This window comes from Psychrobacter sp. KCTC 72983, assembly GCF_014280455.1.
In the GTDB taxonomy this organism is placed as follows: domain Bacteria; phylum Pseudomonadota; class Gammaproteobacteria; order Pseudomonadales; family Moraxellaceae; genus Psychrobacter; species Psychrobacter pacificensis.
In genome coordinates this window covers 1,960,830-2,883,575 of sequence record NZ_CP060390.1, presented here as the reverse complement: position 1 = coordinate 2,883,575, position 922,746 = coordinate 1,960,830, and the positions used below count along the sequence as shown (strand labels likewise).

Genomic DNA, 922,746 nt, shown 5'->3' with positions numbered 1-922,746 from the left:
AGCCGATAAGTTTGCCGCCGCATCACAAGCCAAATACCAAGCTGCCAAACAAGCAGGATTTTTTGACGATGAGATAACGCCTATCACCGTCCCACAAGGTAAAAAGTTGCCCGAAAAAGTCGTTACCGATGATGAGCACCCCCGCGCCAGCTCCGATATTGCAGCGCTACAAAAGCTTAAACCTTTAAATGAAAATGGCATAGTTACGGCAGGTAATGCCTCCGGTATCAATGACGGCGCAGCTGCGCTTATCATCGGCTCAAAACAAGCAGAAGAGAAACTAGGCTTTAAGCCCATTGCCAAAATCTTATCATCAGGTGCGATGGGGGTTGAGCCTAACATCATGGGCGTGGGTCCTGTTGAAGCGATTAAGCTGGCATTAAAGCGTGCAGATTTAACGCTAGATGACATGTCTGTCATTGAGATCAATGAAGCCTTTGCCTCACAGGTACTGGGTTGTCTAAAAGGGTTGGATATTGATTTTGATGATAAGCGCGTCAATCCTAATGGCGGCGCCATCGCGGTCGGGCATCCACTGGGCGCATCTGGTGCACGAATCGCTTTGAGTACCGCTCGAGAATTACAGCGTACGGGCGGCAAATATGCAGTGGTTAGCCTATGCATTGGCATCGGGCAAGGGCTTGCCATGGTGATAGAGCGCGTCTGATATTAAAAGCCCACACACCGAATGACTGATTATCAAGGATTATTGAATATCAAGGATGACACTATGACCACTGTGCTCAACGAACATGACAACTACCATCAGGCCGAAGAAGCGTATAGGTTTCCACTGATTATTAAGCAACTACTCAACCGTGCCAAAGTCGCCTCCACCAACCAAACCATCAGCTATGCGGACAAAGTCACGTTTACCTATGCTGAATTTTTTAAGCGCATCAACCGCTTGGCCAATGTCCTAAAAAACATGGGCTTGCAGGCAGGGGATGTGGTCGCGGTCATGGACTGGGACAGTCATCGTTATCTTGAGGCGTATTTTGCCGTACCCATGTCGGGCATGATTTTACAAACGGTCAATGTCCGTCTGTCTGAAGATAAAGTGCTCTATACCATCAACCATGCTGCACCAAAAGCGCTACTGTTAAATGCTGAGTTTGAGCCGATGATCAAAGATTATCGTGATGATGCACCGTCTATTGAGCATGTCATCTGGGCAGACGATGCAGAGGATGACAATGCAGGTAGTGAGAAAGCAGGTAGTGAGAAAGCAGAGCTGCCTGACTATGTCGATGGCGAGTATGAAGCATTGTTAGCCGCGGCTAGCGATACGTTTGATTTTCCAGATTTTGATGAAAACACCATTGCGACCACCTTTTATACCAGTGGGACGACAGGCGATCCAAAAGGAGTTTTCTTTACCCATCGACAGATTGTACTACAGACGATGGCAAGCACTTTGGCATCAGCGCTCAATGCTGAAGGTCAAGGCGCTCGCTACGACGATGTCTATATGCCAATGACGCCCTTGTTCCACGTTCATGCATGGTGTTGGCCATATGGCGCCACCATGATAGGGCTAAACCAAGTGTATCCGGGACGCTATCTGGCTCCAAAGCTTGTCGATTTGATCGAGGAGCACAAGGTTACGTTGTCACATGGTGTCCCTGCGATATTACAAATGCTCCTCAAAGAAATGGCAGAACGCGGTCGTAAATTTGAGAATCTCAAACTACTGCTAGGGGGCTCAAAGCTCAACGAGGGCTTAGCTAAAGCCGCTATCGAGTGCGGTATTGAGTTTATGTCAGGGTTTGGGATGTCAGAGTCCTGTCCTGTGCTGTCTCGAGCGGTATTCGATGACAAAACCGAGTCAATGACCCTAGAGGACAATCTCAATTATCGCTGTCTGTCAGGCTCGCCCATCATGCTGGTATCGATGGAAATCTGGGACGAAAATGGTCAACCTCAACCGATGGATGGTGAGTCGACAGGCGAGCTTGTGATACGAGCGCCGTGGCTAACCCAAAGCTATTTTAAAAATCCCGATGCAGGCAATGCGCTATGGAAAGGCGGCTGGATGCATACGCAAGACATTGCCTGCATAAGCGCCGATGGTACGCTGAGCATCACCGATAGACTAAAAGACGTTATCAAGTCTGGTGGCGAATGGGTGTCCTCGCTCGAGGTTGAGACGATTCTATCCTTTCACCCAAGCGTTGCTGATATCGCGGTAATTGGTGTCCCAGATGCGCGCTGGGGCGAGCGCCCTCTTGCATTGGTCGTGCTAAAACCAGACTATGCCGATACAACGTCGACAGATATTTTGGCACTGGGTCATCAAGCGGTTGAGAGAGGTCATTTGCCAAAATATGGCGTGCCAAGTGAAGTGAGGTTTTTGTCAGAAATGCCAAAAACCAGCGTCGGTAAACTCGATAAAAAACGCATGCGCTCGATGTATTCAGAAAACATCATCTAGCCAAATAGACCTGTCACCATCACAGCGAGTTTACTAACAGAAAAGACGTATATAAACCCTAGTGTCTGCATAAATGCTAGGGATGGGGGAGGTGTGTGTCATGAGTACCCTGAGTCACACGCATCATCTATATAACAAAACCTGCCTAATAAAAAGAGACAAGCTATGGAAGCGGTTCCTACATTTCCAGAAATACAAGAGGCTGTCACAAGTGATGACAGTCATCCATTACACGACTTTACGGTTATCTACCCTCAGCAAGTGGAATGGGGCGATATGGATACCTTTGGTCATGTCAACAATGTGGTCTATTACGAATATTCTCAAAATGCTCGTATCTACTACAACAGGCGACTTGGTTTATTTAATGAAAAAACGTTTTCGGTGATGGCAGCCTCGTCATGTCGATACCTTACTCCAGTTGCTTATCCTGATACGTTGTGGATCGGCGTCAAGGTCAAAAAAATCGGCAACTCAAGTCTGGTGCACGAATACACCTATTATAGTACCGCACTAAAAAAAGTCGTTGCAATCGGTGAGTCGGTGCTGGTCTATCTCGATAAATTGAGCGGACAAAAAAAGCCAATCGATGAGACACACAAAGAAGCCATTGCAACATTAGAGAGTATCGACCAAGAAGCATAACACCCAATAGAACATCAATTGGTTACTGACTCTTTGATGAGACAGCAGGTAATAGGTAGGAGGCAATTTATAAAAAACGCATTCACGGTTATGAAGTAAAGAGCACGTAATCACCATTGGCATTGATAAGGATATCAACATATAACAGGGAAGAGAGGAATGATGCTTTATACAAAAAGGCTATCTGTAGGATTGGCTATGGTAGCAACCTGCGCATCTGCGCAAGCGATCGATATTGTGACAACGGGCGATACAACATTGAGTATCGGTGGTTATATCAAAGCAGAAGGGGTATTTAATTCGCCTGATGAGGGAGATTCGGAGTTTAAGGGAAACTTACGCCAGTCACGTATTAATGTGAAGACGACCAAGTCTGTGGAGGATAAAAAGCTCACAGGTTTTATTGAAGGCGATTTTTATGGGGATTATGCCAAGGGCGGATCCAACCTGCGCTTGCGCCATGCTTATGTGCAAGTGGATGATCTGACAGTAGGTAAAACGTGGAACGGTCAATTTTTAGCCGTTGCACCCCTCTCCACCGAGCAGCTTGATTTTTGGGGAACAGGTATCGGCACAGCCTCCGGTGGCGGCTCATACATTCGTCCAGATTTGACAGTGCATTACACTTATAAGGGGCTGCGTTTTACCGCTCAAGACCCTGTGTATGACGATGCCAGCCTACCTGACATGGTGGTCAGTTACAAAGATAAGATAGCCAATCTCGACTATAATGTCGCTGTCACGGCGCGTGAAGCTGAGAACGGAGAGGACTCGGATGTGGGCGTTGGCGTGTCTTTAGCAGGCAAACTGTCGTTGGGTCAAGATTCTCTCCATGCGAGTGTCTATAACGGCAAAGGGATGGGTACTTATTCTGCCATATGTGTGGGCGGGCCGCTTATTATGAATGGCGGTGCCGACTGTGACGCCGAAAATGGCAAACTGATCTCTCAGACAGGTTATAGTGTTGGTTATAAGCATCAGTTCTCTCAAAAACTGCGTGGCAACTTGCGTTATGGTGAGGTCAATGTCGATGACGTGGCAGGTACCTCTACCAATGTCAAAAGCGCCAACCTTATCTATGAGTATCTGCCAGATTTAGACTTGGGGATTGAGTGGCGAGAGCAAAGTGCGACGACCTTTCCATGGATGCCAGCAGGTCAACAAATTGAAATAATGGCCAAATACGAGTTTTGAGAGTGATGAATTGAGAGGGGTGCTATTTTTAATGATATTTATAATATAGCTCACGATAGACTTGTCATGCTACCAAGCGCATTAAACAACACCCTAGACATTTATCAATGCATGGGGTGTTTTGGTAAGGGTCGCTAATAGTTATCTACAAGTGTTGTATCGATTCATCCCAATAGGGCGGTGAACCGTAATACCCTTCGATAAAATCAATAAAACATCTGATTTTGTGTGGCAACAGCTTTCGATGGGCGTACACCGCATACAACCCCAATGTCTCGGGCTCGTAATCAGGTAACACCATCATAAGCTTCCCTTTACTCAGGGCTTCACTAGCAATAAACGTGGGCTGTAATGCTATTCCAGCGCCAGCCACTGCCGCATTGACAAGCAAATCTCCGTTATTACTGCTCAGCTCCGAGTTTGGCTGATTGGTCGTATCTAGCCACTGATAAATATCTTCTTTGCCGTATTTTTCCATATAACTGTAATGCAAATACCGATGGTTTTTTAGGTCTTTAGGTTTGCTGGGCACGCCATATTTGTCTAGATAGGCAGGGGAAGCACACAAGATGACGCGGACAGGCGCAACTTGCTTGGCAATCAGTGACGAGCTTTTGAGCTGACCGATGCGCAGCGCCACATCAAATCCTTCTTCAACGATATCTACTTTGCGGTCGTTCAGCTGCAAATCGACATTAACCGAAGGATAACGTGTCTGAAAATCCGTGACCAATTTTGCCATATGTTTTAGTGCAAAGGATACAGGCGCGCTTATTCTCAATGTGCCTTTTGGGTTCTGCTGAAACCCACCTAATTTGGACTCCATATCATCGATACTGAGTAACACTTGCTGTGCATGCTCGAAATAGTGAGTACCTGCCTCCGTCAGACTGACTTTACGGGTCGTGCGGTTCAGTAAGCGTATATCCAGTCGCTCTTCTAGCTTTGACACATATTTGCTCACCAACTGCGGCGACAGTTGCATGGCTGTAGCGGCATTGCTAAAACTGCCCTCAATCACCACTGATACAAACGCCCGCATCGCATCAATTCTATCCATTATTCAGGTTTTCCTTCCAGTGGTTATCAATATTCTCTCGTCAGTCATCTTACGCTGTTGCTTCACCGATAGTAAAGTCGTGCGTTCTATTGACCTTGGATGGCAGCGTTGATTTTTCATCTAAAATGTTTCTAGTTAATATAAATGATAATAATTTTCATTATTGTTTGTATTATTTTTATAATGTTGCTAAAGTGTGCATGCTTTATTACTAAGTAGCGAACCATATTTACTATCGCTGCTTTTGAGATGTGATCTATATCAATACATTAGCCATTGGGCTTATATCAATTGAAATAAAGGCAGCTCGTCTTAGCTTTTTGACAAGCGTAGTCAATGCGCTGTAAAAGCCTTTTTTTGGTAACGCTGACGATATTGATAAAACCAAGTACTTTCAGGATTGTGATTTATGCCGATACTATCAACACCTTCTAATGATAAAAATAATTTTCGTTCACAAAAGCTGCCACGCTTAGCAACCAGTCAAGCCCTATTAAGCATTGCCATTGCCTCTATCCTTAGCACGACTGCTGTTGCTGCTGAGAATGACGTGACACAAACCACCGATGAGCAAAGCCTTGATAAACAAAGCCTTGATGAGCAAGCAGCGCTACCCAGTACCACGCTAGATACTATTGTCGTACGTGCCGCTAGGGATGAGTTGGTACAAGCGCCGGGTCTATCAGTGATTGGTGAAGAGGCGATTGAGAAGGCGTTGTTGTCTAATGATATCTCAGAGATCGTGCGCAAAATGCCCGGTGTGAACCTATCAGGATCATCTACTTCGGGTCAACGCGGCAATCAGCGTCAAATCGATCTGCGCGGTATGGGGCCAAACAACACGCTTATTCTGATCGATGGTCGTCCAGTGACGTCACGTAACGCGGTGCGTCCGGGTCGTGGTAGCGAGCAAGATACGCGCGGCGACTCACAATGGGTACCACCAAGCGCCATTGATCGCATCGAAGTGTTGCGTGGTCCAGCTGCCGCTCGTTATGGCTCAGGTAGTATGGGCGGTGTCGTCAATATCATCACCAAACGCCCGACTGAGTCAGAGTTTTCTATCAGTGGGCACTATGAGACGCCAGAGAGCGATCTTGAGGGCAAAAACTGGCGTACCAATATCAATATGGCAGGCCCGTTGAATGATAAGCTCTCCTTCCGTACCACGCTTGGCTATCACGAAAGTGAAGGGGATGATCCTTATATTAATGCCGATGATGCTCAGGTTGTCGATGGTCGCGGCGGTCCGTCCGCTTCGGTGGCAGCAGGGCGTGAAGGGGTAGAAAATATAGATGCTCGCCAGTTGTTTGAATACGCGATGGATGCGATGAATACCGTTGGATTTGAGGTGAATTATAGCAATCAAAGTAACCGCTGGGCGGGCGACTCACAGTTTCAGACCGTCAATGATGACTTGGTCAATGCGCTGGCAGGTCAGGAGACCAATAAGATGGAGCGTTATGGTGCGGCATTGACCCACCGCGGTGACTATGAGAATACCAGTAGCAATAGCTATCTAGAGTATACGCGCACGATTAATGAGCGTCTGAATGAAGGCAACGCTGGTCGTTACGAAGGTGAAATCTCGCAACCCGAAGGGGAGGCTGAATATAATTGGACAAAAGCGACCTATGACACACTAAATGCAAAATCTGAATGGGACGTCTATTTTGACCGTCATACCGTGACGGCAGGTGCGGAATTCCGCGGTGAGCAACTGGACAACCCACTGGTGTCGACTTTGACGTTTGATGAGGGCTTTGATTTTGGCGAGACCGAAACCGATCCATCCAAGCGTGATGCAAAGACAGAGTCATATCTGGTTGGTGCGTATTTAGAAGACAATTACCAAATCACCCCTGACTGGTATATCACTCCTGGTTTGCGTTTTGATTATCATGATCAGGCAGGTAGCAATTGGTCACCCAGCCTTAATACCACTTGGAATTTTAGCCCAAACTGGTCGGTAAAAGCAGGAGCCAGTCGCGCGTTTAAAGCGCCGTCACTCTATCAGCTGGATCCGAACTATATCTATTACACGCGTAGTAATGGCTGCCCAGCCAGCGTACCTACTGATCAACGGGGCTGTTATGTCTTGGGTAATCCTGAGCTGGATCATGAGACCTCTTGGAACAAAGAGCTAACCTTTACCTATAAAGACGATACTGGCCTGAACGCTGGCTTGACTTACTATCGCAACGACTATGACAATCGTATCGGCGCTGGAGTAGAGCGTGTGGGTGTGGTTGGCGTGGTCGCTGACGGTATCGCTGCTGACCGTTCTGTGTTTCAATGGGAAAATCAGGGAGAGGCAATCATCGAAGGTCTGGAAGGGTTTGTCAAAGTGCCAGTCACAGACACGGTCACTTGGTCGACCAACATGACGGGCAATATCCGCTCAGAGCGTAAAGACAACGGTGAGCCATTGTCCTTGATTCCAAAATATACCATGAACTCTAATGTTGATTGGGACATCACCCCGCGCTGGAATACAAATCTTGGTGTCAGCTACTACGGCCCCATCGAAGCCCCTGAAATATCTGTCACGACTGGCGACGCTCTAAGCACACCCAAGCTTGATCGTAAACCCTATGCGATCGCCAACGTGAGCACCCGTTATGATCTGACAGACGACATCACTATTGGCGCTGGGGTCAAAAACCTATTTGATAAGCAAATCAAGCGTGAAGGCACAACGACCAATGCAGGCGCTCGTACGTACAATGAACCGGGTCGTTATTACCTCTTTGATGTCAGCGTGAACTTTTAAACGTTAAAAATATCTTTTTATTCAAAGTATTTTTTCTACTAAAAAGACGCTCACTTATTAACATAAAAAAAGGTCTAAGCTCATTGCTTGGACCTTTTTTATGGGGCAGGGCGATTTTTTGAAGTCTGAGTACATACAACGTTATCAAGACAATTGCCTCTATAGCATTAAGCACTATGAATACTATTGTCAAAAAAATCATCCGTTTGACTGTCTTCTTGCCAATGTTACTCGATATCTTTAGCAAGCTGAAGGGCCATGGCTCACCCATGCTGGTCTGCGATAAACCCCAAGGCCATGTCCATACCCGCACTAACGCCCGATGACGTGTAAAATTTACCGTCAATAACCCACCGTGCCTCTGGTATCCATTTAACCTGATCAGACTGTGAAATCACCCATGCCCATGCTCGCTTATTAGATGTGGCGCGCTTGCCATCTAACAGTCCAGCTTTTGCAAGTAAGGCACTGCCTGTACATACGCTTAGCACCCACTCAGTCTGCTGGGACAGTTGTTGTAGCGTCAAAAAAGCGGGCATGTGAACCAGTTCATCGACTTTCACTGTATGTAAAGCCACACCATGCTGATTGTTGATAATGCCACCTCTTAACGAGGCAAATTGAATACGATAAAGGGTTTTTAAGCGACCGAACATTTCTATAGGGCCGAATAGGGCCGAACAAATCCAGCGTTTCATAGTCCTCAAATACCAAAGCAGTAATCGTTCTTATATTCGTTGTCTTCATAAGCGTGATTATCTCTTATAGTAGAGCCTTTATAAAAGTGGTACAGTGGTTTTAAAACAAGCGAAAAGTAAAAAGGTTATGACTTACTCAGCAGATTTTCGAGCATAAGTGCTTAAAAGTGATACGCCACCTACCAGACAGGCAGAAAACAATAGCGATTTCATTTTTGTAGATAACAAGGGCTTATGAGAGTTAAACATGGTCATGCTTCTAAAGGTCACCGATATGTATGAGATGGCTTTCATATAATGGCTGTCATATAACGGCTCTCATATATTGCACGCTGTCATTATTAAGCGGTCGTTATCATTGTAGTGGTTAACGCATGGCTCAGCACGATATAAAGCGCGGTGTTTTTTGTAACAGTTTAAAGCCAAATCAATCACATCAATTTATATTTGCTATAATGTTTTTATCAGACAATAGCTTACTATTTTTTAGTATGGCGCATAAAAAGGAACAACCATGCCAGACATAGGGAACTTGTCGCTACAAGAAATCAGGGCACTGATCAGAAATAACAAAATAGACAAACCTACCTCTGGTATGTGCAAAGGTCACATACAAGCCAACTTGGTCATTGTGCCCAAAGATTTGGCCTATGACTTTTTGTTATTTGCACAGCGCAATCCCAAGGCTTGTCCTGTGTTAGACGTCACCGATATCGGTAGCGCAGAACCTAAGCTAATGGCTAAAGGAGCTGATCTAAGGACGGACTTATCGAGATATCGAATATACCAACATGGTGAACTGGTCGATGAAGTATCAGACTTAACAGACTATTGGCGCGATGATTTGGTCTGCTTTCTTTTAGGCTGTAGCTTCTCTTTTGAGACGGCTATGTTGAATGCCTCCATCCCCATCAGGCATATCGAAGATAACCACAATGTACCGATGTACATCACTAATATAGAAACAGAGCCAGCTGGAAAATTTCACGGAAAAATGGTGGTCAGTATGAGACCGATACCTTATCCGTTAATCACTAAGGCAGTGCAAGCCACTTCTAGGTTTCCGCAAGTGCATGGCGCACCCATTCATATCGGCGATCCCAGCCTAATCGGTATCAAAGACATCAGTTCTCCGGAATTTGGTGATCCATCCATTATAAAAGCAGGCGAAGTGCCCGTATTTTGGGCGTGCGGCGTCACGCCGCAGAGCATCGCCATGACCAGTCGCCCTGAGCTGATGATTACTCATGCACCGGGATATATGTTTATCTGCGACCTCAGGGATGAAGAATTAGCAGTCTTATAAACCATCATATTTGTTTTGATTTTACGCCAGTTGTTTCAAGCCAACTTTTTATAAAAACTAAAGGAATAGTGTCCAATATGAATATCAATTTTGATGATTTAGAGAAACTGATAAAAATCGCAGAAAACGCTGATATACAATCGTTAGAGGTGACCGACGGTGATGCACGCATCGCTATTGTGTGTCACTCTACTGCGCAAAATACGAGCCAGTCTTCTACCAGCACTGTCAGCAGCGCATCCCATAAGCAACAGGCTGAGACTGCATCTAGCGATAGTGATAATAATAAATATGAAAATAATACCAGTGATAGGGCAAATGAGAATGAAGAGACAGTAAGCACACCGCAAAAAAATGACATATCAGCGCCGATGTTAGGCACGTTTTATCGGCGTTCTGAGCCTGATGCCGATGAGTTTGTCAGCATAGGCGATCAGGTCGAAGTCGGGCAGACGCTTTGTATCATTGAAGCAATGAAAATGATGCATGAGGTCAAAGCAGAGACGGCGTGCATCATCCAAGATATTCTGATTGAAGAAGGGGATATCGTCGAATACGGTCAGGCTTTGTTCGTCACTGAACCTGTAAGCTAGCCTAGAAAGTAACTAGCAGTGGTTTAATAAACATCTGATCTCTCTTTTTTAGGAAAATATATGTTCTCCAAAATATTAATCGCTAACCGTGGCGAGATTGCATTACGTATCATTCGGGCTTGCAAACAACTGGGTATTGGGTCAGTCATCGTGTATTCAGAAGCAGATAAAGATTCCTTACCGGTACGTTTAGCGGATGAAAAGGTCTGTATTGGCCCTGCTAATGCGGCAAAAAGCTACCTGAACCAAAGGGCGATTGTCTCTGCGGCCAAAATGACGCAGGCGGAAGCTATTCATCCCGGCTATGGGTTCTTATCAGAAAATGCAGACTTTGCGGCATTGGTGGAAGCATCAGATATTTGCTTCATTGGCCCAACGGCTGAAAATATCAGCACCATGGGTGATAAGGTCGCGGCCAAAGCGCAAATGGTTGCGGCTGGCGTACCTTGTGTGCCCGGTTCTGAGGGCGCGCTGCCAACAGACTCTGATGCTGTCATACAGATTGCCAGTGATGTGGGTTATCCAGTCATTATCAAAGCCGCAAGCGGTGGCGGTGGTCGCGGTATGCGTGTCGTTGAAAAAGAAGCCGATCTGTTATCTGCTATCTCCTTGACCCAGAGTGAAGCCAAAGCCAACTTTGGCAGTGCTGTGGTTTATCTCGAAAAATACTTACAACACCCGCGCCATATCGAAATACAAGTGCTGTCTGATACCCATGGTCATGCCATTTATCTGGGCGAGCGTGACTGCTCGATGCAGCGCCGCCATCAAAAGGTCATTGAAGAAGCACCTGCACCTGGGATTACCGATGAGCAACGGCAACAGATAGGCGAGGCTTGTGCCACGGCTTGCCAGCAGATGGGTTATAGAGGGGCAGGAACGTTTGAGTTTTTGTACGAAAACGGCGAATTTTTCTTTATTGAGATGAATACGCGAGTGCAAGTGGAGCATACCATCACTGAGATGGTGACAGGCGTTGATACCGTCCGTGAGCAAATACGGATTGCCGCAGGGCTGCCGCTAGCATACCAGCAGCAAGACATCACCATCAGTGGTCATGCCTTTGAATGCCGCATCAATTCTGAAAACCCAAAGACCTTTTTACCAAATGCAGGACATATAAGTTATTGTCATCTGCCTGCAGGCTTTGGCGTCAGAGTGGACAGTCATATCGAGTCCAATTATACCGTGCCACCCACTTATGACAGTTTGATTGCCAAAATATGTGTACAGGATGAGTCGAGAGCGCACGCTATCACCAAGATGCAAGGGGCATTGTCAGAAGCGCAGATCACCGGTATTGATACCAATATTGAGTTGCATCAGCGTTTGTTTGCCGATAAAGGGTTCTGTGACGGTCAAATGAGTATTCATTATTTAGAAAAATGGATCAAAGAAAATATATAAAACAGATATAAACGCCAAGTTATCAAGATAATAGCCAGAACACATAATAAAAACCACGGAGCGTACAAGGATGACCCTACAATGGCAAATTGGCAGTGAAACCAACCTTGTGTTGTTTTTCCCCAAGCCTATCAGCCTAGACAAACAGAAAAAGTGCTGGGCGCTGGCAGATATTATTGAAAAAATGCCCGAAGTTATTGAAGTCATTATTGGTATGAATACACTCAGTGTGTTTAGTCATTCGCTGGCATGGTATGAGTTTAAAGCGCTACAAAACAAAATGACCGCGCTGCTTGATGAGATGCCTGAGAAAATCATCGACGGCAAGCATATCGAGATACCCGTGCATTATGGTGGCAAATACGGTCCTGATTTAGCAGCAATGGCAGAAGCTTTGGGTATGTCTGTCGATGCTGTGGTCGATCTGCACACTAGTGCTATTTATACCGTTTATTTTATTGGTTTTCAGCCCGGTTTTCCTTACCTTGGCGGTCTCTCTGAGTCGTTACATTTTCCAAGGCATACTACCCCAAGGACGCACGTGCCTGCAGGGTCGGTCGGTATCGGCGGGGAGCAGACGGGCATTTATCCTTTTGCCTCCCCAGGCGGATGGCAGTTATTAGGTCAGACAGACACCGCGTTATTTGACTTGACCAAAGATTCGCCAACCTTACTCAGTGCTGGTGACACTTTGTGCTTTACCGCAATAGATATTCATGAGTAACAAGACAAATCAGAAGATCAATCAATAGGCGGCATCAATGAAGATTTTAACGACCAATGGTATGGCCAGTATTCAGGACCTAGGGCGTTTTGGTTATCGCAGTATGGGCGTGGGTAGAAGTGGCGCAATGGATCACTGGGCGCTGCAAGCAGGTAATGCTTTGCTAAAAAATGAGCGTGACGAGCCGGCAATTGAGCTGGCGATGGGTGAGTTGACCATACAGTTTGAAGAAGATGTCAGCTTTTGTCTCACAGGCGCGCTTTATGAGGCATATTTGGATAACAAGCGTATACCCAGTTATTGGCGCATCAATGCAAAAGCGGGGCAAACCCTCAAGCTACTACGTCCGATAGAGGGCATGTATGCGTATCTTTGCATGCACGGTGGATTTGATATTGCGTCTATATTGCAATCGGGTAGTACCAATTTAAAAGCTGGTTTCGGTGGCTTTAACGGTAGGTACTTACAAGCGGATGACAGGTTAAAGGTAAAAGTACCGTCACACTTGCCCATCATCGGTGTGGCTCCTCTTGCACCAACTAATACTATTCGTGTGATTAAAAGTAGCGAGTATGATTGCTTCACAGCATCTGCACAGACGGCTTTTGTCTCCCAATCGTGGCAGCTACAGACCAGCAGTAACCGTATGGGTTATCGCTTGGCAGGTGAGTTATCCCTTGAGTTAACAGAGCCCAAAGAGATGAGCTCGCACGGTGTCGATATGGGTATGATTCAAGTGCCGCCGCAAGGTCAGCCAATCGTGCTGATGGCGGACGGGCAAACTACTGGTGGTTATCCTAAAATTGCTACCGTTATCGATGCAGATATCGGATTAATGGCACAAATAAGGTTTGGTAAAACCTGTCAATTTACCCTCGTAGATAGCAGGCAGGCGCACCGCGCACGCCAAAACCAACAACATTATATCGATCAGATACAGGAGTATGGTTATGAACATTGATTTGAATGCAGACGTTGCCGAAGGCTGCGGACAAGACGATAAACTGCTTACCATCGTCAGCTCTGCCAATGTCTGCTGCGGGCTGCACGCAGGCTCTTATGCGGAGATGATCGCGACCTTGCAATTGGCCAAAAAAAACAATGTTAGAGTTGGAGCACACCCAGGGCTTGACGATAGAGAAAACTTTGGTCGCACCAATCAGTCTTTGGGCGAAGAGGTATATCGGGCGCTGATGGCCTATCAGCTTGGTGCTACCAAAGCGCTGTGTAATCTGGTCGGTGTATCATTAGATTATGTCAAACCGCATGGTGCTTTATATAACCAAGCAGCTGTTGATGAGTCGCTCGCTGATATTTTGGTCAGTGAGATCAAACGCTTTGATCCCAATTTAAAAGTCATGGGGCTGTCAGGTGGTCATTTGGTTGCTGCCGCCAAACGTCAGGGGCTGGTGTCGATATCCGAGGTGTTCGCGGACAGAAGCTACGAAAAAGATGGCTCATTGGTCTCGCGCAGTAAAGATAACGCGCTTATCACCGATACCCAAGCGGCTATTGACCATGTATTGCAGATGATTACCCAAGGGACGGTGACCAGTGTCTGCGGTGAGGTGGTGCCCGTTGAGGCAGAGAGTATATGTCTGCATGGCGATGGTGAGCATGCCATTTTATTTGCGCAGGAGATCAAAAAACAATTGGAACGAAAGGGTATCACGATATCCGCTCAATAATCATTTGACCGATAGCTGTGTGAACGTTAATGGCTCAAGTCAGTCGTTCTGTACAAAACAAGGATGTTTATGAGTACCTTAAAAAAGCACAATACCGCCATTTTGGGCGCGGCCTTTTTGATGGCCACTTCAGCGGTTGGGCCGGGTTTCCTAACCCAAACCGCTACTTTTACCGAAAGTTTAATGGCAAGCTTTGGCTTTGTTATTTTAGTATCAATCATTATGGATATCGGCGTTCAACTCAATGTCTGGCGCGTGGTAGCGGTATCCAAAAAACGCGCACAGGAAATCGCCAACTTGGTGTTTCCTGGGGTCGGTTATCTGCTGGCCTTTTTGATTATTGCAGGCGGGCTTGCCTTTAATATTGGTAATATCGGCGGTGCTGGCCTTGGCATGCAGTCGATGTTTAATATCTCACCCATCACGGGTGCCCTGATTAGTGGTGTGATTGCCGTCGCGATATTTTTAGGCCGAGAGACAGGGCCTTTAATGGATAAGTTTGCTCAGCTCATGGGCTTTATCTTAATCGTCTTAATCATTTATGTGGTATTCAAATCAGACCCACCTTTGGCAGAAGCGGCGACCAAAACTATCATGCCCGATAAAATTGATGCGGTGGCCATCGTGACCTTGGTCGGTGGTACGGTCGGTGGTTATATCACTTTCTCCGGCGCGCATCGCTTGCTAGAGGCTGGCGTGACGGGTGAGGAAAATCTAGGTTCAGTGACCAAAAGCTCAGTCACGGGTATTTTGGTCGCCTCAGTGATTCGGGTATTTTTATTCCTTGCTGTGCTGGGCGTGGTATCACAAGGCCTAACTTTAGATCCGTCAAACCCAGCGATGTCACCTTTTGAGCATATCTTAGGTAACGTCGGTAAAGTGATCTTTGGTATCGTTATTTGGGCGGCATCTGTGACTTCAGTCATTGGCGCTGCTTACACCTCAGTGTCGTTTATGACCAATTTCCATCCCTTTATCGAAACCTATAAGCGCTACTTTATTATTGGATTTATCGTCACTTCAACCTTCGTATTTGCCACCATTGGTAAGCCTGCTCAGGTACTGGTATTGGTAGGTACATTGAATGGCTTGGTCTTACCTATTGCGATGGTAATTATTCTGATTGCCGCTTATCGAAAAAACATCGTTGGCAACTACAAGCATCCTATTTGGATTGCTGCTTTTGGTTGGCTAATCGCTATTGCGATGAGTGTGCTGAGTATCATGACCATTGCCAAATATCTTGGACTAAGCTAAAAATTGGGCCGGGCTAAAAACAGTATCGACTAAAAAATATAAGGGGCTGTCCTAGATAACTAGTTCAAACCCTGTTTAACCCATTGTTTTAATTGTAATAATTGCGACTTTGGGTCACTGTGATTAAAACGCCACTCACATTCCTTTAAATAGAGGTGAAAATGCTCTTTTGGAACTCCGTTAAACTTGCGTAGATGCCGTTTAGCTTGGTTCCAAAAGTTCTCTATACCATTAATGTGATTCTTGTCATTAACAAAGGTTTTGGAGTGGTTGATACGATAATGAGTAAACTCACTGACATCTAATGCGTTATAGCTTTTAAATGAGTCAGTATAAACAATGCTATCAGGCTTCACTTTTTCTCTTATGATGGGGATCAAAGTATCTGCTTTAGCATTGGGTATAATACAAGCGTAGACCTTGCCATTACGCTTTAATAGGCCAAACACGGGCACTTTGCTACCAGCACCTCGCCCTCGCTTGCCTTTACGAGTTCCACCAAAGTATGATTCGTCTACTTCGATTTCGCCCTCAAGTAGACCAGGGTCTTGGCTATTCTCGTAAATAAGCACTCGTAGCCTATGAAAGTAATAACTGGCTGTGGTTTTATTAACACCAATTAGGCTTGCTGCTGTTCTCGCGGTAGAACCAGCAACAAATAACTCGATGAGTCTGTTTTGTTTATACCAACTTAGTTTACTCTTTCTCATAGTGCTATCCTAAATAATTTTACTTATCTAGGACAGCCCCAAATATAATATAAGGAGAATATGATGGATATCGAACAAGTCGAGCGAGTGGTCAAGCTCTTCGAGCGTAGTCAATTGCATGAAATGACGGTCGTAGAGGGTGGTCAGTCAATCAAAGTGGTTAATGCTATTTATTCGCAGCGCCATCGTCCACCATTTAAAGCAGACAACGGTGACAACCTCGCTGAAGATGATAGCAATGAGTCTGCGCAAGTGCGTGCCACACATGTGGGTATCGTGCATCTAAGTGCTGACGCCGTGACGGATAACCTCGTGAAAAAAGGCGATCGTATTGAAAAAGGTCAAACCGTTTGCTTTATTGAAGAGCTGACGCGCCTGCTCCCTGTCGTGAGCGAGCATGACGGTATCGTCAGTGCTATAGGGGTTGAGGATGGGATCGGTGTGGAATATGGCCAGCCTATTTTGGATGTAATAATACATTAATGAGTCATACTGCGATGGCATTTTGTCTGTGTTTTTTCCACACTTATTAAGGTTTATACCTAATCAATTAACAACATTACGTTGATAATTATTCAATATAACTTGGCTTACTCTTCTGTAACGATGATAGTAAAGTATGTTTATACCAATATCTAAACACTTTATCTTACTACTACGTTATGGAGTACTCATCAATGCAATCCACATTATTCAATAGAGTTTTAACATCGAAAGCTGGCACTGCTGCCTTAATCCTTCGTGTACCTGTGGGCCTAATTTTGATGGCACATGGCGCGCAAAAGCTATTTGGCTGGTTCGGCGGCAATGGGCTGGCAGGTACGGCAGGCTGGTTGAGCAGTATAGGGTTGGAGCCCGGCTACCTGATGGCTATCTTAGCAGGCGGTGCTGAGTTTTTTGGTGGTCTTGCGTTAGTATTAGGATTATTAACGAGACCTGCAGCATTGGTCGCCGCTTTTACGATGTTAGTTGCTATTTTTTCTGTCCATATCGGTAGTGGCTTATTCATTGCCAATGGCGGCTACGAATATGCATTGACCTTGATGGTGGCGCTGCTGGCACTGGTGGTACAAGGTGGCGGTGCGATAAGTATGGATAAGGTATTATCAAAAAATCTAGGGCGAGCTTAAGCGGATTGTGTAATAGTTACCTTTAATGGCTATCAGTAACACTAAAAAAGTGTCACCTTCAAGATCGTCATGACTCACGTTAACCGCTTTATATCAACCAATAAAAACATCTTATAAAAGTGACAAGGAGAAAGTGATGAGCATATACGCATCTAATAGGGCAGTAAGCCTGCCTGTATTCTTTATACCGCATGGCGCAGGACCTTGTTTTTTTATGGATTGGCAACCTGCGGATACATGGGACGGTATGGCAAGTTTTTTAGCGAGCATTACCACTCGATTACCTGAGCGTCCAAAGGCTATCTTGATCATTAGCGGCCATTGGCAGACGCCTGAATTTCGTATCACCTCTGGCGCAAAACCTGATCTGATTTACGATTATTATGGCTTTCCTGAGCATACTTATGATTTGGCTTACCCGGCATCAGGTGCGCCCGCGTTGTCTGAGCGAGTCAGTAATCTGCTGACAGCGGCAGGCATTCCAAATGAGCAAGATGCGGCGCGTGGATTTGATCACGGCGTCTTTATACCGTTAAAGGTAATGTTCCCTGAGGCAGATATTCCCGTGGTACAGATGTCACTACGTAATGATCTCGACCCAGAAGCGCATCTGGCAGCAGGTCAAGCCCTGCAATCATTACGCCAAGAAGGGGTGTTGATCATCGGTAGCGGTATGAGTTTTCATAATATGCGCGGCTATGGTGATGCAAACTTCACCGCACCGTCTGAAGTTTTTGACGACTGGCTGACCGATACTGTCGCAGCGGATTGGGAGACGCGATGGTCAGCACTGGCTAACTGGTCAAAAGCCCCTTATGCAACAGCCTCACATCCATTAGGCGCAGAGGAGCATTTGCTACCGCTGATGGTGGCAGCAGGTGCAGCAGGCAATGATAAAGGGGATAAAATTTACTCTGAGCAAGTGCTAAAAACGCAGCTATCTGCTTTTCAGTTTGGATAAAGTCCAAGTAGAGAGCGCCATTCAGCTGATCACTTGAAAAAGAGGGCGTGATGACCAATAAAATAATACGCTACTGTATAGTGAAACCATTATAAAAATGGTATAGCAAGATTAAACGCTATTTTTCGCAGCCTCTGGAGACGCAGTCACAGCAAGCAAGAAAAGTAGCGTTTAATCGAGCGCGTTTCCTATGCTGTATCAATTTTATTGAGGTTCTACTGTATTAGATTGGCCCATATCTAGCATAAAACAGACTATCATATGTCTTTATGCCTCAATTGAGCTTATCAAATCCACTCATCACAACCCATCAAGGAGCGATCATGCGTATCACTGCCAATTTTGACGCAGGTAATATTGACGTACTTAATATAGAAGATAAAAATAATATTCAGCTCGCCATTCGTCCAGACGTTGGCGAAGAATTTTTTCAATGGTTTAACTTCCGTCTCTCTGGCGAGGTTGGAGGGAAGTACGTTCTCAATATTATGAATGCAGGTGAGGCTTCCTATCTCGAAGGGTGGGAGAATTATCAAGCAGTCGCTTCCTACGATCGTCAGCATTGGTTTCGTTTGCCTACTTCTTACCAAGATGGCAAATTAACCATCGTGGCAGAGCTGGCGTGCGAGACCATTCAAATTGCTTATTTTGCCCCTTATAGCTATGAGCGTCATCAAGATTTATTAGCCGCTGTACAGACACATCCGCTAGTGACGCTAGAGCATTTGGGTGACACGCTGGATAAGCGTGATTTGACTTTGGTCAAAATTGGTGATGGCGATACTAATAAACGCAATATTTGGATCACTGCGCGTCAGCATCCGGGTGAAACGATGGCGGAATGGCTGGTCGAAGGTTTACTCTATAGCTTGTTAGACAGCGACAATGCCAATAGCAGGCTATTATTAGATAAAGCCAATTTCTATATTGTGCCCAATATGAATCCTGATGGCAGTGTACGCGGTCATCTACGTACGAACGCCGCAGGTACGAACCTAAACCGTGAGTGGGCAAGTCCAAGCTTGGACAAAAGCCCTGAAGTGTTTTATGTGATTAAGAAGATGGAAGAGACGGGCGTTGATCTGTTTTATGATGTGCATGGCGATGAAGCATTGCCGTATGCATTCCTTGCGGGCTCTCAAGGCACGCCGAGTTATAATGAGCGCCTCGCACATCTACGTGATCGGTTTTCAGACGCATTGAAATTAGCCAATGCCGATTTTCAGACCGAGGTCGGCTATGAGATTGATGCGCCAGGTGAGGCGAACATGACGCTTGCAACCCATTGGGTCGCTGAGCGTTTTGATTGTCTTGCCAATACGTTAGAGATGCCATTTAAAGACAACGATAATCTACCTGATACAGAGATGGGCTGGTCACCAGAGCGTTCTATTCAGTTAGGGGAAGCATCGCTTATCGCCATGCTAGCCGTCGTTGACGATTTACGTTAATTGACGCTAACTGAAGATTTAGATAGACAGTCGTTGTTCAAACGCTAGTAAGTACTCACTTACTAGCGTTTTTTATTTATCAGATATTTATGTGTATAGTTATGATTTTCCTATAGTAAACAATTATATAAAGCGTTCGCCACTTTTAAAATAATACTGAAAAATGATCAATAGTGGCTGTATGAAGTACAACACTTTCATAACAATGGATACCATGACGGCGGATAAAATGTAGCGTGTACCTAATAATATAACCATAAGTTAAATAATCAGGATGGTTGCAATCATGAGTAAAACTAAAACAATTTTAATTACCGGTAGCACAGATGGCATTGGTAAGTTGGCTGCTTTAAAGCTAGCAGAGGCTGGGCATCAAGTGTACCTGCATGGCCGCGATGCTGACAAACTTGCCAGCGTCATTGCAGAAGTTCAAGCAGGGGCAACAGGCGATGCGGTAGATCATATTGATGGATTTGTCGCTGATTTCTCTGACTTAACAGATGTACTCAAGATGGCCACAGACGTCAATGAAAAGCTACCAAAGCTGGATGTATTGATAAACAACGCAGGGATTTATACCACGGCATCAGCGATAACTAAAGATGGTTTGGACGTACGCTTTGTGGTCAATTACCTAGCGCCTTATGAGCTGACCAATGCTTTATTACCGTTACTCAAGCAATCTAATAAAGCGCGTATCGTAAATCTGAGCTCGGCTGCTCAAGCTCCAATATCATATAAGGCATTTGTAGGACAAGAGCGTCTCGATGACAAAGCTGCCTATGCGCAAAGTAAGCTGGCGCTCACGATGTGGAGTATGGATTTGGCAGATAGAGTCGCTAGCGATGGTATCAATGTGATCGCTGTTAACCCAGGCTCACTGCTGAACACCAAGATGGTTGATGAAGCCTACGGTCATCACTGGTCATCAGCAGATAAAGGCGCAAATATCTTAACGGCATTGGCTGTCTCGGACGAGTTCGCGGACGACACGGGTAAATACTTTGACAACGATATCAAAGATGGTACACATGGCGATGCTAGGGGCGAATTTGGCCAACCGCATGCCGATGCGTTAGACAAAGAAGCCATTTCAGAGCTAGAAAGCCAAACACAGCAGGTGTTACAGTCGTTATATTAAAAATAGGGGCTGTCCTAGATAAGTAAAATTATTTAGGATAGTACTATGAGAAAGAGTAAACTAAGTTGGTATAAACAAAACAGACTCATCGAGCTATTTGTTGCCGGTTCTACCGCGAGAACAGCAGCAAGCCTAATTGGTGTTAATAAAACCACAGCCAGTTATTACTTTCATAGGCTACGAGTGCTTATTTACGAGAATAGTCAAGACCCTGGTCTATTTGAAGGCGAAATCGAAGTAGATGAATCATACTTTGGTGGCACTCGTAAAGGCAAGCGAGGGCGAGGTGCTGGTAGCAAAGTGCCCGTGTTTGGCCTATTAAAGCGTAAGTGAAGCCTGATAGCATTGTTTATACTGACTCATTTAAAAGCTATAACGCATTAGATGTCAGTGAGTTTACTCATTATCTCATCAACCACTCCAAAACCTTTGTTAATGACAAGAATCATATTAATGGTATAGAGAACTTCTGGAACCAAGCTAAACGGCATCTACGCAAGTTTAACGGGGTTCCAAAAGAGCATTTTCACCTCTATTTAAAGGAATGTGAGTGGCGTTTTAATCACAGTGACCCAAAGTCGCAATTACTACAATTAAAACAATGGATTAAACAGGGTTTGAACTAGTTATCTAGGACAGCCCCTTACATTTTATTTAGTACAGGCGAAGGTGAAGGGGGATATCTGTACAATATAGAAGATGACAGTGTATGGGATTTTCAGATGGGACAGCTACAGCAACTAGCGGACGGTACATTACCGCATTGGGATAGCTTCTATGAGTTTATGGAGTGGTACTTGACCGATGAAAATGAGGCTTAACGCTCGATGATTTTTATCATAGAGCCTAAGGTAATCAGTTAGGCTTTATATTTTTAATAGTAAATAGTATGAAAAAGCACCTTGGGAGTCAGGAAAAATTCATACCCGTTATAGTCAACCAATATTAAAAGTGGTACAAGGCAGACGAGTGCAAGTACTACAGTAGTAGGCTAAACGAGTCTAACGCTGTAACACTTTAATAGTGGTTCGACTATATCCAACTCTTAGAGCAATACGCATCGATATAGATATTTTATTTCGTGGTATCCAAAGATATAAACCATCACTCCCATATCTCATCCAACACCCTAAACCAATTCTTTGACGTGATCTTTTCAATAAGCGCATCAGAGAAGTGACGTTGTTGCATCCGCTCAATCAGCTTAGAGATTTGACTGATATCAGACAATTCATCAGGTAATAGACAACCATCGAAATCAGAGCCAAATCCAACGTGATCTTCGCCTAGATGGTCTATCAGATAAGCAAGATGATCGACAATCACATCAAGTGAGGTCTGCGTATCTCGCTGCCCATCCGCACGTAGAAATGCCACGTCGAAGTTCACCCCAACCAGACCACCATTTTGTTTAATGGCAGCCAGTTGTCGATCAGTCAGGTTTCTTGCTTGCGCGCATAAGGCGTGCGCATTGGAATGCGTTGCGACAATCGGCTGATCGGCAATCTCTAACGTATCCCAAAACGCGCGCTCGTTCATATGCGACACATCAATCAGCATATGCTTGTCACGACACGCCAAAATAAGTTCTTTACCTTCACGGGTTAGACCAGAGCCTGTGTCTGGCGAATGCGGAAAAGACGCATTTAAACCATCACCAAATAGGCTTTTTCTATTCCACAGTGGGCCAATACTTCTGAGTCCTGATTCATAAAACACATCCAGCAAGTCAGGCTCAATAGCCAAAAACTCAGCGCCTTCAAGATGCAAAACGATGGCCAGTTGCTGATTCTGCTGACAGGCTTGAATTTGTGCCATAGACGTACAGATCTGAATCTGACCGTTTGATCGCGCCTGCAATTGCTGGGCAAGTTCTAGTTGCGCGCAGCAAATATCAATGATTTCTTGCGAAGTGAAGTCTGAGTTTGATGGGTTGGATAACTTATCAGGATGGTTGTTTTTCACATAAGCGTAGGGCGGTAAGAAAATAGAAAACAAGCCGCCCATCCATCTTGCTCGTCGGCAACGCTTTAAATCTAAATGTCCCGGTAGTGTGCCATAAATAAAATCATGCACCGGATCGTCAGCAGAGCTTAGCCATAGACGGGTTAACAGATCATTATGACCATCAAAAATTATAGGCTGGTTATTCATCATTAATCCGTGACCATACGCGTGGGAATCAGTTGCTCTTGACTCATACTTAATCGTTTAGAATTTTTAGGGTTCCTAAAGCGCAGATCTTCAAACGGAGTTGGCGTCTCGCTATTAATACGTGCTTCCTCGATCAGGTAGTGATAAGGCGATTTGCCGCACACAGGATCGGCGTTTTTGGCATCGCCCGTCAGCATAAACGCTTGGCAACGGCAGCCGCCATAATCGCGCTCTTTATCAGGGCAGCTTTGGCACATGTCAGGCATCCAGTCATCACCGCGAAAGTGATTGAAACTGTCTGAGTCATACCAGATGTCTTTTAATGGCGTCTGCCTGACATTGGGAAAGGATATGGGCAGTTGTCTGGCAGCATGACAGGGAAGCGCGGCGCCATCAGGTGCCACGGTCAAGAAAATCTTACCCCAGCCATCCATACACGCTTTTGGGCGCTCTTCATAGTAATCAGGCACCACAAAAATGAGTTTGCATTTGATACCACGTGCTTCGATTTTTTTGCGATATTCATTGGTGATGCGTTCGGCTCTGACCACTTGCTCTTTGGTCGGTAGTAGGCCTTCGATATTTGCAAACGCCCAACCATAAAACTGGCAGATAGCCAATTCAACCGTATCCGCTTCCAGCTCTAAACACAGATCAATAATCTGGTCAATCTGGTCGATATTTTGCCGATGAATCACAAAGTTAAGCACCATCGGATAGTCGTATTGTTTGACCAGACGTGACATCTCATACTTTTGCTCAAAAGCATGTTTTGAACCTGCCAATGCATTGTTCACCGATGGATCACTGGCCTGGAAGCTGATCTGAATATGCTGTAGGCCTGCTTCTTTTAGACTGGCAATGCGTGCTTCAGTCAGTCCCATACCTGAAGTAATGAGGTTAGTATAAAAACCTTGCTTGTGCGCATAAGCGACCAGTTCTTCTAGGTCTTGACGCACCAGCGGCTCACCACCCGAAAACCCCAGCTGCACCGCGCCCATTTGCCGCGCTTGATCAAACACATCAAACCATTCCGCTGTCGTCAGCTCTTCTTTATACTGAGCATAATCAATGGGGTTGGAGCAATACGGGCATTGTAAGGGGCAGCGATAGGTCAACTCAGCGAGTAACCATAGCGGCAGTCCGACGGGTGCAGTCATACTAAATCAATCCAATGTTCACGCTGGGCGACCAGCATATATTCGATAATGTCTTGCTCGATTTCAGGCACGTCGCCAAACATGGCTTGCACCTTTTGGATAATATCAGCAACCGATGCGGTGCCATCGATATGTTGTCCAATGATACTGGCGCTGTCATTGAGTTTTATCATCCCCTCAGGGTAGAGCAGGACATACGCGTCTTGCGCTGGCTCAAACTGAAAGCGATAGCCATGACGCCATGTGGGAACCAGCGATTGATCCAGCTCAGGTAAACTAGTAGGGATACTCATTTAAACAATCCTTTATGCCAGACATTATCTGTGGTGACGCTTTGATAAGGCGCTTGGTCATGGACATAAGCGAGGCTCAAGGCATCCAAGATCGTCCACAAAATATCGAGTTTAAATTGTAATATCTCAAGCATGCGTTCTTGCTGCTCTGCCGTTCTGAATGAGTCTAGGGTAATGGTCAGGCCATGCTCAACATCACGGCGCGCTTGGCTGAGGCGCGAGCGAAAATAGGTATAGCCTTCTTCTTTAATCCAAGGATAGTGCTTGGGCCAAGACTCTAAGCGCGACTGGTGAATCTGCGGGGCAAACAGCTCGGTCAATGAGCTACTAGCGGCCTCACGCCATGAGGTACGGCGCGCAAAGTTCACATAAGCATCAACAGCAAAACGCACACCGGGTAATACCAATTCTTCCGAAATCACCTGCTCACGTGTCAGGCCAACCGCTTCCGCCAGACCGAGCCATGCTTCGCGCCCGCCGCCATCAGGATACACGCCGTCTTGGTCAATCATCCGCTGAATCCACTCTTGGCGCACGCGTTGATCGGGACAGTTCGCCATAATCGCCGCGTCTTTTAGCGGGATATTGATTTGGTAATAAAACCGATTGGCGACCCACGCTTGGATTTGCTGCTGCGTCGCGCGCCCTTCGTGCATCATGATATGAAAAGGATGGTGGATATGATAATACTGACCTTTTGCCATAATCGCTTGTTCAAACGCTTCTGGGCTTAAGGCGATATTGTCTTCTGTTATTGTTGTCATAGGATTGCCTTACCGTGTGTCTTACAGTTCTATCTGCATACCATCGAACGCCACTTCAACGCCGTGCTGTTTTAATGTCGCCGCTTGCTCTGATTGCTCGTTCAATATCGGGTTGGTGTTATTAATATGAATAAGCACCTTACGCGCGTTATCGAGCTGATCGAGATAATGCAGTGAGCCATCGTCACCACTGATGTGCAGATGCCCCATGTCTTGGCCCGTTTTAGTGCCAACGCCGCGCTCTTGCATCTCGTTGTCTGTCCATAGCGTCCCGTCAATCATCACGCAATCAGACGCCTTCATGATTTGCATCACTTCGTCATCAATTTTGCCTAGCCCTGGGGCGTAAAACAGCTGCTTTTGTGTTTTTAAATCTTTCACAATCAGCGCGATATTATCGCCATCATGAGGGTCGTTACGATGCGGTGAGTACGGCGGCGCTGAGCTTCTAATGACCAAAGGCGTTAGCTCTAAATTGCTGTAACCGTCAATTTGAAAGCTTTGCTTTGGATCGATTTGATTATATTGTAGACCGCCATTCCAGTGCTTTAGCATATTAAAGAGCGGAAATCCTGTGCTGAGATCTTCATGCACCATGTCTGTACACCAAACAGAGATGGGGCAGCCTTCACGTAGGGTCAACAATCCCGTGGTGTGGTCAAGCTGACTGTCCATCAATACCACATCGGTGATGCCCGTGTCTCGCAATTGACGCGCTGGCTGCGCCGCTTTAAAGTCAAATAGCTGCTGGCGAATGTCTGGTGAAGCGTTAAACAAAATCCAGTCAACACCATTTTCTGATATGGCGATCGAGGACTGGGTACGGGTCTTTGCTTCAATGGTGCCTTGGCGTACGCCGTGGCAGTTTTCGCAGTTACAGTTCCACTGCGGAAAACCGCCGCCCGCTGCTGAGCCTAAAACGTGAATATACATAGCGCAATATTTCCAAATGTCAAAAAAAGTAAAAGCCCTAATCATCTAGGGCTTTTAATGTATTCAGGTCTATGAGTTTTTAGCGTGCTTCAAAATACATAGTGATTTCGAAACCGATACGGATGTCTTGAAAAGCGGGTTTAGTCCACTGCATGGGATTGCTCCAAAAAATTATTATAGGACCATCGTTGAGATGAATGAAAGTAATTATCAATGGTATTATAAGCCGACCCTGAATGTCAATTTGTTAGATGTTAACTTTCAAACTCAACACACTCTAATATTTAGACTAAAAGTGATAAGTCACTCTACCGGCTACATTTAAAGGCTCGCCATACGTTAATCCAAAAAAATTTTCGCCAGCAAGATATTTTTGGTTGAATAAATTGTTGACGTTAAGCTGTGCTTCTTATATCTAAGAAATGTACTGGGACTGCCTTATAACCATAAACGTGTTTATCGCATCTACCGTGAGCTTGAATTAAACCTTAGAATAAAGCCTAAACGCCGTATTAAGCGAGACAAACCGCAAAAGCTTGCTGTGCCCACTTGCCTCATCGTAGGGTCTCAGGCGTGCAACCTATCTTTGGCGCTATGGCTTTGATGGCTGACCAAGTGGATGGGTAGTCGTCTTTAGTTTCAATTAGTATACAGACGGCGCGCTCTTTCATTTCAGGGGTATAGTTTCGTGTTTTCATTGTCGTATTCTCTTGGAGCGTTGAGTCTCCGACAATCCCGGGGCGGTTCAATATTCAAGTCCTCACTAGGGTACTGTTATTACTATCTTAACATTCTATTAATTCATCGGTCTTTAAAGTTCATAAAATCCAAGCGTCATAGAAGATAGTCAATACTAGGCCAGCAATAACTCTACAGTGACCTCAAAATAATACTCATCTTTGATAGCAATATTTACTTTGCCTTTATGGGCATGAACGATAGCCCGAACAATAGACAATCCTAGTCCTGTCCCTAAATGTTGACTGCTTGTCTTATCATGACGATAGAATCGTTCAAACAGCTTTTCAGCTTCACTCTGCTCTAGTGGTTTGTCTAAGCGATTAGTTAGGACGATTTTTAACAATCGTTGTTTTGCGGCTAGAGCCTCTTCTTTTGAACCATCAAGGCCGATGCCTGAGGTAATGATGGTAGCTGATACTGTGATAGTACTGGCACTCGCAGCGTAATAGATGGCATTTGACAGCAGATTAGCAAATAATCGCTGAAGCAAACCTTCATCACCTAATACTGTCACAAATTCACCCCATTTTTCAAAAGTGATCTCACGATCCTCGGCCAGCATTTCATAGTAGTCAACGAGCTTAGTCATTAAGCGCTCAGTATTTACATTACCAATTTGCGTGTCGCTTAAGCCTTTTTGAGTTTTTGCCAGCAGCAACATATTATTAATCATAGCCGATAGCTGCTCTAACGTGTCATGTTGATGATGTAGCTGCTCAATGTATTCATTGCCATCTCTTGGCTTATTCAACATGACTTGCGTTTGCGTACTAAGCGTCGCTATTGGGGTACGGAGTTCATGGGCAATATTATCTGAAAACCGAGATAAAGATTCAAAGTTACTCTCAAGTTTGACCATCATCGAATTATAAGATTGTGCTAGTGATCGTAGCTCTAAAGGCATATCACTGACGGTTATTCTTTCATCCAGTCTTTCAGGGTTAATTCTTTTCATTTTTTGTACGATAGTGGCTAAAGGTGCAAACCCCCAGTACACACTGAATGCAGCTACTGACACCAGTAGTAAGGTGATCGCGAATAAAATCATACTAAGCTGACGATTAAAATGGATGAGATAGTGGTGATGGACATCGATGGGGAGGGCAATAAGTGCCAACAACTCTTGGTGTTCGATGATGATGGCTCGGTAATTTCTATTTTTTATCTCAACCGTGAATTGTTGATCACGATAGACTTGCCACAATTGTGGCAAGCTGAAATCTGAAGGTAGGTCGTTGGCAAAGCTGGTTGGATCGCTAGATAATAGCGTACCGTTTTTATTTGCGATGACAGTCTTTAAGTCATAATCACGCTGAGAAGAATGTAGATGATTGGCGCCAATTAATGACTGAGATTTTGAAGCTGCTGCTGACTTTATCTGAGCATCAACATTATTGATGCTTCTGCGCAGGTTAAAAGCTGCATGCGTGAGAATCTCAGAGTCCATTTGTTCAAAGTGCCCACTAACAGAACGTTGCACCCACGCATAAATAATCACTTGAGAGATAATCACGAATACCGTGAGTAGAAAAACGGTGCGCCACAGTAGAGGCAAGCGTCGATTATCTAATCGATGTTTTATATTAAATAGTGCCAGTGTCGTCAGATTGATTGCTATCAAGCGCTGTATCGATAGCCTCTAACCGGTAGCCCATCCCACGCACCGTATGAATCAGCTTTGCCTCATGGTCATCGTCTATCTTTATGCGCAGACGTCTTATCGCCACATCAATCACGTTCGTATCATTTTCAAAATTCATATCCCATACTTGCGAGGCGATGACTGAGCGTGGAAGCACTTCACCACGGCGCTCTAATAAAAACTGTAATAACGAGAACTCCTTTGCCGTAAGCTTAATAGGCTTCACTCCTCTATGCACCGTGCGCTTGGCAATGTCCATCTTGAGATCCGCTATTTGTATAATCGTACTTTGATAATCGGTTTGATTGGCACGTCGCAATAAGCTTTTTATTCTGACTACCAATTCTGCAAACGCAAACGGCTTGGTTAAATAATCATCGCCACCAATCTCAATCCCTTTTATCTTGTCACTCAAGTCATCTTTTGCCGTTAAAAATAGCACGGGAGTATGCTTACCTGCCGCTCGGTAATTACGCACCAGCTCAAAGCCACTAACATCCGGTAGCATGACATCCATCAGTATCACGCTAAATTCTTCAGTCATCAATGCGTGATAGCCATCTAGGCCTGTTAGATGATGATCCACAATAAACCCAGCTTCGGTTAAGCCCTTTTTTATATATTCGCCAAGTTTCAACTCATCTTCTACCAGCAGTACTTTCATTGTAATTCCTCAATACGATCAAGATTGTCTAACGTTCTAACCAGCACAAGTGACAGCATTGATTGGTAGCTGACAAAGATGTCATGTGCTCGTAATCAAACTGTCAGTTTTATTTTGCTAATCTATATAAACGGTATATAGGTGCTCGTTTCCAATACCTAGCTACTATCCAATACTTAGCTATAGTCAAGTCAATTTAAAAATGACACAACGAGATTAAAGGCTATTTTTCGCAGCATCAAAAGACGAAGTCACAGCAAGCAAGGAAAATAGTATTTAATCGAGTGTGTTTGTGATGCTATATCAGTTTTATTTGGGCTTTACTATACGATGAATTATTTTTATCGGTAATCAATTTAAATAACTTACAAAAGAGGTTTTATATGAAGATTCACGGCTCATTTAAAAAAGTAGTACTGCTATCAGTCTCGGCGCTCATCGGGATTACTACTGCTAATGCGCATACGACTGATCTAAGCACTTCAATCATCAATAACTGCGACGCTGTGACTGAGTTTGCAAAAAACTTGGATCATAACGATGCTCAGCTCTCAAATTCACAAATGAAAAGCTATATCGATGCAAGAGTGGCTTGTGAGATTGAACACAAAGATCAACATCTACAGTCTGAAAAGTACTTCATCAACAAATATGGTAGCGATAAGTAATATCAGCTCTGATGTCATACTAAAGGATTACTGACAACATTAAAAACCATAAATAATAAGATGACAGAATTGTAATCTAACAGTCATCTCTGTGTCAGAATCGCTACAGTATGCTCTAAGGTAACTTAATATTCTGAAGTCCTACTGACTTCATAGCCAATCAAGGATGAGTTATGTCACTTTTTAAATCAATGCCACTGTCTCAATCAATCGTAGCAGCTGCTGTAGCCTTGGTCGTTTCAACCTCTGCACTGGCACACGATCCAAAAATGCATGCCGAAAAAGACCAAATGAATTGCGAAAAAATAGCAAAGCACATGCAAATGATGAAGGAAATGGATCATAGCAAAATGGATATGAACGATCCGGCCATGAAAGCTATGATGACCAATATGAGCAAAATGAAGCAGATGTACCAAAAACATTGTATCCCTAGCAAAAATGATTCTTAAAGATGTTTATAGCGTTTTGATGTTGTTGGACAAGGTGGTCGAGCAATAAGCGGATAGGAATAAAAATGGATTTTTAGGACAGACCTATGAAGTTTTTATTAGGAATACTTTTTACCGTCTGTATCATCATGATAGGTATTTTTATTGTAATAACTAGCGGCGTGATAAATATCGGTGCTGATCAAGCCCATAGCCCCTTAGTCTATAACTTTTTAGAGACAGCACGTAGTCGTTCAATTGAACATGCCAGTAAAGATATTTTGGTGCCAGACTTACAAAAGGCAGAAATGATCAGTTCAGGTGGCGCAGATTACAAAGAGATGTGTGCTGGTTGTCACTTGTCGCCGGGAGTCGCGGGTACAGACCTGAGTAAAGGACTGTATCCACAACCACCAAATTTTACTGACGCAGATGTCGTTAAACGATACCAAAGTGAAGACGGTGCCAAAAAAGGTTTTTGGGCAATAAAACACGGCATTATGGCATCAGGTATGCCCGCATGGGGTGCTTCTCATGATGATGATAGGATGTGGGCAATGATAGCTTTTATCAGATCGCTACCGGATTTGAACAAAAACCACTACACGATGTTAACGACTCGGCTAGATGATGAAACGCTAAATATGTCGTTTGATAGTGATATGGGCATGTCAGGTAATGAGTCTGATATGCAGCATTGAGTATTCATGAATATACAGTGCTGCATAGTGCTGTTTTTATGATTTAAGTTTTAAAATTTATCGGTATAACTTGGTCAATATTATGGCTTCAATGCTTATAGATTGATCGCTAGATAGGCGCTTAGGAGTGATTTTATGAGAGGCTATATCAATAGATATATGAATACAAATAGTCTTATATCAAGTCATATACTTACAAAAATGGCTGTTTTACCATTATCATTAACGATAGCTGCTTGCAGTCAGCCTAATATTGCAGCTGAATCAAAGCCTGCAAATGAATCAGCCAGTGCTACGCAAAGTACATCAGAGGTGAAGCTAGAAAGCAAAACAGCACCCGCTAGCGTTCATTCAAACACTCAATCAGCGGTTTTGCACAATGTTTCAGCCACTGTTTATAAAGATGCCAATTGTGGTTGTTGTAAAGAGTGGGTTAGTCATGCTGAAGGTTATGGCTTAAATGCAACTGCTCAAAATGTTGAAGATGTATCGTTATTTAAAGACCGTTATAGCGTACCCCAGCAAATGCGCTCTTGCCATACTACAGTAACTACCGATGGCTACGTTTTTGAAGGTCATGTGCCTGCTAAGTATATGGCGCAGTTCATAAAGAATCCGCCACGTGATGCAATCGGTCTTGCCGTACCTAGTATGCCTGTTGGCAGCCCAGGTATGGAATATCAAGACAAATTTATGCCTTACAAAGTGATGCAACTAAATAAAGATGGGTCAACAGCTGTTTATGCAACTATTGACACACCGCAGCAGCAAATCTAGCTTGGTTATCGTTTAAATATAGTCGAACCACTATTAAAGTGTTACAGCGTTAGACTCGTTTAGCCTACTACTGTAGTACTTGCACTCGTCTGCCTTGTACCACTTTTAATATTGATTGACTATAGCTTATAAAGCTCTATTAATAAGCGGCCAAAGGCATAGACTTAGCTGATAAATATAGACTCAACTCTCACTTTATGGATATAAATCAGGTAAATTATTATGAACAAAACTATGCTTAACCGCAGGCGTTTTTTGACAGGATCTTCTACCTTGTTAGGGGCATCCATGTTGTCCACCCTACCGTCTATTGCCAATAGTGCGCTCGGTAAAGGTCAACAAAACGTCGCCGTCAATAGTGACAAAGCCGACCATATCGTACCCATCTTAACCGGTAATGAGTTTGACCTTTATGTCAGCAAAAAGCCGATTACCGTCAATGGCAAGTCGAGTATAGCGACACTGATTAATGACTCGCTACCAGCGCCAACGCTAAAGATGCAAGAGGGCGAGACTGTCACCATCCGTGTCCATAATCAGATGAATGAGTCGACCTCTATTCACTGGCATGGTCTGCTCGTACCTTTTGAGATGGATGGCGTACCAGGCATCAGCTTCGATGGTATTCCCGCGAACAGTACCTTTACTTATAAATTCAAACTTAAACAATCAGGCACCTATTGGTATCACTCACACAGTGGCTTTCAAGAACAAACCGGTATGCGTGGTGCTATTGTCATTGAGCCAAAAGGCCGTGAGCGTCACCCAGTCGCAGAAGACCATGTGATCGTGCTGAGTGATTGGACGCACCGCGATCCGCACAATCTATTGAAGCTGCTCAAACAGCGCGCTGACTTTGATAACTACCACTTGCCAGATTTCAAAAAGCTACTATCTGATATTGCCGCAACAGATCTAGAAGCCGCTTATGACAAGCGCAAAATGTGGAATCAGATGCGCATGATGCCAACGGATTTTACCGATCTATCTGGTGAAAAGACCTTTACGTACCTGATGAATGGTAAGACGACAGCCGCCAATTGGACGCAGTTAGTGAAAGCAGGACAGCCTGTTAAACTGCGCTTTATCAATGCCTCAGCACAAACCATCTTTGATGTGCGCATACCTGGTCTCAAAATGACTGTAGTGGCAACCGATGGTATTGATGTCGCACCCGTTGCAATTGATGATTTCCGCATTGGGGTGGCTGAAACTTATGATGTCATCGTAACACCAACCAAAGAAGCGCATACCATATTCGCCCAAAATATTGACCGATCAGGCTATGTTGCCACTACACTTGCTACCAAAAAAGGCGCACGTGCTGCGATACCTGCTATGGATAGTATTGAGTGGTTAACTATGGCTGACATGATGGGTGCGATGGGAGATAAAGGCTACAAAGCAAAGCATGCTAAGACCGAATATGACTTTAAATCAGATATGCGCGTAGACAATCCACGTATGAACCTTGATGATCCGGGTATCAATCTGCGTAATATTGATAGAAAGGTATTAACTTATGATCAGCTTCGCTCTGTTGATGAGCAAGTGCTAGCAGAGCAGCGTAAGCCTACCAGAGAGATTGAAATACATCTAACTGGAAATATGGAGCGTTATATCTGGGCATTAGATGGGGTTATGTTTAAAGATGCAACGCCTGTAAATATTAAGCCTAATGAGCGTGTACGCATTACTTTAGTGAATGATACGATGATGAATCATCCTATGCATTTGCATGGAATGTGGAGTGATTTGCGCACGCCATCAGGAAATTTTCAGGTACGTAAGCATACGATTGTGGTTCAACCTGCGCAAAAGATTAGCTTTGATGTGACGGGTGAAGTTGGACGATGGGCTTGGCATTGCCATCTGCTATACCACATGGAAGCCGGCATGTTCAGAGAAGTTGCCGTCGTTTAACAACCTTTTGGATATGAGGCTTATTATGAAAACATCTAAGAAAAATCTGCCATTCATTGGTTTGTCATCGTTATTTTTGTTCGCATCATCGCTTGCAACAGCTGCTGAAACGTCTCATATGGATCACAGCGGTATGGATATGTCTGGTATGGATCACAGCGGTATGGATATGTCTGGTATGGATCACAGCGGTATGGATATGTCTGGTATGGATCACAGCGGTATGGACATGTCTGGCATGGATCATAGCAGTATGGATATGTCTGGTATGCAAGGTGGTGAACCACCAGCCGATGCTCGTAGTCCAGACTATTCAAATGGGGTTCCCTACGGGCAGTATGGTAAGCCAATGATGATGGGCAGCATGCCGTTATGGGGAGTGTCAGTAGACGACTTGGGCTATCAGTTTGATGACGATCAAATCAACTTCGAAGCGACGGGTTGGTACGGTACGGATAGTAATCGTATAAGGCTACGTACCGAAGGTAGTGCTCAGACCAAAGATGATAAAGAAATCGATAGCTTGAGCTCGCTCGCTTATTGGAAACCACTGAGTATCTTTTGGAACGGTGAGGCCGGTGTCGCTTACGATACTGAAAACGACAAATCTGCAGTGATGGCAGGTATTGTCGGTACCGCGCCATATTTTATCGAAACGGACGCTAGGGCGTACTTATATACCGATGGTCAACTTCGTCTTGATTTGGGCGCAGAATACGAGTGGCGTTTGGATCAGCATTGGGTAGTTATACCGGAGGTGGGGTTGACTGCCTTTAGTAAAGATGACCATGATAATGACATTACCAAGGGCTTTAATGAGATGGAAACTGAGGTCAGGCTTACTTATGAGACATTCAGTCGCCAACTCGCGCCTTACATCGGTATGAGTTATGAGACAGCGCTTGGCAAGGCTCGTGGTCAACGACGTCAACATAATGAATCGGTTGATAGCAGTAGTTTGACAACGGGGGTTAAATTCTGGTTTTAATATTATTAAAATAATAGGAGATATACTATGAATGCTTCAGATCAAAACAACATGAATCATCAGCAGGGCATGAACCCTTATGTAAAGTTCACCCTGATGATTGTGACGTCTACGATTGTGATGTATATCATGATGTACTTCAATACCTACCAGTGGGATCACATTTACTTTAGTGAAACCAGGGCTTATATGGCGCTCTACATGGGTGCCGGTATGGCAGTCGTCATGTTGGCATTTATGACTAATATGTATAAGAAGACCAAGATTAACTTGATGATTTACGGTCTGAGCGTATTGATGTTTGCTGTCGGCATTTGGGGCGTGAGATCGCAAGCAACGGTTAATCAAGTCGATTGGATGCAGGCCATGATACCGCATCACTCGATTGCTATTCTCACCAGTAGTCGTGCTGATATTGAAGATCCGCGTGTGCAGCAGCTTGCTGACGATATTATAAAAGCACAAAAGCGTGAAATTGATGAAATGAAGCAGTTGATTGATGAGCTGGAATAAAGGGTATTGATATCGCTGTTTGAACCTTTACACATTGTCCTTAAGGAGTCGTTTTTATGAAACATGTGGCCAAGCAAGCGCATATCACAAGTAGTAAATACGACAAAGTGCCAGAAGGTAACAACGGCCTCGTTGCCTAAGTTTAATCAGGTCCCAACGATCACTTCACCAGGTGGCGTGACAGTAGCTGTGCCAGTTGAAGTTACTGTTGATGCTAATAATAAAGCCAAAGCCGCTATTCAAAAAAGCCAAGAAGAGCTAGGAAAGATCGCCCTTAATCTTTCTAAACAACCGGGTTATGAGTATTTGGCGGCACTGGATAAAGATAACGATATCAATTGGGTACAAGTTGATCTGATTCAAAAGAATTGGAACTATACCCAAGAAGGATTGACACCAGGGGCGGCAGCGTTAATCGCTATTGCTGTGACTATAGCAACCAGTGGTGCTGGTGGCGCTGCTGGTATGGGTGCAACACTTACAGGCACAACAGGCACAACAGGCACAACAGGCACAATGGGCACAGCATCAACTGCTGCATTTTCAAGCCTTGCTGCGCAAGCCTCGGTCTCTTTGATTAATAATAAGGGTGATATTAATAAAACACTTAATCAACTGGCAAGTAGCGCAACGGTTCGTAGTATGGCAACCGCAGCGTTAACGGCAGGTGTGGGAGCTAAGCTAGGTCTTACAGGTAGCCCTGACTATAGCTTTTCAGAGAACTTAGCTAAAGGTATTGGTAGAGGCGTTACTCAAGCCGTTGCTGAAGCGGCACTCAATGGTGCTAGTTTTGAAGAAGCTTTAAGGAATAGTTTACGTGGCGCGTTAGTTGATGTAGTTGCCGCTGAAACATTTGGAAAGTTTGTAAAAAGCTTTGAAGGTGATGACTTTGCGGATGCTCTTGCTCATAAGTTGGCAGCTGGAGGTGTAGGTTGTTTATCCGCTAAAGCTAAGAATCAAAACTGTGATGCTGGAGCCTTAGGTGCCATCGTTGGTGAAATGGTTGGTGATTATATGGTTGAATTGGGCGCAGAAGGCAACTTGTCTCCTGAACAAATATCAAAAATTACTAACGCTGCTAAATTATCCGCGGGTACTATAGCCATGTTAGCAGGTGTTGATGTAGATATAGCAGCCAATAGTGCCGGAACTGCAGTTGAGAACAATAGTCTTCAAGAACTCGAGATGTGGTTCCCTAATGAAGATATTAGAGACCCTAATTTTTCTAAAAAAGAGCTTGAAGCTATAAAAAGGCTTCCTGACAACATTGCAGCGGTACATGAATATTATAACGATATGACGATCGTTAGCTTTAATGCCGGTATGGTAGGCTATACAGTAGTCATCAACAACAAAAATGGTAACATGTGGGTTACTGGTGTTGAGAAAATAAATAAGAATGGGCAAACTTACTATTCAGTTGTACCAGAAGTCGGTATTAATTTGAATATAAGTGAATTAGCAAAGGCAGTCTCAACATCTAATGGTAAGGTAACTCGACCTGTAGGTGTGTCAGCATCTGTGAACTTTGGCAGTATTTTAGGGGGTGGAATGGAGGCATCTGATATTGACGAAGTGATTAAAGGTAGTTCTGTAGGCGGGATTATATGTCATGGTGCTTGTTTGGGTGGTATATATACCAAATCAAAGGATAAGGTATTTACTTACGGCATAGGTTCCAGTCAAGTTGGGGTGAATGGTGGTAACATGGTCCAAGTATCTGCACAAAAACGGCAGCAAGTGCTAACCTTGTTAGGCATTAAGAAATGAAAAATGTGATCTCTATTGTAAGAACCGTTTTTATTACAGGGGTGATATCGCTTTTTTTACTGATTTGGTGGACGTTTTATATAGACGGGTCTATCGGGTTTGGTGGTGAAACGCCGTCAAGAGAAGACAGGCCATCAATGCAAGAAGTCACCTCATTACTAGATGATGTGACTAAAGGGCTTCCTACTCCAGATCGGAATACTGAGAGATCAAAAGATGTGGTTAGGTCTGCAGTCAAAGTTTATGAAAATCCAACTCAAATAACTGTTCATCAATTAATGCAAAATATCACTGATCAAAAAATTTGGAAAAAAATACTTACAAAAGATTCTAACAAGCAGGAATATTGCTATGATCAATATAACCTTATTATTAATCAAGAAAATAAGGATTATACTGTATTAGGTAAAGGTATAATTAACTATCTATTTGTACGTGTATCTTGGACAGATTCTAGTCAATGTCGTAAAGCCTATCTTAAGCGTTTAAATTCTAGAGCGTCTTAAACCACCCTTAAGTAAGGTTGAAATGGTGACATCTAACCTATAGCTTGTATACCATTACTTACTTAACAGTGCAAAAACATCGTAAGTAACTCTGATCAAATACCAGAGTTACTTCTAACAATTCTCTAAATCAATTATTGATAATAATCGGATAAGAAATAGTCCTCGGTGCAGGTGGTGGCGCAGTTCGTACCACTTCCGTTACGGGCTGACCTGTTGCTTTATCCTTAATCCAAATATCAGCGTAGCTATCTCCACTAAACCATGCCGTACCAATGTCAGTGACAAAGTCTAACTGATAGTTCCTATTGGCCTCAGCGGTGAAGCTAAGTTTAGTCGGTTTAGTATAGTGCCCTGCCATACGATAAGTAACGGTCATTGTGTGTTCGCCTATAGTAAGCGGATAGACATTGTCCCAAGTGTCGCTGTAACTTTCCTTTTTATCTTTAGGTACGCGCTTACCATCAATCTCCATGATATAAGCGATACGATCACCAACGAGCTTGGTATGTCGCGGCTCCATTTTACCCATAATCGTTGCGCTCTCCCCTGGCACAGGTGGCTGATAGATCAGCTCGCTTGGTAACTCTTTGACATTTTTCATGCTTATACAAGCGGTCAACAACGGTAACGCACACACCAACACAGTCCACTTCATCACTTATCCTCAGTAGAATCCGTTCAATTAATAGTCGTAGTCTTTCATCATTTTTTAAAAACATTCGTTGGTAAAAATTTGACGTTTATAGTTTACCTTTTTATCTTTCAATCAGTAATATCTTTATTAGAAATTAACGTAATAGTTAGGACATAATAAACTTTTAAGCGCATCTTTACCGCTGTCTCAATATATCCTTACGCCTCAGCTGATCTGCAAACTTCTAATACATCCATGGGCTTGATATCAGTTATAGGCATGATGCCAAGGTATGCATTTAGCCGTTTCAGCTTCATATAGTTATTTTTGATAGTATAGGGGGCTATATGAGTCTTGCGGCCCCTGTACTCTTCAGCAACCATAGCGAATGTATTTTTAGACTTAAGCAATTGCTTGCGCTCTTCATCTCTTTTGGTATCGCGTGGATCATCACCGTTAGCAAGATGATACTTAATATCAGTCCGCATCTGTCTTGCAGCTGCTAAAGTGATCTCTGGGTATTCACCTAGTGTTACTGTGACACGCTTTCTTGTGATAGGTGTCGTATAGTCAATACGCCATGTTTTTGTGCCGGCCTTACTGATATGTAAATAAAGACCACCGCCATCGTTTAAGGTATAGGGTTTATCCAAAGGCTTAGCCTTATCGACTTGAGTATTGGTAAGGGGCTTGACAGTTTTTTACCATTTTTACAGTAAGCAGGGGGTAATTATGGGTATATAAAGCAAGGTTTGGACAATAAAAAACCCCTAAAAGCCTTGTTGGAGGGGCGTTAAGGGGTATTTTAGTATATTCATGTGGTGCGCCCACAGGGACTCGAACCCCGATCGATCGCTTAGGAGGCAACTGCTCTATCCTGTTGAGCTATAGGCGCATTATGGGGTGACATTGTAGGAAAAAGCAGTCATAAAAGCAATCAACAAAAGACAAATAGAGGCAATTTGTCATTTATCTCCATTGCTAAGAGCATCAGCGACATCTACTGGATTATCGCCTGATTCTTTTTTTGTCCGTGATGTTGGTTGAAACAAGTCGTTTACGCTATTCTTATAACCATTAATATTATAATAATCGTATTTCTCTAAAATACCTTGGCCCGTACTTGAGAGTAAGAAGTTGCGAAAACTAACGGCAACCGTACGGTCTGTCAAAATAACGCCTTCGAGTTCTTGCTTGTCTTTCAAGGCATAATTAAAGGAGGTTAGTGTACGTGCCTCTTTATTATCGTTCTCGGTAGCTGCCTGTTCACTATTAGCATTTTCACTATCAGTATTTTCGCTATCGGTTTCATCCTCTGTAATAACTGTATTGGCGTTTGCCTTACTCTGGTTATCTTGGTGTTGAGACGCTGTCAGCTTTGCTTGTAGTTGCGCGAGACGTTCTGCCGATAGCCTATCATTTGCGATAATGATGTCTGTATTAAAAGCGGCGTCGCTGTCGTTGTTAGCATTGATATCATTATCTAATAAGGTTAAAAGTGTGTTTGGTGCCACATAGCTTGCTAACACTTGAATATGAGGATAACGAGATTCAAAACTGACAATGATATCGTCCAATGGCACTTGCAGGCTTTTTGCTGCACGGACATACAGGATGCTATCAGGCACAGTTTTGGCAGTCTTATCGCCTTTGGCAGCTTTAGGTTCATTCTCACTTGCCATGATAGGTAGCGGATCTATACTTTTACGATTGTGGGTCCACAACCACGCAATCAGAGCGATAAAAATTGCTAGCAGCAATAAAATTAGCCCAGCCAGTAGCAGCTTGTAGTCTTTCATATATTACCGCTCTTTTATTAATGGATTCAGTTCAAAATTTACATAAGACACTATAGGTGATATATGGCTTGCGTCAAAGCTTTTGATCGAATACTTCATTGGTTAACTCAGTCAGCATCTCTGCAAACACATCTGTATTCACAAAAGAAGACATAGACGCTGGGGTTTTATTCTCAGTACGGTTATTACTAAGCGAGGCAGGCTGGCTATCAATCGCTTTTGCATAGGCTGTCGCTTGATGTGCAGCCAATGGCGACTGACCGATCATAAGCTTGTCTTTTAGCCATTTAAACCCATGCGCCTCCCACCACGCTTCAAAACGTGATAAGGTGCTACCACGCACTGCAATAGGCAAATCTAATGTACGTAATTTTTGTGCCAATACAGGATCGCTGATGGCTTGGTGAATGCTCAGATAAAGGGAGCTACTATCGTCAGTATAAGGACGTCTGTTTTGCCATGATTTATCATCGATTTTCATACGCGGTAATTGCCATAGCTCACCACGATAGTAAACAACGTATAAACGTTGTTTCGGATGAACAAAGACGGCATCAATAGGACGCAAAGGCATAATGTTAAATCATCTCGTGATAATGGATATTAGGTCTAGATAAGGTATAGAAAATAACTTAAAAGAGCGGCAATGTATATTTTATTATCATAATTATAAGCAGTGCCACAAAGCGACATTAGATGTCGCAAGATAGTATAATACTGATATCTATACTGGTAAACATCGAATATCAGTGGCACACTGACAGAGCATATACGTGGCTTATAAAAGCGTATTGTACATCATATAATGCTAGCAGAAATGCACTACAGTGACGACTGCCAAAGATGTATTGATGAGTATCAATTCGGGCTTCACTGCTACTTTCTGTGGCACTTTTATTACAAGCGTAGTGATTGACAGGTTAGCTGTAACCAACAGTAGCTCTCAGCGCTTACGCTTATTCTAATCAGATTATTGTCTATGTTTACTATCATTCAGTCACATCGTACCGAAAATCTCGTTGACCAACTACTGGTGCAATATCAGTCAAAGAGTCAGAACATTTTTGAACCTTTTATTGTTATTGTACCGTCAATGGTATTGGGCGACTGGTTGGATAAAACCATTGCTAGCCGTGCTGGCATCAGTACATTGGTGCGTACCAAATTTTGGGGTCAGTATCAGTGGACACTTATGCAGGATGTGTTGACTCGCCATAATGCCTATTTGTTAGAGGTTAATCCTGAAGCAGCAACCTTGAATGTACCTGAAGTTGCTGTGCTGTCGCCAACGGTGATGCAGTGGCGCCTGTTCGGCTACCTAACTTACTATCAAGCGTTGATTGTCAACGATGACACGCATCCTGTGAACCCATTGTTGGCATCTTTGATTGACGAGCCGCAAGAAGGGGTCAAGCAAGATAAGGCGCAACAAGACGCGCGCATTTGGCAACTGGCAAGTGACTTGGCAAGGGTGTTTAACCGTTACTTGACTCACCGTGAGGATTGGCTGGCGCTATGGTCGGACAATAAGCCACTTGATGTAGATAAGCTGATCGCAGATAAAGATGCGTTGTCCCTACGTTTTGATCAGTATGCACGCGGTACGCCTGAGTGGCTAGTGGCACACTATGTAGAGCTTGAGATTGCACAGCGTTTTTTGTGGTCGCATTTGTTTGCGGATGTACATCAGCACCGCATGGCCATTGAGAATACCTTTTGGTCAGCCTTAGAAGATGATAAAGCAAATGAACGTGAGCAGTTGCCCAAAGTATTGCGTATTTTTACTATTCAGCAATTGCCACAGACTGAGCTTGATTTTTTGCAGCGCTTGTCGAAATATATGGACATCACGTTACTACACTACAATCCCTCAAAGTTATTTTGGGCAGATATTGTTGATAAAGCGTGGCTACAGCGTCAGCAGATTATTAATCCCCAAAGCGTGTTTTTACGTGATTACGGGCACAGTTTACTGTCGCGTTTAGGCAAACAGTCTCGTGATACTTTTGCTATGTTGGCCAATTTGTCAGGTAATGAGCAATACCAAGAGGCGCTGGTGGAGTGGCAAGATAACTTTAGTGATAGGTTTGATGATGAAACTGGTAGCGTCATCGATGGCAGTGCCAGTAATAGTGATAACGACGATAGGTTGCAAGCAGCAGAAAACGGCCCAAGTTTATTGCGCCGTTTGCAAAACGATGTGTTGATGCTTGACGAGCAATCAACCCAACAAGCGACAGCCGCAAAAGTCTCAGAGGCCGTCAGCAACCAAATAGCATTGGATTTTGAGCAAGAAACGTCATGGTACGACGATGAGGTACTAGAGAATAAGCGCTTTGAAAAAGACCGTTTTTGGGCTATCTCTTCTCAAGATAATAGCCTAAGCATTCATTCTTGTCATAATTTACAGCGCCAACTTGAAGTACTGCGCATTATGATTGGACGCTGGCTCAATGAGCCCATCAAAGCTGGTGAGAAAAAGCGCCATATATCAGACATTGTGGTGTTGCTACCTGATGTTGAGCGTCATCATGCGCTAATTAGCTCTATTTTCGTCAATGGCAGGGGACAAGATGGCCTGACCTTGCCTGCGAAGGTGACTGGTGTTGTCGATGCTGATATTCGCCAGTTATGGGAAGCGATTATTGGGTTTTATAAGCTGCTTGGCAGTCATAGCGCTCGTTTTGAAGCGGCTGAGGTTTTAGATTGGCTGATGCTGCCACCCTTATTTGAGAGTTTTGGGTTGACCCATGAGCAAATGAGCCGTGGTTGTGATTTGTTGGTGGAAGCTGGTTTTATCCGCGGGTTTGATGAGCTGCATCTAAAGCAGACCCTAGACGTCAATGACTATGATTATCGCTTTAGCTTCGCACAAGCGTTAGACAGACTGACTTTGGGTTTAATTATGCCAGAGGCGGGTCTGAGTGATTGTTTATACCCTTTGCATGAAGATGAATGGCCAAGTACAGCTGTACCTGAGATGAGCTTACCACTCGCGCAAGTGAGTCTAAATGATGCCATGATTGTAGAAGCGCTTTGTCGTATCTATGCTGGTTTGGTGGCAAGGCGTGATGACCATACACAAAAAATGAAAGCGGAAGATTGGCTCGATCAGATTGAGACCCAAGTGATTCATCGATACTTTGGCGATGTTGATCAAACACGTACGATGCGCGCTATCTATAATGCGATGAATGGCTTTAAATCGAGCTTACGTGCCAATCGTCATTATAGACAATACTCTAGTGGTGATAGCAATAGAGTAGAGGTGGAGCAAAGGCTGGCAGGGGTCGAGCAATTACCGCTCAAGCTGAGCTTTATGCTAGACAGTATCGAAGCTGAGCTTGAGAGCCAGCAAGTCAGTGCGGAACCGACAGGCGTGATCACTTTTGGTCGATTTGGTGCACTACGCAACGTACCATTTGAGTTGGTAGTGATGCTCAACATGGATCTCTCTGAGTTTCCTGGGCGTGACCGTGACAACCGATATGACTTGATGAAAGCGACCAATTCACGGCGCGGCGATCGAGTCAGTGAGGATGATGATAACGGGGCATTTTTGGATGCGCTACTATGTGCGCGTAGTGCGTGTTGGATATTCTACAATGGACAAAGCTTGACCGACACTCATGAGCATCTACCAGCGAACCCAGTAAGTGAATTATTACAGTTCTTACAAGGTGAGGTACAGTGGCAGGTCAACTCGCTTGATACTTTGCCTGAAAGTATTGATCCAACGACAGAGAGTCTTAAGCGTTATTTACCAAAGCTCATCAAAGAGTGGCTGGTCACTGAGCATCCAGCACTACCTTTTCACAAAAGCTTGTTTGAAGCGGATATTGAAGGGATTTCTGAGAAAAAAACTGATACGTCTAATGATGTTAGCGATAGCAACCCTGATACTGCAGCAGCCGATGAGCTAGATAGGTTGCTAAATAAAGCCATGCGCAAAACCAAACTGGCTCAGAAAAAACAATTCCCTCCGGCGCCGCTGTGGCAAGCGGTGTTTGAGACACTACAGAAAAGAAGATCTAGCGAGCATCCACAACTGATTGGCTTGCCCACAAAAACACAGTACGAAGCCATTGCTCAAATGCTGGGTCATCGCTTGGGTGGACTGGGGAACATAAATCATCAAATCGTGTCTACATTAGCCAATATGCTGGGACTCGATACTTCTACTGCTGCTAATGATATGAGCGATAGGACTCAGGCGCTCACCCGAATGGTGCGTGATACCGTATTTAATATTGGCGAGATAGATATTGAGGGTATGCTGGTGTATCAAGTGCGCCATCCTGCCAAAGCGTTTTTACGGTCTCAAAAAGTGCATGTGGTACAAGGTGAGGAAGCGATGGCGCATCAGGAACCGTTGTTTTTGGATCACCTGACAACTTATCAGATTAAAGATCATTTGATTAAAAGGCTGGCCGCCGATAAGCGTACTGACAATAAGGTCCAGCAAGATAGCTCAACGTTGATGTATCAAAAAATTATACCAGCAGGGGTAGCACGCCAAACCACGTTGCCCAATCAACAACAACAATTACAGCAGCAGTGCCTAGAGTTTGAAGAGCAGTTGATCGCTAATGGTTTTGGTGAGCGTGTCGTACCTAATATAAGTAGAACAGATATAAGTAGAACAGAGGATATGACAGCTTTGCATTTACTGACACCCACCGCAGAGCACCCCTTTCAGATAGAGCTGGCAGCTATACTTAATCGTGTAAATAGCGACGCAAACAGTCAAATAGACACAGACGCATGGCTTACATTACTGCCAAAATCTATCAAAATAAAAGGCCTAGTGCCGCTGTTAACGCCAAGGCTATCAGTATCATCAGATAACGATGATAAAAACGCTCATATTCAGGCAGGCATGACCTATGCCGAGCAATCACCTAAGCAATGGTTAAATATACTGCCTAATTCTGCCAGTCCAAAACATCTCCTTAAGTTTTGGTTGTCCCATCTATACTGGCAAGTAGCCAGATGCACCACGGCTGAGCAAGTGGCAGCAAATGATGGCGTGAGTATTTGGCGTTTTAATAAATCGAGCTCAAAAGTAGATGCCTACAAAAATGTCATCGCATTTAAACTAAGCCCAATCGTCTATGAGGATGCGGTACTGGAGCTAATAAAGTGGGCGATTTTTGGCAATCTATCGGGTCAAACACCCATCACATTACTGCCTGAATATGCGCTTAATTATTTGGCTAAGTGCTCAAAATCGCAAGCAGATGATAATGAAAATAGCAGTTATTGGCCAAAACGAGCAGATTTTAAAGATTGGTTAAGGTCTGATGATCATTTAGATACGGTATACGACACTTGCTCGCAGCATGCTATTTGGCAATATGTACTGCGTGATCAAGATGCCTTTAGAGCCTTATCAGCAGCGTTGACCACCTTGGCGCAACCACTGTATAGGCCGATGTTTACCGCATTAGATGGGTTAGACAATTAGCTATAGCAGTTGTTTTTAGTTTTCTTTTTATCCTCTAGATTTTATAGATAATAATTAAAAGTATGCGCTTATATGACAGATTTTACTGACACAACCGACATTATTGAACCTACTGTACAACCAAATTTATCTGACGATCATCCAGATGTTTCGGGTGACTTAGGGGCTATAGTTGAGGAAAAAGAAGAAATAGCACCGGCGGTTGCGGTTGCATTAACGGGTCGACACCTTATCGAAGCCTCAGCGGGTACAGGTAAAACGTGGACGCTGACTGGTATTGTGCTGCGCCTACTGATTGAGGCACGGCGTGCGCCAGAGCAAATCATTGCCACCACCTTTACTCGAGCCGCCGCTGCCGAGATGCGTCAGCGTATCCATGATCGTTTGGTAGAGTTTTATCAGCTATTACAATGGGTCAATAACCTGAGTGCAGATACCAAGAACAAAGATAACTTATATCCCAATATATTGCAGGTACTGCCTGATAGGGGCGATAACAAGAATAACAAGGATAAGCCAACAAGCAACGACTCAAGTATCGAATCAAATGCTAAAACAGAGGCTGATGAGTTTAATCAAGATATTGACCATGACCATAAACATGCTCAGCAGGTGGCTCGAGAAAAGCGCGCGCAAGTCAAAAAAGCGCGTGAAGATTGGTTAAAAGAGCAAGCCAAACATGCACGCTTAAACGCTATTATGGACGATCCCATTAACCTACATTTAGTCGGTTATCTATTAGATCATGTGTATAGCTATCCGATGGCGGAGGCGATCCGGCGTACTGCATTAGTGTTAACCACGTTGGATAAGCTGTTTGTCGGGACGCTCGATAGCTTGGCGCAAAAGTGGCTGACCGAGTACAGTAGTGAAACCGGTCATCAGCAAGGCATGGCGATTATAGAAGACAGTAGTATCGAGCAGGTTACCGATAGTATTATCCATGATGAGCTGCGTCAGTTTCAAAGCCGTTTGTATCATGAGCAGCCCAAACTGTATGCGCTTATGGATCAGCAAGGTAAGCTGACTGCAGTAGGGGATCATAAAAAATTCGTTTCTCGCTCGCTGAACTTTATTTCTGCGCCGATTGATGAGATGAGGGCTATTGAGTTTGATATCCAAAATTATGAAGAATTTTTGAATCAGTTCTGTAATTTTGACTTTAATGACATTCAAACCTATCTTGATAAAGATTTTAGAAAAAAAGAAGGGTTCGATAATCGTAAAAGTGTTGCTAAAAATTTAGGTTTTTATCAAGATTTCAAAGATCTTATTCAAAATAAGCAACTATCCTTTTCTCAAAGCTTATCTAAACCACAATTAAATTTTTTAAAACAACTCAAAGCTACTTACGATGACTCAGAGGAATCTGGATTCTTAGCAGACAAAGAACAAGGAAGAGTGAGGTTTATTAGTACTAAATCCGTTCAGATGATGCTTAAGCTATATAAATATATTCAACAGTTTAATAGTTACATCATTACTATTTTAGCCAACCTTAACCGTCATATCGTGCTTGCGGTACGCAATAGACTGCCAGTGATTTTAGAGGAGCGAGGGGAGACCACCTTTAGTCTGCAGATGGTGCGCTTAAACCAAGCACTAACAGGTCGGCAAGGCGATAAGCTAGCACGTTATATACGTCACCATTACCCCATTGCATTAATTGATGAGTCGCAAGATATCAATGGCGAGCAAGCCATTATGATCGAAAGTATCTATTTGCCAAAGCGTAAACGTAAACAGTCGGATAATGACAAGCAATCCACTACTAAAAAATCCAGCCATGAGTTTTTGCTACTGGTTGGTGACCCAAAGCAGGCGATCTATGGGTTCCGTGGCGGTGACGTGACCAACTATAATTATATGAAAGGGCAGTTTGACAAAAGTACCATTTGGACGCTCAACACCAACCGTCGCTCAAATGCAGGGGTGATTCATGCACTAAACTGCTGGTTTGGTATGCCGACAGCAACGACTGCTGACAACAAGCTGGCACAGTTGGGCAGTGATATTTATTACCAGCATACGAAAGCTAGGAAAGAAAAAGAAGGTGAGGAAGCCAAGAGTAAACTATCTTGGTTTAGGGATTCAGACGCAAAAGATAGTAGCTTGGTGACGGAAGTGCTTTCTGCTCAGCCGGTGAGCATCTTGCACCTGCCTAATGGTAAAGATGGTGAGCTTGATTATGATGAGTATGAAATCACCGCTCGTCATATTGCTAGCTTGCTCAGTAGTGGTCAGACATTAAAAGATAGGCCGATTCAGCCTAGTGATATTGGAGTGTTGGCACGTACCAAAAAAGATTTAAAGCAGGTTGAAGACGAGTTGGTCAAACTAGGCGTCCCAACCCTGACCACCAGTGACGTCAGTATCTTCGAGACGATTATGGCAGAAGATGTCGCAGCGCTACTGAGCGCCATGCTCTATCCGTATCGTCATGACATGATTAATCGGGTCTTAACCAGTCATCTATATGGCCTAAGTATCAACGATATCAAAGCCATGATGACGGATCATGAGTCAGGCGTGGCTGAGAGTGACGATAGACTTAATAGTATCAATCTAAATAGTAGCGATGTTCAAAATACAGAACATAAAAAGAGCTATCAAGATTTTATTACGTATCTAAAGGAAGGGGCACAGCGCTGGCAGCATTTTGGTGTTTTGTCGGCGCTACATTACTTACTAGATAAAAGCCCCATACAGACACAAGGCGTTTGGCAAGCACTAGCCGCTCATCCAGATGGCGATCGACATATCATGGATTTGCGTCATATCATGGATGTGTTGGCGCAGTATGGCCTAAGTATGGGTGAGCATGAGCTATTAGCTTGGTTTAGGCAGCACATAGAGGCTGCACCCAACAGCGATTGGGCGAAGCAGTATCCGCTACCCACAGAGTCTGGCGTGCAGCTCATGACCATTCATAAATCAAAAGGGCTTGAGTTTCCGATAGTCTATGTACTGGGTATGGGAGATGCCAGTAGGAAATCAGGTAATAATGAGAAGTATGGTCTGTATCTATATAATGCTCAGCAAGCACCTTCAGCGTTAGTGCAGCAATCAGCAAAGGATCAATTTATAGGTAATCAGCGCCGCTTCTCACCATTGCAAGGCTCTGCTACGGTAGAGGACTATTATACTGATATCGAAACAAAAGAAGGCTTTGATGAGCTGCGCCGACTTGGTTATGTGGCATTTACGCGGGCTAGCGAGCAGCTTTATATCGTGCTGCGAGATCCAAGCAACAAAACAGGATTTGAGCTAAAACCGGTATTTTATTGGTTTGATTCTCCAGACGCAAAGTTTGAATTACCTGATAGGCTAAAAGGCACGATAGGTATGCTTAGAGGTCATAATATTAATGAGTTCTATAATAGTCACTATACTAAGACAGTAACGTCAACAGATACCAAACTTACCATCGAACCCACGACACAAGCGATTGAGTATGTTCCTTTTGCTGAGGTCATGAAAACGAGTTATTTTTATGGTTGGGCTAAGACCAGCTTTACAGCTTTGGCTCGTCAGCTAGACGAATCAACACAAGCAATGGCTGTTGTTGATGAGCGTATTGATGATGCGATAGACATTGATATGGCAGACGCTGCAATGTCGTTAGAGCCTTATCCTAATAGTAGCCTTGATAGTAATACGTCTCTCGAAAAAATTGATGAGCTAAGTCTCAAGTCAGAAGAGGATATTCGCTTTACCTTTGTAAAAGGTGCTAATGCAGGTACGTTTTTACATGAGATATTTGAAAAAATCGATTTCACTAATAAATCCCAGTGGTCTGGGGTGATCGATAGAGCGGTCAGTAGTTATCAATTACCGCTGATGTATAGCAGTGCTGAACACCAAAGCCGTAGAGCACAAGGTAACCGAGAAGAGAGTTCTGTCTCATTTAACGCTGATGCAATAGATACGACAAAGCATGAGGCCTTGATTGCTTGGATTGAAGAAGTGCTGCGTACTCCGCTGCTAGCGTCCAATCAGCCACTTTATTCTCTCAACGAAGAGCAACGCTTTGCTGAATTAGAGTTCAATATGGGGCTGTCAGAGCGCTTTAAAGCAGAGGATATCAGTCAGTTATTTCAACAGTATCTACCTGATGAGACAGACAAGCATGTCAATCTTGTACCGCAAAATAGAACGCACTTGTATCGTTACTTGCGTGGTGAGATTGATTTGGTTTATGAGTATGCTGGCAAGTACTATGTGGTCGATTATAAGAGTAATTTTTTAGGAAATAGCCTAAGCGATTACAATGAAAATACACTCAGAAAGGCTATGACAAAAGCAGGCTACTGGCTACAAGCAGCAATTTATCAAGTAGCTTTGCATCGATTCCTTTCGATGAGAATTGCTGATTATGTAGGCAATGAGTCTAGGTATTTAGGGGCGGTAGAATATGTCTTTCTAAGAGGGGTATATAGCCCCGACGCTCAAGCAACTGCTACCGTATCACAAGAGGCTATTAAGACGAGCGAATCACCACATAACGGCCGTTATGGACTTGTGACGTGGGATATACCAATCGATTTTATCAAAGGTTTAGATGCGCTATTTGGTGTACCTGATTAGTAGATCATACCTAACGACTATCATTAATCAAAGATTCTAAAAAGATCAAACAGGTCAAAATAGAGACAAATATATCATGAGCAATAATAATAAAAGCAGTGCAGCAATGGGCTTACAAGAAAGCTGGGCCAGTAATATCAGTGATTATATTTTGCTACGCCGTGAGCAAACGCGTATAGCGTACGACGCAACGTATGCAAAAGCGAATAATGAGAGCAAACAAGCTGATAAGAAAGAAGACGATTATTTATTTAACGCATTGTTCATGATGTTAGCGACGCATTTAGAAGAGGGCCATACCGTACTGACCATTAAGTCCTCTGAGCATGAAGAGGTATTGCAAGGTGAAATCAATAATGAGTCAGTCACATTATACACTTGGCAGCAACAGTTATTAGAGGTGCTAGCAATGCCAATCTTTGCGCTCATAGATACCAAATCAAATACTCAACCAGAAGATCAATCTACCGCCGAAACGTCGATATTTACATTGCTAAGCACATTATTTGATAAGCGGAATCAGCTATGGATACAGTTGGCGCTGAGTAATCATGAAAAGGACATGCTAACCAAGCGTTTTGATACAATTGCCAAGGTATTTCAGCTACTAAAAAATACCGACTTTAATTTTTTCATAAATCTAGTTAATAAGCATGCTTTGTTTGCTGAGGTTAAGGCTAACACTAATAGTAACAATGAAGAAAATAGCCTAAGCAATAATAACCAACCTATCATTTACGACATAACTAACAGCCAAAATTCAAAAGAATCTATTACTTTTTGGCTACATCGCGCATGGCAGGCCGAATTTAATTTGGCAAAAAATATTAACAATATCTTGAATCAAAAAGTAAAGCCTTTACCAATAACAATACCTGAAAGCCTTCACGAAAATCAAATAAAAGCAATTAATGTCGCTAATAACAACGCGTTTAGTATCATTACCGGTGGTCCAGGGACAGGTAAAACATACACCGTTGCTCAGTTAGTTATTGCACTGCAACAAGCGACAGAGAGTGGAGGGGAGGGTTCTGAAAATATTAGATTTAGTACGGATAGTGCGAGTCTCGCACTAGCAGCGCCTACTGGTAAGGCTGCACAGCGTATGCAAGAGTCTTTACAAGCTGCTTTGGATACAGCGGGCATTAATTTGCAGCTGCAAGAAGCCAAAACCATTCACCGTTTGCTAGGTATTGGGCGGACGGGCAGACCTCGTTACAATGCCGATAATCCACTTGGCGAAGATATTATCATTGTTGATGAAGCGTCGATGCTAGGGGTTGAGTTGGCTAATTACTTGGTGAGTGCAGTGAAACCAGGCGCAAGGCTCATACTGTTAGGTGATGCTAACCAGTTGGCAGCAGTCGATGCAGGGGCGGTATTGGCGGATTTATGCTGCATACCATTGCTACAATCCATTCATGCAGAGCTGACTGAGAGTCGCCGATTTGGCGCGGACTCAGGTATTGGCAAGCTGGCTATCCAAATCAATAGAGCAGAGACAAATCTTCAAACTATTTGGCAATTATTAAGGCAAGACGATGCCTTGAGTTTCCAATACGTGAATACGTTGCAAGTAGACTCTGTACCAAGCAATCAAATAAAAAATAGCCTAAGCAATGAAAAAAATATCTTAAAGATCTCCCAAATTTATCAACCATATATAGAAATAGTTAAAAATTTACTAAGAAATCCAATAGAAAAATCTATGCCAGAATCAATAAAAAACACTATTGCATCATTGATGGAAATATTTAGTGAGTTCAGAATATTAACTGCTGGTCACAATGGTGAGTGGGGCGATCATTACATCAATAATTATCTCACCCAATGGCATCTCACTGAACTAAAGCTCCCACTGGGTCAAAACGCATGGTTCCACGGTCGCCCTATTATGATTTTGCAGAATAACTATGAATTAGGGTTATTTAATGGTGATATTGGTTTTTGCTTACAGACATCAGATGAACGAAATCAATTGGAAGTATTTTTTGAAAATAAGACCCAAGGGATTGCGGTCAATCTACTCAACGAGGAGGTAGTTGCTACTGCATACGCTATGACGATTCATAAGTCGCAGGGATCTGAATTTGATCATGTCGCAATTACGTTTGATGATAGTCATGCAAGATTATTAAGCAAGGAGCTTATTTATACAGCGGTGACTCGTGCCAAAAAACAAGTGACGATATACAGTACGAAACACGCTTTTGAGAAAGCTGTCCAAACACCGACCGAAAGACATACCGGTTTGTCCCTACAGTTTGAGTACTTATGATTATCATTCTAAGTTCAAAAAAAGCATCCAAATTGGATGCTTTTTTTGAACTTAGATATTGTTAGTCACTTAGAGGTAAGACTTAAACCTTATCTTCTTTGATAGCATAGATACCTGGCAGGTGACGCAAGTAACCATGGAAGTCCATACCACAGCCATAGACATAACGATCTGCGACATTAATACCAACGAAATCAACATCAAAATCGGCAACTTTGCGGTCATGCTGCTTGTTTAGCAGCACACAAGACTCGAGAGATAATGGTTTTTCTTTATTTAGCTCTTCGACAACAGCCTTTAGAGTAATGCCTTCATCAAAAATATCATCAATCAACAAGACATGCTCGCCTTCGATACTCACATCAGGCTTGAATTTCCAATCAAGATCGTCAGTACCTTCGTTGTCACGATAGCGTGTCGCATGGATATAATGCATACGATGATAGAATGTCAGATGCGTCAATAATTGACCAGCGGGAATTAATCCACCGTTCATAACAACCATCACAATTGGGTTCAAACCAGCGTAGTGTAGGTTAAGCTGAGCGGCCAAGCGCTCATAAGCGGCAGCAACTTCAATGCTGCTGATCAGGCACTCTGAGTTACGTAATGTTTTTTCGATTTCTTGATTGCTGATTTGGGTCATCGGGCGCACCTTTGGTGAAAAATGCCAAGTATTTTAACAAGTTTTGGTAAATTTTCCCAATGTTATATGACCATTTGATCAAAATTTAGCAATTACTCTGGTTTTTCAATGATAAATGGACGGTAATAATTCGCCAAACGATTGAGAGAGTCATTTGGTAGATCAGGTAGTAGCTTGTTAAGCGCCATATTCATTCCTTTATCAATCGCAGATTTGGCAACTGGCACTGATTTGCGTTTGATCATACCTAATTTTAACGTTTCAGCGTAGCGGCTGACGAAGTGGGTTAATGTCGCGTCATTCATGGTTTCGAGCGCTGTTTTAAACTTGGCTCTATCTACGTGCTCTGGTGTGATAGCAGCAAAGCCTTCAACGATAGTTCTAGCATCTGCTTCTGACAACTTAAAGCCAATACGTTTTACGCCTTCATTATCAATAAAAGTTGCCTGATCTTTTAGAAAGTGAAAGCTTGGCAGCACATCTTCGTTATTTTCTTTACCTAACAAGATATTGAGTAGGGTATCTGTGGCACGTTCAATGGTGGCAACAATCTTGCGCATGGCCGCTTGACGCTCAGGATTTGGAATAATCTCAACCAAACCGACTAACAAATTGTCCGTTAGATCTCGTGCAGTCTGATGAGTGAGCGCGTCTCGGTAAGGGTAATATTCTACTTGCTCATTTGAAGCAACGACTTGTTCGGCCTCGCTGATTAATACTTTTAATTTATCTGAAGGTACGAAACCAAAATAATGTGCCATTATGCTTCCTTTATTTGTTGTTTTTCATGTCTTACTTGCGTTACATTTGCCGTGAAATCGGTTACCATTTAACCGGAATTTGAAACAAAGACTCACCACGCTATATGCTACTTAGTGACGCACCTTAATTGTACAATGTGAAAATTTGTTGGCTAATATTTATCACACATGATTTTTACAATTTATTCGGTGACGGGTCGGTTTATATGAATGACTCGCTGCACACTAATTTAGCATATTTTTTATATTTTGATTTAAAAAGCTTGAACTTATAAGACTACCTACTACTTGTCTAGGGAGAGATAAGATGAATAGTGCTATTGTACTGATATTCGGCGTTGCTGCTATGCTTTGTGGCTACGTGTTTTACTCAAAATTCATTGCTACTAAAGTTTTAGCATTGGATAACAGTCGCCCCACGCCAGCGCATACGATGAAAGATGGGGTCGATTATGTTCCTACCAATAAATATGTACTATGGGGGCACCATTTTACCTCGGTGGCAGGCGCTGCACCGATTATCGGTCCCGCAATTGCGGTTATTTGGGGCTGGGTACCTGCCATCATTTGGGTGGTGCTCGGTACGATTTTTATGGCTGGTGTACATGATATGTCGGCCATTTGGGCAAGTATGCGCAATAGGGGACAGTCAATTGGCTCTATTGCGGGTACAGTCATGGGCACACGTGTCCGCAGTTTGATGATGGTTGTGATTTTCTTATTACTATTGATGGTCAACGCGGTGTTTGGTGTTGCTATCGCTAATATGATGATCAAAACGCCATCTGCTGTACTGCCTGTTTGGGGCGCCTTAGTGGTTGCCTTTATCATCGGTCAGTGTATTTATCGCTACAAGATGAATTTGGTTTGGGTATCTATTCTCGGGGTAAGCGCTTTATATGGGCTGATCTATCTTGGCCCTATGTTCCCGATTGTGTTACCTGAGACCGTAATGGGCTTACCTGATAACGCTGTATGGATTCTTATTTTATTCGCCTATGCGGCGATTGCTTCGTTGTTGCCCGTATGGATGCTGCTGCAACCTCGTGATTATATTAATGGTTTGCAGCTGTTCGTTGGTTTGATTTTATTGTATGCAGCTATCTTTATCGGCACGCCAAATATTGTCGCGCCAGCAATAAACACAGCACTGCCAGTTGGCACGCCATCAATAATGCCGCTGTTGTTTGTGACGATTGCTTGTGGGGCGATATCAGGATTCCACGGATTGGTTGCGACAGGGACGACGTCTAAGCAGATTGATAAAGAAGAAGACACGCGTTTCGTTGGTTATTTTGGTGCGCTAGGTGAAGGTATGCTGGCACTCGGCGCAATTCTAGCAGCAACCGCAGGTTTTGCTACCCTTGGTGATTGGCAAGCGGTCTATCAAAAATTTGGCGACGGTTCTATCGGTGCCTTCATTGATGGTGGTGCGACCATATTAAATGCGGGTGTTGGCATTGACATGGTACTATCACAGACGATGCTTACGGTCATGGCTGCCTTGTTTGCAGGTACCACTATGGATACTGGTGTACGCCTGCAACGCTATATTTTCCAAGAGTTCGGTGAGTTTTATAACCTGCCAGTCCTCAATAAAAGCGTGGTCGCAACATTGCTTGCTGTCGGCAGCTGCTTGCTATTAGCATTCGGCGCGGGCGGTATTGATGGTGCTGGTGGTATGATTATCTGGCCACTATTTGGTACGACTAATCAGCTAATGGCGGCGTTAACACTAATGATCGTAACGGTTATCTTGTTACGTAAAGGCAGAACAGTTTGGTACACTTTAGCGCCATTGTCGTTCTTGCTAGTCATGACGGTATTTGCACTACTTATTCAGCTCAAAACTTTCTTCACTGATGGCAATTGGCTGCTTATCATTATGGATATCATTATCTTGATAGCAACCATCTTAGTAACGTTTGAGAGTCTGTCTGTATTACGCAAAGAATGGTCGATACACAAAGGCAAAAGCGGTGACATTTAAACGCTAAACCATACTAAATATTTATCAACTTAAAAACGCTAGCAGCAATTGCTGGCGTTTTTTGTATCACATAGGCATGATAGGTAATAAGAAATAAGTAGGGTATAAGCGAATTATGGAAAATAAAAACACATCAAATGATATAGAAAACGCCCAACCACCAGAGAGTACTCAACCATGGTGGCAACGATTTGTGGCAGGACTCAATGAGTTTTATCATGCACCTTATCGCCAAACGATGGCACGTGCTGCCCGTGATGAAGAAGATTTCTTTATGCTGCTGATGTTTGCTGAAAGCTTAGGCATTGATAATCCTGCCAGCTTTTATACCTTAGAGTTACAACCGTTATTTTTAGAAAACTTTCACGAGTGGCACACGCGCATGGGTATGGATAGATGCCCATTTGACCATGTTGGCTGCTGCTAATCGTTTATTTATGATTGAAAAATAAAAATAATATAAGAAATGAGATAAAAATATGGCATTACATCCTCTACATACATTAGTAGAACAACTAAAAGCACAACCGATTATATTTATCGGCGGTAAGGGCGGTGTGGGAAAAACCACTACTGCCGCCGCACTTGCCAGTTATTACGCAAGCCAGCAGCAAAAAACGCTGATTGTCTCAACCGATCCAGCACACAGTTTGGGCGACGTGTTGGATACACAGCTTAATAACGCGAAAACAGCAATATCACCTTATTTCGATGCCATTGAGTTAAATCCTGATGTAATCGTTGACGAGCATTTTTCTCAAGTTGAGCGTACGATTAAATCCTATGCCAATCCAGATATGATGCCCAAAATTCGTGAGCATCTGAAGCTCTCAAAATCAGCACCCGGCGCCCAAGAAGCAGCGATGCTCGAATCCATGTGCCAGCATTTAGTCGAAGCGGCAGATGCAGGCTATGAGCATATTATCTTTGATACTGCACCGACAGGGCATACGCTACGGTTGCTAGTACTACCAGAAATGATGGGTGCATGGACAGATGGACTGCTTGCTCAGCAACGACGGCAAGCCAAGCTACGCTCAGTAGCGACGCATTTGGACAGTCACAATCAAAAAAGCAGTCAAACGGATAGCGCTCAAAAGAACCATGTGGCCAATCCGTTTGCCGCAAAAAAGCCTGATCGCTGGGAGCAAGCGGTATCCGTGCTAGAAAAGCGCAAGCAGTTGTTTCGCCAAGCAGGACTGCTGCTGCATGATCGTACACAAACGGCAATTGTGTTGGTTATGACGGCTGACGTGTTGCCGTTGGCTGAGACCAAACGGGCTATCGAACAGCTAGAGGACAGCAAGCTCACGCCCGCAGCAATCGTCATCAATCAGTTGATATCAACAACGCAGTCGGATGAGTTTTGGCGCCGGCGTGCTGAGCGTCAGCAGGATTTGCTGCAGGATATTGAAAACAATTTTTCTAAATATCCGCTATATCCAATTTATCTGCAGCAAACAGACGTACGTGGCACAGAGGCATTGAGTACATTGCTAGGCTAGATGCAGCAAACGATAGAACGGTAAATGACTACGACTCACGCTTGTACGATTGCAGCTTACCCGATAGCGACCATGCCATATCTGCGCGCAGCAGCTGCGCCTGTTCAGAATTACCACTGCTAAGCGATGACCATTGCGGTTTGCCGCGAGCCTTTTTTAGCTCACTAGGTAATTTATTCGCAGGCCATACGGTAATCGGGTTGCTATCTTCATTAGTATTGCTGTTGCTATCATTGTGGTAACTACCATCATCTGACGATGTCTCAAGGCTGCTTTTCTCGCCTTTGTATAATAGCTGGGTGGCATCAGTCGCAGCATGACCGCGATGGCGTAGGGCAGTGAGTAAGTCGATCGCTCGCGTTGCTAGCAATGTCAACGTCGCAGGATCGATATATAAGCGTTTTACCCCAGTGATCCTATCGGCAATACTACTGGTGTTAGATAGTAACCCGCCTGCGATACCACCTATCGCTGCACCCAAGCCCAATGTCGTACCTAGCGCTGCTGCATCAATACCCAACCCTAACAGCGCGCCCGCTGCTGCGCCAGAAGTGGTACGGATACCATAGCTCTTGAGTAACTCAGGATCAAATGGGTCTTGCTGATAGGCTTGCAATTCAAGCGGGGTTGCTGCAACGGCATTGTCATAAAACTTATAGAGGTTAAGTAAATTGTGCTGCATTGCACGCTCACTTTGCCTCACCGCTTCTTGCATTTGTTCTAATACAGGCATCGGGTCGTCATCTTCATTGATCTCGCGTACAAAAGAAGCGACATTCAATAAAAAGTCAGCAATAATAATATTGGCCTCATCATACAACTGCGCCCAATCTTCAGTCCGGCGCTGCATCAATTGCTCAAGCATCTCAGAATGAGTGAGCATGGTGGCGAGGTTTTGCCAAAGATGCATCTCATCTTCAAATTCAAAAGCAACGGAATCAAAACGTGTGGAGATATGTAGATTGCGTCTAGCCAGCATGGTTTGCCAATCATCAATATTGGCATTCTGACTGTCGGTAAAGTTAAAGACAGGCATCACCGGAATGGCTGCCCACGATAAAATCGCTAGCTCATCTTTATACTTGCCCAATACTGGCTCACGAGCATCTACCACATAGATGGCCATATCACTTGCCAGCAGCTGACGAATCACTTTTGCTTCTTGGCTATAATCATAGCTGTCTAGAACACTGCTATCTGCACCTTGAGCGATATCTGATGCCAAAAACTGCTGCAAACGCTCAATACCATCACGGCGACTGGCCGTATTGTATTCTAGCCAATCCATCAGCCCTGAAGCGTCCTCTAGGCCTGGTGTGTCGTATAGTGCTACCAGCACCTCACCCGTTTGACTGTCTGTCAGACTTGCTTGCTCGACGTGACGCGTGGTCGCCGCTTCATTTTTGACTTCACCAAAATAGACATCACGCAGTAACGTGCGCAATATGGAGGTCTTACCGGTATTGGTGTGTCCCACGACCGCCAATTTTAGCGCCTCACCACTGGCGATGGTTTTTTTTGTCACATTTGTGGTTGTAGCTGGCGGTACTGATTCAGTTGATATGGATTGATTATCATGAGTTACCCTAGACTGGGCGGCCGTTTTTGACACTGTCGAATGCGAGGTCTTGGCGTTATTATTTGAGTCGCTGGGCAACGCCTTGTCTGCAAAAAGACCTGTAGGCGTGTGATGCTCGTAATTTTCTTTTTTATTGTCATTATTCATAGTCGCGTCTTATTGTTATTGAAGATCGAAATTTAGCCATTTATTGTAATACAAATTTGGTGGTATGTTGGTTCTGGATGCGTAGTGTCCATATCGTAAACTGTATTTTATGTATCCATGATACGCTATGAGATTGCTGTAGGTGGGCGCAGCAGTACCTTAATTTTTTTCTTAATGCCCTTGGCACGAAAAAACCGCTGCCACATTCGGTAAAACACCCCAAATATCAGACCAATAATATTATCGTGACTGGTCTCACCAACAGCCCCATATTTGACGGGATTATTGACGGTATCTTCTTCTACATAAGTGCCAAACCAGCGATCAAAAATAATAAGAACGCCGCCATAATTTTGGTCAATATATTCGTCATTAGTACCATGATGGGCGCGGTGGTTGGATGGGGTGTCAAAGATATACTCAACCCATTTTGGAAATTTTCCCACCGTCTCGGTATGGATAAAGAACTGATAAATCAAATCTAACGCATAAAAGAAAAACACCCAGACAGGATGCACACCCAGCAGCATTAATGGGACGAAAAATAACCACCAACCTGTCACCGAGTACAGCAGGCTTTGGCGCATGGCAGTGGATAGGTTCATCTTATCATCTGAATGGTGCACAACATGCGCTGACCAAAACCAATTCATGCGGTGTGAGGCACGGTGAAACCAGTAATAGCTGAACTCAACCGCGACAAATATGGGTATGGCTGTCAGCCATGTCACCTCAATAGTGAACAGTCGGTATTGATATAGCCACAGGCAAATAGGCAGCACAATAATTGCTTGGACAATCAATTCAAACCCGAGATAAGAGCCGCCCAAGCTAAAATTGGTCATCGCACGGCGCCAGCTAAAGCTTTCACTTTTCCCACGCTTAGACTGATAAAACCACTCTGCCAAAAACAATAAGAGAAATGGGCCACCAGCCAGCGGTAACAGCCATTCTTGCCAGTGAGCAGGTAAGATACTTGCCAGCATTGGCTGCCATGACTCTGGTGCAGCGGTTAAGATACTTTGGTTTAACGCCTCTTTGTAATTATCCAATATCTGACCATACTCACCTGATGTTAAGAGGGTGTTGTCTGTTGACATATTTGGCTCCTAGCCACTATAAAACATCCTTGTTACCCAAGAGATAACCGTTTTTCTATATTACTGATTTATTTTGTCCTTTTTATAAAAATAATTTTTATTAAGTATCGCATTCAAAAACTTTAAGAATCAATATCTACCAAGCCAATTTTTCGCGCAGAGAGCGCTGTTTGCCACTGCTGATAGCGTACAGCTTGCTTATCCACTGGTTCATCCTCATGTGTCAAATCAGCATCACTAAGCAGCTGTACAATAAGACCATCTTTTGCATGAGCGGCGATTTGATCAAGTTTGCGTAGCGTACCGCGGTCAGGCAGCGCTTTGCTATGGATACCTAATAGGACTTGCACAGGGTGCTCGTCTAAGTAGTTTTTTAGCCGTGCCATATCCTCACGATCATCAACGATACCAAAATTCTCAATCTCACTTGATTCTGAAAAATCATGACGGTCATTAGTCAACCCTGACTGCCACCATTTATCCTGATTTGAAGGATATTCAAGCAAGGCGACCAGTTTCTTGCCTGCACTTACCGCCGCTTTGGGCGCGACAGGTGCGGGTGCTTCCGTAAAGTCATCTGCATCAACCACCTGACGCTGCCAAAAATTTATGATCTTTTGATAATACGGTTGCTTGATATCCAAGCGCATTTTTTTGCGGCGGAACATCAAAGCACAAAATACCCACGCTATCGCACGCGGGACAATACCGTACATCAGCAAGCTACCGACTAGCAATCCTGCCCACTGCCGCGCCACAGACAATGGCATCGCTTCTGTGACCAACCTGCTTTGCGCAATCGCTGTACTATCTGGCACATCAAAACCAACCATGCCTGGTAGCCAGCCGAGTATTTGCGTTAAGCTCACCAGCGCCTGATCAGAGAGTAGGGTCGACTCCCAGCTAAAGCTATACTGACGTACGATCAATAAAAATATAATCGCAAGCAGCATACCGGTCAACGTCGCAAGCCATAACTGATGGCTAAACCGTCCCAAATACCAGCGCATACCGCTATGCTGTAATTGGCGCTCATACAGATCGACGGCCGCCTTGGTCACATCGTCTTTACCGCGTATGAGGTAACTTGGACTAACAAAACTGGCAAACCAACTGGGCGCTTGCTGGTCTCGATTGATGAGTGTCATCACCAGCCAGCCACCAAGCATAATAGTATGAAAACCAAGCAAGCAAACCAAGACATAAAAGAAGTTCACCACATTGGACTGCAATAGCGTGAACAGACCCAAAAATCCCGAGATGCACCACACCACGCTCATAACGATCATGATGCCTTTTATGCGACCATCAATCTTACCTAGTACCCGCGCAAGCGCCCCATTGCTATCGATGCGTGAGGCCCGTCGATGCAGCTTTTGGATAGGTGTGCCATCCTCGCTCTGTAGCTTTTCTGTGATCAGTAACGGGTCAGTGGCAAAGACGTGCTGATCGGTCTCTAAGGCACGTACCAGCTCGGTCAGTTGGTCTTGGGGTGATAGCATAAGGCGCTGATATCCGTATAAGAACGTCAATATAAGTAATGGAAAGCAAAAAATGTGGGTTTAATCGCTAAAAAGTATTGTAGCGTATATAGACTGAGAATAATGTCTATTATTTTTATCATAGCAAACACTCGTAAAATCAGCCAAAATGAAACTATCAAGGTTTGTAAAACAGGACGCTTCTAGATGAATAATAAAACCTATCTGATCATCGGTGGCACAGGCGGTATCGGTCAGGCCATGGTCAAGCAGCTGGTACAAGAGTCAGCTGCCGATCAAACTGACGGCGCATCTGCTAAAAGACATAGTACACAAGTATTCGCCACTTATCATCGCAGTGAGCCGAACTTTGAAGCAGACAATCTACACTGGATACCGATGAATATCAGTGATGAAGACAGTATCCAAAAAGCGGCCGACACCATCAAGCAGACCGTGGGTCATGTCGATTGGGTAATCAACTGCGTGGGATTACTCCATACCAAGACGGCGCAGCCAGAAAAGGCCTTGAGGCAGATTGAAACGGAGTTCTTTTTACAGAACATGCAAATCAATGCACTAGCAAGCTTGCTGATAGCCAAGCATATCAAACCGTTGCTCGCCAAAGCTGAACGCAGCGCTAGCCATCCTGCGATTTTTGCGACCATATCAGCTCGTGTCGGTAGTATCACGGACAATCAGCTAGGCGGTTGGTATAGTTATAGAATGAGCAAGGCGGCGCTCAATATGGGGATGAAAAACTTGAGTATCGAATGGGGCCGATCACTCAAAGAGGTGTGCGTAGTCGTTATGCAACCGGGAACCGTGAATACCCAACTGTCTGCGCCGTTTCAAGGCAATGTCGCTGAAGGACATCTATTCTCGCCAGCGTATAGCGCCGAGTGTTTATTGGAAGTGCTATCAGGGATGACGGCTGCCCAATCAGGCAGTTTTGTCGATTGGGCAGGAGAGTCGATACCTTGGTAGTCAATATCTTGGTAATGATACAAATGATAGGGTGGTTTAGGGTGGTTATCCTGTTAAAACCCTAATAAGCCATAAATAAGTCCATAAACTCATTCACTGGCGTTTGCTCCAATTTTTCTTGATCGTTACACAGCTCAATGATTTGCTGACAACGACTGTCGATAAAGCGGGTGGCCAGACTGGCTCGGAACTTTGCCTCAAGTATAGGAATGCCCTCGGCACGGCGGCGTTTATGACCGATAGGATACTCGATGGCGACTTTTTCTGTGCTACTACCATCTTTGAAGAATATTTGAATGGCATTAGCAATAGAGCGCTTACTGGGGTCATGGTAATCTTTTGAATACTGTGCGTCTTCTTCTACCACCATTTTTTCGCGTAGCTCATCGATTGATAAATGCTCTTCATGATAGTCATCTTCATAGTTCTCCGCCATCAGATCGCCTGTCAATAAGGGAACAGCCACCATATATTGTAAGCAGTGATCCCGATCAGCTGGGTTAGCAAGCGCGCCCTCTTTTGAGATGATGCGAATTGCTGAATCATGCGTGGTTAGAACAATTTTTTCGATCTCATCAATTCGACCTCTCACATGTGGGTGCAAAATAACCGCCGCTTCACAAGCAGTCTGCGCATGAAATTCAGCGGGAAAGCTGATTTTAAATAAGATATTCTCCATCACATAACTGCCAAAGTCACGCTGAAAGGTAAATCGACGCTCGTCTTCGGGTTTGGTCGCAAGATCCTTATTGGTATGGCTAAACAGCACATCATAAAACCCCCATTGCGGTGCGGTTAGTGCGCCAGGGATACCCATTTCACCACGTGCAGTGATATCTACCAGCCGAACCGCGCGGCTGGTTGCATCACCTGCCGCCCATGATTTTCGGCTGCCCGCGTTGGGTGCATGACGATAGGTGCGCAGTGCCTGACCATCGACAATGGCTTGTGAGATGGCGGCCATGATGCGCTCGCGTGGCAGCTGATATAGTTTGGCGACGACCGCAGTTGAGGCTAATTTGACCAAAAACACATGATCAAGACCCACGCGGTTGAATGAGTTTTCGAGTGCCATGACGCCTTGAATTTCATGCGCCATGATCATCGCCTCGAGCACGGCTTTCATGGTCAGAGGTGCTTGCCCTTGGCTGATGTTTTTTTGACTGATATAGTCGGTGACCGCCAAGATGCCGCCCAAGTTATCAGACGGATGACCCCACTCAGCAGCGAGCCACGTATCATTATAGTCAAGCCAGCGTACCATACAGCCGATGTCAAAAGCGGCTTTGATGGGGTCTAGTCTATAGGATGTGCCAGGGACGCGAGCGCCATGCGGCGTTATTTGATCAGGGCAATCAGGCCCCAAGTGCTTGGTACACTCAGGGAAGCGCAGTGCCAGTAGTCCGCAGCCGATGGTATCCATGAGACAGTGGCGAGCAGTACGCCATGCATCAGTGGGGCTTGGTGACTCGTTATCTATGGAATAATTGAGCACATAATCGGCGATTTTTTGGATTTCATCGTCATATTCTGGACGGATATTGCTCTCTACCGTTGCCTCATTTGTATTTGAATGGGCTGTATCTGAATGGGTATTTGACATGGTTGTTTCCTCTTCCTTGAGTGTGCTAACTTTTCGCTTTGTTGACCCATGCTCGCAGTCATCCCTTTAAAGCGGTTATCATTCAAAAGTAGCATACTCAATATGGAACAACCAGACTGAATCGTGTTAAGAAGTAAAACTTTGCAGGCCGTTTAAATCATCAAATAGAGCAGACCTAAAATAAACAGCGCTGCTATAATAAACAGCAGGAAGCTTAAAACTTTGGTCGTGGTTGACGCAGTATCCACACTTTCTTTTCTTACTTTGTTTTTCTTAGCAACGTATAGCACCATCTTCACATGCTCAATATTATCTTCAAGATAATGCTCACCTTCAGGTACAAAACCCAAAGACTCATAAAAACTAAGCAGGTAGGCCTGTGCCGAGATAATAATCGGGCGTTTTTTACCGTACTTTTTGCGGCAATGAGCAATAGCTTGCGTCATTATTTGCCGCGCTAGGCCGTCACCTCTGTGCTCGGACAGTACGAGCACTCTACCGATGGCAGGCATGGCAGTGTGGTTGGTCTTGATCGTAGGGTCGGCGACCGATAGATTGGATTTTAATTTATTGAATTCAGGCGGGACAATGCGGCAATAGCCCACTAACGCTGCGTTTTGATGAGCAATCAAGTGTAAGCAATCAAAATCGACTTCATCCATATCTTGATAGGCACAGTTTTGTTCGACGACGAACACTTGTGAGCGTGCTTTTAGGATATGGTAAAGGTCAACTGAGGTCAGCTCATCAAAGGTTTTGATAGAAAATTCACAATTCATAATGGGCAAGCTTCTGGCAATAGGCGGTAAAATAGGGCATTATAACGATTTAGGCAGTCATTAACCATTCCTAACCCTTTAGGGTCTGACTGATTTTGTCTAAATTTAAGCTATCAGACATGGCACTAAATATCTCAAAGTATTTGCCGCGTTGGGCATAGAGCGCCTCGTGTGTGCCTGTCTCAACCACTTCGCCATTTTCTATGACTACCAGATCATCGGCGTCGATAATCTGAGCAATATTGTGCGAAACCATAATAACGGTACGATCTTTTTTGATCAGATCAAGGCTTTTTTTGACTTGCTGACTGGCGATAGCATCGAGACTGGCGGTCGGCTCGTCCAAAAACACAATCGGTGGATCTTTTAAAAACATCCTTGCCAGCGCGATACGCTGCTGCTGCCCACCTGATAGCGATTTGGCCGTACTCTCGTAACCGTCTGCTAATTGCATCACTTGCTCATGAATCGAAGCCTTTCTGGCTGCAACTATAATGTCATCCATAGTCGCATTCATATTGCCATAACGGATGTTTTCACTAATAGTGCCTGAGAAGATATGATTACTTTGTAATACCAGACCGATATTCTGACGTAAGTCATGAGTATCACAGTCAGCCAAATCATGCCCGTCTAGGCAGATCGTGCCAGCGTCTGGCGCATAGAACTTGACCAATAGATTGATAATCGTGCTCTTGCCAGCGCCAGAGAGGCCAACCAGCGCCGTGATACGGTTGGGCTTGATGGTAAAGCTGACGTCTTTGAGCGCTTGCGTCCCATTCGGATAAGTAAAGTCGACATGTTTAAGCTCGATATGACCTTTTAGGTTGTCGCTACTAATACCAGCGATGCTCTCGACTTGGCTGTCATCTTCTAAAATATCAAAAAAACCTTCGGCATAGGTCAATGCATTATTTATCTGGTCGTAGATGCGGTGTAATTGACGGATAGGGGCGGCGACATTTTGAAACAGCATGACATGAAACAAAATCATACCAATGGTCATCTCACCTTGTAGGACAAAATAAGCGGTGAGCAAGATGATAACCACCACACCAATCTGCTCGATAAAGGTTTTGATGGCATCATAAACAAAACCAATACTGCGAATACGCAGCTGATTATCGGTCATTTCCTTTTGAATGGCTAAGTGCTTTTCTGCTTCTATCGACTCACGGACAAAGGATTTCACCACGCTGATCGAATTGATCAAAGATATTACCAAACCGCTTTTGGCTTCTCTATAGCCGCGCATCTGCCGACGAAACCCTTGTAGGCGCTTGGCTTGTTTTTGGCTGATAAAAAAGTAAATGGGAATGATAATAAGACCGACCAAGCCTATCCAAAAATTGGTCGAAAACATGATGATAAGCGCCACGATTGCATTGGCAAACAGCGGTAGCATATCGATAAAGAAGTTTTGCACCAAACTGGTTAAGCTGCTGACGCCATAATCAATACGGGTTTGCAACTTGCCGCTGTCGTTTTCGCTACTGGTATAAAATGCCATCCGATAGGTCAAGATGCGCTCAATGATTTTTTGCGATAAATCACGTGATAGATTGATACGAATCTTTTCGCCGAAGAAGCGTTGCCCAAACGAGATGAATATCGATAATATCTCTTTGGTTAAGAGTACCGCACTGATAATGGTCAGCATGCGCACGCCAGCTTCCCAAGGTTCAGCGAGGGTAGCGATTTCGGTCAAGGTATCAACGGCATAACGTAGTACAAAGGCATTAACTTGCGCGGTAAAGGAGCCTAGAGCAGTCAGCGCTAAGGTGGCGGTAATAAGCAAGCGATAAGGCTTAGCAAATACCGCCAGTTTTTTGAGGATATTCCACAGCAGCGCCCGCCGTTCTTTTTTCTCGACTGGCGGTTTTTTGTCTAACTGTGCGCGGCGAGGTTGGGGAGATATTGGCATAAAACCTTATTGCAAATTGAAATAAGCCATGGCTACGCTTAAAACGCATCCGCAGGCACAAAAACTTCACCAACCATGATACGCCTTGCTGAACGACTCATCGACACTTTTTTGGCTTGCCAGCGGCCTTCGACTTGTTCGGTTTTACCGCCGACCAGTAGCGTCCCTGATGGATGACCAAAACGTACCTCTGTCAGCTCGCCACCACCAGCAGCTTTGTTAACAAGCGTGCCTTGCGTGGTTGCGGCAGCGGCAATAGCGACTGCTGCTGTCCCCATCATGGCGTGATGCAATTGCCCCATACTCATGGCACGTACGACCAAATCAATCTCTTCTGCATCGACCGATTTACCACTAGAGGCGGTATAGCTCTGTGCGTTACCAACCCAAGCGAGTTTGGGAATATGCTGGCTGGTTTGCGCCTCGCTCACATCTTTAAATAATCCCATCGCCACGCCGCCTGTGGCACGGATTTTTTCAAGCTTGGTAAGTAGCTCACTATCACTATTAATGTCGCCTTGTAGCTCAGTACCCGTAAAGCCCAAATCTTCTGCGTTTATAAAGATGGTTGGGATACCTGCACTAATGAAGGTGGCTTTGATGCTATCAGCATTTAGACCGCAGCCTGATACATCGAAATCATCGACCAAATTGCCCGTCGGGAACATGTCGCTGGTGGCATCAACCGGATCGATAAACTCAATTTTGACTTCAGCTGCTGGGAAGGTGACACCGTCTAATTCAAAATCACCTGTCTCTTGAACCTGTACTTTGTCATTTGCATCTTTATAGACTGGCACATGGGCAATAATGGTTTTACCAATATTTTCTTGCCAGATACGCACTTCACAAATCCCGCTTTTAGCATTGTCATCGATACTATTAGCAATTTTGTCGGCATCAACTAGACCCATATTAATGGCACAGGCACCGACGGCTGCAGTTAAGTTACCACAGTTACCCGCCCAATCAATCATGGGCTTTGCGATATTAACTTGTCCAAACAGATAGTTCACGTCGTGATCTGGTCTGTCAGAGGCCGATAAAATAACGGCTTTTGATGTGCTAGAGCTGCCATTGCCTAAGCCATCGATCTGCTTACCGTAAGGATCAGGGCTACCGACGACGCGCAGCAAAAACTTATCACGTGACTCGCCAGCAACTTGGCAACGCTCAGGTAAATCAGATAATTTAAAAAACGTACCCTTTGAGGTACCGCCACGCATATAGGTGGCAGGGACGGAGATTTGCGGAGCGAAAGAAGCTTTTGATTGAGAGTTGGTTTGGGTCACTGTATTGAGTCCTTTTTATATTGTTATAAGATTGGGTATGGCGTCATCAGCAAGTAAACACGAACGACTAAGAACGCTCATTAATAATGATAACGACAAGAGATAATCGTCAGATAATTATCATCGACGGCATATACCAATCGATTGGCGTCATCGATGCGTCTTGACCAAAATCCAGATAGGTTTTCTTTTAAAGGTTCAGGTTTACCAATTCCTTCAAACGGATTACGCTTACATTCAGTGATAAGTTTATTAATACGCTTGAGTGTTTTTTTGTCTTGCGTTTGCCAGTACAGGTAGTCTTTCCACGCAGCGTCTGTCCATGCTAATTGCTCACTCATTGTTAGACCCTTTGGATTGATTAAAGCCTTTGAGTTCAAGCACTCTCAATATCGCTATCCGTGTGCTCATTGTTATCGCTGCGACCGTCACTTCTATCACTATTTTCTGCCGTATCAATTAACTCACGCGTGACAGTCTTGCCAGCTTTATATTGGGCAATAGAGTCCGCTAAGTGCGCCGCATTGGCAGGGGATTTTAGCAGATAGACGGTTTCCATCAGGCTATTGTAGTAATCAAGTGACATCACAACGGCATCATCAGCGTCACGGCGGGTTACGATAGTGGCATTGGCATCATCGTTTACCGTATCTAGGACAGATTTTAGATGCTTTCTGGCTTCTGAAAAACTAACGACTCTCATGGTTTACTCCTTTCATAATACGCTTCATTACTTGTACAATATATGGTACATATTACGCCATTGGTTAAGTAAACTCAATATTTAGCTGCTATCTAGTACTTAGGAGTAAGTAACAAACTCAGTGTATAGAACGCAAAAGCAAATAAAAGCCGACGTCATATAAGGTTATACAACATCGGCAACTTTTATTCTTTATTGCTTATCACACTAAAACCTACAGTATAGCCCTAGACGATATCAAGCGTACCTTCGATAAACTCTTTAGCAAAGCGTTGTAGCATACCGCCAGCGTTGTACATTTTTACTTCATCAGCCGTATCTAAGCGGCAGATAATAGGCGTCTCAGTGGTACTACCATCGGTACGATGGATTACTAGAGTCATCAACCCGCCAGCCGAGACTTCACCTGTGACATCAAAGGTTTCCGTGCCATCGATATTTAGCGTATGACGAGTCACGCCTTCCTCGAACTGTAGCGGCAGCGCGCCCATGCCCACTAAGTTTTGACGATGAATACGCTCAAAGTCTTCAGCGACAACGGCTTCCACACCAGCGAGACGGACGCCTTTGGCCGCCCAGTCACGGCTTGAGCCTTGACCATAGCCATCACCTGCGATGATGATCAGCGGCTGCTCACGGTTCATGTAGGTTTCAATCGCCTCCCACATACGCATGACTTGACCTTCTGGCTCAACACGCGCCAGTGAGCCTTGGATAACTTCACCATCTTCATCGCGTACCATCTCGTTCAATAGTTTAGGGTTGGCAAAGGTGGCACGTTGCGCGGTTAAATGGTCGCCGCGATGGGTCGCATATGAGTTATAGTCTTCGGCAGGCAAGCCCATAGTGTCCAAATACTCGCCAGCTGCTGACGTACCAAGAATAGCATTTGATGGTGACATATGATCGGTGGTGATGTTATCACCTAATACGGCAAGCGGACGCATACCTTTTAGTTTGTTCATCGCTGCCATTTGACCTTCCCAATACGGCGGACGGCGAATATACGTGGTCATTTCACGCCAGTCGTACAATGGGCTTAACGCTTTGCCTGTGTCTTTTTTGGCCTCATCAAACATGGGGATATATACGGCATTAAACTGCTCAGGCTTAACAGCAGAAGCAACAATGGCATCCACTTCTTCGTCATCAAACCAGATGTCTTTTAGATAGACATCATTGCCGTCTTGGTCTTTACCCAACGAGTCTTTTTCAATATCAAAACGGATGTTACCAGCGATGGCATAAGCGATAACCAGTGGCGGCGATGCTAAAAATGCTTGCTTGGCATACGGATGGATACGACCGTCAAAGTTACGGTTACCAGATAGCACTGCCGTGGTGAACAAATCATTGTCGATGATTTCTTGCTCGATGTCAGGGTCAAGTGCACCGCTCATACCGTTACACGTCGTACAGGCAAAGCCTACTACATCAAAACCGATTTCCTGTAGCTCTGGCATTAGACCTGCTTCTTCTAAATACATTTTGACCGTTTTTGAGCCGGGTGCGAGTGAGGACTTAACCCACGGTTTACGCAATAGTCCTTTGGCATTCGCGTTACGGGCGACAAGACCTGCAGCTACCATGTTGCGAGGGTTTGAGGTATTGGTACAGCTGGTAATCGCCGCGATAATCACTGCGCCATCTGGCATGAGACCATCTTTTGGTTCAGGGAGTTTTTGATCAGGCGCGTGGGCGATGCCTTTGGCCACCAAATCATCAGTAGATACACGCGCATGGGGACGCGACGGGCCTGCCATGTTACGACCGACTGATGACAAATCAAACTCAAGGACGCGTGCATATTCGGCTTTTTCCATGCCATCAGCCCATAGACCCGTTTGCTTAGCATACTGCTCAACCAGTTTAATCTGTTCCTCAGAACGACCCGTCAGACGCAGATAGTCAATGGTTTGCTCATCGATATAGAACATCGCAGCAGTGGCGCCATATTCAGGCGTCATATTGGAGATAGAGGCGCGGTCACCAACACTTAGCTGGCGTGCACCGTCACCAAAGAATTCAATATAGGTAGAGACCACACCTGCGTCGCGTAAGAACTCCGTCATCGCCAGTACGAGATCCGTACCAGTAATGCCTTTTTGCAGTTTGCCTGTTAATTTGACCCCAACGTAATCAGGCAGGCGCATATAAGAGGGGTTGCCTAGCATGACGCTTTCGGCTTCTAGACCGCCCACACCGATTGAGATCACACCTAGGGCATCGACCATCGGCGTGTGACTATCCGTACCAACCAACGTATCAGCGAATGCGACTTCTTCACCCGCTTTATTGTGTACGACCTGTACGACAGGTGACATTTTCTCTAGGTTGATCTGGTGCATGATGCCGTTACCAGGCGGTACGACGTTGACATTGTCAAAGGCATACTGGCACCAGTTGATGAAGTGAAAGCGGTCATCGTTACGGCGCTCTTCAATCGCACGGTTTTTCTCAAAGGCGTCTTCTTCAAAGCCTGCGTGCTCAACCGCCAATGAATGGTCAACGATAAGCTGAGTGGGCACGATAGGGTTTACCTTGGACGGATCACCGCCTTGCTCAGCAATGGCATCACGCAAGCCTGCCAAATCAACAAAGGCCGTCTGACCCAAGATATCGTGACAAACGACGCGGGCAGGGTACCAAGGAAAATCAAGATCTTGCTTGCCTTCGATATGCTGCTTTAGTGCTGCCGTTAAATCCTCAGGTGGGCAACGGCGCACAAGGTTTTCACACAATACTTTTGAGCAAAATGGTAGCTTGTCATAAGCACCTGCTTCGATGCGCTCGACAGCTTCGCGAGTGTCAAAGTAGTAAAGGTCAGTATCAGGAAGTGGTTTTTTGAATTCATCGTTCATGGGTTGTACGAGGGCGTTGTCCATAAGTCACCTTTGGCTGTTGTCTAATTTTGATAAGTAGTTAAACGTCGATATTAGATAAAAATTCATTCCTTTAGCAAAATCATCATCATCGTCCATTATTGCAGGCTTTGCTAAAGAATCGATATTGAAAGTTAAGATGGCATGATCTATAAAAAAAATAGCGTATGACGATCAAACCTAAAAATATCATAGCTAGGCTCAATCGACATACCTGTATCAGCTAGCACTGCCGCTAGCTGATAATAAGTACGTAACAATAGCTACTTAAAAGAAATCAACTTAACGCGCGCTCATATCTGGTACAGGACGCAGCTCTTCACCCGTATATTCGGCACTTGGGCGAATGATACGGTTGTTGGCACGTTGCTCAAACACGTGAGCGGCCCAGCCAGTCAAGCGTGAGCAGACAAATATTGGCGTGAAGAGTTTGGTCGGGATACCCATAAAGTGATAGGCTGATGCATGGAAAAAATCAGCATTCGCAAACAGTTTTTTCTCGCGCCACATCACGTCTTCAACACGCACAGACACAGGGTAGAGCACCTCGTCACCAACATCAGCGGCCAGTTTTTCAGACCAACCTTTGATGACGACGTTACGTGGATCTGATTCGCTATAGATGGCATGACCAAAGCCCATGATTTTGTTTTTACGTGCTAGCATGGCCATCATCTTTGTCTCGGCTTCATCAGCTGAGCTAAAGCCCTCAATCATATCCATCGCCGCTTCATTCGCGCCGCCATGCAATGGACCACGTAGTGAACCGATTGCGCCAGTGATACAAGAATGGATGTCAGACAAAGTCGACGCACAGACACGCGCAGTAAAGGTTGAGGCGTTGAACTCATGCTCTGCATACAAGATAAGCGACACGTTCATGACTTTTTCGTGTAGCTCGTTTGGTTTTTCGCCTTTGAGCAGATGCAAGAAATGACCGCCGATGGTCGCATCATCCGTCTCAGTCTCGATACGCACGTTATCATGGCTAAAGCGGTACCAGTAGTTGATGATTGAGGGGAATGCGGCAAGCATACGATCAGTTTTATCGTTTTGCTGAGCGAAATCCGTTTCGCTCTCAAGGTTGCCCAGCATTGAGCAGCCCGTGCGCAGTACATCCATTGGATGCGCATCGCTTGGAATACGTTCAAGCACGTCTTTTAATGCTTGTGGTAGGCCGCGCAGGCTTTTGAGCTTAGCTTGATAGGCATCAAGCTCATTTTGCGTAGGTAAATTACCGTATAGCAGTAAATACGCGACTTCTTCAAAGATGCACTTATCCGCCAGCTCTGATACATCATAGCCGCGATAGGTCAGACCAGAGCCCGATTTGCCAACGGTCGATAATGCTGTCTTGCCAGCGACTTGTCCGCGAAGTCCTGCGCCTGAAAGTTCTTTCTGTGCTGCCATGTCTACATTCCTTTTGTGGGTAGCTTTTTATATTGTTAAGTGAAAATACTGCTTATTATGGTTATTTATTATCTGCAAACAGCTTGTCTAAGGTTTGCTCAAACTCGTGATAGTTTAAGAAATCATAAAGCTCCATGCGCGTCTGCATGGTATCGACGACTTTTTCTTGCGTGCCGTCATCTAATAGATGTTGATAGACATTCAGTGCGGCCTTATTCATGGCGCGGAAAGCGGATAGTGGGTACAGCACCATATCGACGCCCACACCGTACAGCTGGTCAGTGGTATACAGATCGGTCTGACCAAACTCGGTCATGTTGGCGAGGACGGGAATGTCGAGTACATCGGTAAATTTACGATACATCTCAATATCGGTGAGCGCTTCTGCAAAGATCATGTCTGCACCAGCTTCGGCAAAGGCAACGGCACGTTCAACAGCAGCGTCTAAGCCCTCAACTGATAACGCATCGGTACGAGCCATCACCACAAAATCAGAGTCCGTTTTCGCATCCAATGCCGCCTTTAGGCGATCAACCATTTCTGAGATACTGACGATTTCTTTGTTAGGACGGTGACCACAGCGCTTTTGCGCGACTTGGTCTTCGATATGGACGGCTGCCACGCCTGCCTTTTCCATTTTTCTGATGGTTTGAGCAATATTAAACGCACCGCCAAAGCCGGTATCAATATCGACAAGTAGCGGGGTATCGACTGCATCCGTAATACGGCGCGCGTCTTCTAGCACGTTATCAAGGCTGGTCATGCCCAAGTCAGGCAAACCAAATGACGCGTTTGCCACACCGCCACCAGAGAGATACAGCGCTTGGTGACCGACTTGGGTCGCCATCATCGCGGTGTAGGCATTGATCGCGCCTGCAATTTGTAGTGGCTGGTTATTATCATTTTTTTGTTTAAGCGCACTGCGAAAGCGTGCACCTGCTGAGAGTGAGGTCATGTGAGTATCCTTTCATGAGCTTGTATGGATAGAAAATAATCTTATTGTTGTCACTGATTATACTCAATTATCCACGTCTGCAAAGGTTAGCTTGTAGATTATTGTTTATTATATTTAATGGTTAATTGTAGTTAATTTAATATTATTCATAAAACAAATAGCATTATGTATTTTTCAATACTTCGCTATGATAAGTATTCATATTACCCAAATATTCAAATATTAAGAGGCGTTATAATTTACATTTAGTTACAATTACAATAGGCATATTGCTCTATAAATTGTCCTGTTCCTACCAAAAAGCCCTAACAGCTGAGCTATTAGGGCTTCATTTATCATGAGCTTAAAAAAGACTAAGTTTAAGCAAATAAACCTGCCAAATTGGCTAAGAACAATAAGGCAAATCCTGCCAAGAATATCAAGCCTGCGATAGACAGAGCGTTCATACCTGCGGACAGTTTTTTATGTTTCTTAACCAATGAGTAGTTTAACCAACCAAAGATAGGCGCAGAGACAAACGCGGATATCATGGCAAACTTAAGCATCGCGCCCAATTGTCCCGTGAAGAACGTAATAATCACAAGCCCGCCACCGATAGCGTATGTCGTCCAAAAAGCGATTTGCTTTTTATTGATTTCGCTTTCGCCTTTTAGCAAACGCCAGCACTCAGCATTGGCACGGCCATAGCCGTCGGCACAAGTAATCGTGGTGCCAAACATACACATGAAGGCGACGAACGCTACCAGCAATCGTGACCATTCACCGATAGTTGCCGTATACATATTGATTAACTGGTTGATATAAGCACCGCCGACCAACTCAATCTCTTGTCCTGAACCATACTGGACAAACACACCAAGTGACAAGAAAAACAAGGCTAGAATCGCTGAAACGGTATAACCGACATTAAAGTCGAGCAAGCCTTGCTTGTGCGTGGTGTGATCGGTTTTGACTTTGGCAGAGGTCCACATAGAAGTAATCGCGGCAAACTCAAGCGGCGCTGGCATCCAGCCCATGAGTGCGACGATGAAACCGAGTGTCGCTAGGTTCCAAGGAGACACAGCAATAAAATCTGCTGCCATAACCGTGGGCTTGCCAGCGGCAATCATGACTGCGGCAACGGTAGCTGCCGTCAAAGCAATCATAATCCATTTAGTCACGCCATCGAGCAATTTATAATGACCGGCTATCAAAAAGAACCAAGAGACGGCTACGATGATCATAGACAGCACCATCGTCGATAACTCAAGAGAGGCGGGTAGCATAAAGCCTAAAATCACCGCTGCAATTAGCGAGACCGCACCCGTACTGATGACCGCTGATAAGATAGAGAGAATAAAATATACCCAAAGATACACCTTTGAGCGCTTGGCGTAGCCTGCAATCAAGCTCTCGCCCGTATCGTAAACATAATCAGTTGCAAAGCGAAAAAACGGATATTTAAATACGTTGGCTAAAACAATCATAATCGCCAACTGCCAGCCGTAGATAGCGCCAGCCTGCGTTGATGAAATCAGATGCGAGCCACCGATTGCAGCGGTCGCCATCAAAATACCTGGACCAAAAATACGCCAACTAAAGCCTTCTTGTTGCTCAGTAACGATATCGTCAGTGGTACTTGGGTTGTTGAGTGGTTGTGTGGACATGAATACCTCGAAATGGTTAAAACGGCAAAACATCACTTACCTGTGTCAGTTTGCCAGTGATCACTAGACAACCGCTTTAGACATGTTTATACGTGCTTTTTTATAAAACGATTAATCTTGTATCGACTTTAGCACACCAATACGATTCAGGAGAATGATTATTCTATTTATTAACAGTGATAGTTATTACTATTTGTTTGCATTGCCATTCTTTTTGGTTAGCATATTAATCTGATAATATCAAGTATTAAGGCAGATTATTTTTGGCGTTTCTTTATAACACAATATCCACGCAATATCTGGTCATTTAAGGACGTTACACAAATTTTTGTCGCCGGTAGGTGATGCCTCTTTCTTCATAGACCTGATAGATAGCATTCAATAACTCAGAGATACTTGGATGCACAAAGTCTTTGAGAGTATGCAAATAAATAGGAGAGGTGACGTTTTCGTGTACCAAACGCTGATAGCTGATTTGTTCTGTACGTACTGTGGTTAAGCTGGCAGGTACAAGCGTGATACCTTCGCCCGCAGCGACTAAGCCTAGAGCTACTTGCAAGTCACTCACCGTGGTAGTCATAAAGGGTGAGATACCGTATTGTGCAAACAAATGTAACAACGGCTCCGTAATCGGCTCGCTAAGTGCAGATTTTTCATTGATGACACGCCTGGTTTTTGTATTGGCTTCCTGCTTTGCTTTGATGGACTCTGATGTCGGTAGTGTGGTGGCAATCGGCAAATGCGTTTGATGGTATAAAATCAAGCGATTATTTGCCAAATCTATCAATCGCTGCTCCTTTACATGGGCAAGAGGATGCGACTTTGGTAAGGCCACCACGTAGCGCTCATGACGCAGTAATATTTGTTGAATCCATGGATCTTGATGGGCAAAACGCCCAAAACCGATATCAATCTCACCAGATTTGAGTGCCTCCATTTGCTGATAAGAGCTGATATCTTTGAGGTTGACCTCTATATCAGAATTGGACTGCTTGAGCATGGCGATGATTTCAGGGAGTAACCCATATAATACTGACGGCACAAAGCCAATGTTTAGCGCACTACTTGGCGCTGATAAACGCTGGGTCATACTCGTGACGGTCTCGATTTCTGTCAGTATGGTGCTTATCTTATCGTAAAAAAATTCGCCCGCTTCAGTCAGATGTAATGGCCTGTGGTAACGATCGATAAGCACGACATCCATATCGGTCTCAAGCTGTTTCAGCAGGCGGCTCAAACTTGGCTGTGACAGTCCTGTCTTTTCTGCGGCTGCACTAAAGCTGCGCAAATTCGCGACAGCAATAAATGCATTGAGCTGTTTTAAATCCATGTTATTAAGCCTGTTATGGTATATGTTGTCTCTATACAAGCCGTTTTTAATAAGCTTCTACCTCACTACTTAACTTAAGACAAGCTGTGCAAATATTAGCGACCTAAAATAAATTGTGCTTGAAGATAGGGGTGTGAGCAACTATATTGGGGACTAGTGATGCTGTTACATTTGAGCAATAAAAATCACAACTTCATTTTATCAGTCATTTACTGTCAGTAGCATAAACTGGCTTGGTTTTATTTTATGAACGACGAAAAAAAAGACATCGGTACTGATTTTGACAAAGAGTTGTCTCAACTCGTTCATAAAAAATCGCGTAAGCGTGTCAAAAACAATATTTACGAACGTTTTATCAGTCGAGTCCAAAGCGCTGAAAATGATACCCAAAATGATAATGATGATTCAACATCCTTAAAAACGGCAAGTAAGTTACCTGCTTTTGAGCCTCTAAGCGTAGAAGAGTTGCAACTATTCGAAGATGAAAATAACGATAAAGAGCCAAGATTAGAGTTTGCCGACATCGGCACAACAAACGCTACTTTTGATTTTTCAGGTCAAAATGCATCGACACAAAACAAGGTGTCAGATACACGAATGGATAATTATGCTGGTGTTGACCATAACTTAAATAGTGATTTAAGTAAGAATAATGAAGAAAAAAAGCCATCTTCTGTCGTTCTCGATCAAGCGACGCCTTTATCTAACACAACGATCGATGACCCTTTAGATACTAAATCCAACCCATTGGAACCAGATCATAGGGATGCTATAAAACCACAAAAAAAAGTGGTCAGTAGTAAAAAACCTCTCATTATTGGTATGATTTTTGGTTCACTACTCATTGCTATCGTCGTACTTACCCTTATTTTTACAGGATTTTTATCGATTTCTATTTCTGATACTACTGTTAGCAATGATAGTGGCTTAAATGGGACAACGCCTGCGTCGACCACTAGCACGCCAGTGGTCGGCGCCGAACCTGTAGTGAATAGCGATGACGATCCATTACCTAATGACGCCAATACGGTCGAGGAGCCGTTAGTGTCAGTACAATCGATTAATGCAGACAATAGCGAACAAAACGTGCCAGCAGCTGAAGTTGAGCCTATAGAACCCTCTCCAGCTCCAGAGAGTGAGGCTGCCATTACCTATGAAGACTTTAGGCAAGAGTCACAAACCACGTTGTATCGTGAGACTAACGATTAGAATAGTTAGGTTTAGGCGCATTTTAATTACAGCAGAGGCATATAGTACCTTGTACCGTGCCACGGAAAAATAATGGGCGACCGTACATTTTTTTTATCACCATCGTGCTGGCAAGCACACTAAAATAACTATGACAGTAGCAATCTATCAGAATATTCTCGTTGGTTGGTCAGTCGTATCGTCTCTTACCCCGTATTACGTAAACCCGCTGCCAGTGCGTTAATACTACGGATCAATGGGTCTTCTACATTGAGATCGCCATCTTTATGGTTATCTGTCGTATCTTCATTTTGTTGTCTAGCACGCTTCAACAGCTCAATCTGTATATAGTTAATCGGGTCTAGATAAGCGTCTCGCCACTGCAGAGATGCTGCAAGGTTTCGCTGACCAGATAAAAGCGTTTCTTGATCTAGCAAAGAATTCAGACCGGAAGAAGTCAGCTCATGCTCATCGAGCACCTCACTCATGATCTGTTCGCGTAGCGCCTCGTCATCACACAACTGGCTATATGCTTGTGCAATATTCATCTCAGATTTGGTAAAAGCCATCTCGATATTACTGATAAAGACACTAAAAAATGGCCAGCGCGCATTCATCTCTTTCATCAAAATCTCGTTGTCTCTGACACTGTGCAGAGCACTACCAACGCCATACCAAGCAGGTAGGGTAAAGCGTGCTAACGACCAGCCAAATACCCAAGGAATCGCTCGCAATGTGGTTTTACTTGGCAAGCCTTTTTTGCGATGGGCAGGACGTGAGCCAATGTTCAGTAAGGAGATTTCTTGTACTGGGGTCACTTGTGAGTAGAATTTATAAAACCCTTCCGTATGATCGGTCAGCTCTCGATAACGTTGTTCGCCTGCTTCTGCTAACCGTGCAAACAAGGCTTCATACTCTGGTAACTCAGTCGGTTGCACGACAAATCTTGTCGAGCAGGCTTTGAGTGTACCCGTGATTGCCATGGTCAGCTCAAACACGGCAGTATCCGTATTGGCATATTTGGCATAAAGCACTTCGCCTTGTTCGGTCACTTTAATCTGACCATGTAACGTGCCAGCCGGCTGTGCCGCAATGGCTTTGTGCGTTGATCCGCCGCCGCGACTCACCGAACCGCCGCGACCATGGAATAACCGTGTTTTTATACCATATTGCTCAGCAATACTATTAATGGTTTGCTGCGCACTATACAGCTGCCAAGCCGAGGTGATGATACCGCCATCTTTTGATGAGTCCGAATAACCTAGCATGATCTCTTGCGTATTATCTGTATTCTGTAGCAATCCGCGATATAGTGGATTGTCTAACACAGCAGGCAAGATTTTATCGATGTTTTTAAGATCTTCGATGGTTTCGAACAACGGTGCGACAGGTAGATCAGCAGACAATTGACCGTCAGCATCAATCGTACATAAGCCTGCAAATCGCATTAACAGCAACACTTCTAGTAGCTGGCTGGCATTGTTCGTCATTGAGATAACATAGCTGCCAAAAGTCGCCTGTCCCACCAATTTGCGTAAGGTGGCGACCGAATTCATCAATGACAATTGCTCACGCGTTTTGTCTGTTAGGTTATCAGTATAGATGAGCGGCGTACCCGGTTTTTCTAACAAGCGTGTGAGCCACTCTTGACGTTCGGTTTCGCTTAGCGTTTGATAATCAGGCAGGTTGGAAGCACTCGCAAAGATATCTGCAATCACTTCACCATGATAAGACGACTCTTGACGGATATCGAGCGCCGCCAAATGAAAGCCGCAAGTTTTTACCAGGCGAATCACATCGAGCAACAACCCATCTGCATGCGCCTTGTCGTGAGTAGCGACACTTTGGCGGATAATACGTAAGTCCTCTAGCAGCTCTTCTGGATTGGCGTATGCGTCTTTTTCAGCCTCGATGTCAGTCCCTTTGCTTTGAATGCGGCGATTGGTGGCATTGACCTTAGTGAGTATTAAAGAAAGCAGACGGCGGTATGGCTCGTTGCCGTAATCATCGAGGTTGTAATCAAATACACGCTGATCGAGCTCATCATAACTTTTGATCTTGGCATATACGTCGGGAGACACGGTGACAATAGTGTCACTATGAATGAGCTGTCGGCGCAGTTTTTTGAGTAGTACTTGATAGTGACGCAGTACGGTATCAGCATGCATCAACACGGCAAGCTCTGTGGTCTCAAACGTCACAAAAGGATTGCCATCTCTATCACCGCCAATCCACGAGCCAAAGCTCATAAAGGCAGGCAGTGGATAGTCGGTCAGCTCTGGATAGATATCAACAATGGCTTTTTTGATATTACGATATACTTTGGGAATGGCATTGAATAAGCTGGCGTTAAAGTAATGCAGGCCGTTGTTAATCTCGTCATATACCAATGGCTTGCGCGTGCGCACTTCATCTGATGACCATAGTAGATCAATCGTCTGAGCGGTTTGCTCTTTGGCTTGCTCGTAGGCGAAGCTGTTTTCAGACACATTGTTTAAAGCGTCGCTGTGCGTGAATAGACTTTGTAAGATATTCATTGTGGTACGGCGACGCGCTTCGGTAGGATGAGCGGTAAATACAGGCGTAAATTTGAGCTGATCAATCAGCTCTTGCATTTGAGCCGGCTCGATATTGCGCTCACGGCACTCAAGTAAGGTACGGCGAAATGACCCCTCCCAGCTTTGCTCCGATTGCATACGCAGCTTATGACGCTGCTCACGCAAGTAGTTTTCTTCGCTGAGATTGGCTAAGAAAAAATAGATAGAAAAGCCGCGTATGACGTTTTTTAAAGTTTGATTGTCCAGAGACGCAATAAAGTCGATAAGCTGCTGTTTATGTGCCTCATTTGGCTCACGGCGCTGTTGAATGAAACCTTTACGCAGGGTCTCAATGGTCTTTATTGTCTGCTCTCCAGATTGGCGAGAAATGGCATCGCCTAGCAATGAACCCAATAAGCTGGTGCGTTTACGTAGTACGTTATTATCTAAAGTCATCCTTAACAACCTTCTTATTAAATGAGTGAGTACAGTGTTAACGAGTATAATATTAGGGCTATCATAGACTTTTTATCTCTACAGATATCCTTACCGTTTTTTACAATTTAACATGAATGGGTAGTTATGTTTAACGCTCAAAGCAATTTTTTATCAATTGATGTTCGTCATATTATAGTGTATTTAACGCCCCGTCTATTTTTCAAACGATTCTTAGCGCGAGTTCACTTGGCTTACGTCTTAGCGTAATCTCGCAGCTTATCTATATAATCCGCCCAATCTTGCATCATCTGTACCCTGGTATCGATTTCATCAAGTCTGTTGTAAGCCCCGCCGTGCGTGTCTTTTATCCTGTGACCCAGCTGTAATTCTGTGACAATGTCTGAGTAGCGTAACTCTGGCTGTTCCATAAGCAAAGTTTTGGCCGAGGCCCGAAAGCCATGCGCGCATTGCACGTCTTTGTATCCAAGCCGGTGAAATATCTGTACCAGTGTGGCTTTGCTGATATAAGCATTGCTTGAGCCGCGCATTGAGGCAAAGACATACTCTTTATGTCCTGTGATAGATTGAATGTTTCGTAATCGCGCAATCACTTGCGTCGCTAATGGCACGACTAAGTGCGACACCATGTCGTCGCGACCTTCGCCTTTGGTCGGGAAGAATGCCCATGTATTATTATCCCAGTCGATATCCTGCCAGCGCATAGAGCGTAAATCAATACTACGGACAAACACATAAGGCAATAAATTCATGGCTTCTAATGTAAGCTTGCTTGCCCCTTTAAAATTGGACATTTCATATAAAAGCGTCGCAAACTGATCGGGCTTGGTAATAGCTGGCAAGTGATTGCCTGAATTGGCAGGTGCCAACTCGCCACGGGTGTCAATCGCTACATTTTTATCGCATAATCCTCGTGCGACAGCGAATGAAAATACTTTTTCCGTATACAGCCGCGTACTGGCGCCAACGAAGGTCGCTTGATTGTCGTTATGTTGGATTGCTTCACACACACTTAATATCATCTCACTGGTGATATCATTCATTCTCAGATCGCCAATATCACGGCACATGTATCCCAAGCACAAATCCCAAAATTTGAGTGTCGACTCACTAAACGCAGGTTTTTTTGATTTGCTTTGCTGACGACTGGATGTTTTGTGATCTCGCCATGCTTGGGCAATGTCAGCGAACGTGGCGTTCTTTAAGTGAGCATACTTATTCACTTGCTCTTTTTGCTGTATGGCTTTGGGGTCAGAGCCGTTTGCGACTATGTTAAGTATGGTCTCTGCTTTGTACTTGACCTCATATAGGCTGATGTCCTCAACCTTGCCGAGCATCATTCTGGGTCGCTTACCATCGACATGTGGATGAGAGTAGCGCAGGTAGTATTCTTTTTTACCGTTTGGATAGACACGTAGACTTAGACCCGCGATACCTGAGACACTGACCGAGTAATCCTTATCTCGACATTCAAGTTTATTGATATCATTTATGTTGTCGACAGCCATGTTCTTATCTGTAATTTTTATGAGGTAAATGCGTGATAGTTTATGCAAATTCGATAACTTATGAAAATACCCTCCTGTAAAAAGCCAAAGAGTATTTGGACACTGATATGGACACCGATATTTATTATGATAATATTACAGGCCTTTTATACAAAAGGATTTATGTGCTAATTATCCCCAAGGCTCACTTGGGGATAATTGTAGCATATTGGGGAAATAAGGGGATAATTGTAGCATATTGGGGAAATAAGAAGCAGATCATACGCTTATTGGGTTAAGTATCGTTTTTTTGCTCATCATTTCGGCACATAATTAGAGATATTTATAAGGCGAATCGTCCATTTGGTAAGCGATAGAGCAGATTTATTATAAAAAACACGGTCGCGTACGCGCACAGAATATAAAAATCAAGGTCATAGTACTGTTCTATGCAAATCTGGAAGGTACTGTTTTAAGGTTTAATATCAGTGCAGGCACGTAAAACGACTAAAAGCCAATTTTCTAAGTATTCATAAAAACAAAACTCAGTAAGTCTATTGGCAAATTTAAAATAGGGCAGATAAATGCGGCATAATAAGATACACTGCCTCGTTCTCGTTGTGCGCGCGGCGTTTGGATTTAGCATCTATAAACCAAGTAGCGATGACCGAAAAGATAACTGAAAATTTATAAAAGACGATGGATATAAGGCAGCCTATTATGGAGCAAAAAAAATCACCCTATGGCACACAGACAAAATGGGGTAGAGCATAAGCCTGTCTTTATGCCGAGAGTCAACAGTGACAATCTAGCAAAAACATACATGGTCAGATTTGAACGGCATGTGGGATTTGCGACCAGACAAAAGAAAAAATCCATCAACGACATGCATCAGGTCATTCGTAAAAAATACGGTTTTAAGCATGTTTTGGAGTTATCCAGTAAATCTGGCGAGAAATTGAGTTTTTTGCTAAACCCGTCAAGCTTGCAGCTGGTGAGTAATGATGATCAGACATACAGTGTTGAAAATGCCTTTTATGCCAGTAAAGTGTTTCAGCAAGGTGGCCCTTATACCGATTTACTAAAAGCCGCACCAAGACAGGCGAGAAAAGACGAGTGACTCAGTCATTCGGGCGAGCTGTTTGGCTATGATTATTTTGGTTTACAGTGGAGCGTAGAGCCACTGACCGCGTTTTATGACTGGCTATATATCACTGCGCTCAAACAAAATGAGCAGCTGCATGAACAGGTCATGCAATACCAAGCCTTTACTGACCTGACGTTCAATCCAAAAAAATCAATCCATAGTGCCGCGTATGCGCTGGCTCTATTTGTGGCCCTAAACAAACGTGAGCTGCTCGGCAATATTGAAGATCCAATGACATTTTATGACTTATGCAATGAGTTCAAAGTCAGCAATACTGAGCATCTGTTGGAGGAAGGCTGGGTTTAAGAGATAGGCTAGCGCTCGATTGGTTGTAAACAGTTTGAAATAAAGGTTTGGTTGCAGAGAGTAGGGCTAATCTAGATCTGAATCATTCCGAAAAATGTCATTTTCGAAACTGAGACTACCGAAGATTACTCGGTAGTTCATTAGTAGTGACAGCGATTACTTATTAGGTACTTAGAAAGCACCTGTCGCAAAATTTGCGACAGCTCAAATGATAGGAAAGTTTCAATTTATTTGGTTTTTATGTGCTAGATATATAAAGAGCTGGAAACTCCCTCCTATAATGTATGCTTAGCTAATTACTCGCTACCGCTTCTATGGAATTATTTATTTCTAATCAGTTAAGTAATGAACTACCCACTTCAAGCCTAAAACAAATTTTCCTTAGAAAACACAACAAGTTACATTTATTGGTCTAAGTATCAAAGAGACTCGATCATTAATACTCTCTAAAAAACGAGTAAGTATGAGATTTTCGCTAAGGTAGCCATTCATTACTTATTTTAATGACTTTGAGTGGCATCGTTAAGATTTTGGTTTAAAAGGTTTTGAGAATTGTAGGATCAAAAAACCAACTATTGATAATATAATAGCAATTTCGTAACGGCTATAAGCTACTAATATCTTAATTGCTGCTGTATTCCACAGCCCAGCCGCAGTACCCTTTGCCTCATCCTCATCCTCATCCTCATCCTCATCCTCATCCTCATTCTTAAAGATAGCGCCACCGCCGATAAAGCCCATCCCAGTAATAATGCCGTACATAATCCTAGCCTCAGCATCAGAGCCATGGTAAATATCCCTACCAACCAGCATAAAAGCACATGAAACAATCGTCACCAATGGAGATGTTCTAAGTCCAGCACCATTGTCTTCAAGTTCACGATTGAGTGCAATTGGTAGCGACAGCAAAAAACCAATACTTAATTGAATTACATGGTAGAAAAAATTTTTAAGCTAATATCAAATTCAAACATAATTTTCGTCTGTTAATATGGGTAATGAGTAAGCAAAATATATATTTTAAGAAGTTTGATTAAATGTAAATTAAGAATAATAGTGCTATTTGGAGTAAAACTTAATTTATTCACATTGATTAAATATAAGAATTAATTTTGTTAGAGTATTAATGATATTATATAAACAAAAACACTCTTTATACAGAAATTATTGGATAAAATGTATTATATTATTTTTATCAGTCAGTATTAATTATGGCTGATACAAAGTCTCTCACAAAAGGATAATTGTAATGGATAATCCAAATACTAACGAGCAAAGTATGGACACGCAATATAAAAACAACCAAAGAATGGACGATACTAATATGGATAACACTAATATGAATGACAATAATATGAACAGTCAAACCTTAAAAGACAACTGGAATCAAATGAAAGGGGCCGTCAAACAAAAATGGGCAGACTTGACAGACGACGATATGATGCATATTGAAGGTGATCGCGATAAATTGGTTGGACGTGTACAAGAGCGTTATGGCCATTCAAGAGAAGACGCTGAGCGTGACGTAGATGAGTGGCGTCGCGAAAATCAGTACTAAGGTCAGTTTTTTGACAGAGTTTTCTTATTTGTACATAGATAATGTATGGATAGAAGAACAAAATGATAAAAGACCGCATTGAAATAGGATGCGGTCTTTTTCTCTTTAAAGGGTTGATAGTAAGATGACAGATTAAGACACATACAGTATTTGGTTCTTTATTTTTTAAGGAGATATCATGTCTGACAGTTGCGCTAAGGTACTGGCTGATAAGAATTTAACGATCGTTTTTATTGAAAGTGCAACCGCTGGCTATCTCGCCCATCGTTTTTCTGTCAGTCCTTGTTCAGGTGATGTACTGATTGGAGGATTGGTATGTTATGACGCGGTCATAAAAAAGAATGTGCTGAATATATCGAGTCGGCTGATTGATGAGTATACGCCTGAATCCTTAGAAGTTACCCAAGAGCTCGTCAAACAATCTCAAGCAAAATTTGAAGCCGACTTGCACGTGGCATGTACAGGGTTACTAAAGCCTGGAGGCTCCGAGACTAAAGAGAAGCCAGTTGGGACGTTTTTTTATTGTATTGGCTATAAGGGTGAGGTGCACAGTTTTCGCAGCTTATGTAATGGGCCATCTCAGCAAAAATTACGTAGCATCTATAGTCTGATTTGCAAAAGTATTATTGATGTGGTGAGTAAGTATTGATGATTAGTTGACAATCTTATTATTGAGGGCTTTTGCCCAGCCCACAGTATTATGATGGCAACGCTCGCAGGTTTTATTTAGATTTGAGAGATACTCGACTTGACCACAATGCATACAAGCATACGGATGCCCCTGTACTATAAGCTGGGCTGGTTGAAACTCTTTAGGGAAAATAGGCAGGCCGTATTGAGTCTCATCATCTGGAAACAACAACACGCTAAACTCTCCATCGGTTTCTAATAGTCCCATGTGAACTTGCCCTAAATGACGTACGCCTTGTTTGCGCATTTCAGTAAAAAACTCATCATGAGACATTCTGCCTTTTTCGACATCTTCCAACACAAGCAATCCGTTTTCGACAATGTAAGTAGGCTTGCCCTCTAATAACAGCTCAAAGGCTTTGTGTTTGGAGGCAAGCCAAGTACATAGTCTATAAAGCAACAGCACAATACTCATGATAAGTGCGGCTTGGATCAGCGGTAAGTCTTCAGTGAACATAGGGTCACCAGCGATAGAGCCGAGTGACAAGATAATGGTTAACTCAAAAATAGTCAGTTGCCGAACACCGCGTTTACCTGTCAACCACAGTAATAAAATGACCAAACTGAACATGAGAACGGTACGTATGGCTATTTCTGCGGCAAAATACCATGTTGTATCATAAATAAAGATACTTAACCAGTTCATCTTATTTTCCTATTATTACTTTTTAACCGCTTATATTTATATAGCCAATCCAAGATAAAATAAATTAATAGTAATATTTTAATAGAGTATTTAAATTAATTTCGCATATAACAACATTAAGGCTGGACTAATTTTGTATTGATGATCACAATCTATTCAAACATAAAAATTTGTGTTTTTTATTTTTAGGTGCTTGCATCCTATTGTTGTTAGCGCCATTATTTTCATGGAAATACCAGCCTTCTAAGTCACTAACTAAAAGATTATTAATAGCACTCTTTCTTATTCCATTTTTTTTATATTTTTTATTTGATATGTTTCATACAAATGATATTCAAAAAAATAATATTTTGCTCTTAAACTTTGACAAGTCTACGGAGAGTATCTTGCTTAGCGATAGTGACAATACAGAAATATCGAATGAGTATCCATTTGCTTCTGATCTCATACATGACGAGAGTAATAACGAGAGAAAGATAATAGAAGAGAGAGGCAACAGTAATACCTATAGTGCAATACCTGTTACAGAGAGTGTAGACAAGCCTGATGAAAGTGAAAGAGATGTTTTTTAATTTCAGCTTTTAATAGCTTTGAACTATGATGGGTTTAATATGACTATGACCAGCTGACTTTTTCAAGGTTTGCTAAAAATGCACCAAAACCTTCTTTTGCTCGAGCTTGCAATCGACTACTGGTCAGTACACGGACGCGATTGCTCCAAGTAATCGCATAGCAATGTGCTTCGAACTTATTAACTAGATCTACATCTTCATGACAAGTCAAAGGTGCAAAGCCGCCAATAGCTAAATAAGCGTCACTACTAAAACTCAAATTTGCCCCATGAATATGTCGATGCCCCATCTTGTCTTGATAATGCGTAATATAAGCTTGTTGTGTTTGTGATGACAAATGTCCCCAGTTATTGATAGACACCACGCCGCAAATCATATCGGCCCTCTGCTGATCGAGATGTTCCATTTGCTGCACTAACCAATCCATAGGCACTGTTGAGTCAGCATCGGTACAGGCAAGCCATGTTGCCCCATGAGCAATTGCATAGCGGATGCCCAGATCCCTCACTTGTCCCACGCACTGATAATAACAGCATAAATAATCGACTCCTGCCGCTTGGACGATTCTCAATGTGTCATCAGTACAGCTATCTAGTACCACCAGTACAGAAGCAGTGAAAGTTGAAGGTAACTGATCGATTGCAATCTGTACAGACGCCAGGCACTGGGCGATAGTCTCTGCTTCATTATGAGCAGGAATCACAATACTAATTTTCATAATATCTGCTAATCCCGATGTAATTTACGATTCTTTTTGGTTTTCTATATTAAGTTTTCTTGCATAGCAACTGACGTGGAAGAACGTTGCCAGATATCTAGTAAAAAGTCGCTATCTATCATTTGGCTCTGATGGTTATGTAACTATCCCCTAAACTAACACAGCTCAAACGTAGAATTTCTTATAAAATACACATAAGGAGTTTTGATATGAGCAAACGAATGACTGAGACGCAAATAGTATCCATATTAAAAGAAGCAGAAGCTGGGATATCTGCTAAAGAGCTGTGCCGTAAATACGGGGTAGCTAGCTCGACATTTTACAAATGGAAGTCTAAATATGGCGGTATGGAAGCCTCTGATGTCAAGCGACTAAAAGAGCTTGAAGAAGAAAACCGTAGGCTTAAACAGATGTATGCTGATTTAAGCCTTAGAGCGCAGATGCAGGAAGAGATCATAAAAAAGCTATAGCGCCTGCCCTTGAGCGCAAAGTCTGGGCGCAAGAATTGCAGGCGCAGTATGGTGTTAGTATTGCATTGAGCTGTCAGGTGGTCTGTATGAGTCGAACCGCTTACTACTATAAGCCTAAGCTATCTGATGATAGTGAGATTATTGATGTCTTAAATGAGCTAACAGATAAGCACAATCGTTGGGGCTTCCCTAAGTGTTTTAAGCGTATACGCAAGCTTGGCTATTCATGGAATCATAAGCGAGTACACCGTGTTTATACCGCGTTAAACTTAAACCTACGCCGTAAGTCTAAAAGACGGCTACCAGCACGTAACCCCCAGCCGCTAAGTGTACCAAATACATTAGGTCATACTTGGTCTATGGACTTTATGAGCGATAAGCTGCATAACAATATTCGCTTTCGAACCTTTAATGTGATTGATGATTACAACCGTGAAGTACTCGGCATTGATATTGGTACCAGCATTCCATCACTCCGAGTAATTCGCTACCTTGACCAGCTAGCTGAGTGGCATGGCTATCCTAAGCAGATCCGTGTGGATAACGGCAGTGAGTTTACATCCAGCGTATTCACTGATTGGGCATCAGCTCATGGTGTCTATGTTGACTATATTGAGCCTGGCTGTCCTTATCAGAACGCTTACATTGAAAGGTTTAATCGCAGTTATCGCAATGAGGTTTTAGATTGCTACCTTTTCAACAATTTAAACGAGGTCAATATGCTGACTGAAGACTGGATCACGGTTTATAACACCGAAAGACCCCATGATTCACTTAATGATATGACACCTGCTGAGTACAGGCAGGTGGCTTAATTATTCTACGATGATGTTGTGTTAAGAATGGGGTATTTACAGTTAAATGAGTACTGATTTTTGTTATTGTCAATAAATGTCTGATGTAAACGCTGATGTACGCTTTCACCTGTCATTGCAAAACCATCAATAGCATAGCGCCAGTGGCAGCACAGCAGAGTACCATTTAGGGCAAGATTGTGTAGTGCCCAGTTGATGACCACATCAATATCACTGGATGACAAATAGTATAAAATCTCACTAATAACGATTAAATCAAAGGGTGGTTGATTGATCGAAGTATTTTCTGATAGAGGTTTCCTCTGTTCCAATAACTCTTTTAAAGAAAATAGTTTATCGGGAACAATACCTTGTATGACTCTAGCATGAGGTAGTGCTGCTAAACGCTCTTTAGCAAGTTTCACTGCTTGATGATTGCCATCGATACTAATTAAATCCTGACAACGATGAGCCAATAACTCACTTAGTACGCCATTACCGCAGCCCAATTCAATCGCACGTTCATAGTGTGGTTGGGGTAGTAGCGCCAAGCAAGTATTACGTTTTCGCTCTTCATACCAACGAGTTTGATATTGCCATGGGTCGGTATTGTCATTATATAATTCGTCAAAATATGAATCCGAATAGGCGCTGTACTGACTAGAATTAGCCAAGCTTTCTTTAGAGGTATGGTTCATATATATAAACTTCCCAAGGTTGGCTGATTCGAGTAATCGTTTGCTTAGTTAGAATGGGCGAGTTGCCTGTACTTACATCTTCAGTAGTTTGGCTTTTGAAGCAATGGATAGCATCGATTTTTTTCTGTAAATGTTCAGGCGTTAAATCCATTCTCACGGCATATTGCCAAGGGATACGACTGTCATCAGGCGTTGCCCAATGCCATGCCCATATCAGTACTTGATAGCAGGGCAGGCGATGTTGCTTGGCAAATGAGGTGACCACGCGCCCTGTGGCTTCGTGGTCAGGATGCCCGTCTCGTGCGAAGGTGGTGACTAAAATATCGTTAGGCTGGAGGATAGTCACTAATTTCTGACGAAAGAGAGCTTGTTGCGCGAATACATCCCCATCTGTTAAATCTAAAGCAAGTGTCGTAACCTGATGGCTCACATCCAACGTTTTTAGAGCTTCAACACTTTCTTTTGGACGGAGGGTGTTCAGCTGTTCTGGAGAATAAATCTTCGAGTCGGGATGACTTTGGGTACCATTAGTTACGTGGATGAGAACTATGGGATTGCCGTTATCTGCTAGTTGCTGCAATAATCCACCACAGCCTAATATCTCATCATCAGGATGCGGTGCAAAGATACAGACGCGTTGATGGGAGTTAAAGCTGGTCTGAATATTTAATTGAGGCAGTTTTCGTAATCCCGTCCAGTTTTGCCATGTGTCTGAGCTAGTACCAGATCCTTCAATAATACGGTCTCCTACGATTGGATGAGGATATCGAAGCAGGGTAGTAGACTTAACGTTATTATCTTTGAAGATAAGCTGTATGTTCTTATCTAATTCTATAGCTGCCATACGTTTGCCTGTCCATGAGTTGAATTGCTGTGTAAAAGGTTGGTCAACTCACCAATTTTTTGTAAGTCGAAAGCACCATGACTTTGGCGAATAAACACGAGAAGATCTGCTGATAGTCTTGCAAAATGAGCATTACGGCAAAATGGTGCGGCTCCTAATGCTTGACCCACTATCTCTACTGTATGGCGCGCGACTGTTTCAACTTGAGCTCTCAATTGGCGTATAGCAAGCTCATGGCAAAGTGACGGCTCTGTGTCTATCAGATCGGCGGCGTAATAGAGATATTGTTGAGTAATTGCCAATGCAGTACCAATTTCACCTAAATACATGGCCTTGTAGTCATTCGGTTTTTGCTGATAAGCAGTGGTCAAATAGCTTGCTAGGCAAGCTGATGCGCCATACCAACACGCAGCAACCCCTGCAGCCCCGTGCCAAAACCCCGCACGATCTAGATAGGCATTCTCTTTTCCAACCAAACTCGCTGATACGCCACAAAACTTCACAGTAGCTGTATCTGTGGCTTGCATTCCTACTGCCTGCCATTCACTATTGTTAATTTCAATACCTGCCTGATGCATGTCTATAATTACTAGTTGTGACTGATTATTGCTATTGCGATAAGTAACAAGGGCATAATCTACCATGCCAGCTCCTGAACACCATGCTTTGTGACCAATGGCCTTTCCTTGCTCATAACGAAGGGGGTCGGGATGGCCTTCTGCTGCCCAAACGGCCCATAAACCTTTGGTTGCCTTACTATATCCAATTTCATTCAGAATACTTAAAGCGTCTAAATGCGACTCAAACCATTTAGCAATCGTTAAATCAATACTTGCAACATATGCCAAAACTTGCCAGCGTATTAAAGTGTTTGAAAGTCTACTATGCTCCACCATACCGCTTGCTGGATGAGGGATATCTTCGCTATAAGACACTAATATATCTAAAATTTCACGGCGTAATGCAGCGGTCAGATTAAGCGTACTCATTGCTTGGGTGTCAGTAGCTATTATTTTATCGACAGCGACTTTAATATCTCTTAATAAATCGTTTTTTGTATTTATCGATCGCATGAGAGTCTCCTAGTTATCCTTATGAGTCAGACATTTGAACATTGGCGGGCTCCATGCTACTTATTTGACTGCTGCTTTCGTTGTATAAATCATCCAAAAAACTCTGCTGCCAAATCTGCAAATTGTCTTTCTGTAGTCCTTGCAATAATGACCGATAACGAGACTGACGCTCTTCCAACGGCATCGTTAAGGCCATTTTTAAGCCCTCTATCATGCTTTGCGGCTGATGGGGATCTATGATGACGGCAGCCTGCATTTGTTCAGCGGCTCCAGCATAACGGGAGAGCAATAACACACCAGGGTTATCAGGGTTTTGGGCAGCAATATACTCTTTGGCTACTAGATTCATACCGTCTTTGAGCGAGTTCACCCAACCGACGTCACTTTGCCAAAACATCGTCATCAATTTCTCATGGCTCAATGCGGTTTCGCTATAGTTAATGGCTTGCCAATTGCTATTCTCAGACAGATATTGCTGATTGATGTCATAGACCTCTTTTTTGACATCATCGTAAAGACTTTGATACGTCGGCAAATCTAAACGACTAGGGCAGGCGACTTGTAATAACTGCAGGTGATTTTGATACGATGGATTTTGCGCTAAAAAATCACGATATGCTGCAAAGCGTTTTAACAGCCCTTTTGAATAATCAATCCTATCAACTGCAATAATCTGTTGAAAAGTAAGGTTTTTACTTTTATAAAGTGGGGTGGAGTGCAAGGGGATAGCGGAAGATAAGTGTTTAACCTGCTGCTGAATTTGTGTCACATTGACGCCTATTGGATAAGCATCAACCATTAAAGCGTGCTGAGGTTTTAGCGCTAAATCGAGCGTCATTTTTGCTCTAGTATAGGTATAGGGCTGAGCAAAATTTCGCTTCATGTCTAACACATTTATCGGTGCGCTTGCTACAAGCTGGTCGTGTATAAAATAGTCTTTTAAGTAATACTGCAAGACATTCAAGCAATGAGTCCTGTTTTGCTGAGTCTGCGTACCCAACAAATCATAATGGGCCAAGTGATGAATGACCTCAGAACTTTGTGAAAGCGATTGCCAAAAACGTAATGAAGCAAATGGAATATGTAAGAAAAATCCGATACGATTGGCGATACCTAGCTGTCTACAATGATATGCCACGCTTAAAAAGTGATAATCATGTACCCAAATCACATCGTCAGGCTCAATGATTTTCTTTAATTGTTTGGCAAAAAGCCGATTTACGTCTTGATAGCCTGCGTAATCTTGGGATTTTTGACTGATTAAGTCGATTCGTTCGTGCAATAGTGGCCATAAGACATTGTTAGCGAAACCACAGTAAAATTGATTATATTGCTCAGTGGTAAGAGCTGTGGTCATATAAGTAATACAAGTGCCTTCACCTGTCAAACTGGCTGGCTGGCTAGTAAATGAGTCAGTAGAACCGTTAGCATTATTACGGCTCTCTACGACTTTACCGTTCCAACCCATCCAAACCACTGAGTTCCCTATCAATACGTTTTGTAGAGCTACTGCCAGTCCGCCAGCCATCGGTTTGTTGTCGGGCACCTTAACCCGATTTGATAAGGCAATTAAACGACTCATAAAATTGACCTCAACTTTTCCTTAATAGTGAGAATTGACTTTTATTACTCCAGATAGTGAGCTATCACGTGTTTGGCAAAAACTTAGAAGGTTACGGAGTAAGTTTGTTACTTCCTTAATATCGTTGACATAATAATGAGCACAGGTCGACTCCCTTCCTACTTTAATGCCTAGCCCTTTTGGTGGTTGTTCTAAGCCTTCTACTATCTTTTTTGAATCTTGTATGGCTCTGAAACCGGCTTCATCAGTAATATCGTCACCAATAAAAATTGCACAAGTATCATTGCTAGCTTTGTTCATTATTTTGCCTAGTAGGTATAGAATGGCAGTCCCTTTATTTACACCTTTTGGTACCGCTTCCCAAACATATTTTCCAGGTTTTAACACCCAATCAGGATAGGGTTTTAATACTTCCTTCATCAGGCGATAAGCCTCATCAGCCAAAACGGGATTCTTTCTGAAGTGTAAAGCGACGGAATAAGGTTTACTTTCTACGAAGAAGTCGTCATAGAGGGCACAAGAGCGGAGGATATCTTGCTTTATTTTATCTAGTTCTAAGGTATCAATAAAAAGCGTATTTACCTCATTCAGATCTTCGTCTTCGAATTTACTAAAACTACTATTTAATGCTATTTCTAGACCGTGAGTTGCTGCAATCGGTAACTCTATAGGTGCCAGTAAACTTCTAGCTTCAACAAGACTGCGACCCGTTACAATAGCGACTACAATGCCATGTTTTTGTAGTTCCCGTAATATACTTAAAGTTGAATATGGTACGATGCTATCTTTAGGGTTTAGTGTAAAATCTGAAAGCGTACCGTCTATATCTAAAAATAAATAGCAATTTTTCTGATGTTTTAGATAATCTACTAGTAAATTCGGTTGCATATATATAGGGTGACTTTCCATACTAAAAATAGTTCCTGAAGTAATACTTCCTTATATGTTTTTTAGCTTATAGATTCCAAACGCTTATAGATAAAAATTGATAATCAGTAAGTTTTTTAATAATATAGTCATAAAAAAAGCCAAACATTGTCAGCTTTTATAGTAAAATTACTAGACTTTTGTAATTAATTAAATTTATTACACAGTTTTATTTTTAAGTTAAGGCTTATTTAAAATACTGTAATAAATTTTATTTTAATAGCCTGATATAACTATATTACTTAAAAAAGCTATTAAAATTTAACAAAAACATCTTAGTCGGCATATGTATTAATATTGGAATTCATTTAAAGTAATAGTTAAGTAGAAATATTCAATACCATAATTAATGGTTTATCTTAACTTTATTAAGGATATTAAAATGAAGACAACAATCTCTAGCCATTCACTTCAAAGTAAACTATGGATGGCATTACTGGTCAGCGTTGTAGGACTTAGTGCTTGTAGTAATGAAGTGGAAGAGACGCCAGATAGTACGATGGACACGACTGAAGCTACTACTGCTGAAGTAGGGACGGACTCTACTATGGGTGAAACAACCACGGATATGGATATGGCCGATACAAACAGTCCTATGGATCCAGCTGGTACAGCCACTACCGACACAATGATGGATAGTACCACTACCGATGAAATGATGGATGGCTCAGTCACTAGTGATACAACAATGGTAGACGAAGACAATACGAGTTTCAATCAAGACCCAGTAGAAAGTGCTCAATAAATCGTAGATGTCAGAGTAGAATCGACCTATATTTGGATTAAACTTAAAGTAGGGATAACAACTTCTCTTAAGCTCACAAAAACTAATAAGTTGTGTGCTGAATACTTAGAAATATCGACGGCTTTACTATAACGAGAAAAGTAATTTTCTTATTATAGTAAAGCTGTCTTTTTGTTGAGATGTCGAAGATAATTCTGTTGGGTACTAAAAAAGCCTATCCGATAAAAAGCGTAACATATCAGGGTAAGCTCAATATTTCACAAGGTAAAAGCAATTATCAAACACATTTATAGTTATAGACGACTTACTATCTGACTCAAAAAAATATATGGTTGTTTGAAAGGAGGCATCGACAAGCAGCGGACTCATTATTGAGATGTTCGATAGAGTATCGTAATTTCGTGCTTGAGCCATTTAGCATAAGTTGACATAAGAATAAGTAATAAGTTAAGCACGAACTTATTCTCTTATAGACTTTATTTAACATAATATACATTATGCGAAAACATACCGGCGGTTTCAGTATAAGAGTAAATATCAATCTGCGTCATATCGTTTCTATATTTAACTGCGTATTTTTAAATTTAAAATAGCTTGGCGCTGACATTTTTAATATCAATTCAGTTTTCTACTAACGACAAGTTTCAAGTAAATGCTTACTCAAAGTTCCACCATCTTCATTTAAGCTAACATCTGCGATTTGGCAATCTTTATCATTGCATGTCAAATCATAATAAATATTGCTACCTTGCGCCAAGCTGACTTGAACCAATCCTTTATCAGTCATCGAAAACTTCTTGTCTTGCGTATAATCAGGGTCTTGAGAATCCCACAGCACATCATAATCAACATTGCAGGACATTTGAGTTTTATCAAAGTAATCTTGTTCTAGCTGCATGGCTGCTTGTAAGTCAGCATTGGCATATTGCTGTAGCACTATAGGATTACTCATACCTTGGTCATCGATATCTTGTTGGTACATTTTTGTGATGGTCGTGATTTTCATATCAGTTGCAGCAGCTTGTTTCTGAGATGCTTTTGTCACATCTGCTGTAGCAGTACCGACAGTTGTCAGTGCTATGGTTGATAGTAATATCAGCGATTTGTATGTTGGCATGTCGTTCTCTACGAGATCTTATCTTATAAGTGTTACGGTCTATTACATCATAGCCATATAACGACTCTGCTGTATTATCGTATCATTCAGGTTCACTCATCAAAATTCCGATTACATAGCGCTTTTATGCTCTTTTATCTATTGTGATGACAATTTCAGTGGCTTATCGTGACGTTTATTTCACTAATAACTGTGGTAAGGATGCTTTTATGATAATACTACCTACCTTTTTTAAGAATGAATCTGCGGCATTGGCTTCTAGTGGCCTTTTGTTGCTTACTTTGACCGCGACTGGTTGCCAGTCCGCTTCTGAGCCCAGTGAAGCCATTGTTTCTCAACCTACCAGCACCTCAGCAACGGCTATAAGTACTGATATCAGTCAACAAACCCTAAAGCAGCAAGCGTTGCGTATACAGCGGGCGCTCGCCAATAAAAATTTTTCTAGAATAGCCAAAGACATTCATCCTACCCGTGGTGTGCGTTTCTCCATGTATGCCTATGTGCGCCCTGAGTCAGACAAGGTTTTTAGCCGCGCGCAATATGCACAGTATTTGCAGCAGTCCAAAATCCGCTTTACTTGGGGTGAACGTGACGGCTCTGGTGAGCCATTAATCATACCGCTACCAGAATACCTAGACACTTGGGTAAAGGCCAAAACCTTTAATGACGCTACCCTTAGCGTCAATGAGTTCTTAGATTAACACACCAAGTGCAACGCTAATTAATATTATAGAACGCCTGCATAGGCGTTTTAAACCCTAATCGTTTTCTTGGTCTGTTGTTTAGTTTGTTCTCAATGTCCTGTATTTCATTATCAGAGACTTGTCTAAAGTCACAACCCTTAGGCAAGTACTCTCTGATAAGGCCATTGGTATTCTCGTTGGTTCCTCGCTGCCATGACGCATAAGCATCGGCAAAGAAGAAAGGGCTAAAGAGCTTTTGTTTCACCTTCTTATGCTGAGCAAACTCTTTACCATTGTCAGAGGTAATGGTCTTAACCTGCAACCTCACTGGCGCTAAGAGTTCTATCATTGCCTCTGATACTTGCTGTGCTGTTTTATGACCCACACGCTTCATCTTCAGCAGCCCCGTTTTACGTTCAACGAGCGTGACAATCGCTTGCTTGTGATGCTGACCGATAACGGTATCCGCTTCCCAATCTCCAATACGTGAGCGTTCTTCAACAATACAAGGGCGCTCATGAATCGAGACTCTGTCATTGATACGGCCTCGAGTCTCAGCGGTTAGACGCTGCCGGTATGGTTTTCCTTTACGTCTGAGACACTGCCACAATGTACCGCCCTGCCTCTTATCACGCCAAATATAGCGATAAATGCTCATATGACTGATACCAGCATGAACGCCAGATATTTGCTCAGGACTCCAGTTCTCTTTAAGCTTGTCTGTCACCCATGCCCAGAGGTCAGTCACAATAGTTGTGGCGTTGTTAGCCCGTCTGTCACAAGCCTTGTTATTAGCATGCTTTGCTCGGTAACCTCGTAGGCTTTTATTACGCCTAAGCTCTCTTGATATGGTACTGGGACTTCTGTTTAACACCCTCGCTATAAAATTAATACTATGTTTTGCCCCTTTAAGGGCATAAATCTGGTATCGTTCACCTAGGCTTAGATGTGTATAGCTCATGGTTGCAATCTCACTTTGGTCGGTGGATAAAAACTTTGATGCTAGCGCATCTAGGTCTTTTTTTCACCTTGCATTTGGTATTGCACTTCATGTGTTAATCTAAGGTTTCAAAAAAGTGGCAATAGCATCAATAACCTAAATAAAATATATCAAAACTCTGATGTCGTTGAGTTTTACTATAAAGGTAGTGATGAATACAGCGGTTTAGACTGGCGGGTGTTGCGCTTGGTGTTTGATGAGTATCAGGGTAAGCGTTATCTCGTCGCTGTCGTTAACGATCAGTGGACGGTTTAAATAACAGCGTAAGCATCTTTATGGTCAGATAAATTATATTAAACAAGGGCAATGCGTCATATATGAAGCACTGCCCTTTTTGTCTCTTTATCATATTGAATTATATTTAATTTTTGATATATATTTTACTTTATGCTTTTGGCTGAAGTGGACTTTGCTTAAAAAACTTCACCATAATATCGTAAATGTCAGGATAAGCATCCACTAGCTTTTGCGGCGTCTCAAAAAATACTTCGCTCAATACCGCAAAAAACTCGGCAGGATTGGTCGCACCATAACGATCTAAACCTGACTTACGATGCGTTTGAAAGTCTTCGAAATCTCGCGACATGATTTGTGTCCAACGTGCAGGATCCATGTCAGGCTGCATCGGTGGAAAGCCATTAGCGCGGCCATTCATCATATCAAGCTTATGCACAAACTCGTGAATCACCACATTGTGTCCGTCACGCTCACCTGAGTGCTTGGCATCCTTCCATGAGAGAATGACAGGACCTCGCTGCCATGCTTCCCCACTACGGTGCTGACTGCCCTCATGGACGATACCAAATTCATCTACCGTTGTACTCTCACTTTTGTACGAACCTTGATAAATAATAATAGATGACCAACCGCTATACCACTCAAGGCTGAGGTTTAAGATAGGCAAGCACGCCTGTAGTGCAATGGATTGTCTGACCGCATTAGTAATCTCAAAACCTTGTGCACCCACAATCGACTTATCATCCAAAAACAAAGTCGCCAAGTCAAACAAGCGGCTTAGCTCGTCTTCAGTCAACCTATCCAATATCATGATACACTCAGCCGCCCGCGCCCAGTCTTCATGCGTGAACTTGCTGTTGTCCAATATACGCTGCTCACGCCAGTCTTTTATGATGTCAAACATACACTTTATCCCTATTCTTCTTAGTATATAGGCCAGCCGTTCTACGTATATTATAGCGATAACCAGTAGCACGCCATGATAATTACTATATTAAAATGTATAAAAACGCCGCTCATAAATACATTACTGAGCGGCGCAGACTGTCATCCATACATTATGTTTTAAAATTGATATTGTAAGCCTAACTGTAATGACAGTTTAATCTTACCCAAAGGTCGCCGTATTGATGAGGGTGATGAGCACTTTAATACCATCCGTCATCAATGGTCAGATGCGTTGCGTCGCACGTTAGTTGAATTGCCCAAATGCCCTGATAATTATTGGGGATACCCTTCACTCTTAGACCCAATTTGAAAACTGGTCGTCACATCAATAAAATCACACCAATAAAAACGGTGCGGTGCGACTGTCTTCTGATTGGGCCACGTCTTCTGGCGTACCTTGAGCGACAATTAACCCGCCCTCATCACCTGCCCCTGGCCCCATATCAATCACCCAGTCGCTATTGCTGGCCACTTGCATATCATGCTCAACCATGATGACGGTGTTCCCCGCATCGACCAAACCGTTTAATTGCGTCATCAGCATGGATACATCAGCAGGATGTAAACCTGTGGTTGGCTCATCTAAGATATAGAGCGTATCGCCTCGTTGCGTGCGTTGTAGTTCAGTGGCAAGCTTAATACGCTGTGCTTCACCCCCTGACAACTCAGTGGCGGGCTGCCCCAAACGTAAGTAGCCAAGCCCCACTTGCAGCAACGCATCCAATGCGCGCAAGATAGGCGCTTCATCAACAAAGAACTCATGAGCCGCTTCAACGGTTAAATTTAATACTTCAGCAATGTTTTTATCTCGATACGTGATGGTAAGTGTTTCTTCATCATAGCGTTGCCCGTGACAGACCTGGCAAGGTGCATAGACACTTGGTAAAAATAGCAGCTCCACACTGACAAAACCCAAACCTTCACAATTTGGACAGCGGCCTTTTTTGGTGTTAAACGAGAAACGTCCAGCGTCATAGCCATGTGCTTTTGCTTGCTTAGTTGCGGCAAACAGCTTACGCACATCATCGAACAATCCTGTATAGGTTGCTAGGTTTGAGCGCGGTGTCCGCCCAATCGCCTTTTGATTGATATTAATAAGACGACGGACTTGCTCCATGCCAGCGACGATTTCACCACCAGTGACTGTCTCAAGCTCTTGCTCAAGCAAATCTGCCTCACCTACAGGCGCTTCAGTAACCGTCTTTTGCCCCAATACTTCACTGATAAGCTCTACCAATGCTTGGCTGATAAGACTCGACTTACCTGACCCTGAGACACCCGTGACACTAGTCATCACCCCAAGCGGAAACTCAACATCCAAGCCTGTTATATTATTGCGCTCGATATTTGCGAGTTTCAGCCACGCTGTCGGTTGCCTTATGTCAGATTTTGACTGATGATTCGCCGTGTCGTTAGCAAAGAGATATTGACCCGTATGCGACTGCGCAACCTCACGTAGCCCTTCTACACGCCCACTATAGACAATCTCGCCGCCATGCGTGCCAGCCTGTGGCCCGACATCTACCACCCAATCAGCATGCCCAATCACACTCACGTCGTGCTCAACCACAAACACCGAGTTACCAGACGCGATCAACTCATCTAGCGCCCCAAGTAGCGCCTGCGTGTCAGCAGGGTGCAGACCTGCTGATGGCTCATCAAGGACATAAACCACGCCAAACAGTTGCGAGCGAATCTGGGTCGCTAATCGCAATCGCTGTAGCTCACCAGGCGATAGCGTTGGTGTGGTACGCTCAAGTGACAGATAACCGAGCCCAAGCCTTGTTAGTGCCTCAATACGAGAGAGAATATCACTGGCAATACGCTGGGCAACAATGGCTTTTTCGCGGTTTGGTGTATCATCAGCTATCTTGGTATGCGCTGTTTTCTCAAGTTTTTGGGCCATGTCCGTCAATGTAAGCTGTGACAGCTCACCGATATCGAGTCCTGCAAATTTAACCGACAGTGATTCTTTCTTAAGTTTTTTGCCGTGACATTCTGGACACTCGGATATCTGCATAAATTGCGACACGCGTTTCTTGGTGCGCGGGCTTTGAGTAGTGGCAAAAGAATGCAAAATAAAGTTTTTGGCACTGGTAAACGTACCCATATAGTTTGGCTTTTCCCCTTTCTCAATTGCCTCCCGTGTCTGTTCTATATCATACTCAGGATAAACAGGTACCGTTGGCGTCTCATCGGTAAACAAGATCCAGTCGCGGGTCTCTTTTGGTAAGGTGTGCCAAGGTTTATCAATATCATAGCCGAGCGTGGTCAATATACGGCTCAGGTTTTGACCTTGCCACGCTGGTGGCCATGCGGCAATGGCTCGCTCGCGAATGCTTTTGGTATTATCTGGTACCAGCAGATCCTCGGTGACCTCAAATACACGGCCGATACCTGAACACGTGGGACAGGCACCATCTGGCGTATTGGGCGAGAACGCATCGGCATACAGCAGCTCTTGGCCGGCGGGATATGCTCCTGCTCGTGAGTACAGCATACGTAAGCCATTAGAAATAGTCGTCACACTACCCACGGATGAACGAACCGATGGTGTGCCTCTCTGCTGCTGCAGTGCCACGGCTGGCGGCAGCCCTTCGATAGCATCGACATCGGGCTCATCAACCTGATCGATCAGTCGTCTAGCATAAGGTGAGACCGAGTCAAGATAGCGGCGCTGTGACTCGGCAAATAGCGTACCAAATGCCAGTGATGATTTTCCCGATCCAGATATACCCGTAAAGACCACTAAGGCATTGCGCGGTAAATCCACATCGACGTTCTTTAAATTATGAACACGCGCACCTCTGACCTGAATATTTTCTTGATTAGGGTTGTATAGAGCGTTCTTGACGATACTTGTCTTATTTTCTGTTGCTTCTAATTGTTTTGGATTGGCCATGACGCTATTTTTCCTATTGAGACACTATCTATTGCTAACGTATTTATTATTATTCATCTGAGTAGCAGGAAGGTTAACACGTACTCATGCAGGGGTGTGGCAATGCTTACGTATCAATAGCATAGATAGACAAAACGACAACTTAAGTCATTAGGCACCTTATAATAAAAAAACCCGCAATCATTGCAGGTTTTTTGAGGAAAAAATGCTATCAGAATATGGATAACCTAAATACTAACCCACTACCAAGCGCATCAATTGGGTACTAATATACCCGCCGAACGTACCCACCGCATAGCCCATAATACCCAAAAATACCCCAACAGGCGCAAGCGATGGATGAAAAGCCGTCGCGACAATCGGTGCCGACGATGCGCCACCTGTATTGGCATTAGAACCTACCGCCAAAAAGAAAAACGGCGCACGGATAAGTCTGGCAACAGCAAAGATAAGCACGACGTGAATACTCATCCATAAAAAGCCGATAAGCAATAGCCGCCACTGCGAGACAATACCCGCTAAATTAATCTGCATACCAATCGCGGCAATCAGCACGAAGATAAATACGGTACCCATTTTGGAGGCGCCCACATGGTCGAGTCTGCGAATCTTAGTAAAAGAAAAAATGACGCCTAACAGAGTAATAATGACCACCATCCAAAAGAATGAACTGGCAAAACTATATTGCACCGCCCATTTATATGGGGCAAAAAAGTCAGCAATTTGTCCACCAACAAAGTGCGCCACTCCTACCATGGCAAAGCACAAGCCGAACATCACCATCAAATCATTGATGGTGGCTGGGCGGGCATGATCGCGCTCATAGCTTTCGACGGCTTTGATAACTTTATCAATACTACTGGTATCCGCTCGCAAAAATCGATCGATCTTTGCGCTGTGTTTTGCCATCACCAAGATTGCGAGTAACCACAATGAGGCATTAGTGGCATCCACCAAGATCATCATGCCAAATAGATCATCACTGACCCCAAACAGCTCTTTCATTGCCGCTTGGTTAGCTGCACCGCCGATCCAACTGCCTGCCACGGCTGAAAATCCACGCCATAATGTATCATCGAGGAACATTTCAGGCGATACCCACTTAGCGATTCCTAAACTAATGGGACCGCTAATAACAATAGCGATACTGGCGGCAAAGAACATGGCAATCGCTTTCCAACCCAATCCTAGTATTTTGGGAACATCCATGGATAAGGTCATCAATAGCAAACTGGCTGGCAGCAGATACGTCGCGGTAAATCCATAAATCTGTGAACCCACCCCATCGGCGAACACCCCTAAGCTATTCAAAGTAGCAGGTATAAAGCAGCACAGCACAATACCGGGCAATACCGCATAAAACCGTCGCCAGAATTTACCCGGCAAACCTTGGGTATAGAATACTAGGCCAATGATTGCCATAATGATACCGAAAGCTAATGGCAGGCTATCAATTGCTAAAGTGGAGGTAGTAGGCATCAAGGCGCTCCGAGGCAAACAACTGGCAAAAGTGAATCAGTATAGACAAGCTAAAAAACTCGTGCAAGCAGCCATGTCAATGATCTTAATAACTGCTGAGTTCTAAACGAATCATAGTTAGTCATGCCTGCAAAAGCTTAACTATACCATCAGCGAACAATGGGTCACACACAAAAAAGCCAGATAACAAGTATCTGGCTTTTTACTACTTTAGACGATTAATGAATTAGTAATTAGTAGCTTTAATCGTTCGTTATAGCGATATTATGAGTTTTTACCACGGTTGCCACCGTTTGGACGACCTTGACCACGGCTGTCAGAACGATTTGCTGGGCGACCTTGGCTGCCACTTGGACGACCACGGCCTGTAGCTGCACGGTCACCGCGCTTGCCCTGATATGGTTTACCACCAAAACGGTCTTTTGGCTTACCTGATGAATCACGTGACTTGCCAGCACCTTGGCCTTGGTATCCACTATCATTGCTGGCGCGCTGGCCTGTTGCTGCGCGATCGTTTGAGCGACCACGGCCACCGCCAGTAGACTTGCCAGCATAACCACCGCTTGAGCGTCCGCGACCACGGCCACGCCCGCGTCCTTTGTTTTCGCTTGGTACGTAGGTTTTCTTAGGCTCCATGCCTTCGATAACGCACACTTCCATCTTGCGATCTAAGTAACGGTTGATGGCGGCCAATTGTGGACGATCGTCCATGCTGCATAGGCTGATAGCCACACCAGTACGGCCAGCACGGCCACAACGACCAATACGGTGGACGTAATCTTCAGTCTGACGTGGTAAATCATAGTTGATGACGTGCGAGATGGCTGGCACGTCAAGACCACGGGCAGCAACGTCAGTCGCTACTAAGATTTTTACCTTACCATTACGCAAATCTTGAACGATGCGGTTACGCTTGCTCTGTGGCAGGTCACCATGTAGGAAGCTTGCTTTATGACCCGCTTCTTGTAGTTGTTTTGCCAATTTTTCAGTGCTACGTTTGGTTGCAGCAAAGATAATGATTTGATCCATCTCTTGTTGGCAAACGATTTTGTCAAGCAAGCGGTTTTTGTGATCAAAATCATCACAGTAGTACACTTTTTCTTCGATGTGTGCAGATTCTACTTTGATTGATACGCGCTCAGGGTTCTTAGTGAAGCTGGCAGCGATTTTACCGACTGGGCCATCCCAAGTTGCTGAACACATGATCGTCTGACGATCGATTGGCGCGGCGCTTAAGATATCACTGATGTCATCAGCAAAACCCATGTCTAGCATACGGTCCGCTTCATCTAGTACCAACACTTCAAGGTTTGATAAATCCACACGGCCTGCTTTTATATGGTCAAGCAAACGACCAGGCGTGGCGACGATGACCTGTACACCTTTACGTAGGGCGGTGATTTGACCGTTGTAAGGCGCGCCGCCGACCAAGGGCACGCAGAACAAACCGCGCATGTCTTTTGAATACGTGCGTACGCTGTCATGCACCTGCTGAGCAAGCTCGCGCGTTGGCGTTAGGATAAGGGCTTTGGTCAGTTTATCAAAGCTGGTGGCACGGCTTAAGCGATCGAGTACTGGGATTACGAATGCTGCTGTTTTACCACTACCTGTTTGCGCTGACAATAAAAGGTCACGGCCGGCTAGTGCAAACGGAATGGCTTGTTCTTGGATAGGGGTTGGATTGGTATAACCGATACGATCAAGCGCGGTCAAAATCGGCTTGGCAATATTAAGATCGCTAAAGGTTGTTTTGTCTTCTGAGGCCGCATCTGTTGCTGCTTGAGCAGTAGCGTCATTGTTAGAGGTGTCAGTGTTTGCAGTAGTGTCGTTGCTTTCGATGATACCGTTTTCAGCGGCAATTGCAGATAAGATGTCAGTCATAGGAATCCTTGGTAAGTATAAGCTGCTGTAAATTCAGCAAACTTGATGCATACCACTGATAACCGTTCATTACGCTGCTTTTATTAAAGGTTACCGAGCAACATAAAAGTGTCGATAATCAGAAACCAAGCCATTAGAGCTTAGCGTCTTTATAATAAATGCGTTCGTGCTGTCTGACGTATTTTGGTGGTAGTGCCGAGTGTCTTATCCATGCTTGATATACGCGCATTATCAATGCTTTGTCCAAAGCAGATAATCGCAAACAGCAACCAATCTAGACCCTATATAGGTCAGTAGATAAGATATGAGTCAAAAATAACTGATATGTTTAAGACGTTATTTAAGTACACAAAATCATCGGCAACAATTACTTATGGTCATCCTAGACCCAAAATCGCAGGCGATGTTATCAATCTCATAATTCACGAAAGCCTAAGCTTGCGTGGCGACGCAGTATAGCACAATAAAAAATTATGTGTAGCCATTTATTCAATTACTAAGTAAATAGCCCGAATAAGTCCTCTATTGAGCATGCTAAACGTCTCATTCAACAAAAAATCGGTGATTATTTGACTACTTTAACATCCGTGACATAAGTCGGCAGCTGCCATGCCCCGCCCGCTTCAATAAGACGGCACAGTCCAGTGGTGCTTTCATGGCTTTTCTCAAACGCGCGGCCCGTCCACACCCAATCGACTTGACTCATACAGTCGCCAATACCGCGACCTTTTTGTACTGAGCTAAGCTTACCTTTGTCGTAATTGGTGGCGCTAGTCGTGACCAATGTCGGCTTGTAAGGTTTGCTATCATTGATCACCCACACCCCACTACCCACATTGTAAGCAGCTGTCCAACAATCATGCTGTGCGAGCAGCTGTGAATCATTTAGGCGACTGACACGCCAAGGTGACTTGTCTGATAGATTTGGGCAGTCAGCATCGGCATCTTTCATCGTTCCTTTCATCAATGAGGCCAATTGAGAGGATCTCATGACAAACTTTTTATCGCTAGCAGCAGACTTACCACTAGGCTCTACAAAACGTAGTACAGGTACTGCTTTAGGGGGTAAGACATTACTATTAGATTTGGTCGCATTATCATGGTTCATCAGCGCACTTGGCGTACCCACGCGTCCTTGGACATCATCGGCCTTTAACATGACCGCACTAGCTCCTCTGTCTGAGAGTTGCCAGCGCGAGTTACGTAATGCGAATGTGATTTTGCTTGATCGCTGAAGGGCGCTAACTAAGGCGGTAACTTGCGCTTGGGTTAGCTCAGCACTGCCTGCGGCTGCAGAATACGGCTTGGTTTCACCATAATTTCGATCGTTAATAAATAGTGATATCCGGTGACGGTTACCTAATTGCATTAAGGCTTTAGAGGAGCTGTCTTTGGTACCACCAAGCTTGACTTTGCCATCTACAGCGGCGTTTGCCCCTGCACGGCGGGTCAATAAGACAGAGACAGGAAATTCACTATTATTTTCTGCTTGATAGCCTGCTATCCGACAAGTACGGGTATTATCACAGACCACCTGCCAATCTTGGCTGGTAAACTCAGTTTTGGCGTTCACCATACTCGCTGTACCAAACAAAGCCATACTAACTGCTGCAAGCATAGGTAAGCGCATTTTATTATTGTGTTTCATAATCCATTACTCATCAATCAAATAAGTATAAACACCTGTCTGTCACGGTGATAAGCGGTTATCTTAACGCTTTAATGTTTCTATCTGTTGTTCTAATGTACCATTATGTAAATACAAAAGAAAGTGGTCATCAATTTTATATTTATTATTTTAAATATAATAAAAATAAGCCGATAAGTGCGTAACTTAAACTTACCAGCCTAAATGTCATTGAAAATAATTAAATGATGCTCGTGCTAATAATTAATCGATTGGTTTTAACTCTAGCTCCACAGCACGCTTGACGGCAGGTCTCTCAGCAATTTTTTTCGCCCAGCGCTGTATGTGTTTGTAGTCTTGTACTTGCAAAAACTCTGCCGCATCATATAGCTTACCGAGTACCAACTGTCCATACCATGCCCAAATAATCATATCGGCAATATTATAATCAGCTTCATCATTACCGCATAAATACTCACTGTCTTTTAGATGGGTATCTAATACATCAAGCTGACGTTTAGTCTCCATGGTGTAACGATTAATTGGATATTCTAACGGCTCTGGTGCATAGGCATAGAAATGTCCGAAGCCGCCACCTAAAAAAGGCGCACTACCCATTTGCCACATCACCCACGACAGACAGTCTGCTCTCGCTTTTCCTAGCGATAAAGGTAGGAATCTATCAAATTTTTCTGCCAGATACATCAAGATAGCGCCCGACTCAAAAAGAGCAATCGGCTCGCCAGCGGTACCAGCAGAATGATCGACCAACGCTGGAATTTTTGAGTTAGGGTTAATCGCTACAAACCCTGAGCCAAACTGTTCACCTTGCGAGATATCAATTTTATAAGCATCGTACTCAGCACCGCTAATACCAAGCTCTGCCAGCTCTTCTAATAAGATATTAACTTTAACACCATTGGGTGTGTTCAGTGAGTATAGCTGTAGCGGAGCATCGCCTACTGGTAGCTCTTTATCATAACGAGCGCCAGAGGTTGGGCGATTGATGCTTGCGAACTTACCGCCGTTGTCTTTGTCTTGTGTCCAAACTTTAGGCGGTACATATTTATCGTTTTGTGTGTCACTGGTTGATGCATTACTCATAAAATATCCTTAGTTATTATTGCCATTATTTTTGGTTATATTAGCTTTTACTTATCTTAGTACTGTTTTTCTTGATATAGTCAATCCTAAATAAAACAGATACATTATATATCAAGGTGGGACTGGTCTAAATTTTCCTTGCGTGCTGTGCCTAGGCTGCTCGATGCTGCGAAAAATTTATCCCAGTCCCACTGTATCGTTTTTATACTGAATTCACTATAGCCATGCTAATTTCTCTATTAATTACCATGCTATTTATTAGCTAGGCTTTACTATAACGATAACCTCTGCTGATATTAAAGTCTTCTCTTGTAATCAATGTTACGATTTTACTGTGATTAATGACATACCACTCAATGACCCAAGCCCGCCATAATGCTTCGTTACCTTGAGGCACTTTAATTACCCTCTAAGCTTTCTTATACTACTCAACTTATATCGCGCAATCTGTTCGTAAAGACGCGAACCTCACGATTTTATAATAAGATATCCAATGGGATTGACATGCTGACGCTCACCCCAGCTCAAAATAAATACCTACCCTATGTGTTAGCAGTGGCGCTATTCATGCAAATTCTGGATGCCACTATCCTGAACACCGCACTGCCGCAGATGGCCTTGGCATTAGATGAGTCACCGTTAAAAATGCAGTGGGCCGTTATCAGCTATGCATTGACCTTGGCAATTTTTATTCCAATTAGTGGGTTTTTGGCAGACAAATACGGTACGCGCCGCGTTTTTCTCTCTGCTATTGTGATATTTTGCATCGGCTCACTGCTGTGCGCGATGGCCTCTACTTTAAATTTTTTGGTCGCATCACGGGTGATACAAGGTATTGGCGGCGCTATGATGACCCCAGTTGGGCGTTTGATTTTAGTAAAGTCCTACCCGCGTAATCAGTTATTGACGGTAATGAATTTTGCAGTGATTCCTGCCTTGGTCGCGCCGCTAGTTGGACCCTTGCTTGGCGGGTATTTGGTCCAATATGCCAGCTGGCACTGGATATTTTTGATCAATATTCCAATGGGCGTGGTGGGGTTTGTCATTGGCAAAAAACTCATACCTGCGCTGTTTGGGGATAAGCAGTCTTTAGACTGGGTCGGTTTTGGGCTGTTTGCATTGGGTGCGTGCGCCTTAACCTTGGCAGTTGAGATGGGTTCAAAAGTGGGTCACGGTTACAATGCGCTATTGCTAGCTGCCGCATCGATTGGTTTTTTACTGGCCTATGTATGGCATGCCAAACGCCATGTTGCGCCGCTATTTTCTTTGACACTCTTTAATGTGCCCACTTTTCGTATTGGTATTACTGGCAATCTATCCACGCGTATTGGCATCAGTGCCGTGCCTTTTTTATTACCATTACTATTACAAGTCGTGTTTGAATACACGCCTTCGCAGGCAGGCTGGTTATTAGCACCCATTGCAGTTGGTGCACTTGGAATAAAACCCTTTGTCAGCAAAATTATTCAGCGTTACAGCTATCGCGTGGTATTGGTATACAACACCCTTATTTTGGGTTTACTGATCATTGTACTGGGACTTTTCTCAGATGCAGCGCAGTGGCCATGGATGATTCCGGTGCTGATTGTGATTGGTGTTTGTAACTCAATCCAGTTCAGTGCCATGAATACCATCACTATCGGCGATCTACAAGGGGCACAGACCAGTAGTGGCAACAGCTTAATGGCCGTCAATCAGCAAATGGCAATCGGATTGGGTATTGCCTTTGGTGCCGCACTGCTCAACTTGTTACGTGAGCGGTTTCAAGTAGATACCTTACTTGCTTTTCAGGTTACTTATTGGATACTGGGCGGCTTTACTATTCTCTCAGGGCTGGGTTTTTTACGGTTAAAACCAGAAGATGGGCGTGGTTTGTACTAACTACCTCGGTAAACACTTAAGAGCTGATTGCTGATTGCCGCATATAAGCTTTTAGTGGTTTCTAAACGTAAAAAGCCAGCGTGTATTTTGATTAAAAACCAATCACACGCTGGCAAGTTTGTTTCATTGCTGATTGAGACGAATGCTAATTAAGACAAATTATTTATGGCTCGTTATCATCACTGATTTGTGATTGAATATAGCGTTCTGCACCCATACTTTCGATCAAATCTTCTTGCGTCTCTAGCCAATCCTGGTATTCTTCATTGCCATCCTTTAACGTGACCAACAGCTGGCGAGAGACATAGTCAGACTTTGTCTCGCATAGGGTAATCGCATCCGTAATGATACTGAATTTTTGTTTTTCTAAACGCAAGTTGCAATCAATAACTTCTGGCACATCCTCGCCGACCAATACCTTACCCAATTCCTGTAAGTTAGGTAAACCACCTAACAGCAAGATACGCGCAATCAAATCATCTGACCATTTCATCTCAGCGATAGACTGCTTATAAAGTGAGTCGTTAAGCGCTTCTAAGCCCCAATGACGGACGATACGCGCGTGCAAGAAATACTGGTTAATCGCAATTAATGATTGACCAAGTACCTTGTTTAATGCACGAATGACCTCTTTATCCCCTTTCATAATCTCTCTCCCTTTCTTATTTATATTAAATACTATAGTTTTTATTCGTATCTATGATGATATCAAACAAGATTAGGAGTGACTTCAGCCATCTGGGTCTGTAGATAATTAGGCAGACCAATCATGTCAATTAAGCGTAACTGTTGTTCAAGCCAATGCGCATGGTCTTCTTCAGTATCTTTTAGCTGCTCAACAAGCATCTCACGTGTGACATAGTCGTGCTCTGCTTCACAAAGCGCAATGCCTTCTTTTAGATGTTTTTGTACTTTATATTCTAAATCAAGATCAATTTGCAACATCTCAGGGACAGTGCTGCCGATATTGATCGTATCAACCGTCATTTTTGGCGTACCACTCAGCATGAGAATGCGACGAATAATTGCTTGTGCATGTAGTGTTTCGTCTTCCATTTCATGATGGATACGATCGTACAATTTGCCATAATGCCATTCAGCATACATCTCTGAGTGAATAAAATACTGGTCACGTGCAGCCAGCTCGCCCCCTAACAAGAAATTCAAATAATCAATGACTTTTTGACTGCCTATCATAATGTACACTCCTCTATATGTTTTTGCCGATCTATATATTCACATTTTTATATATAAAGATACCTAAATACGTAAACTGATCAGTAAAGGGTCAAATCAATAAAACGTCTTACAATCTTAGACAGATATAGTAGCATACAGTCGTCACGTGGCATGTAATGTTGTGAACTAAGAATAAGATGCTAATTGAGAATTGTAATTAGCTACAGTTGTCAGTTACGATACTTGATACATATTGATAGCAGTGATGTTGGCGTATCGATGAGGTTATATGGACGCCTGCTACCTACTCCTTATGTATAATAAAAGAATAGATGCAATATATTGAATATATTTGGTTGGATTAGAGATAAGATCGACTAAGCTGAAAGTAGTTATACTGCATACGCTAAGACATCGAGTGCTGCGTGATGTTCGTCTAAGTAATCATTGACCATAGGCTCACAGCATCCACAGCAAGTGGCAACGTCGAGAGTGTCTTTTAGACCATCAAGGGTATCTACACCAGAAGCAATGGCTGCTTGGATTTGCTTTTCTTTGACGTTATTACAGATACATACGTACATGGATTGGCTCCTCTGATTACCACTATTTGATAGCGACTACTTGCTTAGCATCACGCTGATTACATGCAGTATAATAACGATAATTGTTATCATTTTCAATAACATTCGGAACTTTTTTGGTCGTGATGGTACAGTTGTATTTCGCACCATTCATCTATATGAGTGGATATAAGCGTCCAGGTAACCGAATATTGTGAAAGGTAGTAAATTCACGATGAACTGTAATTTTGATTATTTTTTAATCGATTTTCTAGATAACTGCTGGTATATTGAACCCCTATAAACGAAGCCCACTGGAATTTTTCTATGTCTGATAATAATTTTACGATACGACCTATTGATCTATTTAAAGTCTTATCTGATCCGACACGTCTAAAAATATTTCAAATTCTTTTTAAAAAAGAAGCACGTTGCGTGGGTGATTTGGTAGACATGCTTGATCAACCGCAACCAACGATATCGCGTCATTTGAACCATTTGAAAAAACTGGGTATCTTAAGCTGTGTACGTGATGGTACATGGATGTGGTATGAAGTCGCTGATGACTTACCAGAATGGTGTCAAGACATCTTGAATATCACTTATGATCAACTCTCTCCAAGTGATTCAGATAAAGATGAATCGAGACTTGCTTAAATGTTATAGATAGACAAGTGTAGTTAATTGCATTCTGTATGATTCAACAAGCCAAAAAAAATCCTACCTAAGTAGGATTTTTTTTGGCTCATCAGTTATGAATGACAGTGAGATAAAAGCTGAGCCGCTAAGCCAAATCTAAGAAGTCGCTGATGAAGGCATTGGCTGGCTGGTGTATCAGCTCCTCTGACGTTCCTACCTGCTCTACTCGACCTTGATTCATGACGACGATCTCGTCAGAGACGGCGCGGGCTTCTTCTTGATCATGGGTCACCATGATACTTGTGATACCAAGCTCGTGGTGGATATTCTTTAGCCAAGTGCGCAGCTCTTTACGTACTTTGGCATCTAACGCACCAAATGGCTCATCCAGCAATAGCAGCTTTGGCTTGACCGCAAGTGCCCGTGCTAGCGCAATACGCTGACGCTGACCACCTGATAGTTGGTGCGGATACGCATTGGCAACTTGTGGGAGCTGTACCAGATCTAACAGCTCTGCCACGCGCTTATCGATATCCGCTTTGCTAGGACGCTCATTCTTTGGTAGTAACGTCAATCCAAAGGCAACGTTATCTGCGATGTTCTTATGACGGAACAACGCGTAATGCTGAAACATAAAGCCAATATGACGCTTTTGTACTGGCGTATTGGTGACATCCATCTCATCAAACAGTACCTGTCCAGAGTCGGCATATTCCAGACCCGCAATGATACGTAGCAATGTGGTCTTACCGCAGCCTGATGGACCTAGCAAGGTCGTCAGCTTGCCAGTTGGCACAGTAATATTGATATTGTCTAAAGCCGTAAAGTCACCAAATTTTTTATTAACGTTGCGAATCTCAATGCTCATAATGGTATCTCTTATAATATCTTTTGTCGTATTGAGACTGATGTCTTAACGACTGTGTCAATATGATTGAACAATCCTGAATACTTACCCAAACAACTTATAGCTTACTAGCACTCTCAGCCGTTGACGTCGTCGCATTGGCACTCACTGGTAGCTCAGGGGCAGACGCCAAACGTTCAGACTTAGCAAATTTTCGCTCTTGTATTTTGGTCATGACTTGCTGAATCAGTAGCGTCACTAAGGCAAGTGCGGCAAGTAAGCTCGATAAGGCAAATGCAGCGGTAAAGTTATAATCATTATAGGCAATCTCAACCAATAGCGGCATGGTATTGGTCTCACCGCGAATGTGACCAGATACCACACTGACCGCACCAAACTCGCCCATCGCACGTGCATTGGTCAAAATCAAACCATACAGCAGCGCCCATTTAATATTAGGCAATGTCACATGCCAAAAAGTCTGCCAGCCAGTCGCACCCAAGGTTAATGCGGCTTGCTCTTCAGAGTCGCCTTGGGTCTGCATCAATGGTATCAGCTCACGTGCCACAAACGGAAAGGTCACAAATAGCGTCGCCAGAATAATACCAGGCACCGCATAGATGACTTGAAAACCCATACTTTCAAGCCAGCCACCAATCGTAGAGTTCATTCCGAATAGCAGCACAAACATCAAACCGGCAACGACAGGTGATACGGAAAATGGTAAATCAAGTAAGGTGGTGACCAGCTGCTTACCTTTAAACTGATAGCGTGTAACCAACCACGCAATCGCAATACCCATAACCATGTTGATCGGTAAAACAATCGCCGCTGTGATCAATGTCAGTTTGATCGCTTGTAAGGCCTCAGGGTCAACCAATGACGCAAGATATAACTGCCAGCCGTTTTTAAAAGCCTCATAAAACACAGCCAATAATGGCACCACCAGCATTAGGACCATAAACAGCACAGCGATCACAATAAAGGTACGGCGTATCCATGGTGTGTCTTTGGTCGCAGCGTTGCTTTGGTAGTCGTAGCTATTAGATATTTGCATATTAGCGAGCTCCTACGCGGCGCGACAGTTTCCACTGCATGATATTGATGGTCAATAAAATCACAAACGATATAAGTAGCATAAACAGCGCAACCGCAGAAGCACCTTGAACATCGAACTGCTCAAGTTTACTGATAATGATGAGCGGCAAAATCTCAGACTGCATCGGAATATTACCCGCGATAAAAATAACGGAACCATACTCGCCAGTAGCACGGGCAAACATCATACCTGCACCCATTAGTAGTGCAGGCAGTAGTTCTGGCAAAATCACTTTACGAAAAGTGGTTAAGCGATTGGCACCCAATACGGCTGCGGCTTCTTCAAACTCAACCGACAGCTCAGCGAGTACTGGCTGTACGGCACGGACGATAAAGGGAAAGCTCACCACAACCAATGCCAGCCAAATACCTATCGGCGTAAAGGCGACCTGAATATCGAACTTGGCAAACCATTGACCAATCAAGCCATTAGGCGCATATAGCGTCGCAAGCGAGATACCTGTAACGGCGGTTGGTAGTGCAAATGGCAAATCAACCAAGGCATTAATTAACGACTTACCCCAAAACTCATAGCGGACAAGTACCCACGCAACCAGTGTACCAAAGACCATATTGGTCAGCATCGCCAAAAACGACATCCATAAGCTGAGCTTAATTGCAGCAGTGACTTGCGGCTGGGTGATGGTTTCCCAAAAACCCGTCCAACCCATCTGAGTTGTGGTATAGGCCATCATGGCAAACGGTAGCACCACTAGTAATGACAAACTAAAGACAGTGATGCCCATGCTCAGACCAAACCCAGGTAGCACATTGCGCTGACGCAAGCGTGTCAACCACCCTTTTTTGTTGGTGGGTTTACGGGCAGAAGAAGATGTTGCACTCATAGTGATGTCCTATTGCCTAACTGATGGTACTTAGCGAGGGTGCTCACCGTAAGACCATTATTATCACAACTGTTATTAAAATTACTATTGGTCGGCTTACAATATAAAGGACATAGTGCATAAGACCATGTCCTTTATGGGGTGCTTAATGACTGACTGTACGATTAACTGCTTCAACCAGTTTTAGTGGTTAGCGCACTAGCAGTTCTTATATACGTAGCAGGCGATTACTGCGGCGCATTAACAGCCAACTGATCAAACACACCGCCATCGCTGAAGTAAGTGCTCATGATCTCATCCCATGTGCCAAAGGCATCGTTCGGGCGGAAAGTTTCAACAGGTGGCAATTTGTCACTGTTTTTGTCAAGCACGCTCTTAACGCTAGGACGTAAGTATAAATCGGCTGCTAGTTGCTGAGCAGGCTCACTCCACAAGTAGTCAAGATACGCTTTGGCCGCGTCTGTGGTACCTTTTTTGTCTGTTACCGTCTTCACAACTGCCACAGGGCTTTCTGATTTGATTGAGTATTTTGGATAAACGATATCTACTTGACCCGCACCAAAATCAGTCGCTGCAAGGTTGGCCTCGTTTTCAAAAGTGACCAAGACATCACCGATACCGCGCTGAACGAAAGTCGTCGTCGCGGCACGTCCGCCATTCTCATAGACTTTGACATTTTTTAGCATGTCTTTGACGTAGCCTTGAGCTTTTGTTTCATCTTGATTAAAAGCATGTAGACCATAACCGTAGGCGCCTAAGAATGCATAACGACCGTTACCTGTGACCTTTGGATTGGCCATGACAATCTCAACACCGTCTTTGGTCAAATCTTCCCAGTCTTTGATATTTTTTGGATTGTCTTTACGTACTAAAAATACGATCGTACTGGTAAACGGCACTGCGTTGTCAGGGAATTTGCTTTCCCAATCTGACTCAACCAAGCCTTTTTTCTCAAGTAGCTCGATATCAGAGCCTTGGTTCATGGTGGCAACATCGGCTTGTAGACCATTAGCCACAGACAATGCCTGTTTGCTTGAGCCGCCATGTGACTGCTTGATTAAAATCTTGCTGTCTGGATGCTCAGCTTTATAATGCTCAACAAACAAAGGGTTGTAGTCTTTGTAAAAGTCACGTGCTACATCATAAGAGACATTGAGTAGCTCAATATTTTGTCCCTCTGTCGCTGCGGCACCATCAGCTGCCGCCTCAGTCGTCTCGCTGTTGCTACAGCCAGCTAGACCCAATGTCAAAGCAACGCCTGCGATACTCAAGGCACTAAGGGTTTTGCTCTTTTGTTGATAACGAGCTACGTCTGTCATAAATACCTCAAAGATGTCAGTTGTGTAATGCAAGTATGCTAACAGCGCCATCTTATTATGTTTAATGATGAATATGCGTATGTTATTGCCAAAAGGGAATAACAAGTAGACAAAACCAATTATATCAATAAGTTGTTTAAATACTTTGCATATATAACTGGCTGTTTGCTAGTCGATGAATTCCCTACTGGCAAGCGCCTGATATGTATTGCACGTGCGTCACTTGCCAGTGAGGACACAAGCCCTGCTACAAACCAAAACTCAATGACTAAATAGCTAAATAACTACTTAGCACTTGCCAGCTGATCGAAACGACCACCGTCTACAAAGAAAGTATCCATAATCTCTGCCCATGGGCCAAAGACGGCGACAGGCTCAAACGTTTCAATATCAGGTAATGTGTCCTTATGGGCGGCAAGTATTTGCTCATCACTCGGACGCATATACATTTTTGCCATCAGCTCTTGTGCAGGCTTGTCCCATAATCCTTTTAGATAGGCACTTGCCGCTTCGGTCTTGCCCGCTTTATCAGTCACTGCCGTGACGACTGCTACTGGGTTGGCAATCGTAATCGAGTAACTGGGATAGACAATATCGACCTGACCCATGGCAAATTGCTGAGCGGCCAAATTCGCCTCATTTTCGGTGGTGATGAGTACATCACCTAGGCCGCGCTGGGTAAAACTGGTCGTCGCAGCACGTGCGCCATTGTCATAAGTGACCACGTTTGCCAACAGCTTTTTGATAAAGTCATTGGTTTGAACTGGGTTGTCGCTACTGTTTTCTTTGAATTGGTGCAAGCCATAGCCGTAAGCCCCCAAAAAGGCATAACGCGCTGTACCACTGGTCTTGGGATTGGGCGTGACCACATCGATATCGTTACGGGCTAAATCCGACCAATCCTGAATGTTTTTTGGATTGCCAGCACGAACCAGTAGCACCATAGTGCTGGTGTACGGCACAGCATTATTGGGTAGTGCTTGCTGCCAGTCAGAAGCGACCAGACCTTTTTCCACCAATAGATTCATATCACTCTCTTGGTTAAAGGTGACCACATCTGCTTGCAAACCATTGGCAACAGAGAGCGCCTGCTTGCTTGAACCGCCATGCGACTGATTGATATTTACTTTGCTGTTTGGATGGGCTTTTTGATAGTCAGTGCTAAATAGCGCATTATAGTCTTTATAAAAGTCGCGAGACACATCATAGGAGACATTGAGTAGATTGACATCCTGCGTCTCACCATTAGCGTTGTTTACTGCCTCGTTTTGCGCCTCTTCGGTTGGGCTACAGCCTGTCATCATGATCGCTGCTGCGAGCATGCCACTAGTGGTAAGTACCCGCGCTTTTATATGTTTATTATTGGTTGGCTGGATGCTAGCCATGCGGAATTTTTGGAATTTTTTTTGCATGATGCTCTCGATAAAGGTGGTAGAAGCGTGTTGTCAAAATTTTGACCATCATCATAGGGCTTACAATCATTTGAGCTTGGTTCTATTAACTTTTACTCTGTTGATTTCAGTTTTCGGATGATGAAAGCTATGCTAGCAGCATAAATAGCAAACGCTTAGTGACGAATCCGCTTATCAAGTCTTAATGTTGGCATAAGCACTTAGCATGTGCTCGTACGAGGTTATGATGAACGTGAGGTAAATCATTGCAGGCAGGCTTATTAAATAGGCTATAATTTAGCTAGGCTGTACCCTCATTCTATATGGTAGGGCCCATGCGCCAATGCTATATCCATTTTACCGTCTTATTTAACCAAAGGCCTTTTTATGACTCTTTCGTCCCATCGCTTTCATTCTATTGCAGCATTAACATTGATAGCCACTACCCTAGCTGCCGTAACGGGTTGTCATAACGTGACGCCCGCGGTGAAGAGTTCTACGAACAATGCTGTAGCGGTTCATTCAATTCCAGTGGATGTTATGAAAGACTATATTTCTGGTGATTATGCTTCTGCAGATTATGACAAACGCGCACAAGGCTATGACTGGGTTGGCGTCATGGTGCGTGCAGAGAGTGACCAACAAATCGATATAAAAGTTCGCTCACGTAGCGATATCAAAAAACAGACTTGTCAGTTTGATGGTAAGGCGATATTAATGGGGCAAGACGCGGCACACGGTACAATTTTTCAGGCACAGGCAAATGACAGCACCGTCTTTTTTCAATTTAAAGACAATATGCTGACGATTGATAGCCCAGATACGTATGCGCTGAATTATTTTTGCTCAGGCGGTGCCTCACTTGCGGGAGAATATCAAAAACTGACAGAAGATTTAGCGATTTGATAGCTCACGCTAATTGCGGTGAGAGATGCTAAAAATGACAAAAACAAAAGGTGCCAGACCATAAGTCTGACACCTTTTTTATGCTTGAAGATTTTAAAACTATCTTAAACTGCAGAAGCGCCAGTCAGCTTAACCTCAGCGCGTTCTTCTTTAGCAATACCGGCATAGTAATTACGCAAAATCTCTAGCACTTCTGGACGGCTAAAGTTCTCTGGTACTTCCATGTCTTCTGACAGCGCTTTACGCAGCTTAGTACCTGATACTTTAACGTGTTCAGACGCGTCATGCGGGCAAGTCTTGTCAGATGCCATCGCATTACAAGCATTACACCAGAACGTCCAGCCAATTTTTAGCGGCTGGGTGATGAGATCGTCTTTGCCAACCTGTTCAAAAATGGTTTGCGCATCAAACGCGCCGTAGTAATCGCCCACACCAGCATGATCGCGACCAACGATCAGATGACTACAGCCATAGTTTTGGCGGAATAACGCGTGCAATAAGGCTTCACGTGGACCTGCATAACGCATATCTAATGGATAACCTGCTTGAATCACCGTGTCTTGTTTGAAGTAATTATCAATCAAGGTTTTGATGGCTTCTTGACGCACTTCTGCTGGAATGTCACCTGGTTTTAGTGCGCCGAGCAATGAATGAATCATAACGCCATCGCAGATCTCAATTGCGATTTTGGCCAGATATTCATGTGAGCGGTGCATCGGGTTACGCGTTTGGAAAGCCGCCACAGTCTTCCAGTTTTTCTCTTCAAAGATTTGACGTGTTTGCGCGGGCGTTTTATAGATACCAGGATAACGCGTTGGGAACTCGCCTTCGCTCAGTACTTCTACGCTACCTGCAATATTAACCTCATCTTGATCCAACACTTGCTGGACGCCTGGATGCTCTGGATCTGTGGTGGTAAATACTTGCTGACACTCGTGTTCTTTATCAATGGTATAGGTCTCTTCTACTGTTAAGATGCCCATAACTTCGCCATCTTGTGCGACCAATGCCACTTTGTCGCCTTGACTCAAACTATCCGCCGTCGCTTTTGGTGCAGACAAGGTGATCGGAATGGGCCAAAACAAACCTTTATTATCCCCACTCTGCAAGCGCATGTTATCAACCACACCTTGCCAATCAGCTTTATTCATAAAGCCCTCAAGCGGGGTAAAACCACCGATACCCAGCATAATCAAATCACCACGCTCGCGTGAGCTTAAGGTAATGGTTGGTAAGGTGCTGGCAAGCTCTAGTGCTTGCTCGCGTGCTTCGCCTTCTAACAACAGTGGCTTTAGCTCGGCACTACCATGTGGTGGAACCAGCTTTGATTGGGTTTGAGTTTGACTTTGGGTCTGAATCTGGGTCTGAGACATATCGTTATTAAAACCTCTTGTTAGAAAGAATGGTTGGAAGAGATGAGCAAAAATACGAAAGTGATTAAATATACAAAACTGAGAAGAACGCCGTCGATAGATAAGAAGTAGCGTACTAGTGATCAGGCGTTAAATTTGATAAGCATAGGCTACCTAACTTTCGTTATGAAAATTTATGCTGTGTTTGGATATGGATATGTCTGAAAGGAATTTATGTTTATAGATAGAAGCTTATATGATGTGACCCTGAATTGTTTAAATTGCGATTTGTGGTAAAGTCTATCACCTACGAGCACAGATATTAGATTGCTGCCATCGCTGCTTTTAAGACCAAAAACAAAACTGAGATTACGTCATGTATCAATATAATTACGCTGACCAGACGTTAGTAGACGAACGAGTTGCCCAATTTCGCGACCAAACCGCACGATTTTTGGCAGGTGAGCTGCCAGAAGAGCAGTATTTGCCACTGCGATTGCAAAACGGCTTGTATATCCAGCGTTATGCACCGATGCTCCGTATTGCCATTCCTTACGGCTTGCTTGCCAGCTATCAGCTACGCAAATTGGCTGAGATTACCCGCAAATACGACAAAGGCTACGGGCATTTCACGACTCGTACCAACATACAGCTGAACTGGCCAAAACTAGAAGAAGTGCCAGACATTTTGGCAGAATTGGCAACGGTACAGATGCATGCCATCCAAACCTCAGGCAACTGTATTCGTAATACCACAACCGATCCTTACGCTGGTATCCATAAGGAAGAAATCGCTGACCCACGCCCTTATTGTGAGATTATCCGTCAGTGGTCAACCTTTCATCCTGAGTTTGCCTTTTTACCGCGTAAATTTAAAATTGCAGTGATCGGTACCGAAGCGGATCGTGCGGCAACGCAAGTACATGATGTGGGTCTGCACGTCGTTACCAATGACGCAGGCGAGCTTGGCTTTGAAGTGATCGTTGGTGGTGGCTTAGGACGTACGCCTATTATTGGTAAAACGATTCGCAAGTTTTTACCGCGTGAGCATTTACTCAGCTATCTCGATGCCATTTTGCGCGTTTATAACTTGCATGGTCGCCGTGATAACAAGTACAAAGCCCGTATCAAGATTTTGGTCGACAGCTTAGGCGGCGATCAGTTTGCCAAACTGGTAGAAGCTGAGTGGGAGGCGCACACCAAAGACGGTCCGCTGACCTTGACGGATGACAATTTTGACACCGCTGCCAGTTACTTTAGTATGCCTGATTATCAGTCATTTGATGCGCTCGCAGTACAGTCTGAGTTACAACAACAACTAAACGCTGATAAAGACTTTGCCAATTGGTATAACCAGAATACTGTGGCACATAAGGTGGACGGTTACCGTGCGGTCGTAATTTCTTTAAAAGCCGGACTGGTGGACGGTCGTTATGTGCCATCAGGTGACTTGAGTGATGCGCAAATGGATGCGCTTGCCGATTTGTCTGATCGTTATAGCTTTGGTGAGTTGCGCGGTACGTATCAGCAAAATCTGGTATTCGCTGATGTGCAAACCAATGAGCTTTATGAATTGTGGCAGCAGCTATCAGATTTGCATTTAGCACGCGCCAATATCAACACCTTAACCGACATGATTGTCTGCCCAGGTTGGGATTATTGCTCACTGGCCAATGCGACTACGCACAATATCGCTGAGCAAATCGAAAAGCAGTTTGATGATTTAGATTACTTGTATGATCTTGGTGATATTCGTCTAAACATGTCAGGCTGCATGAATGCCTGCGCCCATCATCACACAGGTGATATCGGCATCTTGGGTGTGGACAAAAAAGGCGAGCACTGGTATCAGATTAGCCTTGGCGGTAACTCTAGTAATGACGCCAAATTGGGCAAAATCTTAGGAAAAGCGGTGCCAGCGGATGATGTGGCCAGCACCTTACAAACCATTTTAGATGTGTATCTCGATATACGCGGCACTAACGAACAAGATGTTGAGGGTTTTGGTGACGTGATTGACCGCGTTGGTATCGCCCCCTTTAAGGAGAAGGTCTATGGCTAATCATCATGTGCTCGATAGCCATGGCGCAGACATCAGTGGCGAAGATACTTGGCAAGCGCTAGCGACAGCGCAGCTGCCTGACGGTATTGCGTTATCAAACCTGACCTTACTTGAGCTGTTACACAAACAAGAAAAAGTTGATGTACTTGTCCCATTAGCAGATTTATTAAATGCTGATGGCAAACTGGCAAACGGTTTGCTCGCGCAAGTATTGGATATCCTCAAGCAGCACAGCAGCCGATTGGGTGTGTGGATCACATCCAACACCGATGCTGATGATCTGCCTGATGTAAAAGACTTTTTATTGACGCAAGACTTGATCGTCATTCATGTCCCAAGTTTTGTGGACGGTCGCGGTTTTAGTTTTGCACAGACCCTGCGTCAGCTTGGTTATGAAGGCGATATTCGTATGGCAGGCGCGTTTGGTCGTGATCAAATCGCTTATTTGCTGCGCGCTGGTGCTACTAGCTTTGTACTCAATGAGCATGATGCTAAATCTGATATTCGCCAAGCCTTCACTGCCCTAGCCAGTAGCTATGATGGTCGAGACGCTTCAGCATTACCGATGTTCTCAAAAACCTAAACTCGATTTTTATATTAACAATTATTAAGGAATGTATTATGAGCCAATTACACCCAAACCTAGACATTGACCAAGCCAATCAAGACTTAAAAGGTAAATCACCTGAGCAAATCGTTGAGTGGGCATTGACGCAAGCCAAAAACCCAATCATCACCACCAACTTTCGCCCATATGAGTCTGCTATCTTGCATTTGGTTGCCAAGCAGCGCCCTGACATCACGGTATTGTGGGTAGATTCAGGCTATAACACCGATGCGACCTATCAATTTGCCAACAAATTGATTCGTGATCTTGATCTCAACGTTGTGACTTATATCCCAAAACAAACCGCTGCCTATCGTGATTCAACCATGAATGGTATCCCAGGCATTGACAACCCGCAACATGGCGAGTTCACTGAACAAGTGAAACTTGAGCCATTCCGCCGCGCCCTTGCTGAGCTAAAGCCTGACGTATGGTTTAACGCGATTCGTAAAGACCAAACTGAGTTCCGTCAAGGGCTTGATGTACTTAGCTTATCAAAAGATGGCGTATTGAAAGTAGCGCCATTGTTTGAAAAAACCGATGCAGATTTGGATGTGTATCTAGAAGAAAACAACCTACCAAACGAGCATGACTACTTTGATCCAACTAAGGTAGAAGAAAGCCGTGAGTGTGGTCTGCACACGCAGCTGTAATTTTAATGTTTTCTGAATGAAAAAAGCCCTTTCTTTAATTTAAGAGAGGGCTTTTTTTATGATTGACGATCATATTTGCAACTACTAAAGCTATTTGCGACCTAAATAATAGCGCCGCCACCTCATCGCGTCCTGTGACGACGACTTTAGCACCTTCATTAGCAAACGCCTTTGCCTTTGCCGTCGCCTCGCCCAACCCTGAAGTGCCACCAAATATAATCGCCACTCTGTCTTATAGTTTCATAGTATGCTTACTCTTTTTAAATATTGTGAATTATTGATATACGATTAATTATCTTAAGACATGCTAGCACACCCTAATTTTGAAATGTGTTAGCGTGTATTAGAGAATTTATTGATTTAAGAAAGTCATTTAATCTATTCCTATTGGCAAGAAAAATATCAATTAATATTTCAAAAATGAATATACTAATGCCAATTCATTAGGTGAGAGTGTGTCTGTGATACCTCATAATGGCGGCATTCCTTATATCTTTTCTACTTTTATAATAAATAATCCAATATATGGTGACACTATGAACACCTTCCCGCTATTTTTTAAATTAGAAGGCCGTAAAGTGCTCATCGTGGGCGGCGGCGAAGTGGCACTGCGTAAAGCGGACTTGCTCAGCCGTGCTGGCGCGTGCATTACGATTCTTGCGCCTGATATCAGCCACGAAATACGAGAGTTACTGAGCGACAATAAGCACGAGTTGATTGAAAAAAACTATCACAAATCCTATATGTCAGGCGCTCGCGTGATCATTGCCGCGACTGACGATGAAACGCTTAACCATGAGATTTACGCAGATGCGACTGAGCTAAATATCCCGGTCAATGTGGTCGATACGCCGCCATTGTGCGATTTTATCTTTCCAGCCATTATTGATCGTAACCCTATTGTCATCGGCATTTCATCAAATGGTAAAGCGCCTGTATTGGCACGGCTATTACGGGCACGCCTTGAAACCTTAATCCCGCAAGGCTATGGTAAATTGGCCAAGCTGGCAGGAGATTTTCGCAGCGAGGTAAAGTCCAAAATACCAACGCTGACGGGACGCCGCCAATTTTGGGAGCGTGCGTTTGAGGGTCAAGTCAGTCAGTTGATGTTTGCGGGTAATGAAACCGAAGCGGCTGCTCAGTTGCAAGCGGATTTAGATAGTACTGCCGCTGCTATTCATGATAAAGCCCATGCTGCGGAAAATACAACGCCTACGCTATCAGACGAGTCAGAAAAAAAATCACCCCCCGTAGGCGAAGTCTATATCGTTGGCGCAGGCCCTGGTGACCCAGAGCTTTTGACATTTAAAGCGCTGCGTTTGATGCAGCAAGCAGATATTGTCTACTATGACGCATTGGTATCTCCACAAGTGCTGGATCTTTGCCGCCGTGATGCAGACAAAGTGTTTGTCGGTAAAAAACGCAGTAACCATACTGTCGCGCAGCTTGGCATCAATGAGTTATTGGTCAATAGCGCCAAAGAAGGTCGGCGTGTGGTTCGATTAAAAGGTGGCGATCCATTTATCTTTGGTCGTGGCGGTGAAGAAATTGAAAGCCTGCGCGCTCATGGTGTGCCGTATCAGGTCGTACCAGGGATCACCGCTGCCAATGCCGCTGCTAGCTATGCTGGCATACCCTTAACTCACCGTGACCACTCACAGTCCGTACGTTTTGTGACAGGATTCTTGAAGGCAGGCACGCCCAACAACAACTTTAAAAACTTCTTGAACACCGATGAGACGGTGGTCTTTTATATGGGTCTGCATTCGCTGGCGCGCTTGACTGAAGGCTTGGTTGACGCTGGTCGTAGTGCTGATACGCCAATTGCCATTGTCTCTAATGCCAGTATGCCCAATCAGCAAGTTCTAACAGGTACGCTTGCCAGCATCGTCAGTCAGCAAGAAACCGCTCAGCTGCCGACGCCTGCCCTGCTTATTATGGGCGACGTGGTCAGCTTGCATCATGATTTGGCTTGGTACAATTTACAAAATCAGCAGCACAACCAAAGCAGCGATGACATAGCTAAAAACTGGTTACGTGAAGGCTCAAGAGGTGAATCAATCAAACAGCCCATAGATCAACAAGCTCATGCGCTATCGATGATTGCAAATCTTGCGACAAATTCAGGGGACGATCTAGAGCAGCTCATCATCGATTAATCTTCTGTGTTTTATTATTACCTGTACCGCAAAGCGACCCTGTCAATTATCTATTGGTAGGGTTTTCTTTTTGCAACAGAGAAAACCTCAACGATTCTTGCTAGAATGGAAGCTACCTAATTAATGTTCTGACGTTTAATGATAAGCCAAACTATGCCCCTATCTATTGCTTCTAAATATATCTCTGTTAGACCTTTAAAAATATTGCACACGTCCGATTGGCACTTGGGGCGCAGGCTCTATGGCCGTATGCGTTATGATGAGTTTGCAGCGTTTTTGGGCTGGCTTGAAACCACCATTAGCGAGCAACACGTCGATGTACTGATTGTCGCCGGTGACATTTTTGACACCATGACACCGAGCAACCGAGCGCAGGCTCTGTATTATGAGTTTTTGGGTAAGGTCTCACGTTCCTGCTGTCAGCATGTGGTCATTGTCGCAGGCAATCATGACTCACCGACGTTTTTGGATGCGCCAAGCAATGTGCTTAAATTTTTGAATGTCCATGTGATTGGGACTGCTTGTGATGATTTAGAAGATGAGGTATTGGTCTTAGGTGATGATGATAACAATCCTCATTGCATTATCGCCGCTGTACCCTACCTGCGCGACCGTGATGTACGTAGCAGTAGCGCTGGCGAGTCTGCGGATAGCAAAGACGCCAATGTTATCAAAGGTATTCGCGCCCACTATGATGAAGTAGCAGCGATTGCTAGAGAACAGCAGGCCAAATTAATAAAAGCTCATCAACGGCATATCCCTATCATTGCCACAGGTCATCTATTCGCCGCTGGTGGCAAAACAACCGATGATGACGGCGTGCGCGATCTCTATGTTGGCTCACTTGGCAAAATCTCCGCTGATATGTTTGATGAGGGTTTTGACTATGTCGCCCTTGGGCATTTGCACGTACCACAGCGCGTTGGCGGTCGTGAGAGTATTCGCTACTCAGGCTCACCCATTGCAATGGGCTTTGGGGAGGCAAAACAGCAAAAACAAGTGCTACTTATACAATTTGGCAATTCTGAATCTTTTGATGATGATGGCTTAGGGCTAAACGTCATGCCTCAACTTGCCAGCACAGATGCTAATGTTAAAACTACCACGGTTGAAAGATCAGTAGAAAAAAATGCTAAAAAAGCACCCGTACAATCTGGTTTTATAGATGACTTATTTGGATTTGACGCGCCAGCTGATAATCATGAGATAACAACAGCAGCTCTTCAAGCGAACACTGACGATCAAAAACAGCATAAACCCAAGCCGAACGACTCTATTACTTCTAACAAAGTTTTGCATCATGATGACCACAATCAGATGCAAGTAGTTTCTCTACCCATTCCAAAGTTCCAACAGCTAGCGCAGATATCTGGTGACCTAACCACAATCTCACAAACGATAAAATCACTCACACCAACGGATTCTGTTTGGTTAGAGGTGGTCTATACGGGTGACGAGATTGTAAGTGACTTACGTGAGCAAGTACAAGCGATGGTAGATGGGCTGACATGTGAGGTATTAAAGATTAAGAACACCCGCACTTATAATAAAGTGCTTAACCAACAGCAAACCTCGGAGAATTTGCAAGACTTGAATGAGATGGAAGTGTTTGAGCGCTGCTTGACGATTAATGAGGTGGCTGAGTCACAAAAAGACTCGTTGCGTGATGCCTATGGTCAGATACTTTATCACTTACATCATGAGGACAAACAGGCAGAATAATATAAGTGTGAATCATTATCGCATTTCTATTTTCTAAATTTTTGCAGTTGCTGCTATCACTAATAATAAGATATATCCATGCGCCTAATCGAACTCAGACTCAAAAACCTCAATTCTCTCAAAGGTGAATGGCATATTGATTTTGCTGACACCGCTTTTACCAATGAAGGTATCTTTGCGATCACAGGACAGACTGGCGCTGGCAAGACCACCATATTGGATGCGATTTGTCTGGCGCTATATGGTGAAACACCAAGGATCAACAGTATCAGCAAAAGCAGCAATGAAGTAATGACGCGGCAAACAGCGGAATGCTTCGCTGAAGTCGTGATTGATTTAAATGGTGAGCAGTACCGCTGCCGTTGGGGACAGCGCCGTGCTTATAATAAGGCAGATGGCAATCTGCAAGACGCCACTCATGAAATTGCTAAGATAAACGCTGATGACTCGTCAAAAAAAGATGAGCTGTTAGAGAGCACGCTAAAACATACCAAAAATAAAATAATTGAACTGACTCGGATGGACTTTCAGCAGTTCACTCGCTCTATATTGCTGGCTCAGGGCAGTTTTTCAGCTTTTTTGAAGGCAAAAGCTGACGAGCGTGCCGATATTTTAGAAAAAATTACAGGCACTGATATTTATGCCACCATTTCAACACATGTTCATAATAAAAAACGCACTGAAGAAGAGATATTGAGTAAACTGCAATATGGTTTAGATGGCTTGGCACTCTTAGATACCGAAGAAGAAGGTCAATTAAGAGCCGATTTGCAGTCATATCAAAGCACCCAGAGTACGCAGCAGCGAGAAATTCAAGATTTGGTCGAAAAGATAAAGTGGCTAGATAGCGTCACAGAAACAAAAGAAAAACTGAATACTTATCAAAATTATCTAGCGCAGGCTCAGCAGGCTCAGCAAGACTTTATCCATGACGCTAGACGCTTAACCGCTGCCAATAAGGCGTTGGAGATTGATAGTCAATACGGAAAGCTTGCCTCTGACCGCAATAATCTAAAACGTTTACAAAATGAACAGCAAGGAATTAACGATACGCTGCCGCAAACACAGAATAACTTACACCAAGCGAACGTGCTGCTAGATACCGTAAAAACTCGCGTACAAGCCGCTGATGAAGCGCTGCGATCCACCTTACCTAATATTAGAGAAGCGCGTAGACTAGATATCGACATTACGCAGCAAACGCAGGGATTAAAAGAAGCGCAGCAAAGGGAGAATACGTTATCGGACCATAATCAGCGCTTACGCCTAGAGATTGATCACCATCAACAACAAGCAGTACAAAATAAATCCCAATTAGCAGATATAGCGCGCAATCTTAATGGTGCAAATGACTTAAATGACATCGACGGCGATATTGCTAATTTTAAGAGTTATTGCACCAGTTTAAAAGCACTGCTCCAAGACAATGCTGATTTAAATATCAACAAGGCCAACCAAAAACACAATACAGACCAGTATCAAAGCCATCTTAGAACCTTGTATCCACTACAAAAGGATCAAGCGGCTAAAGAAAAAGCTCTGCAAGCTCAGATCGAGGAATTACAACAAAAGCAAGCCGAATTAATTGAAAGACAGTCTCTACCTGAGATACACAGCGAACAAGAACAGATAGATGGCCTCGATCGTCAGCTTGAACAAATAGAGTCAAAAGCAGATAAGCTCAATGAGCTTCGCGCACAGATCAAAGATATAGACACTGAGCTACCAGTAATACAAGACGATTTGGTAGTGCTGGCTGATATCATTACTAATAAAGCATCCACTATCCAATCCACTAAAGACAAGCGGCAAGACAAACAAACACAGTTATATCTACTACAAAAAGTAGCCACTCTAGAAAGCCACATTGCTGATCTAAAAGACGGTCATCCCTGCCCGCTGTGCGGATCGCTTGAGCATCCTTATGGCGCAAACCATCCGCATTTGATATCAGATACCGAAGCAGATCAGATTCAGCAACAAATGATAGAGCTGGACACCACCATATCCGATTTGGAAAACAGCTTATCTGTACATCGTATCAGTCAAGCAACCAAACAGCAGCAGCTTGAGCGACAGCAAAATCAGAAAAACCTACTACAAGATCAAGCACAAAAACTGGCAGCTGATATCAAGCAGTCAGTGAGTTTAGTCCTGAAGGAAAACTACTCACCTTTTATCGCGGCAATGATACAACCATTGCAGCAACTTGAGACACATGTAGATATAATACCGGTGTTAAAGAGCACTCAACATCAATTGACCGAACGTAAAGCATCACTTAAAGGCACGCTGTCCAATTATCAGAGGCTTGGCGAGAAGCTCGCTACCATGCGCGAGGACATTAGCGCATTAGCACAACAGCAGCATAAGCTGGCAAGCGATATTAATGGGATTGAGACGAATATCAAAATAACATCCGTGAGTATAGATAATACAGATAAACACATTCACGATAATTTCTCTGAATTAACCACCCTTAAAAATGACATCATTCAGCTCTTAGAAAGATACGCCGCTGGCACGTTTCAGTCAAACGCAATCGCGCAGATACGCGCCTCGAAGCCAACTTTACATCCCTTGATGGAAAGTATTGATAGCCAAGTTATCCTAAACGAGGCGGATTATCATACGCATATCACGACATTGCGTCAGCAGCACGCAGCGCTTATAACCATAAAAAATGAGCTTAATAATTATAAAGAGCATCAGCAAAAGCTAGCGACAGAACTAGGCGGTCTAGAAATACAGATCGATACCAAACAAACCCAGTTGGATAAAGACCAACAGGAGCTTGATAGTCTGGTTCAACTCGTGATTGAAAAAATAAAGGCGCTTGAGCAGCTACAAACACACAGAGTCAATGTCTTCGCCAACAAAGATCCCGATGCAGAAGAGCAGCGTTTGCGCGAGGCATTAGAACAAGCGAAAACCGATCAGTCCGTTGCCCAAAGACAACTAGACAGTGCTGAATACACGCTCAAGCAGCTAAAAGACCAACGAGAGCAGATCACCCAGCAAATCAAAGCAGCAGCTGATACCGTGCAGGTTCTAGAAAACCAGTTCCAAAAGGCACTTGCCGCCTCCAGCTTTGATACGGAAGTAGAATTTTTGGCGGCGCGCTTGCCTATGGATGAGCGTAATGCACTCAAGCAGCAGCAAGAACATATTGATTATGCACTCAAGCAAGCGCAATCCTTATTGAAAGAAACCGAGAAAGCATTAGAAGATAAGCAAGCTAATCCGCTGACAACAGACGATAAAGAAACGCTTATCCAGCAGCAAGCGCAAGTCCAAGAGAAGTTTAATAGCTGCATTGAGTCAATTGGTGCAATCAGTCAGCAGTTACGAGACAATGAGGATAAGAAAAGCACCCAACAGGCACAGATTGATGCCATCAATGCCCAAAAGGATAAGTTACAAGTGTGGCAACAGCTACATAAATTGATTGGCTCGTCTGATGGCAAAAAGTATCGTACCTTTGCTCAAGGCCTCACTTTTGATCTGATGGTTAATCATGCCAATACTCAGCTGCAAAAAATGAGTGATCGCTACCTGCTGGCTCGTGATGACAATAGCCCCCTTGAGCTCAATGTCATTGACAATTATCAAGGCGGTGAGATTCGTAGTACCAAAAATCTCTCAGGCGGTGAAGGCTTTATTATTAGCCTTGCTCTAGCACTAGGACTATCACAAATGGCCAGCCAAAATATTCGCGTGGACTCGCTATTTTTGGATGAAGGTTTTGGTACCTTGGATGAAGAGTCTTTGGATATTGCGCTAGATACGCTGACCAATTTGCAGCAAGAAGGTAAGTTAATCGGAGTGATATCCCATGTACAGGCGCTAAAAGATCGTATCTTAACCCAAATTAAGGTCGAAAAGCTCTCGGGCGGCTTTAGCCGAATTAGTGGTCAAGGATGTCACAAAGTTGTCAGTGAAAAAGCCTCGTAATTTAAGCTAGTCAGTTTGCTACTTTCTACTTTACTTTCGATTAAACGATTTTGTTTAGACAATAAAAAACCACCGAACATTAAGAACGGTGGTTTTTTTGAACTTACAGATATTTATTTCTTAATGAGTAACTGATTATTTAGTGACTAAACCACTCAGCTCACTCATCAATACTGACAGCGTTGACAGACCAATTTGATCTTCTTCATTGTTGCTATGCAGCTCATCTAACTTATTCATCTCTGTCGTGACTGCTGCAAGCTGATCGACGTGTCTTGCTTTCCATTCACTAAATGCTTGCTTAGCATCTGGTTTAGACAGTACCGCATCCATTAGTAGGCGCAAGCTACGTGACAACTCGTTCACTAGCGCATGGCGTGCACGGCGATCCCAGTAGTCTTGCTGTGGTAAATTGGCAATATTGTCCATCATCCAATCTAACTGCAACACTTGATAGGCTTCAAAGTATAGGGTTGCAATCTCATCAACAGGACGCTCATATTGCTCAGCCAGCAATGCAGCATCAAGCGCATCGACATGATACGGTAGCATCGCAAATAAGGTAGCATCGTTGTCAGACAGATCTTTTTGCATCAAACGCTCGGTGTCTTCTTGCAGATACTGTGCAAACTGCTGCTCAATAAAGCCACTTTGCTTAGTCAGTTTTTCAACACTTTCACTAAAGCGGCTAATCATATCAGCAACTTGCAAGTTTTGACCGAAGGCGTTGATGAACCAGACCACACCGCGCTCAAGTGCATCACGTAGACGCAGCTCAAGATTCAGTAGTAGTGTTGCTTCAACTTGGTTATCCAATGCTTCTAATGCTTGCCAAGCGCGTGATACGTTGAATACATCACGGCTAATCGCATAACCACGCACGATAGTCGCTAGTGATTGATCGGTTTCCTCAAACAGACGGAATAGCGCTTCAATACCTAAGCGGTTGACCACACTGTTGGTCAAGTAAGTGCTGATGATTTCACGATGCAAGCGGTGCTCAGTCATCTCATCAAAAAAGCGTGACGCAAGCTCATCTGGGAAGTACTTACGTAGCTCGTTAATGAAGTACGGATCATCTGGTAAATCAGATGATAACAGATTGTCATAGACCCACATTTTGCCATAAGCCAAGACAACTGCGAGCTCAGGGTTGGTCAGACCAGTATCTGCTTTTTGACGCTTCGTAATCTCTTCGTCTGATGGTAGATACTCAATCGCACGATCCAGGCGCCCTTCACTCTCTAACATTTGGATGAAGCGTTGATGGTCGCTTAGATTGGCTGCGGCGCGAATATGACTCAGCTCAATGGCTTGTGGTTGCAAGTAGTTCTGACGTAGTACCAATTCTGCTACGGTGTCAGTCATACTCTCAAGCAATTCATTACGCTGCTTCAGCGTCATATCGCCTTGCTCGACCACTTTGCCAAGTAAGATTTTGATATTGACTTCATGATCCGAGCAGTTTACACCGCCTGAATTATCGATGGCATCTGTATATATGCGTCCGCCCGTTTGAGCGTATTCGATACGACCTTGCTGGGTTAGACCTAAGTTACCACCTTCACCAACGACGGCTGCGCGCAGCTCATTACCATCGATACGTAGCGAATCATTGGCACGATCGCCAACATCGGCATGCGTCTCATTTGCACTTTTGACATAAGTACCGATACCACCATTCCAGATGAGATCGACAGGCGCACGTAATAACGCACTGATCAAATCGTTCGGTGCAAGGCTGTCTGCACTGATATCAAAGAGCGATTTCATCTCAGGACTGATAGCGATAGTCTTGTCTTGGCGTGAGAATATCCCACCACCTTGACTGATTAAGGAGTCGTTATAATCTGCCCATGATGAGCGCGGTAGCTCAAACAAGCGTGCGCGTTCCGCGTATGAGGCCGCCGTGTCTGGATTAGGATCAATAAAAATATGCAGGTGGTTAAAGGCAGCAACGAGCTTAGTATGCGTTGAGAGCAGCATACCATTACCGAATACATCCCCACTCATGTCACCAATACCGACCACGGTAAAGTCATCACGGTTTTGGATATCCATACCGCGCATACGGAAGTGACGTTTGACCGACTCCCAACCACCGCGCGCTGTAATACCCATTGCTTTATGGTCATAACCTACTGAACCACCTGAAGCAAAGGCATCATCCAGCCAGAAGTTGTACTCTGCTGCGAGCGCATTGGCGATATCAGAGAAAGTCGCTGTGCCTTTGTCCGCTGCGACAACCAAGTACGGATCATCTTCATCATGACGTACTGTGTTGGCTGGCGGGACGATGTTGCCATCAACGATATTGTCAGTCACATCGAGCATACCGCGTAGGAATGTCTGATAGCAGGCAATGCCTTCTGCTTGGAACGCTTCACGGCCATCAGCCATGCTTTTGGTTTTGACAATAAAGCCGCCCTTAGAGCCAACAGGGACGATGACGGCATTTTTGACCATCTGTGCTTTGACGAGGCCAAGCACTTCGGTACGGAAATCTTCCATACGATCTGACCAGCGCAAACCACCACGGGCGACTTTGCCACCACGTAGATGCACCGCTTCAACGCGCGGTGAATAGACAAATATCTCGAACATGGGCTTTGGCTTGGGCAGATTTGGAATGTCTGCTGCCAAGAACTTAAACGACAAACGATCTTTGCGTTGACCGTCGCTATCTACTTGATAGAAGTTGGTACGAACCATGGCATTAATCAGATCCAAGTACCAGCGCAAGATACGATCTTCGTCTAGGCTATCGACATCTGCTAACGCAGCGGTGATTTTCTCTTGAATTTTCGTTGTTTTTTCTTGGCGCGTCTCATCACTATATTCAGGGTTCATGCGCGCATCAAACAAGCTGCCCAATGCCACACTGATATCACTGTTTTTAACGACAGTTTGTTGGATATAGGCGCTAGAGAATGGCGCACGAGCTTGTAGCATATAGCGAGACAGCGCACGTAATACGACGACATCGTAAGTGTCGAGCTTGGTCGTTAGTACCAACTCATTGAACGAATCGCTCTCAACACGGCCTGCCCAAATTTGCTTGAGGCTGTCTTCGAACTGACCACGCACGACTTGCATATTGACCGTATCGACATGCTCTAGCGTCAGCTCGTACTCTTGCATCCAGATAGGCTGCTCTGGCAAATCAAACTCATAAGTCTGTGCTGAGATGACCGATACACCAAAGTTTTCAAGTATTGGTAGCACTTTTGATAGGATAACAGGCTGCTCGCGACCGTATAGCTTTAGGTGAAGTTGGTTACGTGCATCGCCTGTCGACTGGTATAAATGCCAAATCATTGGGTTTTCTGCGGTCAGTCCCGCCAGACGCTTCGTATCTTCGACTGCGGTACGAGCATCAAAACGCTCTTGGTACGCAGCAGGAATATAGTCTAAAAAGCGACGAGTCAAAGCGTTGGCTTGTTGCTCACCCACATTATCGAGTAGCATTTTTTGATAATTATCATCCCATGACTGCATAAGTGCTGACAATTTGACTTCAAGTGTCGCGATATTAACGTCATTCACTTGACCTGGCACTGTGCGCACATGGACATGGACGCGGGCGTGCGCAGATTCATTGAATTCAGTGGTAAAACCTGAAGACAAACCGTTATAAGCATCTTTTAGAACGTTTTGTACTTTGATGCGTAGCTCAGTGTTGAACTTATCACGTGGAATATAAACTAAGCACGAGACAAAACGTTGGTAATGGTCGATACGGCTAAATAAGCGTAAGCTCTTTTTGTCTTGTAATTGGCTAATACCTGAGACAATTGGGTACAGCTCTTCGACGCTGGCTTGGAACAGATCATCACGTGGCAAGGTATTAATCACATGCATCAATTTATGATGAGCATGACCATCACGTGGCAATTCTGCCATGGCCATAATCTGGTTGGCCTTTTCGCGTAGTAGCGGTATTTGCTGTACGGTAAGCTGATACGCTTGCGATGTCAGCAAACCGATAAAGCGATACTCACCAATCAATTTACCATTATCATCGAACTTATGGATACCCAAAAAGTCCATATATACCGAGCGATGTATCGGAGATACACGGCTTGATTTAGACAGCATCAACACGCGCGGCTCAGTTAATAATTGTTTTAGCCCTTTAGGCAGTTGATTGAAGCTTTCTGATATCTTGTCTTCTTCTGAACCGCGCAATAGACCAAGACCGCTATTACCAATGGCAAATAAATCCAAATTAGTAGGTTCGGTGACTTCGTTTTCGTGACCGCCTTCTAAACGGTACTCGCGATAACCTAAGAAGATAAAGTGGTCATCTAATATCCAATCTAAAAATGCTTGGATTTCTTGTTGTGAGTAGAACACTTCTGGCAGTGGTTTGCTAGACAGTTCAGCTTTAATGTCATTTAACTGCGCACGCATTTGTTTCCAGTCGCCAACGACGGTATCAAGCGTGTCAATTTTAGACATAAGCATTTGTTGTAATGCTTCCAAGCTTTCATTATCTTGATAAGCAATTTCACAATGAATCAACGACATATGAGAAGTGGCACTTTCATGTGCGCCTTCAACATAAGTAATCTGGCCGTCCTCATCGCGTTTAACACTTACGATGATATTGTAAGTACGATGCACATCGATACCTTCAGCTTCAAGGCTCATCAAGATCGTATCGACTAAAAATGGTCTATCATATGCCACGATCTGAATGACCGTGTGCGAGCTATGAAAGTGCTGCTCTTCTGCTAAGGGATTCAATACTGCCAGTTGTGGTTTGCTGCAATCATAGGCTTTGAGCAATGTAAAGTGATGTAGCGCCATGCCCGCCAAATCAGCATTACTGATCGCCTCTGCAGTTTCTTCATGCAGCGGCTCATAGTAGCTATGGATAAAATGATCAAATAGCGATTTGTCTTTTTGGACATAACTGGTAGCAATATCGCTTATCTGGCTAATGCGCTCTTTTGCGATACTGAGGGAGTTTGGCATTGTCCTTCGTCCTTTTTATAGGTTTGGTTTATCTATTTATGTTTATCAATCTGTGTTAATTACCGTCATTGCATATAGGGCTTTATATAGTCAATCAATATTAAAAGTGGTATAAGGCAGACGAGTGCAAGTACTACGGTAGTAGGCTAAACGAGTCTAACGCTGTAACACTTTAATAGTGGTTCGACTATAACTTGTGATGCAATGGCAATATATCCAGTCACGCGACTTATTCTTTTATTATGACGTCTAAAGACTTTCTCCTTTTTTACTCTTATTTTTATGAATATGTAGCCATCAGGATTTAATGCCATCAATATAGTGAAGTTTAACGCACCTGCGGCGCGAGCTAAAGCGTACAACATCATTTCATGAATCAACGACATGTCGATAACCTTTGCTAATGAGACAATGATGTTCAATGCCATAGCATTAGCATTAGCATTAGCATTAGCATTAGCATTCGAGATTAGGTGCTGGCAAGTGGATACTCATAGTAATCAATACTGTTTTTTTGTTAGAATATGCCGATATATCTACGAGCGTACGAATAGCTCATTATTAACTTTAATGCTAAGGGCAAGAGGTATGATGAATATTTTGGTGATTGGTTCAGGTGGTCGTGAACACGCGCTGGCATGGCAGTGTGCAAAAGATGACAATGTCGAAAATGTCTATATCGCTCCTGGTAATGCTGGCACGGCCCTTGAACCTAAATGCCAAAACGTTGTCTTAACGTCTACTGATGCCAGTGAGCACAGCGCTGTTATCGAATTTTGCCAAAACAATGATATTGACATGGTCATCGTCGGACCAGAAGCACCTTTGGTCACTGGTATCGTTGATGCGTGCCGTGATGCTGGTATCAAAGCATGGGGTCCAACAGCCTACTGCGCTCAATTAGAAGGTTCGAAAACCTTTGCCAAAGAATTCATGGAACAAAACAATATTCCAACGGCTGCTTATCAAGGATTTACAGACGCTACTGCTGCCAAAGCTTATGTTGATGAGCAAGGCGCGCCTATTGTTATCAAAGCTGACGGGCTTGCTGCTGGTAAAGGCGTCATTGTTGCTGAGACTATTGAGCAAGCGCATGAAGCGATTGACGATATGCTAGCGGACAACAAATTCGGTGATGCTGGTAGTCGCGTGGTCATCGAGCAGTTCTTGCAAGGTGAAGAAGCCAGCTTTATTTGCATGATTGATGGTGACAATATCTTGCCAATGGCGACCAGCCAAGATCACAAACGTGCTTTTGAAGGGGATACGGGTCCCAACACTGGCGGTATGGGTGCTTATTCACCTGCGCCAGTCGTGACCAAAGACGTTCATGACAAAGTGATGTCACAAGTCATTCAGCCAGTCGTCGATGCGATGAAAGACGCAGGACACCCTTATACTGGATTTTTATATGCTGGTCTTATGATTGATAAAGCAGGCGATCCTTATGTCATTGAATTCAATTGCCGATTTGGTGATCCAGAAACGCAGCCTATTTTGATGCGCCTGCAGTCATCAATGGTAGACTTGGTTGCACAAGGGTTGGCAGGTCAACTGCCTAGCGAAGCCAAATGGGACAACCGCCCTGCTCTAGGTATCGTAGTTGCATCGAAAGGCTATCCTGAAACATCATCGAAAGGCGATGTGATTGCTGGCTTGCCAGAGCTGGACACTACGAACGATAATGCGGTTAAAGTCTTTCATGCTGGTACGGCATTCTCGAATGACAATGAGAACGAAGTTGTGACTAACGGTGGTCGTGTATTGTGCGTGACTGCTTTAGCAAATAATATTTCTGAAGCTCAGCAAGCAGCACTAGCAGTCACTGCTGCGATTAGCTTTGATGGTGCGCAATATCGCCGTGATATCGGGCATCATGCCATTGCTCGTGAAAATGCTTGATGAGTTAATCCTTGTCAGATAACGTGAGTTTTTCACTCCATATGTCTGATTAAGCAAATATGACTGATACGCTATACATTATTTGACCTAGCATCATGCATGCTAGGTCTTATTTTTTGATAGTCATTTTTAGGTCTATTTTTGATGAAATGCTCATAAAAAATGAGATGGCGGCTTAACGATAGACCAGACATGAGCACAACTCTCAACATTAAATCGGTAAAATATCACGCAATTATTTTGACTTACAAAGTAACTATCAACAGCCTGTGTGCGCTCATAAAACCCATGCACTTTATATGATACAATTTTATACCCGTGCATCACATCTCCCTTGTATTGTAGGTCTCGAACCCACAAATCAATACCAACTGGATGAATGATTATATTTATGGCAAATGATACGTCTAAACCTTCTAACAATAAGCAATCAATCGATAGTCTAAAAACCTCAGGGTTTGATCGCCGCATGTCGATTGCTAAAACCTCCTTAAATATTGGTCGTCGTTGGGCGGGTAATAGTGTGTCTGGCATGTTTTTGAATAAAGAAGCACGGACCGCACGTAACCAAGCATTTATGGAAGCTCAAGCGAGTTATCTGGCATCAGAGCTTGGTAAATTGAAAGGTTCAGTTGTCAAAATTGGTCAAATGCTAGCCATCTATGGTGAACATATATTGCCACCAGAGATTACGCGTGCCTTGCAAACGCTCAATGATGATACGGCGACGCTTACCTGGCCGACAATTGAGCAAACATTGCGCCAGCTATTGGGTGAAAAACTAAATGAGCTCGATGTTGACCCTGTTCCTATTGGAACGGCTTCTCTTGCTCAAGTCCATCGGGCGACAGTATTAGCAACTGGTGAACAAGTCGTGTTGAAGATTCAGTATCCGGGGGTGGCCGATGCCATCAACTCTGATCTCGCCCTATTTAAGCGACTACTAAAGGTAAGTAACATCGTCCCCCAAACGCGCGCGCTCGATGCTTGGTTTGAGGAAATACGGGACCTACTCCACCATGAAGTCGATTATGAAGCAGAAGCAGCAACAACAGAGCGTTTCTACGATCGTTTAAGCAATGATCCACGTTATATCGTGCCTAAAATTAATCGTAATTACTCAAAAAAACGTCTGCTATGTATGTCATATGAGCCAGGTATCACTGTCGTGTCTGAAGCACTACAGCTGTTGCCTCAGGAGCGCCGCAGTGCAATTGGTCAAGCTGCCATCGAAATTATGATGCAAGAGATTTTTGTCTGGGGTGAAATGCAGACGGACCCTAATTTTGGTAACTATTTAGTTCGAGTTAGTGAAAGTACAGACGATATTGATAAACTTGTTTTGCTAGATTTTGGTGCGATTCGTCAATTTGATAGTAATTTGCTTACGATTGCCCGTGGACTATTGAGGGCAGGATATCACCACAACCATCAGGCGATGACTCTAGCGATGACGGGTTATGATTTCTTCGATAGTATGAGTGATAAAGTACGCTCTGATATTGCCTCATTGTTCCTATTGGCTACCGAGCCATTTAGCGATCCTGAGAAAAACGATGACATCCCTACAGATTGTTTGGATGAGCAAAATCGCTATATTTGGGCCAATAGCAAATTGCATTCACGCTTATCCACTAAAGCTACTCGTGCGATGCAATCTTTTGAATTTAACCTTCCTCCAAAAGAATTCATGTTTATTAGCCGCAAATTTATTGGTGCATATACTTTTTTAACAGTGCTTGACGCACATACCAACCCTAGTACCTTGGTCAAACCTTATTTATAGTTTTTAGTAGTGCAAAATTTTGGCTGTCTTTTAGTGAAGGATTTTTTTATTTATATTTTCTGCTTAGGCTATTTTATATTTAATTTTCGCATTATATTGTAATATTGTAATGACACACTTTTAACTATATTTTTTATTACTTAATTTTTTATTACTTAGGCTATTTTTCGTCTATTATTAAGCTTGCCAATTATCAAACCGGGTTTTATACCATTTTGGCTTACGGATGCTTAACTCCCAGCATACCTCTTGCCGCGCTAGGTACTTCACTTCAAAATGCGTACGCTGGCTGTCGACAGGCACTCGGTAGCGAGTATTTGGTAGGCACCAAAGCTTAGCTGCTTGATGCTCTGCATTGTCCATATAGGATTGAATATTGGTGGCCAGTATTATCTCTCCCCCTACTTGCAAGCGAGATAGTAGAAACTCAAAAAAGGGCATATTTAGCCATTGCTGATTGGGATTATGCTGTTCAGGGTTGGGATAAAGAATAAATATTTTAGCCACACTATTGGGTTTTAGCGCATGCACCGTCCAAGCAATCGCATCTGCATGGATCGCATCTAGGTTTGGTAGATCTTGCAGTGTAGCCAGCCTTGAGAAAGCATCAAACTTATTGCGTGTGCGCTCAATGGCGATCAAATGCTTATCAGGATTTTGCAGGGCAAAGCTAAGTGCATGCTTGCCCTTCCCTGCTCCAATCTCCAAGATTAACGGCTTTTCGTCTTTATTATCACTGATGATTTTTGGAATCATAAAGTCGCGCGGTGCGGAGAGTCGTTGTGGTTGAAAGGCACGCGCTTGCTGATGTGTGAACTCGATATTGTCTGTCATCTACTATCCTTAAAGCATTTGTCTTTTGTCATTATTCTGCCCCATGCTATTATATAGCCAATCTAATTGAATAGTAATATACCGACAACTAGTACTCCTCAATTCATCACAATTTATATGATAATAAATAACTATCGTGCGCAAATGATACTAATAACATCAAGGATACTCCCACCTTTATTATGACTGACTCTAATACCAACACTGCACCCAAAACCTACCCTTGCCCACGTTGTGGCACTCAAACTGCTTGGCAAGACAACAAATATAAGCCATTTTGTAGTGGTCGCTGTAAGCTGATCGACTTAGGTGCTTGGGCAAATGAAGACTATACGTTACCTGCAGAAACCACACCTTTTTCTGACGAGCTATAACCTACCTCTTTACTCAATTTATTATACCAAGGATGTTTTACATGTCTGCTACTTACCTAATGCCCACTTATAATCGTCAACCCATCAGCTTTACCCGCGGTGCAGGCAGTTGGCTCTATACAAAAGACGATACGCCATACTTAGATGCCTTAACTGGTATCGCGGTATGTGGATTAGGACATTGCCATCCACAAGTGACCGATGCTATTCAGCAGCAGGCAGCGACCTTGGTTCATACCAGTAATTTGTTCGGTATTGACTGGCAAGAGCGCGCAGGAGAGATACTATGTATGTCAGCTCAAATGGATAGTGTTTTTTTTGCCAATAGTGGCGCTGAAGCCAATGAAGCCGCATTAAAACTTGCACGCCTGTATGCGTCGCAACAAGGCTTTGCACGCCCAAAAGTCATCGTGATGGAGCAGTCATTCCACGGCCGTACATTGCTATCACTATCGGCCACTGCTAACCCAAAAGCCCGCGAAGGGTTTTATACGCTAGATGACGACTTTATCCGTGTGCCATTTGGTGACATTGCCGCGGTAAAGCAAGCGGCGTTAGACCATGAGGACATCTGCGCCATTTTTGTAGAGCCGATCCAAGGTGAAGGTGGTCTTAATACTGCGGCCAATGGCTTTACCTATTTAGAAGAGCTACAAGCAGAGTGTGATGCTCATAACTGGTTATTCATGCTTGATGAGGTGCAAACCGGTAATGGTCGTACTGGCAAGTATTTTGCCTATCAGCATAGCAATGCGCGCCCTGATGTATTAACCACTGCCAAAGGCTTGGGCAATGGATTTCCAGTCGGCGCTTGTATGGTACGTGGGCGTGCCAATGGATTATTTGGCGCAGGGAGCCATGGCTCTACTTACGGTGGTACGCCATTAGCCAGTCGCGTGGTACATAGCGTGTACGATGTACTTGCAAATAGCGACATCATGGAGAATGCGGTGACGGAAGGATTGTTTATCCGAGAAAGTCTCGCCAATGCACTAGGACAACACGGCGTAAGTAGCCGCGGTGCTGGTATGATGATTGGTATTGCGCTACCTGAAGACATGGATTGTAGCCAATTGGTAGATCGTGCCCGTGACGAGCAAAAACTTATCATCAATGTGACAGGTGGCCATGTGGTACGTTTGCTACCACCGCTCAATATGAGCCGTGATGAAAGCACACAAGTCGCTGAACGATTGATCAACTTATTAAAGCCAACATTCTAAAGCTTGCTTGAATATGTAGCATGTAATAAAAAAGCCTATGGACAATTCTATCCATAGGCTTTTTGCTGACCGATTATTGAAACAACCAATATTTAGTCTGCATAACACTTAGTTTGCATGAAAATATTTCTTCAGTACTTCTAGGCAACGAGTGATTTTAGCTGGTTGTTGGTCGCGGTTTAAGGTAACGGCATATAGTACAAAGCTCGGCAACTGATAACCAGTCAATACCTCTACCAACTCTCCACTCTCAAGCTCTTTTTTGATGTCCATTTCCATCATTCTCACCAAGCCATGACCTTCTTTAGCTAAGGTTGTCGCCATAAAGACATTGTTGGTGTAGATACGTGAGTTCATTTTTACACGCGTTTTTTTGTTGGTCTCTGTCTGAATCATATCAATCTGATTGGCATCTTTCATGATTTCAATACAAATTAATTGATGATCAGCCAAATCTTTTGGTGTATTAATCTTAGGATGCTGACGCAGATATTGGGGTGAAGCCACGAGTAACTGGCGCACATCGGTGAGCGGATAGCTACTTAGACTCGAGTCATTAATCGATGGACTCATGCGAATCGCGATGTCGATACGTTCATCAATCATATCGATATAATGATTGTCTGCGAGATAAGTGACACTCAGATCATCATGCGCAGCCATCCATGTAGAAAGCGCTGGCAATATATGATTTACGCCAAGCTCAGGCGTCGTCGACACCCGTAGACTACCTGCTAGCTCATCACGCAATTGATTAACTTTGATTCGACCTTGCTCAGCCGCGCTGACCACATCTTTTGCCGACTCATAAAAGCTCTCACCAGCTTCCGTTAAGCTGAGCTTACGAGTCGAGCGATGCAATAGCACAACGCCAAGCTCATTCTCTAGTGAACGAATTTGCTGACTGACTGCACTAGTAGTAATACCAAGCTCGCGAGCAGAACCACTAAAAGAGCCGTGTCCGACCACACTGGCGAACACAGCCATACCGCGTAAATTATCCAACATATTCTCACCTAAACTTCATTTCAGTTTTTAATATAACTTAACCATTATAACGAATATTAATTTATATTATCGTTATTAAATATTTTTCATTTTTTAAGAATGCAAATTGCTTATTCAAAAAAAACAAAAAAATATCAAGGCGATAGCACAATATCACCTTGATATTTTATATAAAACCATTGCTAAAACATATCTATATTTTTAAATGATGTTAATAACAGCTTTTTTTGAAACTTAATATAGCTGTACCTTACCCATTTTTCCTTCACCGCGCTCAGTCAAATATTGCATGACGGGTGTATGTCGCAACTTCATCTCAGCAACCGTTTTGGCTTGCTCCAAACGTTTTTTCTGGCGACGCTCTGGTGTTTTGTCATCGCTTTGCATAATACTACTATCAATTTTTAAATCAATCTCTGCACTTGTGAACTGTTGCTGCAGCTTAGCAGCTAATTGCTGGAAAGTCGCTTGTAAATGTCTACTATCGACACTAGTCAAAAAAGTGGCTGTGCCATTACATTGACCTATCATCGTACCTTGACGAGCAAGTGCCAGCTCGTCCTGTGCCAACACTTCTGCCTCACGAGCTGTCTGTAACCAGTAATCCCATTTTTCTGAATTCCACTCCCCTGTCAACTCTTGAGGGGCGCAGCGTAATAAAGTACGAGGATCTTCATCTGATGGTACTGCTAACTGAGAATCATTTGCGTCAGGCTCAACAATTGGCTCAGGCTCAACAATTGGCTCAGGCTCAACAATTGGCTCAGGCTCAACAATTGGCTCAGGCTCAACAATTGGCTCAGGCTCAACAATTGGCTCAGGCTCAACAATTGGCTCAGGCTCAACAATTGGCTCAGGCTCAACAATTGGCTCAGGCTCAACAATTGGCTCAGGCTCAACAATTGGCTCAGGCTCAACAATTGGCTCAGGCTCAACAATTGGCTCAGGCTCAACAATTGGCTCAGGCTCAACAATTGGCTCAGGCTCAACAATTGGCTCAGAGCTAGTAGCTGAGTGTGCTACGCTATCATTTTGTCCAATAGAGTCATCTATGCTGAAGCTGTCATCATAAATGGGGCTTTGTAACTCATTATGACTTTGCACTTGATAGTCAATATCGTAAGGCTGTAATGGCGCTGACGCTTCATGCGTAATAGCACTTGAAGGCGGCATCGAAGTAGTCGGCTCTATAGTTGTCGCTTCTGTAGAAGGAACCTCACCATCATAAGTGTTACTCAATACTTCATCGACTGGTAATGGACGAAACGCCAGTAATCGCAAAATGCACATCTCAAGCGCTTGCATCGGCGTACTTGCAAGTTTGACACCTTCACGTGCTTGCACAACAATCTCATAGTATAGTTGTAGCACATCAGGGCTAATATGCTGGGCAAGTGTATAGATGTTTTTGGCTTGCGCCTCATTGACATTGAGAGCGACCTCAGGCAACAGCTGGGTCAATGCCAATTGATGGAGTAGCTCAGCAAGTCCATCAAACATACTCGTTGCATCAACCATTTGCGCACGCATTTGCTCAATATGAGTCGCGACGGCAGACTTGTCGTGATTATAAATATCTGTAATCAAGCGTACCAAGTCGGCAGAGTCAATAAGACCAAGCATTGCATTGACAGTGGCATCATCAAGTGACCCTTGACCAAATGCAATGGCCTGGTCTGTCAGTGACAATGCATCACGCACAGAGCCTTTAGCCGCACTTGCCAGTTGCCAAATGGCAGGCTGAGTATACCCAACCTGCTCTTTGGTTAAAATATTTGCTAAATGATCGCTAAGTAATGTTTGTGGTAATGGACGCAATACGAACTGCAAGCAGCGCGAAATAATCGTAATCGGTAATTTTTGTGGATCAGTGGTTGCTAGCAAAAACTTTACATGCTCAGGTGGCTCTTCTAACGTTTTGAGAAGCGCATTAAAGCTGTGGGTCGACAGCATATGCACTTCATCAATAAGATAGACCTTGTAACGGCCTTGGCTTGGCGCATAAGGCACATTGTCAAGCAGCTCGCGCGTGTCCTCGACCTTGGTACGAGAGGCGGCATCAATCTCGATAAGATCAATAAAGCGTCCTTGATCAATCGCCACACAATTATCACAAACCCCGCACGGCGTGCTAGTAATACCCGTATCACAGTTCAAGCATTTAGATAAAATACGCGCAATCGTCGTCTTACCCACACCGCGGGTACCAGTAAACAGATACGCATGATGCAAGCGATTATAATCAATCGCATTAATCAGCGCTTGCGAGACATGCGTCTGCCCAATCAACTCATGAAAGTTTTTGGGTCGGTATTTGCGAGCTAAAACTTGATATTGCTGCGACATAGCTATCCATTGTGCCAAGTAATTAATGTTCTTATTTTTAATACGATTTTTCGGTATTCATTATAGCAAAAAGCCAGCGCATTCGTCTGGCTTCTTGCTGATTTGATTATGACTCAGCCGCGCTTAATAAGCGACTTTGTTTAACGACTCATTAATCATTTTTGCGGCGCATGTGTGGGAATAAAATCACATCACGGATACTGGCAGAGTCAGTAAATAGCATTACAAGGCGATCAATACCAATACCTTCACCAGCGGTTGGCGGCAGACCGTAAGACAATGCTTCGATATATTCTTCATCAAAGTGCATGGCTTCATCATCGCCTGCATCTTTTTCGGCAACCTGACCACGGAAGCGCTCAGCTTGATCCGCTGGATCATTGAGCTCGCTAAAACCATTCGCCAACTCGCGACCACCAATAAACAACTCAAAACGATCGGTAATCTCAGGATTGTCATCATTACGACGTGCCAATGGTGACGTTTCAGCTGGATATTCAGTAATAAACGTTGGTTGACGTAATTGGTGCTCAGCCGTTTCTTCGAAGATGATGGTCTTAAGCTTGCCCACACCGAACACCTCTTTGACCTGCTGTTTAAGGGTCACTGAGGCGTATTGTGCCAGATAGTCACGATCGTCGATACGTGACATATCAAAGTCTTTGGCATATTTTGCAATGGCGTCAGACATGGATAGACGAGCAAATGGCGCTTTTAGGCTGATGGCTTCTTCTTGATAGGTAATCTCTGTCGTACCCAAGACATCTATCGCTAGCTGATTAAACATGCGCTCAGTCAAGTCCATCAAATCATGATAATCAGCATAGGCTTGATAAAACTCAATCATGGTAAATTCAGGGTTGTGTCGGGTTGAGACCCCTTCGTTACGGAAGCTACGGTTAATCTCAAATACTCGCTCAAACCCACCAACGACCAAACGCTTGAGATAAAGCTCAGGCGCGATACGCAAGTATAATGGCATATCCAAAGCATTATGATGTGTCTCAAATGGACGAGCCACCGCGCCACCTGGAATGGGATGCATCATTGGCGTTTCAACTTCCATAAAACGCTCATTCAGCATAAACTGACGAATGCCGCTGATGATTTGGCTACGAACCATAAAGGTATCGCGAGTCGTTTCATTGGTCATCAAATCAAGATGACGGTTGCGATAGCGCGCTTCTACATCTGCTAGGCCATGGAACTTATTTGGCATCGGACGTAGGGTCTTAGTCAACAGCGTAATCTCTTCAATATGCACATATAAATCGCCTTTACCTGAGCGACCAATATAGCCTGACACACCAACAATATCACCCAAATCCAAAGATTTGATGCTTGCACGCGTCTCCTCATCAAGCTCTTTACGTGCCACATATAATTGGATGCGACCTGTCATGTCTTGGATAACGATGAATGAGCCACGGTTTAACATGACACGGCCCGCCACATTGACCTGTGTTTTGTCACCATTCGCCGCTTTTTCTTCAATTTCTTGTTTTGACACACCATCAAAAGCCGTTTGCAAATCTTTTGCATAATGGGTGCGTTTAAAGGTATTTGGGTACGGCTGTTTGCCTGATGCACTGATATCGTCTAGCTTGGCTTGCAGCTGTACAATCAGCTCATTGGTATCTTGTACGGGAGTTTGGTCTTGATTTTGATTATTGGCTTTTGACATAACACTCTCAAATGTTGATAAGTTAGTTTTTATATTTGGAAAACTATATGATTAATCTATGCACAAAAATCCTTTAGCAACGCCGCCCTCAATAGTTTGACGGCAACCAAAAGGGTTATCAGTGGCGGCACAAGTTCCTGTTACGTTTGCCGTGCCAGCTTCAATAGTAGTATCCGAATTGGTACATTTGCCTTGGCACTCAGAACTGTCGCTACAAGATTTTCCTGCATCTGAAAACGGTTGTACACAGCGATAGGCTTGTAGTCGACCTTCTTTGGTGTACTCACCGCCTTTTGCAAGGCATTCTTTTGCCAACATCTCTACGCTTTTGGATGCAGAATTGGCATTATTTTGTTCTTCTGTCATTGCTGATGTCTGACAGGCAGATATAAATAATAAGGAAAACAAACCCATAAAAAATAAAGCTAAGCGATTATTCATAATTTTTCTTACCTTTAAGATATGGATTTACTGACTATTTCATCTAAAAATTATTTCAATTTATTGACGTTTAGAAAGCAATTAGTCACCGCCGATGCTGGCCATCAAGTCAGCCTGATGCTCACGTAACAGTGCATCAAGAATCTCATCCAAGTCACCTTCCATGATAGAATCAAGCTTGTATAAGGTAAGGTTGATACGATGATCGGTCATACGCCCTTGCGGGAAATTATAGGTGCGAATACGCTCTGAGCGGTCGCCACTACCGACCAAGTCACGGCGTATAGAGTCCGCTACATCGACCTGCGCTTGTACTTTGGCTTGCTGGATTTTAGAGACCAGCATCTTCATCGCATGTGCACGGTTTTTGTGCTGACTACGCTCTTGTTGACACTCTACCACAGTACCCGTGGGAATATGCGTCAAACGTACCGCTGAGTCAGTGGTGTTAACGTGCTGACCACCCGCGCCGCTTGAGCGAAAGGTATCCATTTTGATATCCGCAGGATTGATGTCTACCGTATCATCGATTTCAACTTCTGGCATGACCGCAACCGTACAAGCTGACGTATGCACGCGACCTTGGCTTTCGGTCTCAGGGACACGCTGTACACGGTGAGCGCCAGACTCAAACTTTAAACGTCCATAGACGCTATTACCCGATACGCGAGTAATGATTTCTTTATAACCGCCGTGTTCACCTTCGTTCGCGGATAGAACTTCAACAGTCCAGCCCTGGGTTTGCGCGTATTTTTGATACATGCGGAACAAATCACCAGAGAAAATCGCTGCTTCATCACCGCCCGTCCCAGCACGAATCTCCAAGAATGCTGGCACCTTATCGTTAGGATCTTTTGGTAGCATCATGACATTAAGCGCTTCTTCCATCTCTACAATGGTATCACGTGCCGTTTCAATCTCATCGAGCATCATCTCTTTCATGTCAGGATCTGTCGCGTCAGCTAGCATCGCTTCTGCATCGGCTTGATCCGTTTCTGCATTCAGATAGTTCTGCCATAAGGTCGTGATGTCCATCAAGTCGCTGTGCTCGACAGACAATTCGCGAAATTTATTATTATCACTGATGACACTAGGATCTGATAACAAGGCGGTGACCTCTTCATAACGGTCTACCATCTGGTCTAAACGCAGGCGTAAGGATTCTTTCATAAAAGGACTTTTAATTGGATAAGAGGAATAAGCTCGTGATTATAGCAAATTTTTTGGGGTAAATTAAAACCTCTAAGCATTCTTCTCAATATTCGCAGCAATCTTGTCACTATACTCTCAAATATCTCTACTTATTCTTAAATAAAGATACTTGGTTCTGATACCATTAGTAGACAAAAAAATAGCTAAGAAGACTCTTAGCTATTTTTATCTATCAAAAACATCGTATTAAAACGTTAGACTTTACGAACCAATACTGAGCCAATAGAATAACCGGCACCAAATGAGCAAATAACACCTAGATCACCTGACGCTAGCTCATCCTTATAGCGATGGAATACAATCATTGGGCTCGCTGAGCTGGTATTGGCAAATTCAGCAATCACGCTTGGTGCGATTGATTTGTCAGCATCTTTACCGATGACAGTGCGTAAAATCAAATCTATCATGTTGGCATTAGCTTGATGTAGCCACATCATCTTAACATCAGAGGTCGGTATATCATTTTCTTGCAGATGCTCAGTGATAACTTCAGACACCTTTGGACAAACTTCACGGAATACTTTGCGACCATTTTGCAAAAACAGTTTATCAGTGACCGGCGCTTTGATGTCTGGATACATCTCCGTTTGCGCGGCTAGATACTCTGAGCGATCCATAAAGCCATATTCGTTCTTGATGTTGGTCGAAAACTGAGTAAATAGCTTAGCGTTTAGAATCTCATAACCCTTTGGCGTGTCTAATTCTTCAACAATAGTCGCCGTTGCTACATCACCAAAAATAAAGTGGCTGTCACGATTGCGCCAGTTTAGATGCGCCGAGGTAATCTCGACATTGACCACAGCCACACGTTTGGCAAGACCAGAGATGATAGAACCATGCGCTTGTGATAGGCCAAACGTTGCCGCACTACACGCAACGTTCATATCATAAGCGAAGCCGCCAACCATACCAATGGCATTTTGGATTTCAATAGCAACCGCAGGATAAGTGCGCTGGAAGTTTGAGCAAGCAAGGATAATACCATCTAGATCGTTGGCCTCAAGTCCAGCATCAGCCAATGCGTCTTTTAACGCAGCCGCGCCCATTTCTGCCATCACAGACAGCTCTTCACCTAAGTTACGATAGGCAATGACTGGTGCCATGATTTCAGGGTCTAAAATACCGTCTTTTTCCATCACGTAACGTGATTTGATACCAGATACTTTTTCGATGAAAGCAGCTGAAGAAGGCTCAAGTGCCGTCATTGTCTCTGCAGCTATCTCTTCAGCATGTTCGGTATTATAGTTTTCAACATACTGGTTAAATGACTCAACTAGCTCTTCGTTACTAATACTGTAAGGTGGAATATAAAGACCAGTGCCTGTGATACAAGTCGTCATGATACGCTTCCTTGTCTACTACTGTGGTGCTTGGAATAAGCATAAAAGTGGAAAATAATAGCCATTCAAATTCAGTGAATAACTGTAAACTTAAAATCAGTGTGTTTATTATGCCTGAATATTAAATTTTTTCTAATGCTTTGTTACAAATAATCTGTTTCTGGCGATAAATAAGCAAAGACTCACGTCATTCTTTGATAGCTACGTTATAATTAGCGCCATTTTGCTCTGTATAACCACCCAAACACATCGATACACGCTCATCTTTAGGAATACTAATGGCAGAACTTCTTACTTGGTTATTTGGTCAATATGCGGATTACTCCACGACATTTATCGTCTTAGAGTTGATTGCCGTGGTTTTTGGTGTGGCAAGTGTCTTGCTTGCCAGCAGAACCAATATCTTAGTCTTTCCAATTGGCTTAATCAGCACTGCGATATTTGTATATTTACTATGGAAATGGCAGCTGTTTGGCGATATGTTCATCAATGCTTACTATACGGTGATGAGTTTATATGGTTGGATTAACTGGTCAAAGAACAAAAAGAATCAGCCTATAGAGACACATGAGTCAAACAACGTCCGTATTGAGCATTTGCATGCAGGCGATGTACCTATCTTGTCTGCTTTGGCAATAGCAACCATGTCTTTTGTGGCGCTGATATACTATTTCCGTCCGGTGATTAATAACGGCTTTAGTTTTGATGGTGCCGTTCTTGGTGTACATTTATTCACTTGGGTGGACTATACTGACATGCTCACCACGGCTCTGTTTTTGATGGCTATGTGGCTTATGGCACGGCGCAAAATTGAGCATTGGATACTATGGATTATCGCTGATGCGATATCAGTACCACTATACTTTTATAAAGGCTTTACTTTTACCGCGCTACAATATGTAGTCTTCACTCTCATCGCAATCTGGGCATATTATGAATGGCAACGACGCTACCGTGTACAACCTCGAGCAGCATACGCCTGAATCTGTCATTACTGTCGCGGTTTTGGGCGCAGAAAGTACGGGGAAAACAACCCTATGCCGTGATTTGGCAGCGCATTTCGATAGTCTGTGGGTGTCAGAATATATGCGTACTTACTTGCAAGCGAAGTGGGATGATGAGCAGCTTACTTGTACATGGGATGACCTGCTACCTATCGCACAAGGTCAGATTGCGTTAGAGAACAAACTGGCCAAACAAGTCACCCAAACGTCTAATGAAAACCGCTATTTGTTTTGTGACACCAGTCTGTTTGAGCTAATGGTCTACTCTCATTGGTATTATGGTAACTGCCCCACCGCTCTTGAGCAAGCAGCATTGGCGCATCATTATGATTTGATAGTATTGACTGAGGTTGATATACCCTGGGTGGCTGATGACCTGCGAGACAGTCCGTACCAACGTGATGAGATAAGCGCCTATTTTGCTAGTCAATTAAGCAAGCATCAAAAACCTTTTGTGCGTATTAGTGGCGATAGAAAAGAACGTGTCCGGCAAGTAATCGCGCAGCTCGCTCATCTCGGTAGTCCCTAGAATCGTTTTCCACACACTATTCATCTTCCTTGCATATTTTCTTGCTACCTCCTCTCTATGATGTCTATTAACGCCGCAGCCAACTGTATCAGCAGCTGTGGTTTCAAGACATTTAGGAGGCGCCAACATGCAAAAAACACTATTAACCAAATTGTTTTTTATGTCCTATTGCTACCACTTGCTGAGCAATAAGCCAAGCGCTGTATAAATAAAGTCACATAAACTGATAATAGTTTGAATTAATGCTGCCTTAGGTTGATAAGGCAGCATTATCGATATATTAGCCTAGTCGTTACGCTACTTGACGATCTGATTGTTTAACGCTTTAGCCCAATTATTGCAATCATCCTCACAGCGCGGGCAGCATTTATCAGCTTCTAATATTTGCTCGACATAACCACAATACATGCAGGCGTAATGAGCCCCTATCTCTACTTGCTCAACAGCTTGATATTGCTTGGGAAACAGCGGCATGCCGTAAACTGTATTTTCAGAGGAATGCAATAAAATACTAAAGTTGCCGTCTGTCTCAAGCAAACCGATGCGCACTTGACCCAAATGCTCAACGCCCTGTTGACGCATTTCAGCAAAAAACTCATCGTGAGACATTTTGCCTTTCTTAATTTTATCGAGCACCAGCATGCTATCTTCTACGATATAAAGTGACTTGCCTTCCAATAAGTCTTCAAAAGGCTGCCATTTCATCATTACCCACGTACAGATTCGGTAAAGAACAATGACTGAGCCCATGATTAGTACGGCTTGAATAATCGGCAAATCCTCAGTAAACATAGGGTCACCCGCGATAGAGCCAAGTGATAGGATGATGGTCAGCTCAAAGATAGAAAGCTGACGAATGCCGCGCTTGCCAGTGAAGCGCAAGAACGTGATAATTAATACAAACATGACGGTGACACGTATTAAGATTTCAACGGCAAACGACCAAGTTGTGTCATGAATAAAAATACTTGCCCAATCCATATTCTCATTTCCAATTTATTTATCTGATGTATTGTGTTTAATGAATGATGTTCTAATAGTTCGTTTGATGCGAAGCACATCATCCCTATTTTCAGACCTTATCGTCAATACAACTATCGTTATTCGTATTTAAGAAAGACTTTTTGTCACAAGTACGACAAAATATACTGTCTTGTGAGACGGCAATTGTTTTTGCTCAAAAATACGTTATCGTTATATTCTAAATTCACCATTGAAACGCTATGCAAGCCTGTTTTATGCTCCCTTATTCATTGTAGGAATTATTTTTGAAAGCCATTGTTTATACTACTATTGCGTTGATCGCATTTGCCGCAAACTCCCTGTTTTGCCGGATGGCGTTGGCAGAAGGTTATATAGATGCTTGGAGTTTTACGGTCATTCGTCTGCTCAGTGCGACTGTTTGCTTAGTGTTTATTATGACGATTCACGCCTACAAACTACAGCGTCAAGTACTCGCCTCTGACAAGCCTTCTGTTGATGCTATCTTAAATGACAAAGGCAGTTGGCTTAGTAGTGTCAGCTTGGTCATTTACGCGTTATGTTTTTCGATTGCCTATGTAGAGCTTAATACTGGTACAGGTGCTTTAATTTTGTCTTCGGCCGTTCAGATTACGATGATTGGCTGGGGTATCTATAAAAAAGAGCAGCTTAGTGCTGTACAGTGGCTGGCATTTATCGTCGCAGTCGCAGGATTTGTGTATTTGATGTTGCCATCAGCGGCCGTTCCATCACCCAACGCTGCAGCATTGATGGCACTGAGCGGTGCGGCCTGGGGAGTATACAGCATACGCGGTAAATCATGCATCTCACCGCTACGAGCGACAGGGTTTAACTTTGTGCAGAGTTTGGTGGCCGTTCCGATATTACTACTGGTGGGCCTAATGTATCTGGATGAAATAGGTTTAAAAAACATCAGCTTAGAAAGTATTACCAGCGAAGGGATATTGCTCGCCTGTGCGTCAGGAGCGATCGCATCAGGGCTGGGTTACAGTATTTGGTATACGGCGATGCCATTGTTAAAAACCACACAAGCGGCGATCGTTCAGCTGTGTGTGCCTGTGATTGCGACTGTACTAGGCGTGATATTTTTATCTGAGCAGCTAACGTTACCATTTATCATTGCCAGTGCAGTTATTTTAGGCGCAGTCTTGGTGTTTACGTTAAATAAAAAAGTGCCAGCCTAGGGCGTGTCACTATTTTAAAAATGGTGATAAAAATGAGATAAATCGCAGACAAATAAGGATAATAGTGCAGACAATATCGAGATACTGACCAGCTATTTGATGCTATTTGTCAAAGATTGAGCCATTTTTAGCTTATTTAGTGATAAATGTTTGAACTAGGGACACGCCTTAGTGAGGATATTACTTATGATGCTCTATCACTATAGTTAGATTACTATAAAATCGATACAATAAGATTCAACGTTATTTTTCGCAGCCTCTGGAGACGCAGTCACAGCAAGCAAGAAAAATAGTGTTGAATCAAATGAATTTATTGTCCTGTATTGTTTTTATTTAGACTTGACTATAGCTCGGCTAATGACAAAAAGTTCGCGCTATCAATCTATTCTACTAGATAGCATAAAACCGCCCTGATTTATAAAAATCGGGGCGGTTTTGTGTAAGCTATCATATTGAGTTAATGTTTCGCTTGCTACCAGTAAAAGCAAAGCTAAAAGCCTTTAGATAACGGTCACTTCTAAGCGGGTATCTACATTGCCACGAGTGGCATTAGAATATGGGCACACCTGATGTGTGGCTTCGATCAACTGTTGTGCTTGCGCTTCATCAATACCTGATACTTCGACATGCAATTCTATATCCAAGTTGTAGCTACCATCTGCTTTCATACCGATGCCAACTTGCTCAGAAGTTTTAGAAGCGGTGGCAGGCAGTTTCATTTGCTGCGCAACCATGCTCAAAGCGCTATCAAAACAAGCAGCATAACCCATAGCAAAAAGCTGCTCTGGATTCACAACTTATTTATCTTGTTCTTGAAAAGACACCAAACCAAACCCCAATGAACCATCATCTAATCCAAAGAAATCACCCAGTTGAGTCCACTACAGTATCAAAAAAGCTTAAGATTGATGGAAGCAAAACGATTGATTAAAATACATGGGCAAGGAGCACAAATATCGCAAATAGCCATGCAAGTTGGCTATGAAAGAAAGCCCCAGTCAATTTAGCCGAGAATACAAGCGGCAGTTTGGAGTCAGTCCGAGCAGTGAGCTGATGTGATAACTGTCTCACCATTGATACCTATAGCGGCAGGATTTTATTATCGTTGTGATGGTAACTCTAGGACTTATCGATTTTGGCATAACAGACTCAATGTCAGGCCTACCTCGCTTATCTTGGTCAACTTCAAGCACTTATCAACGTGAGGTGGGTGACGCCTTTAGAGCAAAACTATCCCTATAGCGTACTTACAGAACGATTCAATGAATTGATCATTTATCTATTACTACAGATTATTGATTAACTATTCTTCTAACCCTTTCTAGCGCTAACCTCTTGTGGATACAAGAGCTCGTCTGAGTATCGAGATATCCACTGATATAGTTGATTCAGTTTAAAAGAGATACAAGGCAACCAAGCGCAGATGTATATGTGATACTTCAAGTGAGGTTAACGCTGTCACTATTTTATAGAGGATTGACTATAAATAGATTTTAGGGCAAATATCTACTCAAGGTATCTCTATACTTTCTTATTTTTTAGCTAAAAGAGATTTGTTATTCGAATAAAAAACAGTTGACTCCCTAATATATTCGTATTATAACATATAATATATTCAAAATATTGGATATAACGTAGTTTTTTATGCACATTTATCGAAAAGCTTGGGGAGGAAATGATATGATTCGTTTAAGCTACACTCTCAAATGCTGGGCGCTAGCCATTACTTATTTTTTAGTATTTTACTTTATGGTCGTCATGAGTGACCCAGGCTTTGGCAAATATATCTATATGCTGGCCCTCAGCACTCTACTCTTCCCCATTGCCAAGCGTGCCGTGGATGTGATGACAGATTTTTTCACCCCAGATCTCGAGCTCTTTAATGGTTTACTGCCGTCAATTCTGATTAACGTGGTGATTTGGATACTGACACCATTTATCGTAGCACTGACAGTGATTGCGTTCATGCTTTATAGTATGGGCGTGCTCACAGAAAAGATGAGTCATTAAAACCTACTTAAATAAAAGGCCGGAGTAGCAATTGCTGATCCGGCCTTAACATTCAAAGAAACTTTTAGTTCTAGCCCACCTTATCCCACATTTTACTAAGACGCTTGGGCGAAACTGCCACACGAGTTTTCATCGGCTGAGCAAATAGCTGGATACGATACTCCTCCACCATCCAGCGATATTCGCTAATGGCTTCTTTGTCCGCACGCCCTGCTAACCGCTCCATATGCAAGTCAAGCGCGTAGACACCATCAAGGTCGGCATCCAAATTATGCTCAAGACGCTCTAAGCGAATCTCTAGTGCCTCAAGATAACGTGGATACTGCTGCCAATGGCTATAATCCATGCGGTAAACAAAATCAGCCAAATACAAATCTTCTAATTGATCTTCGATATCATCGATAGATTCCCCAAATATCTCGCGGTCTAACATCAACAGACTCTGGCGAATACGCTGCCAGCGCGTATAAACATTTTTCAGCGTTTTTATGACGCTTTGACCGGTCAATAAGAAGTTATTTAACACAACTTCTAGCGTCTGTGCATACTCTTCAGGCGTAAAGGGTAACTCCTCGCTCAATCCAACTGCGATATCGTCAGCGCTCTCAGGCAGGCTCTCGGTATGATCAAATAACACATAATGCTCTTCAAGCGTCGCATCCAATGTAGCATCAATGACGATTGTTTTTAGCTTTTCCATGTCACCAAGCGGTGCAAATGCCAGTTTGAATATTTTATCCACTTGACTGGTGAGCTGTTTTTTCTTTGCGCCAAGCTTCCCTTTAATTAAGGTTAATACGCCGATACGATGCGCTTGTAGTGCGGCATTGACATCGGTGTACTGATGGATCGATACCGCTTCGCCTGCTTCATCAGCCACGAGCGCCGCAAACTGCTTCATAACCACGCCTGCACTATGATGATTTTTGCTAAAGGTAAAATGCTCAGGGAATTCAGTATGCGCGCCTTGTTGCTCATTCACCGCTTGACTGGTCTCAGAGGCATGACGAATCTGTAGCGTTTGTAGATCACGACCTTTTTCGATAATGCGGTTTTTGTCATCGACCACACAGATTTGTGGCTGCAGATAACGATCAATCGTGGAAGGGCTAAAGCTCTCTGGCGTCACCGACATAATACCGCGGCGATTGAGCGCTTGGCACAGCTGTTTTAACAGCCCTTGTCCACCTTGCTGCTGCAACTCATCAAACAAATTATCTGCGGTATCAGGTATCGGGACGATCTGACGACGGATATCTTTTGGCAATGATTTGAGCAATTGCAACACCAGCTCATAGCGCCAACCAGGCACACCCCATAGTAGCTCAATCGCGTCGAGCTGTGGTAATGCAGCAAGCGGTACGCGTATGGTCACGCCATCATCATCACTTGCTGGATCAAAGACATAACGCAGTGGCAGCTTTAAATCACCCAGCTTCCATACTTCTGGGAAATCGCCCGTGGTCGGTGCTTGGCTAGTAAGTACGTCTTCATCGGTAAAAAACAGATACTTAGCATCGTTTTTTTCTACTTCTGCGCGCCAGTCTTCAAACGTTTTGCGGCTGGCGACGTGTTCAGGAATCTTTTTGTCATAGAACTGATATAGCGTTTCTTCATCAACCAATAGATCACGGCGACGTAGCTTATCTTCGATGCGCTCAACATGGGCAATCTTGTCCATATTGTGCTGTAAAAATGGCGCATTACGACCGAAGTTACCAGTCACTAACCCATCACGAATGAAAATCTCTCGCGACTCGACCAAGTTTACTTGCTCATAATTGGTCAGCTGCTTGCTAATGATGATCAAGCCAAATAGACTAATCTGCGCGTATGCTTTGACCCGCCCAGTTTTCTTGGACCAATGCGGTTCAAAATAATGATATTTGAGCAAGTTTCCTGCCGCTGAAATAATCCACTCGGGTTCAATTTTGGCAACGGTACGCATAAAGACTTGCGAGGTTTCAACCATCTCAAACGCCATCACCCAAGGCGGTATTTGTTTAAATACCGTACTCGCTGGGAATATTTTGGCTTTTTGCTGACGCGCCGCCAAATACTCACCGCGGCTTTCAGTCTTATGCGCAATGATGGACAATAGTCCTGTTAATAACGCTCGGTGCAAATTGGCGTATTTGACTGCTTTTAACGCTTCGTCTTCGATTGCAGTCGGGTCATTCTTAGCGACATTTTTATCGGATGCTTGTGCATCACTGGTATCTATCAGCTTAAGATCTGTCACCATTTGTAGCAATTGACGATGCGTTTGATGCCATTCACGAACACGCGGGAAGCTCAGATAGTTCTTTTTCGCAAACTGCTTACGCTGATTACCAGACAGTTTATTGCCGTCTTCGTCTTTTTCAAACAGTGCCTTCCATAGACTTAAGTAAAACAAGAAATCTGAATCATCTTGACGGAATACTGCATGCTTTTGATCCGCTTGCGTACGCTTGTTGGCAGGGCGCTCACGAGGATCTTGTACCGCAAGCGCAGCCACGACAATCAGCATTTCACGAATACAATCAAAGTCAGAACCAGCCACCAGCATACGTGCCAGCCTTGGATCGATTGGCATACGTGCCATTTTCTGACCTGTTGCGGTCAAGCGCAGGTGATCAAGCCCTTTTTGCCGTTTTGATGGGTTTCGTTTATCTTGAGTACTGTCCTTTTTGGACGTAATGGCTCCTAGCTCATCAAGTAGCTTGTGACCATCTGTGACTAACCTACTATCAGGTGGCTCGATAAAATCAAAGCCATCGACACTGCCCAGACGCAGATTGGCCATCTGTAATATCACAGATGCCAAATTGGTACGTAGAATCTCAGGCTCAGTAAATTCAGGACGACCGTTGAAGTCCTCCTCAGAATATAGGCGAATGCAGACACCTGGCGCGACACGGCCACAACGACCTTTACGTTGGTTGGCAGCCGCTTGCGAAATCGCTTCAATCGGTAGACGCTGCACACGTGAGCGATACGAGTAGCGCGAAATACGCGCAAATCCTAAGTCAATCACATAGCGAATACCCGGTACAGTCAACGCAGTCTCAGCAACGTTGGTCGCAATGACAATACGTCGACCTCGACCTGATGGCTGAAAGATACGCTGCTGCTCTTCATACGTCTGCCGTGCAAACAGCGGTAGCACCTCGGTATGACGTGGACCATGGCGCTCAAGCACTTCTTGCATTTCACGAATTTCTGCTTCAGTCGCGGCAAATATCAAGATATCAGCCTGATCGGCATGGCCTTTATTTTGCGCGTCGCTAAAACATTCCTCGACAGCAGCAACCACCGCACGCGGCAGGTTCTCTTCAAAATCATCATAGCTGTCATCTTCTGAGCTGTTTACTGGCTCATCGGTCAGCGGACGATAACGAACTTCTACTGGAAAACTGCGTCCCTCGACGTTAAAGATAGGTGCAGGGACTTGCCGTTTTAGCTTGGCATCATAATGACTAAAGTACTCACTAAAGCGCGTGGTATCGAGGGTCGCTGAAGTGATAATGACTTTTAAATCTGGGCGCTTAGGCAGCATCTTTTTGAGATAACCCATAATAAAATCGATGTTCAAACTACGCTCATGCGCCTCATCGATAATAATCGTATCGTACTTACTCAAAAAACGATCGTGACCCAGCTCAGCCAGCAAAATACCATCGGTCATCAGCTTAACAATCGATTGGGCGGAGCCTTGCTCATTAAAGCGAATCTTAAAACTAACCGTATTACCCAAAGGCTCACCCAGCTCTTCAGCAATACGATTTGCGACGCTGCGCGCGGCCAGTCGCCTTGGTTGCGTATGCCCTATCTGTCCGGTAATACCGCGCCCTGCCAGCATGGCAAGCTTAGGTAGCTGCGTTGTTTTACCAGAACCTGTCTCACCCGCCACGATAATGACCTGATTATCAATGATCGCTTGTACCAGATCTTCTGCGCGTTGACTAACAGGCAGGTCAAGATTTAATTTGGCAGGTAAGTCACTTGGGATGCTATCAATACGTGCCTGCACTGCTTTTTGAGAGCGCGTTTTTATCTTGTCGTATTGGGCACGCTTCTTGGTAAGGACCTCGTCGTGATTGTTTTTTTGCTCAGAATCATGATTAGCTTTTTTGTTTTTGGACACCGCAGCGCGCGCCAGCTCTCGTTCGAGACGGCTTAAGTAATAGCTATCTTTAGCAAGTACTGGTAAATCACTCAGTAATTCCGCTGGTCGCTTTGTACTGTTATTTTCATTTACGGTAGATGTTTTTAGACTGGTATTTTCAAAAGTATCAGACATATTTGCTTAGGCTATTTATTATGTATAAGTGGTTAGATTATGGAGGCAAATGCAGGGTGATTCAAGGTAGTTATGATGCTTGTATGATGCTTAGTTGCAAAGCTGAAGTTTTTTCTATGGCTATGAGGACGATAATGCCTCTATCTAATAATCAGTATTAAATCAAGACACATTTAGACCATAAATATTAAATTTCACACCATTAAAGGCATAGAAATGGTCTAAATGAGAAAACTAATGACTAACAGTATAAATAACCTGTTGGTGAGTCGCAGCTCCCACAAAAAAGGTATGCATTTTTTGCAGTGCCAGCCTAGGAAAAGGAAGATGTAGTGACAGTATCAATTTTTCAAACCCTAACATCTCGTTAGCTAACTCTTTCGCTACGTCAGGACGAATCTGCGGGTTTTCATAAATATTGTTAATTAACCACGTTAATCGTGGAAATTTTGCGTTATCGTGAATCTGATAAAGGATGGGCAGCATATCATCAGATATCTGACAGCGCGCTTTGCGGATTAGACCACTTTTATAATACATATCTAGTGACATATTAGGATAATTTCCTTAGATTTTTAATACTCAGATAACCCACATATTCTTTATCTTCTTTGATATCGACACCGCCTGCATCAACGATAGGCTCAATCAACAGCTGAGCATTTGAGAGCAGATCATTCACGTTATAGATATCATCTATATCGACCTCAAACTTATCATCAATATGTGAAGCGGCGTCGAACGGCGATGCATTATCTTTAAAAGTGAACTGTTTATAAAACTCGCTTTGTTTGGCTTGCTTAATGGCCTCGGCTTGACTGGGGGCAACGATCAGAAGCTTATAATGAAACTCTTCAAAACTTCCCTGCTGATAGCCGCCCAAATTGATAAAAAACAGCTTTAAGTTAGCATCTTTGCTTACCTGCTCACCTGATTTAACCAGTTTGATCGCATAGCCATCAACTTTAGTAATCGCTCGATACGAATCAATGTGCCATTTGTTTTTGACTTCTGGCCAATGCTGATTGATATCCTCTACCAGCTCGCTGACGTGATTGGCCACACCAAAAAAGATGTCATGCTGTTCAATCAGGCGACCTTTGGGACGGCCACCAAGTTGAGCCATATATAAAGTTAACATGTAACGCCGTCCTTATAAATTTTTCATTGTAGCTAATTTTAATTGAACATAATATCGAGCGCGTCTTATTACAATACCCGCCCTGTTTTTAAAGCAAATGCCCAATCTTCATGGCCATTTTTGAGCGCCAGTTCTGCTGCTGCTTCAAGATCATAAGCGACCTTAATATGCTTAGTTTGCCAGCATTTACCTTGCGGTGTCTCTATACAGGTTATCAGCGCGTAATTGCGCTTTTTGATATCAGCAAGCACAGCGTCAAGCGCGAAGACATTACTATGAATATCTGAAATATAGTTAGATTACTATAAAATCAATACAATAAGATTCAACGTTATTTTTCGCAGCCTCTGGAGACGCAGTCACAGCAAGCAAGAAAAATAGCGTTGAATCAAATGAATTTATTGTCCTGTATTGTTTTTATTTAGACTTGACTATAGCAGCGATTGTAATGCAATTTTTATTATTGAATGTCGTCATAATGTCTATTATCCCCCATAAGTTATGATGTAATAAATTAAGAGAGTATAAAAAATAAAAACCTGATGCCTCATTAATATTGGGACATCAGGTTTTATTTATCATGGTAATGCTAATGGTTCGTTAGACTTATAGTAGGAAGAAATACGCCCAACACCCAACGATAACAGTAGAGATAATATTAAGGATGACACCTGTACGTACCATCTCTGTTTGTTTGATCAAACCGGTACCAAACACGATAGCGTTTGGCGGCGTCGCAACTGGTAGCATAAAGGCACAGGACGCACCGATACCAATAATAAGTACTAAGACTTCGCTCGGTATACCCATATACTCGGCAATTGCCGCAAATACAGGGACTAAGAGCGCAGCTGATGCCGTGTTTGATGCAAACTCTGTTAAGAAAATAATGAAGGCTGAGATTGCAAGCATCACAACCAATAGTGGCGCGGTTTGTAAGCCATTAGCAACCGTCTCACCCAGTACTAATGACGCACCTGATACTTTTAGAATATTTGATAGCGCAATACCGCCACCAAATAACATCAATACACCCCAATCCGTGTTGTCTGATACTTGTTTCCAAGACACCAGACCCAAACTCACGACCGCCACTGCTGCAAGCAATGCAATAACAGCATCCGTATCTTCGATACCAACTGCAGCACCAATTTGCTTAGAGAGTATCCAGCTCACCGCTGCCACAATAAAGACAATAATCGTCAGCACGCGCGGCTTGGTCCAATGAATAGTTTCATCTTGCTGTAGGGTCATCGTGCGGTTTAGATTAGGCTTTAGAAATAGGTACATCGCGCCCAACAATACTGGTAATAGTATCAGCATCATTGGAATACCAAATTTCATCCAATCAACAAACGCGATATCCAAGGCTTTTGCCGCAATCGCATTTGGTGGCGAGCCGACAATCGTACCCAAACCACCGAGACTTGCTGAATACGCAATACCGAGCAGTACAAACACAAATGTACCGCGATCTTCTTTACTATCGACTTGCGTCAAAATACCGAGGGCAAGCGGTAGCATCATTGCCGTTGTCGCCGTATTTGAGATCCACATTGACAAAAACGCAGTCACGCCAAAAATCAATAGTACAGCGGTACTTAGCTTACCACCTGATAACGAAAGAATTTTTAGCGCAATCTTTCTATCAAGCTTTTGTACATGTAACGCGGCCGCCAAGGCAAAACCACCAAAGAAGAGATAAATAATGGGACTGGCAAAGCTTTGCAGACCGACTTCAGCATTAAAATCAGGAATGCCAATTAATGTCCCAACCACAACCACCAAGATCGCAGTGATTGTGACGTGTATCGCCTCAGTGAGCCATAGCACGCCGATAAAAAACAGCATTGCTAGCCCTTTGTTAGCACTGACCTCAAATGGTAATACACTGTAAATAATAAAACTAATGATTGCCGCAATGGCGACCACGATCAATCCTTTTCCCGTTCCCTTTGGAAATGTATCCGTAAATAAATACTCGTTACCATCATCAGGAATATGGCTATCCAGCTTTTTCTCTGACATAAATTATCCTTATCGCATCCAAAGTGAGTATGAAGTCAAAATTATTGCAACACACACTTATTGTAAGACATCATGATATTCATATAGCGAACATTACGCGCGAAAATATCATATCAGAATAACTTATATATGAATACATTTTGATTAATTTTGTTTTTAGGATGTCTGTTTGATTCGTTGATGATAATCACCTCTCGACTTTGTGAGATTTTTCAATAGTAGCTCTCTCACTACTTTGTTCTCACTACTTTGTTCTCACTGCTTTGTTCTCACTGCTTTGAATGGACGCCTTGGTTGATAAAAATTACATAAAGCATTCAAACATTTATCATTTGGGGCTATACAAGTAAAAACCGATACCACATAATCTTAGGGTTAGATAGATAATCATCAATAAAAACAAGAGGAATGACACTATGACAGATGCAAATAAAACCGATGCAACCACAAAAATGGCGCCAAAAGACATCAATCAAGATAGTCTGGCCAAAGAAGATCAACAGCGTACTGACGACTCAGCGCTAGATATGATGCAAGGTATGCATGAACATGAAGATCATCAAGAAGAAGGCGCAAAATAAAAGATGGCAGAACGGCAGATAAAGCCAGTTATCTAGTATTAACAGCAAAAATAAGGAGCGCTTGTCATGATGATGAGCGCTTTTTTAGTTTTGTTTCTCTTTGTTCTGGCAAGTGATTGGAGACATAGTTATATATAAATGCTGCTGTTAGAACAATTGCAATGGGTACAAGCAACGCATCATAGCCAACTTTGGCAAACAAAAAAGCCCCTACTGTACTGCCACCGCAGAAGCAATACCAAATAACGGCCTGAAAGCCCAATGTCGGCTTACTAATGGAGCGACCCGCAAGCCAGTTACCGATTGCTGCACCCATATCAGATGTCAGTCCTGTCAAATGAGTTGTGCGAATAACTGCTCCACTATAAGTGGCTACCATCGCGTTTTGTAATCCGCAGGCCATCGCTGCTGCCAATTGTCCGAGATAGTCATGCTGCTGATATAACCAGTAGGCAGCTATTAGTAATGCTGCTTCAAAATATAGCGCACGCCCGTAACGACGGCCTAGTGTTAAGGATGTCTGCCCAATGACAAAACCGCTTAATATTGCCCCTGCCAAAAAAGACAATAGTAGCGCTCCGATGTACAAAATACTGTGGGCGTCTGAATAAGCGATAGCTGCTGCAAACAAGCTGACATTGCCAGTGACATGCGAGACCGATAAATTGGCAAATCCCATCAATGCGGTTGTGTTCACGCAGCCAGCGCTAAATGCCAATACCGCCCCACCCCACAATATCCACTTTGGTAACTTGGTTATCATATTTGTCACCTAAAGGTCTACTGCCAAAAAGACTCATAGTATAACGAGAAAAGGCAGCCAATTGGCTGCCTTTTCAATTTCAATAGCTGAGTGAATCATTGGTAATGACCATCAACGCAAAAAATACTTAAATGATTATTGCGCTGGCTCATCCAGCATCATCAACTGCTCACTGATAGCGACGGTATTAAAACCTGCATCAACAAACATGATCTCACCCGTGATACCAGATGCCCACGGAGATAATAGGAATAGTGCTGCGTTACCTACTTCCATCTGATTGACATTACGTTGTAGTGGTGCGATTTTTTCGCTGATATCGAGCATTTTGCGGAATGATTTAATGCCACTAGCAGCTAGCGTACGAATTGGACCTGCTGAGATCGCATTGACACGGATACCTTCGCCGCCCATAGAAGTCGCTAAGTAGCGCACGCTGGCTTCAAGACTGGCTTTTGCCATACCCATGACATTGTAGTTTGGCAATACTGAGATACTGCCTTCATAAGTTAATGTCAGCATAGAACCATGACGCATTGCAAGCAACTCACGAGCTGCTTTTGCCAATGCCACAAAGCTGTAGCTAGAGATATCATGTGCTATGTGGCTGCCTTCACGCGTGGTGGCACTCACAAAGTCACCATCGAGCTGATCCATTGGGGCAAAACCAATGGCGTGTACCACACCATCAATACCATCACCCCAATGCGCGGTTACTTGCTCAAAACATGCAGCAATCGACTCATCAGAGGCGACATCACACTCTAGCACCAAATCCGCTTCGAACTGTTCGGCAGCCATGTCCACACGCTTTTTGATTTTATCATTCGGATAAGTCAGGATCAGTGAGGCGCCTTCGCGATGTAGCGCTTCTGCAATAGCCCAAGCGATAGAGAGTTTACTTGCGATGCCAGTTACGACAAATCGTTGTCCTTGCAATAGCATAAGATTTCCTTTTGAATCAATCGAGATGATTTAGAATATAGGTTTATTTAGAGTAATCAGAAAGTGACGCGTCATGAAATGATGCAAATCAAAAGATGACTTATTATACACGAATTAGTTTAAGTAAACAGTCGTAAACTGTACTTGGTTACTATCATTAGTATCGCAATAATACTAACGAAATATCATCATGGTCACCGCTCTAATTGCATCTCTGACAGCCCTATAATGACTAAACTCCGAACTACTCACCACAGCAGTATGAAGTTCAGCAGATTTCGAGTATAATCACAGCCCTTCCCAGCTTGCACAATTTTATAAGAATCCTGACATGATAGGATTCAACGTTAAGCTACACCCACATTTTGGATGGCTGCCAAACTTATGAGTAACACCCCAATAATAACCCCAGATTATAAAGAAAGTATCGAATCCTATCGCCAACTGATTGGTTCGACTGGCGAAGACTTAGATCGTCCTGGTTTATTAGACACGCCTGTACGTGCGGCAAAGGCTTTTGCTCACTTAACCAAAGGCTATCATCAAAGCATTGAAGAGGTGGTCAATGATGCGGTTTTTCCATCAGCCAATCGTGAGCTAGTACTGGTGCAAAACATTGAGTTTTATTCACTGTGCGAGCATCATATGCTACCGTTCCATGGTGTGGCGCATATCGGCTATCTGCCTGACGGCCAAGTACTGGGACTGTCGAAGTTTGCCCGTATTGTCGATATGTTTGCTCGTCGTCTACAAATACAAGAAAACCTGAGTGAACAGATTGCACAAACCATCATGGATGTTACTGGCTGTCGCGGCGTGGCGGTAGTCATGGATGCCTCGCACATGTGTATGATGATGCGCGGCGTCAGCAAACAGCATTCAACCACGCGTAGTACCGCGATGCTTGGTGAGTATCAGCACAACAATCAAGCCCGTAATGAATTTTTGGGTGCCGTCCCTAAGCGCCAACCGGCGTTTTAAACTATTAATATTTTAGGCTGTTATGAGTAACAACAAACAAAAAGGACGCTAATGCGTCCTTTTTGTTTTAGCTATACAAAGTAAGATTTCAAGTTTTAGCAAATCAAGCTCATAGTCTTTGCCGTATACGCCAGAGTCTTGCAATGATTGTTACGATAGCTAGGCCAATCATTGTAGATGATAATATGCGATTCATAAAAATCTCCCAAACATAATATCATTTAACTATCGTAACGCTTATGTATAGTTAAGTCTAAATAAAAACGATACAGGATAATAAATTCATTTGATTAAACGCTATTTTTCTTGCTTGCTGTGACTACGTCTCTAGAGGCTGCGAAAAATAGCGTTTAATCTTATTGTATCGATTTTATAGTGAACCGACTATATCAATAACACATTCCTGTATTGTTATATACTTACAATTTATTAAGTTATTTTTTATTAATTAAGTCGTAGCACAAGATAAATTACAAAATGATTTGATCATGACACAGGCTTTAGGATAGTTAACATATAGAGATAAACTATTTTATTTCAATATCTTATATTGTTTTAAACCTGTTAAAAAAGCCTATCCTCAAAAGAGTCATAGGCTTTTTTTGTCTATCATAAGTCTATCAGTACAAGTACAAGTACAATGCTATGATGCTTTCTGAGTGTCTTTATCAGCACTCTCATCACTTACTTGCTTAATTTTCGTTAAGATTTCCTTAATTTCAGCTGCTGAGAGATAGGTTGGTACGGCATAAGTATCGCTGACTTCTTTTGCTGCTGCTTTTGCAATATCATCAAAATCACTGGTCTGCATACCGCTAACGGTCGGATCAATATTTAAATTTGCGATAAGCGCTCTGACTTGTACGATGAGATGATCTGCTATTTCTTTATCACCATGACCAGCTTGGCCGTCTGCTACCATACCCGTTCTTTTTGCCAGTGCGGCCAGTCTCTGCTTGCTTGCTTTACGATTAACATCAAGCACATAAGGCAACACGATTGCATTAGCACGACCATGAGGAATGCTATAGTAGGCACCTAATTGGTGAGCAATGGCATGCACATAACCCAAGCCCGCTTTGTTAAAGGCGATACCACCATAATGGGCGGCAATTCCCATCTCTTCTCTTGCTTTTAGATTGCCACCATCTTTGTAAGCTAATGGTAGATAATGCATGACAGATTTGACGGCAGAGGCTGCATAGTAGTCCGTCTCCACGCTGGCATTGGCACTCATCCATGCTTCTAATGCATGGGTCAATACATCAATACCCGTATCAGCGGTGATGTGTGCTGGCATACCTTTCATGATAATGGGGTCAATCGCTGCGGCGAGCGGCACCATTCTTGGATCAATAGACAATGCTTTTTGGTGTGTTTTATCATCAGATATCACTGCACCAAGGGTTGCCTCTGAGCCAGTACCCGCTGTTGTAGGCACGCAATATAATGGCGCCGACGGCTTTCTTGCTTTAAGGATCCCGATCAGTTGCTGAGGCTTGCATTTATTGCCTTGAGACATAGCGATCATTTTGGCAGCATCGATCACTGAGCCGCCGCCGATGGCGATAATAGCGTCGCAATTTGCTGCTATAGATTGGCGCAGTCCTTCTTCGACTACGTTAAAAGTAGGGTCTGGTGTAATGCCATCATAGACATGATAGCTGATATTTTTTGCATCTAGATAATCAGTGACTTTTGCAGGGATACCGAGTTTGTTTAGCACGGCATCAGTGACGATAAAGACATTGGTATTGCCTTCGTTGATGAGCATGTCGCATAGCTCATTACAGGCAGCCTCACCGACAAACAACATCGGTCTTCTGATAGGTATCACGTAAGAGATTGCTTTTAGCACTTTAGCGCGTGTCTTAGCCACTGCCAAATAACCAGCATACTGCAAGCTGTTATTCTTTACTAATTTAGTAATACTGTTTTGTTTTTTCATGGGTACAAAAATCCTTTTTAATGATGATTTTAACCGCGATAACAATAGTTTGAGCTAGTTGATAAAGGCTAAACGACGTTTGCCAATAGCAGAGTAGATAAGTATATGTACAGCAAGGATGTTTGAATAAAGCAAACCACTGTCTAGCATGATTGTACCACTGCCTTTTTTGGTATGTCGCTATTATTGTGTACTGCTCGCCTTTAATAACTGCTTGGCATACGGATGCTGTGGCTGGCTAAAGATATCTTCTGTGAGCCCAGATTCCACGCATGCCCCTTGTTTTAGTACCATAATATGCTGACATAGTGCGCGGACTACTTTGAGATCATGACTGATAAAGACATAACTTATTTGCAGCTTTTGTTGAATTTCACGCAATAAACTGACCACCGTTACCTGCGTGGTACTGTCAAGCGCAGAGGTAGGCTCGTCCAATATAAGTAGGCTCGGTTTCATGATGAGTGCGCGCGCCAATGCCACGCGTTGACGTTGACCGCCGGACAGCTCATGCGGATAACGCTGCGCGAATGCTAAAGGCAAATGGACGGTAGCCAAACTCTCCATCACCGCCTGCTGACGCGCGTCTTTATCCACGCCTTGTACCAACAGTCCTTCTTCCACAATTTGCATGACCGTCATACGAGGGTTGATACTGGCAAAAGGGTCTTGAAACACCATTTGAATCTGCGAGCGAAAGTTACGTAGCACTTTTTTGGACAGTGCTGAGATATCTTGCCCATTCACCACTATCTGTCCATGCACTCGTGCTTGATTGCCAAGCAGCTGACTCAGCGCCAGTGCAATGGTGGTTTTGCCAGATCCAGACTCACCGACGATCCCTAATGCCTGCCCTTTTTGCAAGGTCATATCAACAGCTTTGACCGCATCAAACCAACGTTTTGTACTCCCAAATAGACTTTTTTCGATTGGGAATTGTACGTTGAGATTGCTCACTTTTAATACAGTTGATGGTCCATCTGCATGATCTGCTACTGGCTGTAGCGCTTGACCGAAGTCTTGCTGAATGAGCGTGCGAGTATAATCGGCTTTAGGCTGATCAAATACCGCTGACGTTTGACCCTGCTCAATCGTCTGGCCTTGGCGCATCACGATGACCTCATCACTATAGCGCCTGACCAGATTGAGATCGTGGCTGATTAATATCATCGCCATATTATGCTGGTATTTGAGATCATTCAGTAGTGCCAAAATCTCATGCTGTAATGTCACATCAAGTGCGGTGGTTGGCTCATCAGCGATCAAGATATCAGGCTGCTGAGCCAATGCCATCGCAATCATTACTCGCTGACGCTGACCACCTGACAACTCATGTGGATAACGATTCAACTTGTCAGAGGGATCCGTGATATTGACGTCATTTAGCAAGGCAATGCTGGTGGCTCGCCATTGTTTTTTGGGTACGCCGCTTAAACGCAGTGATTCAGCGATTTGTTTTGCAACGGTATGTAGCGGATTTAGCGCTGTCATCGGCTCTTGAAATACCATACCGATCCGCTGACCACGAATAGCACGTAGTGCGGCATTACGCGATTTGTCATTCGCTATCGGTAGTTGAGACATGCCTGCCGTGCTTGCCAGCTGAACCTCACCCTTAATCGTCAAATTCTCTGGTAGCAGACCTAGTAGTGCAAGACTGGCAATCGATTTGCCAGATCCTGACTCACCAACGATAGCCAGAGTTTGCCCCTGTCTTAGCTCATAAGATAATTCATCGACCAGCTGGATGCCTGTAGCAGTTGTGATACTTAGGCTATCTACTGTCAGCACGAGCTTGTCTTGCGCGCGATTAAGATTTTCAGTTGGCGCGTTGTATTGCTCGGTAGCCATAATATTATCGGTCATATCAAGAGCGCCTCGGATCAAACGCATCACGCAGTGCTTCGCCAACGAAGATGAGCAATGACAAAATAAAGGTCAAACTAAAAAACCCTGATAAAGCCAGCCAAGGGGCATCAAGGTTATTTTTTCCTTGTACCATCAGCTCACCTAAAGACGGCGAGCCAGGCGGCAACCCATAACCCAAAAAATCCAGCGCAGTCAACGCAATGATATTAGCTGTTAATATAAAAGGGAGCTGAGATAAACTTGAGGCTAACGCATTGGGCAGAATATGTCTGAGCATGATTTGGCTATCAGACACACCGAGATTGCGCGCGGCACGCACATAATCAAAATTACGAGCACGCAAAAACTCTGCTCTTACCAAACCGACCAGCCCCATCCAACCAAATAACAGCATCATGGCAAATAGCATGATAATACTGGGACTAAATAAACTGACTAAGATAATAATCATAAATAGCTGAGGCATACCGCCCCACACTTCCATAAAGCGCTGCCCTGCCAGATCTACCCAGCCGCCATAATAGCCTTGTATTGCACCGACAATAATACCGATGAGAGCACCAGCGAGCGTCAGCGCCAGACCGAACAACAATGAGACGCGCATACCATAAAGTATCCGTGTCAGCACATCGCGTCCCATATCATCAGTGCCAAGCCAGTTCTGAGCGTTTGGAGCCGCTGGATAAGGCAGACCAAGCTCGACATTGGGTGTCTGATCCGCAAACGGAATAGGCGGCATTATATAAAACCCTTGCTCATCAATCAGCGACTGCACTGCAGGATCTTTATAATTGGTTTCGGTCTCAAATACACCGCCAAATGTCGTTTCAGGATAGGCCTTTAATACCGGAAAATAATAATCGCCTTGATATTGCACCAGTAAAGGTTTGTCATTGGCAATGACGTTAGCTGCCATGCAAATGACAAATATCACTGCAAAAACAAACAGCGATATTACCCCAAGACGATTTTGGCGAAAGCGATTTAAACGCGCTTGCCAAATGGGGTTTAAGCGCTGCTTTTTCGGTAGCGCTACCTGAGGATTGTGCTCAGGCATTGGCGCTTTATCTGGTTCGCTATTAATAGTACTGCTCTTTGATGAAGATTGATTATTTGACATTAACGCCCCTCAAAATCAATACGGGGATCAATTAAGTGATAGCTTAAGTCGCTGATTAATTGCAGTAGCAGCCCTACCAAGGTGAAGATAAATAGCGTGCCAAATATCACTGGATAGTCGCGTTGTTGAATGGCCTCAAAACCTAACAACCCCAACCCATCTAGTTTAAAGATAATCTCAATCAAAAAGTTACCGGCAAAGAAAATACCAACGATAGCGGCTGGGATACCTGCGATGATAATTAACATAGCATTGCGAAATACATGACCATACAACACCTGACCCTCACCCAGTCCCTTTGCGCGAGCGGTCAATACATACTGCTTGCCCAACTCTTCTAAAAAGCTAAATTTGGTCAGATACGTCAAGCCCGCAAAACCACCTACGGTACTGGCTAGCAGCGGTAGTGCCAAATGCCAAAAGTAATCTTTCACCTTACCAAGCGCGCTGAGCTGGTCAAAATTTTCGGACGTGAGCCCTTGTAGCGGGAAAATATTCCAATAGGTGCCACCTGCAAAAAACACCAATAAAATAACTGCAAAGACAAACACAGGTATCGCATGTCCAATAGCCAGCAGCATGGCAGTGAATTTATCAATGCCTGAGCCATGATGCATCGCTTTATACACCCCTAAAGGAATGGCGATCAGATAAATGAGTAGCGTACTCCAAAGACCAAGCGATATCGAGACTGGTAGCTTCTCTATAATGAGATCGGTCACCGACTGTCCTTTAAAAAACGACTCACCAAAATCTAGCTGAGCGTAGTTCTTTAACATAAGCCAAAATCGCTCTGGAGCGGATTTGTCAAAGCCATATTGAGCATTAATAGCAGCGACCATTTCCTCAGAGAGACCGCGCGTTCCTTGATAAGTGCTGTCATTGCCACCTGCACTGCCCGCGCCAATATTACCACCAAGCGCGTTGTCTTTTGCCCCCTGCTCAATAAGTGCAAGCTGCTGCTCAACAGGTCCGCCTGGTGCCGCTTGTACGATTACAAAGTTGGCAAGCAAGATCAAAAATAGTGTCGGTAATATCAGTAGGAGTCTTTTTAAGATATAACGACCCATAATGGCGACTTCCTAAATAAAGAGAGAGGGCGATGACGACAGCAGTATATTCTTTCGTGCTAAAGGTCTACACAAATATATCTATGTATTAAAAGCTTGCATTAAAAGTTATTTTTAAGCTCGCGTAACGCTGCAAATACCGTCAAAGAGTTATCATCGTCGATAGTTACTTTTGATTTAACCCCTGCAATCACACTTGGCTCTTGGGTACGCAAAAACACATTGATAGCGCGCTCATGCTCTAGCGTCACTGGTAGTGTTGGCGCACCTTGTGCCGTCTGTGCCTCAGCTTGCGCTAATGCTTGTTGCATTGCCTCGTTGTCAGGCTCGATAGACAATCCAAAGCGTAGGTTACTAGCCGTATACTCGTGCGCAGGATACAGTAGTGTCTCATCAGGTAATTCATTTAGACGTTTAAAACTATCATGTAACTGCTCGATCGTACCAGTAAAAACACGTCCACAACCTGCACTAAACAACGTATCACCGCAGAAGCAGTGCTTTTTCCCATCGATATCTAAGATATAGGCCATGTGGCTGGCGGTGTGTCCTGATACATCCCAGACTTGTGCAGAGCAGCCCCATGCACTCACCGTGCTGCCATCTTTAATGGTTTGATCCTCATCAACCCCATGCTCACTATGCGCAACCAGATGGGTCATCGGATACGACTCCTGCAATTCTGCGACACCACCAATATGATCATGATGATGATGCGTGGTCCAAATCGAGGTTAGCTCTAGTCCATGCGTCTCTAGATAATCGATAACCGGCTGGGCTTGACCTGGATCAATGACAATCGCCTGCTTATTATTTTCATTAATTAAGGTCCAAATATAATTATCATTGAACGCTTTAATGGGGTGAATACGGATACTCATGTCAAATCCTTACCAGTAGTTATTTTTTTACTCGTTATTTTGAATTATTTCGTTTTGATTTTACTTCTCGCTTTTACTGCGTGGTAACAGCCTATGCGTTTGGCAGTCAGCTATTACTAGACCAAATCCTGTCAAAAGGTACTGCTTACTGCTTCAAATATTTGTTGATGCGTCCTTCTGCTTCTTTGTCCACCCACCAATAGTCGATACCAACGGCATTGGTTGGGAGTTTTTCTGTATGGCGATATTGATCCCAGTAAGCGACGTTAGTGCCAGACTTACCATACAATGGTACGACATAGTGACCCGCTCGCAACAACCGATCAAGCACCTGCGTATAGAGTACAATTTCGTCACGATTTTTGGCATTACCAAGATTAGCAACCACCTCATCGACGGCTGCATTCTTGATACCAGCACTATTGTGATTGCCAGGCTCATCAGCCGCGGCGCTACCCCAGTATGCTGATTGCTCGGCACCAGGCGATAGACTTTGGGCAAACACATCGACGACCATATCATAATCAAAACGGCGCGTTCGCTCATAATATTGCGGCCCATCCACTTGGCGCAAGGTTGCCTCAAACCCTAAGCGTTTTAAATTACGAATATAAGGCAACAACACACGGCCCATGGTCTCGCCTGTCATCAAAATCTCAATTTGGGCGGGCTGACCATTCGGCTGATATAGCTTCATATCATCATAATAAAATCCAGCATCTAGCAATAACTGCCGCGCTTTTAGTAATCCTTGTCGATTAAAGCCATTGCCATCACTGCTGGGTAGCTGCCATTCTGCTAAGACGGCTTTACGCTGAATCGGTTCAAGCTTAGACAATAAAGGCGTTAACACCTGCATCTCTTCACTAGACGGTGTACCAGTTGCCGCAAGCTCCGACCCGTGAAAGAAGCTCTGCAAACGTTCGTACTGTCCATGAAATAATGTCTTATTCATCCATTCAAAATCATAAGCAGCCGTTAGGGCTTGGCGCACCCGAATGTCCTGAAAGATTGGTCGGCGCAAATTCATCACCAATGCCTGCATGGGCACTGGGTTTTGACTGGTTATGGTCTCTTTTTTGATAAGACCTGCTTTCACTGCAGGAAAATCATAACCACTCACCCAATTTGATGCTTTGTTTTCGGGGCGAAAACGGTACTGGCCAGATTTAAATCCTTCAAAGGCAATCTCATCGCTTTGATAATAAACGAACTTAATCATGTCAAAATTATAACGACCACGATTGACCATCAAATCACGACCCCAGTAATTGGGATCACGTATGTAGCTTACTGAACGCCCCGCATCGACACGTCCCAGCTTATAAGGCCCACTACCCATTAAGGGTGTCAGGCTGATCTTTTCAAAATCAGCCTCAATTGAGGATTTGGCAAAAACAGGAAACTGCCCAACCGTCAGTAGGATTTCTTTGTTTTCAGCGGAGGCAAAGACAAATTTGACTTGCTGCTCGTCGATGACTTGAACGGCTTTGATATCAGCCAAATAGCTACGAATAGACATCGGACCTTTGTTTAATATTGCATCAAAAGTCGCTTTGACATCATGACTGGTCACAGGCGTCCCATCCCAAAAACGGGCAGCAGGATTGATGTGATAGACAATCCAGCTGGTATCGTCTGGATCATAGGTTACCTTACTTGCCAGCTGTGGATACATGGTAAACGCTTCATTTAACGAACCTGTCATCAAGGTATCATACAGATAGTCGGTGCCGATCATTGGCACGCCCGTGGTCATCCACTTATTGGCACTATTAAAGGTACCACGCGCATCTAGCGAAAGCGTGCCTCCTGAAGGCGCTTTTGGATTGGCATAGGGCATGTAAGGCGCATTGATGTATTTCGTAGGACTGTTATGTCCAAGCGCTGTCGTTGTGATAGGCGCCGCAATACTGCTCGATATCCAGCTGACAGTGATGGCTAGCAAAACAGCTTTTAGCAGAGCATTTTTTCTTATCATAACGTTATAACAAACCTCTATGCTAACCAATGCGGGTATCAAAAATTAAGCGCTGACGGTAAAATAGCCTGATGGCAAAATTTTATCATAACAAACTTAGGTAATTCATCCTAATGGTTTGCCATGTTACGCGGCGTCAGTGCGACATCCATCAGTATGACATCATTGGTATTAGATATAATGATGGTAGATATTGAACGCTTTTTACTCAAACTGTGCATCGATAAATATACTCATAAAAAAAGACGCAACTTATAAAAGCGGCGTCTTTTATTTTAAAGTCTAGTATGACCTATGCATGCTTTTTTTCAAACGCAATCATAAAATCAACCAACTGCTGTACCCACTCAAGTGGTACGGCGTTGTAAATACTGGCTCGCATACCGCCCACATCGCGATGGCCTTTTAGATTAAGTAGGCCAGCTTTTTCTGACTCTTCTAAGAACACTTTATCAAGGCTGCTGTCTGCTAAAGTAAATGGCACGTTCATGATAGAGCGATACTGAGGATCGACTGGGTTGTGATAAAAACTGCTCTCATCGATTGTCTTATAAAGTAAATCTGCTTTTTGCTGGTTGATTTTGCCAATAGCAGCCACACCACCCTGCGCTTCCAACCAATCAAACACCAGTCCTGCTAAGTACCAAGAGTACGTCGCTGGCGTGTTAGACATAGACTCTTTGTCTGCTTGGTGCTCATAGTTCAGTAGCATAGGACACCATGCGCTAGCCTGCCCCAACAGATCATCACGGATGATTGCAATGACCAAACCTGCAGGACCGATGTTCTTTTGGGCACCCGCATAGATCATACCAAATTTAGACACGTCTATCGGCTGTGACAAGATACAAGATGACATATCGGCAATGATTGGCGCGTCTACTTGTGGTGGCTCAAATATTTGCAACCCATGGATAGTCTCATTGGCACAGTAGTGAAAATAAGCGGCATCGTCACTCACAGTCCACTCACTTTGGGCGGGTACAGTCGTAAAGTTGTCCTCTTTGCCAGTCGCGACCAAGTTAATCTTACCCAGACCAAGTGCTTCATAGCGCTGGGCTTCTTTAATCGCCTTACCTGACCATGCACCCGTCGTCAAATAATCGCCGCGTCCGCCATTTAGCAGGTTCAATGGAATGGCAGAAAACTGCAAGCTAGCGCCACCTTGCAAAAACAGCACTTTATAGTTATCTGGTATCTCCATAAGCGTGCGTAGCTTAGCTTCTGCTTTGTCAGTAATTGCCATGTACTCTTTACTACGGTGGCTGACTTCCATGACCGATAGGCCGCGACCTTGCCAGTCGAGCAATTCGCTCTGAGCACGCTCCAATACGGATGTTGGCATGGCGGCAGGGCCAGCACAGAAGTTTGGCAGACGATGCGGCGTACTATTATTAGTATTAGCAGTGGGTGTAGACGTTTGGGTTATAGACATAATCACAGTCCTAGGTATGATGAAATAAAGAAGCGACCTTTATTTCAGTTTGTTGATAAAAAAATTTACATCGATATCAGTTTTAATATCACTCAATGAGATATGCGCTCCCACAGCTGACGTTTAGCATCACTATCTACAATCATGTCATTTAATGTAGGCACAGTCATAAGGTTGGGGTGCTGAAGACCTTCAGGTAGTACTGTTAAAGCAGCAACTTTTATCTCTTCGCGCAGACCAATTCTAAAGATATATCCAGCAAGGCTGGCATTGGCAAGCTCTACTGTGTCCATACCGGCGCAAATCGGAAATGAGGTCGTCTCATGAGTCATTGAGAGTGCTTGAGTGATATTATTCCATAGCTTTTGGCTATCACTATTAAGTGCCTGAATATCAACCAATATCACCCAATCTCCATAGCGTCCACCTTGTAAGCTAAATGGTGCTACCTTTTTCAAGCTGTCGTCATTTACACTATCACTATTATGACTGCTTTGAGATAATTGCTGTGGCGCAATAGGCGCAGTTGTTGACTGCACCACTTCATCTATAAAAAATGCGGCGGTTTGGTTTGATTCGATATCTGGACTATTGTGAAGACGAGGTGCATCTGAAGTAGCAGATATCTCATTGCCCATACTATCAAAACTATAGGTGACTGGGCTTTGCTCGGTGGCTGCCTGTTCATGAATACCTAGACCATGAGCATCGTCATTCACATCATCATGGTTGCTGCTATAAGAGTCATTCGTATCATAACCACTGGTCGGCTGAACGACTGTCTCTATAGCAGCTCCAGCACTCGCGGATTCAGTATCAATAGAGCCAGTATTTGAGTGTTCAACCGAATCTATCGTGATATCCGCTATATTTACGGTACTTGACTCAGGCCGCACCCATTGATTGATACCCATCATCGCTAGGATTTGGCGCTGCTGCACACGGCGCTGCAATACATTTAGCGGGTCTTGGATATCACTCATACGACTCTACTATCCTAATTATGTTGTCTATATAGTTTTTTAGATGATTTTGGTAGTTCTTATCAAAAAAGCTGCCGTACGCCTAGCCAGCGCTCTGACATTGCGATCAGGCAATCATATTCATCTTGGCTGATTATCGTATCGTGTAACATCACGGTATGCAATGTACTTAGCCATTGTCGATACTCATGATGAGCAGGTCTTATCGTGCTATCGTCATTATAATCTATTTGACTACCATCCTGTTGTCTCTCTGGATAATTAGTACTACCCAAAGTATTTATGGGCCGCTTGATAGAATGAATAGTAGAAATAGGAACCGCAGCAATAATCGCTAATAATTGAATACTATTTAAGTGTTGTGCCGTTAATAACAACCATTGCAAATTGACATCGCTCACTGTCGTCAAATCAATATCAACCAAACGCGCATGACGTCTTAAATCTACAATGTAATGCGCCACACTCTCATCACCTTCACCCAATAATGAGCGCTCATATATTGAGATCATCTGGCCTTTAGCGTCTTTTGATAGCCGATACGCCAGTAAAACCACCATCGATATCTGAGCATCGCTCAGTGCTTCAAATACTTGCCCTGAAGGATCTAGCTGTACCCTTACGCCTTCTATACCAGTTTTGAGTGTCTGTGATGATAGAGCTTGCGTATCCGTATCGTGTAAAACCTCAGACAATATCGGTAGTAACTGCTGTAATTGCAACGCTTGCCATAGTGACAGTACGGATGATTTTTGCCTCTCTACAGCTAATGAATGATTGAATGAATTCGCTGCCGAGTAAGAGCGATCACTCGATATTTTTTGATCTACAGAATCACAAGCTAAGCTTTTAGTTAAGTCAGATGTCAGCTGTTGGTGAAATAACTCAACCATACCTTGTTGGTAACGCAACAACATCGTACGGCATTTTGCTTGTTTTTTATAGTACTGATCGCTTTCGTGACTGTGTTCGCTGTCACTTCTAAGCTTTAATTTTTTGATATGTATTTCAGATAAGTCATGACGACGTAACTGGGCTAATGCAAATACAATCAAAGCACTGTCCAAACGTCTATCCAAATTGGCCACTATGGCCAATAGCTTAGTATCTATCCTATGGGGTAATACTTGCTTATGACTAGTAGAGTCACTTTCAATAGAAAAGCCCTCACCCCAAATATCTGCCAAACCATATAATGCATTTGTTGACAATGGTTGATGCTGATGGCAAAGCATGACCGCTTCTATTAGCGCTTGTGCACCAAGTGGATGATAAATATGATCGAGTACATATTGCGAGAGTGACACCTTTTGAATATCGCTCGCTTCAATTAATGTATCTTCTGGTAGGTTAGCGTCAGGTTTGGCCTGCCAAGGCTTCAGCAAATTATCGGTATCTATAGGTGCTATTTCTACCTGCAAGCGACCATCGATAATTGTATCTACCTCTTTAGTGAACTCAAGACCTTTATCTGTCTGGCTTTCACTGTTACTTGCAGTGTTATTAAAAATAGCGTTCTGCTTATGGTTTTCTTCTGCATCAATATCGAACAATGATCGATGCAGCAATTGAGACTTTTTCTGTGAATTTTTGCTTAGGCTATTTTTTATTACAGCTCCCCAATCACCTAGATGGCGCTGCCGATATATTTCTTTTATTTTCTGCTGATTGATTCGCTTTTCTTTAACGACTTGTACGGCAAACTTACGATAGGCATCAGCATTAATAGCACTCATACGCTCCGTCAAGCTTGGATGAGTGGCAAACCAAGACACATCACCCAAGTCCGCGCCACTACTGGCAAAGAAAAAATGGCTGAGTCCATTGACATCGGCAATACCAGAGAGGCGTGACCCAATCGGGTCCTGATGAATGGCTTTTAAGGTTTCTATGATCGCAGGCGAGCGCGTTAATTGTACGCTGGTTGCATCAGCAAGTAACTCACGCTCACGATTAAAGCTGTGTTTGATTAGCTGGGCACTTGCCATACTCGAGAAGCTTAGACCATGGAGCAGTAGTGTCCAGACACTACGGGGTGCTTGACGATCGATCACAGGTCTACTTTGCACCCACCGAGACTCACGTTTGGCTGATGCCTGCTGATGCTGTGACAGTGTCTGCCAATACTCCACCCACTCACTGTGCGTGGTAAAACGGGCGGTCTGCGCCTCCATATGGCGTGCACGACTGTCAACTTGTCTCTGTGATAGAGGAATATCGGTGGCAACTGTATTGTCAGAATAGCGAGTATTAGGAACGGGGTCGCTCCAATCATATAGAATCTGTAGGCCAGCTAACACCACCATCAGCTGTAGATTAAAAGTCGCATCCCCATGCAAGATATGACCATACTCATGACCAATCAGCCCATATAATGCTTCATCAGACAATTTATCTAGCGCACCTTGGGTCACGATAAGCACCATATCTTGACGATGGCGACCCGCGACAAAGCCATTGATTCCTTGCTCATTGGGTAGTACGTATAAGAGAGGCGCAGACAAACCTGACGCAATCGCTAACTGATGGGCAATTTCATAATAACGACGATAGACTGGTGGGAAATCACGCTCGCTTCGTACTGCTATATGATGTGAGCGATAGTGAACTTTTTCTTTGATTTCATGTTGATGCGCGACCCCATGGCTGTGCTCCCATGGTTCCTGACTGTTATCAATAAATAATCTGACCGCCCCTACTCGCTGGGCAATAGCGCGACCACCCGCTCGCAAACGCCGATATTCTAAAAAACTCCCACCAACGAAACTGCCTACTATAAAGAGAATGACTAGCATCAATACCCAATGATATATACCGCCTGTGAATACCGTTAACAGCAGTCCCATGATAGCCAGTGCCACCACGATATGGGCGAGCACAATAAGGAAAAACAGCCCATACAGTAATAGACTGCGCCGTGTACGTATCCGCTGTTCACCAAAAAAATCCATCAACTGGGCTGCCTAACCTTGGTCAAATTTATCTAAATCTTAGCCCAGGTTAACATTCGGTGCTTTAGCAATGACATCTCTGTCTGCAAATACCAAGGGACTAAGCGGACGAAAACCAAAGGTTGTACTGACAAGATTGTTAGGGAACACTTCACGATCATTATTATAAAACATCACACTATCGTTATAGTGCTGACGAGCAAAACCGATTCTGTTTTCGGTATTGGTCAGCTCATCCATCAACTCTTTGATCATACTGTCCGCTTTAAGCTCAGGATAGGCTTCTACCACTGCCGAAAACTGACTCAACGCTTTGGACAACATGCCTTCTGCTTTGGCAAATAGTGCCATGTGCTCTTGTGAGTCTGGCTGATGCTTATGCGAGTCTTGTAGGTTTTGAGCATGATTACGTGCGCTAATAACTCGTGTCAGTGTCTCTTCCTCATGAGTCAGGTAACGCTTGGCTGTTTCGACTAGATTTGGAATCAAATCATGGCGACGTTTGAGCTGCACATCTATCTGCGCAAAGCCGTTCTTTGCTTGGTTACGTGCACGCACCAATTTATTAAATATGGACACCCCAAACATAACGATTAGCACCACAAATATAATGAACAGCCAAACAAACATCTTCATAACCAAACCTCAAAGTGTCCAGAATGTTAACAAACGTTAGTACATTGTATTTTAACGCATATTAATTAATGACGCTTTTAATTTAAATAAGAAATCGAATGAAATTTTAGACAAAAAAAAGCCCTTTACAATGAAGGGCTTAATACAGAATACCAGTATATTAGGTACTTTATTAGAATATCTATCAAATTTTAGGCAAAAAAAAGCGACTCCATCAGCACATCCTCGGCACACATCAAATCTATTACCGTTGCTACCTTCCGGTCCTGGCGGGATTCATAGAACAATGTTGCGAGGCTACCAATGGAGCCACCGGATGAGATTATACAAGGATTTTTTAATTTTACAACCCCTATCTCAAAACTGTTTGTTTTAATCGAAAAATAACCCAGTAACCTAGCTCACAAAATTCTCACAGCAACTTATACAGATTTTGTTATTTTAGTGAATGAAGTTGCACACATGTCAACACTTAAAAATAAGAGGTACAACTTCCTTTGTAAATACCTTTTGAAAGTATTCATATGAATACCCTTAACATTGATTTAGGAGATAACCATGAAAAATGCTCTATTGAATAAACTGGCCATCGCTTCTGGTACTGCTTGTTTAATGACAGCCATGATGGGTAGTGCCCATGCAGAGCCAACAGGCTATGACCAACTGACGTTTCAGACAGAAGTAAAAGAAGAAATCCAAAACGATGAAGTACGTGCCAGCTTATATAAAAAGGCTCAGGCAACGGATGCCAAAACTTTAGCCACGATGCTTAATACGTCAATCAATAATGCCATGAAAATTGCCAAACGCTACCCAAGCGTGACTGTGAGCACTGGGCAGCAGCGTACCTATCCACGCTATGACAAAAACGATAAAATCATTGGTTGGACAGGTCAAGCAAACATAGACTTGAAAAGTACAGACTTTGCAGCAACCAGTCAGCTGATTGCGGATTTACAAGAAACCTTAGTCATGGATAATCTTAATTTTGGGGTTTCAGACACCAAAAAAGATGCATTAGAGCAAAAACTAATGACAGAAGCGTCTCGCGCCTTCCAGCAGCAGGCCAAAAACCTAACGCGCGCTTGGAATGCACGCGGCTACCGTGTGGTCACGGTCAATCTAAACACAGGAAACAACTATCCACGTCCAATGTATAGCGCTATGAGCATGAAATCAGGCATGGCAGACGAGTCGGTACCAAGCCAAAGCTTTGAGTCTGGTAATAGCACTATCTCAGTGACTGCCAATGGTACCATTGAGTTGACCAAATAAGTAAGTACCAAATAAGTAAATGACAACAGGCTTATTTAAAGCTCAGTAGAAGCAATACATAAAAAGGGCAGACGCGATGATCACGTCTGCCCTTTTTATTTATATATTACTAATGACTTTGCTATTGAGATACAGCGTCATTACCGCGCATTTTTAACAAGACCTTTTGGTGCCATGGCAAGCGCTCGTAAGCAAGCAGCTGCTCGGCAAGCTTCTTTTTCTTTTGTAGAATCAAGGTGTTTTGAATGACATGTACCGTACGATTGACTTGCTGACGGGTTTGTCCTGATACTGTTTTTACGACAGCGCGAATACTATGTGGGCCTGGCTGCAGATCAACTGTCGCAACAGAGGCACTCAGACCTTGAGCAATTTCTTTATCATCCAAATATATACTCACTTGATCGCCATTCTGTAGCGCAGGCTTTACATCAAGCGCGATGACGATACTCTGTGCAGGGCGCTGATAGGCACGCTCAGTACTCGGCTCAATCATACTCAACTGATAATTGATATTCACCGCAGGTTTGGTGGCAGCGGTAGCTGGAAGATCAGTATTGCCTCTGGCCTCACTTGGCATTCCTTTGGGGGCGCTACTTTCGCCGGTATTAACGCTGGTCTGGCTGACTTGTTTTCCTGCCTGCTCCTCATAAGACTGCGGACGATCGGTAAAGGTGATTTGCCCTGTTTGCTCATCAATCACTTTATAGATGGGTGCTGCGTTGCTGAGAGGCGTACAAAGGCTAGCCATGATAGCCAATACTCCTAACTGTATATTACCTCGTAACAAATCTCGCTTTGATAACAAACTCATAGTCAGTCAACCTAATTAGTATTTACTATTAATATACTTTTATAAGAACTATTATGCGACACTTTTGGTGCAAAATCAGTAGGATTTGATGTGAAATCAATGGTATTTAAAAAAATATCATCCATTTATACCACTATCTTTTCCAACAGGTACAAAAAAACCAGCCAAAATTCACTTGACTGGTTCTTTTTTATCGAATTAACTTAACGGACTAATTCGTTATTAGCAGCTGTAGTACATGTCAAACTCGACAGGGTGTACAGTCACGTTTAGGCGTTGTACTTCTTCTTCTTTCAATGCAATAAACGCTTCTAGCATGTCTTTAGTGAACACATCGCCTTTTAACAAGAAGTCATGGTCATCTTTTAGTGCTTGTAGTGCAACATCTAGACTCTCTGCAACCGTTGGGATTTGCGCTTCTTCTTCTGGTGGCAAATCATATAAGTTCTTGTCAGCTGCTTCGCCTGGGTGCATCTTGTTTTGGATACCGTCAAGGCCTGCCATCAATAGCGCAGCAAATGCTAGGTATGGGTTCGCCGTTGGATCAGGGAAGCGTGCTTCGATACGTACCGCTTTTGGGCTGCTCACATGTGGCACACGAATAGACGCCGAACGGTTAGACGCTGAATAAGCAAGCTTGATAGGTGCTTCGTAATGCGGTACAAGGCGCTTATAGCTGTTCGTTGATGGGTTGGTAATCGCATTCAGCGCACGAGCGTGTTTGATGATACCGCCGATAAAATACAGTGCCGTTTCAGATAGTCCAGCATACTCATCGCCAGAGAACGTATTTACACCATCTTTTGAGATTGACATATGTACGTGCATACCTGAACCGTTGTCACCAACGATTGGTTTTGGCATAAAGGTCGCTGTTTTACCAAACTGGTGCGCCACGTTATGGACAACATATTTCAATTGCTGAACTTCATCCGCTTTACGTACCATCGTGTTGAACGCTACACCGATTTCAGACTGGCAAGAAGCCACTTCGTGATGATGAACTTCTACGCGGCCTTCGCCAACGATTTCTTCGATGCGTGCACACATGACAGAACGCATATCGTGTGAACTGTCGATTGGTGGTACTGGGAAGTAACCGCCTTTGACGCGTGGACGATGCGCCATGTTGCCCCACTCGTACGTCTCATTGGTTGACCAAGCTGCTTCTTCAGCCGTGATTTTATGACTGACGCCAGACATGTCAACTGACCATTTTACATCGTCAAATACAAAGAACTCAGGCTCAGGACCAAAGTAAGCAGTATCACCAATACCAGTGGATTTTAAGTACTCTTCAGCGCGGCGTGCGATAGAGCGTGGGTCACGATCGTAGCCTTGTAGTGTTGATGGCTCGATAATATCGCAAGTCACGACCACAGTAACCGCATCAAAGAACGGATCAACGAACGCCGTTTCTGGATCAGGACGCAAGATCATATCAGACGCTTCGATACCCTTCCAACCAGCGATAGATGAGCCGTCAAACATTTTGCCATCTTCCATGACATCTTCATCGATAGTCGATGCTGGGAAACTGATGTGCTGCTCTTTACCGCGTGTATCAGTGAAGCGAAAGTCAACCCATTTAGCATTAGAGGATTGAATAAGATCTAATAATTTGTTCGACATACATAATCTCCGTTGTGTTGGTCACGTTATTGCAATTTAAAATTGTTGGTGCCATTTCTTGTGCAAGAATTCCAGATGTCCTTCCAATACCAAACAGCGCATTCGATATTATGCTTATTATCAGCACTATTTGTTGGATTAGTCAAGACACTCACCTAAGACGCTTTCTTAATTAGACCAATAGTCATCTCAATGGTCTACAAACATCCTAAGTCAATTCTCATATCATTCTAGCAATATATAACTCGTCATGCTGAACTCTTCTGGCACTTATGAATAATTATTTTTAGACCCGTTTTTATGGTCATCAATAATCATACCAACCTCAATGCAAAGGCTATGCCAATATCTCAAATAAATTACTATTTACCTCACTTAAAACAAAATTTTTCCAATAATTACAGCGCCTTACGCAAAATAACTTTTATATAAAAATATATTTTTGCTAACAACCTTTATGTCGAGAGGTTATTCGACGCACTAATTGTGATAATTTTGCACTATATTGGTGCTGAGAAAATCTTATAATTATTATATTGTTCTTTTACGGTGCAATAATAAAATATCGATTTGCTGATGTTTCTCTGATCGTGAAATCATTATGATGAGAGAAAAATATTTTTATGTAATGCTTATTTAGCTAGCCCATGCTCTGCATTTGATAGAGAACAAAATAGTGGTAAGATAACCGCGCGCCATAACGCCCTATGTCGTAATCATAGCTGCTTGTGTTTGGTAACTAAAGCCCTGAACATCGGTAGGCGTATATCCTATATTACAAACAGAATAAAACTGATAAGTTGAAACCTTCATGATTTTGATGATCGATAATTACGACAGCTTTACGTACAATATCGTACAATATTTCGGTGAATTGCAGCAGGACATCACCGTTTGGCGTAATGATCAAGTGACTATCGAGCAGATTCGAACGTTAGCACCGGACGTGATTGTTATTGGCCCAGGTCCATGCGACCCTGATCGTGCGGGTGTTTCGCTCGAAGTTATCGAGACATTCAAAGGCATTATTCCGATACTTGGTATTTGTTTGGGTCATCAAGCGATTGGGCAGGCGTTTGGTGGGCAAGTCGTCAAAGCAGGTGAAGTTATGCACGGACGGTTATCAGCCGTCTATCATAATGACCAAGGCGTATTTGCCGGACTACCAAACCCATCGCAAGTCACACGCTATCATTCACTTGTCATTGATAAGCGTACCCTACCAGATTGCCTTGAGCTGACCGCATGGACGCAGAACGTTGATGGTAGTATTGAAGAGATCATGGGTATCCGTCACAAGTCACTTGCCATAGAAGGCGTCCAGTTTCATCCTGAGTCCATTTTGAGCGAAGCAGGTTATCAACTACTTAATAACTTTTTACACACTTATGGCTTGGCAAAACTAGCATCAGATGCGCTACCACAGGTAGGCTAGTTTTGACTTAAGAACCTGCTTTCATTACTCTATCTCAAATCATAGATAGATTCACACAAAAAACAGATTCACATAAAAAAACAATCATAAGCGAGATCATCATGAGTACGACAAAAACAGAAGAAGCTCACACGCCAGAGGGTATTGCAAAACTGTCTGATGCCCAAATACATCAATTATTGACGACGGCTTTGAGTAGAATCTTTCAGCACATCGATTTGACCTTTGATGAGATGTATCAAGTGATGCTGATTATCATGCAAGGTAGATGTAGCGACGCGATGATGGGCGCTATTTTGACAGGTCTACGTATGAAAGGCGAATCCATCGATGAGATCACCGCATCAGCCAGTGCGATGCGTGCGCTGGCTGCCAATATTGAGCCAAAAAACTGCGACTATTTGGTCGACATCGTTGGTACTGGCGGTGATGGTGCCAACTTATTTAACGTATCGACTGCATCGGCATTCGTTGTCGCGGCGGCTGGCGCACAAGTTGCCAAGCATGGTAATCGTGGTGTCTCAACCAGATCTGGTAGCTCAGATTTGCTTGAGCAAGCAGGCATCAGTCTTGCGCTGACTCCAGAACAAGCAAAAGATTGTATCGAGAATGAAGGGATTGGATTTTTGTTTGCGCCCAACCATCACAGCGCCATGCGTTATGCCAATCCTGTACGTCGTGAGCTAAAAGCGCGTACCATCTTTAATATTTTAGGCCCATTAACCAACCCTGCTGGTACGCCCAATTTAGTTATTGGTGTCTTTACCGCGCAGCTGTGTGAGCCAATTGCCAAAGTCATGAAAAACCTAGGCGCACGGCATGTCATGGTCGTCGGCGCAAAAGATGGTTTGGATGAAATCAGTCTAGCAACCTCGACCACAGTTGCTGAACTAAAAGATGGTGAAATATCCGTTTATGAGATGATGCCAGAAGATGCAGGTATCGAATCGCAAACCCTGATTGGTCTCGATGTCGACTCTCCTAAGCAAAGCCTTGCGCTGATCCGCGCTGCTCTATCTGGTGCTGATACCCATGACCGTGCTGTACTTAAAGCCCGCGATATGATTGCTTTGAACGCAGGTGCGGCAATATATACCGCCGGACTTGCCAGCAACTATCCTAATGGCGTTAGCCGAGCTCAAAAAATTATCCAAAATGGTGATGCTTTACTCAAGCTTGAGTCTTTGGCCAAATACACGCAGCAGCTAGTGATTGAGGGTTGACTTATACGCACCAATACAGTGCAAAACTATATATCACTACCTATTTACCTTTAACAATATTCGGATAACAGCATGACCACAACTCATTCAGACATACCTTCGGTACTACAGCGCATTGTCGCAACCAAAGTAGAAGAAGTAAATGCAGCTCGCGCGGCGCTATCCCTTGCAGACTTAAAAGCGCAAGTCGCAGCTGCTAACAAACCGCGCCGAGGTTTTGCTGCTGCCCTACGTGCTGCTAGCCCTGAAAATAATGGTGTTGGCATTATTGCTGAAATCAAAAAAGCCTCGCCATCTAAAGGCGTTATCAATCATAATTTTACCCCTGCTCTATTTGCGCAGCAGTACGAGCAAGCGGGTGCCAGCTGTCTATCAGTGTTGACTGATCGCGATTATTTTCAGGGCGATGATACGTACCTTATTCAAGCGGCAAATGTCTCAAGCTTACCAATACTTCGCAAAGATTTTATGATTGATGTCTATCAGATATATCAATCTTACTTAATGGGTGCTGACTGCATCTTACTCATCATGGCCTGCCTAGATGACACACAAGTACAAGAGTTGCACGCGCTAAGTATTGAGCTTGGTATGGATGTGTTGATAGAAGTGCATACACAGTCTGAGCTTGATCGGGCGCTACAGCTACCACGCTCAGCGCACAATATTTACGGTATTAACAATCGTGATTTAAACACGTTTGATGTGGACCTACAAACCACGCTCGATTTGAAAAATATCTTAATCGAAGCACTCTCTGCTGATGCTGATAATGCCGATCAAAAACCACTGATCGTGACCGAGAGCGGCATTCATAGCAGGGATGATATTCGGCTTATGCTAAGTCATGATATTCAGCACTTTTTAATCGGTGAACAATTTATGAAAACCGATCATCCGGGACAAGCGTTACAATCCTTACTTGCGGGCGTCGCAGTAGACGAGTAAAGTAACTCAATAGTTCAAGCCTCAATAGAATCAGATAGCTTGAATAAAATATTTACTCTATAAATGACTCAACCTTTCATTCATCAACCAACGATACGTTAACTTTTATGTCAAACTCTCTGTTTTCAAAAGAAATGCAAGACCAACTTAAAGAATTAAAAGGCCAATTGAGTAAAGGCCGTGATACCAACTCACCTGAAGGTGAAAACCAAAAGCCCACTGAGCCTGTCGCTTTGCCAACGCAAAAGCAAGTGAAAAAGACCGTCAAGCAGCTAGACAGTGAACATGTTGACGATGACAAAGTACTGTTCATGCAAGCTATGCATGGTGTCATTCAGCTAGAAGACAAAAACGTACGCTCACCTACTAGCACGGCAAGAGTAGGCAAACCTGATGCCGCAACACTATCAAAACGTGCGGCCGCTCAAGGCAGTGAAGCCAGCGATTTAGGCGCAGGCTTGTCAGACATGCAAGCCCTACTGAACCCTGTCGCCGCTGAAGCTTACCTGTCATATAAGCAGCCAACCTTGCAAAATAAAATCTTTGATCAGCTCAAAAAAGGCAAGCTGCGTTGGTACGATGCGGTAGACATCCATGGCTGTACGATAGAAGAAGCACGTGACGCCATGACTCAGCTACTGAGTCAAGCGAAGCAAAAAAATGAAACCATGGTAAAAATCGTCCACGGTAAAGGTAGCGAAGCAATTCTAAAAACCTGTGTCAATGGTTGGTTACGTCAATTGCCAGAAGTATTGGCATTTTGCTCTGCACCGCCAAAAGACGGTGGCAATGGCGCGGTATTGGTACTGCTCAAAAAGCCTAAAACAGATGGCGAATAGAAGTCATCGCTTATGATAACTCTATTAAATAAAAAAGGACTGCTTACTTGCAGTCCTTTTTTTATCGATTATCCACCTGTCAACCCTTAACGATTATTCCTTTGATATTCGCCTATCAGCCTTTACTATTGAATTATCCACTCACTATTTAACTACCAAAGTGACATCAATATGAGCATACAAACCATTGAGACACCCCAAGAGCTATCCGAAAACATCAGCGCATTGATTGCAATTGAGCCAAAATTCGCGGCTATCTACGAGCAAGTTGGTCTACCTGATCTTAGGCAGAATGCAGGTGGGTTTGAGCAGTTAATGAGAGCGATGGTCGGTCAGCAGTTGTCTGTTGCGGCGGCGGCAAGTATTTGGAAGCGGTTGGTTGATGCTGCGTTGACAACGCCGTATAAAATCGGTGAAGCAACTGACGAGGCTTTAAAAGCTCAGGGATTGTCTAAGCAAAAAACTCGCTATATCCGCTCCTTAGTGGATCATAATATCGATTTTGCAACTTTAGAAAATATGCCTAATGAAGAGGTAATAAACACACTTACTGCGGTTACGGGCATCGGACGCTGGACCGCTGAGATGTACCTGCTCTTTTCTTTAAAACGCGCAGATGTGCTTGCTGTTGACGACTTGGCCATCAAGGTTGCGGCGATGGAGTTATTAGGCTTAGCAGAACGACCAACACCCAAGCAGCTTAACAACCTCACTCAGCACTGGTCACCGTATCGCAGCGCTGCCAGCTTACTGCTCTGGTCATACTACGGCTTATTACGCAATAAAACCGCAGTACCTTTATAGCTGACCGTGTAGAATAATTGCCTATATGGAAAAATCACTTCTAAGGCTGATTCCATATAGACAAGCTAAATTTGTTTTTAGTATGCTTAAATTTGCTTTTTCTTAGCATACGACTTTTGTGTTTGAGCGCTTTGAGCGCACCCTTTCTACTGACAGTTGCCATAGATGACTTTTGGTTATTTGCCATATCATCGTTAGCATTGTCGGTGTCTTTGTTGATAGTCACATCATCAGAATTATTATCATCATTGTCTTCTAAACTGACATTTGTTTCATTGCTATTCGTATCGCTATGGTCTTCTGAGGCGTCATCCTCTGTTTTAACAATATTGTTTTCCATATGATGTTCAAGCTCCGCTTGATTGACAATCAGCTGCTGGGTTGGCAATGCATGTTCGACATCATATTTTGCGACTTGGTTTAATACATCAACGAACACCACGTTTTGCTTATCATAAAACTCCATCACATCATTGGCATTGATATATGCCTGTAGCTGAATGACGTAGCAGTCTTGGCGTAGCTCTAAAATATTAACTTGATTCCACTCTTGGTTGGTCATCTCATGCTCTTTTAAAAACTCATCTAAGTCTTTGACCATCTTGAAGACCACATCGATATCCGCAGTACGCTTCAGATACAACTGATGAAAGAAGCGGAACATATCACGCGAGGTAAAGTTTTCAATCTGCATCGATGAAAAATCACCGTTTGGCACCGTGACAACGGTCCGTGTCAATGTGCGCACACGTGATGAGCGAATACCGATGTCAATAACAGTACCTTCATAAGTGCCAAATTTGCAATAATCACCGATACGTACTGGTGAATCCGCGACGACTACGACACTACCAACAAGGTTTTCAATGGTCTTTTGTGCACCAAGTGCCAATGCCAAACCACCCACACCCAGTGCAGCAATACCTGTGGTTAAGTCAAAACCCAAATTACCAAAAATGACAATGACCGCAAATATTAAGAGTAGCGCTTTGACGACTTTTCGGAGCAGTCCCAAGATTGAGACACGCTCAGTATAGTTTTTCTTATAGCTTAGGTTGACCGCTCGAGTAAATATGGCATCAATAACTCGTAATAGCAGCCAAGTTAGCGCAAGCCAAGAAGCAATATCAGTAAAGCGATTGACTGGTTCGCGCAGCGTGACGGACACACCTGCATAGACCATCACTTCAGATAAGATCAGCGCCATAATGACCACAGAAAGCGGCAGTATCACTTTGTCAGGTAATGGCAAAGGCACGCCGCGCACACGAGGATAAACAATCCTCAATAGATGGTATAACAGCCATACTGCGATATAAGTGAGGACAAAGCTACTCACAATCATGGATAGCGCAGCAACCAAATCAGCCAGCTGATAACCAAAGAGCTTTTTGCCATCTAATGAATCCACCGTGTAGCGCGATACCAAGGTCGGCTCTGAGTTTTCTATCACTTCCGGTATAGAACTCAGCGTCTCACTCGAGAACTGCCAATACTGCTCGTTCTCCTTGGAGACCACTCTTTCTAGTAACAACGACACACTTTTTTCACCGATGTTAATCACACCGACATTTTCTTGACTTGGTGGTAGTTGATCGGTGAGATTGCCCTCAGGGGTATTACTGATTTGCAAATCAGGTTGGAATCGCCCACCCGCATCAAGCGCTTGTTTAAACTGACGTACGACAGTCGTTGGGTTATCGGACTTGGATAAATTTAGATAGTTACTTGCCAGCAAGTAGTCGTTTTCGCTCAGCGCACTGATAAAACCCTGTACAGTATGACGCGGTGTATCTCGCCCAAATGAATCAGGTAAAGGTGTAGCTACCGTCTCCTCACTACTATCACCATTCACGCCAAGCGCGCCCGCATCCACAGCAAAAGCAGTATGCGGCACCACCATACTCAACACGGCAGCCAGCACCAGCGCTATGACTATAGAGGATATTTTGATGATGGAATTTAGGAGAGAGGACGCGGTACTGGGAGTCAGATTATGCTGAGTAGACAAAACAAACCTCTTAACTTTATGAGTGGCACAATGAAGAACACATAATATCGGCACTATGATAACAATTATTTATAACAGCAGTGCTTTTGATTATAGGTTTTTGTCGCTAACTGTGTGAGTCAGTTGTTTTTAGCGCTCTGTGCAATCCATTCCGCTTACTAAAATAATAGGCGTTAATAAAAAAGTAGCTCTCTAATTAATAATCAGCATCTCATCATGAATTATATTCATCCTACCGTGAAGAAACATTAGGTTAAAGTGGTTTATAAAGGCGGAACTTTTGTAGATAATGAGCACAGTTTTGCTTATATACTGTTTTTTGTAACTTTTGACACCTTTTACGTCTTAATAGTTATTTTTTATGTCTGTATTTTTTAATTTGATTATTTTGGAATTGACCATGTCTTTATCACGTTCATCTTCACGTACCTATCTTCGCCTAAGTATCTTAAGCACGCTTGGTTTATTTGCAGTCAACACAGCAATGGCGGCGACCCCTGAGATAATCAATACTAACGATAGCGAGATGCCCCAAGTTGAGCTTGACAAAATTGTCGTAACAGCCACGCGTACGCCTACCAAAACCAGTAATGTGATTGCACAAACTCGCGTGATTGATAAGGAAGAGCTACAGCGTTATCAAGGTCAGACGGCACTTGACGTTTTAAAACGTCAGCCAGGGTTCAGTCATTACACCAATGGCGGCTCAGGGACTACCTCAAATTTTTATATGCGCGGTTATGATAATAAACAAATATTAGTACTTATTGATGGTATACGGTATAGCTCGTTAAGTGCGGGCGGCGCCGCGTTAAACTTGCTACCTGCTGATCAAATTGATCGAATTGAAGTTCTCTATGGAGCATCAGGTTCTAGCATCTACGGTGCGGATGCGATGGGCGGTGTCATTCAAGTATTCACTAAAGGCGGCAATATAAATCGAAGCAGTATGTCAGTTACCGCTGGTGTCGGCTCAAATGATCAATACTTATACGGTGCTAGCGCACAGTTCGCTAACGAGACTGGCACGACATTGAGTTTGTCAGCTAGTCACAATGAAGATGACGGCATTAGCGCCAAGCTGCCTAATGCAGTTGGTTATAATAAAGATGAAGATGGATTTGAAAGCGACAACGTAAGTATTGCTTTAAATCAACGTATTAATGATCAATGGTTGGCAGGCGCCAGTGCTTTGTACAGTAAATCCACTACCGATTTTGATGATGGTGATTATGAGAATGCTCATGCTGATCAAGAAAACGGTAGCGCTCAAGCATACGTAGATTGGCGTTATCTACCAGGCTCTTCACTTAAATTACAGTATGGTCACTCAATTGATAAAAGTGACTCTTCTAGCGAATACGGTGGAGTGTTTGACAGCAAACAAGATCAAATCAGCTTAGTAGGTCAACATCAACTTGCGGTCGGCCAAGGCGTTTACGGCGTTGAGTACCTAAATCAAAGCCTAGATAGTAGTGAATATGACATTGATGATCGCGATGTGACCAGTACCTTTTTAGGCTATGTTTTGGCAACTAACCAGTTCGATGCCCAAGCTAATATACGTTTTGATGACAACTCACAATATGGTGATGAAACCACTTATAATTTCGGCGGCGCCTACCATATTAACCCTGAATGGCGTATTGGTACCAGCTACGCAAAAGGGTTCCGCGCACCTACGTTCAATGATATATACCCTGGATATGGTGGCAACCCTGATCTACAGCCGGAAACCAGCGACAACTATGAAGCCTTTGTTGAATACAGCACACCATTACAAGCTACACGGCTGACTGGCTATTATAATGATGTTGATGATCTAATTTCGTTTCCAGAAGGCACAGCTGTCAATGTAGATAAAGCTGAAATTAGAGGTGTATCATTAACATCTGATTGGGTTATTGATAGCTATTTATTTGGTGGTAGCTATGACTATCAAGATGCTAAAGATAAGAGTGACTATACTGGCAGAGTAGATTTTAGTCAGAATGCCATAGATTACAGTGGTAACCACCTTCCTTATCGTCCTGAACATAAAGGATTAGTCTACATAGGCTACCGTTTACCAAGTTTAGATATACGCGCTGAATATCAGTATGTGGGAGACTATTACAGCAGAATTACCAATACTGACGCTCAATTTGTAGACAATTATGGATTGCTGAACATCAGTGGTAACTATAAGCTTACTGATAACTTGTCTATGACGGCACGCTTAAACAACATCACTAACGAAGATTATATAACAGATATTGGCTATAATACTGACGGTACTAACTTTTTCACCTCTTTAACCTATAACTGGTTCTAAGCCTGTCTAGCAGTATAAAAATCCTATCATTATCAAAATAAATTAAGGTCATCAATCGATGGCCTTTTTTTGTATGAGTAAATACTCCAAACGCTTACTATTTATATCAAGCAAAAGGTGACAATTAACCACTCATCTATTACAATAACGACCTCCGAGAGGTGTTGCGCCATAACAGTGATTTACCGCATTAACATTCTATCGTTATGCAGTCACAGGTTATGTTAGGCTCGGTTAACTGTTGGCTACCTATTCTTGGTCATCAACAGCGCAAACAACGGCACCTGCGTTTTTATTCTTTTTATCATTCGTTAACCACTGATAGGAGCATATTATGGACGCAGTGTCTACTACACCCTCTGCCCATACGATCGATCCCTCTTTTACTGACTATAAAGTCGCTGACATCAGCCTTGCTGATTATGGCCGCCGTGAAATTACCCTTGCCGAAGCTGAAATGCCTGCCCTAATGGGCTTGCGTCGTCGCTACGAAGCAGACCAGCCGCTAAAAGGCGCGAAAATCGCTGGCTGTATCCACATGACTATTCAGACTGCTGTCCTCATCGAGACACTAGTCGCACTAGGTGCGGAAGTCCGCTGGACCTCATGTAATATCTTTTCGACCCAAGACCATGCTGCTGCTGCGATTGCTGCTGCTGGCATCCCTGTTTATGCGTGGAAAGGCGAAACAGAAGAAGAGTACGAATGGTGCTTGCGTCAGCAAGTACACGTTGGCGGCGAAGCCTCAGGTCAGCTGTGGGATGCCAACTTAATCTTAGATGATGGCGGTGATTTGACAGCTCTTGTTCACAATGACTATCCGCAAATGCTCGATATTATCCATGGTATCTCAGAAGAGACCACCACTGGTGTACACCGTTTGGTTGAGATGTTGAATAAAGGTACATTAAAGGTGCCTGCCATCAACGTCAACGATGCAGTTACCAAGTCTAAAAATGACAACAAATACGGTTGCCGTCATAGCTTAAATGACGCTATCAAACGTGCTACCGATATGTTCCTTGCTGGTCGCCGCGCTTTGGTTATCGGTTACGGCGATGTAGGTAAAGGCTCTACGCAAAGCTTACGCCAAGAAGGCATGATTGTCCGTGTGTCAGAAGTGGATCCTATCTGTGCCATGCAGGCATGTATGGACGGCTTTGAAGTATTATCACCATACATCGACGGTGACAACACTGGCGGTGCAGACAGCATCAACAAACGCTTGCTTGAAGACACAGACTTGATTGTCACCACGACTGGTAACTATCACGTTTGTGACCGTCATATGCTAGCGGCCCTTAAGCCTGGTGCGGTTGTATGTAACATTGGTCACTTTGATACCGAGATTGATACTCAGTTTATGCGTGATAACTGGCGCTGGGTTGAGATCAAGCCACAGGTGCATCAAGTATTCCGCTCAGATGATGAAAACGATTATTTGATCTTGCTTGCCGAAGGTCGCCTAGTGAACCTAGGTAACGCAACTGGTCACCCATCACGTGTCATGGACGGGTCATTTGCCAACCAAGTATTGGCTCAAATGTATCTGTTCGAAGAAAAATTCGCTGACTTGCCAGCTGACCAACGTACTGACAACCTATACGTAAAAGTATTGCCTAAGAAATTGGATGAAGAAGTGGCCGCTGCGATGGTTGCAGGCTTTAACGGTACATTGACTAAGCTGACCCAAAAGCAAGCTGAATATTTGGGTGTGCCTGTCGAAGGTCCATTCAAACCTGACGCTTATAAATACTAAAAGGAGCCTGACTGTGAGTAAGCCTGCTTTCTCCTTTGAGTTCTTTCCTGCAAAAACCGAGCAAGGTCACGAAAAGCTTCTTAGCACTTATGATGAGCTAAATAAGTTGTCACCGGCGTATTTTTCGGTGACCTACGGTGCGGGCGGGTCAACTCGTAGCCGTACCTTAGACATCGTACAAGCACTAAGCGCGCGCAGTGAGACTGAAATTGCGCCGCATATGTCTTGTATCGGCGATGACAAAGCGCAAATCGCTGAGTTACTTGAGTTTTATAAAAGCTTAGGAATCAGACGTCTTGTCGCACTACGTGGCGATTTGCCATCCGGTCAGGTGGGTATGGGTGAGCTGCCATTTGCGGTAGATTTGGTCAAGTTCATTCGTGAGTACTCAGGCGATCACTTCCATATCGAAGTGGCGGCCTATCCTGAGATGCATCCACAAGCGCGTAGCTTTGAGTTTGATGTTGACAACTTGGTGAATAAGTACCGCGCTGGTGCCAATGCATCGATCACGCAGTTCTTTTATAATGCAGACAGCTATCTGTATTTGCGTGACACGTTAGAGAAACGCGGTATCGATACCATTGCCCAGCCATTGGTAGCTGGCATCATGCCGATCACCAACTCTAGTAACCTGATACGCTTTGCTGATAGCTGCGGCGCTGATATTCCGCGTTATGTGCGCAAGCGATTGGCGGATTTTGGCGATGACAGCAAATCTATTCGCGAGTTTGGTTTTGATGTGGTGTATCGCTTATGTGAGCGCTTAATGAGCGAAGGCGTGCCAGCCATGCATTTTTATAGCATGAACAAAGTTGAGCCAAATAAACGCTTGGTTGAAGCATTAGGACTTACTGTTTAATACTTGATAATCTTGATCATTAAGCAAATATATAATGAATTTATAACTAACTGGCGCTCTTCGGAGTGCCAGTTTTTTTATTGGAAAATTTTATCTACTGGACATTCATGTATCAAAAAACACATTTCATCTTAATGTATTTCTTAAATTTTTCTGACTATATGATAATGTCGTTTATCCGTTGAGCGCTGTTATCTGGCAGTAATTATCATAAAAGGAATGCCTTTCGTGGCATCAAGTGATATTCTATTGGGTCAATAATAACCGCTCACAATCAAATAATAGGAATAAGACCAAGTGCGACGTTTTTTTTATGCCATTAATAACGACAATATTGATGCTATGCCTTTACCTAAGCTGGGTGACCTACCTCTAGGGAGCCACGTTGAGTTGCCAGACAGCATCGTCCATCATTGGTGCCGAGTGCTGCGTGCAAATATCGGTGATCAAGGTATCTTGTTCGATGGATTTGGTGGTGAATATAAGGTAGAGCTAAAAGCAATCAGTAAAAAAAACGCGACGGCTACTCTCCTCACTTATCTAAAGGATGATCGTACGGCGCCTATTATTAGTAAAATCGGCTTAGTAATGAGTCGCGGCGAGCGTATGGATTATGCGGTACAAAAAGCAACCGAGCTTGGCGTCACGGCTATTCAACTGCTTAGTAGTCATCATGGCGAGGTCAATCTAAAACCTGCACAAATCGAGAAAAAACTGGCTCACTGGCAGCAAGTCGCTATAGCAGCCTGCGAGCAATGCGGCCTGAATCGCCCACCTCTGATACTTGCCCCACTATCTATCAATGAATGGCTGAATCAACCTGCGTCTGATGCGTTGAATACAGCAACAATGGTCAGTCCTATCGTCTCTATACTCAGCCAAGACACTTATTATCAAGTGCTACGTAGCGCTGCAAATCTACGTATGCAGATGAGTGTGCCAGCAGCTGGACAACCTGCAAAACCCGAGAAACTGGCCTCAGTTCTCAAGCAAGAGTCTCCCTATATTGAACTATTGATTGGTCCTGAAGGAGGTCTCAGTGACGATGAATGTCAAAAAGCCGAATCTGTAGGTTTTATGCCTTGGCAAATTGGCAGTAGGGTATTACGTACAGAGACAGCACCCGTGGTTGCATTGACTACTTTACTCGCTTTGTATGGTTAAAATCAGTATTATTAATGAGATTTACTATCATTTATAGACACTTTAAAATAGAACTTTTGTTTTGTATTGTGTAGAATCAAAAGTGATCTTAGTTCTAATTTAGTAAATTGAATCACAGTACTTATTTTTTATAAGCCTTTATTTTTTGTGAAACATTATTATGAGCAACTTTGACCCCATTCCAGTATCGATTAAACAGCGACTCATGGCCCAACTGTGTGAGCAGATCGAAGATGCTATTTTTGTGCTAGACAGTAATTTACGCTATCTATCTGTCAATGCCAGCTATGAGCTTATGATTGGCTATAAAGAATCCTTTTTGGTCGGTCGTCCACTCGGTATTTACGCGGCTGAATTTTTGTCAGAAGAAGAGCAGCTTATCCTAAAAGAGATTAAGGATAATTTAAGAGAGTCAGGTTTCTACGAGTTGGATTTTTCCATGGCCAATCGCTATGGTGAGACGATCGATTGCCAAATCACCTATCGTAAAATTTGTATCGACCAAACGGTATTTCATGTGGGTATGCTACGCGACATGTCTGCCGTCGTTAAAGATCAAAAGCAGGTTGCTCATTTACTCAACTACGATCAACTCACTGGATTGCCCAATCGCAAAGTGTTTTTGAGTCAGGCCAGTGACGTTTTATTAGACACTTATCAAGAAGTCGTGATTGTACGTCTCAATATAGACCGCTATCGCAATCTGGCAAGCTTGCTGGGATCTGAGGGAATAAACACTTTAATACAGAAGTTTGTGAAACGTATCAAAGAGCTCCATTTAGAGCATTTACGCTGCTTTTCCCACTTTGGCGGGGATGACTTTGCGTTATTGTTTGAGTGTCAAGATGGCAATATGGTACGTCATCAATTAGATACGCTCATGCAGATGTGCGAGATACCCTTCACAATGAATGGAAACGCGGCCACAAATGCAAATATCTACTGCCATATTTCTGTAGGCGTCAGTTACTTTCCCAAAAATGATGCTCAGGTAACAGGACTGTTGAGCAAAGCAGAAAAAGCCTTACAGTATGTCAAACAACACGGCGGCGATGATATCCGTTGGTATGACAAAACGATTGAGGAAGCCACTTCAGGTAGCCTACAGTTAGAAGCCGATCTGAGAGCAGCATCGGCTGAAGGACAGTTTATACCCTATTATCAACCAAAATTCTTATTGGATACGGGGATTATCACAGGGTTTGAAGCACTAGTTCGCTGGCAACATCCCACTCGCGGTCTACTCAAACCAAAACATTTTATCGATGCTATTTTGACCCATAAGCTCTCGTTTGAGCTGTTTTCACAGATGGCTAACAAGATTGCCCATCAGTTATCTGAATGGCAACAGCAAGGGTTTTGTCAGCATATCTGCATCAATGCCGATGCGGCCGAATTTAGTCATCCTGAATTTTTTGACATGGTGAGCGGCCTATTGGTACAGCACAATATTGCGGCGTGTCAGTTGCATATCGAAGTGACCGAATCCTCTTTGATTCAGCGCCATGATGATGTCAGAAAACAACTCAACTCTCTCAAAGAATTGGGCGTCCGTCTTGCCTTAGATGATTTTGGTACGGGCTATGCATCCTTGAGTTACCTGCAAGACTACCCCTTTGACTTTATCAAAATTGATAAGAGCTTTATCTCAAAAATTGATACCGACCGTACTCAGCATGCCATTGTAAAAGCCATTCTAGACTTGGCAGATGCTCTAGACATGCATGTGGTGGCAGAAGGTATAGAAACCGAACAGCAGCGCGATGTGTTGCTCGATATGGGCTGCAAAAATGGACAAGGCTATTGGTTTGGCAAACCTGTGCCCGCTGATGTGGCCACTGAGATGCTGGTCAAACAGTATGCCACCGAATAGCTCTTGTTTTCTGGGTATCATAAAACCGCTTATTGGCGCCTTTGCCTCTGAAGCGGTTTTTCTTTATGTGAACGTTATTTTTATGATGAAAATTGGCTGATATAACTCTGAATCTTTGATCTGTCCTGTTGTATATCGGTCAATGTTTCATAGGGTTATTAATGATTCAGATTGAGGCCTAACGTTGATTGCACAATCGATGCAAGACAGGTTCATGACTTATCAGTGCTTTCACCAAACTTGTATAATCGCTAATGAAAGCCTATCTTTTATAGTGAATTTGTTAGAGCACATTTAATCTTTCTTTGACTCTGACAATCACCACTCTTTTCAACACTATTTTATGTAATCGATAGCATGGTTGACCTGCTTCACTGTTTATCATTTATTTAGATTTCCAGACTGGCTAGGTAAGAATAACGCACTAGAGGATAGTGCGACCATATGCTCATTGTTGGCTATGATCGGTTACATTCTAAAAAGGACAGGAAGTTATGCAATACAAAGCGCCCTTACGTGATATTCAGTTCGTGATGCATGAGCTACTCGATAGTGAAAGCCATTATAAAACATTACCAGCGTTCCAAGAAGCTGACCGCGAGCTAATGGACAGCCTATTTGAAATGGCGGCAAGCTTTGCCGAAAACGAGTTGTCACCACTGAATCAAAGCGGCGATGCAGAAGGCTGTAAGTTTGACAATGGTAAGGTCACCACGCCAAAAGGCTTTAAAGAAGCTTATAAGCAGTACTGTGAGCTTGGCTTCCCTGCTTTATCTGCTGAAGAAGAGTTTGGTGGTCAAAACATGCCGTTCTCACTATCAACGGTCATCAATGAGATGGTCGGTACGGCTAACTGGTCATTTTCTATGTATCCTGGCCTATCGCATGGCGCAATTCAAACCATCGAGCACCATGGCACTGATGAGCAAAAACAAACTTACCTAGAAAAAATGGTCACCGGCGAATGGTCAGGCACCATGTGCTTGACAGAAGCCCATGCGGGTTCTGACTTGGGTATTATCCGTACCAAAGCTGAGCCAAATGATGACGGTACTTATAGCATCACCGGTCAAAAAATCTTCATCTCAGCAGGCGAGCACGACCTCACCGACAACATCATTCATATCGTTCTAGCCCGTCTACCAGGCGCGCCTGCTGGCACCAAAGGCATCTCACTGTTTATCGTACCTAAAGTGTTGGTCAATGAAGACAACAGCCTTGGCGAAAACAACAACGTCGTCTGTGGCTCTATTGAGCACAAAATGGGTATCAAAGCGTCTGCGACTTGCGTGATGAACTTTGATGGTGCAAAAGGCTACTTGATTGGCCCAGAAAACCGCGGTTTACAGTGCATGTTTACCTTTATGAACGTCGCTCGTATCGGTACTGCTGTTCAAGGTTTGACCGCAGCAGAGTACGCGTTCCAAGGCTCATTGACTTACGCAAAAGACCGCCTAGCGATGCGCGCGCTATCAGGTGCCAAAGCGCCAGAAAAAGTCGCTGACCCAATCATCGTTCATCCAGCGGTTCGCAACATGCTGTTGACCGAAAAAGCCTTTGCCGAAGGTGGTCGTGCGCTGGTTTATTACCTCTCACACTTTGCCGATACCGTTGCCAAAGGCGAAGGCGATGACCTGAAGTTTGCTGACCAAATGCTGTCACTATTGACACCGATTGCTAAAGCATTCTTGACTGAAACGGGGCTCGAAGCTGCCAATCACGGCGTCCAAGTGTATGGTGGTCATGGCTTTATCAGTGAATGGGGCATGGAGCAAAACGTCCGTGATACCCGTATTGCTTGCCTATACGAAGGCACCACTGAGATCCAAGCTCTTGATCTTCTTGGACGTAAAGTGCTGGGCTCGCAAGGCAAACTGCTTGCAAACTTTGTCAAAATTATCCAGACGTTCTGCCAAGAGCACAAAGACAATGACGAGATGGGTCAGTTCATCCGCCCGCTTGCCAAACATGTCAAAGAATGGGGTGATCTAACATCACGTATTGGCATGCAAGCCACTGAAAACCCAGACGCTGTTGGCGCTGCTGCGGTTGACTACATGTACTTTAGTGGTTATGTAACTTTGGCTTATTTATGGGCGCGTATGGCATTGGTTGCTCAAACCGCTATTGCCGACGGCACTGGCGAAAAAGCATTCTATGATGCCAAGGTTAAAACGGCTCAGTTCTATTTCACTAAACTACTACCACGTACCACGACCTATGTACAGCGTATCAGCACAGGCGTTGAGCCATACATGAGCATGGATGTGGACCAGTTTGCTTTTTAATTAGCCCCAAATCCCTCTTATATCGTATTTTTATCGGCAACATACTTCGGTGTGTTGCCGATTTTTTCGGTATGGGTCTTACTGTGCTGATTATGATCGTTGATAGCAACCAGTCGCGTGCTTTTTATAAGTAGTTGCTCTGTCCAAAACCTACTTAATGACTGCAATAGTGGCTGCTAACTTTTGGTGCACGCACAATTCACGAAGAAATACACCCGCCTACAAGCTTATTTGTTAAACTTTGAACATGAATCGCTAAGGTTACATCAAGAGAACAGTTGATAATCTTAACAACTCCAATTTTATCTATTTAAACCAAAGGAATGTTTATGGCTGTTTATAACGCCCCTCTTAATGACATGCGTTTTATATTAAATGATGTATTTAAAGCGCCACAATTTTGGCAAAATAACGAAAACCTAGCTCATGTCGATACCGAAACCGTCGATATGATTTTAGAAGAAATGGCAAAACTGTCAAAAAACGTTTTGTTGCCTATCAACCGTAGCGGTGACGAAGAAGGTGCAACCTTTGAGGGTGACGGCGTTGTTACTACGCCAACAGGTTTTAAAGACGCGTACAAACAGTATGCTGAATCAGGCTGGGTTGGCTTAAGCGGTAACGCTGAATACGGCGGTCAAGGCTTCCCGAAAATGGTTACCATGCTCACCGAAGAGATGGTTTTTACGGCCAACCAATCGTTTGCCCTATACCCGAACCTAACCGTCGGTGCAACGCTGTGTCTGAATGCCGCTGCCTCTGAAGAACAAAAACAGACTTACTTAGAAAAAATGTATAACGGTGAATGGTCTGGTACCATGTGCTTGACAGAGCCGCATGCGGGTACTGACCTCGGTATCATCAAAACCAAAGCCGTGCCAAACGATGATGGTAGCTATAATATCTCTGGTACCAAAATCTTTATCACTGGTGGTGAGCATGACCTCACTGACAATATCATTCATTTGGTATTGGCAAAAACCCCCAATGCGCCAGAAGGCTCAAAAGGCATTTCATTGTTTGTCGTGCCAAAATTCTTGGTCAATGAAGATGGTAGCTTGGGCGAGCGCAACACCTTGGCGGTTGGCTCTATCGAGCACAAAATGGGTATCAAAGCGTCTGCCACTTGCGTGATGAACTTTGATAACGCCAAAGGCTGGATGGTTGGCGCAGAAAACACCGGATTATCTTCTATGTTTATTATGATGAACTATGAGCGTGTGACCATGGGTCTGCAAGGTCTTGGTGGCTCTGAGCTGGCTTATCAAAACGCAGCATTATACGCCAATGACCGTGGTCAGGGTCGCAGTGACACTCAAATCCAAAGCCCAGAAAAACCTGCCGATGCCATCATCCACCATGCTGATGTGCGCCGCATGCTGCTAAATGCCAAAGCCAACACCGAAGCGTCACGCTGCTTTGCCATGTATGTCGCCAAAAACCTTGACGAAGAAAAGTTTAGTACTGACCCAGAGGCCGCTCAAGCCGCGGCGGCGCGCGTTGCCCTACTGACGCCAGTTGCCAAAGCCTTCTTAACCGACAAAGCACTAGAAGCCACGGTTGATTGCCAGCAAGTATTTGGCGGTCATGGCTATATCCGCGAATGGGGTATGGAGCAAATCGTTCGTGATACTCGTATTGCGCAGATTTATGAAGGCACCAACGGTATTCAGGCACTTGATCTGTTAGGCCGTAAAGTGGCAAAAAATAACGGCAAATATGTCACCCATTTCTTGGGTGAGATTCGTGATTTTGTTAACAATATGCAAGCGGATCATGGTATCAAACAAGCCACTTTAGATGCAGCGGATACGATTGAAGAGCTCACCACAACGGTGCTGAACAATATTGGCGAACGCAAAAACGAAATCAATGGCTGCGCGGTTGACTACATGCATGCGTTTGGCTACCTTGCTTACTCATACATGTTTGCGTTGATGGTAGAAGCCGCTAATGGCAAAGAAGGCGATTTTTATACCAATAAAGCCAAGCTTGCAGATTACTTCGTTGGCCGTATCTTGCCACGTATCAATGCGCATGCACAGATGGTTAAAGCTGGTAGTGACCCAATGATGAACTTTGATCTTGACTACTTTGATGTACCAGCCAGCTAAATGCTCATCATGAAGACCCGATAAAGCCATGAAAAAAGGACAGTTCAATGACTGTCCTTTTTTTTGGCAAAATAACTGCTAACAAAATAATTCACTATCGATGCTTGGTTACGATTAAAATAGCGCAAGATAAGGTGTCACTTAAGTGCCATAAAAAGCCATGATTCCTAACAATATCATGCACAGTGTTAAATAATAAAAACGATTGAAACAACCACAATAAAGGGTGCGACGTGTCAGAATTAAAACGCATATTACAACAGATTACAGCCCTAAGTGATGTGCCCGATCCTGCGGTGCTCAAACGCTTGATCGAGGAACTACGAGTCAGTGACAAAGAACCTGCTTTAGCCAACCAAAACATTCAAGCCCTTATTGATATTCTCCATCAACATCCAGAATACGGCGACGGACTCTCTAGTTTTGTCCTAAAATTGATTATCCAGTATCGTCAAATCACGCTATATACCGATACAGGTATTATGTCGGATCAAGGATTCTTTAATAGCTTAAGACGATTGGTCGGACATCGGTTTTTGCCGATACTCCCTCAAGATGACTCCGTCGTTGAACTGGTTGGTTACTTGTTTGATAAGCGTACTGATGAGCGCTGGCTTGCCAATATCGAGACTCAGAAATGGGACGAACTCGTGCAGCTTCTGAGGGTGGAAGAAAAACACCTAGACTTGGTTGCTACAGCAAAGAACAGTATTTTGAATGCGATTATTATTTTGTCTTATCGCATCAGCGGTCTTGGCTTACATCCTGATTTGATGGACGCTTATCCGCAGATGCTCAACTACTCTGCTTCTTTTGTTGCTCAAAACCAAGAAGCGGTGCTCTTTGTTAATCAATATAGACAAGCGCACGAGCTTGACACCTTAACCGACATTACCCCAGAGCAAGCCGTTGATCCAGCGCCATTGCTGGTTATGATTGAGCAATGCGAAGACATTGTTGCCACCATTCGCAAACGGATCTACAAAACAGGTATTTCTATTCGTTTGACCAATATGATGCTGCGCTTAGATCAAAGCTTGCAGCGCATGCGTATCTTGATAGAACTTGTCACAGACGACAATCAAAGAAGAGATCGCGCCGTCATTGAGTTGATCCAGACCCTGATCACCACTACCAATCGCCGCTATAGCATTGGCCATTTGATTGATAACAACACAAAACTGCTGTCACGTAAAGTCACTGAAAATGCCAGTCGCGTGGGTGAACACTATATCAGCACCGATAAGGCTGGCTATCAAAAGATGCTCAAAAAGGCCTCTATTGGCGGTTTTGTCATTGCCTTTATGGCCACCATAAAAATACTGGCTTACCAATTGGCGCTCGCACCGATGGGTCGAGCATTTATTAACAGTATGATTTATGGCTTAGGCTTTGTTTTCATTCACGTGATTCGCGGAACGGTCGCTACCAAGCAGCCAGCCATGACCGCTGCCGCTATTGCTTCTACTATATCTGAAGGCTCTGGCAAGAAGTCTCATCAGTTAAATAAGCTATCAGAGTTGGTTGTTGATATTTTACGTACTCAGTTCATCGCTATCATGGGCAACGTTATGTTAGCGATACCCGTTGCACTTATCATCTCTTTTGCTTGGTTACAGTACACAGGCGCACCGATGATTGGTACCGAAAAAGCAGGTCATCTACTCCATGACTTGGATCCATTTCATTCATTAGCGCTTCCTCATGCGGCTATCGCTGGCGTATATTTGTTCTTAGCGGGTTTGATCGCGGGTTATTACGACAATTTAGCGGTCTATAACAAAGTAGGTGCGCGTATTCAACGTCATAAACTACTACAATATATACTGCCTGTATCATGGCTTAAACGCTTAGGCGGCTTTATAGAAGCGAACTTGGGCGCTATCATGGGTAACTTTTTATTCGGGGTTTTCTTAGGTAGTACAGCAACCATCGGCTACATATTCGGCTTACCAATTGATATTCGCCACATTGCTTTTGCATCAGCGAACTTGGCACACGGATTGTTCAATATATCTGCTGATGACATCAGCTGGAGCCTCATTCTGATTTCTATATTGGGTGTGGCGCTTATTGGTATGGTCAACTTGATAGTCAGTTTTTCGCTGGCGTTATTCGTTGCTTTACGTTCAAAAGAAGTGCGTTTCTTTGAATGGAGTCGTCTCACAAAGCTAGTGTTTGGACATATCATTAGCCATCCTTCTGACTTTTTCTGGCCACGCGACAAGCCAATGAAATATGCACGCATCGATAGTCAAGGTCACATGATATTTGATGACACTTCAGCACAAAAAAATGGAAAAGCCATACCAAGCAATTATGTGGTACGCCGATTGTCTGATGTCAAAATATTACCCGAGTCTAAGCAAGCAGTAGCAAAAAACGCGGAAGCGAGTACAGACATATACTATGACAGTCAACCACAAGGCGATCACACCCAACCTCACAACTCTCCTAAGAAGGTTGTCAATCTTGATGATGGTCTGGCAGATGAAGAGCTAAATAGCACGCCTTATACCGACGATATCCAATATGACAAAGTCACCAAGACGCTCAATACCATCGATAATGAGGATACTGTTGGTCACAAGTCAAATCATGCGGATGCTGATGGCAAGTCTACTGGCGATGCCAAAACACCTTTGCCAAAACCTAAAAAGCCGCCAAAGCTGCCTGATTAAAAGGCTCGCTTGGACGGCTTTATGCTTGGTGAATTATTGAGATTAAAACTATTTGGTACAAGGCCTGAAGCACTCACACAACTTAGCTAAAGCTTTTACCCCTTAATCTTGAAAATATGGGCGTAGAAGCAAAACTCTCGCACAGCTCAACAAACTTAGGATTCAAAAATCATCTAAAATAATGAGGAGCGGGCTCAATAAGATATTGGGATAGATTACTAAACGAGGACAAGAATGAATATAGCCAGTCATAGCAAACTGGAAGAATCTATGAAGGACGTTGCATCAACCTCCCTTGTAAGACTCATCTATGTTAGTAGAGTTAATACCACCGATAGATCTGTATTTGAGCATATCCAAAGACACTCGCATGTCTACAATAAAAATAATAAAATTGCAGGTTTTCTATGCAATGATGAAAAAAGCTTCCTTCAATGCTTAGAAGGCGCAAAAGACGTTGTATTTTCTCTTATGCAAAGAATATTTAAAGATAGGAACCATAAAAAAGTAGACGTCGTTGCTGTTGAGCAGGTCAGTCAATGCCGCTTTGAAGATTGGCGTATGCACAGTCTTAACTTAAGCGCCAGCAATTGGCATAGACTGTCTGATCATGCGCAGTTAGGAGAGATCTCACCATTCAAACCAGAACACTGGCCATACTGGTTTATTGAATACTTTATTGAATGTGTGAGGAAGTTCGACTACTCTAACATCAGTCATGACACAAACTACATCACCTTTGATGACTTAGGTTACTCTGAGCTTGAAGAAAAGTTAACTCAAGATAATATCTTATTATTTATATTTCTTGGGCTACTGGTCGCGTCAACCGCCGCTGTCCTATTATTCAGGTACGACGTTATTCCTTAATGACTCAGTTAGACACCTTATTAATCATTTGAGCATAACTCAATGTTAATCATCTCAGTATATCTCAGTTGAACCATTAAAACAGGGCTGTTAATTGATCAATAGCCCACTTGAAACAGACGGCATTTGTGGACCTATTTAAAAAGATTATTTAGGCTTTTATACTAAGGTATTTGTAGTCCGGGTATTTGTAGCCTACGTTATGAACTCGGGCACTGTGCACTTGAGGCTATTACCTTGCCGTCGCTGAGACGATACGCCAACAGACAGTTGCCCCATACACACCCACCATCGAGTGCACGCGCATGTGGTAAATCAATCTCGCCTTGTAGCGCGGCCCAATGACCAAATAGTATCTTACGCGTGCGCGGTACTTGCCACTCAAACCATGGTAAAAAATCGGTTGGCATAGGCTCATCTAGCCCAGCATTAAAATCAAACTCAAGCAAACCATCCTGCTGACACAGGCGCATACGAGTAAAGTAATTGGCAATTGCTCGCATTCTGGTAAAGCCTTCAATACCTGAATGCCATTTATCGGCTTTTTTACTATAGAGATTTGGCAGTAGTTCATCAAGCTGCTCTAAGCTCCCTTGCAGCTGCGATTCTAGCTCTTTTGCATATGTTGCTGCTGCCTCAATACTCCAATGTGGTGGAATCCCTGCATGTACCAACACCGTATGCTCATCTGGATACGCCAATATCGGCTGCCTGCGTAACCACTCAAGCAATTCATCACAGTCATCCGCTGCAAAAATTGGCGCAGTTTTGTCTTTGCTCTTGAGTTTTGCAGCGCCGCGCCAGACTGCAATTAAATTGATATCATGATTGCCTAATACCGTTGCTGCAGCGCCCTGCTCACACAACGCTTTGACGTCGCGTAAGGTATTTAATGAGTCCTCACCACGCGCTACCAAATCACCGGCGAACCATAACTTGTCTTGATTAGGATCAAAATCTAATGTCTTTAGTAATTGTAGATAAGCCGCGTGGCAACCTTGTAGGTCACCAATGACATATTGATGGCGAAAACTCATAATCCCTCTATGATTTTTATATAATAATTGGTCATTATTTACATTAAACGTCTATTGACGAGCCTGATTGCTTAGATTGACAAAATCTGTAACGCTCAACGTCTCAGGACGTGCCTGTGGGTCGATACCGCAAGCGGCAAAATCATCCTCACTCAGCGTCGGCAGCAAGGTTGATTTTTTGAAGATAGCGCGAAGCGTCTTGCGACGATGGTTAAAGGTCTCACGTACCACAATGGCAAAATACTCTTCATCCTCTGCTACTATCGGTTTGTCAATATGCGGCGTTAGGCGAAAAACGGCACTGGTGACTTTGGGCGGTGGATTAAAAGCGCCGCGAGGCACAGTCAGCAAATAATCTGTATCACAGTAATACTGCATAATCACAGACAGACGACCGTAAGTTTTGCTACCAACGTCGGCTGTGATGCGCTCAACCACTTCTTTTTGTAGCATAAAGTGCATGTCTTGAATGACATCAGCAAACTCAAGCAAATGAAACAAAATAGGCGTTGAGATGTTATATGGTAAGTTCCCGACGACACGTAGCTTACCGCGCTCCTCGCTGTAAAGCTCACGATAGTCCACATGCATGGCGTTATCTTTAATAATCGTAAAATTTGGATGGCTATTGGCACCAATACGAATGCGCAAGCTGTCTGCCAAATCGCGATCCAACTCTACGACTGTCATCGCATCTACTTCTGCCAATAAAGGCTCGGTCAATGCGCCCATACCAGGCCCAATCTCAATCAAATTGTCATCGCGCTCGAGACGAATGCTTTCCACGATTTCGCGAATGACGCTGGTATCATGCAAGAAGTTTTGACCAAAGCGCTTACGCGGTTGGTGCTTGGCTGTACGTAAACTGTTAGAAATGGCTTGAGCATCAAATGTAGAGTTGGACATAAGAGAGTCTTAATGGATAAAAGATAAATGAGAGATGATAGCAATGTGCTGGTGTTATAATGGCAAATTATAACACAGCTCATAATTAGGCTGTGTTTTTGAGGTAGTTTATCTATAAGTCATCTAAAATGTATCACAACCGACATGGCACTTTTTTGTTCTCGAACCATCTAGCATAAGACCCATAATGGGAATAAGGATGGTACCCTAATGAGGACTTGAACTCTTGGCTGTGAGCTAATGGTATTAAGGTTTCAACTTGCTGAGATAGCCACAGTGTACTTCATGATGTACTTACCATAGATATTCTATCTATGATCGGTGCGCTAGTGAGGACTTGAAGAGACCATCCCAGATTCTGTGTAACTGACGTTTAGATTAAATACTTACACAAAATTTAGGAAGGTCTCCCAGATTCTTATCAAAGACTTCATCATCTATTATTCGCCAAACGGCAACTTGCTGATGGTCTTTGGTGGTGACTAGATTTAAAGTTTGTTCAATCATTGCTTGAGGTCTCATATCCTTATGATGTTTATTTGCTTCAAACCCAGTTACTTTACACTTAGCGGTTTAATTAAGCTACTTACTTGAGCTATTTGCTTCAGTTATTAGGCTTGGCTACTTACTCAACTTCAATATTCTAAAGGCGCCCTGAATAACTACAGCAAATACGATGCTACCAATAATCAAATCAGGCGTACTAGAGTGTAACCAATTAACCAAAATCCCTGCAACAATTACCCCTAAATTGATAATCACATCGTTTGAAGTGAAAATCATACTGGCTTGCATATGGGCTTCTTCTTCTTTGCTTTTCGATTTTTGTAGTAAATAGAGGCAAATCGAGTTTGCAATTAGCGCAAGAATCGATATGACTATCATGGTAGAAAAGTCAGGTAACTGCTCATTGCCAAAGAAACGTCTTAGTACTTCTAAAAAACCAAGAATCGCTAGCGTAATTTGAAAATATCCGGCAATTCTAGCAATCCGTTTTTTCTTAATGACCGTTCCACCGACCGCAAATAAGCTAATTCCGTACACGAAGCTATCTGCTAACATATCTAAGCTGTCGGCGACCAACCCCATCGAACGAGAAATCAGTCCCGTGCTCATTTCAATAATAAAGAAAGCAAAGTTAATGACCAGCACTATCCATAGTAGCTTTCTTTGCTCAGCATCTTTTTTGTGACTAGAGTCAGCATCAATTTTAAAATTATTGTTGGGATCAGAGGGGTCAATGGTTTCGGTCGAGAGTAGGGTGTCTCCTAATTTTAGGTCATGAATAGCAGTCTCTATCCCTTCTATATTGTCATGATGAAACACAGTTAATTGACGGTTAGGAATGTCGAACTCAAGATGTTCAATATTCGAGTGGCCCTCTAATTTCATTCGGATTAGGTTTTCCTCCGAAGGGCAGTCCATCTTCGATATTTTAAAAGTTGTTTTATTCATAGTTACATTTATATCCGGGTGGTGGTTCAAAAAGTAGGCTGAAAAAAAACAGGCTGAGAAATTGATAAATAACCCCAGTTCGGGATAAGCGCTCAAAAAAAAGATAAAAAAAGAAGTCCGAAGTTGCTAAAGTGAGTTTACCAAGACAAACTTCACAACAAGGACTTCTTACATGGACAACCTAACCGAACTCTACTGCCATATTGACGACTTTTATTAGCAATTCAAACCTGAGTTTGACGCTCATTTAATCGCAACGGGACACCAAAGGTTAAGAGCATGCCAGATAAGTGTAGCAGAAATGATGACCATCTTGGTACTGTTTCATCAACTGCGGTATCGACAGTTTAAGTCTTTTTACTACCACCATATGCTTGGCATGATGAAACGGGCGTTTCCAAATCTGCCGAGCTACTCGCGATTTATAGAGCTTGTGCCGCGCAGTATCATGCCACTGTGCAGCTACTTGCAAAGCATGATGGGCGACTGTACGGGTATCAGCTATATTGATTCAACCAAGATAGCAGTTTGTCATAACAAGCGTATCTACCGTCATAAAGTCTTTAAGGGACTTGCAACCCGAGGCAAAAGCAGCATGGGCTGGTTCTATGGCTTTAAGCTACACGCCATTATCAATCATAAGGGCGAGCTTGTATCTGTTAAAGTCACTGCGGGTAATACGGATGACAGAGTGCCTGTTAAGGATATGGCAACGCCTGTGTTTGGCAAGGTGTTTGGGGATAGAGGCTATATCAGTAAAGCCCTAAACGAGTGGCTCACAAAACACAATGATACCACGTTGATAACCAAACTTCGGCGTAATATGAAACCCCAATTACTTGAGCCTATGGATGAGGCACTACTCAATCATCGCTCTTTGGTTGAAACGGTGTTTGGAGAGCTTAAAAACTTGTGCCAAATCGAACACTCACGCCATCGTAGTGTCACGGGGTTTATCACAAACTTGCTGTCAGGTTTAATTGCTTATTGCTGGTTTCCCTATAAACCCACCATCAAAAATATGCCTCAGCAGGGACAGGTAGCAACATTGTAAATAGTATCAATGAGTTACAATGTGGCTTATCCCGAACTGGGGTTAAGTAGTTAAATGAATAGTAATAAATAACGTTAAACCAAGGATTTAGCGTCTATATTAAAAAGGCTATTTAGTAAGATTGAAAAAGCCAACGTCCTATTATCAAAGGACGTTGGCTTTTTAATGGGTAGAAATGATGTGGAATTTATCTACATTTAAACGATTAATTTAGCGCGGTTAAGGTTTGCTCAAACGCTGCGCGCCCGATTTCACCCACTTGCTGATTGACCAATTGCCCGTCTTGATAATACAGCAATGCTGGCGGACCAAATAGTTTATAACGCGCTAAGATTGCTTTTGAATCCGCTGTTGTCTCCGTGATATCAAGTCTGACCAATTGCCAATCTTGCATTTGCGCAGGGCGATTATGAAATAAGTTTTTCTCCATAATCCGGCATGCAATACACCATTCGGCGGTGACATCGACCAGCACTTTAGGATTGGCGGCGACAATGGCATCTAACTCAGCCAGCGTCGTGACCGTCTTATCGGTTGCATTACTGGTGGCTGGTTGACCAGCAGTTGTCTGCAGCACCGGAACCGCAGTTAGGGAGGCAAGCGGATGCAAGCTGTCGTCATTGCCCAATGCGGCGCCGACGATTAAACACGTCGCCCAAATACCAGCGATTAAGCCTAGCGCTTGGGTCAGCATCCGACCTTTGCCTAGCCAGCTCCACGCCCACATCGCCACGACCATAAACCACAGCGCCCAAACCATCAGCATCACAGGCGAGATAAAGACGCGTTCAATTAATAACAATGCCACGGCAAAAAGCAACAAAGCAAAGCCCTGCTTGACCCAGTTCATCCACTCACCCGCTTTTGGCATGATTTTACCTTGGGTCGCGCCGATTAAAATAAGCGGCGCTGATAAACCAAAACCGAGCATAAATAAAGCCGCAAAGCCAAGTAATGGACTTCCAATCGTTGATACAGCAAGCAGCGCCCCAAATAAGGGTGCCGAAACACAAGGCGATACCACGAGCGCCGATAAGAATCCCGCAATTAAACTGCCGCCCGTACTACCAAGCTTGCTATCCCCCGCTTGGCTTAGACCCTGCATTTTACTACTGATAAATCTCGGCAGACGAATGCTAAATACGCCCAACATATAAAGGGCTAATAAGACAAAAACGATGGCAAACCCAATTAAAATAATCGGATTTTGTAGCCAACCGATAATGCCTAACGATTCGCCAAATACCGCAATGACCGCGCCTAAAATACCATAAGCGATGGCAACACCAATAGCGTAGCTGGTCGTTAAAATAACACCGCGTTTTACCGTTGGATTGTCTTCACGCGCGACGATATTGGCAACAATCGGTAGCATCGGTAACACGCATGGCGTCAATGCCAAGACCAACCCTGCCAAGAACAATAACACCAATGCCAACCACGGATGCGAAGCTAAGCCAAAAGGGTCACTATTAATGGCGTTATCAACGACAACGGTATTGTTTGTTGCAGCAGCATTATTTATGACAGCGTCATTGTTCGCTGCTTCACTTGTGACATTATCGCCTACCACTTCTTCATCGGCTCCAGAGATGGTATTGATTGCACCAAGCTCTGCATCTAACGCTTCGTCATCTAACAATGCATAATCAATCACCTCGTCATCTGGCGTAGTTTGCTCTGTAGCAAGACTATTGGTAACTGTCCCATCTGTAGAGGCTTGCGCAGTTTCTACATTGCTGTTATTGCTCGCAGAAACTGTAGCAGTACTACTTGAACTATTGGCTGCCGATTGTGAAGCAGCAGCGATATTGACTGTGGTTTTTATTTTCTCCGGTGGATAGCATAGACCCGCTTTGGCACAGCCTTGCCAACCTATTGTCACGGCGGCATTATTTATCGCCTTGCCATTACTACTACTCAAAATGGTAGTAGCAACCATATTGGCTTGGTCAAAGACCAATACTTGACCAAAGGTCGGATCATCTATGGAGATAGGCTTTTGGCTAAAGGTAAAAGGTGCGGCGCTCACGCCTGCAGGCAGCGTTAGCTTAATTTGGTCTTTATAAACATAGTGCTCAGGCGTAATGTCAAAGTTAATCGATAAGCGCGTGCCATTATTGGTCGGTTTGCTGCTACTGCTAACTTGAAACGCTTCATCAACAGGCAAAAATTTCGGTTGGGCAGCACTTTTATTACCAAATAAATCACCCAATCCTGCCGCTTGCGATGCCACTGGCACGGCCGTCAGCCCAGTCGCTGCTAGCCCTGTCAATAATGAACCCGCGCTGAAAGCGAACGCCAACAGATAAGATTTTTTCGACGATTTATTTTGCGTTAATGACGGAGACTTTTCTGCGCTCTTAAGGGACATGAAGGGCTACCTATTATTTCCAATATTCGAATTGACCAATTCACTGTCTGTATGGACTTGTCTATTTACAACCCCAGTTCGGGATAAGCCACATTATAACTCATTGATACTATTTACAATGTTGCTACCTGTCCCTGCTGAGGCATATTTTTGATGGTGGGTTTATAGGGAAACCAGCAATAAGCAATTAAACCTGACAGCAAGTTTGTGATAAACCCCGTGACACTACGATGGCGTGAGTGTTCGATTTGGCACAAGTTTTTAAGCTCCCCAAACACCGTTTCAACCAAAGAGCGATGATTGAGTAGTACCTCATCCATAGGCTCAAGTAAGGGGCTGTCCTAGATAAGTAAAATTATTTAGGATAGCACTATGAGAAAGAGTAAACTAAGTTGGTATAAACAAAACAGACTCATCGAGTTATTTGTTGCCGGTTCTACCGCCAGAACAGCAGCAAGCCTAGTCGGTGTTAATAAAACCACAGCCAGTTATTACTTTCATAGGCTAAGACTGCTTATTTACGAGAATAGTCAAGACCCTGGTCTATTTGAGGGCGAAATCGAAGTAGACGAATCATACTTTGATGGCACTCGTAAAGGCAAGCGAGGGCGAGGTGCTGGTAGCAAAGTGCCCGTGTTTGGTCTACTAAAGCGTAATGGCAAGGTTTACGCTTGTATTATACCCAATGCTAAAGCAGATACTTTGATCCCCATCATAAGAGAAAAAGTGAAGCCTGATAGCATTGTTTATACTGACTCATTTAAAAGCTATAACGCATTAGATGTCAGTGAGTTTACTCATTATCGTATCAACCACTCTAAAACCTTTGTTAATGACAAGAATCATATTAACGGTATAGAGAACTTCTGGAACCAAGCTAAACGGCATCTACGTAAGTTTAACGGGGTCCCAAAAGAGCATTTTCACCTCTATTTAAAGGAATGTGAGTGGCGTTTTAATCACAGTGACCCAAAGTCGCAATTACTACAATTAAAACAATGGGTTAAACAGGGTTTGAGCTAGTTATCTAGGACAGCCCCAAAATGACCAAACCTAATCCAAGAGTATTAGAAGTAAAAGGCGTATTCGTTGAGCCTGCATCGGCGGCTTCAATCGGCGGTGCAATCCGTGATATTAAAGCAGGTAAAATCGCTGAAGGTTCGGTGATCGTTTGCACAGTGACGGGTAATGGTCTAAAAGATCCTGACACTGCGATCAAACAATGTGCCGATGCCGTGATGCTCACCATCAATGCCACATTGGATGATGTCAGAACATCAATCCTATCAAATATGGAAAAATAATTTTTCATGCTTTGCTCAGAAGAAAATACTTAAAAAGCCAACCAACTGCGGTTGGTTTTTTTTATTGCATCGTGCAGAATATAAACTGTATAAGAATAATTCCTATTTACAAACAATTTGATACAGTTTGATTTGTTTTGGTGCAAAATCAATAAATCGCCCAATATTTGTGCAATACAATAATGCTTCAAAGTTGGTTTTGTAAGTTATTGCAGTTTTATTGCAAAGAAATAAGATAAAACAGTAACTTAATAAAGTTGGCACGCCCTTTGCTATTTCAATAACAAGTTCAGAGTCAAATCATTTCGATTTGAACATTTGTAATAAACAGCTTGGGGGAATACCAACATGAACTTTAAACTTTCTACATTAGTGGCTGCATCTTTACTCACTTGTGCAAGTGGCTTGACTATGGCAGCTGAAAGCGATGTATCATTCTCTGGTACTGCAGCAATGACTTCAGATTACCGCTATCGTGGTATGACACAAACTGAAAGCGACCCTGCCGTTCAAGTTGGTTATGGATTAACCCATAGCTCTGGCTTATACGCAGGTGTCTGGGGCTCGAATGTCGGCTTTGGTAGCTCATTAGAGCTCGATCCATATGTAGGTTATAGCACTGAACTTGGCTCTTTGGCGTCTAAACCAGTTTTAGATGTCGGTTTATGGTACTACGGCTATCCAAGTGCTTCTGATTTGAATTGGCTTGAGCTGTATGCACGTCTAGGTTTTGCAGACACCATCACTGTTGGTGACAGTTTGCTTGCAAGCGTGAATTTCACTAATGATTTTTTTGGCTTAGATACTGATGCATGGTATTTAAACCTGACTTATAGCATGCCATTGAGCGCATCTTTCGGTGGTGTAGCAAGCTTAGGTTATACCACTGCTGACGATTATGATTTCAGTGATAACGCTAGTGGCGATGATAACTACATCGACTGGAAAGTTGGTGTGACTTACAGCTTTGCTTCTGTTGAAGACCTGTCAGCTGAGCTTGCTGCTGTCGGCACAAATATTGACGCCGACACCAACCCGTACAAACGTGGTGTAGAGACTGGTGCTGTATTTACAATTACTAAAGCATTCTAAGTTGTAAATAGCATAGGCTAGAAAATTAGCCTTGCGATAAAAAAATCCTGTCTTACTTCAAGGCAGGATTTTTTTATGGAGAATTGGTTCTAAATACGTCTTGGCATGTTAAATGCTTAATATTTATATCGAATAAAGATTGTTTGAATAGATTAAAAAGAAGGGGCTGTCCTAGATGAGTAAAATTATTTAGGATAGCACTATGAGAAAGAGTAAACTAAGTTGGTATAAACAAAGCAGACTCATCGAGTTATTTGTTGCCGGTTCTACCGCGAGAACAGCAGCAAGCTTAGTTGGTGTTAATAAAACCACAGCCAGTTATTACTTTCATAGGCTAAGACTGCTTATTTACGAGAATAGTCAAGACCCTGGTCTATTTGAAGGCGAAATCGAAGTAGACGAATCATACTTTGGTGGCACTCGTAAAGGCAAGCGAGGGCGAGGTGCTGGTAGCAAAGTGCCCGTGTTTGGTCTATTAAAGCGTAATGGCAAGGTCTACGCTTGTATTATACCCAATGCTAAAGCAGATACTTTGATCCCCATTATAAGAGAAAAAGTGAAGCCTGATAGCATTGTTTATACTGACTCATTTAAAAGCTATAACGCATTAGATGTCAGTGAGTTTACTCATTATCGTATTAACCACTCCAAAACCTTTGTTAATGATAAGAATCACATTAATGGTATAGAGAACTTTTGGAACCAAGCTAAACGGCATCTACGTAAGTTTAACGGAGTTCCAAAAGAGCATTTTCACTTCTATTTAAAGGAATGTGAGTGGCGTTTTAATCACAGTGACCCAAAGTCGCAATTACTACAATTAAAACAATGGGTTAAACAGGGTTTGAACTAGTTATCTAGGACAGCCCCAAAAATTATTACCGTAAGTTTCATAATACCAGAGCGGTAAGTGGAGCCGTTTATGAAAGTGGCGCGATTAATAATCGTATACCAAAAACATATACGTTTAACATTGTTCATTGTATAAACATAGATAAAGGAAACAACTATGACTGAATCTACCGACAGATTAGATAGTACTAAATTGAATAGCGTTGAATCGGCTAGTACTAATATTGCTGACAAGAAGGTACCTATAGCTGTGAGTAGTACTCATCAATCGATTGACTCTAAAACCATAAATCATACGCCTAAAGCTATGTACGTGACTTCAGGCAACTCAATAACACCTAAAGATAAGTTGGACAAAATGCCAAAAATGGTTGCCAATGGCAGTCGCGCTTTTATCTGGTATTTGTTGGCGATAATGGTATTAATACTTGATCAATGGACTAAGTGGTTGGCCCAAACCACATTAGCGTTCAATGACCCCGTACCGGTCATTGAACCATTTCTCAACTGGACACTCGCTTATAACTATGGGGCAGCATTTAGCTTTTTAGCCAACGCTGGCGGTTGGCAGAAATGGTTTTTCTCAGGCTTAGCTTTTGTAATGGCTATCTTTTTAACGGTTTATTTAATCAAAGCGCCACGTGCAGCCAAGCTATTATCTATGGGGTTGGCCTTAATGCTTGGTGGTGCGATTGGCAACTTAATCGATCGTTTAAGAATTGGTAAAGTGGTTGACTTTATCCATGTGCATTATGCTGATGTCTGGAATTATCCTCTTTTCAATGTTGCAGATATAGGTGTCTGTGTCGGTGTCGCATTGATTATAATTGACATGATATTTTTAGAAAGTAAGCGTAATAAATAAGCACATTGATGCCGATTATCACAAACAAAATGAACTAGCGTCGTATTCACTCTATACGGAAAAATACTTTTTATACTTGAGTATGTTTATAAAATGTGAACTGGAAGGTAATGTATGACTGGTATAGGTACTCACTCATTTTAGGTCTTAAAACTCAATACTTAAAAGCTCTGCGTAGAGCCATTATTATAGAGAAATTGAATAATCCATAAATTCTTTATTGATAATAACAAAAGGAAAATACAGTGTCACAGACTCAGCCAACTATTGAAAAAATTCACAGCCTTAGAAAAAAAACAAGAGACAGCGTTAAAAAGTCTTACCCTTATATAGTCGATACACTCTAAAAATGTCATAGCACTACTGGGATGAATTTTGCGCAGCCTCCTATCGTGCGCTCAAAGAAATTTGAAGCGGACTATAATAATTACCATCGTTTGTCAGGCGAGGGTAAGCGGGATACAGACACATTCAGAAATGAAATGAAGAATTTTATTACTATGTATCCTGAAGATTTTGAGAAAAAACCGCTAGAAAATTATTTGAAATAACAGCTATTAATGGCACTCCATTAACATTTCTGTAAGTACATTACCGTTAAATGATTACCCTGCGCAGCAAGATAGCTCTTTAACGTCTTTGCTAAAGGTTTGAGCGCATAACTTCAATCCTTCAACCATCGTCAAATACGGAAATAGTTGACCTGCCAATTCTTCGACTGTCATTTTATTATGAATAGCAAGAGCCGCACTTTGAATCAGTTCTCCGCCTTCATGGGCTAAAATTTGTGCGCCTATCAGTTTTCCCGTGGATTCTTCAGCTACCAACTTGATAAAACCATCCGTTTCAAAATTTGCTAAAGCTCTTGGTACGTTTTCCATATCAAGTACACGACTTATCGTATTTATTCCTACCACTGAAGCTTGTACTTCGGTTAGACCTACCGTAGCAACTTGTGGGTCGGTGAATATAACAGCAGGCATGGTAGATAAGTCGAGTTGCGCATTTCCACCTGTCATATTAATTCCAGCCCTACTTCCGGCAGCAGCAGCAACATAAACAAATTGTGGCATATTGGAGCAATCTCCAGCGGCATAAATGTTAGCTGTTGATGTTTCCATCATACTATTAACAACAATGGCACCACTTTTATCTGTTTCAACACCAACATTTTCTAAACCAAGCTTTCCAGTATTTGCATGGCGACCCGTAGAGATAAGCAATTTTTCAGCGATTAATGTTCCTTCGTTAGTTTCCAATGAAAAACCATTGCTATCATAAGAAACATGACTTGCTTGCGTATTATTAAGTACCCTAATACCTTCTTTTTCAAAGCACTCTGCCAGTTTTTCACCTAATAACGGATCTTCAGCATATAAAAGGGTATGTCTGGCTAGAATTGTCACACGGCTACCTAAACGGGCATAAGCTTGCGCAATTTCCAGAGCAACAACGGAGGAGCCGATGACAACTAGACTACTCGGTAACTCTTCTGCAAATAAGGCTTCTGTTGATGTCCAATAAGGTGTATCAACTAAACCCTTAATTGGCGGAATGCTTGGTGTAGAGCCTGTTGCAATTAAAATGCGATCTGCAACCAGCTCTTCTTCACTACCATCAGACTTGTGAACTAGCAAGGTATTTTGATTTTTAAAACGTGCATAACCTTTAAGTAAAGATAGCGCGGGATTACTCTCTAAAATACGTTGATATTTAGCATCGCGTAGTTCTTCGACGCGAGCGTTTTGCTGATGTGCTAATAAGGAGCGGCTAAGTTGTGGCTGAATATTTTCTAAACCATCAAACGGGTTAGTACGTTGCTGATGCGCTAATTGCGCAGCACGGATCAATATTTTTGAAGGAACACAGCCGACATTTACACAGCAACCTCCGATTACATCGGCTCCTTCAATGATAGTAACTCTTGCTCCGCCTTCTGCTGCTTTAATCGCACTGGCAAAGGCCCCTGAACCACTACCAATAATGGCTACATGTAATTGTTCTGGCTGGATGTCATTTGGCGAGCAACAACTATTCGTTGACATATTTTATTCCTCTTAAAAAGTTAAGCGGTACAAGTTTCATCATCACAGCGTTTATTCGCAGGAGAAACCATGTCCCAAATTGATACAGCAACCATTAGTCCTAGCCCCGTATAAGTAACGTATGAACTCCACCCGTACTGGAACCAAGGGTATAAAGAGAGTAAAACCAAAATGGGGCCAATTGAACCGATAAAACTACGGTGCCATTGACGATGGCTAAACCAGCCTAAGATATTCATTACCAGCGCTAATACTGCAAACAGTGGTAACAACGTATTGATAAATACCCCTTCCCACTGACTAAGAAATCCCATCCCAATTGCCGCACCAAGACTAGCTATCGCGGGAAAACACATGGCGCATCCCATTGCCGAAACAAGTGCACCTATAGAGCCTGCTTTATCTCCGATACGCGTAACTAGTTCTAAGGGGCTAAATATTACTTATTTTCACTTTTTAAATTTGAAGGGTAGCCAGCGTTGGTAGTCGCTGCAATTAATGCATTGATGTTGGTTTTAGTGTCATCAAAAGAAACAACAGCTAGCTTAGGCTTGTAGGTAACTTTCGCATTTTCAACGCCATCAACATTTTCTAATGACTTTTTAACTGTGATTGGACATGTCGCACAGTTCATCGTTGGCACTTCCAGTGTAACTGTTTTTACTTCAGCAAAAGCACCAAAACTAGAAAGTGAAAGCAGTGCGGTTAATAATAATTTTTTCATAATTAGCTCCAAATTTTAAAATGTTATAAATTTCTTGATCTGTATATTAAGCAAACAAAAGTATCCAATAATTACTGGTCACTAAAATTGTCGCAACTATAGCGCTCAGCCAGAAAATGACTTTTCGTTGTTGCTGTTTCTTAGGAATTGCACAGGCCGTTCCCGGCTCACACTCTTCTACAGGACGGTAAATTTTCCAACCTGAGTAACCAAACAACAACACTACAAATGCGATAAATAATGGCCTATAGGGTTCAAATGCAGTTAAATTACCAATCCATGAGCCACTTACCCCAAGTAATAACAGGAGCAAAGGACCTACACAGCATACGCCTGCGCCTAATGCTGCTATGATGCCTCCTATCATTGGAAGGTTTGATTCTTTTTGATTCATATAGATACCTCATTAGATAATGCAAGTGTATTGCATGTACCTAAGTACGGAGTCAAGGGTGATTTATAAAAAATTTATCTTTGATAATCTGCTACGACAGATACGGGGAATAAGCTAACTTGAATTAAGGCGCAGAAGTAAAATTGGATATGCTGTTTTAGTGGGAAATGGTAGTTAAGTGAATCATTTACTTCGGTTGCAACGAATCAATTATTGGGCAGTGGCTATCGTCATCATTATTTTGGCATTGTCCTAAATGTTCTTCCAAAGCGTGTTCTAACAACAACAAGTCAGCCATCTTTTTTTGTACTGCGATCAGTTTTTTATTAGCTAATTCTTGTACTTTACTACATGGACTATCGTTTAACGCAAGTAACCCTTCAATCTCATTTAGCGTAAAACCTAATTCTTGAGAACGCTTGATAAAATGTATTCTATTTACCGTTTCTTTCGGGTAATGTCTATAGCCCTGCATAGGCTTTGGTGGTTGTTTAATTAAGCCTTTGCGTTCATAAAAGCGAATTGTTTCGACATTTACACTCAGTTCTTTAGCCAACATACTTATGGTTCGTTTAGACACGTTATCAATTACCTTACTGACTTTTTGTTTACTTACTTTATATCTAATTAAAGTGACCATCAATGAATACCAGTTTAAACATCGCTAATTGATTTTGTTTTTTCTTCTATTAAATAAGTAAAGTTACCGTTGTTACAACAATATTAAACCACAACAATGTATGGTTTATCCTTTTTCATTATCAAAGTCCAAATTAGTGTTATTACATGCAGTTCTACATGAGTATACCCTAGCGGAACCATCTATTTCAGCATTTAAACCTATTAACAGACCACTTAAAACAGACCGGTATAATGGAACCACTTATATTAAGTCGTCTTTGATTATTTATAAATAGGTATTATTCACACTAAAATAATCAAGTACGACGTGAACAATACCTATACGGCGATGAGCCATAACAAATATATCAATTAGTAAGCGACTTATCCGCCATTTCATTAGCCATCTTCAATGCTTGGTATAAACTCGTCGCACTTGCGCCGCCGCGTCCCGCCAAGTCTAGCGCCGTACCATGATCGACAGAGGTGCGAATATAAGGCAGTCCTAAGGTGAGATTTACCGTATCACCAAAGCCGTGTGATTTGAGTACGGGCAACCCTTGATCGTGATACATGGCGATGACTGCATCGCAGTTTGCTAAGTGTCTGGGGGTAAACAGCGTATCGGCTGGCATCGCCTCTGAAATATTGACGCCTGCATCGGTGAACTCTCGTAAGACTGGATTGATAATCTCAATCTCCTCCATACCCAAATGCCCGCCCTCGCCTGCATGTGGATTGAGACCGCACACCAAAATACGAGGCTGCGTGAGGCCAAACTTTTCTCTCATGTCATTGACAACGATTTGTACTGTTTGACGTACATTATCCGCGGTGATGGCAGCAGGTATGTCTTTTAATGGCAAATGGGTAGTGACAAGCGCGACTTTCATCGCTTGATTGGCAAGCATCATCACCACTTTCTCACAGCCACTTTGCTGCATAAAAAACTCGGTGTGACCGCTAAACATAGTGCCATCCAATAGCTTGATACCAGCATCTATCAGCGCTGATTTTTGTAAAGGACCTGTGACGATAGCGGCAACTGTTCCATTTACTGCTAACTGATGAGCAATGTCTAATTGCTGAGCCACCATCGCTGAGTTGGCAATATTGATTTGTCCGCCAGTAACTGGTCCTGCACAAGGGACGTTAAGCAAAATAAAAGCACTATCAGCATCTATATCCTGCTGTGCTATCTGCTCGGCCGCGTCCATATCAAAGTCACCAGCCTCGTTGTCAATGGTTTGCCAAATAGGCACTTCTGTCAACACGCCAGCTGAAACCAACTCCTCTGCACGGACTTGCATCGTGCTCGCATCAGCGGTTACCCAAATGGGACGGTCAAAATCTTGCAGCTTGCCCTCTGCCGCCAGATTCAATACGACATCCATTCCAATGCCCGCAGGTTCACCTGTCGTGATTAATAATGGTCGTTTTTGTTCTGTCATAGCAATAGCCTTATTTTATTTAAATTTTTGATTTTATTATATTTATCGTCAATATTTTCAGTTGTTACGTTTAGACAATGGATGCGGTCTCTTATTTTATGCATAACAATCACTGTAGATTTAGTTGCTTACCCAGCCTAAAAAATCACATTATGTGTTAAACTTTCGCTTCTGATTGTAGCATTTGCAGGCAAATCTAAAACCACGTTTTGGTACATCTACCGTAGAGATGTACCATATCTGTTTTGCGCTACCATCGACATCTTTTTTTATACCCATTTTGACTCATTAGGCACTCATGGCAGAAAACGACAAAACCGACGACTTACTCAATCAGACACCGCCGCACAATATCGATATTGAAAAGGCATTGCTCGCGTCTTTGATGAGTATCGAAGAGGCGTACGACAAGATTGCCGATATCGTCACCAAAGATGACTTTTATGCGGGGCGACATCAATATATTTTTGATGCGATTGCTCACCTTGCAGCCGTTAATGAGCCTTATGATACGGTCATGGTACACGACTGGTTAGAGGCGCAAAAGTTACTCAAAGGTGCAGGTGGGGACAGCTACTTAGCTGATATTTTGAGCCAAAGTCCGGCGACCTTGTTTAACCTGACTGCTTACGCTCAGCGCGTACGTGAGCTCTCAACGCTGCGTCAGCTCATTACCACGGGTAATGACATGCTAGCGCTGGCCTACAATCCAAAAGACCAAAGCGTTAGTGATATCTTGGACAATGTCGAAGGTAAGATATTTAGCATCAATGAGCAGCATAACAAACGCGCGGAACAGCGTGGCCCTGTCGGTATTACTTCGGTCTTAACCAATGTTATCGATCAGATTCAAGAGTTAAAATCCAACCCCGATGGCATGATTGGTTTACAAACGCCATTTGTCGAGCTGAATAATAAAACGCAAGGGCTACAATCAGGCGACTTGATTATCGTCGCCGCTCGTCCTTCTATGGGTAAAACCACTTTTGCAATGAACTTGGCAGAAGGGATTTTATTTAATGAAGATTTGCCTGTTGTGGTGTTTTCGATGGAGATGCCGGCAGAGTCTATTGTCATGCGTTTGCTGTCTTCATGGGGCGCGATTAACCAGACGCATCTACGTTCTGGGCAAATGAATGAAGATGAGTGGGCAAAGATGATGAACGCCATTCAGCATCTACAGTCTAAGCATTTATATATTGATGACAGTACCGCCTTGCCGCCATCCGAGATGCGCTCACGCTGTCGACGTATTGCCAAAAACCATGATGGGCGCTTGGGTGCTATCGTGGTCGATTATCTTCAGCTGATGAAAGTGCCGAGCCTAGATGGCAACCGTGTTGGCGAGATTTCTGAGATTTCGCGCAGTCTAAAGGCGCTCGCACGTGAGCTTGAATGTCCCGTGATTGCGTTGTCACAGCTTAATCGTAGTCTAGAAAACCGTCCAAATAAACGCCCAATTATGTCGGATCTACGTGAGTCTGGTGCAATTGAGCAGGATGCCGATTTGATTATGTTCATCTATCGTGATGAGGTTTATAATGAAAACTCAGACCACAAAGGTGTGGCGGAAATTATTATCGGCAAGCAGCGTAACGGCCCTATTGGTACCGTACGCTTGGGTTTTGAAGGTCAATTCACCCGCTTCATTAATCTAACGCCAGAATACTATCAAGGCGTCAGTTTTGAGAATGATGAGTAATCAGCGTTATAACATTTAAGTCTTAGTAAAATGTAAGCCCATACCGATTTTGGCTTACTCACAAGTTAGTAAGTAGCTTTAACCACATAGCCAGTATAGTATCAACTCCATTGATGCTGTACTGGCTTTATCACTTCATAATTCTACTCATAAAGAAGGCGATTATGCGCACCATTACCATAAAACCAAAAGCCATTACTCATAATCTCAATCAAGTAAAACAACGCGCACCGCAAGCAAAAGTCTTAGCGATGGTCAAATCCAATGCGTATGGGCATGGCGTGGCGGCGGTATTACCAGCCCTGCAGCAAGCAGATGGTATTGGGGTTGCGACTTTAACCGAAGCATTAGAAGCCAGACAATTAGGTTGGGAGAAAACCATTGGTCTAGTAGAAGGGGCATTTAGCGCTGATGAGTGGCAACAAGCCATTGATCATGATATTAGCTGCGTGATTCACCACGGACCACAGTTAGAATGGGCACTACAAAACTTCCCGCCAGCTGGTAGTGCAACTAATGTGGTTTGGCTAAAATATAATACAGGTATGAACCGTTTGGGTTTCAATGCTGAGGGTGTGCTATCAGCAGCCAAGCGTTTGCATGAAGCAGGTTATCAGCTGATCCTAGCCACCCATTTTGCCAATGCTGATGATCATGACCATCCATTAAATGCCATGCAGATTGAGCGCTTCTCAAGCGTACTTGCGACTTTGAAAGATACCATTAGCCTAGATATCAAAGGCTCATTATGCAACTCTGCTGGCATCGTCAACTTCCCAGAGTACCATTATGATTGGGTACGCCCAGGCATCATCTTATACGGTAGCTCGCCTGTCGTCGATAAAAGCGCACAAGAGTTAGACTTGCAGCCCGCGATGGAATTTAGTGCTCAAATTATGGCATTACAAACGGTCAGTGCCAATGATGCGATCGGCTATGGTAGCCGCTGGCGTGCGCAGCAAGACACCAGAACCGCTCTCGTGAGTGTGGGTTACGGAGACGGCTACCCGCGTGTAATAAGTGACGACGCTTATGTCACCGTCATCGATACTAACGACAATCAAAGCTACCGTTGTCCTGTGATTGGGCGTGTGGCAATGGATATGATCGTCATTGATGTCAGCAAAACGCCTGAAAGCCTTGCTTTGGATAGCAAAGTCATGCTCTGGGGCGATGCGCCGCGTGTCGATGAAGTGGCAGGTCATGCTGGAACGATTAGCTATGAGCTGTTATGTCGCCTCAGCATACGTCCAAACCGTACACAGGCATAATCATTAACGGCACAGGCATTAGCATACGAGTACTATGGCTTGCTAATGCGATTTCGGTCTATTTAGCAAGCCATTCGATCTTGATAAAATTGCACGTTTACATTGAAAGTAAATACGCTATACTAAAAGTTTGTTGTCAACCCAGTATACGCACTGACGCGATGATATTGAAGACTGATGACGTTTCACTGACTGCGATCGACTGCTAGGATTACTATGAGTTTGCGCCATTTTTTAACCTTATCTGATTTAACCAAACAAGAACTAGAAAACTTAATCAAACGCGCAAGCGAATTGCGTAAGATGCAACACGCAGGCGAGATATATCAGCCTTTCGTTGGTCGTACGCTTGGCATGATATTTGAAAAATCTTCAACGCGTACCCGTATCTCATTTGAGACCGGCATGGGTCAATTTGGTGGTAATGCTATATTTTTATCACCCAACGATACGCAGCTCGGTCGCGGTGAGCCATTAGAAGACTCAGCACGCGTGATCTCCAGCATGGTTGATATCATTATGATTCGTACCTTTGGGCACGAAAAAGTCGAGACCTTTGCTGAATACTCAAGCGTCCCTATTATCAATGCGTTGACCGATGAATACCATCCTTGTCAATTGCTTGCTGATATGCAGACTTATTATGAGCATCGCGGTAGCATCGAAAATAAGATCGTCACGTGGGTCGGTGACGGCAACAATATGTGCTCGTCATTTATGCAAGCCGCCAATCAGTTTGGTTTTGAATTACGCGTGGCAGCGCCTTATGGGTTCGAGCCTGATCCGAAACTTATGGAACGCTTCTCACATTGCGTGAGCTTGGTCGAAAACGTACAAGACGCAGCCAAAGATTCTAATTTGATTGTCACCGATGTATGGGCAAGTATGGGTCAAGAGTCCGAGCAAAATACGCGCGCACGTCGTTTTGCCCCTTATCAAGTGACGCCGTCTCTACTAGACAAAGCCGACCCTGAAGTGGTGTTTATGCACTGTCTGCCCGCCCATCGTGGTGAGGAGATCTCTCATGATATGCTAAATGATCCGCGCTCTGTTGTGTGGGATGAAGCCGAAAATCGTCTACATGCGCAAAAAGCCTTGATGGAGTTTTTGCTAAAAGACAAAATCAAACTACCTGCCTAACTTACCGTGTAAAAAACAGTAAGATAAGTTATTAGTCCGTTCATAAATAAAAAAGCCGTTCAGATTTGGACGGCTTTTTATCTGTAAAAATGGCTTGAGACTGTATTCTTGAGACTGTATTAGCGCGTAAGCGTTGTTACGCCATCTGCACTGGCTTTTAATAGCACATCCGCTTGGTTTGCCGCAAAGATACCATTACAGACCACACCCACGATATTATTCAGCTCTTTTTCAAGCGCGATTGGATTACTCACATCCAAGTCATAAGTATCTAGAATAACGTTGCCGTAATCAGTGACAAAGTCTTCACGATAGACAGGCTCACCGCCCAATTTTGCTAATTGACGCGCGACATAAGAGCGCGCTTGCGGCAGGACTTCAATCGGCACTGGAAACGCGCGACCTAAGATCTCAACGCTTTTGCTCTCATCAACCATACACACAAACTTTTTGGAAGCAGCCGCGACGATCTTTTCGCGAGTCAATGCACCGCCGCCGCCTTTGATAAGTTGCAAGTGCTCATTGACCTCATCAGCACCATCGATATAAACATCAAGCGTACCAGCAAAGTTTAGATCAACAATTTCGATACCAAGCGCACGCAGTTTGTCTTCAGTCACCTGTGAGCTGGCAACCGCACCAGCAAGCTTCAATTGTGGCAACAACTCAATCAAACAGTTGACCGTACTACCCGTCCCCACCCCAAGTATCATATCATCTTCGATATAGCTTAGGGCAGCGCGGGCGGCGGCTTGCTTTTGTGCTTGCTGATCACTCATCATAAATCCTTGGAAAATAAACGTATGGTCTTAAAAAAAGTAAAAGGCTAAAACAAATAAAATGCGTGGCTATTATAACCGATGATATTGATCGATGTTAGCGCAATCACAATTCTAATTCGGTAGTCATATAATACTTATCTCACAACGTTCTTCACCACACGCTTTCACTTTATATTCATTCAGGCATAAAATCCCAAGAAAACTGCAATTGAGTCTTGCAAGATACTCAAAATCAGCATAGGCTAATCTATTTCATTTTTATATTCATTCTGTTTAGGGATTACTATGCTGTCACACTGGGTACGAGCCATACTACAAGCCACCGTCTATGACGTTGCGATTCAAACACCACTTGAAACGGCGCCCAAGCTGACCCAACGTTTTGCCAATGACATTCGTTTTAAACGTGAAGACTTACAACCTGTCAAATCTTTTAAGTTACGAGGTGCCTACAACCGTATCAGTCAGCTAAGCGATGAGCAAAAAGCGCGCGGCGTTATCTGCGCCTCAGCAGGCAACCATGCTCAAGGCGTGGCTTACTCTGCGCGCAAACTGTCACTAAACAACATCATCGTTATGCCAACGACTACGCCTGATATTAAGGTAGAAGCCGTCAGAGCGCTTGGTGGCAATGTCGATCTGCATGGCGATAGTTTTGATCAAGCAAACCGCTATGCAATAGATCGTGCTGAGCGCGAGGGCCTGACCTTTATACCGCCTTATGATGATGAATTGGTGATTGCTGGGCAAGGAACCATCGCGCTTGAGTTGACCCAACAGTGGCGTAACATGGATTATGTGTTTGTTGCCGTTGGTGGTGGCGGTCTCATCTCAGGTGTCGCCGCATTTTTGGGAGAAGTGGCACCGCATGTCAAAGTGATCGCGGTAGAAGCGGAACAATCAGCTTGCCTAAAAGCCGCACTTGAAACGGGTGAACGTGTCAAACTTGAGCAAGTCGGACTGTTCGTCGATGGCGTGGCAGTCGCGCAAATTGGTGAACTGCCTTTTGACGTCGTGCGTACTCAGAAAAGTGACAATTCAGGCCCTATCGTGGAGCCTAACGTCGTCACCTGTAGCAACGATGAAGTCTGCGCAGCAGTCAAAGATGTGTTTGAGGAGAGCCGCAGTATCGTAGAGCCTGCAGGTGCGTTGGCAGTTGCTGGTATGAAAAAATATATCACAGCGAACAATATTCAAGGCAAAAACTGCGCGGCCATCATTTGCGGCGCTAATATGAATTTTGACCGTCTGCGTTATATTGCTGAGCGCACTGAGATTGGCGAGAAAAAAGAAGCTATCTTTGGGGTTACTATACCAGAACAAACTGGCGCTTTCTTGAACTTCTGCCGCAGTCTGCACGGTCGTAATATTACTGAGTTTAACTACCGTGCCGATAGCAAAAAGTCACCAGACTCAATGGAGCCTGCCTCAATCTTTGTCGGTATTGCATTAAAAGAAGGTGAAAAAGAGCGTCAAACTATTAGTACTCAATTGGCAAATGATGGCTATAATGCTTATGATTTGACCGATGACGATATCGCCAAGTCACATATCCGTCATTTGATTGGTGGTCACGCCAAGGTCGAAAACGAGCAGTTACTACAAGTGATATTCCCAGAGCGTCCGGGCGCCCTGCTGACTTTCTTAGAAAAATTGGGCGATGACTTTAATATCACTTTATTCCATTACCGCAACCATGGTGCCGCTGAAGGCCGTGTACTGGTTGGTCTACAAGCCTCAGAAAGCAACTCTCGTCAGCTACAAGACGCCTTACTAGACATCGGCTATGACTGCACGACGGTCAATGACAATATTGGCTATCAGTTATTTTTGAAATAATGACTTAACGGGATATATTTAGACCTTATTATAAAAGCGACTTGTCATATGATGGGTCGCTTTTTACTTTCTATAATCTGCTACAGACGGCGACGAACACAAAACCTTATTTGTAAATACCAAATATGCCCTCATATTATTTGATATAAAAACAAATACAGAGTGAGCTTTATGAAAAAAAATACTGATGATAACACCCAAGGTTTGGTCAAAATTCGTCTCGATAAATGGTTATGGGCCGCTCGGTTTTACCGCACACGCACCCTTGCCAAGCAAGCCATTGAAAGCGGACGTGTGCATTATGGTGGCAGCCGCGTCAAGACCAGTAAAGAGATTTCAGTCGGCGATGAGCTAACCATTCGTCAAGGCTCAGCGACCGCCATGACTGAAAAGACTGTCATTGTTGAGGCGCTATCTGCACAGCGGGGCAATGCGACCGCCGCTGAGGTGCTATACTCAGAGACCAAAGAGAGCGAAACGCGGCGTGCTTATTATGCTGAACAGCGCAAACTGGCCAACCTTGCTCGTCCTGATAATAAGCCCAACAAAAAAGAGCGCCGTGACTTACAGCGCTTCAAAAGCAATCAAGATTGATACAGCATTACCCTCGCATCACCCAGTTACCTATAGCATTGTCATAAACCCAGTATTAAGTGACGCTATTGTCTAGTCTCTGTCCTTGCCATTCAAGCGATTAAGCGTTACGCTAGTCGTTGGTTCAATCGATTGCATGCTAATAAAAGCCGCATTAACAGTGCTGGTTTCTTATAGCATGTTTTTTTGTTATAGAAGGTCATATTATGCTGATGAAAGCCTGTACTCCCTCGTCTGTATTATTGGTTTGTTTAGGAAACATCTGCCGCTCCCCTACCGCTGAGGAAGTTTTCCGTCAGCAAGCGGCGATTGCTGGACTCTCAATAAAGATAGACTCAGCAGGTACCAGTGATTCACATGTCGGCGACAAACCTGACCCACGTTCGCAGCGCCATGCGAAATCACATGGCTACAAAATTAATAAATTGGTTGCACGCCAAGTCAGCGCCGATGACTTCCGTGATTTTGATTTGATCTTAGCCATGGATTCACAGAATTTGGCTGACCTACAAGCCATTAAAGACGACATGGCAGAGTCAGAAGAGGACTTGGCAAAGCTGGCCCTATTTAGTGAAGAAGACCCTACCTATTGCGGCAGTGATGTGCCAGATCCATATAAAGGCGATAACGATGATTTCGAAGAGGTGATCGAGCGCATCGAATCAAGCGCCCAAGCTTGGATCGAAAGCTGGAAGGCTTGCTAGCTATAAATTCTATATTTCTGCTACTCTTGCATCCGGTATCCTCTATAATATGGTTAATCCTCTATAAAAGAGCTGCAGCGTTAACCGTGCTTGAAGTAACACAGTTACGTCTGTACTCAACTGCCTTGTATCTCTTTTAAATTGAATCAACTATAGCTACCTTATTATTTATTATCCTTTTGCCCCATAGGCTATGTTATGACCCAAGCTGCACGCCTTGATCTCGACGCTCAGACCATGACTATAAATGACTCATCAGCGACTCTGTTAGTCAGTAATTCAGTCGATTTGGCACATAGCAATACGATGGCACTGTCGTGTGTCGCTGACTCTGTAGTGACGTTGACCAATGAGGCACAGCTTGATGACTTTATGGCAACCTATGCAGAGGATGTAGAGCATCAGCTGTCATTATTTGTCTTATCTGGCGGTAGCAATGTTTTATTACCAGCAGCGTTAAATGCAGTGGTATTGCAACCCAAAATGCGCGGTATTCATTTGACTGCACAAACCGACGATTATGTTGATATCGAAGTAATGGCGGGCGAAAACTGGCATGATCTAGTCGTACATACAGTCAATCAAGGCTGGTATGGGTTAGAAAACCTTGCGCTCATACCTGGCCTAACTGGTGCAGCGCCAGTACAAAATATTGGTGCGTACGGTGTGCAATTAGAAGACTGCTTACAATATGTACGCGCCTATCATTTACCGACACAAACTTGGCACCATTTATCAGCGGCCGACTGTCAATTTGACTATCGTGATAGTATCTTTAAACGCACGCCAAATACATGGCTGATCAGCCGCGTGGCTTTTAGACTGCATACAGATCCCACCCATATTTTAGCCAGCTATGGAGATGTACAGACTGTGGCGCAGCGCTATGCGGAACAACAAGAGCGCGAGCAAGCCAATCCTCATGACGTTATGCAAGCCATTATAGATATTAGACAACAAAAGCTACCAGACCCAAAACAGCTACCTAACTGTGGCAGTTTTTTTCAAAATCCTATTATTGGTCAAGATCAATTTACGGCGCTGCAAACAACTTATCCAGCTATCGTTGGTTATCCGATGCCTGACGCGATGGTAAAAGTTGCCGCAGGTTGGCTCATCGAGCAAGCAGGATTAAAAGGGGGCGGCATCGCACCTATCATGACTCATAAACATCAGGCGCTGGTACTGACCAATCATACTCCTTATCAAGCAACTCAAGAAGATGTGGAAACAGCACAGCGCTATATCGCCAACATCGTCTATGAGAAATTTGCAATTCAGCTATCACGTGAGCCAGTTTGGGTGAATGCTGATGGCTCAATTGGATATCCTGAGCATGTGGTCTAAACAATCATGGTCTAAACGCTTATGGCGAAACTATTTGCGTTCAGCCGAACGAATGGTGAAGCTATTCCGTATCATCAATATTACCTTTGTATTAGGCTCGACGTCTGTTATTTTAGTCCTAATCAGTTTGTTCACACCGCTATTTTCACAAGCCGTTGTCTATATATTTGCGCTTCTTCCTTTACCAAAAATGCCTTCTGCTGCTATGAGCTCTCCGCCGACTGCTTACGTGGTATTAGGCGGTGGTCTAACTAATGATAATAACAATCAAATCATCCTCAATCGCTATAGCCTGAATCGTGTCCGTACCGCGGCTGGGGCCTATCACGATCTTCCCTTACCTATTGTACTAAGCGGCGCTGAAGCCCCTTGGCTAGGTCAATGGCTCATTGAGCATGGTATCGATGGGCTGATAAGCGAAAATGCCAGTATGAATACGTGCGAAAACGCCCGTTTTACAGCCAAGCGTATTCCGCTTCATCACGTTTACCTTATTACTGATAGTTATCATATGGCACGTGCGCGCAGACAGTTTGCCTTGAATGGTATTAATAGCACACCGCTTAGCGCACCATTGCCAGTGAGACGCGACTGGATGAAACCTGCGCAAAACCTAAGTCATTCACGGCGGGCTGTTTATGAAATCGCCGCCTATCTACGGGATGTGATACGTCCGCAAATGAACTGTCGTCACGCCGATGATGTGACTTCACAGCAGCTCCTAACACCGCGAGGCAGTGCCAAAAAAGCATCTGATGAATAGGTTTTTATACTAAACGCGCAGCTAATATCGTCATATGATGCTACGCCTCATTCTAATCGCTACAGATCATCCACTGCATTTGCGATGGGTGTATAATAATAAAAGACACTGCTATTGAAGAGAGTTACCATGCTCAGTATATTTTTATTAATCCCATTAAGTCTCATGCTATTTGTGGTTGCCATCTGGGCGGTGCGTTATGCGGTAAAATCAAACCAGTTCGAAGATTTGGACAATGCATCACAGCGTATCATATTGGATGATCGTCAAGAGCGCAGGCAAACCATGCAGGCTCATGAGCGCGCGGTGCAGTCTCAGCCTTCTGCTGATACCGAGCCGTCAGATGATAACGTTGATAAAGATGCGCTCGTTCGTACTGATGTAGAGAAAAACACAAAAATCTAACCTTTATTCTTCTCTCTTTTCATCGTGTAATGATGAGCTTTCGTTAGATAATAATCGTGTCTATAGATACGGCCTTTATGACTTTTAGGAGATGCATCCATGACCATGGCTTTACTTGCTGCGGCATTACTGATGGGGTTTTTTGGCTCGCCGCATTGTTTGGGTATGTGTGGCGGTCTTGTGACGGCATTTGGTCTGTCTATGAAAGATGTCAGTCCTACTAAACGCCGCGCGCTGGTGGCCACCTATCATCTTGGCCGTCTGAGCAGTTATGCACTGTTAGGTCTGCTGGCAGGATTTATCGGTACGACGGTGTTAGAGCCACTCATGAAAGGCAATAGCTTGCCACGTATTTTACTGGGCGCAGTGTTGGTCTTTGTGGGTGTGACCATGCTTGGCGCACCTTTTTTGAATAAGCTCGAGCGTTTTGGTATGCGCTTTTGGCAATACCTCAGCCCGCTACGCCAAAAGGTCTTTCCCCTAAACACCTTTCCACGTGCATTGACAGCTGGTTTGCTTTGGGGCTTTTTGCCTTGCGGTTTGGTATATGGCGCCCTACTCATCGCGGTGGTGGCTCACAACCCATTAAGCGGTGCAGCGTTGATGTTTGTTTTTGGTCTTGGCACGGTGCCGATGTTAGTTGCAACGCACGAGACAGTCGGCTGGTTACGTGACAAGATTGGTCGTTTTCGCTTAAGGCAGTTAAATGGTGCGGTGATGGTACTCTCAGGTTTGGCAGTTGCTGTCGTTCCTATGGTCATGGCAAACATGCATGGCGGGCATGGTGGTGGACACGCACAGATGGATCATAGTAGCCACTCTGCTATGATGTCTGAGACAGATGCTCATAATATAGATCAGATGAATCACGATATGACGCCAGCTATGGATCATGATATGCAAGACATGGATAATCATATGGATCATAGCATGCATGATATGGGTGATGACGCCACCTCCATGCATCATGGTCAATAATTTCTAACACATAACTCGAGTACTGCGCGGACTTTACCAAGCGTACAAAAACCCCTTAATATCAAAAATGATATTAAGGGGTTTATTGGTTAAGTGTTACCTATTTATAGCAATTATTCCTGCCACTGCTCAAGCGTAAACTTGGTTTCTAAATGCTTCTCTAATGCTGGTATATTAAATGCGTCATCTTCACTGACAAAGCTAATGCTAATGCCTGTTTGCCCAGCGCGGCCCGTACGACCAATACGGTGGACATAATCATCTGGTTGATCGGGCAAGGTATAGTTAACGACATGACTGATATCATCAACATGGATACCGCGCCCTGCAACATCTGTCGCCACCAAGATAGACGTGTGACCATCCTTGAAGCGCTGCAAGTATTTCTCACGTTTTTGCTGAATTACATCACCTGAGAGCATGACAATCTTATGCGCTTGACGCAGTTTATGATAGAGACGCTTGACTTGATCTTTGCGATTGGCGAATACAATGACCTTTTCAACGGCCTCCTCACTAATAATACGCTGAAGGGCTTCGAGTTTTTGATCTTCTGTCAGTAAGTAAAAGTGCTGATCAACCAATTCGCTGGTCTTGTGTTCTGGCTCGATTTCCACAAACTGCGGCTCATGCAACCAGCGATACGCCAAATTCATCACATCTTGGTTAAAAGTAGCAGAAAACAGTAAGCTTTGACGGTCTGTATTGGCGGGCATACGCCCCACAAGGCGCTTGATATCAGGGATAAAACCCATGTCCAGCATACGGTCTGCTTCATCAAGCACCAGCACCTCTACTCGATCTAAATACACCATGCCTTTATTGGCAAGATCAATTAGACGGCCAGGCGTCGCCACCAAAATATCAACGTATTGGCGCTCAAGCTCATGCTGCTGGGTTTCGTAATTGGTCCCACCCATAATACAGACACTGTGTAATGAGGTGTATTTGGTCAGTGCAATGCAGTCCTCAAATATCTGTTGAGCCAGCTCGCGAGTTGGCGCCATAATCACGGCACGCGGCTCACCTAGATAACGCGTTTCATCATGCGTAAAAGGACGTTTGAGTAACGCCTCCATAATAGTCAGCAAAAACGTTGCTGTCTTACCCGTTCCCGTTTGCGCCTGTCCGATGGCATCTTGATTTGCTAATGTATGCGGTAGTATTTTTGCCTGAATAGGCGTTAAATCAGTGAAACCCAAATCACTCACTGCCCGCAGGGTCGCGGTTGAAAGTGGCAAATCAGTAAACGTTGTAAAATTACTCAAAAAAATATCCTTTTAAATTAGTTGCTTGTATTTTATCAATCACAAATCAGCTCACAATAAAATTTTATATTGACATAAGCGTGACCAATAGCAGTCGCAACATTATATCTATAGATGGCCGCTAGACATACGGGTACAAAAAAAGCCAAGCCCAATACCTGACCTACCAAATATGCTGCTGTTAACTCAACATGGGTAAGACAATACGGGCTTGACTCAGTAGTATATCAGTAGTTCGTACAGACATTATAACTAAACTGCTTTAATGTCTGGATAGATTACTCTTCTAACTTTCTGACTTCTTCAGCTTGTAGGCCTTTTTCACCTTCCACTACGCTGAACTCAACTTTTTCGCCATCTTTTAAAGAACGATAGCCATCACCCTGAATCGCGCGGAAATGGACAAAAATATCTTCTCCGCTGTCACGTTGAATGAAACCAAAGCCTTTTGAGTCATTAAACCACTTAACGATACCTTGCTCACGAGCTGACATAATATTACTTCCTAAAAAAGTTCGCTTAGCCCCAAATTCCTTTGCAACATTGCATATAAACGGGATCTAAGATGATGAAATCAAAAACTTAAGAGTACTAATCTAGCCACAGTCATCTTTAAAACGCTTATATAAAAGAAAGCCAATCTTGCAAACTATCTCTCATATCAATGACAGTAACAAACTTGCAATATTTATTGCATAAAAAATATCATAGCACGGGTTTTTAGCAACATAAAGACTTTTAACACGCTTTTTAATGCATGGGTAAGTTTTTCCTGTAATTTTTTTATAACCCAGCCTACAAGCTGCTATTATAAAGGGATACGCTGGATCAGCGTGTGCAACCTATTTGTCATGCATACCTTATTCATTATAATAAATCATCCACATATTTAAACAGCGATAGAGATTACTATGACGTCCTCTTCTCCATCTACAGCAGCAGAAAATCCTGCTGACCAACACATCGATCAGACCCTCAATCACAAACTGCTATTGGTGAATGGCGTCAACCTGAACTTATTGGGTAAGCGTGAGCCTGAAATTTATGGCCATATGACGCTGGTAGATATCGAAAAACGCTTGGTCGAACGAGCCGCTCAGCACAGCATTGAATTAACTTGTATACAGTCAAATCATGAAGGCGATCTAGTAGATAAGATCCAATACTATGGCTTATTAGCAGACAAATCTGCCCAAGCTGATGCCATTATTATCAATCCTGCTGCATTTACCCACACATCAGTTGCACTACGTGATGCCCTATTGGCCACGCAAAAACCCTTTATAGAAGTACATTTATCCAACGTTCATGCGCGTGAGCCTTTCAGGCATCATTCCTATTTGAGCGATGTCGCAGTCGGGGTTATCTGTGGTTTGGGTCACATAGGGTATGAGATGGCATTAGAATATTGGCTAAGCAACATGTATAACATCAACACTATCAACCAATAGCATCATAGCTTTTGATGAATAAAAAACCTTGTCAGACGATTAAGGTATCTTTATTTTTCACACATTAGTTAAACAGTAATTGTTGGATGAAAATAATAGAATTATGACTGAGCAAACAATCCACTATATGGTGATATGAATGGCAAAAACGTCCGGAAAGCGCTTTATGAAACTCGCTGGCATGACAGCAAGCATCGCCGGCAAAGCCGCTAAAAACTCGTTTAAGCATCTCTCGAGTGACGAAGAAAAGCGCTTACAAGCTCGCTCAGACTTGATGCAAGACGTGGGTATCCAGATTGCCGAGACGTTGGGTGAGATGAAAGGTGCGGTGATGAAAGTCGGACAAATTGCCTCACAGTACAAAGACGTGTTCCCGCCTGAGGTTGCAACTGCCCTAGAAAAACTCCAAAAAGATGCACCGCCCATGCCTTATGCGCAAATACGTGCACAAGTTGAGCGTGAGCTTAAAGCACCGATGGCAGAGCTGTTCAGTGAGTTTGACGAGACGCCATTTGCCGCAGCATCTATCGGGCAAGTCCATAAAGCTGTGCTACCTTCTGGACAAAGAGTCGTGGTCAAAGTCCAGTATCCTGATGTCGATGAAAACTGTGATAGCGACCTAAAACAGGTGCGCATGGCGCTAAAAATTGCAGGTGTGCTCAATATGAGTAAGCAGTTGCAAGAGCAGTTATTTAATGAGATTCGACAGAGTCTACACGACGAGTTGGACTATACCAAAGAGGCGCACAATCTGCGTGTATTTGGTGCCTTTCATGCTGATGATGAAGGTCTCATTATCCCAAAAGTCATTAGCAGCCACTCTTCTAGACGGATTTTGACACTGACTGAGGAGATGGGAGAGACATTGGCCGTCGCTGCAACATGGGACAATGCCATTAAGCAAAAAATAGCAAAGCGCTTGTTTCATTTTACCGCAGGACAATTATTTAGTCTGTACCGTATGCACTGTGATCCGCATCCAGGCAACTTTGCTTTTCGGCAGGATGGTAGTGTTGTGGCGTATGACTTCGGCGGTATCCGTAGTTACAGTGATAGCGAGGTCCAACTATTCCGTCGTTTTGCCAAGCATGCTATCAAAGGCGATGTGACCGCGCTTGAGCAAGACCTTGTCGCCTTAGATATTCGCCGTGATGATGATAAAAACATCCCTGGCGAGTTTTATGAAAAATGGCTATCTATTGGTCTAAAACCACTATCTATCCGCCCATACCAAGAAGGGCCATTTGATTTTGGTAGCAGTCAAATACACCATGAGGCGATTGCCCAAATGCGTACCTCATTGAAATACTTTGGTCAGTTTCAGCCCTCTGCCACCACCATGATGTTAGACCGTACCGTATCTGGACAGTACTGGAATCTGGTCAATCTTGGCGTTGAGACTGACCTCTCGCCGCTCGTTGATGAGTACATCGAGGTATAATAAGCGATCAATTGGCAATAACAGTCAAACCTGTCATTAAATGTGGAGCGCGTGCCCGCAGCGATCGCAAAAGTCTGCGCCCACTGCATGACCGAATTTACCACAGTTCGGACAAGTGACAGGATTAAGCTGCGGACGCATATTACGAGCCAGCTCAGAGGTAAAAATACCGGTCGGTACGGCAATAATCGAATAACCTGTGATCATAACCATGGTTGCAATTGCTTGGCCTAACGGCGTCTTGGGCGACATATCACCATAGCCAACTGTCGTCATCGTGACGACTGCCCAATAGATAGACAATGGAATACTAGTAAACCCGTTCTCAGGCCCCTCTACTACGTAAATGATTGAACCAAAGATGGTTACCAATAGCACAAGCGACAAGAAGAAAACGGTAATTTTCTGCTGACTGGTTTTGAGTGCAGAAGCCAAAAAACCTGCTTGTTGCATATAGGCTTTAAGTTTTAGGACACGGAATACACGTAAGATACGCAGTACTCGTATCACTAGTAGATACTGCACCCCTACAAATAGTAAGCTCAGATAGCTTGGCAAAACAGACAACAAATCCACTATGCCAAAAAAACTAAACGCATAACGCAAGCGATTGGGTGCTGAAAACAACCTTAGTGCATACTCAATGGTAAATAGAATCGTAAAAAACCACTCTGCATAAAAAAACAGCGTGCCATATTGCAAGCGCATGTACAACACACTATCAAGCATGACGACAGCCACACTGGTCAAAATCGCAATCAATAATACAATATCAAAGAGCTTACCCAAACGGGTATCTGTACCTTCAATAATAATATGCGTACGGTTACGCAAGTGTGTTAGGGCTTCAGCAGTTGGTCGCTTCATAGAATCAGTAACTTTATAAAATCAATGGCTTGATAGCGTTCCATGACTTAAAATGTGATGGATAAGGGCAAGTTGGTCAAAATAGTTAAAACTGGTTTATAATATTGCTCACTTATCACAGTGAATACAATCTATAATTTGCCACAGTGTAGCAAAAAAGCACTCTCGACAACATACAAATCGTTAACGTGCAAGTAGCGCTATTACCTGATATAGACAAAATAATGATAGTATAAAACAAGGTGATCAGACATCGAAGGCTGTAATTCATCGCCTTTTTGCACATAAAAAATAATACGTAAACCTTAAGGATGTTATATGGCAGGCCATTCAAAATGGGCAAATATTAAACACCGTAAAGCCCGTCAGGATGCAGTAAAAGGTAAAATATTTACCAAAATTATCCGCGAAATCGTCTCAGCTGCCAAACAAGGCGACCCCGACCCTGACAAAAACCCGCGCTTACGTGCTGTTATCGAAAAAGCGCTATCAGTCAACATGACTCGCGACACGATCAACCGTGCTGTCGACCGTGGTACAGGCGGCGGTGATAATGAAAACATGGAAGAAGTCAGTTACGAAGGCTACGGTGTCGGCGGTGTAGCGGTACTGGTCGAAACCATGACTGATAACCTCAATCGTACGGTCAGTGAAGTCCGTCACGCCTTTACCAAATGTGATGGCAATCTTGGTACTTCAGGCTCAGTGGCTTATCTGTTTACCAAACGCGGCGAAATCACTTTTAATGATGTAAGCCTAGAAGATGAAGTCATGATGGTGGCACTAGATGCGGGCGCCGTTGATATCGAAAACGATGGTGAAAGCTTGCTTGTCATCACTGAGTGGGAAACTTTCGGTCAAGTTCAAGACGCGCTTAACGCTGCTGGTCTTGTCTCTGACAATGCTGAAGTCACCATGTCACCCTCTACCACGGCTGAAATCGACAATGTGGAAGATGCTGAAAAAATCCTAAAGATGATCGATATGTTAGAAGATGCGGATGATGTGCAAGAAGTTTATACTAACGTGAACTTCTCTGCTGACGTCATGGCGCAGCTTGAGGGATAGCCAGCTTAATAACTAAATACTGGCAAGAACACCCCCAGAAAAAGCACCAATCAATTGTCGGTTTGGTGCTTTTTTCTGCTCACTCATTCAATAGTTGAAGCGTTATATTTATCTTTACGTTCTACACCTAACCCCTTCAAGCGCCAGCAGATATTCCTTCTTATCTAATCCGCCTGTATAACCGCCAAGCTTACCGTCGCTCGCAATCACTCGGTGACAAGGCACAATGATACTAAAAGGATTTTTGCCATTAGCCTGTGCAACCGCGCGGAACCCCTTCGGGCTATTAACACGCTGCGCGAGGGTGGCATAGCTGATAGTCTCGCCATATTCAATCTCTTGCAGCGCGCGCCATACCTTTTGTTGAAACTCAGTGCCCATAGAAAAATCTAAGGGCAAGTCCAATGTCTGGCGCGTGCCAGCAGCATAATCTTTGAGTTGGAAAATCGTTTCTATCAGTAAAGCTTGAGTAGGCTCTTTCATGCTTAGGCTATTGCTGTCTATAAAGGTAAAGTCTTCATCTGTCAGGCCATAATATTTTTTAAGCTTGGGGACAGATTTTGAGCTGTGCCAAGTATTACCGGGCAGCAGCCAGTTGGCTTCAACGAGCACAGACTGGTCATGCTCATCGAGACGGGCAATGAGCGTTAATCGATACGATCCAAAAGCTGCTGTGGTAACTATCATAGCGTCTACTTCCATATTATCTTAAAAATGATTTACCAAATAAAACTAGCTATTTTTATTCTTTGTCATCTGTCTCAAACAAAGCGGCGACAAACTGTTTCGGACTAAAGGCGCGCAAGTCATCAATCGACTCACCCACACCAATATAGCGGATAGGCACGTCTGTCGTTTCGGCAATGTTAAACACCACGCCACCTTTTGCCGTACCATCTAGCTTCGTAATGGTGATACCTGTCAATGGTACAATCTTGTTAAATAGCTCAACTTGGTTAATGGCATTTTGACCCGTGCCAGCATCGAGTACGATCATACCTTCATGCGGAGCGCTTGGATCAGCTTTACGCATCACGCGCACCACTTTCTCTAACTCTGCCATCAAATGCGTCTTGTTTTGTAGACGGCCAGCGGTATCTGCTATGAGTACGTCGATATTTTTTGCTTTGGCAGATTGCATCGCATCAAAAATGACAGAAGCACTATCAGAGCCATGACCTTGTGCTACCACTGGGATATGATTACGCTCGCCCCAAATCTGTAGCTGCTCGGTGGCAGCCGCGCGAAAAGTATCCCCTGCCGCTAGCATGACTGATTTACCCTCACCTTGTAAGCGCTTGGCAAGCTTACCGATGGTTGTGGTTTTGCCCACACCATTGACACCCACGACCAAGATAACAAATGGTTTTTTGCTGGTATCAATCACCAGCGGCTCAACTTTTGGCGTTAAGATATCGACCAGCTCACTTTGCAAGGCTTTATATAATGAATGGGCATAAATCAAGTCACCACGAGCAGTCTGCTCGGTCAGGTTCTTGATGATACGGTTGGTCGCATTAACACCGATATCAGCAACCAGTAACTGATCTTCGACCTCTTCTAACAGCTCGTCATCGATTTCTTTACCACCGATAAGTATGCTGACCATCCCTTCGGCCAAATTTTTACGTGACTTACTCAGCCCCGTCTTCATACGATTAAACCAGCTGCTTTTTTTCTTATTGTCTTGTGGCTCTGCAGCAGGCTCTTGCGGAGTGGCTGCTTGGGTATTGCTGCTAGCGGCTGGACTCACGCTTGGCGTATCCCCAAGTTGTTCTTGTAGTGGCATGGCAGGAATGGTTGTCGCAGTGCTAGGTTTGCTCGTAGTGCCTGTCTCTTTAGCACTTGAAAAGCTCTCAGAGGCACCTTTAGGGACGTTATGCTCTTCTGTCATAACAATTGGCGTGGCCAAAGCAATATTTTCTACTGCCTGATTGTTTGAGACATCTGGATTTGCCGTATTATCCCTTTGTGGCGCAGCACTCTCTGTTTCATCAATAATGGGTACAGATTGCGCCGGTAAACTGGGTAAGGTAATATCATCGTCATCTAAGTCATCGAGACCATCATCAAGATTGATGACCACACGGTTGCTATTGTTTGGGTTATTCATAAGTTTGCCCTAAAAGTTATCGCTATTAATTATTTGTTTATTGTAAATGGATTTTTAGATTGTCATAAGCTTGCCAGCTATATGACCATGGACTTTAGCCTATTTTAGCATAATTCAAGTCGCGCTTAGCCCTTACCATAGTAGACTGTCGTCAAAAATTATCTGCTCAAAAAATCACATAATGATTTGAGAGAGTTTTGCTTAAGGTTTGGACACAAAATTCTGACTTGTTCCTTGCAAGACTTCGCCTACTCTACCAAGACTCATTCAAAAATCCTTATTAGGAAACGCTTATGTCATCACTCTCTAAACACTATAAAAGCATTGCCAATATCAGTGTGGCGATTTTGCTAACGACAACTGTATTATCTGTGGCAGGTTGCAATACGACGCAAGATATTAGACCGACCGCTAGTGTCATGGTTGGCACACAGACATCACTGTGATGCATTGTATTGCTATGATTACGTCCATCACTTCAGTCATTATTTTATATAAGTAGACCATACCATGCCATTGTCTTCAACGCTCACTACTACGCCATTACGTATCGCCTGTGCTCTAACGGTGGCAACATTATTTTCTGCCTGTCAAACCACCGCATTACCTTCTAGCACAACTACCACCACAAAAAATACGGTCACGACAGATGGGTCATCTCAAAGCGCATTTAGTAAAAATAAAACAACTGATGAGGCAAAGCCCTCTGCATTGACAATGGATATGTCAGGTCGACATGAATACCAGTTAGAAAATGGCCTAAAAGTCATCGTAAAAGAAGACCACCGTGCACCCGTCGCCATGACCCAGATTTGGTATCGGGTGGGCTCGGCAGATGAGCCGCTGGATAAAGGCGGCATCTCTCACTTACTTGAGCATATGATGTTTAAAGGCACTCCTGATGTTTCAAGTGATGATTACGAGCGGTTGATTGCCAAGTTTGGTGGGGTTAACAATGCCTTTACCAGCTATGATTATACGGGCTATTACGAGCTATTTCCTGCCAATCGTATGCCATTGGCGTTAGAGCTTGAAGCAGATCGAATGAAAAACCTCACCTTCAATGACAAAGAGTTTGCCAAAGAGCACCAAGTCGTCATGGAAGAGCGACGTCAGCGTACTGATGACAATCCCCTTGCCAAAGCTTACGAATTATTTCGTTTGCTAGCATTGCCTAACAGCCCAAAGGGTGAATCTGTCATTGGGCCCATGAGTGAGCTAGAATCCATCAAGCTCTCGGATCTAAAAGACTGGTACAAGACATGGTATGCACCCAATAATGCTACTTTAGTCATCGTCGGCGATGTGCAACCACAAGAAGTACTCACTCAAGTCAAACGCTATTTTGGTGAGCTGGCGCCAAGCAACGTACCTAAGCGTAACGCTGTCACTCAAAAAGGCTTTCGTGGTTATCAAAAAGTAGACTCTGAGCAAGCGGTGCAAGTGCCCGTTTTGCTAATGGGTTACAACGTGCCTAGCCTAGTGACAGCAGGCGCAAACAATGAAAAACAGGCTTACGCCCTCTCGCTTGCTCAAGATGTACTCGATGGTGGTCTATCTGCACGCTTGGAGAGTCGATTGATACGTGAGCAAGGTCTACTGACCACGGTTGGTACTTCTTACGATTTGTTAGATCGCGGCGATGGGCTATTTATGATTCAAGCGACACCACGTGAAGGTGTCAGTTTAGAACAAGCGCAACAAGCCATAATATCAGAGATAGAAAAGCTCAAAACCGATCCCATTGCCGCCGATGAAATCAGTCGCGCCAAGACCAATGCCGTCACTGGCCTAGTATATGCACAAGATAGCATGGAAGGACAAGCACGTATGATCGGCTCATTACAGTCTATCGGGCTAGATGACAGATTACTTGCTAAGTTACCAACCAAACTAGATGGTATCAGTGTCGCTGACATTCAGGCTGCCAGTAAGAAGTATTTGGTTAAGGACAACTTAACGGTGATGCATATTGTGCCCCCAAAAGAGAACACTACCAAAGCACAATAAATACTGCCTGTTATCAGAACGTTTCATAAAAGCGACGATATAACCGTATTCTTAATAAGAAGAACATCATGATTCAGAATAAATATGACTCTCAAGCAACACACAAATCTTTGAGTAATGCCTTGCCCTCTACATCATCTAATCTCTCATTAAAAAAGCTATCATACCTTAGTACCAGCATAGTTTTTGCGTTGAGTATATTGGCTAATACTGCCCAAGCCGACACTACAGGCGCTGAAGATTACCGAGCCCCTACTGCTGTTGATGCAAGTGCGCCGATTGCAGCTTTATCTAAACTTACCAGTATCGATGATGCCAAATCTTTAAAAGTCACAGTGCCAACGATTCAAGAGTTTAAGACCAAAGGTGGCGTTCCTGTCATGTTCGTTCAGACCACAGCCTTACCGATCGTCGATGTGGACTTACGTTTCAACGCTGGTAGTGCCCGTGATGGCAGCATCAGTAAAGACGGTTTTGGCATCGCCAACATGACCGCAACGATGCTTGAGCAGGGCTCCAAAAGCTTAGATGAAGATGCATTCACGCGTGCTGTTGAAACACTAGGCATCAATCTGGGCAGTAGTGCCTATAAGGATATGTTCATTGTTTCGCTACGCAGCTTATCAGACGATAAACACCTTTTACCAGCTGTTGATTTGATGACGCAAATGGTGAGTGAGCCTACGTTTAATGACGAGGTATTAGCACGTAATAAGTCACGATTACTCGTTGGCTTACAGCAGCAAAAACAAGACCCTGGCAGTCTTGCCAGTATTGCCTTTGATAAGGCTTTATACGGCAGTCATCCTTACGCTCATCCCTCAGTCGGTACGCTAGAGAGCGTGCCAACTATCCAGAAGCAACAGCTGATAGACTTTAAAAATCGGTATTTAGTGGCGGCAAATGCCTCTATCGCTATGACAGGCAATCTGACCTTGGTACAGGCGAAAAAACTGGCTGAAGATATCACGACTAAACTATCTGCTGGTCAAGCTGCCGCTGATTTACCTGAGCCTAAACCTCTCACTAAATCACAGCACATTCATATCCCCTTCCCAAGTACCCAAACTACCGTATTGATGGGGCAATTAGGCAGTAAACGTGCAACCAATCCAACAGCCCAGCAGCAGCAAACCAATTTTGCGGTTGGTAACGAGGTAATGGCAGGTGGTGACTTTAATGCCCGTTTGATGACTGAGATTAGACAAAATCTCGGGTACACCTACGGTATTTCAGGATCAATGAATCCGATGCTAGCACGCGGGCCTTATCAGATTGGCTTTTCGACACGTAATGACAAAGCACGTGCGGCAATCGATGCAAGCTTAGCGGTTATCGATGACACGTTAGAAAAAGGAGTCACTCAGGACGAGATACGCCTGACCAAAGACAATCTCAAAAATAGCTTCCCGATGGGTTTTGCAAGTAACGCAGGGATCAATGGGTTGTTAGGAATGATGAATTTCTATCAATTGCCAAACACTTACTTGGCCGATTATGTCAACCGTATTGATCAAGTCACGCTGTCAGGGGTCAACAAAACGCTGCGCGATACCTTAAATCCGGATAACTTTTTAATCGTGACAGTTGGGCAAGACGATCCTTGGAAGGGGATAGAAGCTACGACAAAAACGACCAAATAACAAGAGGAAAATATGCTAGGTTAAATTCACTCAGTTAGATAACAAATAGCGTGAGTGATGAGCGATTCAGTATGCCCGACTCATCACTCATGTGCTTATTATCTTGTGACTGACTTGTGCTATCAAAAAAGACTACGAATACTCTTTATCAGAGTTATCAGAAATGGTCATTACGATGTCGTAATTGAGGTTTTGAGGCTTATAGGTGGCACCATTATAGCTCAGTCGAATGATATGCTTGTCGTAAGACATGACCTTATAACCACCATTAGCAAAGTTATGTAGCGCGGGGACTATAAGTAAGGCTTCGATTTGGCGATTGTTGGTGGCGACTGAAATATGCTGACCCTCTCGAGGATATAGGAAATAGTCACAATAATCGTTTACCATTACTTCTGCAACGCGCTCAATAACCTGACTACCCTGTTCTTCTATCAACTTTGGGCATACATCAGCGCGCTCTGAGGCCAAACGAGCATAAGAGTTTCTAATACTGTCTTCAATGTTTTCAGAATTTTGTGCGATGCTATCACGTGTTAGCGCAGTTTTATCTGTCACCAGCGAGCTGTTTTCAGGATAGGGTTCTGGACTGCAGGCACTCACCAATAATATGGAAAATGTTGCCATTCCTATTAATGTGGTGTAAATATATTTTGAGCGAAAAAAACGTTGTTTCCTTTCATTCGATTTACTGCATCTTGCAACTGCTGAATGCTGCTTTGTCATAAATCCCGCTTATAATAACCATAATCTTCTTCTTTGAAGAGTGATAAGGATATAAAGATAGTAAATGAAAATATTCATATTAGAACATAAATATTAAACTCCAAACAATTTTTTAGTGAACTTGCGCGTCTAGCCAGCTCATTCTATTAATCATTTAGCTGTAAAATTTATAAGCGATATTATACTGTTTCTCGTTTTTTTATTGTCACTAATTTGAGTGTGCGCTTGCTTATGACGCGTTAACCCTTAGCTATCTAATAGCGACAATAAGAGCTACTACTAGCATGGTTAAAACCCCATTTACGATAACCATCGGTATCGAGATGAATCGCACCTGTGGCATATAAACCCAAGCCAAAGTTGTAAGACTGTCCTTGATATTGCCAAAACTGGCACAGGCCATCCTGCATCGTACTGAGGCGCCATAGGTTGTCTTCGTACTCTGGCACCCAAATATCCATGGCACTTGCATTCATATGCTTGCTACTGCCAGCACCGCCAGCACAGTCGTTCAGCCCAGGGCTACGATACACCGAGCGTATCTCAGTACTTAGAGGCAAAATGCCTTGATTTTTTAGCTCACTATAGAGGTGTAGTGTTGGCACGATATTGGCCCACAACTCTCGCGGTGGCAGCTGATAAGGCTCATAACCGCATTTGTCCCAGCTGCGCGCGGTGGTAAGTAGCTGAGACAGTGGTGGTACATTTTGTGCACCCACACGTGCACTCAAATAGCGCTGATATTCGGCTACTTGCCTAGCACGGTAACTATTGCTGTTGAGCCATGCATTAAAGTCCATGCTCGTAAGATCGTTATTAGCACTATTATAGGTGTTATTCGTTGTGCTGTAGCTGTTATTACGGTAAGTTGTATTATAAGTCGGTCTTCGTTGATTCACATTGACGCGTTTGTTTTCCTCAATAGACAGACTGGCATCAATTTCAAAATCACGCTGCTTTTGTGCAATCAAGCTTTGCATACTATCGCCATTTGATGCATTTGCGCCACTTAACATAGTGACACCAGGGCGCTGACTAGAGACATTGTTAGAAGGCGATATATAAGCATTGCTAGTGTCGCCACTGCCTTGACGCACTTCGATACGGCGTTCACTACTATCAGTTATAATAGCGGCATGAACACTGATGCTACTCATACAAACAACCAGTGCAAGAATAGGCTTTTGGATTTGTCCATAGTTATGGTTTTTTGATTTTATCATTGCAGGAATCTACCGCTAAAAACGTTTTATCGATACTATCAAATTTTCAGCAAGCAGGCTAAACTATCGCCTCTAATCTGAGGCAGGATATTCGTAATTAACACTTATCCTTATCACTTTTATAATTACGTGACTTTATTGCCTAGATGATAAGTATCTGCTTGTTTTTTTGTCCGTGGGCTTCTATTAGAATAGAGACCATCAAATACTCATCACATATTTTATATAAGACAGCTTAGATAACCTCTCCCTTTTACTCCAACTGCTAGCCAAACTTTGCCTATGTCTTCTAACCCGCAATACCGTTTTTCACGTCAGAGCCATCACTTAGGCCAAGGTCATGCACCGACGATCTGGCAACGTATTCACATCGATCCGTGGTTGACCTTGCTTTTGTTAACGGTTTGCTGCATTGGCCTGACGATTTTATATAGTGCTGCCAGTCAAGACATCGGCATGGTCATACGTCAGATGGTAAGTTACGGTGTGGCATTCACCGTAATGTTTGCGATGGCACAAATACCGCCAAGCCTTTACCGTACCTTTACGCCTGTGTTTTATGTATTAGGTCTTATATTATTGGTATTGGTTGATATCATTGGTGAAGTGCGTATGGGTGCTCAGCGCTGGATCAACTTACCTGGGTTTGGTAGTGTGCAGCCGTCTGAGTTTATGAAGCTTGGTATGCCGATGATGTGTGCTTGGTTTTTGTCCAAGCGTGATCTTCCGCCATCACCGTCCAGTATTGCCATCACTCTGGCATTGATTATCGTTCCTGTATTGCTGATTGCAAAAGAGCCTGATCTTGGCACTTCGCTTTTAGTCGCTGCTAGTGGCATTTTTGTGCTGTTCTTGGCGGGCCTATCTTGGCGTCTGATTTCTGCTGCTGTGGTTTTAGCGATACCTTTTATTGCATTTGCTTGGAACTTTTTGTTGCATGATTATCAGCGTACGCGCGTCCTAACCTTACTCAATCCTGAAGCCGATGTACAAGGTGCTGGATGGAATATTATTCAGTCAAAGACAGCCATTGGGTCAGGTGGTCTCACTGGCAAAGGGTATTTAGAAGGCACACAGTCGCATCTGCATTTTTTACCAGAAGGTCATACTGACTTTATTATTGCAGCTTTCTCTGAAGAATTTGGTTTACTAGGTGTCATGCTGCTGATGTTTATTTACTTTTGCCTTTTGTCGCGTGCCTTGTATATCGCTTTCACCCATCCTGACATTTATAGCAGGCTGCTTGCGGGCGCTATTGCCATGTCTTTCTTCGTTTATATATTCGTCAATGTCGGTATGGTTGGCGGTATTTTACCTGTTGTTGGCGTACCCCTTCCTTTCATCAGCTATGGTGGTACCGCTATCGTGACTTTGATGGCAGGTTTTGGCTTATTGATGTCGATTCACACTCACAAATCTGGTTAAAAACACTGATAAACAATACCTTATATATAAAACATCAGTAAATTATCATTGAAATATGACAAACACACATCATTTATATCTCTCAAAAACACTGAGCATAAAATAAAGCACTCTCGCATGACTAATGACAACAAAGTTTAGATTAAATCAAAGTATCAGCGATTTTGCTACTATTAATATTTTGTTACTTTTAATAGATACTACATAACCCCCAGTCATGACCAGACTATCAAAATGCTGTCATGAGACATAAAGTATTGTTATTTAATTACTTGTATCATACTGTCATTAACAGTGATTTTTTTAACCAAAATGAATTGTAAATCAGGGCTGAAATATTTTATTTCTTGTTTTTTACAAAAAATTGCGTTAACCTCGTTTTACTGTACTTTGATACATAACCCGTACATAGCCACTAACAAAATTTGCATTTAATTATACTTTGGTTGTAGATTGGTCGTATAGTTAGCATCTTGTAGATTTCAGACTTTCAAATACACTACTTAATTAACGGTTTAATAACAAAGCATCACGCAAAAACTTTTAAACCCTTCATTACTTTAGCAATACCAGAAAGTTTGTATATCGGAAGTTTTATAGATACGACATATAGCGACATTGGTACTTACTCTCTAAGTTAAAAATAAGTACTCAATGAATATCGCTGACTATCATTTAAGCATGTCCTAAGTAACTACGGTCATTACTACCGCTACTTATGATCATAAAATGAAAAATTACCATATATTAAAACCTATAGAAGTTTTCTATTAAATATTGGCCATAATACAAACCAAAGATTAATAGAAATAGCGTGAGTCACTGTTATATCACTCTAACGCTGTCATACTCAATCTAAAAATTTAGAGTTAGGTTTTGGTGTATAAGTTATAGAGGTATTTATGAATAAGCGTTTATCTGGTTTACTTACAATGTCGGCAGTTTTATTCGCTGGCTCTGCAGTTGCTACAAATGTAAATGCTGTAGAAGCAAAAACCTCCCTTGCGATGATTTCACAAGATAACGCCTCCCATATCGATCGTGTACTTGGTGAGCTTAGCCGTCAGCATGATGGTGCATCAAGTTTGGTCAAATCAGCACGTCAGCCTACTTCATTAGCACTTAGTAGTTCACTATTAGCGAGTGATACCACTCAAGTCACCAATGATGAAGATGTGTTAGAGCGTCTAACCGCAGTAGCCTCTAATTCTGTTAGTAAATTTAAGCAAACTGGTCTTGCCTCTTGGTATGGTCGTAAGTTTCATGGTCGTAAAACAGCCAGCGGTGAAACCTTTGACATGAATGGTTTGACGGCAGCACATCGCTCATTACCACTCAACTGCTATGTCAAAGTGACCAACAAGACGAATGGCAAGAGCGTTGTAGTAAAAGTCAATGATCGTGGCCCATTCCATGGCAACCGTGTTATGGACTTATCTTACGGCGCTGCTAAGCGTTTAGGTATCACAAACAAAGGTGTTGGTAACGTTTCTATTGAGCGTGTTTCAGGGCCTTAAGTTTAGACAATTCATATAAGACAAACACTAAAAGCGCCTAACTTATCATGAGTTAGGCGCTTTTTTGATAACATCCTTTATACTTCCTGAGACTATCTATAGCTCAAACGCACTTTCGATGGCATCGTCGAGACGTTCAACAGCAATCACATTGATTCCTTTAAATTGAGGCGCGTCTTTAGCAGGTGCATTGGCCTTTGGAATAATCGCATGTTTGAACCCATGCTTCATCGCTTCTTTTAAACGCTCCTGACCGTTGGGTACTGGACGGATTTCACCAGATAAACCGACCTCACCAAACACTGCTAATGACGATGGTAATGGCTTTTCTTTGATGCTTGAGGCACATGCCAACAACACTGCCAAATCAGATCCAGTCTCTATGACTTTGACGCCACCAACAACGTTGACATAGACGTCTTGTCCACTGGTATGAATGCCACCGTGACGATGCATCACTGCTAGTAGCATGGACAAACGCTGGAAGTCCAAACCCAACGCCATGCGTCTAGGCTGTCCTTGGGAGTCATCCACCAACGCTTGCACCTCAACCAGTAATGGCCTAGTCCCTTCACGGCTAACCATAACAACAGATCCAGCAACGGGCTTATCATAACGGCTCAAAAATATCGCTGATGGGTTGGCAACTTCTTTGAGCCCCATGTCAGTCATGCCAAAAATACCCAGCTCATTAACCGCACCAAAACGGTTTTTGACTGCACGAATCATCCGAAAACGTGAGTCAGACTGACCTTCAAAATACAATACCGTATCGACCATATGCTCAAGTACACGTGGGCCTGCTAAAGTGCCTTCTTTCGTCACATGGCCCACTAAAAATAGCGCTGTACCTGTTTGCTTTGCATAGCGCGTTAAGATCGCGGCAGACTCTCTGATTTGACTGACGCCGCCTGGTGCAGAATTGATGGCGTCAGTATAAATAGTCTGGATAGAGTCAATAATAGCAATGGCTGGCTGCTCTTGGGTCAAGGCCGCACAAATGGTTTCCACATTGGTCTCTGCGAGTACGCGAAGTCTATCAGCAGGTAAATCTAAGCGTTTGGCACGCATAGCTACTTGTGCAAGTGACTCTTCGCCAGTCACATAAAGCGCGCTACCTGCCAAAGAGTCAGCACGTGCCATATTAGTCGCTGTCTGCAACAATATGGTTGACTTACCAATACCCGGGTCACCACCGATTAGTACGACGGAACCAGCTACCAATCCGCCACCCAGCACACGATCAAACTCACTAATGCCTGTTGGCAAGCGTGTGTCTAGCGTCACACTGACTGCGTTAAGTGGCATAACGGCGCTGTGAGTGCCAGAGTAGTTACCAACTGGTGCAGCAGTACTACGAGAAGTGGATCGGCCGGCATTAGGCTTGGCGGTACTTTTATTGTGATGCGGCATACTGACATTTGGCGCTTCTACCAAGCTATTCCATTCGCCGCAATCTGTACACTGCCCTGCCCATTTGCCAAAATGCGCGCCGCAATTCTGACAGACATAACTGCTTTTATTTTTTGCCATAAATGATGAGCCTTATCCAGATGATTAGTCGAGAATAATGAATAAAATATCGTACGCTCTTTGATGAGTGGGAATGTAAGAGTGTTTGTCGCGATCAGCCAGTTGTGAGTATCGAAAGCTGTATTTGATAGAAGGAAGAGCGTTAAGCGTAGGTTATTCTAAATATAATGAAGATGTTGACTGCTGGCTTTATAAGTTAGTTGCAATGCTAAAATCAGCAGTTCGTGTAGATAAGAATATGAGTAAAAAATGATTTAGCACAGCGGGCTATACTTGAAAGTCTTTACCTAAGTAAACAGATTTGACCAGATCATTTTCTAAGACTTCCGATGAAGTACCTTCGGCAATGATAGCCCCTTCTGAAACAATATAAGCCTTTTCACAGATGGCTAACGTATCACGAACATTGTGATCAGTGATTAAGACACCAATACCACGATTTTTCAGTGTCAAAACAACATCCTTGATATCGCCAACAGAAATGGGGTCTACACCAGCAAATGGCTCATCCAATAAGATAAATTTAGGATCCGCTGCTAGCGCACGAGCAATTTCACAGCGACGACGCTCGCCGCCTGACACACTCATTCCAAGTGAGGTACGTACATGTTCTAAATGAAATTCGCCAATCAGCTTTTCAAGCTCTTGCTGCTGCTCAGCTTTACTTAATTCTGTACGAGTCTGCAAAATCGCCAATATATTGTCTTCGATAGATAATTTACGGAAAATCGACGCTTCTTGCGGCAAATAACCAATACCAGCACGAGCACGCTCGTGCATAGCGTATTTAGACAGATCCATTTTTCCTAGAGTGACACGGCCCTTATCCATATTGACCAGTCCCACCACCATGTAAAAACTGGTCGTTTTACCAGCACCATTCGGGCCTAGCAGTCCAACAACTTGGCCTTGCTCAACAGAAAACGAGACATCTTTGACTACCCAGCGCTTGCCGTAACGTTTACCCAAATTTTGCATAGTCAAGCGAGCGACAGGCGCCGTATTGCTATTTGATACTGAAGAATCTATATTTTTATTGTCACTCATAGCTTACTCTTGCTTTCACGATATTCGTATACTACCAAAAACCTATTCATGCTTTGGTTGGCTAGGTTAGCGAACGCCACTTTGGTTGGTATTATTATTTGGTGGAAATACCAACTCTACTCGCTGATTACCACCAGCGGTCGCTTCTACATCACCTGCTTTTAGACTATAACGAATAACATTACCGGCAAAACTTGCCCCATTCTGAACCAGCTTGGCATTTCCTGTTAGAGTGATAATGCCAGATACCGCGTTATAATCAATCTTATTTGCCTGACCTTTTGCCAAGCCTTTTTCTTGCGTCACAACCTGCTGCATAGTTGCTGGACGACCCGTCGCTACCGCTGAATTAATGCTGCGCTGCTGCGAGAGATTGACTGTGATATTGTCCGCAGTCATTTTAAAAGTGCCTTGAGTAATAATGACATTACCTGAGTAACTAGTGACGCCAGTACGCTCACTATAAGTGGCCTTGTCCGCTAGCAGTTTGATTTGCTGATTGGCATCTGATGGCAGTGCATGGCCATACAATGGTAGGGCTAACAACATAAACGTTGGAACAACACGTAGCTTATGTGAGCAGATTGATGCGCATAAAGTAGGCAAAAATTTAGATTTCATATAATAACTCGTTTCATAATTGTTGATAGGATTTGCAAACTTCATGATGGCTGCTGTTTTAATGTAGTAGAAAACGCTAGTTTAAAATAATGCTTTGTCTTGACGATCAGCGGGCGTAAAAGCGACAGCAACTTGCCCAAACTCATATTCACCCGTTTCCAGATTGGCAGTCATGCTGGATGCTTCAAAACGATTCATCCCTTGTTCAATTTTGACGGGCTCATCGCTATACACTTGACCAGACTTTGTATTGCCTTTTAGGGTACTACCAGTCACTTTGATTGGCTCAATATCAGACGCCTCTTTATTACCTTCGCTAACCAGTGTAAAGCCACCTGATAAGCTCAACTCCCCTGTTTGCTGACTGATGGCTGCACTACCTGCTTGAATACGGTAGCGCTGCTCTGTTGACGGCTCCCAATTCATCGTGATGCCTGACATCTCATCCTGATTGGTCTCAGGATTATGCGTTAAAGACTCAGCAGTAAGTTCATACTCAGTTTCACCTTGCTCATTTGTCTGAACTGCTTTGATATCAGTGGCTTCATAATCGACATCTGTCGTCTCGATATTGACTGGTGGCGACACATCCCCTTGTTGCTGGAAAAACCAGCCCGCAATACCAGCAATAATCAACGCTAATATAATGAGAACACGTGTATTCACGACAGTTCATCCTGAGCTTGAGTTTCATCAAGCGTATAATGTGCAATAAAGTCTTGATAATGTCCGTACCCCTTTAAGATGAGATCACATACTTCACGTACTGCACCTGCACCCCCTGCTCGAGTGGTGACCATATCACTGCGTTTTATGACTTCCGCGTGTGCATTGGGTACGGTTGCTGCAAACCCTACCGTTTGCATCGCTTTAATATCTGGCAAGTCATCACCCATATAAGCGCAGTCGGCAGCAGTAATATTGAGCGCAGGGTCAAGAGACGATAATAACTCTTTTAGTGCAATGAGCTTATCATCCCGTCCTTGTACCACATGATTGACACCCATTTCTGTTGCACGTTTATCAACCATAGCGCTGCTACGCCCAGTAATAATAGCAGTTAAAATGCCATAACGCGCTAGAGACTTAACACCGACGCCATCCTGTACTGAAAACGCTTTGGTTTCGATACCATTTGCGTCGTAGATAATTTGACCATTAGATAAAATCCCATCGACATCCATGATCAATAGCTTTACTTGTCCGGCTTTTTTTATTAAATCTTGCATTATTTGTCTCTTTTTGACGAATATTTTTCTAACTATTTTATATGAAAAACCAATCGTTCTATCAACTATTAATGAATTACTTTACACCAGCTTGTAATAGATCATGAACCGTAATGACTGCTTCTAAACGATCTTCATCATCAATAATTAGTAATTGACTGATACCATTTTCATTCATGACACTCAAGGCATCCGATGCGCGCATTGTTTTACTGATATGGCGTGGGTTACTGACCATTACCTCATTCATCGGCGTTTGTAGATCAATACCTTTTTCAAGACCACGGCGTAAGTCACCATCTGTAAATACGCCAACGACTTTATCATTATCATCCGTCACCACGGTCATCCCTAAGCGTCCAGCAGACATCGTAAATAGTGCTTGCTGTAGCGGTGCTTGTTGGTGAATCAAGGGTAAGTCTTCTGACTTGGTATGCATTAAATCTTCGACACGCGTCAATAGCTGACGACCTAATGCGCCCGCTGGATGCGATAATGCAAAGTCCTCAGAAGTGAAGTTACGAGCATGTACCAAGGCGACCGCTAGAGCATCCCCTAACGCTAAGGTAGCCGTTGTACTCGATGTAGGGGCAAGATTGAGCGGACAAGCCTCTTGTGAGTGGCCAAGGGTCAAAACAATATCAGCCGCTCGTGGCAGCATACCGCGTTTATCTCGGCTGATACTAATTAGAGGGATGTTCAAGCGTTTGACCACTGGCAATAGCATCTTAATCTCATCGGATTCACCAGAGTTCGAGATAGCAAGCAGTACATCACCTTTGACCAGCATGCCCAAATCGCCATGACCTGCCTCACCAGGATGCATAAAAAAAGCAGGCGTACCCGTCGAGGCAAAAGTCGCTGCTATTTTACGTCCAATCAATCCTGATTTACCCATGCCCGTTACTACCACTCGACCCTGACAAGCCAAAATAACGTCACATGCTTGTGCAAACCTGTCATCTATCTGCTCCGTCAACAATGCTAATGCAGATATCTCAGTATTAATCGCGTCAATAGCCGTTGTGATAAATTGCTCATGGGTCAAATCAGTTGTAGTATCGCTCATGAATCTGCTCTATTTTTATAATGAATCAACCTAGTATTTTACTATACTCTGTTTCATATTAATAATGGCCTACCATTTATATAATGGAGGCAGCCATTATTTTTTACAGTAACTATCTGCTTATTTATATAAAAAAAACCCACTATAGCAGCAGGTCTTAATCGTATAAATCATGTCTTTTAATGTATAGTTGGATAATATACTCAATGCGTGCAGCTAATTAACTATTGGTATCATTCGATCCGTTGTCCGGCTTTTCTTCAAAGCCCGTACCGTCTGTCGGTGCATCAAAACCACGATCCTGTCCAAAGCCGCCGCGCTCAAAACCGCGTTCCTGACCTTGTCCAAAGCTACCACGCTCAAAGCCACGTTCTTGACCTTGACTAAACCCTCCGCGATTAAATCCACTACGACTAGAGGCAAAACCACGCTCTTCAAAACCGCCCGCAGCAGGATTGCTGCCACGCTCAAAGCCACCCCCTTGATAACCAGTTTGCGCTAAGCCTTGAGGTTGAGCGCCAGTACCTGTAGTGGTTGTACTACTACGCGGGTTACGAGCTGGCACTACGGTTGAGATGGCATGTTTATATACCATCTGACTGACTGTATTTTTGAGGAGTACAACATATTGATCGAATGATTCAATTTGGCCTTGCAGCTTGATACCGTTAACCAAAAAAATAGAGACAGGAATGCGATCTTTGCGCAGCGAATTCAAGAATGGATCTTGTAAAGTTTGTCCTTTTGACATGAAATCTCTCCTAAATATTATATAGTTATGTTTAGAGTGCCAATTATTCTAAGTGTCAATTTAATTATAGTGGCTAAAAGGTAGATACAATAATATGTTTTCTTTATAAAACGTATCTAAATAAATATTCATTGTTCTTAAGTTATTCCACTTTAACGCGAGTACGTTATCATTGTCAGTAATTAGGTAACCACTTGTTTCATCAAGCGTTTTTTCTGTAAAAGTTAATAGCTATCTACTACCAAGATAACTGTATTTAACGGCTACTAGATCTGTAGTAAGCTCAAATTATAACAGTTATCCACGCTAATTTTTGAAACTAATTGTGATTCTTTATTTATATATCAATAACGTGCTTTGAAAACGTAAAGTAAGACGCAAGCCAATAAGATAAAAGTATATTTTCAAAAAAGATAATCTCTTGCTTGTGCCATTGTTGTAAAGTTTTTTAGCACCATCCCTTTGGTGACCGCATCATCAAACTCAGATGCAGCATCAGGCAATTGAGCAACTTTTCTAAGCCATGTATATTGGCGTTTTGCCAGCTGCCTTGTGGCATATAATGCCTTATTTTGCATTTCCTGACAAGCAAGCGCTTCGGTCTCAGCATAGGATACATCTGGCTGAGCATTTGTGTAAACGCCCTCGCCTTGCATCTTATTTATGGCCATTAGGCTTTTAGAGTCTGCAAAGGCTTCATAAAATTGGGCTTTGTCCAAATGGGTTTTATCCAATACTGGATGCTGCGTACGAACGAGATATTCCAATACTTGGCGATAACCCACACAGCGCATCGACGGCATATTAGGGGTCAGCGGGTACTTCTCAAGTAAGCCAACAACCTCTGCCACTAACCCTTCTTGCCACATGATATCAAGGCGCTGTTCGATACGCGCATGTAACCACGGGCGGTCTGGTATCACTGACAATGCATGCCACTGCTGTTCTGGATGATGGGCCAAAGCTTGTTTTGGCTCACGCTGCCAGTCGCTTATGGGCCTATCTGTCTGCAAATAAACCTCAATTGCCCGAGTAATGCGCTGAGTATCCGTCGCATTCAAACGCTGATGGCTAACTGAGTCAACATGGCCAAGATAATCATATAAAGCACTGATACCTTCCTCTTGTCGCCACTGCTCAACGCGTGCACGTACGCTGTCATCGCTATCAGGTACGGGAGACAGGCCATCGAGTAGCGCCATGTAGTACATCATAGTGCCGCCTACTAACAGCGGTATCTTTTTGCGCTCATGACACTCATCAATAAGACGTGCTACATCATCAATAAACTCAGCGACGCTATAGCTTTGCATGGGATCAATAATATCAACCAAATGATGCGGATAACGCGTTAATTCATCTGCTATTGGTTTTGCGGTACCAATATTCATATCGCGATATATCAGTGCTGAATCCACAGAAATCAGTTCAAAACGGCCTGTATCGTATAATTCATATGCTAATGCTGTTTTTCCGCTGGCAGTGGGCGCCATCAGACACACGACACTATTATCAGGCAGATTAGTAGAGACGCTATCAGACGAATATTGCATAGAATTGCCTTTCTCAATATGTAGTTGGCTAAAATAGTAGTCAGCTTGATATTTATTCGGATGTAGAAGATAACATTAGTGTGACTAAACGATGACTGTCTAAGATTCTGATCGCATTTCTTGTCAGTATATCAGCGAGATCTGCGACAAAAACCGCAGAGTCTTGTGCAGTCATTTGCGAGCTTACTGTTGTAAGCTGATGATTGATCTCCATAGCACTGTTTGACATTTTATCTTTTTTAAATACCTTATTGCTAAATATAGATGATTCAAACAACTGGCTTACCTTTGACTGCCAGTCTTTAGTACTTATTAATAGACATTGCCCTTGATGATAAAATAAGAGCCAAGGTAGGTTTTTATCAGTTGCGGTTGAATCGATAACAAGAGCCTCTGCATCATTAATAATATCCAAGCAGATTGGTAAGGATGAAACTGTAGGCGCTTCGGATGAACGATACGAAGTATGGCGACTTTGCTGTAACGGCTCATCGACATAAGATGGTGCTGGTTCTTGAGCTAGTGATTTATCTGGAAATGATTTGCTTGAGGCAGATTGATATGATTGTCTAGGTTCTTGTACTTGCCTGCTCTGTCTTGTGTGATCTATAGGCATATCATTGGGCAAATGTGTGTCAGACAAATTATCTACAGAGACGTCTTTTTTTGACACTTCTGGATTATCGGGGCTAGCAACCTTTGGCGTAGCATTGACTATTTTTAGCTGTGAGCGAATCGTATGGCTTAAGTGAGCCATGATATTGTTTAGCGGACTGATTTTGATACGCTGCTTTGATGGGTGTACATTGACATTGAGCCATTGGGTTGGCAACTCAAAATAAAGCGCATACCCCATACCTGCTAGCTGAGCACTCTGAGCCAGTTGACGCATTTGATTGATAATCAATGCTTCTTTTACCAATCGACCATTTACATAAATCAGCTTTGGCAAGTCTTTTTGCTCATCCGTCATCGGCCATAACCAGCCGCTAATCGATGCTTGATTCAGTAGACTGTCATTATCATGCTTTGTCGGCCGTTGTATAATATTCGATAGATCTATGGATATTTTGAGCACATTATCCATCAATACCATACCCGTCGCTTGTTCTAAGCGTGCCAATGGGAGGTGACTGACATCATTATTATCGATGCTCGACGCACTTGCAATTAATGACAGGCGCTTTTTATTGTCGTGAAATAGCATCAGCGCAATATCAGAACGTGCCAGCGCCACCTCACGAACGATCGTTTCGATATGACCAAACTCAGTGGCAATAGATTTTAAATTACCACGGCGGGCAGGCACATTAAAATACAAATCTTTTACTGTAACGGTGGTGCCGCGATTATGAACAACGGGGGTGAGCTTTGGGGTATCGTCCAACACGCCAGCGACCTGCAATTGACGGCCAATACCACTATCATCATGACTGCTGGTTAAGCTCAAACGTGAGACAGCAGCCATCGCTGCTAATGCTTCACCACGAAAACCTAGCGTTGTAATACCGTGCAAGTTAGCAACATCAGCGACTTTGCTGGTCGCATGACGAGTAATCGCCATGACCATATCATCAGGATGAATACCCACCCCGTTATCCACCACTTCAATCATGCCCATACCACCTTGAGTAATACGTATCTCAATATCGGTGGCACCTGCATCAATGGCATTTTCGAGCAGCTCTTTGACGACCGCTGCTGGACGTGTCACGACCTCACCTGCTGCTAGTTGATTAATCAGCAGCGGCGATAGTTTTTTGATACGGGTGTTGTGGTGGTTATCTGGCATTGATAGATGTCATATTTTAAAAGAATGGCAAGTGGTGTGATTTAGATATTAAGTTTTGATAAATCCAGACCTTGCGCTTGGCCTGCTTTTGATACTTTTAAGTGCACTTGGCGTGCTTCATTACCTTTATCATCGTTTTCAACTTGCGTAATATCGATAAACAAAGTTGGCATCGGTAGATAACCATCAGCACGGCTCGCCCATTCAATGATAACTAATGCGTCAGTCTCATCTAGATATTCATCAAATCCTATAAAAGACAGCTCTTCTGGATCTTGGAGACGATATAGGTCTGCATGATAAACAGGCTTAGTCGTGCCATTGTTTTGTTCAATGCTATAAGGCTCAACCAAGGTATACGTTGGGCTTTTTACCGCACCAGTATGACCGAGAGCATGCAACCAGTAACGCGTTAAAGTGGTCTTGCCAGCGCCCAAATCCCCTGCTAACCACACACTGCCCGTCAGCGGCAATGTCGCTAATTGCTCAGCCAGTGACTGAGTGTCTTGCTCAGAGTTCAGTATCAAAGTTTGCACAGTGTCACTGTTTTCTATTGATTGATCATTATGCATCAGTCTGAACCTGCATAGTCACCGTTGGGTTGGTGAAGCTTTCACCGCGAATCAGCTTGGCGTATAGCTCAGAGTCCGTCCACTCAGCACGAACTTGTTCACTAAATTCAAAATCCTCTAAAACCAGCTTACCCATTTGCTCGTTTGCCACATCATCGGCGAAACACTGCGCGTAACCCGTCGCGGTCTCATGGGCAATCACTGAATACACACTGACATCCGTCTCACCATTTTGCATTTGCGTCTGTCGCAGTATTTCTTGCGCCCAAAAGAATATCACACGTGAAAACTGCTCTGCCGATGGTGAGACTGGTAGGCTGATCCAACGTGCGCTAAATTTCTTACACGCTGCGACATATTCAGGATCGTCTTTGTTCCAAAAACAGATCGCATGATCAAAGCTGTCGATAATATCTTTGATCGAAGATTTTAGTAGCCCAAAATCATAAACCATTTGCCCATGGTCTAGACGGGTGGCCTCTAAAATCAGCTCAATCTGATAGCTGTGACCATGGATTGAGTGTTTGCAGCGCTCAGAGCTACAGTTGCGAACGATGTGAGCGTTTTCAAATTTGAATAGTTTACGTATACGCATAATAATTTGACCAAAACAGTGAGCACGATGGTGCTAAAAGTTAATAAATAAGAGTTTGCCGCGTTTATGAATCGGTTTATGGCTAATTATAGCAAATCGCCATGTATCCGTAAGTAAGCACTTATGAATACCATGATTAATTGAACGAATCGATTAGCGCATAACTTGGCTAAAGCAATGATTTCGCTAAAGGAAAGAAGCAAGAGAACTGAATCGTAGGCGAATTGTGCGAGTACTATCTATTACTAATGCTTAAGCCTATACTCAATTGGGTAAGCTGTTATGTATGTTAGTCATCACCATACTTACCTTAAGTCAGCCCAATTGGCTTAGCAGGTTGTATGCGTTATCTACAAAGGAATTACCATGAGCAAAGTCAAGACAGTAAGAAGAATGTCAAAAAGAAACCACTTTTGACCGCCAAAGAAAAGAAAGCGGCGAAACAAGCGAAAAAAGACGACAATGGTAGCATCTTAGGTAAACATTAATATTTTTCGTATCAATATGCCGATCTGACCTAGTGGTTTGATTGGCGTTTTTTTGAGTTGGCCACTCGTTTTTTTTAGGCACTGCGCGGCGCAAACATAATAATCGCCATTCCTAATAGTGCAACTACTGAGCCCACTATGTCCCACACGGTTGGTCGTATCCCATTGACCGTCCATAACCATAAAATCGCCATACAAATATATACGCCACCATAGGCCGCATAGACCCTACCTGCAGCAGTCGGATGTAATGACAGCAGCCAGACAAACGCGATCAAACTCAGTGCGCCAGGTATTAATAGCCAGATAGATTTACCTTCTCGCAGCCATATATAAGGCAAATAACACCCTGCAATCTCAGCCAATGCGGTCAGCGCAAAAAGCCCAACGGTCTTTAATTCTGTCAAACTTACCTACTCCTCAACGGTGATAAATCCAGTCAGGTATTGTACGGCATTGCCAGAAATAAGCACTCTATCGTCTGCCACGGTACAGTCAAGCACACCGCCGCGACTAGATGCTTGATAAGCGACTAATTCATTTTTGGCTAAACGCTTCGCCCATAAAGGGGCAAGTCCAGTATGAATCGAACCTGTTACTGGGTCTTCATCACCACCATTTGCTGGCCAAAAGTATCTAGAGACAAAATCATAATCATGATAATTTTCTGAGGTTGCCTGACAAGTTACCACTACATCATAAGGCGCTAGCTGCTTCAACTTCTCATTATCACGCACAACATTCAATACATCAGATTCAGAATCATAGATGACGAAATACGCTTGAGTATTGCGATAGACTTCAGCAGGTGCAATGGATAGACCTGCTAATAAACTATCAGGAATGTCATTAATTTTTTCAGGCATTCTATTGGGAAAATCCATTTGCATTTTGCCAGAATCCGTTTTTGCGACTGTCAAAATACCAACCGCTTTGGCTAAAAAGTTAATCGACTGTACGTTTGGGTTTTTGTTAAACAATACATAGGCAGCGGCTAAAGTCGCATGACCACAGAAGTCAATTTCGGTCAATGGTGAAAACCAACGAATATGATAAATACCTTTGTCATCAACAACGATAAAAGCCGTTTCAGACAAGTTGTTTTCAGACGCAATAGACTGCATCAAAGCATCATCTAACCATTCATCTGTCACAATAACCGCAGCGGAATTACCTTTGAATAGCGTATCAGTAAAAGCGTCAATGACGTTTATTTCTAGTTGCATGGGATGTTCTCATTGTTATAATTTTTTAAAGATTAATCTTGGTCATCATTATCTTCCGAGAAATCAAAATAAGAAATAGTTGACCAAAACTTAATACTTAGATCAATAGGCAATAGTTTCGGTGATGTTGTACTGTAGCTAACCAGTCTTGGCAACGAGCTAATATATACCTAGTTCGCCAATTATCTCAAAAAATCTCGCTATTGTTGGGACAATATAATTATTTTAGCACTTTGACATTATTAAAATGGTATGACACATAAAACCACAGTAAAATCTATCATAGCAAACAAACCTCTTAGATAACCGCCTATCTAGGCCATACCGACACTTTAAATAGGAAATTAGCGTCATGATGCGTATTGGATTATTTTTATTGACCAACTTGGCCGTGATCGTGGTCTTTAGCATTGTGTTTGGGATACTATCCAGATTTTTTGGGATTGGCGGTGTATATGCAGCAGGTGGGCTAAATTATGTCAGTCTTGCAGTTATGTGCGGTATCTACGGCATGGTCGGCTCAATGATTTCGCTATTTCTGTCAAAATGGATGGCCAAAAAATCTACGGGTACGGTGGTAATAGAATCCGCACGTAACCCAACTGAACAATGGCTGGTCGATACAGTGGCAAAACAAGCGCAAGCGGTAAACATCGGTATGCCTGAAGTTGGTATTTTCAATAATTCGCAGCCAAACGCGTTTGCAACTGGCTGGAATAAAAATAAAGCGCTGGTGGCGGTTTCATCTGGTCTACTACAGAATATGAATCAAGATGAAGTCGAAGCAGTATTGGCGCATGAGATTGGTCATGTGGCTAATGGCGATATGGTAACCCTTGCCCTTATTCAAGGCGTGGTCAATGCGTTTGTAATGTTCTTTGCACGTATTGTAGGCAGTTTCGTTGACCGTACTGTGTTTAAAAACACCAGTGATCGCCCAGGTATTGGGTACTTCATCACTAGTATTGTGATGGATATTCTACTTGGCTTTTTGGCGTCTGCTATCGTGATGTGGTTCTCACGCTTACGTGAATTCCGTGCAGATCAAATGGGCGCAAAACTTGCCAGCCGCGAAAAAATGATCAGTGCACTTGATGCGTTGCGTCCTTCTGCACAGCGACCCGATCAAATGCCTGAGAGTATGAAAGCGTTTGCAATCTCGTCTGGGCAAACTCAAGGCTTTAGTATTGCAAACCTATTCCGCTCACATCCAACGCTTGACGACCGTATTGCGGCGTTGCGAGAATATAATCCTAGTGAGGTTTAATCGGTTAATTATATTCTAGTTATACGCTGAACGTACCCTAATTGAGCTAATTTAATTTTAAAAAATTTTAGTTGTCTTTTTAGTATAACGATATCTATTCGATTAATATAAGATTCTTAGGTAAGCGGCCCACCAAAGGCCACAAAACTTGTTCCCAGCGCCTGAATAATATCAATCACTGAAGCTGCAAAAATTTTTAAAATTGCTACTTTTCCCATAGAATTATCCTCCCTTTCAGAATTACAGTCTGAATCTAAAGTTGTCAACATACGATTTTTCAAATAAGACAAAACCATCAACACGAGACAGATAACTAGGAACAAAACAAGAGCAGAAGGATTTGAACCTCCACCGCTAACCGCTGACCTAAAAATCTTATAAGGCAAAGCTTTAAAAGTTGTATTGAATGCCTATAATGCCAGCTGCCACTGACATCATAGGGCTTTTCAAAGATTGAAATAAATCATAGCAATTGTAAGTATAAGTCCACTTATGGCTGTAATTACTGCTGCTACATTTACTTTAATCTCTATATTGGTTGATATTTTCATGGCATTAATCCATTCAAACGACTCAACCGGTTGAATCATTAAAGATTCGCATTTATATACCGCGTTGCCACGCGGTTGGGCTTACTTTGACTAGTATAAGCTTACCCGTTCGGACGACTTCTGCTGGCACAACCAGCCCAAATTTCGAGACTACTCTAGATAAGGGATCGCCCTTTAGCCGCTTATCAAGCGACATTCGGAGTTGATGGCTCCGAAACCTTTTAGAAAATAATTACTAGATAATATACACGGTATTGAACTAGAAAACACGCTATAAAGTATTATATATCTTACTACTTATTCTGCTATATGTGCTAAGTTAAAGCGTATATAAAGATACCTCAACCACAATAAATAGTAGCAAGAACGTAATGACACCGCCAGCCCCCATTATTCATAAACCCAGACATAAAAAAAGCCTATCTATAAAAGACAGGCTTTTCTAAATTACGCTTGCTAATTAAATATCAAACTCTAGTGCTCTATCGCCTTCGCTATCTTTGATACGCGTTGGTAGGCCAATCTTGTTGAGCAGATTAATAAATGGTTTGGCATCTAGCTCTTCGACGTTGACCATTGTGCCTGCATCCCATTCACCAGTCGCGACCAGTATCGCAGCAGCAACAGGTGGCACGCCTGCGGTATACGAGATACCTTGGCTACCCACTTCGTTATAAGCGTCTTTGTGATCTGAGACATTGTAGATAAATACTTCCGTCTCAAGGCCATTGATCTTACCTTTGACTTTGTCACCAATGCAGGTCTTGCCTGTATATTCTGGTGCCAGCGAGCTTGGATCTGGTAGTACTGCCTTCACGACTTTTAGCGGCACCACTTCTTGGCCTTCAGCCGTCATCACTGGCTGCTCAGACAGTAGTCCTAAGCTCTGTAGCACGGTGAATACATTGATATAATGCTCACCAAAGCCCATCCAAAAACGAATGTTTGGTACATCTAGATTGGCTGACAATGAATGCACTTCATCATGACCACTCAGATAGCTGTTCTGCACACCCACAACTGGTAAATCGTCTGTACGTTTAACTTCAAACATTTTGTTAGACTGCCACTTGCTGTCTTGCCAAGAGTAAACCGTCCCTGTAAACTCACGGAAGTTGATCTCTGGGTCAAAGTTAGTCGCAAAGTATTTGCCATGACTGCCCGCATTGATATCAATGATGTCAATATCAGTCACAGATCCTGCATCCATCATATCATAGCCCAAGCGTGCATACGCATTGACCATACCGGGATCAAATCCTGCACCTAAAATAGCAGTGACATTATTGTCTGCACAGCGCTGTTTACGTTGCCACTCGTAGTTGTTGTACCACGGCGGTGTCTCACAAATCTTGCGTGGATCTTCGTGAATAGCCGTATCTATATATGCCGTGCCTGTTTCAATACAAGCTTCTAGTACGGTCATATTGATAAATGCCGAGCCAACATTAATAAGTATCTGTATTTTTGTGTCTTGTATCAGCTGCACGAGTGCTTGGCTGTCCATGGCATCGACCTGATGTGTATGCAAGACTGCAGCCTGCTTAAAGCTGTCTTTTTCTTTTACGCTCTGCGCGATGGCATCGCATTTGTCTTTGGTACGTGAGGCGATATGGATCTCGCCAAGCACATCATTATGCATCGCACACTTATGCGCGACCACTTGAGCGACACCACCTGCTCCGATGATAAGTACGTCTTTTTTGTTAGATTTGGCTTGTTGGTTTGTGTTCAATGAACAATCCTCCTTTGTGCCCCTGTCGATACCATTGATTGCGGCTATGCAAAACAGAAACGAGTGAATGATATGCGTGAATTAAAAAGGAAGACCGAGGAAAACCCACGCACCCGTCGGGCAGATAATACTCCATTATTTGCCCGACGCGATTATAACAATTTTTATTCCCTTATCGGTAAAAAATATGTATAAAAAGTAGAGATATTAAAATGCATACTAATACAGGTTAAGCCTTTGTTTTTTAAACATTAAAATACAAAACCCGACAATAACATAGTCTTAAAAACTAAGGCTACTAACGCTACTAAGGCTTAAGATAGGCTGGCTTTATATTCCTCATAGTCGAACTCACGCTGGATATCAGTACTGCCGTCCAAACGACGAATCACTATCGCTGGCATATTAACCCCATTGAACCAGTTTTTCTTGACCATCGTATAACCTGCCGCATTACCAAAGGCAATCTTATCGCCTATCTGAATATTACTCGGTAATGCATACTCACCAAAGATATCACCTGCTAAGCAAGAACGACCATAAATAATGGTATGGTCTGCTGACTCAGCATTGGCTTCAAACGGCGCAGCTTCTGCTGGATTGCCAGTGGGTGCAATATTGGCAGCAGTATTATTGATCGCGGCAATCGGTGCGGACTCACGATAGATAAGCAAGTCGAGCATATGTGCTTCAATCGAAGCGTCGACGACGGCGAGATTTTTTTGATTGTGCATGGTGTCTAACACTGTCGTCACCAACGTGCCCGCGCCATGGATGCTTGCCTCACCTGGCTCAAGATAAACTTGCACGCCATAGGTCTCACTAAATACTTTTAATCTGTCAGCCAGCTTTTCTAATGGATAATCAGGCGCGATAAAATGAATGCCGCCGCCTAAGCTTACCCATTCAAGTTGCTGCAAAATATCGCCAAATCTAGATTCGATATCTGCCAAACTTTCACTAAAGGCTTCAAAACTGTCATTCTCGCAGTTGTTATGAATCATAACGCCTGTAATATCGCTAAGTACCGCTGCGATTTTATCTTTATTGTGCTCACCAAGGCGGCTAAATGGACGTGCAGGATCAGCAATCAAAAATGATGAGTTGCTGGTTTTTGGATTTAATCGTAAGCCTACTGGAACCCCTTGCGCTGCCGCTTGATTTTTAAAAGCAGTTAGCTGTGAGATTGAGTTAAATATAATCTTATCAGCATAACTGAGTACTTCAGGAATTTCGTCTGCACTATAGGCGACGCTATAAGCGTGGGTTTCTTTTTTATCGCTGCTACTGGCATCAGCGTTATTACCAAAAGTCTCATAGCCCAATCTAACTTCGTTGAGTGAAGACGAAGTCGTGCCATGCAGATAAGGCTGCATCACATCAAAAACACCCCATGTGGCAAAGCATTTTAGTGCCAATAATGCCTTTGCACCAGACAGCTCACATAGCCTAGCGATGATTTTCATATTGACAACGATGGCCGCTTCATCAAGCACGTAGTATGGCGTTGGCGGCAACGTCGCGTTGATAGAATTCTCTAGATTTTTTGCATTCATAATAGGTTACCTAATAGACACTCTGCTGTTGGTATCTTGACAGACAGATATAAATATTTGCGCTATAGTAGACTAAATTCATCATAATTAGAATATCTTATGGCACTCTCAACCGATTATTCCACCTCTGCCAGTCGATCCCATGCCTCTCAACTGGATCCAAAACATATAGACTTGACGCACCTCCACCCGGATGCGCGTGCAGTATTGGATTTTTGGTTTGATAAAGATAATGAAGCGTGTTGGTTTGAACAAAACGATCGTTTTGATAAGCAGATAAAGGACAAGTTTGGTGACATTTGGCAGGCAGCAAAGCAAGGTGAATGCGTTAAATGGCGCCTCGCAGAAGCTTCTCTAGATGGCAATAGTTCAATAACAGCGCTAGCAGGGCGACTGGCAGAAATCATTGTCTTAGATCAGTTTTCACGAAACCTGTGTCGCGAACAAGCCTGTGCTTTTGCCCAAGACGGTATGGCATTAGTTTTAGCACAAGAGGCCACTCAGCAGCCCTATTTTGACACTTTACCGATGCAATGGCGTAAGTTTATGATTATCCCATTTATGCACTCTGAATCTGCCTTAATTCATGAGCGCTATTTGCCATTATTTAAACAGTTGGATGATGCCACTACGCTAGATTTTGAATATCGTCATAAAGAAATTATTGATCAATTTGGGCGTTACCCACATCGTAATGAGGTACTAGGGCGCAAGTCAACTGAGGATGAAAAAGCCTTTTTGCAACAGCCAAACTCTTCATTTTAAAGTAAATTTTATCCAGTCTGCTTACTTTATCATATTCTTATAGTTTCTTTATATAAAACAAGGACTGAACCAGTTATTTGGTTCAGTCCTTTTGTTTGTACAATTGATTAAACGGTTTAACTAATAATTTACCTTACCCGTCGTAAAAGTGAATGACTTACTTTCTAAGTTTTTATCATCAACCAAGATATCAAAGCTCACTTGATACTTTGTATTGCCATACAGACCACATTGCTGGCTTTGATTTGCCGCGCGATTAACTTCGCAGCTCTTTAGTGCATCTGTTAATGGCAAAATAAATGCTTCATTCGCTGGTAATGCGTAGTTGGTGTTCACATACGGATCGTTATCAAAGTCGATCAATTGAATCGGTACATTAGTATTTCGCTGAGTATCTCGGAACTTGGTGTTGCTTACTTTGATTTTGTTCGCTGATGGCATACTTACATAAACAGGCTGTCCGATAGGATCGGTACGTAAATCGCGACCTGTGCCTTTAATAGGGTTTGGACTCTCATTGTATATCGCCTTTTGGTGGCTCATTCGGTGAATCATTAGAAGACGAGTTGCTATCGGAGTCGCCACCACCACCGCAGGCCGTTAAAAATACCGCCAAGAAAAGCACTACAGCAAGGTTCTTTTGAGGGGGATGAGCCAGTATTTCTTATCCTATAAAATAGTAATATATATAATTCATAGTGAGAATAAAACTCAAAATAAAAGCTTAGTCATTGATTTAACAGTACTTTATACCAAGAGCAACATATTGTATTACATTTTATAAATTTTCGCTCGTTATTTTTCCGGAAATTTGCCTGTTTGTTAACATAGGTATATATCTTCTTTCTGCTGGTACATTAAATCTTTATTATTAGACGATTTCTAGACGAGATATTGTCGTTTAAAATTAGCTCTCTAATGCCTTTCTCACTGGCGCAAAGCTGCGCCTATGTGCTGATAAGACACCATGTCTCTCAATGGCTTCCATATGTGCGCGAGTTGGATAGCCTTTATGTTTGGCAATACCGTATTCTGGATGCTGCATATCAAGGGCATACATGGTCTCATCACGGCTCACCTTTGCCAATATACTAGCCGCTGCGATACTGGTATGACGTGCATCACCCTTCACCCATGCTTGGCAGTCAACAGAAGATGGCGAGATGTCCAATCCATCAAATATAGCATCATTCAGCTCAGGACAACGATTACCATCAAACAACGCCTCTACCTGTAATTTATCAAGTGATATGCCAAGACTTTTAGTTTTAGAAAGATATTTAAAAACTGCTTCTAGCAAAGCTTCGATACATAACCGCATACCGAGCATGGTAGCCTGCAAAATATTGACTTGATCGATGACAGCTGCTGGTATATCAGCGATGATATAACTGACTGCATTCTGTTGTACCAATGGATAAAGAAGATCGCGCTTTTTTTCACTCAGTTTTTTGGAGTCTGTCAGTATCGACAATGGTGTGTCTTTGAGTGGTTGTTCTTCAATCAATCCTGACCAAGACGCAGGCAATATCGCGGCGGCCACATTGACACTACCTAGTAACGGTCCACGTCCTGCTTCATCAACGCCAATTTTTAATATTGACTGTTCTAAGCGTTGCGCTTCATCGCGCTCATATTGAGCAAACAGCTTAGAGGTATTCAACTGTCCATATAAGCGTATAGGCGCCGCCAATTGAATATACTGCCCTTTGACATCAATATGATCAATACTGACGTCAATTGTCTGGGCTAGGTTTTTTGTGCTAGGTTGAATTTGCATAATATTAGAAAGTCTTTCTAGGTTAGGTAAGATTGGAGGCATTACTATCGCTCATAAAATATTGTTCAATCACGCTATTCGCTGGCTCATGATTGCTTTGCTGCTGCAACGTGTGCTTTGTCGCGAGCAGATCTTTTAATTGCTCAGCATAAGCACGCGGTTGTAATAGACGCATTACCGTACGGCAAATATTATCCCCACTTGCCTGCTCTTGAATAAGCTCAGGCACAATCGGCGCATTAGCCAAAATGTTAGGTAGTGCCACATAAGGCACTTTTACCAGACGTTTGGCAATCTGATAAGTGATCTGATTCAATTGATAAACCACCACCATCGGACGCTCAAGCAGCATTGCCTCCAATGTTGCTGTCCCAGAAGCTAGCATCACGATATCTGACGCTGCCATCGCATGCTGACTAAACTCTGGCTGAGTATCATCATAAACGACGACAATAGCTGCCCGCAGCTGCTCTGAGCATTGATCAATGACTTCTTGCACAATATATTGGTGATTTTGATCAACCGTTGGAATGATAAAACACAGCTTTGGGTCTAATAATATGAGCTTTTGAATGCCGTCAAGCATCAATGGCAAGATAGCGGTAATCTCACCACGCCGAGAGCCAGGCATCACGCAGATAAGCTGGCTGACATCATCAAACCGTTCAATAAAAAACTGCTGTAAACCATCATTGTGCCAGACCAGCTCGCTACGGCGCTGATTGATTGGCGTGTCTATCAATGCTTGATCAATGGTTCGTAGCAACGGATGCCCCACACAGATCGCCGGATGATTATGACGCTCATAAACCGGTAGCTCAAATGGGAATAGGCACAATACCAAATGGGTTGCCGCTTTAATATTATGGATACGCGACTCACGCCATGCCCAAATAGAAGGACTGACATATTGCACACAGAACACGCCTTGTGGCTTGAGTTTTTTAGCGACCCGTAGGTTAAAATCAGGTGCATCGATACCGACAAACCAATCGATATTGGCTGTCTTAAACGCACTCAATAGCTCGCGGCGTGCTTTGAGCAAATCTGGTAGCTGCGCCATGACTTCAACCAGACCCATCACTGCCAAACGCTCTAATGGAAAAATGCTTTGCAATCCTTGCGCTTGCATCTTAGTGCCGCCCACGCCTACCCAAACGATGTCATCACGCAGATTATTCATCTGTTGCATAAAATCTGCGCCTAAACTGTCACCTGACACTTCACCTGCGACAATGGCTATCACTAGCGGCGTGGCAGTCGTTTTAGGTTTATTAAAATCCGTCTCTGTTTGGCTGATGGAATCAGTATGTGGATGAGACGTAGCAGAATCTGTCATGACAAGCTCTCAATATTGAAGATATACAAATAAAATAAATCGTTGTTGTAAAATATAACACAGTCAGTCAATGATAGATGTTGATGACATACACATTTTATCTGTGTCTATTTTTTGGCATTCATGTTTTAGTGTGCAATCGTTTTAGTGCGCAATCATAAAGCCATCGCGGTCGCTATCATACGTGACGATGATACAAATAGCTAAATTCACGCATAAAATCTGATCGTTGAGCACCCAGCACTTAATTCATCCTTATTAATAGACAGAAAAGCGAAATACCAAACGTGCATTTGCGAATTCAAATATAACCTTAATCATGTGTAAGTATAACTAAGTTTTAGTTTCCTCATTCCAGTTATCAGTCAATTAACTACCGGACTACCCTTGTCAACCAACACTTTTGTCCGCATAATGAATATTCCTATAAATCAGCTAGACGATATATAACCATGACAACATCAGTTACCCATAATGCAGACATTGACGACGTGAATATTGAAAAATTTATTCCTTTGATTACTCCCGCTGAGCTAAAAGCTGAGCTACCTCTGTCAGACGATGCATACAAAACCGTACTAAACGGTCGCCAAACGATCCAAAATATCTTGGACGGTAAAGACAAGCGTCTGTTTGTGGTCATTGGACCCTGCTCTATCCACGATATTAAAGCGGCCCATGAGTATGCCGATCGCTTAGCCGTATTGGCAAAAGAGATCGAAGACAGCGTATTTGTCGTCATGCGTGTTTATTTTGAAAAACCTCGTACCACGGTCGGTTGGAAGGGTATGATTAATGACCCTGACATGAATGACAGCTTTGATATCGAAAAGGGCTTGCGTACTGCTCGCAAGTTATTGCTTGATTTGAATGAAAAAGGCTTGCCTTGTGCGACTGAAGCCCTTGATCCAAATACGCCGCAGTACATGCAGGATTTGATCAGCTGGTCAGCGATTGGCGCACGTACTACCGAGAGCCAAACACACCGTGAAATGAGCTCAGGCTTATCTTGCCCAGTTGGCTTCAAAAACGGTACTGACGGCGGTATGACGGTTGCTGTCAATGCGATGCAAGCCGTTAAAGAAGGGCATAGCTTCCTAGGTCTATCCTCAGATGGTAAGGTCTCTATCATCAAATCGAAAGGCAACCCTTACGCACACGTGGTACTCCGCGGTGGTAATGGCAAGCCTAATTATGATGAAACGGCAGTTGCTCAAGTTGAGAACGAACTGGCAAAAGGCAAAACCAATGGCAAAATCATGATTGACTCAAGCCATGCCAACTCAGGTAAAGATCCTTACTTACAGCCGATGGTTATCCAAAACGTCGCTGAGCAAATTCAAAATGGTAATAAATCAATCATTGGCATGATGATTGAGAGTCACCTAAAAGGCGGCAATCAAAAACTAACCGCTGATTTAAGTCAGCTTGAGTACGGTAAATCTATCACTGATGGCTGTCTAGACTGGGATAGCACTGTCACCGCATTGCGCGGCTTGCGTGATATGGTAAAAGATGTGCTACCAAACCGCTAATAGCCATTAACGATAGTATATCGTCAAGCAAAAACTAGAAAGCCCTTTTCGTACTGATACGAAAGGGGCTTTTTATTGGGAGAATTTTAAGAAAAACATTTTCTTGAGTAGCTTAATTCTTAATGACAATTAATGCTATACGCTCAATTAAATAAAGCCAACTCTAGTTTGAGGTTGGCTTTATTTTAAAGTTAATACTACAGCTAAATTATTTCCTAGCTATTATCAATCAGCTATTTGCAGCACCTAATACACTCTCTAAGCTTTCAAGCACATGCTTGGATGCAACGTTCTTGCGTAAGTCTGTTAGCTGCTCATGCGCCATTTGACGACGTGGTTCAGCCAACGTATTCCAGCGTGCCAGCACTTGTAGCAGTCGCGACGCCAATACAGGGTTGGCATCATCGAGTTTTTTGATCACGTCTGTATACATCTTCAGACCCTCTGCTGTCCATAGTACTGTTGGTTGCGAGCTAAAGGCACCGATAACTGAACGGACACGATTAGGGGTATTCCAATCAAAATCGGTATGAGCAATTAACGACTTGATAACATCAGGTGTCACATCATCAGCGGCGGCTTGCACACTGAACCACAGATCAATCACCAAATCATTTGCTTGGAAACGCTTATAGAAATCGGTCAAATAATCATTGGCTTTTGGCAGCTGATGATTGACCATTGCTTTTAATGCACCAAAGCGCTCCGTCATACAGCTGGCATGATCATATTGCTGTTGTGCCCAGTCGGCTGCACCTTCAACGTTAGCAGTCAGTGCCATATCAAGCACCACATTACGCAGCGCACGAATGCCTCGAGCTTGAGCACTGTCTTCATAAGACTGCATTGGCAGATCATTGTATAACGTAGCCCATTGATCTTTTAATTTATCTGCTACTTGCTGATATAGTCCATCGCGCTGCTCTTTCACTAGTACCGGATCGTAGTCTTGAGGAATAGCAGAAGCCAGCTCTTGCGCTGATGGAATATCAAGTAATCGTGCAGCCAGCATCGCATCATCAGCTGCTAAAACGGGCAACGTCTGTGCCAAGGCTTCTAAATACACATCAGGACTGCTCTTCGCACCTTGGCTTTGCAGTAAAATACGGTTGACCAGCATTTGGGTGACTTGCCAGCGGTTAAACCCATTGGTTTCATGCTTGAGCAAAAATGCTAAGTCTGCATCTTGGTAATCATAGTTGAGCTGTACTGGCGCACTAAAATCACGCAGTAAAGACACAACAGGCTCACTTGCGACATTTTCAAACACAAACGTTTGCGTCGCCTCGTCAAGCAATAACATACGCTCAGCGACGATAGCGCCTGAATCTTTATCAAACAGTGCGGTTGCTACAGGTATCGGCAACGGTTTTGGTGCATCAAAGCCTTTCACATGACGTGTTTGCTGATTCAAAGTAATCGTTAATGTCTGCGCTGCACTATCATAAGTTTGAGAGCCCGATACCACTGGCGTACCTGGCTGACGATACCAGTCGATAAAGTCCTCGATTTTGTCATCAGTGATGCTAAGGGCTGATAAAAAGTCTTCTACCGTGACCGCTTGTCCATCGTAACGACGGAAATACTCGTCTGTTCCTTTGCGAAAATCATCCGGCCCTAATGTGTTGGCAATCATTCGTACGATTTCAGCGCCTTTCTCATAGACGGTTGTCGTATAAAAGTTATTAATCTCAACAAAGCTCTCTGGGCGTACTGGATGTGCTAATGGGCCTGCATCCTCTGCAAATTGATGTGCACGCAAGGTCGCCACATCATCAATACGCTGTACCGCACTTGATTGCTGATCTGCTGAAAACGACTGATCACGGTAAACCGTAAAACCTTCTTTCAAACACAGCTGAAACCAATCACGGCACGTGATACGGTTACCCGTCCAGTTGTGAAAATATTCGTGAGCAATAATGGCTTTTACGCTAAAACTGCGCGCATCAGTAGTGGTCTCAGGGCTAGATAACACACAAGCGGTGTTAAAGATATTAAGACCCTTATTCTCCATTGCGCCCATATTGAACTGACTGACTGCCACAATCATATAGCGATCTAAATCATAGGCTCGGCCGTAATTGACCTCATCCCATCTCATGGCGTCTTTTAAGGCTTGCATACCAACATCACATTTATCGATATCGGCAGATTTTGCGTAAACCTCAAGTAATACGTCCCGACCTTCGCTGGTCGTATAAGAGTCTGTCAACACATCCAAATCAGCAATAACACAGGCAAATAAATAGCTGGGCTTGTTGGTTGGATCCTGCCAAATCGCATAATGACGCTCTGGCGCATCAGCAACCTCGCCTGCTTCAACTAAATTACCGTTAGCCAATAACGTCGGATAGCGCTTATCGGCTTCCAGTCGAGTGGTAAATATCGCGAGTACATCAGGGCGATCAGGATAAAAAGTAATCTTACGGAAACCTTCTGGTTCGCACTGAGTCACAAACATGGTGTCGTCACCACTACCTGCCATGTATAGACCTTCAAGCGCGGTGTTAGTTTGCGGGCAGATACGTACCTGAATGTCTAAGATAACCTCATCAGGTGCTTCATAAATCGTTAGCTTGCCATCTTCTTGCTGGTAGTGCTCAGATGTTAACGCTTTATCATTCATGATAATAGACAGCAGCTCTAACGATTCGCCAAATAAGACAATATTCCCTGTGGTTTGGCGTACCATCTTAAGCATACTATTTACCTGAGCATAATCTTCAAACAGCTTGATGTCCAAATGGACCGTTTCCACATCAAAACTTGGTTTTTGGTAATCCTTTAGATTAATTTTACTTGGTGCATGTGGGGGTACATCTGGCATTTCAGGATTGATGATCTGAGCATCGGTTTCAGCAGTAGACATGGTAATTTCCTATTATTATTGATGATATGTTATGAGTGTTATTGTTTTGCTATTCGCATTATAGCTTTCGTCTTGATAGCAACGTTTATGGTGCTCAAAGTCACAATGAAAGTCACAACGGGCGCATGTTATATATGGTTTCCTGCTTATAGGTAGATTGACCTAAATCCTTATATTTCAAGTATGGGCATCGAGATAACTGAGTTTATCCTTCATATACATTTCCTCGTATACATTCATGTGTGTTGGTTAGCCTCTATATGAATGATTAAATCAACAATTGGCTCACGTTATCAATTGGATAATGCCGATGAAAATGATTTAATAGGCGCACTAATAACTCACCTTTCATAAACGGCTTATTATATGACAACACACACTGCCAAATACTCAAAGATCACGTTACCTCTACTGATAGAGTATGTTGATGCGCTCATGCCTTCGCTTGATAGCTCACTTGATAAACAAGCACAAACGATAACTGGACAGACTGATGACACTACTCAGCTGTTATGGGTAGCACACGACAAAACAGAATTATCAACTCTGCAAACACAGCTCAAGAAAACTACACATATTAAAGATACGAATGTTAAAGATGATAATAACGTATCAGCTGAAGCATGGCACGTCTCCACTTTATCAGAGCTTGCTAAACAGCCTGTGCTTGAACGATACGAGCTTGCTTGCTTTTGGCTACCCACCCTCTCAAAAGAGCTGTTACATCAATACATCCCTGCCCTCATGCGTTATCGTGATCTCTATGCAGCACACTTGCTGGTTGCGCTTGATAGTTCCATTGATTTGAAACCTTATGGGTTTACGCCATTTGATATCTTAAGCGAGCCATCTTTAGATATTAGTGATATTGAATCCATAACATCTTCCACTGTATCAGCGGCGCTTTGGCAGTTCAATTTATATGATTATAAACAGCTACCGAATTGGCTCAATGCTGATTACTGGGCCAATCCTGAAAACTGGGGCAAACACCGCTGGTGATACGTTACATATCTATCTATCGTTATTTACAGTAAAAATACTTACATAAATTAACAGTTAGTATATGATGTCTAAAGATTGCCTGAGTTTTATCGTAAGCAGTTTAAAAAATAAATTTAATTAAAATTTTAGGAGCTCGTCATGTCAATCAGTTTTTCTAAGATCGCTGTTTTAGCTGTACTATCAAGCGCCGTTGCACTCACTACAGGTTGTGCGACTAAACGTGCTACCTCAGAGGTTGTGGTCGCGCCGCTAGGTATTCCAGGTGGTCAAGTTGGCTATAATGGTGCCGTCATCGTTGATAACTCAGCCGCTGTCATTACTGGTGCTGAAAACTTACAAGCGGTTGTCTACTTTGCTTTTGATAGCAGCGAAATCACTGCGCAAGCGGCGAGTGTCCTTAACCAACACGTGAGCCTATTAAACTCAAACCCAGCAGCTGGTGTCGTTATCGCAGGTCATACTGATGAGCGCGGTAGCCGTGAATACAATATGGCACTCGGTGAGCGCCGCGCCCAAGCAGCACGTAATTATCTTGCTGCTCAGGGTGTCGCCGCCAACAACATCCGTGTCATTAGCTATGGTGAAGAACGTCCTGCAGCGGCTGGCAACACCGAAGATGCTTATGCACAAAACCGCCGTGCTGAGCTGTCTTATTAAGTGTCATTAACTAAGCGTCATTAAAAATCATTTGCCTTAAAAAAGCCCAGTAATGTTATATTACTGGGCTTTTTATATTCTATTGAGCTAAGTAAGATATAAATATTTCAAACTCAAATGTAAGATACCTAATTTTGAACACATTATTTACATTTCTAAAAAAACTTCGTTTTCAATTAAAAATACTAGGGCGTGTTGAACATTCGACCATGGCACTGACAGCGACTATTTGTTAGGCGATTCGATGTTAAAAATAATAAGTTTAGTCATTCTAAGCGCTTATTTTTAACGATGAAGCGGCAAAAAAGAGTCCTGTCCCTGCGGGCTGATGCTAAAATGGGCTGATGCTAAAATGGGCTGATGCTAAAATGGGCTGATGCTAAAATTGCCCCATACTGCGTTACAAATCTCGCTAAGGCATCTGCATTATCGTCGCTTTGTGCCTTGTCTGGAACAATTTTAGCGATCAGCAGTGCCTATTTGCGCATGTTCAACAAGCCCCAATGACTACTCATGATAATACCAGTACTAAATATCACTAACGTCCAACTTACTCAACTCGACCATGAAACTTGGTGCGTGACTGCTCAAGTAAGCGGCTTATCCAGTCCTGTAGGAATTAGCAGCGCGTGGAACGACTCATACTGGTTATCAGTATATCCATCATCACATATAGTCTTTACTGAGCTTCGTCATTTCAAATGGCATTATCATGCAGTACAAAAACCAATATCAAAACGTAGTATTGCTCATAGGCAACGTCAACAGCAGCGCCAAGGTGTGAGACAGTTACTACAAGCGCTACTCAATAAGCTAGAAATCAGCGATACCTTAGATGAGTCGAGCTTTCCCTATCGCCTTAGCAAAAGCAAGTATTACGTCTGTTTTAGCCATACAGCCGCTCATAACAAAGACGAATTTAATAAAAAATCTCATCAAAATATCGCTGCTATTTCATACAGCAAAATAGCAGCGGTCATCAGTCGTCGTCGCCCTGCTGGCATCGATATCGAGCACAATGATGTTGCTTGGCATATCGTCAAGCGTTTTTACTCAGATAATGAAGTTACTATCTTACAGACATTACCAAAAAATCAGCGTGATTATATTGCAAAGTTACTATGGCAAATCAAAGAAAGCTTTATCAAGATCCATCAGTACACTTTGGCACAAGGTTTAGGTATAGATTACTCTGATGTCATTCCTGCCTTGACTGATGATATGAATAAAGACCTTATTACTATCAGTCATACTAACGATCAATCCAATCACCAAATTGCAGTATTGCAAGCAGATCAAACAGTCGTCGTTTTTTGATCATATCTGGCAATGCTCTCGTATTTATTATCTTCGCTTTCTTCTAGACATAAAAAAACGACCCTAGAAAGGGTCGTTTTTTTTATTCTCTTCTAATAACAGTATTTACACTGTGATTAGATTAAAAACGGTAAGTTGCACCAAGTTTAACGATTGGCATCCATTCTAGCCAGTTTTTATCTTCTAAATCATTTTCTGCATCACGAGCAGCTTGATTTGCTGCGACAGTGTTACCATCTTCACCAGTATAGCGGACATCTGCGTCTACTTTACCCAAGTATGCTGCACCAACTTCACCAAATACACCGAAATTATTCGTAATGTTAGGGCGGAAGCCAACAGTTAAGTAAGGGGCTAATTTATTGCGATGTTCTATAGAGCCTTCTAGGTTACCTACATTTTCGCCGCCAAAATCCTCTTCAAGACGTTGCTCCGCAGTTGCCGTGCCAGCATAATATTTGTTGCCATCGATGCTGTAATAACCCTCGCCTTCAGCATTAGCTCTTACATCAATATCGTTGTCAGGAACGATGATACCAGCACCCATAGTGAACCAGTTACCAGTAGGACGCAATTGCACACCTAGATACGGGTTGCTAAAGTCACTATCAACATCATAATTGATGTCCTTTGCGTCAAAATCACCACCGAAAAGCTCAGCAACATCGCCACCTGCCCAACCAGCTTGTAGTTCAGTTTTCTCGTTAAGTGACCAACCGATGTTAGCACCATAACCTAGAGTACCAACTTCAGCACTAACAGATGCTGGGTTAACAGCTGTTTGGAAGAAAGTTTTAGTACCACCAACTACAGCACCAGTAGTGTTGCGTACGATACCAGCATCAGAGTTATATGCGTAAGCAGGTTCTGCTTGGTAGGCAACAGCCACTGGCTCAGCTTCGTATACTACCGCATCGTTGTTATCAACAACGATAACCGGATCAGCTGCTAATGCAGCAGTTGATGCTAGAACAGCAGCAGAGATAGCTGTAAGTTTAATAAGTTTCATAATTATTCTCCTAAAGTGTAAAGTAACTCGCCCGTAAAAAATGATAATTTTGCTCTTTTCTAAACCACCATTTTGTTGAAGAGATTAAAACAATTTTGACTCAAAAAGTCACCCCCATGGATGCGCTTTTTATTTGCCGTTATGTAAAGATTGCATAGTTACTGTAATAATTGCTACACCAACCTGCAAAACTTTGAATTCCTGTTACACAACTCTCTCAAAGCAATTAATCAGTGTAGACATGAATACTGGTCCGCTTAATGTTCATGTGAGGGTATTACAAAATGTTTCATCATAATGTCTGGGTAAGCCACTCAACTCAACAGCAGTTATATAGCTTATTACTACAGAATGTTGCAATGTGTGAGTTGAGGTATCTACTGTTTCGCTTAGAAAAAATTGTAAATATGGAAGCTAACAGTACAAATGTTCTTATATAGTGTCACCAAGCCTTGTCTCAGCTTGATATTGTGCTAAATTAGACATAGAAATAGATCTATTGTGGGAATGCAGATTTATTACTATTTATCTTCGTTATGAAAACATTATAGTCTCGTCAGCCTCACCCCCTTTTACTACTACTGAGCCTTTTATATGCCTAAAGTATCCTCGATCACCCGTGTGTTAGAGATCATAGAAGCCGTGTCATATGCTTCTAAACCTCTCTCTCCACTTGAGCTATCGCAAGAGTTGGATATTCCTAAACCGACCATACACCGTTTAATTCAGAATTTGGTCGACGATGGTTTTTTGACCGTTGATATCGGTGGCGGTATTGTTCCTGGTAAACGGGTTCGCAATCTGAGCGTTGAGCTTTGGCAGCAGCGCTTATTATTTAATGAGCGCCAGATGATTTTGCAAAAACTGGTTGATGAGCTTAAAGAAACTTGCGGTATCGGTGTTCCTTATCATATGAATATGATTTATACCAACCGCGCACAAACGACCTTACCATTGCAGATATACCTCCCAGTAGGTGCAAAGTCGCCCATGTGGTGTACGGCAACTGGTAAATTGTATTTGAGCCAACTGTCTACCACCAGTCGTAATAAAATATTGCAGGGTTTACCATTAGACAAATTCACCAAAAACACCATCACCGATATTGATGCTTTGAATGCCGAGCTCGACCGTATCGCTACCACTGGCATTGGTATTGATAACGAGGAGTTTATCTCTGAAATGGTGGGGGTGGCGGTGCCTATATTAGATAAAAAGTCGCGCTATCTGGCCTCATTGTACCTGCATGCACCAACGATACGCGTATCGCTCGACGAATTACTGACTCATGTACCTCGACTACAGCAAGCAGCGCAAGATATTCAAGCTCTCGTGTATGACTTACAAAGCTAATAGAGTCATTGCTCATTCATTACTATGATCAAATAAAAAAAGGTTCATGCTATAAATGTAGCATGAACCTTTTTTCATCTAACAAGCCCTCTTTAATCAGTCCTCACTATTCACGATAGTAAGAGTGATTGAGTATATGAGTCGTTATTTCTAAGGTAATTCTAAAACAATACCGAGGCATCATGACGGCCCATAATACTAGAGAAGTCTTTATCACCGTTCTCAAGCGTATGCGTGGCATATAACTCTGTTGCCTTGGCACCCATTGGCGTGTCTACATGAGTATCCTTTGCCGTTTGCATAGCAAGATTGAGATCTTTTTGCATCAGCTTACTCATAAAGCCACCTTGGTAGCCATTGCTAGAGGGAACGTTTTCCATAACTTGCGGATAAGGGTTATAGACCTCTAACGTCCAGTTACGGCCTGAGCTTTGTAGCATAATATCTGATAATACTTTGGGATCTAGACCGTTCTTCACCCCTAAATTAATCGCCTCTGCCGTGCCTGCCATTAGGATACCTAACAGCATGTTGTTGCAAATCTTCGCAACTTGTCCTGCACCATGTTCGCCTGCATGAAAAATATTTTTCCCCATTACAGCGAGTATCGGCTCAGCTTTGGCAAAAGCGTCGTCATCACCACCAATAATAAAGGTCAAGCTACCAGCAATCGCCCCGCCTGTCCCGCCAGACACGGGGGCATCCAAAAAGTCGATGCCAAGATGGCTTGCAGCGTCTGCCACTGTCCTAGCATCAGCAGCCGCTATTGTACTACTATCAATCACAAGCGTGCCTTTTGGTAATTCTGCCAGCAGACCATTAGCGCCACTATCGCCCAGATACACAGAGTGCACATGCTGACCCGCCGGCAGCATACTAATGACAACTTGAGCATTGCTCGCCGCATCTTTAGGACTCTGTGCCACGCGAGCACCTGCTTTTTCTAGGCGCTGGGTTGCTGCATCAGACAAATCAAAGACAGAAAGTGTATATCCTGCCTTTAATAAGTTTTCTGCCATAGGCGCACCCATATTACCAAGCCCAATAAAGGCAATATTTGGTTTAGAGTTATTATCCATCATCACTGTATCTTTTGTACCCATCTCATCACTCCTTGATGATTTATGATGTAGCCATTGCTACATACTATTTGACAATATTTGTTAGTAGATAATTAGCGCACATACTGACTGCCCAAAGCTTCCTCACCCAACCAATCTTCTAGAGGGTGCTCACCTTTTGGATAAGGATTGGCAAAGTGCTTATCGATATACGCTTGGCCTTCTACACTTACGCAGTCTGCCAACGAGCGCGACCACTGCGGATCTTTATCTTTATCAATCAATAATGCACGCACACCTTCTTTGAAATCAGGATTGGCTGCACAATGTACCGCCACGTTGGCTTCTAAATATAAAACTTGTTCTATCGACAAATCAGCGACTTTGTGATACAGCGCGTAGGTTAACGCTGCTGTCACTGGGCAACCATGACGATAGGTTGCAACTGCTCGCTGAGTCCAACTGTCTTCTGAAAAGTCTTTATTTAACTGTACTAGCGCTTCATCACTTTGTAGCAATGCATCGATATCTGCCAAACCGCCACTGTTCATCAATTTTTGGATAGGCTGCCAGTAGGTCGCAAGCTTACTATCAGACAACTCGGCTACTGGCAGCTCAGCAAGTGCACGGCCGACGATACTATGCGCACTATTATGATGGAACTTGTTTGAACTACTGGCACTATCGAGCGTTTGCCAGTCGCTCTGCTTAAGACGTTGTATGACAGCATCATAATCATGACTTGCAACAGCATACTCTGCTAGGTTGGCCAACAGCGCGTCATTGGCGTTACACATCGCGCCAGTCAAGCCTAAGAACAAACCTGTTTTGGCGGGCATTCGCTGCAAAAACCAACTGCCTGAGGCATCAGGAAATAAGCCAATGGTAATCTCAGGCATAGCAAAACGTGTGCGCTCAGTGACAATACGATGACTGCATCCTGCCATCAGCCCCATACCGCCGCCCATGATAATGCCATCACCCCAAAGTATTAATGGTTTTGAGTAAAAGTGCATTTGACGATATAGACGATACTCGTGACTGAAAAACTCAGTGGCATAAGGGTTTGGTATCGGCGCACTAGTAGACATACTGTCATAGAGCTTACGAATATCACCGCCTGCACAAAAGGCCTTATCGCCTGCACCTTTTAACACAATCGCCACTACTTGGTCATCCGCTTGCCACTCCTCTAACTGCGCTGCTAGCAGTTGACACATATCAACACTGAGCGCATTAAGCGATTTTGGGGTATTAAGTGTCATTATCCCGATTAGATGTCCGCAATCTGTTGGTTCAGTATTGAACAATACAGATGCCTCTTGCTCGGTATTGTTCGAAGAGTTTTGGGTGTCGTCGGTAGCTGCTGTCATAAAAGTGACCTACAAAGTTAAAAAGTTAAATAATGTCATGAGTGTTATGACCCAAGCATTTTAAGCAATGCTTATTTGTTTTGCCAATTGGGTTGACGCTTTTCTAAAAAGGCTTGCACCCCTTCACGCTGATCCATTGTGTCAAATAGCTTAACGAAAGCTTCACGCTCATGAATAAGATTTTGTGCAGGTGGCGTGTCTCTAGCCGCTTGAATCAGCGCTTTAGAATAACTGACGGCGACGGGTGATTGCTTAGCGACTTTTTTTGCCAAATCTTGAGCGGCTTGCAAACCTTCACCTTTTGCCGTGACCTCTTCAACCAGACCGATACGCAATGCGGTCTCTGCATCAACGCGCTCACCGCACAGTATCATGCGCTTGGCCCAACCTTCACCCACTAGCCAAGGTAGGTTTTGCGTACCGCCTGCACAGGGCAGTAATCCCACACCTGTCTCTGGCAGTGCCATCTGGGCGTGCGCTTCTGCGATACGGATATCACACGCGAGCGCACACTCCAGTCCACCGCCCATCGCATAGCCGTTGATGACGGCGATACTGACACCACGATAGGCAGACAGGGCTTCGAACGCCTCACCAAATGCAATCGCCATACTTATCGCACGGCCTTTATCACCATCTGAAAAATTGTTTAAATCTGCACCAGCCGAGAAGAATTTTTCACCATCTCCATGCACGATTAATGCGTAAACATCGTCATTGGCATTGAGATCTGTGATGAGCTGCTTAAGCGCATGCAGACTATCCATCGTCCACGTATGTGCAGGTGGATTGTTCAACGTCAATGTTGCGGTATGACCATCGATCGATAGCTGTAGATTGGTATAATCTGTCATAAAACATCCTTGTTTCAGTAGATCGAGATAAATTAGCGAAGTTGGCTTAGCCCTTCATCTTGCAAGACTTGACGTGAAATAATCACGCGCATGATCTCATTGGTGCCTTCTAAAATTTGGTGCACACGTAAGTCTCGTACATGACGCTCGAGCGGATACTCGTTTAAATACCCATAGCCGCCGTGCAATTGCAGAGCTTCATTGGCAACATCGAAACAAAGGTCGGTGGAGAGACGCTTGGCCATTGCGCAGTAGGTAGACGCTTGCCCATCATTGTTATCGACTTTACTCGCTGCAAGATACAGCATTTGCCGTGCAGCGATGGTCTGAGTCAACATATCAGCAAGTTTAAACTGTACCGACTGTAAGCTAGCAATTGGACTGCCAAATTGACTGCGCTCTTGTACGTAACTGGTTGCCGTCTCTAATGCAGCCTGCGCCGTTCCTACCGCGCAAATACCGATATTGATACGACCACCGTCTAGACCTTTCATCGCGATACGAAAACCTTGACCTTCTTCGCCTATCAGGTTTTCTGCTGGGACTTTGACATCTTTAAAGCTAATCGTTCGTGTCGGCTGTGCTTTCCAGCCCATCTTATGCTCATTTTTGCCGTATTCGATACCAGCACTATTGGCATCTACAACAAACGCTGATACACCTTTTGGCCCAGCACCACCAGTACGCGCCATCACCACCAATACATCGGTCGAGCCTGCGCCAGAGATAAAGGTTTTTTCACCGTTTAATACGTAGTAATCGCCTTGCTTCTCCGCTTTGGTACGGAGTGAGGCCGCATCAGAGCCTGCATTTGGCTCTGTTAAGCAATAGCTGCCAAGCCACTCACCGCTGACCATATTGGGCAAGTATTTTTTGCATAAGGGTTCGCTACCATACTCACCGATCATCCAGGCGGCCATATTATGAATGCTCATATAAGCCGCCACGGACGTATCACCCCATGCCAGCTCTTCGAATACCATTGCTGAGTCGAGTCTTGGCAGGCCCAAGCCATCATATTCTGGATTGGTGTATAGTCCCAAAAAACCAAGCTCACCCGTTTTTTTGATGATGTCCACTGGGAAATGCGAGGTGCGATCCCATTCAGCAGCGTTCGGTTTAAGCTCTTTTTGCGCAAACTGACGGGCTGTTTGACGAAAAGCAACTTGGTCATCGGTCAATGAAAAATCCATAGGGTCATCCTTGTTCTTATAGATCAAATAGAGGGCTTAAATCTCAGATAAACGTTAATAAAAACGCTGGTCAGAGATTTTATAGGACATTAGCGCTATATGATAACGGCATAACGATAATAAAATTGCGTTCAATAGTACCGCAAGTCGTATTAACGTTATACCGAAAATACAGTAATCCGACGATTAAATCGAAATCGTCGTGTTAACACCGCGGCTCGCTTCATCATCGAACCAACGTGCCGTCACTGTCTTCGTCTGAGTATAGAACTGTACGGCTTGCTTGCCATAAGGACCTAGGTCGCCAAGTTTACTGCCACGTGAACCTGAGAATGAGAACATTGGAAGTGGCACAGGTATTGGCAAATTAATACCGATTTGACCGACTTGGATATCTTGTTGGAATTTGTGGGCTGCCGCTCCTGACTGGGTAAATATCGCGGTACCATTGCCATGTGGATTGGCATTAAGCAGTGCAATTGCTTCGTCCAAGCTATCAGCGCGCATAATACACAGTACGGGACCGAATATTTCTTCTTTATAGATTTGCATGTCGCTTGTGACATTATCAAAAATAGTCGGCCCAACAAAGTTACCGTTCTCAAACCCTTCAACAGTAATTCCGCGACCGTCAAGTAGTAAACTTGCGCCCTCTTCTACCCCAGTTCCAATCAAATGCTCGACACGGGCTTTTGCAGCAGGAGAAATCAATGGTCCTAAATCTTTGTCATTTTTACCTGCTGAGACAACTAAACTTTCTGCTTTGGCTTTAATCTCGTCAATCCATTCACCAGCTGCGCCCACTAGCACGACCACTGACAATGCCATACAGCGTTGACCAGCGGCACCGAACGCCGCGCCCGCTAGCTGATTGAGCGTTTGCTCTTTATTGGCATCAGGTAAGATAACACCGTGGTTTTTTGCACCCATCATGCATTGGGCGCGCTTACCTGATTGGCTGGCACGCTCATAGACATGTTTACCAACGTTGGTAGAACCCACAAAAGAAACCGCTTTGATATCTGGATGATCACAGATAGCATCAACGGTAGCCTTGCCACCGTGCACTACGTTCAGCACGCCTTCTGGTACTCCCGCTTCAATCGCTAGCTCAACTAAGCGCATAGTCACCATCGGATCTTGTTCAGACGGTTTTAGGATGAATGTATTACCCGTAGCAATCGCCATTGGGAACATCCATAGCGGAATCATCGCGGGGAAGTTAAACGGCGTAATACCAGCACAAACACCGAGTGGTTGCCAAATACTATAAGTATCAACGCCTGATGCGACGTTTTCTACAAAGTCGCCGATTTGCAAATTGGCGATACCAGCGGCATGCTCTACCACTTCTAGACCGCGGAACACATCACCGCGCGCATCAGCAATCGTTTTGCCTTGCTCTGCGGTCAAGATTTCTGCCAACCCATCCATATGCTCGCGAATAAGTGTTTGATAGGTCAAAAAAATACGCGCACGTGTGGTGATTGGCGTTTTGCGCCAGGTTTCAAACGCTGTCTGTGCGGCGGCAACCGCTTGATTAATCTCATCATTGGTGGTTTGAGGGACTTTTGCGATGACTTCTTGAGTTGCTGGATCGGTGATATCAATCCATTCGTCGGTATTTGATTGTACGAACTGACCATTGATGAGCTGCTGAACGTGGTGCATAAGATATCCTTATCTTTTTTGCGAGACTACCGTGTGACGGTATCTGAGTATTCATTAAAAGTTAAGCGCTATAAATAGTTATTTGCAAAATATTTATAGAAAATAAAATTTTAAAATGATTTATTTTGTATCGTTATTGACTATAACAATAAATCAATTTTACGGTCAAGCGCTTTATCAAAATTTTCGCTAAGTTTGTTTTGTTAAAGGCGATTTATCCAAATAGTAGAAACAAAAAGCCCATGATTGCTCATGAGCTTCTAATAAGATCAACCTAGTTTTTAGGCGGAACCAACATATTTGCTAGCCTATACCAACTAATAATCCTTCATCGATTGCTTAATCGCATCAATAGCGGCTGGATTATCAAGCGTCGACATGTCGCCGGTAGGCCTGTCCTCTGCTAACGCCCGAATAGATCGGCGTAGGATTTTGCCAGAGCGCGTCTTTGGCAATGCCTGCGGGAAATAAATGGCCGCCGGCCTTGCAATACCGCCTAAGGATTTGACCACAGCACCTATGACTTGCTGCTCAATGCGGAAGCGGTTTTCGGTGGTTTCGACTTGCGATTGATCTTTTAGGACGCAGAACGCAATTGGTAGCTCGCCTTTTAGCTCATCTTGGATGCCTACCACAGCGCATTCTGCCATCTCTGGATGAGTACTAATTGCTTCTTCTATCTCTTGCGTACCTATTCGATGGCCTGCGACGTTTATCACGTCATCGGTACGCCCCAAGATGTAAAAGTAACCGTCTTCATCTGTCACTGCATAGTCTGAGGTAGAATACTGCTGGCCATCAAACAGACCAAAGTAGCTGCTGACAAAGCGCTCATCGTTACGCCATACCGTGGTGAGACAGCCAGGTGGTAGTGGCGCTTTAATCGCAAGCAACCCTTTTTCACCCGCCCTGCAAGGTTCACCTGTTTCCTCATTGAGGACTTTCGCTTCATAGCCATACATAGGATAGCCGGGCGAGCCCTGCTTGTGCGGTTTATGATTGAATTTTGGTGTATGGCTCAAGATCGGCCAGCCAGACTCTGTCTGCCAATAGTGATCTAGAATCGGTACGCCTAAATGCTGAGATAACCAATTAGCCGTTGACTCATCAAGCGGCTCACCTGCCAAAAAGAACGACTTGACACTAGACACATCGTAGCGCGTCATCCAGCTTTCATCTTGCTTTTTGAGCATACGTACGCCTGTAGGCGCCGTAAATAGAATATTAACTTTATTAGCTTCAACGATACGCCACCAGATACCTGGGTTCGGTAAGTGTGGTAAGCCTTCGTACATAACACTGGTCATACCCGCTAGCAGTGGCGCATAAATCGTATACGAATGCCCAACCGCCCAGCCAATATCTGATATCGCCCAGAATGTCTCGCCTGCCTTACCATCATAGACATAATCCATCGAGGTCGTCAGCGCGACTGCATAACCACCAGTATCACGTTGCACCCCTTTTGGTGTGCCAGTCGTACCAGAGGTATAAAGCAGATAGGACGGTGTGTTGGATTCAAGCCAAACTGGTGCCACAACTGCATGGGCCTCGCAGCTGTGACGTCGTTCAGTCGCATAATCGACGTCAACACCTCTCGGCTCAAACGGTAAAATACCACGATTGACAACTAATACATGCTCAGGCTTGGTTGCTGCTTGTTCAACGCCTTGATTGACGAGATTTTTATAGTTAATAACCTTACCATCACGCAGACTTGCATCCACTGTAATGACCATTTTTGCCTCAGCATCATCCATGCGGATCGCCAAGTTATGCGCGGCAAATCCGCCAAATACGACTGAGTGTATAGCACCAATGCGAGCACAAGCCAGCATGGCATATGCTGCTTCTAGAATCATTGGCATATAGATAATGACACAGTCGCCTTTGCCAATACCATGACGCTGTAGCACGTCTGCGAAGTAATTCACTTCTTTGTATAAATCATTATAAGTCAGGCGGCGCTTGGCATAATCTGTATAAAACTCAACGTTATTGCCCAGATCTTTAAACGAATCAACGACCGCTGGAAAGGTTTCTATTAACTCTTGATTGATCTCTGATGACACCCACACAAAGGCATCTTGCTCTGCACGGTCTGGCAGATGACGATCGACACAGTTATAGCAAAGATTGGTTTCACCGCCAACAAACCATTTCGCAAAAGGCAGATTGCTGTCATCGAGAATCTGCTCAGGCTCTTTATGCCAGTAGATGCGCTTTGCTTGCTCAGCCCAAAAATTCTCTCGAGCCATAATGGAATCATGATAAATATCCGCGAACGTGGGCACGTCTGCCGCTAGAGTAGAGACTGGGTGTTGGGCGTGGTCGCTCATAGTAGCTGTCCTTAGCATAAACGAGAAATGGGATAAGATTTTTTATAATCGGCGCATTGGTAAGTTGTTATTGCACTTGTATCGCGTGATATGATCTTTGTACGCGATTGGCTTTATCAACGCTACACTGTTGTGACTGCGGTAAACAATGTCCTGATAAATACTGGTCATCCTTGCCAGAATTAAAAAACCGATACGTTATGTATCGGTTTAAAATGTAGCAGAGCCCATCACAAAGGTCAACTGTTAAGCGTGCAACACGCATTACATTTTGATGAGCACAAGCGTTTTGACATTCAATCGATAGATAATATTATACTTGAGTTTGATTGGCATACATCTCACGCATGACTTTTTTGTCATGCTTGCCAACAGAGGTTTTTGGCAGTTCATCAACGAATTTAAATTGACTTGGCACGCCATATTTAGGAATGATACCGCGCTCTACCGCTTTTTCTGCAATGGCTTTAATATCGTCAGCACTGGTTTCTTGAGCATTTGGTTTTAGTACCACCAAAGCCAACGGGCGCTCGCCCCATTGCTTATCCCGAACGCCAATCACTGAGACATCCGCTACGGATGGATGCAGTGATAAAATCGTCTCAATCTCAAGCGATGAGATCCACTCGCCCCCTGATTTGATCACATCTTTTAGGCGATCAGTGATTTTAATATAACCATCAGGACGTATGTAAGCGATGTCTTGAGTGTGCATATAGCCACTCTCCCACAGCTCCTTACCAGCGTCGTCATTTTTGAAATAGCTTTGGGTCAACCAAGGTGCCCGTAGCACCAGCTCACCCGTATTCTCTTGACCCTTACCTACTGGTTTGTTGCCCTCACCCCATACTTGTGCATCGACCATAAGCACTGGCTTACCTGTCATACAGCGACGGGCGATGTCTTCATCTTCCGTCATTTCAGGCTCATTGAGACTAAATTCAGTCAGACTGATAAGCGGTGCCGTCTCTGACATACCGTAGCCGGTGTAAACTTCGATGCCTTGAGACATTGCTGTTTTTGCTAGCCCTTCGGTCAATCTTGAACCACCAATGATCATTTTTAGCCCATTAAAGCTGGCATCGCGATCTTGCGCCTCTTTGAGCACCATCTGCAAAATCGTTGGCACACAATGTGTGATACTCACCTTTTCATTGAGGATCAAATCCAGCAAGCTATCAGGCGCATAACGTCCTGGATAGACTTGCTTTAGACCCACCATCGTTGCTGTAAATGGGAAACCCCATGCGTGTACGTGGAACATCGGCGTCATCGGCATATAGACATCACCGTAGCTAACACCTTGCTTATTTGGTAGCATACCCAATGTTGCCGCTTCCGCTAGACTGTGCAGTACCAACTGACGGTGACTAAAGAAAACGCCTTTGGGATTCCCTGTCGTACCTGAGGTATAAAAGGTCGTCGCGATGGTATTTTCATCAAAGTCTGGAAAGTCAAAATGACTATCAGCAGCTTCTAGCAATGCTTCATACTCGCCTGTCACGCGGCTTTGATTACTGCCAAAAACCCCTTCAGCGGTCAAACCATTGTCGTCTAGCCAAATAATGTGCTCGATACTAGAATTTTCAAATTGATAGTCTTTGACCAATGGCGCAAACTCAGAGTTTAGCATCAGCACTTTAGGCTTGGCATGGTTGATGGTGTAGAGGACTTTTTCTGGTGATAGACGGATATTGACAGTTTGTAGAATGTACTCTGACATCGGTACCGCAAAATAAGACTCAAGATAGCGATTGCTGTCCCAGTCCATAACGGCAACGATGTCGCCTGCATCAAGGTTCAGGTCAGCAAGTACGTTTGCCAAGCGATTGATACGCTCAAACAAGTCCTTGTAAGTGAGTCGCTTTTTGTCCGCATAGACAATCTCTTGGTCTTGTGACACTGTTTTTGCACGGTTTAAGAGCTGCTTGACCAGTAATGGATAATCATAGGCAGAGGGGGCACCATGGTACATATTTGACATAGACCTAACTTCCTTGTTTGTCGCGCTTATAAGTTATAGATAGTAATAAATAAGTAGCAATAAGACATACTAATACAGAATGAACCGCTATAACCACACTATTTTTATAATATAGAGTCATTATTACTGTTGATAGCGTCCTGCTGAATACCAATCGGTTTTGGCGCAGTAAAAGCAACAAGCTTCACTGACCGCAATAAGATTGAATACCTCTTTGATAGTAAAAAAAAACCATCACCATGTAAAGCGACCTTACATTACGTATCATAAGACGGGTAACCAAACATAGATAATACCTGATATACCGTTAAGTGGCGCGTCTTGTCGTTTTAATCATCCCAAAACTGGCTATCAAGAGTGCCAATACCTGAACAAACAATAACAACCATACGGTAAGAGACCACTGCCCTCGCGCATAGGCTATACCACCCAGCCACGCTCCAAGTGTACCGCCTGTGTAATAGCCCATGTAATATAAGCCTGATGCCAATGATCGACCTTTTTTGACATTAACAGCAATATAGCTGATGGTCGCTGACTGCGTAATAAACACACCAGATGACATAACAGCAAGTCCTATGATTACCCCCCATAGTGGGGTCACCAAGGTCAACAGAACTCCAATCATGGAGATAATGATGGCTACCCGAACCGTACGTGCTGAGCCAAACCGGCGCAGCAAGGTCGTTGATAGTGGCGTAATAATCACACCAAGCAAATACACGGCAAAAATATTGGCGAGCGCACCTGTACCAAGCTCATAAGGCTTATCCGCCAAATGTAAGTTGATAAAAGTGAAGCAGCCTACAAGGGAGAACAGCACACAAGCGCCAAGCAGACAAGCGGTCACCACATAACGATTGGTGACATGCTCACCTAACGTCTGTATCGCTGAGCGAAAATTAGGATTGGCCTCAAAGTGACGAGACGATGGTAGCATCTTGCCAACCCATATCGCCCCCAACAAAGTCATCGCTGTCATCACATAGTAACCGTCACGCCAGCCAATCAATTCATGCAAATGCCCCATCAAAAACCGGCCCATAAAGCCGCCAAGCACGCTTCCTGACACATAAAAGGACATCAGATCAGTCATTGCTCGGCCCTCAAACTCCTCACCGATATAAGCAATCGTCACCACCGTAATACCGGGTACAGAAAGTCCTTGCATAAAACGCCAAATACCGACCCATTCAATACTCGAGCTTTGGGCAATCAGCGCTGTTGGTATGGCCAAAAATAACAAAGCACCGACGATAAAGGATTTGCGCCCGACGGCATCTGAGAGCATACCCAAAAATGGTGACATGATGGCAATGGCCAATACAGTAGCGCCAACGATCATGCCCGCTTGCACTTCCGTCGCAGAAAAGTCCACCATCATGACTGGCAGCACGGCTTGGATAGAGTACACCTGTAAAAAAGCAAACATACCAATCAGGCCAATCGTGAGCTTTAATATCCACGACGTAGAGTGACTGGATGAGGCTACTGTCTTTGGTGCAAAATTTTGATTTTTATCTTTAGAATTATTCACAAGGGCGCTTACTATAATTGATTATGCTATGACAAGGAGGCGTCATTGGCTTGGATAATGAAAGAATATAATGTGAAACTATGAAGGAGGTGCACAGCCATACAGGATATCTATTTATCATAATGACCAGAAAAGCATGTTAGCACACCAACCGATATACTCAGGTTTAAATGTGTTATTGGCGCTTGGTTAGACTCTCCATTTAGAATAAAGAATTGGATCTATACCCTCAATGATGACATGTACCTAACAACTTTTTATTTTTACACATCTACATTGCTTATATCTTTTCTATTACAGACTTTACGCGCTCAAAAATCAATAATCATAGGGTGCTACCTATCAATAAGCAAAATAATTGAACAACTAAACGATTAAGGAGTCATGTCAATGAATGATGAGATTTACGATTTAGGTGCAGTATTTTGGAGTATTCGAGGGTCATTTATAAAAAACGGCATTATGGATATCGGCGTCCAATGTGCGCTTATAAAGCTATCATCAGGCCGATTTATTTTTTTGGACAGCTATACTTTAAAAGACGAGGTTCGTCAGCAAGTGATGGCATTGACCAATGATGGTCAAGATGTCGAAGCCGTCTTAAATGTTCATCCATTTCATACGATACATTGTGCGCAAATGGCTAAAGACTTTCCGCAAGCCACGTTTTACGGTAGTAGTCGACACCCAAAACAAGTACCAGAAGTAAGCTGGGCAGAGGATTTGGTCGAAAGCGATGCGGTCGCTGAGCGTTATCCTGAGCTGAAGTTCTCCCTACCTCAGGGCATCTACTACATCGCCCCTGATGAGTCAGTCCATGCAAGCTCACTATTGGTCTATCATCCTGCCAGCCAAAGTATATATGTCGATGATACGTTTGAGATACCACCTTCTAAGCTGTTTGATGCCGTACAGCCAAACCTAGGTTTACACCCCACCACCAAACAAGCACTAAAAGATGAGCCCGACGCTGGCAAAGCCTATTGTGATTGGGCGATAGATCTTGCACACGAATGGCGCAGCGTACATCATTTTTGCGGTGCACATTCAGGATTAGTCGTATTTGAAGAAGGCCAATTTGAAGCAGCGTTATTATCTGCTATTGATAACGCGCGTAGCGAGCTTGAGGCAAAATAACGACTCTAAGAAAAATGTAAAATATAAAAATTTCGACAAGAAAAACAATCACTTGTTGATTCAATCTATTACATAAGGAAAACGATAAATGTCAGATAAAATTCATGATTTAGGGGCAGGATTTTGGAACATACGCGGGTCATTCCGTATCGGCGGTGTGATAAACATTGGTACCCAGTGCTCACTGGTCAAGCTATCCTCAGGACGCTTTGTATTTTTGGACAGCTACGCCTTAACAGGTGACGTTCGAGACGAAGTCATGGCGCTCACCAATAATGGTCAAGATGTCGAGGCGGTGCTAAACGTTCATCCATTCCATACTGTATATTGTGCGCAAATGGCAAAAGACTTCCCTCAAGCCACGTTTTACGGCAGTAGTCGCCATCATAAAAAGATACCAGAAGTGCGCTGGGCTGACGATTTGGTAGAGAGTGATGCAGTCGCTGAGCGCTACCCTGAGCTTAAATTTTCAATGTCAGAGGGCATTTACTATATATCGCCTAATGAGATGATTCATGCAGGCTCCTTGTTGGCCTATCATCCTGCCAGCCAAAGCTTACACGTTGATGATACGTTTATGAGTCCGCCCATCAAGCTGTTAGAAGCGGTATTGCCTGAGCTGATATTGCACCCTACCACCAAAAAAGCACTCAAAGACAAGCCAAATGCAGGCGCACAATATTGCGACTGGGCAACCAACCTAGCACATGAGTGGCGCGATGTTCGAAATTTTTGTGCCGCACACTCTTATCTTGTTAGGTTCAAAGACGGTGAGTTTGAGAAGGCACTGATAAAAGCCATTGATAAAGCTCGACCCAAACTTATCAAAGCCTAATCTCTTCTTATATTGATATCGCGTAATGATAAAAAAGGGACTAAGAGATAGCCCCTTTTTACCGCATGCTTATTAAGTCGCATGAGAGTAGTCTGGCGGTCGCTATCTGTATACTCTAGTATCGCTATGTTTAATGCAAAAGAGCATGATGTGTCATTGAAGCGCTGCCACGACTAAAGAGACAACCAAGATAGTGGTCGCTTATGATTAGCTGTCTTGTTTTAATACCCCTTGCCACTGATGGATAAACTCACCGTTTGGATCATATTGCTGGGTTTGTTTATCAAGATTGAACTGCCGACATCCTCTTGGATCCGCCCCCACACCTGCTAGATATTGCCAATTCCCCCAGTTACTGGCGACGTCATAATCGATAAGATGCTGCTCAAAGTAAGTCGCCCCATAACGCCAATCAAGACCCAACTCATGGACAAAGCAACTGGCGACTAACTGTCGTCCACGGTTTGACATATATCCTGTTGCCTTCAATTGGTTCATACAGGCGTTGACAATAGGATATGCTGTATCACCATTTCTCCATTGTTCTAATTTTTTCTGATCCAGTTGGGTTGATGGCGTGTGCTGACCAATACCTTTAAACCAGAATAATTTTTGCTGATGGGTGACAGCGTACCAATAAAAATATTCACGCCAAAGCAGCTCAAACCATATCCAATAAGTGGAGTCATTTGCGATGACATCACGCTCATAATGGCGCAGTCGATTCAATACGGTGTTGATAGACAACGAGCCGTTAGCCAGCCAAGCAGAAAATTTTGTGGAATGCGTCCATTCATCAAGCGCGTTTCGTGTGATTTTATAAGTACTTGGCGCGTCGGAATTAAAATAATTCTTTAAGTGATTTAGCCCGTTCGACTCACCACCTTTGAAATTAGGCGCTTGCTGTTTTTGTTGGGAGATTGCCTGCGCATTATCTTCGCCTACTTTAAAGAAGTACTCGCACCTATCCACCAGACTCTCAGGTATTGGGGCCAATCGCTCTGGCGTCGCGCAAATAGTGATGTCTTGTGCTGCATGCAATAAATCATAATCTGCTTCAATTTTTTTGCGGAACTGCGTAAAGCTTTTGGGCAAATCATTTAGCGGTAACTCATCAAACAAAGTAGCCGTTGTCTCAATATGCCAACATATCTGCGGATGTTTATTCTGTAGTCGTACATATATTTGGTTCTGATAATAATCAGCCGTTTGACTCACACAGATATCTGTCACCTGCTGCGCCTCAATGAGTTCATTCAACTGCATGAAGCTATTCGGTGACGTTGGGGTTTTGTGTAGATGTAGCAACTTGTTGCCAAGCAGCTCTAATGATGTATTTAAGTCCGCCAAACTCTCTTGCAAAAATTGCTGGCGGGCGACGCCCATCGTGTCATAATGATAAGCAGCCTGAGAGTTTTGATTGTCCAATATATCCATCAAGGATGAGGCATAAACCAGTAATAATCGCCCATCACGCGAGAGCTTGGCGGCTTTCGATAACGTGGCATTGTCCATCACTCGCAGATCATTATGAAAGAGAACCAATACATTTTTACCAGATAGCTGATGGGACATGGCATAAACCTCTTATTGTTCGATAGCTTTTAATTAGGGCGTGTTGAACATTCGACCATGGCACTGACAGCGACTATTTTTTAGGCGATTCGATGTTAAAAATAATAAGTTTAGTCATTCTAAGCGCTTATTTTTAACGATGAAGCGGCAAAAAAGAGTCCTGTCCCCTGCTTTTATCGTTGGGGCTGATGCTAAAATTGCCCCATACTGCGTTACAAATATCGCTAAGGCATCTGCATTATCGTCGCTTTGTGCCTTGTCTGGAACCATTTTAGCGATCAGCAGTGCCTATTTGCGAATGTTCAACACGCCCTAATCTCAATGCTCTTTTTTTATTGGGCTTTATTATCTTAAAATAGCATATCTTGCTTACGACAAGTTTGGTATTGACTCATGGCATTAATAACCTACTAGCAAGGTAGTAATTATCCAAGCTAAAATCTACTTATCGCCATTGACTCTCATGCTCCGGACTGCTTAAATGGCTTACCTCTAGGAGAATACCATGACTGAAAAAAATATCGCTGAAGAGAACAAATTGGATGAAAAACGTAAACTTATCAATCGATTCTTGATGAGACTGACGAAAGAGCAGCCACAAATGTATTATGCCACCACCTCTGAGATATCTCGGAGCATCCATACCATGATAAAAGAACATACCAATCGCTTGTCAGTAGAAGAGCAATCACTGGTCAGACGTATGACTATCGAAGAGATTGAAGGGTTATTGGGCTTTCATGCTAGATAGATGACTAGACTATAGGCTAATTATCATATAAGTAGGTTCAAGCACAACCATCGAACATCACAAAAAAAGACCGCTATCGAAGCGGTCTTTTTTTATTATTTATCGTAGTGCAATGCTATTAGAACGGATACTGACGTGGCTCGTTTTGCATTGAAATCCAATGCGTTCTGGTGAACTCTTCTAGTACCCATTCGCCGTTGAAGCGACCGATACCTGAGTTCTTCTCACCACCGAACGGCGTGTTGCTTTCGTCGTTGACTGAGATGTCATTGATATGTGTCATACCTGCTCTGATACCACGAGCGAAACGTAGACCTTTTTGCATATCAGATGTGAATACCGCACTAGATAGGCCATACATAGAGTCATTGGCGATCGATAATGCATCGTCTTCGTCTTTAGCACGGATAATACCAACCAATGGGCCAAACACTTCATTACAGGATAGATCCATCTCGCGAGTGACTTCAGTAAAGATATGCGGCGGTACGACTTGGCCTTCAATCTCACCACTGAGTATCATTTTCGCGCCTTCGTCCTGCGCTTTGGCGATCTTCTCTTTGAGCGATTTGAGTTGTTTTTCGTTGATGATAGGGCCAATAGCCGTATCTTGCTTATTAGGATCACCGACATTCAATGTTTTGACGTGCGCCAAGAAACGCTCTACGAAGTCATCATATATCTCGTCTTCCACAATGACCCTATTGATCGCGATACAGATTTGGCCTTGATGCAAGAATTTACCAAAAGCAGCAGCTTTGACTGCTTGCTCAATGTCAGCATCTTTTAGTACAACAAACGGGCTGTTACCACCAAGCTCAAGCGCGACTTGTTTGATATACTCACCGCCGTTCGCAAGCTCACCGATGTGCTGGCCTACTGAGGTTGAACCTGTGAATGATACTAAGCTTGGCGCTTTGTGCTCGACGATGGCATCGCCTATCTCACTACCGGAGCCGACCACGACGTTTAATAGACCTTTTGGCAGACCCGCTTCTTCAAACACTTTTGCTAGTAGTAAGCCACCTGTCACTGGTGTGTCGCTTGCTGGCTTTAATACAACCGCATTACCAAGGGCTAATGCTGGTGCGATAGAACGCTGGGTTAAATGCAGCGGAAAGTTCCATGGGCTAATGACTGCTACCACTCCGATGGGCTCACGGTAAATGAAGTTTTCTTTGCCAGGAGTGTTAGAGGGGCGAATCTCACCGTGTACGCGGTTAGGAAAAGACGCTGCTTCAAGCGTGATGGCACGTGCCGAGCTAAATTCAACCATGGCTTTAATGCGCGTACTGCCCGACTCTTTGATCAACCAGTCAACGATTTCATCTTGGCGCTGATCTAGGATACTGACTACCTTATACATAACAGCTGCACGCTCAGCTGGCGTCGTTTTTGCCCATTTGGCTTGCGCTTGGTCGGCAGCATCGTATGCTTCATCAAGCTGGTCTTTAGTCGCTTGCTGAATTTCTACAATCGTATCGCCATTGTAGGGATTGGTATCAGTATTAATGCTATCATCTTTACCTTTTTGCCATTCACCGCCAATGAATTGCAAATGAAAATCGCTATAGGCATTACTGTTATTATCATTGCTTGACATAATCATCCTTATTTTTGCTTTGTTATATAAAAATTTATTTTCAGTACTTTGAATAAAATAGTTGAAGCTGTCTTATAGGTAAGATACTCACAGTTATGGTTAAATCACAAATTGACATAAATTAAAATCGAACATTTATGATAACTGATAAGAACAAAACCTACCTTGATAGACGACTGGTCTAATGCTACCATAGATATTAGTAAAACAGGACTGTTTTTTCAGCCAATATTGTCGATAAAACGTAACACATATAAATATATAGCATTAGAATATGCCATCGACATGACGCTCAAATGAAACCTGACGACCCTATTACTACGATTATCAAGGGAGAAAATTCTATTTATGTCTAATATCATAGACACTGGCACCACACCCGATACCAAAGCTCATTTGCTTGCCACTGGTTACCAATTAATAGCCAAAAAAGGCTTTACCGCTGTCGGCCTCAAACAAATATTAGACACAGCTGGCGTGCCTAAAGGCTCTTTTTATCATTATTTTGCCTCAAAAGAAGCCTTTGGTGAGGCCATCATCAATCATTACTTCAGCTTATATAAAGCTCGTCTTGATATCATCGATGCACAAAATGTGAGCGCCCAGCAAAAGCTATATGATTACTTCCAAAACTGGTACGACACCCAGCAGAACGGCTGTGATCACGACAAATGCTTAGTAGTGAAGCTAAGCGCAGAAGTGGCTGATATATCAGAAACCATGCGTAAAGCACTTGATACCGGCTATCAACAAACGACCATGTGGCTCGCCGAGCAGATCAAGGCAGGCTGGATAGATGGGTCTGTACCTCGCCACGATAATATATCAGCTGAGAGTATGGCCAAACGTTGGTATTTCGCGTGGCTTGGTGCCAGCCTAATGGCTAAGATCAGCCAAACGAATACGCCCCTAGCGGAAATTTGGCAAATGACGACGACTCAAATGGGACGTTGATAATAAGATAATAAACAGTAACGTTTTCGGTATTAGAGCCCCCTAAATTGGGGGCTTATGTTTGCGTCCACACATCATATTGTTATTTAAAACCCAATGCTTGATAAAAACGTTGTATGAGAGTTTTGTAATCATTTATAAACAATCACTAGACGACTGGTCTAATTGGTGTACAATGCGTATCAAGCATTTAGAGCAAATATAAAATAAGCATTGCTTACCACTCATTATTTAACATCAACATATTTGACGGAACCATTTTTATCAACATTAGGAATTTTATGAATAACTTTCAATACTACAACCCAGTCCGCATCGTTTTTGGTGAAGGTCAAATCGAACAACTATCAGACCTAGTGCCTACTGACGCTCGCGTTCTTATTACTTACGGTGGTGGTTCAGCACAGCGTACCGGTACTTTGGATGAAGTAAAAACTGCATTAGCGGCAAGCGGTAATCGTACTGTGTTTGAATTTGGTGGTATCGAAGCCAATCCAGAATTCACCACACTATTAAAAGCAGCCGATATGGTGAATGAGCAAAACATCGACTTCTTATTAGCAGTGGGCGGTGGTTCTGTGATTGATGGCAGTAAATTTGTGGCACTCGTATCTTCATTAACTGAAGAAGATGGTACGGTCTCACGTGATCAAGCTTGGGACGCGCTAACAGGTTATTGCAAAAACATCGATTCTGCTATTGACCTAGGTGCGGTATTGACCATCCCAGCAACGGGTTCTGAGATGAACTCAGGCGGCGTGATTAACTATAGCGAACGTCAAGCAAAACTACCATTTGGTAACCCACTGGCCTTCCCTAAATTCTCAATCCTAGATCCAGTAAAAACCCTTACATTACCTGAACGTCAGGTTATGAACGGCGTTGCTGATGCCTTTGTCCATGTGATGGAACAGTATTTAACTTATCCAGTCAATGCCAAGGTTCAAGACGCTTTTGCTGAAAGCTTGCTCAAAATCCTTATCGATGAAGGTCTAGTCGTTAAGCAAGATCCAGAGAACCTAGAAACACGTAAGAACATTATGTGGACAGCAACCATGGCATTGAACGGCCTGATCGGTACTGGTGTGCCACAAGACTGGACAACCCATATGATCGGTCATGAGCTTACGTCTTTGCACGCTATCGATCATGCACGTACCTTGACCATCGTCTTGCCATCGGTCATGCGTGAGCTAAAAGAAAGCAAAAAAGAAAAACTACTCCAGTACGCACGTAACGTATGGAACATCACTGATACTGACCAAGACGACGATTCAATCATCGAAACGGCTATTGTCTATACTGAAAACTTCTTCCGCGAACTTGGCTTGCCGGTGAGCTTAGAAGACGTCGATTTGACTGAGTCAGCGATTGATCCAATTATCAAGCAACTTGATGCACATAACATGGTCAAACTTGGTGAGCACGGCAAAAACGATTTAGACGTCTCACGTCGTATCTTACAGCGTGCTGTGACTAGCAAAGCGTCTTAATAAGCGATATAGCAAGAACTGTCAGAAGAATTATAAGAAAAATCGCGACAGTAACAATAACTACATAACGTTATGCTATTTATAGTAGTTATAGTCAATCAATATTAAAAGTGGTACAAGGCAGACGAGTGCTAGTACTACAGTAGTAGGCTAAACGAGTCTAACGCTGTAACACTTTAATAGTGGTTCGAGTATATTCAATTCAATACTGAGTAGTCACTACATCTAATACCTCTATAATAATGACAATGAATAAATATAAATGAGTCCTACTATGAGCTTCGATAAAGAGCAGAATCAACAAACCAACCGTCAAATCAAACTTGCCAGCCGCCCGAACGGCGAGCCAACCGCTGATAACTTTGATCTGACAACCAGCGACATCCCAACGCCAAACGATAACGAGATGTTATTACGCACGGTATATCTGTCATTAGACCCATATATGCGTGGACGTATGAGCGATGCAAAAAGCTATGCAGACCCATTAGCAGTCGGTGACGTCATCATGGGTGGCACAGTCGCGCAAGTGGTTGAGTCTAATATCGATAAATTTGCTGTCGGTGATTTGGTCGTATCAAATTCCGGCTGGCAGGACTACAGTGTCAGTGATGGCGAAGGCGTCCTGAAACTGGACAAAAACATGGCAAACCCTTCTTATGGTTTAGGTGTGTTAGGTATGCCCGGCTTCACTGGTTACATGGGTCTGACTGATATCGGCAAACCACAGAAAGGCGAAACGTTAGTTGTCGCTGCAGCCACTGGACCTGTCGGTGCTACGGTCGGTCAAGTGGGTAATCAATATGGTCTTCGCACTGTTGGTGTAGCAGGCGGTAAAGAGAAATGCGATTTCGCGGTCAACGAGCTTGGCTTTGATGTCTGTATCGACCACAGAGCCGATGACTTTGCTGAGCAATTAAAAGCGGCCTGCCCAGATGGTATCGATATCTATTATGAAAACGTCGGTGGGCACGTGTTTGACGCTGTCATGCCATTATTAAATGATCATGCTCGTATTCCCGTATGCGGTCTGGTCTCACAATACAATGCAACCGATCTACCTGATGGCAAAGACCGCCTAGGTCAATTGATGGGACTCATTCTCCGTCAGCGTCTCACGGTCAGAGGCTTCATTATCTTTGAAGAGTATGGCGACCACTTCCCAGAGTTCTTAGAAACCATGAGCAAATGGGTAGAGTCAGGCGACGTCAAAACCAAAGAATACATCGCTGATGGTTTAGACAATGCACCAGAAGCCTTTGTCGGTATGTTAAACGGTGATAACTTTGGTAAAACAGTGGTTAAGGTCTCTGACGTTCAGTAACTTATGTTAAATAATTGACTGTTAAATAATTGACGATAGGTAATAACTATTGTTAATAACAACTTAACAACATAACTTGCTAAGATCACTACTGAAAGTTACGTCTGAAGCAGGAATAATATTAGCGGTCACCACTTATACTGATAACGTTTTGGTCATCTGGCTTGCCATTTGAATGAATCCTCTATCAATAAAAATGTGGCTGTTAATAATTTGCTTTACTCACATATAAACAATAAATAAGGATAATTATGAATATTTTAATGGTACTAACCTCACACGACCGTCTAGGCGATACTGGTAAAAAGACAGGATTTTGGCTAGAAGAATTTGCAGCTCCTTACTATGCGTTTCTCGATGCGGGTGCTAATGTCACTCTAGCGTCTCCTGCAGGTGGTCAGCCACCACTAGATCCTAGTAGCGATACTGAAGATACACAAACCAAAGATACCAAGCGTTTTAAAGACGACAAAGAGGCGCAAGAGCACTTGGCCAATACCAAGAAACTTGCTGACATGGAAGTAGAAGATTTTGATTCAGTCTTTTATCCAGGTGGTCATGGTCCATTGTGGGACTTGGCAGTAGATAAGAACTCTATCGAATTGATCGAGAATTTCGTCAAGCAAGACAAGCCTGTTGCCTTTGTTTGTCATGCACCTGGCGCGCTTAAAAGCGTTAAAGTTGATGGCGAGTACTTAGTAAAAGGTAAAACCGTTACTGGCTTTACCAACTCAGAAGAAGAAGCGGCTGGCCTAACAGACGTGGTGCCTTTCTTAGTAGAAGATGTCTTGAAAGCCAACGGTGGTAACTATGAAAAAGCCGCTGATTGGGAAGAGTTTGTGGTCGAAGATGGTTTATTGATCACAGGTCAAAACCCAGCCTCATCAGAAGAAGCGGCTAAGCGTTTGATCAACAAGCTCAAAGGTTAATATCATGATTCGCTTACATCACCTTAATCAGTCACGTTCGTTGCGTACGCTTTGGCTCTTAGAAGAGCTAGGCGTGCCTTATGAAGTGGTCAGTCATCAGCGCGATGCCAAGACTCATTTGGCACCGGATTCTTTAAAAGCGGTGCATCCACTCGGTAAATCTCCAGTTATCGAGATGGACGGCCAAATTTATGCTGAATCAGGGGCCATTACTGAGTTACTGATTGAGCGATTTGCGCCCGAGCGTCTACGTCCTGCGACAGACAGCTCGGACTATGGGTATTATCTACAGTGGATTGACTTTGCAGAAAGCTCGCTGATGTTGCCATTAATGCTTGAACTATTTACCAAAAAAGCAGGCATTGATGACAATGAGTTTTTGAATGGCTATATCGATAGAGAAAAAACCAGATTGTTTGAATATCTGGATGCTTCGGTTGAAGGTAAGTCGTTCATTGTGGGTGATAAACTAAGTGGTGCTGATTTTATGCTGTCATTTGACTTAATCATTCTTGCTAAGCGCCAAAAGCTTGACGCGTATCCAAATATCAGACAGTATGCCGAACAGCTGGCTCGTCTTGATAGCTATCAGCGCGCTATGCAGCTAGAGGCTAAGTACGATCAATCTGTTTAGCATTGCATCATAATTGACAGACCAATTTTCCGATACACACAAACAGCTCTGTATAGAGCTGTTTTTTATGCGTGCTTTATTTTACGATTGCATGAATAACCATCGAATTATAGTCATCAATGTTACATAAGAAAATTAAGCTGTAGAGCAAATAAATTGCTCAGCACCATCCATCAATTACGTGTCGATGACAAAAGCACGATAAAATTTATGATAAAATCCTTTCTGAATTTTCTGGGTTATCTTTCAGATACCATCAGTGAGTTGACTGGCGTTTCACGCTATAAATGCTAACTGCACTGACCTGACTCCCCGCCTGGCATCTGTCCTATATCACTCTACTTCCTTATACAGATTGTGGTACGCCCATGAGTAAAGAATACCAGTTTAAGCCCCACGAACAGCCAATAATGGTGGGCTCTCCAGCCAATCCTGACCATCCGGCACGCCGTAAAGTATTTTATTTGCTCATTGGGATTTTTGTGGGTCTTACAGCCAGCTTCCAAAATGGTCTACTTGTCGCCAACCTGACGCAAATTCAGGGTCAGCTAGGCTTAACGCCAGCTGAAGGTGGTTGGATATCGGTCAGTTATAATATGACCAATGCCTGTATCACCGTTCTGCTGTACAAAATTCGTCAGCAATTTGGCATGTCGCTTTTTAGCAAAATCACCCTGTCATTTTTGTTAGCCGCCACTAGTCTACAGTGGCTGATCAGCAGTCACTTGTTAGACACACCTAATATTAGCATTGAGCCCTATTATTTAGAGATTGTCGCTAGGGGACTTAGTGGTATGGTGGCAAGTGGTATGACCATATTGGGCTTGTTTTATTGTCTTCAGGGTATGCCAACCGTCAAACGTACTAGTGGTCTCATATTGGGTTTTGGTCTGGTACAGTTTGGTATTCCATTATCACGTGTCATCTCGCCCTACCTCGCCATCGACGGTCAGCTTGAAAACTTATTTTTATTTCAATTTGGTCTGGCGCTGATTTGTTTTGGGCTGATTAATATATTAGAGCTACCACCAGGGAATACAGAAAAAGTATTTGAGAAATTGGATTTTGTAAGCTTTGGTTTTTTTGCTAGTGGTCTGGCTGCATTGGCTGTCGTTTTGGTACAAGGTCGAATTTTATGGTGGACAACACCTTGGCTCGTCTATCCACTGATAATTGCTATCGTCGGGATTAGCATCGCGTTATGGATTGAGACGCATCGCAAAAATCCGATGCTACAAGTGCGCTGGATGCGTAGCCGCAATATTATTGCATTCATGGTGACGGGCGCTGTCATGCGGATTTTGCTATCTGAGCAAAACGTCGGAGCGGCAGGATTGCTCGCTAACCTCGGCTACGGTAACGATCAGCTGGTTACTTTTTATGTTGTTATTATAGCCGCCAGTGCACTGGCTTTGATTATTAGTATTTTTAGTACCAATGCGATGGATTTGCGCCGACCTGTTATTTTTGCCGTGGCATTGATTGCCTTAGGTTCTTGGATGGATGTTGGTGTGTCAACTAATTCAGCACCCTATATGTTTTATCTCAGCCAGTTTTTGATTGCCTTTGCCGCGGTGTATTTTATGGGGCCTTTGGTTTTTGAAGGGTTTTTGCGGGCTATTGGCAGTGGCCCTGCGTATATTATTAGTTTTTCAGTGATTTTTGGCATCTCCCAAACAGTTGGCGGACTGGCAGGTGCGGCAGCCATTCAGGCATTTACGACCATTCGTACACAAATGCATTATGCAGATATGGTCAGCTCATTGAATTTGGGCGATCCTGCATTTAGCGCTCAGGTGGCAGGCACTCGTAACATGCTGTCGAATCAGACCACTGACGCGGCCCAAGCAAATATCGGTGCAATGAGCCAAGTACTGCAAGGTATTCAGCGCCAAGCAACAGTTTCAGCATACAGCGACCTGTTTTTTCTGATGGCCTGTCTTGCTACTGCCGTTACGATTATTTTGCTGCTCAATTATCTTTATAACCGCTACCATAAGCGCAATCCACTGGCCAAAGAGCTCGCCGTCATCGCCAAGATGCGCGAAACAAAATAATTCAACTTATTATCTTAGTGATTTTTTATCATATTTATTTATAGTCAAACCAATCAGATATCTGCTTATTAACATTTAGGAGCATGTCATGAGCCAAGAAAAACCAAATGAGTTTAATAAAATACCTCAGACGTCAACTGATGCTCCAGCAACAGACACACGTACAGAGTCTGCTACGGCTCCAGTAGAGACCGCTACAAGCGCTACGCAAAAGAAAACGGATACATCCGAGATACAAGCAGCTACTGATACGCCTGATAGCGTGCGTGAGGATAACTCTGTAGAAGGCTCTATAGAAAATCAAGACGATGATAATGAAACGCCTATGCCGCCAAAAGAGCCGATATCAAATACGGCTGGCTGGTCTCCCAAGAAAAAATCCTATCTAAATTTGGGATTATTGATTGCGCTGATTGTCATTGGTGTGGCCTTGATTTTATATGCTTGGAAGCTGCCACCATTTACGCCTACTGTGCAACAAACCAATAACGCCTTTGTCAAAGGTCAAACCACTATTATTAGTCCGCAAGTTTCCGGCTATGTCACCGAAGTGGCGGTGCAGGATTTTGCTGATGTAAAAGCGGGCGATCTACTGATAAAAATAGATGATCGAACGTTTCAACAGCAACTTGAACAAGCCGAGGCCAATACTGAAGTGGCGATCACCAGTCGCTCTACCAATGTTCAAGACACGCAATCTAGCCAAGCACAAATCGAAGCACGCAAAGCAGACTTATATAGTGCCAAGATCAATGTCGAGAGCGCTCGTGAAGACGTCAATCGCTATCAGGGCTTAGATGCTATCGGTGCGGTATCAAAAGCAGAAGTGGCTCATATCAAAGCAAAGCTGGCTCAAGCACAGGCAAGTGTGCAACAGGCTGAAGCCAATTTACAAGCCGCGCAACAAAACCGCGCCAAAACCAGTGGTACCCAACCCTCGCTGGACGCAAATATCAAAAGTGCTGAGGCAGGTGTGAAGCAAGCACAAATTAATCTCGATAATACGATCATCACAGCACCTGAGTCCGGTCAGCTGAGCCAAGTCAGTGTCAAAGAAGGCCAGTACGTTAGCGCGGGCACCCAGCTCATGTATATCGTGCCAAAAGGCATTTGGATTATCGCAAACTTTAAGGAAACCCAAATAGCTAGTATGGCAATCGGCGAACCAGCTACTATTCATGTAGATGCGCTTGGCGGTGCCAAATTTACGGGGCATGTGAGCAACATCTCACCAGCCACTGGCAGTGAGTTTAGTGCAGGTGCCGCCAATCCTGCGACAGGTAACTATATAAAAATTGCGCAGCGCATCCCAGTACGTATCGACTTGGATCCGAACCAACCTGAGCTTGCACGCTTGCGTCCTGGCATGTCCGTCTCTGTGGATGTCGATACCAATGCCAAATAATGCCAAATAAAGCAAATAACTGATATAAAAAAGCCACTCTAAATACCCGAGAAACTGGATATAGAGTGGCTTTTTTATATTTTTAAATGAGCTAGGATTTCAAAATCAGCCAAACACTATGGTAGTAGACGCTTGGTCGTCCAGCTTTCAGCGCTTTGGCTATCACCATCTTGCGTATATACGATGCGGTCATGCATACGGTTGGCGCGACCTTGCCAGAACTCGATTTTTTCAACCGTAATCTCATACCCACCCCAAAACGCTGGCGTTGGCACTGTGGTGTTTTCTGGATATTTGGCCTGAAGTTGCTCGAACGTTTGCTCCATCACCTCACGATTGGCGACTTCGCCACTTTGCGGCTGACTGACCCAAGCACCTATTTGGCTATCATGTGGACGTTTTTGAAAATAGGCAGCAGATTTTTCAGCGTCAATTTTAGCAATACGACCGCTAATGCGAACTTGACGCTCAAGCTCATGCCAAAAAAACAGCGCTTCAGCATTGGGGTTTGCTGCAACGTCCTGTCCTTTCGCGCTGTCATAATTGGTATAAAAAACAATACCTGTATCCGTAATTTCACGCAGTAACACGATACGGACGCTAGGTTTATTGTCTGCACCGCAAGTTGCCAAACTCATAGCATAAGGTTCTTGCACTTTTTGCGCTATTGCCTCATCCATCCAAGCCTTAAATAGCTCAAATGGTGACGCTGGTACTGACTGTTGATCAAGCGCGCCTTTTTCATATGAAAGGCGCTGGTCGGTAAAGTCCATGCTCATGGTCATTCCTTATTATAAAATTATGACATTTCAACATTGTAATCTTGAGTGCTAAGCTTTGAATATTAAGCTTTGAATATTAAGCTTTGAATACTATTAGCCTAATACCGACTTGATAAGATCGGCCAAATCATTTGCCATCACATCACACTCTATCTCATCATCGGACTCAACCATGACTCGAATCATAGGCTCTGTACCTGATTGGCGAATAAGAAGACGACCACGACCTTCTAAAGTCGTCTGTGCTTTGTCAAAAGCGGCGACCAGTTCTTCATGCTTGTATGGGTCTTGCATCTGAGACAGACGTACATTGACCAGCTTCTGTGGTAGTACGTCAAACCCTTCGACCAGCTCACTCAGTGCACGTCCTTGCGCTTGCATCACAGCCAATACTTGCAACCCTGCTATGATCGCATCGCCTGTACGGCTTTTGTCCAGGCACAGAATATGTCCAGACGGCTCACCGCCTAGTATCCAGCCATTGGCCTCCAAGTCTTGCATGACATAGCGGTCGCCTACTTTTGCACGAGTAAAATCAATATCAGCCGCCTTTAGTGCCAACTCTAATCCCATATTACTCATGAGCGTACCAACGACGCCTTGCGCTTTGGTGAGTCCTTGGGTCGCGAGCACATATAAGATACCGTCACCATCAACCAGCTTACCTGTCTCATCAACCATCACAATGCGATCGCCATCACCATCTAATGCGATACCAACATCTGCTTCATGCTCAAGCACCGCTTTTTGCAGACCTTCAGGATGAGTAGAGCCACACTCAGCATTGATATTGATGCCGTCTGGAGTGTTATTGATAGCGATAACATTAGCACCAAGCTCCCGCATGACTCTAGGTGCGACGCTATAGCCTGCACCATTGGCACAATCAACCACGACGGTCAGATGGCTAAGATCATACTGATATGGGAAGCTGCCTTTGCAAAATTCAATGTATCGACCTTTTGCATCGTCAATTCGGCGGTTTTTGCCTAGGTTTGCAGGGTCAAGAATCGGCATCGCTGCTTCTTTACTATCCGTGTCATTTATAATCGCTGCTAGTTTTTCGTTGATGGCATTCTGCATCTCATCACTGATTTTTTTGCCACTACCTGAGAAGAACTTGATACCGTTATCATAATAAGGATTATGTGACGCTGAGATAACCACACCCGCATCGGCATTAAAACTGCGAGTCAAATGTGCAATCGCTGGCGTCGGTAATGGACCAAGCATATAAACATCGACGCCAGCCCCGTTAAAACCTGCTTGCAGAGCAGCTTCAATGACATAACCTGAGAGACGAGTATCTTTACCGATGACCACACTTGGTTTGCGCGTAGAATTTTCGTTGGCTTCTATGAGCACCTGTCCAGTCGCATAACCCAGTTTTAAAATAAAGTCAGGGGTAATAGGCAATTCACCAAATTTTCCACGGATACCATCAGTGCCAAAGTAACTCATTATTTATATTCCTCAAGTCTAAAAATAAAAGGCCAAGCGTATACGCAGGCAATACTGCTATTGTAATAATATGCTTTTATATTCTACAAAAAAAACAGCCAACAATAACAAAGCATTGTTGACTGTTTGTATCTTAACGTCACTACAGCTCTGCAACTGGGCCAGTTCTCAAACAGTGCAGAGCTATAAAATACCGATTAGTTTACACGGTAGTTCGGCGCTTCTTTCGTGATCTGTACATCATGAACATGCGACTCTTTCATGCCTGCTGATGTGACTTTGATAAACTGTGGGTTGGTGCGCATATCTTCGATAGTCGCAGAGCCTGTATAGCCCATTGATGAGCGTAAGCCACCAGCCAATTGGTTGACAATACCAGCGACAGGTCCTTTATAAGGAACGCGGCCTTCAATACCTTCTGGTACGAGCTTCTCTACGCCATCTTTGGCATCTTGGAAATAACGATCCGATGAGCCGTTTGATCCAGACATTGCACCCAGACTACCCATACCGCGGTAAGCTTTGTAATAACGGCCTTGGAACAGCTCAACTTCACCTGGTGCCTCTTCCGTACCAGCCATTAGTGAGCCTACCATAATGCACGATGCACCAGCCGCAATCGCTTTTGCCATGTCACCTGAGTAGCGGATACCGCCATCAGCGATTAATGGGATGCTGTCTTTTAATGCGCTAGCAACATTATCAATAGCTGATATTTGTGGTACACCAATACCGGCAATGATACGCGTGGTACAGATAGATCCAGGGCCGATACCGACTTTTACCGCATCAGCGCCAGCATCACGTAGTGCAAGTGCCGCTTCGCCTGTTGCGATGTTGCCACCGATAACTTGAACATGCGGATAGTTTTTCTTGATCCAAGAGACTTTTTCAATTACGCCTTTTGAGTGACCATGCGCCGTATCCACTACGATCACATCAACATCAGCAGCGATTAATGCTTCGACGCGTGCTTGCGTGTCTGCACCTGTACCAACCGCTGCACCAACACGCAGACGACCTTTCTCGTCTTTACACGCATTTGGATTGTTTTCGGCTTTGGCAAAATCATTGACCGTAATTAAACCACGTAAGCGGAAGTTGTCGTCGATAACGATGACTTTTTCGATGCGATGCTCATGTAGCAATTTTTTGATATTCTCGTTGCTCTCACCTTCATGTACGGTGACCAACTGCTCTTTTGGTGTCATGATCTGACTAACTGGCAATGACAAGTTGGTCTCAAAACGCCAATCTCTGTGAGTCACGATACCTACTACGTTGTCTGTACCCTTTTCGACCACAGGTACGCCTGAGATATTATTGTCTTGCGTCAAGCGTAGCAATTCACCAATCGTCATCTCTGGATGTACGGTGATTGGGTCAACAACCGTACCCGCTTCAAACTTTTTGACGCGGCGTACTTGTGTGGCCTGCTTTTCGATGTCCATGCTCTTATGCAAGATACCCATACCACCAAGCTGAGCCATCGTGATCGCCATTTCAGACTCAGTGACGGTATCCATAGCAGCAGAGATCAGCGGAAGGTTTAGCGTGATGTTTTTGGTCAAACGGGTAGACAGATCGGCAGTTTTTGGCAGAACTTCAGAATAGGCTGGCAATAATAAAACGTCATCAAAGGTTAAGGCTTCATCGACAATTCGCAACATACAGACCCCTAGTGGTGGTTATTTTGATGGGTAGGAGCTCAGAGTTAGGCATATCAATTATTGCAACTGCATACACAGTGCTGACACATGGCTAACCACTCAGTTATCCTATAAAAATAACGCCACATTATAACAAATAAGCACCTCTCTGACATACTATATTTGTCAGATTATTTTACACAAATACGTCTTCAGCGATAATAAACATACACTATATGTTTAATGACGCTTTTTTATAGCGAATAGCTCTCCTTGAACGTTACAGACTTTCTGTTAACGTAAAACGCTCTGTCGGCAAATACTTGTTTTGCTGCTGATGCAAGTAGCCAAGCATCTGCTCACGCACTTCGCAAGCAAGCGTCCATGCTTCTATGGGACCTACTGCTGAAACAGCACCGCGCAGCTGAATGGTGTTTTCTGTCACTTCAACAACAAATATTTCGGGCTCAGTTTCATTGTCCCAAAGCTCATTATCTTTAGTTACTGAGATAAACTGCTGGCGAATGGCCTTTATATCTGCACCATAATCAATGTATAAAAACACAGGACAGGTCTGATGCACTTCTGTATGTGACCAGTTCTCTACCCTTTCAGTGATCAACTGGCGCATCGGCACAATTAATCGACGCTCATCCCATGTTTTGAGTACCGCATAAGTGTAACGCAAGTCTTCCACAGTGCTGAAATTACCATCCATTATCACGCTATCGCCAATCCGTACAGGCTGCGTCACTGCCACCTGCACCCCAGCAATGATGTTACCCAATATAGGCTGAGCGGCGATACCAATAACCACGCCAGCAATACCAGCTGAAGTCAGTAAGGTTTTGCCAAGACCTTCCATGTTGGCAAACTCACTCAGTCCTATCCAGATACTACCCAATATCATGACAAAAATGAAAACGCGGCGGAATATCGACACATAAGTGCGACGACGGCGCACTTTATCAAAATGCTCTTCTCCTAGGTTTTCAATCTGCATGTCTTGGTAACGATTGGCAAAAAAATTAATAGTACGAATGCCTAGCCACATCGCACTAAATACCAACCCCGTCCAAATCAGCGGACGGGTTGATGAAGCCACTGCATCTAGATAAGGAAAACCACCAGAAACTAAGGTAAAAACGAGCGAAAAACTGATGGTAAAGGTCAAAGGCACGGTTAGCTTATTGGCCAAATCTGCCACGCCATTGGCACTGCCAGCAGAGATGTTGTATTTTTCATTATCAACATAACGGCTGATGAGTTTTTCCGTGCTTTTACTTAGTATCCAACCTACGCCCATGGTAAATAAGAAAAACATGATGAGCGCTGAAAACTCCCATAAGGCAATACCAAAAAACTGGAATTTTAACCAAGTAGGTAGATAACGCTCAAACTCCGATGGATGATATTGTTTATAAAGATTTTCAATATTACCCACTGTCTGCGCAGAGAACATCCAAACTGGCGCCTGATCACCTACCCTTACCCGCTCCAAGTAAACAGGAACACGACGTTCTCGGTACTCGATATAACCCAGCTGGATAGAGCGTCTAGGGATACCCATGACACTACTGTCGTTACCCAGTGGTGGTTCAATCAGACCATCAGGACGATCGGGCATATCATCAAATACGTATAGCTCTTTTTCGGATAGTAAAAAATCAAGCTGCTTGGTCAAATCAAGCGAACGGGTACGCTGGTTTTTCTCATCAATCAGATTCATATTGAGTGCATAAGCGGCCAAATCATACTGCTGCTTCATCACCGCAGATTGAAAAAACCCCAAAGTCGCAAGCGGCGTCGCCAAATTTGGTGGCTCAGCTAATGGTGGTAACCCGACATTGAGCTTGTTGAGTAAGTAGTAATTCTCGCTATACTCCCCTGTCAGTCCCACGTCACCTTGCAACGTCCCTGCTTGCTGTACCGCGCTACGCTCAGTGGGATCAAATATCTCTTCGGTAATACCAGAGACGCTAATATTTTCGTCTTTGATTGTATTTATTTGTTGGACAGCGTACTCAGCCAAATTGTCAGGTTTGCTAGCGACTTGTGAGCGGCCTTCCTCATTTGCTGCACTGGCAGGTATATAGATAGCGCTGATGGCTATAATAAGAAACCCTAAAACTACCTGCAGTGCATTGTAGCGGATATTATTACGCTCTACATCGCGGCGGTGACCACCGTCAATATCCATTGCTATGCCACGATCATCAGCATTACTATTTTTAAGAGTATTCATATTTTCAAAGCCACTGGTCTACAAAAGGAACGGATATAAAAGGAATGGATATAAAAAGTGCATTCGGTATGCTTTAACCTAATGCACTCTGCAAAAAAAAGCCAGCGTGAGCTGACTTAATTTATTAGCATGCGTATGTAATCTGATGCACAGCGTCTATATATCTATGCGCGGCGCCATGTTGTACCAGCGCGGCTGTCTTCAAGCTCAATACCAGCCTCTTTTAGCCGCTCGCGTATTTCATCAGCACGCGCAAAGTTTTTGTTGGTTTTGGCATCGGCACGCTCGACGATCAATCCGTCAATAGCCGCATCAGTCAAACCATCTTCTGCTTTATCACCAATCACCGCTTGCAAAAACTGCTGCACAGGTTGTTGTAAGATATTCAACACCTGTGCCAGTGCTTTTAATTGCTGTGCCAACTGCCATGCTGTCTCGACTTCTTCAGCTTTGATGGCTTTATTGATGTCGCGTGCCAGACCAAATAAAACACTAATCGCTGTTGAGCTATTGAAGTCATCATTCATGGCTTTAATAAAATCTTGTCCAGCAGCCGTACGATAAGCTTCGCTCGTCAAGTTGTCATCGATTACGATTGTTTGCCCTTTTTGCTGTTCAGCCAGTTTTAACGCATTATACAGTCTGCTTAGGCTATTATGGGCTTCATCTAATGCGCTATCAGAGAAATTAACTTGGCTACGATAATGGCTAGATAATAAGAAAAAACGCACCGTTTCAGGCAAGTATTTTGCTATAACATCGCGAATGGTTGAGAAATTAGCCAACGACTTGGACATTTTTTCGCCGTCAACATTGATAAACCCGACGTGCATCCAGTTACGCGCGTACTCGCAACCCGTCGCTGCCTCAGACTGGGCAATTTCATTCTCATGATGCGGGAACTGCAAGTCGTGACCGCCGCCATGAATATCAAAGGTATTGCCCAAGCACTTGGTCGACATGGCCGAGCATTCAATATGCCAACCCGGACGCCCCTGCCCCCAAGGTGACGCCCATTGCGGCTCATCAGGTTTCGCCGCTTTCCAAAGCACAAAGTCAAATGGGTTGCGCTTATCGTTTTCGACATCGACACGTGAACCTGCCTGCATCTCATCAAGATTGCGCTTAGACAATTTGCCATAATTCGCAAAACTATCAACAGCATAGTAGACATCGCCATTGTCGCCTGCATACGCATAGTCACCTGTGACCAGCGTCTCAATCATTTGCTGCATATCATCGATATGATCAGTCGCGCGCGGCTCAGCATCAGGTGCCAAGCAGCCAAGGGCTGCAAAATCCTCGTGCATCGCTGTAATAAAGCGCTGGGTCAACGCCCCAATCTCTTCGCCATTTTCAGCGGCGCGCGCAATGATTTTGTCATCGATATCAGTGATATTACGCACGTAATTGACGTCATAACCCAATTGGGTGAGCCAACGTACCACCATATCAAATCCAATCATCATTCGAGCGTGCCCGATATGACAATAGTCATAGACGGTCATACCACACACATACATACCCACCTTCCCTGCTTTGAGCGGTTCAAACGGACGCTTGCCGCCAGTCAGTGAGTCATAAATAGCAAGTTGAGACATCGCATCTGCAAGTGGTGTGGTCATAATAAAAGAGCCTTTTAGCATAAATAAAATAAATAAATTGAAAATATCAGCCGCAGCAAGTAAGCAAGCCGTACCGATGATATGATTATAATTTTAACGTAACCCATTATCTTAGCGAAAACAGGCGTAAAATACTACAATGAGCAGGCAACTACCACCATTCAATCATAAAAACCGTTAAGGATATAAAGATGGGCAATCGATTAAGCAAAATATACACGCGTACTGGAGATGATGGCAGCACGGGTATGGCTGATGGCAGTCGACTCAGTAAAGCTGACAATCTGTTCGGTGTCATGGGTGATATCGACGAGCTCAACTCACATATCGGACTGGTGCGTGCTCAACTACAAAGAAACAAAGGCCAATCGATTAGTAAGGATTTTTCTCAAGCCTTAGTTATTATTCAGCATCTATTGTTCAATATCGGCGGTGAGCTTGCCATGCCAGAATATGAGGGCGTCAATGCCACCCATATCGAGTGGCTAGAGCAACAAATCGATATGATGAATACCACGCTGCCACCACTAAAAGACTTTATTTTACCCACAGGCTCTGTACTGGTGAGCCAGTTGCATGTCGCACGTAGTGTGTGTCGCCGAGCTGAGCGCCAAGCTGTGTTATTGCAGGAGCAGCGCCCAGCAGCCATACGCCGCACTGCCATCAGCTTTATCAATCGTTTATCTGATTGGTTGTTTGTCGCTGCGCGCTTTTGTACAGATCCCGAACAAGTCTCTGAAGTACTATGGGACAGTCAAGTCTTGCAAAACTTCGCTGACAATCGCTAGTGAATTAAACCTAATCTTGCTAGCATTCTCTGACCTAGGTTGATTTTTCGAATATAAAAAAACCCGCAGCACTCATGTTACGGGGTTTTTATTACTTAGCAATATCTATCGACTACCAGTTGCTAACTACTCATAAAATTGCAAATTAGTAAGTGGCGCTATCATCTTCAATGATGACCATATCGATGGTTTCATCTTTCGGCACTGATTTTGGCGTCGCTGGCGTTACTGGTTTTTTGGTCTCAGTAGTAGCCGCTGCTTGATTGTTTTCTGTCGAGCTGTTTTGGTTGCTGGTAGGTTTATTGATGGTTGGCGGCGTCGCAGGTTCAGTAGGACGAATTGGCTCAACTGGCGTGATGGTTCTAGGCTGCTGACGAGCGGGTGCTGCTTGAGTATTATTGTTACTGCTTTGGGCTGCTGCACGTCGCTCAGCACGCTCCTCATCCATCGCAGATTTCAACACAGAGCCTGCCATCACATCTGAAACCACAGTAATCAACGCTGGCTGTCCAGCAATACGCGTGCGCACTTGCCCGCCTTGAGTACCGACAACATAAGTAAAGGCGTCATCAACGAGCATGTTGTTATTGATACGGATATTGTCTTGCGCCAAACGAGATTGCAGGCTTGGCTGATTGTTAGCCGCTTGCACTTGACTGGCTTGATACAAGTCTTCACTTGGCAATGTCATGCTGACACTTGCTTGGCACGTTGTCATACCATTGTCATTGGCTTTTTGTAGTATGGCAGCGTTTTGTACATCGATAACCACGCCATTTATTTTTTCAGTGACAACGCCGCTTTCTAGACTAATCTCGGCATCATTGGCATAATTAGCAGCCAACGCTTGTGCCTGTTGGTTGAGCGTATTTTTTAAAGCAGATTTGAGACGGTCTTGTACCATCGGGTCATCACAATTGATAGCAGGAGCGACGGCACTTTCGGTCGCTACTGGCTCTTGTTCCGTCATCTCTGCCGTATCGGCAGTATCTTCTTTCTCTGAGCGATCACAGCCTGCAAGCGCCAAACCACATACTATTCCGATTCCAGCCACTTTATGCCACTTGCTCAAACTTATATTTGCTACGCTCATATTTACTTCACTCCCAATTTACTGGTTCTTACCGCCACTGATGGACAATATTTAACACTCAAACTGCATGGCAGACTTATAAAACAATGGTGTCATTAACGGTCTGCGATAGATTTGAAAACCACATCATTATACGGTGTTTGGTTGAAATGGTCATTAGTGTAGCCCATGGATATACAAATAGCGCCCCTCATTATGGGTAAAACCTGCGTTTGGTTGCAAAAACATAACAAATACTAGAGAAACATCAGACGCAAAGTATAAAGTATATTGGTCACGCCACAAATTCTATTAGACGTTGATGTCATGACAATATATGATGAGTCGTAAAATCAGTCAGTAGTCATGTGATATGGTAAATTTTAAAAACACGCGTTTATTAGGTCATCGTGGCGCTCGCGGAGAGAGTTTAGAGAATACCTTTTCAGGTTTTAAGTATTCTCAAAATCTAACCTCACAAGGCTTGGCAGGGGTTGAATTTGATATTCAACTGAATGCCGATGGTCACTTGATTGTGTTCCATGACGATGATTTGGAGCGTATGTGCGGTCAACAGTCGCGTATTGATCAGCTCGGGCTCACAGAGATTCAGTGCCGCTTACAATTCGGGCAGCCAATCATGACTTTAGCCAATATAGCGCCTGTACTGAGAGGATTTAGGGTGATTGAGCTTGAGATTAAAACGCACAATCGAACCAATTATGCAGTATTGATCAATGCACTGGCGCAAGAGCTTATCGATACACCGCTTGCCAGCTTACCAGTGGTGCTGACCAGCTTTGATGTGGAGCTGCATAATCGGTTGCAACGCCACAGACTATTATCTCGCATACCGCGAGGATTATTGATTCGCACGCCAACTGCCTTGGCAAAAGCGACATACACTGCCCTACAGCTTGGCTGCGTTCAATTGGGTATTCATTATCCGCTTTTAACCCAAGCGATTATCAAGCACAGTCACCGTTATGGGCTACCCGTGAGCGCTTGGACGGTCAATGATGTCCATACGATTGAACAGCTTATAAGCTGGAATACCGACGTGATTATTACTGACTTTCCACGTCATTTATTATTACCTTGAACTGTCTATCCATATTTTTTCACTTTTAGATAAATCTCTTTTTTCACCCTTACAGTCCCTACATATCTATAGCGTTACTTACACTTCCCCTTAATGCCTGACAAGTTATCGGCATTTTTGACTCATACAGTCTATAATTCATACAAGTTATTGTTATTTAGCAATATTTTTATAGTGTATAAGTGTTCACTTTATATGATTTTTCAGGTACTATGGGGACTTAAATTAATACCGTTAGGGATATTATATGATTGCAAAAAAAGCACTTGGCTTACCGCTTAAAGGCTTACGTTTCGCTATCAAATCTGGCGATACCTTTGTAAAGAACGCCAGCACTCAAGTCACGCGTTTCAAGACTCGTTTTGATGAAAAGAAAGCGCAAATGGCTCTTGACGAGCAGCCTACGGCAAAACGCAACTACGCTAACGCTTCTGAGCAAACGGATGTTCTGACAAAAGAGCAAAGCATTGATATGCGTGAGTTTGAATTTACCAAAGCACCAATTAACTGGATTCCAGCGGCTATTTTAGTAGCGACGCCAATTGCTGCTGCTGTGATTACGCCATGGTATCTATGGACTCATGAAGTTAGCGCTCCTGTTTGGGGTGTGTTTGGTGCCTTTATGGTATGGACAGGTATCAGTATCACGGCGGGTTACCATCGTCTGCTATCGCACCGTGCTTACAAAGCGCATCCAATCGTCAAAAACTTTTTATTGTTAGGTTCAACCTTAGCCGTACAAGGCTCAGCGTTTGATTGGGTTTCTGGACATCGTACTCACCATCGTCATGTAGATGATCGTTTGGACGATCCATATTCAGCACAGCGTGGTTTTTGGTTCAGCCATATTGGTTGGATGCTACGCAACTACCCTAGCGGTAAATTTGATTATAAAAACATTCCTGATTTGACCAAAGACAGAGTCTTACAGATTCAGCATAAATATTATGGTTTGTGGGTAGTTGCCATGAATGTTGGTATGGTTGCTGCTATTGGTTGGCTCATTGGTGATGTTTGGGGTACTTTACTGATCGCTGGTTTGCTGCGCTTGGTATTAACTCATCACTTCACCTTCTTCATCAATTCGCTATGTCATATGTTTGGTACACGTCCTTATACGGATACTAATAGTGCTCGTGATAACTTTTTCTTAGCTATCTTTACGTGGGGCGAGGGTTATCATAACTATCATCATTTCTTCCAGTACGACTATCGTAATGGCGTAAAATGGTGGCAATATGATCCAACAAAATGGTTGATTGCTGGTTTATCAAAAATCGGTTTAACGACGGATTTGCGTACTGTTGATGATACGACTATTAAGCATGCCGAAGTGCAAATGCAGTTCAAAGCAGCACAACAGCAGATCGATACAGCCACAAGCACTGGGCTTGATCTTCCTCATGCGATGAAGAGCTTCCAAGACCGCATTAAGTTTGAATACGATGCATTTAAACAAACTGTCGAAGAATGGCAATCACTGAAAGCTCAAACTATTGAAATGAAAAAAATAGAATGTGCTGATCGCTTACGTGAAGTTGATGATAAATTGAAGCATGATTATGCTAAGATTGAGCAAAAAATTCTTGAGCATAATAATAACTTGAAAAATGCTTTTCGCTCTATTGGTATCAGCAAAAAAGCCGCCTAACTGGTTTTTATAAGTTATCGTAATTGTCAGGTTTCTCCTTCCCTCTATCTGCCCTAGATAGGGGGATTTTTTTGTTTATAATTTATGGTTTATGTCACTACCTCTACTTTTAATAATCTTATCATCGTAGTAAATGATGAAATATATAGGCTCAATCGTTGCAACCTCCAACCTAGAGACAGTAACCAACTATAGTCAATCAATACTAAAAGTGGTACAAGGCAGACGAGTGCAAGTACTACAGTAGTAGGCTAAACGAGTCTAACGCTGTAACACTTTAATAGTGGTTCGACTATAATCCACTAAACTCAGCTCACCCAAAGTAGCTAGTTTTATTTTTTGGCTAGATATTACAAGAGATGGACAGAGTGCAACGATGCCATATGAGTGCTATGTTATAGTGACATTCTCACTTTTATATTTTAATGGAAACGGCCTGTATGCGTTATCAAAATACTTATGTCAATCTCGACACGCGCCTTTATCATGAGCAGCCGCCCACGCCACTGGACACTCCACGTGCTGGACACTTCAATACCCAAGTCGCACAGCAATTAGGTTGGGCAGACAATGAAGATCTGATGACCAATTGGGTTGAGATATTGGGTGGCCAATATGTGCCATCTGACTTTAAACCATTAGCAATGGCATATGCAGGTCATCAGTTCGGACAATGGGCTGGGCAACTGGGTGACGGACGCGGTTTGCTGATGGCGCAAGTGCTCGATAGCAACGGACAACCACAAGACTTGCACATCAAAGGGGCTGGCCTGACGCCCTACTCACGCATGGGTGACGGACGTGCGGTCTTACGTAGTACGATTCGAGAGTACTTATGCGGTCACGCATTGACGCAGCTTGGTATCTCCTCTTCTAATGCCTTGGGGTTTGTTGTCTCTGATACGAGAGTGCGCCGTGAGCGTATCGAAGCGGGTGCGGCATTGATGCGTGTCGCTGATAGCCATATTCGCCTTGGTCATGTTGAATGGATTGCCAGCTTTGCACCTGACTTACTCGGTGAGTTTACCGACTATATGATTGATACTTATTATCCAGAGTGCCGCGATAGCGATGCGCCCATAGCAGCTTTTTTGACTTCAGTCGTTGAGCGCACTGCTCGGATGATTGCTGATTGGCAACTGATTGGCTTTGCACATGGTGTGATGAACACGGATAACTTATCTATTACAGGTAGCACTTTGGATTTCGGGCCGTTTGGCTTTATGGAGCGCTTCAATCCTGCATGGATTAACAATCATTCTGACCATACTGGTCGCTACGCCTACCAAAACCAGCCTGCTATCGGTCATTGGAATCTGAACGTTTGGCTGCCGCATTTTATGCGCCTGCAAGGTATTAGCCGTGAGACGCTCTCTGAGTGTTTGGCACCTTACGAAGCAACCTTTATGCAGCATTATCAGCAAGGTCTATGCCGCAAGCTTGGACTACCACACCAAAGCGACAGCTTGAGCCTAGCTTTTGAATGGTTAACGTTGTTAGAAGACAACTTGCTCGATTATACCAATAGTTTCCGTGCGCTCCTCGGTTTGGTCGCGCCGAACGATCACCCATATGAGCAAAAATTACTGACTACCATGACTACTGAATTAAGCAGTGATGCACAGCAAGTGTGGCAAGATTGGTCTATACGTTATCTGGCACAGGTTGAGCAATCATCAACTGTGCAAGCAATCAACGATATGCAGACCAATAACCCTGTGTACGTTTTGCGTAATAGTATGGCGCAGCGTGCCATTACTGCCGCAGAGCAAGGTCAGTTTGAAGAAGTCGATCGTGTCTATCGCCTGCTAGCTAATCCTTATCACGTCCAAGATATCGCGACTGATCTCGATACGAGTACACCGGCGCCGAACGTACCGCAAATGCCTATTAGCTGCTCATCTTAATATGGATGTATACTGTAATATTTTGAAATATTGTTAAATTAAGGTTGATATTTGTCTGTGTTTTTTGGCATTATCAACCAGATAAATAACGAATATCATTTTATTATATTATTCGCACGCTTCTATACGGTCGACTAGGCAGCGAATTGCCAATAATGGTAGAATGACTATTTTTGCTAGATTGCTTTTTTGACCTGATTTTTGATCAACGACCGCGATTCTGATGGTCGTTAGTCATTTAACGTTCAAAGCCCTTTGCTGATGATTATAATCATTCAATTATTTCTGAGGGTTAGACGTTTTTTATCACCATTTAATTTATTCCAATTTATTCCAACCATGGCAATTATTATGAATGACGATACCACTTCGAATACGGATAACCTCAGTACAGAAAAAGAGCAGTTTGAACAAGCTGCCTTACATTACCATGAGTTTCCACGCCCAGGTAAAATCTCAGTAACTCCAACTAAGCAGCTGGCTAACCAACGCGATCTAGCACTCGCCTACTCTCCAGGTGTGGCTGTACCGTGTCTTGAGATCCAAAAAGATCCAAAGCTCGCTTCTAAATATACGGCACGTAACAACTTAGTTGGTGTCATCACTAACGGTACTGCCGTACTAGGTCTGGGCAATATCGGTCCATTGGCATCAAAACCAGTGATGGAAGGTAAAGGCGTTCTATTCAAAAAGTTCGCAGGTATCGACGTTTTTGATATTGAAATTGACCAAAATGATCCAGATAAGTTCATCGAAGCTGTTGCTTCTCTTGAGCCTACCTTTGGTGGTATCAACTTAGAAGATATCAAAGCACCAGAATGTTTCAAAATTGAGCGCGTATTACGTGAGCGTATGAACATTCCTGTGTTCCATGATGATCAACATGGCACCTCAATCATTGTTGCCGCAGCGATGCTTAATGCGCTATTGATCACTGGCAAAAAAATCGAAGAAATTAAAGTTGTCTGTTCAGGTGCAGGTGCAGCCGCCATCTCTTGTCTAGACATCATTTGCGCGCTTGGTGTTAATAAAAACAACATTATTGTTTCAGATTCACGTGGCATTATCAGCACTAGTCGTGAAAACCTTGATGAAACCAAACAACGTTATGCTCGTGAGACAACCGCTACCTCTATCGAAGAAGTGATGGACGATGTGGATATGTTCTTAGGTCTATCTATGCCAGGTACTCTATCAGAAGATATGGTTAGCCGTATGGCAAAAGATCCTATTGTCTTTGCACTTGCCAACCCAACACCTGAAATCATGCCAGAATTGGCACATGCGGTACGTCCAGACGTCATCATGGCAACTGGTCGCTCAGATTATCCAAACCAAGTAAACAACGCACTATGCTTCCCATACATCTTCCGGGGTGCATTGGACGTTGGTGCGACAACCGTCAACGAAGAGATGAAAGTCGCTTGCGTAAAAGCCATCGCTGCCATGGCACACGTCGAAGCAACCCCTACGACCAACGTCAGAAACATCGAGACGATGAAAAGCTTCGGTCGTGATTACCTAATCCCTGGCCCACTAGAGCCAAACCTAATTATCGAGATTGCCTCTGCGGTTGCCAAAGCGGCAATGGACTCAGGCGTAGCGACACTGCCAATCGAAGACATGAAGGCATATCGTCAGCGTCTGTCTGAGTTTGTCTACAACTCTGCGTTTGTTATGAAGCCTATCTTTGCACGCGCTAAGTCTGCGCCAAAGCGTATCGTATACTGTGAAGGCGAAGACAATAATATCTTATTGGCCGTACAAGTGGTCGTCGATGAAGGCTTGGCTCAGCCAATCTTGGTTGGTCGTCCAGCAGTCATCAACGATCACATCAATAAGTTGGGCTTACGTCTAAAAGATGGCGAAAACATCACGATCGTCAACCAAGATGATGATCCTCGCTACAAAGACTACTGGCAGGGCTACTACGAGAAAAACAAGCGCCGCGGCGTGAGTATCGAGCTTGCTCGTCGTGATGTTCGCCGTAAAACCACGTTGATTGGTTCTTTATTGGTTGACAACGGTGATGCTGACGGTATGGTTTGTGGTACCTTTAGTGACTACCAGATGCACCTAAAGTATGTCGAAAGCGTCATTGGCAAAAAAGAAGGCATCAATGATTTTTATTCGATGAATGCCGTATTGATGCAAGATCGCAACATCTTTATCGCTGATACATACGTACATGAAGATCCAACCGCTGAGCAGTTGGCTGAAATGACCGTTCTGGCTGCCGATCAAATCCGCCGTTTTGGTATCACGCCACGTGTTGCATTAGTCTCTCATTCAAACTTTGGCGCTTCAAATCTTGCCAGCGCGGTCAAAATGCGCAAGGTTCATGAGCTACTAACTGACATGAATGTCGACTTTGATTTTGAAGGCGAGATGCAAGGAGATGCCGCACTGAATGAACATATCCGCCTAAACGATATGCCATCAAGCCCACTAAAAGGCGCTGCGAACTTGCTGATCTTGCCAACGCTTGACGCCTCAAATATTGCCTTTAATTTACTTAAAACGGCAACCAGCAGTGCGTCTATTGGACCTATCTTGTTAGGTACGAATAAGCCAGTTCATATCTTGACGCCATCAGCGACTGCTCGCGGTATCGTCAATATGACGGCATTGACTGTGACTGAAGCACAAGATTTAGAAAGCGAAAAATAATCAGACGTCCTACTTCGTATGATTATGTGATTCAAAAGGGCTCTGTCATCCATTGGCAGGGCCTTTTTGCTATACTAAAACCGGCCAATGCACATCATGCATGGGCGGTTTTTTGATTTATTGCGATTGGGCCGCTGATATCGGTTCAATAAGAAGAGGCTTTTATGCAAATTTATCTTGTGGGTGGTGCGGTTCGAGATCAACTATTACAACAACCTGTCAAAGATAAAGACTTCGTCGTCGTTGGTGCAACTGTCTCAGAGATGCTTGATGCAGGGTTTCAACAAGTAGGTGCGGACTTCCCTGTGTTTTTGCACCCCACCACTCATGAAGAGTATGCCCTTGCACGTACAGAGCGCAAGCAAGGCTCAGGATATAAAGGCTTTAGCGTACATGCCAGTCCTAATGTTAGTTTAAAAGAGGATTTGCAGCGCCGTGATCTGACCATCAATGCCATGGCTATCGAGGTTGTGAGTCTCACCGATGATACCCCTGTCAGTGGCGATGTCATTGACTATTACGGAGGATTACAAGATTTAGAGAGTCACATACTGCGCCATGTGTCTGGCGCTTTTAGCGAAGACCCATTACGAGTGCTGAGGACGGCTCGATTTTACGGGCGTTATTATGATTTGGGTTTTACCATTGCGGAAGACACCTTGACCCTAATGCGTCAACTGGTCAACTCAGGAGAGCTTGCTCATTTGAGTGCAGAACGTATCTGGCAAGAGTCGAGCCGTGCAACGATGCAACTATCACCGCAAGTATACTGGCAGCAATTGTTTGATATTGGTGCGCTTACAGAGTATTTTGCCCCATTGGATGATGCTTGGGAGGACACTCATATACGAGAGCCGGTTCAGACAGCATTATATTTTGCAGGCCAAATGCGCCTAAACTTGCCACAGCGTTGGGCACTGTTAATGGTCAGCCTGACCCCGTCACTATTTCATAGTGAAAACGCGGAGTCTAACTCTCACCTATCAACGGCTATAAAAAATATCAATGATATCGGTAATAAAGCTAAAGTACCCAAAGCGCATACGCAGTTCGCTACCCTATTCGCTCAGCAAGCCGAAACGCTGAGCATGATAAACAGTCTGAGCGCTGCCAAAAAGATTGACCTTATACAAGCTTGTGGTGCTCATAAAGAGCCAGATAAGCTGTCACAGCTCCTTGTATGCAGTCACGTCTTACAGCTGGCAACACAGCACCGTCAGATGATGCTAGCATTAAATAGCTTTCATGCAATCGGTATGACAGATATTGCGCCAGATCTCAATGGGCCAGCCATCGGGGCAGCATTACGTCAAAGCAGAATTGAACACTTACAAGCGCATGACGCCTATTAAAAAGCATTTTAAAAAACATTGTCACTATGAACCAAGAACCTAACACTCTGCTATCAAAGAATACTGACACCCAACCTCCGGTGATGCTGGTAACCGGTAGCGCTAAGCGCATCGGTGCGGCAATTATCAGAGCAGCGCACACTCAAGGCTACCGTGTCATTATCCATTGTCATCGTAGCGAAAAAGAAGCTAATAGCTTAGCTGACCAACTTAACAAAAGCCGTGCTAATAGCGCAGTGGTTATTGTTGCGGATTTGGCAGTAGTCAATCATGGTGCAGCGTTAGAGGATTTTGTTAAAAATATCATAGAAGCCTTTGGACAGCTAGATGTACTGGTACACAATGCGTCACGGTTCTACCCAAGCCCGCTTGGTAACATTGATTATACGCAGTGGGATGAATTACTTCTAACCAATGCCAAGGCGCCTTTACTATTGAGCCAAGCGCTAGTGCCCTACCTCAAACATCAGCAAGGCTGTATTATCAGCTTATTGGATATTCACGCGCATGATAGACCGTTTAACAATTATACGGTCTATAACATGGCAAAAGCTGCGCATCGAATGATGGTTCAGTCGCTAGCGTTAGAGCTGGCACCAGACATACGCGTCAATGGTGTTGCACCTGGCGTCAATATCTTACCCGACCCCAATGGCGACCAAGCCATGGATGAAGTACAACAAACCAATATTATCGATTCAATCCCTATGCAAAGAATCGGCAAACCTGAGGAGATTGCTCATAGTGTACTGTACTTGGTACAGGCGCATTATGTCACAGGTGAAATTATCACAATCGATGGGGGGCGTAGCCTGACTTTGGCTGGTAGTGGCTTTTAATCCGCTTTTAAACCGATTAAAAATTTATTGGTTACTTGTTATCTTTTACTTGAAAAATTCAAAAAATCAGGTATCATTGTGCGTCTAACGTTAGGGCCCATAGCTCAGTTGGTTAGAGCAGAGGACTCATAATCCTTTGGTCGTAGGTTCAAGTCCTACTGGGCCCACCAAATTCAAACCCTTACAGTCATTGACTTGTAAGGGTTTTTTATTGTCTAAAATTTATGTAAATGTACGGATGTAATTAATTTTTTGATACTATCTTGATACTTTGACCCTTGTAGTAATTAAAGTATGATGACTACTAACACTATGGTTATGTACTGCTGCATGGGTGATATATGAAAGTTAAACTTACCAAAAAACTTATTGATTCAATAGACTATACCGCTAAAGGTACTGAAATCTATATGGACGATGTACTAACTGGATTTGCGCTACGTGTAGGTAAGCAGTCTAAACGCTATACATTGCATAAGCGCATTAACGGAAATCTGTATAGAGACGAAGTAGAAGAAACGCATCTAATTACGCTAACCGAAGCACGTGAAAAAGCCAGCATAATGATGGCTAACATCAAAAAAGGCATGCATGTTTATGACGGGCTTCATGAGAACCTAGAAGATCCGAAGGATAAGACCAATAATGTACCAACACTGAGAGATGCATATACCTACTTTAAATTAATGAAGACTGGTTTAGCTGAAGGCACTATTACCACTTATGACCGTCAAATACTAAATAAGCTGAAAGACTGGCTAAATATCTCTCTAAATGATATTACTAAGTCAATGATAAGTGATAAACATAAGGAGATAAGCAAGCATAGCGAAGCTCAGGCTAATGCAACTATGAGAGCTCTGAGATCAGTTTGGAATTATTGCCGTGATAGCTTTTTAGATGATGACGAAGACTTTTTAATCAAAGAGCAACCTATACGCATACTTAACGCCAAGAAAGATTGGAATAGAGTTAAGCCACGTACCAAACATATCGAAGAAGAATATTTAGGTACGTACATCAAAACGCTTTTAAGTTATGTTGATAGAAGCTCACATATGCAAGCGCCTCATAGCAATAATGCACGAGATATCATGCTACTTTTTATGTTTACTGGTGTGCGTTTAAACGAAGCCCAGTCTTTAAAGTGGTCTGACATTGACCTTAAAGCGGGCAGGATAATATTCAAAGATACCAAAAACGGTTCTGATTATCATATGCCTACTAGTAATATTCTACAGGCTCTACTTGAAGAGAGGTGGAGAATGAGTTCTGGTAAGCAATGGGTATTCCCAAGTGACTTGCAAGCTAGTGATGACCATATAAAAGATTTAAGTGGTAGTTATAAGGCCATAGGTAATCAAGCAAACCTATATATTACACCACATGATCTGCGTCGTACTTTTGGAACGGTAGCCAATAGCTTAAATATCAGCTATCCAGTCCTTAAACGATTGCTCAATCATCGTGAAGCTAAATCAAGCGATGATGTTACCTTACAGTATGTGCAGGTGTCACAGCGGCAACTAAGAGACGCTTTAAACTCAATAGAAGCTTTTTATTGTAAGCATGCTGGCATGACGCAAGATGAAATCATCATTAAATATTACTAATTTAATAAGACCTTAAGAAGATCGCTATAAAAATATCATCAGCTGATTTAGTAAGAACAAGCCGTGATGGCGACCAGTCCCATTACCTATACTCATTTATAATAGCTCTATTACTGTCGTTTGCAAGAGTTTAATCAACGCAATTAGCGCTTCTCTGTGATGGGTTTTACTACTACTCTATTTTATAAGCAGTATACTTCTTAGTATGATAAATTGGACTGTCATAGCAGTGAGAGCAGTCATTGTTTGATCATGCTTTACGTTCAGTTTCGGGTACGCTGTGTTTGACTAAATATAATGATAAATATTTAACTATTTACGAGTAGCCATTATGAGTATTAAAAGCTTACCCGACTATCCATTACTAAAAAAGCTCGCCGAAGCTCTTTGGCGAAATGAAACGTCATATCAAGGCGCTGCTATTATGGTGGGCTCTGGTTTTAGTAGAAGCGCTGCTAGTAGTGGTGATATAAATAGTAAGTTACCTTTGTGGAATGACCTTCTAAAGGTACTATCAAAAGATTTAGGATCCGATCCATGGGGCGATCCTCTACGAATCGCTGAGGAATATAGTTCTTACTTCGGCAAACAAGCATTGAAGGATGTAATAGAGCAAACTGTTAATGACCCTGCATGGATACCAGGCGATTTATACGGCTCATTGTTAAAGCTGCCTTGGACAGAAGTGCTTACAACTAATTGGGATACGCTGTTAGAGCGGGCAGCATCTGATATCTATAAACCCATCTACAGTATTGTCAATAAACCTGAAGATCTATCCTCTTCTCGCTCTCCTAGAATCGTAAAATTACATGGCACAGTACAAATTTCTCATAATCTGATATTTACCCAAGAAGATTATCGACAATATCCAAAGACTCATGCAGCATTTGTAAACCTAGCTCGTCAAGTATTTATCGAAAATGAGTTTTGCTTACTAGGATTTTCAGGTGATGATCCTAATTTTTTACAGTGGGTTGGATGGGTAAGAGATCATTTAGCAAGTCATGCTCGTCGGATATACTTGGTAGGAGCATTAGACTTAAGTCCAGCTAAGCGCAAATACTTAGAGTCAATCAATGTGGCACCTATTGATTTATCAACTCTAGTTAGACACTTGGACAACCATGATGAAAAACATCGTGAAGTAACAAAGATGTTTCTCGACACTCTTCAGATACTCAAGCCTAAAGATAGCTGGGATTGGCGACCAACTTCGATTACTCGTAAAACTATTCCAGAAAACGAAATAAGTAGAGTCCATAAGGATCATAGCTATGCAGCAACGTTACTAGAGAATCAGCTAGATCAACTTATTAAAGATAGAGAGTCTTATCCAGAATGGTTGGTATGCCCATCTAATGTACGGTGGAGCTTAAAAAATCAAATTACCGATCCTTTTCCTAGCTCTAAAAACTTAGCTGAAATGAAACCTGATTTGCGATCAAAGTTGCTTTACGAGATCGTATGGCGCAACACCATTACCTTTAGCGTCAATACCATACATTTAGCTGAAGAGCTTCTAGAAATTAGTGATCCTTCTCAACCTAGTGGACTAACTAGCAAACAGCAGATTGAAATAGCATTATGGCTTTTTAGAAGTACACGCTGGTTTGATGATAACGATCATAAAAAGATTAATTCAAGAGTAGCTCAGATTTTAAACACAGTTCAACTAAACTCTTTAGAAGTGAAAAATGAAATACACTATCATAAAGCTATCTTAGCTAAAGAAAGCTTTGATTACTCTGATTTAGAAGAATTAGTTGAAGAGATTGAAGCCACAGACCCATCATGGGGCATGAAAAAAGCATCACTTCTAGCCGAGTTGGGAAGGTTTGATGAAGGTGAGTTGCTTTTAAAGGATGCTTTTAAAAATCTTAAACTACAATCTAGAAATGATCCAACCTCAGTTTACGTTTTATCACATTTAGCTTGGGTTAGTTTTCTTCTTCAAGGAGCTGATTTCTTTAACCGTAATGATTTAGAAGTTAAGCCCAATGATTTTGACTATATGGATTCAAATCCTTGGACTTATCTTGAACATATCAGGAAGAGATTATCAGAAGCATTGGATAAACAAGCTAAGAATAATAGTATAGAGCCTTCTTTTGACCCTGGAAGCTATACAGACCATTCTAAATCTCTTTCATTCAGTAATGAGTTACACCCTTTATTACTTGTAGAGGGGTTAACTAACACTGTTGGAGTTCCTATTAGATGGAGAGATGTCAATTTCGTTAAAGATATAGTAGAGAATTTAGCTAAGCTGGAAAGTTTAGAAAATAAAAATCGTTTCATATATGCTATACGAGCATCAACCTCAGATACTACAGATATACTTAAAACAACTCTATCAAGAATTAATATTGCAAAGCTAACAGAGGAGGATTTAGAGTATCTATTAGATCAGACATATAAAGGTTGTATTTATTGGCTAGAAAAAATTATTCAAACTAGCAATAAGTCTGTACATTATTATTTTAGTAGATTACAAGTTTTTATGGAGGCTTTAGCTAGGTTCGTTATACGGGCGAAGCCAGACAAGGCTATAGAAGTGTTTAAATGGGGCTGCAGTATTGCAATCATAGATGGAATAAGGCATTTCTTGCTGTCCAAACCTTATAGTCATCTCATAGAATACAGCTTACTAGCTATATCAGATAATCGAAAATCAGAGATATTTGAAGACGCCCTCATATTTCCTTTAGCTACCGAAGTGAATATTGATAATGATTTTGGTCAGAGATGGCCAAACCCTGTTGTAAAATTACCTCCCGTAAGAAATGATAGTCTTAAAATCAGTTCACGTTTAGATGAAATCATAAACCATATTTCTCCGAACAATGAGGACAGCGTCCATGCTTTAATAAAGCTATTTCCTTTGATTGAAAATAACTATTTGAATGCTAACGAGTTAGAATCTATAAAATGGAAAATATGGGGAAATCCACCCAACTACAATTCCATTCCTAAACTAGGTATTTTAGACCATGCTTTGTTAGGACTGTCTGGCGATGATAGTCAAGCGTTGGCTTTAGTTGTTAGAAAACATCTTTTTGAAAGTAATGATTTAATTAATATCCATACGCTTATAGAGATTAAAAATCTTGTTTTGAATGAAAAACACAGAGAACTGCCTACGAAGAAACAGTCTAACAAGATATTCAATACTTTAACTGCATGGCGGTTCACTGCAGAAGACACTGATGTTCCTGAGTTTTTTATAGATAATACGGAAGAACGTTTGGCCAAAGAAATTGCATACACTTTGAACCATGCTATAACACCTTATTTAGGAAAATCCAATTTAAATGAAGCTAACTTAAATAAGTTACTTGATTTTTACGAGAAGACGGAGACCTTTGAGGTATTATCTTCATTCACATTTTTCTCTAAGAAATTTGATATAGCTTTTGATACTCTTATGAAAGATATACGTGAAGGTTTCTATAAAAAAGACACAAGGAAAGTTGTATCATCAGCAACTGCTTTACTGAACTGGTGTAAATTAGACTTTAACGATGCATTGAAGCCATTAATTTCAAAGTTAATTTATTCAATAAATTTGAATCGCACTAGTGGACTTACCTCATTGATATATATAGCTAATGAGCTCTACTCTCTAGCATATTTAAGTAACGAAAATATCTCAACACTAATTGAAGTCATTCCAATAATTTTTGATGGTAGTGCCTACGAAAATGTAAATCCAGCCAGCCATTTAGCGATTAACATTACTTCAGTTAGAACTGAAAGTATTAAACTTGCTCGAAATCTACTAAAAAACTATCCAGATAGTGAATTAAAAAGGATTATCGATGAAGCCAAAACAGACCCTCTACCAGAAGTAAGATTCGCATAAATGAAAAATAGAAATACTTCACAGTCTCCAGAGCTTGCCGGTGGTGATGGCTTTATCTATGAAGGTCATGTCATGGCCTTTTATTTAACTGCATTGTTAGCTGAAGCGAGTGCACCTGGCTGTAATGGTACGGTAGTAAATGTAGCTAGCCAGCAAAGAGACTTCGGCTATCCTTTAGATGACGTCATAATAAAGTGGATAGACGCATCAGATCGAATTGGAACAACTAGCTTGCAGGTCAAACGCGACCTGACGATTAGCTCTGCTGACACTAATAAGAATTTTAGAGATGTAATACGTGATAGTTTAACTAGTTATCAAGATGCTAGTTTTAATAATGGTGTAGATAAGTACGGAGTGGCAGTTAGTGAAATATCCTCTGCTAAATTTCGTGATCTAGGGTTTCTCTGCCAAATAGCTGTTGAAAGTGGTGATATTGAACACTTTGAGCAACGGTTTAGTCCTAATGGGAACGCTAGTGCGGATATTAAAGTTGTTAGAGAAGCCATATACCAGCTATTGGATGAGTTATCTGCTACTCAGTTGATACCTGCTGAAAAACATGATTTTCTAAAACACTTTATTATTGTGAGGTTTGACTTTCTACATGACGGTGAAGTTGACGCTCATGTAGGAACACGATACATTCAATCGCAATTACCGAATAATAGTAATATATCACCTGTATTGGTCTGGTCCCATATTTACGAGTTAGGAAGAGAGTCTGCAGGAAAGGCAGGTCAGTTTGATAGGGTTCGTTTAGTCCATGAGTTATGTAAGGTTGTTAAACTCAAAGAAGGTAGAACTTTTGAGGAGCAGATTTCAAAAATAAAAGAGCTTACGAATACTTACTTACATCAAATTCAAAGCGATATTGATGGATATAGTTTAGATAGAAGTGGCTTAAAATTAAAATTTTCTGAAGTGCTTAAAACGTCCCGTTTTATTCAGATAACAGGTATGCCAGGTACTGGTAAGTCTTCTCTGCTACGTAAAGAAATTGAGAGCTATTTAGAGAGCTCGTTTGTGTTGTTTTTAAAATCCGATCAATTGGTCGGTAAAAACTGGGCTCAATACGCTCAAAGCTCTGGGATACCTTCAACTCATAATCTAAAAGATCTATTAGTTGAAATTAAATCAGCAGGCACACCCATCTTGTTTGTTGATGGTATTGACCGTGTTGACAGTCAGAATAGACCAATTATCGATGAGTTAATAAGTTTGATTTTAAATGACTCACTATTAACAGAGTGGAAAATAGTCGTTACCTTACGTGAGACAGGGCTAGAGCCGCTAAGAACATGGCTTGGGTCTGTTCTTAAGCAGGCTTCAATTGGCAACGTCACTGTCAATAAATTAGATGATAATGAAGCAAATATTCTCTCAACACAGTTTCCTAATTTAAGAAGCTTACTTTTTAGTTCTTCTGAAAATGTAAAGCATGTCACTAGAACCCCATTTTTTACAAAAATTCTATCTACGCTAAGTCTATCAGATGATACATCCCCAGATTCTGAACTAGATTTGATACATGAATGGTGGAAACGTGGCGGATATAGTGCGACGAGTCAGAAAGTCATAGATAGACAGAACGCTTTACTAGAATTAGCTGAGCATAAGGTTAAAAATCTTAGTAAATCCGTAAAAAGAAGATCGCTTAATAGTAACTCGGAATTAGATGAGTTAAACAGCGACGGTGTGATTAGAATCGATAGTAAAAAAACTACAGTAGATTTCGCTCATGACATCTTTTTTGAATGGTCATTGTTGTACAATTTACTTGAAGCTGATAATGAATGGCTCAATAAAATTGAAGAGTTCGGTCAACCTCCAGCTATTGCTAGAGTCGTTGAGTTATTGTCTCAGCAGAAACTTGAAGGCGATGAATGGTCTAATGATATAAACAACCCTAAATTTAATGAGCTTCGCTCTCAATGGATGCGTGCGTGGTTGTTGGGAGCCGTCAGCCATCCAAATACAGCACAATACAGTGGTCAATTTAGAGGCAAACTGGCTGAAAACGACTATGATCTCTATGAGAAGTTATTGGTTTGGTTTCAAGCAGAAAAGACACAGCCAAACCCGCTGATACTTGCTACTTCCAAAGATATAAAAGTTGCTACCTCTCTTGCGTGGCCGACTGATTTGGTAACCCTCCCAAACTTAAGACACCTAATAAATAGAATTAAGCTGCCTGATTGAGTTTCTGTATCGGTGTAAAACCGCCATTGCCCATATTTGGGCGCTTATGATTATAATGGTATAACCAGTTTTCTGCTTGTGCGCGTACCTGCTCTAGATTATCAAACAGCTCCTGATTTAACCAATCATATCTCATGGTTCTGTTAAAGCGCTCTACATACGCATTTTGCTGTGGATTGCCAGGTTCAATATAGCTTAAGATGATACCTTGCTGCTCAGCCCAGTCTTTGAGCGCATTGCTGATGTATTCAGGGCCGTTATCGCATCTTATCTGCACAGGTTTGCCTCGGTACTCAATAAGCTGATTAAGACTGCGTATGACCCTCCCGGCCGGTAGCGAGAAGTCGACTTCAACGGTGAGTGCCTCACGGTTGTAATCATCAATGACATTGAACAGTCTAAAGCCGCGGCCATCAGTTAAGCTGTCGTGCATAAAGTCCATGCTCCAGCTTTGGTTAATCCTATCAGGTACTGCTAATGGTATTGGTTTAGCACGTTTAATGCGACGCTTAGGCTTGATTCTAAGGTTGAGTTCAAGCTCGCAGTAGATGCGATATACCCGCTTATGGTTGTACGGCAGTCCTAGCACATTACGCAAGGTTAAAAAGCACAAGCCAAAGCCCCAGTTCTTGTTCTCATCGGTCAGTTTGATAAGTAAGTCCGCTATTTGCTGGTTCTCATCTGTTGCCACCGACTTGTGATAATAACAGGTGACGCTGATGTTAAAGATACGGCAAGCACGGCGTATGCTAATGCTACGATCTTCAATGTAGTGACAAACCAACGCTTTGCGCCTTTGGGGCGCTACCACTTTTTTGTCATGGCATCCTGTAGAATATCGGACTTAAGACATTCGTCAGCATACATCTTCTTAAGACGTGCATTTTCAACTTCAAGTTCTTTTAAGCGCGCAATTAAAGAGGCATCCATGCCGCCATACTTTGAGCGCCAGTTGTAAAAGGTACTTTGGCTGATGTTATGCTCGCGGCACAGCTCGGTAATAGGGACGCCTTGTTCGGCTTGTTTTAGGATGTTGACGATTTGGTTGTCGCTAAAGCGTGTCTTTTTCATAGAATTCTCCTGCTGGTGTATTTTAGCAGTTACTCTCTATTTGTAAGTGTTCTTATTTATTGGGGGGATTACCATTTAACCCTATGGTTTCAAGTTATTATTTTTATATTAGAAGATACTCCTTCATTGCCAGAAAACATATATCCAAGAGTTGTCGATGTCTTTAAAGTTTTTCAAAACCTAGCAATAAATTTTGAAAACGCTACACAGCCTTCACAGGTTGTTATTGAGTTTTCATCCAAAATATTACAAATAGCTTTAGATTGGCTATCTGAAATCGAAGGGATAAAAGACCATCCTAGTACTCATAACTGGCAATTAGTTAATGACATAACAGGATTTAAAGATGCGCTACGTAATTTGATTATAGTGTCAGCAAATTCTAATCCAACTTTCATTCAAACCTATTTGAATAGGCTACTCGATCTAGATGAAATACCTAATGAGATTTTTAAATACATAATACATCTTTCTGGGTTTATCGCGCAGAAGCATCCCGAATTACTAGTAGAGCTATGTTTGAAAAAATTGTTATGTGAGCTACCGCTCGACAGGTATACGAGAAAATGTGAAGAGAAAAATCGATCTCAAGAATACTGGGCACATTTAAATAGTATTCCAGTAGAAGACAGAACTGCTAAACAAAATAAGTCTCTTCAACTTAGATCATTATCTTTAAGTTCGTTTTCAACTGAGAGAATTAGTGATAGTGATTGGAATGACCTTTCTATTAATACTGACTTTCTTGATTTCTATCCTTCCTCTTCAACTAAAGAACCATTCCACTCGTTATTAAAACATGCTCCCGACTCTGGATTAAGACTAATTACAGCGCTATCAAACCATGCTAACACGGCTTGGCGGCAGCTTCATGAGCTATCTGATGAAAAGCTCACACCAATTCCTATCACATTAGACTTTCCTTGGGGATCTCAAACTTTCTGGGGCAATGAGCAAGAATATATTTGGTCACGCCCATACTGGGTAAATGATACATTGTCATCAGCATTTATGACCCTAGAAAAATGGTGTTTTGAGCAGTTAGAAGCGCATGCGAATCTAGACGAGTTAATTCAAAAAATAACCAAAGATCATGAATCATTAGCCATTCTAAGTGTTGTGTCTGTACTCGCTCTTGAACAACAGTGCATTAGCAAAAGCATACTTCCTTTGGTGACGAATCAAAAAGTGCTTGATTTAGATTACTATCGATATACTCAAGACATACGTGGTTCATCAGACAGGAAAAGCTATAAATTTTGCTTGTCGAATTTACTAAGTGCATTCGTTTTTTCTAAATTTAGTGAGGAGATCAAAAAAAGATTAATTGGACTTGAAAACTTCCTACCATACAATTTTGAAGAACAGATGGATAATGCAGTAGTTACTGAAAAATTAATAGAACGAGCTAAATTTTACGCCGAATATGCAGATGAAGCTACTTATATAGTCCAACCTACTGAAAACGAAAATATAGTCGCTATTTCGCATCATAGCCCTTCTTTAAATAGTAGCAAAAACTTAGAAGAACATAAGCAAAGTGTAAATTTTCTTAATTTCAATAATATAGCCTATTGGGCTCATAAATCTCTTTTACAAGACTCCATCGTAGAAGGATATTCTATTCAATCTGCTCTAGATTTTATAAAGGAACACGATGAGCCTGAGCTTTTTGAAGATGATTGTGAAGGTTGGACTGAGGAGTCTACTCGTACACGCATGAAACAAAATGCTATTGTTGCAGTAGCGACTATGACACTATGGTTTAGAAAAGGTTTGGCAGATGCAGATTTGATGTGGGCTCGTGGCGTTATAAGTAGAGCTGTTTTAATTCCGTTCAACTCTTACGAGTGCAATACTTCAGAAGCAAAGCTTTCCTTTCATCCAAAAATATTTTCTAGTAAAGCACTAGCTTCTGAAATAAGATTTGATCCAGCCGACGATAACGCAAAGCTTCAGCTCTTATGCATTATTGCAAGTCCAGTAAATGAGATATCAATATCGGCTTTAAATGCATGTCTTTCATTGTATGACATTGATAGAAAACTGACCTATTCTGCTATATTTATGGCCGTATCCATGAGTTATAATTATTTGAAATATCGTAATTGTAACTCAGAGGATACAGAGAAAGTAAAGACGGAATTAAAGAGTATAGAATCTGCCTTAGTTGATTACTATGAATCTGATAAACAATTCATTCAATTACCAAATTGTGGAAGCCCATGGGTTGAGTTGGAAGAAGAAAAATATAGACCTTCTTCGAACTATCACTTAAATAAGTCTTTTGACGCTGTAAAGTGGGAAAGATCTGATGAACAATGGGATACTACTTTTTTGAGTCATATCTTAAAGCAGCTACCTATTGAAGATTTACTACAGACAGACTTCAAAGAAGAACTTCTAGGTTTTATAGAGAGTTTAATTAATTGGGCTATTGAACTAACTGAGCCTTCTTGGGCTGAAGAATATGATTTTAAAGGCAGTCGAGGCAGCTTTTATGACTTCATGGACGCTTTAGGTAATATCATAAGCATGATCTGTAGTAAGTTACCTTTTAGTGAAACCTATCATAGATTTGTAGAACCTATACTGGCTCTAAAGACTCAAGAAGGTTGGAAGCTTATAGAGCCATTAATTGGTTACTGTAGTAGCAATCTCTATGATGAATTGATTGTATCAGAAGATATTATAAAAATTTTGCAAAAGTGTTTGGATAGATTCTTACAAATTGAAGAGCTAAACAAAGATAGCTACAGAGTTGGCAGATTCGAACAACTTAAAAATAATACACTAGAAATATTAATGTTTACTCGATTTAGCCAATTTAATGGTGCTAAACGGTTTGCAAATGAAAACTGGTCTGAGATTAATTTGATATTACCAATTATCGATAAGCTTGTGCGTGAAGCAGGTTGGGTAGGCGTTGTTATGCAAAATTTCGTAAAACTATGTGAGAGCGCTAAAAAAGACTATCCTGCTGAACTTTTCGCAGACCAAGTGTTAACCGTCATATCTAAATCTAAGCTTGTAGGCTGGCAAGGTAGCATGCTATATGCCCGTATAGCTGAACTAGTTCAATTTTTTGCAGAAAGAGACAATCCATTGAATTTGCAGACTGGGCAAAAGCTTTTAAGAATTATTGACTGGCTTATTGATCAAGGTGATAGACGTAGTGCATCACTACAGCAAAGCGAATTATTTAGAAGTCTCAAGGTTAATTGATAGGCTATAAATAGCTCTAAACTCAGGAGCTATTTAAAATCTCGAGAGTTTCCCAAAAACTGTGTAACTGCTTATAATCCAATAACAGGAGAATAAGCAATGACTACTCAATCTGACATCAAGAAACTGGCCGAGCAAATGGCTGGTAGTATGAACAGCTTCGATGACATTAAAGACTTCCAAAAGCAGCTCATGCAATCCTTTATTGATACTGCCTTAGAGGCTGAGATGGAAGACCATCTTGGCTACCCCAAACATGAGAAAGCAGATAAACCAAACAAGCGCAACGGACACACTAAAAAGACCGTCCGCAGTGACACAGGCGATCTTGAGATATCCACCCCAAGAGACCGCGGTGGCAGCTTTGAGACTGTGCTCGTCAGCAAACATCAAACCCGTATCTCAGGTCTCGATGATAAAATCATATTCCTTTACGCCAAGGGTCAAACCACCACTGAGATCGTCGAAACCATTAAAGAGCTTTATGACGTCGACATCTCAAGCTCTCTTGTCTCAAGAGTCACCGATAACATCTTAGAGGACATCACCGCTTGGCAGAACCGGCCGCTGAGCAGTGTTTATCCTATCGTCTATCTAGACTGCATTGTGGTCAAGGTACGTCAAGACAAGCAGATCATCAACAAAGCCATTTACTTAGCCCTAGGCGTTAACCTTAACGGTAAAAAAGAGCTGCTTGGTATGTGGCTATCAGAGAATGAAGGCGCTAAGTTCTGGCTAGGCGTTCTTACCGAGCTTCAAAACCGTGGCGTACAAGACATCTTAATCGCTTGTGTTGACGGTCTAAAGGGTTTCCCTGATGCCATTAACACCGTCTATCCAAAGGCACAGGTTCAGCTGTGTATCGTACACATGGTGCGCTATTCAATGAAGTTCGTACCGTGGACGGATAAAAAGGCCGTAGCGGCTGATTTAAAAGCCATCTACGGCGCTGATACGCTTGAGATAGCAGAGGCCAATCTTGAGCATTTCGACGAGGTGTGGGGTGATAAGTATCCGCATGTCATCAAGTCTTGGCGCAATAACTGGGAGGGCTTAACGGTGTTCTTTGGTTACCCTAAGGACATCAGAAAAGTCATATATACCACCAATGCTATAGAATCATTAAACAGTGTGATTCGTACGGCGGTGAATAAGCGTAAGATCTTCCCGTCTGATCAGGCAGCATTCAAGGTAGTATATCTGGCAACCCAGCAGGCCTCTAAAAAATGGTCGATGCCAATCCGTAACTGGACGTCTGCTCTTAATCGCTTTATGATTATGTTTGATGACCGTATCAGTAAGCATTTAATCTAAATGGCAGTTACACAGAATTCGGGATGGTCTCAAAAGCAAATCAATATGATGATGGATGAAAGGCCTTACGGAAAACAATCAAGAATAAACTAATTTATGCCGTAAAATCGAGCCATAGCTCCCATGAGAGTCGTCTTACCAGTGGAGTTATATCCTGTTAAAATACGATTGCTATCAACATTTAATAGATGAGCTTGACCTTTTAGATATAGTCAATCCTCTATAATTTGAATACGATGTCAGTCTCGCTTAGTCTACTACTTGTAGTACTTTCACTCGACTTCCTTGTATCCAAATTATATTGAACTAACTATATAGAGAAATCACTTTGTAAGCTGGCTTGAGATTTGTCAGGTGCTAACTACCTCATTAATGCAATTATAAGAATATTAATATCATAAATTCATATACGATATGACTGATTTTCATAGAAGTAAAAAAGGTTGCCAACACTGTATTATGCATAGTGTTAGCAACCTTTCTTTAGTTAGAATTTTACTTAAGTGAATTTGTCAAAACTAGAGTTTGAATTATCACATCAAATTAACTACTTCAGATTTAATATTATTAACCATAAGTAGCAAACGTGGTGCAACATCTTCTTCCAGTTTCTCGCGTTTCATTACAAAGCTTGGACCACCACAGTTAAAAACTAACAAACCATGCTGTTCATGCATTAAGGGTACTGCTACAGAGCTGACTCCTTTATGCCAATCACCAATAGAAAAGCAATAACCAAAATCTTGGTAGTCTTTAAATGCTTTGTCTAAGTCACGCCTGATTTTAATCCAATCTTCTTTGTATTTAATACGAATAGCATCCAATAAAAAATCACGCTCATCTGCTGGCATTGCTGCTAAGCAAGCTCTTCCTGCTGAGCTCAAATGAATCGGTAAATAGCTTCCTACTTGACGGCGCATAGTGACATTACCTACACCTTGCACTACGTCCAAATAAATCATATTTAGACGATTCCTTGTTGCTACTGCTACAGCAGCCCCAGTATAATCAGCTAAATCTTTCATATATTGCTGTGCGACTGAACGAATTGAAACATTCGATAGCATAGAATAACCGAGTGCTAACACGCCTGCAGAAAGCTGAAATTTACTCGAATTTGGAACTTGTTTAATATAGTCTAGTCGAGATAGTGTATGGGTTAGTCGAGTAATAGTAGGCTTAGGCAAGCCAGTCATTTTTGACAACTCTTGGTTACCAAGATTTGGTTGTTCAGTAGAAAAACAACGTAGTAATTCTAGGCCGCGTGCTAGAGCAGTAATAAACTGACGATCCTCCTCATCCAACATATCTTCAATAGGATGTAGTAATTCATGTCTTAAAACAGACACTATTTTTTCGGCTTGTTTATCAGGGGTAACATCGCTCATAGGCACACAGTCTACTTAATATTAATTAATTGTTCGCATAGTGAGAATTATAAGCTATTTAGATACACAATAGCAAAATCACCAATTAAGATTACATATATCATATTGTTTAAGTGCAAATAAACTAACCAATTATGTTATTTTTTCTCAACTTAGCTAACTCCTCTTGACTCGCTATACGAGATAAAATTTCATCGGTATGTTGCCCCAGAGTTGGTGGCGCTTGACGATATTCAACTGGTGTTCTAGACATCTTGATCGGTGAACCAATTAATGTCAAATTCTTAGACTCAGGATGTTGCATATCGATCAACATATTACGAGCCTTTACTTGCGGCTCTTTGAAGGCTTGCTCAAGATTATTAATTAATCCGACTGGTACTTTCGCTGTCTGAATAGCTGACACCCACTCATCTGCCGTTCGCGTTGCAAAGTGTGCGGCAAGAAGCGTGGTGACTTCGGTCCGATATTTGATTCTTTGTGCATTACTGCTAAACCGTGGATCTTGGGGTAAATCAGCTAAACCGATGGCGTCACACAATTGAGCAAATTGCTTGTCATTACCGCACGCGATAATGAAGTCACGATCAGAGGCCTTAAACACTTGGTAAGGCACTATATTGGCATGGGCATTACCGTAACGCGTTGGCACTTTGCCAGACGCCAAATAATTCATGCCTTGATTAGCCAATGTGGCGACTTGCACATCTAGCAATGCCATATCAATATACTGTCCTAATCCACTAATATGCCGGTTCAATAAAGCAGCTTGAATAGCGACTGTGGCATATAAACCAGTAGTTATATCAGAAAAGGCAATACCAAGTTTCTGTGGCCCCCCACCTGGTAGACTGTCTTTTTCACCAGTAACTGACATTAAGCCGCCCATGCCTTGAATAATAAAATCATAGCCAGGTTCCTCTGCTCGTGGTCCAGTCTGCCCAAATCCAGTAATTGAGCAATATACTAATCTTGGGTTGATTTGCGATAAGCTCTCATAGTCCAAGTTATATTTCTTCAAAGAGTCAGTTTTGTAATTTTCAATTAGTACATCAGTGTCTTTTATTAGTGAGTGAACAAGGGCTTGACCTTCAACCGTTGAGATATCAATAGCAACTGATTGTTTATTACGATTAGTTGACTGATAGTAAGCGGCTTCATGGCTGTCTTCTCCCTGATCATTTTTCATCCATGGTGGTCCCCATGCGCGTGTATCATCGCCATATTTTGGGCGCTCTATCTTAATGACTTCTGCACCAAGATCTGCAAGAATCTGTCCACACCAAGGCCCTGCAAGCACTCGACTTAGGTCAAGCACACGAATTCCATCTAAAGCACCCATAATAACTCCTTTTGTTTGATAAATATTCCCTTTAATGAAATAGCATTTTAGTTTCGCTAAGCGATACAAAAACTTAATATACACCTATTTTGATAAAAATCAATAACGGTTTTTAGCTTACAAACCATTATTTCAACAGTTTACAACTCTAAAAAACATCAAAACTTTTATAAAATAAATACCGCATTGCGATATTAATTTATAAAAAGTATTGTTTTATCAATTAAACTTATTTATATTATGCTGATACTGTTGATCTATATCTATAGTTTATTACTTTTTCAACGCTCTACTTAAGGACAGTTTATGATTCGCGACAAGGAAAATCTGCACTCATTAATCTATATGATACGTAAATTTGTTGAAGGCGTATTTATTCCCAATGAAGATCTAGTTGCAAAAACAGATGAAATTCCTGCAGTCATTGTTGAGCAAATGAAAGAACTAGGTTTATTCGGTTTAACCATACCTGAACAATACGAAGGTCTTGGCCTTACTATGGAAGAAGAAGTTTATGTAGCATTTGAATTAGGTCGTACCTCACCGGCCTTCCGTTCGCTGATTGGCACTAACAACGGTATTGGCTCATCGGGCTTGATTATCGATGGCACTGAAGCGCAAAAACAGCAATTTCTGCCACACTTAGCAAGTGGTGAAATTATTGGTGCCTTTTGTCTGACCGAGCCTGATTCTGGCTCTGATGCCGCATCCTTGAAAACTACCGCAATAAAAGATGGTGATGACTACATTTTAAATGGTACTAAGCGCTATATCACTAATGCACCGCACGCCGGGGTATTCACCGTCATGGCGCGAACTAATCTTCAACTCAAAGGTTCAGCAGCCATCTCTGCCTTTATAGTCGACAGTCAAACTGCAGGCATATCACTAGGTAAACGTGATAAAAAAATGGGTCAACAAGGCGCTCACACCTGTGATGTCATCTTTGAAGACTGTCGTATCCCAGCGTCTTCATTAATTGGTGGGATTGAAGGCGTAGGTTTTAAAACCGCAATGAAGGTTTTAGACAAAGGTCGTATTCATATTGCAGCCATCAGTGTTGGTGCAGCAACTCGAATGTTAGATGATGCACTGCAATATGCAGTTGAGCGCAAACAATTTGGACAAGCAATTGCTCAGTTTCAGTTAATTCAAGGGATGCTTGCTGATTCGAAAGCTGAAATTTACGCTGCAAAATGCATGGTAATTGATGCTGCACGCTTACGTGACCTAGGTAAAGAAGTCAGTACTGAAGCATCTTGCGCAAAAATGTTTGCTACTGAGATGTGTGGTCGTGTTGCCGATCGTTGTGTTCAGATTCATGGGGGTGCTGGTTATATCAGTGAATATTCGATTGAGCGTTTTTATCGTGATGTGCGTTTATTCCGCTTATATGAAGGTACTACTCAAATTCAACAAGTAATTATCGCACGAAATATGATTCGTGAAGTAGCTCAATAAATTTTTTGGCTTAATACGGTTAAGCCCTTTATATATAATGGATTATAATTATGAAGAGCACTTTATCCAAAATAGGTCCAAACACTTGGAAAATAGCCTTCGTCTTTGCCTTTCTTGCCTTATTGGTTGATGGTGCAGACTTAATGCTTTTATCTTATAGCTTAAATAGTCTTATAGCTGAGTTTGGACTAACGTCGGTTGAAGCAGGGATGTTAGGGAGTTTTACTTTACTGGGTATGGCCATTGGCGGTGTCTTTGGCGGCTGGGCTTGTGACCGTTTTGGTCGTGTGCGCGTAGTAGTCATATCCATCTTATTATTTTCAATTTTGACCTGTGGTCTTGGCTTTACCCGATCATATGTTGAATTTGCTACATTACGTTTCTTTGCCTCATTAGGCCTAGGTTCACTATACATTGCTTCCAATACATTAATGGCAGAATACGTACCGACTAAATATCGTACTACTGTGTTGGGTACACTGCAAGCAGGCTGGACTGTAGGATATATTGTGGCCACATTACTAGCAGGTTGGCTTATCCCCGACCACGGTTGGCGGATGCTATTTTATGTAGCCGCAATTCCAATTTTAATAGCTGTTCTAATGCATTTTTTGGTCCCAGAACCAGCCTCATGGCAAGAAAACCGTTTGAAAAAAGAAAGTACGAATAAAGAAGTTAATACGTCATCAACATGGAAAACTATTTTCCAAGATAAACGTAACCGTAATATGTTCATCCTTTGGGCTTTGACTGCAGGCTTTCTTCAGTTTGGCTACTATGGCGTAAACAACTGGATGCCGACTTATTTAGAAAGTGAGCTGGGTTTAAAATTCAAAGAAATGACTTCTTATATGGTTGGTACGTATGCAGCGATGATTTTTGGTAAAATTTTAGCTGGATATATGGCTGATAAAGTGGGTCGCCGTTCTACCTATGCTTTTGGTGCCATCGGTACAGCCCTTTTCTTGCCACTAATTGTGTTCTATAACTCACCCGCCAATATTCTTTATTTATTGGTAACGTTTGGCTTCTTATACGGAATCCCTTACGGTGTGAATGCCACATATATGGCCGAAAGCTTCCCAACGCTCATACGCGGTACGGCTATGGGTGGCGCTTATAATATGGGACGCATCGGTGCAGCAACTGCACCTGCTGTGATTGGGTTCCTTGCAAGTGGTGGTTCAATTGGTTTGGGCTTTGTAGTGATGGGAGGTGCATACTTTATTTGCGGTATAATTCCAGCCTTGTTTATTAAAGAAAAACAGTTCGATCCGCAAAAATCGTGATTTAATGCTCATTTTAAAAAAATTCTTAATTTTAAATTGATACCTAGATCATGAGTATTTAAATTTGAACTAAGAGCTGAGCGCTGTATTACACAGGGCTCAGTCTTTTTAGTTTGACTGAATACATTTACAAACCGCCTTGAGTATATCGGAGGTTGATTTAATTGAGTCAGGCAGCTTCACCTAACAAATTAATATTATTGTAATACCGCTTTTCAAATTCAAAGGTGACATATAGACAATCGTGCTATGCAACCTTGTTTTATTGAACCAATCTATCCATTCAAAGGTTGTCAGTTTAACATCGTTGATACCATTCCGGATCTGCTTTAAATAATGAATGACCTCAGAATTATATAGCCTGTGACCGTTTCGACCAGTGCGTTATCGTATGAATCACAAGTCGTACCTACAGAAGCGATAACACTAGCTTCAGCCATTCTATCGCTATAGCGAATAGATAAATACTTAACGCCTATATCGGTATGATGAATTACATCTTTGGCCTTGTTCCTCTCTGCTACCGCTTGATTTAAAATTGCCATCACCATATCAGTATTCATACGATTCGATACCTTCCAACCCATAATAGTACGAGCAAATACAACAATGATAAAAGCGGTATAAGTCTATCCGATCCTGGTCTTAATGTAAGTAAAATTCGCAACCTAAATCTGGTTAAAACAATTAACATTAAAGTTACAATTGACTAGGTCCTCTGCGCGCTTCTGGCCATCACGGCAGTTGGTAGTAATCTTGCCTTTGCGACTCCAAATCCCTTGCATCTCATACTGAGTCATTAACCGCTCTACCATACAACGAGCCACACGAATGTCATTCGCCTTCATCTGTCGCCAGACTTTACACATACCATAGCGAGACTTATTGTCCAGACAGATACGCCTAATCTCGCTAATATAGAAGTTCATCATGTTGCTGGCGTAAAGAGCACTTTGCTGGACTATTGGCTAAATATTTTTTACGGTAATAGGCTAATGGGGCAATCGATAGTACTCAATTGATTGGCTCGATCCCATAACTATCTTTCTAGTCATCAATAAAATTGATCATCACTTTGTGGGCGTTCAAGCTCCACTTAGGCGAAAGTAGCAGCAGCCTTGCCTATTATCTCGTCGGCTTGCATGAGCTCTCTATTTTCGCGTTCAAGCTTTTCAATACGTTGCTTTTGGCTTTGAGCTTGTATTGAGGCAGGAATAGTTTGTTCTATTTGCTTTTTATGCAATGATTGCAGGGTTTCAGACGTACAGCCAATCTTTGACGCTATAGCTTGAGTGGTTGACCATGTGAAGGGCGCATTCTTTAAGGTCAGAAGTGTATGTCGTATTCTCTCAACATGTCGAGTCTCTGACAATACTGGTAAGGTTCATGTTTCAAAACTGAATAGATATTAAAAAGGGTATACTATAGTTGATTCAGTTTATAAGAGATACAAGGCAACCGAGTATAGATGTATATGTGATACTTCAAACGAGGTTAACGCTGTAACCCTTTTATAGAGGATTGACTATCATATAATACAGAAGCATTGATATGGAAAATAGAAAAATCTTATCAAATACCATAAATTAGTTTATTACTAAATTAGTAAATAACCCCCATGAATTGAAAAAGTATGGGGGTTATTTAATTTATGTTCTAAAAATCGTAAGTAGTATACTATTTGTTCAAGAAATATTTATATGAAGGTCTGGCCACAAAAAACCAAAGGGAAATTATATATATGTTCCTGGAATTTGCTGATAATTTTCATGTTGATTAAATACAAAAGTCGTAATAGCCGTTATTAATCATAAAATAATGTGGCAAGAATATTAATAGCAAAGGTAGCTTAGAAGGTTTACACTCGTTCTATCACCATGGCAAGCCCTTGCCCAACGCCAATACATAAACTAACTACTGCATATTTTTCACCTGTCCGCTGTAACTCACGTGCTGTACTCAACGCAATTCTTGCACCTGATGCCCCTAGCGGATGTCCAATAGCAATTGCTCCGCCATTGGGGTTGACGCGCTTGTCATCAAAATCAATATCTAAACCTTTGAGACAACCCAGTACCTGTGAGGCGAATGCTTCATTAATCTCAATGATAGCCATATCATCAAGGGTCAAATCAGCACGTTTTAACGCCAGCTTAATGGCTTCAACAGGGCCTACGCCCATAATATTTGGCTCGACACCCATGGCACCAGATGAAAGAATCTTTGCGATAGGCTTTAACCCTAACTTTTCCTCTGCCTGCTTTGAGCCGATAATCAGGGCAGCGGCACCATCATTGATGCCTGAAGCATTGCCTGCTGTAACAACGCCTTCGTTATTTAAAGTTTTTAATTTTTGTAATGCTTCAACAGTAGATTTGGCGCGCGGATGCTCATCCTCCACTACTGATCTATCAGGGAGTTTTTTGCCTTGTGATACCATAATTGGCGTTATTTCATCATCAAAGAACCCAGTTTTTTTGGCGGCCTGGTATTTAGCTTGCGAAGCTGCTGCGAACTTATCCGCTGCTTCACGAGTGATACCATATTTACGCGCAACATTATCACCCGTTTGCGGCATGCTATCGTTACCAAAATGCTCTTCTATGATGGGATTAGGGAACCGGCTGCCGATAGTGGTATCAAATACTTTAAACTCACGACTAAAAGGCTGCGCAGTCTTAGCAAAGACAAAGGGTGCACGAGTCATTGACTCAACACCGCCCGCTAAAATAATATCACCTTCGTTGCATGTAATACTGCGAGCGGCATCTATAATAGCCGATAATCCAGAAGCACATAGACGATTGACAGTTTGACCCGGTGTTTTTACATCCAACCCTGCTAGCAGCGCAGCATTACGGGCGATATTGCGTGAATCCTCACCAGCTTGATTGGTATTACCGATCAATACTTCATTAAAAATATCGTTAGGTAGTTGATGCTTTTCGACTAAAGTCTTCATCACTTTAGCGATTAAGTCATCCGGACGAACAGTTGCTAATGCGCCACCATGCCGACCAAAAGCACTTCTTAATCCATCATAAATATAGGCGTCTAACATAATTTCTCCTAGCTGTCATTTTAAAGTGTATTTTATTACACCATTAATATTAATAGTTGCTCTGCTGAGAGAACAGTGAAATACCAAGTGTGGCTCGGCGCTGTAACCATGGGCTAGAACGGTAGCGCGGATCGCCGGTTAATCCGTAAATACGCTCTAAAATGAGTAATATCCGCTCAGCACCAAGCTTATCTCCCCATGAGATAGGGCCGTAGGGATAGCCCAATCCCAGCCTAACCGCATTATCAATATCATCAGGAGAGGCGATACCTTGCAGTGCAATATCACAGCCTAAATTAACCACCATTGCGATGACTCGCTGCGCCACAAAGCCTGTACTTTCATTGATGAGTGTTGCACCAACCGTAGCCTGTATTGACTTTTCATTGTCACTGATGGTTTTGTCTGAGTGTTTACCAAATAAAGCATAAGCTTGTGCCACGAAATTATCTTGAGTGACGATACTTGGCATCAATGTACGATGCATTGACAAGTCAGTCAGCATATCGATAGCAACCGCTTGTTTGGGGTTCACGTGATAGCGCATAGCAGCATTGGTTGTGTCCTCGCCATACATTGCCAGTAATACCAGACTGTCAGATTGTGGCTTATCGCCATTGTCGACGTTGATATTGTTAGCATTCAAATAATCAATCAGCTGCTGCTTATCCTCTACTACGTCAGCGCCAATCCAAACTGAGGTGATGGCTGTATCAGAGGCTGACACCTCAAACGATGGCTGTTGAGAGATATCTGTTGTGACTTTTTGACCATCTTGTTTTTTATTTTCTGTATATTGATAAAAGCCTTCACCAACTTTACGACCAAGCTTTTTTCCTATGAGCATCTGACGGGTTAAGGGATGGGGACGGTAACGATCTTCATGATAAAACTGGGTATAAATTGATTCCATCACGGGGTGAGAGACGTCGATACCCGTCAGATCGAGTAGCTCGAACGGCCCCATCCGAAAGCCAGCCCCTTCACGCAAAATACGATCAATATCCTCGAAACTGGCAACCCCTTCTCCCAATATTTTTAAGGCCTCTGTACCGTAAGCTCTACCGCCATGATTGACAATAAAGCCTGGGGTGTCTTTTGCCACCACCCCTAAATGTCCCATGCGCGTCGCTAATGTAGTCAATGTCTCAACGATTGATGGATGAGTAGAAAGTCCAGGAATCACTTCAACGATTTTCATGAGCGGCACTGGGTTAAAAAAATGAAATCCAGCCACACGTTCTGGGTGCGTACAATTGGCAGCAATCGCGGTCACGGCTAATGAGGAAGTGTTGGTTGCCAAAATTGTCTTGGTAGGCACAATGCTTTCTAATTGTTTAAAAAGCTGTTGTTTGATTTCTAGGTTTTCAACAATGGCTTCAACAACGACATCTACTGTAGATATGTTGGCTATATCGTCAATCACTATCAGATTTGCCAAAGCAGATTGAAGCTGCGCGTCAGTGAACTTACCTTTCGCCGTTAGTTTTTCGAGCATGGTTTGAAGAGATTTACGCCCTTGTGCGGCAGCGCCCATTTTGGCATCGAACAAAAGCACCTGAATACCTGCTTGGGCAGCAATTTGGGCGATACCCATGCCCATGACACCTGTGCCGATAATGGCCAATGATTTGATATTTATTGTATTGGCGGTCATAGTCATCCTTTATATGATCTTGTTGAATAATTTTATTTTCAAAAAATTGGTCTGCTTATCCTTAGCAAACCACACGCTACTGACCTTTATAATTGGCGTCACGTTTTTCCAAAAAGGCCTTTACGCCCTCTTTTTGATCTTCGGTATCAAACAAAATCTGAAAGGCTTTACGCTCCAAGGCCAATGCAGCCTGTAGCGGCATATCGACCCCAAGATTGGCCACTTCTTTGATTTGCATCAATGCAATGGGCGAATAACCTGCCAGTTTTTTAGCAATCTCAATGGCACGCTTGATGGTGGTTTCATCGTCAACCACTTCAGAAACCAATCCCATTTGATCCGCAGCCTCAGCGCTGATCATATCGCCTGTTAGTATCAGCTTCATTGCTTTATGCTTGCCAATCACGCGAAACAATCGCTGCGTGCCCCCAGCTCCTGGCATCAGCCCAATTTTGATTTCTGGTTGACCAAATTTAGCGGACTTGCCAGCGACAATAATGTCAGTATGCATAGCCAGCTCACAGCCGCCGCCAAGCGCATAACCATTGACCGCAGCAATAATTGGCTTGCGACAATTGGTAATCGCATCCCAATAACGCTCACTATGACGTAGATATACATCGACGGTTTTTGCTGTCAAAAAATCATTAACATCAGCACCAGCTGCAAATACCTTATCACCACCAGTCAACACAATGGCTTTAGTCTGTGGGTCGTCATTGAGCTGGATAAAAATATCCGCCAGTTTCTGACGCAGTTCAGTATTTAACGCATTACGAACTTTGGGTCGATTGAGCGTTATCACGCAAATACCATTCGCTAGCTGCTCAGTCAAAATTATTTGCTCTTCCATGATGCTGTCCCTCTAATAATGTCTTCAAGTAAAATACTGTTAGCTTAAAAAGCATCGATATTTGGATATAAAATACTGCATAGCGATATTTATTAACAATATATACTGTTTAATTTGTTTTGTGAAGCTAGACACATAAATAACACAGTAAAAATACTGGTATTTTATTAAAAAAAATACTGCATTGCGGTTTTAAATGTTAAAGACATCTTACCAATTCAACCAAGTGATATTATTACTGTCAAAGAAAACCAGTTATTCGAAGTAAGCTATGCTGAAGAAACCGTAGAGATAAACTTGGTAAACTAACGACTCGATGAGGAGTCTACCGTGGCCAAGAAAATCAAAACTTACAGCACAGAATTTAAAGTAGAAGCCGTTAAGAAGATAGCAAACAACAACAGCAACGTTTCAGCCACTGCCAAGTAGCTTAGCATCGCCATGCAAACGTTATCTAACTGGTAGAACAAAGCCAATCAAGGCAAGCTTTTATGGACTGAGCAGTATGATCCTGAGCTTATGGCAGCTATTCAGGAAATAAAGCAGCTCAAGCGGCAGCTTAAAGTGGTTGAAGAGAAACGAGAGATACTAAAAAAGGCCACGGTGTATTTCGCAAAGCACAGTTGATGAAGTACGTCTTTACCAAAGAAAACCAGCACCTTTTTAGTATTACCTGCATGCGCCGTGTATTAAACATAAAATCATCGAGCTATTACGGCTGGATAAATCGTGAGATTAGTGAACAGCAGATATACCGTAACCACCGTGAGCTATTAGTTAGAGCAGCTCATAGTGAAACTAAAGAACGTTATGGTGTTGATTGACTACGTGCCTACCTAAGTGCGCAAGGGTATGATATTAGCCAATATATGATTAGAAGTATTAAAGAAGAGCATGACATCAAATACTGTCGCCACAAGCGCTTTAAAGTCACCACTGACTCAAACCATAACAAGCTTGTCTATCTAAACATGCTGGTTCAGCAGTTTGATGCTAAGCGCTCCAATGAGTCTTGGGTCAGTGACATCACTTATATTTGGACTGCTGAGGATTGGCTATACTTAGCAGGTGTTAAAGATCTCTATACCAGAGAGCTTGTTGGATACGCCTTAAGTAAGCGCATGACCGCCTATTTAGTCTGTCATGCATTGAATATGGCAATTAGGAATGAAAGGCCAAGCCAAGGGCTGACTGTGCATTCTAATAGAGGCAACCAGTATTGCAGTCATGCCTATCACAAAATTATCAAGCAGCATCGTTTTAAAGGCTTAATGAGTGGTAAAGGCAATTGCTTTAATAATGCTCCTATAGAAATATTCTGGGGTACGTTAAAGAATGAGCTTGTATATCATCAAGAGTATAAAACAAGGTTTACAGCGATCAACGAGATCACACAATATATAGAGCTGTATTACAACCAAACTAGGATTCAAAAGGATTTAGGCTATAGATAGCCAAGACAGATGTGATTTGACTTTGATCGTCAGGCTGCATAACTAAAATCTCCCAAGTTTAATTGTACGGATTTGACGGCAGGGGTCACTATAAGGCACGCTAATTAATTGAGAACTTCTTTGCTAAGATTAAGCCGTATCATGCAATTTTTACTCGCTATGATAAATCAGCCCTTCATTTCGTGGGTGCTATCCATCTAGCTTATCGTATTTGTTGACTTAATTAATGACACGTCGTAATTGATATTGGAAGAATACAGCGAAGAAGGTAAGTGAAACTACAAGCCTAATACCATTAGATATTTCGAATACAGTATCTAACGGTATTACTTTCTGGTAAAAGAGATATAATGTATTAGGTGTTAAAACACTTGTACTTATTAGTATTGAGCGTACTCACAATGTGGGTACGCTTTTTTGATACTTTGAACGAAAGATTAGTCCTCTGCTACTCATCATTTAAAAGTTTCATTTGTAGATCCTTACTTTTCAAAGAACTGCTAATACTATTGTTTTTGATACTATTTTGATACTCTGAATTTATTGATAGATATATCCATTTATTGATAGGTACATTTAGATAACACTCTAAACTCTTATATCAATTGACTTACAGCCGGAAGTTACAGCTACTTATCGCTATATATTGTGTATTGTTGTTGTAAGAACAAGGACTCATAATCCTTTGGTCGTAGGTTCAAGTCCTACTGGGCCCACCAAATTCAAACCCTTACAGTCATTGACTTGTAAGGGTTTTTTATTGTCTAAAATTTATGTGAGTGCATGGATGTAATTAATTTTTTGATACTATAGTAAACCCTACCAAGAAGTGTTACGGTAATTCTAAATTCCAGCTCGCTAATCACCATGACATACCCCATTATCCTTCGTAAAAAGGTACTACAGTCTCTTGAACAAGGCATGAGCGTGCGCACCGCAGCCAAGCTTTATGATATGAGTCCCACCACCATTATTAACTGAAAAAAAGAAATCAGTATCAAGCCCATCGTTAGAGCACCGCGCAAAATATCTAATGATGCCCTAAAACAAGACATTACTGACTATCCTGACGCTTACTACTATGAAAGAGCTGCTCGTTTGGGCTGTAGTAAGTCTGGCGTAGAAGCTGCCATGAAGTGGCTGGGCTATACCCGCAAAAAAAAGTCTTAAACACCCAAAAGCAAGCTGGCTTAAGCGATTAGAGTACACCATTAAACTGAAACACTATCAATGCCAAGGCTACCCTATTATTTATATGGATGAAAGCGGCTTTGAGAAAGAAGTCATCAGAGCCTTTGGCTATACGCCAGTAGGCAAACCTTGCATCGATATCTATAACTATCAAAAAACAAAAAGAACTAACGTCATTGGGGCGCTATATCAAAAAAGCTTGTTTGCCGTGGACACGTTTACTCAGAATATCAATTGGCAAGTGGTGTATAACTGGTTTAAGTATAGCGTCATTCCAAAGCCTGGTCGCAAATGTGACATCGTCATGGATATGAGCGAGGATAAAGCAAAGCACTGCTTTGCCCGAGTGCAAGGGGAGAGCTATGCTCGAGTACCAGATTTCATAAGAACAAACGTATCAAAAAGCCATTAAACCGACATGGTCACCGTATTCTATGGCTACCGCCTTACAGCCCTGATCTAATTCCTATTGAGAAGAAGTGGGCTGAAGTAAAAACGCTCAGGCAAGGCTGGGGTGAGAATAATCTAAATCATTTATTCAGTAATGCCTGCTGTTACAACTTTAAGTTGGATTGACTGTATATAGTTTTTCCGACGCCAATAAACTCAACTATTTTGGATGTTAAAATAATCAATTATTTTTTAATACGAAAGGTTTTAAGATGAAATCAAAGAAAATACTCGCCCTTGCATTTGTGATGTCGTGCATAGCTGCTTTAGCAGGCTGTAACACAACACCTGATAACAATAGTCAGTATACTAATGCAGTAGAGACTTCTCATAAAAATAGTCACAGTAATATTGCTAACCCCCAAGTTTTGGATATCAAGGGAAGTATTACTGGCTATGATACAAAGGAATATATATTCCATGCACAAGCTAATCAAGTATTAAGAGTAGTAAGACAAAACACATCAGACGATGTGGTATTAAAGTTACTGTATCTTGGAAATAACAATAAAACTAGTGAACTCTCTGGTGATTTCCAAGTCCTGCCTTATACAGGGGATTATAAGCTTATCGTAAGCCAAACACGCAATGATGCCCGTAAGCATGCAAACACCGCAATAAACTTTAATTTGAAAGCCTTTATCACTGACCAGCAGCAACCATCTAACCAGCAAAATTATGTCGTCAACTACAAGTGTGATAGCAACAAAAATCTAAGCGTAACCTACCACTTTAATAACCAAAAAACTAGTGCGACAGTGACTTACGATAATATTTCACAACAGCTAAACTTTGATGATCAATATAGTAAAAAAAATAATCCAGTATTCTCCAATAATAACTACTTACTGAGCGTAGGAACTATTAATGATGGCGTGTTTGGAGACTCAATGGTCTACTCTTTGGTAGATTTAAAAAAATCTAAAGATGGCTACGTGTTATTGCAAAACTGTCAAAAATTATAAACGTTGGTCTTTATGCTGTTCAAGTTGGTTTTGAGTTGAGCCTTTCCTAAAAACTGTGTAACTGCTTATAATCCACTAACAGGAGAATAAGCAATGACTACTCAATCTGACATTAAAAAACTGGCCGAGCAAATGGCTGGTAGTATGAACAGCTTCGATGACATTAAAGACTTCCAAAAGCAGCTCATGCAATCCTTTATCGACACCGCACTTGAAGCTGAGATGGAAGACCACCTCGGTTACCCCAAACATGAGAAAGCAGATAAACCAAACAAGCGCAACGGACACACTAAAAAGACCGTCCGCAGTGACACAGGCGATCTTGAGATATCCACCCCAAGAGACCGCGGTGGCAGCTTTGAGACTGTGCTCGTCAGCAAACATCAAACCCGTATCTCAGGTCTCGATGATAAAATCATATTCCTTTACGCCAAGGGTCAAACCACCACCGAGATTGTAGAGAGCATCAAAGAGCTCTACGACGTCGATATCTCAAGCACACTGGTTTCAAGAGTCACCGACAACATCTTAGAGGACATTACTGCATGGCAAAATCGCCCGTTGAGCAGTGTTTATCCTATCGTCTATCTAGACTGCATTGTGGTCAAGGTACGTCAAGACAAGCAGATCATCAACAAAGCCATTTACTTAGCCCTAGGCGTTAACCTTAACGGTAAAAAAGAGCTGCTTGGTATGTGGCTATCAGAGAATGAAGGCGCTAAGTTCTGGCTAGGCGTTCTTACCGAGCTTCAAAACCGTGGCGTACAAGACATCTTAATCGCTTGTGTTGACGGTCTAAAGGGTTTCCCTGATGCCATTAACACCGTCTATCCAAAGGCACAGGTTCAGCTGTGTATCGTACACATGGTGCGCTATTCAATGAAGTTCGTACCGTGGACGGATAAAAAGGCCGTAGCGGCTGATTTAAAAGCCATCTACGGCGCTGATACGCTTGAGATAGCAGAGGCCAATCTTGAGCATTTCGACGAGGTGTGGGGTGATAAGTATCCGCATGTCATCAAGTCTTGGCGCAATAACTGGGAGGGCTTAACGGTGTTCTTTAATTACCCGAAAGACATCAGAAAAGTCATATATACCACCAATGCTATAGAATCATTAAACAGTGTGATTCGTACGGCGGTGAATAAGCGTAAGATCTTCCCGTCTGATCAGGCAGCATTCAAGGTAGTATATCTGGCAACCCAGCAGGCCTCTAAAAAATGGTCGATGCCAATCCGTAACTGGACGTCTGCTCTTAATCGCTTTATGATTATGTTTGATGACCGTATCAGTAAGCATTTAATCTAAATGGCAGTTACACAGAATTCGGGATGGTCTCTTTGAGTTTATAAATTAATACCTGTTTTGACTGGGTTTAATATTTGAACCCATCCCGAATTGTAGTGGTCAACTAATTTTAGACACCTGATAAGAGGTTTTGATCAAAGTATCTGCTTTAGCATTGGGTATAATACAAGCGTAGACCTTGCCATTACGCTTTAATAGGCCAAACACGGGCACTTTGCTACCAGCACCTCGCCCTCGCTTGCCTTTACGAGTTCCACCAAAGTATGATTCGTCTACTTCGATTTCGCCTTCAAATAGACCAGGGTCTTGACTATTCTCGTAAATAAGCACTCGTAGCCTATGAAAGTAATAACTGGCTGTGGTTTTATTAACACCAATTAGGCTTGCTTCTGTTCTGGCGGTAGAACCAGCAACAAATAACTCGATGAGTCTGTTTTGTTTATACCAACTTAGTTTACTCTTTCTCATAGTGCTATCCTAAATAATTTTACTTATCTAGGATAGCCCCTAAAACAATTAGTCTAAAAAAAAGACTTAGCAAACGTCTCCTTTAAACTCTTTGGCTCACAGCGCTTGACGTCGTTGAGTTTATGGCGAGTCTCGGAGGCGACTTGATAGGCCTTGAGACGCGACTGTTGTAAGTTTCCGATAGGACGGTTCTCTTCAAGACAGCGAAATGGGGTAAAGGATAGACTCTCCATAATCTCAAAATTACCGTCATCTGGTACGTCTTGGCAAGGAAGGGTTAAACGCGCTACGGTGACAAAGGGTGTATCCGACTCTTGCCACTGCGTCGTAATCTCTTCAATCGGCTGCTTTTTGAGATTACGGCATAGCTGAATCTGGATATCAAACTGATAATCATGTTCGCGTATCTCCTCGACGATAAGCGGTCGCATCGCCTCTTCGCGGGCGTCGACATCGACATCACGGCGCGTGACTTTTTTGACAGAAGCGGCTGTTGGCGTTGCCCGTATCTTTGCCATATAATCACCATGACGCACCACACCTTGCGAATGAAAGTCGTATAACAAGGTATTTTTTGGTTCAATCCTCGTAAAGCCGCCGATAGCTTTAAAGGTTTTAATCGACTCTTTGGTTGGTAATCTTGAGCCGTAATTGGTCAGCCAGTTAAACGCCAACTGCGCTTTACCGATCGCCCCCTTCTCCGTGTATTTAGGTAATTCCAAAAACAGTCTTGAGATATAGGTATACTCCTCAATTCTATTGCAAAAGAACACCGGATGATTGATAAAGTTATAATCAAAGGTCGTACTGTCCTCCTCCCCGGGAGCGAGCTTCTTACCCGGTACGTCAAAGACTTTAATCGCGAGACCTTGAGCAAAGCCCAACTTACGATCAGCGAATACTCGAGATGAACCGTTGGACAAACGAATCACCGCATCATGAATGCCCGCTTTAGCATACAAACCTTGCGCGTACTCTTTGGGAATATCATCTAATATCTCAAACTTGGCTTTTAGTGCGCAGTACCCCTTGGCATGGGCATCACGCGTGTGATAATCGATATTGCTGGCTTTATCACTACGCGCAATATAGCTTTTGATATCATCGGTAATAGTACGAATGTTTTTTTCGTCCTCAGCATTTAATTCGATATATTTTGGATCGTAGGGGACGTATTTGGGTTTAAATAATTTTTTTAGCATTATATTTCCTAATTTTATTCATGATTATTATTGTTAAGTGGTGACTATTACAAATGGTACTGAGAGTTAAGACAGCTCGCTAATCCATTTTAGCGCCGATAAACTCGGAATAAAAAAGTACTCGCCGCCGTGCAAGGTATTAAAGGTTTCAATACCATGGTAGCGTTTGCGAATTGGATCAGCCGGAACAGTAAAGGTATCTGCATCGCTGTCTTTATCACTTCCTCCTTTATCACCAGAGTGCAAACCAACCATAGGATCTTTTTCTTCGCCTAAGCTCATAAAGTTGCCATCGTTGATCCACTGTGATTGCAAGAACTCAACCGTCTCCATAGCATGAGCATTAATACCAATAAAAAACAGACCGCGATCTTTGCCATCGTCCTCTATTACATCGGGTGGCACGACTTCACCAAAGCCCACGCTACGTCTAACGATACGGTGAATACGCACATCGGATAAAATAAAATCTTCGCTATCGCGTGGGTTCATACGCCTGATATGCGCGCCAAACGGACACTTTTTACCGTAAGGATCGTCTTTATAACCAAAGTCGTTATTGCGGCTGGGATCATCGCCAAGCTCTTTATCATCATGATCGGGAGACAAAACGAGCGGCGCGCCTGAACGCCAGCGTCCCCACATTTTTGCACCCAGCAGCTCCGCCTCTTCCTCGCTGTCGGTATTATCTTTGCGGTATTTATTAAAAGTAGCAACATGGCTATGATAAGCACGTAACACCATAAACGAGCCGTTCTTGCCTAAGACTTCAGGCTGCGGCATAGGCGCAACTAGTCCTGCCTCCCCTTCGTAACCGAGCACAAACTCCCCTGCGGCAATAGGATCGCCGTCATGGTTCGAAGGCGTCTGAATACCACTGCCTTGAATCTCAGGATTACTGATACCATCACGATAACCAAAGACGTTTTTGACGTTGTCATTTGAACCAAAGTCCTGCTCGATTAGGATTTCTACATCACCATTAGCAGGATTGTCCACATCGATATGATCGGTAAGATTATCTCGAAGCTCATCAAGTTTGGCCTGCCATTTATCTTTGGTATCCGCGATAATAGCCGCGCCCACATGGATATCACCCTTATCCCCAAAAGGTGCCATCCAATTCTCAGGGGCATTAACATCAAAATCGCGTAACTGCTCAGCACGTGCTGCCATACCTGCTTTAAAAGACTCAGGAAAGCTATCAAGTGATGACTGCGGTACACCTAACGCTTGTAGACCCTCGTAAGTCATGACGATAGACAGCGTGGCTTGCATGTCTTTGTGCCAGTCTTCACTACCGGTTACATGAGGCAACACCTGCGCTAGCATTTGTTTGCCAACGTCAGCATTATTGATTTTTAGTGCTACTACCGTGCCAAAATATGGGGCGGGACGCTCACGTAGGACGATGGATTGAATATCTTTTAGCTGCATGGTGACGAGATTGGGGTTAAAGACCCCGCGCGCCCTACGAGCCATCATCTCAATACCGTCACCGACTTCCTCTTTCACGCCTTTAAGCCACGTCTCAAAATCACTGTTTTCGATGCGATTGCCAAACTCATCTTTTAAGTCTTGCAACTTATCGGTCAATCTCGTTAAAGGTTTGTTATCATCATTACTCATACATCGCCCTATTCATTTTTTATCGTTATTAAAGTATGACCGTATCAAAGCCCTGAAATTTATGCGCTTAAAAATACAATGTCTAAAAAATTAGTTTGTTTGCGCTTCATCTAAAGCTTTATTGATGCCTTTAACAATACGCTCATGACGGCGAATATCTTGTACCGTCAGATGCGGGACGCCTACATACCAGCCTGCAGCGGTAATCTGATGATCAAGAATAAACTGCTTAACACTTGGGTCTTTGATACCCGGCCAGCCCTCAACATTGCCGAATAAAATATCCATGAGTTCAGGAATTTTGGTGGCGAAATCATCAATATAGGGATCCCAGTCACCGTCATAAGCGGTGCAAAAAAGCACTCTTGTATCATTATCTAAAAAGACGAAGCGCAAATCGTGCAAAGTGCCTACCCTTGTCGCGCCTTTTAGATTGCCCCCTGCTATTTTTAGAATCTCTTTGAGACGGGCAGCGCCGCCGTCTTTTAGCGGTGCGATAACGGTAAGCTCGGATACTTTGCCTGACTTTAGACCTTTCTCGCCGGCGCTAGAGATTGAGTGATCATAACCATCATTGCCGCCCTCTTTTAAATTCGCCACTAACAGATCTGCCCGCAGTTTAAAGGCATCCATAGACTCAGTGATTTTATCTTTCAGATCTTCTGAATTATCGATAATCCGCTCTTTATTATTGTTTTTACTCATAAGTCTTTCCTATATGATTGCTGTTGAGCTATTACCATAGCAAAAACGGTAAAAGGCTCAAGTAATAGCGGACTAATCACACAAAACAAAACATAGATTTAACAATAACGTTTTAAATTGCAGCAGTGTTACAAAAATAGACGGCGCACTTACCGGTGCAATAAATCTTGGTCGTACTTATTAAGTCTTTAAAAGCATGACTGTTTTTGTACTCGTTATTAAATACTAAAAAAGCTTGGCTACTCTAGGTAACCAAGCTTTGAAATCATACTTCGAGTTTTTATAATTATTTATATAGTCAGTTCAAAATAAAATTGTTATGGTTAGGACAAACATCATAAAACAATTTGGATAAGTCGTTTTCCATCCAGCCTTGGCGTAGAAACTTTACTTGTGCCCATTTCTTTTCAATGGAATTCAGATCAGGGCTGTATGGTGGCAGCCATAGAATACGATGACCATGCCTATTCAGTAGCTTTTGAATACGCTTACTCTTATGAAATCTGGCATTATCCATCACAATCAAGCATTTGGTTTTAAGACTTGGGATTAGCTTGTGTTTGCACCAGTGATAGAAGACGATGCTGTTGATGTTTGTCTCAAAGTAATCTAGGGCAAACAGCATCTTTTCATACAGAGCACCGATAACGTTGGTTCGCTTTTTACCTTACCAGTTGTAGCTATCGATACAAGGCTTACCAATCGGTGCATAACCATGAGAGCGAATGGTCTGACTCTCAAAGCCGCGCGCGTATATATAAACGATGGGGTAGCCTTGCTGCCTAAAGCTATAAAGCTTACTGTGGTATATCGCTCTTTTGATCGGACAGGCTTTTGGATGCTCTAAGGTCTTTTTTTTGACTGATGCCTAGGCGCTTTAGGGCATGATGAATGCCTGTTTTACTACAGTTTAGACGACGGGCTCGCTCATACTGATAATCATCAGGATGTTCTTTGACATCATTAAGTAGCACATCATCTGGTATTTTATAGGGTTTGGTTTGCCTGGTTGTTTTACTATGAACACGCCGCTTCCAGTTTTGTATGGTGGTTGGGCTGAGGTTATAGAATTTAGCTGCCTCGGCAAAGGTCATACCCTCGTCTAAGCTTTTTAGTACTTGTTTGCGAAAATCTAGCGAGTAAGTCATGGTCTTTATAATAACAATTGAATTTGATAATTAATTTATAACATTTTTAAGTGAATTTGACTATATAAGTAATTATCATTAATGAGCTGACTACTATTTTTGATAGTAATCAGCTTATCTCTTTATATTTTATAGCCCTAGAAAGAAGTACGGCGATAGTGACGGTATTCAGGTAACCAAAAGTTTGCCTCTATTCGGCGTTGTAAGTTTTCCGCGGTATCAGGTAGTGCCAGCTTATCTTCAACCGCTTGCACTGCTACGGCATAGGCTATTTTTTCACTAATCTCTCTAATCACTTTAATTGGCGGTAATATGGCACCCGGTGCTTTTTGGTACTCCATAGAGATATCTGCAAGGGCTTGGCTTGCCGCCATTAGCATATTATCACTAATACTTGTCGCCTGAACCGCCAAAACGCCAAGACCGATACCTGGGAATATATAGCTGTTATTACACTGAGACACCTCAAAGGTCTGGCCATTGAAGGTCGTAGGAGGAAAAGGACTGCCTGTTGCAATGATGGCTTTGCCACGACTCCAGTTCATCACTTCTTGCGGTGTTGCCTCAACACGAGTTGTTGGGTTTGACAGCGGTAATACAATTGGATGTTCCGTATTGGCGCATAACGCTTCGATGACCTCTTGAGTAAACAGACCTTTTTGGCCACTAACACCGAACAATACCGTGACACCGCCTTGCTGAACGACTTGTGCCAAACCGAGCTTGTTGCTCTTGTCCCAATGCGCAATGTCTGATTCTTTTTGTACCAATGGTACTTGGAATTTTTGCAGCTCGGTCATGCTGTCGGTCAACAGACCATAACGATCCACCATAAATACTTGGCTGCGTGCTTGCGCTTCAGTCAACCCTTCACGCTGCATTTGGCGAACAATATGTTCGGCGATACCACAACCTGCCGAGCCTGCCCCCAAAAACGCGATTTTTTGCTCGCTTAATTTTTGACCTTTATTCAAGCAAGCAGCAATCAAGGTACCGACCGATACCGCAGCTGTCCCTTGGATATCATCATTGAAACAGCATAACTGGTCACGATATTTATTCAATAATGGGGTGGCATTTTCCTGTGCAAAATCTTCGAACTGTAATAACGCTTCTGGCCAACGGCGCTTAACGGCTTGAATGAATAAGTCCACAAATTCATTATACTCATCACCAGAAATACGTGGGCTTCTCCAGCCCATATACATAGGATCGTCAAGGAGCTGCTGATTATTGGTGCCGACATCTAGCAATATTGGTAAGCAATAGGCTGGGCTAATACCACCGCACGCCGTGTATAAAGACAACTTACCGATTGGAATACCCATACCGCCAATACCTTGGTCGCCTAGTCCCAATATACGTTCGCCGTCGGTGACAACGATCACTTTGACGTTTTGTTTGGTGGCATTTTGCAATATATCATCGATTTGATGGCGTTCAGCATATGAGACAAATAGCCCCCGTTTACGGCGATAGATTTGCGAGAATTTTTCACACGCTTGACCAACTGTCGGGGTGTAGATAAGCGGCATGATTTCTTCGATGTGCTGCTCAACCAAATGATAAAACAAGGTTTCATTGGTGTCTTGAATATTACGCAAATAGATATGCTTGTCCATATCACTCGTGAATGAGCGCAGCTGATGATAAGCACGCAATGATTGCTCTTCAATCGTCTCAATATTATGCGGTAGTAACCCAGTTAAATTAAAGCTATTGCGCTCTTCTGCTGAGAAGGCACTGCCTTTATTGAGTAAAGGGGTCTCTAAAAGAGCGGGGCCAGCAACGGGAATATATAAGGGACGCTTATTTGACATGATAAAATATTCTTCTTAAGGGCATATGAATGAAAACTGTATTAGGGCTGCATTATACATAGCATCGACTGATATTTAACAATATGTAACAAAATCATTTTAAACATGTATTTTTTTAGAGATGTTCATCATTATGCATTCCATCCTGATTCGCATCCAATCGCTGACAACATACAATTGTCTTGATAAACAATTGCCCAATTGATATAACAGATATATACTCTTATAAAAGCATATATTTGTAAGGGAGGCTAAATTGTTTATTAATCATAAAAGATGTCCGAAATGTGATACTAGCCTCAAACGTTCTGATTGGAGCTGTAGCCATTGTGGTAACCAAAATTTGACGAATTGGATGCTCACTTTGCCTATGTGGGGCATTGGCATTTTTATCTTCATCATGATTATTCTATTGATGATTAACAATTTTTGTAGTACTGAGATGTTCCGTTCATTTAGCAAGAGTTATGGTGTTATGTGCTGATTATAGACATAAAAAAGCCCAGCTATATCAATAGCTAGGCTTTTATTTATCAAGTAGCTCATATCTATCAAGTGACTAAAGATGACTAAATAAAATCCATGTACCGATGGCAATTAGCATCACACCACCAAATATTTCAGCTCTGTGACCGATTATGAAGCCCAACACCTTTCCTAACATCACCCCTAGCGTGACCATTATCGTAGTCGCTAGACCAATCAGACCTGCCGCCAGCAAAATATTGACCTTGACAAATGCTAGGCTCACACCGACAGCCATGGCATCGATGCTGGTACCAAATGCAGTCAAAGCAAGTTTGAAAACAGAATGTCTCGATAGCACTTCTGCCGTTTCATCACTTGGCTTCAGTCCCTCATACAGCATGTGCAGACCGAGCGTAAAAAGTATGACAAACGCGACCCAATGATCCCATGCCTCAATAAAAGACGCATCTATAAAGGATGTGGCAGAGTGACCAATTAACCAACCAATAATCGGCGTGATCGCTTCAATGGTGCCAAAAATAACACCCATTCTGAAGGCTTCGGTAAAACGAGGGTTTTTAAGAATTGCTCCTTTACTGATTGCCACAGAAAAGGCATCCGTAGACATAGAAAAAGCAAGTAATAGAAGTGCGATAGGATTCATGTGATTTTCTCTGGTCGAGTATAGAGTCCACGACATAGCCACACCCCCGACCTGCAGTGTAGATATATCGATGGTCTCGCCAACCGAGAGGTGTTCGCACCATGGCATGTGGCCAAGTGTGTTGATACGAACGCTTTCGCAGTACGAAAGCAGGCTACTCCCCAAAGAGTGCTTAGATTAGCATTGATACGCTATAAGTCAATCATAAAATACTAAAGAAGAATTTTTGAACCTGATAAAGCGTGAAGTTGGAAACGCTAGCAAATACTATTGGAGCAGATGAATGATTTAGAGAGTTATGAACATAAAGAAACCCTTCACGCTAAATTTTCATAGCATGAAGGGTTTTTTAATGCGTGGCGCTTTTTAGTAATCCACGGTATAGCTCAAGCCGTAAGTTGTCCCTGAAGCAGGCAAACGGTTTAAATCGCCAAAGGTCGTTTGATGATACACGGTCTGATAGTCTTTGTTTAAGATATTATACACGCCGTAGCCCATACGTCCGACAGGTAATTTGACTTGCCCAAGCACATCAAAGGTCGCATAGCCTGTTAATGGCTGCGCACTCGCGTCTGGGTCGTTCTGTTGGTCTTTATAAGCCTTGTCGCTACCGCCGACTGCCAGCGCTTGCAAGCGAATATTGCTGCCTTCGCTAAAGTTATACTGCGCGTATGCCGTGCCTTTGAGTGGCGTCAGGCGTACTGCATCCAGCTCCAGCCAGTCGCCGTCTTTTTTGTATTGCCCGCGGGTATAGGCAAGGCTGCCGCCAAACTGCCAGTCTTTGTTCAAATCATGCGTGAGCGAGGCTTCAGCGCCGTAAATACGTTCGTCCGTATCGACGACTTCGACGGTATAGTCGTTGGTAAAGCGCACGGTTTTGTCTGAGTCGTTATAAAAGCCGCTAACCTTTGCGCTGGTATCACCGCGCGTACCTGTCCAGCCCAGCTCATAGTTATTAATAGAAATCGGCTGAATATTGTCTGAGTTGACCACAAATCCAGCACGCACGTCACGTAAGGCGCGCTGCACGTCAGCCGTGGTAAAGCCTTGCGAGAAGTTAGCAAAGACTTGGTCATCATCGGTCAACTGATAGCTGGTACCAAGGTTAAACAGCACTTTGTCGTGCTTACTGCTACCCGCCTCAACCGCGCCTGCTTCGTAATCAATACCGTAAGCGTCAGCAATATCACTGATGCCATTGGTCGCAAAATAATCCGCCAATAGCTGCTCATAAATGGGCACAAAACGGTCGGTATCCGATTTGATGTTTTGATAGCGCACGCCAGCGCTGGTGTGCCATTTGTCGGTCATATCCACATCGGCATTGACGAACGCGCCCCATTTATCGATAGTGGTTTTTGGTCCGCCGTTATAGCTCAGACCATTACTTGTTGAAGTCAAGCCATTACTTGCAAGAAAAGTAGTCAGGTCTTGGCCATAATAGGTCTGCTCACTCTCTTCACGTTCAAAATCCGCGCCATAGCTGAACAAAGTATTTTTACCCATGACATCGGTTTCAGTCTGCATAGCGGCGCGCAGTCCCATCACCTCAATATCCGCTTCAGACTGCGTAACTACGACCGATGCACCCAATAGCTTTCCTAAGGTGTCTGCATCGGTTAAACCATTATTTACCCAAACGTCTTTGGCTTGACTGGTAAATGATTTTCCTGACGGATAAAAGCGTGCTTTTTCGTCACGATAATAGCCTGTCAGACTTAGGTTAGAACCCAAAAAGTCACTGTCATTATAGTTTAGGTTGACCGAGCTTTTGGTATTGTAGGGTTGATTTTCGATTTTAGCACCGTCAATAGCACGCAATGAAGGCGTAGTTCCTTCTTGGAGCACGGATAGATTATCCCCATAATCAACGCCATAATCGGTGTCTTGCTCGCTGTCATAATAGGTCGCCGCAAGATTCATGGTCTTGGTATCGCTAATATCAAAGCCAAGGTTGGCGTTGACGCTAATAGTATCGGTGTCTTGGTTGTCGGTTTGGTTGGCATCAGGGCTGATGCGGTCGCCATGACTGTCAAACTTGCCACCTGTGGTCTCGTAGTCTACATCGACATTACCATACACGCGCTCGCCGCCGTAGCCGATGCTTTGTCCCACATGATAGCCGAGCGAGTCGGATTTAAACTCGCGGCTGCTGTTAATGCCAAGGCGCGTCTGTCTTGTCAAGCCATAACCTGCCGTTGATTTGGTCACGATATTAATCAGACCGCCTGCTGCCCCCGCGCCATAGATGCTGGTCGCACCTGAGAGCACTTCGACGCGCTCAATTTGCTCAGGGTCGATGCTGTTTAGCTCGCGTGATAAACTGCGCGAGCCAGATAATGGCACGCCGTTGAGCAAATACTGTACAGGACGCCCGTGCATGGTCGTGCCGTAGTTACTGACCGAGCCGCTACTCACGCCAAGGCTGGGCACGAGCTGGGCTAAGATGTCCCCAACCGTGCGGTTACCTGTCGCCTGCGCCTGAATGTCCGCCTCATAAATCACTTGCGTGACAGCAGGCATTTCACTAATTTTCTGTGCCAGCGCTGTGCCTGTTTTGGCATTGGCACTAACTGTAATAGCATCTAAAGTCACACTAGGTACATCGCTTGATGATGCATTCGAGGTCGCCGCAGCGGTGGCCTGCACACCTGATGCACTTTGCACTGAATTGGCATTGGTTTGGGCGTATAACTGCTGGCTGATACAAAGGGTAAGAAGAGATAGAGCAACGTGATGGTGGCTTTTCATAATTACTTCACTTAGGTTGTTTCACTTAATTGGATAGGTGGACAGTGATATGCGTTATATTTAGCAAATGATACTGTGTGTACTAACTTTGTGAATGATATTCTAAATGATAATGATTTTTATTTCTATAAGTATTTACAAATAGGTTTTTATAAGTAGCGAGTGACCATGTTGACTGACTTACTGCAATTACCGTCCGTTTCTTTGGTAAATTTGGCGAAATGGTTAGACAGTGACATAAGCGGCTTGTCTCAAAGTTTGTTCAAATAAATAGATAAAAGGGATAAGCCTTCAAGCAGATCGTCATTGACACCGGTAATCTACATACTGCCCAACTATGAAGTTGATCGTTATGGCGCGCGGGGTAATTTGCAGGCAGAAGGAAGTGTGAACAATAGCATCAACGCGATTATTACCAGTATTTCTTGGATAGCGCTTGCTATGCCAACATCACTACCTGCGGCTAGTAGCTGCGCGCTTCGACTATGGATATAAAGGGTTGTCAACGTGATAACGATGGTAGAGATGATACGGCGACTGATATTATTGAGTGCAGCTCCCTCAGTGACCGAGTCTTTAGGTAAGCTACTAAAACCCACTGTGGTGGTTGGCAGATACGCCAAACCCACGCCGACACCGCGCACACTCATCGTCAATATGAGTAGCCAAAGTGTGGGCTGGTACAAACACCATGCGAGCATCAAAGTAGACAGCGCACTAATCGTGATACCCGCCATACCAATCCCTCGCGCACCGCGTTTGTCTACCCGCTTGCCAGCATAATACGTGGTGATACTGGCGACGAGCGTCGCAACCATCAGAACGACGCCTGTCCATAAAGCGCTTTCACCCATCACCTCTTGAATCAATATCGGCAATAATAAAAGACACAGCATCAAGCCTACTGTTTGGGTGATACTAATGACATTACTGTGCAAATAAGTTTTATTGTCGAACAAACCCACATTTAGCAACGGATGGCTCTGACGACGCTCATACGCCCACCAAGCCACGGCTGACAGCAAAAATAAAATAGACAATGCGCCTAATGCCACTATTTTTAACAAATCATCGCGGCTTGAGATACCGTGAGTAAAATCTATTTTGAGGGTGCTCAGCCAAATCATCATCGCCAGTAGCCAGATGATCAAACTGACAAACCCTACCGTATCAAAAGGGCTTGCGGTGTCATGCGTGCCTCTATCAGGTTCAGGTATCAATCGCCACACCATCGCCATAACGATCACACTAAGGGGTAATGTAACGGCAAACAGTGTCCACCATGCAAACTGATCAACCAAATAAGCACCAATCAAAGGACCAAATGCCAAGGACATCATAATAACGATGCCCCATAGCGCCATTATCCTACCGTGCTGCTGCTTTGGGTAAATCTGATACAGCATACCAATTGAGAGCGGAATAATCAGCCCACCACTCAGCCCTTGTACGGCTCTCGCCATGATGACAAAGCTCATATTAAACGCCATCATACCCATGACCGAACCGAGCATAAACCCAAGTACTGCCGCCAAATAGACTGGCTTAGAAGCAAACCTTTTGTTTAAGTAACCGCTCAGCATGAGCCCCACACTCATGGCCAACACATAAGCATTTAGTACCCAGCCGCCAAGCACGATATCGACGTCAAACACTGACATAAATACAGGAATGGCTGGGTTGAGCGCGCTGTTACTAAAGCTGATGACCGTACCAGCGAGCAATAAGGTCACTAGTACCCGCCGTACTTGCTCATCGCTCAAGCGCTGATCCCTGCTATTTTTATGAGCGTCATTCATAAGCGCTTGATTGTTGGTTCATCGTTTCATAAAAAGACAAACTAACCATTAGCGGTGGTTGGCACTTTACGAATAAGCCATAAGAAATAGCCACCGCCAATGATAGCGGCAACCGTACCAGCAGGCAGCTCATAAGGAAACATCACATACCGCCCGATCCAGTCCGCCATTACCATAACCCCCGCGCCTAAGAGAGCAGCCAGCAGCAATTGGCGCTCAAGTTTGACAGCGCCAAGAGACGTCGCCAAATGCGGTACCATCAGCCCAATAAAACTCAAAGGACCCACCGCAAGCGTGCTCGCGGTACTAAGGGCAGCAACGAGCGCCAGTAGTGATAATGTCACGGGGGTCACTGCCACACCCAAATTACGTGCCACACCCGTCCCTAGACCAAGAACACGTAAGGGTTTGACAATCAATAAGCTAAGTACCAATAAGATAAGCGCAATGCCCATCAGATACCATACTGTACTAGGCTGCGCACTATAGGTAGTGCCTGATAGCCAACTGAGCATCGCCTCAAGACGCGGGTCACCTGAGAGCTTGACCATGTGCATGACCCCATCCATCATGGCAGCGATACCAATACCGACTAACAGCAAATAGCCTGAGCTGACTCTACGTGCCAGCCACATAATCAACAGCAGCACCGCCATCGCACCTGACAGTCCTGAAATCAGTAACGTACCTGCGCCAGCAGAGAGTCCCAAAATGGGTAATAATAAAAATCCTAAAATAACCCCAAGCGCCGCGCCTGAGCTGACCCCTAAGACCTCAGGACTGGCCATAGGGTTACGCGTTAGCGTCTGTAATAATACGCCTGCGACCGCAAGCATCATCCCTGTTGCTGCCGCGCTCAAGCTACGAGGCAGACGATACTGCTGTGTCAGCGCCCAATCAGTACTAATTCCCCAACCATTGATATCCTGTACAAAAAGACAAGCCAACATTATCGTGATGATAACTCCAACGCTCCATCGCCAAAACACAACGGTCTTATTTTGACCGCTCATCATAGGGGTGATGGTTTCTATCCGATCGCGGCGCTGGCGCAAAATCAGCCAAATAATCAGTGGCGCTCCTAAGATTCCCGTCATGGCACCAGCGGGAATTTGCATCCCCAGTATAGGCTCAAGCAATAAGGCAACGTTACTGGTCAATAGCAATAACAATGCACCCAGCCCAAATGCCGTGACCAAGCGCTTACCAATGGACGAGATACCTAGCGCATTGACCAAGCTTGCGGCACCAAGCCCTATAAAACCAATCAGCCCAACCTCACTGATGACTAGTGCGGTCACCACCGCCACAATGACGACCACTAAGGCGCGAATACCATTGATAGGCACGCCCAAACGTTTGGCTTGTGAGTCGTCTAAGCTCATCAGTGTCAGCGGCTTCAATAAAGGCAGGCAGGCTATCGCCGCCAAGGTCGCTGTGATCATCAATGCTCGACTGCTATCCCAGCTGCTTTGTGCCAAAAACCCAGCCGCCCATGACAACATACCGTTGCTTCTTTCAGCAAAAAATAACACCAATACATTGGCAACAGCGGCAAGCAAGATATTGACGACCAGACCTGCCAGTATCAGAATCAGCGGATTGAAGCGACTAGGCGCGGACAAGGCAAACACCAAGCCCATACTCATGATGGCACCGACAAAGGCCACGTAGAGACCACCATAAATAGCCAAACTCGGCAAAAATAGCGTCACAATCAACATAGCCAACTGAGCACCGATTCCGACTCCCAAAGTGGTGTCTGATGCCAATGGATTTTTGACCAACTGTTGTAACAAAATACTGACTACGCCTAATAATCCACCTGCCAATAGCGCCACCACACTGGTCGCAACCAAATGAAGCTGAGTCGCCATACTGGCAATATCAAGCTGCAAACTTGGTAAAAACAGATCACTGAGTGGGCGTGTCCATTCTCGCTCTAATAGTGCCCAGCCACTGCAGACGGACAAAACCACCAATCCTATAAAAATCACCCACAATCGCCAAGACGCACTGCTCACGACAGACGACGGAGGCTGAGATGGATGTGGTGGTGGCTTGGGCGATGAGGTCATCACAGTTGCCGTATGTGAGGAGGACGTGGAGCTTAGGCTATTAGCGCTATGGGTGTTGCTGGCACTGCTCGCATGATTGGTATGAATAGTCATTATATCGCGCCACCTGTTAACGAAACCGTGGATAAATTATTGGCCAGACTGACCAATGACGACATCCCGCCATATATCCAGACTGGCGGCAGCTCCGCCATACAGCGTCGCTCACCATAACCCAAACGCTGCCATACCAAACTGTTCTTAATCTCAGCTCTGGTGATGGGACTGAGTGGGTCGATGATCAGCAGGCAAGTCTCATCATCTAACTGCGCCAAATCACCCATTCGTATCGGTACAAACCCCCACTGATTGCCCTCCCCTAAAACCACAAGCTCTTTGCCCATCTGTTCTAATGCCACCTTAAACAGGCTGTTATCAACATACATGCGCATGTTATTGGCATCCGCAAACTGGACGACCGCGAACTTTTTGATTATTGGATAGCGCTGCTGAAACTGCTGACTGGCAAGCTGTATGTCTTTTTGACTTTGTACAATATAGTCTTCAGCCATCTTGGGATTGTCAATCAATGCACCAAGCGCGCGCGTCGGCTCCGTATAGTCAGCCCACGTTGCCGCTTTTCCTTTTGCTGCAAACATCACCGACTGCGCAGGCACGTCACCGTATAAGCTACGGGCATGCTCATAAAAAGCGTTATCTATGACCATATCAACGGGAAGCTGTGCAACCAGCTCAGCATTGGGCTGATAACGAATCCCAATATCGGTGGTTGCTGCTGGGAGATGGGGGCGCCCCACCCATCTGTCCCACACTCTGATATCACCAGTGGCAATCGGTGCATGACCCATCGCAGTCAGCGTTGCAGCATTGCCCCAATCAGGGGAGACGATATTGTTACGGTCACTATCAATACGGTCACTATGGCTGTTTGCTGTTTCGGTAATATCTTTGGGAGGTGATGTGTCAAAGTGAGTAATAGCTTTGTCAGATGCTGAGTGACTACAAGCGGTCAACGTTAGACAGACTAATATTATAAAAGCTAAAAGCGTCTGCCACTTGCGTACTGTTATTGGCGTCACTGACGCTGGCATGAGTATCGAGCGCTTGAATGATTCGTATTGATAAAAAATAGAAAACATAGGAGCATATCTTTTTAGGCGAGTTTGGGTGAAAGAGAAGCGATCTGATGTCAAGCAACTGCAACAGGCTGCCCAGTAATGGGATGACTGAGCAGCTGCATATCAACGTTAAAAATATCGTATAATACCTCAGATTGCATCGTACTTTTGATAGTGCCATTGTGGCAAACTCGGCCGTTTTTTAGCGCAATGATTCGATCCGCATACTGCGCTGCCAGATTGATATCATGAATAATAATCACCACACTCAAGCCCTGCTCATCTACCAAGCGGCGGATAAGCTGAATGACCTCAATCTGATAATGCATATCTAATGCAGCGAGCGGCTCATCAAGCAGTAAATACTTGGTATCTTGCGCCAAGCACATCGCAAGCCAAGCACGGGCACGCTCACCGCCTGATAGCGTCGATGTAATGCGATCAGCAAATGCTTCGGTTTGGGTTACCTTTAGCGCTTGATCAACTTTATCTCTATCCATTTGGGTTGGCTTTTGTAGCCACTTTTGATGCGGATAGCGTCCGAGCATCACAAGCTCACGCACGGTAAATCCAGCGGCGTCAGGTAGTTGCTGTGGCAGATAAGCCATATGACGTGCCAGCTCCTTACTGCCGTAATCATTGATGCGAGTATCATCTAAGGTAATACTACCGCTACTACTCGCCATCTCCCCTGCCAATGCCTTAATCAGAGTCGACTTTCCTGAACCATTGTGTCCAACTAGCGCCACCAACTGCTTGATATCAATCTCGCAGTTCACGTTATCTAGTAAAGTATTCCCTTGACGACTGATGGTCAGTTGGTTTGCACGTAACATATAGGCACTCATTATTGATAAAAATCAAAATTGATAAAAAGTAGAAAATTGGCGTCGATGATGCTTATAGTTTTGAAACAAAAGCGACAATAAAAGAGGATTTTACTCGTAAACGATAATAAAAACAATTATCATTAACCAACTAGACGTTTTATCTCCTCACTTATCATCTGCTTATGAGTATCAATATGGCTAATATCTTCCTATCTTCTGCACATAATACCTATGGTCAAGACAAACCATATACTTCCTTAAACACTCCTGAACTAAACGACATCATCACCTATATCAACGAAGAGCATCTAGATGAACTATTAGGGTTTTTAAACGCATTTACTCCTATATCCACTGCTGAATTGGATAATATAGAGGTGAAATTAACCACCGTTTACGCTGAAGGCCTTGAGTTACAAGTACAGACAAAAAATACAGAATCTCCATCTACCAATGCTCAAAATCACCCTGAACAGAGTCAGACTTTTTTTATTGCCTTTCCTGCAGCCATTACGCATCCTGATGAGCTACAAATTCAATATATTGCACTCAAACAAAAAGCGGATAAAAAGCTGGGTAAAAAAACGATTAAACTGACCAAGCAAGTATTTGATGTGCAAGACAGTTATAGAGTCAGCAAAAATATGCTGCGCCTTGAACTGAACATGCCCACGTTGAATAATACTAACGGCACATCAAACCCGACCTCAGTACCCATCAACGAGGCAGGTTACGCGTATTTATTTGATTTAGAGCACAATGCATTGATTAAAGACACAACAGCTGACAATATTGATGACAGCAAAAATACCTCACGCCTTGCTCGATCTCATTGTTATTACACCTTAAGAAAAGCATGGCATACCCCTGCTGGCATACAAGCGTGGGTCGATGTTTTCTTGCATGGCAATACACCGGGCGGTAATTGGGCCAACTCACTACAAGCAGGTGATACCGTAGTGACCAAAAGGGAGTTTCCTGAAAAAATTGAGCATTTGCGTGACGGTCAAGCGTTACTGATCGCTGATGAAACGTCTATGCCAACTGTCGCGAGATTACTCGAGCTATGGGAAAACCCAACACCGCCGTTAGTTGTTAGTGTCACACAAAACGCGGCGGATCAACGTTATTTTGATACCGTAAAAATACGTAGTGGTATTGATGGCAGCATAACTAATCGTATTGACAGCAATAGTGAGCGCACTACCAAGAATACCGTTAAAGACAACTTTACTGTCCTTCCCATCGTCACCGATCAGCAATGCTCAGGACAGCATTTAGCACCCTTAATCGATAATACGATAGGCAATTATTTGATAGATCAACCTATAAAAATTGATAAAGTCTGGGGTGCATTAGAGGCAAGCACTGTCAAGGCACTACGGCCCATGCTTAGAGAGCGGCTTGATCTTAGCCGCGCAGAGGTGGTGATAAAGGTTTATTGGCGTCAGGATTAAATCCATAAGATATGGCTTGTTGACCGCAACAATCGAGCTGAAGATGACAGTTTTTTAGCATTCTCATGCATAGCATTCACCACTGACCTGTTCATGACTAAGGTTTGTAGCAGCAAAGCATTGTACGCTATAGTCTTTATTCAAGACCTTATTATGGCAGTAGTTCTCGCAAGAGACACCGCAGTTCAATATAAAGAGCTTATCTTTACTACCAAAAGCGGCATAAATACTACCAGGATGCATATTGATGACGTCTTGCAGATTGCGCATCGAGGTTGCGTGATAGCCTTTTTCCCAATAGAGATTTTTTGCTTTTTCGCTCACATCCTCGCGATTGAACTTTATCGCAGCACTCATAGTGTTTACCTTAATCACTTTGCCTCAAAATCTATTTTAAGGCAAAGTTTGTAGAACCAATATTAGCTGCTGTTTTTAATCACTTTTTTATTATAAAGCTTTTTACGTCTCTTTGCTGTTATTAGGGCGTGCTGAACATTCAACCATGGCACTGACAGAGGCTATTTTTTAGGCGATTCGCAGGTAAAAATAGTGAGTATAGTCATTCTATACGTGTATTTTTAGCAATGAAGCGGCAAAAAAGAGCCCTGTCATTTCAGGCTGATGCTTTATCGATCCAGCCCCATGCGGAGATATCAGCGATTGAATACTCGTCTCTAACCAAATACTCACAGCCTTCCAGATGGGTGTCGAGCACTTCGTAATGACGCTCAGCCTCACGAAGATAGCGGTTCATCGCATAGGGGATTTTTTCTGGCGCCTTGTGTCTAAAATGCACAGACTGACCATAATAAGGGCCCAGACCAGTTGCTAAAAACATCAACCATGAGAGCATCTCGCTACGATCTTCTGGCTGTCCTTATCAGAATGCTTATATTGAACGGTTTAATCGCAGTTACCGCAATGAGGTTTTAGACTGTTATTTTTTTAATAATTTAAACGAGGTTAGTAAGCTGACTGAAGACTGGATCAAGGTTTATAACACTGAAAGATCCCATGATTCACTTAATGATATGACACCTGCCGAGTACAGGCAGGTGGCTTAATTATTCTACAATGATGTTGTGTTAAGAATGGGGTATTTACAAGGTCATGCCTTGGTACGCTTTTTTATGGCAAAAATAATACTTTTCACTAAAGGTGCTGTGTATTATTTGTTGTTAACACTCGTACACTAAGATTTATTTCTGCTAAAATCATGCAGTAATATTATCAATACCTCATCACTGGTCTAAGAAAAAGGACTTACTATGCGATTGAAATCAGTCGTTCAAAAACTACATGAACGCGCCCCAAAATTGGGTAAAGCCGCATCACTCACCACAGCCACGGGTGTGATTACCTTTAATAGCATCTTGGCAGGACCTCCTGTATGGATAATGGGCGCCGCCAAAGCCTTCACGGGTGCTGCTATCGCTGACAAAGCCGTTATCGATGTCACCAATTACTGGATCAATAGCAATAATGCAGTCATCGACAATATCCTACCACGTAAAGACTGGCGTATCAGCTTGCCTGATGATGTACACACAGATGGTCAATACCTACTGATCAGCAACCACCAATCGTGGGTCGATACCAGCATCATGCAATATATCAGTGAAAAGCGCCTACCATTGACGCGCTTTTTTACCAAGTTTGAGCTCATCTATATTCCAGTGATTGGGCAGGCTTTCTACTTTCTCGACTTCCCTATGATGCGTCGACATTCTAAAGAAGCCATTGCCAAAAACCCTGCTTTAAAGGGTAAAGACATCGAAGAGGCCAAACGAGCCTGTGCGCTATTAAAGGACAAGCCTTTTACTTTGCTAAATTATTTGGAAGGAACGCGCTTCACCCCTAGCAAACGTGACAAACAAAACTCACCATATAAGCACTTGCTCAAGCCCCGTGCTGGCGGATTATCACTTGCTTTGAGTGCCCTAGGCTCAGAGATCGACGGTATCTTGGACATGACGATTGTCTACCCTGATGGCATACCCACTTATAGTGACTTATGGAAAGGCAACATCAAACGGTTAGGCGTCGATGTGCGTCATATCGAGATACCTGAAGACTTATTTACGGCAATTAAAAATGGTGGTTATGAAACAGATGACACGGTAAAAGCGCAGATGTTTGACTGGGTTGAGCAGGTATGGCACAAAAAAGACCAGCTGATCACAGAGATGCTGGCTGACTTTGAGCATGAAGCTCCGATGAAAGAGGCTTAGTCTACAAACAGATAGTTCAACAGACTGAGTAAATTCTTTATACCAATAATGCTTAGTATTTGATAACCTCGAGGTGTTCTGCGCGTGTACTAATATATAGTAGAGCCTTTTCTGCCAATGGTGTAAAAACACGCTAATACCATGCCTCAAAACGAAATGCGTAATCGTCACCCTATTGAAAAAAAGTGGGCACAGGCTAAGTTTCTACGACAAGGGTGAATAAAGAATAAACTACCTAAACTGTTCAATGATATGAGCTGTGCTAATTTTATTATGGATTGACTATAAGACATGGATAGAAGAAATCGACTATTTTTAGAAGCGGACTTGTGATGTTGTATAAGAAAGGGCTGTATTGATATAGAGCCGTTTATCTGGCTTGAGACGAGGTGATACGTTATATAAATCAGCTAAATAGGTCACTTCATGCTGGCGCTAACCATTCAAATTGATGAGTCAAATTAATAAGCAATCAGGCTCAATCCGTGATTAGCAATCAGCGCAGTGTTATTGATCATAGGTCTTTAGGCATCGTCTGGCTTGTCTCCGATGACTTGGCTGAGATGCCCTGTTTTTAGATATATCGTCGCGCCCTCTCGTCCTGCTGTGATTTGCGCGTACTCACCTGCAGGCAGACGTAACCACCCCCAACGCTGATAGACTCGGTCATCATCTACCAGCTCGCCTGCAATGACTAACAGCTCTGCGCCATTAAGGATTGGCTCATTGAATAACAACTCTCCTGCCTCTATACGTTGCAAGCTCACCTGCTCGACATCATCTGAGAAAAGAGGACAAACGTCACGGTCACCTTGTCGCTGCCAATTGGCGCTATCGTGAGTGTCGATGGCCACATGATGCGCTTCATCAGGTGACATCTGCCGTAGTTTAACGAAAATCACTGCGCCTTCATCACTATAAGGCCTATGACCGGATGCTGGTGGATTGCGCACGTACCAACCTGCCGGATAATGGGTATCGTCTGCAGAAAAAGTCCCTGACAGTACGAGTATCTCCTCGCCGCCGGGATGCAAGTGGTGCGGAAAATAAGAGTTCGGTGCATAACGTACTAGGCTCGTCGCACGAGCCTTCTCTTCACCGATGCGGTCAAGCATCACTCGCTCCACGCCATTCTGTGGTGATTTGACCCACCCGTGGTCTTCAGGTGCTAGCGAAGCACGACGTGAAAAATCTGCATTGATACGCATAAGGGGTTCCAAAGATAGAATGAGTGGCGTCAGCAAGTGAGCCGTTATGAGATATAGATTGGTTATCTAAAATATCGATAACCAACCCTCTTTATGAATATTGCGCTGCTGAGAGCGATACACTGATCGCTCGTGTCTCGAACAAGGCACGGCCTTAATTTAGTGTCGCTTTATCGAAAAACAAGCGACTCATGACAATTTATTAATGCATCCATTAGCGTACCAAAATTACAGGGGATAAGGTACTTGCAATGATCTCTGTCGTTGTACTACCAAGAAACAACTGCTGCCATTTAGAGTGTCCATAAGCACCGACCACCATGATGTCAATATCGTTGTCGACTTGAAACGTTAATAACCCATCGACCGCATCAGAAGCAGACAGATGATGCGCCTCAACGATATAACCTGCATCTTCCAATTTTGCAGCAGCCGCGCTCATGCTTTGCTTGGCGGCTTCATTATAATTGCCGACCATCACGATGTGGCCTTTCAAACCTTTTAACAAAGGGCTTTTTGCGACCATCCATGCCGCTTTTATAGAGGTCTTGCTACCATCAAAAGCAATCATATATGAGCTAGGCTCTTTAAAGGTTTCTGAGCAAATCAGGATAGGGATATCCGATGCGCGAGCTACCGTTTCGATTTGGCTGCCGATATTGATGCGGCTATTTTTGTGGTCTTCGCCGCGGCGTCCCATGACGATCGCGCGATTTTCTTCTTTGAAATACTCGATGCTAGGAAGCAATTTACCATGACGTTGATAAATGCGCACATTGACATCCGCAAAGCTGTCTTTGATATGGCTTTTTGCATCTTGTACTAAGGCGTTGCTATAGCTATTGACGACTTTTGCCCTTTGCTCATCTAGCTGGGACAACTCATCTAATAAGAACTGGCGACTGTTGATCCCTATCGCTCCTGACAGATCTCGTCTCACTGAGGCAGGAATATCACTGACATGCAGCAATCCAACGGGCAAATTCAGTCTGCTGGCATACCATGCGGCATAGTCACAAACCGATTCAGTCACTGCTGAGCCGTCAATACAGGCTAGAATGTGCTGTGATGTTGTCATAATCTGTCCTTAGATATGTTATTTAATCCCATACAGCTTGTTATATATGACCAAGCTATGCCCATTGTTTGAGAGATGTTTATAAAAACTGCTCTCTTAATTTGATGATACCCAATTTGGTCGGTTTCATCCAGCGATGTACACGCTTTTGTAAAATCACAAACGTGCTAGCACTATTATTTTATATAGTTTACAAGAGTATTGTTTTAACACCCCGATGAACTCTGGTCATTGTCTAACCACAAGCGTTAGTAAAGTTTGCTACAATACCTCTTTTAGTATTTATGATGCAGTATTTAAGACTTACGTATCGTTATTTAGGTGATTGAATTATGGCAAAGAACGCCCTACAGGCTCAACTATTAAAGGCTGGATTGGTCGATAGTAAAAAAGCCAAAAAAATCAGCAAGCAAACGCAGCATGCTAAGCGTATTGGCGACTCAGAGAGTTTAGAGACCAAAAAAGCATTGGCAGAGGCTCAAGCGCAAAAGCTTGAGAAAGACCAAAAGCTCAATCAGCAAAAACAGCAAGCTTTAGAAGAAAAGGCGCTGAGGGCTAACATCATTCAAATGATTAAGCAGCATCAGATAGCCGATACGGATGGTGACGTTAGCTATCAATTCGTCGATGCGTCTAAAGTGAAAAAAATATCCATCACGCAAAAGCTATACGATCAAATCGTCGCCGGTCACGTGGTGATTGCACGCTTAGAGGATAGCTACGCGCTCCTGCCGCGCCCACTCGCCGATCGTATCGATACAAAAATGGAAGGGTTTATGGTCGTGTCCAACGATACCGCTGAAGACACGCCAGAAGAAGATGATCCTTACGCCGCTTATGTGATCCCAGACGATTTGATGTGGTAATCTCTCGCCTTTTCATGCAGCGATTAGATAAGCATTCAAACAGCAGCCCTTCATGGAGCATCCGTTCTATGAAGGGCTGCTTTTATTTGTGAGATGCTGATATAAATACCAGACAACGCAGCCCAAGCCCTATACTATAAAGGCAAGCGCTCTGACTGTTATCACAGTCGCGTCATCCATATTCGTATTGCTATGTTAGCGCATACCGCCGTTAGCGCACACCGTCAGCATTTGGATCATAAAGCGATAACGGTCGCCTTCACCAGACTATGAGGCCAGACCAATCATGATGAAAAGAATATTTTTAATACTATTTCTACTGATCGTAGTGGCCAGTTTTTTTTATTTTGATCTCAATCAATTATTGACGCTTGAGGGCTTAAAAGGATTGATGGCGCAGTTTGATGCGTATAAAACGCAGTCGCCATTATTGATTATTGATTATTGGTGGATTATTTTTACTTTATGTGGTCGTCACTGCTCTTTCCTTACCTAGCGCCACTATTTTGACGCTGGCCGCAGGCACGCTGTTTGGCTTAGCTCAAGGCTTACTCATTGCCTCTTTTGCTTCCAGTATCGGGGCAACGCTGGCTTTTTTGACCTCACGTTACCTGCTGCGCGACACTATCAAATCGTTGGGCCCTATCAATTCACTCATGTGGCGTCGCATCAAGGCTGGTACGCAGCGGTTAACGGCTTATTTGGAAATTTTAAAAATTCAAGGTCGATTACCGCGTGATTTCATGGACGATTTTCATTGATCCAGAAGTCGCTCGCGTGGGTTTGAATGAGCAAGAAGCAATCGGCAAAGGGCATTGATTTTGAAGTGACACGTTATGACTTTAAAGAGTTAGATCGCGCCATTACAGACAGCGTAGCTAAGGATTTTATTAAAGTCATCACCGCGAAAGGCAAAGATAAAACCCTAGGGGTGACGATAGTGGCTGAGCATGCTGGCGATTTAATGAGCGATTTTGTACTGGCGATGAAACATGGTTTGGGGCTCAATAAAATATTGGGTACAATTCATACCTACCCGACATGGGCGGAGGGCAACAAATACGTCGCTGGTGAATGGAAACGCAATCACGCCCCGACACGGTACTGAACTGGTTAGAAAAATACCACACATGGCGGCGCGGTTAGTTAGGCATTTACCGATAAGCAACCTGACTTGCAGAACAGGTTTGGACGCTAGCTATCAATAACGATATTAACAGCTAGGTACGAAGTTCTAAAACAGCCAATAAAACTAAGAGCGACTCAATCAGTCAGCAATTAGAAGACCGCTTGGGCATGACACTTTGCCATCGCGGTCGAGCAGGATTTAAGCTGACAGAGGATGGTGCGGCTGTCTATGAGGCTTGTTTGGGCTTTACCGAATCGGTCGCAAGCTTTCAGCACCAGCTGCACTATATTAAGCAACTAGACTCAGTACACGGTGGACATATTAGGCCTTGCTTAATTGATCAGATGCCCAAGTTTTTTTATGATGCGCTTAGACAGCGCCTCGCCAGCAGCTACCGAGAAAACCCACTGATACACTTTTCTATCAATGTGCAAAGCCCTGAGAGCATGCTAGAAAAGCTCTTAAGTAACGAGAGTGACATTGGTGTGGGTTATTTTGGTAGCTTTCCGCCGTTACTGACGTTTCAGCCAGCATTTGTCGAAAAACAAGTGGTCTGCTGCGGACGTGAGCATAAGCTATTTTATAACTCAGAAGGATTGACTTTTGAGGATTTAGAGCAGAATTATCCGTGGATAAAAAGGGGCTACGTGGTCGAGCATCATATCAATCATATCCGCCCAAAAACCCTAAGCGCCACCACTTATCACATGGAAGCAACTGCGCAGCTTATCCTTGCAGGCCATCATGTGGGGTACTTACCGCGTGATCTGGCGAGACGATATGAGGGCATGGGAGTGATGAAAATACTCCTGCCCAATGAAGCAAGCTACGACGTCGAGCCCCACTGGGCATATCGGGAAAATCAGCAAAAACAAACCGCTGACTTTCTACATAAAATGATGAACTTGCTATAAAAAGAATACGAATATCACTGCACTGCTACGGACGGTCGTTGATGCTTGAGACCAATGCTTCTAAGCTTACCTTTTTCGCCTACTTCTTTGATGACCAGTGACCACTCATCGTTCACCACAACTGTATCGCCTGAAACGGGTGCGGTACCTAAATGTGAGGTCACATACTCAGCGACTGTCTGCTCCCACATATCTTTGGTACTGTCTGCTTCGGTCGTTTTCAGCGTTTTTACCAAAGGTTTGGCGACCATGGCTTCTGAAAAAAATGGCAAATCTCCGAGTTTTACACTGGGTGATAGCAACCAATCACCATAAAAGTCATCAATAGCCTTACGATCTAACGTTGTGTCATTAAAAATCTTGGCAATTTTGCTCGCATGATTGCCGCGCATGGCGTACCAAACACTATCACCAAATTTTATTTTGGTCTGTTCATCGACGACGACGATTTGTTGACCGCGCACCAGCGCAAATACGCTGATTTCATCAGGGCTAATGCCTTTAGAGATACCCATAGGATGGCGGCCAATAGCAAATGCGCCTGATTGCGCCTCAAACTCGTATAAGGTAATACTCGCCTTATCCGATACCCAAACCTCGTGCTCTTCTTTGGGATCTTTATTGGTTGGAATACGTACCTTAAATAGATTCGCCATAGTAGGAATGGTCGTGCCTTGCAAAATCAGTGACAGCACCACAACCCCAAACGCAATATCAAACAGCATAAAGGCGTTATCTATCCCTGCCATGACGGGCAAAATCGCAAGGGTAATGGGCACCGCACCGCGCAGACCAACCCAAGAGATAAACCCAATCTCTCGATCTTTAAATTTAAATGGTTTCACACTAGTATAGACCGCGATAGGACGGGCAACGAAGATCATGAACGCCGCTATCGCCACCGAATAATGCCAGACATTAAGAACGTTTGATGGCGTGACCAATAGCCCCAATACCACAAACAATACCGCTTGCGACAGCCACGCAAAGCTGTCCATCACGCGCATGACATGCTCGGTTGAACGTACCTTATAATTGCCTATCAGCACCCCTGTGAGATACACCGCCAAAAACCCACTACCGCCAATCAAGTTGGTCGCAGCAAATACCGCCAAGCCCGCTGAGAGTATCAAAATGGCATACATACCCTCTGCCAGATGTATCTTGGGTAATAACCGAGAGAGCAAATAACCAAAGAGCAAGCCCATGCCCAACCCAAAGCTCAGCTGTTGAAACAGTAAGACCAAAAAGCCAAATGCTGTCTGACCAGCAGGGTCGACGTTTAGAGCAATTAACCCCGTCACCAATAAAATGGCCAAGGGATCGTTGGCACCAGATTCTAACTCGAGCGTAGCTTGAACGCGGTCATTGAGCTTGACCCCGCCATTACGTAGTAGAGAGAATACAGCGGCCGCATCGGTTGAGCCAACAATCGCTGCCATCAATAGACCAAAACGCCAGTCGACATCGAGCAACCAAGTAACAAATACCCCGAGCACCAAAACCGTGACCAGTACGCCCCAAGTAGCCAAGGTGATCGCAGGTTTTAGACCGACCCGAAACGACTTAAAAGACGTACGTAGACCACCATCTAACAGGATACAAGCAAGCGCCGCTTGTCCCACAAAATTGGCCAGCCCATATTGAGAAAACTCAATACCTAAGATACCCTGCTCGCCTGCCAACATACCGACGATCAAAAACAGCAATAGCAAGGGCACACCCAAACGCGCCGATAACGTGCTCGCCATGATACTGGCGAAAATAAGTACTGCCCCTACGAGGTATAGGATATTCAAGGTATCCATTTTTTAAAACCCTGTTTTTTATCGTTATTGCATCAATATTGAATGAAGCATAATAGTACTTGATTGCGCAAATATTTCCGTTATCGCACTGTTATTAGATATCACGCCAGAGAGTTTCTCATCAGCAACGATTGTCAGAGCTATTAACACAAGAAATTTACACTGATTCTATATCGACATTAAGAGTAACATCTGCGACTAAATTTATAGACAGTATTTCGAGAAAAGTTATCGAATATACCAGCGCGTACCTATGAACTTATGACCATTGTTTTATGCTGCCTTTTGACAGTATTTAGGTCCACACGATTAGATTTAAATAGTTACGCTTGACTATTTAGCCCTGAATGTACTGCCATGTCAGTACCAAAATGGCGGCGGCTACTGTCCAAGCGACAACGCCTAACAATAATGCCTTATATAAGCTCATATAACTGATGCTAAAAAATACCACCAAGGTATAAATCAGATGCGGTATCACACCCAGCATACTAAATATCAGGGCAACCCTTAAATCAGTAGGACTGCGCTCAGTGCCAACAATGAAGTGACTGATGAGCGTAAACGTGGGGAAAAGAGGTGCAAGCGCCGCCAGATAAAAAAATCGCGTTTGTGCAAATAATTGAATTGCCAATACCATCAAAGCGCCAATGAGCATTTTTAGCCAGATCATGATGGATCACTCTCCTATTGAGTATGACGGGCTGAACATAGCCCAATCAGCCATCATACTAGAGTCTACAAATTGACATAAGAGGCATCGCTGATTAATTGACCCTTATGATAAAAAAACGCAAAAAACCCCATTTAGCTACGCTGCTAAATGGGGCTAGTACTTTTATTAAGAAAGCTTTTACGAATTATTTAATCCTTTTTTGGCTTTAGTGCCGCGCTGATATCTGCTAGCAACGGGGGTATATCATGCTTATCTGCGATGACCTCAATCATTACTAGCTTATCGGTAGTCTCGGCAGCTTTGTTTAAAGCCGCTTTTAGCTCACCTGCTGTTTCTGCTTTGAGTAGTAAGCTATTCGCTTCGGTTGCGCCAAACGCTTTTGGCATGATCTGCCAATCGCATTTTGGGATATCGTTGTAGTATTGGTTTTCACCATGAATCGCACGCTCTACGGTATAGCCGTCGTTATTGATTAGGACGATGACTGGATTGATACGCTCTTGAATCATGACCGCCATTTCTTGAACCGTCAAGAGCGCCGAGCCATCACCAATCAATAAAACACTGCGTTTATTCGGTGACGCGATAGCAGCACCTAAGCTGGCTGGTAATGTGTAGCCAATCGAGCCCCACATTGGCTGCCCATAGGAGGTCACCCCTTCTGGCAAGCGCACATCACTGATGCCAAAATAGGCCGTTCCTTGCTCAGAGAACACCAAATTATTATGGTCTAGGCGATCAGCGATAATATGCCATAGGTCATCTTGGAGAATTGCCTCATCATCCCTACCCTTCTGCTCATGCGGCTTGACGGGCTCACAAAAAGGCTTTGGTACGATGTTGATACCAGAGGTTATGACTTCGTGCAGGGCCTGTAATGCATCTTGCAAGGCAATCGGTGCAAAGTTCTTACCACTAATAGAAGCACGCTCATAATGCAAGTCTACTACTATACTCTCGTCAATATCTTGGCTAAATCCCGCGGTGGTCGTGTCGGTATATTGCACCCCTACTTTGATCAGACATTCGCAGTTTTCTACCGCGTCTTTGACAATGGGACGCGAGGCAACGCCTGCATAAGTCCCGGCCCAGCGCTCGCTGTTTTCATCAAGCAGTGTCTTGCCCCACGATAGCGTGGTATAAGGAATGTCTGTATCAGCAATCAGTGCTTTGAGCTGTGACTGCAACCCCAAACGATGCACCATCAAATCTGCCATGAGCGTCGTGGTTTTGTTTGGCAAGAACTCTGTTAGCGCTTGCTTGAAATCTGCCAATGCCGCTTGACTGGTGATGTCTTCTTGGCTATCAATCAGCTTGGTTGTTGGCGGATAAATAGGCTGACGCGCAACATCAGGTGATAGCAGCAGATAACCTGGGCGATGCTTTTTGAGAATCAATCGAATCACTCGATCAATTTCTGAGGCGGCATTTTCAGGAGTAAGCTGCGCTCGTGCTACGGTCACGGGCTCAACCATCTTAATAAAATGATTAAATACGCCATCGCCAAGCGAATGATGAATACGGCGTTTTGCGTCTTGCAAAGCTGTGCTTGGTGCACCTACGATGTGCAATACTGGCGCGTACTCAGCAAAAGAGCCTGCGGTCGCGTTAATCGCTGATAGCTCGCCTACGCCAAAAGTCGTCACCATGGCGGCAAACCCACGCTCGCGTGCATAGCCGTCGGCCGCATAGCCAGCATTTAGCTCATTGGTGTTACCCACCCAGCGCAGCTTATCAGAAGCAAGGACATTGTCCAAAAAGGTTAAGTTAAAATCGCCTGGTACGCCGAATATCTCAGAGGCACCTGCTTCTGCGACACGATCAAACAAATAATCAGCGATAGTATACTGTTGACTCATTTTTTATCCTTATAACTTATCTTCGTAAGTATTGATCATTGTGAATGTAATTAAATCATAATATGTATACCAGCTTATTTATGTATGCAAAGCTTTTGGAATACATATTATAATGAACCGTTATAACACACATTTGTAGATAGAATATATGCCTATTTTAATAACTTTAACTTTTTTCGTCATAGGTGTTGACACATAAAAAAAACTGCGTATAATACGCCTTCATCATCTGATGATAGTTAATCAAACGATGAATCAGCGGGATTAGCTCAGTGGTAGAGCATAACCTTGCCAAGGTTGGGGTCGAGAGTTCGAATCTCTTATCCCGCTCCAAATACTTAAAAAGCCTCACTACTCTTTATATGAGCAGTGAGGCTTTTTTTTGTCCAATTTTCGGGGCTTGTAGAGAGATTCTCGAAATATATTTTTTAATATGGTTAAGTTTATCTACTCAATTAAAAAGCTCATTTTTGGTGCGGTGCCCATTTGGTGCCCAAACCGTGCCCTGCCCTAAAACTGCGAATACTGAATTGCCCCCAACCTAGCTATTTTTAGAGCAGATAGAAATGAAGCGTGGTTTAATATTATGATTAAAAGCTTTTAAATTAGCGAACCTCTACTATAATAAGTTTACTGGTTAGTATTAACTAAGTTTTAGATGGCTCAATGACAATTAGGAAAAATATTATGGCAAAATTAGAATCAAACATCGAATTAGAAGCGGCGGCATTTCGTCGCTTATTGGCTCATTTAGACGAGCGTAAAGATGTACAGAATATTGAGCTGATGAACCTTGCCGATTTTTGTCGTAACTGTTTATCCAAATGGTACAAAGCTGCTGGTGAAGAGCGTGGTATTGAAATCGACTACGAGGATGCGCGCGAGCTTGTTTATGGCATGCCTTACGCTGAGTGGAAAGCGAAGTACCAGCAAAAAGCAACACCAGAACAGTTAGCACGTTTTCGCGAAATTGAAGCTACCAAGAACAAAACGAATTAAAACCAACTAGTAGTGGCTCAAATAAAAGAGCCACCATGATATAATTATATCGAAGAAGACAATATTGCCGCTAGATTAGCGGCTTTCTATAGATTTGAGTATACTACTAAATCCTATGGTTCCTTGTTTCTGCATTTGACGATCAAGTAGGCGACCGATTAATGGCAACGGTACAATCAATCGACCCTCGGATATCCAAGTCACGTGTGTGGTGCCATCGCCCAAGTCTTTTAAATCAATGACGCCTTTATCATGTCGCATTTTGACGGGTTTAGCTTTTTCGATTTGGTATTGCATATGAGTAGGACGCTCAAACGCTGTAATCCGCTCCCAAAACTTAACAGGTCCCGCTTGAATGCTACGTAAAGCGCCAACACCATTGCGCTCCTCATTACCTTCAGCGACTAACTTAGCAACTCCCACCGCTTTAAATGAGCCATAACTGGCATGGTCGCTCAGTGCTTCAAATACCTCATCAATCGGTTTTTTGACAATGCGTTCTACTTTTATTTTGAACATAATATGATCTCGTTAGGATTAAAGTTATTTCGCTTAGTGCCATTTTAGAAACAAATAAAGCCGTCACACTTCAAAACCTTATGATCGTGAAGAAGCTCGTCCTTTTGAAAGACGCTTACCATCAATACTACTCGACATCATCCAATAGCTTATTTAGCTCATCAACCATTACGTCATCTATGATGCTGGCTTCAATATAACTTACGATCTCATCTACAGTCGTTAAATCCATGGCCGCAATGCCCAAGCTGGCTAGCTGCTCATTGATTGAGTCCAAGCTATCATTATCTTTGGAGTCGTCCAACAACTCTTCTTCAAATCTGCCTCTGACAAACCAATACATTTTTTCTAGCACGGTTTCTTTTTTGGTCAAAGTAGAATAGCCATCGCCATAAATGAACAGATTAAAATGATACGGTATCTCCACATCATTGATGAAGAAGGTACGTTGGCACTCTAGTGTATAGGCCTGAATCTCTTCGCCTTCAGTGCTGTCGTCATTTTGAGTATCCTCATCATATTCAATCGCTTCCTCTACCAATCCGCCTAGCAACTGATAGCCGCCCACTTTGATTTTGTGATTATAAATAATACTCGAATCTGCAATTGCATCAAAAATAACGGCGCTGACATCTAAAGTATGATTATCAATATCATAAAATGCTTTTAGGGCAGGCAAAAACCCTGTCAGCTCCTCTTCAGGTACTTGAATGAGAAACTGCTGCTCATATATTTTAATCATATCTTCAGGCGCATAGGTATTCGCTGTGTCGGTTTCATTTCTGCCAGTAGGCTGCAAAGGTAAAAAATTATATGGATTATCTTTGGTCATTCGAGATTGCCTTTTTGCTTGAGTTAAATTTGTGAAATGTCTGTGTGGCTCAATCTTTAAGAGCCTTGGTACATGATACTTTCTTAATATCACGGCGCTCTAGATTTTATGCGCATATAGTAGAACCTCAATAAAATTGATACAGCATAGGAAACGCGCTCGATTAAACGCTACTTTTCTTGCTTGCTGTGACTGCGTCTCCAGAGGCTGCGAAAAATAGCGTTTAATCTTGCTATACCATTTTTATAATGGTTTCACTATATTGTCTCTTATCCAGGCAATTTTAGATAGACAGGCTAAATAACACAGACTAAAAAGGTATCTCCATACCAGTGACTAGCTAATTTGCTGCCATCCTGAGGTTGCCTGATATTCATCTTGATGCGCAAATAATGGGTGAAGCTTTGCTTCCTGTAGATTGAGCACGGGGGTCACACAGACATCCGTTGCTGCAAATACACGTTGCCAATGCTCAAGCGTTTGACTGGCGAATGTCTCCACCATCGTTTTGGTGGCTGTTTGACTCTCAGGCATAGTTGGCATAACACCACGCTGCCAGTGTACGTCTTTAAGCGCTGGCAAACCCAATACCTCACATAGACCTTGCCAAAATTTCAACTCTAACGAACCAACCGCCATATGTCGCTGGTCAGCGGTTTGGTACAGTCGATAACATGGTAATGCACCGCCTAAAAAGTCATGCTGTGGCATGGGAGCTGTACTTGAAGTATTATTTGAAGCACTATTTGAATTGTCACCTGAAAAACGACTGATTAGCTTACCCGTCACCTTTGGCATAACCATATGATTGTACAAACTGTGCGTCATGCTAATAGCAATGTGTCGTCCTCTGCCAGTACGCTGCGCGGCAAATACAGCAGCCAACAGTGCTATCACTGCTGTATCACTACCACCTGCCAAGTCCGCAAACTGGATATTGGGCATAGCCTGCTCACCCTGAGCTGTTTTTAACTGATCAAGCACACCACTCATAGCCATAAAATTAATATCATGACCGGCCTTATCAGACCAATTATGATTTATTTGAGAGCTATTTTTTGGCTCAGCACTTTCTAAGTAGACACCTTCTTTTGCGTAACTGCCTGCGATACCATAGCCAGTAATAGATACCATTACCAGCTTTGGGTTGATGACATGCAAGGTCTTAGTATCTAGTCCCATCTCTGCCAAGACACCTGGGCGAAAGCTGTCCAACATCACATCAGCTTCCTTAAGGTGAGCCTTTATAATTGCAATCGCTTCGGGATCATGAAAATCATGCTTTTCAGTCGTCTTACCATGATTTAGAGCTGCGAATAGCTCACCAAATACGCGAGCAGGATCACCTTGTTTGGGTTCGATTTTAAGGACGTCCGCGCCCAAATCCGCAAGCAGGCGCGTGGCAAATGGCCCAGGCAGGTTACGAGTCAGATCGATCACTCGTAACCCTTGTAGACAATCTGCCATTTGATCATGATTTGATACATGCATGTCAGTCATCGGAGAACGCCTCGCCTTTGGCTGCCATATCTAGCAAAATCTGAGCAGGCTCAAACCGTTCGCCGTATGTTGCCGCAAGCTCGCAACTACGTTTGATGAATTCATTGACGCCCATTGCATTGATAAACTGTAGCGTGCCCCCGTGCTGCGGTGCAAACCCCCAGCCAAAGATAGACCCTATATTGGTATCGGCAACTGAGCGCACGACGTTTTCCTCATAGCATTTGGCAGATTCATTGGCTTGAATAAACATCAAACGATCCACCAAATCTTGCTGCGACGGTTGCGCTGACTTTGGCGGATATAAGTTTATCAACTCAGGCCATAGATGCTTATCACCGTCTTCTGGATAATCATAAAACCCTTTGCCATTTTTCTTGCCCTCGCGCCCATGCTCATTGACCAGCGTCTTTAGTATCTCGTAAGAAGGGCGCACAGCAACAGACTTGCCTTCGGCTGCCATATCTACCTGCTGTTGCTCGCTGACATGTAATGCTAGGCTTAACGACACTTCATCTTGTAATGCTAAGGGTGGCATCGGCATACCTGTTTTTAGTCCGGCAACTTCGATGCTACGCGGATGCACACCCTCTCCTAGCATTGCGATACCCTCTGATACATAGGTGCCAAATACCCGCGAGGTATAAAAGCCGTGACTGTCATTGACGACGATAGGCGTTTTGCCTATTTGCACAACATAATCAAAGGCTTTGGCCAACGTTTCATCATCAGTTTGCGCGCCTACGATAATCTCAACGAGCGGCATCTTATCTACTGGCGAGAAAAAATGCAGACCGATAAACTGGTTTGGTCGTGTACTGGCTTTTGCTAGCCCAGTAATCGGTAGTGTTGAGGTATTAGACGCATAAATAGCCATGTTTGAAATCACTGCTTCACTCTGCTGGGTACATTTGGCTTTGATTTCTCGATTTTCGAACACCGCTTCGATGATGAGATCACAACCAGCTAAATCATCGTAAGAGACGGTTGGCGTGATACGTTTTAGGAGAGCTTGTTTTTTCTCTTCGGTAGCGCGCTTTCGGCTGATGGCTTTATCCAAAATATTAGCAGAGTACGCTTTGCCTTTTTCTGCATTGGCAATTTCCGTGTCCAATAGCACGACGTCTATCCCTGCTTTGGCAGTGACATAAGCGATGCCAGCGCCCATCATGCCAGCCCCTAAGATACCGACTTTTTTGGTTTGGGTCTGCTCAAACCCTTGAGGTCGAGACTGACCTTTTTTGATGCTATTCAGCTGCGTCCATAAGGTGTTAATCATGTTTTTAGATTCAGTTGACAGTACGCAAGCGGCAAAATAACGCGACTCAATTTCTAGCCCTGTATCGATATCTACCAAGCAGCCCTCAAACACACAAGACATGATATGAGTGATCGCAGGATAGTTACCATGTGATTTTTGATTAGCCATGGCTGGGGCGATAGAGAATATAGGCACTACCTTTGGATGCTTACTATCGCCGCCAGGAATTTTAAAACCTTTCTTATCCCATGATTGCTGCGCACTTGGATTACTTTGAATCCAGTCTTTAGCTTGCTTCAGCATATCTGCTCGATCAGTAGCCGTTGCATCAATAAGTCCAATATCTTTTGCCGCTGCTGGTCGTAATTCTTTGCCTTGCGTCATCAGCTCCAGTGCTACTTGAATACCGACCAACCTTGGTAAGCGCTGAGTACCGCCGCCGCCAGGTAACAAGCCCAGTTTCACCTCAGGCAAACCAAGCTTGGTCTTAGGCGTGTCAATGGCAATACGATAATGACAGGCAAGTGCCAACTCTAAACCACCGCCTAATGCGGTTCCTGTCATAGCAGCGACGACGGGTTTACCTGAGGTCTCAAGCGTACGCAGACTCCCTTTTAATTCCTCGGTCAATGTAAATGCTTGCTCCGCTGTCTCTATCTGGTTCAATTGATCAATATCTGCGCCAACCACAAAGGTGTCTTTGGCCGATGTGAGAATTAAGCCTGTGGCGGCGTCATCATTGATAAAACTATCAACTATCGTGGCGAATGCCTCCGTAAAGCCATCACCAATGACATTCATTTTGCGTTTGCTTTGGTCAATCGTAACGGTGACGACACCCTCGTCATCACGCTGGGCGGAGAAGTTATCTAATGCGTTAATGGCTATTACGCTATCTACTGTTTGGTTATTTGTCATCATTTTTATCCCTTAAATGATTCTTTGTATATTGCGTTTTAGTCTAATTGGTTTTCAGTCTATTTTAGAGAAAGGTTAAACACGCTCGATAATAGTGGCAATTCCCATACCACCGCCCACACATAGCGTAATCATAGCAGTCTGTAAGTCGCGGCGTTCCAACTCATCAAGGACTGTCGTCATTAGCATCGCGCCCGTTGCCCCAAGCGGATGACCCATAGCGATTGCACCACCATTGACGTTGACAATATCAAGCGAGATTCCAAAATCATCAGCGGTATTCATCGGCACAGCAGCGAATGCTTCATTAATCTCCCAAAGGTCTATGTCAGAGGCTTGCATGCCCGCTTTATCGAGGGCTTTTTGGCAAGCTGGCGTTGGGCCTGTCAGCATAATGGCAGGCTCTGAACCAATGACTGAGGCCATTGTGATTTTGGCGCGTGGTTTTAGTCCTGCTTTTTGCCCAGCCGCCGCGCTACCGACCAAACAAATCGCCGCCCCATCAACGATGCCAGAAGAATTACCCGCATGATGCACATGATTGACGGTTTCAATCGTGGTGTATCGGTCTAATATCACACTATCAAAGCCCATTTTTCCCGGCATAATAAAAGAAGGTTTAAGACCCGCTAAGGTTTCGACATTGGTATTAGGACGGATGGTTTCGTCTTTATCCAATAGCATCATGCCGTTGATATCGGTGACAGGGACAACAGATTTGTCGTAATAGCCGTTCTCCCAAGCCTGTGCCGCGCGGCGATGTGATTCGGTGGCAAAAGCATCGACATCGCTACGGCTAAAGCCTTTAAGCGTTGCAATGGTATCTGCGCCCACCCCTTGCGGTACGAAATGCGTCGCTTCATTGACGCGCGGATCCATGTACCAAGCACCGCCATCAGAGCCCATCGGCACACGGCTCATTGACTCAACACCGCCCGCCACCACCATGTCTTCCATACCTGACATGATTTTGGCCGCTGCCAGATTGATAGATTCTAGACCAGAGGCACAAAAACGAGACAAGGTAAGACCTGCCACACTTTGTGCCCAACCAGCATCAATGACGGCGATACGCGCAATATCAGAGCCTTGCTCGCCCACTGGGGTCACGCAGCCAAGCACCACATCATCGACCAAACTGGTATCCAAGTTATGACGCTGCACCATCTCCTTTAATAAGGTACGTGTCAGCCAAATTGGTGACGCCTGATACAAAGAGCCGTCCTTTTTTCCTTTGCCGCGTGGCGTGCGGATAGCATCATAAATGTAAGCAGTCTCAGTCATAAAAAATCCTTTTTTTATTTTTTAAATAAACAATAACTATCGTAGTTTTATAATATAAGCGTTTACATAAAGCGTGAAGCCAGCTCTTTCATAATCTCATTGGTGCCGCCATAGATTTTTTGCACGCGCGCATCAGCATATAAGCGGGCGATAGGATACTCGGTCATATAGCCATAGCCACCAAACAGTTGCACGCATTCATCGATGACTTCGCACTGTTTTTCGGTGACCCAGTATTTGATCAATGAAGCATGCGGTACAGACAGTTTGCCATCTAACATCGCATCGACTGCCGCATCACACATGGTACTGGCAGCAAGATAATCGGCATAGCATTCAGCCATCTTAAAACGGGTATTTTGAAACTTCCAAATAGGTTTGCCAAAGGCTTCACGGCCCTTTACATAATCTAGTGTTAGATTGATAGCCAGCTTCATTGAGCCGACCCCTGATAGCGCAATGATGAGGCGCTCACGTGGCAGCTCTTGCATCATCTGTATAAAGCCCATACCTTCTACCGTACCCAACAGGTTGGTTTGCGGTACACGGACATTGCTAAAGAAAAGCTCTGAGGTGTCTTGAGAGGTCAGACCAATCTTATCGAGATTGCGCCCACGTTCAAACCCTTCTACTTTATCGGTTTCTACAATGATAAGTGAGACACCTTGCGCGCCTTTTTCACGATCTGTTTTGCATGCTAATAAGATAAGATTGGCGTGCTGACCATTAGTGATAAAAGTCTTAGAGCCATTGATAATGTAATCATCACCGTCTTTTACTGCATAGGTTTTGATGTTTTGTAGGTCGGAGCCAGTGCCAGGCTCAGTCATGGCGATAGCGCCAATATATTCGCCCGTTGCCATTTTTGGTAACCACGCTTGTTTTTGTGCTTCAGTACCATGGGCTAAAATATAAGGCGCGACAATACCTGAATGCACCATACCGCCAAATCCTGACTGATTGGCCTCAGTCTGTGCGTAGATGAGTGCGGCTTCGTGACCGAAATCCCCGCCGCCGCCGCCATACTCGCTTGGTATTGCCGCACACAAAAACCCCATCTCGCCCGCCTCTTCCCACGCAGCACGATCGATCATGCCATTTTTGCGCCACTGCTCATCCTTTGGCTCCCAAGATTGAAACATTTTCAAGGCGCTGTCATACACCATCTGATGTTCTTCGGTCATCCAGTTTGGGGTAAATTTTTCGATACTCATGATGTCTATCCTTGACAATATTGTATGAATAACAGCTATATCTAAGTCCTTCTTAGAATTTATGGTAATATATATTACCGTTATAGACATACCATAAATTCTTTGTATTTATTAATATATGAGTCTTATACTAGGCTATGAAAAACCACTTCGCAATCCATTAAATAAAAATGGTAATTCAAATTACTCATTAATTTAATGATGAGAATTAGTCAGCAATTTATTCAATTGGTAGGACATATTAAATAGCTCATACCTTGAGAAGCGATAAATATGAAAACCTTTAATCAGTCAGATAGCCCTACGCAAACGCGATCGCTAGCGCCCCTATCCGATATGCGGCCCGCAACTTTGGATAAAATTGAGCAAGCCGTTCGTAAAGTCTTTGCAGGATTTGATGCTAATGAGGTGACGATGGCGCAGATTGCAAAGTCTGCAAATGTTTCCTTGCAAACGCTCTACAAGTACTTCGGGGACAAGCAAACGCTGTTTTATACCATTATGGATATTGTGCTCGGCAGATTAGCCGCTCGGATTATGGATCATCTGCAAGGGATTGATAGCGTACAAGATCGTCTACGTAAGACGCTGTGGGTCTGCTTTGATTTTGTAGACTCGCATCCAGATGCGGTGATGGTGCTGTCTTCTGTGTCGGCCTCGCGTATACGTAATATCGCGATCTATGAAAACAAAGAGTTAATTGGCGCGTTTTTGGCGGTATTAGAAGATGGTCAAAATCGTGGGGTGCTCAATGACACTGTCCCACTGCACATACTCTTCGATGTGTTTATGGGGTTTATTAGTCGACTTGGCTTAATGCATACCATTCGCCAAACAGAGACGCCATTAAACGCAGAGTTTGATGCGCTATTTGTGATTTTATGGCGCGCCATCTCTAAACCTGAAGCATTAAACAAAAAATTTAATGCAAAGAACCAAAAAGCCCCACGATAAAGTGAGGCTTTTTATACTGAGTCTTCTAATTTATACTAAGGCTTCTTAGTCGATGAGCTTAGATTATTACACTCTTCATATACTCACAGCATTTTAGATACTGCTGGATTTTGGTAAGCCATAATCTGCATGGTCGACTATATGGTTGTTTTGTTCAATCGTCAGTCGATAGCCTTTGATGATACCGTCGTATGGCAAACTGCCCTCATACTGCTGATAATGCTCACAGATGCTGTCTTGAATCACTGATTCGCGCGTAGCATCGTCTAGTTTGGCAAAACCACTAGGTAAATGCACTTGGGCAAAACGTGAAGCCGCGCCACGAGATATCCAATTATCGGCACTCGTAAATGTGAAATCCACTTCTGCTCGTAAGCTATAGCTGGGTAGCGTATTAGAGTAATTCGCCAAGTCATTTTTAATCTGAGCAATATCTTCTGCGAATGGCTGATACGGTATCTCAAGCACGGCAAATAGTTTTGCTAAAAACTCATCAGCGGTAAAGTATTTGTCCATATAGCTGCTATCAAGTCCAAGATACCTATGCGACAGTACATGGCGCAGGCGGTCACAGGCAGGAATGGTATGCTTGATAGGATAACCCATGGCGCTGACAATATCTTGCGAACGTAGCTCAAGTGTGGCTATCTGATTGATCGCATATTGTGCTAAGAGATGGCGTGGGTGATAACGACGGGTATATTGAGATTGGTTGGCAATGTGGCTCATGATATTGAACACCTTAGACTCCTATAACTCCGACGAAAAAGGTTGATATACGCCCAAATAGGCAAAAAATCAGGCACAAATGAGGTTGTCGGAGTACAGGCTCATGCGCTTTACCAAGGTTATTTTATATCGTGCTGGAAGTTGCAAGGTTTATCACGCTGCCATGAAACGGTTGTCACGGACGGCGATAACAAAACTGTTAAACCCACGATAGATCGTTCAATGATGATAGCACAACAGATAGCAGAAAATAAATACCGATATGTTTACTTATTTTTCAATAGTAAATGGTTAGGTTTTTAAATTAAAAGCACATCATATTGAATTTTATTTTCCTATATCTATTGCGTATTTTTATTAACTCTCTTTTCCTAGGCCTTTCATACTAAGCTTTAGGTTAACAATCCTTATCAAAAAACATCTTTTACAATCGACTTTGGCTTGCTATCTTGCCTCGCGACGCTTGTATTCCAAGAATACCTGCCCCACCTTGACTTGTCACCCGCTGTATTAGGGCGTGTCCCTATTTTAAAAATGGTGATAAAAATGATATAAATCGCAGGCAAACAAGGAAAATAGCTGGTTAATATCGAGATATTGACTAGCTATTTGACGCCGTTTGTCAAAGATTTAGCCATTTTTAGCCCATTTAGTGATAAACGTTTGAATTAGGGACACGCCCTAGCACCTGCTTTGTATTGGATTTTATGAAAAATAACCTTGAGGCGAGCGCGAACGCTCGCCGAACTCAGTATTTTCAAGTATTTTTGATGGGCGTTAGTGCCTTTATTATGAACACCACAGAATTTGTCCCTGTGGCACTATTGAGCGATATCGCCCAAGACTTCTCTATCACAACGGCAGAAACGGGCTGGATGTTGACGCTCTATGCTTGGATTGTGGCAGCGATGTCATTACCGCTGATGCTATTGACCAGTCGATTTGAGCGCAAACGGTTACTCTTAGGGCTGTTTGCCGTCTTTATTGCCAGTCATGTGCTATCTGTATTTGCATGGAGTTTTGACGTACTGCTCATTAGCCGAGTTGGGATTGCGCTGTCGCATGCGATATTTTGGTCCATCACAGCAGCAATCGCCATACGTGTGGCACCCGAAGGCAAGAAAGCCATGGCGCTGAGTGTGCTCGCGACTGGGACGTCGCTTGCGATGGTACTCGGTGTGCCGTTGGGACGGTTGGTTGGTCAATGGTTTGGTTGGCGCGCGACATTTGGCGGCATTGGTGTCATTGCGCTTGTCGTCTTTATTTTGCAAGCGAGACTATTACCTACCTTACCAAGTATGTTTGAGGGGTCTTTTAGAAAGATTCCAGAACTACTCAAGAACCCTTTACTGGTCTGTCTATATTTGCTTATCTTGCTCGTCTTTACCGCACATTATACGGCCTACTCTTACATAGAACCCTTTATGCGTCAGGTCGGTAATATCAGCGAAAACGCAGCTACTTTTGTGCTACTACTGTTTGGGGCAGCAGGCATTGTGGGCAGTGTGATATTCAGTCGTTGGGGTGATAGATATAACACCCAATTGATGCTGGTATCTACGATATTAATACTTGTCTCTATGCTAACATTGCTGTTTGTCGTGACCTCTGTTTGGGCGCTTAGTGTTAGTGCACTGCTTTGGGGCGCGGCACTCATGCTACTGATTATCTCAATGCAGGCAAAAGTCATCATGGTCGATGTCAATGCACAAGACATGCTGATGGCGATGTTCTCAGGTATTATCAATTTAGGTATTGGTACAGGTGCGCTATTTGGTGGCTATGCAGTGACGCATATCTCGATATCAAGCGTGGGTTATGTCGGCGCGGCTATTGCGAGTATCGCTCTGCTCCTAATGTTATTTATGATAAAACGCTTCCCTGAGTTGAGTCGGCGACTTGGCTAAGTGTAATCTATCTATTGATAACGATGCTTTGTGAATGATTAAAAGTAGTGATGTATGTAATAAAATGGTTAGGTAATAGTACAGCCTTGCAAAGCTTGCTAGATTTCTTTTAAGGATATGGTCGAACCACTATTAAAGTGTTACAGCGTTAGACTCGTTTAGCCTACTACTGTAGTACTTGCACTCGTCCGCCTTGCACCACTTTTAATATTGATTGACTATACAAAAGTTGTAAAAATAAGACAATACTCTTTTGATGTTGTAATCAAAATGATTGCTAGCCTTCTAAAAAATAGTTACACTCGATTGACAATCTATTACATTAATGACAAGGATGTCGCTATGCCCCGTAATACCGCTCGCTCCATAGTTGGTCATACTACTCTCAAAACTTTCACTAAAAGCATGCTTGCCATCAGCCTATCTATCGCTGGTATTTCTCACGCAAATGCTTATGACAGTGTCACCTTTTTTGGCGACAGTTTAACGGATGGCGGATATTTTAGCCCCCTCACTCAAGGTGCGTTTGGGCTTGAAGAGTCAGGTCAATTTACTACTAACCCTGATAATACATGGGCAACGTCATTCGCTGAACAACTAGGTACTACTGCTGTCGCCAATACTTATGATGGTAGTCAGACAGGTAATAATTATGCAATTGGTGGTGCAAGAGCAGGCGTAGATGTCACTGCTTTTGGTATTCCGGTGGCCTCTGCCAATAGCCAAGTTAATAATTATATTGATAATAATCAAGTAGATCCTAATGGACTTTATGTCGTGTGGGCAGGTGCAAATGACTTGCTTGCGGCGGCTGAAGATCCTGCTAATGCCCAAGCTACGATACTTGGCGCAGTAGCGAGCCAGGCCGAAACAATTAACACACTAAAAGACAATGGCGCAAACTACATTTTAGTACCTAATATTCCTGATATCGGGCTGACGCCTAGAGCTATTGATCAAGGGTCTGTGGCACAAGCGCAAAATACTGGCGCTACTAGTCTATATAATCAATTTATGCTTAGTGGCGTAGCAGCTACTGGTGCGAACATCATACCGCTAGATATGTTTAGCTTGACTCAAGAAATCATTGCATCGCCTGCTCAGTATGGTTTCACTAATGTCACCGATGAAGCTTGTGGTGACAACAATAGCTCTCTAACTTGTGGACGCAACACTCTTGTAGAAACAGATGCCAACGAAACCTACTTTTTCGCTGATAGCATTCATCCAACAGGTGCTACCCACCAACTGATCGCCGACTATGCAAATGCTGTTGTTACTGCCCCCAGCCTAATCGGTGTGCTGCCACATATTGCAACGACAACCGGACTTGCAACCAATGAGCGCTTACAGTCACACGTCAACCAAATCCAAAGCAGTGAGCAAAAACCTGCTCGTACACTATGGGCTGTTGGTGAAGTCGCCAATCAAGACATTGCAGGGTTTGATAGTGATAATAATACCCAAGTATTACTTGGTGTAGATTTTGCTCATCCTAATTCAGCCAATGCTGTGACAGGCTTATACGGTAACATCACCCAAAAAGACTTTGAAAACTCAGATGTCGGCACAGGTTTAAGTGATATTGATCTGGGAGAAGTTGGTTTTGGTGTCTATCATAGCAACAAGTTTGGCGGCTTACAGATAAATGGTGCTGCAGGATTTGGCAACATGGATGTCGATGTCACACGTGCTGTCACACTTGGTAGCAACCAACAACAGTTCAAGTCAAATGCTGATGGTAAACGTTATTATGCCAACCTGCAGGCAGGCTACCCATTGCAGGTAAGTAATATTGCCGTCACACCTTATATCGGTGCAACAGCGAGCCGCGTAAAAATTGACGGACTCAAAGAAAAAGAGATGTCTGGCGTTGCCATGCAGTTCGATGAGCAGAAGTACTCTACGACATACGGCAAGATTGGTCTCAAAGCCAATCATACCTTGATGGAGAACCTCAACTTATTTGGTGATATTCATTATCAAAAGCAGCTGAGTGACAATCGCGAAGCGGTAACGGCAAGTTTGAATACGCTATCTAATATTAGTTTTGAGACACCTATGGTCGAAACTGATGATGATAACGTTGCCATGACACTTGGAGTGTCTAGAAACTTTGGTCTATTAAACGCTAATGCTGGTGTCACACATTCACAAGGTGATGACGATGACTCAACCAGCCTATTTATTGGACTTAATGGCGCATTCTAAATAACTATTTAATCTAGCATAACGGTATAGGTGATGATTTCTCGCCTATACCACTATAAACTCAAAAACCGCCATAACCTACGATGACTTTTGCTGTATAGCTGTTGTGTCGCAAAACCTCTCAATGACAAAAGCTAGTATCACAAATTCTCTAGAAATCTACTTTACCGCGTAAAGCTTTGATTTTGCCGCGCTGAGTTTTTTGATCGACGCGTTTGCGTTTGGCATTCCGACTTGGTTTGGTGGGCCGTCTGGTTTTATTGACATGCGTGGCTTTATTGATAAAGCTTTGCAGCCGTTCAAGCACATCGATTTTATTGCGCTCTTGCGTACGAAACTGCTGTGCTTTAATGATAAGTACGCCCTCTTTGGTGATACGGCTGTCTTTGCTATCTAGCAATCGTTGTTTGTACGCATCACTCAGGCTTGAGGTATGTATATTAAAGCGTAGATGGATGGCAGAGGAGACTTTATTGACATTCTGCCCGCCTGCGCCTTGTGCGCGTATGGCACTAATCTCTACCTCATTATCATTGAGGCTAATATGGTTATTGATAAAAATCATAGTGTGCTTTTATATACAAATAGATATGGCTCATAATAAAGCATTATAGCTTTGCCTGCTACTTTGCTAATAACCGCTGCTTCTCCAAAAGTTGACGACTGCGCGCAATCACTGGCGCATCGACCATCTCGCCATCTATTTTAAACACCGCTTGCCCGCTTTTCTCATACTCTTCTATCACCCGCGTTGCAAACGCAAGCGCTTTGTCTATCGGCTGCAAGGCTTGCTGCACAGTGGCAACTTGCTTAGGATGAATGCATAACATCCCTGCCATACCCATTTTTGACCACAAATTTACTCGATTACTTAACCCTGACTCATCTTTAAAATCAGGATAAATCGTATCGATTGGCGGCGATAGCTGATGTACTTTTGAGGTCAAAATAAGCTGATAGCGAATCTGATTGGCAACTATCTCGGCTGATGGCGTCCCTACTTGTACTTGTAGATCATTACACAGATCCAAAAACCCATAGCTAAAAGCGGCCAAGCCTACTGCTTTTGCCATGCTATCGATTTGGTATAGCCCGATGGCACTCTCTATCAAAGCGATTACAGGTAAACCTGTCAGCTGATGTATGCTGTCGATATCTTCGGCGCGCTCGGCCTTAGCCAATAACACACCAGCCAAGTTAGGCATTCTCTGACAAAGCACGATGTCTTTGAAAAACTCTTCGCTACCTGCTTGATTGATACGCAGCCAAATGGGCCGATAAGTTTGCTTTGAATTTTGCTCATCGTAGTAGTTTTTTAATGCCTCTCGAGCCGCCGCTTTGTCTTGTTTGGCAACGGCATCTTCTAAATCCACAATCACGGCATCTGCGCCACTAGCAAAGGCTTTTTCTATCCTATCGATGCGAGTCGCTGGCACAAATAGCCATGTTTTATTTTGAGAAATAGTATTTATTTTATGATTGGTCAATGAGTCCATATTTGACTCCTTTTGGTTATTTAAATTAATTATGCCACGGTATAGCCCATTTTTACTTCGCACTAATAGTCTATTCAATGACAAAGTAGGAAGAGTAGCTATGCAATTCATTAAAAATGAAAACAAAAAAACCGCATGAAAATTTATCTCATGCAGTTTTAAACAATTACTTTCTTATCTAACCTATGTCTTATAGATTAGCTAATTAAGCCAGCATACCACCATCGACAACGATAGTCGCGCCTGTGGTATAGCTTGACGCATCCGACACGAGATACAGCACCGTACCTGCCATCTCATCAGGCTCTGCCACTCGCCCTAGCGGGATCGAATGTAGCGCCATTTTTAAGACCTTATCATTGGTCGTTAGCGCCGAGGCAAACTTGGTATCCGTCAGGCCTGGTAATAACGAATTCACACGGATATTAAGTGGACCACATTCTTTGGCAAAGGCCTTGGTCATGCTAATAACTGCCGCTTTAGTGATTGAGTAAATGCCTTGCTTATCACCTGCCACCAGTCCATTGACCGAAGCCGTATTCAATATAACACCGCCGCCTTGCTCTTTCATCATTTTGCCAGCGGCTGTTGACATAAAGAAGTAACCACGAATGTTGACCTCAACCGTTTTATCAAAAGCGGCTAAGTCAGTATCTAAAATATGGCCATAATACGGATTGGCTGCAGCGTTATTGACCAAGATATCAATTTGACCAAACTCACTTTTAATATGCTCAAAAACCGCATCAATTTGCTCCATGTCTCCCACATGACAGGCAAAGGCACTGGCTTTATGACCGTCAGCTTTTATGCTATTTGCTACTGCTTGGCAAGCATCGATTTTGCGGCTAGAGACAATCACGTGTGCCCCTCTTGAGGCCAGCAGACGGGCAATAGACTCTCCAATACCGCGACTGGCACCTGTCACTAGGGCAATTTTACCGGTTAAATCAAATAAATCCTTCATTACTATTCCTTATATTTTTAAACACTATATACGTAAGCGTAAAATTCAATATTATGCCAACATGCCGCCATCCAAGGTAAAGGCATGGCCATTCATAAAGCTGCTCTCGTCGCTTGCGAGCCATGCAATCGCGGCAGACACCTCGTCCACCTCGCCTAAACGGCGCAGCGGACTGGCTTTGACGGTTGCTTGCTGTGCGCGTTCATTCATGGCTGCCATGGTATTGCGTACCATTGGCGTATCAATAAAGCTTGGACAGACTGCATTAAAACGGATATTGGCGCGGGCGTACTCGTGGGCTGCCGACTTGGTCAGACCCATCACGCCATGTTTGGCGGCACTGTAAGCCGATAACATGGGCGCAGAACGCAGACCAGCGATAGATGCCACATTGATCACATGACCACCGCCGTTCGGTATCATACAATTGACAGCGGCACGCATGCAGTGCCAGACCCCTTTTAGATTGACGGCGATATTGCGATCAAAGTCCTCATCACTCAGCTCATGCATGGGCGAAGGCTTGTGGTCGATACCCGCGTTATTGACCACCACATCTAGACCGCCTAGCGTCTCTACCGCAAAGTCAAACAACGCACGCACTTCATCACCACTGGTCACGTCTACTTTTTTGAAGACGATACTGTTGCCCGCATCTCGGCCTTGCTGGGCAACAGACTCACCCATCTCTTCTGCCATATCACCGATCACGACTTTTGCGCCGCGACTGGCCAGTAGCAGCGCGCTTGCCGCACCAATGCCTGATGCGCCGCCTGTGATCAAAATACGCTTACCCGTTACATCTGATGCAATTCCGTTTGTATTCAGTGTCATGAGTTATTCCTCTACTTTAAGTACCAGTTTGCCGAAGTTTTCACCGTTAAAGAGCATCATAAGCGTATCAGGGAATGTCTCAATCCCCTTAACAATATGATCTTTTACTTTGATGTCGCCTGACTGAATCCAGCCTGCAATCTCTTTCATGGCGATTGGATATTCTTTGATATTATCAAACACCACAATGCCTTCCATACGGGCGCGGTTGACCAGGAGTGATAAATAGTTCGATGGGCCTTTGACGGCTTCCGTGTTGTTGTATTGACTGATCGCACCGCAGATGACGATACGCGCATGTAGGTTTATTTGAGTAAGTACGTCGTTTAAGATGTCACCGCCAACGTTATCAAAATAGACATCGACGCCATTTGGACAAGTTTGCTTCAAGGCTTTTTTGACGTTTTCGTTTTTATAATCGATCGTTGCATCAAACCCAAGCTCATCAACTAAGAATTTGCATTTCTCGCTACCGCCTGCAATACCAACGACGCGGCAGCCTTTGATTTTGGCAATCTGACCGACCAAACTACCAACGGCACCCGCAGCACCTGATACCACAACGGTCTCGCCTGCTTTTGGTTGACCTGTTTTTAATAGACCAAAATACCCTGTCATACCCGGCATCCCAAGTACGCCTAAATAATAAGGTAGCGGTGCAAGATTTGGATCAACTTTATGCAATCCTGTGCCGTCACTGACCGCATATGACTGCACGCCATCGTGACCTGCGACATAATCCCCAACGGCAAATTTCTCATGCTTACTTTCAATCACCTCGCCCACCGTACCGGCACGCATGACGTCCCCAATCTGGACAGGTTTGATATATGATTTGGCATCATTTAACCAGCCGCGCATTGCAGGATCGATAGAGATATAATCAATTTTAATCAGTAATTGACCATCGGTGATAGTCGGTATTTCTGTCTCAGTATACTCCCAAGTTTCAGCACTTGGTGCGCCAACTGGTCTTGTTTTTAGTCGCCACTGCTTATTTATGGTTGTCATTGCTCTTTCCTTAGCGTTGTTCTTAGAACCAGTCCGCTTGCATATCAGTGCAAACAGAATTGGTGTTGTTTAAAATGGCTATATCACGGTTAATCAACGGTAGTTCCCAATCGATGAAGTACTTCGCCGCTTGTATCTTGCCTTTATAAAAGTTTTGTTGCTCAATATCTTGCGTCGTGCTTAATAGCTGCTCAGCTTTACTGGCTTGGCGAATCCAAATCCAGCTCAGCACGATCGAGGCAAAAATATTCATCAGCGCTTGGGCGTTACCAGTAAGCGTAATGGCTTCTTCTGTCTGCAACACTTTGCTTAGATGCACCAGCACTTCATGCAGCTGACCCATGTAAGGCGTTAATTTACCCGCGAGTGCCGCAGTCTCAGGCGTGGTGATATTTTCTAGATCTTGCGTGATTTCACGCTTTAATATTTGAATACCAAGACCACCTTTTTGCCATAACTTACGGAATGACAAATCCAATGCCTGTACGCCATTAGTCCCTTCATGGATAGGATTGAGACGATTGTCACGCCAAAACTGCTCAGCATGATATTCACGCGTATAACCAGCACCGCCCAATACTTGAATACCCAAGTCATTGGCTTTTGGCCCATATTCAGACGGCCATGCTTTTAGTACGGGCGTAAGGAGGTCTAACAATTCGGTCAACTCATTCTTTAGGGTGTCGTCTTCGCAAGTATTGATACGGTCAATTAGGTTTGAGCCGTATAAGCACAAGGAAATACCGCCTTCAGAATAGGCTTTTTGTGCCAATAGCATACGCTTTACGTCACCATGCTGGATGATAGCAGTCGCATCATCTTCAGGTTTATTGTTCGGTGCAATGCGCCCCTGCGTACGATCTTTGGCGTAATCGAGCGAATACTGATAACCGCGATAGCCAATCATCGCCGCGCCAAACCCAACCGCAATACGTGCCTCGTTCATCATCTTGAACATATAACGCAGGCCAAAATGCTCATCACCGATCAGGTAGCCGTAACAATCGCCCGCGTCACCAAAGCTCAATGCCGTCGAGGTTGCCCCTCGATAGCCAAGTTTATGAATCAGTCCTGTCAGATGCACGTCATTGCGCTCGCCGACAGACATATCATCGTTCAAACGGTACTTTGGCACCGCAAATAAGGAGATGCCTTTTACCCCACTAGGGCCACCTGGAATCTTGGCCAATACTAAATGCACGATATTGTCAGACAGTTCATGGTCCCCTGCTGAGATATAAATCTTGCTGCCTTTGATGCGGTACGAGCCGTCGTCTTGTTTGACAGCGGTGGTCTTGATGTCAGCAAGTGACGAGCCTGCATGCGGCTCTGTCAGCGCCATGGTACCAGTGAACTCGCCTGTTAGCATACGCGGCATAAAGGCGGCTTTGATATCCTCACTGGCAAAGTGAGAAATGACATTGATGGCTGCAGTGGTCAAAAATGGATAGGCGGTCGTCGACGGGTTGGCTGCCATAAAATAGCCTGCCACCGCGGTCATGATTGTCTCAGGCAGTTGCATGCCGCCATCTTCAAAACTGTAACGACCAGCGATGAAGCCCGACTCGCGAAACGCATCAAAAGCGACTTTGACATCGCTGATCATGCTGACTTTTTTGCCATCGAACTGCGGCTCATTCTTGTCTGCCAGATGATTGTGCGGCAAGAACAAATCTGTTGCGATCTTATTTGCGGTATCTAATACCGCATCAAATGTCTCGCGGCTGTGCTCTGAGAACTTTGCGTGTTTGGTGAGGGTTTGTGTTCCTAGCACATCGTACAGCTGGAACGGTAATTCAAAGTCGTTGATAAGGGTGTCTGCGGCCATAGTCGTCTCTTTTAGTTTCTCTTGATTACATGTAACGATCGTAAATCAGGCAAATCCGTTTGTATTATCACCCTCTGTCATGACCCTATCTGTGATATTTACGGCATCATTGAGTCAGGCAAAACAAAGGGGGTTAATGCTTATCAATTGATATTAATCTAAATTAGCGCACTGCCGTATTGTCATTTATGACATAATCATGGTCAAATGTGACATAAATTTGGAAATAATTTCTCCTATGGACGTTATGATTAGTGAGAAAAATAACAGATGCGAGTAACTGATGCCCTATTTCAAACCATTTAATGTAATCGTTCTTGGCTTCGATGGTGTGCTTGGTAGCGTGCTCGCTGGTGCCTTAGATTTGTTTTCATTTACAGGGGTCAGCTGGCAGCGATTTTCAAATGAAGCGGTTGAACCTAGGTTTAAGGTGCAGATCGCAAGCTTAGGCGGCGGTGATATCAGATGTAGCAACCGCTTAATGATGCGAGCGCACTGCGATATCCAAGATGTCACGGAGTGCGACTTGTTGCTGGTGCCCACCATTGGCGATTCTATAGACAAGGTACTCAGGCAAAACCGTGAGCTGCTACCACACCTAAAGCGACTGGCGAATACCAACGCGGATATTGCCAGCAATTGTAGCGGGGCTTTTTTCTTGGCGGAGGCAGGGTTATTAGATCATAAAGTCGCCACCACCCATTGGGGCTATGCCAATAAATTTAAGGCAGACTTTCCACTGGTGGACTTACAAGAGAACCAGTTTGTCACTCATGCAAGCGATGAGCTGGGTAGTATATTTTGTGCGGCAGGCGGCAGCGCCTTTTATGATTTGGGGCTATTATTAATAGAGCGCTACTGCGGGCGGGAGATCTCGACCCAGATGGCAAAAACTCAGATTATTGATAGCAAACGAGGCAATCAAAACAGCTATACCAATGTGACCTTGCACAAGTCGCATGCAGACCAGCTGGTCAAACAAGTGCAAGAATTCATTGAGCAGAATTTTCAACAGCCCATACAAGTCAGCAGCCTAGCTGCCATGGCAAATATCACTCCACGCACTTTGAATAGACGCTTTCAGGCCAGCGTCGCGATGCGACCCGTTGAATATATTCAGGCAGTGAGAATTGAGCAAGCCAAGCGCTTGCTCGAGTTGGGGGATGTGAGTATCAAGTCTCTTGCCGATCAAGTCGGCTATGACGATATCTCTTCGTTTACTCGCTTGTTCAAACGGGCAACAGAGTTGACGCCTAAGGAATATCAAGATAAGTTTTCACGGCTGGCGATTTAGAGTCTGTTAGTTAGTGATCATGCATGTTTACATATTCTGCCATAGGCCTTCGACATGGATAGCATCCGCCTTGATGGTGGGATAATCGCTAAAGGACAACTGGTAGCCGCCTGATATATTGGGCGTCAGTTGACACATTGCGCCAAGCGGAAAGCTGTGTTTTTTGCCAATATGACCAAATCGCATGCCACTATAAATTGGTAATCCAGTCAGTTTATGTAATTGACGAATCACTGTGGCAACATCATAACGCTTGTCATAGCTGTCCTCACCTGAACCAGACAACGCCCCAAACACAATCGCTTGTTGACCTTTAAACACACCCGCTAAATACAAATCATACAGCATACGCTCAATACGATACGCCTGCTCGCCCACATCCTCTAAAAACACAATACTGCCCTCAATGCGCGGTAAATACTCGCTACCTGCCAGCGCAGACACCACGCTTAGGTTGCCACCCCAAATCGTACCAGTGAGCACTTTGGGCTCGCCCGCTGTGAGTATGGTAGGCAGTTGCTGACTGGTTAAAGACGCATCTTTTATGGTGATCGTTAAATTAGAATCCGTTAAGGCTTTGGCGAACTGGCGACAGCTGATTTGATCAGGCGCAGTTTTGCCAAACTCGCTATAAAGCATCGGTGCCGCAAGTGAACTCATAGACCCTTTCGCCAATAGCGCACATTGGATCGCAGTCACATCACTGAACCCTGCGAGTATCGTGCCGCGCTCTTTCATAATACGCCCAAGCGTCGTCCAATCAACCATGGGTAATATACGCATCGCACCATAACCACCGCGCACACCTAGCAGCAGTTTTGGCGCTGCTATCGCTCCGGTCGCGAGGTTTTGGAAGTCACTGGCACGCTGCGAGTCCGTACCTGCAAAGCGCAAATATTGACGATTGGTGATATCGGGATTACTTATTTTAAACCCAGCACAGCTCATGCGATCTAATGCCAACTGATTGCGCTCATCACTGCCGCCCACATTGGAGCTGGCAAACAGTCTGGTCTCAATCGTGGGCGTAGTGCAGCTTGTTATTAGAGAAGTTTGCGCTGAGCGCTCATCCAACAATGCAGTCGGCAGATCGTCTTTGGTCAGCTGCGAGCTATTATCTGCCTCAATGAGGCTGGCAGCCAATGCGTGAGGAATACTTTGCGCTGCTAATGCCGCAGCACCTGCGCCAACACCTATTCGGCGCAAAAACTGTCGACGGTTTAGGCCAACATTAAGCTCATCAGCTAGGTTTGACTGTAGGTTTTTATCTTCTATTGATTGCTGGATGGACGGTATTTTTGAACCCATACGTTGTTGCTACCTATACATTTTTATTTTTATGATTTATACATTGTCATCTTTTGCAGTAGCGCACATCACAAATGACGCCGTCATACTCAAACATTGTAACGCATCTTGCCAGCAGTCAAGTTACCCAAGCCTTTACCTATATTTACTTTTTCGCTACCGAGACATACAACATGGGGCGAGTATGTTTGTTACTGTAGATACAAATTCATCGCACAAAAATAAAGGCAACAATTATGTTTACCAAGAAAAATGATAAAGAAAAAACACTCGTTTCTAATTTGAAATACTTGATTGGAAAAGAAGACAAACTTAAAGAAAAGCTAGAAGACAATAGTTATCTTGAACCTTTTAGCGATGATTTGATGCTATTTATGAGTCTAATCAAAGACTACTATAAAGGTGACTATCGTAAGATTCCTTTTAGAACCATCTCAGCTGGCGTGGTTGGGGCAATATACACACTAAATCCTATTGACCTTATCCCAGATTCTATTCCGTTTATCGGCTATATCGATGACGCACTTGTACTTAAATTTTGTTTAAAACAGGCCAGAAAAGATTTGCAAAAATACAAGTCGTGGAAACAAGAACAATCAGACACCAAAAGCACATCGGAAAATGACAAACGCACGGACAAGATCAGTCATGATAAAAACAGCACTGATGAAGAAGATAACAATGAAACCAGTACTGATCTCAAAAAAGCATCATAACTAGTTATGTCTCAACCGATAATTAGCAGTTTAAAAAAGCCACAGCCACTCACTTGGTTGTGGCTTTTTTGTTGCTTTAATCAATCTGACGCTGAACGGTTAAACCTCCAAACGTCAGATTTTAATTCGGCACATCGTAGCTTGCTTTTTCTGGATTAAGGCCAAACGAGTACACGAAAGTTGCAACCAGACTATTGACGATGATAAACGGTAAGTCAATCGCCACATGACCTAAAATATAGCGACCAATCAACCAAGAGACAATCAGCATAACGATAAAAAACCCAGCCAAGTACGCCAAAATAGCAGGATGCTTGAGATTATAAGGTTGGTCAGTCTTCGGCTGCTTTTCTAATACATACGTTCTTATCGCCCAACCCGCGGCATAAGAAAACCCACCTAACACGACATAACTAAAAAAATTCATATAGCTTGACTCTACTGATTTAAAGGCTTGTAGCAAGATCGTTTTGGACAAATACGATTGATCATCAACGATATTTATGCTACCTATGAGAAATACTTATCTAACTACTCTCATTCACATTATCGATAATGATGTTGGCGTGTGGATTGGCCAATATATCGGTATTGACGTCATCACACGCTACTCGATAGATGGTGTTAGCACCTCGGTAAATATAAGACAGATACTCACTGTCTAAGAGTGGGTCGATATTGGCATAGGCAGGCTTGACATGCGCCAATACTAGCACTCGATCAGGACGCCCGATCACCGCATCGACATTATCTGGATCAATAGAAAAAAACTGCGGTATATCACTATTTTTAATCACTTCTAACGCTTCAGGCTCATCCCACACACGCCTAGCACTTGCAGGCTCTTTCATCTGCATCACCCAAGCGCCTTCTTGTTGGCTAACCTTTATTTGCGCAGGCTCGTCTTGACTCACTGTATAACAGCCTGCAAACACAGATAAATCGGTTGCCGCGACCTCAGTATCTGCCTGAGCATCACTGCTATCACTACAGCCACTCAAAAGGAGCACTGTGCTGGCCGTAGCACTGAGCATCAGATACGTCAGTCGCTTATAAAAAATACTTGAGCATAAAGACATAATAAAGCTATCCTGCGGTCATGTATGGGAGACTTGCACTGAGCGCGTTGTCATAAGAAAACTATCAAATAGCTATCTACAAATATTTTCTGTGGATACTATTGTGACAAATGTGACAAAGACAGCGCGCTGGTATTGGCTTCTTTAAAAGCATTTTCGCTAAAAAGTAGACGTTTTTTAGCGAGCCAAGCTATTTTAACAGAAAACAATCAGGTTACTATTGTGTTATGCGTTGCCATCGCTAGTTTTGTGATTTTGTTTGTCACGACCACCCATATTTACGATAGTTTTGTTATACTCACAGCGGCACTAGCATCGTTCAATTAGTATGAGCGCGATGCTCTAATACTACTTTTATGCTTACTATTTATCAGGTTTATACATCTCTATGTCAGACAACCGTAACGCCATGCCACACTCTAATACAAGCAACGCAACTGATCCGTTAGCCGCCAAGAAAAACATAACGGTAGCGTATACTGACGGTGCCTGCAAAGGCAATCCCGGCGCTGGCGGTTGGGGCGCGCACCTTATATTTAGCGATGGTAGCACGCAGGATTTATATGGCGGTGATACGGAAACCACCAATAATCGCATGGAGCTCATGGGTGCGATACAGGCCCTAACACATAGCGCGCCTACACAAAAACTTGAGATTTGGACAGACTCAAGTTATGTCAAAAAAGGCATCACCGAATGGATTGAAGGCTGGAAGAAAAAAGGCTGGAAAACAGCGAGCAAAAAGCCCGTCGCCAATCAAGACCTTTGGCAACAATTGGATAAGCTATGTCAACAGCGTGATGTTGATTGGCACTGGGTTAAGGGTCACGCTGGACATGCCGGTAATGAAAAAGCAGACGAACTGGCAAACTTAGGTGTCACATCGAACAGTGGTCACGACTCTAGGGTAAAAGAACCTATAATAAAAGCCTGTGTGATAAACGAATCAGACGCCCCTAAAAAAAAAGACCGCATAGCGACTGATAAAAAACCTGTCGCCAATGATGATTGGCTAAAGTTCGACCCATTGGGTCTAGATATGGTAGATGACGAGTTTGACGATGTATCAGAAGATGAGTTACGAATCAATGACAGTCATTCTCATCATGAAAAACGTATGATACCTGATGATACTCTGATAGCGCCTGACCACGATCAATACCACGCACCCAAAATGATGAGTAATAAAGCCATGCCAGAAGCCCAAGTATCCATGAATGATACCGACATGACTAGTGATATCCCACCTATAGATACTGATACACCCAAGTTTGATGGGGATACTAGCCGTGCCAATCCTCATTTCAAACCGCTATTGCCAAAACCGATACATCGTCATGAAGCAAATCGTCAGCTCATCATGGATACAGAGACCACAGGGCTTGATGCGCTAAAAGGTGACCGTATCATTGAGGTCGGTATTGTTGAGATGGTGGGCCGTAAATTTACTGGTGAAAAGCTGCACGTCTATATCAACCCGCAGCGCGGTATGGATGATGAAGTTATTCGTATTCATGGGATCTCTGAGGCATTTTTGGCGGACAAACCTACCTTTGATCAAGTTGCCCAGTCATTATACGACTTTATGGATGGTGCTGAGATTATCGCTCACAACGCCACCTTTGATATGAACTTCTTAAACATGGAGTTTGCGAAAGTCGGTCTCAATGACTTTGCTGAGCGCGTACAAGTGACCGATTCACTGGTCATGGCAAAGCAGCAATATCCTGGACAAAAGAACACGTTGGATGCCCTCGTTCGCCGCTTAGATGTTGGTAAGCAAGACCGTACCTTTCACGGCGCCTTACTTGATTCAGAGATTTTAGCCGAAGTTTACTTGGCGATGACTGGCGGTCAAGTGACGCTTGCCATTGAAGAAGACGCACCCACAGAGGGCGGGCAAACTGCACATGCCAATTTTGCCAATCTTGCCAACTTGCTATTGGCATCGACGTCAGATGAGACTACCAATCAAAGCTGGTACGCTTCTCTTGCAGAGGACTACCCTGAGCTAAAAGCCAATATGTAGTCGCTACATCAAGCCTGAATTACACCAACATTTGTACAATATAGCCTTGATTATTATCATATAAAACGTTAAAACATCATTAACCAATATTTTTACTACCCCATTGATACCATCGTCATTCTCATCAGTACATTATGGAAAAATACTTATGGACCAGTCTGCGCAAATGAAGTTAACCGCCCCCACGCTTAGTGTTACTGATTTCAACCTACCGTCACTCCACTTATTGCATGATGAGATTATCGCAACGCTCAAAGATACTGAGATTCATCTGAGCGAGTTCAATGACGATAGTAGCCAAGCACCTTTATTGCTAGATTCTATTAGCGTTTTAAAGCAGCTGTCTTGTATTTTTAAACTGATTTCTCTTGTTGGTGCAGAAGCGTTAAACAATGCCATCGTTGACGGTCTACAGCGCCTTTATGACAACGGCGACAACAATGACACGGCTCTCATCATGGATTTATCAGAAGCCATTATGACGCTGGATCGTTATGTCGAGTTTGTACTACTGACAGAATCAGTAGAGCCGACCTTATTAATACCAGTGGTTAACAAGCTCAATGCACATGGACAAAAGCCACCAATGACGGTCGAGGACTTTTCTACTTTTGGCAGCAGTAGTGTCATCATTGCAAACCCAGAGCAAAACTTTGAGCCACTAAGCGCGCTCAATCTGGATACAGAACTCCTGACCTATGCCTATCGTAGTGGTCTTGGCGTTGCCCTACTCAACCAAGATGGCAATATTGACTCAAACGATCAGAAAAAACTCGATGCCATGAGTGCTGCCTGCGCTTTGATCGCCTCAAATAGTAACAGCCTATTTTGGCAAGCAGCAGCGACTGCTGTGACAGATATTGCCGCGGTCTTACCGTTGAACGTGAGCCAAAAGCATACGCTGATTTATGTGGAGCAGCAGTTCCAAAGCTACTTACCTGTGATGGACACGCGTTTTGCCGACTTGGTTAATTTTGCCTGTCAGCGTGATACGGTTGAGGCGCAGCAATTACGTGAGCAGTACGCAAGTAACTATCTAGAAGGCGATCAGCTTGATGAGATGAAGCGTTTCTTATTTGGTCCCAATCGCGCACTCACCGATACACTAAATGACATTATTCAGTCTCAAATCAATAATATTAAAGAAAATGTTGACAGCTATGCACGCGGCGACTCCATCAATCCTGTTGATATGAAAACTGCCCAGATCATTGAAGAGTTGACTGAACTGAGCTCAGCACTGCGCCTGCTAGGATTGTCCAATGCAGCTGATAGTCTTATCACAGCGGCGGGTGCGGTCAGCCATTGGCAGGCGCCTTCGCCGGATGATTTTGATCACTTATTACTGGCATTGATGCATGCAGAAAATGCTACAATTGCAATGGCAGAGATGCATACCCCAGGGGCGATCTACTTACCACTGAATAATCAGCATATCTCATTGCATCAGCTCAATACATCATACGATACCCTCATACAAGAAAGCCGTACCGCCATTGCAAGTGCCGAGCAAGCAATTAACGACTATTTGGCAGAGCCTGAACGCGACATGCTTAATATTCAGAATATACCGGGAATGATGCGCCAAGTGGCAGGTGCATTGCGCTTTTTACATTTGCCAACATCCGCCAGCATGCTTGGTCAATTAGCCATTTATATCGAAAAGCGCATAGAGAGTGGACAACGTATCGAAGACGATACACTGGCTTATATTGCTGATGTTATTATGGCGGTCGATCATCATCTGGATGGTTTTGAGAACAATCGTCCTGTCAGTAAACAAGCGCTTGACGTTGGCCAGCAAAGCTTAAGTCATCTACTTGCTGCTTAGTACTGCTTACACAGGTTTTATCGTCGCCATTTTGTCATTTTGCGGTGATAAAACTTAATCAGAATACTTCACGTTAAATAAGTCTGTATCTAAATCGATACGGATTTGCTTCAAACTGTTTGGAATCTTTTATGGCCCATGCTTTTATATTGAGTGATGACACTGTTTTATGCCGTCAAATGCCAGATGGTTGGTGGCCATTACAAATCCACCTACCACAGAGTAGTACTGGTTCAGACGAGCAAGCTTATCGGCTCGGTCACGTGACGCTACATGAGAGTCTATCGCCAAATCACTGGCAATCTGATGATAATAATATGGATAGCCTTTCATCTGATTTGATCAATGAAAACACTGCCCAAACCTTCACTGCGCCGTCCACCACTGCCATGACTTATGATTACGCAGTCGCTCATAACGTGACGCTGCCTATCATCGCCGAAAGCAGTACTGATACGTTTGTCCCTTATCGACAGCTGATAAATAACATACCTGTTGCCCTATCTGACCAGATCAGTCAAGCAATACAGTTATTAAGGTGGCAAGCAGATACGCAGTTCTGTAGTCGCTGTGCCAGTCCTACCGTACATGCTGACCAAGGCGAGCGCGCCATGGCTTGTCCAGTATGCCAGCTGCGCCAGTATCCTCGCGTCCAGCCATGTGTGATTACGGCGATTACCCGCCCAAACCCAGTAACAGATGAAATGCAAATCTTACTCGCGCACCACCATCGACATGGACAGCAAAAACTGCCGCCCATGTATGGTTTGATCGCTGGGTTTGTCGAGGTGGGTGAGAACCTTGAGCATGCGGTGGTACGCGAGGTGGCAGAAGAGGTCAATATCAGCGTATCAGATATTCGTTATGTGAGTAGCCAGCCTTGGCCATTTCCCTCCAATTTGATGCTTGGGTTCCGTGCCTCTTATGTCAGAGGCGATATTATTATTCAAGAAGATGAACTGGCGCATGCTGATTTTTTTGATCTCTCTAACCTGCCAAAGATTCCACCAAAGGGCAGTATCGCTCGAGAATTGATCGATCAGATTGCCAAAGAGCAAGGCATTTTATTATGAAATTAAATGACACTGGCACGGGCAGCTCATTTTAGCGGCTAATGTCAGTGCCTACTGCGTCTCACTTAGACATTATGGACGGTCAGACGCTGATATTGCCATTTGACGAGCCTAGGTATCAATAATCCAGCGATCACAATTGCCATACCTAATAATTGCAAAGCGGTCACTTGCTGACCGTAAGCAAAGGCCGTGAGCGCAGCAAATACGGGTACGAAGTTAAAGAATAATGACGCATTAGCAGCGCCCAACTGCTTGACGCCAGAGATCCACAATAGATAACCGCCAACCGTGCCGAAGACGCCAATAAATATCAAGTCGCCAAAGACACTGCGACTGATGGCTAAGCTTTCTTGCAATGGATGTACCTCTGCACTAAATAACACCATGAGCGATATCACCCCAAGACCTGACAGCATACCGACCAAGGTATAAGGAATCATCGGCATCCATCGGCTGATACCTTGAGTCAGATAAGTATAGAGACTCCAGCACAGCATACCTAAAAAAATCATTTGATCGCCATGGTTAAATTCAAACCCTAGCAGTTTGGCAAATGCGCCATCGGTCAGTACCAGCAGTACGCCAGAGAGACAAACCACCAAACTAAACAGCGCGCCTTTGGTAGGAAACTGGCGCTGCGCTATAGAACCAATCAAAGAAGTCACCAGTGGGCTAAGCGCCATAATCAACGCACCATTGTTAGCATTGGTCTGTTCAAGCCCAGTAAACAGCCCCAAGTTTAAGCCACCAACACCAATGATGGATACACCAATCGCCCACGCCCATTGTTTGGGTGTGAGATTAGGGATTGGCATGTGCTTATATTTTGTATAAAGATACAGACACACCGAGGCAATGCTAAAACGCCACATGACTAAGGTTAATGCATTTACTTCACTCAAGGCATGCTTGCCGACAGGAAAACTTGCGCCCCAGAGAAACGTACACAGTAATAAATATAGGACGGCGGTGGTGTTCGCTGAACGGCTCATATTGCACCCAAAAAACTTGCGAAAAGATAACCACCAGTGTATATATTTTAAATACGGTATAAACAAGCAATAACGAGAGCATAGATTCTGAATATGAAATTTAACTACTCCCTCGATGACATGCGCAGTTTTTGCGCGGTTGTCCGCTACGGCAGCTTTCGCCAAGCCTCTATAATGCTTGACATGCCCCTATCGACATTGAGTCGCCGAGTTGCCAAACTAAAAGCAGATCTGGCACTTAGGTTGCTCAACCGAGATGCGCACCGCGTACAGTTGACCCATGCAGGGCAACAATATTATAAGAGCAGCGCCCATCTCTTTGATGAGTTAGAAAACGTCGCGTGTTGCTTACTACAAGATAAAAATGAGGCCAAAGGCACAATCAGAATCAGCGCCCCTGTCAATTTTGGTAGTGATATTTTAGCGCCGCATTTCAATGCTTTTTTAAAACAATATCCAGATATCCATTTAGATTTGCGTCTGTCCAATCAGACCATTGATATTGATGCGCAAGCTATTGATGTCGCTTTTCGTATTGGTGAACACAGTGCCAATCATTGGATTGGGCGGCAGCTGACCAATATTCGCTTTATGATTTGTGCAGCCAGCGATATCGATGTATCCGATATCCAAACGCCCAATGATTTGGCAGGCTACCCTACGGTACTGTGCACCCCTATGTCTACTTGGCATCTACAGCATCGTATAACGGGCGAGGTACAGACGCATCAGCCAACAAATAATATCCGTCTAAAAGTTGATAATATTAGTTTACTAACGGGGGCTATTGCGGATGGCATCGGTCTAGGTTTCATCCCCGATTATGATGCACAGCCTTTGATCACATCAGGCGGTTTGCAGCAAGTATTGCCTGATTGGAATAACCAACCTAGAGGCTGCCAGATGCTCTATCGCGACCGTGATAACATGCCTCATCGCATGCATCTATTGATTGATTTTATCCTCAAGCGTTTTAGTAAGTAGACATTCCGCAAACGCTCACCGTTTTTAGAATAAATGCATCACAATATCATTGATCTTATGCTTTAATTTTTAATGTTAAAGACTAGGTTTTCGACCCTGATGTTTTACGGCTTTAAATGTGTTAATCTTCGCAGCGCAACAGCGATCGACACGGCTGGGTGATTGACTATTTGACATAGAACGTCAGTACAAAGATCCATAATTTGCCTATAAAATATGCAATCAATAGTCACTTATCTACCTAGCCACTGACAGACATAAGTGACAATCGCTAATGATGACCGATACTAAGGCCAGTAATACCATGTCCCAAACCGACACCCATCCTCAAAATGTTACACAGACACGCTTGGCAGACTTACCGATCTTGTTTGAGTCGCTGAACATTGACACTCTGCCAAATGATGTACAGACAAAAATTGCACGCGTGGATGCTTGTCTGCCGCAAACACAATGCGGGCTTTGTGAGCATCCAGATGGCTGCTTGCCTTACGCCGCTGCTATCGTATTAGAGGGTGAGCCTTACAATAAATGTGTCCCTGGTGGCCAGCCAGTAACGGACGCTATCGCTCAGACGATTGGGATAGATACTCATCTGACAGCCGCACCATCACAATGGCCGATAGACATGACATCAGGACGTCCAACAGAGGTTCGTGCTGTGATTCGTGAAGACGACTGTATCGGCTGTACCAAATGTATTCCGGCTTGTCCAGTGGATGCTATCGTCGGTACTGGCAAACACATGCATACGATTTTTACCGATTTGTGCACAGGCTGTGAGCTATGTATCGCACCCTGCCCTGTTGATTGTATCGACTTGGTCATTGTCGAGCGTGAGCTTTCTCCCTTTGAGAGAGTAGCCGAACAAGAAGATTTAAGACAGCGCTACCACACGCATCTCAAACGCGTGACAGAACAACTGGCTGATACCAGCAATAGCAAACCTGTGGTCAGCATGGTAGAGGCCAAGCTCAACAATGCAGCGAGCCAATCGCTAAATATTAGCGAAGCACAAGCAAAGAATACCATTGCAGCGGCTAAACTACGTACCAAAATTAAAAAACTCGAAAAGCAGCTCAGCGTGCGCGCCAATGATAAAAAACAAATGGAGCTTGAAGGCTTGCAAGCAGAGCTCGACGCATTACAAGCGGTGCTGTGATTACGTGATTGATACTTTAATAACTCATATAAATGCCATCGCTAGCATATAATTTTGCAACACCACTCACTAAAATAATAGTTAAAACACCATGAGTAAAACGGTCAAACACAAAACAGCCGATACACCGCCCTCTAGAAGAATGCCCAATCGCGATGTGCGTCCATTTTTTGAAAAGCTAGCGGCGACGATTGACGAGCCTGTCACCGAGCTAAATTACGGCAGTAATTTCGAGCTGCTCATCGCCGTTATCTTATCTGCACAGGCAACTGATGTGAGCGTCAATATTGCCACCCAGCAGTTGTACCCCGTGGCGAACACACCTGAAGCTATACTGGCACTAGGCGAAGAAGGTCTAAAGACGTATATCAAAAATATTGGCTTATATAACGCAAAAGCCAAAAATGTCCTCAAGACTTGCCGCGATTTGATTGAAAAGTTTGATAGCACCGTCCCTGACAACCGCAAAGATCTAGAATCATTAGCTGGTGTGGGGCGTAAAACCGCCAACGTAGTTTTGAATACTGCTTTTGGTCAGCCAACCATGGCGGTCGACACGCATATCTTTCGCGTCGGCAATCGTACTGGACTCGCTACTGGTAAAACGGTGCTCATCGTCGAAAACAAACTGGTCGAGCGTATACCCGATGATTTTATCGTTGATGCCCATCATTATCTGATTTTACATGGGCGTTATACCTGCCAAGCGCGTACACCCAAATGCGGCGCATGCCCCGTCTATGAAGAGTGTATGTTTAAAGATAAAGCGACCTTTTTAGAACTATAACGTAGTGACAATCCTGTCTCAAAAACAAACTTATGTAGCCATGCACTGGCAAGTACCTACGTTTTACGACAGTGAATCCCTTGTTGAGCATTTCTTATAGTATAGAAAGTGCTGCTCACTAGAGTTTTATAACGTTTCAGGGTAGAATAACCCTATTTTGCGTTAAGAGATTTTGGCAATTATCCCGCTTCTGATAAGGCAATCTGCACACTGAGAGTAGCCTATTAGAGCGAACATTGACCTAACTCTCTACCGCCATAGCCATAAAAGCTTATTATCATTGCTCCATATATGAATTGGTTGAATGATAGTAGGTCTAGATTTTAGCCAAATTGATGACAAAAACTTTGTTCAACACCGATTTTTAGCATTGAGAAATACCGATTATCTGCCGCGTAAATGCGTGGTCAACATTAATTAGAGCAGCACCCAGAGTGTTGCTTTTCCTACCTTTATTGATTCAATTAAGCGATCCCATTATGCGTGAATACAACTTATTTACCTCCGAATCTGTGAGCGAAGGCCACCCTGACAAAATGGCTGACCAAATATCAGACGCCATCCTTGATGCTATCTTACGTGAAGACTTACACGCACGTGTGGCCTGCGAAACTTTAGTAAAAACAGGCGCGGTGATACTTGCCGGTGAAATCACCACAACTGCCAATATCGATTTAGAGCGGCTGGTGCGTGACACGGTCAACGGCATTGGTTATCACCACTCAGATTTGGGTTTTGATGGCGAGACTTGTGCGGTCATCAATATGCTGGGTAAGCAGTCTCCTGAAATCGCTCAAGGTGTCGATCGTCATGATCCTGAAGAGCAAGGTGCAGGCGATCAAGGTTTAATGTTTGGTTACGCCAGTAATGAAACTGATGTATTAATGCCGGCCCCTATTGAATATGCCCATCGTTTGATGGAGCGTCAATCTGAGCTGCGCCGTGCAGGCGAGCTACCATGGCTCCGTCCTGATGCCAAAGCGCAGGTTACCTTGAAGTATGATGGCAACCGTCCTGCTGCAATCGATGCGGTCGTTCTATCAACTCAGCATGATCCGAGCATCTCGCAGTCTGATCTGCAAGAAGCAGTGATGGAATCTATCATCAAGCAAGTGCTACCGGCTGATCTGTTACATGCGGGTACACGCTACCATATCAATCCAACGGGTAAGTTTGTCATTGGTGGTCCTGTGGGTGATGCAGGCTTAACAGGCCGCAAAATCATTGTCGATACTTACGGCGGTATGGCACGTCATGGGGGCGGTGCTTTTAGTGGTAAAGATCCCTCAAAAGTAGATCGCAGTGCTGCTTATGCGGTACGTTATGTGGCCAAAAACATCGTCGCAGCTGGTCTTGCTGATCGCTGTGAAGTACAAGTCAGTTACGCGATTGGGGTTGCTGAGCCAACGTCTATCTCTGTCAACACTTTTGGCACGAGCAAAATCAGTAACGATGAAATCATTCGCCTGATTCGTACTCATTTTGATTTGCGTCCTTATGGCATCACTCGTATGCTGAACCTATTACAGCCAATGTATCAGCAGACGGCTACCTTTGGACATTTTGGTCGTCAAGGCTCAGAAACTGCCTTTACTTGGGAAAAAACAGACAAAGCAGATATCTTAAAAGCAGACGCTGGCTTATAAGGGTCATAGAGTCATTACGTTGAATCATTTACAAACCGCCTTTATATACTAAAATTATCGACACTTATTATTAGGAGCAGCTTATGTCTCAAGACAGCAACACTCAAGACAACAATGTGGATGCAAGCATTGAAATCACCCCTGAAATGCAGGCGTTTTACCAACGCGCTGATGCTATCATCGGTGTCGCCAATAGTCAGCTAGGCCCTGATGCCCATTCAGGACAGGTAGGTGCTTCTTTGTTATATGCTGCCGCACGCTACAGCGCCTCTGTGGCCTCGATTGGCTTCGTGAAAGCCGATGATTTTGCCAAAGAAAAAGACGATATCGTCGAGTTTTATGTCAAACAATATCGCCAGATGCTAAGTGACAATTTGACAGATTATGCACAAAATTTCGATAAATATGTGCAGCTAAACAAAGATGATAAGCCAGCTGAATAAGTTGCTATTCTTATCTAGGTAGATATTCTGCTGTGACAATCATCTGTATTTAACAAAAAACCCAAGCCGCTCAAGCTTGGGTTTTTTGTATTATGTTATTGAGTCCATAGCCATTCATTAGTTATTATAAAACTTTAAGTGCTATATCGATCTATCAATAACGTGACGAGCGGTAATAGAACGCTTGCAAATAAGGACATCACATCATGCAAAAAACGCTATCTAAATTATCACTGCCTACACTGGCGCAATCCCTCAAACCATCATTAGCTGTCGTCTCCTTGGTATTAGCACTGGCGGGTTGCAGCGCTACGCCTGGCGCAGTTACTCCCACGCAACCTGCAACAGATAACAGTCAAATGCTTGAAAACACCTTAACTCACTGTCCAACCTCTCGCTCTGAGAAGACCATGTGTACCATGCAATATGATCCAGTCTGTGTAAAAACGAAAGTTGGCTCAGTGATAAGCTACCGTACGGCAGGTAATGCTTGCTCGGCCTGTAACATACCTGAGGCCATTAGTTATACCAAAGGTGAATGCAGTTAATTCATAAGAATACTTCATTCCAAAAAATATATTTGAGTAGCCACAAAGAAGCCCCAATTTAAAAATAAATTGGGGCTTCTATTAATGATTAGAACAATGGTTAAAATAACGATTTTACTGCTTAGTCACCCTTAACAATCTTAGGTGGGCCTTTGAGTAAATGCTCATCAACAAACTCATCTGCAGAGTTATGATCTGCTGACTCATCTGTGATATAGCTTTGCTGCGCACGGTAAAGAATCAGACGATCACGTCCTAATCCGCGTAACAACGCATACATTATGACAAAAACCACTAAAGCAAATGGCAATCCTGCTACGATGGCAGCTGCCTGCAAAGCAGACAATCCACCAGCCGCTAACAATATGGCAGCGATAACGCCTTCTGTGGTTGCCCAAAACAAACGCTGAATCTTTGGTGGATTGGTATCGCCACCAGCGGTCAGCATATCGATAACAAAACTGGCCGAATCTGACGAAGTCACAAACCAAAGCATAATCATGACAACAATCATTAACGTAATCGGTTTGGCTAGTGGGTAGTACTCAACTAGCTTAAAGATTGCGCTACCGGTATCTGCTTGTACTGCTTCAACCAAACCTGGGCTAATACCTGTCACAGCAGAGGCAAGCTCCATATGAATCGCTACGCCACCAAAGGTCGTGAACCAAAAGAACAAGATAAGCATAGGGATTAACAGTACCCCAAACGTAAACTCACGGATGGTACGACCACGAGAGATACGGGCAATAAAGATACCAACGAATGGTGCCCAGCTCACCCACCATGCCCAATAAAATATCGTCCAAGCACTTTGCCAATCTGTTCCACTATAAGACTCGCCCCACGTACCCAAAGGCACGAGTACAGTCAGATAGTTGCCGATATTTTCGATAAAGCTATCAAAGATAAAGAGCGTTGGCCCTAAAGCCACCATGAATACCAATAAAACGATTGTAAAACCGATATTGATATCACTAAGGCGCTTAATACCTTTATCCAGACCCATCATAACGGAAGCGGCTGCAAGCGCTGTGATGAAAGCTATCAAACCGAACTGTACAGTGAGACTATTCGGCATGCCAAATAGTTTCTCAAGTCCCGCATTGATCTGCATCACTCCAAGCCCGAGTGAGGTGACCACACCAAACATCGTACCGAACACGGCCAAGATATCGACCGTATGCCCCCAGCGACCATAGATTCTTTTGCCGAGCAAAGGATACAAAGTTGAGCGAATCGATAAAGGCAAACCGCGACGAAAATGAAAATACGCTAACGACAGTGCCACAATCGTATAGATGCCCCAAGCGTGTAGACCCCAATGCATAAATGAGATATTCATCGCTTGCTTTGCGGCTTCAACCGTTTCGGCCTCGCCCATTGGTGGTGCCATAAAGTGATACAACGGCTCCGCTGTACCCCAGTAGACAAGGCCAATACCAATACCAGCAGAGAACAACATACCAATCCAAGAAAACAGATTGTACTGTGGTCGCTCCGTTTGGTTACCTAAACGAATATCACCATAGCGACTCATTCCTAAGTAAATGCAAAGCCCAAGCGCTGTATTCACTAAGATAATAAATAACCAACCGAACTTATCGGTAATAAAATTCTGTAAAAAACTAAAAACCGCCCCTGCTGTTTCAGTGAAAAGTGCGCCGAAAATAATAAATCCAACGATCAACAGTGACGATGTAATAAACACAGGTTTACTCACCCGTGGAAAAGGTCCTAATCTGCCTACTTTTACTTCTTCCATGTGCAAGTCTCAAAATTTAAGGAATATTACCTTAACAAAATAGGCTTTAACTATCAATCAATTACAAAATAAAACTTGATAAAACCTTTAAATTATTCTAATAAGATTGATAGTTTTTTTTAAAAGGTCTACATAAATACAGATCTAAAAGCAGCTTTATCATGATGTTATTTAGGCAATAATCTGAGTAATCGTCCACCATCACCATCTTCCAATACCCACACTTGTCCATCGACTGCCAGCACGCTACGAACACGCTCACCCATGTCATAACGATAGCGTTCAGTAGCACTATCATCTTCATCGACACTTACGACAATAAGCGCTTTTGAAGATAAACCACTGATTAAAAAATCGCCTTGTAATGCTGGAAAGTCATTGTGGCTACCAGCCGTATATAGACTCAGTGATGACGGTGAAATAACGGGTGTCCATGTGATTTTAGGCATTTCAAACTCAGGGCGAGTGTCGTGATCTGGGATTGGTGTACCTGAATAATTACGACCATTTGATACAATCGGCCAGCCGTAGTTTTTGCCTTTTTCAATCAGATTAAATTCATCACCGCCCTTTGGCCCCATCTCGTTTGCCCAAAGCCTGCCGCTTTCATCAAATCTTATGCCGAGCACATTGCGATTGCCCATTGTCCAAAACTGAGAGGCAATGTCATTGCTATCATTGACAAATGGATTGTCCTTTGGAACCGAGCCGTCAGCATACAATCTAATAATCTTACCTAGATTCATGCTCATATTTTGTGCAGGCTCTTTTTTCTGGCGTTCTCCTGAGCTGATATATAGATACTGTCCATCAGGTGAAAACAATAAGCGATGGCTATAATGACCTTGCCCCGTGACTTTTGGAGATTGCTCCCAAATAGGCGTGATGACCTGTAGTGTGGGCGCATTTGTGCCTAATCCTGCCAGTGTCGCTTTGATTACTTTTGCCCCAAACTTATTACTATCACCCCCCTTTCCTGCTTTTACGTAGCTGATATATACAGCATTAGAAGTCGCAAAATCTGGTGCTAATATAATATCTCCCAAACCACCTTGACCACCATAGGCCACTTTAGGGATGCCTGCTACTTGTGTCTTGCTACCCGTCGCCGTGTCTACAATGAATAACTCTCCTGTTTTTTGCGTCACTAGTAGTTTGGGCGCTTTGCCATCTATACTGGGTAGTGCTGTCATAGCCCAAGGCTCATCAAAAGTGGCGACCGCTTTGGTTGTAAACTCAGGCTTGTCTGCGCTAACTTGAGCATCACTTGTCCGCATATCTGCTTTAGAGGTTTGGCTCTCTTTCTGTTCTGGTACGTTGTTGCTGGTATTGACGGTTGCAGGATTGGAGCAAGCTGATGTACTAAACAATAAAGCCGCAATGAGTAACGGCGATGTTAAGGGCAGACTTACACGTTCAATAGGGGTTGTCATGGTTTTGTCCTTTCTATCCAATTGGCATTTATTTTATTGGTCATCCATTTATTTATAGCATAGTCTTGATATTTAAGAGATATTTAAATGGTAAAAAAACAGTAACGCAAAATACCACCATAAACGAAAAACCCCTTACCTACGATTGTAGATAAGGGGTTTGTTGTGGGAGTATCGTGAGGTCATAAAGACGTCAAAGCCAATGACATTAGCTCATTCTAAGCTTATCAAAAGTCAGTTGGTCATCACTACCCACATCGATTTTAATGATGTCACCCGCGACAAAGTCGCCCGCCAAGAGTTTTAATGACAATGGGTTTTCGATCTCCTGTTGAATAGCACGCTTCAAAGGACGAGCGCCATAAACAGGATCATAGCCCACGGCAACCAATTTATTCATGGCATCTGATGATAGCTCAATATCCATCTCACGCTCTTGGATGCGCTGACGCAAACGATTCAATTGAATATCAGCAATACCTGCCATCTGCGACATACCAAGCGGATGGAATACTACGATTTCATCAATACGGTTGACGAACTCTGGACGGAAATGCTGCCCAACAGAATCCATTACTTCCGCTTTAATATCCTCGTAACTTTCGCCAACCATTTCCTGAATCTTGTGCGAACCCAAGTTACTGGTCATGATAATGACGGTGTTTTTGAAATCTACCACCCGACCTTGCGAATCGGTTAAGCGACCATCGTCCAATACTTGTAGCAAGATGTTGAACACATCTGGATGCGCTTTTTCTACTTCATCAAACAATATGACGCTATATGGCTTACGGCGTACCGCTTCAGTCAACGTACCGCCTTCTTCATAACCGACATAACCTGGAGGTGCCCCTACAAGACGACTGACACTGTGTTTTTCCATATATTCACTCATGTCGATACGTACGATTGCATCTTCAGAGTCAAACAAGAAGTTCGCTAGTGATTTGGTCAGCTCAGTTTTACCAACGCCTGTAGGTCCTAAGAATAAGAACGAGCCTGAAGGACGGTTGGGATCAGATAATCCTGCACGGCTACGACGTACCGCATTGGCCACCGATTCGACCGCTTCGTTTTGACCGATAACACGCTCATGGAGCTTTTCTTCCATTGCGATCATTTTGTCACGCTCGCCTTGCATCATTTTACTGACTGGGATACCAGTGGCGGCTGCCACCACTTCTGCAATTTCATTGTCGGTGACTTTATTACGTAGCAATTTGACACCACTACCTTCACCTGTCTGCTCTTTTTGCTCAGCCAAATCAGACTCATGAATACGGCGCTCAAGCTGTGGAATGGTCTCGTATTGCAGCTTACTCATGGTCTCGTAGTCACCTTCGCGGCTGGCTTTGTCATAAGCGATACGGGCTTTATCTAGCTCGTCTTTTAGCTGTTGACTGCCTTTGACCAATGCTTTCTCTGCCTGCCAAACTTCATTAAGATCAGCGTATTCTTTTTCTAGCTCTGCTATTTGCGCATCGAGCACTTTACGTTCTGATTTCGCGCCAGCATCTTCTTCGTTTTTGAGGACTTCGCGCTGCATTTTTAGCTGAATGAGGCGACTATCGAGCTTACCTAATGATTCAGGCTTACTGTCCATCTCCATGCGCAAGCGGCTGGCCGCTTCGTCAATTAAATCAATCGCCTTATCTGGTAACTTACGGTCAGTGATATAGCGATGACTCATGCGCGCAGCAGCAATGATGGCGCTATCTTGAATATCGACGCCATGGTGAAGCTCGTAACGCTCTTTTAAACCCCGTAATATCGCAATAGTATCTTCGACCGTTGGCTCATCGACCAAAACCTTTTGAAAACGACGCTCAAGCGCAGCGTCTTTTTCGATGTACTGACGATACTCATCAAGGGTGGTCGCACCAACGCAGTGCAGCTCACCGCGTGCCAAAGCAGGTTTGAGCATATTGCCTGCGTCCATCGCGCCGTCGCTTTTACCTGCGCCCACCATGGTATGCAGCTCGTCAATGAATAAGATGACATTACCTTCTTGTTTGGCCAAGTCGCTCAGTACGCCTTTTAGACGCTCTTCGAACTCACCGCGGAATTTTGCCCCTGCAATCAGCGCGCCCAAGTCTAATGACAACACTTCTTTACGGCGCAGACCTTCTGGTACGTCGCCATTGATGATTTTTTGTGCCAAGCCTTCTACGATGGCTGTTTTACCAACGCCCGGCTCACCGATGAGCACAGGGTTGTTTTTGGTACGGCGCGACAGTACCTGAATGGTACGGCGAATTTCTTCGTCACGGCCAATGACTGGATCTAGTTTGCCAAGCTCTGCTTGCTCAGTCAGATTAATCGTGTATTTGTTGAGTGCATCACGCTGATCTTCAGCGTTTTGGTTATTGACCGTATCATCACCGCGCAGCTGCTCAATGACCGCTTTTAGTTTGCTTGCCGTCACACCTGCACTTTCAAATATTTTTTTGGTTTCGCCTTGCTCAGCGAGTGCCAACATGACCCATTCAGTCGCAATAAAATCATCGCCTTCTTTTTGCGCCTGACGATCTGCCAAGTTCAGAATTTTGACTGAGTTTGGGTTTAGATTGACGTCACCTGTTGGCTCCGAAATGGTCGCTTGGTTATCGAGTGCTTTGGCAACGCCATTTTTTAGCGCTGGAATAGAAGCGCCTGCTTGTTGGCAGATAGATAAATTAGATTCATCTTGTAGCAATACCGCAAGCAAATGCACAGGATCAATGCCCGTATGATCACGACCTAACGCTAGGCTCTGAGCTTCTTGAATCGCCGATTGCAGTTTTTGCGTAAACTTCTCAAATCTCATGTTTATATCCTTTTATAATTGGTATTATCAGTAATCGCGTTCATCTCTGGCGTCACTGTTATCTGTCATTTATATAAGGTATGCATACGGTTATTTCAAGACAACAAATCAATAAAACCTTACTTAAGACAATGATATTTATTATTAACAATATTTAAATGGGCTATTAATACCAGATAAAGGAAATTAGTAGGTAAGAAATGCCATTTTATTGTTGTAAATTCAAGAGAAATCTCCGTTGAATATGGTAATAAGCAATGCACTTATTGAGTATAGACCCAATCATAATCCGACTATGCTACTCCACGATTTCAATAGGCGTACCAAGTATCACCGATACCATAATCTCATCCATCTCGGTATTGGTCACCGCGATACAACCATCGGTCCAATCGCGTCGTTGATTCAACCAGCCCAAATGTCCAAAGCCATTCATTTGCCCATGAATCATAATGTCGCCGCCCGGATTGACCTCTAATGACTTCGCTCGTGCCTTGTCTTCATCATTTGGATAGCTAATATGGATAGAGCGATGTGCAATAACACTGGCGCTGATAACGACAGTAACGCCAATACTGATCAGCCAGCTATATGGGCTCAGCTTATCTGATGAGTGTGTTTTTTTGCAAAAAAATGACATAGGCTTTGATCCTCATGATGAGTTTTTTGTCATTAATCATATGTATCAAAGCACTATGTCAGACTATTTAGATAAGTTTTGTGCAAAACGAATGAATTACTCAAATGTTACACCATACGAATTGCCCCATCTAAGCGGATGACTTCACCATTTAGATAGGCATTATCAATGATATGAGTGACCAGCTTGGCAAACTCATTGGGAGCGCCCAAACGTTTGGGATAAGGCACGCCTGCTTCTAGCTGCTCGCGAGCTTTTTCAGGAATGCTCTCCATCATCGGGGTAGCAAAGACACCTGGCGCGATGGTCATAACGCGGATGCCATGACGTGCCAGCTCACGAGCAAGCGGCAAGGTCAGACCAACCACGCCTGCCTTGGAAGAAGAATAGCTGGCTTGACCCACTTGACCATCAAAGGCTGCGATAGAAGCTGTATTAATAATAATGCCTTGATCTACATTCTTTTGTACATGGTTTTTTTCTGCATGCTCGCCTGCATTGCTATCATTCGCTATGCGTTTGGCAATGCTAGCCGCGACCAAACGCGCAACGTTAAATGAACCGACCAGATTGACATTGACCCCGCGGCTAAATGACTCAAGGTCTGCCGGATTGTTATCACAATCCAGTAGCTTTTGTACCACTACGATACCCGCACAGTTGATTGAGCCTTGTAAGCCGCCAAAAGCTGACTCTGCCATTTCAACCGCTGATTGTACTTCATCGCCTTTAGTGATGTCACAGCGCACAAAGCGCGTACTATCACCCAGCTCAGCGACCAGTGCTTGCCCTGCTGATTCGTTTAGATCAGCGATGACGACGTTGCCGCCTTGAGAGACAATTGCCCGAGCCACTGACTCACCCAAACCTGATGCACCACCTGTGACCAAAAAGCTGTTTTCTTGAATTTGCATGATTATTCCTTTAAATCTTCATTTTTTATTAGCTGTTTTCTATGAATTATCTATAAACGCTCTATCGGGTAGTTACGCGGCAGATAAACTGCGTAGCAAAAAGCGTTGAATTTTGCCACTTGGTGTTTTTGGTAACTCGGTCACAAACTCGACCTCACGTGGATAGGCATGAGTGGATAGACGTTTACGCACCAGCTCTTGAATTTCTTTGGCGATTTGCTCGCTACCTTCGACGCCTTCTTTTAATACCACATAAGATTTGATCGTATGTCCACGCACTTCGTCTGGCACGCCCACAGCCGCAGATTCTGCCACTGCGTCATGCTCTAAGACGGTGTTTTCGACATCAGTAGGCCCCACGCGGTAACCTGCCGTAATGATAATGTCATCATCACGTCCTGAGAACCAATAGCTGCCGTCACTATGACGCTCAACCACATCACCTGTCAGATAGTAGTCATCTACAAAGGCTTGCTTCTCATTCCAGCTATAACCACGGAAATAAAACGCAGGTGACTGACTAACCACGACTGCTAACTGTCCTTGCTCACCATCTGGTAGTACCTTCATATTATCATCCAATACGACCAGCGTGTGACCTGGTAGCGCCATTCCCATCGAGCCAACTGGTGATTCGTGTTTTAGCGCATGATGCGCACAGCACGTCATGCCCGTTTCTGTTTGACCGTAATGATCTTTTACCTGACAGCCCAGATAGGTCTCGACCCAGTTAACGACTTCGGTGTTCAATGTTTCCCCTGCCGAGTTGGCACAGCGCAAAGCGAGTTTGGCGTTATTGTCTTCATTAACGTTGTCAAAAACGCCGCTGGATTTCATCATACGAAATGCCGTTGGTGAAGAGGCCAAATTGGTGATCTGATGACGCATCATAAAGTCGCGCGTATTGGTCGCGTCAAATCCTGCTTCATTAAAATAAGTCGTGATCCCTAATAGCAGTGGCCCTGTGATGGCGTAATACAATCCATACGCCCAGCCAGGATCGGCCATGTTCCAATATTGATCGTCTGCGCGTAGGTCAATGGCATAACGCATATAGAGATAAAACGCAGGTAAGGCTGATAATGGCACACTCACGCCTTTTGACTTACCGACTGTCCCTGAGGTAAACATCTGCAAAAATGGTGCATCCGTATCGAGCATAACGGGTTCTATCGTTTGCGCCTGTGATTCCATGGACTGACGGTAGTGATCGTCACCCCACGTCTGAGCATCTTCAGTACTGCCGACCAATACCATTTTGGTTTGCACAGCCAAATCATCAAACTTGCTGCGGTTCTCTACATTGGTAAAAACGACTTTGGTATCGGCTTTATCCATGCGATATTTGATTGAGTCATAGCCAAAAGCGGTGAATAATGGCTGATATACCGCGCCGATGCGCCATGTTGCCAATACAACGGTCAGTAGCTCAGGTGTACGCGGTAGCATCGTCGCTACTTTGTCCCCCGCTTTTACGCCATACGACTGTAGTAAGTTAGCGACTTGCGCACTGGCTTTATCAAGCTCACCAAAGCTCATGCGCGTGACATTGCCTGCCGTATCTTCGTGTACCAGTGCAGCATTATCCGCGCGGCCATCACGGACATGACGACCACAGCACGCCATATAGGCATTTAAGCGATCGTCGACATGTTCGCCAAAGATTTCTGACAGCAATGTATCCATGTCAAAATTATTATAATAATCGGTATAGTTTTTTGGTGTCGTTGAAGCATCTGTGTGACTGAGGGTAGGAGTTTGAGAAGCGGTATTCATAAGCTAATCCTTTAGCAATAGCAGATAAAATGATATTCATATTGTAAAACGGTCACATCCTATAGACCGTTTAATATCTTTGTATTTAACATGCTCTATTAGTAACGTATTTTTATACTTATTTCAATACATAACGTATCATTTTTATTTTATATAAATAAGCATGACCTATAACTATTTATCATCAAATAGCTAATAGTAAACTTAAAAAACTTGTAGGATCAAATATTTAAATTATTTTTGAAGTACTTTCTCAAGAATCGATATTTAACGATCAGCACTGAGAAAACCTAGTAAGGCTTTCTCCTCACAGCTTTGGTATTTTTTCGTACGACCGCGGCGTGCTTGTTTGTAGTCATCATAAAATTCCCCTGCCAAAAAACGCTCAATAATGATGGGGTGAATATACGACGCGCGGCATACGGTTGGCGTATTGCCCAGCTCTGCCGCCACGCTTTTTACCATATCGGTGACCAGCTGCTGACGCTCAGCACTTTCTGGTGCGCTGGCAAGTATGTTAGCGCCTGCCGTCGTTTGTAGCTCATCATATAGATAACTTGCCGCGAGTACACTTGCCATCCATGTTCGAAAATCTTTTGCACTATATAATTTGCTTTCGCAGTCCATACCGCATGTATGCATTCGCAAGTAGTCGTTGATATCGCTACTGTCGACGACTTGTTTATGTCCATTGTCATCTAAGTATTTAAATATTTGATAGCCCGGCAGCTCAGAACATGCCTGCACGATGTCAATCAAACGCTCATCTTGCAGCTCAATGTGGTGTTCTTTGGCGCTTTTTCCGACAAAATCAAACGCCAGTCCATTATCCGTTTCGCTGACATGCTTACTACGTAGCGTACTCAGACCATAGCTTTTATTTTGCTTGGCATAGCGGCTATTACCAATACGAATCAACGTGGTTTCAAGCAATTTGACCACGGCAGCGAGTACATTGGTGCGTGACAATGATTCTGCTTCCAAATCTGTCTCGACCTGCGCGCGTAAATTGGGCAGCGCCTCTGCAAAGCCTATCATCGCATCAAACTTGGCTTGGTCACGAATATTATTCCACAAGGGATGATACAAGTACTGCTTGCGTGATTTTTCATCGCGTCCTGTCGATTGCAGATGACCTTTTTCGTCTTGGCATATCCACACCTCCGACCACATAGGCGGTATCACCAATGCATCAAAACGCTGACGCAATGCTTTGTCTTTGACTGTCTTGCCCGTTGCATCGCGATAGGTAAAGCCGCGGCCCCAACGTCTACGCTCATAACCTGGTTCGTCGTCACTCACATAACGCAGATTGGCACGGCGTGCGAGACGCTCATAGTCATGGCGCACATCCTGCGTCGTCGACTGCTCGTTTGTTTTGCCCATAACAACACTCATCTAATAATTTTATGGTTTTAGCATAATCAACTGCGCTTATTTTTGCTGTTTGTTTGCCACGGACAAAGTGTAATCCTGTGTAAAATAAAGCAGTGATAAAAATAGCGATACGGGTTCTAAGTGCTGTACTTTTAAGGCTTAATTCAGCACTACTCACGACTTAAGTTTATAAAAAATAAATCATTCTCCTATGAAAATAAAGCCACTCGCCCTCGCCGATCATGATCTTTGGGCGCACTTATGGCAAAACTATCTCACGTTCTATGAAACCAGTTTGCCATCAAACACGACGGAGACGACGTGGCGCAATCTGCTTGATAAGGGTAAGCTCGAGAATGAAATACCCACCAAAAAAAGCCAAGCATCAAATGCTTGGCTTTTTTTATTTTGATACTACTTTACAATAAAAGTCATTATTTACCGTATACACATAAATAAGCGGTTTCGACGTCAACTTTTACTTGGAATTTTTGATTGGCTTCAACGGTGAAGTGCTCGCCAGCGTTAAACGTTTGCCACTCATCACTCTCTGGTAGCTTGACCGTCAATGCACCGCTCACCACGCTCATGGTTTCAAACTCACTGGTGCCAAATTCATACTCACCAATTTCCATAACACCTACTGTTGCAGGCTTGGTTGCTGTTTGAAAAGCAATCGAAGTGACTTTATTATCAAAATAATTATTTACGCTTGGCATAATCTTCCTTAATTACATGTTAGTTGGTATTTGAATTCTATTTTATAGACCTGCTTTTAGACTGGCTTCGATAAACTGATCGAGGTCGCCATCTAGTACCGCGCCCGTGTTGAAGGTTTCAACGCCGGTACGCAGATCCTTGATACGAGAATCATCGAGCACGTATGAGCGAATCTGGCTGCCCCAGCCGACATCAGACTTATTGTCTTCAACCGCTTGTTGTTTTTCCATACGTTTTTGCATCTCAAGCTCATAGAGCTTAGCACGCAGCATCTTCATTGCCGTGGCTCTGTTACCGTGCTGACTACGCTCATTCTGACAAGTCACCACCACACCACTTGGCTCATGGGTAATACGTACCGCAGAATCTGTCGTGTTGACGTGCTGACCGCCCGCTCCTGAGGAGCGATAGGTATCGATACGCAAATCCGCAGGATTGATGTCAATCTCGACATTATCATCAATCTCAGGCGAGACAAACACCGCCGCAAATGAGGTATGACGACCATTGTTGCTATCAAATGGTGACTTACGTACCAAACGATGGACGCCAATCTCGGTACGCAGCCAACCAAACGCATAATCGCCTTTAATCTCAATGGTGGCCGACTTGATACCCGCGACACTGCCAGCAGACACTTCAATCACATCTACCTTAAAGCCATGAGCTTCCGCCCAGCGTGTATACATACGCAGCAGCATCTCCGCCCAGTCTTGTGCTTCGGTGCCGCCACTGCCCGACTGGATATCCAAGTAGCAGTTGTTTGGATCCATCTCGCCGCTGAACATACGGCGGAACTCTAGATCAGCCACGCGCTGCTCAGCATCATCTAGCTCGCTTTGCACGTCAGCTAGCAAGGACTCATCCTCTGCTTCTACTGCCAACTCTAGCATGGCAGACGCATCTTCTAGCGTGGTTTCAAGAGAGAGCACCACATCGATGACACCATCAAGGTGGCTTTTTTCTTTATTGATCTTGGTGGCACGCTCTGGATCATTCCACAGCTCTGGGTTTTCTAGCTCTAAATTGACTTCTTCTAAGCGTTCTTGCTTACCATCGAAGTCAAAGATACCTCCGCAAATCCTGCCCGCGCTCGGATAAATCTTTAATCTGTTCTTGATACGGATTGATTTCCATAAGTGTTCCTGTTTTTCTAAAAAAATAAATAACGCATTTGGCGCTATTTTAAATGAGATTGATCATAAATGGTTGGCTAATTATCATGGTGATAACCACTTATGCATCCATTAAGCTATATTGACCAATCTTCTACTGCCCAGCGATGCGCCAAGGCATGAGCATGTAGCGCCTCATCAGGTGACACACAGATCGCCACATCCGCCCATTCTAGCAACGGGATATCGTTTTTGGAGTCTGAATAGGCATAGGTTTTTTCAAAGGTGATGCCCGCTGCTTGCTGCTTATCAAGCCATTTATCTAAATGGTAGATCTTGCCTGCCTGAAAGTTTGGTTTATCAGTCAGCTTGCCCGTATAACGATTGTCTTTGATCTCAAGCGGCGTAGCCAATACATTGGCTGACTCAATACCAAAACGCTTGGCAATAGCGGACACCACAAAATCATTGGTTGCAGAAATAATCACCACATCGTGCCCTTGCTCAATATGCTGGCACAATGCTTCCATTGCTTTTGGGCGAATATGTGGCTCGATTTCACTTTTGATGTAATCTTCTCTTAGCTCATCAAGTCTATCAAGCGGCAGACTACTCAAAAACTGCGCGACGAATTCATTGTACTCTGTCGCATCTAACGTCCCTTCGATATAGTCATTATAAAACTTCTGGTTGGCTGTACGGTACTCAGCCTCATCGACAAGGTCGTGCTTGACGATATACTCACCCCACAGATAGTCACTATCGACATCCAGTAAGGTATGATCTAAATCAAATAGCGCTAGTTGTTTTTGTTGTTTTTGTGCTGGATTTGCCTGCATGGTGAGACCTTATCGTTGGTTGTGAAAAAATATGGATCTTTTAGGGCGTGTTGAACATTCGCAAATAGGCACTGCTGATCGCTAAAATGGTTCCAGACAAGGCACAAAGCGACGATAATGCAGATGCCTTAGCGAGATTTGTAACGCAGTATGGGGCAATTTTAACATCAGCCCCAACGATAAAAAGCAGGGGACAGGACTCTTTTTTGCCGCTTCATCGTTAAAAATAAGCGCTTAGTTAGTCAGGCATCGCTATTTCTGTTAAACCTGTTTTGAATTTTTGACAACGCTCAGAATAATGCAGCGCTGACATTTTCAACATCGCTACTTGCTCATCTGTCAGTGTCTTAACGACTTTGGCAGGCGCGCCCATCACCAGGGAATTGTCAGGAATAACCTGACCTTCAGTAATTAAGGCTTTCGCCCCTATCAGGCAGTTTTTACCTATTTTGACATTATTGAGTACCACCGCACCGATACCAACCAGACTGTTATCACCGATCTCACAGCCATGCAGCATCGCTAGATGGCCAATAGTCACGTAATCACCGATAGTCACTTTGATACCTGCATCAGTGTGAATCACACTATTTTCTTGCACATTACTATAGTCGCCGATATGAATACGATCGTTATCGCCGCGTATCACCGCACCAAACCAAACATTGGCCTGATGACCCAAATACACATCACCGATTACTTGTGCCGAGTCAGCAATCCAACCGTTGAACGGTACGGCAAACTCAGGGGTTTTGTCTAAATATTTAAATATCATCGTTTTTCCTTAGTAAGGATAATGTTATTTTGGAGTAAGTCATTGGTTATACCACAATCATTTTTATGCTTATTTGATTGGCATGTCAAAGAACCATCTCACTTTGGACCATAGCCATAAAAAATATATTTTACAGTATACAGTCCCATTTAATACCTTATCGTGTGTCCACTTTATAGTACAATTAGCAAGGCCAACATTCTCATTTTGCTATCGTAGCGCCTGCCCTAACAAGTACCGCTACCCTACTAAGGACGCATCCATGCTTCGCGAAACACACGTACCTATTATCTTGTTGGCAAGTAGTGTGATCATCACCGCGCCCAGTTATGCTGAAGATACCTCAAGTTTGGAGAGAGCCGGTGACATTGTTGCGGTTGCCATACCTGCCATTGCTTATGGCAGCACGCATTATATGAATGATAAAGAGGGACGTCAGCAATTTTATCAATCATTTGCTACTAATCTTGCCGTGACCTATGCTGTGAAGTCAACCATTAATAAAGAGCGTCCTGACCATAGCGACAATGACTCCTTCCCATCAGGACATACTTCTTTGGCATTTCAGGGCGCAAGCTTCATTCATAAACGCTATGGATTAGAATATAGTATTCCAGCTTATGTTGGCGCAACTTTTGTGGGTTATAGCCGTGTTAAAGCGGAAAAACATGATGTGGCTGATGTATTTGCTGGTGCAGCACTAGGGGTTGCCAGTAGTATGTATTTGACCAAAAGCTATAACGATCAGCTTCTCCTCACAACCAATCTTGCGCCTGACTATTACGGGCTGTCTGTCCACTACCAGTTTTAATCACTCAGTTTGCCCTTGATACTAGCCATAAGTTACTATTTTGTATATAATACGCAAAATCTGTGCCTAAGCGAGCGGACATGATGCAAGTTACCTATTCACTATCGAGTGAGTTTTGTAGTTTTCATCAATAATGTCTTCTCGCTTTTTTGTGGAAAATTTTTGTGTGCCGTCCTTTTATTACTTCTATATGACAACAGTCAGATGCCGTAAATAAAAGGATACGGAGCAATTTTAGACCAACAGAACATGATGGCACTCACCAATAATAGCGGAGGCAATCCTTGAATTCATCGGTAGAAACACAAGCAATTTTGGCACTAGCAGACGGTACAATTTTTCGCGGTGTCAGTATCGGCAGCCTAGGTCATCGTGTTGGTGAGGTCGTATTTAATACCGCCATGACAGGGTATCAAGAAATCCTAACCGATCCAAGTTATGCGCGACAGCTGGTGACCCTAACTTATCCGCATATCGGTAATACAGGTACCAATGCCGAGGATACCGAGTCTGGTAACGGTCACAAAGTATGGGCAGACGGTCTGATCATCCGTGACGCCACCATGGCAACCTCTAACTTCCGCAACTCAGAATCACTAAGCGACTATCTACAGCGTAACAATACCGTCGCTATCGCTGAAATTGATACACGCCAGTTGACCCGCCTATTACGTGATAAAGGCGCACAAAACGGTTGTATCATGACTGCCTCAAACGGTGAGACGATCAGCGTTGAAGATGAGCAAAAAGCGATTGAGCTGGCACAAGGCTTTGCAGGTCTAAAGGGCATGGACTTGGCAAAAGAATGCTGCACGACAGAAAGCTTTGAATGGACAGCGGGCACATGGGATCTATCAGACACCCTACTCAACCGTGACGTGGCGGGTAGCCATGACAATGGTACTGGCGGCTTCTTTAAACAGCTTGGCACGCATATCGACGCTAAATACAATGTCGTCGCTTATGACTTCGGTAGCAAAACCAACATCCTACGTATGCTCGTCGACCGCGGCTGTCACGTGACCGTCGTCCCAGCACAAACGCCTATTGCTGATGTGCTCGCGATGAACCCAGACGGTATCTTCTTATCAAATGGCCCAGGCGATCCTGCCGCCTGTGACTACGCTATCGACGCCGTACGTCACATTATTGAAGAAACAGACGTACCAACCTTTGGCATCTGCTTAGGTCATCAGCTAATTGGTCTTGCCAGCGGCGCCAATACCATCAAAATGAAAACGGGCCACCATGGTGCCAACCATCCGGTGCAAGATCTAGCGACTGGCACAGTGATGATCACCAGTCAAAACCATGGCTTTGCGGTTGATGAAGACACGCTACCAGAAAACGTTAAGTCAACGCATCGCTCATTATTCGATGGTACTAACCAAGGTATCGAGCTGACCAACAAGCCAGTATTTAGCTTCCAAGGTCACCCAGAAGCCAGCCCTGGCCCGCATGATTGTGGTCCGCTATTTGATAAGTTTGCTGAGATGATGGAAGCGGCTAAAACTGCTCAAGCTTAACGATTCATTATAACTTGATAATAAGTCAATGCTTGAATCGCTAAAAGCGGTTTGAGCAGTACTGTAACAACGCATTGTAAGTATAAAACGCCATAAGCGTTATCAAAAATAAAGATTACTTAAAATATCATCAAACGAAGGTAGCTCTAACTATGCCAAAACGTACCGACATAAAAAGCATTCTTATCATTGGCGCAGGCCCTATCGTTATCGGCCAAGCGTGTGAGTTTGACTATTCAGGCGCACAGGCGTGCAAAGCACTAAAAGAAGAAGGCTACCGTGTCATCTTGGTCAACTCAAACCCTGCGACTATCATGACCGATCCTGTCATGGCAGATGCGACCTATATCGAGCCGATCACATGGCAGACCGTTGAGCAAATCATTGCCAAAGAGCGTCCTGATGCGATCTTGCCAACCATGGGCGGACAGACCGCGCTCAACTGTGCGCTAGATCTAGATAAACATGGCGTACTGACTAAGTACGACTGCGAGCTAATTGGCGCCACCAAAGACTCGATTGAGATGGCAGAAGATCGCGACTTATTCGACAAAGCGATGAAACGTATCGGTCTTGAGTGCCCACGCGCTGAAACCGCTGAAACGATGGAAGAAGCCTTTGCCACTCAAGAAAAGATGGGTTATCCGTGTATTATTCGTCCCTCATTCACCATGGGCGGTTCAGGTGGCGGTATTGCTTACAACCGCGATGAGTTTATCGAGATTTGTGAGCGCGGTTTTGATCTATCACCAAACCATCAGCTACTTATCGATGAGTCACTCATCGGCTGGAAAGAGTACGAGATGGAAGTGGTTCGTGACAAAAACGACAACTGCATTATCATTTGTGCCATCGAAAACTTTGACCCAATGGGCGTACATACTGGCGACTCAATCACTGTCGCACCCGCGCAGACCTTGACCGATAAAGAATACCAAATCATGCGTAATGCCTCACTCGCAGTATTGCGTGAGATCGGTGTTGAAACAGGCGGCTCAAACGTCCAGTTCGGTATCAACCCTGATACGGGACGTATGGTCGTTATCGAGATGAATCCACGTGTATCACGCTCGTCTGCCCTCGCCTCAAAAGCGACTGGCTTCCCGATTGCCAAAATCGCGGCAAAACTGGCAATCGGTTATACCCTAGATGAATTGCAAAATGACATCACAGGCGGCAAAACCCCAGCCAGCTTCGAGCCTGCGCTTGATTACGTTGTCACCAAGATACCGCGTTTTAACTTTGAAAAATTCCCACAAGCGGACAACATCCTATCGACTCAGATGAAATCGGTCGGTGAAGTCATGGCGATCGGTCGTAACTTCCAAGAGTCGATGCAAAAGGCATTACGCGGTATGGAAACTGGCGCGGATGGTTTCGATGAGCAAATTGATTTATCCAAAGTCAGTGCTGAGAAGGCTCGTAGTGAGATTATCAACCGCTTAACCATTCCAACGCCTGAGCGTATCTATTACGTTGCTGATGCCTTCCGTGTCGGTATGAGCGTTGATGACGTCTTTAATTACACCAAGATTGACCCGTGGTTCTTGGTACAAATCGAAGACATCGTTAAGACTGAAGCGACGGTAAAATCACTCGGCTTTGGTGGCTTAAACGAAAACAACCTACGTCGCTTTAAGCGTAAAGGCTTGTCAGATTTGCGTTTGGCTAAATTGCTTGGTATCTCACAAAAGCAACTACGCAAAAAGCGTTGGGATTTAGGCGTCTATCCCGTGTATAAGCGTGTCGATACGTGCGCTGCAGAGTTTGCGACCAGCACCGCTTATATGTACTCAACCTACGATAGCGAATGTGAAGCCAACCCAACTGACAAGAAAAAAATCATGGTCATCGGTGGCGGCCCTAACCGTATCGGTCAAGGTATCGAGTTTGATTATTGCTGTGTACATGCAGCGCTTGCCATGCGTGAAGACGGCTATGAGACCATTATGGTCAACTGTAACCCTGAAACGGTTTCAACCGATTATGACACCTCCGACCGTTTATATTTTGAGCCAATCACGTTAGAGGACGTGCTAGAGATCGTCCGTATCGAAAACCCTGATGGCGTGATTGTACAGTTCGGTGGCCAAACGCCATTGAAACTTGCGCGTGCGCTAGAATCAGCGGGCGTAAAAATCATCGGTACGAGTCCTGATGCGATCGACCGCGCTGAAGACCGTGAGCGCTTCCAGCATATGATTCAGCAGCTAAACCTTGTACAACCATCGAACGCCTTAGCAACCAGCTTAGAAGATGGTTTGGTTAAAGCAAAAGACGTAGGCTATCCATTGGTGGTACGTCCATCTTATGTATTAGGTGGCCGCGCGATGGAAATCGTCTATAACGAAGATGAGCTAAAACATTACCTGCGCACCGCAGTACAAGCCTCAAACGAAGCGCCTGTCCTACTCGATCGCTTCTTAGATGACGCCATCGAAGTTGATGTTGACTGTGTATGTGATGGTACCGATGTTGTCATCGGCGGTATCATGCAGCATATCGAACAGGCAGGTGTCCACTCAGGCGACTCAGCATGTTCACTGCCGCCATACTCACTGTCTAAAGAGCTATGTGATGTCATGCGCGCGCAAACAGTCGCGATGGCAAAAGAGCTTGGCGTTGTTGGTCTGATGAACGTTCAGTTCGCGGTCAAAGGCGAAACCGTTTACATCTTAGAAGTGAACCCACGCGCTGCGCGTACCGTACCCTTTGTCTCTAAGTGTATCGGTACTTCATTAGCACAGGTTGCGGCTCGCTGTATGGCTGGCACCTCGCTCAAAGACCAAGGCTTTACGACTGAGATTGTTCCAGCATTTTATGCGGTCAAAGAAGCAGTGTTCCCATTTGCTAAATTCCCTGGTGTTGATCCAATCTTGAGTCCTGAGATGAAATCGACGGGTGAAGTCATGGGCGTGGGCAAAACCTTTGGCGAAGCATTCTACAAAGCCATCATCGGTAGTAACGAGCGTCTGCCTGGCCTACCGACTGAAGGCGAGACCAAGACGGTCTTTATCTCAGTTCGTGATAGCGACAAAGGACAAATCGCCCCGATCGCCCGTCAGCTTATAGACTTTGGCTTCAAAATCGTCTCAACGACTGGCACGCAAAAAGTACTGAGCGACGCTGGTATCGAAAGTCAGCAAATCAACAAGGTCACTGAAGGTCGTCCGCATATCGTTGATGCCTTGAAAAACGGCAAAATTGACCTGATTATCAATACGACTGAAGGCAAGCAAGCACAAGAGGATTCATTCTCTATCCGCCGTAGTGCGCTACAAGGCAAGGTATTCTATGTCACGACGTTAGGTGCAGCCGATGCCGTCTGTAAATCTTATGCCATTGACTTACCGTTTGATGTCTATAAGTTACAAGATTTGCATGAGCAAGCAAAGTCTATTGACGCGGCTGAATAATTTCAGTAGATTAAGCATAACCGCTAAGCTTATATAAAAGCTTAGCCAAGACTTGTTATTGATTATTTTGTGATAATCATACGTTAAAAAAACAATATCTTGAAAGAGACAAACCTACAAAAGCATAGTGGCTAAATTGCGACTATGCTTTTTATTATGTAAGGTTCAGTGCGCTTGGTGCTAAAAGTAGAGGTGCTAACACACAACAGCCTATTTACTGACGACACCATCTGAACCCCGCTCTTTTTATATTTCATACTCATTGCAACAACATTGACACCATCTCCTTATGAGATGGTGTGGTGTTATTGGTTTAAGGAAAAAACATGCAACGTTATCCCATGACTCCGCAAGGACATGCAGCTTTAGAAGCTGAATTAAAACAGTTAAAAAGTGTCGACCGTCCACGCATCACCGCATCGATTGCTGAAGCCCGCGAGCACGGCGATTTAAAAGAAAACGCTGAATACCACGCTGCCCGTGAGCAACAAGGGTTTTGTGAAGCACGTATCCGTGATATCGAAGCAAAACTTGGCGGCGCACAAGTCATCGATCCTTCGACATTGCCAAAAGAAGGTCGTGTCGTATTTGGCGTCAGCGTCATAATCGAAAACATGGACACTGAAGAAGAAAAACAGTACAAAATCGTCGGCGATGATGAAGCCGATTTCAAGGCTGGCAAAATCTCAGTTAACTCACCGATCGCGCGTGGCCTCATCGGTAAGTTTGAAGGCGATGAAGTACGCATCGAAACGCCAAAAGGCGTGGTTGAATATGAAGTCATGAAAGTTATATACGACTAATAGCTACACTGCTTTCTAATCTAGAGTTTTGATACTCTCAATTGTAGACAGTTCGAGAAATGACTTTTAGATAGTAGCTTCTATGACAATGATTGCGCCTAGCTACTTAGTTATGCGACTCCATAGATGAAAGCTGTACTACACATAGATAGCATTTATACCGTTTCGGTTACACAATGCAGCTTTTATAAATGATTTATTTTGGCGCATAATCATTTGAGTTTTTAGTGCATCGTAATTTTTATATTAGGTGATGTTACCCCGTAATATCGATGTAAATTTATACTGAAGCGCTTTTACTCAAAATAATGATGGTCTGATTATAGACACCGACTATCTTCAGTACTGATACCCTCGTTATTTGGCATACTTTTTGGTGTCATTTAGCGGGGGTTTTGCTTGTTTAGACGTTAATTATTGCTGTTTTACTTATTGCTGCTTTTTTTTATTGATACTGTTAAGGAGTCTATTATGACCATGAAATCTTATGCACCATCAGCACTAACCACCACGGTATCTGCAATACTCGCAGGTATGGTGCTTGCATCCTCAGCCCATGCCGCTCCTGAGATTGCGATTAGCTCATCTGTTGGTGGTAGCACGACGGTAGTTGAACAATACTCTGATGGGCAAACAGCCACTATTACTGCGACACCTAACGGTATCACCATGCAAGATGGCATGCCTTATGCCGTGACTCAAGTGACGACTGTGCCGCGCTATGTCGTTCGCCAGTCTCCTGTGGTTCAAGGAAGCGCAACCGTCACTAGCGTACCGGTCACCAATCGAATGACCAATAGCGTCACCAAGGTAGACGTCGTCACGGCGCCAGTTAGTACCGTAACACAAGTCCTGCCTGTTGCCACGGCCACTCAATTGCCTGTTATAAATGCGCCAGCGACAACCGTCATCACTAACCAGCCATCTATCCATCCATCTGTGAGCAATCAAATCACGACGACCACGTTAGATACTTTGCAGTTGACCCCGACTTTTAGCACGCCGGGTGTCGTCAATGCCAACACCAAAGTCATGAAAATTCTAAAAAATGCTGATGGACGTGAAGTTGCCGTTCCTGCCAACCATATCGCCCCTGGTGATGTCATTGAGTATCACACCACCTACACCAACACCACGGCACAGCCAGTTAATGACATCAATGCTATGGTTTCATTGCCTAGCGGCATCCAGCTGGTATCGTTAAATAGCCCATTACCAACGTTTGCCACCACTGGCGGTGACACTTATAAAACCATTCAGCAAGTTGGCAATACCGTTGTTGTGCAAGAAAACTACTCTGGCCTAAAATGGAACTTAGCAAATCTTAATGCCAATGGCAATCAAACCGTCGTGATACGTGCCAAGGTTCAATAAATAACTCGCTCACTACAAAATACGCATCTTTAACAGTATCATGTTGCAAAGGGTCTTGAATATTCAAGGCCTTTTTTAATGTGTGTCATATCGAGTAGCACGTATGCTCGCTCACAACCTCTTGATGGATACGACACTATTTGTCGTGTTATTTTTTAAATTTTCTTATAAATACAATGACTTAATACATATTTTGGTAAAATAGTTACTCATTAATTAATTGGTAATAACCGACTTATGGCAAACATCAATTATGAAAGATTACAGGGCAAGCTCAATATCTTGGCTGATGCTGCCAAGTATGATGTCTCTTGCTCATCCTCCGCTGGTACTCGCAAAAACCAAGGCGGCGCTCTAGGTGATGCCTCAGCAACCGGTATCTGTCACAGCTATACCGAAGATGGTCGCTGTGTCAGTCTGCTAAAGATTCTTTTGACCAACCATTGCATCTATGATTGTGCGTATTGTACTTCACGTAAAAGCAACGACACGCCGCGCGCGGCTTTTACGGTTGAAGAAGTGGTTGATTTGACCATGCAGTTTTATCGCCGCAACTATATTGAGGGGCTATTTCTCAGCTCTGGTATCTTCAAAAGTGGCGACTATACGATGGAGCGACTGGTCGAAGTTGCCAAGCTCCTGCGTACTCGCGAGCGTTTCAATGGTTATATTCATCTAAAAACTATTCCTGGCGCTTCAAAAGAGCTATTGTTAGAGGCAGGACTATATGCAGACCGTCTGAGCGTCAACATCGAAATTCCGACTAAGTCAGGGCTCGCATTGCTTGCGCCTGAGAAGTCACATGATGAGCTAAAAGCGCCGATGGAAACGGTTAAAGAAGAGATTATAACTATCCGTGAGAGCCGCAAAACCCATAAAAAAGCGCCTAAATTTACGCCCGCCGGTCAGACCAGTCAAATGATCGTTGGTGCTAGCAACGAGACTGACTTGCAGGTGATTCAGCTATCGAGTCACTTTTATAAAACCTACGATCTCAAGCGTGTCTATTATTCAGGTTATGTACCGATGCTCTCTGATAATCGCTTGCCCGCGATTGGGACCCCTGTGCCGATGGTACGCGAGAACCGTCTATATCAAGCAGATTGGTTAATGCGTTTTTATGGGTTTGGTGCGCATGAAATTGTGGAGCCAGAATCGCCATTTTTGGACTTAGATTGTGACCCAAAACTGGCATGGGCGATACGCCATCGCGAGCATTTTCCTGTCAATATTCAGACAGCGACTTATGAGATGATCGTGCGTATCCCTGGCATCGGTACCAAGACGGCCAAAAAAATCGTCAAAGCGCGCAAATTTAACCAGTTGACGCTCTATCATCTAAAAAAGATGGGAGCCGCGGTCAACCGTGCCAAGTATTTTATCGCAACCACTGGCAAAAACAAGCACCTTGCCCATTTGACACGCGATAACTTCCGTCAGTATGTACTGGCGCAAACGCAGACCAAATTTAAAGATCAACGTAGCGGACAGCTAGCGTTGTTTTAAATTTGGCATTGTCATAAATATAAATCAATCTAAAATCGATAAAATAAAAAGGTAGCGCTACTGGTGATATTTTTTGCAGCCTCTGTCACGCGATGCGAACAGCACGCAAGAAAAATATCCCCCAGTAGCATTTGACAATACTTACATACATTTTATGGCGAGCCAAAATACATTTCACATCGTTTCAGGATAAACCATGTCAGCACTTGTGCAAAACGACAATTATACTATCGGTCAGTTAACGCCCAGCATTGTGCTGTATGAGCCAAGCTTTGAGGGCTGGCTCAGCGCGGTGTTTTATGTCTATGCCAATCGATTGCAAGAAGACGCCTCACTCAAACTCACCGCTCAAGACTGTTATATACCCTCCTTGATTGCGCAAGCGATTAGCGTCGCAACGGATGCAGACAACGCAGAGCGCGTATTGGTTAAACTAAATAGCTTGCTTGGTCGCTCAGGTATGCGCAATATCTTGTGGGGGTTTTTATCAGAAAAGGACGATATCGGCACCACTTTGTTTCGTGTGGTCAAATACGCCATCGATTACCCTAGCCGTCACATTATGCAAGATCTTGGTCATTTAGATGTGCTTGAGCTGGTACAGACGGTCAAATCCGTTGGTCGCGAAAAACACCGCATGGAGGCCTTTGTACGTTTTGAGCACACGACCGATGATATTTATTTTGCACGGGTCGAGCCTGATTTTAATGTATTACCACTGATTGGGGAGCATTTTCGTCAGCGTTATCAAGATCAGCACTGGGCGATTTATGATCTGACACGCGGCTATGGCATTTATTATGATAAAAGTAATAGCACGCCTACTCGTCCCGCGCCGCTACAAACCATCACCGACCTCGATGATGCGGTGCTACGCAATCCTGCCAGCATTCATAGCCCTGATGAGCAGCGTTATCAAAAGTTTTGGCAAGGCTACTTTACCAACGTCAATATCAAAGAGCGTAAAAATCCTAAGCTGCATAGGCAGTATCTACCACAGCGCTATTGGAAATACTTAAGTGAAAAACAAGTGTTGCCCAATGCTGAGCATCTACAAAAGCGCCGCTAAAGATTTTAGGAATTTTTGCCAACGCAATCATGATTATAATGTGGCAAAAAGCCACATATTTGACGCCATCTTTTTATCTTGATGGTTGAGTTTTATGCGCTTTTAACTGACAATAGCAGCTTGATCCTCCTAACCTGTGACCTATGTTATTATGAAAGTGATGCGCCTACTGTCGTCTTTGAAGCATGATGAATCCGAGCGCGGTATTTTTCATCTTGGGCGCGCACTGGTCAAAAACGGGCATACCTCGATCATTGTTTCTAGCGCTGATGAGAGCAATGACTTGGTCAGACGGCTCAAGCGTGATGGCAATCACTATCATCAAGTCCACATGAACAAAAAATCGTGGCTGTCATTGCTGCAAGTTTCAGCACTGCGGCATTTGATTGAGAAGTATGAGCCTGATGTCATTCATGTACATTCGCGCACCCCTGCATGGATATTGCATTTAGCATTGCGCCGAGCGCGGGTCAAGCGTTTCCCAAAGCTGGTCTCGACCATGTATGGGTTTTATCCTATCAATAAATACTCTCAAGCCCTACTCAATGTCGATACAATTATAACCGTCTCTGATAGTGTCACCCAATATCTAACAAGAAGACTGCGCCGCGAGGAAGCAGACCCCAAAGTCATCACGCGCATCTATCGCGGCATCGATACTCGGCGCTACCCTTATCGGCACAATCCATCGGTCTATTGGTTGCGTCATACCTTTGCTGAGTATCCTGAGCTTGAGCACAAAAAGTGGCTCGTATTTCCAACGGTCATTGGCAATGAGTATGGTCAAGAGTGGCTGATTGATATCTTGGGTAATCTACAAGAGCAATTTCCCAATATTCATGTCATCATTATGGACGATGATGATAAAGATGGTGATGTCGCTCATGAAGACTTTCGTCAACGTACTCACAGTCTGGGGTTGGCTGAGCGCATTACTTATGTGGGTAGCAAGCGTAATGACATGCGTGAATGGCTCTCAGCGGCCAATATCGTTATGGCACTTGCCAATGAGCCAGAATCGATCGGCATTAATGCCCTGCAAGCGATTCATTTGGGCACACCTGTCATTGGCTGGGATAAAGCCGCCTTTAGCGAAATCTTACAACCGCTCTATCCGCAAGGTTTGGTAAAAGAACACAATGCCAACTCGTTATGTAAAGCGGTGCGCAATCAATTAGAAAGTGTGACGCGACCTGAGATGACCAACAAATTCACCATGCGTGAGATGATCGAAAAGACAATCGCGGTATACCAAGGATTGTACGATACTGCGCTGGCAGAAGAACAGGCTGAGGCCGATGCGCTCGCCGTACGAAGAATCAAAAGAAACCTTAAAAAAACCTATAAACCTGCCTTTGGTGCGGCGGTCAAACATGTCGAACCCATCCCCAAACGCCCAAAAGTCAAATTGATCAAAGAAAAAGCAAGCAAAGCGGAATCGCCAGAAATAGAAGATGAAATAAAAGTAGAAGAAACAACAAAAGTAGATATCAAATCAGAAGCACCTGACGCTGATCAAAAGTCATAAGCTGACTGCCTACCTCTATCTGTGCAGGAGCCAATCTCAGTCATGATGAGATATATTAAGCAAAAAAATGCCATTTCCAGCAATGGAAGTGGCATTTTCAATCTGTATTAAGATGAGTATTCAGTTTAAAGTTACAGAACACGAGCCTAATAAGTCATTGGTGTATGTGCACTTTGAAAAAATCTTTACTCAGCATCAAGTAGTGGGAGTACGCACAAAAGAGATTGTCCATGGCGGCGGTAATATTCATTGTATTACAATGAACCATAATAAATCGCACTTATTAGCGAATGAAAGCATAGCAGCAACTGAAAGTATAAGCATAAACACAAAAATGGATTTTAAACCCAAAAACACGCTAAAAATAAGGAAAAAGTATGAGCGATTATCAAATCAACAATCCAGCCACTGGCGAACTAGAAGCCACTTACCCTACCGCCACTGAACAAGATATCCAGCAAGTCATCGAGCAGGCTGACAACGCCTATCAAGACTGGCGTCAAGTCTCATTGAGTGAGCGCAGTGCACTACTGCATAAAATTGCCGATAGCTATCTGGAACGTCAAGACGAGCTGGCTCGTATTGTGGCGGGTGAGATGGGTAAACCCGTTGCACAAGCAAAGGGTGAAATCGGTCTGGTCGCTGAGATCTATCGTTACTATGCAGACAATGCTGAGCAGCTACTCGCGCCGAATACCATTGACGTTGATTCAGGATCAGCTTCGGTAGAAAAACGTCCTGTTGGCGTTCTACTCGGTATCATGCCGTGGAATTATCCGCATTATCAAGTGGCACGTTTTGTCGCGCCAAACTTTATGGCAGGTAATACTATTATCTTAAAGCACGCGCCTCAATGCCCTAAGACTGCAGAAGTTATCGCTGATATGTTCAAAGAGGTCGTCGTACCTGAAGGTGTTTATAACAATATCTTTGCCACCAACGAGCAGGCAGCGACTATTATTCATGACAAGCGTGTACAAGGTATCTCACTCACTGGCTCTGAGCGCGCTGGACAAGCCGTTGCCAAAGAAGCAGGCGGCGCACTCAAAAAAGTCGTGTTGGAGCTTGGCGGCTCCGATGCCTTTATCGTTGCAGCTGATGCGGATATCAAAAAAGCCGTAAAAGGCGCGATCTCTGGTCGTTTTGGTAATGCCGGCCAAGCCTGTAACGCCGCCAAACGCCTAATCGTGCTTGAGTCTGTCTATGACAAGTTCGTTGAGGGCTTTACTGATGCTGTACGTGGTATGACATTGGCCGATCCTCTTGATGAAAAAACCTTTATCGGCCCAATGTCTTCAAAGGCTGCCGCGGTCAATCTGCAAGCGCAGTTAGATAGTGCCGTTGAAGCAGGCGCGACGGTCCTAGTCGAGGGCGGCCTAGTCAAGGACAAGCCTGGTGCATGGTTCAAACCTGCGGTACTAACAGATGTCACTGAATCAATGGATGTCTACCGTGAAGAGTTGTTTGGTCCTGTCGCTGTCGTCTACAAGGCTCGTGATGTCGATCACGCTATCAAGATTGCTAATGATGTGCCTTTTGGTCTTGGTGCTTCTATCCAAACGCAAGATGCTGCCCTAGCTGCTGATATTGCTGATAAATTAGAAGTGGGCATGGTCACTATCAACGCGCCGTCTGGTACCGAAGCCAATACCCCATTTGGCGGCGTTAAACGTTCAGGATTTGGTCGCGAGCTTGGTACGCTTGGTATCACTGAGTTCTTAAACTATAAGCTTATCCGTGATAAGTCTTAATCGTATAAGCACTTGATTGTATGCACTAAAAAAGCCTAACGTTTGACGTTAGGCTTTTTAAGGTAGTTAACTGACTAAAATGAGACTATTATTTATATGGATTTTCTTTTAACCATTGTTGATTAATGATTTTGAGCTCATGCAGCTCATGATCCATAATCTCTTTACTCTTACCAGGGTTTTTCATTGACGCATAGCCATACATTGCGCCGCCAAGAACCGTCCAGCCAAGGAAAATCCACCACTCGATAGGAACCAATGCCGACGGCATACCTGGCAGATAAAGCGCCAACATACCAAGGCTGAGTATGATTGTGATGACACCAACCAATTTACCTGCTGGTACTCTAAATGGACGTATCATATTAGGCTCACGGTAGCGTAGCACTAAAAATGACAATGCAACACAAGTATAAGCGATAACGATACCAAAGCCGCCTGCATCAACAATCCACACGAGCATTTTGCGACCAAATAATGGCGCTAGTGTGGCAAGGCCACCGATCAACAAGATCGCATTGACTGGGGTGTTGTATTTAGGATGTAGCTTGCACAAGAACTGTGGCAACATGTGCGTTTTACCCATGGCGTACAATAAGCGACTGCCACCAATAAGAAACGCGTTCCAGCTTGATAAAATACCCAGTACACCGCCGATAACTAGCAGCGTACCTGCCCATTTGCCATTCCATGCATTGGTCATCGCATCAGCGGTTGCCAATGTCGAATCTTGCGCTTGTAATAATGGCAAGGTTTTGCCCACACTCCAAGCGACAGCCACGTACCAAAGCACGGCAATGATAATAGAGACAATCAAAAATTTGCCGATATTTGGACGGGTCAGATTGATTTCTTCTGCGGCTTGTGGAATCACATCGAAGCCCACGAATAAAAACGGTACCATCACCATCACCGTCATGATGCCGCCCATACCACCGATAAAGTTTGGTGCTTGTACTGAGTTGGAGGTTTCAGGATTGAATAATAACGCACCAACGAATAGTAAGATACCGACGCAGAAAATACCGACGACGGCCAACTTTTGGAACCACGCACTGACTTCCATACCGCGTATATTGAGCCAGGTGACAATGATGGAGCCAAGCATACCGACAGCTACCCACGTGGCATAAACATCCCAGCCTGCGATATTCCAAAGATAGCCTTGACTATAATTGGGAATGACATATTCGACAACGGTTGGCAGCGCCACCGCCTCAAAAGCAACGACGGAAAAATAACCAAATAAAATACTCCATGAGCAGATAAAGGATATATTTACCCCCAGTGCACGGTGTGTATACGTGTGCTCGCCTCCTGTGATAGGCATGGATGCCGCCAATTCAGCATAGGTCACACCAATCAAAACCACTACAAGACCGCCAATTAAGAATGCACTGATTGCGCCCCAGATGCCTGCCGAGATAATCCAACCACCCGCCAGCACGACCCAGCCCCAACCAACCATCGCACCGAATGCCAGCGCAATGATATCGAACACACCTAACGTTTTCTTTAATTCAGACATAACCTACTCCTTGTCTGTGTGTCATCCGTGTGAACCTTTTATGGTTACACTATTTCTGTTTAATGAGATATCACTCATCATATTTACTATATATCGTTTCCGCCAAAGAAAGCCGATTGCTCGTTGTTTGATATTCACATAGCAAAAACGGCGCTTTGACTTGCAAGGCACCGTTTAAAATCACACTCCATGTGAGTGTCATAAGGGCAACCTTGCCGTTATCTTCACTATAACTTTTCAATCAAAATCAATGTTTGATTAAAAGCGATCCATCGCTAAATTTTATGACACTCGATAACTATTAAGCTGCAAGGATACCTTTAACGATATCAAGACCTTCTTGGAGCACTTCATCTTCAACGGTCAATGGCACCATCACACGGATGGCATTGCCGTACATGCCACAAGACGCTAGTAGCAAGCCTTGCTCAAATGCTTTTGCTTTTAAGTTGGCTGCTGCTGCTGCATCAGGTTTGCCTTCGCTATCAATCAATTCAAACGCTAGCATCGCGCCTTTATGACGGATATGACCGATGCTGCTTAGGTTTAAGCCTTTCAAAAATGAAGCAATGGTATCGCCAATCTCGACACTACGCTCCAGTAAGTTTTCTTCTTCGATCACTTCCATGACAGCAAGCGCAGCCACACAGGCGAGCGGGTTACCAGAGTAAGTGCCACCTAAGCCGCCGACTTGCGGCGCATCCATGATATCAGCACGGCCGATGACCGCAGAGATAGGATAACCACCTGCCAAGCTCTTTGCAGCAGTCATCAAATCAGGCTCGACGCCTAACTGTTCAGTGGCGAACAACGTACCTGTACGAGCAAAACCACACTGCACTTCGTCAAAAATAAGCACGATGCCATGCTCATCACAGATCTCGCGTAGTGCTTTGGCAAATGATGGCGTCACCTGATGGAAACCACCCTCGCCTTGGACTGGCTCAACAATCATCGCCGCCACTTCACTCGGATCGATATCTGCTTGGAATATCATATCAAGGCTATGTAGCGCTTGTTCTTCGGTCACATTCAGCTCTTCTGCAGGGAACAATGCATGAAACACAGGTCCTGGCATTGGGCCGAAGTTCTTTTTGTATGGCAACACTTTACCAGTCAGACTCATGCACATCATGGTGCGACCATGCCAGCCACCAACAAAAGAAACCACGCCTGGACGACCCGTTTTAGCACGTGCAATCTTGATGCAGTTTTCGACCGCTTCTGCGCCAGTGGTCAAAAAGAACGCCTTGGTGTCGCCGCTGATCGGTGCTTTTTCACACAGCTTTTCTGCCAAATCCACATAGCACTCATAGTTGATCATTTGCGCCGCAGTGTGCGTAAATTTGTCGAGCTGCTCATGCACACGCTGAGTGATTTTTGGATGGCTGTGACCGGTGTTCAATACTGAGATACCACCGACAAAGTCGATATAACGCTTGCCTTCAATGTCCCAAATCTCTGAGTTCTTTGCTTTTTCTGCAAAGATAGGAAAGGCAACCCCAAGTCCTGTTGGTAAAACAGCTTTACGGCGCTCAAGTAATGATTGATTGGTAGTCATGGGAATGTCCTTTTCTGTGTTCGTAACATAAATGCCATCTAGTGATTGGCGGTTCAGTTGATACCTTTTAGATATCGAGGGATGTTTGTTTAAGATAAAACACCATTCGACATCTAAAATGTTTCGTTAAGTTTTTTGTTAAACGAATGTTCTGCTAAATGCTAGCCGAGTTATTTATTAGCTGATGTCAGAACACCAGTATTTAGTCGTAATATAGTCTTCGATACCATATTTTGAACCTTCACGACCAAAACCAGACTGCTTCACGCCGCCAAATGGGGCAACTTCTGTAGAGATGAGGCCGGTATTATGACCGATGATGCCGTACTCAAGCCCTTCGGTGACACGCCATGAGCGAGCATAGTCGCCACTATAGAAGTAAGCGGCCAAGCCATAAATGGTATCGTTGGCAGCACGAATCACTTCTGCTTCGTCTTTAAAGGTAAATATGGTCGCAATTGGTCCAAAGATTTCTTCAGAGGCGATATCCATATCACTGCTGATATCGGTAATAACGGTTGGGTTATACGTCAGCTCTGAGGCGTCATTGACACTACCGCCCGTGACCAATTTGGCACCCTTATCTAAGGCGTCTTTTAGCAGGGCTTGAACTTTATCTAACGCTTTTTTGTTGATAAGCGGTCCAATATCGACGCCTTCTTCTAAGCCGTTACCTACTTTTAGTTCAGCGACTTTTTTGACAAAGACGTCTAGGAACTTATCTTTGATGCTGTCTTGCACGTAGACACGGTTGGCGCACACACAGGTCTGACCCGCATTGCGATATTTGGAAGCGATAAGGCCTGCCGCCGCTTTCTCAAGATCAGCATCATCAAAAACGATAAATGGCGCGTTGCCACCCAGCTCGAGTGATAGCTTTTTAATAGTCGGCGCGCATTGTGCCATTAGCGTACGACCGACTTCTGTAGAGCCTGTGAACGACAGCTTATGAATACGTGCATCGCCTGTTAGGATTTCACCAATGGTTGATGATTTGCCCGTTACAATCTGGAGCACGCCTGCAGGAATACCCGCTTGCTCTGCCAAAGCGCCCAATGCTAATGCTGAGAATGGCGTTTCGGTGGCTGGTTTGACGATAATTGTACAGCCTGCTGCCATCGCTGGAGCGACTTTGCGCGTGATCATCGCCGCTGGAAAGTTCCAAGGGGTGATGGCGGCACAAACACCGACGGGCTGCTTGAGCACGACGTGACGTAATTGCGTACTATTGGCAGGAATGACATCACCGTAAACGCGCTTGCCTTCTTCGGCGAACCAGCGAATAAAGCTATTGGCATAACCGATTTCGCCGCGTGACTCAGTAAGCGGCTTGCCTTGCTCAGCGGTCATGATGATCGCAAGATCTTCTTTATTGGCATCAATGAGATCCGCCCACTTTTGCAACAGCTCTGCACGCTCTTTAGCCGTTTTTGCCGCCCAAGCAACTTGCGCTTCATGAGCATAGGCAACGGCGTCATTGACATCATCGGTCGTGAGGCTAGGCACGGTACCGATAAGCTCGTCGTTGAATGGGTTATTGACTTCAAGTACCGCCTCGTCACTGGCAGCATACCAGCCGTCTTTGATAAAACAAGATTGTTTGAGTAGGTCTGGATTGGATAACTGTAGCGTATTTGACATGTTAACGCTCCTTCCTTGTCATATAGGTATGTTTATAAGAGTGGATATAATAGTAGTCATGAGATAATGATTGATAATTGTTTTTTTGTTCAATATACTGAACACGTATTCTATATACGAGACATCATTATAAGAACGATATGTCGTGATTTGCAACCCTTAATCGCATTATTTTGATAATTATCTTGTGCTTTTTCATTTTATTTTACTTTTATAGGTTACTTATGAGCTCGACTGCCGTACCTGCCTTAGACAAAACCTTTCAGATTTTGGACTTGATTACCGATAGCGCCCAGCCGCTGACAGCCGCTCATATTGCCAAAGAATTGGGGCTTCCTCGCAGCTCTACGCATAATATTTTGCAGAGCCTACTGTCCAAGCACGTCATTTATAAAGATCCTGAAAGCCGCTTTTATTTGGGCTCATATCTAATGTATTGGGCGGGAAAGTACGAGCAGCAGCAAGGCGTTGTACGATTGTTTAAGGATTTGATCGTGCAGTATCCGGTGCTACTGCAACACACGGTGACGTTGTCAAAACTGGATTTGGGAGAAGTGGTGTTTTTGGCCTGCCATGAATCACCTGCCCCGCTTGGTTTTACCTTTCGTGCAGGCGTGCGCGTGCCTGCGGTATTTTCGGCGACAGGCAAAGCCATGCTATCCACATTGTCGATGGATAGCATAAAGTCACTGTATAAAGAAAAGTTCCCCACACCCATGACCCAACATGGCGTCAAAAACTTTGCGGATTTATCCACTGAGCTTGCGGTGATTCAGGAAAGTCGAGTGTCGCTCGATAATGGGCAGTTGCGTGATGGGATGTACTGCTTGGGCACGTATATTCGTAATGCATCCGGCACGGCGGTCGCTGGCATGGCAGTGAGTTTTCTGCAAGGAGAGTATGAGTCCAAACGGGCTGAGGTCAGTGCGGTATTGATTGAATTGGCCGAACAGATTGAGCGGCATTTGGGCTTTATAGCTGACTCATAATTGATTGCTTATGTGACGTAGTTGCAAGATTCATTATCATGAACGGCTAATATGGGCGCGATACCGATATCGGTGACAGCGGTAACCTCTAAACCCAATGCTGCTGGTTCTTTTAACAATTCCACCATACGCTCTGGTATCTCCAGCGGCTCAAACATCTTGCCATAAGAAAAATAGGGCAACGGTCTATACAGACTTAGGTTTTCATGGCTATATATTTTCATGCTTAACATTCCTTGTTTTACACTACTTGGTTTAGCTTGTTTTGTTTAAAAATTCCATTTTTTAGTATTTATCACTGTAAAGATACTGTGGCAAGCATTGAACTAAACAATGCCGTCCGCCTTTAGCTTGGCGATTATCTCGCTGTCGTAGCCTAAATCAGCAAGCGTACTATCGGTATGCTCGCTCAAACGCGGTGGCGGTGTGCGATAGCTGACAGGGGATGCCGATAATTTGATGGGATTGCCAAGGGCGCGAACGGGGCTGCCTTGCTGAGCGAAACTCACGATCATTTCTCGCGCTTGTGCTTGCGGCATCGCCAAAGCTTCGGCGACGTTGTGAATCGCACCGCAAGGTACGCCGACCTGATCCAAAGCTGCAAGCCAGTAAGCCCGAGGCTGTTTGGCAAATATTTTAGTCAGCTCAGCACAAAGCAGCCCACGATTGGCAACGCGATTAGGATTGGTCGCAAAACGCGTATCAAGATGCCAATCAACTGACAATACGTTGCACAGTTTGGCAAATTGATGATCATTACCGCACGCTAAAATAAAGTGCGCCTCCCCTTTAGCCGCAAATACTTGATAAGGCACAATGTTGGGATGCTGATTGCCCAGTCTTGGTGGAATCTTATCTGAAGCCAAATGATTCATGCCGACATTGGCCAGCATAGACAGCGCACTGTCTAAGAGTGCGACATCGACATGTTGACCGACGCCAGTATGTTGACGCGCCAATAGCGCCGCTTGGATACCAATCGTCAGCTGTAAACCTGCAAATAAATCAATCACTGCGACGCCAACTTTGTGTGGTTCGCCATCACTTGGTCCTGTGATACTCATCAACCCTGACAACCCTTGAATAATATAATCATAACCGGGACGCTTGGCATCTGGTCCTGTCTGCCCAAACCCTGTCAAAGACGCATAAATCAGGCGCGGATTGTCTTGCTTGAGGCTGTCGTAATCTAAACCGTATTTTTTGAGACCACCGACTTTGAAATTCTCTACCAAAATATCACTGTCAGCGATGAGCTGTTTGATTATGGTCTGCCCTGCTGGCGTGGTGATGTCTACCGTGAGTGATTTTTTGTTACGATTGATGGTAGCGTAATAAGCGGAGGTGTCATCGCTGAAGGTTGGCGGTGCCCAGTGGCGCGTCTCATCACCGATATGTGGACGCTCAACTTTGATGACGTCTGCGCCCAGATCGGCGAGCACTTGCGTACAAGAAGGACCTGCCAACACTCTTGATAAATCGAGGACCTTGATACCATGCAATGCACCTTTTGGTATATCCATCATATCAGTTATATCTGCCATGAAACCCCCTTACCCTGTGGCGTATTCTTCGATTTTCTGATTAGAAAATTGCTATTCATCATTTAGTTTTTTGCGTTGTTTAATGACACACTGTTAAATAAATGGTGAGTAACAACTGAAAAACGTACGCCACTGTCGATACTCTTTTTGATAAAAAGCCAAGCAGCAACGTACGTCATGAAGTACCACTTTGTTAAATTTTCTTAGCTAAAAATACTTAAAAGAACGCCTGAATGCCTGTCTGTGCACGGCCTAAGATAAGCGCATGAATATCATGCGTGCCCTCGTAAGTATTGACGGCTTCCAAGTTCATCACGTGACGGATGATGTGGAACTCATCAGAGATGCCATTACCACCATGCATATCGCGGGCAATACGAGCGATATCGAGCGCTTTACCGCAGTTGTTACGCTTAATCATGGAGATCATCTCAGGTGCAGCGTTGTCTTCATCCATCAAACGACCGACACGTAGCGCGGCCTGTAGACCTAAGCTGATTTCGGTTTGCATATTGGCAAGCTTTAACTGCACCAGTTGGGTGGCGGCAAGCGGACGACCAAACTGCTTGCGATCTAGCGTGTATTGACGCGCCGCTTTCCAGCAAAACTCTGCCGCGCCCATACTGCCCCAAGCGATACCATAACGCGCTTTATTCAAGCAGCCAAACGGCCCTTTTAGACCGCGGATATCTGGGAAAGCATTGGCTTCAGGAACGAACACTTTGTCCATGACGATCTCACCGGTGACCGAGGCGCGTAGTGAGAACTTGCCTTCGATTTTCGGCGCAGATAGGCCTTTCATGCCTTTTTCTAAGACAAAACCACGAATCTCGCCTGCATCATCTTTTGCCCAGACCACAAACACATCCGCGATAGGACTGTTGGTAATCCACATTTTATTACCCGTCAGCTCATAACCACCATCAACGGCGCGCGCACGTGTCGACATTGAGGCAGGATCAGATCCCGAATCAGGCTCAGTTAAACCAAAGCAGCCGACGTACTCACCTGTGGCAAGTTTTGGCAAATACTTTTCTCTTTGCTTTTCAGTGCCATACGCCCAGATCGGATGCATCACAAGGCTTGACTGCACACTCATCGCTGAGCGGTAGCCTGAGTCGACCGCTTCCACTTCCTTGGCAATCAGACCATAAGCCACACTCGATAGACCTGCGCAGCCGTAGCCCTCGATGGTCACGCCAAGCAGACCCATCTCACCCATTTGACGCATGATATTACGATCAAAATGCTCATTACGGTTGGCATTGATAATACCGGGCATCAATTCCTTTTGAAAAAATTGACGGGCGCTGTCGGTGACCATGCGCTCTTCTTCAGTAAGCTGGTCGCGTAATAAGAAAGGATCTTCCCAATCAAAGCGTGGGCTAGTCGATGTTGCCATGTGTCTCTCCTTGATATCAGTCATCCTGACTGACGAATAGTGGTTGATACCTCATTTGGTTTAACAAGTTATTGACTTTGTTATTCCGCTGTGCGAAACTTTGTTTCATAATATAAAACTATTTAAACAAACTTTTGCCATCCTGTAAACCTTTATTAAAAAATAGGCATCAAAAGAGATAATCATTAAGAGAAATGGAGATAAAATGACAACATCTACATCGGCAGCTACCTCACTACTCGGACGAATGGATCACCTGATGGGTCAAAGCAAGGAAGAGAACGATCGACAGTTTGTGACGGCACTAGGTCGTGGATTGGTTATACTGGCTGCCTTTGAACACCATGAGCGCCTTACCCATCAGCAACTATGTCAGATGACCAAACTGCCAAAAGCGACCATTAGTCGCCTGATTCATACCTTGACCACGCTTGGGTTTTTGCGTACTAATGAGCACGGACAGTATCAACTGGGCAGCAGTGCAGTACGCCTAAGCGCGACCGCATGGGGTCGTCATGACATGGTGGCCTATGCTGAGCCACTATTACGGCAGTTCGCTAGCGAAAATGAGGTATCGGTAAATCTAGCGACCGAAGTTGAAGGAGAGATGCGCTATCACGCCTGCTGTCGTAGTCCTGCACGCCTATCGGTCAACTTGCAGGTTGGCTCAGCGGTGCCGGTGGCACGTACTGCCATTGGACGGGCTTTTTATGCAGTAAGCTCTCAAGCGAGAAAGGCAATGATTATTAGCAATTTGAAAGAGAATTTATCTGATGAAGATTACATTCACGCACAGTCAGCGCTCACTCAAGCAGCCCAGCACTATGAGCAGTACGGCTATACCGTCTCTGATGGGGAGTTCTCTACTGATATCTTGGCAGTCGCGGTTGGCGTCTATGATGTCGCGACTGGGCAATACGCCTATTCGCTTAATGCCAGTGTACCAAGTGCCAACTGGGAAGCGGACGACTATGCGGCAATCATAGTGCCAAAATTGCAGGCATTGGCGGAGCGGATTGGCGGTGGTGATGCGTAAAAGTAAGCGACTGTCACTTCAAGTTTCATCACCATTATAAATGGCTATAAACAGCACGCGCAGTTGCGTTTGGTTTTTGGCATTTGACCGATACCAGGGTTAAAAGTATTGGTAGGATCTAGGCGCTCATAAAATTGCTGCAAGTCAGGTTCGGCTTCATATAAGTGGCCGACATTATGCTCAGCAGGGTATTTGGCACCGCGCTTGTTTAATAGCTCAAGCATCATCTTTTTGACCTGCTTGGCATCACTGCCCTTTTTTAAAATATAATCTTGATGAAACACATAACAAAAAAAGTGACCGTAATACAGCTTTTTTTCTAAGTGCTGAGTGATGCTCTCAGGCAAATTTTCCAGCCAATCAAGCGTGTTACGCGGGATAGCAATATCGAGCGCCAGTATCTCTCCGGCGGTCTCTTCATGCATGACTTCATAACGTATGGCGGCCCCTGCAGCAGCAAAGCGATGCAAAAAGGCGCTGTCTGACTCAGCTTGCGTGCAGGTAAAATAACTGCCCGTTTCTGAATCTGCAAAAAACGACTCTAAAAAAGACTGCGCCTCATAGATGCCATCATCGCTCATTTTGATAATCAGGTGATGCTCATACTGGTTGCGGTACTCAAGCATGCGCTTGGGCAAATGCTGCGGCAATACTTGGGCGATCATTTGCATGACTTTATCGGTCAAATGATTGGGCACCCATGACCATTTACTCAGTTTGGCATCAATACTGCCTTTGATAGAAAACAGCTTGGGCAAAGCATTGGTGCCCAGATGCTTGATGCTCAAAAAGGTGTCTTTGCCGTACTTGGCAGACACATCAAATATATCGCGGTGCATATATTCGCCCACTTCAGGCATATTTTTAAACGTTGACAACACTTGCCGTCTTAGCTCGGCAAGCTCGCGCACGCTGTTGCTACCGATATAAAAGGTCTGCTCCGCTTTCGCTGTCGGATATGTGTCCAGACGCACCGCAAATACCGCAATCTTGCCTGCACAGCCACTGGCTTCATACAGCCTGCGCTTATCCGCATTAAAGCGGCTCGGCGTGTCGGCATTGACATCCTGTATTCGGGCGACATACTCTTTGTCTGAGGCCAGTTTGTTGCTTTGGGATAACTGTGACTTGTCAAAATAGCCGTTTTGTAAATTGATGAGGATTTCTTCGGGCGTATCACCCAATTCAACCTCTAAATGATTCACCAGTACCAGCTGACCGTGTTCATTAATCTGAGCAAACAGCGACAGCTCTGTGTAAGCAGGGCCTCGTTTGACCAGCGCGCCGCCTGAATTATTGGAGACACCACCGACGATTGACGCGCCCAAAGTCGATGAGCCAATCACCGAGTGCGGCGCTCGATTGACCGCTTTTAGCTCGTTCTGCAGTTGATGCAAAGTCGTACCCGGTAGGCTGATAATTTGCTCATTATCATTGATCAAATACAGCTTATTTATCGCCAGCGTATTGATGACCACCACGGGTCTATCGTAGTCATCACCGCTGGGCGTTGAGCCTTCTGTCAGACCTGTTTTGGCCGCCTGCATGATGATGATACAGTTGCCCTCAACACACACTTCCAGACATTGCCAAATCTCCAGCAGCGTTTGCGGAAACAACACTGCCAGCGCGCTACCGCCGCCTGAGCGCCAGCCCATGCGGTAGTGCTCATTTTTTGCTGGATCTGCCTGTATATTGGCAGCACCCAGTATTTTGGTCAATTTAACCAACACCTGATCTGATGGTAGCTGGCTTGTATAGGAGGCGGTTGATCGATAACGGTTCATTACTTGCTCTTTTTTTTGCTGTACATTCATAAGGTTAGCGGTCCTTGAAAGCCAAAGAAATAAATGGCTGCCATAACGATGATGCCACTGAACAACACATAATAGATGGTTGGTAAGATGGTGCGTCTCAGCGTCGCACCCTCCATCCCAAGCAGCCCAACGGTTGCTGATGCGGCCACCACATTGTGAATGGCAATCATATTACCCGCCGCGGCGCCAACCGCTTGTGCTGCGATGATGAGTGAGGGCGAGATGTGCAAGCTCATGGCCGCTTCATACTGAAACTGACTGAACATCATGTTTGACACGGTATTCGAGCCTGCGATAAACGCACCTAGGGCACCGATGGTTGAGCTGATCAGCGGAAAGGCGCTGCCAAACGTGCCTGTAAACAACTCAGCACTGGCAACTGGCATACTCGCGACATCGGATAGATTGACCCCAGAGTTGATAAAAATACGCACCATAGGGATGGTAAAAATAAGCACAAACCCAGCGCTTAAGACGGTTTTGCTTGATTCGCTCAAAGCATCACCCAGCGCACGCGTTGGATTTTTAGTTTGTACAAAAGCTGCGATTAAGGCGCTGATTAACAACAGGCCGCCGGGCAAGTATAAAGGACTAAAACCTGCACTGATATCGGCCTCGCCCAAAATCGTATTAAAGTCTAGCGTGGCGCTGCTGAGCAAGTCCTTAAAGCCAGCAAACATTCTCGAACACACCAGTAGCAGCGCCACTAGCAAGTAAGGAAACCATGCCATCAGCGTAGACATGGTCTTGCCTGCTGGGGTCGCCACATCTTCTTTGCTGACCACCAGTTTACCCATCCAATCGCTTGGCCAGCTGCTTTTGGCTTCAAAGTCCCACGTGGTCTTTGGTACCAAAAATCCTTTTTTAGCCGCCTGAATGACAATCGCCACACTGACCAGTCCACCAACCAACGATGGAAATTCAGGACCCAAGAAAATGCCCGTTAAAGCGTAAGGTACAGTGAAGGCCAACCCTGCAAAGATGGCAAAGGGCCAAATGGCTAAGCCTTCTTTCCAGCTTTTATTTTTACCAAAAAAGCGGGTGAGCATCATCACCATCAGCAGCGGCATAAACGTCCCAATCACACCGTGAATAATCGCCACTTGGGTGGTAATCAGTTGTAAAAATTCTTCCCATTGCATGCCTTCTTGCGCCAGCAGCGCACTGATGGCCACGGTATCTAGACCCTTATTCACCCCAATAACAATCGGCGTACCGACCGCCCCGAACGATACGGGCGTGCTTTGGATCATCATCCCCATAAGCACCGCACCCAATGCAGGAAACCCTATCGCGACCAGCAGCGGTGCCGCAATTGCAGCCGGTGTGCCAAAGCCCGATGCACCTTCCAAAAACGTACCAAAACACCATGCAATGATGATGGCTTGCACTCGGCGGTCAGGCGATACGTTGATAAAACCTGCACGAATCACTGCTATAGCGCCCGTGTGTTTTAGAGTATTTAATAAGAACAGCGCACCAAATACGATCCACAATACCGATATCGTAATCACGGTCCCTTGAAGAATAGAGGACGACACGCGGTTAAACGTCATGTCCCAAATAAAAAGTGCGAGCGCGGCAGTCACCGCCAAAATGATCGGCATGGTTTTTTTGGCCGACCATTGTAGACCAATAAGAAATATGCCACTGAGTATGATTGGCAATAGGGCAAGTAACCCATAGACAGTCTGATTCAAAACTCCCTCTCCCTGTTATCGTCTGTGCATCCTTGAACACCACTCTTAAACGCCGCCCTTAAACACAGTCCTTACATACAGCCACTCAATCGCTCAGATTAACAGCCTCATTGTGCTTAGGGTAGAATTCACACACTCTACGCTTTACAAGTGCAAAGATAAACAGCATGATCAGACAAGGTTATTTTCCTTTTTTGCTATAATACGAAATATATTACCCTGATTAGAGAATCGGTATGATTAAAGCTGATGACATGGTTTTGTTTGTTTTGGTAGTCGATGAAGGCTCTTTTTCCAAAGTTGCTGACAAACTGGCGCTGACCAATTCTGTAGTGAGCAAACGTATCGCGCGCCTAGAAGCCAACTTAAATGCACAACTGCTCTACCGAACCACCCGAAAACTCAGCTTGACCGATGCCGGCCGAACGCTGTATCACAAAGCCAAATTGGCTCAGCTTGCCTTTCAAGAAGCGGAAAATGCTGTCACAGGCTACGGCGAAAACATGAAAGGCTATATCCGCGTCACCGCCCCTGTGGTCTCTTCTGACTTACTACTCAGCACGGCTATCGCTGAATTTTGTAAAAAATATCCTGAGATAACCGTAGAGCTATACATCACCAACCGTTTGATTGATTTGGTCGAAGATGGCTTTGATTTGGCCATCCGAACGGCGGAGCTTGAAGACTCCTCCTTGATTGTCAAACGCCTGATAGACAGTCAATGGGTGATTTGCGCCACCCAAAATTACCTCAACAAATATGGTACGCCGCAAACCCCCGCCCAACTGCAAAATCATGATTGCCTCATCTATAAATTTGATAACACCAGTAGCGACTTGTGGCCGTTATATGAGGATGGTGCTGAGCTGCTGCTGCCCGTCAGTGGCCGCTTCCATAGCAATCATTTAAGCGCGATCAAACATGCTGCGCTGAGTGATTTGGGCATTGCTTTTTTGCCGCAAGCACTAGTGTATAAAGCCTTTCAGCGCCAGACTTTAACCCAAATTTTGCAAGATTTTACCCGCAAGCGTATGGGGATGTTTGCGGTGTATCCCAAATCAAAACAGCCCGATCAAAAGCTCAAATTATTGGTTGCTTATTTGCAAGACGCGCTAAAAGACAAAGAAGCCTACTACTGCTAAAGCACTAGTTTTATAAGCGGCCTCACACCCAACTGTTTTATCAGACATAAAAAAGCCACCTGTTTGGGTGGCTGATTTAATATTTTTCTGTGACATTCTAGATAGCGATACGACCAAATACGTCATCGTTTTTTGAAATGAAATTAGCAGCGTTTTTCATGTACTTTTATAGGCTTATTATCTATATTGACCTACTGACTGATTAAAGCCATTATCCAATCCATCAAACTTCAGCTCATCAAACCTCAGCCCAAACTTTAGCAAATACTTACGCAGTCGGTCGCTGTCATTATTGCTTTTCAGTTTATTTCTGGAGTTTGCATACAGATAGCGCCCTGCCGCCGCTTGGCTGCTGTGCTGATAGCAGACCTCAATCACATACGCGAGCTGCACCGCATCAAAGGGGTCGAGCGCGTCTTTGTCGTCGCTTGATAGATGGCGGCTCAGTACCGTATCCGCGTGCGCTTGTTGCTCGTTCAGGCTGGGCGCATACGCCTTGTCCACTTGATGTTGCGCGCTACTAGGTAATGCCCACAAATGTTTAAGGCGGGTGATTTCTGCCTTAACATCGGGCATACGAATCACTTTGCCTTCGCACAATGTCGTTAAGCGCGTCATGCTGGCGCTTAAATCACGAAAGTTGCCCTGCCATGTCGCCTCAGAACTTGTGGCAAAAGCTTCATAATACGCGCGTGCGGCAGGCTCAAAGCGGTATTGATACTGCTGCTCACTGCCCAGACGCGCTAGCTCGTAATCAATATTGGCGGGCAAGTCCTCGATACGGTCTTTTAACGACGGTAAAAAAAACGTCCACGTGTTCAGGCGCGCAAACAAGTCGGCACGAAACTCCCCATCCGCAACCGCTCGGCGCAAGTCCTTGTTTGTCCCCGCCATCAGTTGAAACGACACATCCATCGGGGTATCACTCCCAAGCGGATAAAAGCGCTGTGCCTCAAGCGCGGTCAAGAGCATCGCTTGCTCGTCTAGCCCCAGCTCGCCAATTTCATCCAAAAACAGCAAGCCACCGTCCGCTGATTTGAGCAGACCCTCACGGCTCGATGCCGCGCCCGTAAACGCGCCTTTGACATGACCGAACAGCACACTCATGGCGGTATCACCGCGCAAGGTGGCGCAGTTGACCTCGACGAACGCGCCGAGTGCCTGTTTGTTGTTGGCTTTGTTTTTCTTGAGTGCGTAGATTTGCGTCGCCAGTTGCGACTTGCCCGCCCCTGTCGCGCCCATCAATAAAATCGGCGCGTTGGAGCGCGTGGCGACCTTTTCAATATCGGCAATCAGCTGTTGATACGCGGCGTTTTGGGTGATGAGATTGGCTTGTAGGGTTTGCCAATGCTGGGCTTTTTCTGCCTCAAAACGCGCGCGCAAGCTGTCATAACGCGACACGTCCAAATCAATAATTTGGTAGCGCCCTTGTGGGTCGGTTTGGTCGGGCTTGGGACACGGCGAGGTCTGAATCAAATCGGCAGGCAAAAACCCCGCCTCAACCAGCAAAAACCAGCAAATCTGTGCGACATGCGTGCCCGTGGTCAGATGCAGCAGATAATCTGTGTCGTCACGAAAGGCGAAGCCTGTGACAAAGTCATACAGCTCGGCATAGACATCAGCAAAATCCCATGGACTCGCCAGCGTCACCCGATGCCCAATGACTTTGGTATCGGCGCTGACCTTTGTCACATCATCAACGATGACGTTAAAGAGTCGCTTGTCGCGCTTGCTATAGAGGATATGCAGCTCATCGACCAGTAGGTCATCTTGCAAGCCCAAACTGACGGTCGGCCGCCAGCGCTGCCAACGCTTGTCATTAAAGCCATTGTCCAAGGTCGTACCGAGAAAGCCGATAACGGCGGTTTTATGACGTTTAATCATATTGTTTTTACTCATAATGCTGCGCAAGGTGACGATTCAATGGATACAGCACACTAAAATGATCATGCCGCGCGATAAACGCACAGTGCAGTATTGGGTTTTTGTTGTTATCACACATCGGCTTTAGGTCGCGATAGTTACCGTCACGCTTGCCCTCAATAATCCACGTCGGCATGCGAATATCATTCGTCCAGTTTGCAGGCGCACGCAAATCCATTTCGCGTTGTTCATCGCCAGTAAAGTTAACGTCTTGCAAAAACATCGTCTCTTGCGTAGCGCCAAAGCTAATCACTTCTTTAAACAACTCAGGATGGGTGCTGCTCGCCACTTCACTGACCAGTAGCGCGAGTGTGCCGCCCGTACTGTGCCCGCCCAAATAGATGCGGCTGCTATCGACATACGGCAGGGTCGCCAAATATTTTGCCGCCGCGATGACATCATCGACCTCACCATAATTCACTTCGATATTGCCTGCATTGACATTGCCGCCGCGCAAGGTGGGAAACATCATGATTACGCCCGCATCGCGATATGGGCTAGCGGTTTGGTCATTTTGCCTTGAGCCTTTGCGCCAAAAGTCCATTAGTGTGTTGGACTCACCACCCGTTATCCAAACGATAGCAGGATGCTTGTCGCCATCGTTTGGGTCGGGCGTGACAAAGGCGGCGAGCGACATGCCGTCACTGTCATAGCGTACGCTATCAAATAGCGCTGCGGGCGGCTTGGGCAATGGCATTTGCATGGTGGGCGCAACTTGTATCGAGGTCTGATAATTGCCGCGTAGCGATGCTAAGGATGGCGCTGCAAAACAACTGCTGATGCTCACGCCTAATAAAATCGCCGTGCTGAATAAGCGTTTGTTAGAGACAACGTTATGCCTTGTTCTACATTGAACCTTCGCCATTACATAATCCTTTTATAGAATAAAAGCTATATTTATAGAATAAATTATAGCTTTATTAACTTGATTAAAGTCCACTTTTTTACAAAAAAAAGAATTTAAAATATTTTTTATTATTTAATATCAAATACTTATAAAAATAAAATTTATCTTTAGCAAAACTGGCACACCTTTAGCCCATATAAAGTACAGACAACCGCACTGCTACTAACAACGTAGCGAGAATCAAGGATATTTTTCGAAGCCTCTATCGGCGTGGCCGCATCACGCGAGAAAAATAACTTTGATTCAAGCGCTTCTGTGTGACGGATTGTTTACTAATATAAAGTTAAGGAGACACTATGCAGCCTATCAATCACAACATCATTCAAGACGGGGGCACCCCTATCCGCCTATGGACAAAAGGCGTGCCTGTCGACCCAAAAGCCCACGACCAGCTGATCAAAGCCTCACAGATGCCCTTTATTTATAAATGGCTCGCGGTGATGCCTGATGTCCATGTCGGTATCGGCGCGACCATCGGGACGGTGCTGCCGACCAAAGAAGCGATTATCCCAGCGGCGGTCGGCGTGGATATCGGCTGCGGGATGATGGCGGTGCAAACTACCCTGACCGCAGATGATTTGCCCGACAATTTGCACGGACTGCGTACTGAGCTAGAAAAAGCCATTCCGCATGGACGCAGCAAGACGCGCGGTCGTGGCTCACGCCGTGATGTGGGCGCGTGGGCGAACCCTGATGACACCGTCATGGATGGTTGGGGTACGCTGGTCGATGATTTTAATTATCTGACCCAAAAGCATCCCAAACTAAAAAACACCAACAACCTAAAGCATTTGGGCACGCTGGGCACAGGCAATCACTTTGTTGAGGTGTGCCTTGATGAGACCAATCAAGTGTGGATCATGCTGCATTCAGGCTCGCGCGGCGTGGGCAATGCCATCGGGCGCTACTTTATTGAGCTGGCGCGCGAAGACATGCGCAAATGGTTTATTAACCTGCCTGATAAAGACTTGGCGTACTTTGCCGAGGGCACTGAGCACTTTGATGATTATTGGTTTGCGGTTGGCTGGGCGCAGCGCTTTGCCTTTAAAAACCGCGAAATCATGATGGAAAAAGCCATCCAAGCGCTACGCACTATCGTGCCAAAACCGTTCGATGCTGCGGTAAAAGCGGTCAACTGTCACCACAACTATGTGGCAAAAGAAGAGCACTACGGCGAGGAAGTCTTTGTCACGCGTAAAGGTGCGGTGCGCGCTCGCGTCGGCGAATACGGTATCATTCCAGGGTCGATGGGCGCAAAATCCTTTATCGTCAAAGGTAAAGGCAACGAGGAGTCGTTTTGCTCTTGCTCGCATGGCGCAGGCCGCGTGATGTCACGCACAGAGGCGAAAAAAGTCTTTACCATTGATGACCAAATTACCCAAACCAAAGGCGTAGAATGTCGTAAAGACGCGGACGTGATTGACGAAATCCCAGCGGCGTACAAAAATATTGAAGACGTGATGAGCGCACAAAGCGACTTGGTGGAAGTGGTACATACTTTGCGGCAGGTGGTTTGTGTTAAGGGTTAGGTTTGAGTCAACAAAATTAATTAAGAGGTATCTATGAGCTCACTAGAAATGTACTTACAAAGGGCAGAAACAGTTGAAAAATTTAATGAGGTTGCTCATTTGGATTTATTTTTGCATGACAATCCAAATAACACTGAAGAACAAAAAATTATAGACTTTGAGAAAAATATTCTACTACTTTCAGGTTTAACGAAAAGAAAAATAACAATTGAAGAAACCGATTTATTTGAGTTGAAATCACATATTCACACTAGATTAACCACAGATAACAGGTACTTAAAATTGTTATACAAAATTGCTTACATCAATTTAAAAATTAAGCTAAGAGATTTTGAAGACAGACCGTGTGATATGCTGTGTACGTGGTTTGAAGAGTTCAATGAGCTTTCGAAAGAATACAGACCAGATGATAGTGCAAGTGCTATTGCATCCTTACTCAATACATATTTAACTCTATCAAAAAAATCTTGCGATAAGAGCTCCAATAAAAACTCATTAAAAGCATATGATTTTATTATCAATTTCGAAGAAAACCCAGAGCCTTTTGCACATTTCTGCAATACAGATCTTTTATCTTTTTTTTCAGTTAGCGAAAGAGAAGTAATACTTAATCATTTTTTTGAATCGCTAGAGGATAAAGTTAAAAAACTAACCAACGATGGGAGGTCAAACATATTCCTAAACGATAATTACTTGTTAATTTGTCTTAGAAAAATCATTGACCTTAGTGACAACTATAATTTTAATGATTTAAAACACAAAGTAACAAATTATCTTATAATTAATATTTTAAGCCATATAGAGTACGCTGCTATAAATCCACTTACTAAGTATGGAAGACTTCAATATTGTTTAGAAATATCCAAGCATCACAAAGATAAAGAGAAAATAAAAAATGATATACTTTTAAAAATTATCAAATATTCAAAAGAAATTCATATTCAAACGATAGGAAATATTAATACTTTTGAACAAAAAATATCCCAATCTTATCAAGATACTCTTAATAAGCACATTGAGTTATATAGGAAATATAATACATTAGACTGCTTGACTCAAATATCACGTGATTTTTTCAATAGTTCCGAAAGAATACTTGAGTACAGCCAACATAAAGAAATAGATTTCGCAATGTTAGCAAGTGAACTTCTATTAGATGATAGTGGACTTATTAGAGGCATAGTAAATGATGATGAAAGTAGAAGGTTCAGTGACCTAAAACAGAACATAATCATACTTTACCAATTAAAGCTACCACTATTTTTGAGTATCACGGAAAAAGAAAGTTTCGAAGAAGAGTTGCTAAAAATTGAGTTGTTTAATTCAAATGATGATAAGCATATTCGTAATGCCCTTATAAATTTCCTTGAAAAGGATTATCATGGATTTGTTTCTCGCTCCATCCCCCTCATAGAAAAGAAGTTACGCTTATTACTTCGCAGTCTGGGTGAAGCTGATATCCTCTCGAATAAAATAGGTGGATTCGACTTTCGTCCAATGAACGCATTTATGTCTAGTCAGGTAATAGCCGATGTTTTTACCGAACCTGTAAGGTTTATGTTTAAAGTGCTGTACGATGATAGACGTGGCTTCAACCTAAGAAATAAGGTTGCACATGGCATCGTCGAAGCTGATGAAATTGATTTTTTTCATGCGCTGTTAGTTCTTTATACAATCGTATACTTGGCCACTACCACTCTTAAGAGCGCTGATTAATAAGAATGATAGGTTTACCTTTTCAGTATGTATTTATTGGAATCATAAAAAATAAGGAAAACTAAAATGAAACTCGCAGAAGCTCTACTTATCCGTAGCGATATGCAAAAAAAATTGGCACAGCTTAAAGGACGCATTCGCAATAATGTCAAAGTCCAAGACGGCGATACGCCAAGCGAAGACCCCAATCAGCTGTTAGTGGACGCGAGCCAGCTGATTACTGAGCTGTCCGCGCTTATCGCCCGCATTCAGCGCACCAACGCGGTGGCGCTGACGGACAACAATCAATCGATGCTGGCGCTGCTCGTTGAGCGCGACACCCTTGAGATGCGCCACAAGCTATTGACCGAGTCGATAGCCGCGACCGAAACCGAGGTCGATCGCTATAGCCCGCGTGAGATTAAATGGCAAGTGATGGTCTCGGTCGGCGCATTGCAAAAGCAGGCGGACGATATTGCCATGAAGCTACGTCAGCTTAACATTGTCATTCAAGCCAACAACTGGCAAATTGACCTTGTGGACTAGGCGCTTACCTAGCTCATTAAACCTTTTTTAGCTTTGTCTGTCTGATAATGGACAGACCACCCTTTTGAAATCGACTGGGCGAGTGTCAGACCCCGCGACCCACAGCAGGGGGTTGAAAATATACTGTCGTGGCTGCTACGCGTTGTGGGCAGGCGCATTTTTTACCACTTATGCCCCGCACATGGCACTTGGCACAATGCACCATTTAGACCTTACCACCAGACACTGACAGTCGGTTTCAATCTTATTTTAAATGCGACCCGAAAAGTATTGGGAAGCATTTTATTATGCCCATTAACGACACTACCAATCAATAGTCTTACAAATCATAAAGACATTTATCATGCCAGCATCAACACGTAAAGCCCTAAAAATCGACGGCAGCACAGGCGAAGGCGGTGGACAAATCATTCGTACGGCACTGTCATTATCGATGCTCACAGGCACACCGATTGAAATCACCAATATTCGTGCTGGACGCGCCAAACCCGGATTGATGCGTCAGCATTTGATGTGTGTACAAGCGTCACAACAGATATCAAACGCTAGCGTATCGGGCGCTCATTTAGGTAGTATGGCGTTCACCTTTACGCCAAGCACCGTGCAAGCGGGCGATTATACCTTCGATATCGGCTCGGCAGGCAGTACCAGTCTGGTGTTACAGACGCTACTGCCTGCCCTACTCTTTGCCAATGCTGACTCAAGCAACAAGTCCACCGTTACCATCATAGGCGGCACGCACAATCCGTTAGCGCCAACCACCGACTTTTTGCAGCACGCCTTTGTGCCGCTACTTGCCAAGCTCGGCATGCAGGTCGAGATTGAGTGCGTGCAAGCGGGCTTTGCCCCTATCGGCGGCGGCGCGATTAAAGCAACTGTTGCGCCATTTGTGCGCCGTGCTAATGCTTCACGATTAGACCTCACGGAACGCGGTAAGCTTGTCAGCACGGAGCTGGTCGCAAGCGTGCTCAATCTAGAATACGATATCTGCCTGCGTGAGCTTGCCAGCGCCAAAGCCGCGTTGATTGAAGCGGGTATGGATGAGGCGCTTATCACAACACGCGGTAATAAATTATACGGCATTGGTGAAGGCAATACCTGCTATGCAAAAGTCACTCACGAGAGTATTAGTATCCAAAATCACAAAGAATATCACTCTGAAATATTTACATTACTAGGAGAAAAACGCAGCTCAGCAGAAAAGATAGGTGGTCGTTTGTCAGGCTTAGTAAAGCGTTATTTGTTTGACACCGATGCGCTGATTGATGAATATTTGACCGATCAGCTGCTATTACCGTTAGCCTTAGCAGGCGGCGGTGCGTTTAGCGCGCGGGTTATTAGCGAGCATAGCAAAACCCAAGCATGGCTCATTGAGCAGTTTTTACCCGTTGCGATCACGTTTGATGCTATAGAGGATGAGCAAATATTAGTCAGAATCACCTGCTAAAATTTGCCAGCATTAGTATACTGTTACCCAATGATACCGACTTGGCGATAGCATCAGTGTATGATGTACGCGACAAATTTGAGCGTCTTATCTATATTTACAATGACTATTGAGCCTTGCTATGCCTGAATCTCGTACCAATCTACACCCTAAACCCAAAACCAGCTCGCCGTATTTTGTCGGGTTGCTGCTGCGCTATAGCACGCTGGGTGCAGCCATTTGTCTATTATTAGCAGGATTGCTGCTGATGCACGGTTGGCTAATTGTGATTGGCGGTTTTGGCGTAGGACTCGGTATTTATGATCTGATTCAGTCCAAGCATTCAGTGCTAAAAAACTACCCGATAGCAGGACATATTCGCTACGTACTAGAGGATTTTCGTCCTGAGATTCGTCAGTATTTGCTGGAAGATGACAAAGAGCAGGTGCCATTTTCACGCCAGCAGCGCGCGCTAGTGTATCAGCGGGCAAAGAACGTCAGTGATACCAATGCGTTTGGTACGCTAGACAATCTTTATACTCATGGTAAAGAATGGTTTTTGCAATCTGCCATTAGCCAGCCGTTAGAAAACAAAGACTTTCGTATCACTGTTGGCGGCGAGCGTTGTAAGCAGCCGCATGATATGTCGGTATTCAACATCTCCGCGATGAGTTTTGGCAGTCTGTCCGCAAACGCCATTATGGCCCTCAATCAAGGCGCAAAAATAGGCGGATTTACGCATGATACGGGCGAAGGCGCGATCAGCCCTTATCATCGTAAGTTCGGTGGTGATCTGATTTGGGAGTTGGGTACAGGGTATTTTGGCTGCCGTGATGCCGAAGGCAATTTTGACCCACAGTCTTTCGCCGAAAAAGCCGTCGATCCACAAGTCAAAATGATCGAGATCAAGCTGTCGCAAGGTGCCAAACCGGGTAAAGGCGGCGTGTTGCCATCGAGCAAAATCACTCAAGAGATTGCCGATACTCGCCAAGTGCCGACGGGTGAAGACTGTATTTCGCCCGCTTCGCACACCGCGTTTAGTACACCGCGTGAGCTTGTCGCCTTTTGGCAGCAGCTACGCGAATTATCTGGCGGCAAGCCTGTTGGCTTTAAGCTATGCGTGGGTCAGCCTTGGCAGTTTATGGCGATTGTCAAAGCCATGATAGAGACCGATAACTATCCTGATTTCATTGTTATTGATGGTGCCGAAGGCGGTACGGGTGCGGCGCCTGTTGAGTTTATGGACAATGTCGGCATGCCGATGGTCGAAGGGTTTTTGCTTGTTCACAATACTTTGGTCGGTGCAGGCATTCGTGACAAGATCAGACTTGGCGTCAGTGGCAAGATCGTCTCAGGGTTTGATATTGCACGGATGATTGCGCTAGGTGCCGATTGGTGTAACTCGGCGCGTGGCTTTATGTTTGCGGTTGGTTGTATTCAGTCGCGCTCTTGTCACACCAATACTTGCCCGACAGGCGTGGCTACCCAAGACCCTTACCGTCAAAAGGCGCTCGATGTCCCTAGCAAAGCAGAGCGTGTGGCAAGCTTCCATAAAAACACACTCAAATCATTGGCCAGTATCGTCGGCGCGGTGGGCTTACAGCATCCGAGTCAGCTACAACCTTATCATATCGCCCGCCGTCTAGATGACGGGCAGATTAAGCTACTGTCTAAGTTTTTCTACTTTACGGATAAGGGCGCATTACTTGATAATAGCGCGCGTGCGGATATTTTCAATCAAATGTGGGTGATGGCCAATCCTGATAGTTTCTTAGCCAATAATGATGCGCTCATTGCTTATAACAAAGACTCTCGTGATAAAGGTAAAGAGACTGGCGCACCAACCGAACATCGCGCTGGATACAGCTCCCCCTACAGCACCGATCATACGATCACAACCGATGGCGGGCAGCTCATCGGCAATGTGAATAACACCTTCCGTGACTATCCGCCCAGTAGCGACTAAAAGCGAGTACCCAAGATTTATATATGAATCAGTAGCAAACCACAAATACCACTATGTTAAAAGACGTGTGATTGATGCCAACCTCCATTTTGACCTTATTGTTATCATTGATAGTGCTTGCGCTTGGCCTTAGCGCTTGCCAGCAGACCAATACTGAGACTGTCAATAGCGACACAGACAACTGGTCATGTCAGACAAAAGACTCGCCATTTACTTATAGCGTGTGCCGCGTGGATGCAAGTGGATTAACAAGCGATCGTTATTCACTGCAGCTGTTTTGGCAAGCCTCTAATGACCAATCACTACTAACCTTTGATACGTTGCTATCTACTTTACCAAAGACTGAAACTCTAAACTTTGCCATGAATGCAGGAATGTACAACGAAAACTATGCACCAATTGGTTACACCGTCATCAAAGGCAAAGAAGTCAAATCGCTCAATCTAAAAGAAGGTGGTGGCAATTTTCATTTATTACCCAATGGCGTTATGTGGTGGGACAAAACTGGTCACGTACAAATCACCGAAAGCCACGCTTTAGATGAACAGATAAACAATGGCAACGCACAGCCTTGGTATGCGACGCAATCTGGTCCTATGCTAGTCATCAATGATGAGATACATCCCGAGTTCAATCCTGATAGTACCTCCATCAAACTGCGTAATGGTGCAGGCATTTGTGACGATGGCAGCATACAATTCGTCAATACAGATGAGCCTGTGACGTTTTATCAGTTTGCGACTCTATTCAAAGACGAGTTAGATTGTCCAAATGCGCTGTTTTTGGATGGCGGCATTGCCTCAGCACTGTATGCACCCAGTATCGATAAGCAAGACAAAAAAGAGATGGGCGTAATGATTGGACTGGTTGAAAACAAAAGCTAGCATCTATCGTCACCATAGCATTTGTCACTAATATGCCTTCTCAAAATTGGCACTACTTAACATAAAAAAGCATTTAAATTAACATAAAAAAGCACTTAAAACGATCACATCGTCTTAAGTGCTTTTTTCATATTACTCGTCCAATGTAGACTAATACTACCGCGCCATGTACTGGGTCATTTCCTCAACACCATGCAAGGTCATCGGATACATCTTATCTTCGAATAGCTTTTTGATCTCAACGATGGTTTGCGTGTACTGCCAATAGCTTGGGGTTTCAGGATTGAGCCACGCCACTTTATCAAAATGATCAAGTACACGCCTTAGCCATACAATACCGGCTTCATTGTTCATATACTCGACACTACCGCCCACGGTCATCAGCTCATAGGGCGACATCGATGCATCACCGACGAAGATGACGCGATACTCGCGCCCATATTTATTGAGTAGCTCAAACGTTGGCATCAGTGCGCTATGGCGACGATTATTGTCTTTCCATACATAGTCATATAGGCAGTTATGAAAATAAAAGAACTCTAATGTTTTAAATTCATTCTTTGCCGCAGAGAACAATTTCTCAAGTGCTTCAACATGGATATCCATACTACCGCCTACGTCAAATAGCATTAATACTTTGACACGGTTGCGGCGCTCGGCTTGCATATGTATGTCAAGCACGCCCTTTTTGGCAGTACGTTTAATGGTCTCATGAATATCGAGCTCGTCAGCGCTGCCTGTGCGCGCAAACTGACGTAGGTTGCGTAGTGCCATTTGGATTTGGCGGGTACCAAGTTGATTATCATCATCAAGATTGCGATATTTACGCTGCTCCCAGACTTTCGCCGCGCTACGTTTACGCGATTCACCGCCGACGCGCACCCCTTCTGGATGGTCGCCATAAGCACCAAATGGCGAGGTGCCACCTGTCCCCACCCATTTACTACCACCTTGGTGACGCTCTTTTTGCTCTTGTAACCGCTCCTCTAACGCTTTCATCAGCTCCTCAAGCGAGCCGTATTTTTTGAGCAGGCGTCTTTGCTCTTCGGTTAAGTTTTTTGGATCGAGCTTTAGATCGAGCCATTCTTTAGGCACATCGGTCAGCTTAGCCAACAGCGCATCCATATCAAGGCTATCCACCCCTTCAAAATAGTCTGCCATTGCCCGATCAAATTTATCAAAATGGCGCTCGTCTTTGACCATGCACAGCCGAATCAGCCGATACATATCCTCACGGCTCGCAAAAGTCGCCAGTGCTGGATCTTCAGGATGCGGCTGCATCATCAGGCCCTTATCTAACGCGGCATTAAGATCAAGCAGCTCACGCGTACTGACTGGTACGCCGTAAGTCCGCAAGGTATAGAATAGTTTTATGAACATAAGAGACGCACCACTGATTGACGTAAAACAAAAAAAGCACTGAACACTTAGACGCGCTTAACGACGCATCATATTGGCAAAACGCTGTAGTAAATTCACATCGGCTTCGTTTTTCAGCAATGCACCGTATAATGGCGGAATGGATTTTTCGCCGCGTAAGTTTTCTTCTAACTCATCCTGCGCCATGTCATCAGCGAGCAATAACGTCAACCAATCGACCAATTCAGACGTTGATGGTGGTTTTTTAAGGCCTTGGATATTGCGCAGCTTGTAGAATATATCCAACGCGTCGTTGACCAATTTTTCCTGAATATCGGGGAAATGCACCTCTATGATTTGGCGCATGGTTTGCTCTTCTGGAAAGTCGATGTAATGGAAGAAGCAACGACGCAAAAACGCATCGGGCAGCTCTTTTTCATTGTTTGATGTAATGATTACTACTGGACGCTGCGCGGCGGTAATGGTCTCGCCCGTCTCATACACATAAAACGACATCTTATCGAGCTCATGCAGCAAGTCATTAGGGAACTCGATATCGGCTTTATCGATCTCATCGATTAGTAGTACGCTGCGCTCGGTGCTAGTGAAGGCATCCCACAGCTTGCCCGGCTTGATGTAATTGCCAATCTCATAAACCTTGTCATCACCCAACTGCGAGTCACGTAGGCGCGATACCGCATCGTACTCGTATAAACCCTGCTCGGCTTTAGTCGTCGACTTGATGTGCCACGTAATCAGTGGCATCCCTAGACTCTCAGCAACCTCTTCGGCAAGTAAGGTTTTGCCCGTACCAGGTTCACCTTTGATAAGGAGCGGCTTTTGTAATGTCATGGCCGCATTCACTGCCAGTTGTAAATCGTCTGTGGCGATATAATTTTGAGTGCCGGTAAAGGTTTGCTTGTTCATAATCAGGTCTCGATTGTTGTTATAGATAAATTGTTATGAATATATGGTTATAAATAAGTAGAACTAAAAATTTGATAATGAATAAAAGATAAATTAGATTAGCACAGCCTGAGGCATTGCCAAAATACTCATGCGTTCGCCTTTGTGAGCAATGGTTGGGTGCCTCTCATAATTCTCAATAATTCATAAGGTTGCCAGACGATTTGGCATAAAAAAAGACACGCATGGGTGTCTTTTTTTATCATTACTCGATTACTTTACTGGCTCGCCTGCTTATTTATTACACCGTACAAACAGACTTCAGCGTTTTAGCGATTGTCAGCATCAGTATTCTTAGACAAGCCATTCTGTTTTTTTAAGTCAACATGACTTTTAGTATTACTGCTCTCAGGCTTAGCGGCTAGGGCCGTATCATCGGACTGTTCGGTGACAGTAGCACCTTCTGCCAAATAACTGCCGGTCGTCAGTTGCATTGTCGCTTGCGTATCCTCTGCCGTACGGCTGCGGGCTTTGTCCAAGCTCGATGCGAATGCGCCGCGTATCAGCTGCCACATAAAACCGATAAACAAACCGATGACCAGTACCACCAATATTGGTAACATATTGGCAATCGCGCCTGCAAAGTCCTTCATCATAACAGCGTAGACGACGCTGATACTGGCTGGTGCAATTTCACTAGAGTCACCAAGCGCTGTGCCGGGTGCCAATAACACTGCAAACAGTATCATCCAACTCATACCGCCCAGTGGTTTTGGCAATATGCGAGCGACTAGCAACCATAACACCAACACCAAAATAGAGCCACCAAGATACGCATACATTGGCAAATCGGCGGGCGGTACATCTTTCACCATTTGGCCCCACCAAATAGCAATCTCACCGAGAATGTCACTAATAGATTCTAATGGTAAGCTGTGCAAAATATTTTTTAACCAATCCATACGTGTTTCACTACCTGCGTTTATCACCGTTGACACGTTATGTGCCTAGCAGTGTATGGTGCGTTCTGTCGTACCAAAATAAGATCACATACAGTATCGATGCACACATCATGTGCGTTTCTATCTGTATTTTTTTATGTGGATGTCATGGGGTGTCAGTTTATCACGACTTTCTACCCAAATGCATGTGACCAAATGTGTCATGAGTGTTTTGTCCATGGCATTGTAAAGACCATTCTCTCAATCACCTTGCCACAACCGTCTTACCAATAAGCGTACCAATCGTCAATGTTATCTAGTGGTAAAATGTATCTAGTCGTAGATATTGTCTTGCGCTTCACGAGCGCGTAGCTCTGCTTGGCGGCGCATGACATCTTGCGGTGGCATCTGCACAAAATAGCCTTGGGACGCTAGCTTTGCCAGTACCTCTTCTTTATCAACACGCGCTAGAGTGGGCGTCGTTGCCAGATCTAGGTGCATGACAAACTTGCTACGGCCCAACCTTGCACGAAAGTCCTTTGGCAGTACGCCAAGCCAATCTTTGATCTCATCGGTATCATCAGGATATTCAGGGCGCGCAATATATACATACATGTCGTCATGTTTGGGAAATTTATAAATATCGCAATGCATAAAAACCACCTATCAGAAACTATGGTCGTAGGTTAGCATATTTCAGGCAAACACCAGTAGTCGCTTTGCGTGTTGCTATGGTAATTTTTGCGCCCATACATCATTTTATTGATTCTCAAAACGGCTGATAGAGATAAAAAACACCATTTTGCTAAGCGTCTTTGGTGAGCAAATGTCCTAGTGAGCACACATTTTTGCCAAATTTATTTGTTTTAATGGCGGTGATGACTTGTAAAAGCGCTTTGAAACTTTCATAATAAAAGCGTTTTTCAGGAGAGAGTCTGTCGGCACAGATTTTGTAACAAACCCTATTGGTAATACAAACTGACAACTGCCATACGACCACCGAAGGCGCATCCACCCTGCCAATCGCTCAGGTAAAAGGACTGAAAAACGTATGTCATTATTGTTTACGTTGATGCCATCAATCATGCATCGCGAACAAACAAAAGGCATAACAAATCTGGAGAGTGGTAAGTACGGACGACGTCTTACCCACCGAAGGGGAGAAAATACGCTATCATCGACGATAGGGCTCATATAACTGCCCAAAAACGATGGTTCGTATTGAAAATCTCAGGTCACAGGACAGATAGGGCTTTAGCTTAAACCGACGTTCAGCGTCTGTTTGGCCTACGTCTTTATCTTTGCTTTCTGTGTCACCCTTTGATGCAATATTGCTTCTCGCTACTTTTACGTTGCACACCACTCTACTCTGCCGAGTACGACTGATGTACACATAAGGATTTGTTATGACTGATACCCACTCTCAAGACTCTAGCAGCACTCAAACCCCTAAGCGCACCCCTTTTTACCAGTCTCATCTTGATAGTGAGGGCAAATTGGTCGATTTTTCTGGTTGGGAATTGCCAATTCATTACGGTTCACAAATCGAAGAGCACGACGCGGTACGGACAGATGCCGGTATGTTTGATGTCTCACATATGGTAGTGACCGATATCAAAGGCGCAGATACTAAAGCATGGCTCCAAAAACTACTCGCAAATGATGTCAACAAACTCACTACCGCTGGTAAAGCGCTGTACTCTGGCATGCTCAATGAGCAAGGCGGCGTCATCGATGATTTGATCGTCTATCTGATGAATGCAGAGGAAACTGAGTACCGTATCGTCTCCAATGCAGCCACTCGTGACAAAGACTTAGCACAGTTTAATAAAGTCGCTGAAGGCTTTGATATTGCGATTACCGAGCGTCCTGAGCTTGCCATGCTCGCCGTGCAAGGTCCAAATGCTATTGAGAAACTGGCTCAAGCCAAACCAAACTGGGCAGATACCTTAGCTGGGCTAAAACCTTTCGTTGGCGCTGACTTGACCGATATCGAAGGCACCGATTGGTTTGTGGCTCGTACTGGCTATACTGGTGAAGATGGCGTCGAAGTCATTATGCATGCCGATGATGCCCCTGCTTTTTTTGAGCAGCTAAAAGCAAATGGCATCAAACCTGCCGGTCTTGGCGCACGTGATACCTTGCGTATGGAAGCGGGCATGAACCTTTATGGTCATGACATGGACGAGACCATTAGCCCTTACGAGTGCAATATGGGCTGGACGCTAGCGCTTAAAGACGACCGTGCCTTTGTCGGCCGTGACGCTTTGGTCAGCAAACGCAAGCAGGCAAAAGAAGACAACACCGCTATGAAGCAAGTAGGTCTGCTATTGACCACGCGCGGCGTATTGCGTGAAGGCATGACAGTGACTATCAATCAGGGCACTGACAATGAGCAAACTGGTATTATCACCAGCGGTACATTCTCCCCTAGCCTAAAAAACTCCATCGCGATTGCTCGCGTGCCTGCCAGCTTATCAGAAGATGATCACGTACAGGTAGATCTACGCGGCAAAGGTAAATTCGTCGATGTACGGGTATTGAAGCTGCCTTTTGTCCGTAACGGCAAGCAACAGTTTGACTCGTAGGTCTTATAAATCTTATTATTAGAGCGCGTTGTCGTTTTAGACATAATGATAAAAACGACGACACGCCCAGCCTCCATTATTTTTGTTAATTAACCTCTATCATTTAGGAGAGAGAGACCATGAGCAACATCCCAGCAGAGCTAAAATATATTGCAAGTCACGAGTGGCTGCGCCTAGAAGACGACGGTACGATCACTGTTGGTATCACTGACCATGCTCAAGACCTATTGGGTGATGTGGTGTTTGTTGAGCTACCAGAAGTGGGCGATATTATCGCTGTTGACGACGAAATCTCAGTTGTTGAATCAGTAAAAGCCGCCTCTGACGTATACGCGCCTATCTCAGGCGAAGTCATCGCTATCAACGAAGCACTAGAAGATGATCCTGAAATCATCAACTCTGACCCATATGGTGAAGGCTGGTTCTTTAAAGTGAAGCCTGACAACATCGCTGACTATGAAGCACTGATGACCGCTGACGAGTACGAAAGCGAATTATAATAACCACCTCTGTATAGCAGAAATAAAGATAGTAGCCAAACCAAAATAGCAGCCAAACTTGTAGATACTGGCAAAAGCGGGTATCTACATCTCCTATTTGATACCCCTTTCTTATCAACAGGGTTGATTCATAGATGACACCTTTGATAACAAAGCAGCTTTATATATAGACCACCAAAAACCATTATCGTCCGATGTTATTGCTCTCAAGCGTTATCTCATTGACTCGTATTGATCACCTCTTCGAATCCCAATGAATACGTGCTATCAATAACGACGCAAACTGATAACCCAATTCTCAGCATGGATCCTAATATGAATGCCAACACCGATAATAAAGACCCCATCGCCACACCAAACCATACACCGCAGCTACAAGCCTTTCGCGATATCGTAGAATCACGCCGTTCCGTGCGCCGTTTTACTGACACGCCTATCCCTGACGACGTACTGGCAGACTGTCTGCGTTTGGCCATGCTAGCACCAAACTCTAGCAACCTACAGCCGTGGGAGTTTTATGTTATCGATGATGCTGATAATCGTAAACGCGCCATCAAAAACTGTATGAACCAGAACGCGGCAAAAACATCGGCGCGCTTAATCGCTATCGTTGCTCGCACTGATATCTGGCATGAGCATGCTCAGCAAATATTGCGCGAGTATCCCGATCAGCCAGTCCCTAAGAAAGTGAAAGACTACTACAACAAAGTCGTTACGATGGACTTTTTGCGCGGCCCTGCCAATGTGATATCCGCTGCAAAATGGGGCGCAACGCAAGTGGTCAGACGCGTCAAAGGCCCTCTCAAATCGCCTTACTATACCTTTGAAGACACCAAAAACTGGGCAACCAATAACACCGCGCTTGCCGCCGAAAACCTAATGTTGGCACTACGTGCTCATGGTTTTGATAGCTGTCCTATGGGCGGCTTTGATGAGCCTGCCATGAAAGCGTTGCTCAATCTTAGCGACGACCATCATATCGTTATGATGATTGGCGCAGGCGAGCGTGCTGACAATGGCGTTTACAACGCCCAATTCCGCTTTGACCAAAAACAGTTTGTGCATTACGTATAACGTACCGCTCACAGTGTTTCCTTAACTGCTCACAATGTTTTCTTAATTGCTATTTTGTTTATTACTCCCTTAACCAAGGATTGTCATGACTATCTCTCAAAACCCATCGTTTGATACCTTTCAAGGATTGTTCAACGAAGCTGAATTTGTCTATCGCCACTTAGGTTCGGACGAAACCAAGCAAGCTGACCTACTCAGCGCGGTTGGTTATAAAGATATGCAAAGCTTTATCAATGACACTGTGCCTGAGCCGGTACGTTTGCACAAAGAATTGGATTTGCCAGTGGCGATGAGTGAGCATGCGGCACTTGCCAAACTACGCACGATGGCAGATGACATCACTGTTAACAAAAGCTATATCGGTCAAGGCTACTCTCCTGTTCGTATGCCTGCCGTCATTCAGCGCAACGTCCTTGAAAATCCAGGCTGGTATACCGCTTATACCCCTTACCAAGCAGAAATCGCTCAAGGTCGTTTGGAGGCATTGCTGAACTTCCAACAAGTTTGTATCGATTTGACTGGTCTTGAGCTGGCTGGTGCGTCACTGCTTGATGAAGCAACGGCAGCAGCAGAAGCCATGGCGATGTCAAAGCGTGTGAGTAAAAGCAAGTCAACGCAGTACTTCGTCGATGAGCGCGTCTATCCACAAACGCTAGATGTCATCAATACTCGTGCGAAATACTTTGGTTGGGACGTGGTCGTGGGTGATTTTGAAACGGCCAAATCAGGCGATTATTTCGGTGCGCTATTCCAGTATGTTGGCGTAGAAGGCGACGTTAAAGACTTAACAGACGTCATCGCGGCCGTAAAAGAAAACAAGACTTACGTCAGTGTCGTCAGTGATATCATGAGCTTGGTGTTATTAAAATCACCAGCCGATATGGGTGCGGACGTAGCGCTAGGTAGCACACAGCGTTTCGGTATTCCAATGGGCTTTGGTGGCCCACATGCTGCTTACTTTGCATTCTCTGATAAAGCAAAACGCTCAGCACCTGGTCGTATCATTGGCGTATCTAAAGACGCACAGGGCAATACCGCATTACGTATGGCTCTACAAACACGTGAGCAGCATATCCGCCGCGAAAAAGCCAACTCAAACATCTGTACCTCACAAGTATTGCTCGCCAATCTCGCTGGTATGTATGCCGTCTATCATGGTCCAAGTGGCGTGAAGCGTATTGCGACTCGTATCCATGCGTTTGCCACCGCCTTTGCTGATGCCATCACAGCAGCGAATGACAGCAGCTTAAGTGTGGTACACGATCAATTCTTCGATACAGTCGTGGTTGATTGCGGCTCAGAGAAGCTAGCTACGCAAATCTTTAAAAATGCAGACAACGTTGGCTACAACTTATGGCGTCTAAGCGACACCAAATTGAGCGTTGCCTTTAGTGAAACTAGCGATCAGCAAGATTTTGGCGTATTGACTCAGCTATTCGTCAACAAGTCAAACGATCTACCTGAAACCGCTCGTATCTCTCTCGATAGCGCGCATCTGCGTACAGATGATATCTTGTCACATCCAGTATTCAACTCGCATCATACCGAGCATGAAATGCTGCGTTATCTCAAGTCGCTTGAAGATAAAGATCTAGCGATGAACCGCAGCATGATTTCACTAGGCAGCTGCACCATGAAGCTCAACGCCACCAGTGAGATGTTACCGATTACTTGGCCTGAGTTTGCCAATGTGCATCCATTCGCACCGCGTGACCAAGTCACAGGCTATATTGCGATGATTGATAGCTTACAAGATCAATTAAAAGCTATCACTGGATTTGATGATGTCTCTATGCAGCCAAACTCTGGCGCTTCTGGTGAATATGCTGGTCTGCTCGCGATTCGCCGTTATCATGAGTCATTGGGCGAAACCAATCGCGATGTTTGCCTCATTCCAATGTCAGCGCACGGTACCAACCCTGCTACTGCCATGATGATGGGTATGAAAGTCGTCGTGGTCAAAACCGATGAAAACGGCAACGTTGATATTGAGGATTTAACCGCCAAGTGTGAAGAGCACAGCGAGCGTTTGGGCGCTTTAATGATCACCTACCCATCGACACATGGCGTGTTTGAAGAAGGCATCCGTCATATCTGTGATTTGACTCACAAGCACGGTGGTCAAGTCTATATGGATGGCGCCAACATGAATGCTCAGGTAGGCATGATGCAACCTGCAGACGTGGGTGCTGATGTACTACATATGAACCTACACAAAACCTTCTGTATCCCGCATGGCGGCGGCGGTCCAGGTATGGGTCCTATCGGTATGAAGGCGCATTTGGCACCATTCATGGCAAACCATACGCTAAGCCCTGTTCATAATGCACAAAAAGACTGCTCAGCGGTATCGGCTGCGCCTTATGGTTCAGCGAGCATCTTGCCAATCTCATGGATGTACATTGCCATGATGGGCCGTGATGGTCTGCTAAAAGCAACCGAGCTTGCCTTGCTAAACGCTAACTATGTAGCCGCCCAGCTAAAAGACCACTACCCTGTATTATATACAGGTAAAAATGGCCGCGTGGCTCACGAATGTATCATCGATATTCGTCCGTTAAAAGAAGAAACTGGCATCACTGAAAGCGATATTGCTAAGCGCTTGATGGATTACGGTTTTCACTCACCAACGATGAGCTTCCCAGTCGCAGGCACACTGATGATTGAGCCCACAGAGTCTGAGTCTGTCGAGGAGTTGGATCGTTTTATCAGTGCGCTGAAATCTATCAAAGCTGAAGCGATGAAAGCAAAAGCGGGCGAAGACAACTGGACGCTAGAAGACAACCCATTGGTCAATGCACCGCATACGGCTGCTATGATTACTAATGAAGAATGGACGCATCCATACAGCCGTGAGACTGCTGCGTTCCCACTGCCTTACATCCGTGCAAACAAGTTCTGGCCAAGTGTGGCACGCGTCGATGATGCGTACGGTGACAAGAACCTTATGTGTTCTTGCCCAAGTATCGAAAACTATATGTAATGATCATTTTCGATAACTGCTCGTTTATTTTATAAAAAACCGCCAAATCAGTCGCTGATTTGGCGGTTTTGTTTTATGCATGCATTGTTAAATTTTGACACTATCAATGAGACTTAACCGCCCAACCATCCTTTATTCAAGCCACAGTCTATCCAGTTCACTTTTATCTGATCTGTAATATTAGCATTGGGATAAGTAAACGCCGCACCACCAAGATAAAGCGCATCGCCGACCTTATAGGACTTACCTTCAAATAACATAATCTCTTTATCCGCCTCCCACGAAAAGAAAGTATTCGCTAATACTAATAAAAGAGTATTGTCCTGTGTCATTACTTCTTCATTATCTCTAGTTAAAGCAAGATAGTTATTAATAACTGTCAAATATCCCGCTGTCATCGCTGTAAATCGACCATCATATTTAGTTGGGGACCAAGTAGCAATTTGTAGAGGTGTCTTAGCTGGTATAGGTTCGCTTACTACTATCATTTCTGGCATCTCTACCTCAACAATTAGTGCTCTATCTACTCTATATAGTCAATCCTAAATAAAACAGATACATTATATATCAAGGTGGAACTGGTCTAAATTCTCCTTTCGTGCTGTGCCTACGCTGCTCGATGCTGCGTAAAATTTATCCCAGTCCCACTGTATCGTTTTTATACTGAATTCACTATAAGTAGTACAACCTGACAGCGAAAAAATAGCTAATATTGAAATTAAAAATTTAGATAATTTGACAACCCTTACCCCTAAAGCGCTAATATAAGATGTCTGTCTATCCGCTCATTTTTATAAACAAGCGTCGATAAAAAAATCTTATAATGCTACTCATTTGGATATTGTTATGCAACAAAAAGACATGGCACAAAAAGCGCCTAAACGAAAAAACCTTGTGATTTTGATACATGGTTTGCATCAAACGACTTGGATGATGCGTCCATTAGCGAAGCGTTTACAAGCGCAAGGTTTTGCCACCCATCAATACAGCTATCGCAGCATGCGCGACGGTATCAAAACCAACAGCCAGCGACTACATGAGTGGCTGAGTGCCAACCACAACCCTGATCAGCCAATAGATTTGGTCGGTCATAGCTTGGGTGGATTGATTATTCGTGATTTTTTGGCCAATTATCCCAAGTGGCAAATTGGGCGCTGCGTCACGCTGGGCACGCCGCATGTGGGAAGTGTTTGCGCGGATTACGTATGGCGTTTGAGCCCTTTAATTGTAGGACGATCTTATGCTGATGCGCTCGATGGTACAGCGACGTCCTGTCCTGAACATATTCATATAGGCGTGATTGCAGGTGATAAACCGCGCGGCTTAGGACAACCTTTTTTGCAATATCACAATCGCAAACTGAATAAAGAAAGCGAATCAGCAGCCACAGAAAACTGTGCTCATGATGGTACAGTTTACGTCAGCGAAACACGTCTTGACTGCGCCAACGACCATATCGTACTGCCTGTGACCCATACAGGCATGCTGGTCGATAAAGAAGTGGCTCGGCAAGTGATTTACTTTTTAGAAAATGGTGAGTTTGAACGCTAGGGCATATTTTTAATACCTAAAATGCTCTAGATGACAGCGAATAATGGAATAGATATGACCGAGCAAAAGTATAAGCAAGATTGTCAAAACGGCCATTTATCGATAGAGAGAAAATTGATGCTGCCATTGATTGATTTAAAAAAAATTGATTTAAAAAACAAGCAATGTGAAATTAGGCATCAATTTTTTGAGTTGGCTGTATTTGCTATCTAATACCCATCCCTTGCTGCAATTCAGTTTTATGCTTGCTGATCACTGGAATCAACGTCTGGACGACCCAGTCATTGCGCCAACCTTTGAGACCTTGTGGCAGTTCGCTGAGATTTTTATCAAGAGCAATCACTTCATACAACTGTCCTAGCCATTTTTTGCGCATTAAAACGCTGCTAGGCATGCCGATAGCCTTAGCGTGATCATCAATCGCTTGCTGCACTGCTTTTGACAGGATTTTGTTTTTTGAGCGATATGGCGGCACAAGACAAGCTGGATGCTCGGCAGGTGGTAGGTTTTTGGCGTTTCTTATTATCTTAAGCAGCTCTTCACCATAGAGACGCAGCATACTACGGTGCATCGTCGTTTTGTGCGCCAGCTCACGCATGCTGTTTGGTTTTTCAGTGACGATCTCGCGTACCGCTTGCTTTTTGATGATAAACGTACGTGGCTGATTGGTCGCACGTGCCAGCTCTTCTCGCCACGTCGCAATCCCTTTGAGTATCGCCATTTGCTGTGAGTTATAGCGATAATCTGCCATCGTCAGATACATCGCTTCATCTTCGACGTGCTGCAAGTCATACAAATCACTGGCGTAGAGCTGACAATCCGCCCAGACGTAATCGTATAGGCCTTGTGCCTTAAGCGCATGTTCGATACTGAGATACAGCGCTGGCAAATAACGCACATCATCGATGGCATATTGCTCTTGCTCGTCTGTCAACGGGCGCTGGAGCCAATCAGACTGACTGTGCTCCTTATCGATATGCATATCTAGCTGATCTGCCAATGCCTGCTGATAGCCCATTTGTAATTGACCGGTTAAATAAGACAACGCAATTTGCGTATCAAAAATATTGGTCAATGGTGGACAACCAGACAGCAGATAAAAAATGCCTAAATCTTCGCCGCAAGCATGCCAGATGGCCACATCGACTTGGCGCAAGGCCTCCCACAGCTCAGACAGTTGCAACTCAGGCGCATCTAGTAAATATACGTGATTACCCGTATTTAACTGTACGAGTGCCAAACGCGGATAGTAAGTGTCGCGTTTGATAAACTCAGTATCTAGTGCGACGCGGCCACAAGTTGCCAAGGCATTGATCACCTCAGCCAATTGGTGCTGCTCGCGCACCCATGTGACATCAACAGCATCAGCGACATCCAACAGTGCATCGATATCAATTGCATCAACATCCAGTGCATCGTCATTTGATTCCGAAGGTGTCGTCACTGATGTCATCTCAGTATTAGTTGCTTTTTGTGATGAGTTATCAGTAATCTCAGAAGGGTTTGATTTGACTGAAGCGTTTGAAACGTTGTTGGACACGGGCAGATACCTGCATAAATAGGAAAAAATAAAACGCGATACTGCGTCTTAATAAAATGAAAAAGGAGAACAATAATAAAGCAATTATAACAATTTCACGAAATGAAATGGGTAAGACTTTGATGTAAGCGAAACCTTATAAAAAAGAGCGGTTTTGCATGGCTTGACCCAGCGTCATACTATCTAGATACTCAAGCTCGCCGCCCATCGGTACCCCTTGTGCCAAACGTGTGACTTTATTGACATGACGACTGACCGCCTCGCTAATAAAATGTGCGGTGGTCTGCCCTTCAACCGTCGTACCTGTCGCCAGTATAATCTCTTCAACAGGCTCTTGTTTGACTCGCCATACCAGCTGATCAATATTTAAGTCATCTGCACTGATTCCATCAATCGGGGATAAGTGTCCGCCAAGCACAAAATAGCGACCACGATAGCCTGCGGTTTGCTCGATTGCCATCACATCTGCTGCTGTCTCGACCACACACAGCAGCCCATCATCACGTCTAGGGTCTTGGCATAGAGGACACACCGCTTCATCACTAAAGCTATGACAGCGCTGACATTCAACGATATCGCGCATGGCTTCATCTAGTGCTTGGGCAAGCGCCATGCCTTGCGGACGTTTTTTACTAAGCAAATGTAGTGCCATTCGTTGGGCACTTTTTTGACCCACGCCTGGCAATATACGCAGCTGTTTGACCAGCTGATCAAATTTGGCTGTAAGCAAAGTGGCTTTCCTTTAGTTGACTTTATTTAACTAAATTTATAAATCGTAGCTATAAAAATGGGGTCGTATCGTGTCGATAACAACCCCATTTTTGTGTTCAGTCTAAAGTATTTAATGCTTAGAACATACCTTGCATACCTGGTGGGAGACCCATACCTGAGGTCGCGCCAGCCATGGTTTCTTCGTATAGCTCATCCGCTTGACGCACCGCATCATTGATAGCGGCAGCGATAAGATCTTCGATCATATCTGGCTCATCTTCTAGCAGACTTGGATCGATGGTCAAACGCTTGACCACATGGCGACCAGTCATGGTGACTTTAACCAGACCACTGCCCGCTTCTGCTTGCACTTCTTTGTTCGCAAGCTCTTTCTTAGCATTTTCAACGTTTGCTTCTACTTTCTTTTGCATCGTTTGTGCTTGTTGCATCAATGCTTGAATGTTCATAGTTGCCTCTTTGTCTTATAATAATAAATGGGATAATTTAAAGTTTAAAATAAAATACTGACGGCATTATACCGCTATCTTTACAAACTGTCTAAACCACGCGCCAAATCTTTGATAATATCTTCGACATCTTCCAAACCGACTGATAGACGAATCAGACCGTCTTTCACGCCAGCTTCAGCACGCGCCTCAGGGGTGAGGCGAAAATGCGTGGTCGTCGCAGGATGCGTAATCGTGGTTTTTGCATCGCCCAAGTTGTTGGTGATGGAGACCATTTGAGTCGAGTCAATCACATGCCAAGCCGCTTCTTTCGTATCGCGGCTGTCAGATGCTTTGACTTCAAAACCCATGATAGCACCGTAACCGTCTTTCATATGATGCTGGCGGGTGGCGAGCTCATGTGCAGGATGGTCACTTAGGCCGGAGAAATGCACCGTACTGACATTAGGATGATTGACCAAAAATTCTGCGACTTGATTGGCATTGTTACAATGCGCTTGCATTCGGAGTTTTAGCGTTTCAAGCCCCTTGGTAAATACCCAAGCATTAAACGGACTCATGCTGATACCGCCTGAGCGTACCACCGTAAACGCTTCTTGCATGAGTTTGTCACTACCAACCAACGCCCCGCCAAGTACTCGGCCCTGACCATCCAAATATTTGGTCGCAGAGTGAATAACGACATCGGCACCCAAATCTAGAGGGCGCTGCAATGCTGGCGTGGCAAAGCAGTTATCAACGACCAGTAGTATGTCATTGGCTTTACAAAGCGTGCTCAAGTAACCGATATCGCAAATCTGCGCCAGTGGATTACTTGGGCTTTCACAATAGATCACTTTGGTGTTTGGTTGAACGGCATTGGCCCATGCCTCATTGTCAAAGCAATCAACATAGCTAACTTCAACGCCAAACTTGGCCATATAGTTATTAAACAGCCCAATAGACGAGCCAAATAACTGATTGGCAGCGAGTAGATGGTCGCCCGCTTTTAGATATGCCAAGCACATGGTCAGGATTGCACCCATACCAGAGGCCGTTGCAACCGCACGTTCACCGTTTTCTAGCGCGGCGAGACGACGCTCAAAAGTACGGACGCTTGGGTTGGTATGACGAGAGTAAACGTTTCCTGTCTTTGTACCGTCAAAATGTGCCGCAGCATCAGCGGCTGATTGATAAACATAAGAGCTGGTCGTAAAAATCGGCTCTGAATGCTCGCCCTCGTCGGTACGGTGTTGACCTGCCCGCACAGCAATCGTCTGCATACCGTAATCTAATCCTAAATCTAAGGCATCGTTACGCCAGTTTGGATCTAACCCATCGTTTGAGTTTTTTTGGTTCAAATTATTCTCATCTTTCGTTTGCGACTGACTCATAGACGTTCCGTTGCTTTGTTTTGGTTGGTATAAAAGGACTGCTTATTTTTTGATTATTAAGCAAATTCATCAGCGTTATCATAACATGCCGACTTATTCCACACATCTGGTTTCAGATAACTTCTAATTATTAATTTTGCCTATTAAAATAACTGGATGTTTAATATGACAGCCATTTAACCGCTTAACCGACAATAAATCACGATAAAATCAATCGTCAAACCTAACAAAAATAACGTATTTATAATAGGCAGATATGCTAACAGCTGCTAAGCTTAGCGACGATTTGAATTTTGGCGTTGGTGATATTTTTATAGACCGTCCAATCAATGCTATCATCCTTAAAAATAGATGAACAATTTCAGTAAATTACTTATCCATGCATTTTATTTATCAGTATATTTAGGCTCATCAAGGTAAATTCGTTATGTCGATGTTCAGTATAGAACCAAGCAGCTTATCGTTGAGTCTGACACTTGGGCTGACTTTAGGTCTGAGCGCTTGCCAGAGCCTACCCAAACAGCCACATTTACCTGAGAGCCAAGCGCTATCAGCGCGAGTCAATGCTTTATACCAACAAGAAGACAGCCCAAAGATTGAACAAAAAACAGCGGCTGGAGTCAGCAACACCGACCTAGTGGCCGCTGTTAGTGCGCAAAATGACATTCATCCTGATTTGTCAGGCTATCACCCGATCGTCACTGGGGCAAATGCGTTTGCCGCCCGTAGTATCTTAACGGGTATGGCCACGCGCAATATCGATGCGCAGTATTATATTTGGCATAATGATCAGGCTGGCCAACTGCTATTAAAAGACTTGTGGGAAGCGGCTGAGCGCGGTGTGATCGTGCGTTTGTTGTTGGATGATTTTAATAACAGTGCAAAGTTTGATCAGCACCTATTACGTTTTGCGAGCCACCCTAATATCGCAGTGCGTATCATCAACCCATTAATGCACCGTAAAATTCCAACGCTGAACTACGTCACAGGTTTGCCGCGTATCAATCGCCGTATGCACAATAAAAGCATGACGTTTGATAAACAGATTACCGTTATCGGCGGACGTAATATCGGTAATGAGTACCTGAGTAACGATCAAAGCAGCCAGTTTGCGGATTTGGATGTTTTACTGATTGGTAAAGTCGTCGCAGACATTGATAATAGCTTTGCCAGTTACTGGTCATCGCCGCTGTCGTTTGACATCGAAACTTTAGCCAAGTTCGACGATGACGTCACGCCTGATTTTTTGAAGGCATTAGACAAGCTGGGTATAGATGAGGAAAATAACGAAGGCAGTAGCTTGACGGTTTATAAAGCCGCCATCAAAGACTCGACGATAGACACTGATCTGATCAACAAACGCGTGCCGTTTCGTTGGACAGACATGCAGTTTTTGAGTGACGATGTTGGCAAGCTGTCCAAAAGCGTCTCATCTGAGACCAACTTGGTGCATCAACTGCGTACGTTACTCGGTAGCCCAACCAAAAAACTGACCATCATCTCGTCTTATTTTGTCCCGACCAAAGATGGGGTCGATACTTTGGTGAAGCTCGCCGAATCTGGCGTTGATATCAAAATATTAACCAACTCATTTGATGCAACCGACGTGACCGCTGTTCATTCTGGTTATAGTCAATGGCGCCCTAGCCTGCTGCGGTCAGGCGTAAAAATATACGAGCTAAAATCAACGGCAGCTGAAGAAAAACGTGACAATAAACTCTGGCGTGCACGCAGTCAGTCATCAACCAGCCTACATGCAAAAACGTTTGCGGTAGACGACTATCAAGTGTTTATCGGCTCCTACAACGTTGACCCTCGGTCTGCCAATATCAATACTGAAATGGGTGTAATCATCAATGATGATGAGTTGGCAAGACAGCTGCACGGGGCACTGAGTGATGATTTACTAAACCAAGCTTATGAAGTTAAGCTGCTAGACAACGGTAGCTTGGAGTGGCACACCATGGAAGATGGCAAAGAAGTTGTTTATGACTCAGAGCCACGGGTCGATATGAGTGATCATATCTGGCTTACTATTATGTCTTGGTTACCCATTGACTGGCTACTGTAATATGTAAACTCTTTTCTAAATAGTTCCTAAAATTGCAGGATGTGCAGTTTTGCTTTTGTTAAAAGCCAAATCCTGTAATCAAAGTTCTTATTACAATACACAAAATTACTGTTCCGGCGAATCATTGTTTATATACTTTGATTTGCCGGTTTTTATCATGGCCGATTATCTAAACGATGATCGTCTTAATGACCACTTTACTCCGTGGATGCGTGATCTATTATGCCGTCTCGTTCTCAATACGCCCTGATGTCTAAAAAAGACAAAAATACAGTCATATTCGTAAGCTTTATCAGCGCGATCGTCTTTTTTGACTTTTTGATTTACTTATATATTGCAGACATCGTGACCGCTGCATTTTTTCCTGTTGATACGGACCCCAACGTTGCCAAACTGCAAGGACTGGGGCTGTTTGTCATTGGTTACTTGGCTCGGCCATTTGGTGGTATTCTGTTCGGGCGTTATGGTGATCTCAAAGGTCGAAAGCCGACCTTTTTCCTGAGCATAATCGTTACGGCAGGTAGCTTGCTCGCAATGGCGTGTCTACCCACTTATGCACAGTGGGGTGCGCTTGCACCTGCGTTATTCATATTGCTGAGAATCATACAAGGTATGGCATTTGGTCTTTACGTACCGCTATCTTGGGTATTTGTGGCGGAGCATGTCCCTCGGCAGTATTTGTCAGTGGCTTGTAGCTACGTTACGGCTAGCTTTTTGGTAGGTGCACTGTTCTCTAATGCGTTTTTTCTGTGGCTGACTGACTTTATGACCACCGTACAGCTGACTGATTATGGCTGGCGTTTGCCGTTTTTTGTTGGCGCCTTACTAACCTGTCTGCCATTGTTGGTATGGCGATTGGTTAAAGAGACTCCGTTTTTCTTGGCGTTAGATAAGCCAAAAACTGGTAAGAATCTAGGTAGACCATTTACGGTATTATTCAAGCGCTGCAAACATTCTATCTTTGTCAGTATGGTACTGACTATAGTGATATCTAGTATCACTATAGTCATTGTCCTACTACTGCCAGAACTAATAGAAATCAACTTTACTTTAGACAGTGATTTGTTTAGCTTTTCTCATAGCTTGGGCATCGTATTTATGATTCTTGGCTGTGTCTTTTATGGCATGATCTCGACCCATGAGAACTTTGGTAAAATTTTGGTCATTGGTTCTGTTTTACTTATCGCTCAAACACTGGCGTTCTTTTATCATCTGCAGGCGGGTGGCGACTATATCTTAATCATGTATGCATTGCTAGGGTTCTGTGCCGGTATCGTGGGCATGATCCCTGCCATTTTAGTGCAGCTATTTCCGACCAATGTACGTCTCACCGGTATTTCTTTTTGTTATAATATTACCTACGGTATCGTCGGTGTGCTGATACCCTTTGGTCTTGGTTACGCCACGACACTTATCAGCTTCTCACCAGCGCTATATATTGCCTTTGTGGGCTCTATCGGTATTATTATGGGGCTTTATTTCTATAATTTGCCTGAATTCAAAAAGATTGATCATGTTATTTTATAAATAATAGATCAGTCACTAATTCGAACAACGTTTGAAACTAAGGTGCAATGGGATATCTCATTGCACCTTATCCATTTGTTTAAGACACAGATATTAAGGCTTGATAACCATGGTTGATATGACCAACAAACGCCTCTCCGTTGCGCCAATGATCGATTGGACGACGACAGATTATCGTTACTTTGCGCGACTATTTAACCCGCACACGTACCTGTATACCGAAATGATTAGCACCGGTGCATTGATACACGGTAACCGCGCACGGCACCTACGCTTTGACACACTTGAGCATCCACTGGTATTGCAGCTTGGCGGAGCAGATATCAGTGAGATGACGCAGTGTGCTGAGTTTGCTCAGCAGTATGGCTATGACGAGGTCAATATCAATGTCGGCTGTCCCTCTGATCGCGTACAACATAATAAGATAGGTGCTTGTCTGATGGCAGAACCTAAAACAGTTGCTGACTTGGTCAAGCACATGCAAGCAGCTGTCGATATTCCAGTCACAGTTAAACACCGTATTGGTATTGATGACTTTGACAGCTACGAGTTTATGGTTGATTTTGTGCAGACAGTAGCATCAGCTGGCTGCACACGTTTTATTGTTCATGCACGTACTGCATGGCTACAAGGGCTGAGTCCTAAGCAAAATCGCGAGATACCACCGCTACGTTATGATGATGTCTATCGTCTCAAACAAGACTTTCCTGAGCTTGATATTGAGATCAATGGCGGTATTGATACCATTGAAGACATAAAAATGCATTTGCAACATATCGATGGCGTGATGATTGGTCGGGCGTTTTATCACAACCCGTATCTATTAGCAGAGGCCAATAGCTTATGGAGTGAGTCAGTACCAAAGACTATTCCTAAACGCTCAGAAATTTTGGCGCGGCTATATCCATATCTAGAAGAACAAATTGAAAAAGGCGAAGCACTACCCACGATGACACGACATTATCTAGGGTTGTTTCAAGGGTTGATGGGCGCACGCAAATGGCGACAAGCATTGAGCGGCAAACCTCAGCTCACGCTCGATGACATTAAACGAGCAGCAGATGAAGTGTTATCGTTAAATCCTGACGCATAGCTAAATGCTGATATAACTGGCTTGATAGAATTCACATGCTAGCCATTGTCGTGGCTAGCATGTTATCTACGCCGCTTGCGCAAGATACTGCCACATCGCTGCGCCATTATTAACGATATGTAGTACGATGGGCAGTAATAGCGACCCTGACTTGATACGTGCATAACAAAATATCAGCGCCAATATCACAATGGTGCTGATCTCGTAGATACCATACTGCACATGAATGATGGCAAATATCAAACTGGTCACGATACTTGCTACTATCGCACCGTGATGCACAGAGTATGACGGTGCGGTGAACTGCTCTTTGATGGCTGACCATAATATGCCACGAAAGACCACTTCTTCGTAAATAGGTGCAACCACGACCATTGCAAAGACCAGCAGCCACACTGAACTAACAGACTGGTACAATGGATCTACAAATACCAGCGGCGTCATATCCAGCATATAAGTCAGCGCCTGACTGGCTATCATAAATATCAACAGCAATCCTAGCATGCCCATACCTACTGTAAATGAAAACGGCTTTAATGCTAAATACTGTCGCCATTCCCCGCCTCTTATACGAATAATGAGAACACTCGTTGTCATCAGCAGCACGCAGCCTATAAGTATTGATAAGCTCACGACTGTTCCATCGTTACTGCCAAAAAAGAAGATATCGCCCATCGAAGCATTTTTGGTCGCAGGTAATACCAGCTTGCCAGCGATATAGACGCCTACCAATTGACTGATAAAAAACGCAAGCACCATCCCTACCGTCAGCATAAATGTACCAACGCGTGAAAATAACGGCGGACGCTCAGGCGAGGTTGCGATATCCGGTAAAGCTGTCACGTTTTTTGGCATATATATGTCACTTAAAAAATACGCTGTCAGCTTGTATGAGACACAAGCCTACATAACGATACGTTGCTTTTATTTTGATATAGTGAGTTCAGTATAAAAACGATACAGTGGGGCTGGGATAAATTTTTCGCAGCATCGAGCAGCGTAAGCACAGCACGCAAGGAAAATTTAGACCAGTTCCACCTTGATATATAATGTATCTGTTTTATTTAGGATTGACTATAGTTGCCGCTTAATCAGTTCTAGTACCTGCTGCGATACAGACTCTGGGTGCTCAAGTGGGAACATGTGGCCACCCTCATGAGTCTCATAAGGGATGCCCAAGCGCGACTTTATCTGTTGGGGAAACCGACGTTTTAAAAAGATACTGTCTTGACCGATAATCAAGGTAACAGGCACTTTGGGGCCACGATTGGGCGTCAGCCAATACCAAGAAGGATTGGTACGAAACACTTCTACTTCATTAGCTTTAGGAATGGCCAGTGTCACTTTACCATCCGCGCGCTCATGCAAGCCATGATCGATATAGCCTTGGAAGCTGCGCTCATCAAAGTTTTTGAAAAATCCTTTGTGCCGCATTTTTTCGTACGCTTCTGCTCGGCTGTCCCACACATCACGGCGATGCTTAGAGATACCCGCTGGCGACAATTTATCCATCAAACGCTTACTCGTAAGAGGCAATTTATCTACTGTCTTTGCCAAATGCCATAACAAGCTAACTTTGCCATAAATCCAAGGCGGATCCATGAGCACTGCTTGAGCAAACAGCTTAGGCTCACGGTACACTGCTTGCAAGGTACACATGGCGCCAAGTGAGTGCCCCACGCCCACCACCTGACTGACGCTATGCTTCTCGCAGGCAGTTTTTACGCTATCGATTACCTGCTGCGTCAGACTGCGCCAATGATTATCCACGGGATAATCCGGCGTATCACCCAACATGGCAATATATTCAATCGTAAAAAATGCGGACAATCCTGCAAAAAACGGCTCATAGACAGCACTTGGCATGCCATTGGCATGGGCAAAATGTAACACAGGCTTTTTCGTTATCTTAGAGACAGGTAGCGCAGCAAAGGTCTGCAAATTGATTTCATCACTCATAACAGGCTCTCGTGGGATGGTTTATATATTATTTTTAATAATTCAACTGTCTTTCATATTAAGGTAGTTTTTATCGCTATATACAATTAAGGCTGAGCATAATTATATGCTCAGCCTCAACAATCATACACAGTATATCTAAAACATTAAACGCTTAACGCATTTTTGCATTACCTTCTTCTTGGGGCAAAAACCCATCAAGACTCATGCTAGAGCCAATGCCTGCACCCAATTGTACCGCAAAGCGATCCATAAACATTTGGAACGGATCGGTTGGACTATAGCTGATGATCGTATCAAGATCCAATTGTTTACTGAGGCTTGTGATACTGCCCGTTTTGTCTGCCAAACCTAACTCGATAGATTGCTCACCGGTCCAAAACAGTCCTGAAAACAGTTTGTTTTGTTCAGGATTTTTCAAGCGATCACCGCGGCCTTCTTTGACGGCATTGATGAAATGCTTGTGCGTATTAGCAAGCACACCTTCGACATGTTTTTCTTCGTAGTCAGTCAATGGACGCGACAAACTCAAGATGTCTTTGTACTCACCCGCTGTAATAGTACGATCTTCTACGCCGACCTTGTCCATTAGGCCCTTGACATTGTAACTTGGCATAATGACACCGATAGAACCAACCAAGCTCGATGGATTGACATAGATCTCATCTGCGGCAGAGGCGATATAATAAGCACCTGAAGCACCAATATCCCCGATAACGGCATACAGCTTTTTATCTGGATATTCTTTACGCAGATCCATCATAGTCTGCCAAATTTCATCAGACTGTACCGGTGAGCCACCAGGTGAGTTGATATCTAACGCCACCGCTTTAGAGTTACTATTTGCAAAAGCGTCTCTCAATGCCTCATTGACGTCGTAAGCGTTGGCCACGTCATCATTACTGATCACACCTTGGAGCTCAACCACTGCCAAATGCGGCGAGCTAGTATCAACGGCATCCATACCTGTTGGCGAACCACTACATCCGCGACCTATGGTCAAAAATATCAATAATATATAACCAAAGGTCAACAGTTTAAAGAAAATACTCCAGCGACGAGCACGGCGCTGCTCAACCACACTAGCTAATAAGGTGTTTTCCAGTACTTTCCACTCTTGTCCGCTCGGCGCGTTTGGTTGCTGCATTGGCGTTGGCTGATTTGCCGAATTATCAGGACGTTTGTTTGGGTCTGGTGGCCAGTTGGGCATATAACTTCCTAAGTCAGAAACAATCTAAAACAATAAAAAGATGATATTGGTAGATACGGCTAAAAATAAATATCTCCTCGCCGTGTCAATCATCGGTATTAATAGGCTGCTAAGTATGGTGGTATTTCGATAATGGTTCAATAGTATAACTGTGAAATATCACCATATTGTAACACTGCGAGTATAAGCAATATTTTTAAGGACTCATCGCTTCTGCGTCAACACCGTTGTTTATTATATTCAGCGATAAAGACGCTTCTAAAGGTTTGTCATCGTAGGTGATAATATCATTGATGCTTTGACGACTTATGACGTCAGTCGTCAGCTGTGATGCACTATGACCAAGCCATGTGATGTTTTTAAACCTCATGCTGTCGTTATTCGAATCAGCTGAACATAATAATGACCACATCTGCCAAACGCGTGGATGGGTATCAGTATCTAAAACAAGCCGTGATAGAGACAAGTTTTTGTGATCCGTATCTAACTGTTTATCTGCTATTTTCGTTTGAGAGTTTACAGATAATGACTTTAGCGGATCGGCTGCGTTGTATCTTAGAACTTGTATAGGTACGCTGCTATCAATCGCAATTGTACAGTCCCACACGCTAGTATCACCTATCTCGCTCCAGCCTGTCATTGCTTGGATGGATAAATCACCACTAGCCACCTGCCATGTTTTGCCTTGCTCGCAACCTTGCGCACTGATATTCGTCTTACCTTTAGACTGAGCTGCTATTTTAGATGCTTGCTGGAATGCAGACCAACGCTCGGAGCGTCCCGCTTGCCAATATTGACTGACAGGTAGCTGCTGATTTAACTGCGCAACTGCCAGCGGTAATAACTCAGAATTTTTGGCGCTAACGACCATATTTTGCTCACTGGCATTCAACGTGTCAGTCAGTACGGTGCTACTGCTCTGCACTATGATGCCTTCTAGTTTATCGACTGACAAACTGCCCAGTTGCTGCTCTAAAGATACAGATAGTTTATCCGCTGTGAGATTGCTTGGCATGGTCCGTGTTGCGGTTGGTCTATGATCAGCCAAAAACAGCCAGCTGGTATTGTCTTTCGCAAGTGAGGATCCATCCTTACTGTTACTAACGCTTTGATTATGTAAAGGGAATTGTAGCAAGGCTGCACTGATATAGGGATCACCCGTTGGCAAAATATATAACGTCGGCATTGTTATCATTGACTGCTGATTGGCATACACCGTCATCATTAACAGCGTCAGTGGAGGCAATGCCAACCATCGACTGAGCAGCCCTCTCGGTAAGAGCCAAGGTACTATACTTAACAGCATCATGAGCAATATCGCCATATTCACTGGTGTATAAAGCCATGCGTCTGTTAATGCTGGTAACGATGTCAGCCAACCAATCAGCTCATGTAAATTGCCGACGATGGCACTGACCAAAGACCAAATTCTGTCGGCTATCGTGGGTGATAACAGGTAAAAAAGCCCTGCTAACAGATTGAGCGGTACAATTACCCACCCAAACAGCCCAATGGCAAATAAATTGACAATAAGTCCCCATAACGATGCCTTTCCAAATAAGAGCAGCGTGATAGGTAATAAAGTCAAAAATAGCCAGAATTGTAACTTGAATATACGCTGAGCAATTTGCAATGCACGGCGAAATAAAACATTGCTTATATAAGCACGCGCATCATCATTGTATGGTAGCGGCGCAGCGGCTGTATTGCGCTGATATGAGGTGTCTTCATACTTGAGTAGTAGCGCTACTGCAATAAAAGATAGCCAATACCCTGCCTGCCACAATACATACGGATCTTGCCATGCCATCAAGACAGCTAATGCCAACAACACACGCATGGTACTGATAGGTAGCAATGTCAATCTCACCAAGCCGATAGCCAGTAGCATCCACGCCGTACGTGCAGCAGGCACATCAAAACCTGTAAATAGTGCATAGATAAAAGCAGCACCAATCATTACCCACCAACGCACTTGCCAGCGTGGCATATAGCGATAAACCACTGGGCACAGTCGATTGAATAGCAACACAACGGCGCCGCCCAATACAATGGCTAAAAACAGTACATGTGTCCCTGATATCGCAAGCAAATGCGAGATACCCGCCAGTTGATATAGATCCTTGGTGTCGCGATTGATCAAGCTACGGTCACCTGTGAGCAAACTCAATGTGACAGCTCTGGCCTGCTGCTCTGCTGTGGTTTGTGCAGGCCAATCTCTATAGAAATGATCTCTTAATTGCCAACGTCCTATATCAATACGAGTACGAAATCGCTGGAAATAAGAGTCAGACGTCGATGCTTGTTGTAAAGCTTCATCGTTATTGCTTTTGCTGACAGTCAACGGACTAACCGCCAGTATATTTGCCACACCATCAATGTGTCGACCTCGCAACCAGCGATAACCATCAAAACCAGACGAGTTGCTTATTGCTTGCTTGGAGGTAGACAATGGTACCAGTGCCAAGCTCATAAATAGCTCATCACCTGGCTGCAAATCATTTAAACTTGAGAACGAGTCATTATTTGATGTGTTTTTTGGATAGGCATTGAGCAATACTCGGTATTCGATATGATTATTGGGTTTTTTTTCAAAATTGTCACTATAGCTTTTACTTAGGCTATTATTTTCTTCCTTCGAATAATCACTTGTACTATTTGCCAAATCCTGGGGAGTCAACTCAGCGACTAATGGCATTAAATGTGTGACCACTGCTACTTGTCGATAGCCGCTATCTGTACTGGCGTCATATACGCTGTCACTTATCCCTTCGATACGAACGAGTGCTTGTACACGTATAGAGTCAGTGATTTTGGTCGTTTCGGCTTGCTGATGTGCAACTAGCGCTTGTAGCGCGCTACCCACGACCAACGCAATGGCTAATAGACCAAATAAGAAGTATTTGCTAAAAAGTGACAATTTAACATCATTAGGTGAGCTGACAGAACGCGTTTTATTGGTACTTTGAGTATTTACTGAAAGGCTATTAAGTTGAGTAGCACTAAGCAGAATAATAGCAAATATGACAAGCAACCAAAGCAAACCTGTGGCGCTGACCACATTCAATAAAGGCATGTCGATCGGCATCGCCACATTATCTGCAACTGCCAACACACCCATCATAGCAATAATTACTAGGCTACCAACTAACCAATACACCCGCACTCCTTGCTTAATGAGCAAAATATTATAATGCAGCTAACGCCAGTTATTGATGATAATAAGGCGCCAAAACAGCCATTTTTATCGACATTTTAGAAGCGACTGAAGCATCATATCTGTGAGGCAATAGCATTTATATTTATATTACCCTATACTGATGAGGCATATTAAAATGATGGCTTTCTACCATCACCACTCTATGTATTCTCATCGGTATTTTTTATCCATAATATTACTTTATACCAGCCCATCAATACAATTGAGCGGACTGTCGTTAACGATTAAAGGCGATACTGTGCCCCACAAACGTCTAAAAGACCTGCTTCCTACACCGGAAAAAATCCTAGAAAGTCGCACCCTAAAACTGTTCGCCCCGCATTTGGCAGATCCTCGGTTATGGCACTTCAACCGCCATAGCTTAAATAAAGCAGTCTATATTGGCGTGCTTAGCGCATTTTTTCCACTGCCAGGACAGATGTTGCTGGCTTTGATTGGCTCACTTATTTTTCGAGCCAATGTGCCTATGGCTCTCGGTCTAACGTGGATTACCAATCCAGTCACCAGCTTGCCTATCTTTTATGCTGGGTATTATATCGGTGCAAAAATCATTGATGCACCAGTGATCAGTTTGCGCTTTATCGGCAGAATGATTGCTGATTTTAGCTTATGGGCATTATCAGATGGCGCCAACCCTTTTATTACTTATAAAGGCACTGTATCGCTTACAGCATTTTGTATAGGGCTAACGATTTTAGCGATTATAACCAGCATCGTTTGTGGACTTGCTTTTAAAGCGATTTGGCGTTACAAGACGGTCGTGAGTTGGCAAAAACGTCAGCAAAAACCTGATGATAAATCGCCTAAATATTAATACCGTTTAACATCATTAAACGGTATTAATATTAAACAGTATCAACGTCAGCGTCTGAAGCAATAGCTATCACTCTTCTTTGGTTCTTTCTATGGCATCTATAAGCTTATCCGTAAAATCTTTATCCATAGAGACGATCTCAATAACCTCGTCGTTTTTACAGAGCGTATAACGCTTACCTGTCGCGCTGTCTTGAACCTTTAAATCATAGTCAACCCCAGCCAAAGTGATCGCATCAAACACGGGTGTGATAAGATCCTTTTGTTCTTGTCTATCGATGGTGTCAAACAAGGTTGGATCGATATAAGGCTTTAACGGCTCATCGCCTTCTTCAGCACTGCCAAAAGCGGCGATTGGATTGTCATCTTTGTTCATTATTCGGAGTCCTATAAAATAGATATAGCAGCTAGTTAATCAAGCTTTTATATCTTTTGCTATGAGATATTTACTTGATAATACAACAATATATTTCGTTAGGACAACCCTTATAAGTGCCAATTTATGACACTTATATTCATCTGAAAATCTCAACATATATAGACGTTAATACTGTTCCCAATGACCATTACGTAGCAATAATTGACGATCAGCAAGCGCCGCCAAGTTGCGATCATGTGTCACCATCAAAAGTGCTGTTTGCATAGTGCTTTGTAGCTCTGATAGCAATCCAAAGACACTTTGCGCATTGTCATAATCCAAGTTACCAGTTGGCTCATCCGCCAAGATAAGCGAAGGCTTGGTAACTAGTGCGCGCGCAATCGCCACACGCTGACGCTCACCACCTGATAGCTCACCCGGTCTGTGCATCAACCGATGATCTAGACCGACGTTTTCGAGAATCTCAATCGCTTGCTTGCGAGCGTCAGTTGTTGATACTTCTGGACGCATCAGTAAAGGCATCGCAACATTCTCGACTGCGGTAAACTCTGCTAGCAAATGGTGAAACTGATAAATGAAACCCAAATGCTTGTTGCGCATCGCGCCGCGTTCGGTCTCATTCATGCTATTTAATAACTGGCCATGTAACCAGACTTCACCACTCGTGGGCGTGTCTAAACCACCAAGCAAATGTAGCAAGGTACTTTTTCCTGAACCACTGGTCCCGACAATAGCAATGCGCTCACCAGCATGAACTGTCAGATCGAGGCCCGTCAATACTTGCGTACTAACGGCTCCCTCATCATATATTTTATTGATATTGGTCGCCTTTAAAATGGCAGACATAGCGCTTCCTTTATTTTATTTATGTCGATATTTATGCGATTGAATTACTCATAACGTAGTGTCTGGGCAGGCTGAATTTTAGCCGCTCGGCGTGCTGGATAAATCGTTGCCAAAAAGCTCAATATAAATGAGGCACCTGTAATGAATACCACGTCGAGTAAACGCAACTCTGACGGCAAATAATTCACAAAATAAGCATCAAACAGATTCAAATTAAAGACTTGATTAATAAAGCCTAAAATATCACTGACGGTGAGTGCGAATATCACACCCAATATCGTACCAGCAACGGTACCGATCACACCGATGACCACGCCTTGTACCATAAAGACTTGGGTAATCAAACGAGGAGACGCACCAAAGGTTTTTAGAATGGCAATATCTGCTTTTTTGTCAGTGACGAGCATCACAAGACTTGAGACAATGTTGAAAGCGGCAACTAAGATGATTAAAAATAGTAGCAAACCAACCATGGCTTTTTCCATCTGAATTGCACCAAATAGATTGCCGTGCGTCTGCGTCCAATCATTGGGGAACAACTGCTGAGGAGAAATAGCAGCGGCTTTTTCTGCGGCAATCGGCGCAGTAAAGATATCATTGAGCTTCATGCGCACGCCTTGCGCCCCTTCTGGCAGACGCAGCAGTTTTGCTGCATCACCCATCGGGATAAACGCCATCAGACTGTCTACCTCTGGGCTGATGGTAAAAATACCTGTCAAAGTAAAGCGCTTAAACCGCGGTATCACACCGGCTGGCGATGGCGAGGCTTCTGGCAGCACTAGAGTTACTTTGTCCCCTATCTGCAAGCCCAAAGACTGCACCATCTCTTCACCCAATACAATGCTAAAGTCACCACTTTGCAAGGTATCAATACTGCCCTCGACCATATGATCATTAATGATAGAGACGTTTTTTTCGTATTCAGGCTCGACGCCAGTTACCATAATCCCGGCGACCTGACCGTTTGATGTCAGCATCCCTTGCAATTGGATAAAGGGGGCGACATCTGATACTTCTGGATCTTCCTTAATCTTATCAGCGAGCTGCTCCCAATCACCGATAATCTCAGTTGAGACCACGGTGGCTTGCGGCACCATGCCCAAAATACGGGTTTTTAATTCTCGATCAAAACCATTCATGACCGATAGCACCGTAATCAATACGGCAACCCCAAGCGTCAGACCAATCATTGAAATCAGGGATATAAAGGAGATAAAGCCATTACTACGCTCTGCTCGGGTATATCGTAAGCCGATAAATAACGCTAAAGGACGAAACATATTCAAACTCTTTATCTTATCTACGTGCGACTTTATATAGGTTGCATCACGAGCAGTAGTAAATGCATCATACAGCTGCTACTACTCACATATAAATCAAACACAAAACAGGAGATCAGACGAGCCGAGGACAGCCGTCAAAAGGGAGCTAGTTTGACACAATTTAGCCAATATGTGCCAGTCATTAGCCGATACTAAGAGTATTTTTTACCAAAAAACTGGGTTTTGTTATTATTTTTTATAGAGGCCTTGCTATTAGATATGTCAATACCTATATATTATATGCTAAAGACAATTGTCATTAACCCTCATTGTGGTTTGTTCACACTTTGCTGGTAATGTCGCTGACATCATAAACCAGTTATTTGAAATACTGAATGGTACGTAAGTAACCGTCGCACTACAGTATTAGACACAAACCCCACGCTGACTTAATTTTGAGTATTTTCATGACCATAAATTATCAATATAAAAACATTCAAACTCCCACCAAGATTACACTGACCGATGAGCAATCTGCAGGTCATGGCGATCATTGGCGTATCTTGACCGATGATATGAGCAATGATGTGCCAGAGTGGCTACAAAAAATGATCGAAGTGGCGGCAATGCCTAAAGGTCTGAACAACAACGTCAGTGCAAAAGACAGCTGTTTGTTGTTATCAGAAGATAAGCCCTGCCATATCAATCAAGTACTTGCAATGAAAGACGGTAAGCCTGAGCGATTCATTAATGCTTATCCTTGTGTTGATAGTCCTTATGGGCTTGACTGTAAAATCGAGCGCGTCATTGTCAATGACAACTCTCATGATGCAGTGCTACGCTTGCGTACCGCCGATGGCAGCATTATTTATGCGTTTGATCAGCTCTATACGACCAATCGTCATTTGTATCAGCGCGATACGTCTTATTTCGTTAACTTTAGCGCATGGGCGCACGAGATTAAGCTCAGTGAGCAAAACGAAGTCATCATGGTAGAAGACCAAGAATCTATCCGCTATCACCGTGCGTTTAACGATATCGTCGCGGCTAATGACGGAAAAATTCCAGACGATCTGCAAGCGCAAATCAGTGAATGGAAACCTGAAACCGAAGAACAAATGGCACCGGTCGAAATCAACTTAGGACACATGTGTGCTTATTTATTTGGCGATACTTTAGGGCAAGAAGATGAGGCTTGGTGTCAAGGTCAAGTGCTTGGCAAACAAGAAACGATATTTAACGATAAATCTGTCATTTTGTTTGATGTAGTGACATTACGTGAGCAGGATGCAGATCCCTTTGTCGTACGTATTGGTGCGCTTAATACGCCAGAGACCGCCAGCATTAAAGTGCATGACTATGTACAAGCCAATGTCTGGTTGCAGGCAGCGATATATAAAGAGAATCAGACAAGTGCGGCGCAGTCTAAAGCCAGCTAGTTACTGAATATAACAGCCTATTGTATTACGTGTTATGCCTAGTTTTTTACACAATAAAAAGCCCCTAAATAGGGGCTTTTGTATATCTGAGTGAATTGTATATCAATGGCTTGAGTACAAACCACTCAATATAAGATCTACGCCATCGTCGTCATTGATTTGATACGCTTATACAACTCTTTTTGCTCAGCGCTTGGACGAGCAGTCTGTACTGCCATCAATTGTGACATATCCCCTTCAACGCGAATTTTACCGCTCATAAAAGCACCCATAATTTGATTGGTGTCAAAATCAGTGATGATAGACTGTAGAATGCTACGATCTAATAATAAAGTCGTCGTGCCGTTACTATTTAGACCACGATGTAATAAACCATCGGCAAAGTTGGCTTCGATGTCTTTGTCAGTATCAGACACTTTTAGGTTAACAATCATATTAGCAAGTGCTGGTGGCAAGTTTAACTCACCCGCCTCACTGCCCATTTTCTCCACTTGCTCAAACCATTCATCTGTCAAAAAAACTGCCATATTATTATCCTTAACGGGTGTTTTGTTGGGTTAACGCTGCTATTTTACGCATTAACCTGACTAGCAAATTATTAAAATGCCTGTTATTAATAGCCCACAAGTATGCGGGTATTAAATATGTTCAGGCTCATTATAAGGGGCGACTTGATGAGAAGTAAAACCTATTTGTGCCGCTAGTGGTACGATTGTTACAAAATTCCTTTCGAATATCACAATTATATTTAGCAACGTTTGTCTTAGTTTGATGCAAACACGCATCTAGAATAGTGACAAAATTGGGTATAAAATAAGCAAGTAGCGCAATAATAATAAGTTGCTCGCTAACATTTATACCAAAGAGTTTGTATTTTGCCGCATAGTTCTGATGATATTTAATTAGGATTGCGTTACAATACCCTTAAACAGAGTCGGGAGTTTTAACCAAACATTACATAAACATGTTTTTTGTCAGCCGCCGCTAGCATACATCTATGGTCAGTGCGTTTTTATAGCCCTATAGATATGGGTATCTATCTTCATTAGTACAGATTTTTTCGTAATAATTAAGATATATATTTAGCCTCATAAGATGTTTGATGCTCAAAAACGGCGCGTCTTTTTATTTATCTTGATGATGTATTAACAATCCTACTATCGATTGGCTGTAAACAAGGTGCACGAAGCGCCTCATTTTATCCATCAGTATCAACTGACATAAAATCAAAGCCTAAATTGATAGTTAATAAGATTATGGTGATAAAAGGTCAAAAAACATTATGTACCGTAGCTATTGTAGGTTTATAAGTTTTTATAATATCTATAATGCGGACTGTTGGTTAATTCTGTTGATAATTCGGGCTGTAAAGGAATCATCCAATGAGTTTACAAAACACAGCAGTCGCCCCAGTTGACCGTGAGTATGAAATTACTATCGTAAGATTTTTTACGATCATGGCTGTCGTTTGGGGCATCGTCGGCATGAGTCTTGGTGTGTTCATTGCTTCACAGTTAGCATGGCCATCACTAAACTTTGACATTCCATGGCTGACCTTTAGTCATTTAAGACCACTGCACACCAATGCGGTGATTTTTGCGTTCGGTGGCTGTGCCTTGTTCGCAACGTCTTACTATATCGTTCAGCGTACCTGCAAGACGCGCTTATTTGCGCCATATTTGGCTTGGTTTACCTTTTGGGGTTGGCAAGCAGTGATTGTTTCTGCTGTTATTACCCTTCCTCTAGGTTTGACGTCAAGTAAGGAGTACGCTGAGCTTGAGTGGCCTATTGATATCTTAATTGCTTTGGTATGGATCTCTTATGCCATTGTATTTTTTGGTACACTCATCAAACGCAAAACCTCACATATTTATGTGGCTAACTGGTTCTTTGCCGCCTTCATTATTACGATTGCACTACTACACATCGTAAACAGCATGGCTATTCCTGTTAGTGCGTTCAAATCTTATTCGCTATTTGGCGGTGCAACTGATGCCATGGTCCAGTGGTGGTACGGGCATAACGCGGTAGGTTTTTACTTAACGGCAGCTTTCCTTGGCATGATGTATTACTTCGTTCCAGTACAGATTGGTCGTCCTATCTACTCTTATCGCTTGTCTATCGTTCACTTTTGGGCATTGATTGCTTCCTATATGTGGGCTGGTGGTCACCATTTGCATTATTCAGCGCTTCCTGATTGGACGCAGTCATTGGCAATGGTATTCTCCATCATTCTATTTGCACCCTCTTGGGGTGGTATGATTAACGGTGTACTCACGCTATCAGGTAGTTGGGATAAGCTACGTACCGATCCGATCATTCGCTTTATGATTGTGGCGTTGTCGTTCTACGCGATGTCGACGTTCGAAGGCCCAATGATGTCAATCAAGACAGTAAATGCTTTATCGCATAACACTGACTGGACAGTTGGTCACGTACACTCAGGCGCACTTGGCTGGGTTGGTATGATTACGATTGGTTCGCTATATGTGCTGTTACCACGTGTCTATAACAAACCCAAAATGTACTCTATCAGCTTAATCACCACGCATTTTTGGCTGGCGACTGCAGGAACGATTTTCTATATCGTGTCTATGTGGATCTCAGGTATCGGCCAAGGCATGATGTGGCTTGCTACTAACCCAGACGGTACTTTGGTATATAGCTTCGTTGATACTGTTGAATTCTCGCATTTCCCATATATTGGCCGAGCTTTTGGTGGCTTCTTATATGTATCGGGTATGTTTGTTATGGCTTATAACTGCTATAAAACACTCAAAATGCCAGAAGGTAAGCCTGTAGATGTCGCTGATCCAACGGATCATGAACCTAGTGTCGAAAAACCTTCGACAGCTAACGTATAAGGAGCGATCATGGCTGGTACACCGCATGAAATTATTGAAAAAAATACAGGCTTGTTAGTCATTGGTATCGTTATTGCTATCAGTTTTGCAACGCTAGTTGAAATCGTGCCTTTGATTTATAACAACGACAGTCCTGAGGAAGGCGGTTTGAACAAGCCCCTTCCCGCTATGGAGCCTTGGACTGCGCTTGAATTTGAAGGTCGTGATATTTATATCCGTGAAGGATGTCACGTTTGTCATACGCAAATGGTTCGCCCACTACGTGCAGAAGTTGAACGTTATGGACCATACTCACGTGCCGCTGAGTCGACGTGGGATCACCCGTTTTTATGGGGATCGAAACGTACTGGACCAGACTTAGCACGTGTTGGTGGCCGTTATTCTGAAGATTGGCAAAAGCAGCATCTAATCAATCCACGTTCGCTAGTGCCTGAGTCAGTCATGCCAGGTTTCCCGTGGTTGGCCGAGAACGAAGTCGATGGTGAGAACATTCAAGCTAAAATGCGTCTATTCCGTGATCGCTTCGGTGTGCCTTATACTGAAGAAGATATCGAAGGTGCTCCAGATGCCGTACTTGGCGCCACTGAGCTTGATGCTTTGGTTGCCTATCTACAGCAGTTAGGTACCGCAATGGAAGGACAGCGCTAATGGGTATTGGTGAATTACAAACAATTGCGACCGTTTCTGCCTTTATTGCCTTCGTAGGCGTTGCATGGTGGGCGTATTCGCCAAAAAACAAAAAACGCTTCGAAGAAGATGCACAACTTGCGCTTGATGACGAGGATATTAGATCTCTGTCTGAAGAGCAGCGCAATAAGGATAAATGATGACATTTTTTTGGAGTTCTTGGATTACGCTAATCAGTTTTGGTTGTTGGGCGTTCATTCTTGGCGTTCTGCTGTTTGTATTAAAATACAAGCCAGAGGTTGAAGAAGACGGTACCACTGGTCATGAATACGATGGTATCCGAGAATACGATAAACCACTCCCTAAATGGTGGTTAGTGATATTTTTTGGCTCAATCGTCTGGGGCGTGGTTTACTGGGTGTTTTTCCCAGCCATGCTTCCGGGAAACTGGAACGGTCTTGCAACCATAAAAGTCGATGGTGAAGATGTACCATGGACTTCTAAAAACGAGCTGTTCAGTGAGCTTGAGAGCAACAACAAAGTATTTACAGATAACTTTGAAAAGAATATCTTGGTTAAAGCAGATGCAGCAGGCGCAACCGCGACACTAGCGACGCTAAACGAGCTACAAGCGACCATGCGTCGCAGTGACAATCCACCAGCGGATCTACAGGCACAAATCGATGAGAAGGTCACAGAACTTGCACCTTATGTCGAAAAACTGTCTGAAAATCCAAATGCTTTAAAAGTTGGTAGCCGTTTGTTCTTACAGAACTGTGCAGTATGTCATGGCTCGAATGCTAAGGGTGCCCCAGGCTATCCTAATCTGACTGACAATGATTGGTTGTATGGTGGTAAAGCCGGTAACATCTTGACCACGTTACACAATGGTCGTGTTGGTGGTATGGCAGCATGGCGTGATCAGCTTGGTGAAGACGGCATACGTGCGGTCGCTGAATATGTCTTATCACTATCAGGCAACCAGAATGACTATGATCTTGATCAAACGAAAGTTGCTCAAGGTAAAGTGATTTTTCATGAGCCGACCAACTGCGTTCTTTGTCATGGACCAGATGGTAAAGGTATGATTTCAGCTGGCGCACCGAATTTGACGGATAATATCTGGTTATATGGTGGTGATCGCGAGACCATTCGTGAAACGCTACGTTATGGCCGCGCAGGTGTAATGCCTCAGTGGGAAACGAAGCTAGGTAATGAGCGTATCATGCTACTTGCCGCTTACGTCTACTCACTATCGGACAAAACTGGCAAAGCACCTGAAACTGCGATGGCAAATACTGCAGCGACTCAGCCAGTAGCGACCAAAGAAGCTACTGCTAACTAAGACACTATTGCCGTACTGTACATGGATGAGATTTAATAAAGGGAGGACTGTCAGTACAGTTCTCCTTTTTTCGTTTATTTTTGCAGAATTTACCTAATAGTCGTAGTCGCTCTCACAGATACTTCTCAGTAGACATTATTATGATCTATAGTGCTTGCTTTTTACGATTATTACCCCATTGTTAGTAAGGAGAATGTTAGGATAGCTGTTTTCAAAATGGCTAACGAGCCAGACTGATGATGTCTTAGCTCGATCTAATAACCCACTTATAATCAATTATTTAGTAAGTGTACTAGAGGACTTTTATTCAAGTCGCTATCCATTATTTACTGACATTGATAACATCATACATTCATATACTTCACGACGAGAGGTATTTGTTCATCATGCCAGCAGACTGATTCTTTTTTAAAGAGGCACGTTTATGTCAGCACAGCAATCATCCAATAAAATTCCCGTACAACAAGTCGATCTTGATGCCACCAAGCATCGGGTACATCCGAGGTTTGTGACAGGGTTTTATCAAAATATTCGTGTCATCACGATGTATGCCCTTTTGGCCGCTTTTTTAATTTTGCCGTGGCTGCGTTATAATGGCAGACAAGCAATATGGTTTGATGTACCCTCGCAGCACTACTACATCTTTGGTATGACATTTTTGACCCAAGATTTTTATTTTATTGCTATATTTGCCATCATTGCTGCCTTTACGCTATTTATGGTGACGGTCTATGCCGGCCGAGTGTGGTGCGGTTATGCTTGCCCACAAACGATTTGGACACATCTTTATCAGTATGTCGAAAAATGGGTAATCGGCGATCGTAATAAACGCATGAAGTTTGACAAAGAACCGATGAGCGCAAAAAAAGCATTTAAGCGAGCGTTGGTCTATTTTATTTGGTTTGTGTTTTCTGTGATTACAGCGGCGACCTTTGTCAGTTATGTCGCGGGCACTGACTATCTGTATCAAAGCTGGCAGATGATAGGGATTATCCCTGTGCCTGATTGGCCAACGTGGGTATGGATTTCGATGTTTATCTTTACCTTTGCCACTTATGCCAATGCCGGTTATATGCGTGAGCAGATGTGTGTACATATTTGTCCTTATGGCCGTTTCCAAAGTGTCATGTTTGACAAAGACACTTTGATTGTCTCTTACGATTATGAGCGTGGTGAGCCACGCGGCGCGCGTAAAAAAGGCACACACCCTGAAGAGCTGGGTGACTGTATCGAATGTACCATGTGTGTGCAGGTCTGCCCCACTGGTATCGATATTCGTGATGGCTTGCAAGTTGCCTGTATTCAGTGCGCCGCCTGTATTGATGCCTGCAACGAAATCATGGACAAAGTCGGCTATCCACGCGGGCTGATTCGTTATACAACCGAGCGTCAGCTGGTCGAAAAAGAACCAAGCCGTGTATTTCGTCCACGATTATTTGCTTATTTGGCGCTATTGGCAGTGCTATGTGGCGGGGTTATCTATGCGTTGACAGACCGCGTGCCGCTAGAGATTGATATCCGCCGTGATCGTAACCAGTTATCATCTATCAATACCCAAGGCATGATTGAGAACAGCTATATCGTCAAGCTAACCAACAAAACCCAAGAGCCTCACAATTATAAAATAACGCTCGCACCGCAAGAGGGTCTGAGTTTAGAGCTGCGCTTCAACGATGTACCCTTAGAAGCAGGCGAAAGCTTCGATATGCCTGTCAGTATTTATGGTGACCCTGATGTGATTGAATTTGGTCAAACGCCAGTGACGTTAAATGTGACCAGTGAAGACGGTAAGTACAAAGTCAGTAAGCAAAACGTCTTTACGACTCAAGGTCAGTAATTCATCACTGAACTGATTATTTAGTTTCCTTTATGTCATTCGGTAGTCAGCGACTTTGAGAGTCAAAGGCTATCGGGTGAATGATTTATGATTAAACTGGCAGCAGGTAGCCGTCAAATTGTCCGTTGATACCATTTGTCGATATCTGATAAGCAGATCTCTGATAAATAAGTATCTGATGAATAGGTATTTTATGTCTAATCCAGCACCGAATTTTAAACATCAAGATACTCAGCCATGGTACAAGAACTACATGGTTATGATTTTTGTGATTGGCATGCCAGCTGCGGTCGTGATCGCTTGTATCTGGTTTGTCTACTACTCTTACCAGATCCGCGACAGCGTGGTACGTGACGACTGGTATATGGATGGCAAGACGCTCTATCATGACGTCTCACGTGACAAGCTTGCTTATGATTTGGACTTGCATGGCAAAATGCAATTTGCGGATAATGGCGATGTTGTGTTTTATCTCAATTATCCTGAGCAAAGTGTGCAGTCAGGCAAGCTATTGAACGGCCAGCCACTTACTTATCCCGATACGCTTGATCTTTCAATCTCGCATGCCACCGATATCAAAAAAGACCGTGACGTCGTGCTAAAGCATGTTGAAGGCAATAAATACAGCGCCCAAGTAAATCTTGATTCGGTAAAAGCCAAATATTACCTGCAAGTGAATAACGATGGCAAGGACGATTGGCGTATGCAAGATGTCGCCAAGCTTCCGCGCTCAGAGGTTAGCTTTAAACCTTTACCTGTCTTTGCTAAAAGTTAATATTATTAAGCTATGCCCTAATATCTACATTTAAAAAAACCAGCCTTTTCTTTATGAATGGCTGGTTTTTTATGGGTTACTCGATCAGTATTCGCTCATGAGATGCTAAATAAGTGGGTTAATTGTTGGAATTTTCTGAGGTGTAGTTTTACTTGTTACAGCATTGTCTGATTCTGTTGCATACGGCTTATCGCTAGCAAACTTAGGATTGAACGTTTGCGTCTTTGGTGATACCGGCAAACCAATCTCAGCCAGACTGTCGGTCTGCCCTGATTGAATATTATCCCCTTCAAACAAACGCTCGTCGTTATCACGATCAAGACTGAGTGTCTCAAAGTCAAACAACTCACGATCCGCTAACTGTGATGGCGCTACGTTTTGCATTGCCTTAAAGATAGACGCCAAACGCTGCGGATGAGCGTCATCCCATTCGCGTAGCATGTCATTGATAATGGCACGTTGTAGATTGGTCTGGCTGCCACACAGATTACAAGGAATAATCGGGAATTCTTTTAATTTGGCATACTCGATGATGTCTTTTTCTTCGACATACGCCAATGGACGAATCAGCAGGTTTTGCTTGTCATCACTCAGCAGTTTAGGCGGCATTGATTTGAGCGCGCCGCCATGAAATAAATTCAAGAAGAAAGTCGCCAGCATGTCATCGCGATGATGACCCAAGGCGATTTTGGTCGCACCAATCTGCTTAGCAAAACCATACAACGAACCACGGCGCAGACGTGAACACGCTGAGCAATAGGTCTTGCCTTCTGGCACCACACTTTTGACAATACTGTACGTGTCTTTTTCCAAGATATAATGGGCAATGCCCTGCTCGTTTAGATAAGCAGGCAGAATATCTTCAGGATAGCCGGGCTGCTTTTGGTCAAGATTGACTGCGACGATATCGAAATGAATGGGGGCGATACGTTTTAGTAGGAGCAAAATATCCAGCAAGGTATAGCTGTCTTTACCGCCCGAGACACAGACCATCACCACATCGCCGTCTTCGATCATATTAAAATCACGAATGGCCCAAGAGACTTGGCGACGAAGCTTCTTTTGTAGCTTACGAAAAGCCGCAGATTCAGTAGGCGATTGTGAGTCAGTAGATTGTTCATCAACGATATCTTCATTGCTACCCTCTTCAGCATCAGCCTCTAAAACATAACGATTAAAGTCTGATTCATCAGACATCTCATCAAACTTAGGAGGAATGTTTGGCGTAAATAAGGTTGCTGGGGTCATAAGTTACTCAATATCTTTATAAGGATGATTTTACTATAAAGTAGTTTGCGATAAAGCACGATCAATGAGGTAGGGTTATCGATGCTTTAAAAGCGGCAATTATAACAAATATTGCTAACAGATTGAAAAGATGACAGTAATACGCACTTTATTTTTATTGCAATACTGCTTAGCATGGCTTTGTCGCTTTAGTGACGCGTGATTGATCGCTTCATGGTTCTGTAATAGCCGTATTTTTGCTAAAATAGCCGTTTTCGTAAACCAATAATAGATAACACTATGACTAACGTTACTTTGCAGAACCCCTCAATGAATCAAGCGTCCAACAGCAACGATACTCCTCACAAAAACCAAAATGCCGTGGTGCTTTTATCAGGTGGTCTCGATTCGGTGACGTGTTTGTATTGGGCAAAGGCGCACTATGCCTCGGTGACAGCGGTCAGCTTTGACTATGGGCAACGTCATAATAGTGAGCTTGTCGCAGCAAAGCGCATTGCTGAGACAGCAAGCGTCAATCATAGAATCATTGATATTGATATCGCCCAGCTTGGTGGCTCATCACTCACCGATCACAGCATGATCGTACCAGACGGCGATACCGACAAATTCCCTAATAAAAAGCGCGATGAGATCGATAACGATGCCATTCCGAATACTTATGTGCCTGCACGTAATACAATCTTTTTGTCTTATGCGCTAGCCGTCGCTGAAGTGACTGATGCCAATCATATCGTCATTGGGGTCAGCTCAGTCGATTACTCTGGCTATCCCGATTGCCGTCCAGAGTATATCGAAGCATTTGAGCACATGGCCAATCTGGCGACAAAAGCGGGCGTTACCGGTCATCGCTTGTCTATCCAAACCCCACTACAAAAGCTGTCCAAAGCTCAAACTATTGAGCTTGGTCTATCATTGGGCGTTGATTATGGACAAACGATTTCTTGCTACCGTGCCGATGTGAACGGACTTGCTTGCGGCGTTTGTGACAGCTGTGCGCTACGTCGCCAAGGCTTTGCTCAAGCTGGCGTCACTGACCCTACTCATTACCAAGCTGGATAGAGATACTGACTTTTTATCAAACAGCGGCATCAATCAACATTAGCGAAACATTCGCTTGCATTAACACAGCACGTCGACATTGTATTTTAATCAATATACTTGCTATGGTATGGACAATCATTTTTGCCAATTGAATAGATTACATGTGATATAGGTTACATGAGATATCACCAATGATTCAGTCACTCACATATCAGTGATCCAGCTGTCTGTTGATTATAAAATCACATTGAATACCAGAGTCAAAAATTGACACTACCTGTAAGAGGATATTTATGAAGTTATTGCCATTACTCCCCCTAGCCTTAGCTGCCACGTTCGCAATGCCGCAGGCGAATGCTACTGATATTAAGCAAAGTAATATCAACTCATGCGTCGATGGCGCAGTTAAATATAAAGTCGCTAGTAAAAGTGATGCGACAAAGTTATGTAAGTGCACTATCGGTGTGCGTAGCAACATGACGATTGGTCAGATGTGGGAGATTGAGAGCTACGCAAAAGACAAAAAAGATCCTTCAAGCTTGCCATACGTCAAGACCATGCAAAAAAACCTGCAGCAGTGCACAGTCGGCTTAGACTTGAAGCAGCCGCAAAAGCCTGCTTAATTACTATTTGTTTGATATACAAAAGACTGGCCATTGCCAGTCTTTTTTGTTACCAATGGATGAGCAAAGTGTAAAACTGATTATTTATTTCTCTTAATCTGCCTATAATAAGAAGATTCATCCTAAAATCAACGTAAACAATCAAATCACAACCAACCAAATTATAAATAGAACCGATATAAATCAAAACGAATAAGGATTTTACCATGGCAAAACCAACAACAGAAACGATCAACCTACCCGACTTTCCAGTGACCATCGTACGCAAACTTGCCGGAAACTTTATCCATGATGAGATCAGTCTCAAAGAGATGGTTGCCAATACCGACAAAGGTCTTATTCTCTATTTTTATCCTAAAGACAATACACCAGGCTGTACCACGCAAGCGACGGAGTTCACGGCGCATATCCACGACTTTGACGACTTAGGTTATGACATTATTGGCGTCTCTCGTGATAGCGTTGAATCCCACGAAAAATTCATCGATAAATATGACTTGCAGATCCCACTTATCAGTGACACTGATGAGAAGCTATGCCAGTATTTTGAAGTCATTAAAGAAAAAAACATGTATGGCAATATTACTTTGGGACTGGTGAGATCAGCATTTGTATTTGATAAAGAAGGCAAGCTGACCCACGCACAACGTAACCTACGTGCCAAAGATTACACCAGTCGTCTACTCAGCATATTGGCACCATAACCTGATCGTTATAACAGAGTACATTTTTGCCGCAAAAATGATAAAACGCGCGAATATAAGGCTCTGAGTCACCGGTCAACACATACGCTTATAATCCCTTCTTACTAGAGAATCATATGAATAAACAGTCTGGTACTACTACTGATAAGGCACCGCAAAAAATCACGCGCAACGTTTCTGTTGCCGTTATCGGTGCAGGCACGGCTGGTCAAAATGCCTTTCGCCAAGCGAGCAAAATTAAAGATGATGTCGTCATTATCAATGAAGGGTTTTGGACCACTACCTGTGTCGCTGTCGGCTGTATGCCTAGCAAACTGCTGATTGCAGCCGCTGACCGTGCACATGATGCCAATCATTCGGCTGAGTTTGGTATTCATGCAACTGCGCAAATAGATGGCAAGCAAGTGATGCAGCGCGTGCGTGATGAGCGCAGTCATTTTGCTAGCTATATCAAAAAACAAGTAGATAGCTGGCCTGATCACAAAAAAATCGATGGGCGTGCTCATATTAACGAGCAAGGGTTAATCGAGGTCAATGATGAGCTCATTGCCGCAGAGCAAATCATTGTGGCAACTGGCAGCTCACCTTTTATACCTGACGGTTGGGCTGACAAACTGGGTGACACGATGCTCACCTCTGATAGTGTGTTTGAGCTTACAGATTTACCCAACTCTATGGCCGTCGTCGGTGCTGGCGCCATTGGTCTAGAGCTTGCACAAGCATTTACGCGTTTAGGCGTAGAGGTGACGCTATTTAACCGAGTCAAACGAGTGGCTGGCCTAAAAGATGATGACATCAACGACAAGGCAATCGACTGCTTAAGTCATGAGCTTACCATGCACTTGGGAAGCAAGATTACTGATGTGGGTCAAAAAGTAAATAAAGACACTCAAACTGCGTTTATTGAATATGAAGACAGTGCTGGTGAGTCAAGACAATGGCAAGGCGACTGTGTGTTAGTCGCGACTGGCCGCCGCAACAACATCAAGCAGTTGGGTGTCGAAAATCTAGGCGTTGAGCTCGATGACAAGAACCGCCCGAAAAACTTGAGTAAAAAGACGGGTCAAATTGGTGATTCAGATATCTATATCGTTGGAGACGCCAATGCTCACATTCCTCTACTGCATGTAGCGAGTGATGAGGGCTATAGTGCTGGCAACATAGTCTGTGAAAATACAGAAGATGCCTATATCCGTCCGCCGGCTACTCCTTTTTCTATCGTATTTTGCTCGCCGCAAATCGTCAATGTCGGAATGTCTCTACCCGAGATTCAAGAAGAGCCTGAGCTGGAATTTGTCATTGGTCGCGTCAGCTTTGATAACCAAGGGCGCAGCCGTGTGATGGGCGTTAATTGTGGTCTGCTACATATCTATGGCTGCAAAAAAACCGACAGAATATTAGGCGCGAGTATGGTGGGCCCTGATGCCGAGTATATCGGTCATATATTAGCTACAGCGATTACCAATGATTTGAGCATTAAAGACATGCTCGATACGCCTTTTTATCATCCTACGATATTAGAAGGTCTGCGTACGGCATTACGTGATGTGCAGGACAAAATGGAGATACCCTATCAATCTCAGGACGCGCAAGAAGACAATTTTTAATTTACAGTTAGGCCTTGCTCTAAAAAATAGAGTTAGGCTTAGTCATCACTCATGCTATATTTGATTGACTAGACAACTTGAGGTGACGTGTGACTGGACACCTCATTTATCAAACCTTGTATACACACACCCTGCATGGACGAAGCAATGTCAATCGCTAGTGTTACCGACTTTTTTAAAGAAATCATTCGTGACCTACATACTAGTCTCTACCTTGCGCTTGGCGGCTCTATCGATGAAGAGACACTCAACTGGTCTTCTCAAGCAGTAGAGCTTGCTAGCACTGGCATAAAGATCCTAATACTGCTTGCGGTATTGGGATTTTTTTATTGGTTGGCCAATTATATTCTTAGACAAAGTAAAACTAAGATTCGCTTAAACGATCGCCGTACCAAGATTGCCCGCTCAACGCTACGTTACGTTTGGATTGTCGCCAGTCTGATAGCGATCATGAGTCAGATAAATTTTGAACCAGAAACCATCAAGGCGACAGCAAAAGCAAGTACGTGGGCTGGTATCTACTACGTACTGTGGGCGTCGTCTGGTCAGATTATTCATAAAGTCCTACAGCATTATGGACTCAACGCCTCGATAGAGCAGCTGCTCAAAAATATCTTGTCCGTCCTCTTATTGGTACTTGGGCTTGCCAGCGTGATGGCACAATTTGGTTTTGATATCGTATCGTTAGTTGCAGGTTTGGGTATTGTTGGCTTAGCTGTCGGTTTCGCTGCTCAATCGACGCTTGCCAACTTTATCGCCGGTATCACTATTTTGCTGGAGCAGTCGTTTCAAGTTGGGGACTGGATTCATATCAATGATAATGAGGGACGCGTGGTGCTTATTGCCTTGCGCACTACCCATATCCTAACTCGAGACAATATTACTGTTATTATTCCAAACTCTAATGTCGCCTCATCAGAAGTGATTAACTTGACCTCCAAAAACTTTATACGTTTTGATATTCGTGTGCGCATTGCCTTTGAAGATGATATTGAGCTGGCACGCAAAGAGATTTTGCAAGTACTTAGTAATACTGATGCAGTACTCAATCGTCCTGAGACCTCAGCGACCGTGGCCGAAATCGGAGAGTATGGCGTATTTTTTATCGTGCGTTTTTGGGTCAAGCCAGCAGCCGTGGCACGTATACCCAAAATCAAAGAAGTGCTACAAGAAGAGATAAAAATTGCCTTTGATGCGGCCAATATCTCGACGCCCTATCCGCATATGCGCCTGCTCATGCCAAAAGACGTCGACTACCCTATCGCGACTAAACCTTTTGCAACCACCACTCAAGTTGTATCAGGAAAGTCATCATTGGCAAAGGGTGAGTAGCTGACTTATTTTCATGTATTTAGTTATCGCACCTTAAACCTATCGCACCTTAAACCTATCGCACCTTAAACATAGCCACTTTGAACCATCCTACCGTGAATTATGGTAAAATTACTGGTTAAAACATCTATTTTATTATTTGCCTCTTTTGTCAATTTAGCCCACAGGTACCCGTATGACCGAACAAACCGCAGCTGCACCCTCTTCTACATTGTCGCTTGATCTTATCGTTACTTGTGCCGATGGGCTTGAGGCACCGCTGCAGACTGAGCTGACAAGTTTCGGTATTGATAGCGAAATCAAGAGTACTGGTCGTCTTGCCGTCACGGGTGATTTACGCGACTTGTATACCATCTGCCTTTGGTCACGTGTGGCTTCGCGGGTATTGATGCTCATCAAACGCAAAAACATCAATGCAGAATACGATATTGCAGAGCAGCTATATGGTTTGGCAAAATCCGTCAATTGGACTGAGCAGTTTAGCTTAGAGCAAACCTTTGCCATTCGTCTATCTGTTGATAAGCGCGTTGCCGTCAGCCAGCAGTTTGCCATGCTACGTGTCAAAGACGCCATTGCGGATACCTTCAACGAAGTGTACGACAGCCGTCCGAATGTCGATAGCAAAAACCCAGATTTTTCTATTTTTGCGACCGTCAATGACAAACAGGCCGAGCTGTATTTAGATTTATCAGGGACCAGTTTGCATCGCCGTGGTTATCGCGTGGCTATGACAGAAGCCCCATTAAAAGAAAACTTGGCAGCCGCCCTACTCTATAGCGCTGGTTGGCACAAGAAAAACGAAGCAGGCGATGCACCTTACTACAATGCGTTAATAGACCCAATGTGTGGCTCTGGTACCTTCCTTATCGAAGCGCTACTCATGCACTGTGATTATGCTGTAGGTATCGACAAAGCTGCCAATCAATTTGGCTTCTATGAGTGGCAGCATCATGACGAGACGCTATGGCAGGAGATGATTGAGGATGCACAGACACGTTTTCGCGAAGCATTAGAGATTGCCAATGAGCAACCGGATACGCTGCCGCTTGTGTTGGGTTTTGATGCTGATAATGGCGCGATTATCGCAACCGAAAAAAACCTCATCGCGGCAGGACTTCAAGATTTGCTTCCGCTACTAGACATCGAACAGCGTGCGCTTGATCAACTTGGTAGCGCCCTAAAACCGCTCGTGGATGACGGTCGATTGAGTAATCCTTTAATCATTACCAACCCGCCTTATGGTGAGCGTTTGGGTGATGAAGAAATGATTAAGCCACTGTATCAAGCCATTGGCCTGATTGTGCAAGACAGCTTTGCTGGCAGAGGTATCGATCCAATGCTTGGCATATTGGCTGCTCGTGTCGAGCAAGTAGATATCCTACCGATTAAAGAACCAAAAACGTTACGCTGTCATAATGGCGCTATCACCGTCTATTTCCGCTACGGAACGCTTATCGCTGGACAGACAGACAATCTTGTCAGCCGTTTTGAGAAGCGTGAGATCGACGTAGAAGACGGACAAGACTTTATTAATCGTCTACAAAAAAACCTGACCAAGCTTAAGAAACTGGCCAAAAAAGATAATGTCAGTAACATTCGTGTCTATGACGCCGATTTGCCTGACTTTAAGGTTGCTATCGATTTATACGGCGATTATGCCCACGTGCAAGAGTATGCACCGCCTAAAACCATTCCACCTGAAACAGCCAAAAAACGCTTTAATCTAGCACTGATGGGTATCCGTGAAGTGTTTGATATTAATCGTGAGCAAATCTTTATCAAAACGCGTGCCCGTCAGTCTGGTAACGATCAGTACAGTAAACAGAACACCACAGAAAAACGCGGCAAGTTTCATGTCGCCCGCGAAGATGGTGCTTATTTTTATGTTAACTTTACGGATTATCTCGATACGGGTCTGTTCATCGATCACCGTAATATGCGTGCTCGTATAAAAGACAACAGCCGCGGCAAATCTGTACTTAACCTGTTTGCTTATACTTGTACCGCCAGTGTGCATGCAGCGCTTGCTGGTGCCAAAAAAGTCACGAGCGTTGATTTGTCACAGAACTACCTAGATTGGGGCAAACAAAACTTTGTATTGAACGGTCTAGATGTCAGCCGCAATAAATATCAATTCGTTGCCGCCGATATTTTTGAGTGGATCAAAGACAACACCGAGCAGTTTGATATTATCTTTATTGATCCACCGACGTTCTCAAACTCGAAGAAGTTTCAAGGAACCTTTGATGTACAGCGTGACCATGCTGCCCTTATCAATCGCGCCATGAACCGCTTAACGTCTGATGGTGTTTTGTATTTTTCTAATAACTTCACGCGCTTTGAGCTAGATGAGCAGTTAGTCGAGCGCTACGATATTGTTAATATCACCCAAAAAACGATTGGTTTTGATTTTAATATCAAAAAGCCTATTCATCAAAGCTTTGAGATTCGTCATCGTCAGATTCTATAGATAAGCATTTATGAGTGAGCACTGCTGCTATACTGGCAAATGCCATGAACAAGGTAGCTATAATGAGTAACGTAACTGCCTGAAACTTAGGTTTTTTGCCCAATGTATATGAAATATAACCATGACCCAATCGGCTTTGATTGGGTCATTTTTTGTTGTTATGATAGAGCATTACTAGGCGATGGATTTGCGCAGTTATAGCGTAAGCATCGCCTTTTATGTCATTAAATCTCTAACGTCTAATAACAAGGATAACACCATGGCTCTATCACTTAACAAAGGCGGTAACTTATCGCTAACGAAAACTGATCCAAATTTGACCAAGCTACTAATCGGTCTAGGCTGGGATGAGCGCGCCACCTCTGGTGCTGAGTTCGATCTTGATGCCAGTGTATTTTTGCTAAATGGTGCAGGTAAAGTGCGCGGCGACCATGATTTTATCTTCTATAATCAGCTGAAATCTGATAATGGCGCGGTCGAGCACACGGGTGACAACCGTACTGGCGAAGGCGATGGTGATGATGAAGTTATCAAAGTAAACTTAACCCAAGTACCTGCTGACGTTGATAAAGTAGTCGTGACGGTGACTATCCATGACGCTGCTACTCGCAACCAAAACTTCGGTCAGGTAGCCAATGCCTTTATCCGCGTTGTTAACGAAGAAACTGGTACTGAAGTGGTACGTTTTGATCTAGCAGAAGATTACTCTGTTGAGACAGCCATGGTATTCGGTGAAGTATATCGCCATAACGGTGAATGGAAGTTCCGCGCGGTAGGTCAAGGTTATTCAGGTGGCTTACAGGCGATGTGTCATCAGTACGGCGTTGATATCTAGAGACTTATTTTTATTGGCATTTGGGCTATCAGCCATTCCGATTATCACGTCCAAGATATCAAGCGACCATCGTTGCAAATAGTCACAATTTTTAATACCCCAATGACTAGTAATGCTTTACGTTTCGTTTAAAATTATGCATAAAAAGTGGTTAGCAATAATCACTTTTTTGCAGCTTGTGTCTATAATAGACCAGCTTTACGCAACCAGACAGGATGTGTCATGAGACATTTTTATTTAGATATTATCTTCACAATCATTGCCTTAGCAATAGCGGCATGGTGGGGATATTCACATGGCGGTATGGGTGGGATGATAACCACGCTATCGATTACCGCTATTTTGGCCGTCATGGAGATTTCGTTATCTTTTGATAACGCGGTGGTCAACGCTTCAGTCCTTAAGGGCTGGGACGAATTTTGGAAAAAGATATTTTTAACCGTGGGTATTTTAATTGCGGTATTCGGTATGCGCTTGGTCTTCCCTATTGTCATCGTTGCGGTTACCGCTGACCTTGGTATGATGCAAGTGATCGATTTGGCCTTGAACAATCCTCAAGAATACTCAGCCAGATTGATGGCACATCATGCTGAAATTTCAGCATTTGGTGGTATTTTCTTACTATTGGTTTTCTTGAACTTTATTTTTGATGACAAAGATGTCCATTGGTTTGACTGGCTTGAGAGCCGTTTGGTCAAGCTAGGCAAAGTCGATGCGATGAGCGTATTTGTTGCGCTTATCGTCTTAATGATTGCGGTATCATGGGCCAGTGCAGAGCAGTCAAGTGCTGTGCTCATTGCTGGCGTTTGGGGCATTCTAGTATACCTTGGTGTACAGGTTGTCTCTGGTATGCTAGAAGGTGATCTCGAAGAAGACTTAGAAAACGAAGGAAGTGGTGCAGCCGCAACCAGCGCTATCATGAAAGGCGGTATCATTGGTTTCTTATACTTAGAAATCCTCGATGCTTCATTCAGTTTCGATGGTGTGATTGGCGCATTTGCCATTACCAATGATGTCATTGTTATCATGCTTGGTCTTGCCATTGGTGCGATGTTCGTACGTTCGATGACTATCTTCTTGGTAGACAAAGGCACGCTTGATGAGTTTATTTATCTTGAGCATGGCGCACATTACGCCATTGGTGCCTTAGCCATCATTATGCTGTTGTCAGTGAAGTTCCATGTACCAGAAATCATTACTGGTCTTATCGGTATTGCCTTCATTGGTTTTGCATTATGGGCGTCGCTGAAACATCGTAAAGCGGAAGCAGCAAGGCTTAATTAGCACCTATTGTTCGCATGATGCTGTATAGCTTTGAGCAGGTCGTATCATCAGATATGGCCTGCTTTTTTGCGTTATAATGGCAGGCATTAGTCACACAGCGAATCCTTACCTATCGCTAAAATACATGCGTATTTTGCTTCACATACAATTTTTTCATCACTACTATACGTTATTCGGTTAGAATCTTCGTCCTTTAATTGCTCACCAAAAATGAGACCCTTCAACCACTATGCAACAGATTCTTGATGATATTGCCGCACAGATGGCAATTGAAACCGATCGTGGAAAAGTAGCGGACTATATCCCGCAACTGGCCCATGTAGATCCAAACCAGTTTGGTATTGCAGTAGCGACACCTGACGGAAAGATGTATACAGCAGGCAATGCGAGCACTCTGTTTTCGATCCAAAGTATCTCCAAGATATTTACTCTAACCATCGCACTTGGCAAATTGGGCGATGGGCTTTGGACACACGTTGGTCGTGAACCCTCAGGCGACCCTTTCAACTCAATCGTCATGCTAGAACATGAAACTGGTCGACCACGCAATCCATTCATCAATGCTGGTGCCATTGCGGTGGTCGATGCGATCATGATGGGTACGAACCTAGAGAAATATTGGCTGAGATTCTACAGTTTGTGCACTTTATTACGGACGATGAGTCCATCCGTTTTGACCACAAAGTGGCAGCGTCTGAGATGGCGCACAAAGACCGCAACGCCTCGCTTGCGTACTTTATGAAATCCTTTGGTCGTCTCAAGCACGATGTAGATAAGGTGTTGGGGTTTATTTTCATCAATGCTCGATTGAGATGAATTGCCAGCAATTAGCCAGCGCTGGTCTATATTTGGTCTCTAACGGAGTTGATAAGCACTCAGGGGTACGTGTAATTAACGAGCACCGCGCAAGAAGGATTAACTCGCTAATGATGATGTGCGGTCATTACGATGGGTCTGGTGAGTTTTCCTATCGCGTCGGTTTGCCTGGTAAAAGTGGGGTTGGTGGCGGTATTTTGACCATAGCTCCCGGCAAAGGCTCTATCGCTGTCTGGTCGCCAGGGCTGGATCATATCGGAAACTCCAAGCTTGGGTTGAAAGCATTAGAGCTGTTTGTACAAGAAACAGGCTGGTCGGTTTTTGCCGAATAAAACCTTTATCTAAATACTTTTATTAATGGATTATTCAGTACAATATTACGTTTAAATTTTATTGAGTTGTCAAGCTTATAGCGGGTCGTACCAACATATCTGGTACGACCCGCTTTTTTTGGTTATGTCTTTGCAACCTAGGGTAGGTTTCTCTTCATTCTATGGCTTAATCCAAAGGAAACAGCCATGAAATAATTTACCTTTGCATAACAATACGTTAACCACTATTGCTAAGATGATTAAAAAGTATCAAAAATGCAGGGTTATTATGTCGCTTAGTAAGCATATAGTAAGCGCACAAAATACGCCTTGCTTAGTGAGCAAACGCTTAGTATAGTAAAACGTAATGATATGCAGGACGTGGTATACAGCTAGGTTCTTTACCAGTTGCCCTTTCATATCAGTCACTGCACAATTTTTAATTTATTTTTTCGACCCAATCCACTTAATTATTAATCCAAAGGGTATTTGTATGGCTATTAGCTTAACAAAAGGCGGCAACGTAAACTTATCAAAAGAAGCACCAGGTTTAACCAACATCACAGTTGGTTTAGGCTGGGATCCACGCGCAACTGACGGTCAAGAGTTTGACTTGGACGCTATTGGCTTCTTAATCAACGAAGCAGGCAAAGTCCGTAACGACCAAGATTTTATCTTTTTTAATAACCTAAAGTCAGACAATGGCGCCGTTGAGCACACTGGTGATAACCGTACTGGCGAAGGCGATGGCGATGACGAAAAAATCAAAATAAATCTTGCGAGCATCCCAGCTGACGTGAGCAAAGTTGCTATTTGTGCGATTATCTATGAAGGCCAAGCACGTAACCAAAACTTCGGTCAAGTTGGCGATGCTTATATCCGTGTTGTAAACGACAATGGTCAATCTGAAATCGCCCGTTACGACCTATCAGAAGATGGCAGCACTGAAACGGCTATGATCTTTGGTGAGCTATATCGTCATAACGGTGACTGGAAATTCCGTGCCGTCGGTCAAGGTTTCAGCGGTGGTCTTGGACCATTAGCAGCGTCTTACGGCGTAAACGTGTAACGTTAAATTGACGTAAATATCTAGCGAGCCAAGCTTTGCTATCAGTTTTCTGATAGCAAAGCCTATAAGCCATCAAGTGTGCCCTTTTAACGCATTTGATGGCTTTAAATTTAATAGGCTCATCAATATAAAAACGCTAAAACACATAGGTCTATTCCCCCCATATTAAGAGCACCTATCAAAGCTATTAGAATAAGGATTTGCACCCCATGGCCGCAACATTCAGTTTAATCGGTACTATTGAGCCTTTTTTGCATTGTAATCTCAAAAAAGGTGATTCAATTTATTGTGAAGCCAATGCAATGGTAATGATGGAGTCTAACCTTGAGCTAAAAGGTAAGCTACAAGGTGGACTGATGCAATCGCTTATGCGCCGCTTTGCCAATGATGAGTCGTTATTTCAACAGCAGATTGAAGCAGTCCATGGCGAAGGCGACTGTTTGCTTGCCCCCACACTAGATGGCGATATGCAAATCATCGAGGTGGGATCACAGCAATATACCTTGAGTGATGGTGCTTTTGTCGCGGCGCAAACTGGCGTTGATATCAGAGCCAATATTCAGCGTAATCTGGGCGGTGCGGTATTCGGTGATACTGGTGGCTTTATGGTCATGCAGACGCAAGGAAAAGGTCAGGTTGTGGTATCTGGTTTTGGCTCATTGTTTGAGATTGAGGTCACCCCAGACAAAGATGTCATTATTGATAATGGTCATGTGGTTTGCTGGGATTCGAACCTCGATTATAAACTGTCCGTCTCGACCAGCAAGAAAAAAGGCATCATGAGTAATATCATCAACTCGGTCACCAGTGGCGAGGGTATGGTTCTGAACTTCTCAGGAAGCGGTAAAGTCATTATTTGCTCGCGCAATCGTGACAGCTATCAAGGTTGGCTGCAAAGCATACTAGGGACGAGCTCAGGTGGACGCGGCGGCGGCGGTGGTTTTTTAGATAATATCTTATAGCGTTTTTTAGAACTATGTTTAAGCAGTTTTACTCACAATTATTATAAGGATACTCACATGGCAGTTAGTCTACAAAAGGGACAGAAGATCTCTCTAAGCAAAGAAGCAGGCGGCGAGCTGACTCAAGTCAAATTGGGTCTAGGCTGGGATGTTGCTCAAAATCCACAAGACAAAAAAGGTGGCTTTTTAGGTAAATTATTCGGCGGTGGTAGCGGCGGCGATTCTATCGATTTAGATGCTTCGTGCATTATGTTTGACGCAAACAAACAAGCGGTCGATGCTATCTGGTTCAGTCAGCTTAAATCAAAAGATGGCAGTATCGTCCATACAGGCGACAACCGTACTGGCGACGGCGATGGCGATGATGAAGTCATCAACGTTGATCTCTCAAGAGTCCCAGCCAACGTGACTTCACTAGTGTTTACGGTCAATAGCTTTACGGGTCAGACATTTGAGACCGTCGAAAACGCGTTTTGCCGTATTGTTAATGCCAATAACAACAGCGAAGTAGCTCGCTACAACTTATCAGCGCAAGGTGGACATACTGCTATGGTGATGGCAAAAGTTTATCGGCATAACAATGAATGGAAAATGCACGCTATTGGCGAGACTGCGTCTGGTCGCACCTTCCATGATTTAATGCCTGCAATTACGCCGCACGCATAACTGAGTTGAGCCTTTAATTGGATAACGACTTATCTGATTCATTGACTTAGTGTGTAAAAAGCCAGCCCGTCTATCAATAGATTGGCTGGCTTTTTTTAATCAGTCGCTTTTGTGCTCATGGGCTTTCTATTCTATTAGTATGGTTCAAACCATTACTTGCGCCCACGCTTCCAGCTAAATCCCCAGTTAAAGGCTTTGTCCATCTCCTGATGCCCTTTAAAATACTGATTAATACGCTCGACATTGATACTGCCTTGCTGATTGACCAAACGCGCGATGGCACACATCGGCAAGTTACTAGCCCCTTCTGTTAAACGGGTCTCAATCGGTGACTGATCGGGTACATGAATGGTCACGACGCCATCGGTTTTTTCCCAGTTTGGCGCGCCCTCATAAATAAAGGCAAAGATAAATACCTCCTCAATCTGTGACCACTGCTTACCATTGATATCAAGCCACTCACCGCCACTCACCTGCCCCGTTCTATCATCGGCTCGCAGGCATACATAAGGCGCTGATTGCAGGCTACCAAAGCGATTACCCAGTGCTTGAATCAGGGTTTTTTCGCCGTTTTTTAGATGAATCATCGCGCCAACATCTAGATCGATACCGCTTGATTGATGCTGTTTGAACAGATCACCCAATAGGCCTTTCTTGGGTGCTGACTTATTACCATCTGAACGTTGGTTCCAGTCTAAGTTCACTGAGATTTTGCCAAAATCATCGCGCTTTTTCAGATTGATGCTGGACTGATTTTTGGTTAAAGTGATTTTGTTTAGGTTGACCGACGGGGTCGCAGGAATCGGTGGCGGAGTACTCGCTTGAGAGGTATTGTCTGCTTTTTGCGTATTAATCGGCTGAGCCTGATTTTGCGTTGTATTTTGGGGTGCTGGCGCATCATCAGCAATCTCAACGCCAAAGTGCTCCGACAACGGTTTCAAGCCGCCATTAAATCCTTGCGCGATAAAGCGAAACTTCCAGTTGCCTTGTCTGCGATAACACTCCGCCAAAATAATGGCTTTTTCATTACGCCCAGCACTGCTCAGCTGACAAGTCATCAATACCTGACTGCCTTGTAGTACCTGAATATCGACATCGCCGACTTGTGCCAATGTCTGCGCGCTAGAGAATGCCAAAGCGATTTTTTCAATACTCGCAGGCTGCGCAAGCAGATTGATATCAAAAAATCCGTCACTGTCATGACCGCGAAAACTAACATTGCCATCATCGCTACGTTTCTGACCATAAAATATCATGTCACCATCGCCGCGTACTTTGCCATCAGTCGTCAGACGATAAGCGGCGCAATCAATGGCGTTTTGGCTTAAGATGCGAACACTAATATTATCAGTTGGTAATGGTGCATTGGCACCTGCGATCAGTTGCTGAGGTTGTTTCATCATACGTCCTTTAGATTCTTTATTATGTTGTCGTTGTTGTCATTGGCATGCTCACTATCGTCATATAGTAGCATGAATATTATGAACATTTTAAACCGAGCAATTGCGCTACTAGCTACAAGATCACTCTTACAAATCCTTTTGCCTATTTCATCAGGAGCATTTATAACCTGTGCCATTTGTATATAATATATGCTGCCAAAAGATCCTTATATCGGCCCATTCATCTCCCCCTATATATAACAGTAACGCTGAGAGAACTATGAATAACCTTGCTAACGATAGCGTCCACTCCACATCAATAGCTGCTTGGTTAGCTGAGGGTCAATCCAGCCAGCGCGATATGTTAGAGAGTTTGCAGAACTTAAAAAGCAAATCGAACAACCCCTTTAATATTATTGCCTCACACCGTCATAACCGACCTGAGATTTTTGAATTTGCTGATAGGGTCTATCGCGAACCATATCCAGAAAAAGCAGCCATAAAGGATGAGGCACAAGAGACAACTGAGCCTGTTATACCTCGCTGGCAATTCGTCTTGGAACACGCCAAAGAGCACAACGTTAAAGTATTATTAACGGGGCGCAATGGGGTCGATTATGAAGCGCATCGTGAGGCGTTTGATGCCGCTGGTATTCGTTTGCTTACAGGCGCAACCAGCGTAGCAGCACTAGAGTCGATCGAAGATAAGTTTGCCTTTATGCAGCAGTGTCACCAACACAATATCCCTGTCGCTGATGCTTGGCGCTTTGATAATGTGACAGAGCTGGAAGCATTACTTACCGAACACGGTCATCAGCCCCTATGTGTCAAACCAGTTGTTGGTATTTTTGCTCAAGGATTTTGGCGCTTGGACTCAGGTAAAGAACCTGATGAACACTACGATAGTTTTGAGCATTTGTACTTTACCGAAGAGAAAAAAATCAATACCGCGCAGTTTATCAATGCGTATACCAACAGTCTAATGGTACGTGAGCGCCCTATTCCTATGCTGCTTATGCCTTATCTATCAGGGCAGGAATACTCTATTGATGTGGTTTGTGAATATGGTGAAGTATTGGCCGCCGTCACGCGTTATAAAACCGGCAAAATCCAGCATATCGGCTATGAGCAATCTGTCATGGATGTCGTGATTCCATTGATTAAAGCCTTTGGCTGTGACGGTATCGTCAGTGTGCAGACCAAAGCTGATGATGACGGTCAGCACCGTGTGCTTGAGATCAATAGCCGCCCCTCTGGTGGTATTGACTATACGACGCATAGCGATGTGGATTTGACACAGGTCGGATTTGGCTATTGGCTTGGCTTGACCGATAAGCCACAATTGACTGATATCATACAGCAAATAACGCCCTGCCAAGTACGCTCCATTATGGTAGGCGTAAAAATTGAAGATACTGCTGAATAAGTAAAAATAAGCAGGCAACATAAAGAACGACTGACAACCGAGTATATATCTAACAAGAGGTAGACGATGACAGCACAGACCACACTCGTGTTAGGCGCCAATGCTGTTATCGCAGACGTGCGCTGCTCGGTCGCATTTTCTAGCGCTTCTCCGCTTAAATTTGGACAGCAGCTTGGGCTACTTTGGTTGCCATTAGATGCCAATCGTCAGGCCGTTTGTAGCCCTGCTTATTTACATGAGCCCAAAGACTGGGCAACGATAGATGATACCAATAACCCAAGCAAATGGCAGCTTAATCTACTCAAATTGTTTGAGCAACAAGGTGTGCATTTTTTACAGCTGATTGCTTATGCTTACGATGAGCCTAGCCTGAACTTGCCTGCGGTTGAGCTAAGCAATGTTTGCTTAACACTGAATGATGGTGCACTTCGCTACGACTTTACAGCGCGCGAACGCCACGTCAAAGCTGCGATTATATTAGAGATATATCAGCGGAATGGACAGTTTAAATGTCGGGCGCTTGGCGAAGCTTCGACCCAAGGTTTGACGAGTCTTGAGCAGCGAGTACAAGTCAGTCTTGATGTTCGTCCACCCAACACACATGCACGTATCCAAGCAGCACAGCAACAGCAAGCCTGCCCTCACAATGAAATGCGTCCGCCTCGTCACGTGCAGGCAGGTGAGACATGGACAGGGACGGCGTTTGCCATTGATCCGTACCACCTGCTTACCTGCTATCATGTGATTGAGTCGGCTCAAATGATTGGCATACGTCAGCAAGGTCAGCCTGATCGCGAGGCACAAGTCGTGCTCAGTGATATCGGTAGCGACTCCGCTATTATCAGAGTCAGCGACCCCCTGCCCAGCCATATACCATTGGCACAGCAATGCAGTGACATATTGGGTGAGACCATTACTACATTAGGATTTCCATTATCAGGGCTAAGCAGTCAACTACAAGTCACACAAGGCTGTATCTCAGGGCTAACGGGCTTAAACGATGATATTCGTTACCTTCAGTTTACCGCGCCCATTCAACCAGGCTCTAGTGGTAGTCCTTTACTACTACCAACTGGTGAGGTCGTCGGCATGGTGACTGCCAGTCTCGTTCATGAACACGCCCAAAACATGAACTATGCGGTGAAATTTCAGTTATTATCTGCGCTGCTTGCGAGCGCTGGGATCAGTTTGGAGAGTAAGGCTGATTCGTCAAGCGCCACGCCTCTGACCACACCGCAACTAAGCAAGCAAAGTCGCAGTGCATTATGGCTGGTAGGCTGTCAGGGTTAACGACATACTACAATGATAAGATCAAAAGAAAAACGGTATTAATCAAGGACTGTTATATCAATGAAACTCAACAACATAGCCGTTCTTATCGATGCCGATAATGCTTCAGCTAATAACATTAATTATATTTTACGTAAGATAGAGAGTATCGGTAATGTTACTTGCAAAAAAGTCTATGGTGACTGGGGCAATGTACATATTCAAGGTTGGCAAGAAGCACTCTTAAAACACGCTATCGACCCAATACAACATTTCGCCTATGCTAAAGGTAAAAATACGACTGATATTGGTCTAGTTATTGAAGCTATGGACTTATTACATAGTGGTCATTATGACGGTTTTTGCTTAGTATCTAGTGATAGTGACTTCACTGCTTTGGCGTTACGCATACGAAAAAATGGTATCAAAGTCTTTGGTTTCGGTAAAAAGCAGACCGTTAAAGCATTCACACAAGCCTGTGACAGTTTTTACTACGTGGAGGATCTAGTACCTTTACCAAAAGCACTGCCCATTAGCGAGCACAAAGACACGCCTAGCTTTGATACTAAGACAAAACCATTGCTGCCTGTCGCCGAATCCAAAACATCACCCGAAAAATGGACAACCAAAGCACTTCAAAAGCAGACACATCTTATTAGCATATTAAACAAGCTGATAAAAGAAGACCCAAATTCTGCCAAAGGCTGGTCAAATTTATCTTATCTTGCCAGCCAGATTAAACAACACCATACAAATATCAAGTTAGATAGATATGGCTATGCAAAGTTTTCAGAATTAATTATAGCAATGGCGTTATATGACATCCGTACTGTGAACAAAGTCATTTCTATTAAACTAAAAAATGGTACATTGCCAATTTCCAGTGTAGCACCAAACGGCAATGTCACGTCAACATGGAATGAGAGTCGCCTAAAATGTGATACAAAATTATTAAATAGTCTGCGTGCTTCCATTATCGATCACCCGAAAGCCGACCACGAGCGCTGGGTGAATTTCGGTTTGATTGGCAACGCCATAAAAACACACTACCCAAATTTCGATCCTAAAAATTACGGTTATGCCAGACTCTCTAGCATGATTAGAAATATCGGAATATTTGAAACCAAAACGGTAAACTCTACGCTCTATGTACGTCATAAAGCTAAGTAAACACTAGCAACAAACAAAATCTGATAATACATAGGACAACAAGAAATAATGAATGATACAAATCAAGATATAACTTCTAACAAAACCTATAAACGCAGCATCACCCTACCTCGCGGCACCCTTGATCTGACCTATCAGACCAACTCAATGGCTAACAAAAATAGCCTGAAACAAAACGACAGTTATCAATTAGAAGATCTGCTTGGTTTTGCTCAGCGTATTAATCCAAAACGGGCGTTTTTGTTTGTCTCAAAAGTATTGGGCCGTCATATCCCCGTGGCACCCAGCACGATGCGAGATGCGTTTACTGACTTGGCCAATTTAGTTCCTAGCGATTTGCCCAAGCCAATTTTAGTTATTGGTATGGCAGAGACAGCAGTGGGTCTATCCGCTGGCGTGCATCAAGCGCTACAAACACGTTATCCAAATGCGTTATTGCTAAACTCTACGCGTCACACGCAGCATAGTGACAATAACTCCGAAGCGTTACTAACAACGTTTAATGAAGATCACAGTCATGCCAGCCAGCATTTAATTTATCAAAGTACAGATAGCGTCACGCAAGAGCAGCTACTCGCTAGCAAAACGCTGATTATGGTCGATGATGAAGCATCAACAGGCAATACTTGTGTCAATGTCGTCACGGCCTTACGTGATGCAGGGCTCACTCAGCTAGAGCAAGTACATCTAACGACTTTGGTTGATTGGTCATTGGATCAAGAAAATACAAACCAGCAGACAGATGACATTATGCCTGCGCGTATGGCAGATCGCTTAACTGGTATTGAGTTTCATCGCCATCACTTACTGTCAGGCGCATGGCAATGGACAGACGCGCCCAACCCAGAGCCTATCACCATGCCATCGGTTGATACCACTGCCGCTGGTAGTCAAGCGCTTGGATTTACAGGTAACTGGGGACGTTTTCCCACATTAAATAGCACAGATGGCTTTAATAACTATCTTTCGAGCTTTCAGGCTGCATTTGCAAGCTTCCATAATCAAGACAGCTTTGATGTCACTCAATTGCCCAAAAAAATATTGGTGTTGGGTAGCAATGAGTTTGTTTGGTTGCCGTTTTTGTTGGCGGAATGGCTTGAGACAACATCTCAAAGCCTCAAAGCTGACACAAATGCTATCGTGAAATTTAGTGCATTAACTCGCTCACCGATTGCGCTTGGCGGCGCCATTACTACGATGCTGAGCTTTCATGATAATTATGGGCTTGGCATGACCAACTTTGCTTATAATGTTGACCCTGACGAGTGGGAGTTGATTGTGTTGTGTGTGGAGACAGCTGCTGATAGCGTCGATGCGATGTGGCGCGGTTTGAATAATGTGTTGGTGGTAAGTCCGACAATTTAAACCATTCTTTAACTTTCATACTTACTGTTTATGGACGACGTCATGACTATCCCATTTTTCAAGCCCAGCGCCGATATTATCAAACCCTATGCCTTAATGGATTTGGACGATACACTTTTTCAAACCCAGCGCAAGATTGATGCTTGGCAAGTCCCGACTGCAGAGCCAGAATACTTGGTTTGTGCGACGGTCAATAAGCAAAACGAGCCACTAAGCTTTATGAGTCAGCGCCAAGCGACTTTTTTTAATTGGCTACTCAATAGCACTGAATTAATCGTAGTAACAGCACGTGACCGCAGTGAGATCAAACGCGTGAAACTACCATTCGACAGTTGGCAAGTATTGACCCATGGTGCCATTATTTTAACGGCTGATGGGCAGTTACTAAGCGCGTGGCAGCAACATATGCATAGCAAGCTTGCACCGTTGCAAGATAAGTTAAACCAACTAAGCGAGCTGTTTGCTAGTCATAGCAAAAGTGAGCAGAGTCATTTGGTATTTACGCCGCATGTCGATAGCTTTAATAATGGGTCTGTAAATGAAGAATTAACGATTTATCTAGCGATCAAACACGCGCAAAAAGACCATCAAGCATTAGTTGAACTGGCCAAAAAACTGCCCACGTTAATACGCGATTTTGAGCAAGATTTTTATGTGCATGTGAATGCCAATAATCTAGCGATATTACCGCACGCGGTACACAAGCGCCATGCTGTACAGTTTTTATTAGACAATCATTTAGACCATCAGCGTCCCAGTTTTGGTTTTGGTGATAGCTTGGCAGATTTGCCTTTTTTGCAGCTGCTTGACTGGTACGGTATGCCAAGCCGCGGTCAGATGCATGAGCAGTATCCGTCTTAGCCATCTGTCTAATTATTTGGGCTAGAACATCAGCCCAGAAAATTAGCCAAAAAACAGACACAGAACCTCTCTTTTATCATCACGAGTGCTATTATTCATACTATGACTTTACCTAACATACAGACCAACAGAGCCAATCTAAACAATTACGGCTCAGGTAGCTACCTTGCCAGCGATGTGACCGTCCTGCTCGATATCGTCGATAAAGACGCTGTTGCTGATGTGCCCGTCAGTCAAAAAGAGGCACTCATTCAAAGTGGGCAACGTCACTACTCTGATATGTTGACCTTGGAGCAAGCGCCTACCGCGATGCATGAAGAGCTATACCAACAGGCACTAGCGCAAGGTGGCAAGAGAGCCGCAACTGATATTGCACGCTTAGCGCATACCCTACATCATGTCTTTTGTCATGATGTCAGTGACGAGCATCCGCTAGTCTTGATTAGCTTGGTACGGGCAGGTCTGCCGATTGGTGTGCTATTGCAGCGTGCGTTATCTGACACAGATAGCAGCTATCATTTGCCAAGTATACATTATGGTATCAGCATCATTCGTGATCGTGGGCTGGATCCTGTAGCGCTACAAATGCTGCTTGACGCTTACCCAAACAGTCCGATTGTATTTGTCGATGGCTGGACAGGTAAAGGCGCGATTTATAAAGAGCTGGCTCGTAGCTTAGACGTATTTAGCGACACGGCTCATGCCAACTTTGCCAATATTTTTCATCAAGGTGCTGATGTCATTCCGCTACTGACTCTTGCCGATCCAGCGGGCGTTGCTTGGCTCGCGGCGAGCGCGGAAGATTGGTTAATTCCATCGGGTTTGTTAAATAGTACCGTATCAGGACTGATTTCACGCAGCCTATACACCGAGCCGTCATCTGGTCTCCATCGCAGTGTCTTTTACGAGGATTTGATAGACGCAGATCATAGCGTGGCATTTATCGATCATGTTGATGCAGCCAGACGCTCACTGAGCACACTTCCAAAGCGTTTGTCAACCTATCAGCAGCCGCGCTACCAGACGGCAGCGTTAATAGATGCGCTCGCCACGGACTATGACATTACCAATCGCAACCGTATTAAGCCGACTATCGCCGAGGCAACACGCGCTATCTTGCGCCGCGATCCCGAGCGTATATTGCTCGCGACCGCGGCGCATCCCGATACCGCACTACTGCGTCATTTATGTGCGCAGCGAGGCATCACTATTGAGGTATTAGGTGATAAAATACACCCTTATCAAGCCATCACCCTTATCAAGCAACGAGCCAAAGACAGTTAATGCTTTTGGCTTGAGCACCACTAGCGCGATTGAACGCTTGCCCTTTACACTCTATTTATGATGCCAATTATGTCAGATATAACAAACAACGAGTCAGCGACTTACCTTGACACTCAGTCCTATGATACCCTGTCTTATGCGCATCTGATTACTGAGCGTCATGCGATGGTCAGACCGCACACGCACCATCCCTACCAACTAGGGGCGAGCCTCTATATGCCTGCCACTCGCCAAGACATCTGGCAAGTGATTAAGCGTGACAAACTACCAACGATCAATAGTATTATTATCTGTTTAGAAGATGCCGTCAGTCATGAGGATGTGGAGTTGGCGCTTGAGCGTTTGCGCACGCTGCTGGGTACGTGGGCTGAGCATGTCAATAGCATCAATGATCCATCCCGAGCCGCTGCTATTCACGCACAGCACCCAACGCGTCCACTGGTTTTTATACGTCCGCGTAGCCCAATGATGCTACAGCAATTGGCTGATTATGCGCATATTGATCTCATTGATGGTTTTGTCATGCCAAAAGTCGATATGTATAGCTTATCCAATTGGCGCATGGCTTGTCAGAACCTCAGCGTTGATCATCTGCTGATGCCGACGCTCGAAACGGCTGCATTATTCAATCCGCATCATAATCAAGAGCTGGCGATTGCCTTTAAAGAAGCGTTTAGTCAGCCAGTATTTGCGCTACGTATCGGGGGTAATGACTTATTTGCCGCATTGCGCCTGCGTCGTCCAAAGAATAGCATTGTCTATGATACGCCTATCGGCACCCTTGCCTATCAGCTGCTTGGCTGCTTTGTACCGCATGGTTTTTATCTCACCGCACCTGTATTTGAGTATTTAGATCAGCCAACCCTTTTTATGCAGGAGCTAAATCATGATGTCAGTTTGGGACTGGTCGGTAAAACGGTCATTCACCCAAGCCAAATTGCACTGGTGCAGCAAGCCTACTGTGTGCCGCTAAGTACATTGGATGAAGCACAAGCGATTCTACATAGTGAGGCCAAGGCCGTATTTAAGTACAACAATACCATGCTAGAACCTGCGACCCACCGGGCATGGGCAACCGAAATCGTCAATCGTGCAGAAGCATTTGGCACTATCGATGATGGCCACAGCCAATATAGCTCACGGATGTAATCGTCAGTATTGAGCATAATAGGATAAAAAAAGCCGCTATCAATGACTGGTAGCGGCTTTTCTATGAATTGTTATAACCTACTGCCAAAACAGTCTGACTTTATGCGAATTTGCCTCAGCAGCTTAGCATTACACACAGCTTGTCAAAAACTGACTGAGCACTCGGTTCACTTGATCAGGCTCTTCCACTGTCGACGTATGGCCAGCGCCTTTAATAATAGCAAGCTTCGACCCAGCGATAGCAAAATGCATGCGCTCAGACTTTGCGTAAGGCGTTGCGGCATCTTCATCACCCACGACAATAAGTGTCGGTGTCGTGATATTACCCAATTGCTCATAAGTGCCAGTGCGATCGATGACCCCCATTGTCGCCTTAACGACACCACCCTTACGATTACTTTGTAGCATCGTCAGCCACTGTTTGCGATCAGATTTGCGCAGCTTGTCGGCCAAAAAAGTACTGCCAAACATAATGGGCATGACTTTTTTGCTCACACGCTTCATCCCTAGCCAACGAATGGCTTTGACCAGTTTGCGGTACTCAGGAATGTTTTTTGGGTCTTCAGGATCAGCTGATGTCTCAAGTAGCGCGAGTGATAACAGCAAATCCGGTCGCTTAAGCGCAATACGTTGAGCGACAAACCCGCCCATGGATAACCCAACAAAATGACATTTAGCAATAGCGAGTGCGTCAATTAGGCCAAGTGTATCCTCAGTCAATGTCTCCATATCATAGCCAGATTTGGTAATCTGTGACTGACCCTGCCCTCGAAAATCAAACGCAATGCAGCGATAATCGGTTTGAAAATACTCTACTTGCTTGTCATACATCTGCGAGCTCCACAGCAGACCATGGGCAAACACGATAACGGGTTTTTGCGTGTCATTGGGCGCGCTGTCTTCATAATAGATATCGACATCGTTGACTTTTATCGTTGGCATAATCACTTCCTTGTTTGGTGAAAACTTTGATTAATCAGTTGGGCTGCGCATGACCTAACGCGCTACCTGCATAGTAGCATAATCTATTAATAAGTCAGGAACTCACCTTTTTATGAACCATGCGTATTATCTGTATCTTATTCATACACTCTTTTTGTTCATACAGGCATGGCAATTTATACGAGCAACTCAAAGAGCTAATCGCCATGTAGATGTGTCTTAAGCGCCCACAAAACCTGCTTTTATAATGCGCGCAAGCTGCTATAGTAATCAGCATTGCGTTATTTATTACCATCAATTTGTCCCGCTGTCTTTTATACGGGTACCCAAAATAGCTGCTTAACACAGTCATTGAAAATAAGGAAATCTCAAATGTCACAGTCTATCGTTGATTATCAAGTGAATAATCACATTGCCACCATTACGTTTAACGATCCAAAAAGCTTAAATGCGTTTGGCACGCCACTAAAAAACAACGTGTTAATAGCGCTAGATAAAGCAGCGGCTGATGATCAAGTACGAGTCATTATCTTGCAAGGCGCTGGTGGTAATTTTTCAAGTGGCGGTGATATCAAAGAGATGTTATCTGAAGGATTGGACAAGGACATTATTTCAAACAAACTAAAGGGCATGGTAGAAGGCGCAGGCGAAGTCAGCTTAAAGCTACGTAATGTCCATAAACCCATCATTGCCAAATTAGAAGGTGCCGTAGCAGGGGCTGGCATGAACTTAGCGCTTACCTGTGATTTTCGTATCGCAGCGGATAATGCAAAGTTTGTCCAAGCCTTTGTCAATATTGGTTTAGTGCCAGATGCAGGCGGTATTTATTTATTGAATCAATTGGTTGGTGCAGCAAAAGCCACTGAGCTTGTGATGCTGGGTGATAAGCTGAAAGCGGAAGATATGGCACGCTTAAATCTGGTCAATCAAGTGGTTAGTGTGGAAGAGCTAGACGCCACCGTTCAAGCATTGGCTCTAAGATTGAGCCAGCTGCCAGGTAAAGCCCTAGCCTCTATGAAACATATGTTCAATGTGCACGCGTTTATGGGTTTGAACGAGGCATTAGATATGGAAGTGGAGCAGCAGACCATGATGGCAAAAACCGATGACTTTATCGAAGGCGTCAGCGCCTTTATTGAAAAGCGTAAACCAGTTTATCAAGGTAAATGATTGAGTAGTAGGCAGGTTGATTTGACGGCTAAATTTATTCATAACCAAATAACTCGCTTTTTATAGTATCAAAAAAAAGGGCTGCCAATATGGTAGCCCTCTTTTCGTTTATGTCTGCGGTTAAGAAGCAGACGCTGACTTATAGTGATACGGTAAGGTAAATATCTTGTCAAAAATAAAGGTAAATACGAAATTATAAATTAGGAAAAATACCAGTAAGGCGGCTTCCATCATAAACGCTTGCAGCAAGCCAACGTGATACCAGACCATGTATAACGGTAAGCAGATCAAAACCAAACCGACTTCAAATATAAAGGCATGAACACTACGAATAAGCAGCGTGCGCTCTGCTATTTGCCTGCGCTCCTCCCAAGTCTCAAAAGCGGTGTTGTATACAAAGTTCCAAATGATGGCAGCCAGCGATACCATCATCGCGACAGGTAGAGAGTCCGATGCCTCGCTATTGCTGAGCTTCATCAATACAAAGGTAGAAGAGATAATTGCGACAATCTCGAACACAATTACGTAGACAATACGACGTTTGAGAGGTGATAACGTAATCATCAACCAAGACTCCAAAGCACCTGTTCTTAAACAAAGAAGTGCGTATCAAAGTATCGGTCCGTCCCGAGATAGAAAAGATAAAAAAGAGGTAAGTGAAGTGCAGAGCCACGGTTTCCGCCTGCCCTTATATTATACATAAGATAGTATAAAAAATCAGCTGGTGCCTTCATAACAAAAACCCCGCATCATCACGATACGGGGTTTTTATTTATTAAAAAACGTTTAACTCAAGCGTCAACCAAGACTAGCTCAACTGAGCAACGTTAATCTTATCTGCTTCTTCCGTATAGTCTTCCATACGGTCGAAGTTCATGTATTGATAGACTTCATCACCCATGCTATTTAGCATGCCAGCGTACTGCTGATATTCATCGTTAGTCGGCAGTTTACCGAGTACTGCAGCGACTGCTGCAAGCTCTGCAGACGCGAGATATACGTTCGCGCCTTGACCCAGACGGTTCGGGAAGTTACGCGTTGATGTTGACACCGCCGTCGATTTTGGTGCGATACGTGCTTGGTTACCCATACATAGTGAACAACCTGGCATTTCAGTACGAGCGCCGGCTTGTGCATAGACGTTGTAATAACCTTCTTCCATCAACTGGCGTGCATCCATCTTAGTAGGCGGTGCAATCCATAGACGAGTCTTGAGGCTACCTGCTGGTACGTCTTGTAGCAATTTACCTGCCGCGCGGAAGTGACCGATGTTGGTCATACATGAACCAATGAATACTTCATCAATGGTATCACCAGCCACGTCTGCCAAGGTCTTGGCATCATCTGGATCGTTCGGGCAGCAAAGGATAGGCTCTTTGATCTCGCTCATATCGATAGTGATGTCGATAGCATATTCAGCATCATCATCCGCACGCATGAGGCTTGGGTTCGCAAGCCACTCTTGCATGGCTTCGATACGGCGGCTGATGGTACGCGCATCGCCATAGCCTTCACTGATCATCCACTTAAGCAGCGTGATGTTTGAGTTTAGGTACTCAGTCACTGACGCTTCTGATAGCGTGATAGTACAACCAGCCGCACTACGCTCAGCTGAGGCATCAGACAATTCAAACGCCTGCTCAGCGGTCAAATCTTCTAGGCCTTCGATTTCAAGAATACGGCCGTTGAACTCGTTGATTTTACCTTTCTTATCAACCGTCAAGTAACCTTCTTTGATCGCTTGATAAGGAATCGCATGTACGAGGTCACGCAAGGTGATACCAGGCTGACGCTCACCAACGAAACGAACACGGACAGATTCAGGCATATCAAGTGGCATCACACCAGTTGCCGCTGCGAAAGCAACTAGACCAGAACCCGCTGGGAACGAGATACCCATTGGGAAGCGAGTATGTGAGTCACCACCAGTACCAACGGTATCTGGCAGTAGCATACGGTTCAACCATGAGTGAATGATACCATCACCTGGACGTAAGCTGACGCCGCCACGGTTCATGATAAAGTCAGGTAGTGTGTGCTGAGTCTCAACGTCAACTGGTTTTGGATAAGCCGCAGTATGACAGAATGACTGCATCACGAGATCCGCTTGGAAACCCAAACATGCCAAGTCTTTTAGCTCGTCACGTGTCATTGGGCCAGTCGTATCCTGAGAGCCGACCGTAGTCATCTTAGGCTCACAGTACATACCTGGACGTACGCCTTCTAGGCCACACGCTTTACCAACCATTTTTTGCGCTAGCGTAAAGCCTTTACCCGTATCAGCTGGCTCTTCTGGCTTAGCAAACACGTCTGAGTGACCAAGACCCATGTACTCACGCGCACGGTTGGTCAAACCACGACCAACGATCAATGGAATACGGCCACCAGCACGCACTTCATCAAGTAGCGTTGGCGAGTTTAGTTTGAACTCTGAGATGATCTCGTCTGAGTCATGCTTGGTGATTTTGCCGTCATGCGGATAGATGTCAAACACATCACCCATGTTTAGCTTATCGACCGCTACTTTTTCGATTGGCAAGGCGCCAGAGTCTTCCATGGTGTTAAAGAAGATCGGTGCGATGTTGTTACCCAGTACCAGACCGCCGCCGCGTTTGTTTGGTACGTTCGGAATATCTTCGCCCATCAGCCATAGCACTGAGTTGGTCGCAGACTTACGGCTAGAGCCGGTACCGACGACGTCACCAACGTACGCAAGTGGGTGGCCTTTTTCTTTGAGCTCATCAATAAGCTTCATTGGACCGCGCACGCCCTCTTCGTCAGCAGTAATGCCGTCACGAGAGTTTTTGTGCATAGCAAGTGCATGCAATGGGATATCAGGGCGGCTCCATGCGTCTTGGGCTGGTGACAAGTCGTCAGTGTTGGTCTCGCCTGTGACTTTAAACGTCGTATAAGTTGATTTCTTTGGTACTTCTGGGCGATTCAAAAACCACTCAGCGTCAGCCCAAGACTGAATTACTTCTTTTGCAAAAGCGTTACCCGCTTCGGCTTTTTCGGTGACATCGTTGAATGCATCAAACACGAGCAAGGTTTTCTTTAGCGCATCAGCTGCTTCTTGAGCAACCTCTTCGTCATCAAGCGCGGCGACCAATGGCTGTACGTTGTAGCCACCTTGCATCGTACCTAGGATTTCGACCGCTTTTTTCTTACTGATAAGTGGTGATGAGGTTTCGCCCTTTAAGATAGCAGCCAAAAATGCAGCTTTAACGTAAGCAGCTTGGTCAACGCCAGCAGGAATACGGTTTTCTAGCAGGTTCATTAAGAACGCTTCTTCGCCTGCTGGTGGGTTTTTTAATAGTTCAACCAATTCTGCTACTTGCTTTTCATTCAGTGGTAGCGGTACAGTTCCTAGCTCGGCACGTTCTTCGACATGTTTACGATAAGCTTCTAACACAATAGTCGTCCTCGTCAGTTGGGGTTAGCACAATACGTGGGTAGTCAGCATGACCGCCTGCGTCTATATACTATAGAAAATAATTATCCGTGCAATCATAGCTTAAAACGCTCTAAATGTTAATGGCTGAGCCTTCAAAAGGCTCATAGTAAGGCCATATCCAACATTTATTATAAAAATAGTCCCATCAATAATATGATTGCACACCTTATAATCGCTCGTATTTACGTACCTGCACTGATTGATAAAAACTTGCTTTATGAGTGCGCAGACACCATATGACTGTTATACGCTTTTATCAGACATTTCTATAAGACATCAAAGGACAGCCAATATGGATAGCAACACCAACTATGATAATGGCCTCAGGGTACGCACAGAAGTGATGGGTGAAGCACATGTCAAACGCTCGCTTGATACGGCGACTGGATTTACTCAGCCGCTGCAAGACTGGATTATAGAGCACGCGTGGGGCAGCACATGGCAAGATGAGTCAGTACTACCACGCAAATATCGCTCACTGATTACCATTGCTTTTTTAATTGCGCAAAAAAGCCCAAATGAGTTAAAAGGACATATCCGAGGTGCCATCAACAATGGCGCTAGCGTCGCTGAGATTCGCGAAGTGCTGATGCATAGCCTCCCATACTGCGGCGCACCTGCCACGCAAGAAGCGTTTCGCGCGGCTATCGAAGTGTTTAATGAGATGGGTATAGATATTGACAACTTAAACAAAAAGCCATAGCACAAAAGGTTGAATAATAAACCCTGAGCGCAATATCTGTTATAATAAAGACACCTATAAAGCATGCTGATAATTCCATAAACCCTTATACTATAAAGGGTTAAGAGATCATTGATTATGACTACTGCCGTACAAACCCATATTCCTGCGCCAAGAGTAAAACCAAAAAAAGCCATTCAAGGTGAAAAGCTGCGTGGCTACGATAAAGTCGCCCGCATCCCAATTAAAGTAATCCCGACAGTCGAAGCGAAGAAAAAGCCGGATTGGATTCGAGTAAAAATGTCCTCACCTGCCGAGGTGGCGCGTATCAAAGCCAAACTACGCGAACAAAAGCTCTATACTGTTTGTGAAGAAGCTGCTTGCCCGAATCTTGCGCAGTGCTTTGGTGACGGCACCGCCACCTTTATGATTATGGGTGATATCTGTACTCGCCGCTGTCCGTTCTGTGATGTCGGTCATGGTCGCCCGAACGAGCTAGACAAGGATGAGCCACGTCATACCGCTGAGACCATTCAAGGCTTGGGTCTTAAATACGCCGTGATTACGTCTGTTGATCGCGATGATCTAAAAGATGGCGGTGCTGGACATTTTGTAGAAGTGCTAAACGAGTCAAGAGCGCTTAGCCCAAACTGCTTAATTGAAATCCTAGTACCCGATTTCCGTGGTCGTATGGATATTGCGTTAGACTTACTGACAGAGACTGCGCCAGATGTGTTTAACCACAATATTGAAACCGTGCCACGTCTATACAAAGCCTTCCGTCCAGGTTCTGATTATCAGCATTCACTCGACTTGCTTAAGATTTATAAAGAGCGTCGTCCTGATATCGCGACCAAATGCGGCTTTATGGTTGGTCTTGGCGAGACAGAAGAAGAGGTATATGCCCTACTTGATGATCTAAAAGCGCATGATGTCGATATGATCACGATTGGTCAGTATCTACAGCCTAGTAAGAACCATGCCCCTGTTGACCGTTATGTCCATCCAGACGAGTTCCAACGCTATATGGATTACGGCAAAAAGATTGGCTTCTTTAGCATTTGGGCCGGTCCAATGGTACGCTCAAGCTACTTTGCTGATCGTCAGTACTATGGCGAAGATTGCCCAGCCCCCATCCGCAGCAAAAAAGCATTAGAAGCGGAAGGTAAGCTTGGCTGCTAATTGCTGATTTGATTATTGTTAAACCAATATCAAAGTACTAAAGATAATAGCTAAAAATATAAAAGGGTGAATAACAGATTTGTTATTCACCCTTTTTTTAGCTTTGTTAGACTTACGAAGGATTAAACCCAATGCTTTACACGGTTAAAGTTGGCGTTGGCTTTCCAGCTGTTTTTATATTGAATACCGCAATACCAAGTACAATCACACCGCCTACGATACCTGTCATCAACTCAGGATAAATCAATAACAAGGCACCAATCGCTAAGATGATACGGGTTATGGTATTCATCTCACCTCTGAAGTACCCCTCAAGCGCTGAGCTTAATGCAATCACACCTGTCACTGAGGTCACAACGACTGTGATAATATCCAAAATAGGCGGTAGCGGGAAGTCTTTCGCCGTAACTGCCAGACCAGTTGGATCTATCATGAGCATCGTCGGACTATAAATAAACATAAACGGTACGATGAATCCGGCAAGTGCCAGTTTGAGCGACAAGAACCCTGTTTTCATCGGATCGCCACCAGATATACCTGCACCAGCAAAGGCTGCTAGACACACAGGCGGGGTAATATTGGCAAAGATACCGAAGTAGAATACAAACATGTGCGCTGACAAGATTGGAATATCAAACCCTGCCAATGCTGGAGCAGCCATGGTCGCGGTGATGATATAGGCAGGGATAGAGGGTAGCCCCATGCCCAAGACCATTGAAGCTAACATCGTCAAAATAAGCGTAAAGAATAATGATCCTGCGCCTAAGGTCACGATAGAAGATGTCATTACTGTACCAAAGCTGGTCAAACTCACGACGCCGATGATAATACCAACGACCGCACAAGCTGCCATAACCGCGAGCGACTGGCGCGCACCGTCTTCTAATGCACCCAAAATATCAGAGAAGCTCATGCGCGTCTCAGCACGTAGCATACTGATTAATACGGTAAAACCAATCGTATAAGCGGCGGCATAACCCACAGGTACATTTCTGATTAATAAGAAAATCAAAAAGACGATCGGCAATAGCATGTGACCTCGAGCTTTTAACACTTCTTTTACCGCGGGTAAGCTCTCTTTGGCGATACCTTTTAGGTCACGACGTCCAGCGCGGAAGTGCACTTGTGCAATGACCCCTAAGTAGTACAATATCGCAGGCAACAAAGCGGCAAGCGCAATCGTGCTATACGGCAGGCCTGTGGTCTCCGCCATAATGAACGCACTGGCTCCCATAATCGGTGGCAAAATCTGTCCGCCAACCGAGGCACTGGCCTCAACCGCGCCTGCAAAATCTTTATGATAACCAACCTTTTTCATCAATGGAATGGTAAAGGCACCCGTACTTACCACGTTTGATAATGCAGAACCATTGATACTGCCCATAAAGCCACTAGAGATGACCGCGACTTTTGCAGGTCCGCCTTTTTTGTGACCTGCGATGGCTAATGCCAAATCATTAAACAGCTGTCCCATCCCTGAGCGTGCTAAGAACGCACCAAAGAGAATGAACAAAAAGATAAAGGTCACTGACGCGCCAATTGCAACAGAATAAAGACCTTCGGTTTTTAGGAATAATTGACCAAAAATATCGCCCATGTCATAAGGTCGGGTCAGCAATCTATCAGGCATAAAATCCATGTGACTGACAAACGGATAGGCCAAAAACATCCCTGCCAATATTGGCAAAATCCAACCGGTGATACGGCGACTGCCTTCTAGCACACAGACCACGGTAATCAGTGAAAATATCACATCAAGCGGATTTGCCATGCCACCACGTGAGGTCACAATATCCTGATATTCGTAGATCAAATAGCTCATACCGGACAAAGATAATAAAAACCAAATCCAGTCATACCAAGCGACTCGACTGCGACTGCTATTTTTACTGGCGGGAAAAATCAAGAAAATTAAGGCAAAACCAACACCGACGTGTACAGAGCGCTGTAGCAATGCAGGCATCGGGTTAAAGGTAATATAAAGATGAAAAAGTGAATAGAGTATACAAATACCAGCAATGAAATACTTTACTGGTCCTTGCGTAATATGACGTGTGATTGACTCTCGGTCATATTTTTCCAGTACTGCTTTGTTGATCGCATCTGCATCAGCATCTTTATCAACATTGGCATCTGGCGTGGTATTCACGCTACCGTGATCCGTCACTTGGGAGTTCATGACACAAGTCCTTTTTAAATCTATCAATTAAACCATACGTCTTAGGCATGATCACCACTTCAGAATAATCTGGCACCCACTGATGAATCAAAAAACGGTGACCAGTATAATCGATCTCGCCTTTGGTCAGTCTAGAGACTACCCAATTTAGGCTAGGTAGTTTTTCATTGACTTGATAACCCAGATAGCCAGGTTTTTGTATGGGTGCAAGGGGTTCGGTCGAAGGCGTACCAGCACCAAATGCTTCAAAGTATGTGGTGGTGAGGAGTAGCATAGCGTCTTCTGTGCTGCTTTTTTCTATGCGTTGGTACTGCTCTTCCCACCACTGCTTTTCTACAGAATGTATCCAGCGCAGCTGAAAGTCAGGGTCAGTGAAATAACATACCTTGTCGTCGCTACCCTCTATTGCAACGCGAACCTCGACCACAGACTGACGCGCGACACCTATCCATAGGGTCAAAAAAACCAGCGCTGCAATACATGCTGCGCCAGTCGATAACCATAATAAATTATTTGGCTGCTTGTTCGTCATAGTACTTTTTAGCGCCAGGATGAATTGGAGCGACCATACCTTCACTAGCCGTCTCTAGACTGATATCGTTGGCTGCTTGGTGTGCTGTTTTTAGACCGTCCAGATTATCAAATAACGCCTTAGTCAATTTGTAGCCATCAGATTCAGACAGATCAGAGCTCACCAATAATGCATTCATGATTGCAGCAGTTGGAATCGCAGCATCATTGCCATACGTTCCAGCAGGGATTTCAAAGGTTTTGAAGTAAGGCTTGGTTGCAATGATTTCTTTTAGCTTGTCTTGATCGATAGTAACCAACTGCAAATCTAAACCTTGCTCTAGCTCCATCAATGACGAGTTTGGCAGACCACTACTAAAGAATGCGGCTTCAATCTTGCCCGCTTTCATACCATCAGCTGCTTCAGCAAAGCCCAAGTAATCAACAGTGATGTCATCATAGGTGATACCAAAGCCTTCTAGTAGCGTTCGAGCATTGACTTCCGTACCAGAGCCTTGATCGCCAACGGCAATACGCTTGCCTCTCAAATCTTCAATATTTTTGATACCAGAGTCTTTTGTCGTCACGATTTGCACCACGTTCGGGTACAAGACTGCAATCTGCTGAATGTTGGTAATGGGCTTATCAAAGTTATTTTTGCCTTCGACCGCGTCCGTGACCACATCACTGAGCGCCAAGACCATATCGACTTTGCCTTGGGTCAATAGATTGACGTTTTCGACCGATGCGCCCGTGGTTTGTGTCTTTGAGTTGACCCCAAAGTTTTTTACATAGACTTCGGACAATGCAGTGCCGATGATGTTATAAGGGCCAGACGCACCGCCTGTGGCAATGGTTAGGAACTTAGTATCGAGTGTATCGGTAGCCGCATCAGCTGACGTACTATCCGCAGCAGCCGTCTCATTGCCTTCTGAGCTTGGCGACGAGCAGGCGGTTAAACCTAGCATGGCACTTAATATCGCTGAAAAAAGTAAGGGAGATTTTAGAGAAGTGAGCATTGAGTTCATCCTTGAAATAATCGATTTAATACAATAAACGGCATTAATCTATAGGTATTAATCCGTTACACCTGAGTAATAATATAGCAATTTTTGTGATAAATAAACCAAAGACTGTTTTCTCTTTTGCTTTCAATGCCTTATATTTCAGGCTTTTTGAGAAAATCCTTGCATCTTTTATAATAGCCAAAACTTATATTGTTTCGCTATGTGAAACTTAGTTTCAACTTTATTTAACCAAATTTCGATGCTGTTGTAAACCTTTATCACGGTTTATGTGCATGCATTACGCTGTATATAGTCAATCCACTATAAAAGCGTTACAGCGTTAACCTCGCTTGAAGTATGACATATACATCTGCACTCGGTTGCCTTGTACCGCTCTTAAATTGGATCAACTATATTTTGATTTATTTTTATTACCACTCTGATTTTGCTATATTTTGACTGGATATTTATTCATTGGCTTTGTCTAGAGCACGTTTTACGTAAGCCGACAAATGCTTCATTATATGAACCGAAATCATTATTTTTTATGACTCAACTTGGATAATTTTTATGACAACATCTACAACAGAGGCGCTGCAATCGTTGTCTGCTGACATTGCCATCATTGGTGGTAGTGGCTTGTATCAGGTCCAAGCACTGACTAATAAGCGCAGCGTGACGATACAGACCCCTTATGGCATTCCATCCGATGACATTGTTTTGGGTGAATTAGAAGGCGTAACGGTTGCTTTTCTGACGCGGCATGGTCAAGGTCATAAATTTGTCGCCAATGTTCAACACGCCCTAAGATTATCTACGCCATTTTCGATTATTTTCATAATCCAGTATTCACTTTATAAAAAAATAAGGCCACGAATGGCCTTATGTTTTCAATAGCTACTTTTGATAATAAGGATAATCGCTATAGCCTATTTCCGTGCCACCATACATTGTGGCTGGATCTACCTCATTGAGCGGCCAATGATGAGCTATGCGCTCTGGTAAATCAGGATTAGCAATAAAAGGACGACCAAAAGCAAATAAATCACCATAACCTTTAGATAACATATTGAGCGATTTCTCTACAGTGTATTTTCCCGCATAAATAATACGTCCTGAAAACTCAGCTCTAACCGCTTGATAAAAGGGCTCTGGTAAATTAGGTGCACTATCCCAATCAGCTTCTGCAATGGACAAATAAGCGATGCCCGCTTTCTCAAGTACTTTAACCGCTTCAATATAAGTATGATGAGGATCTGATTCTACCAGCCCTAAGTACACACGATCCTCACCGGTACTAGCAAACAAAGGCGCAAAACGGACGCCTAAACGATCAGCACCGACCACATCACTGACAGCAGCAACCACTTCTTTTAGGAACCGCAAACGATTCGCTAGCGAGCCACCATACTGGTCATCACGTTTATTGCTATGCTCAGAGATAAACTGGTTCACTAAATAACCATTGGCACAGTGCAGCTCTACCCCATCAAAACCCGCTTCTAAGGCGTTGCGAGCGGCTTGAGCGTACATCGTTATCAACTCGCTCACCTCTTCTGTGCTCAGTGCCCGCGGCTCACTTGGATCAGCTAAAGCACCTTCGCCTGGACCTGTTTCAATGAATACTTTGACATTATCAGCAGTAATAGCAGAGGGCGCTACAGGCTGATTTTGGTTGGGTTGTAAGCTAGTATGAGACACACGGCCAACGTGCCATAGCTGAGCAAAAATAATACCGCCCTTGGCATGTACCGCTTGCGTGATTTTTTTCCAGCCTTCAATTTGTGCTTGCGTATGAATACCTGGCGTCCATGCATAACCTTGGCCTCTGGGTTCGATCTGTGTCCCCTCCGTCACCATAAAGCCTGCAGAAGCACGCTGGGCATAATAACTTGCCATTAAATCATTAGGAATATTGCCAGGTTGCGTGCTACGAGAGCGCGTCAACGGTGGCATCACAATACGATTTTTAAGCGTATAAGGCCCAAGTTTTACAGGCGAAAACAGTGCACTGGTATTAGGAATAGTTTGTTTCATAACATTCTCTTTTATAGCAAACAGATAGGCTTATTACTTGAAATTTATCCGTTGTTTTAAGGTTTGATTGATCACTTAAGTAATATGAGTAATCATAAAGTTTTAGAGGTACAATTAGAAACAACGTTTTCTTGTTGAAGATACAATTATTAATGGTACAGATGATGAATGGTATAAATCGGCTTGATATCAAACAGCTCAGAGTGCTACAGGCATTGCTTGATCTAAAGAACCTATCAAAAGTTGCACGCAAAATGGGCTTAACCCAACAAGCTATCAGTGAGCAGCTGCGTAAGCTACGTGATCTATTTGATGATCGTCTGTTTATCCGTCAAGGAAATAGCATGGTGCCCACACCAAAAGCACTATCGATGCAGCAACCTATTAACGATATATTAAGACAGTTAGAGGTGCTCTTGGAGCCGGATGTGTTTACGCCGCAAACCTATAAAGGTGTTTTTACGATTAGTGTGACCGATTATGCGACGCAGGCATTATTACCGCAGTTGTTTAATCTAACGCGCCGTGAAGCGCCTAACTTAAAATTGATAGTGCGAGATTTTGCCTCAGACAACATCAATCAGCTTATTGCGGCAGGCGAACTTGATTTACTGCTTACCTTTCCAGAGTTTATCCCTGATAATTTATCTTATGTCACTTTGTTTGAAGAACAACATTTATGCATTACAGGTTATAAAAACGAGTTCGCAACAAAGGTGTTAACACTGGCACAAATTGCAGCACACCCGCAGCTGGTGGTATCGCCTTCGCGTGCCAACTTACGCGGTTCTCATGATCAGTGGTTTGCCGAAAAAGGGCTTAAGCGAAACATTGTGATGTCAGTGCCTAGCTTTTCAGCTGTGCCAGATATTTTGCATACCACTGACATGATTGCCTTTTATCCCGTGCGACTACTGCCAAACAGTAAAGTTAAAGCGCTTAAAGTAGAAGCCCTACCGCCTACCTTTAAGATAATAGCCGCTTGGCATCCACGTACCAATGACAGTGGCATTCACCGTTGGCTAATCGAGCAATTACGAGATTTATAATGGGTAGGAGTAGTTAATATAGTCAATCCCACTTAAAAATGGCGTAGAGAATATTGATCACATTCATTTTTGTCGTTAAATGGTGCTAGCAAATATAGATTTCATTACCCTGTCACGCAACACAAAAAAATAAGGTAAAATGGTCGACCAATCAGCGCCTAGTAAAATAAAATCATAACGACGCCACCTAACTGATCGACATTTTTGAAATAACGATCCATAAAAAACATATAGTTGATCCAATTTAAGAGCGGTACAAGGCAGCCGAGTGCAGATGTATCTGTCATAATTCAAGCAAGGTTAACGCTGTAACGCTTTTATAGTGGATTGACTATAGACCATTAAAACCTGTCAAGGAAGCTTATATGAGTAACACTCTCGATACCAGTAATGATAAAATTCTCTCCTCCGACAACACTCACTACTTACACCACAACTTTTTTGAGCCAAGTGACAAAAATATTGCCATCAGCGCGACGCTATTGATTGTGCATGGGATGGCAGAGCACAGTGGTCGCTATGCAGATTTTGCACAGTTCTTGGCGGACAATGGCATCGCTGTTGCAACCTATGATCATCTTGGTCATGGTCAAACCATCAAAACCGAAGCAGATTTAGGGTTTTTTGGTGAAGAGCATCCCGTGCAGTCGCTGTTAAAAGATGTGATTGTCATGGCAGATAGCCTAAAAGCACGTCACCCCGATGTACCGCATTTTGTGATGGGCCACTCCATGGGCTCGTTTATCGTGCGTAACGTACTTAAGCATCATGCGCATAATTTCACTGGAGCGATATTGATGGGTTCAGCAGACGTCAATCCATTGACCAAAGTTTTGCTACCTATCAATAAAGTATTGGCAAAAGTAGCACCTAGACAGCCGAACTCAGTACTTGCCAATACCATGAATAAGGTATTGAACAGTCAACTAAAGGATCGCACCGCATCATCGAAGTTTGCTTGGTTGAGTGAAAATACTGCAAATATTGAAGCCTATGAAGCTGATCCAAAGACTGGTTTTGACTTTACCAATAATGGCTTTATGACATTATTTACTTTGATGGATACTGGACTAAATAAAGGCTGGGCCACCACCATTGCCAAAAACTTCCCAATGCTATTTATCAGCGGTGAAGATGATCCTATTGGTAACATGGGACGCGGTATTCGCCGCGTGGTCAAACGCCTACATAAACAAAAATTTAACCATGTTGACATTCAACTGTATCCCAATATGCGCCATGAAGTATTGCACGAGACAGACAATCAAACGGTTTATCAAGACATTTTAGCGTGGATAAAAAACATTGCACCAGGCGCTTAAAGCACGATAAACAATTCATCTTGAGCAGTCTTGTGAGCGCTTCTTCTCGAGCACTGCCACAATGAAATACTGAACTTGTTTGCTAAAAGTGGTCAAATTAGCGACAATATGGCAAGCAAGTTTTTTGGCCCAGTTATCTTGTACAATCGTCCATATTTTACAAGTATTGTATTTTAAGCCGGTCCGCCCAAGTTATGTCACTATAAATACGAGTCACCTCTCCCTTTTACTTATTTTAGGAATCTTTATGTCATTACAACAAACCATCGAACAAGCTTTTGAAAACCGCAACGAATACAGCCCAAGCAACATGCCACAAGACGTGCGTGACGCGATTGAGCAAGTACTTGAGCAGCTAGATAATGGCAGCCTACGCGTTGCCGAAAAGAAAGATGGCGAATGGGTCGTCAATCAGTGGGCCAAAAAAGCAGTACTATTATCGTTCCGCCTGAACGACAACTATGCGATGCCAGCGGGTGAGCATGTACAGTTTTATGACAAAGTGCCGACGAAATTTGCAGATTGGACCGAAGCACAGTTCAAAGAAGCAGGCGTCCGTGTGGTACCACCAGCCGTTGCTCGCAAAGGTTCATATATCGCAGCAGGTGCGGTACTCATGCCATCATACGTCAACATTGGCGCGTACGTCGATCAAGGCGCGATGGTTGATACGTGGGCGACCGTTGGCTCATGTGCACAAATTGGTAAAAACGTGCATTTATCAGGCGGCGTTGGTATCGGCGGTGTTTTAGAGCCATTACAAGCCAACCCAACCATCATCGAAGACAACTGCTTTATCGGTGCGCGCTCTGAAATCGTTGAAGGCGTGATCGTCGAAGAAGGCGCTGTCATCTCTATGGGCGTCTATATCGGTCAATCTACACGCATCTATGACCGTGAGACTGGCGAGATCCATCGTGGCCGTGTACCAGCAGGCTCTGTTGTCGTACCAGGTAGCTTACCATCAGAAGACGGCACACACAGCTTGTACGCTGCTATCATCGTGAAAAAGGTAGACGCGCAAACGCGTGCAAAAACTGCTGTGAATGAGCTATTACGTTTAGACTAGTATTTTTAATATTTATAGCCTCGTACCCGAACGGTACGGACGTCGATAAATCATAGTTACTAAAGACGCTGAAGAAAACTTCAGCGTCTTTTTTGCACCCTAATGCAGAGCGTTGCGTTATAATCCGTTTTTTGGTTTTGTTTTATCCAAACATAAAACGACAAATACCACAGCCTGCCTTCTTCTTTATTACGATTGATAACCGCTCCATCGCCTTATCAACCTTTAACTGTATTTGACATATTATGAGTGAATCACTATTGCGCACCGCCGCTATCCCCGTCACTGACCCTGAAGCGGGGTTACGTTTGACTGAGATTTTCTATTCCCTACAAGGTGAGGCCCTGACTTCTGGCTTGCCGACGATATTTGTACGTCTAACGGGCTGTCCGCTGCGCTGCGTCTACTGTGATACCGAATATGCCTTTACGGGCGGCGAGCGTCAGTCATTAGAAACCATCATAGACACGATCAAAAACTATCCATGTAAGCGCATTTGCCTGACTGGCGGTGAGCCATTAGCACAGCCAAATGCGATTGAGTTGATGAAACGCTTGCTCAGCGATGGCTATGAGATATCCCTTGAGACAGCGGGCGCGCTCTCGGTGCAAAATGTACCACCAGCCGTCAGCAAAGTGATGGATCTCAAAACACCAAGCTCAGGCGAAGTGGACAAAAACTTATGGTCAAATCTCGATCATCTCACCGAGCACGATCAGATCAAGTTTGTCATCATGAACCGCACAGATTATGACTGGGCAAAAGAAAAATTAGTCGAGCATAAGTTAAATGAATTGGTCGGTACCGTTTGGTTTTCGCCGATGTTCAACGTGGCAGATGATGTCGATGAAGCGCTCAGCCCTGAGGTACCTGTGTTGGCAAGAGAGCTTGCTGAATGGATGCTGGCAGATGCCTTGCCCGTTCGTTTTCAGCTGCAACTACACAAAATTATTTGGGCAGATGCCAAAGGCAAATAAAAAGACAAACCATACGCTAGTCACTGATAGAACATCCATTTAGAACAATAAATATAAATACAAATCCATATACAGGCACGTACTTTCAAGGAGGAAACATGATTCGGCTGATCTTGCTAGGACTACTGTCAGGTGCATTTTTTAGCTCAACCTTTGTATTAAATGAGCTGATGAGCGCTGCTGGTGGGCATTGGTTTTGGTCAGCGAGCTTGCGCTACGTATTTGTGCTACTACTACTGACGGCAATGATTGCTGTTCAACACGGTATGGGACGCATCGAAGAGCTTTGGGCGATTTTTCGTCAACATATAGGTTTCTGGTGCATTACTGGTAGTATTGGCTTCGGCGTGTTTTATACTGGCATCTGTTATGCAGGTGATCACGCCAGTGGTTGGGTTGTGGCGGCGACCTTTATGTTTACCGTCGTGACCAGTTTGCTTGTCTTACTGGCATTCGGACAACGCTTTGATAAAAAATTCATTTTTTATGCCCTGATTGTCTTCGTAGGCGTGGTACTGGTCAACGTCAGTGAAGGTTTGCACGCGCCTAGTGATGCCAATGCCATACCACTGACGCAAATGCTACTGTATGGCGCGCTGCCAGCACTGATCGCGGCGTTTAGCTATCCTATTGGCAATCAGTTGGTTTGGCAGGCCTCTTACAATGCGAAACAGCATAAAGCTAGACACCAAGATAGGCATCAAGATAGTGAGCACCACTCGCAGCCGATGCGTGCAGAAACAGCGCTATTGGCCAGTGCCCACAATGCTACTGATACGCATAGCGCTGACCGTGATACTGCGAACAACTCCACACTGCAAACCCTGATCAGACGTATTCCTGTTATCGAGACGGATCTGTTACAAAATGCCTTTAACAAAGTGTGGTTGATGACCGTCGGGAGTTTCCCGTTCTGGGTTGTCTTAGGGTTGGTAGTACGCCCTAAGTTACCTGGCAGCGCGCAGGTGTTTAACACGCTACTGGTCGCCTTGTTATCAGGGGTGGCCGCGACCAGTCTGTTTTTATATGCGCGTGAGCACGCGGTGACCTCAAGTGAGGTCGCGGGCGTTGACTCGACCCAAGCCAGTGAAATCATTTTTGCTTTGATTGGTGGTATGATCCTGCTGGGAAATCCACTACCCTCAGCCTTAGGTCTGGTCGGTATTGTACTGATTATCATTGGCTTGATACTGTTTGCAAAAGATGGCTAAATGACGCTCTAACGATGCGCTGAGTTTTTTACATCAGCCAAAAATTCATTATTCAAAACAAAAACTCCATCATTTTGATGTTCAATATTTGGCAATATAACCATGGTTAATGATTTAATTTTTCCTGATATTCTATTATATTTATTGGACATGGTGGGTATCATCGCCTGCGCGATTGCAGGGACATTGCTCGCTCAGCACAAAGGCTTTGATATTGCTGGTTGTATATTGGTCTCGATGGTCAACGCGATTGGCGGCGGTACGCTACGTGACATGGCACTAGATCGTCACCCACTATTTTGGATGACGGATCTCAACTATGTGATCGTCATTACCGTGACATCCCTTATATTACAAATATTCTTTCATCTATATCACAAGATCGACAATGCGCTTAAGCTTTTCGATGCCATTGGTCTCGCGGCATTTAGCGTGATTGGCTTTAAGGTCGCATTGACCCAAGGTATGTCACCTCTTATTGCTATCATGATGGGCGTCTGGACAGCCATTATTGGTGGGATGCTCCGTGATATTATCTGTAATGAGATACCGCTCGTATTGCAGCGTGAGATTTATATCACGGCCAGTATCGCAGGATCTGTAACGTATTTATGCCTACAGTATGTCGGTGTCAGCGCTGGCATCAATGAGTTTATTATGCTCTTTGTCATCTTTGCCGTGCGTATGCTGGCGCTCAGATTCGACTGGCATTTGCCCTCTATCCGTTTGATTGCTTAAATAGCTGATCAAAAATGCAATGCTTTTTGTACATAAAAGCTGACAATCATCAAAAATAGTGAGAATGGCTTATGTTGGCTATCGTATTAGATCCTGCTGTCCTAATCACGACTTTTGATCCGCGCTCTTTGATCTATTTTTTTGATATGATTGGGATTATCGCCTGTAGCGTTTCAGGGACGATACTAGCCAAGCATAAGAACTTTGATGTCTTTGGTTGCTTGCTGGTGTCTATTGTCACAGCCATCGGTGGCGGCACCGTACGCGATGTGATTTTGGATCGTCATCCGCTGTTTTGGATGGTAGATATGAGCTATCTGACGCTCATTACGATCTCTTCCCTAGCCATGCAGATATTTTTTCATCCAAACTCAAGACGAGTAGACAAGTTCCTCAAACTGTCCGATACCATCGGTCTATCTGCCTTTACGCTCATCGGTATCAAAGTCGCTGATAGTATGGGTACCAATGTGCCAGTGGCACTGTTATTGGGCGTGATCACCATCATCGTTGGTGGCATCATTCGCGATATGATTTGTAATGAGATTCCACTGGTATTGCAGCAAGAGATTTATATCACTGCGGCGTTAACTGGGGGTATTCTATACTTTGCTCTAAAGAACTTAGGCGTTACCGATTGGGTTGCTGATGTTTCTGCGATGAGTACGATTTTTACCTTGCGTATGCTGGCTATTCGTTATGATTGGCAGTTCCCCACTCTTGAGTGGAAGTACTGATGTTAAGTCAAAAAGTAGCAAATAGTATCAGTACACTCAAACTTGACTGTACTGATAGCATTTAAGCCTTAACCCTGCTCTACCACAGCCAAGTCTTTTACCATCAGCTGTAAGCTTTGTTTGCCATTCCATTCATTGATATCTAGCTGAAATAGTAAATGCACTTTTTTGGCACGGTAATCCCAAGCCTCATTATCAAAGTTAAAACAGATTGCCTCGATTGGATATTGGACGTCTGGATAACGCAGCGATAGTTTAAGATGCTTGTCTTTTAATATCTTAAAACTCAATACCTCAAACACACCGTCAAATATCGGCGGTGCAAATCCATGACCCCAAATGCTAGCATCTGCTAAATGTTCAGCAAACCACAAGCTAAAATCTCCCGCTTGCAAAGGTCCATCAGTGAATTTCTGCTCTGCAAACACGTCATCATCCATTTGTGCCATCACCTCATTAAAGGCGTCGACAAATGGCTCAAAATTACGACGCTTTAGGGTCAGACCTGCTGCCATCGCGTGACCACCAAAATGACTGATGAGATCAGGCTGACGCTCGGCGACTTGCTCAATCGCATCACGAATATGCACGCCAGCAATTGACCGTGCTGATCCCTTAATCGCATCGTCTTCACCAGTCTGCTCTGTATCTGCTGGCGCAAAAACAATGCTAGGTAGGTAATGACTCTCTTTTAAACGTCCAGCGACAATACCAATCACGCCTTGATGCCAATCATCCTGATACAGAACGATACTACGAGTGTCTGTATGGCTTGTCTTATGAGTAGTGGCAAATTGAGTATTAACTTCTTGAGTAATGAGGTCATCGCCACTGTCGCTTGTATTTTCATCGACCTCAATATCAGTTTCAGTAGCCAATGTCTGTACAATACTATCTGCCTGCGCACGCATCTCGCCTTCTACATGACGGCGTGTACGGTTTAGTTGCTCAAGCTCTTGCGCCAAACGCTGGGCGGTGCTCCAGTCTTCGGTCAATAGGCACTCAATCCCGATACGCATATTATCCATACGTCCAGCCGCATTGATACGTGGCCCTAACACAAAGCCAAAATCCTGTGCGTGTAATTGCTTGGGGTCACGGCCTGCTTGCTCAAGTAGCGCCAATATACCCATACAACAGCGACCTTGACGAATAGCAGATAGTCCGTGATGGACCAAGATACGATTGTTTTTATCGAGTACGCCGACATCTGCGATCGTACCAAGCGCTACCAAATCTAAATACTGACTAACCTGTACCGTAGACTTGCCAGCGTCGCGGCGCAGCTTTGCCAATCGTCCGAGCACATAAAACGCGACCCCTACCCCGACCAGTGCTTTACTGGTGAAATTGCAATCAAGCTGATTGGGATTGACGACGGCTTCAGCAGGTGGTGTCTCTTTGGTCGTGAGATGATGGTCCGTGATAATTACCGTAATACCATCTGCTTGGGCGCGCGCCACACCTTCATGACTGGAGATACCGTTATCGACCGTCACTATCACGTCCGGCTGATAGGTTTCGATGCCCAATTCGACAATCTCTGGCGTTAGCCCATAACCATATTTAAAACGATCGGGCACCAAAAAATCGACGACTGCCCCCATCTTTGTGAGTGCGCGCATCATCAGCGCGGTACTGGTTGCGCCATCACAGTCAAAGTCACCAACGATAAGGATACGCTGACCGTCATCAATAGCGATGTCCAATAGACGCACGGCTTCAGTGATACCGTGCAGCATGTCAGCAGGCAACAGACCAGATAAACCAGTCTCCAGCTCATCAGGTGCAGTGATACCTCGGCCTGCATATAAGCGAGCAAGCGTCAATGATTGGGCGGCAAGTGGTTGCAACGCGGCGGGCAACTCGTCAATGCGAGTGCTGGTATTACGGGGGGTTAAATTTAGCATGAGCGTATTTTACTGCCTTTAAGGCAGGGTCACAACGACAATTTATATTGTCGCTGTGTAGCCATTTATATTGTACTTATTCACAAAATACATCACCTCAATCTGTCGCTTAGTAGAATCTATCACGGCGTAGTAGTTCATCTCATCCAGCTTGTTACTGGCAACTAAGCTCCTACTCCTCATATGATCTCTTACTTACAAAAAGGATGCATAGTGACCGTACTTTTCTGCATTTTGCTACAAAGCAATGATTGTATGGCGCCTATAAATTCATAGAATAGTAAACAACTGAGAGACTTGCTAATTATTGACGGTTACATCATCAATATTTTAACTATTTATAAGGATACTTTATGAAAACCACACCAGCTGCTGAAAAACTACCAAATACGATCGATCCTAGCTTAGATCTTGATAAAGTCAAAAAAGAATGCCTCGACATGGTAAAAAAACGCGCCAGAATATCTGCTGGTGTTGCCATCGTGCCTGTACCGTTCTTTGATGTGGCGGTTGATGCTGGTATGCTGACGCAATTGCTCCCTGAGATCAGCGAACGTTTTGGTTTGATTGAAGACCGTCAGTCAGCAATCGATCTTCAGTCACGCGAAGTGCATTGGAGTGCTGTCAAAGATCGCACTGTAGATTTTGCAGGATTGATGGCAACGCGTGGTATCGTTAAGAAAACCATTCAAGGCTTTGGTGGTCGTATCGCCGCCAAACAAGTCACCAAATTTGTCCCATTAGGCGGTCAACTGGTTGCTGCGACCATGGGTTATACGATTTTTAAGAAAATCGCTACTGACCATATCAACGAATGCTATAAGCTTGCAAAAGACATTCAGCAAAAACAACATGGTAAAAATGTCTAATAAACATTAGGCAACGCCATATCCATATATCCATAAGGCCAGCTATGAGATTTTTTAGCTGGCTTTTTTGTGAGTAAGCGCATTGTAGACTGTCTCAGGCGACGGGTTAATGATGCCATTACTATATTTTACTGATAATATAGCACTTTAGAGATTATCAAATACCTTAAAGGATTCACTTATGAAAAAACTTTTGGCATCGACCGTTATGCTGGCTACTGTCGCGCTAGCAGGCTGCACCACGACGGGTGCTACAAATGACGGCACAGGCACAGCAATTGGTACCGCAAATGAGATTGGCATGAATGTCTTTAAAGCGGCGATCGACAACCAATGCCGTAGCCAAATTGAAAAACAAACCGCTTGGCGTGTTGCAAGTGTCGCCATGACGGAAGCGCAGCAAGAGTCTGTTAAAAGTAACGTTTGTGGTTGCGTGAGTGAGCAAGCCCCGCAGCAAGTGACCATCGTTGAATTGGGTAATGCCGCTATCGATTCTCAGTATCGCGCTCAACTGGTCACTAGAGTTGTCGCCAAATCGCTTCAAAGCTGCTATGCCAGTTTTGTCAAATAGAGCACAATATTAATAAATAAAAAACGTCACGAAAAAAGGGGTACGCTACCAATAGCACTCCCCTTTTTTTGACGCTTTATACTATCTACCTACTTACTACCTACTTACGTTATCGCATTTGCCTAAAATTTGTTTGAATCAGCTGGGTTTTGGGATAGAGCAGCTGTAAAAGGCAATGTCTGGCTGCGCCGGAAATACTTAGAGGAGCCATCAATAATTTTATCCACCTCTTTTACTAATTCGGTAATAACATCATCATAAATACCATGATACAGCTCTTTTTCAAATGCAGTAAAAGGATGCTTGCGTGACGCTGAACCAACCTCAGTTACCCCTTCCTTGCTATAAAAAATATCCACACGCCCATCACTATTTAACACACAGTTTAGTTGCCCACCTTCAAGCTCCATCTCTACCCGCTCAGGCATAAAAATATAATCGTCCACGTTGATAAGCTTTTTTTCTACTTCCCGCTTAAAAAACGACTTGATATCAAACATAAGTACTTCCCTAACTTTATAATTATAAAATACATGAGCATGCCTACTTCTACAACACAGCTTTTATCTATGTGCTGAGCAAATCATGCTTTATACGGCTATTCTATAAGATAGAGAGAAATTTTTTAAGGTGCGATATGTAAAACTGCGTTTGATGTTGGTAAAAATAAAGAGCTTGCCTCAAGTCTTATCATGACACTATCCTATTTATAGTGATTAAACCCAGCCTTGTTCACGAAATGATTTGAGCACCTCAACGAATACTGCCATCTCATCAGGTCTGCCAAGCGTTAGACGATTGAAACCTGTGATGGGCGAAAACTCGCGACCAACCGCAATACCATACTCGCGCATTCTGTTGATATAGGTTTGTACGTCTCCCTTTATTTCATGAAATATAAAGCTGGCTTGTGAGGATAGATATTGGTAAGCACCATAAACAATACGCCTAAATTGTGTCGATTCCAAAAACTCCGCTGCATATGGCAAACTACCGAACCCATCATGAGTCAATGCTTTGGAATGCTGTATGAATTATAAGATTGATACCGATATGGTAAGTGGCACTGGGTTCTATTCCAATCTTTGTCAGCGCCCTCTTATCGAATAGACCAAAAAAATGAGGTGCTCAGTGCGCACCCCATTTTTTATATTATTTAATACAGACAATCAGCTCAAATGTGCTTTAAGCTCCAGCACTTTATCGCGGGTCTTCGCCGCCTCTTCAAATTTCAAATCACGCGACATTTGCTGCATTTGCTTCTCAAGACGTTTGATTTCTTTGGCCAATAAATCAGGACTACGCAAGATATTGATATCGACATCAGGCAAATTGCTCTTGACTGGGATAGCCTGATTGTCATTGGCATCTAGGCTTTCGCCTGTATCAATCTTATCAGTGATGCTACGGCGCGCGCCTTTTGGCGTAATATTATGCTCAAGGTTAAAAGCAATCTGTTTGTCGCGGCGACGTTCTGTCTCATCTATCGCCTTTTGCATACTTGGAGTAATGCTATCTGCATAGAGAATGGCCTTGCCGTTCAAATGACGTGCTGCACGACCAATGGTCTGAATAAGTGAACGCTCAGAACGCAAAAACCCTTCTTTATCTGCGTCGAATATCGCCACCAATGAGACCTCAGGCATATCCAAACCTTCGCGCAGCAAGTTAATGCCGACCAACACATCATACTTACCAGTACGTAGCTCATGAATGATCTCCATACGCTCTACCGTGTCGATATCTGAATGCAGATAAGCGACCTTGACACCATATTCTTTTAGATAGCTGGTCAAGTCCTCTGACATGCGCTTAGTCAGGGTGGTAATCAATACGCGCTCGTCTTTTTCACGGCGTTTGGTAATCTCAGACAGCACATCATCGACCTGTGTCAAGACCGGACGTATCTCGATCTCAGGATCAATCAGACCCGTTGGACGTACAACCTGCTCTACCACCTGCTCACTATGTTCAAGCTCATACAGCGCTGGCGTGGCACTGACATAAATGGTTTTGGGCTTAATGCGCTCCCATTCTTCAAACTTCATCGGGCGGTTGTTCATCGCACTTGGCAGACGAAAGCCATAGTTGACCAAGTTCTCTTTGCGTGATCTATCCCCTTTATACATTGCACCGATCTGAGAGACGGTCACGTGTGACTCGTCGATGAACAGCAGAGCATCTTCTGGAATGTAATCAAACAACGTCGGCGGCGCTTCCCCTGATGGACGACCAGAGAGATGCTGTGAGTAGTTTTCGATACCATTACAGTAGCCAAGCTGCTGAATCATCTCAAGATCATACTGGGTACGCTCTTTGAGACGCTGTGCTTCAATCAGCTTGTTGTTTTCGCGAAAATACTCCAAACGCGACTCAAGCTCAGCGCGTATGGTTTCACTGGCCGCTTCTAACTTATTGCGCGGCGTCACATAATGTGATTTTGGATAAATGGTAATACGCGGCACACTACGTACGGTCTTGCCCGTTAACGGATCAAACCACGTGATTTTCTCCACTTCATTGTCAAACAAATGCACACGTACCGCCAGTTGCTCAGACTCAGCAGGATAGATATCTAGCAGTTCACCACGCAAACGATAAGTACCACGGCCAAAATCTAACTCGTTACGGGTGTATTGCATTTCAACCAAACGCTTAATAGTTGCGGTACGGTCTATCTGATCACCAACCACCACATGCAATAGCATTTTTAAATAACTTTCTGGATCACCCAAGCCATAAATACACGATACCGATGCAACGATAATCGCATCACGACGCTCAAGTAGTGCACGAGTGGCAGACAAACGCATCTGATCAATGTGATCATTGATGGCGCTGTCCTTTTCGATAAAGGTATCGCTAGCAGCGACATAGGCCTCTGGCTGATAGTAGTCATAATAACTGACAAAATACTCAACCGCATTGTTTGGGAAAAACGACTTAAACTCGCCATATAGCTGCGCGGCAAGGGTCTTATTATGCGCCATGATGATGGTTGGGCGCTGACATTCAGAGATGACCTTAGCCATGGTATAAGTTTTACCAGAGCCCGTCACACCTAGCAATAGCTGTTCATCCATACCAGAGTCAATACCTTTGACCAGCTTTTCGATGGCTTGCGGCTGATCGCCTGCTGGCTCAAAATCGGTGACCATCTCAAAGGCACGGCTGGATATTTTCGTTCCAGACGCATTGACACCACTGATTTCAGCTTCGCCTTGGAGCTGAGCGGCCAATTGGTTTAACTGACGCGATGAGCGCGGTTCAGGCATTCTCATAGTAATTTTCTTCTTATTAAAGTTTATAACAATATGGAGTCTGAGCAGCGGTTTTTAAAGGCTTTTTAACGGATAATGACAAGTCTTATCTTATACATATTGCCATATCGCGCTACACAAAATATAAGTCTGTAAAGATACTATTTATCGATAAATAAACCTGCCGTTGTTATAAAAAACGCACATAGACTTTGATAAATTTACAAAGATTTTCACGGTTAACAAACCCGTTACACGACCACCTAACAAAGCCTAACACTGAGGGGTTCCAACATCGATTTAAGCTGTTATTATCGATCATGAATTAACAAGCAGGTGACTTATCAGCCGGTAGATAGAGATATTTCTGATATTTATTTTGGATTGATTGTCATCAGGTAAGAGTAAAACACTAATAACAATACATTGAGATTTTCATTCAATATAATAATTTTAAATAAATAACGGAGTAAAATATGAGAGAACGTTACGCAAGTGGAATTTCAGACGATACCGCAAAACAAATGATTGATTTGTTAAATGCTAACTTGGCAAACGTTATTGATCTAACCCTAGATGGCAAACAGTGTCATTGGAACCTACAAGGTACTGGTTTCATCGGTGTGCATCAGTTGTTAGACGAAACATCAGATCGTATCCTTGAAGTATCAGATACTATTGCTGAGCGTATTGTGATTTTGGGTGGTCAACCAAACGGTCTGGCAAGTCGTGTGGTAAAAGAGTCTATCTTAGATGATTACCCAACTGATATTACTGAAGTAGATCAACACGTACGCGAGCTAACTAACCGCTACAAAAAAGTAGCAGAGGCATTAAGAGAAGCCATTGCTACTGCTGGCGAAGCTGGTGATGAAGATACCGCCGACCTATTCACTGAAGCTAGTCGCATCATCGATAAAGATGCTTGGTTCATCGGTGCGAATGCGCCAAAGAAATAAGTATCCGTGAATTAATGGGTGTTTTAGACTCATAATTACGAATAAAAAAAGCCGTCATTATTGACGGCTTTTTTGTGCCTTACACTTTTTTGTGTCTTACACAATGAATGACGTATCGAATATTTAACAATCTACCTGCTGTCAATGAATCCGTCTACTGTATTCTCCTTTATTGACTTGCTTTATAGCTCAAATATCTTCTAATTTCAGAATATCAGCATTTGGTGCCGATAGTGTCAAAATTGCCTCTTGGAATACAGGGTTATCTCGGAACAAGTTTTCAACCTCCTCAAACTTTTGAGCGACATGTTCTTCTTTCTGATTGCCTGCGATATCCACTGCGGCGACCATAAAGATCTTTTTAGGACCAACCCACTCTAGGTGTAGATAGGACACACTATCGATATCTGGATGATTTAGCAGTTCGCTCAAGACGTATTCGTGCATATGGTCAGTGACTCTATACCCCACCAAAAAATCACGGTTACGGCTAATCAAAAATATCGCGACCACCCCCAGTAATAAGCCTACAATGATAGAACCAAGCGCATCCCAATAAGCCTCTCCAGTATAGGCATGCATGCCCATAGCGGCGGCGGCAACCACCAAGCCAATAACGGCAGCTAAATCCTCAAAAAACACACCGCGCAAGGTAGGATTAGAGGTATCTACCACATAACCAAGCGCACTCACATCTAATGCTTCGCCGTGCTTTTTACTCTGTCTATAAGCCTGAACCAGCGAAAACCCCTCAAGCACAAAGGCAACTGCTAAAACGATAAAAGCAATCGTATAATTGGTCTCAGATTCAGTAGCGTTCCACTCCTTAATACCCGTATAAATAGACACAATCGAGCCTGCCGTAAATACACCAAAAGCAGCAATCATTGACCAGACATAGGATTCTTTGCCATAGCCTAATGGATGGCTCTTATCAGCAGGTTTAACAGATTTTTTTTCGGCGACAATGAGCAACGTACCATTGCCCGCATCTGCCCATGAATGCGCCGCTTCAGCAATCATGGAAGCAGATCCTGTCATAAAGGCAGCCACGGTTTTTGCAATCGCGATAATGACATTGGCACCAACGGCAATCAACACCGTAATGAGCGAGCCTGAGTGCTCATCGTTGGTTTCAGGACTCTGATTTAGGACATGCTTTAACTCGGAATCATTTGGGGTCTGCAGACTGCTAGCACCGCGCGCACGATGACTCGGCACTTTAGAAGAAGCTGACGAATGATGTTGGGGATTACCAACGGATGGCTTTAGACTCATACTAAACTCACTGGAATAACATGTTGATAGTGAATATATTCACCATGGACGAATGGCTTGAAATACCTATCAGCTTAAAGTAAGCGCTTTACAATATCAGTGTCTTTTTAGTGAGTCGTTGTAGCGTAAGGCCGTTATATCATCAACATCTGATAACCAGATCTAGTGACTCTATTTGGCAATATCTTCAGGCTCGCCAAAATTTTGATTCAAGCTTTCAATATCACAACTGGGACGATGTGCGCTTTCCATACGCAGTTTTTTTCGCTCTATCGCTGCATCTGCTCGGCATTGCTGTAATTTATTTTTGATGACAAGCGGAGGGACAGGAGTTGGCTTGCCATTATCATCGATAGCAACCATTGTAAAATAGCAGCTATTGGTATGGCGCACGGTACGAGCACGCACATCTTCTGCCTCAACACGAATGCCAATCTCCATTGAGGTATTTCCCACATGATTGACACTGGCTGCAAAGGTTACTAATTCGCCCACATAAATAGGCTCACGAAACATAACTTGGTCCACGGACAATGTCACGACATAGCTACCACTATAACGACTGGCACAAGCGTAAGCGACCTGATCGAGCATCTTTAGCAAATCACCGCCATGGACATTACCGATAAAATTTGCCATATCAGGCGTCATCAATATCGACATATATAGTTCATGATTCAGTGGGGCTTTTTTGGCAGTCGAGCTGGTATTGTATTGCGGCATAACGTTCCTTAAATGGTTTGACACTTATTTGTTGTGCCTACCATTTATACAGTAGGGCACCAAATAGCGCAAACAGCCCTGTGTCTCTAATCGGTCTAGGTTATGTAAATTAGAGCTATATAGGGCCAGCTTTTATGAATAAGGGCGATCTTGGTTAGCTCAACCAATGAAAACGATAAGCCAGCCAAGCGACAATCGCGCTGACTGAGCCCGTTAAAACACCGCCCCATACAAAGTCAACGAGCGCTGTATCTAGCGTAAAGCCCTTGTATAGTGCCAAGTTAGTAAAGTCATATGTACCGTAGGCCATTAGACCAATCAAACCACCAAGTAAGAAAATATGACCAACTGATGCACCTGCTTTGATTTGTGGATATAGAATCAATATGCAGAGTGCCAAGATATAAAACATATAAAAGATACCAGCTGCCATCATGTTAGGCTCATCCGCCAATAGATGACCGATGCGCGACTCATAAAAAGCCCCTTTCATGGTCGTCAGCCAAACAGCATCCACTCCTAGAAAGATAACCACCGCGGCAAGATAAATAAAAACGTAACCCATGATAATACCCCTTATAAAATGAATAAAAACGGATAAAACTTATAATGTCAGTCGTGGCTGAATAAAATCTAAAAATGCTAAAATACGCGATGATACGGCACTGTTTTTGTAATAGACCGCCTGTATGGATTCGCGATTGTTTGGTGTTACTATAGCCTCAGGCAACACCTCAACCAATCGTCCAGATTTCAAATCGTCACCAATCATAAAATTTGACAGTAAAGCGATACCTTGATGATTTAAACACAGCTGACGCAAAGTCTCGCCGCTACTGCCAGTCATATGAAAGTTCAGTTTCACTGGTGTTTTTAGTGGCCAGCTATTTAGCTTTGACGCATCGTTAAAGCCAATTAATTTATGAGTGCTTAAATCATTAATATGAGCTACTTCATTATGCTGATATAAATATTCAGGACTGACTACTAGCCGCAGCTGACTTTTACCCAATAGACGCGCATGCAAGTTTGAGTCTTTTAAATCGCCAATTCTGATAGCCAGATCCGTCTTATGCTCAAGCAAGTCGATGATATTGTCATGCGAGGTCAAATCAAGCGTAATATGCGGATACTGCTGCACAAACTCACCAACCAAAGGCGTCAGCTGATGCAATACAAACGGACTCGCAGCGTCAATTCGTAGATGCCCACTCGGCGCTTGTTTTAACAGCTTAATTGCCTCTTCACCGGTATATAACGTATTTAAACTCTCACGCGCATATCTAATAAAGACATGTCCTTCCTCCGTCAGCTCTAAGCGCCGTGTCGTTCTATTTAATAGCGTGCATTGCAGCGTATCTTCGAGTCTGGACACCGCACGAGATACTTTAGCGACTTGCTGATTCAGCAAGTTGGCAGCGCCAGTAAAACTGCCCGTATCCACTACGGTCAAAAATATCTCTATATCTTCTGTTTTAGCATGTCCCATCATCATGATGACCTTTACAAAATTAACAAAGGTATTTTGTCATTTGTGCTGTTTTTTGCAAACTATAAATCGGTCAAACTACGCGCATTATTTAATTATTAGGATGTCGTTATGCCACTCGCTTTATGGGCGCTTACTCTAAGCGCATTTGCAATTGGGACAACCGAATTTGTCATTGTTGGATTGGTACCAACTATTGCCACCGATTTGGGCGTGAGCTTGCCTTCAGCAGGGTTGCTCGTCAGCCTATATGCCGTTGGTGTCGCTATCGGTGCCCCTATCCTTACTGCACTCACTGGTCGCTGGAATCGTAAAATAGTACTGATGAGCCTAATGGGTCTGTTTGTCATCGGCAACTTGCTGGCTTGGCAAGCAACCAGTTATGAAACCTTAATACTTGCCCGTATCTTGACTGGTCTGGCACATGGTGTGTTTTTCTCTATTGGTTCCATGATAGCTACTAGCCTTGTCAGTAAAGAAAAAGAAGCCAGTGCAATTGCCATTATGTTTGCCGGACTCACTGTGGCGCTCGTCACTGGCGTCCCCCTTGGTACATGGATTGGACAGCATTTCGATTGGCGCGCTACGTTTTTGGTCGTCTCAGCACTGGGCTTAATCGCTTTAATTGGTAGCGCGATATTAGTACCAAAAAACCTAAAAAAATCTATCCCTGCAACCTTCAAAGAGCAATTACAAGTCATTGTAAAACCGCAATTACTACTGGTCTATTTAATGACTATTCTCGGCTATGGCGGTACGTTTACGGCATTTACCTACCTAGCACCTATCTTAGAACAGCAAACCAAATTTGCGCCATCAGCCATCGGTCTTATCATGCTCGTATATGGCGTGTCCGTTGCTATCGGTAATATCTGGGGCGGCAAACTTGCAGATAAACGTGGCCCTATTAGTGCGCTTAGCATTATATTTAGCGCCTTAAGTGTCATTCTTTTATTATTCACCTTTACCATGCAATCCAAGATCGCTGCTGTACTCACTATTTTGGTATGGGGCGCTTTTGCCTTTGGTAATGTACCGGGCCTACAAACCTACGTGGTCAAACAAGCTGAAAAATATACACCGAACGCTGTCGATGTCGCTTCTGGATTGAACATTGCTGCATTTAATATCGGTATTGCACTGGGCTCAGTCATCGGTGGTAGCGTGGTTGAAAATATGTCATTACAAGATACAGCTTGGATCGGTGCTGTTATCTCTTTAATGGCATTAGCGGTCACACGCTATTCAGGTCTACTTGATAAGCGTGCCCTGCAAACATCATAGAACCTTTCAATGTAAAACTTTTCAATATACAACCTCTTAACATAAGGGTCTCAAACTGTCTATACAGTATGAGACCATATAAGTGTTATGAAAAAGCCGTACCTATATAACTTAACTTATACTGTCGCTGTGTCTGCCATATCTGCGTCATTAAAGGCCGTCTCATCGTTCGAAACCGTTTCGTTTTTTAAGACCGCACTTGGTAAATCGGAAAAATGCAGCGTGTCAATATTGTTAGGCTTCACCGCAGTGACTTGAACCACACCGATCGTGCGCTCCAAGAATCCCCCTTCGCAGTAACAGAAGTAAAACTCCCATAGGCGGATAAAGGCATCGTCATAGCCAAGCGCTTGAATCTCTGCACGCTGCGCCATAAACGCAGCACGCCAATCACGCAGCGTGTACGCATAATCGAAGCCATAATCATGCAATTGTTTGACGACCATATCGGTTTGTTCAGTAAATTGTGTCGTCAGTTCTTGGTTTGAGAGCAGACAACCACCTGGGAAAATATGCGTTTGGATAAAATCAACCGAATCGATATAGTCTTGATAATTTTGATCATTAAAAGTGATGGCCTGCAATACCATAAGACCTGTCGGCTTGAGCAAGCTATTGCACTTGGCAAAGAAAGTCGGTAAGTACTCATGGCCCACCGCTTCAATCATCTCGATACTGACTAGCTTGTCATATTGACCTGTCAGCTCGCGGTAATCTTGTTTGAGCAGTGTGATTTTGTCAGACAGACCTGCTGCATCGACTCGTCGCTTCGCTTCATCATACTGGGCATCAGAGATAGTCGTGGTGGTCACATGGCAGCCGTAATGCTTGGCCGCAAAGATAGCAAAACCGCCCCACCCTGTACCAATTTCGATCACATTATCATCAGCGCTAAGCTGTAAACGTTGGCATATAAGCGATAGTTTGTGCTGCTGAGCATCGCTAAGCGTCACGTCAGGCGTAGGATAGACTGCCGATGAGTACATCATCGTATCGTCCAAAAACCGCTCATACATATCATTGCCCAAATCATAATGCGCTAGGATATTGGATTTGGAGCCAGATTTGTCATTGCTACGTAGCTGATGCTTCGCTTTTTCAAATGCTTTACTAATACCTGCAAAACGATTTTCTAGTTTATTGAGCACTGCTAAGTTACGAGCCGCCAAACGAATCAAACCTGTCAGATCATCCGTATCCCACTCACCATCGATATAACTGTCTGCTAGCGCGATAGAGCCTCCTAAAAGCAGCTGACGATAGACAGCGCTATCATGAATCTGTAACGTCACATGTAGTGAATGGCGACCAACCGCCGAGCTACTAGCGTCATTAGTAGCTACTTTGCCAAAGCTACTTGTCTTAGGTTCCTGCTCGTCAAATGTTTCAATCAGCGTGAGGCTACCAAACTGAACGTGCTGTAACGCACGAAATATAAGCTTTCTAGCTAAGTTATTCATACTATTGCTGACTGGCTGTAGTACAGCACTTTCATTAACTACTTTGCTCACACGAGCAGTTAATTTTTCTAGTTTTGTGACTGGTGCTCGATCGGTCGGTCGTGCTGGCATCGTGTATTTATCCTTGTTTAAATGCTTTATTTTTAGTGGTTCATTTTTAGTATTATATTGACGAGATTTTTGGATTGTTGATATTTAAAAATTGCTGTAACTATAAGACATCTTTTGCGCTCGATACTGCTAGCTGCTTTTCTTCTGTCTACTGTCCTGATGGCTGCTTTTCTGGTGACTGTCGGCCAACTTTTCATCGTAGTTGATATACGGCACTTTTTTTATCGCATAGAGCTTGAACGCGTGCCAATAAATACGTGTTAAAGACGTTATATTCATCAAGGGGTTTTTTCGCAAGCTATGACGAATAGCCTCTTCTGTCATTGGCACCCCTGATATCTTTATACCAGTTTTTAGCACTTCACCGCGCTCATCACTGATATCAATAGCGATACGAACTTGCAAGCCCGTATTTGATTGATTATCTATCGTATGTTGTTGTGTACGTTTTATCGTCACCTGCCAGCGGTATAGCTGATCGATAGGATTAAAAGGTGACACATGAAAGTCTTTATCATGACAAAACTCAGTCTCCTCTCCTTCTAGCAAAAACCCATAGTAATGACGCTTATCCCAAGGTGTATTGGATACTTCAGCCAATAAGTGCGTAGGCGTCTGCTGCTCATTAAACCCTAGGTAAAAATTAACTGGGCTAAAATACATACCTGCATTACGGCAGACAAGTAATCCCAACATATCTCCTGTAGGACTGCTACCTGCATGTTTGATAAATGCTTGGCTCAGACGCTGCTTTAGCGCTTGATTAGACGGTAGGTCATTATCAATATCTTCGTTGCTATTTATGCTCTCATTGTCACTTATGTTCTCATTGTCATTTAGGCTTTCATTGCTACTTAGGCTATTGAAACCCTCTAGATAATCATTAGGGCAAAATTGTTGTAGCGCCTTTGTCTTGGCTGAAAATAAAGGCAATCCCTTTGCCAATAACTTCTTTGGTAATACCTTGCTCAAGTGTGATACGCCTAAAACCTTATGGTCACTCAAAGCTGCCGTGTTTACTTCTGGCAGTGCCTGTCCTGCCGCCAATGCACTGATATTGATGCCCCAATAGCGATACGGATAAACAAACTTATTCACACTAGGTAGCAACCGGCTATGCCATGTCGTGCCCTCAAGCAATTGATGCGCTAATGCAGTAGTATCACAAGCTAGCTCAAGACGTAACATATCATTAGTAGGTTTGGTGGACACGGTCATAGACACTCTCTTCGGTAAAGGCACATGATGATAGAACAATTTGCAATATTGCTCGCAAGGCTATTTGGCTTTACGGCGAGCAAATAAACCACGTTTTTTATTTTGGTTATTATCATCAGCCGCACTCTGTAAGCGCTCAGCATACTCAACCAGCTCCTGATTAGTAGTCGCAGTGATAATCTGACACTTATCAAGGGTACGTGCCTTTGTGTCAGCCTTTACTGGCAAGTCTTTATAACGAAACGGCGTATGTGCACTATTCGCAGCAGGCAAATGCGCTGGATCAACCTCGTCTTTTATATCGATATCATGGCCGAGCGCCTGACACACACGTAGACCGCTGCGTACACCATCTTCATGAAAGCCATTAAACCAATATGCCCCGCAAAAATGCGTATGCAACCCAGTGCCAGAGATACTTGACCATTTGGTTTGCGCCTCAATCATCTTTAGATCGAACACTGGATGGCTATAATCAATACTTTTAACGATTTGCCGATCATCTATCTCATGATTCAATGTGACCAAATAATTATGCTTCTTGGTCAGACGCTGCAAGATATTCATATGATACGTTAGCACGGGTTTTGCAGGTGTTTGTGTATTTACGCCAGCTTGATTCTTGTCTGTCACATTGTCTGAAGGTTTTTCATCAATAAGGTAATTCCAGCTTGCCCATGCCAGTGGCTTCTTAGGCAAGACGCTCGTATCGGTATGCAATACAGCCGTGTTTTTGGTAAAGCGGAAGTGACTCAGCACCTCAGTTTCAGTGGTACTGGCATCTGTTAGAATCTTCAGTGCGATGTCTGCATGACAGGCAAAAACAACCTCATCAAATACAAGGTTCTCGCTACTACTAGCATCACCTTTGTTCTGAACCGTCAACAGCACTTGCTCACCATCACGTGTCACAGACTGTACTGGACTATTGACTTGCACTTTGCCACCTGCTTTGATAAAGCGTGGAATCAGTTTATTAACGTATTGTTTTGAGCCGCCTTTAATCGTGAACCACTGCGGACGATTGACCACATCGAGCAAGCCATGATTGTCAAAAAATTGCGCAAAAAACACCAGTGGGAAATCTTGCACTTCATCCAGACTGGTTGACCAAATGGCAGATACCATGGGCAGCAGATAGTTATTGGTAAATAGCTGACCATAGTTTTTTTGTGCTAGATAACCACCGAGTGTCTGCTCAGTAAATCCGCTAATGTCTTGCCCCGCAGCACGCGCACTATCATACTCTTGACGGAGCTGCTTGATGTGCTTATTAAACTGCAAGATATCTTTGATAAATTGCCAGAACTTCGGGTTGAGTACGTTTTTGCGCTGCGATAATAAGGTGTTGAGCGTATGCCCATTGTATTCAAAACGACGTGCGGTATTTTTGACCGAAAAGCTCATATCCGTCGCCTGAAATGGCACTTGCAGATCGTGGAGTAAACGGAAGAAATTGGGATAAGTACGCTCATTAAAAACAATAAAACCGGTGTCTATGGCGCTGCTCTCTACGTTACTACTCTTTGCTTTTTTGCCGTCCTGTAGTGCCACATCAATGGTATTTACATGCCCGCCGATATAGTCATTAGCCTCAAAAACGGTCACCTCATGTTGCGCGCCTAAGTAATGCGCACAAGTCAGCCCTGACACACCCGAGCCAATAACGGCAATACGTTTTTGCGCTCCCTGATGGTCAGCATTTTTGGCATCATTGCTGTCCGTAATTTTTTGGTTATTTGCACGCTTGAAACGAATAAACGGCATAAAAGCATTCCCTTCTATATTTTTGCTGTTTTTATAGTGGATGATAGGTTTGTTAATAATGATAAATTACTTTTTATTGAGCTTTTCACTGACTTGCTGCCAGACTAAATCAGGTAGTGTGCCCAATGCTTTTAGTGGCATCGTTAATTTTTTTGGGAACTCAATAACCTCATGACCGCTTTCTATGCCATCACGGATGGCTTGACTGGCCTGCTTTGGCGTCTGGATAAACGGCATAGGGAAATCATTCTGTTTGGTCATAGGCGTTTCGACAAAACCCGGTACGACCAAGCTGACCGACACATCGTGTGGTGCAAGGCTAATCTGTAATGTTTTCATCAGATAATGGATAGCAGCTTTTGAGCTACCATAAGCTTCAGCACGGGCAAACGGCACGTAAGCAGACGCTGAACCGATACCGACTAGGCGACCTTTAGACGCAATGAGCTTTGGCAATACGCCTTCGATGGCATGAGACAACGTACCCATATTGACTGACATCACTTTCATAAATACTTCGCTATCGAAGTTTGGCATATCTAAATACTCACACATGCCAGCACCGCAAATCGCCAAATCAATGGTATCGACCTTTTCAAACGCTGCAATGACTTTTTCACGATCCATCAGGTCCAAATCAATCGTCTCTGCGCCGAGCGATTTTAGCTCAGCCAGCGCCTCGTCATCACGGCCGACAGCATACACGGTATGGCCCTCTAGCAGATAATCCTTGGTCAATTGATTGCCAATACCAGAGGTCGCACCAGTAATAAGAATGTGTTGTTTTTCAGCAGAATCTGTCATCGTGAATATCCTTTTTAAATGTTCTTATAATATGAAAAGCGTATCGCTCAACAAAGAGCTGAATAGAGCTGTCTTTAAATTCGGATGAAAGCTTTCATCTGAACGTATTTGTGCTCTGTTATATGGCTTGTTTTTATTAACCTATACGCCATCTTATTTAACAAACCTAAATAGTTATAGTGGTCGGCTATAGGTTTATTGTTGTGTCTTCGCAATTGCCACAACAAAAGCATCTTATCTTTACTGTGGTCTTCATATTTATACAGTGAGTCATACTGCAAGACGGTCCGCAATGTTTTGTTATCGGGGTAATAAGACAGCGCTATATCAGCATGCTACAATATTAAAATAGCCGCGCAGACATGGATGAGCGTCTCATTTATGATCGAATTGTGGCTATCTTCACGATAAAATGAGGTGATTGTCTAAAATGCCTGATATCTTGTCCTGATAGTGATAAAAGCGTTATATAATTAATATCGATTTTTACCAATCCCACTCCCATATAAAAAAGGATCTCTCATGAGCGAGTTGCAACTGTCTGACCGCGTCAATAGCATCAAACCCTCTCCTACGCTAGCGATTACTAATAAAGCAAAAGAACTAAAAGCAGCTGGCAAAGACATTATCGGTTTGGGCGCAGGCGAGCCTGATTTTGATACCCCTGACCACATCAAAAAAGCTGCAATCGATGCCATCAATAATGGCTTCACCAAATACACTGCTGTCGATGGTACGCCAGAGCTAAAAACCGCCATCATAGAGAAATTCAAGCGCGACAATGACATCAGCTACGAGCCAAACGAAATCCTAGTGTCGGTCGGTGGTAAGCAGTCATTCTTTAACCTAGCCCAAGCATTTATCAACCCTGGCGACGAAGTCATCATCCCAGCACCATACTGGGTGAGCTATCCTGATATGGTTATCATCGCAGAAGGCGTGCCAGTCATCGTAAAATGCCCCGCTGAACAAGACTTCAAAATCACCGCTGAGCAGCTAGAAGACGCCATCACTGAAAAAACCAAACTGTTGGTATTGAACAGCCCTTCTAACCCGACTGGTATGATTTATACCTTGGACGAGCTAAAAGCCATCGCTGAAGTATTGAAAAAGTATCCACACGTGTATGTGGCATCAGACGACATGTACGAGCACATCCGCTGGACGGGTGATAAGTTCTACAATATCCTCAATGCCGCGCCTGAGTTAAAAGACCGTGCCATTATCCTAAACGGTGTGTCTAAAGCTTATGCGATGACAGGCTGGCGTATTGGCTACGCTGGCGGCCCTGCCAAACTCATCGGCGCGATGAAAAAAGTACAGTCACAGTCCACTTCATGCCCAACCTCCATCAGTCAAGTGGCTGCAGAAGCAGCAATCAGTGGCGATCAGAGCGTACTTGAGCCAATGGTAGCGGCATTTGAGAAGCGCTGCGACCTAGTTGTTGATGGTCTAAACGCCATTAAAGGGATCACTTGCTTGCGCCCTGATGGTGCATTCTATGTGTATCCTGAAATCAAGCCACTCATCAAAGCCGCTGGCCTATCATCATGTACTGAGTTTTCAGAGTGGTTGCTAGAAAAAGTCGGTGTCGCAGTCGTACCTGGTGATGCTTTCGGTCTTGGTGGCTATATGCGTATCTCTTACGCGACTGATGAAGCCACATTGCAAGATGCCTTGTCACGTATCGAAAAAGCCGTTGCTGACTTGGACGTTGCCGAATAAGTCACAAAGCATCGTTAGTTTTATAATTGCTTTAACAAAAAAGACGCCGCATAGTTTCTATGCGGCGTCTTTTTTATGGTTGTTTTTGCTATTTATCCGTAAAAGACCTTTCTCTCATCATTAAAATGATATTTTTTACGAATTATGAAAAAAAACGCTTGACGTATTTTTTATCTTTGCTAGAATACGCCCCACTTAGCAAGAACTCGTTAGAGACTTCTAAGGCTCGTTGTAAGCGATTAGTTACTTACAACCTATTCTCCAATAGCTCAGTTGGTAGAGCAACGGACTGTTAATCCGTGTGTCCCTGGTTCGAGCCCAGGTTGGAGAGCCACATTTTAGTAGTAAACCTTTTGAGTCACTATAGATTCAATTATGGCATTTGCCAAAACCCCCATCAATTTGATGGGGGTTTTTTTATGGCTTAGATTTGAAAGCAACTCTGCACTGACTCTACTGTCTTAATTAGCTTGGCAGCATAGGCAGCCAAACAACCAAGGCCAAAAGCGTCACTAGTAGCACAGGAGGCGTAATCAGCAGGCCTATTCTTATATATTGTCCCCAACTGATTTTGTAGTTTTTTTCTGCCAATACATGCAACCATAATAACGTCGCAAGACTGCCAATCGGTGTAAACTTCGGGCCCAAATCGTTGCCGATTACATTGGCATAAATCATCAGTTCTCGCGTCGCAGCGGGCACTTGCGCCTGATCAATCGCGAGCGCGCCGACCAAAGTCGCTGGCATATTATTCATGATAGACGCGACAATGGCAGATAAAAACCCAGTCCCTACTGTGGCAATGACTGCGCCCTGCCCTCCCAACCAGTTAAGCACGCGCGCGCCATAGGCGGTAAGACCTGCATGGCCCAAACCATACACCACCAAATACATACCAATCGAAAACAGGACGATTTGCCAAGGGGCTTTGCGTACGACATCACTGACAGAAATAACCGCGCCGCGTCCGCCTTGCCACAAACGACCAGCGATGGCCATTAGCAACAATGCGATAGCGCCAGTGACAAGTGAAATAGGTAACCCTAGCGGCTCGGTCGCAAAATAAGCAACCAGTAGCAAACCCAACAATGGAAAAGCGGCGCGAAACACCAATGGATCGGTAATAGCGGATGCTGGGGCGCTTAGATTATCGACTGGATAATGCTTAGGAATATGACGAGTATAGACCATCCACAATACCAGTAGCGTCGCCAACACGGACACAATATTCACGGGCACCATGACTGCCGCATAACGCCCAAAACCAATATCAAAATAATTGGCGCTAACGATATTAACTAAGTTTGAGGTAACCAAGGGCAGACTTGCCGTATCAGCGATAAATCCCGTGGCGACAATAAAGGCTAAGGCTGACGGTGGCGAAAAATTGAGACGCAGCAAGATCGCAATCACAATCGGCGTCAGTAATAGCGCCGCCCCATCATTGGCAAAAAAGGCAGAAATAAACGCACCCAATATAACAATCATCGGAAACAGCAGTCGCCCTTGCCCATTGCCAAGGCGTGCCACATGCAGCGCTGCCCAACCAAAAAACCCTGCTCTATCTAAGATAAGCGAGATGATGATCAGCGCCACAAAAGTAAAGGTCGCATCCCAAACAATATCCCAAACGATACCAACATCTGATAGCTGCACGACGCCAAGCGCTAACGCGACCAAGGCGCCGCCCATCGCACTCCAACCGATACCCAACCCTTTCGGTTGCCATATGACCAGCACCAGAGTAACAACAAAAATAGCGAACGCAAGCATGGCACAGCCTTACTTATATAATAATGTTAATGTGATTGTATTAACGTGACGGTCTTAGCGTATCCGTATCAAAGCGACTTTTGATTGACGCGGTTCGATACTTCTTCAGCGCTCTCGACGCGTTCTGAATAGCGATCGGTAAGATACGCTGAGCGCCCGCGTGTGAGCCAAGTAAATTTCACCAACTCTTCGCAGACATCAACAAGACGCAGATATAGCGGCGACATATCCATGCGATTGTCGTCATTGAACTCCAAAAAAGCTTTGGGTATAGAGGACTGATTAGGGATAGTGATCATCCGCATCCAACGCCCAAGAATACGCATTTGATTGACCGTATTAAAGCTTTGACTGCCACCGCTGACTTGCATCAGTGCTAGTGTTTTACCTTGAGTTGGACGTACGCCACCTAACGACAGCGGTATCCAGTCGATTTGCGCTTTCATGATACTGGTGATACTGCCATGACGCTCTGGACTCACCCAAAGCATGCCTTCTGACCATTGCGCCAACTCTCGTAGCTCTTGCACTTTTGGATGATCTGAATCTACATCGTCAGGCAGTGGCAAGCCTGATGGGTCAAACATCCGCACCTCACAACCATACCAGCGTAACAGTCGGCTCGACTCTTCCGCGGCCAATCTAGAGAATGAGCGCGCGCGGACAGAGCCATATAGCACTAATATTTTCGGCGGATGACGTGAGTTATTTGGCGCAACCAAAGAATCAATATCGATAGGCTGAAGATTATCTACATCGATATTGGGTAAATCGTCAAAGCTAGAATTTGCTGAAGCAGTAGACTCCATTATTGATGCTGGTTCGGCCTTAGTGTTTGCCATGATAAATGACCTCTCCATCTTCTTTTGTGAAGCTACTGACAGGGTTTGCTAGCAGTTCAAACACGCGCTCTGAAGGACGACATAAGGCCGCACCTTTATCAGTCACCACGATCGGACGATTGATCAAAATAGGATGCGCAATCATGGCATCGATGATGTGATCATCAGAGAGCTCAGGATTGTCTAGGCCAAGCTCATCATTAATCGCCTCTTTGCTTCTTAGCAACTCTCTTGGAGAGATTTGCATTTGGGCTAATAACTCAACTAAGCGTGCTCGTGTTGGTGGAGTTTTTAGATATTCCACTACTTCTGGCGTCTCCCCTGACGCTTTCATAATGGCAAGTGTGTTGCGAGAGGTTCCACAATTAGGGTTATGAAAAATTAAAGGTTTCATCGTCATCTTACCTATTTTATCAGTATGTTTATTGAATCGATTATTGGTTTAATGATTATCTTGCTCAGCAGATTCACTTACCCTGCAGCCACTTAAACTGTCGATGAGTGAGGCACACAATTCTGGATGTCCTGCACAGCAGTCTTGTAATAAAAATTGAATGACGCTATCCATATGTGAGAGCGATGCCCGATAGATAATTTGCCGACTCTGTCGCTGTGAGACCACCCACCCTGCTCGTGCCAGCACCGCTAGATGCGCCGACATGGTATTGTGCGGCACAAAGAGCTGACGGGCTATTTCACCCGCAGGGAGTCCTTCAGGCTCGTGGCTGACCAGCAACCTAAAAGCCTTTAGACGAGTGTCTTGAGAAAGTGCTGCAAAGCTTGCAGTAGCAGTAGTTATTTCCATATGTCCAATAATATAGACATATGGAAATAATTCAATGATTTTTGGATGAAATTTTTTCTTTTGGAAGTATCAAAGAACACTCACCATCGTTCAATGAACCAAACTACTTCTAGCACTAATAGCTATTGTTCTTGGGAGGAACACTGAATAAATTGATTGTATTTATAGTTACAGCTTATGAGTTATAACAAGCGCGGTATTACCTAACGCTATAACTTACCGCTGATTTGATCGGTTGTATACTCTACCGACATGAATCAAGCTGATCAGCTTGATCAGTGGCTTTATAAGTAGCTGTGCACTACCAAGAATAAACAGCCACGTCCCATCTGTGGTGAGCGACTCTTTTAAAAAGAAAGAGCTACCAATCAAAAACTAAATAGCAATAAGTAAATCATTGACTGCGCCTAATGCATCATAGCGGCGCTGTATCACAATATGGTCTTGTCCAACCCCTAAATCTAGCTTTTTACTATCACTCAAAATGTATCCCTTATATATCTATATTTATTAGGCAAACGGATATATCAGGCTGCAAATGCCGCTGTCAACAGAAGGCGCTGTAAGGCGTACGAGAATAAAACATTCAAGCCTGTGACAATGGTCTATTGACGATTTTTAGATCACTTTGCCCTTACATTTTCACCGCTGATAGTATCAACAAATAAGAACACCTGATTCGAACTAACATTATTGTGGCATGCTTGCCTACAACATATCGAAAAAATATACAGACACAAAAAAACCTCAAACAATCTAATGTTTGAGGCGAAACTTGTATAAAACTTAAGTTTTAAATATGGCGCAGCGGACGGGACTCGAACCCGCGACCCCCGGCGTGACAGGCCGGTATTCTAACCAACTGAACTACCGCTGCTTAGGTCGTCTTAGCTTCTTGCTCTTATTTAAAGAGCCCACTTGCTAAAAAGTGGTGGGTGATGACGGATTCGAACCGCCGACATTCTGCGTGTAAGGCAGACGCTCTACCAACTGAGCTAATCACCCTGAAGAGCGTATAAAAAAAGCACTGCTTTTTTAGCTCTGCAAGAGAATTTTCCTTAAAGGGAAAATTCTAAAAACTATGCATAGGAACCGAATTTTACAATTTACATTTTCGTAAATTCTAGAAGCTCAGCACCCAATATAAGGTATAACTTCTACTACAAGAGAAATTCTTTAAATAGAACTTCTGTATTGCTTCATTAACATTAGCTGTCACACTCAATGTTAACTTAATCAGCTGGGCTTATCTAAGTAAGTCCCCTTGCTGTGGGTGTGTATTATATAGATTTACACTTGGCTGTCAAACGCTATTTTCCACTTTTTTCAAAAAAATTCACATTTATACCGAAATTTTTAGCAAGCATATGTTTTTATTGATTTTATATTTTCATAAAAAATCATTTTTTTTAGACTCGATACTTACTTATTGGTTAATGCTTGCTCAATGTCTTTTTTGATGGCATCTGGCTTGGTTGTTGGCGCATAACGATCGATGACCTGCCCTTTGCTGTCAATTAAAAACTTGGTAAAATTCCATTTGATGCCATCTGTCAGTAGGCCGCCTTTTTGGTCTTTAAGCCAGTCATAGATAGGATGAGCGTCTGCGCCATTGACATCAATTTTCGCCATCATAGGAAAGCTGACACCATAGTTTTTTTGACAAAACGCGCCGATCTCATCATTGCTACCGGGATCTTGGCTGCCAAATTGATTACAAGGAAAGCCGATAACGACCAGCCCTTGATCTTTGTATTGTTGATATAACGATTCTAACCCCTCGAACTGCGGAGTGAATCCACATTTGCTTGCCGTATTAACGATTAGCAATACTTTATCTTTATACTCGGAAAACGCTTGCGAGCTGCCGTCCATACGCTCAGCGGTGAAGTCATAAATAGTACTCATCATCTATCCTTAAATTGAGAATTTTATTATTTGTTTCAATAACGCCGTTTTCTTTGTCACATGAATATTAGAAACCCTTGAAAAGGAAGCACTCTGTACTTCCCCTCTCACACTTCTAAAATCAGATAAAGGACTTACTTCTCAGATTTATCTAAATCAATAGATACTGAGTTGATACAATAGCGCATACCTGTCGTCTCACGTGGACCATCAGGGAACACGTGCCCTAAATGTGCACCGCAGTTGCTACAGGTCACTTCGGTACGAATCATACCCAATGAGTTGTCAACATGCTCGTCTATCGCGCTGTTATCAATCCCTTGATCGAAACTTGGCCAACCACAACCCGCATCAAACTTGTTGCTTGAATCAAACAAACTGGCACCGCAGCCTTTGCAGCGATAAACACCATCATCAGTTGCATCGTTATAAACGCCTGTAAATGGACGCTCTGTGCCCTTTTCACGCATCACATGATACTCGTCAGCGCTCAAACGCTCTTTCCAGTCAGCTTCGGTCAATTGGCTGATTTCTTCTTTACTCAATTGATTGTCTTGCATAATGCACCCTTATTCGATTATTTATTATTGATAACTATTTTATCGCCATATTATTATAAAAACGATGGGTTATATGTGAAGGTTCACAACTCACTATTCAAGGCATAGTTAAAAAGAGTACTACCAATGCTATATGATTTACAGTGCTTTGGGCAGCACCCTTTGAATAAAATACAGTCAATAATATTCGCTTATCTATAGATGTGAGCAAGATATGAGCATCCAGGAAAGGGGAAAAGACACAACAATGCAAGTTATTCTTGCATTTTATAAAAAGCGTTTCTATCTCTTGCAATATGTTTTGCAATGCAATAATATCTTGCATTGGTAAGTTATGAAAACAATATTCAATTTTGTATCATCTATACACGTTCACTGATTGATAAAGGCTCAAATAACAATGTCCGATAGCAATAGTAAAAGCACGCAAGCAGAGCGGCTAGTACAGCTACGCCGAGACAAAGGATTTACCGCAGAGCAGCTAGCACAGGCAATGACAGCCGCTGGTGCAAAGGTCAGTCGCGGCGCTATCTCCAACTGGGAGCGCGGCACTAACGGTATCGTCTCATCCAAGCTACCCACACTGGCTCGTATTTTAGGCTGTAGCGAAGGCTATCTCTTGCGCGGTGATCTTCAAAGTGAAGATACTAGTATGTTTTTATCCGAAGACAACTATTTATCTCAAAGTATGGATTTAGAGACAGCTCACGCTTCAGCTAGCCCATCAGACAATGGGGCAGCTAAGACTCAGCTTGAGACTTTTCCCGACACCGATAAACATTCACAAACCTACCCGACAAAGGGTCACGCTATGAACACCATAAAAAAATCCGATAAATTACAAAACGTCTGCTACGACATTCGCGGCCCCCTACTCCAAACTGCCAATAGAATGGAAGCAGAGGGTAAGCGCATACTGAAGCTAAATGTAGGCAATCCAGCGCCGTTTGGTTTAGAAGCTCCTCATGAAATCTTGCGTGACGTGGCGATGAATTTATCTGAGGCAACGGGTTATTCGGACTCACAAGGGATTTTTTCGGCGCGCAAAGCCATTTTGCAATATTACCAGTCTAAAGGCCTCTTATCAGCAGTTGATGTACGTGACGTCTATCTGGGCAACGGTGTCTCTGAGTTGATTGTGATGACCATGCAAGCGCTAATGAACGATGGCGATGAAGTCCTGATTCCGATGCCAGATTACCCACTTTGGACAGCAGCGGCTAACCTCGCTGGCGGCACCGCTGTGCATTATCGCTGTAATGAAGCAGACAACTGGCATCCTGATGTTGAGGATATTAAATCTAAAATCACTAGCAAAACAAAGGGCATCGTGGTTATCAACCCCAATAACCCGACAGGCTCCCTTTATAGCGATGAGTTATTAAAACAAATTATCGAAGTCGCGAAAGAGCACAACTTAATCATCATGGCGGACGAGATTTACGATCGTATTCTCTATGATGATAATGTACATACACCGATGAGCACCTTGACCGATGAAGTACTGGTACTCTCATACAATGGGTTATCAAAATCGCACCGTATTGCCGGATTTCGCTCAGGCTGGATGATGGTGTCTGGACGCAAACAACACGCGACTGACTTTATTGAAGGCTTGGATATGCTGGCATCCATGCGCCTTTGCTCGAATGTTCAAGGACAGTATGCCATCCAAACAGCGATGGGCGGTCATCAGAGTATGCAAGACTTGACCTCCGAAACAGGTCGCCTATATAAACAGCGCGAAATGGCGGTTTCACGTCTCAATGCGATTAAAGGCATTTCTTGTACCATGCCGCAAGGTGCGTTTTACTGTTTTCCAAAAATGGATCCAGAGGTTTACCCTATCACGGATGATATGGACTTTATGATGGACTTACTCGTCGAAGAAAACGTGTTGATGGTGCAAGGCACAGGCTTCAACTGGGACAAACCCGATCATTTTCGTTTGGTCTTTTTGCCTAACTTGCTTGATTTAGAAAATGCGATGGATAGATTGGACCGATTTTTTGCAAAAAAACGCCAGCAGTTTGGCACTGAGTAAATATTCATATGACATTAAAAAACGCTTATCGGCATCATGCTGATAAGCGTTTTTTATGGCTCTAGAATAAGCTTTAGTGCAGAGCTCTAGCGCCTTAAGATTAAAAAATATTGCTCAATACAATATAGCTGATTGCTGATAGACCAGCAGCAACTGGCAAGGTGATGACCCATGCCAAACCGATTGGTTTCATGAGCGCCCAATTGGTATCTTTATTGACCATACCAATACCCAATACAGCCCCAACCAAGGTATGCGTGCTTGATACAGGAAGACCCATCGTTGATGCGCCCATAACGACAGCAGCAGCGGCCAGCTCAGCTGAGAATCCAGAAGCTGGATGCATCTTCGCTAGATTGGTACCGACAGTTTGAATGACTTCTTTACCGATAAACCAAAGACCAACAATCAGTGCCACACCAAAAGTCAGCATAACAGCAGGTGGTACAGCCGCTTCGGTCGAGATGCTATTGGTACGAATGACATCCATAATCGCAGCAAAAGGACCAACCGCGTTGGCAATATCGTTTGAGCCGTGACTAAAAGCAAATGCTGACGCGGTAAAGACCTGCATCCAGCTAAACATAATAAAGGTGGCTTTGGTCAGATCCTCTTTGTGCTTGCCGCGGATACTCTTAGTATAAATATAAGTCGCAAGCCATACTAACGCTGCTATCATCCCCATGATTAAAAAGCCTTGCAGCGTCGTCATACCATTATTGACGTTTTTCAAACCTTTAAAGATAACCAAGGAGGCCATCACTGCACCGCCCGCAGCCGCAATAATAGGCACCCATTGCTTCAATGCTTTTAAGGTATCGAGGTTGCTGCGCTCGTTTTCAAGCTTATAAAGCTCTTTGTAATAATCCGTCTCTAAATCTTCAACCAAGCAATCATCATCTTTATAGATTTCTTGATCTCGTAGCATCGCTGACGTGTAAGCCAATTGCTCTGACTCTGTCAAGCCATCCAAAAACTCTTTATGGTTTTGCTTTAATACTTTTTTATTGGCTTTTAGCTCACCAATATGCGCTTCTGTTCTATCATTATATTCAATGATATTTTTCTTGATTTGGCCATATAGTAGATAAGACAAAACGCCGCCTAGTAACGGTGATAGAACCCAAGAGATAGCGATAGTGCCAATCTTGCCCCAATTTACCGTTGATAACGCCATTTCAGTACCACCTAACGTGATACCCAATACGATGGAGCTACCCACCACGCCGCCAATAATTGCGTGGGTGGTCGACACTGGCAGACCTTTTTTGGTAGCAAATAACAACCAAAACGCAGCAGCAAACAGCGCCGAGAGCATGACATAAATAAACTGGTTGGGCTCGACTGAGAGGCCATCTAAATCGACAATACCACTTCGGATGGTATCGGTTACTTCACCACCTGCCAGTACGGCGCCCGACACCTCAAATATCGCTGCGATACCCAATGCTTGCGGGATAGTCAGCGTCCCTGCACCCACTGAAGTACCAAAGGAGTTGGCGACATCGTTACCACCGATATTGAATGCCATAAAGACACCAAACGCGGTCGCTATAATAAACAGCGTCGTTTGCTGACGCATGGTGTAATCTAAACCCCACCACAAAAAGTAGATGGTCATCGCAATCAATAAAATGGCAAAAAATAGATTTACTTTCGTAGAGCCGACTGATTGGGTTGGCCTTGTAGAACTGTTGCTAATACCCATACGTTAATACGTCCTGCGTAAGCTGATTGAAATTATATGCGATTAGTAACATTGCGCAGCCATACATGTGAGTTTTAAAACCACACACTAAAGTAGCATGATGATAAATACGCAACGTGCTTTTTAAACAATGAATGCTAAACAATAATATTTAGCGGATTTGCTGCCGTACCTTAGAATCATTCATCTATGCTTGATTCAGGGCGTTGATAGGCTTCTCTATAAAAACACATCACATATCAAAAAGCCGCAAAGTATATTGCCCAATCATTTGATTACAGCATCTTGCGGCTTATCTTTCTGGTGATGTTACGGTTTTTATCAGTATAGTTTTGATTAATACAGTGTTTATCAATACTTAGATACGGCGATAATGTCTTTTAAATATCTGTACTCATCATAAAATATGCATCTGTCAGCACATTTTATGACAGGGTAAAGACAATTGCGGCCCTATTATATTAAATATAATCACATAATGCATAATGATATTGCAAGATTTGTAACTGTGAGCGTGTCCACAGAACTCATCCTTTATCAATGACAGATTAAATTTCGTATGTTTCCCTAAGCAAAATTGGGAAAGGATGGTTTTTTAAAAGTATAAGCAACCTGTAAATCTTAGTTATTTTTTGATAGCTATTTGCCATCAGATGCTTCCGATAACTGCTGTATAGCATGATCTAAGACGTCTAAACGCGCTTGTCGCTTTTCATTGGTCGCGATAATACACCATGGCGCTGTTTTTGTATCGGTGCGTGCCAACATATCTGCTGCAGATTGCACGTAATCTGACCATTTATCACGATTGCGCCAATCATCATCAGTGAGTTTGAATTGCTTGTGCGGTGTATCTTGACGGGCTTCGAAGCGTTTTAGCTGCTCTTTTTTATCAATCGCCAACCAGTATTTAATGACCAACGTTCCAGCTGTTGTTAAGTCGGATTCGAAACGATTGATTTCATCATAGGCGCGTTGCCACTCCTCATCGGTGGCAAACCCCTCAACACGCTCAACCAATACTCTGCCATACCAAGTGCGATCGAAGATAGCGATACGGCTAACACGGTTGGTTTGTTCATTGGGCAGTTTGATCCAAAAGCGCCATAAATAAGGGTGCTGAGTCTCGTATAACATCGGTGCGCCGATATTGTAAATTTGATATTCACGTGGATCGAGTGCGGCAACTAGCCTTTTGATTGCGCCTCCTTTCCCAGCCGCATCCATGCCCTCAAAGGCAAAGACAACATGACGACCTTGACGCGCCCGTAGTAATTCAGCGAGACGTGTTTGCTTCTTTGCCAAAGCATCATTATATTCAGACTTACTGATCTTTGAATCATCAATATTGGTCAAGCTTTTCGGTATCTTTACCGGTTCAAACGGCGCCTGTTCAACTTTTGGTTTGGATTTTTTTGTCTTGGACGGTGGTTTTTTTTCTGCAGATTCAGTTGTACTGGTACGACTACTAACGAGCGCCATTTGCATAGCATGTAAGACTTCATGACAAAAATCATCAGCCGCTGCCGATTTATCATCACCATCAATGATGATCCAGTCATCTTGTTGCCGTAAGAGAGTGGCTGCAACCTCATTAAATTTTTCGATCACTGTTTTGCTGTTCCAGTCAATTTGATACAAAAACTGCGGATCAGCCTTACTATCTTGTAGACGGCTATGCAGTGTTTCCATATCCACATGGAACCAGCATTTCAGTAGCCGAGTGTGATTGGCTATAAGATCCTGCTCAAATGCTTTGAGCTCAGCTAACTGCTGCTGTAAATAGGCTTGCCATTTCGCAATAGGAAGCGCATTTTTATCGATATGTTTTTGATTTTTTGACTGCTTCTTTTTATCTTCGTTATTTGATGTTGCTATGCGCATGACGTTGTATAACAAGTCAGCATACCAATTACCAAAATAAACCATCACATCGCCATGGCGCGGCATCGCGCCGGTATGAACTTGCCAAATAGGCTGATAGCTTAGCGGCGCATGGCCGACGGTTGCCTCAACTTTAAGCAATCTTGGATCGACCCATTGCCTCAATTGCTTAACAGCGGTACCCTTGCCTGCCTGCTCCATCCCATTAACGAGTACCAGCAGCCCCGTTGGTTTATTGAGCGTTGGCGGTGTCTGTTGCCGGGTGGCTCTTAGCGCATACTGCGCCGTAACCAAGGCGAGCCTAAGGGCATCCTTGTCCATAGAAAACTGACTCAAAGGATTGGGCGTTAGGCGCTCCTCGACGACTTGCTCACTAAACTGCGAACTGACCGCTTGTGGTGCCTCTGGTTCAGTAGTATCATTTTTTTGGGACATGATTGGACTCACTTTTATTGTTATTGAATGATATTGTTATTACACTGCTTTGCCATTGAATGATATTAGATACTCTCGCTTGGCAGACTCTTTTTGACACTGCGTTTTATGCTAGAGTAATTTCATCAAGCTATTTCATCATAGCATTGCGCCAATCGAGTAAATAATATTGCTATGTAACAGTTTGGCATTTGTATTCTCATTTATTTTCTTTTATGGTGAACACAATTTTTAATACTTGCTAAAATAGCTATTCAAAAGCCTATGCGGTTAAACAACCACAATAACGCTGCCTCAAATTTTCAATATTATCTATTTTTATTATAGGATTTACTGCCATGACCGCTCTAGCCGACTTGCAACAGCATTTGACACGTTTTTGGGCTCTGCCTCACCATGAAAATGACGTATTGAGAGCCAAGCTCAACGAAGTACAAACATGGCAACAAGTACGTATCCGTCACACCCATCGTGCACTGTTTGAACAACCCAAAAACCAGCTAATGGCAGATTATTTTTTAACGAAGCTATATGGTGGTGATGAGTTCGAGATACTAGCAAAACAACTGGCCCGTATCCTGCCAAAAGCCAAAAAACTAGAACGTCTTGCCAAAGAGTCTGCATTAGAGGCTGGCAGCATGGGTATTCAAGCAGCAATTTTGGCCATTGAGCTGGATCTACATTTGGCTGAGTGGCTACTCGATCAAAACTTACCAGTGAACGCAGACAATATGCTAGCTGCCTACCGTGCGGTTGATGAGGAAGCTGAACGCCGAGTACAGATTGCCAACCTAAAAGACGTTTGTTACCGCACTGACAAACACTTAAATACCTTTATGCTCAAAAAAGCCTTTGCATTGGCAAAAGGTGCTGCTTATCGTAGCAATTACCAGCCACTTTATGATTTCATCGATGCAGGCTTCAAAGCTATGAAACCTTTGAGTAGCATCAGCAGTTTTATTGAACCGTTTTGTGAACGTGAACTGCTCATTGTTGATGAAGTACATAATGGCGGTAAGCCAGTAGGGTTTGGTGTATCATAGAATCAATGCGCTAAATAGCTAATTCATTCTTATCATATCTCAGGCTGTACATAGCCTCATAAAAACAAATCCTAGGATAATGTAATGACCGACACTTCAAGTAATAACAACGCTCATTTGCAAGACAAATTGGTAAAAGACAGTATCGATCACAACCAAGATATCAGCGCGCAGATATTACGCGCGCAGACCGCTGCATCTAATAAAGATGATAGCAATAATGATTTTACTAAAGTTCAAGACCTACCAACTGGAACGCCACAAGGCCAACAAACGACTATGCCAAATACCGAAAAACCAACCAGCACAGATACTTCAGTGCGCACAGAACGACAGGCGCTCTTCAATCAGCGTGATGATATCAATAACCCACATACGCCTGAAACTGATGGCAATGAGCAAACCCACTTTGGCTATAAGACAGTCAACAAAGCCGAAAAACAAGCACGTGTGGCTGATGTATTCACCTCTGTCGCCAAAAAATACGACATCATGAATGATCTCATGTCATTTGGTATTCATCGTCTATGGAAGCGCTACGCCATTAGCCTATCAGGGGTTCGTGCCGGTCAGCATGTACTCGATATCGCGGGCGGTACAGGCGACTTAGCCAAAGTATTCAGCCGTGAAGTCGGTAGAAATGGCCATGTTGTATTATCTGATATCAATGCCGCCATGCTAGAAGTGGGCCGCGAGCGCTTAATCAATGCCGGCTGCAATAACGTTGATTTTGTATTGGCAAATGCTGAGACGTTGGCACCATTTGATGACAACAGCTTTGATTTGGTCACCATCAGCTTTGGTTTACGTAATGTCACCGACAAAGATGCAGCGCTGCGTGCGATGTACCGTGTCCTAAAGCCAGGTGGTCGCTTATTGATTTTAGAATTCTCAAAGCCCGTATTTGAGCCATTATCTAAAGCATATGACTTGTATTCATTCACAGCGCTGCCAATGATGGGCAAACTGATTGCTAATGATTCTGAAAGCTATCAATACTTGGCGGAGTCGATTCGCATGCATCCTGATCAGCAGACGCTCAAACAGATGATGCAACAAGCAGGATTTGAGAACTGTGATTATCATAACCTGACTGCTGGCATTGTCGCTGTACATCGTGGTTTTAAAGCATAAAATACAAGGGGCTGTCCTAGATAAGCAAAATTATTTAGGATAGCACTATGAGAAAGAGTAAACTAAGTTGGTATAAACAAAACAGACTCATCGAGTTATTTGTTGCTGGTTCTACCGCGAGAACAGCAGCAAGCCTAATTGGTGTTAATAAAACCACAGCCAGTTATTACTTTCATAGGCTACGAGTGCTTATTTACGAGAATAGTCAAGACCCTGGTCTATTTGAAGGCGAAATCGAAGTAGACGAATCATACTTTGGTGGCACTCGTAAAGGCAAGCGAGGGCGAGGTGCTGGTAGCAAAGTGCCCGTGTTTGGTCTATTAAAGCGTAATGGCAAGGTCTACGCTTGTATTATACCCAATGCTAAAGCAGATACTTTGATCCCCATTATAAGAGAAAAAGTGAAGCCTGATAGCATTGTTTATACTGACTCATTTAAAAGCTATAACGCATTAGATGTCAGTGAGTTTACTCATTATCGTATTAACCACTCCAAAACCTTTGTTAATGATAAGAATCACATTAATGGTATAGAGAACTTTTGGAACCAAGCTAAACGGCATCTACGTAAGTTTAACGGAGTTCCAAAAGAGCATTTTCACTTCTATTTAAAGGAATGTGAGTGGCGTTTTAATCACAGTGACCCAAAGTCGCAATTACTACAATTAAAACAATGGGTTAAACAGGGTTTGAACTAGTTATCTAGGACAGCCCCAAATACAATTAACAATACTATATTGAACCAAACATACTATGCGCTGACTCAAAGGCGCTCACTTATTGATGCGAGAGCCTTATGCTGACTGTCTTACTATTGGCTGGTGCCGAGAAGCTGATTAACATTACTATTGCGAGTGACGAGATTACCAAGGCAGGGTTAGCGCCGCTTGCTGGTAAAGTACTGCGTCTCAACATGGGCATGCCTGACATTCATTTGGACGTGTTGTTCACTCATGAACGGTTGCGTTTTGAGCCAGTCACGACAGACAGTGTATTTGAGCCAAGTGGTCAGATGAATGAGCGCCAAAAAGCCAGTATGGAGCGTGCCCGTTTTGGTCATAGCCGTCCGGACTGTACCATCACAGTCGATAATCCAGCGCAGCTACTCAATCTGATGCGCGGCGCGGAGGGTAACTTACCAATCGCGGGCGATTACAAAGTACTGATGCAGCTCAAACAGCTGGTGGCTGGCTTTGATCCTGATTTGGCTGGACAGCTTGAGCCATTAATCGGCAAACCAATGGCTAGCCAATTACATCTTCTTATCTCTCAGCTTAAAGGTAGCTGGCGTCATAGTGCCAAACGCGCATTTGACGATGTCAGCGATTGGGCCAACGATGTGGTAGGCAATAGCGCGCCTGACCCTATTGAGGTCGCTGAAGTCAACGATCTCAAACAGCAGATTCTAAAGTTGCGTGCTGATGTCGAACGTGAAGAGGCCAAACTTGCGGCTATCAAAGAAGAGCAAGCACGTTTCCTCAATAACTCGTTTCACCAGTAGTTTGTTTTATTAGTAGCTTGTCTTATCAATGATGAGCACACGCTATTACTGATAGCATTGTCTATAATGACGCATAGCGCCTACCCTATTTTCGTTTTTGTCCAGAGTACCCAATCCCATGCTATTATCTCACCGCGCCCGTCTACTAGAGCTTTGGCGTATCGCCGCAACTTATCGCCTTGATACCCATTTATCTGTCGAAGAAGCGCCGCAACTGCAACCTTTAGCACGCTTAATTCGTACGCATCCAGCAGCATGGGGTAAAAAGCATCAGCCAAATGGAATCAAGTACGCGCTTGAAGAGATGGGTACACTGTTTCTCAAATTGGGTCAATTACTCTCAACGCGTCGCGACTTGGTACCGCCTGAGATCATCGCTCAGTTAGTACAGCTACAGGATAAAGTTAAACCTTTCGACGCTGATATTGCTGTCGCTCAAATTGAGCATCCAAAACATGGCCTCGGTCAGTCCATCGATATATTGTTTGCAAGATTTGATATTAAACCACTAGCGGCAGCCTCTATCGCCCAAGTCCATACTGCAGCTCTGCATGATGGGCGTGAAGTGGTGGTTAAAGTCGTGCGTCCTGATATTCGTACTGTGATTGTCTCTGATTTTGAATTATTGCGAGAACTGGCAAGTTGGGCATCGGCTCGTATCGAAGCGGCGCGTGCCGTCCATATTATAGATATTGTCGAAGACTATCGACAAGTAATGCTCAATGAGCTGGATTTGACCCTTGAGGCGGACAACACTACCCAGATGCGCAATAACTTTTTGGGTTCAGCATTGATGTATGTGCCTGAAGTATATGATGCTGCCAAAAACGTGATGGTCATGGAGCGTATCCAAGGCGTTCCCATCTCACAAGTTGAGGTGTTTGATCAGTTGGGTTATGACCGTGCCGCGCTTGCAGAGAAAGGCTTGACGATATTTTTCACCCAAGTCTTCCGTGATAACTTTTTTCATGCTGATATGCATCCGGGCAATGTGTTTGTTGAGACGCCACCTGTCAAAACATTACATGCAGATATGGCAGCGGTTGATTTGGGTCATCAGCCACGCTATATCGGGCTTGATTGTGCCATCATGGGTACCCTGTCAAAAGATGATCAGCTTATCGTGGCACGTATGTTACTTGCAGTCATGAATAACAACTTTACCGCGGTCGTCGACATCGTTAGCCGTGCAGGTTGGATACCACCAAATGCTGATAAACATGCGCTGATGCGTGATATGAAGCGTACCGTAGGCCCCATGCTACAAAAATCAATCAACGATATCGATTTTGCTGGTGTGCTGATGCAGATTTTAGACATTGCTCGTCGCCATCATATGAGTATCCCGCCGCAGCTGATGCTATTACTCAAAACCTTGGTACATGTAGAAGGTCTCGGTCGTGACCTATATCCTGATCTTGATATCTGGTCACTTGCCAAACCAATCTTGAGTAGCTGGATTAAAGAGCAGTTAGACCCGATGCGTAATCTACAGCGACTACGTCAACAACTGCCTGAAATGCTACTGTCTACCACTGATATCCCAAAGCTACTGGATCAAGGGCTACAAAGCCTTGCCTCACAAGGCTCACGGCAAGACAGCCAACTGCGTGAAATACAACAAATACGCGCCGATATGCTCAACGACCGTCGCCGCGACTGGTTGGCATTGGCAGGATTCGGAATCAATATTGGCATTGCGACTCAAGTAGGCTGGTTTGCACCTTTCTTTTATTTGTTAGCTATTGTGGTGGTCATTTGGCGTATCCTAGCTTAATTACAATAGGACAAATTCCTGTCAATGACACATATTAAATAGATATTGAATATGCTTTAATGCTAAATAGTCGCATTATCTATAGGATTCATCATGTCATCACTACCATTGTCACAGACTCATAATACTATCAAGCCAGACCATAGCTTGGCTATTACAGCCTTACAGGAACGTTTTGGCAAACAACTGAGTGTGAATTCGACAGTGCGTGAGCAGCATGGCCATACAATGACGTGGCTCACTAATCAGCCACCAGATGCAGTATTAACGGTACAGGACAAACAGGAAGTAGCAGCGGCGGTCGAGATTTGTAATCAGTATGAGATGCCAGTGATTGCTTTTGGTATCGGTTCATCTTTGGAAGGCCAGCTCAATGCACCTTATGGTGGGTTATGCATCGACATGCACGCAATGAATGCCATTTTGCAGGTTCATAATGAAGATTTGACCGTTACCGTTCAGCCTGGCGTGACGCGTGAGCAACTAAACCATTATCTGCGCGATGCAGGGCTGTTTTTTCCGATAGATCCCGGCGCCAATGCCAGTATCGGTGGTATGGTCGCCACTCGTGCGTCGGGCACCAATGCGGTACGCTACGGTACCATGAAAGATGTGGTACTCGCACTAGAAGTCGTGACCGCAAGTGGCGATATCGTAAGAACAGGCACACGAGCCAAAAAATCTGCCGCAGGCTATGATTTAACACGGCTGAAATCAAAACATACATAGATCAAAGCAATAACCAAAAAAAATGCGCCTGCTTTTAATTAGAAGCAGGCGCATTTTTAATGCTCATTGTCATAACATTTGATCAATGGCCATTTGTGTCAAAACCCGTCCGCGAGCGGTACGAAGGACATATCCTTGTTGAATCAAATAGGGCTCAATCACATCTTCTAGTGTGCCGCGATCCTCAGCCATTGCCGCTGCCACAGCTTCCACCCCAGCGGGACCACCATCAAAACGCTCATGCAAAATCTCAATATATCGTCTGTCTAGGTGATCAAGTCCTCGTCTATCCACTGCCAACATATCAAGCGCACTGCCTGCAATGGCACCATTGATACTACCATCGCCTTTTACCTCAGCATAATCACGCACACGGCGTAGCAACCGGTTGGCAATCCTTGGTGTACCGCGTGCACGGCGGGCAATCTCTATAGCGCCATCCTCACTCATTGGTACACGCATTAAGCGTGCTGCTCGGCTCACAATTGTTGTGAGATCCGCAATATTATAGAACTCTAAACGCTGGACAATACCAAAACGATCACGCAGCGGTGAGGTCAATAGCCCAGCTCTGGTAGTTGCTGCCACCAATGTAAACGGTGGCAGGTCAAGTTTAATAGAACGTGCGGCAGGCCCTTCACCAATCATAATATCCAGCTGAAAATCTTCCATCGCTGGATAGAGTATCTCTTCAATGACCGAGCTCAAACGGTGGATCTCATCAATAAATAATACATCACCCGCTTCCAGATTGGTCAGCATAGCAGCCAAATCCCCTGGACGTTCAAGCACAGGGCCTGAAGTAGAGCGCAGATTGCCACCCATCTCGCGCGCAATGATATTGGCAAGGGTCGTTTTACCCAGCCCTGGTGGACCAAATATCAGCGTATGATCTAAGGCTTCATCACGGCCACGAGCCGCACCGATGAACACCTCCATTTGCTCACGCACCACTGGCTGACCAATATACTCAGCCAATAATGCTGGTCGGATATTGGCGTCAGGAGCGTCGTTCGCGCCTTCTAGCGGATTAATTAAGCGATCTTGCATCATAGAATTTATCATTATATTAAAAAATTAGGTAATAAATAGCATAACCAAACGATGCGCATAAGTCATGCAAAACCTCATTAAACAAGCGCCAAAACGAAAATAAGCGACACTCAATGTCGCTTATCTGTTAAATGCACTATTTTGTTACTATCGATAGATAACTTTGGAAAGTGATCTTAGAAACCAGACAACTGCTGTAAGGTCGCTTTTAACAAGCCCTGAGTATCTACAAAGGTTTCACCCTTACTTTTAGCTGCCTTGATGGCTAGCTGAGCTTCTTTTTCTTTGTAGCCCAAGCTAATCAGCGCCCCTTCTACTTCAGCAATGATACTGCCGTCGTGAGACACAGCGGTTTGCTTAGGCATGAGCTCAAACGAACCGTTGTCCATTTCGATATTTTTTAACTTGTCTTTGAGCTCGATAAGTAAACGTTGCGCCGTCTTTTTACCAATACCGGGGATACGAGTTAGTGCCGTTTCCGACTCTTGCTCAACATGCATTTTTAGCTCAGCCGCTGACATTGCAGACAGCATTGCCAATGCCATTTTTGCCCCAACGCCATTGATCTTAATCAATTGGCGAAAGACATCGCGCTCTTTACGGTCAATAAAACCATAGAGCAGTTGTGCATCCTCACGTACATGAAAATGTGTCCAAATACTCGCCTGCTCGTTAAGGTGCAATTGACAAAATGACGGCAATGGCAGCTCGATATCATAACCCACACCAGCGGTTGTCATGATACAAGCCGTTGGCGCCATTAAGTATTGCACCTGTCCGGTAATCAATCCAATCATCACTCACCTCTGTTGATTATTATAAAGTTAAGTCCGCTGCCATTCATTATGCAAGACCACCTTTCACTAGCATGGTCTATTGCTTATACACGCCTAGCCTTATTGGTAAAAATCGACCATGCCTTCAAGGCTAATTGGACGAATTTTATGCGCTTGACCAGCAGAACCAAACGCTTCAAAACGATTGGTGCAGATGTCTGACATCGCGACCATAGACGCTTTGAAGTATTTACGTGGATCGAATTCGCTTGGATTATTTGCCAAGAACTCACGGATAGCGCCTGTTGATGCTAGACGCAAATCGGTATCGATATTTACTTTACGCACACCATGCTTGATCGCTTCTACGATCTGCTCGACAGGCACACCATACGTTTCGCCAATATCACCACCGTTTTCATTGATGATTTTTAGCCATTCTTGCGGCACTGATGAAGAGCCATGCATGACAAGATGCGTGTTAGGAATACGGGCATGAATCTCTTTTACACGCTCAATCGACAAAATATCGCCTGTCGGTGGACGCGTGAATTTGTAAGCACCGTGACTCGTACCGATAGCAATCGCTAGCGCGTCAACATTGGTGTCTTTTACAAATTGCTCAGCTTCATCAGCACTGGTCAAAAGCTGCTCGTGATCTAATACGCCTTCTGCGCCAGAGCCATCTTCTTCGCCTGCCATACCGGTCTCAAGGCTACCTAGACAACCGATTTCGCCTTCTACAGAGACACCGCACGCATGTGCCATTTTGACCACTTCACGAGTGACGCTGGCATTGTAATCATAATCCATTGGCGTTTTGCCATCTTCACCAAGTGAGCCGTCCATCATAACTGATGAGAAACCAAGCTGAATCGAGCGCTGGCAGATAGCTGGCGACATGCCGTGATCTTGATGCATAACCACTGGAATATGTGGCCATTCTTCGATAGCAGCAATAATCAAATGACGCAAAAATGCCGACCCTGCATAGTTACGTGCGCCCGCACTGGCTTGAACAATAACAGGTGAATCACAAGCATCCGCAGCCATCATGATTGCACGCATTTGCTCTAAGTTATTGACGTTAAAGGCAGGAACACCGTAGTTGTGTTCAGCGGCATGATCTAGAAGTTGACGTAAGGATATTAGGGCCATAAGACGCTCTCTGATTGGATTTTGAATAGTATTTTAAATGCAGCTTTGTAACAATCATTCCGCTATCTGCTCGACCATACTGACTATATATATATCAGTCAAAGTCTGACTCATTTGGGATATGATTATCACGCGGTGATTATAGCAAAAATTGTGCTGCCTTCGTAGCAGTTGCCTGACTATTTGTCAGTCTAATCAGTCTCTTTCTCTCATTGATGTCTACGACAACTGAACCATTTTATCTATCATACTCATAGCACAGAACGCAAAAAGCCTTGGCAATCACCAAGGCTTTTCTAGTATTTCGAGGCTTATAGAGCAATGACTATGATAATGGATGACTGATAATAGTATGCAAAAAGTCAGTCATTTAATTGCTTAGTTATGGCGTAGCTTAGTACTGTTGTTCTGCATCAACTGCAACATCGTTAACACCATCAGCAACAGCATTGGCACCATCGGCAACTGCTTCAGCAGTATTTTCAACTGCTGTATTAGTACCTTCAGCGATAGCATCACCAGTGTTCTCTAGAGCGTCTGTTGCAGCTGCACCAGCAGTGTCTGCACTTTCAGCAACTTCAGCACCAGCGTTTTGAGCAGCAGCTTCAGCTTCAGCAGCAGCAGCGTCTACTTCGGCAGCAGCAGCATCAGCGTTTGCAGCAGCATCATCGCCAGCTGACTCAACAGCAGCTTCAGTGTTCTCTTCTGTTTGTTGGCTACATGCAGTAACTGCAAAAGTACCAGCAAGTATGCTAGCAAGTAACAAATGACGTTTTAACATAATAAACCTCTCGTAAATAATGCATGTCAAGATACATGGTCGCGCTATTTTATAGAGTGCGAATGAGACATGCAATAATAATTTTCAGTGTAGAAACAAATAATTACTGCTTAATAATCAATGACTATAAATTTTAGCTATACCGATATAAATAAGCCAAATGAAAGTCAAAATATTATTTTCACAGACTACCTTAGATGTTTACTGTTAGTTGTACGTCTAGTGTTACGAAAATACTGAGTAACGTTAATTAATTAAGCATTAATTTGTAATGCAGCAACTGCTGGAAGCACTTTACCTTCTACAAATTCTAAAAATGCACCGCCGCCCGTTGACATATAACTGACGCCATCAGCGACTTGATATTTATCAATAGCCGCCAAGGTATCACCGCCACCCGCAATTGAAAAACCGTCGCTGTCTCTGACAGCTGTTGCTAGTATTTGTGTCCCTTGACCAAAAGCATCAACTTCAAAAACACCGACTGGACCATTCCACAAGATGGTTTTTGCATTGATAATAGCATCGGCAAGTTCCTTCGCGCTTTCTGGCGCGATATCCAATATCATGTCGTTATCACCAATAGCATCAACAGACTTGATTGTCGCAACTGCCTTTTGCAATGAACCAGTAAAGTCAGCAAAATCGATGTCGTCTTTATCAGCAACAACCACATACTCAGGTAGTAGTATCTCAGTCTTGGTCATGATATCGCGCGCAGTATCGATCAAATCTGCTTCGTATAGCGACGCGCCCACACTATGCCCTTGCGCCGCTAAGAAAGTATTGGCAATACCGCCACCAACGATAATCTGTGTACAGACTTCAGCTAAGCTATGTAGCACTTCTAACTTGGTAGACACTTTTGAGCCGCCAACGATGGCAAGCATAGGCTGAGCTGGTGTTTCAAGCGCCAGGCTCAAGGCATCAAGCTCAGCTGCCAACAAAGGCCCTGCACAAACAGTTTTTTCTGCTTGACGCATCGCTTGCGTCACGCCTTCTGTTGATGCTTGCGCACGGTGCGCGGTACCAAAGGCATCCATAACAAAGACATCACATAAATCTGCGTATTTTTTTGCTAACGTCGCATCGTTTTTCTTTTCACCATCGTTAAAGCGCACATTCTCTAGTAATACGACTTCGCCAGGTTTTACAGCAGCGCCTTGAGTCAGGTAATCATTATTCAGGCGCACTGGTGACGCTAATTGCGAGCCCAATTTGTCTGTCAAATAATCAGCAACTGGTGCCAATGAATAAATAGACTCAGGATTGCCTTCTGTTGGGCGTCCCAGATGTGAACAAACTATAACAGCAGCACCCTTCTCTAGCGCCATCTCAATAGTAGGTAGACTTGCTTGTAAGCGAGCATCACTGGTGACTTTACCGTCTTTAATAGGGACATTTAAATCTTCTCGAATCAATACCACTTTGTCGGTTAAGTTCAGCTCGCTCATACGCAAAAAATTCATTACCTGCTCCTATGCATCAATATATCTATTAATTTACGATTACTATCATGATTGATATGACTGATAATTTTTTCACTATCATTTACTATATCTGCTCTAACAATGAGCCTCATTAGACTGCACACTTGTATCTTTCTCTGTCTTTATCACTGAGCATTCATACTAATTATCACACCAAGTTACTGGAACCGATAAGTGAGTAGAAATCAGTGGCGGTGTATTCTATCAGTTTTCTATGAGATGCTCACAAGCAAACTTTCACGATTTTTAAAAACATGAAAATATTGAGTGAGTAATTTTACTCCAGCATTGATAGGAAACGGTTGTAACTGCTAGCTTTGAACTCATTCAATAAACAGTAACATTTCGTGGTGGTACTCAGCAGTCAGGCTCTTTATGATAGAAGCGTTGACAATAACAATAACTTTTTAGGAGAACACAATGAGTATCGACTTAGACACTGCAAAGCAAAATCTATTAAAACTAAAAGATGAGTACGAGTCTCGCATTGACAAAATCGAAGATCATATCCAAAACCCACAAGATGATCTCAATGAGCACTGGGAAGATCAGGCTATATCCTATCGTCAAAATGATATGCGCAAAAATTTAATGAGCGAGGCGCGTCAGAGCCTAATCTATGTCGAAAATGCCTTAAGTCGTATCGAAAATGGTACTTATGGCGAGTGCGAGGTTTGCGGTAAACCGATTGAAGAGCAACGTTTAGAAGCGCTGCCCTACGCTACTTTGTGTATGGAACATGCTGAATAGCTAATAAATTTCATCTAGAACACATTTTATACAGCAGGTGTTTTCCATTTAGAAAGTGCCTGCTGCCATTGATAGCAACGCTCGGCGATTTTTTCTACAGGCAAATCCATAATATCGCCTACTAGTGCCACAAGCGCAATTGGTATGCCTGCCAGCTCTGAAATATTTTCTACAGTTAATCCGCCTATCACACATATAGGTATGTCTTGTTGACAGCCTTCAATCAACTTTTGACGCGAGATAATATCAGCATTCGGTTTTGTGGTAGAGGTAAATATGGCACCCATCGCAGCGTAGCTTGCACCATCATCCTTTGCCTCTTTGACTAATTCAATATTCCCATGGCAAGTTCGACCAATTATTTGAGTCGATTCAAGAGACTGCAAAGCATCACCAATTTTGCCATCTCCTTGCCCAAGGTGTACACCAATACCAAGCTTGGCTGCTATTGCAATATCATCATTCATAACGACTGGAACGTCATGTGCTTTGGCCAGCTTAACAATCTGTTTGGCTTCTTCATAAAGCGTTATGTGACCATCTGGCAGACTAAGTGTTTGCTTGCGCCGAATCTGCAACAATGCGATTAGCCCTGTCGACAAGGCAGCATCTAACTTTTGATACAACAATTCAAATTCATCATCATTGGTCAGCAAATATAGCTTGGGTATCGCAGATGAGGTTGATGACTGGTTCATAGGGCAGATCCTTAATCTTAAACTCAACACAATAAAAAGGCTGTTATATGATATAACAGCCTTTTTTACATATTTAAAACAGCGCGTCTATACGGTACGACGTGTCGCCAAGCTGTTTAGAATGTTTTTAGCATCGCCCCAACGTGTTGCTGAGCTGTTTGCCCCTAGGATGACGATAATTGCAGGGCGATTATTGACTCGCGTTTCCATCACAACACAGCGCCCAGCTTCGTTAATAAAACCTGTTTTTGAGATACCGATTGGGTAATCACCTGCACGAACCAAGCTACTAGTGTTGTTGGCTTTATAAGTGCGATTACCACTTGAGTAGTTTGAAACAAAGAAGTCATAGCTCTTGGTGGTAGAGAAGCGACGAATCACATCGTAGTTGCCAGCAGCACGAACCATTTTTACCAAATCATTCGATGAAGCAACGTTACGCTTATCAAGACCCGTTGGATCACCGAAAAACGCAGTAGTCATACCTAGATCTTGTGCTTTTCTGTTCATCGCACGGATAAAGGCATTGTAGCCGCCTGGATAGTTACGTGCCAAGCTCTTTGCGGCTGGGTTTTCAGACTTCATCAAAGCCATCAATAGCATCTCGGCACGGTTTAAACGATCGCCTGATTTTAAGCGTGAGCTGGCGCGCTTAGGCCCTACAAAGTCTTCTGGGTCAAGCGTGATTTCTTCACGCATATCAAGACCTGCATCTAACACAACCATGGCTGTCATTATTTTAGTAATACTGGCCATAGGACGCGCGATGTCAGCGTCTTTTTCGTAGATAGATTCGCCCGTTTCAGCATCAATCACCGCGACACTGCGCGAGTCTGTACTGATTGGGATCATATCACTGCTACCAAATGCGCCGCGATAAGTCGTATTGTATCGAGCGGTATTGTTACTGCTAGCAAAACTGCTGCTGTTTGTGATATTGGTCGTACCATAGCCGTTGTCGACTTTTTTGATAGCAGAGCCATTAGACTTGTACATGATGTTACGCGCTTCAGACAAGCTATCAGCACCGCCCCAACTCAAGCGTGCACTAGAAGCTGTCTCAGTGCTACCATTAATCGTAAGTGCGGCTTGTGCAACACTGCCCAAACTCAATGAAATCATAGCAGCGATCAATTGCTGTTTGGTTAATGGTAGTTGCTTCATTATGCCTCCTGCTGTCGCTATCACGCCAGTTACATACTGCCTGACGTCAAGAACGTACGTAGCGTTTATAGATGTGTTTGTAAGTACTCACATAGAGCTTTTGTATTTTTAGTGTATCATGGTTTACATTTAAGTTTAATCTATCAAACTGATTTAACGGTTTTTTTTAGCTTCATTCAAACTTTGATACAACTGATTTATATTTTAGAAACACTGATTAACAATACAGCAATATAACTTAACTTAGAATGTTATGATTCTTTGTACTTTATTATATTAAATGAAGATATTGATACAGCATATTAGCCGTATCCTATGTATTTAAAATAAAAAACTGTATTTAGAATCAAAAAACGGCTTATGTTAACTTTGTTTTTTGTGTTATTTAATCCTTGTAAAAACATTCATTCTGACAAACGATAAAGAGTATGGTTATGATTAAAGTGTTGGTGGTCGATGATCATGATTTAGTACGGATGGGTATTAGCCGTATGTTGTCAGACAGCCCCGATATCGAAGTAGTGGGCGAAGCAGATAGCGGTGATATGGCAATCAAGCAGGCCAAGCAGTTACGTCCTGACGTGGTCTTGCTAGATGTCAACATGCCAAATATTGGTGGTCTTGAAGCGACCAAACGCTTGATTCAGCTCGATATGGGTATCAAGATTTTAGCTGTTAGTAGTATGTCTGCACAGCCCTATCCCTCAATGCTCATCAAAGCTGGTGTCAATGGTTATATCACAAAAGGTACGCCACTTGATGAGATGATACGCGCTGTCAAAAAAATCTATCAAGGTGGTCGCTATTTTAGCCAAGACGTTGCTGAACAATTGGCGGACGTCTTATTGTCTGATAATGCCAGCTCGCCTTTTGATTTGTTAAGTGATAGAGAAAAGCAAGTGGCTATGATGGTGGTCAATTGCCAAAGCCCGCAGCAGATTGCTGACCAATTATTTGTCAGCGTCAAAACCATCAATACGTATCGCTATCGTATTTATGAAAAAGTTGGCGTTGATAGTGATGTAAAATTAACGCATCTGGCCATTCGTCATGGTTTGATTCAACCATAAGTTGCTTAGTATCTCCTTTGTCATCATGGTCAATTTATGAAACCTGCTACCACCATCATTTCTGCCATCAGTCGCTATTTACACCACGATGATACACTTCCTTTGCCGCAGCTGCGCAGACTAGGCATTATTTATAGCAGTTATCGTTTTGTCGTCAGTATATTTTCTATGCTGATGGTATATATATCTGCACGCGCCGGTGATAGCGCCTCTCTCCCCAGTTTTTTACAGCAAACAGCCCTGAGCTTTTATGTGATGCTGAGCTTGATTTTGCTCGGGCTGTTTTACGTTGTCACAAAGCAGATGCGCCGACAGTTAGCGTTTGGGCTCGTATTAGACGTTATTATATTAAGCTTATTGCTGTATACAGCAGGTGAGCCGGACTTACAACTGACCATGCTCTATATGGTTGTTGTCGCCGCTAGCTTTATGCTATTGCATGGTTCACAAGCGCTAGTTATCACTTTGTTGGCTATTATTTTTGTTATCTATCAGCAGTTTTTTTATGCCATTGCCAATAGTATGAATTTGGCCAATTTGGGTGATGCTTTGCTGATGTCAGCAAGCTTCTTGGCAGTAGGGGGTTTGAGTTGGTCTATCTCACAACGTTTGGTACAGCTTGAGAAAGTTGCACAAAGTCATGCCAAAGAGGTTGAACGACTCAATGTCATCAATCAAGAAGTCATTACACAAATGGTCAATGGTGTGATTGTCATCGATAAACAGAATATCGTCCTTGCAAATCTAGCAGCCCACCAACTGCTCAGTATCACACAAGATTCATCATTGTCTGCATCTAGCACTTCAACCGATATAAAAGAAGTGAGAGGCGATACGCCTCATGCCATTCTATCTAACTTTAAACAACAACTTAGCAAACAGCATTCTCAGCTACTCCAAGCTTGCTTGTCAGTGGCAACAGGACAATCGCGTACGTTTACGTACGATGTGCCTGAGGTGGCAAACGCTTCGATATTTGGTAAGCTACGCGTACAAATCATCCCGCTAAAAGATGATAGCAAATTAATCCTATTGGAAGACTTACGCCGTGAGCAGGCCAGCGCCCAACAATTAAAACTGGCGTCGTTAGGACAACTCACTGCCAGTATTGCTCATGAAATTAGAAATCCTCTAGCCGCCATCTCACAAGCCAGCCAACTACTGATGGAAGACTTGACCGAAATTGAGGCAAATGCATCAAATGTCAACATGACGGGCAATCATGAGCTCTATGAAATGATATTTTCGCAAACCAAACGCGTCAACCGTATTATTGAAGATATTTTAAAACTGTCTCGCCAGCAAGCGGCCTCTCAGCAAGCCATTGTTTTGGCTGAGTGGATGCCAGTATTTTTGGATAATTATTTTCAAGGGCACGACATTTTTCTGCATGTAAAAACCCAACCAACCATATCATTTGATCCTCACCAGTTAGAACAAATTTTGATTAATTTGATCAACAATGGCTTGCGTTATAGCAGCTATAGCCATCCTCACGCTTACGTAGAAATCGAGATTTACTGTGCAGACAGCGATGTTATAATTGACATATTAGATGATGGTGATGGTATTAAGACTGAGGATTTAAAACATTTGTTTAATCCATTTTTTACAACAGACAAAGCTGGCACAGGCTTGGGACTATATTTATCGCAAGCCTTTTGTGAAGCCAATCAGGCACGTTTGCTCTATATTCCTGAACATGAAAAAACGTGTTTTCGTTTTATTTCGCCTGCTATTGACTCTGAAAATATCTTTCAAGCCGTGGAAGAAAATCTTTATTAATCCCAGTCATAAATCAAAATACTACTTAATCACAAATTTTTGAACATTACATATTGGTAGCTAATAGCCACCATACATGATTGATTTACAATTTTTTTTGTAAAAGAAGTTTACCCCTATTTAGACCTAGCTATTAATACTTTGCAGCCATTGAATTTGACGAGATAATGTATGACAACAAGCGCGCTAGTCGTTGATGACGAAGTGGATCTATGCCGATTGATGCAAATCACTTTGACTAAAATGGGCATCAAAAGTGATGTAGCCTATACTTTGGCGCAAGCAAGATCATACTGGCAAGACAATACTTATGATTTTTGCCTCACTGACTTGAAACTACCTGACGGCTCAGGGTTGGAGCTGGTCAAAGAATTCAGCAACAGCTCGAATACACCGATAGCCGTCATTACTGCTCATGGAAGTATGGATCTGGCCATTGAAGCACTGAAGCTTGGTGCTTTTGATTTTGTCAATAAACCACTTGAGCTACCAAGATTACGTCAATTGGTAGAAAACGCTCTAAAGGTTATTCATCAGGATAATGGGGCACAAGCCACGCCTGAATCCTCACCTGAGCAAAAGATGCTGGACGCTAGGCTAATCGGTGATTCTGCGGTCATGCACCCTCTTAAAAACACCATATTAAAATTGGCACGCTCACAAGCGCCTGTTTTTTTATCTGGTGCGTCTGGTACAGGTAAAGAGGTCGTCGCTAGACTGATTCATGATTTAAGTCCGCGACGAGATGGCAGCTTTGTACCAGTGAACTGCGGTGCAATACCTTCTGAGCTGATGGAGTCAGAGTTTTTTGGTCATAAAAAAGGCAGTTTTACAGGAGCTGTGGCTGACAAGCAGGGATTGTTTCAGCAAGCCAATGGCGGTACTTTATTTTTAGATGAGGTGGCAGACTTACCATTAGCGATGCAGGTGAAGCTGTTGCGTGCTATTCAAGAAAAGACTGTGAGGGCCATTGGTGACACCAAAGAAGTACCAGTAGACATCCGCATTTTATCCGCTACTCATAAAGATTTGAGCCGCTTGGTACAGGATGGCGCATTTCGACAAGATTTGTATTATCGTATCAATGTGATTGAGCTTAAGCTACCGACATTAAATGATCGACGTGATGACATCCCTGTATTAGCAGAGCATTTTTTAGCCATGATTTCTGCTGAGTGGCAGCTAGAGATACCCCCATCTCTCACGCGTGAAGCCAGCGAACGTTTGCAGCGTCATGACTTTGCCGGTAACGTTCGTGAACTACGTAATTTACTTGAGCGTGCAGTGACGTTGGCGGAAACTTCGGACATTGATATCAGTCATTTAGGCCTACCTGATGTTGATCACGACCTTAAAGATACGCAAGCTCACAGCAATGCGCAACAATCTAACCATTACGCAAATGAGCAAAACCAATCTCAACCAACTACCCAAACAATGTCTAAAGCAATAGAAAACCGTGAACAGACTCTTCAATCTGACAGTGAGATAACGGCTGTAAAGCACAAGCAAGAAACAACCAACTTGCACCCTTATCGTACTAATACCCAACACTACCCTTCAATGATACAGCGCTCAGTGCCCAATAATACAGAACCATCAACCAGCTCAAGTGATACGAATGAGAAAGTACCCATCCATCGTCCTATTCAACCAAAAGAGAATGAGACTACAAGCCTGCAAGAACCGCTTGATGGTCAATTGCCAGCCCAAGGGTTGGAGCATTATCTACAGGAACAAGAAAAGCAATTAATCATCACAGCCCTCAAACAAACTGGCTGGAACAAAACCCAAGCAGCAGAACTACTTGGGACGACTTTTCGCTCATTACGTTATCGTATGAAAAAGCTAGAAATTGCAGAAGATCAATCTGAGTAAGTCTTCTATCGGGCCATTAGATATTTATTTCAGAGATTCAATGGCTGCCTGACGGTATATTGTTAAATCTATCAACAATATACTAATTTGCAGTAGTCTTTCGAATGAAGCGGATGCCAGAATCGAGCGCGCGGGGTTTTAATAAATCCAGTGCCTGCTGCTCCCATGAGCTCTCACTTCCTGACAAAGTAATGTCAGGCTCAACGCCGATGACATCGATCTGCCTGCCTGATGCTGTCATATAGTTAGCTACTGTCAACTTGACTGCTTGCTCGTCATTGAGTGGTATGACTGACTGTACTGAGCCTTTACCATAGCTTACTTCACCGATGATAGTAGCGCGTTTTTGTGCCTGTAAACTACTGGCCAAAACCTCTGCCGCTGATGCCGAGTAGCGATTTTGTAGAACAACCATAGGTAGAGGCTTAAGTATCGCATCCCCTTGGGTGGTTAGTACGCGCGATTTGTCTTGACGTGCTTGTACTTGTACCACATCGGTATCATTCATAAATAAACTGGCAACGCTCACCGCCGATGTAAGAACACCGCCCGGATTGTCACGCAAATCAAGTAAAATACCTGAGATAGGTGCATCTAAATTAATCAAACCTTCCAACAGCTTTTCACGGCTATTGTTCTGGAATGCAGGTAGTTTAACAATCGCAATGCCATCGACGAGTTTTGTCTCGACAATTTGAGGGTGACTGTTATTCCGCTGTAAGGTCGTTGTATGCTTACGGCGACCCGCTTTAGAAGTGATGATATCTACTTGGGTACCAGCAATCCCTGTTAATAGCTGCTCAACGTCATTACTTTGCCGATTTTCGTCAAGTTTGAATTCACCAACTTGGTGTAAATAATCGCCCACTGCGATGCCTTTTTTATCTGCAGGCGAATCATCAATAACTTTTGTGATGATCCAATAGCCTACCTCTGGCTCATAAGTAACTTGGATACCGATATCACCTACGTCCCCTTCGGTAAAAGCACGTAGGTTTTCATAGGCCTCCGCATCCAAAAACTCAGCATGGCTATCGAGCTTAGTTAACATACCGCTCATTGCATTATTAAATAACTCCTCATCATTGACCGCGTCAACATACTGACGGCGCACTAAATCAACAACAGCAACAAAGGTCTTTAATGTCTCAGGAGAAATTGCATTCAATGATACTTGCGCAACCTCTGATGGAATACTAGTATCGATATTATCATCATCGTCCATTACCGCACTTTCGTCTGGCATACTGTCTATTGAGTCATCTGATTCGTCGGCAGCATTCAGCATCTCAGTATCATCTTCAGCCACTATATCATCGGCATTCAAACTGATAAGCTGTAGGCTTGATGTCGGACTAGCATCACCGAATGAGGTCACTGCTGCTTGCGCGTCCATACTGACAACACACAATCCAAGCAAACCTATTGCTAGACTGGGCTTAAAGCCTATAAACTTGAAGTATACGGGTTTGGACATAATGGTCGCTAGCGACGACTTCATCACTCGTTGGTCTAATTGTTTAGACAAAGATGCGCACACAAAAGAGATAGGATGCATAAAAAACTCATTTAAATAATAGAATGTATAAAGTTATTGTTATGTATTACCGTATAAGTTAACACCAAAGGCCTCTCTCAAACTAGGGCAGTTTTGCAAATCATCAAGCAAAATCCATCATAAAAAAAGGGAAAGGTAATAGCTACCCCTCCCTTTTCTAGTTTATATCATTCATCTAACAAGCCATGTCTTTACAGATTATCCGATGTACGGATAATCTGAGACAACTGGCTTAAGATGCTGAAACCAATAAACTCTCACCAGTCATTTCGGTGGGTGCATCAACATTCATTAGTGCCAAAATAGTCGGTGCTACATCACTGAGCTTACCGCCACGACGTACCTGTAGTTTTTGTGCGCCTACGTAAATCAGCGGTACATGCTCTGTCGTATGCTGAGTATGTACTTGACCACTTTCGTAGTCTTGCATTTGCTCACAGTTACCGTGGTCAGCCGTAATAAGCATGTCACCGCCAGCAGCTTTTACTGCCGACTCGACACGGCCCACACAGACATCCAACGCTTCTACGGCTTGTACCGCAGCATCGAAAACCCCTGTATGACCTACCATATCTCCATTGGCATAATTGACAACGAGCACATCATATTGGCCAGATTCAATCGCTTCTACTAACTTATCCGTGACTTCAGGCGCGCTCATCTCAGGCTTTAAGTCATAAGTTGCTACATCTGGAGAGGGTACCAAAATACGCGTCTCGCCTTCATACTCTTCTTCACGGCCACCGCTAAAGAAAAACGTCACATGCGCATATTTCTCAGTTTCCGCGATACGTAGCTGTGTTTTACCTTGATCCTGCAAGTACTCTCCCAAGGTATTGGCCAAAGACGTTGGATAGTAAGCAATGCTGGTTTTTGCATTGTCCGCCAAAACGTCTGAGTACTTGGTCAACATCACAAAGGCAGCAAGTTTTGGCTGCTTTTGACGGGCAAATCCTGAAAACTCATGATCAGGTAAAACAAAGGCTTGAGCAAGCTCGCGAGCACGGTCGGCACGGAAGTTCATAAATATCAGCGCATCATTGTCTTCGACAGTATATGGCACTTCATCACGTCCAATCACAGTCGTCGGGCTGATAAATTCGTCAGTCTCACGTGCCTTATAAGCCGCTTGGACAGCGCCATCTGCTCTTGTTGATAAGCGATCTGCCTTACCTTCAGTGATCAGCTCATAAGCTTTTTGTACACGATCCCAGCGGTTATCGCGATCCATTGCATAGTAGCGACCAATAATGCTGGCAATCTGTACACGTCCGCCTTCATAATGAGCATTCAATTTATCGATATAATCACGCAAACGATTGATATATTTATCCGCAGATTTAGGCGGGGTATCACGGCCGTCTAAGAAGCAATGGATAAAGACGTTTTTGGCACCATGAACCAACGCTGAATGGCACATACCCTCGATATGGTCTTGATGTGAGTGAACACCGCCATCAGAGAGCAGACCCATAATATGTACGTTGCCGCCAAGCTCATTGGCCGCTTTTACTGCGTCAACCAATGCCTCATTTTTATAAAATTCACGATTGGCAAGTTCACTTGAGATGCGAGTCGAGTCTTGATAAAGAACACGGCCAGCACCCAAGTTCATGTGGCCAACTTCTGAGTTACCAAACTGACCATCTGGCAGGCCCACATCCTCTCCAGAAGCAGAAATCAGTCCATGAGGGTATTTTTGGTAAATTCTATCTAGATTTGGCATATTTGCCGCAGCAATGGCGTTATCTTTATCTTCTTCACGATAACCAAAGCCGTCTAATATCATTAAGACATGCGGCGTTTTTTTATTCTGTGCGCCGTCTTCTTGCTTACTGCTGAGCTGCTGCGCCTGATTGTCGCCAATAGATTCTGATGCTTGCTGGGTACTGGTCATATATTACCGCTCCTCGAGTGAATGAACGCCTTCAATGCTATGTTAGGGTATGGAAAGCCCTATATATTAACACATATCTTAAAATAGCTGAAAAACTGACAATTTTTCACTAAAAAATGATGGGGTTTGTATCGTTATCAAAAGCCCAAAACCTACCACAGATACTAGGTAACAATACTGCGTATCAATCTGTAAATCCTACTTGCAATCATTCATCTCATTGGTTAAGATGAATCTATTCTGAAGTGTTGGCTAGTAGATGTTTATTCCCTGAGCCGATAATGCTTTACCAGGATGTGGTACCTATCGTCTCATTGTGTATGCCTGCACCGCTTGCGGTGTATCAGGAAACCTGCAGAGAGGATGACGCATCCGCCCTGAACTTCACGGTTCATGGGTCACCATCTTACAGCGGCACTTCGGTTGTTTCATTCGGTTTGTAAATATGTTCTTTATAATTGATGTATTCACTGCCACCAAAAAGCCCCTTTCGTTAATGACGGAAGGGGCTTTTTCTATGCCTAATGAATGACTAAATCACTGTTACTCGTCATTAGCAGATTTGGTAATTTTTTTCACATCTTTAGGGATGTTTTTGGCCGTACCATCAACAGTCGTATGCTGTTTGAATACGTCACCAAACGGGTTTTGCTGTTGTTGACCAAATGGATTTTGGTTATTCATACCGCCTGCGCCACCGAATGGATTCTGACCACCCATTCCACCAAATGGATTTTGGCCGCCCATTTGACCACCCATCTGTTTTGCCATCATTTCCATCATTTTTTGCTGATTGTTCATGACATAGTTATTGGCAAAGTCCTTGAGTTTCTTTTGTACTGGTGGCAAGATCACGAGTAGTGCGAGCACATCACTCAGCACACCTGGAATAAGTAGCAAGATACCCGCGACTGCCATGGCAATGCTCTTAATCATGGTGGACTCTGGTGGACGCATTGCAGGGTTCATCATACCACCTGCTTTCATCTGCTGAGCCATTGGATTCAAAGAAGCCATACCTTTGCGTATAAGAGAAATACCGATCACTGCTGCGACAATAAACCACATGAATACCCACCAGCCGCTCATAAACTGAGCAAGCAAATACCACAGTAGCATCTCGATAATAAACCAAACGATGGCTATACCAACTATCTGACCCATAAAGTGTCGTCCTATAAAATAAAAACCAATAAATTGAGCGCCATGCAAATTAAAATGGCTAACATATGATGTATATGGGGATTGGTTGCTATACTATCAAACTTACGGCTGATTTTTAAGCCATAAAACAAAATGTAAGCAAGACGGAATACTATGGCAATTATTATCGGGATCGACCCAGGGTCACGCATGACGGGTTATGGAATAGTCCAGCAGACGGGTGATAAGCTCACTTATATCGATGCAGGCACGATTCGCACAGATACCAAAGAGATGCCTGAACGCCTCAAGCGTATTTTTAATGGATTGACCCGCATTACGCAGCATCACTTAAAATACGCTGACGAGCCTATCTATACGGCGATTGAACAAGTCTTTATGGCAGAAAACCCTGATTCTGCACTCAAGCTTGGGCAAGCACGAGGCGCGGCTATTGCAGCGATGGTCGCCTTGGATTTAGAAGTGTCAGAGTATACTGCTCGGCAGATCAAACAAGCGGTGTGCGGCTATGGTGCTGCTGCTAAAGAGCAAGTGCAGGAGATGGTTTGCCGCATACTACAGTTAGAAGTCGTACCACAGCAGGATGCAGCCGATGGTCTTGCCTGTGCTATTTGTCATGCGCACTCAAGCCATTCTATGAATAAAATACTACTTAATAGCTCTATGCGAGGACGCGGTGGCTCTAAGAAAAAGGGTCGTTGGCGTTTGACCGAAGAAGATTTGGGTAACTTGCGTTAAAGATAGGCGTTAAAGCAGACAAGCTTTAAAACCAATAAGCATTAAAATAGTGAGACAATAAAAAAACACGCTATTGGATGCGTGTTTTTTTATGAGTACCAGCACTGTCACTTTATCATTTGCAAGACGAAATTATAGCGGACTACTCTACGACTGCACTTTCAATGACAGCGTCGAGTACATATGCATACTTTTCATCATCATTATCATTTTCTGTTGTCTCATCTGACTCTATTAATTCATTAGTCTCTAATCGGTAGCGCTGCAATCGTAATACTTCTTCGTGCATACCGTCATGCTGGTATCCATCTATTTCTCCCGCAAATACTCTCCACTTCCCTTCACGAACTTTGACACCTTGGTCGTTGTAAGTGACGGGCCTAACTTGGAGACACTGCTTTTCACCATTCATATCACAATTGACTTCTTTGGCATTCACTGCCCAAAATACCGTCTCGCCCTTACTATTGTATTTCGCTTGTGGTGTGAGTCTGCCATTCCATACCAAAGTAACATTATCGTTGGTAAACTGAGTCAATACTGGGCTGTCACTTTGCTCTATTTTTAACTCACTATTCCCTAGCATTAATGTATTTAATGTGTTTTCTGCCATATCAAGATCGCTACAGGAGATTTTGGTGCTCATTCCTTCCTCGATACTCAATGTATGTCCTTGCAGCTGATAAGCAGCGCTTATTGTATTACAACCGACACTATAGATAAGTGTTTCTGGATTAAATACCAGAGTCCCTTGACCATCGATATCTGTAAGCTCACTTATAGGCTGCTCATTGGCATCCGTTGCCCTAACCAAGCTCCAACGATGACGAGACAAAGTATTCATCAGCTTTTCTTCGGGAGTAAATGTCGTCGAGCCAGATTCAGTAGTTGCTGAGTTGGTATCTGAGGCCCTATCCTCAATCGCTAGTGAGTCTACTTTTTCACCAGTATTGGAGATACCTGATCCTTCATTGTCGTGAGCCGTGTTTTCTTTTTGACAAGCGCCTAGTATGAGGCTCACCGCCACTATACTTGGCAATAAAAACAGTTGCGTTACTGATATTCTGGCTCTACCTACCATATTGCATACCTCTTAGTAAGCGTATCTCAATTTTCTCGATTACTTATTTCTATATACTTGCTGGTCTTGCATGTTTTGAAGAAACATTTAATTAACTGTTCTGGCAATATCGTTATTATAATCACGTTAAATTAACCACTATAGACCGAGCATTATTAGCTTATGTAATAAAATGTTGATTTTTATTATGTTTTAAATTCTTTTATTATTTTGCTATCTAATGTCGTTAATTTCATGGACAAAAAAAGGATAGCTAATACATATTAGCTATCCCCGATATTATCTTTAATGAGCAAGCATCTAAAAACAATAGAACTTGCGATGTATCTCTTTATCTAATCATTGATTTCCGCAGGCTTAGATTTAGCCATGTTTTTGATGCTGAAGCGCTCATTCATCATTTGATAAAAACGGGCTAGGTTTTTGCCTTGCTCATTAGGATCAACCTTGAGCACTTTACCAAAATCTAAGCCCAAATACAGCACGATGTCAGCAAAGCTCAATTGCTCACCCACCAGATATTCACGACCTTCTAGGATTGTCTCAAAATACCCCATGGCTTTGACAGCACGGGCAATTGATGGCGCAACAAATTCTGGCACTTGTTCAACACGCTGGGCTTTAGACGGATGACTGTGCTGAAACGCTAGCATTAAATTATACATCACCTCAAACTCAGCAATACGGCGCATCGAGCACACTTGGGCACGCTGTATCACGTCATTGCCCATAACAGAACGCTCACCATAGACGCGATCCAGATACTCACAGACTGCTTGTGAGTCATTGAGCACGGTGCCATCGTCTAGTGTTAAGACAGGGACTGTCTGCATCGGATTTATTTTGGTAAATTCGTCTGACATCTGCTCATTTTTGGCAAAATCAATATCAATCACATCAATGTCATCCATATCATCAACATCAATCCCTTTTGATGCCAATAAAATAAGGGCTTTTCGCGGGTTGGGCGCTGTACGGGTGACGTATAATTTTTTCATGATGAACTCCTTGTAAGAATGATTGAATAGAAATTTAGCGCTGATACGCCTTATTATGATGGTGGCACTAATGAGCACCTATCTATTGATACTCCATACCATAGTTATAGCCTACTCTGACCGTCATGGCAAAGGCTTATTACTCGTGAGGTAAAAATAGCAAAAGCCCCATAACTTTAAGTCACGGGGCTTTATTTAATCATATTTATGCAACCAGTCCAGTTATTTATTAGGGGCTGGGGTCGTACGTAGGTACGGCTTGATTTCTTTATGACCTTTTGGATATTTGGCAGCAATATCTTCGTTTTTGACACTTGGTGGAATGATTACGTCATCACCATCTTTCCAATCTACAGGCGTCGCGATGTTATATTCATCCGATAGTTGTAACGCATCAATAACACGGATAATTTCATCGAAGTTACGGCCACAGCTGGCCGGATACGTCAGCGTTAGACGCACCTTTTTATTTGGATCAATGATAAAGACACTGCGTACCGTATGCGTGCTATCTGCATTAGGATGCATCATGTCATATAATTCAGCCACTTCTTTGTTAGGATCAGCGATGATTGGAAAATTCATCTCTGTCCCTTGCGTCTCACCGATATCACTCGCCCACGCTTTATGGTCTTCTAAGCTATCGACAGAGATACAAATCGGTTTTACATTGCGCTTTTGAAACTCGCCATTGAGTGCTGCTGCACGACCAAGCTCAGTGGTACATACGGGGGTAAAGTCTGCTGGATGTGAGAAAAAAACCACCCAATGATCGCCTGCCCACTCGTGGAAATTAATATCGCCTTCTGTGGTCGCAGCGTCAAAGTTTGGTGCGGTATCGCCTAAACGTAAATGTGCCATGCTTTATTCCTTAGCTATGTTGATGAACGCTTGTATCGACCCGTTGGCCGCGCGCTCTATTATTATCATCGAGGTGCTCGCCATAAAAATGCAAAGCACATCCGTAAAACCTGACTTTATAGTAACAAACTGGTTATGAATGTCTTGTGACGGATTGTAATGCGGTTATTCCATTTAACCCTAAGTAGATATATCGATTATTTATTAAACCACCATCCCTGCATCCCATAAGCAAAACTCACCAAACTTGCCTTTTTTACTCACGCCACCAGCCACACGCCCAGCATCAGTCAATACCAATTCACCATCTTGCGCCTCTAAGTAACCCGCTGCAAGCAATTTATCATTTAACTCTTGGGTCTTGAGACCTAATTCTTTAGCAAGCTTGGCGGTGGTCAGTTTAGAATAACTAGGTGCGGCGTCTGTTGTAGATGTGACGATTGTGTTGGTAGGAGCGCTCATTGTTTTGGTGCTAGGTTCAGGCTGGTTCTCAGTTTCAGTGACTTTTTCAAGAGACATCCTAACTTCATCACTGATACGAATAATGCGTTGCGCTTCTTCATAAGTATCAGCATAAAGCTTAGCATCGTCATTACGATAAATCAGTACGCCCATCTCATTATTATTGACTTGGCTAAATTCGTACAGGTTCAAACTGGTAATAATGCACTCGTTTTCATTCAGGTAGCATTTCGCATGCAAGTTTTTGCAAAAGCTGGTACGAATAAACGTTAAGTTTTTTAACCAGTTTATTTCTTCTGGATGTAAGTCATTTTTGCCATAGACAATGCGAATATCGATTTTTAGACGGTTGCGATCTTCTAGCAGCTCTTTAATGCGTTCATTCAGCTTTAAATATGGGCTAATAATAATCAACCGATCAGACGCATTTTTAATCAACTCTTCTAAATGATAAGTCGTCCCACTGCTATTCAAAAATTTTGCCATGCTCACTTCCTTAGATATAACTGTCAAAAACTTCATAATTATTCACAAAAAAGCCCATCCCTAGCGTACTAGAAATGGGCTTACTTGCAAACTACTATTGTTCAGTATTGTTTCAAAACATCTATTAAGCTGGCTTATAGCTATCGCGCAAGCTAACGATTTGGTTAAAGACTGGCTTATCCGTGCTGTGATCTTCGCTATCGGTGATAAAGTACCCTTCACGCTCAAACTGGAAACGCGTGCCAGCATCAGCATGGGCTAAAGATGGCTCAACGACAGCATACAGCTCAGTGAGCGAGTCAGGGTTTAGTGCTTGATGAACATCAGCGACGCCACTTGGGTCCTCAGCACTGAATAGTTGCTCGTACATGCGCACGGTCGCTGGCACACCTTGACTGGCTGATACCCAATGAATCACCCCTTTAACCTTCCGGCCTTCAGGATTGTTGCCCAACGTAGCAGGATCAATCGTCGCTTTTAGCTCAACAACATTGCCATTTTCATCAGTGATATGCTCAGTGACGGCTAGCACGTAAGTGTTACGCAAACGAATCTCTGGCTTTTCTGGAGACAGACGCTTGTAGCCTGCTGGCGGTTCAATCTCGTAATCACCTTGATCGATATATAAAGTCTCGGTAAACGGAATCTCACGCTCACCCATATCGACGTTAGGATGGTTCGGCTGCGTCAACCAAAGGGTCTGCGTGGCATCATCAAAACGCGCGTTCACGCTATCGGCTTTTTGCGTCTCCCAACTACTGACCGCCTCGCTAAAGTTAGTAATCGTCACTTTTAATGGCTTTAATACCGCCATGCCGCGACCAGTAGTCGTCTCTAATGACTGACGAACGCTAAACTCTAGTAAACGAAAATCAACCACGCTATCGGCTTTGGTCACGCCCACACGCTCACAAAAGTCACGCAAGCCCTCTGGCGTATAACCACGGCGGCGCATACCAGCGATAGTCGGCATACGGGGATCGTCCCAACCGCTTACGATACCTTCATCAACGAGCTGCTTGAGTTTACGCTTACTGGTCAATGTATGATCCACATTTAAGCGGCTAAACTCGTACTGATGCGGCGGCACGTCAAAGCCGATTTTTTCGATGACCCAATCATAGAATGGACGATGGTCTTCAAACTCAAGCGTACATAGTGAATGGGTAATACCTTCGAGCGCATCAGAGAGTGGATGGGCAAAGTCATACATCGGATAAATGCACCATTTATCACCAGTCTGATGATGAGATTGATGCATCACGCGGTAAATAACAGGGTCACGCAGGTTCATGTTCGGGCTTGCCATATCGATCTTGGCGCGCAATACCGCCTTACCTTCAGCGTACTTACCGTCTTTCATATCATTGAACAGCGCTAGGTTTTCCTCAACACTGGCATCACGCTGCGGAGATGGTTTGCCTGCTTCATTGAATGAACCACGGTTATCGCGAATCTGCTCAGGCGTTTGCAAATCGACATAGGCATCGCCTTGCTCAATCAACTGTATTGCCCATGCATGTAGCTGATCAAAATAACTTGACGCGTGATACGCCTCGCCTGCCCACTCAAAACCGAGCCATTTCACATCATTTTCGATATTGTCAATATAATCTTGTTTTTCTGCAGTTGGGTTGGTGTCATCAAAACGCAGGTTACACACCCCGCCGAACTCTTTGGCCACACCAAAGTTTAGGCAGATAGATTTTACGTGACCTAAGTGCAAGTAGCCATTTGGCTCAGGCGGAAAACGTGTGACAATTTGCTGGTATCTTTGCGCATTGACATCGTCACGAATGATATTACGAATAAAGTCGTTTTTTACTTCGTCTTTTTGTGCATGGTTGCTTGAGTGCTCACTCATCGGATATTGCTCCTAACGCAAATTGTCAATTTGTGATACGTGCCATCACGCATCACAAAACGTTCAAAATAAATTATTAAAATAAATTGGGATATAAAAACTCAGATAACGCGTCCGCATTATCACAATTTGTCAAAGCTGATCAAAAATGGCTAAAGTTGCGTTATTCTATCAGCTTTTGCAAACGCATTAACAGCCTGATACATGACATGGGATAAAAAAGCCGTTAGACTACCCGTAACTTTTTAACAACCAACTTTTAACCACCACTTGACAGCGTCATTTAAGGCGCTGCAATCAAAGAGGAATATCCCATGGTAGACATGCCACCAGTAGTAGAACTTGACACCAATATGGGTGCGATCGTTATCGAACTCAACGAAGAAAAAGCACCAAAGACCGTAGAAAACTTTTTGAACTACGTAAAATCTGGTCAGTATGACGGTACGATTTTCCATCGCATTATTGATGGTTTCATGATTCAAGGCGGCGGAATGGACGCTGAGATGAATGAAAAACCAACCAACGCGCCTATCGAAAATGAAGCGGACAATGGTTTGAAAAACGACAAAGGTACTATCGCAATGGCGCGTACCCAAGATCCACATTCAGCAACTAGCCAATTCTTCATCAACGTAAAAGACAATGATTTCCTAAACCACACTGGCAAAAACATGCAAGGTTGGGGTTACACTGTATTTGGTAAAGTCACCAGCGGTATGGATGTGATCGAAAAAATGAAAGGCGTCCCAACTGGTCGTTTCGGCATGCATGCTGATGTACCAAAAGAGCCAGTTGTTATCAACTCAGCAACCATCATTACTCAGTAATAGTCATTCAATAGCAGCTAGTCAGTAGTCAGTAGTCAGTAGTTAGTAATAGTTACTTAGCGATAGCTGTGAACAAGCGAGCATTTTCTAGTAGAACTTACTAAGTAATGCTCGCCGCCATACGATAAGTCACGAGGATCAAGATAAATGCAACGTTTTAATCACTTAATCACGACCCGCCCTCATCAAGTGCGGCAAGTATTGATTAGCGATTTGCATTTATCGCCTCAGGAGCCTGCCTTAGTGCAGGCTTTTTTGGCGCTGCTCGATGACTGTCTTGCTCTGCCCGCGCTCAAACGCCTCTTTATATTGGGCGACTGGTTTGAGGTATGGCTGGGTGATGATATGTATTTATCCCTATTAAAAGAAAAAAGGCCAGAAGACGAGCAGATGGCGCATTGGCTAACCCCATTGATTGCAAAGCTCAAACAGCTACGTATTAATGGCTGCGAGATATTGGTCATGCATGGCAACCGTGATTTTCTATTGGGTCAGCCGTTTTGTAATCTGTTCGGTGGGGAGCTGATAAGCGAGCCGTATACTTTGACTGTTGGTCAGCAGAGTTATCGCTTTGAGCACGGTGACGCACTCTGTACCGATGACAAGAAATATCAACTCTTTCGCAAAATTATGCGTAATCGTCTAACCCAGTGGTATTTGCTTAATAAGTCATTAGAGAAACGCTTGGCCATCGCAGACAACATGCGTAAAAAAAGCCAGCAGAACAATGCCAATAAAGCGGCTTATATCATGGATGTGAATGATGAGGCCGTACGTCAAGCCATTACTGACAGCGATGCTTTATTGCACGGACATACGCATCGTCCAGATATTCATCAGGCGACTGCTGATAAAAAGCGCTACGTGCTTGGTGATTGGCGTTTGCTAGATAAAGACGCTCGCCAGCCGAAAGTAAGCGCTGTGATTGGGGTAGTGACAGATAATGAGCATTCAAATGACCGTTTGAATAGTAACAATTTAAGCAGTAATGATACTGAGTTTGAGTTATATGAGTTTGAATGTCTTATTCGCTAAAATGCGTTTAATGGCGCTTTAAACTTAATGGCGTTTTAGACAACGCATCTTAAAAAATATCTCTTCAGTTAAAAAAGGGTCTGTTGATAGTTCAATAGACCCTTTTTACGTTTACTACAATCTTGAACTGCTTATCGCTCGCTATCTAATCCATTAATTTAAAGAAATGCTGACGATAATGCTTTAGCTCACGAATAGAGTCGCGGATATCGTCTAAGGCCAGATGACTGCCCCCTTTTTCAAAGTTCTTTAGAATGTCAGGACGCCAGCGGAAACATAGCTCTTTAATTGACGATACATCAAGGTTACGATAATGAAAGAAGCGCTCAAGCTCTGGCATTTGGCGCGCCATAAAGCGGCGATCTTGACAGATAGAGTTGCCGCACATTGGCGATTTACCACTATCGACCCATTTACTCAGAAACTTAATGGTCTCAGCTTCCGCTTCAGCCAATGTCACCGTGCTACGACGCACACGGTCGACCAATCCTGACTGACCATGTTGCTTGGTATTCCAGTCATCCATCTTATTTAAGACTTGATCCGATACCTTGATCGCAAACACAGGCCCTTCAGCAAGCACATTCAAATCTTCGTCAGTCACGACAGTGGCAATCTCGATAATCTCATCGTTTAAGGTATCAAGTCCGGTCATTTCTAAATCAATCCACACCAGCCCTTTTTTGCCTTGATTTTTGATTTTAATCTTATTGGGATGGTCACCGGTAGCCATAAAATATCCTATCATTCATAATTTTGAAAAAACAACTTTAAAAAAAACAACTTTAGAAAAACAATTGAAAAAACGTATTACACGTAGACACCCGTGCTCAGACAGTATTGCAACACGCTACTTGGTTTAGAAAACCTATAGAATCGTACAATATTACAAAACCCCTGTCTGCCGCAGACGCTTTAGGCTGTATGTTAGCAAATTTTCACGCTACACTTAGCAATATTTTTATAATAGGTTAAAACCCATGGCATTAATCCGGCAACGCAAACTGACCAAACAACAGATTCGTCGCATCGACAAGCAGCAATTGTTAAGTCAAGACAGCATCGATGACAGCTTGATGGATGGCGTGGTCATGGCGCATTACGGTAAGCAATTAGAAGTACAAGTCACAAGCCTACCTGTGGTGATACCTGAGCAGCCAGAGATTGCGCCTGATGATCCAGAGCCATTTTGGCAAACGCTTGAGCTCGGCGATATTTGGCGCTGCCATGTACGCACTAACTTGCCGATGCTAGCCGCTGGTGACCAAGTGCGCTGGAGTGCCGACTCCAACACAGGCTTTGGCCGTATCGAAGCCGTCAAACCGCGTACCTCATTGGTCTCTCGCCCTGACCGTTATCATAAGCTCAAACCTGTTGCCGCCAATGTTGATATTCTGGCCATCGTCTTTGCGCCATTGCCTGCTGCCGCTCCTACTTTGATCGATCGCTATCTGGTCGTCTGCCATCACGCGGGCGTCAAACCACTGCTCGTCCTCAACAAAGCCGATCTGTTGGCACAAGAGAACGGCGTGGATACCAATGAGTTGTTGGCACAGTATGCCGCACTTGGTTATGAAAGTGTTCTGACCTCAGTCGATTGCCCCGAAAATATCGCCGAAAGCGCCGAGCAAGAAGGTCTCGATGAGCTAAAACGCTACATAGACAAAAAGCTGGTCATTTTTGCAGGGCAGTCTGGTGTTGGCAAAAGCAGCCTTATTAACGCCCTACTTCCTGAGTCTGGTCAAAGCGTCAATATCATCTCGCAAAACTCTAAGCTTGGTCAGCATACGACAACGACAAGCCGATTGTTACCATTTAACCCCGAGGATTTGACGCAAGGTGGTATCGTCGATACACCAGGTATTCGCGAATATGGCATTTGGCACCTAACGCCTGATGATATCATCTCAGGATTTATTGAGCTGGCACCACTGGCAGGTGATTGTCAGTTCCGTGACTGTCGTCACACTCATAACAGCAAAGGCTGCGCGCTATGGCAAGCCGTGGCTGATGGTGAGGTGTTGCAGCGCCGCGTTGAAAACCTCGTGACGCTACGAGAGGAAGCTGATACTAAGCCTTACTAAATTCAGTCAGCATCATTTCAAAGGCAAAATGATAGCTTGATTATTGACCGTGTGATCGCCCGTTTACTATAGATGACCTTATCGGTATAATAGCGCCTTGTTCATTATCATTGGGCTGGCTTCTCAGCTCAATAGAACACTTATTTTTTTGGAGGTATGGTTTGGATCGTGCGCTGGAATTTGTGGGCAACCACCCGTTTTTATTTGGTATATTAGCCGTACTTGCTATCCTGTTTTTTACCATTGAAAACAAACGTAGCGGTAGAAAAATATCGCCCAACACTCTTGGCATGATGGTCAACTCTCAGAACGCGCAGCTGATTGATATCCGTGCCAAGAAGAAGTTTGAATCAGGCTATATTCAAGGCAGCCGCAACATCCCTTTCACTGATCTCAAAGAGCGCTTAGCAGAGATTCGTGCGATTGAGCAGCCAGTGATTATTATCTGCGATATGGGTGTGCAAGCAGGCGCTGCGATTCAGATGATTGGTAAAGACAGTGTCTATCGCCTAGATGGCGGTATTGGCGGCTGGCAAGGCGCTGGTATGCCATTGGTTGGTGTAAAAGAAAAAGACGCTAAATCAAAAAACAAAGCTAAGCCCAAGCCTAGTTTAAGCAAATAGTAGATTAGCTAAAATATAGCTTCTGACTAAAGAAAGCATCCGATTAACGATAGCAAAATAAAAAGACACCTTAGCAATAGGTGTCTTTTTTTATATCCTGTTTATACTGCTACTGAGGGTTTTAAACTAAGACGGCTTGAATTTGTCATGCTCATCCCCACTTTAGTATGAGCAGAATCGAATACATTTGCCTTTACTCATTGATACTTTACTCATTGATAACAGATTCTATCAATACTTAGACTATGATAATTTATCAGGCTATCTATAATAAGTTTGTTATCTCATAAATTTATAAATAAGGATTTACCATGACTGTATCTGTTAAAGTTTATACGACCCCTATCTGCCCATACTGCTCAAATGCAAAGCAGCTACTAAAAACCAAAGGCGTTGATTACGAAGAAATCAGCATGCATGACATGAGTAGTGAAGATCGTCAAGCGCTGATGAAAAAAACCAATAACTATCGCACTGTGCCACAAATTTTCGTTGGTGAAACCTTTGTCGGCGGCTTTGATGAGCTGAATCAAATGAACCAGCAAGGCAAACTTGACGAGCTATTAGCGGGTTAATCTGCTACCTTGCTTTACTGTCTGTCTTTATTGGTTTGAAGATGGACAGTGGCAGACTCAAAAGCCATAGTGAGACGTAACCATAAAAAACATCGAGATTTGATCTTGGTTTATATTACAATGCTTTTTTAAGATCGTAGTTTGCCCCATTATTTGATTTAATTTTAGAGGATTTATCATGGCTGAAGAACAAGCACAACCACAATTGGCACTAGAGCGTATCTATGTAAAAGATATGTCACTTGAAGTACCAGGCGCAAGCGTATTCACCAAAGAGTGGAACCCAGAGCTTGATATCAATTTGTCTAGCAATGCTGAAAAATTAGATGACGATCATTACCAAATCGTCCTAATCGTTAGCGTCACGGCAAAAAATGCTGAAGAAGCGGCATTTATCGCTGAAGTACATCAAGCAGGTATCTTCTTGTTAAAAGACATCCCAGAAGATCAAATCGGTCAAATCTTGGGTGCATACTGCCCTAACGTGCTGTTCCCATATGCCCGTGAAGTCATCAGCGACATCGTGACGCGTGGTAGCTTCCCGCAGCTATTGCTTGCACCTGTGAACTTTGACCAAGCTTATGCACAAAGCCAGCAGCAAGCACAAGTTGATGCTCAAGGTAATGCTTAAGCGCTAACCAAAAATATATGAGCTCTACGAGTCGTATATTTGATAAAAGGCCGTTTACTTATAATGAGTAAGCGGTTTTTTTGTGGGTGATTTTCAATCATGAGTCAGCAATATGCTGAATGCTTTTTATAGAAGATAAAATTATCCAATATATAAATATTAGCCATAAAAAAGACCCTGCTATTAAACAGGGTCTTCAACGACCACATCGACTGGTTAAATTAATTAGCTAAAATCGAACATTAGCCTTTTAACGCAGACAAAATCTGCTGCTTAACCTCTTCGATATCTTGCGTGCCATCAAACTTATCGTAGTTTGGTGAATCTGCGCCTTCGGCGGCTTTTTCTTGATAAAAACCAACCAATGCAGATGTTTGCTCATGGTAAGTCGACAGACGGTCGCGAATGGTCGCTTCTTGATCATCTTCGCGCTGGATAAGTGCTTCGCCCGTTACGTCATCGATGCCCTCAACCTTTGGTGGGTTGTGCTGCACGTGATATACACGGCCTGAACCTGGATGCTGACGACGACCAGACAGACGATTAACGATCTCATCATCGGGCACACTAATCTCTACCACGTGATCGATGGCAACATCAGCATCGGCAAGGGCTTGCGCTTGAGGAATAGTGCGTGGAAAACCATCAAAGATACACCCGTTGGCACAATCAGGCTTTGCAATACGCTCTTTTACGAGATTGATAATGAGGTCATCAGAAACCAGACCACCAGCATTCATGATATCTTTGGCTTTTTTGCCAAGCTCGCTGCCTTCTTTGATAGCAGCACGTAGCATATCACCCGTCGATATCTGCGGAATATCATATTCCTGAGAAATAAACTGGGCTTGAGTACCTTTACCGGCGCCTGGTGGACCTAGCAAAATAATACGCATCATTACACGACTCTCCTGAATTCAATGGGATTTTGGGATTACTACAACTTAGGGATTAATTGATTGCCAAGACACCTTACCTTGTGACCTGACAAACCTCAAGTTTTTTTCTAATTAGGGTCATAAGTTGCCATGACTTATCTTTCCATATAACACTGTTAAGCCTTTTGTGGTCAACAGCATTTATATGAAAAATACTCACAATAACCAACCCTAATACTAGGGGATTTGTTGATTGATTTCTACATTGGCCTGATTTTGGTCGGCACGAATCACAACAGGATTACCTGATAAATCTCCTGACTCTGCGATAGCTGTGCCGCTGTGACTAATACGCGCAATAACAGCCAACTGAACCTTATCAGAACGGGCTGATCTTAGCGTACGCTCTGGCATCATCGCATCAAGATCGCTTAGGCTAATAGTAGCCTCGCCCTGCTTAATCGCACTAATTGGCAAACGCTTGGCAGCAAATGGCGGGCCACCATTCACATCACGAATCGCCACAAACAGCACGTCATCCGCTTTGACCAATGGCATTAGGCTTGAGTTGATCTTAACGGTCACCTCAATGCCCTCAGACGCTTGTTGCTGCTGCATGGTCACATTGGCACTGAGCTCATCTAGACTGGATAGCGCCTGCGTATGGTCGCCTGGTTTGGCAGAAATACTGTCACGCAAGCGTTTGATCCAGCCTTGTGCTTGATCAAAGTTATTTGCTCGCGCCTCACCCATTGCCATGAGCATTTGCGCGCCTTCATGCTGTGGGTTTTTGGCCAATACAGTTTCTAGCACTCGGCGACTATTTTCGTCTAGCTGACCCTTATTAGCAAAGAAATTAATCTGCGCGTAAGTAATCGCAATCTCTTCATTATCAGGTGACAAACGATAAGCACGTGATAAGGCCTCTAGTGCTGAATCGGTCGCCTCTAATGATAAGAACAACTCTGATAGGCGCATCCAACGATTGTAATCGTACGCATGGCGATAGACGTTGGTCTGCATGGCACTAATCAGCTGATTGCCATCTTCAATCGCCCAAGCAGGTGGCTGGTCAATCTTGCCAGTTAATAAGTCATCCGCCACTTGACCTACTTTGTCTTCGCTTGCCCAAAGCTCAAAAACAGGCGTGCGATCTCCGACCATCAAGTACGCCATGGCAGACAGCACAGGTACCCAAAAGACAATGATCAATCGGCTTTTGATACCAGGGGTCACCATCGGTGTCACTTCACGCTGAGCATCCAAAAGCTGGCGTTCAAGCTCAAGTTTTTGGTTTTGATAGTGATGCTCATCAATGATGCCACTGTCTTTATCTGTTTTCAGCTCTGCTAAGCGCTCACGAAATACGGCAACGTTGATACCTAATAGCTGATTGTCCAAAGGCTTACTATGCGTACGCGGTGCTCTCAACCATGGTTTGATGGCTATAACAGCAAGCAATAAGGCGGTCAGTAAGCTCAGCGCAATAAATAAGCCAACCGTAGAAAATATGGTCATTTTTTGCCCCCAAGGCTTGTAATATCGTGAACGTCTTTATTATCAGCACGTGACAATAAGCGCTCAAGCTCCGCTTTTTCGGCAACAGATAGCGCCTCAGCGGTATTATCTGCTGTCATGCCGCTTGCACCACTCGCAACAAGCTGACGTCGTTTACTTTGCCAAAACCAACCTACTAACAAGATGATGAGCAATAATGGTGGGAAAAACCATAAGATCCACGTTGAAGGACGCACTGGTGGTTTATAGCTGATAAAGTCGCCATAACGTTCCTGCATATAGGCACGAATCTCACCATCGCTACGACCATCTTTGACCAAATCGTAGGTTTTTTGCTTTAAGTCTTGGGCAATTGGGGCATCAGAGCCTGCTAGGTTTTGGTTCTGGCATTTTGGACAACGCAGCTCTTCGATAAGACCACGATACTGTGCCTCTTGCTGTACAGAGTCAAAATCATAGACATCAATAGCAGCAAAACTGGCCATACTGAATAGACAAGCGATAAGCAAGCTTGCTAACTTTATCGTAACGGATTTTATTTGATATGCTATCATTGACATGCCTCCGCAACCTGACTTGGCTCTAAACTGACGCCATTATTATTGGCATCATTAAGCACCATCAAGCAAGGCGCAATACGGCTTTGCCAGTTGCTCTCATTGAGCTCACCGATAATATGCTGACGAATAATCCCTTCACCATCGACGACAAAAGTCTCAGGCGCGCCAGTCAGCCCCAAATCTAAAGCAAACTGCCCCGATAGATCCTGAATAGACATCGAAAACGGGTCGCCGCCTTTATTCAAATATCCTAAGGCATCCCCAATATCATCTTTATAGTTGACACCGACCAAATTGACACCGCGCTCCTCCAATTTCATTAAGAAAGGATGCTCGATGATGCAAGTAGGACACCATGATCCCCAGATATTCATTAAGAACGGCTGATCAGGCAGGTTGTCATTGGTCATGATGCGACTGGTATCTGACAATAGCGGCAACTCAAAAGCCGGTACTGGACGCTCAAGTGCTGTGTTCGTCACGATATCCGTCGGTTTGCCCAAGCGCATATACAGCATGGCAACCAGACCAATAAAAATCACCAGCGGAATCAAAAAACCTAATTTAAGCGACTTTTTGCGTTTGGTATTCTTATTGCTTTGCTGAGCCTGTTTATCAGGTGCATTGTTTGAGGTCGTCATATTACTGATCCCCTGTCTTGATAGCTTGCGATTCCAAATCTGCCACCGTAGCAAAGCCTGATTTTTTGGCAGCGATTTGCGCAGGTGTTCTGGTTTTCTTAATACGGTAACGATTGTCTAGCATACTGAGCAATGCACCAAATGCCATAATCAGCGCACCTAGCCATATCCAGCGAATGAGCGGTTTGACATAGATACGAAATGCCCATTCGTTGCTGTTTTCGGCGATCGGCTCACCAAGAGCGACATACACATCACGCATAAGACTGGCATCGATTGCCGCCTCAGTCATCGGCATCATACTGATAATATAGTTACGTTTTTCAGGATGTAGCGTCGTCACCGTTTGACCGTCTTTACTGACCGTAACCTCAGCTTGTGTGGCGTCAAAGTTACTGCCTTTTACTTCACTGAAACCTTTTACGGTAAAGTCATACCCTTGGACATTGACACTATCATTTGGTCCCAGCGCCACATCACGCTCAATACTGAGCGTACTGGTAAATGCCACCCCAATAACTGCAACGATGACCCCAATATGGGCGATTTGTTGACCCCAATAGCTCAAACGCAGCTGACGTAATCCGTTTAATCGACTCGGTGCATTTTTGGTTTTATCTTTAAAATCGATCACCATCCATAATAGCACCCAGAAACTCACTGCCAACGTGACGCCAATATTTAGCATCTCTGATGGACTCGTAAAATAGGCAATAATCGCCGCCAACACCAGACTGCTCACAGCGATAACCATGCCAGCACCTAATAATGGGCGGCTGTCTTGTTTCCAGCGAATATTAGAGCCCATACCCATTGCCACGAGCAAAAGCCACGTTAAGGGTACAAATAGCGCGTTGAAATAGGGAGGGCCAACTGATACCTGACCTAAATTGAAAGAATCGGCAATAATAGGATATAGCGTGCCAAGCAACACCACCAAAGTCGAAATCAAAATAATAACGTTATTAATCACCAAGAATGACTCGCGTGAGATCAGTCGATATTGACTCTCAACCGTCAAGCGCCAACCACGTACCGCAAACATCAGCAGACCACCGCCGATAATGACGCCTAGAATGGCTAGAATTACTAGACCACGCGTCGGGTCAGCAGCAAATGAATGGACGGAAGTGATCACCCCTGAACGTACAAGGAATGTGCCTAGCAAACTAAGTGCAAAGGCAAAGATTGCCAGCATGATGGTCCACGCTTTGAACACACCGCGCTTTTCAGTGACCGCAAGTGAGTGTAGCAATGCCGTACCTGCCAGCCATGGCATCAGTGAGGCGTTCTCTACTGGATCCCAAAACCACCAGCCGCCCCAGCCAAGCTCATAATATGCCCACCATGAGCCAAGTGCGATACCAACCGTCAAGAAACCCCAAGCAGCTAGCGCCCACGGACGCGACCAGCGTGTCCACACCGCATCCAAGCGCCCTTCCCACAACGCTGCCATGCAAAAAGCAAATGGCACGACCATGCCTACGTAGCCCATGTAGAGCATCGGCGGATGAATAATCAAACCAAAATCTTGCAAGACAGGGTTTAGATCCGCGCCATCAACTGGCAAATTGGGCAAGGTACGATCAAATGGCGATGAGGTAAAGATCAACATCGCTAGCATCATCATCTGCACGCCTGCCAATATCACAAGAACACGCGCACGCATGGACAGCGGTAATCCACGGCTAAAATAAGACACCAGCGCACACCAAGTGGCCATAATGGTCATCCAAAGCAGCAATGACCCTTCATGACCGCCCCACGTTGCAGATAGCTTATAATACCAAGGCAGTAACGTATTGGAGTGCTGAGTGACATAGACGAGGCTAAAGTCATTATAATAAAAGCCTGCCATCAGCGCAGCAAATGATGTGACCATGGCCGCAAATTGCGCCCATGCAAGACTTGGTGCTAGACGCTGCCAAGCGACGTGGTCGCGCATGACACCAATGGTTGGTAGTACCACCTGCAAAATCGCCAGTATAAAAGCGGCCAGCAAGGCAAAATAACCCAATTCTGTGATTAACATACGGTCTAACCTTGTTTACCTTGGATACCATTAAGGGTTCACCGATGGCATCGCTAGCCACTGGCAAACGCTAAATAGTCCCTTTATGCGGTCATAGTTTACGGTTAAAAACTGAGGTTTCGATAGCTGTAGAAGCACCTAAAACCCGCTACTATCATTGTGACGTATCAATCTGAATGATTGATACAAAATGCTGACCTATCATTGGCCTTGCATTGTTTTATTGACTCAAACTGTATGAGATATTGCTGTTTTTGACTATTTGAAAATACTGTTTATCGTGTTATTGCTTATGGCATCGAGGGGAAAAATACCAATACCAGATGTAACCACCCTGCCAAAAACCCAGTCAGACCACCCAAGATAATCAGCGTCATCTCATCCTCACGAAAAGCAGGACGCAGCAAATTCTGAAACTCGCTGGGCGTCAGCGCCCTTATTCTATCGCGAAACAGACCAAAAATCTTACTGGCGCGACTTTCATTGAGCTCAGGATCTCGCAGTGGCACCATAGTCGCCACAATCGACTTATCAATAATAGTGTTTTTGAGCTGTCCATAATCACGGCGGCCCAATCCCACACGTAATGTCGTACTAATAACTGGTGACTCAAGCACCGTATATAGATGCGACTTCATCAGCTCACGAGTTTGCGCTGAGCGATCACCATACATCATCTCGTTCATGATGTTCTCAAGGGTAACCAAATCTTTTACCACAATCTCAGCAAAAACTTCAGACACTTCCTCTTGGCGCTTCATAAAGCCGCCCTGCAGACGATACCTTGCGATATGAGGCATGACTGGCTTGATAAAGGGGAAGCGGCTCTGCACCGAAAAAAGCTTTAAATACGGGATAAAATGCGGCTCTATTGGATTAAATACCATCCAAATCGCAATCCAATTGGTCAAAAATCCCCAAATCGCAGCAAAAAATGGCACCGTCCAATGCTGCGGCACCACTAAAAATATAAACATTTGGATAATACCAAACACCAAGCCAATCAAAGCACTGATGTGCCAGATAAAATTGATCTCTTTTTGCCCAACCTTCAAGAACATATTGACCATCAGACGACGATCGTTCTCCATCGTATTGACGATCATCTTGCGCATATCGACCAGATCTTCGACATGATACGTCAAATCTGTCACCAGCGACTGCATGATACTAGGCAGTTCTTTGTGGGCTTGAGCATAGACGCGGCGTTTTACCGCATAAGGCAAGTTGCCCCACAGTGCGGGCGAATGATCCAGCATAATCTCATCAATCAATGGCTCAAGGTTTTTGTCCACCGTATCAGTGACAAATAGCGCCATTTGCTCAGGTTCCATCGCTTGAAAAAATTCATCTAATGAACCGAGCTTTGACAATGTCTGATCAACGATAACCCCTGATATTTTGCCTGCCTTGCGTGGGACGATACCTTGCCAGCCGATACCTGGTAACCCAAAAAATGGAAAATTTGGAATACGAATACCCCAAAACTTAATGGGATAAAACAGCATCTTGAGCGCCATCCATACATGCACCCACGTAACAAATGCCGTCACTGGTGGAATAGTTAGCATGGCAAAAAACTCTGGGTGCTCAGCGATCGTCTGCCACAATGAATTTATGTCCATGACTTTTCTAGTTCCTGACAGGTTGATTGTCGTTGCTAATATGGTCGCGACTGATAACAAGCCGCTAGCAAAATTGAAACGTCTCAAAAAGACGCTCTGTCTCTAACCACTACTATAAAATAAATCGCCTGATTTTAGCATACTTGCCATTTTTTAGCACATGGACACCCTTGGCAAGTTGTGACTAAAGATAACATCTTTTAAATCCTATATTGAGCCATAAATATACTGAGATAGCGCATCGCTTATGCAATATATGACCACAACAAAATAAGCATCTGAGTACTGCGCCTACTCATTTGTTCTGTTATAATTTGTAGTCAAACGATAGACACCATCTACGTACAAATCAATGCGCGTTGATTTTAGATCATATAGCGCTATGTGATTGAAATCCTTTGTATTATCCTTTAGACTCACCGCGTTTTGGTTAACCAACCTGCCCTTTTACCTCTTTATTATTGACTCACTGACCGATTGGGCTCTGATTTTCTATGAATAAACCACTAACTCCCAATACCGAACAGGTCAACAGTACCTTTACCAACCGTATTATTATCTTTGGAATTTTAATATTGCTGGGTTTGGGCGGCCTGATAACGCGTTATGGTTATTTGCAAGTCTATGCCCATGATAAGTACACCACCCAGTCAGACAATAACCGCATTAAACTGATATCTGCACCGCCTAGCCGCGGTTATATTTATGATCGTAACGGGATAATTTTGGCGGATAACCAGCCAGTTTTTACCGCCATGCTAAGCCCTGATGAGGTTGACAACCCTGAGCGCACGCTCAGCTTGCTGGCGCCTATTTTTGATTTGACAGCAGAAGACATCACAGATATTTTGGCGCGCTTGAACAAAAACAAAAACGACCCTGTGACCATCAAAATCGACTTAACAGAGGCACAGCTGGCTCAGTTCAGTGAGCGTAAGCCATTCTTTCGCGGTGTTTCTATCCAAAGTAAGCTGACGCGTGATTATCCTTATGATGAGCTATTTGCTCATGTGATCGGTTACGTTGGTCGTATTAACGATAAAGAGTCTAAGCGTATTGATAAGGACCGCTATGCAGGTACTGATCTGATCGGTAAGATTGGTATCGAAGACTATTACGAAGATATTTTGCTTGGGCAACCTGGTTATCAGTCGGTAGAAACAGACGCTCACGGCAATATCCTACGTCAATTGGATACCAAACCGCCTACCTCAGGCAACGATATTACGTTGAGCTTAGATTATGGGCTGCAAAAGGTCGCCCAACAACAACTAGATGGCCGCCGCGGTGCCATCGTAGCGATAGATCCCAAAAATGGCGACGTGCTGGCCTTTGTCAGTAACCCAAGCTATGATCCCAATCCTTTTATCTCAGGGATTTCGTTCAAAGACTATGATGCCCTGCGAGAAGATCTCGATCAGCCCTTGTACAATCGTGCGCTCCAAGGGACATACCCACCTGGCTCGACCATCAAACCATTTGAGGGTCTAGGTGGCATTCACTATGGCTTACGAGATTGGAACAGCACTATTTATGATCCTGGCTATTTTAGTTTACCAGGAGACAGCCATCGTTTCCGTGACTGGAAGCGCGGGGGTCATGGTACGGTTGATTTAAAGAAATCTATCCAAATGTCGGTTGATACTTACTATTATAAGCTGGCCTATGAGATGGGTATTCAGCGTCTACACGACTGGATGGTGCGCTTTGGTTTTGGGGACAAGACTGGTATTGATCTTCCTAACGAAAAATCAGGCATCATGCCATCACCGAAATGGAAAAAAGACACGTATGATAAAGACTGGCTACCGGGTGAAACCATCTCTGTCAGTATTGGACAAGGCTATTTCTTAGCCACGCCACTACAGATTGCTAATGCCACTGCCATGACCGCCAGTAAAGGTAAACATATTACCCCGCATTTGCTCAAGAGCAGTGACGGCGCGGCAGAGGTAAAAGTGATCACCAAACCAGATGGCAAAATTGAATACAACGGTCAGCCTTCTGACTGGCTACGCATGCATGATGCAATGGAAAGCGTGGTAGAAAACGGCACAGGTCGCGGCATCTATACCCCGCGTTATCGTATCGCTGGCAAAACCGGCACCGCACAGGTCAAGTCTATTGCTCAAGGCAAACGCTATGATAAATCGGCAATCGATAAGCGTCACTGGGATCATGCGTGGTTCAATGGTTTTGCCCCTGTCGAAGACCCTCAAATCGCGCTGGCGGTCTTGGTCGAAAACGGTGGCGGTGGTAGTACGACTGCCGCGCCTATCGGCCGTGCCCTATTTGACTACTGGATGCTACAACGCAAAACTGATCCGGTACTCCCACCTTCAGCCGATGAGCTCAAAGTCATCAAGCGCCAAAAGGCCTTTGAGAAAGCCTTGAAAGATGCCTTGCGTGAAAAAGAGGCAAAGGCGTTAGCAGAACAGGAAGCAGCAGAAGCAGAGGCGCAAACAGCAGAAGCAGAGGCGCAAACAGCAGCAGCCACCTCTGAATAGCGACATTTTGATAGACATCTCTAACCATTACCAGTCATGTCTAATAAGTAGAGATGCCTCAAAAAAAGATAATAAAAGAGACTCTAGCATGAAAAAACCCACGAGCGGGCGCACAGCAAAAAAGAACCCTAAAGCAAAAAGTGCCGCAGCCGGTGATGTGCGTATCATTGGTGGGCAGTTCAAGCGCCGTATTGTCAGCTTCATCGAGGCAGATGGCCTGCGCCCAACACCCGACCGCCTGCGAGAGACATTATTTAACTGGTTATTGGCCGATATTCACGGTGCACGCGTACTCGATAGCTGTGCAGGCAGTGGCGTATTAGGGTTTGAGGCGTTGTCCCGCGGCGCAGCTCACACCACTTTTATTGAAGTTAATACGGCACAAAGCAACATGCTACGTCAAAGTGCTGAGCAATTACGCCTTGATACCGCAGCTTACACGGTTATCACTGGCACGGCTGAGGAAGTACTGAGTCAACACCAGCCGATTGAGCACCCGTTTGACATCGTCTTCATCGATCCCCCTTATGCTCAGGATCTATGGCAGCCTATTTTGAGTACGTTGATTACCAATGCATTGATTGACCAATCAACGCTAATTTACTTAGAAGCGGATAAAGATTTGACCACTCAGCTTGAGCAACTAGAAGAGCAGCTTAATGAAAATCGCGACGCCCAACTAGAGACAACTCAGCAAACGATATGCTTTGAATGCTTGAAACAAACCAAAGTTGGACAAGTTGTCGCTGGACTTTATCGGCTGTCACCGTCATAATTACACCCTAATTGCTAAGCGCATCATTAGCAGTTATTTGTTAAGCAATATTTAGTAAACCCTTCAATACCTGTAAAAATGTTTAAAACCGCTTAAAAACTGGCCAAACGCTGCAGTTTAATGTATAAAGGCGAAAATAAACCCCAATGCAGCTTGCAAGCGTAGGCGCTACTGCTTATAATGTGCAGTCTGTTTTTTGAGAGCCCCGTTCCCAGCTAAACTCTCAACGAATTCTAATTTTAAGGTTTTATCATGAAAACACTTAGTGCAAAACCAGCTGAAGTGACCCATGACTGGTATGTCGTAGATGCTGACGGCAAAACCCTTGGTCGCTTAGCCACTCAAATCGCAACTCGCTTACGTGGCAAGCACAAGCCTTCTTATACCCCGCACGTAGATACTGGTGACTTCATTGTTGTCATCAACGCAGAAAAGATCGCGGTAACGGGTAAGAAAGCGCAAGACAAAAAGTACTATCGTCACAGTGGCTACCCAGGTGGTATTAAAGAAACCAACTTCACAAAGCTGATTGCACATAAGCCTGAAGATGTTCTACACAAAGCAGTTAAGGGTATGCTTCCAAAGGGCCCTCTTGGCTATGCGATGATCAAGAAGCTGAAACTATATGCGGGTACTGAACATCCACATACTGCACAGCAACCTAAAGAACTAGACATCTAAGGATATACTTATGGAACGCAATTACGGAACTGGTCGCCGCAAGACGTCTACTGCTCGTGTCTTTTTATCAAAAGGTACTGGTAGTATTGTTGTTAACGGTAAGCCACTAGACGAATACTTCAGCCGTGAAACTTCACGCATGGTTGTTCGTCAGCCATTAGAACTACTAGACTCTGCTAACCAGTATGACTTATATGTCACTGTTGCAGGTGGTGGTATCAGTGGTCAAGCGGGCGCAATCCGCCACGGCATCACACGTGCATTGATCGAAGCTGACGAAACTTTGAAGCCTGCCCTAAAAGCAGCTGGTTTTGTTACTCGTGATTCACGTCAAGTTGAACGTAAGAAACTGGGTCTACGTAAAGCACGTAAACGTCCACAGTTCTCAAAACGTTAATCAAAGCACTTTCTTATCTTTTTGCTGCTGTTGTCTTTTTCTCGGAGCGATGGTAGCAAACTCAAATAAGAGAAGCGTTTTGCAAAGCCTTATAAGCTGGTCACAGCTTATAAGGCTTTTTTATGCCTGCTGATTGGCCTATAGGTAGTGTGGCTATAGTAGGACCTCAATAAAATTGATACAGCATAGGAAACGCGCTCGATTAAACGATACTTTTCTTGCTTGCTGTGACTGCGTCTCCAGAGGCTGCGAAAAATAGCGTTTAATCTTGCTATACCATTTTTATAATGGTTTCACTATATCTCTCATTGCAATAGCTATCGATATACGTACTTTATATTAGCACTGCAAATTAAGAACCTTATAAACATTCTCACTTGCAAAGCATTTGAGCCTACCCCATCATATCAATAACTTTTCATCATTAGCTGCAATGTGATACACGGTGCGGCAGAAGGATATTATGAAAGCGCCAGAACAATACGATCCTAGTAAACCCTCCAACACTAACGGCATACCATCATCCAGTAGGCAGCAATCCAATAAGTCGCCTGCTATACCTGCTGGCACCCCAACGATTACGCAAAATCAAAAGCGTACCGCGCAAGCAGAAAACAAGCCCTTTCAATGGCAGTTTTTATTGCCAACGTATTGGGGTATCTGGTTGTTGTTTTTGGTGATGTTACCCATGATATATTTGCCACTGCGTTGGCAGTTTTGGCTAGGTCGTAAGCTCGGCATATTGATTTATAACGCTGCAGGCTCCCGTAGGCGTGACACTCTGATTAATCTAAAGCTGGCGTTTCCAGAAAAGCCAGAAGCTGAGCGTGAATTGATGGCCAAGCAAGTTTTTGTCAATCAAGGTATTGGGGTGTTTGAAACCCTATGTGCTTGGTTCCGTCCAAATATATTTACTAGAACGGTATCTATTTCGGGATTACAGCATCTTGTTAATGCGCAAAACGAGCAGCGTCCGGTTATTCTATTGGGTGCGCATTATACGATGCTGGATTTGGGCGGCTTACTGTGTTCTCAATTCTTCCCTGTCGATTGTATGTACCGTACGCAAAACAACCCTTTACTGGACTGGTTTATCTATAATGGTCGTACCAATATATTCGGTAAGCAAATCTCCAGCCGTGACATGCGAAGCCTAGTCACCTCTATCAAAGCAGGTCATGTGATTTGGTATTCCCCCGATCAGGACTATGGTCTAAAACAAGGGGTTATGGCGCCATTCTTTGGCGTGCCAGCAGCGACCATCACCGCATCACGCCGTATGGCAAAATTAGGCAGCAAAACGCATCCACCCGCTGTCATGGCGCTACACACCTATCGGCAGACACCAGATAATCTACCACGTGGTAAGCGACCTCATTATCACTTGACCATCACCCCAGAGCTTGAGAACTACCCAAGTCAAGATGAGGTTGCGGATGCTACTCGGGTTAATGAAGTTTTAGAGGGACTCATACGTATTGATCCGACTCAGTGGATGTGGTTTCATCGGCGCTTTAAACATGGGCCAAATGGTCGTACGGATATCTATAAGTAGGCCTTTATTTTCAAAAGGGCTGATAAAATTTGCTATACTTTGCAACTGCTATTTTGTACTTTTAATCACGCATTATAATAACTTGACAAACAAAACAACGGATTTTTCATGAGCGACAATCACAGTTCTGGACAAGCAGCCCCACATAAACGCATTTTGACAGGGATCAAACCCACAGGTATTCCGCATCTTGGTAACTATGTTGGCGCGATTCGTCCGGCCATCCAGTCTATTCAAAACAGCGATAGCGACGCTTTTTTCTTTTTAGCGGATTATCACAGTATTATTGGTTGCCATGATCCTGCGATCATTCACGAGTCAACCAAAGCCATTGCCGCGACATGGCTCGCCTGTGGTCTCGATCCTGAGCGCGTGACTTTTTATCGTCAGTCAGATGTGCCTGAGATTTTGGAGTTGTCATGGATTTTGAGCTCCTCATGTGCCAAAGGCCTCATGAACCGCGCTCATGCCTACAAAGCAGCGGTCGATGCTAATATGGAAAAAGAAGACGTTGATCCTGACCAAGGGATTAACATGGGGTTGTTTGGCTACCCTGTGTTGATGGCTGCTGATATTTTGATGTTTAATGCCACGCATGTACCTGTTGGCCGTGACCAAATTCAGCACATTGAAATGGCGCGTGATATAGCAGGTACATTTAATCATCGTTACAAGCCATTGTTCACTGAGCCTGAGGCCCTGGTCGACGACAACACGCCGCTACTCACAGGTCTCGATGGTCGCAAAATGAGCAAAAGCTATAACAACGTGATTCCGTTGTTTGGCGAGTTTAATAGCCAAGCCGATCCTGAAAAAATGATGCGTAAGGCCATCATGCGTATTGTGACCAACTCACAATTGCCAGAAGAGCCAAAAGATCCTGACGCGTCAGCAATTTTTGAGATTTATAAAGCGTTTGCTACGCCTGAAGAAATTGCTAATTTGCGTGCGCAGTATGAATCAGGTATTGGCTGGGGAGACGCCAAAGAGCAGTTGTTCCAACAAATCAATAACGAGATTGCCCCTTTCCGCGCGCGCTATCAAGAATTGATGGCAAATCCAAAAGAGCTGGAAGAAATCTTGCAAATGGGCGCAGATAAAGCCCGTCGTCATAGCCGTAAGCAGCTGGATAAAGCCCGCCGTGCCATTGGTATTCGCCCACTAGCGAAGCTTAAATAAATGACTTCTGATCGTTTATAATGCCGACATTTAATCCAAGCCATTTTTTATCTTATTGTCAGTCTTTATACGAGGCTGACAGTACGTATGACTCTGAACAATCCAATCGGCTGGCTCGTCATCGCCATGTCGAACCAGATGCGGCGCAGTTTTTGGCCAATATTGCCACGATCAGACAGCCCAAAAAGGTACTAGAGGTTGGTACCTCGACGGGCTTTTCGACATTGTGGCTGGCGTATGGTCTGCGGCATCAGGCTGAATGTGACTTTACATCGCTAGACATCGACAAAAACCGCAGTGAAGCTGCTCGCCAGCATCTGCAAAATACGCGGCTGTCTGACTCTGTTCGACTCATCGTACAAGACGCCTTTATTTTTTTCAATAGCAATGAAGACGTCTTTGACTTGGTATTTTTGGATGCAGAGCGGCAATTCTATATCGATTATATCCGAGGTCTGCATAACGCATTGGACGTCGGTAGTGTACTTATTGTCGATAATGTCATCTCTCATCGTGATGAGGTGAGCGAGTTCTTGGCAGAATTCACCAACGACTCTCGTTATCTTTGTCACACGTTAGATGTTGGTGCTGGACTATTTATGGCAGTGCGCCAGGAACATTAAGTATTATGGATACATCCAACACGACTGCGCTGCGCATCTATCAGACGCCAGTACAGCATCTACCAGACGATCTTTATGTTCCGCCACAAGCGTTTGCGATTTGGCTAGAGCAGTTTGCTGGGCCACTAGATTTTTTATTATATTTGGTCAAAAAGAACAACGTTGATTTGACCCAAATGCCGATTCTACCCATCACTGAGCAGTATCTTGCCTATATCAGTGAGTTAGATACTGAGCATTTTGAATTGGCAGGTGATTATCTGCTGATGGCGTCGACGCTGATTGCTATTAAAACCGAATTACTATTGCCTACCCCTGACACGCCTACCGATGAGCGCGATCCAAAAGCCGAGCTGATTGAACGCCTAGAAGAGTACGCACAAATCAAAGCCGCCAGTCAGCGCTTAGACAATCTGATACGTTTAGAGCGTGATGTGTTCTTAGCCATGGTAAGTATGCCCAGTCAAGACGTTATGAATGCTGAGCTGCCCAACTACTCGCCTACTCTGCTGATCGATAGCTTGTTTAAAATGCAGCTACAGCCAGACTATCAAATGCATACCATCAAAACTGATATCGTGCCGCTTTCTGATCGTATCGCTAGCATTAGTCGGCAACTGAGTACTGATGGTGCCCGCTCCTTTTATGAGCTACTAGACAAAGCACAGGGGAAAATAGGCGTGGTCGTGAGCTTTGTCGCCGTACTTGAACTGATTAAGCGGCAATTAGTTGGTGTGGTCTATACAGAACCCAATAATGATGCAAGCACGTTAATGAAATATGATACCGATCCATCCGATATAGACAATCAATCCCAAGAACTAACACTACAGTGGTTGGCCTAACCAGCATCAGGTTAGCCGCCAAACCTGCTATTGATCCCATGATATTAAAACAAGAGCACATTTTAGATGGTAGATATTGACGACTCAAAGCAGCCTAGTAAAGCCGAAACTACAGGCACCGCTACAGCTTCCTCTATTGGGGCAAATCAGGCGTCTCTTGAAGATGTGAGCAAGCACATCGAGGTGCTGCTGCATGCATCAGAGGCGCCGCTGACAGCTCACGCGTTAAGAAAACATTTATCATTATCTACTAAGGAATTAAAGCAAGCCTTAGAGGTGCTAGAGCGACGGTTAGAGACCGGTGTGCTGAACCTACATGAGACAGCTAGCGGCTATCGATTGCAAATTTCCGATGCCTATAGCGGCTTGATTCAGCAGACTTTCCCGCAGCGTCAAGAGCGTTTGAGCCAAGCGTTACTTGAGACGTTAAGCGTTATTGCGTATAAGCAACCTGTGACACGGAGTGACATCGAGCAAGTGCGCGGTGTGACGTTATCAAGCAATATACTACGCCAGCTATTTGATAAGGGGTGGATCATTGAAAAAGGCTTTAAGGAGACCTTAGGCCGCCCAGCGCTCCTTCACACCACCGCACAATTTTTGGATGCATTTGGGCTGAGTCATTTAGACGAGCTACCACCAATGCCAGATATGGACTCCATACGAGCTATGTCTTAATTTTTCTGCTGACCAAACTATCATTACGCTCATAAAAAAGGACAGATCATATAGGATCTGTCCTTTTTATTTGGCTATTACTCTTAGGGGTTGTCACTCTTAGAGGCTTTCAACCTTAGATAAATAGCAAAGCATCATAATCTGCTTCATCAATTAGCTCGTCCTTATTGATTGATAACATCAACACCTTTTGGTGGAGTGAACTTAAACTGACTGCTGCCGATGCTTGGATTCATTTTGATACTACTAAACTTAATAGAGGTCGTTTGACCTAGCGTATCGTTTAGTACCATCATCACAGGTTTGCCGCCACTAAAGCTCATGGATAGGCTCTTAAAGCTGGCATTATCAGATTTTGGGTACAACACATAGTAGTTCTTATTGCTATACGGCTGAGTGATTTTAAAGTTTTGATCAATCTTGCTTGGATCACCTGACAATAACAGTGCTGGCGTATTGCCTACTTGGCTATCCACATTTTGTTTAGTCGCTTGCTCTAGATCTTTGTCATAGATCCACATAGAGTTGCCATTGGCAACGATCAATTGCTCTGAGGGCGATTTGGTTTCCCAGCGGAAGTTATTGGGACGTTGGACACTCATAGAGCCTTTAAACGTACCACTGCTCGCGCCTTTGGTTGTCTGGCTAAAATTAGCCGTCATACTCTTGGTATTGGTCAGCAATTTGTTCAAACGTTTAGCAGCTGTTAGGTTATCAGCAGGAGCTGCTGTGGCTGTTTGAGTCAATGCCATCATTGGCGCTGCGATACCTAACGATGTCATTAATACACCTGCTAAAGCACCACTCATCATCTTCTGTTTGGTTGATTTTTTCGTAGATAAGTTCATCATAAATCCTCTCTAAAAAAGCACAATCGCTTTAAAAATAGTCGCTTAAAAATAGAATAGCTTATTAAAATTTTTTCTGTTGATACCAATCTCAACACTGCAAAACAGGTATCGATCAGCAATGGCAACAGTGTGCCAGTTTTTTTATTACGCGCCTAGTCATGATTTGCAATCTTTACTACGGCTGCCATACACGCTTGTAACCAATGCAGTTACACGGTAAAAGTTTGCATTTATCATGATAAATTATTAACACTGTGCTCATAAAGAGCCAGTGAGCTAAGTGTGACGAGTATTTATGCTATATAAAATTGCTGACCAAACTGCTAACAAAAACCAATCTCTAACAAAAGCCAATATTAATTGATGAGGTCTTATAAACGTAAAAAGCCCCTACTACCATAAGGCAGTAAGGGCTTTTTTAATTATCCAATCGTTTTATTCAAAGAATAAAATGACCTAAATAGATAATTATGCGTTTTCAACCGTTACATAACGACGGTTAAATTTACCTTTAGTCTCAAACTTTACCACACCATCATTTAATGCAAATAAAGTATGGTCACGACCCATGCCAACGCCTTCGCCTGCGTGGAATTCTGTACCACGTTGACGAACGATGATGTTACCAGCTGTGATAGCTTGGCCACCAAAGATTTTTACGCCTAGCATTTTTGGGTTTGAATCACGACCGTTACGGCTTGAACCGGCAGCTTTTTTATGTGCCATGAGAAAATCTCCTTGTTAATGTGACTTATCGCTTATGCGACAACTCTTAAGCATTTAGTGCGCTATTTAGCAAACATTGCTAAACGGGTAATTAGGCATTAATGGCTTTGATTTTTAACAAGGTGTACCATTGGCGGTGACCTTGCTCTTTGTGATAGTGCTTACGACGGTTGTGCTTGATGATACGGATTTTTTCGCCGCGACCATGCTCAACCACTTCAACTTCTACGCTAGCGCCTTCAACGACAGGCTGACCGATTTTGACGTCATCGCCGTCAACAACCATCAACACGTCTTCAAATTTGATTGTTTCGCCTTTTTCTGCTTTTAGCAATTCAACTTTAAGCAATTCATCGACGACTACACGGTGCTGCTTACCACCAGTTTTAATTACTGCGTACATTGTATGACTCCGTTTAACCCGTGTGCCGTGGTAGATATTATACCTACGCTTCAATAACGAACACGACAGGGAAAAATTAAAGGCAAGATTTTACGGCTTTTTGCTGATAAAAGCAAGCCGGGCGTCTTGTTTTTGCAAGGTGGTTACACTAAATCACCATCATCTGCATTGTTATATACGCTACAGATTATCAAACCGTCGTAGACAACGATACTGATAAAAGCATCATAACAATGGTTATAAATGATGGTTTGAGCCTAACGGGGGCTATTATAACTTATATAATCAGTTACTTACAGCCTTTTATCTATCATTTATGTGACGACAAAACCTCGTGATAAGTTAACATTCTTACCATCAAATTATTGAACGCTTTCATCAGTTTGCCCTGCCTTCTATGCATGATAATAGGCGCACGAGCGACCTCTGAGCTACCCTTATGGTGTACTTTAACCAACAATTTTCAAAGGCAGCTATGTTATGATAAGCGAAACCATACCTTACCTATAGATAGATAAAGTCAAGGTTATACCAACTCTCTTTACTCTTATTAATATGACTATTTATTATGACTAGTACCTCTTTAAATAATACCGTGCCTGCCTCTCAATCGACGCCTAGCTATGCAGATATTCAAAGTATTGTAGCCAATGATTTTGAGGTAATGGACAAGCAAGTATTTGGTAGTCTCAACTCAAAAGTACAGCTCGTCATGAGCGTCTCTCAGCATGTAATCAATGCCGGTGGTAAGCGTATGCGCCCGCTGATTACGCTATTGTGTGCCCGTATGTTTGACGACAATCCATCAGAAAAAGCGATGCACCTAGCAGCCATTACTGAGATGCTACATACTGCAACCTTAGTCCATGACGATGTGATCGACGAGTCAGGACAGCGCCGTGGTAAACCGACAGCAAACGCCACATGGGACAATGCCACCGCTGTATTGGTCGGTGACTATCTGATTGCGCGCGCATTTAATCTTTTGGTTGGTTTTCAGAGCTTGCCATTGTTGCAAGTATTCTCTGATGGTACTTGTGATATTGCTGAAGGCGAAGTATTGCAGCTACAACATCAGCACAATCCTGCCGCAACAGAAGAAGACTACTTACGCATTATCGATGGCAAAACCTCTCGCCTATTTATGATGGCGACTCAAGGCGCGGCTATTTTGCAAGACAAAACAGAATATATGGCCGCATTAGGCGACTTTGGACAGCACTTTGGTAATGCGTTTCAAATTATCGATGATGTCCTTGATTATAGTGGCGATAGCGACGTAATGGGCAAAAACCTAGGCGATGATCTTGCAGAAGGTAAACCTACCCTGCCAACTATCAAGGCACTCGAACTACTAAAAGACAGTGACAACAAAGGTTATGAGCAGCTACGAATCGCTGTGCAAACGGGTAAAACACCAAATGCTGAGCAACTGATTGAGTTAGTACGTAGCTCAGGCTCATTAGATTATTGCAAGCAACGCGCGTTGGAAGAAACCAAACTGGCGCAACAAGCCCTCAGCACACTGCCTGACAATCGCTATCGTACAGGTCTGTATCAATTGACTGAGCTTGCTAGCGCACGATTGGTATAATTAAATATGAGTCGTCTGTGTTATCGACTAATTAAGACAATCGGCTAATTAAAACAACCAGCTAATTAAGACGACTCATTTTTTAGCAGTGCTTTTAGCAATCAATGAACAGCAATCCCATAACTTAAAAGCGACACTCTTCAAAAACTTATTCTCTTCAAAACCAACGTACCAGTTAAATAGTTACCTTTCTTTAAGTTTTATAAATCTTTGCAGTACTATAATCATGTAAGGATTTTGAAGGTGGATGATATTTGACCACGCTTATTAGAGGCTACTGACTGCTCTAAGTCGCTATATTTTAAAGGTCATAATTAGGGGTTGATAAATTTGTTGAATTGTTTACAAAGCAGGTTTTCTGCTGTTTTAAGACCTTAACACTACTAAGGCTTTACGATTATAACAAAAAATTACAATAAATTTCGATAGTAGGTTGTATGTCTTCTTATTAGCTGCTAGTTGGTGTAGCGGTTACTATGGCGGGATTTTATTTACTCAGCGAGCACAGTGCGGTCAGTTTTTGTCAGCTTTCCTATCGTGAATCACTTGACTGTGGGGTTACCCCAATAGTTTATAATAACTCTTTAAATTTACTAACCTACTTTGTGGTCTGCCTACACTTCTAATATCACATTTACCAAATCGCGTCTCAATCAAACTCGCTACTGGCTGCCTTACTAGCGATTTTTATTAAATCCATTGACTCAAAGGTTGAGTATGCCGTACTGGCATGAATGTGCAGAATAAGTAGACCCTCGATAGTTCGTACATCAAAATTTATTGTTTAACTTTTTATACTGTCGTTATTTTATATCTATTGCCGAGGACATTGATGAAGCACTCTACTCTTGCGCTTGTAATAGCATCTGTACTATCTGGAGCTGTACTGGTTGGCTGTGACAAAAACGATGACGCCGCTGGTGAGCAAGCTGCACAGCAGCAAATGCCGCCTGCGGTGGTCAACGTTCAGACTGTCACTCTCGACACCATCCCCCAAGTACAGACTTTTTCTGGACGTACTGCAGCTTATCAAACTGCCGACGTCCGCCCACAAGTAAATGGCGTCATTGACGAAGTGTTATTCCGTGAGGGAAGCAATGTCAAAAAAGGTCAGCCACTTTATCGTATCAATACTGACAACTACACGACCTCGGTCGCTAGTGGTCAAGCGGCGGTCGCGCAAGCACAGGCTAATCGCCAAACCGCTATCGCCAATAATGCCAATGCTAAAGCAGAGTTAGCCAGTCGCCAAGCCTCATTAGCACAAGCGATAAATGACTTTCAGCGTCTAAAAGGCTTGGTTGAGATTGACGCTATCTCCAAGCAGCAATATGACCAAGCGCAAACTCAGGTACGTACAGCGCAAGCGGCTCTAGAGAGTGCTCGCGCTGCAGTCGGACAAACTGAAGCGAGCATTAGAAGCGCTGAGGCTGGGATTAAAACCGCGCAATCAAACTTAGATGCTAGCGCTTTGGATCTCAATCGTACTATCGTCCGTGCACCGTTGACTGGTCGTAGTGACCGCTCAAGCGTTACTGCAGGAACCTTAGTTAACGCCAGTCAATCTGAGCCTTTAGTGACGATTTCGCGCTTAGACCCTATCTATGTCGATATCAGTCAGTCGTCATCTGAGCTATTGCAGCTTCGTCAGCAAATAGCAGACGGTTCAGCTCAGCCAGGCATGAACTCAGTTGAGTTGGTGCTAGAAGATGGCTCAGTGTATCCAGTGCGTGGCAAGCTTGCGCTGTCTGAAGCTAAAGTCGATCAATCTACTGGCGCGGTGACTCTACGAGCTATTTTCCCAAATCCTAATAACGTGCTACTGCCAGGTATGTATGTCTCAGCGCGTCTGACTCAAAGCGTCATTCCTAATGCAGCCTTAGTGCCGCAAAGCGCTGTAATGCGTACGCCTAAAGGCGATTCACAAGTCTACATCGTTGATGAAAATAATAAAATCCAAGTCCGTCCTGTTACCATTAATGGTACTTATGATGGTCAATGGGTGGTCACCGATGGCTTAAGTAGTGGCGATAAGCTAGTGGTTATAGGCGGCTCTAAAGTTAAGCCTGAGCAGGAGGTCGTGGTCAAGCCGTTAGAAAACGCTAATGGTGCACCTGCAACGCCTACCGCCAAAACACCACAGCAAGCTGCGAAAACGGTAGCTGATGACACTTCTGAGCAGGACACTGCTACCACCGCTAATTAATTCCATTCAAAGATAGGAAGACCTAGGGATATACTATGTCACGTTTTTTTATTGATCGCCCTATTTTTGCATGGGTGTTGGCCATTTTGGTCATGCTTATCGGGGTAATCTCGGTTGTTAATTTGCCGATTGAGCAGTATCCGCGTATCGCACCGCCCACCGTTTCTGTTAGTGCCACTTATCCTGGTGCCAACGCCCAAACCGTTGAAAACTCTGTGGTGCAGATTATTGAACAACGTATGAAAGGGCTAGATGGCTTGATGTACATCTCCTCATCGAGCTCCTCAAACGGTAGCGCTTCAGTGACGCTTACCTTTGAGAACGGTACCGACCCTGATACGGCGCAAGTACAAGTACAAAATAAACTGCAAGCGGCGATGAGCGCGTTGCCTGAGGCTGTTCAGCGTCAAGGTGTCAACGTTAATAAGTCCTCCAGCAGCTTTTTGATGGTGCAGGCATTTATTTCTGAAGATGGCAGTATGGATCGTGCCGATATTGCCGATTATATCAACTCCAATGTGCTTGACTCGATCAGTCGTGTGGAAGGGGTTGGTGAAGTTCAGGTGTTTGGTTCTACTTACGCCATGCGTATCTGGCTAGATCCTGCACGCCTACGTAGCTATAACATGGTGCCCTCTGATGTTGTCAATGCCGTACGAGCACAGAACGCTCAGGTATCTGCAGGTCAGCTAGGACAAGCACCTGCTGACACAGATCAACAGGTGATTAACGCCACCGTCAGTGTACAAAGCTACCTGCAGACTCCAGAAGAGTTTAGAAACATTCTACTAAAGACAGACAGCTCAGGCGCGCAGGTACGTCTCGGTGATGTCGCAGACGTAGAGATTGGTAGTGAAAACTATAGCGTCAACTCCTTGTATAACGGTCAAGAAGCGGCAGGTCTAGGTATCTCATTGGCTGCAGGCGCAAACGCGCTAGAGACCCGTGAGGCGGTCGGCGCACGTATGGCCGAGCTAGAAACCAACTTTCCAGCAGGCCTAAGCTCTGTTGTGCCTTATGACACAACGCCTTTCGTGAAGCTTTCTATCGAGCAAGTCGTGAATACGCTTATTGAGGCTATTGTCTTGGTGTTTATCGTCATGTTCATTTTCTTGCAGAACTGGCGCGCCACCATCATTCCTACTCTTGCCGTTCCAGTGGTCTTGCTAGGTACTTTTGCTGTGCTTTATATCGCAGGCTTTAGTATCAACGTCTTGACGATGTTTGCAATGGTACTCTCCATCGGTCTACTGGTTGATGATGCGATCGTTGTTGTCGAAAACGTCGAGCGAATATTAGAAGAAAACCCTGATATTTCGGTCAAAGATGCAACCGTTCAGTCGATGGGCGAGATCAGTAAGATCGTTATTGGTATTGCGCTGATTTTGTCTGCCGTATTTGTACCGATGGCCTTCTTTGGCGGCTCAACAGGTGTTATTTATCGTCAGTTCTCTATCACCTTGATCACGAGCATGGCGCTGTCAGCCATGGTGGCTCTAATCTTCACCCCTGCCCTATGTGTGACCTTGCTAAAACGTGGTAAGAGCCATGAAAAAGGCAGTACTGAACAACAAAAAGGCTTCTTTGGCTGGTTCAACCGCGGGTTCTTTAAGCTAAGCCGCTCTTATGAAAACTTCGTCGGCAAAAGTATTCGTTTTAAGTGGTTGTACCTGATCGGCTATGCCGCCATCATCGGTATTATGGCAGTGGTGTTCTTGCGTATTCCAGGTTCGTTTTTGCCAGAAGAAGACCAAGGTATTATGTTCACCTTAGTCCAGCTTCCTGCAGGCTCTACGCTAGATGAGACGCAGGATGTACTGGATAAAGTCAGAAATTATTACGACACACAAGAGACGGACAATATTGCCTCTGTCTTTACCATTGCTGGTTTTAGTTTTGCAGGTCAAGGCCAAAACATGGGTCTGGCATTCGTTCGACTGTCAGATTGGGAAGAGCGCTCAGGCGATGAAAACACCGCGCAAGCCGTTGCTGGTCGTGCCATGGGTTATTTCTTTACCCAGTTAAATGAAGCGCAAGTTTTTGCTATCGTACCGCCTGCGATTACTGAGCTTGGTAATGCCAGTGGTTTTGATTTGATGCTACAAGATGTGGGTAACCTTGGACACGAAGGGTTACTTGAAGCCCGTAATATGCTGCTAGGTATGGCTGCACAAAACGAAAATGTGGCAGGCGTACGTCCTAATGGTCAAGAAGATGCACCGCAGCTCAAAGTCAATATCAATCAAGAACAAGCCGCCGCTTATGGTCTATCTTTAGGCAGTATCAATAGCGTTATCTCGACCGCCTGGGGCTCAAGCTACGTCAACGACTTTATCGATCGTGGCCGTATCAAGCGTGTCTATGTTCAAGGTGAAGCCAGTAGCCGTACCAATCCTGATGACATCGGCAAGTGGTATGTGCGCGGCGAAACCGGTAACATGGTCTCTTTCGATGCTTTCTCAAGTAGCGAATGGCAGTCAGGCTCACCGCGTTTGACTCGTTATAACAGCTTACCTTCGATGAATATTCAAGGTAATGCGGCACCTGGTCTTAGTACTGGTGAAGCCATGTCAGCTATGGAGAACATGATCAGTCAGCTCCCTGAAGGTATCGGTTACGAATGGACTGGGTTATCACTTGAAGAACAAAAATCAGGCTCGCAAGCTCCTATGCTTTATGCGCTATCGATTCTAGTTGTCTTCTTATGTCTAGCTGCGCTTTATGAGAGCTGGTCTATCCCCTTCTCTGTCCTATTGGTTATTCCACTTGGGGTATTGGGTGCGGTGATATTTACGTGGTTACGCGGTTTTGCTAACGACATCTACTTGCAAGTGGGTCTACTCACCGTCGTTGGTTTGTCCGCCAAAAACGCCATCTTGATTATTGAATTTGCCAAAGAGCACCAAGAAGAAGGCTATAGTCTCAGAGAGGCCGTCATGACCGCAGCGCGACAACGTCTACGTCCAATTATTATGACCTCGCTTGCCTTTGGTATCGGTGTTGTGCCATTAGCCATAGCTACTGGCGCAGGGTCAGGCAGCCAAACTGCTATTGGTACCAGTGTCGTAGGTGGTGTGGTTAGTGCCACTTTACTAGGTATCTTCTTTATTCCGATGTTCTATATTTGGGTGCGTGGTATGTTCCCTTATAAGGGCAATGAAGCTCACAATGGTAAAGGGGATGATGATGATAACCATCCAAGTGGTAACGGCGGCGGTGATAATCCGGTCCCATCTGCCCCTACAGAAGATAAGCAATCATTAACTCCTCCTGCGAGTTATCAGCCTGTAAGCTTTGGAGATAATACACAATGAGTTCTTTATTCTTAACCTCTAACTCAGCCGTAAGAGCGATAAGCTCTAAAGCTTTACTAGCTACTGGTAAATCATCGCGCCTACTTGGCCTGAGCTTTTTGGCTCTGAGTATGGCCGCTTGTAATACTATCCCTAAAGCAGATACAAGCCCCGTTCTCGCTGAGCCTAACCTTCCGATCGAGCAAGCTTATGGCGCTTTTGGTGATGAGACTGTCAGCACCTCTGAGCAGCCAAGTATCGCAGGACAGCGCTGGCAGGACTTTTATAGCGATGAGCGCCTAAAAGCTCTGATTGCGTTAGGACTGGAAAATAACAAAGACTTTGAGAGTGCCCGTTTGGCTATCGAAAAAGCGCGCGCGCAGTATCGTATTACTGATATTAATGATTTGCCGACTATCAATGGTCAAGCAGAATACTCACGCCAAAGCCAATCCTCTCCGCGCGTTGAGACGCCTTTTGGCAGTACTGGCGGTAGACAGACGACAGATAGCTACAGTGTCAATCTCGGTTTGGCAAGCTATGAGCTGGACTTTTGGGGCCGAATCGATAGCCTAAAAGATCAAGCGTTGCAGAGATTTTTGTCAACGACGGCAGCCAAAGACTCTATTCAAATTAGTCTGATTAGTAATATCGCGCAGAGCTACGCGAATCTTAGCTATAGCTTAGCGCAGCTCAAACTCGCCGAGGCAACTGTTGAGAGCCGTGAGCGCTCGTTGTTTATTGCGCAAGAGCGCTTTAAAGCCGGTATTGATCCTAAGCTGCCTTCCTTGCAATCTGCAGCAGCTTTAGAGAGTGCAAGACTTGCGGTACTACGTGCGCAAAGCAGTATTTTGACCTCCAGAAATGCTCTGCAGTTCTTATTAGGAGCGCCGGTACCTACTGAGCTTATCCCAGCACCCGCTGTCAGCAATATCACCAATCACGAGGTGTTTAGTGCCGGCTTGCCAAGCGAGCTGCTACGCTATCGCCCTGATGTATTACAAGCGGAATACGATCTAAAAGCCGCGGGCGCAAATATCGCTGTCGCCCGTGCCGCTTATTTCCCAACGATAAGCTTAGCCAGTAGCGTTGGTGTCCGTAGCAATGGCTTGAGCGACTTGTTCGATAATGATGCAGTCGGCTGGTCATTTGGCCCTAATATCAGCGTACCCATCTTTGATGCTGGACGTTTGGATGCAAACTACGATGTCGCACAAATCGAGCGCGAACAAACGCTTGCCAGCTATGAGCGCTCAATTCAAACGGCGTTCCGTGAGGTCTCCGATGTGCTCGCTACTCGCGCAACTCTAGGCGAGCAGCTCGCAGCTCAGTACCGCCTGCAAGATAACTTTGATCAGACTTATGAGATTGCTGATGCGCGCTTTAAAGCTGGTATCTCAAACTATCTCGATGTCCTTGATGCTCAGCGCTCATTGTTTGACACTCAACAAGGCATTCTAGACTTAGAGCTACAAAAAATCATCAGTCAAATCGAGCTATATCAAGCGCTTGGCGGCGGTGCCAATCTCGATACACCTGTCGCGATTCCGGTTCCGCAATATACTAACTTGGCCCAAGTTGGTACTTTATTAACCAAAGATGCCGAGTCGCAAGCGGCCTATGCTATCGACGCTGCTAGCTCAGCGCGAGTAGCTGCAGCACCAGAAGCCGCCGCTATCAAACAAGCACAGACGCCTGTGAAGGTTGACTTTAAGCCGACTGCGATTGTCGATATCGATAATGACAACGACGCTGATGCAGCGGTTGGGGTATTGACTGAAGAGACACCTACTGAGCAAGTACCAGTGCCACAGATTGTCACTCCATAAAGATGGTTATATAACATTTGATAACTAGCTAGCGTATTATTTTTATAACAATTAGCTCTACCTTCTTGGTGGGGCTTTTTGTTGTTATGTGCTACCTTTAGTAGTTATATATAAATAGTAGCTATATATAAAAGCTAAAAATTTTAGCTGCATCTGATGCTTTACTTATTTAATGATTACCCCTCAAACTTACTAAAACTAATAATAAGGAAAAAACAATGTCTTATACGTTTAATCGTCAATTCCCCGAGACTCGCCTGCGCCGCTTGCGCTACAACGATAATATCCGTGCTATGATTCGTGAAGTCGAGCTTCACCCCAAACATTTCATAGCCCCAGTATTTGTATTAGAAGGTAGTAATCAGCGCGAGGCCATCGCCAGTATGCCGGGCGTTGAGCGCTTATCGATAGACCTATTGATTAATTATGCCAAAGAGCTTTTAAGCGAGGGCGTGACGACTATCGATATTTTCCCTGTTATCGACAACTCGCTAAAAACTCCTGATGGCAAAGCGGCCTATGATGAGAATGGACTAAGCGCGCGTGCCGTAGCAGCACTAAAAGACGCAGTGCCTGAGATGGTGGTGATGACCGATGTGGCGCTCGACCCTTATACGTCACACGGTCAAGACGGCTTGCTTGATGACAGTGGTTATGTGGTCAATGATGACACCGTTGAGGTGCTGGTCAAGCAAGCACTCGTCCATGCTAGAGCTGGCGCTGATATCATCTCTCCAAGTGATATGATGGATGGCCGTATCAAAGCCATGCGTGATGCCTTTGAAAGCGAAGGTCTTGTCAATACCGCTATCATGGCTTACTCTGCCAAATACGCTTCTGCTTATTATGGGCCGTTCCGTGATGCAGTCGGTAGCGCCGGCAACCTAAAAGGCGGTCATAAAAAACAATATCAGATGGACTTTGGTAACCGCGCTGAAGCTTTGCACGAAGTGGCGATGGACATCAATGAGGGCGCAGATATGGTGATGATTAAGCCTGGTCAGCCCTATCTCGATCTGATCCGTGAAGTCAAAGACACCTTTGGCGTACCGACTTTTGCCTATCAAGTCTCCGGCGAATACGCGATGCACATGGCAGCTATTCAAAACGGCTGGCTGACTGATGCGGTGATCCTAGAATCGCTTATTGGTTTTCGCCGCGCCGGTGCCGATGGTATCTTGACTTACTTTGCACTTGAGGCAGCTCGGCAGTTAAATAATGGTTAATATCAATTAAAATGCCTTTTACATTGTAAAACACCCCAGCTGCTTCCCAGCTGCTTCATAGTCGCTGGGGTGTTTTTTATTGAAATTCTATTTATGCTTAGCCTTTTTTGTTCACATGTATAAAGCAAACATGTCTATAGCTGATCACGATGATGGGCTGTCGTAAAATCAATAGCAGGGCCAATAGGGATGATACGAGTGGGGTTGATATTGGCGTGGCTGGTGTAATAGTGCTGCTTGATGTGCTCCATATTTACTGTCTCAGCGATACCAGGCACTTGGTATAGATCACGCAGATAGCCCCACAGGTTTGGATAGTCGATAATGCGGCGTAGGTTGCATTTAAAATGCCCAACATAGACCGCGTCAAAACGAACTAAGGTGGTAAACAGTCGCCAATCCGCTTCGGTGATAGTGCTCCCTGTGAGGTAACGCTTATCTGCTAGGCGCGCTTCCAGTGTATCTAGCGCGGCAAACAGCTCAATCACCGCCTCTTCATAAGCCTCTTGTGTGGTCGAAAATCCAGCCTTGTACACCCCATTATTAATCGTCGTATAGACAAACGCATTGATATCATCGATTTCTGGCAATAACGATGCTGGCGAGAAATCGCCTGCTAGTGCGCCAACGTCGTCAAAAGCTGAATTAAACATACGAATGATCTCTGATGATTCATTACTCACAATCGTATTGGTCTTTTTGTCCCATAAAATCGGAACAGTAACCCGTCCCGTATAGTTGGGTTTTGCTTTAATATAAAGCTCATAAGCATAATCTGCATGGATAAGCGGATCAGGGATTACGCCCTCGCCCTCTGCAAACGTCCAACCATTCTCTCCCATGTAAGGGTTGACCACAGAGATCGGAATGATCTGCTCCAAACCTTTGAGCTTACGATAAATTAAAGTACGGTGTGCCCAAGGACAGGCTAGCGACACGTATAGGTGATAGCGATCAGGTTCAGCCTTAAACCCGCCTACGCCCGTAGGACCTGCACTACCATCTGTGGTGATCCAGTTCCTAAACCCGGCATCTTCACGCTCAAATCGCCCGCCGTTTTCTTCCGTGTCGTACCATTTATCTTGCCACTTACCATCTACCAATAAGCCCATGTCATCCTCCGACTAGTTCTAATTTTCGTTGAATACCTAGTTGACACAAATGACTTTACATCATTGCTCTTATGACAACCACATTCGTTAGAGGAATATGATATCAGTTATAAGAGCTTACTCATTAATTTTTACGCTGTTATTAACAATAAAAACTAAACTGGTTAAAATAGATATTTAGAAAATATACATAAAAAACATACTGTAGTATTTGATAATAACGCGTGACGTCAAATATTATGATAATAAAATAAGATAATTATAAAAAAGGCTTGCAAAGTCTGAAAAACTTGCTAAAATGCATGGCCTAAATAGGCGTATAGCTCAGTTGGTTAGAGCGCTACCTTGACATGGTAGAGGTCGTTGGTTCGAATCCGATTACGCCTACCAGATTCGAAAAGCCCCAATCTTAAGATTGGGGCTTTTTTTTGTCCGTGAAATATGGGCTGTAGAGAAAAAGGAAACTATACGTCGATGCAAATTTCCTCTTTTCTCACTTTCCGCAAACGTCATCGAAAAACGTGTGTGCCTAAATTGTGCCTAAGTTGCGCCTGCTCTCTATTTTGCCTTTCTTTCAGAGTAGCATTTTCGACCTCTACCCTAAATTATCTAAAACACTCTCAATATTTATTTACTTCTCTTTATCTAGCGAGTCGTTAGGTACATAAGTAAATAAATCACCTACTTCAATATCTAGTGCCTCACAAATTTTATCCATAGTGTCAAAATCTATTCTTGAAGTCTGTTCGTTATAGATCTTGTGCACTGTTGACTTGCTAATTCCTGTCATTCTTATTAGATCTGCCACCTTCATACGTCGTTCAGCTAGTAGCACTGGTAAATTACATAAAATCATTAATAATTCCTTAATAGACTAAAAAAGTACTTGCATCGACTAACGATAGCTAGTAAAGTACTTCTATCGAACAACAAAATACTTTCATATAATTATTTGTTATCTCGATAAAACAACCTAGTTATTTAATTGGCTTACAAGGAATTTATTATGTCACATACTTACCTAACTACCCAAGAGCTTTCTGAGCTCATCAAATATAACCCTCGTACTATCCGTAATGAGCTCAAGGATAGTGTGCTTATCGAAGGCATTCATTATATACGCCCGTTCGGTGGTCGTAAGATTTTGTACATTTGGGAGGAGATTGAAAAAGATATGCGTACTGGTATCGCCGGTAGCGTCAACGCCATGGCACTACAATAAGGAGAAATATGATGGCTAGTATCAGAAGGCGCAAAGGGAGCAATATGCTATTTGTCGATTTTTATTATATGGGTATACGCTGTCGGGAGACGACAAACCTAACAGACACACCAGCGAATCGCAAGAAGCTTGAGAAAGTGGCTGAGAAAATGAAAGCAGAAATCATCTTAGGACTGTTCAATTACGCTAAGTACTTTCCAAAAAGTGACAAAGCGGCACAGATGGTAGCGTTAAACGATCGCAAGGAATGTATTAATACCGATACGCCCTCTTTTGAACAGTTTGCAGAATTATGGTTCTCTGAAAAAGAAATTGAATGGCGCGATACCTATAAGCGTAAAATAAAGGAGATTATTGATATGTACTTGATTGCTAAGTTTGGGACTAAACCCATTCATCTCATAAAAAAGACAGATGTATTAGCCTTCCGTTCATCGCTCGCCAAAGTAACGTACGGAAAAGCTAACAAACATCTGTCAGCGGCACGCATCAATTCGATCATGGTACCTTTAGGTATGATACTAAAAGAAGCAGCTAAACGCTATAAATTTGATAATCCTTACTACGATATCAATGCGCTCAAACAGCCCAAAACGGATATTCAACCATTCACACTAGATGAGGTTTGGAAATTTATTAATGGTGTAAGAGCAGACTATCGCAATTATTATCTAGTACGTTTTTTTACAGGGATGCGTACGAGTGAAATTGATGGATTGACTTGGGAGAACATTGACTTTAATCGACGTGAGATTGTGATCAAACAAGCTTATGTTAAAGGCAAAATTGTTCCTCCTAAGACTCAAGAGTCTTACCGTGCGATTCAAATATCACCTTGGGTCTACGATGCTCTGAAGGAACAGCAGACCATCACTTATAAGCGATCTGACTATGTATTTTGCGCGCATACGGGTGAGCCACTTGATTACAACAACGTGAATAAACGTGTTTGGCACCCTACTCTTAAGATTTTAGGTCTCAAAAAGCGTAATGCTTATCAGACTCGTCATACCGCAGCGACGCTATGGTTGGCTGCTGGCGAAAGTCCTGAGTGGATTGCCAGTCAAATGGGGCACGCTACGACCAAGATGCTATTCAACACCTATAGTCGTTATGTACCGAATATGACTCGGCAGGATGGTAGTGCATTTGAAGCATTGGTCAATCGCAGTCAGATTGCTCAGGTATCTACCGATAAGGGGCCTCACAATGAAGATGATTGATTACGATATATTGCATGCGACGTTTAAACCTAGTGGCTATGTCAGTAATGGCGCAGATAATATTGCTAACTATCTCATTTGTGAGCTCTGTATTCAGTCAGGTACTGGTTTGGCTAGGTTCCTAAGTATTGATAGTTGCTTTGATAATTATATGGCGCTGCGCATATGGGTTCAGACGCGCTTAGATGTCAATCCTGACTATGTCGTTGATGATATGTGTAGTCAGCTACAGAGTGAGCTCTACGAGCTACTACCACAAACTGGCTATGGATACTAAGGAGGGTATTATGAGCATGAACTTCGTCTTTGATTCAGCTTTTGATGATACAAAAAAGCGTTTGTGCCATGAGTATTGGTCTTATGTGTCGCCCAGTGATTATATAGCGCATTTAGAACTGCTTTGTTACGACCACAACATAGAGTTTGATGAATTGTTTGCTACACTTGCAAAATGTCAGGTTTATTTAGATGACGTACACTGTGAGTACTGTGGTCGTCCATACCAGCTTGATGTACCAGCAGATATACCTTATGCAAGAAGTTTGCGCTCTTGGTTTTGTGAGGGGTGTATCAGCTTTTCAGGTGGTCAGATTACTGTAAGTAGATAGACTAATAAGTGTAATTAATTACCAGATAACTTAGGTTATCTGGTTTCGCATTCAATTAACTAGCGACATATACTGTCGTTTTAAATATATTATTCGTTGTTTTACGAACAAAGTTCCGTTAAAGTAAATCCGTATTCAAATTCTACGATACTTTCAATAGACGGAGCTATTATGGCAAAACCTAGCAATCCTTATACCGATAATAGCTTTGTCTCCTCTGATCTTAAGACTATTTTGCACTCCAAACGTGCCAATATCTACTACCTCTCGCACTGCCGCGTCATGCAAAAAGACGGTAGAATTCTCTATCTCACCGAAGACGATAAAGCCAACCTGTTCTACAACATCCCCATCGCCAATACCACCTCTATTCTACTTGGCACGGGCACTTCCATTACCCAAGCAGCAATGCGTCTTCTATCACAAGCTGGGGTTTTGGTGGGCTTTTGCGGTGGCGGAGGTACGCCGCTATTTATGGGATCTGAGCGCGAAGTCTTCGTCGAGTGGCTGACGCCGCAAAGCGAATATCGACCGACTGAGTATGTGCAAGGTTGGCTCAGTTGGTGGTGGGATGACGATAAACGCCTAGCTGCTGCTAAGATGCTGCAACATGCGCGTCTGGCTTACTTACAAGCAATTTGGAGCAAAGATGTTGATCTAAAACGTCAGGGATTTGATAGCAGTCGTGATGACATTAAAGCGCTCATTGATAACAATATTCGACAAATCGATCAGCAAACCGAGGTCATGCACTTATTGCAGTTAGAAGCTCGCCTGACCAAAAACCTGTATAAACTCGCCGCCAAAAACACTGGCTACGACGGCTTTACCCGCGCCCATGATGGCATTGATAAGGCCAATGGTTTTCTTAATCACGGTAATTATTTAGCGTATGGTTTAGGCGCGACGACGGCATGGACGCTAGGTATTCCGCATGGCTTCGCAGTGATGCATGGTAAGACACGTCGTGGCGCATTGGTATTTGATATTGCCGATATTATCAAAGACGCCCTCGTGCTGCCCCTCGCCTTTATTTGCGCCAGCGAAAATATGAGCGAGCAAGAGTTTCGCCAAGAGTGCTTAAACTTATTTACCAAACATCATGCACTGGATTATCAGTTTGAAGCCGTTAAACAGATTGCTATGAATAAAAGCTGGCAGGTGTAGAAAATGATCGTTACCTTTGTTTCTCAATGCGAGAAAAAATCACTGAAACGTACGCGCAGAATCCTAGACGCCTTTGCCAATCGTATTGGTAATAATGTGTGGCAGACGGCGATTACTGAAGATGGATTAAAGACAGTTAAGCAACTCTTGCGCAAGTCGGCGACCAAGTCTACAGCGGTCAGCTGTCATCGTAATAAAACGCGCCAGCTGACAGAACTGGTTTGGATAGTGGGTAATAAGCGTCGGTTTAATGAGGTTGGAGTGGTTCCTGTTAACCGTACCAAACGCAATATCATGCATAGCGAATGGGAGAATGATTGGATGTATGCCAGTAGTATTCAAACTATTGCCACTATATCCGCCCTACTCCATGACATTGGAAAATCGACTAAAGGCTTTCAAAATAAGCTCAAAAAAGACAGTAAGCAAGGCGACTCTTATCGCCATGAGTGGATATCACTCAAGTTATTTGAATTGATGATCAAAGACTGCATCACAGATACCGCTTGGCTTGAGCGTATGATGCAGTTAAACAGTTGGTTAGAGAGCTACGATATAGAAAAACTGCTGTCTACTAGCAATCCAGATGATGTGAACATTCAAGCCATGCCGCCACTGGCTCAGTGGGTTGCTTGGCTCATCGTCACTCATCATCGCTTGCCACCAATCAATAGAGTCTATTATCCTCCACGACAAGTAGAGCGTCTTAAAAGCTCTAGAGGTCTAATAGATATCAAGGTTGAGTTAAAACAATTTTATGAAAAGTTAAGTCCTATCGACTACTGGGTTAGAAACCCAAAATCGTTAGAGGAAATGACCAAAACTCAATTAAAAAACTTTTGGCAATTTGAGCAGTTGGTCCTAAATAGCCCAGCTTGGCAAAAGAATATCAAGCGTTGGTCTAAAAAAGCTTTAAATGACCCTGCTTTAATGCAAATAAGCCAGCAAGCAGTTGATGACAATAAAGCCATCAGCGACCCGTTTTTATTACATTTATCACGTCTGTGTTTAATGGTAGGTGACCACAATTACTCTAGTCTCAAACAAGACGACTCTCGCTGTATAAAAGTCGATAGCAGCTTTAAAAATTTAGCCGCTAATACCGACCGAACCGCCAGCACGCCAACCGTTAAGCAATCTCTTGAGGAGCATCTATTAGGTGTCGGAGCCTTTACTGCACATTTTTGTCGTGCACTTCCTATCATTGCCAGTGAAATGCCAACACTACGTAATCATGATCCATTAGCTAAACCTACTGGGATTGAACGTTTTAAATGGCAGAATCAAGCTTTCAAGATGACTTATGGTTTGCAAGAAGCCACGCGCGAGCATGGGTTTTTTGGAGTTAATATGGCATCGACAGGCGCAGGTAAAACCATCGGTAATGCACGTATCATGTACGCTCTAGCTGATCCTAAAAAAGGCGCGCGCTTTACTATTGCTTTAGGACTGCGGATTCTAACCTTGCAAACTGGCTTAAGCTTTCGCAAAAACCTAAAATTAGCAGGTGACCAATTAGCCATATTGGTGGGTGGTAGCGCCAATAAAAAGCTGTTTGAGCTGGCATACGATAACAAGACCAACGCTATTACGGACATTATCGGTGAATATAGACAGGATGATGAGTCTGAAACTTTCGGTAGTGAATCCAGCGAAGATTTATTAGATGAAATCATCGATAGCGACATTGATTATCGAGATTATGAGGCGCTGAACCTTGATACCGTCATTGCCAGTCCTAAAGCGCGCGATTTAATATTTGCGCCTATCGTAACCTGCACGGTTGACCATATTATCCAAGCCTCTGAGTGCAAACGCGGCGGCAAATATATCGCACCTATGCTGCGATTATTAAGTAGTGATTTAATATTGGATGAGCCTGATGACTTTGACCAAGCGGACTTGCCAGCGCTTGCGCGTTTGGTGCATCTTGCAGGACTGTTTGGCACGCGAGTGCTGCTTTCGTCTGCGACCTTGACGCCTGATTTGGTAACAGGACTGTTTGAGGCTTATATGGAGGGGCGCAAACTCTTTAATCAAAGTCAGAATAAACCTACGCCAAAAGTGGTTTGTGCTTGGTATGACGAACAGCCCAAAGCGATGCTGTCCGAGCAATGTGCCGACGTTGGTGATTTTTATCAGGCTCATAACACCTTTAGTGAGCAGCGAGCCAGCTATTTAGCCAAACAGCCTATTCGCCGCAAAGCAGAGATTTTACCGCTCAGCTTAATGAGCTACAACAAAAACCAAGATCATCAGTTTTATAGCAAGCTTGCACAAGCACTGGTTGATGGTGCAATCAAGCTACACCAGCATCACGCTCTCACTCATCAGACGACAGATCAAAAAGTGAGTATCGGACTTATACGTGTTGCCAACGTCAATAATATTACCAGTATCGCCCAGCAACTCTTTACGCCTGACAATGTACAGCTGCCTACAGACACTGTCATTCATGTTACTTGCTATCACGCCAAGCAGCTTTTGCTACTGCGTAACGCTTTAGAGAATAAGCTGGATAGAATTTTAGACCGTAGCGATAGTAAAGTTAGCATTTTTAATCATTTTGAGATTAAGCAAGCCATTGCTAACAACCCAGCTAAAAATCATATCTTTATGGTACTTGCCACCCCTGTAGCAGAAGTCGGACGCGACCATGATTATGACTGGTCCATCGTAGAACCCTCCTCTATGCGCTCTATCATTCAGCTGGCAGGTCGTGTCTGGCGACATCGTCCTGATAAGGTCGCCAATGAGCCAAATATCTTGTTGTTGCAACATAACATTCGTCATTTTAAGAAACGCCATGCAAAAGCGCCTATTTTTACTCATCCTGGGTTTGAGACTATCACTATCAAGCCAAAAAGTTATGACTTGAACGAGCTGATAACCGGTGAGCAATTGGCGCATATCGACGCTCGACCAAGAATTATTAGCTCAATCAATACCGACGAGCGTAAGCACAAAAAAGCAGAAACCTTGAGTGAGCTTGAACATCAAGTCATGCATGAACTGTTAAACAGCAGCAAGCTAAACTATGTGAATGCTTATTGGCACTCTGACGCTACGGCAAACCGCGCCCATACTCATTTGCAGCAAATAACGCCTTTTCGAGCAGGTACTCCACAAGACGATTGGTTATTAATTCCGCGCATGGTCAATGATGATGAAGATACTGACGAACCCACAACAGGCTTTGATGCTTACTTTAGCGAGGATGTATTTGAAAAAGGCTTGACTCATGCCAGTCCACATAATCAAGAGCTGCAAGTATTAAATTTTGAATTTACTCATCCCTTTATTAAACCTTGGCTACTGACAACGACTCAAGCAGCGCTCAAAGACATACAGCGTAAACAACCTGATAAAAGCCTGCGCTCGCTTGCTATTACTTACTCGTCTGTATCCCTTGATCGAATAACGCTGAGCAATAACAAAGGCTGGAGGTTTCATGAATTTTTTGGGTTTATGCGTGAGTAAGCTGAGTTTAATTGTTACAGACATAAAAAAGCACGGCGTTAACCGTGCTTTGCAATAAGCCACCTATGCGGTGGTGAAAAGTTTTATAACAATGTAACTGCCTAGTATTTCTAAGCCACTTATACAGTGATAGTAGATAATAGCATTATACCTATCATAACTATTATAATGTAACTGCGTAGTAGGATTGATTAATTTATAATAATACCGTATATTAAATAGATGAAAAGAGTCATGTTCGCTAAAACATGACTCTTTGCGTAGATACCACAACTATGCAATATGGTATCAAGGTGTTACTTCTTGCAGAAGAATAAGTTTACACCTTGTAACCACGGTTTTCAAATCATTGTGGTTAGGAGGTGATTATGATTTGCGTGATATAACAAAGGGCAAACCTGCCCCTAAAGGTAAAAAGTGGGTGTTCTGCCGTTACCGCAAAGTACGCGGGAAATCAGGAAAAATGCTTGACGCTCATGACTATGGCTATCGAGCTTGGGCATTTTTAGTACCTGCTTAAGACCTAAAATTAATTCTATGGTAGAGAGTAAGAGTCAAATTTTCGACTCTTACTTCTTGAGTATCACTAACCGAAATCATATAAGGACTTATTTATGTCAGTAACTCGACCCGAACTAGCAAACAGCGCTGTCAAAGCGTTTCTTGCTAGCCAATATGATAAAAAAACTGAAACCGAGCAAAAGCAGCTTGCTAAAGCCGTTGAGAGTAACGACCATGAAAAGGTTGCAGAGCTAAAAGAGACTTTAACAGATGCTAAAGATAAATATAGCGTCAATCATTGGATTCCTGATGCAGCAACTCGCATGGCGAAGCAGTTGAATTTTGGTACGCATATCTCAAAAGGTGTGCATCCTGACGCCAAAGGCGATAATGTTAGTTTTAAATTCATTAATAATTTACCAGAAACCATCGTAGGCACGCATTCGATAGATAGTGGCTATATTGATGCTAATGGCAATGCTGCTGCCCTGCCCCTTGCCGCTTTTTTTGATTATGAAGTAGATGAAAACACTAAAATTCGTGATCTCATCCTAGCCGATAATGCCGACTTTATCGCCTCACTTAACAGCGATCAGACAATAGCAACGACTTATCATCAAGCCTTTAAATCTGCAATACAAAATTCTATCACTGAACCTACCACCCATGAGCGTAACAAACAAACGTTATGGGTTACCAACGCTTATCACGGCGAAGATAATGAGCAGCTTGAATATATTAATATCGTGCCACTTTATCCCTCTGTACTTACTCATGAGATCTATCAGCGTATCAATCATCTTAAATTCTCTGACGAGAATAAAGCTGCGCGTGATCATCGCTTTAGTAAAACCGCAGAACAGCAACCCTATGTGAGATTAGATAACTTAGCAACCGTTCAGCTTGGTGGTACTAAACCACAAAACGTTAGCTTACTGATGAGCAAGCAGGGCGGACGCAACTATCTCCTCCCCTCTCTACCACCGATGTTAAATCTAGCGGACAACACCTTTAAGCCTTCTAAGTTTGCTAGCACTATCTTTGCCAAGTCGTTAGCTAATAAGGTCAATCCTATCATTCAAGATATCTTTTATGTGGTAAAAAGTGCCAAGAATAATGTCGATATTCGCGATGCACGTAAAGAGGCAATGGATGAAATTTTGAAGCGCATTTTTGAGTTTGCCAATTATATGCGTAACAATCTGCCCGCTGGCTGGACAAAGGATTCTGAGCTGGATGAGTGTGAGCAGTTTTGGCTCGACCCCAGACGTGCCGAATTGTCTGACGAAGAGGAATGGAGTACTCGCCGCGAGCAGACAGAGTGGCACAAAAAAATTATTCATCGCTTTGCTCGATGGATGAACGCTCTATTGCAAGAGAAGTTTAAGGATATTCGTACCGAGATTGCTGATCCTGAGCACAACCAGTGGGAACGTGATATTGAAGCTATGAAAAGCTTGTATGAGCGAGCAGGTAAAGGAGTATTTTTATGAGTGAGTCAGTGATCGGTTATTTATTGTTCAAAAGAGTAGTTATTGAAGGGGCTAATGCTATCTCTAGCCCACTAACCTTTGGCTTCCCCGCTATCACTGGGTTTTTGGGTAGCTTTCATGCGATGTCGCGTAAAGTAGCCGCACTTGATGAGTTAGATGATTTGTCTCTAGGCGGTGTATTGCTTGCTTGCCACGAGTGCCATCCACAGATATACCGAGACAAGAGCTATAGCAACTATACGTTTAATCAAACACGGAACCCTATCAAAAAAGATGGCAAAACCGCTTCTATTATCGAAGAAGGTAAATGCCGATTGGTCATGAGTTTTGCGGTTGAAGTATTAGGCAGCAATAAACCTGATGAAGCGAAAACTAAAATCCTGATGACCAAAACTAAGCAATGGATTCAGCAACAACGCATGGCTGGCGGTAGCGTGCAGGGTATTGATCGTTTCAATCCTGTGCAGTTTATTAGTTATGATGATGTCGATGCTATCACAGCTTATCTATTACCTGCCTTTGTACTGATGGACGCGCAAGAGGAATTTACTGAGATTATTGATGAGGTACAAGCCGACAATCCAGACGCTACGCCGCTTGATGCACTAATAGAGGTTTGCGCGTTGCATCATATCCCTGAAACCCAAAAAAACGGCGATACTAAATGGACAGCGACTTCTCGTAAAACAGGGCGCGGCTGGCTGGTGCCGATGCCGATAGGGTATCAAGGTATCTCTGAGCTTTATGATGCGGGCGTCATGCAAAATGTGCGCAATCCTGAATACCCCAGCCAGTATGTCGAAGCTATTTATAGCCTTGGTAAGTGGGTGTATCCGCAGCGCTTAGGCGGAGTCTATAGCGAATATGATATTACCAATGCGTTTTGGCGCTACTATTACGACGATGAGCAAGACTTGTATTTGGTAACCCAAGAACCTGAGTTTTAATCGCTTTTTTTATCATACTTTTTACCTAAATTTTAAACCATTGGAGCACTACTATGAGTAAATTAAAAACCGCTAGCGTATTGGCTTTTGAGCGTAACCTCGACATCTCTGACGCTTTTTTTGCCCAACAAAACAGTCAGAACAAGGATAGTAAAGCGCAGCCTGTCTCTATTAAAGAAAAATCAGTGCGCGGTACGATTAGTAACCGTCTAAAAAACCCTGAAAAAACTGACCCTGCTAAATTGGATGCTGAAATCGAAAAAGCTAATCTACAACGCGTAGATTCTGCCGCGTTAGATGAAGACTGCGATACCTTAGTTGTGACGTGGAGCTGCAAGGTATTACCTTTCTCAGGTAAGCCCAGCGTTTGTAACGATCAAGATTATCAGCAGGCTTTAGTTTCGACGGTACAGGATTATTTAGATAACCAAGGTGTCGGCGAATTGGCACGCCGCTATGCCACTAATATTGCCAATGCCCGCTGGTTATGGCGCAACCGCGTAGGCGCTGAAAGTATTATCGTTAATGTTAGCTGTGATATTGATGGCACTAAGCAAAACTTTGAATTTGATGCCAAGTCCATTTCCCTAAAAGACTTCAATACAGATGATAGCAAAATTAATGAGTTGGCTGGGCTGATTGAAAAAGGCTTAAATGATGACGCTTTTATCATTTTATACGTCAAAGCTACTGCTATTATAGGCTACGGTCAAGAAGTGTATCCTTCACAAGAGCTAGTTCTTGATACTGGCAAAACGAAATCTAAAGAGCTTTATCAAATCAATGGTAAAGCGGGTATGCATTCACAAAAGGTTAGCAACGCTATTCGTACTATCGACGACTGGTATCCTGACGCTGAGTTTCCTATCGCCGTTGAGCCTTATGGTGCCGTAACCACTTTAGGTGCTGCCTTTCGCCAGCCTAAAGCCAAGATGGACTTTTATAGTCTGTTTGATAATTGGGTATTAAAAGACGAAACACCAGACGTTAATCAGCAACATTATGTGATGGGCGTACTTATCCGTGGTGGCGTGTTCGGTGCCAGTGGTAAGGAGTAATTTATGAGTCAGTTGACCCATTTCCAAGAAATAACCATAATCCCCGACCCCGAGATTGCACCTTACTTTATTTGGAGTAAGCTATTTACCCAATTGCATATTGCATTAGCGGAGATGAAAAATGATCACGGCATCGACTCTGTTGGTGTCAGCTTTCCTGATTATTATTACGATAGTGAAAAGGAGCAATCATCTAAACTTGGATTAAAGCTACGTGTCTTTGCGCCCAGCCAAAAAGAGTTAGAAACCCTAAACCTTACTAAATGGCTGGAGAGATTGACTGATTATGTGCATATCAAAGGCATCAAAGAAGTACCGATAGACAAAGCCACTGGCTATGTCAGTGTACATCGTTACCGCTTTAAACCTGCTGATTTGCAAGCGGACTCATTAGCAAATAAGCTTGGCGTCAGTTATGAAGACGCTATGGCAACCGTGAATAAGCGCGCACCTGAAAAGGCTGTGCCTTATATCCAAATGCGCAGTCAGACCAATCAAAGCAATTATCGTTTACGGGTGCTACAGCTACCTTGTGATGCACCAAAGGCTGGCAATTTCAATACTTACGGTATGAATGGCATGTCTGATCATGTCACCGTACCGCACTGGTAAAAAAGTCGTTACGCGCGACCCAGAAAGAGGATATAAAAACCCTTTTTTTGAGATATTTAAAAACTTGCAATAAAATCAACCAGTTATAACAGAGTGAAAAACGGAGGGTGAAATAAGGTATTTTGACCTCCACGCCTTGTTGTAACTAAATTTTTTGAGGTATAATTCCTCTTCCTCACCGCATAGGTGACTTAGAAATGTGCATCATCGTCATCACGAGTGGCGATATTCTTCCTCACCGCATAGGTGACTTAGAAAAAACGGCTTGCAGACGCGACCATCTGCAAGCACTTCCTCACCGCATAGGTGACTTAGAAAGTCTAGTAAAATAGATGCTGCGCCATCGACTACTTCCTCACCGCATAGGTGACTTAGAAACGTGCAAACGTGGTTGATGGCGCATTTAACAACTTCCTCACCGCATAGGTGACTTAGAAACTCAACCACAGCTTCAAAGTTTGTAAACTGCCCCTTCCTCACCGCATAGGTGACTTAGAAATCTTCACAGTTGAAAGACATTCGTTCCATTCCCTTCCTCACCGCATAGGTGACTTAGAAAATGCCGACCGTGATTTCGATTTCGCGGCGCTCCTTCCTCACCGCATAGGTGACTTAGAAAAAGCTGAGCAATTGGCACTTGATGAACGTCGCCTTCCTCACCGCATAGGTGACTTAGAAAACTTTTCATCCTGCCCTTCAAACACCCACTGACTTCCTCACCGCATAGGTGACTTAGAAAATTAAGTTAATGCCCATGCTGTTTGTCCGTGCCTTCCTCACCGCATAGGTGACTTAGAAACTGCATACGTGCTTTATGCTCGTGCTTGGGGACTTCCTCACCGCATAGGTGACTTAGAAAGTTTTGATCCTTGCGTTCATTTGCGTTCATTTCTTCCTCACCGCATAGGTGACTTAGAAACCATACCTAAAAACCTGCCCAGCCATTGTCCGCTTCCTCACCGCATAGGTGACTTAGAAATTTCGAGTGATAATTGATTTGTGGACATGGTTCTTCCTCACCGCATAGGTGACTTAGAAATGCCAGCGATTGATTGTCGCGTATCTCAAAGTCTTCCTCACCGCATAGGTGACTTAGAAAGCATGGAACCGCTAGAAGAGTCGGCAGAAGAACTTCCTCACCGCATAGGTGACTTAGAAAGCAAGCCTTTGCAGATCTAGGGCGCGACAGTTCTTCCTCACCGCATAGGTGACTTAGAAAGCATAGAAACAGCAAGGCTTGCGCTGGCAAATCTTCCTCACCGCATAGGTGACTTAGAAATTGCTGTGATTGCTGTGGTTATTGGTATCGCCCTTCCTCACCGCATAGGTGACTTAGAAAGTCATCCGAAACCTGTTAGCCCTGAATGGCAACTTCCTCACCGCATAGGTGACTTAGAAAGAATCATCAGCTCACCATCTTCGTTTGGCTCTCTTCCTCACCGCATAGGTGACTTAGAAATGTTAGACCGCCTGCATTAGCCAGTAGCGTGACTTCCTCACCGCATAGGTGACTTAGAAAATCTTGCTCCAACTGGTCCGGCTGGAAGTAACCTTCCTCACCGCATAGGTGACTTAGAAACAACAAAGAGCGCTTACTCAGCAAAATTCGCGCTTCCTCACCGCATAGGTGACTTAGAAAGATCAGACGCAACTGATCAGGGTTTACCTACTCTTCCTCACCGCATAGGTGACTTAGAAACTGTTCTCATAATGAATGCGATGACCACCAGGCTTCCTCACCGCATAGGTGACTTAGAAAGCTAAAAACCCTATCCTGTTTGACTTTGACAACTTCCTCACCGCATAGGTGACTTAGAAACATGATTAAATTCCTTGTCTTACATTCTGTGTCTTCCTCACCGCATAGGTGACTTAGAAATTTTCGATTGTCACAGTAACCGGCAAGTCCATCTTCCTCACCGCATAGGTGACTTAGAAATCGCTCACGTCACTAACAAGACACTCGACAGACTTCCTCACCGCATAGGTGACTTAGAAAGTCGCTACCACCCATTGAGTCGACCCAGTAAACTTCCTCACCGCATAGGTGACTTAGAAAAGTTGATACTTACTGGGATTTAGGTGTGTCTGCTTCCTCACCGCATAGGTGACTTAGAAAAAATGTCGGCCAAGTACGCAGACGAGTATAAACTTCCTCACCGCATAGGTGACTTAGAAATCTCCCTTTGGTTCTTTGGGTAAAAATGCAGTCTTCCTCACCGCATAGGTGACTTAGAAAGTCATTGTCCGTGTGCATGTGGATGATGTTGACTTCCTCACCGCATAGGTGACTTAGAAACAAAGAGCCAAAAGGCGAAGTCACAGGTTATACTTCCTCACCGCATAGGTGACTTAGAAAAGCCGCAGCATCAGGTCAAGTTAGCAAACAAACTTCCTCACCGCATAGGTGACTTAGAAATTACGTGCTTAGCATGAGCTTTGAAAAAGCAGCTTCCTCACCGCATAGGTGACTTAGAAAGCTAAAAACCCTATCCTGTTTGACTTTGACAACTTCCTCACCGCATAGGTGACTTAGAAACATGATTAAATTCCTTGTCTTACATTCTGTGTCTTCCTCACCGCATAGGTGACTTAGAAATTTTCGATTGTCACAGTAACCGGCAAGTCCATCTTCCTCACCGCATAGGTGACTTAGAAATCGCTCACGTCACTAACAAGACACTCGACAGACTTCCTCACCGCATAGGTGACTTAGAAAGTCGCTACCACCCATTGAGTCGACCCAGTAAACTTCCTCACCGCATAGGTGACTTAGAAAAGTTGATACTTACTGGGATTTAGGTGTGTCTGCTTCCTCACCGCATAGGTGACTTAGAAAAAATGTCGGCCAAGTACGCAGACGAGTATAAACTTCCTCACCGCATAGGTGACTTAGAAATCTCCCTTTGGTTCTTTGGGTAAAAATGCAGTCTTCCTCACCGCATAGGTGACTTAGAAAGTCATTGTCCGTGTGCATGTGGATGATGTTGACTTCCTCACCGCATAGGTGACTTAGAAACCGATGGGTTTACTACAATGGCTAATGTTGCACTTCCTCACCGCATAGGTGACTTAGAAATGAAGAAATTGGCAATGAATACACGGTCGAAGCTTCCTCACCGCATAGGTGACTTAGAAAAGCTGTATGATTCGCATACAGGCTCATCTCACCTTCCTCACCGCATAGGTGACTTAGAAAGTAATCGTCAGCATCGTTAAATTCCGTATCTACTTCCTCACCGCATAGGTGACTTAGAAATGAGTACGATGCTAAGTGTGAGGAAAACGCGGCTTCCTCACCGCATAGGTGACTTAGAAAGATAAGCAAGTCAGCATGAGCGAGCTCGCAAACTTCCTCACCGCATAGGTGACTTAGAAATTCAAGAAGACAATGGACGCCAACGCATCAAACTTCCTCACCGCATAGGTGACTTAGAAAGCACATTAGCCCCTGCGGCTGGGTAAACTCAACTTCCTCACCGCATAGGTGACTTAGAAAAGTGAGCGACAAGTTGCTTGTCCTTCCTTAGTCTTCCTCACCGCATAGGTGACTTAGAAAGCAAGTCGTTATGATTAAGCAGGCGGCTAAAGCTTCCTCACCGCATAGGTGACTTAGAAAATTCAATGTGGATCAGGCGTTGATCTTGATGTCTTCCTCACCGCATAGGTGACTTAGAAAGAATGTGGGTCAGGACGTATGATCTGACTCTTCCTCACCGCATAGGTGACTTAGAAAAATGGGGAAGATGAAGAAACACCTCCTTCCTCACCGCATAGGTGACTTAGAAATTGGGGTTTACCCCCAAAATTTTGATCGGCCTTTCCTCACCCCCATGGGGACTTAAAAAATACAGCAAACACGGGGATTGAATACCATTCCTACCGCATAGGGGACTTAAAATATAAAAACCATCACGACCACGCAGCTTCTTCCTCACCCCATAGGGGACTTAGAAAAACTGCATAGTTTTATATGAAGGCCCGCTAACTTCCCCACCGCATAGGTGACTTAGAAATCCCTATTTGCACCTAGATAAAAAAATCTTCCCCACCCCATAGGTGACTTAGAAATCAATGTCACTGGCAATTGGATTACCCAGGCTTCCCCACCGCATAGGGGATTAGAAATTTCCTCGCTATCCAGTTTTCAAAAAAACTTTTTCCTCACCGATTTGGGACTTGAAAAGCAGGGAAAATTTTTTTTGTGCCAAAAACCTTTTCCCCACCGATAGGTGACTTAAAAATTTATAAATTTCGACTTTGCACCGCCACACTTTTCCCCACCCATAGGGGACTTAGAAACAAATATACCCATCAATTTTTGGAGGCCTTTCCCCACCGCATAGGGGCTTTGAAAAATCTTATGCTAGCTTGGTGCATATCTTCCTCACCGTTGACTTAGAAAAACCCTTACCGCCCCCTTACAAATTTTTACCTTTCCCCACCGCATGGTGATTGAAAAAGCTACAAACTAAAGGGGACTGCTTTCCTTCCTCACCGCTAGGTGACTTTTGAAAAATTTTACGGCTAGACATACGTTTTTTATTATTCTTCCTCACCGCATAGGTGACTTAGAAATAAGCCTGAATTGCTTGAGCCTACACACACAGCTTCCTCACCGCATAGGTGACTTAGAAATAAGACTGCTTACTGCTAGAGCCAACAACGGCCTTCCTCACCGCATAGGTGACTTAGAAATGCGGTCGCACTGCGTCGCCGCGAATGGGCGTCTTCCTCACCGCATAGGTGACTTAGAAAAGCTCAAGCGCGTGCTCGGTCTTTAGCTGTTTCTTCCTCACCGCATAGGTGACTTAGAAAATGCTACAGCTCGACTTCTTCTGGCTCGGCTTCTTCCTCACCGCATAGGTGACTTAGAAAATCGACTAATACGAGGTATAAGAGTTTTAGTACTTCCTCACCGCATAGGTGACTTAGAAACTCACCCAACAACTGAGGGACAGCAATTAAAACTTCCTCACCGCATAGGTGACTTAGAAAGTGTGCAGCGGTGGGTAGGATATAATTGCAGACTTCCTCACCGCATAGGTGACTTAGAAAGCACGATGATGCTATCCGCTTGCGTGATTATCCTTCCTCACCGCATAGGTGACTTAGAAACATCAATTCATAACTTTGATTAAGATTGTCAACTTCCTCACCGCATAGGTGACTTAGAAATTCCCCAACAGTCTGGGGGACTTTGTTATCCACTTCCTCACCGCATAGGTGACTTAGAAAGTTGATTGGATTATTGGCTCAGAGCGCCGCACCTTCCTCACCGCATAGGTGACTTAGAAATCGATGTCCAGTCTTAGGCGGCTTTTTTGTGCCTTCCTCACCGCATAGGTGACTTAGAAATGCGATTTGGTGAGGTCGTTATGTGATTAAGCCTTCCTCACCGCATAGGTGACTTAGAAATAGAACTGAACCCAGCGCCGGCAATAAGCTCTCTTCCTCACCGCATAGGTGACTTAGAAACTAATCTGGCACGGTGCGTCAAGCGTTATCATCTTCCTCACCGCATAGGTGACTTAGAAACGGTGTTATCATGCCGTGTTGCGCAGCATAGTACTTCCTCACCGCATAGGTGACTTAGAAAATTACCTCGCCTGCCTTATCGACCCATTCGGTCTTCCTCACCGCATAGGTGACTTAGAAAGAATGACCCTGGTGGCGAAACCATGTATGGTGCTTCCTCACCGCATAGGTGACTTAGAAAAACGAGACACCCACTAGCAGGTGACGCTGCACCTTCCTCACCGCATAGGTGACTTAGAAAGCTGGGCTTCATCGTAAAATACGGTGCAGTTACTTCCTCACCGCATAGGTGACTTAGAAACATATAATTAATGGGTATATTTACATCAGTAGCTTCCTCACCGCATAGGTGACTTAGAAAACATTCACACACAAGAGCAGAAGCAGGGACAACTTCCTCACCGCATAGGTGACTTAGAAAAACCCCATTTTCGTCCATAAGGTCTTGCCAATCTTCCTCACCGCATAGGTGACTTAGAAAGTAAATATCGGAAAGTCAAGAAAGGCGGCGGGGCTTCCTCACCGCATAGGTGACTTAGAAAAACAGTCGGAGCATAATTAACAGTAGATTGTACTTCCTCACCGCATAGGTGACTTAGAAAACGACTGATCCTGATACTGGCGAAAAATCGCTCTTCCTCACCGCATAGGTGACTTAGAAACCTATCGAAAACGAGCGCCGGCTCCAAAGTTTCTTCCTCACCGCATAGGTGACTTAGAAATTACAAGCGATTTATCATGTTCTGATAATAAACTTCCTCACCGCATAGGTGACTTAGAAATTCTTGAGTATCCGTAGGATTAATATATTTAACTTCCTCACCGCATAGGTGACTTAGAAATTTACGGGCAATCATACCAATGATAATACCGACTTCCTCACCGCATAGGTGACTTAGAAACGAATAGGTTTTGCAAGCGCTAATACGTTTAACTTCCTCACCGCATAGGTGACTTAGAAAGAAATATGAGGAAAAGGACGGCACAAAGGTTCCTTCCTCACCGCATAGGTGACTTAGAAATTGCGAGTCCAACAAAGGTATTTTTCTACCGTCTTCCTCACCGCATAGGTGACTTAGAAAAGCCAAACCGCCTACGTCTGCCAACGTGGGCGCTTCCTCACCGCATAGGTGACTTAGAAAACACCGATAGCGCGTAGCATCTCTTTTATCGGCTTCCTCACCGCATAGGTGACTTAGAAAAACGCTTGCGGGTTTTTTGGCTCAATGTCAATCTTCCTCACCGCATAGGTGACTTAGAAACCGAAGCCCCAACTGATACTGGCGTTATAGTACTTCCTCACCGCATAGGTGACTTAGAAAGATATTGAGTGGGATGAGATCGAAGCGGATGACTTCCTCACCGCATAGGTGACTTAGAAAAGCAGGTAAGATAATCGCTTCACCTTCTTTGACTTCATCACCGCATAGGTGACTTAGAAATCATGGTCTAAGACGTATCGCATGGTCAAAAACTTCATCACCGCATAGGTGACTTAGAAAATAAGCAAATAGAAAGTAAGAGCAATGATAAACTTCATTACCGCATAGGTGACTTAGAAATGTATGATCCCATCTAAGCGAGCAATAACGGCCTTCCTCACCGCATAGGTGACTTAGAAATTTGATAAGCACGCTCTTGCTCGCGTCATGATCTTCCTCACCGCATAGGTGACTTAGAAATTAAAAGCAAAACAAGATAAGAAGCTGCCAGTCTTCCTCACCGCATAGGTGACTTAGAAAACCACCTTTGGAGTCTTAAATGGTAAATCGTTCTTCCTCACCGCATAGGTGACTTAGAAAATCAATAGCGGTGTCGGCTGGCGGGTTGTATACTTCATCACCGCATAGGTGACTTAGAAAGCCAAAGTCAGACTGCTGCGCGGCAAACGCATCTTCATCACCGCATAGGTGACTTAGAAACATAGTGGCGATTTTTTTATGCGTCAGATTTTCTTCATCACCGCATAGGTGACTTAGAAAGTGGTAAAACCCTGCGTTTGCTAACGCTGTCTCTTCATCACCGCATAGGTGACTTAGAAATCATGAGGATTGACTAGGTTGTCGTTTGGATACTTCATCACCGCATAGGTGACTTAGAAATCAAAGAAGCTAGCAAGCTCTTTATCTGTTGACTTCATCACCGCATAGGTGACTTAGAAAAGTTTGCGGCTCAACGTAAATCACATCATCAGCTTCATCACCGCATAGGTGACTTAGAAAATCCAAACGCAGTAGTTGCACTGGCACATGGCCTTCATCACCGCATAGGTGACTTAGAAATTTTGCTATGGCTGCTCCTGATAGTGTGTAGTGGTCAAATATTTTTAGACAGTACTTAAGAGGTTTTTGTTGAAATAAAGTCTCTCTTTCTCGCTTGGTGTTAAATACTCATTAAAGCTGTGTGGTCTTACACTTTGATAATAGCCCCAAATATAATCATTTACTGCCTGCCGAGCCTCATCAATATTGTCATAGCCGTTTTTTGGCATCCACTCTGTCTTAAAGCTTCTAAAGAACCTCTCTGTAGGTGCATTGTCCCAACAGTTGCCTCGTCGGCTCATACTATGCGACATACCATTGCACTTGGCTACGCATTTAGCATACTCTTCACTGGTATAATGACTGCCTTGATCTGAATGAAACAGCACGCCTTTAGGCTCAAGTCTTATGTGATATGCCATTTTTAGTGCAGATGTGGTCAGCTGGGTATTCGGGCTATCTGACAAGGCAAAACCAACAATACGTCGAGCATATAAATCCATAATGATGGCTAAATAACACCAACCGCCTTTGATACGGACATAGGTTACATCACCTGTCCAAATTTGATTAGGCGCTTCTGCACTAAAGTTGCGATCTAAGATATTGTCATGGGTTTTGTGTTCTTGATCAGCTTGCTGGTATTTATGCGTCTTGAGCTGATAGCTCATTAGTCCCATGCCTTTCATAAACTTAGACGCTAAATAACGCGTCAGCGTGATTTTGTGCTTATTAGCTAAAATGGCAACCACAGTGCGAGCGCCAGCCGATTGCTTTGAATCGTTGAATATCTGACGTATCAGGGCTTTTAACTTAACGAGTTCTATATCTATAGGCTTAGATCGTATACCATAGTAGTCACTGCTTCTGACTACACCAAATAAGTCACATAGCTTGCGTGTGCTCAGTTGTCTGTCTTGCTCTGCTAGTGTCTTAATTAGTGATAGACGTTCAGGCTGTCCGATGTCAGCAGAGCGGAAGCCTTTTTTAATATGTCTTTCTCCATTTTAAGCTGTCTGACTTCTCTCTCAAGCTCTTGAATGCGATGCTGATCATCGGTTAGTGCTAGGCCTTCGGTTGGGGCAATACCTTGTTTCTCTTTTTTATACTTGCGTACCCAGTTGTCTAAGGTGGAAGTACCAATGCCTAGCGACTGGGCAACCTCAGCAACTTTGCGTTTGTGCTCAACGACTAAGCTAATGGCTTCTAACTTGAATTCTCGGGTGTATTTTTGGCGTTTGGTCGTCATACTAATTATCCTCTTTGGGGGAGTATAACCTCTTAAACATGGTCCGATTTAATTATGCCACTACAATTAAATTGGTACTCAAAAGAAAAAATTTGTTCTGATACATAACATATATCCGATAAAATAAAGGGTTGCATATTAGCAACAATCTATTATTTATACAAACATTAGTTCAATCTGAAAATAAAGTTCATTTGAACGAAAATCTCAGCGAATGCAACCTAGAAAATAGATTTACAGGTAGTCAGATATACTAGCCTCTATGATAAAAATATAGGCTTACCATCATGTCTTCTTCTCTTGACCATTGTCCTTTAAGAGATATACCTTCGAACGCCCAAGCCTGTGCAATTACCTTTCTAGGGAATGCTAGTAACAACCTGCAGCAAGACGCTTTTTTCTTTTTAGATAATTGGTATCAGGAAGACTTAGGTATGATGGCAGTGACACCAGTTGCATTACCATTTAATTTAGCAGTGTCTGATGGCGTGGCAAGCTCTAATCACTCGCAGCACTGCTCAAAAGCAGTGGTAAAGGCAATCAGACGGTTATGGAACGATCAGAAGAGTATTACTTCAGATAATATTCATCAGCTGATTAATCAAACCAAGCATTCATCTAAGCGTCATGGCGCGGCGGCAACTCTTGCGATGGTTGCCTGTGAGTTAAAGGGCGATGGAACCATAAAGGCAACGATAACGCATGTGGGCGACAGTCGTGTTTATCAGTTATCGAAAGGTGCATCACAGTGGCAGTGCCTAACTCGCGACCATAATCTATTGAATGAGCTCATTGACCAGAAAGCACAAGAGCAAGGTCGCCAAGCGAAGTTCGCTGACTATAATCGAGAAGGTATGGCGGGGAGTCTATATAGCATTACAGAGTGCTTTGTATTGACGGCTGATGACAGTTATCTAAGCAGTGAAGCGCCAGAAGGCAGCTCTTGTACGGTTAATATTAATAGCGGCGACTGTATCTTAGTTTGTACGGATGGTATTCATGATTTGGTGCCGAGTCGTCATTGGCAACTTGTCAGTGCTGAAACCGATTTACAAGCTTGGTTAAACACGCTTAAAGATCAGGTCTATAACTCTGAGGGTAATGCTTATGATAATGGCACTGCGATTTTGGTTCGTTTTGATTGAGCCTGTATTTTAATAATGAGTTTGTCACTTCATCAGTCTAATAGAGAAGCTACTATGCCTACACATCCTATCGCCAGCTACACAAAGTCAGCACGTCTATTTGCTTTATATCAATGCTTGCCTCGGAGTGAAGCGGATGCTATGTCTCTGACAGAGCTTATGCAAAACTACGGTGATAATGCTGATAATTATACAAATGAGCGTAAAAACCTAGAGAACGATCTGATTGGCTTAAATCAAATCTTTAACGATATCTTCTATAGTGACGCCTTAAACCGAGTGCCAGCATGGGGCAAGAATATCAGTGGCAAGACAGCACGGTTTTATATTGAACCGAGCTTTAGTATCGATGTCATTAACGAGCAAACGGTATTCTTTTGGGAGATGCTGGATAAATATACTGCAAACTATCTACCATTTTCTTTTAAACAGGGGATTACAGATAAGCTTACTCAACTACGTCGTCAAGATAAAGACAAATTCCATCAAAGTCCGCTAGGACAATGGCAAGATCATCTCATCACCTTACCTAGTATTGTGCAAGCGCCAAAGCTTGATAGTGAGGTGATTGGAATTATTCATCAGGCTCTGCTACAGAATCGTCAATTACGAATAAGTTATCAAAACAAATGGGAAGAAAAACCAACTCAAAGAGTGGTGTATCCCAAAGGAATGATCTTTATTGACAATATGGTCTATCTCACAGGCTTTAATCCTGTTGATGACTATATCGATGATAATGTGTTATTAAAGGAGCATCGTAATTTTGCGGTCAATCGTATTACCAAGGCCGTAGTCGTAGATAAGCCAATACCTGACTGGGTGGGGCGCGATGTTTTTTCATTAGAGAATTTGCGTCAAATAGGTAAGCTAGAGCCGACTATTGATAGCCAGATTAAACTGGTTTTAAAAGTACAAAAGTATGCCTGTCAGCATCTTTATGAGCGTCCATTATCACAAGATCAGCAGATTGAAGTTATCGATGATACTTGGAATCAAGTCAGCGCCACCGTAGCTAATACTACTCGTCTGCAAGATTGGCTGGTGAGTATGTCACAGCTAGCAGTAGTCATTGAACCAAGTGAGCTTCAAGTGGTAATTCTTGAACGTCTAAAGAGTGCGTTAGAGCTTTATGGATATTAAGATTTAGTTATTAGTCATGTCATCTTAAATTATTTAACGACAAGGTTGCTTTTCAGCTTTAACAGGAAGTTCAAAATGATAACAAAAAATACGATTACTATAGAGCCATGGATGAAAGAGCTGTGGGCATGGGCTGACAAGTTTAAAATTTCTGAAGAGGTTTTACCCCGTAATCAGGCTAATTTATTGGCGTTAACAGACTTGAGTATAGATTGTAGTCAATTAACTAATTTACCTGAAGGTATCGGCTATTTATACAACTTAACCAATCTCACGCTAAACTGCGATACGCTTGAGCGTTTGCCAGAGTCTATAGGTCTATTAAGCCAGTTAGAGAGATTGACGGTTACTAGTCATAAAATACAGCAGCTTCCTGATGGCATCGCTAATCTTGAAAGTCTACGGCTGATAGATGTTCCCAATCAGTTGATTGCTCAATTACCAAATGCTGTCATTGAGAGATATCGCAATAATGAGTTGTGGATTGAAAATATATCTTTTACTAAGTTATATACACTACAAATGAGTAAATATGAGTTATCTCATTTTGGATTTTTCCTTACTAGTGACAATTGGGATGAAAAAGCACTAATTGATCTGAAGTTCAAAGCAGCATCAGAATTTTTACTTGGTTTGCAAACGACTGAAAAAACGATCAAGCAGTTTGATGTGGTGGATGGCATTATTATTTGCCAACCTGATGAAGTACAACGAGTCATGAATATGTTTGCAACTGTTTTTAAAGCATCTGCGAGTTTATGTATTGAACATATTGAAGAGGTGCTAAGTTTTGCAAGGCCTGCTAAGTTTATACAAGCTAGCGCATTAGAAATGTCTAAATCCGACCAAGTGCTCAGTCAGATCATTGATCAGATTCCTGAAGAGATAACCGTAAAATCTGTGATGTTTCAAGTGGAAAGTAATCGCTCATTTACAGTGGATGAGTTACAAATTATGGCAGATACTATTGAAAAAATGGATATGAAGGATGAACATATTTTCTATAATGCAGAAGTTGTTGATAAGCCTGACCATTGTTGGATGGGCATGATATATATGGTTTCGTAGTTGTATTAAGTATAAATATAGCTTGAATAAAATTGTAGGCATCGTTGGAAAACGATTATCACTTAAGAATCAAAGAATATAGAAGGTGAGAGATATGAGTACAGCTTTGTTTAATGATTTTATCCAAGCTCAAAATACTGTTTATCCATCGGTTATTAAAGAGTTAACCGACGGGCAGAAGCGTACACATTGGATGTGGTTTATTTTTCCACAAGTGAAAGGGTTGGGACACAGTAAAACGTCTCGACGATTTGCAATAGAGAGTCTAGAGCAAGCGAAAGCGTATTTGCAGCATGAGGTACTTGGGGCACGGTTAATAGAGTGCGCTGAATTATTGCTGTTACACCCTAATAAAAGCGCTTTAGATATTTTTGGTTCACCGGACAATCTGAAGCTGCAATCTTCGCTAACGTTATTTGCCCTAGCATCCCCTAATAGAAAATGTGTTTTTAACGAGCTTTTGGATCAGTATTTTGAAGGTAGTTACGATATAAATACTATCAAGATGCTAAAGCAAATCAATGACCAGCAATAGCGCTAAACATAACCGAACGAGGTTTTAAAAGGAAATATGAGTATGAGTACCGTGCAAAGTTTGATAAACGATGTGAGCCAAAAAATTAACGCTTTAGAGACCGCGCAAGCACTCTATAGCCGTCAATTGTCTCCAGACTTCAGTACTTTTGATTATATCAATACCGATGAATTAGGGCTTAGTCGTATTTTGGCAGCTCTGCTTGACCCTCAAGGAAGTCATGCTCAGCAAGAAAGCTTTTTAAGGTTATTCGTTGAGTGTTGTCTGCCTGTTATATATAAAGACGATAACTGGCAGGTTTTTCTTAATAACCTTGAGAAAACAGAAGTTTTTCTTGAAGAAATAACGGGGAAAAGTAACACCCAGCGGCGTATGGATATTTATTTAAGATGTCAGGTAGGTGATCACAGCTATGGTATTTGTATTGAAAACAAACCTTATGCAGCAGATCAGCTTGACCAAATGAAAGATTATGCTATTGAGCTTGAAAAGAGAAAACATAATCATTGGCATCTCGTTTACTTAAACGAGAATAATGACGTACCAAGTGAATATAGCGTTGATACTAAAACTTTAGAAGATTGGATAACCCGCAATCAATATAGCCATCTTAGATTTAGCGATATGATTAGTTGGCTCAAAGCGTGTCAGGTAGAGTGTCAGAATTACAGCGTCAGTGAGTTTATTGCACAGCTAACTAAGTTTATTCAAAAACATTTTATGGGGATAGAAGATATGAACGAAGACAACGCAATTTTAGATATCATTAAACAGAATGCAGCTACTATTGATGCCAGTATCAAGGTATCTAACACTTTAGATCGAATGAAGAAAGAGCTGATAGCTAAGCTAAAAATAGATTTGTTAGCAAAATATAAAAAAACTGATTACGAATTAGATATTAGTTATATCGGCGAGGGCAGAAGATACGAACAGATTAGATTCATAATTCCTGGCTATGACAATGCATGGGTTTGCTTCGAGTTTGATAATGCAGGGTTTGATCGTCCAATTCTAGGAATTAAGTTCACTTCTGTAGAAGCCGCGAAAGCGTGTCCGCATACAGAAACTATGAAAACGGTACTGAATACGATGTTGACTGATAAAAAAGTGAGCTCTTCTGCTCAATGGCCCGCTTACTACTATTTTGATCCGCAGGATTGGAAAGGTTCGAGTGAGGCATGGTTAATGATAAATGAAGGCACGATGGCAGATAAAATCTTGGAAGAAATGGATAAAGTCTTTCGAATGTTAAATGAAAACGGTTGTGTTAGTGATTAAGCTAGGGTGTGTTGACAATTACCGTCAATGGATAGTCGTCGCTGCTAAATAGATATTAGCAGCAAACGACTCATTCGTTTTTTCAGCACGCATGGCAATTTTTTTGAAATCTTTCAGCTTACAGAAGAAGTTCTCGATTAAATGACGCCACTTGTACACTTCTTTATCGAAATCTCGTTGCTTTAAACGAGAGCGTTTAGGTGGTATGACCGCTTTGCTACCACGATTTTTTCAGTCTAGCAGTCGCCAATCCGTGTCAAAGGCTCTATCAGCAAGCAATGCACTAAACGCTTTGTCTTTCATTAAAGGGTTAACGCCAGCCATGTCATGCTGTTGTCCTTTCAATAAAGTAAAATCAACAAAGTTGCCTAATGCATCAACCATTGCCATGATTTTAGTGGTCATACCGCCTCTTGATTTGCCAATTGCCTGATGACAAGCCCCCCTTTTGCACCTTGTCCATGACGATGTCCCTTAACAATAGTGCCATCAATCATGGCATACTCTAAATCTGAGTCATTCAGAGCATTAAATAGCTTGCTGAATCTATCGCTTTTTACCCATCGACGGTAGCGCTTATAAACACTGTTCCAGTTACCAAATTCAGGGGGTAAATCTCGCCACGGACTACCTGTACGGACAATCCATAGAACAGCTTCGATAAATAGTCGATTATTTACGGCTGTTCTACCAACATCGGTCTCTTTACCTGCACAATACGGTTCTATCTTTGCCCACTGGCCATCACTTAGAGTTAATCTAGTCATAACACTATGAGTATCAATTATTTTCTATATGTCAACACAACCTAGTATCTTTGAAATATAGCTTTAAGTGAATCCATTCGTATCCTTGAAAGTACTGAACTCTTAATAAAGATTGCCCAAACTCAGTAGCATTTTTTAACTCATAAGTGGTAATCTTTTTTGTGTGAGAACTTAAAGATTACTGCTTCATTATTTTTTTGCCATCATTTTATTCCCGATGTTCAACAGGCCCTAATCAAAATAACAAGTGATTGTCTTGTTCTGTCTGTCGTATTCAGCCTTAGATTCATATAGGCTACCATCCATCCAATCTTCAACTTGACGACCTTTGAAGTTAGGCCAAATACTATCTATATCAGCATTTCTTGCAAACTTTAGAACTTCCTGACCACCTTCAGACTCAGGTCTGAATTTATAATGATATTCTGCCAAAGGTTGACCACGGTAGAAAACATTGTCTCTAAACTTAAAGTGATACTCAGTATATTCGTAATTTTTGTTCATTCTGACACTGTCAAGAAGACGATCAAAGCCAGGATTCCATTGTGACCTAGGTGTAACATAAAACTCATAGGTGTCACCTATAACAGCATCCGCGACTGGCAGATCTCGCACGGCTTTAATATTAGCAACCATCTGTTGATTTAGAAGGCCAATTTTCTGATAGTCAGCAGAGCTATCTCCAATACAACCGTCTTACATCCAACCAAACATGTGATAGGCGTTTGCTAGCTCTTTTCTTTTTTTTGATTTGTTAGATTTAGTGTAATCTTCAAAAGCAGTTTTAAAGCCACCAACAGTTTCAGTAGCAGCATTAATTACAGATTGCGTGACCGCATTAGTTTGAGCGCAACCGACCGAAATAAAAGTTGCACTAAAAAGAGAAGTAACTAGCAGTGAGGAATGGATACTCATAAAAATACTTGTTAAATATGTTGAGCTCTGGATTGATGTTGATTAAAGGATACTATAAATTGTTAAACAGTTGTCAGTTTTTTGGATCTTTTAATGAATAATAATTAGGTCAACTTATGAACAGTAGATAACTGTATCTTTACAAAATTTTATTTCTACGGCCATGATCAAACAGGCATTGTCACTTAATAAAAAAGAGTAGGATATTTGTGAATATAGATTTTATTCAATGTTGAGTATAATCAATAGTTAGAAATTTATAAATTCATAGTGTCACCCAAACCCTCACGACAGCCATCGTCGTCTACCCTTTATTCGCTCTTGAATTTTCAAGCACGCTATCTCTACAATCAAAGGCATCTCTGATCACGTAAATACTCGTGATTGGTTATGCTTTTTTTTATGCCATCCACCTACTGAGACAGCCATGTATGCGCTTGTTGATTGCAATAGCTTCTATGCCAACTGTGAGAAGCTCTTTCGCCCTGATCTAAGAGGTAAGGCAGTGGTCGTACTGTCTAACAATGATGGCTGCGTGGTCGCTCGCTCCAGTGAGGCAAAGCAGCTCGGTATCAAGATGGGTGTGCCGTACTTTCAGGTTAAAAAGTTCTGCGAGAAGAACGACGTTACCGTCTTTAGTTCAAACTACACTTTATATGCTGATATGTCTCACAGAGTCATGAGCACCCTCGAGAAACTGTGTCCTACCGTTGAAGTCTATTCTATCGATGAGGCTTTTTTATATTTAGCCGATTATCCGACTGCGATGACTGATCTTGATAGCTATGGGCGTAAGCTCAAAAGCATCGTTGAGCAGTACACCGGCATTCCAGTATGTGTGGGTATGGGCAGTACTAAGACCATGGCAAAGCTTGCCAATTATGCTGCTAAAAAGCACCCCGCTACTAAAGGCGTCTGCGTGCTAGATAATCTTCGATGGATCAGACGTATCATGCAGATCACCGATGTTGGTGAGGTATGGGGCGTGGGTCGTCGTTATAAGGTCAGACTTAATGAGATGGGTATTCATACGGTTTATCAACTCGCCATCTGTGAGCCTGCGAAAATAAGACAACACTTTGGGGTGGTACTCGAGCGCACCTGCTTAGAGCTTAATGGTCAAAGCTGTCTTGGTATCGAAGCGGTAGAGGCTAAGAAGCAGATCATCTCTTCTCGTTCTTTCTCCACTCGTATTAGCTGCCCTGATGAGCTCAGCCAAGCAGTATGTAGTCATGCAGCAAAAGCAGCAAGCAAACTACGTAAACAAGACAGCGTTTGTCATTATCTCAGCGTCTTTGCTAAGAATAGCCCGTTTAGTCAAACAGAGAGTTATACTTCTATATCCGGACAATGTCAGTTTATAACCCCAACCGCTGATACTAGAGTGATGGTAGCCGCTGCTCGGCAGATACTGACTCAGATCTTTAAAAAAGATGTTCGCTACGCCAAAGCTGGCGTTATGCTCTTTGATATCTACCAGCACCATGAGGTACAGCCTGACTTGTTTGCAGACGATAGTAGCGACAATCAAACCAACCGACAAAGTACCTCAAAGAGCGCAGAGGTTATTGCCGTTATGGATCAGCTTAATAAAAAATATGGTCAAAACAGTAATCAGCAGTCTGCTGTGTTTATCGCAAGCGAAGGCATCAAAGACAAGCAGTCATGGCAGATGAGCCGGGATATGCTATCGCCATGCTATACCACAAACATTAAGCAAATACCCAAAGTAGATTAAACCAGAGGTGGACTCAATGACGGTTAAGATAATAGGAAGGCTCACCGATGAAGGTGAGACGGTATTGCTCTCGCTTTATAGCGATAGAGTCAAAGCAGGCTTTCCAAGCCCAGCGACGGACTATGTGCAAAACCGCATTGATCTAAACACACTGCTTATTCACAGTCCAACTACAACCTACTTAGTAGAAGTCGAAGGCGATAGCATGATCGATATGGGTATCTACCCCAATGATATCTTGATTGTAGATCGCTCATTAAGCGCTAGGAATAAAGATATCGTGATTGCACTAGTCGATGACGGCTTTACCGCCAAGCAGCTGATACTCGGTGAGCATATTATCTTACGAGCTCACAATGAGAACTATGCAGATATCGTGGTGAAAGGCTCGCTTGAGCTGTTTGGGGTGGTGGTGAGTAGTGTTAGGCGGTTTAAGAGGTGAGAAATAATAAAAAATTCTTTTTATGTCCTAAGATCAGATATCAATCTGCATCCATGTCATATAAGCTCTTGATCCTAATATTTAAGCAGCACACTGGTAAATCTCTATCTAAGATCCGTAAGCCGTTGTCCTAGAATTCCACTCTGTCTACCCTATCCACGTGCTTGCTAACTCTAGCTCATTTCTAAAGCGCTTCAGAGCAAATTATCATTGCTCTTCTATAAGTAACTCTAAAAGTAAAATGATGCGTCACGTATTGTCGTCTAGTTGACGAGGTGGGATCTAATTGATAGCAAGTAATAGTAAGATAAGAGTAGAGGTCAATAAATGAAGCATATCGACCACATTAGATCATTATCTTAGTGGAGTGTTTATGAATCCATCAAAATCATTAACAGTTGCCAAGCTGCAGACAACTCCTGTGCTCATATTTGAAGGCGTTCTTGAACTATATAATCTTTATACCTGTCATATCAGACCCTTCATTAGTGAAGCCTTTAAACTTAAGCATAGCGCTGCTTGGACTAAAACCACATTATTTATCAAAGAAGACAAAAGATGGTTTTTAGTCAATAATTTTGAGCTTTTTCACTTGATCAAAAGTCCTGATGTTGATTTTAATGTACTCGGACAAAAAGTGTCTGTGAGATATATCCCAAAAGATCAGTTTAATTTCGACATCAGTTTTTACGAGCTTATTTATCTCATCGCAAAATACAATAAAGAAATAGATATCAAGCTCATTTACACGCAGCTAAACGAGATCTTGGATCAAGAGATAAACCAAAAATTATTTGGCAAAAATATTTTTGCTATTACTACATTTTGTCGGCTTATAAATATAAGTGAGCAAACCTATTACAAGCGACCTTCTGAGGGTGTTTTATGACTGAGAATGCTCATGAAGAGCTAGAATGGCTTGATACGCCAGCATTAACAGAAATCATTAAAAAAATTGATAATGACCAGAATTTTATATATCCAGAAGCAGTATCGACTGCCATATCTGAGATCACTTTAGCAGTACACAATAGCTATAGCCAGCCAGATGATAATCCCCAAAATCTACTAAGATTAATATTACAGGTATTACAAAGAAGGCCAGTTCCTCGGCTTTCTATGACTATTAGTAGATCAGAATTAGCAAAAAAACCACTCATCATGCAATTGCTTATTCTCATGCAACATTCTATCAATGAACATCAGCATGACTACCTACAGAAACGGTTAATTTGGCTAGCCATAGCAATGCACACCAGTGTGATGCTGACGCAGCACTGGCCAAAACAGCAAACCAAAAATATACTGATGCAATTCAAACAGGCGCAGTTTTCAGGGTCTCCTAGACGAATATGGATTTGGCATAAACTACCTGATTTACCTCAAATGATCATGAGTGTGGAAAGTATATGCGCCATTTTCACTGATCTATTAGAGCAGCAAAAAAGTGCATATGAATTGTTAAATGATAAGCAAGCTACTCATGCCGAAGAAAAGAAAGTGGCAAAAGATAAACTGAGCCAAATAGAGAAAATAACGACCGCCTATCAAAATGCGCATACGTTACGCAAGCCTAGACTTAAGTATAAGAAGCCGCCTAAACATATTAAAATTATAGCCATCAACTTAGCAGATAACACATCGAAATTGCCCTTAGACTCTACTGCAACGAGTCACAACTGGAATACCACGCCTAGCAATGATACATGGAGTAACACACGTGATGATATAGAACACAGCGCTATCGCCATAGATCTTGCATTTTTAGACGCTAATATTGAAAGCCATGACGGGTTAACCACCAGCTTTGAAGAGCGTATTGATCACCATGAGGCACCCTATGTCAGCTATGGCGAATATCCAAACCCGTTAATCAAATACTCTATACCGCTCCAAACTATAGATTTATCGCTACAACAAAACTATATGTCTCAGCGCAATCTCGCGCTTAACTCTAACACGCGCTTACTCTCCCTTGCCGGCTACCAAGCGTTATTTGCTGCGCTCAACCAAGATGCAAGCACCTTACCAGAAACAGAGACTGATAAAACCTGTGCTGGTATTTTATTGTTATCTATGATTACTGGGTTGCCAGTTAAATCCTTACTAATACCCGGCTATATCGGTCATCCTAATATTTTCAAAATCAAAGGTAAAAAATACTACATTGAACACAGTTTAGGTATTACTAAAAGATCGACAAGCCAAACATTGCCCGAAAAGGATTATGAAAATACTTCTGATACCATCAAAGTTCCACTACCATCATGGCTTATAGATGATTTACTTGCTTGCGAGTTGCCGTCAAAAGAAGATTTTACGGCTTATCTTGCCGCCTTGCGTAGCAGCCTTGGATTGCCGTACCTGTCCGTCAATCGTATAGAGACCGCACTACATGTCGTGCTCTCTCGTTATACACCTAATTGTCATACACATATCGCCGATATCATCTGTCGCACGCCTGCGTCCCATGCTCCTGCAATGTACTATAGTAGCCACACCAGCGAAGCACTTATGACACACTATAAATCAGCACTGGGCATATTTAATAGCAACAGTGATTTTGACTTAATTTATATCACCGCTTGGCATAAATATACCGTAGGCTCAGCGTTTGCGCTAACGATTGAAACCGTTTGCGACATCGTAAATGAGATGAAGTACTGGACTAATCAAAGTTCAAACGATGAGGAGCACTTTAACAGAACCAGTATTTTTGTATGGTTTGTCTTTTGCCTTTTAACCGGCGTGCGACCAAACAACGGTCTTGGCAGAATGTACGATATTGATCTTGATATGGGTTGGCTGCTCATCAATGACAAGCCTGTTAAGAAGGTCAAAAGTGATCGTCTCATTCCGCTATGCCCGACACTGATACGCCATCTAACAGACTATAGAGCGTATTTGATTAATTATCAGGCAAAGCATCAAGGTTATCATGACATCAGCGCTATCATTGACAATATCCGTTTGGGTAATGATGAAACACTATTAAAGCTGTTGTATGAACGAGCTCCTAGTGCTAACTCCCCTACTCTTAAAGACATTAAGCGTGGCGATGCTTATCATATGACCAAACACATCATTGACGCCAACCCCTATTGGACACGCCACTTTGTTCGTACGCAGCTTGAAAATCTTGGCGTTTCCTTATCGCTGATTAACACAGTTATTGGTCATGAAAAAGCTCGTCAAGAAGTATTGGGACGTTTCTCATCAAGTAGTAAAGCAGATATTAAGCGTGTAGCGTCCGTGTTTGAACAGATCGCAGCACAGCTTGGGTTATCAGATATCACAATCAATCATTATCCTAATTCAAATCATGTCGGCACAAGCACTGCAGAGGTTGATCATGCTAATAAATGAAATAAAGCTGCCAAAAATTATTGATGACTTAGCAAAGTTTGATGGTAGAAAAAAGCGCTACGTGCCTTACCCATCTATACTCAAAGACAGTGACACGGCAAGGACACGTGAGATAAAGCTACTCGCCGACTTACAAACCGAATGGGAGTCGTTGAAAAGGGTTCATCCTGGAAGTATCGGATTCATACAGTCTTTTAATAAATACTACCAACAAGCGCTTTGGCCCAATGAGCGCATCTTTTTATTTTCGCCAAGCTCTAGCGATTATTTTGATTTGTCATGGCTATCTTGGAGTCAATCTTTAAGCCAGTTTCAGATAGAGCTTTACAGGCAATTGGAGCCATTGTCCCAAGAGGGATTTGATGAGTTTCAGTCAATCATTGAAAATAAAATAGCAAAAGCTTACGAGTCATCTAGAACACTCAAACATGTTTGGCAAATCATCGTCAAGTTCATTGACTATCAAAATAAGCACTATATGCTTGCTGAGCATCACTATCCTAAGATAATCGCGCCACAGCCTACTAAAATCAATCCACTAATTACAAATACAGCTTGGTTAAAAGACGGTAAGGCGCTGGTCAAAATCATTCGCGCAGTAGAGCATCATTGGGAGCAGAACACCAATTACAGCCAAGAGCAGATTATAGGCTGGCTGATATTCTCAGGAATTGTGTATGGCGGTATCAATGAGGTACAAATGCTTCAAGGGTGGCTTATCTCATTGCTCACCAAAGAGTATCAGCCATTCATCAAAGAAAGGATAATGGTCTCGCCGCGTTTTGTACAAAAGCACTTTGGTAACGAGCGCGAAGAAGAAAGTGATAAGCTTTATAACACCAAGCAAATCATTGTAGATGTGGTCAGTCAGTGTTGGCTGATGCGTTATCATAAAAACAGCAGTCAAGCAGAAATCAAACATATCATTGCCAAGCTGTCAGAAGATAAGATAAAGCGATACTTGACCGTGGCTTTGTCTGACGTGATCAAGCCTTTAGGTATTAAACCACTTCCCTTTTCAAGGTTTTTATATTACGCCAGTTATTACTGGGAGGATTTCGATGACGCTAGTATCGACCATGCTTCAGTTGGGGTGCTGCGAGGTATGCATAATACTGCAGGATTAAGTACGCAAGACTTTGGTCGGTTCTTGAACCAAAAATATCAGTATAAAGAGGAGCCGTATAATCTAGAACATATTTTGACGCTGTCTATCAGCAAAAGCTCTGTTAATCAAAACGAGTCATCTAGTAGTAGTTCTACCAAAAAGATAGAGGTTAGAAAGTCTGATTTAATTATGAATCTGACTAAAGACTTCAAAACGGATGAAAAACAGAAAAAGAAAAAAACCAGCAAAAAGCCGCCTACTCTTATTGAAAGAGTACAAAAACGTTATAAGCAATACGATGACTTAAGTGAAAAAATTTTATTAGATTGGGTGTTGAATTTACTCAATCGAAAAGAATCAAAATCGCTTAGCAATGAGTCTATTTTGAAATATATCAGAACCATAGGCTATGAATGGTTATATTTCACAACAGCGCAGCCGCTTGATATTTGGTCAGAAGAAGAGTTTGAAGAGCTCTATGAAGACATCTTAGAATACAAAGCTGTCGTACGAAACAATACTGATATTGGATATTCTGCCAATTTATTAAAGAGTATGCACAACTTTGCCAAGAGCAAATACAACCTTCCCTCTGTGAATTTCCAGCAGTCCAAAAATGGTCGGCGTGTACGTGCGGAGCTGATATCACCGCAAGCGTACCAAGCCATTATTACGCAGATACTGGGTTCTGTAGATATATTGGAGCGGGAGATGTTCGCGCTTTTATTTATCTTAGTCTATCGTACTGGGATGCGCAAAAAAGAGCTGTTGGGTCTTAAGTATAATGACATCGAAGGCTTAAAAACAGCTGTACCATCAGTGGTGATAAGGCCCAATAGCTACCGTCCAACTAAGACTCAAAGTAGTATTCGCCGCGTTCCCTTATTTGCTCTCCTCAAACCTAATGAGCTGAATTTTTTTATTAATTTTGTGCAGAGTAATATTGGCGACAGTTCAAACAAATTTATCTTTACCTTATCATCGGATCAGCGCCCTATTGATGACCATGTTCCGTTGCAGTTACTCAAACGAGTCTTAAAAGACATATCGGTAGATGATAATGTAGCAGAGCATACTTTTCATGGGTTTAGGCATACGGCAGTGAGCAACCTATCTTTAGCGCTAGTAGGCCATTCAGATCTCGTAGAAGCACTCACCGATTATGACGAAAGCGACGTATTGCGTATAAAAGAAGGCCTACTCGGGGAGCATACAGATGCCCAGGATCGCTGGTACGCTCTATCAGGTATTATGGGGCACTTATCGCCTGAGCGGAGCTTTGAGTATTACAACCATTTTGCCACGCTGATGGCGACCTATGCGCTTAGTAAAGCAGATATAAAGCTGCCAAATCGAACGCTATATAACATAACAGGTTTTACGAACAAAAAGCTTAAGGAGAATAATGCAACTGTTAGTAATAGTAGCGTCAGCATACCTAGTATACGTACACTTTTATTTAAAAATATCATAGAGGGCAAACGTAAGTCGCCGAAATTTACGATCGAAAGCCGTGATAAGCAATTTCTCTTGAATACCAATACGCTAGCCAATAATGAGCTGTTTGGTCGTTATGGTTTAAACCGAGTACAGCTGCTACTACAGACCTATGATAAAGAGATTCCTTTAAATAAAGCAGCCCAGCTAGCAAATATTTCTATTCACGATGCAAAAGTTCTAATAGAACGTGCCAGCGAGGTTGCTGCTATCACTACCAAACGCGGCAAACCTCGCTTTGTTAAGCTATCAGATTCAAAGAATTCCGTACTGAGTCCACTGAACATTCAATACCAAAGTGACTTAAGATTGCTATCGCTTTTATTAAGTAATGCCTATCGCTTACGAGAAAAATCAGGGACTGACTGGACTTGGTTTATTGAGATATGTAGTCAAAAAATATCTAATAGCAAAGCTTATATACCTTTCGGAAAAGGAGATGAGAAAGAGTTGCAACGTTTCATTGATATTGCGGAAAAACTGCTGCCTTTGAAACATTGGCTGACAAGTAGCAACGAAACCTTGTTGATGAAAAATATGTCACCTACCGATTATCAAGATATTAAGCGGCAGTCTAACAACTCAATAGAAGCTATTCATATCGGTATTGCTAGCCGAGATCCTAGAGATCAAACGAACAGATGGCAGTATTCGCCGCTACTACGGTTTTTTGTGCATATGATGCTGATTACTGATGAAAAACTGTCTATTGCGAATTAAGTTTTTTGCATAAAAACCATTTACCATAATCTACCGTTATGGGAACAATGGCAGCGTTAAATCAGGCGCTAGCAGATAGAAACAAGCCCAAAGATGTGATTCATCATAGCGATCGCGGCGTTCAGTATCTATCCATTCGCTATACTTCTAGTAGGACTGATTGCAGCGTGATTGCTTCCGTTGGCACAACAGGTGACTCATACGATAATGCCTTGGCTGAAACCGTCAACAGGCTATTTAAGTCTGAGGTGATTGAGTACCTAAAAGAGAAGTGGCATGGGGTGAACAATGTTGAACTGGCAACCCTTGAATGGGTGGAATGGTTTAATAAAGCCCGAATGCATAGTGCAATTGGTTATGTCTCACCTTTTGAGTTTGAAAAGCGGTATTATGATAATTTAACCCTATCAGGCATTGCTGCCTGACTCAAGTAAACCAGTCTCTGATATAGTCTGGGCGGTTCACTGCAAAAGATCCCGGTTTCAATAGACCTGCGCGGCTTAGGTGTCGCCTCGCGCCGATCAGAAAGCCACATGCGATTGTCAACCCGCCAGATCAATACCCTTAGGGAGTTCGAACATGATCCTGAAACTTAACGTCAAACTCCATTATCGGCTCCCCGCACCGATGGACCTTTTGCTTCAGATCGAAGCTGCCGATCTTGCGGACCAGTGGGTGCGTTCGGCCGAGATTTGGACATCAGACGTTGCGCATTTTTCACGGGTCGCCGCCGATGATGGCATAGGAGAGCGGATTTGGATCCGCGCCGAAGGGGATTTTAGCTGCACTTACATTGCAGAAATTGCCGTTGACCGTCCTGCCTTGGACATATCGGCATTGCCCCAAACGCCCCTCTATCTTTTGCCCGGAGAGACGATCAAACATTTGATGCCGTCTCGCTATTACCCGTCAGACCAGTTCCAAGCCTTCGTGGACGCCGAATTTGGCTATCTCGCTGGCGGCGCACGGATTGCCGCGATGCGAGATTGGATCGAGTCGGCGTTTAGCTATGTGCCCGGATCGAGCCACGCACAAACCACCGCGCTCGACAGCTTTGTTCAACGTCAGGGTGTATGCCGCGACTTCGCGCATGTTCTCGTGACACTAGCGCGCGCGTCTTCGATACCGGCTAGGTTCGCGAGCGTTTATGCGCCTGAGGTGACGCCACAGGACTTTCATGCCGTGGCCGAGGTCTATATCGGGGGGAGCTGGCACCTCATTGATCCGACCGGCATGGCAGATGCCGACACGATGGCCCGCATCGGTGTTGGATCCGACGCGTCCAGAGTTGCGTTCTTAACTGCGTTCGGATCTATGGAATTGGTCAATCAATCGGTATCCGTGACTAGACAAGCTTAGGGTCCTGACCCTAGGCATATGGGCCTGCGTTTAAGACAATGACCGCTGCCATAACAGGAGGGAGGCGGCAGTAGTCTTGTTCAATCGGTTTCGCGCTCTTCACGTTCTTCACGTTCTTCACCCTGCAGATCAAGGACACGGTAGGTATGCCATGTTACGTATCCAAGAATAAGCAAGACCAAGAGTTGCTACAAACGAGTTATCCGCTCCATAACCAACACCATTCATGTTCGCTTGCAGTTTGCCATCAGTATTGCCCAGACTTACACCGACAGAGATCGCATCACCCTCATAGCTGGTGGTGTTCTCAATTTCTTTCGTCTCTATACCGCCAAGACTTTCATAGTTATTACGTCCTGCGTCACGAGCGGCTTCGGTGGTGGTAATCGCTCCACCGATGAGCGTGGTTTTACCGCCAGCGGTCAGATCAAAGCCACCATCGCCTGTGAAGATTCCTGACTGCTCACCAACCCCTTTATAGTCTGCATTTAAGTCAGTCTTACCACCATTGACCGAAATACTAGAGCCTGCACCTCCGCCTGCTATATCAATATCAGTATTAAAGCCCATGTTCTTTTGTTTGCTATCATAAGTAGCTGTGTCTTGTAGTGATTCGATGTTGAAATCGCTGCCGATAGAATGCTGGACTATTGGCTCAGAGTAACAAAAAAAGCTACGACTCATTAAGAATTGTAGCTTTTAATAAAACTAAGTTTTTTATACAACAAAGATATATGCTAGATATTTTGTTATATTTGAACTTAGCTTTCTTATCAAAAATCACCCACCTATAACATTGAGAATATAGTTAAAATTCTTTAGTTACTTTGAAAAAAAGCAATTGATTCAATATTAAGCTCTCTTTTATTTAGAATAGGAACTATTTTAGATAAGTACCAGTCAAAATCAGTAACTCCATAACTATTTAACTGCCTATTATTGCTGAGTGACATGCTAATCGATAAATCTTGCCTTACTAAGAACGCACCGCCTATATTTGTATCTAACCACGACAAAGAAACCCCTAGAACTTCATTAATACTATTCTTCTTCCTTAATATTTCGATAACCTCATAATCCGTAATAATGTCTTCTGACTGCCAATTAAACATGCCATCATCATTTATAGGCAAATAAACTTTTTTCCCATTATCTTCGATTCTCCAACCATTCCTTAATAAACATTCAATTATCTCTACTGAATCTATATTACCTTCAAATAATTCTATATCTAGAGTAGCTGAAACTGACATAAAAAACCCTTATATATATTGACTTAATAAATTACTGGTGCTCATAAGTTGAAATTCCCTTTTTATTTAACCAGTTCTTTATATCTTTTGGTATCGGAGTGTTGGAATGCAATTCATAAGTTCCACCATTCTCATTTGCAATCCTTTTTCTATCTCCCATATCTGATCTGAATTTTTCCAATTTACGTGGCTTAGAGGTAACATCTCTCCAATAATTGCCAGATTTTGCTTCGTACCACCTATTGCCAAAGGCTCCATCAAACTCCCTGCCACCTTTAGAGAAGCTTTCAATACCTCCATAGCTAGAATGAAGCCAAGCTTCGAATTTTTTCCCAACTAATCCTTTAGCTAGTTCTCTTTTACCACTCGGTTTGTTAGAATATAAATCATTATCAGGCTCCATGCCATCCGCGTCATTTTTGCTAGATTTAACCCCTCTTGCTTCTTGCAACGCTTCACTAATTGCCCTTGCTTTGATCCCACCAAAGGCTTCTCTTATTATCAGTATTTTATCTGCATCACTATCAGCTTTGAGATAAGCATCTAATACCCCTACTGGCCAAACAGCTATACCAATACTAGCTGCTATAACTCGTGCTTCTTTATCACTGAATGGCGATTTTCCTACACGACCTAGTTGTTTATCAACACGCAAATCAGCACTATGATTATTATCAACCGCAACCTTGCTTGTCTCGGCGGCATTGGCAGCATCATTAGCATTACCTGTAATCGCATCAATAGTCAGACCGACTGCACTGGTAATAGCACTGATGGTATCTTTTTGCTCAGCAGTAAGCTTGGAAGGATCACTACTACCATAGAGAAACTTCGATAAAACTGGGGCTGTAGCCTCACCTGCCCCTGCCGAAACACCGCCAGTCACTGCATCATTACCAGTCGTATAACTGATAGCTGCGCCTAATACACCTTGAGCTAAAGTATGAGAGGCGCTGCCTTGCTCCGATCGCTTCCCACCGTCTATACTATTGACGACTTCATTTGCTTTAAAATAAGTCCCGATCTGATTTGCTACAAAAGGGCTGGCAGCTTTAGCAACATAACCCGTCGCGCCATTACTGTTTGGTCCATATATTGCACCTGCAACGGCGTCAAATAGCAGACCTTGGTTTACAAGCTTATCTGCCGCATCAAATTTTTCTCGTGCTGTATGATAGTCTCCAGCATTACTGGCTTCTTCTGCCTCATCCCTTAACTTCTTCTCTTTGGCATTAATATCAGTCTTAATCTTACGATGCTCTTGGTCAAAGGCTTGGGTGATTTCTACCTGCGCCCCAAGCTCCTCATTCACCCGACCAGCATCAAAGTTATTCTCTAGGATACCTGCATACTCAGCACGGTTGTCCGTGGTGATGTCTTTATTACCTGCAATGCCTGTAATACCTGCACGAGTAACACTGCTATCACTGTCGCCATCGCTGCCGTAACCAATACCATTCATTTGTGCTTGTGGTTTACCAGTAGTATTACCAACACTGACGCCGACAGAGATCGCATCACCGTCATAGCTGGTGGTGTTCTCAATTTCTTTCGTCTCTATACCGCCAAGACTTTCATAGTTATTACGTCCTGCGTCACGAGCGGCTTCGGTGGTGGTGATTGCTCCGCCTATGAGCGTGGTTTTACCTTTAGCGGTAAGATCAAGACCACCATCCCCTGTAAAGATTCCTGACTGCTCGCCAACGCCTTTATAGTCTGCATTTAGGTTGGTCTTGCCACCATTAACCGAAAGACTAGAGCCTTCACCTGTGGTCATATCAAGGTCAGCACTAAAGCCCATGTTCTTTTGCTTGCTGTCATAAGTGGCTGTGTCTTATTTTGAAAAATAAAAAAAGCTACGATTCGTTTAAAATCGTAGCTTTTAACTAAATTTACTTTATTTCTTCTTGGAATTATAGGCTTCATACAAGCTAAACCTTATAACTCTTTTTGTTCGAAACGCTGCAAATCAGTATTTTCTGCAACCAACTTATTACAGTATTCAATCCATTCTTGCGACCATCTAGCATGCTTATATTTCCAGACCGTTCGGTCTAATACTACTCTATCTTGAACCTTATCAAAGAGCATAATATCTAATGCAGGATCTTTTGCTATTTTCTCTAAAATATTTATGTCCAATAACTCAGGTAGTAAAGTAGTTAAGTGTATATAACCTTCTTCATCTTCACAAACATCCAAATAAAAGCAACCTGTCCTATCATTATACGCTGAGCTATGCTGAAGAAACCGTACAAGTAAACTTGGTAAACTAACGACTCAACGAGGAGTTTACCATGACCAAGAAAGTTAGAACTTACAGCACAGAATTTAAAGCAGAAGCTGTCAAGAAGATAGCGGATAATAATGGCAATATTTCAGCTACTGCAAAGCAGCTCGGGATCGCCATGCAAACCTTATCTAACTGGCAGAATAAAGCCAATCAGGGCAAGCTTGTGGGCACTGAACAATACGATCCTGATCTTATGACGGCTCTTCAGGAAATAAAGCAGCTCAAACGACAGCTTAAAGTAGCCGAAGAGGAACGAGAGATACTAAAAAAGGCGACGGCGTACTTTGCAAAGCACAGCTAGTCAGGTACGCCTTTATCAAAGACAATCAGCAGATATTTAGCATCACAACTATGTGCCGTGTATTAAAGGTTAAATCATCAAGTTACTATGACTGGTCAAGTCGTGACATTAGTGATCAGCAGATACATCGTAATCACTGCGAGCTACTAGTCAAAGCCGCTCATACTGAAACATATGAGCGTTATGGCGTAGATCGTCTACATGCGCATCTAAGTGATCAAGGCCATGACATCAGTCCCTACATGGTTAGAAGTATTAAAGAGGAACACGGCATCAAGTGCCGTCGTCATAAGCGCTTTAAAGTCACTACTGATTCCAATCACAATAAACTGGTCTATGACAACGTGCTGAATCAGCAGTTTGACGCCAAGCGTCCCAATGAGTCTTGGGTCAGCGATATTACTTATATCTGGACAAACGAAGGTTGGCTGTACTTAGCTGGAGTCAAAGATTTATACACTAAAGAGCTTGTCGGATACGCTATTAACAAGCGCATGACCGCAGATTTAGTATGTCGTGCGCTTAACATGGCAATTAAGAATAAACGCCCAAGCAAGGGACTAATTGTGCATTCTGATAGAGGCAGCCAGTATTGCAGTCACGCCTACCACAAGACCATTAATCAGCATCAATTTATAGGCTCAATGAGCGGCAAAGGCAACTGTTTCGATAACGCTCCGATAGAAAGCTTCTGGGGCACATTAAAGAATGAGCTGGTGTATCACCAAGACTATAAAACAAGGTTCACAGCCATCGGTAACCCTCCCAAACTTAAGACACCTAATAAATAGAATTAAGCTGCCTGATTGAGTTTCTGTATCGGTGTAAAACCGCCATTGCCCATATTTGGGCGCTTATGATTATAATGGTATAACCAGTTTTCTGCTTGTGCGCGTACCTGCTCTAGATTATCAAACAGCTCCTGATTTAACCAATCATATCTCATGGTTCTGTTAAAGCGCTCTACATACGCATTTTGCTGTGGATTGCCAGGTTCAATATAGCTTAAGATGATACCTTGCTGCTCAGCCCAGTCTTTGAGCGCATTGCTGATGTATTCAGGGCCGTTATCGCATCTTATCTGCACAGGTTTGCCTCGGTACTCAATAAGCTGATTAAGACTGCGTATGACCCTCCCGGCCGGTAGCGAGAAGTCGACTTCAACGGTGAGTGCCTCACGGTTGTAATCATCAATGACATTGAACAGTCTAAAGCCGCGGCCATCAGTTAAGCTGTCGTGCATAAAGTCCATGCTCCAGCTTTGGTTAATCCTATCAGGTACTGCTAATGGTATTGGTTTAGCACGTTTAATGCGACGCTTAGGCTTGATTCTAAGGTTGAGTTCAAGCTCGCAGTAGATGCGATATACCCGCTTATGGTTGTACGGCAGTCCTAGCACATTACGCAAGGTTAAAAAGCACAAGCCAAAGCCCCAGTTCTTGTTCTCATCGGTCAGTTTGATAAGTAAGTCCGCTATTTGCTGGTTCTCATCTGTTGCCACCGACTTGTGATAATAACAGGTGACGCTGATGTTAAAGATACGGCAAGCACGGCGTATGCTAATGCTACGATCTTCAATGTAGTGACAAACCAACGCTTTGCGCCTTTGGGGCGCTACCACTTTTTTGTCATGGCATCCTGTAGAATATCGGACTTAAGACATTCGTCAGCATACATCTTCTTAAGACGTGCATTTTCAACTTCAAGTTCTTTTAAGCGCGCAATTAAAGAGGCATCCATGCCGCCATACTTTGAGCGCCAGTTGTAAAAGGTACTTTGGCTGATGTTATGCTCGCGGCACAGCTCGGTAATAGGGACGCCTTGTTCGGCTTGTTTTAGGATGTTGACGATTTGGTTGTCGCTAAAGCGTGTCTTTTTCATAGAATTCTCCTGCTGGTGTATTTTAGCAGTTACTCTCTATTTGTAAGTGTTCTTATTTATTGGGGGGATTACCCATCAATGATATTATCAGTTATATCGAGCTGTACTACAATCAGACGAGGATTCAAAAGGGTTTGGGCTATCAATCGCCAAGACAGGTGTGGTTTGATTATTATCGTCAAGCTGCGTAACTAAAATCTCCCAAGTTTAAGTCTACGGGATTGACGGCAGGGGTCACGCTTTTTCACTTTCTTCTTCAGTAAATCGTTGGCTTACAAATATCTCGTAAAGCTCTTCAGGAAATAATACACCTACATATGTGTCCATGCTATCGAACGCGGTATATAACTTTTTCAACAAACAATGAGGTAGATAACAACTCTTTTCTTCAGGATAGCCCAAATAATCCAGTCTGATAGTCACACCTTCGTGATCCATTAACCCCCAATGGTGCCATGCACTGCGACCTTCGCCAACATGTAGCATTTTAAAATTTTTAATATCTACGTAGCTATAAGAAATACTCATTAAAATTTCCTTTTATTTTCTAGAAAACTTATTCCTTTCTTCTATAAAATTCTCCGAAGTATTCAGGTTTTTTAAGAAAAAAGTCACTTTCGTTATTAATGATTATTTCACTATTTCCTGAAAAAGATTCTTAATAGTTATAGTGGCGAATTATGACTCCAACCCTCTGCTACGATTTCTTTAACCGCTTGATCGTAATATTCTGGTAGCTTTCTATCTTTATAATAACTGGTATTCATGAACTCTTTATATTCTAAGCCTCCAGTCAAGCTATCAATCATCCTATCGTACGGTTCACGAACTTCAGGCCATGACAACTCATCGCCTAACACTCGACCAGTATAGCTCATCATATAACTTTGCAATGCGAAAGGCTTCTTCATTTTACCCTGTATAGCTAGACGGTATATAGGCTCGAATGCTTCTAATACTGGTCTAACTAGTCTAGTATTGAATTGAATGGACTTTTGAATGTCGTCGTCATCCCATTCAGGACGATGGATAGAAGCTACTCTTACTATTTTTTCTCTAGACTTCCATTCGATAAGCGCTTTTTTAAACTCAATAGCAGCTTGCTTAATTTCTTGCTCGTTCATACTAAACTCTTTCATATTATTTAACCTTTATAACGTCATTAGTTTTGGCAGGTTCATCCCATAATGTACGATTTGGCACTATATAGTCAATCAATATTAAAAGTGGTACAAGGCAGACGAGTGCAAGTACTACAGTAGTAGGCTAAACGAGTCTAACGCTGTAACACTTTAATAGTGGTTCGACTATAGTTTGAGTTGCATTACCCACATTGGTCACTCATAAGGGATTAGTCGTCGACGCAATTGAAGATTGATAAACTCTTGGTGCTTCACCTGCTTTTGGATTCATGACAAAAAAAGCTACGATACGTATCGTGCATCGTAGCTTCTAGTTAAATCAATAATTTTGTAGAATAAATTATAGTATAAATATTTCTGAAGCAATCCTATACTAGGAAAGCATATCTTGCTCTATTTTCTTTCTTTCTGAATTCCTGTCCATATAAGTTTTGGATCGCCTGTATATTTACAAAAGCATAATGCAGGCCAGTCTTTATCATTAGTAATATAAACACCAAGTGAATTACTCAAATGTACCTTTTCACACCAAATGCTATGTATGTACCAACCTTGTTCATTTTTAGGGCTTTCAAGCTGCTGTAATAATTCTCCAGCAGCATTATAGACCGCGGCATTATTAGGTGGAATAAATTTATCGTTATCTTCAAAAAAAACTAGCATTACATACTTACTATCGATTATATATGAAGACCTAATTCCAAATGAAGTAATAGTTTGAGTAGTTCCATCTTCCATCATAAGATTAACAGTATACTCAATACAACTTCCACGGTCTTTTACACTACTCCATTCAACAAAATCTTCAAAAAATATATCTGATTTTTTAGCAGGTGAGCCAGAACTAATTCTATATACTATTTCGTTATTACTAAATATAATTCTTTTATAAATACAACAAATTCTTTTCATACTAATTAATTTCCTTTATTTCTTTTATTTCAAATAGTTCAGGATTAGTATAGGGAGACTTATCTACAAAGTTAGTTTGTTTGACTCCACCTGGTAAAGTTTTTTTCGTCACTGTATCGTACATTGTTCCTGCTATACCTTCACGTACGCCTACTCCAGATTTTACTTCAAATTCAACTACATAAAAACTATTAGGCTCACCATTATCTAAATTCTTTGGTTTGAACTCTTCTGTCACAGCTAATTTATTTCGCATATCACTAACTGAATTTACAGGTTCTTGAGTAGCCCATCCCCCTAAGGACTTAGACGGATTAGGATTTTTCGGATCAATAATAGTTTCGTACTGATCTTTGCTAACTACCATACGGTAAGTTTCGGGTTGATCGACAACTCTATCTTTAACTGTTGTTCCAGGTTTCCAAGCAGGATATCCAGTTCCGTAATAGGAAGGCCATTCTTCGTTCATCTCAATAATCTGACTATCACTTATACCTTTGGTACTACCTGTACGTGGCAAACCGTCTCGATCTGTCACCTGACCTGCATTAATATTCTCTGCGCGATGTATAACTGGGTTATTAGGTGTTGCTGTAAAATCCCTTACGGCTGAATTACCGAAGCTTGGATTATCAACATTAACATTATTCTCAATACGCTGAGCGTCTATTTCTGCTTTAGAAGCTGCGCTATTTACTGTAGCTCTAGGCTTCGGCTTGGTTATATTTAATACTACACCACCTGCGCCTAAGTCAGTACCCAGCTTAACCCAACCTACGGGCTTTTTAGAACAACACCAAAAAATTTGATATTTAATTTAATACGATTCTGGGTGTCGCAAGCTTCACCCAGTCTACGGGCTGCCTCCTATTAGCGGTAAGGTTTGACTTAATATTTAAAACTTCTCAATCAATTATCATTAACGCTTGCTATCAAAAAGGTTATTTTGTTTCTTAATTCTATTAGTACTTCATTTACTTCAACTCTTTCATCAAAATTTTCCCTCCAAATGAAAAAGTCAGAAAAGCTACCGTTACCAGAATTCATAAAGCTGTAAGTGTCACCAACACTTTCAATAGTTGCTTTGGCGTTTTCATCGTAATTTAGTGAATGCTGTATTCTATTTAGAATTACATCGATACCCCTTATAAAATTATTCTCGTTCTCTTGAATCAAAATCTTTCTTAATTCAATGAAATAATTATTTAATTCAATTAATCTATTTTTATTATTCATATTATTTTCCTAATGAATTTTCTGAAATTACTTCTACACCTTTTATAGTCCACGGTTTGTCAACATATATCTGTTCAACATTTCTACCACCCACATACACCCCTCCTTGATTAGCAACGGGACCTTTATAAATTGTAGTCCCTTTAGGTATTCTTATCGCGTATACAGATTCGATAGGTGATGACCCTGTCAAAGCACCACTGTTATCAATCCATTGAGGTTTAACTGCTAAATCGATTCGTACTTGAGCAATTGACTTAACAGGTTTTTCAGTAAACCATTGACCCAACGCGTTTTTCCCACCACCACCTTTTCCAGCCCTATACAACACTATATCTTTATCTAAAATAATAGAGTTGTATTTACCACCTGAGAAATTCAGCGCTGGATTATCTTTTGGAATATTAGATACTTGTGATAATGGACCTGGATTCTCTACCATATTAAACTGGTAATTCTGATTCGTTCCTATTCCTTTTGCAGTCGCTTTAGCAGCAGCTCCTTTAGCAATACTATTTTTTGCAATATTCGTAACAGTTTTAGCAGCTCCATATCCTAAGAGTGCATAATCCTCAGGATATATCGGCGTTATAGCACCAGAACCTACATTAGCTACTTGACTTGCCGCTGCTTTAGTTTGTGACTCTAATGCAGTTCCTAAGTTTCTTCTTGGATCGTTACTTCTTGAAGAAGTACCGCCGTTTGGCGGTGAAGGTGGGTAGGTATTTGTCAGTAAGGTATTATAATTATACTGATTGTTATCAGATCTTAAAAATCCTATATCATTACCTTTGTTATCAGTAATCCTATTCCCTTTGTTATCTTTTAAGTAAACTGAGCTATTGCTTCTTGCCATCTCATCGATAACATCTTCAGCTTTCTTGTAGTCTGCAAGGTACGCGTTTCCAAGTGAGGCACCTAGTTGACTTGAAGCACTGATACCATTTCTTATACCTTGCTCATACTGATTATATTTTTTATTACCTTGAGCATCTACCTCTGCGTAGGCAGCGCCATAAAGCAAGTTCAACCAGTATTCTTCTGAACCCTTGTTTCCTTTTGCTAATAACTTCGCACGTGCTTTTAGCGCGTTAATTTCACTCGGATGCAGCTGTCTATTGTTCGCATCCACATTAGTCGCCGTCACCGTACTTGCCGTGTCAAGTCCAGAAGCACTACCTGCGCCTAGTAGCGCAAGACTCACCACACCGCTTGCCGTCCCTTTAGCGATACTTTCACTCATACCGCTTGTAATCAGTGACTCTGCTATCTTATCTTGCAAGTTATTAAGCGTTGGAGCAGCGGCAGCTACGCCACCTGTCGTTAATGCACCCTCGACACTACCTGTACCTAATGCACCAAGCGCCGTATGAGCAGCGACACGATAGATTCCGCCTTCATCCCATTTGGCAATAGCTTCATTTTTCTCCGCATTACTAAGCGTAGTGTCAGCTATGATCGCTTTGATTCGATTATTGGCAAAGTCCCCAACGGCCTTCGGTGCTTCCTTGCCAAACTCCTGCGTAATCTGCGTCTGCGCCCCAAGCTCCTCATTGACTCGACCAGCATCAAAGCTATTCTCAAGGATGCCTGCGTACTCTGCGCGGTTGTCTGTCGTGATGTCTTGACTGCCTGCAATACCTGTAATACCAGCGCGCGTCACACTGCTGTCACTGTCGCTATCTGTGCCATAGCCTAAACCATTCATACTGGCTTGCGGTTTATTATCGGTTTGACCGATGCTGAGTCCTGCTTGAATAGCATCACCGTCATAGCTGGTTGTATTATTAATATCTTGCGTGTCTATACCGTCTGCACTGGTGTAACGGTTACGTCCTGCGTCACGAGCGGCTTCGGTGGTGGTAATCGCTCCGCCTATGAGCGTTGTTTTTCCTTTAGCAGTGAGATCAAGACCACCATCGCCTGTGAAGATGCCTGACTGCTCACCAACCCCTTTATAGTATGCATTTAAGTCAGCCTTACCTCCATTGACGGATAGGCTAGAGCCTGCACCTTTTAAATCAAGGTCAGCACTAAAGCCCATGTTCTTTTGCTTGCTGTCATAGGTAGCGGTGTCTTGTAGCGACTCTATGTTGACATCGCCACCAATGGCGCCTTGGGCACGATTTGTATTAATCACGCCGCCTTTGATATTGACATCATTGCCGATATCAAAGGTGGTGGTGCCGCCAACGTTGATTTGGCTGTTGGCATAGGTGGTGCTATCGCTGTTGGCATAACCTTTGCCACGACTGGCGCTGGCAGTGATACCTGCACTAGTGTTTTGACCAAAGCTGGCATAACCCCCTATGGCGGTACTTGAGCTTTTATTATTACTACGCGTGTTGCTGTTCTGCGCGACACCATTAACGTTTAAGTTATTGTCCGCTTGGAACAGCGCGTCATTACTGACAGTTAGATTACTGCCATTGATGTTGATATTGCTATCTTTACCTGCTCCTGTGGCGATAAGCGCGAGGTTGTTGGTATCAATACTTGAGCCTTGGCTCTTCTCCGTATAGCTACTACTGTTTGATTGGCTCTTTTGACTACCGATAGTGGCTTGGATACGAGTGCTGCCCACTCCATTTTGAATACTACCAAGTGTTTCCTGTGCTTGCTCTGCAAGTGCTTGTGCTTTTAAAAGGCCGCTGATCGCTGCTATACCTTTCATACGTGTACTGCCTGTGTTACCAGCAGCCTCTTCTAGATCTCTAATAGCGTTGACATTATCCACTAAACTATTAGAAACAGAAACAGTCAGACCCGTCTGCTTAAACTTTTGCTCGCTTTGACTGGTAGTGACATTCATACTATTGTCAATATTAATGTCTTGCGCGCGTACCACTGCATTACCACGGTTGGCATCTTTGATATCTTTACCAGTGTCAGCGCCCATACCTGCGACAAGGTTGCTACCAGTCTGTTGATAGGTGTGCCCCGCGTCAATGATGACGTTGCCATCAATCGCACCTACTTTACTGGCGCTATGAGTAAGCGCCGTTTTGGCATCACTGTCATCGGTTTGTTGCTTACCGATGGTAAAGCCTAGACCGCCACTTGTGCCAAACAGTCCTGATTTTTTGGTTTGACTAAACGAGCTTTCACTAGAGGTATTTTCAGCCGCTAGAATGTTGACATCACGGCCTGCGGTGAGCTGGGTGCCGCGATCACTGATAGCGTTGACGGCTGTGAAGTTAATGTCTTGTCCCGCTTCCACGATGACTTTATCGCCTTCAATGTTACTGCTGATGGCGTTATCGCTTTGCATGTCATAGCGATCTTGAGTGGTGGTTTTACTTAAGAAACCCTTATCAGTGGTTTTCACCGCGGTACTGAGGTTCTGTTTGTTTCTTCCTTCCGTAAAATCGACATTGCCGTCAGCTAAAATACCAACCGTGCCATTAGCACTGGTTATTTGGCTGGCAACCCCTGTGATGTTTTTACCTGCTTTGAGGATAAGGTCATTTGTACCGCTAAGTTGACTGCCGATATCAGCAGACTCGCCTTGCTTAAAGTAGTTATTGGTATCACCAATGCTATTGGACTGGTAGCCCACGTTGACAGCATCAAGCTTAATATCGCCTTTGGTGTCAATGACACTACGGCCCCCTTGATTGTCAAAGCGTCCAGCAGCAAAGGTGGTGTCGCCATCGATATTGGCGACAAAAGTATTCAATGGGTTACCGTTGTCATCTACCTGATCTTTGAGACCATCACCGACATAGATACTGGCTATTTGGCTAATGCCAGTACGTGTACTGTTGCTAGCCCCTTTGACAGAACTGGTACTGTAGGTAAGGCTTTGATTGTTCAATTCACCACCCACATCGAGCTGCATGGCACTGTCTGCGCCGATAGTGGCACCAAGGTTGTTTAAGTCGTTAGCCGTGCCAACCTGGACGTAGTTACCTTTGATCAGACCGCCATTCGCATTGGTCAAGTTTTTTGCATTGATGTTGAGGCTTTGATGCCCAACAATATTGCCTTGGTTATTCAAGTCACCTGTCAGCTGCATATCAATACGGTTAGCCGCAATTAAATTGCCTGTACCATCAATTTGACCAACCGCTTGACGGGTATAGACTTTGGGAACGAGTACCTTTTGACTGCTACCATCAGCTAGGGTGACCTTTTGCGCCACTAACCAAACGATGTCGGTGGTCAATTTGGCGACTTGGTCATCAGTGAGCGCAATCCCTGGACGTAGGTTTAGCGTCTGCGCAGTGGTGATACCCGCATCCATAAGCCCTTGGTACTGCGCGTCTTGATTGCTGTAGTCTTCTAGGTAGTAGCGACCTGTCAGCATCATGATTTGATCACGGATATACTGCTGTTCATAGTAGCCATCGCCGAGGCGCTTTTGCGTGATATTAGGGTCCAGCTGTAGTCGATCTAGCATGTAGTCAGATGACAGCCAGTTTTTATAGTTGGCAAAGGCAGGATCGGTCTCAATGAGGTAATCGGCGCTGCTATCTGGATTGGTGCTATACAGGCTGCTGTTTGGTAGCGTTGGCGCGTCATTACTGCTACGGATTTCTTCCGTTGATACAGTAGCTCCTGTCGCCGTGTTGTCTGTTATATCAAAGGCGACAATAGTTTTGTCAATCGCTTGACTGAGTATCGGCAGCTCATAGGTTTCTCGCACCTCAGGGGCAGGAACATAGTCAATTTTAGATCCAGTATAGCCACGACTTTTTTTACTTCCCCAGCCGTGATATTCGACTTCCGAAAGTTGATAGTAGCCTTCTTTGGTCAGAACTTCTTGCCCTGTTTCATTGATATCGTTAAAGGTATCACCAATAATTTGATTGCCTTCACCAACGACTACACTACTTTTATCACTGGTAAGGTCGTCACCTGTCAGATACAGATTACCACCTGATAAAATTCTTGATGGATCTGAAGCAGTTACTTTGTCGCGATGGACACGCTCAGTATAGTCATAATCATAATAATCTTCGCCAAGCTTTTCGTCAGTTTCTTTTACATAATAGTCCCAGCTGCTTGAGCGTAGCTGATCTTCATCAAAAAACCGACCTTCATCATCTTTTTTGAATCGCCATTTCGACACTTCTTCTTCAGAAATAAGTTCTGAAACCTTCTCAAAATCCGCGTTCACATTATTGAGCGTGTCCGTCGTGATACTCATATCCCCTACCGATTCGATAGAAGCGCCTTTATTGGTGACGGTGGTCGCACGGCCTATGGCTTGATGCTCAGCATCTAAGCTACCACCAATATGTAGCTCGCCATTACTCAGTATTTTGGCCTGACCATTAAAGTCTGAGTTAAATTTGCCTGCGCGTGCCTGGTTGGGATCATTATTTAAGCTCACAACGCCAATATCAAGGCGAGTACGCGCAGCAATTACTGGTGCTGGGGCGGTTGTACTGGCAGTCATAACACCAGTCACAGCATCAGGGCTATTGTTCAGCGTCTTAGCTGATATGGCAATATGGTCACCAAAGATACGACCATTACTGTGGTTGTTGACACGATCTCCAGCTGTAAGATAGGTGTTTGCACCATTGATCAAACCGCTATTATCAATATCTTTTGCCGCATTAAGTGCTGTTGTGCCATTGCTGATCAGCTCAGCATCTTTTTGGTTACGGATATTTTGTGCGTTGATATTGAGCGCATTTTGTGCAGACAACGTATCTGAATTGGTAAAGTTACCTTGCGTCTTTATGGTCAGATTACCCGCTTGTATATCGCTATTAGTACTGTTGATAACAATATCATCAAAGACATCGATAGTGGCGCGCTCAACACCAATCATGGTGCCGCCCATATTGCGATAGCCTTTAGCAGCCACATTGAGGTTTTGATTGGTTTTTATATCACCTTTGTCATTAATAAGCATGCCATCGGTATCAATACTGAGATTGCCTTCGCTGCTGAGTAGCCCTTGCATGTTGTCTAGCGCTGTACTCTTGATACGAATACTGTCGTTGGACTGTACCTTGCCTTTGGTATTGTTAAACTGGCCCACTGCTTGCAAGTCAATTTTACCTGATGCCGCAATAATCCCGTTCTGATTGTCAATGCCATCAGCGGACTGGATACGGATACTGTTGGTCGCGGTAATCTGACCTTTGCTGTTATCAAAATTAGCCAATTGCCAATCAATTTGATCGAGTTGTAGACGACTGTCAGTATTAGAGGCGCTACCATTATCAGCGATATCAAGGGTGCTGACCGCTAAGCTAGATTTAGCTTGGTTAGCCACACTATCGGTTGCAACATTGATCTTACTATTGCTGTAGATACTGCCCGTATTGGTGAGATTATTTGCGTTGATACTACCATCACGCGTCACACTTGGTAATGGTGTCGGATTCGGCTCGGATGGCTGACTGTTATCATCAGTACCCACACTGCTGCCGTTGTTGGCAGTTGTCGGCGGGGTTTTAGAAGGCGGCATACTGGGCGGCGTGCTCGCGTCCGCATAGAGGTCTTGACCAATAATACCGCCTTGCTTATTGATTAGCTGAGAGTTATCAATGGCAAGCTTACCTGAGCCAGTTTGTAGCAGTGAGCCGCTGTTATTCAGCGTAGCAGATTTTATGTCGAAACTGCCTGCCGCAATCTCACCTGAGTTATTGATAGCGCCTGTTTGCTGTAGTTGTAACGTATCGCGGCTACTGATTACACCGCTGTTATTTAGGGTACTGCTATTCAGCGTAGCGGTCTCACGAGAACTTGCAATCGTCCCTGAATTATCAACATCAAAGCCTTTGGTGACGATGTTAACTTTACCTTGATTGGCAATCAGACTGCCCGAATTGATCAGATTGCCATTGTTATCGAGTTGCAGACCGCCAGCGCTTGCCACAATACTACCAGCATTGGTGACCCCCATACCTTTATCCGTACCGATCAGACGGATCTTCCCTGCATACATTGCCCCCAGTGCTGAGACATCCAATGCCACACCCGTGGTTTGGTTACTATTATTTGCAGCGTTCTTAGAGGTAATAACAGTATCTTTGGCATCCTCCTCATAGCTAACTTGATTGCTGCCTGTAATCACATCTAGATTTTTAGCGTAGACCCCAGCATTAATCTCGGTGGTCTTAGCGATAATCTGCGCATAATCACTACCCATGCTGTCCATACCATCGCCATCGATGCGAACCTTCCCACCTGTCACATCAAATCCGGTGAGCTTGCCTTGATCCATTAAGGCTTGACCCGTTGTTAGTGTGGTACGGGATGCATTGATAAAGCCGCAACCAGCACAGGTAATACCAGCAGGGTTGGCAATCACTAGCTCTGCTCGGCCACCTGCGATCTCGGTATAGCCGCTTAGTCGGCTCGGATCGCTTGAGTTGACCTCGTTTAGAATAACGCGAGCCTCACCGCGTGCTAGATACGGGTTACCCTCTACCCATCCTGCGAGCTGAGTCTGTGCATTTTTACGGCTGTTATTGAGAATGGCGCCATCTTGACCGACATCGAATTTACTAAAGACGTTTCGTGAGACCCCAGCTTTACTTGGCGTCTGAATATTGACTTGGGTTGTGCCATTGGATGATTTTAGTATGGTGGCTTGCTGAGCGGCAGCCGCGTTGCGATCAGCGACAATATTGGTGCTATCAGCATAGGCGTTATGACTGACACTACCAACCATGGTCGCAAGCCCTAGCGCTAGTAGCATATGCGCACGCAGGGGCATAAACCTGCCGCCTTGATAGTAGCCATTGATTTGAGCAGCCGTTTGCGAGCCGCCTGCAACTTGACTGACCGCACTGCCACCCTCGCTAGGGTTGCTTGTTTTACCTTGAGAGCGTGCGGCCTCTGACACCACCATGAGCATTCCTCGGGCTTTGTTAAAGATAACTCGGTAGCATTGAGCGTTCATGGTGATGTCCTTTGAGATAATTTTTTATACAAGAAGTTTGATAGTAAATATAATTTTGACAACGATAGGATTTAGTACTGCCACCCTAGGCTAAAGCCTGTGACCCATTCTTTATCGCTAAAATTGTCTGGCTGGGCTAATGGATAACCAGCAAATACGTCATAACTGGTTCTAAATGGGGTGACGTAGCCTTTGACGCCTACAACGCCGCCAACCAAATGATGACCGAGCAGCAAATCATCTTGCTCATCATTATCAAGCTTGACGTAACCTGCATCGACACCTACATAAACGGCATGGGGCTTATCACTAATATAAGCACTCAGCTCTTGTCTTAAGATGGCACCATGATCCCCGCTCAAGCTGCGCTCACCATCGAAACCGCGCACACTATAACGACCACCGATACTTAAGCGATCATTGGGCACCAGTGCCTCAGTTGCATACTGCCCGGTAAAAGAGCCATGGTAATTCAATGCTTGATTGGCAATTTGCATAGGATGATTTACATCAACCCCTACTTTTACGATACCCGCACGCGCACTGCCTTCATTAAATAACGCCTCAGGCGAGTCGATGGCGTCAAATGCACCCGTACCGCGTTGATACATCACATCGCCAATCCACTGGGTTTTACCAATGACCGTCTCGTAGCCTACCCCTGCTTGATAACCTGCTGTGCGGCGCTTTTGTACCTCAACCTCGGTATCATCAATAAAGTTGCTTTGCTGCTTGGCAAAGCCACCCGCTTTTAGATAGGTTTTGCTGTGATTATCACGGTGCACCAAATGGCTAACGAGCGCTTCGGTATTATAAGACTCGCCGCTATAGACGTAGTCTTGATTGACGCCAGCGACCGTTTGATCGTAGTTGTAGCCACTGTGGGTCAGTGTTAGTTGGGTATTATCAAACGGCAACACATAACCGATGTTGTAGCCCCAGCTACCATCACTCTTGTCATTACCACCATCAAGATCATGATTATAAGAGAGGTATAACAGATCGTTGTGCCACGTTGGGTTGTCGAGTGATAGCGTCACATTGCCTTGATAGACGCCTGTGCTGTCTTGACCTGAGTCATCTACCGTTGCCGATAGACGCCAGCGCTTGCCCTGCTGCCATTTGACTTGGATATCACTATAGCCAGGTGTTGTCATACGACTACTGGGTGCAATAGAGAAATCGGCGTCAGCGGTCGGCACGCGTTTAAAGTTCTCTAGCGCCTGCTCGATGTCGCGTACATTGAGCAGATCACCAGACTTCATTGGCATGGCAGGGGCAAAGTTGGCAGGGTTACCACTGTTATCGATATAGATAGGACGAGTAGATTGAACATCGGTGGCAACAATCTGATCAATACGACCAGGAATGAGGGTTAGGAATAGGTTGCTCGATTTAAGGTTCTGGTTTTCTACCAAGACGCGGGTGGTGACATAGCCTTTTTCAATAATGCGGTTTTGGACGTTGGTGACCAGCTGATTGATGTCATTGGCGGACAGGCAACTGCCTAGTAAAGAACCACTACCTGTCGTATAAGGCATCAGGGCAAAGGTGAACTTGTCGCTCAGCTCACCTGTTAGGTAAATATGATTGATGTCGAAACAAGCGGTTGAGGCGGGATCAGTACTCTGAGGGCTAGCTGATACAATAGGAGCTGAAGGTGCTTGTTGATAGGTGTCAGTATTTATATTGACATTGGGCTTAACCAATTGCTGCTGTTTTAACGCCTCACTACGCTGCTCTTGGTATTGTTCCGGTGTAATGGCATGAGCGCTCATAGTAACCAGAATGCTAGCCACACTAATTGATAAAGCACTCAACGCGTGATTTTTGATGCTCGCTTTTAAAATATCTGTATACATAAGTCCACCATTTTTATAATGGTGGATTATGCTACCGACTGATGTTCAATGCAAGCTGTTTTGTATTCATTAGCTCATTGTTTTTATATGATTTTTTAGAATAACCTTGTAACTATCCCCTAAAATAGCACAGCTCAAACGTAGAATTTCTTATAAAATACCCATAAGGATTTTTAATATGAGCAAACGAATGACTGAGACCCAAATCGTATCGATATTAAAAGAAGCAGAAGCTGGGATACCTGCTAAAGAGCTGTGTCGTAAATACGGGATTGCTAGCTCGACTTTTATAATGAGGAACGTTAAGAAACAGTCTGGGAGACTGTTTTAGTGACGCAAGACGAAGCGATAGCGAAGTTAGATCCAAGTATGGTGGTATGGAAGCGTCTGACGTCAAACGACTAAAAGAGCTTGAAGAAGAAAACCGTAGGCTTAAACAGATGTATGCTGATTTAAGCCTCAAAGCGCAAATGCAAGAAGATATCATAAAAAAGCTATAGCGCCTGTACCCGAGCGCAAAGTCTGGGCGCAAGAATTACAGGCGCAGTATGGTGTTAGTATTGCAGTGAGTTGTCAGGTGGTCTGTATGAGTCGAACCGCTTACTACTATAAGCCTAAGCTATCTGATGATAGTGAGATTATTGATGTCTTAAATGAGCTAACAGATAAGCACAATCGTTGGGGCTTCCCTAAGTGTTTTAAGCGTATACGCAAGCTTGGCTATTCATGGAATCATAAGCGAGTACACCGTGTTTATACCGCGTTAAACTTAAACCTACGCCGTAAGTCTAAAAGACGGCTACCAGCACGTAACCCCCAGCCGCTAAGTGTACCAAATACATTAGGTCATACTTGGTCTATGGACTTTATGAGCGATAAGCTGCATAACAATATTCGCTTTCGAACCTTTAATGTGATTGATGATTACAACCGTGAAGTACTCGGCATTGATATTGGTACCAGCATTCCATCACTCCGAGTAATTCGCTACCTTGACCAGCTAGCTGAGTGGCATGGCTATCCTAAGCAGATCCGTGTGGATAACGGCAGTGAGTTTACATCCAGCGTATTCACTGATTGGGCATCAGCTCATGGTGTCTATGTTGACTATATTGAGCCTGGCTGTCCTTATCAAAATGCTTATATTGAACGGTTTAATCGCAGTTACCGCAATGAGGTTTTAGACTGTTATCTTTTTAATAATTTAAACGAGGTTAGTAAGTTGACTGAAGACTGGATCAAGGTTTATAACAACGAAAGACCCCATGATTCACTTAATGATATGACACCTGCTGAGTACAGGCAGGTGGCTTAATTATTCTACGATGATGTTGTGTTAAGAATGGGGTATTTACAAACTGACTATATATCCAAATGAGCCATTTATTTAATTCACCTTATATTGACTAATGCGCTTCACAAGTCCGAAAATAGTATGAAATCGTGATCGGTGCGCTATACAGGAATCGAACTCTAAGCTGTATACTCAATATTTAGAGTGCTTTCAATAACTGTCTATTAACTTGTAGCGCACCTCAATATTTTTGAGAGCTCAGCAACTGATTTGAGAGAGTTGTACTATAAATAATAATGTCTATAAGACTAAATTACGATAATTTTTGTCTTCTAAACCATCTCGGCAGTTGTACATTGGTCGAATTTGTTAGCCCATTTAATAAAGCAACGAGCAAAATCAAAAAAACGCCTATATATTGAATACCTGATAACATTTGATGCAGGAGCAACACTGCCAAAAATATTGCGGTCAAAGGTTCAAAGATAGTAAATACTGACGCGCGTGTGGCTGGTAGTTTTTCTAATGCTTTCATATATAATGCAAAAGGTGCAATCGTACCTACCAAAGATAAGCCCAGTACATATATCCAGCTAATAACGGGAAGCTGTATCAGCTTATAATAAGTTGTATACGTGGTAGGAATGAACAATAATACAATGCCACTGAACAAAATTGACGTAAAAAAGACAAGTGGTGCAGAGTGTTTATGATGCATGGCGCGTTTACCAAGCACACCATATAAAGAGTAACAAACGCCAGAAAGCAGCCCAACGGCAACACCCAAATTCCCTTCAGTAGTGCCACCCATCGTAGTCATACCAACGCCAATCACTGCTACAATTGCTAACAATGCAGCTTTATAAGTAATTCGCTCATCTAATAATAGGTGCGAGAATATCAAGCTAAAGACTGGCGCCGTATAGAGTAATGCGACTGCTGTGCCTGCTCCCACATGAAGCACTGCAAATAAGTAGCAAACCGTCATACCCAGTACGCCAATTAGGGATTGTAGACCAAGCCCAAACCATTGACCGAGTGTTAGCCTACTTAATGGTTTCCAGATCTTAGGCAACATCGTTATAGCAATAATAGCTGCCGTTATGATACGCAATATCGTAATTTGCCAACTACTAAAACCTAATTGACTAAGATAAGTCGAAAATATACCAAGTGTGCCCCAACATATGGCCGCCATGACAATTTGTATGGTGCCAATCCATGGCTTGACATCAACCGCTATAGGTCTGGTTTTCAATACTTCCACGACTAGTCACCTCTATTATTGAACATAAAATGTTCGTAATATCATTGAGTAAATATAAAAATGGTACAAAATAACTGAGTGTTAATCAGCATTAGCTTATCTATACAACTCATACTTGCCAGCCTTACTGAATACGTAAACCGCTGAATTTATGACTATCAGTCAATAAACTCAGCGGTTAGTTTAGGCTCTGTTAAGTATTCATAAATATAAGTATCTATATCTAAGCGCTGACAGCTTCTTCTGATATGGCTTTGACTCTATTAGGAACCAATACACTAACGACCACGTAAGTGATGGCTGATGCAGCTGATCCGATAAGAGGTCCCTCTACCCAGCCGACAATACCTGATGTTAAGAGATAACTACTGCAAACAGCACCGACGATAATAGAGGCAATAGCAGCCATCGTTGAGCCTTTATAAAAGATAGTCACCAAAAGTACACCAGATAGAGCTGCCATTAAAGTACCGCTAGAGAATATGCCTAGATAGCTAAGCATCGCTTCAGGTAAGAAGAAAGTAGAAATGAAGGCGATAGCAGCCACAATAGCGACCCACAATCTATTCAGTTTCAATAGTTCAGCCTCAGTGCGAGGTTTATTGTCAAATATAGCCAAACGCAAATCATGTGAGGCAGCAGTTGATAAGGTATGCAAGATAGAGTTTGCCGTAGACTTCATAGCAAAAAGAATAAACAAAGTGATCACACTACCCACCACACTTGGAATAGCATTGGCTAAATACCAAGGCATTGCTTCATCGGGATTGATCAGACCTGGGTTTTTGATACGAACATATAAGCCAACGATAGGGACCAAACTCAAAACACACCCTAGAATGGCCGTATAAAAGCCTGTTTTGGCAATACTAATATTAGATTTCATCGCCAAAAAACGTACTGACATATAAGGCAATGCAGTACTAAAAATAAGCGCATAGACAAATACTAGAAAAACAGAAGCTTTGGCATTACCATATGGGTTAGAACTCTCTGGATTGACCAGGTTTGGATCTATCGCATTAAGCTGCGTCATCATATCTGCTAACGGAATGTCAGTGAACACCTGAACCACTATATAAATGGCAGCAGTGGCCATCCCAATCACCATAAAAGTATCAGTCCAAGCAACAGCGAGCAATCCGCCTGCCATGGTATAAATAGTAATAATCACCAATAAAAGCGCAGAAGCCAGAAGAGGTGAAATGCCGAGCCAGCTACTACCCAACATACCAAGCGCTCTAATCTGAGCCGTCAAAAATACGGTCAAAAATATAATCATGCCCAAAGACGTGATAATACGCAAAGTGCGAGCAGATATTGAATTTCGCTCATTACAGTGCAAGTTGACAATAAATTCAGGAATGGTACTACTACCCATCTTCATGGCTCTATTACGCAAATAGACCGCAAAGAATAATACGGCGACGACCATGGCTGGTGCAAAAAAGAAATTACCTAAAAGCTCAATCGTCCCGTATTGGTATGCGGCACCAGGTGAACCCATAAAGCCCCAACCACTAAACCCAGTCGCCACGACAGTACCTGCTATAACAAAAGGCCCTAATGAGCGACCGGCTACTAAAAAACCACTTTCCTCATCTGCTGACATGACTTTTGACGCTTTACTAGCCAATACAATGAGAAGTGCAATTGCTGCTAACAATATCATCCAATTAATAAACATGTCGATTCCTCGTATCGTTTACTACATTACTTGTTATGACGCTCTACGAAGAAATAACTCACTGCCAGTAATAGCGTCAGTACATTAATGGTCAAAAACCAAAATAACGTCCAGCTGTTAAGAAACAGGTCCATAATGTTATTTCCTTAATAAGTAAAATGTGAAAATAATTGCATTGTGCGAGGCGCATCATCATCTATATTGGCGGGCTTAAAATAAGAAACTTATTCATGTTAGCCCACTCAATATAGACAGTATTGATTGATGACACTCCCCTACATTAACGACCGATAATATTATGCTCAGGGCCGTACTTAAAGCCTGTGATATTATCAGCGCCCGTCTCATTGATGACTAAAATGTCATGCTCTCGATAACCGCCAGCACCCGGCATGCCCTCTGGAATCATAATCATCGGCTCCATAGAGATGACCATACCTGGCTCAAGCACTGTTTCAATATCTTCACGTAGCTCAAGTCCTGCCTCGCGTCCATAATAATGGCTGAGCACACCAAAAGAATGTCCATAACCAAAGCTGCGTTTTTCTAATAAGTCGTATTTTGCATAAATTTTATTCAGCTCATGTGCGATATCGCAGCAGCGCACGCCAGGTTTTATAAGCTCAAGACCTGCTTCATGCACTTCACAATTTATCTGCCAGTAGCGTAGTGAATCTGCATCACATTTATCCAAGAACAATGTGCGTTCAAGCGCGGTATAGTAGCCTGCTATCATAGAAAAACAGTTAAGACTCAATATATCACCCGACTGGACACGACGATTGGTTACTGGATTGTGGGCACCATCCGTATTAATACCTGACTGAAACCATGTCCATGTATCCATGAGTTCTACTTGACCAAACTGCTCCCCAATAGCCTTCACCATCGCTTGTGTAGATGCCAAGGCAACTTCGTATTCGGGCACGCCATCATAAACAGCCTGTACCAATGCCGCCCCACCAATATCACAGACCTGAGCGCCCTTTGTTATTAGCGCTATCTCTTCAGAGGACTTAACCATTCTCATGGTCATACATGCTAGGCTAATATCAACAAACTCTACATTGGGTAAAATAGCTTTGAGCTTAGCAAAGCGATCCATTGGTAAATGATCAAACTCAATACCTACACGGCCGTGATGAGGAATTTGTTGAGCAATGGCTTTGAAATAGTTATCACGCTGCCAATCAGTGTAAACAATATTATTGTCGCCCACAGTACGCCGCCAAGGCTGTCCACCATCGATATTAGCAGAGATTGACACGACTTCTTTTGAAGTAACGACTAGTCCATAAGGTCGCCCAAAAGAGCAATATATAAAGTCAGAGTAGTAATTGATGTTATGTATCGAGGTGAAAAGCGCCGCCACAATGCCATGATTATCTAAATACTCACGAAGTTTCTCATGACGATTTGCATATTCTTGATGACTAAAAGTCGGTTGCACTTTCTGGCCGTTTTTAATTTCGATTAGACTTGGGAGATGCAGATTATCTAATGAGCCATCTAAAGAGGTTAGGTTTAATGAATTCATCAATTCTCGAGAAAAATCTGTAGAAGATAACGTGCTAGTAAGGTCTTTTAGTGCTGTCATGGAACGTCTCCAAAGTAGGTAATAATTAACTGAGAACACGTTCGATAATAGAGGTAAAATTCATAAGGTATTTTTTCATAAGCGACATTTTATGTTTATAATCGGACATATAGACAAACAACTTAACATTAGCCAGAATTTTAGGTATGTTCTGAAGGCGACAAAAAATGACTCAGATAACGGAAAAGATGATAGACAAGCCTAGGCGTATTGGGTTTCTACTGATTAATGGCTTTACCATGCTCGCGTTCAGCAATATCATTGAGCCACTTCGAATGGCGAATTATGTGAGCGAGCAACTCTTATACTCGTGGGTGGTGGCAGGGTTCGATGACAATAAAACCAGTAGTAGTAACGGTATTAAGTTAAGTCATACTGCACCACTCGACTACTTATTAACCTGCGACTTGGTATTTGTATGCGGAGGACACCAAACAGATTACTTGGAATCTAGTAAGCTCATTACCTTAATTCAGCGATTGGCAGTACGGGATATTGCACTTGGCGGTTTGTGTACAGGAGCGCTAGCATTGGCTGCTGCGGGCTTACTTGAGCAGCAAGCAGCCTCATTGCATTGGGAGAACATCAGCGTAGCCCAAGAAAGCTATCCAGGTGTTATTTTTAATGACCAAATATTTACAATAGCACCGCAGCTATATTCTTGTTCAGGTGGAGCTTGCGCATTGGATATGACTTTACATATCATCAATAAGCATCATGGTCATCATATCGTTTCCAAGATACAAGACATGTTTATTATCACCTCTATATGTGAGCCTACTTACGTACAGCATATGCCCAAGCCAAAAATACTGAGCAGTAGCTATACCAATGTAATAGATGCTATTGCATTGATGAAAACCAATCTTGAAGAGCCTTTAAGCGTTAAGGATATTGCCCATCATCTTGGATTATCAAGTAGACAATTACAGCGCATATTTAACAAAAATTTTAGTTGTTCACCGCAACAGTATTACGTGCGATTGCGCCTTGAACACGCCAAATATATTCTTAAACATACTACGCTGCCTATTAGCCAAATCGTATTAGCAAGCGGCTTTATCGATAACAGTGCATTCTCTAGCGCCTTCAAAAAAAACTATGGCATGACACCAAGCCATTACAGGCAAGAGAATCAGCTGATATAACCTATTTTTTATTGACGCAGTACTAGGATGGCTTAACGGTATTCTTTGACTACCCTAAAGACATCAGAAAATCACTTTATGATTATGTTTGATGATCGTGTTAGTAAGCCTTTAATCTAAATGGCAGTTACACAGAATCTAGGATAAAACCTCCAAATTAAAAAAGCCATAAAAGTCATTGCTCCTATGGCTTTACTATTTTTCATATATTGAAACTTAGACTTAGCTTTTGAACTATGCTAAAACAATTGGCTTAATCCTATACCGTTAGATGCTTTGATAAACACATGATCATTATCTCTTATAAATTCAGGTAGCTGATTAGTCAGGGCTTTAGTATCTTGAAAATGATAAGACTTTATATTAGCTTCGTTAAGCTTATTACTTAATACTTTACTCTGCTTACCAACTAAAATTACAGTTCTAAAATTCATTTTTTTGATGATTGGCATTAGCTCTAAATGATGTTTGCCACTATCACTGCCAAGCTCTAACATATCACCCAAAATCAATACTCTATTCTGAGCAGGTGTTTGTGACTGCTCAAAGGTTTCAAGCGCAGCACGCATTGATAATGGGTTAGCATTATAAGCTTCATCATAAAGTGTAATTGACTTCTCATGATAAGTCATTTCAAGCACCGCACCTCGTCCAGACATTGCTTCAAAGGTCCCCAACCTAGAAATTGCCTTACTAATAGACAGGCTATAATGATTAACTACCGCTAAGATAGCCATTGCATTTAGTATCATGTGCTTACCACGGGCTCTTAGATTGATTGTATAAGTCTTACCATCAATAGCTATCTGGGCGTGCGCGTCTTCTTGAGTATAGCTTAGCAGCTTAATTATAGCTTCATCATGTTCACCATAGTTAATGATATGAATACCCCAAGTATTTGCAAGGCTCTCTATTAAATCGTATTGCTCGATATCTCGGCAAACCACTGCTAAAGAGCCTGGAACCATACCTTCAAAGATGCGAGATTTTTTTAGGGCAATATTTTCAACATTATTATGGTATTCAAGATGAGCTGGTGCAATGTTAGTAATTATTGCTACATTAGGACGCACTAAATTAGTATTGGCAGACATAGATCCAATAGCCATCTCTAACACCCAGTAATCCATAGATTGAGGCATACAAGCCAAATTCCAGGCAATTCCTACAGGCAGGTTCGCACTAGACTGAGTGTAGCCGGCGCCTCCAAAAACGTTTAAAGTATGGGCTAGCATATTGACTGTTGTGGTCTTACCTGCACTACCTGTGATACCAATTATTTGACCGTTAAAAGCCTGCCGAGTATAACGACCAATATCAATAGTCGCTTGACGGACATTTGGCACTTGTAATACAGGCACACCCATATTTCTATAGGCTAAGACATCATCGGTAACAATCGCAGAAGCACCTTTTTTTACTAAAGACTCAATGGTTACTTTAGATAAATAACCTGCTTCTATCATTTTACTTCGAGCAACTATGATATGGCCTGATTCAAAACTTGGCGCCCAAATACAGAGACCTGTGGCAGACCAATCTGTTTTTGGTTCTACTAGCCACCTTCCTGTAGTTGCTGTTATAAGCGCATTAGCTGTTAAAACAGACTGCTCTGAATATTGAGGGTTGAATTCTGATTGTTGTTTCGCTGCATTCTCTGTGTTAATTATTTTATTAATAGAAGGATAGTGTTTAGTCGCTACTTTTGGGTAATCTACAGCTTTCAAAAGATTAAAATAAGCAATCAACCCCGACAAATAATGCTCGACATCGTCAATCCGTACTCTAAACGAGTGATGACGAATAAAGAAACCATGCAAGATAGTTTGCGGCAATTTATAAAACATCGCCATCTCTGGAAAGAAGAAACCATTTATTAAATGATTGGCACGGGCATGCAGAGCCTGATAAAACTCTTGAACATCGAAACCCTCTAATACATCATGAAACTCTGGGTGATCATCTAACTTCAAGAGCATATTATGGAACGCCATTGCTAACTCAAGCAGTGTCGGAAAAGTAGTAATGCGATTTTTGATAAAGTCTATGTAGCCTTTTATGTTATTGACTGCGAACTGAAAATATTTCTTTTCGGGTTTATAAATGATCAGCTCGTTTGAGCAGTAAGACAACCAATGATCGTGTGCTGTATAGTGTTTAGCATCGATAAAATAATCAAAAGCGCGGGTAACGCAGTTCAGCCAGCGCTCATCTTGAGTCAAGCCATATAAACGCATCATCGCAAATGCTGCTTCGCCATCATAATAAATAATACGGTACTTAGCTTTTAGCGTTAAATCCTTACTATGTAAAACATGCACAAAGCCACCATCGTCTTGTTGCATAGCAACAATGCCTATCGCTAACCTATTTGCCAAAGCATGGTAGTCATCTGCTAATGGAGTATCTACAAATACCTGTAAGTATTTCACTAGCGCTAGGATTGCGACGGCATTAGCACCCAGCTTAATCTCTCCACCCGTATCTACTACGTAAGCTTTATCATCATAGTTTTGAATAAGCTGATGGGTCAGATATTCCATAGCTTTATCAATATCACTTTGCATCTGACTCAGACTTAATTTAGAAGGCGTTGCCGATGACGTATATAAGTCTTTATCAGATTTGTTCTGTATTGAACTATTAAAATCACGGCAGGCCTCGTAACCTTCTATCAGTGAATATGTGCTACTCGCATGACGCAAGCTATTATAAGTATCAATCGTGCGGCCGAAACAAGGAAAATGACCATACACATACTGACCAGAAGGCTGTATTTGTCTCGCCAGATAGTTCGTTGACTGCTCAATTATGGGCTGAATTGTCGCTACTGATAGTGGCAACATAGAACGATGACCTTTGAAGCGCGGCTGTATATCAAGATTACGGTACTCACCTGTCTCTATATCTATAAATGTCCCTGCCGTATTGAAGGTTATTACTGGCAAGTCATCGTTAAAGATAGGTATTTGGCTACTGCCATGACGTGCTCTAAAGTAGGTATTGAGATTATTGCTATTTACCTTGGCGTGAGTGATCGTATTGCCAGCATAGAGGCAAGCGTTAGCATTCAACTCCATCTCAGTCAGTAGCAACCAAGGCTCACGCACGCCTACAAAAGCAATACCTGAGCGATAGTAGTTTCTTTTAAAGCTTTTGAGGCTTTGCTGAAAATCTACCCAATTCGTTAATGATGCTTGATTGAGCCATTCAAATCTTAACCAAGCGATGGGGGCGTCAAACTTTGAAGATAATTTGGCAATCTGAGCTATTATTAAAGGTAGAATTTTTTCAAAATCAGCGAAGCTTATGATGCTATCTGCTTCATTGATCTTTACCAGATCATCAACAACAAAGGTCGCCGTTCTAGCTTTTTTATAACCGTCAGATACAGATAGAACAAAAGTGCTAGGTAAAGTGTCAGTAACCACAGTTGTTATATTATTCTTATTATTTATTTGGGTGAGGTGGGTTTGTACCCAGTTAGTATAAATAGCAGAGAAATTATCTTTTAAATGATTAATTAAGCTATCAAATTTGGTATGTTCATCCATGTCACTATCACCCTCTATAATTTTTACCCTGCGATGTTTTTAATAACTTCTGAAATAGAATCACTATCCGAGTGTTATTACCCTGAGTCACGAGTCTCTAGAATTAGAGACTCGGTATTAAGCTTCTGCTATCAAAACAGCAATGAATAATAGCGTCTTTCGATACTTTAACGCTCACCCAACCCTTCAGATAACGTTTTAGTAATTGGCTTGGTCAGATAAGACAATACCGTACGCTCCATCGCTTTGATATCGATAGAAGCTGTCATACCAGGCTTGATAACGATTTCTTTACTGCCCTTTTCAAACTCAGCTCCTGTGATCACGATTAACACCCTATAATAAGGTTCTTCCCCTTTAGGCGTTTGCTCCATGAGCGTATCTGGACTGATATAGTTAACAGTACCTCTCATAGCACCAAAGATGGAATAGTCATAGGCATCCAGCTTGACAGTAGCATCTTGACCTTCTTTGACATAAGCGATATCACCAGGCTTGATTTTAGCCTCGACAATTAGATCACTACTAGTGGGCAAAATTTGCATGATAATTTCGCCAGGTTTAACGACACCACCAATAGTGGTTACGTTGATATTATTTATCTTGCCTGCTGTCGGTGCCATTAAACGCTTTTCTGCTAATACTTGCGCTCGATCACGCAGCTGCTCGACCTCAGTATCTAGCTCTTCCTGAGTTTTTGTCATCTCAGCTTGGGCCTCTTCAAAGTACTTATTCTTTTTATTGTTAATTTGTGCTTCAATATCAGCGACCTGACGATTGAGCTTAATTACATCAGCCTGGCTAACATCACCGTACTCTAATAATGGCTCATTCATGTTTAGCTCTCTTTGTGCTAATACCAACATTTTTTCAAGAGAGGATACATCTTCATTGATAGCTTGCTGGCGACGATTATAAAGCGCTTTTTGGTTCTGGATATAATCCGGATATCCTTTTATATCATCAGGGAAAACCAAAGGCTGCTCAAATATTTCAGCATTTAATCGTGACAATCTAGCTTTTAATGCAGCGGTCTTGGAGGCTGAATTATCGAGAGCGGCCTGAGCACGCTCCTCCTCTAAAACCACCAATAGCTGACCTTTTACAACATCTTGACCTTCTACCACAGCAAGCTGCGTCAATACACCACCTTCTGATGCTTGAATCTCCTGCGTACGCGCACTAGCAATTACCGTCGCTTTAGCACGCGTAACCTGATCAATTTTGGCAAATGACGCCCATATGACCAACAGTATAATGCCAATGAGCCCAATCCAAATACTGAGTCTTGAACGGTCAACTGTGGGTGTGGTTGGTTGATATCTAAATTCTGCCATACCTATTTACCTTGCTCGTCTGCTGATGATTTGGTGATGCTAGGCTTGTTAGGCTCAGGTGCTGTGACTGATATCTGCTGATGACTCTTGTTTACCGCATTAACTTTTGGCTGGTTTGATGCTTTATCTTTTTTGGTAAGCTCAGCGAGTACCGCTTGTTTTGGACCGTCAATAATGATGCGTTGGTTATCCATGATGATCACCCTATCAACCAACTCTAATAATGCAGTCTTATGCGTTGAGACAATCAATGTCTGTCCAGTAGTTAGCTCATTACGTAGTACTTGTATGCAGCGCTGTTCTTGCCTATTATCCATTGAGGCGGTAGGCTCATCTAGCAAAAAAACATCAGGTTTAGTGAGTAGCAATCTAGTAAAGGCTACTAATTGCTTTTGACCGCCTGATAATCCTTTACCACCTTCACTAATCGGTAAATCTAGACCACTTGAATGGCTTGATACTAAATTGATGAGACCTGTTTTATTGAGCACTTCTTGTAGAGCATCGTCACTAGGTGCTGGCATACCAATTAATAGGTTTTCTCTTAGTGTTCCTTGGAACAGTCGATGATCTTGTTGCAGATACCCTAGACGCTCACTTAATGTTTCGCGGCTAATTTGATGAATATCTAAGCCATCTAATAACACATGTCCTTTAGTCGGAGCATAGAGACCGGCCAAGACTTTTAGTAACGTTGACTTACCAGAGCCGATAGGTCCTAAAATAGCAATGCGCTCACCCGAACGAATTGCCAGTTTCTTTACATCAATGGCCGGTCTATCATTATCTTTGTAGTTAAACACTAGGTTTTCGCATTGATAATCACCCTTAATATGAGTGGGTGATAGCGGATAAGTAACATCGTGATTGTCTTGTTCTAACGCAAACAATGTCTCAATATTTATCTTGGCAGCTTTAGCATGCGCATACTGCACCAGTAGGCCTGGCAATGCCATGACTGGAGCAAGTACTCGACCACCAAGAATCGAGCAGGCAATCAAGCCACCCATTGTCATATCCCCTCTCATCACAACAAAGGCCCCAACAATCACGATACCCACGTAGCTGACCTGCTGTAACATCTGAGTAAAGTAGGTAAGATTGTCATTAGCATGCTTCATGTTCAGATCATTTTTGATCGTTATGGACATCACATCCAGCCAACGCGATAAGAACTTCCAGCTCCCTGCACCAGCTTTAATAGTCTCAACCCCTTCTACTGCTTCAACCAATAAACCTGTCTTATAATAAGAGGCAGAAGCCCCTTCAGCAGCAATGACATCGATACGCTTACGAGCCAAAAGGCCCATAGTGATAGCTATCACCGCAGCGACGATAGGTACTGCTGACACTAAAGGTGAGCCAATAAATGCAATTAAGCTAAGAAAAATAATGGTCATCGGTAAATCGACAAGGCCAAACAAGGTACTGGCTGTAAAAAAGCTACGTACTTGTTCATAACCGCGCAATTGTGCTGCCATAGAGCCCACTGAACCTGGCATCTGATCTATGCGTACTTTTAGTAGGCGCTGAAAGACTTCTCGGGATAAATATTGATCCAGCCCAACTACTACTTTATCCATGATTCTTGAACGCGCAAATTTCATAAACGCTTCGAATATGATTATCAAAAACACACCGCTTGCAAGGATAATCAAAGTGCTTTCACTGCTCGTCGGTATGACACGATCATAAACTTGCATAGAAAATAGCGATACAGCAAGCGCCAGCATATTAATTAAGAAGCTAGCGATAATAGCCTCTCCGAGAATACCTTTATAATTACTCAAATCTGATTTGAGTAGATCGTTAAACGAGGTTTTCCGTAGCTTGACATACTCATCAGTTAAACGAATACGCAATACCAAATTTAACTCATCGGTGTGGCTTAAAGTGTGACTTTTTTCTTGGCGGAAATTCCATGTACCCTGTGGGGTCTGGCTATCAATAACACCCCAACCGATATCACTTCTATAAGCCAATAGTGGTAAAAATGCAGCATCAGGTTGCTCTAAAATTTTAGGCATATCTTTTATGCCAATACCATTTAATACCGCAATTACTCCACCTAATTCGTGAATACTCTGACCTTGCCTAGCTGGCATACTGCTGTGACGCTCAACGACATCGTGCAATCTAATATTATCTATCGGATAGCCTTGCTGACTAAGCAGATGCTTTAAAGCATCCGTCAGCGTTTGTATCATCTCATTCTCTTTTTCTTGCTGACGAGCGTCCGTAGCTATAGCGATGTCTATAGTTGAAGGGCTTGATACTTGCATAGGTATAGAAGGTAGATTTTCACTCATAAGAATCACTTATTAACTATTTGAGAGTAACCAAAACGTGTTGTCGCTATTTTTTATTAACGGGTCTATGTTTACTTTATTTTGTTGGGCTACATACTTTTTTCTGTATGAACTTACTCAACGATGGGCGTAATATTATAGTTGTCATCAAGCATAATAAACTCACCCTTATTTAGTCTGTATTCTTCTGATTCCGGCAGTCTAATCTCTACATAGTCATCTTCTACTGCTGTTGTATAGCCAAAATTCTGACTTTGCTCGCTTTGTATTGATGAGCTTTGAGAGTCTTTACTCTTTATAGATTTATTTTGTTTGTTGAGCCACTTCTTCACCGGATCTAATGGGCGGAATAAAGTAACCGACTGACGATTGCCACTAAAGTTTTGCCATTGCATGACACCAAAATCAACTTGCAATCCATAAAACGCCTCTAATAAGGTAGCACGTGTTTGTACCAGCTGCACTTTATAATCACTGAGCTCACGAACCGCATTAAGTACTTCAATCCATGACTTGCGACCAGCAATAAATTGACGCTCATAGGAACTGACTACAATCTCAGCTCCCGCTACAGCCGCTACTAACGACGTCTCGCGATCACGGGCACCAACAAACTGTTGGTACTGTACTTGAATGTCTTCAATCACATTACGCTGTGCTGCCTCCTGATCTTGTATCAAACTATCAACCTGTGCTTCTGAGGCGCGTGCTAGTGCTAGATTCGAAAACCCAGCACCCGGATCATAGCTTAGTCCTATAGAAAACTTACCCTCATTACTGCTATCAGCATGATAGTAGGCCTGTTCATACTGTGCATACACGGTAGGATACTTAGATGCCTGCTGCGCCTTTACGTCTTGTTTCGCTGACTCAACCTGAAAATACTGTTTGGTAACCGTTGGATTATAAAAACTGACTGGATTAAAGGCCATTTGCTCAAAGTTGGTTGATTGCTGTTTGGCTTGATTAGCTAAAATTTTAATATCAGGCATACTGTTATCAATGTTTTGTCCAAACTTTTCACCAACGATCTGCTCAAGTCTAGCGGCCGATATACGCTGCTGCTCAACTTGAGCTTGATAAGCAGTTTGTTCTTGTAAGATACGATTTGTAACTAAATCGAGTTCAATACGTGCAGAAACACCTTGCTTGACTCGGCGTTGCATTGACGCTTCAAAGTCATTGAGCTGCTTGAGCGTTTCAATATGAATATCCTGCTGTGCTACCGCTTGCACATAAGCCTTCCATGCTTCAATAGTAACCTTGGCGGCGACGTTTTGCTGCTCATAAATAAACTCAACTGCTGCTTTATCATCAAATAGCGCCTGATTGACATTCGCCGTCAGTTTACCGCCTGTCCATAAAGGTTGACGCAAGGTAATTTGCGATACAAAATCATTGTCATTGTCATATCCTGAGGAGATACTAGGTGTGGGCAGCAAGCTTAGCTTAGCCGCATTGATGCCTTCAGTGGTCGCTTGTTGACGCGCGCGGGCCGATCCTACTATCGGATGCGTTTGAATAGCTTGCCTAATCAAACCATCAATCTGGATATCATTGATTACTGCATGAGTGGACATAGTCAACGACATACCTACTAGCACTAGCGTCACGCTTTTAGATAATGATAGACGGCAGGATACTTTTTTTTGCTTCAGTAGTTTTTTCATATTAGATTTCAGAATTGAGCCTTATGAGTACGTATTTAGATTGCCATTGGGTTTTTCAGATCAAATTTTAGTGAAGCTCAATAATTCATATAATCACATATATCATTAATGTAATAAATAAACTAATTTTTTAAAAATAATTTATATGGAAAATAAAATACTATTGACTTTTAAATTTCAAAAAAATTATCTCTCTAAAAAAATATTGATCGCCGTTGCGCTCTTAATTTAGCAAAAATAACGCCTATCATTTAGATTAAATAATTTTAAGGGTTAGGAATAAAAGTAGACAATATATATCGTAGAGCATTTTACCTAATAGTAGCTTGTCATACTATAATAAATGGTATGAACGCTCCTAATAAGAGACTGGACAGTAATATGAATAAAAAAATATCGCTAAACGATCTAAAGCCAAAGGCAAAAGCGCCCTCTTATCAGATGGTACACAATCAGTTTATGGGCTTACTTAACCAAAGTAAGTATGAGCAAGGTCTAGCACTGCTTCATTCTCATTTACCACGCTTCCCTAATAATACAGCACTATTAAATAATATCGCTTTATGTCAGCTCAAATTAAAACAATATCAAAAGGCGTATGATGGTTATCAACAGTCGCTAAACATAACATCAGATCTGGCAGCCGATACCAACGTCTATGACGGGCTATGCGAGGTCTGCCATTATTTAGATAAAACGGATGAGCAACAACATTTTGGAAAGCTTGCCATTCAAACTAAAGCCAATCTCGTCAAAAGCGTTAAGAAACCAGCTGTTTTTTCAGAGCCGCCGCCACCTTTTGTGACCGCTGTTAATCATGACAATCGACTCGAGAATGTTATCTCTTTCTCGCTATTTGGAGACAGTCCTCGTTACTGCGAGACCGCCATCCTGAATGTTCATTGGGCAAACTTACTCTATCCAGAATGGATTTGCCGCTTTTATGTTGATGATTCGGTTCCTACTCATGTGCTCAAACGCCTTGAAGACAATGGCGCACAAGTCATCATCGTCAGTGCTGCTACCAAGTCCAAAATGTCCGGGTTGTTCTGGCGGTTTTTGGTGATCGACGACCCTACGGTTAAGCGCTTCATCATTCGTGATGCGGATTCGTTAGTCTCGTATAAGGAGCGTGCGGCAGTGGCAGAGTGGACACAAAGCGGACAATGGTTCCATACTATGCGCGACTATTTCTCGCATACTGAGCTTATCTTAGCGGGTATGTGGGGCGGTAGTCATGGTGCTATCACTAACATTGAACAGATGATCGTTGACTTTTTAGACAATTATAAGAAAAGTACGAATCGCGTCCTTGATCAGCATTTTTTGCGTTATGAGATTTATCCAATCATTGTACATAGTGTCTTGATGCACGACAGCCAAGGGTTTCAGAACAACGCCACCCCTATGCCACAGCCGACAGAAAAAACGTCACACGAAGAGCATCCGAAGTTTCATATCGGACGCAATATCGCTACCCAAGGCATCAAGATTACGATCAATAAAAAAAACGTCAGTCACCTTAAATGGATACTGACCACCAACACTGATGTGCTGATTTGTCAGTATCTATTACCCATAAAAGATGAAAACGCTATCAGCGTCTCTTTACCCGATGCTTATATTGAAAAAATAAAAACCAAAGACTATAGCGTTAAAGTAAGCTTTACGGATAAATAATATTGGGTTTTTGATTTTTGGCTTTCAGACTTTATAAATAAAAGCGCTCACTAAATAACCCAGTCATGCTTTATGATTCTTTAGTGAGTGCTATTCCCTGACTATCTATGATCTTTCTTCGCTAAAAATATTTATGGGCTTTTATACTCGAAGATGCCTATTCATTATTTGGCTGATTTGACTCAATATAGCTTTCAGCGCTGTCTTTTCGTTGCTGCCTGGCCTCTATTTTTTGTTGATTCCGTTTTTTGACTTCGTTAATCGCATCACTAAGTCTATCATTAGCGTCGTCAACTTCAGACTTCATTTTTTGATAGTCTTTATCTATCTCAACCCCTGTGTTTTGGATCGGTACATCCCTAGCCAGTAAGCCAGCATTTTTGATCGTGGTTTCTGCGGTCTCGTCTGTGTTCGCTATTATTATATTATCTTCCATTAGTACTACTTTTGCGGTGCTATTATTTTGGCCCAGCGTCTGTCTTACTACCGCTTTAGAATTTTTAGTCGATGTAGAACGATCATCAATATCCACCTTAGCATTAGAGGTTTGATTATCGACCGCTATTGGCGTGATCTGACTAGAAGTCTCTAAAGATCTTTGCGATTCTTTATTATCTTTGATTGATACTTTAGCATCGTCCAAAATTGCTATATAAGACTGCGTTTTTAATGGTGGATATGCGTCAGATTGAACGGGCATAGTTATTTGCTCAGTCACATTCTCCTTACTGATAGCCCTCTCATTGGTGTTGTCATCGAAATTCAGATAAAAAATAAAGAAAGCACCGACGTGCAGTAATATAGCCAACAATACTGCAACCAACAACTTTTCCTGAGGTTTAGTCATCATTCAAGTTACCTTAGGTTCTATGTCACTTATTATGCGTATTAAAGTTTACGGCAGCAACTACCCCTTTCGATATATTGTAGTCAAAAAAAGCGCCTCCATGATGGAGGCGCTTTTTTAATCAATATCTAATGAGAGGGTATTAGATAATATTGACATTAGGATCGATATAGATCTGTGTCGATGCATCATTACCTGACTGCCATACATCATACACTTCACCACCTGAGGTCGTCTGTTCAACCGTAGACCAGCTATCACCTGCTAGATCAACGGTGTCATCACTATCCCCTTTAACATAGATAGCAGAATCAATATCTTCCGCTGCTACATGTAAGGTATTAGCGCCAGTACCACTAATGTCGATCATCTCAGGCTGCATAATATCAGCTAAGCTAATGACTTGATCTGCACTTTCAAAGCTTAGGATATTGAGTCCTTCATTTGAAGTTGTTAGTGACGTATCAGGAAGATCGATAGTATCATCAGCCAGTGTAAAGCTGTCCGCAGACATCGCAAACGCAGCTACTGGAGCCGGAGCTGGCCAATCACTGGTTATGTTTACGGTAAGCGTTGCCGTATCAGTATTATTAAAATCATCAACTATCGTATACTCAAACTGATCTACTTGATTGATAACATTAACATTACCATCAGGCGTATAGAAATACGAACCGTCTGGTTTGATCGTAAGCGTACCGAAGTCACCGTCTATGACGGTGGCACCAGTAATAACTGTACCATCTACATCTGAAACACGAGTAGATGGATTTACCTCGTCATTGTCACTGATCACATTGCCAACAGCCGCTTGCGAACCATAAGTACCTGGTACATCTGGATCAACCTCAGTCACGATGGCTGTTATCGTATGATTTGGCAATACTCCAAGAAGTCCACCAGCTCTACCATTAATACGATAGTTACCTGCTTCTAAACCATCTATCGAGAAGCGTGTAGCATCACCAAGGATACCAACAACGTCAATCAAGCCACCATTTGAAGAGCTATCGAGAGTTTCCCAAGTATTATCAGCTCTCTGCTTCTGTAGAGTAACCGTAGCACTGTTAAGAACACTTACTAGTCCACCTGCCGTTATAGCAATCTCAGCAGAACCTATGTTGCCTGCAGCAATGTTAAACGAAACTCTCGTATTCGTGAAACCAACGAATGCTGTGTCAGAATCTTGAAGATTCTCGACAGTAGTCAAAGGCTCAACGATCAACGTAGTGCTTGCTACATCATCCACTGCATCAATTTGACTTTGGATATTCACAGTAAGCGTTGCGCTGTCTCTGCTACCAGTAATCGGATCAACGATGGTGTATGCGAACTCGTCCATCTGTCCGATCTCAGCAGCATTTGAGTTTGGCGTATAAGTATATGCACCATTAGCATCTATGACTAACGTACCATGGTCACCTATGATAGTAGTGTTACCAGTAGCATTAACTGGCTGGCCATTAACCTCTGTGACTATGGTCGATGGCGTTGCAACGTCATTGTCATCAATGACATTACCAGTGGCAGCTTCCGTAGTGATCGTACCCGTACCCACTGCTGATGGATCAGTCTCAGTGATGGTTGCCCTGATAGTACCAGATTCTAGCACACCAACTAATCCACCAACATTACCGTTGATACGGTATTCACCCGCTGGGAGACCATCTATCCTAAAGCCTGCTCCTTCACCAAAGAGACCAAGTGCGTTGATCAAACCAATATTACTAGAATTGGCGACGTCAACGTAGTTACCACTAGCATCTTTTACTTGCAGAACCAAGCTACTTCTATCGACAATTTCAGCTAAACCACCTCCAGACAAGGTAATTACCGCCGTACCTGTACTGCCTTCAGCGATATCAAAACTAACTGTAGGTCTAGCATTACCTATGCCTAACACGTTTATGAGTGAGAAAGCTGTGTTTTGTAGGTTCTCAGTAGTCGTCACGGGCGTAGTAGTTGGCTCAAAGATAATTTCTGCTGTATCGATATCATTGATCGCATCTACCAGACTCACAGCATAAGGTCTATTGGCTGTCGCTGGAGCACCTGTGTTACCCGCAGCATCAGTCGGGGTAACGCTTACGTCGATCACTTGATCCGCATCAGCCACTAATGCACTGCCTGGGACGTCAACACTATAAGTGCCATTCGCTTCGACGGTGTTCGTGTAGTCAACATCGTTGACGGTGACAGTCACAACGTCGCCTTCTTGGAACTCACCAGTAACAGTACCGGTCACAGGGACAGTTGCACCTGCTTCAACCGTATTGATGATGTTGTCGGCTGTTACAGCGTCAACGGTAATAAAGGCTACTGCAGTAGTGTCAACCGCATACTCTTTGGTGGTGTCAGCAGTACCTGTGTTACCCGCAGCATCAGTCGATGCAACGTTAACTTCGATCACTTGATCCGCATCAGCCACTAATGCACTGCCTGGGACGTCAACACTATAAGTGCCATCCGCTTCAACGGTGCTCGTGTAGTCAACATCGTTGACAGTGACAGTCACAACGTCGCCTTCTTGGAACTCACCAGTAACAGTACCAGTCACAGGGACGGTTGCACCGGCTTCAGCCGCGTTGATGACGTTGTCAGCCGTTAGGTCGTCAACAGTCACAGCGATTGCTGGAGCGGCCACATCGACGGTGTAGTCTTTGGTGGTGTCAGCAGTACCTGTGTTACCCGCAGCATCAGTCGATGCAACGTTAACTTCGATCACTTGATCCGCATCAGCCACTAATGCACTGCCTGGGACGTCAACACTATAAGTGCCATCCGCTTCAACGGTGCTCGTGTAGTCAACATCGTTGACAGTGACAGTCACAACGTCGCCTTCTTGGAACTCACCAGTAACAGTACCAGTCACAGGGACGGTTGCACCGGCTTCAGCCGCGTTGATGACGTTGTCAGCCGTTAGGTCGTCAACAGTCACAGCGATTGCTGGAGCGGCCGTATCAACAGTAATTACTGCGTTGACAGGTTCACTAGTGCCATTATCATTGCTAGCAGTAGCAGTGAGAGTTTCTAGGCCTTGACCCATAGCACTAATATCAGCTTGGTCAACAAGAATGCTCCAGTTACCGTCGACATCAACGATACCAGTACCAATGATGTTATCACTACCATCAGTTAATGTGATGTTATCGCCAGGAGTGCCTGTACCTGTCACATTGAAGCCATCTTCAGCTTCTTGATCGTTAACGATGTCGTCACCAGCGATTGGGCTATCGATAGTTGGCGCATCAGCATCGGCATCAGCATCGGCGTCAGCATCGGCATCGGCATCAGCATCAGCATCGGCATCGGCATCGGCATCAGCATCAGCATCAGCATCAGCATCAGCATCAGCATCAGCATCGGCGTCAGCGTCAGCATCAGCATCAGCATCAGCATCAGCATCAGCATCAGCATCAGCATCAGCATCAGCATCGGCATCGGCATCAGCATCAGCATCGGCATCGGCGTCAGCATCAGCATCAGCATCAGCATCGGCATCAGCATCGGCGTCAGCATCAGCATCGGCATCAGCATCGGCATCAGCATCGGCATCAGCATCGGCATCGGCATCAGCATCGGCATCAGCATCAGCATCGGCATCAGCATCGGCATCGGCATCAGCATCGGCGTCAGCATCAGCATCGGCGTCAGCATCAGCATCGGCATCAGCATCGGCATCAGCATCAGCATCGGCATCGGCATCAGCATCGGCATCAGCATCAGCATCGGCATCAGCATCGGCATCGGCATCGGCATCGGCGTCAGCATCAGCATCGGCGTCAGCATCAGCATCAGCATCGGCATCGGCATCGGCATCAGCATCGGCGTCAGCATCAGCATCAGCATCAGCATCGGCGTCAGCATCAGCATCAGCATCAGCATCGGCATCGGCATCAGCATCAGCATCAGCATCAGCATCGGCATCAGCATCGGCATCAGCATCGGCATCAGCATCAGCATCAGCATCAGCATCAGCATCAGCATCAGCATCGGCGTCAGCATCAGCATCAGCATCAGCATCGGCATCGGCATCAGCATCGGCGTCAGCATCAGCATCGGCATCAGCATCGGCATCAGCATCGGCATCAGCATCGGCATCGGCGTCAGCATCAGCATCGGCATCGGCATCGGCATCGGCGTCAGCATCAGCATCAGCATCAGCATCAGCATCAGCATCAGCATCAGCATCAGCATCGGCATCAGCATCAGCATCAGCATCAGCATCAGCATCAGCATCGGCATCGGCGTCAGCATCAGCATCGGCGTCAGCATCAGCATCAGCATCGGCATCAGCATCGGCATCGGCATCATCGCCAAGCGCAACTGTTGTACTAGGAGCACTCTCATTACCAGTAGGATCGGTCGCCGTCGCGGTGACCGTTTCACCATCAGTTAATGGGTCACCACTCGTGTCAACCGTGTAGTCACCATTTGCATCTACTGTTGTGGTGTACTCAGGAACGCCATCGCCATTGGTATCAATCTCAATGGTGGCACCCGGCTCACCAGTACCAGTGATTTCAGTACCGTCTGGATTAACTGTAACGACTGGGGCATCAGGTGCCACAGTGTCAACCGTTACAACTGCAGTAGTTGGTGCACTGACGTTACCTGAAGGATCGGTCGCCGTTGCGGTGATGGTCTCAGACCCTTCACCCATGGCATCCACGTCAGCTTGATCGACTGGAACACTCCAAGTACCGTCAGGGTTCACAATACCGGTACCAATAACATTACCACTGCCATCAGTTAGGGTGATGGTGGCACCCGGCTCACCAGTACCAGTAATAACAAAGCCCTCTGTGGCTTCGTCATTATTAATCGCATCATCACCAGCAATTGGGGTGTTGATCGTTGGCGCATCAGGAGCAGTAGTGTCAATGCCGGGCGCAACTGTTGTACTAGGAGCACTCTCATTACCAGTAGGATCGGTCGCCGTCGCGGTGACCGTTTCACCATCAGTTAATGGGTCACCACTCGTGTCAACCGTGTAGTCACCATTTGCATCTACTGTTGTGGTGTACTCAGGAACGCCATCGCCATTGGTATCAATCTCAATGGTGGCACCCGGCTCACCAGTACCAGTGATTTCAGTACCGTCTGGATTAACTGTAACGACTGGGGCATCAGGTGCCACAGTGTCAACCGTTACAACTGCAGTAGTTGGTGCACTGACGTTACCTGAAGGATCGGTCGCCGTTGCGGTGATGGTCTCAGACCCTTCACCCATGGCATCCACGTCAGCTTGATCGACTGGAACACTCCAAGTACCGTCAGGGTTCACAATACCGGTACCAATAACATTACCACTGCCATCAGTTAGGGTGATGGTGGCACCCGGCTCACCAGTACCAGTAATAACAAAGCCCTCTGTGGCTTCGTCATTATTAATCGCATCATCACCAGCAATTGGGGTGTTGATCGTTGGCGCATCAGGAGCAGTAGTGTCAATGCCGGGCGCAACTGTTGTACTAGGAGCACTCTCATTACCAGTAGGATCGGTCGCCGTCGCGGTAACCGTTTCACCATCAGTTAATGGGTCACCACTCGTGTCAACCGTGTAGTCACCATTTGCATCTACTGTTGTGGTGTACTCAGGAACGCCATCGCCATTGGTATCAATCTCAATGGTGGCACCCGGCTCACCAGTACCAGTGATTTCAGTACCGTCTGGATTAACTGTAACGACTGGGGCATCAGGTGCCACAGTGTCAACCGTTACAACTGCAGTAGTTGGTGCACTGACGTTACCTGAAGGATCGGTCGCCGTTGCGGTGATGGTCTCAGACCCTTCACCCATGGCATCCACGTCAGCTTGATCGACTGGAACACTCCAAGTACCGTCAGGGTTCACAATACCGGTACCAATAACATTACCACTGCCATCAGTTAGGGTGATGGTGGCACCCGGCTCACCAGTACCAGTAATAACAAAGCCCTCTGTGGCTTCGTCATTATTAATCGCATCATCACCAGCAATTGGGGTGTTGATCGTTGGCGCATCAGGAGCAGTAGTGTCTCGATTCTTATCATTGTCATTAGCAAGTGCTGCAGCTGCTAGACCAACACCTGCTAGACCAACTAGCCACGGAATTGGATTAAAGCTGTCTGTAGCACCAACCCACCACGGTGAGCTTTGTGCTTGACCACCAAGCGCTTGGCCTTCGATGTCGCCTGCTTGTAATTCGGTAACATAATCTGCTACCTCACCGGTATCTGGCACATAATAGTAGTAACTACCGTCTTCGGCTAGACCAATAAGAGCGCTATCCGCGCTATCATAGAATCCTTCGATAATAAGATCAGGGTTACTACTATCTTCTTCAAATGAGATTTGTAGATCTTTACCTACTCGTTTAGTCACAATATGATCGGGCGCTCGACCAGTATTTTGATCAACAAGCTCATAATTCACTTTATTTATGGCTTTAATAATGGTGGGTGTGCCATCTTGCGTAATGACAGTGTTTTCGGCAACGGTACTAACTTTGTCGTTAGCTTTTACTATGATGGTATTCATAGATTTATCCTTAGGCTACTGATTTTTAATAAGGTTAAGGTACGTATAGTTTTACTAACAAATCTATTGTTCTGATACCACGGTGGCAACAACACGGCGATTGTTTTGACGTCCTTGATCGGTGTTATTTGTATCGACAGGAAGTGATTCGCCATAGCCCATAGGGGTAAGCTTCATACTATCAACGCCATATTTATTGACTAGGATATTTTTGGCAGTATCAGCACGTGCTTTTGAAAGTTTATTGTTGTAAACATCGCTTCCTTTACTATCTGTATGACCTTCTAAGACGATATTATTGGTAGTACGACGAGTTTTGATAAAGTCAGCCATTAAGCCTAATTCAGAAGCAGTCTCAGATGTAATATTGGTGCTATCAAAATCGAATAGCACTGTAAATTGTCGCTCGTTTCTTATAGGTAAATTCTGAGTAGGCGGCTGTACTGGAATTATTACAGTTGGAGGTATAACGACTGGTTTAGGTACACTGCATTCTATAAATACACGACTGATCTGATGCGTTTGACGTGTACTTTGATTTAGTGTGGACATAGCTCGATTTGGAGAAACTTGCTGAACTACTGGGGTCCCGGTTGCTGATAGACTAACTTGCAAGTAGGTAGTAGTTTGTGGCATGAAGCTAAATTGTTTTGATTGAGCCATTACTTGACCATTCATGGCATTCATATTTTGAGCAGTAACTATCTGTGAGTCATTACAGATTACGACCTCAGAGTAATGATTATTATCTAAGCTCACTTGAAAGAGATTGTCAGCACCAACGCCTACTACGATAGGGCCTGCTTGAACATTACTATCATCTTGACGCAAAAAGACGATTCGACTTTCATTAGCTTTCAGCATCATATCGTTTGGTTGTTGAAATACCTCACCGCTCTTTTGCCACATTGCTTTATTCATTGGACTATCATTAGCAGATGCTAAATTGCTTGTCATTGTTTGGCAACCCGTTAAACTCATTGCCACCGCCAAAGCTGTCGATAATAAAACTTTACTATTCATGTCATTCTCTCTCAGAAAAAATTTAAACCGGTTTCAAAAAATTATTTACATAGCCACTAGCTTAGATACTGTTATATATTCCTTTTCATACTAGTTTTTTACTCTTTTTTTATACAAAGAATCATCTCCAATATACATCAAATAGAATATAACAAAAGTCGTACAATTTACAATAGATTAATAATCTTTATTTAACAAAATTATTATTTTTATAATCAAAAATAGTGAAATTTCTTAAACACTTTAAACAAACCATATCTGGAATTAATACCATTAAAAACTATTTGCTCAATCTTAGAATGAGCTATGCTGAAGAAACCGTACAACTAAACTTGGTAAACTAAGCACAATTATAGGAGTTTACCATGACCAAGAAATTAAGAACCTACAGTAACGAATTTAAAGCTGAAGCTGTCAAGAAGATAGCAGATAATAATGGCAATATCTCAGCTACTGCAAAGCAGTTAGGTATTGCCATGCAAACGCTATCAAACTGGCATAACAAAGCCAATCAAGGCAAGCTTGTTGGCACAGAGCAATATGATCCTGACCTTATGAGTGCTCTTCAAGAAATAAAGCAGCTCAAGCGTCAGCTCAAAGTGGCTGAAGAGGAGCGCGAGATTCTAAAAAAGGCGACCGCGTACTTCGCGAAAAACAGCCCGTAAAGTACGCTTTTATCAAAGACAATCGTCAGATATTTAGCACCACTACTATGTGCCGTGTATTAAGCGTTAAGCCCTCAAGCTACTACGATTGGCTAAGTCGTGACATCAGCGAACAGCAGGTACACCGCAATCAGTGCGAGCTACTAGTTAAAGCCGCTCACAGTGAAATGAAAGAACGTTATGGCGTAGATCGATTGCATGCTCATCTAAGCAAACAAGGCCACAACATTAGCCTGTATATGGTAAGAAGCATCAAAGAGGAACACGGCATCAAATGCCGTCGTCATAAGCGCTTTAAAGTCACTACTGACTCAAACCACAACAAGCTGGTCTATGACAATGTTTTAGATCAGAGGTTTGACGCTAAGCGTCCTAACGAAGCATGGGTCAGCGACATTACCTATATCTGGACTGCTGAGGGCTGGTTATATTTAGCTGGAGTGAAAGATTTATACACCAAAGAGCTTGTCGGCTACGCTATCAATAAGCGCATGACCGCTGATTTAGTATGCCGTGCACTCAATATGGCCATCAAGAACAAACGACCTACTCAAGGACTGATTGTTCATTCAGATAGAGGTAGCCAATATTGTAGCCATGCGTACCATAAGATTATCGAGCAGCATAAGTTTACAGGCTCAATGAGCGCTAAAGGTAATTGCTTCGACAATGCTCCAATAGAAAGCTTCTGGGGCGTATTAAAGAATGAATTAGTATATCACCAAGACTATAAAACAAGATTTGCAGCGATCAACGATATTATTGGCTATATTGAGCTGTACTACAACCAAACGAGGATTCAAAAGGGCTCGAGCTATAAATCGCCAAGACAGGTGTGGTTTGATTATTATCGTCAGACTGCGTAACTAAAATCTCCCAAGTTTATGTATACGGATTTGACGGCAGGGGTCAATCTTGGTCGCTTTACTTTGATATGGTAAGACTGTCAAATTTAGGGGACTGTAATCAAACACTGGTGTAAATTTTATAAGTATGCTCCAAGGGAACCAGCTATTTAACCCTTTGAACCTATTAATAGACTACTTAAAACAGACTGGTATAATGGAACCAATTATACCAGTCTGCTGAACTAACTCTTAATGTATCCAAAGTCATCGTACCTTGCATCATACTCTTTTTATTACATCGTCTACTTTTTACATGCGTTTTAGTATTTTGTAGTAGTCATTACCCTGTTTAAGTGTTTGCGCTGACATACTATAAAAGTGCTAAGCACTAGTATGCTTCTATCCTACGTGACAACCTCCAAATTACTGACTAAATCATGACTGCTAACAACGTTTTGAACGTCAATAAAGGTACTTTTGCCTAACGCACCAAGGTTGTAGTTTGCAAACTCATGATATAAATTAACCACATCACCCATAATCAATAGCGCAGGTGTTGGTAATTTTGCCTCAGCTTGCTGCTCGGCAATACTGCCAAGTGTACCGATAAGAAGCTGCTGCGTTGGCAAACTGGCATGACTAATCACAGCAAAAGGTGTATTACTGTCGCGCCCTGCGGCAATTAGCCCTTGAGTCATCTCATCTAGTCGATTCAACCCCATATAAAAGACAACCGTTTGCGTACTGTCTAAGAGTTCATCGTAGTCATTATTAGGTGCGCCCAACTTTTTGCAAGCGGTCACAAATTTGACGGCTTGCGCATGATCACGGTGTGTCAAGGGAATACCTGCTCTACTTGCGGCCGCACTAGCAGCAGTGATACCAGGAATAGATTCAAAATGAATACCATGACGCACCACTTCTTGCAGCTCCTCTCCGCCGCGTCCAAATATAAAGGGGTCGCCACCTTTGAGCCTAACGACCGTTTTGCCTGCTAGCGCGTGTTTGACCAGTAGCTCATTGATACCTTCTTGTGGTAGTGCGTGATTGGCACGGCGCTTACCGACAAATATCTTCTCTGCCGTCAGCGCACACATATCTAAGATATCCTCTGAAACTAAACTATCATAGAGCACGACCTCTGCTTTTTGCATTACTCGTAATGCTTTTAACGTGAGTAGCTCAGGATCGCCAGAACCTGCACCAACCAAATGTACCGTGCCCGTTTTCACATTTTTTTCTATAACTGATGGCTCATCGCTCACTCTAATATAACAATTTATATTGGGTAAATTTTGTGAAGTTAATGCGGCAATAAAGGTAGATGAATCAGTCATGGTAATAACTCCTAATAACACTGTTAATAACGCGCAACTCTGCACCTAACAATGGCATACCTAAGAAAAGAAGAGCATATAAAATACGCTGCAAGCCCTATGCCATATTAACGATCAAACTTTGCAACAAGCACTACTTAAGACGCATACCTATCGATCAAGGCATTAATTTGACTCACACATGAACCGCAGTTAGTCCCTGCTCGACATGCCTTTCCAACCGCGTGGGCACTCATACACTGCTGCTTGGTAATTGTTTCGATAATAATATTCTCTCCAACAGCCATACATGAACATACTAATGCACCTGGATCAACATACCCTGTCGCTGGACGACCTGCCAGCAACCACTTATAGCGTTGATTCTCTGGTATCGCATCAGTACTGGCAAAGCAATTGTTAAGCCAATGCATACTGGGTAGCTGCGCCACTTGCGGCGCAAAACAAATGCTGAGCAGTAGCTGATCGCTTGGTATGTCAGACTTTGACGTACTAATCGATGCCCGATCTATCACTTTAGTATTTGCCTCTACCTGCGTCGAGACGAAGCGAAGCTGCTTTGCTTGCTTGCTGCAAGTAAAGGCACTATTGATCGATTTATCGGTGAGAGATGCTTGATAGGTATTGATAAAGTTTTGCCAGTACTTAGGGTCAAGCAGTTTACTGATGACTTTGTCTACAGGACTGGCTAAAGTAATCAAGACGCTATTGGTTTGACGACTTAAACTCCATGTCAATGCGGGTAATGAGTTTGATCTTTCAGAAATTGTATTTGTATCAGAAGAAGGTATCAGCACTCCTTGATCCTCAGGCTCTTTCTCAAAATCCAATAAAGTTTCACGCAGATGCACTATCATGGTGTCTTGTAGATCAGGATGCACCAAAATCTTGCCATAAGTTTTCATCGGTACAGGCATCACGCTGATTGCAGAATTTTTTAATTCAGGCTGTCCTGAATGTGGATCAACGACTGTTGGGATCAGCGTACCTACGCGAGCAAAACGAGCAAAGGCGTTGCTCCAATGCATCGGCATAAAGGCATCGCCTGCACTCATACTGTCGCTGATGGCAACTTGGGCGAGCACCTGACTGTCTGTAGTGGTGCTCGCGACCGTACGCGGCGGCTGGCTATTTATTGATAAGTTTTTCTCATAGCAGGGACGTAGCTGTACATAATCGCCTTGGTCAACACCGAGCTGCTTGGCATCATTTGGATGTACGGTGAGTGTTGGTACAGACTCGTGTTGGTTGAGCTGCGGTGCAAGTCCTGTGCGCGTCATCGTATGCCATTGATCGCGAAGCCTACCTGTAATCAGCCGTAGGTCTAATGCTCCTGAGCTATTCTGATGAAACGTATGACTGCCGTTATTTTTTTTACTATGAGCGCTTTTCAAGCTCAATCGTTGCGTATGCCTATTGGGTATACTGGCGTGACTGGGAGGCGTAATGGCAATAAATTTCGTTTTGCTAGGTGTAATACGTGCGCCGCCCCACTGAAACGGTGTCATGACATCATATGCGTCATGACTGAAAGAGAATACGTTTTTATTTTGCTGCTTAAGATGGTTTGGGCTTTCCTCTATCGATGCTATCGCCCCTACTACCATTGGCGAAAGATCTTTTGCTAAATTAAGATGGCGCGGTTGATTGTTTTCTGATACATCTTGGCTGGTATCATTTCTATAAGCTGTCAGAGCGATATGCTCATTAAATATATCCCTAGGATGCTGATAATCAAACCCTGTCAAACCCATGCGTTTAGCGACTTGCGATAGTATCCACCAGTCAGGCTTTGCTTGTCCGAGTGCAGGCATTAACGCCCGCTGGCGCGAGATGCGGCGCTCCGAATTGGTCACTGTGCCTGATTTCTCCCCCCAACCCTGTGCAGGCAAAACAATATCTGCACACTTAACCGTATCGCTGTCGACGGAGCAGTCAGATACAATCACCAAATCACAGGTAGCCAATGCGCGGCGAAACTTATCAGCCTCAGGCAAGCTGACGACAGGGTTGGTCGCCATAATCCAGATGGCTTTGATACGGCCATCTAGTATGGCATCAGCAGCATCGCAAGCTTTTACCCCAACTTCTGCGGCAAGCGGTTGCGGCGCTTGCCAAAAATCAGCCACCAAATGACGATGCTGCTCGTTGTCTAGGTCTAGATGCGCGGCAAGCAGGTTAGCTAATGCACCGACTTCGCGCCCACCCATCGCATTTGGCTGACCGGTGAGTGAAAACGGACTTGCACCTACTCGGCCCACTCGCCCAGTATACAAGTGAGTATTGATAATGGCATTGACCTTGTCGGTACCACTTGCAGATTGGTTGACACCCATGCTAAATGCCGTGACGGTTTTATCATTTGCAGCGACCAGCGCATAAAACTCCTGTACCAGATCCGCACTGATACCACATGCCGTCGCCACTTTATCAATCGTCCATGTTTTTGCGGCCTCTAAGGCGGGCTTAACATCATGACACTGCTTAAGATAGTCTTTATCACCACAGCCTTCTTGCTCAAGATAATGCAGCAGTCCGTTATATAAGTGCGTATCCGTGCCAACAGCAACGGGCACGTGCAAATCGGCAAATTCACAAGAATCAGTACGACGCGGATCAATCACGATCAGCTTTTTATTAGGATCACGCTTTTTGGCGGCTAAAAACCGTCCGAATAAGATAGGATGACACCACGCCATATTGGATCCCACCAGCACCAATAAATCACAAGACTCTAAATCTTCATAATTACTAGGCACTAAGTCTGCACCAAAAGCACGCTTATGCCCTGCAACCGCTGAGGACATACAAAGACGCGAATTGGAATCGATATTATTATTACCAATAAAGCCTTTAATGAACTTATTGGCAACGTAGTAATCCTCAGTAAGCAGCTGCCCTGACACATAAAACATTACGCTGTCACGCCCGTGTATCGCGATAGTGTTATTCAAACGACTGGCAATATCATCCAATACTGCCTCCCACGCGGCAGGCTGCGTATCTGTCGGTTGTCCTTTTGCTATTGTTCGCTGTTTGTCTTGATAATAAGGCTGAGTCAACCTGCGTTCAGTGCCCAATGTTTGTGCCAATGCACTGCCTTTTGAGCAGAGTTTGCCGAAGTTTGCTGGATGATCAGGATCACCTGTCACGCTGACTACACCTGCCTCATCGATGTTTGCTAGTACGCCGCAGCCTACGCCGCAGTAAGGACAAGTGGTACGAATAGGACTGATCAAATCCTCAGTGTAAGTTGTAATGCGAGAGGACGGTACGACACTGAGGGCTTGATCGTCATTTAAGATGGTGCTGCTCATGAGGCCTCTCCTATTAGGTGTGCGTCACTTGGCACGGCAGATTCGGGCTCAGCTGCTTCTATTTTCCCTACATCGCAATAGGCTTCGCCAAAGATAAGGTCTTCTTTTATCGAGGATATGTCACTGCCATCAGTGATCAGCTGACTATAAAACCCGCTTTCACTCACATCACCGTATAGTACCGTGCCAATCAGTTTGCTTTCTTTAATGTAGAGACAAAGATAATGATCGAGGCTCGTTTGCTGATAAACCACGCGCTCTATCTGTGCCATTTCACTATCATCAAAAGCAATCTGACCTGCTGAAAAAGCGGCGATGCCAGATACTTTTAATTTTAAAGATAAAGGCTTGCTGATAAAGGGACGCCAGTGGTTTTTGTATTCGGTTATTCGTGAGTCACTACTAAGTCTCCTACTACTTGAGATGTGTGGCGCTTTTAGGACAGAAACCAAAGTATCCACCTGTTGGTTGACAGGGGCTACCATACCGAACAGCTCACCATCCAGTTCTATACACTCACCAATCGCATAGACATGAGGACAGCTTGTATGCATAAAGTTATCTACGAGGATACCTCGGTTAACCTCAAGTCCGCTTTGCTGGGCCAGTGTCGTATTGGGGATGACACCAACGGCCATGACAATAAAGTCTGCTGGCAGTGTGCGGCCATCCTTTAACAACAGACCATTAACCTCGTGTTGATCATTGACCGTAATACATTCTGTGTTGGCTAACACCTCCAGCTTGACACTTCGACTGAAGAGCTCTGCTTGTAGCAGATGAGCGGCGGGCATATCAAGCTGTCGGTTGAGAACATGACTATCGACATGAACCACTGTCATATCTGCCCCTTGAGACGCCAAAGCACAAGCGGCTTCCAGACCCAGCACCCCGCCACCAATGACAAGACCCTTTTTTGCTTGGCGCGCGTACTCCGTCAATACCTGCACATCAGCAATCTCTCGAAATACATGAACCCCCTTAGCATCATGATTGGCAAAAGGGATGACGCGAGCTTGTGAGCCAGTAGCAAGCACCAGCTCGGTATAATCCAGGGTTTGTCCATCACTCAATTTGACACGCTGCTTATTGGTTTCGATTGCATCTACCGACGTGCCAGCTAATACCGTGATACCCAATTGCTCATACTCTGCTAGCTCGTATAAATATGTCTCTTCAAAAACCGACTCTCCTGAGAGTACGGGTGACAGCATGATACGGTTGTAGCCCACTTGCGGTTCTTTGCTAATCAGCGTGATGGGTAAATGAGCTGCGCCTTTTTCTTGGCTGCTTTGCTGCTGAGCACGTGCCAGCTCAATGGCAAAACGACTGCCTGCCATCCCAGCGCCTATAATAACGATGCCCGCAGTAGTCTGACGTCTAGAAGAAGAAGCATTGGTAGAGAAAGCAGTATGGGTTGGTTCTGGTGAATCAAGTGACATAGGAAAATCATTCCTTAGCCGCAACACGCAGCGTTGAGTAAAATGGCTTGTCGTACTATTTACGTTTAACAAGGTTTTATGAAAAATAAATCAGCAACGATATGATAATGACAAATTGAATAAAGCAAATGCTGTGCCAAACCAATAAGGGATGACGTATGATCAGCGGTTCAGGGTCTCTGGTATTGTTACTATTATCGGGATTAAAGTCTTGTAAGAACTCGCCAATCGCTTGATACCTTGCCTGCGTACTAGAGTGTAGTGCACGCATCAACGCTTGCTGGCTGGTAGCGGGCACTCGGTTTTGACGCAGGCGCTCGGCAGGTACAACTAGTGAGGCGGATGGGTTCATCAACTCTTGCGAGCTAAATGGTAGCTCACCTGTAAGTAACTCATAACCAATCACGGCAATGGAAAACAAATCAGAATGCACGCCTTTTGGGGCATCGGTGTAATATTCTGGTGCAGCGTAGTGCAAATCGCCATTAGGAGGACGCGTACTGTCTTTTAGTATGGAGGAGCTAGCAGAGCCAAAGTCGATTAACTTGACCGCACCTGATTGAGTTAATAATATATTTTCAGGCTTGATATCTTGATGCAGTAGATAATTCCGATGCATCACACGGACCGCCATGCCGATCTTAGTGAGTAAATCGTAAGTTTGCCAAATATCACAAGGGGCTTGACGATCCATAAAAACTCGTAGGCTCTCCCCTTCGATATATTCCGTTAAATGATATAAATAAGTGCTACTGGCAGGCACTGGGTAGTAGCGCAAAAGCCCCGACGCATTAGACGCATTGAAAGTAGCATTCAGTTTTTTAGAGACATCACTGGTTAAAAGAGCGTCATGGGAGGATACGCTATTGGGGTTCACTTGATTGTAAGCGGGCTCTCCAATACGTTTGTGCTTGGACAGGCTCAAACCGATTTTACGTTCCTTTAAAAACTCACGTAGATAATGCCCATCAGCAATGACATTGAGACTTGGCGACTTCAAAACAAATGCATGCTGATCGTTATCCTCTACTAAATACACCTCACTGCGAGCCGTACGCGCGATGATTTTTTTGACCACAAAATTATCAATCTGTGCCCCTACTGCCAAGCCCGTTGGTAAGCGATAGTGATTGATATCCTGAGCGTGACTACTGTCGCTATCCACACCCTGATCAAGCGCAATGGCGTTGTCGGTTTCTCGGTGCGTTTTACTCTTTATGATTTCATCGTTCATACCCAGCATGATTACACTGAGATTATCGTGGCTACTCTCGCTAAAGGCGTGCTCACATAAACGCTGGCTCATCTGAAGATGGTCGATGATTTGATTGGGACATGCCACTGATTGGTGCATGGCCTGTACCGCAGCACACAGCTCAAACTGTAACTCTGCTGGCGTAATTGACTCATAAACCCCATCGGTCATGAGCGCCAAACACTCGTTTTGGTGCAAAGTGAACACAGATTGTTGCAGCTCCACTCGTGTGTCAGCACCGATAGCAGCAGACAGTGCTCCTTTATCCCGTCCGTGGTGGATATGATGGTCTTTGGTCAATAGCACCATACTGTCGATACCGATACGATAGATACGAGAGTCGCCTGTATGGAACAGATGAATACGGTCGCCTATGCATAGCAATCCTGATAAAGTCGATAATAAAGCTGGCAGGCGCTCATACGCTTGCGGGAAATAAAGCGCATCATTGGCTTGGTGCACCGCCTCCTTAATCACGATGGCAACTTGATCGTCATCAAAGCGGTGTAGTGGATTTGGCGATTGCTCTTGAGATTCGTTTGATATCTCATTTGCTTGCACCCTATCTGTCTGTACCATCTCTGCAAGTTTTGAGGTGATATGGTGTGTCACCGTGTTTATCACTGACTGACTGGCTTGTTTGGGAAACTGGCAAGCACTGACCCCATCAGCCATCAGCACCAATAAAGGCGCTGTAAAAGAGGGATGATCGCCACTATGCGCTGACGATGATGAAAAGGATGATAACGATGGAAACCCATAAGGTAGGCAGGTCGTTATGAGTAGGCTATCTTGATTATCAGCTTTGCGTCCTGCCATCGTACAAAAATCAGGCAGCCACAATGCAACGTCCGCATCATGGCTGCTTACTTGATTTGTTTGTTTAGGCGCTTGTTTGACGCTCTCATGCATAATTTAGCTCACTTGTATTTGAGCAAAGCTGCCATCTGGCATCTCTTCAATAATAACGCCTTCAGGCTCTTTTAATAAAAACAGTGCCAAGAAGCCAACCACAGCCGTTGCAGCAATCACAAAGAAAAACACCTGATACGATACCAGACTTAGTACAGTTAGATAGACCACTGACCCTACGTTACCGTAGGCGCCTGTCATCCCTGCAAACTGCCCGGTCATACTACGTTTAATCAAAGGAATCACAGCAAACACTGCTCCCTCACCCGCCTGTACAAAGAAAGAGCAGAACATAGTAATCAACAGCGCAAGTGCGATCGGCCATGAAGAGTCAACGATACCCATCAACAGATAACCAACAGCCAAACCTGCGGTGAGAATCAAAAGAGTGATTTTACGGCCGAATTTATCACTCAACCAGCCGCCGCCAGGACGCGACATCAGATTCATAAAGGCGTAGCTTGATGCCAAGACACCTGCCATGACAATCGATAAGTTAAAGGTTTCTTGATAGAAGAGTGGCAGCATAGAGACCACAGCCAACTCTGAGCCAAAAGTTGCAAAGTATAAAATATTCAAAATACCGACTTGCTTAAAGTCATATCGGTGAGCTTTTGGCACAGGTGTGGTAAATACTTCCTTATTAAAACGATAACTACTGATAAATTCATAAACATATAACACCACCAACGCAATATAGACAATGTTGACACTTGCCTGATTCAGCAAACTCACACCAGCTGGTGATAATTTCCACGCTAATAAGCCCAATGCCAAATACATAGGCAGTTTAAATATCATCATGAGCCAAAAGTCACCTGATGAAGTCACCATCATGGCACCAGATTTTTTAGGTTTGAAATATGTGGCACCCTTAGGGGTATCACGTACCATCTTATAAAAAATCACACTATAGAGCAGCATAACCAACCCTGAGGTAGCCGTTGCATAACGCCAACCTTCCTCACCGCCAAAGACAGCAGCGGCCGCAATAGCGACTGTCGGTAGTAGCAGTGCCGCGGCGGCAGAGCCGAAATTTCCCCAGCCCCCATAGATACCTTCAGCTGTACCCAGCTCATTGGCAGGAAACCAGTCACTCATGAGACGAATACCGACCACAAACCCTGCACCAACAAAACCCAATAAAAAGCGTGATAGGGCTAGCGTATTGTAGTCTTGTGCAAAAGCGAAGGTGAAACAGGGAATTGCCCCAATGGCTAAAATTGCAGTGTAAACAAGCCGAGGACCGAAGCGATCAGTCAACATACCGATGATGACTCGGGCTGGAATAGTCAAGGCAACATTTAATATCAATAAAGTTTTTACCTGGTCTTTGGTGAGGTTCAAGCTCTCCCCTATCGCAGATAAGAATGGCGCATGGTTAAACCATACAAAAAAGGTGAAAAAAAACGCCATCCACCCAAGATGGAGAATTTTGTTTTTACCGCTAAAAGAAAAGATATTCAGCTTGTTTTTATTTGGCACATCAGGTTTCGATGAAGGCATAGACGATTTCCTCAAATGGCTAACATTAAAGTTATAAAAACACGTTATGAGTCAGAAACTTATCAGTTGCGACCATTAAGAGAGTGCAATGGGTGTGCCAGCTGCAAATATAAAATTGAAATAGATATAAAACATCATCTTTTTTCATAGGGCTACGCTTTGTACCAGATGGCTCTAAAGGCATCCCAACTAAATAATATTGCTTAGATAAAACTAAGTTACCTCTCGGTTAAGTAAAGTAAGCGATGCGCCTTTAAAGTAATAACCAAAACCAATTTGGTGCATTTTTGTAACTATTTTGGTGCATAGGATGTAAATGACAATTGTCAAAAAGATTATATTAAGCAACTACTTACAACAGAAAATAGCATCAACAAAAGTACTGGCGCGACCTTATAAACTGGCAAGGCTACATGTCTTTTAACTATATAAGGGTTCGATAATTGAATGTCATTAATTGTGTTTGGCACGATTATTGAGGGCTTAATAGTTATAGGCATCTAAGTATTAACGACTATCTATCATTGAACCATCTAAAAATTAACTTGCGACTTTTGGATGGGACATTAGATGAAAGTATTTAAGCAAACCCATTACTGAGGATAGGCATATGAGTAGCACTATAGTAAGTACGATGAATAAAGCTAAATTAGCGGTGATTGGTAACGGTATGGTGGGACATCACTTTATCGAGCGAGCCATAGAGCAAGGCTTACACGATCAGTTTGAGATTCACGTATTTGCTGAAGAGGATCGCCCAGCTTATGACCGGGTGTATCTATCGAGCTATTTTGAACATAAAGATGTGAGTAAACTAAACTTAGTGGACTTGAGCAGGTATGAGGATGCGCAGATTCAGTTGCATCTCAATCAGCGAATCACAAACATCGATGCCGCCAATCAATGTATCAGCACGGAAGACGGTACCCAGATAGACTATGCTGAATTGGTATTAGCAACAGGCTCCTATCCGTTTGTGCCGCCAATTCCAGGGCGCGAGCATCCGCACTGTCATGTCTATCGTACGATTAAAGATTTGGATGATATTCTCAGTACTGCTGAGAAGCCAAAAGTCAAAAAAGGTGTCGTGGTCGGGGGTGGCCTGCTTGGCCTTGAGGCAGCCAAGGCCCTAGTCACACTAGGATTAGAGACTTACGTAGTCGAGTTTGCGCCTCAGCTGATGGGTGTACAGCTCGATGCTGCTGGCGGTGATATTTTAAAGCGTAAAATTGAAGGCCTTGGCGTCAAAGTACTAACAGGTAAAAATACTAAGGCCATTATCGACAATACCCTATCGGATGAAGCATCGTGTCATTTAACCATGCAGTTCGCTGATGATACCTCATTAGATACCGACATGATCGTCTTTAGTGCGGGTATTCGTCCGCAAGATGGCATTATCAAAAGCAACCCTGAATGCGGTATTGAAATCGGCACCCGTGGCGGTATTCTGATTGATGAAGCCTGCCGTACCAATGCCCCGAATGTATATGCCATTGGAGAGTGCGCCGTATGGGACAACACCGTTTTTGGCTTGGTCGCGCCAGGTTATAGCATGGCCAGTATTTGCGCCGCTCAAATTGCAGGCGATCACGCTCAGACCTTTACAGGCGCTGACATGAGCACCAAGCTCAAATTGATGGGTGTAGATGTGGGCAGTATCGGCGATGCGCACGGTGCAACAGAAAACAGTTTGAGCTATTTATACCAAAACCCTGCTGAGGGTATCTATAAAAAACTGGTAACCACAGCGGATAATAAGCGGCTACTGGGCGCTGTATTGGTAGGTGACACTGAGGATTACAACAATCTCTTGCAGCTATTTCTAAACGATATTGACCTGCCTACCCATCCTGAAAGCCTGATCCTACCCAACGTAGAAAAACCCACCATGGGTATCGAGAACCTGCCCGATAGCGCCACGATTTGCTCTTGTTACAACGTCACCAAAGGTGCTATTTGTGCCGCCGTTGAAGACGGTGCCTATACCATGGCAGAGGTAAAATCATGTACCAGTGCCGGTACAGGCTGTGGTGGCTGTGCGCCCATGGTGAAAGACACATTAGGTTATCAACTAACCGCGCTTGGTTTTGAAGTCAATAATGATCTGTGTGAGCACTTTGCTTACTCACGTCAGGAGTTGTATAGTTTGATTCGAGTACAAGGCATTAAGACATTTGATGCGCTATTAGATGAGCACGGTAGTGGTCATGGCTGCGAGATTTGCAAACCAACTGTCGCCTCTATTTTGGCGTCTTGCTGGAATGATTATGTACTCAAACCCGAACTCACGCCACTGCAAGACAGCAACGATTACTATCTAGGCAATATTCAAAAAGATGGCACTTATTCGGTCGTGCCGCGCGTGCCTGGCGGTGAAATCACTGCGGATAAACTCATCATACTCGGACAAGTCGCCAAAGAGTTCAATCTGTATACCAAAATCACTGGCGGTCAGCGCGTCGACTTATTTGGCGCACGTTTAGACCAACTGCCCGATATCTGGACCCAACTGGTAGATGCTGGGTTTGAGACAGGGCATGCTTATGGTAAATCTCTGCGTACAGTGAAATCTTGTGTGGGCAACAACTGGTGTCGCTACGGTGTCGATGACAGTGTGGGTTTAGCACTTAGACTAGAAGACCGCTACAAAGGAGTACGCTCACCACACAAAATAAAAATGGGCGTATCTGGATGTACCCGTGAGTGCGCTGAAGCGCAAAGCAAAGATTTTGGAATTATTGCCACTGAAAAAGGCTGGAATCTCTTTGTCTGCGGTAATGGTGGCATGACCCCGCGTCATGGCGAGCTATTCGCAACGGATCTTGATACGGATACAGTTGTCAAATATATCGACCGTATTATCATGTTTTATATCAAGACCGCAGATAAGCTTCAACGTACCTCTAAATGGCGCGAGAGCCTTGACGGTGGACTTGAGTATCTACAGGCCGTTATTATTGAGGACAGTTTAGGTATCGCTGAGGAGCTAGAGTCACAGATGCAACTCCTCATCGACAACTATGTTTGTGAATGGAAAGCCACCATTACTGATAGTGAAAAGCTCAAACGTTTCCGTCATTTTGTTAATAGTGAACAAGGCGATGACAATGTGGTATTCGTCACTGAGCGAGAGCAGATTCGCCCTGCAACCGATATGGAAAAGACGCAAATAAAAGTGACCGAATTGGCGTAATCTTAACGTGTCGGCGTCTATTAATATTAGACGCTAAATAATATTTTTTGTTATTGGTCTCATTTATATTTTACTATTAAGGATCTTCTGATGGCTCAGCTCACTGTGTGCAAAATCAATGATATTATTCCCGAAACAGGTGTCTGTGCGCTCGTAAACGGAAAACAAGTGGCTATTTTTTGTACCAAGCAGACACAGTTATTTGCGCTTGATAATTATGATCCGTTCAGTCAAGCCAACGTCTTGTCTAGAGGTCTGATTGGCGGCACGACTATTACCAACGAGGATGGCTCTGCTGAAAATGTGCTATATGTCGCCTCACCTATTTATAAGCAGCGCTTTAATCTTGTCACAGGTCAATGCTTAGATGATGAAAACATTATACTCGACACGTATAAAGTCGAGCTTGAGGGGAGCGATGTCATCGTAAAATATAACTAGGTATTTGTGTGTCTAGCACATACTACCTTCTAGACTATTTAAGCAGCCTTCGGCTTTAAGAGTCGAAGGCCGTTTTATTCTTCATCAAACCTTTTGTCATTCCCTAATAAATTAATAAAACTGATATCTGCTAGGAAGTTATCGATATTAAACAAGACTAGAAAAGCTATTTGTGACCATTTATAAATAAACACTAAAATGATAATGCACATTTATCACATAGGAGTAAGATATCTTGCTTTATTTTCTACAACCAATAACTGCACAGTAGATGTATAACAAAGTCTAAGCGCTTTTATCATCTTGAGCAATCAGCTTGAGCTCTATGTTGGTCCCCTGTACATACAAAGAAGATCTTGTAGATGCAACCCTCTCATAAAGTTAAGACTTCCTTATCGTATCGAATATTTTAGACCTTCATAATGGAACCACTCATATTATGTCACTGAATGGGTTGTCTCTATTACCGCTTATTTGTATACTTTATTGCTGCCATAGCAGACTTGAACAATATAGTTTTTATCATAAAACCAATTCATAACTCGTACTGCGCCCTGATGCTACGGATTTTTGCATCATATCCTGTAACTATCCCCTAAACTAACACAGCTCAAACGTAGAATTTCTTATAAAATACACATAAGGAGTTTTGATATGAGCAAACGAATGACTGAGACGCAAATAGTATCCATATTAAAAGAAGCAGAAGCTGGGATATCTGCTAAAGAGCTGTGCCGTAAATACGGGGTAGCTAGCTCGACATTTTACAAATGGAAGTCTAAATATGGCGGTATGGAAGCCTCTGATGTCAAGCGACTAAAAGAGCTTGAAGAAGAAAACCGTAGGCTTAAACAGATGTATGCTGATTTAAGCCTTAGAGCGCAGATGCAGGAAGAGATCATAAAAAAGCTATAGCGCCTGCCCTTGAGCGCAAAGTCTGGGCGCAAGAATTGCAGGCGCAGTATGGTGTTAGTATTGCATTGAGCTGTCAGGTGGTCTGTATGAGTCGAACCGCTTACTACTATAAGCCTAAGCTATCTGATGATAGTGAGATTATTGATGTCTTAAATGAGCTAACAGATAAGCACAATCGTTGGGGCTTCCCTAAGTGTTTTAAGCGTATACGCAAGCTTGGCTATTCATGGAATCATAAGCGAGTACACCGTGTTTATACCGCGTTAAACTTAAACCTACGCCGTAAGTCTAAAAGACGGCTACCAGCACGTAACCCCCAGCCGCTAAGTGTACCAAATACATTAGGTCATACTTGGTCTATGGACTTTATGAGCGATAAGCTGCATAACAATATTCGCTTTCGAACCTTTAATGTGATTGATGATTACAACCGTGAAGTACTCGGCATTGATATTGGTACCAGCATTCCATCACTCCGAGTAATTCGCTACCTTGACCAGCTAGCTGAGTGGCATGGCTATCCTAAGCAGATCCGTGTGGATAACGGCAGTGAGTTTACATCCAGCGTATTCACTGATTGGGCATCAGCTCATGGTGTCTATGTTGACTATATTGAGCCTGGCTGTCCTTATCAGAACGCTTACATTGAAAGGTTTAATCGCAGTTATCGCAATGAGGTTTTAGATTGCTACCTTTTCAACAATTTAAACGAGGTCAATATGCTGACTGAAGACTGGATCACGGTTTATAACACCGAAAGACCCCATGATTCACTTAATGATATGACACCTGCTGAGTACAGGCAGGTGGCTTAATTATTCTACGATGATGTTGTGTTAAGAATGGGGTATTTACAATCCTTCTCTATTAAATCATTAATATCTCTTAGTGCCGTGTCTATAGAACACTTAGTCATGGTCGCCCATTTTTTAGTGGTAAGTTTGCCATAAAAATCAGTCAGCAAAATATTTAACATCTTCACTTGCCTATCATTTAAAGCATGCTGTCGATGCGTCTGCCAAAAGCCTGCCTTATTGATAATTTTATCCGTGGTTTCTTGAGCTATAATGAGGGATTGCTCTAGCGTTTGCAAAAACCACACCAGCCAATCCGTGATATCTTTATCACCTTTTTGCGTACGTTCTAGTATTTTGTAATAGTCGTTGCGCTGTTTAAGAATTTGCGCTGACATACTATAAAAGCGTTGGGCACTGTTATCGCTTTTTGCCAGCATTCGTTCTGTGAGTGCTCGTGTTAGTCGTCCGTTTCCATCATCAAATGGATGCAGAGTCACAAACCATAAATTGAGCAACACCTGCTTTTATGACCAAATCTATATCGTCTTGCTTATTTGACGAAGTATTAAACCATAATAGAAACTTGTCTAGCTCATCTGGCAACCTATCTGCACTGGGGGCAGCAAAATGAACCTGCTCACGACCATACCCACCAGACACTACTTGCATTGGTCCTTTACTATCATCACGGATACTGCCTGCTTGAATACGATAAAGCCCACTATATCCATTTGGAAATAATGCTCGATGCCATCCGAGTAGATCATCTAATAATAACAGTTGTTGATAACGATAGGTGGCACTTAGCATCATCTCTACCATTGCATCGATCTCACGAGTAGTGGTTGGCATACTGGCATTATCCAGCCCTAAGTGCCGCGCAACTGAAGAACGAACCTGCTCATCATTTAGCGTCTCACCTTCTATCTCAGAAGTTTTGATAATCTCTAAGGTCACCGCATCTAATTGTGCCTCAACATTCAGATCGAACCCTAGTGTTAGTAGCTTTCCTAATAAACGGCCTTGTAATATCCGCACACGACTGACGAGTGGCAATAGCTTCTTTCTTGTCCGACCATTGCCATTCAGTCCAATTTGAGTGCTCATGAATATAAGTAGTATGCTTCATACGTTCCCCAGAGATATGCAGAGATTAGAACAGTAATCTCCTTATGTTATGCAGAGAATAAGCAGTAGAAACAATACGTAGAAATTCAAAAACGACAATAGCAGACGTAATAAGAATAGATTCTCAACGAACAAACATAGTTTTTTTGTTCTGAGAATGGCTTGAGTAGAGGTAAAAACACTATGAAAATACAGTGCCCAAATACGAGTTAAATTTTATATAATAGTAATTTACTTCCTATTTTTTTACTAGTTTAATAGACTTCTTGCATAAGTCATCGTCAGCCCTTGTAACTCTGTCAGTGGAAGTCAATGAACTGGTACTTTTGCAACAGATCTAATAACTATAGGTCAGTAAAATCAGTGTATGTAAGATAACGTCACTTCTTACATTTTCGTCGATCTACCTTGACATGGTAGAGGGTACTGCCTTTCATTCAAAATTTCAGGCAGCACCCTCATACATTTAAGCGTCGGTATGACCTGGTAGTTTACTAGCCAAAACATCTACTTTTTCAATAGACGGTGGCTCTGAAAATAGCTCATCGGCCTGATCCATCAAAGCAGCTGCAACCTTGCCAGATAAATGTGCTTGGCGACCCGCCTCATCAGGAAATGCATCAAAAATACCAAATGTTGTAGGTCCAAGACGTAGGCCAAACCACGCAACTGTCGCAGGTTCTTCCATTACAATAGGTAAACCGCCTTTAAGGAAAGCTTCCACTTCGTCTTCTTTACCCGGTTTAGCTTCAAGACGGACATATAAAGCTGTTTTAAGCATGACTAAAACTCCATAATTATTAGAATGAAAACTGATTCTGACATTCCTAATATATGCATGTCAGAAAGTTTTGTTGTATAAAAGTTAAAAAAAATTCCCCTAGCTGAGCCAAAATCTGGGTTTTTATTTCGACATAATGCTATTGTTGCAGAATTGCACCACATTCCACATTGTCTTCTAACGCTTTCTCAATCGCTTGCGGCTGACCTTTGATCTTTCTGACGCGTAGAAGAATCTTTTTTTGTCTTCAACCTCATTAGGCATCAGACCTCCTTATTTGCTAGCACTATTACTACAGTACCCATAGTATAAAAAAGCAATATTTTTTATAAACCTTAAAAATTTAGGTAGTGTTTCAAATGCAGTGATAAAATTATCCCATTGATTACTTGAAATTCGGGTAGAGTAAATACTTAACTGTTTCAACTAGCTACAAACCTGTTACACTTATGTTTTGAATCTACTTTCTATACTTGAAGTGTTAACAGACTCTATACAAAATCCGAGAAATATATGAGTGCAGAAGCCACATCTATCAACCTTTTATCCCCTGTCATACTGAGCTATGCTGAAGAAACCGTACAACTAAACTTGGTAAACTAAGCGTATTAACTGGAGTTTACCATGACCAAGAAAGTAAGAACCTACAGTGACGAATTTAAAGCAGAAGCCGTTAAGAAGATAGCAGACAATAACGGTAATGTTTCAGCCACAGCCAAGCAACTTGGCATAGCGATGCAAACGTTATCGAACTGGCAGAACAAAGCCAATCAAGGCAAGCTTATTGGCACAGAGCAATATGATCCTGATCTTATGAGTGCTCTTCAAGAAATAAAGCAGCTCAAGCGGCAGCTTAAAGTAGCTGAAGAGGAGCGCGAAATTCTAAAAAAGGCGACGGCGTACTTTGCAAAGCACAGCTAGTCAGGTACGCCTTTATCAAAGATAACCAGCACTTCTTTAGCATCACCACTATGTGCCGCGTGCTAAGTGTTAAGCATTCAAGTTACTACGACTGGCTGGGTCGTAATCTCAGCGACCAACAGATACATCGCAATCAGTGTGAACTACTGGTTAAAGTCGCTCATACTCAGACCAAGCAGTGCTATGGCGTAGATCGACTGCATGCCCACCTAAGAGCGCAAGGGTACGATATCAGCCAATATATGGTTAGGAGCATCAAAGAAGAATACGGCATTAAATGCCGTCTTCACAAGCGCTTTAAAGTCACCACTGACTCCGATCATAACAAGCTGGTTTATCCAAACGTGCTGGATCAGAAGTTTGATGCAAACCGTCCTAATGAAGTATGGGTAAGCGATATTACTTATATCTGGACTGCTGAGGGCTGGCTGTACTTGGCAGGCGTTAAAGATTTATACACCAAAGAGCTTGTTGGTTATGCGATCAACAAACGCATGACTGCTGATTTAGTATGCCGTGCACTCAATATGGCAATTAAAAATAAACGACCCAGCAAAGGGCTAATCGTTCACTCTGACAGAGGCAGCCAGTATTGCAGCCATGCCTACCACAAGATCGTTAAGCAGCATCAGTTTACAGGTTCAATGAGCGCTAAAGGTAATTGCTTCGACAATGCTCCAATAGAAAGCTTCTGGGGCGTCTTAAAGAATGAGCTGGTATATCACCAGGATTATAAGACTAGATTTACAGCTATCAACGATATCATTAGATACATCGAGCTGTACTACAACCAAACAAGGATTCAAAAGGGCTTGGGCTATAAATCGCCAAGACAGGTGTGGTTTGATTATTATCGTCAGGCTGCGTAACTAAAATCTCCCAAGTTTAACTGTACGGAATTGACAGCAGGGATCATACTGCTCACAGCGGCAGTGATTTCAGTCCCCTTAATCAAGCGCCTAGGATTAAGCTCGGTATTAGGATATTTAATTGCAGGATTAATTATTGGTCCATTTGGACTAGCGTTTTTCTACGATTCTGCGTCTATTCTGCATGTTGCTGAGCTTGGTATTGTGATGTATCTGTTTGTGATTGGACTAGAAATGCGTCCATCGTATTTATGGAGTTTAAGAAAAGAAATTTTTGGATTAGGCACATTACAGATTAGTGCCTGTTCATTGGGGTTAATGGCGGTAGGCTTGGCCTATGGCTATTCTTGGCAAGTGAGTTTTGTATGTGCTGCAGGCTTTGTACTCACCTCGACTGCAATTGTGATGCAACTTTTGGGAGATCGTGGAGACATTGCTCAACCACGAGGACAAAAAATTGTCTCGATCCTGCTGTTTGAAGATTTATTGATTGTCCCTTTATTGGCAATTGTCGCTTTTATCGCACCGAATCATGTTGTTGAAAGTACTTCTGCGCGTTTGCAGAGCATTGGGATTGGTTTAATATCAATTGCAGGTTTAATCGCTGCAGGCTATTGGTTGCTTAACCCTTTATTTCGCTTATTAGCCGCAGCCAAAGCCCGTGAAGTCATGACTGCAGCAGCACTCTTAGTGGTACTCGGCGCATCATTACTGATGCAAGTCAGTGGCTTATCGATGGCAATGGGAGCATTCCTTGCAGGGGTATTACTCTCCGAATCCACTTTTCGCCATGAGATTGAAGCAGATATTGAACCGTTTCGTGGCATATTGCTCGGATTATTTTTTCTAGGCGTCGGCATGTCATTAGACCTTAACGTCATAAAAAATAACTGGGCGTTAATCTTAAGTGCTGTAATTCTGCTGATGTTTGTCAAAGCATCCATCATTTATCTGACTGCACGCCTGACCAAAAGTTCACACTCTGAAGCACTTGATCGCGCATTACTAATGGCTCAAGGGGGGGAGTTTGCTTTTGTACTCTTTGCTGCCGCCTTGAGTGCCCAAATCATTAGTGCTGAGGAAAGCTCAAACCTGACTGCAATTGTAATCTTGTCGATGATTTTGACCCCCATCATAGGCATTCTGTTTGAACGTTTTATCCAAACTAAAGAACAAACTTCTTTAGAAAATGTCCGTATTGCTGAAGGACTTTCTGGAAAAGTACTGATGATTGGTTTCGGTCGTTTTGGACAAGTCTCCAGTCAATTATTGCTTGCTCGAGGCATTGATGTGTCCATCATTGATAATGATATCGACATGATTCAAAACGCTGAAAGATTTGGATTTAAAATTTATTATGGCGATGGTTCTCGTTTAGATATTTTACATGCCTCTGGAGCAGATACGGCTGAAGCCATTGTTGTTTGCGTAGACCACAAAGAAACGACGAATAAGATCGTAGAGTTGGTGCAAAATGAATTTCCTATGGCCAAGTTACTGGTTCGCTCTTATGACCGTGAGCATGCGCTGCATTTAGTAAAGCAAAATGTAGATTACATGATTCGCGAAACCTTCGAGTCGGCAATGCTATTTGGCGGTGCAATTTTAGAAGAGCTGGGTGTTGACCAGAGTAATATTGAAGAAATTAGCCAAGAAATCCGAGAACTAGACAAAAAACGTTTTGGAACTGAAATTGCAGCAGATGATGTCTATGCTGGTATCGGCTTGCAATATACAGGACCGCGTCCGACTGCACCTTTAATTAAACCAAAGCACACAGGGCAAATTCTGAATGAAGATGGCACTCAACAATAATTTCACGTATTAAACCCAAATAAAAAAGAGGTCTGTGTAGATCTCTTTTTTTTTGGTAAGCATCTGCTGAACCCCACTTCTTTAGTGAGCAGATAATATTTATTATTCATTATTTAGGAATTATTAAATCCTATAAATATCATTTATTGGATTAATTTACTTTGGTATTGTGCATATCATTCCCCAGTTAAGAATAAGGAACAACTATGAATAAGATGATGAATGCGCTTATCCTAGAAAATTTTGGTGATCATAAATTTAAACGTGTAGAACTCCCTATACCTCAACCAGAGGCTGGGCAAGTTCTAGTACGTATTCATGCCAGTGGTGTAAACCCTATTGATTATAAAATTCGTCTTGGTGAAGCAACATATGCTACGCCAGAGCTTCCTGCCGTGTTGGGAACGGATATGGCTGGGGTTGTAACTGCTGTTGGTGAGGGTGTCACTCACTTCAACGTCGGAGATGAAGTTTACGGTCTGATTGGTGGCGTTCGTGGTCTTCAAGGATCTTTAGCAGAATATGTTGCAGCAGATGCTGATCTGATCGCATTAAAGCCACGGAATATCTCTATGCGCGAGGCAGCAGTACTACCATTGACGTTCCTCACCGCTTGGGAGGGTTTGGTGGATAATGCGAAGGTCCAACCAGGGCAAACTGTACTGGTTCAAGGTGGTGCTGGTGGCGTTGGTTATATGGCGGTTCAGCTTGCAAAAGCACTTGATGCAAATGTTTGGGCGACTGGTCGTACAGCTGATCAATCACTGATTTCAGAACTCGGTGCAACACCTCTCGATTACACAACAGCATCTTCCGATGACATTATTGCTGCAAGCCCTGAGGGTCAAGGTTTTAACATTGTTTATGACACTGTGGGTGGTCCTGTACTCGAAGCGTCACTTTCCATGACGACTCACTATGGCCACATCACCAGCTGTGCTGCATTTGGCAATCATAATTTAGCGAATTCATCTCTACGGTGTGCCACAGTGTCTGGCGTATTCGTCCTAATGCCGACGTTAACAGGCAATCGCCGTTCTCATCATGGTGATGTCCTTAAGACCGCGACTCGTCTCGTTGAGGAAGGTAAACTGCGTGCTATTGTTGATCCTCGTCATTTTACTCTAGACCAAGCGATTGAGGCTCATGATGCTGTTCAAGATCGCTCTGCCAATATTAAGGTAGTTATCGATGTCATTTAACGCACTTCAGGCCAAAACTTGGCGCTTCAATTGTATTGGAGATACAGATGTTCTGACATTAGAAACACTTCCTGTTGCTTTACCAGCCGCAGGAGAAGTTCTAATCCAGATGAAAACGATCGGACTCAACCGGGCTGATGTAATGTTTCGGCGTGGTACTTATATTCAAAAGGCAGTATTCCCTTCTCGTCTGGGATATGAGGGAGCAGGCATAGTTCTTGCGGTAGGTGAAGGTGTACGCCAATTTTCTCCAGGAGATGCAGTATCGATTCTTCCGACTGACAATCTAGCCAAATATGGGACATATGCGGACAAGCTTCTGATTCCAGAAACTTTTTTAGTTCACAAACCCGATAGTTTAAGCTGGGAAGAAGCTTCTTCAATCTGGATGCAGTATTTGACGGCTTGGGGTGGTGTAATCCATGCTGGTGGATTATCGAAAGGAAAAACGATCTTCATCACAGCAGCTTCAAGTAGCGTAGGACTAGCTGCGATACAGATAGCTGAAGCAGCGGGAGCTAAGGTTATTGCAAGTACACAGACGATAGAGAAAAAGCAACGTTTACTGGATCTTGGTGTTAAAGATGTTATAGCCAGTGAAGACGAACCAGATTTGTATGAGGCGCTTGTTTTACGTTTAGGTGGAGAACATCTTGATGTCGCCTTCGATGCTGTAGGAGGGCCGCATATTGAACAGATTGCAAAAGCGATGTCTGTGGGAGGAACTATGGTTATGCATGGTGCGCTTAGCCCGGAGAACACACCATTTCCCCTTAAAATTGCATTACGCAAGAGCTTAACCATGCGAGGTTTTTTGTTCCTTGAGGTTCTCCATGACCCTGTTCTAAGGGAGCAAGCCAGACGATTTATTCTGAGCAGTATAGGTGCAGGATATCTTCGTCCAGTGATCGACCGTTGCTTTAACTTTGAGGACATGCATGACGCTCAACGCTATCTTGAATCAAATCAGCAAATAGGAAAAATTGTAGTTACTCTAGATACATGATGGTCTTATCTGATTTAGGTTTCTATATGGCCCAGCACTTCCACTAAGTAATCAAACAATGCTCGGATTCGCAAAGGTGTCGGGCCCCGCTGTGGACGATATAAATACAGACGCCAAACGGGAGAGGTTTCCTCATGAAGTATATGAATGAGCTTACCACTCCTAAGCCACGGCAAAACTAGAAATCCAGGCATGTGTCCGAATCCAACTCCAGCGAGAATAGCTTGAAATTCAGCTTCTAGATCATCTGTAATAAAACGGGGCTTTGATGGCGTAAAGCTTCGACTTTCGGTGAATGTCCATGGCCAGTAACGCCCTGTTTTATGATCGAATAGTGCTGTTAGAGGGTATTTATCAAGGTCAATAATTTTTTTGGGCATTCCAACCTTATCAATTAACTCTGGCGTACCAACAGAATAAAATTTCACTTTAGCCAATTCCCTTGCCACATATCGATTGTCCGGCAAAAATCCAAATCTGATCCCGATATCTATCCGCTCATCGATCACATCCGAGTGTGAGTCTGTTAGCACACAATCCACGACAATATCTGGATAACGTGTGGCAAATTCTGCTAGTGCAGGTACTACCAATTTACGCCCTAACACAGACGACACAGTAAGGCGGACAGTCCCACGCATTTCATCTCGTTTTTCCTTGGTGTCTTTTACAAGCAAAGCATCGATCGATTCCACTGCAAGACGTGCTTGCTTTGCCAGACGCTCACCATCAGCGGTAATTTTAATTTGTCGAGTACTCCTGTAAAACAGAATCTCTCCGCGCTGCTCTTCTAGCTCTTTTATTGCCCGTGTCACTACCTGAGGGGAAATACCCAACTGAGTTGCTGCCTCTTTAAAATTTCGAGACTCTGCTGCGACACAAAAGATACGCATCATTTCCAATTTGTTCTGCATGTCCAAACCTGTGTTATGGTAATTATTCCGAAAATAGGAATTCTGAAAGATAATATTATTCATTTATTATACCTAACAAGGCTGCAATACTTAACCCTCCAATATAATTGACAGATAGGTTAAAGGTTACTTGTATGAATAATATAGAAAATAAAGTTATTGTTATCACTGGTGCAAGTAGTGGTTTAGGTGAAGCTACTGCTCGCTTACTTGCTAAAAAAGGTGCAAAGGTTGTCATTGGTGCTAGACGTACTGAAAAATTAGAGGCTATTGTTCAAGACATTCGTGCTGAAGGTGGTCAAGCTGAATTTATTGGTGTGGATGTAACCAAGCCAAATGAAGTGCAAGCACTTATTGAAAAGGCATTAAGCGCATTTGGTCAAATCGATGTATTGGTAAACAATGCTGGATTGATGTCTATTGCACCATTAAGTGAGTTAAAAGTTGATGAATGGGATCGTATGATCGACATTAATATTAAAGGTGTTCTTTATGGTATAGCAGCTACCCTACCTGTTTTCCAAAAACAAAACTTTGGACACTTTATTAACCTCTCATCTGTTGCAGGGGTAAAAGTATTTAGTCCAGGAGGTACTGTTTATAGCGGTACTAAGTTTGCTGTAAGAGCCATCTCAGAAGGCCTTCGTCATGAAGTTGGAGAAACAATTAGAACGACTACTATTGAGCCTGGTGCAATTGAGTCAGAACTAAAATTCGGTTCTTCTCATAAAGAGAGTTCAGAGTTTGTTACTGATTTCTACAAACAAGCCATACCATCTGACTCAGTCGCTCGAGCAATTGCTTATGCAATTGAACAGCCTGCGGATGTAGATATTAATGAGATTGTTTTGCGCCCAACGAGCCAAGAGTTTTAATGATTGAATAACATAAAATGGGAGCACTTCGCTCCCATTTTTACTCTATTTTTTTAAAGCTGAGGACAAATCTATGAAAGCCGTATCTTATGTTATAAACAACCATGATGATTTTAAAAATTCATTGGTAGATATTGAAAAAGCGAAGCCTACGCTTAAAGAGCGTGATGTACTGGTAAAAGTTCAGACAATCTCTGTGAATCCAGTTGATACCAAAGTGAGAAAAAATTCGTCTGAAGCAAATAATCGTATTTTAGGTTGGGATGCCGTTGGGGAAATTATTGAAGTTGGCTCAAAAGTTACCTCGTTTAAAGTAGGAGATTCTGTTTGGTATGCTGGCGATTTAACCCGAGATGGTAGTAATGCTGAGTATCAAGCAGTCGATGAACGAATTATCAGTCTTAAACCAACTACAGTATCTAATGCAGAAGCAGCAGCATTGCCATTAACTGCCATAACGGCGTGGGAAATGCTGTTTGATCGGCTTCAAATTTCAGAAACAGAAGTTGGCAGTATTTTAATTATTGGTGGTGCAGGCGGTGTAGGATCAATCGCTATCCAACTCCTAAAAGCAAAAACAAATCTAACTGTTATAGCAACAGCGTCACGTGAAGAAACGAAATCTTGGGTGGAATCACTTGGTGCCGACCATGTCATTGATCATAGCAAAGATTTAAATGCACAAATCGAGACACTAGGCATTGCAAAACCAAAATACGTATTCTCTACAAATCATACAGAAACCTATATCGAGCAAATAGTTTCTCTGATTGCACCACAAGGCAAGCTTGGATTGATCGATGATCCACAAACCTTTGATATTGTGCCGTTTAAGACTAAATCTATTTCTATCCATTGGGAGTTGATGTTCACCCGTTCAATGTATGAAACCGATGATATTGAAAAGCAAGGTGATCTATTGCAACAGGTTGCCCAATTGGTTGACCAGCAAAAAATTAGAAGTACGCTTAACCAAAATCTAGGCAATATTAACGCTGCAAACTTGGAAAAAGCACATAAGTTACTTGAATCAGGCAAGTCAAAAGGCAAAATTGTACTAGAAAACTTCTAAAACAAATTCAAGGTGAAATGATGACTATTTCAATAATTGCGAACTTTAAGGCAAAATCAGATCTTAGATTAACACACCAAGTGCAACGCTAATTAATATTATAGAACGCCTGCATAGGCGTTTTAAACCCTAATCGTTTTCTTGGTCTGTTGTTTAGTTTGTTCTCAATGTCCTGTATTTCATTATCAGAGACTTGTCTAAAGTCACAACCCTTAGGCAAGTACTCTCTGATAAGGCCATTGGTATTCTCGTTGGTTCCTCGCTGCCATGACGCATAAGCATCGGCAAAGAAGAAAGGGCTAAAGAGCTTTTGTTTCACCTTCTTATGCTGAGCAAACTCTTTACCATTGTCAGAGGTAATGGTCTTAACCTGCAACCTCACTGGCGCTAAGAGTTCTATCATTGCCTCTGATACTTGCTGTGCTGTTTTATGACCCACACGCTTCATCTTCAGCAGCCCCGTTTTACGTTCAACGAGCGTGACAATCGCTTGCTTGTGATGCTGACCGATAACGGTATCCGCTTCCCAATCTCCAATACGTGAGCGTTCTTCAACAATACAAGGGCGCTCATGAATCGAGACTCTGTCATTGATACGGCCTCGAGTCTCAGCGGTTAGACGCTGCCGGTATGGTTTTCCTTTACGTCTGAGACACTGCCACAATGTACCGCCCTGCCTCTTATCACGCCAAATATAGCGATAAATGCTCATATGACTGATACCAGCATGAACGCCAGATATTTGCTCAGGACTCCAGTTCTCTTTAAGCTTGTCTGTCACCCATGCCCAGAGGTCAGTCACAATAGTTGTGGCGTTGTTAGCCCGTCTGTCACAAGCCTTGTTATTAGCATGCTTTGCTCGGTAACCTCGTAGGCTTTTATTACGCCTAAGCTCTCTTGATATGGTACTGGGACTTCTGTTTAACACCCTCGCTATAAAATTAATACTATGTTTTGCCCCTTTAAGGGCATAAATCTGGTATCGTTCACCTAGGCTTAGATGTGTATAGCTCATGGTTGCAATCTCACTTTGGTCGGTGGATAAAAACTTTGATGCTAGCGCATCTAGGTCTTTTTTTCACCTTGCATTTGGTATTGCACTTCATGTGTTAATCTAAGGATCAAAAAGAGACGTTAGAAGCACTTTTAAAAAGTGTAATAGAGCCTACGCTTCAAGAAGAAGGGTGCTTGAAATATGAGCTTTATATTAGCGAAAATGACTCGAGTAGATATTTTTTCTTAGAAGAATGGCGTAGCAGGGAGGATTTAGATATCCATATGGCCACTGATTATATTCAAAGTTTATTTAGTAATATCCAATCGCTCATTGAATCAAGTGATATTGTAGAAATCAAAAAAATATAGCTGTATAGTCAATCCACTATAAAAGCGTTACAGCGTTAACCTTGCTTGAAGTATGACAGATACATCTGCACTCGGCTGCCTTGTACCACTCTCAAATTGGATTAACTATATTTGGACATTATGATGAAGTATTCTTCAAATTAACATAGAGACTTAGAAAGCTAACAAAAAATGGGAGCTATAAGCTCCTATTTTTTGAGTGAAACGCCCCGACTATATCGGAGAGGGGATTGCTTGAGTCAGTCAGCTTTGTCTGACTCACTAAGACTATCATAGTATCGTCTCTCAAACTAAAAAGGCGACACATAACCCATTTTACTATGCAAACGGGTTTTGTTAAACCAATCGACCCATTCAAGGGTTGCCAGTTCAACATCGTTCCCACCAGTCCAGTTTTGCTTTAAATAATGAATCACCTCGGTTTTATACAGCCCGTTAACCGTTTCAGCCAACGCATTGTCGTATGAATCACCTTTGGTACCAACAGAGGCAATGACGCCAGAATCCGTCATCCTAGAAGTATAGAGAATGGATAAGTACTGAGTCCCGCGATCACTATGATGAATGATATCTTTGGGATGGTTTCTATCTGCTATTGCTTGGTTCAATGCCGCCATTACCATATCAGTATTCATACGATTAGAGACTTTCCAGCCCACAATAGCGCGGGCAAACACATCAATGATAAAGGCGGTATAGACCCAGCCGCACGTTGTTTTGATATAAGTAAAGTCAGCAACCCACAACTAGTTAAGACGATAAGCGCTAAAGTTGCGATTGACTAAGTCATCAGCGCGCTTTTGGTCGTCAAGGCTGTTGTTGGTAATCTTGCCTTTGCCACGCCAAACGCCTTGTAGGCCATACTGCTTCATTAATCGCTCTACGGTACACCGAGCAACCTTTAACTCGTCAGCTTTCATCTGCTGCCAGACTTTACACGCACCGTAACGGCATTTGCTGTCCTGCCAAATACGTTTAGTCTCATTAAGGTAGAAATCGTCATGCTGACTACGCAGTGAGCGTTTTTCAGGGTAGCTCTCCAAGTCTTTAGCACGCTAATAGATAGGTTTGTCTGCGTCCACCGATACTACTGCTGACATATAAAAGGGAAACCAGCTCGATGCTGGCATAACGGACAAGCCATGCTGCGCCAATAGGATCTGAGATAGGGGTATTCATTATGTGTGGCTCAATCGATTATAGATAAGCCATTTTGCGTAAAAACAATTATGAATGCAATATAATGATTATTATCACGCCTTACTGCATTAAAACGATTTTTATATGACGTTGTGATGCCTTTAGATAAAGCCCAAAGGTCACGTTGAGTCGATATTTAAAACACCTCAGCTATTAACCTGCTTTAAGACACGATAAACGGTAGCTACGCCAACACCAACCGCCTTAGCGATCTCTTCTTTTGTCATATTGTTTTGACTGGCCAATGCTTTAATACGATTGTGTTTTGCGGTATTGGCTTTCTTACCAGTGGGTTTATAGCCACTGTTGGCCAATCCTTGTTTAATGCGCTCTCTACGCTTGTCATTATCAAGCTTTGCCATGGTCGCTAATAAATCGATCAGCATATCGTTAATCACTTTTAGGATCTCACCTGTCATACCGTCACTCATCGTATGAGTGGTTGGTAGATCAGCCACCACCAATCGTAAACCCTTATCTTTAATACGCTGCTTTAGAATCGCAAAATCATCTTGAGATAGCCTGCTTAACCTATCCACGCTTTCAACCAATAAAATATCGCCTTGCTCGGCGTCCTTTAGCAACTTAGCTAATACTGGTCTATCGAGCTTTGTACCACTGAAGTGCTCAACGTAATCAACATAGCTATCACCATAGCGGCTACTGAAGGCCACCAAATCTATTAATGCTCTGGTCGCGTCTTGGTCCTTAGTGCTGGCTCTCACATAAATACGAACGGACATAATGCCCCTCTATTACTTAGACTTAATAATTGATGTTCATTGATAATAGCAAGATATTACTATCATTTAATATCAAAAAAAGTCAAATGATAGATAGGTTATCGTTTAGAGGTTTTATGTTTTGGGTGTAGTGCAATGGGAAGATAGAACTAAGACAATTAAAGAGCTGACTAAAGAACTCCAAAGTTTTGGGGATCAAAACTTGATTGTTATGATAACTAATGATGAAGGTGAAACATTTAACTCGGTAAAGTTGGTTAGCAAAGGGTTTGTAGCTAATAAAGATGATCCCGATAAATATAAGAAAGTTTATTTTGCTTTACACTTCTAAGCTTTAAGACCATCTAAGACAGTTAGTTAGTTTTTTTAATCCCTAAACCCATGAAAATCGGTTGGGGGATGATTTTTTTGCCGTGTGCAGAGAAAAGCAAGTCAAAGATTTTTTTACTAGCTGCTTTAGCGATAACCATTATTTAAGACAATCTCGCTAAAGCAGCTATGACCTAACCTTTAAATGTTAAAAGTAAAGGGTAAATTTGAAAAATTAAGGAGTTAAAATGACTTTACGACATTCTTCTTCACGCTTTTCGAAAATTTCATAACCTTTAGCAGCGTCAGACAAATTCATACGGTGAGTAATAATAGCTTCAGGTGATAAATCACCATTTTCAATATACTCTAATAATTGTGGTAAATACTTATGTACATGGGTTTGGCCCATTTTGAAAGTAAGCCCTTTATCAAAAGCGTCACCAAATAAGAAACCATGAATGGGTCCTGCATACACACCAGGAACACTAACGACCCCGCCACGACGCACAGCTGCCATACATTGACGTAAAGCTGCACCACTTGACCCTTCAATTTTCAAATTGGTCATTATTGTTTCTAGCATACTGCCCTTGGCTTCAAAGCCAATCGCATCAATAACGCCGTCAACGCCGCGATGTCCTTTGGTCTGTTCAATGATGAATTCAGCAGCATCTACCTTATCGAAATTAACCGGAATAGCCCCGTACGTATCTTTGGCATACTGCAAACGATAGTCATTATGATCTACCACGAAGATCTGCTCAGCGCCTAACATTTTGGCACAAGCGGCTGATAACAACCCCACAGGACCCGCACCATAAATAGCTACGGTTGAACCTTTAGTAATATTGGCATTAGTCACGGCCTGCCAAGCAGTTGGTAAAATATCTGATAAAAATAAAACCTTCTCATCTGACAGTGAGCCATTTACTTTGAACGGATTAAAATTACCTTTAGGAACCCGTACAAATTCTGCTTGTCCACCAGGAATCCCACCATATAAATGGCTAAAACCAAATAAAGCAGCCGGTGGCGGAATTATTTTTTTATTAATAGCAGCGCCTGGGCCTGTATTTGTAGTCTCACAAGCGGACATTAGGTCATGCTGACAGAAAAAGCAGTTACCACATGCAATAACAAAAGGAATAACAACTCTATCGCCTTTTTTGACAGCAGTGACTTCAGATCCTACTTCTTCAACCACACCCATAAACTCATGACCGAAGATATCGCCTTCCTCGGTTGCAGGTATTTTGCCACGATATAAGTGTAAATCTGAGCCACAAATTGCAGTTGCAGTCACACGTAAAATAACATCATCTTTTTCTTGCAGTTTAGGCTCTGGGACATTGTCCACTCGCACATCTTTAGCACCGTGGTAAGTTAAAGCACGCATAATTTCTCCAGTTAAGTAAAGCTTGCAAAATCTCGATAAACAATAATCTGTGATAATACAAGATGAAAATTATTAGAAACAGTGGTTTATGTTATCTAAGTTAAGTATTACTCAATTAGACTAGCACCTTGAAAAAAAAGATTTATAATCAACCTGTGTTAAAAAGGTTACGTGTTGTAAGTAAAAAATCGTAGTAGTCAACTAATTTAGGACACTAATAAAATTCAAACCTACATCGCCATTCCTTATAACCCTGAGTCGAGAACGGATAATAATTATAAGCGTTGGGGCAACTTTTATGACCGCCAAGATCTTGTAGTGGCATAATTAAATCGGCCCATGTTTAAGAGGTTATACTACCCCAAAGAGGATAATTAGTATGACGACCAAACGCCGCGCATATACCCGAGAATTCAAGTTATAGTAGAACCTCAATAAAATTGATACAGCATAGGAAACGCGCTCGATTAAATGCTACTTTTCTTGCTTGCTGTGACTGCGTCTCCAGAGGCTGCGAAAAATAACGTTGAATCTTATTGTATCGATTTTATAGTAATCTAACTATATGGTATACGATCTAAGCCTATAGATATAAACTCGTTAAGTTAAAAGCCCTGATACGTCGGATATTCAACAATTCAAAGCAATCGGCTGGCGCTCGTACCATTATCGCCATACTGTGGAATGAACATGGATTCGGTTGACGCGCTACCTAGCGTCTAAGTTTATGAAAGGCATGGGACTAATGAGCTGTCAGCTCAAGACGCATAAATACAAGCAAGCTGATCAAGAACACAAAACCCATGACAATATCTTAGATCGCAACTTTAGCCCAAAAGCGCCTAATCAAGTCTGGACAGATGATGTAACCTATGTCCGTATCAAAGGCGGTTGGTGTTACTTGGCTGTCGTTCTAGACCTGTTTGCACGGCGCGTGGTGGGCTTTAGTGTCTCAGACTCTCCTGATAGCTTTTTGACTGCCAAAGCGCTACAGATGGCGTATCAGACTAGACTCAAGCCTAATGGAGTGCTGTTTCACTCTGATCAAGGCACGCATTACACCAGCAAGCAGTTCGCTGAGTCAGTCGCAAGTTGTCACGGTATGGTTCAAAGTATGAGCCGAAAAGGAAACTGTTGGGACAACGCCCTAGCTGAACGCTTCTTTAGAAGCTTCAAGACGTAGTGGATGCTAAAGGGCGGCTACGAAGAGATTGCTGAAGCATCAAGTGCTATCATTAACTATATTTGGGGCTATTATCAAGCTGTGATACCGCACAGCTTCAACAACTCTTTAACACCATTAGAGACAGAGAGACGCTACTTTAATCAAAACCTCTTATTAGTCCTAAATTAGTTGACTACTACAGTCTATATCCAAGAAATAGGTTTAGAACGGCTTAAAAATATAATTCCCTAGTATCGACTATATTTATAAACATTTTTTATCCCCTCGTTTTGTGTACTTGTAGGTATACTTTGCGAGCGTCATTCGAGGTTTTCCATGGTTAAACAACATCGACAAGCACTGGTGGTTGAAGGCGGCGGCATGCGTGGCGCATTTAGCAGTGGTGTCTTAGACGCCTTTTTACAACAACAATTCAATCCTTTTGATCTGTGTGTGGGCGTCTCTTCAGGTTCAACTAACGTTGCTAACTATTTGGCCGCACAACAAGGCCGCACCCTGCATATTTACTTGGATCATTCCCTTCGATCTGAATTTATTCATTATGGCCGTTTCCTTAGAGGCGGTGACTTACTGGATCTAAAGTGGATGTGGGATATAGTGGAGCAAGAATATCCACTGGATCAGGCACAGTTATTTGCCAATCATGCTGAATTTTACATGGTGTTAACACATGCTATTTCAGGACAAGCAACCTACATCAAAGCGGCTAAAGACAATATTTTGGATGGATTAAGGGCATCAAGCTCTATCCCAGTGCTGACCCGCCAAGCGGTCGAGATATTTGGTGAGCCTTATTTTGATGGTGGTGTGGCAGATGCTTTGCCCGTACAGTGGGCGGCTGGGCAAGAGAGTATTGATAAGCTCATGGTCATACGTACTCGCCCGCAAAACTACGCTAAAGCAAGCAGTAAAGGCGATCAGCTATTGGCTAAATATTATACTAAGCAACGATATGGTTTTGCCCAAAGCTTGTTGACGCGAACCCAACGCTACAACGACTCGGTACAATTTTTACAGACGCCATCATCACAGAAAATTTTAGAGATTTGTCCACCCGACTTAAAAAACATGGCGAGTCGATTGTCCAAAAATAAAGCCAAAATCCGTTATAGCTATGATGTGGGACTAGAAATTGGACACAAGGCGATTGAAGATTGGCATCAGCTTTAACCTTTTTATTTTGTAAAGAAGAGATATTAAATAGAAAACACGGGCTTCAAATATAAGAAATTGGCTTAAATAATCTTAGATAACCTTTGAATCAAAAAGGTTAGTAACTAAGCTAAAATAAGATAAGTAATGATATAATGACCCGATAATTGATACTCTATGAAAGGTTTATACGATGGCTCGTACCGCTAGCGCATTGCACATTTTAGTCAAACAAAAAGAGTTGGCAGAAGATATTATGGCCAAGCTCAAAAAAGGCGCAGCATTTGATGTGCTGGCCAAACGATACTCAACCTGTCCATCAGGCAAAAAAGGCGGTCATTTAGGTGAGTTCAAAAAAGGCCAAATGGTAGGACCTTTTGATAAAATCTGCTTCAACGGTGAGCTTTTCACCCCTCATTTGGTAAAAACCAAATTTGGCTGGCATGTGGTCAAAGTGCTTTACAGAACGTAAGCGTTAGACTGTAAAAACGCAAGTCGCCGCTTTAATGACAAGACGACTGAACCATTCAATTTAGGCTTTTTTCTTAGCAAAAAAGCTTTTTATCAGGTAAAACGGTGCTTTATGTATAACAATTCCTCGACTCGTCTCAATAAATACATCAGCGAAAGTGGGATTTGTTCCAGACGCGATGCTGACCGCTTTGTTGAACAAGGTAATGTATACATCAATGGCAAGCGTGCATCGGTGGGTGATCAAGTGGCTGCTGGAGACGTAGTAAAAGTCAACGGACAGCTGATTGAGCCACGCGAGCCTGATGATTTTATTTTTATTGCCTTAAATAAGCCAGTGGGCATTGTCAGCACCACGGAAAGCTCTGAAAAAAACAACATTGTCGATTTTGTGAGACACTCGGTACGTATCTTTCCGATTGGGCGTTTGGACAAAGACTCTCAAGGATTAATTTTTTTGACCAATAATGGTGATCTGGTCAATAAAGTATTGCGTGCTGGCAATAACCACGAAAAAGAGTATCTGGTCACAGTAAATAAGCCAATCACGGATAGCTTTATTGAGGGTATGGCGAGTGGCGTGCCAATGCTGGGCAAGATGACAAAAAAATGTCCCGTTACTAAGGTAGCACCCAACGTCTTTAACATCACACTCATTCAAGGTTTGAACCGCCAAATCCGCCGTATGTGTGAGCATTTTGGTTATGAGGTCGTCAAGCTTGAGCGTACGCGGATTATGAATGTAAGCCTTAAGGGGCTTCCTGTCGGCGACTGGCGAGACCTGACACCAACAGAGCTATCGACCCTGCTTAAAGCTGTCGAAAAATCCTCGTCGCAAGACAATCATTCGGGCAAAAAATCGCGCAATGCACCACGAAAAAAACCGCGTACTGACGCTCAATCAAAGTCAAAACCCTCTGCAAAATCAGCAGGTACTGCAAAGGGGCGCAATAAGTACGCCAAGGATGATGCTAGAAAACCAGCAGGTTCTAAAGGTAGAGATGGGCGTCCGTCCAGTCGTGGCAAGAATGCTGCAGGCAATGGTAAACCTACTACAAACGGCAGACGTCCCTCAAAAGGTCGAGGGTCTAAGCGATAATAATTGTCTAATTTCATCACATCGCTGTCATAGTGATCAAAACGATGAAGATACGACACTTTAAAAGAATTAGGGCGATATCCGTTGATAGATATCGCTCTTTTTTGCTTTGTTCAATCCAGTTTATGTGCACAATCTATATACTACTGACCATCGTATCAGGTGATAAAATCGCTGCAAGTTCCTCATCACTGAGCAGCTTTTCTTGTTTGACCAGCTCCGCCACGCCTGACCCACTCAGCAACGCATTTCCTGCGATACGACTGGCGTTTTCATAACCGATATGTGGTACCAGTGCTGTCACGATACCGATACTGTTTTCGACATGCTGCGCACAGCGAGCTTTATTGGCGGTTATGCCTTGAATACAGCGCTCATCGAGCATACGAATCGACTTCTCTAGCAGGCGCGCATTGTTTAGTAGGTTATAAACAATCAGCGGCTCCATTGCATTGAGTTGCAGTTGCCCTGCTTCTGCCGCCATGGTAATCGTCATATCTTTACCCATTACCTGAAAGGCAGCTTGGGTCATGGCTTCAGGAATCACAGGGTTGACTTTACCCGGCATAATAGACGAGCCAGGTTGCATCGCTGGTAAATTAATCTCGCCCAAGCCCGTACGCGGTCCACTCGACAGTAGACGTAAATCGTTGCTCAATTTAGACAGTTTAATAGCTAGGCGTTTGAGCGCACTCGAAAACGTAATAAACGCGCCCATATCGGCACTAGCGGCGATCAAATCTTCAGAGAGCGTCACTGGCAGACCACTGATCGTCGCAAGCTCACTAATCGCTAAGCGGGCATAACCTTTGGGCGCATTGATGCCCGTACCAATCGCCGTACCGCCCAAGTTCAACTCACATAACTGTAAACAAGCATCTTCGATTCGAGCCGTTTCACTGCCTAGATCACTGGCGAAAGCGTTAAACTCTTGCCCCAACGTCATCGGTACTGCGTCTTGCAATTGAGTACGACCCATTTTTAGAATGCTGCTAAATTCTTTACCTTTGATAGCTAAGCTGTTTTGTAGCTTGATAATGGCCTCTTGCAGTGGTTTTGCCGCAAATACCATCGCCAAACGTGCCGCGCTTGGATAGACATCATTGGTCGACTGAGAGCGATTGACGTCATTGTTGGGATGGAGATGACTATACTGACCATACTCAAACCCCATCTTTTTTAAGCCAATATTGGCAATCACTTCATTGGCATTCATGTTGGTTGACGTGCCCGCCCCGCCTTGGATGAGATCAACAATAAACTGCTCATGATGCTCGCCTTGTATCAGATCGCTACACGCATCAGTGATGGCGCTAAGCTTCTCTTCACTGAGTAGACCGTGTTGATAATTGGCTTTGGCAGCAGCCGTTTTCACCATTGCCAGTGCTTTGATCAAATCAGGAAAATGGCTGATTGACACGCCGGTAATGTCAAAATTTTGCGCGGCGCGTTGGGTTTGAATACCATATAAGACAGTGGCTGGTACGGCTTGCTCACCCAATAAATCTTTTTCAATGCGAGTATGGGTTTTATTATCGGTCAGGTTATCTGTATTTTCCATATTTTTATAACTTCATAGACATAAGAGAGATTTAAGAAGTAGGCCGACAAAAATGACTCTGTTGAGTGTCTTGTCTTAACGCTACTCAATATGAGCGCCATCGTAACCGAGAATTTAGCACAAGAAAAACGCAAATATTTCGCTCTCAGCCCCAAAAATTTTGCTGCTTAATAAAAAATATGACAGATTAGGTTGTTCTATAAAAAAGAATGAGCACTTTTAAGTTAGGTTTTTGGAAAATATTTATGTGATAGGAAGGATTTTATGAGAAATTTTTTATAAGAAAGCTTATTGGTTGAAAACGTGGATTAATCGCTAATTATACGTGCCGAAAGTAAAAACCTAGCTTCAGTGACAAAGGTTTATAAGACTCTTGACTCACTTACAGCCCCAACACCTGCTTTAGAGCATTGATTTGTGGCTGTTGACGATCGGTATAACGATATGCCAGTACAACCTCGCGCACCAAACTGTTATTCCCTAAATGGTGAATTTGAACGGGCGGCGTACTTCTAATCCATAGCCCAGCATACGGAATCAAAGCCACCCCCAGCCCCGACTCCACCATCCGAACGATCGCATCCAGATCATTAATCTCCATGATCGTATTTACCTTGATGTCCTGTTGTTTAAAGAACTTGTTTATCTTTGCGCCTGCTGAGGACTGTAAGGTGTAATGGATAAAAGGATGCTGCTCAAGCGTTTGTCTGAGGCTATGAAAGGGCCATTTTTTAGGGCTAATGAGCACGTAGGGTTCGGTCATAATGGACTGCGTCACAATATCTTTTGGCAAGGCAAATGCTGGCTGTATGGTAATTGCCGCATCTATCTCCCCAACTTCTAGTTTCTCAAATAACTCTACGGCACGCCCGGGGACAATTTCTGTCTGCATTAAGGGGGCAAGTAACGTAATCGCCTTTAGTGCCTCTGGCAAGATACCCACTTGCACGGAATTGATCGAGCCAATCCTAAGCTGCCCGTAATAGCTGGCAATATCGGTATCTGAGGACAACTGCATTGTTGAATAAAGCGCCAAAATCTCTTTGGCGATCGGTAATACGCGCGTGCCTTGCGGATTGAGCGTAATGGCACGAGCAGAGCGGGTAAATAAAGATAACCCTAGATTGTCTTCCAAGGTTTTTATTTGGGCGCTGACCGCAGACTGGGTCAAGTTGATGTGCCGAGCAGCGGCAGCAAAACTGTCTAGCTCGCAAACGGCCACAAAGGTTTTAAGCTCTCTTATCATTGATATCACCACACTTATATATTACGTCTTATGCTTGAATACACGCGTTACGTCTATTAAGCTCATTCATTTCAAAGACGATGGCTTTCTGTCCAAAATAGCTCATTAAGCCTTCGCCGTGACTCTCAAGGCCTACTAATTGACCTCTGTTTACTTTTCTTTTATATTTTAAGACGATACATAATGTATCATTTTATTTGAGTTAAATAAGCCTTTATCTCTACGTGATTACCCTATCACTATACTTTTCTCATCACTTTTTTTCATCGTTGGACGGGTGATATTGAGTTCATGCTAAGGATAGCTATTATGAACAACCGTCTATCAGATTTTTCGTGGAGCAGGAGTTACCATCCAAAAACCACTATGAAAAGCATGGACTGTTAAGGGCCTAATTCTATCACCCAAATAAAGATTACAAAAACAGCCCATCGTTTTCATCGATGGATCAATACCTTTTTATAAAATGTCTTTTTATAAGAAGAATAATGAGCCGCAACCATTATAGTTCACCGCCTATTTTCCATGGAAGGAAATCAAAATCATGAGCATTTTTGCTATAGTCAATCAATATTAAAAGTGGTACAAGGCAGACGAGTGCAAGTACTACAGTAGTAGGCTAAACGAGTTTAACGCTGTAACACTTTAATAGTGGTTCGACTATATTTTGTTGTCTTTGTCCCTCTTAATGTATTTTGCCTATCGAGGCGTCAGCGTCTTAGTTTTGGCACCCCTACTCGCTATCTTGGCAGTGGTATTAAGTGGACAGAGCAGCTAAACGATGGGGATCTATACTGAAGTCTTTATGCAAGGTCTTGGCGGCTTTGCGGTCAAATACTTCCCCCTATTTATCTTGGGGGCTATTTTTGGCAAATTGATGGAAGATTCTGGTTACGCCTATAGCATCGCCCGCAATTCTTAACGCACTAGAAAATTACTGGTTGTTATAGTGATGTAATAATAGAAGGTCTAGGATGGTTAGCAGATGTCATTGCTAAAAAATTCGATTATAGTAGATATTCCTTATAATAACTGCTACTTACAGTAGACTTCTTGCATAAGTCATCGTCAGCCCTTGTAACTCCGTCAGTGGAAGTCAATGAACTGGTACTTTTGCAAGAGATCTAGTAGCTACTATCTAGTAGCTACTAATAGTATTCATCCAAATAGACTGAGGGATTAAATCATGAAAACATTAGGATTATGTATTGCCGCAGGACTGGGCTTAAGCGCTTGTGCGAGCGGTGGAACGATGGGTAACACCAACCCAAACAACATAGTGACCGAGTACCCTGTTGAGACCGCCATGCTCAATATCTATACCAAACAACGTAGTGAAAATTTGGTTGCCACTATCGGCAATCAAACGGCCTCAGCAGATATTCAAGTCACGCCTAAAGGCAACATGGTTTTCAATAATAAAAAGGTACAAGGTACTGAGATCAACACGATCAATAAAGTGAACAATCAAATCACTAACCATTCAGTCGCTATCAATTACTTCACCTTGAACCCTTTGGTATTTCACGGTTTTACAGACAGCACAGGCAAATACTCAGTCTCAAATCAAACGACCACTATCCCCAAAATGGCGACGGTGGGCGACTCAAACAAATTGATTACTGAAAATGTCTATACGGACAGTCGTATGCGCCAAAAAATCGGCACCTATAACCAAAACTGGTCCCTGACGCGAGACAGCAATCAGACCGCATGGTTCTGTATCGAAACCTCAGACAACATGCTTACTGGTGGCACCTCTGAAGGCAGCTCAAAAGAATGCTACAAAATCAATGCCAAAGGCGACATACTTGCGAGCAAAGTCACTATCGCACCGCCAGCTGGTAATGGCGGACAGACGATTACGTTTAACAGCAAGTAAGCTGCTCAATGATGAATAGGCCATTTCTTTAATCGGTCATTCATAGATCCTAGATTCGAAATAAAAATAAAACCGATATAAAAAAGGAGCCGAATCATCGGCTCCTTTTTTATAGCTTATTGAGCATAACTTAACCACTGCCCTCGCTAATGGTGAAATGGCCAATGGTTAAATAATATTGACCTCATAACTAAATTTTTCTGCCAATCCATAAGACTCTCTATATTCGATAGGGTCCCCTTCTAGGTTTTTAGCAACGCGGCATACTTTCACTAAGTTTTCTTGCTTGGTATTGTCCAGATAAGGGTCTATATGATTGGAGATAAAAAACAGCATTTCTACGGCAGATGAGACAAACTGACCACACTTTTTGTAATAAAAAGGATAAAGAAGATTTTCAAAGTCTTCAGGTTCAAGACCAACAAAGTCTTCGTAACGGCTTTTGGGTAACCAGATTTTTTCGCTCAAAATCACTCTGTCTTCGACAATGCGCACACGTTCTATATAGATCAGTGCGGCGTTTTTATCGATCTTTAATGCTTCATTGACCGTCTTAACCGCGTCTATCACCGTGATATTTTTTATCACGCCCGTCGGTACGACATAAGAGGCATCTTTATCGCGGTATTTGAAAAACCTTAATAACGAGCCCTCAAAGTTGGGCCTTTTTAAAAAAGTACCACGACCTTGCTGCTTTATCAAAACGCCGTCATCCACCAGTTTTTCGACCGCTTTGCGCACAGTGCCCACCGATACTTGGTACTTATCTGCAAACTCCTGTTCTGTCGGTAAGGGAGTTTTTTCATCCCATTTATTTTCTGTCAATAGCGTTTGTATATGCCACCGTACTTGCTCATACCGTGGCATGTTAAATTTTTTAAAATTATCCATAATTTTTTCACCAAAATAGGAAGATTTTATTAATACGCCCAATCATGTTCATAAGAAATAAAATATCTCTGACACTCTATCTTAAGCCCTTACCAAACTTTATACACATCATTTTGATATTAAAGTCTATCTAGATTTTTTGGTCAATCTCACCTAATTAACGGCTCCTTTTTTGCTATTATTCTATTGAATTATATACACTTAAAAAGCTAATAAGATTTTTTAGCCTACAAAGCTATTCGTCAACATTATCACAATGTTCTTCAATCTAAAACATATATATGTATTTAGATTTTTAGATTTTATACCGTCAAGACCGAGGAGCGAATATGACCCTATATCTTATAGCGGCCATAGTAATTTCTATTGTGTTGGGTTACACCACTAAAATCAATATCGGCTTGTTTGCTATCGTGTTCGCGTATCTGATTGGCTGTTTTGGTATGCAGCTAAGCGCTTACGAGGTTATTAAATTGTGGCCTCTAAAGATTTTCTTTGTGATTTTTGCTGTGACGCTCTTCTATAACTTCTCTTTAGCCAATGGCGCTTTGGAAAAACTGTGTGAACATTTGATATATAAGTGTCGGCATTTTCCAGCGTTTTTGCCATTGGCGATTTTTTTTGCTGCGACAATTGTAGCAGCTTTAGGAGCCGGTTATTACACGGTTCTTGCCACGATGGCACCGATGATTTTGTTGTTATCTAAAAGAACCAACTTAAATATCATCATTGCAACGTTATCCGTGAATTACGGGGCGCTGGCAGGTGCCAATTTTATCACTTCACAGAGCGGCGTTATTTTCAGAGAGCTTATGAGCGGTGCTGGCGTTGCCAATGACAATACCTTTACGTATGGCTTAGGCATATTTGCTGCGACCTTTTTGATGCCGATTGTCTTGTTAGGAAGCTATAGCTTTATCAATGCCAAGACCAGCAAGATCGCCATTCAAACCGTTGTTCCAGCGCCTTTTGACACCAAACAAAAAAAATCCATCATGCTAATTTTTATGATGATGGCGATTGTATTGGTTGTGCCTATCTCAAACCTACTTGCACCGAATGTAGATGCCATTGAGTTTTTGAACGCTCGAATTGATATTGGTTTTATCGCCATTTTCTTTGCTTTAATGAGCTTGTTTTTGAAGCTGGGTGATGAAAAAACCGTGATTGCGTTGATACCATGGAATACGCTTATTATGATCTGCGGTGTGGGTATGTTAATCAGCCTAGGTGTGGAGGTGGGTGTCATTTATGAGCTGACAGAGTGGCTCGGTACCAACGTTCCTATTTGGATGATACCATTTTTGGTGTTTATTATTAGTGCAATTATGTCGATATTTGCTAGTACGCTTGGTGTTGTTGCGCCTACGCTATTTCCGATGGTGCCTGCGTTGGCAGTGGCTTCTGGTTTGAGTCCTTTTTTCTTGTTTATCTGTATCGTGATCGGCGCTCAAAGCTCGTCCATCTCTCCCTTCTCTTCAGGAGGTAGCCTGATACTGGGTGCCGCTCAAGTGCATATCGACAAAAACAAGCTATTGCATACGCTACTGTTTAAAGCAGTGCCTTTGGACATTGTCGTTGGCTTGATCGCCATTTTATTTATTCAGATGATATTTTGAGCACAATAAAAAAAACATATGTAATGTAAATAATGATACTTTGTTCAGTTTTATACTTATAAGACAATCTTTACAAGCCGTATTGATAGACAAAAAACATCGCACCTATTGGCAGTGACCGTCGACATTTTTGCCTATCAACCACTGAGCAAACACTGATTCCGCCTCCCTATTGCCTGTCTCATAATAAGAAATTGCCCTCAGATAAAGGCATCCTCTGTTTCATTTTAAGAGCGATTTCTTGTTTTATAGCGGTTGCTATTAATCACTCTCATCATGCGTTATTCATAAGCATTTGTTTTTACTGTCATTATAAAACCTCATTTTAGATTAGGGCTGGTCCTATATTTATCTAATACCGACATAGCAAGCTTGGGTTTTTACAAAGTCCATCCCGCTACTGATTTCAAAAAATTCATATATACATACATATGTTTCTTGTTATTTCTAAATTATTCTGTTACTTTTGCAAAGTGAACAAAAAGACTACTGTTGTAAAGGTTGGTAACATTATTGGTCTACTTCCAACTTTTTGTATAGTCACCCTATCCTTTCAATCAAAATTTTATTGATTTTTACTGAAAAAATACACACAAGGAGTGTCGTGTGAAAAAACTATCCTATCTAGCGCTTGGTCTCTCTGTCCTTACCTTGACAGCGTGTAACAATGCTAACGAAACTGCGAGCGCAGGTGCAGATGAATTTGCAGGTCCTTCACGTCCAGAATGTATCGCTCCAGCAAAACCAGGTGGCGGCTTTGACTTGACCTGTAAGCTTGCTCAGTCAGGTCTAAGAGACACGGGTATATTGACAGACCCAATGCGCGTCACTTATATGCCAGGCGGCGTCGGTGCAGTGGCATATAACAAAATTGTCGCCAATGACCGTGCTAACGAAGACGCTATTATCGCGTTCTCAACGGGATCAATCCTGAACTTATCACAAGGTAAATTTGGTAAATTCACCGAAAAAGACGTGAAATGGCTCGCCGCCGTTGGTACCGATTATGGTGCTATCGCTGTCAATGCTGACTCGCCAATCAAAGATCTAGCAGGATTGGTCGCTGAGCTTAAGACGAATCCAAAAGCAATCAGTTTCGCCGCCGGTGGTAGTGTTGGTGGTCAGGACTGGATGCAAACTGCCATTTTGGCAAAAGCCGTTGGTGTTAATCCTAACGACATGACTTATGTTGCGATGGAAGGCGGCGGTGAGGCCATCACCGCAGTCATGGGCAACCATGTCACTGTTGTGAGTGCTGGTATTGCTGAGATTATGCCACAAGCTACTGCTGGCAAACTACGTGTATTGGCCGTATTTGCCGATGAAAGACTGGGCGGCTCTATGGCTGATATCCCTACTGCAGTAGAGCAAGGCTATGATGTGACTTGGCCTGTCGTTCGTGGTTACTACATGGGTCCAGATGTTAGTCCTGCCGCTTACGACTGGTGGAAAGCGTCATTTGACAAGATGCTTGCTGATCCAAAATTTGCCGAATTGCGTGAACAGCAAGAGCTACTACCTTTCTCTATGACTGGCGAAGAGCTTGAGCAGTATGTCTATAAGCGTACTGGAGAGTTACGTGAGTTGTCTTCTGAGTACGGTCTTACGGGTGCTACCGCTAAATAGTCTCATCCAGACCATATCCCCTTAATGATTGAATACTAAAACTTCATGGTATTTATCGAAGGTTGACAGATGAGACATCTATCAACCTTTTTATTTTAGAATTTAAGGAGTACTTCTATGACAATGGAACGTGCGTTCTCTGGATTGATGGCACTGTTTAGCTTATTTTTGGTCTACTTAGCTATTGGTTACGTCGCTCCCATTGCCTATGATCCTATCGGTCCTCGGCCCTATCCTATTTTAATTTTTTCATTGATGGCGTTTTTGACCTTGGTGATCGCCTTTCGTCCACCGCGATTCACCAAACCTATTAATTTAGGGTACAACAAGATCGTTATTAGAAACCTTGTTTTATGTGTCAGCGCATTATTGATTTATAGTTTGATTTTTGAGCCCCTAGGTTTTGTTGTTGCTACCACCCTGATGTGTTTTGCGGTTGGTCTACTGTTTGCCGGCAATCCTATTAAATGCCTTATCTTTTCAGTTGTGATCAGTATCGCCCTGTATGTCCTATTTGACATGGCTTTGGATGTGATTCTGCCACTTGGAATATTATCAGGAATAATGGGATAGCTATTATGGAAACTTTTGATTTTTTAATGCACGGTTTCGGCGTAGCAATGTTGCCCAAAAACTTACTGATTGCACTCATCGGTGCTTTTATTGGTACGATTGTGGGTATGTTGCCAGGCCTTGGCCCAATTAACGGTGTGGCAATTCTACTACCATTTGCTTTTGCCCTTGGTCTGCCACCAGAAAGTGCGCTTATCCTTTTAGCAGCTGTATACTTGGGGTGTGAATACGGCGGTCGTATTTCTGCCATTCTACTAAACGTCCCAGGATCTGCCGCGGCGGTGATGACCTCCTTGGATGGTAATCCGCTTGCGACACAAGGCAAAGCCGGCATCGCCTTATCCATCTCTGCGGTCGCCTCGTTTATTGGCTCGACGATTGCAACCATCGGCGTGGTGCTATTTGCACCTCTACTGGCCAAATGGGCGGTGTCTTTTGGCCCTGCTGAATACTTTGTATTGATGGTATTCGCGATTTGCTGCTTGAGTGGTTTGGTCGGTGATCAGCCTATCAAAACAGCGGTATCCGCATTAATCGGCTTGGGTCTTGCCACCGTCGGCGTCGATGCAGTGACGGGTATTTATCGCTATACTTTTGACTCCGTCAACCTATCTGATGGTATCCAATTTACAACGATCGTTATTGGTTTCTTTAGTGTCAGTGAAATCTTGATTTTGCTCGAAAGAACCAGTACTGGCGGTAAAATAATCGAGCAAGGTAAGCGTAGCTTATTCAACCTAAAAGAGTTTCTCTTCACCATCGGTGCTATGTTGCGTAGTGGTGCAATGGGTTTCTTCGTTGGTATCCTACCGGGTGCAGGTGCGACGATTGCCAGTGCAATGACCTATGCCAGTGAACGTAAAATTGCTGGTGATGATGGCAAATTTGGTGAAGGTGACCTTCGTGGCCTAGCATCACCAGAAGCGGCTAATAACGCATCAGCGTGTGGCTCATTTGTACCAATGTTGACCCTAGGTGTCCCAGGTTCTGGTACGACAGCGGTTATGATGGGTGCGTTGACGTTGTACAATATCACGCCAGGTCCACAGCTATTTACTGAGCAGCCAGATATCGTTTGGGGTCTTATTGCCTCATTGTTCATCTGTAACGTTATCTTGCTTGTCATGAACATCCCGTTGGTTGGTTTCTTCTCTAAACTGCTGAATGTACCAAACTACATTTTGATCCCATCAATCGCTGCTATTAGCTTCGTTGGTGTCTACTCTATCAACAGTACAACGTTTGATATGGTGTTTATGGTAGGACTTGGTATCTTTGGTTATTTCTTACGTAAACTGCACTTCCCTCTATCAGCCCTTATCCTAGGTTATGTACTAGGTGAGCTTATGGAATCTAACCTACGTCGTGCGCTCTCCATCTCTCAAGGTGAGATGTCTATTCTGTGGAGCAGCCCAATCACCGTATCATTATGGGGTCTGGTCGTTGTCATGATCTTTATGCCAATCATTCGTAAAACGTATCGTAAACGCTTTAAGAAGACTGCTGCATAAGTTTTTGTCAGTTCGTCTCTAAATGTCTCTTTGGCGGTGGTTATACTCAGGTATGACCACCGTTTTTTTAGAGATACTTTTACCCTACTTTCAATAGTTATTAGGGACAAGCCTTTAACACTCCTCACTTTTTTGTCAGCTGTCCAACATTAGCAAAACATCACTACTTGATGTCACTCATGAAATAGGATTTTATAGTGCCCCTTGTTTTAGATTTGTTGCAAACCATTCCAACGTGGCACTTAGTAGGACTATTCAGTGCTGGTATGATTGCTTTTATTATCTCTACGATATCTGGTGGTGGCGGTGCGATGCTGCTGATACCAGTTACTTCTTCGATGATAGGGACTGCGGTTGCGCCGCCTGTGATCAACGTGGCTACCTTTATGAGTAATGCCTCGCGGCTCTATTTATTTTGGCATGATATTGACTGGTCATTGACCAAATACTATGTGCCAAGCGCTATCGTAGGAGCGTGGTTGGCGGCATTGGTCTTTAGTCGTTTGGATGCAGGCTGGATTCAGTTATTGGTAGGTGCATTTTTAGTCTCTACTATTTCCCAATACAAGTTCGGTAAAGTAAGTAAAACGTTTGACATGCCAAAAGTAGGTTTTGTACCTGTGGGCTTTTTCATTGCCTTTATGAGCACGTTGGTGGGTGGCCTAGGTCCCATTCTTAACCCTTTTTATATGAACGCAGGTCTAGAAAAAGAGAATCTTATTGCGACCAAAACGGCGAATTCTTTTTTTGTCGGTATTGTACAAGTCGTCAGCTACGCCTTTTTTGGCATACTCACAGTCAAGATCTGTGTGTATAGTCTGGTATTAGGCCTGGGTGCCGTTATTGGCAACGTCATTGGCAAACACTTTTTGGCTGGCATCAGTATTAGTCAGTTTAGAATAATGCTACTGATACTAATGGTGATGAGCGGTCTAATAATGATCATAAGAAACATAAACGTATTGTTTTAATAAGCCTATCACTCGATACCGTAATTATGTCACGCAAATTCTTATAAATACGGCTATTTATTCTTTATTAAAGATAATGCTCAATCATATGCTGACTTGATATAGCATCTTAATCAGAATACTTTACATCATCATGCGCCAGCCTCTAAACTTGGCAAAGAAACCCTTCAATCTTTCAGAAAAATTAAAAGTCTCAGCTTCTGGTACTTCTTCAACATGATGACGAGTTGCTAATATCGGCTGCTGTACCAGTCTTTCGTGATGCTCAAACGCGCGGTCCAGACTGATACTCATAATAGAGAAGTTGGTAGGACGTGGCAGACAGCGATACACCTGCCCTTTATTGATGAGATCAATCACCATGTGAGCGTCTTTAAATTCAGTCAACATCAGCACCATCAGATCGGGCTGGATATTTTTTAGGGCGTAGACAATAGGAGTAATATTTTCTTCGTTGAGCGTCGCATCCGTGATAGTGACACCAAACTTCTTTTTTTGTAGTAACTTCGCAGCCTGCTCGAGGTTGCTTGCCCAGCTCACTGTATAAGTACTTTTAAACTGATTTTTTATTTCTTGATAAATACTCTCATCATCATCCAATACCAGTATATTCCTTTTGCTACTAGCATTCATAAAACTCTGAGATTCATCACCTTGCTTCATATTTTGGGTAATATCTTGCGTTTGCTGAGCAATCTCTGTGGCTTTATTTACGATCTTTTTGAGCTCATCATTTTGCCAAGGCTTGGTGATATAACGGTAAATCTCTCCGTCATTGACCGAGTCAATCACCGCATTGAGATCCGCATAGCCTGTTAGCAAGATACGAATGGTATTGGGTGACGCTTCTTTAATATCACGCAAGACTTCCGTCCCTTGCTTATCAGGCATACGTTGGTCACTGATGACCACTTGTACATCGTGCTCGCTGACATATTTCATAAGCTCAGTGGCATCCGTGGTGGTAAATACATCGTGTGACTGGCGAAAATGCATTTTTAGACTGCGTAAAATGCGCGGCTCATCATCGATAAAGGCAATTTTTGGTTTTTGCATGAGGCTCTCTTTAGGTGAGTGGTGAGAAGTCTCTCAACCTTCAAATAAGGCTTTGGAGGGTTTATTTTCATAAGTTTTCGACTGTATTGGCAGCATAATGGTAAAAGTTGTGCCCTCGCCGACGATTGAGCTCGCTGCAATACTGCCGCCATGCTGCTCAATAATTTGCGTGCTGATCGCCAGCCCTAAACCTGTCCCATCGCCTGCTTTTTTGGTGGTAAAAAACGGCTCAAAGATACGCTCTAAAGCCTGCTCGTTGATGCCGACCCCATTGTCAGTGACTCGAACCACGACTTGTTGCTGTGTCTCATCGACCGCTGAGGTGATGTGCAATTCGCCTTTATGATCAGGCGCTATGGCTTGAGCGGCATTATTGAATAAATTTAATAGCACTTGATTGATTTGCGAGGGGTTGCATTGAACCAGCGGCAGTGTCGCTAGGCTGGTCGTAATATCTAGCGTTTTAAGGTTGTTGCGCGCCATGACCAGCGAGGTGGTGATACAGTCATTGATATCGACGTCTTTTACTTTTGATTCATCAATTCTAGAAAAGTCGCGCAAACTTACAACCAACTCAGCTATCTGATCGACCCCGTACAAGCTGTCTTTGATCAAATCGGCCAAGTCCTCACTGACTTCATCTTCTTTGATCTCTTCACAGCATTGTAGAGTTTGAGCCGTCAATTGTGCTACTTGCGCTTGGTCAGCATTGGAGTCTTTTAGCGCCTGCAATAGCTGGTCAGTATGGCTGATCAGCTCATCGAAACGCGTCAAGTTATCACCGACCAGTTCGATATTACTGCGTACATAGCCCAGTGGTGTGTTGACCTCGTGCGCCACGCCTGCCACCATTTGACCCAAGGTTGCCATTTTTTCGGAGCGCACTAATTGTACTTGTGAGGCTTTTAGCTCATCCATCGCTTGCTGTAGATCTTGGGTACGGGCAGCGACTTGTTTTTCTAGATGGACGTTGATTTCGGCAAGCGCGCCTTCGTTTTCGACCACACGATCAATCAGTTGGTTGGTCTGCTCACTGATGATTTGAATTTCGCTCACGCTTGAGCTGGGCAGCTTATGTGCGAGCAATTTTTGATATTGTTTTTGTTCAATCAAAGCGCCCATCTCAGCCACCAAAAGCGACATACGTTGTAATGGACGAGTAAAATACTGACGGAACACCCATGCCGTTAATAATAAAATAGGGATAAAGCCCAGTAGCATGGCTTGAATCAGCTGATTGGATAGCGCATTGGCGACACTGAGCAGATCACTATTGGGTTTTACAATCACCATTTTCCAATAAGTAAATGGCATGCGAAAGACGAAGGCGGTGGCTGGCTGTTGTAAGACAAAATCATTAGGGACGTCGATGGTATCGACCAAATGACTGTCGACTAAATTGAAAGTTTGATCGATATTTAACAAAAGCAACGCTGAGAGCAACTCAGACTCTTGCTCACTTATTTTGCCCAGATTGGTCGTACTCAAAATACTACGAGCCGCCAAGGTAAAACGGCTTTCATCTTTGGCAGTGGCGTCCTCAATCAGCGTATCGTTAATGCGACCCAAACTGTCCGCGATAGGCGCAAAACTCGGATTGATAGCCGCCAACTGACTGGCATTCATCATCTCACCTTGTGGGTTGTTGGCGGTGGTTTGAGTGACGAGCGACTGTTCAGGAAAGGTCAAAAATCGATTGTCCAAGTCAACCAAAAAGACATAGCCACCTATTTTCTCTTGCCACCTCTTCATGGCGGCATCAAGATTGTCCAATAATAAGTTAAAACTCACCACGCCATCAAACGCTTGATTAGTACTGTTGTACAATGCTTTAGCACAAGTCATCATCGGCTGATTGCTCGTGGGATCGATGTATGCCCGACTCCAGACACAATGATCATGATTGGCGTACAATGCTGGAATATACCACCAGTCTCGATAATAAGCATTGGGCGTTTGGCTCACTTGGTCATAGCGCGTCACTGACTGCATGCTGCCTGACTCATCGCGCGCCCATACAAACGACTGACGCTCTTGACCTTGGGCATACATATTTGGGTCAAACCACACCCCACCACCCACGATTCTTTGATCCATTTGTTGCATGAGATTGCCAAAGGTTTCTTGGTAAAGTGCATCCTCTTTAGGTAGACCGCCCGCCATCGTACTGCTGGCTTTTGCCAGCCCATCGACATGGTTGATACTCACCATGATGCTGTTGATGACTTCGTTGCCTGTTTCAACCACAGTCTCTGATGTCATCTCCATAATGCGCGGCTTACCTTGGGTTTCAATGACCAAGTACACCATGAGGATAATCAGCAAAAAAGCCAACGCCAAAATAATCAGCATACGGGTAGAGATACTACCAAGCCTGCCAGCAACGCTCATACACACACCTTTTATATACGCATCAACTGCTATCAATGAATCGCTTAATGGATATCAATCTCTGTGACACACAACAACTATTTATAATTGGCATAAGAATACGGCCGAGTTGTGAACATATGATGACAAAGAAGATACTGGTTAATAAAAGTTGGACTATTGAAAAAGGCTTGTAAAAACGGAGAATGAGAGAGGTTGAACGATAGGAGTTTTGAGGTATTTATAAAACAAAAAAATGCAGCGCACCGTTTGATGCCCTGCGTTTAACGACCCTTGGTTTGCTGACTTGCCAACCGACGTGCAAGCGCTACTAGCGTATAACGCTGTGCTAAAGGTATACCAAAAAAGCCAAATGATTCATGCTATTGGTGACAATGATGATGCGGCGCTGCACTTTGTCGTATCGGGTACGATTAGAGTCTGCAATGTGAGCACTAGCGGCAATGCCATGACCCTCGCTCACCTATCTAGTGGCGAGTGGTTTGGTGAGATCTCTATCATAGATGACAACCCGCGTACTCATGATGCATGGACGATTAATAAGGTTACGTTGATTTCTATCCCCAGAAAGGTGGTGATTCAAACGGCGCAACAGTATCCAATTTTATACAAGCACCTCGCGCTCATCACTTGTGCGCGTATTCGTAGAGCCTTTGATTGGATTGATGATGCCACCTCACTCAATACATCGGCGCGACTGGCGAGCATGCTCATGGGATTCATCGGTACTTATGGTAAGCAAGTGAATGGCGATATCAAAATAGACTTACGCTTGTCGCAAGAAGAGCTTGGCTTTATGCTCGGTACCACCCGACAAACCATCAATAAAATCATTCAGTCTTGGCAAAAACAGGAATTCATAGATATGCACTATGGTTTTATGACCATAAAGAATCAGTCTGAGTTAAAAGCAATCATGAATCCTGAATAATTTGAATATCTATAAAATCTTTCCGTAAAATTTTATATAAACCACTCAACACCTCGCAAACTAGCATCAGCATCAAAGCTGCCACCTTAACATCTTCTTAACAGCACACTTGTTATGGTAAGGAATGACGTTTCCTACCATTCTGTTGAGAAGTATTTATATGTCCATATCTCAAGCCGCCAAAATCGATGCGCCTAAAGCCAATAAAAAAAACAGCTATCTGAGTAAGCTCTACGATCATGAGGTAAATCTCAGTTATCTTATTATCATTGTTGCCTTATATTTGGTGGCGACTGCCAATATTGGCTTTTTTGAGCAGGTGCTAGATGTCTATCCATTTAGCAAAAACGTCGGCTTTATACTGTCTATTACTGGCTTGTTGTTTGGACTGATGTGGCTGGTATTACAGCTGCTTTGCTATCGTCCGATTGCCAAACCAATATTGATTGCGCTACTGATCACTGCTGCCATCTGTGGTTATTTTACCAATGCTTACGGGACGGTATTTGACAGCAACATGCTGATCAATAGTCTGGAGACCGATCAAGCAGAAGCGATGGGATTGTTTGCCCCTAGCATGGTCATTCAGGTGCTGTTACTGGGCGTGTTACCGGCATTTATTATTAGCAAAATTCGTCTAAAACGCTTTACTTGGCAACGCAGCATTCTACAAAAAGCAATTACCTTGATATTGTCTATCGCAGTCATCGCGGCGTGTCTTTTACCCTTTGGTGACCAGTACGCCAGCTTCTTTCGTCAGCATAAAGAGGTGCGCTCATATACCAACCCAATCACACCTATTTACTCTACGATCAAACTTGGCGAAAACTATGTCAATGAGCTGCGCCATCCTGATACTTTCACCCTACATGCGACAGATGCAAAGCGCGTCGCTCCTACCAGTAGCACTACAAACAGCAGCACTGCAAAACCCAAGCTCATGGTGTTCGTCGTTGGCGAAACGGCTCGCGCTGATCACTTTGGTTTAAACGGCTATACACGCAATACCACGCCACTACTCTCAAAGCAATCAAACCTTTATAGTTTTAAAGATGCCGTCTCTTGTGGCACTTCGACTGCCTACTCAGTGCCCTGCATGTTCAGTTATGCAAATCAGGAAAATTATGATATCGATACCGCCAAGTACAATGAAAACGTACTCGATACGCTCAGCAAGCAAGGGGTTAATGTCGTGTGGCGAGACAACAACTCTAGCTCTAAAGGTGTGGCTGATCGTGTCACTTTTGAGGGCTACAAAACGGCTGATACCAATCCGAACTGCGATGTTGAATGCCGAGATATTGGTATGCTTGATGGTTTTGATAAACTGGTTAAGTCAGGCAGCTCACCGAAAGAGACGCCTAAAGACACGCTTATTTTGTTACACCAAATGGGCAACCATGGCCCCGCTTATTACCAGCGCTACCCTAAAGAATTTGAAACGTACAAACCTGTCTGTATGACCAATGAGCTGTCAAAATGTGATACCCAGTCTGTAATCAATGGCTATGACAATGCGATTCTGTACACCGACTACTTTTTGAATAACGTGATCGATACCCTAAAAACTTACGAACAAGATTATGATGTAGTCATGGTGTATATGAGCGATCATGGCGAGAGTCTGGGAGAAAACAATATTTACTTGCATGGTCTGCCTTATAAGTTTGCCCCGGATACTCAAAAGCACGTGCCCGCAGTCATTTGGTCACCAAACAGTAATAACATCGATGCAGACAGCCTCTCTAATATGAGCAGTCAGCCCGTGTCACATGATTTTATTACGCCGACGTTGCTGAGCTTTTTTGGCATCACGACTGATGAAGTCAAAGGCGCGCCAACCTTTTTTAAAGTAAATAACTAAATCTGTTTTTATATTGCTCCATCTTTTAGGTAGCCACTATTTTTTAGGTCAACACCATGTATAAGATACTCGTTATTGAAGACAACCCCGATATCGTGGCCAATATTTATGCGTTTTTTGAGCCAAAAGGCTTTGAGCTGGACAACGCACATAATGGCTACAGTGGGCTAACGCTCGCCGCAAGCAATCATTATGACGTGATATTGCTCGATGTGATGCTACCAGGTATGGATGGCACCAAGCTGTGTAAGAAACTCAGAGAAGAATTGCATGACAAAACGCCTGTCCTCATGCTCACTGCTCGCGATACGATTTTGGATAAAGTGGCAGGCTTTGATAGCGGTGCTGATGATTATTTGGTCAAGCCATTTTCGTTGATTGAGCTAGAGTGCCGTATCAAAGCACTCATACGTCGTCATGAAGACGATCATTTTGTACACAGTATCGCTGTGGGCGCGCTATCGCTAAATAATAGTGAGCATACTATTATGCGCGAAGGAAAGCCGATTAAGCTCACCCCAACTGGATTTAAGATATTACATATCCTAATGAGTGCCGCACCTCGCGTCGTCAGCAAAACTGAACTTGAAGAAAAAGTATGGGGTCTGGATATACCGAGCAGTGATGCGCTACGTACTCATATGCATAGCGTGCGGGCGCAGGTCGACAAACCCTTTGACAAAACCATGATAGTGACCGTGCCTGGTGTGGGTTATCAAATTATCGATCCCAATAAATCAGAAAACGCGGTATTATAGCTGAGAGAGTGGCACCTCATACGGTCTGCCATCGCGCACTATATCAACTGCCTCCTTCAATTAAGTACCTCTTTACTATGTTCAATATAGACTCGATAGCCAATAAGTTTCGATTGTCATACTTTATATTCGCGCTGTTGCTATGCGGGGCTTTTGTCAGTATTTTTCTGTACGCAGAGAGCAGAATAGAACAAGAGTTGGTTAAGGGTCGGCTGTTGCAGCAGCTTGATATCAGCCAAGAAAAGTACGGTGATCGCTCTATTTATACTGCCGACCCAGGCATCAAGATCTATCGCTACGATAGTGCCCCTACCAACCTGCAAACAACAGCAACGGCAACGGTGCAAGAGAAGTCTGTCACTATAGACGGTGAGTCTGGTAAAACCCACGGCAACCTTCATTTTTTCGCCTATCAACAAGGCAATCAGACTTACATTTTGACGTACTTGGAAGGGGTTGAAATGGTGATGAGTCACTACCCTGTTTTAGAAATCTTTGAAAACTTAGAAGATATATTTGCGGATACACTAAAAGTGGCGGTCATTTTAAGTTTGCTTATTGCCGCCATATTCTCTCATTTGTCCTCCAAACAAATCATCAAGCCTTTACTCGATTTAAAAAAAGCCGTCGAAACGGATCATAGCAACCTAACGGAACTCACGCACTTGCCCTCTGAGGTGGGCGTATTGGCGCGAGCTATCGATGAAAAAAACCATAAACTTGAGCAGTATCTAAAGCGCGAGCAACTGTTTACTGGTGATGTCAGCCATGAGCTGCGCACGCCCTTAACCATCATCATGGGTGCCTTTGAAGTGCTAGCCTCGCAATTACCAGCAGACAGTCATCTGAACGAGTTTACCAATCGGATTGGCACTACCGCCCGTGAGACCTCTGAGATTATCACCGCCCTGCTCTTACTTTCGCGCGCCCCTGAAAAGCTAGATGCACCGCAAACTTCTATCAATAGCATTGCCTTAGCCGAGGTGCAGCGATTGACCTATTTGCTGCGCTATAAAACGGTCACGTGTCAAATAGTCGCTGAGCAAGAATATAGCGCCTATGTGCGTCCTGAGCTATTAAAAATGGCGTTGGGCAATTTGATAAAAAATGCGTTTCAGTATACCGATGATGGCGATGTCACCATCACTATCGATGACGAAAAAATCATGGTAACTGATACTGGTCTTGGTATTCCTGAGGCGATGATGCCGCTGCTGTATGAGCGCTTTGAGCGCCTAACTCATGACTATCAAGACGAGGGTACAGGCATAGCCTTGTCACCAGAAAATGATATCAATCACAAGGTTGAAGGCTCAGGATTGGGACTGAGTATCGTACAACGCATCATGTCTCATATGGGCTGGCAGCTGACCCATCAAGCCAATCCGTCTGGCGGCAGCACTTTTATTATTTATTATAAATAACCGTATTTTGCTTACTATCACCACAATTTCTATTTAACCATTGCCCACTGAACTGGCGGGCAATGCCATTTGTGCCATTTGTCCGAATCATTCTTTATTCTCATTCCTGCTTACGCTCTTAACGTTTTCTTAATCTCGCTCGTCTTATACTTAGGCTATATCGACTTTGCTTGACTGTTTTTTTGGTCACGCAAAACCGAGCGCGCACCTTGATATTAATAGATCATTAAGAATTCCATATGAATAAAATTACTCCTATTAATCTTGAAGACGAGTCAGCCAAGCATTGCTCTATCAAGCAGGCAGCACATCACAGTGCGCTCACGCCTGATAGTTTTGCAGAAAGCGCAAAAGGTAAAACGGGCTTTTACCGAATTATAAAAGCTGCTGGCTATTCAATGGACGGATTTAAGGCAGCATACAAATTTGAGGCGGCTTTTCGACAAGTCGTGTGGCTCAATGTTGTCCTGCTTGCCGCTGTCATTATGATGCCTTTTACGCTTGGTATAAAAATGACACTGGTGCTCGCGTCTTTTTTATCTTTAATTGTTGAGCTGATTAACACGGGTATCGAAGCTTGCGTCGACCACACATCAACCGCCAAGCATCCACTCGCAAAAATCGCAAAAGATGTCGGCTCGGCGGCGCAGTTCGTGTCGTTATGTCTATTAACAATTTTATGGCTCATGGCGTTGTCTGTCTTTTTATAAAGACCTCTATCACAGGCACTGATCAATAATCACGCTAGAAGCTATCCTATTTATTATACGTTCTTACTTACTATACATTGCCAGAGGTATCCATGACTTTAGAAAACCACTCAATGACTAGGGACTGGCTAAAATTACTGTGTTTGACCATCCTCGCTACGTTGGTGTTTGAACATAGTCAGTTAGACATACGCATCAGTGAGCTTTTTTATAGCCATGGACACTGGCTACTAGAAAAAGGCGCGCAGCCTTATGCGTTTATCTTTTATGATTTGCCCAAAGCCCTACTGATCCTACTGGCGGTCTACATCATAGCAGTGTTAATTATAAAATATAGACAGCCTTTGCCCGACCTTGCCTCACAGCATCGCCGTAAATTCGATAAATTTCTGCTTCCTTTACCAATTCGGGAGATCGGCTATCTACTGCTGGTATTAGCGATTGTACCGGCTACCATTGCCACATTAAAAGGCGTCACCCATGTGAGCTGCCCGAATGACTTGGTAATTTTTGGCGGTGAGTTGCCTTATCTCAATCTGTGGCAAAACATCGTAGCAGCTACGCCCGCCAGATGCTTCCCAGCGGCTCACGCCAGCGCAGGATTCTCCTTATATGGATTGGCTTTTTTGCCAACACTCAAAAAGCACCGTTATCAAATACTAAAAATAGTCACGCTCTTAGGCTGGAGCATGGGGCTGTATAAGATGCTATTTGGCGATCATTTTTTTAGTCATACTTTGGTCTCGATGCTGTTATCACTGACGATAGCGTGTGCGCTTGCGACGCTATTCTTTAAAGATTCGATAAAGGCAAAAGCCAAAAGCGCCAGTAAAAAACATGCCGACACAGCCACTAGCTTGCTTGGTACTGAAACCTCAAGCACTTAGAATGATAGTTATCACGTTGCGTTATTTTGCTAGACACGACTGGCGAACTGCAGGCATATTAGGATGAGGGATTAAGGATGATTTATCAGCACTATAAGGACGTTATGAAACCACTTTGTGCCGTTATGCCAGCGCTGTTGTTTTGCTTAACCACGACAATCGGTTTCGGCGTACTCTCTACCGCTGCGATAGCAGAGACGGTCAGTTTGCCAATGGACACTTTGCCTAACAGAATAACCCTACCAAATGTCAGCCCAGTCAATAGTGCGCTTGCCAACCGCGGCGCTTATGTGGCGCGTACCGCCGACTGTATGGCCTGCCACCGTGAAGACTATAGTGGCGGCGTGCCGATTGATACGCCGATTGGCAATATCTACTCGACCAATATCACACCATCGACGCGCTATGGTATTGGCAACTATACTGAGGCCGATTTTAAAAAAGCCTTGCGCAAAGGTCGGGCGCCAAATCATCAGATTTATCCTGCGATGCCTTACCCGTCCTATCATGGCCTGACAGATGACGATGTCAGTGCCTTGTTTGCTTATTTTCAGACCGTCCCTATCGTAGACAAACCCCCTGAAAAAAACCACACACCTGCCTTTCCCGTTGAATATCCGTAGCTTAATGCTGGCATGGAATGTCATCAATGTGCCTTCTACCGAAAACCGCGCAGGACTCAAAAAACTCTATGACGACTCTTGTGCAGGTTGCCATATGCAAAAAGGTGACGGTGCATACGGCGCTGGCTACTATCCACCGCTGGCTAACAACGGTAAAATGCAATTGAAGTACTATATTATTAGCGTAATAATCAATGGCCTGCGCGGGATGCCATCGTTTCATAGCATGATGAATGATGCGCAAATAGCAGCCGTCACACAGTACGTGCATAGCGATTTGAACAACTTCACTGACACGGTCACGACTGCTAATGTGGCGCAGCTACGCCATGACTTTCCACCAGGGTCAGACCCGAGCGAGTAGAAGACGCTCGCTATCTTATAACGTACCCAAGCGCTTGCATAGCGTTTTAGATACGCTTGGGCGGTACAGAATAGGTGCCGACGACATGAGCCACGACATCGTCTGAGCCTTCTGAATACAGAGATACCTCGCCCACTATCAAGGCTCGCCCTACTTTGAGTAAGGTGCATTCAGCAATAATACGTGCATCTGCTGATGGTTTACGCAAAAAATTGATAGTCAGACTCGTCGTCACTGTCAATGGCACGATACCAATTTTCCCGAGTATCGCAACATAGATGGCGACGTCAGCGACGGCCATCATGACAGGTCCTGACACTGTGCCACCAGGACGTAGCTCATCTATGCCAATATCGTGTGATAAAGTCGCACCATTTTCACTGACTGCTTCGACGATACATTTGGTTTGTGGAAACTCTAACGCCATAAAGGCGCTGATTTCTTCTTTGGTTGCAGACATAACGCTTCCTTGAATTAAATTAAACTTTCCTTGTTATTTATTACTTCACTGAATACATTCCTTTAATGTATTACTGGCGTACCTTCTGTACTAAAGGCAAATCCTTTATTACTAAAATTCCCAATCATGACCGCTTCGATAACTGGTCTGACGGTTTCATCGACACCTTCGACCTCGATAATGAAGTTAGCACCCGACCCGCCTTTATCTTCTTCTTTTTCGACGATGTAGTTGAGCGTGGCCATCGCTGATAGCTCGATGGGTTTGCTTAGATACGACTTTACCAGTGCCCCATCCGTATCATAATAATCAATTTTATTAATATACAGTGATTTTTTCAGCGTGGTATTGCGCACACTCAGCGTCGCTGACAGTAGTACTTTGCGATTGTCTCTATCGGTATAGATATCAGAGTAAATCGGTACATAAAAGGTTTCTTTATAGCTGAACTGACTGCGATCTACATCGGAGGTCACCTCTAACGCTTCAATCGGATCTTGTTGATTCTCGGACAAGGTGACGTTTGGATCTTGCGCAGACGGATCACAGCCTGACAGCAACACGATAACAGCGAACAATAGAACGGATATACTACGCTTATTCATAAACTTCCCCTGTCCCTTTTCATGTCACTGCGATTGCAAGCTGTTATTTGATTTTCACACCCACGCTACGTAAGAAATGGTTGATGTGTTTGTTTGCGCCATAAATGACCAATACATCACGGTCTTGCAATATTTGTTCAGGCGTGGCCAGACCTTGCACGCTAGGTTTGGTCTGGGTACGACCAAAGCTGTCTTCATAATACTCATAGCGCAAGGTACTAAGCAATCGGATATTGAATTTTTGCTCCAACCGCAACTCCTCAACCGTCTTGCCGATCAACACATTTGGAATCTTGATTTCTACCATACTAAAGTTATCGCTTAACTCAAACGAATCAACAAAATGGCTTAGTGACAGTCGTTTGGCCCAGCGATTGGCTGCTTCTTTTTCAGGGTAAATAATGTCATCGACACCAATGGCCTGCAAAACTTTTTTATGCAGCGGATTGATGCTACGGCTGATCAAACGTTTTGCTTTTAGGGTTTTAAACAGCGCCGTTGCCATCACGTTGGCGCCTTGATCCTCTCCAATAGCGACAATGACGGTGTCGGTATCGACAATCGGTAATCCGCTCACGGTATACTCATCCGTGGCATCCATACAGAGCGTATGAGAAATGACCTCCTTATAGGCTTCTACTCGTTGCATGCTGCTGTCAATGGCAATCACTTCGTGACCTTGGCGGGTCAATGCTGCTCCCAGTGACGCCCCAAAATTCCCCAACCCTACGATGATGTATTTCATAACTTTTATGACCTTTTTTAGTGTCTTTTACTCTATGTTTCCCTGTTTTTGCACATAAAACCGTCTATTTATCACAAGTTAGTTAATCGTGATTTCCTCAGTCGGATAGCGATAATTGCGTTGGCGCATGTTTTTGAGTAGCGCAATAAATATCGTCAGCATACTGACCCGTCCAACAAACATGATGACCGAAACCACGACTTTACTAAAATCCGATAAGTCTGCTGTCAGGTTTAAACTTAGCCCAACCGTGCTATAAGCTGAGAAACATTCAAATACCACTTTGATCAAATCAAGCTCTGGCTGATCATAACTAATCAGCGTCACACCCGTACCGATGACCAATAATGACAACCACATAATAGAGAACGCGCGGCGGACTGAAATCTCCGCAATCTGACGCTTGAAGACTTCTATCTTTGTTTGCCCACGGGCTAGACTCAGTGTATTTAATAGCGCAATCGCAAAGGTACTGGTCTTGATACCACCACCCGTTGAGTTGGGCGACGCCCCAATCCACATCAAAAATATCGTTAGCATGACCGTTGGAAAAGTCAGTTCACCCATATCAATGACATTGAACCCTGCGGTTCGCGGCGTGGCAGCCGTAAAAAACCCTGTGATAAGCTTACCGAAAAAGCTGGTATGGTCAGCGAGTACATTATTGTATTCAAATACCATCACCCCAACCAGACCAGTCAACAATAACGCCCCAGTCGTAATCAAGGTAATACGGCTGTTGATATTCAGCAACCAAGGCTGATAAATATAGTGCCGGTCATTGCGATAGATCAGCTGCTCAATGCGATGACGCAGATAGCGCAGTACATTGACCACAATGGTGAAGCCCATACCGCCAAAGATAAAGGTCATCGCAATGATAAGCTGCAATGGATAATTAAAACGTAGCGAATCGTCATACATGCCAGCACTAAAGGTCGAAAACCCAGCATTACAAAAAGCGGATATCGCATGAAAGACCGAAAAAAACAATTGCTCAGACCAGTTCATATCAGGCATATCATAAATGCTGATATAAATGAGTGCCGCCGCCACCGCCTCAACGGCGAATGTCACGTATAAAATAGACTTAAGTGTCGACACCACATTACCCATGCCGCGCATATAAGACATCTCGCTAATACTCGCTTGCGTCTCGTAACTGACGCCACCCTTAAAGAAGTAACTAAAGTACGTCACGAACGTCAAAATACCTAGGCCGCCGATTTGTATCAGTCCCATAATAATGACTTGGCCAAACGTCGTAAAATAGGTTGCCGTATCCACCACAATAAGCCCAGTCACACAAACGGCACTAGTCGCGGTAAAGAGTGCATCAATAAAGGACAGCGGCTGCGTTGTCGCATTGGGCATCATTAGGAGCAAAGCACCAACCAGCACAACGGCTAAGAAACTTAAAATAAAAAACTGTGCAGGATGCAAAAAGGTGCGATTGAGATTGAAATTATGATCAGAGAGTTCACGGATAAAGGTGACAAACACGGCGATCTTTATCGCGACAAAACCATCAACGGCGGCGTCCAATCCAGAACGCACCAAATCAGTGAAATGCGCGGTAAGTAAAATGACAATCGCGATACTGGTAAAAGCATCAAAAATAGCAACTTTATTGAGCGTTCGCGGTTTGTTTGTGTAGAGATAACGGCCAACCGTCACCACAAAGCTGAGCAAAATAACGACCAAGTAAAAAATATGAAACACTTGTTGGAGCCAAATGGGCAGCGTAAAGCCACTATCCAACAAGGCAATAGCTACCCCGATGACACTAATCAGAATCGTAACATTATTCAATAATCGATAATATGCGGCTGCATTCATAGCTTGAACCCATGACAACAATAACCACGATACTTATACTCCTTTTTTGCCCTATTCACAAAAACTGATTTGAGAGAATCGTAACCAATTATTGAATCAATATAGATCCTAAGAGTCATTCAGATGAGATATCAAATACTTGCAATATCATACAATACTGACTGACGTACTGACTCCTTTTTCCCACTTGCTAAGCCCCCACTTGCTAAGCCGTCTCTCATTCTTCTTTTGTTATTATGGTCGCCATTTTTACACCGCCCCATGTCACCAGCACCACGCCGATAGCTATCAAAGATGCTCCCAAAAACAACCCCTCAGGTGGACGCTCTCCCTGCAAAAATATCGCAATCGGTACACCAACGACAGCCCCAACCGCCCCTAGTAAACTGAGCAATACAGGCCCACCTGTTTTTTGCAAAAGAAATAATAAGAAAAACTGACCAGCAAACACCCACGCTTGTACGGCTATCAATCCTAGCGGCAACCAAGCATCCAAAGGTATCGCGACAGAAAAATCAGAGAGCGCACTAAACAAACCTAGCAGCAATGCCGCCGCCACCAACATACCGGGTGCAAGCGCACTAGAGGAGGCATTATCAGGCCAGCGTAACGTCCGATATATATTGCCAATGGCGAGTAGCACTGGGCCACACAGTGCGACTAAGATCCAGAAGACACTAGACTCTGGTGCAGAAAGCTTATGAATAGCCAACACCCCTGCGCCAAGAAGCGCCGCCACTACGCCAAGCGCACGAATGAGATAAAAACGCTCCATACGTAGCATCAGTGCGCCAAGATACGTTAGCAGTGGGGGTAAAGATATAATTAGGGCAACAAACCCTGCCCCAACATGAGGAATGGCCGAAAATAACAGTAAGTTAGCAGCCGCCACGCTAACAAAGGCGGCGACGACATAATACTCGATACTACGGGCACTAATAGGCGGTATCTCTTGTTTGATAAGAGCAACGATTAGTAAAATAATGGCCGCGCCAGTGATCGACCAAAACAAAAACGCGAGTGGTGTTAGACCGATATTGACAGCATATTTTGCCAAGTTGGTCGAGATACCAGTAAGCGCACCCCCTGCTAATAGGCAAGCAACAGGCACTAGCCACGTGTTTTTGTGAGTATTTTTATTGAGTAAGTCATTCATCCATTATCCTATTGGACAAGGTCGATCATTCAGTCACCAGTTTCGCAAACAGCTCATCTATCTCAACCTTAAATTCTTTGTCTTCGATTTTGTTGGCTGCAACTTTGGCATTTTGTAGATGTTGGATAGCCGCTTCAGTCTGACCCGTCTCAAGCTGTAGCACCGCCATAGAAAAAGCGATTGAGGCCATGTGATCTTTTGAGTTGATCGCTGTGGCTTTGACCAATGCCTTATCATAGATCACCAAAGCCTCATCCAAATCTTCTGTGAAATCAGCAAGTGTCTCCCACTGCTCGGGATGGTCTTTATCGGTGTTTTCATTGTCGGTACAAATGGCGTTTAATTCTGCATAAAGCGCATCAAATTTTGCTTGATCGCCGCGACGATCGGCCTCTAGCAGCTCTTCGGCTAAGGTGTAAATGGCTTTATATATTTTAGTATTGATCATTTTTTTCTCTATTTTTCGTGAGATAACAAAAAAATTGTGTCTCAATTTATGATTTGGCAGTTAAATTTTTAGTAGAGGCAAGCTTAGCACGGTTAGCGATAACGTTGAGCGTTTTCAGACGGTGGCAAAGAGATGTTTTGACTTTATATTGCTGTCCAATCATTGCTCTTGCCAGTGCAACCATAAACGCATATCTAATTCGAGCTGATGATACTCAGGTTCCATATGACAACACAGTTGATAAAACGCCTTGTTATGATCATGTTCTTTAAAATGCGCCAGCTCATGTACCACAATCATCCGTAAAAACTCTGGCGGTGCGTCTTTGAATAGACTGGCAACCGTGATACTGTTATGGGATTTAAGCTTGCTGCCTTGCACGCGAGACTGGGTAGTATGGATACCTAGCGCATGCTTTAGTACCTTTAACTTACTGCTATAGCTGACGCTTGATAGCGGGCCAATCTTGCGCATGTATTGGTTTTTTATCTCATTGACATAGTGATAAAGCGCCTTATCACTTTGCACTTGGTGCTGGGTGGGATATTTTTTATCCAAATACTCACCCATCCGACCGTCGCTTATCATTTGCGCCGCTTGCGTTTGAATCTGCTCTGAGTAATGCGCTATGTATTTTAATCTGCTCACAACGATATCCTTTGTCTATGTGTTAAAAGCTGTCCGCTTGTTTGATGGATTTTACCTTATATTGGCTATATGTTATCTCAGGCTTGTTCTACTTCCCATTTACCTTATTTGCCACAAAAAACCCCATAAGCGGTAGTCAACTTATGGGGTCATTGCTTATAACACTTTCTTATAAAGACGGTCACTTATCGGCTATCGTACATATAGATTGATAGCGCGATATAGCACGATAATCTAGACCATTAACGCTCTAAATGTAGATACTGCAAATGGCGCTCATACTGATGCAGAATATCGACCAGCACTTGCTCTTTGGTGTAGCCCACCAAGTCGTACTCCTGCGAGCCATCGCTTAAAAACACCTCAGCACGGTAGTAAAACTCAGCATGCTTGGTTGAGGTGTTTAAGGTAAAGTTTGGACGTTCAGCTTTGATGAGATTGACCTCATAAATAAAGTCATCTTCATCGCCATGACCGACGCGCAGTTTTAGACCGTCGACCTGACCACTGTCTTGGCCCATGCCTGCATCGATATCTTCACCGATACTGGCAAGATTATGCGCATCTAAAGAGGTTTTGAGACCGCCTGCTTTGAACTCTTTTTCGACCTCAGTCATCGCTGGCATCACCACCGTTTTTAAGAACTTTTCAACCTGTGCGTGTCCTGGGAAGCTCACAATACGCTGCAAACGTGCTCTCCAACCTTTGCCGCTGTCGAGCACATTGGCGGTACCAATCGTGCTGGCTTTGCGCTTATTGCCCTCTTCTTTTAGGCTGCGCCACATCGACATCATGTAAAGCACCAAAATCAGCGAAAATGGTAAACCTGCGATGACAGACACCGACTGCAACGAAGCAAAGCCGCCGGCGAACAGCAGACCTAAAGTGATCAGACCGGTGGCCGCTGCCCAAAATAGGCGCAACCAAACCGGTGCATCAGTATCATTGGTCATACCTTTTGAGCTAAGATTGGCCAGTACCAACGCGCCTGAGTCCGCAGAGGTGACAAAGAACACCAGACCGATGATCACACCTGCAAATGACAGCACTTCGCTATAGGGGAAATATTCAAATAGCGCAAACATGCCCATGGCGGCATCATTGACGGCAGTTTCACCAAGCGCCGTTGCGCCATTGGCGACCAGATCTATCGCAGTGTTACCAAAGATAGAGAACCATGCAAAAATAAAGCCCAATGGAATGAACATCACGCCAAAGACAAATTCACGTAGCGTACGGCCACGGCTGATACGCGCGATAAATAGACCAACAAACGGTGCCCAAGCCACCCACCATGCCCAGAAAAATATCGTCCAACCTGATTTCCAGTCGGCACCGGCAGTACCGTCATAGGCATAAACATCAAAGGTTTTATAGATAATGGTTTGGAAATATTGACCAATATTTTGCGTAAAGGTGTTTAATAAATATACGGTATTACCCATCACGAGGATGGCAAGCAATAGCAATATTGACGACAGCATATTGAATTCAGACAGACGACGTACGCCTTTTTCAACACCCGTCATTGCAGAGACAGCGGCAGCGACGACCACACCGACAATGATCAGCGCCTGAACCATCTTGCTAGATTCAATACCAAAGACATGGGTCAAGCCAGCATTGGCTTGTAGCACCCCAATACCTAGGCTCGTCGCAATACCCATCAACGTACAGACAACACCGAAAGTATCAATCCCATCACCTAGCCAGCCTTTGATCAGGCGTTCACCAAATATTGGCGTGAGCGGTGAGCGTAGCGCAAGTGGCATGTTTTTGCGGTAAGCAAAGTAAGCCAGTGCCATACCAATCAGCGCATAAATACCCCAGCCATGCAGACCCCAATGCAAAAAAGTCTGAGCAAGCGCTTGACGCATGGCCTCGGCGCTCGCAGGCTCTAGGCCAGTATGCGGCGTTAAATAATGCATCAATGGCTCTGACGCCCCAAAAAACAGCAGGTCAATACCGATACCCGCTGAAAACAGCATGGCTGCCCACGCTAAAAACGGAAACTGCGCTTTTTCGTGGTCTTGACCCAGCTTAATATCGCCATATTTAGAAAAACCAACGAACAAAGCAAAGATACTATAAGCGGCAACCACTAGCATGTAATACCAGCCAAACTTATCTGATACCCACGCCATACTTGAACTCAGTAAGGTCTCACTATAATCTGGAAAAGCAATGGTCCAGATGATCAATAAAATAGAAATAATAGCCGAACCTAAAAACACAGTTTTGTTTAAGCTCAACGGTTTCGTCACCTCTTTTGATGGCGAACTGTACATAAAAGACCTCAAATAAGTAAATTAAACAGTGTCCGATATTGCTTTGTCCGGCATAGTATTATGACTTTTGACCACATAACGTATACTTAACCGCATGACGCACAAAGCAGTACCAATGAATAAAAGCGAATAAAATGATAAATAGCACCAATATATGACATACATTGCGCTCATATATTGACGCTGATAAAAAAGACCTTTACGTTGAAAGGCCATTATTTTGGAGTTATCTGATATCGTTCTTTATTTAGCAGCATATTTTATGCTGACTTGTCATTTACACCGTTGAGAGATAATCGCGCATTGGCTCAGCGCGTAGCGGCGCTCCATTGGCCACATAATAATCTGCCGTAGAGCGCGGCAATTGTACGCCTTTCATTTTATCAACGATTTTTTCGGCCAGCATGATGGTGGTGGCGTTGAGATTACCACTAATGATATTTGGCATGATAGATGCATCGACGACTCGCAAGCCATCAATACCATGTACCAGCCCTTGACCATTGACGACCGAATCATTATCTTCGCCCATCGCACAGGTACATGAGGGATGGTAAGCCGTCTCGCCATGCTCGCGCACATAGTCATCTAGCTGCTGATCGGTCACCAAGTCTTCGGTGGGTGAGATGGCAGCACCGCGATAAGGGTCCAGCGCAGGTTGATGCATAATCTCACGAGTGATACGCATCGCCGCGCGGAACTCCTGCCAATCTTGCTCATGTGACATATAGTTAAATAAAATACTTGGATGCGCACTGGGGTCTTTTGAGGTCAGCTTGACGCGACCACGACTTGGAGAACGCAATGAACCGACGTGGGCTTGAAAACTGTGCGAATCACTGGCACTACGGCCATCGTAACGCACGGCAAGCGGTAAGAAATGATACTGGATATTTGGGTGAGTGAATGTCTCATCCGTACGGATAAAACCGCCGCCTTCAAACTGGTTGGAGGCCCCAAGGCCTGTACCATTGAACAACCACTCAGCTCCAATAGCAGGTTTATTCCACCATTTATTGGCAGGCGCAATAGAGACTGGCAGCTTACATTCGTACTGCATATACAGCTCTAAATGATCCTGCAAGTTATTGCCCACACCCGGTAAATCTAGTATTTCTGTCACGCCAGCGTCTTTTAGCCACTGACCAGGGCCGATACCTGAGCGCTGCAATAGCTGCGGTGAGGCAATCGCGCCAGACGACACTACCACTTCACGAGATGCATAAAACTTTTTGGTTTGGCCTCCGTGCTCTACCTTGACACCGACGGCACGCTTGCCATCGAATAAGATCACATCGGTCAGCGCCCCTGTCAAGATCGTGATATTGTCACGCGGCTTGGCGCGATCTAGATAGCCTCGAGCCGTTGAAGCGCGGCGACCATTTGGGGTCACAAAGCGATCCATCGGACCGAAGCCTTCTTGCTGATAGCCGTTTAAGTCTTCGGTACGCGGATATCCTGCTTGCACGCCTGCTTCAATCATGGCTTGAAACAGAGGATTGACGCCTGGTTTTGAGGTGGTCATCTCGACAGGACCGCCAGCGCCGTGATAGTCATTTTCGCCAACATCGCGGTTTTCTGACTTTTTAAAATACGGAAGGCAATCCAAATACGTCCAGTCTTCCAAACCTTTTATCTTTGCCCAACCATCATAATCGAGCGCATTACCGCGGATATAGCACATACCGTTGATAAGCGATGAGCCGCCAAGCCCTTTACCGCGACCACAGTCCATGACACGGTTGTTCATATATGGCTCAGGATCGGTTTTGTAGCCCCAATTATAGGTCGTCCCTTGCAGCGGCATTGCAAGCGCCGCTGGCATTTGGGTACGAAAATCCAATCGATAATCTGGACGACCTGCCTCTAGTAATAACACGTTGATATCGGCGTCTTCGGTCAGACGCGTGGCCAGCACATTACCTGCTGACCCTGCACCAACAATAATATAATCGTACTCAGGGGTGGTTGATGTCATAACATGCTCCATAATATTGAAAAATATAAATCACTTGGTAGCAGTGAGGTCAAATGCACAGCGTCATCAGGCCCAAACTGCGCTCACTTTCTCAATACCACTCTTTAAAAGACCGATTCAAACGCACCCAACTCTACTTGGATAGATTTGGTCTGAGTATAATGCTCAAGCGCCTCGATACCATTTTCACGGCCAACGCCTGAGTGCTTGTAGCCACCCACTGGCATCTGTGCCGCTGACTCACCCCACGTGTTCAACCAGCAAATACCCGCTTCGATCTGAGCAATGACGCGATGCGCACGCTTTAAATCAGTCGTCACCACTCCAGCTGCTAAGCCATAATCGGTGTCATTGGCGCGGCGGATGACTTCTTCTTCGCTCTCATAAGTCAATATTGACATGACTGGACCAAAGATTTCCTCACGGACGATGGTCATATCATCGCTACAATCTGTAAATACGGTCGGCTCAACAAAAGCACCATTAGCCAATGCGTCTGTTGTGACGCGCGCGCCGCCCGTTAGCAGACGCGCGCCGCTCTCTTTCCCTTGCTCGATATAGCCAAGTACGCGCTCCATATGCGGGAAGCTGACCAATGGACCCATGTTGATGTTCTCGTCCATTGGATCACCCAGTTTGATACGATTAACACGCGTTAAGATGGCTTGTTCAAACTTGGCTTGTAGCGCTTTAGGAACGAATACTCTCGTGCCGTTGGTACATACCTGACCGGTACTATAAAAATTCGCCATCATAGCGATATCAGCCGCAGTATCGATATCAGCATCATCAAATATGATCAATGGTGACTTACCGCCAAGCTCTAACGTCACATCTTTTAGCGATGAGTTTGCCGCGCTCGACATGACCTTTTTACCAGTCGGCACACCACCAGTGAATGATACTTTGGCGATATCTGGATGATTGGTCAGTGCTTGACCCACTTCGTAGTTGCCTTGCACGACATTGAACACACCATCTGGCAGTCCCGCTTCTGTCAGGATTTCTGCCAGTTTTAAGGCAGTCAACGGCGTGACTTCTGATGGTTTAAAGATCATTGCATTACCAGCAGCCAATGCAGGCGCGGCTTTCCACATCGCAATCTGAATCGGATAGTTCCATGCGCCAATACCTGCGACCACACCCAGCGGCTCGCGGCGAGTATAGACAAAGCTCGTCTCACGCAGTGGAATCTGACGACCTTCAATCATGGGCGCAAGTCCTGCATAGTACTCAACCACATCAGCACCCGTGACGATATCGACATACTTTGTCTCAGAGTAGGCTTTGCCCGTGTCTTTGGTCTCAAGTAATGCGAGCACATCGTTGCGCGCGCGCAATATCTCAACAGCTTTTGAGAGAATACGACCACGCTCAACGGTGGTCATTGCCGCCCAGATTTTTTGACCTTTATGAGCCGCTTTGACCGCATCATCAATCTGCTCATTGCTCGTTTGCTGAATGGTTGCCAGCACTTCACCTGTCGCTGGATTGATGTCTTCAAAAGTGGCGAGCGTGTCATCGACCGCTAAGTAGCGACCATTAATATAGGCAGTTTGCACTTGTTCTAAATCGATAATGTCTGTCAAATTGTTGATATCTGTCATAAATACTCCTTGAGAGGATTGATAAAAGCGGCAATAAAACGCCGTTTTACCAAATCATATCGTCATTGTTAAAATTCTAAAGTTGGATGGTTAGCAATCCGGATATTTATTGACCCGAACGATTGTCAAAGTCAGGTTGCGTCATTTTTATCAATCGATCATGTAGCGATTTTTTATCTGATATGTTGATACCTGAAAAGTCGGAGAGCCAAATTCCATCAGCGACCAGACGAGCCATACATAGGGTTTCAGTATCGTCAGTGGCGGCATGTTTTTCCAACTGCGTGTTGGCCCATTTGGCCCACAGCTCACGTAGCTCACTATCACCTAGCATCAATACATATAAGGTGGCTTGATTGTCGTATTCTTCTTGCGCTTTTTCGCCCAGACTGATGGTGGCATCGATATAAGCACGGGTAAAAGCGCCATGACTCACAGGATCTTTTGCCATAGCGGCCTCGACTTCTGCCTCAAATTTCGCCATTGCATCATCGAACACTTCAAGCACAAGGGCATTTTTTGTTGCAAAATGATGCATCACACCGCCCTTTGTCACGCCTGCTGCATCAGCGACTGCCTGAAACGTCACTTTAGATAGCCCTTGCTCAAGCGTGATCCGTGCTGCTTGATCGAGCAGAGCACGGCGAACCACTTCTGGCTGTTTTTTACGCTTATAAGGATTTTCTATTTCTACACTCATATCAATGCACCACAGAATTAGACAATAAATTCATTACAACGACACCGCCAACGATCATGGCAATGCCAACCACTGCTGCCGTATCAAGGGTCTGCTTAAATAGCACCAAGCCTGCAAGCGATGTGAGCACAATGCCCAACCCGCCCCATAACGCATAAGCAATGCCTAGCGGTATCACCTTGAGTGTCTGTGCCAATAAATAAAATGAGAGCGCATACAGCGCCCCCATCATCAGCGTTGGCCCTAAACGGGTAAACTGCTCTGATTTCACCAAAAATGTCGTCCCTACCACCTCACATATAATGGCAATGGTTAGGTAACCGTAGGCAATCGTCGTAGAACTCATCTTTTGCGCACCGCCTTTATTTAAGCAACTGCTAATAAAACATAGCAAAGAAACCACATGGTCGGTATTTTATAGATTTCTGTTACCAATGTGAAGGGCTGTCCTGCAACTTTATTGTGTCAAAGCATGTCGTAATGGCTTTTATTTCAAGATAGAACTGTTTTTATTACCTGCTTTGTCTTACGATCTAAATACTCGCGTGCGCTTTTTGCGCATTCTTCTACGTAACGTCTTTTATTTTTATAAGTGTACGTATCATTGTGAGCAAATCGGCCTATTTACGCCCCTATTGAACGAGCAGAGGCGCTGAAACGTCCTATCTGATAAGGGATAAACGCCTATTTATAATAATTGCGATAATATTTATAATTTATCTCAGAATAAGGTTGACAGCCTTTAACGACTTGGCTAAAATGTGCCCCACATAACGCGAACAAGCCAAGTAATGACTGTTTTATAAAGCTTGAAACACTTGCAGTTATGACAGCTTATTCTCCAATAGCTCAGTTGGTAGAGCAACGGACTGTTAATCCGTGTGTCCCTGGTTCGAGCCCAGGTTGGAGAGCCATATACGAAAAACCTTCATCACTATTTGATGAAGGTTTTTTTATTGTTGCCGTTTTCATATTGACTATCATAATATTCGCATGGCAGCGGTGTTCTTTTTGGCATTTTTGTTGTATGGTAAGATTAGTTTTGATTGGGTTCGTTTTTGTTTGAGTGTTTTACCCCTACTCACTAAAAATAATGGTTTATTATGATACCTGCACGTGTAAAAAATAAGTTCTCTGATCATCCGCAAAAAATCATGCGCCCGATCAGTATTCGGTTGTCTGAAGAAATGATTGCCCTATTAGAAACAACCAGCTCAGAATTGGGTTTTAAGCGCATTCAAGGGCTTATCCGTCTTTATATTCGTCAAGGACTCGATCGTGACCATCAAGATTATACGCTCGCTCATGACGAAGTATTTATTGAGACGTTACGTAAGCGCGGTGTGAGCCAGCGCATCATCGATGAGGCAATTGTTGTGACTCATAACAACAATATCTCTCACTCTTTATCTGAATTGCAAGACAGCGATCAATAATATCCTTCATCAGTCGTATTAATCATAACGATCTGGCTGAGATTGACTGAGACTCTAAAACGTTGTCACTATTTTTATCAAAAAGACCAAGTCTGCTCACGCAAGCTTGGTCTTTTTTGTGGCTATGATAAAGGTGAGATTGCAATTTATAGATCAGCCTTGCTCTCTGAACTCTTTTTTGCCTCATACCGACACGCATTTACTCTTTGACCTTATCGTACGTTTGCGACTGTGGTTAGCGATAACTAAACAAAACCTGTTCCCAAACACGGTATATTAAGAAAATAGTCGCAATGATTGGGGTGCATCCTCAATTTCAATATGAGGATGAAAATGTATAAGGAGAGGTACGATGATGGGGTTACAGCAGCATTTTTATAAAACGTTGTGTCTGACTATGGCAGTCGCCATGCTAGCGATAGCACCGGGTTGCTCGTCACCACAAACGGATCCAGACCAAAAAACCATACCGACTGACTCTGATCAATGGCAAAAAAAACTGGGACAGACTTTTGAGCAATTACCTGCCGACGATCAGCAGCTACTCAGTCGATATATGCTACGCATGAAGCTTAGCGATGCGTATGAATCGGGCGCCATGCCGCGTACCACTATCAAGCAGGCCCTCATACAACAGCGTGAGTACGAGCGGCTGCATCCTAATAATCCAACAGGCAAGAAAAGTCCTATTGTGAAAGGTCAAACAGCAAATGCGACGGCACAGACGTATCCTGTCGCTCTCTTACCGATTAAGACCAGTGATAGCGATAGCTTAAACCAAGTCAAAATGCAGTTTATGCTATCCAACCATGGAGACGTTGCAATACAAAGTTTTCAAGGCACACTAACCATGAAAGACGCCAACCTGAAACAAGGCAAAGACTTCAATGTTCCTCTCATACAATTTGATCCAGCCATCGAGCCAGAACAATCTGGCAAGATCATTATCGAGAGTAGTATCGAAGACATCAATGTCATGCGTGCCATTAAAAACACGAAGGATATGACGATCGAGATTAAAGAAGGCACACTTATATTGGCAGATGATCAAAGCATTAGGTTTGGCAATTCATTAGCTAAATAGTGGGACTGCGCATCATTTGATCTTTTATGAGGTTTATAGAGCCTGTCGTCCAGTATTCATAAAATACACCATAAAAAAAGCCCCAATCAGTAATGATTGGGGCTTTTTAGCATTTGGCGGAGACGGAGAGATTCGAAACCTCCAAATATGCTAGCCTCTGCAGCGCTTTAGGTTTAAAACCCTTAATGCATAACGGTTACAGCTCTAGTAGTCGGTAAGATAGGTTAATTATATCAGCCCATGAGTAGCCCACATACTATATATAAATCTCTACAGATATATCTACGGAGTATATCTAGCTTTTTTCTGTATATATTCTAGGTAGTCAAATAAAAAGGTAATAAAGGTAATAATTATTATATTATTCTCTATAGTCCTTTATCTGTATAGCCTGTAGCGATTTATCAAAAGGTAATAAAAAGGTAATATATAAGTAATAAGTTACCTTAATAAAAAGTAATATCTACTATGTTATAAGTATATGTTTTTATTATAATTTCTAAAAAGTTACCTTTTTTATTACCTCTTATTACCTTTTAGAGGTAATAATATTTGCTATTAATATCAATAACTTACAACCAATATTATCAATTATTACCTTTATTACCTTTTCTTTGTGCCGTCACCATATTCTAAGGCCTTAATTCTGCTGCATAACCCGCATCATAGCGCATTATTATGCATCACCGTTATATCTATCTATTGTTGAACCACGGGCTTTCTAGGGGGCTTGTGATGCATCAAAATAAAGACATTAAGTATCCAAAGCTCAGGCGGGAGGGAGCGATTTTTGCCATGGTCAAGTGACAAAAAAAAGGCCACTCAATATGAGTGGCCTTTTTAGTATTGATCATAATTATTTTTCAGGTTTAGTTAGCTCGTAGTCATTGAATGAGATAATAATCTCACCGACCTGCTCATTGATATCGAGCAGCATATTTTGTAGCGTGAGTATCTCATGCCAGTAGAATACCTCGGCTGCTTTCTTGGCGTCACCAAAGCCGCCTGCGTTATTCGGTACCACTCCCATTAATTGCGGCGGTACTCGGTGACCAGCTAAAGTATCATCGCGTGAGGCTATTTTGATATTAGCAAACTCATCTTTGGCGGCGACCTCTGCTAGGGGGATGACTTTTACGCCGTCGGTTTTGCCATTGGGTGTGTACATAAATAGGTTTTTAAAATTACCTGCACCCTTCGACTCTCTTACTGCATCCTCCAAGTCGTCAACATCTTCCTGTGTCGATAGCGGATCTGAGACATGCAAAATATAACCGGCATGGGCACCGTTCTTATAATAGCGGCGGCGGAATAATGTTGCTGCTTCATTCAAAGTAATAGCATTAACACTGCTTAGATAATCTGGCACACCGTATATTTCTTGATTGATGTCTGGATTGTACACATGAATGATTTGCTCATTGTATTCAATCGATGCGCCTTGACGATAATCAACATGACGATAGCTATCACCTTGTATTGATTTGCGCGTATGCCGCGCTAGTTTGGGGCGTAGCTGCAGTATACCACCTAGTCTATTGCGTACTACTTGTACGTAAGCATTATCAAATACTAATAAGTTAATCACTAGACTGATAAAGGCTTGGCGGCTTAGCTTTGGGTGTGGCCGGTATAAACTGGCTAATACATTCCTCTTGGTAATCAACGCGCTAGTGTGATGACTGGTCGCATGATAGAGTTTGGCCACCGCATCAATATCGTACGGATATTCATAATGATGCTGATACATGGGACAGTACTCATACTCAAACATACCGCGCCCGTCAAGCACTGGCTCTGGGTCACCAAAGCTGTGCATGATTATCTTTTTACCAGTATTATCTGGCGCTACTGTTTCTGTCATCTGTGTACTCCTATTCGTGATTTGTTGACGCCATCATTAATCTGGTCTGTACTTGCAAGCGGCGCTTTTTCTAGCGCGTTCATGATTGCCCATGCGACATCGCTGTGGCCAGTTTCTTTTGATCGACTGCTAACAAACGTCATCTGACGCTGACTGCCAGTCAGTGCTTGTTTAATAGCTATAAAGGCTTTGGCAATATCAATACTGCCAGCGTCGAAGTGTAATTTGCGGCGCGTGAACAACTCTTTTGCTCTCAGCGCCATGCGAGTTTTACTCTCTACGCTGTAGTTAATAGCTGTATAATTAGGAAAGAATTTTTTAACGTGTTCAGCAACTGATATACCTGCGCCAGTAGTATCAATGCCTAGAAACTCTACATCATAACGCTCACAAATCTTCTTGATATGCTGCGCTTGGACATGGGGCGGCATGTGGTCAAGATGGATGCGCTCAAGCACGCGGTATGGCTGACCTTCTTTTTCTGGCGGTGCGATGACTGCTAATGCTGGACGGTCACCTGTGAAGCTGGGGTCATACCCTACCCATACTGGCTTAGCAAACTTCTTGCTACCCATTGGGGTAAAGTCATCCCATATCTGCCAACTGTCTACCATGTTTGGTTGCAGTACTGACAACGGAAAGTAGCTATTGCTATCATCAAGAAAGACGCACATGAATAGATTAGCAAAGCGCTCAGGCGTGTATTCTAGTAGCAGCTGCGCAATATCAAGCTTGTCAAATCCGCCGCGAATCGCATCTTTGATAGTAACGATTAATCGCCATTTACCGTCATCACAATAGCGGCCAGACTTTAAAGCGCTGTGCGAGGTATCAATATCTTTTTTATTGACGCCATCCTTACCCGTCCAAAAAGCATAAGCTTCATGCAAGACACTGCTTGGTGTCGATAGATAGACCTGCTGAAAATGACTTTGAGATGCCATTCCAGATGCGACCGCACGAAACTCTTTGAACTTACGAATCCAAAAGAACTCATCCATAATGACGTCGCCATGACGTCCTTGCGCTGTCAGCGCATTGGTTCCCATGTAATACAAACTAACTTGCGTATTGTCTTCAAGCGATAATACGATTGGCTCCCCGCCAATATTTCGACCCAGCACCTCAAATACAAATGCTTTGATGTATTCGATGAACTGGTAAGCCTGCGCCTTACTTGCTGATAAAAATATCTTATTCTTTTTGGTACGTAACGCGTTAATCAGCGCCCAAATTGCGATGACATAGGTAGCACCAATCTGCCTTGACTTGAGCATCATAAAGATACGTGCGGCGCGGTGCTTCTTATTACCGTCCAATATTTCGACCCAGCGCTGTTGAAACTTATACGGCTGTATCAGTAGTTTAAAAGCGTCCTCGAGCGCGTCGATTTCTTCTTCAGTAAATAAGTTTTTGACTGCAGGTTTACGATCTTCTTTGTAGCGTTTAGATAAGTTTGGATTTAATTCAGCCCCATTGCCCCCTTCGTTATAGCGCTTTATTTTTGCTGTTCGCTCTAGCTGCTTCATAAAGAAGTCATACTCTTTATATTCAGCATTACCCTTATTTTTCATACCTATTAATGCAAGCATTCTCGCTTGCATAGCCGCTTCTACATTCTCAAAAATACTAGCACGCACCCACGCATCACGCTTTTTCCAACTAGCGACAGTTGGGCGCTTTTCATTTAATTCTTTTGATATTTGAGTGACGCTCAGTCCTTGCGCATAAAGCAAGCGAGCGCGTTCGCGGTTGTCAGTTTTGACGCCGTCTGATGTGTCTATTTTTTTAGTAGTCATAAGGCTATAGCTTATAGCTCACCGCCCTTGCGACCACTCGGTTTTTGACCGTAAATAGCGCTTACGGATAACATTCGGTTGCCCGTAGGCCGTGTTACACGACAAACTAAAGCCTATTTAAAGATATCAAATTCATATTATCCAACTTTAATAACTGAGATTACCTATGCCTGATTCAGCCTTACCTGGTAAACGAGTCGTTAAACGCTTTCGCGTCGCCCGTGAGGGTCAGACTGTTGACGGCCGCACGCTATCGCAAGAACAAATTATTGATATGTCAGAAACATACGATCCGGTCGAATATACGGCGCGTATTAATTGTGAGCACATGAGTGATTATTGGTCAGGACTTCACGGCCGTAATAATGACGGCGCTTTAGGTGACATCATTAAAGTTGATCATGCTGTAGAGACATTCGTTCAGAACGGATCTAATGTTCAGCTAATGTGCTTATATGCCACTTTGTCAGTACTCCCTACGTTGGTCGATGCCAATAAAGAAGGTAAGAAGATTTTTACCTCTATCGAGTTTTATCCCAAATTCGCTGATACCGGACGCGCGTACTTAGTGGGTCTAGCTGTGACTGATAGGCCAGCTTCCAGAGGTACAGAGCCGCTAAAGTTCAGTACCAAAGACAATGCGCTTCGCACCAACCCAAATGATCAAGAGCTTATTCTTATGACTAAAGATAAAACAACAACCGCACATGACGATCAAAAAATTGAGCAGCTCGCGCCACCAGTAGACGATACTCAAGAGCTTAATAATAAATCTAATGAAGATGGGTTTTTGCAAAAGCTATCGAGTATGTTCGCATCTAAAAAATCAGGTATGAGTCAACAAGAGCAAGATCTTGTGCTTGAGTCGTTTAGCCAAGTTAACCAAAAAGCGGACAAAGCAATTGAAGAAAACAAGTCGCTCAAAACTGAGTTATCTGAGTTAAAGACCGAGTTTGAATCTTTAAAGACTCAGCTGTCATCTGAGCCTGCAGTTAATCTTACGAACACGCCTCCGAACCCTGGTACCGGTGGACAGCTGACAGCGTTTTAATTAGCGCTAGCACACTAATTTTATTTTAAATAAGGACGACTATGTACGTTTTAGATGATGTAACCGCGCTTGCGTTGCAAGATTACAAAAAGCAAGTAGCGCGAGTAAATGGTAGTGAGAACTTTGCGGCACCGTTTACTGTTGCTGCAGCCGCTGAACAAAAAATGATTGAGGCGTATCAAGAAGCAACCGACTTTTTGAAACGCATTAACGTTCAGCCTGTAAAGCAAGCTCATGGCCAAAAGTTAGCGCTTGGCAATGGTCGTACTGTTGCTAGTACTACCGATACCCGTGTCCAACCGCGCCGACCTACTCATCTTGGTGATGTGGAAGGCGTTGACGACTATTTATGTACTCACACTGATTACGATATTGCTTATGACTACGATGTTATTGATAACTGGGGCCATCTTCCTGATTTTCAGCTGCGCATGGCGAACATGGGCATCAAGTCAGTCGCTCAAGATAAGCAGCGCATTGGATTCAATGGCACCCACCGCGCCAAGACTTCTAACAAGTCGCTTTACCCCAAGTTGCAGGACGTCAATATTGGTTGGTTGGAAAAGATTCGCGGTTATAGCCCAGAGCGTCATATTGACGGTATTTCGATTGGCTCAGCGCACGAATTTAAGAATATTGATGCGCTGGTGGAAATGGCGATTAATGAATTAATCGGTGAAGAGTTTCAAGACGCCGACGACTTAGTCGTAATTACCAATCGCAACATGGTGTCTGACAAATACATCTCTTTAATCAACCGCGATCAATCTGCGACTGATCAGACAGCTGCAAACGCGCTCTATCAGAAAAAGCAATTAGGCACGCTTCCTGTAGACACCCCAGCGTTTTTCATCCCTGGTGCCATCCTAATCACCAGTTATGACAACCTATCTATCTATCAGCAGCGCGGTACATTACGTCGTCATCTACGCGATGAACCCGAATGGAATCGTACTACGGATTACCAGTCAGTCAATGAGTGCTACGTGGTGCAGGATTATCGTAAAGCTGCTCTTATTGAAAACATTGTCGTGGAGGCTTAAATGAAAAGTAATTCTTTACGCGCTCACTTTATTAAAACCCAGGCTGCTAACAAAGCAGCTCGGGCTAATGCGGACCCGCGGCTATCAGCTCAGATATTAGGCCGCCGCACCGGTACAACGATGGTCAGTCAGTCAACGCCAGTTTCTGATGCGCCATCCAATGATGACGAAAATCCTGATACCGGTAGTAATATCGAGCTCAAGTTTTGGAACGATGACCAGCAACTTTCGAACATTCAATCTATCAGCCATAAGACGGAGTTAAAAAAGGAATTCTTACCTTTTTACATTCCTTGGATTGAAGGGACGATCGCTGAGGGCGTCGGTAGCCAAGACGATATGCTAGTTAAGCTGATGGTCTGGTGCTTAGACACGCATGAGTTTAAAACCGCTGTTGATATCGCTGCTTATGCTCTGCTTAATGATTTTGTTATGCCGGAGCCGTTTACTCGTGATGTAGCGACTGTATTTGTTGAACAGTTAGCAGAGGAGATGCTGTCTCTCGAAAAAGACACTGATGTCTCTGTGCACGCTGATTTAGTTCAACGCGCTATCGAAGTAACTACGTCTCAAGATATGCCGGATCAAGTCCGCGCTAAACTCTACCGCGTACTTGGCGATAGCTTAAAAGATGCTAAGCCAGACGATGCCATCAATGCTTATAAGATTGCTATTAAGCTTGATGATAAAGTCGGCTGCAAAAAAGACCTCGCTCAGCTTGAAAAAGCTGGGGAGTAACGACCCCACCCGGGAAGCGGCTCACTGCGCCAATGTTGTTTGCTGATCGCATCACAGCAGCGGCAAGGTGACCACCGCTTTTTAATTTGCAGGTAACGCCATGTTGATCAATCAACAAGTCCAAACGCAAAACGCACCTAATTACTATGCTCATCTACCGTCTGTCAGTACAGATGACATGGTGCAGCTGATGCGAATTGATAAGACGCTGGGCTCTGATCGCATCGTCGGTTATATCAATGATGCTTATGACACGGTCAATGGCGAATTACCCACCTCCTTTTTTAGCTTGCTTACTCTACAGCGTCATCTATCTGACAAACGTATTCTCTCCAGTGTTTTTGAGCGGACCTATAGACGCGCTGTAATGAATGAAGCTGCGGCGCTTATCGCCGATAATTATGTCGACTATGACACAACGAGTCAGGGCGCTATTAGTGGAGATGTGCAGCTCACCAAATCTGATCGCCTGCGCCGTATTGTCAGTCATTGCATTGCTGATATGACAGGCAGACGCCGCAACCGCGTGGCACTGCTATGACGTCTACGAAATATCAGCGTACTATTACTGCTATTCAAAACGATACATTAGACGCTATTGCGTACCGCATCTATGCAGACCGTTCAAACGATATGCTGCCTCAGATTATCGATAGTAACCCCAGTTATGCGCCGCAAGCAGTATTACCTATTGGCGCCATTATCAAACTACCAGACGATAATGCTATCGCTGCAGCGCCATCTATAAAACTATGGGATTAATATGAAAAAAAGAACCACTAAAAAAACATGGCTACTCCGTATCGGCTGTGCGACTGGGTGGTTAGCTGCAATTACAATTTGGTTGTTTATCACAATGTTCGATGCAAACGCGGATACAACCATTGCGACTGCACTCCCTTTTATCACCCCATCAATGCTGCTTGCTACCATTGTGGGCGCGATTGGTAGTTACCTCGCATTCGGCGAAGATAAAAAGTTTCCGCCTTCTGCTACTAGCATTGGTCATGTTTTGCTTGGGTTTGGTGCTGGACTATTCTTTACCCGAGGTAGTCTTGAGCTAATGGGTCATATCGATAGTAGTGATGACGTAGTGTTACTGGTTAGTTTTTTGTGGGCATGCGGTGGCTATTTCTTTTTACGATTGGTTATCTCTGTCGTTAATTCTGAAAAGATGGTCAAAATACTACCAGACTGGATCGCCCGCTTACTTGGAGTTGATAAACGATGATTACTTTTAATCTTATACTGATGCTCGTTACGTCAGCACTACTGCTCGTTATGCTAATACGCACGCGGTGCTACGATAGTGTGGGATGGTGGGCTTTTAGATTGTTGTCATGCTATTCCTTAGTCTGTTTTGTTTATCTCACTTACGATACAAATATCGCGGGCAACGAGCTACAACTAAAATACTTGTTTGTACGCGTCGGGTTTTTAACCCTGGTCGCTGCAATGGTTTTATCTTGGCGTCTTATCACTTCAGAGTATAACGATAAACGTAAGCAAAACTTTGATATGCGTCTAAAAGATATTTTTAGACTAGGAGAGTAAGATGGGTAAGTTCTTAACAGATGCCGATATTGATAAAGCTGCAGCTGAATTAGGTGTCAGATCCTCTCAGTTAAAAGCAATTCGAAAAATTGAAGGTCGTAACAATGGATTTAATAAAGATGGCACCCCTACCATCCTTTTTGAGCGTCATGTTTTTTATGATCGATTAGGTGAGTATTACTATTACACAGTACGCCGCCGCGCCATGAAAGAAAGACCTGATTTGTGTTGGCCTAGAGCTACTGTGGCTGGAGGTTACGGACTATACAGCGCTCAAGTCAAACGATTGGCTGATGCTGCTGAATATCATCGCGAAAGTGCTCTTGAAGCCTGTAGTTGGGGTATTGGTCAAGTCATGGGTTATTGGTGGAAAGAGCTTGGTTATCTGTCACTCCAAGACTTCATTAATAATATGTACGAGTCAGAAGCTAAACAACTAGAAGCTATGTGTCGTTATATTGAACATTTTGGTTTGGTTGACGAGCTTCAGCGTGATGATTGGCGTGGTTTTGCTAAAGGTTATAACGGTAAATATTATTATAAGTCTAACTATCACGGTCGCTTAGCAGCTGCAGAGGCTGAATACAGATGAAATACCTTCAGCAACTAAAAGACGATCTACTTACTAATTTTGCAGCGAAGATAACTGCAGACAAAGTGCATCTTTTTTTAGTCAATGGTGAGCTACCGTCAAACAAAGGCGATATTAATTATATCGCTCGCTTTTTATTTATTGATTGCCGTGACAATGATCCCTTTAGCTTGATAACTTACATTCGCAAGTGGTTCGAATCAAAAGGTTATCCGGTACCGGATCTGAATTTTGATTGTGAAGTTATCGATGCTGAAACTTATGATTTGACTATTGATATCGGCTTGATGGACAAGCTCGTTATTAGTGAAGATGGCAGCTATCATCAATGTCCGCCTAAAGTTTGGTCCGAGGCTCTTGGTGACTTTGTGACCAAAGATATTGCTGACGCGGTCGGACTATGAGTGATAATTTTGACGAATTAGCACCGTGGCTTGAGCGTATAAATCAGCAGCTCGACGCAAATCAAAAGCGCAAACTTAACCGGCGTATCTCTACTAAGATGCGCACAGCTTGGAAGCGTCGCATTAAGGCGCAAAAAGATCCGGATGGTCGCAAATTTACCCCGCGTAAGCGTGACCAAGCAGGAAGTATTAGACGCGGCGCGATGTTTAAGCGCTTACCTAAAATGCTAAAAACAGCGTACAGCAGCCGCCATGCAGAGATTGGCTTTAGCGGCCGTACTGCTGAGGTAATGAAAGTGCATCAGTTTGGCCAAACGATTAAGCCCAACGAAAACTCAAAGCCTACTCGCTACGCGGTCCGTGAAACTATTGGTTGGTCAGATGACGATAAAAAGCTGATTATTAATGAGATTAAAGATTTTTTATTGGAGGATTAGATTGTGATTGCCGAAAATGTAGTAATGACTACCGACTATGAAGGTAATAAATATTATGTCCCAGTCGATAAGATTGACGAGTTTGATGAGTGGTGCGAGAGCGAACCTGATAGCGAGTTTGAGCACGCTACCCTTTATGAAGGCGAGTTGTTTGTAGTTAATATCGTTCGCAAGGTTTAATTTGATATACTCATATGGAACTTATTTCATAAGAGTTTATCATGACTGCACTTAGTGATTACTACCAGATGTTTGAAGATGTCAGTAAGTTGATTTCTAAACAAAACCGTCCTGTCGATTGTATTGAGGTTCATCCTGATGCATATGAAAGCTTATGTTCTTATCACGATAGATATGCGAACCACAAATTATACAAACGCAATCCTTATGTTGGTAGACCAAAAGAATGGTACGGTATAAAAATTAAGATTAACCCAGATCTATCTGAGCCTTACGAAATAGTAATGGCTGATAATAATGAAGTTGATAAACGCCAAAATACTGTCAGATATATACATCAAAGAGATTTGTTTCCCATTATTTACGATCTGTACTATTAACCCCTTTCCTCTCCCCGCCACTGTGCGGGGCTTTTTATATCCGCAAATCACACTTACGGATAGTTATTAGATGCATGCGTTATTAGTCTCATACAGACTATAGCTATGAATGCAGAAGACCAACGACGCTTACATAATATCTTGACCATCGGCACAGTCACTGAGATTGATGCCGATCAAGCTTTGATGCGTCTGGCCGTTGGTGATAACGAAACCGACTGGATAAATATCCCTGCCATAGCAGCCGGCTCAATTAGCGCTTGGCGCTGTCCGAGTATCGGTGAACAGTATTTATTAGGTTCGCCTAGCGGTGAATTAGCGAATGCCATACCTATTATTAGCATTTACAGTGATCAACATCCAAGTCCGAGTACCAATCCTAATGAAATCCGCATCCGTTATAACGACACTGACTTTTGCAGTATTGATGTGGTTAAAAGCCAACTCACAATGCATATCAGTGAGACTCTCATCAAGTCAAAAACCAGCGTTGTGCTGGATACACCAAACACGCGTATGACCGGCAGTCTGCAAGTTGATAAAGGTATCCACGCAAAAGAAGCCATTAAATCAGACGACGAAGTGTATGCAAAAGATATCAAACTAAGCAAACACGGTCACAAAAATGTTGAGAATGGATCTGGTACGTCTGGTGATCCTGTATGAATAATTATGCAACCGGCATGTCACGCACAAATGGTCAATTACTCGATCAAGATAAACATCTGCGTCAGTCAATACATGACATTTTGACTACGCCATTGGGTACCAGATTAATGCGCCGCGAATATGGCAGTCTTTTACCCTTCTTAATCGACGCTCCTGCAAATGACGCTACGCGGTTGAAACTTATGGCGGCCACGGCCACCGCACTTATCCGCTGGGAGCCGAGGATTAAAGTTAGCAAGGTCAGCTTGTCTCTAATTAACGATGGCATTAATAGCGGTTGGAATACATTGATTGAAATGCGCCGCGCTGATAATTCAACGTTGACTACCTCATTGTCACTAGTGCGAGGTGCTACATGAACAGTGTATTTACCGCGATTAATCTACAAGGCTTACCGCCGCCAAACCTAATCAAACCAATCGCCCCTGAAGTTGAGCTTGCCGAGATTAGAGCTGAGTTTGCTGCCAAGTTTCCGCAAAACCACCCTATACACGAAGCGTTGGCGTTAGAGTCAGAGCCGGTTAATAAAATCTTAGAAGTTTTAGCATATCGCTATAGCTTGAAAGTCAGCGAAATTAATCGTACCGCGCGTAGCTTGATGCTTGCTTATGCCAATGGCGCCGATCTAGATCATATCGGTGTGACTTATTACCGCGTACAGCGCAAAGTTTTACAGTTTGAAAACTTAACGACTAATCCAGTTACGCCTGAGATATTAGAAGATGATACCGCTTATCGTGATCGCTTGGCTTTATCAGTAGAAGCTGAAACAAAGGCTGGTAGCGCGGGTGCTTATTTGTTTCATGCGTTATCTGCTAGTTCTGAAGTGTTTAATGCGACCGTGCATAGCCCAGCGCCCACTGAAGTTGATATCTATTTATCCGGACAAATTGACGGTGACGTACTTGAGCAAGCAAACAAGACGGTAGGAGTAAGTCAAGCAGCTATCAACGATGTAGCAGCAACACTGACTGCTGATGATGTGCGCCCTTTAACTGACTTGGTGCGAGTTCATGGCGCTACTGCCAAGGCTTATCAGATAGAAGCGGTAATTTATATTAAAGCGGGTATCAGTCCGCAGTTGATATTAGATCAAGGTTTGGCTGCTCTACGCGCCTACTTACGATCCGAATTTAAACCAGGACGCCGCATTGCGACCAGCCGAATTATTGGTGCATTGGATGTTAATGGTGTTAGTCGTATCGAGTTAGTTAATCCGGCATCTGATGTCCTGGTCAATATATCTCAAGTAGCGCATTGCACTAGCTTTGATATTAAGGCGGTGAGCAGTAATGACTGATTTGTCACTACTCCCCGCTAACAGTCAGCCGCTTGAGCGTGAGCTTGCAACATTTACAACGCGTCTTGAGTCGATAGATGTGCCTTTCAGTTTGATTTGGGATGCTGATAGCTGCCCTATTGAGTATTTGCCATTTTTGGCTTATGCGTGGTCAGTCGATGAGTGGAACGATAATTGGTCTATTGAAACTCAGCGCAATGTTATTCGTAATTCCATATCAGTACACCAGCGCAAAGGTACTTTGGATGCTGTCAAGCGAGCCTTAGCCGCAATTAATTACAGTACAACCGTAACAGAATGGTTCGAGACTAATCCAAAAGGAGTGCCGGGCACTTTTAGTATCTCAGTCACTCCGAGTAATAGCAAAGTAACTGACTCAGTCAGACAAGTTCGCGCTGTTGTCGACGCGGTAAAACGCTTATCAGCTCATTACAGTATTTATTTTGGTTCGGCCGCTTACTCTACTGTCGCCGCTTATGCTGTGCCTGTTGTCGCCGTCGAGATTACTGTTACTAACTAACTTTTATTAACTACTACTAGGACAATTACTATGCCAAATATCGAACAGCCTCAAGGCTTAACCAAAACTATCTCCAATCCTACAGCTAACGCTGACGGCAAGTTTGTCGTTGACTTTAAGATGCCAGAGGATAGCGGTATTGCGACTGCTAGTCACTTAGCGTTACTGATCAATGATGGTGCGGCGCGAACAGCGGTTGACGTTATCTTTGATCCCGCCTTACTGCGCACTCGATTCGATACTGTACACGTCGAGGTTATTAGTAACGTCGCTACGAACCTTAATGTTTATGCGCTGCTAAAGCCTGAAGATGTTGTTGACTATACTCAGGCTACTAAGCGTGTATTGGCAGTAGAAGCAGATAAGCCAGTTCTTTTCGCTATTAAAAAGTTAGATAGCGTCATTGTATTTGACGGTGCTGATATCGATCGCATTCAAACTACGGTCGCACCGGAAAACGGTGGCGCTTTCGAGCTTTAACGTCTACTTACTTGTAACTACTACCAAGGGCGACATGATGAGCTACCAGCTTTTACTGACAACCATAGGCAAACAGAAGATTGCAGCCGCTGCTAATACAGGCAGCGTCTCTTTAAGTATTACCGAGTTTGTCATTGGTCAAGGTATTGATGTTGACTTTAGTCAGCGACTTGATGAGCAAGTGCTCGTCAGTAAGCGCTATCAAGGACTTGTTGGTAGCGTCACCCCAACAACGGTCTCAGGACAATATGAGATCGTTTGTATCGTACCACCGAATCAAGGCGGTTGGACTATTCGTGAGCTTGGACTCATTGATAGCGACGGCGATCTAATTTGGGTTGGTCAATTACCCGAAGTTCAAAAGCCTGCTGCGAACTCTACTGCAGCCGTTGACTATCGTATCAAAGCCGTTATCAGTATTGACAACCCTGACGTTAGCTTAGTTATTGACGCCAATGTAGTCACTGCTACGCGCCAATGGTCGTCAGATACGTTTGTGCCACTTAGTCATTTAGATGATGCAAACCCTCATACTCAGTATACGCTCAAAGAGACTAACGATAAGGATATTAAAGAGCTGCAAGATTGGATAGAAATCTTATTTAATCTCAAGCCTATTAAAGTCGGCGATATTTATACGACCACTATCGATCATGCTGATGCCGCCGCGGTCGCCTTGCATCACGGCTATGGTGATTGGGAACGTTACGCTGAAGGCCGCACGCTCGTTGGTCTTTCTACTAGCGCTGATGATCCTGATAGCTACAAAACTATCGGCAATGAGTTTGGTGAAAATAAGCACACGTTGACGATTGAACAAATCCCAAGCCACGCTCATGACTTAGGCATATCTGCACGAACTAGAGTCAGTCATGATGACTCACAAGAAACTGATAGACCCGTTGATGCCACAGGCGAAAAAGATTCAGGCTATGTCGGCAACACTGGCGGCGGAGAAGCGCACAACAATATTCAGCCCTCTAAAGTCGTGGCTCACTGGCTTCGTACTGCTTAATTAACTTCAAATAAGGATACACCAAATGACAGCATTTCATCACGGCATATCAGCACAAGAGCTGACTCAAGGCATCTTGCCAATGCGTAACGCCAACGTCAGCACTTTAGGTATCGTTGTCACTAGCACAGACGCTGATGACACCATGTACCCCCTTGATACGCCGGTACTGCTGACTGGGATTACTCAAGATAATATCGATAAAGCCGGCGAAGATGGCACGCTACGGAATGTATTGCAGGGAATACGCGACATACATAATCCGACTGTCGTTGTATTGCGAGTGACTGAGCCGCTTAATGTAGACTCGCTTGATGTACTGTTGACTTGTCCTAGTCGCTTTGGACTGATGCCTAAGCGACTAGGCGCACCTGAAATCGACACGCCTGAAGTCGTACTAAAGCTGGTTTCTATCGCTAAAAAGCGCCGAGCTATGGTCTATGCGTCTCCGCGTACTGCTGATGGAGCGCTAATCACAGATAAAGCTGAAATCGTTGCGTATCGTGATACTTATGGTGACCGTGAGCTTTGCATCATCGATGGTGAGTGGGGTGTGCCACAAGCTAAAAAAAAGTAACACGGCGGCTATGGGCAAGTAAGCCATACCCAGCGCTGGTCGAAAAAGAAGATGCTTATCAGCCCACAGTTAAGCCGTTAAACATCACGCTCAAGCAGATACTAAAAGACACAACGATTGACAGTGATGCGTACCAGCCAAGCGTTAAGCCGCTCGATATTACATTACGCTCACTGCTTATGAATAAAAATATTGATGACGGCGACGCTTATCAGCCGTCAGTCAAACCGCTTGATATTACGCTGAAGTCGCTACTCATGAGTAAGAATATCGACGGTGACGCTTATAAACCAAGCGTTAAGCCATTGGATATAACGCTAAAACGGGTTTTGATTGAGCAAACAACAAATGACGGTGACGCTTATATGCCGTCCGTTAAGCCATTAGACATAACATTGATAAAAGGGGTATAAAATGCACTTAGGTATAGCAGGTGAGTTTAAAGTTGTAGTAACTCGAGCTGATGGTACGACAAAAATTGACACAGGCTTTCAAAAAAACTTAATTCTAAATCAGGGTTTGGATTTTTTTGGCGGATCTTTCGGCACAATCATAAACCAGCATTGCATTATAGGGAGTGGTAATAGCACACCCACGGTTACACAGGTATCTTTAGATAGCCCCCTAAAAATAACGGATAGCATTGCAGCATCAAAAGAACTGTCTTATACCGACAATGGCAATGATTTATATGTCACGTCAGAGCTAAAACAATATCGTTTTACCGGGTTAGATAATGCAAATATTAGCGAAGTCGGATTAGTAAGCGCAAAAAGCGCAGGTTCAACCAGTCCGACTATTAGTGATTATTACTTAACAACACGAGCACTTATTAAAGATAGTTCGGGCAATGCAACATCTATAACCGTAAAGTCAGGTGAAACCCTAGATGTTTTTTACAAGTTGTACAAGGTGATCGATATAAGTGACCAAAACTTTACTATAAATGTGAATGACGGCGCAGGAAATGCAGTCCCGTATAACGCAACAGTTAGACCGTTCGCCGTTGGCTCAGTCAATGGCAGTGTTAGTATTTGTTTGACGGAACTTACAAAAGTAACCGCGCAAACATCTGACTTTTTGCCTATAACAACAGACAACCAAAGGCCTGAAATAACCGTACCATCGTCAATGTCTGCTTATGTGGCTGGCAGCTTTAAACGAGTGGCTACAATTAACTTTTCGCTTACTCAGGCAAATATGGGTATTAGAGTCATCACTAGTCATTATAGTATCTGGAATCCATTCATCCCTTTTCAAATCCGTTTCGGGTCAGTTGCAGATGACAGCCCTATTGTTAAGACCAATAAAGATACGTTATCTATCCCGCTCGAATTTAGCTGGGGACGCTATGAGGGCGAACTCTAATGTTGCCCGAAAACACACTGACTGAGCTTGATAGTGCCTCGTTTTTGCCACCTCGCAATAAGTCACAGACAGCGACAAAGTGTTGGGAGCTTGGCGGTATCGCCCTATCTGACACCAGCGAACCTATGCGGTACTACTGGTACGGCTACATTCAGGGTAATACTATCTATTTACAGCGTATGGATGCTGAGCCTATTTCAGTACTAGCTTTTACAGGTAGTGTGACTGAGATGTCGTTTACGTTTGACCAAAACATGCGCCCGACCATCGCGTATGTCGAAGACGGTATTGCAAAGCTGTACTGGTACGACTCATCGCAATCGCAAAACGTGATTACAGAGTATGTCGATATCACTAATCCGCGCCTGTCGCTTGATGATAAGCGTAAATTTAACATCGGCAACAGTGACATTATTTTTGCTTATGTGACTGATCACAATCGTCTGTGCTACCGCCTCCAGCGTGAGCGATATAGCGCTGAGCATGTACTGCTAACTGACACTACTAAGTCAAATGATGAGCCGCTTGAGCTATTTAATATTGGCATGAGCACGGCAAACCGATTTCTATTCCTAACCAATTAATAAGGGAAAATTATGACCAACCCAACCCCAATCATCGCAACAGCCCTCGCAATGCGCGCGCTTATCGATGAAACCAACCCAGCGAGCTTTACCAAATCCATCTCTAATGTGCCCGTGCCCGGCGTACCTGGTATCAAGCAGCCGCGGACTTGGGATCTAGAAGATCCTAATACCGAAGTCGGTTATCTTAATGCTAATGACGTGACATCAGTCATTCAGCACGAGGGTTTTCGCTTCTGGGGTAACCGCACTTGCTCAGCAGATCCACGTTTTGCATTTGAAACTGCGGTGCTCACAGCACAATGGATGCTAGATACGATCATCAATGGCTGCATGCCATTCGTTGACCAGCCGATGACGCCAGTGCTGGTACAAGACATCATCGATAGCATCAATGCCAAGCTACGTGCGACCGTCGCAAAAGGTTGGTTGATCGGTGCATCAGTCTGGTATAACCCAGACCTAAACAATCCGCAAGATCTAAGCCAAGGTTTGCTCTACGTTGATTACGACTATACCCCAGTGCCAACGCTTGAAAATCTACGACTTAATCAACGTATCACCGACCGCTACCTAGTGGACTTTGGCAAACTCATCGCTCAGGCCACATAACCAAGCTGCATAACTGAGCTGTATAGCTAAGTTGATAACTAAAAGGACAAACACTATGGCAAAACAACTGCCTGCAGTACTCAAGAACTTCAACGTCCGCGTAGACGGTGATAGCCATGCCGGTACTGCGAAAACTATCAAGCTACCCGAAATCGTAAAAAAGACTGAAGAATATCGCGCCGCGGGAATGATTGGCGATATCAAATTAGACCTTGGCTTTGAAGCCATGGAGTCGACAATTAACTATACCGGTGTCGACGCGCGTCATATAACGCAGCTGACATATTGCGGTGTTAGTGATCTACCTATTCGATTCTTAGGTGCTTATGAACGTCAAGACACTTGTACTCATGTGGTACGTGACGTCTATATGCGCGGTTCAGTGACCAACTTACCGCTAGGTGAGATGGAGCTTGGCAATATCAATGAGCAAGAGCTGACATACAGTGTTACTTATCTAAAGGTCGTCGATGACGGTGCAACACTGCTCGAAATTGACCTTGTAAACGGTATTTATATCGTCGGCGACAAAGATATGACTAGCGAGATTAACACTAGATTAGGTTTATAACGCTTTTGGCCAGCCGTCAGTGTTTGGATAAATGGCGATTAGCTAGTTGGTGAGGTGACGGCTCACCAAGGCGACGATCTTCAGGCAGTGAACAGATTCATTGCCATCCAAACATGGCCAATTTTTTAACATTACTTTTATTAAAAAACCACATATACCAGGACAACTATTATGAGCACCGAAACTTCAGCTGCAGCTATTACAGAATTAAAGAAAAAAGACGCCACTACCCCGGCACCAATGCCAACCAACCCCGATATTGAAACCGTTGAATTTGATACGCCAATCGTACGTGGCGACATGACGATCAGTGAAGTCAATATCAATAAACCAAAGACCGGTGCACTACGCGGCCTATCTCTATCTGACTTACTCAAACTTGACGTTGATACCGTCATCAAGCTTGTACCGCGTGTCAGCACGCCACCACTAGCAGAACACGAAGTTGCGGCCTTAGATCCTACTGACTTTTTAAGCCTATCTACAGCGGTGGTCGGTTTTTTCGCCAGCAAGGAGCAACGGGAGAAAGCACGGCAAGAGGCCGAGAGCGCGAAAACCGAGGCATCCCACACAGCGTAGACGATGTCATTGCTGATCTGGCCGTCGTATTTCACTGGCGGCCATCAGACTGCGATGATATGGATATTGATGAGTTAATGGATTGGCATGACAAGGCGCGTAAACGTAGTGAGACTGACAAATAACTAAGAGGCGATAACCATGAATGCAATTCTACTAGCAAAATTCTGGAGAGAAATTGTCATATTCGTGCTGTCGTCTCTTTTTGTCTTTGCGCTGTTTTCTGTCTATACGCTAGTACAATCTATCGAACATATAAAAACCGAGCACGAGCTGACGCTAACCACTGAACGCGCTGCTTATGAAGTACGCGCGCGCAAAATAGAAAGGCAGAGCCATGAGCAAGTTATTCAAGCTATTAACGATAGCCAAGCGCGCGAAGCAGCTATCGCTGTGGACGTTGCTAATACTAACCGCGCTAACGAGCGGTTGCACCAAACCGTTGACCGCCTCAACACCAGTATTGCCCGTGAAAACAGCGCAGCCCGCGCTGACTACGCCGCTACCCTCTCAATCTTATTCAAAGAAAGCACAGCAAGATATATCGAACTGGCAAAAGCGGCTGATGGACACGTCAACGACATCCGAACCCTCCAAGACGCCAACGCAAACAAGTAATTAACAAAAGGCGCGTGACATGGCTAGTAATTTAGATCTATCGGCTACGCTCAAGCTCATTGATGATATCAGTGGGCCGCTACGCGGTATCGAGTCACAAGTATCGCGCTCAGTTGATGCATTCAATGACGCGCGTAGTGCTGTCAAAAAACTAGAAGCGACACAAAATCGAATTACTGCGTTTCAAGACATGGGGCGTCAGCTCACTGAGACTAGCGGTAAACTGGACACAGCGCGTCAACGCATGAACTCACTGCGTCAGCAAATTGAGTCTACTGACAACCCCTCCCAAACCCTGATCAATCGATTCAATGCAGCCTCTCGTAGCGTGGATAGACTGGGTCGTAATGTTAATGATCAGACCCAGACGCTAGCACAGCTCAGGCGACGGCTTGAGTCAGCAGGCGTATCTACCAGTGATTTAGGCCGTCATCAAAGTCGACTGGCAGATCAAATAGCCGAGGCTAACAGACGGCTGGATCAGCAGCGTGAGCGTATGAATCGCGTCAGGCGCGCGCAGCAGCAATCGCAGCAGATGGGTGATATGCGCAATAAGGCAATGGGTCTGGCCGCTGGTGGCGCAGCCGCAACTTATGGCGCAGCAATGTTCTTAGGGCCTGGCCTTGAACTAGAAGTTAATTTAAGTGAAGTTCAAGCATTAACGCGATTAGACAAGAACAGTCCACAATTTAAAGCGTTAGCTGAACAAGCTCGAATATTGGGTGCAACAACTCAATTTACATCAGCTGATGCTGCTAGTGGTCAAGCGTTTTTGGCGATGGCGGGATTTACTCCTGAAGCAGTGCGTGCAGCCATGCCCGGTATGCTTGATTTAGCGTTAGCAGGGAAGATTGATTTACCAGCGACCGCCGATATTGCATCAAATATCTTATCAGGAATGAGTCTTGACCCAACTAAAGACATGGGTAAGGTTGGTGATGTTTTGTCTGCCGCGTTTACTAGAGCAAACTTAAATATAAGCATGCTTGGCGAAACAATGAAATACGCCGCGCCCGGTGCATCAGGACTTAATGTTAGTTTGGAAGAGTTGGCAGGAATGGCTGGAAAGCTAGGCGATGCAGGCATCCAAGGTTCTGAAGGTGGTACCGCGTTGCGTGCAATCATGTCACGTCTTGCTGATAGTGGCGGCCCTGCTGCTAAGGCAATGAAACAGCTTGGAATACAAACGCTTGATGCTAAGGGGAATTTGAGACCCATTCCTAAGTTGTTAGAAGAAATTGCAGAAAAAACCAAGAACATGGGGACTGGTGATAAAAACACCATACTCTCTGAAATATCAGGCGCTAATGCCAGCAACTCAATGCTAAAGCTCGTTGAGTATGCTGGGAATGGTGAGTTACAACAACTCATTAAAGACCTGCAAGGGTCTGATGGAGAGCTTGCTAACTTGTCAAAAACAATGGGCGATAACACTCTGGGCGACTTTAAAGCAATGACCAGTGCTGTTGACGGATTTCGTACAGCTATATTTGATGCCAATAGTGGCGCTTTGCGTGATTTTTTACAAGGCCTGACTACGGGCGCACAAAAGATGACTGAATGGGCAAAAGCCAATCCCGAACTGGTAGCGACACTAGGCAAGATATTTGGCATCTTAGCCATTGGTGCAATCGTAATCGGTAGTTTTGGCGCGATACTATTAACCATACTTGGTCCAATGGCATTGCTGCGAGCATCATTCGCTACGCTTGGTGGCTTGTCAGGCATATTAGGTACGCTAATGGGGCCGCTTAAGATGCTCTGGTCATTATTTGGCTTTGTTGGTCAAGCGGTGGTGTCAGCAGTAGCGCTTATTGGTAAATCCTTAATGTTTATGCTAAGTATAGTAAAAACAGTTGGCGCGGCGATGATGGCCAATCCTATTTTGATTGCCATTACATTGCTCGCAGTGGCCGCTTACCTTATTTATAGAAACTGGGGCCCGATTAAAGAGTTCTTTATTGCCCTTTGGTCAACCATTACCGCTAGCGTCTCCGCAGCATGGGAATGGATAAAGTCGATCTTCAGTACTGGCATTCAAGCACTAAACACTTTCTTATCGAACTTCAACCCTGTCAGCTTGTTTATGTCAGCGTTTGCAGCCGTTTGGTCTTACTTATCTGGACTTGGTGCGACGTTCTATACTTATGGCGCTAATATGTTGGACGGCCTTAAAAACGGTATTATGAGCAAAGCCAACGCTGTCGTCGAAGGTATAAAAGGCGTAGCCGGTAGAGTCAAAGGCGCATTCACAGGATTGCTAGGCATTCGCTCGCCCAGCCGCGTCTTCACGGATTACGGCGATTACATGATGCAAGGGCTAAACAATGGCTTACTAGCAAATAATAGCCCTGTAGACGCCATGCTCAAAACCAGCAACAGCTTACGCGCAGCGATGGACACTAGCGAGATTCGCTTTGATAACCGTAAGCCGATTATGGCAAGCGCTATGATGGGTGGAGTCACCGGACAGTCTCAACCTACGATAGTGAATCATTTCACTATCAATGCACAACCGGGCCAGTCCGAACAGCAAATCGCTCAACTAGTGGCGCAAGAAGTAGCTAAGACACAGCGCGGCCAGAGCAATAACACAGCACTATATGACATCGCGGAGGACTGGTAATGCTATTAGCACTAGGGCAGTTTGTATTTGATGTAGACACTATGACTTATAGCGAGCTACAGCGTAGCCGGTCATGGTCGTATGGTAGTAACGGCATAGCGCAGGGGCGCGATCAGTATCAGTTCACCGGTACTGGTGAAGAGACGATGACGATTCCTTTTATGATTTATCAGTCACACGGCTTCGGCAATCGGCAATCTATCGACGATCTGTCAGAGATGGCCGACGCCGGCGGCGGATATGTGCTGATTGACGGCAGCGGCTATCTATACGGCGTCTTTGCAATTACTGCTATCGATGAAACGCGCAGCCATATCACCAATCGCGGCGTGGCACGTAAGATAGATGGCACCATGAAGCTGACTCGTATTGATGATGATCGCATTCAGACTGACAAAGCGATGACGCAAGACACCCAAACACAAGAGATATAAGCATGCTACGTACCCCTATCATCAGATTAAGTGCTGATAACAAGCCCCTTAATGATCAGGTTATATCACGTCTCATGCGTGTGACGGTCACAGATAATAAGAATATGGACGCTGATGAGCTATCGCTTACGCTAGATGATCATGACGGCGCATTGGAGCTTCCTAAGCGCGGTGTGCGTCTACAGTGTTGGATGGGGTTTGCTGATATCGGCGTTGTCGATATGGGAACCTACATAGTAGATAGTAGCGAGTGGTCAGGAGCGCCGGACACGATCAGCATACGCGCTAAGTCTGCAGATTTTAAGTCATCACTCAAGTCAGGACATAACGAGTCGTATCATAATAAGACACTAGGAGAGATCGCCGATATAATCGCTAAGCGTCAGCAGCTAGAGCTATCTATCAAGCCCAATCTATCTACTATCAATGTCGGTCATGTCGATCAAACCGATGAGTCCGACATCCATTTACTTACGCGGCTTTGTCATCAGTACGGCGCTGTGGTAAATATCAAGCACGGCAAGCTACTGATATTTACCGCTAATAGCAATGTCAGCGCTAGCGGTCATCCGCTAGACATCACCACTATCACAAAGCAAACGGGTGATCGCTATCGCTATAGCGTAGAAGATAGACAAGCCGATTATGATAATGTATCGGCCAGCTATCAGGATAAAGACGCTGCCAAACGTAGCACAGTCGATACCAAAGGTGGCAGTAAGACAAAAAAACTAAAAGGAACGTATAAGAGTAAAGACGCCGCCAATGCCGCCGCACAAGCGGAATCAAAACGTATCAAAGATAGACAGGCCAAGTTTAGTATTAGCACGGCCTACGCCTACCCCGCTGTGACTACTGAAAGCCCCATCACACTACAAGGGTTTAAAGCTGAAATCGATGCGCTGAAGTGGACGGTAGACAAGGCGGTGCACGACTATGGCAAGTCTAGCGGATTGACAAGTCAGCTTGATTTATTGGCCCCATTGAAATAATGTTGTGTTATAATAAATCTTGCTTGGGAGCATCGATATAAGGTTAGCCTAATTAACTAACTCGAATAAGGTGGCCGTGTAATCGTGGCGCGGATTTCAGCCCCAAGCAACTTATATTAGAGACCGAAAAGCCCTGCTATTTTGCAGGGCTTTTTTTATGCTCAACATAACCTATTCTACCATCCACTCACCTAGCGTTGCATAGACTTCATCAGTGTCTACAAAAGTTTTATCACGCTCGATATCATGCAAAGAGACAATACTACTGGCTACAAAGTCTTTAATACGCATACGCTTGAAGCAATAGGCAGACACATAGAGTTTGCCGTTCTTAGCATGCACCTTACGCACATTGATATCACGCTCAGACAGATTGCCGCCACTATCCTTATAGACCATCGCGTAATCACGGCGGTCATTCTTAACGGGTCGAGCTTCTTTTGGTGCGATAGGCGTAGCAGGTAGACCTTGATTAGATATGGTGTCGTGACGTTTTGGCTTTACTGGTGAGTCTAGGGCAGCCCTAGGTTTGGCAGTCGTAGCATTAGTATTTTTTAGAGCATTAATCAGAGCATCAAATTTCTTGTCTAATATATCAAGTCGAGCAATCACCTGCTGGTTATGGTTGTCATCACTCATCATCATTTCCTTTTAGATACTTTAAAATTCACCCAATCAACAGAACAAAAGTTAATCAAACTAACCAGTCTAGGAAGACAATCAGTATGATTAATAACAAAACAGCAAGCAGCACTAGCATGAATACCGCAGCCATAGCCGCCGACCTAGCGAGAGTGGCCGCTTATGCTCACACCCTTGGGCAGTTGTGCGAGTTATCCCCCCATGCCGAGCCGCTATCATTGGAGCAGCTAGAGGTCATCTTTAAAGACATCGCACAGGTGTGTGATGCCAGTGTTAATACCATTCAGAGTTTGAATAGTTAACTACTCATCAAAATTAACACTCAACTTTAACGTTTTTTCTTTTTGCAGGGCTAGTACATAAGGTTGTGCTAGCTCCATCAGCATCTTGTAGTCATAGTCCTCGTCCACCACTGCCCCAGCCGTTCTCAATGTAATTTCTATATCACGCGCGTATAGAGCCAGCATGTCAGAGAATGAATTTTCGTGATAGACGTTCAGTGGTTCCATCAAAAACCTGTTTTTATCTTTAGCCATCATCTACTCCATAGACTCATAAGTCTTTATCAGCCTTACCAGTTCAGCACGCCGCTGGCTATTTCGATATAGCTCTAACCATTGCATTTCATCTTCAGTCAGATCACTGGCAGAAGTATCAAGACGTTTTCCTGTGACCACATAACCCATGTCATAACCTAAATCAGATAGCCTTTTGGCTAATCCTAAATCAGGTAGCCTTTTGGCGTTCTCGTATCTTGAGAATGTTGAATGGGCAACACCCAAGGCATCTCGGACTGTTTCTTGCGCTAATCCAAGCCTTTCACGCTCCATAACAAGACGCTTAGACAGACCTTCAATAATGTTATCATCAGTAAATGTTTTCATATGGCGACAAAAATCCTTTACATATCCATATGACTATGGAATAATGCAATTGTTAGCTCGTAAGACAGATAACACTTTATCACAAAACTCAATAATGGAGTATCCACGATGTCACAAGTCATGTTTGCCACGCGCTTGCCTGAATCACAGCGCAAATACATCCAGTACAAGGCGATGGACACCGGTAAGCAGCAACAGGAGCTTATGTCCGAGATCATCGCCGAGTATCAACAGCGCGATACCGAATTTATGAGCAAGTTCGCCGCCCTACTACAGCCGTCGGACCACGACGCTAAGGGGATCGGTAATGACTCATAAAAACTGGGACAACGTCCGCGACCGCCGTCTGTATAGCTATATGAATGACCCCGAGCATGACCGCTTTGAGTTTGCCATGCGCCTAGCAGGGATCAGTCAAGAGGCAACGGCTATCAGACAGTTTGTACTAGAGCGCTCAGATCAGATCATCATTAACCATCAACACGATAAGTTTAAGCAAAACGACGTTACCGTAACAACGGTAAAACTGCGCTTTCCTAGCGGTAAATTTACCGCAACAGATTCACTTTAGTAGTTTAACCAGACCCCACGATGTCACAACTTAACTCAACCAAAGAAGGAAACACCACGATGTCACAACTTAACTCAACCTTAGCCACACTTAGCAACCTTCAAGCCCATGTCGCCATGATGGCGCAGCTCACTAGCTCAACCTCATCAGAGACGGTCACTATCAACCGTCAGGACTTGCGATTCGCGTTCGCGGATATCGAGCAGACTATTAGCGGTATCTATGCTCAGCTATCTAATGAGGGAGAGCTGACGTTTTCATCATCACTAGGCGACACCCTAGATCATCCTATGGTTGAGCAGTTTTGGGATGTCTATGACTATTTGGATAACTTAGACAGTTTAAATAGGGGTGGTCGTGTCAACCATCATAGCGACGATGCCGACACCATCGCGATCAATCTCAATGATATTTATAGCGTGGCTAAGAAAAACAACCAACCCCTACCAGATGACATGGTTGAGCTAAAGCAGCACTTGCATGACAGCTGTCGCTATCTGTTTATCGACTCAAACGTAGCGGTCAGCAGCAAGGTATATAACGGCAAGACGATCAAATGCTGGATATTCCAAAAGCCAGTAGCAGAGGCACAGCCGGTAAGTGATACCCCTAACATTGACTTAGCTCAGGCATGCAGTGAGTTTGAGCAGCAGTTCAGCGAGTCCGCACCGACCGCCGCTGCACCAGTGATGGAGATGACAGAGCCTTGCATCATTAGACGAAGCGTGACCAACCGCAATAACAAAACCACAAGACGCCAGTTCTACGTTCCTAGCATCACTGAAGAACAAAGAAATAAAGGCATATTGATAGGATTATGTAAGAGATACGGCGTAGAGCTACCTGCTTACTATCACGACATCGATGTCAGCCGTTTCGCTGAAAAGACCTACTACGATGAAAACGGCGACAAGCAGCGTGTGCTAGTACCCCTGTTCAAAGACCGTCGTGAGGGTGAGCACACCCAAGCCTTCTATCAGCGCGTTGGCTTACTGCTACCACCGATTGACTAGATACTTTTTTTACTCATGCATGAGGGAGAACATCTCCCTCAGACTTTCAACCACGATAATAGGAAACACCACGATGAATCAGCAGAAAGGTAACAACGAAGTAATGCCATTGGCATTTAACGGCATCGCTCTAAATCCGGTGATGCGTAACGGTCAGATTTGGATGACAGCCAGTGACTTGGCAAAGGCTTTAGATTATTCAGATGTTCGTTCTATAACCAAGATACATAGCCGTAACGCTAATGAATTCACATCGGCAATGACCTTGGTGGTCAAATTGACCACCAAGGGTTTTGGAAACGGTAACAGCGAAAAAGACACTAGAATATTCTCCCTTCGCGGCTGCCACCTCATTGCCATGATGGCACGCACTAAGGTCGCTAAGGACTTCCGCGTTTGGGTGCTAGACATATTGGACTCAGAAGTAGGCGCACCAGTAGCAGAGCCAACGCCTATATCAGTATCCAATGCTGATTGGACTCGCTACTTGCAGTCGTTGACCATTCCAGAAATGGCGCAGCTTACCAATCGTAGCGAGCAGGTGGTGATTAGCAGTCTTTATGAAGCAACTCATACCCCAGAGCAGCGTAGCGCTCAGCAGCCCACGCTACCTAATCTGCCGCCGCAGGTGCAGACCGCGCTAGACCAGTTTTGGGACACCGTCAGTCAGCTAGACTTGCAGCAGATTAATCACAGCCGTGACCCGCAAGTCTTAGCGATTAGCTTGCCTGAGATATATAGCACCGCAGGGGAGCAGCTACCCCAGCGGCGATCCATGCTGTCAGCACTTAAGCACAGTCTGATACCTCAGTTTAAAGACAGCAACCACGCGATTAACAGCACTATTACTGGTAGCACTAAGAAATGCTGGGTGTTTGTTATGCCAAACACTCACTAGTAACCCTAAAACTAAAAACCCTGAAAGGAGTCGCCACGATGACTAATCAAACCACTCAATAATTCATCTGGAGCACTTATGGCAAGTTCGAAATCAGCATATATAAATTGTCCTCACTGTGGGTCAAGAATGTACACACATGGGCACGTTATATTTAGTGCACTAACCAAGCAGCTGACCGCCGCTTGCCGTAATCCAGACTGTCTTTTCTCAGCCAAAGTTAGTGTTGAGATATCAAGACAAATACAACCCAGTCTGCAGCCAAAACCTGAAGTTACAGCTGCATTGAGTAGATAAGGACAATCACGATGACCACTCCAACTCCCCAATCTCCGGTTAGTGAGGTAACCATTCCAAGCAACAAGTACAACCCATTTAATCTCACGACCGATATAAGAGACTCATTGAGCGAAGTATTTTGCGCTGCTATTCACTCTCACAAAAGCGACTACCTAACACGCAAACATAGGCTAGCCGAGCATTTAGCCAAAGAAGATCATGACAAAAAGCATACCCCAGTACTTGTATCGCTATGTCAGTTCTCCGAGCGACACCTAAAGCAGGAAGCTCAGACCTACAAGGCAATAATGGGTAGCGATTTTTGGATCAAAGAAGTCGAAAAAATTATTCAAGAAGCAGAAAACGCTTAATACTCTCTATAGAAACTAGGTAATACCATGACACGAATTAATGACAAAGTCGTAGACCGCTTGATTTCGGACTACGGATTCAAAGTAAGCGGCGAATGGCTCCGTGAGGGCCGTTGCCCAGACTGCAATAAAAAATCACTATATACCCATTCGACTACGCCGCGCGTGGTCAAATGTGGCAGGCTTAATAAATGCGGCATGGAAGTCCACGTCAGAGATCTCTTTACTGACCTATTTACCGATTGGTCTGCTACATATAAGCAGACGGACATTAACCCCAATGCCGCCGCTGACGCTTATTTAAATGAAGGACGCGGCCTAAGTATCCAATCAGTCAAAGGCAGTTACAGCCAAGAGCACTACACAGACCATAAGCTCAATATCTCCTCAGCCACGGTACGCTTTACCTTACCAAACGGCGGCTGGTGGGAGCGCATCATCGATAAGGCTGACAGATTCCCGCGCAAGGCAAATATAAAATATGGTTACAAGGTTAATGGCTACTGGTGGTGGCATCCGGCTAACACTCAGATGCCTAGCGAGATATGGATAACCGAAGGTATCTTTGACGCCATGGCGCTAGCCGAGCACGGTATTGATGCCGTTAGTAGCATCAGCTGCAGCAACTATCCAGAGCATAGTTTGCATGAGCTAAAGAGCCAATATGTCAAAGCAAAACACACGCTACCTATCTTAGTATGGGCCTTCGATAACGACAAAGCCGGTAAGAGCGGGATTCAGCGCTGTATAAAATTAGCTGAGGATATGGGCTTTGAATGCAAGGCCGCGCAACCACCGTATGAGAAGCACCGTCAGCTAGACTGGAACGACTTGCACGAGATGGGCCGTTTGACGGCTGAGCATATCGAAACTTATCGTTATTATGGCGACATACTGACAGCTAAGTCCGCTATGGAGTCGGCTGTCATCATGTACATGCACACCAAGCGCAGTAGCTTCTATTTTGAATATAACTATCGCACCTTTTGGTTTGAACTAGACACTAAAGCGCTATCTAGCTGCATTGGTGTCGAAAAGCATCAAGTCGATGACTACTTAGATAGTGTTAGCGATATGACTGACCTTGACGAGTCTATGCCGGACTTTGTCAAAAACTCAAGTAAAGTGACCGAGGTTTGTAACGCTAAGATTGAAGCACTTTATTTTCAACGTAACGAGATTACAGATGAGTCCTGGTACTTCATGCGCGTGGCCACGGCCAAAGGCGATGTCACTACTACTATTACCGGCGACCAATTATCTAGTCCTTCTAAGTTCAAGCCGCGCCTACTATCCGTTTATGCCGGTGTGTTTTGGACGGGCGCTGCCGGTCAGCTCGATATCATCATGCGCCATCAGACCGAAGCGCTCAAAGAAGTCAAAACTACTGACTTTATAGGCTACAGCAAAGAGTTTGGCGCGTATATATTCAATGATATCGCGGTACACAAAGGAAAAGCTGTCACCATCAATAATCAAGATTACTTCAAGTTAGGCCGTTTAGAAGTAAAGTCTTTAGCCAACTCTCCAAACGTACAGCTCAACACCAAAGATAAGCCCACCTTTGACTGGTGGACCAAGTTTAATAAAGTTCGCGGCGCTTATGGTACCGTTGTCATGGCATGGTGGCTTGGCACTTACTTTGCTGAGCAGATCCGCGCCATCGATCGCAGTTATCCTTTTTTTGAACTGGTGGGCCAAGCCGGTGCAGGTAAATCACGTCTTTTAGAGTTTCTTTGGCGCTTATCTGGCCGTGAAGACTATGAAGGCTTTGACCCAAGCAAGGCAACCTCAGTCGCTATCTATCGTGAGTTTGCTCAAGTATCCAACATGCCTATCGCGCTTATCGAAGGCGACCGTAACGATGAAGACGGTAAAAAGTCTTACTCAAAGTTTGAATGGGATCAGCTCAAAGATGCGTTTAACGGTCGTAGCATTCGTAGTCGCGGCGTTAAGAATAACGGCAATGATACCTACTCGCCACCGTTTCGCGCGGCGATTATGATTAGTCAAAACGAACCCATCCAAGCCTCTGAAGCTATGCTCACACGCTTACTGCATATCCGTCTAACCCGCGAAGGTCAAACGCTTGAGGGTAAACACATTGTTGATGAGCTCGACCGCATACCGTTAGACGTCACCAGTCAGTTTATGGCCAAAGCCATTCGCAATGAAGAGGCTATCTTAACGACTTATAAGAAAAAGGTTAGAGAATACGAGGTCTTTTATCATGCAGCCGGTATCACTCATACCCGTATCGCGCTCAACCATGCGCAGATAGCAGCGATGGTCGATTGCTTACATCAGCATGTACTCGAGGACGTCATGACTGAGGAGCAAGCTAAGTCGGCAAAAACCACATTGATTGAAATGTCACATCAGCGCGTGGCCAGGCTATCCAGTGATCATCCTCTGGTCGAGCAGTTCTGGGAGATTTACGAATATCTCAATACTTTAGGCCAGTGTGAGATGAATCACTATACGGATAAAAAGCGTATTGCAATCAACTTGCCGAGATTTTACAAGATAGCGCAGCAAGAAGGTCAGCGGCTACCAGATCAAACAGAGATGAAGCGATTACTAAAATCTAGTCAGAAAAATAAATTTGTAGATTCAAACGTCGCGGTATCAAGCGCCGTCTTTGGCAGTAAGACAGTCAAATGCTGGGTCTTTGAAAATGGTATGGAGGGTTGAATCATGAGTAGATTAATAGAAAGACCAAGACGGAACGGTAAAGTAACGCTTTTGAAAAATTTAGCAGAAACAGCCAATAGTAACGAAAAGATAGTAAGCCAAGAAGACTTCAAAGGTATACCAAAGCGATACAAATGGGTAGTCGCCAACGGCGAAGGTATAAAAAAGTATTTCATAAATAAACCTCGCTTAATTGATCACATCAATGGAGTTTATCGAGCTTATTATCTAGGAGATAAAGTAACGCCTGCATTCAGAAAAAAACACCGTGATGGCATTGGGCTTGAGGGTGGGTACAAGTGCTTAGCAAATATAGCTAATGGCGATGGGATCTTAAGGAGGGAAGATTAATGAAACTAGTCCGCGCCCTATTCCCTTACGATCGGCAAAGTCCCTTGCATTGGATAACCTTCGACACCGAATCTGGCCAAATGATTGACTGCTCAATGCACCCGACCCATAAGCAGCGCGAACTTTATCAAGGCAAGCGTTATGAAATCAGAGGCGACAAAATCATCATGCGCTGTGAAGTCGAAGTTTATCAAGAGCGCAAATTCGTATCACTTACTGAAATAAAGATTGGAGATTAGTATGTCAGGCGACAACTACTTAAAACATATTACCCATGCGTATTTAGCTCACGCCCAAAAGATTGCGCCGTTTGAGTTTAAAGGACCAAACAGCATTCCCCATAACCCAAAGAACAACCGTAAAACCAAATCAAAAGGTAAAAAGTAATGGCAGACGACATAGACAGAGCAAACGATATTGCTCAAGAGAGCTTAGATCGCTCATTGGCCAAAGCCGCAAAGTTCAGCGAACCGTCATATTCCGAATGCTTAGATTGTGGTGAAGACATCCCCTACCAACGGCAACAGCTTGGCGGCGTCAAGTACTGCATTGACTGCCAAACCGTTTTAGAAAGGAGACGCTAATGATAAAGTCAATCTTTTGGATGCTGATAGCCTCTTTTATCTCGTATAACGTAGGCAGCGTTATAGCTCACAACATAGTTAAGACGGAATGCCAGCGCTTAGGTAAGTTCTACGTTGGCCAAACGGTTTATGACTGTAAAAGAAGCCAGTAAAAATACCTAAAAGTTACCTATTAAAGGTAAGTAATAATATAAATCAAATCAATATCATAAAAAGAGATAATAGATAAATTACTTCTATTACCTCTTTTTTTACTACCGTAGTATTACCGCTCGTTTACCGTAGCGAAGTTAAGTTATAACCTCACTTTTGACCTGAAATCAAAGGATAAACCATGTCAGCAGGCATAGAACCTCTCAAAACCAGCATTCGTATCTGGTGGCGCGACGAACACGGCAAGCGCGACCGCGAAACCCTTTACGATACGCCGCCCACTGATACCAACTTGGCCAAAGCAAACGCCATAGCCCAATCGATTGACACTCAAATTAAAATGGGCACGTTTGATAGAGATCAAACCTTTCCGCATTCTCCTAAGCGCAAAACCTCTTACTTTGGCTACTATATAAACCAATGGCGCACCACAGAGGCCTCATTAGTATCGCCAACGTCATGGACAACATATCTAAGCAAAGTAGAAAACCACATCGCGGACCATTGGACGCACAAACAGATAGCTAAAATCCGCGTAGAAGACGTCGAAGCATGGGTTTATGGCGACTTGGTCAAACAAAAGCAGCTCAGCTCCAATACCATCAAAGAGATCTTAGGACTTTGGCGCAAGATTTACGGCTACTGGTCACGGCATCAGGCACAAGTAAACGACCCATCTCAGTACATCAAGCTTAACTTTAACGATCCAGACGACATATACCCCTTTGATAAAAGCGAAATAAGTCTCATTACACAATCAGAAAAGGACCAGGCGCGGCGCAATCTATGGACAGTCATGCTCTGGTCAGGATTATCATCGCATGAGCTGCTACCATTGGCCATAGAGGACCTAGACTTAGATGATGGCTATGCTTATATCAAGCGCGGCGTAGTAAAAGGCAAATATCGCGTCACAAAGAACAGACGGCGTAAGCGACAAGTCGAACTACTGCCTGTAGTAATCAAAGCGCTACGCAGTCAACTGGATCTAATCAAAGATAACCCAGCGCAGACCGTTATGATTACTGAGCGCGATCATCGTACCGAACGAGCACATACATTACAGTTTCTTTGGCATAATCCGAATACTGGTACCCATCACACTTATGAGCAGCTGCGCCACCAATGGCGCGATTACCTCGAGAGTATCAATATAGACTATCGACCGCTTAATAACGGCCGTCACACTTATGCAAGCCAAGTCCTTTCGACTGGCGTCGTCTCAGCTGAGTGGTTGGCCAAACAGCTAGGCCATAGTAATACCGATATGATCCACAAGCACTATGGCAAATTCATACCGCAAGATTCTGGCCACATAATAAGACTACTCAGCAAAGCCCTCGACCTATAACCCAGCCCACGACACAATAAAAAGGGTTTCTAACGTTAATTCGCTAGAAACCCTTTATTTATGGGCGTTCACAACATATTTATCATAGTTTTGTCATAAAACCCAACCCATAACCCTGCCCACGCCACCAAGCTAGCACTATTCTTTAGGTATTAAAAAAGCCTACACAAGGTAGGCTCTGTAAGGGCTTCAGCATATTCAGCTATTACCCGATATTTGGCGGAGACGGAGAGATTCGAACTCTCGAAGGGCTATGAACCCTTGCCGGTTTTCAAGACCGGTGCATTCAACCGCTCTGCCACGTCTCCATTGGTGCATCATTATATAGATATCCTTTTATAATGCAAGCCCCTAATCTAAAAAAATCCAATTAATTTGCAAATACCTTTGAACCACTGATTTATCGCTTGCTTGAGGCCAGATGCAGGCACATATCGAGCAGTCTATTGGCATACCCCCATTCATTATCGTACCACGCAAAAACCTTGTACTGCTCGCCTACTTGCATGAGCTGCTGACCATCTATGATAAGCGACTCAGTTTGATGAATAAAATCACTAGAGACCAACGGCTCATCCGTATAAGCCATGATGTCACGTAAATGCGTCTGACTGGCAGATTGAAGGGCGTCACGGATAATATCAACGCTGACCTCTGGCGTATCAAATACAAAGGTCACATCAATCGCTGCCACATCGATGGTGGGCACCCGTATTGAATGTCCATTTATTTTGCCCGCCATCGCTGGCAATACCCGCTCCGTCGCAGCAATACTACTCGAGGTCGTTGGGATAATATTGTAGCCAGAAGCACGCGCCCGTCTGGGATCTCGATGCGCTTGATCGAGCACCGTCTGATCGGCGGTAACCGCATGAATCTCTGTCATCATAGCGGACTTGACGCCGAACGCTTTATCCAATGTGTCAATCAGCGGCACCAATGCCTGCGTGGTACAAGAAACGCTGGAGATAATCGGTAAATCAAGCATGAGCGCATCTGTATTGACCCCCATAACGATACAAGCATCCACATCATCGAATGGCGCTGCACCGATGATCACCTGCTGTGCGCCTGCATAGATGTGCAGCATCGCTTGCTCATATGAGCGAAAGTGACCGGTGCACTCTAGTACCACATCGACCCCTAGCGACTGCCAAGGTAGGTTTTGTGGATTGGGTTCTGAGAGCATATTGATACAATAAGTCAGAGTGTTTTTGGTGAGACAGAGCTGAGTTTTATGCTCATTATCGCCCCCGCTCTCGATAATATCAGCACTGACCCCCAAGCGGCTTAAGCGACCATGCGTGCTATCAAATTTTAATAAATGCAACAAAATATCTGCTGGTGCCAAGTCATTAATTGCGACGACATGGATTGCACGTCCTAATACTTCAAAGCGCTCTAGCAAGGCGCGCAGTACATTGCGCCCGATACGACCAAAACCATTAATAGCCACTCTCAATGGCTGTGAGTGCTCACCAGTGGTACGATAGGTCGCCGCTATCGGGTCAGAGGTCAATTGATAAGTGGCGCTAGAAAAATCAGGCATAAAAGATATCACTATAAAGGGATATAAAGAATGGGCGTTGTCGCTTTAGACACGCTCTAACAGTTGGTTCAATATTTTTTGTTCAAAAAACCGACAATGCCGTAAAATCTATCTTGTCATAACAAACTATCTTGTCATAACAAACTATGGCGTGATAAAAATCAATGCCAAACGAATGGTGTTGTAGTCAATGCTTTGCTTGAGATGATCGAATATCGGACGCAGTTTGATACTGCCATCATCATTGAAGTCGTTTGGGTTATTGGCAACTTTGATGGCGACATAAGCGTTGCCAACCGCTGTCATGACCTCATCCTCTGGACGCAGATGGTGGCAGGCAAGGCTTGGATCTTGTGATTTTAGCTCGCCGATGTGGCGCATGATGGTGGACTGTGATAGTTGACGCGCTTGTGAAATTTCCGCAATAGTCAAGCTCTCTTCTAATAGCACTCTGGTTGCAAGCAAAGTGCTCTCTGATTTGTCAGAGACTTGACTGCCTAATTTCTGCTTCTTATCGATTTGCGCTTGTTGCTGTTCGCGGCGCTTTTTTTGCAGCGCGGCATAGGCGTTAATCACGGATTGACTGAGCGTACCACCTGACTTTAAAACAAACTTCTCATGCGCCTGCTGCATACTTTCTTCATCCAGCATCGCATAGTTGGCATCAGCCTCTTCAGACAGGACCAAAAACCGCTTGTCTGCGCCGCGTGCCAGTGGATCAAGTTGCAAGCTCATGTCATTCATACCCAGTAGCTGCAATCCTGCCAGCGATTTGAGACGTGATAAGGCCACATAACCTTGTCCCAACTCAAAGGTACGCGATAAATCAATCTCAGCGGCATCGAGGGTCATGCCTTGCGACTTATGAATAGTGATCGCCCATGCTAGACACAGCGGTACTTGTAAGTAACTTGCTAGCACCTCACCCGTCTCATCTTCGATGATCCACTCCTCAGGCTCAGCGATGACTTCTCGTCCTGAATTAAGCCGCACGACAGGCATTTTCTGGGTCGTTGGTTTCTTGGACTTTGGCTTTTCTTTGTCTTTTTTAGCAGCGGACTTCTTAGCTTTTGCCGTTTTTTCGCCAGCAGCTTCCTCATCAATGTCATCGCTGCTATCGTCTTCGATTAACGCGTCACTACTTTCCTTATCCTCTATTTTGACCGCAGCAAAACCAATCAGCTCACCCATCGTCCCGTTGGACACCCCAAGCTCGGCATTGTTTTTGATAAACATGACCTTGGCGCCCACCTTGAGAACCAACTCGTCTTGAGTACGTACGGTCTTTTTTAAGGTTTCAACCAGCTTACTATCGCCCGTGGTTGTGGCTTCAAAACGCATCATCTCACCGTCTAACAGTGCCAGCTCCTTGTCATTAATCTTATTGACATTGAGATTGTGCGTGTACAGGCGAGTACGCTTGATATCGACGCTTTGATCGTAAGTATTCTCTAAAGCGGCAATCGCCTCAAAGGTCACTTCCTGACGACGGATTTGGTTGAGAATATCATCTAAGTCTAAACCGCCATTTGCCGCTTCGCTAACCTGTCGATGCTGCTCTGACAGATAGCAAATATGAAATTTGGCATCGAGCCACGCCTCAGACATAAAGGCGAACTTTTCACGATTGCTCTCGCCTTTACTACCAATCGGCGGTAACTGAAAAAAATCTCCTGCGACCACGACTTGGATGCCGCCAAAGGCTTTGTCGTTTTTGCGGACATGCTTGAGTACTTGATTGACCAAATTGAGCTGCTTGGCATGTAGCATCGATATCTCATCGATGACCAGTACTGCCGTGTCTTTTAATCTGTCTGCCAAAAACTGCTTACGAGATAAATTGGTCAAATCGCGATCAGACAGCTCATCTTTGATACCAATACCCGACCAACTATGAATCGTCGTGCCGTTCATGTGGGTGGCAGCGATACCGGTACTGGCTGTGACTGCAACCGGTACACGGCGAGCGCGTAGATAATCGATGTATTGATTGAGGGTATACGTCTTACCTGAACCTGCTGAGCCAGTCAAAAAGACGTTTTGACCTGTTTTTAGAATATCAAGAGCAGAAGATTGACGCATAGACCCAAACCAACCAATATTATGAAAAGAAATAGTATAAAAAACAAAGCCGCTCTGGTTAATTAATTGACCACAGCAAGCCAAAGTAGATGCTCACAATTATAACAGCTGCATCCGCTTTGCGAACCACTTTAACCGCCCTATATCGTATAACCGAAAGTTTTGTGATACAAATTATATCATTATAAAAAGTCATTATCTTTCTGCACAAAAGCTCAGTACGATAGAATAATAAATTGGTTAGGAAGACCAAGGATTTATTTTTCAATGGCTATCTCTAAATAGTCATATTTTAAATAACCAACATACACACCAAGGAGTGGTTAATGTTATACGCTTATCCCAACACTGAAAACAGTCCGGTCCAATTCCGCGAAAAATACGATAACTTTATTAATGGTGAGTGGACTGCTCCTATCGATGGAGAGTATTTTGATAACACAAGCCCCATCGATGGTAAAACTATTTGCCAAGTCGCCCGCTCAAAAGAAGCCGATATTGAAAAAGCCCTAGATGCGGCGCATGCTGCCAAAGATGCTTGGGGCAAGACCAGTGTTACTGAACGTGCCAACTTGTTACTCAAAATTGCTGACAGCATGGAAGCCAATCTAGAAGCGATTGCGATTGCCGAATGTTACGAAAACGGCAAGCCTGTTCGTGAGACACTCGCAGCCGACATCCCTCTAGCCATTGATCATTTCCGTTATTTTGCCAGCGCCATTCGCGCACAAGAAGGCGGTATCAGTCAGATTGACGAAGACACTGTGGCTTATCATTTTCATGAGCCACTTGGTGTCGTCGGTCAAATCATTCCTTGGAACTTTCCTATCCTAATGGCCGTATGGAAGCTAGCACCTGCCCTTGCTGCTGGTAACTGTGTCGTTCTAAAGCCAGCCGAACAAACGCCAGTTTCTATTCTGTTCATGTTAGAGACTATCGGCATCGCTGATATCTTGCCAAAAGGCGTGCTAAACGTTGTCAATGGCTTTGGTGTCGAAGCGGGTAAACCACTTGCGTCAAACCCTCGTATCAATAAAGTTGCCTTTACAGGTGAGACTACCACTGGGCGCCTCATTATGCAGTACGCGAGCGAAAACATCATTCCAGTGACGTTAGAGCTTGGTGGCAAAAGCCCTAACATCTTCTTTGCCGATGTTATGGATGAGGACGATGACTTCTTGGACAAAGCGGTCGAAGGTCTAGTGATGTTTGCACTGAACCAAGGTGAAATCTGCACCTGTCCATCGCGGGCACTCGTTCATGAGAGCATCTATGATGAGTTCATCAAACGCTGTATCGCCCGCGTCGAAGCCATCAAGATGGGTAACCCATTAGATACCGACACCATGATTGGCGCGCAAGCCAGCTCAGATCAATTAGAGAAAATTTTATCTTATCTTGATATCGGTAAAAAAGAAGGCGCAAAAGTGCTCGTCGGCGGCGAGCAAGCTAAGCACGATGGCGACTTGACAGACGGTTACTACGTCAAACCAACTATCTTTGAGGGCACCAACGATATGCGCGTGTTCCAAGAAGAGATCTTTGGACCTGTCCTTGCCGTGACTACTTTTAAAGACGATGACGAAGCCATGCAGATTGCCAATGACACCTTGTATGGTTTAGGCGCGGGCGTTTGGACACGTAGTGTACACAAAGCTTACCGCTTCGGACGTGGTATCCAAGCAGGCCGCGTATGGACCAACTGCTATCATATTTATCCATCACATTCAGCGTTCGGTGGTTACAAACAATCTGGTATCGGACGTGAAAACCATTTAATGATGCTCGACCACTATCAGCAAACCAAAAACATGCTGGTGTCGTACAGCCCTAAAAAAATGGGCTTCTTCTAAACCATCATTTCTAATCATGGAGCGGGTTATCACAAGTGTTACATAGCCCGCTCGCTACAAAGATCTAAATAAAAAAACTGAAACGAATTTTTATATCCTCTAATGCGCTTAGGCGCACAGCAGGAAAAATTTGTAGCAGTCTTGCGTTCAAAATACGGTGTTTGCATATTTTGAATGCAATATCGCAACAACTTTGTATATCGACATCTATCAATCACCCATAAAAGAGAACTTATCATGACTAACAAAATGAAAGCCGCTGTATTACATGAGTTCGGTCAAGACTTAAAAATCGAAGAAGTCGACATCCCAACCGTAGGTGCCGGTCAGATTTTAGTAAAAATGGAGGCCTCAGGCGTCTGTCACACGGACCTTCATGCCGTTGAAGGAGATTGGCCAGTCAAACCAAGTCCACCATTTATCCCTGGACACGAAGGCGTCGGTATCATCACCTCTGTCGGCGACAACGTCCATCACGTCAAAGAAGGCGACCGAGTCGGTGTGCCCTGGCTCTACTCTGCTTGCGGACACTGTACGCATTGTTTAGGTGGCTGGGAGACGTTGTGCCTAAAGCAAGAAAATTCAGGTTATTCGGTGAATGGTAGCTTTGCAGAGTATGTCCTGGCGGACGCCGACTATGTAGGCATTATCCCAGAAAGCGTCGACTCTGTAGAGATTGCCCCTGTCTTATGCGCAGGTGTCACTGTCTATAAAGGCCTAAAAATGACGGATACCAAGCCTGGTGATTGGGTAGTGATTTCAGGTATCGGCGGACTTGGGCACATGGCCGTTCAGTACGCCATTGCCATGGGCCTTAATGTCGCGGCGGTCGATATCGACGATGAGAAGCTTGAATTCGCCAAAAAGCTGGGCGCCAAAGTCATCGTCAACGCTAAAGACACCGATCCTGGCGAGTATCTCCAAGAGCAGATCGGCGGTGCTCATGGCGTGTTAGTCACTGCAGTATCATCAAAAGCTTTTGATCAAGCCTTAACCATGTTACGTCGCGGTGGTACTTTAGTATGTAACGGGCTCCCCACTGGCGACTTCCCGGTGTCAATCTTTGATACTGTACTCAATGGTATCACTATACGCGGCTCTATCGTTGGCACACGTCTTGACTTACAAGAGTCGCTAGATATAGCAGCGGCTGGCAAAGTCAAAGCGACCGTCAAAGCTGAGCCGTTAGAGAACATCAATGATATTTTTGAGCGGATGCGTAATGGCAAAATCGAAGGTCGTATCGTCATCGACTATAATCAATAACGGATAGCAAAATGACAGTGTTATAAGCTTATTGCATAGTTATTCCAACTGTCAATTATCAGCCGAAGGTCGTATCTTTTTAGTCATATGCCAGTTGTGATGTGTCTGAAGATGATGCGACCTTTTTGATTTGACTGTGGCATACTGATACTAGAGAGCAATTATATAAACCATGGATGGGCCATAAGAAGGAGTACGATATGAAACTGGCAGCAACAGAGTCGTGTAAGGCGTTGATTGAGCTACTAAAGTCCAAGCATGGAAAGCTGATGTTTCATCAGTCAGGTGGCTGCTGTGATGGTAGCTCGCCGATGTGCTATCCATTAGGAGAGTTTAAGGTAGGCGGTCAGGATGTGCTGGTTGGTGAGCTTGTTGGCTGTCCATTTTATATGGGACGCGCACAATACAATCTATGGCAGCATACCGATTTGACCATTGATGTCGTCAATGGTCGCGGTGCGAGTTTTTCGTTAGAAATCCCTGAAGGCAAACGCTTTATCGTGCGCTCTGAGGTGTGTGCGATCGATGATGAAACCGCTAAATAGATATTAGCTTACATTAACCACGCCGCGGCATTTAGGAAACTGCGCGCACCCATAAAAGGACTGTCCTTGGCGTGCGCCATTTTTTGCCACACGTTTGACCATCTCGCCGTTGCATCTTGGGCAGGTTGGCGCTTGATCGATATTAGCGTCATGGTCTGTCGCTTTAAGTATCGCAGGTTCATTCACTTTTGGCTCAGATTCTATAATCTCAAATGGCGTAAGAAAAACCTTATCAGCCATATCATGCGGTTTGATTATTTGCTGAGTATTTAGACTATCAATTGGTAATGCGGTAGATTCAACCTCAGTTTGACCAGACCATCCATGTGCTTCCCTACTTTTTAGAGGAGTTCTTCTTACAGTTTCTTTAACTATTGGTTCAAGTGTAGGATTCTCAGTATTCTTACTTGGGTTGCTATGCTTATCTTTTAGATAAGCTTTATGCTGCCGATTGGTGCGCCAAGACTTACTAAATCTATTGCTATTAATTTGCTCAACGATAGATGAAACCTCGTCTTCAGTGAGTAGCTTATCTTGTTTTTTCTTTACATACGAGACCATACCACTGGTCAATACATGCTCGGGCAACTCATCGCGGGTTTTTAACTCGCACTCACCGATAAAAGCAATCATCGAATGGAAGTAGCTCAGCTCCAAGCCTAATAAATCTGCGAGCGTCTTAATATGTAAGTAGTTTTGACGTAGCGGATTTTGGAATTTGAATTTACTTCCATTTGGAAAAGCTTGTATCCACTGCTTTTGCTTCTCGCTACCGTATATCCAACCTTTGTAGTTTTTGGTTTCAATGACAAAGATGCCGTATACAGAGACGATGACGTGATCGATTTGCGTACTACCACCATTGGCTAATGGCAAAGTGACATTGTTTAGCCGATGATAAACGTCTTTTTCAAGCTTTAGCCACATGGCGACGTTGATGACGGTTTCACCTAGGAAACCTTTGAAGGTGGATTTTAGGGACATGGTTTTATCTCAGTTCAATAACAAGATAAATGATGGACCTGACGTAACAGCAAGACAGACATTATAATGAAATTCTAAATAGCTCATCATAGCATTTGCAAATAACTGCTAAACATTTTTCTAAAAAATTATTGTCTACGCAAACTAGAGTTTCTATCTCTGACACATCACCTTCGTTTCTAAATGTTGAACCAGCTGGTGTGATTTCAAACGGTAGATTACTTTGCTTCTCCAAAAGCTTTGCGTAAGACATGCCTTTTCCATGCTTCAATACATTGATTGCGTAATAAAAATCCTCAAAACTTTCAAGTAACTCTATCTTATGATGACTTTTAAGCTTTTGTTTTAGCTCTTTAAAGGCTGAGCCTTTCTCGATTTTGAGTTCCTTTTGAACAACTGCCTCAAATAGTGAAAACATTCCTATAGCGAAAATACTTCTCTCCCACTGCATCTTTTGAAGTGTTAGTACCAACCTAGTTGAACCTAAATTTTCAAGCTCTTTACGAGTTAACTCTTCGACTCTATTAAAGTTTTCAATATTTGATTCTGTACTTTCAGATATGATTTGAATAAAGTTTTGCATCGTTTTTCTCAATATATTGAATAAAGATAAATTTTATTCTATACAGTGCATCCAGTATACCTGTTAAACTATAACTGAAATATAGTTCGTACTTACCACTAAATCATCGCGTCGAAACACAAATTTTAGTACTAACGATAGCAATTATTTCACAACTGATAATATCGATATAAGTAGACCAAATCAACAGCTCTAAAGCCAAAAATCAAACCATAAAAAAAGCCACCAGATTTCTCTGATGGCTTTTTCTTAAACACTAACTAAGTCAGGTTTATTACACCAAACTATTTACCGCTTCAACCACAGCGTCAGTCGTGATACCAAACTCTTTATACAAGTCGCTAGCTGGAGCAGATTCGCCATAAGTGGTCATACCGATGACTTTGCCATCTAGACCAACGAACTTATACCAGTAGTCCACATGCGCGGCTTCTACTGCGACGCGAGCACGGATATTGGCGGGCAGTACCGCTTCGCGATAGCTCGCCTCTTGCTCAACGAAAATCTCAGCACATGGCATAGACACCACACGGACGCCAACACCATTTGCGCTCAATGTTTCGTACGCTTCCATCGCTAGGCCAACTTCTGAACCAGTGGCGATGATGATAGCTTGTAGCTCGCCTTGCTCTTTCGCCAGTACATAACCACCTCTGGTGATGTTCGCGACTTGCTCGCTGTCACGTGCTTGATGTGGCAAGCTTTGACGGCTAAAGATCAATGCGGATGGGTTGTTTTCTGATTTGATTGCTTCTACCCAAGCACTAGCAGATTCGGTAGCATCACAAGGACGCCATGTACGTAGGTTTGGCGTGGTACGTAGGCTCGTCAATTGCTCAACTGGCTGATGCGTTGGGCCGTCTTCACCCAGACCGATAGAGTCATGCGTATAGACATGGATGACGCGCTGCTTCATCAGTGCGCCCATGCGTACCGCATTACGTGCGTATTCCATAAACATCAGGAACGTCGCTACGTAAGGGATAAAGCCGCCATGCAATGCAATACCATTGGCAATCGCGGTCATACCGAACTCGCGCACACCATAATAGATATAGTTGCCATCGCTGTCTTTCTCGATGCCTTTAGCGCCTTTAAATAACGTGAGGTTTGAGCCCGCTAAATCTGCTGAGCCGCCTAGTAGTTCTGGCAGTAATGGCTGCAAGCTGTTGATCGCGTTTTGGCTGGCTTTACGACTAGCAACATCACCGCCCGCTTCTTGCGTTTGCTGAATGTACGCTTTCGCTTGGCTAGCAAAGTCAGCAGGCAACTCACCATCTAAACGACGTGACAATTCTGCGGCAAGCTCCGGATAGGCTTTTTTATATGCTGCAAAGTCAGCATCCCAGTTCTTTTGCTGCACATCGCCTTTGGCTTTGGCATCCCACGCTTCATAGATTTCATCGTCTAGCTCAAATGGGGCATGTTTCCAAGACAGCGCATCACGAGTCAAGGCAATTTCATCATCACCAAGTGGCGCGCCATGACTGGCCGCAAGGCCTTGTTTGTTCGGGCTACCAGCACCGATAGTCGTTTTGCAAATAATTAGGCTTGGCTTAGCAGTTTCTGCAATTGCTTGCTCAGTTGCCTGCGTAATGGCATCAGTATCATGACCATCGACTTTGATCACTTGCCAGCCGTACGACTCAAAGCGTGCCTCGGTATCGTCAGTGAACCAACCTTCGACATTACCATCGATTGAGATGCCATTGTCATCATAGAAGAATACCAGTTTGCCAAGACCCAACGTGCCAGCGAGCGAGCACACTTCATGACTGATACCTTCCATCAAGCAACCATCGCCTAAGAACGCATAGGTATGATGGTCAACGATGTTGTGACCGTCGCGGTTGAACTGTGCCGCAAGTGTCTTCTCTGCGATTGCAAAACCAACGGCATTGGCAATACCTTGTCCTAATGGACCAGTAGTCGTTTCTACACCAGGCGTGTAACCAAGCTCAGGATGACCTGGGGTTTTTGAATGCAGCTGACGGAAACCTTTTAGGTCATCAACGCTGACATCATAGCCTGATAAATGTAGCAATGAATAAATAAGCATCGAGCCATGACCGTTTGACAGTACAAAGCGATCACGGTTGTGCCAATTAGGATCAGCTGGATTGTGCTTCAAAAATTTGCGCCACAAAACTTCGGCAATATCAGCCATACCCATTGGCGCACCCGGATGTCCAGAGTTGGCTTTTTGAACCGCGTCAAACGACAGTACACGGATGGCATTGGCTAGTTTACGTTCGTTAATTGGGGTGGGCATAGCGTGTCCTAATATTAAAGGAAAGTTTATTTGATTAAAAAAGGTTATTGAACTGAATTTGCTTAGATATCTAAATAGGTGGCTCATTATAAACTAAGTAGCAACAATTTTCCCTGTTACTCCTAGTCCACGACTTGATCGGGTCACATAATAAAAAATCAATTGGTCGTTAACGACCTCAATATGATGCTTCTCAAACTCTCGATAGCAGACATGTTGAAGCCATTGCTTCTCTAAATAATCTGCCACTTGCTGATAGCTTACGTTATTTGCAAATTTGCAGCGTAACGTAAGCATGCAATTCGTATCATCATGGCGTTCTTGATCAAGAAAATCGCAGCCAACATTATTTTCCATACAACAGAAAGATACATTGGCATCTATTTCAAAGCCTAACAAATCGTCGCCTGTACTTTGACCATAGATGAGAAATTGTGAGTAATTTAGTTCATCAACTATAGACAAAGTATTCATGATGTCATTACTCTCAGATTTCAATGCGCTCAGCACTGCCCATAAACGGACGCAATACTTCTGGAATCGTAATGCTGCCATCCGCATTTTGATGATTTTCCATGACGGCGAGCAGCGTACGACCAACTGCTAGACCTGAACCGTTTAGGGTATGCGCAAGGCTGGTTTGCTTGCCATCTTTGACACGTGTACCCATACGGCGCGCTTGGAAGTCACCACAGTTAGAGCAGCTAGAGATTTCACGATAAGTGTCTTGGCTTGGTAGCCATACTTCAATGTCATAGGTCTTTTGTGCGGCAAAACCCATATCACCCGTACATAGTTGTACTGTACGGTATGGCAACTCAAGCTGCTGCAAGATATATTCGGCCTGCCCTGTCATCGCCTCTAGCAAGTCATCAGACTGATCGCTGGTGCCAACATTAACCATTTCCACTTTTTCAAACTGATGCTGACGAATCAATCCGCGAGTATCACGCCCGTGCGAACCTGCTTCACTACGGAAACATGGCGTATGTGCGGTGAATTTTAGCGGTAGCTCTTTGATATCCAAACGCTCGCCGCGTACCAAATTAGTCATTGGCACTTCAGCGGTTGGAATGAGATAAAAATCCATCTCATCGTTATTCGTGTGATTGCTTAGCTTAAACAAATCCTCTTCAAACTTAGGCAACTGACCCGTCCCTTTTAAGCTATCGCTATTAACGATATAAGGCACATAGGTCTCAAGATAACCATATTTCATCGTATGGGTGTTGAGCATAAATTGAATCAGTGCGCGATGCAGTTGCGCCAATTGCCCTTTAAGCACGTTAAAACGGCTGCCAGTCAATTTGGTCGCGGCCTCAAAATCCAGCATACCAAGGGTCTCACCGATATGAGTATGATCTTGAATCTCAAAATCAAACGTACGCGGCGTGCCCCACTTACGCACTTCTACGTTATCGTCTTCTGACGTACCTACTGGTACATCTGCTGCTGGAATATTTGGGATCTGTAGCGCCGCTTGAGTGATGCGCTCTTGCAGAGTACGTAGCTCGTCTTCAGCAGCTTTGATCTTACCGCTGACACTTTGCATCTCAGCCAATAGCTCACTGGCATCTTCGCCTGATTTTTTTAGAGCGCCGACTTGCTTAGCCCCAGCGTTACGACGCGATTGCAACTCCTCGGTTTTGACTTGTAGAGACTTGCGCTCGGACTCAATCGACTGCCAAAACTCCATATCAAGCGTATAGCCACGAGTGGCCAGTTGTTGCTGTAAATCGCTTAAATCGCCGCGTAAGAGTTTTGGATCAATCATAATCGTTGCCTGTAACACTAAGAGTGAATAAGAAGTTTAAACATTATTAGTATAATTATTGGTCAGCTTATACTTATTGCAAAGCTTCATAACTCAATAACTACCTTGCCATGCTGCCATATTTTTTATCAAATTATATGGGTGCCGCTATCATACCAAGACCCAGCAGATTTGACCATGCTTTGAGCTTTTTTGAGCGCTTTTAGCGTGATTTTGAGCTACTACTTTCATTATTCATAGCCAGTCATACTTACCCGAAATGCATATCCTATATGTTCAACTTACTTTAATAAGGATCATCTACCTTTATTAAAGCCATTAATATCGCCGCTATCAGTGAACAGATCCGCTTATATGTTTCATTTAAGAGTACTTTTCGGTAAGATAAGCGCATACCTTTATTTACCTACAGCCAAGTAGTACATCATGACTTGGCTTTGGCGATGTAAACCCAACACTTTTAACATAAGCATCTGAGAAACCTTTATGGCCCTGTATCCTTACACGCTCCAACCTGTCGCCTTAAACCTAACTGAAGCTGAATTCCTTCAAGCCCAATATGAACTGTTTGCCAGTGCCAGCCCCTCTTTTGGTCTGTCAAGCTTTAAGACCAAAGAATGGATCATTATGGCTGTGGTTGTGGTACTCGCTATTGCAGGACTGATCTTTGTAACAGGCTACTCAACCATCATTTTTTGGTTGATGCTCGTTGGTGTGGTGATTTATCTATTGGCGCGTACTTTAGGCTTTAGATGGTATGTAAAAAGAGAGTTTGAAAAACAAATTGCTGATCAAGAGATGCCAGATGAAATGCGTCAAATGAAGCTAGGTGTACAAAAACATGGTCTGGTCATGGCAATGCCAAGCAACCAGCCTGAGATGATGAAAAACTCGCAAATGCGCGGTATGCAAATGCGTGCAGGTGCGACCCAGCAAGCGGTTATTCCGTGGACTGCTATCAAGAGCTGGGACGAGACTGACGACTATATCTTTATGATGTTTGAGATGAAAGGCCAGCAAGGTAGCCAAATCCTCCCTAAACGTTTGCAAGCGCAAAAATTCCCTATCGATACGGTACGTCAACATCTACAAGAAGTGGTTCCGGTCAAAGGCTTAAATCCTGAAAACTTGCAGCCGCCAGCATAACGGTTATCAGCTCTCTCTATCGTTTAGAAAAACGATAGAGAGACTCAATTATAGTTTTATAAAACCAATCGTAAGAGTGAATTTATTATATTTAACTTACTAATGATAGTTTGCTATTATTATAAGCATCAAGGGAAGAGCTAGAGCTTATATAGATATTAATAAAAGTTAAGATATTTTTATTTTTATGCTAATTAACTACTACTCGTCTTTCTTCAATTTTATATAACAACACTCACACTATAAGGACAATATTATGAGTAATACCAATAACGCTACTAACCAGATCGGTCTAGAAAAAGCTGACATGAGCGAAGTCATCGCTCAATTAAACAACCTGTTATCAACGTATCATGTGTTTTACTTAAACGTACGTGGATATCATTGGAATGTAAAAGGTGAGCACTTTTTTACTTTGCATCCAAAGTTTGAGGAATTATACACAGCGCTGCAGTTACAGATTGATGAGATCGCTGAGCGTATCTTGACTCTCGGTGGTACACCACTTCATGCTTATAGTGATTTTACGCAGCACACGAGCATTAGCGAAGACAAAAACGTTAAAGATGGCACAACTTGTGTAAAAGGCGTAGTAACTGGTTTACAAGCGCTCATTGCCGAGCAGCGTCAAGTATCGTCATTAGCAGCAGAAAGCGACGATCAGGGTACCGCTGATCTGGTTGATGAATACGTACAAGAGCAAGAAAAGCTGGTATGGATGTACAATGCCTTTTTGGGTTAATACTTTACTAAGCTGATCACACTTAGCTTAAATAAATCCAAATAACAGTAAAACTTAGAACCATAAAAAAGCACCCAGCTGGGTGCTTTTTTATGCTCAGCGATCTGTAACAGATTGATTTACTGTTGAATCCATTGACGCATCTTTTCACGCTCAGCAGGTGTTGCTTGTAGCCAAATCTGCATAAATGAATCTAAGGTATTGGTAGAGGTATTCACACTCGTGGTTTGCTTGATATTGGTCGTACCAACATTAGTATTGTTTGGCATTGCTGCTGGTTGATCTAATGCTGCTATCGCACGTTGGTTTTGTAATTCTGCATCGCCCGCCCCACCAAACACACCACCTAGCGCCTTACCAAGTCCTGAAAGCAGTCCACCTTGATTACCAGCCATACCCTGTTGACTTGCGATAACTGTATTGTTCTGCTGAATAGCGAGTGTTGGCTGCTTAGCATAATCTTTAGCGGCTTCGTAATCTTCTGGCTGGTTCGGCATCGTCAAACGATACGTTTGGTTATCTGCCAATTCCGCCGTCACGCTGACGTTACCTGAACGCAGGTAATCATGCTCATCACGCTGCAAGTTATATAAGCGGTCATACTTAGCAGTGATAGCGTGTTGACCTGGCTCAAGGGTAAACTTTTTAGTTAGTGGTTGAAATAGACTTTGCTGAACTTCTTGTCCATTGATGGCAGTCACTTTGATATGGTCATCAACCAATAGCGTCACAGCGGCTTGTGACATCACAGAGACTGAGGTCGCACCCACAAACAACAGTCCAATCGTCAATTTTTTTAGCAAAGAAGCATTCGATTTCATAAATTATTCCATTAGTAGTAAGAACATGTGGGACAAAAATTTGTATCTTGACGGCTATTGATATTTTAACGGTTAAAAATCAAGTGGCATCGTATGTTGGTCTTGATCCGTCGTCACATTGTCTACTTGCGTCTCTTGAGCTATATCAGCCAGCTCTGCTGCAAGCGTTTGCTCATCAATGGTACGCAGCGCGTCACTGATCACCGCTTTTGATATATTACTGCGGCCAAGGTTAGAAAACATTGGCTGTATATAATTGAGCACTTCCATCATGGCACCGATACGATGTGGCCCTTCAGTCAATAAATGATTAATAATTCGATCATCAAACTGCCAGCCGCGCCGACGCAAAATGGACTGAAGCAGTGCTTGACGGTCTGCTAAGTCATGACCAGTAGGCACTTTAAAGGCTGGTGCTTGTGCTAGGCGCGTTAATAAATCTCTCAATTGAAACGGTAAGTCGCCAGCCGGCTTATTGGCTGCAAATAAAAGCTGGCGCTGACCTTCGCGGCTACGGTTGATCAGATGAAACAGCGCTTCTTGCCACTGACTACTTTGCTCAAGCACTTCTAAATCATCGATAGCAATCAGATCAAAGTTTTCTAAAGAAGATAATACATGGACGTCGGTATGGATCAATTCATTGAGTGACAAGCAAATAGCTGATTTTTCCATTTCAATAAATGACTCACAAATAGCGGAGAGCAAGTGAGACTTACCCGTCGCAGGGCTACCAAACAGGTATAACTGACCGATCAGGCCGACATGTAATTGCCGCACTGCATCAATAATAGACATCCAACCGGGACCGGCAAAGTCGCTGAGACTTGCATCATGCTTAATGTCCAGATTGAGACTTAGCTGTGCTTCTGCCATGAATCATCAACTCGTGTTGCGTAGTGCAATATAAAAGTGCAGTAGAAAAAGGAATAAATTGCTATTCAGTACTATCCATACTACCTGATAAAAATATGTGCAGTGGATATATAGCTTTTTTATGATGGATGAATTGCCCTAATTAGGCTAATCTTGATAAAAAATATAGCAACGGCTGATACGATCAACACTGCGACTATATATAACATATTTGCAAAATGACTGACAAGTCTTTTACCTACTAAGCCTGATCAACCATTTGCTTTTTTCTTCCCATTTGTACGCTATCCGCTCACTATATTCAATAATAAAATATTTACTTCTTCTCAAACAGTAGCAATTGCTTACGACCTTTATAAAAATCTGTCGTGCGATAATACGCATATAGGTGGCGGAACAATACATTCAAGACAGCAGAGACTGGTAGCGCAATTAACATACCCACAAAACCCAATAGACTGGCGCCTGCTAATACCGCAAAGATAACCCATAATGGTGATAAACCAATTTTATCACCTAATAGTAGCGGCTGCAGAATATAACCTTCTGCAGCTTGCCCGACCAAAAACGCCCCAACGACCAATAACAAATAGGTCCAATCCAACCCAAACTGAAACAAGCAAGCGATGATAGCGGCCACAAATCCAATGCCAAAACCCAAGTAAGGTACAAAGCTTGCAATACCCGCTACCATACCGATGATAAGTCCAAGCTCTAGACCAATAAGCTGCAGCTGTATTGCATAAATAGCACCCAGTAGCACCATCACCAGCAGCTGGCCTTTAATAAACGCCATTAAAGCCTGATCGCACTCTTTGGCGATGCCAATGACTTGTTTGCAGTATGCTCCTGGTATCGCCATCTTCCACGTCTGTAAACGCTGATCCCAATTGAACAAAAAATAAAACGTTAAAATTGGCACCAACACGATCAGTCCTGCACTGTTAATAAAGTTCATACTTGAAGTCAGTACTTGGCTCATCATGGTACTGGCATCAGCAAACTTATAATTCGTTTGCATATACTCAACCAGCGTCTCAGAAAAATCCTTCGACTCTAAGACAGGCAATTGAAAACGAGTATTACTGTTGAACCACTCTCGTACCACTTGATTATACCAGCTAGATATCTTAGGTAGATACTCCCAAGCGGCTTGCAGCTGATGCCACAATGTCGGTACCAACCACCAGAGCAACAGCGCCATCCCTACAGTAATGGTAGAGTACACAATAATAATTGCGATCCAACGTTTGAGATGTTTTGACAATCGCTTTACCAAAGGATTGAACAAGTAAGCCAGCATAAAAGCAAATATAAACGGCACAATGACTGGTATCATCAGGTAGAGAAGGAATAGCGCCACAACCAAAACGACAACGATAAATAAACGTCTGAAAAAAGGGTCGATTGGTTGGTTTATCATGATAAGTAATCCTATACGTGGGCTGATTTGAGATAGTGACAAAAATTGCGGTACTTGAGCCGTCAGGAGTCGTAAATTTAGTGTTTTATTATCGCAGAGTACAACAAAAAATCAGTCATTTTTTGTTTCTTAATCGCTTATTTGCCACTTAATGCAAAACTTAGCCAAATATCGGTAAGTTGCTTTGCGAGTGCGGTCAGTTTTTGGGTATAATGCGCGCACTATCTTTAAACTTTGCCTTTAAACTTTATCTCGCTGATTGTAGCGTGATTGACTCCCTTACTTTTTAATTCCAATTATCTATCCCCAACTGTGAGATGACTATGAGTGACAAGCCTTCTTTAAGCTACAAAGACGCCGGCGTTGATATCGATGCAGGTGATGCGTTAGTCCAACGTATCAAGTCCGTGGCAAAAGCCACTACCCGTCCTGAAGTAGTTGGCGGGCTTGGTGGTTTTGGCGCCCTCTGCCGTATCCCTACTGGCTACACTTCACCACTACTCGTCTCAGGTACCGACGGTGTCGGGACTAAACTTAAGCTGGCACTACAGCTTGATCGTCACGATACGATTGGTATTGATCTAGTCGCTATGTGCGTAAACGATCTACTCGTATGCGGGGCTCAGCCGTTATTCTTCTTGGACTATTACGCAACCGGCAAGCTTGATGTTGATGTAGCTGCGACTGTGGTCACTGGTATCGGCGATGGTTGTAAACTTGCCAACTGCGCGCTTATCGGCGGTGAAACTGCTGAAATGCCAGGTATGTATCAAGACGACGATTATGACCTCGCTGGATTCTGCGTGGGCGTGGTTGAAGAAAGCGAGGTCGTGACTGGCGACAATGTTGCAGAAGGCGATGTTCTGATTGCACTGGCTTCGAGTGGCGCGCACTCAAACGGCTACTCGCTCGTGCGTAAAGTCATCGAAGTTAGCGGTGTTGACGTGGCTACTAGCGATGAGCAACTAGATGGTCAACCTATTCAAGATGCCTTGATGGCCCCTACTCGTATCTATGTCAAAGCAATCAAGGCATTGCAGGATACCCTTGGCAGCTCAGCGCTTCATGCCATGTCACACATCACAGGTGGCGGTCTCACTGACAACTTGCCACGAGTGCTCCCTGATGACCTAGCGGCTAGCATCGATACCAGCAGCTGGCAGTTCTCAGAGTTATTCACTTGGTTACAGACCCAAGGCAATATTGAGCAAAGTGAGATGTACCGCACCTTTAACTGCGGCGTTGGTTTTGTCATCGTCGTTCCTAAAGACAAAGCTGAAGCAACGATCAAGACGTTGACTGACGCTGGTGAAAACGCTTGGCAACTTGGCGAAATGGTCAAACGTGAAGCCGATGCCGTGGTATACCGTTAATGTCATTTGATAAGACAAACCAACCTGTCAAACCATTACGCATTGCGGTTTTGGTATCAGGCAGTGGCAGTAATTTACAAGTTTTAATCAATGCAGTGCAGCAAAAAGCACTACCGATTGAGATTATCGGCGTTATTAGCAACCGTGAAGACGCCTATGCCATCACCCGCGCCAAAGACGCGGGCATCGAGGTCGCCGTACTCTCGCACGTAGAGAGCGGCAAGCGCATGGGCATCAAAACCTTTGAAAAGCACGCCACCGCACAGCTTGAAGTGTGGCAGCCTGACTTGGTCGTTTTGGCAGGCTTTATGCGGGTATTGAGTGCAGACTTTATTGATAACGCGCCTGCACCGATGATTAACCTGCACCCATCGCTACTTCCCGCTTATAAAGGGCTAGACACGCATACCCGTGTACTCTGCTCAGGTGAGCGTGAGCACGGCTGTAGTATCCATGTGGTCACCGCCGAGCTGGATGCAGGACAAGTGTTAAGCCAAGCGGTTTTGCCTATTCGTCATACCGACACGCCTGATAGTTTGCAAAAGCGCGTACAAGTGCTGGAGCATCACTTATTGCCGTGGACGATATTACAAATTGCTATTGGCGGCGTGTCATTAACGCCAAGTGAGCAAGCCTCTAGCATCTTGCCTGCCCTGCCCTTACGTCTATTGATTGACGCTTAGTTGTTTTAAGATATTAGGGCGTGTCCCTAATTCAAGTGTTTATGACTAAATGGGCTAAAAATGGCTAAATCTTTGGCAAACGGTGTCAAATAGCTGGTCAATATCTTGATATTACCTGCGTTATTTTCCTTGTTTGCCTGTGATTTATCTCATTTTTATCACCATTTTTAAAATAGGGACACGCCCTATTTTCAACCACACAAAAAAACCCAGCTATTAAGTAGCTGGGTTTTTCTTTTTAGTCTTTAACAGTTTTACGTGTTATTCACTATTATTTTCCAAATACGTGTACTGCTTTAATGTTGACAAACTCTTTGATACCAAAGCCGCCGTGCTCGCGACCATAGCCTGAGTTCTTCACACCACCAAATGGCAGTGCAGGATTGGCAAGACCGTAACCATTGATATAGACCATACCAGTATCGAATTGCTCACTGGCTAAACGAATGGCTTTTTCTTCATCTTTTGAGAAGATAGCGCCGCCTAGGCCGTAACGACTGTCATTTGCAATGCGCATGGCATCGTCGTCATCTTTGGCGCGAATCAATGACGCCACTGGGCCAAACAATTCGTCGTCGTAGGCAGGTTGACCTTTCTCGACATTTTCTAAGATAGTTGCTGGATAGAAACTGCCTTTACCTTCTGGTACTTTACCGCCAACAGCAATCGTTGCACCTTTTGCTACGCTTTGTTCTACTTGCTCATGCAACTGATCTCGCAAGTCTGCACGCGCTAATGGACCGATATCTGAGCTGTCATCCATTGGGTCGCCAGATTTTGTACCTTCAAATTTTTCTACGATACGCTTGCGGAATTCGTCATACACGCTATCGACCACGATAAAGCGTTTTGCTGCTACGCAAGTTTCACCGTTATTGACTAAACGGGCTTGGGTACAGGTCTCTACAGCGGTTTCTATATCGGCGTCTTCTAGTACGATAAAGGCGTCATTTGAACCGAGCTCTAGTACTGATTTTTTGATTGCTTTGGCCGCTTGTTGACCAACGATACGACCAGCAGTATCACTACCTGTGAGCGTTACGCCACGTACTTTGTCATTTTCAATCAATTTTTCTGATTGGTCATGATCAATCAAAATCGTACGGAACAAATCATTTGGCAGTTCAGACTCATGGAATATTTTTTCGATCAATAAGCCAGAACCTGTGACGTTTGCTGCATGTTTAAGCAGAACGCTGTTACCTGCCATCAAGTTAGCAATGGCATAACGGAATACTTGATACGCTGGGAAGTTCCAAGGTTGCATACCATAGATGACGCCGATTGGTTGATAAGTCACGATACCTTTTTTCATGCTTTCGATATCTCGCTCATCATCTGCAAGCGCAGCGACACCATTTTCAGCAGTGTAATCACAAATTGCTTTACAGAGATCTACTTCTTGCTGACTTTGACCATATAGCTTACCGCGCTCTTCGGTCATAAGCTTAGATAGCTCCTCCTTATACTCCATCAGTTTGTCACCGATGGTCTTGATGACACGTCCACGTTCTTCATGGCTCACAGTACGCCATTCTAAAAATGCATTATGTGACGCGTCGACAATCTTGTTAACTTCGTCATTGCTCATGTAATCATAATTTTTAATGTCTTCGCCCGTTGCTGGGTTAACAGTAGTAATATCTGACATGTAGATGTCCTTATTATTTGATTTTATATATTCAGTATTATTGTCACTTTTAATTGTTTGGTGTTACGTCTAATTGTTTGGTGTTACGTCGATAGGATAACTCAATAAATGAATCGATAAGTTTGTTTCTATCTGTGCTTATCATAACAAGGTATTTGGCGAAGAGTTTTACAATATATTGTGAAGTGTGTTGAAGATGTTAACAGTGTAACCGTCTTATTAAGAATAGCTAAATATTGAACAAGACTACATAGCGATACTAAACAAGAAAACCAGCCTAGTGGCTGGTTTGGCTCGTTGAATATACCAAATATAGGTTAAACAATAATATTCAAAGTGAGTTGATTACTTACTATAAGATACTTACTACTTTATAAAAACTCTTATTAAAACAAGTGATTAATCACAGGTATTTCTTGTGGTGGATTTTCTTCCTCAGCCACTACTTGCCGTGCCACATGCATGATTAATTGACGCAACCAACGGTGAGCAGGATGGTGCTGTAGCAATGGTGACCATGCCATGGTCAGCTCAAACTCAGGAATAAAAAACGGCGGCTCTTCCATGATAATACTGTCGTTATTAGCCTGCATACGAGCCACACGGGTTGGCAATGTCGCTATCAAGTCTTTATTTGCGGCAAGCATGGCTGGCATCTGATAATGACGAGTGAAGACACTAATTTGGCGTTTTTGGCCCAAACGTTGCAATGCCTGATCAATAGATCCTAGGCCACCTGATTTTTCTGGATTAACCCCAAATCCCACGCCCATCCCTGTTTTAGATACCCAAACATGTTGCGCTTTAAGGTAGTTTTTCAGATTAAAGCGGTTGGCATAAGGACTTTCAGACGATAGCAAGCAACTAAACGTATCACGCCATACCAATACCTGATGAAAGCTCTGTGGTATCTCATTAAAACGATTAATCGCCAAATCAACACGCCCCTGCTCCATATCGCGATAAGAGACATCTGAGGGTGTCAAAAAATCCAAAATGACGTTGGGTGCTTCCGAACGTAGTGCCTTCACTAGCCTCGGTACCAAAGTCGCTTCGGCATAATCTGATGTCATGATTCGAAAAACACGAGAGGTACTATAAGGACGGAATTCGGTACGCGGCTCTAGTACTTGAGTCAAATCTGCAAGTATCTCACGGATGCGTGGCTGCAACTCAAGGGCGCGCTCAGTCGGTGTCATCCCTTCAGAGGAGCGCACCAGCAATGGATCATTAAACAACTTACGCAAACGGCGCAAGATATTGCTCATAGCAGGCTGGGTGATACCAAGCTGCTCAGCTGCGCGAGTGACGTTTTTTTCTCGTAGCAACACATCTAGATGGACTAATAAATTTAAATCAACCCGCTGCAAATTCATATGTATTTCTCTTAGCTTTTAAAAGATAAGCACCACGGCATGCTTGGTGTTATCAGTACTGAAATGGTGATTTTCGATCTAGGACCGCATAATTTTGCGAATTTTTATTGGTTTTACCGCAAAAGATACTCAGCATAACTCAATTTCATCACCATAAGATACTGTTATAACTACATTATAACCTATAAAAATACTAAAGATAAGTATCATAAATTAGATAAATCTTGGTAAGGCAGTTATAGTGAGTTCCATAAAGGATTTGCGGTACAGACCACAAACCTGAGTTTTACGAACGGGTTATCGTCCAAAAAACAACATAGTTAAATAGCATAGTAACGGTTTATCTCGACAGTGAAACACTACCAAGTGTCAGTATAATTGTAACATCTCTTGTTGCTAATTATGACAACGCTGTTTATTAAATGCTCAAACACCTTTGATAGACATGGACAGGCTGAATCAACACTATACATCAGTAATTATTTGTCAACTGCTGAGTTCAGCAATCTTCTTGTATTCATGCACAGGTTTGTTTAGGGTAAAGAAGACCTTTACGAGGTATTGATAGCATCACTACCAAATTTATTGATAACGCAAATTATTACTTTAACGCTCAATTTATTATTTTTTACACCCTACCAAGGAGACTATAGATGTCAACTGCATATAAATCAGCGATCGACCTAGTACGTGAATTAAAGCAAAAGCACGGCAACTGGCAGAACATTAGCGAGACTGATGCCGCACGTATGATGTCACAAAACCGTTTTAAAACGGGCTTGGATATCGCAAAGTATACTGCAAAAATCATGCGTCAAGACATGGAAGATTATGACAATGATACGTCTCAGTATACACAGTCTCTAGGTGCATGGCATGGTTTTGTGGCACAGCAAACCATGTATGCTAAGAAAAAGTACTTCGGTACGACCTCTAAAACTTATATTTATCTTTCAGGTTGGATGGTAGCGGCGTTACGCTCTGAGTTTGGTCCATTACCTGACCAATCTATGCACGAAAAAACATCAGTACCTAAGCTAATCGAAGAAATCTACACGTTTTTGCGTCAAGCTGACGCTAAAGTATTGAACGACTACTTCCGTGAGCTAAATGCTGCTGAAGAAGCGGGTCAAGACACCTCAGCTATCCTAGAAAAAATCGAAAACTTTGATTCACATGTTGTGCCAATCATCGCTGATATCGATGCAGGTTTCGGTAACGAAGAAGCGACTTACCTATTGACTAAGCAAATGATCGAAGCTGGTGCTTGTGCCATTCAGATCGAAAACCAAGTATCTGATGTGAAGCAGTGTGGTCACCAAGCGGGTAAAGTGACTGTACCGCACGAAGACTTTATCGCCAAACTAAACGCCATCCGCTATGCATTCTTAGAGCTTGGTGTCGAAGACGGTGTTATCGTTGCTCGTACTGACTCTGAAGGCGCATCGTTGACGCAAAAAATCCCAGTATCAAACGAACCAGGTGATCTTGCTTCTAAGTACATCGATTTCCTTGAAGTTGAAGAGATTGAAATCGACGAAGCAAAAGAAAATGACATGCTGCTCAAACGTGATGGCAAATTGGTACGCCCAGTACGCCTAGCAAACGGTCTGTACCAATTTCGCGAAGACACCAACATCGACCGCGTTGTACTTGACTGTGTAACGGCTCTTGAAAACGGTGCTGACTTACTATGGATTGAGACGCCAACGCCAGATGTTGCGCACATCAAATCAATGGTTGACCGTATCAAAGAGCAACAGCCTAAAGCCAAGCTTGTATACAACAACAGCCCATCATTCAACTGGACGCTTAACTTCCGTAAGCAAGTCATCGCGAAATGGGAAGAAGAAGGTAAAGACATCTCTGCATACAATAAAGATGACTTGATGAGTGCTGACTACGACGGTACTGAACTTGATGCAGCAGCTGACGTTGCCGCTAAGAACTTCCAACGTGATGCGTCACGTGAAGCTGGTGTATTCCATCATCTAATCACGCTACCGACTTACCACACGACTGCTCTTAGCGTTCATGAACTTGCTAAAGGTTACTTCGGTGAAGAAGGCATGCTTGCTTATGCAGCTGGCGTACAACGTAAAGAAATCCGCGAAGGCATCTCTTGTGTTAAGCACCAAGCAATGGCTGGTTCTGACCTTGGCGATGACCACAAAGAAATCTTCTCAGGTGATAACGCACTAAAAGCTGGTGGTGGCAAGAACACGATGAACCAGTTCTAATAAACCCTAGACTAGCAGTACGTATTTAAAAAACCGCCCTATATCATGTAGGGCGGTTTTTTATTGCGGTTTAAATAATCAGAGAGTGGTAGACTAATAATTATCAAGCAAAACCGTCAATCAAAGCCATCAGTCAGAATTATTAGGAGCCAATATGCAAGAGATAGAGCTGAAGTTTTTGGTACCAGAGTCACGTCTAAAAGGTTTAATGCGGCAAGTAAAAGTTAAATCTTCCCAAGTGACGCAACTGGCTGCACACTATTACGACACCCCTGATCAGCAGCTTGCACAGGCAGGCATCGGTCTGCGTATTCGCAAAGAAGGCGATACTTGGGTACAAACCATCAAAGCTGGTGGCGATGGCATTGCCGCTCGTTTGGAGCACAACGCTGTGTTAGATGACAAGCAAGTGCAGGAAATGCTTCATAATAATGGGCTGATGCCTGATTTGACGATATATGCAGAAACTCCTGTCGCCTCTGCGCTGACTAATTTTAAACTCAAAAAGTTAGCACAAAACCTAACACGACTGTATGTCACCAACGTCGAGCGCACCACGCGCTTACTGATAGAAGATAGTAGTGACGAAACAAATAGTTGTATCGAGATGGCTTACGATCATGGAGAAGTTGTCCATGGTACTGATGACTCTCAGCGAAAAACCATTCAGGAGATAGAGTTCGAGTTGGTGTCAGGAGATTTAGATTTTTTGTTTACGACAGCCAAAACATGGTGCAAACGTTACAAGCTGTGTCTATCTACCGTGACCAAAGCTGAGAACGGTGGCTTGCTCATCAACGGACAGAACCACAGTCCAGCAGTTGGCGCTGACCTAAGCCAACTAGATTTGAACAAAGACAGTAGCATGCCCGCCTTTATACGAGCAGCCGTACATAACTGTCTATTACAGATACTGCCAAATAGCAGTGCTATCGTCGCTGGAAGCATTGATGACGAGCATGTTTTGCAGGTAAGCATTGGTCTTGAGCGCTTGCAGGCTGCGTTAACAGCATTTGATAGCTTTTCTGACGAGATCAATCCTGACTGGCTACCGATACTAAAGCAAACCTCGTCGTTGCTGGACAATTATTACCAACTCACTCATATCAATACCTATATCGAGCCTGAGCTACAGGCACTCGGAGCCCCTGCTGTTGATTGGACGACAGATATCGAGAACATAAAAATCACACCGATCAATACACTCCGAGCCAATGACTTTCAGCTCACCTTGCTAGAGCTGATTGCCTTTACCATGAGTGACCCTAGTATTGAGCCTCAAACGGATAAACTTGCTCTCGACAAGCTAGCAAAAATTCTATCGAAACAATATAACAAGTGCCTCAAAGCAGATAAAGAAACTGATGAAGTAAGCAGTACCGAGCTTGGGAGCGATGATGTAAATGTTGATATGGATATCTCTGAGGATAATCAAGACGAAGCGCTACTATGCGATCACTTAAAAGCGTTACGCTATATAAGTGAGTTCTCTGCGCCTTTGTTAAGTAAGAAAAAAGCCAAGAAGAAAACCAAGCGTTGGTTAAAGCGTCTGATAAAAGCGCACATAGCGCTAGAGCAACGCAATGATGACAATCAATATCAACAGTTCTATGCCCTAAAATCAGCGAAAGATACCAATGCTCTATATGGTGCAGGTTGGTTTGCTGCCATGCTCACCGATGACCCAATTTATATCGAAACGCGTTTGGCTAAATTTAAAGACAGCTCAACATTTTGGTAAAACGTATTACTCGGTAAAGATACCTCGATAAAGATACATTGCTTAGTAAAAAGGACAGCTTTTATCAATGAAGCTGTCCTTTTTTATAGATAAACCATTTTATTCTTCGCTTCGATCTTATCGTTCAATATTTATATTCACTACCACCCTTAGCCGTCATCGGATTTTTTGGCTCAAATACCGATAAGTAAATATGCTATAGAAATGTAGAAATAATAAGCACAATTAATCTTAGTTAATCTGCAACGATCATTACCGGCATACCCTCTTCGACTTGCTCAAATAATTCCACGATATCTGTATTACGCATACGTATACAGCCATGTGAAAGCGGTATACCCATCGGCTCAGTATCTGGTGTGCCGTGGATATAGATGTAGCGCTCATAAGTATCACAGCCGCCTTGACTGTTGCTACCTTTATTCGAGCCTTCTTCCAAACCGCTCAACCAAAGAATACGGCTCAGTATCCAATCACGCTTGGGATGTAACGTGCTAAGAGTGGCATCATACACCTCGCCAGTCGGCACACGGCCCACAAACACAGCATTCATAGGCTCACTGCCGCCTATTTTTTTTGCAATGATATGCTGACCAAGTGGCGTGCAACCACTATCTTGCTGACTACCGATGCCATTTTTTGCCGTAGAGACGGTATATTCAGTGACCTCAGCTTGCTGCTTATGCATTGTTAATGTCTGCTTAGCAATATTAATCACTAGATGTTTATTAAAAGTTTCATTATTCGTCATAAATGCTTCCCGCTATCAATCATCCATAAGATAACTGTTAAGGTAATTAGTAAAACTGATTCAAAATTTCTATTATCAAGGGATTGTGTCAATGCTTTTGGCACCATAATATAGAGGCACACTTTTTGATGCTAGCAGATTATGACGACTATTTCACCGACACGTGTGTCGATGTATGATTTTTTATATCATGATACCAAGCCTATGCTGCCACTTTTGGCTGATGCCGCACAGCTCTCATTGCCACAAGCGAGGCTGGCAATGGATGCCAGTCTACAAGCTATTGTGAGCGCGCTTCTTGCCTATCAGCAGCAACATCAAGAACAAGCACTCAGTAAAAGACTATTTGGACGTGCTGCTGTCAAAGAGTTACGACAATATAACTCCATGAATTTTGCGACTCTTAAGGCGACGTTATATCACCGAAACGATGCAGCAGATGCCGTTTTTAATAACAGCGCCCGTGTGATAAAAATCAGTGATCATATTGCTGAAGATATTCAAGCAAAAACGCAGCAAGTTCAAATCTTACTCACCTCTTTATGCGTGATTGTCCTTCGAGAACTGGCCATCTTGACAGAATACAGTCAACTCGATAGTGACGAGATGAATAAATGGTTTGCCCTACAGCCACAGTTTTTGTCCGCAGCACGCTTTAACAATGTACAAACGCAAGCAGTGCCTACTCTTGAGTCAGAGCGTGCTAACAGCGAGCCGGCCACACTGACAGAGTCTGTAGAAAACAAAAAGTCTTTGGAAAATCATGCGCAGAGTGTAGAACTCAAACTATTACACGCTGAGCAGCTATCAAGCACCCCGCCACCTTTTGATAGCCACTGGTACGAGTTGACAGGGTTCGAGCCTAAAAACCATGAGCCTGTACAAGACATGCAATTGGCAACGGGTAATTACCTAAAAGCTATTGGACGCTCACCGGAGAACTTGCCGCAGGGTCGTCACAACGACATGCTAGTATTTGAAGAGATGCATGCTATTGCTTTGCCACATCAGCGCTGGTTATTACAGCTGGCGAAAATCTCTGATATCTATCTCAGCAGAAACCGGCTGCGCATTAACTCTGAACCTGCCAATCCACCAAAGCCGCCTTTAGTAAGCTTAGGATTGATCGGTGGCAATAATGACAACACGCCAGCGACAACGAGCGACAAGCCGATAGAATATGACGCTTCCACACCGCTTTGGAAAAACCCTGTCATTCTTATTATTATACTTGTCATCGGTGTACTGGGGGCGCTCGCTACGCTCAAATATCAATCGCAAAAGTCTGATGGCGTCGTGCTCGCCACCGAAGAAATATTAGCACAAGATATCACTGATGAGCGGCAGCAACAAGATGTCGCTATTGTGAGAGTGGACGATAAAGAGTCTGATACGGCAGAGACAGCACAAGCTCAATAAAGACATCTGCTTTTAATAAACTAATGTTCAAAACAGAGTCTTGATAGAAACGCATCAGCCATAAAAAAAGAGGCGCTATTTATATAGGCCTCTTTTTTATTGCTGTTGAGCTAAATAGTTAATTAACTATGTATAATCGAAACGCTTATTTAGACAAATCGCGACCACGGCTAGCTTCGATAGCCAAACGCAGACCATTTAGACGGATAAAACCTTCTGCGTCTTTTTGATCGTAAGCACCTGCATCATCTTCGAAAGTTGCAATTTTTTCGTCAAATAACGAATCATCTGACTTGCGACCGACGACGCTCACAGCACCTTTGTATAATTTTACACGTACCGTACCGTTGACGTATTCTTGTGATTTGTCAATCAATGCCTGTAGCATCATACGCTCAGGGCTGAACCAATAGCCATTGTAGATGGTTTTTGCATAGCGTGGCATGAGCTCATCTTTTAGGTGGGCAGCTTCACGATCAAGCGTTAGTGACTCGATACCGCGATGGGCTTTTAGCATAATTGTGCCAGCTGGCGTCTCGTAGCAACCACGTGACTTCATGCCAACATAACGGTTTTCAACGATATCTAAACGGCCGATACCATGTTTACCGCCGATTTCATTCAGCTTAATCATGACTTCATAAGGCTTTAGGGCTTCGCCATCGATAGCAACGATATCGCCTTTCTTGTATTCTAGTTCTAGATATTGCGCTTCATCAGGCGCGTCTTCTGGGCTGACAGACCAGCGCCACATGTCTTCTTCTGCTTCAGTGTACGGCTCTTCTAGAACACCACCTTCATAAGAGATATGTAACAAGTTGGCATCCATTGAATAAGGAGATTTTTTCTTATTGCCTGCATAATCAATAGCGATGTCATGCTCTTTGGCATATTGCATTAAGCTTTCACGGCTTGATAAATCCCACTCACGCCAAGGAGCAATCGTTACCACGTCTGGTGACAAAGCGACAGCACCTAGCTCAAAACGAACTTGGTCATTCCCTTTACCAGTTGCGCCATGACTGATGGCATCGGCATTGTGTTCTTTAGCAATCTCAACCAAACGCTTTGCGATTAGTGGACGAGCGATAGACGTACCGAGTAAATACTCACCTTCATAAATGGCATTGGCACGGAACATCGGGAATACGTAATCACGGGCAAACTCTTCACGCAAATCTTCGATATGGATGTGCTTGATACCCATTGCTTGAGCTTTGGCTCTTGCTGGCTCAACTTCTTCGCCTTGACCGATATCAGCGGTAAAGGTGATCACTTCCGCATCATAGGTTTCTTGCAGCCATTTAGCGATGATTGAGGTATCAAGACCACCTGAGTATGCCAATACGATTTTATTAATATTTTTTGGATCAAGTTGAGCCATGAAAAACTCCTGTTATGAGAATTTAGTTTTAGTAAACGCGCTAAGATCAAATCGTAAGCAAGTTAAAAAGAAATTACCTGCTCAGTGTACATCATATTTACTATAGGCAAAAGTCTAACTGCCATAAGGCGTGTGCTTTTGGCTTAAATCTTAAAAAGGGTTAAATAGTACTCAATGAATTATGTACAGATATTTCGCCTTATATTTAGTCAACTGGGCAAATCTGTTATGATAGTCGCACAGTATTATCCTCTTTTTTTCCTTTATTTGACGATATAGAGCGCTTTGACACTATGACTGATTCGATTAGAGAATTAACCATCCTTCAGCCAGATGATTGGCATATTCACTTGCGCGACTATCAGGCTTTGAGCACCACTGTGCCGCACGCAGCAGGTAGCTTTAACCGTGTGATCTGTATGCCAAACCTGGTGCCGCCAGTCAAAAATGCACATGATGCGCAGGCCTATCGCGCGCGTATCATGGAAACTTTGGCAGCAAGCGATTTAAGTCTTGAGCGAAAATCAGCCTTTGATCCACGTATGACTCTGTACTTAACGGACAATACCACTGCTCAAGATATCGAATTGGCCGCACAGTCAGGCATCGTACAAGCGGTCAAACTTTATCCTGCTGGAGCGACCACCAACTCTGCCGATGGTGTGACCAATATCAATGCCTGTGTCGATGTATTTGAAGCACTAGAAAAGCACAATTTACCACTATTGATACATGGTGAAGTGACGCAAGACCATATAGATATCTTTGATCGCGAAAAACGCTTTTTAGATGAAGTGTTGGCGCAAATCATCGTCAAATTTCCAACATTAAAAATCGTGGTAGAGCATATAACGACCAGCGATGCAGCAGATTTTGTATTGGCTCAAGGCAACCATGTTGCTGCTACTATTACGCCGCAGCATTTAATGTTTAATCGCAACCATCTATTAGTTGGTGGTATCAAACCGCACTTTTATTGCTTACCTATCTTGAAGCGTGAAAGCCATCAAAAAGTCCTGTTGGATGTGGCCACGAGTGGTAATCCAAAATTCTTCTTGGGTACCGACTCTGCGCCACATGCTACCGACAAGAAAGAAGCCGCTTGCGGCTGTGCTGGTTGCTATAGTTCAGCAACTGCCCTGCCGTTATATGCCACTGCGTTTGATAGCGTTGGCAAAATAGATAAGCTAGAAGGATTTGCCAGTCGCTTTGGCGCGCAGTTCTACGGTCTACCTCTAAACGAGAGTACCATTACACTTGTCAACACGCCTATGCAAGTACCAAACGACTACCCTTACTTTGATGGTGCATCATTAACGCCGCTCATGGCAGGTGAAACGTTACCTTGGTCGCTTAAGATTTAGTAGCCACACAGCCTAGCACTAACAAAGCAACCTATTATTTTTTCTATAATGCCAATGATACCTTTGTACTAAACCTCATTAGTGCAAAGGCGTTATCGATGTTATGAAATAATGATGTGCAATTCCATATACCAGCACGACTGATAAAAGTGATTGAACTTGATATGACCAATCAAAATACAGCAACCTTGCCTGACGCAGATGTCTCAAATTCCACGGATGACGACCTGAACGTAATTCCAAGTGCTGCTACTGAAGACAAGGGCGACGATGAGCAAACACCCTTGAGTCTAAAAGACCGATTTCGTAAGTTTTTGCCTGTCGTCGTCGATGTCGAGACAGCGGGTTTTAACTCTCAGACTGATGCGCTATTAGAAATCGCCTGTATCCCTGTACTACTTGATGAACATGGCGTATTTTACCCAGGTGAGGCATTCAATGCGCATATTGAACCATTTGAAGGGGCAAATTTAGAGCCCAGTGCCCTTGCCTTTACTGGCATCGATCCTAACAACCCAATGCGCAAAGCCATTGCTGAAGATGAAAAAACGGCCCTTCGCCGTATCTTCAAAGGCTTAAAAGAAGTACGCCGCGAAGAAGAGTGCCGTCAATGTGTTCTGATTGGACACAACGCGCATTTCGATTTGGCATTTCTAAATGCAGCTGTGCTACGTACCAATAGTAAAAATCACAATCCTTTTCACAATTTTTCAGTGTTTGATACCGTGACTTTGTCTGCACTGGCATTTGGACAAACTGTACTAGCACGGGCATGTAAGGCAGCAGGACTCGAGTTTGATGGTAAAAATGCTCACTCAGCACTGTATGACACTCAAAAGACAGCCGAGCTGTTCTGTCACATACTCAATAATTATCCTATGCTCGCTAATGCGATGCACAATGAAGAAGCTACAGAAGCATCAGCTGATAACGATAGTGAATAAGTCACATATCATATATTGCCAATCATAAATAATAGTGCTATTTGTAATATTTGATGACTTTGACATCTTGATTTGATAATCAATAGGGATATGATTGATATCACGATAAGCAGATGGAATTATTTTGTATAATAATAAATGTCATATTTTTGGACGGCTAATATGACTACTTAAGATGAATGTCGCGCTTAAGCGATGCAGTTATATCCTATAGATAGTTCAAGTTGCTCACTCTGCCTTGTTAGCGAATACTATCGAGGCCTAATAGGAGGGACTTTATTATGGATCCACAACTTAAGTTATGGGGAACCATCCTAGGCTATATGTTGCTCGCTTTAACTATTAGTGTTTGTACTTCCCTATGGATTCGGTATCATTTAAAGCGCAATGATCTCCATCCTCGCCGTGCAATTAAAAAAAGATATTTAATTTTAAAAAGACGTAGAAAAAGGCTTGACAGGAAACGCAGACGCTACTAAAATACGCACCACTTCAGCATAAATGGTGAAAACAGTTGAAGTGTTGTTACTAGTCCCCATCGTCTAGAGGCCTAGGACACCGCCCTTTCACGGCGGTAACGGGGGTTCGAATCCCCCTGGGGACGCCACTATTTGGCGTCACTTGTTAGCACTCAATAAGACTAACAATGGTACCACCGAAACCCCCACTCATAATATGTTATGAGTGGGGGTTTTTATGTCTGCTCTTAATATCCAAGCTAGTTGTTTAAATAGAAAAAGCCAGCATTGATTCAATGCTGGCTTTTTCTTGTTTGTCTGCTCAACTAGATATAATTAGTATTTAGCTCGATGAGCAATCGTATGAACATACTTAAAATCATAAGAGAATTAACGCCTATAACTATATTATTTATTGATTACAGCATTAGCCATAGCAATGTGGCAGCTATCATCAAGCCGAGTACCGTCTGAATTAAAAAGAATGCTTGGTGTTGACCAACGACCTTACTCAACGTCACGCCTAGCGTACTGTATTTGACAGGAGGCGTATCAACGTTACCTGTTCTCGTTTGCTCTTCATAGTAGCCCTGCAATATGTCTAAGAACTTCTGCCACTCATTAGAATCCCACTCATACGGCTTAAATGGCATTAACTTTTTAAGCTCAGGCTCTTTAGTCATCCAACGCTCAAGGGTAATTGAACGTAATGACCAACTGGCAAAACGACGTTTGGTAATCTCAGAAAAATCTAAAACCTTCAATTCTTTATGTCGATCATCTATCAACAAACGATTTTTTAGGTTGGTTAGTGCCTGCTCTGAGCCTTCGACACACTGCAAAAAGTAGCCATTGCCATAGCAAAGAATACCCGTGATATTATCTATTTGATTGCGTTCGACCGAGGTCTCTGAGATATCATTAAGCGTGCTAGGACTTGAAAGACCAGTAGAGGTAATCCGGCTTATATATACAAGCTGGCAGAGATCTGTCGTTACTGGATTTGTTGAATCGTTGATTGTTGACAATCAGCTTCTCCCTATTATCAGGTAAATGTCGCTAAAACAATCATGCTAACTTCAGAAAATATAGAGACAACATAACTAAGCGTAATGAATCGATCTGATATATTATTGATTTTATAAGTTTTTTTATATTAATTGTATTAAGTTAGTTACATCATAGGTTAGATTGGTCATCAAAGCAACCTTTTATTAATTGATAGTCTTGCTTATATACAAAAAACATGTTTTAAATATATATTATATATTAAATTAATATATTTTAACTTTTATTGAATCTAAAACTTGCCGTGAAATTGATGCGATATTGACAGTCATTACCTTGAGCTATCTGATATAAATACGAAGCAAATCTATAGATTTGATTAATGTGAGAATTGGATATCAAGAATTGCTGCCAGTAATATGGCATCATCAGGATACGTAAGCTTGATGTTTTGTCGACTACCCGGCACCAAACGTATAGGTAGCGCTAAGTGCTCAAAAGCACTGGCTTCGTCTGTGATGCTAAGCTGATGTTCAGACACATAGCGTAGGACGCGTTTTAGCTGACCTAAACGAAAAACTTGCGGGGTTTGGGCTTGCCATATGTTGCTACGGTCAATAGTGCATTTCGCATAAGGAATGAGTCTATCTTTCTCAGTAGGTGTGATTTTCTGATGGGAGGTCTTCAACGTATCGGCCACCGGTGTCGCTAAAATAGCACCATAAGGCTCCCTCATCGCCGCTTTAATAACTCGATCGACATCTACACTCGGTACAGCGGGACGTGCCGCATCATGAATGAGTACTAAATCCGAATCATCGGCGCCTGACTCACTGATGGCCTCTACCCCTGCCTGCACTGATTGCCAACGCTCGGCCCCACCAACTGCGTAATATATAGGAAGCTCAAACTCTAGCTCCTGCGCTGTGCTGTCGTCTGCTGCTACGACCAATAGGCATTTATTAATATAATCGCTATGACCAAGCCTAGCCACGCTGTGCTGCAACAACGTCTGCTCTTGTAGCATTGTGTACTGTTTGGCAATGGATGCACCAAAACGGCTGCCGCGACCAGCTGCGACAATCATGGCATGTATATTAGGAGTTTTATTCATAGTGTGATACCGATGGTTGAACCCATGACGATATATTTAAAGAGAGATAGTGAAAATGATAAGAATGACGGATGGCTTTATAATAAATGATAATGCTTGATATCACATCATACAGATCGATAGCTATAGCTTAATAGCTACTATGCGTCGTTGGTGCAGTTGATACTTGGACAAAAGTTTCATTTGGTTTGATTAAGCCCAAATCTAAGCGAGCGTGCTCTTCTACCGCCTCAAGTCCAGTTTTTAGATCTTGCACATCGGTACGTAATAGATTGTTTGCTGCCACTTGGTTATCATTTAAGCGTTGTTGCTCTTCAATTTGAGCCGTCAACTTGCTATGTTCAAAATGGCCATTTTCCCCCAGCCAATACTGATATTGCAATCCCAAAAGCACTGCAACGGCTAGAGCAAGTAGTATAAATTGGCTAAAATATTTCATAAGATGACAACGCCAAACAACATAGAAAGAATGATATAAGAGTTTTAAGATAATTAGGCGATACACAAATGATTATATATCGCCTAGATTCAATGATAAGTTCGGCTTTTGAGCTTAGACTTTTTGACGCATATTACACGTTAAAAAGCCAAGTCAGTCTGTTAACCACGTAGACCGATAAACTCTTCACGGCCACGGTAGCTTGCACGTACTTGCTGCTCGATACGTAGCAATTGGTTGTACTTAGCAACACGGTCTGAGCGGCATAGTGAGCCTGTTTTGATCTGACCGGCAGCGGTACCAACTGCTAAATCCGCAATGGTGCTGTCCTCAGTCTCACCTGAACGATGTGAGATAATCGTGGCATAGCCATTTTTCTTCGCCATATAAATCGCATCTAGCGTCTCTGACAATGTACCGATTTGGTTGAACTTAATCAAAATGGCATTGGCAATATGCTTATCAATGCCTTCTTGCAAGATTGTAGGATTGGTCACAAATAGATCATCACCGACCAACTGGACTTTATCACCAATCTGCTCGGTCAGATACTTCCAACCATCCCAATCTGACTCATCAAGACCGTCTTCGATAGAGATAATAGGATACTGACGCGTGAGCCCAACGAGATAGTCTGAGAACCCTTGGCTATCAAAGGCCTTATTACCTTCGCCTGCCAAGACGTATTGACCGTTCTTGTAAAATTCACTAGCCGCACAGTCTAGCGCAAGATGAATGTCTTCACCCGCTTTGTAGCCGACTTGTTCGATCGCCTGCATAATAACCGTGATGGCTTCTTCGTTGCTACGTAGATTTGGTGCAAAACCACCTTCATCACCAACAGCGGTATTTAAGCCTTGTGATTTCAATACAGACTTTAAGCTGTGGAAAATCTCTGTACCAGCACGCAGCGCTTCTGAAAAGCTGGTAAAGCCAACTGGCTCAATCATAAACTCTTGAATATCAACGGTATTGTCCGCGTGCTCGCCACCATTTAGGATGTTCATCATTGGCACAGGCATGGTCAATGACGTCTGATTACGCAAGTTAGCAATATACTGATGCAATGGCAGATTCTGTGACTTGGCAGCCGCTTTGGCCGTCGCAAGTGACACCGCTAGCATGGCATTCGCACCAAGGCTCTCTTTGTTTTCTGTGCCGTCTAGCGCAATCATGGCATCATCAATACCCTGCTGTTCAGTCACATCTTTATCAATCAAAGCACTGCGAATCTGACTGTTGACGTTGGAAACGGCTTTTTTAACGCCTTTACCCATATAGCGAGATTTGTCGCCATCACGTAACTCAAGCGCTTCACGTGAGCCTGTGGATGCGCCACTTGGCGCCGCAGCACGGCCGACAGTGCCATCAGCTAAGATCACATCAGCTTCGATAGTTGGGTTGCCGCGCGAGTCTAAAATTTCACGAGCGCGAATGTCTTTAATTGCGGTGACGTTGTTGGTTTCTTCAGCGTACATAATGTCTGTTAATTCCTTTGGTCATGCCAAGTTTGTGAGATAAATAACGGCAGCTAGCATACAAAAAAGATAAAGAAAAATATCATATAGCCAATATACCTAGAATCCCTTCAAGCCTTTCTGCCATATGGCTGTATTTGCATATGAAGGAAGGCTTATTGAACAGATTAACGGTTGGCTATCGTGCTTGGCATCATAGCATATATTTTACCAAACTTCCCTTATCTTACACTGACTTGCGGTCATAAATATCATCATAGATAGGTATATCTCAAATACTCGTTTGGTCTACGTTGATGAAATATCAGTGCTAATACAGCAATTATTATTTCGCTAAACGCGTTTCATTGGTGTGCGGGTCAGATACCGTATTCTCAAGCGCAACCTCTGTCTTAAATCGTGTCAAGCGTAATGCATTCATCAAAACTGAGATGGAGCTGAGTGCCATCGCTGCTGCTGCAATCATCGGATTTAAGAAGCCCAAAGCGGCAAGCGGGATACCAAGGCAGTTATAAATGAAAGCAAAAAACAGATTTTGTTTAATATTGCGTAGCGTTGCTTGGGCAATCTTCTGCGCCGCATCAATATGCATGAGCGACTCGCCCATTAGACGGGCAGAAGCGCTGTGCTGCGCGACATCTGTTCCCTCAAACATTGCAAAGCTGGCATCGGCAGTGGCCATCGCTGGCGCATCATTGACCCCGTCTCCTGCCATCGCCACCTTATGACCAGCAGTTTGCAGCCGTGCAATTTGACTGGCCTTATCGCGTGGACTCATTTTGCCGTAAGCTTTTTCAATACCCAGCTGCCCTGCCACATGATCGACGACCGACTGCTTATCACCACTCATCAAGATCACATTAATACCCGCATTTTGTAGCGCAGTGATTGCTTGCGGGGTATCCGCTTTCAAGTCATCTGCTAAGGCAAATGCGCCTAGTGGCTCATCATTGATACTAATGGCAACGGTACTGGCAATTTGCCATACTTTTGGCATCAGCTTAGGTAACGTCATATTAGCAAATTCAGCCGTCCCGACGTTTACTCGTCCAAGTCCTTCGATGTTTGCCTGTATACCAGATCCTTTTATCACACTGATATCAGTCACATCGAACAAAGACAGCTGACGCTCTTTAGCCGCGTTGGTCAAAGCAGTTGCCAATGGATGACTGGCATGTGCTTCGACACTGGCGGCGATCTGCAAGACATCATTAACAGCGATCGACTTATCCATCATGACATGATCGACGATAGTGGGTCTGCCAATGGTCAGCGTGCCTGTCTTATCGAGCACCACCGTGTCAATATTCCCTGCCGCCTCGAGACTTTGCGCGTCTTTGAACCACACGCCATGACGCGCCGCAACCCCCATACCCGCCATGATAGCTGCTGGTGTGGCCAAACCAAGGGCACAAGGGCATGCAATGACCAATACTGATACGGCGTGCATCAAGGCAGTATCGACCATACCAGTCAGCCACCATGTTAGGCCAAAAGTAACCAACGCAATAGTGACCACGATTGGCACAAACACAGCAGTCACTCTATCCGCCAATCTTGCCAAGTTAGCTTTTGAGCCTTGCGCATCACTCAATGCTTGTACCATATCGCCCAGCTTGGTGTCACTACCCTTGGCACTGACGCGATAGAGCAAACTACCATTCTCCACCAAAGCACCTGCCAGTAATCCATCGCCCACTTCTTTTTTAAGGGCAATTGACTCACCTGTTAAGTGACTCTCCACGCACCAGCCGCTACCATCTGTGACGATGCCATCGGTCGCGATACGGCTACCTTGCTTGGCACGTAGGATGTCACCTACTTGTACATCAGACAGTGCAATAGAGTGAAAATCACCATTTGGCTGCTGCTGCTCGACTTCATCAGGCGTTAATGACAATAATAAATCAATGCTGTTGAGGCTATGCTTCTTGGTACGTTCCTCTAAGTATTTACCAGTCCGCACAAACGCAATGACCATCACCCCTGCTTCAAAATATACGGCTGGGCTATTACTAGCACCGTGTCCGCCCATGTGTCCACTTTGCAAGAGGCTCCCCAAAGTGCCATCGCCATGAGTAAGCCACAGATAAGCCGAATATGCCCATATCGTCACGGTACCAATCACCACCAGTACATCCATATTGGCAAGACCGCCTTTGATGGATGCCCATGCGCTCTTATAGAATGGTAACGCAAAGCCAAACTGTACAATCGTCGCTAAAATAAACTGAATCCAAATGGGCGGCATCCACGCCATCCCAGCACCCACCAACATGCCTGCCATACCCACCAAAAATGGCACCAAACACAACCATAAACCAATCAATCGCCATGGATATTGGGTGGCTGTGTCTTCATCTGTTTTTGCAAATAAACTGTCGCTGGCCTGTAGATTGGCAACAAAACCCGTCTTGTTTACCCATTCTGTGACCTGTTCTGGCGTCGTTTGCGTCGGATCATAATCTACATTTGCCGTCTCACCAGCAAAATTCACACTCACTTCATACACCGAAGGCTTTTTATTCAGCACCTTTTCGATTCGTGAAGCACAGGCCTGACACGTCATGCCATCAATCGCCAATTGCAGATGCGCACGTTGCGGTGCAAGTGGCGTATTTGATTGAATGTCAGTCTCGACATCGTAGGATCCATCACTAGTGGTACGGGTAGTATCATTCATAAAAATAACTCTTTATAGCGTCTATATACTCATAGAAGCCATAATAAAATATCAGTGGATTGACAAAAAAATCAAATGAAACAAGTAAAACACGATAACAATCAGTATGAATACGCTGTTTAGGCTACCCAGTTATTATAGACAGACATATTGCAATATATTCAGGTAGCACCTATTAGATGGTCACAACCATCATCTATTCAAGTAAGCCTCAATCATTTAGTAAATAGCAGCAAACTAGGACAGCCATGGACGTAATCTATAGTCAGAATTTTTAACCATTAAAAAACCAGCTAACATGCCAGTAATAACATGGTAGCTGGTTTTGTAGATAGATGACGACATTTATGAATTAGCGACAGTCGCCTCAAATCCAGCCTCATCAATGGCCGAAGCAATCGCTTCTGCACTGGTTTTGCTATCATCAAAGGTGACCGTCGCTAGATTGTCAGCTAGATCAACGGTGATCGTATCTAAACCGTCGATGTCGGCAGTAGCAGTATGTACACTTGCCACACAGCCGCTGCAAGTCATGCCATCAATTTGAATAATACGTGTTTGGCTTGCCATGGTTAGCTCCTTATTTTTATTAGTGAAAAGTAGCCTTGATAGCTGTTCTTCAATATTTACTTCTCAAAACCTATCAAAGTACCACTAAACAAGCATAAGCCCTATCATCAGCGACAGCAAGACACTTTGGTTGTTACTTTATTAACGAGATGCTATTAACAAGACAGGAACTTCTTAATAAAAACCTGAACGCTACTCATTGCTTATGTAGCATTCAGATCGTCCATATATCTTAGTCTCTATGATGCGGATTTTGCGGCGCATCGATAGGAAATGGCTGAGTCACATAATCAACCATACTAATCGCCGCCGTCAAAGCATGAATACTCGTATCCGTATCATCATAACTGACCGTTGCAACATCATGCACAGGATCTAGATCGATAGCAGTCACGCCTGAGATATTCTTAAGAGCGGTCATTACACTATCTAGACCATCTTCATCGTCGATATTTTCTATACTGACTTGTGCGGTTTGAATCGCCATTGCATCACCCTCTTATCATTTATAATATCAATGAGTATCTAATGTCTCAAAGCCTTTGACCAAATCATCAATTTGCTTAAGCTGACGCAAAAACGGCTCTAGCTGGCTCATGCGCAGCGCACATGGCCCATCACATTTCGCCGTTTCTGGATTTGGGTGCGCCTCTAAGAAAAGCCCTGCCAATCCTGTCGCCATACCAGCACGTGCCAGTGTCGTAATCTGCTCACGGCGCCCACCTGCACTGTCACTACGCGCGCCTGGCTGCTGCAAGCTATGTGTCACGTCAAAGAATACGGGGATATCCATCTGCTTCATGGTATCAAATCCGAGCATATCAACGACTAAGTTGTTATAACCAAAGGCGCTGCCACGCTCACAAAGTATCAGCTTATCATTACCGCCTTCTAGACACTTATTGACAATATGTCGCATCTCATGCGGCGCCAAAAACTGTGCCTTTTTGATATTAATAATCGCGTTTGTCTTTGCCATCGCATGAACCAAGTCCGTCTGACGTGACAAAAAAGCTGGCAACTGGATAATATCAGCAACTTCAGCGACTGGTGCTGCTTGATGAGGTTCATGTACATCAGTGATAATCGGTACTTGGAATTTTTCTTTGATTTGCCCGAGCCAATCGATACCTTGCGCGAGTCCCGGCCCTCGGTATGAATGCAGGCTTGAGCGGTTGGCTTTATCAAAACTCGCTTTAAACACATAGCCGATACCCAAGCGCTCACATATCTCAACGTATTGCTCAGCAATCTCAAACGCCAACTCTTTAGATTCTAAGACGTTCATCCCACCAAATAATACAAAGGGTTGATCATTACCAATGTTGATCGTCTTATTATTAGGCGTGTTAAGTGCAATGTGTGATTGCGCCGTTAATAGGTTTTCCATTTAGCCACTACCTCTTATTTTGTTATTAATATCTCCATCCCATATTGTAACCGATAGCCTGATTAAAAAAAGTATGCAAGCGTAATTAGAGATTATTAATGAGGATATTGACTCGTTAATAACAACAAACAACCTGAGTTGAGCAAAAAAAAGACCAATCCGAAGATCAGTCTTTTTTATAATAAATACTTTTACTTTACACTACATTATATAGAGTTACTCTATTATGAAGACTATTTTGCTTCGCTATGGTTCTTCGCCGCTTTGACAAAACTATTAAACAGTGGATGACCACCGCGTGGTGAGCTAGTAAATTCAGGATGGAACTGTACAGCAACAAACCATGGATGCTCGCTAATCTCTACCGACTCTACCAAATGCTGCTTGGCAGAATAACCAGATATAGTCATACCCGCTTGCTCTAATGGCTCAATATAACGGTTATTCATCTCATAACGATGGCGATGGCGCTCAGTGATATTGTTAGCACCATAAATCTGAGCAAGCTTGCTACCAGAAACCAGCTCTGCTTGCTGCGCGCCTAGGCGCATGGTACCGCCGAGGTCTGAGTCATCGCTACGAATCTGTAGCTCGCCGCGCTCATCTAACCATTCGGTGATAAGCCCAATGATAGGCTCAGCTGTCTTACGATCAAACTCAGAAGAGTTGGCATTGATATTCAGTACATTGCGCGCATACTCTATCACGGCCAGCTGCATACCAAGGCAAATACCTAGATACGGCACATTATTTTCACGAGCATAGGTGATGGCTTTTATTTTACCCATCGTACCGCGCTCACCAAAACCGCCTGGTACTAAGATAGCATTGGCTTCTTTTAGCTGCGCTAGTAGAGTGTCGTCATCTTCTAAACGCTCAGCATCGATGTAGTCGATTTTGACATCGACTTTATGCGTGATACCTGCGTGTAGCAATGCTTCGTTGATCGACTTATAAGCATCTGGTAGCTCAACGTATTTGCCAACCATCGCAACTGTCACTGTTCCTTCAGGATTTAGCTGGGCTTCAACCACTTTATCCCAATCGCTCAAATCCGCTTCGGGCACATCAAGACCGAAACGCTCACAGATGAGATCATCAAGGTCTTGCTCATGTAGCGTGCGCGGGATCTGATAGATACTTTGTGCATCTTCACACATGATAACGGCACGCTCTTCTACATTGGTGAATAGCGCAATCTTGCGACGGTTATCTTGTGAGATATGATGATCAGAGCGGCAGATTAAGATGTCAGGCTGTAGACCGATTGAGCGTAGCTCTTTTACAGAGTGCTGTGTCGGCTTGGTTTTGGTCTCACCGGCACTGGCAATATAAGGTACTAAAGTAAGATGCATCAGCATGGCACGATTGCGCCCCAGCTCTACTTGCATCTGACGGACAGCTTCCATAAAAGGAAGGGATTCGATATCACCGACGGTACCGCCAATCTCAATAATAGCAATATCATATCCTTCGCCGCTCGCGAGGATTTTGTTTTTGATTTCATCGGTAATATGCGGAATAACCTGTACCGTACCGCCAAGGTATTCACCGCGACGTTCTTTATTTAAAACATTTTGATAAATACGGCCACTGGTGAAGTTATTACTTTTACTCATTTTTGAGTGACGTAAAAAACGCTCATAATAACCCAAATCCAAATCTGTCTCTGCGCCATCTTCGGTGACGAACACCTCACCATGCTGAAACGGACTCATCGTACCTGGATCGACGTTAATATACGGATCCATTTTGGTCATCGTGACAGTCACGCCACGTGCTTCTAAGACCGCTGCAAGAGAGGCTGCGGTGATACCTTTTCCTAGTGAGGACACTACCCCACCGGTCACAAATATAAACTTGGTCATAGTACTCTGTCGGTAATTGGTAAAGAAGGATTTTACTAAAAATACGCTACAAAATATAGGGCAAAAGCGCAAACTCTTTAAAACACTCAGTTTTTAACGCTTAATTGTCATAAGTGCGTAATCATCGTAAATACGTAGCTATTATAACCCACTGCGGCTTTAAAAAGGTCACAACAAAAAAACTCACCCCGAAGGATGAGTTTTTTATAATACGTTTTCTAATGTTTAGATTAGAATTTGTATTCAATACCCGTACCTACAATCAAGTCATCTTTGTTATTGTCACGGCTGATTTGCCCTGCATAAATATGACCCGTGGTCGCTTTATTGAATGCATATTCTCCACCAACTGCGATTTCATTTACATCAGCATCTTTTACGCCTTTTTCGTCAGTGGTATTAACATACTGTGCTTTAACTGCCCAAGGTGTTGCACCAACTTTATATTTACCACTAATTAGCCAAGATTTTTCATCTTCACTGGCTTTGTTAACGCGGTTGTTGTTAACGATGCTATAATTATCGTAGTATTGGCTTTGTTGGTATAGAGCACCTAAAGTTAAGCCCGAAACCATATTCATTTTGCCCATATCTAAACCAGCAACCAAACGCCACGTATTATCAATCACGCCAGTATTTACATTGTTAGCACCCATGTCTTTGTCATAAGCACCGGCTAGATAAACACCATTTTTGTCATAGGCTAATAAAGCAGAATAACCGTTATCTTTTACTTTTCTATCACGATAGACTGCAGGCTTCGTACCAGATGCTGCGGAAACGAGAATATCACCGTCGGCATCAGTTTCTGATAATGCGGTAGCTGCCATAAAACTCACTGGCATACCGACAATAACAGGTGATTGATAGGCCACCATATTGTTAGCACGGTATTCACCTGAAACACCCGCATTTTTAATATCAAATAAGCTATCATTAAACACGTCAACTTTGTTTTGTGCAAGTTTCAATGGGGTATCATGGCGTCCCGCTAGTACAGTACCTAAAGTGTTGTGGGCTAAGCCTACATAAGTATTACGTGATCTAAACTGTTGGCTATCGTCATCATGGTAGATTTGATATTCTAATTGATAAATAAGTTTAGTGGTATCAGTTAAATCGTCGTCACCTTTAAAACCGATACGTGATTGATTAGAGTTAAGTTTAAATGTATCTTCATCTGTCTTGTTAGCTGCATCGTAGTCTGTACTAACATAATCTAAGGTTAAAAATGCTTTACCATATACAGTTGGAGCAGCATGGGCAGCAGAAACTGAAAGTGCAGCGACGGCTGTGGCTAAAAGTAATTTTTTCAAAGGATATCTCCACTTTACGATTTGAGTGATAAATGGTCTAAGATCATTAGATATATAATGGCAGGGTGACTACCCTATAGAACATTTATATATATGAGCTAGAAGCATTACTTAGACACAACTTTACCAACCAAATATTACAGTAAGGTGAAAAAACCAAAATTTACACAAATGTTATTATTAATTTTACGGATTCTGTTATTTAAGACACGCTGTTGTTCAAGACACAGTATTGATTACAAAACAAAAAAACCCACCCCGAAGGATGAGTTTTTTATTTAGATTCTAATGGTTAGACTAGAATAAGTATTCTAGACCGCCACCGATAGCGAGTACATCAATATCACCACGTAAGTCGATTTCATTAACATTGCCGTCTTCGTCTCTCGAACCAAAACGACCATTGTTTAATTCCGCTGAATTTAGACCAGCATAGGCATGAGCGATCATATTATTTTTAAACGCATATTTGCCACCTACAACGACTTGATTTGAGTCATTATTCTCAAGACCACTGATATTGTCGGTTTTGTCATACTGAATATAAACAGAGGCTGGACGGGCAAAATTCGAAAGACCCATTTCAGCACTCACCACTAAACCGTCCTCTGTTGCAGTAGTAGTACCGGCATAGTCAGCTTCTTGATATAGAACGCCTAACTTTACAGGAGCTGCGATATATTTACCTAAATCGACGCTAGCACTGCCACGGATAATATCACCACTAACACTCATGTCTTGCTCATAAGCAATACCAGCGGTAATGCCTGTACCTGGATCAAACATCAATGAGGCACCATAGCCTGCGTCACGACCACTCTCAGATATAAAGTCTTCATCAGCACCATACATCAGCGCAAGCGCTAATGGTAGATCGTTGTATTTAGGAGCAAACCAGATGATAGAGTTGTTGATACGGTTACCAACGGTCGGGGTCAAAATATTAGCAAAGCTGTCGTTGTTGTTCAGAGTACTAGAGCCAAGATTATCCCAATAACCTTCATTAACTGATACGTTATTGATATAGTCAATGACTGTGTAGTTACGACCAAAACGGAACTGACCGAAGTCTTTGTTTACTAGACCAAGATAAGTGTCACGGCTTTTGAAGCCAATGTTATCGCTACCACTATCATCAACTTTAACGCCGTACTCTAATTGGTAAATTACGTCAGTGTTGGCCGTTATCGCTTCAGAGCCTCTGAAGCCTAAACGTGAAATATTAGAATTAACTTGTAATGAACCGTTGTCTTCATTAATTCTGTTATTATTATCCATATTCTGACCATCAATTTCAGCATTAACGTAATCAGTAGTAACGAATACTTTACCATAAACGGTAGGTGCTGCCTGTGCGGCAGATACAGATAGGGCTGCGATTGCTGTAGCTAAAAGTAACTTTTTCATGGGGTATCTCCACTTTACAATTGTAGTAATGAGCAAGCCATTATTAGCTGGCGCCCATAATGGTATCGTCACAAATCCTCAAAGATATAATGTGTAACTGGCTACCAAGTTTAGTCAGAAACAAGTATGGCGAATTTCTATTACAGTTAAGATAAAAAACCATGACTCACATAACTGGGATTAAAAACGTAACTGCCATGTAAACTTAAGTCTTATGCGTCCTACTGCGTAACATCCGTTACCAAACTCATACTTCGAGTACAAGCATAACAACTTTGACATAATTTGCAACATATTTTTTCGCTTTTTCGATACCCCCAGTATCAAATGACAAGTCACCTATAAAATCCAAATAGCTACAAAAAAAAGCACTATCTACTCAAGCAGATAGCGCTTTTATTGATTAATATCATTACTTATAGTATTAAAATATTTTAATAAAAACAAAATAATTGCCCAAGAAATAGCGCTATCCATTGATAAATAAATAGCGCTTATGAAGAATCGACCAACGTATTTATGACATATTTAGCGTTACAAACGAGCAAGATTAGATACTACACCTTAGACTTCAGCATACGCTAAAATACCCATTGCTAAGCCGGCCTCTCTAAGCATTGGCTTTTAGATCAAGGCGCGCTTGATGCAACAATGGTTCAGTATAGCCGCTAGGTTGCGCGCGTCCTTTAAAGACCAAATCACAGGCTGCTTTAAATGCATAAGAGTTATCAAAGTTATCTGCCATTGGCTGGTAATCACTATCGCCTGCATTTTGCTCATCGACGACTTTTGCCATACGTTTCATTGTGTCCATCACTTGCTGCTCGCTTACCACATCATGATGTAACCAATTGGCAATATGCTGGCTAGAGATACGTAAGGTAGCACGATCTTCCATCAAGCCAACATCATTGATATCAGGTACTTTGGAACAGCCTACGCCTTGGTTTACCCAACGTACCACATACCCTAAGATACCTTGAGCATTATTTTCAAGCTCTTGCTGCTTCTCTTCTTCTGTCCAATTGGTATTTTTTGCCAATGGAATGGTCAAAATATCATCTAAGCTCGCACGCTCACGTGATTTAAGCGTATCTTGTACATCGGCCACGCTAACTTGATGATAGTGTATGCTGTGCAAGGTAGCGCCCGTTGGTGAGGGTACCCAAGCCGTACTGGCACCAGATTTCGGATGAGCCGCTTTGGTGTCCATCATCTCTTTCATCTCATCAGGTTTTGCCCACATACCTTTACCAATTTGAGCATGACCTTGCAGACCAGTCTCTAGACCGATATCAACGTTCCACTGCTCATACGCAGGTAGCCATGCTTGCGACTTCATGTCGCCTTTTGGCACGAACGGACCGGCATTCATACTGGTATGCATCTCATCACCCGTACGATCTAAGAAACCTGTATTAATAAAGATAACACGCTCTTTTGCTTGGCGAATCGCTTCTTTCAGATTGACTGTGGTACGGCGCTCTTCGTCCATGATACCGATTTTGAGCGTATTACGCTCTAGACCCAATAAGTCCTCTGATGCGTTGAACAAATCATTGGCCATTTTAACTTCTTCAGGGCCATGCATTTTTGGCTTCACAATATACATAGAGCCTTGGCGTGAGTTTGATAGCTCGTTTTTGCCTTTGATATCATTGAGTGATAATAATGGTGTGATTAAACCATCCATTAAGCCTTCAAATATTTGCTCTTGGCCATTGCCTAAATCAACCAAAATTGCGGGGTTCTGCATGAGATGACCCACGTTACGAATCAAGAGTAGCGAACGACCTGGCAAAATCAGCTTACCGCCATCAGGTGTATTATATTCACGATCTGGGTTTTGTTTGCGAGTACGGGTTTTGCCACCTTTTTCAAAGGTCTCTTGTAGATCGCCGTTCATCAAACCTAGCCAATTGCGATACACTTCGACTTTTTCTTCGGCATCGACCGCAGCGATTGAATCTTCGCAGTCTTGAATCGCGGTAATGGCAGACTCTAATAGTACGTCTTTGATGTTTGCTGGGTCATCTTTACCTACTGGATGACTGGTATCGATTTGAATCTCTGCGTGTAGGCCATTGTTTTTGAGCAAAATACCAGAGGGGCTATCTGCCTCGCCGACATAACCGACGAATTTTTCGGCGTCTTTTAGCTCAGTGCTACTATCGCCCAGCTTGACTTCCAGCTTGCCATCGACGACTTTAAAGCCTGTGACATCGGTATAAGAGCCTGAGGCTAGCGCAAAATGCTCGTCCAAAAAGGCTTTGGCATAAGCGACAACGGCCGCGCCGCGCGTGGGATTATAGCTGCTGCCTGCTTCTTGACCATTTTCATCGCTGATGACATCGGTGCCATATAAAGCATCGTACAAGCTACCCCAACGGGCGTTGGTGGCATTTAGCGCATAGCGCGCGTTGCGTACGGGGACGACTAGCTGTGGACCTGCAATATGAGCAATCTCGTCATCGACGTTTTGGGTGCTTACCGTAAAGTCATCGCCTTCTGGTAACAAATAGCCAATTTCTTGCAAAAAAGCCTTGTAAGCTGGGAAGTCAATCTCACCTTCTTTGGCAGGATTGTCTAGATGCCATTGATCGATTTGCGCTTGAATGCTGTCACGAGTCGCAAGCAGCGCTTTGTTGCGCGGCGTGAACTCTTTGATGACTTTTTCAAAACCTGACCAATAACTGTCTGAATCCACACCGACTTTTGGCAGCACTTCGTTTTCAATAAAGTCATACAACTGTTGGTCGATGGCAAGAATGCCTTTTTGAATGCGATTGGCGTTAGAAGACTGGCCCATGTCGTTATCCTTATCTATTGGTGAGTATTGGTAATACTAAATTGCTACAGCGACTATTTAAGACTCGTTATTTTTATCAACAATTATTCATACAATAAAAGATATCATTGCTACCTACGACAACCTATGGTATTTAATGCTGATAAATAATTATCCATTAAAGATTTTTTCATCAGCCCTAAAATAGACTGTATAAATCTTCTGTTTTGATACGAGAATTGTCATTGGTATAATGCTTGCGATTCTCTACTAAATGCTATTGATAGCAAGACACTGTGACTAAAGAGCAAAATCTCATCCTACTATCAAATAATAAAATAAACAAGCAAACGCCATTTAGAAAATAAATATTGGGGTTGTATAATAATGATATCGTATAAGACGTAAGCCTCACAGACCATGAATACTATCTAGAAATTAATGAATGCTCAGTTGAGACTAAACTGTAAGGAATCATTACCATCTATAGTTATATTTATATAGTGAAACCATTATAAAAATGGTATAGCAAGATTAAACGCTATTTTTCGCAGCCTCTGGAGACGCAGTCACAGCAAGCAAGAAAAGTAGCGTTTAATCAAGCGCGTTTCCTATGCTGTATCAATTTTATTGAGGTTCTACTATACTTAAATACTGTCCATGATCTAGATAACTTACTTAGCCGTAGTAACTGTAGCCCATTATTTTGAAAACATCTACAAATTAGCTGCTTTAAACTCTCATTTATAAAAAAGCCCTTTTAGATTATGACTATAAACCAGCCCGACCTCTCGTCCTTACAATCATCAGCGCATGGTACTGTCCACTACGATATTCATAAGGATAACCTCGAAAAAGAAGCGCCCCTTTCACCAGTAAATGTCGTTGACGAAAGCAGTATGGACGTAGGGGAAGACAGCATCGATATTACGCATCTGCGTACTCCTATAAAGGTAGACCTATCCCCTATTTATAATTTTTTGGGTGCGCGCACGACGCAGGCGTGGGTAGATGCGGCTATAGATAACCTACCACTTATCATTCAGGATCATGCCAATTGCGAAAAAAAAGCCGCAGGCACTGCGATGAATTTGATATTTCGGTATGAGTTCTCTTATGATTTGCAACGTAAATTGGCACAGCTCATACGTGAAGAGATGCTGCATTACGAGCAGGTGCTTGGCATCATGAACGAGCGCGGCCAGGACTGGAAGTATTTGAGTGCAGGTCGCTATGCCAAGGGCATGCTGAAACATAAACGTACTTATGAGCCAGCAGCGATGGTCGATGTACTGATCATTGGGGCGTTCATTGAAGCGCGCTCTTGTGAGCGTTTTGCAGCGTTGGCGGAAGTCATTGATGATGCGCGTTTAGCAAAATACTATCGCTATCTACTAAAGTCAGAGAGCCGCCATTTTGAGGATTACCTTGCGCTTGCCCAGTCATTATCAGATGATAATATCGATGAGCGCGTTGCGTTTTTTAAAGAAGTAGAAGCAGAATTAATAGACAGTCCAGACGCGGAGCTACGCTTTCATAGTGGTACGCCTGCTTAATAGACAGGCATCATTCGTTTGTACTTTGAAATCTATAGGTTATAGACACAAAAAAGGCATTACCGTTATTGGGGTTATATTTGAACAACGGTAATGCCTCTTTATTTATGCTGATTATTTTCTGACGATCAGCGATACTTTTATGGATCAGAGATACTGGTATATAAATAGTATTACTTATCATCTTTCATCAATGAGCTGTCGTACTGTTTATCATTCTTAGCCACATTATGCGGATCATGATCGCCTGCTGCTTTGTCTGCTGCCGCTGGATTTACTTTTTGTAGAGCGTCGTCTGGTACGATGCCGTTGTTGTCATCTGCATCTTTTAGACTATACTCATCAGTGACGGGCTTGTCGTTTGGCATATTTGTCTTACTCCCTATTATAACTATTCATCCAATATTGTAAGCGCCTTTAACTGCTATCTAAATAATATAAATATCAGTCGATAATTACGCAAATATCATAGCCTTCTGCTCAGCTTTCTATTGTCGGTCTAGTCTTTATCATCAGGATTTAAGGTGCGAGTCTGAGCATTATCAACATTAGCATATCGATTCGTGTTGTTAATTTTTTGACTATCAGGCCCTTCGCTTGTAACGGTGCTTTCATTAATATTATCATCAAAACCATTACCTGGTTGATCGCGGCGGTCGGGCTGGCGCGCTGGGTTGTCACCATCATTGACGTGCTCAGACTCTACTATACCCTCTTCAAAAGTGTCGGTACCTTTATTTTCATTGACGTTTTCTTCGAGCCCCTCATGGTTTTTAACCGTTTGAGCACTGTCTAAAGTTTCATGCGTGTCCGTTTCTGCGATTCGAGTTTTACTTAAAGCAGGATCTCTGGTTTCCATTGTTTTGTCCTTATTATAATTATTGTTCGTATCGATAACATATTGTGCTTATCATTTGTTAGTCGTCTCGACTTAGATCATAAGCATTTAGGTCCGATACGTTTTTGCCACCCGCAGGCAGATCTTCTTCTTTGCGCGGGTCGACATAGACCTCGTCTGTCTCCTGTGAGGCTTGTTCTGGCCCATCTATATTTGGCTGGTACTTTCGGCCTTCGTAGCTGCCTTGAGGATTTTCTTGCGTCGTAACGGCGGGATCCTCTACAAGGAATTTTTCTTCAGTATTGTTTTTTTCTGGCATGGTCATGGCGTCTCCTTCGCATTATTTATTATCGTTATCTGATTAGTGCTTTGGACGTATACTGCAAACACACTCTTATTTGTCAGTGCGTAGGTCATCCTCAATGAACGCTGTTTGCTCTTCTTCGCTTAGTGATTCAGGCGCATCGACTTTTTTGTTGTCTTCTAGATTTTTCTCAATCTCTTGACCGTTTGCTTGCTCTGCTGCTTTTTTGATGTCTGAGGTATCATTGTTCGTCGTACTCATGATTTATTCCTTATTTTTATTGTTGACTTAATTTAGAGTTTCTCCGGTGCGGTATCATTATGTACTCAGCCACTTTTAGTCAGTTGCTTTTGTTCAGTTACTTTTAGATAGATGAGTGATGAGGTTTTTGATAAAAATAATAAACTGCACCAGAACTGATGTTAATTATAGGTAGGATACTGTGAGATTCACCAGTGTACTGCCGTATCAATATGTGAATAAATGTGAGGTTACAACACAGTTTGTAACTTTTACAGCGCATTAACCAGAAAAACCAAGCACTGGTATGTACCAATACTTGGTTAAATAGTGTTTGACTAAATAGTGCTTGGTCAAATGATGAAGATAGCACTCAATCAGTTAGCTGGACTCTTCAACACCATTAATCACTTTCAATAAGTGCTCTTGAGCAACGTGTGGCACCTCCCCTGCTGCTGGCTGAAGCTGCTGCCAAACGCCTGTGCCATCCAGTGTCCACGCTTGCGTGTTGTCTTGTAAGTAATTGATCAAACCATCTTGATATATCTGCTTAAAAAGCTTCTTATTTTCGATTGGAAAGGCCACCTCAACGCGGTGGAACAGGTTACGATCCATCCAGTCTGCGCTGCCACAATACAAACGCTCATCCCCATTATTATAGAAATAATAAATACGGGTATGCTCCAAAAATCGGCCAATAATAGAGCGTACAGTGATGTTTTCAGATAGGCCTTTTACTTGCGGACGCAAGCAACACATAGAGCGCAGGATCAGCTCAATTTTGACGCCTGCCTGCGAGGCGTCGTACAGCTTATCGATCAGGCGCCGCTCGGTCAAGGCATTGGCTTTGACGATAATATGAGCGCGCTTGCCTGCTTTAGCATGGGCAATCTCATCATCGATAAAGCTCATTAGTTTTTCGTGCAACGTAAAAGGGGCATGTAGCAGTTTTTTGAGATTGGCAGGTTTGCCCATACCAGTGAGCTCTTGAAATATCTTATGCACATCTTCTGAGATATCAGGATCGGCACTGAATAAGCCATAATCTGTATAGACCTTGGCATTGGCCGCATGATAGTTGCCTGTGCCTAGGTGGACATAGCGGCGGATTCGATCTTCTTCACGGCGCACGATGAGCATGAGCTTGGCATGGGTCTTGTAGCCGACGATGCCATAAACCACAACCGCACCTGCTTCTTGTAAATAGTTGGCGACAGCAATATTGGAAGCTTCGTCAAAACGCGCACGCAACTCAATGACGGCAGTGACTTCTTTGCCATTTCGAGCGGCAGCGGCAAGCGCTTTGACGATCTCTGAGTTGGTACCTGAGCGGTATAATGTCTGCTTGATCGCCAACACTTTGGGATCGCTAGCTGCCTGCCAAAGCAGATTAATAATGGGTGAAAATGCATGAAACGGATGATGCACGAGCACATCGCTTTTACGCATAGCGGCAAACATACTGGATGATTTATCTGATTTATCCATCTCTCGGCGAAAGGCTTTTGGCACGGCATAAGTAAATGGCTGATAACGCAGTTCCGGAATATTAAAATCAAACAATAAGCGCGTCAGATTCACAGGGCCATTGACACGATACAGCTGATTGTCATGCAACTCAAACTCATTGAGCAGATACTCACTGATGTGCGCTGGACAGTCGGTTGTGACCTCAAGACGGACTTTGTCACCGAAACGGCGGTTTTCAAGCTCGCCTTCTAGCGCTTTGGCGATATCTTCTACATCATCCGCCAGATCTAAATCTGCATTACGCGTGAGCCTGAATTGGTGACAACCCGTCACACTCATACCAGGGAACAGCTCACCGATATGCTCATGAATGATGGCGGACAGCATCACATGATGCTCTTTGCCGCCCGTCAGCTCATCTGGCAGACGAATCACACGCGGCAGACTGCGCGGCGCTGGAACAATCGCCAAATTGATGTCGCGGCCAAAAGCATCTTTGCCTTCTAATGTGGCAATAAAGTTTAAGCTTTTATTGACCAAACGCGGGAATGGATGCGCAGGATCAATGCTAATCGGTGTCAATACTGGCACGACTTGCTCGGTAAAATAACGCTTCATCCATGCAGACTGCTCGGCATTGAGCTCATCACGTTTTAGGTAGCGGATATCCTCGAGCGCAAGAGCGGGCAAAATATCTTCATTCAGAATGCGATATTGCTCATTGATAGCGTCGTGAGTGATCGCAGAGATCTCGTTTAACACCTCGCTTGGACGCATACCATGCGCACTGGTCGATACGTCACCGATATTGAGCTTTTGCATGATACCTGCAACACGAATCTCAAAGAATTCGTCGAGATTCGATGAAAAAATAATGAGAAAAAACAAGCGCTCAAGCAGTGGGTGACGAGGACTGGCTGCCTGCGCCAATACACGCAGATGAAACTGTAATAAGGACAGATCTCGGTTGATATAACTGCTGGGTGAATAACTGCCGTCTTCTAAGCGTTGCCAGTCGATGTCGGTCAGATCATTATAGTTACTGCTTACGCTCATATTTTTATTAACGTTTTCGTTGCCATCTTCACTCACACTATTAACGTCGATCATCTTGTTCATATCACCGCTGTTCTGATTATTATTTATCTCTACCACGTTACTACTCCTTTTGCGTTATCGATACGCCGTCGTCTTTATACTATCGTCTTAAAGGTTATTAACTATAGTCGGTTCACTATAAAATCGATACAATAAGATTAAACGCTATTTTTCGCAGCCTCTGGAGACGTAGTCACAGCAAGCAAGAAAAATAGCGTTTAATCAAATGAATTTATTATCCTGTATCGTTTTTATTTAGACTTAACTATATTATTCTTTCCCGTTATTCTTGTTGTTAAGGCTTCTTTTAAAAGATTAAGACGCTTGCGGTAATACGGCGTTTTTCATGCGTTTTTTGATAATACGTTGCTTGTTGCGCAAGCCTCTGTCACCTTGATTGTCTTCGTAATACTTCGGATTGGTAAGCATCCCAATGAGGAGCGCTGATTCGTCTCGGTTCAGATTGGCCGCAGATTTATCAAAATAATGGTGCGCGGCGGCATCGATACCATAGATACCATTACCAAATTCTGCCACATTGAGATAAGCGGTCAAGATACGCTCCTTGTCCCACAGTGTTTCTATCATGACAGTAATGACAGCTTCTTCTGCCTTACGTACATAAGAGCGATGCGAGGTCAAAAACAGGTTTTTTGCCAGCTGTTGGGTGATGGTTGAACCACCAGCGGACATTTTGCCCGTTTCTTCATTTTTCTTTTGTGCCGCTTTGATACCGTCGATATCGAAGCCATTGTGCTGGCTAAACGTGGAATCTTCACTCACGATCGCTGCTTGTTTGACAGACTTGGCGATGGCATCGTACTCAGCCCATGTCTGCGTGACCGTGCCACCCGTTAGGCGATGCGTCAACATAAACATGCTGTTGTTAATCGGCTGCGTTTTCCAGATTAGTAGTAGTCCGGTGACCAAAATATGGAATGCGACAACCAATAACATAATAGCCAATAACAGACGTTTGATAAACTTGCCAAAACTTGTCATGCGCGATATCCGAGTGATTAAAAAAGTAATAAGATAATATAGGTCATCTGCTAATAACTAAAAACAGCAACTATGAACCAATAGTCCTAAAATAGCTGTCATTGTCTTTTATTAACAAGCAGTCATTAGTAATGACCAGTAGCAGGTCATCTTACCTAATCTCACAATCGCTGTCATTATTTACACCAATTCTTTATGATGTAATAATAAACCAACTATTTTTTACTTTTTATCAAAATAGCCTAATAATCAGCATTTTTTGGCATACTTTAAGCTCAGAGATCTCACCATGCATAATAATAGTATAGAAGTATTACGAGCGCGTGTTATTGCCGCAAGCTCAAACCTCAATACTACTGAAAATAGCAATCAATGGTGGCTACTAGGGACCTCTGGTTGTCATTTGTGTGATATCGCTGAGCAAATACTTGCACAGTTTCAGTCGGTACAACCAATCACTTACCAAAATGTCGATATTGCAGACTTTGATGAGGCGCTTATGATGGATTTTGCCACGTCTATCCCTGTGATTTTGACTCCATCACAGCGATTAAATTATCCGTTTTCAGTGATGGATTTGCAGCAACTGCTTACGTCATAACATCAAACCGTCTATACATTATTTGTAGTGAGGATCCTATGATAAATCTAGAAAAAATGACCGATATTGAAGATCTGCGCCGTGTCGCTGAGCGTAAAGTGCCGCGTATGTTCTATGACTATGTCGATTCAGGCTCGTGGACTGAGACCACCTATCGTAATAACGAGACTGACTTTGACCGTATCAAGCTGCGCCAGCGCGTATTGGTCGATATGGATAACCGCAGTCTGGCAACGAGTATGATCGGTGAGCCAGTCAAGATGCCTGTAGCCATCGCCCCAACGGGATTTACCGGCATGATGTGGGCAGATGGTGAGATACATGCCGCACGCGCCGCTGAAAAATTCGGCGTGCCCTTTTCACTCTCAACCATGAGCATTTGCTCTATCGAAGATGTCGCCACTCATACTAGTAAGCCGTTTTGGTTTCAGCTCTATGTCATGCGCGATCAAGACTTTATGGCCAATCTGATTCGCCGTGCCAGAGATGCCAATTGCTCAGCACTTATCTTGACCGCCGACTTACAAGTGCTTGGACAACGTCACAAAGACATCAAAAATGGTCTATCCGCACCGCCCAAACCCACATTAACCAATATCATCAACCTCATGACCAAGCCGCAATGGTGTATGAATATGCTGGGCACCAAACGTCGCACGTTTGGTAATATCGTCGGTCATGCACAAAATGTTGAGGATCTGTCATCACTCTCTGCTTGGACGGCAGAGCAATTCGATCCACGTCTGAGCTGGGACGATGTAGCGCGTATCAAAGACATGTGGGGCGGTAAACTTATCATAAAAGGTATCATGGAGCCTGAAGATGCTATTATGGCGGCTCGCAGTGGCGCGGATGCCCTAGTCGTCTCAAACCATGGCGGTCGTCAGTTGGATGGCGCGTTATCTTCTATCTCTGCCCTCGCAGACATCGTACAGGCAGTCCATGCCGAAAACAGCGACATCGAGGTGTGGCTCGATAGCGGGATTCGCTCAGGTCAAGATGTACTAAAGGCTATCGCATTGGGCGCAAAAGGCACGATGATCGGTCGCGCTTTTCTCTACGGATTGGGAGCGTATGGTGAAGACGGGGTGCGCCGCGCGCTTGAGATTATCTATAAAGAGTGTGATATATCTATGGCATTCTGTGGTCATACCGATATCAATACTGTCACGGATAATATCTTGGTAAAAGGCACGTATGAAAACCTCAAAGTGGGTCGTTTTTAGAGCGGCTTAATGTCTAGCGATCGACGTTTAAAACTGGCTATACATAACATAATTTGCTCATACCCTTTATACTGTCTCTATAACATTTTAATGACAGTTAGCCTTTATGACCATTCAACAATTATTAAAAACAGCGCCCGTCACTACCCTGCTATTAGCCAGCTTTATCGGGCTATTTGTCATGCAGCTAGTCACGGGCGTCGATGCCAATAACCCGTCAACTGAAGCGTTAGTTAAATGGGGTGCCAACGCCTTACCCTTAACGATGATGGATGACCCATGGCGCTTGGTGAGTAGTGCGTTTTTGCACATTGGTCTCATGCATCTACTATTTAATGGCTTTGCCATGTATTTTTTTGGCCAGATTGCCGAGCCGATGTTTGGCTCAGCCAAGTTTTTGGCATTGTTTTTGTTGGCAGCCATCGGTGGCAACTTGCTCAATAACTATGTCACATGGCAAAGTATCATAGAAGGAACAGGACAGCCCGGCCTATCAGCGGGAGCTTCTGGTGGTATCATGGGTATCGGTGCGGCGTTACTGATCGCTGCCCTGTTTAAAATATCGGTCAATGGCATGATACTCAATCTCAAGAGCTTGATCATCATCATGGCGATCAACTTGGTTTATGGCTTTGCCGTACCGGGTATCGATAATGCCGGTCACATCGGCGGCGCGATCACAGGGCTTGTTATTGCCTTGCCTATTGCTCTCGTTTATCGTAAGCGAGAGCTGGCACAGCAAGCAGCTATGGCGCAAGCTCAGCAAGCTTATCAAAACGCGGTCCAAGCGAGCTATGCAAGCAATCATCAGCCAAGCTATCAAACGAGCTTACACGATAATCAGCGCGGTAATCCGCCGCTTACCAATATATTTGCTGATAATAATATCCAAACCCCTGTAGACTTAAACAACACCGCGGATACTGCCGATTTCGACCAAAGTGGTGGCTATATAAATAACTACCCCATAAATAACTACCCCACTTATATTGATCCCAAGAAATTTGCGCCAGAGCCTGTTAACGTGAGCCTAATCTGGCGACTGCTGCCTTGGCTAGTTATGCTTGTTATTGTCATTGGTTTTTTGTGGTGGTGGCAAGATATTCATCAGCAAATCCTACAAGTGCTAAAAGCCATTGAGTAAATGCTCATACTTATCTATCATTGCTAAATAACTACCAATAACAGCCGAATTATTTAGACCATTTATTCTTATTCGCTTTTTGCTCGTTTTTTACCTGATCTTACTACCCCGTTATTTATACTCACTTACGAGACCCAATTATGTTAAAACTTGCAGCGCAACCTCACTTCTCTACGCGAGCCATGCTGAGCACATTAACCGCTACGGCATTACTCAGTGTATCTAGCCTGTCTAGCGCCATTCCTTTTCTTAATAAAAACCTACCGACTGACAAAGACGCCGAATTGAGCGTTGGGGTCAATGTCATGGCGGTCAAATCCGCCTATGATCTTGAAGACAGTACTGAAGTGCGTGTGCTACCGGGCATTTTTTATGACAATAATAGGATCTATGCGCGCGGTGCTCAAGCGGGTGCGTACTTGATCAATGATGGTGTCAATCAGCTCTCTGCTTACGCGCAGCTCGCAGGGAATTCGTTTGATCCTGATGATGCTAATGGTGCCCTGCAAGGTCTCGATGAGCGTAAACTATCTGCAGAAGCAGGTATAAGCTACCAGCGTCGCACGCCTATCGGTGCGTTTCGTGGTCAGTTTGCGACCGATGTGCTGGACGAAAGTGGCGGTAATACTGGTCGCTTAACTTACCTTGCCAAAATTACTAGAAACAAGCTGACGGTCTATCCAAGCATCGGCTTTGAGTATCATGATGCTGATTATAACGAATACTACTATGGCGTCAGTGAAGAAGAGTCAGCGGAGACAGGCGTTGCCGCTTATAAATCTAACTCGAGCTTGAATCCGTATGTCAGCGTTAGTGCCAACTACGACTTTAACGATAAATGGGCAGGATTTGCCAATCAAAGCGTGAGCTATGTGCCGAATGAGCAGTACGATAGCCCAATGGTAGACTCACGTACTGAAGCGTCGACCACGCTTGGTTTGCTTTATAAGTTTTAGGGATTGATGTTAAAACTTAAGTTACGATATTTGACGTAGGCTGGGCTTTTAGCCCAGCTTTTTGTTAAGTGAAATGATAAAAGGAGAGAAGATGGCTGACTTATTAAGTGTAATAAAACGCGATTTTGATGAATTTCACAGTAGCGGAAAAATTGAGCGGGCTAAAGCGTTAACACGAATAACAGGCATGCACATGAACCATAACGAATATCCTGAGTATTTTTTTGGTGATCTCAATGCCAAGTTCGTTTTAGTGCACCTTATGCCTAAACAAAACGATAACTTAGATGCAACATATCAAGGTGAGTTAAAATTTCAAGATTTTACAGACTACGTTATGTATTATCAGCACTTTGGTGAAAATCACTACGGTAAATCTCTGAAGAACAGACGTAAATCAATATTTGATACCAAACAAGTTCACTTTATTCGCCCCTTTAATGCCTTGAATTTAAGCGCTGATGATGAGTTCGTCAACTTACAGCGCGTCATAGATGACAAACTACAGCTCGAGCTGGTTCCGTTTGGTTCAAGCTCATTTAAAACTGATTTGATGACTCACGAAGCGTTGCAACCTTACATAGAACTCTTATTAGATACTATTATTAAAACAGATAGAGATTATGTCATTTTTTGCGGTAAAGTATTTGAAAGCTTATTAAGAGCTCATATAGTAAAAAAAGAAGACTATTCTTTTAAACTGATAAAAACTGATGGCTCATTATCAAAAAATAATGCAAAATTCTCACGTTTGATTTTACGTTATAAAGGTCAAGCGTTTAAGGCAGGCATTGCTCATTCTTTTGCACAGCAAGGATTAACAGGCGCTGTCATGGAAGATTACGGTAAAAAATGTTGTGAACGTTATGATCAATAGTCCATATAAATAATACTGTTAAAAAAAGACCTTGCCGCCCCTCATTTAAGGATGCGACAAGGTCTTTTAATTGATATAGGCCTAAGTATCAGATTAAGACGGATGTACCATATCAGCAGGAATGACCCACTCATCAAACTGTGCTTCAGTTAATAGCTCTAGCTCAACCGCCACTTGCTTCAACGTTTTGTTTTCTTTATAAGCCGTCTTAGCGATTTTTGCCGCGTTTTCATAGCCGACATGACGGTTTAATGACGTCACTAGCATCAATGAGTTATGCAAGAAGTCATCGATTTTGTCTTTTACTGGCTCGATACCAACTGCACAGTTCTCGTTGAAGCTGTTGCACGCATCGCCAAGCAGTTTGATAGACTGCAATAAGTTAAACGCGATCACAGGCTTATACACGTTTAGCTCAAAGTTACCTGATGCGCCAGCTATGCTGATCGTCGTATCGTTACCCATCACTTGTGCCACAACCATGGTCATCGCTTCTGACTGCGTTGGGTTCACTTTACCTGGCATGATAGAAGAGCCTGGCTCGTTCTCTGGAATCGTCAACTCACCCAAACCACAACGAGGACCTGAAGCGAGCCAGCGTACGTCGTTAGCGATTTTATTGAGGCTACCTGCTAGGGTTTTTAGCGCGCCAGAAGCAAATACTTCGGCATCACGCGCCGCTAGTGCTTCAAATTTATTTGGGGATGTGACAAATGGCAAGCCCGTCAAAGTCGCTAGTTGCTCAGCTGCTTTTACGGCATAGTCAGGATGGGCGTTTAGACCAGTACCAACCGCAGTACCGCCTAGTGGCAATTCATATAGACCTTGTAGCGCGTTGTCGATACGAGTCAATGCGTGGTCAAGTTGGCTTACATAGCCGCTGAACTCTTGGCCTAGGGTCAAAGGCGTGGCGTCTTGTAAGTGCGTACGGCCGATTTTGACGATGCTATCGAACTCTTTGGACTTTTTATCTAAGGTATCACGTAGCGCTTTGACCGCTGGGATAAGTAAGCTGTTGATCTGACGCGCAGCTGCCACACGAATCGCCGTTGGGAAGCTGTCGTTGGTAGACTGTGCATGGTTCACATGGTCATTTGGGTGAATTGGCGTGTAGCTGCCACGCTCAGAACCCGCGATTTCGTTAGCACGGTTGGCCAGCACTTCGTTCATGTTCATGTTTGACTGCGTGCCAGAACCTGTCTGCCATACGACCAATGGGAACTGATCAACCAGACCACCATTGATGATTTCGTCAGCGGCTTGCACGATAAGATCACGCTTATCGCTTTCGATACGCTCTAGGCTGGCATTGGTAATCGCAGCGGCTTTTTTGACCAGTGCCATCGCTTCGATCATCGGACGCGGCAAAGTCTCGCCACCGATTTTGAAGTTTTCGCGGCTACGCTGTGTTTGCGCGCCCCAATAGGCATCAGCTGGGACTTCTACGTTACCCATGGTGTCTTTTTCGGTACGAGTTGCCTGATTCTGTGTCGACATAACTACCCTCTTTGATGGTTTGTTGTTTTATGACTGCTCTAAAAAATGCAACATCCGCTGCACATAAAGGAGAATACGATATAAAGTGGCGTTATGATAGCATGACTAAGGCGTATTGAATATTCACAAATCACTTTGGTCAATGCCTAAAAACGAATGTCTAGAAGCGCCCCTCATCAATCTGATATATCATTGGATAAGATACCTATGCACTCTGAAACCATGCCCACTGAGTCAAAAATGCTTAACTCACAAGAACCTACGCTAAGTAATCCACCCAGACGGCACTTCACTCGCCAGCGTCGTCAGTTAAGTGATGGCGCGCGTAGGAATATGGCGCAAGCAGCGAGCTTGCATTTGAGCAAATTACAGCAGCGGCTATCAAAAAATGCACGTATTGGGCTATATTATGATGGATTTGGTGAGCTACCCACTCAGCCACTGCTGGATTGGTGCATATGCTTAGGCTATTCTCCTTATTTACCTGTCGTTGGTTCTCTCGGTCGTACTAGTAATGGCAGTGATGATAAACGGTTGCGTTTTGTACCTGTTTACCACTCAAAACTAATCAATGTCCCCACTCGCATTCATCAGCTCGGCATGAAACAAAATCATAGCCGCGCTCTATTATGGGCGTCAGAATTAGATGTGATCATCTGTCCGTTAGTCGCGGTAGATAAACACGGCAATCGTATGGGCATGGGTGGCGGTTTTTATGATACGACGCTTGGCAAAAGCTATCGCTCAGGGGCCAAGAAACCATTAAAAATTGGCTGGTGTTATGACTTTCAAGTGGTTGAACAATTAGCGCGTCAGCCGTGGGATGTGCCATTAGATGGCTTAATTACGCCAAGTGGCTTAAGGTGGTTTTGATGAAAGACGATGAACAATTTGAAAAAGACTCTAGCGCTGCTGTTTCCAGTGCAGACAGTGTGGATGAATATTTGCAAAGGTTAGGTAGCGATGACGCTAGAGAGCAACGTTATTACAGTCAAGAGCAGCCGTTTAGCACTGATGAGATGACACGATTAGTCAATGAAGAACGCTTAAATGAGCTACTTGCGCAAAGTGATGCGTTTTTGAGCAGTTTGAACGGTGAGATTGAGGATTTTGATAAAGATTGTTAAAAATATAGGCAGTTTGAGCAATTAATAGAAACGAAAAAAGGCGAGTATAGTGATTGTTTATACTCGCCTCTCCTATCAAACCCAATCATTCAAATCATTTACTACAGCACCATCGCGGCGATCCAACCAAATGCCAGTAGCGGAATATTGTAGTGAATAAAGGTTGGCACCACACTGTCTTTGATATGGTCATGCTGTCCATCAATATTAAGACCAGAGGTTGGCCCCAATGTCGAATCTGACGCAGGAGAACCGGCATCACCAAGCGCGCCAGCTGTACCGATAATAGCAACCGTTGCTAATGGCGAAAACCCTAAAGAGATACATAGCGGTACATAGATCGCGGCCAAAATAGGAATGGTCGAGAAGGACGAGCCGATACCCATGGTCACAATCAAACCAATCAAGAGCATGATAAATGCTGCCATCGCTTTATTACCACCGAACAGTGACGCCGCCCCATCAACGAGTGGCTGAATCTGCTCTGTCGCTTTCATGACTTCAGCAAAACCTTGCGCGGTAATCATAATAAAGCCAATCATCGCCATCAATTTGATACCATCATTAAAGACACCATCAGCATCACGCCATTTCACCACGCCTGTCGCCATAAACACGCCAAAGCCAAACATCGAGCCAAGTAGTAGCGAATCAGTGTATAGCTGCACGACGAAAGCCGTCACGATAGCAGCCAATGCAACCAGCGTCTTTAGCTTGCTTTGTGACTGAGCGCCAGCGGCTGTTTTACTTAATGCATCGCCTTCTAAGACGGCATCATGCGCTTGCTGATCTATCGCTATTTGCTGATATTCGCGCGGCTTACGGTAACTGATAAATACCGCGACCAGCAGACCAATGAGCATGCCAAGCGCAGGAATTGCCATGGCCTTCACCACAGAAATATTGGCAACATCAATGCCCGCTTCACCGACGTTTTTTAGCATAATTTGATTGAGGTAAATATCACCAAACCCATACGGTATAAACATATAGGTGGTGACCAGTCCAAAGGTAATCAGACAGGCAATCAGGCGTCTATCAATCTGCATACGGTTGAACGCCAAAAGCAGCGGCGGTACCAGCAGTGGAATAAAGGCAATATGAATGGGGATTAGGTTTTGGCTAAAGCAGCTCATGGTAATGAGGCCTGCAAACAGCATATATTTAATCATGCCACTCGTGCCCGCGGCATCAATGCGTCTAATCACTGTCCCTGCCAATGACTGCGGCAATCCCGAGTGCGCGATCGCCACGGCAAACGCCCCTAGCAAGGCATACGATAGCGCAATCTGTGCGCCATTACGGATACCTTCTTGAAAAGCATTGAGCGTATCGGTAATACCAAGCCCTGCTAACAATCCACCTGCTAGCGCCCCGATTAATAAACTGAGCACCACGTGCACGCGCGAAAGTGACAGTCCTAGCATAATAATAACTGCCAGCAGTACCGCATTGATGGCCATGTATTGCCCCTTGCTCTTTATAACTTGGTCTCATTGAGACTGATGAATAGTAACACTGATGACTAGCGCTATGATGTCTAAAATACTACCCTAACAACCCCTGTTTTTAGACGGGCGCCAGTTTACCTTATTTTGGATATAAAGCCCATGCATAGAACCGATTAGACACCCGCATCTCACACACGCTCTCGCTATCTAATGGTGAGATTTTACTTATTTAATCCAGACACAGCATTTTTAATCCAACTTTTTAATCCAATAACCGCATTGAAACGTCGGCGTTTGTCGCACTATTTAACAAAGATAACTGTGCATCTTTGCCAATGAGACTTGCAATTTTATATGCGGACACCATTTATCTAGACATGAACCACGAACTTGACTTTACAAGTCCGGGGAAAGAGGAAAAATATATGAGTGAACATAAAATAACCCAAGACAATATCGACATTGATGTCGACGTTTCATCTACTGCTACAGACAACAATGAGGCAGAGACCTTATCGAATGCAGCACAAAAAGCGGCGTCAACCAATGAGACAGACACTGGTCTTGATAACACTGACTCTAATAACAAAGACGTAAACGACAACCAACCTGAAAACTACTTGCCACTCTTGGCATTGCGAGATGTCGTCGTCTATCCGCACATGCAGATTGCCTTATTTGTGGGACGTGCGCCATCGGTGAAAGCCGTTGAGCTGGCGCAGGCTGAGTATGGCAACAAAGTACTGGTCGTCGCCCAAAAAGACTCATTGACCGAAGACATTGATCAAGACAACTTGTATCAATACGGTACCGTGTGCCGCATCGTCAGCACCATGCCGCACGATAGCGATGAGAACTGCATCAAGGTGCTGATCGAAGGTCAATATCGCGCCCGTGTCGACAATATCGAAAGTCATGACGACTTATTGATGGCGAGATTTGAGCGTGCTGATCTTGATGTCAGCATGGATGAGAGCCAGAAGAAAAACACTATTCAGGCGTTGACCACCCTGTTTGAAGGCTATGCGGATGCGCGTCTGCGTAATGCCCGTGAGCTAACTCGCGTGGCCAAACGCATCGATGATTTGCTTGAACTGGTTTATTTCATCTCAACCCGCGTGTCAATGGATTTGGATGTTAAACAGTCGTTCTTAGAAGAAAATGATAGCAAAACGCATATCAACACCTTGACGGAATATCTGGTCAAGCAAAGTGCTGAGCAAAATATCGAGCAAGATATTCAAGATGCGGTCCGTCAGCAGATGGAAGACAATCAGCGCGAGTACTTCTTAAACGAAAAGATGAAAGCGATCAAAAACGAGCTATCAGATCTCAATGATGGCGCGTTCGATGGTGAGGACGATGTGGCTGAGCTAGAGCAGCGTCTCGAAGATGCTGACTTGCCAGACGATGTGCGCAAAAAAGCGGAGCAAGAGTTTAAAAAGCTCAAAATGATGCCACCTGCATCAAGCGAATCGTCAGTGGTACGCAACTACATTGAGTGGATTTTGGATACGCCGTGGAATGCGACGACCAAAGTCTCAATCAATCTAGACAAGGCAAAAACGGTCTTAGACGAAGATCACTATGGCTTACAAGATGTCAAAGACCGCATCTTAGAATATCTCGCCGTACAATCTCGCGTGAAAAAACTGCGTGGCCCAATTCTTTGTCTCGTCGGTCCTCCAGGTGTGGGTAAAACTTCACTGGGTGAATCGATTGCGCGCGCAACGGGTCGTAAGTTTGTCCGTATGGCGCTTGGCGGCGTCCGTGATGAAGCGGAAATCCGCGGTCATCGCCGTACCTATATCGGTGCGATGCCAGGTAAAATCGTGCAGTCACTGGCCAAAGTAGAAGTCAAAAACCCACTATTCTTATTGGATGAAATCGATAAGATGGCGCAAGACTTTCGCGGTGATCCAGCATCAGCATTGCTCGAAGTATTGGACCCTTCACAGAACGATACCTTTAACGACCATTATTTAGATATGGACTTAGACTTGTCGCAAGTGATGTTTATCTGTACGGCTAACAGCATGGATATTCCACCTGCGCTACTTGACCGTATGGAAGTCATTCGTCTGCCAGGTTATACCGAAGAAGAAAAGGTCAATATCGCGCAGAAATACCTCGTGCCAAAAGCGATTAAAAATAATGGCCTTAAAGAAGGTGAAATTGAAATCGTTGAAGCGGCCCTACACAGTATCGTGCGTAGCTATACCCGTGAAGCGGGTGTGCGTAACCTTGAGCGTGAAGTCAATAAAATCTGCCGCAAAGTCGTTCGCGGTTCGGTTGAGACTCATGGCGCGCGCGCACCGAAAAAAGCAGAGCGTCAGCTGGTGGTGGTCGATGACAAAAACATCGATGATTATCTAGGCGTCCATCAGTACGACTACGGTCTGGCAGAAGAAGAGCCTGAGATCGGCCGCGTGACTGGTCTTGCTTGGACACAAGTGGGCGGTGAGCTACTTACTATCGAAGCGGTGGCGATGAAAGGCAAAGGTGAGCTGAGCTTTACAGGCTCACTCGGCGATGTGATGAAAGAGTCTATTCGCGCGGCAATGAGCGTAGTACGTGCTCGCGGTGACAGCTTAGGGATTGATTATGAGACCTTTAAGACTACTGACGTCCACGTCCATATGCCAGAAGGCGCCACGCCAAAAGACGGTCCTTCTGCTGGTGGTGCATTGACGACTGCACTGGTCTCTGCCTTGACAGGTATTGCCATTCGTCCAGATATCGCCATGACAGGTGAGATCACCTTGCGCGGCAAAATCCTACGTATCGGTGGTCTCAAAGAGAAGCTGCTGGCCGCGCATCGCGGCGGTATCAAGCATGTCTTGATTCCAGAGAGTAATGAGCGTGATTTGGCCGATATCCCTGATAATGTCAAAGAAGGCTTGACCATTCAGCCAGTTGCGACGATTGAAGAGATTTTAAAGGTAGCTTTGGTAGATATGCCAAAACCGCTCAAGCCTGCAAAAGTAACGGTTGATAAAACGGCAGGCAAAGCGCTACACAACTAATTGAGTATTCGTTAGTCAATGCTTAAAACATAAAAGCCGCTCATCACTATGATGGGCGGCTTTTTTATGCTTATTGATCATTAGTTTACTAACACCTTGGTCATTACCAATTCGTGTTTTTATGTAATCTATGCATTCTGTCGTTCATTTGATGTCATTAATTTTTTTGCCATCTGCTTTTTCAAACCCATACGTTACTTACATTTATTAACCGATTGTTGCGCATTTAATGAATAACTATAGGGTTTGCTTGGCTATACTGACGATGATGTTAACGAATATCGATACGCGCTCTAACAGAACAATAAATACAGATATTTGTGACTTTAACTACGTTCTAAATAATGAATAAAATAACTGGAGATAATAATGAATAAGACAATGCTTGCAAGTGCCCTACTATGCGGATCAGCGTTAGCCATGACTGGTTGCCAAACGGTCGAAGGTCAAATGCAAACAGGCAATCCTGTCAATCAGCCAGCACTAAAATCTACCATCAAAGCGGTGAGCGGTGATAAGAACGAAGTCGGACAGATGTTCCTGCGTCCTGTCGACGGCGGTGTACAAGTCTACGGTAAGCTCATGAATCTACAGCCGGGCCAAACGGTTGCACTACATATTCATGAGACAGGTAGCTGTGCTGATATGGGTAAAGCGGCAGGCGGTCACTTCAATCCTAACAACAAACCACATTCTAATCCCGATGATATGAATGGTCATGCAGGTGACCTATCTAACCTGACAGCCAATGAAGATGGCGTCGCTACTATCAACTATGTGAACAAAAAAATCACGGCCGATAAAGCAGGTAAGTATAGCGTGAATCGCCGCGCCTTTATCGTACATGCTGGCGCTGACGATTACACCAGCCAACCATCAGGCGCATCAGGTGACCGTGTTGCTTGCGGTATTATCGAGATGAACTAATACTATATATATTAGCCATAAAAAACCTCTTAACTATATTGTATATGGTTAAGAGGTTTTTTTATGACCGGTAGAAAAGTAGTTACTCTTCTACCCACTCGCCTTTACGCCAGTAAACACCCCAACGGGTGGCCTTGCCATTTTTCTCAGAGCCGATGTACTGCTCTTTTTTCTTACGTGACCAACGTAATATAGTTGGGTTACCCTCAGGATCTTCATCTGGTCCCTCAAACAGATATTGGAACTTGTCTTCCATCTTGTCTTTTATTTCCCGTAGCTCAGCGAGCTTGGGCGCACGAGTCTCACGCACCTTTGGAAATTTAGAAGCCGCTAAGAACATGCCTGCCGCCCCTTCACGCAAAATGAAGTAATCATCATGCTTGGTCGATTTTAGCTCTGGTAGATGAATAGGATCCATACGCGGCGGTGCTGCTTCGCCTGTTTTTAGTACCTTGCGGGTGTTATCACATTTCTGACAAGCAAAATACGGACCAAAGCGACCTGTCTTTAGCTCCATCTGACCATCACACTTGTCACAGTCGATGGTTGGCGCATCTGAGCCTGGTACTTCAAACTTACCTTCTTCTAGAATATAACCGTCACAATCAGGGTTATTACCGCAGATGTGTAGCTTGAGACCACCATCGACGATATAACCATTCATCGCGGTGCCGCATTTCGGACAGCGTTTTTTCTCCATCAAATCTTTGACTTCTGCCGTTTCATCATCCCCCTCTGGATCATCTAGATTGGCAAATGCTTCAACTGGCATTAGATTTTTGGTGCCTTTACAGCGCTCTTTCGGCGGCAAGTTATAGCCAGTACAGCCCAAGAATACGCCTGTTGAGCCTGTACGCAGCTGCATCGGACGATCGCAAATATCGCAATGCACATCTGGCACATCGGTTGGATCATTCGGACGCATACCATCTTTGCCTTTGGCATGCTCAAGGGTGGTTTTGAACTCACCATAGAAATTATCGAGCACGTCTTTCCAATCTTGCTCACCCTCGGCGACATGATCGAGCTTGTCTTCAAGCGCAGCAGTAAAGGTATAATCCATCAAGTCTGGGAAGCTTGCGGTCAATCTATCGGTGACGATATCGCCCATTTTTTCGGCAAACAAGCGCTTGTTTTCGAGCTTGACATAGCCGCGGTCTTGAATGGTGGAGATAATTGAGGCATAAGTCGAGGGACGACCAATACCTTTTTTCTCAAGCTCTTTGACAAGACTTGCCTCAGTATAGCGCGGTGGCGGCTTGGTAAAGTGTTGGCTCGGATCGAGCTTATCTAGGGTGAGCTTATCGCCTTTTTTGACATCAGGCAATAACGTATCGTCAGTCTTGGCTGGTGGCATAACACGAGTATAGCCATCAAAAGTCATCGTACGGCCGCGCGCTTTTAGCTCGACATTACCCGCCTCTACCAAAAGATTGACTGATAGATACTTAGCAGACGTCATCTGACAAGCCACAAACTGCCGCCAGATCAGCTCGTATAGACGTATGGCATCACGCTCAACGCCTTTCATTTGCGTTGACTTTAAGTTGACATTAGAAGGACGAATCGCTTCATGCGCTTCTTGTGCGCCTTGCTTATTGCCATAAAAATTTGGCTTTTCTGGCACGTATTTCACGCCATAGCTGTCTTCGATATGACCACGGACAGCAGCAAGAGCATCGCCAGACAAGAACGTCGAGTCGGTACGCATATAAGTGATGTGACCCGCCTCATATAGACGCTGCGCCAAAATCATGGTCTTTTTAACAGAAAATCCCAAACGTGTACTAGCCGCTTGCTGCAAAGTCGAGGTAATAAAAGGCGCACTTGGACGCGACTGCGTTGGCTTCTCTTCACGCTCTTTAACGATAAAGTCACTCGCTTTGAGTATCTCTAAGACTTTATCGGTTTGCTCTTTATTGCCAAGCTTTAGCGTTTTGCCACCCTGCTTGGTCGCCTCTAAACGGATACCGATTTGCTCCGCATCTGAGGCTTTTTTGGTTTTATCATGAGCGACATGTGTATCTGCATGAATCTGCCAGTATTCTTCTGGAATAAAGGCGCGAATCTCATGCTCACGCTCAACAACCAAGCGCATAGCGACTGACTGCACACGGCCTGCTGACAGACCGCGAGCAACCTTTTGCCATAGCAGCGGCGACACCATAAAACCAACGACACGATCCAAGAATCTGCGCGCTTGCTGAGCATTGACGCGATCGATATCAAGCTTTGAGGGTTGTTTAAAGGCATTTTGGATGGCTGATTTGGTAATCTCATTAAAGACCACACGTTGATACTTAGTATCAGGGCCGCCGATAACTTCTTTTAGATGCCAAGCGATCGCCTCCCCCTCTCTATCCATATCCGTTGCCAGATAGATTTTGTCAGCATCTTTGGCCAGTGCTTTGAGCTCTTTGATGACTTTTGTCTTATTTGGTAGTACTTCATAGACCGCCGCCCAGTCGTGTTCTGGATCTACGCCCATACGGCGCACCAGTGCTTGCTGTGCTTTTTCTTCTTTTGTCAGGTTGTCATCTTTTTTGGTCGTGGTTGCTTTTTTTGCGCTTTTATTTGCACTAACTGGCAAATCACGGACATGACCGATGCTCGAGCGTACGATAAAATTATCACCGAGATATTTATTAATGGTTTTTGCTTTGGCTGGTGATTCTACAATCACCAAAGACTTGCCCTTTGGGCTGTCAGCAGCTGATGCTGCGGTTTTTTTGGTTGTGGTTTTTGCCATATTTGACGACACCATAATATAAGTGATTAAAAGTATAAGTAGATTGAAAGTAACATTACAATCAGCAGCAGAGTAATTTATGGGTGCTGACGATCAGGGGTTGGCCATGACTCGGCGATTTATAGTAATAGTAGCTGCTGATAAAAAAGGTTATAAAACAAATTATAACCATAAAATAAAGATATAGTTATAAAGACGTTACACTGCTAAGCGTTAAACTGTCAACTTTAAATAAATTGAATATGAAAAACTGCTT

748 protein-coding genes, 10 tRNA genes, 2 other RNA genes, 28 pseudogenes, 2 CRISPR repeat arrays, 3 riboswitches and 1 other annotated feature (1 of these 794 cut by a window edge) are annotated in these 922,746 nt (G+C 43.7%); of the genes and pseudogenes, 397 read left to right on the top strand and 391 right to left on the bottom strand.

What is annotated here, in order from left to right:
- The 4 genes from PSBA01_RS12320 to PSBA01_RS12305 form a co-directional block, all read left to right on the top strand.
- Positions 1 to 667, top strand: the 3' portion of a protein-coding gene (locus tag PSBA01_RS12320; RefSeq protein ID WP_186474564.1) for a 3-oxoadipyl-CoA thiolase. It extends 536 nt beyond the left edge of the window; 667 of the gene's 1,203 nt are visible here — the last part of the coding sequence; the start codon falls outside the window, past its left edge; its stop codon occupies positions 665 to 667.
- Between the two features lie 63 nt (positions 668 to 730).
- Positions 731 to 2,434 carry a fatty acid--CoA ligase gene (locus PSBA01_RS12315; RefSeq protein WP_186474562.1) on the top strand — a complete coding sequence of 568 codons (1,704 nt, stop codon included), beginning with the start codon at positions 731 to 733 and terminating at the stop codon, positions 2,432 to 2,434.
- A 165-nt stretch (positions 2,435 to 2,599) separates the two neighbouring features.
- Positions 2,600 to 3,079, top strand: coding sequence for an acyl-CoA thioesterase (locus PSBA01_RS12310; RefSeq protein ID WP_186474560.1), 480 nt, complete (start codon positions 2,600 to 2,602; stop codon positions 3,077 to 3,079).
- A gap of 198 nt (positions 3,080 to 3,277) precedes the next feature.
- A complete protein-coding gene (locus PSBA01_RS12305) occupies positions 3,278 to 4,273 on the top strand; it encodes a hypothetical protein (protein ID WP_228724590.1) in 996 nt (331 codons plus the stop codon).
- 145 nt (positions 4,274 to 4,418) lie between these two features.
- Here the strand turns inward: PSBA01_RS12305 and PSBA01_RS12300 are convergent, their stop codons facing one another.
- The gene (locus PSBA01_RS12300) at positions 4,419 to 5,333 is read right to left on the bottom strand and encodes a LysR family transcriptional regulator (protein ID WP_186474558.1); all 915 of its coding nucleotides are present in this window, start codon (positions 5,331 to 5,333) and stop codon (positions 4,419 to 4,421) included.
- A gap of 409 nt (positions 5,334 to 5,742) precedes the next feature.
- Here PSBA01_RS12300 and PSBA01_RS12295 point away from each other — a divergent pair, with 409 nt between their 5' ends.
- Entirely contained in the window at positions 5,743 to 8,106 is a 2,364-nt protein-coding gene (locus PSBA01_RS12295) for a FepA family TonB-dependent siderophore receptor (RefSeq protein ID WP_186474556.1), read from the top strand.
- 263 nt (positions 8,107 to 8,369) lie between these two features.
- Here the strand turns inward: PSBA01_RS12295 and PSBA01_RS12290 are convergent, their stop codons facing one another.
- Positions 8,370 to 8,804 carry a DJ-1/PfpI family protein gene (locus PSBA01_RS12290; protein ID WP_228724589.1) on the bottom strand — a complete coding sequence of 145 codons (435 nt, stop codon included), beginning with the start codon at positions 8,802 to 8,804 and terminating at the stop codon, positions 8,370 to 8,372.
- Positions 8,805 to 9,318: 514 nt separating this feature from the next.
- Here PSBA01_RS12290 and PSBA01_RS12285 point away from each other — a divergent pair.
- The 7 genes from PSBA01_RS12285 (at position 9,319) to PSBA01_RS12255 (ending at position 15,779) form a co-directional block, all read left to right on the top strand.
- Positions 9,319 to 10,110, top strand: coding sequence for a putative hydro-lyase (locus PSBA01_RS12285; protein WP_186474554.1), 792 nt, complete (start codon positions 9,319 to 9,321; stop codon positions 10,108 to 10,110).
- 77 nt (positions 10,111 to 10,187) lie between these two features.
- A complete protein-coding gene (gene accB, locus PSBA01_RS12280) occupies positions 10,188 to 10,703 on the top strand; it encodes an acetyl-CoA carboxylase biotin carboxyl carrier protein (protein WP_186474552.1) in 516 nt (171 codons plus the stop codon).
- Between the two features lie 60 nt (positions 10,704 to 10,763).
- Positions 10,764 to 12,110 carry an acetyl-CoA carboxylase biotin carboxylase subunit gene (gene accC, locus PSBA01_RS12275; protein WP_186474550.1) on the top strand — a complete coding sequence of 449 codons (1,347 nt, stop codon included), beginning with the start codon at positions 10,764 to 10,766 and terminating at the stop codon, positions 12,108 to 12,110.
- A gap of 70 nt (positions 12,111 to 12,180) precedes the next feature.
- The gene (pxpB, locus tag PSBA01_RS12270; protein ID WP_186474549.1) at positions 12,181 to 12,834 is read left to right on the top strand and encodes a 5-oxoprolinase subunit PxpB; all 654 of its coding nucleotides are present in this window, start codon (positions 12,181 to 12,183) and stop codon (positions 12,832 to 12,834) included.
- Between the two features lie 37 nt (positions 12,835 to 12,871).
- A complete protein-coding gene (locus PSBA01_RS12265; protein ID WP_186474541.1) occupies positions 12,872 to 13,795 on the top strand; it encodes a biotin-dependent carboxyltransferase family protein in 924 nt (307 codons plus the stop codon).
- Positions 13,785 to 14,522, top strand: a complete 738-nt coding sequence (pxpA, locus tag PSBA01_RS12260; RefSeq protein WP_186474539.1) for a 5-oxoprolinase subunit PxpA — start codon at positions 13,785 to 13,787, stop codon at positions 14,520 to 14,522. The genes PSBA01_RS12265 and pxpA overlap by 11 nt, the downstream gene beginning before the upstream one ends.
- Before the next feature lie 69 nt (positions 14,523 to 14,591).
- Entirely contained in the window at positions 14,592 to 15,779 is a 1,188-nt protein-coding gene (locus PSBA01_RS12255) for an NRAMP family divalent metal transporter (RefSeq protein WP_186474537.1), read from the top strand.
- Between the two features lie 59 nt (positions 15,780 to 15,838).
- On the opposite strand, the gene PSBA01_RS12250 is transcribed toward PSBA01_RS12255, so the two are convergent.
- Positions 15,839 to 16,489, bottom strand: coding sequence for an IS1595-like element ISPssp3 family transposase (locus PSBA01_RS12250; RefSeq protein ID WP_186474535.1), 651 nt, complete (start codon positions 16,487 to 16,489; stop codon positions 15,839 to 15,841).
- A gap of 60 nt (positions 16,490 to 16,549) precedes the next feature.
- Between PSBA01_RS12250 and PSBA01_RS12245 the strand changes: the two genes are divergently transcribed.
- The 6 genes and pseudogenes from PSBA01_RS12245 (at position 16,550) to PSBA01_RS12220 (ending at position 21,798) form a co-directional block, all read left to right on the top strand.
- Positions 16,550 to 16,972, top strand: coding sequence for an acetyl-CoA carboxylase biotin carboxyl carrier protein (locus tag PSBA01_RS12245; RefSeq protein WP_228724587.1), 423 nt, complete (start codon positions 16,550 to 16,552; stop codon positions 16,970 to 16,972).
- Between the two features lie 194 nt (positions 16,973 to 17,166).
- Positions 17,167 to 17,619 carry a DoxX family protein gene (locus PSBA01_RS12240; RefSeq protein WP_186474533.1) on the top strand — a complete coding sequence of 151 codons (453 nt, stop codon included), beginning with the start codon at positions 17,167 to 17,169 and terminating at the stop codon, positions 17,617 to 17,619.
- A 136-nt stretch (positions 17,620 to 17,755) separates the two neighbouring features.
- Positions 17,756 to 18,580: a DODA-type extradiol aromatic ring-opening family dioxygenase gene (locus PSBA01_RS12235; RefSeq protein WP_186474531.1), complete on the top strand. Its 825-nt coding sequence runs from the start codon at positions 17,756 to 17,758 to the stop codon at positions 18,578 to 18,580.
- Between the two features lie 323 nt (positions 18,581 to 18,903).
- Positions 18,904 to 20,031 carry a M14 family metallopeptidase gene (locus PSBA01_RS12230; RefSeq protein WP_071001524.1) on the top strand — a complete coding sequence of 376 codons (1,128 nt, stop codon included), beginning with the start codon at positions 18,904 to 18,906 and terminating at the stop codon, positions 20,029 to 20,031.
- Positions 20,032 to 20,317: 286 nt separating this feature from the next.
- The gene (locus PSBA01_RS12225; protein ID WP_186474529.1) at positions 20,318 to 21,172 is read left to right on the top strand and encodes an SDR family NAD(P)-dependent oxidoreductase; all 855 of its coding nucleotides are present in this window, start codon (positions 20,318 to 20,320) and stop codon (positions 21,170 to 21,172) included.
- Positions 21,173 to 21,217: 45 nt separating this feature from the next.
- Positions 21,218 to 21,798 (top strand): annotated as a pseudogene (locus PSBA01_RS12220) (IS1595 family transposase).
- A 478-nt stretch (positions 21,799 to 22,276) separates the two neighbouring features.
- On the opposite strand, the gene PSBA01_RS12215 reads toward PSBA01_RS12220, so the two are convergent.
- The 6 genes from PSBA01_RS12215 to pqqA all read right to left on the bottom strand — a co-directional run bounded on the left by PSBA01_RS12215 (position 22,277) and on the right by pqqA (position 26,630).
- On the bottom strand, positions 22,277 to 23,326 hold the full coding sequence (locus PSBA01_RS12215) for a dipeptidase (protein WP_186474528.1): 1,050 nt from the start codon (positions 23,324 to 23,326) through the stop codon (positions 22,277 to 22,279).
- Positions 23,327 to 23,328: 2 nt separating this feature from the next.
- Positions 23,329 to 24,486: a pyrroloquinoline quinone biosynthesis protein PqqE gene (pqqE, locus tag PSBA01_RS12210; protein WP_186474527.1), complete on the bottom strand. Its 1,158-nt coding sequence runs from the start codon at positions 24,484 to 24,486 to the stop codon at positions 23,329 to 23,331.
- Positions 24,483 to 24,779, bottom strand: coding sequence for a pyrroloquinoline quinone biosynthesis peptide chaperone PqqD (gene pqqD, locus PSBA01_RS12205; RefSeq protein WP_093070872.1), 297 nt, complete (start codon positions 24,777 to 24,779; stop codon positions 24,483 to 24,485). The genes pqqE and pqqD overlap by 4 nt, the downstream gene beginning before the upstream one ends.
- Entirely contained in the window at positions 24,776 to 25,543 is a 768-nt protein-coding gene (gene pqqC / locus PSBA01_RS12200; protein ID WP_416383504.1) for a pyrroloquinoline-quinone synthase PqqC, read from the bottom strand. The genes pqqD and pqqC overlap by 4 nt, the downstream gene beginning before the upstream one ends.
- A gap of 21 nt (positions 25,544 to 25,564) precedes the next feature.
- A complete protein-coding gene (pqqB, locus tag PSBA01_RS12195; protein ID WP_186474526.1) occupies positions 25,565 to 26,476 on the bottom strand; it encodes a pyrroloquinoline quinone biosynthesis protein PqqB in 912 nt (303 codons plus the stop codon).
- A 79-nt stretch (positions 26,477 to 26,555) separates the two neighbouring features.
- Complete coding sequence (pqqA, locus tag PSBA01_RS12190; RefSeq protein ID WP_075107140.1) at positions 26,556 to 26,630, bottom strand: pyrroloquinoline quinone precursor peptide PqqA; 75 nt, start codon at positions 26,628 to 26,630, stop codon at positions 26,556 to 26,558.
- Positions 26,631 to 26,876: 246 nt separating this feature from the next.
- On the opposite strand from pqqA, the pseudogene PSBA01_RS12185 reads away from it, so the two are divergent.
- A pseudogene (locus PSBA01_RS12185) lies at positions 26,877 to 27,023 on the top strand (IS3 family transposase); the annotation flags it as partial.
- A gap of 10 nt (positions 27,024 to 27,033) precedes the next feature.
- Here the strand turns inward: PSBA01_RS12185 and PSBA01_RS12180 are convergent.
- The 3 genes and pseudogenes from PSBA01_RS12180 to PSBA01_RS12170 form a co-directional block, all read right to left on the bottom strand.
- Positions 27,034 to 27,174, bottom strand: a pseudogene (locus tag PSBA01_RS12180) (IS3 family transposase); the annotation flags it as partial.
- Positions 27,175 to 27,329: 155 nt separating this feature from the next.
- Positions 27,330 to 28,838 (bottom strand): ATP-binding protein, encoded by a 1,509-nt coding sequence (locus PSBA01_RS12175; RefSeq protein ID WP_228724586.1) that lies wholly within the window; start codon positions 28,836 to 28,838, stop codon positions 27,330 to 27,332.
- Positions 28,801 to 29,523 (bottom strand): heavy metal response regulator transcription factor, encoded by a 723-nt coding sequence (locus tag PSBA01_RS12170; RefSeq protein ID WP_075107096.1) that lies wholly within the window; start codon positions 29,521 to 29,523, stop codon positions 28,801 to 28,803. Before PSBA01_RS12170 ends, PSBA01_RS12175 begins: the two co-directional genes overlap by 38 nt.
- Positions 29,524 to 29,906: 383 nt before the next feature.
- Here PSBA01_RS12170 and PSBA01_RS12165 point away from each other — a divergent pair, with 383 nt between their 5' ends.
- From PSBA01_RS12165 to PSBA01_RS12125, 9 genes are all read left to right on the top strand, one after another.
- Entirely contained in the window at positions 29,907 to 30,191 is a 285-nt protein-coding gene (locus tag PSBA01_RS12165) for a hypothetical protein (RefSeq protein ID WP_186474525.1), read from the top strand.
- A gap of 173 nt (positions 30,192 to 30,364) precedes the next feature.
- The gene (locus PSBA01_RS12160; protein WP_071001531.1) at positions 30,365 to 30,643 is read left to right on the top strand and encodes a hypothetical protein; all 279 of its coding nucleotides are present in this window, start codon (positions 30,365 to 30,367) and stop codon (positions 30,641 to 30,643) included.
- A gap of 86 nt (positions 30,644 to 30,729) precedes the next feature.
- Positions 30,730 to 31,323 (top strand): c-type cytochrome, encoded by a 594-nt coding sequence (locus PSBA01_RS12155; protein WP_186474524.1) that lies wholly within the window; start codon positions 30,730 to 30,732, stop codon positions 31,321 to 31,323.
- Positions 31,324 to 31,458: 135 nt separating this feature from the next.
- Positions 31,459 to 32,100, top strand: coding sequence for a DUF411 domain-containing protein (locus PSBA01_RS12150; RefSeq protein ID WP_186474523.1), 642 nt, complete (start codon positions 31,459 to 31,461; stop codon positions 32,098 to 32,100).
- Positions 32,101 to 32,322: 222 nt separating this feature from the next.
- A complete protein-coding gene (locus PSBA01_RS12145; RefSeq protein WP_286708314.1) occupies positions 32,323 to 34,023 on the top strand; it encodes a copper resistance system multicopper oxidase in 1,701 nt (566 codons plus the stop codon).
- 25 nt (positions 34,024 to 34,048) lie between these two features.
- On the top strand, positions 34,049 to 35,011 hold the full coding sequence (locus tag PSBA01_RS12140; protein ID WP_186474522.1) for a copper resistance protein B: 963 nt from the start codon (positions 34,049 to 34,051) through the stop codon (positions 35,009 to 35,011).
- Between the two features lie 27 nt (positions 35,012 to 35,038).
- On the top strand, positions 35,039 to 35,524 hold the full coding sequence (locus PSBA01_RS12135; protein ID WP_058025818.1) for a DUF305 domain-containing protein: 486 nt from the start codon (positions 35,039 to 35,041) through the stop codon (positions 35,522 to 35,524).
- Between the two features lie 177 nt (positions 35,525 to 35,701).
- Complete coding sequence (locus tag PSBA01_RS12130) at positions 35,702 to 37,294, top strand: DUF637 domain-containing protein (RefSeq protein WP_186474520.1); 1,593 nt, start codon at positions 35,702 to 35,704, stop codon at positions 37,292 to 37,294.
- Complete coding sequence (locus tag PSBA01_RS12125) at positions 37,291 to 37,800, top strand: hypothetical protein (protein WP_186474518.1); 510 nt, start codon at positions 37,291 to 37,293, stop codon at positions 37,798 to 37,800. The genes PSBA01_RS12130 and PSBA01_RS12125 overlap by 4 nt, the downstream gene beginning before the upstream one ends.
- 130 nt (positions 37,801 to 37,930) lie before the next feature.
- Here the strand turns inward: PSBA01_RS12125 and PSBA01_RS12120 are convergent, their stop codons facing one another.
- The 5 genes from PSBA01_RS12120 to PSBA01_RS12100 all read right to left on the bottom strand — a co-directional run bounded on the left by PSBA01_RS12120 (position 37,931) and on the right by PSBA01_RS12100 (position 40,810).
- Positions 37,931 to 38,458 carry a hypothetical protein gene (locus PSBA01_RS12120; protein WP_186474516.1) on the bottom strand — a complete coding sequence of 176 codons (528 nt, stop codon included), beginning with the start codon at positions 38,456 to 38,458 and terminating at the stop codon, positions 37,931 to 37,933.
- A 197-nt stretch (positions 38,459 to 38,655) separates the two neighbouring features.
- A complete protein-coding gene (locus PSBA01_RS12115) occupies positions 38,656 to 39,090 on the bottom strand; it encodes a tyrosine-type recombinase/integrase (protein ID WP_228724585.1) in 435 nt (144 codons plus the stop codon).
- A gap of 166 nt (positions 39,091 to 39,256) precedes the next feature.
- Positions 39,257 to 39,332 (bottom strand) — tRNA-Arg (locus PSBA01_RS12110).
- A 70-nt stretch (positions 39,333 to 39,402) separates the two neighbouring features.
- Positions 39,403 to 40,236, bottom strand: a complete 834-nt coding sequence (locus PSBA01_RS12105; protein ID WP_186474514.1) for a hypothetical protein — start codon at positions 40,234 to 40,236, stop codon at positions 39,403 to 39,405.
- A gap of 73 nt (positions 40,237 to 40,309) precedes the next feature.
- Positions 40,310 to 40,810: a hypothetical protein gene (locus PSBA01_RS12100; protein WP_186474513.1), complete on the bottom strand. Its 501-nt coding sequence runs from the start codon at positions 40,808 to 40,810 to the stop codon at positions 40,310 to 40,312.
- A 405-nt stretch (positions 40,811 to 41,215) separates the two neighbouring features.
- Here PSBA01_RS12100 and PSBA01_RS12095 point away from each other — a divergent pair, with 405 nt between their 5' ends.
- From PSBA01_RS12095 to recD, 3 genes are all read left to right on the top strand, one after another.
- Entirely contained in the window at positions 41,216 to 45,703 is a 4,488-nt protein-coding gene (locus tag PSBA01_RS12095; RefSeq protein WP_186474512.1) for an exodeoxyribonuclease V subunit gamma, read from the top strand.
- Positions 45,704 to 45,775: 72 nt separating this feature from the next.
- Positions 45,776 to 50,290 carry a UvrD-helicase domain-containing protein gene (locus PSBA01_RS12090; protein ID WP_186474511.1) on the top strand — a complete coding sequence of 1,505 codons (4,515 nt, stop codon included), beginning with the start codon at positions 45,776 to 45,778 and terminating at the stop codon, positions 50,288 to 50,290.
- A gap of 73 nt (positions 50,291 to 50,363) precedes the next feature.
- A complete protein-coding gene (gene recD / locus PSBA01_RS12085) occupies positions 50,364 to 52,568 on the top strand; it encodes an exodeoxyribonuclease V subunit alpha (protein WP_071001541.1) in 2,205 nt (734 codons plus the stop codon).
- Between the two features lie 82 nt (positions 52,569 to 52,650).
- Here the strand turns inward: recD and PSBA01_RS12080 are convergent, their stop codons facing one another.
- Both PSBA01_RS12080 and PSBA01_RS12075 read right to left on the bottom strand, forming a co-directional pair.
- Positions 52,651 to 53,214 (bottom strand): hypoxanthine-guanine phosphoribosyltransferase, encoded by a 564-nt coding sequence (locus PSBA01_RS12080; protein ID WP_071001542.1) that lies wholly within the window; start codon positions 53,212 to 53,214, stop codon positions 52,651 to 52,653.
- Positions 53,215 to 53,306: 92 nt separating this feature from the next.
- Entirely contained in the window at positions 53,307 to 53,975 is a 669-nt protein-coding gene (locus tag PSBA01_RS12075) for a hypothetical protein (protein WP_071001543.1), read from the bottom strand.
- Between the two features lie 307 nt (positions 53,976 to 54,282).
- Here PSBA01_RS12075 and PSBA01_RS12070 point away from each other — a divergent pair, with 307 nt between their 5' ends.
- The 3 genes from PSBA01_RS12070 (at position 54,283) to PSBA01_RS12060 (ending at position 57,470) form a co-directional block, all read left to right on the top strand.
- Positions 54,283 to 55,965: a carbon starvation protein A gene (locus PSBA01_RS12070; protein WP_071001544.1), complete on the top strand. Its 1,683-nt coding sequence runs from the start codon at positions 54,283 to 54,285 to the stop codon at positions 55,963 to 55,965.
- 115 nt (positions 55,966 to 56,080) lie between these two features.
- The gene (locus tag PSBA01_RS12065; protein WP_093070887.1) at positions 56,081 to 56,392 is read left to right on the top strand and encodes a cory-CC-star protein; all 312 of its coding nucleotides are present in this window, start codon (positions 56,081 to 56,083) and stop codon (positions 56,390 to 56,392) included.
- Between the two features lie 52 nt (positions 56,393 to 56,444).
- The gene (locus tag PSBA01_RS12060) at positions 56,445 to 57,470 is read left to right on the top strand and encodes an ArsA family ATPase (RefSeq protein ID WP_093070889.1); all 1,026 of its coding nucleotides are present in this window, start codon (positions 56,445 to 56,447) and stop codon (positions 57,468 to 57,470) included.
- A gap of 28 nt (positions 57,471 to 57,498) precedes the next feature.
- On the opposite strand, the gene PSBA01_RS12055 is transcribed toward PSBA01_RS12060, so the two are convergent.
- From PSBA01_RS12055 to PSBA01_RS12045, 3 genes are all read right to left on the bottom strand, one after another.
- Positions 57,499 to 59,196, bottom strand: coding sequence for a DUF3482 domain-containing protein (locus PSBA01_RS12055; protein ID WP_186474510.1), 1,698 nt, complete (start codon positions 59,194 to 59,196; stop codon positions 57,499 to 57,501).
- 125 nt (positions 59,197 to 59,321) lie between these two features.
- Positions 59,322 to 60,296, bottom strand: coding sequence for a sterol desaturase family protein (locus PSBA01_RS12050; protein ID WP_186474509.1), 975 nt, complete (start codon positions 60,294 to 60,296; stop codon positions 59,322 to 59,324).
- Between the two features lie 122 nt (positions 60,297 to 60,418).
- Positions 60,419 to 61,798 (bottom strand): DUF2868 domain-containing protein, encoded by a 1,380-nt coding sequence (locus PSBA01_RS12045; protein ID WP_186474508.1) that lies wholly within the window; start codon positions 61,796 to 61,798, stop codon positions 60,419 to 60,421.
- Between the two features lie 186 nt (positions 61,799 to 61,984).
- Here PSBA01_RS12045 and PSBA01_RS12040 point away from each other — a divergent pair, with 186 nt between their 5' ends.
- Positions 61,985 to 62,764, top strand: a complete 780-nt coding sequence (locus PSBA01_RS12040) for an SDR family oxidoreductase (RefSeq protein ID WP_186474507.1) — start codon at positions 61,985 to 61,987, stop codon at positions 62,762 to 62,764.
- Positions 62,765 to 62,825: 61 nt separating this feature from the next.
- On the opposite strand, the gene PSBA01_RS12035 is transcribed toward PSBA01_RS12040, so the two are convergent.
- From PSBA01_RS12035 to PSBA01_RS11985, 11 genes and pseudogenes are all read right to left on the bottom strand, one after another.
- A complete protein-coding gene (locus tag PSBA01_RS12035; RefSeq protein ID WP_093070897.1) occupies positions 62,826 to 64,367 on the bottom strand; it encodes a bifunctional 2-methylcitrate dehydratase/aconitate hydratase in 1,542 nt (513 codons plus the stop codon).
- Positions 64,368 to 64,519: 152 nt separating this feature from the next.
- Complete coding sequence (locus tag PSBA01_RS12030) at positions 64,520 to 65,146, bottom strand: GNAT family N-acetyltransferase (RefSeq protein ID WP_071001550.1); 627 nt, start codon at positions 65,144 to 65,146, stop codon at positions 64,520 to 64,522.
- 70 nt (positions 65,147 to 65,216) lie between these two features.
- Complete coding sequence (locus PSBA01_RS12025) at positions 65,217 to 67,070, bottom strand: ABC transporter ATP-binding protein (RefSeq protein ID WP_186474506.1); 1,854 nt, start codon at positions 67,068 to 67,070, stop codon at positions 65,217 to 65,219.
- A 38-nt stretch (positions 67,071 to 67,108) separates the two neighbouring features.
- On the bottom strand, positions 67,109 to 68,296 hold the full coding sequence (prpF, locus tag PSBA01_RS12020; protein WP_416383522.1) for a 2-methylaconitate cis-trans isomerase PrpF: 1,188 nt from the start codon (positions 68,294 to 68,296) through the stop codon (positions 67,109 to 67,111).
- A 146-nt stretch (positions 68,297 to 68,442) separates the two neighbouring features.
- Complete coding sequence (locus PSBA01_RS12015) at positions 68,443 to 68,703, bottom strand: Txe/YoeB family addiction module toxin (RefSeq protein WP_037025847.1); 261 nt, start codon at positions 68,701 to 68,703, stop codon at positions 68,443 to 68,445.
- Positions 68,704 to 68,816: 113 nt separating this feature from the next.
- Positions 68,817 to 69,065 (bottom strand): annotated as a pseudogene (locus tag PSBA01_RS12010) (type II toxin-antitoxin system Phd/YefM family antitoxin); the annotation flags it as partial.
- Positions 69,066 to 69,292: 227 nt separating this feature from the next.
- The gene (gene acnD / locus PSBA01_RS12005; RefSeq protein WP_186475537.1) at positions 69,293 to 71,926 is read right to left on the bottom strand and encodes a Fe/S-dependent 2-methylisocitrate dehydratase AcnD; all 2,634 of its coding nucleotides are present in this window, start codon (positions 71,924 to 71,926) and stop codon (positions 69,293 to 69,295) included.
- A 303-nt stretch (positions 71,927 to 72,229) separates the two neighbouring features.
- The gene (gene prpC / locus PSBA01_RS12000; protein WP_186474500.1) at positions 72,230 to 73,357 is read right to left on the bottom strand and encodes a bifunctional 2-methylcitrate synthase/citrate synthase; all 1,128 of its coding nucleotides are present in this window, start codon (positions 73,355 to 73,357) and stop codon (positions 72,230 to 72,232) included.
- Between the two features lie 61 nt (positions 73,358 to 73,418).
- Positions 73,419 to 74,312, bottom strand: coding sequence for a methylisocitrate lyase (gene prpB / locus PSBA01_RS11995; protein ID WP_075107124.1), 894 nt, complete (start codon positions 74,310 to 74,312; stop codon positions 73,419 to 73,421).
- Between the two features lie 359 nt (positions 74,313 to 74,671).
- Entirely contained in the window at positions 74,672 to 75,958 is a 1,287-nt protein-coding gene (locus tag PSBA01_RS11990) for an NRAMP family divalent metal transporter (protein WP_414706379.1), read from the bottom strand.
- Positions 75,959 to 76,274: 316 nt separating this feature from the next.
- Entirely contained in the window at positions 76,275 to 77,288 is a 1,014-nt protein-coding gene (locus PSBA01_RS11985; protein WP_186474499.1) for a LysR family transcriptional regulator, read from the bottom strand.
- Between the two features lie 246 nt (positions 77,289 to 77,534).
- Between PSBA01_RS11985 and PSBA01_RS11980 the strand changes: the two genes are divergently transcribed.
- Positions 77,535 to 78,497: a hypothetical protein gene (locus PSBA01_RS11980; protein ID WP_186474498.1), complete on the top strand. Its 963-nt coding sequence runs from the start codon at positions 77,535 to 77,537 to the stop codon at positions 78,495 to 78,497.
- A 185-nt stretch (positions 78,498 to 78,682) separates the two neighbouring features.
- Here PSBA01_RS11980 and ppc read toward each other — a convergent pair whose 3' ends face one another.
- Together ppc and PSBA01_RS11970 are read right to left on the bottom strand one after the other, a co-directional pair.
- Positions 78,683 to 81,469 (bottom strand): phosphoenolpyruvate carboxylase, encoded by a 2,787-nt coding sequence (ppc, locus tag PSBA01_RS11975; protein ID WP_186474497.1) that lies wholly within the window; start codon positions 81,467 to 81,469, stop codon positions 78,683 to 78,685.
- A 233-nt stretch (positions 81,470 to 81,702) separates the two neighbouring features.
- On the bottom strand, positions 81,703 to 82,977 hold the full coding sequence (locus PSBA01_RS11970; RefSeq protein WP_186474496.1) for a tyrosine-type recombinase/integrase: 1,275 nt from the start codon (positions 82,975 to 82,977) through the stop codon (positions 81,703 to 81,705).
- A 721-nt stretch (positions 82,978 to 83,698) separates the two neighbouring features.
- Between PSBA01_RS11970 and PSBA01_RS13495 the strand changes: the two are divergent.
- A pseudogene (locus PSBA01_RS13495) lies at positions 83,699 to 84,409 on the top strand (DarT1-associated NADAR antitoxin family protein).
- 522 nt (positions 84,410 to 84,931) lie between these two features.
- Here PSBA01_RS13495 and PSBA01_RS11960 read toward each other — a convergent pair.
- Positions 84,932 to 85,318 carry an MgtC/SapB family protein gene (locus tag PSBA01_RS11960; protein WP_228724582.1) on the bottom strand — a complete coding sequence of 129 codons (387 nt, stop codon included), beginning with the start codon at positions 85,316 to 85,318 and terminating at the stop codon, positions 84,932 to 84,934.
- A 340-nt stretch (positions 85,319 to 85,658) separates the two neighbouring features.
- On the opposite strand from PSBA01_RS11960, the gene PSBA01_RS11955 reads away from it, so the two are divergent.
- Complete coding sequence (locus tag PSBA01_RS11955; protein ID WP_416383503.1) at positions 85,659 to 85,967, top strand: CsbD family protein; 309 nt, start codon at positions 85,659 to 85,661, stop codon at positions 85,965 to 85,967.
- A 178-nt stretch (positions 85,968 to 86,145) separates the two neighbouring features.
- Positions 86,146 to 86,616 carry a CinA family protein gene (locus PSBA01_RS11950; RefSeq protein WP_186474495.1) on the top strand — a complete coding sequence of 157 codons (471 nt, stop codon included), beginning with the start codon at positions 86,146 to 86,148 and terminating at the stop codon, positions 86,614 to 86,616.
- A 3-nt stretch (positions 86,617 to 86,619) separates the two neighbouring features.
- Here the strand turns inward: PSBA01_RS11950 and PSBA01_RS11945 are convergent, their stop codons facing one another.
- Positions 86,620 to 87,303, bottom strand: coding sequence for a DUF421 domain-containing protein (locus PSBA01_RS11945; protein ID WP_186474494.1), 684 nt, complete (start codon positions 87,301 to 87,303; stop codon positions 86,620 to 86,622).
- A gap of 615 nt (positions 87,304 to 87,918) precedes the next feature.
- Positions 87,919 to 88,593, bottom strand: coding sequence for a glycosyltransferase (locus tag PSBA01_RS11940; RefSeq protein WP_186474493.1), 675 nt, complete (start codon positions 88,591 to 88,593; stop codon positions 87,919 to 87,921).
- Between the two features lie 209 nt (positions 88,594 to 88,802).
- On the opposite strand from PSBA01_RS11940, the gene PSBA01_RS11935 reads away from it, so the two are divergent.
- Positions 88,803 to 89,878, top strand: a protein-coding gene (locus PSBA01_RS11935; protein ID WP_416383502.1) for an IS3 family transposase whose coding sequence is annotated in 2 segments (ribosomal slippage) — positions 88,803 to 89,058 and positions 89,058 to 89,878 — 1,077 coding nt in all. Because the reading frame shifts where the segments join, the coding sequence is not laid out codon by codon here.
- Positions 89,879 to 89,883: 5 nt separating this feature from the next.
- Here PSBA01_RS11935 and PSBA01_RS11930 read toward each other — a convergent pair.
- Genes PSBA01_RS11930 through otsB form a run of 5 tightly spaced genes read right to left on the bottom strand, consistent with a single transcriptional unit; the run spans position 89,884 to position 94,963 of the window.
- Positions 89,884 to 90,555 (bottom strand): class I SAM-dependent DNA methyltransferase, encoded by a 672-nt coding sequence (locus PSBA01_RS11930; protein ID WP_186474492.1) that lies wholly within the window; start codon positions 90,553 to 90,555, stop codon positions 89,884 to 89,886.
- Positions 90,539 to 91,399 (bottom strand): PIG-L deacetylase family protein, encoded by an 861-nt coding sequence (locus PSBA01_RS11925; protein WP_186474490.1) that lies wholly within the window; start codon positions 91,397 to 91,399, stop codon positions 90,539 to 90,541. Before PSBA01_RS11925 ends, PSBA01_RS11930 begins: the two co-directional genes overlap by 17 nt.
- Positions 91,387 to 92,472, bottom strand: a complete 1,086-nt coding sequence (locus PSBA01_RS11920) for an acyl-CoA dehydrogenase family protein (RefSeq protein ID WP_186474488.1) — start codon at positions 92,470 to 92,472, stop codon at positions 91,387 to 91,389. Before PSBA01_RS11920 ends, PSBA01_RS11925 begins: the two co-directional genes overlap by 13 nt.
- A 19-nt stretch (positions 92,473 to 92,491) precedes the next feature.
- A complete protein-coding gene (locus tag PSBA01_RS11915; protein WP_186474486.1) occupies positions 92,492 to 94,054 on the bottom strand; it encodes an alpha,alpha-trehalose-phosphate synthase (UDP-forming) in 1,563 nt (520 codons plus the stop codon).
- A 21-nt stretch (positions 94,055 to 94,075) separates the two neighbouring features.
- Positions 94,076 to 94,963 carry a trehalose-phosphatase gene (gene otsB, locus PSBA01_RS11910; protein ID WP_228724581.1) on the bottom strand — a complete coding sequence of 296 codons (888 nt, stop codon included), beginning with the start codon at positions 94,961 to 94,963 and terminating at the stop codon, positions 94,076 to 94,078.
- A gap of 400 nt (positions 94,964 to 95,363) precedes the next feature.
- On the opposite strand from otsB, the gene PSBA01_RS11905 reads away from it, so the two are divergent.
- A complete protein-coding gene (locus PSBA01_RS11905; RefSeq protein ID WP_186474485.1) occupies positions 95,364 to 95,726 on the top strand; it encodes a hypothetical protein in 363 nt (120 codons plus the stop codon).
- 631 nt (positions 95,727 to 96,357) lie between these two features.
- On the opposite strand, the gene PSBA01_RS11900 is transcribed toward PSBA01_RS11905, so the two are convergent.
- On the bottom strand, positions 96,358 to 96,843 hold the full coding sequence (locus PSBA01_RS11900) for a hypothetical protein (RefSeq protein ID WP_058025357.1): 486 nt from the start codon (positions 96,841 to 96,843) through the stop codon (positions 96,358 to 96,360).
- A gap of 209 nt (positions 96,844 to 97,052) precedes the next feature.
- Between PSBA01_RS11900 and PSBA01_RS11895 the strand changes: the two genes are divergently transcribed.
- On the top strand, positions 97,053 to 97,544 hold the full coding sequence (locus PSBA01_RS11895) for a hypothetical protein (protein WP_186474484.1): 492 nt from the start codon (positions 97,053 to 97,055) through the stop codon (positions 97,542 to 97,544).
- A 16-nt stretch (positions 97,545 to 97,560) separates the two neighbouring features.
- Here PSBA01_RS11895 and PSBA01_RS11890 read toward each other — a convergent pair whose 3' ends face one another.
- The 7 genes from PSBA01_RS11890 to yghU all read right to left on the bottom strand — a co-directional run bounded on the left by PSBA01_RS11890 (position 97,561) and on the right by yghU (position 108,704).
- Positions 97,561 to 98,487, bottom strand: a complete 927-nt coding sequence (locus tag PSBA01_RS11890) for an IS30 family transposase (RefSeq protein WP_025643743.1) — start codon at positions 98,485 to 98,487, stop codon at positions 97,561 to 97,563.
- A 424-nt stretch (positions 98,488 to 98,911) separates the two neighbouring features.
- Complete coding sequence (locus PSBA01_RS11885) at positions 98,912 to 99,667, bottom strand: zinc-dependent peptidase (protein WP_071001568.1); 756 nt, start codon at positions 99,665 to 99,667, stop codon at positions 98,912 to 98,914.
- Between the two features lie 378 nt (positions 99,668 to 100,045).
- Complete coding sequence (gene uvrA / locus PSBA01_RS11880) at positions 100,046 to 102,613, bottom strand: excinuclease ABC subunit UvrA (protein ID WP_186474483.1); 2,568 nt, start codon at positions 102,611 to 102,613, stop codon at positions 100,046 to 100,048.
- A gap of 234 nt (positions 102,614 to 102,847) precedes the next feature.
- Positions 102,848 to 104,092 (bottom strand): DUF819 domain-containing protein, encoded by a 1,245-nt coding sequence (locus PSBA01_RS11875; protein WP_186474482.1) that lies wholly within the window; start codon positions 104,090 to 104,092, stop codon positions 102,848 to 102,850.
- Positions 104,093 to 104,356: 264 nt separating this feature from the next.
- Positions 104,357 to 105,973, bottom strand: coding sequence for a DEAD/DEAH box helicase (locus PSBA01_RS11870; protein ID WP_093071043.1), 1,617 nt, complete (start codon positions 105,971 to 105,973; stop codon positions 104,357 to 104,359).
- Between the two features lie 565 nt (positions 105,974 to 106,538).
- The gene (locus PSBA01_RS11865; protein ID WP_093071040.1) at positions 106,539 to 107,621 is read right to left on the bottom strand and encodes a DUF1176 domain-containing protein; all 1,083 of its coding nucleotides are present in this window, start codon (positions 107,619 to 107,621) and stop codon (positions 106,539 to 106,541) included.
- Positions 107,622 to 107,864: 243 nt separating this feature from the next.
- A complete protein-coding gene (gene yghU / locus PSBA01_RS11860) occupies positions 107,865 to 108,704 on the bottom strand; it encodes a glutathione-dependent disulfide-bond oxidoreductase (RefSeq protein WP_093071037.1) in 840 nt (279 codons plus the stop codon).
- A 504-nt stretch (positions 108,705 to 109,208) separates the two neighbouring features.
- Here yghU and PSBA01_RS11855 point away from each other — a divergent pair.
- Positions 109,209 to 110,585: a DHA2 family efflux MFS transporter permease subunit gene (locus PSBA01_RS11855; protein ID WP_186474481.1), complete on the top strand. Its 1,377-nt coding sequence runs from the start codon at positions 109,209 to 109,211 to the stop codon at positions 110,583 to 110,585.
- Positions 110,586 to 110,748: 163 nt separating this feature from the next.
- On the opposite strand, the gene bfr (PSBA01_RS11850) is transcribed toward PSBA01_RS11855, so the two are convergent.
- From bfr (PSBA01_RS11850) to PSBA01_RS11840, 3 genes are all read right to left on the bottom strand, one after another.
- The gene (bfr, locus tag PSBA01_RS11850) at positions 110,749 to 111,231 is read right to left on the bottom strand and encodes a bacterioferritin (RefSeq protein ID WP_186474480.1); all 483 of its coding nucleotides are present in this window, start codon (positions 111,229 to 111,231) and stop codon (positions 110,749 to 110,751) included.
- Between the two features lie 62 nt (positions 111,232 to 111,293).
- Positions 111,294 to 111,782, bottom strand: a complete 489-nt coding sequence (bfr, locus tag PSBA01_RS11845) for a bacterioferritin (protein ID WP_075107601.1) — start codon at positions 111,780 to 111,782, stop codon at positions 111,294 to 111,296.
- 374 nt (positions 111,783 to 112,156) lie between these two features.
- A complete protein-coding gene (locus PSBA01_RS11840; RefSeq protein ID WP_058025142.1) occupies positions 112,157 to 112,348 on the bottom strand; it encodes a (2Fe-2S)-binding protein in 192 nt (63 codons plus the stop codon).
- A gap of 306 nt (positions 112,349 to 112,654) precedes the next feature.
- On the opposite strand from PSBA01_RS11840, the gene PSBA01_RS11835 reads away from it, so the two are divergent.
- Positions 112,655 to 112,984, top strand: coding sequence for an ArsR/SmtB family transcription factor (locus PSBA01_RS11835; RefSeq protein WP_075107599.1), 330 nt, complete (start codon positions 112,655 to 112,657; stop codon positions 112,982 to 112,984).
- Between the two features lie 130 nt (positions 112,985 to 113,114).
- Here the strand turns inward: PSBA01_RS11835 and PSBA01_RS11830 are convergent.
- The 5 genes and pseudogenes from PSBA01_RS11830 to PSBA01_RS11810 all read right to left on the bottom strand — a co-directional run.
- Positions 113,115 to 113,834: pseudogene (locus PSBA01_RS11830) on the bottom strand (sulfate/molybdate ABC transporter ATP-binding protein); the annotation flags it as partial.
- Positions 113,835 to 113,931: 97 nt separating this feature from the next.
- Entirely contained in the window at positions 113,932 to 114,870 is a 939-nt protein-coding gene (gene cysW, locus PSBA01_RS11825; protein WP_186474479.1) for a sulfate ABC transporter permease subunit CysW, read from the bottom strand.
- Between the two features lies 1 nt (position 114,871).
- A complete protein-coding gene (gene cysT, locus PSBA01_RS11820; protein WP_228724580.1) occupies positions 114,872 to 115,756 on the bottom strand; it encodes a sulfate ABC transporter permease subunit CysT in 885 nt (294 codons plus the stop codon).
- Positions 115,757 to 115,983: 227 nt separating this feature from the next.
- Entirely contained in the window at positions 115,984 to 117,075 is a 1,092-nt protein-coding gene (locus tag PSBA01_RS11815) for a sulfate ABC transporter substrate-binding protein (protein ID WP_186474477.1), read from the bottom strand.
- A gap of 284 nt (positions 117,076 to 117,359) precedes the next feature.
- Positions 117,360 to 118,487, bottom strand: a complete 1,128-nt coding sequence (locus tag PSBA01_RS11810; RefSeq protein WP_228724579.1) for a sulfate ABC transporter substrate-binding protein — start codon at positions 118,485 to 118,487, stop codon at positions 117,360 to 117,362.
- Between the two features lie 366 nt (positions 118,488 to 118,853).
- Between PSBA01_RS11810 and PSBA01_RS11805 the strand changes: the two genes are divergently transcribed.
- A complete protein-coding gene (locus tag PSBA01_RS11805) occupies positions 118,854 to 119,372 on the top strand; it encodes a hypothetical protein (RefSeq protein WP_186474475.1) in 519 nt (172 codons plus the stop codon).
- A gap of 104 nt (positions 119,373 to 119,476) precedes the next feature.
- Here the strand turns inward: PSBA01_RS11805 and sat are convergent, their stop codons facing one another.
- A complete protein-coding gene (gene sat, locus PSBA01_RS11800) occupies positions 119,477 to 120,745 on the bottom strand; it encodes a sulfate adenylyltransferase (RefSeq protein ID WP_186474473.1) in 1,269 nt (422 codons plus the stop codon).
- A 355-nt stretch (positions 120,746 to 121,100) separates the two neighbouring features.
- Here sat and PSBA01_RS11795 point away from each other — a divergent pair, with 355 nt between their 5' ends.
- Genes PSBA01_RS11795 through PSBA01_RS11785 form a run of 3 tightly spaced genes read left to right on the top strand, consistent with a single transcriptional unit; the run spans position 121,101 to position 124,046 of the window.
- Positions 121,101 to 122,786, top strand: a complete 1,686-nt coding sequence (locus PSBA01_RS11795; protein ID WP_186474471.1) for a nitrite/sulfite reductase — start codon at positions 121,101 to 121,103, stop codon at positions 122,784 to 122,786.
- On the top strand, positions 122,779 to 123,369 hold the full coding sequence (locus PSBA01_RS11790) for a DUF934 domain-containing protein (protein ID WP_186474469.1): 591 nt from the start codon (positions 122,779 to 122,781) through the stop codon (positions 123,367 to 123,369). Before PSBA01_RS11795 ends, PSBA01_RS11790 begins: the two co-directional genes overlap by 8 nt.
- A gap of 38 nt (positions 123,370 to 123,407) precedes the next feature.
- Entirely contained in the window at positions 123,408 to 124,046 is a 639-nt protein-coding gene (locus PSBA01_RS11785) for a phosphoadenosine phosphosulfate reductase family protein (RefSeq protein ID WP_186474467.1), read from the top strand.
- A 34-nt stretch (positions 124,047 to 124,080) separates the two neighbouring features.
- Here the strand turns inward: PSBA01_RS11785 and PSBA01_RS11780 are convergent, their stop codons facing one another.
- Positions 124,081 to 124,272 (bottom strand): hypothetical protein, encoded by a 192-nt coding sequence (locus tag PSBA01_RS11780; RefSeq protein WP_222436680.1) that lies wholly within the window; start codon positions 124,270 to 124,272, stop codon positions 124,081 to 124,083.
- 310 nt (positions 124,273 to 124,582) lie between these two features.
- On the opposite strand from PSBA01_RS11780, the gene cysG reads away from it, so the two are divergent.
- From cysG to PSBA01_RS11765, 3 genes are all read left to right on the top strand, one after another.
- Entirely contained in the window at positions 124,583 to 126,205 is a 1,623-nt protein-coding gene (gene cysG / locus PSBA01_RS11775; RefSeq protein WP_186474465.1) for a siroheme synthase CysG, read from the top strand.
- Positions 126,206 to 126,358: 153 nt separating this feature from the next.
- Entirely contained in the window at positions 126,359 to 127,927 is a 1,569-nt protein-coding gene (locus PSBA01_RS11770; protein WP_186474463.1) for an exonuclease SbcCD subunit D C-terminal domain-containing protein, read from the top strand.
- Between the two features lie 78 nt (positions 127,928 to 128,005).
- Complete coding sequence (locus PSBA01_RS11765) at positions 128,006 to 131,881, top strand: AAA family ATPase (RefSeq protein ID WP_186474461.1); 3,876 nt, start codon at positions 128,006 to 128,008, stop codon at positions 131,879 to 131,881.
- Between the two features lie 135 nt (positions 131,882 to 132,016).
- Here PSBA01_RS11765 and PSBA01_RS11760 read toward each other — a convergent pair whose 3' ends face one another.
- Positions 132,017 to 136,861 carry an NAD-glutamate dehydrogenase gene (locus tag PSBA01_RS11760; protein ID WP_186474459.1) on the bottom strand — a complete coding sequence of 1,615 codons (4,845 nt, stop codon included), beginning with the start codon at positions 136,859 to 136,861 and terminating at the stop codon, positions 132,017 to 132,019.
- A gap of 591 nt (positions 136,862 to 137,452) precedes the next feature.
- Between PSBA01_RS11760 and purD the strand changes: the two genes are divergently transcribed.
- Positions 137,453 to 138,763, top strand: a complete 1,311-nt coding sequence (gene purD / locus PSBA01_RS11755; RefSeq protein WP_093071009.1) for a phosphoribosylamine--glycine ligase — start codon at positions 137,453 to 137,455, stop codon at positions 138,761 to 138,763.
- Positions 138,764 to 139,154: 391 nt separating this feature from the next.
- The gene (locus tag PSBA01_RS11750) at positions 139,155 to 140,549 is read left to right on the top strand and encodes an ABC1 kinase family protein (RefSeq protein WP_058025850.1); all 1,395 of its coding nucleotides are present in this window, start codon (positions 139,155 to 139,157) and stop codon (positions 140,547 to 140,549) included.
- A gap of 177 nt (positions 140,550 to 140,726) precedes the next feature.
- Here PSBA01_RS11750 and PSBA01_RS11745 read toward each other — a convergent pair whose 3' ends face one another.
- Positions 140,727 to 141,383 (bottom strand): SAM-dependent methyltransferase, encoded by a 657-nt coding sequence (locus PSBA01_RS11745; protein WP_071001592.1) that lies wholly within the window; start codon positions 141,381 to 141,383, stop codon positions 140,727 to 140,729.
- Positions 141,384 to 141,565: 182 nt separating this feature from the next.
- Here PSBA01_RS11745 and PSBA01_RS11740 point away from each other — a divergent pair, with 182 nt between their 5' ends.
- Both PSBA01_RS11740 and PSBA01_RS11735 read left to right on the top strand, forming a co-directional pair.
- Positions 141,566 to 141,757 carry a DNA gyrase inhibitor YacG gene (locus PSBA01_RS11740; RefSeq protein WP_058025847.1) on the top strand — a complete coding sequence of 64 codons (192 nt, stop codon included), beginning with the start codon at positions 141,566 to 141,568 and terminating at the stop codon, positions 141,755 to 141,757.
- Between the two features lie 41 nt (positions 141,758 to 141,798).
- Complete coding sequence (locus PSBA01_RS11735) at positions 141,799 to 142,980, top strand: aspartate aminotransferase family protein (RefSeq protein ID WP_071001593.1); 1,182 nt, start codon at positions 141,799 to 141,801, stop codon at positions 142,978 to 142,980.
- A gap of 108 nt (positions 142,981 to 143,088) precedes the next feature.
- Here the strand turns inward: PSBA01_RS11735 and PSBA01_RS11730 are convergent, their stop codons facing one another.
- Positions 143,089 to 143,988, bottom strand: coding sequence for a LysR family transcriptional regulator (locus PSBA01_RS11730; RefSeq protein WP_071001594.1), 900 nt, complete (start codon positions 143,986 to 143,988; stop codon positions 143,089 to 143,091).
- A 721-nt stretch (positions 143,989 to 144,709) separates the two neighbouring features.
- Here PSBA01_RS11730 and PSBA01_RS13490 point away from each other — a divergent pair.
- Positions 144,710 to 145,060 (top strand): hypothetical protein, encoded by a 351-nt coding sequence (locus tag PSBA01_RS13490; RefSeq protein WP_416383521.1) that lies wholly within the window; start codon positions 144,710 to 144,712, stop codon positions 145,058 to 145,060.
- A 230-nt stretch (positions 145,061 to 145,290) separates the two neighbouring features.
- On the opposite strand, the pseudogene dnaX reads toward PSBA01_RS13490, so the two are convergent.
- The 5 genes and pseudogenes from dnaX to PSBA01_RS11705 form a co-directional block, all read right to left on the bottom strand.
- Positions 145,291 to 146,334, bottom strand: a pseudogene (dnaX, locus tag PSBA01_RS13485) (DNA polymerase III subunit gamma/tau); the annotation flags it as partial.
- Positions 146,335 to 146,485: 151 nt separating this feature from the next.
- Positions 146,486 to 148,018 carry a lysine--tRNA ligase gene (gene lysS, locus PSBA01_RS11720; protein WP_186474455.1) on the bottom strand — a complete coding sequence of 511 codons (1,533 nt, stop codon included), beginning with the start codon at positions 148,016 to 148,018 and terminating at the stop codon, positions 146,486 to 146,488.
- Between the two features lie 51 nt (positions 148,019 to 148,069).
- Positions 148,070 to 148,459, bottom strand: coding sequence for a hypothetical protein (locus tag PSBA01_RS11715; protein ID WP_186474453.1), 390 nt, complete (start codon positions 148,457 to 148,459; stop codon positions 148,070 to 148,072).
- Positions 148,460 to 148,540: 81 nt separating this feature from the next.
- Complete coding sequence (prfA, locus tag PSBA01_RS11710) at positions 148,541 to 149,629, bottom strand: peptide chain release factor 1 (RefSeq protein WP_186474451.1); 1,089 nt, start codon at positions 149,627 to 149,629, stop codon at positions 148,541 to 148,543.
- A 236-nt stretch (positions 149,630 to 149,865) separates the two neighbouring features.
- Positions 149,866 to 151,011 (bottom strand): beta-ketoacyl-ACP synthase III, encoded by a 1,146-nt coding sequence (locus PSBA01_RS11705; protein ID WP_071001599.1) that lies wholly within the window; start codon positions 151,009 to 151,011, stop codon positions 149,866 to 149,868.
- Positions 151,012 to 151,289: 278 nt separating this feature from the next.
- Here PSBA01_RS11705 and pnuC point away from each other — a divergent pair, with 278 nt between their 5' ends.
- On the top strand, positions 151,290 to 151,994 hold the full coding sequence (gene pnuC, locus PSBA01_RS11700) for a nicotinamide riboside transporter PnuC (RefSeq protein ID WP_186474450.1): 705 nt from the start codon (positions 151,290 to 151,292) through the stop codon (positions 151,992 to 151,994).
- Positions 151,945 to 152,544 (top strand): AAA family ATPase, encoded by a 600-nt coding sequence (locus PSBA01_RS11695; RefSeq protein ID WP_186474447.1) that lies wholly within the window; start codon positions 151,945 to 151,947, stop codon positions 152,542 to 152,544. The genes pnuC and PSBA01_RS11695 overlap by 50 nt, the downstream gene beginning before the upstream one ends.
- Before the next feature lie 297 nt (positions 152,545 to 152,841).
- Here PSBA01_RS11695 and PSBA01_RS11690 read toward each other — a convergent pair whose 3' ends face one another.
- On the bottom strand, positions 152,842 to 153,525 hold the full coding sequence (locus PSBA01_RS11690; RefSeq protein WP_071001602.1) for a DUF421 domain-containing protein: 684 nt from the start codon (positions 153,523 to 153,525) through the stop codon (positions 152,842 to 152,844).
- A gap of 287 nt (positions 153,526 to 153,812) precedes the next feature.
- Here PSBA01_RS11690 and PSBA01_RS11685 point away from each other — a divergent pair, with 287 nt between their 5' ends.
- Entirely contained in the window at positions 153,813 to 154,730 is a 918-nt protein-coding gene (locus PSBA01_RS11685; RefSeq protein WP_186474446.1) for a DMT family transporter, read from the top strand.
- A gap of 500 nt (positions 154,731 to 155,230) precedes the next feature.
- On the opposite strand, the pseudogene PSBA01_RS11680 reads toward PSBA01_RS11685, so the two are convergent.
- Positions 155,231 to 155,602 (bottom strand): annotated as a pseudogene (locus PSBA01_RS11680) (Ohr family peroxiredoxin).
- On the opposite strand from PSBA01_RS11680, the pseudogene PSBA01_RS11675 reads away from it, so the two are divergent.
- Together PSBA01_RS11675 and PSBA01_RS11670 are read left to right on the top strand one after the other, a co-directional pair.
- Positions 155,588 to 155,789, top strand: a pseudogene (locus PSBA01_RS11675) (helix-turn-helix domain-containing protein); the annotation flags it as partial. The pseudogenes PSBA01_RS11680 and PSBA01_RS11675 sit on opposite strands and share 15 nt — an antisense overlap.
- A gap of 621 nt (positions 155,790 to 156,410) precedes the next feature.
- Positions 156,411 to 156,740 carry a hypothetical protein gene (locus tag PSBA01_RS11670; RefSeq protein WP_071001605.1) on the top strand — a complete coding sequence of 110 codons (330 nt, stop codon included), beginning with the start codon at positions 156,411 to 156,413 and terminating at the stop codon, positions 156,738 to 156,740.
- Between the two features lie 70 nt (positions 156,741 to 156,810).
- Here PSBA01_RS11670 and hrpA read toward each other — a convergent pair whose 3' ends face one another.
- The 5 genes from hrpA to PSBA01_RS11645 all read right to left on the bottom strand — a co-directional run bounded on the left by hrpA (position 156,811) and on the right by PSBA01_RS11645 (position 164,194).
- Complete coding sequence (gene hrpA / locus PSBA01_RS11665; protein WP_228724577.1) at positions 156,811 to 161,025, bottom strand: ATP-dependent RNA helicase HrpA; 4,215 nt, start codon at positions 161,023 to 161,025, stop codon at positions 156,811 to 156,813.
- Between the two features lie 234 nt (positions 161,026 to 161,259).
- Positions 161,260 to 161,577 (bottom strand): hypothetical protein, encoded by a 318-nt coding sequence (locus tag PSBA01_RS11660; protein WP_186474445.1) that lies wholly within the window; start codon positions 161,575 to 161,577, stop codon positions 161,260 to 161,262.
- 1 nt (position 161,578) lies between these two features.
- A complete protein-coding gene (locus PSBA01_RS11655) occupies positions 161,579 to 162,166 on the bottom strand; it encodes a DUF1543 domain-containing protein (protein ID WP_071001608.1) in 588 nt (195 codons plus the stop codon).
- A gap of 68 nt (positions 162,167 to 162,234) precedes the next feature.
- Positions 162,235 to 162,417, bottom strand: a complete 183-nt coding sequence (locus tag PSBA01_RS11650) for a hypothetical protein (RefSeq protein WP_186474444.1) — start codon at positions 162,415 to 162,417, stop codon at positions 162,235 to 162,237.
- Between the two features lie 355 nt (positions 162,418 to 162,772).
- The gene (locus PSBA01_RS11645; RefSeq protein WP_186474443.1) at positions 162,773 to 164,194 is read right to left on the bottom strand and encodes an SLC13 family permease; all 1,422 of its coding nucleotides are present in this window, start codon (positions 164,192 to 164,194) and stop codon (positions 162,773 to 162,775) included.
- Between the two features lie 416 nt (positions 164,195 to 164,610).
- Here PSBA01_RS11645 and PSBA01_RS11640 point away from each other — a divergent pair, with 416 nt between their 5' ends.
- Positions 164,611 to 164,775, top strand: a complete 165-nt coding sequence (locus PSBA01_RS11640) for a hypothetical protein (RefSeq protein ID WP_167669405.1) — start codon at positions 164,611 to 164,613, stop codon at positions 164,773 to 164,775.
- Between the two features lie 64 nt (positions 164,776 to 164,839).
- On the opposite strand, the gene PSBA01_RS11635 is transcribed toward PSBA01_RS11640, so the two are convergent.
- Complete coding sequence (locus tag PSBA01_RS11635; protein ID WP_093070797.1) at positions 164,840 to 165,538, bottom strand: YoaK family protein; 699 nt, start codon at positions 165,536 to 165,538, stop codon at positions 164,840 to 164,842.
- Positions 165,539 to 165,673: 135 nt separating this feature from the next.
- Positions 165,674 to 166,483 carry an enoyl-ACP reductase FabI gene (locus PSBA01_RS11630; RefSeq protein ID WP_075107468.1) on the bottom strand — a complete coding sequence of 270 codons (810 nt, stop codon included), beginning with the start codon at positions 166,481 to 166,483 and terminating at the stop codon, positions 165,674 to 165,676.
- Positions 166,484 to 166,867: 384 nt separating this feature from the next.
- On the opposite strand from PSBA01_RS11630, the gene folE reads away from it, so the two are divergent.
- Positions 166,868 to 167,464, top strand: coding sequence for a GTP cyclohydrolase I FolE (gene folE / locus PSBA01_RS11625; RefSeq protein WP_186474442.1), 597 nt, complete (start codon positions 166,868 to 166,870; stop codon positions 167,462 to 167,464).
- A 643-nt stretch (positions 167,465 to 168,107) separates the two neighbouring features.
- On the opposite strand, the gene PSBA01_RS11620 is transcribed toward folE, so the two are convergent.
- The 11 genes from PSBA01_RS11620 to ffs form a co-directional block, all read right to left on the bottom strand.
- Entirely contained in the window at positions 168,108 to 169,412 is a 1,305-nt protein-coding gene (locus tag PSBA01_RS11620; protein WP_093070795.1) for an iron-containing alcohol dehydrogenase, read from the bottom strand.
- A gap of 183 nt (positions 169,413 to 169,595) precedes the next feature.
- A complete protein-coding gene (locus tag PSBA01_RS11615) occupies positions 169,596 to 171,263 on the bottom strand; it encodes an ABC transporter ATP-binding protein (RefSeq protein WP_071003609.1) in 1,668 nt (555 codons plus the stop codon).
- 16 nt (positions 171,264 to 171,279) lie between these two features.
- Positions 171,280 to 172,338 carry an ABC transporter permease gene (locus tag PSBA01_RS11610; RefSeq protein ID WP_071003610.1) on the bottom strand — a complete coding sequence of 353 codons (1,059 nt, stop codon included), beginning with the start codon at positions 172,336 to 172,338 and terminating at the stop codon, positions 171,280 to 171,282.
- A gap of 62 nt (positions 172,339 to 172,400) precedes the next feature.
- Positions 172,401 to 173,471, bottom strand: a complete 1,071-nt coding sequence (gene yejB / locus PSBA01_RS11605; protein WP_071001615.1) for a microcin C ABC transporter permease YejB — start codon at positions 173,469 to 173,471, stop codon at positions 172,401 to 172,403.
- A 101-nt stretch (positions 173,472 to 173,572) separates the two neighbouring features.
- Complete coding sequence (gloB, locus tag PSBA01_RS11600; protein ID WP_186474440.1) at positions 173,573 to 174,352, bottom strand: hydroxyacylglutathione hydrolase; 780 nt, start codon at positions 174,350 to 174,352, stop codon at positions 173,573 to 173,575.
- 145 nt (positions 174,353 to 174,497) lie between these two features.
- Positions 174,498 to 176,330 carry an extracellular solute-binding protein gene (locus PSBA01_RS11595; RefSeq protein WP_186475529.1) on the bottom strand — a complete coding sequence of 611 codons (1,833 nt, stop codon included), beginning with the start codon at positions 176,328 to 176,330 and terminating at the stop codon, positions 174,498 to 174,500.
- A 295-nt stretch (positions 176,331 to 176,625) separates the two neighbouring features.
- Complete coding sequence (gene serC, locus PSBA01_RS11590; protein ID WP_186474438.1) at positions 176,626 to 177,768, bottom strand: 3-phosphoserine/phosphohydroxythreonine transaminase; 1,143 nt, start codon at positions 177,766 to 177,768, stop codon at positions 176,626 to 176,628.
- Between the two features lie 92 nt (positions 177,769 to 177,860).
- Positions 177,861 to 178,751 (bottom strand): DNA polymerase III subunit psi, encoded by an 891-nt coding sequence (locus tag PSBA01_RS11585; RefSeq protein ID WP_186474436.1) that lies wholly within the window; start codon positions 178,749 to 178,751, stop codon positions 177,861 to 177,863.
- Between the two features lie 62 nt (positions 178,752 to 178,813).
- Positions 178,814 to 181,702, bottom strand: coding sequence for a M48 family metalloprotease (locus PSBA01_RS11580; RefSeq protein WP_186475528.1), 2,889 nt, complete (start codon positions 181,700 to 181,702; stop codon positions 178,814 to 178,816).
- A 39-nt stretch (positions 181,703 to 181,741) separates the two neighbouring features.
- Positions 181,742 to 182,338 carry a LemA family protein gene (locus PSBA01_RS11575; protein ID WP_186474434.1) on the bottom strand — a complete coding sequence of 199 codons (597 nt, stop codon included), beginning with the start codon at positions 182,336 to 182,338 and terminating at the stop codon, positions 181,742 to 181,744.
- Between the two features lie 209 nt (positions 182,339 to 182,547).
- An RNA gene (gene ffs, locus PSBA01_RS11570) (signal recognition particle sRNA small type) lies at positions 182,548 to 182,644 on the bottom strand.
- A 252-nt stretch (positions 182,645 to 182,896) separates the two neighbouring features.
- Here ffs and PSBA01_RS11565 point away from each other — a divergent pair.
- The gene (locus tag PSBA01_RS11565) at positions 182,897 to 183,613 is read left to right on the top strand and encodes an SIMPL domain-containing protein (RefSeq protein WP_186474432.1); all 717 of its coding nucleotides are present in this window, start codon (positions 182,897 to 182,899) and stop codon (positions 183,611 to 183,613) included.
- Positions 183,614 to 183,734: 121 nt separating this feature from the next.
- On the opposite strand, the gene PSBA01_RS11560 is transcribed toward PSBA01_RS11565, so the two are convergent.
- Together PSBA01_RS11560 and glnA are read right to left on the bottom strand one after the other, a co-directional pair.
- A complete protein-coding gene (locus PSBA01_RS11560; protein ID WP_186474430.1) occupies positions 183,735 to 184,427 on the bottom strand; it encodes a DUF4124 domain-containing protein in 693 nt (230 codons plus the stop codon).
- Positions 184,428 to 184,649: 222 nt separating this feature from the next.
- Positions 184,650 to 186,059, bottom strand: a complete 1,410-nt coding sequence (gene glnA / locus PSBA01_RS11555; protein WP_186474429.1) for a type I glutamate--ammonia ligase — start codon at positions 186,057 to 186,059, stop codon at positions 184,650 to 184,652.
- An 811-nt stretch (positions 186,060 to 186,870) separates the two neighbouring features.
- On the opposite strand from glnA, the gene PSBA01_RS11550 reads away from it, so the two are divergent.
- The 5 genes from PSBA01_RS11550 (at position 186,871) to PSBA01_RS11530 (ending at position 191,308) form a co-directional block, all read left to right on the top strand.
- Positions 186,871 to 187,494 carry an anthranilate synthase component II gene (locus PSBA01_RS11550; protein WP_093070771.1) on the top strand — a complete coding sequence of 208 codons (624 nt, stop codon included), beginning with the start codon at positions 186,871 to 186,873 and terminating at the stop codon, positions 187,492 to 187,494.
- A gap of 101 nt (positions 187,495 to 187,595) precedes the next feature.
- Entirely contained in the window at positions 187,596 to 188,717 is a 1,122-nt protein-coding gene (trpD, locus tag PSBA01_RS11545) for an anthranilate phosphoribosyltransferase (protein ID WP_186474428.1), read from the top strand.
- A gap of 72 nt (positions 188,718 to 188,789) precedes the next feature.
- Positions 188,790 to 189,665, top strand: coding sequence for an indole-3-glycerol phosphate synthase TrpC (gene trpC, locus PSBA01_RS11540; RefSeq protein ID WP_186474427.1), 876 nt, complete (start codon positions 188,790 to 188,792; stop codon positions 189,663 to 189,665).
- A gap of 107 nt (positions 189,666 to 189,772) precedes the next feature.
- Positions 189,773 to 190,504 (top strand): Smr/MutS family protein, encoded by a 732-nt coding sequence (locus tag PSBA01_RS11535; RefSeq protein WP_186474426.1) that lies wholly within the window; start codon positions 189,773 to 189,775, stop codon positions 190,502 to 190,504.
- A gap of 171 nt (positions 190,505 to 190,675) precedes the next feature.
- Positions 190,676 to 191,308, top strand: coding sequence for a DNA-3-methyladenine glycosylase family protein (locus tag PSBA01_RS11530; RefSeq protein WP_186474425.1), 633 nt, complete (start codon positions 190,676 to 190,678; stop codon positions 191,306 to 191,308).
- Positions 191,309 to 191,348: 40 nt separating this feature from the next.
- Here the strand turns inward: PSBA01_RS11530 and PSBA01_RS11525 are convergent, their stop codons facing one another.
- Positions 191,349 to 193,262 carry a mechanosensitive ion channel family protein gene (locus tag PSBA01_RS11525; RefSeq protein WP_406947895.1) on the bottom strand — a complete coding sequence of 638 codons (1,914 nt, stop codon included), beginning with the start codon at positions 193,260 to 193,262 and terminating at the stop codon, positions 191,349 to 191,351.
- Positions 193,263 to 193,719: 457 nt separating this feature from the next.
- Here PSBA01_RS11525 and PSBA01_RS11520 point away from each other — a divergent pair, with 457 nt between their 5' ends.
- From PSBA01_RS11520 to PSBA01_RS11480, 9 genes are all read left to right on the top strand, one after another.
- The gene (locus PSBA01_RS11520; protein ID WP_071003612.1) at positions 193,720 to 195,633 is read left to right on the top strand and encodes a TonB-dependent receptor plug domain-containing protein; all 1,914 of its coding nucleotides are present in this window, start codon (positions 193,720 to 193,722) and stop codon (positions 195,631 to 195,633) included.
- 334 nt (positions 195,634 to 195,967) lie between these two features.
- Positions 195,968 to 197,392: an adenosylhomocysteinase gene (ahcY, locus tag PSBA01_RS11515; RefSeq protein ID WP_186474424.1), complete on the top strand. Its 1,425-nt coding sequence runs from the start codon at positions 195,968 to 195,970 to the stop codon at positions 197,390 to 197,392.
- Between the two features lie 13 nt (positions 197,393 to 197,405).
- A complete protein-coding gene (gene metF, locus PSBA01_RS11510; RefSeq protein ID WP_093070763.1) occupies positions 197,406 to 198,254 on the top strand; it encodes a methylenetetrahydrofolate reductase [NAD(P)H] in 849 nt (282 codons plus the stop codon).
- Between the two features lie 342 nt (positions 198,255 to 198,596).
- Positions 198,597 to 199,418, top strand: a complete 822-nt coding sequence (locus PSBA01_RS11505) for a 16S rRNA (uracil(1498)-N(3))-methyltransferase (RefSeq protein ID WP_416383520.1) — start codon at positions 198,597 to 198,599, stop codon at positions 199,416 to 199,418.
- Between the two features lie 160 nt (positions 199,419 to 199,578).
- Positions 199,579 to 201,291: a GGDEF domain-containing phosphodiesterase gene (locus PSBA01_RS11500; RefSeq protein WP_186474420.1), complete on the top strand. Its 1,713-nt coding sequence runs from the start codon at positions 199,579 to 199,581 to the stop codon at positions 201,289 to 201,291.
- Positions 201,292 to 201,785: 494 nt separating this feature from the next.
- Positions 201,786 to 203,579 (top strand): acyl-CoA dehydrogenase C-terminal domain-containing protein, encoded by a 1,794-nt coding sequence (locus tag PSBA01_RS11495; protein WP_093070758.1) that lies wholly within the window; start codon positions 201,786 to 201,788, stop codon positions 203,577 to 203,579.
- Between the two features lie 329 nt (positions 203,580 to 203,908).
- Positions 203,909 to 205,693: an acyl-CoA dehydrogenase C-terminal domain-containing protein gene (locus PSBA01_RS11490; protein WP_186474418.1), complete on the top strand. Its 1,785-nt coding sequence runs from the start codon at positions 203,909 to 203,911 to the stop codon at positions 205,691 to 205,693.
- Between the two features lie 233 nt (positions 205,694 to 205,926).
- Positions 205,927 to 208,374: a site-specific recombinase gene (locus PSBA01_RS11485; protein WP_186474416.1), complete on the top strand. Its 2,448-nt coding sequence runs from the start codon at positions 205,927 to 205,929 to the stop codon at positions 208,372 to 208,374.
- 270 nt (positions 208,375 to 208,644) lie between these two features.
- Positions 208,645 to 209,244: a BLUF domain-containing protein gene (locus PSBA01_RS11480; protein WP_167669404.1), complete on the top strand. Its 600-nt coding sequence runs from the start codon at positions 208,645 to 208,647 to the stop codon at positions 209,242 to 209,244.
- 200 nt (positions 209,245 to 209,444) lie between these two features.
- Here the strand turns inward: PSBA01_RS11480 and PSBA01_RS11475 are convergent, their stop codons facing one another.
- From PSBA01_RS11475 to PSBA01_RS11465, 3 genes are all read right to left on the bottom strand, one after another.
- Complete coding sequence (locus PSBA01_RS11475) at positions 209,445 to 210,281, bottom strand: symmetrical bis(5'-nucleosyl)-tetraphosphatase (protein ID WP_071001638.1); 837 nt, start codon at positions 210,279 to 210,281, stop codon at positions 209,445 to 209,447.
- 51 nt (positions 210,282 to 210,332) lie between these two features.
- Positions 210,333 to 211,187 (bottom strand): 16S rRNA (adenine(1518)-N(6)/adenine(1519)-N(6))-dimethyltransferase RsmA, encoded by an 855-nt coding sequence (gene rsmA / locus PSBA01_RS11470; protein ID WP_071001639.1) that lies wholly within the window; start codon positions 211,185 to 211,187, stop codon positions 210,333 to 210,335.
- Positions 211,188 to 211,808: 621 nt separating this feature from the next.
- The gene (locus tag PSBA01_RS11465) at positions 211,809 to 212,642 is read right to left on the bottom strand and encodes a cation transporter (protein ID WP_186474414.1); all 834 of its coding nucleotides are present in this window, start codon (positions 212,640 to 212,642) and stop codon (positions 211,809 to 211,811) included.
- Between the two features lie 172 nt (positions 212,643 to 212,814).
- Here PSBA01_RS11465 and PSBA01_RS11460 point away from each other — a divergent pair.
- Positions 212,815 to 213,696 (top strand): annotated as a pseudogene (locus PSBA01_RS11460) (IS982 family transposase).
- A 205-nt stretch (positions 213,697 to 213,901) separates the two neighbouring features.
- On the opposite strand, the gene PSBA01_RS11455 reads toward PSBA01_RS11460, so the two are convergent.
- Positions 213,902 to 216,070, bottom strand: coding sequence for a protein-disulfide reductase DsbD domain-containing protein (locus PSBA01_RS11455; RefSeq protein ID WP_186474412.1), 2,169 nt, complete (start codon positions 216,068 to 216,070; stop codon positions 213,902 to 213,904).
- 113 nt (positions 216,071 to 216,183) lie between these two features.
- Positions 216,184 to 216,375: pseudogene (locus tag PSBA01_RS11450) on the bottom strand (transposase); the annotation flags it as partial.
- A 67-nt stretch (positions 216,376 to 216,442) separates the two neighbouring features.
- On the opposite strand from PSBA01_RS11450, the gene PSBA01_RS11445 reads away from it, so the two are divergent.
- The 5 genes and pseudogenes from PSBA01_RS11445 to lspA all read left to right on the top strand — a co-directional run bounded on the left by PSBA01_RS11445 (position 216,443) and on the right by lspA (position 220,183).
- The gene (locus PSBA01_RS11445; protein WP_186474410.1) at positions 216,443 to 217,093 is read left to right on the top strand and encodes an IS1595-like element ISPssp3 family transposase; all 651 of its coding nucleotides are present in this window, start codon (positions 216,443 to 216,445) and stop codon (positions 217,091 to 217,093) included.
- A gap of 53 nt (positions 217,094 to 217,146) precedes the next feature.
- Positions 217,147 to 217,374, top strand: a pseudogene (locus PSBA01_RS11440) (threonine synthase); the annotation flags it as partial.
- Positions 217,375 to 217,722: 348 nt separating this feature from the next.
- The gene (locus tag PSBA01_RS11435; RefSeq protein WP_071001644.1) at positions 217,723 to 218,466 is read left to right on the top strand and encodes a TorF family putative porin; all 744 of its coding nucleotides are present in this window, start codon (positions 217,723 to 217,725) and stop codon (positions 218,464 to 218,466) included.
- 202 nt (positions 218,467 to 218,668) lie between these two features.
- The gene (locus PSBA01_RS11430; RefSeq protein ID WP_186474408.1) at positions 218,669 to 219,319 is read left to right on the top strand and encodes an IS1595-like element ISPssp3 family transposase; all 651 of its coding nucleotides are present in this window, start codon (positions 218,669 to 218,671) and stop codon (positions 219,317 to 219,319) included.
- Positions 219,320 to 219,475: 156 nt separating this feature from the next.
- Positions 219,476 to 220,183 carry a signal peptidase II gene (gene lspA, locus PSBA01_RS11425; protein ID WP_075107731.1) on the top strand — a complete coding sequence of 236 codons (708 nt, stop codon included), beginning with the start codon at positions 219,476 to 219,478 and terminating at the stop codon, positions 220,181 to 220,183.
- 605 nt (positions 220,184 to 220,788) lie between these two features.
- On the opposite strand, the gene merA is transcribed toward lspA, so the two are convergent.
- From merA to pdxA, 6 genes are all read right to left on the bottom strand, one after another.
- Entirely contained in the window at positions 220,789 to 222,228 is a 1,440-nt protein-coding gene (gene merA, locus PSBA01_RS11420) for a mercury(II) reductase (RefSeq protein WP_186474406.1), read from the bottom strand.
- A 20-nt stretch (positions 222,229 to 222,248) separates the two neighbouring features.
- Positions 222,249 to 222,596 carry an organomercurial transporter MerC gene (gene merC, locus PSBA01_RS11415; RefSeq protein ID WP_240366394.1) on the bottom strand — a complete coding sequence of 116 codons (348 nt, stop codon included), beginning with the start codon at positions 222,594 to 222,596 and terminating at the stop codon, positions 222,249 to 222,251.
- 71 nt (positions 222,597 to 222,667) lie between these two features.
- Entirely contained in the window at positions 222,668 to 222,952 is a 285-nt protein-coding gene (gene merP / locus PSBA01_RS11410; RefSeq protein ID WP_008110847.1) for a mercury resistance system periplasmic binding protein MerP, read from the bottom strand.
- A gap of 46 nt (positions 222,953 to 222,998) precedes the next feature.
- Positions 222,999 to 223,346, bottom strand: a complete 348-nt coding sequence (locus PSBA01_RS11405; RefSeq protein ID WP_016899520.1) for a mercuric transporter MerT family protein — start codon at positions 223,344 to 223,346, stop codon at positions 222,999 to 223,001.
- Positions 223,347 to 223,533: 187 nt separating this feature from the next.
- On the bottom strand, positions 223,534 to 223,986 hold the full coding sequence (gene merR, locus PSBA01_RS11400; RefSeq protein WP_008110844.1) for an Hg(II)-responsive transcriptional regulator: 453 nt from the start codon (positions 223,984 to 223,986) through the stop codon (positions 223,534 to 223,536).
- Positions 223,987 to 224,335: 349 nt separating this feature from the next.
- Positions 224,336 to 225,418 carry a 4-hydroxythreonine-4-phosphate dehydrogenase PdxA gene (gene pdxA / locus PSBA01_RS11395; protein WP_071001651.1) on the bottom strand — a complete coding sequence of 361 codons (1,083 nt, stop codon included), beginning with the start codon at positions 225,416 to 225,418 and terminating at the stop codon, positions 224,336 to 224,338.
- A gap of 298 nt (positions 225,419 to 225,716) precedes the next feature.
- Here pdxA and dnaB point away from each other — a divergent pair, with 298 nt between their 5' ends.
- From dnaB to argF, 3 genes are all read left to right on the top strand, one after another.
- Positions 225,717 to 227,120, top strand: coding sequence for a replicative DNA helicase (gene dnaB / locus PSBA01_RS11390; protein ID WP_071001653.1), 1,404 nt, complete (start codon positions 225,717 to 225,719; stop codon positions 227,118 to 227,120).
- A gap of 164 nt (positions 227,121 to 227,284) precedes the next feature.
- The gene (gene alr / locus PSBA01_RS11385; protein WP_071001654.1) at positions 227,285 to 228,391 is read left to right on the top strand and encodes an alanine racemase; all 1,107 of its coding nucleotides are present in this window, start codon (positions 227,285 to 227,287) and stop codon (positions 228,389 to 228,391) included.
- Between the two features lie 216 nt (positions 228,392 to 228,607).
- Positions 228,608 to 229,531: an ornithine carbamoyltransferase gene (gene argF / locus PSBA01_RS11380; protein WP_071001655.1), complete on the top strand. Its 924-nt coding sequence runs from the start codon at positions 228,608 to 228,610 to the stop codon at positions 229,529 to 229,531.
- A 119-nt stretch (positions 229,532 to 229,650) separates the two neighbouring features.
- Here argF and rpiA read toward each other — a convergent pair whose 3' ends face one another.
- On the bottom strand, positions 229,651 to 230,310 hold the full coding sequence (rpiA, locus tag PSBA01_RS11375) for a ribose-5-phosphate isomerase RpiA (protein WP_071001657.1): 660 nt from the start codon (positions 230,308 to 230,310) through the stop codon (positions 229,651 to 229,653).
- Between the two features lie 288 nt (positions 230,311 to 230,598).
- On the opposite strand from rpiA, the gene ilvA reads away from it, so the two are divergent.
- The 7 genes from ilvA to PSBA01_RS11340 all read left to right on the top strand — a co-directional run bounded on the left by ilvA (position 230,599) and on the right by PSBA01_RS11340 (position 236,943).
- Positions 230,599 to 232,152: a threonine ammonia-lyase, biosynthetic gene (gene ilvA, locus PSBA01_RS11370; RefSeq protein WP_186474405.1), complete on the top strand. Its 1,554-nt coding sequence runs from the start codon at positions 230,599 to 230,601 to the stop codon at positions 232,150 to 232,152.
- Between the two features lie 171 nt (positions 232,153 to 232,323).
- Complete coding sequence (locus tag PSBA01_RS11365; protein ID WP_071001659.1) at positions 232,324 to 232,746, top strand: RNA-binding S4 domain-containing protein; 423 nt, start codon at positions 232,324 to 232,326, stop codon at positions 232,744 to 232,746.
- A gap of 206 nt (positions 232,747 to 232,952) precedes the next feature.
- Positions 232,953 to 233,450: a low molecular weight protein-tyrosine-phosphatase gene (locus tag PSBA01_RS11360; protein ID WP_083328818.1), complete on the top strand. Its 498-nt coding sequence runs from the start codon at positions 232,953 to 232,955 to the stop codon at positions 233,448 to 233,450.
- A 237-nt stretch (positions 233,451 to 233,687) separates the two neighbouring features.
- Positions 233,688 to 234,797, top strand: a complete 1,110-nt coding sequence (gene murB, locus PSBA01_RS11355) for a UDP-N-acetylmuramate dehydrogenase (RefSeq protein ID WP_071003614.1) — start codon at positions 233,688 to 233,690, stop codon at positions 234,795 to 234,797.
- The gene (locus PSBA01_RS11350) at positions 234,787 to 235,560 is read left to right on the top strand and encodes a YdcF family protein (protein WP_071001661.1); all 774 of its coding nucleotides are present in this window, start codon (positions 234,787 to 234,789) and stop codon (positions 235,558 to 235,560) included. The genes murB and PSBA01_RS11350 overlap by 11 nt, the downstream gene beginning before the upstream one ends.
- Before the next feature lie 129 nt (positions 235,561 to 235,689).
- Positions 235,690 to 235,965 carry a cbb3-type cytochrome oxidase assembly protein CcoS gene (gene ccoS, locus PSBA01_RS13330; RefSeq protein ID WP_058024050.1) on the top strand — a complete coding sequence of 92 codons (276 nt, stop codon included), beginning with the start codon at positions 235,690 to 235,692 and terminating at the stop codon, positions 235,963 to 235,965.
- Between the two features lie 99 nt (positions 235,966 to 236,064).
- The gene (locus PSBA01_RS11340) at positions 236,065 to 236,943 is read left to right on the top strand and encodes a sulfite exporter TauE/SafE family protein (protein ID WP_093070024.1); all 879 of its coding nucleotides are present in this window, start codon (positions 236,065 to 236,067) and stop codon (positions 236,941 to 236,943) included.
- A gap of 113 nt (positions 236,944 to 237,056) precedes the next feature.
- Here PSBA01_RS11340 and PSBA01_RS11335 read toward each other — a convergent pair whose 3' ends face one another.
- Complete coding sequence (locus PSBA01_RS11335) at positions 237,057 to 238,211, bottom strand: DEAD/DEAH box helicase (RefSeq protein WP_186474404.1); 1,155 nt, start codon at positions 238,209 to 238,211, stop codon at positions 237,057 to 237,059.
- Positions 238,212 to 238,489: 278 nt separating this feature from the next.
- The gene (locus PSBA01_RS11330; RefSeq protein WP_058024053.1) at positions 238,490 to 238,705 is read right to left on the bottom strand and encodes a cold-shock protein; all 216 of its coding nucleotides are present in this window, start codon (positions 238,703 to 238,705) and stop codon (positions 238,490 to 238,492) included.
- A 417-nt stretch (positions 238,706 to 239,122) separates the two neighbouring features.
- Here PSBA01_RS11330 and aroQ point away from each other — a divergent pair, with 417 nt between their 5' ends.
- On the top strand, positions 239,123 to 239,662 hold the full coding sequence (gene aroQ, locus PSBA01_RS11325; RefSeq protein WP_186474403.1) for a type II 3-dehydroquinate dehydratase: 540 nt from the start codon (positions 239,123 to 239,125) through the stop codon (positions 239,660 to 239,662).
- 139 nt (positions 239,663 to 239,801) lie between these two features.
- Positions 239,802 to 241,103 carry an ABC1 kinase family protein gene (locus tag PSBA01_RS11320; RefSeq protein ID WP_186474402.1) on the top strand — a complete coding sequence of 434 codons (1,302 nt, stop codon included), beginning with the start codon at positions 239,802 to 239,804 and terminating at the stop codon, positions 241,101 to 241,103.
- Between the two features lie 36 nt (positions 241,104 to 241,139).
- Here PSBA01_RS11320 and PSBA01_RS11315 read toward each other — a convergent pair whose 3' ends face one another.
- A complete protein-coding gene (locus tag PSBA01_RS11315; protein WP_093070013.1) occupies positions 241,140 to 241,970 on the bottom strand; it encodes an ion transporter in 831 nt (276 codons plus the stop codon).
- Between the two features lie 318 nt (positions 241,971 to 242,288).
- Between PSBA01_RS11315 and PSBA01_RS11310 the strand changes: the two genes are divergently transcribed.
- Positions 242,289 to 243,038: a YebC/PmpR family DNA-binding transcriptional regulator gene (locus tag PSBA01_RS11310; protein ID WP_058024057.1), complete on the top strand. Its 750-nt coding sequence runs from the start codon at positions 242,289 to 242,291 to the stop codon at positions 243,036 to 243,038.
- Between the two features lie 114 nt (positions 243,039 to 243,152).
- Here PSBA01_RS11310 and PSBA01_RS11305 read toward each other — a convergent pair whose 3' ends face one another.
- Complete coding sequence (locus PSBA01_RS11305) at positions 243,153 to 243,725, bottom strand: methylated-DNA--[protein]-cysteine S-methyltransferase (RefSeq protein WP_186474401.1); 573 nt, start codon at positions 243,723 to 243,725, stop codon at positions 243,153 to 243,155.
- A gap of 55 nt (positions 243,726 to 243,780) precedes the next feature.
- Positions 243,781 to 244,692, bottom strand: coding sequence for a signal recognition particle-docking protein FtsY (gene ftsY, locus PSBA01_RS11300; protein ID WP_228724683.1), 912 nt, complete (start codon positions 244,690 to 244,692; stop codon positions 243,781 to 243,783).
- A 752-nt stretch (positions 244,693 to 245,444) separates the two neighbouring features.
- Here ftsY and PSBA01_RS11295 point away from each other — a divergent pair.
- The 3 genes from PSBA01_RS11295 (at position 245,445) to PSBA01_RS11285 (ending at position 248,804) form a co-directional block, all read left to right on the top strand.
- Positions 245,445 to 245,597 carry a hypothetical protein gene (locus PSBA01_RS11295; RefSeq protein WP_186474399.1) on the top strand — a complete coding sequence of 51 codons (153 nt, stop codon included), beginning with the start codon at positions 245,445 to 245,447 and terminating at the stop codon, positions 245,595 to 245,597.
- A 64-nt stretch (positions 245,598 to 245,661) separates the two neighbouring features.
- On the top strand, positions 245,662 to 247,161 hold the full coding sequence (locus PSBA01_RS11290; protein ID WP_186474397.1) for a M16 family metallopeptidase: 1,500 nt from the start codon (positions 245,662 to 245,664) through the stop codon (positions 247,159 to 247,161).
- Positions 247,162 to 247,361: 200 nt separating this feature from the next.
- Positions 247,362 to 248,804 carry a M16 family metallopeptidase gene (locus PSBA01_RS11285; protein WP_228724576.1) on the top strand — a complete coding sequence of 481 codons (1,443 nt, stop codon included), beginning with the start codon at positions 247,362 to 247,364 and terminating at the stop codon, positions 248,802 to 248,804.
- A gap of 132 nt (positions 248,805 to 248,936) precedes the next feature.
- Here the strand turns inward: PSBA01_RS11285 and PSBA01_RS11280 are convergent, their stop codons facing one another.
- On the bottom strand, positions 248,937 to 249,530 hold the full coding sequence (locus PSBA01_RS11280; RefSeq protein ID WP_186474394.1) for a hypothetical protein: 594 nt from the start codon (positions 249,528 to 249,530) through the stop codon (positions 248,937 to 248,939).
- 254 nt (positions 249,531 to 249,784) lie between these two features.
- Positions 249,785 to 250,753, bottom strand: coding sequence for a D-Ala-D-Ala carboxypeptidase family metallohydrolase (locus PSBA01_RS11275; RefSeq protein ID WP_186474393.1), 969 nt, complete (start codon positions 250,751 to 250,753; stop codon positions 249,785 to 249,787).
- 282 nt (positions 250,754 to 251,035) lie between these two features.
- Here PSBA01_RS11275 and rodA point away from each other — a divergent pair, with 282 nt between their 5' ends.
- Both rodA and PSBA01_RS11265 read left to right on the top strand, forming a co-directional pair.
- The gene (gene rodA, locus PSBA01_RS11270; protein ID WP_071001679.1) at positions 251,036 to 252,178 is read left to right on the top strand and encodes a rod shape-determining protein RodA; all 1,143 of its coding nucleotides are present in this window, start codon (positions 251,036 to 251,038) and stop codon (positions 252,176 to 252,178) included.
- 902 nt (positions 252,179 to 253,080) lie between these two features.
- On the top strand, positions 253,081 to 253,695 hold the full coding sequence (locus tag PSBA01_RS11265; RefSeq protein WP_058024065.1) for a septal ring lytic transglycosylase RlpA family protein: 615 nt from the start codon (positions 253,081 to 253,083) through the stop codon (positions 253,693 to 253,695).
- Positions 253,696 to 253,791: 96 nt separating this feature from the next.
- Here the strand turns inward: PSBA01_RS11265 and radA are convergent, their stop codons facing one another.
- From radA to PSBA01_RS11210, 12 genes and pseudogenes are all read right to left on the bottom strand, one after another.
- A complete protein-coding gene (radA, locus tag PSBA01_RS11260; RefSeq protein ID WP_093069985.1) occupies positions 253,792 to 255,228 on the bottom strand; it encodes a DNA repair protein RadA in 1,437 nt (478 codons plus the stop codon).
- A gap of 267 nt (positions 255,229 to 255,495) precedes the next feature.
- The gene (gene lptB, locus PSBA01_RS11255; protein ID WP_071001684.1) at positions 255,496 to 256,275 is read right to left on the bottom strand and encodes an LPS export ABC transporter ATP-binding protein; all 780 of its coding nucleotides are present in this window, start codon (positions 256,273 to 256,275) and stop codon (positions 255,496 to 255,498) included.
- Between the two features lie 66 nt (positions 256,276 to 256,341).
- Complete coding sequence (gene lptA / locus PSBA01_RS11250) at positions 256,342 to 256,824, bottom strand: lipopolysaccharide transport periplasmic protein LptA (protein WP_223334273.1); 483 nt, start codon at positions 256,822 to 256,824, stop codon at positions 256,342 to 256,344.
- 153 nt (positions 256,825 to 256,977) lie between these two features.
- Positions 256,978 to 257,562 (bottom strand): LPS export ABC transporter periplasmic protein LptC, encoded by a 585-nt coding sequence (lptC, locus tag PSBA01_RS11245; protein WP_058024069.1) that lies wholly within the window; start codon positions 257,560 to 257,562, stop codon positions 256,978 to 256,980.
- Complete coding sequence (locus PSBA01_RS11240; RefSeq protein ID WP_093069982.1) at positions 257,559 to 258,125, bottom strand: KdsC family phosphatase; 567 nt, start codon at positions 258,123 to 258,125, stop codon at positions 257,559 to 257,561. Before PSBA01_RS11240 ends, lptC begins: the two co-directional genes overlap by 4 nt.
- A 76-nt stretch (positions 258,126 to 258,201) precedes the next feature.
- A complete protein-coding gene (locus tag PSBA01_RS11235) occupies positions 258,202 to 259,194 on the bottom strand; it encodes a KpsF/GutQ family sugar-phosphate isomerase (RefSeq protein WP_093069980.1) in 993 nt (330 codons plus the stop codon).
- 220 nt (positions 259,195 to 259,414) lie between these two features.
- Complete coding sequence (gene hfq / locus PSBA01_RS11230; RefSeq protein WP_058024072.1) at positions 259,415 to 259,945, bottom strand: RNA chaperone Hfq; 531 nt, start codon at positions 259,943 to 259,945, stop codon at positions 259,415 to 259,417.
- 404 nt (positions 259,946 to 260,349) lie between these two features.
- A pseudogene (locus tag PSBA01_RS13480) lies at positions 260,350 to 260,529 on the bottom strand (tRNA (adenosine(37)-N6)-dimethylallyltransferase MiaA); the annotation flags it as partial.
- Positions 260,518 to 261,438, bottom strand: a pseudogene (gene miaA, locus PSBA01_RS11225) (tRNA (adenosine(37)-N6)-dimethylallyltransferase MiaA); the annotation flags it as partial. The pseudogenes miaA and PSBA01_RS13480, both read right to left, overlap by 12 nt.
- Positions 261,439 to 261,550: 112 nt before the next feature.
- Positions 261,551 to 263,290 (bottom strand): DNA mismatch repair endonuclease MutL, encoded by a 1,740-nt coding sequence (gene mutL / locus PSBA01_RS11220; protein ID WP_186474392.1) that lies wholly within the window; start codon positions 263,288 to 263,290, stop codon positions 261,551 to 261,553.
- Positions 263,291 to 263,331: 41 nt separating this feature from the next.
- A complete protein-coding gene (gene tsaE / locus PSBA01_RS11215; RefSeq protein WP_186474391.1) occupies positions 263,332 to 263,862 on the bottom strand; it encodes a tRNA (adenosine(37)-N6)-threonylcarbamoyltransferase complex ATPase subunit type 1 TsaE in 531 nt (176 codons plus the stop codon).
- A complete protein-coding gene (locus PSBA01_RS11210; RefSeq protein ID WP_186474390.1) occupies positions 263,855 to 264,457 on the bottom strand; it encodes a 6-pyruvoyl trahydropterin synthase family protein in 603 nt (200 codons plus the stop codon). The genes tsaE and PSBA01_RS11210 overlap by 8 nt, the downstream gene beginning before the upstream one ends.
- Before the next feature lie 341 nt (positions 264,458 to 264,798).
- On the opposite strand from PSBA01_RS11210, the gene PSBA01_RS11205 reads away from it, so the two are divergent.
- Entirely contained in the window at positions 264,799 to 264,945 is a 147-nt protein-coding gene (locus PSBA01_RS11205; protein ID WP_167669391.1) for a hypothetical protein, read from the top strand.
- 74 nt (positions 264,946 to 265,019) lie between these two features.
- Here the strand turns inward: PSBA01_RS11205 and PSBA01_RS11200 are convergent, their stop codons facing one another.
- Positions 265,020 to 265,352, bottom strand: a complete 333-nt coding sequence (locus PSBA01_RS11200; RefSeq protein WP_093069968.1) for a YnfA family protein — start codon at positions 265,350 to 265,352, stop codon at positions 265,020 to 265,022.
- Between the two features lie 6 nt (positions 265,353 to 265,358).
- The gene (locus tag PSBA01_RS11195; RefSeq protein WP_186474389.1) at positions 265,359 to 266,171 is read right to left on the bottom strand and encodes a PhzF family phenazine biosynthesis protein; all 813 of its coding nucleotides are present in this window, start codon (positions 266,169 to 266,171) and stop codon (positions 265,359 to 265,361) included.
- Positions 266,172 to 266,523: 352 nt separating this feature from the next.
- Between PSBA01_RS11195 and htpX the strand changes: the two genes are divergently transcribed.
- Positions 266,524 to 267,438, top strand: a complete 915-nt coding sequence (gene htpX / locus PSBA01_RS11190; RefSeq protein WP_186474387.1) for a protease HtpX — start codon at positions 266,524 to 266,526, stop codon at positions 267,436 to 267,438.
- Between the two features lie 1,011 nt (positions 267,439 to 268,449).
- Here htpX and PSBA01_RS11185 read toward each other — a convergent pair.
- Together PSBA01_RS11185 and PSBA01_RS11180 are read right to left on the bottom strand one after the other, a co-directional pair.
- Positions 268,450 to 269,724 (bottom strand): saccharopine dehydrogenase family protein, encoded by a 1,275-nt coding sequence (locus tag PSBA01_RS11185; RefSeq protein ID WP_186474385.1) that lies wholly within the window; start codon positions 269,722 to 269,724, stop codon positions 268,450 to 268,452.
- 314 nt (positions 269,725 to 270,038) lie between these two features.
- The gene (locus PSBA01_RS11180) at positions 270,039 to 271,280 is read right to left on the bottom strand and encodes a carboxynorspermidine decarboxylase (protein ID WP_186474383.1); all 1,242 of its coding nucleotides are present in this window, start codon (positions 271,278 to 271,280) and stop codon (positions 270,039 to 270,041) included.
- A gap of 99 nt (positions 271,281 to 271,379) precedes the next feature.
- Between PSBA01_RS11180 and PSBA01_RS11175 the strand changes: the two genes are divergently transcribed.
- Positions 271,380 to 272,045 (top strand): DUF924 family protein, encoded by a 666-nt coding sequence (locus PSBA01_RS11175; protein ID WP_186474381.1) that lies wholly within the window; start codon positions 271,380 to 271,382, stop codon positions 272,043 to 272,045.
- Positions 272,046 to 272,165: 120 nt separating this feature from the next.
- On the opposite strand, the gene PSBA01_RS11170 is transcribed toward PSBA01_RS11175, so the two are convergent.
- The 3 genes from PSBA01_RS11170 to lpxB all read right to left on the bottom strand — a co-directional run bounded on the left by PSBA01_RS11170 (position 272,166) and on the right by lpxB (position 275,164).
- The gene (locus PSBA01_RS11170; RefSeq protein ID WP_186474379.1) at positions 272,166 to 272,588 is read right to left on the bottom strand and encodes a hypothetical protein; all 423 of its coding nucleotides are present in this window, start codon (positions 272,586 to 272,588) and stop codon (positions 272,166 to 272,168) included.
- Positions 272,589 to 272,952: 364 nt separating this feature from the next.
- Positions 272,953 to 273,825 carry a ribonuclease HII gene (locus tag PSBA01_RS11165; RefSeq protein WP_186474377.1) on the bottom strand — a complete coding sequence of 291 codons (873 nt, stop codon included), beginning with the start codon at positions 273,823 to 273,825 and terminating at the stop codon, positions 272,953 to 272,955.
- 22 nt (positions 273,826 to 273,847) lie between these two features.
- Positions 273,848 to 275,164, bottom strand: a complete 1,317-nt coding sequence (gene lpxB / locus PSBA01_RS11160; RefSeq protein WP_186474376.1) for a lipid-A-disaccharide synthase — start codon at positions 275,162 to 275,164, stop codon at positions 273,848 to 273,850.
- A gap of 452 nt (positions 275,165 to 275,616) precedes the next feature.
- Here lpxB and PSBA01_RS11155 point away from each other — a divergent pair, with 452 nt between their 5' ends.
- The gene (locus PSBA01_RS11155) at positions 275,617 to 276,699 is read left to right on the top strand and encodes a 3-deoxy-7-phosphoheptulonate synthase (protein WP_058025756.1); all 1,083 of its coding nucleotides are present in this window, start codon (positions 275,617 to 275,619) and stop codon (positions 276,697 to 276,699) included.
- A 229-nt stretch (positions 276,700 to 276,928) separates the two neighbouring features.
- On the opposite strand, the gene pepN is transcribed toward PSBA01_RS11155, so the two are convergent.
- Complete coding sequence (gene pepN, locus PSBA01_RS11150) at positions 276,929 to 279,529, bottom strand: aminopeptidase N (RefSeq protein ID WP_228724682.1); 2,601 nt, start codon at positions 279,527 to 279,529, stop codon at positions 276,929 to 276,931.
- 408 nt (positions 279,530 to 279,937) lie between these two features.
- Between pepN and PSBA01_RS11145 the strand changes: the two genes are divergently transcribed.
- From PSBA01_RS11145 to PSBA01_RS11135, 3 genes are all read left to right on the top strand, one after another.
- A complete protein-coding gene (locus PSBA01_RS11145; protein WP_186474374.1) occupies positions 279,938 to 280,573 on the top strand; it encodes a DUF6231 family protein in 636 nt (211 codons plus the stop codon).
- Positions 280,574 to 280,714: 141 nt separating this feature from the next.
- The gene (gene pal / locus PSBA01_RS11140; RefSeq protein ID WP_093069940.1) at positions 280,715 to 281,233 is read left to right on the top strand and encodes a peptidoglycan-associated lipoprotein Pal; all 519 of its coding nucleotides are present in this window, start codon (positions 280,715 to 280,717) and stop codon (positions 281,231 to 281,233) included.
- 513 nt (positions 281,234 to 281,746) lie between these two features.
- Entirely contained in the window at positions 281,747 to 282,550 is an 804-nt protein-coding gene (locus tag PSBA01_RS11135; RefSeq protein ID WP_186474373.1) for a 4'-phosphopantetheinyl transferase superfamily protein, read from the top strand.
- Positions 282,551 to 282,671: 121 nt separating this feature from the next.
- Here PSBA01_RS11135 and PSBA01_RS11130 read toward each other — a convergent pair whose 3' ends face one another.
- Positions 282,672 to 283,559, bottom strand: coding sequence for a hypothetical protein (locus tag PSBA01_RS11130; RefSeq protein WP_186474372.1), 888 nt, complete (start codon positions 283,557 to 283,559; stop codon positions 282,672 to 282,674).
- A gap of 594 nt (positions 283,560 to 284,153) precedes the next feature.
- Here PSBA01_RS11130 and PSBA01_RS11125 point away from each other — a divergent pair.
- A complete protein-coding gene (locus PSBA01_RS11125; RefSeq protein ID WP_093069935.1) occupies positions 284,154 to 284,912 on the top strand; it encodes an IclR family transcriptional regulator in 759 nt (252 codons plus the stop codon).
- 161 nt (positions 284,913 to 285,073) lie between these two features.
- On the opposite strand, the gene mmsB is transcribed toward PSBA01_RS11125, so the two are convergent.
- From mmsB to PSBA01_RS11085, 8 genes are all read right to left on the bottom strand, one after another.
- Positions 285,074 to 286,015, bottom strand: coding sequence for a 3-hydroxyisobutyrate dehydrogenase (mmsB, locus tag PSBA01_RS11120; RefSeq protein ID WP_071001711.1), 942 nt, complete (start codon positions 286,013 to 286,015; stop codon positions 285,074 to 285,076).
- A 71-nt stretch (positions 286,016 to 286,086) separates the two neighbouring features.
- Complete coding sequence (locus PSBA01_RS11115; RefSeq protein ID WP_093069932.1) at positions 286,087 to 287,346, bottom strand: enoyl-CoA hydratase/isomerase family protein; 1,260 nt, start codon at positions 287,344 to 287,346, stop codon at positions 286,087 to 286,089.
- A gap of 71 nt (positions 287,347 to 287,417) precedes the next feature.
- The gene (locus PSBA01_RS11110) at positions 287,418 to 288,200 is read right to left on the bottom strand and encodes an enoyl-CoA hydratase (protein WP_071001713.1); all 783 of its coding nucleotides are present in this window, start codon (positions 288,198 to 288,200) and stop codon (positions 287,418 to 287,420) included.
- A 32-nt stretch (positions 288,201 to 288,232) separates the two neighbouring features.
- Complete coding sequence (locus tag PSBA01_RS11105) at positions 288,233 to 289,393, bottom strand: acyl-CoA dehydrogenase family protein (RefSeq protein ID WP_071001714.1); 1,161 nt, start codon at positions 289,391 to 289,393, stop codon at positions 288,233 to 288,235.
- A gap of 186 nt (positions 289,394 to 289,579) precedes the next feature.
- Positions 289,580 to 291,064 (bottom strand): CoA-acylating methylmalonate-semialdehyde dehydrogenase, encoded by a 1,485-nt coding sequence (locus PSBA01_RS11100; protein WP_071001715.1) that lies wholly within the window; start codon positions 291,062 to 291,064, stop codon positions 289,580 to 289,582.
- Between the two features lie 317 nt (positions 291,065 to 291,381).
- Complete coding sequence (locus tag PSBA01_RS11095) at positions 291,382 to 293,403, bottom strand: propionate--CoA ligase (RefSeq protein WP_071001716.1); 2,022 nt, start codon at positions 293,401 to 293,403, stop codon at positions 291,382 to 291,384.
- Between the two features lie 313 nt (positions 293,404 to 293,716).
- Positions 293,717 to 295,387, bottom strand: coding sequence for a fatty acid--CoA ligase (locus PSBA01_RS11090; RefSeq protein ID WP_071001717.1), 1,671 nt, complete (start codon positions 295,385 to 295,387; stop codon positions 293,717 to 293,719).
- 307 nt (positions 295,388 to 295,694) lie between these two features.
- Positions 295,695 to 296,819 (bottom strand): MFS transporter, encoded by a 1,125-nt coding sequence (locus PSBA01_RS11085; RefSeq protein ID WP_093070033.1) that lies wholly within the window; start codon positions 296,817 to 296,819, stop codon positions 295,695 to 295,697.
- Positions 296,820 to 297,314: 495 nt separating this feature from the next.
- Here PSBA01_RS11085 and PSBA01_RS11080 point away from each other — a divergent pair, with 495 nt between their 5' ends.
- Entirely contained in the window at positions 297,315 to 298,061 is a 747-nt protein-coding gene (locus tag PSBA01_RS11080; RefSeq protein ID WP_186474371.1) for a hypothetical protein, read from the top strand.
- Positions 298,062 to 298,149: 88 nt separating this feature from the next.
- Complete coding sequence (locus tag PSBA01_RS11075; RefSeq protein WP_071001720.1) at positions 298,150 to 298,896, top strand: hypothetical protein; 747 nt, start codon at positions 298,150 to 298,152, stop codon at positions 298,894 to 298,896.
- A 207-nt stretch (positions 298,897 to 299,103) separates the two neighbouring features.
- Here the strand turns inward: PSBA01_RS11075 and PSBA01_RS11070 are convergent, their stop codons facing one another.
- Positions 299,104 to 300,471, bottom strand: a complete 1,368-nt coding sequence (locus PSBA01_RS11070; RefSeq protein WP_186474369.1) for a DASH family cryptochrome — start codon at positions 300,469 to 300,471, stop codon at positions 299,104 to 299,106.
- Positions 300,472 to 300,976: 505 nt separating this feature from the next.
- Between PSBA01_RS11070 and PSBA01_RS11065 the strand changes: the two genes are divergently transcribed.
- The gene (locus tag PSBA01_RS11065) at positions 300,977 to 301,222 is read left to right on the top strand and encodes a hypothetical protein (protein WP_186474367.1); all 246 of its coding nucleotides are present in this window, start codon (positions 300,977 to 300,979) and stop codon (positions 301,220 to 301,222) included.
- Between the two features lie 118 nt (positions 301,223 to 301,340).
- Here the strand turns inward: PSBA01_RS11065 and PSBA01_RS11060 are convergent, their stop codons facing one another.
- Positions 301,341 to 302,825, bottom strand: coding sequence for an aldehyde dehydrogenase family protein (locus PSBA01_RS11060; RefSeq protein WP_186474365.1), 1,485 nt, complete (start codon positions 302,823 to 302,825; stop codon positions 301,341 to 301,343).
- Positions 302,826 to 303,173: 348 nt separating this feature from the next.
- Here PSBA01_RS11060 and PSBA01_RS11055 point away from each other — a divergent pair, with 348 nt between their 5' ends.
- From PSBA01_RS11055 to PSBA01_RS11025, 7 genes are all read left to right on the top strand, one after another.
- The gene (locus PSBA01_RS11055) at positions 303,174 to 303,779 is read left to right on the top strand and encodes a TetR/AcrR family transcriptional regulator (protein ID WP_071001724.1); all 606 of its coding nucleotides are present in this window, start codon (positions 303,174 to 303,176) and stop codon (positions 303,777 to 303,779) included.
- A 281-nt stretch (positions 303,780 to 304,060) separates the two neighbouring features.
- Positions 304,061 to 305,272 (top strand): iron-containing alcohol dehydrogenase, encoded by a 1,212-nt coding sequence (locus tag PSBA01_RS11050; RefSeq protein WP_186474363.1) that lies wholly within the window; start codon positions 304,061 to 304,063, stop codon positions 305,270 to 305,272.
- A gap of 274 nt (positions 305,273 to 305,546) precedes the next feature.
- Positions 305,547 to 306,596, top strand: coding sequence for an NADP-dependent oxidoreductase (locus tag PSBA01_RS11045; RefSeq protein ID WP_071001726.1), 1,050 nt, complete (start codon positions 305,547 to 305,549; stop codon positions 306,594 to 306,596).
- A 251-nt stretch (positions 306,597 to 306,847) separates the two neighbouring features.
- Positions 306,848 to 307,525 carry a type 1 glutamine amidotransferase domain-containing protein gene (locus tag PSBA01_RS11040; RefSeq protein ID WP_058024517.1) on the top strand — a complete coding sequence of 226 codons (678 nt, stop codon included), beginning with the start codon at positions 306,848 to 306,850 and terminating at the stop codon, positions 307,523 to 307,525.
- 4 nt (positions 307,526 to 307,529) lie between these two features.
- A complete protein-coding gene (locus PSBA01_RS11035; RefSeq protein ID WP_186474361.1) occupies positions 307,530 to 308,159 on the top strand; it encodes a glutathione S-transferase family protein in 630 nt (209 codons plus the stop codon).
- Between the two features lie 368 nt (positions 308,160 to 308,527).
- Positions 308,528 to 310,216, top strand: coding sequence for an MFS transporter (locus PSBA01_RS11030; RefSeq protein ID WP_186474359.1), 1,689 nt, complete (start codon positions 308,528 to 308,530; stop codon positions 310,214 to 310,216).
- Between the two features lie 88 nt (positions 310,217 to 310,304).
- Positions 310,305 to 311,621: an HlyD family secretion protein gene (locus PSBA01_RS11025; protein WP_186474357.1), complete on the top strand. Its 1,317-nt coding sequence runs from the start codon at positions 310,305 to 310,307 to the stop codon at positions 311,619 to 311,621.
- Between the two features lie 116 nt (positions 311,622 to 311,737).
- On the opposite strand, the gene pdxH is transcribed toward PSBA01_RS11025, so the two are convergent.
- The 5 genes from pdxH to cysS form a co-directional block, all read right to left on the bottom strand.
- Entirely contained in the window at positions 311,738 to 312,394 is a 657-nt protein-coding gene (gene pdxH / locus PSBA01_RS11020; protein ID WP_186475525.1) for a pyridoxamine 5'-phosphate oxidase, read from the bottom strand.
- A 102-nt stretch (positions 312,395 to 312,496) separates the two neighbouring features.
- A complete protein-coding gene (glmM, locus tag PSBA01_RS11015) occupies positions 312,497 to 313,864 on the bottom strand; it encodes a phosphoglucosamine mutase (protein WP_186474355.1) in 1,368 nt (455 codons plus the stop codon).
- 197 nt (positions 313,865 to 314,061) lie between these two features.
- Entirely contained in the window at positions 314,062 to 315,534 is a 1,473-nt protein-coding gene (gene guaB, locus PSBA01_RS11010) for an IMP dehydrogenase (protein WP_186474353.1), read from the bottom strand.
- A 259-nt stretch (positions 315,535 to 315,793) separates the two neighbouring features.
- A complete protein-coding gene (locus PSBA01_RS11005; RefSeq protein WP_228724575.1) occupies positions 315,794 to 317,758 on the bottom strand; it encodes a mechanosensitive ion channel family protein in 1,965 nt (654 codons plus the stop codon).
- 164 nt (positions 317,759 to 317,922) lie between these two features.
- On the bottom strand, positions 317,923 to 319,383 hold the full coding sequence (cysS, locus tag PSBA01_RS11000) for a cysteine--tRNA ligase (RefSeq protein ID WP_071001731.1): 1,461 nt from the start codon (positions 319,381 to 319,383) through the stop codon (positions 317,923 to 317,925).
- Between the two features lie 191 nt (positions 319,384 to 319,574).
- On the opposite strand from cysS, the gene PSBA01_RS10995 reads away from it, so the two are divergent.
- Positions 319,575 to 320,171 (top strand): cob(I)yrinic acid a,c-diamide adenosyltransferase, encoded by a 597-nt coding sequence (locus tag PSBA01_RS10995; RefSeq protein ID WP_071001732.1) that lies wholly within the window; start codon positions 319,575 to 319,577, stop codon positions 320,169 to 320,171.
- A 145-nt stretch (positions 320,172 to 320,316) separates the two neighbouring features.
- Here PSBA01_RS10995 and PSBA01_RS10990 read toward each other — a convergent pair whose 3' ends face one another.
- Positions 320,317 to 321,264 (bottom strand): hypothetical protein, encoded by a 948-nt coding sequence (locus PSBA01_RS10990; protein WP_186474352.1) that lies wholly within the window; start codon positions 321,262 to 321,264, stop codon positions 320,317 to 320,319.
- A gap of 352 nt (positions 321,265 to 321,616) precedes the next feature.
- Here PSBA01_RS10990 and PSBA01_RS10985 point away from each other — a divergent pair, with 352 nt between their 5' ends.
- The 10 genes from PSBA01_RS10985 (at position 321,617) to PSBA01_RS10940 (ending at position 338,444) form a co-directional block, all read left to right on the top strand.
- Positions 321,617 to 322,345: a glycerophosphodiester phosphodiesterase gene (locus PSBA01_RS10985; RefSeq protein WP_186474351.1), complete on the top strand. Its 729-nt coding sequence runs from the start codon at positions 321,617 to 321,619 to the stop codon at positions 322,343 to 322,345.
- 472 nt (positions 322,346 to 322,817) lie between these two features.
- Complete coding sequence (locus PSBA01_RS10980; protein ID WP_186475523.1) at positions 322,818 to 323,996, top strand: acyl-CoA desaturase; 1,179 nt, start codon at positions 322,818 to 322,820, stop codon at positions 323,994 to 323,996.
- 440 nt (positions 323,997 to 324,436) lie between these two features.
- Positions 324,437 to 325,903: a protein adenylyltransferase SelO gene (locus tag PSBA01_RS10975; protein WP_186474350.1), complete on the top strand. Its 1,467-nt coding sequence runs from the start codon at positions 324,437 to 324,439 to the stop codon at positions 325,901 to 325,903.
- Between the two features lie 351 nt (positions 325,904 to 326,254).
- Complete coding sequence (locus tag PSBA01_RS10970; protein WP_186474349.1) at positions 326,255 to 328,573, top strand: NADP-dependent malic enzyme; 2,319 nt, start codon at positions 326,255 to 326,257, stop codon at positions 328,571 to 328,573.
- A gap of 164 nt (positions 328,574 to 328,737) precedes the next feature.
- Positions 328,738 to 329,925: a tRNA nucleotidyltransferase gene (locus PSBA01_RS10965; RefSeq protein ID WP_186474348.1), complete on the top strand. Its 1,188-nt coding sequence runs from the start codon at positions 328,738 to 328,740 to the stop codon at positions 329,923 to 329,925.
- 26 nt (positions 329,926 to 329,951) lie between these two features.
- Positions 329,952 to 330,764 (top strand): pteridine reductase, encoded by an 813-nt coding sequence (locus PSBA01_RS10960; protein ID WP_186474347.1) that lies wholly within the window; start codon positions 329,952 to 329,954, stop codon positions 330,762 to 330,764.
- A gap of 93 nt (positions 330,765 to 330,857) precedes the next feature.
- A tRNA-Ile gene (locus PSBA01_RS10955) sits at positions 330,858 to 330,934 on the top strand.
- 171 nt (positions 330,935 to 331,105) lie between these two features.
- Positions 331,106 to 332,377 carry a tyrosine-type recombinase/integrase gene (locus PSBA01_RS10950; RefSeq protein ID WP_186474345.1) on the top strand — a complete coding sequence of 424 codons (1,272 nt, stop codon included), beginning with the start codon at positions 331,106 to 331,108 and terminating at the stop codon, positions 332,375 to 332,377.
- 331 nt (positions 332,378 to 332,708) lie between these two features.
- Entirely contained in the window at positions 332,709 to 336,242 is a 3,534-nt protein-coding gene (locus tag PSBA01_RS10945; protein WP_186474343.1) for an SIR2 family NAD-dependent protein deacylase, read from the top strand.
- On the top strand, positions 336,243 to 338,444 hold the full coding sequence (locus PSBA01_RS10940; protein WP_186474340.1) for an NACHT domain-containing protein: 2,202 nt from the start codon (positions 336,243 to 336,245) through the stop codon (positions 338,442 to 338,444). It abuts the gene before it with no gap.
- Here PSBA01_RS10940 and PSBA01_RS10935 read toward each other — a convergent pair.
- A protein-coding gene (locus PSBA01_RS10935; RefSeq protein ID WP_186473796.1) for an IS3 family transposase occupies positions 338,428 to 339,515 on the bottom strand; the annotation gives its coding sequence in 2 pieces (ribosomal slippage) (positions 338,428 to 339,263 and positions 339,263 to 339,515; 1,089 coding nt in all). The two genes, PSBA01_RS10940 and PSBA01_RS10935, sit on opposite strands and share 17 nt — an antisense overlap.
- Between PSBA01_RS10935 and PSBA01_RS10930 the strand changes: the two genes are divergently transcribed.
- Positions 339,486 to 342,740 (top strand): hypothetical protein, encoded by a 3,255-nt coding sequence (locus tag PSBA01_RS10930; RefSeq protein WP_186474338.1) that lies wholly within the window; start codon positions 339,486 to 339,488, stop codon positions 342,738 to 342,740. The two genes, PSBA01_RS10935 and PSBA01_RS10930, sit on opposite strands and share 30 nt — an antisense overlap.
- A 99-nt stretch (positions 342,741 to 342,839) precedes the next feature.
- Positions 342,840 to 344,054, top strand: coding sequence for an IS256 family transposase (locus PSBA01_RS10925; protein ID WP_186474337.1), 1,215 nt, complete (start codon positions 342,840 to 342,842; stop codon positions 344,052 to 344,054).
- A 533-nt stretch (positions 344,055 to 344,587) separates the two neighbouring features.
- Here PSBA01_RS10925 and PSBA01_RS10920 read toward each other — a convergent pair.
- Together PSBA01_RS10920 and PSBA01_RS10915 are read right to left on the bottom strand one after the other, a co-directional pair.
- Positions 344,588 to 345,442, bottom strand: a complete 855-nt coding sequence (locus PSBA01_RS10920) for an IclR family transcriptional regulator (protein WP_186474335.1) — start codon at positions 345,440 to 345,442, stop codon at positions 344,588 to 344,590.
- Positions 345,443 to 345,566: 124 nt separating this feature from the next.
- Positions 345,567 to 346,784 carry a CaiB/BaiF CoA transferase family protein gene (locus PSBA01_RS10915; protein ID WP_186474333.1) on the bottom strand — a complete coding sequence of 406 codons (1,218 nt, stop codon included), beginning with the start codon at positions 346,782 to 346,784 and terminating at the stop codon, positions 345,567 to 345,569.
- A gap of 306 nt (positions 346,785 to 347,090) precedes the next feature.
- On the opposite strand from PSBA01_RS10915, the gene PSBA01_RS10910 reads away from it, so the two are divergent.
- Together PSBA01_RS10910 and PSBA01_RS10905 are read left to right on the top strand one after the other, a co-directional pair.
- Positions 347,091 to 348,245 carry an acyl-CoA dehydrogenase family protein gene (locus tag PSBA01_RS10910; RefSeq protein WP_186474331.1) on the top strand — a complete coding sequence of 385 codons (1,155 nt, stop codon included), beginning with the start codon at positions 347,091 to 347,093 and terminating at the stop codon, positions 348,243 to 348,245.
- A 50-nt stretch (positions 348,246 to 348,295) separates the two neighbouring features.
- Positions 348,296 to 349,534 (top strand): MFS transporter, encoded by a 1,239-nt coding sequence (locus PSBA01_RS10905; protein ID WP_186474330.1) that lies wholly within the window; start codon positions 348,296 to 348,298, stop codon positions 349,532 to 349,534.
- 183 nt (positions 349,535 to 349,717) lie between these two features.
- Here the strand turns inward: PSBA01_RS10905 and PSBA01_RS13475 are convergent, their stop codons facing one another.
- The 6 genes from PSBA01_RS13475 to PSBA01_RS10880 form a co-directional block, all read right to left on the bottom strand.
- Complete coding sequence (locus PSBA01_RS13475; protein WP_416383519.1) at positions 349,718 to 349,813, bottom strand: hypothetical protein; 96 nt, start codon at positions 349,811 to 349,813, stop codon at positions 349,718 to 349,720.
- 50 nt (positions 349,814 to 349,863) lie between these two features.
- On the bottom strand, positions 349,864 to 350,121 hold the full coding sequence (locus tag PSBA01_RS10900; RefSeq protein ID WP_186474329.1) for a DDE-type integrase/transposase/recombinase: 258 nt from the start codon (positions 350,119 to 350,121) through the stop codon (positions 349,864 to 349,866).
- Between the two features lie 81 nt (positions 350,122 to 350,202).
- Positions 350,203 to 350,466, bottom strand: coding sequence for an IS3 family transposase (locus tag PSBA01_RS10895; protein WP_186474328.1), 264 nt, complete (start codon positions 350,464 to 350,466; stop codon positions 350,203 to 350,205).
- Between the two features lie 64 nt (positions 350,467 to 350,530).
- Positions 350,531 to 350,646: a sequence feature (AL1L pseudoknot), on the bottom strand.
- A 746-nt stretch (positions 350,647 to 351,392) separates the two neighbouring features.
- Positions 351,393 to 352,595, bottom strand: coding sequence for a 3-oxoadipyl-CoA thiolase (locus PSBA01_RS10890; protein WP_186474327.1), 1,203 nt, complete (start codon positions 352,593 to 352,595; stop codon positions 351,393 to 351,395).
- Positions 352,596 to 352,644: 49 nt separating this feature from the next.
- Complete coding sequence (locus PSBA01_RS10885; protein ID WP_186474326.1) at positions 352,645 to 354,252, bottom strand: 3-hydroxyacyl-CoA dehydrogenase; 1,608 nt, start codon at positions 354,250 to 354,252, stop codon at positions 352,645 to 352,647.
- A 76-nt stretch (positions 354,253 to 354,328) separates the two neighbouring features.
- Positions 354,329 to 355,105, bottom strand: coding sequence for an enoyl-CoA hydratase (locus tag PSBA01_RS10880; RefSeq protein WP_134292699.1), 777 nt, complete (start codon positions 355,103 to 355,105; stop codon positions 354,329 to 354,331).
- 330 nt (positions 355,106 to 355,435) lie between these two features.
- Between PSBA01_RS10880 and PSBA01_RS10875 the strand changes: the two are divergent.
- The 6 genes and pseudogenes from PSBA01_RS10875 to PSBA01_RS10850 all read left to right on the top strand — a co-directional run bounded on the left by PSBA01_RS10875 (position 355,436) and on the right by PSBA01_RS10850 (position 360,473).
- Positions 355,436 to 356,559 (top strand): annotated as a pseudogene (locus tag PSBA01_RS10875) (IS3 family transposase).
- A gap of 990 nt (positions 356,560 to 357,549) precedes the next feature.
- Complete coding sequence (locus tag PSBA01_RS13320) at positions 357,550 to 357,729, top strand: IS630 transposase-related protein (protein ID WP_323970253.1); 180 nt, start codon at positions 357,550 to 357,552, stop codon at positions 357,727 to 357,729.
- A gap of 85 nt (positions 357,730 to 357,814) precedes the next feature.
- On the top strand, positions 357,815 to 358,162 hold the full coding sequence (locus tag PSBA01_RS10865) for a transposase (protein ID WP_186474325.1): 348 nt from the start codon (positions 357,815 to 357,817) through the stop codon (positions 358,160 to 358,162).
- Positions 358,084 to 358,326, top strand: coding sequence for a transposase (locus tag PSBA01_RS13470; RefSeq protein WP_186475522.1), 243 nt, complete (start codon positions 358,084 to 358,086; stop codon positions 358,324 to 358,326). Before PSBA01_RS10865 ends, PSBA01_RS13470 begins: the two co-directional genes overlap by 79 nt.
- A gap of 86 nt (positions 358,327 to 358,412) precedes the next feature.
- On the top strand, positions 358,413 to 359,165 hold the full coding sequence (locus tag PSBA01_RS10855) for a DUF7606 domain-containing protein (RefSeq protein ID WP_075105996.1): 753 nt from the start codon (positions 358,413 to 358,415) through the stop codon (positions 359,163 to 359,165).
- A gap of 93 nt (positions 359,166 to 359,258) precedes the next feature.
- Positions 359,259 to 360,473 (top strand): IS256 family transposase, encoded by a 1,215-nt coding sequence (locus tag PSBA01_RS10850; protein WP_186474322.1) that lies wholly within the window; start codon positions 359,259 to 359,261, stop codon positions 360,471 to 360,473.
- A gap of 132 nt (positions 360,474 to 360,605) precedes the next feature.
- On the opposite strand, the pseudogene PSBA01_RS10845 reads toward PSBA01_RS10850, so the two are convergent.
- The 13 genes and pseudogenes from PSBA01_RS10845 to PSBA01_RS10785 all read right to left on the bottom strand — a co-directional run.
- A pseudogene (locus PSBA01_RS10845) lies at positions 360,606 to 360,941 on the bottom strand (transposase); the annotation flags it as partial.
- 53 nt (positions 360,942 to 360,994) lie between these two features.
- Positions 360,995 to 362,143, bottom strand: coding sequence for a catalase family protein (locus PSBA01_RS10840; protein ID WP_186474320.1), 1,149 nt, complete (start codon positions 362,141 to 362,143; stop codon positions 360,995 to 360,997).
- A gap of 66 nt (positions 362,144 to 362,209) precedes the next feature.
- The gene (locus tag PSBA01_RS10835) at positions 362,210 to 363,772 is read right to left on the bottom strand and encodes a Dyp-type peroxidase (RefSeq protein ID WP_186474318.1); all 1,563 of its coding nucleotides are present in this window, start codon (positions 363,770 to 363,772) and stop codon (positions 362,210 to 362,212) included.
- A gap of 90 nt (positions 363,773 to 363,862) precedes the next feature.
- Entirely contained in the window at positions 363,863 to 364,405 is a 543-nt protein-coding gene (locus PSBA01_RS10830) for a hypothetical protein (RefSeq protein ID WP_071003634.1), read from the bottom strand.
- A 370-nt stretch (positions 364,406 to 364,775) separates the two neighbouring features.
- On the bottom strand, positions 364,776 to 365,102 hold the full coding sequence (locus PSBA01_RS10825) for a transposase (protein ID WP_212564400.1): 327 nt from the start codon (positions 365,100 to 365,102) through the stop codon (positions 364,776 to 364,778).
- Between the two features lie 172 nt (positions 365,103 to 365,274).
- Positions 365,275 to 365,625 carry an IS630 transposase-related protein gene (locus PSBA01_RS10820; protein ID WP_186474316.1) on the bottom strand — a complete coding sequence of 117 codons (351 nt, stop codon included), beginning with the start codon at positions 365,623 to 365,625 and terminating at the stop codon, positions 365,275 to 365,277.
- A 137-nt stretch (positions 365,626 to 365,762) separates the two neighbouring features.
- Complete coding sequence (locus PSBA01_RS10815; protein ID WP_186474315.1) at positions 365,763 to 367,445, bottom strand: NAD-dependent malic enzyme; 1,683 nt, start codon at positions 367,443 to 367,445, stop codon at positions 365,763 to 365,765.
- 559 nt (positions 367,446 to 368,004) lie between these two features.
- Positions 368,005 to 368,577, bottom strand: a complete 573-nt coding sequence (locus PSBA01_RS10810; RefSeq protein ID WP_186474313.1) for a manganese efflux pump MntP family protein — start codon at positions 368,575 to 368,577, stop codon at positions 368,005 to 368,007.
- Between the two features lie 7 nt (positions 368,578 to 368,584).
- Positions 368,585 to 368,752, bottom strand: a riboswitch (yybP-ykoY riboswitch).
- Between the two features lie 191 nt (positions 368,753 to 368,943).
- Complete coding sequence (locus tag PSBA01_RS10805; protein ID WP_186474310.1) at positions 368,944 to 371,328, bottom strand: TonB-dependent receptor; 2,385 nt, start codon at positions 371,326 to 371,328, stop codon at positions 368,944 to 368,946.
- A 350-nt stretch (positions 371,329 to 371,678) separates the two neighbouring features.
- On the bottom strand, positions 371,679 to 373,127 hold the full coding sequence (locus tag PSBA01_RS10800) for an MFS transporter (protein WP_186474308.1): 1,449 nt from the start codon (positions 373,125 to 373,127) through the stop codon (positions 371,679 to 371,681).
- Between the two features lie 41 nt (positions 373,128 to 373,168).
- On the bottom strand, positions 373,169 to 375,298 hold the full coding sequence (fhuB, locus tag PSBA01_RS10795; protein ID WP_186474306.1) for a Fe(3+)-hydroxamate ABC transporter permease FhuB: 2,130 nt from the start codon (positions 375,296 to 375,298) through the stop codon (positions 373,169 to 373,171).
- Complete coding sequence (locus PSBA01_RS10790; protein WP_228724573.1) at positions 375,298 to 376,344, bottom strand: ABC transporter substrate-binding protein; 1,047 nt, start codon at positions 376,342 to 376,344, stop codon at positions 375,298 to 375,300. The genes fhuB and PSBA01_RS10790 overlap by 1 nt, the downstream gene beginning before the upstream one ends.
- Before the next feature lie 50 nt (positions 376,345 to 376,394).
- Positions 376,395 to 377,159, bottom strand: coding sequence for an ABC transporter ATP-binding protein (locus PSBA01_RS10785; protein ID WP_186474305.1), 765 nt, complete (start codon positions 377,157 to 377,159; stop codon positions 376,395 to 376,397).
- 188 nt (positions 377,160 to 377,347) lie between these two features.
- Between PSBA01_RS10785 and PSBA01_RS10780 the strand changes: the two genes are divergently transcribed.
- Entirely contained in the window at positions 377,348 to 378,610 is a 1,263-nt protein-coding gene (locus PSBA01_RS10780) for a siderophore-interacting protein (protein WP_186474303.1), read from the top strand.
- A 63-nt stretch (positions 378,611 to 378,673) separates the two neighbouring features.
- Here the strand turns inward: PSBA01_RS10780 and PSBA01_RS13225 are convergent, their stop codons facing one another.
- Positions 378,674 to 378,967 carry a TetR/AcrR family transcriptional regulator gene (locus PSBA01_RS13225; RefSeq protein WP_222436679.1) on the bottom strand — a complete coding sequence of 98 codons (294 nt, stop codon included), beginning with the start codon at positions 378,965 to 378,967 and terminating at the stop codon, positions 378,674 to 378,676.
- A 256-nt stretch (positions 378,968 to 379,223) separates the two neighbouring features.
- Positions 379,224 to 379,463 carry a glutathione binding-like protein gene (locus tag PSBA01_RS10770; RefSeq protein ID WP_228724572.1) on the bottom strand — a complete coding sequence of 80 codons (240 nt, stop codon included), beginning with the start codon at positions 379,461 to 379,463 and terminating at the stop codon, positions 379,224 to 379,226.
- Between the two features lie 16 nt (positions 379,464 to 379,479).
- Between PSBA01_RS10770 and PSBA01_RS10765 the strand changes: the two are divergent.
- Together PSBA01_RS10765 and PSBA01_RS10760 are read left to right on the top strand one after the other, a co-directional pair.
- A pseudogene (locus PSBA01_RS10765) lies at positions 379,480 to 379,674 on the top strand (integrase core domain-containing protein); the annotation flags it as partial.
- Positions 379,675 to 379,878: 204 nt separating this feature from the next.
- Positions 379,879 to 380,841, top strand: coding sequence for an acyltransferase (locus PSBA01_RS10760; protein ID WP_071001798.1), 963 nt, complete (start codon positions 379,879 to 379,881; stop codon positions 380,839 to 380,841).
- A 524-nt stretch (positions 380,842 to 381,365) separates the two neighbouring features.
- On the opposite strand, the gene PSBA01_RS10755 is transcribed toward PSBA01_RS10760, so the two are convergent.
- Both PSBA01_RS10755 and PSBA01_RS10750 read right to left on the bottom strand, forming a co-directional pair.
- The gene (locus PSBA01_RS10755; protein ID WP_071001799.1) at positions 381,366 to 382,049 is read right to left on the bottom strand and encodes a cupin domain-containing protein; all 684 of its coding nucleotides are present in this window, start codon (positions 382,047 to 382,049) and stop codon (positions 381,366 to 381,368) included.
- A 214-nt stretch (positions 382,050 to 382,263) separates the two neighbouring features.
- Positions 382,264 to 383,127: a universal stress protein gene (locus PSBA01_RS10750; RefSeq protein ID WP_071001800.1), complete on the bottom strand. Its 864-nt coding sequence runs from the start codon at positions 383,125 to 383,127 to the stop codon at positions 382,264 to 382,266.
- 332 nt (positions 383,128 to 383,459) lie between these two features.
- Between PSBA01_RS10750 and PSBA01_RS10745 the strand changes: the two genes are divergently transcribed.
- The 4 genes from PSBA01_RS10745 to PSBA01_RS10730 all read left to right on the top strand — a co-directional run bounded on the left by PSBA01_RS10745 (position 383,460) and on the right by PSBA01_RS10730 (position 386,036).
- Complete coding sequence (locus tag PSBA01_RS10745) at positions 383,460 to 383,993, top strand: DUF2058 domain-containing protein (RefSeq protein ID WP_058025874.1); 534 nt, start codon at positions 383,460 to 383,462, stop codon at positions 383,991 to 383,993.
- Positions 383,994 to 384,430: 437 nt separating this feature from the next.
- Positions 384,431 to 384,754 carry a VTT domain-containing protein gene (locus PSBA01_RS13315; protein ID WP_228724571.1) on the top strand — a complete coding sequence of 108 codons (324 nt, stop codon included), beginning with the start codon at positions 384,431 to 384,433 and terminating at the stop codon, positions 384,752 to 384,754.
- 26 nt (positions 384,755 to 384,780) lie between these two features.
- The gene (locus tag PSBA01_RS13310; RefSeq protein WP_071001803.1) at positions 384,781 to 385,101 is read left to right on the top strand and encodes a hypothetical protein; all 321 of its coding nucleotides are present in this window, start codon (positions 384,781 to 384,783) and stop codon (positions 385,099 to 385,101) included.
- Positions 385,102 to 385,289: 188 nt separating this feature from the next.
- Positions 385,290 to 386,036: a LysR family transcriptional regulator gene (locus PSBA01_RS10730; RefSeq protein ID WP_186474301.1), complete on the top strand. Its 747-nt coding sequence runs from the start codon at positions 385,290 to 385,292 to the stop codon at positions 386,034 to 386,036.
- Positions 386,037 to 386,050: 14 nt separating this feature from the next.
- Here PSBA01_RS10730 and PSBA01_RS10725 read toward each other — a convergent pair whose 3' ends face one another.
- The 3 genes from PSBA01_RS10725 to PSBA01_RS10715 form a co-directional block, all read right to left on the bottom strand.
- Positions 386,051 to 387,844 carry a potassium/proton antiporter gene (locus PSBA01_RS10725; protein ID WP_186474300.1) on the bottom strand — a complete coding sequence of 598 codons (1,794 nt, stop codon included), beginning with the start codon at positions 387,842 to 387,844 and terminating at the stop codon, positions 386,051 to 386,053.
- Between the two features lie 337 nt (positions 387,845 to 388,181).
- Positions 388,182 to 388,517: a GlpM family protein gene (locus PSBA01_RS10720; RefSeq protein WP_058023655.1), complete on the bottom strand. Its 336-nt coding sequence runs from the start codon at positions 388,515 to 388,517 to the stop codon at positions 388,182 to 388,184.
- Between the two features lie 191 nt (positions 388,518 to 388,708).
- Positions 388,709 to 390,379, bottom strand: coding sequence for an alpha-keto acid decarboxylase family protein (locus PSBA01_RS10715; RefSeq protein ID WP_186474299.1), 1,671 nt, complete (start codon positions 390,377 to 390,379; stop codon positions 388,709 to 388,711).
- Positions 390,380 to 390,637: 258 nt separating this feature from the next.
- Here PSBA01_RS10715 and PSBA01_RS10710 point away from each other — a divergent pair.
- Positions 390,638 to 390,712, top strand: a tRNA-Gly gene (locus PSBA01_RS10710).
- Positions 390,713 to 391,066: 354 nt separating this feature from the next.
- Positions 391,067 to 391,378 (top strand): DUF1244 domain-containing protein, encoded by a 312-nt coding sequence (locus PSBA01_RS10705; RefSeq protein ID WP_186474298.1) that lies wholly within the window; start codon positions 391,067 to 391,069, stop codon positions 391,376 to 391,378.
- Between the two features lie 75 nt (positions 391,379 to 391,453).
- Here the strand turns inward: PSBA01_RS10705 and PSBA01_RS10700 are convergent, their stop codons facing one another.
- The 6 genes from PSBA01_RS10700 to PSBA01_RS10675 all read right to left on the bottom strand — a co-directional run bounded on the left by PSBA01_RS10700 (position 391,454) and on the right by PSBA01_RS10675 (position 398,906).
- Entirely contained in the window at positions 391,454 to 391,897 is a 444-nt protein-coding gene (locus tag PSBA01_RS10700) for an SRPBCC family protein (protein ID WP_071001808.1), read from the bottom strand.
- A gap of 127 nt (positions 391,898 to 392,024) precedes the next feature.
- A complete protein-coding gene (locus PSBA01_RS10695) occupies positions 392,025 to 392,729 on the bottom strand; it encodes a hypothetical protein (RefSeq protein WP_186474297.1) in 705 nt (234 codons plus the stop codon).
- A gap of 336 nt (positions 392,730 to 393,065) precedes the next feature.
- A complete protein-coding gene (locus PSBA01_RS10690; protein ID WP_228724570.1) occupies positions 393,066 to 394,229 on the bottom strand; it encodes a CaiB/BaiF CoA transferase family protein in 1,164 nt (387 codons plus the stop codon).
- Positions 394,222 to 396,411 (bottom strand): 3-hydroxyacyl-CoA dehydrogenase NAD-binding domain-containing protein, encoded by a 2,190-nt coding sequence (locus tag PSBA01_RS10685; protein WP_228724569.1) that lies wholly within the window; start codon positions 396,409 to 396,411, stop codon positions 394,222 to 394,224. Before PSBA01_RS10685 ends, PSBA01_RS10690 begins: the two co-directional genes overlap by 8 nt.
- A 72-nt stretch (positions 396,412 to 396,483) precedes the next feature.
- The gene (locus tag PSBA01_RS10680) at positions 396,484 to 397,692 is read right to left on the bottom strand and encodes an acetyl-CoA C-acetyltransferase (protein WP_186474296.1); all 1,209 of its coding nucleotides are present in this window, start codon (positions 397,690 to 397,692) and stop codon (positions 396,484 to 396,486) included.
- Positions 397,693 to 397,754: 62 nt separating this feature from the next.
- Positions 397,755 to 398,906 (bottom strand): acyl-CoA dehydrogenase family protein, encoded by a 1,152-nt coding sequence (locus PSBA01_RS10675; RefSeq protein WP_186474295.1) that lies wholly within the window; start codon positions 398,904 to 398,906, stop codon positions 397,755 to 397,757.
- 273 nt (positions 398,907 to 399,179) lie between these two features.
- Here PSBA01_RS10675 and PSBA01_RS10670 point away from each other — a divergent pair, with 273 nt between their 5' ends.
- On the top strand, positions 399,180 to 399,860 hold the full coding sequence (locus PSBA01_RS10670) for a TetR/AcrR family transcriptional regulator (protein ID WP_058025725.1): 681 nt from the start codon (positions 399,180 to 399,182) through the stop codon (positions 399,858 to 399,860).
- A 93-nt stretch (positions 399,861 to 399,953) separates the two neighbouring features.
- Here PSBA01_RS10670 and PSBA01_RS10665 read toward each other — a convergent pair whose 3' ends face one another.
- Positions 399,954 to 400,589, bottom strand: a complete 636-nt coding sequence (locus tag PSBA01_RS10665; protein WP_186474294.1) for a hypothetical protein — start codon at positions 400,587 to 400,589, stop codon at positions 399,954 to 399,956.
- A gap of 707 nt (positions 400,590 to 401,296) precedes the next feature.
- Between PSBA01_RS10665 and PSBA01_RS10660 the strand changes: the two genes are divergently transcribed.
- Entirely contained in the window at positions 401,297 to 402,496 is a 1,200-nt protein-coding gene (locus tag PSBA01_RS10660; RefSeq protein ID WP_186474293.1) for a sugar transporter, read from the top strand.
- A gap of 342 nt (positions 402,497 to 402,838) precedes the next feature.
- The gene (locus PSBA01_RS10655; protein ID WP_186474291.1) at positions 402,839 to 404,707 is read left to right on the top strand and encodes an autotransporter domain-containing protein; all 1,869 of its coding nucleotides are present in this window, start codon (positions 402,839 to 402,841) and stop codon (positions 404,705 to 404,707) included.
- Between the two features lie 151 nt (positions 404,708 to 404,858).
- Here PSBA01_RS10655 and arfB read toward each other — a convergent pair whose 3' ends face one another.
- From arfB to PSBA01_RS10625, 6 genes are all read right to left on the bottom strand, one after another.
- Positions 404,859 to 405,272, bottom strand: a complete 414-nt coding sequence (gene arfB, locus PSBA01_RS10650; RefSeq protein ID WP_186474289.1) for an alternative ribosome rescue aminoacyl-tRNA hydrolase ArfB — start codon at positions 405,270 to 405,272, stop codon at positions 404,859 to 404,861.
- 58 nt (positions 405,273 to 405,330) lie between these two features.
- Positions 405,331 to 406,203 carry an HpcH/HpaI aldolase/citrate lyase family protein gene (locus PSBA01_RS10645; RefSeq protein WP_186474288.1) on the bottom strand — a complete coding sequence of 291 codons (873 nt, stop codon included), beginning with the start codon at positions 406,201 to 406,203 and terminating at the stop codon, positions 405,331 to 405,333.
- A gap of 205 nt (positions 406,204 to 406,408) precedes the next feature.
- A complete protein-coding gene (locus tag PSBA01_RS10640) occupies positions 406,409 to 407,170 on the bottom strand; it encodes an SDR family oxidoreductase (RefSeq protein WP_186474287.1) in 762 nt (253 codons plus the stop codon).
- A 51-nt stretch (positions 407,171 to 407,221) separates the two neighbouring features.
- Positions 407,222 to 408,004 (bottom strand): SDR family NAD(P)-dependent oxidoreductase, encoded by a 783-nt coding sequence (locus PSBA01_RS10635; protein ID WP_093068272.1) that lies wholly within the window; start codon positions 408,002 to 408,004, stop codon positions 407,222 to 407,224.
- A 3-nt stretch (positions 408,005 to 408,007) separates the two neighbouring features.
- Positions 408,008 to 409,015, bottom strand: a complete 1,008-nt coding sequence (locus PSBA01_RS10630; protein ID WP_186474286.1) for an NADP-dependent oxidoreductase — start codon at positions 409,013 to 409,015, stop codon at positions 408,008 to 408,010.
- A gap of 22 nt (positions 409,016 to 409,037) precedes the next feature.
- The gene (locus PSBA01_RS10625; RefSeq protein WP_186474285.1) at positions 409,038 to 410,843 is read right to left on the bottom strand and encodes an acyl-CoA dehydrogenase; all 1,806 of its coding nucleotides are present in this window, start codon (positions 410,841 to 410,843) and stop codon (positions 409,038 to 409,040) included.
- Between the two features lie 283 nt (positions 410,844 to 411,126).
- Between PSBA01_RS10625 and PSBA01_RS10620 the strand changes: the two genes are divergently transcribed.
- Positions 411,127 to 412,137 (top strand): GlxA family transcriptional regulator, encoded by a 1,011-nt coding sequence (locus PSBA01_RS10620; RefSeq protein WP_186474284.1) that lies wholly within the window; start codon positions 411,127 to 411,129, stop codon positions 412,135 to 412,137.
- Positions 412,138 to 412,164: 27 nt separating this feature from the next.
- On the opposite strand, the gene PSBA01_RS10615 is transcribed toward PSBA01_RS10620, so the two are convergent.
- Positions 412,165 to 413,445, bottom strand: coding sequence for an LD-carboxypeptidase (locus PSBA01_RS10615; RefSeq protein ID WP_186474282.1), 1,281 nt, complete (start codon positions 413,443 to 413,445; stop codon positions 412,165 to 412,167).
- A 236-nt stretch (positions 413,446 to 413,681) separates the two neighbouring features.
- Here PSBA01_RS10615 and PSBA01_RS10610 point away from each other — a divergent pair, with 236 nt between their 5' ends.
- A complete protein-coding gene (locus PSBA01_RS10610; protein ID WP_186474280.1) occupies positions 413,682 to 414,161 on the top strand; it encodes a YkvA family protein in 480 nt (159 codons plus the stop codon).
- A 121-nt stretch (positions 414,162 to 414,282) separates the two neighbouring features.
- Here PSBA01_RS10610 and PSBA01_RS10605 read toward each other — a convergent pair whose 3' ends face one another.
- The gene (locus PSBA01_RS10605; RefSeq protein WP_186475518.1) at positions 414,283 to 414,588 is read right to left on the bottom strand and encodes a hypothetical protein; all 306 of its coding nucleotides are present in this window, start codon (positions 414,586 to 414,588) and stop codon (positions 414,283 to 414,285) included.
- A gap of 100 nt (positions 414,589 to 414,688) precedes the next feature.
- Positions 414,689 to 415,240: a hypothetical protein gene (locus PSBA01_RS10600; RefSeq protein WP_392397117.1), complete on the bottom strand. Its 552-nt coding sequence runs from the start codon at positions 415,238 to 415,240 to the stop codon at positions 414,689 to 414,691.
- A gap of 388 nt (positions 415,241 to 415,628) precedes the next feature.
- On the opposite strand from PSBA01_RS10600, the gene dnaQ reads away from it, so the two are divergent.
- The 3 genes from dnaQ to nudC all read left to right on the top strand — a co-directional run bounded on the left by dnaQ (position 415,629) and on the right by nudC (position 420,173).
- Complete coding sequence (gene dnaQ / locus PSBA01_RS10595; RefSeq protein WP_186474278.1) at positions 415,629 to 417,269, top strand: DNA polymerase III subunit epsilon; 1,641 nt, start codon at positions 415,629 to 415,631, stop codon at positions 417,267 to 417,269.
- Between the two features lie 148 nt (positions 417,270 to 417,417).
- On the top strand, positions 417,418 to 419,100 hold the full coding sequence (locus PSBA01_RS10590; RefSeq protein ID WP_186474276.1) for a hypothetical protein: 1,683 nt from the start codon (positions 417,418 to 417,420) through the stop codon (positions 419,098 to 419,100).
- A gap of 131 nt (positions 419,101 to 419,231) precedes the next feature.
- Positions 419,232 to 420,173 (top strand): NAD(+) diphosphatase, encoded by a 942-nt coding sequence (gene nudC / locus PSBA01_RS10585; protein ID WP_186474274.1) that lies wholly within the window; start codon positions 419,232 to 419,234, stop codon positions 420,171 to 420,173.
- 65 nt (positions 420,174 to 420,238) lie between these two features.
- Here nudC and PSBA01_RS10580 read toward each other — a convergent pair whose 3' ends face one another.
- Positions 420,239 to 421,168 carry a DMT family transporter gene (locus PSBA01_RS10580; protein WP_186474272.1) on the bottom strand — a complete coding sequence of 310 codons (930 nt, stop codon included), beginning with the start codon at positions 421,166 to 421,168 and terminating at the stop codon, positions 420,239 to 420,241.
- Positions 421,169 to 421,261: 93 nt separating this feature from the next.
- Between PSBA01_RS10580 and PSBA01_RS10575 the strand changes: the two genes are divergently transcribed.
- The 6 genes from PSBA01_RS10575 to PSBA01_RS10550 all read left to right on the top strand — a co-directional run bounded on the left by PSBA01_RS10575 (position 421,262) and on the right by PSBA01_RS10550 (position 426,738).
- A complete protein-coding gene (locus PSBA01_RS10575; RefSeq protein WP_186474270.1) occupies positions 421,262 to 422,152 on the top strand; it encodes a LysR family transcriptional regulator in 891 nt (296 codons plus the stop codon).
- A 304-nt stretch (positions 422,153 to 422,456) separates the two neighbouring features.
- Positions 422,457 to 423,314, top strand: coding sequence for an RnfABCDGE type electron transport complex subunit B (locus PSBA01_RS10570; protein ID WP_186474268.1), 858 nt, complete (start codon positions 422,457 to 422,459; stop codon positions 423,312 to 423,314).
- Positions 423,315 to 423,405: 91 nt separating this feature from the next.
- Positions 423,406 to 424,101 carry an endonuclease III gene (nth, locus tag PSBA01_RS10565; RefSeq protein WP_075105953.1) on the top strand — a complete coding sequence of 232 codons (696 nt, stop codon included), beginning with the start codon at positions 423,406 to 423,408 and terminating at the stop codon, positions 424,099 to 424,101.
- Positions 424,102 to 424,580: 479 nt separating this feature from the next.
- Positions 424,581 to 425,747 carry a methionine adenosyltransferase gene (gene metK / locus PSBA01_RS10560; protein ID WP_075105952.1) on the top strand — a complete coding sequence of 389 codons (1,167 nt, stop codon included), beginning with the start codon at positions 424,581 to 424,583 and terminating at the stop codon, positions 425,745 to 425,747.
- 83 nt (positions 425,748 to 425,830) lie between these two features.
- Complete coding sequence (locus tag PSBA01_RS10555; protein ID WP_071001833.1) at positions 425,831 to 426,190, top strand: DUF3144 domain-containing protein; 360 nt, start codon at positions 425,831 to 425,833, stop codon at positions 426,188 to 426,190.
- A gap of 206 nt (positions 426,191 to 426,396) precedes the next feature.
- On the top strand, positions 426,397 to 426,738 hold the full coding sequence (locus tag PSBA01_RS10550) for a hypothetical protein (protein ID WP_071001835.1): 342 nt from the start codon (positions 426,397 to 426,399) through the stop codon (positions 426,736 to 426,738).
- Positions 426,739 to 426,859: 121 nt separating this feature from the next.
- Here PSBA01_RS10550 and PSBA01_RS10545 read toward each other — a convergent pair whose 3' ends face one another.
- The 7 genes from PSBA01_RS10545 to PSBA01_RS10515 all read right to left on the bottom strand — a co-directional run bounded on the left by PSBA01_RS10545 (position 426,860) and on the right by PSBA01_RS10515 (position 437,458).
- On the bottom strand, positions 426,860 to 428,503 hold the full coding sequence (locus PSBA01_RS10545; protein ID WP_093068229.1) for a BCCT family transporter: 1,644 nt from the start codon (positions 428,501 to 428,503) through the stop codon (positions 426,860 to 426,862).
- A 167-nt stretch (positions 428,504 to 428,670) separates the two neighbouring features.
- Positions 428,671 to 429,936, bottom strand: coding sequence for a PQQ-dependent sugar dehydrogenase (locus PSBA01_RS10540; protein WP_186474266.1), 1,266 nt, complete (start codon positions 429,934 to 429,936; stop codon positions 428,671 to 428,673).
- Between the two features lie 208 nt (positions 429,937 to 430,144).
- Complete coding sequence (gene clpB / locus PSBA01_RS10535) at positions 430,145 to 432,742, bottom strand: ATP-dependent chaperone ClpB (protein ID WP_186474264.1); 2,598 nt, start codon at positions 432,740 to 432,742, stop codon at positions 430,145 to 430,147.
- A gap of 298 nt (positions 432,743 to 433,040) precedes the next feature.
- On the bottom strand, positions 433,041 to 433,382 hold the full coding sequence (locus PSBA01_RS10530) for a L,D-transpeptidase family protein (RefSeq protein WP_228724567.1): 342 nt from the start codon (positions 433,380 to 433,382) through the stop codon (positions 433,041 to 433,043).
- Positions 433,383 to 433,489: 107 nt separating this feature from the next.
- Positions 433,490 to 434,296: an SDR family NAD(P)-dependent oxidoreductase gene (locus PSBA01_RS10525; RefSeq protein ID WP_071001839.1), complete on the bottom strand. Its 807-nt coding sequence runs from the start codon at positions 434,294 to 434,296 to the stop codon at positions 433,490 to 433,492.
- A gap of 72 nt (positions 434,297 to 434,368) precedes the next feature.
- Positions 434,369 to 436,072 carry an AMP-binding protein gene (locus PSBA01_RS10520; protein ID WP_071001840.1) on the bottom strand — a complete coding sequence of 568 codons (1,704 nt, stop codon included), beginning with the start codon at positions 436,070 to 436,072 and terminating at the stop codon, positions 434,369 to 434,371.
- 267 nt (positions 436,073 to 436,339) lie between these two features.
- Positions 436,340 to 437,458, bottom strand: a complete 1,119-nt coding sequence (locus tag PSBA01_RS10515; RefSeq protein WP_093068457.1) for a DNA topoisomerase IB — start codon at positions 437,456 to 437,458, stop codon at positions 436,340 to 436,342.
- A gap of 202 nt (positions 437,459 to 437,660) precedes the next feature.
- Between PSBA01_RS10515 and PSBA01_RS10510 the strand changes: the two genes are divergently transcribed.
- Positions 437,661 to 437,861, top strand: a complete 201-nt coding sequence (locus PSBA01_RS10510) for a hypothetical protein (RefSeq protein WP_186474262.1) — start codon at positions 437,661 to 437,663, stop codon at positions 437,859 to 437,861.
- A 22-nt stretch (positions 437,862 to 437,883) separates the two neighbouring features.
- On the opposite strand, the gene PSBA01_RS10505 is transcribed toward PSBA01_RS10510, so the two are convergent.
- From PSBA01_RS10505 to PSBA01_RS10490, 4 genes are all read right to left on the bottom strand, one after another.
- Positions 437,884 to 438,168 carry a pyrimidine/purine nucleoside phosphorylase gene (locus PSBA01_RS10505; protein WP_186474260.1) on the bottom strand — a complete coding sequence of 95 codons (285 nt, stop codon included), beginning with the start codon at positions 438,166 to 438,168 and terminating at the stop codon, positions 437,884 to 437,886.
- A gap of 42 nt (positions 438,169 to 438,210) precedes the next feature.
- A protein-coding gene (gene prfB, locus PSBA01_RS10500) for a peptide chain release factor 2 (protein ID WP_156770966.1) occupies positions 438,211 to 439,306 on the bottom strand; the annotation gives its coding sequence in 2 pieces (ribosomal slippage) (positions 438,211 to 439,233 and positions 439,235 to 439,306; 1,095 coding nt in all).
- 115 nt (positions 439,307 to 439,421) lie between these two features.
- Positions 439,422 to 440,123 (bottom strand): HAD family hydrolase, encoded by a 702-nt coding sequence (locus PSBA01_RS10495; RefSeq protein ID WP_186474258.1) that lies wholly within the window; start codon positions 440,121 to 440,123, stop codon positions 439,422 to 439,424.
- A 238-nt stretch (positions 440,124 to 440,361) separates the two neighbouring features.
- Entirely contained in the window at positions 440,362 to 440,898 is a 537-nt protein-coding gene (locus PSBA01_RS10490) for a gamma carbonic anhydrase family protein (RefSeq protein WP_186474256.1), read from the bottom strand.
- Positions 440,899 to 441,160: 262 nt separating this feature from the next.
- Between PSBA01_RS10490 and PSBA01_RS10485 the strand changes: the two genes are divergently transcribed.
- From PSBA01_RS10485 to PSBA01_RS10440, 10 genes are all read left to right on the top strand, one after another.
- Positions 441,161 to 441,709 carry a phosphatase PAP2 family protein gene (locus PSBA01_RS10485; RefSeq protein ID WP_186474255.1) on the top strand — a complete coding sequence of 183 codons (549 nt, stop codon included), beginning with the start codon at positions 441,161 to 441,163 and terminating at the stop codon, positions 441,707 to 441,709.
- A 284-nt stretch (positions 441,710 to 441,993) separates the two neighbouring features.
- A complete protein-coding gene (carA, locus tag PSBA01_RS10480; RefSeq protein WP_186474254.1) occupies positions 441,994 to 443,235 on the top strand; it encodes a glutamine-hydrolyzing carbamoyl-phosphate synthase small subunit in 1,242 nt (413 codons plus the stop codon).
- 152 nt (positions 443,236 to 443,387) lie between these two features.
- On the top strand, positions 443,388 to 446,651 hold the full coding sequence (carB, locus tag PSBA01_RS10475; protein WP_186474253.1) for a carbamoyl-phosphate synthase large subunit: 3,264 nt from the start codon (positions 443,388 to 443,390) through the stop codon (positions 446,649 to 446,651).
- A gap of 326 nt (positions 446,652 to 446,977) precedes the next feature.
- On the top strand, positions 446,978 to 447,454 hold the full coding sequence (greA, locus tag PSBA01_RS10470; RefSeq protein ID WP_058025194.1) for a transcription elongation factor GreA: 477 nt from the start codon (positions 446,978 to 446,980) through the stop codon (positions 447,452 to 447,454).
- Between the two features lie 471 nt (positions 447,455 to 447,925).
- Entirely contained in the window at positions 447,926 to 448,828 is a 903-nt protein-coding gene (locus PSBA01_RS10465; protein WP_186474252.1) for a hypothetical protein, read from the top strand.
- A gap of 237 nt (positions 448,829 to 449,065) precedes the next feature.
- Entirely contained in the window at positions 449,066 to 450,334 is a 1,269-nt protein-coding gene (locus PSBA01_RS10460) for a putative DNA modification/repair radical SAM protein (protein ID WP_186474251.1), read from the top strand.
- Positions 450,335 to 450,530: 196 nt separating this feature from the next.
- Complete coding sequence (locus tag PSBA01_RS10455; protein WP_186474250.1) at positions 450,531 to 451,403, top strand: TIGR03915 family putative DNA repair protein; 873 nt, start codon at positions 450,531 to 450,533, stop codon at positions 451,401 to 451,403.
- Positions 451,404 to 451,554: 151 nt separating this feature from the next.
- On the top strand, positions 451,555 to 452,931 hold the full coding sequence (locus tag PSBA01_RS10450; RefSeq protein ID WP_083328834.1) for a glycosyltransferase: 1,377 nt from the start codon (positions 451,555 to 451,557) through the stop codon (positions 452,929 to 452,931).
- Between the two features lie 67 nt (positions 452,932 to 452,998).
- Positions 452,999 to 453,376, top strand: coding sequence for an agmatine deiminase family protein (locus tag PSBA01_RS13465; RefSeq protein WP_083328835.1), 378 nt, complete (start codon positions 452,999 to 453,001; stop codon positions 453,374 to 453,376).
- Positions 453,309 to 454,682 (top strand): NAD-dependent succinate-semialdehyde dehydrogenase, encoded by a 1,374-nt coding sequence (locus PSBA01_RS10440; RefSeq protein WP_071001853.1) that lies wholly within the window; start codon positions 453,309 to 453,311, stop codon positions 454,680 to 454,682. The genes PSBA01_RS13465 and PSBA01_RS10440 overlap by 68 nt, the downstream gene beginning before the upstream one ends.
- 88 nt (positions 454,683 to 454,770) lie before the next feature.
- On the opposite strand, the gene PSBA01_RS10435 is transcribed toward PSBA01_RS10440, so the two are convergent.
- From PSBA01_RS10435 to PSBA01_RS10425, 3 genes are all read right to left on the bottom strand, one after another.
- Positions 454,771 to 456,210, bottom strand: a complete 1,440-nt coding sequence (locus PSBA01_RS10435; RefSeq protein ID WP_186474249.1) for an APC family permease — start codon at positions 456,208 to 456,210, stop codon at positions 454,771 to 454,773.
- Between the two features lie 301 nt (positions 456,211 to 456,511).
- Positions 456,512 to 457,771 (bottom strand): 4-aminobutyrate--2-oxoglutarate transaminase, encoded by a 1,260-nt coding sequence (gabT, locus tag PSBA01_RS10430; protein ID WP_186474247.1) that lies wholly within the window; start codon positions 457,769 to 457,771, stop codon positions 456,512 to 456,514.
- 177 nt (positions 457,772 to 457,948) lie between these two features.
- Positions 457,949 to 459,412 (bottom strand): NAD-dependent succinate-semialdehyde dehydrogenase, encoded by a 1,464-nt coding sequence (locus PSBA01_RS10425; protein WP_186474245.1) that lies wholly within the window; start codon positions 459,410 to 459,412, stop codon positions 457,949 to 457,951.
- 224 nt (positions 459,413 to 459,636) lie between these two features.
- On the opposite strand from PSBA01_RS10425, the gene PSBA01_RS10420 reads away from it, so the two are divergent.
- The gene (locus PSBA01_RS10420; protein ID WP_071001857.1) at positions 459,637 to 460,401 is read left to right on the top strand and encodes an IclR family transcriptional regulator; all 765 of its coding nucleotides are present in this window, start codon (positions 459,637 to 459,639) and stop codon (positions 460,399 to 460,401) included.
- Between the two features lie 8 nt (positions 460,402 to 460,409).
- Here PSBA01_RS10420 and PSBA01_RS10415 read toward each other — a convergent pair whose 3' ends face one another.
- The 3 genes from PSBA01_RS10415 to PSBA01_RS10405 all read right to left on the bottom strand — a co-directional run bounded on the left by PSBA01_RS10415 (position 460,410) and on the right by PSBA01_RS10405 (position 463,347).
- Positions 460,410 to 460,625: a hypothetical protein gene (locus tag PSBA01_RS10415; protein WP_071001858.1), complete on the bottom strand. Its 216-nt coding sequence runs from the start codon at positions 460,623 to 460,625 to the stop codon at positions 460,410 to 460,412.
- Positions 460,626 to 460,727: 102 nt separating this feature from the next.
- Positions 460,728 to 461,945, bottom strand: a complete 1,218-nt coding sequence (locus PSBA01_RS10410) for a CaiB/BaiF CoA transferase family protein (RefSeq protein ID WP_093068186.1) — start codon at positions 461,943 to 461,945, stop codon at positions 460,728 to 460,730.
- 217 nt (positions 461,946 to 462,162) lie between these two features.
- Positions 462,163 to 463,347 (bottom strand): acyl-CoA dehydrogenase, encoded by a 1,185-nt coding sequence (locus PSBA01_RS10405; protein WP_093068181.1) that lies wholly within the window; start codon positions 463,345 to 463,347, stop codon positions 462,163 to 462,165.
- A 205-nt stretch (positions 463,348 to 463,552) separates the two neighbouring features.
- On the opposite strand from PSBA01_RS10405, the gene PSBA01_RS10400 reads away from it, so the two are divergent.
- Positions 463,553 to 464,383: an IclR family transcriptional regulator gene (locus PSBA01_RS10400; protein WP_093068178.1), complete on the top strand. Its 831-nt coding sequence runs from the start codon at positions 463,553 to 463,555 to the stop codon at positions 464,381 to 464,383.
- 44 nt (positions 464,384 to 464,427) lie between these two features.
- On the opposite strand, the gene dld is transcribed toward PSBA01_RS10400, so the two are convergent.
- Together dld and PSBA01_RS10390 are read right to left on the bottom strand one after the other, a co-directional pair.
- On the bottom strand, positions 464,428 to 466,170 hold the full coding sequence (gene dld, locus PSBA01_RS10395; RefSeq protein WP_186475517.1) for a D-lactate dehydrogenase: 1,743 nt from the start codon (positions 466,168 to 466,170) through the stop codon (positions 464,428 to 464,430).
- Positions 466,171 to 466,196: 26 nt separating this feature from the next.
- Positions 466,197 to 467,900: an L-lactate permease gene (locus PSBA01_RS10390; protein ID WP_186474243.1), complete on the bottom strand. Its 1,704-nt coding sequence runs from the start codon at positions 467,898 to 467,900 to the stop codon at positions 466,197 to 466,199.
- Between the two features lie 236 nt (positions 467,901 to 468,136).
- On the opposite strand from PSBA01_RS10390, the gene PSBA01_RS10385 reads away from it, so the two are divergent.
- Positions 468,137 to 469,042 (top strand): LysR family transcriptional regulator, encoded by a 906-nt coding sequence (locus PSBA01_RS10385; protein WP_186474241.1) that lies wholly within the window; start codon positions 468,137 to 468,139, stop codon positions 469,040 to 469,042.
- 177 nt (positions 469,043 to 469,219) lie between these two features.
- Here PSBA01_RS10385 and rtcR read toward each other — a convergent pair whose 3' ends face one another.
- A complete protein-coding gene (gene rtcR, locus PSBA01_RS10380; protein ID WP_186475516.1) occupies positions 469,220 to 470,926 on the bottom strand; it encodes an RNA repair transcriptional activator RtcR in 1,707 nt (568 codons plus the stop codon).
- Positions 470,927 to 470,933: 7 nt separating this feature from the next.
- Complete coding sequence (locus tag PSBA01_RS10375; RefSeq protein WP_186474239.1) at positions 470,934 to 471,830, bottom strand: alpha/beta hydrolase family protein; 897 nt, start codon at positions 471,828 to 471,830, stop codon at positions 470,934 to 470,936.
- A gap of 338 nt (positions 471,831 to 472,168) precedes the next feature.
- On the opposite strand from PSBA01_RS10375, the gene PSBA01_RS10370 reads away from it, so the two are divergent.
- From PSBA01_RS10370 to PSBA01_RS10345, 6 genes are all read left to right on the top strand, one after another.
- Positions 472,169 to 473,401, top strand: coding sequence for an RtcB family protein (locus PSBA01_RS10370; protein ID WP_186474237.1), 1,233 nt, complete (start codon positions 472,169 to 472,171; stop codon positions 473,399 to 473,401).
- Positions 473,402 to 473,434: 33 nt separating this feature from the next.
- Positions 473,435 to 475,117: a DUF4209 domain-containing protein gene (locus tag PSBA01_RS10365; protein ID WP_186474235.1), complete on the top strand. Its 1,683-nt coding sequence runs from the start codon at positions 473,435 to 473,437 to the stop codon at positions 475,115 to 475,117.
- A 66-nt stretch (positions 475,118 to 475,183) separates the two neighbouring features.
- Positions 475,184 to 475,642: a DIP1984 family protein gene (locus tag PSBA01_RS10360; RefSeq protein WP_186474233.1), complete on the top strand. Its 459-nt coding sequence runs from the start codon at positions 475,184 to 475,186 to the stop codon at positions 475,640 to 475,642.
- 343 nt (positions 475,643 to 475,985) lie between these two features.
- A complete protein-coding gene (rtcA, locus tag PSBA01_RS10355; protein WP_093068163.1) occupies positions 475,986 to 477,089 on the top strand; it encodes an RNA 3'-terminal phosphate cyclase in 1,104 nt (367 codons plus the stop codon).
- A gap of 121 nt (positions 477,090 to 477,210) precedes the next feature.
- On the top strand, positions 477,211 to 479,034 hold the full coding sequence (locus PSBA01_RS10350) for an FMN-binding glutamate synthase family protein (RefSeq protein WP_186474231.1): 1,824 nt from the start codon (positions 477,211 to 477,213) through the stop codon (positions 479,032 to 479,034).
- Positions 479,035 to 479,108: 74 nt separating this feature from the next.
- The gene (locus PSBA01_RS10345) at positions 479,109 to 479,918 is read left to right on the top strand and encodes a phosphodiester glycosidase family protein (RefSeq protein ID WP_071001875.1); all 810 of its coding nucleotides are present in this window, start codon (positions 479,109 to 479,111) and stop codon (positions 479,916 to 479,918) included.
- 156 nt (positions 479,919 to 480,074) lie between these two features.
- Here PSBA01_RS10345 and PSBA01_RS10340 read toward each other — a convergent pair whose 3' ends face one another.
- The 4 genes from PSBA01_RS10340 to PSBA01_RS10325 all read right to left on the bottom strand — a co-directional run bounded on the left by PSBA01_RS10340 (position 480,075) and on the right by PSBA01_RS10325 (position 483,778).
- Complete coding sequence (locus tag PSBA01_RS10340; RefSeq protein ID WP_071001876.1) at positions 480,075 to 481,298, bottom strand: vWA domain-containing protein; 1,224 nt, start codon at positions 481,296 to 481,298, stop codon at positions 480,075 to 480,077.
- A 57-nt stretch (positions 481,299 to 481,355) separates the two neighbouring features.
- A complete protein-coding gene (locus PSBA01_RS10335; RefSeq protein WP_071001877.1) occupies positions 481,356 to 482,204 on the bottom strand; it encodes an AAA family ATPase in 849 nt (282 codons plus the stop codon).
- A gap of 308 nt (positions 482,205 to 482,512) precedes the next feature.
- Entirely contained in the window at positions 482,513 to 483,181 is a 669-nt protein-coding gene (locus PSBA01_RS10330) for a hypothetical protein (RefSeq protein WP_228724565.1), read from the bottom strand.
- A gap of 276 nt (positions 483,182 to 483,457) precedes the next feature.
- Positions 483,458 to 483,778, bottom strand: coding sequence for a YcgL domain-containing protein (locus PSBA01_RS10325; protein ID WP_186474229.1), 321 nt, complete (start codon positions 483,776 to 483,778; stop codon positions 483,458 to 483,460).
- Positions 483,779 to 484,038: 260 nt separating this feature from the next.
- Positions 484,039 to 484,177, top strand: a riboswitch (glycine riboswitch).
- A 54-nt stretch (positions 484,178 to 484,231) separates the two neighbouring features.
- A riboswitch (glycine riboswitch) is annotated at positions 484,232 to 484,380 on the top strand.
- Positions 484,381 to 484,530: 150 nt separating this feature from the next.
- On the opposite strand from PSBA01_RS10325, the gene gcvT reads away from it, so the two are divergent.
- The 4 genes from gcvT (at position 484,531) to gcvP (ending at position 490,269) form a co-directional block, all read left to right on the top strand.
- Complete coding sequence (gcvT, locus tag PSBA01_RS10320; RefSeq protein ID WP_093068147.1) at positions 484,531 to 485,712, top strand: glycine cleavage system aminomethyltransferase GcvT; 1,182 nt, start codon at positions 484,531 to 484,533, stop codon at positions 485,710 to 485,712.
- Positions 485,713 to 485,831: 119 nt separating this feature from the next.
- On the top strand, positions 485,832 to 486,212 hold the full coding sequence (gene gcvH, locus PSBA01_RS10315; protein WP_071001880.1) for a glycine cleavage system protein GcvH: 381 nt from the start codon (positions 485,832 to 485,834) through the stop codon (positions 486,210 to 486,212).
- 315 nt (positions 486,213 to 486,527) lie between these two features.
- Complete coding sequence (locus PSBA01_RS10310; protein ID WP_186474227.1) at positions 486,528 to 487,286, top strand: nitroreductase family protein; 759 nt, start codon at positions 486,528 to 486,530, stop codon at positions 487,284 to 487,286.
- A gap of 85 nt (positions 487,287 to 487,371) precedes the next feature.
- Entirely contained in the window at positions 487,372 to 490,269 is a 2,898-nt protein-coding gene (gcvP, locus tag PSBA01_RS10305; RefSeq protein WP_186474226.1) for an aminomethyl-transferring glycine dehydrogenase, read from the top strand.
- A 113-nt stretch (positions 490,270 to 490,382) separates the two neighbouring features.
- Here gcvP and PSBA01_RS10300 read toward each other — a convergent pair whose 3' ends face one another.
- Positions 490,383 to 490,766: a hypothetical protein gene (locus PSBA01_RS10300; RefSeq protein ID WP_093068134.1), complete on the bottom strand. Its 384-nt coding sequence runs from the start codon at positions 490,764 to 490,766 to the stop codon at positions 490,383 to 490,385.
- A gap of 349 nt (positions 490,767 to 491,115) precedes the next feature.
- Here PSBA01_RS10300 and PSBA01_RS10295 point away from each other — a divergent pair, with 349 nt between their 5' ends.
- Both PSBA01_RS10295 and PSBA01_RS10290 read left to right on the top strand, forming a co-directional pair.
- Complete coding sequence (locus PSBA01_RS10295; RefSeq protein ID WP_227674255.1) at positions 491,116 to 491,820, top strand: lipase family alpha/beta hydrolase; 705 nt, start codon at positions 491,116 to 491,118, stop codon at positions 491,818 to 491,820.
- A 54-nt stretch (positions 491,821 to 491,874) separates the two neighbouring features.
- Positions 491,875 to 492,033 (top strand): hypothetical protein, encoded by a 159-nt coding sequence (locus PSBA01_RS10290; RefSeq protein ID WP_156770969.1) that lies wholly within the window; start codon positions 491,875 to 491,877, stop codon positions 492,031 to 492,033.
- Here the strand turns inward: PSBA01_RS10290 and PSBA01_RS10285 are convergent.
- From PSBA01_RS10285 to PSBA01_RS10270, 4 genes are all read right to left on the bottom strand, one after another.
- Complete coding sequence (locus PSBA01_RS10285; RefSeq protein WP_228724564.1) at positions 492,026 to 493,360, bottom strand: ribonuclease D; 1,335 nt, start codon at positions 493,358 to 493,360, stop codon at positions 492,026 to 492,028. The two genes, PSBA01_RS10290 and PSBA01_RS10285, sit on opposite strands and share 8 nt — an antisense overlap.
- Positions 493,361 to 493,496: 136 nt before the next feature.
- Positions 493,497 to 494,090 carry a recombination mediator RecR gene (gene recR, locus PSBA01_RS10280; protein ID WP_186474225.1) on the bottom strand — a complete coding sequence of 198 codons (594 nt, stop codon included), beginning with the start codon at positions 494,088 to 494,090 and terminating at the stop codon, positions 493,497 to 493,499.
- A gap of 118 nt (positions 494,091 to 494,208) precedes the next feature.
- Complete coding sequence (locus PSBA01_RS10275; RefSeq protein WP_025651278.1) at positions 494,209 to 494,538, bottom strand: YbaB/EbfC family nucleoid-associated protein; 330 nt, start codon at positions 494,536 to 494,538, stop codon at positions 494,209 to 494,211.
- 80 nt (positions 494,539 to 494,618) lie between these two features.
- Entirely contained in the window at positions 494,619 to 495,911 is a 1,293-nt protein-coding gene (locus PSBA01_RS10270; protein ID WP_071001885.1) for an O-succinylhomoserine sulfhydrylase, read from the bottom strand.
- Positions 495,912 to 496,338: 427 nt separating this feature from the next.
- Between PSBA01_RS10270 and PSBA01_RS10265 the strand changes: the two genes are divergently transcribed.
- The 3 genes from PSBA01_RS10265 (at position 496,339) to dusA (ending at position 500,602) form a co-directional block, all read left to right on the top strand.
- Positions 496,339 to 497,982 carry a phospholipase D family protein gene (locus PSBA01_RS10265; RefSeq protein ID WP_186474224.1) on the top strand — a complete coding sequence of 548 codons (1,644 nt, stop codon included), beginning with the start codon at positions 496,339 to 496,341 and terminating at the stop codon, positions 497,980 to 497,982.
- Positions 497,983 to 498,204: 222 nt separating this feature from the next.
- Positions 498,205 to 499,509 (top strand): MFS transporter, encoded by a 1,305-nt coding sequence (locus tag PSBA01_RS10260; protein WP_186474223.1) that lies wholly within the window; start codon positions 498,205 to 498,207, stop codon positions 499,507 to 499,509.
- Between the two features lie 109 nt (positions 499,510 to 499,618).
- A complete protein-coding gene (dusA, locus tag PSBA01_RS10255; RefSeq protein WP_186474222.1) occupies positions 499,619 to 500,602 on the top strand; it encodes a tRNA dihydrouridine(20/20a) synthase DusA in 984 nt (327 codons plus the stop codon).
- 66 nt (positions 500,603 to 500,668) lie between these two features.
- Here the strand turns inward: dusA and PSBA01_RS10250 are convergent, their stop codons facing one another.
- From PSBA01_RS10250 to PSBA01_RS10235, 4 genes are all read right to left on the bottom strand, one after another.
- Positions 500,669 to 501,457 (bottom strand): CPBP family intramembrane glutamic endopeptidase, encoded by a 789-nt coding sequence (locus PSBA01_RS10250; RefSeq protein ID WP_228724563.1) that lies wholly within the window; start codon positions 501,455 to 501,457, stop codon positions 500,669 to 500,671.
- A gap of 219 nt (positions 501,458 to 501,676) precedes the next feature.
- Positions 501,677 to 502,561, bottom strand: coding sequence for an alpha/beta fold hydrolase (locus PSBA01_RS10245; protein ID WP_186474220.1), 885 nt, complete (start codon positions 502,559 to 502,561; stop codon positions 501,677 to 501,679).
- A gap of 154 nt (positions 502,562 to 502,715) precedes the next feature.
- Positions 502,716 to 503,771, bottom strand: a complete 1,056-nt coding sequence (gene sppA, locus PSBA01_RS10240; RefSeq protein WP_058024772.1) for a signal peptide peptidase SppA — start codon at positions 503,769 to 503,771, stop codon at positions 502,716 to 502,718.
- A gap of 196 nt (positions 503,772 to 503,967) precedes the next feature.
- Entirely contained in the window at positions 503,968 to 506,931 is a 2,964-nt protein-coding gene (locus tag PSBA01_RS10235; RefSeq protein ID WP_228724562.1) for a ComEC/Rec2 family competence protein, read from the bottom strand.
- 298 nt (positions 506,932 to 507,229) lie between these two features.
- Here PSBA01_RS10235 and PSBA01_RS10230 point away from each other — a divergent pair, with 298 nt between their 5' ends.
- The gene (locus PSBA01_RS10230; protein ID WP_223335218.1) at positions 507,230 to 507,805 is read left to right on the top strand and encodes a DUF2062 domain-containing protein; all 576 of its coding nucleotides are present in this window, start codon (positions 507,230 to 507,232) and stop codon (positions 507,803 to 507,805) included.
- Positions 507,806 to 507,874: 69 nt separating this feature from the next.
- On the opposite strand, the gene PSBA01_RS10225 is transcribed toward PSBA01_RS10230, so the two are convergent.
- The 3 genes from PSBA01_RS10225 to PSBA01_RS10215 form a co-directional block, all read right to left on the bottom strand.
- Positions 507,875 to 508,180 (bottom strand): hypothetical protein, encoded by a 306-nt coding sequence (locus PSBA01_RS10225; protein ID WP_058024771.1) that lies wholly within the window; start codon positions 508,178 to 508,180, stop codon positions 507,875 to 507,877.
- 168 nt (positions 508,181 to 508,348) lie between these two features.
- Positions 508,349 to 509,029, bottom strand: a complete 681-nt coding sequence (lolD, locus tag PSBA01_RS10220; RefSeq protein ID WP_058024770.1) for a lipoprotein-releasing ABC transporter ATP-binding protein LolD — start codon at positions 509,027 to 509,029, stop codon at positions 508,349 to 508,351.
- Positions 509,030 to 509,073: 44 nt separating this feature from the next.
- On the bottom strand, positions 509,074 to 510,309 hold the full coding sequence (locus PSBA01_RS10215) for a lipoprotein-releasing ABC transporter permease subunit (protein WP_071001894.1): 1,236 nt from the start codon (positions 510,307 to 510,309) through the stop codon (positions 509,074 to 509,076).
- A 449-nt stretch (positions 510,310 to 510,758) separates the two neighbouring features.
- Between PSBA01_RS10215 and PSBA01_RS10210 the strand changes: the two genes are divergently transcribed.
- The gene (locus PSBA01_RS10210) at positions 510,759 to 511,730 is read left to right on the top strand and encodes a hypothetical protein (RefSeq protein WP_186474219.1); all 972 of its coding nucleotides are present in this window, start codon (positions 510,759 to 510,761) and stop codon (positions 511,728 to 511,730) included.
- A 137-nt stretch (positions 511,731 to 511,867) separates the two neighbouring features.
- Here the strand turns inward: PSBA01_RS10210 and PSBA01_RS10205 are convergent, their stop codons facing one another.
- On the bottom strand, positions 511,868 to 512,257 hold the full coding sequence (locus PSBA01_RS10205) for an SCP-2 sterol transfer family protein (RefSeq protein WP_071001896.1): 390 nt from the start codon (positions 512,255 to 512,257) through the stop codon (positions 511,868 to 511,870).
- An 855-nt stretch (positions 512,258 to 513,112) separates the two neighbouring features.
- Here PSBA01_RS10205 and ccoN point away from each other — a divergent pair.
- The 6 genes from ccoN (at position 513,113) to PSBA01_RS10175 (ending at position 519,178) form a co-directional block, all read left to right on the top strand.
- Entirely contained in the window at positions 513,113 to 514,594 is a 1,482-nt protein-coding gene (gene ccoN, locus PSBA01_RS10200; protein ID WP_071001897.1) for a cytochrome-c oxidase, cbb3-type subunit I, read from the top strand.
- Between the two features lie 9 nt (positions 514,595 to 514,603).
- A complete protein-coding gene (ccoO, locus tag PSBA01_RS10195; RefSeq protein ID WP_071001898.1) occupies positions 514,604 to 515,242 on the top strand; it encodes a cytochrome-c oxidase, cbb3-type subunit II in 639 nt (212 codons plus the stop codon).
- Positions 515,242 to 515,421 carry a CcoQ/FixQ family Cbb3-type cytochrome c oxidase assembly chaperone gene (locus PSBA01_RS10190; protein ID WP_058024764.1) on the top strand — a complete coding sequence of 60 codons (180 nt, stop codon included), beginning with the start codon at positions 515,242 to 515,244 and terminating at the stop codon, positions 515,419 to 515,421. The genes ccoO and PSBA01_RS10190 overlap by 1 nt, the downstream gene beginning before the upstream one ends.
- On the top strand, positions 515,421 to 516,566 hold the full coding sequence (ccoP, locus tag PSBA01_RS10185; protein WP_071001899.1) for a cytochrome-c oxidase, cbb3-type subunit III: 1,146 nt from the start codon (positions 515,421 to 515,423) through the stop codon (positions 516,564 to 516,566). Before PSBA01_RS10190 ends, ccoP begins: the two co-directional genes overlap by 1 nt.
- 424 nt (positions 516,567 to 516,990) lie before the next feature.
- Positions 516,991 to 518,403, top strand: coding sequence for a cytochrome c oxidase accessory protein CcoG (gene ccoG, locus PSBA01_RS10180; RefSeq protein WP_186474218.1), 1,413 nt, complete (start codon positions 516,991 to 516,993; stop codon positions 518,401 to 518,403).
- Positions 518,404 to 518,596: 193 nt separating this feature from the next.
- The gene (locus tag PSBA01_RS10175; RefSeq protein ID WP_075106617.1) at positions 518,597 to 519,178 is read left to right on the top strand and encodes a FixH family protein; all 582 of its coding nucleotides are present in this window, start codon (positions 518,597 to 518,599) and stop codon (positions 519,176 to 519,178) included.
- 105 nt (positions 519,179 to 519,283) lie between these two features.
- On the opposite strand, the gene ttcA is transcribed toward PSBA01_RS10175, so the two are convergent.
- Entirely contained in the window at positions 519,284 to 520,426 is a 1,143-nt protein-coding gene (gene ttcA, locus PSBA01_RS10170) for a tRNA 2-thiocytidine(32) synthetase TtcA (RefSeq protein ID WP_186474217.1), read from the bottom strand.
- Positions 520,427 to 520,735: 309 nt separating this feature from the next.
- Here ttcA and queC point away from each other — a divergent pair, with 309 nt between their 5' ends.
- The 12 genes and pseudogenes from queC (at position 520,736) to PSBA01_RS10110 (ending at position 534,146) form a co-directional block, all read left to right on the top strand.
- The gene (gene queC, locus PSBA01_RS10165; protein ID WP_201587727.1) at positions 520,736 to 521,485 is read left to right on the top strand and encodes a 7-cyano-7-deazaguanine synthase QueC; all 750 of its coding nucleotides are present in this window, start codon (positions 520,736 to 520,738) and stop codon (positions 521,483 to 521,485) included.
- A gap of 275 nt (positions 521,486 to 521,760) precedes the next feature.
- Complete coding sequence (locus tag PSBA01_RS10160) at positions 521,761 to 522,090, top strand: hypothetical protein (RefSeq protein ID WP_093068095.1); 330 nt, start codon at positions 521,761 to 521,763, stop codon at positions 522,088 to 522,090.
- Positions 522,091 to 522,296: 206 nt separating this feature from the next.
- A complete protein-coding gene (locus PSBA01_RS10155) occupies positions 522,297 to 522,794 on the top strand; it encodes a peroxiredoxin (RefSeq protein WP_186474216.1) in 498 nt (165 codons plus the stop codon).
- Between the two features lie 116 nt (positions 522,795 to 522,910).
- Positions 522,911 to 524,401: a dihydrolipoyl dehydrogenase gene (locus PSBA01_RS10150; protein WP_186474215.1), complete on the top strand. Its 1,491-nt coding sequence runs from the start codon at positions 522,911 to 522,913 to the stop codon at positions 524,399 to 524,401.
- Positions 524,402 to 524,548: 147 nt separating this feature from the next.
- Positions 524,549 to 525,733 carry a mechanosensitive ion channel family protein gene (locus PSBA01_RS10145; protein ID WP_186474213.1) on the top strand — a complete coding sequence of 395 codons (1,185 nt, stop codon included), beginning with the start codon at positions 524,549 to 524,551 and terminating at the stop codon, positions 525,731 to 525,733.
- 175 nt (positions 525,734 to 525,908) lie between these two features.
- Positions 525,909 to 528,203: a bifunctional 23S rRNA (guanine(2069)-N(7))-methyltransferase RlmK/23S rRNA (guanine(2445)-N(2))-methyltransferase RlmL gene (rlmKL, locus tag PSBA01_RS10140; protein ID WP_186474211.1), complete on the top strand. Its 2,295-nt coding sequence runs from the start codon at positions 525,909 to 525,911 to the stop codon at positions 528,201 to 528,203.
- 259 nt (positions 528,204 to 528,462) lie between these two features.
- On the top strand, positions 528,463 to 529,038 hold the full coding sequence (locus PSBA01_RS10135; RefSeq protein ID WP_058024753.1) for a TerD family protein: 576 nt from the start codon (positions 528,463 to 528,465) through the stop codon (positions 529,036 to 529,038).
- 222 nt (positions 529,039 to 529,260) lie between these two features.
- Entirely contained in the window at positions 529,261 to 530,322 is a 1,062-nt protein-coding gene (locus PSBA01_RS10130) for a DUF475 domain-containing protein (protein ID WP_071001908.1), read from the top strand.
- 229 nt (positions 530,323 to 530,551) lie between these two features.
- A pseudogene (locus PSBA01_RS13460) lies at positions 530,552 to 531,470 on the top strand (glutaminase).
- Between the two features lie 472 nt (positions 531,471 to 531,942).
- Entirely contained in the window at positions 531,943 to 532,518 is a 576-nt protein-coding gene (locus PSBA01_RS10120) for a TerD family protein (protein ID WP_058024751.1), read from the top strand.
- Positions 532,519 to 532,727: 209 nt separating this feature from the next.
- Positions 532,728 to 533,480, top strand: coding sequence for a TIGR00266 family protein (locus PSBA01_RS10115; RefSeq protein WP_186474210.1), 753 nt, complete (start codon positions 532,728 to 532,730; stop codon positions 533,478 to 533,480).
- 57 nt (positions 533,481 to 533,537) lie between these two features.
- On the top strand, positions 533,538 to 534,146 hold the full coding sequence (locus tag PSBA01_RS10110) for a TerD family protein (protein ID WP_058024749.1): 609 nt from the start codon (positions 533,538 to 533,540) through the stop codon (positions 534,144 to 534,146).
- A gap of 152 nt (positions 534,147 to 534,298) precedes the next feature.
- On the opposite strand, the gene PSBA01_RS10105 is transcribed toward PSBA01_RS10110, so the two are convergent.
- Positions 534,299 to 535,546 carry a TerD family protein gene (locus PSBA01_RS10105; RefSeq protein WP_186475511.1) on the bottom strand — a complete coding sequence of 416 codons (1,248 nt, stop codon included), beginning with the start codon at positions 535,544 to 535,546 and terminating at the stop codon, positions 534,299 to 534,301.
- A 262-nt stretch (positions 535,547 to 535,808) separates the two neighbouring features.
- Between PSBA01_RS10105 and PSBA01_RS10100 the strand changes: the two genes are divergently transcribed.
- The 7 genes from PSBA01_RS10100 to PSBA01_RS10070 all read left to right on the top strand — a co-directional run bounded on the left by PSBA01_RS10100 (position 535,809) and on the right by PSBA01_RS10070 (position 544,052).
- Complete coding sequence (locus PSBA01_RS10100; RefSeq protein WP_186474209.1) at positions 535,809 to 536,954, top strand: ATP-grasp domain-containing protein; 1,146 nt, start codon at positions 535,809 to 535,811, stop codon at positions 536,952 to 536,954.
- A 66-nt stretch (positions 536,955 to 537,020) separates the two neighbouring features.
- A complete protein-coding gene (locus PSBA01_RS10095; protein ID WP_186474208.1) occupies positions 537,021 to 538,244 on the top strand; it encodes a S1 family peptidase in 1,224 nt (407 codons plus the stop codon).
- Positions 538,245 to 538,304: 60 nt separating this feature from the next.
- A complete protein-coding gene (locus PSBA01_RS10090) occupies positions 538,305 to 539,393 on the top strand; it encodes an NYN domain-containing protein (RefSeq protein WP_186474207.1) in 1,089 nt (362 codons plus the stop codon).
- A 48-nt stretch (positions 539,394 to 539,441) separates the two neighbouring features.
- Positions 539,442 to 540,758: a phosphoribosyltransferase domain-containing protein gene (locus PSBA01_RS10085; protein ID WP_186474206.1), complete on the top strand. Its 1,317-nt coding sequence runs from the start codon at positions 539,442 to 539,444 to the stop codon at positions 540,756 to 540,758.
- A gap of 42 nt (positions 540,759 to 540,800) precedes the next feature.
- The gene (locus PSBA01_RS10080; protein WP_186474205.1) at positions 540,801 to 541,619 is read left to right on the top strand and encodes an HAD hydrolase family protein; all 819 of its coding nucleotides are present in this window, start codon (positions 540,801 to 540,803) and stop codon (positions 541,617 to 541,619) included.
- Between the two features lie 102 nt (positions 541,620 to 541,721).
- Complete coding sequence (locus tag PSBA01_RS10075; protein ID WP_186474204.1) at positions 541,722 to 542,903, top strand: cysteine protease StiP domain-containing protein; 1,182 nt, start codon at positions 541,722 to 541,724, stop codon at positions 542,901 to 542,903.
- Between the two features lie 69 nt (positions 542,904 to 542,972).
- Positions 542,973 to 544,052: an HpcH/HpaI aldolase/citrate lyase family protein gene (locus PSBA01_RS10070; RefSeq protein ID WP_186474202.1), complete on the top strand. Its 1,080-nt coding sequence runs from the start codon at positions 542,973 to 542,975 to the stop codon at positions 544,050 to 544,052.
- Positions 544,053 to 544,181: 129 nt separating this feature from the next.
- Here the strand turns inward: PSBA01_RS10070 and PSBA01_RS10065 are convergent, their stop codons facing one another.
- Positions 544,182 to 544,994, bottom strand: a complete 813-nt coding sequence (locus tag PSBA01_RS10065) for an alpha/beta fold hydrolase (RefSeq protein WP_186474200.1) — start codon at positions 544,992 to 544,994, stop codon at positions 544,182 to 544,184.
- Positions 544,995 to 545,366: 372 nt separating this feature from the next.
- Between PSBA01_RS10065 and PSBA01_RS10060 the strand changes: the two genes are divergently transcribed.
- Positions 545,367 to 546,164 (top strand): enoyl-CoA hydratase/isomerase family protein, encoded by a 798-nt coding sequence (locus PSBA01_RS10060; RefSeq protein ID WP_186474199.1) that lies wholly within the window; start codon positions 545,367 to 545,369, stop codon positions 546,162 to 546,164.
- Between the two features lie 120 nt (positions 546,165 to 546,284).
- On the opposite strand, the gene PSBA01_RS10055 is transcribed toward PSBA01_RS10060, so the two are convergent.
- Both PSBA01_RS10055 and acnB read right to left on the bottom strand, forming a co-directional pair.
- On the bottom strand, positions 546,285 to 546,728 hold the full coding sequence (locus PSBA01_RS10055) for a PACE efflux transporter (protein ID WP_186474198.1): 444 nt from the start codon (positions 546,726 to 546,728) through the stop codon (positions 546,285 to 546,287).
- A 244-nt stretch (positions 546,729 to 546,972) separates the two neighbouring features.
- Positions 546,973 to 549,576, bottom strand: a complete 2,604-nt coding sequence (gene acnB, locus PSBA01_RS10050) for a bifunctional aconitate hydratase 2/2-methylisocitrate dehydratase (protein WP_186474197.1) — start codon at positions 549,574 to 549,576, stop codon at positions 546,973 to 546,975.
- A 334-nt stretch (positions 549,577 to 549,910) separates the two neighbouring features.
- On the opposite strand from acnB, the gene PSBA01_RS10045 reads away from it, so the two are divergent.
- Together PSBA01_RS10045 and lipA are read left to right on the top strand one after the other, a co-directional pair.
- Positions 549,911 to 550,321, top strand: coding sequence for a carboxymuconolactone decarboxylase family protein (locus PSBA01_RS10045; RefSeq protein WP_186474196.1), 411 nt, complete (start codon positions 549,911 to 549,913; stop codon positions 550,319 to 550,321).
- Positions 550,322 to 550,438: 117 nt separating this feature from the next.
- Positions 550,439 to 551,482, top strand: coding sequence for a lipoyl synthase (gene lipA / locus PSBA01_RS10040; RefSeq protein WP_186474195.1), 1,044 nt, complete (start codon positions 550,439 to 550,441; stop codon positions 551,480 to 551,482).
- A gap of 136 nt (positions 551,483 to 551,618) precedes the next feature.
- Here lipA and PSBA01_RS10035 read toward each other — a convergent pair whose 3' ends face one another.
- The 3 genes from PSBA01_RS10035 to PSBA01_RS10025 are packed head-to-tail and all read right to left on the bottom strand — an operon-like array spanning position 551,619 to position 555,190.
- Positions 551,619 to 553,661 carry a TRAP transporter permease gene (locus tag PSBA01_RS10035; RefSeq protein WP_222436678.1) on the bottom strand — a complete coding sequence of 681 codons (2,043 nt, stop codon included), beginning with the start codon at positions 553,659 to 553,661 and terminating at the stop codon, positions 551,619 to 551,621.
- A complete protein-coding gene (locus PSBA01_RS10030; protein ID WP_071001924.1) occupies positions 553,633 to 554,193 on the bottom strand; it encodes a DUF1850 domain-containing protein in 561 nt (186 codons plus the stop codon). Before PSBA01_RS10030 ends, PSBA01_RS10035 begins: the two co-directional genes overlap by 29 nt.
- A complete protein-coding gene (locus tag PSBA01_RS10025) occupies positions 554,171 to 555,190 on the bottom strand; it encodes a TAXI family TRAP transporter solute-binding subunit (RefSeq protein ID WP_075106641.1) in 1,020 nt (339 codons plus the stop codon). The genes PSBA01_RS10030 and PSBA01_RS10025 overlap by 23 nt, the downstream gene beginning before the upstream one ends.
- Positions 555,191 to 555,748: 558 nt before the next feature.
- Between PSBA01_RS10025 and PSBA01_RS13300 the strand changes: the two genes are divergently transcribed.
- On the top strand, positions 555,749 to 556,075 hold the full coding sequence (locus tag PSBA01_RS13300) for a hypothetical protein (RefSeq protein ID WP_228724561.1): 327 nt from the start codon (positions 555,749 to 555,751) through the stop codon (positions 556,073 to 556,075).
- On the opposite strand, the gene PSBA01_RS10015 is transcribed toward PSBA01_RS13300, so the two are convergent.
- Positions 556,076 to 557,215, bottom strand: a complete 1,140-nt coding sequence (locus PSBA01_RS10015; protein ID WP_058025279.1) for an alkene reductase — start codon at positions 557,213 to 557,215, stop codon at positions 556,076 to 556,078.
- Positions 557,216 to 557,379: 164 nt separating this feature from the next.
- On the opposite strand from PSBA01_RS10015, the gene PSBA01_RS10010 reads away from it, so the two are divergent.
- The 7 genes from PSBA01_RS10010 (at position 557,380) to PSBA01_RS09980 (ending at position 564,318) form a co-directional block, all read left to right on the top strand.
- Positions 557,380 to 558,264 carry a LysR family transcriptional regulator gene (locus tag PSBA01_RS10010; protein ID WP_186474194.1) on the top strand — a complete coding sequence of 295 codons (885 nt, stop codon included), beginning with the start codon at positions 557,380 to 557,382 and terminating at the stop codon, positions 558,262 to 558,264.
- Positions 558,265 to 558,629: 365 nt separating this feature from the next.
- Positions 558,630 to 559,586, top strand: coding sequence for an alpha/beta fold hydrolase (locus tag PSBA01_RS10005; protein WP_186474192.1), 957 nt, complete (start codon positions 558,630 to 558,632; stop codon positions 559,584 to 559,586).
- Between the two features lie 247 nt (positions 559,587 to 559,833).
- Entirely contained in the window at positions 559,834 to 560,655 is an 822-nt protein-coding gene (gene dapD, locus PSBA01_RS10000; protein ID WP_186474190.1) for a 2,3,4,5-tetrahydropyridine-2,6-dicarboxylate N-succinyltransferase, read from the top strand.
- A 245-nt stretch (positions 560,656 to 560,900) separates the two neighbouring features.
- Positions 560,901 to 561,632: a 7-carboxy-7-deazaguanine synthase QueE gene (gene queE / locus PSBA01_RS09995; protein ID WP_093068799.1), complete on the top strand. Its 732-nt coding sequence runs from the start codon at positions 560,901 to 560,903 to the stop codon at positions 561,630 to 561,632.
- Positions 561,633 to 561,730: 98 nt separating this feature from the next.
- Positions 561,731 to 562,843, top strand: coding sequence for a multidrug resistance efflux transporter family protein (locus PSBA01_RS09990; RefSeq protein ID WP_186474188.1), 1,113 nt, complete (start codon positions 561,731 to 561,733; stop codon positions 562,841 to 562,843).
- A gap of 102 nt (positions 562,844 to 562,945) precedes the next feature.
- Positions 562,946 to 563,581: a trimeric intracellular cation channel family protein gene (locus PSBA01_RS09985; RefSeq protein WP_186474187.1), complete on the top strand. Its 636-nt coding sequence runs from the start codon at positions 562,946 to 562,948 to the stop codon at positions 563,579 to 563,581.
- A gap of 71 nt (positions 563,582 to 563,652) precedes the next feature.
- On the top strand, positions 563,653 to 564,318 hold the full coding sequence (locus tag PSBA01_RS09980; protein ID WP_186474186.1) for a trimeric intracellular cation channel family protein: 666 nt from the start codon (positions 563,653 to 563,655) through the stop codon (positions 564,316 to 564,318).
- A gap of 68 nt (positions 564,319 to 564,386) precedes the next feature.
- Here the strand turns inward: PSBA01_RS09980 and recJ are convergent, their stop codons facing one another.
- The gene (recJ, locus tag PSBA01_RS09975) at positions 564,387 to 566,228 is read right to left on the bottom strand and encodes a single-stranded-DNA-specific exonuclease RecJ (RefSeq protein WP_186474185.1); all 1,842 of its coding nucleotides are present in this window, start codon (positions 566,226 to 566,228) and stop codon (positions 564,387 to 564,389) included.
- Between the two features lie 353 nt (positions 566,229 to 566,581).
- On the opposite strand from recJ, the gene PSBA01_RS09970 reads away from it, so the two are divergent.
- Together PSBA01_RS09970 and PSBA01_RS09965 are read left to right on the top strand one after the other, a co-directional pair.
- A complete protein-coding gene (locus PSBA01_RS09970) occupies positions 566,582 to 567,097 on the top strand; it encodes a hypothetical protein (RefSeq protein WP_186474184.1) in 516 nt (171 codons plus the stop codon).
- Between the two features lie 181 nt (positions 567,098 to 567,278).
- Positions 567,279 to 567,668 (top strand): hypothetical protein, encoded by a 390-nt coding sequence (locus PSBA01_RS09965; protein ID WP_071001935.1) that lies wholly within the window; start codon positions 567,279 to 567,281, stop codon positions 567,666 to 567,668.
- A gap of 122 nt (positions 567,669 to 567,790) precedes the next feature.
- On the opposite strand, the gene PSBA01_RS09960 is transcribed toward PSBA01_RS09965, so the two are convergent.
- The 3 genes from PSBA01_RS09960 to uvrB all read right to left on the bottom strand — a co-directional run bounded on the left by PSBA01_RS09960 (position 567,791) and on the right by uvrB (position 570,949).
- A complete protein-coding gene (locus PSBA01_RS09960; protein ID WP_058025107.1) occupies positions 567,791 to 568,168 on the bottom strand; it encodes a hypothetical protein in 378 nt (125 codons plus the stop codon).
- Between the two features lie 216 nt (positions 568,169 to 568,384).
- Positions 568,385 to 568,657 carry a hypothetical protein gene (locus PSBA01_RS09955; RefSeq protein ID WP_228724560.1) on the bottom strand — a complete coding sequence of 91 codons (273 nt, stop codon included), beginning with the start codon at positions 568,655 to 568,657 and terminating at the stop codon, positions 568,385 to 568,387.
- 180 nt (positions 568,658 to 568,837) lie between these two features.
- Entirely contained in the window at positions 568,838 to 570,949 is a 2,112-nt protein-coding gene (gene uvrB / locus PSBA01_RS09950; RefSeq protein WP_186474183.1) for an excinuclease ABC subunit UvrB, read from the bottom strand.
- Between the two features lie 455 nt (positions 570,950 to 571,404).
- Here uvrB and dps point away from each other — a divergent pair, with 455 nt between their 5' ends.
- Entirely contained in the window at positions 571,405 to 571,887 is a 483-nt protein-coding gene (dps, locus tag PSBA01_RS09945) for a DNA starvation/stationary phase protection protein Dps (RefSeq protein WP_093068787.1), read from the top strand.
- A gap of 189 nt (positions 571,888 to 572,076) precedes the next feature.
- Here the strand turns inward: dps and PSBA01_RS09940 are convergent, their stop codons facing one another.
- From PSBA01_RS09940 to PSBA01_RS09925, 4 genes are all read right to left on the bottom strand, one after another.
- Positions 572,077 to 573,165, bottom strand: coding sequence for a cation diffusion facilitator family transporter (locus PSBA01_RS09940; protein WP_186474182.1), 1,089 nt, complete (start codon positions 573,163 to 573,165; stop codon positions 572,077 to 572,079).
- Positions 573,166 to 573,336: 171 nt separating this feature from the next.
- A complete protein-coding gene (locus PSBA01_RS09935; protein ID WP_071001939.1) occupies positions 573,337 to 573,888 on the bottom strand; it encodes an acyl-CoA thioesterase in 552 nt (183 codons plus the stop codon).
- Between the two features lie 154 nt (positions 573,889 to 574,042).
- A complete protein-coding gene (locus PSBA01_RS09930) occupies positions 574,043 to 574,453 on the bottom strand; it encodes a DUF2177 family protein (RefSeq protein WP_071001940.1) in 411 nt (136 codons plus the stop codon).
- A gap of 39 nt (positions 574,454 to 574,492) precedes the next feature.
- Positions 574,493 to 575,383 (bottom strand): LysR family transcriptional regulator, encoded by an 891-nt coding sequence (locus PSBA01_RS09925; protein WP_228724559.1) that lies wholly within the window; start codon positions 575,381 to 575,383, stop codon positions 574,493 to 574,495.
- Positions 575,384 to 575,488: 105 nt separating this feature from the next.
- On the opposite strand from PSBA01_RS09925, the gene PSBA01_RS09920 reads away from it, so the two are divergent.
- Complete coding sequence (locus PSBA01_RS09920) at positions 575,489 to 576,661, top strand: MFS transporter (RefSeq protein ID WP_186474180.1); 1,173 nt, start codon at positions 575,489 to 575,491, stop codon at positions 576,659 to 576,661.
- Positions 576,662 to 576,777: 116 nt separating this feature from the next.
- On the opposite strand, the gene PSBA01_RS09915 is transcribed toward PSBA01_RS09920, so the two are convergent.
- The 4 genes from PSBA01_RS09915 to PSBA01_RS09900 all read right to left on the bottom strand — a co-directional run bounded on the left by PSBA01_RS09915 (position 576,778) and on the right by PSBA01_RS09900 (position 582,021).
- Positions 576,778 to 578,232, bottom strand: coding sequence for an SAM-dependent methyltransferase (locus tag PSBA01_RS09915; protein ID WP_186474178.1), 1,455 nt, complete (start codon positions 578,230 to 578,232; stop codon positions 576,778 to 576,780).
- A gap of 129 nt (positions 578,233 to 578,361) precedes the next feature.
- Positions 578,362 to 579,450, bottom strand: a complete 1,089-nt coding sequence (locus PSBA01_RS09910) for a DUF1365 domain-containing protein (protein ID WP_186474176.1) — start codon at positions 579,448 to 579,450, stop codon at positions 578,362 to 578,364.
- A 60-nt stretch (positions 579,451 to 579,510) separates the two neighbouring features.
- Positions 579,511 to 581,217: an NAD(P)/FAD-dependent oxidoreductase gene (locus tag PSBA01_RS09905; RefSeq protein ID WP_186474174.1), complete on the bottom strand. Its 1,707-nt coding sequence runs from the start codon at positions 581,215 to 581,217 to the stop codon at positions 579,511 to 579,513.
- A gap of 66 nt (positions 581,218 to 581,283) precedes the next feature.
- On the bottom strand, positions 581,284 to 582,021 hold the full coding sequence (locus tag PSBA01_RS09900) for an SDR family NAD(P)-dependent oxidoreductase (protein ID WP_186474172.1): 738 nt from the start codon (positions 582,019 to 582,021) through the stop codon (positions 581,284 to 581,286).
- 522 nt (positions 582,022 to 582,543) lie between these two features.
- On the opposite strand from PSBA01_RS09900, the gene PSBA01_RS09895 reads away from it, so the two are divergent.
- Together PSBA01_RS09895 and PSBA01_RS09890 are read left to right on the top strand one after the other, a co-directional pair.
- Positions 582,544 to 583,746, top strand: a complete 1,203-nt coding sequence (locus PSBA01_RS09895) for a pyridoxal phosphate-dependent aminotransferase (RefSeq protein WP_186474170.1) — start codon at positions 582,544 to 582,546, stop codon at positions 583,744 to 583,746.
- A gap of 258 nt (positions 583,747 to 584,004) precedes the next feature.
- Positions 584,005 to 584,080: transfer RNA gene (locus PSBA01_RS09890), tRNA-Asn, on the top strand.
- A gap of 131 nt (positions 584,081 to 584,211) precedes the next feature.
- Here PSBA01_RS09890 and PSBA01_RS09885 read toward each other — a convergent pair.
- The 9 genes from PSBA01_RS09885 to msrB all read right to left on the bottom strand — a co-directional run bounded on the left by PSBA01_RS09885 (position 584,212) and on the right by msrB (position 589,634).
- Entirely contained in the window at positions 584,212 to 585,519 is a 1,308-nt protein-coding gene (locus PSBA01_RS09885) for an arsenic transporter (RefSeq protein ID WP_186474168.1), read from the bottom strand.
- Between the two features lie 68 nt (positions 585,520 to 585,587).
- The gene (arsH, locus tag PSBA01_RS09880; protein WP_186475509.1) at positions 585,588 to 586,328 is read right to left on the bottom strand and encodes an arsenical resistance protein ArsH; all 741 of its coding nucleotides are present in this window, start codon (positions 586,326 to 586,328) and stop codon (positions 585,588 to 585,590) included.
- A 19-nt stretch (positions 586,329 to 586,347) separates the two neighbouring features.
- Positions 586,348 to 586,755, bottom strand: a complete 408-nt coding sequence (gene arsC / locus PSBA01_RS09875) for an arsenate reductase (glutaredoxin) (protein WP_186474166.1) — start codon at positions 586,753 to 586,755, stop codon at positions 586,348 to 586,350.
- 48 nt (positions 586,756 to 586,803) lie between these two features.
- Positions 586,804 to 587,166 (bottom strand): ArsR/SmtB family transcription factor, encoded by a 363-nt coding sequence (locus tag PSBA01_RS09870; RefSeq protein ID WP_186474165.1) that lies wholly within the window; start codon positions 587,164 to 587,166, stop codon positions 586,804 to 586,806.
- Positions 587,167 to 587,382: 216 nt separating this feature from the next.
- Positions 587,383 to 587,538, bottom strand: a complete 156-nt coding sequence (locus PSBA01_RS13455; protein WP_222436677.1) for a YrhK family protein — start codon at positions 587,536 to 587,538, stop codon at positions 587,383 to 587,385.
- A gap of 428 nt (positions 587,539 to 587,966) precedes the next feature.
- Positions 587,967 to 588,043 (bottom strand) — tRNA-Asp (locus PSBA01_RS09860).
- A 52-nt stretch (positions 588,044 to 588,095) separates the two neighbouring features.
- Positions 588,096 to 588,171, bottom strand: a tRNA-Val gene (locus tag PSBA01_RS09855).
- Positions 588,172 to 588,588: 417 nt separating this feature from the next.
- Entirely contained in the window at positions 588,589 to 589,074 is a 486-nt protein-coding gene (locus tag PSBA01_RS09850; protein ID WP_071001950.1) for a glutathione peroxidase, read from the bottom strand.
- A 134-nt stretch (positions 589,075 to 589,208) separates the two neighbouring features.
- Positions 589,209 to 589,634, bottom strand: a complete 426-nt coding sequence (gene msrB, locus PSBA01_RS09845; RefSeq protein ID WP_058025889.1) for a peptide-methionine (R)-S-oxide reductase MsrB — start codon at positions 589,632 to 589,634, stop codon at positions 589,209 to 589,211.
- Between the two features lie 400 nt (positions 589,635 to 590,034).
- Here msrB and PSBA01_RS09840 point away from each other — a divergent pair, with 400 nt between their 5' ends.
- Entirely contained in the window at positions 590,035 to 591,678 is a 1,644-nt protein-coding gene (locus PSBA01_RS09840) for an aminotransferase class I/II-fold pyridoxal phosphate-dependent enzyme (protein WP_186474164.1), read from the top strand.
- 100 nt (positions 591,679 to 591,778) lie between these two features.
- Here the strand turns inward: PSBA01_RS09840 and PSBA01_RS09835 are convergent, their stop codons facing one another.
- The gene (locus PSBA01_RS09835) at positions 591,779 to 593,386 is read right to left on the bottom strand and encodes an inorganic phosphate transporter (RefSeq protein ID WP_186474163.1); all 1,608 of its coding nucleotides are present in this window, start codon (positions 593,384 to 593,386) and stop codon (positions 591,779 to 591,781) included.
- 639 nt (positions 593,387 to 594,025) lie between these two features.
- The gene (locus PSBA01_RS09830; RefSeq protein ID WP_186474162.1) at positions 594,026 to 595,705 is read right to left on the bottom strand and encodes an ATPase; all 1,680 of its coding nucleotides are present in this window, start codon (positions 595,703 to 595,705) and stop codon (positions 594,026 to 594,028) included.
- 338 nt (positions 595,706 to 596,043) lie between these two features.
- Here PSBA01_RS09830 and PSBA01_RS09825 point away from each other — a divergent pair, with 338 nt between their 5' ends.
- From PSBA01_RS09825 to PSBA01_RS09800, 6 genes and pseudogenes are all read left to right on the top strand, one after another.
- Entirely contained in the window at positions 596,044 to 596,748 is a 705-nt protein-coding gene (locus PSBA01_RS09825) for an FFLEELY motif protein (protein WP_186474161.1), read from the top strand.
- Between the two features lie 84 nt (positions 596,749 to 596,832).
- Complete coding sequence (gene ubiE, locus PSBA01_RS09820) at positions 596,833 to 597,882, top strand: bifunctional demethylmenaquinone methyltransferase/2-methoxy-6-polyprenyl-1,4-benzoquinol methylase UbiE (RefSeq protein ID WP_228724558.1); 1,050 nt, start codon at positions 596,833 to 596,835, stop codon at positions 597,880 to 597,882.
- Between the two features lie 47 nt (positions 597,883 to 597,929).
- Positions 597,930 to 598,580: an IS1595-like element ISPssp3 family transposase gene (locus PSBA01_RS09815; protein ID WP_186474160.1), complete on the top strand. Its 651-nt coding sequence runs from the start codon at positions 597,930 to 597,932 to the stop codon at positions 598,578 to 598,580.
- A gap of 98 nt (positions 598,581 to 598,678) precedes the next feature.
- Positions 598,679 to 599,383, top strand: a complete 705-nt coding sequence (locus PSBA01_RS09810; protein ID WP_186474158.1) for a ubiquinone biosynthesis accessory factor UbiJ — start codon at positions 598,679 to 598,681, stop codon at positions 599,381 to 599,383.
- Between the two features lie 118 nt (positions 599,384 to 599,501).
- Positions 599,502 to 601,160 (top strand): ABC1 kinase family protein, encoded by a 1,659-nt coding sequence (locus tag PSBA01_RS09805; RefSeq protein ID WP_186474157.1) that lies wholly within the window; start codon positions 599,502 to 599,504, stop codon positions 601,158 to 601,160.
- Between the two features lie 93 nt (positions 601,161 to 601,253).
- Positions 601,254 to 601,871 (top strand): annotated as a pseudogene (locus tag PSBA01_RS09800) (FAD-binding oxidoreductase); the annotation flags it as partial.
- A gap of 87 nt (positions 601,872 to 601,958) precedes the next feature.
- Here the strand turns inward: PSBA01_RS09800 and ruvB are convergent.
- The 5 genes from ruvB to PSBA01_RS09775 all read right to left on the bottom strand — a co-directional run bounded on the left by ruvB (position 601,959) and on the right by PSBA01_RS09775 (position 607,126).
- Entirely contained in the window at positions 601,959 to 602,939 is a 981-nt protein-coding gene (gene ruvB, locus PSBA01_RS09795; protein WP_058025939.1) for a Holliday junction branch migration DNA helicase RuvB, read from the bottom strand.
- A 179-nt stretch (positions 602,940 to 603,118) separates the two neighbouring features.
- Positions 603,119 to 603,739: a Holliday junction branch migration protein RuvA gene (gene ruvA, locus PSBA01_RS09790; protein WP_186474156.1), complete on the bottom strand. Its 621-nt coding sequence runs from the start codon at positions 603,737 to 603,739 to the stop codon at positions 603,119 to 603,121.
- Positions 603,740 to 603,838: 99 nt separating this feature from the next.
- Positions 603,839 to 604,876, bottom strand: a complete 1,038-nt coding sequence (gene fba / locus PSBA01_RS09785; protein WP_186474155.1) for a class II fructose-bisphosphate aldolase — start codon at positions 604,874 to 604,876, stop codon at positions 603,839 to 603,841.
- Between the two features lie 394 nt (positions 604,877 to 605,270).
- The gene (locus PSBA01_RS09780) at positions 605,271 to 605,657 is read right to left on the bottom strand and encodes a hypothetical protein (RefSeq protein WP_186474154.1); all 387 of its coding nucleotides are present in this window, start codon (positions 605,655 to 605,657) and stop codon (positions 605,271 to 605,273) included.
- Between the two features lie 254 nt (positions 605,658 to 605,911).
- Positions 605,912 to 607,126, bottom strand: coding sequence for a phosphoglycerate kinase (locus tag PSBA01_RS09775; protein ID WP_058025901.1), 1,215 nt, complete (start codon positions 607,124 to 607,126; stop codon positions 605,912 to 605,914).
- Positions 607,127 to 607,567: 441 nt separating this feature from the next.
- Here PSBA01_RS09775 and PSBA01_RS09770 point away from each other — a divergent pair, with 441 nt between their 5' ends.
- Positions 607,568 to 607,897, top strand: a complete 330-nt coding sequence (locus PSBA01_RS09770) for a TraR/DksA family transcriptional regulator (RefSeq protein WP_186474153.1) — start codon at positions 607,568 to 607,570, stop codon at positions 607,895 to 607,897.
- Positions 607,898 to 607,923: 26 nt separating this feature from the next.
- Here PSBA01_RS09770 and PSBA01_RS09765 read toward each other — a convergent pair whose 3' ends face one another.
- Both PSBA01_RS09765 and PSBA01_RS09760 read right to left on the bottom strand, forming a co-directional pair.
- A complete protein-coding gene (locus tag PSBA01_RS09765; RefSeq protein ID WP_186474152.1) occupies positions 607,924 to 608,595 on the bottom strand; it encodes a thiamine phosphate synthase in 672 nt (223 codons plus the stop codon).
- 87 nt (positions 608,596 to 608,682) lie between these two features.
- Positions 608,683 to 609,759 (bottom strand): serine hydrolase, encoded by a 1,077-nt coding sequence (locus tag PSBA01_RS09760; RefSeq protein ID WP_186474150.1) that lies wholly within the window; start codon positions 609,757 to 609,759, stop codon positions 608,683 to 608,685.
- Positions 609,760 to 610,193: 434 nt separating this feature from the next.
- On the opposite strand from PSBA01_RS09760, the gene PSBA01_RS09755 reads away from it, so the two are divergent.
- The 3 genes from PSBA01_RS09755 to PSBA01_RS09745 all read left to right on the top strand — a co-directional run bounded on the left by PSBA01_RS09755 (position 610,194) and on the right by PSBA01_RS09745 (position 614,492).
- Positions 610,194 to 610,829, top strand: coding sequence for a response regulator (locus PSBA01_RS09755; protein ID WP_058025905.1), 636 nt, complete (start codon positions 610,194 to 610,196; stop codon positions 610,827 to 610,829).
- Between the two features lie 36 nt (positions 610,830 to 610,865).
- Positions 610,866 to 612,614: a sensor histidine kinase gene (locus PSBA01_RS09750; protein ID WP_186474148.1), complete on the top strand. Its 1,749-nt coding sequence runs from the start codon at positions 610,866 to 610,868 to the stop codon at positions 612,612 to 612,614.
- A 171-nt stretch (positions 612,615 to 612,785) separates the two neighbouring features.
- Complete coding sequence (locus tag PSBA01_RS09745; protein WP_186474146.1) at positions 612,786 to 614,492, top strand: sigma-54-dependent transcriptional regulator; 1,707 nt, start codon at positions 612,786 to 612,788, stop codon at positions 614,490 to 614,492.
- A gap of 82 nt (positions 614,493 to 614,574) precedes the next feature.
- On the opposite strand, the gene PSBA01_RS09740 is transcribed toward PSBA01_RS09745, so the two are convergent.
- Positions 614,575 to 615,969, bottom strand: coding sequence for a S41 family peptidase (locus tag PSBA01_RS09740; protein ID WP_228724556.1), 1,395 nt, complete (start codon positions 615,967 to 615,969; stop codon positions 614,575 to 614,577).
- A gap of 313 nt (positions 615,970 to 616,282) precedes the next feature.
- On the bottom strand, positions 616,283 to 617,947 hold the full coding sequence (gpmI, locus tag PSBA01_RS09735) for a 2,3-bisphosphoglycerate-independent phosphoglycerate mutase (protein ID WP_186474143.1): 1,665 nt from the start codon (positions 617,945 to 617,947) through the stop codon (positions 616,283 to 616,285).
- Between the two features lie 234 nt (positions 617,948 to 618,181).
- On the opposite strand from gpmI, the gene ssrS reads away from it, so the two are divergent.
- A non-coding RNA gene (ssrS, locus tag PSBA01_RS09730) (6S RNA) lies at positions 618,182 to 618,377 on the top strand.
- Positions 618,378 to 618,490: 113 nt separating this feature from the next.
- Here ssrS and PSBA01_RS09725 read toward each other — a convergent pair.
- The gene (locus PSBA01_RS09725; protein WP_186474141.1) at positions 618,491 to 619,111 is read right to left on the bottom strand and encodes an FxsA family protein; all 621 of its coding nucleotides are present in this window, start codon (positions 619,109 to 619,111) and stop codon (positions 618,491 to 618,493) included.
- A gap of 153 nt (positions 619,112 to 619,264) precedes the next feature.
- Here PSBA01_RS09725 and ruvC point away from each other — a divergent pair, with 153 nt between their 5' ends.
- A complete protein-coding gene (gene ruvC / locus PSBA01_RS09720; RefSeq protein ID WP_071001968.1) occupies positions 619,265 to 619,849 on the top strand; it encodes a crossover junction endodeoxyribonuclease RuvC in 585 nt (194 codons plus the stop codon).
- Between the two features lie 142 nt (positions 619,850 to 619,991).
- Here ruvC and PSBA01_RS09715 read toward each other — a convergent pair whose 3' ends face one another.
- The 5 genes from PSBA01_RS09715 to PSBA01_RS09695 all read right to left on the bottom strand — a co-directional run bounded on the left by PSBA01_RS09715 (position 619,992) and on the right by PSBA01_RS09695 (position 625,601).
- Positions 619,992 to 620,930 carry an META domain-containing protein gene (locus tag PSBA01_RS09715; protein ID WP_186474139.1) on the bottom strand — a complete coding sequence of 313 codons (939 nt, stop codon included), beginning with the start codon at positions 620,928 to 620,930 and terminating at the stop codon, positions 619,992 to 619,994.
- Between the two features lie 335 nt (positions 620,931 to 621,265).
- Positions 621,266 to 621,928 carry a glutathione S-transferase family protein gene (locus tag PSBA01_RS09710; protein WP_186474137.1) on the bottom strand — a complete coding sequence of 221 codons (663 nt, stop codon included), beginning with the start codon at positions 621,926 to 621,928 and terminating at the stop codon, positions 621,266 to 621,268.
- Positions 621,929 to 622,150: 222 nt separating this feature from the next.
- On the bottom strand, positions 622,151 to 622,789 hold the full coding sequence (locus PSBA01_RS09705) for a peroxiredoxin (RefSeq protein WP_186474135.1): 639 nt from the start codon (positions 622,787 to 622,789) through the stop codon (positions 622,151 to 622,153).
- Positions 622,790 to 622,993: 204 nt separating this feature from the next.
- Complete coding sequence (locus PSBA01_RS09700) at positions 622,994 to 623,737, bottom strand: phospholipase D family protein (RefSeq protein WP_186474133.1); 744 nt, start codon at positions 623,735 to 623,737, stop codon at positions 622,994 to 622,996.
- A 124-nt stretch (positions 623,738 to 623,861) separates the two neighbouring features.
- Positions 623,862 to 625,601 carry a glutamine--tRNA ligase/YqeY domain fusion protein gene (locus PSBA01_RS09695; RefSeq protein ID WP_186474131.1) on the bottom strand — a complete coding sequence of 580 codons (1,740 nt, stop codon included), beginning with the start codon at positions 625,599 to 625,601 and terminating at the stop codon, positions 623,862 to 623,864.
- A 314-nt stretch (positions 625,602 to 625,915) separates the two neighbouring features.
- On the opposite strand from PSBA01_RS09695, the gene PSBA01_RS09690 reads away from it, so the two are divergent.
- Both PSBA01_RS09690 and PSBA01_RS09685 read left to right on the top strand, forming a co-directional pair.
- Positions 625,916 to 626,431: a peptidylprolyl isomerase gene (locus PSBA01_RS09690; protein WP_087040198.1), complete on the top strand. Its 516-nt coding sequence runs from the start codon at positions 625,916 to 625,918 to the stop codon at positions 626,429 to 626,431.
- Positions 626,432 to 626,578: 147 nt separating this feature from the next.
- Entirely contained in the window at positions 626,579 to 627,466 is an 888-nt protein-coding gene (locus PSBA01_RS09685) for a UDP-2,3-diacylglucosamine diphosphatase (RefSeq protein ID WP_186474129.1), read from the top strand.
- 145 nt (positions 627,467 to 627,611) lie between these two features.
- Here PSBA01_RS09685 and orn read toward each other — a convergent pair whose 3' ends face one another.
- The gene (orn, locus tag PSBA01_RS09680; RefSeq protein WP_058025917.1) at positions 627,612 to 628,199 is read right to left on the bottom strand and encodes an oligoribonuclease; all 588 of its coding nucleotides are present in this window, start codon (positions 628,197 to 628,199) and stop codon (positions 627,612 to 627,614) included.
- A 247-nt stretch (positions 628,200 to 628,446) separates the two neighbouring features.
- Here orn and rsgA point away from each other — a divergent pair, with 247 nt between their 5' ends.
- The 4 genes from rsgA to secB all read left to right on the top strand — a co-directional run bounded on the left by rsgA (position 628,447) and on the right by secB (position 631,379).
- Positions 628,447 to 629,550, top strand: a complete 1,104-nt coding sequence (gene rsgA, locus PSBA01_RS09675; protein ID WP_186474127.1) for a ribosome small subunit-dependent GTPase A — start codon at positions 628,447 to 628,449, stop codon at positions 629,548 to 629,550.
- 161 nt (positions 629,551 to 629,711) lie between these two features.
- Positions 629,712 to 630,173 (top strand): rhodanese-like domain-containing protein, encoded by a 462-nt coding sequence (locus tag PSBA01_RS09670; protein ID WP_186474125.1) that lies wholly within the window; start codon positions 629,712 to 629,714, stop codon positions 630,171 to 630,173.
- 311 nt (positions 630,174 to 630,484) lie between these two features.
- Positions 630,485 to 630,748: a glutaredoxin 3 gene (grxC, locus tag PSBA01_RS09665; RefSeq protein ID WP_058025920.1), complete on the top strand. Its 264-nt coding sequence runs from the start codon at positions 630,485 to 630,487 to the stop codon at positions 630,746 to 630,748.
- A 178-nt stretch (positions 630,749 to 630,926) separates the two neighbouring features.
- Complete coding sequence (gene secB, locus PSBA01_RS09660; protein WP_186474123.1) at positions 630,927 to 631,379, top strand: protein-export chaperone SecB; 453 nt, start codon at positions 630,927 to 630,929, stop codon at positions 631,377 to 631,379.
- 242 nt (positions 631,380 to 631,621) lie between these two features.
- Here secB and adk read toward each other — a convergent pair whose 3' ends face one another.
- From adk to PSBA01_RS09630, 6 genes are all read right to left on the bottom strand, one after another.
- On the bottom strand, positions 631,622 to 632,278 hold the full coding sequence (gene adk, locus PSBA01_RS09655; protein ID WP_071001977.1) for an adenylate kinase: 657 nt from the start codon (positions 632,276 to 632,278) through the stop codon (positions 631,622 to 631,624).
- A 216-nt stretch (positions 632,279 to 632,494) separates the two neighbouring features.
- Positions 632,495 to 633,775, bottom strand: coding sequence for a c-type cytochrome biogenesis protein CcmI (gene ccmI / locus PSBA01_RS09650; protein WP_186474121.1), 1,281 nt, complete (start codon positions 633,773 to 633,775; stop codon positions 632,495 to 632,497).
- Entirely contained in the window at positions 633,772 to 634,260 is a 489-nt protein-coding gene (locus tag PSBA01_RS09645; RefSeq protein WP_379542903.1) for a cytochrome c-type biogenesis protein, read from the bottom strand. The genes ccmI and PSBA01_RS09645 overlap by 4 nt, the downstream gene beginning before the upstream one ends.
- Positions 634,261 to 634,325: 65 nt before the next feature.
- Positions 634,326 to 634,976 (bottom strand): DsbE family thiol:disulfide interchange protein, encoded by a 651-nt coding sequence (locus PSBA01_RS09640; protein WP_186474119.1) that lies wholly within the window; start codon positions 634,974 to 634,976, stop codon positions 634,326 to 634,328.
- Position 634,977: 1 nt separating this feature from the next.
- A complete protein-coding gene (locus PSBA01_RS09635; protein ID WP_071001979.1) occupies positions 634,978 to 637,008 on the bottom strand; it encodes a heme lyase CcmF/NrfE family subunit in 2,031 nt (676 codons plus the stop codon).
- A 290-nt stretch (positions 637,009 to 637,298) separates the two neighbouring features.
- A complete protein-coding gene (locus PSBA01_RS09630; protein ID WP_071001980.1) occupies positions 637,299 to 638,633 on the bottom strand; it encodes a hypothetical protein in 1,335 nt (444 codons plus the stop codon).
- A gap of 494 nt (positions 638,634 to 639,127) precedes the next feature.
- On the opposite strand from PSBA01_RS09630, the gene mrdA reads away from it, so the two are divergent.
- The 9 genes from mrdA to scpB all read left to right on the top strand — a co-directional run bounded on the left by mrdA (position 639,128) and on the right by scpB (position 647,873).
- A complete protein-coding gene (mrdA, locus tag PSBA01_RS09625; RefSeq protein ID WP_186474117.1) occupies positions 639,128 to 641,140 on the top strand; it encodes a penicillin-binding protein 2 in 2,013 nt (670 codons plus the stop codon).
- A gap of 88 nt (positions 641,141 to 641,228) precedes the next feature.
- Positions 641,229 to 641,915, top strand: coding sequence for a 16S rRNA (guanine(966)-N(2))-methyltransferase RsmD (rsmD, locus tag PSBA01_RS09620; protein ID WP_186474115.1), 687 nt, complete (start codon positions 641,229 to 641,231; stop codon positions 641,913 to 641,915).
- Positions 641,916 to 642,167: 252 nt separating this feature from the next.
- Positions 642,168 to 642,596 (top strand): 50S ribosomal protein L13, encoded by a 429-nt coding sequence (gene rplM, locus PSBA01_RS09615; protein ID WP_058025928.1) that lies wholly within the window; start codon positions 642,168 to 642,170, stop codon positions 642,594 to 642,596.
- 10 nt (positions 642,597 to 642,606) lie between these two features.
- Positions 642,607 to 642,993, top strand: coding sequence for a 30S ribosomal protein S9 (gene rpsI, locus PSBA01_RS09610; protein WP_058025929.1), 387 nt, complete (start codon positions 642,607 to 642,609; stop codon positions 642,991 to 642,993).
- 463 nt (positions 642,994 to 643,456) lie between these two features.
- Positions 643,457 to 644,548 carry a lipid A biosynthesis acyltransferase gene (locus PSBA01_RS09605; RefSeq protein WP_186474113.1) on the top strand — a complete coding sequence of 364 codons (1,092 nt, stop codon included), beginning with the start codon at positions 643,457 to 643,459 and terminating at the stop codon, positions 644,546 to 644,548.
- 108 nt (positions 644,549 to 644,656) lie between these two features.
- Complete coding sequence (locus tag PSBA01_RS09600) at positions 644,657 to 645,727, top strand: tryptophan--tRNA ligase (RefSeq protein ID WP_093068706.1); 1,071 nt, start codon at positions 644,657 to 644,659, stop codon at positions 645,725 to 645,727.
- A gap of 20 nt (positions 645,728 to 645,747) precedes the next feature.
- Positions 645,748 to 646,350, top strand: a complete 603-nt coding sequence (locus PSBA01_RS09595) for an O-methyltransferase (RefSeq protein WP_186474112.1) — start codon at positions 645,748 to 645,750, stop codon at positions 646,348 to 646,350.
- 5 nt (positions 646,351 to 646,355) lie between these two features.
- Complete coding sequence (locus tag PSBA01_RS09590; protein ID WP_186474110.1) at positions 646,356 to 647,195, top strand: segregation and condensation protein A; 840 nt, start codon at positions 646,356 to 646,358, stop codon at positions 647,193 to 647,195.
- Between the two features lie 66 nt (positions 647,196 to 647,261).
- Positions 647,262 to 647,873 (top strand): SMC-Scp complex subunit ScpB, encoded by a 612-nt coding sequence (scpB, locus tag PSBA01_RS09585; RefSeq protein WP_071001988.1) that lies wholly within the window; start codon positions 647,262 to 647,264, stop codon positions 647,871 to 647,873.
- Positions 647,874 to 648,037: 164 nt separating this feature from the next.
- On the opposite strand, the gene lolA is transcribed toward scpB, so the two are convergent.
- From lolA to rplU, 3 genes are all read right to left on the bottom strand, one after another.
- Positions 648,038 to 648,724, bottom strand: coding sequence for an outer membrane lipoprotein chaperone LolA (gene lolA, locus PSBA01_RS09580; protein ID WP_071001989.1), 687 nt, complete (start codon positions 648,722 to 648,724; stop codon positions 648,038 to 648,040).
- Between the two features lie 468 nt (positions 648,725 to 649,192).
- On the bottom strand, positions 649,193 to 649,450 hold the full coding sequence (gene rpmA, locus PSBA01_RS09575; RefSeq protein ID WP_058025936.1) for a 50S ribosomal protein L27: 258 nt from the start codon (positions 649,448 to 649,450) through the stop codon (positions 649,193 to 649,195).
- Between the two features lie 91 nt (positions 649,451 to 649,541).
- A complete protein-coding gene (gene rplU / locus PSBA01_RS09570) occupies positions 649,542 to 649,853 on the bottom strand; it encodes a 50S ribosomal protein L21 (protein ID WP_071001990.1) in 312 nt (103 codons plus the stop codon).
- A 568-nt stretch (positions 649,854 to 650,421) separates the two neighbouring features.
- Between rplU and PSBA01_RS09565 the strand changes: the two genes are divergently transcribed.
- The 5 genes from PSBA01_RS09565 to hemB all read left to right on the top strand — a co-directional run bounded on the left by PSBA01_RS09565 (position 650,422) and on the right by hemB (position 660,001).
- Positions 650,422 to 651,447, top strand: a complete 1,026-nt coding sequence (locus PSBA01_RS09565) for a polyprenyl synthetase family protein (RefSeq protein ID WP_186474109.1) — start codon at positions 650,422 to 650,424, stop codon at positions 651,445 to 651,447.
- Positions 651,448 to 652,279: 832 nt separating this feature from the next.
- On the top strand, positions 652,280 to 653,653 hold the full coding sequence (locus PSBA01_RS09560) for an efflux RND transporter periplasmic adaptor subunit (RefSeq protein ID WP_186474108.1): 1,374 nt from the start codon (positions 652,280 to 652,282) through the stop codon (positions 653,651 to 653,653).
- A gap of 35 nt (positions 653,654 to 653,688) precedes the next feature.
- Entirely contained in the window at positions 653,689 to 656,967 is a 3,279-nt protein-coding gene (locus tag PSBA01_RS09555; RefSeq protein ID WP_186474107.1) for an efflux RND transporter permease subunit, read from the top strand.
- A complete protein-coding gene (locus PSBA01_RS09550) occupies positions 656,964 to 658,775 on the top strand; it encodes an efflux transporter outer membrane subunit (RefSeq protein WP_186474106.1) in 1,812 nt (603 codons plus the stop codon). Before PSBA01_RS09555 ends, PSBA01_RS09550 begins: the two co-directional genes overlap by 4 nt.
- A gap of 218 nt (positions 658,776 to 658,993) precedes the next feature.
- Positions 658,994 to 660,001, top strand: a complete 1,008-nt coding sequence (hemB, locus tag PSBA01_RS09545) for a porphobilinogen synthase (RefSeq protein WP_071001995.1) — start codon at positions 658,994 to 658,996, stop codon at positions 659,999 to 660,001.
- A gap of 134 nt (positions 660,002 to 660,135) precedes the next feature.
- Here hemB and PSBA01_RS09540 read toward each other — a convergent pair whose 3' ends face one another.
- The gene (locus tag PSBA01_RS09540; protein ID WP_186474105.1) at positions 660,136 to 661,113 is read right to left on the bottom strand and encodes a glutathione S-transferase family protein; all 978 of its coding nucleotides are present in this window, start codon (positions 661,111 to 661,113) and stop codon (positions 660,136 to 660,138) included.
- 313 nt (positions 661,114 to 661,426) lie between these two features.
- On the opposite strand from PSBA01_RS09540, the gene PSBA01_RS09535 reads away from it, so the two are divergent.
- Positions 661,427 to 661,503 (top strand) — tRNA-Val (locus PSBA01_RS09535).
- Positions 661,504 to 661,744: 241 nt separating this feature from the next.
- Here the strand turns inward: PSBA01_RS09535 and PSBA01_RS09530 are convergent.
- Positions 661,745 to 661,969 carry a helix-turn-helix domain-containing protein gene (locus PSBA01_RS09530; protein ID WP_060491549.1) on the bottom strand — a complete coding sequence of 75 codons (225 nt, stop codon included), beginning with the start codon at positions 661,967 to 661,969 and terminating at the stop codon, positions 661,745 to 661,747.
- Between the two features lie 150 nt (positions 661,970 to 662,119).
- On the opposite strand from PSBA01_RS09530, the gene PSBA01_RS09525 reads away from it, so the two are divergent.
- The 11 genes from PSBA01_RS09525 (at position 662,120) to cas6f (ending at position 673,424) form a co-directional block, all read left to right on the top strand.
- Positions 662,120 to 662,335: a hypothetical protein gene (locus tag PSBA01_RS09525; RefSeq protein WP_075107543.1), complete on the top strand. Its 216-nt coding sequence runs from the start codon at positions 662,120 to 662,122 to the stop codon at positions 662,333 to 662,335.
- A gap of 11 nt (positions 662,336 to 662,346) precedes the next feature.
- Entirely contained in the window at positions 662,347 to 663,558 is a 1,212-nt protein-coding gene (locus PSBA01_RS09520) for an Arm DNA-binding domain-containing protein (protein ID WP_186475506.1), read from the top strand.
- The gene (locus PSBA01_RS09515; protein ID WP_071002000.1) at positions 663,545 to 663,835 is read left to right on the top strand and encodes a hypothetical protein; all 291 of its coding nucleotides are present in this window, start codon (positions 663,545 to 663,547) and stop codon (positions 663,833 to 663,835) included. Before PSBA01_RS09520 ends, PSBA01_RS09515 begins: the two co-directional genes overlap by 14 nt.
- 10 nt (positions 663,836 to 663,845) lie before the next feature.
- Positions 663,846 to 664,166 carry a hypothetical protein gene (locus tag PSBA01_RS09510; protein ID WP_186474103.1) on the top strand — a complete coding sequence of 107 codons (321 nt, stop codon included), beginning with the start codon at positions 663,846 to 663,848 and terminating at the stop codon, positions 664,164 to 664,166.
- A 171-nt stretch (positions 664,167 to 664,337) separates the two neighbouring features.
- The gene (cas1f, locus tag PSBA01_RS09505) at positions 664,338 to 665,333 is read left to right on the top strand and encodes a type I-F CRISPR-associated endonuclease Cas1f (RefSeq protein ID WP_186474102.1); all 996 of its coding nucleotides are present in this window, start codon (positions 664,338 to 664,340) and stop codon (positions 665,331 to 665,333) included.
- 3 nt (positions 665,334 to 665,336) lie between these two features.
- Positions 665,337 to 668,813: a type I-F CRISPR-associated helicase Cas3f gene (gene cas3f / locus PSBA01_RS09500; protein ID WP_186474101.1), complete on the top strand. Its 3,477-nt coding sequence runs from the start codon at positions 665,337 to 665,339 to the stop codon at positions 668,811 to 668,813.
- Positions 668,814 to 669,186: 373 nt separating this feature from the next.
- Positions 669,187 to 669,333, top strand: a complete 147-nt coding sequence (locus PSBA01_RS09495) for a hypothetical protein (RefSeq protein WP_186474100.1) — start codon at positions 669,187 to 669,189, stop codon at positions 669,331 to 669,333.
- A 94-nt stretch (positions 669,334 to 669,427) separates the two neighbouring features.
- The gene (gene csy1 / locus PSBA01_RS09490; RefSeq protein WP_186474099.1) at positions 669,428 to 670,807 is read left to right on the top strand and encodes a type I-F CRISPR-associated protein Csy1; all 1,380 of its coding nucleotides are present in this window, start codon (positions 669,428 to 669,430) and stop codon (positions 670,805 to 670,807) included.
- Positions 670,804 to 671,754: a type I-F CRISPR-associated protein Csy2 gene (gene csy2 / locus PSBA01_RS09485; RefSeq protein WP_186474098.1), complete on the top strand. Its 951-nt coding sequence runs from the start codon at positions 670,804 to 670,806 to the stop codon at positions 671,752 to 671,754. The genes csy1 and csy2 overlap by 4 nt, the downstream gene beginning before the upstream one ends.
- A gap of 53 nt (positions 671,755 to 671,807) precedes the next feature.
- A complete protein-coding gene (gene csy3, locus PSBA01_RS09480; RefSeq protein WP_186474097.1) occupies positions 671,808 to 672,812 on the top strand; it encodes a type I-F CRISPR-associated protein Csy3 in 1,005 nt (334 codons plus the stop codon).
- Between the two features lie 3 nt (positions 672,813 to 672,815).
- Positions 672,816 to 673,424, top strand: a complete 609-nt coding sequence (gene cas6f / locus PSBA01_RS09475; protein WP_223333079.1) for a type I-F CRISPR-associated endoribonuclease Cas6/Csy4 — start codon at positions 672,816 to 672,818, stop codon at positions 673,422 to 673,424.
- Positions 673,425 to 673,594: 170 nt separating this feature from the next.
- A CRISPR array of direct repeats spans positions 673,595 to 677,213; the repeat unit is 28 nt; unit sequence CTTCCTCACCGCATAGGTGACTTAGAAA.
- Positions 677,214 to 677,973: 760 nt separating this feature from the next.
- Positions 677,974 to 681,244: a CRISPR direct-repeat array (repeat unit 28 nt; unit sequence CTTCCTCACCGCATAGGTGACTTAGAAA).
- Positions 681,245 to 681,288: 44 nt separating this feature from the next.
- Here the strand turns inward: cas6f and PSBA01_RS09470 are convergent.
- A complete protein-coding gene (locus tag PSBA01_RS09470) occupies positions 681,289 to 682,131 on the bottom strand; it encodes an IS3 family transposase (protein ID WP_267448909.1) in 843 nt (280 codons plus the stop codon).
- Positions 682,132 to 682,160: 29 nt separating this feature from the next.
- On the bottom strand, positions 682,161 to 682,472 hold the full coding sequence (locus PSBA01_RS09465; protein WP_186474095.1) for a transposase: 312 nt from the start codon (positions 682,470 to 682,472) through the stop codon (positions 682,161 to 682,163).
- Positions 682,473 to 682,759: 287 nt separating this feature from the next.
- Between PSBA01_RS09465 and PSBA01_RS09460 the strand changes: the two genes are divergently transcribed.
- The 5 genes from PSBA01_RS09460 (at position 682,760) to PSBA01_RS09440 (ending at position 687,644) form a co-directional block, all read left to right on the top strand.
- On the top strand, positions 682,760 to 683,617 hold the full coding sequence (locus PSBA01_RS09460) for a PP2C family protein-serine/threonine phosphatase (RefSeq protein ID WP_186474093.1): 858 nt from the start codon (positions 682,760 to 682,762) through the stop codon (positions 683,615 to 683,617).
- 54 nt (positions 683,618 to 683,671) lie between these two features.
- Positions 683,672 to 684,760: a helix-turn-helix transcriptional regulator gene (locus tag PSBA01_RS09455; RefSeq protein WP_186474092.1), complete on the top strand. Its 1,089-nt coding sequence runs from the start codon at positions 683,672 to 683,674 to the stop codon at positions 684,758 to 684,760.
- 75 nt (positions 684,761 to 684,835) lie between these two features.
- Complete coding sequence (locus PSBA01_RS09450) at positions 684,836 to 685,828, top strand: leucine-rich repeat domain-containing protein (protein WP_186474091.1); 993 nt, start codon at positions 684,836 to 684,838, stop codon at positions 685,826 to 685,828.
- Between the two features lie 94 nt (positions 685,829 to 685,922).
- Positions 685,923 to 686,363, top strand: a complete 441-nt coding sequence (locus tag PSBA01_RS09445; RefSeq protein WP_186474090.1) for a DUF1810 domain-containing protein — start codon at positions 685,923 to 685,925, stop codon at positions 686,361 to 686,363.
- A 42-nt stretch (positions 686,364 to 686,405) separates the two neighbouring features.
- A complete protein-coding gene (locus tag PSBA01_RS09440) occupies positions 686,406 to 687,644 on the top strand; it encodes a PD-(D/E)XK nuclease family protein (protein WP_186474089.1) in 1,239 nt (412 codons plus the stop codon).
- Positions 687,645 to 687,668: 24 nt separating this feature from the next.
- Here the strand turns inward: PSBA01_RS09440 and PSBA01_RS09435 are convergent.
- The 3 genes and pseudogenes from PSBA01_RS09435 to PSBA01_RS09425 all read right to left on the bottom strand — a co-directional run bounded on the left by PSBA01_RS09435 (position 687,669) and on the right by PSBA01_RS09425 (position 689,326).
- Positions 687,669 to 688,411, bottom strand: a pseudogene (locus PSBA01_RS09435) (IS5 family transposase).
- Between the two features lie 231 nt (positions 688,412 to 688,642).
- Entirely contained in the window at positions 688,643 to 689,047 is a 405-nt protein-coding gene (locus PSBA01_RS09430) for a hypothetical protein (RefSeq protein ID WP_186474088.1), read from the bottom strand.
- 60 nt (positions 689,048 to 689,107) lie between these two features.
- Positions 689,108 to 689,326, bottom strand: coding sequence for a hypothetical protein (locus PSBA01_RS09425; protein ID WP_186474087.1), 219 nt, complete (start codon positions 689,324 to 689,326; stop codon positions 689,108 to 689,110).
- Positions 689,327 to 689,753: 427 nt separating this feature from the next.
- On the opposite strand from PSBA01_RS09425, the gene PSBA01_RS09420 reads away from it, so the two are divergent.
- From PSBA01_RS09420 to PSBA01_RS09390, 7 genes and pseudogenes are all read left to right on the top strand, one after another.
- Complete coding sequence (locus PSBA01_RS09420) at positions 689,754 to 691,064, top strand: Y-family DNA polymerase (protein ID WP_186474086.1); 1,311 nt, start codon at positions 689,754 to 689,756, stop codon at positions 691,062 to 691,064.
- Positions 691,065 to 691,080: 16 nt separating this feature from the next.
- Positions 691,081 to 691,506, top strand: a complete 426-nt coding sequence (locus PSBA01_RS09415; RefSeq protein WP_025645154.1) for a LexA family protein — start codon at positions 691,081 to 691,083, stop codon at positions 691,504 to 691,506.
- Between the two features lie 373 nt (positions 691,507 to 691,879).
- The gene (locus PSBA01_RS09410; RefSeq protein WP_186474084.1) at positions 691,880 to 692,395 is read left to right on the top strand and encodes a hypothetical protein; all 516 of its coding nucleotides are present in this window, start codon (positions 691,880 to 691,882) and stop codon (positions 692,393 to 692,395) included.
- The gene (locus PSBA01_RS09405) at positions 692,392 to 694,872 is read left to right on the top strand and encodes a hypothetical protein (protein WP_186474082.1); all 2,481 of its coding nucleotides are present in this window, start codon (positions 692,392 to 692,394) and stop codon (positions 694,870 to 694,872) included. Before PSBA01_RS09410 ends, PSBA01_RS09405 begins: the two co-directional genes overlap by 4 nt.
- Positions 694,859 to 698,197, top strand: coding sequence for a tyrosine-type recombinase/integrase (locus PSBA01_RS09400; protein ID WP_186474081.1), 3,339 nt, complete (start codon positions 694,859 to 694,861; stop codon positions 698,195 to 698,197). Before PSBA01_RS09405 ends, PSBA01_RS09400 begins: the two co-directional genes overlap by 14 nt.
- 29 nt (positions 698,198 to 698,226) lie before the next feature.
- A pseudogene (locus tag PSBA01_RS09395) lies at positions 698,227 to 698,622 on the top strand (integrase core domain-containing protein); the annotation flags it as partial.
- 154 nt (positions 698,623 to 698,776) lie between these two features.
- Entirely contained in the window at positions 698,777 to 699,556 is a 780-nt protein-coding gene (locus tag PSBA01_RS09390; RefSeq protein WP_186474079.1) for a transglutaminase-like domain-containing protein, read from the top strand.
- 129 nt (positions 699,557 to 699,685) lie between these two features.
- Here PSBA01_RS09390 and PSBA01_RS09385 read toward each other — a convergent pair whose 3' ends face one another.
- The 4 genes from PSBA01_RS09385 to PSBA01_RS09370 all read right to left on the bottom strand — a co-directional run bounded on the left by PSBA01_RS09385 (position 699,686) and on the right by PSBA01_RS09370 (position 703,011).
- Complete coding sequence (locus PSBA01_RS09385; RefSeq protein WP_186474078.1) at positions 699,686 to 700,240, bottom strand: hemagglutinin repeat-containing protein; 555 nt, start codon at positions 700,238 to 700,240, stop codon at positions 699,686 to 699,688.
- A gap of 134 nt (positions 700,241 to 700,374) precedes the next feature.
- Positions 700,375 to 700,809 carry a hypothetical protein gene (locus PSBA01_RS09380; RefSeq protein WP_186474077.1) on the bottom strand — a complete coding sequence of 145 codons (435 nt, stop codon included), beginning with the start codon at positions 700,807 to 700,809 and terminating at the stop codon, positions 700,375 to 700,377.
- Between the two features lie 31 nt (positions 700,810 to 700,840).
- Positions 700,841 to 702,610: a VENN motif pre-toxin domain-containing protein gene (locus tag PSBA01_RS09375; RefSeq protein ID WP_186474076.1), complete on the bottom strand. Its 1,770-nt coding sequence runs from the start codon at positions 702,608 to 702,610 to the stop codon at positions 700,841 to 700,843.
- Positions 702,611 to 702,747: 137 nt separating this feature from the next.
- Positions 702,748 to 703,011, bottom strand: a complete 264-nt coding sequence (locus PSBA01_RS09370) for a hypothetical protein (RefSeq protein WP_186474075.1) — start codon at positions 703,009 to 703,011, stop codon at positions 702,748 to 702,750.
- Positions 703,012 to 703,106: 95 nt separating this feature from the next.
- On the opposite strand from PSBA01_RS09370, the pseudogene PSBA01_RS09365 reads away from it, so the two are divergent.
- A pseudogene (locus PSBA01_RS09365) lies at positions 703,107 to 704,158 on the top strand (IS3 family transposase); the annotation flags it as partial.
- Positions 704,159 to 704,196: 38 nt separating this feature from the next.
- Here the strand turns inward: PSBA01_RS09365 and PSBA01_RS09360 are convergent.
- The 8 genes from PSBA01_RS09360 to PSBA01_RS09325 form a co-directional block, all read right to left on the bottom strand.
- A protein-coding gene (locus PSBA01_RS09360) for an IS3 family transposase (RefSeq protein ID WP_186473796.1) occupies positions 704,197 to 705,284 on the bottom strand; the annotation gives its coding sequence in 2 pieces (ribosomal slippage) (positions 704,197 to 705,032 and positions 705,032 to 705,284; 1,089 coding nt in all).
- Between the two features lie 234 nt (positions 705,285 to 705,518).
- Complete coding sequence (locus tag PSBA01_RS09355) at positions 705,519 to 705,812, bottom strand: hypothetical protein (protein WP_186474073.1); 294 nt, start codon at positions 705,810 to 705,812, stop codon at positions 705,519 to 705,521.
- Between the two features lie 137 nt (positions 705,813 to 705,949).
- Complete coding sequence (locus PSBA01_RS09350) at positions 705,950 to 706,408, bottom strand: hypothetical protein (RefSeq protein WP_228724555.1); 459 nt, start codon at positions 706,406 to 706,408, stop codon at positions 705,950 to 705,952.
- 411 nt (positions 706,409 to 706,819) lie between these two features.
- On the bottom strand, positions 706,820 to 707,338 hold the full coding sequence (locus PSBA01_RS09345) for a hypothetical protein (RefSeq protein WP_075107685.1): 519 nt from the start codon (positions 707,336 to 707,338) through the stop codon (positions 706,820 to 706,822).
- A gap of 1 nt (position 707,339) precedes the next feature.
- Positions 707,340 to 707,876, bottom strand: a complete 537-nt coding sequence (locus PSBA01_RS09340) for a hypothetical protein (RefSeq protein ID WP_075107684.1) — start codon at positions 707,874 to 707,876, stop codon at positions 707,340 to 707,342.
- 371 nt (positions 707,877 to 708,247) lie between these two features.
- Positions 708,248 to 708,574: a hypothetical protein gene (locus PSBA01_RS09335; RefSeq protein WP_075107683.1), complete on the bottom strand. Its 327-nt coding sequence runs from the start codon at positions 708,572 to 708,574 to the stop codon at positions 708,248 to 708,250.
- Between the two features lies 1 nt (position 708,575).
- Positions 708,576 to 716,444 (bottom strand): hemagglutinin repeat-containing protein, encoded by a 7,869-nt coding sequence (locus PSBA01_RS09330; protein ID WP_186474071.1) that lies wholly within the window; start codon positions 716,442 to 716,444, stop codon positions 708,576 to 708,578.
- A 71-nt stretch (positions 716,445 to 716,515) separates the two neighbouring features.
- Positions 716,516 to 718,306, bottom strand: a complete 1,791-nt coding sequence (locus PSBA01_RS09325) for a ShlB/FhaC/HecB family hemolysin secretion/activation protein (RefSeq protein ID WP_186474069.1) — start codon at positions 718,304 to 718,306, stop codon at positions 716,516 to 716,518.
- Between the two features lie 178 nt (positions 718,307 to 718,484).
- On the opposite strand from PSBA01_RS09325, the pseudogene PSBA01_RS09320 reads away from it, so the two are divergent.
- A pseudogene (locus tag PSBA01_RS09320) lies at positions 718,485 to 719,621 on the top strand (IS3 family transposase).
- A gap of 292 nt (positions 719,622 to 719,913) precedes the next feature.
- Here the strand turns inward: PSBA01_RS09320 and PSBA01_RS09315 are convergent.
- The 3 genes from PSBA01_RS09315 to PSBA01_RS09305 form a co-directional block, all read right to left on the bottom strand.
- Positions 719,914 to 720,867, bottom strand: coding sequence for a DMT family transporter (locus PSBA01_RS09315; RefSeq protein WP_227511605.1), 954 nt, complete (start codon positions 720,865 to 720,867; stop codon positions 719,914 to 719,916).
- 223 nt (positions 720,868 to 721,090) lie between these two features.
- Complete coding sequence (locus tag PSBA01_RS09310) at positions 721,091 to 722,554, bottom strand: sodium:solute symporter family protein (protein WP_186474067.1); 1,464 nt, start codon at positions 722,552 to 722,554, stop codon at positions 721,091 to 721,093.
- Positions 722,555 to 722,834: 280 nt separating this feature from the next.
- On the bottom strand, positions 722,835 to 724,091 hold the full coding sequence (locus tag PSBA01_RS09305) for a M24 family metallopeptidase (protein WP_180952642.1): 1,257 nt from the start codon (positions 724,089 to 724,091) through the stop codon (positions 722,835 to 722,837).
- A 227-nt stretch (positions 724,092 to 724,318) separates the two neighbouring features.
- Here PSBA01_RS09305 and PSBA01_RS09300 point away from each other — a divergent pair, with 227 nt between their 5' ends.
- Positions 724,319 to 725,299 carry a GlxA family transcriptional regulator gene (locus tag PSBA01_RS09300; RefSeq protein WP_186474065.1) on the top strand — a complete coding sequence of 327 codons (981 nt, stop codon included), beginning with the start codon at positions 724,319 to 724,321 and terminating at the stop codon, positions 725,297 to 725,299.
- Positions 725,300 to 725,538: 239 nt separating this feature from the next.
- Here PSBA01_RS09300 and PSBA01_RS09295 read toward each other — a convergent pair whose 3' ends face one another.
- From PSBA01_RS09295 to PSBA01_RS09280, 4 genes are all read right to left on the bottom strand, one after another.
- Positions 725,539 to 728,853, bottom strand: a complete 3,315-nt coding sequence (locus PSBA01_RS09295; protein ID WP_186474063.1) for a UDP-N-acetylmuramoyl-tripeptide--D-alanyl-D-alanine ligase — start codon at positions 728,851 to 728,853, stop codon at positions 725,539 to 725,541.
- Positions 728,854 to 729,020: 167 nt separating this feature from the next.
- Positions 729,021 to 730,190, bottom strand: a complete 1,170-nt coding sequence (locus PSBA01_RS09290; protein WP_186474062.1) for an HlyD family efflux transporter periplasmic adaptor subunit — start codon at positions 730,188 to 730,190, stop codon at positions 729,021 to 729,023.
- 2 nt (positions 730,191 to 730,192) lie between these two features.
- Entirely contained in the window at positions 730,193 to 732,499 is a 2,307-nt protein-coding gene (locus tag PSBA01_RS09285; protein ID WP_228724553.1) for a type I secretion system permease/ATPase, read from the bottom strand.
- 113 nt (positions 732,500 to 732,612) lie between these two features.
- Positions 732,613 to 734,079 carry a TolC family protein gene (locus PSBA01_RS09280; protein WP_186474061.1) on the bottom strand — a complete coding sequence of 489 codons (1,467 nt, stop codon included), beginning with the start codon at positions 734,077 to 734,079 and terminating at the stop codon, positions 732,613 to 732,615.
- Positions 734,080 to 734,550: 471 nt separating this feature from the next.
- Here PSBA01_RS09280 and PSBA01_RS09275 point away from each other — a divergent pair, with 471 nt between their 5' ends.
- Positions 734,551 to 735,849, top strand: a complete 1,299-nt coding sequence (locus tag PSBA01_RS09275; protein ID WP_186474060.1) for a tetratricopeptide repeat protein — start codon at positions 734,551 to 734,553, stop codon at positions 735,847 to 735,849.
- A 157-nt stretch (positions 735,850 to 736,006) separates the two neighbouring features.
- Here PSBA01_RS09275 and PSBA01_RS09270 read toward each other — a convergent pair whose 3' ends face one another.
- The 3 genes from PSBA01_RS09270 to PSBA01_RS09260 all read right to left on the bottom strand — a co-directional run bounded on the left by PSBA01_RS09270 (position 736,007) and on the right by PSBA01_RS09260 (position 744,242).
- The gene (locus PSBA01_RS09270) at positions 736,007 to 736,699 is read right to left on the bottom strand and encodes a hypothetical protein (protein ID WP_186474059.1); all 693 of its coding nucleotides are present in this window, start codon (positions 736,697 to 736,699) and stop codon (positions 736,007 to 736,009) included.
- Between the two features lie 139 nt (positions 736,700 to 736,838).
- Positions 736,839 to 743,219 carry a BapA/Bap/LapF family large adhesin gene (locus PSBA01_RS09265; RefSeq protein WP_186474058.1) on the bottom strand — a complete coding sequence of 2,127 codons (6,381 nt, stop codon included), beginning with the start codon at positions 743,217 to 743,219 and terminating at the stop codon, positions 736,839 to 736,841.
- A gap of 63 nt (positions 743,220 to 743,282) precedes the next feature.
- The gene (locus tag PSBA01_RS09260) at positions 743,283 to 744,242 is read right to left on the bottom strand and encodes an OmpA family protein (protein ID WP_186474057.1); all 960 of its coding nucleotides are present in this window, start codon (positions 744,240 to 744,242) and stop codon (positions 743,283 to 743,285) included.
- A 365-nt stretch (positions 744,243 to 744,607) separates the two neighbouring features.
- Between PSBA01_RS09260 and PSBA01_RS09255 the strand changes: the two genes are divergently transcribed.
- Positions 744,608 to 745,773, top strand: a protein-coding gene (locus tag PSBA01_RS09255; RefSeq protein ID WP_186474055.1) for an IS3 family transposase whose coding sequence is annotated in 2 segments (ribosomal slippage) — positions 744,608 to 744,866 and positions 744,866 to 745,773 — 1,167 coding nt in all. Because the reading frame shifts where the segments join, the coding sequence is not laid out codon by codon here.
- 386 nt (positions 745,774 to 746,159) lie between these two features.
- Here PSBA01_RS09255 and cobA read toward each other — a convergent pair.
- From cobA to PSBA01_RS09230, 5 genes are all read right to left on the bottom strand, one after another.
- Positions 746,160 to 747,092, bottom strand: a complete 933-nt coding sequence (gene cobA, locus PSBA01_RS09250) for a uroporphyrinogen-III C-methyltransferase (RefSeq protein WP_186474053.1) — start codon at positions 747,090 to 747,092, stop codon at positions 746,160 to 746,162.
- Between the two features lie 137 nt (positions 747,093 to 747,229).
- On the bottom strand, positions 747,230 to 750,409 hold the full coding sequence (locus tag PSBA01_RS09245) for a nitrate reductase (RefSeq protein WP_186474051.1): 3,180 nt from the start codon (positions 750,407 to 750,409) through the stop codon (positions 747,230 to 747,232).
- On the bottom strand, positions 750,406 to 751,851 hold the full coding sequence (locus PSBA01_RS09240) for an NAD(P)/FAD-dependent oxidoreductase (RefSeq protein ID WP_186474049.1): 1,446 nt from the start codon (positions 751,849 to 751,851) through the stop codon (positions 750,406 to 750,408). Before PSBA01_RS09240 ends, PSBA01_RS09245 begins: the two co-directional genes overlap by 4 nt.
- Positions 751,852 to 751,927: 76 nt before the next feature.
- Positions 751,928 to 754,018: a bifunctional protein-serine/threonine kinase/phosphatase gene (locus PSBA01_RS09235; protein WP_228724552.1), complete on the bottom strand. Its 2,091-nt coding sequence runs from the start codon at positions 754,016 to 754,018 to the stop codon at positions 751,928 to 751,930.
- A 3-nt stretch (positions 754,019 to 754,021) separates the two neighbouring features.
- On the bottom strand, positions 754,022 to 755,524 hold the full coding sequence (locus PSBA01_RS09230; protein ID WP_186474047.1) for a NarK family nitrate/nitrite MFS transporter: 1,503 nt from the start codon (positions 755,522 to 755,524) through the stop codon (positions 754,022 to 754,024).
- Between the two features lie 610 nt (positions 755,525 to 756,134).
- On the opposite strand from PSBA01_RS09230, the gene nirB reads away from it, so the two are divergent.
- The 3 genes from nirB to PSBA01_RS09215 all read left to right on the top strand — a co-directional run bounded on the left by nirB (position 756,135) and on the right by PSBA01_RS09215 (position 760,891).
- Positions 756,135 to 758,720, top strand: coding sequence for a nitrite reductase large subunit NirB (nirB, locus tag PSBA01_RS09225; protein ID WP_323970054.1), 2,586 nt, complete (start codon positions 756,135 to 756,137; stop codon positions 758,718 to 758,720).
- Positions 758,721 to 758,810: 90 nt separating this feature from the next.
- On the top strand, positions 758,811 to 759,161 hold the full coding sequence (gene nirD, locus PSBA01_RS09220) for a nitrite reductase small subunit NirD (protein ID WP_186474045.1): 351 nt from the start codon (positions 758,811 to 758,813) through the stop codon (positions 759,159 to 759,161).
- A gap of 654 nt (positions 759,162 to 759,815) precedes the next feature.
- Positions 759,816 to 760,891 (top strand): IS3 family transposase gene (locus tag PSBA01_RS09215; protein ID WP_416383502.1). Its coding sequence is split into 2 segments (ribosomal slippage): positions 759,816 to 760,071 and positions 760,071 to 760,891, totalling 1,077 coding nucleotides; the frame shifts between segments, so codons are not numbered across the junction.
- A gap of 5 nt (positions 760,892 to 760,896) precedes the next feature.
- Here PSBA01_RS09215 and PSBA01_RS13290 read toward each other — a convergent pair.
- From PSBA01_RS13290 to PSBA01_RS09200, 4 genes and pseudogenes are all read right to left on the bottom strand, one after another.
- Positions 760,897 to 761,268, bottom strand: a complete 372-nt coding sequence (locus PSBA01_RS13290; RefSeq protein ID WP_228724688.1) for a Fic family protein — start codon at positions 761,266 to 761,268, stop codon at positions 760,897 to 760,899.
- An 82-nt stretch (positions 761,269 to 761,350) separates the two neighbouring features.
- Positions 761,351 to 761,980 (bottom strand): DUF4172 domain-containing protein, encoded by a 630-nt coding sequence (locus PSBA01_RS13285; RefSeq protein WP_267448023.1) that lies wholly within the window; start codon positions 761,978 to 761,980, stop codon positions 761,351 to 761,353.
- 487 nt (positions 761,981 to 762,467) lie between these two features.
- Positions 762,468 to 762,782 (bottom strand): putative quinol monooxygenase, encoded by a 315-nt coding sequence (locus PSBA01_RS09205; protein ID WP_058024906.1) that lies wholly within the window; start codon positions 762,780 to 762,782, stop codon positions 762,468 to 762,470.
- 142 nt (positions 762,783 to 762,924) lie between these two features.
- Positions 762,925 to 763,046, bottom strand: a pseudogene (locus PSBA01_RS09200) (metal-sensing transcriptional repressor); the annotation flags it as partial.
- A gap of 360 nt (positions 763,047 to 763,406) precedes the next feature.
- Here PSBA01_RS09200 and PSBA01_RS09195 point away from each other — a divergent pair.
- The 4 genes from PSBA01_RS09195 (at position 763,407) to PSBA01_RS09180 (ending at position 768,595) form a co-directional block, all read left to right on the top strand.
- Positions 763,407 to 764,572, top strand: a protein-coding gene (locus PSBA01_RS09195; protein ID WP_093068646.1) for an IS3 family transposase whose coding sequence is annotated in 2 segments (ribosomal slippage) — positions 763,407 to 763,665 and positions 763,665 to 764,572 — 1,167 coding nt in all. Because the reading frame shifts where the segments join, the coding sequence is not laid out codon by codon here.
- Positions 764,573 to 764,602: 30 nt separating this feature from the next.
- Positions 764,603 to 766,387 (top strand): monovalent cation:proton antiporter-2 (CPA2) family protein, encoded by a 1,785-nt coding sequence (locus PSBA01_RS09190; RefSeq protein WP_186474043.1) that lies wholly within the window; start codon positions 764,603 to 764,605, stop codon positions 766,385 to 766,387.
- Positions 766,388 to 766,593: 206 nt separating this feature from the next.
- A complete protein-coding gene (locus tag PSBA01_RS09185; protein WP_186474041.1) occupies positions 766,594 to 767,589 on the top strand; it encodes a zinc-dependent alcohol dehydrogenase family protein in 996 nt (331 codons plus the stop codon).
- Positions 767,579 to 768,595, top strand: coding sequence for a zinc-dependent alcohol dehydrogenase family protein (locus PSBA01_RS09180; RefSeq protein WP_186474040.1), 1,017 nt, complete (start codon positions 767,579 to 767,581; stop codon positions 768,593 to 768,595). Before PSBA01_RS09185 ends, PSBA01_RS09180 begins: the two co-directional genes overlap by 11 nt.
- 14 nt (positions 768,596 to 768,609) lie before the next feature.
- On the opposite strand, the gene PSBA01_RS09175 is transcribed toward PSBA01_RS09180, so the two are convergent.
- Positions 768,610 to 769,509: a LysR family transcriptional regulator gene (locus tag PSBA01_RS09175; RefSeq protein ID WP_186475500.1), complete on the bottom strand. Its 900-nt coding sequence runs from the start codon at positions 769,507 to 769,509 to the stop codon at positions 768,610 to 768,612.
- Between the two features lie 134 nt (positions 769,510 to 769,643).
- On the opposite strand from PSBA01_RS09175, the gene PSBA01_RS09170 reads away from it, so the two are divergent.
- Complete coding sequence (locus tag PSBA01_RS09170) at positions 769,644 to 770,384, top strand: SDR family oxidoreductase (RefSeq protein ID WP_186474039.1); 741 nt, start codon at positions 769,644 to 769,646, stop codon at positions 770,382 to 770,384.
- 73 nt (positions 770,385 to 770,457) lie between these two features.
- Entirely contained in the window at positions 770,458 to 771,456 is a 999-nt protein-coding gene (locus PSBA01_RS09165; RefSeq protein ID WP_186474038.1) for a zinc-binding alcohol dehydrogenase family protein, read from the top strand.
- 88 nt (positions 771,457 to 771,544) lie between these two features.
- Here PSBA01_RS09165 and PSBA01_RS09160 read toward each other — a convergent pair whose 3' ends face one another.
- Entirely contained in the window at positions 771,545 to 772,471 is a 927-nt protein-coding gene (locus tag PSBA01_RS09160; protein ID WP_025643743.1) for an IS30 family transposase, read from the bottom strand.
- A 104-nt stretch (positions 772,472 to 772,575) separates the two neighbouring features.
- On the opposite strand from PSBA01_RS09160, the pseudogene PSBA01_RS09155 reads away from it, so the two are divergent.
- Positions 772,576 to 772,821 (top strand): annotated as a pseudogene (locus tag PSBA01_RS09155) (putative quinol monooxygenase); the annotation flags it as partial.
- Between the two features lie 290 nt (positions 772,822 to 773,111).
- Here the strand turns inward: PSBA01_RS09155 and PSBA01_RS13280 are convergent.
- From PSBA01_RS13280 to PSBA01_RS09140, 3 genes and pseudogenes are all read right to left on the bottom strand, one after another.
- Positions 773,112 to 773,876, bottom strand: a pseudogene (locus tag PSBA01_RS13280) (IS3 family transposase); the annotation flags it as partial.
- Positions 773,869 to 774,000: a hypothetical protein gene (locus PSBA01_RS13395; protein WP_267448022.1), complete on the bottom strand. Its 132-nt coding sequence runs from the start codon at positions 773,998 to 774,000 to the stop codon at positions 773,869 to 773,871. The pseudogene PSBA01_RS13280 and the gene PSBA01_RS13395, both read right to left, overlap by 8 nt.
- Positions 774,001 to 774,167: 167 nt before the next feature.
- Positions 774,168 to 774,764 (bottom strand): recombinase family protein, encoded by a 597-nt coding sequence (locus PSBA01_RS09140; protein WP_186474034.1) that lies wholly within the window; start codon positions 774,762 to 774,764, stop codon positions 774,168 to 774,170.
- 130 nt (positions 774,765 to 774,894) lie between these two features.
- On the opposite strand from PSBA01_RS09140, the gene PSBA01_RS09135 reads away from it, so the two are divergent.
- Positions 774,895 to 775,095, top strand: a complete 201-nt coding sequence (locus PSBA01_RS09135) for a hypothetical protein (RefSeq protein WP_222436693.1) — start codon at positions 774,895 to 774,897, stop codon at positions 775,093 to 775,095.
- A gap of 213 nt (positions 775,096 to 775,308) precedes the next feature.
- Here PSBA01_RS09135 and PSBA01_RS09130 read toward each other — a convergent pair whose 3' ends face one another.
- The gene (locus PSBA01_RS09130) at positions 775,309 to 776,472 is read right to left on the bottom strand and encodes a zinc-dependent alcohol dehydrogenase (protein WP_186474031.1); all 1,164 of its coding nucleotides are present in this window, start codon (positions 776,470 to 776,472) and stop codon (positions 775,309 to 775,311) included.
- Positions 776,473 to 777,217: 745 nt separating this feature from the next.
- On the opposite strand from PSBA01_RS09130, the gene PSBA01_RS09125 reads away from it, so the two are divergent.
- The 4 genes from PSBA01_RS09125 to rluF all read left to right on the top strand — a co-directional run bounded on the left by PSBA01_RS09125 (position 777,218) and on the right by rluF (position 780,380).
- The gene (locus tag PSBA01_RS09125) at positions 777,218 to 777,655 is read left to right on the top strand and encodes an IS3 family transposase (RefSeq protein ID WP_186474030.1); all 438 of its coding nucleotides are present in this window, start codon (positions 777,218 to 777,220) and stop codon (positions 777,653 to 777,655) included.
- A gap of 318 nt (positions 777,656 to 777,973) precedes the next feature.
- On the top strand, positions 777,974 to 778,828 hold the full coding sequence (locus PSBA01_RS09120) for a patatin-like phospholipase family protein (RefSeq protein WP_093068575.1): 855 nt from the start codon (positions 777,974 to 777,976) through the stop codon (positions 778,826 to 778,828).
- Positions 778,829 to 779,003: 175 nt separating this feature from the next.
- Positions 779,004 to 779,282, top strand: a complete 279-nt coding sequence (locus tag PSBA01_RS09115) for a peptidylprolyl isomerase (RefSeq protein ID WP_093068572.1) — start codon at positions 779,004 to 779,006, stop codon at positions 779,280 to 779,282.
- 111 nt (positions 779,283 to 779,393) lie between these two features.
- Positions 779,394 to 780,380 (top strand): 23S rRNA pseudouridine(2604) synthase RluF, encoded by a 987-nt coding sequence (gene rluF, locus PSBA01_RS09110; protein WP_186474029.1) that lies wholly within the window; start codon positions 779,394 to 779,396, stop codon positions 780,378 to 780,380.
- A 136-nt stretch (positions 780,381 to 780,516) separates the two neighbouring features.
- Here rluF and PSBA01_RS09105 read toward each other — a convergent pair whose 3' ends face one another.
- Together PSBA01_RS09105 and PSBA01_RS09100 are read right to left on the bottom strand one after the other, a co-directional pair.
- The gene (locus PSBA01_RS09105; RefSeq protein WP_186474028.1) at positions 780,517 to 781,941 is read right to left on the bottom strand and encodes an aspartate ammonia-lyase; all 1,425 of its coding nucleotides are present in this window, start codon (positions 781,939 to 781,941) and stop codon (positions 780,517 to 780,519) included.
- A 382-nt stretch (positions 781,942 to 782,323) separates the two neighbouring features.
- Complete coding sequence (locus tag PSBA01_RS09100; RefSeq protein ID WP_186474027.1) at positions 782,324 to 783,187, bottom strand: LysR substrate-binding domain-containing protein; 864 nt, start codon at positions 783,185 to 783,187, stop codon at positions 782,324 to 782,326.
- Between the two features lie 688 nt (positions 783,188 to 783,875).
- Here PSBA01_RS09100 and PSBA01_RS09095 point away from each other — a divergent pair.
- A pseudogene (locus tag PSBA01_RS09095) lies at positions 783,876 to 784,097 on the top strand (GntP family permease); the annotation flags it as partial.
- A 276-nt stretch (positions 784,098 to 784,373) separates the two neighbouring features.
- Complete coding sequence (locus PSBA01_RS09090; RefSeq protein ID WP_186474026.1) at positions 784,374 to 785,069, top strand: hypothetical protein; 696 nt, start codon at positions 784,374 to 784,376, stop codon at positions 785,067 to 785,069.
- Between the two features lie 168 nt (positions 785,070 to 785,237).
- On the opposite strand, the gene PSBA01_RS09085 is transcribed toward PSBA01_RS09090, so the two are convergent.
- The gene (locus PSBA01_RS09085) at positions 785,238 to 785,960 is read right to left on the bottom strand and encodes a GntR family transcriptional regulator (protein WP_414706362.1); all 723 of its coding nucleotides are present in this window, start codon (positions 785,958 to 785,960) and stop codon (positions 785,238 to 785,240) included.
- Between the two features lie 329 nt (positions 785,961 to 786,289).
- Between PSBA01_RS09085 and PSBA01_RS09080 the strand changes: the two genes are divergently transcribed.
- The 5 genes from PSBA01_RS09080 to PSBA01_RS09060 all read left to right on the top strand — a co-directional run bounded on the left by PSBA01_RS09080 (position 786,290) and on the right by PSBA01_RS09060 (position 792,260).
- The gene (locus tag PSBA01_RS09080; RefSeq protein ID WP_186474024.1) at positions 786,290 to 787,579 is read left to right on the top strand and encodes an SLC13 family permease; all 1,290 of its coding nucleotides are present in this window, start codon (positions 786,290 to 786,292) and stop codon (positions 787,577 to 787,579) included.
- Positions 787,580 to 788,185: 606 nt separating this feature from the next.
- Positions 788,186 to 789,205: a Bug family tripartite tricarboxylate transporter substrate binding protein gene (locus PSBA01_RS09075; RefSeq protein WP_186474022.1), complete on the top strand. Its 1,020-nt coding sequence runs from the start codon at positions 788,186 to 788,188 to the stop codon at positions 789,203 to 789,205.
- Between the two features lie 117 nt (positions 789,206 to 789,322).
- Positions 789,323 to 789,778 carry a tripartite tricarboxylate transporter TctB family protein gene (locus PSBA01_RS09070; protein ID WP_186474020.1) on the top strand — a complete coding sequence of 152 codons (456 nt, stop codon included), beginning with the start codon at positions 789,323 to 789,325 and terminating at the stop codon, positions 789,776 to 789,778.
- A 5-nt stretch (positions 789,779 to 789,783) separates the two neighbouring features.
- Positions 789,784 to 791,289 carry a tripartite tricarboxylate transporter permease gene (locus PSBA01_RS09065; RefSeq protein WP_186474018.1) on the top strand — a complete coding sequence of 502 codons (1,506 nt, stop codon included), beginning with the start codon at positions 789,784 to 789,786 and terminating at the stop codon, positions 791,287 to 791,289.
- A gap of 197 nt (positions 791,290 to 791,486) precedes the next feature.
- A complete protein-coding gene (locus PSBA01_RS09060; RefSeq protein WP_228724550.1) occupies positions 791,487 to 792,260 on the top strand; it encodes a sulfite exporter TauE/SafE family protein in 774 nt (257 codons plus the stop codon).
- A gap of 123 nt (positions 792,261 to 792,383) precedes the next feature.
- Here PSBA01_RS09060 and PSBA01_RS09055 read toward each other — a convergent pair whose 3' ends face one another.
- Both PSBA01_RS09055 and PSBA01_RS09050 read right to left on the bottom strand, forming a co-directional pair.
- The gene (locus PSBA01_RS09055) at positions 792,384 to 793,316 is read right to left on the bottom strand and encodes a response regulator (RefSeq protein WP_071002039.1); all 933 of its coding nucleotides are present in this window, start codon (positions 793,314 to 793,316) and stop codon (positions 792,384 to 792,386) included.
- Between the two features lie 33 nt (positions 793,317 to 793,349).
- The gene (locus tag PSBA01_RS09050) at positions 793,350 to 795,707 is read right to left on the bottom strand and encodes a sensor histidine kinase (protein ID WP_186474016.1); all 2,358 of its coding nucleotides are present in this window, start codon (positions 795,705 to 795,707) and stop codon (positions 793,350 to 793,352) included.
- A gap of 286 nt (positions 795,708 to 795,993) precedes the next feature.
- Here PSBA01_RS09050 and PSBA01_RS09045 point away from each other — a divergent pair, with 286 nt between their 5' ends.
- The 8 genes and pseudogenes from PSBA01_RS09045 to PSBA01_RS09010 all read left to right on the top strand — a co-directional run.
- Positions 795,994 to 796,638 (top strand): Crp/Fnr family transcriptional regulator, encoded by a 645-nt coding sequence (locus PSBA01_RS09045; RefSeq protein WP_186474014.1) that lies wholly within the window; start codon positions 795,994 to 795,996, stop codon positions 796,636 to 796,638.
- Positions 796,639 to 796,798: 160 nt separating this feature from the next.
- Entirely contained in the window at positions 796,799 to 798,502 is a 1,704-nt protein-coding gene (locus tag PSBA01_RS09040; protein WP_186474012.1) for a phosphoethanolamine transferase, read from the top strand.
- Positions 798,503 to 798,558: 56 nt separating this feature from the next.
- Positions 798,559 to 799,260: a response regulator transcription factor gene (locus PSBA01_RS09035; protein WP_186474010.1), complete on the top strand. Its 702-nt coding sequence runs from the start codon at positions 798,559 to 798,561 to the stop codon at positions 799,258 to 799,260.
- Between the two features lie 77 nt (positions 799,261 to 799,337).
- Positions 799,338 to 800,684: a sensor histidine kinase gene (locus PSBA01_RS09030; protein WP_186474009.1), complete on the top strand. Its 1,347-nt coding sequence runs from the start codon at positions 799,338 to 799,340 to the stop codon at positions 800,682 to 800,684.
- A gap of 239 nt (positions 800,685 to 800,923) precedes the next feature.
- A complete protein-coding gene (locus tag PSBA01_RS09025) occupies positions 800,924 to 801,394 on the top strand; it encodes a diacylglycerol kinase (RefSeq protein ID WP_186474008.1) in 471 nt (156 codons plus the stop codon).
- A gap of 92 nt (positions 801,395 to 801,486) precedes the next feature.
- On the top strand, positions 801,487 to 802,281 hold the full coding sequence (locus PSBA01_RS09020) for a PAP2 family lipid A phosphatase (protein ID WP_186474007.1): 795 nt from the start codon (positions 801,487 to 801,489) through the stop codon (positions 802,279 to 802,281).
- A 104-nt stretch (positions 802,282 to 802,385) separates the two neighbouring features.
- Positions 802,386 to 802,904, top strand: a complete 519-nt coding sequence (locus tag PSBA01_RS09015) for a c-type cytochrome (RefSeq protein ID WP_223333156.1) — start codon at positions 802,386 to 802,388, stop codon at positions 802,902 to 802,904.
- A gap of 58 nt (positions 802,905 to 802,962) precedes the next feature.
- A pseudogene (locus PSBA01_RS09010) lies at positions 802,963 to 803,268 on the top strand (c-type cytochrome); the annotation flags it as partial.
- Positions 803,269 to 803,314: 46 nt separating this feature from the next.
- Here PSBA01_RS09010 and PSBA01_RS09005 read toward each other — a convergent pair.
- The 12 genes from PSBA01_RS09005 to PSBA01_RS08950 all read right to left on the bottom strand — a co-directional run bounded on the left by PSBA01_RS09005 (position 803,315) and on the right by PSBA01_RS08950 (position 816,088).
- On the bottom strand, positions 803,315 to 803,728 hold the full coding sequence (locus tag PSBA01_RS09005; RefSeq protein WP_186474006.1) for a PaaI family thioesterase: 414 nt from the start codon (positions 803,726 to 803,728) through the stop codon (positions 803,315 to 803,317).
- 62 nt (positions 803,729 to 803,790) lie between these two features.
- A complete protein-coding gene (locus PSBA01_RS09000; RefSeq protein ID WP_058023761.1) occupies positions 803,791 to 804,333 on the bottom strand; it encodes a DUF3124 domain-containing protein in 543 nt (180 codons plus the stop codon).
- A gap of 43 nt (positions 804,334 to 804,376) precedes the next feature.
- Positions 804,377 to 805,078, bottom strand: a complete 702-nt coding sequence (locus PSBA01_RS08995; RefSeq protein ID WP_058023762.1) for a potassium channel family protein — start codon at positions 805,076 to 805,078, stop codon at positions 804,377 to 804,379.
- 78 nt (positions 805,079 to 805,156) lie between these two features.
- Complete coding sequence (locus PSBA01_RS08990) at positions 805,157 to 806,917, bottom strand: TrkH family potassium uptake protein (RefSeq protein WP_186474005.1); 1,761 nt, start codon at positions 806,915 to 806,917, stop codon at positions 805,157 to 805,159.
- A 217-nt stretch (positions 806,918 to 807,134) separates the two neighbouring features.
- Positions 807,135 to 808,073, bottom strand: coding sequence for a DMT family transporter (locus PSBA01_RS08985; protein WP_186474004.1), 939 nt, complete (start codon positions 808,071 to 808,073; stop codon positions 807,135 to 807,137).
- Between the two features lie 25 nt (positions 808,074 to 808,098).
- Positions 808,099 to 808,521, bottom strand: a complete 423-nt coding sequence (locus tag PSBA01_RS08980; RefSeq protein ID WP_058023765.1) for a hypothetical protein — start codon at positions 808,519 to 808,521, stop codon at positions 808,099 to 808,101.
- Between the two features lie 159 nt (positions 808,522 to 808,680).
- Positions 808,681 to 809,169, bottom strand: coding sequence for a M48 family metallopeptidase (locus PSBA01_RS08975; protein WP_058023766.1), 489 nt, complete (start codon positions 809,167 to 809,169; stop codon positions 808,681 to 808,683).
- A 242-nt stretch (positions 809,170 to 809,411) separates the two neighbouring features.
- Complete coding sequence (gene betT, locus PSBA01_RS08970) at positions 809,412 to 811,457, bottom strand: choline BCCT transporter BetT (protein WP_186474003.1); 2,046 nt, start codon at positions 811,455 to 811,457, stop codon at positions 809,412 to 809,414.
- Positions 811,458 to 811,734: 277 nt separating this feature from the next.
- The gene (betA, locus tag PSBA01_RS08965) at positions 811,735 to 813,435 is read right to left on the bottom strand and encodes a choline dehydrogenase (protein WP_186474001.1); all 1,701 of its coding nucleotides are present in this window, start codon (positions 813,433 to 813,435) and stop codon (positions 811,735 to 811,737) included.
- A 104-nt stretch (positions 813,436 to 813,539) separates the two neighbouring features.
- On the bottom strand, positions 813,540 to 815,042 hold the full coding sequence (gene betB, locus PSBA01_RS08960; RefSeq protein ID WP_186473999.1) for a betaine-aldehyde dehydrogenase: 1,503 nt from the start codon (positions 815,040 to 815,042) through the stop codon (positions 813,540 to 813,542).
- A gap of 106 nt (positions 815,043 to 815,148) precedes the next feature.
- On the bottom strand, positions 815,149 to 815,742 hold the full coding sequence (locus tag PSBA01_RS08955; protein ID WP_058023770.1) for a TetR/AcrR family transcriptional regulator: 594 nt from the start codon (positions 815,740 to 815,742) through the stop codon (positions 815,149 to 815,151).
- Between the two features lies 1 nt (position 815,743).
- Positions 815,744 to 816,088 (bottom strand): DMT family transporter, encoded by a 345-nt coding sequence (locus PSBA01_RS08950; RefSeq protein WP_075107501.1) that lies wholly within the window; start codon positions 816,086 to 816,088, stop codon positions 815,744 to 815,746.
- Positions 816,089 to 816,580: 492 nt separating this feature from the next.
- Here PSBA01_RS08950 and PSBA01_RS08945 point away from each other — a divergent pair.
- The 3 genes from PSBA01_RS08945 to PSBA01_RS08935 all read left to right on the top strand — a co-directional run bounded on the left by PSBA01_RS08945 (position 816,581) and on the right by PSBA01_RS08935 (position 818,262).
- Positions 816,581 to 816,656, top strand: a tRNA-Asn gene (locus PSBA01_RS08945).
- Between the two features lie 189 nt (positions 816,657 to 816,845).
- Positions 816,846 to 817,178: a CopG family transcriptional regulator gene (locus PSBA01_RS08940; protein WP_071002054.1), complete on the top strand. Its 333-nt coding sequence runs from the start codon at positions 816,846 to 816,848 to the stop codon at positions 817,176 to 817,178.
- Positions 817,179 to 817,530: 352 nt separating this feature from the next.
- Complete coding sequence (locus PSBA01_RS08935; RefSeq protein WP_228724549.1) at positions 817,531 to 818,262, top strand: hypothetical protein; 732 nt, start codon at positions 817,531 to 817,533, stop codon at positions 818,260 to 818,262.
- 856 nt (positions 818,263 to 819,118) lie between these two features.
- On the opposite strand, the gene PSBA01_RS08930 is transcribed toward PSBA01_RS08935, so the two are convergent.
- Complete coding sequence (locus PSBA01_RS08930; RefSeq protein ID WP_186473997.1) at positions 819,119 to 820,126, bottom strand: phage portal protein; 1,008 nt, start codon at positions 820,124 to 820,126, stop codon at positions 819,119 to 819,121.
- On the bottom strand, positions 820,123 to 821,925 hold the full coding sequence (locus PSBA01_RS08925; protein ID WP_186473996.1) for a terminase large subunit domain-containing protein: 1,803 nt from the start codon (positions 821,923 to 821,925) through the stop codon (positions 820,123 to 820,125). Before PSBA01_RS08925 ends, PSBA01_RS08930 begins: the two co-directional genes overlap by 4 nt.
- A 166-nt stretch (positions 821,926 to 822,091) precedes the next feature.
- On the opposite strand from PSBA01_RS08925, the gene PSBA01_RS08920 reads away from it, so the two are divergent.
- From PSBA01_RS08920 to PSBA01_RS08780, 29 genes are all read left to right on the top strand, one after another.
- Complete coding sequence (locus tag PSBA01_RS08920; protein WP_186473995.1) at positions 822,092 to 822,976, top strand: GPO family capsid scaffolding protein; 885 nt, start codon at positions 822,092 to 822,094, stop codon at positions 822,974 to 822,976.
- Positions 822,977 to 823,017: 41 nt separating this feature from the next.
- Positions 823,018 to 824,019, top strand: a complete 1,002-nt coding sequence (locus PSBA01_RS08915) for a P2 family phage major capsid protein (RefSeq protein ID WP_186473994.1) — start codon at positions 823,018 to 823,020, stop codon at positions 824,017 to 824,019.
- On the top strand, positions 824,020 to 824,757 hold the full coding sequence (gene gpM / locus PSBA01_RS08910; RefSeq protein WP_186473993.1) for a phage terminase small subunit: 738 nt from the start codon (positions 824,020 to 824,022) through the stop codon (positions 824,755 to 824,757).
- A gap of 100 nt (positions 824,758 to 824,857) precedes the next feature.
- Entirely contained in the window at positions 824,858 to 825,298 is a 441-nt protein-coding gene (locus PSBA01_RS08905; protein ID WP_186473992.1) for a head completion/stabilization protein, read from the top strand.
- A complete protein-coding gene (locus PSBA01_RS08900) occupies positions 825,295 to 825,519 on the top strand; it encodes a tail protein X (RefSeq protein ID WP_186473990.1) in 225 nt (74 codons plus the stop codon). The genes PSBA01_RS08905 and PSBA01_RS08900 overlap by 4 nt, the downstream gene beginning before the upstream one ends.
- 1 nt (position 825,520) lies before the next feature.
- Positions 825,521 to 825,988, top strand: a complete 468-nt coding sequence (locus PSBA01_RS08895; RefSeq protein ID WP_186473988.1) for a hypothetical protein — start codon at positions 825,521 to 825,523, stop codon at positions 825,986 to 825,988.
- A 324-nt stretch (positions 825,989 to 826,312) separates the two neighbouring features.
- The gene (locus tag PSBA01_RS08890) at positions 826,313 to 826,903 is read left to right on the top strand and encodes an N-acetylmuramidase family protein (RefSeq protein ID WP_186473987.1); all 591 of its coding nucleotides are present in this window, start codon (positions 826,313 to 826,315) and stop codon (positions 826,901 to 826,903) included.
- Positions 826,900 to 827,307, top strand: a complete 408-nt coding sequence (locus PSBA01_RS08885) for a phage tail protein (RefSeq protein WP_186473986.1) — start codon at positions 826,900 to 826,902, stop codon at positions 827,305 to 827,307. Before PSBA01_RS08890 ends, PSBA01_RS08885 begins: the two co-directional genes overlap by 4 nt.
- On the top strand, positions 827,304 to 827,744 hold the full coding sequence (locus tag PSBA01_RS08880; RefSeq protein ID WP_186473985.1) for a phage virion morphogenesis protein: 441 nt from the start codon (positions 827,304 to 827,306) through the stop codon (positions 827,742 to 827,744). Before PSBA01_RS08885 ends, PSBA01_RS08880 begins: the two co-directional genes overlap by 4 nt.
- Before the next feature lie 3 nt (positions 827,745 to 827,747).
- Positions 827,748 to 827,924: a hypothetical protein gene (locus tag PSBA01_RS08875; protein WP_186473984.1), complete on the top strand. Its 177-nt coding sequence runs from the start codon at positions 827,748 to 827,750 to the stop codon at positions 827,922 to 827,924.
- A gap of 41 nt (positions 827,925 to 827,965) precedes the next feature.
- Positions 827,966 to 828,304, top strand: a complete 339-nt coding sequence (locus tag PSBA01_RS08870; RefSeq protein WP_186473983.1) for a hypothetical protein — start codon at positions 827,966 to 827,968, stop codon at positions 828,302 to 828,304.
- Between the two features lie 105 nt (positions 828,305 to 828,409).
- Positions 828,410 to 828,970 (top strand): phage baseplate assembly protein V, encoded by a 561-nt coding sequence (locus tag PSBA01_RS08865; RefSeq protein WP_186473982.1) that lies wholly within the window; start codon positions 828,410 to 828,412, stop codon positions 828,968 to 828,970.
- Entirely contained in the window at positions 828,967 to 829,332 is a 366-nt protein-coding gene (locus tag PSBA01_RS08860; protein WP_186473981.1) for a GPW/gp25 family protein, read from the top strand. Before PSBA01_RS08865 ends, PSBA01_RS08860 begins: the two co-directional genes overlap by 4 nt.
- Positions 829,329 to 830,273 carry a baseplate assembly protein gene (locus PSBA01_RS08855; RefSeq protein WP_186473980.1) on the top strand — a complete coding sequence of 315 codons (945 nt, stop codon included), beginning with the start codon at positions 829,329 to 829,331 and terminating at the stop codon, positions 830,271 to 830,273. Before PSBA01_RS08860 ends, PSBA01_RS08855 begins: the two co-directional genes overlap by 4 nt.
- Positions 830,266 to 830,793: a phage tail protein I gene (locus PSBA01_RS08850; RefSeq protein WP_186473978.1), complete on the top strand. Its 528-nt coding sequence runs from the start codon at positions 830,266 to 830,268 to the stop codon at positions 830,791 to 830,793. The genes PSBA01_RS08855 and PSBA01_RS08850 overlap by 8 nt, the downstream gene beginning before the upstream one ends.
- A gap of 30 nt (positions 830,794 to 830,823) precedes the next feature.
- On the top strand, positions 830,824 to 831,273 hold the full coding sequence (locus tag PSBA01_RS08845; RefSeq protein WP_186473976.1) for a hypothetical protein: 450 nt from the start codon (positions 830,824 to 830,826) through the stop codon (positions 831,271 to 831,273).
- A gap of 37 nt (positions 831,274 to 831,310) precedes the next feature.
- Positions 831,311 to 832,288: a phage tail protein gene (locus tag PSBA01_RS08840; protein ID WP_186473975.1), complete on the top strand. Its 978-nt coding sequence runs from the start codon at positions 831,311 to 831,313 to the stop codon at positions 832,286 to 832,288.
- Between the two features lie 25 nt (positions 832,289 to 832,313).
- Positions 832,314 to 832,865, top strand: coding sequence for a hypothetical protein (locus tag PSBA01_RS08835; protein WP_186473974.1), 552 nt, complete (start codon positions 832,314 to 832,316; stop codon positions 832,863 to 832,865).
- A gap of 179 nt (positions 832,866 to 833,044) precedes the next feature.
- The gene (locus PSBA01_RS08830) at positions 833,045 to 833,278 is read left to right on the top strand and encodes a hypothetical protein (RefSeq protein WP_186473973.1); all 234 of its coding nucleotides are present in this window, start codon (positions 833,045 to 833,047) and stop codon (positions 833,276 to 833,278) included.
- A gap of 1 nt (position 833,279) precedes the next feature.
- Positions 833,280 to 834,233, top strand: a complete 954-nt coding sequence (locus PSBA01_RS08825) for a hypothetical protein (RefSeq protein ID WP_186473972.1) — start codon at positions 833,280 to 833,282, stop codon at positions 834,231 to 834,233.
- Positions 834,233 to 834,817: a hypothetical protein gene (locus tag PSBA01_RS08820; protein WP_186473971.1), complete on the top strand. Its 585-nt coding sequence runs from the start codon at positions 834,233 to 834,235 to the stop codon at positions 834,815 to 834,817. Before PSBA01_RS08825 ends, PSBA01_RS08820 begins: the two co-directional genes overlap by 1 nt.
- 12 nt (positions 834,818 to 834,829) lie before the next feature.
- Entirely contained in the window at positions 834,830 to 835,429 is a 600-nt protein-coding gene (locus tag PSBA01_RS08815) for a phage tail sheath C-terminal domain-containing protein (RefSeq protein WP_186473970.1), read from the top strand.
- Between the two features lie 55 nt (positions 835,430 to 835,484).
- Positions 835,485 to 836,000: a phage major tail tube protein gene (locus PSBA01_RS08810; RefSeq protein WP_186473969.1), complete on the top strand. Its 516-nt coding sequence runs from the start codon at positions 835,485 to 835,487 to the stop codon at positions 835,998 to 836,000.
- A 171-nt stretch (positions 836,001 to 836,171) separates the two neighbouring features.
- Positions 836,172 to 836,579 (top strand): phage tail assembly protein, encoded by a 408-nt coding sequence (locus tag PSBA01_RS08805; protein WP_228724548.1) that lies wholly within the window; start codon positions 836,172 to 836,174, stop codon positions 836,577 to 836,579.
- A gap of 59 nt (positions 836,580 to 836,638) precedes the next feature.
- Positions 836,639 to 836,704, top strand: coding sequence for a GpE family phage tail protein (locus PSBA01_RS13390; RefSeq protein WP_248842590.1), 66 nt, complete (start codon positions 836,639 to 836,641; stop codon positions 836,702 to 836,704).
- Positions 836,705 to 836,720: 16 nt separating this feature from the next.
- Positions 836,721 to 837,197: a DUF2514 family protein gene (locus PSBA01_RS08795; RefSeq protein WP_186473967.1), complete on the top strand. Its 477-nt coding sequence runs from the start codon at positions 836,721 to 836,723 to the stop codon at positions 837,195 to 837,197.
- A 19-nt stretch (positions 837,198 to 837,216) separates the two neighbouring features.
- Complete coding sequence (locus PSBA01_RS08790; RefSeq protein WP_186473965.1) at positions 837,217 to 839,823, top strand: phage tail tape measure protein; 2,607 nt, start codon at positions 837,217 to 837,219, stop codon at positions 839,821 to 839,823.
- Positions 839,823 to 840,257, top strand: a complete 435-nt coding sequence (locus PSBA01_RS08785; protein ID WP_186473964.1) for a phage tail protein — start codon at positions 839,823 to 839,825, stop codon at positions 840,255 to 840,257. The genes PSBA01_RS08790 and PSBA01_RS08785 overlap by 1 nt, the downstream gene beginning before the upstream one ends.
- Positions 840,258 to 840,259: 2 nt before the next feature.
- Positions 840,260 to 841,249, top strand: a complete 990-nt coding sequence (locus tag PSBA01_RS08780) for a contractile injection system protein, VgrG/Pvc8 family (protein WP_186473963.1) — start codon at positions 840,260 to 840,262, stop codon at positions 841,247 to 841,249.
- 171 nt (positions 841,250 to 841,420) lie between these two features.
- Here the strand turns inward: PSBA01_RS08780 and PSBA01_RS08775 are convergent, their stop codons facing one another.
- The gene (locus PSBA01_RS08775) at positions 841,421 to 841,888 is read right to left on the bottom strand and encodes a hypothetical protein (RefSeq protein WP_186473962.1); all 468 of its coding nucleotides are present in this window, start codon (positions 841,886 to 841,888) and stop codon (positions 841,421 to 841,423) included.
- A gap of 86 nt (positions 841,889 to 841,974) precedes the next feature.
- Here PSBA01_RS08775 and PSBA01_RS08770 point away from each other — a divergent pair, with 86 nt between their 5' ends.
- Entirely contained in the window at positions 841,975 to 842,193 is a 219-nt protein-coding gene (locus PSBA01_RS08770) for a hypothetical protein (RefSeq protein WP_186473961.1), read from the top strand.
- Here PSBA01_RS08770 and PSBA01_RS08765 read toward each other — a convergent pair whose 3' ends face one another.
- On the bottom strand, positions 842,194 to 842,427 hold the full coding sequence (locus PSBA01_RS08765) for a hypothetical protein (RefSeq protein ID WP_186473960.1): 234 nt from the start codon (positions 842,425 to 842,427) through the stop codon (positions 842,194 to 842,196). It abuts the gene before it with no gap.
- 3 nt (positions 842,428 to 842,430) lie between these two features.
- Positions 842,431 to 842,775, bottom strand: coding sequence for a helix-turn-helix domain-containing protein (locus PSBA01_RS08760; RefSeq protein ID WP_186473959.1), 345 nt, complete (start codon positions 842,773 to 842,775; stop codon positions 842,431 to 842,433).
- A gap of 108 nt (positions 842,776 to 842,883) precedes the next feature.
- Here PSBA01_RS08760 and PSBA01_RS08755 point away from each other — a divergent pair, with 108 nt between their 5' ends.
- The 12 genes from PSBA01_RS08755 (at position 842,884) to PSBA01_RS08700 (ending at position 851,040) form a co-directional block, all read left to right on the top strand.
- Positions 842,884 to 843,093, top strand: a complete 210-nt coding sequence (locus PSBA01_RS08755) for a hypothetical protein (protein WP_186473958.1) — start codon at positions 842,884 to 842,886, stop codon at positions 843,091 to 843,093.
- Positions 843,083 to 843,346 carry a hypothetical protein gene (locus tag PSBA01_RS08750; RefSeq protein WP_186473957.1) on the top strand — a complete coding sequence of 88 codons (264 nt, stop codon included), beginning with the start codon at positions 843,083 to 843,085 and terminating at the stop codon, positions 843,344 to 843,346. The genes PSBA01_RS08755 and PSBA01_RS08750 overlap by 11 nt, the downstream gene beginning before the upstream one ends.
- 59 nt (positions 843,347 to 843,405) lie before the next feature.
- Complete coding sequence (locus PSBA01_RS08745; RefSeq protein WP_186473955.1) at positions 843,406 to 844,359, top strand: hypothetical protein; 954 nt, start codon at positions 843,406 to 843,408, stop codon at positions 844,357 to 844,359.
- Positions 844,360 to 844,432: 73 nt separating this feature from the next.
- The gene (locus tag PSBA01_RS08740) at positions 844,433 to 845,257 is read left to right on the top strand and encodes a Bro-N domain-containing protein (RefSeq protein WP_228724547.1); all 825 of its coding nucleotides are present in this window, start codon (positions 844,433 to 844,435) and stop codon (positions 845,255 to 845,257) included.
- A gap of 78 nt (positions 845,258 to 845,335) precedes the next feature.
- Positions 845,336 to 845,554, top strand: coding sequence for an ogr/Delta-like zinc finger family protein (locus PSBA01_RS13450; RefSeq protein WP_416383501.1), 219 nt, complete (start codon positions 845,336 to 845,338; stop codon positions 845,552 to 845,554).
- 11 nt (positions 845,555 to 845,565) lie between these two features.
- Positions 845,566 to 845,907, top strand: coding sequence for a hypothetical protein (locus PSBA01_RS08730; RefSeq protein WP_186473950.1), 342 nt, complete (start codon positions 845,566 to 845,568; stop codon positions 845,905 to 845,907).
- A gap of 27 nt (positions 845,908 to 845,934) precedes the next feature.
- The gene (locus tag PSBA01_RS08725) at positions 845,935 to 848,601 is read left to right on the top strand and encodes a toprim domain-containing protein (protein ID WP_186473948.1); all 2,667 of its coding nucleotides are present in this window, start codon (positions 845,935 to 845,937) and stop codon (positions 848,599 to 848,601) included.
- A 3-nt stretch (positions 848,602 to 848,604) separates the two neighbouring features.
- Positions 848,605 to 848,952, top strand: coding sequence for a hypothetical protein (locus PSBA01_RS08720; RefSeq protein ID WP_186473946.1), 348 nt, complete (start codon positions 848,605 to 848,607; stop codon positions 848,950 to 848,952).
- A complete protein-coding gene (locus PSBA01_RS08715; RefSeq protein ID WP_186473944.1) occupies positions 848,952 to 849,191 on the top strand; it encodes a hypothetical protein in 240 nt (79 codons plus the stop codon). The genes PSBA01_RS08720 and PSBA01_RS08715 overlap by 1 nt, the downstream gene beginning before the upstream one ends.
- Before the next feature lies 1 nt (position 849,192).
- A complete protein-coding gene (locus PSBA01_RS08710; protein ID WP_186473942.1) occupies positions 849,193 to 849,339 on the top strand; it encodes a hypothetical protein in 147 nt (48 codons plus the stop codon).
- On the top strand, positions 849,339 to 849,536 hold the full coding sequence (locus PSBA01_RS08705) for a TraR/DksA C4-type zinc finger protein (protein ID WP_186473940.1): 198 nt from the start codon (positions 849,339 to 849,341) through the stop codon (positions 849,534 to 849,536). The genes PSBA01_RS08710 and PSBA01_RS08705 overlap by 1 nt, the downstream gene beginning before the upstream one ends.
- A 334-nt stretch (positions 849,537 to 849,870) precedes the next feature.
- On the top strand, positions 849,871 to 851,040 hold the full coding sequence (locus tag PSBA01_RS08700) for an Arm DNA-binding domain-containing protein (RefSeq protein WP_186473938.1): 1,170 nt from the start codon (positions 849,871 to 849,873) through the stop codon (positions 851,038 to 851,040).
- Between the two features lie 217 nt (positions 851,041 to 851,257).
- Here the strand turns inward: PSBA01_RS08700 and PSBA01_RS08695 are convergent.
- The 3 genes from PSBA01_RS08695 to PSBA01_RS08685 form a co-directional block, all read right to left on the bottom strand.
- Positions 851,258 to 851,348, bottom strand: a tRNA-Ser gene (locus PSBA01_RS08695).
- A 92-nt stretch (positions 851,349 to 851,440) separates the two neighbouring features.
- Positions 851,441 to 852,589: a type I glyceraldehyde-3-phosphate dehydrogenase gene (locus tag PSBA01_RS08690; RefSeq protein WP_228724546.1), complete on the bottom strand. Its 1,149-nt coding sequence runs from the start codon at positions 852,587 to 852,589 to the stop codon at positions 851,441 to 851,443.
- A gap of 144 nt (positions 852,590 to 852,733) precedes the next feature.
- Positions 852,734 to 854,671 (bottom strand): AAA family ATPase, encoded by a 1,938-nt coding sequence (locus PSBA01_RS08685; protein WP_186473936.1) that lies wholly within the window; start codon positions 854,669 to 854,671, stop codon positions 852,734 to 852,736.
- Positions 854,672 to 854,997: 326 nt separating this feature from the next.
- On the opposite strand from PSBA01_RS08685, the gene PSBA01_RS08680 reads away from it, so the two are divergent.
- From PSBA01_RS08680 to PSBA01_RS08670, 3 genes are all read left to right on the top strand, one after another.
- On the top strand, positions 854,998 to 856,524 hold the full coding sequence (locus tag PSBA01_RS08680) for an aldehyde dehydrogenase family protein (RefSeq protein WP_186473934.1): 1,527 nt from the start codon (positions 854,998 to 855,000) through the stop codon (positions 856,522 to 856,524).
- Between the two features lie 237 nt (positions 856,525 to 856,761).
- Positions 856,762 to 857,790: an alcohol dehydrogenase AdhP gene (gene adhP, locus PSBA01_RS08675; protein WP_186473932.1), complete on the top strand. Its 1,029-nt coding sequence runs from the start codon at positions 856,762 to 856,764 to the stop codon at positions 857,788 to 857,790.
- 200 nt (positions 857,791 to 857,990) lie between these two features.
- On the top strand, positions 857,991 to 858,335 hold the full coding sequence (locus tag PSBA01_RS08670; protein ID WP_186473930.1) for a DUF779 domain-containing protein: 345 nt from the start codon (positions 857,991 to 857,993) through the stop codon (positions 858,333 to 858,335).
- Between the two features lie 3 nt (positions 858,336 to 858,338).
- Here the strand turns inward: PSBA01_RS08670 and PSBA01_RS08665 are convergent, their stop codons facing one another.
- The 5 genes from PSBA01_RS08665 to serS all read right to left on the bottom strand — a co-directional run bounded on the left by PSBA01_RS08665 (position 858,339) and on the right by serS (position 863,948).
- Positions 858,339 to 859,319, bottom strand: a complete 981-nt coding sequence (locus PSBA01_RS08665; protein WP_186473928.1) for an NERD domain-containing protein — start codon at positions 859,317 to 859,319, stop codon at positions 858,339 to 858,341.
- 61 nt (positions 859,320 to 859,380) lie between these two features.
- Positions 859,381 to 859,902, bottom strand: a complete 522-nt coding sequence (locus tag PSBA01_RS08660) for a hypothetical protein (protein ID WP_186473926.1) — start codon at positions 859,900 to 859,902, stop codon at positions 859,381 to 859,383.
- Positions 859,903 to 860,176: 274 nt separating this feature from the next.
- The gene (gene tkt / locus PSBA01_RS08655) at positions 860,177 to 862,174 is read right to left on the bottom strand and encodes a transketolase (protein WP_186473924.1); all 1,998 of its coding nucleotides are present in this window, start codon (positions 862,172 to 862,174) and stop codon (positions 860,177 to 860,179) included.
- A gap of 93 nt (positions 862,175 to 862,267) precedes the next feature.
- A complete protein-coding gene (locus PSBA01_RS08650; RefSeq protein WP_075106776.1) occupies positions 862,268 to 862,648 on the bottom strand; it encodes a hypothetical protein in 381 nt (126 codons plus the stop codon).
- Positions 862,649 to 862,661: 13 nt separating this feature from the next.
- Positions 862,662 to 863,948, bottom strand: a complete 1,287-nt coding sequence (gene serS / locus PSBA01_RS08645) for a serine--tRNA ligase (RefSeq protein ID WP_186473922.1) — start codon at positions 863,946 to 863,948, stop codon at positions 862,662 to 862,664.
- Between the two features lie 486 nt (positions 863,949 to 864,434).
- Here serS and PSBA01_RS08640 point away from each other — a divergent pair, with 486 nt between their 5' ends.
- Positions 864,435 to 865,094: a YcxB family protein gene (locus tag PSBA01_RS08640; RefSeq protein ID WP_058025884.1), complete on the top strand. Its 660-nt coding sequence runs from the start codon at positions 864,435 to 864,437 to the stop codon at positions 865,092 to 865,094.
- Between the two features lie 256 nt (positions 865,095 to 865,350).
- Positions 865,351 to 865,836 carry a Dps family protein gene (locus PSBA01_RS08635; RefSeq protein WP_186473920.1) on the top strand — a complete coding sequence of 162 codons (486 nt, stop codon included), beginning with the start codon at positions 865,351 to 865,353 and terminating at the stop codon, positions 865,834 to 865,836.
- A 119-nt stretch (positions 865,837 to 865,955) separates the two neighbouring features.
- Here PSBA01_RS08635 and PSBA01_RS08630 read toward each other — a convergent pair whose 3' ends face one another.
- The 3 genes from PSBA01_RS08630 to PSBA01_RS08620 all read right to left on the bottom strand — a co-directional run bounded on the left by PSBA01_RS08630 (position 865,956) and on the right by PSBA01_RS08620 (position 868,956).
- Positions 865,956 to 866,657, bottom strand: coding sequence for a DUF2057 family protein (locus PSBA01_RS08630; RefSeq protein ID WP_071002112.1), 702 nt, complete (start codon positions 866,655 to 866,657; stop codon positions 865,956 to 865,958).
- A 72-nt stretch (positions 866,658 to 866,729) separates the two neighbouring features.
- Positions 866,730 to 867,533, bottom strand: coding sequence for a DnaA regulatory inactivator Hda (hda, locus tag PSBA01_RS08625; protein WP_186473918.1), 804 nt, complete (start codon positions 867,531 to 867,533; stop codon positions 866,730 to 866,732).
- 316 nt (positions 867,534 to 867,849) lie between these two features.
- Positions 867,850 to 868,956, bottom strand: coding sequence for an AI-2E family transporter (locus PSBA01_RS08620; protein WP_093071322.1), 1,107 nt, complete (start codon positions 868,954 to 868,956; stop codon positions 867,850 to 867,852).
- A gap of 323 nt (positions 868,957 to 869,279) precedes the next feature.
- Between PSBA01_RS08620 and purM the strand changes: the two genes are divergently transcribed.
- A complete protein-coding gene (gene purM, locus PSBA01_RS08615) occupies positions 869,280 to 870,329 on the top strand; it encodes a phosphoribosylformylglycinamidine cyclo-ligase (RefSeq protein ID WP_186473916.1) in 1,050 nt (349 codons plus the stop codon).
- Positions 870,329 to 871,012, top strand: coding sequence for a phosphoribosylglycinamide formyltransferase (gene purN / locus PSBA01_RS08610; RefSeq protein ID WP_186473914.1), 684 nt, complete (start codon positions 870,329 to 870,331; stop codon positions 871,010 to 871,012). Before purM ends, purN begins: the two co-directional genes overlap by 1 nt.
- A 271-nt stretch (positions 871,013 to 871,283) precedes the next feature.
- On the opposite strand, the gene PSBA01_RS08605 is transcribed toward purN, so the two are convergent.
- Complete coding sequence (locus tag PSBA01_RS08605) at positions 871,284 to 872,663, bottom strand: NAD-dependent succinate-semialdehyde dehydrogenase (RefSeq protein WP_186473912.1); 1,380 nt, start codon at positions 872,661 to 872,663, stop codon at positions 871,284 to 871,286.
- 386 nt (positions 872,664 to 873,049) lie between these two features.
- Positions 873,050 to 874,039, bottom strand: coding sequence for a LysR family transcriptional regulator (locus tag PSBA01_RS08600; protein WP_071002118.1), 990 nt, complete (start codon positions 874,037 to 874,039; stop codon positions 873,050 to 873,052).
- Positions 874,040 to 874,692: 653 nt separating this feature from the next.
- On the opposite strand from PSBA01_RS08600, the gene PSBA01_RS08595 reads away from it, so the two are divergent.
- Both PSBA01_RS08595 and PSBA01_RS08590 read left to right on the top strand, forming a co-directional pair.
- On the top strand, positions 874,693 to 876,279 hold the full coding sequence (locus tag PSBA01_RS08595) for an isocitrate lyase (protein ID WP_071002119.1): 1,587 nt from the start codon (positions 874,693 to 874,695) through the stop codon (positions 876,277 to 876,279).
- A 154-nt stretch (positions 876,280 to 876,433) separates the two neighbouring features.
- Positions 876,434 to 878,020 (top strand): CYTH and CHAD domain-containing protein, encoded by a 1,587-nt coding sequence (locus PSBA01_RS08590; RefSeq protein ID WP_093071326.1) that lies wholly within the window; start codon positions 876,434 to 876,436, stop codon positions 878,018 to 878,020.
- A gap of 235 nt (positions 878,021 to 878,255) precedes the next feature.
- Here PSBA01_RS08590 and PSBA01_RS08585 read toward each other — a convergent pair whose 3' ends face one another.
- On the bottom strand, positions 878,256 to 878,771 hold the full coding sequence (locus PSBA01_RS08585; RefSeq protein WP_093071327.1) for a L,D-transpeptidase: 516 nt from the start codon (positions 878,769 to 878,771) through the stop codon (positions 878,256 to 878,258).
- A 141-nt stretch (positions 878,772 to 878,912) separates the two neighbouring features.
- Here PSBA01_RS08585 and PSBA01_RS08580 point away from each other — a divergent pair, with 141 nt between their 5' ends.
- The gene (locus PSBA01_RS08580; RefSeq protein ID WP_093071328.1) at positions 878,913 to 880,190 is read left to right on the top strand and encodes a hypothetical protein; all 1,278 of its coding nucleotides are present in this window, start codon (positions 878,913 to 878,915) and stop codon (positions 880,188 to 880,190) included.
- 145 nt (positions 880,191 to 880,335) lie between these two features.
- On the opposite strand, the gene PSBA01_RS08575 is transcribed toward PSBA01_RS08580, so the two are convergent.
- Positions 880,336 to 881,574, bottom strand: a complete 1,239-nt coding sequence (locus PSBA01_RS08575; protein WP_093071329.1) for an argininosuccinate synthase — start codon at positions 881,572 to 881,574, stop codon at positions 880,336 to 880,338.
- Positions 881,575 to 881,867: 293 nt separating this feature from the next.
- On the opposite strand from PSBA01_RS08575, the gene pyrC reads away from it, so the two are divergent.
- The 3 genes from pyrC to PSBA01_RS08560 all read left to right on the top strand — a co-directional run bounded on the left by pyrC (position 881,868) and on the right by PSBA01_RS08560 (position 884,489).
- Positions 881,868 to 882,938 carry a dihydroorotase gene (gene pyrC / locus PSBA01_RS08570; protein ID WP_093071330.1) on the top strand — a complete coding sequence of 357 codons (1,071 nt, stop codon included), beginning with the start codon at positions 881,868 to 881,870 and terminating at the stop codon, positions 882,936 to 882,938.
- A gap of 164 nt (positions 882,939 to 883,102) precedes the next feature.
- Positions 883,103 to 883,882, top strand: coding sequence for a ribonuclease T (rnt, locus tag PSBA01_RS08565; RefSeq protein ID WP_223333204.1), 780 nt, complete (start codon positions 883,103 to 883,105; stop codon positions 883,880 to 883,882).
- 531 nt (positions 883,883 to 884,413) lie between these two features.
- A tRNA-Glu gene (locus PSBA01_RS08560) sits at positions 884,414 to 884,489 on the top strand.
- A gap of 270 nt (positions 884,490 to 884,759) precedes the next feature.
- Here PSBA01_RS08560 and PSBA01_RS08555 read toward each other — a convergent pair.
- The 12 genes from PSBA01_RS08555 to PSBA01_RS08500 form a co-directional block, all read right to left on the bottom strand.
- On the bottom strand, positions 884,760 to 885,368 hold the full coding sequence (locus PSBA01_RS08555; protein WP_093071331.1) for a BLUF domain-containing protein: 609 nt from the start codon (positions 885,366 to 885,368) through the stop codon (positions 884,760 to 884,762).
- A 359-nt stretch (positions 885,369 to 885,727) separates the two neighbouring features.
- Positions 885,728 to 886,462 (bottom strand): 2-C-methyl-D-erythritol 4-phosphate cytidylyltransferase, encoded by a 735-nt coding sequence (gene ispD / locus PSBA01_RS08550; RefSeq protein WP_093071333.1) that lies wholly within the window; start codon positions 886,460 to 886,462, stop codon positions 885,728 to 885,730.
- 130 nt (positions 886,463 to 886,592) lie between these two features.
- Entirely contained in the window at positions 886,593 to 886,901 is a 309-nt protein-coding gene (locus PSBA01_RS08545) for a septum formation initiator family protein (protein ID WP_093071244.1), read from the bottom strand.
- Between the two features lie 161 nt (positions 886,902 to 887,062).
- Positions 887,063 to 888,379, bottom strand: coding sequence for a phosphopyruvate hydratase (gene eno / locus PSBA01_RS08540; protein ID WP_058024089.1), 1,317 nt, complete (start codon positions 888,377 to 888,379; stop codon positions 887,063 to 887,065).
- Positions 888,380 to 888,704: 325 nt separating this feature from the next.
- Entirely contained in the window at positions 888,705 to 891,062 is a 2,358-nt protein-coding gene (locus PSBA01_RS08535) for a heavy metal translocating P-type ATPase (protein ID WP_186473910.1), read from the bottom strand.
- Positions 891,063 to 891,407: 345 nt separating this feature from the next.
- The gene (locus PSBA01_RS08530) at positions 891,408 to 891,632 is read right to left on the bottom strand and encodes a heavy-metal-associated domain-containing protein (RefSeq protein ID WP_071002129.1); all 225 of its coding nucleotides are present in this window, start codon (positions 891,630 to 891,632) and stop codon (positions 891,408 to 891,410) included.
- Between the two features lie 232 nt (positions 891,633 to 891,864).
- Positions 891,865 to 892,119, bottom strand: a complete 255-nt coding sequence (locus PSBA01_RS08525) for a heavy-metal-associated domain-containing protein (RefSeq protein WP_093071246.1) — start codon at positions 892,117 to 892,119, stop codon at positions 891,865 to 891,867.
- Positions 892,120 to 892,146: 27 nt separating this feature from the next.
- The gene (gene kdsA / locus PSBA01_RS08520; protein ID WP_093071247.1) at positions 892,147 to 893,022 is read right to left on the bottom strand and encodes a 3-deoxy-8-phosphooctulonate synthase; all 876 of its coding nucleotides are present in this window, start codon (positions 893,020 to 893,022) and stop codon (positions 892,147 to 892,149) included.
- Between the two features lie 233 nt (positions 893,023 to 893,255).
- A complete protein-coding gene (locus PSBA01_RS08515) occupies positions 893,256 to 894,890 on the bottom strand; it encodes a CTP synthase (protein WP_058024094.1) in 1,635 nt (544 codons plus the stop codon).
- Between the two features lie 230 nt (positions 894,891 to 895,120).
- The gene (locus PSBA01_RS08510; RefSeq protein WP_134292215.1) at positions 895,121 to 896,206 is read right to left on the bottom strand and encodes a porin; all 1,086 of its coding nucleotides are present in this window, start codon (positions 896,204 to 896,206) and stop codon (positions 895,121 to 895,123) included.
- Between the two features lie 297 nt (positions 896,207 to 896,503).
- Entirely contained in the window at positions 896,504 to 897,613 is a 1,110-nt protein-coding gene (locus PSBA01_RS08505; RefSeq protein ID WP_071002135.1) for a porin, read from the bottom strand.
- 610 nt (positions 897,614 to 898,223) lie between these two features.
- Positions 898,224 to 900,422 (bottom strand): malate synthase G, encoded by a 2,199-nt coding sequence (locus tag PSBA01_RS08500; protein WP_186473908.1) that lies wholly within the window; start codon positions 900,420 to 900,422, stop codon positions 898,224 to 898,226.
- 878 nt (positions 900,423 to 901,300) lie between these two features.
- Here PSBA01_RS08500 and PSBA01_RS08495 point away from each other — a divergent pair.
- On the top strand, positions 901,301 to 901,957 hold the full coding sequence (locus tag PSBA01_RS08495; protein WP_186475492.1) for a tRNA-(ms[2]io[6]A)-hydroxylase: 657 nt from the start codon (positions 901,301 to 901,303) through the stop codon (positions 901,955 to 901,957).
- Between the two features lie 173 nt (positions 901,958 to 902,130).
- On the opposite strand, the gene PSBA01_RS08490 is transcribed toward PSBA01_RS08495, so the two are convergent.
- From PSBA01_RS08490 to mtgA, 6 genes are all read right to left on the bottom strand, one after another.
- Complete coding sequence (locus PSBA01_RS08490) at positions 902,131 to 902,325, bottom strand: hypothetical protein (protein ID WP_186473906.1); 195 nt, start codon at positions 902,323 to 902,325, stop codon at positions 902,131 to 902,133.
- Positions 902,326 to 902,456: 131 nt separating this feature from the next.
- Positions 902,457 to 902,816 (bottom strand): hypothetical protein, encoded by a 360-nt coding sequence (locus PSBA01_RS08485; RefSeq protein ID WP_186473904.1) that lies wholly within the window; start codon positions 902,814 to 902,816, stop codon positions 902,457 to 902,459.
- Positions 902,817 to 902,874: 58 nt separating this feature from the next.
- Entirely contained in the window at positions 902,875 to 903,120 is a 246-nt protein-coding gene (locus PSBA01_RS08480) for a hypothetical protein (protein WP_186473903.1), read from the bottom strand.
- A gap of 69 nt (positions 903,121 to 903,189) precedes the next feature.
- On the bottom strand, positions 903,190 to 903,360 hold the full coding sequence (locus tag PSBA01_RS08475; RefSeq protein ID WP_167337591.1) for a hypothetical protein: 171 nt from the start codon (positions 903,358 to 903,360) through the stop codon (positions 903,190 to 903,192).
- A gap of 360 nt (positions 903,361 to 903,720) precedes the next feature.
- Positions 903,721 to 905,865 (bottom strand): polyphosphate kinase 1, encoded by a 2,145-nt coding sequence (gene ppk1 / locus PSBA01_RS08470; RefSeq protein ID WP_228724677.1) that lies wholly within the window; start codon positions 905,863 to 905,865, stop codon positions 903,721 to 903,723.
- 357 nt (positions 905,866 to 906,222) lie between these two features.
- Positions 906,223 to 906,909, bottom strand: a complete 687-nt coding sequence (gene mtgA, locus PSBA01_RS08465; protein ID WP_186473901.1) for a monofunctional biosynthetic peptidoglycan transglycosylase — start codon at positions 906,907 to 906,909, stop codon at positions 906,223 to 906,225.
- Positions 906,910 to 907,198: 289 nt separating this feature from the next.
- On the opposite strand from mtgA, the gene PSBA01_RS08460 reads away from it, so the two are divergent.
- From PSBA01_RS08460 to PSBA01_RS08440, 5 genes are all read left to right on the top strand, one after another.
- Positions 907,199 to 907,510: a glutaredoxin family protein gene (locus PSBA01_RS08460; protein WP_186473900.1), complete on the top strand. Its 312-nt coding sequence runs from the start codon at positions 907,199 to 907,201 to the stop codon at positions 907,508 to 907,510.
- A 38-nt stretch (positions 907,511 to 907,548) separates the two neighbouring features.
- On the top strand, positions 907,549 to 908,736 hold the full coding sequence (locus PSBA01_RS08455; protein ID WP_071002141.1) for an alpha-hydroxy acid oxidase: 1,188 nt from the start codon (positions 907,549 to 907,551) through the stop codon (positions 908,734 to 908,736).
- A gap of 106 nt (positions 908,737 to 908,842) precedes the next feature.
- Positions 908,843 to 909,880: a rhomboid family intramembrane serine protease gene (locus PSBA01_RS08450; RefSeq protein ID WP_186473899.1), complete on the top strand. Its 1,038-nt coding sequence runs from the start codon at positions 908,843 to 908,845 to the stop codon at positions 909,878 to 909,880.
- A gap of 140 nt (positions 909,881 to 910,020) precedes the next feature.
- Positions 910,021 to 910,836 carry a MipA/OmpV family protein gene (locus PSBA01_RS08445; RefSeq protein WP_186473898.1) on the top strand — a complete coding sequence of 272 codons (816 nt, stop codon included), beginning with the start codon at positions 910,021 to 910,023 and terminating at the stop codon, positions 910,834 to 910,836.
- Between the two features lie 91 nt (positions 910,837 to 910,927).
- Complete coding sequence (locus PSBA01_RS08440) at positions 910,928 to 911,713, top strand: hypothetical protein (RefSeq protein WP_186473897.1); 786 nt, start codon at positions 910,928 to 910,930, stop codon at positions 911,711 to 911,713.
- A gap of 93 nt (positions 911,714 to 911,806) precedes the next feature.
- On the opposite strand, the gene fumC is transcribed toward PSBA01_RS08440, so the two are convergent.
- On the bottom strand, positions 911,807 to 913,210 hold the full coding sequence (gene fumC / locus PSBA01_RS08435; RefSeq protein WP_186473896.1) for a class II fumarate hydratase: 1,404 nt from the start codon (positions 913,208 to 913,210) through the stop codon (positions 911,807 to 911,809).
- A 207-nt stretch (positions 913,211 to 913,417) separates the two neighbouring features.
- Here fumC and PSBA01_RS08430 point away from each other — a divergent pair, with 207 nt between their 5' ends.
- A complete protein-coding gene (locus tag PSBA01_RS08430) occupies positions 913,418 to 914,083 on the top strand; it encodes a 5-formyltetrahydrofolate cyclo-ligase (protein WP_223333231.1) in 666 nt (221 codons plus the stop codon).
- Positions 914,083 to 914,337: a hypothetical protein gene (locus tag PSBA01_RS08425; protein ID WP_186473894.1), complete on the top strand. Its 255-nt coding sequence runs from the start codon at positions 914,083 to 914,085 to the stop codon at positions 914,335 to 914,337. The genes PSBA01_RS08430 and PSBA01_RS08425 overlap by 1 nt, the downstream gene beginning before the upstream one ends.
- A gap of 101 nt (positions 914,338 to 914,438) precedes the next feature.
- Here PSBA01_RS08425 and PSBA01_RS08420 read toward each other — a convergent pair whose 3' ends face one another.
- A complete protein-coding gene (locus PSBA01_RS08420) occupies positions 914,439 to 915,800 on the bottom strand; it encodes a Na+/H+ antiporter family protein (RefSeq protein ID WP_186473892.1) in 1,362 nt (453 codons plus the stop codon).
- Between the two features lie 608 nt (positions 915,801 to 916,408).
- On the opposite strand from PSBA01_RS08420, the gene lon reads away from it, so the two are divergent.
- Positions 916,409 to 918,814, top strand: coding sequence for an endopeptidase La (lon, locus tag PSBA01_RS08415; RefSeq protein ID WP_186475490.1), 2,406 nt, complete (start codon positions 916,409 to 916,411; stop codon positions 918,812 to 918,814).
- A gap of 369 nt (positions 918,815 to 919,183) precedes the next feature.
- Positions 919,184 to 919,741, top strand: a complete 558-nt coding sequence (locus PSBA01_RS08410) for a superoxide dismutase family protein (protein ID WP_186473890.1) — start codon at positions 919,184 to 919,186, stop codon at positions 919,739 to 919,741.
- A gap of 82 nt (positions 919,742 to 919,823) precedes the next feature.
- Here PSBA01_RS08410 and topA read toward each other — a convergent pair whose 3' ends face one another.
- Positions 919,824 to 922,490, bottom strand: a complete 2,667-nt coding sequence (gene topA / locus PSBA01_RS08405; protein ID WP_186473889.1) for a type I DNA topoisomerase — start codon at positions 922,488 to 922,490, stop codon at positions 919,824 to 919,826.
- Between the last annotated feature and the right edge of the window lie 256 nt (positions 922,491 to 922,746).

Coding starts and splice junctions, on each gene's coding strand:
- PSBA01_RS12315 (WP_186474562.1), top strand. CDS start 731: ATGACCACTGTGCTCAACGAACATGACAACTACCATCAGGCCGAAGAA.
- PSBA01_RS12310 (WP_186474560.1), top strand. CDS start 2,600: ATGGAAGCGGTTCCTACATTTCCAGAAATACAAGAGGCTGTCACAAGT.
- PSBA01_RS12305 (WP_228724590.1), top strand. CDS start 3,278: ATGGTAGCAACCTGCGCATCTGCGCAAGCGATCGATATTGTGACAACG.
- PSBA01_RS12300 (WP_186474558.1), bottom strand. CDS start 5,333: ATGGATAGAATTGATGCGATGCGGGCGTTTGTATCAGTGGTGATTGAG.
- PSBA01_RS12295 (WP_186474556.1), top strand. CDS start 5,743: ATGCCGATACTATCAACACCTTCTAATGATAAAAATAATTTTCGTTCA.
- PSBA01_RS12290 (WP_228724589.1), bottom strand. CDS start 8,804: ATGAAACGCTGGATTTGTTCGGCCCTATTCGGCCCTATAGAAATGTTC.
- PSBA01_RS12285 (WP_186474554.1), top strand. CDS start 9,319: ATGCCAGACATAGGGAACTTGTCGCTACAAGAAATCAGGGCACTGATC.
- accB (WP_186474552.1), top strand. CDS start 10,188: ATGAATATCAATTTTGATGATTTAGAGAAACTGATAAAAATCGCAGAA.
- accC (WP_186474550.1), top strand. CDS start 10,764: ATGTTCTCCAAAATATTAATCGCTAACCGTGGCGAGATTGCATTACGT.
- pxpB (WP_186474549.1), top strand. CDS start 12,181: ATGACCCTACAATGGCAAATTGGCAGTGAAACCAACCTTGTGTTGTTT.
- PSBA01_RS12265 (WP_186474541.1), top strand. CDS start 12,872: ATGAAGATTTTAACGACCAATGGTATGGCCAGTATTCAGGACCTAGGG.
- pxpA (WP_186474539.1), top strand. CDS start 13,785: ATGAACATTGATTTGAATGCAGACGTTGCCGAAGGCTGCGGACAAGAC.
- PSBA01_RS12255 (WP_186474537.1), top strand. CDS start 14,592: ATGAGTACCTTAAAAAAGCACAATACCGCCATTTTGGGCGCGGCCTTT.
- PSBA01_RS12250 (WP_186474535.1), bottom strand. CDS start 16,489: ATGAGAAAGAGTAAACTAAGTTGGTATAAACAAAACAGACTCATCGAG.
- PSBA01_RS12245 (WP_228724587.1), top strand. CDS start 16,550: ATGATGGATATCGAACAAGTCGAGCGAGTGGTCAAGCTCTTCGAGCGT.
- PSBA01_RS12240 (WP_186474533.1), top strand. CDS start 17,167: ATGCAATCCACATTATTCAATAGAGTTTTAACATCGAAAGCTGGCACT.
- PSBA01_RS12235 (WP_186474531.1), top strand. CDS start 17,756: ATGAGCATATACGCATCTAATAGGGCAGTAAGCCTGCCTGTATTCTTT.
- PSBA01_RS12230 (WP_071001524.1), top strand. CDS start 18,904: ATGCGTATCACTGCCAATTTTGACGCAGGTAATATTGACGTACTTAAT.
- PSBA01_RS12225 (WP_186474529.1), top strand. CDS start 20,318: ATGAGTAAAACTAAAACAATTTTAATTACCGGTAGCACAGATGGCATT.
- PSBA01_RS12215 (WP_186474528.1), bottom strand. CDS start 23,326: ATGAATAACCAGCCTATAATTTTTGATGGTCATAATGATCTGTTAACC.
- pqqE (WP_186474527.1), bottom strand. CDS start 24,486: ATGACTGCACCCGTCGGACTGCCGCTATGGTTACTCGCTGAGTTGACC.
- pqqD (WP_093070872.1), bottom strand. CDS start 24,779: ATGAGTATCCCTACTAGTTTACCTGAGCTGGATCAATCGCTGGTTCCC.
- pqqC (WP_416383504.1), bottom strand. CDS start 25,543: ATGACAACAATAACAGAAGACAATATCGCCTTAAGCCCAGAAGCGTTT.
- pqqB (WP_186474526.1), bottom strand. CDS start 26,476: ATGTATATTCACGTTTTAGGCTCAGCAGCGGGCGGCGGTTTTCCGCAG.
- PSBA01_RS12170 (WP_075107096.1), bottom strand. CDS start 29,523: ATGAAAGTACTGCTGGTAGAAGATGAGTTGAAACTTGGCGAATATATA.
- PSBA01_RS12165 (WP_186474525.1), top strand. CDS start 29,907: ATGAAGATTCACGGCTCATTTAAAAAAGTAGTACTGCTATCAGTCTCG.
- PSBA01_RS12160 (WP_071001531.1), top strand. CDS start 30,365: ATGTCACTTTTTAAATCAATGCCACTGTCTCAATCAATCGTAGCAGCT.
- PSBA01_RS12155 (WP_186474524.1), top strand. CDS start 30,730: ATGAAGTTTTTATTAGGAATACTTTTTACCGTCTGTATCATCATGATA.
- PSBA01_RS12150 (WP_186474523.1), top strand. CDS start 31,459: ATGAGAGGCTATATCAATAGATATATGAATACAAATAGTCTTATATCA.
- PSBA01_RS12145 (WP_286708314.1), top strand. CDS start 32,323: ATGAACAAAACTATGCTTAACCGCAGGCGTTTTTTGACAGGATCTTCT.
- PSBA01_RS12140 (WP_186474522.1), top strand. CDS start 34,049: ATGAAAACATCTAAGAAAAATCTGCCATTCATTGGTTTGTCATCGTTA.
- PSBA01_RS12135 (WP_058025818.1), top strand. CDS start 35,039: ATGAATGCTTCAGATCAAAACAACATGAATCATCAGCAGGGCATGAAC.
- PSBA01_RS12125 (WP_186474518.1), top strand. CDS start 37,291: ATGAAAAATGTGATCTCTATTGTAAGAACCGTTTTTATTACAGGGGTG.
- PSBA01_RS12120 (WP_186474516.1), bottom strand. CDS start 38,458: ATGAAGTGGACTGTGTTGGTGTGTGCGTTACCGTTGTTGACCGCTTGT.
- PSBA01_RS12105 (WP_186474514.1), bottom strand. CDS start 40,236: ATGAAAGACTACAAGCTGCTACTGGCTGGGCTAATTTTATTGCTGCTA.
- PSBA01_RS12100 (WP_186474513.1), bottom strand. CDS start 40,810: ATGCCTTTGCGTCCTATTGATGCCGTCTTTGTTCATCCGAAACAACGT.
- PSBA01_RS12095 (WP_186474512.1), top strand. CDS start 41,216: ATGTTTACTATCATTCAGTCACATCGTACCGAAAATCTCGTTGACCAA.
- PSBA01_RS12090 (WP_186474511.1), top strand. CDS start 45,776: ATGACAGATTTTACTGACACAACCGACATTATTGAACCTACTGTACAA.
- PSBA01_RS12080 (WP_071001542.1), bottom strand. CDS start 53,214: ATGACCCAAATCAGCAATCAAGAAATCGAAAAAACATTACGTAACTCA.
- PSBA01_RS12075 (WP_071001543.1), bottom strand. CDS start 53,975: ATGGCACATTATTTTGGTTTCGTACCTTCAGATAAATTAAAAGTATTA.
- PSBA01_RS12070 (WP_071001544.1), top strand. CDS start 54,283: ATGAATAGTGCTATTGTACTGATATTCGGCGTTGCTGCTATGCTTTGT.
- PSBA01_RS12065 (WP_093070887.1), top strand. CDS start 56,081: ATGGAAAATAAAAACACATCAAATGATATAGAAAACGCCCAACCACCA.
- PSBA01_RS12060 (WP_093070889.1), top strand. CDS start 56,445: ATGGCATTACATCCTCTACATACATTAGTAGAACAACTAAAAGCACAA.
- PSBA01_RS12055 (WP_186474510.1), bottom strand. CDS start 59,196: ATGAATAATGACAATAAAAAAGAAAATTACGAGCATCACACGCCTACA.
- PSBA01_RS12050 (WP_186474509.1), bottom strand. CDS start 60,296: ATGTCAACAGACAACACCCTCTTAACATCAGGTGAGTATGGTCAGATA.
- PSBA01_RS12045 (WP_186474508.1), bottom strand. CDS start 61,798: ATGCTATCACCCCAAGACCAACTGACCGAGCTGGTACGTGCCTTAGAG.
- PSBA01_RS12040 (WP_186474507.1), top strand. CDS start 61,985: ATGAATAATAAAACCTATCTGATCATCGGTGGCACAGGCGGTATCGGT.
- PSBA01_RS12035 (WP_093070897.1), bottom strand. CDS start 64,367: ATGTCAAATACCCATTCAGATACAGCCCATTCAAATACAAATGAGGCA.
- PSBA01_RS12030 (WP_071001550.1), bottom strand. CDS start 65,146: ATGAATTGTGAATTTTCTATCAAAACCTTTGATGAGCTGACCTCAGTT.
- PSBA01_RS12025 (WP_186474506.1), bottom strand. CDS start 67,070: ATGCCAATATCTCCCCAACCTCGCCGCGCACAGTTAGACAAAAAACCG.
- prpF (WP_416383522.1), bottom strand. CDS start 68,296: ATGCGTGGCGGTACCTCAAAGGGTACGTTTTTTAAATTATCTGATTTA.
- PSBA01_RS12015 (WP_037025847.1), bottom strand. CDS start 68,703: ATGAGTGAGCAATTAGCATGGACAGACGCTGCGTGGAAAGACTACCTG.
- acnD (WP_186475537.1), bottom strand. CDS start 71,926: ATGAACGATGAATTCAAAAAACCACTTCCTGATACTGACCTTTACTAC.
- prpC (WP_186474500.1), bottom strand. CDS start 73,357: ATGGCAGCACAGAAAGAACTTTCAGGCGCAGGACTTCGCGGACAAGTC.
- prpB (WP_075107124.1), bottom strand. CDS start 74,312: ATGACCTCACTCTCAGCAGGTGCACGCTTTCGCAGTGCGCTTAAACAA.
- PSBA01_RS11990 (WP_414706379.1), bottom strand. CDS start 75,958: ATGTCCACACAACCACTCAACAACCCAAGTACCACTGACGATATCGTT.
- PSBA01_RS11985 (WP_186474499.1), bottom strand. CDS start 77,288: ATGGATTTAAAACAGCTCAATGCATTTATTGCTGTCGCGAATTTGCGC.
- PSBA01_RS11980 (WP_186474498.1), top strand. CDS start 77,535: ATGAACGACGAAAAAAAAGACATCGGTACTGATTTTGACAAAGAGTTG.
- ppc (WP_186474497.1), bottom strand. CDS start 81,469: ATGACTTTAGATAATAACGTACTACGTAAACGCACCAGCTTATTGGGT.
- PSBA01_RS11970 (WP_186474496.1), bottom strand. CDS start 82,977: ATGGCTGTCGACAACATAAATGATATCAATAAACTTGAATGTCGAGAT.
- PSBA01_RS11955 (WP_416383503.1), top strand. CDS start 85,659: ATGGATAATCCAAATACTAACGAGCAAAGTATGGACACGCAATATAAA.
- PSBA01_RS11950 (WP_186474495.1), top strand. CDS start 86,146: ATGTCTGACAGTTGCGCTAAGGTACTGGCTGATAAGAATTTAACGATC.
- PSBA01_RS11945 (WP_186474494.1), bottom strand. CDS start 87,303: ATGAACTGGTTAAGTATCTTTATTTATGATACAACATGGTATTTTGCC.
- PSBA01_RS11940 (WP_186474493.1), bottom strand. CDS start 88,593: ATGAAAATTAGTATTGTGATTCCTGCTCATAATGAAGCAGAGACTATC.
- PSBA01_RS11930 (WP_186474492.1), bottom strand. CDS start 90,555: ATGAACCATACCTCTAAAGAAAGCTTGGCTAATTCTAGTCAGTACAGC.
- PSBA01_RS11925 (WP_186474490.1), bottom strand. CDS start 91,399: ATGGCAGCTATAGAATTAGATAAGAACATACAGCTTATCTTCAAAGAT.
- PSBA01_RS11920 (WP_186474488.1), bottom strand. CDS start 92,472: ATGCGATCGATAAATACAAAAAACGATTTATTAAGAGATATTAAAGTC.
- PSBA01_RS11915 (WP_186474486.1), bottom strand. CDS start 94,054: ATGAGTCGTTTAATTGCCTTATCAAATCGGGTTAAGGTGCCCGACAAC.
- otsB (WP_228724581.1), bottom strand. CDS start 94,963: ATGGAAAGTCACCCTATATATATGCAACCGAATTTACTAGTAGATTAT.
- PSBA01_RS11905 (WP_186474485.1), top strand. CDS start 95,364: ATGAAGACAACAATCTCTAGCCATTCACTTCAAAGTAAACTATGGATG.
- PSBA01_RS11900 (WP_058025357.1), bottom strand. CDS start 96,843: ATGCCAACATACAAATCGCTGATATTACTATCAACCATAGCACTGACA.
- PSBA01_RS11895 (WP_186474484.1), top strand. CDS start 97,053: ATGATAATACTACCTACCTTTTTTAAGAATGAATCTGCGGCATTGGCT.
- PSBA01_RS11890 (WP_025643743.1), bottom strand. CDS start 98,487: ATGAGCTATACACATCTAAGCCTAGGTGAACGATACCAGATTTATGCC.
- PSBA01_RS11885 (WP_071001568.1), bottom strand. CDS start 99,667: ATGTTTGACATCATAAAAGACTGGCGTGAGCAGCGTATATTGGACAAC.
- uvrA (WP_186474483.1), bottom strand. CDS start 102,613: ATGGCCAATCCAAAACAATTAGAAGCAACAGAAAATAAGACAAGTATC.
- PSBA01_RS11875 (WP_186474482.1), bottom strand. CDS start 104,092: ATGCCTACTACCTCCACTTTAGCAATTGATAGCCTGCCATTAGCTTTC.
- PSBA01_RS11870 (WP_093071043.1), bottom strand. CDS start 105,973: ATGACTGACATCTTATCTGCAATTGCCGCTGAAAACGGTATCATCGAA.
- PSBA01_RS11865 (WP_093071040.1), bottom strand. CDS start 107,621: ATGAAACACAATAATAAAATGCGCTTACCTATGCTTGCAGCAGTTAGT.
- yghU (WP_093071037.1), bottom strand. CDS start 108,704: ATGAGTAATGCATCAACCAGTGACACACAAAACGATAAATATGTACCG.
- PSBA01_RS11855 (WP_186474481.1), top strand. CDS start 109,209: ATGCTGACGCTCACCCCAGCTCAAAATAAATACCTACCCTATGTGTTA.
- bfr (WP_186474480.1), bottom strand. CDS start 111,231: ATGAAAGGGGATAAAGAGGTCATTCGTGCATTAAACAAGGTACTTGGT.
- bfr (WP_075107601.1), bottom strand. CDS start 111,782: ATGATAGGCAGTCAAAAAGTCATTGATTATTTGAATTTCTTGTTAGGG.
- PSBA01_RS11840 (WP_058025142.1), bottom strand. CDS start 112,348: ATGTACGTATGTATCTGTAATAACGTCAAAGAAAAGCAAATCCAAGCA.
- PSBA01_RS11835 (WP_075107599.1), top strand. CDS start 112,655: ATGTCTGATAATAATTTTACGATACGACCTATTGATCTATTTAAAGTC.
- cysW (WP_186474479.1), bottom strand. CDS start 114,870: ATGCAAATATCTAATAGCTACGACTACCAAAGCAACGCTGCGACCAAA.
- cysT (WP_228724580.1), bottom strand. CDS start 115,756: ATGAGTGCAACATCTTCTTCTGCCCGTAAACCCACCAACAAAAAAGGG.
- PSBA01_RS11815 (WP_186474477.1), bottom strand. CDS start 117,075: ATGACAGACGTAGCTCGTTATCAACAAAAGAGCAAAACCCTTAGTGCC.
- PSBA01_RS11810 (WP_228724579.1), bottom strand. CDS start 118,487: ATGCAAAAAAAATTCCAAAAATTCCGCATGGCTAGCATCCAGCCAACC.
- PSBA01_RS11805 (WP_186474475.1), top strand. CDS start 118,854: ATGACTCTTTCGTCCCATCGCTTTCATTCTATTGCAGCATTAACATTG.
- sat (WP_186474473.1), bottom strand. CDS start 120,745: ATGTCTCAGACCCAGATTCAGACCCAAAGTCAAACTCAAACCCAATCA.
- PSBA01_RS11795 (WP_186474471.1), top strand. CDS start 121,101: ATGTATCAATATAATTACGCTGACCAGACGTTAGTAGACGAACGAGTT.
- PSBA01_RS11790 (WP_186474469.1), top strand. CDS start 122,779: ATGGCTAATCATCATGTGCTCGATAGCCATGGCGCAGACATCAGTGGC.
- PSBA01_RS11785 (WP_186474467.1), top strand. CDS start 123,408: ATGAGCCAATTACACCCAAACCTAGACATTGACCAAGCCAATCAAGAC.
- cysG (WP_186474465.1), top strand. CDS start 124,583: ATGAACACCTTCCCGCTATTTTTTAAATTAGAAGGCCGTAAAGTGCTC.
- PSBA01_RS11770 (WP_186474463.1), top strand. CDS start 126,359: ATGCCCCTATCTATTGCTTCTAAATATATCTCTGTTAGACCTTTAAAA.
- PSBA01_RS11765 (WP_186474461.1), top strand. CDS start 128,006: ATGCGCCTAATCGAACTCAGACTCAAAAACCTCAATTCTCTCAAAGGT.
- PSBA01_RS11760 (WP_186474459.1), bottom strand. CDS start 136,861: ATGCCAAACTCCCTCAGTATCGCAAAAGAGCGCATTAGCCAGATAAGC.
- purD (WP_093071009.1), top strand. CDS start 137,453: ATGAATATTTTGGTGATTGGTTCAGGTGGTCGTGAACACGCGCTGGCA.
- PSBA01_RS11750 (WP_058025850.1), top strand. CDS start 139,155: ATGGCAAATGATACGTCTAAACCTTCTAACAATAAGCAATCAATCGAT.
- PSBA01_RS11745 (WP_071001592.1), bottom strand. CDS start 141,383: ATGACAGACAATATCGAGTTCACACATCAGCAAGCGCGTGCCTTTCAA.
- PSBA01_RS11740 (WP_058025847.1), top strand. CDS start 141,566: ATGACTGACTCTAATACCAACACTGCACCCAAAACCTACCCTTGCCCA.
- PSBA01_RS11735 (WP_071001593.1), top strand. CDS start 141,799: ATGTCTGCTACTTACCTAATGCCCACTTATAATCGTCAACCCATCAGC.
- PSBA01_RS11730 (WP_071001594.1), bottom strand. CDS start 143,988: ATGTTGGATAATTTACGCGGTATGGCTGTGTTCGCCAGTGTGGTCGGA.
- lysS (WP_186474455.1), bottom strand. CDS start 148,018: ATGTCAAAAGCCAATAATCAAAATCAAGACCAAACTCCCGTACAAGAT.
- PSBA01_RS11715 (WP_186474453.1), bottom strand. CDS start 148,459: ATGAATAATCGCTTAGCTTTATTTTTTATGGGTTTGTTTTCCTTATTA.
- prfA (WP_186474451.1), bottom strand. CDS start 149,629: ATGAAAGAATCCTTACGCCTGCGTTTAGACCAGATGGTAGACCGTTAT.
- PSBA01_RS11705 (WP_071001599.1), bottom strand. CDS start 151,011: ATGACGACTTGTATCACAGGCACTGGTCTTTATATTCCACCTTACAGT.
- pnuC (WP_186474450.1), top strand. CDS start 151,290: ATGGCAGAACTTCTTACTTGGTTATTTGGTCAATATGCGGATTACTCC.
- PSBA01_RS11695 (WP_186474447.1), top strand. CDS start 151,945: ATGAATGGCAACGACGCTACCGTGTACAACCTCGAGCAGCATACGCCT.
- PSBA01_RS11690 (WP_071001602.1), bottom strand. CDS start 153,525: ATGGATTGGGCAAGTATTTTTATTCATGACACAACTTGGTCGTTTGCC.
- PSBA01_RS11670 (WP_071001605.1), top strand. CDS start 156,411: ATGATTCGTTTAAGCTACACTCTCAAATGCTGGGCGCTAGCCATTACT.
- hrpA (WP_228724577.1), bottom strand. CDS start 161,025: ATGTCTGATACTTTTGAAAATACCAGTCTAAAAACATCTACCGTAAAT.
- PSBA01_RS11660 (WP_186474445.1), bottom strand. CDS start 161,577: ATGTCACTAGATATGTATTATAAAAGTGGTCTAATCCGCAAAGCGCGC.
- PSBA01_RS11655 (WP_071001608.1), bottom strand. CDS start 162,166: ATGTTAACTTTATATATGGCTCAACTTGGTGGCCGTCCCAAAGGTCGC.
- PSBA01_RS11645 (WP_186474443.1), bottom strand. CDS start 164,194: ATGTCAGAGAAAAAGCTGGATAGCCATATTCCTGATGATGGTAACGAG.
- PSBA01_RS11640 (WP_167669405.1), top strand. CDS start 164,611: ATGACAGATGCAAATAAAACCGATGCAACCACAAAAATGGCGCCAAAA.
- PSBA01_RS11635 (WP_093070797.1), bottom strand. CDS start 165,538: ATGATAACCAAGTTACCAAAGTGGATATTGTGGGGTGGGGCGGTATTG.
- PSBA01_RS11630 (WP_075107468.1), bottom strand. CDS start 166,483: ATGCTATTGCAAGGACAACGATTTGTCGTAACTGGCATCGCAAGTAAA.
- folE (WP_186474442.1), top strand. CDS start 166,868: ATGAGTAACACCCCAATAATAACCCCAGATTATAAAGAAAGTATCGAA.
- PSBA01_RS11620 (WP_093070795.1), bottom strand. CDS start 169,412: ATGAAAAAACAAAACAGTATTACTAAATTAGTAAAGAATAACAGCTTG.
- PSBA01_RS11615 (WP_071003609.1), bottom strand. CDS start 171,263: ATGGCTACCGAGCAATACAACGCGCCAACTGAAAATCTTAATCGCGCG.
- PSBA01_RS11610 (WP_071003610.1), bottom strand. CDS start 172,338: ATGCCTGAGCACAATCCTCAGGTAGCGCTACCGAAAAAGCAGCGCTTA.
- yejB (WP_071001615.1), bottom strand. CDS start 173,471: ATGGGTCGTTATATCTTAAAAAGACTCCTACTGATATTACCGACACTA.
- gloB (WP_186474440.1), bottom strand. CDS start 174,352: ATGAGTATCCGTATTCACCCCATTAAAGCGTTCAATGATAATTATATT.
- serC (WP_186474438.1), bottom strand. CDS start 177,768: ATGTCTATAACCCAAACGTCTACACCCACTGCTAATACTAATAATAGT.
- PSBA01_RS11585 (WP_186474436.1), bottom strand. CDS start 178,751: ATGAGTGATATCCAAGACCCGCTAAATGTATTGCAGCGCCGTGTGCAG.
- PSBA01_RS11580 (WP_186475528.1), bottom strand. CDS start 181,702: ATGGATTTTTTTGGTGAACAGCGGATACGTACACGGCGCAGTCTATTA.
- PSBA01_RS11575 (WP_186474434.1), bottom strand. CDS start 182,338: ATGAAGATGTTTGTTTGGCTGTTCATTATATTTGTGGTGCTAATCGTT.
- PSBA01_RS11565 (WP_186474432.1), top strand. CDS start 182,897: ATGAAAAATGCTCTATTGAATAAACTGGCCATCGCTTCTGGTACTGCT.
- PSBA01_RS11560 (WP_186474430.1), bottom strand. CDS start 184,427: ATGAGTTTGTTATCAAAGCGAGATTTGTTACGAGGTAATATACAGTTA.
- glnA (WP_186474429.1), bottom strand. CDS start 186,059: ATGTCGAACAAATTATTAGATCTTATTCAATCCTCTAATGCTAAATGG.
- PSBA01_RS11550 (WP_093070771.1), top strand. CDS start 186,871: ATGATTTTGATGATCGATAATTACGACAGCTTTACGTACAATATCGTA.
- trpD (WP_186474428.1), top strand. CDS start 187,596: ATGAGTACGACAAAAACAGAAGAAGCTCACACGCCAGAGGGTATTGCA.
- trpC (WP_186474427.1), top strand. CDS start 188,790: ATGACCACAACTCATTCAGACATACCTTCGGTACTACAGCGCATTGTC.
- PSBA01_RS11535 (WP_186474426.1), top strand. CDS start 189,773: ATGTCAAACTCTCTGTTTTCAAAAGAAATGCAAGACCAACTTAAAGAA.
- PSBA01_RS11530 (WP_186474425.1), top strand. CDS start 190,676: ATGAGCATACAAACCATTGAGACACCCCAAGAGCTATCCGAAAACATC.
- PSBA01_RS11520 (WP_071003612.1), top strand. CDS start 193,720: ATGTCTTTATCACGTTCATCTTCACGTACCTATCTTCGCCTAAGTATC.
- ahcY (WP_186474424.1), top strand. CDS start 195,968: ATGGACGCAGTGTCTACTACACCCTCTGCCCATACGATCGATCCCTCT.
- PSBA01_RS11505 (WP_416383520.1), top strand. CDS start 198,597: ATGCCTTTACCTAAGCTGGGTGACCTACCTCTAGGGAGCCACGTTGAG.
- PSBA01_RS11500 (WP_186474420.1), top strand. CDS start 199,579: ATGAGCAACTTTGACCCCATTCCAGTATCGATTAAACAGCGACTCATG.
- PSBA01_RS11495 (WP_093070758.1), top strand. CDS start 201,786: ATGCAATACAAAGCGCCCTTACGTGATATTCAGTTCGTGATGCATGAG.
- PSBA01_RS11490 (WP_186474418.1), top strand. CDS start 203,909: ATGGCTGTTTATAACGCCCCTCTTAATGACATGCGTTTTATATTAAAT.
- PSBA01_RS11480 (WP_167669404.1), top strand. CDS start 208,645: ATGAAGGACGTTGCATCAACCTCCCTTGTAAGACTCATCTATGTTAGT.
- PSBA01_RS11475 (WP_071001638.1), bottom strand. CDS start 210,281: ATGAGTTTTCGCCATCAATATGTCATTGGTGACCTACAAGGTTGCCAC.
- rsmA (WP_071001639.1), bottom strand. CDS start 211,187: ATGTCCAACTCTACATTTGATGCTCAAGCCATTTCTAACAGTTTACGT.
- PSBA01_RS11465 (WP_186474414.1), bottom strand. CDS start 212,642: ATGAATAAAACAACTTTTAAAATATCGAAGATGGACTGCCCTTCGGAG.
- PSBA01_RS11455 (WP_186474412.1), bottom strand. CDS start 216,070: ATGTCCCTTAAGAGCGCAGAAAAGTCTCCGTCATTAACGCAAAATAAA.
- PSBA01_RS11445 (WP_186474410.1), top strand. CDS start 216,443: ATGAGAAAGAGTAAACTAAGTTGGTATAAACAAAACAGACTCATCGAG.
- PSBA01_RS11435 (WP_071001644.1), top strand. CDS start 217,723: ATGAACTTTAAACTTTCTACATTAGTGGCTGCATCTTTACTCACTTGT.
- PSBA01_RS11430 (WP_186474408.1), top strand. CDS start 218,669: ATGAGAAAGAGTAAACTAAGTTGGTATAAACAAAGCAGACTCATCGAG.
- lspA (WP_075107731.1), top strand. CDS start 219,476: ATGACTGAATCTACCGACAGATTAGATAGTACTAAATTGAATAGCGTT.
- merA (WP_186474406.1), bottom strand. CDS start 222,228: ATGTCAACGAATAGTTGTTGCTCGCCAAATGACATCCAGCCAGAACAA.
- merC (WP_240366394.1), bottom strand. CDS start 222,596: ATGGGATGCGCCATGTGTTTTCCCGCGATAGCTAGTCTTGGTGCGGCA.
- merP (WP_008110847.1), bottom strand. CDS start 222,952: ATGAAAAAATTATTATTAACCGCACTGCTTTCACTTTCTAGTTTTGGT.
- PSBA01_RS11405 (WP_016899520.1), bottom strand. CDS start 223,346: ATGAATCAAAAAGAATCAAACCTTCCAATGATAGGAGGCATCATAGCA.
- merR (WP_008110844.1), bottom strand. CDS start 223,986: ATGGTCACTTTAATTAGATATAAAGTAAGTAAACAAAAAGTCAGTAAG.
- pdxA (WP_071001651.1), bottom strand. CDS start 225,418: ATGACAGAACAAAAACGACCATTATTAATCACGACAGGTGAACCTGCG.
- dnaB (WP_071001653.1), top strand. CDS start 225,717: ATGGCAGAAAACGACAAAACCGACGACTTACTCAATCAGACACCGCCG.
- alr (WP_071001654.1), top strand. CDS start 227,285: ATGCGCACCATTACCATAAAACCAAAAGCCATTACTCATAATCTCAAT.
- argF (WP_071001655.1), top strand. CDS start 228,608: ATGAGTTTGCGCCATTTTTTAACCTTATCTGATTTAACCAAACAAGAA.
- rpiA (WP_071001657.1), bottom strand. CDS start 230,310: ATGAGTGATCAGCAAGCACAAAAGCAAGCCGCCGCCCGCGCTGCCCTA.
- ilvA (WP_186474405.1), top strand. CDS start 230,599: ATGCTGTCACACTGGGTACGAGCCATACTACAAGCCACCGTCTATGAC.
- PSBA01_RS11365 (WP_071001659.1), top strand. CDS start 232,324: ATGAAAAAAAATACTGATGATAACACCCAAGGTTTGGTCAAAATTCGT.
- PSBA01_RS11360 (WP_083328818.1), top strand. CDS start 232,953: ATGCTGATGAAAGCCTGTACTCCCTCGTCTGTATTATTGGTTTGTTTA.
- murB (WP_071003614.1), top strand. CDS start 233,688: ATGACTATAAATGACTCATCAGCGACTCTGTTAGTCAGTAATTCAGTC.
- PSBA01_RS11350 (WP_071001661.1), top strand. CDS start 234,787: ATGTGGTCTAAACAATCATGGTCTAAACGCTTATGGCGAAACTATTTG.
- ccoS (WP_058024050.1), top strand. CDS start 235,690: ATGCTCAGTATATTTTTATTAATCCCATTAAGTCTCATGCTATTTGTG.
- PSBA01_RS11340 (WP_093070024.1), top strand. CDS start 236,065: ATGACCATGGCTTTACTTGCTGCGGCATTACTGATGGGGTTTTTTGGC.
- PSBA01_RS11330 (WP_058024053.1), bottom strand. CDS start 238,705: ATGTCAGCTCGTGAGCAAGGTATCGTTAAGTGGTTTAATGACTCAAAA.
- aroQ (WP_186474403.1), top strand. CDS start 239,123: ATGACGTCCTCTTCTCCATCTACAGCAGCAGAAAATCCTGCTGACCAA.
- PSBA01_RS11320 (WP_186474402.1), top strand. CDS start 239,802: ATGGCAAAAACGTCCGGAAAGCGCTTTATGAAACTCGCTGGCATGACA.
- PSBA01_RS11315 (WP_093070013.1), bottom strand. CDS start 241,970: ATGAAGCGACCAACTGCTGAAGCCCTAACACACTTGCGTAACCGTACG.
- PSBA01_RS11310 (WP_058024057.1), top strand. CDS start 242,289: ATGGCAGGCCATTCAAAATGGGCAAATATTAAACACCGTAAAGCCCGT.
- PSBA01_RS11305 (WP_186474401.1), bottom strand. CDS start 243,725: ATGATAGTTACCACAGCAGCTTTTGGATCGTATCGATTAACGCTCATT.
- ftsY (WP_228724683.1), bottom strand. CDS start 244,692: ATGAAGACGGGGCTGAGTAAGTCACGTAAAAATTTGGCCGAAGGGATG.
- PSBA01_RS11295 (WP_186474399.1), top strand. CDS start 245,445: ATGTCATCACTCTCTAAACACTATAAAAGCATTGCCAATATCAGTGTG.
- PSBA01_RS11290 (WP_186474397.1), top strand. CDS start 245,662: ATGCCATTGTCTTCAACGCTCACTACTACGCCATTACGTATCGCCTGT.
- PSBA01_RS11280 (WP_186474394.1), bottom strand. CDS start 249,530: ATGACAAAGCAGCATTCAGCAGTTGCAAGATGCAGTAAATCGAATGAA.
- PSBA01_RS11275 (WP_186474393.1), bottom strand. CDS start 250,753: ATGATAAAATCAAAAAACCATAACTATGGACAAATCCAAAAGCCTATT.
- rodA (WP_071001679.1), top strand. CDS start 251,036: ATGTCTTCTAACCCGCAATACCGTTTTTCACGTCAGAGCCATCACTTA.
- PSBA01_RS11265 (WP_058024065.1), top strand. CDS start 253,081: ATGAATAAGCGTTTATCTGGTTTACTTACAATGTCGGCAGTTTTATTC.
- radA (WP_093069985.1), bottom strand. CDS start 255,228: ATGGCAAAAAATAAAAGCAGTTATGTCTGTCAGAATTGCGGCGCGCAT.
- lptB (WP_071001684.1), bottom strand. CDS start 256,275: ATGAGTGACAATAAAAATATAGATTCTTCAGTATCAAATAGCAATACG.
- lptA (WP_223334273.1), bottom strand. CDS start 256,824: ATGTTGTTAGCCCTACCATTGTATGGCCATGCACTGCCATCAGATGCC.
- PSBA01_RS11240 (WP_093069982.1), bottom strand. CDS start 258,125: ATGCAAGATTTAATAAAAAAAGCCGGACAAGTAAAGCTATTGATCATG.
- PSBA01_RS11235 (WP_093069980.1), bottom strand. CDS start 259,194: ATGAGCGATACTACAACTGATTTGACCCATGAGCAATTTATCACAACG.
- hfq (WP_058024072.1), bottom strand. CDS start 259,945: ATGTCAAAAGGACAAACTTTACAAGATCCATTCTTGAATTCGCTGCGC.
- mutL (WP_186474392.1), bottom strand. CDS start 263,290: ATGCCAGATAACCACCACAACACCCGTATCAAAAAACTATCGCCGCTG.
- tsaE (WP_186474391.1), bottom strand. CDS start 263,862: ATGCATAATGATCAATCAATAGAAAACAGTGACACTGTGCAAACTTTG.
- PSBA01_RS11210 (WP_186474390.1), bottom strand. CDS start 264,457: ATGCGTATACGTAAACTATTCAAATTTGAAAACGCTCACATCGTTCGC.
- PSBA01_RS11205 (WP_167669391.1), top strand. CDS start 264,799: ATGCGTTATCTACAAAGGAATTACCATGAGCAAAGTCAAGACAGTAAG.
- PSBA01_RS11195 (WP_186474389.1), bottom strand. CDS start 266,171: ATGCAACTAGAAATAAACGTCATTGACGCTTTTACTGATACGCTATTC.
- htpX (WP_186474387.1), top strand. CDS start 266,524: ATGATGCGTATTGGATTATTTTTATTGACCAACTTGGCCGTGATCGTG.
- PSBA01_RS11180 (WP_186474383.1), bottom strand. CDS start 271,280: ATGAATGCAAAAAATCTAGAGAATTCTATCAACGCGACGTTGCCGCCA.
- PSBA01_RS11175 (WP_186474381.1), top strand. CDS start 271,380: ATGGCACTCTCAACCGATTATTCCACCTCTGCCAGTCGATCCCATGCC.
- PSBA01_RS11170 (WP_186474379.1), bottom strand. CDS start 272,588: ATGAGCCACCAAAAGGCGATATACAATGAGAGTCCAAACCCTATTAAA.
- PSBA01_RS11165 (WP_186474377.1), bottom strand. CDS start 273,825: ATGCAAATTCAACCTAGCACAAAAAACCTAGCCCAGACAATTGACGTC.
- lpxB (WP_186474376.1), bottom strand. CDS start 275,164: ATGACAGATTCTGCTACGTCTCATCCACATACTGATTCCATCAGCCAA.
- PSBA01_RS11155 (WP_058025756.1), top strand. CDS start 275,617: ATGACAACATCAGTTACCCATAATGCAGACATTGACGACGTGAATATT.
- pepN (WP_228724682.1), bottom strand. CDS start 279,529: ATGCCAGATGTACCCCCACATGCACCAAGTAAAATTAATCTAAAGGAT.
- PSBA01_RS11145 (WP_186474374.1), top strand. CDS start 279,938: ATGACAACACACACTGCCAAATACTCAAAGATCACGTTACCTCTACTG.
- pal (WP_093069940.1), top strand. CDS start 280,715: ATGTCAATCAGTTTTTCTAAGATCGCTGTTTTAGCTGTACTATCAAGC.
- PSBA01_RS11135 (WP_186474373.1), top strand. CDS start 281,747: ATGATAATACCAGTACTAAATATCACTAACGTCCAACTTACTCAACTC.
- PSBA01_RS11130 (WP_186474372.1), bottom strand. CDS start 283,559: ATGAAACTTATTAAACTTACAGCTATCTCTGCTGCTGTTCTAGCATCA.
- PSBA01_RS11125 (WP_093069935.1), top strand. CDS start 284,154: ATGCCTAAAGTATCCTCGATCACCCGTGTGTTAGAGATCATAGAAGCC.
- mmsB (WP_071001711.1), bottom strand. CDS start 286,015: ATGGGTACAAAAGATACAGTGATGATGGATAATAACTCTAAACCAAAT.
- PSBA01_RS11115 (WP_093069932.1), bottom strand. CDS start 287,346: ATGACAGCAGCTACCGACGACACCCAAAACTCTTCGAACAATACCGAG.
- PSBA01_RS11110 (WP_071001713.1), bottom strand. CDS start 288,200: ATGACAGATTATACCAATCTACAGCTATCGATCGATGGTCATACCGCA.
- PSBA01_RS11105 (WP_071001714.1), bottom strand. CDS start 289,393: ATGGATTTTTCATTGACCGATGACCAAGTTGCTTTTCGTCAAACAGCC.
- PSBA01_RS11100 (WP_071001715.1), bottom strand. CDS start 291,064: ATGCACCACGTTCAGCAGCTCATCAATGGTCAGTTCGTACAATCAAAT.
- PSBA01_RS11095 (WP_071001716.1), bottom strand. CDS start 293,403: ATGAGCGACCACGCCCAACACCCAGTCTCTACTCTAGCGGCAGACGTG.
- PSBA01_RS11090 (WP_071001717.1), bottom strand. CDS start 295,387: ATGTCAAATATGTACCATGGTGCCCCCTCTGCCTATGATTATCCATTA.
- PSBA01_RS11085 (WP_093070033.1), bottom strand. CDS start 296,819: ATGTTTGCTTTTTTACAGGTGTACTCTATCCAAGCCGTGCTGCCAGTC.
- PSBA01_RS11080 (WP_186474371.1), top strand. CDS start 297,315: ATGAATGATGAGATTTACGATTTAGGTGCAGTATTTTGGAGTATTCGA.
- PSBA01_RS11075 (WP_071001720.1), top strand. CDS start 298,150: ATGTCAGATAAAATTCATGATTTAGGGGCAGGATTTTGGAACATACGC.
- PSBA01_RS11070 (WP_186474369.1), bottom strand. CDS start 300,471: ATGTCCCATCAGCTATCTGGTAAAAATGTATTGGTTCTCTTTCATAAT.
- PSBA01_RS11065 (WP_186474367.1), top strand. CDS start 300,977: ATGACTGAAAAAAATATCGCTGAAGAGAACAAATTGGATGAAAAACGT.
- PSBA01_RS11060 (WP_186474365.1), bottom strand. CDS start 302,825: ATGTCAAGCAATGATAATAACAGTAATGCCTATAGCGATTTTCATTTG.
- PSBA01_RS11055 (WP_071001724.1), top strand. CDS start 303,174: ATGTCTAATATCATAGACACTGGCACCACACCCGATACCAAAGCTCAT.
- PSBA01_RS11050 (WP_186474363.1), top strand. CDS start 304,061: ATGAATAACTTTCAATACTACAACCCAGTCCGCATCGTTTTTGGTGAA.
- PSBA01_RS11045 (WP_071001726.1), top strand. CDS start 305,547: ATGAGCTTCGATAAAGAGCAGAATCAACAAACCAACCGTCAAATCAAA.
- PSBA01_RS11040 (WP_058024517.1), top strand. CDS start 306,848: ATGAATATTTTAATGGTACTAACCTCACACGACCGTCTAGGCGATACT.
- PSBA01_RS11035 (WP_186474361.1), top strand. CDS start 307,530: ATGATTCGCTTACATCACCTTAATCAGTCACGTTCGTTGCGTACGCTT.
- PSBA01_RS11030 (WP_186474359.1), top strand. CDS start 308,528: ATGAGTAAAGAATACCAGTTTAAGCCCCACGAACAGCCAATAATGGTG.
- PSBA01_RS11025 (WP_186474357.1), top strand. CDS start 310,305: ATGAGCCAAGAAAAACCAAATGAGTTTAATAAAATACCTCAGACGTCA.
- pdxH (WP_186475525.1), bottom strand. CDS start 312,394: ATGGACTTTACCGACCAGCGCCTTTCATATGAAAAAGGCGCGCTTGAT.
- glmM (WP_186474355.1), bottom strand. CDS start 313,864: ATGAGTTACTTTGGCACTGATGGTATCCGTGGAAAATTTGGTGAATTG.
- guaB (WP_186474353.1), bottom strand. CDS start 315,534: ATGTTGCGAATTGTCGATGAAGCCTTAACCTTTGATGACGTTTTATTA.
- PSBA01_RS11005 (WP_228724575.1), bottom strand. CDS start 317,758: ATGAATACTCTTAAAAATAGTAATGCTGATGATCGTGGCATAGCAATG.
- cysS (WP_071001731.1), bottom strand. CDS start 319,383: ATGACCACACCACTTGCAGATGCGATGTCTCAACTTGCTATTTATGAC.
- PSBA01_RS10995 (WP_071001732.1), top strand. CDS start 319,575: ATGGGCAATCGATTAAGCAAAATATACACGCGTACTGGAGATGATGGC.
- PSBA01_RS10990 (WP_186474352.1), bottom strand. CDS start 321,264: ATGAGCGTAGCAAATATAAGTTTGAGCAAGTGGCATAAAGTGGCTGGA.
- PSBA01_RS10985 (WP_186474351.1), top strand. CDS start 321,617: ATGGTAAATTTTAAAAACACGCGTTTATTAGGTCATCGTGGCGCTCGC.
- PSBA01_RS10980 (WP_186475523.1), top strand. CDS start 322,818: ATGCGTGAGTTTGAATTTACCAAAGCACCAATTAACTGGATTCCAGCG.
- PSBA01_RS10975 (WP_186474350.1), top strand. CDS start 324,437: ATGCGTTATCAAAATACTTATGTCAATCTCGACACGCGCCTTTATCAT.
- PSBA01_RS10970 (WP_186474349.1), top strand. CDS start 326,255: ATGAATGACGATACCACTTCGAATACGGATAACCTCAGTACAGAAAAA.
- PSBA01_RS10965 (WP_186474348.1), top strand. CDS start 328,738: ATGCAAATTTATCTTGTGGGTGGTGCGGTTCGAGATCAACTATTACAA.
- PSBA01_RS10960 (WP_186474347.1), top strand. CDS start 329,952: ATGAACCAAGAACCTAACACTCTGCTATCAAAGAATACTGACACCCAA.
- PSBA01_RS10950 (WP_186474345.1), top strand. CDS start 331,106: ATGAAAGTTAAACTTACCAAAAAACTTATTGATTCAATAGACTATACC.
- PSBA01_RS10945 (WP_186474343.1), top strand. CDS start 332,709: ATGAGTATTAAAAGCTTACCCGACTATCCATTACTAAAAAAGCTCGCC.
- PSBA01_RS10940 (WP_186474340.1), top strand. CDS start 336,243: ATGAAAAATAGAAATACTTCACAGTCTCCAGAGCTTGCCGGTGGTGAT.
- PSBA01_RS10925 (WP_186474337.1), top strand. CDS start 342,840: ATGACTACTCAATCTGACATCAAGAAACTGGCCGAGCAAATGGCTGGT.
- PSBA01_RS10920 (WP_186474335.1), bottom strand. CDS start 345,442: ATGAGCGATGTTACCCCTGATAAACAAGCCGAAAAAATAGTGTCTGTT.
- PSBA01_RS10915 (WP_186474333.1), bottom strand. CDS start 346,784: ATGGGTGCTTTAGATGGAATTCGTGTGCTTGACCTAAGTCGAGTGCTT.
- PSBA01_RS10910 (WP_186474331.1), top strand. CDS start 347,091: ATGATTCGCGACAAGGAAAATCTGCACTCATTAATCTATATGATACGT.
- PSBA01_RS10905 (WP_186474330.1), top strand. CDS start 348,296: ATGAAGAGCACTTTATCCAAAATAGGTCCAAACACTTGGAAAATAGCC.
- PSBA01_RS10900 (WP_186474329.1), bottom strand. CDS start 350,121: ATGGGTTGGAAGGTATCGAATCGTATGAATACTGATATGGTGATGGCA.
- PSBA01_RS10895 (WP_186474328.1), bottom strand. CDS start 350,466: ATGATGAACTTCTATATTAGCGAGATTAGGCGTATCTGTCTGGACAAT.
- PSBA01_RS10890 (WP_186474327.1), bottom strand. CDS start 352,595: ATGTTAGACGCCTATATTTATGATGGATTAAGAAGTGCTTTTGGTCGG.
- PSBA01_RS10885 (WP_186474326.1), bottom strand. CDS start 354,252: ATGACCGCCAATACAATAAATATCAAATCATTGGCCATTATCGGCACA.
- PSBA01_RS10880 (WP_134292699.1), bottom strand. CDS start 355,105: ATGGAAGAGCAAATAATTTTGACTGAGCAGCTAGCGAATGGTATTTGC.
- PSBA01_RS10865 (WP_186474325.1), top strand. CDS start 357,815: ATGGATGAAAGCGGCTTTGAGAAAGAAGTCATCAGAGCCTTTGGCTAT.
- PSBA01_RS10855 (WP_075105996.1), top strand. CDS start 358,413: ATGAAATCAAAGAAAATACTCGCCCTTGCATTTGTGATGTCGTGCATA.
- PSBA01_RS10850 (WP_186474322.1), top strand. CDS start 359,259: ATGACTACTCAATCTGACATTAAAAAACTGGCCGAGCAAATGGCTGGT.
- PSBA01_RS10840 (WP_186474320.1), bottom strand. CDS start 362,143: ATGCTAAAAAAATTATTTAAACCCAAATACGTCCCCTACGATCCAAAA.
- PSBA01_RS10835 (WP_186474318.1), bottom strand. CDS start 363,772: ATGAGTAATGATGATAACAAACCTTTAACGAGATTGACCGATAAGTTG.
- PSBA01_RS10830 (WP_071003634.1), bottom strand. CDS start 364,405: ATGGATGCCTTTAAACTGCGGGCAGATCTGTTAGTGGCGAATTTAAAA.
- PSBA01_RS10825 (WP_212564400.1), bottom strand. CDS start 365,102: ATGCTGTTTGCCCTAGATTACTTTGAGACAAACATCAACAGCATCGTC.
- PSBA01_RS10820 (WP_186474316.1), bottom strand. CDS start 365,625: ATGACTTACTCGCTAGATTTTCGCAAACAAGTACTAAAAAGCTTAGAC.
- PSBA01_RS10815 (WP_186474315.1), bottom strand. CDS start 367,445: ATGTCAAATAAGCGTCCCTTATATATTCCCGTTGCTGGCCCCGCTCTT.
- PSBA01_RS10810 (WP_186474313.1), bottom strand. CDS start 368,577: ATGAATCCTATCGCACTTCTATTACTTGCTTTTTCTATGTCTACGGAT.
- PSBA01_RS10805 (WP_186474310.1), bottom strand. CDS start 371,328: ATGAAAAGCCACCATCACGTTGCTCTATCTCTTCTTACCCTTTGTATC.
- PSBA01_RS10800 (WP_186474308.1), bottom strand. CDS start 373,127: ATGAATGACGCTCATAAAAATAGCAGGGATCAGCGCTTGAGCGATGAG.
- fhuB (WP_186474306.1), bottom strand. CDS start 375,298: ATGACTATTCATACCAATCATGCGAGCAGTGCCAGCAACACCCATAGC.
- PSBA01_RS10790 (WP_228724573.1), bottom strand. CDS start 376,344: ATGTTTTCTATTTTTTATCAATACGAATCATTCAAGCGCTCGATACTC.
- PSBA01_RS10785 (WP_186474305.1), bottom strand. CDS start 377,159: ATGTTACGTGCAAACCAACTGACCATCAGTCGTCAAGGGAATACTTTA.
- PSBA01_RS10780 (WP_186474303.1), top strand. CDS start 377,348: ATGGCTAATATCTTCCTATCTTCTGCACATAATACCTATGGTCAAGAC.
- PSBA01_RS13225 (WP_222436679.1), bottom strand. CDS start 378,967: ATGAGTGCTGCGATAAAGTTCAATCGCGAGGATGTGAGCGAAAAAGCA.
- PSBA01_RS10770 (WP_228724572.1), bottom strand. CDS start 379,463: ATGCTCTCATGGTTGATGTTTTTAGCAACTGGTCTGGGCCCTTATTAT.
- PSBA01_RS10760 (WP_071001798.1), top strand. CDS start 379,879: ATGCGATTGAAATCAGTCGTTCAAAAACTACATGAACGCGCCCCAAAA.
- PSBA01_RS10755 (WP_071001799.1), bottom strand. CDS start 382,049: ATGCGTATCAATGCAGATTTTTCACGTCGTGCTTCGCTAGCACCTGAA.
- PSBA01_RS10750 (WP_071001800.1), bottom strand. CDS start 383,127: ATGACAACATCACAGCACATTCTAGCCTGTATTGACGGCTCAGCAGTG.
- PSBA01_RS10745 (WP_058025874.1), top strand. CDS start 383,460: ATGGCAAAGAACGCCCTACAGGCTCAACTATTAAAGGCTGGATTGGTC.
- PSBA01_RS13310 (WP_071001803.1), top strand. CDS start 384,781: ATGAGCAAGAAGCAATCGGCAAAGGGCATTGATTTTGAAGTGACACGT.
- PSBA01_RS10730 (WP_186474301.1), top strand. CDS start 385,290: ATGACACTTTGCCATCGCGGTCGAGCAGGATTTAAGCTGACAGAGGAT.
- PSBA01_RS10725 (WP_186474300.1), bottom strand. CDS start 387,844: ATGGATACCTTGAATATCCTATACCTCGTAGGGGCAGTACTTATTTTC.
- PSBA01_RS10720 (WP_058023655.1), bottom strand. CDS start 388,517: ATGATCTGGCTAAAAATGCTCATTGGCGCTTTGATGGTATTGGCAATT.
- PSBA01_RS10715 (WP_186474299.1), bottom strand. CDS start 390,379: ATGAGTCAACAGTATACTATCGCTGATTATTTGTTTGATCGTGTCGCA.
- PSBA01_RS10705 (WP_186474298.1), top strand. CDS start 391,067: ATGGCAAAATTAGAATCAAACATCGAATTAGAAGCGGCGGCATTTCGT.
- PSBA01_RS10700 (WP_071001808.1), bottom strand. CDS start 391,897: ATGTTCAAAATAAAAGTAGAACGCATTGTCAAAAAACCGATTGATGAG.
- PSBA01_RS10695 (WP_186474297.1), bottom strand. CDS start 392,729: ATGACCAAAGATAATCCATATAATTTTTTACCTTTGCAGCCTACTGGC.
- PSBA01_RS10690 (WP_228724570.1), bottom strand. CDS start 394,229: ATGACTGACATGCATGTATCAAATCATGATCAAATGGCAGATTGTCTA.
- PSBA01_RS10685 (WP_228724569.1), bottom strand. CDS start 396,411: ATGATGACAAATAACCAAACAGTAGATAGCGTAATAGCCATTAACGCA.
- PSBA01_RS10680 (WP_186474296.1), bottom strand. CDS start 397,692: ATGACTGAGACTGCTTACATTTATGATGCTATCCGCACGCCACGCGGC.
- PSBA01_RS10675 (WP_186474295.1), bottom strand. CDS start 398,906: ATGAGTATCGAAAAATTTACCCCAAACTGGATGACCGAAGAACATCAG.
- PSBA01_RS10670 (WP_058025725.1), top strand. CDS start 399,180: ATGAAAACCTTTAATCAGTCAGATAGCCCTACGCAAACGCGATCGCTA.
- PSBA01_RS10665 (WP_186474294.1), bottom strand. CDS start 400,589: ATGAGCCACATTGCCAACCAATCTCAATATACCCGTCGTTATCACCCA.
- PSBA01_RS10660 (WP_186474293.1), top strand. CDS start 401,297: ATGAAAAATAACCTTGAGGCGAGCGCGAACGCTCGCCGAACTCAGTAT.
- PSBA01_RS10655 (WP_186474291.1), top strand. CDS start 402,839: ATGCCCCGTAATACCGCTCGCTCCATAGTTGGTCATACTACTCTCAAA.
- arfB (WP_186474289.1), bottom strand. CDS start 405,272: ATGATTTTTATCAATAACCATATTAGCCTCAATGATAATGAGGTAGAG.
- PSBA01_RS10645 (WP_186474288.1), bottom strand. CDS start 406,203: ATGGACTCATTGACCAATCATAAAATAAATACTATTTCTCAAAATAAA.
- PSBA01_RS10640 (WP_186474287.1), bottom strand. CDS start 407,170: ATGAAGGATTTATTTGATTTAACCGGTAAAATTGCCCTAGTGACAGGT.
- PSBA01_RS10635 (WP_093068272.1), bottom strand. CDS start 408,004: ATGACACTGAATACAAACGGAATTGCATCAGATGTAACGGGTAAGCGT.
- PSBA01_RS10630 (WP_186474286.1), bottom strand. CDS start 409,015: ATGACAACCATAAATAAGCAGTGGCGACTAAAAACAAGACCAGTTGGC.
- PSBA01_RS10625 (WP_186474285.1), bottom strand. CDS start 410,843: ATGGCCGCAGACACCCTTATCAACGACTTTGAATTACCGTTCCAGCTG.
- PSBA01_RS10620 (WP_186474284.1), top strand. CDS start 411,127: ATGCCCTATTTCAAACCATTTAATGTAATCGTTCTTGGCTTCGATGGT.
- PSBA01_RS10615 (WP_186474282.1), bottom strand. CDS start 413,445: ATGGGTTCAAAAATACCGTCCATCCAGCAATCAATAGAAGATAAAAAC.
- PSBA01_RS10610 (WP_186474280.1), top strand. CDS start 413,682: ATGTTTACCAAGAAAAATGATAAAGAAAAAACACTCGTTTCTAATTTG.
- PSBA01_RS10605 (WP_186475518.1), bottom strand. CDS start 414,588: ATGAATTTTTTTAGTTATGTCGTGTTAGGTGGGTTTTCTTATGCCGCG.
- PSBA01_RS10600 (WP_392397117.1), bottom strand. CDS start 415,240: ATGTCTTTATGCTCAAGTATTTTTTATAAGCGACTGACGTATCTGATG.
- dnaQ (WP_186474278.1), top strand. CDS start 415,629: ATGTCAGACAACCGTAACGCCATGCCACACTCTAATACAAGCAACGCA.
- PSBA01_RS10590 (WP_186474276.1), top strand. CDS start 417,418: ATGGACCAGTCTGCGCAAATGAAGTTAACCGCCCCCACGCTTAGTGTT.
- nudC (WP_186474274.1), top strand. CDS start 419,232: ATGGCCCATGCTTTTATATTGAGTGATGACACTGTTTTATGCCGTCAA.
- PSBA01_RS10580 (WP_186474272.1), bottom strand. CDS start 421,168: ATGAGCCGTTCAGCGAACACCACCGCCGTCCTATATTTATTACTGTGT.
- PSBA01_RS10575 (WP_186474270.1), top strand. CDS start 421,262: ATGAAATTTAACTACTCCCTCGATGACATGCGCAGTTTTTGCGCGGTT.
- PSBA01_RS10570 (WP_186474268.1), top strand. CDS start 422,457: ATGTCCCAAACCGACACCCATCCTCAAAATGTTACACAGACACGCTTG.
- nth (WP_075105953.1), top strand. CDS start 423,406: ATGAGTAAAACGGTCAAACACAAAACAGCCGATACACCGCCCTCTAGA.
- metK (WP_075105952.1), top strand. CDS start 424,581: ATGCGTGAATACAACTTATTTACCTCCGAATCTGTGAGCGAAGGCCAC.
- PSBA01_RS10555 (WP_071001833.1), top strand. CDS start 425,831: ATGTCTCAAGACAGCAACACTCAAGACAACAATGTGGATGCAAGCATT.
- PSBA01_RS10550 (WP_071001835.1), top strand. CDS start 426,397: ATGCAAAAAACGCTATCTAAATTATCACTGCCTACACTGGCGCAATCC.
- PSBA01_RS10545 (WP_093068229.1), bottom strand. CDS start 428,503: ATGGAAGAAGTAAAAGTAGGCAGATTAGGACCTTTTCCACGGGTGAGT.
- PSBA01_RS10540 (WP_186474266.1), bottom strand. CDS start 429,936: ATGACAACCCCTATTGAACGTGTAAGTCTGCCCTTAACATCGCCGTTA.
- clpB (WP_186474264.1), bottom strand. CDS start 432,742: ATGAGATTTGAGAAGTTTACGCAAAAACTGCAATCGGCGATTCAAGAA.
- PSBA01_RS10530 (WP_228724567.1), bottom strand. CDS start 433,382: ATGTCATTTTTTTGCAAAAAAACACACTCATCAGATAAGCTGAGCCCA.
- PSBA01_RS10525 (WP_071001839.1), bottom strand. CDS start 434,296: ATGCAAATTCAAGAAAACAGCTTTTTGGTCACAGGTGGTGCATCAGGT.
- PSBA01_RS10520 (WP_071001840.1), bottom strand. CDS start 436,072: ATGAATACCGCTTCTCAAACTCCTACCCTCAGTCACACAGATGCTTCA.
- PSBA01_RS10515 (WP_093068457.1), bottom strand. CDS start 437,458: ATGGGCAAAACAAACGAGCAGTCGACGACGCAGGATGTGCGCCATGAC.
- PSBA01_RS10510 (WP_186474262.1), top strand. CDS start 437,661: ATGAAAATAAAGCCACTCGCCCTCGCCGATCATGATCTTTGGGCGCAC.
- PSBA01_RS10505 (WP_186474260.1), bottom strand. CDS start 438,168: ATGCCAAGCGTAAATAATTATTTTGATAATAAAGTCACTTCGATTGCT.
- PSBA01_RS10495 (WP_186474258.1), bottom strand. CDS start 440,123: ATGCAGGCAAATCCAGCACAAAAACAACAAAAACAACTAGCGCTATTT.
- PSBA01_RS10490 (WP_186474256.1), bottom strand. CDS start 440,898: ATGATATTTAAATATTTAGACAAAACCCCTGAGTTTGCCGTACCGTTC.
- PSBA01_RS10485 (WP_186474255.1), top strand. CDS start 441,161: ATGCTTCGCGAAACACACGTACCTATTATCTTGTTGGCAAGTAGTGTG.
- carB (WP_186474253.1), top strand. CDS start 443,388: ATGCCAAAACGTACCGACATAAAAAGCATTCTTATCATTGGCGCAGGC.
- greA (WP_058025194.1), top strand. CDS start 446,978: ATGCAACGTTATCCCATGACTCCGCAAGGACATGCAGCTTTAGAAGCT.
- PSBA01_RS10465 (WP_186474252.1), top strand. CDS start 447,926: ATGACCATGAAATCTTATGCACCATCAGCACTAACCACCACGGTATCT.
- PSBA01_RS10460 (WP_186474251.1), top strand. CDS start 449,066: ATGGCAAACATCAATTATGAAAGATTACAGGGCAAGCTCAATATCTTG.
- PSBA01_RS10455 (WP_186474250.1), top strand. CDS start 450,531: ATGTCAGCACTTGTGCAAAACGACAATTATACTATCGGTCAGTTAACG.
- PSBA01_RS10450 (WP_083328834.1), top strand. CDS start 451,555: ATGAAAGTGATGCGCCTACTGTCGTCTTTGAAGCATGATGAATCCGAG.
- PSBA01_RS13465 (WP_083328835.1), top strand. CDS start 452,999: ATGCCATTTCCAGCAATGGAAGTGGCATTTTCAATCTGTATTAAGATG.
- PSBA01_RS10440 (WP_071001853.1), top strand. CDS start 453,309: ATGAGCGATTATCAAATCAACAATCCAGCCACTGGCGAACTAGAAGCC.
- PSBA01_RS10435 (WP_186474249.1), bottom strand. CDS start 456,210: ATGTCTGAATTAAAGAAAACGTTAGGTGTGTTCGATATCATTGCGCTG.
- gabT (WP_186474247.1), bottom strand. CDS start 457,771: ATGACTACCAATCAATCATTACTTGAGCGCCGTAAAGCTGTTTTACCA.
- PSBA01_RS10425 (WP_186474245.1), bottom strand. CDS start 459,412: ATGTCAAATACGCTACAGTTATCCAATCCAGACCTACTCAAACAATCT.
- PSBA01_RS10420 (WP_071001857.1), top strand. CDS start 459,637: ATGAGCTCGACTGCCGTACCTGCCTTAGACAAAACCTTTCAGATTTTG.
- PSBA01_RS10415 (WP_071001858.1), bottom strand. CDS start 460,625: ATGAAAATATATAGCCATGAAAACCTAAGTCTGTATAGACCGTTGCCC.
- PSBA01_RS10410 (WP_093068186.1), bottom strand. CDS start 461,945: ATGGCAGATATAACTGATATGATGGATATACCAAAAGGTGCATTGCAT.
- PSBA01_RS10405 (WP_093068181.1), bottom strand. CDS start 463,347: ATGGCAACATCGACTAGCCCACGCTTTGATTGGGAAGATCCTTTCTTA.
- PSBA01_RS10400 (WP_093068178.1), top strand. CDS start 463,553: ATGACAACATCTACATCGGCAGCTACCTCACTACTCGGACGAATGGAT.
- dld (WP_186475517.1), bottom strand. CDS start 466,170: ATGAACCGTTATCGATCAACCGCCTCCTATACAAGCCAGCTACCATCA.
- PSBA01_RS10385 (WP_186474241.1), top strand. CDS start 468,137: ATGATTAAAGCTGATGACATGGTTTTGTTTGTTTTGGTAGTCGATGAA.
- rtcR (WP_186475516.1), bottom strand. CDS start 470,926: ATGATTAAACGTCATAAAACCGCCGTTATCGGCTTTCTCGGTACGACC.
- PSBA01_RS10375 (WP_186474239.1), bottom strand. CDS start 471,830: ATGGCGAAGGTTCAATGTAGAACAAGGCATAACGTTGTCTCTAACAAA.
- PSBA01_RS10370 (WP_186474237.1), top strand. CDS start 472,169: ATGCAGCCTATCAATCACAACATCATTCAAGACGGGGGCACCCCTATC.
- PSBA01_RS10365 (WP_186474235.1), top strand. CDS start 473,435: ATGAGCTCACTAGAAATGTACTTACAAAGGGCAGAAACAGTTGAAAAA.
- PSBA01_RS10360 (WP_186474233.1), top strand. CDS start 475,184: ATGAAACTCGCAGAAGCTCTACTTATCCGTAGCGATATGCAAAAAAAA.
- rtcA (WP_093068163.1), top strand. CDS start 475,986: ATGCCAGCATCAACACGTAAAGCCCTAAAAATCGACGGCAGCACAGGC.
- PSBA01_RS10350 (WP_186474231.1), top strand. CDS start 477,211: ATGCCTGAATCTCGTACCAATCTACACCCTAAACCCAAAACCAGCTCG.
- PSBA01_RS10345 (WP_071001875.1), top strand. CDS start 479,109: ATGCCAACCTCCATTTTGACCTTATTGTTATCATTGATAGTGCTTGCG.
- PSBA01_RS10340 (WP_071001876.1), bottom strand. CDS start 481,298: ATGTTCATAAAACTATTCTATACCTTGCGGACTTACGGCGTACCAGTC.
- PSBA01_RS10335 (WP_071001877.1), bottom strand. CDS start 482,204: ATGAACAAGCAAACCTTTACCGGCACTCAAAATTATATCGCCACAGAC.
- PSBA01_RS10325 (WP_186474229.1), bottom strand. CDS start 483,778: ATGCATTGCGATATTTATAAATTTCCCAAACATGACGACATGTATGTA.
- gcvT (WP_093068147.1), top strand. CDS start 484,531: ATGACTGATACCCACTCTCAAGACTCTAGCAGCACTCAAACCCCTAAG.
- gcvH (WP_071001880.1), top strand. CDS start 485,832: ATGAGCAACATCCCAGCAGAGCTAAAATATATTGCAAGTCACGAGTGG.
- PSBA01_RS10310 (WP_186474227.1), top strand. CDS start 486,528: ATGAATGCCAACACCGATAATAAAGACCCCATCGCCACACCAAACCAT.
- gcvP (WP_186474226.1), top strand. CDS start 487,372: ATGACTATCTCTCAAAACCCATCGTTTGATACCTTTCAAGGATTGTTC.
- PSBA01_RS10300 (WP_093068134.1), bottom strand. CDS start 490,766: ATGCCAGAAATGATAGTAGTAAGCGAACCTATACCAGCTAAGACACCT.
- PSBA01_RS10295 (WP_227674255.1), top strand. CDS start 491,116: ATGCAACAAAAAGACATGGCACAAAAAGCGCCTAAACGAAAAAACCTT.
- PSBA01_RS10290 (WP_156770969.1), top strand. CDS start 491,875: ATGACCGAGCAAAAGTATAAGCAAGATTGTCAAAACGGCCATTTATCG.
- PSBA01_RS10275 (WP_025651278.1), bottom strand. CDS start 494,538: ATGAACATTCAAGCATTGATGCAACAAGCACAAACGATGCAAAAGAAA.
- PSBA01_RS10270 (WP_071001885.1), bottom strand. CDS start 495,911: ATGAGTCAGTCGCAAACGAAAGATGAGAATAATTTGAACCAAAAAAAC.
- PSBA01_RS10265 (WP_186474224.1), top strand. CDS start 496,339: ATGTCGATGTTCAGTATAGAACCAAGCAGCTTATCGTTGAGTCTGACA.
- PSBA01_RS10260 (WP_186474223.1), top strand. CDS start 498,205: ATGCCGTCTCGTTCTCAATACGCCCTGATGTCTAAAAAAGACAAAAAT.
- dusA (WP_186474222.1), top strand. CDS start 499,619: ATGGTTGATATGACCAACAAACGCCTCTCCGTTGCGCCAATGATCGAT.
- PSBA01_RS10250 (WP_228724563.1), bottom strand. CDS start 501,457: ATGCCAAAAAACGTGACAGCTTTACCGGATATCGCAACCTCGCCTGAG.
- PSBA01_RS10245 (WP_186474220.1), bottom strand. CDS start 502,561: ATGAGTGATGAAATCAATTTGCAGACCTTTGCTGCGCTACCTGTCTCT.
- sppA (WP_058024772.1), bottom strand. CDS start 503,771: ATGCCCAACTGGCCACCAGACCCAAACAAACGTCCTGATAATTCGGCA.
- PSBA01_RS10225 (WP_058024771.1), bottom strand. CDS start 508,180: ATGAACAAAGATGACAATCCAATCGCCGCTTTTGGCAGTGCTGAAGAA.
- lolD (WP_058024770.1), bottom strand. CDS start 509,029: ATGTCTGCCATTTTAAAGGCGACCAATATCAATAAAATATATGATGAG.
- PSBA01_RS10215 (WP_071001894.1), bottom strand. CDS start 510,309: ATGTTTCGTCCTTTAGCGTTATTTATCGGCTTACGATATACCCGAGCA.
- PSBA01_RS10210 (WP_186474219.1), top strand. CDS start 510,759: ATGACCATAAATTATCAATATAAAAACATTCAAACTCCCACCAAGATT.
- PSBA01_RS10205 (WP_071001896.1), bottom strand. CDS start 512,257: ATGGCAGTTTTTTTGACAGATGAATGGTTTGAGCAAGTGGAGAAAATG.
- ccoN (WP_071001897.1), top strand. CDS start 513,113: ATGAGTTTACAAAACACAGCAGTCGCCCCAGTTGACCGTGAGTATGAA.
- ccoO (WP_071001898.1), top strand. CDS start 514,604: ATGGCTGGTACACCGCATGAAATTATTGAAAAAAATACAGGCTTGTTA.
- PSBA01_RS10190 (WP_058024764.1), top strand. CDS start 515,242: ATGGGTATTGGTGAATTACAAACAATTGCGACCGTTTCTGCCTTTATT.
- ccoP (WP_071001899.1), top strand. CDS start 515,421: ATGACATTTTTTTGGAGTTCTTGGATTACGCTAATCAGTTTTGGTTGT.
- ccoG (WP_186474218.1), top strand. CDS start 516,991: ATGTCAGCACAGCAATCATCCAATAAAATTCCCGTACAACAAGTCGAT.
- PSBA01_RS10175 (WP_075106617.1), top strand. CDS start 518,597: ATGTCTAATCCAGCACCGAATTTTAAACATCAAGATACTCAGCCATGG.
- ttcA (WP_186474217.1), bottom strand. CDS start 520,426: ATGACCCCAGCAACCTTATTTACGCCAAACATTCCTCCTAAGTTTGAT.
- queC (WP_201587727.1), top strand. CDS start 520,736: ATGAATCAAGCGTCCAACAGCAACGATACTCCTCACAAAAACCAAAAT.
- PSBA01_RS10160 (WP_093068095.1), top strand. CDS start 521,761: ATGAAGTTATTGCCATTACTCCCCCTAGCCTTAGCTGCCACGTTCGCA.
- PSBA01_RS10155 (WP_186474216.1), top strand. CDS start 522,297: ATGGCAAAACCAACAACAGAAACGATCAACCTACCCGACTTTCCAGTG.
- PSBA01_RS10150 (WP_186474215.1), top strand. CDS start 522,911: ATGAATAAACAGTCTGGTACTACTACTGATAAGGCACCGCAAAAAATC.
- PSBA01_RS10145 (WP_186474213.1), top strand. CDS start 524,549: ATGTCAATCGCTAGTGTTACCGACTTTTTTAAAGAAATCATTCGTGAC.
- rlmKL (WP_186474211.1), top strand. CDS start 525,909: ATGACCGAACAAACCGCAGCTGCACCCTCTTCTACATTGTCGCTTGAT.
- PSBA01_RS10135 (WP_058024753.1), top strand. CDS start 528,463: ATGGCTCTATCACTTAACAAAGGCGGTAACTTATCGCTAACGAAAACT.
- PSBA01_RS10130 (WP_071001908.1), top strand. CDS start 529,261: ATGAGACATTTTTATTTAGATATTATCTTCACAATCATTGCCTTAGCA.
- PSBA01_RS10120 (WP_058024751.1), top strand. CDS start 531,943: ATGGCTATTAGCTTAACAAAAGGCGGCAACGTAAACTTATCAAAAGAA.
- PSBA01_RS10115 (WP_186474210.1), top strand. CDS start 532,728: ATGGCCGCAACATTCAGTTTAATCGGTACTATTGAGCCTTTTTTGCAT.
- PSBA01_RS10110 (WP_058024749.1), top strand. CDS start 533,538: ATGGCAGTTAGTCTACAAAAGGGACAGAAGATCTCTCTAAGCAAAGAA.
- PSBA01_RS10105 (WP_186475511.1), bottom strand. CDS start 535,546: ATGAAACAACCTCAGCAACTGATCGCAGGTGCCAATGCACCATTACCA.
- PSBA01_RS10100 (WP_186474209.1), top strand. CDS start 535,809: ATGAATAACCTTGCTAACGATAGCGTCCACTCCACATCAATAGCTGCT.
- PSBA01_RS10095 (WP_186474208.1), top strand. CDS start 537,021: ATGACAGCACAGACCACACTCGTGTTAGGCGCCAATGCTGTTATCGCA.
- PSBA01_RS10090 (WP_186474207.1), top strand. CDS start 538,305: ATGAAACTCAACAACATAGCCGTTCTTATCGATGCCGATAATGCTTCA.
- PSBA01_RS10085 (WP_186474206.1), top strand. CDS start 539,442: ATGAATGATACAAATCAAGATATAACTTCTAACAAAACCTATAAACGC.
- PSBA01_RS10080 (WP_186474205.1), top strand. CDS start 540,801: ATGACTATCCCATTTTTCAAGCCCAGCGCCGATATTATCAAACCCTAT.
- PSBA01_RS10075 (WP_186474204.1), top strand. CDS start 541,722: ATGACTTTACCTAACATACAGACCAACAGAGCCAATCTAAACAATTAC.
- PSBA01_RS10070 (WP_186474202.1), top strand. CDS start 542,973: ATGTCAGATATAACAAACAACGAGTCAGCGACTTACCTTGACACTCAG.
- PSBA01_RS10065 (WP_186474200.1), bottom strand. CDS start 544,994: ATGCCAACGATAAAAGTCAACGATGTCGATATCTATTATGAAGACAGC.
- PSBA01_RS10060 (WP_186474199.1), top strand. CDS start 545,367: ATGTCACAGTCTATCGTTGATTATCAAGTGAATAATCACATTGCCACC.
- PSBA01_RS10055 (WP_186474198.1), bottom strand. CDS start 546,728: ATGATTACGTTATCACCTCTCAAACGTCGTATTGTCTACGTAATTGTG.
- PSBA01_RS10045 (WP_186474196.1), top strand. CDS start 549,911: ATGGATAGCAACACCAACTATGATAATGGCCTCAGGGTACGCACAGAA.
- lipA (WP_186474195.1), top strand. CDS start 550,439: ATGACTACTGCCGTACAAACCCATATTCCTGCGCCAAGAGTAAAACCA.
- PSBA01_RS10035 (WP_222436678.1), bottom strand. CDS start 553,661: ATGAACTCCCAAGTGACGGATCACGGTAGCGTGAATACCACGCCAGAT.
- PSBA01_RS10030 (WP_071001924.1), bottom strand. CDS start 554,193: ATGACGAACAAGCAGCCAAATAATTTATTATGGTTATCGACTGGCGCA.
- PSBA01_RS10025 (WP_075106641.1), bottom strand. CDS start 555,190: ATGCTCACTTCTCTAAAATCTCCCTTACTTTTTTCAGCGATATTAAGT.
- PSBA01_RS13300 (WP_228724561.1), top strand. CDS start 555,749: ATGACAACATCTACAACAGAGGCGCTGCAATCGTTGTCTGCTGACATT.
- PSBA01_RS10015 (WP_058025279.1), bottom strand. CDS start 557,215: ATGAAACAAACTATTCCTAATACCAGTGCACTGTTTTCGCCTGTAAAA.
- PSBA01_RS10010 (WP_186474194.1), top strand. CDS start 557,380: ATGAATGGTATAAATCGGCTTGATATCAAACAGCTCAGAGTGCTACAG.
- PSBA01_RS10005 (WP_186474192.1), top strand. CDS start 558,630: ATGAGTAACACTCTCGATACCAGTAATGATAAAATTCTCTCCTCCGAC.
- dapD (WP_186474190.1), top strand. CDS start 559,834: ATGTCATTACAACAAACCATCGAACAAGCTTTTGAAAACCGCAACGAA.
- queE (WP_093068799.1), top strand. CDS start 560,901: ATGAGTGAATCACTATTGCGCACCGCCGCTATCCCCGTCACTGACCCT.
- PSBA01_RS09990 (WP_186474188.1), top strand. CDS start 561,731: ATGATTCGGCTGATCTTGCTAGGACTACTGTCAGGTGCATTTTTTAGC.
- PSBA01_RS09985 (WP_186474187.1), top strand. CDS start 562,946: ATGGTTAATGATTTAATTTTTCCTGATATTCTATTATATTTATTGGAC.
- PSBA01_RS09980 (WP_186474186.1), top strand. CDS start 563,653: ATGTTGGCTATCGTATTAGATCCTGCTGTCCTAATCACGACTTTTGAT.
- recJ (WP_186474185.1), bottom strand. CDS start 566,228: ATGCTAAATTTAACCCCCCGTAATACCAGCACTCGCATTGACGAGTTG.
- PSBA01_RS09970 (WP_186474184.1), top strand. CDS start 566,582: ATGAAAACCACACCAGCTGCTGAAAAACTACCAAATACGATCGATCCT.
- PSBA01_RS09965 (WP_071001935.1), top strand. CDS start 567,279: ATGAAAAAACTTTTGGCATCGACCGTTATGCTGGCTACTGTCGCGCTA.
- PSBA01_RS09960 (WP_058025107.1), bottom strand. CDS start 568,168: ATGTTTGATATCAAGTCGTTTTTTAAGCGGGAAGTAGAAAAAAAGCTT.
- uvrB (WP_186474183.1), bottom strand. CDS start 570,949: ATGAGAATGCCTGAACCGCGCTCATCGCGTCAGTTAAACCAATTGGCC.
- dps (WP_093068787.1), top strand. CDS start 571,405: ATGAGAGAACGTTACGCAAGTGGAATTTCAGACGATACCGCAAAACAA.
- PSBA01_RS09940 (WP_186474182.1), bottom strand. CDS start 573,165: ATGAGTCTAAAGCCATCCGTTGGTAATCCCCAACATCATTCGTCAGCT.
- PSBA01_RS09935 (WP_071001939.1), bottom strand. CDS start 573,888: ATGCCGCAATACAATACCAGCTCGACTGCCAAAAAAGCCCCACTGAAT.
- PSBA01_RS09930 (WP_071001940.1), bottom strand. CDS start 574,453: ATGGGTTACGTTTTTATTTATCTTGCCGCGGTGGTTATCTTTCTAGGA.
- PSBA01_RS09925 (WP_228724559.1), bottom strand. CDS start 575,383: ATGATGATGGGACATGCTAAAACAGAAGATATAGAGATATTTTTGACC.
- PSBA01_RS09920 (WP_186474180.1), top strand. CDS start 575,489: ATGCCACTCGCTTTATGGGCGCTTACTCTAAGCGCATTTGCAATTGGG.
- PSBA01_RS09915 (WP_186474178.1), bottom strand. CDS start 578,232: ATGCCAGCACGACCGACCGATCGAGCACCAGTCACAAAACTAGAAAAA.
- PSBA01_RS09910 (WP_186474176.1), bottom strand. CDS start 579,450: ATGACCGTGTCCACCAAACCTACTAATGATATGTTACGTCTTGAGCTA.
- PSBA01_RS09905 (WP_186474174.1), bottom strand. CDS start 581,217: ATGCCGTTTATTCGTTTCAAGCGTGCAAATAACCAAAAAATTACGGAC.
- PSBA01_RS09900 (WP_186474172.1), bottom strand. CDS start 582,021: ATGACAGATTCTGCTGAAAAACAACACATTCTTATTACTGGTGCGACC.
- PSBA01_RS09895 (WP_186474170.1), top strand. CDS start 582,544: ATGAGCGAGTTGCAACTGTCTGACCGCGTCAATAGCATCAAACCCTCT.
- PSBA01_RS09885 (WP_186474168.1), bottom strand. CDS start 585,519: ATGCTTGCGTTCGCTATTTTTGTTGTTACTCTGGTGCTGGTCATATGG.
- arsH (WP_186475509.1), bottom strand. CDS start 586,328: ATGGAGTCTACTGCTTCAGCAAATTCTAGCTTTGACGATTTACCCAAT.
- arsC (WP_186474166.1), bottom strand. CDS start 586,755: ATGAAACCTTTAATTTTTCATAACCCTAATTGTGGAACCTCTCGCAAC.
- PSBA01_RS09870 (WP_186474165.1), bottom strand. CDS start 587,166: ATGGAAATAACTACTGCTACTGCAAGCTTTGCAGCACTTTCTCAAGAC.
- PSBA01_RS09850 (WP_071001950.1), bottom strand. CDS start 589,074: ATGAGTACTATTTATGACTTCACCGCTGAGCGTATGGACGGCAGCTCG.
- msrB (WP_058025889.1), bottom strand. CDS start 589,634: ATGCAAGACAATCAATTGAGTAAAGAAGAAATCAGCCAATTGACCGAA.
- PSBA01_RS09840 (WP_186474164.1), top strand. CDS start 590,035: ATGTCCGATAGCAATAGTAAAAGCACGCAAGCAGAGCGGCTAGTACAG.
- PSBA01_RS09835 (WP_186474163.1), bottom strand. CDS start 593,386: ATGGGTATTAGCAACAGTTCTACAAGGCCAACCCAATCAGTCGGCTCT.
- PSBA01_RS09830 (WP_186474162.1), bottom strand. CDS start 595,705: ATGTCCCAAAAAAATGATACTACTGAACCAGAGGCACCACAAGCGGTC.
- PSBA01_RS09825 (WP_186474161.1), top strand. CDS start 596,044: ATGACCGCTCTAGCCGACTTGCAACAGCATTTGACACGTTTTTGGGCT.
- ubiE (WP_228724558.1), top strand. CDS start 596,833: ATGACCGACACTTCAAGTAATAACAACGCTCATTTGCAAGACAAATTG.
- PSBA01_RS09815 (WP_186474160.1), top strand. CDS start 597,930: ATGAGAAAGAGTAAACTAAGTTGGTATAAACAAAACAGACTCATCGAG.
- PSBA01_RS09810 (WP_186474158.1), top strand. CDS start 598,679: ATGCTGACTGTCTTACTATTGGCTGGTGCCGAGAAGCTGATTAACATT.
- PSBA01_RS09805 (WP_186474157.1), top strand. CDS start 599,502: ATGCTATTATCTCACCGCGCCCGTCTACTAGAGCTTTGGCGTATCGCC.
- ruvB (WP_058025939.1), bottom strand. CDS start 602,939: ATGCAAGATCGCTTAATTAATCCGCTAGAAGGCGCGAACGACGCTCCT.
- ruvA (WP_186474156.1), bottom strand. CDS start 603,739: ATGATTGGATTGATTACCGGACAGGTGCAATACTTAATGGCGCCAACG.
- fba (WP_186474155.1), bottom strand. CDS start 604,876: ATGGCCCTAATATCCTTACGTCAACTTCTAGATCATGCCGCTGAACAC.
- PSBA01_RS09780 (WP_186474154.1), bottom strand. CDS start 605,657: ATGTTAAAACGTCATTTGTTACTTGCTAGCATACTTGCTGGTACTTTT.
- PSBA01_RS09775 (WP_058025901.1), bottom strand. CDS start 607,126: ATGAATTTTTTGCGTATGAGCGAGCTGAACTTAACCGACAAAGTGGTA.
- PSBA01_RS09770 (WP_186474153.1), top strand. CDS start 607,568: ATGAGTATCGACTTAGACACTGCAAAGCAAAATCTATTAAAACTAAAA.
- PSBA01_RS09765 (WP_186474152.1), bottom strand. CDS start 608,595: ATGAACCAGTCATCAACCTCATCTGCGATACCCAAGCTATATTTGCTG.
- PSBA01_RS09760 (WP_186474150.1), bottom strand. CDS start 609,759: ATGAAGCAACTACCATTAACCAAACAGCAATTGATCGCTGCTATGATT.
- PSBA01_RS09755 (WP_058025905.1), top strand. CDS start 610,194: ATGATTAAAGTGTTGGTGGTCGATGATCATGATTTAGTACGGATGGGT.
- PSBA01_RS09750 (WP_186474148.1), top strand. CDS start 610,866: ATGAAACCTGCTACCACCATCATTTCTGCCATCAGTCGCTATTTACAC.
- PSBA01_RS09745 (WP_186474146.1), top strand. CDS start 612,786: ATGACAACAAGCGCGCTAGTCGTTGATGACGAAGTGGATCTATGCCGA.
- PSBA01_RS09740 (WP_228724556.1), bottom strand. CDS start 615,969: ATGTCCAAACCCGTATACTTCAAGTTTATAGGCTTTAAGCCCAGTCTA.
- gpmI (WP_186474143.1), bottom strand. CDS start 617,947: ATGACCAGTACCCAGCAAGCATCAGAATCTATTGGCGACAATCAGGCG.
- PSBA01_RS09725 (WP_186474141.1), bottom strand. CDS start 619,111: ATGGGTCAGATAGTTGGTATAGCCATCGTTTGGTTTATTATCGAGATG.
- ruvC (WP_071001968.1), top strand. CDS start 619,265: ATGGCAATTATTATCGGGATCGACCCAGGGTCACGCATGACGGGTTAT.
- PSBA01_RS09715 (WP_186474139.1), bottom strand. CDS start 620,930: ATGGTAGGTAGAGCCAGAATATCAGTAACGCAACTGTTTTTATTGCCA.
- PSBA01_RS09710 (WP_186474137.1), bottom strand. CDS start 621,928: ATGAAAAAATTATACGTCACCCGTACAGCGCCCAACCCGCGAAAAGCC.
- PSBA01_RS09705 (WP_186474135.1), bottom strand. CDS start 622,789: ATGGCACATTTACGTTTAGGCGATACCGCACCAAACTTTGACGCTGCG.
- PSBA01_RS09700 (WP_186474133.1), bottom strand. CDS start 623,737: ATGGCAAAATTTTTGAATAGCAGTGGGACGACTTATCATTTAGAAGAG.
- PSBA01_RS09695 (WP_186474131.1), bottom strand. CDS start 625,601: ATGAGTGAGCACTCAAGCAACCATGCACAAAAAGACGAAGTAAAAAAC.
- PSBA01_RS09690 (WP_087040198.1), top strand. CDS start 625,916: ATGGTAGACATGCCACCAGTAGTAGAACTTGACACCAATATGGGTGCG.
- PSBA01_RS09685 (WP_186474129.1), top strand. CDS start 626,579: ATGCAACGTTTTAATCACTTAATCACGACCCGCCCTCATCAAGTGCGG.
- orn (WP_058025917.1), bottom strand. CDS start 628,199: ATGGCTACCGGTGACCATCCCAATAAGATTAAAATCAAAAATCAAGGC.
- rsgA (WP_186474127.1), top strand. CDS start 628,447: ATGGCATTAATCCGGCAACGCAAACTGACCAAACAACAGATTCGTCGC.
- grxC (WP_058025920.1), top strand. CDS start 630,485: ATGACTGTATCTGTTAAAGTTTATACGACCCCTATCTGCCCATACTGC.
- secB (WP_186474123.1), top strand. CDS start 630,927: ATGGCTGAAGAACAAGCACAACCACAATTGGCACTAGAGCGTATCTAT.
- adk (WP_071001977.1), bottom strand. CDS start 632,278: ATGATGCGTATTATTTTGCTAGGTCCACCAGGCGCCGGTAAAGGTACT.
- ccmI (WP_186474121.1), bottom strand. CDS start 633,775: ATGACCATATTTTCTACGGTTGGCTTATTTATTGCGCTGAGCTTACTG.
- PSBA01_RS09645 (WP_379542903.1), bottom strand. CDS start 634,260: ATGGCCAGTTTTGCTGCTATTGATGTCTATGATTTTGACTCTGTACAG.
- PSBA01_RS09640 (WP_186474119.1), bottom strand. CDS start 634,976: ATGACGACCTCAAACAATGCACCTGATAAACAGGCTCAGCAAAGCAAT.
- PSBA01_RS09635 (WP_071001979.1), bottom strand. CDS start 637,008: ATGTTAATCACAGAATTGGGTTATTTTGCCTTGCTGGCCGCTTTTATA.
- PSBA01_RS09630 (WP_071001980.1), bottom strand. CDS start 638,633: ATGGACATAAATTCATTGTGGCAGACGATCGCTGAGCACCCAGAGTTT.
- mrdA (WP_186474117.1), top strand. CDS start 639,128: ATGAATAAACCACTAACTCCCAATACCGAACAGGTCAACAGTACCTTT.
- rsmD (WP_186474115.1), top strand. CDS start 641,229: ATGAAAAAACCCACGAGCGGGCGCACAGCAAAAAAGAACCCTAAAGCA.
- rplM (WP_058025928.1), top strand. CDS start 642,168: ATGAAAACACTTAGTGCAAAACCAGCTGAAGTGACCCATGACTGGTAT.
- rpsI (WP_058025929.1), top strand. CDS start 642,607: ATGGAACGCAATTACGGAACTGGTCGCCGCAAGACGTCTACTGCTCGT.
- PSBA01_RS09605 (WP_186474113.1), top strand. CDS start 643,457: ATGAAAGCGCCAGAACAATACGATCCTAGTAAACCCTCCAACACTAAC.
- PSBA01_RS09600 (WP_093068706.1), top strand. CDS start 644,657: ATGAGCGACAATCACAGTTCTGGACAAGCAGCCCCACATAAACGCATT.
- PSBA01_RS09595 (WP_186474112.1), top strand. CDS start 645,748: ATGCCGACATTTAATCCAAGCCATTTTTTATCTTATTGTCAGTCTTTA.
- PSBA01_RS09590 (WP_186474110.1), top strand. CDS start 646,356: ATGGATACATCCAACACGACTGCGCTGCGCATCTATCAGACGCCAGTA.
- scpB (WP_071001988.1), top strand. CDS start 647,262: ATGGTAGATATTGACGACTCAAAGCAGCCTAGTAAAGCCGAAACTACA.
- lolA (WP_071001989.1), bottom strand. CDS start 648,724: ATGATGAACTTATCTACGAAAAAATCAACCAAACAGAAGATGATGAGT.
- rpmA (WP_058025936.1), bottom strand. CDS start 649,450: ATGGCACATAAAAAAGCTGCCGGTTCAAGCCGTAACGGTCGTGATTCA.
- rplU (WP_071001990.1), bottom strand. CDS start 649,853: ATGTACGCAGTAATTAAAACTGGTGGTAAGCAGCACCGTGTAGTCGTC.
- PSBA01_RS09565 (WP_186474109.1), top strand. CDS start 650,422: ATGACTAGTACCTCTTTAAATAATACCGTGCCTGCCTCTCAATCGACG.
- PSBA01_RS09560 (WP_186474108.1), top strand. CDS start 652,280: ATGAAGCACTCTACTCTTGCGCTTGTAATAGCATCTGTACTATCTGGA.
- PSBA01_RS09555 (WP_186474107.1), top strand. CDS start 653,689: ATGTCACGTTTTTTTATTGATCGCCCTATTTTTGCATGGGTGTTGGCC.
- PSBA01_RS09550 (WP_186474106.1), top strand. CDS start 656,964: ATGAGTTCTTTATTCTTAACCTCTAACTCAGCCGTAAGAGCGATAAGC.
- hemB (WP_071001995.1), top strand. CDS start 658,994: ATGTCTTATACGTTTAATCGTCAATTCCCCGAGACTCGCCTGCGCCGC.
- PSBA01_RS09540 (WP_186474105.1), bottom strand. CDS start 661,113: ATGGGCTTATTGGTAGATGGTAAGTGGCAAGATAAATGGTACGACACG.
- PSBA01_RS09530 (WP_060491549.1), bottom strand. CDS start 661,969: ATGATTTTATGTAATTTACCAGTGCTACTAGCTGAACGACGTATGAAG.
- PSBA01_RS09525 (WP_075107543.1), top strand. CDS start 662,120: ATGTCACATACTTACCTAACTACCCAAGAGCTTTCTGAGCTCATCAAA.
- PSBA01_RS09520 (WP_186475506.1), top strand. CDS start 662,347: ATGGCTAGTATCAGAAGGCGCAAAGGGAGCAATATGCTATTTGTCGAT.
- PSBA01_RS09515 (WP_071002000.1), top strand. CDS start 663,545: ATGAAGATGATTGATTACGATATATTGCATGCGACGTTTAAACCTAGT.
- PSBA01_RS09510 (WP_186474103.1), top strand. CDS start 663,846: ATGAGCATGAACTTCGTCTTTGATTCAGCTTTTGATGATACAAAAAAG.
- cas1f (WP_186474102.1), top strand. CDS start 664,338: ATGGCAAAACCTAGCAATCCTTATACCGATAATAGCTTTGTCTCCTCT.
- cas3f (WP_186474101.1), top strand. CDS start 665,337: ATGATCGTTACCTTTGTTTCTCAATGCGAGAAAAAATCACTGAAACGT.
- csy1 (WP_186474099.1), top strand. CDS start 669,428: ATGTCAGTAACTCGACCCGAACTAGCAAACAGCGCTGTCAAAGCGTTT.
- csy2 (WP_186474098.1), top strand. CDS start 670,804: ATGAGTGAGTCAGTGATCGGTTATTTATTGTTCAAAAGAGTAGTTATT.
- csy3 (WP_186474097.1), top strand. CDS start 671,808: ATGAGTAAATTAAAAACCGCTAGCGTATTGGCTTTTGAGCGTAACCTC.
- cas6f (WP_223333079.1), top strand. CDS start 672,816: ATGAGTCAGTTGACCCATTTCCAAGAAATAACCATAATCCCCGACCCC.
- PSBA01_RS09465 (WP_186474095.1), bottom strand. CDS start 682,472: ATGACGACCAAACGCCAAAAATACACCCGAGAATTCAAGTTAGAAGCC.
- PSBA01_RS09460 (WP_186474093.1), top strand. CDS start 682,760: ATGTCTTCTTCTCTTGACCATTGTCCTTTAAGAGATATACCTTCGAAC.
- PSBA01_RS09455 (WP_186474092.1), top strand. CDS start 683,672: ATGCCTACACATCCTATCGCCAGCTACACAAAGTCAGCACGTCTATTT.
- PSBA01_RS09450 (WP_186474091.1), top strand. CDS start 684,836: ATGATAACAAAAAATACGATTACTATAGAGCCATGGATGAAAGAGCTG.
- PSBA01_RS09445 (WP_186474090.1), top strand. CDS start 685,923: ATGAGTACAGCTTTGTTTAATGATTTTATCCAAGCTCAAAATACTGTT.
- PSBA01_RS09440 (WP_186474089.1), top strand. CDS start 686,406: ATGAGTACCGTGCAAAGTTTGATAAACGATGTGAGCCAAAAAATTAAC.
- PSBA01_RS09430 (WP_186474088.1), bottom strand. CDS start 689,047: ATGGTTGCTAATATTAAAGCCGTGCGAGATCTGCCAGTCGCGGATGCT.
- PSBA01_RS09425 (WP_186474087.1), bottom strand. CDS start 689,326: ATGAGTATCCATTCCTCACTGCTAGTTACTTCTCTTTTTAGTGCAACT.
- PSBA01_RS09420 (WP_186474086.1), top strand. CDS start 689,754: ATGTATGCGCTTGTTGATTGCAATAGCTTCTATGCCAACTGTGAGAAG.
- PSBA01_RS09415 (WP_025645154.1), top strand. CDS start 691,081: ATGACGGTTAAGATAATAGGAAGGCTCACCGATGAAGGTGAGACGGTA.
- PSBA01_RS09410 (WP_186474084.1), top strand. CDS start 691,880: ATGAATCCATCAAAATCATTAACAGTTGCCAAGCTGCAGACAACTCCT.
- PSBA01_RS09405 (WP_186474082.1), top strand. CDS start 692,392: ATGACTGAGAATGCTCATGAAGAGCTAGAATGGCTTGATACGCCAGCA.
- PSBA01_RS09400 (WP_186474081.1), top strand. CDS start 694,859: ATGCTAATAAATGAAATAAAGCTGCCAAAAATTATTGATGACTTAGCA.
- PSBA01_RS09390 (WP_186474079.1), top strand. CDS start 698,777: ATGATCCTGAAACTTAACGTCAAACTCCATTATCGGCTCCCCGCACCG.
- PSBA01_RS09385 (WP_186474078.1), bottom strand. CDS start 700,240: ATGAGTCGTAGCTTTTTTTGTTACTCTGAGCCAATAGTCCAGCATTCT.
- PSBA01_RS09380 (WP_186474077.1), bottom strand. CDS start 700,809: ATGTCAGTTTCAGCTACTCTAGATATAGAATTATTTGAAGGTAATATA.
- PSBA01_RS09375 (WP_186474076.1), bottom strand. CDS start 702,610: ATGGGCTTTAGTGCTGACCTTGATATGACCACAGGTGAAGGCTCTAGT.
- PSBA01_RS09355 (WP_186474073.1), bottom strand. CDS start 705,812: ATGAGTATTTCTTATAGCTACGTAGATATTAAAAATTTTAAAATGCTA.
- PSBA01_RS09350 (WP_228724555.1), bottom strand. CDS start 706,408: ATGAACGAGCAAGAAATTAAGCAAGCTGCTATTGAGTTTAAAAAAGCG.
- PSBA01_RS09345 (WP_075107685.1), bottom strand. CDS start 707,338: ATGAAAAGAATTTGTTGTATTTATAAAAGAATTATATTTAGTAATAAC.
- PSBA01_RS09335 (WP_075107683.1), bottom strand. CDS start 708,574: ATGAATAATAAAAATAGATTAATTGAATTAAATAATTATTTCATTGAA.
- PSBA01_RS09330 (WP_186474071.1), bottom strand. CDS start 716,444: ATGAACGCTCAATGCTACCGAGTTATCTTTAACAAAGCCCGAGGAATG.
- PSBA01_RS09325 (WP_186474069.1), bottom strand. CDS start 718,306: ATGTATACAGATATTTTAAAAGCGAGCATCAAAAATCACGCGTTGAGT.
- PSBA01_RS09310 (WP_186474067.1), bottom strand. CDS start 722,554: ATGTTTATTAATTGGATGATATTGTTAGCAGCAATTGCACTTCTCATT.
- PSBA01_RS09305 (WP_180952642.1), bottom strand. CDS start 724,091: ATGAATTCATTAAACCTAACCTCTTTAGATGGCTCATTAGATAATCTG.
- PSBA01_RS09300 (WP_186474065.1), top strand. CDS start 724,319: ATGACTCAGATAACGGAAAAGATGATAGACAAGCCTAGGCGTATTGGG.
- PSBA01_RS09295 (WP_186474063.1), bottom strand. CDS start 728,853: ATGGATGAACATACCAAATTTGATAGCTTAATTAATCATTTAAAAGAT.
- PSBA01_RS09290 (WP_186474062.1), bottom strand. CDS start 730,190: ATGGCAGAATTTAGATATCAACCAACCACACCCACAGTTGACCGTTCA.
- PSBA01_RS09285 (WP_228724553.1), bottom strand. CDS start 732,499: ATGAGTGAAAATCTACCTTCTATACCTATGCAAGTATCAAGCCCTTCA.
- PSBA01_RS09280 (WP_186474061.1), bottom strand. CDS start 734,079: ATGTCCACTCATGCAGTAATCAATGATATCCAGATTGATGGTTTGATT.
- PSBA01_RS09275 (WP_186474060.1), top strand. CDS start 734,551: ATGAATAAAAAAATATCGCTAAACGATCTAAAGCCAAAGGCAAAAGCG.
- PSBA01_RS09270 (WP_186474059.1), bottom strand. CDS start 736,699: ATGATGACTAAACCTCAGGAAAAGTTGTTGGTTGCAGTATTGTTGGCT.
- PSBA01_RS09265 (WP_186474058.1), bottom strand. CDS start 743,219: ATGAATACCATCATAGTAAAAGCTAACGACAAAGTTAGTACCGTTGCC.
- PSBA01_RS09260 (WP_186474057.1), bottom strand. CDS start 744,242: ATGAATAGTAAAGTTTTATTATCGACAGCTTTGGCGGTGGCAATGAGT.
- cobA (WP_186474053.1), bottom strand. CDS start 747,092: ATGACTGATTCATCTACCTTTATTGCCGCATTAACTTCACAAAATTTA.
- PSBA01_RS09245 (WP_186474051.1), bottom strand. CDS start 750,409: ATGAGCAGCACCATCTTAAATGACGATCAAGCCCTCAGTGTCGTACCG.
- PSBA01_RS09240 (WP_186474049.1), bottom strand. CDS start 751,851: ATGTCACTTGATTCACCAGAACCAACCCATACTGCTTTCTCTACCAAT.
- PSBA01_RS09235 (WP_228724552.1), bottom strand. CDS start 754,018: ATGCATGAGAGCGTCAAACAAGCGCCTAAACAAACAAATCAAGTAAGC.
- PSBA01_RS09230 (WP_186474047.1), bottom strand. CDS start 755,524: ATGCCTTCATCGAAACCTGATGTGCCAAATAAAAACAAGCTGAATATC.
- nirB (WP_323970054.1), top strand. CDS start 756,135: ATGAGTAGCACTATAGTAAGTACGATGAATAAAGCTAAATTAGCGGTG.
- nirD (WP_186474045.1), top strand. CDS start 758,811: ATGGCTCAGCTCACTGTGTGCAAAATCAATGATATTATTCCCGAAACA.
- PSBA01_RS13290 (WP_228724688.1), bottom strand. CDS start 761,268: ATGTCAGCGCAAATTCTTAAACAGCGCAACGACTATTACAAAATACTA.
- PSBA01_RS13285 (WP_267448023.1), bottom strand. CDS start 761,980: ATGAGCACTCAAATTGGACTGAATGGCAATGGTCGGACAAGAAAGAAG.
- PSBA01_RS09205 (WP_058024906.1), bottom strand. CDS start 762,782: ATGCTTAAAACAGCTTTATATGTCCGTCTTGAAGCTAAACCGGGTAAA.
- PSBA01_RS09185 (WP_186474041.1), top strand. CDS start 766,594: ATGAATAAGATGATGAATGCGCTTATCCTAGAAAATTTTGGTGATCAT.
- PSBA01_RS09180 (WP_186474040.1), top strand. CDS start 767,579: ATGTCATTTAACGCACTTCAGGCCAAAACTTGGCGCTTCAATTGTATT.
- PSBA01_RS09175 (WP_186475500.1), bottom strand. CDS start 769,509: ATGCAGAACAAATTGGAAATGATGCGTATCTTTTGTGTCGCAGCAGAG.
- PSBA01_RS09170 (WP_186474039.1), top strand. CDS start 769,644: ATGAATAATATAGAAAATAAAGTTATTGTTATCACTGGTGCAAGTAGT.
- PSBA01_RS09165 (WP_186474038.1), top strand. CDS start 770,458: ATGAAAGCCGTATCTTATGTTATAAACAACCATGATGATTTTAAAAAT.
- PSBA01_RS09160 (WP_025643743.1), bottom strand. CDS start 772,471: ATGAGCTATACACATCTAAGCCTAGGTGAACGATACCAGATTTATGCC.
- PSBA01_RS13395 (WP_267448022.1), bottom strand. CDS start 774,000: ATGAATACCCCTATCTCAGATCCTATTGGCGCAGCATGGCTTGTCCGT.
- PSBA01_RS09140 (WP_186474034.1), bottom strand. CDS start 774,764: ATGTCCGTTCGTATTTATGTGAGAGCCAGCACTAAGGACCAAGACGCG.
- PSBA01_RS09130 (WP_186474031.1), bottom strand. CDS start 776,472: ATGCGTGCTTTAACTTACCACGGTGCTAAAGATGTGCGAGTGGACAAT.
- PSBA01_RS09125 (WP_186474030.1), top strand. CDS start 777,218: ATGAGCTGTCAGCTCAAGACGCATAAATACAAGCAAGCTGATCAAGAA.
- PSBA01_RS09120 (WP_093068575.1), top strand. CDS start 777,974: ATGGTTAAACAACATCGACAAGCACTGGTGGTTGAAGGCGGCGGCATG.
- PSBA01_RS09115 (WP_093068572.1), top strand. CDS start 779,004: ATGGCTCGTACCGCTAGCGCATTGCACATTTTAGTCAAACAAAAAGAG.
- rluF (WP_186474029.1), top strand. CDS start 779,394: ATGTATAACAATTCCTCGACTCGTCTCAATAAATACATCAGCGAAAGT.
- PSBA01_RS09105 (WP_186474028.1), bottom strand. CDS start 781,941: ATGGAAAATACAGATAACCTGACCGATAATAAAACCCATACTCGCATT.
- PSBA01_RS09100 (WP_186474027.1), bottom strand. CDS start 783,187: ATGATAAGAGAGCTTAAAACCTTTGTGGCCGTTTGCGAGCTAGACAGT.
- PSBA01_RS09090 (WP_186474026.1), top strand. CDS start 784,374: ATGAAAACATTAGGATTATGTATTGCCGCAGGACTGGGCTTAAGCGCT.
- PSBA01_RS09085 (WP_414706362.1), bottom strand. CDS start 785,960: ATGGATAATTTTAAAAAATTTAACATGCCACGGTATGAGCAAGTACGG.
- PSBA01_RS09080 (WP_186474024.1), top strand. CDS start 786,290: ATGACCCTATATCTTATAGCGGCCATAGTAATTTCTATTGTGTTGGGT.
- PSBA01_RS09070 (WP_186474020.1), top strand. CDS start 789,323: ATGACAATGGAACGTGCGTTCTCTGGATTGATGGCACTGTTTAGCTTA.
- PSBA01_RS09065 (WP_186474018.1), top strand. CDS start 789,784: ATGGAAACTTTTGATTTTTTAATGCACGGTTTCGGCGTAGCAATGTTG.
- PSBA01_RS09055 (WP_071002039.1), bottom strand. CDS start 793,316: ATGCAAAAACCAAAAATTGCCTTTATCGATGATGAGCCGCGCATTTTA.
- PSBA01_RS09050 (WP_186474016.1), bottom strand. CDS start 795,707: ATGAGCGTTGCTGGCAGGCTTGGTAGTATCTCTACCCGTATGCTGATT.
- PSBA01_RS09040 (WP_186474012.1), top strand. CDS start 796,799: ATGTCCATATCTCAAGCCGCCAAAATCGATGCGCCTAAAGCCAATAAA.
- PSBA01_RS09035 (WP_186474010.1), top strand. CDS start 798,559: ATGTATAAGATACTCGTTATTGAAGACAACCCCGATATCGTGGCCAAT.
- PSBA01_RS09030 (WP_186474009.1), top strand. CDS start 799,338: ATGTTCAATATAGACTCGATAGCCAATAAGTTTCGATTGTCATACTTT.
- PSBA01_RS09025 (WP_186474008.1), top strand. CDS start 800,924: ATGAATAAAATTACTCCTATTAATCTTGAAGACGAGTCAGCCAAGCAT.
- PSBA01_RS09020 (WP_186474007.1), top strand. CDS start 801,487: ATGACTTTAGAAAACCACTCAATGACTAGGGACTGGCTAAAATTACTG.
- PSBA01_RS09015 (WP_223333156.1), top strand. CDS start 802,386: ATGAAACCACTTTGTGCCGTTATGCCAGCGCTGTTGTTTTGCTTAACC.
- PSBA01_RS09005 (WP_186474006.1), bottom strand. CDS start 803,728: ATGTCTGCAACCAAAGAAGAAATCAGCGCCTTTATGGCGTTAGAGTTT.
- PSBA01_RS09000 (WP_058023761.1), bottom strand. CDS start 804,333: ATGAATAAGCGTAGTATATCCGTTCTATTGTTCGCTGTTATCGTGTTG.
- PSBA01_RS08995 (WP_058023762.1), bottom strand. CDS start 805,078: ATGAAATACATCATCGTAGGGTTGGGGAATTTTGGGGCGTCACTGGGA.
- PSBA01_RS08990 (WP_186474005.1), bottom strand. CDS start 806,917: ATGAATGCAGCCGCATATTATCGATTATTGAATAATGTTACGATTCTG.
- PSBA01_RS08985 (WP_186474004.1), bottom strand. CDS start 808,073: ATGAATGACTTACTCAATAAAAATACTCACAAAAACACGTGGCTAGTG.
- PSBA01_RS08980 (WP_058023765.1), bottom strand. CDS start 808,521: ATGATCAATACTAAAATATATAAAGCCATTTACACCTTAGCCGAAGAG.
- betT (WP_186474003.1), bottom strand. CDS start 811,457: ATGTACAGTTCGCCATCAAAAGAGGTGACGAAACCGTTGAGCTTAAAC.
- betA (WP_186474001.1), bottom strand. CDS start 813,435: ATGACATCAACCACCCCTGAGTACGATTATATTATTGTTGGTGCAGGG.
- betB (WP_186473999.1), bottom strand. CDS start 815,042: ATGACAGATATCAACAATTTGACAGACATTATCGATTTAGAACAAGTG.
- PSBA01_RS08955 (WP_058023770.1), bottom strand. CDS start 815,742: ATGAGTGTAGAAATAGAAAATCCTTATAAGCGTAAAAAACAGCCAGAA.
- PSBA01_RS08950 (WP_075107501.1), bottom strand. CDS start 816,088: ATGAGTTCTACGACGATTGCCTACGGTTACCTAACCATTGCCATTATA.
- PSBA01_RS08940 (WP_071002054.1), top strand. CDS start 816,846: ATGATACCTGCACGTGTAAAAAATAAGTTCTCTGATCATCCGCAAAAA.
- PSBA01_RS08935 (WP_228724549.1), top strand. CDS start 817,531: ATGATGGGGTTACAGCAGCATTTTTATAAAACGTTGTGTCTGACTATG.
- PSBA01_RS08930 (WP_186473997.1), bottom strand. CDS start 820,126: ATGACAGAAACAGTAGCGCCAGATAATACTGGTAAAAAGATAATCATG.
- PSBA01_RS08925 (WP_186473996.1), bottom strand. CDS start 821,925: ATGACTACTAAAAAAATAGACACATCAGACGGCGTCAAAACTGACAAC.
- PSBA01_RS08920 (WP_186473995.1), top strand. CDS start 822,092: ATGCCTGATTCAGCCTTACCTGGTAAACGAGTCGTTAAACGCTTTCGC.
- PSBA01_RS08915 (WP_186473994.1), top strand. CDS start 823,018: ATGTACGTTTTAGATGATGTAACCGCGCTTGCGTTGCAAGATTACAAA.
- gpM (WP_186473993.1), top strand. CDS start 824,020: ATGAAAAGTAATTCTTTACGCGCTCACTTTATTAAAACCCAGGCTGCT.
- PSBA01_RS08905 (WP_186473992.1), top strand. CDS start 824,858: ATGTTGATCAATCAACAAGTCCAAACGCAAAACGCACCTAATTACTAT.
- PSBA01_RS08900 (WP_186473990.1), top strand. CDS start 825,295: ATGACGTCTACGAAATATCAGCGTACTATTACTGCTATTCAAAACGAT.
- PSBA01_RS08895 (WP_186473988.1), top strand. CDS start 825,521: ATGAAAAAAAGAACCACTAAAAAAACATGGCTACTCCGTATCGGCTGT.
- PSBA01_RS08890 (WP_186473987.1), top strand. CDS start 826,313: ATGGGTAAGTTCTTAACAGATGCCGATATTGATAAAGCTGCAGCTGAA.
- PSBA01_RS08885 (WP_186473986.1), top strand. CDS start 826,900: ATGAAATACCTTCAGCAACTAAAAGACGATCTACTTACTAATTTTGCA.
- PSBA01_RS08880 (WP_186473985.1), top strand. CDS start 827,304: ATGAGTGATAATTTTGACGAATTAGCACCGTGGCTTGAGCGTATAAAT.
- PSBA01_RS08870 (WP_186473983.1), top strand. CDS start 827,966: ATGACTGCACTTAGTGATTACTACCAGATGTTTGAAGATGTCAGTAAG.
- PSBA01_RS08865 (WP_186473982.1), top strand. CDS start 828,410: ATGAATGCAGAAGACCAACGACGCTTACATAATATCTTGACCATCGGC.
- PSBA01_RS08860 (WP_186473981.1), top strand. CDS start 828,967: ATGAATAATTATGCAACCGGCATGTCACGCACAAATGGTCAATTACTC.
- PSBA01_RS08855 (WP_186473980.1), top strand. CDS start 829,329: ATGAACAGTGTATTTACCGCGATTAATCTACAAGGCTTACCGCCGCCA.
- PSBA01_RS08850 (WP_186473978.1), top strand. CDS start 830,266: ATGACTGATTTGTCACTACTCCCCGCTAACAGTCAGCCGCTTGAGCGT.
- PSBA01_RS08845 (WP_186473976.1), top strand. CDS start 830,824: ATGCCAAATATCGAACAGCCTCAAGGCTTAACCAAAACTATCTCCAAT.
- PSBA01_RS08840 (WP_186473975.1), top strand. CDS start 831,311: ATGAGCTACCAGCTTTTACTGACAACCATAGGCAAACAGAAGATTGCA.
- PSBA01_RS08835 (WP_186473974.1), top strand. CDS start 832,314: ATGACAGCATTTCATCACGGCATATCAGCACAAGAGCTGACTCAAGGC.
- PSBA01_RS08830 (WP_186473973.1), top strand. CDS start 833,045: ATGAATAAAAATATTGATGACGGCGACGCTTATCAGCCGTCAGTCAAA.
- PSBA01_RS08825 (WP_186473972.1), top strand. CDS start 833,280: ATGCACTTAGGTATAGCAGGTGAGTTTAAAGTTGTAGTAACTCGAGCT.
- PSBA01_RS08820 (WP_186473971.1), top strand. CDS start 834,233: ATGTTGCCCGAAAACACACTGACTGAGCTTGATAGTGCCTCGTTTTTG.
- PSBA01_RS08815 (WP_186473970.1), top strand. CDS start 834,830: ATGACCAACCCAACCCCAATCATCGCAACAGCCCTCGCAATGCGCGCG.
- PSBA01_RS08810 (WP_186473969.1), top strand. CDS start 835,485: ATGGCAAAACAACTGCCTGCAGTACTCAAGAACTTCAACGTCCGCGTA.
- PSBA01_RS08805 (WP_228724548.1), top strand. CDS start 836,172: ATGAGCACCGAAACTTCAGCTGCAGCTATTACAGAATTAAAGAAAAAA.
- PSBA01_RS08795 (WP_186473967.1), top strand. CDS start 836,721: ATGAATGCAATTCTACTAGCAAAATTCTGGAGAGAAATTGTCATATTC.
- PSBA01_RS08790 (WP_186473965.1), top strand. CDS start 837,217: ATGGCTAGTAATTTAGATCTATCGGCTACGCTCAAGCTCATTGATGAT.
- PSBA01_RS08785 (WP_186473964.1), top strand. CDS start 839,823: ATGCTATTAGCACTAGGGCAGTTTGTATTTGATGTAGACACTATGACT.
- PSBA01_RS08780 (WP_186473963.1), top strand. CDS start 840,260: ATGCTACGTACCCCTATCATCAGATTAAGTGCTGATAACAAGCCCCTT.
- PSBA01_RS08775 (WP_186473962.1), bottom strand. CDS start 841,888: ATGAGTGATGACAACCATAACCAGCAGGTGATTGCTCGACTTGATATA.
- PSBA01_RS08770 (WP_186473961.1), top strand. CDS start 841,975: ATGATTAATAACAAAACAGCAAGCAGCACTAGCATGAATACCGCAGCC.
- PSBA01_RS08765 (WP_186473960.1), bottom strand. CDS start 842,427: ATGGCTAAAGATAAAAACAGGTTTTTGATGGAACCACTGAACGTCTAT.
- PSBA01_RS08760 (WP_186473959.1), bottom strand. CDS start 842,775: ATGAAAACATTTACTGATGATAACATTATTGAAGGTCTGTCTAAGCGT.
- PSBA01_RS08755 (WP_186473958.1), top strand. CDS start 842,884: ATGTCACAAGTCATGTTTGCCACGCGCTTGCCTGAATCACAGCGCAAA.
- PSBA01_RS08750 (WP_186473957.1), top strand. CDS start 843,083: ATGACTCATAAAAACTGGGACAACGTCCGCGACCGCCGTCTGTATAGC.
- PSBA01_RS08745 (WP_186473955.1), top strand. CDS start 843,406: ATGTCACAACTTAACTCAACCTTAGCCACACTTAGCAACCTTCAAGCC.
- PSBA01_RS08740 (WP_228724547.1), top strand. CDS start 844,433: ATGAATCAGCAGAAAGGTAACAACGAAGTAATGCCATTGGCATTTAAC.
- PSBA01_RS13450 (WP_416383501.1), top strand. CDS start 845,336: ATGGCAAGTTCGAAATCAGCATATATAAATTGTCCTCACTGTGGGTCA.
- PSBA01_RS08730 (WP_186473950.1), top strand. CDS start 845,566: ATGACCACTCCAACTCCCCAATCTCCGGTTAGTGAGGTAACCATTCCA.
- PSBA01_RS08725 (WP_186473948.1), top strand. CDS start 845,935: ATGACACGAATTAATGACAAAGTCGTAGACCGCTTGATTTCGGACTAC.
- PSBA01_RS08720 (WP_186473946.1), top strand. CDS start 848,605: ATGAGTAGATTAATAGAAAGACCAAGACGGAACGGTAAAGTAACGCTT.
- PSBA01_RS08715 (WP_186473944.1), top strand. CDS start 848,952: ATGAAACTAGTCCGCGCCCTATTCCCTTACGATCGGCAAAGTCCCTTG.
- PSBA01_RS08710 (WP_186473942.1), top strand. CDS start 849,193: ATGTCAGGCGACAACTACTTAAAACATATTACCCATGCGTATTTAGCT.
- PSBA01_RS08705 (WP_186473940.1), top strand. CDS start 849,339: ATGGCAGACGACATAGACAGAGCAAACGATATTGCTCAAGAGAGCTTA.
- PSBA01_RS08700 (WP_186473938.1), top strand. CDS start 849,871: ATGTCAGCAGGCATAGAACCTCTCAAAACCAGCATTCGTATCTGGTGG.
- PSBA01_RS08690 (WP_228724546.1), bottom strand. CDS start 852,589: ATGCCTGATTTTTCTAGCGCCACTTATCAATTGACCTCTGACCCGATA.
- PSBA01_RS08685 (WP_186473936.1), bottom strand. CDS start 854,671: ATGCGTCAATCTTCTGCTCTTGATATTCTAAAAACAGGTCAAAACGTC.
- PSBA01_RS08680 (WP_186473934.1), top strand. CDS start 854,998: ATGTTATACGCTTATCCCAACACTGAAAACAGTCCGGTCCAATTCCGC.
- adhP (WP_186473932.1), top strand. CDS start 856,762: ATGACTAACAAAATGAAAGCCGCTGTATTACATGAGTTCGGTCAAGAC.
- PSBA01_RS08670 (WP_186473930.1), top strand. CDS start 857,991: ATGAAACTGGCAGCAACAGAGTCGTGTAAGGCGTTGATTGAGCTACTA.
- PSBA01_RS08665 (WP_186473928.1), bottom strand. CDS start 859,319: ATGTCCCTAAAATCCACCTTCAAAGGTTTCCTAGGTGAAACCGTCATC.
- PSBA01_RS08660 (WP_186473926.1), bottom strand. CDS start 859,902: ATGCAAAACTTTATTCAAATCATATCTGAAAGTACAGAATCAAATATT.
- tkt (WP_186473924.1), bottom strand. CDS start 862,174: ATGCCCACCCCAATTAACGAACGTAAACTAGCCAATGCCATCCGTGTA.
- PSBA01_RS08650 (WP_075106776.1), bottom strand. CDS start 862,648: ATGAATACTTTGTCTATAGTTGATGAACTAAATTACTCACAATTTCTC.
- serS (WP_186473922.1), bottom strand. CDS start 863,948: ATGATTGATCCAAAACTCTTACGCGGCGATTTAAGCGATTTACAGCAA.
- PSBA01_RS08640 (WP_058025884.1), top strand. CDS start 864,435: ATGGCCCTGTATCCTTACACGCTCCAACCTGTCGCCTTAAACCTAACT.
- PSBA01_RS08635 (WP_186473920.1), top strand. CDS start 865,351: ATGAGTAATACCAATAACGCTACTAACCAGATCGGTCTAGAAAAAGCT.
- PSBA01_RS08630 (WP_071002112.1), bottom strand. CDS start 866,657: ATGAAATCGAATGCTTCTTTGCTAAAAAAATTGACGATTGGACTGTTG.
- hda (WP_186473918.1), bottom strand. CDS start 867,533: ATGGCAGAAGCACAGCTAAGTCTCAATCTGGACATTAAGCATGATGCA.
- PSBA01_RS08620 (WP_093071322.1), bottom strand. CDS start 868,956: ATGATAAACCAACCAATCGACCCTTTTTTCAGACGTTTATTTATCGTT.
- purM (WP_186473916.1), top strand. CDS start 869,280: ATGAGTGACAAGCCTTCTTTAAGCTACAAAGACGCCGGCGTTGATATC.
- purN (WP_186473914.1), top strand. CDS start 870,329: ATGTCATTTGATAAGACAAACCAACCTGTCAAACCATTACGCATTGCG.
- PSBA01_RS08605 (WP_186473912.1), bottom strand. CDS start 872,663: ATGTCAGATATTACTACTGTTAACCCAGCAACGGGCGAAGACATTAAA.
- PSBA01_RS08600 (WP_071002118.1), bottom strand. CDS start 874,039: ATGAATTTGCAGCGGGTTGATTTAAATTTATTAGTCCATCTAGATGTG.
- PSBA01_RS08595 (WP_071002119.1), top strand. CDS start 874,693: ATGTCAACTGCATATAAATCAGCGATCGACCTAGTACGTGAATTAAAG.
- PSBA01_RS08590 (WP_093071326.1), top strand. CDS start 876,434: ATGCAAGAGATAGAGCTGAAGTTTTTGGTACCAGAGTCACGTCTAAAA.
- PSBA01_RS08585 (WP_093071327.1), bottom strand. CDS start 878,771: ATGACGAATAATGAAACTTTTAATAAACATCTAGTGATTAATATTGCT.
- PSBA01_RS08580 (WP_093071328.1), top strand. CDS start 878,913: ATGACGACTATTTCACCGACACGTGTGTCGATGTATGATTTTTTATAT.
- PSBA01_RS08575 (WP_093071329.1), bottom strand. CDS start 881,574: ATGGCTCAACTTGATCCAAAAAATATTAATAAAATCGTATTGGCATAC.
- pyrC (WP_093071330.1), top strand. CDS start 881,868: ATGACTGATTCGATTAGAGAATTAACCATCCTTCAGCCAGATGATTGG.
- rnt (WP_223333204.1), top strand. CDS start 883,103: ATGACCAATCAAAATACAGCAACCTTGCCTGACGCAGATGTCTCAAAT.
- ispD (WP_093071333.1), bottom strand. CDS start 886,462: ATGAATAAAACTCCTAATATACATGCCATGATTGTCGCAGCTGGTCGC.
- PSBA01_RS08545 (WP_093071244.1), bottom strand. CDS start 886,901: ATGAAATATTTTAGCCAATTTATACTACTTGCTCTAGCCGTTGCAGTG.
- eno (WP_058024089.1), bottom strand. CDS start 888,379: ATGTACGCTGAAGAAACCAACAACGTCACCGCAATTAAAGACATTCGC.
- PSBA01_RS08535 (WP_186473910.1), bottom strand. CDS start 891,062: ATGAATGATACTACCCGTACCACTAGTGATGGATCCTACGATGTCGAG.
- PSBA01_RS08530 (WP_071002129.1), bottom strand. CDS start 891,632: ATGGCAAGCCAAACACGTATTATTCAAATTGATGGCATGACTTGCAGC.
- PSBA01_RS08525 (WP_093071246.1), bottom strand. CDS start 892,119: ATGGCGATTCAAACCGCACAAGTCAGTATAGAAAATATCGACGATGAA.
- kdsA (WP_093071247.1), bottom strand. CDS start 893,022: ATGGAAAACCTATTAACGGCGCAATCACACATTGCACTTAACACGCCT.
- PSBA01_RS08515 (WP_058024094.1), bottom strand. CDS start 894,890: ATGACCAAGTTTATATTTGTGACCGGTGGGGTAGTGTCCTCACTAGGA.
- PSBA01_RS08505 (WP_071002135.1), bottom strand. CDS start 897,613: ATGAAAAAGTTACTTTTAGCTACAGCAATCGCAGCCCTATCTGTATCT.
- PSBA01_RS08500 (WP_186473908.1), bottom strand. CDS start 900,422: ATGGGCCAGTCTTCTAACGCCAATCGCATTCAAAAAGGCATTCTTGCC.
- PSBA01_RS08495 (WP_186475492.1), top strand. CDS start 901,301: ATGGACGTAGGGGAAGACAGCATCGATATTACGCATCTGCGTACTCCT.
- PSBA01_RS08490 (WP_186473906.1), bottom strand. CDS start 902,325: ATGCCAAACGACAAGCCCGTCACTGATGAGTATAGTCTAAAAGATGCA.
- PSBA01_RS08485 (WP_186473904.1), bottom strand. CDS start 902,816: ATGGAAACCAGAGATCCTGCTTTAAGTAAAACTCGAATCGCAGAAACG.
- PSBA01_RS08480 (WP_186473903.1), bottom strand. CDS start 903,120: ATGACCATGCCAGAAAAAAACAATACTGAAGAAAAATTCCTTGTAGAG.
- PSBA01_RS08475 (WP_167337591.1), bottom strand. CDS start 903,360: ATGAGTACGACGAACAATGATACCTCAGACATCAAAAAAGCAGCAGAG.
- ppk1 (WP_228724677.1), bottom strand. CDS start 905,865: ATGAGCGTAAGCAGTAACTATAATGATCTGACCGACATCGACTGGCAA.
- mtgA (WP_186473901.1), bottom strand. CDS start 906,909: ATGACAAGTTTTGGCAAGTTTATCAAACGTCTGTTATTGGCTATTATG.
- PSBA01_RS08460 (WP_186473900.1), top strand. CDS start 907,199: ATGCATAATAATAGTATAGAAGTATTACGAGCGCGTGTTATTGCCGCA.
- PSBA01_RS08455 (WP_071002141.1), top strand. CDS start 907,549: ATGATAAATCTAGAAAAAATGACCGATATTGAAGATCTGCGCCGTGTC.
- PSBA01_RS08450 (WP_186473899.1), top strand. CDS start 908,843: ATGACCATTCAACAATTATTAAAAACAGCGCCCGTCACTACCCTGCTA.
- PSBA01_RS08445 (WP_186473898.1), top strand. CDS start 910,021: ATGTTAAAACTTGCAGCGCAACCTCACTTCTCTACGCGAGCCATGCTG.
- PSBA01_RS08440 (WP_186473897.1), top strand. CDS start 910,928: ATGGCTGACTTATTAAGTGTAATAAAACGCGATTTTGATGAATTTCAC.
- fumC (WP_186473896.1), bottom strand. CDS start 913,210: ATGTCGACACAGAATCAGGCAACTCGTACCGAAAAAGACACCATGGGT.
- PSBA01_RS08430 (WP_223333231.1), top strand. CDS start 913,418: ATGCACTCTGAAACCATGCCCACTGAGTCAAAAATGCTTAACTCACAA.
- PSBA01_RS08425 (WP_186473894.1), top strand. CDS start 914,083: ATGAAAGACGATGAACAATTTGAAAAAGACTCTAGCGCTGCTGTTTCC.
- PSBA01_RS08420 (WP_186473892.1), bottom strand. CDS start 915,800: ATGGCCATCAATGCGGTACTGCTGGCAGTTATTATTATGCTAGGACTG.
- PSBA01_RS08410 (WP_186473890.1), top strand. CDS start 919,184: ATGAATAAGACAATGCTTGCAAGTGCCCTACTATGCGGATCAGCGTTA.
- topA (WP_186473889.1), bottom strand. CDS start 922,490: ATGGCAAAAACCACAACCAAAAAAACCGCAGCATCAGCTGCTGACAGC.